This is a genomic window from Kitasatospora sp. NBC_01302 (assembly GCF_035976515.1).
Classification (GTDB): domain Bacteria; phylum Actinomycetota; class Actinomycetes; order Streptomycetales; family Streptomycetaceae; genus Kitasatospora.
Genome location: NZ_CP108404.1, coordinates 4,679,778 through 5,586,670, shown reverse-complemented (window position 1 = coordinate 5,586,670; position 906,893 = coordinate 4,679,778). Strand labels below are relative to the sequence as shown.

Annotated in this window: 804 protein-coding genes, 17 tRNA genes, 3 rRNA genes, 15 pseudogenes and 3 riboswitches (2 of these 842 cut by a window edge); of the genes and pseudogenes, 349 read left to right on the top strand and 490 right to left on the bottom strand. The window is 72.7% G+C overall.

Going from position 1 to position 906,893, the window contains the following annotated elements:
* The 3 genes from OG294_RS24365 to OG294_RS24355 all read left to right on the top strand — a co-directional run.
* Nucleotides 1–2,131, top strand: the 3' portion of a protein-coding gene (locus tag OG294_RS24365; protein ID WP_327068673.1) for an AfsR/SARP family transcriptional regulator. It extends 893 nt beyond the left edge of the window; only the last 2,131 of its 3,024 coding nucleotides appear in the window; its start codon lies off the left edge, out of view; the stop codon is at nt 2,129–2,131.
* Nucleotides 2,132–2,661: 530 nt separating this feature from the next.
* On the top strand, nt 2,662–3,405 hold the full coding sequence (locus OG294_RS24360) for a class I SAM-dependent methyltransferase (RefSeq protein WP_327068672.1): 744 nt from the start codon (nt 2,662–2,664) through the stop codon (nt 3,403–3,405).
* Nucleotides 3,406–3,472: 67 nt separating this feature from the next.
* A complete protein-coding gene (locus OG294_RS24355; protein WP_327068671.1) occupies nt 3,473–5,398 on the top strand; it encodes an ATP-binding SpoIIE family protein phosphatase in 1,926 nt (641 codons plus the stop codon).
* 51 nt (nt 5,399–5,449) lie between these two features.
* Here the strand turns inward: OG294_RS24355 and OG294_RS24350 are convergent, their stop codons facing one another.
* Both OG294_RS24350 and OG294_RS24345 read right to left on the bottom strand, forming a co-directional pair.
* Nucleotides 5,450–6,799, bottom strand: a complete 1,350-nt coding sequence (locus OG294_RS24350; protein ID WP_327068670.1) for an FAD-binding oxidoreductase — start codon at nt 6,797–6,799, stop codon at nt 5,450–5,452.
* A 235-nt stretch (nt 6,800–7,034) separates the two neighbouring features.
* Nucleotides 7,035–7,991 (bottom strand): LysR substrate-binding domain-containing protein, encoded by a 957-nt coding sequence (locus OG294_RS24345; protein WP_327071643.1) that lies wholly within the window; start codon nt 7,989–7,991, stop codon nt 7,035–7,037.
* A gap of 149 nt (nt 7,992–8,140) precedes the next feature.
* On the opposite strand from OG294_RS24345, the gene OG294_RS24340 reads away from it, so the two are divergent.
* Both OG294_RS24340 and OG294_RS24335 read left to right on the top strand, forming a co-directional pair.
* A complete protein-coding gene (locus OG294_RS24340; protein ID WP_327068669.1) occupies nt 8,141–8,698 on the top strand; it encodes a peroxiredoxin in 558 nt (185 codons plus the stop codon).
* 3 nt (nt 8,699–8,701) lie between these two features.
* Nucleotides 8,702–9,232 (top strand): carboxymuconolactone decarboxylase family protein, encoded by a 531-nt coding sequence (locus tag OG294_RS24335; RefSeq protein WP_327068668.1) that lies wholly within the window; start codon nt 8,702–8,704, stop codon nt 9,230–9,232.
* Between the two features lies 1 nt (nt 9,233).
* On the opposite strand, the gene OG294_RS24330 is transcribed toward OG294_RS24335, so the two are convergent.
* From OG294_RS24330 to OG294_RS24305, 6 genes are all read right to left on the bottom strand, one after another.
* The gene (locus OG294_RS24330) at nt 9,234–9,983 is read right to left on the bottom strand and encodes a hypothetical protein (protein WP_327068667.1); all 750 of its coding nucleotides are present in this window, start codon (nt 9,981–9,983) and stop codon (nt 9,234–9,236) included.
* Nucleotides 9,980–11,296, bottom strand: coding sequence for an AAA family ATPase (locus tag OG294_RS24325; RefSeq protein ID WP_327068666.1), 1,317 nt, complete (start codon nt 11,294–11,296; stop codon nt 9,980–9,982). Before OG294_RS24325 ends, OG294_RS24330 begins: the two co-directional genes overlap by 4 nt.
* 9 nt (nt 11,297–11,305) lie before the next feature.
* Complete coding sequence (locus tag OG294_RS24320) at nt 11,306–12,808, bottom strand: AI-2E family transporter (RefSeq protein WP_327068665.1); 1,503 nt, start codon at nt 12,806–12,808, stop codon at nt 11,306–11,308.
* 186 nt (nt 12,809–12,994) lie between these two features.
* Entirely contained in the window at nt 12,995–13,753 is a 759-nt protein-coding gene (locus OG294_RS24315) for a lytic transglycosylase domain-containing protein (protein ID WP_327068664.1), read from the bottom strand.
* A gap of 393 nt (nt 13,754–14,146) precedes the next feature.
* A complete protein-coding gene (locus tag OG294_RS24310) occupies nt 14,147–15,481 on the bottom strand; it encodes a PhoH family protein (protein WP_327068663.1) in 1,335 nt (444 codons plus the stop codon).
* A gap of 234 nt (nt 15,482–15,715) precedes the next feature.
* The gene (locus tag OG294_RS24305) at nt 15,716–16,510 is read right to left on the bottom strand and encodes an isoprenyl transferase (protein WP_327068662.1); all 795 of its coding nucleotides are present in this window, start codon (nt 16,508–16,510) and stop codon (nt 15,716–15,718) included.
* Nucleotides 16,511–16,884: 374 nt separating this feature from the next.
* Between OG294_RS24305 and OG294_RS24300 the strand changes: the two genes are divergently transcribed.
* The 3 genes from OG294_RS24300 (at nt 16,885) to OG294_RS24290 (ending at nt 20,516) form a co-directional block, all read left to right on the top strand.
* Entirely contained in the window at nt 16,885–18,498 is a 1,614-nt protein-coding gene (locus tag OG294_RS24300; protein WP_327068661.1) for a chitinase, read from the top strand.
* Between the two features lie 254 nt (nt 18,499–18,752).
* Nucleotides 18,753–19,271, top strand: coding sequence for a hypothetical protein (locus OG294_RS24295; protein WP_327068660.1), 519 nt, complete (start codon nt 18,753–18,755; stop codon nt 19,269–19,271).
* Between the two features lie 102 nt (nt 19,272–19,373).
* Nucleotides 19,374–20,516 carry a hypothetical protein gene (locus tag OG294_RS24290; protein ID WP_327068659.1) on the top strand — a complete coding sequence of 381 codons (1,143 nt, stop codon included), beginning with the start codon at nt 19,374–19,376 and terminating at the stop codon, nt 20,514–20,516.
* Here OG294_RS24290 and OG294_RS24285 read toward each other — a convergent pair.
* A complete protein-coding gene (locus OG294_RS24285; protein WP_327068658.1) occupies nt 20,476–21,402 on the bottom strand; it encodes an aminoglycoside phosphotransferase family protein in 927 nt (308 codons plus the stop codon). The two genes, OG294_RS24290 and OG294_RS24285, sit on opposite strands and share 41 nt — an antisense overlap.
* A gap of 119 nt (nt 21,403–21,521) precedes the next feature.
* On the opposite strand from OG294_RS24285, the pseudogene OG294_RS24280 reads away from it, so the two are divergent.
* Both OG294_RS24280 and pip read left to right on the top strand, forming a co-directional pair.
* A pseudogene (locus OG294_RS24280) lies at nt 21,522–22,933 on the top strand (MFS transporter).
* A 108-nt stretch (nt 22,934–23,041) separates the two neighbouring features.
* Nucleotides 23,042–24,001: a prolyl aminopeptidase gene (pip, locus tag OG294_RS24275; RefSeq protein ID WP_327068657.1), complete on the top strand. Its 960-nt coding sequence runs from the start codon at nt 23,042–23,044 to the stop codon at nt 23,999–24,001.
* Here pip and OG294_RS24270 read toward each other — a convergent pair whose 3' ends face one another.
* A complete protein-coding gene (locus OG294_RS24270; RefSeq protein WP_327068656.1) occupies nt 24,002–24,592 on the bottom strand; it encodes a dihydrofolate reductase family protein in 591 nt (196 codons plus the stop codon).
* Between the two features lie 70 nt (nt 24,593–24,662).
* On the opposite strand from OG294_RS24270, the gene OG294_RS24265 reads away from it, so the two are divergent.
* The gene (locus OG294_RS24265; RefSeq protein WP_327068655.1) at nt 24,663–25,259 is read left to right on the top strand and encodes a TetR/AcrR family transcriptional regulator; all 597 of its coding nucleotides are present in this window, start codon (nt 24,663–24,665) and stop codon (nt 25,257–25,259) included.
* A 7-nt stretch (nt 25,260–25,266) separates the two neighbouring features.
* On the opposite strand, the gene OG294_RS24260 is transcribed toward OG294_RS24265, so the two are convergent.
* The 3 genes from OG294_RS24260 to OG294_RS24250 all read right to left on the bottom strand — a co-directional run bounded on the left by OG294_RS24260 (nt 25,267) and on the right by OG294_RS24250 (nt 28,346).
* A complete protein-coding gene (locus tag OG294_RS24260) occupies nt 25,267–26,184 on the bottom strand; it encodes a hypothetical protein (RefSeq protein WP_327068654.1) in 918 nt (305 codons plus the stop codon).
* A 315-nt stretch (nt 26,185–26,499) separates the two neighbouring features.
* A complete protein-coding gene (locus OG294_RS24255; protein WP_327068653.1) occupies nt 26,500–27,363 on the bottom strand; it encodes an ABC transporter permease in 864 nt (287 codons plus the stop codon).
* Nucleotides 27,360–28,346 carry an ATP-binding cassette domain-containing protein gene (locus OG294_RS24250; RefSeq protein WP_327068652.1) on the bottom strand — a complete coding sequence of 329 codons (987 nt, stop codon included), beginning with the start codon at nt 28,344–28,346 and terminating at the stop codon, nt 27,360–27,362. Before OG294_RS24250 ends, OG294_RS24255 begins: the two co-directional genes overlap by 4 nt.
* Before the next feature lie 99 nt (nt 28,347–28,445).
* On the opposite strand from OG294_RS24250, the gene OG294_RS24245 reads away from it, so the two are divergent.
* Nucleotides 28,446–28,574 carry a hypothetical protein gene (locus OG294_RS24245; protein WP_327068651.1) on the top strand — a complete coding sequence of 43 codons (129 nt, stop codon included), beginning with the start codon at nt 28,446–28,448 and terminating at the stop codon, nt 28,572–28,574.
* A gap of 138 nt (nt 28,575–28,712) precedes the next feature.
* Here OG294_RS24245 and OG294_RS24240 read toward each other — a convergent pair whose 3' ends face one another.
* Both OG294_RS24240 and OG294_RS24235 read right to left on the bottom strand, forming a co-directional pair.
* Nucleotides 28,713–29,120: an RICIN domain-containing protein gene (locus OG294_RS24240; protein WP_327068650.1), complete on the bottom strand. Its 408-nt coding sequence runs from the start codon at nt 29,118–29,120 to the stop codon at nt 28,713–28,715.
* 48 nt (nt 29,121–29,168) lie between these two features.
* On the bottom strand, nt 29,169–29,609 hold the full coding sequence (locus tag OG294_RS24235; RefSeq protein WP_327068649.1) for an ATP-binding protein: 441 nt from the start codon (nt 29,607–29,609) through the stop codon (nt 29,169–29,171).
* A 212-nt stretch (nt 29,610–29,821) separates the two neighbouring features.
* Here OG294_RS24235 and OG294_RS24230 point away from each other — a divergent pair, with 212 nt between their 5' ends.
* The 3 genes from OG294_RS24230 (at nt 29,822) to OG294_RS24220 (ending at nt 31,408) form a co-directional block, all read left to right on the top strand.
* Nucleotides 29,822–30,655, top strand: a complete 834-nt coding sequence (locus OG294_RS24230) for a helix-turn-helix domain-containing protein (protein ID WP_327068648.1) — start codon at nt 29,822–29,824, stop codon at nt 30,653–30,655.
* The gene (locus OG294_RS24225; RefSeq protein WP_327068647.1) at nt 30,639–30,848 is read left to right on the top strand and encodes a DUF397 domain-containing protein; all 210 of its coding nucleotides are present in this window, start codon (nt 30,639–30,641) and stop codon (nt 30,846–30,848) included. Before OG294_RS24230 ends, OG294_RS24225 begins: the two co-directional genes overlap by 17 nt.
* Nucleotides 30,849–30,934: 86 nt before the next feature.
* Nucleotides 30,935–31,408, top strand: coding sequence for a GNAT family N-acetyltransferase (locus OG294_RS24220; protein WP_327068646.1), 474 nt, complete (start codon nt 30,935–30,937; stop codon nt 31,406–31,408).
* Between the two features lie 13 nt (nt 31,409–31,421).
* Here the strand turns inward: OG294_RS24220 and OG294_RS24215 are convergent, their stop codons facing one another.
* Nucleotides 31,422–32,561 (bottom strand): M20/M25/M40 family metallo-hydrolase, encoded by a 1,140-nt coding sequence (locus OG294_RS24215; RefSeq protein WP_327068645.1) that lies wholly within the window; start codon nt 32,559–32,561, stop codon nt 31,422–31,424.
* Nucleotides 32,562–32,744: 183 nt separating this feature from the next.
* Here OG294_RS24215 and OG294_RS24210 point away from each other — a divergent pair, with 183 nt between their 5' ends.
* Nucleotides 32,745–33,485, top strand: coding sequence for a class I SAM-dependent methyltransferase (locus tag OG294_RS24210; protein WP_327068644.1), 741 nt, complete (start codon nt 32,745–32,747; stop codon nt 33,483–33,485).
* Nucleotides 33,486–33,516: 31 nt separating this feature from the next.
* Here the strand turns inward: OG294_RS24210 and OG294_RS24205 are convergent, their stop codons facing one another.
* On the bottom strand, nt 33,517–34,071 hold the full coding sequence (locus tag OG294_RS24205; RefSeq protein WP_327068643.1) for a Uma2 family endonuclease: 555 nt from the start codon (nt 34,069–34,071) through the stop codon (nt 33,517–33,519).
* 151 nt (nt 34,072–34,222) lie between these two features.
* Here OG294_RS24205 and OG294_RS24200 point away from each other — a divergent pair, with 151 nt between their 5' ends.
* From OG294_RS24200 to OG294_RS24185, 4 genes are read left to right on the top strand one after another with little or no spacing between them, the layout of a single operon-like run.
* Nucleotides 34,223–34,588, top strand: a complete 366-nt coding sequence (locus tag OG294_RS24200; RefSeq protein WP_327068642.1) for an SAV_915 family protein — start codon at nt 34,223–34,225, stop codon at nt 34,586–34,588.
* A complete protein-coding gene (locus tag OG294_RS24195) occupies nt 34,585–34,902 on the top strand; it encodes a DUF6317 family protein (RefSeq protein ID WP_327068641.1) in 318 nt (105 codons plus the stop codon). Before OG294_RS24200 ends, OG294_RS24195 begins: the two co-directional genes overlap by 4 nt.
* A 17-nt stretch (nt 34,903–34,919) precedes the next feature.
* Nucleotides 34,920–36,332, top strand: coding sequence for a WXG100 family type VII secretion target (locus OG294_RS24190; protein ID WP_327068640.1), 1,413 nt, complete (start codon nt 34,920–34,922; stop codon nt 36,330–36,332).
* Nucleotides 36,333–36,355: 23 nt separating this feature from the next.
* Nucleotides 36,356–36,874, top strand: a complete 519-nt coding sequence (locus OG294_RS24185) for a hypothetical protein (RefSeq protein ID WP_327068639.1) — start codon at nt 36,356–36,358, stop codon at nt 36,872–36,874.
* On the opposite strand, the gene OG294_RS24180 is transcribed toward OG294_RS24185, so the two are convergent.
* On the bottom strand, nt 36,865–38,115 hold the full coding sequence (locus OG294_RS24180) for a serine hydrolase domain-containing protein (RefSeq protein ID WP_327068638.1): 1,251 nt from the start codon (nt 38,113–38,115) through the stop codon (nt 36,865–36,867). The two genes, OG294_RS24185 and OG294_RS24180, sit on opposite strands and share 10 nt — an antisense overlap.
* A gap of 244 nt (nt 38,116–38,359) precedes the next feature.
* Between OG294_RS24180 and OG294_RS24175 the strand changes: the two genes are divergently transcribed.
* The gene (locus tag OG294_RS24175) at nt 38,360–38,761 is read left to right on the top strand and encodes a hypothetical protein (RefSeq protein WP_327068637.1); all 402 of its coding nucleotides are present in this window, start codon (nt 38,360–38,362) and stop codon (nt 38,759–38,761) included.
* Nucleotides 38,762–38,829: 68 nt separating this feature from the next.
* Here the strand turns inward: OG294_RS24175 and OG294_RS24170 are convergent, their stop codons facing one another.
* A complete protein-coding gene (locus tag OG294_RS24170) occupies nt 38,830–39,519 on the bottom strand; it encodes an A24 family peptidase (protein ID WP_327068636.1) in 690 nt (229 codons plus the stop codon).
* A gap of 151 nt (nt 39,520–39,670) precedes the next feature.
* Here OG294_RS24170 and OG294_RS24165 point away from each other — a divergent pair, with 151 nt between their 5' ends.
* Nucleotides 39,671–42,103, top strand: coding sequence for a serine/threonine-protein kinase (locus OG294_RS24165; protein ID WP_327068635.1), 2,433 nt, complete (start codon nt 39,671–39,673; stop codon nt 42,101–42,103).
* Nucleotides 42,104–42,187: 84 nt separating this feature from the next.
* Nucleotides 42,188–43,402, top strand: a complete 1,215-nt coding sequence (locus OG294_RS24160; protein WP_327068634.1) for a pyridoxal phosphate-dependent aminotransferase — start codon at nt 42,188–42,190, stop codon at nt 43,400–43,402.
* A gap of 157 nt (nt 43,403–43,559) precedes the next feature.
* On the opposite strand, the gene OG294_RS24155 is transcribed toward OG294_RS24160, so the two are convergent.
* Entirely contained in the window at nt 43,560–45,386 is a 1,827-nt protein-coding gene (locus tag OG294_RS24155; protein ID WP_327068633.1) for a phosphoenolpyruvate carboxykinase (GTP), read from the bottom strand.
* A 268-nt stretch (nt 45,387–45,654) separates the two neighbouring features.
* Here OG294_RS24155 and trhA point away from each other — a divergent pair, with 268 nt between their 5' ends.
* Entirely contained in the window at nt 45,655–46,371 is a 717-nt protein-coding gene (gene trhA, locus OG294_RS24150) for a PAQR family membrane homeostasis protein TrhA (protein WP_442789204.1), read from the top strand.
* A 22-nt stretch (nt 46,372–46,393) separates the two neighbouring features.
* On the opposite strand, the gene OG294_RS24145 is transcribed toward trhA, so the two are convergent.
* The 3 genes from OG294_RS24145 to OG294_RS24135 form a co-directional block, all read right to left on the bottom strand.
* Complete coding sequence (locus OG294_RS24145; RefSeq protein ID WP_327068631.1) at nt 46,394–46,669, bottom strand: hypothetical protein; 276 nt, start codon at nt 46,667–46,669, stop codon at nt 46,394–46,396.
* Between the two features lie 206 nt (nt 46,670–46,875).
* Nucleotides 46,876–47,757: a hypothetical protein gene (locus OG294_RS24140; RefSeq protein ID WP_327068630.1), complete on the bottom strand. Its 882-nt coding sequence runs from the start codon at nt 47,755–47,757 to the stop codon at nt 46,876–46,878.
* A 9-nt stretch (nt 47,758–47,766) separates the two neighbouring features.
* Nucleotides 47,767–48,498, bottom strand: coding sequence for a papain-like cysteine protease family protein (locus tag OG294_RS24135; RefSeq protein WP_327068629.1), 732 nt, complete (start codon nt 48,496–48,498; stop codon nt 47,767–47,769).
* A gap of 274 nt (nt 48,499–48,772) precedes the next feature.
* Here OG294_RS24135 and OG294_RS24130 point away from each other — a divergent pair, with 274 nt between their 5' ends.
* A complete protein-coding gene (locus OG294_RS24130) occupies nt 48,773–49,735 on the top strand; it encodes a hypothetical protein (RefSeq protein WP_327068628.1) in 963 nt (320 codons plus the stop codon).
* Between the two features lie 5 nt (nt 49,736–49,740).
* Here OG294_RS24130 and OG294_RS24125 read toward each other — a convergent pair whose 3' ends face one another.
* The 5 genes and pseudogenes from OG294_RS24125 to OG294_RS24105 all read right to left on the bottom strand — a co-directional run bounded on the left by OG294_RS24125 (nt 49,741) and on the right by OG294_RS24105 (nt 55,200).
* The gene (locus OG294_RS24125) at nt 49,741–50,607 is read right to left on the bottom strand and encodes a GNAT family N-acetyltransferase (RefSeq protein WP_327068627.1); all 867 of its coding nucleotides are present in this window, start codon (nt 50,605–50,607) and stop codon (nt 49,741–49,743) included.
* A 66-nt stretch (nt 50,608–50,673) separates the two neighbouring features.
* Nucleotides 50,674–52,745 (bottom strand): annotated as a pseudogene (locus OG294_RS24120) (thioredoxin domain-containing protein).
* A 199-nt stretch (nt 52,746–52,944) separates the two neighbouring features.
* The gene (locus OG294_RS24115) at nt 52,945–53,490 is read right to left on the bottom strand and encodes an AAA family ATPase (RefSeq protein WP_327068626.1); all 546 of its coding nucleotides are present in this window, start codon (nt 53,488–53,490) and stop codon (nt 52,945–52,947) included.
* 266 nt (nt 53,491–53,756) lie between these two features.
* Nucleotides 53,757–54,176 (bottom strand): pyridoxamine 5'-phosphate oxidase family protein, encoded by a 420-nt coding sequence (locus OG294_RS24110; RefSeq protein ID WP_327068625.1) that lies wholly within the window; start codon nt 54,174–54,176, stop codon nt 53,757–53,759.
* 28 nt (nt 54,177–54,204) lie between these two features.
* Nucleotides 54,205–55,200, bottom strand: coding sequence for an Acg family FMN-binding oxidoreductase (locus OG294_RS24105; RefSeq protein ID WP_327068624.1), 996 nt, complete (start codon nt 55,198–55,200; stop codon nt 54,205–54,207).
* Nucleotides 55,201–55,423: 223 nt separating this feature from the next.
* On the opposite strand from OG294_RS24105, the pseudogene OG294_RS24100 reads away from it, so the two are divergent.
* From OG294_RS24100 to OG294_RS24090, 3 genes and pseudogenes are all read left to right on the top strand, one after another.
* Nucleotides 55,424–55,522, top strand: a pseudogene (locus OG294_RS24100) (SHOCT domain-containing protein); the annotation flags it as partial.
* Between the two features lie 48 nt (nt 55,523–55,570).
* Nucleotides 55,571–56,374 (top strand): CBS domain-containing protein, encoded by an 804-nt coding sequence (locus OG294_RS24095; protein ID WP_327068623.1) that lies wholly within the window; start codon nt 55,571–55,573, stop codon nt 56,372–56,374.
* 226 nt (nt 56,375–56,600) lie between these two features.
* Nucleotides 56,601–57,632, top strand: a complete 1,032-nt coding sequence (locus tag OG294_RS24090; protein WP_327068622.1) for a zinc-binding alcohol dehydrogenase family protein — start codon at nt 56,601–56,603, stop codon at nt 57,630–57,632.
* 120 nt (nt 57,633–57,752) lie between these two features.
* Here the strand turns inward: OG294_RS24090 and OG294_RS24085 are convergent, their stop codons facing one another.
* A complete protein-coding gene (locus tag OG294_RS24085) occupies nt 57,753–58,796 on the bottom strand; it encodes a zinc-dependent alcohol dehydrogenase family protein (RefSeq protein WP_327068621.1) in 1,044 nt (347 codons plus the stop codon).
* A gap of 244 nt (nt 58,797–59,040) precedes the next feature.
* Here OG294_RS24085 and chrA point away from each other — a divergent pair, with 244 nt between their 5' ends.
* Entirely contained in the window at nt 59,041–60,219 is a 1,179-nt protein-coding gene (gene chrA / locus OG294_RS24080; protein ID WP_327068620.1) for a chromate efflux transporter, read from the top strand.
* Nucleotides 60,220–60,250: 31 nt separating this feature from the next.
* Here the strand turns inward: chrA and OG294_RS24075 are convergent, their stop codons facing one another.
* Nucleotides 60,251–60,376 (bottom strand): hypothetical protein, encoded by a 126-nt coding sequence (locus tag OG294_RS24075; RefSeq protein ID WP_327068619.1) that lies wholly within the window; start codon nt 60,374–60,376, stop codon nt 60,251–60,253.
* Nucleotides 60,377–60,508: 132 nt separating this feature from the next.
* On the opposite strand from OG294_RS24075, the gene OG294_RS24070 reads away from it, so the two are divergent.
* A complete protein-coding gene (locus OG294_RS24070) occupies nt 60,509–61,363 on the top strand; it encodes a universal stress protein (RefSeq protein WP_327068618.1) in 855 nt (284 codons plus the stop codon).
* Between the two features lie 146 nt (nt 61,364–61,509).
* Nucleotides 61,510–63,897, top strand: a complete 2,388-nt coding sequence (locus OG294_RS24065; protein ID WP_327068617.1) for a glycoside hydrolase family 65 protein — start codon at nt 61,510–61,512, stop codon at nt 63,895–63,897.
* Between the two features lie 16 nt (nt 63,898–63,913).
* On the opposite strand, the gene OG294_RS24060 is transcribed toward OG294_RS24065, so the two are convergent.
* From OG294_RS24060 to OG294_RS24050, 3 genes are all read right to left on the bottom strand, one after another.
* Complete coding sequence (locus OG294_RS24060; RefSeq protein WP_327068616.1) at nt 63,914–64,423, bottom strand: flavodoxin domain-containing protein; 510 nt, start codon at nt 64,421–64,423, stop codon at nt 63,914–63,916.
* A gap of 151 nt (nt 64,424–64,574) precedes the next feature.
* Entirely contained in the window at nt 64,575–65,486 is a 912-nt protein-coding gene (locus tag OG294_RS24055; RefSeq protein WP_327068615.1) for a universal stress protein, read from the bottom strand.
* Between the two features lie 168 nt (nt 65,487–65,654).
* Complete coding sequence (locus OG294_RS24050; RefSeq protein WP_327068614.1) at nt 65,655–66,494, bottom strand: MIP/aquaporin family protein; 840 nt, start codon at nt 66,492–66,494, stop codon at nt 65,655–65,657.
* A 309-nt stretch (nt 66,495–66,803) separates the two neighbouring features.
* Here OG294_RS24050 and OG294_RS24045 point away from each other — a divergent pair, with 309 nt between their 5' ends.
* A complete protein-coding gene (locus OG294_RS24045; protein WP_327068613.1) occupies nt 66,804–69,527 on the top strand; it encodes a bifunctional acetate--CoA ligase family protein/GNAT family N-acetyltransferase in 2,724 nt (907 codons plus the stop codon).
* Between the two features lie 61 nt (nt 69,528–69,588).
* Here OG294_RS24045 and OG294_RS24040 read toward each other — a convergent pair whose 3' ends face one another.
* A complete protein-coding gene (locus OG294_RS24040; RefSeq protein ID WP_327068612.1) occupies nt 69,589–71,088 on the bottom strand; it encodes an MBL fold metallo-hydrolase in 1,500 nt (499 codons plus the stop codon).
* Between the two features lie 175 nt (nt 71,089–71,263).
* On the opposite strand from OG294_RS24040, the gene OG294_RS24035 reads away from it, so the two are divergent.
* Both OG294_RS24035 and OG294_RS24030 read left to right on the top strand, forming a co-directional pair.
* Nucleotides 71,264–72,409, top strand: coding sequence for a site-2 protease family protein (locus tag OG294_RS24035; RefSeq protein ID WP_327068611.1), 1,146 nt, complete (start codon nt 71,264–71,266; stop codon nt 72,407–72,409).
* A gap of 121 nt (nt 72,410–72,530) precedes the next feature.
* A complete protein-coding gene (locus OG294_RS24030) occupies nt 72,531–72,974 on the top strand; it encodes a universal stress protein (RefSeq protein WP_327068610.1) in 444 nt (147 codons plus the stop codon).
* 133 nt (nt 72,975–73,107) lie between these two features.
* Here the strand turns inward: OG294_RS24030 and OG294_RS24025 are convergent, their stop codons facing one another.
* Nucleotides 73,108–74,061 carry a 1-phosphofructokinase family hexose kinase gene (locus OG294_RS24025; RefSeq protein ID WP_327068609.1) on the bottom strand — a complete coding sequence of 318 codons (954 nt, stop codon included), beginning with the start codon at nt 74,059–74,061 and terminating at the stop codon, nt 73,108–73,110.
* A gap of 443 nt (nt 74,062–74,504) precedes the next feature.
* Entirely contained in the window at nt 74,505–76,874 is a 2,370-nt protein-coding gene (gene ppsA, locus OG294_RS24020) for a phosphoenolpyruvate synthase (protein ID WP_327068608.1), read from the bottom strand.
* 224 nt (nt 76,875–77,098) lie between these two features.
* Here ppsA and OG294_RS24015 point away from each other — a divergent pair, with 224 nt between their 5' ends.
* Nucleotides 77,099–77,818, top strand: coding sequence for a response regulator transcription factor (locus OG294_RS24015; RefSeq protein WP_327068607.1), 720 nt, complete (start codon nt 77,099–77,101; stop codon nt 77,816–77,818).
* On the opposite strand, the gene OG294_RS24010 is transcribed toward OG294_RS24015, so the two are convergent.
* Nucleotides 77,810–79,558 carry a GAF domain-containing protein gene (locus tag OG294_RS24010; RefSeq protein WP_442789203.1) on the bottom strand — a complete coding sequence of 583 codons (1,749 nt, stop codon included), beginning with the start codon at nt 79,556–79,558 and terminating at the stop codon, nt 77,810–77,812. The genes OG294_RS24015 and OG294_RS24010 overlap by 9 nt on opposite strands.
* Before the next feature lie 50 nt (nt 79,559–79,608).
* The gene (locus tag OG294_RS24005; RefSeq protein WP_327068605.1) at nt 79,609–80,070 is read right to left on the bottom strand and encodes a universal stress protein; all 462 of its coding nucleotides are present in this window, start codon (nt 80,068–80,070) and stop codon (nt 79,609–79,611) included.
* A 244-nt stretch (nt 80,071–80,314) separates the two neighbouring features.
* Here OG294_RS24005 and OG294_RS24000 point away from each other — a divergent pair, with 244 nt between their 5' ends.
* The 7 genes from OG294_RS24000 to OG294_RS23970 all read left to right on the top strand — a co-directional run bounded on the left by OG294_RS24000 (nt 80,315) and on the right by OG294_RS23970 (nt 88,218).
* A complete protein-coding gene (locus tag OG294_RS24000; RefSeq protein WP_327068604.1) occupies nt 80,315–81,028 on the top strand; it encodes a CBS domain-containing protein in 714 nt (237 codons plus the stop codon).
* Nucleotides 81,029–81,274: 246 nt separating this feature from the next.
* The gene (locus OG294_RS23995) at nt 81,275–81,976 is read left to right on the top strand and encodes a CBS domain-containing protein (protein WP_327068603.1); all 702 of its coding nucleotides are present in this window, start codon (nt 81,275–81,277) and stop codon (nt 81,974–81,976) included.
* 14 nt (nt 81,977–81,990) lie between these two features.
* Nucleotides 81,991–82,422: a CBS domain-containing protein gene (locus OG294_RS23990; protein WP_327068602.1), complete on the top strand. Its 432-nt coding sequence runs from the start codon at nt 81,991–81,993 to the stop codon at nt 82,420–82,422.
* A gap of 109 nt (nt 82,423–82,531) precedes the next feature.
* A complete protein-coding gene (locus tag OG294_RS23985; protein WP_442789202.1) occupies nt 82,532–85,396 on the top strand; it encodes a cation-translocating P-type ATPase in 2,865 nt (954 codons plus the stop codon).
* 306 nt (nt 85,397–85,702) lie between these two features.
* Nucleotides 85,703–85,984 carry a dsRBD fold-containing protein gene (locus OG294_RS23980; protein WP_327068600.1) on the top strand — a complete coding sequence of 94 codons (282 nt, stop codon included), beginning with the start codon at nt 85,703–85,705 and terminating at the stop codon, nt 85,982–85,984.
* Nucleotides 85,985–86,011: 27 nt separating this feature from the next.
* Nucleotides 86,012–87,025: an Acg family FMN-binding oxidoreductase gene (locus tag OG294_RS23975; protein ID WP_327068599.1), complete on the top strand. Its 1,014-nt coding sequence runs from the start codon at nt 86,012–86,014 to the stop codon at nt 87,023–87,025.
* The gene (locus OG294_RS23970) at nt 87,022–88,218 is read left to right on the top strand and encodes a DUF5994 family protein (protein ID WP_327068598.1); all 1,197 of its coding nucleotides are present in this window, start codon (nt 87,022–87,024) and stop codon (nt 88,216–88,218) included. Before OG294_RS23975 ends, OG294_RS23970 begins: the two co-directional genes overlap by 4 nt.
* Before the next feature lie 60 nt (nt 88,219–88,278).
* Here the strand turns inward: OG294_RS23970 and OG294_RS23965 are convergent, their stop codons facing one another.
* The 7 genes from OG294_RS23965 to OG294_RS23935 form a co-directional block, all read right to left on the bottom strand.
* Nucleotides 88,279–89,100 (bottom strand): ABC transporter permease, encoded by an 822-nt coding sequence (locus tag OG294_RS23965; RefSeq protein WP_327068597.1) that lies wholly within the window; start codon nt 89,098–89,100, stop codon nt 88,279–88,281.
* Nucleotides 89,097–90,071, bottom strand: a complete 975-nt coding sequence (locus OG294_RS23960; protein ID WP_327068596.1) for an ATP-binding cassette domain-containing protein — start codon at nt 90,069–90,071, stop codon at nt 89,097–89,099. Before OG294_RS23960 ends, OG294_RS23965 begins: the two co-directional genes overlap by 4 nt.
* Before the next feature lie 114 nt (nt 90,072–90,185).
* Nucleotides 90,186–91,562, bottom strand: a complete 1,377-nt coding sequence (locus OG294_RS23955) for a Ni/Fe hydrogenase subunit alpha (RefSeq protein ID WP_327068595.1) — start codon at nt 91,560–91,562, stop codon at nt 90,186–90,188.
* Nucleotides 91,559–92,344, bottom strand: a complete 786-nt coding sequence (locus OG294_RS23950; RefSeq protein ID WP_327068594.1) for an oxidoreductase — start codon at nt 92,342–92,344, stop codon at nt 91,559–91,561. Before OG294_RS23950 ends, OG294_RS23955 begins: the two co-directional genes overlap by 4 nt.
* Nucleotide 92,345: 1 nt before the next feature.
* Entirely contained in the window at nt 92,346–93,161 is an 816-nt protein-coding gene (locus tag OG294_RS23945; protein ID WP_327068593.1) for an FAD/NAD(P)-binding protein, read from the bottom strand.
* On the bottom strand, nt 93,158–93,619 hold the full coding sequence (locus OG294_RS23940) for a cyclic nucleotide-binding domain-containing protein (protein WP_327068592.1): 462 nt from the start codon (nt 93,617–93,619) through the stop codon (nt 93,158–93,160). Before OG294_RS23940 ends, OG294_RS23945 begins: the two co-directional genes overlap by 4 nt.
* Nucleotides 93,616–94,767: a 4Fe-4S dicluster domain-containing protein gene (locus OG294_RS23935; protein ID WP_327068591.1), complete on the bottom strand. Its 1,152-nt coding sequence runs from the start codon at nt 94,765–94,767 to the stop codon at nt 93,616–93,618. The genes OG294_RS23940 and OG294_RS23935 overlap by 4 nt, the downstream gene beginning before the upstream one ends.
* 174 nt (nt 94,768–94,941) lie before the next feature.
* Here OG294_RS23935 and OG294_RS23930 point away from each other — a divergent pair, with 174 nt between their 5' ends.
* Nucleotides 94,942–95,448, top strand: a complete 507-nt coding sequence (locus tag OG294_RS23930) for a hydrogenase maturation protease (RefSeq protein ID WP_327068590.1) — start codon at nt 94,942–94,944, stop codon at nt 95,446–95,448.
* A 226-nt stretch (nt 95,449–95,674) separates the two neighbouring features.
* Entirely contained in the window at nt 95,675–96,532 is an 858-nt protein-coding gene (locus OG294_RS23925) for a universal stress protein (protein ID WP_327068589.1), read from the top strand.
* A 33-nt stretch (nt 96,533–96,565) separates the two neighbouring features.
* Here OG294_RS23925 and OG294_RS23920 read toward each other — a convergent pair whose 3' ends face one another.
* On the bottom strand, nt 96,566–97,252 hold the full coding sequence (locus OG294_RS23920; protein WP_327068588.1) for a pyridoxamine 5'-phosphate oxidase family protein: 687 nt from the start codon (nt 97,250–97,252) through the stop codon (nt 96,566–96,568).
* Between the two features lie 160 nt (nt 97,253–97,412).
* Between OG294_RS23920 and OG294_RS23915 the strand changes: the two genes are divergently transcribed.
* On the top strand, nt 97,413–97,802 hold the full coding sequence (locus OG294_RS23915; RefSeq protein ID WP_035805726.1) for a DUF302 domain-containing protein: 390 nt from the start codon (nt 97,413–97,415) through the stop codon (nt 97,800–97,802).
* 62 nt (nt 97,803–97,864) lie between these two features.
* Here OG294_RS23915 and OG294_RS23910 read toward each other — a convergent pair whose 3' ends face one another.
* Together OG294_RS23910 and OG294_RS23905 are read right to left on the bottom strand one after the other, a co-directional pair.
* Nucleotides 97,865–98,503 carry an Rv1733c family protein gene (locus tag OG294_RS23910; protein WP_327068587.1) on the bottom strand — a complete coding sequence of 213 codons (639 nt, stop codon included), beginning with the start codon at nt 98,501–98,503 and terminating at the stop codon, nt 97,865–97,867.
* A 147-nt stretch (nt 98,504–98,650) separates the two neighbouring features.
* Nucleotides 98,651–99,088 (bottom strand): annotated as a pseudogene (locus OG294_RS23905) (universal stress protein).
* Between the two features lie 207 nt (nt 99,089–99,295).
* Between OG294_RS23905 and OG294_RS23900 the strand changes: the two are divergent.
* The gene (locus OG294_RS23900; RefSeq protein ID WP_327068586.1) at nt 99,296–99,544 is read left to right on the top strand and encodes a DUF1918 domain-containing protein; all 249 of its coding nucleotides are present in this window, start codon (nt 99,296–99,298) and stop codon (nt 99,542–99,544) included.
* A 389-nt stretch (nt 99,545–99,933) separates the two neighbouring features.
* Here OG294_RS23900 and OG294_RS23895 read toward each other — a convergent pair.
* The 7 genes and pseudogenes from OG294_RS23895 to OG294_RS23870 all read right to left on the bottom strand — a co-directional run.
* Nucleotides 99,934–100,038 (bottom strand): annotated as a pseudogene (locus tag OG294_RS23895) (IS5/IS1182 family transposase); the annotation flags it as partial.
* Nucleotides 100,039–100,252: 214 nt separating this feature from the next.
* Nucleotides 100,253–100,408, bottom strand: a pseudogene (locus OG294_RS23890) (DUF255 domain-containing protein); the annotation flags it as partial.
* A 267-nt stretch (nt 100,409–100,675) separates the two neighbouring features.
* Nucleotides 100,676–101,119, bottom strand: coding sequence for a hypothetical protein (locus OG294_RS23885; protein ID WP_327068584.1), 444 nt, complete (start codon nt 101,117–101,119; stop codon nt 100,676–100,678).
* 117 nt (nt 101,120–101,236) lie between these two features.
* Nucleotides 101,237–101,488 (bottom strand): hypothetical protein, encoded by a 252-nt coding sequence (locus tag OG294_RS23880; protein ID WP_327068583.1) that lies wholly within the window; start codon nt 101,486–101,488, stop codon nt 101,237–101,239.
* Complete coding sequence (locus tag OG294_RS23875) at nt 101,485–101,838, bottom strand: hypothetical protein (RefSeq protein ID WP_327068582.1); 354 nt, start codon at nt 101,836–101,838, stop codon at nt 101,485–101,487. The genes OG294_RS23880 and OG294_RS23875 overlap by 4 nt, the downstream gene beginning before the upstream one ends.
* Before the next feature lie 177 nt (nt 101,839–102,015).
* Nucleotides 102,016–102,108 (bottom strand): annotated as a pseudogene (locus tag OG294_RS41175) (DUF255 domain-containing protein); the annotation flags it as partial.
* A 914-nt stretch (nt 102,109–103,022) separates the two neighbouring features.
* The gene (locus OG294_RS23870; RefSeq protein WP_327068581.1) at nt 103,023–103,568 is read right to left on the bottom strand and encodes a Uma2 family endonuclease; all 546 of its coding nucleotides are present in this window, start codon (nt 103,566–103,568) and stop codon (nt 103,023–103,025) included.
* Nucleotides 103,569–103,761: 193 nt separating this feature from the next.
* On the opposite strand from OG294_RS23870, the gene OG294_RS23865 reads away from it, so the two are divergent.
* Complete coding sequence (locus tag OG294_RS23865) at nt 103,762–104,259, top strand: very short patch repair endonuclease (RefSeq protein WP_327068580.1); 498 nt, start codon at nt 103,762–103,764, stop codon at nt 104,257–104,259.
* Between the two features lie 85 nt (nt 104,260–104,344).
* On the opposite strand, the gene OG294_RS23860 is transcribed toward OG294_RS23865, so the two are convergent.
* From OG294_RS23860 to mca, 3 genes are all read right to left on the bottom strand, one after another.
* Nucleotides 104,345–106,072, bottom strand: coding sequence for an LCP family protein (locus OG294_RS23860; RefSeq protein ID WP_327071642.1), 1,728 nt, complete (start codon nt 106,070–106,072; stop codon nt 104,345–104,347).
* Between the two features lie 476 nt (nt 106,073–106,548).
* Entirely contained in the window at nt 106,549–106,740 is a 192-nt protein-coding gene (locus tag OG294_RS23855) for a hypothetical protein (RefSeq protein ID WP_327068579.1), read from the bottom strand.
* 80 nt (nt 106,741–106,820) lie between these two features.
* The gene (gene mca / locus OG294_RS23850; protein ID WP_327068577.1) at nt 106,821–107,717 is read right to left on the bottom strand and encodes a mycothiol conjugate amidase Mca; all 897 of its coding nucleotides are present in this window, start codon (nt 107,715–107,717) and stop codon (nt 106,821–106,823) included.
* A 137-nt stretch (nt 107,718–107,854) separates the two neighbouring features.
* On the opposite strand from mca, the gene OG294_RS23845 reads away from it, so the two are divergent.
* Both OG294_RS23845 and greA read left to right on the top strand, forming a co-directional pair.
* Nucleotides 107,855–108,274, top strand: a complete 420-nt coding sequence (locus tag OG294_RS23845) for a DUF4307 domain-containing protein (protein WP_327068576.1) — start codon at nt 107,855–107,857, stop codon at nt 108,272–108,274.
* Between the two features lie 288 nt (nt 108,275–108,562).
* On the top strand, nt 108,563–109,063 hold the full coding sequence (greA, locus tag OG294_RS23840; protein WP_327068575.1) for a transcription elongation factor GreA: 501 nt from the start codon (nt 108,563–108,565) through the stop codon (nt 109,061–109,063).
* 140 nt (nt 109,064–109,203) lie between these two features.
* On the opposite strand, the gene OG294_RS23835 is transcribed toward greA, so the two are convergent.
* From OG294_RS23835 to OG294_RS23825, 3 genes are all read right to left on the bottom strand, one after another.
* Entirely contained in the window at nt 109,204–110,067 is an 864-nt protein-coding gene (locus tag OG294_RS23835) for an ABC transporter permease (protein ID WP_327068574.1), read from the bottom strand.
* A 1-nt stretch (nt 110,068) separates the two neighbouring features.
* Entirely contained in the window at nt 110,069–111,127 is a 1,059-nt protein-coding gene (locus tag OG294_RS23830; protein ID WP_327068572.1) for an ATP-binding cassette domain-containing protein, read from the bottom strand.
* Nucleotides 111,128–111,298: 171 nt separating this feature from the next.
* Nucleotides 111,299–112,453, bottom strand: coding sequence for a cystathionine gamma-synthase (locus tag OG294_RS23825; RefSeq protein ID WP_327068571.1), 1,155 nt, complete (start codon nt 112,451–112,453; stop codon nt 111,299–111,301).
* 113 nt (nt 112,454–112,566) lie between these two features.
* Between OG294_RS23825 and msrA the strand changes: the two genes are divergently transcribed.
* Nucleotides 112,567–113,232 (top strand): peptide-methionine (S)-S-oxide reductase MsrA, encoded by a 666-nt coding sequence (gene msrA / locus OG294_RS23820; protein WP_327068569.1) that lies wholly within the window; start codon nt 112,567–112,569, stop codon nt 113,230–113,232.
* Nucleotides 113,233–113,254: 22 nt separating this feature from the next.
* Here the strand turns inward: msrA and OG294_RS23815 are convergent, their stop codons facing one another.
* The 5 genes from OG294_RS23815 to OG294_RS23795 all read right to left on the bottom strand — a co-directional run bounded on the left by OG294_RS23815 (nt 113,255) and on the right by OG294_RS23795 (nt 119,643).
* Nucleotides 113,255–114,727: a phytoene desaturase family protein gene (locus OG294_RS23815; protein ID WP_327068568.1), complete on the bottom strand. Its 1,473-nt coding sequence runs from the start codon at nt 114,725–114,727 to the stop codon at nt 113,255–113,257.
* Nucleotides 114,728–114,849: 122 nt separating this feature from the next.
* Nucleotides 114,850–115,785: a helix-turn-helix domain-containing protein gene (locus tag OG294_RS23810; RefSeq protein WP_327068567.1), complete on the bottom strand. Its 936-nt coding sequence runs from the start codon at nt 115,783–115,785 to the stop codon at nt 114,850–114,852.
* A 60-nt stretch (nt 115,786–115,845) separates the two neighbouring features.
* Entirely contained in the window at nt 115,846–117,021 is a 1,176-nt protein-coding gene (locus OG294_RS23805) for a L,D-transpeptidase (RefSeq protein ID WP_442789357.1), read from the bottom strand.
* Between the two features lie 272 nt (nt 117,022–117,293).
* A complete protein-coding gene (locus tag OG294_RS23800; protein ID WP_327068565.1) occupies nt 117,294–117,626 on the bottom strand; it encodes a hypothetical protein in 333 nt (110 codons plus the stop codon).
* 619 nt (nt 117,627–118,245) lie between these two features.
* Nucleotides 118,246–119,643 carry a cystathionine beta-synthase gene (locus tag OG294_RS23795; protein WP_327068564.1) on the bottom strand — a complete coding sequence of 466 codons (1,398 nt, stop codon included), beginning with the start codon at nt 119,641–119,643 and terminating at the stop codon, nt 118,246–118,248.
* Nucleotides 119,644–119,848: 205 nt separating this feature from the next.
* Here OG294_RS23795 and OG294_RS23790 point away from each other — a divergent pair, with 205 nt between their 5' ends.
* The 3 genes from OG294_RS23790 (at nt 119,849) to OG294_RS23780 (ending at nt 123,462) form a co-directional block, all read left to right on the top strand.
* Nucleotides 119,849–120,928, top strand: coding sequence for an SGNH/GDSL hydrolase family protein (locus tag OG294_RS23790; protein ID WP_327068563.1), 1,080 nt, complete (start codon nt 119,849–119,851; stop codon nt 120,926–120,928).
* A gap of 42 nt (nt 120,929–120,970) precedes the next feature.
* Nucleotides 120,971–122,191 (top strand): acetyl-CoA C-acetyltransferase, encoded by a 1,221-nt coding sequence (locus OG294_RS23785; protein ID WP_327068562.1) that lies wholly within the window; start codon nt 120,971–120,973, stop codon nt 122,189–122,191.
* Between the two features lie 284 nt (nt 122,192–122,475).
* A complete protein-coding gene (locus tag OG294_RS23780) occupies nt 122,476–123,462 on the top strand; it encodes a hypothetical protein (RefSeq protein ID WP_327068561.1) in 987 nt (328 codons plus the stop codon).
* A gap of 55 nt (nt 123,463–123,517) precedes the next feature.
* Here the strand turns inward: OG294_RS23780 and OG294_RS23775 are convergent, their stop codons facing one another.
* The 3 genes from OG294_RS23775 to OG294_RS23765 all read right to left on the bottom strand — a co-directional run bounded on the left by OG294_RS23775 (nt 123,518) and on the right by OG294_RS23765 (nt 125,080).
* Entirely contained in the window at nt 123,518–123,898 is a 381-nt protein-coding gene (locus OG294_RS23775; protein WP_327068560.1) for a hypothetical protein, read from the bottom strand.
* Between the two features lie 103 nt (nt 123,899–124,001).
* On the bottom strand, nt 124,002–124,826 hold the full coding sequence (locus tag OG294_RS23770; RefSeq protein ID WP_327068559.1) for a Bax inhibitor-1/YccA family protein: 825 nt from the start codon (nt 124,824–124,826) through the stop codon (nt 124,002–124,004).
* 169 nt (nt 124,827–124,995) lie between these two features.
* A tRNA-Leu gene (locus OG294_RS23765) sits at nt 124,996–125,080 on the bottom strand.
* Nucleotides 125,081–125,396: 316 nt separating this feature from the next.
* On the opposite strand from OG294_RS23765, the gene OG294_RS23760 reads away from it, so the two are divergent.
* Nucleotides 125,397–126,167 carry an ABC transporter ATP-binding protein gene (locus OG294_RS23760; RefSeq protein WP_327068558.1) on the top strand — a complete coding sequence of 257 codons (771 nt, stop codon included), beginning with the start codon at nt 125,397–125,399 and terminating at the stop codon, nt 126,165–126,167.
* A 52-nt stretch (nt 126,168–126,219) separates the two neighbouring features.
* Nucleotides 126,220–128,799, top strand: a complete 2,580-nt coding sequence (locus tag OG294_RS23755; protein ID WP_327068557.1) for an ABC transporter permease — start codon at nt 126,220–126,222, stop codon at nt 128,797–128,799.
* Between the two features lie 253 nt (nt 128,800–129,052).
* On the opposite strand, the gene OG294_RS23750 is transcribed toward OG294_RS23755, so the two are convergent.
* The 7 genes and pseudogenes from OG294_RS23750 to OG294_RS23720 all read right to left on the bottom strand — a co-directional run bounded on the left by OG294_RS23750 (nt 129,053) and on the right by OG294_RS23720 (nt 137,201).
* A complete protein-coding gene (locus tag OG294_RS23750) occupies nt 129,053–130,435 on the bottom strand; it encodes an NAD(P)/FAD-dependent oxidoreductase (RefSeq protein ID WP_327068556.1) in 1,383 nt (460 codons plus the stop codon).
* 508 nt (nt 130,436–130,943) lie between these two features.
* The gene (locus tag OG294_RS23745) at nt 130,944–131,888 is read right to left on the bottom strand and encodes a Ppx/GppA phosphatase family protein (RefSeq protein WP_327068555.1); all 945 of its coding nucleotides are present in this window, start codon (nt 131,886–131,888) and stop codon (nt 130,944–130,946) included.
* Between the two features lie 122 nt (nt 131,889–132,010).
* A pseudogene (locus OG294_RS23740) lies at nt 132,011–132,547 on the bottom strand (DUF501 domain-containing protein); the annotation flags it as partial.
* 16 nt (nt 132,548–132,563) lie between these two features.
* The gene (locus OG294_RS23735) at nt 132,564–133,019 is read right to left on the bottom strand and encodes an FtsB family cell division protein (protein ID WP_327068553.1); all 456 of its coding nucleotides are present in this window, start codon (nt 133,017–133,019) and stop codon (nt 132,564–132,566) included.
* Nucleotides 133,020–133,170: 151 nt separating this feature from the next.
* Nucleotides 133,171–134,460, bottom strand: a complete 1,290-nt coding sequence (gene eno / locus OG294_RS23730) for a phosphopyruvate hydratase (RefSeq protein ID WP_327068552.1) — start codon at nt 134,458–134,460, stop codon at nt 133,171–133,173.
* A gap of 205 nt (nt 134,461–134,665) precedes the next feature.
* A complete protein-coding gene (locus tag OG294_RS23725; RefSeq protein WP_327068551.1) occupies nt 134,666–135,562 on the bottom strand; it encodes a LysM peptidoglycan-binding domain-containing protein in 897 nt (298 codons plus the stop codon).
* Between the two features lie 5 nt (nt 135,563–135,567).
* Nucleotides 135,568–135,716: riboswitch (cyclic di-AMP (ydaO/yuaA leader) on the bottom strand.
* 228 nt (nt 135,717–135,944) lie between these two features.
* Entirely contained in the window at nt 135,945–137,201 is a 1,257-nt protein-coding gene (locus OG294_RS23720; RefSeq protein WP_327068550.1) for a cytochrome P450 family protein, read from the bottom strand.
* Nucleotides 137,202–137,349: 148 nt separating this feature from the next.
* Here OG294_RS23720 and OG294_RS23715 point away from each other — a divergent pair, with 148 nt between their 5' ends.
* On the top strand, nt 137,350–137,784 hold the full coding sequence (locus tag OG294_RS23715) for a hypothetical protein (protein WP_327068549.1): 435 nt from the start codon (nt 137,350–137,352) through the stop codon (nt 137,782–137,784).
* Between the two features lie 7 nt (nt 137,785–137,791).
* On the opposite strand, the gene OG294_RS23710 is transcribed toward OG294_RS23715, so the two are convergent.
* From OG294_RS23710 to OG294_RS23695, 4 genes are all read right to left on the bottom strand, one after another.
* Nucleotides 137,792–138,799 carry a MazG family protein gene (locus tag OG294_RS23710; RefSeq protein ID WP_327068547.1) on the bottom strand — a complete coding sequence of 336 codons (1,008 nt, stop codon included), beginning with the start codon at nt 138,797–138,799 and terminating at the stop codon, nt 137,792–137,794.
* Between the two features lie 66 nt (nt 138,800–138,865).
* On the bottom strand, nt 138,866–139,537 hold the full coding sequence (locus OG294_RS23705) for a hypothetical protein (RefSeq protein WP_327068546.1): 672 nt from the start codon (nt 139,535–139,537) through the stop codon (nt 138,866–138,868).
* Between the two features lie 154 nt (nt 139,538–139,691).
* A complete protein-coding gene (locus OG294_RS23700; RefSeq protein WP_327068545.1) occupies nt 139,692–141,419 on the bottom strand; it encodes a serine/threonine-protein kinase in 1,728 nt (575 codons plus the stop codon).
* Complete coding sequence (locus OG294_RS23695; RefSeq protein WP_327068544.1) at nt 141,416–141,973, bottom strand: hypothetical protein; 558 nt, start codon at nt 141,971–141,973, stop codon at nt 141,416–141,418. The genes OG294_RS23700 and OG294_RS23695 overlap by 4 nt, the downstream gene beginning before the upstream one ends.
* Before the next feature lie 267 nt (nt 141,974–142,240).
* Between OG294_RS23695 and OG294_RS23690 the strand changes: the two genes are divergently transcribed.
* Nucleotides 142,241–142,627, top strand: coding sequence for a VOC family protein (locus OG294_RS23690; protein ID WP_327068543.1), 387 nt, complete (start codon nt 142,241–142,243; stop codon nt 142,625–142,627).
* 7 nt (nt 142,628–142,634) lie between these two features.
* Here the strand turns inward: OG294_RS23690 and OG294_RS23685 are convergent, their stop codons facing one another.
* A complete protein-coding gene (locus OG294_RS23685) occupies nt 142,635–144,713 on the bottom strand; it encodes an N-6 DNA methylase (RefSeq protein ID WP_327068542.1) in 2,079 nt (692 codons plus the stop codon).
* Between the two features lie 185 nt (nt 144,714–144,898).
* Between OG294_RS23685 and OG294_RS23680 the strand changes: the two genes are divergently transcribed.
* A complete protein-coding gene (locus OG294_RS23680) occupies nt 144,899–145,501 on the top strand; it encodes a DUF4352 domain-containing protein (protein ID WP_327068541.1) in 603 nt (200 codons plus the stop codon).
* A gap of 106 nt (nt 145,502–145,607) precedes the next feature.
* On the opposite strand, the gene mfd is transcribed toward OG294_RS23680, so the two are convergent.
* Nucleotides 145,608–149,246 carry a transcription-repair coupling factor gene (gene mfd / locus OG294_RS23675; protein WP_327068540.1) on the bottom strand — a complete coding sequence of 1,213 codons (3,639 nt, stop codon included), beginning with the start codon at nt 149,244–149,246 and terminating at the stop codon, nt 145,608–145,610.
* 537 nt (nt 149,247–149,783) lie between these two features.
* Here mfd and OG294_RS23670 point away from each other — a divergent pair.
* Nucleotides 149,784–151,055, top strand: coding sequence for a nucleotide sugar dehydrogenase (locus OG294_RS23670; RefSeq protein ID WP_327068539.1), 1,272 nt, complete (start codon nt 149,784–149,786; stop codon nt 151,053–151,055).
* A 43-nt stretch (nt 151,056–151,098) separates the two neighbouring features.
* Here OG294_RS23670 and OG294_RS23665 read toward each other — a convergent pair whose 3' ends face one another.
* The 3 genes from OG294_RS23665 to OG294_RS23655 all read right to left on the bottom strand — a co-directional run bounded on the left by OG294_RS23665 (nt 151,099) and on the right by OG294_RS23655 (nt 156,174).
* Nucleotides 151,099–152,460: a hypothetical protein gene (locus OG294_RS23665; RefSeq protein WP_327068538.1), complete on the bottom strand. Its 1,362-nt coding sequence runs from the start codon at nt 152,458–152,460 to the stop codon at nt 151,099–151,101.
* Between the two features lie 164 nt (nt 152,461–152,624).
* Nucleotides 152,625–155,090 (bottom strand): SUKH-4 family immunity protein, encoded by a 2,466-nt coding sequence (locus OG294_RS23660; protein WP_327068537.1) that lies wholly within the window; start codon nt 155,088–155,090, stop codon nt 152,625–152,627.
* Between the two features lie 82 nt (nt 155,091–155,172).
* On the bottom strand, nt 155,173–156,174 hold the full coding sequence (locus tag OG294_RS23655; protein WP_327068536.1) for an SMI1/KNR4 family protein: 1,002 nt from the start codon (nt 156,172–156,174) through the stop codon (nt 155,173–155,175).
* A 267-nt stretch (nt 156,175–156,441) separates the two neighbouring features.
* Between OG294_RS23655 and OG294_RS23650 the strand changes: the two genes are divergently transcribed.
* The gene (locus OG294_RS23650) at nt 156,442–156,906 is read left to right on the top strand and encodes a YwqJ-related putative deaminase (RefSeq protein WP_327068535.1); all 465 of its coding nucleotides are present in this window, start codon (nt 156,442–156,444) and stop codon (nt 156,904–156,906) included.
* Nucleotides 156,907–157,003: 97 nt separating this feature from the next.
* Nucleotides 157,004–157,543, top strand: a complete 540-nt coding sequence (locus tag OG294_RS23645; RefSeq protein WP_327071641.1) for an SUKH-3 domain-containing protein — start codon at nt 157,004–157,006, stop codon at nt 157,541–157,543.
* Between the two features lie 134 nt (nt 157,544–157,677).
* Here the strand turns inward: OG294_RS23645 and OG294_RS23640 are convergent, their stop codons facing one another.
* On the bottom strand, nt 157,678–158,949 hold the full coding sequence (locus tag OG294_RS23640; protein ID WP_327068534.1) for a sensor histidine kinase: 1,272 nt from the start codon (nt 158,947–158,949) through the stop codon (nt 157,678–157,680).
* A gap of 251 nt (nt 158,950–159,200) precedes the next feature.
* Between OG294_RS23640 and ppc the strand changes: the two genes are divergently transcribed.
* On the top strand, nt 159,201–161,987 hold the full coding sequence (gene ppc / locus OG294_RS23635; RefSeq protein ID WP_327071640.1) for a phosphoenolpyruvate carboxylase: 2,787 nt from the start codon (nt 159,201–159,203) through the stop codon (nt 161,985–161,987).
* A gap of 71 nt (nt 161,988–162,058) precedes the next feature.
* Here the strand turns inward: ppc and OG294_RS23630 are convergent, their stop codons facing one another.
* From OG294_RS23630 to OG294_RS23605, 6 genes are all read right to left on the bottom strand, one after another.
* A complete protein-coding gene (locus OG294_RS23630; protein WP_327068533.1) occupies nt 162,059–162,802 on the bottom strand; it encodes a hypothetical protein in 744 nt (247 codons plus the stop codon).
* 187 nt (nt 162,803–162,989) lie between these two features.
* On the bottom strand, nt 162,990–163,571 hold the full coding sequence (gene pth, locus OG294_RS23625; protein ID WP_327068532.1) for an aminoacyl-tRNA hydrolase: 582 nt from the start codon (nt 163,569–163,571) through the stop codon (nt 162,990–162,992).
* Between the two features lie 97 nt (nt 163,572–163,668).
* Entirely contained in the window at nt 163,669–164,262 is a 594-nt protein-coding gene (locus OG294_RS23620; protein WP_327068531.1) for a 50S ribosomal protein L25/general stress protein Ctc, read from the bottom strand.
* 344 nt (nt 164,263–164,606) lie between these two features.
* Nucleotides 164,607–165,584, bottom strand: coding sequence for a ribose-phosphate diphosphokinase (locus tag OG294_RS23615; RefSeq protein WP_327068530.1), 978 nt, complete (start codon nt 165,582–165,584; stop codon nt 164,607–164,609).
* A 204-nt stretch (nt 165,585–165,788) separates the two neighbouring features.
* Nucleotides 165,789–167,246 carry a bifunctional UDP-N-acetylglucosamine diphosphorylase/glucosamine-1-phosphate N-acetyltransferase GlmU gene (gene glmU / locus OG294_RS23610; RefSeq protein ID WP_327068529.1) on the bottom strand — a complete coding sequence of 486 codons (1,458 nt, stop codon included), beginning with the start codon at nt 167,244–167,246 and terminating at the stop codon, nt 165,789–165,791.
* Between the two features lie 200 nt (nt 167,247–167,446).
* A tRNA-Gln gene (locus tag OG294_RS23605) sits at nt 167,447–167,519 on the bottom strand.
* A 273-nt stretch (nt 167,520–167,792) separates the two neighbouring features.
* Here OG294_RS23605 and OG294_RS23600 point away from each other — a divergent pair.
* From OG294_RS23600 to OG294_RS23590, 3 genes are all read left to right on the top strand, one after another.
* On the top strand, nt 167,793–168,761 hold the full coding sequence (locus OG294_RS23600; protein ID WP_327068528.1) for an acyl-CoA desaturase: 969 nt from the start codon (nt 167,793–167,795) through the stop codon (nt 168,759–168,761).
* A 26-nt stretch (nt 168,762–168,787) separates the two neighbouring features.
* Entirely contained in the window at nt 168,788–169,471 is a 684-nt protein-coding gene (locus OG294_RS23595; RefSeq protein WP_327068527.1) for a TetR/AcrR family transcriptional regulator, read from the top strand.
* 127 nt (nt 169,472–169,598) lie between these two features.
* Nucleotides 169,599–170,096: a MarR family winged helix-turn-helix transcriptional regulator gene (locus OG294_RS23590; protein ID WP_327068526.1), complete on the top strand. Its 498-nt coding sequence runs from the start codon at nt 169,599–169,601 to the stop codon at nt 170,094–170,096.
* 7 nt (nt 170,097–170,103) lie between these two features.
* Here OG294_RS23590 and OG294_RS23585 read toward each other — a convergent pair whose 3' ends face one another.
* From OG294_RS23585 to OG294_RS23560, 6 genes are all read right to left on the bottom strand, one after another.
* Nucleotides 170,104–170,997, bottom strand: a complete 894-nt coding sequence (locus tag OG294_RS23585; RefSeq protein ID WP_327068525.1) for a response regulator transcription factor — start codon at nt 170,995–170,997, stop codon at nt 170,104–170,106.
* A 124-nt stretch (nt 170,998–171,121) separates the two neighbouring features.
* On the bottom strand, nt 171,122–172,255 hold the full coding sequence (gene galK / locus OG294_RS23580; protein ID WP_327068524.1) for a galactokinase: 1,134 nt from the start codon (nt 172,253–172,255) through the stop codon (nt 171,122–171,124).
* A 39-nt stretch (nt 172,256–172,294) separates the two neighbouring features.
* Nucleotides 172,295–173,266 (bottom strand): UDP-glucose 4-epimerase GalE, encoded by a 972-nt coding sequence (galE, locus tag OG294_RS23575; RefSeq protein ID WP_327068523.1) that lies wholly within the window; start codon nt 173,264–173,266, stop codon nt 172,295–172,297.
* Nucleotides 173,263–174,459, bottom strand: a complete 1,197-nt coding sequence (gene galT / locus OG294_RS23570) for a galactose-1-phosphate uridylyltransferase (protein WP_327068522.1) — start codon at nt 174,457–174,459, stop codon at nt 173,263–173,265. Before galT ends, galE begins: the two co-directional genes overlap by 4 nt.
* Before the next feature lie 167 nt (nt 174,460–174,626).
* Nucleotides 174,627–175,295 (bottom strand): response regulator transcription factor, encoded by a 669-nt coding sequence (locus tag OG294_RS23565; RefSeq protein WP_327068521.1) that lies wholly within the window; start codon nt 175,293–175,295, stop codon nt 174,627–174,629.
* A gap of 202 nt (nt 175,296–175,497) precedes the next feature.
* Nucleotides 175,498–175,573, bottom strand: a tRNA-Thr gene (locus tag OG294_RS23560).
* A gap of 251 nt (nt 175,574–175,824) precedes the next feature.
* On the opposite strand from OG294_RS23560, the pseudogene OG294_RS23555 reads away from it, so the two are divergent.
* Nucleotides 175,825–176,779, top strand: a pseudogene (locus OG294_RS23555) (IS481 family transposase).
* On the opposite strand, the gene OG294_RS23550 reads toward OG294_RS23555, so the two are convergent.
* The 3 genes from OG294_RS23550 to OG294_RS23540 form a co-directional block, all read right to left on the bottom strand.
* Nucleotides 176,776–178,089, bottom strand: coding sequence for an MFS transporter (locus OG294_RS23550; RefSeq protein WP_327068520.1), 1,314 nt, complete (start codon nt 178,087–178,089; stop codon nt 176,776–176,778). The pseudogene OG294_RS23555 and the gene OG294_RS23550 overlap by 4 nt on opposite strands.
* Nucleotides 178,090–178,337: 248 nt before the next feature.
* Nucleotides 178,338–179,621, bottom strand: a complete 1,284-nt coding sequence (locus OG294_RS23545; RefSeq protein ID WP_327068519.1) for an ABC transporter permease — start codon at nt 179,619–179,621, stop codon at nt 178,338–178,340.
* Complete coding sequence (locus OG294_RS23540) at nt 179,618–180,538, bottom strand: ABC transporter ATP-binding protein (RefSeq protein WP_327068518.1); 921 nt, start codon at nt 180,536–180,538, stop codon at nt 179,618–179,620. Before OG294_RS23540 ends, OG294_RS23545 begins: the two co-directional genes overlap by 4 nt.
* Before the next feature lie 104 nt (nt 180,539–180,642).
* On the opposite strand from OG294_RS23540, the gene OG294_RS23535 reads away from it, so the two are divergent.
* The 3 genes from OG294_RS23535 (at nt 180,643) to OG294_RS23525 (ending at nt 182,649) form a co-directional block, all read left to right on the top strand.
* Nucleotides 180,643–181,587 carry an SPFH domain-containing protein gene (locus OG294_RS23535; protein WP_327068517.1) on the top strand — a complete coding sequence of 315 codons (945 nt, stop codon included), beginning with the start codon at nt 180,643–180,645 and terminating at the stop codon, nt 181,585–181,587.
* 6 nt (nt 181,588–181,593) lie between these two features.
* Complete coding sequence (locus OG294_RS23530; RefSeq protein WP_327071639.1) at nt 181,594–181,887, top strand: hypothetical protein; 294 nt, start codon at nt 181,594–181,596, stop codon at nt 181,885–181,887.
* 132 nt (nt 181,888–182,019) lie between these two features.
* Nucleotides 182,020–182,649, top strand: a complete 630-nt coding sequence (locus OG294_RS23525) for a GOLPH3/VPS74 family protein (protein ID WP_327068516.1) — start codon at nt 182,020–182,022, stop codon at nt 182,647–182,649.
* Between the two features lie 86 nt (nt 182,650–182,735).
* Here OG294_RS23525 and OG294_RS23520 read toward each other — a convergent pair whose 3' ends face one another.
* The 3 genes from OG294_RS23520 to OG294_RS23510 all read right to left on the bottom strand — a co-directional run bounded on the left by OG294_RS23520 (nt 182,736) and on the right by OG294_RS23510 (nt 186,713).
* Nucleotides 182,736–184,226: a S8 family serine peptidase gene (locus OG294_RS23520; RefSeq protein WP_327068515.1), complete on the bottom strand. Its 1,491-nt coding sequence runs from the start codon at nt 184,224–184,226 to the stop codon at nt 182,736–182,738.
* Between the two features lie 122 nt (nt 184,227–184,348).
* Nucleotides 184,349–186,034, bottom strand: coding sequence for a WXG100 family type VII secretion target (locus tag OG294_RS23515; protein ID WP_327068514.1), 1,686 nt, complete (start codon nt 186,032–186,034; stop codon nt 184,349–184,351).
* A gap of 43 nt (nt 186,035–186,077) precedes the next feature.
* Complete coding sequence (locus OG294_RS23510; RefSeq protein ID WP_327068513.1) at nt 186,078–186,713, bottom strand: hypothetical protein; 636 nt, start codon at nt 186,711–186,713, stop codon at nt 186,078–186,080.
* Nucleotides 186,714–187,104: 391 nt separating this feature from the next.
* Between OG294_RS23510 and OG294_RS23505 the strand changes: the two genes are divergently transcribed.
* Nucleotides 187,105–189,210, top strand: a complete 2,106-nt coding sequence (locus OG294_RS23505; protein WP_327068512.1) for an FUSC family protein — start codon at nt 187,105–187,107, stop codon at nt 189,208–189,210.
* 80 nt (nt 189,211–189,290) lie between these two features.
* Here the strand turns inward: OG294_RS23505 and OG294_RS23500 are convergent, their stop codons facing one another.
* The 6 genes from OG294_RS23500 to rsmI form a co-directional block, all read right to left on the bottom strand.
* Nucleotides 189,291–191,084 carry an ABC-F family ATP-binding cassette domain-containing protein gene (locus OG294_RS23500; protein WP_327068511.1) on the bottom strand — a complete coding sequence of 598 codons (1,794 nt, stop codon included), beginning with the start codon at nt 191,082–191,084 and terminating at the stop codon, nt 189,291–189,293.
* Between the two features lie 76 nt (nt 191,085–191,160).
* The gene (locus OG294_RS23495) at nt 191,161–192,081 is read right to left on the bottom strand and encodes a 4-(cytidine 5'-diphospho)-2-C-methyl-D-erythritol kinase (RefSeq protein ID WP_327068510.1); all 921 of its coding nucleotides are present in this window, start codon (nt 192,079–192,081) and stop codon (nt 191,161–191,163) included.
* Nucleotides 192,078–192,959 carry a 16S rRNA (adenine(1518)-N(6)/adenine(1519)-N(6))-dimethyltransferase RsmA gene (gene rsmA / locus OG294_RS23490; protein ID WP_327068509.1) on the bottom strand — a complete coding sequence of 294 codons (882 nt, stop codon included), beginning with the start codon at nt 192,957–192,959 and terminating at the stop codon, nt 192,078–192,080. The genes OG294_RS23495 and rsmA overlap by 4 nt, the downstream gene beginning before the upstream one ends.
* 33 nt (nt 192,960–192,992) lie before the next feature.
* Nucleotides 192,993–193,886 carry a TatD family hydrolase gene (locus tag OG294_RS23485; protein ID WP_327068508.1) on the bottom strand — a complete coding sequence of 298 codons (894 nt, stop codon included), beginning with the start codon at nt 193,884–193,886 and terminating at the stop codon, nt 192,993–192,995.
* Nucleotides 193,887–193,965: 79 nt separating this feature from the next.
* Complete coding sequence (locus tag OG294_RS23480; RefSeq protein ID WP_327068507.1) at nt 193,966–194,448, bottom strand: hypothetical protein; 483 nt, start codon at nt 194,446–194,448, stop codon at nt 193,966–193,968.
* 350 nt (nt 194,449–194,798) lie between these two features.
* Entirely contained in the window at nt 194,799–195,659 is an 861-nt protein-coding gene (rsmI, locus tag OG294_RS23475) for a 16S rRNA (cytidine(1402)-2'-O)-methyltransferase (protein ID WP_327068506.1), read from the bottom strand.
* A 198-nt stretch (nt 195,660–195,857) separates the two neighbouring features.
* Between rsmI and OG294_RS23470 the strand changes: the two genes are divergently transcribed.
* A complete protein-coding gene (locus tag OG294_RS23470; protein WP_442789356.1) occupies nt 195,858–197,708 on the top strand; it encodes a dolichyl-phosphate-mannose--protein mannosyltransferase in 1,851 nt (616 codons plus the stop codon).
* 168 nt (nt 197,709–197,876) lie between these two features.
* The gene (locus tag OG294_RS23465; RefSeq protein WP_327068504.1) at nt 197,877–199,649 is read left to right on the top strand and encodes a penicillin-binding transpeptidase domain-containing protein; all 1,773 of its coding nucleotides are present in this window, start codon (nt 197,877–197,879) and stop codon (nt 199,647–199,649) included.
* A gap of 63 nt (nt 199,650–199,712) precedes the next feature.
* On the opposite strand, the gene OG294_RS23460 is transcribed toward OG294_RS23465, so the two are convergent.
* From OG294_RS23460 to OG294_RS23420, 9 genes are all read right to left on the bottom strand, one after another.
* Entirely contained in the window at nt 199,713–201,380 is a 1,668-nt protein-coding gene (locus OG294_RS23460; RefSeq protein WP_327068503.1) for a N,N-dimethylformamidase beta subunit family domain-containing protein, read from the bottom strand.
* A 65-nt stretch (nt 201,381–201,445) separates the two neighbouring features.
* A complete protein-coding gene (locus OG294_RS23455) occupies nt 201,446–202,891 on the bottom strand; it encodes a glycosyltransferase 87 family protein (protein ID WP_327068502.1) in 1,446 nt (481 codons plus the stop codon).
* Nucleotides 202,892–202,971: 80 nt separating this feature from the next.
* Nucleotides 202,972–204,480, bottom strand: a complete 1,509-nt coding sequence (locus OG294_RS23450) for an APC family permease (RefSeq protein WP_442789201.1) — start codon at nt 204,478–204,480, stop codon at nt 202,972–202,974.
* 91 nt (nt 204,481–204,571) lie between these two features.
* Entirely contained in the window at nt 204,572–206,089 is a 1,518-nt protein-coding gene (locus OG294_RS23445) for a penicillin-binding transpeptidase domain-containing protein (RefSeq protein ID WP_327068500.1), read from the bottom strand.
* Nucleotides 206,089–207,489 (bottom strand): FtsW/RodA/SpoVE family cell cycle protein, encoded by a 1,401-nt coding sequence (locus OG294_RS23440; RefSeq protein WP_327068499.1) that lies wholly within the window; start codon nt 207,487–207,489, stop codon nt 206,089–206,091. The genes OG294_RS23445 and OG294_RS23440 overlap by 1 nt, the downstream gene beginning before the upstream one ends.
* A 206-nt stretch (nt 207,490–207,695) precedes the next feature.
* Entirely contained in the window at nt 207,696–208,208 is a 513-nt protein-coding gene (locus tag OG294_RS23435) for a MarR family winged helix-turn-helix transcriptional regulator (RefSeq protein ID WP_327068498.1), read from the bottom strand.
* A 172-nt stretch (nt 208,209–208,380) separates the two neighbouring features.
* Nucleotides 208,381–209,973, bottom strand: a complete 1,593-nt coding sequence (locus OG294_RS23430) for an MFS transporter (protein ID WP_327068497.1) — start codon at nt 209,971–209,973, stop codon at nt 208,381–208,383.
* 157 nt (nt 209,974–210,130) lie between these two features.
* Entirely contained in the window at nt 210,131–210,802 is a 672-nt protein-coding gene (locus tag OG294_RS23425) for an ABC transporter (protein ID WP_327068496.1), read from the bottom strand.
* A complete protein-coding gene (locus OG294_RS23420) occupies nt 210,799–211,680 on the bottom strand; it encodes an ABC transporter ATP-binding protein (protein WP_327068495.1) in 882 nt (293 codons plus the stop codon). The genes OG294_RS23425 and OG294_RS23420 overlap by 4 nt, the downstream gene beginning before the upstream one ends.
* An 81-nt stretch (nt 211,681–211,761) precedes the next feature.
* Between OG294_RS23420 and OG294_RS23415 the strand changes: the two genes are divergently transcribed.
* From OG294_RS23415 to OG294_RS23405, 3 genes are all read left to right on the top strand, one after another.
* On the top strand, nt 211,762–212,982 hold the full coding sequence (locus OG294_RS23415; protein WP_327068494.1) for an aminoglycoside phosphotransferase family protein: 1,221 nt from the start codon (nt 211,762–211,764) through the stop codon (nt 212,980–212,982).
* Between the two features lie 172 nt (nt 212,983–213,154).
* The gene (locus OG294_RS23410; protein WP_327068493.1) at nt 213,155–213,748 is read left to right on the top strand and encodes a DUF6197 family protein; all 594 of its coding nucleotides are present in this window, start codon (nt 213,155–213,157) and stop codon (nt 213,746–213,748) included.
* A gap of 132 nt (nt 213,749–213,880) precedes the next feature.
* Complete coding sequence (locus OG294_RS23405) at nt 213,881–214,930, top strand: hypothetical protein (protein ID WP_327068492.1); 1,050 nt, start codon at nt 213,881–213,883, stop codon at nt 214,928–214,930.
* Between the two features lie 197 nt (nt 214,931–215,127).
* Here OG294_RS23405 and OG294_RS23400 read toward each other — a convergent pair.
* The 8 genes from OG294_RS23400 to OG294_RS23365 form a co-directional block, all read right to left on the bottom strand.
* Nucleotides 215,128–215,201: transfer RNA gene (locus tag OG294_RS23400), tRNA-Ala, on the bottom strand.
* Between the two features lie 70 nt (nt 215,202–215,271).
* Nucleotides 215,272–216,303, bottom strand: a complete 1,032-nt coding sequence (gene sepX / locus OG294_RS23395; protein ID WP_327068491.1) for a divisome protein SepX/GlpR — start codon at nt 216,301–216,303, stop codon at nt 215,272–215,274.
* A gap of 154 nt (nt 216,304–216,457) precedes the next feature.
* Nucleotides 216,458–217,045, bottom strand: coding sequence for a GNAT family N-acetyltransferase (locus tag OG294_RS23390; protein WP_442789200.1), 588 nt, complete (start codon nt 217,043–217,045; stop codon nt 216,458–216,460).
* 14 nt (nt 217,046–217,059) lie between these two features.
* Nucleotides 217,060–217,590: a MogA/MoaB family molybdenum cofactor biosynthesis protein gene (locus tag OG294_RS23385; protein WP_327068490.1), complete on the bottom strand. Its 531-nt coding sequence runs from the start codon at nt 217,588–217,590 to the stop codon at nt 217,060–217,062.
* Nucleotides 217,587–218,096 carry a cyclic pyranopterin monophosphate synthase MoaC gene (gene moaC / locus OG294_RS23380; protein WP_327068489.1) on the bottom strand — a complete coding sequence of 170 codons (510 nt, stop codon included), beginning with the start codon at nt 218,094–218,096 and terminating at the stop codon, nt 217,587–217,589. The genes OG294_RS23385 and moaC overlap by 4 nt, the downstream gene beginning before the upstream one ends.
* Nucleotides 218,097–218,251: 155 nt before the next feature.
* On the bottom strand, nt 218,252–219,568 hold the full coding sequence (gene glp / locus OG294_RS23375) for a molybdotransferase-like divisome protein Glp (RefSeq protein ID WP_327068488.1): 1,317 nt from the start codon (nt 219,566–219,568) through the stop codon (nt 218,252–218,254).
* A gap of 19 nt (nt 219,569–219,587) precedes the next feature.
* Nucleotides 219,588–220,511, bottom strand: a complete 924-nt coding sequence (gene galU, locus OG294_RS23370; RefSeq protein WP_327068487.1) for a UTP--glucose-1-phosphate uridylyltransferase GalU — start codon at nt 220,509–220,511, stop codon at nt 219,588–219,590.
* A 45-nt stretch (nt 220,512–220,556) separates the two neighbouring features.
* Complete coding sequence (locus OG294_RS23365; RefSeq protein WP_327068486.1) at nt 220,557–221,390, bottom strand: GGDEF domain-containing protein; 834 nt, start codon at nt 221,388–221,390, stop codon at nt 220,557–220,559.
* Nucleotides 221,391–221,514: 124 nt separating this feature from the next.
* Between OG294_RS23365 and OG294_RS23360 the strand changes: the two genes are divergently transcribed.
* Nucleotides 221,515–222,132 (top strand): 5-formyltetrahydrofolate cyclo-ligase, encoded by a 618-nt coding sequence (locus OG294_RS23360; RefSeq protein ID WP_327068485.1) that lies wholly within the window; start codon nt 221,515–221,517, stop codon nt 222,130–222,132.
* Nucleotides 222,133–222,156: 24 nt separating this feature from the next.
* Here the strand turns inward: OG294_RS23360 and OG294_RS23355 are convergent, their stop codons facing one another.
* On the bottom strand, nt 222,157–224,883 hold the full coding sequence (locus OG294_RS23355) for a penicillin acylase family protein (protein WP_327068484.1): 2,727 nt from the start codon (nt 224,881–224,883) through the stop codon (nt 222,157–222,159).
* Between the two features lie 377 nt (nt 224,884–225,260).
* On the opposite strand from OG294_RS23355, the gene OG294_RS23350 reads away from it, so the two are divergent.
* The 4 genes from OG294_RS23350 to OG294_RS23335 all read left to right on the top strand — a co-directional run bounded on the left by OG294_RS23350 (nt 225,261) and on the right by OG294_RS23335 (nt 229,581).
* Entirely contained in the window at nt 225,261–226,745 is a 1,485-nt protein-coding gene (locus tag OG294_RS23350) for a potassium/proton antiporter (protein WP_327068483.1), read from the top strand.
* 441 nt (nt 226,746–227,186) lie between these two features.
* Nucleotides 227,187–228,500, top strand: a complete 1,314-nt coding sequence (locus tag OG294_RS23345) for an MFS transporter (RefSeq protein WP_327068482.1) — start codon at nt 227,187–227,189, stop codon at nt 228,498–228,500.
* 159 nt (nt 228,501–228,659) lie between these two features.
* The gene (locus tag OG294_RS23340; RefSeq protein ID WP_327068481.1) at nt 228,660–229,001 is read left to right on the top strand and encodes an FmdB family zinc ribbon protein; all 342 of its coding nucleotides are present in this window, start codon (nt 228,660–228,662) and stop codon (nt 228,999–229,001) included.
* Between the two features lie 412 nt (nt 229,002–229,413).
* Entirely contained in the window at nt 229,414–229,581 is a 168-nt protein-coding gene (locus tag OG294_RS23335; RefSeq protein ID WP_327068480.1) for a hypothetical protein, read from the top strand.
* 69 nt (nt 229,582–229,650) lie between these two features.
* On the opposite strand, the gene OG294_RS23330 is transcribed toward OG294_RS23335, so the two are convergent.
* From OG294_RS23330 to OG294_RS23315, 4 genes and pseudogenes are all read right to left on the bottom strand, one after another.
* Nucleotides 229,651–229,860 carry a hypothetical protein gene (locus OG294_RS23330; RefSeq protein ID WP_327068479.1) on the bottom strand — a complete coding sequence of 70 codons (210 nt, stop codon included), beginning with the start codon at nt 229,858–229,860 and terminating at the stop codon, nt 229,651–229,653.
* 160 nt (nt 229,861–230,020) lie between these two features.
* Nucleotides 230,021–231,538: pseudogene (locus tag OG294_RS23325) on the bottom strand (S53 family peptidase).
* 454 nt (nt 231,539–231,992) lie between these two features.
* Nucleotides 231,993–235,502: a helix-turn-helix transcriptional regulator gene (locus OG294_RS23320; protein ID WP_327068478.1), complete on the bottom strand. Its 3,510-nt coding sequence runs from the start codon at nt 235,500–235,502 to the stop codon at nt 231,993–231,995.
* A 346-nt stretch (nt 235,503–235,848) separates the two neighbouring features.
* Nucleotides 235,849–236,835 (bottom strand): sigma-70 family RNA polymerase sigma factor, encoded by a 987-nt coding sequence (locus tag OG294_RS23315; RefSeq protein ID WP_327068477.1) that lies wholly within the window; start codon nt 236,833–236,835, stop codon nt 235,849–235,851.
* A 380-nt stretch (nt 236,836–237,215) separates the two neighbouring features.
* Here OG294_RS23315 and OG294_RS23310 point away from each other — a divergent pair, with 380 nt between their 5' ends.
* Entirely contained in the window at nt 237,216–238,118 is a 903-nt protein-coding gene (locus OG294_RS23310; protein WP_327068476.1) for a phosphatase PAP2 family protein, read from the top strand.
* 414 nt (nt 238,119–238,532) lie between these two features.
* On the top strand, nt 238,533–240,914 hold the full coding sequence (murJ, locus tag OG294_RS23305; RefSeq protein WP_327068475.1) for a murein biosynthesis integral membrane protein MurJ: 2,382 nt from the start codon (nt 238,533–238,535) through the stop codon (nt 240,912–240,914).
* Nucleotides 240,915–240,968: 54 nt separating this feature from the next.
* On the opposite strand, the gene OG294_RS23300 is transcribed toward murJ (OG294_RS23305), so the two are convergent.
* Together OG294_RS23300 and pcaB are read right to left on the bottom strand one after the other, a co-directional pair.
* Nucleotides 240,969–242,660, bottom strand: coding sequence for a PucR family transcriptional regulator (locus OG294_RS23300; protein WP_327068474.1), 1,692 nt, complete (start codon nt 242,658–242,660; stop codon nt 240,969–240,971).
* Between the two features lie 185 nt (nt 242,661–242,845).
* A complete protein-coding gene (gene pcaB / locus OG294_RS23295) occupies nt 242,846–244,258 on the bottom strand; it encodes a 3-carboxy-cis,cis-muconate cycloisomerase (RefSeq protein ID WP_327068473.1) in 1,413 nt (470 codons plus the stop codon).
* A 186-nt stretch (nt 244,259–244,444) separates the two neighbouring features.
* Between pcaB and OG294_RS23290 the strand changes: the two genes are divergently transcribed.
* Nucleotides 244,445–245,839: an LCP family protein gene (locus OG294_RS23290; protein WP_327068472.1), complete on the top strand. Its 1,395-nt coding sequence runs from the start codon at nt 244,445–244,447 to the stop codon at nt 245,837–245,839.
* A 142-nt stretch (nt 245,840–245,981) separates the two neighbouring features.
* Here the strand turns inward: OG294_RS23290 and OG294_RS23285 are convergent.
* The 4 genes from OG294_RS23285 to OG294_RS23270 form a co-directional block, all read right to left on the bottom strand.
* Nucleotides 245,982–246,054 (bottom strand) — tRNA-Arg (locus OG294_RS23285).
* 107 nt (nt 246,055–246,161) lie between these two features.
* Nucleotides 246,162–247,490, bottom strand: a complete 1,329-nt coding sequence (locus OG294_RS23280; RefSeq protein WP_327068471.1) for a cryptochrome/photolyase family protein — start codon at nt 247,488–247,490, stop codon at nt 246,162–246,164.
* Nucleotides 247,487–248,203 carry a rhomboid-like protein gene (locus OG294_RS23275; RefSeq protein ID WP_327068470.1) on the bottom strand — a complete coding sequence of 239 codons (717 nt, stop codon included), beginning with the start codon at nt 248,201–248,203 and terminating at the stop codon, nt 247,487–247,489. The genes OG294_RS23280 and OG294_RS23275 overlap by 4 nt, the downstream gene beginning before the upstream one ends.
* Nucleotides 248,204–248,340: 137 nt before the next feature.
* Nucleotides 248,341–249,864: a sensor histidine kinase gene (locus tag OG294_RS23270; protein WP_327068469.1), complete on the bottom strand. Its 1,524-nt coding sequence runs from the start codon at nt 249,862–249,864 to the stop codon at nt 248,341–248,343.
* Nucleotides 249,865–250,000: 136 nt separating this feature from the next.
* On the opposite strand from OG294_RS23270, the gene OG294_RS23265 reads away from it, so the two are divergent.
* Complete coding sequence (locus OG294_RS23265) at nt 250,001–250,144, top strand: hypothetical protein (RefSeq protein WP_327068468.1); 144 nt, start codon at nt 250,001–250,003, stop codon at nt 250,142–250,144.
* Between the two features lie 31 nt (nt 250,145–250,175).
* Here the strand turns inward: OG294_RS23265 and OG294_RS23260 are convergent, their stop codons facing one another.
* Together OG294_RS23260 and OG294_RS23255 are read right to left on the bottom strand one after the other, a co-directional pair.
* A complete protein-coding gene (locus OG294_RS23260) occupies nt 250,176–251,873 on the bottom strand; it encodes a flavin monoamine oxidase family protein (protein WP_327068467.1) in 1,698 nt (565 codons plus the stop codon).
* 72 nt (nt 251,874–251,945) lie between these two features.
* Complete coding sequence (locus tag OG294_RS23255; RefSeq protein ID WP_327068466.1) at nt 251,946–253,496, bottom strand: APC family permease; 1,551 nt, start codon at nt 253,494–253,496, stop codon at nt 251,946–251,948.
* A 408-nt stretch (nt 253,497–253,904) separates the two neighbouring features.
* Between OG294_RS23255 and OG294_RS23250 the strand changes: the two genes are divergently transcribed.
* Entirely contained in the window at nt 253,905–254,669 is a 765-nt protein-coding gene (locus tag OG294_RS23250) for a polyprenol monophosphomannose synthase (RefSeq protein ID WP_327068465.1), read from the top strand.
* 73 nt (nt 254,670–254,742) lie between these two features.
* Here OG294_RS23250 and OG294_RS23245 read toward each other — a convergent pair whose 3' ends face one another.
* Nucleotides 254,743–256,719 carry a D-alanyl-D-alanine carboxypeptidase family protein gene (locus OG294_RS23245; protein WP_327068464.1) on the bottom strand — a complete coding sequence of 659 codons (1,977 nt, stop codon included), beginning with the start codon at nt 256,717–256,719 and terminating at the stop codon, nt 254,743–254,745.
* A 293-nt stretch (nt 256,720–257,012) separates the two neighbouring features.
* Between OG294_RS23245 and OG294_RS23240 the strand changes: the two genes are divergently transcribed.
* The 3 genes from OG294_RS23240 (at nt 257,013) to OG294_RS23230 (ending at nt 259,102) form a co-directional block, all read left to right on the top strand.
* Nucleotides 257,013–257,753, top strand: coding sequence for a GOLPH3/VPS74 family protein (locus tag OG294_RS23240; protein WP_327068463.1), 741 nt, complete (start codon nt 257,013–257,015; stop codon nt 257,751–257,753).
* Nucleotides 257,754–258,036: 283 nt separating this feature from the next.
* Entirely contained in the window at nt 258,037–258,930 is an 894-nt protein-coding gene (locus OG294_RS23235) for a helix-turn-helix domain-containing protein (protein ID WP_327068462.1), read from the top strand.
* Nucleotides 258,931–258,961: 31 nt separating this feature from the next.
* Nucleotides 258,962–259,102, top strand: a complete 141-nt coding sequence (locus OG294_RS23230; RefSeq protein ID WP_442789199.1) for a DUF397 domain-containing protein — start codon at nt 258,962–258,964, stop codon at nt 259,100–259,102.
* A gap of 70 nt (nt 259,103–259,172) precedes the next feature.
* Here the strand turns inward: OG294_RS23230 and OG294_RS23225 are convergent, their stop codons facing one another.
* From OG294_RS23225 to OG294_RS23185, 9 genes are all read right to left on the bottom strand, one after another.
* Nucleotides 259,173–260,282, bottom strand: coding sequence for an ADP-ribosylglycohydrolase family protein (locus OG294_RS23225; protein WP_327068460.1), 1,110 nt, complete (start codon nt 260,280–260,282; stop codon nt 259,173–259,175).
* 139 nt (nt 260,283–260,421) lie between these two features.
* Nucleotides 260,422–261,777, bottom strand: coding sequence for an aspartate--tRNA(Asn) ligase (aspS, locus tag OG294_RS23220; protein WP_327068459.1), 1,356 nt, complete (start codon nt 261,775–261,777; stop codon nt 260,422–260,424).
* Nucleotides 261,778–262,089: 312 nt separating this feature from the next.
* A complete protein-coding gene (gene trxA / locus OG294_RS23215) occupies nt 262,090–262,416 on the bottom strand; it encodes a thioredoxin (protein ID WP_327068458.1) in 327 nt (108 codons plus the stop codon).
* 4 nt (nt 262,417–262,420) lie between these two features.
* A complete protein-coding gene (locus tag OG294_RS23210) occupies nt 262,421–262,840 on the bottom strand; it encodes a MerR family transcriptional regulator (protein WP_327068457.1) in 420 nt (139 codons plus the stop codon).
* Between the two features lie 242 nt (nt 262,841–263,082).
* Nucleotides 263,083–264,081 (bottom strand): hypothetical protein, encoded by a 999-nt coding sequence (locus OG294_RS23205; protein ID WP_327068456.1) that lies wholly within the window; start codon nt 264,079–264,081, stop codon nt 263,083–263,085.
* Nucleotides 264,082–264,131: 50 nt separating this feature from the next.
* Entirely contained in the window at nt 264,132–264,644 is a 513-nt protein-coding gene (locus tag OG294_RS23200; RefSeq protein ID WP_327068455.1) for a SigE family RNA polymerase sigma factor, read from the bottom strand.
* A gap of 151 nt (nt 264,645–264,795) precedes the next feature.
* Nucleotides 264,796–265,587: a MerR family transcriptional regulator gene (locus OG294_RS23195; RefSeq protein WP_327068454.1), complete on the bottom strand. Its 792-nt coding sequence runs from the start codon at nt 265,585–265,587 to the stop codon at nt 264,796–264,798.
* A 10-nt stretch (nt 265,588–265,597) separates the two neighbouring features.
* Nucleotides 265,598–266,119 carry a VOC family protein gene (locus OG294_RS23190; protein ID WP_327068453.1) on the bottom strand — a complete coding sequence of 174 codons (522 nt, stop codon included), beginning with the start codon at nt 266,117–266,119 and terminating at the stop codon, nt 265,598–265,600.
* 62 nt (nt 266,120–266,181) lie between these two features.
* Entirely contained in the window at nt 266,182–267,975 is a 1,794-nt protein-coding gene (locus tag OG294_RS23185; protein WP_327068452.1) for an ABC transporter ATP-binding protein, read from the bottom strand.
* Nucleotides 267,976–268,561: 586 nt separating this feature from the next.
* Between OG294_RS23185 and OG294_RS23180 the strand changes: the two genes are divergently transcribed.
* On the top strand, nt 268,562–269,308 hold the full coding sequence (locus tag OG294_RS23180; RefSeq protein WP_327068451.1) for a YoaK family protein: 747 nt from the start codon (nt 268,562–268,564) through the stop codon (nt 269,306–269,308).
* On the opposite strand, the gene OG294_RS23175 is transcribed toward OG294_RS23180, so the two are convergent.
* Nucleotides 269,287–270,624 carry a VanZ family protein gene (locus OG294_RS23175; protein WP_327068450.1) on the bottom strand — a complete coding sequence of 446 codons (1,338 nt, stop codon included), beginning with the start codon at nt 270,622–270,624 and terminating at the stop codon, nt 269,287–269,289. The genes OG294_RS23180 and OG294_RS23175 overlap by 22 nt on opposite strands.
* Before the next feature lie 98 nt (nt 270,625–270,722).
* The gene (locus OG294_RS23170) at nt 270,723–271,196 is read right to left on the bottom strand and encodes a MarR family winged helix-turn-helix transcriptional regulator (protein WP_327068449.1); all 474 of its coding nucleotides are present in this window, start codon (nt 271,194–271,196) and stop codon (nt 270,723–270,725) included.
* Nucleotides 271,197–271,321: 125 nt separating this feature from the next.
* On the opposite strand from OG294_RS23170, the gene OG294_RS23165 reads away from it, so the two are divergent.
* Nucleotides 271,322–272,578, top strand: coding sequence for an alpha/beta hydrolase (locus OG294_RS23165; RefSeq protein ID WP_327068448.1), 1,257 nt, complete (start codon nt 271,322–271,324; stop codon nt 272,576–272,578).
* 21 nt (nt 272,579–272,599) lie between these two features.
* Here the strand turns inward: OG294_RS23165 and OG294_RS23160 are convergent, their stop codons facing one another.
* Complete coding sequence (locus tag OG294_RS23160) at nt 272,600–275,233, bottom strand: bifunctional FO biosynthesis protein CofGH (RefSeq protein WP_327068447.1); 2,634 nt, start codon at nt 275,231–275,233, stop codon at nt 272,600–272,602.
* A gap of 186 nt (nt 275,234–275,419) precedes the next feature.
* On the opposite strand from OG294_RS23160, the gene OG294_RS23155 reads away from it, so the two are divergent.
* From OG294_RS23155 to OG294_RS23145, 3 genes are read left to right on the top strand one after another with little or no spacing between them, the layout of a single operon-like run.
* Complete coding sequence (locus tag OG294_RS23155) at nt 275,420–276,721, top strand: LolA family protein (protein WP_327068446.1); 1,302 nt, start codon at nt 275,420–275,422, stop codon at nt 276,719–276,721.
* Nucleotides 276,722–277,747 carry an ABC transporter ATP-binding protein gene (locus tag OG294_RS23150; protein WP_442789198.1) on the top strand — a complete coding sequence of 342 codons (1,026 nt, stop codon included), beginning with the start codon at nt 276,722–276,724 and terminating at the stop codon, nt 277,745–277,747.
* Complete coding sequence (locus OG294_RS23145) at nt 277,734–278,627, top strand: ABC transporter permease (protein ID WP_327068445.1); 894 nt, start codon at nt 277,734–277,736, stop codon at nt 278,625–278,627. Before OG294_RS23150 ends, OG294_RS23145 begins: the two co-directional genes overlap by 14 nt.
* On the opposite strand, the gene rarD is transcribed toward OG294_RS23145, so the two are convergent.
* From rarD to OG294_RS23020, 25 genes are all read right to left on the bottom strand, one after another.
* Nucleotides 278,617–279,588 carry an EamA family transporter RarD gene (rarD, locus tag OG294_RS23140; RefSeq protein ID WP_327068444.1) on the bottom strand — a complete coding sequence of 324 codons (972 nt, stop codon included), beginning with the start codon at nt 279,586–279,588 and terminating at the stop codon, nt 278,617–278,619. The two genes, OG294_RS23145 and rarD, sit on opposite strands and share 11 nt — an antisense overlap.
* A 136-nt stretch (nt 279,589–279,724) precedes the next feature.
* The gene (locus OG294_RS23135) at nt 279,725–280,060 is read right to left on the bottom strand and encodes a hypothetical protein (protein ID WP_327068443.1); all 336 of its coding nucleotides are present in this window, start codon (nt 280,058–280,060) and stop codon (nt 279,725–279,727) included.
* A 100-nt stretch (nt 280,061–280,160) separates the two neighbouring features.
* On the bottom strand, nt 280,161–281,054 hold the full coding sequence (locus OG294_RS23130) for an RNA polymerase sigma-70 factor (protein WP_327068442.1): 894 nt from the start codon (nt 281,052–281,054) through the stop codon (nt 280,161–280,163).
* 74 nt (nt 281,055–281,128) lie between these two features.
* Nucleotides 281,129–282,202: a 2-oxoacid:ferredoxin oxidoreductase subunit beta gene (locus tag OG294_RS23125; RefSeq protein ID WP_327068441.1), complete on the bottom strand. Its 1,074-nt coding sequence runs from the start codon at nt 282,200–282,202 to the stop codon at nt 281,129–281,131.
* Complete coding sequence (locus OG294_RS23120) at nt 282,189–284,048, bottom strand: 2-oxoacid:acceptor oxidoreductase subunit alpha (protein WP_327071636.1); 1,860 nt, start codon at nt 284,046–284,048, stop codon at nt 282,189–282,191. The genes OG294_RS23125 and OG294_RS23120 overlap by 14 nt, the downstream gene beginning before the upstream one ends.
* A gap of 322 nt (nt 284,049–284,370) precedes the next feature.
* On the bottom strand, nt 284,371–285,030 hold the full coding sequence (locus tag OG294_RS23115; protein WP_327071635.1) for a response regulator transcription factor: 660 nt from the start codon (nt 285,028–285,030) through the stop codon (nt 284,371–284,373).
* A gap of 67 nt (nt 285,031–285,097) precedes the next feature.
* Nucleotides 285,098–286,108, bottom strand: coding sequence for a polyprenyl synthetase family protein (locus OG294_RS23110; RefSeq protein ID WP_327068440.1), 1,011 nt, complete (start codon nt 286,106–286,108; stop codon nt 285,098–285,100).
* A gap of 188 nt (nt 286,109–286,296) precedes the next feature.
* Nucleotides 286,297–287,916 carry an NADH-quinone oxidoreductase subunit NuoN gene (gene nuoN, locus OG294_RS23105; RefSeq protein WP_327071634.1) on the bottom strand — a complete coding sequence of 540 codons (1,620 nt, stop codon included), beginning with the start codon at nt 287,914–287,916 and terminating at the stop codon, nt 286,297–286,299.
* A gap of 17 nt (nt 287,917–287,933) precedes the next feature.
* Nucleotides 287,934–289,565 (bottom strand): NADH-quinone oxidoreductase subunit M, encoded by a 1,632-nt coding sequence (locus OG294_RS23100; protein ID WP_327068439.1) that lies wholly within the window; start codon nt 289,563–289,565, stop codon nt 287,934–287,936.
* Nucleotides 289,566–289,593: 28 nt separating this feature from the next.
* Nucleotides 289,594–291,489, bottom strand: a complete 1,896-nt coding sequence (gene nuoL / locus OG294_RS23095; protein WP_327068438.1) for an NADH-quinone oxidoreductase subunit L — start codon at nt 291,487–291,489, stop codon at nt 289,594–289,596.
* 9 nt (nt 291,490–291,498) lie between these two features.
* Nucleotides 291,499–291,798 (bottom strand): NADH-quinone oxidoreductase subunit NuoK, encoded by a 300-nt coding sequence (gene nuoK / locus OG294_RS23090; RefSeq protein ID WP_327068437.1) that lies wholly within the window; start codon nt 291,796–291,798, stop codon nt 291,499–291,501.
* Nucleotides 291,795–292,691 (bottom strand): NADH-quinone oxidoreductase subunit J, encoded by an 897-nt coding sequence (locus OG294_RS23085; RefSeq protein WP_327068436.1) that lies wholly within the window; start codon nt 292,689–292,691, stop codon nt 291,795–291,797. Before OG294_RS23085 ends, nuoK begins: the two co-directional genes overlap by 4 nt.
* On the bottom strand, nt 292,688–293,263 hold the full coding sequence (gene nuoI / locus OG294_RS23080; protein WP_327068435.1) for an NADH-quinone oxidoreductase subunit NuoI: 576 nt from the start codon (nt 293,261–293,263) through the stop codon (nt 292,688–292,690). Before nuoI ends, OG294_RS23085 begins: the two co-directional genes overlap by 4 nt.
* Nucleotides 293,264–293,269: 6 nt before the next feature.
* Nucleotides 293,270–294,640: an NADH-quinone oxidoreductase subunit NuoH gene (gene nuoH, locus OG294_RS23075; RefSeq protein ID WP_327068434.1), complete on the bottom strand. Its 1,371-nt coding sequence runs from the start codon at nt 294,638–294,640 to the stop codon at nt 293,270–293,272.
* Nucleotides 294,640–297,096: an NADH-quinone oxidoreductase subunit G gene (locus OG294_RS23070; protein WP_327068433.1), complete on the bottom strand. Its 2,457-nt coding sequence runs from the start codon at nt 297,094–297,096 to the stop codon at nt 294,640–294,642. Before OG294_RS23070 ends, nuoH begins: the two co-directional genes overlap by 1 nt.
* On the bottom strand, nt 297,093–298,457 hold the full coding sequence (gene nuoF / locus OG294_RS23065) for an NADH-quinone oxidoreductase subunit NuoF (protein WP_327068432.1): 1,365 nt from the start codon (nt 298,455–298,457) through the stop codon (nt 297,093–297,095). Before nuoF ends, OG294_RS23070 begins: the two co-directional genes overlap by 4 nt.
* The gene (gene nuoE / locus OG294_RS23060; RefSeq protein WP_327068431.1) at nt 298,457–299,212 is read right to left on the bottom strand and encodes an NADH-quinone oxidoreductase subunit NuoE; all 756 of its coding nucleotides are present in this window, start codon (nt 299,210–299,212) and stop codon (nt 298,457–298,459) included. The genes nuoF and nuoE overlap by 1 nt, the downstream gene beginning before the upstream one ends.
* Complete coding sequence (locus OG294_RS23055; protein WP_327068430.1) at nt 299,209–300,534, bottom strand: NADH-quinone oxidoreductase subunit D; 1,326 nt, start codon at nt 300,532–300,534, stop codon at nt 299,209–299,211. Before OG294_RS23055 ends, nuoE begins: the two co-directional genes overlap by 4 nt.
* Complete coding sequence (locus OG294_RS23050) at nt 300,534–301,292, bottom strand: NADH-quinone oxidoreductase subunit C (RefSeq protein ID WP_327068429.1); 759 nt, start codon at nt 301,290–301,292, stop codon at nt 300,534–300,536. Before OG294_RS23050 ends, OG294_RS23055 begins: the two co-directional genes overlap by 1 nt.
* Nucleotides 301,289–301,843, bottom strand: a complete 555-nt coding sequence (locus OG294_RS23045; RefSeq protein ID WP_327068428.1) for a NuoB/complex I 20 kDa subunit family protein — start codon at nt 301,841–301,843, stop codon at nt 301,289–301,291. Before OG294_RS23045 ends, OG294_RS23050 begins: the two co-directional genes overlap by 4 nt.
* 90 nt (nt 301,844–301,933) lie before the next feature.
* Nucleotides 301,934–302,293: an NADH-quinone oxidoreductase subunit A gene (locus OG294_RS23040; RefSeq protein ID WP_014137597.1), complete on the bottom strand. Its 360-nt coding sequence runs from the start codon at nt 302,291–302,293 to the stop codon at nt 301,934–301,936.
* 414 nt (nt 302,294–302,707) lie between these two features.
* On the bottom strand, nt 302,708–303,685 hold the full coding sequence (locus OG294_RS23035) for a DMT family transporter (protein ID WP_327068427.1): 978 nt from the start codon (nt 303,683–303,685) through the stop codon (nt 302,708–302,710).
* A 356-nt stretch (nt 303,686–304,041) separates the two neighbouring features.
* A complete protein-coding gene (locus tag OG294_RS23030; protein WP_327068426.1) occupies nt 304,042–304,524 on the bottom strand; it encodes a hypothetical protein in 483 nt (160 codons plus the stop codon).
* A gap of 287 nt (nt 304,525–304,811) precedes the next feature.
* Nucleotides 304,812–305,327 carry a hypothetical protein gene (locus OG294_RS23025; RefSeq protein WP_327068425.1) on the bottom strand — a complete coding sequence of 172 codons (516 nt, stop codon included), beginning with the start codon at nt 305,325–305,327 and terminating at the stop codon, nt 304,812–304,814.
* Between the two features lie 102 nt (nt 305,328–305,429).
* Entirely contained in the window at nt 305,430–306,230 is an 801-nt protein-coding gene (locus OG294_RS23020) for an alpha/beta hydrolase (RefSeq protein WP_327068424.1), read from the bottom strand.
* A 3-nt stretch (nt 306,231–306,233) separates the two neighbouring features.
* On the opposite strand from OG294_RS23020, the gene OG294_RS23015 reads away from it, so the two are divergent.
* Nucleotides 306,234–306,359, top strand: coding sequence for a hypothetical protein (locus tag OG294_RS23015; protein ID WP_327068423.1), 126 nt, complete (start codon nt 306,234–306,236; stop codon nt 306,357–306,359).
* Here OG294_RS23015 and OG294_RS23010 read toward each other — a convergent pair.
* The 4 genes from OG294_RS23010 to OG294_RS22995 form a co-directional block, all read right to left on the bottom strand.
* Nucleotides 306,340–307,005: a DUF4097 family beta strand repeat-containing protein gene (locus tag OG294_RS23010; protein WP_327068422.1), complete on the bottom strand. Its 666-nt coding sequence runs from the start codon at nt 307,003–307,005 to the stop codon at nt 306,340–306,342. The genes OG294_RS23015 and OG294_RS23010 overlap by 20 nt on opposite strands.
* A gap of 426 nt (nt 307,006–307,431) precedes the next feature.
* Nucleotides 307,432–307,653, bottom strand: coding sequence for a cold-shock protein (locus OG294_RS23005; protein ID WP_327071633.1), 222 nt, complete (start codon nt 307,651–307,653; stop codon nt 307,432–307,434).
* 190 nt (nt 307,654–307,843) lie between these two features.
* Entirely contained in the window at nt 307,844–308,035 is a 192-nt protein-coding gene (locus OG294_RS23000) for a DUF397 domain-containing protein (protein WP_327068421.1), read from the bottom strand.
* The gene (locus tag OG294_RS22995) at nt 308,032–308,874 is read right to left on the bottom strand and encodes a helix-turn-helix domain-containing protein (RefSeq protein WP_327068420.1); all 843 of its coding nucleotides are present in this window, start codon (nt 308,872–308,874) and stop codon (nt 308,032–308,034) included. Before OG294_RS22995 ends, OG294_RS23000 begins: the two co-directional genes overlap by 4 nt.
* A 121-nt stretch (nt 308,875–308,995) precedes the next feature.
* On the opposite strand from OG294_RS22995, the gene OG294_RS22990 reads away from it, so the two are divergent.
* The 3 genes from OG294_RS22990 to OG294_RS22980 all read left to right on the top strand — a co-directional run bounded on the left by OG294_RS22990 (nt 308,996) and on the right by OG294_RS22980 (nt 310,422).
* Entirely contained in the window at nt 308,996–309,319 is a 324-nt protein-coding gene (locus OG294_RS22990; protein ID WP_327068419.1) for a hypothetical protein, read from the top strand.
* Nucleotides 309,316–309,522 carry a hypothetical protein gene (locus OG294_RS22985; protein WP_327068418.1) on the top strand — a complete coding sequence of 69 codons (207 nt, stop codon included), beginning with the start codon at nt 309,316–309,318 and terminating at the stop codon, nt 309,520–309,522. Before OG294_RS22990 ends, OG294_RS22985 begins: the two co-directional genes overlap by 4 nt.
* A gap of 183 nt (nt 309,523–309,705) precedes the next feature.
* On the top strand, nt 309,706–310,422 hold the full coding sequence (locus OG294_RS22980) for a hypothetical protein (RefSeq protein WP_327068417.1): 717 nt from the start codon (nt 309,706–309,708) through the stop codon (nt 310,420–310,422).
* A gap of 19 nt (nt 310,423–310,441) precedes the next feature.
* Here OG294_RS22980 and OG294_RS22975 read toward each other — a convergent pair whose 3' ends face one another.
* From OG294_RS22975 to OG294_RS22960, 4 genes are read right to left on the bottom strand one after another with little or no spacing between them, the layout of a single operon-like run.
* Nucleotides 310,442–311,875: a lyase family protein gene (locus OG294_RS22975; protein ID WP_327068416.1), complete on the bottom strand. Its 1,434-nt coding sequence runs from the start codon at nt 311,873–311,875 to the stop codon at nt 310,442–310,444.
* The gene (locus OG294_RS22970; protein WP_327068415.1) at nt 311,868–313,064 is read right to left on the bottom strand and encodes an MFS transporter; all 1,197 of its coding nucleotides are present in this window, start codon (nt 313,062–313,064) and stop codon (nt 311,868–311,870) included. Before OG294_RS22970 ends, OG294_RS22975 begins: the two co-directional genes overlap by 8 nt.
* Complete coding sequence (locus OG294_RS22965) at nt 313,064–313,756, bottom strand: GNAT family N-acetyltransferase (RefSeq protein ID WP_327068414.1); 693 nt, start codon at nt 313,754–313,756, stop codon at nt 313,064–313,066. The genes OG294_RS22970 and OG294_RS22965 overlap by 1 nt, the downstream gene beginning before the upstream one ends.
* Entirely contained in the window at nt 313,753–315,516 is a 1,764-nt protein-coding gene (locus tag OG294_RS22960; RefSeq protein WP_327068413.1) for an FAD/NAD(P)-binding protein, read from the bottom strand. Before OG294_RS22960 ends, OG294_RS22965 begins: the two co-directional genes overlap by 4 nt.
* A 310-nt stretch (nt 315,517–315,826) precedes the next feature.
* Between OG294_RS22960 and OG294_RS22955 the strand changes: the two genes are divergently transcribed.
* A complete protein-coding gene (locus OG294_RS22955; RefSeq protein ID WP_327068412.1) occupies nt 315,827–316,522 on the top strand; it encodes a peptidylprolyl isomerase in 696 nt (231 codons plus the stop codon).
* 80 nt (nt 316,523–316,602) lie between these two features.
* On the opposite strand, the gene OG294_RS22950 is transcribed toward OG294_RS22955, so the two are convergent.
* The 7 genes from OG294_RS22950 to OG294_RS22920 all read right to left on the bottom strand — a co-directional run bounded on the left by OG294_RS22950 (nt 316,603) and on the right by OG294_RS22920 (nt 324,239).
* Complete coding sequence (locus OG294_RS22950; RefSeq protein ID WP_327068411.1) at nt 316,603–317,886, bottom strand: geranylgeranyl reductase family protein; 1,284 nt, start codon at nt 317,884–317,886, stop codon at nt 316,603–316,605.
* A gap of 126 nt (nt 317,887–318,012) precedes the next feature.
* On the bottom strand, nt 318,013–318,705 hold the full coding sequence (locus OG294_RS22945) for a demethylmenaquinone methyltransferase (protein WP_327068410.1): 693 nt from the start codon (nt 318,703–318,705) through the stop codon (nt 318,013–318,015).
* Between the two features lie 90 nt (nt 318,706–318,795).
* Nucleotides 318,796–319,359 carry a hypothetical protein gene (locus OG294_RS22940; protein WP_327068409.1) on the bottom strand — a complete coding sequence of 188 codons (564 nt, stop codon included), beginning with the start codon at nt 319,357–319,359 and terminating at the stop codon, nt 318,796–318,798.
* A gap of 215 nt (nt 319,360–319,574) precedes the next feature.
* Complete coding sequence (locus tag OG294_RS22935; RefSeq protein ID WP_327068408.1) at nt 319,575–320,165, bottom strand: imidazolonepropionase-like domain-containing protein; 591 nt, start codon at nt 320,163–320,165, stop codon at nt 319,575–319,577.
* An 11-nt stretch (nt 320,166–320,176) separates the two neighbouring features.
* A complete protein-coding gene (gene mqnC / locus OG294_RS22930; RefSeq protein ID WP_327068407.1) occupies nt 320,177–321,397 on the bottom strand; it encodes a cyclic dehypoxanthinyl futalosine synthase in 1,221 nt (406 codons plus the stop codon).
* Between the two features lie 127 nt (nt 321,398–321,524).
* Entirely contained in the window at nt 321,525–323,213 is a 1,689-nt protein-coding gene (locus OG294_RS22925) for a serine/threonine-protein kinase (protein WP_327068406.1), read from the bottom strand.
* A gap of 132 nt (nt 323,214–323,345) precedes the next feature.
* Nucleotides 323,346–324,239: a menaquinone biosynthetic enzyme MqnA/MqnD family protein gene (locus tag OG294_RS22920; RefSeq protein WP_327071632.1), complete on the bottom strand. Its 894-nt coding sequence runs from the start codon at nt 324,237–324,239 to the stop codon at nt 323,346–323,348.
* A 390-nt stretch (nt 324,240–324,629) separates the two neighbouring features.
* Between OG294_RS22920 and OG294_RS22915 the strand changes: the two genes are divergently transcribed.
* Nucleotides 324,630–324,833, top strand: a complete 204-nt coding sequence (locus tag OG294_RS22915) for a cold-shock protein (protein ID WP_184936065.1) — start codon at nt 324,630–324,632, stop codon at nt 324,831–324,833.
* A 590-nt stretch (nt 324,834–325,423) separates the two neighbouring features.
* Here the strand turns inward: OG294_RS22915 and OG294_RS22910 are convergent.
* A complete protein-coding gene (locus OG294_RS22910) occupies nt 325,424–326,785 on the bottom strand; it encodes a dicarboxylate/amino acid:cation symporter (RefSeq protein ID WP_327068404.1) in 1,362 nt (453 codons plus the stop codon).
* 516 nt (nt 326,786–327,301) lie between these two features.
* On the opposite strand from OG294_RS22910, the gene OG294_RS22905 reads away from it, so the two are divergent.
* Entirely contained in the window at nt 327,302–328,519 is a 1,218-nt protein-coding gene (locus OG294_RS22905) for an MFS transporter (RefSeq protein WP_327068403.1), read from the top strand.
* A 52-nt stretch (nt 328,520–328,571) separates the two neighbouring features.
* Here the strand turns inward: OG294_RS22905 and OG294_RS22900 are convergent, their stop codons facing one another.
* From OG294_RS22900 to OG294_RS22880, 5 genes are all read right to left on the bottom strand, one after another.
* Nucleotides 328,572–329,600 carry a LacI family DNA-binding transcriptional regulator gene (locus OG294_RS22900; RefSeq protein WP_327068402.1) on the bottom strand — a complete coding sequence of 343 codons (1,029 nt, stop codon included), beginning with the start codon at nt 329,598–329,600 and terminating at the stop codon, nt 328,572–328,574.
* A gap of 5 nt (nt 329,601–329,605) precedes the next feature.
* On the bottom strand, nt 329,606–329,983 hold the full coding sequence (locus tag OG294_RS22895) for a DUF4229 domain-containing protein (RefSeq protein WP_327068401.1): 378 nt from the start codon (nt 329,981–329,983) through the stop codon (nt 329,606–329,608).
* Between the two features lie 181 nt (nt 329,984–330,164).
* On the bottom strand, nt 330,165–330,701 hold the full coding sequence (locus OG294_RS22890; protein ID WP_327068400.1) for a GNAT family N-acetyltransferase: 537 nt from the start codon (nt 330,699–330,701) through the stop codon (nt 330,165–330,167).
* Nucleotides 330,679–331,974 (bottom strand): MFS transporter, encoded by a 1,296-nt coding sequence (locus OG294_RS22885; RefSeq protein WP_327068399.1) that lies wholly within the window; start codon nt 331,972–331,974, stop codon nt 330,679–330,681. The genes OG294_RS22890 and OG294_RS22885 overlap by 23 nt, the downstream gene beginning before the upstream one ends.
* A 428-nt stretch (nt 331,975–332,402) precedes the next feature.
* Nucleotides 332,403–332,846: an ATP-binding protein gene (locus OG294_RS22880; RefSeq protein ID WP_442789197.1), complete on the bottom strand. Its 444-nt coding sequence runs from the start codon at nt 332,844–332,846 to the stop codon at nt 332,403–332,405.
* A 289-nt stretch (nt 332,847–333,135) separates the two neighbouring features.
* On the opposite strand from OG294_RS22880, the gene OG294_RS22875 reads away from it, so the two are divergent.
* Nucleotides 333,136–333,633 carry a sigma-70 family RNA polymerase sigma factor gene (locus OG294_RS22875; RefSeq protein ID WP_327068397.1) on the top strand — a complete coding sequence of 166 codons (498 nt, stop codon included), beginning with the start codon at nt 333,136–333,138 and terminating at the stop codon, nt 333,631–333,633.
* A 65-nt stretch (nt 333,634–333,698) separates the two neighbouring features.
* Nucleotides 333,699–334,838 (top strand): maleylpyruvate isomerase N-terminal domain-containing protein, encoded by a 1,140-nt coding sequence (locus OG294_RS22870; protein ID WP_327068396.1) that lies wholly within the window; start codon nt 333,699–333,701, stop codon nt 334,836–334,838.
* Between the two features lie 11 nt (nt 334,839–334,849).
* Here OG294_RS22870 and purU read toward each other — a convergent pair whose 3' ends face one another.
* A complete protein-coding gene (purU, locus tag OG294_RS22865; RefSeq protein ID WP_327068395.1) occupies nt 334,850–335,728 on the bottom strand; it encodes a formyltetrahydrofolate deformylase in 879 nt (292 codons plus the stop codon).
* An 88-nt stretch (nt 335,729–335,816) separates the two neighbouring features.
* Nucleotides 335,817–336,254 carry an SCO4402 family protein gene (locus OG294_RS22860; protein ID WP_442789196.1) on the bottom strand — a complete coding sequence of 146 codons (438 nt, stop codon included), beginning with the start codon at nt 336,252–336,254 and terminating at the stop codon, nt 335,817–335,819.
* A 246-nt stretch (nt 336,255–336,500) separates the two neighbouring features.
* Here OG294_RS22860 and OG294_RS22855 point away from each other — a divergent pair, with 246 nt between their 5' ends.
* Nucleotides 336,501–337,811, top strand: a complete 1,311-nt coding sequence (locus OG294_RS22855) for an ABC transporter substrate-binding protein (protein WP_327068393.1) — start codon at nt 336,501–336,503, stop codon at nt 337,809–337,811.
* Between the two features lie 13 nt (nt 337,812–337,824).
* Here the strand turns inward: OG294_RS22855 and OG294_RS22850 are convergent, their stop codons facing one another.
* Nucleotides 337,825–339,177: a helix-turn-helix domain-containing protein gene (locus OG294_RS22850; RefSeq protein ID WP_327068392.1), complete on the bottom strand. Its 1,353-nt coding sequence runs from the start codon at nt 339,175–339,177 to the stop codon at nt 337,825–337,827.
* A 136-nt stretch (nt 339,178–339,313) separates the two neighbouring features.
* On the opposite strand from OG294_RS22850, the gene OG294_RS22845 reads away from it, so the two are divergent.
* Entirely contained in the window at nt 339,314–340,144 is an 831-nt protein-coding gene (locus OG294_RS22845; protein WP_327068391.1) for a neprosin family prolyl endopeptidase, read from the top strand.
* A gap of 27 nt (nt 340,145–340,171) precedes the next feature.
* Here OG294_RS22845 and OG294_RS22840 read toward each other — a convergent pair whose 3' ends face one another.
* The gene (locus OG294_RS22840) at nt 340,172–341,386 is read right to left on the bottom strand and encodes a hypothetical protein (protein ID WP_327068390.1); all 1,215 of its coding nucleotides are present in this window, start codon (nt 341,384–341,386) and stop codon (nt 340,172–340,174) included.
* Nucleotides 341,387–341,657: 271 nt separating this feature from the next.
* The gene (locus OG294_RS22835) at nt 341,658–343,034 is read right to left on the bottom strand and encodes a transcriptional regulator (protein WP_327068389.1); all 1,377 of its coding nucleotides are present in this window, start codon (nt 343,032–343,034) and stop codon (nt 341,658–341,660) included.
* Nucleotides 343,035–343,501: 467 nt separating this feature from the next.
* On the opposite strand from OG294_RS22835, the gene OG294_RS22830 reads away from it, so the two are divergent.
* Entirely contained in the window at nt 343,502–344,230 is a 729-nt protein-coding gene (locus OG294_RS22830; protein WP_327068387.1) for a bifunctional DNA primase/polymerase, read from the top strand.
* 531 nt (nt 344,231–344,761) lie between these two features.
* On the opposite strand, the gene OG294_RS22825 is transcribed toward OG294_RS22830, so the two are convergent.
* A complete protein-coding gene (locus tag OG294_RS22825) occupies nt 344,762–345,454 on the bottom strand; it encodes a metal-dependent transcriptional regulator (protein ID WP_327068386.1) in 693 nt (230 codons plus the stop codon).
* A gap of 172 nt (nt 345,455–345,626) precedes the next feature.
* Here OG294_RS22825 and OG294_RS22820 point away from each other — a divergent pair, with 172 nt between their 5' ends.
* The 3 genes from OG294_RS22820 to OG294_RS22810 all read left to right on the top strand — a co-directional run bounded on the left by OG294_RS22820 (nt 345,627) and on the right by OG294_RS22810 (nt 348,503).
* A complete protein-coding gene (locus OG294_RS22820; protein ID WP_327068385.1) occupies nt 345,627–346,376 on the top strand; it encodes an SIS domain-containing protein in 750 nt (249 codons plus the stop codon).
* A gap of 214 nt (nt 346,377–346,590) precedes the next feature.
* Entirely contained in the window at nt 346,591–347,517 is a 927-nt protein-coding gene (locus OG294_RS22815) for a DUF4231 domain-containing protein (protein WP_327068384.1), read from the top strand.
* A gap of 110 nt (nt 347,518–347,627) precedes the next feature.
* Nucleotides 347,628–348,503 carry an alpha/beta fold hydrolase gene (locus tag OG294_RS22810; protein ID WP_327068383.1) on the top strand — a complete coding sequence of 292 codons (876 nt, stop codon included), beginning with the start codon at nt 347,628–347,630 and terminating at the stop codon, nt 348,501–348,503.
* 15 nt (nt 348,504–348,518) lie between these two features.
* Here the strand turns inward: OG294_RS22810 and fxsT (OG294_RS22805) are convergent, their stop codons facing one another.
* The 7 genes from fxsT (OG294_RS22805) to pdxH form a co-directional block, all read right to left on the bottom strand.
* Nucleotides 348,519–352,589 (bottom strand): FxSxx-COOH system tetratricopeptide repeat protein, encoded by a 4,071-nt coding sequence (gene fxsT / locus OG294_RS22805; protein ID WP_442789195.1) that lies wholly within the window; start codon nt 352,587–352,589, stop codon nt 348,519–348,521.
* On the bottom strand, nt 352,579–354,009 hold the full coding sequence (locus tag OG294_RS22800; RefSeq protein WP_327068382.1) for a TIR-like protein FxsC: 1,431 nt from the start codon (nt 354,007–354,009) through the stop codon (nt 352,579–352,581). Before OG294_RS22800 ends, fxsT (OG294_RS22805) begins: the two co-directional genes overlap by 11 nt.
* Nucleotides 354,010–354,146: 137 nt before the next feature.
* Nucleotides 354,147–354,983 (bottom strand): aminoglycoside N(3)-acetyltransferase, encoded by an 837-nt coding sequence (locus tag OG294_RS22795; RefSeq protein ID WP_327068381.1) that lies wholly within the window; start codon nt 354,981–354,983, stop codon nt 354,147–354,149.
* 11 nt (nt 354,984–354,994) lie between these two features.
* Nucleotides 354,995–357,478, bottom strand: coding sequence for an FxsB family cyclophane-forming radical SAM/SPASM peptide maturase (locus tag OG294_RS22790; protein ID WP_327068380.1), 2,484 nt, complete (start codon nt 357,476–357,478; stop codon nt 354,995–354,997).
* Nucleotides 357,479–357,587: 109 nt separating this feature from the next.
* The gene (locus tag OG294_RS22785; protein ID WP_327068379.1) at nt 357,588–357,773 is read right to left on the bottom strand and encodes a hypothetical protein; all 186 of its coding nucleotides are present in this window, start codon (nt 357,771–357,773) and stop codon (nt 357,588–357,590) included.
* 355 nt (nt 357,774–358,128) lie between these two features.
* On the bottom strand, nt 358,129–361,773 hold the full coding sequence (fxsT, locus tag OG294_RS22780; RefSeq protein ID WP_327068378.1) for an FxSxx-COOH system tetratricopeptide repeat protein: 3,645 nt from the start codon (nt 361,771–361,773) through the stop codon (nt 358,129–358,131).
* A gap of 127 nt (nt 361,774–361,900) precedes the next feature.
* Nucleotides 361,901–362,524 carry a pyridoxamine 5'-phosphate oxidase gene (gene pdxH, locus OG294_RS22775; RefSeq protein WP_327071630.1) on the bottom strand — a complete coding sequence of 208 codons (624 nt, stop codon included), beginning with the start codon at nt 362,522–362,524 and terminating at the stop codon, nt 361,901–361,903.
* A gap of 411 nt (nt 362,525–362,935) precedes the next feature.
* Here pdxH and OG294_RS22770 point away from each other — a divergent pair, with 411 nt between their 5' ends.
* Nucleotides 362,936–364,036, top strand: a complete 1,101-nt coding sequence (locus OG294_RS22770) for a citrate synthase 2 (protein WP_327068377.1) — start codon at nt 362,936–362,938, stop codon at nt 364,034–364,036.
* A gap of 114 nt (nt 364,037–364,150) precedes the next feature.
* Nucleotides 364,151–365,269 carry a phosphoserine transaminase gene (gene serC, locus OG294_RS22765; protein ID WP_327068376.1) on the top strand — a complete coding sequence of 373 codons (1,119 nt, stop codon included), beginning with the start codon at nt 364,151–364,153 and terminating at the stop codon, nt 365,267–365,269.
* Between the two features lie 187 nt (nt 365,270–365,456).
* Here the strand turns inward: serC and OG294_RS22760 are convergent, their stop codons facing one another.
* The gene (locus tag OG294_RS22760; RefSeq protein WP_327068375.1) at nt 365,457–366,224 is read right to left on the bottom strand and encodes an SDR family oxidoreductase; all 768 of its coding nucleotides are present in this window, start codon (nt 366,222–366,224) and stop codon (nt 365,457–365,459) included.
* Nucleotides 366,225–366,304: 80 nt separating this feature from the next.
* On the opposite strand from OG294_RS22760, the gene OG294_RS22755 reads away from it, so the two are divergent.
* Complete coding sequence (locus tag OG294_RS22755; RefSeq protein WP_327068374.1) at nt 366,305–366,925, top strand: TetR/AcrR family transcriptional regulator; 621 nt, start codon at nt 366,305–366,307, stop codon at nt 366,923–366,925.
* Here the strand turns inward: OG294_RS22755 and thpR are convergent.
* Nucleotides 366,912–367,484, bottom strand: a complete 573-nt coding sequence (gene thpR, locus OG294_RS22750) for an RNA 2',3'-cyclic phosphodiesterase (protein ID WP_327068372.1) — start codon at nt 367,482–367,484, stop codon at nt 366,912–366,914. The two genes, OG294_RS22755 and thpR, sit on opposite strands and share 14 nt — an antisense overlap.
* 95 nt (nt 367,485–367,579) lie before the next feature.
* Between thpR and OG294_RS22745 the strand changes: the two genes are divergently transcribed.
* The gene (locus tag OG294_RS22745) at nt 367,580–367,849 is read left to right on the top strand and encodes a hypothetical protein (protein ID WP_327071822.1); all 270 of its coding nucleotides are present in this window, start codon (nt 367,580–367,582) and stop codon (nt 367,847–367,849) included.
* A 9-nt stretch (nt 367,850–367,858) separates the two neighbouring features.
* Complete coding sequence (locus OG294_RS22740; RefSeq protein WP_327068371.1) at nt 367,859–368,386, top strand: GNAT family N-acetyltransferase; 528 nt, start codon at nt 367,859–367,861, stop codon at nt 368,384–368,386.
* Between the two features lie 22 nt (nt 368,387–368,408).
* On the opposite strand, the gene OG294_RS22735 is transcribed toward OG294_RS22740, so the two are convergent.
* The 3 genes from OG294_RS22735 to OG294_RS22725 all read right to left on the bottom strand — a co-directional run bounded on the left by OG294_RS22735 (nt 368,409) and on the right by OG294_RS22725 (nt 371,532).
* The gene (locus OG294_RS22735) at nt 368,409–369,866 is read right to left on the bottom strand and encodes an MFS transporter (protein ID WP_442789194.1); all 1,458 of its coding nucleotides are present in this window, start codon (nt 369,864–369,866) and stop codon (nt 368,409–368,411) included.
* 120 nt (nt 369,867–369,986) lie between these two features.
* Nucleotides 369,987–370,421: a MarR family winged helix-turn-helix transcriptional regulator gene (locus OG294_RS22730; RefSeq protein ID WP_327068370.1), complete on the bottom strand. Its 435-nt coding sequence runs from the start codon at nt 370,419–370,421 to the stop codon at nt 369,987–369,989.
* Nucleotides 370,422–370,608: 187 nt separating this feature from the next.
* Nucleotides 370,609–371,532, bottom strand: coding sequence for a DUF4231 domain-containing protein (locus OG294_RS22725; RefSeq protein WP_327068369.1), 924 nt, complete (start codon nt 371,530–371,532; stop codon nt 370,609–370,611).
* A 184-nt stretch (nt 371,533–371,716) separates the two neighbouring features.
* On the opposite strand from OG294_RS22725, the gene OG294_RS22720 reads away from it, so the two are divergent.
* Nucleotides 371,717–372,403, top strand: a complete 687-nt coding sequence (locus OG294_RS22720; protein ID WP_327068368.1) for a histone deacetylase — start codon at nt 371,717–371,719, stop codon at nt 372,401–372,403.
* Nucleotides 372,404–372,428: 25 nt separating this feature from the next.
* On the top strand, nt 372,429–372,689 hold the full coding sequence (locus OG294_RS22715) for a hypothetical protein (RefSeq protein WP_327068367.1): 261 nt from the start codon (nt 372,429–372,431) through the stop codon (nt 372,687–372,689).
* Nucleotides 372,690–372,759: 70 nt separating this feature from the next.
* Here the strand turns inward: OG294_RS22715 and OG294_RS22710 are convergent, their stop codons facing one another.
* Nucleotides 372,760–374,166 (bottom strand): NCS2 family permease, encoded by a 1,407-nt coding sequence (locus OG294_RS22710; protein ID WP_327068366.1) that lies wholly within the window; start codon nt 374,164–374,166, stop codon nt 372,760–372,762.
* A gap of 146 nt (nt 374,167–374,312) precedes the next feature.
* Between OG294_RS22710 and OG294_RS22705 the strand changes: the two genes are divergently transcribed.
* Complete coding sequence (locus OG294_RS22705) at nt 374,313–374,615, top strand: DUF2530 domain-containing protein (RefSeq protein ID WP_327068365.1); 303 nt, start codon at nt 374,313–374,315, stop codon at nt 374,613–374,615.
* An 86-nt stretch (nt 374,616–374,701) separates the two neighbouring features.
* The gene (locus OG294_RS22700) at nt 374,702–377,182 is read left to right on the top strand and encodes an HAD-IC family P-type ATPase (protein ID WP_327068364.1); all 2,481 of its coding nucleotides are present in this window, start codon (nt 374,702–374,704) and stop codon (nt 377,180–377,182) included.
* A 42-nt stretch (nt 377,183–377,224) separates the two neighbouring features.
* Here the strand turns inward: OG294_RS22700 and OG294_RS22695 are convergent, their stop codons facing one another.
* From OG294_RS22695 to OG294_RS22685, 3 genes are all read right to left on the bottom strand, one after another.
* Nucleotides 377,225–377,797 carry a flavodoxin family protein gene (locus OG294_RS22695; protein ID WP_442789355.1) on the bottom strand — a complete coding sequence of 191 codons (573 nt, stop codon included), beginning with the start codon at nt 377,795–377,797 and terminating at the stop codon, nt 377,225–377,227.
* 64 nt (nt 377,798–377,861) lie between these two features.
* On the bottom strand, nt 377,862–381,236 hold the full coding sequence (locus OG294_RS22690; RefSeq protein WP_327068362.1) for a sacsin N-terminal ATP-binding-like domain-containing protein: 3,375 nt from the start codon (nt 381,234–381,236) through the stop codon (nt 377,862–377,864).
* A gap of 164 nt (nt 381,237–381,400) precedes the next feature.
* Nucleotides 381,401–382,279 (bottom strand): DUF3027 domain-containing protein, encoded by an 879-nt coding sequence (locus OG294_RS22685; RefSeq protein ID WP_327068361.1) that lies wholly within the window; start codon nt 382,277–382,279, stop codon nt 381,401–381,403.
* A gap of 678 nt (nt 382,280–382,957) precedes the next feature.
* Between OG294_RS22685 and OG294_RS22680 the strand changes: the two genes are divergently transcribed.
* The 4 genes from OG294_RS22680 to OG294_RS22665 are packed head-to-tail and all read left to right on the top strand — an operon-like array spanning nt 382,958 to nt 386,500.
* A complete protein-coding gene (locus OG294_RS22680) occupies nt 382,958–384,328 on the top strand; it encodes an MFS transporter (RefSeq protein ID WP_442789354.1) in 1,371 nt (456 codons plus the stop codon).
* A gap of 26 nt (nt 384,329–384,354) precedes the next feature.
* Complete coding sequence (locus tag OG294_RS22675; RefSeq protein ID WP_327068360.1) at nt 384,355–384,951, top strand: hypothetical protein; 597 nt, start codon at nt 384,355–384,357, stop codon at nt 384,949–384,951.
* Nucleotides 384,948–385,640: a futalosine hydrolase gene (locus OG294_RS22670; protein ID WP_327068359.1), complete on the top strand. Its 693-nt coding sequence runs from the start codon at nt 384,948–384,950 to the stop codon at nt 385,638–385,640. Before OG294_RS22675 ends, OG294_RS22670 begins: the two co-directional genes overlap by 4 nt.
* 11 nt (nt 385,641–385,651) lie before the next feature.
* A complete protein-coding gene (locus OG294_RS22665) occupies nt 385,652–386,500 on the top strand; it encodes a 1,4-dihydroxy-6-naphthoate synthase (RefSeq protein WP_327068358.1) in 849 nt (282 codons plus the stop codon).
* A gap of 34 nt (nt 386,501–386,534) precedes the next feature.
* Here the strand turns inward: OG294_RS22665 and OG294_RS22660 are convergent, their stop codons facing one another.
* Nucleotides 386,535–386,918, bottom strand: a complete 384-nt coding sequence (locus tag OG294_RS22660) for a cold-shock protein (protein ID WP_327068357.1) — start codon at nt 386,916–386,918, stop codon at nt 386,535–386,537.
* Nucleotides 386,919–387,487: 569 nt separating this feature from the next.
* On the opposite strand from OG294_RS22660, the gene OG294_RS22655 reads away from it, so the two are divergent.
* Nucleotides 387,488–387,718 carry a hypothetical protein gene (locus OG294_RS22655; RefSeq protein WP_327068356.1) on the top strand — a complete coding sequence of 77 codons (231 nt, stop codon included), beginning with the start codon at nt 387,488–387,490 and terminating at the stop codon, nt 387,716–387,718.
* Between the two features lie 12 nt (nt 387,719–387,730).
* Here the strand turns inward: OG294_RS22655 and OG294_RS22650 are convergent, their stop codons facing one another.
* Complete coding sequence (locus OG294_RS22650; protein ID WP_327068355.1) at nt 387,731–388,360, bottom strand: HAD family hydrolase; 630 nt, start codon at nt 388,358–388,360, stop codon at nt 387,731–387,733.
* A 123-nt stretch (nt 388,361–388,483) separates the two neighbouring features.
* Here OG294_RS22650 and OG294_RS22645 point away from each other — a divergent pair, with 123 nt between their 5' ends.
* On the top strand, nt 388,484–389,446 hold the full coding sequence (locus tag OG294_RS22645; RefSeq protein ID WP_327068354.1) for an iron-siderophore ABC transporter substrate-binding protein: 963 nt from the start codon (nt 388,484–388,486) through the stop codon (nt 389,444–389,446).
* Nucleotides 389,447–389,537: 91 nt separating this feature from the next.
* Nucleotides 389,538–390,422, top strand: a complete 885-nt coding sequence (locus OG294_RS22640) for a class I SAM-dependent methyltransferase (RefSeq protein ID WP_327068353.1) — start codon at nt 389,538–389,540, stop codon at nt 390,420–390,422.
* Here the strand turns inward: OG294_RS22640 and OG294_RS22635 are convergent.
* Complete coding sequence (locus OG294_RS22635) at nt 390,398–390,634, bottom strand: hypothetical protein (RefSeq protein ID WP_327068352.1); 237 nt, start codon at nt 390,632–390,634, stop codon at nt 390,398–390,400. The genes OG294_RS22640 and OG294_RS22635 overlap by 25 nt on opposite strands.
* 113 nt (nt 390,635–390,747) lie before the next feature.
* On the opposite strand from OG294_RS22635, the gene OG294_RS22630 reads away from it, so the two are divergent.
* The gene (locus OG294_RS22630; RefSeq protein WP_327068351.1) at nt 390,748–391,332 is read left to right on the top strand and encodes a TetR family transcriptional regulator; all 585 of its coding nucleotides are present in this window, start codon (nt 390,748–390,750) and stop codon (nt 391,330–391,332) included.
* Between the two features lie 21 nt (nt 391,333–391,353).
* On the opposite strand, the gene OG294_RS22625 is transcribed toward OG294_RS22630, so the two are convergent.
* The gene (locus OG294_RS22625; protein ID WP_327068350.1) at nt 391,354–392,430 is read right to left on the bottom strand and encodes a hypothetical protein; all 1,077 of its coding nucleotides are present in this window, start codon (nt 392,428–392,430) and stop codon (nt 391,354–391,356) included.
* Nucleotides 392,431–392,639: 209 nt separating this feature from the next.
* Here OG294_RS22625 and OG294_RS22620 point away from each other — a divergent pair, with 209 nt between their 5' ends.
* From OG294_RS22620 to OG294_RS22610, 3 genes are all read left to right on the top strand, one after another.
* The gene (locus OG294_RS22620; protein ID WP_327068349.1) at nt 392,640–395,177 is read left to right on the top strand and encodes a helicase-associated domain-containing protein; all 2,538 of its coding nucleotides are present in this window, start codon (nt 392,640–392,642) and stop codon (nt 395,175–395,177) included.
* A gap of 18 nt (nt 395,178–395,195) precedes the next feature.
* Nucleotides 395,196–395,915 (top strand): peptidoglycan editing factor PgeF, encoded by a 720-nt coding sequence (gene pgeF, locus OG294_RS22615; RefSeq protein ID WP_327068348.1) that lies wholly within the window; start codon nt 395,196–395,198, stop codon nt 395,913–395,915.
* A gap of 124 nt (nt 395,916–396,039) precedes the next feature.
* Nucleotides 396,040–397,674, top strand: a complete 1,635-nt coding sequence (locus OG294_RS22610) for a DNA repair helicase XPB (protein ID WP_327068347.1) — start codon at nt 396,040–396,042, stop codon at nt 397,672–397,674.
* 32 nt (nt 397,675–397,706) lie between these two features.
* Here the strand turns inward: OG294_RS22610 and OG294_RS22605 are convergent, their stop codons facing one another.
* Complete coding sequence (locus OG294_RS22605) at nt 397,707–397,919, bottom strand: hypothetical protein (protein WP_327068346.1); 213 nt, start codon at nt 397,917–397,919, stop codon at nt 397,707–397,709.
* Between the two features lie 303 nt (nt 397,920–398,222).
* On the opposite strand from OG294_RS22605, the gene OG294_RS22600 reads away from it, so the two are divergent.
* A complete protein-coding gene (locus tag OG294_RS22600) occupies nt 398,223–400,298 on the top strand; it encodes a HelD family protein (RefSeq protein ID WP_327068345.1) in 2,076 nt (691 codons plus the stop codon).
* Between the two features lie 59 nt (nt 400,299–400,357).
* Here the strand turns inward: OG294_RS22600 and OG294_RS22595 are convergent, their stop codons facing one another.
* Nucleotides 400,358–401,044 (bottom strand): copper homeostasis protein CutC, encoded by a 687-nt coding sequence (locus tag OG294_RS22595; RefSeq protein WP_327068344.1) that lies wholly within the window; start codon nt 401,042–401,044, stop codon nt 400,358–400,360.
* A gap of 115 nt (nt 401,045–401,159) precedes the next feature.
* Here OG294_RS22595 and OG294_RS22590 point away from each other — a divergent pair, with 115 nt between their 5' ends.
* Nucleotides 401,160–401,819 carry an HD domain-containing protein gene (locus tag OG294_RS22590; protein WP_327068343.1) on the top strand — a complete coding sequence of 220 codons (660 nt, stop codon included), beginning with the start codon at nt 401,160–401,162 and terminating at the stop codon, nt 401,817–401,819.
* 7 nt (nt 401,820–401,826) lie between these two features.
* On the opposite strand, the gene OG294_RS22585 is transcribed toward OG294_RS22590, so the two are convergent.
* From OG294_RS22585 to thrC, 5 genes are all read right to left on the bottom strand, one after another.
* Nucleotides 401,827–402,198: a hypothetical protein gene (locus OG294_RS22585; RefSeq protein ID WP_327068342.1), complete on the bottom strand. Its 372-nt coding sequence runs from the start codon at nt 402,196–402,198 to the stop codon at nt 401,827–401,829.
* Nucleotides 402,199–402,298: 100 nt separating this feature from the next.
* Nucleotides 402,299–403,921 (bottom strand): chaperonin GroEL, encoded by a 1,623-nt coding sequence (gene groL, locus OG294_RS22580; protein WP_327068341.1) that lies wholly within the window; start codon nt 403,919–403,921, stop codon nt 402,299–402,301.
* 318 nt (nt 403,922–404,239) lie between these two features.
* Entirely contained in the window at nt 404,240–404,443 is a 204-nt protein-coding gene (locus tag OG294_RS22575) for a cold-shock protein (RefSeq protein ID WP_030289665.1), read from the bottom strand.
* 581 nt (nt 404,444–405,024) lie between these two features.
* Nucleotides 405,025–405,303 (bottom strand): MoaD/ThiS family protein, encoded by a 279-nt coding sequence (locus tag OG294_RS22570; protein ID WP_327068340.1) that lies wholly within the window; start codon nt 405,301–405,303, stop codon nt 405,025–405,027.
* 61 nt (nt 405,304–405,364) lie between these two features.
* Nucleotides 405,365–406,645, bottom strand: coding sequence for a threonine synthase (gene thrC, locus OG294_RS22565; RefSeq protein ID WP_327068339.1), 1,281 nt, complete (start codon nt 406,643–406,645; stop codon nt 405,365–405,367).
* Nucleotides 406,646–406,661: 16 nt separating this feature from the next.
* Nucleotides 406,662–406,793: riboswitch (SAM riboswitch) on the bottom strand.
* A gap of 152 nt (nt 406,794–406,945) precedes the next feature.
* On the opposite strand from thrC, the gene OG294_RS22560 reads away from it, so the two are divergent.
* A complete protein-coding gene (locus OG294_RS22560; protein WP_327068338.1) occupies nt 406,946–407,956 on the top strand; it encodes a glucosyl-3-phosphoglycerate synthase in 1,011 nt (336 codons plus the stop codon).
* 46 nt (nt 407,957–408,002) lie between these two features.
* Complete coding sequence (locus tag OG294_RS22555) at nt 408,003–409,466, top strand: alpha,alpha-trehalose-phosphate synthase (UDP-forming) (protein ID WP_327068337.1); 1,464 nt, start codon at nt 408,003–408,005, stop codon at nt 409,464–409,466.
* On the opposite strand, the gene otsB is transcribed toward OG294_RS22555, so the two are convergent.
* From otsB to OG294_RS22535, 4 genes are all read right to left on the bottom strand, one after another.
* A complete protein-coding gene (gene otsB / locus OG294_RS22550; protein ID WP_327068336.1) occupies nt 409,442–410,290 on the bottom strand; it encodes a trehalose-phosphatase in 849 nt (282 codons plus the stop codon). The genes OG294_RS22555 and otsB overlap by 25 nt on opposite strands.
* A gap of 30 nt (nt 410,291–410,320) precedes the next feature.
* On the bottom strand, nt 410,321–410,548 hold the full coding sequence (locus OG294_RS22545; RefSeq protein ID WP_327068335.1) for a DUF3263 domain-containing protein: 228 nt from the start codon (nt 410,546–410,548) through the stop codon (nt 410,321–410,323).
* A gap of 23 nt (nt 410,549–410,571) precedes the next feature.
* Nucleotides 410,572–411,846, bottom strand: a complete 1,275-nt coding sequence (locus OG294_RS22540; protein ID WP_327068334.1) for an extracellular solute-binding protein — start codon at nt 411,844–411,846, stop codon at nt 410,572–410,574.
* Between the two features lie 157 nt (nt 411,847–412,003).
* Nucleotides 412,004–412,792, bottom strand: a complete 789-nt coding sequence (locus tag OG294_RS22535; protein WP_327068333.1) for a DeoR/GlpR family DNA-binding transcription regulator — start codon at nt 412,790–412,792, stop codon at nt 412,004–412,006.
* A 194-nt stretch (nt 412,793–412,986) separates the two neighbouring features.
* Here OG294_RS22535 and OG294_RS22530 point away from each other — a divergent pair, with 194 nt between their 5' ends.
* The 4 genes from OG294_RS22530 to OG294_RS22515 all read left to right on the top strand — a co-directional run bounded on the left by OG294_RS22530 (nt 412,987) and on the right by OG294_RS22515 (nt 417,188).
* Nucleotides 412,987–413,916, top strand: coding sequence for an SIS domain-containing protein (locus OG294_RS22530; protein ID WP_327068332.1), 930 nt, complete (start codon nt 412,987–412,989; stop codon nt 413,914–413,916).
* A gap of 119 nt (nt 413,917–414,035) precedes the next feature.
* Nucleotides 414,036–414,968: an ROK family protein gene (locus OG294_RS22525; protein ID WP_327068331.1), complete on the top strand. Its 933-nt coding sequence runs from the start codon at nt 414,036–414,038 to the stop codon at nt 414,966–414,968.
* Nucleotides 414,965–416,131 carry an N-acetylglucosamine-6-phosphate deacetylase gene (gene nagA, locus OG294_RS22520; RefSeq protein ID WP_327068330.1) on the top strand — a complete coding sequence of 389 codons (1,167 nt, stop codon included), beginning with the start codon at nt 414,965–414,967 and terminating at the stop codon, nt 416,129–416,131. Before OG294_RS22525 ends, nagA begins: the two co-directional genes overlap by 4 nt.
* An 88-nt stretch (nt 416,132–416,219) precedes the next feature.
* On the top strand, nt 416,220–417,188 hold the full coding sequence (locus tag OG294_RS22515) for a class II fructose-bisphosphate aldolase (protein ID WP_327071627.1): 969 nt from the start codon (nt 416,220–416,222) through the stop codon (nt 417,186–417,188).
* On the opposite strand, the gene OG294_RS22510 is transcribed toward OG294_RS22515, so the two are convergent.
* Both OG294_RS22510 and OG294_RS22505 read right to left on the bottom strand, forming a co-directional pair.
* Complete coding sequence (locus OG294_RS22510) at nt 417,146–418,207, bottom strand: hypothetical protein (protein ID WP_327068329.1); 1,062 nt, start codon at nt 418,205–418,207, stop codon at nt 417,146–417,148. The two genes, OG294_RS22515 and OG294_RS22510, sit on opposite strands and share 43 nt — an antisense overlap.
* Nucleotides 418,208–418,348: 141 nt before the next feature.
* Nucleotides 418,349–420,208: a GGDEF domain-containing protein gene (locus OG294_RS22505; protein ID WP_327068328.1), complete on the bottom strand. Its 1,860-nt coding sequence runs from the start codon at nt 420,206–420,208 to the stop codon at nt 418,349–418,351.
* 407 nt (nt 420,209–420,615) lie between these two features.
* Here OG294_RS22505 and OG294_RS22500 point away from each other — a divergent pair, with 407 nt between their 5' ends.
* A complete protein-coding gene (locus OG294_RS22500; protein ID WP_327071626.1) occupies nt 420,616–421,161 on the top strand; it encodes a flavin reductase family protein in 546 nt (181 codons plus the stop codon).
* A 4-nt stretch (nt 421,162–421,165) separates the two neighbouring features.
* Here the strand turns inward: OG294_RS22500 and arfB are convergent, their stop codons facing one another.
* On the bottom strand, nt 421,166–421,597 hold the full coding sequence (gene arfB, locus OG294_RS22495) for an alternative ribosome rescue aminoacyl-tRNA hydrolase ArfB (protein WP_327068327.1): 432 nt from the start codon (nt 421,595–421,597) through the stop codon (nt 421,166–421,168).
* Nucleotides 421,598–421,673: 76 nt separating this feature from the next.
* On the opposite strand from arfB, the gene OG294_RS22490 reads away from it, so the two are divergent.
* Nucleotides 421,674–422,159 (top strand): hypothetical protein, encoded by a 486-nt coding sequence (locus tag OG294_RS22490; protein ID WP_327068326.1) that lies wholly within the window; start codon nt 421,674–421,676, stop codon nt 422,157–422,159.
* Between the two features lie 79 nt (nt 422,160–422,238).
* Entirely contained in the window at nt 422,239–422,814 is a 576-nt protein-coding gene (locus OG294_RS22485; RefSeq protein ID WP_327068325.1) for a TerD family protein, read from the top strand.
* Nucleotides 422,815–422,907: 93 nt separating this feature from the next.
* Here OG294_RS22485 and OG294_RS22480 read toward each other — a convergent pair whose 3' ends face one another.
* The 7 genes from OG294_RS22480 to OG294_RS22450 all read right to left on the bottom strand — a co-directional run bounded on the left by OG294_RS22480 (nt 422,908) and on the right by OG294_RS22450 (nt 429,431).
* Nucleotides 422,908–424,203, bottom strand: a complete 1,296-nt coding sequence (locus tag OG294_RS22480) for a hypothetical protein (RefSeq protein ID WP_327068324.1) — start codon at nt 424,201–424,203, stop codon at nt 422,908–422,910.
* A 104-nt stretch (nt 424,204–424,307) separates the two neighbouring features.
* Nucleotides 424,308–424,802: a DUF3180 domain-containing protein gene (locus OG294_RS22475; protein WP_327068323.1), complete on the bottom strand. Its 495-nt coding sequence runs from the start codon at nt 424,800–424,802 to the stop codon at nt 424,308–424,310.
* A 111-nt stretch (nt 424,803–424,913) separates the two neighbouring features.
* On the bottom strand, nt 424,914–425,513 hold the full coding sequence (gene folK / locus OG294_RS22470) for a 2-amino-4-hydroxy-6-hydroxymethyldihydropteridine diphosphokinase (RefSeq protein ID WP_327068322.1): 600 nt from the start codon (nt 425,511–425,513) through the stop codon (nt 424,914–424,916).
* A gap of 49 nt (nt 425,514–425,562) precedes the next feature.
* Nucleotides 425,563–425,922 carry a dihydroneopterin aldolase gene (gene folB / locus OG294_RS22465; RefSeq protein ID WP_327071625.1) on the bottom strand — a complete coding sequence of 120 codons (360 nt, stop codon included), beginning with the start codon at nt 425,920–425,922 and terminating at the stop codon, nt 425,563–425,565.
* A gap of 90 nt (nt 425,923–426,012) precedes the next feature.
* Nucleotides 426,013–426,495: a nuclear transport factor 2 family protein gene (locus OG294_RS22460; protein ID WP_327071624.1), complete on the bottom strand. Its 483-nt coding sequence runs from the start codon at nt 426,493–426,495 to the stop codon at nt 426,013–426,015.
* Between the two features lie 117 nt (nt 426,496–426,612).
* A complete protein-coding gene (gene folP / locus OG294_RS22455; RefSeq protein WP_327068321.1) occupies nt 426,613–427,467 on the bottom strand; it encodes a dihydropteroate synthase in 855 nt (284 codons plus the stop codon).
* A 98-nt stretch (nt 427,468–427,565) separates the two neighbouring features.
* The gene (locus tag OG294_RS22450) at nt 427,566–429,431 is read right to left on the bottom strand and encodes a phosphatidylglycerol lysyltransferase domain-containing protein (RefSeq protein WP_327068320.1); all 1,866 of its coding nucleotides are present in this window, start codon (nt 429,429–429,431) and stop codon (nt 427,566–427,568) included.
* Nucleotides 429,432–429,857: 426 nt separating this feature from the next.
* On the opposite strand from OG294_RS22450, the gene OG294_RS22445 reads away from it, so the two are divergent.
* Entirely contained in the window at nt 429,858–431,039 is a 1,182-nt protein-coding gene (locus OG294_RS22445) for an alpha/beta hydrolase (protein ID WP_327068319.1), read from the top strand.
* A gap of 52 nt (nt 431,040–431,091) precedes the next feature.
* Here the strand turns inward: OG294_RS22445 and folE are convergent, their stop codons facing one another.
* The 6 genes from folE to dacB all read right to left on the bottom strand — a co-directional run bounded on the left by folE (nt 431,092) and on the right by dacB (nt 438,805).
* Entirely contained in the window at nt 431,092–431,697 is a 606-nt protein-coding gene (gene folE, locus OG294_RS22440) for a GTP cyclohydrolase I FolE (RefSeq protein WP_327068318.1), read from the bottom strand.
* 130 nt (nt 431,698–431,827) lie between these two features.
* Nucleotides 431,828–433,876 carry an ATP-dependent zinc metalloprotease FtsH gene (ftsH, locus tag OG294_RS22435; protein ID WP_327068317.1) on the bottom strand — a complete coding sequence of 683 codons (2,049 nt, stop codon included), beginning with the start codon at nt 433,874–433,876 and terminating at the stop codon, nt 431,828–431,830.
* A gap of 269 nt (nt 433,877–434,145) precedes the next feature.
* Nucleotides 434,146–434,700, bottom strand: coding sequence for a hypoxanthine phosphoribosyltransferase (gene hpt, locus OG294_RS22430; RefSeq protein WP_035798821.1), 555 nt, complete (start codon nt 434,698–434,700; stop codon nt 434,146–434,148).
* Between the two features lie 41 nt (nt 434,701–434,741).
* Complete coding sequence (gene tilS, locus OG294_RS22425) at nt 434,742–435,977, bottom strand: tRNA lysidine(34) synthetase TilS (protein WP_327068316.1); 1,236 nt, start codon at nt 435,975–435,977, stop codon at nt 434,742–434,744.
* Nucleotides 435,978–436,121: 144 nt separating this feature from the next.
* On the bottom strand, nt 436,122–437,309 hold the full coding sequence (locus OG294_RS22420; RefSeq protein WP_327068315.1) for a zinc-dependent metalloprotease: 1,188 nt from the start codon (nt 437,307–437,309) through the stop codon (nt 436,122–436,124).
* A 59-nt stretch (nt 437,310–437,368) separates the two neighbouring features.
* A complete protein-coding gene (gene dacB, locus OG294_RS22415; protein ID WP_327068314.1) occupies nt 437,369–438,805 on the bottom strand; it encodes a D-alanyl-D-alanine carboxypeptidase/D-alanyl-D-alanine endopeptidase in 1,437 nt (478 codons plus the stop codon).
* A gap of 76 nt (nt 438,806–438,881) precedes the next feature.
* Between dacB and OG294_RS22410 the strand changes: the two genes are divergently transcribed.
* On the top strand, nt 438,882–439,376 hold the full coding sequence (locus OG294_RS22410) for an inorganic diphosphatase (RefSeq protein ID WP_184936162.1): 495 nt from the start codon (nt 438,882–438,884) through the stop codon (nt 439,374–439,376).
* Between the two features lie 122 nt (nt 439,377–439,498).
* On the opposite strand, the gene OG294_RS22405 is transcribed toward OG294_RS22410, so the two are convergent.
* Together OG294_RS22405 and OG294_RS22400 are read right to left on the bottom strand one after the other, a co-directional pair.
* Nucleotides 439,499–440,461 carry an asparaginase gene (locus OG294_RS22405; protein ID WP_327068312.1) on the bottom strand — a complete coding sequence of 321 codons (963 nt, stop codon included), beginning with the start codon at nt 440,459–440,461 and terminating at the stop codon, nt 439,499–439,501.
* 63 nt (nt 440,462–440,524) lie between these two features.
* Nucleotides 440,525–441,115, bottom strand: a complete 591-nt coding sequence (locus OG294_RS22400) for an RsiG family protein (protein WP_327068310.1) — start codon at nt 441,113–441,115, stop codon at nt 440,525–440,527.
* Nucleotides 441,116–441,417: 302 nt separating this feature from the next.
* On the opposite strand from OG294_RS22400, the gene dtd reads away from it, so the two are divergent.
* Nucleotides 441,418–441,852: a D-aminoacyl-tRNA deacylase gene (gene dtd / locus OG294_RS22395; protein ID WP_327068309.1), complete on the top strand. Its 435-nt coding sequence runs from the start codon at nt 441,418–441,420 to the stop codon at nt 441,850–441,852.
* Nucleotides 441,853–441,868: 16 nt separating this feature from the next.
* Here the strand turns inward: dtd and ygfZ are convergent, their stop codons facing one another.
* The 3 genes from ygfZ to OG294_RS22380 form a co-directional block, all read right to left on the bottom strand.
* Entirely contained in the window at nt 441,869–442,831 is a 963-nt protein-coding gene (gene ygfZ / locus OG294_RS22390) for a CAF17-like 4Fe-4S cluster assembly/insertion protein YgfZ (RefSeq protein ID WP_327068308.1), read from the bottom strand.
* Nucleotides 442,832–442,915: 84 nt separating this feature from the next.
* Nucleotides 442,916–443,371 (bottom strand): Fur family transcriptional regulator, encoded by a 456-nt coding sequence (locus tag OG294_RS22385; RefSeq protein ID WP_327068307.1) that lies wholly within the window; start codon nt 443,369–443,371, stop codon nt 442,916–442,918.
* A gap of 86 nt (nt 443,372–443,457) precedes the next feature.
* Nucleotides 443,458–444,042, bottom strand: a complete 585-nt coding sequence (locus OG294_RS22380; RefSeq protein WP_327068306.1) for an FABP family protein — start codon at nt 444,040–444,042, stop codon at nt 443,458–443,460.
* A gap of 283 nt (nt 444,043–444,325) precedes the next feature.
* On the opposite strand from OG294_RS22380, the gene OG294_RS22375 reads away from it, so the two are divergent.
* On the top strand, nt 444,326–444,688 hold the full coding sequence (locus OG294_RS22375; RefSeq protein ID WP_327068305.1) for a DsrE family protein: 363 nt from the start codon (nt 444,326–444,328) through the stop codon (nt 444,686–444,688).
* A 15-nt stretch (nt 444,689–444,703) separates the two neighbouring features.
* Here OG294_RS22375 and OG294_RS22370 read toward each other — a convergent pair whose 3' ends face one another.
* From OG294_RS22370 to OG294_RS22350, 6 genes are all read right to left on the bottom strand, one after another.
* Nucleotides 444,704–445,024 (bottom strand): DUF3099 domain-containing protein, encoded by a 321-nt coding sequence (locus OG294_RS22370; protein WP_327068304.1) that lies wholly within the window; start codon nt 445,022–445,024, stop codon nt 444,704–444,706.
* An 84-nt stretch (nt 445,025–445,108) separates the two neighbouring features.
* Complete coding sequence (locus tag OG294_RS22365; protein WP_327068303.1) at nt 445,109–445,399, bottom strand: DUF1416 domain-containing protein; 291 nt, start codon at nt 445,397–445,399, stop codon at nt 445,109–445,111.
* Between the two features lie 41 nt (nt 445,400–445,440).
* The gene (locus OG294_RS22360) at nt 445,441–446,280 is read right to left on the bottom strand and encodes a sulfurtransferase (RefSeq protein ID WP_327068302.1); all 840 of its coding nucleotides are present in this window, start codon (nt 446,278–446,280) and stop codon (nt 445,441–445,443) included.
* Nucleotides 446,281–446,554: 274 nt separating this feature from the next.
* Nucleotides 446,555–446,635, bottom strand: a complete 81-nt coding sequence (locus OG294_RS41170; RefSeq protein ID WP_369405619.1) for an Ms5788A family Cys-rich leader peptide — start codon at nt 446,633–446,635, stop codon at nt 446,555–446,557.
* 127 nt (nt 446,636–446,762) lie between these two features.
* A complete protein-coding gene (locus OG294_RS22355; protein ID WP_327068301.1) occupies nt 446,763–447,455 on the bottom strand; it encodes an LmeA family phospholipid-binding protein in 693 nt (230 codons plus the stop codon).
* Nucleotides 447,456–447,608: 153 nt separating this feature from the next.
* Nucleotides 447,609–447,899 carry a MoaD/ThiS family protein gene (locus OG294_RS22350; RefSeq protein ID WP_327068300.1) on the bottom strand — a complete coding sequence of 97 codons (291 nt, stop codon included), beginning with the start codon at nt 447,897–447,899 and terminating at the stop codon, nt 447,609–447,611.
* Nucleotides 447,900–448,218: 319 nt separating this feature from the next.
* Between OG294_RS22350 and OG294_RS22345 the strand changes: the two genes are divergently transcribed.
* From OG294_RS22345 to OG294_RS22325, 5 genes are all read left to right on the top strand, one after another.
* A complete protein-coding gene (locus tag OG294_RS22345) occupies nt 448,219–448,968 on the top strand; it encodes a response regulator transcription factor (protein WP_327068299.1) in 750 nt (249 codons plus the stop codon).
* Nucleotides 448,969–449,054: 86 nt separating this feature from the next.
* Nucleotides 449,055–450,107, top strand: coding sequence for a LacI family DNA-binding transcriptional regulator (locus OG294_RS22340; protein ID WP_327068298.1), 1,053 nt, complete (start codon nt 449,055–449,057; stop codon nt 450,105–450,107).
* 89 nt (nt 450,108–450,196) lie between these two features.
* Nucleotides 450,197–451,369 carry a S1C family serine protease gene (locus tag OG294_RS22335; RefSeq protein WP_327068297.1) on the top strand — a complete coding sequence of 391 codons (1,173 nt, stop codon included), beginning with the start codon at nt 450,197–450,199 and terminating at the stop codon, nt 451,367–451,369.
* 131 nt (nt 451,370–451,500) lie between these two features.
* Nucleotides 451,501–452,271 carry a response regulator transcription factor gene (locus OG294_RS22330; protein ID WP_327068296.1) on the top strand — a complete coding sequence of 257 codons (771 nt, stop codon included), beginning with the start codon at nt 451,501–451,503 and terminating at the stop codon, nt 452,269–452,271.
* An 89-nt stretch (nt 452,272–452,360) separates the two neighbouring features.
* Complete coding sequence (locus OG294_RS22325) at nt 452,361–453,809, top strand: HAMP domain-containing sensor histidine kinase (RefSeq protein WP_327068295.1); 1,449 nt, start codon at nt 452,361–452,363, stop codon at nt 453,807–453,809.
* Between the two features lie 64 nt (nt 453,810–453,873).
* Here the strand turns inward: OG294_RS22325 and OG294_RS22320 are convergent, their stop codons facing one another.
* The 5 genes from OG294_RS22320 to OG294_RS22300 form a co-directional block, all read right to left on the bottom strand.
* The gene (locus OG294_RS22320; RefSeq protein ID WP_327071623.1) at nt 453,874–455,208 is read right to left on the bottom strand and encodes an ATP-binding protein; all 1,335 of its coding nucleotides are present in this window, start codon (nt 455,206–455,208) and stop codon (nt 453,874–453,876) included.
* A gap of 34 nt (nt 455,209–455,242) precedes the next feature.
* Nucleotides 455,243–456,817, bottom strand: a complete 1,575-nt coding sequence (locus tag OG294_RS22315; RefSeq protein ID WP_327068294.1) for an SCO6880 family protein — start codon at nt 456,815–456,817, stop codon at nt 455,243–455,245.
* Nucleotides 456,818–456,823: 6 nt separating this feature from the next.
* The gene (locus OG294_RS22310) at nt 456,824–458,128 is read right to left on the bottom strand and encodes a hypothetical protein (protein ID WP_327068293.1); all 1,305 of its coding nucleotides are present in this window, start codon (nt 458,126–458,128) and stop codon (nt 456,824–456,826) included.
* Nucleotides 458,118–458,927, bottom strand: a complete 810-nt coding sequence (locus OG294_RS22305; protein WP_327068292.1) for a hypothetical protein — start codon at nt 458,925–458,927, stop codon at nt 458,118–458,120. The genes OG294_RS22310 and OG294_RS22305 overlap by 11 nt, the downstream gene beginning before the upstream one ends.
* Nucleotides 458,928–459,237: 310 nt before the next feature.
* A complete protein-coding gene (locus OG294_RS22300; RefSeq protein ID WP_327068291.1) occupies nt 459,238–459,594 on the bottom strand; it encodes a hypothetical protein in 357 nt (118 codons plus the stop codon).
* Nucleotides 459,595–459,959: 365 nt separating this feature from the next.
* Between OG294_RS22300 and OG294_RS22295 the strand changes: the two genes are divergently transcribed.
* Together OG294_RS22295 and OG294_RS22290 are read left to right on the top strand one after the other, a co-directional pair.
* Nucleotides 459,960–461,117 (top strand): NlpC/P60 family protein, encoded by a 1,158-nt coding sequence (locus tag OG294_RS22295; RefSeq protein WP_327068290.1) that lies wholly within the window; start codon nt 459,960–459,962, stop codon nt 461,115–461,117.
* 152 nt (nt 461,118–461,269) lie between these two features.
* A complete protein-coding gene (locus tag OG294_RS22290) occupies nt 461,270–461,986 on the top strand; it encodes a phosphatase PAP2 family protein (protein ID WP_327068289.1) in 717 nt (238 codons plus the stop codon).
* 27 nt (nt 461,987–462,013) lie between these two features.
* Here OG294_RS22290 and OG294_RS22285 read toward each other — a convergent pair whose 3' ends face one another.
* Complete coding sequence (locus OG294_RS22285; protein WP_327068288.1) at nt 462,014–462,253, bottom strand: hypothetical protein; 240 nt, start codon at nt 462,251–462,253, stop codon at nt 462,014–462,016.
* A gap of 198 nt (nt 462,254–462,451) precedes the next feature.
* Here OG294_RS22285 and OG294_RS22280 point away from each other — a divergent pair, with 198 nt between their 5' ends.
* Complete coding sequence (locus OG294_RS22280; protein WP_327068287.1) at nt 462,452–463,336, top strand: hypothetical protein; 885 nt, start codon at nt 462,452–462,454, stop codon at nt 463,334–463,336.
* Nucleotides 463,337–463,493: 157 nt separating this feature from the next.
* Complete coding sequence (locus OG294_RS22275) at nt 463,494–463,706, top strand: hypothetical protein (RefSeq protein ID WP_327068286.1); 213 nt, start codon at nt 463,494–463,496, stop codon at nt 463,704–463,706.
* 4 nt (nt 463,707–463,710) lie between these two features.
* Here OG294_RS22275 and OG294_RS22270 read toward each other — a convergent pair whose 3' ends face one another.
* Nucleotides 463,711–464,070, bottom strand: a complete 360-nt coding sequence (locus tag OG294_RS22270; protein ID WP_327068285.1) for a metal-sensitive transcriptional regulator — start codon at nt 464,068–464,070, stop codon at nt 463,711–463,713.
* A 367-nt stretch (nt 464,071–464,437) separates the two neighbouring features.
* On the opposite strand from OG294_RS22270, the gene OG294_RS22265 reads away from it, so the two are divergent.
* Nucleotides 464,438–465,058: a DUF47 domain-containing protein gene (locus tag OG294_RS22265; RefSeq protein ID WP_327068284.1), complete on the top strand. Its 621-nt coding sequence runs from the start codon at nt 464,438–464,440 to the stop codon at nt 465,056–465,058.
* A gap of 5 nt (nt 465,059–465,063) precedes the next feature.
* Complete coding sequence (locus tag OG294_RS22260; RefSeq protein WP_327068283.1) at nt 465,064–466,059, top strand: inorganic phosphate transporter; 996 nt, start codon at nt 465,064–465,066, stop codon at nt 466,057–466,059.
* 131 nt (nt 466,060–466,190) lie between these two features.
* Here the strand turns inward: OG294_RS22260 and pstB are convergent, their stop codons facing one another.
* The 8 genes from pstB to mshD form a co-directional block, all read right to left on the bottom strand.
* Nucleotides 466,191–466,967: a phosphate ABC transporter ATP-binding protein PstB gene (pstB, locus tag OG294_RS22255; protein ID WP_327068282.1), complete on the bottom strand. Its 777-nt coding sequence runs from the start codon at nt 466,965–466,967 to the stop codon at nt 466,191–466,193.
* A 42-nt stretch (nt 466,968–467,009) separates the two neighbouring features.
* Nucleotides 467,010–468,092, bottom strand: coding sequence for a phosphate ABC transporter permease PstA (gene pstA, locus OG294_RS22250; RefSeq protein ID WP_327068281.1), 1,083 nt, complete (start codon nt 468,090–468,092; stop codon nt 467,010–467,012).
* On the bottom strand, nt 468,089–469,132 hold the full coding sequence (gene pstC, locus OG294_RS22245; RefSeq protein ID WP_327068280.1) for a phosphate ABC transporter permease subunit PstC: 1,044 nt from the start codon (nt 469,130–469,132) through the stop codon (nt 468,089–468,091). Before pstC (OG294_RS22245) ends, pstA (OG294_RS22250) begins: the two co-directional genes overlap by 4 nt.
* 153 nt (nt 469,133–469,285) lie before the next feature.
* A complete protein-coding gene (pstS, locus tag OG294_RS22240; protein WP_327068279.1) occupies nt 469,286–470,422 on the bottom strand; it encodes a phosphate ABC transporter substrate-binding protein PstS in 1,137 nt (378 codons plus the stop codon).
* Between the two features lie 285 nt (nt 470,423–470,707).
* A complete protein-coding gene (locus OG294_RS22235) occupies nt 470,708–471,175 on the bottom strand; it encodes an NUDIX hydrolase (RefSeq protein WP_442789353.1) in 468 nt (155 codons plus the stop codon).
* Between the two features lie 194 nt (nt 471,176–471,369).
* Nucleotides 471,370–472,506 carry a CHAD domain-containing protein gene (locus tag OG294_RS22230; RefSeq protein WP_327068278.1) on the bottom strand — a complete coding sequence of 379 codons (1,137 nt, stop codon included), beginning with the start codon at nt 472,504–472,506 and terminating at the stop codon, nt 471,370–471,372.
* Between the two features lie 62 nt (nt 472,507–472,568).
* Nucleotides 472,569–474,812: an RNA degradosome polyphosphate kinase gene (locus tag OG294_RS22225; RefSeq protein ID WP_327068277.1), complete on the bottom strand. Its 2,244-nt coding sequence runs from the start codon at nt 474,810–474,812 to the stop codon at nt 472,569–472,571.
* A 262-nt stretch (nt 474,813–475,074) separates the two neighbouring features.
* Nucleotides 475,075–476,049: a mycothiol synthase gene (gene mshD, locus OG294_RS22220; protein ID WP_327068276.1), complete on the bottom strand. Its 975-nt coding sequence runs from the start codon at nt 476,047–476,049 to the stop codon at nt 475,075–475,077.
* Nucleotides 476,050–476,073: 24 nt separating this feature from the next.
* Here mshD and OG294_RS22215 point away from each other — a divergent pair, with 24 nt between their 5' ends.
* The gene (locus tag OG294_RS22215) at nt 476,074–476,541 is read left to right on the top strand and encodes an NUDIX hydrolase (RefSeq protein ID WP_327068275.1); all 468 of its coding nucleotides are present in this window, start codon (nt 476,074–476,076) and stop codon (nt 476,539–476,541) included.
* An 86-nt stretch (nt 476,542–476,627) separates the two neighbouring features.
* On the opposite strand, the gene rrf is transcribed toward OG294_RS22215, so the two are convergent.
* The 5 genes and pseudogenes from rrf to OG294_RS22190 all read right to left on the bottom strand — a co-directional run bounded on the left by rrf (nt 476,628) and on the right by OG294_RS22190 (nt 485,098).
* Nucleotides 476,628–476,744: ribosomal RNA gene (rrf, locus tag OG294_RS22210) — 5S ribosomal RNA — on the bottom strand.
* A gap of 87 nt (nt 476,745–476,831) precedes the next feature.
* Nucleotides 476,832–479,950 (bottom strand): 23S ribosomal RNA (locus tag OG294_RS22205).
* Between the two features lie 276 nt (nt 479,951–480,226).
* Nucleotides 480,227–481,748, bottom strand: a 16S ribosomal RNA gene (locus OG294_RS22200).
* Together the 16S, 23S and 5S rRNA genes form the textbook arrangement of a ribosomal RNA operon.
* 609 nt (nt 481,749–482,357) lie before the next feature.
* A pseudogene (locus OG294_RS22195) lies at nt 482,358–483,680 on the bottom strand (PP2C family protein-serine/threonine phosphatase); the annotation flags it as partial.
* A 191-nt stretch (nt 483,681–483,871) separates the two neighbouring features.
* Nucleotides 483,872–485,098: an NAD(P)/FAD-dependent oxidoreductase gene (locus tag OG294_RS22190; RefSeq protein ID WP_327068274.1), complete on the bottom strand. Its 1,227-nt coding sequence runs from the start codon at nt 485,096–485,098 to the stop codon at nt 483,872–483,874.
* Nucleotides 485,099–485,879: 781 nt separating this feature from the next.
* On the opposite strand from OG294_RS22190, the gene OG294_RS22185 reads away from it, so the two are divergent.
* On the top strand, nt 485,880–486,548 hold the full coding sequence (locus OG294_RS22185; RefSeq protein WP_327068273.1) for a TetR/AcrR family transcriptional regulator: 669 nt from the start codon (nt 485,880–485,882) through the stop codon (nt 486,546–486,548).
* Between the two features lie 476 nt (nt 486,549–487,024).
* Nucleotides 487,025–489,292 (top strand): sigma-70 family RNA polymerase sigma factor, encoded by a 2,268-nt coding sequence (locus OG294_RS22180; protein ID WP_327068272.1) that lies wholly within the window; start codon nt 487,025–487,027, stop codon nt 489,290–489,292.
* A 38-nt stretch (nt 489,293–489,330) separates the two neighbouring features.
* Here OG294_RS22180 and OG294_RS22175 read toward each other — a convergent pair whose 3' ends face one another.
* From OG294_RS22175 to OG294_RS22160, 4 genes are all read right to left on the bottom strand, one after another.
* Nucleotides 489,331–490,041 carry a DsbA family oxidoreductase gene (locus tag OG294_RS22175; RefSeq protein WP_327068271.1) on the bottom strand — a complete coding sequence of 237 codons (711 nt, stop codon included), beginning with the start codon at nt 490,039–490,041 and terminating at the stop codon, nt 489,331–489,333.
* 531 nt (nt 490,042–490,572) lie between these two features.
* On the bottom strand, nt 490,573–490,791 hold the full coding sequence (locus OG294_RS22170) for a hypothetical protein (protein WP_327068270.1): 219 nt from the start codon (nt 490,789–490,791) through the stop codon (nt 490,573–490,575).
* On the bottom strand, nt 490,788–490,991 hold the full coding sequence (locus OG294_RS22165; protein WP_327068269.1) for a hypothetical protein: 204 nt from the start codon (nt 490,989–490,991) through the stop codon (nt 490,788–490,790). Before OG294_RS22165 ends, OG294_RS22170 begins: the two co-directional genes overlap by 4 nt.
* Nucleotides 490,988–491,314: a hypothetical protein gene (locus OG294_RS22160; RefSeq protein WP_327068268.1), complete on the bottom strand. Its 327-nt coding sequence runs from the start codon at nt 491,312–491,314 to the stop codon at nt 490,988–490,990. Before OG294_RS22160 ends, OG294_RS22165 begins: the two co-directional genes overlap by 4 nt.
* Before the next feature lie 132 nt (nt 491,315–491,446).
* On the opposite strand from OG294_RS22160, the gene OG294_RS22155 reads away from it, so the two are divergent.
* Genes OG294_RS22155 through OG294_RS22145 form a run of 3 tightly spaced genes read left to right on the top strand, consistent with a single transcriptional unit; the run spans nt 491,447 to nt 492,651 of the window.
* The gene (locus tag OG294_RS22155; RefSeq protein ID WP_327068267.1) at nt 491,447–492,301 is read left to right on the top strand and encodes a helix-turn-helix domain-containing protein; all 855 of its coding nucleotides are present in this window, start codon (nt 491,447–491,449) and stop codon (nt 492,299–492,301) included.
* Nucleotides 492,273–492,476, top strand: a complete 204-nt coding sequence (locus tag OG294_RS22150) for a DUF397 domain-containing protein (protein WP_327068266.1) — start codon at nt 492,273–492,275, stop codon at nt 492,474–492,476. Before OG294_RS22155 ends, OG294_RS22150 begins: the two co-directional genes overlap by 29 nt.
* Complete coding sequence (locus tag OG294_RS22145; RefSeq protein ID WP_327068265.1) at nt 492,460–492,651, top strand: DUF397 domain-containing protein; 192 nt, start codon at nt 492,460–492,462, stop codon at nt 492,649–492,651. Before OG294_RS22150 ends, OG294_RS22145 begins: the two co-directional genes overlap by 17 nt.
* Here OG294_RS22145 and OG294_RS22140 read toward each other — a convergent pair.
* Together OG294_RS22140 and OG294_RS22135 are read right to left on the bottom strand one after the other, a co-directional pair.
* Nucleotides 492,632–493,189 (bottom strand): sugar O-acetyltransferase, encoded by a 558-nt coding sequence (locus tag OG294_RS22140; RefSeq protein WP_327068264.1) that lies wholly within the window; start codon nt 493,187–493,189, stop codon nt 492,632–492,634. The two genes, OG294_RS22145 and OG294_RS22140, sit on opposite strands and share 20 nt — an antisense overlap.
* A 53-nt stretch (nt 493,190–493,242) precedes the next feature.
* Entirely contained in the window at nt 493,243–494,130 is an 888-nt protein-coding gene (locus OG294_RS22135) for a LysR substrate-binding domain-containing protein (RefSeq protein ID WP_327068263.1), read from the bottom strand.
* Nucleotides 494,131–494,252: 122 nt separating this feature from the next.
* Here OG294_RS22135 and OG294_RS22130 point away from each other — a divergent pair, with 122 nt between their 5' ends.
* Complete coding sequence (locus OG294_RS22130; protein ID WP_327068262.1) at nt 494,253–495,062, top strand: alpha/beta fold hydrolase; 810 nt, start codon at nt 494,253–494,255, stop codon at nt 495,060–495,062.
* 7 nt (nt 495,063–495,069) lie between these two features.
* Here OG294_RS22130 and OG294_RS22125 read toward each other — a convergent pair whose 3' ends face one another.
* Complete coding sequence (locus OG294_RS22125; RefSeq protein WP_327068261.1) at nt 495,070–495,909, bottom strand: DUF6585 family protein; 840 nt, start codon at nt 495,907–495,909, stop codon at nt 495,070–495,072.
* A 79-nt stretch (nt 495,910–495,988) separates the two neighbouring features.
* Complete coding sequence (locus tag OG294_RS22120) at nt 495,989–496,693, bottom strand: TetR/AcrR family transcriptional regulator C-terminal domain-containing protein (protein WP_327068260.1); 705 nt, start codon at nt 496,691–496,693, stop codon at nt 495,989–495,991.
* A gap of 100 nt (nt 496,694–496,793) precedes the next feature.
* Between OG294_RS22120 and OG294_RS22115 the strand changes: the two genes are divergently transcribed.
* Together OG294_RS22115 and OG294_RS22110 are read left to right on the top strand one after the other, a co-directional pair.
* Nucleotides 496,794–498,362 (top strand): FAD-dependent monooxygenase, encoded by a 1,569-nt coding sequence (locus tag OG294_RS22115; RefSeq protein ID WP_327068259.1) that lies wholly within the window; start codon nt 496,794–496,796, stop codon nt 498,360–498,362.
* A gap of 89 nt (nt 498,363–498,451) precedes the next feature.
* Nucleotides 498,452–498,982 carry a hypothetical protein gene (locus tag OG294_RS22110; protein WP_327068258.1) on the top strand — a complete coding sequence of 177 codons (531 nt, stop codon included), beginning with the start codon at nt 498,452–498,454 and terminating at the stop codon, nt 498,980–498,982.
* Between the two features lie 39 nt (nt 498,983–499,021).
* On the opposite strand, the gene OG294_RS22105 is transcribed toward OG294_RS22110, so the two are convergent.
* Together OG294_RS22105 and OG294_RS22100 are read right to left on the bottom strand one after the other, a co-directional pair.
* Complete coding sequence (locus OG294_RS22105) at nt 499,022–499,543, bottom strand: universal stress protein (RefSeq protein ID WP_327068257.1); 522 nt, start codon at nt 499,541–499,543, stop codon at nt 499,022–499,024.
* Between the two features lie 288 nt (nt 499,544–499,831).
* Complete coding sequence (locus tag OG294_RS22100) at nt 499,832–502,144, bottom strand: asparagine synthase-related protein (RefSeq protein WP_327068256.1); 2,313 nt, start codon at nt 502,142–502,144, stop codon at nt 499,832–499,834.
* A 1,225-nt stretch (nt 502,145–503,369) separates the two neighbouring features.
* Here OG294_RS22100 and OG294_RS22095 point away from each other — a divergent pair.
* The 4 genes from OG294_RS22095 (at nt 503,370) to OG294_RS22080 (ending at nt 507,170) form a co-directional block, all read left to right on the top strand.
* Entirely contained in the window at nt 503,370–504,926 is a 1,557-nt protein-coding gene (locus tag OG294_RS22095) for an MFS transporter (RefSeq protein WP_327068255.1), read from the top strand.
* A gap of 132 nt (nt 504,927–505,058) precedes the next feature.
* Nucleotides 505,059–505,910: a tRNA (guanosine(46)-N7)-methyltransferase TrmB gene (gene trmB / locus OG294_RS22090; RefSeq protein WP_327068254.1), complete on the top strand. Its 852-nt coding sequence runs from the start codon at nt 505,059–505,061 to the stop codon at nt 505,908–505,910.
* A 49-nt stretch (nt 505,911–505,959) separates the two neighbouring features.
* Nucleotides 505,960–506,033: transfer RNA gene (locus OG294_RS22085), tRNA-Met, on the top strand.
* A 354-nt stretch (nt 506,034–506,387) separates the two neighbouring features.
* Nucleotides 506,388–507,170: a DUF2785 domain-containing protein gene (locus tag OG294_RS22080; protein ID WP_327068253.1), complete on the top strand. Its 783-nt coding sequence runs from the start codon at nt 506,388–506,390 to the stop codon at nt 507,168–507,170.
* 8 nt (nt 507,171–507,178) lie between these two features.
* On the opposite strand, the gene OG294_RS22075 is transcribed toward OG294_RS22080, so the two are convergent.
* The 4 genes from OG294_RS22075 to OG294_RS22060 all read right to left on the bottom strand — a co-directional run bounded on the left by OG294_RS22075 (nt 507,179) and on the right by OG294_RS22060 (nt 510,022).
* Nucleotides 507,179–507,823 (bottom strand): TNT domain-containing protein, encoded by a 645-nt coding sequence (locus tag OG294_RS22075; RefSeq protein WP_327068252.1) that lies wholly within the window; start codon nt 507,821–507,823, stop codon nt 507,179–507,181.
* Nucleotides 507,820–508,521, bottom strand: coding sequence for a tyrosine-protein phosphatase (locus OG294_RS22070; protein WP_327068251.1), 702 nt, complete (start codon nt 508,519–508,521; stop codon nt 507,820–507,822). Before OG294_RS22070 ends, OG294_RS22075 begins: the two co-directional genes overlap by 4 nt.
* Nucleotides 508,506–509,213 (bottom strand): hypothetical protein, encoded by a 708-nt coding sequence (locus tag OG294_RS22065; RefSeq protein ID WP_327068250.1) that lies wholly within the window; start codon nt 509,211–509,213, stop codon nt 508,506–508,508. The genes OG294_RS22070 and OG294_RS22065 overlap by 16 nt, the downstream gene beginning before the upstream one ends.
* A gap of 77 nt (nt 509,214–509,290) precedes the next feature.
* Nucleotides 509,291–510,022 (bottom strand): sensor domain-containing protein, encoded by a 732-nt coding sequence (locus tag OG294_RS22060; RefSeq protein ID WP_327068249.1) that lies wholly within the window; start codon nt 510,020–510,022, stop codon nt 509,291–509,293.
* Between the two features lie 121 nt (nt 510,023–510,143).
* On the opposite strand from OG294_RS22060, the gene OG294_RS22055 reads away from it, so the two are divergent.
* Nucleotides 510,144–511,058, top strand: a complete 915-nt coding sequence (locus OG294_RS22055) for a hypothetical protein (RefSeq protein ID WP_327068248.1) — start codon at nt 510,144–510,146, stop codon at nt 511,056–511,058.
* 83 nt (nt 511,059–511,141) lie between these two features.
* Here the strand turns inward: OG294_RS22055 and OG294_RS22050 are convergent, their stop codons facing one another.
* Nucleotides 511,142–512,146 (bottom strand): M23 family metallopeptidase, encoded by a 1,005-nt coding sequence (locus OG294_RS22050; RefSeq protein WP_327068247.1) that lies wholly within the window; start codon nt 512,144–512,146, stop codon nt 511,142–511,144.
* 11 nt (nt 512,147–512,157) lie between these two features.
* Nucleotides 512,158–512,333, bottom strand: a riboswitch (cyclic di-AMP (ydaO/yuaA leader).
* A 196-nt stretch (nt 512,334–512,529) separates the two neighbouring features.
* Between OG294_RS22050 and OG294_RS22045 the strand changes: the two genes are divergently transcribed.
* The 4 genes from OG294_RS22045 (at nt 512,530) to OG294_RS22030 (ending at nt 514,836) form a co-directional block, all read left to right on the top strand.
* On the top strand, nt 512,530–512,820 hold the full coding sequence (locus OG294_RS22045; protein ID WP_327068246.1) for a YiaA/YiaB family inner membrane protein: 291 nt from the start codon (nt 512,530–512,532) through the stop codon (nt 512,818–512,820).
* A 113-nt stretch (nt 512,821–512,933) separates the two neighbouring features.
* Nucleotides 512,934–513,785 carry an alpha/beta fold hydrolase gene (locus tag OG294_RS22040; RefSeq protein WP_327068245.1) on the top strand — a complete coding sequence of 284 codons (852 nt, stop codon included), beginning with the start codon at nt 512,934–512,936 and terminating at the stop codon, nt 513,783–513,785.
* On the top strand, nt 513,785–514,360 hold the full coding sequence (locus tag OG294_RS22035) for a TetR-like C-terminal domain-containing protein (RefSeq protein WP_327068244.1): 576 nt from the start codon (nt 513,785–513,787) through the stop codon (nt 514,358–514,360). The genes OG294_RS22040 and OG294_RS22035 overlap by 1 nt, the downstream gene beginning before the upstream one ends.
* Before the next feature lie 236 nt (nt 514,361–514,596).
* Entirely contained in the window at nt 514,597–514,836 is a 240-nt protein-coding gene (locus tag OG294_RS22030; RefSeq protein WP_327068243.1) for a hypothetical protein, read from the top strand.
* A gap of 70 nt (nt 514,837–514,906) precedes the next feature.
* Here OG294_RS22030 and OG294_RS22025 read toward each other — a convergent pair whose 3' ends face one another.
* From OG294_RS22025 to OG294_RS21980, 10 genes are all read right to left on the bottom strand, one after another.
* Nucleotides 514,907–515,638 (bottom strand): MgtC/SapB family protein, encoded by a 732-nt coding sequence (locus OG294_RS22025; RefSeq protein WP_327068242.1) that lies wholly within the window; start codon nt 515,636–515,638, stop codon nt 514,907–514,909.
* Nucleotides 515,639–515,726: 88 nt separating this feature from the next.
* Complete coding sequence (locus OG294_RS22020; protein ID WP_327068241.1) at nt 515,727–516,206, bottom strand: carboxymuconolactone decarboxylase family protein; 480 nt, start codon at nt 516,204–516,206, stop codon at nt 515,727–515,729.
* Nucleotides 516,207–516,270: 64 nt separating this feature from the next.
* Nucleotides 516,271–516,432, bottom strand: a complete 162-nt coding sequence (locus OG294_RS22015) for a DUF6126 family protein (RefSeq protein WP_327068240.1) — start codon at nt 516,430–516,432, stop codon at nt 516,271–516,273.
* 81 nt (nt 516,433–516,513) lie between these two features.
* Nucleotides 516,514–517,134: a helix-turn-helix domain-containing protein gene (locus OG294_RS22010; protein ID WP_327068239.1), complete on the bottom strand. Its 621-nt coding sequence runs from the start codon at nt 517,132–517,134 to the stop codon at nt 516,514–516,516.
* A gap of 129 nt (nt 517,135–517,263) precedes the next feature.
* Nucleotides 517,264–519,672: a glycoside hydrolase family 65 protein gene (locus OG294_RS22005; RefSeq protein WP_327068238.1), complete on the bottom strand. Its 2,409-nt coding sequence runs from the start codon at nt 519,670–519,672 to the stop codon at nt 517,264–517,266.
* Nucleotides 519,669–520,418 carry an HAD family hydrolase gene (locus OG294_RS22000; protein WP_327068237.1) on the bottom strand — a complete coding sequence of 250 codons (750 nt, stop codon included), beginning with the start codon at nt 520,416–520,418 and terminating at the stop codon, nt 519,669–519,671. The genes OG294_RS22005 and OG294_RS22000 overlap by 4 nt, the downstream gene beginning before the upstream one ends.
* Nucleotides 520,419–520,519: 101 nt before the next feature.
* Nucleotides 520,520–521,779, bottom strand: a complete 1,260-nt coding sequence (locus OG294_RS21995; protein WP_327068236.1) for a hypothetical protein — start codon at nt 521,777–521,779, stop codon at nt 520,520–520,522.
* Nucleotides 521,780–521,888: 109 nt separating this feature from the next.
* A complete protein-coding gene (locus OG294_RS21990; protein WP_327068235.1) occupies nt 521,889–523,064 on the bottom strand; it encodes a hypothetical protein in 1,176 nt (391 codons plus the stop codon).
* Nucleotides 523,065–523,292: 228 nt separating this feature from the next.
* A tRNA-Lys gene (locus OG294_RS21985) sits at nt 523,293–523,365 on the bottom strand.
* A gap of 74 nt (nt 523,366–523,439) precedes the next feature.
* Nucleotides 523,440–524,123 carry a nucleotidyltransferase domain-containing protein gene (locus tag OG294_RS21980; RefSeq protein WP_442789193.1) on the bottom strand — a complete coding sequence of 228 codons (684 nt, stop codon included), beginning with the start codon at nt 524,121–524,123 and terminating at the stop codon, nt 523,440–523,442.
* 177 nt (nt 524,124–524,300) lie between these two features.
* Here OG294_RS21980 and OG294_RS21975 point away from each other — a divergent pair, with 177 nt between their 5' ends.
* A complete protein-coding gene (locus OG294_RS21975) occupies nt 524,301–524,603 on the top strand; it encodes a hypothetical protein (protein ID WP_327068234.1) in 303 nt (100 codons plus the stop codon).
* 175 nt (nt 524,604–524,778) lie between these two features.
* Entirely contained in the window at nt 524,779–525,651 is an 873-nt protein-coding gene (locus OG294_RS21970; RefSeq protein WP_327068233.1) for a DUF3592 domain-containing protein, read from the top strand.
* Between the two features lie 68 nt (nt 525,652–525,719).
* Here the strand turns inward: OG294_RS21970 and OG294_RS21965 are convergent, their stop codons facing one another.
* The 3 genes from OG294_RS21965 to OG294_RS21955 form a co-directional block, all read right to left on the bottom strand.
* Nucleotides 525,720–526,568: a TIGR02452 family protein gene (locus OG294_RS21965; protein ID WP_327068232.1), complete on the bottom strand. Its 849-nt coding sequence runs from the start codon at nt 526,566–526,568 to the stop codon at nt 525,720–525,722.
* A 116-nt stretch (nt 526,569–526,684) separates the two neighbouring features.
* On the bottom strand, nt 526,685–528,982 hold the full coding sequence (locus tag OG294_RS21960) for a DEAD/DEAH box helicase (RefSeq protein ID WP_327071620.1): 2,298 nt from the start codon (nt 528,980–528,982) through the stop codon (nt 526,685–526,687).
* A 228-nt stretch (nt 528,983–529,210) separates the two neighbouring features.
* The gene (locus tag OG294_RS21955; protein ID WP_327068231.1) at nt 529,211–530,179 is read right to left on the bottom strand and encodes a hypothetical protein; all 969 of its coding nucleotides are present in this window, start codon (nt 530,177–530,179) and stop codon (nt 529,211–529,213) included.
* Nucleotides 530,180–530,360: 181 nt separating this feature from the next.
* Here OG294_RS21955 and OG294_RS21950 point away from each other — a divergent pair, with 181 nt between their 5' ends.
* The 4 genes from OG294_RS21950 to OG294_RS21935 all read left to right on the top strand — a co-directional run bounded on the left by OG294_RS21950 (nt 530,361) and on the right by OG294_RS21935 (nt 531,158).
* Complete coding sequence (locus OG294_RS21950; RefSeq protein WP_327068230.1) at nt 530,361–530,702, top strand: metallopeptidase family protein; 342 nt, start codon at nt 530,361–530,363, stop codon at nt 530,700–530,702.
* A 155-nt stretch (nt 530,703–530,857) separates the two neighbouring features.
* Nucleotides 530,858–530,930: transfer RNA gene (locus tag OG294_RS21945), tRNA-Glu, on the top strand.
* A 53-nt stretch (nt 530,931–530,983) separates the two neighbouring features.
* Nucleotides 530,984–531,057, top strand: a tRNA-Asp gene (locus tag OG294_RS21940).
* A gap of 27 nt (nt 531,058–531,084) precedes the next feature.
* Nucleotides 531,085–531,158: transfer RNA gene (locus tag OG294_RS21935), tRNA-Phe, on the top strand.
* A gap of 125 nt (nt 531,159–531,283) precedes the next feature.
* Here OG294_RS21935 and OG294_RS21930 read toward each other — a convergent pair.
* The 4 genes from OG294_RS21930 to OG294_RS21915 form a co-directional block, all read right to left on the bottom strand.
* A complete protein-coding gene (locus OG294_RS21930) occupies nt 531,284–531,544 on the bottom strand; it encodes a helix-turn-helix domain-containing protein (RefSeq protein ID WP_327068229.1) in 261 nt (86 codons plus the stop codon).
* A 13-nt stretch (nt 531,545–531,557) separates the two neighbouring features.
* On the bottom strand, nt 531,558–531,893 hold the full coding sequence (locus OG294_RS21925) for a helix-turn-helix domain-containing protein (protein WP_327068228.1): 336 nt from the start codon (nt 531,891–531,893) through the stop codon (nt 531,558–531,560).
* On the bottom strand, nt 531,890–532,267 hold the full coding sequence (locus tag OG294_RS21920; RefSeq protein WP_327068227.1) for a type II toxin-antitoxin system RelE/ParE family toxin: 378 nt from the start codon (nt 532,265–532,267) through the stop codon (nt 531,890–531,892). Before OG294_RS21920 ends, OG294_RS21925 begins: the two co-directional genes overlap by 4 nt.
* 74 nt (nt 532,268–532,341) lie before the next feature.
* A complete protein-coding gene (locus tag OG294_RS21915; protein ID WP_327068226.1) occupies nt 532,342–533,475 on the bottom strand; it encodes a hypothetical protein in 1,134 nt (377 codons plus the stop codon).
* A gap of 73 nt (nt 533,476–533,548) precedes the next feature.
* Between OG294_RS21915 and OG294_RS21910 the strand changes: the two genes are divergently transcribed.
* From OG294_RS21910 to OG294_RS21895, 4 genes are all read left to right on the top strand, one after another.
* A complete protein-coding gene (locus OG294_RS21910) occupies nt 533,549–534,790 on the top strand; it encodes a plasmid pRiA4b ORF-3 family protein (protein ID WP_327068225.1) in 1,242 nt (413 codons plus the stop codon).
* Nucleotides 534,791–534,886: 96 nt separating this feature from the next.
* Nucleotides 534,887–534,964: transfer RNA gene (locus OG294_RS21905), tRNA-Phe, on the top strand.
* 167 nt (nt 534,965–535,131) lie between these two features.
* Nucleotides 535,132–535,548, top strand: a complete 417-nt coding sequence (locus tag OG294_RS21900) for a prevent-host-death protein (protein ID WP_327068224.1) — start codon at nt 535,132–535,134, stop codon at nt 535,546–535,548.
* Entirely contained in the window at nt 535,545–535,970 is a 426-nt protein-coding gene (locus OG294_RS21895) for a cytotoxic translational repressor of toxin-antitoxin stability system (protein WP_327068223.1), read from the top strand. Before OG294_RS21900 ends, OG294_RS21895 begins: the two co-directional genes overlap by 4 nt.
* 136 nt (nt 535,971–536,106) lie before the next feature.
* On the opposite strand, the gene OG294_RS21890 is transcribed toward OG294_RS21895, so the two are convergent.
* Nucleotides 536,107–538,530: a helicase-associated domain-containing protein gene (locus tag OG294_RS21890; protein ID WP_327068222.1), complete on the bottom strand. Its 2,424-nt coding sequence runs from the start codon at nt 538,528–538,530 to the stop codon at nt 536,107–536,109.
* A gap of 183 nt (nt 538,531–538,713) precedes the next feature.
* On the bottom strand, nt 538,714–538,881 hold the full coding sequence (locus OG294_RS21885; RefSeq protein ID WP_327068221.1) for a hypothetical protein: 168 nt from the start codon (nt 538,879–538,881) through the stop codon (nt 538,714–538,716).
* A gap of 114 nt (nt 538,882–538,995) precedes the next feature.
* Here OG294_RS21885 and OG294_RS21880 point away from each other — a divergent pair, with 114 nt between their 5' ends.
* The 3 genes from OG294_RS21880 (at nt 538,996) to OG294_RS21870 (ending at nt 542,073) form a co-directional block, all read left to right on the top strand.
* Nucleotides 538,996–539,541: a Uma2 family endonuclease gene (locus OG294_RS21880; RefSeq protein WP_327068220.1), complete on the top strand. Its 546-nt coding sequence runs from the start codon at nt 538,996–538,998 to the stop codon at nt 539,539–539,541.
* Between the two features lie 323 nt (nt 539,542–539,864).
* A complete protein-coding gene (locus OG294_RS21875; RefSeq protein WP_327068219.1) occupies nt 539,865–540,092 on the top strand; it encodes a hypothetical protein in 228 nt (75 codons plus the stop codon).
* 268 nt (nt 540,093–540,360) lie between these two features.
* Nucleotides 540,361–542,073 (top strand): hypothetical protein, encoded by a 1,713-nt coding sequence (locus OG294_RS21870; RefSeq protein ID WP_327068218.1) that lies wholly within the window; start codon nt 540,361–540,363, stop codon nt 542,071–542,073.
* 99 nt (nt 542,074–542,172) lie between these two features.
* Here OG294_RS21870 and OG294_RS21865 read toward each other — a convergent pair whose 3' ends face one another.
* Nucleotides 542,173–543,120 carry a GlxA family transcriptional regulator gene (locus tag OG294_RS21865; protein WP_327068217.1) on the bottom strand — a complete coding sequence of 316 codons (948 nt, stop codon included), beginning with the start codon at nt 543,118–543,120 and terminating at the stop codon, nt 542,173–542,175.
* A gap of 122 nt (nt 543,121–543,242) precedes the next feature.
* On the opposite strand from OG294_RS21865, the gene OG294_RS21860 reads away from it, so the two are divergent.
* On the top strand, nt 543,243–543,659 hold the full coding sequence (locus OG294_RS21860) for a nuclear transport factor 2 family protein (RefSeq protein WP_327068216.1): 417 nt from the start codon (nt 543,243–543,245) through the stop codon (nt 543,657–543,659).
* Nucleotides 543,660–543,769: 110 nt separating this feature from the next.
* On the opposite strand, the gene OG294_RS21855 is transcribed toward OG294_RS21860, so the two are convergent.
* From OG294_RS21855 to OG294_RS21840, 4 genes are all read right to left on the bottom strand, one after another.
* A complete protein-coding gene (locus OG294_RS21855; RefSeq protein ID WP_327068215.1) occupies nt 543,770–544,990 on the bottom strand; it encodes a styrene monooxygenase/indole monooxygenase family protein in 1,221 nt (406 codons plus the stop codon).
* A gap of 367 nt (nt 544,991–545,357) precedes the next feature.
* Complete coding sequence (locus OG294_RS21850; RefSeq protein WP_327068214.1) at nt 545,358–546,884, bottom strand: hypothetical protein; 1,527 nt, start codon at nt 546,882–546,884, stop codon at nt 545,358–545,360.
* Between the two features lie 9 nt (nt 546,885–546,893).
* Nucleotides 546,894–547,943, bottom strand: a complete 1,050-nt coding sequence (locus OG294_RS21845) for a class III lanthionine synthetase LanKC N-terminal domain-containing protein (RefSeq protein WP_327068213.1) — start codon at nt 547,941–547,943, stop codon at nt 546,894–546,896.
* A gap of 397 nt (nt 547,944–548,340) precedes the next feature.
* Nucleotides 548,341–549,426 (bottom strand): DUF5937 family protein, encoded by a 1,086-nt coding sequence (locus OG294_RS21840; protein ID WP_327068212.1) that lies wholly within the window; start codon nt 549,424–549,426, stop codon nt 548,341–548,343.
* A 99-nt stretch (nt 549,427–549,525) separates the two neighbouring features.
* On the opposite strand from OG294_RS21840, the gene OG294_RS21835 reads away from it, so the two are divergent.
* Nucleotides 549,526–550,791 carry an MFS transporter gene (locus OG294_RS21835; RefSeq protein ID WP_327068211.1) on the top strand — a complete coding sequence of 422 codons (1,266 nt, stop codon included), beginning with the start codon at nt 549,526–549,528 and terminating at the stop codon, nt 550,789–550,791.
* A gap of 22 nt (nt 550,792–550,813) precedes the next feature.
* On the opposite strand, the gene OG294_RS21830 is transcribed toward OG294_RS21835, so the two are convergent.
* Both OG294_RS21830 and OG294_RS21825 read right to left on the bottom strand, forming a co-directional pair.
* On the bottom strand, nt 550,814–552,505 hold the full coding sequence (locus OG294_RS21830; RefSeq protein ID WP_327068210.1) for a DUF2079 domain-containing protein: 1,692 nt from the start codon (nt 552,503–552,505) through the stop codon (nt 550,814–550,816).
* The gene (locus OG294_RS21825; RefSeq protein WP_327068209.1) at nt 552,505–553,815 is read right to left on the bottom strand and encodes a glycosyltransferase 87 family protein; all 1,311 of its coding nucleotides are present in this window, start codon (nt 553,813–553,815) and stop codon (nt 552,505–552,507) included. The genes OG294_RS21830 and OG294_RS21825 overlap by 1 nt, the downstream gene beginning before the upstream one ends.
* Before the next feature lie 482 nt (nt 553,816–554,297).
* Between OG294_RS21825 and hrpA the strand changes: the two genes are divergently transcribed.
* Together hrpA and OG294_RS21815 are read left to right on the top strand one after the other, a co-directional pair.
* Nucleotides 554,298–558,266, top strand: coding sequence for an ATP-dependent RNA helicase HrpA (gene hrpA, locus OG294_RS21820; RefSeq protein ID WP_327068208.1), 3,969 nt, complete (start codon nt 554,298–554,300; stop codon nt 558,264–558,266).
* Nucleotides 558,267–558,417: 151 nt separating this feature from the next.
* Nucleotides 558,418–558,494, top strand: a tRNA-Asp gene (locus OG294_RS21815).
* A 528-nt stretch (nt 558,495–559,022) separates the two neighbouring features.
* Here the strand turns inward: OG294_RS21815 and bldC are convergent.
* Together bldC and OG294_RS21805 are read right to left on the bottom strand one after the other, a co-directional pair.
* Nucleotides 559,023–559,229, bottom strand: a complete 207-nt coding sequence (gene bldC, locus OG294_RS21810) for a developmental transcriptional regulator BldC (RefSeq protein WP_014137253.1) — start codon at nt 559,227–559,229, stop codon at nt 559,023–559,025.
* A gap of 617 nt (nt 559,230–559,846) precedes the next feature.
* Complete coding sequence (locus tag OG294_RS21805) at nt 559,847–560,749, bottom strand: hypothetical protein (RefSeq protein WP_442789192.1); 903 nt, start codon at nt 560,747–560,749, stop codon at nt 559,847–559,849.
* Between the two features lie 164 nt (nt 560,750–560,913).
* Between OG294_RS21805 and OG294_RS21800 the strand changes: the two genes are divergently transcribed.
* Both OG294_RS21800 and OG294_RS21795 read left to right on the top strand, forming a co-directional pair.
* Entirely contained in the window at nt 560,914–562,107 is a 1,194-nt protein-coding gene (locus OG294_RS21800) for a Glu/Leu/Phe/Val dehydrogenase dimerization domain-containing protein (RefSeq protein WP_327068207.1), read from the top strand.
* 403 nt (nt 562,108–562,510) lie between these two features.
* A complete protein-coding gene (locus OG294_RS21795; protein WP_327068206.1) occupies nt 562,511–562,765 on the top strand; it encodes a DUF3073 domain-containing protein in 255 nt (84 codons plus the stop codon).
* A 150-nt stretch (nt 562,766–562,915) separates the two neighbouring features.
* Here OG294_RS21795 and purM read toward each other — a convergent pair whose 3' ends face one another.
* The 3 genes from purM to OG294_RS21780 form a co-directional block, all read right to left on the bottom strand.
* Nucleotides 562,916–563,989, bottom strand: coding sequence for a phosphoribosylformylglycinamidine cyclo-ligase (gene purM / locus OG294_RS21790; RefSeq protein WP_327068205.1), 1,074 nt, complete (start codon nt 563,987–563,989; stop codon nt 562,916–562,918).
* Nucleotides 563,990–564,060: 71 nt separating this feature from the next.
* Nucleotides 564,061–565,641: an amidophosphoribosyltransferase gene (gene purF / locus OG294_RS21785; protein ID WP_327068204.1), complete on the bottom strand. Its 1,581-nt coding sequence runs from the start codon at nt 565,639–565,641 to the stop codon at nt 564,061–564,063.
* Nucleotides 565,642–565,803: 162 nt separating this feature from the next.
* The gene (locus tag OG294_RS21780; RefSeq protein ID WP_327068203.1) at nt 565,804–566,634 is read right to left on the bottom strand and encodes a diacylglycerol kinase; all 831 of its coding nucleotides are present in this window, start codon (nt 566,632–566,634) and stop codon (nt 565,804–565,806) included.
* Between the two features lie 126 nt (nt 566,635–566,760).
* On the opposite strand from OG294_RS21780, the gene OG294_RS21775 reads away from it, so the two are divergent.
* Both OG294_RS21775 and OG294_RS21770 read left to right on the top strand, forming a co-directional pair.
* A complete protein-coding gene (locus OG294_RS21775) occupies nt 566,761–568,044 on the top strand; it encodes an adenylosuccinate synthase (RefSeq protein ID WP_327068202.1) in 1,284 nt (427 codons plus the stop codon).
* Nucleotides 568,045–568,185: 141 nt separating this feature from the next.
* Nucleotides 568,186–568,779, top strand: a complete 594-nt coding sequence (locus OG294_RS21770) for a GNAT family N-acetyltransferase (protein ID WP_327068201.1) — start codon at nt 568,186–568,188, stop codon at nt 568,777–568,779.
* Between the two features lie 68 nt (nt 568,780–568,847).
* Here OG294_RS21770 and OG294_RS21765 read toward each other — a convergent pair whose 3' ends face one another.
* On the bottom strand, nt 568,848–569,807 hold the full coding sequence (locus OG294_RS21765; RefSeq protein ID WP_327068200.1) for an NADP-dependent oxidoreductase: 960 nt from the start codon (nt 569,805–569,807) through the stop codon (nt 568,848–568,850).
* 96 nt (nt 569,808–569,903) lie between these two features.
* Here OG294_RS21765 and OG294_RS21760 point away from each other — a divergent pair, with 96 nt between their 5' ends.
* Nucleotides 569,904–570,353: a winged helix-turn-helix transcriptional regulator gene (locus OG294_RS21760; RefSeq protein WP_327068199.1), complete on the top strand. Its 450-nt coding sequence runs from the start codon at nt 569,904–569,906 to the stop codon at nt 570,351–570,353.
* Between the two features lie 230 nt (nt 570,354–570,583).
* Here the strand turns inward: OG294_RS21760 and OG294_RS21755 are convergent, their stop codons facing one another.
* Together OG294_RS21755 and OG294_RS21750 are read right to left on the bottom strand one after the other, a co-directional pair.
* Nucleotides 570,584–570,916 (bottom strand): PCC domain-containing protein, encoded by a 333-nt coding sequence (locus tag OG294_RS21755; protein ID WP_327068198.1) that lies wholly within the window; start codon nt 570,914–570,916, stop codon nt 570,584–570,586.
* Nucleotides 570,907–571,755, bottom strand: coding sequence for a helix-turn-helix domain-containing protein (locus OG294_RS21750; protein WP_327068197.1), 849 nt, complete (start codon nt 571,753–571,755; stop codon nt 570,907–570,909). Before OG294_RS21750 ends, OG294_RS21755 begins: the two co-directional genes overlap by 10 nt.
* Nucleotides 571,756–571,939: 184 nt before the next feature.
* On the opposite strand from OG294_RS21750, the gene OG294_RS21745 reads away from it, so the two are divergent.
* The gene (locus tag OG294_RS21745) at nt 571,940–572,068 is read left to right on the top strand and encodes a hypothetical protein (protein ID WP_327068196.1); all 129 of its coding nucleotides are present in this window, start codon (nt 571,940–571,942) and stop codon (nt 572,066–572,068) included.
* 572 nt (nt 572,069–572,640) lie between these two features.
* On the opposite strand, the gene OG294_RS21740 is transcribed toward OG294_RS21745, so the two are convergent.
* On the bottom strand, nt 572,641–573,501 hold the full coding sequence (locus tag OG294_RS21740) for a macro domain-containing protein (protein WP_327068195.1): 861 nt from the start codon (nt 573,499–573,501) through the stop codon (nt 572,641–572,643).
* A gap of 109 nt (nt 573,502–573,610) precedes the next feature.
* A complete protein-coding gene (locus OG294_RS21735; RefSeq protein WP_327068194.1) occupies nt 573,611–574,414 on the bottom strand; it encodes a toll/interleukin-1 receptor domain-containing protein in 804 nt (267 codons plus the stop codon).
* A 346-nt stretch (nt 574,415–574,760) separates the two neighbouring features.
* On the opposite strand from OG294_RS21735, the pseudogene OG294_RS41165 reads away from it, so the two are divergent.
* From OG294_RS41165 to OG294_RS21715, 5 genes and pseudogenes are all read left to right on the top strand, one after another.
* Nucleotides 574,761–574,856: pseudogene (locus OG294_RS41165) on the top strand (IS5 family transposase); the annotation flags it as partial.
* Between the two features lie 4 nt (nt 574,857–574,860).
* Nucleotides 574,861–575,178 (top strand): hypothetical protein, encoded by a 318-nt coding sequence (locus tag OG294_RS21730; protein ID WP_327068193.1) that lies wholly within the window; start codon nt 574,861–574,863, stop codon nt 575,176–575,178.
* A 50-nt stretch (nt 575,179–575,228) separates the two neighbouring features.
* Nucleotides 575,229–575,720: a transposase gene (locus tag OG294_RS21725; protein WP_442789191.1), complete on the top strand. Its 492-nt coding sequence runs from the start codon at nt 575,229–575,231 to the stop codon at nt 575,718–575,720.
* Nucleotides 575,721–575,780: 60 nt separating this feature from the next.
* Entirely contained in the window at nt 575,781–576,734 is a 954-nt protein-coding gene (locus OG294_RS21720) for an IS481 family transposase (RefSeq protein WP_327068192.1), read from the top strand.
* Between the two features lie 170 nt (nt 576,735–576,904).
* Nucleotides 576,905–578,734: an NHL domain-containing thioredoxin family protein gene (locus OG294_RS21715; protein ID WP_327068191.1), complete on the top strand. Its 1,830-nt coding sequence runs from the start codon at nt 576,905–576,907 to the stop codon at nt 578,732–578,734.
* Nucleotides 578,735–578,787: 53 nt separating this feature from the next.
* On the opposite strand, the gene OG294_RS21710 is transcribed toward OG294_RS21715, so the two are convergent.
* Nucleotides 578,788–580,095 carry a M18 family aminopeptidase gene (locus tag OG294_RS21710; RefSeq protein WP_327068190.1) on the bottom strand — a complete coding sequence of 436 codons (1,308 nt, stop codon included), beginning with the start codon at nt 580,093–580,095 and terminating at the stop codon, nt 578,788–578,790.
* Nucleotides 580,096–580,387: 292 nt separating this feature from the next.
* On the bottom strand, nt 580,388–582,217 hold the full coding sequence (locus OG294_RS21705; RefSeq protein ID WP_327068189.1) for an acyl-CoA dehydrogenase: 1,830 nt from the start codon (nt 582,215–582,217) through the stop codon (nt 580,388–580,390).
* 259 nt (nt 582,218–582,476) lie between these two features.
* Here OG294_RS21705 and OG294_RS21700 point away from each other — a divergent pair, with 259 nt between their 5' ends.
* Both OG294_RS21700 and OG294_RS21695 read left to right on the top strand, forming a co-directional pair.
* Nucleotides 582,477–583,013, top strand: coding sequence for an SseB family protein (locus OG294_RS21700; protein ID WP_442789190.1), 537 nt, complete (start codon nt 582,477–582,479; stop codon nt 583,011–583,013).
* A gap of 137 nt (nt 583,014–583,150) precedes the next feature.
* Nucleotides 583,151–584,107, top strand: a complete 957-nt coding sequence (locus OG294_RS21695) for a pirin family protein (protein WP_327068188.1) — start codon at nt 583,151–583,153, stop codon at nt 584,105–584,107.
* A gap of 132 nt (nt 584,108–584,239) precedes the next feature.
* Here OG294_RS21695 and OG294_RS21690 read toward each other — a convergent pair whose 3' ends face one another.
* A complete protein-coding gene (locus OG294_RS21690) occupies nt 584,240–584,914 on the bottom strand; it encodes a TetR/AcrR family transcriptional regulator C-terminal domain-containing protein (RefSeq protein ID WP_327068187.1) in 675 nt (224 codons plus the stop codon).
* A gap of 97 nt (nt 584,915–585,011) precedes the next feature.
* Here OG294_RS21690 and OG294_RS21685 point away from each other — a divergent pair, with 97 nt between their 5' ends.
* The 4 genes from OG294_RS21685 (at nt 585,012) to OG294_RS21670 (ending at nt 587,780) form a co-directional block, all read left to right on the top strand.
* On the top strand, nt 585,012–585,446 hold the full coding sequence (locus OG294_RS21685) for an ester cyclase (RefSeq protein WP_327068186.1): 435 nt from the start codon (nt 585,012–585,014) through the stop codon (nt 585,444–585,446).
* 126 nt (nt 585,447–585,572) lie between these two features.
* Nucleotides 585,573–586,055 (top strand): hypothetical protein, encoded by a 483-nt coding sequence (locus tag OG294_RS21680; protein WP_327068185.1) that lies wholly within the window; start codon nt 585,573–585,575, stop codon nt 586,053–586,055.
* Nucleotides 586,056–586,101: 46 nt separating this feature from the next.
* Nucleotides 586,102–586,983, top strand: a complete 882-nt coding sequence (locus OG294_RS21675; RefSeq protein ID WP_327068184.1) for an LLM class F420-dependent oxidoreductase — start codon at nt 586,102–586,104, stop codon at nt 586,981–586,983.
* A 104-nt stretch (nt 586,984–587,087) separates the two neighbouring features.
* Complete coding sequence (locus tag OG294_RS21670; protein ID WP_327068183.1) at nt 587,088–587,780, top strand: SDR family NAD(P)-dependent oxidoreductase; 693 nt, start codon at nt 587,088–587,090, stop codon at nt 587,778–587,780.
* Nucleotides 587,781–587,811: 31 nt separating this feature from the next.
* On the opposite strand, the gene OG294_RS21665 is transcribed toward OG294_RS21670, so the two are convergent.
* Nucleotides 587,812–588,633: an integrase gene (locus OG294_RS21665; protein ID WP_327068182.1), complete on the bottom strand. Its 822-nt coding sequence runs from the start codon at nt 588,631–588,633 to the stop codon at nt 587,812–587,814.
* Between the two features lie 333 nt (nt 588,634–588,966).
* On the opposite strand from OG294_RS21665, the gene OG294_RS21660 reads away from it, so the two are divergent.
* A complete protein-coding gene (locus OG294_RS21660) occupies nt 588,967–589,188 on the top strand; it encodes a DUF5302 domain-containing protein (RefSeq protein WP_327068181.1) in 222 nt (73 codons plus the stop codon).
* 76 nt (nt 589,189–589,264) lie between these two features.
* On the opposite strand, the gene OG294_RS21655 is transcribed toward OG294_RS21660, so the two are convergent.
* Nucleotides 589,265–589,891, bottom strand: coding sequence for a TIGR03086 family metal-binding protein (locus OG294_RS21655; protein ID WP_327068180.1), 627 nt, complete (start codon nt 589,889–589,891; stop codon nt 589,265–589,267).
* A 123-nt stretch (nt 589,892–590,014) separates the two neighbouring features.
* Nucleotides 590,015–590,698, bottom strand: coding sequence for a TetR family transcriptional regulator C-terminal domain-containing protein (locus tag OG294_RS21650; RefSeq protein WP_327068179.1), 684 nt, complete (start codon nt 590,696–590,698; stop codon nt 590,015–590,017).
* A gap of 124 nt (nt 590,699–590,822) precedes the next feature.
* On the opposite strand from OG294_RS21650, the gene OG294_RS21645 reads away from it, so the two are divergent.
* Nucleotides 590,823–592,013 (top strand): acyl-CoA dehydrogenase family protein, encoded by a 1,191-nt coding sequence (locus OG294_RS21645; RefSeq protein WP_327068178.1) that lies wholly within the window; start codon nt 590,823–590,825, stop codon nt 592,011–592,013.
* Between the two features lie 6 nt (nt 592,014–592,019).
* Here the strand turns inward: OG294_RS21645 and OG294_RS21640 are convergent, their stop codons facing one another.
* Both OG294_RS21640 and OG294_RS21635 read right to left on the bottom strand, forming a co-directional pair.
* Entirely contained in the window at nt 592,020–592,277 is a 258-nt protein-coding gene (locus OG294_RS21640; protein WP_327068177.1) for a hypothetical protein, read from the bottom strand.
* 82 nt (nt 592,278–592,359) lie between these two features.
* Nucleotides 592,360–593,004, bottom strand: coding sequence for an ATP-binding protein (locus OG294_RS21635; protein WP_327068176.1), 645 nt, complete (start codon nt 593,002–593,004; stop codon nt 592,360–592,362).
* A 257-nt stretch (nt 593,005–593,261) separates the two neighbouring features.
* Between OG294_RS21635 and OG294_RS21630 the strand changes: the two genes are divergently transcribed.
* From OG294_RS21630 to OG294_RS21590, 9 genes are all read left to right on the top strand, one after another.
* Nucleotides 593,262–594,065 (top strand): hypothetical protein, encoded by an 804-nt coding sequence (locus OG294_RS21630; RefSeq protein ID WP_327068175.1) that lies wholly within the window; start codon nt 593,262–593,264, stop codon nt 594,063–594,065.
* Nucleotides 594,066–594,195: 130 nt separating this feature from the next.
* Nucleotides 594,196–594,927 (top strand): YcnI family copper-binding membrane protein, encoded by a 732-nt coding sequence (locus tag OG294_RS21625; protein ID WP_327068173.1) that lies wholly within the window; start codon nt 594,196–594,198, stop codon nt 594,925–594,927.
* Between the two features lie 87 nt (nt 594,928–595,014).
* Nucleotides 595,015–595,686, top strand: a complete 672-nt coding sequence (locus OG294_RS21620) for an SCO family protein (protein WP_327068172.1) — start codon at nt 595,015–595,017, stop codon at nt 595,684–595,686.
* A complete protein-coding gene (locus OG294_RS21615) occupies nt 595,686–596,177 on the top strand; it encodes a copper chaperone PCu(A)C (RefSeq protein ID WP_327068171.1) in 492 nt (163 codons plus the stop codon). Before OG294_RS21620 ends, OG294_RS21615 begins: the two co-directional genes overlap by 1 nt.
* A 7-nt stretch (nt 596,178–596,184) precedes the next feature.
* Nucleotides 596,185–598,182 (top strand): copper resistance CopC/CopD family protein, encoded by a 1,998-nt coding sequence (locus tag OG294_RS21610; protein ID WP_327068170.1) that lies wholly within the window; start codon nt 596,185–596,187, stop codon nt 598,180–598,182.
* Between the two features lie 9 nt (nt 598,183–598,191).
* Nucleotides 598,192–599,442, top strand: coding sequence for an iron uptake transporter deferrochelatase/peroxidase subunit (efeB, locus tag OG294_RS21605; RefSeq protein WP_327068169.1), 1,251 nt, complete (start codon nt 598,192–598,194; stop codon nt 599,440–599,442).
* Nucleotides 599,443–599,547: 105 nt separating this feature from the next.
* Nucleotides 599,548–600,483 (top strand): prephenate dehydratase, encoded by a 936-nt coding sequence (gene pheA / locus OG294_RS21600; RefSeq protein WP_327068168.1) that lies wholly within the window; start codon nt 599,548–599,550, stop codon nt 600,481–600,483.
* 519 nt (nt 600,484–601,002) lie between these two features.
* Complete coding sequence (gene serS / locus OG294_RS21595) at nt 601,003–602,277, top strand: serine--tRNA ligase (RefSeq protein WP_327068167.1); 1,275 nt, start codon at nt 601,003–601,005, stop codon at nt 602,275–602,277.
* A complete protein-coding gene (locus tag OG294_RS21590; RefSeq protein WP_327068166.1) occupies nt 602,274–603,086 on the top strand; it encodes an HAD family hydrolase in 813 nt (270 codons plus the stop codon). Before serS ends, OG294_RS21590 begins: the two co-directional genes overlap by 4 nt.
* A 16-nt stretch (nt 603,087–603,102) precedes the next feature.
* Here the strand turns inward: OG294_RS21590 and OG294_RS21585 are convergent, their stop codons facing one another.
* Nucleotides 603,103–604,827: an LCP family protein gene (locus OG294_RS21585; protein WP_327068165.1), complete on the bottom strand. Its 1,725-nt coding sequence runs from the start codon at nt 604,825–604,827 to the stop codon at nt 603,103–603,105.
* 322 nt (nt 604,828–605,149) lie between these two features.
* On the opposite strand from OG294_RS21585, the gene OG294_RS21580 reads away from it, so the two are divergent.
* Nucleotides 605,150–605,890 (top strand): FadR/GntR family transcriptional regulator, encoded by a 741-nt coding sequence (locus OG294_RS21580; RefSeq protein WP_327068164.1) that lies wholly within the window; start codon nt 605,150–605,152, stop codon nt 605,888–605,890.
* Between the two features lie 80 nt (nt 605,891–605,970).
* Nucleotides 605,971–607,224: a CynX/NimT family MFS transporter gene (locus tag OG294_RS21575; RefSeq protein WP_327068163.1), complete on the top strand. Its 1,254-nt coding sequence runs from the start codon at nt 605,971–605,973 to the stop codon at nt 607,222–607,224.
* A 75-nt stretch (nt 607,225–607,299) separates the two neighbouring features.
* Here the strand turns inward: OG294_RS21575 and OG294_RS21570 are convergent, their stop codons facing one another.
* The 10 genes from OG294_RS21570 to OG294_RS21525 all read right to left on the bottom strand — a co-directional run bounded on the left by OG294_RS21570 (nt 607,300) and on the right by OG294_RS21525 (nt 616,523).
* On the bottom strand, nt 607,300–608,016 hold the full coding sequence (locus OG294_RS21570; protein ID WP_327068162.1) for an ABC transporter permease: 717 nt from the start codon (nt 608,014–608,016) through the stop codon (nt 607,300–607,302).
* 88 nt (nt 608,017–608,104) lie between these two features.
* Nucleotides 608,105–609,025 (bottom strand): ABC transporter ATP-binding protein, encoded by a 921-nt coding sequence (locus tag OG294_RS21565; RefSeq protein WP_327068161.1) that lies wholly within the window; start codon nt 609,023–609,025, stop codon nt 608,105–608,107.
* Between the two features lie 9 nt (nt 609,026–609,034).
* Nucleotides 609,035–609,943, bottom strand: coding sequence for an ABC transporter permease (locus OG294_RS21560; RefSeq protein WP_327068160.1), 909 nt, complete (start codon nt 609,941–609,943; stop codon nt 609,035–609,037).
* Nucleotides 609,940–610,923 carry an ABC transporter ATP-binding protein gene (locus OG294_RS21555; RefSeq protein ID WP_327068159.1) on the bottom strand — a complete coding sequence of 328 codons (984 nt, stop codon included), beginning with the start codon at nt 610,921–610,923 and terminating at the stop codon, nt 609,940–609,942. Before OG294_RS21555 ends, OG294_RS21560 begins: the two co-directional genes overlap by 4 nt.
* A gap of 128 nt (nt 610,924–611,051) precedes the next feature.
* Entirely contained in the window at nt 611,052–612,155 is a 1,104-nt protein-coding gene (locus tag OG294_RS21550) for a hypothetical protein (RefSeq protein ID WP_327068158.1), read from the bottom strand.
* Nucleotides 612,152–613,036 carry a hypothetical protein gene (locus OG294_RS21545; RefSeq protein ID WP_327068156.1) on the bottom strand — a complete coding sequence of 295 codons (885 nt, stop codon included), beginning with the start codon at nt 613,034–613,036 and terminating at the stop codon, nt 612,152–612,154. The genes OG294_RS21550 and OG294_RS21545 overlap by 4 nt, the downstream gene beginning before the upstream one ends.
* A complete protein-coding gene (locus OG294_RS21540; RefSeq protein WP_327068155.1) occupies nt 613,033–613,920 on the bottom strand; it encodes a hypothetical protein in 888 nt (295 codons plus the stop codon). The genes OG294_RS21545 and OG294_RS21540 overlap by 4 nt, the downstream gene beginning before the upstream one ends.
* Nucleotides 613,913–614,689: a hypothetical protein gene (locus OG294_RS21535; protein ID WP_327068154.1), complete on the bottom strand. Its 777-nt coding sequence runs from the start codon at nt 614,687–614,689 to the stop codon at nt 613,913–613,915. Before OG294_RS21535 ends, OG294_RS21540 begins: the two co-directional genes overlap by 8 nt.
* Before the next feature lie 230 nt (nt 614,690–614,919).
* The gene (locus tag OG294_RS21530) at nt 614,920–615,807 is read right to left on the bottom strand and encodes an LLM class flavin-dependent oxidoreductase (protein ID WP_327068153.1); all 888 of its coding nucleotides are present in this window, start codon (nt 615,805–615,807) and stop codon (nt 614,920–614,922) included.
* A gap of 122 nt (nt 615,808–615,929) precedes the next feature.
* Entirely contained in the window at nt 615,930–616,523 is a 594-nt protein-coding gene (locus tag OG294_RS21525) for a hypothetical protein (RefSeq protein WP_327068152.1), read from the bottom strand.
* A gap of 683 nt (nt 616,524–617,206) precedes the next feature.
* On the opposite strand from OG294_RS21525, the gene OG294_RS21520 reads away from it, so the two are divergent.
* Both OG294_RS21520 and OG294_RS21515 read left to right on the top strand, forming a co-directional pair.
* Nucleotides 617,207–617,806 carry a MarR family transcriptional regulator gene (locus OG294_RS21520; RefSeq protein ID WP_327068151.1) on the top strand — a complete coding sequence of 200 codons (600 nt, stop codon included), beginning with the start codon at nt 617,207–617,209 and terminating at the stop codon, nt 617,804–617,806.
* Nucleotides 617,803–618,267 carry a HEPN domain-containing protein gene (locus OG294_RS21515; protein ID WP_327068150.1) on the top strand — a complete coding sequence of 155 codons (465 nt, stop codon included), beginning with the start codon at nt 617,803–617,805 and terminating at the stop codon, nt 618,265–618,267. The genes OG294_RS21520 and OG294_RS21515 overlap by 4 nt, the downstream gene beginning before the upstream one ends.
* Before the next feature lie 39 nt (nt 618,268–618,306).
* Here OG294_RS21515 and OG294_RS21510 read toward each other — a convergent pair.
* The 4 genes and pseudogenes from OG294_RS21510 to OG294_RS21495 form a co-directional block, all read right to left on the bottom strand.
* Nucleotides 618,307–618,549: pseudogene (locus tag OG294_RS21510) on the bottom strand (LLM class flavin-dependent oxidoreductase); the annotation flags it as partial.
* A 53-nt stretch (nt 618,550–618,602) separates the two neighbouring features.
* The gene (locus tag OG294_RS21505; RefSeq protein ID WP_327068148.1) at nt 618,603–619,082 is read right to left on the bottom strand and encodes a hypothetical protein; all 480 of its coding nucleotides are present in this window, start codon (nt 619,080–619,082) and stop codon (nt 618,603–618,605) included.
* 30 nt (nt 619,083–619,112) lie between these two features.
* A complete protein-coding gene (locus OG294_RS21500) occupies nt 619,113–622,916 on the bottom strand; it encodes a DUF6531 domain-containing protein (protein ID WP_327068147.1) in 3,804 nt (1,267 codons plus the stop codon).
* Entirely contained in the window at nt 622,913–623,641 is a 729-nt protein-coding gene (locus OG294_RS21495) for a WXG100 family type VII secretion target (RefSeq protein WP_327068146.1), read from the bottom strand. The genes OG294_RS21500 and OG294_RS21495 overlap by 4 nt, the downstream gene beginning before the upstream one ends.
* A gap of 220 nt (nt 623,642–623,861) precedes the next feature.
* Here OG294_RS21495 and OG294_RS21490 point away from each other — a divergent pair, with 220 nt between their 5' ends.
* From OG294_RS21490 to OG294_RS21470, 5 genes are all read left to right on the top strand, one after another.
* Nucleotides 623,862–624,665 (top strand): CPBP family intramembrane glutamic endopeptidase, encoded by an 804-nt coding sequence (locus OG294_RS21490; protein WP_327068145.1) that lies wholly within the window; start codon nt 623,862–623,864, stop codon nt 624,663–624,665.
* A complete protein-coding gene (locus OG294_RS21485) occupies nt 624,662–625,990 on the top strand; it encodes a sensor histidine kinase (RefSeq protein WP_327068144.1) in 1,329 nt (442 codons plus the stop codon). Before OG294_RS21490 ends, OG294_RS21485 begins: the two co-directional genes overlap by 4 nt.
* Nucleotides 625,930–626,574: a response regulator transcription factor gene (locus OG294_RS21480; RefSeq protein WP_327068143.1), complete on the top strand. Its 645-nt coding sequence runs from the start codon at nt 625,930–625,932 to the stop codon at nt 626,572–626,574. Before OG294_RS21485 ends, OG294_RS21480 begins: the two co-directional genes overlap by 61 nt.
* Before the next feature lie 135 nt (nt 626,575–626,709).
* Nucleotides 626,710–628,776 (top strand): phosphocholine-specific phospholipase C, encoded by a 2,067-nt coding sequence (locus OG294_RS21475; RefSeq protein WP_327068142.1) that lies wholly within the window; start codon nt 626,710–626,712, stop codon nt 628,774–628,776.
* A gap of 46 nt (nt 628,777–628,822) precedes the next feature.
* Nucleotides 628,823–629,095: a hypothetical protein gene (locus OG294_RS21470; protein WP_327068141.1), complete on the top strand. Its 273-nt coding sequence runs from the start codon at nt 628,823–628,825 to the stop codon at nt 629,093–629,095.
* A 157-nt stretch (nt 629,096–629,252) separates the two neighbouring features.
* Here OG294_RS21470 and OG294_RS21465 read toward each other — a convergent pair whose 3' ends face one another.
* The 3 genes from OG294_RS21465 to OG294_RS21455 all read right to left on the bottom strand — a co-directional run bounded on the left by OG294_RS21465 (nt 629,253) and on the right by OG294_RS21455 (nt 631,984).
* Complete coding sequence (locus OG294_RS21465) at nt 629,253–630,515, bottom strand: MAB_1171c family putative transporter (RefSeq protein WP_327068140.1); 1,263 nt, start codon at nt 630,513–630,515, stop codon at nt 629,253–629,255.
* A gap of 39 nt (nt 630,516–630,554) precedes the next feature.
* Complete coding sequence (locus OG294_RS21460; RefSeq protein ID WP_327068139.1) at nt 630,555–631,187, bottom strand: hypothetical protein; 633 nt, start codon at nt 631,185–631,187, stop codon at nt 630,555–630,557.
* 194 nt (nt 631,188–631,381) lie between these two features.
* Nucleotides 631,382–631,984: a helix-turn-helix domain-containing protein gene (locus OG294_RS21455; protein WP_327068138.1), complete on the bottom strand. Its 603-nt coding sequence runs from the start codon at nt 631,982–631,984 to the stop codon at nt 631,382–631,384.
* A gap of 321 nt (nt 631,985–632,305) precedes the next feature.
* Between OG294_RS21455 and OG294_RS21450 the strand changes: the two genes are divergently transcribed.
* The gene (locus tag OG294_RS21450) at nt 632,306–633,163 is read left to right on the top strand and encodes an HAD family hydrolase (protein WP_327068137.1); all 858 of its coding nucleotides are present in this window, start codon (nt 632,306–632,308) and stop codon (nt 633,161–633,163) included.
* Nucleotides 633,164–633,179: 16 nt separating this feature from the next.
* On the opposite strand, the gene OG294_RS21445 is transcribed toward OG294_RS21450, so the two are convergent.
* From OG294_RS21445 to OG294_RS21395, 11 genes are all read right to left on the bottom strand, one after another.
* Complete coding sequence (locus tag OG294_RS21445; protein WP_327068136.1) at nt 633,180–634,001, bottom strand: phosphate ABC transporter ATP-binding protein; 822 nt, start codon at nt 633,999–634,001, stop codon at nt 633,180–633,182.
* Between the two features lie 65 nt (nt 634,002–634,066).
* Nucleotides 634,067–635,011 (bottom strand): sortase, encoded by a 945-nt coding sequence (locus OG294_RS21440; RefSeq protein WP_327068135.1) that lies wholly within the window; start codon nt 635,009–635,011, stop codon nt 634,067–634,069.
* Nucleotides 635,008–636,987: a substrate-binding domain-containing protein gene (locus tag OG294_RS21435; protein WP_327068134.1), complete on the bottom strand. Its 1,980-nt coding sequence runs from the start codon at nt 636,985–636,987 to the stop codon at nt 635,008–635,010. Before OG294_RS21435 ends, OG294_RS21440 begins: the two co-directional genes overlap by 4 nt.
* Nucleotides 636,988–637,037: 50 nt before the next feature.
* The gene (pstA, locus tag OG294_RS21430) at nt 637,038–638,195 is read right to left on the bottom strand and encodes a phosphate ABC transporter permease PstA (protein WP_327068133.1); all 1,158 of its coding nucleotides are present in this window, start codon (nt 638,193–638,195) and stop codon (nt 637,038–637,040) included.
* Nucleotides 638,196–638,242: 47 nt separating this feature from the next.
* Complete coding sequence (gene pstC / locus OG294_RS21425) at nt 638,243–639,265, bottom strand: phosphate ABC transporter permease subunit PstC (protein ID WP_327068132.1); 1,023 nt, start codon at nt 639,263–639,265, stop codon at nt 638,243–638,245.
* Between the two features lie 155 nt (nt 639,266–639,420).
* Nucleotides 639,421–642,144 carry a hypothetical protein gene (locus OG294_RS21420; RefSeq protein ID WP_327068131.1) on the bottom strand — a complete coding sequence of 908 codons (2,724 nt, stop codon included), beginning with the start codon at nt 642,142–642,144 and terminating at the stop codon, nt 639,421–639,423.
* Between the two features lie 182 nt (nt 642,145–642,326).
* Entirely contained in the window at nt 642,327–642,926 is a 600-nt protein-coding gene (locus OG294_RS21415; RefSeq protein ID WP_327068130.1) for a hypothetical protein, read from the bottom strand.
* Between the two features lie 109 nt (nt 642,927–643,035).
* Entirely contained in the window at nt 643,036–644,094 is a 1,059-nt protein-coding gene (locus OG294_RS21410) for a substrate-binding domain-containing protein (protein ID WP_327068129.1), read from the bottom strand.
* Nucleotides 644,095–644,400: 306 nt separating this feature from the next.
* Nucleotides 644,401–644,871, bottom strand: a complete 471-nt coding sequence (locus OG294_RS21405; RefSeq protein ID WP_327068128.1) for a hypothetical protein — start codon at nt 644,869–644,871, stop codon at nt 644,401–644,403.
* Nucleotides 644,864–645,349 carry a hypothetical protein gene (locus tag OG294_RS21400; protein WP_327068127.1) on the bottom strand — a complete coding sequence of 162 codons (486 nt, stop codon included), beginning with the start codon at nt 645,347–645,349 and terminating at the stop codon, nt 644,864–644,866. The genes OG294_RS21405 and OG294_RS21400 overlap by 8 nt, the downstream gene beginning before the upstream one ends.
* 324 nt (nt 645,350–645,673) lie before the next feature.
* Entirely contained in the window at nt 645,674–646,102 is a 429-nt protein-coding gene (locus tag OG294_RS21395) for a DUF3224 domain-containing protein (protein ID WP_327068126.1), read from the bottom strand.
* Nucleotides 646,103–646,196: 94 nt separating this feature from the next.
* Here OG294_RS21395 and OG294_RS21390 point away from each other — a divergent pair, with 94 nt between their 5' ends.
* From OG294_RS21390 to OG294_RS21380, 3 genes are all read left to right on the top strand, one after another.
* A complete protein-coding gene (locus OG294_RS21390) occupies nt 646,197–647,282 on the top strand; it encodes a helix-turn-helix transcriptional regulator (RefSeq protein ID WP_327068125.1) in 1,086 nt (361 codons plus the stop codon).
* Nucleotides 647,283–647,376: 94 nt separating this feature from the next.
* Nucleotides 647,377–647,826: a GntR family transcriptional regulator gene (locus OG294_RS21385; protein WP_327068124.1), complete on the top strand. Its 450-nt coding sequence runs from the start codon at nt 647,377–647,379 to the stop codon at nt 647,824–647,826.
* Nucleotides 647,823–648,953 (top strand): DUF1648 domain-containing protein, encoded by a 1,131-nt coding sequence (locus OG294_RS21380; RefSeq protein ID WP_327068123.1) that lies wholly within the window; start codon nt 647,823–647,825, stop codon nt 648,951–648,953. Before OG294_RS21385 ends, OG294_RS21380 begins: the two co-directional genes overlap by 4 nt.
* A 67-nt stretch (nt 648,954–649,020) precedes the next feature.
* Here the strand turns inward: OG294_RS21380 and OG294_RS21375 are convergent, their stop codons facing one another.
* On the bottom strand, nt 649,021–649,563 hold the full coding sequence (locus tag OG294_RS21375) for a MarR family winged helix-turn-helix transcriptional regulator (RefSeq protein WP_327068122.1): 543 nt from the start codon (nt 649,561–649,563) through the stop codon (nt 649,021–649,023).
* A 97-nt stretch (nt 649,564–649,660) separates the two neighbouring features.
* On the opposite strand from OG294_RS21375, the gene OG294_RS21370 reads away from it, so the two are divergent.
* On the top strand, nt 649,661–650,212 hold the full coding sequence (locus tag OG294_RS21370) for a carboxymuconolactone decarboxylase family protein (protein WP_327068121.1): 552 nt from the start codon (nt 649,661–649,663) through the stop codon (nt 650,210–650,212).
* A 71-nt stretch (nt 650,213–650,283) separates the two neighbouring features.
* Here OG294_RS21370 and OG294_RS21365 read toward each other — a convergent pair whose 3' ends face one another.
* On the bottom strand, nt 650,284–652,077 hold the full coding sequence (locus OG294_RS21365) for a sensor histidine kinase (protein WP_327068120.1): 1,794 nt from the start codon (nt 652,075–652,077) through the stop codon (nt 650,284–650,286).
* A gap of 106 nt (nt 652,078–652,183) precedes the next feature.
* Between OG294_RS21365 and OG294_RS21360 the strand changes: the two genes are divergently transcribed.
* The 3 genes from OG294_RS21360 (at nt 652,184) to OG294_RS21350 (ending at nt 653,511) form a co-directional block, all read left to right on the top strand.
* Nucleotides 652,184–652,600 carry a hypothetical protein gene (locus tag OG294_RS21360; protein ID WP_327068119.1) on the top strand — a complete coding sequence of 139 codons (417 nt, stop codon included), beginning with the start codon at nt 652,184–652,186 and terminating at the stop codon, nt 652,598–652,600.
* 70 nt (nt 652,601–652,670) lie between these two features.
* Complete coding sequence (locus tag OG294_RS21355) at nt 652,671–653,246, top strand: GNAT family N-acetyltransferase (protein WP_327068118.1); 576 nt, start codon at nt 652,671–652,673, stop codon at nt 653,244–653,246.
* 43 nt (nt 653,247–653,289) lie between these two features.
* On the top strand, nt 653,290–653,511 hold the full coding sequence (locus OG294_RS21350) for a hypothetical protein (protein ID WP_327068117.1): 222 nt from the start codon (nt 653,290–653,292) through the stop codon (nt 653,509–653,511).
* A 170-nt stretch (nt 653,512–653,681) separates the two neighbouring features.
* On the opposite strand, the gene OG294_RS21345 is transcribed toward OG294_RS21350, so the two are convergent.
* Nucleotides 653,682–654,572, bottom strand: coding sequence for a terpene synthase family protein (locus OG294_RS21345; protein WP_327068116.1), 891 nt, complete (start codon nt 654,570–654,572; stop codon nt 653,682–653,684).
* A 453-nt stretch (nt 654,573–655,025) separates the two neighbouring features.
* Here OG294_RS21345 and OG294_RS21340 point away from each other — a divergent pair, with 453 nt between their 5' ends.
* The 3 genes from OG294_RS21340 to cyaB are packed head-to-tail and all read left to right on the top strand — an operon-like array spanning nt 655,026 to nt 657,523.
* The gene (locus OG294_RS21340; RefSeq protein WP_327068115.1) at nt 655,026–656,408 is read left to right on the top strand and encodes a Tat pathway signal protein; all 1,383 of its coding nucleotides are present in this window, start codon (nt 655,026–655,028) and stop codon (nt 656,406–656,408) included.
* A gap of 13 nt (nt 656,409–656,421) precedes the next feature.
* Nucleotides 656,422–656,913, top strand: a complete 492-nt coding sequence (locus OG294_RS21335) for a TrmO family methyltransferase domain-containing protein (RefSeq protein ID WP_327068114.1) — start codon at nt 656,422–656,424, stop codon at nt 656,911–656,913.
* Nucleotides 656,914–656,962: 49 nt separating this feature from the next.
* Entirely contained in the window at nt 656,963–657,523 is a 561-nt protein-coding gene (gene cyaB / locus OG294_RS21330) for a class IV adenylate cyclase (protein ID WP_327068113.1), read from the top strand.
* A 145-nt stretch (nt 657,524–657,668) separates the two neighbouring features.
* On the opposite strand, the gene cutA is transcribed toward cyaB, so the two are convergent.
* The 3 genes from cutA to OG294_RS21315 form a co-directional block, all read right to left on the bottom strand.
* On the bottom strand, nt 657,669–657,989 hold the full coding sequence (cutA, locus tag OG294_RS21325; protein WP_327068112.1) for a divalent-cation tolerance protein CutA: 321 nt from the start codon (nt 657,987–657,989) through the stop codon (nt 657,669–657,671).
* Between the two features lie 188 nt (nt 657,990–658,177).
* Nucleotides 658,178–658,513, bottom strand: a complete 336-nt coding sequence (locus OG294_RS21320; RefSeq protein WP_327068111.1) for a hypothetical protein — start codon at nt 658,511–658,513, stop codon at nt 658,178–658,180.
* A gap of 133 nt (nt 658,514–658,646) precedes the next feature.
* Nucleotides 658,647–659,444 (bottom strand): hypothetical protein, encoded by a 798-nt coding sequence (locus tag OG294_RS21315; RefSeq protein ID WP_327068110.1) that lies wholly within the window; start codon nt 659,442–659,444, stop codon nt 658,647–658,649.
* A gap of 481 nt (nt 659,445–659,925) precedes the next feature.
* Between OG294_RS21315 and OG294_RS21310 the strand changes: the two genes are divergently transcribed.
* Nucleotides 659,926–660,201, top strand: coding sequence for a hypothetical protein (locus tag OG294_RS21310; RefSeq protein ID WP_327068109.1), 276 nt, complete (start codon nt 659,926–659,928; stop codon nt 660,199–660,201).
* Between the two features lie 203 nt (nt 660,202–660,404).
* Here the strand turns inward: OG294_RS21310 and cydD are convergent, their stop codons facing one another.
* The 10 genes from cydD to OG294_RS21260 form a co-directional block, all read right to left on the bottom strand.
* Nucleotides 660,405–663,989 (bottom strand): thiol reductant ABC exporter subunit CydD, encoded by a 3,585-nt coding sequence (gene cydD / locus OG294_RS21305; protein ID WP_327068108.1) that lies wholly within the window; start codon nt 663,987–663,989, stop codon nt 660,405–660,407.
* A 3-nt stretch (nt 663,990–663,992) separates the two neighbouring features.
* Nucleotides 663,993–665,018, bottom strand: a complete 1,026-nt coding sequence (gene cydB, locus OG294_RS21300) for a cytochrome d ubiquinol oxidase subunit II (RefSeq protein ID WP_327068107.1) — start codon at nt 665,016–665,018, stop codon at nt 663,993–663,995.
* Between the two features lie 18 nt (nt 665,019–665,036).
* Nucleotides 665,037–666,581 carry a cytochrome ubiquinol oxidase subunit I gene (locus OG294_RS21295; protein WP_327068106.1) on the bottom strand — a complete coding sequence of 515 codons (1,545 nt, stop codon included), beginning with the start codon at nt 666,579–666,581 and terminating at the stop codon, nt 665,037–665,039.
* A 258-nt stretch (nt 666,582–666,839) separates the two neighbouring features.
* The gene (locus tag OG294_RS21290) at nt 666,840–668,561 is read right to left on the bottom strand and encodes a sensor histidine kinase (protein WP_327068105.1); all 1,722 of its coding nucleotides are present in this window, start codon (nt 668,559–668,561) and stop codon (nt 666,840–666,842) included.
* An 87-nt stretch (nt 668,562–668,648) separates the two neighbouring features.
* Nucleotides 668,649–669,464 (bottom strand): response regulator transcription factor, encoded by an 816-nt coding sequence (locus OG294_RS21285; RefSeq protein ID WP_327071617.1) that lies wholly within the window; start codon nt 669,462–669,464, stop codon nt 668,649–668,651.
* 216 nt (nt 669,465–669,680) lie between these two features.
* A complete protein-coding gene (locus tag OG294_RS21280) occupies nt 669,681–670,379 on the bottom strand; it encodes a VC0807 family protein (RefSeq protein ID WP_327068104.1) in 699 nt (232 codons plus the stop codon).
* Between the two features lie 203 nt (nt 670,380–670,582).
* On the bottom strand, nt 670,583–671,326 hold the full coding sequence (locus tag OG294_RS21275; protein ID WP_327068103.1) for a hypothetical protein: 744 nt from the start codon (nt 671,324–671,326) through the stop codon (nt 670,583–670,585).
* Between the two features lie 72 nt (nt 671,327–671,398).
* Nucleotides 671,399–672,592, bottom strand: coding sequence for an ABC transporter permease (locus tag OG294_RS21270; protein WP_327068101.1), 1,194 nt, complete (start codon nt 672,590–672,592; stop codon nt 671,399–671,401).
* Nucleotides 672,593–672,603: 11 nt separating this feature from the next.
* Entirely contained in the window at nt 672,604–673,518 is a 915-nt protein-coding gene (locus tag OG294_RS21265; protein ID WP_327068100.1) for an ABC transporter ATP-binding protein, read from the bottom strand.
* Complete coding sequence (locus OG294_RS21260; protein WP_327068099.1) at nt 673,518–675,188, bottom strand: biotin/lipoyl-binding protein; 1,671 nt, start codon at nt 675,186–675,188, stop codon at nt 673,518–673,520. The genes OG294_RS21265 and OG294_RS21260 overlap by 1 nt, the downstream gene beginning before the upstream one ends.
* Before the next feature lie 333 nt (nt 675,189–675,521).
* Here OG294_RS21260 and OG294_RS21255 point away from each other — a divergent pair, with 333 nt between their 5' ends.
* Nucleotides 675,522–675,917, top strand: a complete 396-nt coding sequence (locus OG294_RS21255; protein WP_327068098.1) for a VOC family protein — start codon at nt 675,522–675,524, stop codon at nt 675,915–675,917.
* A 25-nt stretch (nt 675,918–675,942) separates the two neighbouring features.
* A complete protein-coding gene (gene pdxR, locus OG294_RS21250) occupies nt 675,943–677,370 on the top strand; it encodes a MocR-like pyridoxine biosynthesis transcription factor PdxR (protein ID WP_327068097.1) in 1,428 nt (475 codons plus the stop codon).
* A 44-nt stretch (nt 677,371–677,414) separates the two neighbouring features.
* Here pdxR and hisC read toward each other — a convergent pair whose 3' ends face one another.
* Nucleotides 677,415–678,503 (bottom strand): histidinol-phosphate transaminase, encoded by a 1,089-nt coding sequence (gene hisC / locus OG294_RS21245; protein WP_327068096.1) that lies wholly within the window; start codon nt 678,501–678,503, stop codon nt 677,415–677,417.
* 364 nt (nt 678,504–678,867) lie between these two features.
* Here hisC and OG294_RS21240 point away from each other — a divergent pair, with 364 nt between their 5' ends.
* The gene (locus OG294_RS21240) at nt 678,868–680,025 is read left to right on the top strand and encodes a LacI family DNA-binding transcriptional regulator (RefSeq protein WP_327068095.1); all 1,158 of its coding nucleotides are present in this window, start codon (nt 678,868–678,870) and stop codon (nt 680,023–680,025) included.
* 106 nt (nt 680,026–680,131) lie between these two features.
* On the top strand, nt 680,132–681,343 hold the full coding sequence (locus OG294_RS21235) for a metallophosphoesterase (protein WP_327068094.1): 1,212 nt from the start codon (nt 680,132–680,134) through the stop codon (nt 681,341–681,343).
* A gap of 7 nt (nt 681,344–681,350) precedes the next feature.
* Here the strand turns inward: OG294_RS21235 and OG294_RS21230 are convergent, their stop codons facing one another.
* Genes OG294_RS21230 through OG294_RS21220 form a run of 3 tightly spaced genes read right to left on the bottom strand, consistent with a single transcriptional unit; the run spans nt 681,351 to nt 682,354 of the window.
* Nucleotides 681,351–681,734, bottom strand: coding sequence for a YrdB family protein (locus tag OG294_RS21230; protein WP_327068093.1), 384 nt, complete (start codon nt 681,732–681,734; stop codon nt 681,351–681,353).
* Between the two features lie 54 nt (nt 681,735–681,788).
* On the bottom strand, nt 681,789–682,220 hold the full coding sequence (locus tag OG294_RS21225; protein ID WP_327068092.1) for a GNAT family N-acetyltransferase: 432 nt from the start codon (nt 682,218–682,220) through the stop codon (nt 681,789–681,791).
* Nucleotides 682,221–682,231: 11 nt separating this feature from the next.
* Nucleotides 682,232–682,354 (bottom strand): hypothetical protein, encoded by a 123-nt coding sequence (locus OG294_RS21220; protein ID WP_327068091.1) that lies wholly within the window; start codon nt 682,352–682,354, stop codon nt 682,232–682,234.
* A gap of 254 nt (nt 682,355–682,608) precedes the next feature.
* Here OG294_RS21220 and OG294_RS21215 point away from each other — a divergent pair, with 254 nt between their 5' ends.
* Nucleotides 682,609–683,541 (top strand): NADP-dependent oxidoreductase, encoded by a 933-nt coding sequence (locus tag OG294_RS21215; protein WP_327068090.1) that lies wholly within the window; start codon nt 682,609–682,611, stop codon nt 683,539–683,541.
* A gap of 95 nt (nt 683,542–683,636) precedes the next feature.
* Here OG294_RS21215 and OG294_RS21210 read toward each other — a convergent pair whose 3' ends face one another.
* Entirely contained in the window at nt 683,637–684,872 is a 1,236-nt protein-coding gene (locus OG294_RS21210) for an MFS transporter (RefSeq protein ID WP_327068089.1), read from the bottom strand.
* A 209-nt stretch (nt 684,873–685,081) separates the two neighbouring features.
* Between OG294_RS21210 and OG294_RS21205 the strand changes: the two genes are divergently transcribed.
* The 11 genes from OG294_RS21205 (at nt 685,082) to OG294_RS21155 (ending at nt 694,036) form a co-directional block, all read left to right on the top strand.
* Nucleotides 685,082–685,492 (top strand): carboxymuconolactone decarboxylase family protein, encoded by a 411-nt coding sequence (locus OG294_RS21205; RefSeq protein ID WP_327068088.1) that lies wholly within the window; start codon nt 685,082–685,084, stop codon nt 685,490–685,492.
* 276 nt (nt 685,493–685,768) lie between these two features.
* Nucleotides 685,769–686,815 carry an AvrD family protein gene (locus OG294_RS21200; RefSeq protein ID WP_327068087.1) on the top strand — a complete coding sequence of 349 codons (1,047 nt, stop codon included), beginning with the start codon at nt 685,769–685,771 and terminating at the stop codon, nt 686,813–686,815.
* 190 nt (nt 686,816–687,005) lie between these two features.
* Nucleotides 687,006–687,716 (top strand): AAA family ATPase, encoded by a 711-nt coding sequence (locus OG294_RS21195; protein WP_327068086.1) that lies wholly within the window; start codon nt 687,006–687,008, stop codon nt 687,714–687,716.
* Nucleotides 687,717–687,910: 194 nt separating this feature from the next.
* Nucleotides 687,911–688,912, top strand: a complete 1,002-nt coding sequence (locus tag OG294_RS21190; protein WP_327068085.1) for a beta-ketoacyl-ACP synthase III — start codon at nt 687,911–687,913, stop codon at nt 688,910–688,912.
* Nucleotides 688,913–688,981: 69 nt separating this feature from the next.
* The gene (locus OG294_RS21185) at nt 688,982–689,239 is read left to right on the top strand and encodes an acyl carrier protein (protein ID WP_327068084.1); all 258 of its coding nucleotides are present in this window, start codon (nt 688,982–688,984) and stop codon (nt 689,237–689,239) included.
* A gap of 107 nt (nt 689,240–689,346) precedes the next feature.
* On the top strand, nt 689,347–690,096 hold the full coding sequence (locus OG294_RS21180) for an HAD family hydrolase (RefSeq protein ID WP_327068083.1): 750 nt from the start codon (nt 689,347–689,349) through the stop codon (nt 690,094–690,096).
* Nucleotides 690,093–691,706 (top strand): FAD-dependent monooxygenase, encoded by a 1,614-nt coding sequence (locus OG294_RS21175; protein WP_327068082.1) that lies wholly within the window; start codon nt 690,093–690,095, stop codon nt 691,704–691,706. The genes OG294_RS21180 and OG294_RS21175 overlap by 4 nt, the downstream gene beginning before the upstream one ends.
* A 62-nt stretch (nt 691,707–691,768) precedes the next feature.
* The gene (locus OG294_RS21170) at nt 691,769–692,182 is read left to right on the top strand and encodes a nuclear transport factor 2 family protein (RefSeq protein ID WP_327068081.1); all 414 of its coding nucleotides are present in this window, start codon (nt 691,769–691,771) and stop codon (nt 692,180–692,182) included.
* Between the two features lie 111 nt (nt 692,183–692,293).
* Nucleotides 692,294–692,590, top strand: a complete 297-nt coding sequence (locus OG294_RS21165; protein ID WP_327068080.1) for a hypothetical protein — start codon at nt 692,294–692,296, stop codon at nt 692,588–692,590.
* Nucleotides 692,591–692,746: 156 nt separating this feature from the next.
* Complete coding sequence (locus tag OG294_RS21160; RefSeq protein ID WP_327068079.1) at nt 692,747–693,202, top strand: zinc-binding dehydrogenase; 456 nt, start codon at nt 692,747–692,749, stop codon at nt 693,200–693,202.
* A 66-nt stretch (nt 693,203–693,268) separates the two neighbouring features.
* Nucleotides 693,269–694,036, top strand: coding sequence for an SDR family NAD(P)-dependent oxidoreductase (locus OG294_RS21155; protein WP_327068078.1), 768 nt, complete (start codon nt 693,269–693,271; stop codon nt 694,034–694,036).
* Nucleotides 694,037–694,060: 24 nt separating this feature from the next.
* Here the strand turns inward: OG294_RS21155 and OG294_RS21150 are convergent, their stop codons facing one another.
* Both OG294_RS21150 and OG294_RS21145 read right to left on the bottom strand, forming a co-directional pair.
* A complete protein-coding gene (locus OG294_RS21150) occupies nt 694,061–694,783 on the bottom strand; it encodes a response regulator transcription factor (RefSeq protein WP_327068077.1) in 723 nt (240 codons plus the stop codon).
* Complete coding sequence (locus tag OG294_RS21145; protein WP_327068076.1) at nt 694,780–696,051, bottom strand: sensor histidine kinase; 1,272 nt, start codon at nt 696,049–696,051, stop codon at nt 694,780–694,782. Before OG294_RS21145 ends, OG294_RS21150 begins: the two co-directional genes overlap by 4 nt.
* 251 nt (nt 696,052–696,302) lie before the next feature.
* Between OG294_RS21145 and OG294_RS21140 the strand changes: the two genes are divergently transcribed.
* Both OG294_RS21140 and OG294_RS21135 read left to right on the top strand, forming a co-directional pair.
* The gene (locus OG294_RS21140; RefSeq protein ID WP_327068075.1) at nt 696,303–696,788 is read left to right on the top strand and encodes an NUDIX hydrolase; all 486 of its coding nucleotides are present in this window, start codon (nt 696,303–696,305) and stop codon (nt 696,786–696,788) included.
* 95 nt (nt 696,789–696,883) lie between these two features.
* Nucleotides 696,884–697,468, top strand: coding sequence for a MarR family winged helix-turn-helix transcriptional regulator (locus OG294_RS21135; RefSeq protein WP_327068074.1), 585 nt, complete (start codon nt 696,884–696,886; stop codon nt 697,466–697,468).
* 23 nt (nt 697,469–697,491) lie between these two features.
* Here OG294_RS21135 and OG294_RS21130 read toward each other — a convergent pair whose 3' ends face one another.
* The 5 genes from OG294_RS21130 to thiC all read right to left on the bottom strand — a co-directional run bounded on the left by OG294_RS21130 (nt 697,492) and on the right by thiC (nt 702,575).
* Nucleotides 697,492–699,168 carry a DUF885 domain-containing protein gene (locus OG294_RS21130; protein ID WP_327068073.1) on the bottom strand — a complete coding sequence of 559 codons (1,677 nt, stop codon included), beginning with the start codon at nt 699,166–699,168 and terminating at the stop codon, nt 697,492–697,494.
* A 265-nt stretch (nt 699,169–699,433) separates the two neighbouring features.
* Complete coding sequence (locus tag OG294_RS21125) at nt 699,434–699,841, bottom strand: type II toxin-antitoxin system VapC family toxin (RefSeq protein WP_327068072.1); 408 nt, start codon at nt 699,839–699,841, stop codon at nt 699,434–699,436.
* On the bottom strand, nt 699,838–700,068 hold the full coding sequence (locus OG294_RS21120; protein ID WP_327068071.1) for a FitA-like ribbon-helix-helix domain-containing protein: 231 nt from the start codon (nt 700,066–700,068) through the stop codon (nt 699,838–699,840). The genes OG294_RS21125 and OG294_RS21120 overlap by 4 nt, the downstream gene beginning before the upstream one ends.
* Nucleotides 700,069–700,253: 185 nt before the next feature.
* A complete protein-coding gene (locus OG294_RS21115) occupies nt 700,254–700,697 on the bottom strand; it encodes a BrxA/BrxB family bacilliredoxin (protein WP_327068070.1) in 444 nt (147 codons plus the stop codon).
* A 42-nt stretch (nt 700,698–700,739) separates the two neighbouring features.
* Nucleotides 700,740–702,575 carry a phosphomethylpyrimidine synthase ThiC gene (gene thiC, locus OG294_RS21110; protein ID WP_327068069.1) on the bottom strand — a complete coding sequence of 612 codons (1,836 nt, stop codon included), beginning with the start codon at nt 702,573–702,575 and terminating at the stop codon, nt 700,740–700,742.
* A 354-nt stretch (nt 702,576–702,929) separates the two neighbouring features.
* On the opposite strand from thiC, the gene OG294_RS21105 reads away from it, so the two are divergent.
* Nucleotides 702,930–703,136: a hypothetical protein gene (locus tag OG294_RS21105; protein ID WP_327068068.1), complete on the top strand. Its 207-nt coding sequence runs from the start codon at nt 702,930–702,932 to the stop codon at nt 703,134–703,136.
* Nucleotides 703,137–703,402: 266 nt separating this feature from the next.
* Complete coding sequence (locus tag OG294_RS21100; protein ID WP_327068067.1) at nt 703,403–704,893, top strand: SPFH domain-containing protein; 1,491 nt, start codon at nt 703,403–703,405, stop codon at nt 704,891–704,893.
* A 72-nt stretch (nt 704,894–704,965) separates the two neighbouring features.
* Here OG294_RS21100 and OG294_RS21095 read toward each other — a convergent pair whose 3' ends face one another.
* The 5 genes from OG294_RS21095 to OG294_RS21075 all read right to left on the bottom strand — a co-directional run bounded on the left by OG294_RS21095 (nt 704,966) and on the right by OG294_RS21075 (nt 708,347).
* Entirely contained in the window at nt 704,966–705,982 is a 1,017-nt protein-coding gene (locus OG294_RS21095; protein WP_327068066.1) for a hypothetical protein, read from the bottom strand.
* Between the two features lie 50 nt (nt 705,983–706,032).
* On the bottom strand, nt 706,033–706,728 hold the full coding sequence (locus OG294_RS21090) for a VC0807 family protein (RefSeq protein ID WP_327068065.1): 696 nt from the start codon (nt 706,726–706,728) through the stop codon (nt 706,033–706,035).
* 193 nt (nt 706,729–706,921) lie between these two features.
* Nucleotides 706,922–707,122, bottom strand: a complete 201-nt coding sequence (locus tag OG294_RS21085) for a DUF5326 family protein (protein WP_327068064.1) — start codon at nt 707,120–707,122, stop codon at nt 706,922–706,924.
* A gap of 191 nt (nt 707,123–707,313) precedes the next feature.
* Entirely contained in the window at nt 707,314–707,985 is a 672-nt protein-coding gene (tenA, locus tag OG294_RS21080) for a thiaminase II (protein ID WP_327068063.1), read from the bottom strand.
* A gap of 44 nt (nt 707,986–708,029) precedes the next feature.
* Nucleotides 708,030–708,347: a cupin domain-containing protein gene (locus OG294_RS21075; protein WP_327068062.1), complete on the bottom strand. Its 318-nt coding sequence runs from the start codon at nt 708,345–708,347 to the stop codon at nt 708,030–708,032.
* A 59-nt stretch (nt 708,348–708,406) separates the two neighbouring features.
* Here OG294_RS21075 and OG294_RS21070 point away from each other — a divergent pair, with 59 nt between their 5' ends.
* Together OG294_RS21070 and OG294_RS21065 are read left to right on the top strand one after the other, a co-directional pair.
* Entirely contained in the window at nt 708,407–708,784 is a 378-nt protein-coding gene (locus OG294_RS21070) for a phage holin family protein (RefSeq protein ID WP_327068061.1), read from the top strand.
* 138 nt (nt 708,785–708,922) lie between these two features.
* Nucleotides 708,923–709,459 (top strand): NUDIX hydrolase, encoded by a 537-nt coding sequence (locus OG294_RS21065; RefSeq protein ID WP_327071616.1) that lies wholly within the window; start codon nt 708,923–708,925, stop codon nt 709,457–709,459.
* Nucleotides 709,460–709,471: 12 nt separating this feature from the next.
* Here OG294_RS21065 and OG294_RS21060 read toward each other — a convergent pair whose 3' ends face one another.
* The 3 genes from OG294_RS21060 to OG294_RS21050 form a co-directional block, all read right to left on the bottom strand.
* Complete coding sequence (locus tag OG294_RS21060) at nt 709,472–711,082, bottom strand: globin domain-containing protein (RefSeq protein ID WP_327068060.1); 1,611 nt, start codon at nt 711,080–711,082, stop codon at nt 709,472–709,474.
* 243 nt (nt 711,083–711,325) lie between these two features.
* Nucleotides 711,326–711,529, bottom strand: coding sequence for a DUF397 domain-containing protein (locus tag OG294_RS21055; protein ID WP_327068059.1), 204 nt, complete (start codon nt 711,527–711,529; stop codon nt 711,326–711,328).
* Nucleotides 711,522–712,388 carry a helix-turn-helix domain-containing protein gene (locus tag OG294_RS21050; protein ID WP_327068058.1) on the bottom strand — a complete coding sequence of 289 codons (867 nt, stop codon included), beginning with the start codon at nt 712,386–712,388 and terminating at the stop codon, nt 711,522–711,524. The genes OG294_RS21055 and OG294_RS21050 overlap by 8 nt, the downstream gene beginning before the upstream one ends.
* A 304-nt stretch (nt 712,389–712,692) precedes the next feature.
* On the opposite strand from OG294_RS21050, the gene OG294_RS21045 reads away from it, so the two are divergent.
* From OG294_RS21045 to OG294_RS21030, 4 genes are read left to right on the top strand one after another with little or no spacing between them, the layout of a single operon-like run.
* The gene (locus OG294_RS21045; RefSeq protein WP_327068057.1) at nt 712,693–713,094 is read left to right on the top strand and encodes an ATP-binding protein; all 402 of its coding nucleotides are present in this window, start codon (nt 712,693–712,695) and stop codon (nt 713,092–713,094) included.
* On the top strand, nt 713,091–713,354 hold the full coding sequence (locus tag OG294_RS21040; protein ID WP_327068056.1) for a hypothetical protein: 264 nt from the start codon (nt 713,091–713,093) through the stop codon (nt 713,352–713,354). Before OG294_RS21045 ends, OG294_RS21040 begins: the two co-directional genes overlap by 4 nt.
* Nucleotides 713,342–713,581, top strand: coding sequence for a hypothetical protein (locus OG294_RS21035; protein WP_327068055.1), 240 nt, complete (start codon nt 713,342–713,344; stop codon nt 713,579–713,581). The genes OG294_RS21040 and OG294_RS21035 overlap by 13 nt, the downstream gene beginning before the upstream one ends.
* The gene (locus tag OG294_RS21030; RefSeq protein WP_327068054.1) at nt 713,578–713,739 is read left to right on the top strand and encodes a hypothetical protein; all 162 of its coding nucleotides are present in this window, start codon (nt 713,578–713,580) and stop codon (nt 713,737–713,739) included. The genes OG294_RS21035 and OG294_RS21030 overlap by 4 nt, the downstream gene beginning before the upstream one ends.
* Here OG294_RS21030 and OG294_RS21025 read toward each other — a convergent pair.
* The 8 genes from OG294_RS21025 to pdhA (OG294_RS20990) all read right to left on the bottom strand — a co-directional run bounded on the left by OG294_RS21025 (nt 713,736) and on the right by pdhA (OG294_RS20990) (nt 720,083).
* Nucleotides 713,736–714,302: a hypothetical protein gene (locus OG294_RS21025; RefSeq protein ID WP_327068053.1), complete on the bottom strand. Its 567-nt coding sequence runs from the start codon at nt 714,300–714,302 to the stop codon at nt 713,736–713,738. The genes OG294_RS21030 and OG294_RS21025 overlap by 4 nt on opposite strands.
* A 199-nt stretch (nt 714,303–714,501) precedes the next feature.
* Nucleotides 714,502–714,750 carry a hypothetical protein gene (locus tag OG294_RS21020; RefSeq protein WP_327068052.1) on the bottom strand — a complete coding sequence of 83 codons (249 nt, stop codon included), beginning with the start codon at nt 714,748–714,750 and terminating at the stop codon, nt 714,502–714,504.
* Between the two features lie 100 nt (nt 714,751–714,850).
* The gene (locus tag OG294_RS21015) at nt 714,851–715,711 is read right to left on the bottom strand and encodes a helix-turn-helix domain-containing protein (RefSeq protein ID WP_327068051.1); all 861 of its coding nucleotides are present in this window, start codon (nt 715,709–715,711) and stop codon (nt 714,851–714,853) included.
* 6 nt (nt 715,712–715,717) lie between these two features.
* Entirely contained in the window at nt 715,718–716,203 is a 486-nt protein-coding gene (locus OG294_RS21010; RefSeq protein ID WP_327068050.1) for a DUF6879 family protein, read from the bottom strand.
* Between the two features lie 4 nt (nt 716,204–716,207).
* On the bottom strand, nt 716,208–716,435 hold the full coding sequence (locus OG294_RS21005; protein WP_327068049.1) for a hypothetical protein: 228 nt from the start codon (nt 716,433–716,435) through the stop codon (nt 716,208–716,210).
* Nucleotides 716,436–716,635: 200 nt separating this feature from the next.
* The gene (locus OG294_RS21000; protein WP_327068048.1) at nt 716,636–717,934 is read right to left on the bottom strand and encodes a dihydrolipoamide acetyltransferase family protein; all 1,299 of its coding nucleotides are present in this window, start codon (nt 717,932–717,934) and stop codon (nt 716,636–716,638) included.
* Between the two features lie 5 nt (nt 717,935–717,939).
* Entirely contained in the window at nt 717,940–718,935 is a 996-nt protein-coding gene (locus OG294_RS20995; protein ID WP_327068047.1) for an alpha-ketoacid dehydrogenase subunit beta, read from the bottom strand.
* A gap of 5 nt (nt 718,936–718,940) precedes the next feature.
* Nucleotides 718,941–720,083, bottom strand: coding sequence for a pyruvate dehydrogenase (acetyl-transferring) E1 component subunit alpha (gene pdhA / locus OG294_RS20990; protein WP_327068046.1), 1,143 nt, complete (start codon nt 720,081–720,083; stop codon nt 718,941–718,943).
* A 198-nt stretch (nt 720,084–720,281) separates the two neighbouring features.
* Between pdhA (OG294_RS20990) and OG294_RS20985 the strand changes: the two genes are divergently transcribed.
* Nucleotides 720,282–720,797, top strand: a complete 516-nt coding sequence (locus OG294_RS20985) for an Lrp/AsnC family transcriptional regulator (RefSeq protein ID WP_327068045.1) — start codon at nt 720,282–720,284, stop codon at nt 720,795–720,797.
* Between the two features lie 25 nt (nt 720,798–720,822).
* Here the strand turns inward: OG294_RS20985 and OG294_RS20980 are convergent, their stop codons facing one another.
* Nucleotides 720,823–721,416 (bottom strand): TetR/AcrR family transcriptional regulator, encoded by a 594-nt coding sequence (locus OG294_RS20980; protein ID WP_327068044.1) that lies wholly within the window; start codon nt 721,414–721,416, stop codon nt 720,823–720,825.
* Nucleotides 721,417–721,590: 174 nt separating this feature from the next.
* Here OG294_RS20980 and paaN point away from each other — a divergent pair, with 174 nt between their 5' ends.
* Nucleotides 721,591–723,273: a phenylacetic acid degradation protein PaaN gene (gene paaN / locus OG294_RS20975; RefSeq protein ID WP_327068043.1), complete on the top strand. Its 1,683-nt coding sequence runs from the start codon at nt 721,591–721,593 to the stop codon at nt 723,271–723,273.
* A gap of 44 nt (nt 723,274–723,317) precedes the next feature.
* Here paaN and argS read toward each other — a convergent pair whose 3' ends face one another.
* A complete protein-coding gene (gene argS, locus OG294_RS20970) occupies nt 723,318–725,066 on the bottom strand; it encodes an arginine--tRNA ligase (protein ID WP_327068042.1) in 1,749 nt (582 codons plus the stop codon).
* A 215-nt stretch (nt 725,067–725,281) separates the two neighbouring features.
* Here argS and OG294_RS20965 point away from each other — a divergent pair, with 215 nt between their 5' ends.
* The gene (locus OG294_RS20965; RefSeq protein ID WP_327068041.1) at nt 725,282–726,805 is read left to right on the top strand and encodes an FAD-dependent oxidoreductase; all 1,524 of its coding nucleotides are present in this window, start codon (nt 725,282–725,284) and stop codon (nt 726,803–726,805) included.
* On the opposite strand, the gene OG294_RS20960 is transcribed toward OG294_RS20965, so the two are convergent.
* A complete protein-coding gene (locus OG294_RS20960; protein WP_327068040.1) occupies nt 726,802–727,704 on the bottom strand; it encodes a DMT family transporter in 903 nt (300 codons plus the stop codon). The two genes, OG294_RS20965 and OG294_RS20960, sit on opposite strands and share 4 nt — an antisense overlap.
* Nucleotides 727,705–727,963: 259 nt before the next feature.
* Here OG294_RS20960 and OG294_RS20955 point away from each other — a divergent pair, with 259 nt between their 5' ends.
* From OG294_RS20955 to OG294_RS20940, 4 genes are all read left to right on the top strand, one after another.
* Entirely contained in the window at nt 727,964–730,390 is a 2,427-nt protein-coding gene (locus OG294_RS20955) for a protease pro-enzyme activation domain-containing protein (protein ID WP_327068039.1), read from the top strand.
* A 351-nt stretch (nt 730,391–730,741) separates the two neighbouring features.
* Nucleotides 730,742–731,755 (top strand): hypothetical protein, encoded by a 1,014-nt coding sequence (locus OG294_RS20950; protein ID WP_327068038.1) that lies wholly within the window; start codon nt 730,742–730,744, stop codon nt 731,753–731,755.
* A 61-nt stretch (nt 731,756–731,816) separates the two neighbouring features.
* Nucleotides 731,817–732,290, top strand: a complete 474-nt coding sequence (locus tag OG294_RS20945) for an SAM-dependent methyltransferase (RefSeq protein ID WP_327068037.1) — start codon at nt 731,817–731,819, stop codon at nt 732,288–732,290.
* Between the two features lie 64 nt (nt 732,291–732,354).
* Nucleotides 732,355–733,155 carry a TrmH family RNA methyltransferase gene (locus OG294_RS20940; protein ID WP_327068036.1) on the top strand — a complete coding sequence of 267 codons (801 nt, stop codon included), beginning with the start codon at nt 732,355–732,357 and terminating at the stop codon, nt 733,153–733,155.
* On the opposite strand, the gene OG294_RS20935 is transcribed toward OG294_RS20940, so the two are convergent.
* From OG294_RS20935 to OG294_RS20920, 4 genes are read right to left on the bottom strand one after another with little or no spacing between them, the layout of a single operon-like run.
* Nucleotides 733,144–735,309: an FUSC family protein gene (locus tag OG294_RS20935; RefSeq protein WP_327068035.1), complete on the bottom strand. Its 2,166-nt coding sequence runs from the start codon at nt 735,307–735,309 to the stop codon at nt 733,144–733,146. The two genes, OG294_RS20940 and OG294_RS20935, sit on opposite strands and share 12 nt — an antisense overlap.
* Before the next feature lie 36 nt (nt 735,310–735,345).
* Nucleotides 735,346–736,596, bottom strand: a complete 1,251-nt coding sequence (locus tag OG294_RS20930) for an HTTM domain-containing protein (RefSeq protein ID WP_327068034.1) — start codon at nt 736,594–736,596, stop codon at nt 735,346–735,348.
* Nucleotides 736,593–737,243, bottom strand: a complete 651-nt coding sequence (locus tag OG294_RS20925; protein WP_327068033.1) for a DUF5819 family protein — start codon at nt 737,241–737,243, stop codon at nt 736,593–736,595. Before OG294_RS20925 ends, OG294_RS20930 begins: the two co-directional genes overlap by 4 nt.
* A gap of 25 nt (nt 737,244–737,268) precedes the next feature.
* A complete protein-coding gene (locus OG294_RS20920) occupies nt 737,269–738,486 on the bottom strand; it encodes a rhodanese-like domain-containing protein (RefSeq protein ID WP_327068032.1) in 1,218 nt (405 codons plus the stop codon).
* A gap of 308 nt (nt 738,487–738,794) precedes the next feature.
* Between OG294_RS20920 and OG294_RS20915 the strand changes: the two genes are divergently transcribed.
* Nucleotides 738,795–741,638 carry a SpoIIE family protein phosphatase gene (locus OG294_RS20915; protein ID WP_327068031.1) on the top strand — a complete coding sequence of 948 codons (2,844 nt, stop codon included), beginning with the start codon at nt 738,795–738,797 and terminating at the stop codon, nt 741,636–741,638.
* A gap of 46 nt (nt 741,639–741,684) precedes the next feature.
* Here the strand turns inward: OG294_RS20915 and OG294_RS20910 are convergent, their stop codons facing one another.
* Nucleotides 741,685–742,335, bottom strand: coding sequence for a hypothetical protein (locus tag OG294_RS20910; protein WP_327068030.1), 651 nt, complete (start codon nt 742,333–742,335; stop codon nt 741,685–741,687).
* Nucleotides 742,336–742,670: 335 nt separating this feature from the next.
* A complete protein-coding gene (locus tag OG294_RS20905; protein WP_442789189.1) occupies nt 742,671–744,509 on the bottom strand; it encodes a phosphatidylglycerol lysyltransferase domain-containing protein in 1,839 nt (612 codons plus the stop codon).
* Between the two features lie 185 nt (nt 744,510–744,694).
* Here OG294_RS20905 and OG294_RS20900 point away from each other — a divergent pair, with 185 nt between their 5' ends.
* The 4 genes from OG294_RS20900 (at nt 744,695) to OG294_RS20885 (ending at nt 747,945) form a co-directional block, all read left to right on the top strand.
* Nucleotides 744,695–745,357, top strand: a complete 663-nt coding sequence (locus OG294_RS20900) for a response regulator transcription factor (RefSeq protein WP_327068028.1) — start codon at nt 744,695–744,697, stop codon at nt 745,355–745,357.
* Complete coding sequence (locus OG294_RS20895) at nt 745,354–746,550, top strand: sensor histidine kinase (protein WP_327068027.1); 1,197 nt, start codon at nt 745,354–745,356, stop codon at nt 746,548–746,550. The genes OG294_RS20900 and OG294_RS20895 overlap by 4 nt, the downstream gene beginning before the upstream one ends.
* Before the next feature lie 189 nt (nt 746,551–746,739).
* Nucleotides 746,740–746,985 (top strand): chaplin, encoded by a 246-nt coding sequence (locus tag OG294_RS20890; protein ID WP_327068026.1) that lies wholly within the window; start codon nt 746,740–746,742, stop codon nt 746,983–746,985.
* A gap of 222 nt (nt 746,986–747,207) precedes the next feature.
* Nucleotides 747,208–747,945 carry a hypothetical protein gene (locus tag OG294_RS20885; RefSeq protein WP_327068025.1) on the top strand — a complete coding sequence of 246 codons (738 nt, stop codon included), beginning with the start codon at nt 747,208–747,210 and terminating at the stop codon, nt 747,943–747,945.
* Here the strand turns inward: OG294_RS20885 and OG294_RS20880 are convergent.
* Nucleotides 747,917–748,651 (bottom strand): alpha/beta hydrolase, encoded by a 735-nt coding sequence (locus tag OG294_RS20880; protein WP_327068024.1) that lies wholly within the window; start codon nt 748,649–748,651, stop codon nt 747,917–747,919. The two genes, OG294_RS20885 and OG294_RS20880, sit on opposite strands and share 29 nt — an antisense overlap.
* A 243-nt stretch (nt 748,652–748,894) precedes the next feature.
* Here OG294_RS20880 and OG294_RS20875 point away from each other — a divergent pair, with 243 nt between their 5' ends.
* A complete protein-coding gene (locus tag OG294_RS20875) occupies nt 748,895–749,269 on the top strand; it encodes a hypothetical protein (RefSeq protein WP_327068023.1) in 375 nt (124 codons plus the stop codon).
* A gap of 34 nt (nt 749,270–749,303) precedes the next feature.
* Here OG294_RS20875 and OG294_RS20870 read toward each other — a convergent pair whose 3' ends face one another.
* Nucleotides 749,304–749,963 carry an MOSC domain-containing protein gene (locus tag OG294_RS20870; protein ID WP_327068022.1) on the bottom strand — a complete coding sequence of 220 codons (660 nt, stop codon included), beginning with the start codon at nt 749,961–749,963 and terminating at the stop codon, nt 749,304–749,306.
* Between OG294_RS20870 and OG294_RS20865 the strand changes: the two genes are divergently transcribed.
* Both OG294_RS20865 and OG294_RS20860 read left to right on the top strand, forming a co-directional pair.
* On the top strand, nt 749,962–750,636 hold the full coding sequence (locus tag OG294_RS20865; protein ID WP_327068021.1) for a potassium channel family protein: 675 nt from the start codon (nt 749,962–749,964) through the stop codon (nt 750,634–750,636). The genes OG294_RS20870 and OG294_RS20865 overlap by 2 nt on opposite strands.
* A 31-nt stretch (nt 750,637–750,667) precedes the next feature.
* Nucleotides 750,668–750,862: a hypothetical protein gene (locus OG294_RS20860; RefSeq protein ID WP_327068020.1), complete on the top strand. Its 195-nt coding sequence runs from the start codon at nt 750,668–750,670 to the stop codon at nt 750,860–750,862.
* A 112-nt stretch (nt 750,863–750,974) separates the two neighbouring features.
* On the opposite strand, the gene OG294_RS20855 is transcribed toward OG294_RS20860, so the two are convergent.
* Nucleotides 750,975–751,058 (bottom strand) — tRNA-Leu (locus OG294_RS20855).
* A 429-nt stretch (nt 751,059–751,487) separates the two neighbouring features.
* Here OG294_RS20855 and OG294_RS20850 point away from each other — a divergent pair.
* From OG294_RS20850 to pknB, 5 genes are all read left to right on the top strand, one after another.
* Complete coding sequence (locus tag OG294_RS20850; RefSeq protein ID WP_327068019.1) at nt 751,488–752,345, top strand: DUF3662 and FHA domain-containing protein; 858 nt, start codon at nt 751,488–751,490, stop codon at nt 752,343–752,345.
* 11 nt (nt 752,346–752,356) lie between these two features.
* Nucleotides 752,357–752,971: an FHA domain-containing protein FhaB/FipA gene (locus tag OG294_RS20845; protein WP_327068018.1), complete on the top strand. Its 615-nt coding sequence runs from the start codon at nt 752,357–752,359 to the stop codon at nt 752,969–752,971.
* Nucleotides 752,972–753,069: 98 nt separating this feature from the next.
* Nucleotides 753,070–754,803 (top strand): protein phosphatase 2C domain-containing protein, encoded by a 1,734-nt coding sequence (locus OG294_RS20840; protein ID WP_327068017.1) that lies wholly within the window; start codon nt 753,070–753,072, stop codon nt 754,801–754,803.
* Nucleotides 754,804–755,014: 211 nt separating this feature from the next.
* On the top strand, nt 755,015–756,475 hold the full coding sequence (locus OG294_RS20835; protein WP_327068016.1) for a peptidoglycan D,D-transpeptidase FtsI family protein: 1,461 nt from the start codon (nt 755,015–755,017) through the stop codon (nt 756,473–756,475).
* 262 nt (nt 756,476–756,737) lie between these two features.
* Nucleotides 756,738–758,879: a Stk1 family PASTA domain-containing Ser/Thr kinase gene (gene pknB, locus OG294_RS20830; protein ID WP_327068015.1), complete on the top strand. Its 2,142-nt coding sequence runs from the start codon at nt 756,738–756,740 to the stop codon at nt 758,877–758,879.
* A gap of 73 nt (nt 758,880–758,952) precedes the next feature.
* Here pknB and OG294_RS20825 read toward each other — a convergent pair whose 3' ends face one another.
* The 5 genes from OG294_RS20825 to OG294_RS20805 form a co-directional block, all read right to left on the bottom strand.
* Nucleotides 758,953–759,717, bottom strand: coding sequence for a class E sortase (locus OG294_RS20825; protein WP_442789188.1), 765 nt, complete (start codon nt 759,715–759,717; stop codon nt 758,953–758,955).
* A 47-nt stretch (nt 759,718–759,764) separates the two neighbouring features.
* A complete protein-coding gene (locus tag OG294_RS20820) occupies nt 759,765–760,814 on the bottom strand; it encodes a class E sortase (RefSeq protein WP_327068014.1) in 1,050 nt (349 codons plus the stop codon).
* 4 nt (nt 760,815–760,818) lie between these two features.
* On the bottom strand, nt 760,819–761,481 hold the full coding sequence (locus OG294_RS20815; RefSeq protein ID WP_327068013.1) for an aminodeoxychorismate/anthranilate synthase component II: 663 nt from the start codon (nt 761,479–761,481) through the stop codon (nt 760,819–760,821).
* A 59-nt stretch (nt 761,482–761,540) separates the two neighbouring features.
* Nucleotides 761,541–761,735: a hypothetical protein gene (locus OG294_RS20810; protein ID WP_327071821.1), complete on the bottom strand. Its 195-nt coding sequence runs from the start codon at nt 761,733–761,735 to the stop codon at nt 761,541–761,543.
* A gap of 91 nt (nt 761,736–761,826) precedes the next feature.
* Nucleotides 761,827–762,495 carry a DUF881 domain-containing protein gene (locus tag OG294_RS20805; protein ID WP_327068012.1) on the bottom strand — a complete coding sequence of 223 codons (669 nt, stop codon included), beginning with the start codon at nt 762,493–762,495 and terminating at the stop codon, nt 761,827–761,829.
* A 269-nt stretch (nt 762,496–762,764) separates the two neighbouring features.
* Here OG294_RS20805 and crgA point away from each other — a divergent pair, with 269 nt between their 5' ends.
* Nucleotides 762,765–763,016, top strand: coding sequence for a cell division protein CrgA (crgA, locus tag OG294_RS20800; protein ID WP_327068011.1), 252 nt, complete (start codon nt 762,765–762,767; stop codon nt 763,014–763,016).
* Between the two features lie 358 nt (nt 763,017–763,374).
* On the opposite strand, the gene OG294_RS20795 is transcribed toward crgA, so the two are convergent.
* Nucleotides 763,375–764,277 (bottom strand): rhomboid family intramembrane serine protease, encoded by a 903-nt coding sequence (locus tag OG294_RS20795; RefSeq protein ID WP_327068010.1) that lies wholly within the window; start codon nt 764,275–764,277, stop codon nt 763,375–763,377.
* A gap of 218 nt (nt 764,278–764,495) precedes the next feature.
* On the opposite strand from OG294_RS20795, the gene OG294_RS20790 reads away from it, so the two are divergent.
* Complete coding sequence (locus OG294_RS20790) at nt 764,496–765,314, top strand: DUF5324 family protein (protein WP_327068009.1); 819 nt, start codon at nt 764,496–764,498, stop codon at nt 765,312–765,314.
* 67 nt (nt 765,315–765,381) lie between these two features.
* Here OG294_RS20790 and OG294_RS20785 read toward each other — a convergent pair.
* From OG294_RS20785 to dnaA, 13 genes are all read right to left on the bottom strand, one after another.
* Nucleotides 765,382–765,454 (bottom strand) — tRNA-Ala (locus OG294_RS20785).
* Between the two features lie 132 nt (nt 765,455–765,586).
* On the bottom strand, nt 765,587–765,715 hold the full coding sequence (locus OG294_RS20780) for a DLW-39 family protein (RefSeq protein WP_211786189.1): 129 nt from the start codon (nt 765,713–765,715) through the stop codon (nt 765,587–765,589).
* A gap of 234 nt (nt 765,716–765,949) precedes the next feature.
* A complete protein-coding gene (locus OG294_RS20775; protein ID WP_327068008.1) occupies nt 765,950–766,705 on the bottom strand; it encodes a protein phosphatase 2C domain-containing protein in 756 nt (251 codons plus the stop codon).
* A gap of 78 nt (nt 766,706–766,783) precedes the next feature.
* Nucleotides 766,784–766,857 (bottom strand) — tRNA-Ile (locus OG294_RS20770).
* Between the two features lie 16 nt (nt 766,858–766,873).
* Nucleotides 766,874–768,283: a cyclopropane-fatty-acyl-phospholipid synthase family protein gene (locus tag OG294_RS20765; RefSeq protein WP_327068007.1), complete on the bottom strand. Its 1,410-nt coding sequence runs from the start codon at nt 768,281–768,283 to the stop codon at nt 766,874–766,876.
* A gap of 273 nt (nt 768,284–768,556) precedes the next feature.
* Nucleotides 768,557–769,288 carry a DUF3566 domain-containing protein gene (locus tag OG294_RS20760; protein ID WP_327068006.1) on the bottom strand — a complete coding sequence of 244 codons (732 nt, stop codon included), beginning with the start codon at nt 769,286–769,288 and terminating at the stop codon, nt 768,557–768,559.
* Between the two features lie 145 nt (nt 769,289–769,433).
* The gene (gene gyrA / locus OG294_RS20755; RefSeq protein ID WP_327068005.1) at nt 769,434–772,070 is read right to left on the bottom strand and encodes a DNA gyrase subunit A; all 2,637 of its coding nucleotides are present in this window, start codon (nt 772,068–772,070) and stop codon (nt 769,434–769,436) included.
* A gap of 68 nt (nt 772,071–772,138) precedes the next feature.
* Complete coding sequence (gyrB, locus tag OG294_RS20750) at nt 772,139–774,163, bottom strand: DNA topoisomerase (ATP-hydrolyzing) subunit B (RefSeq protein WP_327068004.1); 2,025 nt, start codon at nt 774,161–774,163, stop codon at nt 772,139–772,141.
* A 261-nt stretch (nt 774,164–774,424) separates the two neighbouring features.
* The gene (locus OG294_RS20745) at nt 774,425–774,967 is read right to left on the bottom strand and encodes a DUF721 domain-containing protein (protein ID WP_442789352.1); all 543 of its coding nucleotides are present in this window, start codon (nt 774,965–774,967) and stop codon (nt 774,425–774,427) included.
* 37 nt (nt 774,968–775,004) lie between these two features.
* Nucleotides 775,005–776,138, bottom strand: coding sequence for a DNA replication/repair protein RecF (gene recF, locus OG294_RS20740; RefSeq protein WP_327068002.1), 1,134 nt, complete (start codon nt 776,136–776,138; stop codon nt 775,005–775,007).
* Nucleotides 776,139–776,182: 44 nt separating this feature from the next.
* A complete protein-coding gene (gene gnd / locus OG294_RS20735) occupies nt 776,183–777,058 on the bottom strand; it encodes a phosphogluconate dehydrogenase (NAD(+)-dependent, decarboxylating) (protein ID WP_327068001.1) in 876 nt (291 codons plus the stop codon).
* A gap of 142 nt (nt 777,059–777,200) precedes the next feature.
* Nucleotides 777,201–778,331: a DNA polymerase III subunit beta gene (gene dnaN / locus OG294_RS20730; RefSeq protein WP_327068000.1), complete on the bottom strand. Its 1,131-nt coding sequence runs from the start codon at nt 778,329–778,331 to the stop codon at nt 777,201–777,203.
* Between the two features lie 1,034 nt (nt 778,332–779,365).
* Entirely contained in the window at nt 779,366–781,438 is a 2,073-nt protein-coding gene (dnaA, locus tag OG294_RS20725) for a chromosomal replication initiator protein DnaA (RefSeq protein ID WP_327067999.1), read from the bottom strand.
* Between the two features lie 426 nt (nt 781,439–781,864).
* Between dnaA and rpmH the strand changes: the two genes are divergently transcribed.
* The 9 genes from rpmH to OG294_RS20680 all read left to right on the top strand — a co-directional run bounded on the left by rpmH (nt 781,865) and on the right by OG294_RS20680 (nt 788,740).
* Entirely contained in the window at nt 781,865–782,002 is a 138-nt protein-coding gene (gene rpmH / locus OG294_RS20720) for a 50S ribosomal protein L34 (RefSeq protein ID WP_148643823.1), read from the top strand.
* A gap of 18 nt (nt 782,003–782,020) precedes the next feature.
* Nucleotides 782,021–782,446: a ribonuclease P protein component gene (rnpA, locus tag OG294_RS20715; protein ID WP_327067998.1), complete on the top strand. Its 426-nt coding sequence runs from the start codon at nt 782,021–782,023 to the stop codon at nt 782,444–782,446.
* Nucleotides 782,443–782,844 carry a membrane protein insertion efficiency factor YidD gene (gene yidD, locus OG294_RS20710; RefSeq protein WP_327067997.1) on the top strand — a complete coding sequence of 134 codons (402 nt, stop codon included), beginning with the start codon at nt 782,443–782,445 and terminating at the stop codon, nt 782,842–782,844. Before rnpA ends, yidD begins: the two co-directional genes overlap by 4 nt.
* 3 nt (nt 782,845–782,847) lie before the next feature.
* A complete protein-coding gene (gene yidC, locus OG294_RS20705; RefSeq protein WP_327067996.1) occupies nt 782,848–784,029 on the top strand; it encodes a membrane protein insertase YidC in 1,182 nt (393 codons plus the stop codon).
* 80 nt (nt 784,030–784,109) lie between these two features.
* Nucleotides 784,110–784,649, top strand: a complete 540-nt coding sequence (locus OG294_RS20700; protein WP_327067995.1) for a Jag family protein — start codon at nt 784,110–784,112, stop codon at nt 784,647–784,649.
* Nucleotides 784,650–784,836: 187 nt separating this feature from the next.
* Entirely contained in the window at nt 784,837–785,607 is a 771-nt protein-coding gene (gene rsmG, locus OG294_RS20695) for a 16S rRNA (guanine(527)-N(7))-methyltransferase RsmG (protein ID WP_327067994.1), read from the top strand.
* Between the two features lie 158 nt (nt 785,608–785,765).
* The gene (locus tag OG294_RS20690) at nt 785,766–786,860 is read left to right on the top strand and encodes a ParA family protein (protein WP_442789351.1); all 1,095 of its coding nucleotides are present in this window, start codon (nt 785,766–785,768) and stop codon (nt 786,858–786,860) included.
* Nucleotides 786,857–787,936: a ParB/RepB/Spo0J family partition protein gene (locus OG294_RS20685; RefSeq protein ID WP_327067993.1), complete on the top strand. Its 1,080-nt coding sequence runs from the start codon at nt 786,857–786,859 to the stop codon at nt 787,934–787,936. Before OG294_RS20690 ends, OG294_RS20685 begins: the two co-directional genes overlap by 4 nt.
* Nucleotides 787,937–788,122: 186 nt before the next feature.
* Nucleotides 788,123–788,740, top strand: coding sequence for a GNAT family N-acetyltransferase (locus OG294_RS20680; RefSeq protein WP_327067992.1), 618 nt, complete (start codon nt 788,123–788,125; stop codon nt 788,738–788,740).
* A gap of 73 nt (nt 788,741–788,813) precedes the next feature.
* Here OG294_RS20680 and trxA (OG294_RS20675) read toward each other — a convergent pair whose 3' ends face one another.
* The 7 genes from trxA (OG294_RS20675) to OG294_RS20645 form a co-directional block, all read right to left on the bottom strand.
* Nucleotides 788,814–789,158, bottom strand: a complete 345-nt coding sequence (gene trxA / locus OG294_RS20675) for a thioredoxin (protein ID WP_327067991.1) — start codon at nt 789,156–789,158, stop codon at nt 788,814–788,816.
* Between the two features lie 131 nt (nt 789,159–789,289).
* Nucleotides 789,290–790,264, bottom strand: coding sequence for a thioredoxin-disulfide reductase (gene trxB, locus OG294_RS20670; RefSeq protein ID WP_327067990.1), 975 nt, complete (start codon nt 790,262–790,264; stop codon nt 789,290–789,292).
* A 156-nt stretch (nt 790,265–790,420) separates the two neighbouring features.
* Nucleotides 790,421–791,413: a zf-HC2 domain-containing protein gene (locus OG294_RS20665; protein ID WP_327067989.1), complete on the bottom strand. Its 993-nt coding sequence runs from the start codon at nt 791,411–791,413 to the stop codon at nt 790,421–790,423.
* Nucleotides 791,410–792,246, bottom strand: a complete 837-nt coding sequence (gene sigM, locus OG294_RS20660; protein ID WP_327067988.1) for an RNA polymerase sigma factor SigM — start codon at nt 792,244–792,246, stop codon at nt 791,410–791,412. The genes OG294_RS20665 and sigM overlap by 4 nt, the downstream gene beginning before the upstream one ends.
* An 89-nt stretch (nt 792,247–792,335) precedes the next feature.
* A complete protein-coding gene (locus OG294_RS20655) occupies nt 792,336–794,315 on the bottom strand; it encodes a protein kinase family protein (protein ID WP_327067987.1) in 1,980 nt (659 codons plus the stop codon).
* Between the two features lie 206 nt (nt 794,316–794,521).
* Nucleotides 794,522–796,981, bottom strand: a complete 2,460-nt coding sequence (murJ, locus tag OG294_RS20650) for a murein biosynthesis integral membrane protein MurJ (RefSeq protein WP_327067986.1) — start codon at nt 796,979–796,981, stop codon at nt 794,522–794,524.
* Nucleotides 796,982–797,078: 97 nt separating this feature from the next.
* The gene (locus OG294_RS20645) at nt 797,079–799,493 is read right to left on the bottom strand and encodes a DUF6049 family protein (RefSeq protein ID WP_327067985.1); all 2,415 of its coding nucleotides are present in this window, start codon (nt 799,491–799,493) and stop codon (nt 797,079–797,081) included.
* Nucleotides 799,494–799,729: 236 nt separating this feature from the next.
* On the opposite strand from OG294_RS20645, the gene OG294_RS20640 reads away from it, so the two are divergent.
* Nucleotides 799,730–801,241: a CCA tRNA nucleotidyltransferase gene (locus OG294_RS20640; protein ID WP_442789187.1), complete on the top strand. Its 1,512-nt coding sequence runs from the start codon at nt 799,730–799,732 to the stop codon at nt 801,239–801,241.
* A gap of 47 nt (nt 801,242–801,288) precedes the next feature.
* Here the strand turns inward: OG294_RS20640 and OG294_RS20635 are convergent, their stop codons facing one another.
* From OG294_RS20635 to OG294_RS20620, 4 genes are all read right to left on the bottom strand, one after another.
* Nucleotides 801,289–802,476, bottom strand: a complete 1,188-nt coding sequence (locus tag OG294_RS20635) for an LppU/SCO3897 family protein (RefSeq protein ID WP_327067984.1) — start codon at nt 802,474–802,476, stop codon at nt 801,289–801,291.
* Nucleotides 802,477–802,580: 104 nt separating this feature from the next.
* Nucleotides 802,581–803,849, bottom strand: coding sequence for an MFS transporter (locus OG294_RS20630; RefSeq protein WP_327071611.1), 1,269 nt, complete (start codon nt 803,847–803,849; stop codon nt 802,581–802,583).
* 189 nt (nt 803,850–804,038) lie between these two features.
* Nucleotides 804,039–805,121, bottom strand: coding sequence for an inositol-3-phosphate synthase (locus OG294_RS20625; RefSeq protein WP_327067983.1), 1,083 nt, complete (start codon nt 805,119–805,121; stop codon nt 804,039–804,041).
* Between the two features lie 135 nt (nt 805,122–805,256).
* Nucleotides 805,257–805,940: a PadR family transcriptional regulator gene (locus OG294_RS20620; protein ID WP_327067982.1), complete on the bottom strand. Its 684-nt coding sequence runs from the start codon at nt 805,938–805,940 to the stop codon at nt 805,257–805,259.
* Between the two features lie 415 nt (nt 805,941–806,355).
* Here OG294_RS20620 and OG294_RS20615 point away from each other — a divergent pair, with 415 nt between their 5' ends.
* Both OG294_RS20615 and OG294_RS20610 read left to right on the top strand, forming a co-directional pair.
* Nucleotides 806,356–809,199 carry a transglycosylase domain-containing protein gene (locus tag OG294_RS20615; RefSeq protein WP_327067981.1) on the top strand — a complete coding sequence of 948 codons (2,844 nt, stop codon included), beginning with the start codon at nt 806,356–806,358 and terminating at the stop codon, nt 809,197–809,199.
* A gap of 120 nt (nt 809,200–809,319) precedes the next feature.
* The gene (locus OG294_RS20610) at nt 809,320–810,894 is read left to right on the top strand and encodes a glycosyltransferase family 87 protein (protein WP_327067980.1); all 1,575 of its coding nucleotides are present in this window, start codon (nt 809,320–809,322) and stop codon (nt 810,892–810,894) included.
* Between the two features lie 31 nt (nt 810,895–810,925).
* Here OG294_RS20610 and OG294_RS20605 read toward each other — a convergent pair whose 3' ends face one another.
* From OG294_RS20605 to OG294_RS20595, 3 genes are all read right to left on the bottom strand, one after another.
* Entirely contained in the window at nt 810,926–812,050 is a 1,125-nt protein-coding gene (locus tag OG294_RS20605) for an alanine racemase (protein ID WP_327067979.1), read from the bottom strand.
* 62 nt (nt 812,051–812,112) lie between these two features.
* Nucleotides 812,113–813,231: a lipid II:glycine glycyltransferase FemX gene (locus OG294_RS20600; protein ID WP_327067978.1), complete on the bottom strand. Its 1,119-nt coding sequence runs from the start codon at nt 813,229–813,231 to the stop codon at nt 812,113–812,115.
* 236 nt (nt 813,232–813,467) lie between these two features.
* Nucleotides 813,468–813,773: a hypothetical protein gene (locus OG294_RS20595; RefSeq protein ID WP_327067977.1), complete on the bottom strand. Its 306-nt coding sequence runs from the start codon at nt 813,771–813,773 to the stop codon at nt 813,468–813,470.
* Nucleotides 813,774–814,112: 339 nt separating this feature from the next.
* Here OG294_RS20595 and rpsF point away from each other — a divergent pair, with 339 nt between their 5' ends.
* The 4 genes from rpsF to rplI all read left to right on the top strand — a co-directional run bounded on the left by rpsF (nt 814,113) and on the right by rplI (nt 815,895).
* Entirely contained in the window at nt 814,113–814,403 is a 291-nt protein-coding gene (gene rpsF, locus OG294_RS20590; RefSeq protein WP_327067976.1) for a 30S ribosomal protein S6, read from the top strand.
* A gap of 101 nt (nt 814,404–814,504) precedes the next feature.
* Nucleotides 814,505–815,116 (top strand): single-stranded DNA-binding protein, encoded by a 612-nt coding sequence (locus OG294_RS20585; protein ID WP_327067975.1) that lies wholly within the window; start codon nt 814,505–814,507, stop codon nt 815,114–815,116.
* 78 nt (nt 815,117–815,194) lie between these two features.
* Nucleotides 815,195–815,431, top strand: coding sequence for a 30S ribosomal protein S18 (rpsR, locus tag OG294_RS20580; protein WP_030304537.1), 237 nt, complete (start codon nt 815,195–815,197; stop codon nt 815,429–815,431).
* Nucleotides 815,432–815,448: 17 nt separating this feature from the next.
* The gene (gene rplI, locus OG294_RS20575; RefSeq protein WP_327067974.1) at nt 815,449–815,895 is read left to right on the top strand and encodes a 50S ribosomal protein L9; all 447 of its coding nucleotides are present in this window, start codon (nt 815,449–815,451) and stop codon (nt 815,893–815,895) included.
* A 136-nt stretch (nt 815,896–816,031) separates the two neighbouring features.
* Here the strand turns inward: rplI and OG294_RS20570 are convergent, their stop codons facing one another.
* A complete protein-coding gene (locus tag OG294_RS20570; RefSeq protein WP_327067973.1) occupies nt 816,032–817,399 on the bottom strand; it encodes an MATE family efflux transporter in 1,368 nt (455 codons plus the stop codon).
* 566 nt (nt 817,400–817,965) lie between these two features.
* Here OG294_RS20570 and dnaB point away from each other — a divergent pair.
* From dnaB to OG294_RS20545, 5 genes and pseudogenes are all read left to right on the top strand, one after another.
* A complete protein-coding gene (gene dnaB / locus OG294_RS20565; RefSeq protein WP_327071610.1) occupies nt 817,966–819,414 on the top strand; it encodes a replicative DNA helicase in 1,449 nt (482 codons plus the stop codon).
* Nucleotides 819,415–819,668: 254 nt separating this feature from the next.
* Nucleotides 819,669–820,100 (top strand): YciI family protein, encoded by a 432-nt coding sequence (locus OG294_RS20560; protein ID WP_327067972.1) that lies wholly within the window; start codon nt 819,669–819,671, stop codon nt 820,098–820,100.
* 152 nt (nt 820,101–820,252) lie between these two features.
* Nucleotides 820,253–821,479: an RNA polymerase sigma factor gene (locus OG294_RS20555; protein WP_327071609.1), complete on the top strand. Its 1,227-nt coding sequence runs from the start codon at nt 820,253–820,255 to the stop codon at nt 821,477–821,479.
* Nucleotides 821,480–821,775: 296 nt separating this feature from the next.
* Nucleotides 821,776–822,444, top strand: a pseudogene (locus OG294_RS20550) (HAD family hydrolase); the annotation flags it as partial.
* On the top strand, nt 822,418–823,068 hold the full coding sequence (locus OG294_RS20545) for a class I SAM-dependent methyltransferase (protein WP_327071608.1): 651 nt from the start codon (nt 822,418–822,420) through the stop codon (nt 823,066–823,068). The pseudogene OG294_RS20550 and the gene OG294_RS20545, both read left to right, overlap by 27 nt.
* Before the next feature lie 55 nt (nt 823,069–823,123).
* Here the strand turns inward: OG294_RS20545 and OG294_RS20540 are convergent, their stop codons facing one another.
* Nucleotides 823,124–823,528 (bottom strand): winged helix-turn-helix transcriptional regulator, encoded by a 405-nt coding sequence (locus OG294_RS20540; protein ID WP_327067971.1) that lies wholly within the window; start codon nt 823,526–823,528, stop codon nt 823,124–823,126.
* A 141-nt stretch (nt 823,529–823,669) separates the two neighbouring features.
* Here OG294_RS20540 and OG294_RS20535 point away from each other — a divergent pair, with 141 nt between their 5' ends.
* The 6 genes and pseudogenes from OG294_RS20535 to OG294_RS20510 all read left to right on the top strand — a co-directional run bounded on the left by OG294_RS20535 (nt 823,670) and on the right by OG294_RS20510 (nt 828,949).
* The gene (locus OG294_RS20535) at nt 823,670–824,329 is read left to right on the top strand and encodes an FMN-dependent NADH-azoreductase (RefSeq protein WP_327067970.1); all 660 of its coding nucleotides are present in this window, start codon (nt 823,670–823,672) and stop codon (nt 824,327–824,329) included.
* Between the two features lie 196 nt (nt 824,330–824,525).
* The gene (locus OG294_RS20530) at nt 824,526–825,503 is read left to right on the top strand and encodes an MBL fold metallo-hydrolase (RefSeq protein ID WP_327067969.1); all 978 of its coding nucleotides are present in this window, start codon (nt 824,526–824,528) and stop codon (nt 825,501–825,503) included.
* Nucleotides 825,504–825,530: 27 nt separating this feature from the next.
* Nucleotides 825,531–826,148 (top strand): annotated as a pseudogene (gene mobA, locus OG294_RS20525) (molybdenum cofactor guanylyltransferase); the annotation flags it as partial.
* 133 nt (nt 826,149–826,281) lie between these two features.
* Nucleotides 826,282–826,560 carry a DUF6457 domain-containing protein gene (locus OG294_RS20520; protein WP_442789186.1) on the top strand — a complete coding sequence of 93 codons (279 nt, stop codon included), beginning with the start codon at nt 826,282–826,284 and terminating at the stop codon, nt 826,558–826,560.
* Nucleotides 826,557–827,804 (top strand): molybdopterin molybdotransferase MoeA, encoded by a 1,248-nt coding sequence (locus tag OG294_RS20515; protein WP_442789185.1) that lies wholly within the window; start codon nt 826,557–826,559, stop codon nt 827,802–827,804. Before OG294_RS20520 ends, OG294_RS20515 begins: the two co-directional genes overlap by 4 nt.
* Before the next feature lie 62 nt (nt 827,805–827,866).
* The gene (locus OG294_RS20510) at nt 827,867–828,949 is read left to right on the top strand and encodes a potassium channel family protein (RefSeq protein WP_327067968.1); all 1,083 of its coding nucleotides are present in this window, start codon (nt 827,867–827,869) and stop codon (nt 828,947–828,949) included.
* A gap of 10 nt (nt 828,950–828,959) precedes the next feature.
* Here OG294_RS20510 and OG294_RS20505 read toward each other — a convergent pair whose 3' ends face one another.
* Complete coding sequence (locus tag OG294_RS20505; RefSeq protein ID WP_327067967.1) at nt 828,960–829,805, bottom strand: bifunctional 5,10-methylenetetrahydrofolate dehydrogenase/5,10-methenyltetrahydrofolate cyclohydrolase; 846 nt, start codon at nt 829,803–829,805, stop codon at nt 828,960–828,962.
* Nucleotides 829,802–830,422 (bottom strand): cyclodeaminase/cyclohydrolase family protein, encoded by a 621-nt coding sequence (locus OG294_RS20500; RefSeq protein WP_327067966.1) that lies wholly within the window; start codon nt 830,420–830,422, stop codon nt 829,802–829,804. Before OG294_RS20500 ends, OG294_RS20505 begins: the two co-directional genes overlap by 4 nt.
* Nucleotides 830,423–830,650: 228 nt before the next feature.
* Between OG294_RS20500 and OG294_RS20495 the strand changes: the two genes are divergently transcribed.
* The 4 genes from OG294_RS20495 to OG294_RS20480 all read left to right on the top strand — a co-directional run bounded on the left by OG294_RS20495 (nt 830,651) and on the right by OG294_RS20480 (nt 837,781).
* A complete protein-coding gene (locus OG294_RS20495; RefSeq protein WP_327067965.1) occupies nt 830,651–832,693 on the top strand; it encodes a carbohydrate binding domain-containing protein in 2,043 nt (680 codons plus the stop codon).
* Between the two features lie 88 nt (nt 832,694–832,781).
* The gene (locus OG294_RS20490) at nt 832,782–833,759 is read left to right on the top strand and encodes an NAD(P)H-quinone oxidoreductase (RefSeq protein WP_327067964.1); all 978 of its coding nucleotides are present in this window, start codon (nt 832,782–832,784) and stop codon (nt 833,757–833,759) included.
* 341 nt (nt 833,760–834,100) lie between these two features.
* Nucleotides 834,101–836,857, top strand: a complete 2,757-nt coding sequence (locus OG294_RS20485) for an SdrD B-like domain-containing protein (protein ID WP_327067963.1) — start codon at nt 834,101–834,103, stop codon at nt 836,855–836,857.
* A gap of 99 nt (nt 836,858–836,956) precedes the next feature.
* Entirely contained in the window at nt 836,957–837,781 is an 825-nt protein-coding gene (locus OG294_RS20480) for a hypothetical protein (RefSeq protein ID WP_327067962.1), read from the top strand.
* A 28-nt stretch (nt 837,782–837,809) separates the two neighbouring features.
* On the opposite strand, the gene OG294_RS20475 is transcribed toward OG294_RS20480, so the two are convergent.
* Complete coding sequence (locus OG294_RS20475) at nt 837,810–839,153, bottom strand: right-handed parallel beta-helix repeat-containing protein (protein WP_327067961.1); 1,344 nt, start codon at nt 839,151–839,153, stop codon at nt 837,810–837,812.
* A 30-nt stretch (nt 839,154–839,183) separates the two neighbouring features.
* Between OG294_RS20475 and OG294_RS20470 the strand changes: the two genes are divergently transcribed.
* The 8 genes from OG294_RS20470 to OG294_RS20435 all read left to right on the top strand — a co-directional run bounded on the left by OG294_RS20470 (nt 839,184) and on the right by OG294_RS20435 (nt 848,236).
* A complete protein-coding gene (locus OG294_RS20470) occupies nt 839,184–840,389 on the top strand; it encodes a Dyp-type peroxidase (RefSeq protein ID WP_327067960.1) in 1,206 nt (401 codons plus the stop codon).
* Between the two features lie 214 nt (nt 840,390–840,603).
* Complete coding sequence (locus OG294_RS20465) at nt 840,604–841,509, top strand: hypothetical protein (protein WP_327067959.1); 906 nt, start codon at nt 840,604–840,606, stop codon at nt 841,507–841,509.
* Between the two features lie 115 nt (nt 841,510–841,624).
* Nucleotides 841,625–842,026, top strand: a complete 402-nt coding sequence (locus OG294_RS20460; protein WP_327067958.1) for a hypothetical protein — start codon at nt 841,625–841,627, stop codon at nt 842,024–842,026.
* A gap of 61 nt (nt 842,027–842,087) precedes the next feature.
* On the top strand, nt 842,088–842,582 hold the full coding sequence (locus tag OG294_RS20455) for an N-acetyltransferase (RefSeq protein ID WP_327067957.1): 495 nt from the start codon (nt 842,088–842,090) through the stop codon (nt 842,580–842,582).
* A 132-nt stretch (nt 842,583–842,714) separates the two neighbouring features.
* The gene (locus OG294_RS20450) at nt 842,715–843,845 is read left to right on the top strand and encodes a hypothetical protein (RefSeq protein ID WP_327067956.1); all 1,131 of its coding nucleotides are present in this window, start codon (nt 842,715–842,717) and stop codon (nt 843,843–843,845) included.
* A 201-nt stretch (nt 843,846–844,046) separates the two neighbouring features.
* On the top strand, nt 844,047–844,565 hold the full coding sequence (locus tag OG294_RS20445) for a bacterial proteasome activator family protein (protein WP_327071606.1): 519 nt from the start codon (nt 844,047–844,049) through the stop codon (nt 844,563–844,565).
* A gap of 172 nt (nt 844,566–844,737) precedes the next feature.
* Entirely contained in the window at nt 844,738–846,174 is a 1,437-nt protein-coding gene (locus OG294_RS20440; RefSeq protein ID WP_327067955.1) for a protein kinase domain-containing protein, read from the top strand.
* A 139-nt stretch (nt 846,175–846,313) separates the two neighbouring features.
* A complete protein-coding gene (locus OG294_RS20435; protein WP_327067954.1) occupies nt 846,314–848,236 on the top strand; it encodes a protein kinase domain-containing protein in 1,923 nt (640 codons plus the stop codon).
* A 6-nt stretch (nt 848,237–848,242) separates the two neighbouring features.
* Here OG294_RS20435 and OG294_RS20430 read toward each other — a convergent pair whose 3' ends face one another.
* Both OG294_RS20430 and OG294_RS20425 read right to left on the bottom strand, forming a co-directional pair.
* Nucleotides 848,243–849,268 (bottom strand): phosphotransferase, encoded by a 1,026-nt coding sequence (locus tag OG294_RS20430; RefSeq protein ID WP_442789350.1) that lies wholly within the window; start codon nt 849,266–849,268, stop codon nt 848,243–848,245.
* A gap of 235 nt (nt 849,269–849,503) precedes the next feature.
* On the bottom strand, nt 849,504–850,166 hold the full coding sequence (locus OG294_RS20425; protein WP_327067952.1) for a response regulator transcription factor: 663 nt from the start codon (nt 850,164–850,166) through the stop codon (nt 849,504–849,506).
* Nucleotides 850,167–850,526: 360 nt separating this feature from the next.
* Here OG294_RS20425 and pdhA (OG294_RS20420) point away from each other — a divergent pair, with 360 nt between their 5' ends.
* From pdhA (OG294_RS20420) to OG294_RS20410, 3 genes are read left to right on the top strand one after another with little or no spacing between them, the layout of a single operon-like run.
* Nucleotides 850,527–851,672, top strand: coding sequence for a pyruvate dehydrogenase (acetyl-transferring) E1 component subunit alpha (gene pdhA, locus OG294_RS20420; RefSeq protein ID WP_442789184.1), 1,146 nt, complete (start codon nt 850,527–850,529; stop codon nt 851,670–851,672).
* A gap of 6 nt (nt 851,673–851,678) precedes the next feature.
* The gene (locus tag OG294_RS20415; protein WP_327067950.1) at nt 851,679–852,650 is read left to right on the top strand and encodes an alpha-ketoacid dehydrogenase subunit beta; all 972 of its coding nucleotides are present in this window, start codon (nt 851,679–851,681) and stop codon (nt 852,648–852,650) included.
* A 16-nt stretch (nt 852,651–852,666) separates the two neighbouring features.
* Nucleotides 852,667–854,073, top strand: a complete 1,407-nt coding sequence (locus tag OG294_RS20410; protein WP_327067949.1) for a dihydrolipoamide acetyltransferase family protein — start codon at nt 852,667–852,669, stop codon at nt 854,071–854,073.
* A gap of 64 nt (nt 854,074–854,137) precedes the next feature.
* Here the strand turns inward: OG294_RS20410 and OG294_RS20405 are convergent, their stop codons facing one another.
* On the bottom strand, nt 854,138–855,589 hold the full coding sequence (locus tag OG294_RS20405) for a hypothetical protein (RefSeq protein ID WP_327067948.1): 1,452 nt from the start codon (nt 855,587–855,589) through the stop codon (nt 854,138–854,140).
* Between the two features lie 187 nt (nt 855,590–855,776).
* Here OG294_RS20405 and OG294_RS20400 point away from each other — a divergent pair, with 187 nt between their 5' ends.
* The 3 genes from OG294_RS20400 (at nt 855,777) to OG294_RS20390 (ending at nt 859,948) form a co-directional block, all read left to right on the top strand.
* Nucleotides 855,777–857,063, top strand: a complete 1,287-nt coding sequence (locus tag OG294_RS20400; protein ID WP_327067947.1) for a benzoate/H(+) symporter BenE family transporter — start codon at nt 855,777–855,779, stop codon at nt 857,061–857,063.
* Between the two features lie 135 nt (nt 857,064–857,198).
* Entirely contained in the window at nt 857,199–858,449 is a 1,251-nt protein-coding gene (locus tag OG294_RS20395; protein ID WP_327067946.1) for a M64 family metallopeptidase, read from the top strand.
* A gap of 59 nt (nt 858,450–858,508) precedes the next feature.
* The gene (locus OG294_RS20390) at nt 858,509–859,948 is read left to right on the top strand and encodes an MFS transporter (RefSeq protein ID WP_442789183.1); all 1,440 of its coding nucleotides are present in this window, start codon (nt 858,509–858,511) and stop codon (nt 859,946–859,948) included.
* A 43-nt stretch (nt 859,949–859,991) separates the two neighbouring features.
* On the opposite strand, the gene OG294_RS20385 is transcribed toward OG294_RS20390, so the two are convergent.
* Nucleotides 859,992–860,828 (bottom strand): maleylpyruvate isomerase family mycothiol-dependent enzyme, encoded by an 837-nt coding sequence (locus OG294_RS20385; protein ID WP_327067944.1) that lies wholly within the window; start codon nt 860,826–860,828, stop codon nt 859,992–859,994.
* 120 nt (nt 860,829–860,948) lie between these two features.
* On the opposite strand from OG294_RS20385, the gene OG294_RS20380 reads away from it, so the two are divergent.
* The 3 genes from OG294_RS20380 (at nt 860,949) to OG294_RS20370 (ending at nt 863,429) form a co-directional block, all read left to right on the top strand.
* Nucleotides 860,949–861,746 (top strand): carbon-nitrogen family hydrolase, encoded by a 798-nt coding sequence (locus OG294_RS20380; protein WP_327067943.1) that lies wholly within the window; start codon nt 860,949–860,951, stop codon nt 861,744–861,746.
* A gap of 157 nt (nt 861,747–861,903) precedes the next feature.
* A complete protein-coding gene (locus OG294_RS20375; RefSeq protein ID WP_327067942.1) occupies nt 861,904–862,677 on the top strand; it encodes a GntR family transcriptional regulator in 774 nt (257 codons plus the stop codon).
* Between the two features lie 104 nt (nt 862,678–862,781).
* Nucleotides 862,782–863,429 (top strand): hypothetical protein, encoded by a 648-nt coding sequence (locus OG294_RS20370; protein ID WP_327067941.1) that lies wholly within the window; start codon nt 862,782–862,784, stop codon nt 863,427–863,429.
* 79 nt (nt 863,430–863,508) lie between these two features.
* On the opposite strand, the gene OG294_RS20365 is transcribed toward OG294_RS20370, so the two are convergent.
* Nucleotides 863,509–864,303 (bottom strand): SLATT domain-containing protein, encoded by a 795-nt coding sequence (locus OG294_RS20365; protein ID WP_442789182.1) that lies wholly within the window; start codon nt 864,301–864,303, stop codon nt 863,509–863,511.
* A gap of 342 nt (nt 864,304–864,645) precedes the next feature.
* Between OG294_RS20365 and purD the strand changes: the two genes are divergently transcribed.
* From purD to OG294_RS20345, 4 genes are all read left to right on the top strand, one after another.
* On the top strand, nt 864,646–865,935 hold the full coding sequence (gene purD, locus OG294_RS20360) for a phosphoribosylamine--glycine ligase (RefSeq protein ID WP_327067940.1): 1,290 nt from the start codon (nt 864,646–864,648) through the stop codon (nt 865,933–865,935).
* Nucleotides 865,936–866,484: 549 nt separating this feature from the next.
* A complete protein-coding gene (locus tag OG294_RS20355) occupies nt 866,485–868,053 on the top strand; it encodes a hypothetical protein (RefSeq protein ID WP_327067939.1) in 1,569 nt (522 codons plus the stop codon).
* Between the two features lie 147 nt (nt 868,054–868,200).
* On the top strand, nt 868,201–869,790 hold the full coding sequence (locus OG294_RS20350) for a N,N-dimethylformamidase beta subunit family domain-containing protein (protein WP_327067938.1): 1,590 nt from the start codon (nt 868,201–868,203) through the stop codon (nt 869,788–869,790).
* Between the two features lie 104 nt (nt 869,791–869,894).
* Nucleotides 869,895–870,794 carry a phosphoribosylaminoimidazolesuccinocarboxamide synthase gene (locus OG294_RS20345; RefSeq protein ID WP_327067937.1) on the top strand — a complete coding sequence of 300 codons (900 nt, stop codon included), beginning with the start codon at nt 869,895–869,897 and terminating at the stop codon, nt 870,792–870,794.
* Between the two features lie 18 nt (nt 870,795–870,812).
* On the opposite strand, the gene OG294_RS20340 is transcribed toward OG294_RS20345, so the two are convergent.
* The 7 genes from OG294_RS20340 to OG294_RS20310 all read right to left on the bottom strand — a co-directional run bounded on the left by OG294_RS20340 (nt 870,813) and on the right by OG294_RS20310 (nt 875,364).
* Complete coding sequence (locus OG294_RS20340) at nt 870,813–871,427, bottom strand: response regulator transcription factor (RefSeq protein ID WP_327067936.1); 615 nt, start codon at nt 871,425–871,427, stop codon at nt 870,813–870,815.
* A complete protein-coding gene (locus OG294_RS20335) occupies nt 871,424–872,650 on the bottom strand; it encodes a sensor histidine kinase (protein ID WP_327067935.1) in 1,227 nt (408 codons plus the stop codon). Before OG294_RS20335 ends, OG294_RS20340 begins: the two co-directional genes overlap by 4 nt.
* A gap of 60 nt (nt 872,651–872,710) precedes the next feature.
* Complete coding sequence (locus tag OG294_RS20330) at nt 872,711–873,532, bottom strand: ABC transporter permease (protein WP_327067934.1); 822 nt, start codon at nt 873,530–873,532, stop codon at nt 872,711–872,713.
* Nucleotides 873,529–874,518 (bottom strand): ABC transporter ATP-binding protein, encoded by a 990-nt coding sequence (locus OG294_RS20325; protein WP_327067933.1) that lies wholly within the window; start codon nt 874,516–874,518, stop codon nt 873,529–873,531. The genes OG294_RS20330 and OG294_RS20325 overlap by 4 nt, the downstream gene beginning before the upstream one ends.
* Before the next feature lie 184 nt (nt 874,519–874,702).
* Nucleotides 874,703–874,775, bottom strand: a tRNA-Gly gene (locus tag OG294_RS20320).
* Between the two features lie 38 nt (nt 874,776–874,813).
* A tRNA-Gly gene (locus OG294_RS20315) sits at nt 874,814–874,886 on the bottom strand.
* A 160-nt stretch (nt 874,887–875,046) separates the two neighbouring features.
* On the bottom strand, nt 875,047–875,364 hold the full coding sequence (locus OG294_RS20310; protein ID WP_184936468.1) for a histone-like nucleoid-structuring protein Lsr2: 318 nt from the start codon (nt 875,362–875,364) through the stop codon (nt 875,047–875,049).
* 489 nt (nt 875,365–875,853) lie between these two features.
* On the opposite strand from OG294_RS20310, the gene purS reads away from it, so the two are divergent.
* The 4 genes from purS (at nt 875,854) to OG294_RS20290 (ending at nt 879,986) form a co-directional block, all read left to right on the top strand.
* Nucleotides 875,854–876,105, top strand: a complete 252-nt coding sequence (purS, locus tag OG294_RS20305; protein ID WP_184936469.1) for a phosphoribosylformylglycinamidine synthase subunit PurS — start codon at nt 875,854–875,856, stop codon at nt 876,103–876,105.
* Entirely contained in the window at nt 876,102–876,800 is a 699-nt protein-coding gene (gene purQ, locus OG294_RS20300) for a phosphoribosylformylglycinamidine synthase subunit PurQ (protein ID WP_327067932.1), read from the top strand. Before purS ends, purQ begins: the two co-directional genes overlap by 4 nt.
* A gap of 1 nt (nt 876,801) precedes the next feature.
* Nucleotides 876,802–879,057: a phosphoribosylformylglycinamidine synthase subunit PurL gene (gene purL / locus OG294_RS20295; RefSeq protein ID WP_327067931.1), complete on the top strand. Its 2,256-nt coding sequence runs from the start codon at nt 876,802–876,804 to the stop codon at nt 879,055–879,057.
* Between the two features lie 89 nt (nt 879,058–879,146).
* Nucleotides 879,147–879,986, top strand: a complete 840-nt coding sequence (locus OG294_RS20290) for a sterol carrier family protein (RefSeq protein ID WP_327067930.1) — start codon at nt 879,147–879,149, stop codon at nt 879,984–879,986.
* 242 nt (nt 879,987–880,228) lie between these two features.
* On the opposite strand, the gene OG294_RS20285 is transcribed toward OG294_RS20290, so the two are convergent.
* From OG294_RS20285 to fbaA, 3 genes are all read right to left on the bottom strand, one after another.
* A complete protein-coding gene (locus OG294_RS20285; protein ID WP_327067929.1) occupies nt 880,229–880,648 on the bottom strand; it encodes a DUF3151 domain-containing protein in 420 nt (139 codons plus the stop codon).
* 93 nt (nt 880,649–880,741) lie between these two features.
* Complete coding sequence (locus OG294_RS20280; RefSeq protein WP_327067928.1) at nt 880,742–883,213, bottom strand: ArnT family glycosyltransferase; 2,472 nt, start codon at nt 883,211–883,213, stop codon at nt 880,742–880,744.
* Between the two features lie 241 nt (nt 883,214–883,454).
* Nucleotides 883,455–884,477 carry a class II fructose-bisphosphate aldolase gene (gene fbaA, locus OG294_RS20275; protein WP_327067927.1) on the bottom strand — a complete coding sequence of 341 codons (1,023 nt, stop codon included), beginning with the start codon at nt 884,475–884,477 and terminating at the stop codon, nt 883,455–883,457.
* A 280-nt stretch (nt 884,478–884,757) separates the two neighbouring features.
* Between fbaA and OG294_RS20270 the strand changes: the two genes are divergently transcribed.
* Nucleotides 884,758–885,492, top strand: coding sequence for a DedA family protein (locus OG294_RS20270; RefSeq protein WP_327067926.1), 735 nt, complete (start codon nt 884,758–884,760; stop codon nt 885,490–885,492).
* A 104-nt stretch (nt 885,493–885,596) separates the two neighbouring features.
* On the opposite strand, the gene pyrE is transcribed toward OG294_RS20270, so the two are convergent.
* The 4 genes from pyrE to OG294_RS20250 form a co-directional block, all read right to left on the bottom strand.
* A complete protein-coding gene (gene pyrE / locus OG294_RS20265) occupies nt 885,597–886,160 on the bottom strand; it encodes an orotate phosphoribosyltransferase (protein ID WP_327067925.1) in 564 nt (187 codons plus the stop codon).
* Between the two features lie 63 nt (nt 886,161–886,223).
* Nucleotides 886,224–887,354, bottom strand: coding sequence for a hypothetical protein (locus tag OG294_RS20260; protein WP_327067924.1), 1,131 nt, complete (start codon nt 887,352–887,354; stop codon nt 886,224–886,226).
* A 177-nt stretch (nt 887,355–887,531) separates the two neighbouring features.
* Entirely contained in the window at nt 887,532–889,175 is a 1,644-nt protein-coding gene (locus OG294_RS20255) for a spermidine synthase (protein WP_327071603.1), read from the bottom strand.
* 605 nt (nt 889,176–889,780) lie between these two features.
* Nucleotides 889,781–890,485 (bottom strand): DUF2617 family protein, encoded by a 705-nt coding sequence (locus OG294_RS20250; protein ID WP_327067923.1) that lies wholly within the window; start codon nt 890,483–890,485, stop codon nt 889,781–889,783.
* A 528-nt stretch (nt 890,486–891,013) separates the two neighbouring features.
* Here OG294_RS20250 and valS point away from each other — a divergent pair.
* Nucleotides 891,014–893,602, top strand: a complete 2,589-nt coding sequence (gene valS, locus OG294_RS20245) for a valine--tRNA ligase (RefSeq protein ID WP_327067922.1) — start codon at nt 891,014–891,016, stop codon at nt 893,600–893,602.
* A 95-nt stretch (nt 893,603–893,697) separates the two neighbouring features.
* Here valS and OG294_RS20240 read toward each other — a convergent pair whose 3' ends face one another.
* The 6 genes from OG294_RS20240 to OG294_RS20215 all read right to left on the bottom strand — a co-directional run bounded on the left by OG294_RS20240 (nt 893,698) and on the right by OG294_RS20215 (nt 901,490).
* The gene (locus tag OG294_RS20240; RefSeq protein WP_327067921.1) at nt 893,698–894,975 is read right to left on the bottom strand and encodes a L,D-transpeptidase; all 1,278 of its coding nucleotides are present in this window, start codon (nt 894,973–894,975) and stop codon (nt 893,698–893,700) included.
* 421 nt (nt 894,976–895,396) lie between these two features.
* Nucleotides 895,397–895,579, bottom strand: a complete 183-nt coding sequence (locus OG294_RS20235; protein ID WP_327067920.1) for a hypothetical protein — start codon at nt 895,577–895,579, stop codon at nt 895,397–895,399.
* A 253-nt stretch (nt 895,580–895,832) separates the two neighbouring features.
* A complete protein-coding gene (locus OG294_RS20230) occupies nt 895,833–896,993 on the bottom strand; it encodes a pyridoxal phosphate-dependent aminotransferase (RefSeq protein WP_327067919.1) in 1,161 nt (386 codons plus the stop codon).
* A 157-nt stretch (nt 896,994–897,150) separates the two neighbouring features.
* Entirely contained in the window at nt 897,151–897,696 is a 546-nt protein-coding gene (locus tag OG294_RS20225) for a YbjN domain-containing protein (RefSeq protein ID WP_327067918.1), read from the bottom strand.
* Between the two features lie 205 nt (nt 897,697–897,901).
* A complete protein-coding gene (gene clpB / locus OG294_RS20220) occupies nt 897,902–900,493 on the bottom strand; it encodes an ATP-dependent chaperone ClpB (RefSeq protein ID WP_327067917.1) in 2,592 nt (863 codons plus the stop codon).
* A 94-nt stretch (nt 900,494–900,587) separates the two neighbouring features.
* Nucleotides 900,588–901,490 carry a LysR family transcriptional regulator gene (locus OG294_RS20215; RefSeq protein WP_327067916.1) on the bottom strand — a complete coding sequence of 301 codons (903 nt, stop codon included), beginning with the start codon at nt 901,488–901,490 and terminating at the stop codon, nt 900,588–900,590.
* 70 nt (nt 901,491–901,560) lie between these two features.
* Here OG294_RS20215 and OG294_RS20210 point away from each other — a divergent pair, with 70 nt between their 5' ends.
* The 5 genes from OG294_RS20210 to OG294_RS20190 form a co-directional block, all read left to right on the top strand.
* The gene (locus OG294_RS20210; RefSeq protein ID WP_327067915.1) at nt 901,561–902,688 is read left to right on the top strand and encodes a TDT family transporter; all 1,128 of its coding nucleotides are present in this window, start codon (nt 901,561–901,563) and stop codon (nt 902,686–902,688) included.
* A 172-nt stretch (nt 902,689–902,860) separates the two neighbouring features.
* Nucleotides 902,861–903,883: a LuxR family transcriptional regulator gene (locus OG294_RS20205; RefSeq protein WP_327067914.1), complete on the top strand. Its 1,023-nt coding sequence runs from the start codon at nt 902,861–902,863 to the stop codon at nt 903,881–903,883.
* A gap of 268 nt (nt 903,884–904,151) precedes the next feature.
* Nucleotides 904,152–904,484 (top strand): hypothetical protein, encoded by a 333-nt coding sequence (locus OG294_RS20200; protein ID WP_327067913.1) that lies wholly within the window; start codon nt 904,152–904,154, stop codon nt 904,482–904,484.
* An 848-nt stretch (nt 904,485–905,332) separates the two neighbouring features.
* Nucleotides 905,333–906,283, top strand: coding sequence for a LuxR C-terminal-related transcriptional regulator (locus OG294_RS20195; RefSeq protein ID WP_327067912.1), 951 nt, complete (start codon nt 905,333–905,335; stop codon nt 906,281–906,283).
* Between the two features lie 50 nt (nt 906,284–906,333).
* Nucleotides 906,334–906,893: the 5' portion of a LuxR family transcriptional regulator gene (locus OG294_RS20190; protein WP_327067911.1), read on the top strand. It continues 391 nt past the right edge of the window; only the first 560 of its 951 coding nucleotides appear in the window; it begins with the start codon at nt 906,334–906,336; its stop codon lies beyond the right edge, outside the window.

Here is a 906,893-nt window from a genome sequence, read left to right as displayed (position 1 = left end):
GCTGGTCGGAGAGCTGCGCGAGGTGCTGCGGCGGGCCTCCGGCCAGGCGGTCGTGGTCACCTCGCTGGCCGGCATCGGCGGCGTCGGCAAGACCACGCTGGCCGTGCACGTCGCGCACAGCGTGCGGTCCGAGTTCCCGGACGGACAGCTCTACGTCGACCTGCGCGGGGTCAGCGCCACACCGGCCGACCCGACCGTCGTGCTGGGCGACTTCCTCTTCGCCCTCGGCATCACCGAGGCGCCCGAGTCGTTCGAGCAGCGGGTGGCGATGTACCGCTCGATGCTGGCCGACCGCCGAATGCTGATCATGCTCGACAATGCGCGCGACGTGGAGCAGATGACCCCGCTGATCCCCGGGGTCGCGGGCTGCGCCGTGCTCGCCACCAGCCGCTCGCGGCTGGCCGGGATCCCCGGCGCCCATCTCTTCGACGTGGAGGAGCTGACCCCTTCGGAGGCGCTGGAGCTGTTCGGTGCGATCGCGGGACAGCACAGGGTCGAGGCGGAACCCGAAGCCGCGCTCGCCGTGGTGACCTCCTGCGGCTTCCTACCGCTGGCCGTCCGGATCGCGGCGGCCCGGCTGGCGAGTCGGCCACGCTGGACCGTCACGGATCTGGCCCGGCGGTTAGCTGATCAGCGACGGCGGCTGGACGAGCTGCAGCTGGGGAACCTGGCGGTGGAGACCACCCTCGGGCTCGGCTACGGCCAGCTCAAGCCCGCCGAGGCCCGGGCCTTCCGCCTGCTCGCCCTGATCGACTGCCCGGACCTGCCGCTGTCGGCGGTGGCCGCGCTGCTCGGCACCTCCGAGGACGAGGCCGAGGACATCGCGGAGGCGCTGGTCGAGGCCAACATGCTGGAATGCTTCACCCCGGGCCGCTACCGCTACCACGACCTGCTGCGGCTCTTCGCGCAGAAGCAGCGGGAGAAGACCGCGGACCTGGCGGACACCCAGGCCGCGCTGCTGCGCCTGCTCGCGCTGCTGGTCTCCACCCTGCGCAACGCGGTGCAGATCCTGGAGCCCGACGACCAGCTGATCGAGCCGCTCCAGGAGCTGACCCACCCTGGTGAGCAACTGGACAGTGCCGACGCGGCACGCAGCTGGCTGCGATTGGAGCTGCCGCTCATCCTCGGCGCGATCGAGGAGTCGGTCGCCGGCTCCGCGGAGCTGCTCCCGCTGGCGATAGACCTGCTGCTGACCCTGAACACCCTGGCCGAGGAGCAGAACCACGCCCAGCGGATCCGGCGCACCCTGACGGTGGCCGACGGCGCCGCGGCCGAGCTCGGCTCCGACCCGGCGCTGGCCCGGGTCCGCTATGCGCTGGCGTTCTTCGCCTATCTGACCGGCGTGTACCCCGAGGCCGAGCGGTCGCTGCGGGAGTGCCTTGCGCTCCTCGGTCAGCAGTCCCCCGGTCTGCGGTCGGCGGCAAGCAGCCTGCTCGGTACGGTACTCACCGCCACCAGTCGACCGGCCGAGGCACTGCCCTTCCTGCAGGAGGCGCGTGATCTCTGCACCACACTCGCTGCGATGGGCGGCGCGGCCCGGATCGAGGGCAACATCGCCCGGGTCCATCTGATGCTGGGACAGGAGGAGGAAGCCGTCTCCTCCGCGCGGTCCGCCGTCGCCATCGCGCGCGGCTCGGGCAATGCGGCCTCGCTCGCCGACACGCTCTACCAACTCGGCGTCGTCCTGCGCGCCACCGGTTCCGCCGCCGACGCGGCCGGTCACCTCAGCGAGGCGTACCTGCTCTACCAACGTCAGCAGCACCGGCTGCGGGAGGGGCTTTCACTGGCCCGGCTGGCCGGCTGCCTACTGGCGGACGAGCGGGTGGCCGAGGCCGCGGCCGCGGCCGAGGAGGGTCTGAAGATTGCTCAGGAGCTGGACTCGGCCGCCTACTGCGAAGGGCTGGCCTCCGCTGCCCTCGGTGAGGCACTGGTACGGCTGGGCTCCCCCGAGCGCGGCCGTGCGTGCCTCACCGAGGCTCACGAGATCTTCTCCCGGCTCGGTGTGCCAGAGGCTCAGGTCGTCAGGAGCCTCATCGACGAACAGCAGCACACCGAGCCCTCCTCCCCCGACAGCGCCGTGAACACCGGAGTTCCCCCCCAGCAGGGCCCCCGCGCCCCGCTCCCCCGTTGAGACTCCGATGGTTCCCCCGATTTGGAAAGCGCGGCCCCCCGGACAAGGTGGCCCCGCAGCCCCCCGGCTGCGGGATCACCCTGCTGCGCTTCCCCGGCGCTGAGAAGACTCTGACAGTCGGCGATTGACGTTCAATAAACGACGGCAAGTCGCGCAGGTACAGGCATACTGTCAGCTCATCAGCCCAGTTCGGGCGGTCCGCACCTGGATTTCGCGCCAGTGCGGGCGTGCGCCACCGGAGCGCACCACCCCTGTCCACCCCGTCATGCTTCCATCTACCAGGCGGATCGCTGCCGCTTACCACGAGTTGGCCGGAAACGGACTCCAAAGCACGGTGATCACGCATATTCTCAAAGGCCAGGTGGCACATGCGGTGGGCAGTGCCCACCGCGGACCACGACGGACCACGACGACCATGCCGGACGGATGCGGACGGAGCTGACGAGGGCTCGACAGGCGGCGCAGAGCGGGACCACGGCCGGTGCGGCGCACCACGGTCGGTGGCCAGGTGGGAAAGGTGCCTCTCAATCGTGACGACGGGACAGATATCGGACCCCGCCCGGGGTGGGACCGCCGGGCCTGCCCCGACCTGCCGCAGCACCGAGCGAGCGCTGCAGGCGGTGGCCTTCGACGCGATCGGCCCCCGCTACAGCGAGGCCTTCCCCGCCAAGGCCGGCCAGCTCGCCGCCGGCCGCCGGCTGCTGGCCGAACTGGAGCCGGGCGCACCGGTGCTGGACATCGGCTGCGGCACCGGTGACCCGACCATCCGCCAGCTCTCCGAAGGCGGTCTCGCGATCACCGCGATCGACCTCTCGGACGGCATGCTGAGCCTGGCCCGGCAGGAGCTGCCCGGCGCCGCGGCCTATCACCGGATGGACCTCTTCGACCTCGCCACCCCCCGCGCCGAGACCGCCTGGGGGCTGCCCCGGCTCGGTCCCGCCGGGGCCGGCAGCTTCGGCGCCGCCACCGCCTTCTTCTCCCTGATCCTGCTGCCCCAGCGGGAGATCCGGCCGGCGCTGAAACGGATCCGGACACTGCTGCGCCCCGGCGGTCTGCTGGTGCTGGGCATGGTCGAGGCCGACCTGGACGACTACCCGATGCGGTTCCTCGGCCAGGAGATCCGGATGAGCGGGTTCCTGCGCGAGGAGCTGACCGAGACGCTGCGCCGGACCGGCTTCACCGTGGAAGCGACGAACGGCCGGCCGTACGCGCCGGCCTGCTCCGCGCTGCCACCGGAGGAGCAGCTCTTCCTGCACTGTCGCCGCACCACCTGAGCTCCCCGTCCCACCCGCACCTCGTCCATCCCCCCAAGCCAGCTCCGACCAGTTAGAACGGGCAGCCGTGCGCGACCTTCCCCCTCCCCAGGCCGGCCAGCCGCCCGCCGTTCCGGCCCAGCGCCGGCCGCCGCCCGCCCCGGCCGTCACGGGCGTGCCGGGCGTGCCGGCGGGCAACGGGACGCCGCTGAACCTGCGGGTGCGACAGGCCGTCACCGAGCGCCTGGGCTACCTCAACGACGCGACCCGGTTGATCAACACCAGCCTGGATCCGGCGGTGACGGTGCGCAGCCTGGCCAAGGTGCTCGTCCCGGCGCTGGCGGACGCCGCGCTGGTCCACCTGCGCGAGCCCGACCGGCCCGGCGCCCGGGACCGCGACCGCGGCGCGCCGCCACCCGAGCTGCGGCTGCACCGGGCGGAGGGCACCCGGCTGGGCCTGAACCGCCGGGTGGTCGCCGCCCGGCCCGGCGGAGCGCTGGAGCAGGCGCTGCGCGAGGCTCTGCCCGCCGGCCCGATGGTGCTGGGCACCACCGAGGGCGAACGGCTGCGCCCGCTCTTCGCCGAGCTCTACGGCGCCCGGGCGCTGGCCGGCCTGGCCCGCGGCACGGCGCTGCTGGCGCTGCCGCTGCGCGGGCGGGAGAAGAGCGGGCGCAGCCGGCGGCGGGAGGACCCGGTGCTCGGCCTGCTGGTGCTGATCCGCCGCCCGGACCCGGCCCACGACCGGCACGACGCGCCCGGTGTCCCGGCCCTCCCCCGCCACCAGGAGCGGGATGCCGCCCGGCCCGCCAAGGAGCCCGCGCGGTTCGACCCGGCCGACACCCAGACCGCCGCCCACCTCGCCGCCCTGGCCGGCCTCGCAGTGGACACCGCGCAGCGCTACACCCGGGAGTCGGAGATCGCCAACGAGCTGCAGCGCAGCATGCTCCCGGACCACCTGCCGCAGCCGCACGGGGTCCGGCTCGCCCACCGCTACCTGCCGGGCGAGGCCGGCTCGCAGGTCGGCGGGGACTGGTACGACGCGATCCCGCTGCCGGGCAACCGGGTCGCGCTGATCGTGGGCGACGTGATGGGCCACTCGCTGACCTCCGCGGCCGTGATGGGCCAGCTGCGGACCAGCGCGCAGACGCTGGCCGCGCTCGACCTGCCGCCGCACGAGGTGCTCTACCACCTGGACGAGCAGGCCCAGCGGCTGGGCCGCGAGCAGCACCTGGCCACCTGCGTCTTCGCGGTCTACGACCCGATCGCCAACCGGATCGTGGTGGCGAACGCCGGGCACATGCCGCCGGTCCTGATCCACCCGGACGGGCGGGCCGAGCTGCTCGAGGACCTGCCGGCGGGCGCGCCGATCGGCGTCGGCGGGGTGGACTTCGCCTCCCAGGAGCTGGCGGCGCCGCCGGGTTCCGCGCTGCTGCTGTTCACCGACGGGCTGGTGGAGACCCGCCGCCGGCCGCTCGGCAGCGGCCTGGAGCGGCTGCGCGAAAGGCTCTCCGGGGTGCACCAGCACTCGCCCGAGCAGCTCTGCCACGAGGCGCTGCGGATCCTGCCGCCCGGCGACCGGGGCGACGACATCGCGCTGCTGGCCGCGGCCTTCGACGGGATCCCCGCCAACGACGTCGCCTACTGGTACCTCCAGCCGCGGCACGAGACCCCGGGGCGGGCCCGCCGGCTGGCCGGGCACGCGCTGCGCCGCTGGGGGCTGGACGAGCTGGCGGAGAGCACCGAGCTGATGGTCAGCGAGCTGGTCACCAATGCCGTGCAGCACGCCAAGAAGCCGGTGACGCTGCGGCTGGTGCGCACCTCGGTGCTGCGCTGCGAGGTCGGCGACGACAGTCCGCAACTGCCGCGCCGGCGCAAGGCGGGGCCGGAGGAGGAGCGCGGGCGCGGCCTGGAGCTGGTCGCCAAGTGCGCGGACTCCTGGGGGTCGACGCGGCTGGGCGGCGGCAAGGTGGTCTGGTTCGAGCAGCGGCTGCCGCTGCGGGTGCGGCACGGCTGAGCCGGTCCGGCCCAGGCCAGGTCAGGGCCGGTCAGGGCTGGTCAGGCCCGGTCAGGGGCACAGACCCAGGCGGCGTCCCAGGTCGGAGCGCATGGTGCCGGCGGGGTCAAGGCGGGCGCGGGCCGCGCGCCAGTCGTCGAGCGGCCGGTACATCGCCTCGAAGGCGGCGCGCCCGAGCCGGGCGTCCTTGGCCAGGTAGACCCGCCCGCCCGCCTCCGCCACCCGCCGGTCCAGCTGGTCGAGCACCGCGCGCAGCCGCGCCTGCCCGGCGCTGCCCGCCACCGGCAGGTCGACGGCGAGCGACCAGCCGGGCAGCGGGAAGGAGAGCGGGCCGAGGCCGACGTGCCCGAAGCGCTTGACGGTGCCGAGGAACGGCGCCGCGTGCGCGCGCCGCAGCGCGGTCAGCGCCTCGCCGAGCAGCCCGGCGGCCGGGTCCGGGACGGCGAACTGGTACTGCAGGAAGCCACGCGGGCCCAGCGAGCGGTTCCACTCGCGCACCGCGTCCAGCCGGTGGAAGAACTCGGACAGGCCCTGGACGCCGGTGCGTTCGCGCGGCGCCTTGCGGTACCAGAGCCCGTTGAAGGCCCGCGCGGTCAGCGGCGTGAACGGGCCGACCGGGAGCCGGGGCGCGCGCGGCGCCCGCCCGGGGGCGTAGGCCAGGGGGCCGTCCGGGGCGTCCAGGTGGTCGCCGCGGTCCACGATGCCGCGCCCGAGGTGGGGGCCGCCGGCGGTGGTGTCGATCCAGGCGACCGCGTACCGGCTGGCCCTGGCGGCCTCGTCCAGTTCGTCCAGCAGGGCGTCCAGGTGCGCGGCCCGCCGGGAGGTGACCGTGAGGCGGCTGCTGCTGATCGGGATGAGCCGGATGGTGGCGGCCAGGATCACGCCGGTCAGGCCCATGCCGCCGACCGTCGCCGCGAAGGCCGCGCCGTCCACCTCCGGGGTCAGCAGCCGCACCTGGCCGGTGCCGTCCAGCAGTTCGACGCTCTCCACCCAGTGGCCCAGGCTCCCGTCCGCCCGCTGGTTCTTGCCGTGCACGTCGGCGGCGACCGCACCGCCCACGGTCAGCCGGCTGGTGCCCGGCAGCACCGGCAGCAGCAGCCCCTCGGGCACCACCTTGGCCAGCAGCTCGGCGAAGCGGGCCGACCCGGCGGCCCGCACGGTGCCGCCCAGCACGTCCACGGTGATCGAGCTGGGGGTGGCGGGGGCCAGCACCACCCCGCCGGCGTTCTGCGCGGCGTCGCCGTAGCTGCAGCCGGCGCCGCGGGCCAGCACCCCGCCCGCGGGACACCCGGCGACCAGCTCGCCCAGCGCCTCGGCCGCCAGCGGCCCGCGCACCCGGGCACGGCTGCCGGTGCTGCGGCCCCAGCCCTGCAGCAGGGTGTCCTGGCGAGGTTCCGTCATCTGTGGCTCCATCACGCCCGTCGCCGGGGCCGTGCACTCCGGCCGGGTGGCTTCGCGAACTGTCCGGCCTGGTCAAGCTCACCCTCCGGCAGGCCGGTCGGCGACGCGAGGACGACGTGCCAGCGCCCACCCGCGGCCGGCCGCCCGAGCCGCCACCATGCCTGGACAGAACGTGATTTGACCGAGCGTCAGAGCAGAGCCGGGAGGCCGGTGCATCACCCGGACGGGCGCATCCCTACGGGCCGACGATCCGCACCGGCAACTCGGCGAGGACCGCGCGCAGCGAGTCGGCGAAGCGGTCGTGCTCGGCGGCCCGGGCCGAGCCGGGGCGGGTGGCCAGGCCGATCCGGCGACCGGGGGCCGGGTCGGCGAAGTGCACGGCGGCCAGCCGGTCGGTGCGCCCGGCCTCGACCGCCAGGGCGGTGGCGGGCAGCAGCGTGACACCGAGGCCGCCGGCCACCAGCTGGACCAGGGTGGACAGGCCCGCCGCCCGGGTGGAGCCGCCACCGGCCTCGGCACCGACCTCGCGGCAGAGGTCGAGCGCCTGGTCGCGCAGGCAGTGGCCCTCCTCCAGGAGCAGCACGTCCAGGTCGAGCAGCACGTCGCGGGGCACGTCGGTGCGGCCGGCCAGCTCGTGCTCGGGCGGGGTGACCAGCACGAAGTCCTCGTCGAAGAGCGGGATGTCGCGGGTCGGCACGCTGCCTCCGGCGGGCAGCGCGAGCAGCAGCAGGTCGAGCCGACCGGCCGCCAGGCCGTCGAGCAGCGAGGCGGTGCGCTCCTCGTGGACGTGCAGTTCGAGATCGGGGTACCGGTCGCGGACCAGGCGCAGCACGGTGGGCAGCAGGTAGGGCGCGACGGTGGGGATCACGCCCAGGTGCAGCGGCCCGGTGAACGGGCGGCGGGCCGCCTCGACCTCCTGGGTGAGGTCGTGCAGCGCGGTCAGCGCTCGGCGCGCGTGCTCGGCCACGCGCTTGCCCAGCGGAGTGATGATGACCTTGCGTGTCGTACGCTCCACCAACTGGGCACCGAGCGACTCCTCCAGCGCGGCGACGGCGCCGGAGAGCGCGGGCTGGCTGGTGCCGATGGCCGCGGCGGCGTCCCGGAAGTGCAGGTGCTCCACGACGGCGAGGAAGGCGCGCAGCTGTGCGACGCTGGGCTGCTTGGGGCGGCCGTGCGGGGTGCTGGGGTGGATACTGATAACTCTCTCCGATCAGATGGATCGAGTCTAGCTATTTCACTGATCACTGCCGACTGTGTCACGCTTGGGTCACGTCGGGATCCGTCGAATCATAGGCAATCCGGACATACTCCCCGCACCTCTACACCCCAGGAGAAGCGAACGTGCTCACGATCGGTGACCAGTTCCCCGCCTACGACCTGACCGGCGTGGTCGGCCCGTCCGCTGACAAGCTGGAGTTCAAGCACTTCAGCAGCAAGGACGTGGAGCCGAACGGCTGGCGCGTGGTCTTCTTCTGGCCGAAGGACTTCACCTTCGTCTGCCCGACCGAGATCGCCGCGTTCGGCAAGCTGAACGAGGAGTTCGCCGACCGTGACGCGCAGATCCTGGGCGTCTCCGGCGACTCGGAGTTCGTGCACCACGCCTGGCGCAAGGACCACGCCGACCTGGCCGACCTGCCCTTCCCGATGCTGGCCGACATCAAGCACGAGCTGATGCAGGCCTGTGGCGTGCAGGACGCGGACGGCACCGCCCAGCGCGCCGTCTTCATCGTGGACCCGAACAACGAGATCCAGTTCGTCATGGTGACCGCCGGCTCCGTCGGCCGTAACCCCAAGGAGGTCCTGCGGGTGCTGGACGCCCTGCAGACCGACGAGCTGTGCCCGTGCAACTGGAACAAGGGCGAGGACACCCTGGACGCCGCCGCCCTGCTGGCCGGCTGACCCATGGCGCTCGACGAGCTCAAGGCGGCTCTGCCCGACTACGCCAAGGACCTCAAGCTCAACCTGAGCGCGGTGATCGCCAACTCCGAGCTGCCGGCCCAGCAGCTCTGGGGCACGGTGCTCTCCTGCGCGATGGCCACCGGCAGCAAGTCGGTGCTGGCCGAGCTGGAGCCGCAGGCCAAGGAGATCCTGTCCGAGCAGGCGTACACCGCCGCCAAGGCCGCTGCCGCGATCATGGCGATGAACAACGTCTACTACCGGACGCTGCACCTGCTCTCCGACAAGGAGTACGGCACCCTGCGCACCGGGCTGCGGATGAACATCATCGGCAACCCGGGCGTGGAGAAGGTCGACTTCGAGCTCTGGAGCTTCGCGGTCTCCGCGATCAACGGCTGCGGCCAGTGCCTGGACTCGCACGAGCAGGTGCTGCGCAAGGCCGGTGTGGAGCGCGAGGTGATCCAGGCCGCGGCCAAGATCGCCGCCGTGGTCCAGGCCGTCGCCTCGGTGCTGGACGCCGAAGCCGCGCTCGCCTGATCTACCTCCCGTTGATGGGGCCCCGCTCGTTCGAGCCGGGCCCCATCAGCACGTTCGCGGTCAGCGCGGTCAGGCCCGCCACCGCCTCCGGGCCGAAGACCAGCGCGGCGCGCGGCGCGGCGCGCAGCCGCAGCATCTCGTAGAGCACGTCCGCGAAGGGCTGCACGGTGAGCGCGTGGCCCACCGCCGCCGCCTCGGCCCGCTCGCCCGCCGCGGCCAGGTGGGCCAGGTCGCGCAGCATCGAGCGGCAGCGCACATAGGCCTGGGCCCGGCCGCGCTCCAGCACCGGGCGGTCCAGGCCGAAGATCCGGATCGTCTCGCGGCCCTTGGCGCTGCGCGGACGGTAGGCGCCGGTGGCGAGCACCAGGTCGAGGTGGTCGGCGGGCTCCTCGGCGGTGGGGTCGATCAGCAGCGCGCGGCCCTGGCGGTCCATCGGGTAGAGGTCGCGCTTCTGGTTGCTGTTGCAGAAGGCGCAGGCCCACAGGTGGTTGAGCCAGTCGAAGGCGCGCTGCGGGGCCAGGGCGATCGGCTGGAAGTGGTCGATGCTGGTGCCCTCGCTGTCCCCGCAGTACATGCAGCGGGACAGGCCCGCGGCCATCGCGACCAGGTGGACGCTCAGGTCGCGGCGGATCGTGCGGCTGTCGCGCCACAACTCCCGTGCGGCGCCGCCGCGATCCGAGAGCCGTTCGGCGCGGGCGGTCAGCCGGGCGGACAGGTCCTCGGGTAACGGCTCGCGCCGCAGCGGGATCACCGCGGGCGTCCCAGCCGGGCCGCCACCTCGTCCACCCGGGCCGAGAGCGAACTCATCAGACGATCCGTCAACTCCTGGTACTCGGCCAGCTCCTCGTCCGTCGAGTCGCCGGCCAGCACCCTGCCCTCCAGGTCGCCGATCCGGCGCCGGGCATCCTCGGCCCGGGCGGAGTACGGCGACTCCAGGCCGAACAGCTCGGAGAGCACCGCGTCGTCGCCGCTGCCGTAGACGATCCGGCGGTACAGCTCCTCGCTGACCGGCTGCGGCGGGGCCTGCTCGTCCAGCCCCGCGATCCGGATCAGCCCGCCGGGGTCGGCGGCCTGGCAGATGTACGGGCTGTGGGTGGAGACGATGAACTGCACGCGGGGGAAGTGCGCCTTGAGCCAGGGGCCGATCCGCTGCTGCCAGCTCACGTGCAGGTGGGCGTCGATCTCGTCGATCAGCACCACACCGGGCAGGGTGATCGCGCCGCTCTCGTCCTGCGGCAGGCCGCCGTAGCAGTTCTGGAACTGGCGGACCAGGTCGAGCACCAGAGCGGCCACCGTGCGGTAGCCGTCGCTGAGTTCGCGCAGCGGGAAGTCGGGCCCGGGGGCCTCGGGATCGGTGGTGCGGCGCACCCAGAGACCGTCCGAGTCGACCCGGGAGACCGCGAAGCCGTCCGGCAGCAGGCCGTCCGAGAGCAGGCCGCTGACCACGTCCAGTGCCTGCTGCGCGCCCGGGCGGCCCTCCAGCCGGCGGACGTGCTGGTCGATCAGCCAGGAGACCCCCTCGGCGAGCGAGGCCTCCTCGTGGAAGAGGGTGGCCAGCCGGCCGACCGGACCGGCCGAGAGCATCAGCCGCTGGCTCTCCCCCGCACCGCCGAGCAGCCGGCGGAACGGGCCGTACCCGGCGAAGAACCAGCCGCGCGGGTTCTCCGCCCACGGACCGCGCTCGGGGCTGGGCGAGCCGAACACCTCCAGCTCGGGGCGCGGGCCGCCGGCCGGCCTGGTCCAGCGCAGGCCGAGCTTGAGGTCGTACTTGGGCGCCTTGCCGCTGCCCGCGAGCCGGTCCACCGACCAGTCGGGACGCACGAAGGCCTGGACCCAGCCGGTGCGCTCGCCGGCCGTGATCCAGCCGGAGAAGTCGCTGACCAGGCTGCGTGCCACCGAGGGCCCGCCGAGCGCCAGCGCGAGGGCGCGCAGCAGGGTGGTCTTGCCGGAGCCGTTGCGGCCGGCCAGCACCGTCCAGCCCGCCTGCGGGAGTTCCAGCTGCCGCACCTCGCGGGCCGGCGTGAAGCCCCGGATGCCCGAGATGCCCAGCCTGGTCACATACATGACGCAACTTTAGGTCGTGGCGGGCTGCTCCGGGGAGGGGTCGGACAGGACCCGCGCGGCGACGGCCGCCTCTTCGGCGGCCTCCTGGGCGGCTTGGGCGGCCTCCTCGGCGGCGTCCTGCGCCGCTCCCAGCGCCACGAAGACCTCGTCGGCCGCGGCATTGCGCCGCCGCTGGTGGCCGATCACCGTGTTGGTGACGGCGATCAGCGGCACCGCGACGATCGCGCCGGCGATCCCGCCGATGATCGAGCCGGAGGCCACGCCGAGCACCACGCCCAGCGGGTGCACCCGCACCGCGCGCCCCAGGATCAGCGGCTGCAACAGGTGGCCTTCGAGGTTCTGCACGGCGACCAGCACCACCAGCACCATGCCGGCGGTGTAGACGTCCTTGGTGACCAGCGCGACCAGCACCGCGAGGGTGCCGGTGACCAGCGCGCCGATCAGCGGCACGAAGGCGCCCAGGAAGATGATCACGGCCAGCGGCATCGCCAGTGGCACGCCGAGCAGCTGGATGCCGATGCCGATGCAGAGCGCGTCGATGAAGGCCACCGCGACGGTGCCGCGCACGTAGGCGGTCAGCGTGGCCCAGGCCTTGGGGCCGGCGCCGGCCATCGCGTGCCGGGACTGGCGGGGCAGGCCGCGCAGCAGCCAGCTCCAGATCCGGGCGCCGTCGTAGAGCAGGAAGTAGGTGGTGAAGGCGGCCAGCAGCACCCCGGTGATCACCTCGATGACGATGCTCACGGTGGTGAAGCCGAGCGAGGTGATCTGGTTGGTGTTGCTGGTGATCGCGATCTTGACCTGGTTGGTGAAGTCGGTCAGCTGGGTGTCGGTCAGGTGCATCGGCCCCTTGAGGAGCCAGTTGTGCAGCTGGTTGATACCGGCGGTGGCCTGCTTGGAGACCTCGCCGAGATTGGTGCTGACCTGCCAGAAGACGAACCAGCCGACCAGACCGATGCCGGCCAGCCCCATCAGGAAGGTGCCGGCCGCGGCCACCACCCGCGGCACGCCGTGCCGCTTGAGCCAGGAGACGGTGGGCTCCAGCAGCGCCGAGATGAGCAGGCCGGCCAGGATCGCGAAGGCGACCAGGCGCAGCATGTCGACCACCTGGAAGACCACGTAGAGCGCGGCGCCGAGCAGCAGCAGCCGCCAGGTCGACTCCGCCGCCACCCGCAGGCTCCAGGGCACGGCGTCGGCGGGGGTGGCCGGGCGGCCCGGGTGCGGGTCGCGGCGGTACTGCTCGCGGTAGGGGGCCTCGCGCAGCTCGGGGGTCTCGCGGGGCGCGGCGTCGTGGTCCGGGGCCTCGGCGCGCGCGGCACGGCGCGGCGCCGGGGCCGGGTCGGCCGCCCGGACGGGCTGCGGCACGGGGACCGGAACCGGCTCGGGCCCGGCGGCCGACGCCCGGCGGTGCTCCTCCAGGGCGGCGCGACGGCGCTCCGCCAGCTTGGCCGCCACCGCGGCGCCCCAGGCCACGGCTTTGGCAGCCTTGCCCTCGCGCTTCTCACCCCTTGCCATCGAGGTCCGTCCTCCCGCTTGCGCCGTGGCCGCGTGCCACGGGTCTGCGGTATGACGCTACCCGCCTGGATCACCCGTTCGGCGCACCGGGCTCGAGAATCGCCGGACGGCGCGGCAAACGGGAGGCCCCCGAAAGCCCGATGCCCCCGGCCGAGGGGCCAGGGGCGTCCGGGAAGAGCCGGCGGTCTAGTACCAGCTGTGGGCCTGCCAGAACGACCAGGCGCCGCACGGGCTGCCGTAGCGGTCGTTCATGTAGCCGAGGCCCCACTTGATCTGGGTCGCGGGGTTGGTGCGCCAGTCCGAGCCGGCCGAGGCCATCTTGGAGCCGGGCAGCGCCTGCACCAGGCCGTAGGCGCCGGAGCCGGCGTTGGTCGCGGTGTAGTCCCAGCCGCTCTCGCGCGAAACGATGTTGCTGAAGCACTGGAAGCTCGACGCGTCCATCATGCTGGCCGCGATCGACTGCGCCGACCCGCCGCTGACCGGCGCCGTCGCGGTGTCGTTGGTGACCGCGAGCTGCGACTTGGCTGCCGCCCGGGCAGCGGCCTGCTGCGCCGCCTGCTGGGCGGCGGCCTTGGCCTGCGCATCGGCAGCGGCCTTGGCCTGTGCGTCGGCAGCCGCCTTGGCCGCGGCGTCGGCGGCCGCCTTGTCGGCGTCGGCCTTGGCCTGCGCGTCGGCAGCGGCCTTCAGGCGGGCGGCCTCCTGGGCGGCCTTCTGCGCCGCGAGGTCGGCCGACTGCTGCTGAGCCGTGGACTGGACGGCGAAGTTGTCGCTGATGACCTGCGCCTGGGCAGATGACGGGACGTCGGCCAGGAGCGTGGCTCCCGCGACGTCGACCGACTGGGGGGTCGCGCCCTCGCTGCCCGAGGCCACACCCACGACGGCACCGACAGCGGTGACGGCGGTGGCGGAGGCCACAGCAACTCCCCGGACCGAGATCCGAGTCACATGGTTTCCTTCCAGCGTCGCCCCCGCGTGACCGTGAGGACGCAACATGCCCTGGTCACTGGCCTCCACCTGTGCTGGTCACGGGAGGCACTGGCCCGGTGCCCGGGTGCCGGACGAGCCGGTGCGGGCAAGGAGTTCGGGCGGCGTACGGACCATCGATATTCAGTTGACGCCCAACAAACGGGCCGCACGCGGGGCCTGACAGAAACCTCACCATGCCGCAACCGGACGCCGGTGCGCAATTCCCGGTTGCGTGGCGAAGCTCACATCCACCCCTGGACCGGGAATTGGCCGTTCGTCGGACAGCACCCGGTCCGATGTGCTGACGATCCGCCCGGTTCCGGACATAGGCCAGGAACCGGACGGATCGTTCGCATGCGCGCCGCGGCGGGCCTACGGCTGGATGTCCTCCAGCATCTCGGTCACCAGGGCGGCGATCGGGGAGCGCTCGGAGCGCGTAAGGGTGATGTGCGCGAAGAGCGGATGCCCCTTCAGCTTCTCCACCACCGCCACCACGCCGTCGTAGCGCCCCACCCGGAGGTTGTCCCGCTGCGCCACGTCGTGGGTGAGCACCACCCGCGAGCCCTGGCCGATCCGGGAGAGCACCGTGAGCAGCACGTTGCGCTCCAGCGACTGGGCCTCGTCCACGATCACGAAGGCGTCGTGCAGCGAGCGGCCCCGGATGTGGGTCAGCGGCAGCACCTCCAGCATCCCGCGGGAGATCACCTCCTCGATCACCGCGGGCGTGGTGACCGCGCCCAGGGTGTCGAAGACCGCCTGCGCCCAGGGGCTCATCTTCTCCGACTCACTGCCGGGCAGGTAGCCCAACTCCTGGCCGCCGACCGCGTACAGCGGCCGGAAGACCATCACCTTGCGGTGCTGCCGGCGCTCCAGCACGGCCTCCAGGCCCGCGCAGAGCGCGAGCGCGGACTTGCCGGTGCCGGCCCGGCCGCCGAGCGAGACGATGCCGACCTCGGGGTCGAGCAGCACGTCCAGCGCCACCCGCTGCTCGGCGCTGCGCCCGCGCAGGCCGAACGCCTCCCGGTCGCCGCGCACCAGCTTGACGCGGCCGTCGTGGGTGACCCGGCCCAGCGCCCGGCCGCGCTCCGAGCTGAGCACCAGGCCGGTGTGCACCGGCAGCTCCTCGGCGCCGTCGATGTCCACGGCGGTGTCGTGCGGGGCGCCGAAGAGCTCGTCCACCTGGCCGCCGGAGACCGGCAGTTCGGACATACCGGTCCAACCGGACGTGATCGCCAGCTCCGCGCGGTACTCCTCGGCGAGCAGGCCGACCGCACTGGCCTTGATCCGCATCGGCAGGTCCTTGGAGACGACGGTGACGTCGTACCCCTCGGCCTGGAGGTTGCGGGCGACCGCGAGGATCCGGGTGTCCGCCTCGCCGCCGCCGAGCCGGTAGCCGGCCGGCAGCAGGGAGGGGTCGGAGTGGTTCAGCTCGACCCGGATCGAACCGCCGATCTCCCCCACCGGGATGGGCTCGTCGAGTCGGCCGTAGCGGACCCGGTAGTCGTCCAGCAGGCGCAGGGCCTGGCGGGCGAAGTAGCCCAGTTCGGGGTGGTGCCGCTTGGCCTCCAGTTCGGTGACCACGACCACCGGGAGCACCACCTCGTGCTCCTCGAAGCGCGTCATGGCGAGCGGGTCGGCCAAAAGCACGCTGGTGTCAAGGACGTACGTGCGCCGGTCTGGTGTCCGGCGGCTCTTGGTACTGACCACTAGGCCTCCAGGGCGGGCGACCCTGCGTCACCCGCGGCTCACCGGCCCCCGCGACCCCGATGGGCAGGGTGCCGGTCTGCCATGTCTATTCCCTGACGAAGCGTCCGGCATGCCCGAACAGACGAAGTGCTGGATCACTTCTCATGAACGTCAGACAGTGGTCACGCGCTATTGACGAGCTGTTGGGCGTGGCTGGAGGGACGGGTGGGGTTCCGGACCGTCCTGGCGCGCGGGTCAGCCGCCGTAGCGGCGGTGGCGCTGTTCGTACGCGCGCAGGGCGCGCAGGAAGTCGACTTTGCGGAAGGCCGGCCAGTACGCCTCGCAGAAGTAGAACTCGCTGTGCGCGCTCTGCCAGAGCAGGAAGCCGGACAGCCGCTGCTCGCCGGAGGTCCTGATCACCAGGTCCGGGTCCGGCTGGCCCTTGGTGTAGAGGCGCTCGGCGATGTGCTCGACGTCCAGGATCTCGACCAGTTCCTCGATCGTGGTGCCCCGGTCGGCGTGCTCCTGGAGCAGCGAGCGGACCGCGTCGGCGATCTCGTGCCGGCCGCCGTAGCCGACGGCGACGTTGACCGTGATGCCTTCGAGGTGCTCGGTGGCGGCGGCCGCGTTCTTCAGGATCTCGGCCGTCCTGCCGGGCAGCAGGTCCAGGGTGCCGATCGGGTTGACCTTGTACCGCTTGGCCTCGGCCAGCCCGGTCACCGCGTCCTCGATGATGCCCAGCAGCGGCACCAGCTCCTCGGGCGGGCGGTTGAGGTTGTCGGTGGAGAGCATCCAGAGGGTGACGACCTCGATGTTGGTCTCGTCGCACCAGCCGAGGAACTCGGCGATCTTGTCGGCGCCGCGCTGGTGGCCGAAGACCGTGGTGCCGCCGGCGGCCTTGGCCCAGCGGCGGTTGCCGTCCATGATCACGCCGACGTGGTGCGGGGTGCGGCCGAGGTGGGCCTCCACCCGCTGGCCGTAGAGGCGGTACATGCCGCCGAGGACGGTACGCAGACCTGGTGTGCGGTCGACGAGATCGCGCAGACCCATACGTTCAGCCCCTCCGAGCTTGACCCCTTTTGTCCCCGACCGGCCCTGGCTGCCACGGGTCCTGGAGCAGCGTACTCCCGCTCGATGAGGAGGAGGAAAGCCGCAGGTCGGCTGGGACATGGAGGTATGCGGACACTGTGGTGACGGTCACGTTCCGAGGCGGACACGGCGAGGTCTCCGATTCCTTAAAGAATGCGTAAGCAGGGGGTCGACTCCTTGACGCGTGCCATTGGTCTAGTCCAGCTTGTTCGACAAGCGGTTGCGGGTTCAACTGCCTGGTCTCCCCCTCTTCGAGCGGTTCCCTCCCTCCCCCACGCGGGGCCGCCGCGACCCCCACCGCGGCGGTCCCTCTCCGCCCCACAGGAGAGTTCGTCATGGCCCGTACGGTCCTCCCCACCCACCGCCGACGCCGCCGGGCGCTGCCCGCGCTCGCCGCCGGCACCACCGCGCTCGCCCTGGCCGGCACCGGCCTGGCGGTCTTCGCCGGTGGCGCCAGCGCGGCGGTGGGCAACCTGGTCGTCAACGGCGGCTTCGAGTCCGGCCTGGCCGGCTGGACCTGCACCAGCGGGGCGAGCGTCGTCTCCTCCCCCGTCCACAGCGGCGCCGGCGCGCTGCAGGCGACGCCCAGCGGCTCGGACACCGCGCAGTGCAGCCAGACCGTCTCGGTGCAGCCGAACTCCAGCTACACGCTGGCCGGGTGGGTGCAGGGGTCGTACGTGTACCTGGGCGCGAGCGGCACGGGTGCCGCCGGCGACCCGAGCAGCTGGTCGAGCCAGAGCGGCTGGAACCAGCTCAGCAGCACCTTCACGACCGGGGCGAACACCACGAGCCTGACGGTGTACGTGCACGGGTGGTACGGGCAGCCGGCGTACGGCGCGGACGACATCACGCTGACGGGGCCGGGCGGGTCGGGGACGCCTACGCCTACCCCCACGCCGACGCCCACGCCCCCGCCGACTCCCACTCCCACGCCCACTCCCACGCCGACGCCGACGCCGACTCCCACTCCCACGCCGACCCCGACCCCGACGCCCACGCCGACCCCCACTCCCACCCCGACGCCCACCCCGACTCCCCCGTCGGGTGGCAGCCTGCCCAAGCACGTCATCACCGGCTACTGGCAGGACTTCGACAACGGCGCGACCGACCAGAAGCTCGCCGACGTCCAGAGCAACTACGACATCACCGCGGTCTCGTTCGCCAACGCCGACCCGACCACCCCCGGCGGGATCACCTTCGCGATCGACCCGACCCTCGCCACCAACCTCGGCGGCTACACCGCGGCCCAGTTCAAGGCCGACATCGCCGCCAAGCACGCGGCCGGCAAGAAGGTCGTCCTCTCGGTCGGCGGTCAGAACGGCGCGATCACCGTCGGCGACGCGGCCTCCGCGACCAACTTCGCCAACAGCGCCTACGCGCTGATCCAGCAGTACGGGTTCGACGGGATCGACATCGACCTGGAGAACGGGATCAACCCGACCTACATGGCGCAGGGCCTGCACAGCCTGGCGAGCAAGGTCGGCAGCGGCTTCATCCTGACCATGGCCCCGCAGACGATGGACATGTACACCACCACCAGCGGCTACTTCCAGCTGGCGCTGAACGTCAAGGACATCCTGACCGTCGTCAACACCCAGTTCTACAACTCCGGCGGCATGCCCGGCTGCAACGGCAGCGTCTACAACCAGGGCACCGAGGACTTCATCACCAGCCAGGTCTGCAGCTACATCCAGGGCGGCCTGAGCCCGGCGCAGGTCGGCGTGGGCGTCCCGGCCTCCAGCCAGGCGGCGGGCGGCGGCTACGTCAACTCGACCGTGGTGAACAACGCGCTGGACTGCCTGGCCACCGGCACCAACTGCGGCAGCTTCGTCCCGCCGGCCAAGTGGCCCACCATCCGCGGCGCGATGGCCTGGTCGACCAACTGGGACGCCAAGAACGGCAACGACTTCTCCACCAACGTCGGCAACCACGTGCACGGCATGGCGTGACGCCCGACGACCACCGGCCAACTCTCCGGCGCTGAGGCCTCCTCGGGGAGGGGCCACAGCGCGGGGCGGGGCCCGTCACACCGAGCAGGTGTGGCGGGCCCCGCTTCGTTCGCGCCCGGCTGCCCGCCCGGCTCACCGGTCGGCGGCGGGAGTGGCGGTGGGCCCCCAGCCAGCCGTCCCGGGTGGCACGAGGATCAAGGGGCCGGGCCTCGGCCGGACACCGACCAGTCCCGTGGACAAAATATGATGAATTGGTGGAGAAGATCGAATACCGGCCCGAGGGCCGACTGCTGGGCTGGCTCGCCGTGGGCGTCTGCGCGGGCTGGGGCGTCACCTCGCTCTGCCTGGTGAGCTTCCTCGACGGCTGGGCCGTCTTCCTGGAGCACTGGCGCGAGGGGCGGCACGGGCCGCACGCGCGCAGTGCCAAGGTGCTCTCGACGGGGATGTCCCTGCTGCTGATCGTGCCCCTCGGCGTCAACTTCGTGCTGGCGCGCACCATCAGCACCGCCGCCGGCCTGCGCACCTGGATGCCGCTGCGGTGGCGCTCAGTGCCCTGGGAGCGGATCGAGGACATCCAGGTGGCGAAGCCGACCAGCACCTACTTCGGCAGCAAGTCGTACCGGGTCAGGGTGCGGCTGACGAACGGGAAGGCGCTCACCCTGCCCGCTCCGCTCTCCGATGCGGGCGGCGAGGAGTTCATGCGGGCCGCGGACGCGATCATCGGACGCTGGCAGGCGGCCACCGGTGCGGTCAGCCTGACGAAGCGGGGCTGACCGGCACCCGCTGCCGACCGTGCCTTGGAACAAGGCGAACTGACGTGCCAACAGTAACTAAGGTTCGCAGGGCGGGGACGGACGGCGATGAGGGGGCCGACGGTGGATCGGACACAGCAGGTGCGGCTGCGACTCGTCAGGCGATTAGCCGCGGCCCTCATCGGACTGACGATCGCCACGATGACGGCGGGTTGCGGCGAGGACGACCGCGGCAACGGCAACGGCACGACGCCGGGGCCAACGGTGAACCTGGCGCAGTATGCGCAGGGTGTTCAGCAGGCCCAGCAGGAACTTGATCTGGGAGCCCTGTCGTACACCGCCATGAAGACGCTGAGCCCGAACGCCGAGGTCGAGTTCGAGGTGGCCGTCACCGACATGGGGAAGAGGTCCACCCGTCCGACCACGCCGCCCGGCGGCACCGTCGGCGCGCCCGGCGACGTGCCGACCGGGAGCGACCTCACGGTGACGCTGGACTGCTCGCAACCCCTGACCTGCAAGCCGCAGGACAGCAGCCGCAAGACCATCGTCGGCCAGGGCAACGCGGGAGTCTGGAGCTTCTCCGTCCACGCGGACCAGGTCGGCGACGCGCACCTGCACCTCGCCGTGGAGACCTATCTGGGCGACTCGGACACCGTCCTGTCGACGGTGCCGGTCGACCTCGATGTCACGGTCCGGCGCACTTTGCCGTACACCCTTTCGCAGGGCCTGCACTGGCTGTTCAGCACCCTGCCCGGCCTTGGCCTGTTCTCCGGGGGCGCCCTCGCCACGGCGGCCGGAGGTCTGCGACGGTGGCTGCACCTGCGGCAGCGCTCGGACGCCGACCGCGTGTTGGCGGCCATCCCGCGCCGCGCGATCCGGGACCAGCTGCTCTTCCGGCTGATCCACGACACCGGGCGGCCGGTGCGCGAGGTGGTCGCCCTCCGACCGGCTGACGTGCGGCTGAGCGGCGGCGCCTCCGGCGGGGGCCGCATGGCGGCGGCGGTCCTTCTCCCCGGTCCCGGCGGACGGCGCGAGCCCGTCGAGATCACCGACCGGCGCAGCGCACGGCTGCTCCATCAGCAGGTCGCGAGCTGCGCGGGCCGCCAGGGGCTGCTGCTGTCGGGCGAGGTGCAGCTCTCCGTGCCCGAGGTCGAGGAGCTCTGGCGCTGGTACTGCGGGCGCATCGGCCTGGACCTGCCGCTGCGCGATCTCGGCCGGAGGTCGCTCAGCGGCGGGTCTGGAACGACCCGAGCACCCGGCGGATGACCTGGCGGGCGGTGTCGGCCATCGCCGGGCGGGTGTCGCGGTAGTAGTGGAGCTCGCCGAGGGCGGTGGACAGGGCCCAGGCACGGCCGCGGGCCCAGCAGGCGTCATCGGTGTGGTCCGGGGGCAGTGCGGCGCGGAAGGCGGGGTGGGCGGCGGCGGGCAGCAGGTACCAGGCCGCGAGGTGGTCGACGGCGGGGTCGCCCAGGCCCAGGCAGCCGAAGTCGATCACGGCGCTGAGCCGGCCGCCGCTGGTCAGCACGTTGCCCGGCTGCAGGTCGGCGTGGATCCAGACGGCCGGGCCTGGGTGGGCGGGGGCGCGCAGGCCCGCCGCCCAGACGGCTCCGGCGGCCTCGGCGGCCCCGGTGTCGATGGTGCCGGGCTCGGTGGCGGCGAGGTCCGCGAGTGTGGCGCGGGTCCGCGCGTCGCGGGCCGCCAGCGGCTCGCTGCGGTAGGCGGGCGGACCGCCGGCCGGGTCGATCCGGTGCAGCGCCCCGATGAACCGCGCCAACTCCACGGCGAGGGACTCGGGTTCAGCGCATTCGAGCGCTGCCGGCTCGCCGTCCAGCCAGCTGTGGACCGACCAGGGCCACGGGTACCCCTGCCCCGGCACGCCCAGGCCCAGCGGGACGGGGACGGCGACCGGCAGCCGGGGGGCGAAGTACGGCAGCCAGCGGTGCTCCTTCGCCACGTCCGCGACGGCTCCGGCGGTCCGGGGCAGCCGGACGAGCCGGTCCGCGCCGAGCCGGAAGACGGCGTTGGAGGTGCCCGCGGAGTCGAGCGGCGTCACGGGCAGGCCCGCCCACTGCGGGAACTGGGCGGCGAGCAGGGCGCGTACCAGGGGCGCGCCGGTGTCCGGCTCGGCGGGGTGCAGCTTGGGCGCGGTCATGGGTGTCGATGCAACCGGGGCGGGCGGCGGTCGTCAACCGGATTCCCACCTGCTGAAAATGAGTGGCCGACGGTCAGTGCCGTTGCCTAGCTTGTGCGTTCGTGACTGATGATCCCACGATGACCGGACCTGCTCCGGTCGCCGATCCCCCAGCGGTACGGACAGCGGTCACCCCGGAGGGCCTGTTCTCCCGGACCTACGCCGCCGTGACCGTGAGCTTCACCGCGGTGATGTTCCTGACCGGTTTCGCCGCGCTCGCCGTGCTGCCCACCCTGCCGGTGGCCGCCCGCGACCTGCACGGCGTGGGCCGCTACCCGCTGGTGGCGGGCTGCTTCGTGGCCGCGAGCCTGCTGGGCGGAGTGCTGGGCGGCAGTTGGGCGGACCGGGCCGGGGCGCGCCGTCCGCTGGCGGCGGGCACCGCGCTGGCGGTGGTCACCCTGCTGGTCTCGGCCACCAGCACCACGATCTGGCAGCTGGCCGCCGGGCGGTTCCTGGACGGGCTGGCGGCCGGGATGGTGGCGGTGTCCGTCAACACCGCGATCGGCCAGGCCTATCCCGACCACCTGCGCCCGCGGGTGCTGTCGTTGATGAGCACCAGCTGGATCATCCCGTCGCTGGCCGGTCCGCCGGTGGCCGGGCTGGTGGCCGCCTGGTGGTCCTGGCGGGTGGTCTTCTTCGGGCTGGCCGCGCTGACCGCGCTCCCGGCGCTGGCGGTGATCGTGCTGCTGCGGCGCACCGCCACCCCGGCACCCGCGCCGGTGCGCACGTCCGCGGGCGAACGCCCGCCGCGCCCGGGGCTGTTGGTGGCACTGGCGGTGAGCGTGGGCGCGGCGCTCGGGCAGTGGGCGGTGGCCGGGTGGGACGCGGCGCACCTGCTCTGCCTGCTCCTCGCGCTCGGCCTGCTGGTGGCGTTCACGCCGCGGCTGCTGCCGCCGGGCACCTGGCGGGCGGCGCGCGGTCTGCCCGTCACAGTGCTGCTGCGCGGCCTGGGTTCGGGGTCCTACTTCACGCTGGAGGCCTTCGTGCCGCTGCTGCTGGACACCGCCCGGCGGGTGCCGACCGCGGTGACCGGCCTGGCGTTCACCGGTGCCGCCGTGGCCTGGGCGGCCTCCTCCTGGGTGCAGAGCCACCGCTGGCCGACCGCCCGCGCCAGCAACTCGTGGCCGTCGGCGCCCTGGTGCTGGCGCTGGCCGCCGGGCTCGGGATCGCCGGGACGCTGCCCGCGCTGCCCGCGCTCACCGCGGCGGCGGCGATCGTCGTGGCGGCCCTGGGGATGGGACTGCTCGCGCCGTCCGTCACGCTGCTCTCGCTCTCGCACAGCCCGCCGGACCGGCAGGGCTGTGCGAGCAGCGCCATGCAGACCGCCCAGAACCTGGGCCAGGTCGGGGTGTTGGGGATCGCCTCGGCCGTGTTCAACGCCTGCTCGGGCTCGCACGGGGCCGGACTGGCCGGCTACGGCACGGTGTTCGCGCTGCTGCTGGTGCCGAGCCTGCTGGCCGCGCTGCTGGCGGGGCGGACCCGGACCGCCTGAGGGGTCCGCGGCAGGGACCGGACCGGCCGGGCGGAAATCAGGTGCGCGGCCTCAACACGCCGACTATTCTGGCGCGTTCGCTCTTCGTGCCTTCCCGAAGGAATCGCCATGACGGAACTGTTCACCGTGTCCGAACCGTACGATCACGGCCTGCTCGATGTCGGCGACGACAACCAGATCTACTGGGAGGCCTTCGGCAACCCCGTGGGGAAACCCGTGCTGATCGTGCACGGCGGCCCTGGCGGCGGCCGGGGCAAGGGCCGCCGGTCGAGCTTCGATCCCGAGGTCTTCCGGATCATCCGGTACGACCAGCGCGGCTGCGGCGACAGCCTGCCGCACGCCGCCGACCCGGCCACCAGCCTGGAACACAACACCACCCACCACCTCGTCGCCGACATGGAGCGCCTGCGCGAGCACCTGGGCATCGAGCGCTGGATGCTGTTCGGCGGCTCCTGGGGCCCGACGCTGATCGTGGCCTACGCCGAGAAGTACCCCGAGCGGGTGACCGAGATCATCCTCATCAGCGCCTCGCTGGCCAGCCGGGACGAGATCGACTGGCTCTACAACGGCCTGAGCCGGCTGCTCCCCGGCCCCTGGGAGGCGTTCCGCGACGCCCTGCCCGCCGCGGAGCGGGACGGCGACCTGCTGGCGGCCTACAGCCGGCTGCTGAACAGCCCGGACGAGGCCGTCCGTCTGAAGGCGGCACACGACTGGTGCACCTGGGAGGACGCGGTGATCGCCCACGAGTCGCAGGGCCACCCGGGCGCCTACAGCAACCGGTCCGACGAGGCGCTGGTGGCCCTGGCCCGGCTCTGCGCCCACTACTGGTCCCACGGCTCCTGGCTGGAGGAGGGCCAACTGGTGCGCGACGCCCACCGGCTGGCCGGTATCCCGGGGGTGCTGGTGCAGGGCCGGCTCGACCTGGGCTGCCCGCTCAAGGCCCCCTGGGAGCTGGCCAAGGCCTGGCCCGGCGCGGAGTTGACGGTGATCGACGACTCGGGCCACACGGGCAGCGACACCATGACCGAGGTGGTCATGGCTGCCGTCGCCCGGTTCGCCAAGCGGTAGCTAGTGCCGCGTCAGGCGGGTGAGGGTGACCCCGTTGGGGAAGGCGGTGCGTTCGGCGACCGTGAAGGCGGTGGGGTCGAACGCGCCGTCGAAGAGCGGGACGCCGGCGCCGGCCACCACCGGGTAGCTCTTGAGCAGCAGCTCGTCGATCTCGGGCTGCAGGGCGCCGGCGAGCTTGCCGCCACCGCAGAGCCAGATGTCCAGCTCGGAGGCCTCCCGCTTGAGCGCGCGGACCAGGGCCAGCGGGTCGCTCGGAACGACGGTGACGGCCGGGTCGGTGTCCGGGGCGAGGGTGCTGGAGACCACGTACTGGCGCAGGTGCGCGTACGGGCTGGTGATCCCGGCGTCCAGCGCGGGGCGGTAACTGCCCAGGCCCATGAGGACGGTGTCGAAGCGGCGGTTGGGCGCGCGGTCGAGCCCGAGCGCGGGGCGCACGGCGGTCGGCACGGTCTCGGGGTAGAGCGAGGTGGTCCAGGACTGGTAGGCGGCGGTCTGCTGCTCGTCGCCGGCCGGGAAGAAGTCGTACTCACCGCCGGGGCCGGCGATGCGGCCGTCGAGCGTGACGGCGACGTAGTACGCGAGCTTGCGCAATGAACAACTCCATCCGCAGTACTCTGCCTGAAGTGACTACATACATAGTACTACGCCTGGAGTGGTTTCAATGGTGAGACGAAACGACCAACGGCGCACCGCACTCGTCGACGCCGCGATCGAGGTGCTGGCCCGGGAGGGCGCCCGTGGTCTGACCTTCCGGGCGGTGGACGCCGAGGCCGCCGTACCCGCCGGGACCGCCTCCAACTACTTCGCCAACCGCGACGACCTGCTCACCCAGGCCGGCGCCCGCGTCTACGAGCGCCTCCAGCCGGACGACGCCACCCTCACCCGCCAGCAGTCGGCCGGCCGCGACCGGGAGACCTACGCGGTGCTGATGCGCGAACTCGTCGGCCGCGTCGCCGGATTCCGCACCGGCTACCTGGCGCTCCTCGAACTCCGCCTGGAGGCCACCCGACGGCCCGAGCTGCGCGAGGTGCTCACCGAGCGGGTCCGCGCCGACCTCGACGCCAACCTCGCCTACCACCGGGCCTCCGGCCTGCCGGGCGACGCCATGGCCGTCAAGCTGCTGCACCTGGCGCTGAACTGGCTGATCGTCGAACAGCTCACGCTGCCGGACGTGTTCACCGAGGCCGAGCGGGAGCAGCTGGTGACAGCGGCGGTCGAGCGCATCGTGACGGCGGACGGGCGCGAGGACAGGTCCTGACCCAGGCCTAACCCGACTGCCCGGCAAGGGCCTGCTCCCGGGCGTCGCGCAGGGCCCGGCGGGCCAGACCGGCGCACCGGGCGGTGGCCGCCGCACCGCCGCCGACCGCGACCGGGCGGGCGCCCAGGCCCGCGCAGGAGCGGCAGATGCCCGGGCGTGGGACGGGGTCGTGGCACCTGGCGCACTCGGCGTAGCGCGGCGCTGGCGGCGGTTCGGGGGGCGGGGCGGCCGGGGGCAGCTTGCGTTCGAGGCGGCTGCGAAGGAAGGCCACCGGGGAGTGGACGGGCGCAGGCAGCTTGCAGCACAGGGCGCGCGCCAGGTCGGTGACGGTGCTGCCGCGCTCCAGCCACGGGATCACCAGTGGAGCAAGCACGCGGGCTTCGGCCTCGCCGATGCGCAGCTGCGGCTCCGGGCGGATCGCCCGGTAGAGCGCGTCGACGGCGGCTCGGGTCTGCTCGTCGGGCTCGGCCGGCCCGGCAGGCCCGGCAGGCCCGGCAGGCCCGGCAGGCCCGGGGCCCGGGAGGGTGGGTTCTTTCTCTGGGTACTTTGTCTTATGGCCGTCAGGGGGACCGGCCTCCACCTCACCGGATCCCGGAGGGGCGGCACTCGGTGGCGTCCACTGCTGCTGCGGGAGCTGCGGGGTGTCGAAGACGTGCACCTCGGAGCGGAGCGTGCCGTCGGGCATCCGGACCAGGTCGACGCGGTAGTACCCGGCCCTGGTCAACTCGCCCAGGGCCCGGCGGATCGCACCGCGCCCCTGCGGACTGGAGTCGGCCATCTGCCGCCCGTCCTCGCGCCAGCCGTCGGGGCGGGAGAGAAGGTCCGCGAGGAGACCCCGGGCCGTGAAGCTGAGTTGGCGATCCTGGAGGACTCTGTTGGAAAGCACGGTGAAAGAGCGCGCCTGCGCGCTACGATGGATGTGCATCGGAGGGCTAACTCCTGGTGTCGGACCCCGGGGTGTTCCTGCACCGCCGGGGTCGTTCCTGTTCTTGATGAAGTTGTGGGTTTTCCGGAAACGTAGCACGGTGAAAATCGGTGTGATCACCGAATCAAGCGTTTGAATCAAAGTGACTGATAGTTCGTCAATTTGATCGTGGCGCTTCGACTTTGCCCGTGCCTCTTCCGACGACGACAGACAGCAGCGCGCGCCGCGCTCGGTGGGTTCTCACCGAGGCGGCGCGTTGCGGTGCTGTGTGGTGCTGTGCGGTGCGGTGCTGTGCTGTGCTGTGCTTCGTGCGGATCAGGCCCGGCGGTTGAAGAGCTTCACGGCCCAGACGTAGGCCGCCACGCTGATCCCGACGCACCAGGCGACGGCGGTGAACCCGTCGTGGCCGATCGGGGTGCCGAGCAGCAGGCCGCGGATGGTCTCGATGATCGGGGTGAAGGGCTGGTTCTGGGCGAACCAGCGCAGCCACGGCGTCATCGAACCGGTGGGCACGAACGCGCTGCCGAGGAAGGGCAGCAGCGCGAGCGGCATCACGATGTTGCTGGCGCCCTCGGGGCTCTTGCTCAGCGTGCCCAGCGCCACCGCCAGCCAGGTCACCGCCACCGTCAGCAGGCCGATCAGCCCGATCGCCGCCAGCCAGTGGGCGACGTCCGCGGTGGGCCGGAAGCCCATCGCCACCGCGAGCCCGATGACGATCGCGACTGTGACCATCGTCTGGATCACGCTGCCCACCACGTGGCCGACCAGGATCGAGGCCCTGGAGATCGCCATCGTCCGGAAGCGGGCCACGATGCCCTCGGTCAGGTCGGTGCAGACCGCCACCGCCGTGCTCATCGAGGCGGAGGTCACCGTCATCAGGATGATGCCGGGGGCCAGGTAGTCGATGTAGTCGCTGCCGTGCCCGATCCCGTCGGCGAGCGTGCCGCCCAGCACGTAGACGAAGAGCAGCAGGAAGATGACCGGCACCATCAGCGAGCCGAGCGTCAGTCCCGGGTAGCGCAGCGCGTGCTTCAGCTTGCGCCGCAGCATGGTGGAGGAGTCGCGCAGGGCCTGGGGGCGCGCGGCGGGGGACATGGGGGCGCTGACGCTGGTGCTCATGGAGTTCCTGCCCATCGGATCGGTCGTGGTGGTGGTCGCGGCGGCGGTGGTGGCGCTCATCGGGCGCCCTCCAGCGCCGGGGCGGGCCGGTCGGCGGGGGTGGCCGGGCGGCCGGTGAGGGCGAGGAAGACGTCGTCCAGGTCCGGGGTGTGCACGGTCAGCCCGCCGACCTCGATCGCCTCGGCGTCCAGCCGGTCCATCAGCGAGCGCAGGGAGCGCACGCCGCCGTCGCTGGGGACCTGCAGGGTGAGCGCGTCCTGGTCGGCGGTCACCTCGCCGAGGGAGCGGGCGGCCCGCTGGTAGGCGGCGGGGTCGGTGAAGGCCAGGCTGATGTGGCCGCCCGGGACCAGCCGCTTGAGCTCGTGCGCGGTGCCCTCCGCCACCAGCCGCCCGCCGTCCAGCACCGCGATGCGGTCGGCGAGTTGGTCGGCCTCCTCCAGGTACTGCGTGGTCAGGAAGATCGTGGTGCCGCCCGCCACGAGGTCGCGGATGATCTGCCACATCGAGCGGCGGCTGCGCGGGTCCAGCCCGGTGGTCGGCTCGTCCAGGAAGATCACCTGCGGGTTGCCCACCAGCGTCATCGCCAGGTCCACCCGCCGCAGCATCCCGCCCGAGAAGGTCGCCGCCGGCTTCCTGGCCACGTCCACCAGGTCGAAGCCCTCGAGGAGTTCGGCCGCCCGGCGCCGGCCCTCCCGCTTGCCCAGGTGCCGCAGGTCCGCCATCAGCAGCAGGTTCTCCTCCGCGGTGAGGAGCTTGTCCACCGCCGAGAACTGCCCGGTGACCCCGATCGCCGCCCGCACCGCGTCGGGCTGCCGGGCCAGGTCGTACCCCGCGATCCGCACCTGCCCGGCGTCCGCCGCGATCAGCGAGGTCAGGATCTGCACGGTGGTCGTCTTGCCGGCGCCGTTCGGCCCGAGCAGGGAGAAGATCGTTCCGGCCGGGACGCGCAGGTCGATCCCGTCGAGGACCTTCTTCTCGCCGTACGCCTTGCGCAGGCCGGTGGCCTCGATCGCGAGCCGGTTCGTGTGGTGTGACTGGGTCATCGTGTCCGCCTGTTCGGTGGTCGTTCCCTGCTGACAGGACGACTCTCGCCGGGGGCGCTGATAGGCGCTGGAGCGACCGCTGACAGACCGCTGATACGGATGGGGAGGGCTCTGTCAGGGGAACGACCCACCGCACACCTCGAACACGGCGACGTGACGGTGGTGACCAGCGACACCGACGACCTGCGCCTGCTGTGCGATGCGCGCATCGCGGTCGAGCAGATCTGAGCTGGGCGTCGGGCGGCTCCAGGAGGAGCCGCCCGGCACGCACTCATCACCGGACGACGACTGTCCGACGCGGCATCATCGCCGTGGCCACCCTGCGCGGAGTGCCTGGGGTGGCTCACTCGGCGTGCCCGGGGTGGCTCACTCGGCGTGCAGGATCCACCTCTGGTTGAGCGTGCCCTTGGCCCGCACCAGCGTCACGGGCGCGTCGGGTCCGTTCCCCTGCAAGACCGCACCGCGACTGCCCACCGCGCCGATAGTGGTCTCCCCGCCGGGTTCGACGACCCAGAGCTGCGCGGAGCTCTCACCGTCGCCTGCCTCATGCGTCACAGCGGCGCCCACACCTGCAGCCTGGAGGCACGTGCCCGGGGAGGCGGTACTGCTGAAGGTGCAGATGCCGACGCCGTCGCCGAAGGAGTCGACCTCGGTGAGGATCCACGTCTGAGGCCTCGCCGTGGAGTCGCGGCTCCGCAGCCGCCCTCCCTCGCCGGCGGCGAGACTGGTGCCGTCGGAGTAGTTCCGGACAACTATGGTGGTCTTGGCGGACATTGGGAGTCCCCTATCGGTGCTGACCCCGGCGATCGGAACGTAGCAACCCTAGGCCTGTCCGGCGGATCCCGTCCCCTCCGGGCCGACCAGCGCCCACACGCGCTTGCCGATGCCCTCACGCGGGCCGCAGCCCCAGGAGAGGGAGAGGCGGTCGACCAGGTACAGGCCGCGGCCCGACTCACCGTCAGCGGTCGGGCGGAGGCGGGGCTGGGCGCTGCTCGGGTCCTCCACCGCGATCCAGAGCCGGTCCGGGTCGACCCTCAGGCCGACCCAGATCAGCTGGTCGGAGCGGGTGCCGTGCAGGACGGCGTTCGTGGCCAGCTCGGAGAGGACCAACTCCCCGTGCTCCCGGAAGCGTTCACCTCCCTTGACGCGACCGAGGAGGTCCCGGAGCAGGCGCCGCGCCATGGCGGGGGAACGGTCACGGCGCGGGAGCCAGCAGGCGTCGGTGGCGACCAACTCGGAGGTGTCGTTGGGGGTATCAGGCATGGCGAAACCCCTTGGCTCCGAACCGGTGCGCGATATTGTGGAGCACGTCGACCTGCTTTCTCGATTCCCAGGTTGGCCAATCCCCGGGGCGCTGGCAGGCGTCGCCGGGGTCAGTTTTCGGCGGTTTCCAGATTGGCCGAAAGGGAAGGCTCCAACCACCCCCGAACTGTTACCAAATCACTGCGGTGGACGCTGATTTGAAAGGGTGTTCGATGGAGCTGCACGAGGACGAGGGAAAAGCGACGCCGCGTACGATGCTCGGTCGCCGGCTGCGCCGCATGCGCAACGACGCGGGTCTGTCCCTTCGAGCCCTCGCCGAGCAGGTGGGATACCCGCACACGTACCTGAGCCGCGTGGAGCACGGCGAACAGCTGCCCTCGGAAGCACTGGTCGCCGCGCTGGACGCGCACTTCCGGACGAACGCGCTCTTCGCCGATCTGCTGGAGATGGCGCAGGAGACGGCAACGCCCGACTACCACCGCAGCTTTGTCGAGGGCGAGGGCCTGGCCAGCCGGATCCAGGTGTTCACCAGCAGTCTGGTCCCCGGGCTGTTGCAGACCGAGGACTACGCCCGTGCTCTCTTCCGCGCCTCCATCCCGGGCGAGCCCGACGAGCAGATCACCGCACGCGTCGAGACCCGCATGCGGCGCAAGCGGATCTTCGCCAAGGACGACCCGCCGTTCTTCTGGGCCATGATGGACGAGGCTGCGCTGAAGCGACCCCTCGGCGGCTCCAAGTGCATGCGGGAGCAGCTGCGCCAGCTGCTTGAGCCCCGCATCCCCCACGTCACGATCCAGGTGCTTCCGTTCTCGCAGGGAGCCCACCCCATGCTGGGCGGCAGCCTTACCCTGCTGACCATGGAGGGCGGCACTACGATCGGCTACGTCGAGAGCTTCGCCTCCGGGGAGACGGTCGAGTTGCCAAGGAAGGTCGTTGAACTCACCCAGATGTTCGACCTGGCCCGCTCAAAGGCGCTGCCCGAGAAAGAGTCTCTCGATCTGATCCGTACCTACCTGAAAGAGTACGAGAATGACGACGAGTCCTGACAGCTACTCCTGGCGCAAGAGCAGCTACAGCAACGGTCAGGGAGGCGACTGCATCGAGGTCGCCGACGGCCTCCCCGCCTCCGTCCCGGTGCGTGACAGCAAGGACCCCGAGGGCCCCGCGCTGACCTTCCCCGCCAGGGCCTGGTCCGCCTTCGTCGCCGATGTGAAGTCAGGCCGCATCCCGCTTGTCTGACGCGCTCGCCGCTGCCACCGGCCGAACCGGGAATCCCTGGGAAAACCGGTGGCCTGCGCCGCGACCGGCCTTGTACGGTCCCCCGGGTGACCGACGACAACAAGATCACCATTCGCCCCGCGGGCCCCGCCGACGCGGCGGAGATCGCCACCGTCCACATGACCTCCCGCGCGGCCACCATGCCGTACCTCCCCCCGCAGCGGCGCACCCATGACCAGGTGACCCGGTGGGCCGAGGACGTGCTGCTCAGGGAGTGCCGCACCTGGGTGGCGGTACGCGGGGCGGAGGTCCTCGGCTACGCCGCCCTGGCGGGGGACCTGCTGGAGCACCTCTACCTGCGCCCGGCCGTCCGCCGCCAGGGCATCGGCTCCCTGCTCCTCGACGAGGTCCGGCGGCACAGCCCCGCCGGTGTCTCGCTGCACGTCTTCGAGCAGAACACCGACGCGCGCGCCTTCTACGAGCGCCACGGCTTCACCGTCGTCGCCGCCACCGACGGCAGCGGCACCATGGAGAAGCTGCCCGATCTGACCCTGCGCTGGACCCCGAGCGGCAACCACTGAGCAGGGCGGCACATCAGCGCAGGTCGTCGACCAAGTGCGCGAGGAGCGCCGCACGTTCGGGCATGCCCGCGATCTCGACGTACTCGCCTTCGGCGTGCGCTTTGTCGCCGACCGCGCCCAGGCCGTCGAGTGTCGGACACCCCACCGCGGCGGTGAAGTTGCCGTCGGAGGCGCCCCCGACCACGATGCCCCGCGGGCGCTCCAGCCCGAGCCTGCCCGCCTGGACGCACGCGCGCTCGAACAGCGCCGCGCTCGACGCGGGTGGCAGCGGCGGCCGGTGCGGACCGCCGGTGACGGTCAGCGAGGTGCCGGGGACCACCGTCGTCAGGCCCTTCAGCGCGGCATCGATGCGGGCGGCCTCCTCCTGGCTGGTGACCCGCACGTCGAGTTCGGCGTAGGCGTGCGCCGGGACGGTGTTGCCCGCGGTGCCCGCCGCGCTGAGGGTCGGGGTGATGGTGGATCCCGACTCGGGCCCGGCCAGGGCGTCGACGGCCAGCAGCAGGTGCGCCAACGCGGTGAGGGCGTTGGCTCCCTTCTCCGGTTCCAGGCCCGCGTGCGCGGCGCGGCCCGCCACCTCCAGCCGGTACATGCCGGTGCCCTTGCGCCCGGTCTTCAGCGCGCCGCGCCCCGAGCCTTCGAGGATGAGCGCGGCGGCGGACCGCCGGCCCAGGTCCTCGATCAGCTGCCGGCTGCTGTAGGACCCGATCTCCTCGTCGGAGGTCAGCAGGATCTCGACCCCCGCCCGGTCGTCCAGCACCGAGACGGCGTGGAAGAGCTGAACGATGCCGGCCTTCATGTCGAAGCAGCCCGGGCCCGTGGCGGTGCCGGCCACCTCGTCCACGGCGAACGGCCAGCGCTCCAGCGTGCCCAGCGGCCAGACCGTGTCGAAGTGCCCGATCAGGGCGACGGTGGCGCCCCCGGGAGGCGCGGGCCACCGCCAGCGCAGCTGGGTCCGGCCGTCGACCTCGACGAACTCGCCCGGCTCGCCCAGGACTTCCTTGCCCAGCTGGGAGACGGCGTGCGCCCCGGCGGCGCAGGCGGCGACGTCCTCCGACGGGGTCTCGACGGATACCAGCCTCCCGAGCTGCTCCACCATGCGATCGGTCCGCCGACGCAGCTCGGCCGGCCTGCCACCCTCGTTGGTCATCTCCATCCCGGCATCATCGCGCACCGTGCGGTGCCGCGACGACAACCGGAGCGGGCTGGTGAGAACCCACAGCCCGTCGGACCGGCCGCGTCGAACGACCGGTGCGATCCCCTCATGGCCCGGCTGCGCACCCCCTGTGTTTGATGGGTGGCATCCCAACGACCCGGCAGGACAAGGGAGGGCAGCATCGTGAGTGTGCAGCAGTACGACGAGATCGGTGAGGCGTTCGAGGGCTTCAAGGCCCTGCCGCTGGCACAGTACGGGGAGGTGCCCGGCTTCCTGGCCTTGGTCGGGGACGTGCGCGACAAGGCGGTCCTCGACCTGGCCTCCGGCACCGGCTTCTACAGTCGCGAGTTCAAGCGGCGTGGCGCCGCCGAGGTGCTCGGCATCGACATCTCCGAGGTCATGGTCGCCGCCGCCGTGGAGTTCGAGCAGCGCGATCCGCTGGGCGTGCGGTACGAGGTGGGCGACATCGCCGAACTGCCGCCGCTCGGACGGCGCTTCGACGTCGCCACGGCGGTGCAGCTGCTCAACTACGCGCCGGACGCCGCCACCATGGAGCGGATGTGCCGCCACGTGCACCAAAGCCTCGTCCCTGGTGGCGAGTTCTTCCTCCTCAACCAGACGCCCGACTACCGCTTCGACGGGCCACCCCTGGACAAGTACGGCTTCCGCGCCGAACTGATCGGCGAGAAGGCCGAGATGGGACCGCGCGTACGGATCACGGCACTGCTCGACCCGCCGATCTCCTTCGAATCCACCTGCCCGCGCCGCGAGGTCTATGAAGCGAGCCTGCGGGCAGCCGGATTCAGTGAGCTGGCCTGGGTCCCGCTGGGCGTCTCCGACGCCGGCCTGCGCACGTACGGCGCGGACTTCTGGGCCGACTGCCTCGCCAATCCCCCGCTGGTGATGCTGCGCTGCCGCGCGTGAGGGACGCACGGTCGTCCCGGCAGTCGTGTCGTCAGTTCGGGTAGGTGATCAGCTGGCTGGTGGCGAGATCGAAGGAAAACGGCTCCGGGACGGGCACGGTGTCGCCGAACTTGCCGTTCCACTGCCGGTGGTACACCCCGCCGGAGGGCTCGGAGTAGAGCGTGATCCGGCCCTCCCGGGGGTCGATCAGCAGGTAGAGCGGAATGCGCATCAGCGGGTAGTCGCGGACCTTGCCCACCAGGTCGTTCTCCGGGTTCGACGGGGAGACGATCTCGACCGCGATCGCGGCCAGCTCCGCCGGCACCTCGTTGCCGCCGCTCTCGACCACGGCGATCGGGATGTGCGTGAGATCCGGGTTGCGCAGCTTGCCGACGGCCGGCGAGGCCAGGTCGGTGCTCTCGCTCGGCATCAGCTCCGCGGGGCGGTGGGCGTCGAACTGCTCCCGGACGATCTGCAGGCTGCGCTGATGGATCACCGATGGCGCGACCGTGATGGTGATCTGGTTGCCGGACGCCTCGATCTTCCAGCCCGAAGGTGGCGTCAGGCTTCGCGCGTACTCCAGCAGCTTGACGTGACGTTCAGGCATCTGGGACTCGACCATGCCCTCATCCTCCCGCTCCCCCATGTCCAGCCCGCCCCCTCCCATTGTCAGAGTTGGTGACTACTATCTGGTGATCAGCCCGGACCCCGCGTGATGCGCGGGGCCCCGACGGCGACATCGACGGTAGGAGAAGGCCGTGTCGATTCCCGACCCGGAACAGCCGGTACGGAGTGTGGCGCCACCCGCGTACGTCGGCGACTGGCTGCCCGAACTGGTCTACGCGCCCGCCCGGCCGATCATCCGCGAGGGACGCCGGGAGCTCCTGTACGAGGTCCGCCGCTACCCCGACGGACGGCAGGTCCTCCCGGTCTTCAGCACGCTGGAGCTGCTGGTGGCGGCGCTCGGTCCGGCACAGCCCTGGGCGCAGGCGCCACTGCGGGCGGTGCGCGCCGTCATGGCGGCAGCAGGCGTGACCGAGGTGGAGCTGGACCCGGTGGTGGCCGAGGGGGCCTGGCGCTGGAACGAGGCGGACCTGGCCCGGTATCAGGGGGGCATGCGATGAGCGGGCAGTACACCGTGGTCCTGGACGACCTCCAGGGCGCGTCCGACACCTTCCACCGGGAGGCGCAGAGCTTCGCGGCGATCATCCCCACCGACGGCCCACCCCGCCCCGACGGCGGCAGCGAGGCCGTCAACGGGATGCTGCAGTGCGTGCTGGAGGCGATCGGCGGCCTGCACCTCGCCGTTGCGGGCACCATCGGCAACCACGGCGACAAGCTCCGGACGGCACACGACAACTACCAGAAGTGCGAAGTGTCGGTGCGGGAGCTCTACGACGACCTGAGCAATCCCAGCAAGATCACCAAGCTCAACTGAGCGGACGGGGGAGAGACATGGCCGCCAAAACGCCATCGGCGCTCAAGGCGTTCGCGAACACCTGGGTGGGAGGCGACATCCACGGCCTCTCCGCCCTCGCGGGGACGCTGTACGGCTACGCGCCGCAGATCGACGAAGCCGTCACCTTCCTGGACACCAGCGTGACCAAGGTCGCCCACGACGCCGGCTGGACCGGGAGCGCCGCCTCGGCGTTCCAACAGGCCTGGGGCACCGACTCGATGGCGGCCAAGGCGCTGGAGAGCGTGATCTCCTCGGCCGGCGACGTGATCGACACCCTGGCCGTCAACCTCGCCTCGATCGAGTCGGCCCTGGAGGACGGCGCCGACCAGGCCCGCAAGGCGGGCGTGGCCATCGGCGCCGACGGCAAGCCACCCGCCGCCGCGCCCACCGTCGGGCCGCCGACCCCGGCCGAGGCCGCGGGCACGGGCGCGGGCGCGGGCGCGGGCACGGCCAGCGAAGCCGTTGCGGGCGAGTACGCGACGTTGTGGGCGCAGAGCATGCAACTCGCCGAGGACGCCCGGGTCGACGCGGCCGGCCAGCTGCAGCAGATCTACCAGCAGATCGCGCCGCCCGGCAGTGGTGGCAGCTCGCTGACCACCAGCGACAAGGTCACCGTCGGCGACTACCTGCGGGGGCTGTGGGCGGTTCCGTCCGCGTACAGCAAGACGGTCAACGAGCAGGTCGAGAAGCTGAGCAAGGACGCGGCGGCGGCCAAGACCGCCTGGGTCGAGGCGAAGAACGCGCGCCCCAATCCGAATGTCGCGATGCCTCAGGATGCGAAGGACAACCTGCACAACGCACGCGTCGAGCTGGCGAGTGCGCAGACGGATCTCACGGCGGCGGAGAAAGTGGAGAGCCGGTTCCCGCTGGCGCGGAAGCTGGATGTCAGGTTGTCGACCTTCATGACCGCCTTCGGGTACGAGGCAGGCGCGTCGGCGGAACGCAGCCTTCTCGACAAGGGCCTCAAGTTCGGCGGCGACATTCCAGTGCTCGATGCGGTGGCGGCGGCCGCCGGCACCGTCCTGGGCGCCGAGGACGACATGCACAAGGGCATGCACTGGTACGAAGCCTGGCCGGAGAACGCTCTCGCAAACGTTGGCAGTCTCGCCGTCGGTACCGCTGCGGGCACCGCCATCGGCGGCGCGATCGCGGCGGGCAGCTTCGCCGGTGCTACGGTCGCCGGCGTGGCGATCGGTGCGGTGGCGGGTGGCGCGATCTGCGTCGGCGTCGGCGACCTGACCTCCAACCTCTTCCACGAACACTGGGACGAGGACATCCACAAGGACGGCGTCCTGGGCGGTATCGGCGACGGCATCGGCCACAGTGCGGCCAAGACCGTCTCCGACCTCGGCAGCCTGGCCGGGAATGTGGGCGACCTTGGCAAGAAGCTCTGGCACGGTATTTTCTGACGCCCCCACGCAAGGACCGGCACATGCCCAAGCGCGACAAGAACATCCCGTCGGACTGGAAACGGGTCCATCTGAAGCACCATCCTCCGACAGTGATGGTGCTCTCGATCCCTATCTACGGGACCAGTTGGCACCAGCGCAACTGGCGCTACTGGACGACACGCTCCTTCTGGCTTGCCGTGGCCGCGGTGATGGTGATCCTGCAGCTCGTCATGTACAAGTCGATTCTCGTGGACGACCCCAATACGACACACTTCGGCGCAGAGTGGTGGGGCGTGACGGCCTTCGGCGTCTTTGCTACCGCCGAGGGCCTCTGGGTGGGCTTCGTCGGCCGTAGGCTCCCGTTCCGTGGCTTGGGCCGCCGCCTACCCAAGATCGTCACCTATCCGTTCGACATCCTGCTGGTGCTCAACTTCTTCGCGTTCGTCTTCCTCGCCCCCGGCATCTTCCTCACCTTCGCCCTCGACTCGCTGCGCCCCACCCCCTATGCGGAACGCATCGCCCGCGACGACCTGGCCGACCAGTTGGGCGTTCAGCGCTGAGCCGACGCCCCCGGGGCCAGCACCGCGCCCAGCAGGCGGTCCGACACCGCCGAGGGGCCGCCGTTGTTGACCGCCGTGCTGGAGACCGAGAACACCGCGCGCAGCGAGAGGTCACGCGTCGCGAACATCCCGTTGACGTAGCCGTAGTCGTGGCCCGTCTTGCCCCACAGCGTCTGGCCGTTCGGCAGCGGGATGGACATCAGGCCCGCGCCGAAGCAGGCCGGGCCGGGCTTGCCGGCGACGGCGCAGTTGAAGGTGTCGGTGTACGGGACGGGCTTGCCGTCGGGGCCCTTGGGCAGCGTGAACATCTCGTTCAGCTGGGCGGGCGGCAGCAGTTGGCCCTTGAAGAGTGCGCTGATGAAGTGGTCCAGGTCGGCCGGGGTGGAGATCATGTTGGACGGGTCGCCGCCCTGCTCGCTGACGTCGACGGGCTGGCCGGCGCTGTTGGTGAGGTAGCCGTGCAGGTAGGGCCTGGGCATGGTCGGGTCGTCCTCGGGCACCGAGGTCTGGTCCAGGTGCAGCGGGTCGAGGATGCGGCTGGTGACCTCGTCCCGGTACGAGTTGCCGGTGATGTGCTCGATCAGCGCGCCGCCGATCCGGAAGCCGAGCGAGTTGTACTCCTGCTCGGTGCCGGGCGCGAAGTGCGCGGTCGGCCAGGGGCGGTCGGTGGGCCGCAGGGTGCCCTCGATCTCGTCGTCGAAGGTGCGGTACTGGAGGTGGTCGGCGATCTGCTGGTCCGCGGTCAGCGCCGGTGCGCCCTCAAAGACGTCCGGCAGGCCGCTGGTCATGTTGAGCAGTTCCCGGACGGTGATCGGGGCGTAGCGGTCCGGGAGCAGGCCGGGCAGGTACGACTGCACGCTCTGGTCCAGGTCGATCCGGCCCTCCTGCGCCAACTGCAGGATCACCACGGTCTCGAAGGTCTTCGAGATGCTGCCGATGTGGAAGTGCGCGTTGTCCGCGACGCTGCGGCCGGTCACGGTGTCGCCGGAGGCGCCGCGCCACAGCTGGCCCGGCTCGGCGACCCGGGCGATGGCGCCCGCCGCCTGGTCGCCGGGGCGGATGTCGATGGCCGCCTGGAGCGCGGCCGGGTCCAGCGCGGGGAAGCCGGGCGTGGAGACCGGCGCGCCGCCCGAGGAGGCGGGTGCGTCCGCAAAGGCCGTCGCCCCGCCCGCCGCGGTGGTGGCGACCAGCGCGGAACAGGCCAGGCTCAGGGTGGCGATGCGACGGACGAGGGTGTTCATCAAGGACTCCGACTGAGGATGCGTCAACTGGTCTTCGGTACGGGTACATCCTGTCGGCGCGGCGCCCCTGCCGGGTATCGGGTACAACCCTGGAACGCCCCTGAGGAGGACCCCCGAGGGACGCCCCGGTGCCCGCGACGATGTCCGAAACGCGCGCAGGGGAGCCTGACTCTCCGTACACCATCGATAGCATGCAGTGGCCACGTGGTGACTGCCCGTGGCGCCCCCGATGAACGGAGTCCCCATGCGTCATCGCCGCTTCCGTCTGGCCGTCATCGCCGTGGCCGCCGTGGGCCTGTCGGCCAACGCCGCGTCCGCCACCACCCGCGCCGACGCCGGTCCCTCGGCACAGGTGTGCAAGGAGGGCTACTTCTGCCTCTGGGAGGGGGAGTACCAGACCGGCCGGCTGCTCTTCGCCGAGGACGCGCACGTGACGGACGAGGGCTTCCAGTTCCCCGACCGGGACGACATCGAACCGCCCATCCACCCGCTCTCCGCCCGCAACCCGGTGCCCGACGACTTCGGCTGCGTCATCCGCCTCAACAACCAGCCGAAGTTCGCGGGCGAGGAGCAGGAGCTCGCCGGTTCCGGCGACCACGAGCTCGACGGCCACCGGGTGGCCTCGATCACCACCGACTGCGGCTGACCACTACCCACGCCGTACCCGGTGCGGCGGGCCGGCCCCGGCCCGCCGCACCACCGACGGCCCGCCGCTCAGCTCGCCGCCAGCACCGTCAGCAGCGCCCCGAGCAGCATGCACGGCCCGAACGGCAGCGGGTCCTTGGGTCTGGCCCGGCGGGTCAGCAGCAGGGCCAGCCCCCAGCAGGCGGCGAGCAGGAAGCCCGCGAAGGCGCCGTCCAGCACCCAGCGCCAGCCGTACCAGGCGAGCAACGCGCCCAGGGTCGGGGCGAGTTTGGCGTCGCCCAGGCCCATCGGGCCGAGTGCGGCCAGCGACCAGTAGACCAGGCCGAGCACGAGGGCGGCCAGCAGGCAGCGGAGCAGGACGTCGCCGTGCCGGAAGCCGGTGCCGAGGAGCAGGACGGCGGTTCCGGCGGCCAGCGGCAGGGTCAGCGCGTCCGGCAGGCGGTGCACCGCGGCGTCGACGAAGGCGAGCACCACGCCGAACAGGCCGACCCAGGCCAGCAGCAGCCCGATCGGCCAGCTCGCCGCCGTGCCGACGGCCAGGCCCACCCCCACCGCGACGACCTCCACGGCCAGCGGCGGCGGGCCGGAGAGCTCGGCGCACCCCGGGCAGCGGCCGGTCGGCGGCAGCCACCGGCGGGCCCGCGCGCAGCGGCAGGTGCGCGGCGGCTCGCCGGCGGGCACCGCGTGGCGGGTGGCGGCGGCGCGCAGGACCGGCGCGGCGGCGGCGCCGGCCAGCGTGCCGAGGATCAGACCGATCATGCCGGTGCTCCTCCCCTGCGCACGCCACCGCCAATCACGACGGCCCGGACTGCGCCCGCGCACACCGCTGTTGGTCTTCCCAGCGGGGCGCGCGCCCACCACAGTAGTGATCTGACCGATCGTCACCGAGGACGCACGGGGGACCACACGCATGGGGCTGCAGCCACTCGGGCCGCAGGATCCGCAGGCCATCGGGCCGTACCGGCTGCTGGCCCGGCTCGGTTCCGGCGGCATGGGCCGGGTCTACCTGGGGCGGCCGAGCGAGGGCGAGGGGCCGGGTCCGGTCCGGGCCGTCGCGGTCAAGGTGGTGGACGCCGACTACGCGCGGGGGCGCGACTACCGGCCCCGGTTCCGGGCCGAGGTGACGGCCGCCGGCGCGGTCAGCAGCCCGTACGTGGCGGCGCTGCTCGCGGCCGACCCGGAGGCCGAACCACCTTGGCTGGCGACCGAGTTCGTCCGCGGCGTGGCACTGCGCGAGCTGGTGGAGCAGGTCGGGGCGCTGCCGGAGCGGACGGTGCGCCGGCTGGGCGCCGGGCTGGCCGAGGCGCTCACCGCGATCCACGCGGCGGGGCTGGCGCACCGCGATCTGACGCCCGCCAACGTGCTGGTGACCGCCACCGGGCCGCGGGTGATCGACTTCGGCATCGCCCGCGCCGCCGGGGCGCCCGCCCTGACCCGCACCGGCGCGGTGATCGGCACGCCGGGCTACCTGGCCCCCGAGGCGGCGGCGGGCTTCCGGGCCGGGCCGGCCGGGGACCTGTACGCGCTGGGCGCGGTGCTCTACTACGCCGCCACCGGCCACCGCCCGCATCCCGGCCCGCCGCACCGGAGCAGACCGGGCACCCTCGCCGGGCGGTTCGACCGGCTCACCGGCCACGGCCCGGACCTGCGCGCGGTGCCGGCCGGCCTGCGGCCGCTGCTGCGCGACCTGCTCTCCCGCGATCCGATCGACCGGCCGATCGCCCGGGCGGTACGCCGACGGCTGCTGCCGGACGAGGCCGGGGCGACGCTCGAATACCTGCCGACCTGGCTGCCGGCGGCGACCCGGGCCGTCGTGGCGGACCAGCTCCAGGCGGCGGACGGCTACCTGCACCCCGGCGGGCGGGCCGGATCCGGGCTCGGCCGGGCGCTGGCCCAGCTCGGCGGGGTGCTCACCGGTGCGGGACGGAACACCGGCGGGGAACGGGACCCCGGCGCGGGCACCGCCGGCCCCTCCCCCGCCGGTGAGCACCCCGCATCCGCCGCGGCCGAAGCCCCCGACCCCGCCCCCGGAGCGCCGCCCGCCGCCGCGCCGGTGAGCACCCCGCCGCGCCCGGCCACCACGCTCTCCCGCCGCACCGCGCTGCTCGCCGGCGCCGCCGCCACCACGGCCGCGGGCGCGCTGAGTTGGGCGGCGCTGGGCCGCCCGGGCCGTACCCCGCTCGCCGCACCGCCCGTCGGGCAACTGCAGCGGCTCTGGGTGCACAGCAGCGACATCACGGACAACCTGCAGCCGCAGTTCGCCCCCTCGCCCGCGAACGACATGCTGGTCTACACCTCCGACGGCCAGCTGATCGCCGTGGGCGGCACCAGCGGGGTGGTCGCCTGGTCGTTCACGGCGCCCGACGCCCCGCTCAGCGATCCCGTGGTGAGCGGTCCGCTGACCCTGGCGCTGGCCGGCAGCACCATCTACTGCTTCAACACCGCCGACGGCTCCCAGAACTGGAACACCGCCAACGCCACCCGGAACCCCGACGGCACCCCCACCTGGCCCCCGGGCCAGCTGGCCACCCAGGTCGGCACCGTCCTGCCGCAGACGCTGGTGCTGGCCAACGACTACGCGCTGTACGGCGGCGGCCCGGTGCTGTCGGACAGCGGCCCGCCCACCCGGTACTCCTGGTTCGCGCTCTCGCTCGGCAACCACGCGGTCAAGTGGGCCTTCTCCGAAAAGATCATCCGGAGCGGCACGATCTTCGCCAGTGACTCCGCCTGCCTCGGTCACTCGCAGACCGGTGCACTGGTCTTCGCCGCGGCGAGCTCAGGCTACGTGACGCTGGTCGACCCGCTGCAGGGCGGCGCGCTGTGGCAGTTCCCGGCGACCAGCGCATCCGACCCGGAGACCAGTACGACCAAGCGCACCAGCTGGATGGTCCCCGAGATCGACCAGCTCTACCTGCCGATCGGGCAGGACGAGGCGACCCTGCAAGCGCTGGCCAACGCGGACGGCAGCGAGCTGTGGCAGGCCGCACTGCCGCGGGGGGCCGGCGGGCCGTGGGCGGCGCCCGCCCCCTACCGCGGCCTGGTGCTCGCCACCTGCGGGCCGCCGCTGGTGTACGCGTTCGACGCGTCGAGCGGCGCCCAGCGCTGGTCCTGCGCACTGCCCGGGCCGCCCGCCGCGGAGCCCGCTCTGGTGGTGAACGACAGCCTCTTCGTGCCGGGCGCGTCGAATCAGCTCTACCGGGTGGATCTGCGCCGACGGCGCGTGGACGGGGTGTTCGCGCCGGATTCGCGGTTCGCGACCGGCTGGCGGCTCGACGCCGACGCGCAGAACGCGCTGCTCTACGCGGCCCTGGGACGCTCGTTCTACGCACTGCCGGTGCCGTGACGCGCGGGCCGGGCACTGGGTGACCGCCGGCCGCGTGGTCAAGAACACGCGCGGGCGCACACCCGGGCGCCGTACAGTGACGGGATGCAGGTCATCCAGTCCAGCAAGCTCGCCCATGTCTGCTACGACATCCGGGGTCCGGTGCTCGACGAGGCGATGCGACTGGAGGACCAGGGGCATCGCATCCTCAAGCTGAACACCGGCAACCCCGCCGCGTTCGGCTTCGAGGCGCCGCCGGAGATCCTCCAGGACATCCTGCGCAACCTCTCCACCGCGCACGGCTACGGCGACTCCAAGGGCCTGCTCTCCGCGCGCCGCGCCGTGGTGATGAGCTACGAGGAGCGCGGGCTGCACGGGCTGAGCGTGGAGGACGTCTTCCTCGGCAACGGCGTCTCCGAGCTGATCCAGCTCGCCATGAACGCGCTGCTGAACGACGGCGACGAGGTGCTCGTCCCCGCGCCGGACTACCCGCTGTGGACGGCCTCGGTCAGCCTGGCCGGCGGCACCGCCGTGCACTACCGCTGCGACGAACAGGCCGAGTGGTACCCGGACCTGGCGGACATCGAGTCCAAGGTCACCGACCGGACCCGGGCGATCGTGGTGATCAACCCCAACAACCCCACCGGTGCGGTCTACCCGCGCGAGGTGCTCGAGGGGATCGTGGAGATCGCCCGCCGGCACCAGCTGGTGATCTACGCGGACGAGATCTACGACAAGATCCTCTACGACGGCGTGGAGCACGTGCCGCTGGCCACGCTGGCGCCCGACCTGTTCTGCGTCACCTTCAACGGCATGTCCAAGGCCTACCGGGTGGCCGGCTTCCGCTCCGGCTGGATGGTGCTCTCCGGCGACCGGGGCCGCGCCCAGAGCTACATCGAGGGCCTGCACGTGCTGGCCAGCATGCGACTCTGCGCCAACATGCCCGCGCAGCACGCGGTGGCGGCCGCGCTCGGCGGCCGGCAGTCGGTCAAGGACCTGCTGCTGCCCGGCGGCCGGCTGCTGGAGTCGCGCGACGCCGCGTACCGGCTGCTCAACGAGATCCCCGGCGTCAGCTGCGTGAAGCCGAAGGGCGCGCTGTACGCGTTCCCGCGGCTCGACCCCTCGGTCTACAAGATCAAGGACGACGCGCAGATGGTGCTCGACCTGCTGCGCGCCCAGCGGATCCTGATCGTCCAGGGCAGCGGCTTCAACTGGCCGGAGCCGGACCACTTCCGGCTGGTCACGCTGCCGCGCCCGGAGGAGATCGAGGACGCGGTGACCCGGATCGGCGACTTCCTGGCGGGGTACGTCCAGCCGTAGGCACGGATGTCGGTACGGCCGCGGTCCCCGGCCCGACGACCCCCGGACGGGGAGGTCGCCGGCCCGGGGACCGCGGCCGTACGGCTGACGTCAGAGGTCCGGCCGCCGCGCCACTCCGCAGCGGCGGCCGGACCTGGTCGCAGGAGCCCTCGCGGGCTCAGCCCAGGCGCTTGAGCAGGGCCTGATACTCGTCCCACAGCTCGGTGGGCGTGTGGTCGCCGAACAGCTCCAGGTGGGCCGGGATCAGCGCGGCCTCCTGGCGCCAGATCTCGTTGTCGACCGAGAGCAGCAGCTCCAGGTCCTCCGCCGAGAGGTCCAGGCCGTCCAGGTCGAGCGCGTCCTTGGCCGGCAGCACGCCGATCGGCGTCTCGACGCCCTCGCCGGTGCCCTGCAGGCGCTCGACGATCCACTTCAGCACGCGGCTGTTCTCGCCGTAGCCCGGCCAGACGAACGTGCCCTCGGCGTTCTTGCGGAACCAGTTGACGTAGTAGATCTTCGGCAGCTTGGCCGCGTCGGCGGCCGCGCCGAGCTTGAGCCAGTGGGCGAAGTAGTCGCCCATGTTGTAGCCGCAGAAGGGCAGCATCGCGAACGGGTCGCGGCGCAGCTCGCCCACGGTGCCCTCGGCGGCGGCGGTCTTCTCCGAGGCGATGTTGGAGCCCAGGAAGACGCCGTGCTGCCAGTCGAAGGACTCGGTGACCAGCGGGACGGCGGTGGCGCGGCGGCCGCCGAACAGGATGGCCGAGATCGGCACACCCGCCGGGTCCTCCCACTCGGGGGCGATGGTCGGGCACTGCGCGGCCGGCACGGCGAAGCGCGCGTTCGGGTGGGCGGCCGGGGTCTGGCTGGCCGGCGTCCAGTCGTTGCCGCGCCAGTCGGTCAGGTGGGCCGGCGGCTCCTCCGTCAGGCCCTCCCACCAGACGTCGCCGTCGTCGGTCAGCGCGACGTTGGTGAAGACGGTGTTGCCGTACAGCGTGTCGATCGCGTTGGCGTTGGTGTCCACGCCGGTGCCCGGGGCGACGCCGAAGAAGCCGGCCTCCGGGTTGATCGCGTAGAGCCGCCCGTCGGCGCCGAAGCGCATCCAGGCGATGTCGTCGCCGATCGTCTCGACCTTCCAGCCCGGGATGGTGGGCTGGAGCATGGCGAGGTTGGTCTTGCCGCAGGCGCTCGGGAAGGCGGCGGTGACGTACTTGACCTCACCGTTCGGCGCGGTGAGCTTGAGGACGAGCATGTGCTCGGCCAGCCAGCCCTCGTCGCGCGCCATGGTGGAGGCGATGCGCAGCGCGTAGCACTTCTTGCCCAGCAGGGCGTTGCCGCCGTAGCCGGAGCCGAAGGACCAGATCTCGCGGGTCTCCGGGAAGTGCGAGATGTACTTGGTGGTGTTGCACGGCCACGGCACGTCCGCCTGGCCCTCGGTGAGCGGGGCGCCCACGGTGTGCACGGCCTTGACGAACTCGCCGTCCTCGCCGAGCTGGTCGAGCACGGCCTGGCCCATGCGGGTCATCACGCGCATCGACACGGCGACGTAGGCGGAGTCGGTGATCTCGACGCCGTAGGCGGCCAGCGGCGAGCCGACCGGGCCCATCGAGAACGGCACGACGTACATCGTGCGGCCCTTCATCGCGCCCCGGAACAGCCCGTCCCGGCCGCTGAAGATCTCCCGCATCTCGGCGGGCGCCTTCCAGTGGTTGGTGGGGCCCGCGTCCTTCTCCTGCTCGGAGCAGATGAAGGTGCGGTCCTCGACGCGCGCGACGTCGCTCGGGTCGGAGGCGGCGTAGTAGGAGTTGGGCCGCTTCTGCTCGTTGAGCTTCTTGAAGGTGCCCTGGGCGACGAGCAGGTCGGCGAGGCGCTGGTACTCCTCCTCCGAGCCGTCGCACCACTCGACGCGGTCCGGCTGGGTGAGCTCCGCGATCTCGCTGACCCAGGTCAGCAGCCGCTGGTGGCGAGTGGGTGCCGCCGCGCTGACGGCAGAGTTCTCGTACGACACGATCGCTCCGTTTCACGCCTGCTCGGCCATCGAGCAGGCGTCCGGGGGGTTGAGGGTGCTTGCAGCGTAGCCCCGGCTCGAAAAGCCCAACACAGCGCGATGGCGTTTTTGCCGCAAGTTTTGCTCCTCTATGGCCAAAAACTGGCACTTTCGCGGGCGGTTGCGGCACGTCCGAGAGCTCTCCGGATCACATCCAACTCTGCCAGATTGTCCAAAAGTGATGAGAGCCACTTCCTACTTATCAGTAACCTACGCAGGCGTAGGTAGCATGAGCGCCATGACAGCGGATCAGAACCCGGCTACGGACCCGGTCGCCGACGTGACGGCGACGAGCGCGGCGCCCCTGCCCGCCAAACCCGCCTGGCGCGGCTGGCTGCACGCGGGCATGTTCCCGGCCTCGCTGGCGGGGGGCATCGTGCTGATCTGCCTGGCGGACTCACCGCGGGCCCGGCTCGCCTGCGCCATCTACTCCGTGAGCGCCTGGCTGCTCTTCGGCATCAGCGCGGTCTACCACCGCTTCACCTGGGGCCCGCGCGGCGACGCGATCCTGCGCCGGCTGGACCACGCGAACATCTTCCTGATCATCGCCGGGTCCTACACGCCGTTCACCATCCTGCTGCTGCACGGCGGGCGGCGCGAGACGCTGCTCTGGCTGGTCTGGGGCGGGGCACTGGCCGGGATAGCGTTCCGGGTCTTCTGGGTCGGCGCACCGCGCTGGCTCTACACGCCGTGCTACCTGGCGCTGGGCTGGGCCGCGGTCTTCTTCCTGCCCGACTTCCTGCACACCGGCGGGGTCGCGGTGATCACGCTGATGATCGTCGGCGGGCTGCTCTACAGCGCGGGCGGCGTGATCTACGGGCTGAAGCGGCCCAACCCCTCACCGCGCTGGTTCGGGTTCCACGAGGTCTTCCACGCGTTCACCCTCGGAGCGTTCATCGTGCAGTACGTAGGGGTCTCGCTGGTGGCGTACAGCGTGACGAGCTGAGCACGCCCACGGCCCGCCGCCGTCAGTGGGAGGCGCGCTCGCGGACCCGGCGGCAGCGCTCGCAGTGGGCGGCGTCCGGGCGGGCATCGGGGTCGGCCGCGGGCTCGTGGCGGGACTCGACCGGATGACCCAGGTACCGGAACCGCCGGGAGACGTGCACCATCACCAGCAGCGCCTCCACCGAGGCCACCGCCCACACCAGTGCGGCGCCGTCGGCCAAGTAGGCGGCCACCACGGCCAGAGCGGCACCGACGACGGCGACCGTCCCCCAAAGCTGCAGGTCCCGCGTGTCCTTCATGGCGCTCGCCACCTCTCCCCGGTCTAACCCAGTGACACATGGTATCTACCGATAGTGACAGGGTGTAGTCAAAGACGAGCGAACAACACATCAATGTTTCATCAACTCCGGGTGCCGGAACGGCTGCCGGTCCCGCCCGGGGCGTCCAACGCCGAGTGGCCCCACGGGAGATGATCCCGTGGGGCCACTCGGCTGCGCGGCCTCGGTCAGCCGCGCGCCCGGCGGCGGACGGCCAGGCCGGCGCCCGCCAGCGCGGTCACTCCGAGCGCGCCGGCGGCCGTGAGCGCCGGCACGGGCAGGCCGAGTGCGCCGCCCACGGCGCCCGCGCCCTGCTGCGCGACGCTCGCCGTGGTCGGCGAGAAGCCGCCGCCCAGCCCGGCCTTGTCGTAGGCCGAGCCCGGCAGCTTGTCGCCGTACCGCCGGTGCACCAGCTGCTGGTACGCCGCCAGGCTCGTCCCGTTCGCGCCCACCGACTCCCGGGCCTCGGTGTCCAGCGGCAGCACCCGGCCCGCGCGCAGCACGTACCAGGCGTTCACCTGCGGCTCACGGAAGACCGTGCCACCGCCGCCGGCCGCGCCGCGCGCCGCGTAGTCGGTCTCGTCGCTGCCGGAGGCGATGTTCACCACCCGCCAACTCCCGTTCTGCTGGACGGCCCAGACCGAGGCCTGCTGCCCGTCGGCGGCCACCGCCTCGGTCGCCGTGAAGTCCGCCCGGGCCACCGGCGATCCCTTGGTGCCCGCGACGAAGCCCGGGTCCAGGGTGTAGACCGGGACCGTCGCGCCGACCAGCGTCGGGTCCGCCTGTGCCGCCGCCTTGGCCTCGGCGGCCGCGCCGAGCTGGAGCGGCTGGGTGGGCGGCACGCCCCTGCGGGCGAAGAAATCGCCCAACTGACCGAGGACGGCCGGGCTCTGGACCGCCGAGCGGGCGGCGGCCAGGTCACCGGCGGCCACCGCGGCGGGTGCCGCCTCGCCGGCCGCCCGGGGTGCGGACTGCGGTGCGGCCTGGGCCGGCAGCGCCAGCGCGAGTCCGGCCGTCGCCGCCAGGACGGCCAGCACGGCTGCCCGGTGCAAGAACTGAGTGATCGTCATGGCTCCTCCTCACGCTCCGATCTGGTACAGGGAGTGGGTCCAGGAGAAGGAGTCGTTGCTGACGTAGTAGTTGTAGTCCGCCCAGTTGTAGCGGTTGTCCGAGGGCCACGGGTCGCCCCAGTAGACCCAGTTGTTGCCGGTGTCGTACCCGTACAGCACCTCCATGTGGCCGCCGCCCGAGGACCACTGGATCCGGGTCTCGACCGGCCGGTTGTTGGTGATCTCGTTCTGCACGGTGCTGTAGTACAGGTACCCGGTGACGTAGTTGCCCGGGGTGATCCCGATCCAGCCGAGCGCGTTCTGCACGTCGTCCAGCGCCGCCTGGCTGTTGGGGCAGGAAGAGTTGATGCTGCGGCCGAACGCGGCGTTGCAGAACTGGTTCTGGCTGTAGGTGTAGCCGAACCAGCTCGCGACGGTGTCGCCGCTGGCCGCCCAGCACCAATTGGAGTTCTGCTGTTGCTGCATCCCGATGTTGAGCGTCTTCCAGCTGCCCGCGTCGGGGGTCGCGGCACTGGGAGCATCGGTCCCGGAGCTGGTGCCGGCGGCGAACGCCGGCTGTGCCTGGGCGAGCCGCCCGGACTGCGCGGGCGGTGCGGCGGCGGCCGAGGCCGGGGAGCTCGCCGCCACGGTCAGGGCCGGGGCGAGCGTGGCCAGCGCGGCGACGGCAAGCGCCTTGCGCAGCCGGGCCGTTCCGGTCGGCCGGGCCGTTCTGGTCGGCCGGGCGGTTCTGGGCAGGGGCATGGGCGTTTCCTCCTTGCGGACGGCAGGGAAAGGAAGTGGGGGACACGCGAACCCCGGTGCCGTCGCGAACGGCGGTGGGGTGTGACCGAGCATCAGCCGTTGACCGTCCCTGGTCAACCGTGGTTCGGTGGCCCCCGGACCCGGTGTGAACGGTGCCCTCCGAGTGTGAACAGCACCGGGCGCCGGGCGACGCAGGGCCCACCCCACGGGTGACGAGGGGCCATGGAGGTGTGAATATTCACCGCACCCGCCGCCCCGGGAGGGAGGCCGCGCCATGGGGCGATCGCCACAGCGCACCGCACCGCACGCCGTGCGGCCCGACCTGGCCACGGTCCTGCGCACCGGCCCGTTCCACCTCGCGCTGCGCACCGCGCTCAGCGCGCGCGGCCTGGCCCTGCACCGGGTCCAGCAGCACCTCGCGCAGCGCGGCGTGCACGTCGGAGTGACCAGCCTGAGCTACTGGCAACAGGGGCGGCGCCGCCCCGAACGCGCCGAGTCGCTGCGCGCGGTGCGGGCCCTGGAGGAGGTGCTGGAGCTGCCCGCGCACTCGCTCACCCGGCTGCTCGGCCCGCGCCGGGCCGCTGCGGACGCCGCGGCCGGGCCGCCGGTGGCCACCCGCCCCTACCGCGACCTGATCGCCCCCGCCGACGCGGTCGACCACCTGCTCGCCGGGCTGCCCGGGCCGCGCGACACCGATCTGCACACGGTCACCCACATCGAGCGGATCCGGATCGGCGCCGACCGCCAGTTGCTGCGCCGCGACTCGCAGCACGCGGTGCGGGCCCACCGCGACGGCATCGACCGGTACCTGGCGATCCACCAGGGCGACCCCGGCTGCGACGTGTCCCAGGTGGTGGTGCGGGCCGAGGAGAACTGCCGCCCGGGCCGGATCGGACGCGACCCCGCGGCCCAACTCGTCATCGCCGAACTGCTGCTCGACCGCCGCCTGCGCACCGGCGAGACCCACCTGCTCGGCTACGGCTTCGACGACGCCCCCGCGCCGCAGCCCAGCACCGAGTACGTGCGCGGCTTCAACTCCGGGACCGGGCAGTACGTCCTGCAGGTCACCTTCCACCCGCAGGCGCTCCCGGTGCGCTGCCACCGCTTCGTCAGCAGCGCACCCGGCGCGCTGCCCGACGAGACCGAGGAGCTCACGCTGGACGGGCACCACTGCGTCCACCTGATCGCCACCGGGCTGGCGCCCTGCCTGCTGGGCATCCGGTGGGACTGGGACTGACCGCCTCAGCCCGTGAAGCTCAGCTCCAGGTTGTCCGCCACCGGCCGGTAACCGATCTTCTGGTAGATCGAGTTGCTCACCGGGTTCGCCAGGTCGGTGTAGAGCAGCACCTCCTGGGCCCCGCGCGCGATCGCGAGCGTGGAGGCGCCCGCGGTCACCGCGCTCGCGTAGCCGTGGCCGCGCTCCTCGGGCGGGGTGTAGACCGGGCCGATCCGGGACATGCCCGCCAGCGTCGGCGAGACCGCCGCGATCGACACCGGCCGGACCTGCTCGTCCGCGCCGTCGCTCTCCCACACGAGGATGTCCCCCTCGGCCGTGCGGCGGGCCACGCTCTCCTCCACCGGGGTGAAGGCAGGTATCCCGACCTCGGTCAGGAAGGCCTGCCACCAGCCGACCAGCAGCGCGTGGTCGTCCGGCCCGGCGGCGCGCAGCCGGCCCCGCACGGTCGGCAGGACCAACTCGCCCAGCCGGTAGAGCCGCAGGCGCTCCCGCACGTCGGTGGTCAGGTCGAACCGCTCGGCCCAGGCGCCGGCGAACGCCTCGGCCACCGCCGTGGTGGCCGCCACCCCGGACAGCCCCGACCACCCCTCGGGCAGCGCCAGTGCCAGCTCGGCCGCGCGCTCGGGCGCCATCGCGCTCAGCCGCAGCGCATGCGGCGGGGTCTGCACGAAGGCCGCGGTCACCGGGGCCTGCGGGCCCGCGCGCCACCAGCCCAGGCGCGGCGGCAGCGCCGGGTCCCCACCGACCGACTGGCCGGCCGCCAGCCGGTGGACGAGGGTCAGCAGCACGGTATTCGCGGCCGGGTGCTCGCCCAGGAAGCCCTCCGCGTGCGCCCGGAACTCCGCGACGTCCTCAGTGCATGTCCAAGTCATCCACCGATCCTGGCCGCCGCATCCGCCGCCCGCACCTGAATATCCGGGGCGGCGGATGCGCCCGCCTCAGCGCCGGGTGGCCCCCACCTGCTCGGCCAGCGCGGCCGGGTCCGAGGTCGGCACCTGGCAGGCGAAGTGCCGGCAGACGTAGGCCGCCGGCGCCCCGTCCAGCAGCGGCCGGTCGGCGAGCAGCGGCACCTGCAGGCCGGTGCTCTCCCCGGTCGCCGTGCCGAGCGCCACCACCGCGCCGGGCGCGGTGGCCAGCAGCGCCGTGCGGTGCAGCGCCGCCGTGCGCGGATCGTCCGCGGCACCGACCACCGCCACCTCGCGCGGGCCGTCCAGCAGCGCCTCGGCCGCCGTCAGCCCCCACCCGATGAACCGCGGCGCCTGCCCCGCGAGTGCGCCCACCACGCCCAACGCCCGCTCCGCGGCGGTGCGGTGGCGCTCCGAACCGGTGTACGCCGCGTACGTCAGCAGCGCCTGGGCGGCGGCCGTCCAGCCGGACGGGGTGGCGTTGTCGGTCGGGTCCTGCGGCCGGCGGATCAGCTCCTCGGCATCATCGGCCGTGTCGTACAGGCTCCCTGACGTCTCGTCGGTGAAGTGCACGAGCACCGTGTCCAGCAGCCCGCCCGCGAGCCCCAGCCACTCGGCCTCCCCGGTCACCGCGTACAGCGCGAGGAACCCCTCGGCCACGTCGGCGTAGTCCTCCAGCACGCCCGCATTGGCACCCGGGCGACCGTCCCGCGAGGTACGCAACAGCCTTCCGTGCGCGCTGAGATGGACGCTCAGCAACAGATCGGCCGCGCGGCCCGCGGCCTCCACCAGGTCCGGGCGGTCCAGCAGCGCGCCGGTCTCGGCGAGCGCCGCGATCGCCAGCCCGTTCCAGGCGGCCACCACCTTGTCGTCCCGCGCCGGGGACGGCCGCTTCGCCCGCGCCGCCAACAGCCGCTCGCGCAGCCGCTGGTAGCGCGGGACGTCCTCGGGGTCGGCCAGCAGCTGGAGCACCGAGGCCCCCTCCTCGAAGGTCCCGTCCTCGGTCACCGCGAACAGCCGGGCCGCCAGCGCGCCGTCCTCCTCCCCCAGCTCCCGCGCCAACTCCCCCGGCGTCCAGACGTAGTACGCACCCTCCCGGTGCGCCCCGTGCGCATCCTCGCTGTCCGCGTCCAGCGCCGAGGCGAACCCGCCCTCCGGCGTGCCCAGTTCACGCACCAGGAAGTCCGAGGTCTCCAGCGCGATCCGCCGCGCCCGCTCGTCCCCGGTGGCCCGCCACAGGTGCAGGTAGACCCGGATCAGCAGCGCGTTGTCGTAGAGCATCTTCTCGAAGTGCGGCACCACCCAGCCCGCGTCCACCGAGTAGCGCGCGAACCCGCCGCCGAGCTGGTCGTAGATCCCGCCGCGCGCCATCGCCTCGGCCGTCCCGGTCACCATCTCCAGCGCCACCTCGGACCCGGTGCGCGCGTGGTGCCGCAGCAGGAACTCCAGCGCCATCGCCGGCGGGAACTTCGGCGCCCCGCCGAACCCGCCGCGCGCCGGATCGAAGCTCCGACTCAGCCCCGCCAGCGCCTGGTGCAGCTCCGCCTCCCCCGGCGCGGCCAGCCCCGCCCCCGCCCCGTACACCCCGGCCCGCTCGGCCAGCTCCGCCCGGATCCGCCCGGCAACCTCGGCCACCTCCTCACGCCGCTCCCGCCACGCGGCGTCCACCCCCTCCAACACCTGCCGGAACGAGGGCATCCCGTGCCGCGGCTCGGGCGGGAAGTACGTCCCGAAGTAGAACGGCTCCTTGTCCGGCGTGAGGAACACCGTCATCGGCCACCCGCCCTGCCCGGTCGCCGCCTGCACCGCCTCCATGTACACCGCATCCACATCCGGCCGCTCCTCGCGGTCCACCTTCACCGCGACGAACCGCTCGTTCAGGTACTCCGCGAGCCCCGCATCCTCGAAGCTCTCGTGCGCCATCACATGACACCAGTAAATTAGTAGAAGCATAAGTGACAGGACGCATAGCCCACACTCAAGAGAATGGGCACGTCCCGCCGCTTCGCTTCATTCATCGCCTCCTCTCCCCATGGCCACCAATCCACCGGATTGGAAGCGTGCTGGAGCAGGTACGGCGACGTCGCGTTCGCGAGTCGATTCATACCGGCATCGTCGCACGACCCGGACCGTCCAGCCCAGCTCCCGCGCGGGCCGGACAAGGACGTAGCCCAGCTCTCACCGTTCGTACGTCACCGCGTTAACATCATGGCCGGCGCTCCTTCCCGCGCCCGGAACTGCCCGGTGGCCTGCAATGGTCCTCACCTGGCCGAGGGTTTCATGCGGGTCGCCGGGCTGGCGGATTCATGCGGGCCTGGGTCGCAGTGACGGGCCGTCGTCCACAGCGGCGAGCACGGTGGTCTCCTCGGCATCGACGCGCGCCCGGGACACCGAGGCGACCGACAGGTGCTTGCCGACCCCCGATGGGCTCAGGCTGGAACTGGACCCCGTTTTCACCCGCCGATGCTCTTGAACCCGCACTTGACTCGACTGCAGGGACCGCTCCGCATTCGAGTTCGCACGGCGGCAGCTCCACGCTCTGAACGTCACTGACTCGGAGAAGACCGCGTTGGGCGAGATGCTCGACACCTGCCCTGTCGGATGATGCCCACCCAAGAGCCCGTGATGTGCGAGAACGAGGTCACCGCCGGACCGTTCACCCAGCAGGAACGCCAGTGCGTCCAGCGTGGCTGTCTTGCCGCAGTCGTTGTGACCGGTCAGAATCGTCTGCTTGCGGATCGGTATGCCCTGGACGTCCGCCAGGGAGCGGAAGTTGGTAACGCTGAGTTCGATGAGCTGCGTCTTGCTCCCTGGCCCATGACGGCGTGAAGATTCGCGCGGGCATGCCATCGCGGCGCTTGATCCGTCCGGTCAACCTGAGTGCCCAGTGAGACCTTAGCGCCTGATGACCACCGTCCCTGTCGTGCGCCGTTCGGCCGTCCGTCACGGGAGAGTTCGTGCCACGAGCCTCGTCACTGACGAAGCCGACCTGAGCTGCCTGTCGACGACGGTGGCGGGGTGCAGTCTCCAGCGCCGTTCTCTCCGGTCGCCTCAACCGCCCGGGAGCCACCGTTGGCGCAGGCGGACTCAGCAGCCGTCCGCAGCTCGGGGTCGCCTCAGAATCCGAGCGGCGTGCCGGTGACCAGCTCGCTCTCGATGCGCAGGTACGAACCCACGGGTTGGTGGCCCCACGGCTGCGGCCCGTCCTGGCGAAGGTCGGCGAGCCGTGCCGGGTCGGTGAGCAGATGGGATCGACCGATGACGAGTACGGACCAGCCCTGAAGTGTCTGTTCGTCGAGCCGATCGACTTGGAATCCCACGACGACGTCCTCCAGTGACGTGGCCAGCCCTGAGTCGGCGGGCAGCGGGACGACCACGGCGCCGTCGGTGTCGAGTACGAAGCACGTCGGAGTGACGGCCGGCATCGCGCCCTCGGTGTGGATGAGGCGACCGGCCGCCGTCTGGCGCAGCAACTCCAGGCTCTGCACGCGGGTCCAGGTGTCACCGGACTGACCGGACGGGTCGATCGGCAGCACTCTGGGCTGCGGCGCTGACCTGGGGGCTTCAGCGGGGATCATGGGGCTCACCGTCCAGGACGTCACTCGCCGGCCTGCGGGGTGTGGCTGCTCCTTCGGCCCCGTGTCCCAGGCGGATCAGCATCTGGGGGTGGCCGGGGCCGTGCTGCGGGTCGCGCAGCGACCAGCGCAGGTCGGGCCACTCCATGGCCTGGTGCAACAGGGATGCCTGCAAGCCGCATTCGGTGGCGAGCAGCAGGACGTGTTCGAGTGCTTGGCCGGCGCGCAGCCAGTCGGCTGGCTCGTCGTGAGCGGTGGACAGCAGGGCTATGCACGGGTGGGCCTCGAAGCGGACGGGCGGCAGGTGCTCGGCGGGGCTGATGGCGGAGAAGTCCCTGACCGGCAGTCGGCCTGCGGAGCCCTGCGGGCCGAGGGCTGCCGCCGGAATGCCGTGCGGACCGTTGTCGGCCGCGTGGATCGCGTGGCGGCTTTCGGCGCCCCGTCGAGGCTCGGTGGTGTTGCGTCGCTCTGCCTCCGCTGTCACCGCCAGCAGCCGGAGAACCTCCACGTCGTCGGGCATCTCCAGTTCGGCGCCCTCTGCCCGGGCGGCAGTGGCGAGTTCGGCGAGGATCACCGGGTCGACCGGCCGACCGGTGAAGGGGAGACGGCTGCTGTGCCGGTGCCAGATCGCTTCGTACAGGTCCCGATCCTCGTCCGCGACGATGCGGGTGGTGCCGGCGAGACGGACGGCTGCCAGTAGATCCGGTTCCGCCGGGTGGGGCAGGAGGTGCACGACCGGCTCGCGGCCCAAGTGGCGGATGGCGACCTGCAGGTTGAACACGGCCGCACCGACGGAGATGTGAACCCCGCGGCCGGCGGAGTCGGTGACCTGCAGCGCCTGTTGCGGCACGGCCCGGACCTCCAGCGTGGTCGTCTCGGGGCGGAAGCGGAAACGCCAGGGCTGGGTGTTGTGCATGGACGGCGCCGCGACTGCGGCGGAGACCAGGTGCTCCAGAGTCGCAGCGTCCAGAGTCGAGGTGAGCATGAGAGCCTCCTCCGCCGGCGGAGGAGGGAGTTCCTCCTCCCACTGCTCATCGTGCGCGCGGCAGGCGTATGTACGCAGGGGCCGACCGGCCCCGCCTTCCGCGCCGAGCGGCCCTGTTCACTCCGTCTGTCGTCGGCGCAGAGTGGTTCTCGGGGGCAACCGGCTCGGCGGCTCCCCGCCAGGAGACCGACCGGCTGATGGCGGCCCCACCGCCGATCGGCCCCCGACGCCGGAGGAACTGCTGGCCGAGCGGTACGCCCGCGGCGAGATCAACGACGAGGAGTACCGACGCCGGTTGGATCTCCTCCGTGAGCACCGCTGACCCGCACACCGCGGAGGGGAGCAGGACAAGGACGAGGAGGCGATCGCCATGTCCCGACAGCCGCACGGACGGACCGGGCCCACCGACAGCACCGAGGGCCTGAACACGACGCGGCACCGGGCCGACGAGCCATCGGAGGATGCCGAGGGCAAGCCGCCAGACGGGCTCCCGCACCGGACCCGGGTGAGCGAGGTGATGTCCCGCCAGGTCGTCGCGGTCGATCCCCGGGCAGGTTTCGCCGTGGTCGTCTCCGCCCTCCAGGACCACCACCACGACATGCTGCCCGTGGTCGACCGACAGCGGCACGTGATGGGCATGGTCTGCGCCTCCGACCTGCTCACCAAGCTCGCAGTCCAAGCCCTGCCGGCCCGGTCCATGCTGTGGGAGCCCCGATACGTGCGGACGATCCGGCGCAAGGCGGCCGGCGTCGAGGCTGGTGAACTCATGAGCACGCCGGTCGTGACGGTCGGCGAGCGGACGACCGTGGAGCAGGCGGCCCTGCTGGCGTTGCGACACCGCGTGCACCACCTGCCGGTGGTCGACTCCCAACGGCAGCTGACTGGGATCGTCTGCCTGTGCGACCTGCTGAACGTCCTACGACGCGACGACGCAGCCGTCCGTGCCGAGGTCGAGGCGGTCGCCCTGGCACCCGACCTCGGCACGGTGGCCTCGACTCTGCGGGTGGGCTGCGTCCATGGCCGGGTCGCCCTGGAAGCCCGCACCGTCCACCACCACCAAGCCGACCAACTGCTTCACCGCGTACGGGCCGTCGAGGGCGTCGTCAGCGTCGCCGACGACCTGCGCTGGGAGATCGAGGATGAGGGACTGGCCGGTCCCCAAACCTCCGGCTGACCCGGTCGGCGTCCGAAACGGTGGTGCGGCTCTCGACGACGTACCACTTCGCGAGGATTGCTCTCATCACCGTCTCCTTGCCTCCGGGCGCCGGGCGGACGCCGCCTGTGAGGCGGGGCCGTTCGACCCTCACCGTCCGAGCCTGCTGTTCCTGGGGGACGATGGAATGGGTCGCGTGGCTACTGCCGTCGCCTCGGCCCATGCCTCAGCTCAGGAAGGGGCGGACATGGCGATACCCCGACACGACGCGTCCAACACGACCGCCTGGGTGGTCGAGCGGCCCGGCCCGATCGGCTCGTTCCCGCTACGCCGGGTGGAGCGATCGATCGGCGCGCCGGGGCCGTGGGAGATCCTGATCAAGGTAGCGGCTTGCGGCGTATGCCGCACCGACCTCCACCTGACCGAAGGCGATCTGCCGCCGCGCACACCACGCTGCACGCCCGGCCACGAGATCGTGGGCCGGGTGCTGCAAGCAGGTTGTGATGTCGCGGAGTTCGGCCCCGGCGACCGGGTCGGAGCGGCCTGGCTGGCGAGCACCTGCGGCGCGTGCCGCTACTGCCGCGCGGGCCGTGAGAATCTCTGCCCGTCCTCCCGCTACACCGGCTGGGACATCCACGGCGGCTATGCCGACCACACGACGGTGGACGCCCGCTTCGCCTACCCGCTACCCGAAGGCCCCGCCGACGAGGAGCTCGCCCCGCTGCTCTGTGCCGGCATCATCGGCTACCGCGCCCTCCAACGCGCCGACCTGCCGCCCGGCGGCCGCCTCGGCATCTACGGCTTCGGCGCCTCGGCGCACCTGACCGCCCAGCTCGCGCTCTCCCGTGGAGCCACCGTGCACGTCCTGACCCGCGCCGAGGCGGCCCGGCGCCTCGCCCTGGAGCTCGGCGCGGCCTCGGCCCGCGGCGCGTACGACAGCCCGCCCGAACCCCTCGACGCGGCGATCCTCTTCGCCCCGGTCGGCGACCTGGTCCCCGTCGCGCTGGCCGCCCTGGACCGGGGAGGAACGCTCGCGGTCGCAGGCATCCATCTCACGGACATCCCCGGCCTGAACTACGCCCAGCACCTCTTCCAGGAACGCACCCTGCGCAGCGTCACCGCCAACACCCGCGAGGACGGCCGCGCCTACCTGGCCGAAGCCGCGCGGCACCAGCCCGCCGTCCACGTGCAGCGCTACGCCATGAACCGGGCCGACACCGCGCTGGCGGATCTCGCGGCCGATCGGATCACCGGCGTCGCCGTCCTCCTCACGGAGTGACGTGGCGTCAGAATGTAAGCGAGGGGCTCTCACCGGGCCGCAGGAGTAGTGGGGCGCGGGCCAGCCGCTCCGGGCCGGGGCATCGCGTCCCGGGCGCACGCGCACAGTCGCCTGCGGTTCTCAGGTACGGAACAGGGCGACCTTGAGCGCGCCGTTTGCTCCGGCGTCGGCGAAGACGTCGTATGCCTCCTGCATCTCGTCGAGGCCGAACCGGTGGGTGACCAGCCGGGAGACGTCGAGCCGTCCGGCGGCCAGCATGTCGAGGAGCAGGGGGGTGCTGCTGGTGTCGACCAGGCCCGTGGTGATGGTGACGTCTCTGATCCAGAGGTCCTCCAGGTGGAGGGTGGCGGGCTTCCCGTGCACGCCGACGTTGGCGACCCGGCCGCCGGGGCGCACCACGCGGGTGCACAGTTCGAAGGTCTCGGGCACGCCGACGGCCTCGATCGCCACGTTGACGCCGCGGCCGTCACGGGTCAGGGCGCGGATCGCCTCGTCGGCGGCCTCGGCCGAGGTGAGCGCGATGTCGGCGCCTGCGCGCTTGGCGGCGTCCAGGCGGCTGGGCGCCAGGTCGACGGCGATGATCCGGGCGGGGCTGTAGAGCCGGGCGGTGGTGATCGCGGCCAGCCCGATCGGCCCGGCCCCGACGACTGCCACGGTGTCGCCCGGTTCGACCTGCCCCTTGCGGACGCCGACCTCGTAGGAGGTGGGCAGGATGTCGGCGAGCAGCAGCGCGGTCTCGTCGCTCACCCCGGCGGGGAGCTCGTGGAGGGAGTTGTCGGCGAAGGGGGTGCGGACGTACTCGGCCTGCGTGCCGTCGATCAGATGGCCGAGGATCCAGCCTCCGCCGCCGGTGCACTGGCCGTAGGTGGCCGTCCGGCAGTAGGCACAGCGCCCGCACGCGGAGATGCAGGAGACCAGGACGCGGTCGCCTTCCTTCAGCGTCCGCACGGCCGCCCCTGTCTGCACGACCGTGCCCACGGCTTCGTGGCCCAGGACGCGGCCGTCGGTCACCTCCGGGACGTCGCCCTTGAGGATGTGCAGGTCGGTGCCGCAGATGGTCACCGCGTCCACGCGGACGATCGCGTCCTCGGCGTCCTGGATCACCGGGTCGGGGACGTCGCCCCAGGTGCGGCGTCCGGGGCCGTGATAGGTGAGGGCCTTCATGTCCGATCACTCTCCTGGCGTGTGGCGGCCGGCTGACATCTCCAGGCTCCCGCTGCCTGCCCGGTCGGCACAGGGCCGATCGGTCCCGAAGGGGTGGGCCTCAGGGGGTAACGCCGCTGCCGTTCCAGGTGCAGTGGGGTGTGCTCCAAGGGTTCGACCCGCGGGAGGAGATGGGACGGTGCTCTTCGTTCAGCCCGTGCCTGTAGGGTCGCGCCGCTGTGTGGGTCGGCGAGGAGAAGGCAACGTGGTGACAGGCGACGTCCCGGCCGGTGGCCGGGTTGGGCTGAGGACGATCGCCCTGGAGTGGGGCCGGATCGGCTGCATCGGCTTCGGCGGGCCACCGACCCATATCGCGCTGCTGCGGAAGCTGTGTGTGGAGCAACGGCAGTGGATCGCCGCCACGGAGTTCGAGGACGGGATCGCGGCGACGAATCTGCTGCCGGGTCCGGCGTCGACCCAGTTGGCGATCTTCACGGCGTGGCGGCTGCGCGGGCTGGCCGGCGCGGTGGTCGGCGGGGTGTGCTTCATCGTGCCGGGACTGGTGCTGATCCTGGCGCTGGCCGCGCTGTTCCTGGCCGGGCATCCGCCGCTGTGGGTGCGGGGCGCCGCGGCCGGTGCGGGGGCGGCGGTGGCGGCGGTCGCGGTGCAGGCGGCCTCCTCGCTGGTACCGGCGAGCTGGAAGCGGACCGGCGACGTGCTGGCCGCCCGAGGCCGGTGGATCGGCTACGGCCTGGCTGGCGGGATCGCGGCCGCGCTGCTGGGGCCGTGGCTGGTCCTGGTGCTGGTGAGCGCCGGCCTGATCGAAGTCGCGGTCAGGGCCGGTTCCCCGGCAGGGTGGACCCGGCAGAGCTCGTGGCCGCTGCTGGCCGCTGCCCCGGCGGCGGGCGCCGGGGGCCTGCTGGCGCTGGCGTGGGTGGCCTTCAAGGTCGGCGCGCTGTCCTACGGCGGCGGGTTCGTGATCATCCCGTTGATGCAGGCCGACGCCGTGCATCACTACCACTGGATGACGGACGGCCAGTTCCTCAACGCGGTGGCGCTGGGGCAGATCACGCCGGGTCCGGTGGTGCAGACCGTCGCGGTGGTCGGCTATGCCGCCGCCGGGGTGTGGGGCGGGCTGCTGGCCGCCATGGTGGCGTTCACCCCGTCCTTCCTGTTCGTGATCTTCGGCGGGCCCCGGTTCGACCGGCTGCGGGCCGACCTGCGAGTGCAGGCGTTCCTGACCGGCGCCGGACCTGCTGTGATCGGCGCGATCGCCGGCTCCACGATCCCCCTCGCACTGGCACTGCAGCACGGGTGGCAGTTCGGCGTGCTGGCCGCGGCGGCCGTCTGGCTGCTGGCGGCCCGCCGCGGCGTGGTCGGCGCCCTGCTCGGCGCGGGAGCGATCGGCGCCACCGTCGCCCTGGCCGGCTGGCCGGTGAGCTGACGGAACGGACCCCACGGGCTGGAGTCGCCGTTCAGCCACAGGCGCATCCGGCGGCGGCCGGAGCGGGCTCGTTCGCCCCGGGGGTGGATCCGCGGCAGGCGGCGCCGGTGCCCTGGCCGGTCAGCACGGCCATGTCGACGGTCCCGCTACCGGCCACCCGGGAGACGGTAGCGGTGCAGGCGGTGGCCCGCCCTGCCGCACGGCGACCGCCGTCATAGCCTGAACCGAGAGCACCGACCAGGAACCTGGAGGGGACGGGGCGGTCCTCCGCAAGCGAAGGGAGCCGACGATGGGCAGGCCGGTCATCGTGGGTATGGACTCATCACAAGCCAGCAGGCACGCGCTCGACTGGGCGGCCGACGAGGCGCACCTGCGCGCCGAGCCACTGAGCGTCCGGCACATCTGGGTCGAGGAGACCACGAAGGCGCCCGACGGCCAGGAGTCACCGCCCAGCAGAGAAGCCGGCGAGGCGCTGCTCGACGAGGCCCTCGCCCGGACCCTTCGGCAGCACCCGGACCTGGACGTCTCGATCGAGCTGCCGGACGGGCGGCTGCGCGACGTGATGACCGAGGCGGCAGCCGACGCCGACCTGCTGGTGCTGGGGGCACGCGGGTCGGGCGGGTTCCCCGGCCTGTTGATGGGCTCCACCAGCCTCTTCGTCGCCGCGCGGGCGGCCTGTCCCGTGGTGGTGGTCCGGCCCACCGACACTGCGCCCGGCATCGGCGGGGTGGTCGCGGGCATCCACGGCGACCACGGGGACGAGGAAGTCCTGGCGTTCGCCTTCGACTTCGCCCAGCGGCGGAACCTGCCACTACTCGCCGTGCACGCCTGGTCCTACCCGCTGATCGCCATGCCGGGCCACGCCAATCCTCCGGTCTTCGAGGAGACCCACATCGCGGCGGAGCAGGATCGACTGGTCGCCGAGGTACTGGCCGGCTGGCGTGAGCGGTTCCCGCAGGTCGATGTCACCGAGTCGGCGGTGCGGGCGCATCCGGCCGGGGAGTTGGTCGCGCGCTCGCGTGAGCACCAGTTGGTCGTGGTGGGCCGCCACGGCGAGCCGCACGGACCGCTCGGCCGCCTGGGCTCGACGAGCCAGGCCACCGTCCTCCACGCGGCCTGCCCGGTCGCCGTCGTGCCCACCTGACCCGCCGCGATCACCGGGGCACCGCTCCGCTGGCCCGCTCTGCCTACGGCGCGCACGATGGAGGACGGGCCACCGTCCCCGGGGCGCGACGAAATCCGGAGGATCATCGTGAACACGCCGAGCATCGGCGGATTCGACCCACGGCCGTGACGGCCCCGGCACAGGACCCGGCAGACGCGTGGCACCTGCGCTTCGAGGGCTTCGACCCGGCCGAGGAGGGTGTCCGCGAGGTGCTCTGCGCGGTCGGCAACGGCTACCTGGTGAGCCGTGCCGCCGCGCCGGAGTCGTCCGCGGACGGCGTGCACTACCCGGGTACCTACCTGGCGGGCGTCTACGACCGGGCGGTGTCGGTGGCCGACGGTCGGACGGTCGAGAACGAGGACCTGGTCAACTGCCCGAACTGGCAGTCCTTCAGCTTCCGCCCCGCCGACGGGGACTGGTTCACCGGGCCGCCGGCCGAGCAGCGGATGGACCTCGACCTGTGCCAGGGCGTGCTCACCCGGCACGCCCTGGTCGTGGACGCGCAGGGCCGGCGCACCCGTCTCGTGCAGCGCCGGATCGCCAGCCAGGCCCAGCCGCACCTGGTCGTGCTGGAGACCGAGCTGCTGGCGGAGAACTGGTCCGGCCCACTCGAAGTCCGCTCCGCCCTGGACGGCACCGTCGCCAACACCGGCGTCGCCCGCTACCGGGGCCTGACCAGCCGTCACCTCGTACCCGCCGGACAGGGCCTGGACGAGGACGGCACGCTGTGGCTACAGGTAGCCACCGCCGGATCGCCCCTGCACATCGCCCTCGCCGCCCGCACCCGGGTGACACCGCCCGCGCTGCACCGCAGCAGTCGGCTGCGGGAGGGTTGGGCAGCCGAACTCCTCACGCTGGACGTCACCGAGGGCCGTCCGGTCACCGTCGAGAAGACCGTGGCCGTGTACACCTCCCGCGACCCGGCCATCGACGCACCGCTGCCGGCCGCACGGCGCCTGGCGGCCCAGGCACCGGGGTTCGAGCGACTGCTCGTCGAACACGCTCTGCGGTGGGCCGAACTGTGGCGGCGCTGCCGGATCGAGGCCGACTTCGACGGGGCAACGGCCCTGCACCTCAACCTGTTCCACCTGCTGCAGACCTACTCCGAGCACTCGGTCGACCTGGACGTCGGCATCCCGGCCCGCGGGCTGCACGGCGAGGGCTACCGAGGGCACGTCTTCTGGGACGAACTGTTCGTGCTCCGCCTGCTCAACCTGCGCTTTCCCGAACTGGCCCGAGCCGTGATCGGCTACCGCCACCGACGGCTGGACGCCGCCCGGTCGGCCGCCCGCGAGGCGGGCCTGCGCGGGGCGATGTACCCGTGGCAGAGCGCGAGCGACGGCCGCGAGGAATCCCAGCAACTGCACCTCAACCCGCTCTCCGGCCGCTGGCTGCCCGACCACAGCCACCTGCAGCGACACGTCGGCTCAGCCGTCGCCTACAACGTCTGGCAGCACTACCAGGCCACCGGCGACCTCGACTTCCTCGCCACCACCGGCGCCGAGATGCTGCTGGAGATCGCCTCCTTCTGGTCCTCCGCCGCCACCTACGACCCGACCCGCCAGCGATACTCGATCCGCGGCGTCGTCGGCCCCGACGAGTACCACGACGCCTACCCCTGGGCCGGACGCCCGGGCCTGGACGACAACGCCTACACCAACGTGCTCGCCTCCTGGGTGCTGGCCCGCGCACTGGAGACCGTCGAGCTGCTGCCCGGGTATCGCCGGGACGAACTGCTGGAGCGCCTGGCCATCGACCGCACCGAACTCGACCGCTGGCAGGAGGTCGGCCGCCGCCTGCACGTGCCGTTCCACGACGGTGTGATCAGCCAGTTCGACGGCTACGAGCGCCTGGCCGAGCTGGACTGGACCGCCTACCGGCGCCGCTACCCCGACCTGCAGCGCCTCGACCGGATCCTGGAAGCCGAAGGCGACACCGTCAACACCTACAAGGCGTCCAAGCAGGCGGACGTCCTGATGCTCTGCTACCTCTTCTCCCCGCGCGAACTGCGCAACCTGCTGCGCCACCTCGGCTACCCGGCCGGGCACGAGCTGCTGCGCCGCACCACCGACTACTACCTGCGCCGAACCGTCCACGGCTCGACCCTCAGCGCGGTCGTGCACGCCTGGGTGCTCACCCGCGCCGACCGTCAGAGATCCTGGCGGTTCTTCCGCGACGCGCTCAGCAGCGACCTACTCGACGTCCAGCACGGCACCACCGCCGAGGGCATCCACCTCGGCGCGATGGCCGGCACCGTCGACCTCCTGCAGCGCTGCTACACAGGGCTGGAGATCCGCGAGGACACCCTCTGGCTCGACCCGCACCTGCCCTCGGCCCTCGGCCAGCTCACACTCGACCTGCGCTACCGGGGCCACTGGGGCGTCCGGATCGCTGTCGACCGGCACACGGTCACCGTCAGCCTGCGCGAGAGCCGCCAGCCACCGGTCCAAGTTGCCTTCCGTGGATCGACGACCGCGATCCTGCCCGGCAGAAGCCACACGTTCTCCCTCTGAGGGCCACCAGAGGGGGCTATGCCTTCTCGCCCGCGCGCAGTTCCTCGCCCACCTGGTGGGCCCAGCTCTGGATCGCCTCCGCGTTGCGGAAGTCGCCACCCTTGTCGTGCTTCACCAGGGCCCGGGCGACGAGTCCCGGTGTCTCGGCGGTGATGCTGCCGCCGAACGTCCGGTGCCCCTTCGCGTGTAGGCGTTCCATCTCTCTGGCCACGGCCGGCACCGGCGGGATCTCGTGCCGCTCGGCCGAGCTGTCCAGTGGGCCGCTGCTGAACAGCCACACCGGCCGGTGCGTCAGCGCGTCGGCATTGCGGTGAGCGCAGCGCATGGCGTCCCGGCTCCAGTGGCCCGCGTAGAGCGATCCTCCCAGGATCACCGCGTCGAACCCCTCGACCTTCCGCACTCCCCGAGCCGGATGGACCGCCGCGTCGAATCCCTCCTGTTCCAGCGTGCGGCCGATCTCCTCGGCGATACCGGCCGTGGCACCGTGTTTGCTGCCGTAGGCCACCAGGATCCTCTGCCTCTTCATGGCACACCTCCTGTGCTCGGTGGGCTCCGGGCCGGCCCGCGTGGCCGGCCGCCACCTCCAGCATGGCTGTATCCAGCGCGGCCAGGTAGGGCCGCTCGCCCCCACTGCACGGACGGTCGGCCCCTGTAGCAGGGCCAGACGTTGGTGGGTTTCAGAAGACGATGCCGCCGTCCCGACGGTCGCGGTCACCCGACGGTCCGGGCACGACGACGACCGGGCACCGTGCGTGGTGCAGGACTCCCTGACTGACGGAGCCCAGCAGCATGCCGGTGAAGCCGCCGTGTCCGCGTGTCCCGACCACCAGCGCCAGGGCGTGCTCGGACGCCTCGGACAGGACGGCCACGGGATGACCGCGCACCACTTCGTGCGTCACGTCGACGTCCGGGTAGACCTGGGCGCGCCCGGCCGTGGCCTCCGCGAGTACTCGACGGGCTTCCTGCTCGGCTCGGTGCTCGTCCACCTGGTCGGGGCTTGCGGTGTGAAGTCCGAAGATCGCCCGCAGGCCCGCGCCGCGCCGGGAGGCTGCCTCGAAGGCGTAGTCCACCGCGGCCTGCGACACCGGGCTGCCGTCCACTCCGACCACCAGGTAGGGCGGCTGCCGGGTCGCGTGCTCGGGGTCCCGGACCACCACCACCGGGCAGCCAGCGCAAGCGATCAGCGAGACAGCCACAGAGCCGGCGGTGAACAGTTCCCGCACCGCCGACAGGCGCTGCGAGCCCAGGACGAGCAGCGCCGCCCCCTGCTCTTCGGAGCGCAGGACCTCGGCCGGCTCACCGTCCACCAGTACGGTGTCCACCACAACCGCAGGGTGTCGTTCAGCGGCAAACCGTGCCGCCTCCCCGAGGATGCGCTCGCCGGCAGCGCGGATCAGCCTGGCCTCGTCCTCCGCCTCGGCCCAGAGCAGCGGCCGCGCGCTGACGGGTGTCGGCGGTCGGCAGGCCAGCACCAGGCGCAGCGGAAGGTCGCGGCGGTGCGCCTCGTCAGCGGCCCAGGCGAGCACCAGGCGGCTGGGGTGCCCCGGGTCGACTCCGACGACCACGGCTGAGCGCGTCTGCGACTGCATCTACTTCTCCATCCATCCATCGATCCGTTCACACGCACTTGACGTCGCTCTCCCCGCGTCCCCCTCCCGGAGCCCGACGGCAGCGGGGCCGCCCGACCCCCCGACTCGTCCGCCGTCGACCTGGTGGCGCTGCGCCGTCCGTACGACGCCCTGCGGCCGGGACCGCTGTCAGTCGAGCAGCCTGCCGCACTCGGGGCAGACGGCCGACGGCTCGACTCCGCCGCCGCTGTGGGTGCCAACGTCGGTCCGTTCATCCGCGGCGAGACGCGCCCATCGGCCCTGGGCCGCCAGGACGGCCGCCGCCGTGTGCGGCCCGCGCAGGATCCACGCCAGCGGCACGGCGAGTACCGCGCCCATCAGCGGCCCCACCACGTAGATCCAGACCTGTCCGACGCTGCCACCCACCACGGCAGGACCGACACTGCGCGCGGGATTCATAGATCCACCGCTGGCCGGACCGGCCCAGAGCCCGGCCAGCACCACGTAACCACCGACCGCGATGGCGGCGTTGTGCCCGATGTTGCGGGCCCCGGACGCCGTCCCCAGGATCACCGTCACCAGGCCCAGGGTGAGCACGACCTCCAGGACCAGCGCGGTCCCGTCCCCCACCCCCGGACCGGGCACGGTGGCCCCCAATCGGCCCACCGTGCCGAACAGCGCACGCAGCAGTCCCGCCGCGGCGAATGCCCCGACCAGCTGAGCGAGGAGGTATCCCGGCACCCGGCGCCAGGGGAAGTCGCCGCGCGCCGCGAAGGCCACCGACACCGCCGGGTTGAGATGGGCTCCCGACGTCTCACCCAGCGCGTAGATCAGCGCGACCACCATGGCACCCGGCGCCACGGCCTGAGCGGCCGGACTCACCTCCCCACCGGACACCGCGGCGACCACACCTGCCCCGGCGGCCACCAGGACCAGGAAGAACGTGCCGACGGCCTCGGCGGTCAGGCGCTCCCACTCCGGCCAGGGCCCTTTGACCGCCTCGGCTGCCGCGGCTCGGCGGGCCCGCACCTGTCGAATTCTGGAGACCCCTCGGGGCACCGCGCTCGCACTGTCGTCGCTCATCGTTCCCGCCCCGCCCTTCAGGAGTCGCCTGTTCCATTCTCGGCAGCGGCCGACCGGGTCCCCAGGGCCGAAAGGGGTACAGCCGGGCGGACCGTCCTGGCCCGACCGGCCCTGTGCGGCCGGTCGGGTCCTGGCGGAGGCTGGAGGTGAGCGGCCGGGCGTGCCACGTCCGGGGCACCCGGCATGGCACCGCCTCCGTGTCCGCCCGGCCGAGGAGTTGTCGCGGCACGGCGGCCCCGAGCCCGGGGAGCCCGCATGTCCACCGTCCAGCCTCTCCCGCCGACCGTCGAGGCCCTGCTCTCGGACGGCACCACGGCAGCCATCAGACCGCTGCGGCCGGCCGACCGGGAAGCCGCGTACGACCTGCACGCCGTGCGAATGTCCGAGAAGAGCCGTCGGCAGCGGTTCTTCGCGGCCAGCCGGCTGGCCCCGAAGCTGGCGGCCGACCGGCTGTGTGCACCGCGTCCGGGGTTCATGGCACTCGGCGCCTGGGTCGACCGGGAACTCGTCGGTGCGGCGGACTACGAGATCGTCCGCGAGCGACCCGACGCGGCCGAGATCGCGCTGGCTGTGGCTGACCGGTGGCAGCACCACGGGGTGGCGACGCTGCTGCTGGAGCATCTTCTGCACGCCGCTCGCGAGCAGGGCGTGCGCACCATCGAGGCCGACACCCTGGCCGGGAACCGGGCGGTCCACCAGGTCTTCACCGACCTGGGGCTGCGGGTGCACCGCCACCTGGATCACGGTGAGATCCGCGTTCGGGTCCCCCTGGACGAGAAGGACGAGCACTACCGCAGCGCCGTGGAGGAACGCGGGCGCAGCGCGGACGTCGCGAGCCTGGTGCCGCTGCTGCGGCCTCGGTCGGTCGCGGTGGTCGGCGCCTCCCGGCGGCCGGGGTCGGTGGGCCGGACGGTGCTGGAGAAGATCCGGCAGGGCGGTTTCCGGGGAGAGCTGTGGGCCGTCAACCCCCACGCCGAGCGCATCGCGGACGAGCGGACGTACCCGGCGCTGAGCGCACTGCCCGGGACGCCGGATCTGGCCGTGCTCGCCGTGCCCTCGGGTGCCGTGGCGAACACCGCCGAGGAGTGCGGCCAGGCCGGTGTCCGCGCCCTGGTCGTGCTCGCCTCCGGGCTGAGCGGCGCCGACGCGTCGCAGCTCCTGCACGCCTGCCGCCGGCACAGCATCCGGCTGGTCGGGCCGAACTGCCTGGGCATCGCGGTCACCGACGACACCGTCCGGCTGGACGCCGAGTTCGGCGCCGCCCGGCCGCTGCCCGGCAGCGCCGGTGTGGCCGTGCAGTCGGGCGGTGTGGGCATCGCCCTGCTGGAGCGGCTGAACTGGCTGGGCATCGGGGTGTCCGACTTCGTATCGCTCGGAGACAAGTACGACGTCAGCGGCAACGACCTGCTGCAGTGGTGGGAGAGCGATGGCCGTACCGACCTCGCCCTGCTCCATCTGGAGTCCTTCGGCAACCCGCGCGCCTTCTCCCGCACCGCCCGCCGGGTGACCCGCCGCTTCCCCATCCTCACCGTGGACGCCGGACGCTCCGCCGCAGGCCGACGGGGAGCCGCCGCGCACACCGCGGCGGCCGCCACCCCGACCGTGACCCGCCAGGCCCTGTTCCGCCAGGCCGGCATCACCGCCACGCACAGCATCGGCGAACTCGTCGAGGCCGCCGCACTGCTGCACGCCCAGCCGCTGCCCGCCGCCCGCTCCGCCGTCGCCGTCATCTCCAACGCCGCCGGGGTGGGAATCCTGGCTGCCGACGCCTGCGTGGACTTCGGGCTCGTGCTCCCCGAACTCCCGGCCCACCTGGCGCTGGAGCTGACCGGGGTTCTCCCCTCAGGCGCGTCGGCCGCCAACCCGGTCGACACCGGCGCCGCCGTAGGCCCGGCCGAACTGCGTTCCTGCCTGGACCTGTTGACGCGCAGCCGGGCGGTCGAAGCGGTGCTCGTCTGTCTGGTCCCGACCGCGCTGACCACCGATCCCGAGCAGGATCCTCTTCGCGCCCTGCTCGACGGCCCGGGTCGGCGCCGGATCCCGGTGGCGGCGGTACTGCTCGGTCAGGAGGTCCCGGTGCGCTATCTCGACTGCGCGGACGGCGCGCGCATCCCCGTCTACTCCGACCCGCAGGCGGCCGCCCGCGCCCTGGCCCACGCCCGCGACCGGGCGCGCCGGCTGGCAGAACCGCCCGGTGCCGAGCCCGCCGTCCACGACTGCGATCAGCAGGCCGCCGAGGACCTGGCGGCACGGTTCCTCGACACGCACCCCGACGGCGGCTGGCTCGACCCCGCTCTCACCGAGGACCTCCTGCGCTGCTACGGCCTACCGCTCACCACGTCCGTCTGGGCGCCCGACGAGCACGGCACGGTGCTCGCCGCCCGGTCCATGCGCCAGCTCGGCCACGAGGACAGGATCGCGCTCAAGGCGTACTGGCCCGGCCAGGTCCACAAGAGCGACGCCGGCGCCGTGTACCTCGGACCCGGTGACGACACGTCGGTCCGCACCGCCTACCAGGACTTCGAGAACCGCTTCGGCGAGCGGCTGGCGGGCGCGGTCGTCCAACCGCTGGCCGCACCGGGCACCGAGCTGTTCGCCGGCATCGTCCAGGACCAGGTCTTCGGCCCGCTGATCGCCTTCGGCATGGGCGGAACCACCATCGACCTACTGGACGACCGCACCGCCCGGCTCACCCCGCTCACCGAGAACGACCTGCACACCATGACCACCGAACTGCGCTGCGCCCCGGTGCTCTTCGGCTACCACGGCCGGGCCGCCGCCGACCTGATGGCCGTCCAGGACCTGCTCGCCCGACTCTCCCGGCTGGCCGACGACCTCCCCCAACTCGCCGAGGCCGACCTCAACCCCATCATCGCCACCCCCGACGGGCTGCTCTGCGTGGACGCCAGGGTGCGGCTGGAGCCCCGGCACCCCTTCGACCCCTACCTGCGCCGACTGCGCCGATCCGCGGCAGGCTGAAGGGCGATCAGCGGACAGCGCCCGGTGCGCGGCGACGAAACCGCGCACTGGGCCTGCGACTTCACTGGACCAGGACCCGCTCGCCCGAACGCGGCACCACGGCCGTCCAGCCCAACTCCCGGTCGATCCGGTCGCGCAGCCCCTGGGAGCCCTCCGGCTCGCCGTGCACCAGGTAGGTCGCGCTGGGCGGTGGCGCTCCGCCCAGCCATTCCAGGATCTCGCCCGCGTCGGCGTGCGCGGAGAACCCGGGAACGCTCACCACCTCCGCGCGCACCGGGACGTAGGTGCCGAACATCTTGAGGGTGCGGGCACCGTCGACCAGGTCCCGGGACCTGGTGCCGATCGCGGCGAAGCCGACGATCATCACGGTGTTGCGGGGGTCGGGCAGCAGCCTGCGCAGGTGGTGCACGACCCGGCCTCCGGTGGCCATGCCCGAGGCGGAGACGATGATCGACGGCATCGCTGAGCGCTGGATCGCGGCCGACTCCCGCACCGACCGGGCCGCGGTGAACGGCGCGGGGTCCAGCACCGACCCGTCCCCGCGGACCACCTCCATCCGGAGCTCCGGCGCATGGTCCGCGAAGGCGTCCTGGTAGACCCGCAGGGCCGCGAGTGCCATCGGGCTGTCCACGTAGACCGGCACCGCGGCCGGCAGCCGGCCCGAGCGGCGCAGCTGGGCGAGTTCGTGCAGCACGACCTCGGTGCGGTCGACCGCGAAGGACGGGATGACGATGGTGCCGCCGCGGGCGAGGGTGTGTGACAGCGCGTCCGCGAACCGGGCCCGGGCGCCGCGTTCGTCGTGGTGGCGGTTGCCGTAGGTGGACTCCATCAACAGGACGTCCGCGCCGGTGAACGGGTCGGGCGGGCGCAGCAGTGGGTGGACGGGGCGGCCGAGGTCGCCGCTGGCGGCGAGGGTGTGGCCGTCCTCCAGGGTGAGGTGGGCCCAGGTCGAGCCGAGGATGTGGCCGGCGTGGTGCAGGCGCAGCAGGGTGCCGGTGGTGATCTCGGTCTCGTCGCCGACGGGTGCGGGTTCGAAGAGGCTCAGGGCGCGGTCGACGTCCGCGTCGTCGTAGAGCGGCTGGGCTGGGCGGTGTTTGGACCAGCCGTGGGAGTTGGCGTGCTCGGCCTGCTCCTGTTGCAGGTGGGCGCTGTCGCGGAGCACGATCTCGGCGAGGCGGGCCGTGTTGGGGGTACAGACCACTCGGCCGTGGAAGCCGTCCTTGACCAGGCGGGGCAGATAACCGCAGTGGTCGAGGTGGGCGTGGGTGAGGACGACGGCGTGTACGTCTTCGGGGGCCAGCGGCAGCGGGCGCCAGTTGCGCCGTCGCAGCTCGGCCATGCCCTGGAACATTCCGCAGTCCACCAGCACCCGGGCGTGGTCGGTTTCGACCATGAACTTGCTGCCGGTGACGGTGCCGACTCCGCCGAGGAAGGTCAGCAGCCCGGGCCGGAGCCTGGGCCCGCTCCCGGCCTCCCTGTCGCTCTCCACCGCGTCGACCATGGTGACCGCCCTCTCCTCGGCGGGCCGCGCCGCGCGCGGACCGGATACCCACCAGTCCACTGTCACACCACGACGCGCACCCGGCGCGGGCCGGATCGCCCCGCAGCGGGGACCGACCGGCCCTGTTCCGAGGAGCTGTGAGGACGACGATGGAAGTGGCCTCCGTACCGACCGAGCAGGCACCAGCCGGCCCGGCCGCACCGGCAGCGCGGTAACGCCAGAAGGCAGGAACACCATGAAGGGCGCCGTACCCCTGGGACGGATCCTCGGTGTGCCCCTGCGCATCCACTGGAGCGCGCCCCTGCTCGTCGTTCTCCTGGCCGACAGCCTCAGCAGCAGCACGCTCCCCGCTTGGGCGCCAGGGCACTCCACCACCGCCTACACCACAGCCGGCCTCGTCGGCGCGCTCCTGCTGATGGCAAGCCTGCTCGCGCACGAGGCGGCGCACGCGGTCACCGCGCGACGGGCCGGAATCAAGGTCGAGGACGTGACGGTCTGGGGGCTGGGCGGGATCACCCGCATGGGTCGCGCCCGGACTCCCCGGGTCGACCTCGCCGTCTCGGCGATCGGGCCCCTGACCAGCCTGGCGCTCGGCGGAGTCGCGATCGCCGCCGGTCTCGCGACGCAGCACGCCCTCCACTGGGCGATTCCCTCGGCCGTACTGCTCTGGACCGGCTGGGCCAACCTGCTGCTCGGCGCGTTCAACCTGCTGCCCGCCGCACCACTGGACGGCGGACGGGTCCTCCAGGCAGTGCTCTGGTGGCGCCGGGGCGACCGCGAGCAGGCCCAGCGGATCGCCGGCCGCACCGGCCAGGTCGCCGGAACGCTGCTGGCCGTGGCCGGCTGGGTCGAGCTGACCCACGGCGCGAGCGCCGGCCTGTGGCTGATCCTCGTCGGCTTCTTCATCTCGCTGTCCGCGGTGGCCGAGGTCCGCCGCGCCACCCTGGAGACCGCGCTGCGCGGCGTGCCCGTGGCCCAGGCGATGTCCGCGCCCGTCGTCACCGGGGCCGACTGGCTGACCGTGGACCGATTCCTCGACGAGATCACGACGAAGGGCCACCACTCGGCGATCCCCCTGCTCGACTTCGACGGACACCCCAGCGGAATCGTCGAGCTGCGCCGACTCGCGGCACTCCCGCCCGCTCGGCGGGGCGAACTACGGGCCCGCGACATGGCCCTCCCCCTCGCGCGCTGCGCACAGGCCGCACCCGACGACAGCCTCATCGACGCGCTGGAGCGACCGGGTGTGACGATGCCGCTGCGGATCCTGGTGCTCGACGCCGGAAGACTGGTCGGCATCGTCACCGGCCACGACATCTCCCGGATCGCACAGCAAAGCGTGCCCACGCCGCATGCCACCGGGGCCCGCCCGACCGGCTGACCGCCCGTTCGGACGGCCGGGCTCTCGGGACCGAACGGGCCGAGCCGAGGGCCGTCCGGCCCTGGGCGGTCGGGCGCCGAAGGAGCAGCCTGAGACTGCCAACCTAGTTGCGAGGTGCGAGATGAGTGCAGGACAGTCGACAGGAAGTCGGATCGTGGTCGGCGTGGACGGTTCGCCGTCCTCGAAGGCCGCGCTGCGCTGGGCGGTCGATCAGGCCCAGCGGACCGGGGCCGTCGTGGATACGGTCGCCTGCTGGTCCTACCCGACGGTTTACGGCTGGGGGATGACCGGGGTGGATCCCGAACTCCCCGACGTCACCGGGAAGATGCTCGCCCAGACGGTGGCCGAGGTGGTCGGGGACAACCCGCCGGTGGAGGTCCGCGAGAGCGTCGTACTCGGCAACGCCGCCGAGGTGCTGCTGGACAAGGCCAACGGGGCCGAGCTGCTGGTGGTCGGCAGCCGGGGCCACGGCGGGTTCTCCGGCGCCCTACTGGGCTCGGTGGGCCAGCACTGCGTGCAGCACGCACACTGCCCGGTCGTCGTGATCCGACACGCCGAGAACTGACCGCGTACGCCCTCAGGTCCGGGCAGCGGCCGAGCAGCAGCGCGTCGTGAACAGCCGACTGTGCAGTGCGTCGTAGGCTGCGGCGGCTGCCACGTCGACCTCCGCAGGGATCGAAGGCGCCGGCACGGGTGGGTCATGAGTCGGCTTGCCGCTCTATCCGCACCGCGGGACAGAGGGACTCGGCCACCTCTGGATCGAACGGTTCGGTGTCCGGGGTGAGCACTGCTGCGGCGGCCACAGCCACCCCGAGGGCACAAGCCTCGACCGGATCATCGCCCGCAGCCAGCCGAAGGGTGATCGCGGCCACCATGGCGTCTCCAGCCCCGGCGTCGCTGAGCGCCTCCCCGGGCAACGGCGGGGCCCGCAACTCGGTGTGGCCATGCCTAGTTGAACAAAGAGCGCCCAGTTCGCCGAGGGTGGTGACGGCGACCTCGGTCGCCCCTGCGGCGAGTAAGTACTCGTTGACGGCACGGGCGTCGTCGAAGGTCCGGACGGGCCGGCCGGCGAGGCTGGCGGCCTCGTGATTGTTGCACCTTCGCAGAAAGACGCCCTCGCGCAGAGACTCGCGCAGGGCCCGCCCCGAGGTGTCCAGGACCAGTCGGGATCCGGCCTCCTTGACTCGGCGGGCGACCGCCGCGTAGAAGGCGTCGGACAGACCGCTGGGCAGACTGCCGCTGGCCACGACGTACTGGTGGCCGGCTGCTGCCCGTTCCAGCGCGTCCAGGAGACGCTCTCCCTCGCAGTCGTCCAGTCGCGGGCCTGGCGGCACGATGTGGTAGCTGCGGCGTGACTCGGTCTCGAACAGCACGAACGCTTCGCGAGTCTCACCCGCGATCCCGAGGGCGAGATGGTCGAGCCCCTCCTCGTCCAGTAGCCGGTTCAGGCGCTGGCCGACCTCACGGCCGGCGGTGTGGATGGCGGTCGCCCGTCCTCCGAGCCGCGCCACGCCCCGGGCGACATTGATGCCTCCGCCGCCGGCGGTCACGAACCTGACTCGGGCGCGGGTCTTGCCGACGTCCGCCAGACGGTCGACCTCGCAGCAGATGTCGACGGTGGGATTCACCGTCAGGGTGAGGATCGCAGGCATGGTCTCCGACAGCGGACTCGCCCCGCCGCGACCCGCCGAAAGCAGACCAGACACTTCAGCGCCGCTCATCGCGGTGACACGAGGGTTGTGACCTCGATCGTCCGTGGCTGCGCTCCCGGGTCCTCCGCAGAGGGGCTGAACTCGTTGGGGAGCCCTCGAAGAGGTCCAGGAACGAAGGCCACCAGTACCCCACGTCCATCACGCAGTTCACCCGCCACCTTGACCTCCTCACTCGGTCACTCCTTCCATCCTGATGCGCGAGCGCAGGAGGCGCGATCGCGAGCACTCGGCGGCCATCGGCCCATACGCTGGCTCCGGACCGCTGATCAGCGCACGTCGACCATGCCGACGCAGTCACCCCGCCCACCGCCAGGACCGTGCGGGCCCCGAAGCATCCGGCACAGCAAGCAGGCGTGGAGACCAACAGCCGAGCGCGTTGCGGGTCAGTCCTGCTCGGCGGCGGCCACGTGCTGCTTGACCGCGACGAAGCTGTCGGGTGCCACGGAGATCGAGTCGATGCCGGCCTGGACCAGGAAGCGGGTGAATTCCGGGTCGTCGCTGGGTCGTTGGCCGCAGAGACCGACCGGGCGGCCGGCCGCGTGGGCGGTGGCGATCAGGGTCTCGATGCTGCGCGTGACGGCGGGGTTGGTCTCGTCGAAAAGGTGCGCGAGGGCGTCGGAGTCGCGGTCGACGCCCAGGGTGAGCTGGGTGAGGTCGTTGCTGCCGATGGAGAATCCGTCGAAGCGCTCGGCGAACTCCGCCGCGAGGATCACGTTCGCCGGGATCTCCGCCATCGCGTACACCTTCAGCCCGTTCCCGCCGCGCGGCAGGCCCTCCTCGGCCATCACCGCGAGCACCCGGTCCGCCTCCTCCACCGTGCGGCAGAACGGGATCATCACCACCACGTTCGTCAGGCCCATCTCGTCACGGGCCTGGCGAAGTGCCCGGCACTCCAGGGCGAAGCCCTCGCGGTAGCCCTGGCTGTAGTAGCGGCTCGCGCCTCGCCAGCCGATCATCGGGTTGGCCTCGACCGGCTCGAACGGGCGGCCGCCGACGAGTTTGGCGTACTCGTTGGTCTTGAAGTCGCTGGTGCGCACGACGACCGGGTCGGGCCAGCGCGAGGCGGCGATCCGGGCGACGCCCTGGGCGAGGCGGTCGGTGAAGTACCGGGTGCGGTCGGCGTAGCCGTCGGTGAGCGCGTCGACCTGGCGCCGCTCCTCGGGATCGAGGCGCTCAGGGTGGACGAGAGCCATCGGGTGGACCTTGGCCTGGTGGGCGACGACGAACTCCGTGCGGGCCAGCCCCACGCCGTCCGCCGGCAGCTGCCACCAGCGAAACGCCGCCGCCGGGGCGGCCAGGTTGAGCATCACCCGGGTGCGGGTCCGGGGCAGCCCGGCGAGGTCGATCTCGGACTGCTCGTAGTCGAGCAGTCCGGCGTAGACATGCCCGTCCTCGCCCTCGGCGCAGCACACGGTGACCTCTTGGCCGTCGTGCAGCAGCTCGGTCGCCCGGCCCGTCCCCACGATCGCGGGTACGCCCAACTCGCGGCTGACGATGGCCGCGTGCGAGGTGCGGCCGCCGTGGTCGGTGACGATGGCGGCGGCCCGCTTCATGATCGGTTCCCAGTCCGGGTCGGTGATCCCGGTGACCAGCACCGCTCCGGCCGGGAAGCGCTCCAGCTCGACGGGGGTGGACAGCGCGCACACCGCGCCGGCGCCGATCGCCTCGCCCACCGCGATTCCGTCGACCAGCACGTGACCTGTGCCAGTCAGTCGGTAGCGGTGCAGGATCGCAGCGCGCCGCCGGGACACGACGGTCTCGGGGCGGGCCTGCACGACGAAGATCTCGCCGGTGCGGCCGTCCTTGGCCCACTCGATGTCCATGGGGCAGCCGTAGTGCTGCTCGATGGCCACGCCCCAGCGGGCGAGCGTGCGCACCTCCGCCTCGTCCAGCACCCGCCCGGCGCGTTCCTGCGCGGTGGTGTCCACCGTGCGGGTCAGCCCCTCGTCGGCGTAGACGGCCTTGCGGCGCTTGGCGCCGGTCTCGGCGTGGATCACCGGGTTCAGGCCCGGATCCTTGAGCAGCGGCTTGAAGACGAGGTACTCGTCGGGGTCGACCTGCCCGCTGACCACGGTCTCGCCCAGTCCCCAGGCCGCACTGACCACCACCGCGTCGGGGAAGCCGCTCTCGGTGTCCAGGGTGAACATCACCCCGGCGCCCGCGAGGTCGGAGCGGACCATCACCTGCACACCGACCGAGAGCGCCACCGCGAGCTGGTCGAATCCCATCCGCTCGCGGTAGTCGATCGCCCGGTCGGTGAACAGCGACGCGTAGCAACGGCGGAAGGCGCCCAGCAGGGCCTCGCGTCCCACCACGTTGAGGTAGGTGTCCTGCTGGCCTGCGAAGCTCGCTTCCGGCAGGTCCTCGGCTGTGGCGCTGCTGCGCACCGCGACATCCGGGTCGGCCCGGCCCGCCTCTCGGGCGAGGTCGGCATAGGCGTCGGCCAGTTCCCGCTCCAGGGCGACAGGTAGCGATGTGCTGAGCATGGCAGCACGGATCGCGGCACCCACTTCGTCGAGTGGTGCGCCCCCGTGCAGCAACGCCACCTGCTCGACAATCCGCTCGCGAAGCCCGCCGGTGTCGAGGAACTCCCGATAGGCGTCGGCGGTGCTCGCGAAGCCGTCGGGCACCCGGACACCCGCGGAGCCGAGATTGACGACCATCTCCCCGAGCGAGGCGTTCTTCCCGCCGACGACGCTCACATCCCCACGGCCGATCCCGGAGAACCGGATGACACGACAAGTCAAGGCCATGACCACCTCCGCTGGCAAAGGAGCGACGAACCGGCCTGCCTGCGTTGGAGGGTGAGTCCGCCAGCCGCTCCCCCGCACCTACGTCCGGGCCGTGCCTGCTGCTTCCATGGGACCACCGTACGAAGCGTGTCGCCAACGCCCGACGACTCCCCTCGACGGGCCGGGCGCCGGCCTTCCCGGCACACTCGAAGATGACACTCCGGATCTGCCCGGCAGGAGCACCGATGGACACGAGCGAAACCTGCGCCCCGCAGTCCATCCGCGTGTTCCTGCTCGACGATCACGAAGTGGTCCGGCGTGGAGTGCGCGACCTACTGGAGGCCGAACCGGACATCGAGGTGATCGGCGAGGCCGGGACCTGCGCGCAGGCGCTCGCCCGCGTGCCCGCGTTGCGGCCCCAGGTCGCCGTGCTGGACATCCGGCTCCCCGACGGCGACGGGATCGGTGTGTGCCGGGAGTTGCGCTCCCGGATGCCGGAGCTGGCCTGCCTGATGCTCACCTCGTTCGACGATGACGACGCGCTGCTGGACGCGATCATGGCCGGCGCCGCCGGGTACGCCCTCAAGGACGTCAAGGGCGCCGACCTGGTCACCGCAGTGCGCACCGTCGCCGCCGGACAGTCGATGCTCGACCCGGCGACCACCGCCCACCTGATGGCGAGCCTGCGCCACCACGACGAGCCCCAAGCAGGTCCTGGACTTTCCGATCTCACCCCCAGGGAGCAGGACGTGCTGGCCCTGATCGGCAAGGGCGAGACCAACCGGCAGATCGGCCAGGAGCTCTATCTGGCCGAGAAGACCGTGAAGAACCACATCTCGCGAATCCTCGCCAAACTGGGCGTCGAGCGCCGGATCCAGGCCGCGGTCATCGCCACCAGGCTGGAGCAGCCGACACCCCGGGCCGCCGGCTCCCTCGACGCCCGACACCCCCACAACTCACCCTGAGCTCCGGCCGGGCTCGCCGAGTTCGGGCAGCGGCACCCGCCACTCCAGACGCGTCCCACCCGCCGGGGCCGCCTCAGCTCGAAAGGTCCCGCCGAGCCTCGCCGCCCGCTCGGCGAGATTGCCCAGGCCGCTGCGACGCCCACCCTCCGGCAGGCCGACCCCGTCGTCGGTGACGGTCAACGCCAGCTCACCCTCCGCGACCAGCACCACCTCCACCGTTCGGGCCCGCGCATGCCGGGCGACGTTCGACAACGCCTCCACCAGAACGGCCAGCACCTCCTCGGCCAGCGACGGGGACACTCGTAGGTCGATCAGGCCCTGCATACGCAGCGCCGGCGCGAACCCCAGGGTGGCGGCGGCCCGTTGGACCGCAGCCACCACATCGGCCCGCAGGCCACTGCCGGCCGGGCCGCCCTTCCTCGCCCGCAGCCCGAAGATGGTGGACCGGATGATCTTGACCGTGTCGTCCAGATCGTCGATGGCCCGCAGCACCCGCTCGGCAGCCTCCGGGCGCTCGATGAGCCTGGCCGCGCCCTGCAGCGTCATCCCGGTCGCGAAGAGCCGCTGGATCGCCTGGTCGTGCAGGTCCCGCGCGATACGGTCGCGCTCCTCCAGCAGGGCGACCTGTTCGGAGTCCCGTCGGCGCTCGGCCAGCTCCATCGCCACCGCCGCTTGCCCCGCGAAGCCCGGCAGCGGAGCGCACTCCTCCGACTCGAACACCGGTCGGCCCGCCGCCCTCGCCAGCATCAGCACCCCGCGCACACCGCCCCCGGCCGTGCCGATCGGGACGGCCACCGCCGGGCCCAGGCCCTCCCACCGCGCCGGCCCAGCCGTGATCCTCGGGTCCTTGCTCACATCCACGCTGACGACCAGCCCCCCGCTGCGGACCGCTGCCCCCACGAAGGAACCCTCCAACGGCAGGACCAACCGGCGATGTGCTTCCGCCGCCAAGCCGACGGCGAACCGCACCTCCAACTCGTGGGAGCCGGGGAGCGGCAGAGCGACCATGGTCAGATCGGCGCCGGCGATCTCACCGGCCCGGGCGACGAGCAGGTCCAGCACCTCCTCCTGGGAGTGCCCCGACATGAGACTGTTGGTGAGCTCACCGGTCGCCAACAGCCAGCGCTCGCGCAGCTGCGCCTGGGCGTACAGCCGGGCGTTGTCGATCGCCACACCGGCTGCCACCGCCAGTGTCGCCAGCACCGCCTCGTCCTCGGCGTCGAACTCCCCGCCGCCACGCTTCTCGGTGAGGTAGAGGTTGCCGAAGACCTTGTCCCGCACCCGGATCGGCACGCCGAGGAAACTGTGCATCGGCGGGTGATGGGCCGGAAAGCCGTAGGAGGCCGGATGCTCGGACAACTCGGCCAGGCGCAGCGGTTCGGGGTGGCGGATCAGCTCGCCCAGCAGTCCGTGACCGGCCGGCAGTGGGCCGATCCTCCGGATCTGCTCCTCGCTCAGGCCCACCGGGATGAACTGCGACAGCCACTGGTCCTCGCCGATCACCCCCAGAGCCCCGTACTCGGCGTCCACCAGCTCCACCGCGGCCTCCGCGATGTGCTGGAGCACCTGGCCCAGCTCCAGCTCCCGCCCCACCGACAGCACCGCCTCCAGCAGGCCGTGCACCCGGTCCCTGGCCCCCCGGGCCATGTCCAGCCTGGCTTGCAGCTCGTCCAGCAGGTCGTCCAGCCGCAGCTGCGGCACGCGCGGGGAGTCCGCCTCGGACGGATGGTCCACTGACATCCTCCCTGTGCTCGGGACGGGTACTGCTTGCGGCTGGGCGGGGGCCGACCTCAGTTGCCGCCGCTCTCCCCGGGGCCGCGCACGACGACGACCGGGCAGGCGGCATGCTGCACGCAGTGCTGCCCGACCGAGCCGAGCAGCGCCTCCGCGAACCCGCCATGGCCGCGGTTGCCCACGACCAGGAGGTGCGCCCCTCGGGCGGCGTCCAGCAGCACGGCGGCGGGGTGTCCCCGGACCACACGGGGGCGGATCTCCACCGGCCGATCGGGGCCGATGGCCCGATCGATGGTCTCGGTGAGGGTCTTGCCCGCGTTCTTCTCGTAGTCGAAGACCTCCGCCTGCGGAGGCGTCCAGCCGTACCAGGCGGACGGGTACTCCCAGACGGTGACCGCCTCGACCACGCCACCGATCAGCCCCGCCTGGCGCACCGCCCACCACAGCGCAGCCTTGGACGGGTCCGACCCGTCGACTCCCACCACGATCCGTGGCGCAGCCATCACGTCGTCAGTCATCGTGTACCGCCTCCGGCGCTCGGAACACCCGTCTCCCACCCTGCCCGGAGGAGCGGGATGCAGCCACTCCAGAGCTCGTCGGCGTGCGTCATCCACTCGTTGTTCGAACGGGTGGGGAAGCCGGGCCGCCCGGTGGCTGTGCAGGGCCCGATCGGCCCTGTCCGGGCCGGCGGCGTGGGCGCAGGCTGGGAGCAGGAGGGCGATCGTGCCCCCCAGGGGTTCACACCCAGGAGGCGTGAGGACCATGCAGCACCGTACCGTCCACGACGTGATGACCCAGGGGGTCGTCACCGCCCGGCCCGACACGCCGTTCAAGGAGGTCGCCGGGCTCTTCCACCGCAACGACATCACCGCCGTCCCGGTCGTCGACGACCACGACCGCGTGCTCGGCATGGTCTCCGAAGCGGACCTGCTCCGCAACGAGGCCGTCCAGCCCGACCCCGAGGGCCACACGGCCCGAGCCCGTTTGAGCCCGCGCGAGCGGGCCCGCGCCGAGGCCGAGACCGCCGGCGCGCTGATGACCAGCCCCGCCGTCACCGCCCGCCCCGAGTGGAGCATCGTCGAGGCGGCCCGGGTGATGGATCGCAAGAAGGTCAAGCGACTGCCCGTGGTCGACGAGGCCGGGCGCCTCGTCGGCATCGTCAGCCGCAGCGACCTGCTGCAGGTCTTCCTGCGCCACGACGCCGCGATCCGCGAGGAGATCACCCACGACGTCCTCGGCCAGACCCTGTGGCTCGCCCCCACTTCGGTGGAGGTCACCGTGCACGACGGCGTCGTCACGCTGACCGGCCGGGTCGAACAGAAGAGCCTGATCCCGATCGTCGAACGGCTCTGCCGCGCGGTCGACGGCGTCGTCGCCGTCCACCACACTCTCGGCTACACCGTCGACGACACCGACCTCGACCTCGGCAAACCCCTCCTTCGCGGCATGGTCGGCCCCCACACGCCCCACCACTGAGCACTCGCCGTCGGCCGGAATCAGGTGTCGACCCGCGTGCCGGAGCACCGCACCGGGGAGACCATGGGACTGACGTGGTCATCGGCCGTTCGCACCGGGACCATCGGGCCCGGACGGGCGCGCCGACCGGCCCTTCACGAACCTCCCCATCACGAGGAGCGTGAACGCTGAGCGACCGCCCCGCTCACCGGCCGTTGCACGATCGGCGCGTGGGAACTGGTGGTCGAACCCGTCAAGGAGGACATCATGAAGCACCTGCACACCGTCGGCGACGTCATGACCCACGCCGTGATCGCGGTAGGCCGCGACGCGCCGTTCCAGGAGATCGTGGAGAACCTGCGCAAGTGGCGAATCAGCGCGCTACCGGTGCTGGCCGGCGACGGACGCGTGGTCGGTGTGGTCTCCGAGGCCGACCTGCTGGCCCGGGAGGAACTCAGGGACGCCGTGCTGCCCCCGTCCGACCGGGCGGCGGACGCGTCCCTCCAGCAGCAGGCGCATGCGGTGACGGCCGGGCAGCTGATGTCGTTCCCCGCGATCACCGTGCATCCCGACGCCACCACGGCCCAGGCCGCCCGGGCCATGGTGCACGCCCACGTCAAGCGCCTGCCCGTGATCGACACCGAGGGACACCTCGTCGGCGTCGTCAGCCGGGGTGACCTGCTCAAGGTCTACCTGCGCCCCGACGAGGACATCGAGGGCGACGTGCGCCGCGCCCTGCTCGCCCACCCGCTCCCCACCGACGCCTCCGGCATCGACGTCAAGGTCGAGGAAGGCATGGTCACCCTGCGAGGCACGGTCCCGGAACCCTCCCCGCTCGGCATCCTGGAACTGCTGGCCCGATCCGTGCCCGGCGTCGTGGACGTACAGACCCTCATCAGCATCGAACCAGCCCTGGAGGCCGACCACGGCGACACCCCGGCCACCCGCACCAGCGGAGCAGCACGGTGAAGGTCTCCGCCTTGATGACCTCCCCACCGGTCGTCGTCGCTCCGCGTGCTGCCGCCCGCCAGGCGGCGCTGCAGATGGACGCGGAGGCGGTCGGGTGCCTGCTGGTCGCCGACGGTGAGCATCTCTACGGCGTCGTCACCGACCGCGACCTGACGATCCGCGCTCTTGCCCGCGGACTCAGCGCGGACGCACCTGTCGCCGAGCTGATGTCCACGCCGGTGGTCACCCTGGACGTCACGGACGACCTGGAGAGCGCCTACCGGCTCTTCCGCCGCAGCGGCGTGCGACGCCTGCCCGTCCTCGACGGCCACCGCCCGGTCGGCATGCTCGCCGTCGACGACCTCTTCCGCGACGTCCTGCAGCACTTGTCCGACCTGCTCGGCCCCATCTCCTGGAGCGTTCTGCGCGACGACCCCGGGGGTGGCGCAGACCAGGCGACGGACTGAGCAGAAGATGACCGACAACGCACCGCCCCTGTCGCGCCCACCGACTGAGAGCGCCGGGAGCCCTGAGCCTCCCGACCCGCGCGAGCCGCTGTCCGTACTCCTGCGCGACATGCGGACCTCACCGCAGGGACTGGCGGCGCGCGAGGCAGCCCGCCGACTGACGGTCTACGGGCCGAACACCCTGGCCCGTCGCGGTGGCCGACGCTGGCCCCGGGAGCTGGCCCAGCAGTTCACCCAGCCGCTGGCGCTCCTGCTGGCCCTGGCCGCAGTGCTCGCCGCGTCCACCGGGGCACCGGCGCTCGCGCTGGCGATCCTCGCCGTGATCGTACTCAACGCGCTGCTCGCCTTCGCGCAGGAGCAGCAGGCCGAGCGGGCGGTGGAGGCGTTGGCGGCGTTCCTGCCAGACCGGGCGGCAGCCGTGCGCGACGGGGTGCGCCAAGACGTCGAGGCGACCGCTCTGGTGCCCGGTGACGTGCTGGTGGTGGAGGAGGGCAGTCGGATCTGCGCGGACGCCCGGCTGCTGTCGGGCGGGGTGGAGGTGGACCTGTCGGCGCTGACCGGCGAGTCGGTCCCGGTGTTCCGCTCGGCCGAGTTCGTCGATTCCTCGGGCCCGCTGCTCCAGGCTCGCGAGTTGCTCTTCACGGGCACGACGTGCACGGGCGGGCAGGCCCTGGCGGTCGTCACCGCCACCGGGATGCACACGGAGCTGGGCCGGATCGCGGCGCTCAGCCAGCGCACCCAGCGTGAGGAGAGTCCGCTGGAGCACCAGGTCAAGCGGGTGGCGCGGCTGATCGCGGTGATCGCGGTGGGCGTGGGTGTGGCGTTCGTCCCGCTGGGCCTGGCCTCCGGGCTGTCACTGTCCGCCACGGTGGCGTTCGCGATCGGCCTGCTGGTCGCCAACGTGCCGGAGGGGCTGCTGCCCACGGTCACCCTCGCCCTCGCGTCCGGTGTGCGGGCGCTGGCTCGGCGCGGTGCTGTGGTCAAGCGGCTGTCCGCTGTGGAGACGCTCGGCTCGACCAGGGTCGTCTGTACCGACAAGACCGGGACACTGACCGAGAACCGGATGCGTGTCACCACTGTCTGGACCCCCAGGGGTGAGAGCGATCTGGGTGAAGGCGCCCCCGGGGCCATGCCGGAGCAGGTCCGCCTGCTGGCCGCTACCGCTGCCGCCTGCACCACAGCGATGTCGGCCGCCGGGCCGGACGGCCACCCCACCGGTGACCCCACCGAACTGGCGCTGCTGGACCTCGCCGCCCGCCTCGGCGACCAGGCTCCGCCCGAAGAGCGCGATCGGCGGCGACGGGCGATGTTCCGCTTCGACCCGCGGATCAAACTGATGACCACCGCCGATGCCGAGGACGACGCCGCCGTGGTCCTGCACACCAAGGGCGCCCCGGAGGAACTCCTCCTCCACGCCGACGCCGTCCTCGACCACGGGAGTGAGCGCCCGCTCACCCCCGCCGACCGGGCGGAGATCGTTCGCACCGTCGGATCGCTGGCCCAGCGGGGGTTGCGGGTGCTCGCCGTGGCCCGTCGACGCCTTCCCCCCGGGCAGCCCCCGCCCGCCAGCCGCGAGGACGCCGAGCAGTTCCTCTGCCTCCTCGGCCTGGTCGCCATGGCCGACCCGCCGCGCCCCGAGGTCGCCCACGCGATCGAACTGGCCCACCACGCAGGGATCACCGTGCACGTGGTCACCGGCGACAACGGCCTGACCGCCGCCGCCATCGCCGCCAGGGTCGGCATCGGCCACCGCGGCATGCGCATCGTCACCGGCACCGAACTGGAGGCGATGAGCGAGCGCGAACTGGATACCCTGCTCGCCCGCGGCGAAGAGGTGATCTTCGCCCGCTCCTCGCCCGAGGCCAAGCTGCGGATCGCCGACGCACTGCGCGCCGCCGGCAACACCATCGCCATGACGGGTGACGGCGTCAACGACGCACCGGCCCTGCGCCGCGCGGACATCGGCATCGCCATGGGTCGCTCTGGCACGGATGTCGCGCGCGAGGCGGCGACCATGGTGCTCACCGACGACAACTTCGCCACCATCGTCGCCGCCGTGGAGGCGGGCCGCCGGACCTACGACAACATCCGCAAGTTCATCGTCTACATCTTCGCCCACGCCGTCCCCGAGGTCGTCCCGTTCCTGGTGTTCGCCCTGGCCGGCGGCATGATCCCGCTGCCGCTGACGGTGATGCAGATCCTCGCGATCGACCTGGGCACCGACACCCTCCCGGCCCTCGCCCTGGGCCGTGAGAGGGCCGAACCCGGCCTGATGGACCGCCCGCCCCGTCCCCGCAGCGAAGGCGTCATCCAACCGGCGATGCTCGCCCGTGCCTGGGGATTCCTGGGACTGATCTCGGCCGCCCTCGTCATGGGCGGCTACTTCCTCACTCTCAGCCGTGGCGGCTGGCACCCGGGCGATCCCACCGGAGCCGGCACCGCACTGCACCACACCTACCAGCAGGCCACCACCGTCACCTGGCTCGGCATCGTCGCCTGCCAGATCGGCACCGCCTTCGCCGTCCGCACCGAACACGCCTCACTGCGCTCCCTGGGCGTGTTCAGCAACCGCTACCTGCTCGGCGGCATCGCCTTCTCCCTCACCTTCGCCGCCGCGCTCGTCTACGTACCGCCCCTGCACTCCGTCTTCGGCACCGCGGCCCTCACCCCGCTCCAGCTCGCCACCGTGTTGCCCTTCCCCTTCATCGTCTGGGGCGCGGACGAACTACGCCGGGCACTGCTGCGCCACCGCGCCGGCCCACTCCCGGTGCCGCAGTCCGTTCCGCTTGCACCGGTACTCCCCCAACCTGCGGCCGACAGCGGCGGCCACCACCCGCTGGCCGTCCTGCTCGCCCGCCACGGCTGGAGTGCCCACCGACTCTCCCGCGCCCTGGACGTGAGCGAACACGCGGCCGCCGACATCGTCGCCCACGCCCACCGGGTCGGCGCCGCGCACGGTAGGCGAGGGCCGTGAACACGCCGAACGGGTCCGTCCGGAACCGGATGAGGGCCGGACGGCCCAAGCCCGGAGCCCGCCGACAGCGCAGGCTTGAAGGTGACAGGGAGCGAAGGAGGCGGTCGCCATGCCGAAGGCCCGGATCACGATTGTCCGGCATTGCGAACACCGGCTGTCCGAGCCATCACGCTTCGTCACCTACGGGCGGCGGCAGACCGTCACCGATCCACCCTCGGCGATCGCCGGCCACCGGTTCCCGGCACCGATCCGCACCAGCCCTCGCGACGGCGCCCCCGGAGGACAGACGGAAGGATGTACCTGGCCATGAACGAACGCACCACGACGCGGCAGGCGCGCACCAAGCAGTGGACGCTGCACCTCGACATCTTCGAGGAGGGCGACATCACCAAAGTCCACGCCGTTCTGGACACCGGCGACAACACGCTGCAAAGTCACACCTCCGCCCAGCGCAACCCCCACGATGATCCCGTCCCCGAGATCGGCGACGAGTACGCGGCCGGCCGCGCCCTCCTCGACCTCGGCCGACAACTGATCAACGCCGGCCGGACCGACTCCTGGACGGACGACCCCGCGCCGCACGACTGACTTCCTGCCGGCCAGGAGGTACTCACCATGACCATGCAAGCCCTCACCCCCGACGAACTGCGCCTGCTGGCCGAGGCCGGCGGAGCGGCGCCGTCGCTGCACAACAGTCAGCCCTGGCTCTTCCGACCGACCTCCGATGCGCGAGGTCTGCGCCTGTCCGCCGATCCGCAGCGGGCCGTGCCCCTCGCCGACCCCGACGGCCGGGCCCTGCACATCTCGCTGGGCGCGGCCCTGTTCAACCTGCGTCTCGCCGCCCTCCACCTCGGACGCGAACCATCGGTGCGGCTGCTTCCCGACAGGGGCGACCCGCACCTGGTGGCCGTGCTGGACCTCTCCCAGCCCGCCCATGACCCGCATCCGTACGGCCGGGACCTCTACCCGGCGATCGCGCGGCGCCACTCCAGCCGTCAGCCGTTCGCCAACCGCGATGTGCCGGAGGCGGTGCTCGGCGAACTGATGGCGGCGGCCGTCGACGAGGGCGTGGTGCTGTCCCCGCTGGAGGAGGACGGAGTGCGCCGGGTCCTGTCACTGACCACCCAGGCCGAACAGCGCACGGACGCCGACCTGGCCCGGATGGCCGAGACCCGCAGCTGGCTGCGGCTGGAGCAGCCCGCGACGGACGGCATCCCGCAGACCGCGCTCGGCCCGCAGGACCACGAAGCCCACGTTCCCATGCGCAGCTACACCGGCAGCCCATCCTCGGACACCGCCCACTCCCAGCGCTTCGAGGCGCTGCCCCAGCTGACCACCCTCACCACCCATGCCGACCTGCCGACCGACTGGCTGCGCGCCGGCCAGGCGATGGAGCGCGTGTGGCTGCTGGCGACGGTCCAGGGGGTGCGCGTATCGGTGCTGCACCAGGCCGTCGAGTGGCCCGACACCCGTTGGGGGCTCCGCGACCCGGCCGAGGGCCCCGGCCACGTCCAGCTCGTCCTGCGCCTGGGATACGGGCCGCCCGGATCCGCAACGCCCCGCCGCCCGGTCACACAGACACTGGACCTGAGCGGCATGCCGAACACCTCGGAGGGAGCCGAACCATGAGCCACCGCACGGTTCAGGACGTGATGACCCGCCAGGTGGTCCGCGTCGTGCCCACCACCGGCTTCCACGAGATCCTGGCCCTGCTCACCGAGTTCGACATCACCGCCGTCCCCGTGGTCGACGATGCCGGCCATCCGATCGGCATCGTCTCGGAAGCCGACCTGATGTACACCCAGGAAGCCCAGGAGGACCCGTCCTCCCCACTACCCCCACCACCCGCGCAGGCCGAGGGCCCGGACCGGACCGGCGCCGAAACAGCGCAGGAGCTGATGACCGCACCCGCGCTGTGCACCACGCCGAGCACCAGCGTGGTCGCCGCCGCCCGCTCGATGGACCGCCATCACGTCAAGCGACTGCCCGTGGTCGACGAGGACGGCCGACTGGCGGGCGTGGTCAGCCGCAGCGACCTGCTCAAGGTCTTCCTACGCGAGGACCAGGTCATCCAGCACGACATCGTGGAGGACGTCCTGGGGCAGGTCGAGGGCGTGAGCCCGGCCGCCGTCGGGGTCGAGGTCACGCAGGGTCGCGTCGTCCTCAGCGGCGTCATCGAACCGCGCCGCCTGACCCCGATCGTGCTGCGCCTGTGCCGCTCCGTCGACGGCGTCGTATCCGTCACCGACCGCACGGCGTCACGATCAGGTCCGGTGGCTCCCTCTGACCACACGGGGCGCCGATCGGCACCCCCGACAGTCCGACTCGATCCCGAGGCAGGTACAGAGATGACGACTTCCTTCGATCCCGCGACCACCCAGTCACCGGACCTGTCGGCCCGGGTCTCGCTGACACCGACCGGCGCATCCCCGGGGAGACTGGACGGGGCGTGGTGGCCGCGCTCTCATGACCTCGTAAGCGAACTCCCCGCACTCGCAGCGGAGATGGATCCCAGGTGGGGACGGATCATCCGCGTCACCGTGAACCCTGCGCACTGGCCGGTCATCCCCCGCGAGGTCCCGGTCACTGGCCACGTCATCCAACTCGGCTGGTTCGAACAGGAACAGGACGCGGACGAGGTGATGGTCTGCTCCTTCATCCCACGGCGCCTTGAACTGCTGGTGATTCCCCCCGAGACCGAGGCAGCCGTCGCCGAGCGCCTGATGACGGCCGCAGCGGACCCGGCCAACGCCCGCACCGGCACCGATCTGCTGGCGGCCTACGGCGCGCCCACGGCTGAGAGGTCGACCCTGCAGAAGTGACACCCGTGCTGTTGCCCGCGGCGCGCCGCGGGCAACAGCACGGTGGGGCGCGGGTTGGCCCTACACGGCCTTGCGGTAGAACCACACTCCCAGCGGCGCGAAGACCGCCACGATCCCGGCGTCCCAGGCGAGCGCCTGCCACACCGCGGTGGTGGCCGGGCCGCCCAGGACCAGGACCCGGACTGCTTCAGCGGTCTGCGAGACCGGCTGGTGGTTCGCGAATGCCTGCAGCCAGCCGGGCATGGTGTGCACGGGGATGAACGCGGCGGAGGCGAAGACCAGCGGCGCGAGCACCGGGAAGGCGGCGGCCTGGGCGGTCTCCGGGTCGCCGACCGCCATGCCCACCACCGCGAAGATCCACGACATCGCGAACCCGAAAGCGAGCACCAGCAGCACGCCGCCCAGGAAGGCCGGGACTCCGGCATGGATTCGGAAACCGAGGGCGAAGCCGACCCCGGTCATGAGCGCCACCACGAAGACGTTGCGCGCCAAGTCGGCCGTGGTGCGGCCGACCAGCACCGCGGAGCGCGCCATCGGCAGGGAGCGGAAGCGCTCCATCAGGCCGGTCTGCATGTCGGTGGCCAGGCCGATCGCCGTGTTCATCGAGCCGAAGACGGCGGTCTGCACGAAGATCCCCGGGATCAGGAAGTCGACGTAGGAGACCCCGGGCGGCAGCGACGGGCCGACCACGCCGCCGAAGACGTAGCGGAACATCAGCACGAAGACGAGCGGCTGGATGGTGGAGAACACCAGCAGTCGCGGCACCCGGCGCAGCGCGATCAGGTTGCGCCAGGCGACCGCGAGGCCGTCGCGGACGGTGGCGGCGATCCACTGGCCCGACCCTCCTGCTGCGAGGCTGTGCGGGGCGGTGGTGCCGGTCATGGCGGGTCTCCCGTGGCTGCTGGGTCGGCGGGCGGGTCGGTGCGGTGGCCGGTCAGGGCGAGGAAGACGTCGTCGAGGCTGGACTCGCGCACCGCGACGGTGCGCGGGACGAGTCCGCTGGTGTCCAGCAGGTGCAGGACACCGAGCAGCGCTTCGGAGCCGTCCGGGGAGGTCAGCCTGAGCCGTGCCCCCTCGACCTCCGGGGCTTGGGCCAGGCGTCCGGTGAGGGCTGCGGCCGCCTGGGCCGCCCGGGCCGGGTCGCCCATGCCCAGCTCGATCACCGTGTTGCCCAGGCGGCTCTTGAGCGCGGCCGGGGTGTCGTCAGCGATGATCCGTCCCTCGTTCACGACCACGACCCGCTCGGCCAGCTGGTCCGCCTCCTCCAGGTACTGGGTGGTGAGCAGGACGGTCGTCCCGTCGCTCACCAGCTCGCGGATCAGCTCCCACAGGGCGTTTCGGCTCTGCGGGTCCAGGCCGGTGGTCGGCTCGTCCAGGAAGAGCACTGGCGGTTCGGGGACCAGGGCAGCAGCGACGTCGAGGCGGCGCCGCATCCCGCCCGAGTAGGTCCGCACCGGACGGTCGGCGGCCGCGGCGAGGTCGAAGCGGTCCAGGAGTACTCCCGCGCGGGGGCGGATCCTGGCGCGGGGCAGCTGGGTCAGCTTGCCGATCAGCCGCAGGTTCTCCCGCCCGGTCAGATTCGGGTCGACGGCCGCGTACTGACCGGCCAGACCGATCAACCGACGGACCGTGCTCGCCTCGCGCAGCACGTCGTGCCCGAGCACCTCGGCGTGTCCGGCGCTCGGGCGCAGGATAGTGGTCAGGATCCGGATCACGGTGGTCTTGCCCGCACCGTTGGGCCCCAGCAGCCCGAACACGGACCCCGGGCGGACCTCAAAGTCCACCCGGTCCAGGGCGACCACCGACCCGAAGTGCTTGCTGAGACCGGCGACGCTGATGGCGGCTCGTTCCATGGGGCTGCCCCTCACTCGACGTGACGGTCGGCTCCCGGTCGGCCGCAGCGCAGGCCCCTTCATTCTCCCGCCCCGCGCCGTTCGCGTCGCCGTGGCGGCCCGGCCCGGGGTCGGTCAGGAGTTCCCGGCGCGCTCGACGGTGAGGTCGAGGAAGTGGGTCGAGCAGGAGATGCAGGGGTCGTGGTTGCGGATGGCCCGTTCGCACAGGGCGGTCAGCTCGGCGTCGGTGGGCTCGCCGCGGTCCAGGCCGCTCTGGACCTGGCGGCGCAGGTCGTCCTCGATGGCGCCCTGGTTCTGGGCGGTGGGCGGAACCAGGACGGCGTCGGTGACCGTCCCGGACGAGTCCAGGGTGTAGCGGTGGTAGAGCAGGCCGCGCGGTGCCTCGGTCGCGCCGTGGCCGGTTGCGGCGCGCGGCGGGACCTCGACGTACGGAGTCGGTGCGAGTTCGTAGGTGTCGATGATGCGCAGGGCTTCGTCGACGGCGTGCAGGACCTCGACGGCGCGCACGATGATGCTGCGGTAGGGGTTGCGGCAGACGGCGCCCTGGGCGGGGTCGCCGAGTCCGGCGTCCTGGGCAGCTTGGCGGGCGATCGGGGCGAGCAGGCGGCCGCTGACGGCGTAGCGGGCGAGCGGGCCGGTGAGGTGGCGGCGGCCGTCGAGTCGGGAGTGCAGGGCGGTGGAGTGCGGCACCTGGTGCTCGGCAACGTGGTCGCCAAAGGTGTGAAGGGGGAAGGGGCGGGTGGGCAGTGCGCGGTCGCTGTCGGCCGGCAGGCTGGCGGTGCTGGGGGCGGGCATCACGGTGGGGGTGCCGGACTCGATGGCGTAGGTGTCGGGTTCGGCCAGGGCGAGCAGGTCGTGGTCGCAGCCGGCGTCGGGGAAGTCGAATCCGGCGACCCAGCGCACGGTCTGTGCGGCGTCGTCGCGGGCCCGACGCAACTGCTCTGCCAGCAGGCGCAGTTCGGCGGTGGTGGGCAGGCGGTGGAAGCCGCCGAGGCGGACGTTGACGGGGTGGATCGCGCGGCCGCCGAGGAGTTCGAGGATCGCGTTTCCGGCTTGTTTGAGGCGCAGGCCGCGTTCCACGTCGGCGCGGTGGGTGCGGGCGAGGTCGACGGCGCCGTCGGCGCCGAGGAAGTCGGGGGCGTGCAGGAGGTGGATGTGCAGGGTGTGGCTCTCGATCCATTCCCCGCAGTAGAGCAGGCGGCGCAGGGCGGCCGGCTGTCCGGTGACGGTGATGCCGCAGGCGTCCTCGATGGCGCGGCAGGCGCTCAGTTGGTAGGCGACGGGGCAGATGCCGCAGATCCGGGAGGTGAGGTCGGGCGGCTCGGTGTGGGCTCGTCCGCGCAGGAACGCTTCGAAGAAGCGCGGGGGTTCGTAGATCGCCAGCCGGGCCCCGGTGACGGTGCGGCCCTCCAGACTCAGGTGCAGCGCTCCCTCGCCCTCGACGCGGGCGAGGGAGCCGACGTGCAGGACGCGGGATCCGCGGTGGGTCACCGTTCCAGTTCCTTCCGGGCTGCCGTGTCGAACTCGGGGGCGGCGGCGTTGAAGGTGCGCAGCACGCGCACCACGCCGAGGGTGTCCATGCCGTCGCGGTGCAGCAGGGGGACGAAGGCGGGGAGGTTGGTGGAGTCGGACGGTCCGAAGCAGCCGTAGCAGCCGCGTCCGAAGGTGGGGCAGATCGCGCCGCAGCCGGCGTGGGTGACCGGGCCGAGGCAGGGCGTGCCGTGGGCGACGGTCACGCAGACCGTGCCGCGCTGCTTGCATTCGAAGCAGACGCTGTGGGCGGGAACGTTGGGGGTGCGGCCGGCCAGCTGGGCGGTGATGACCTCCAGCAGTTGGCGGCGGTCGATGGGGCAGCCGCGCAGCTCGAAGTCGACGGGGACGTGGGCGCTGATGGGGGTGGAGGTAGCGAGGGTGGCGACGTAGTCGGGTCGGGCGTAGATGACGGCCTGGAACTCGGCGACGTCCGCGTAGTTGCGCAGCGCCTGGACTCCGCCGGCGGTGGCGCAGGCGCCGATGGTCACCAGGCGGCGGGAGGCGGCGCGGATGTGGTGGATCCGTTCGATGTCCTGGGCGGTAGTCACCGAGCCCTCGACCAGGGACAGGTCGTAGGGGCCGGGAGCGGTCGCGCTGGAGGCTTCGAGGAAGTGGGCGATGTCCAACTGCTCGGCGAGTGCCAGGAGTTCGTCCTCACAGTCCAGCAGGGTGAGTTGGCAGCCGTCGCAGGAGGCGAACTTCCAGACGGCGAGCTTCGGCCGGCGGGCCTCGGGCGGCATCTCACAACTCCCTTACCAGCATCAGGGATCGGGCACGAGTCCAGCTGACGACCGGGCCATCCCGGCAAAGCAGCAGCGGGCCGAGCTGGCAGTGCCCGCAGTGACCGGTGCCGCAGTGCATGGTGCGCTCCAGCGAGACGCGGATCCGGTCGCTCTCCACGCCGCGCTGGGCGAGGTCGTCGGCGGTGGCCCGGATCATCGGCTCGGGGCCGCAGACGAACGCCGTCGTCGTGCGCGGTTCGAAGACGGCCCGCTCCAGCAGGGTGGTGACCACGCCGACGTCGCCCTGCCAGCGCTCGTCGGCGCGGTCCACCGTGCTCAGCACCCGGGCACCCGTCTGCCAGTCGGTCAGCTCGGCGGGGTAGAGCAGGTCGCGGGGTTCACGTGCGCCGACCAGAACGTTCAGCCGTCCGTACCGCTCGGGTGCGGCGAGCGCGGCCCGGACGAGCGGGCGCAGCGGTGCCAGGCCGATGCCGCCGGCCACCACCAGCAGGTCGTTGCCGGCTGCTTCGGGCAGGCCCCAGTCGGTGCCGAAGGGGCCGCGCACGCCGACCGTGGTTCCGGGCCGCAGCGCACGCAGGGCGCCGGAGATCGCGCCCACCGCGCGGACCGTGTGGGTCAGGCGGTTCCCGTCGATGCCGCAGACGGAGAGCGGGACGTCGCCGACGCCGAAGGCGTAGACCATCGCGAACTGCCCGGGGGCGAAGGGCGGCAAAGCCGTGCCGACCGGCTCCAGCACGATCGTGGCGGTGTCGGGCGCGTCGTCGCGGCAGGCCATCACCCGGTAGGGCAGCGGGACCAGGGAGGGAGCCGTCATCTCGCCGACCCGCTGTCCGGCGGCCCGTACAGGTCCAGCAGCCGGGTGCGGGTGGCCTTCAGCCGCCTGGCGATCACCTGGGCGACGCCGTGGGTGACTGCCAGGCCGAAGGCCGGGTCCTGCGCGCAGGCATCGCGGACCTTCGGCGCGTCGAACTCGGCGGCCAGCAGCGCGCTTCGGACCTGGGCGCCGAGGTGCCAGCGGTACGGTTCGAACAGCCAGGACCAGCCGAGGAGTTCACCCTCCCCAAGGGTCTCCACGACGGCCGCGGGGCGGCCGGGGACGTGGATGTCGAGGGCGACCGACCCGGAGCGGACGATCCAGAAGCGGTCGGCCGCGCCGCCCTCCTCGAAGAGCCGGGCCCCGGCGGGGAACGAGACCTCGCGCGCCGCGCTGAGCAACCGGTCGCGGTGGGCGGGCGCGAGCGTGCCGAGGAAGCCCGACCCCTCGACGGTCACCGTGCCCCCTCTCCCGCGCCGCTCTCCCTCTCGCGGTTGAGCGCGTGGGCTTCCTCGGTGATGTCGATGCCGACCGGGCACCACACGATGCAGCGCCCGCATCCGACGCAGCCGGAGCTGCCGAACTGGTCGTGCCAGGTGCCGAGTTTGTGCGTGGCCCACTGCCGGTAGCGGCTGCGCGAGGAGTCGCGGACCGGGCCGGTCGGGAGGTGGGAGAAGTCCCGGTCGAAACACGACTCCCAGTGCCGCCACCGCTCGGCATGGTCACCGGTCAGATCCGTCACGTCCTCGACGGAGGTGCAGAAGCAGGTCGGGCAGGCCATCGTGCAGTTCCCGCAGGTCAGGCAGCGGGCTGCGACGTCGTCCCAGCGCTCGGCCGTCAGCGTCTCGCGCATCAGAACCTGAAGGTCCACCAGCGGCATGCTGCGACCCATCCGGTCGGCCGCTTCCGCGACCCGCTCCCGCGCGGCGGTCCGGGTGGCGGTGTCGGCCGCCCGGCTGGGCAACTCGGCCAGCACCGACTCCCCCTCCGTGCTCCCGGCCCGTAGAAGGAAGCGGTGACCGTCGGCGTCGACCACCTCGGTCAGCGCCAGGTCGTAGCCGGGGCCGACCGCGGGGCCGGAGCCCATGGACACGCAGAAACAGGTGGCCCCCGGCTCGGTGCACTCCACCGCCACCAGGAACGCCCGCTCCCGGCGTCCGAGGTAGGCCGGATCGCTGTACATCCCGCCGGTCAGCACCCGGTCCTGGATCGCGATGGCCCGCAGGTCGCACGGACGCACGCCCAGGAAGGCGTACGACGGCGGCACGCTCGTGTCCGCCGTCATCACCAGCTCGCCGTCGGCGCCACGATCAGCGGTCCACTGCCGCACACGCGGCGGGTGCAGGAACGTCTTCCAGGACTGCGGACCGGCGCTGTGCGCGAACACCGCACCGTCCTCGCGCGCACGCAACCGGTACAGGCCGGCCTCCAGCTCGACGCCCCAGCCGAACGGCAGGTCCGCCCCGCAGGAGAGCTCGGCCAGCACGATCGCCCCGTCGCGCACCGTCGGACCGATGACCGTGCGGCCGCGAGCGGCGAGGACCGCGATCAACGCGTCCAGGCCGTCCCTGTCGAGCACCGCGCTCGCACCCTCGTCGTCCGCCATCGCCAACCTTCCAGCGCCGATCATGCGGTCCGAGCCAGTATGGGCACGGACCCGGTGGCCGAGGCGGGCCGACAGGCTTCGCGGTGGCCCAGGTGGCGGTGGACTTACCCCGTACGGACCTCGTGACCCCGCGCGCAGGACTGCCGGGCACGGCAGGCGGGAAGGGCGGCACGTATGACCAGCACAGCACGGACCGCCGTCATCGGGGTCGGGAACGAGTACCGCCACGACGACGGCCTCGGCCCGGCCGTGCTGGCCCGGCTCGCCCGGCTCAACGAGCGGCTGCCGCTGCCGGGCGGGACCGCCCTCCTGCTCTGCGACGGCGACCCGGCCCGGCTCATCACCCTGTGGGAGAGCGCCGACCTCGCCATCGTGGTGGACGCCGCGCACGCGCACCCCGGCCGGCCGGGCCGAGTGCACCGGCTCGAACTCGACGGCGGACCGTGGTCACCCACCGCAGGAGCCACCAGTTCGCACGGACTGGGCCTCGGCGAAGCCGTCGAACTGGCCCGCGCACTGGACCGCCTGCCGGGACGGCTCGTCGTCTACGCCGTCGAGGGAGCGGACACCAGCCCGGGAACCGGCCTGTCGCCGCCGGTCGCCGCCGCCGTGGACCCACTCACCCGGCAGATCGCCGGAGAACTCGCGGTGCACCACCGCCGCCGCGGCGGCGACCGATGAGCCCGCTCCCCACACGAAACCCGGGCCATTCGCACGCACCCGGCTCCCGACACCTCGGCGCCGGTCACCGTGAAACGTCTGTCCGGCACGGTCGCCAGGCCAGGACAGCCGCCCATCGCGGCAGGACGATGAGAAGGAGCGCAGGAGCCGACTGACGACGTCGGGCATGGCGACGGACGGGCTACCGGCGACTTCGGCGACGGTCCGTAGAGCGAGGGAGAAGCCGATGAGACACCCGGTCATCGTGGGAATCGACGGCACGGACGCCAGCCACGACGCGGTCGGCTGGGCCGCCGAGGAGGCCCGTCTGCGTGGCGTCCCCCTACACGTCGTGCACGCCTGGCTCGGCGAGACGTTGAACGCGCCGGCCGGGCAGGTGACCCGGCAGACCCGCGACGCCGGCGAGGAGGCCCTCGGAGCGGCCCGCGAACAGGCCCGCATGCACAGCCCCGGTCTGGAGGTCACCACCGAGCTGGTGGACGACTACGCCCGCGAAGCCCTGCTCACCGCGTCGGAGGAGGCGGACCTGCTGGTACTCGGGGCCCGCGGCTCCGGCGGCTTCTCGCGCCTGCTGGTCGGCTCGACGAGCCTGCACCTGTCCGTCCACGCCCTGTGCCCGGTCGTCGTGGTCCACCCGCGAGAGGCCCGGTCGACGCCCGGTGGCGTGCTGGTGGGCGTGGACGGCGAGCAGGGCGGCGAGGACGTGCTCACCTTCGCCTTCGAGGCCGCCAGCAGGCGGGACCTGCCGCTGCAGGCCGTGCACGCCTGGAGCTATCCCCTGGTCAGCGGGCCGGGCCACGCCTTCCCCGCTGTGTACGAGGAAGAACAGATCGCCGCCGAGCGGGAGCGGCTGCTCACCGAGGCACTCGCAGAGACGATGAAGAAGTACCCCCACGTGGAGGTGGCGGCCATCGCCGTGCGCTCCAGCGCGGCCAAGCTGCTGGTGACCCTCTCCGAAGCCCACCAGCTGGTAGTGGTCGGACGTCACGGGGCGGTACGCGGGCCCCTGCGGCGTCTGGGCTCGGTGAGCCAGGCAGTCGTGCAGCACGCGCACTGCCCGGTCGCCGTGGTGCCGTTGGGATGAGCCGCCCCGACAGCCCTGGCGGCCGTGACGCGCTCAGGCCGGGCGAATGATCCGGCCGGTGACCCGGGTCGGGTTGATCCGTACCCAGAGGTCACGCCTGCCACCCGCCCAGGGCTCCGCCGCGGACTGCTCCATCAGGCGCTGAACGGCTGCGGGCTCGGTGACATGCTCGACCGTCCCGACGACCACGACACTCCATCCCCGACTGCGGGTCTCGTCGATCTGGTCCACCTCGAAGGCGACCTCGCCGCCCGGCACGGCCGCGGTCACGGTGCCGGGGGCCGTGCGGTAGATGATCGTCCCGCCGAGGACGGTGTAGTTCACCGGGACGATGGCGGGCCCGTCGGGCGTGGACAGCCCTAAGCGGCCGATCCCGTGCGAGCCGAGCCGGTCGCGGGACTCCTCGGGATCCAGTTTCCACAGTCCCTGCCCGGCTGCCGCGTCGCCCTGTCCGGGCGGGCCGTCACCGCTGCCGTCCAGCAGTTCCCCTGGCGTCGTCTCCAGAGCCGCCGCCAGTCGGTGCAGCCCGACGCTGTCGAAGTCGCCGCCGAGCTCCTCCAGAAGCTGGAGGTAGCGCGGCGCCATGTCGGCCCGGGTCGCCAGTTGCTCGTGTGTGAGTCCGAGCTGTCGGCGGCGCTGCGCCACCCGCTGCGCGAACCCGCCCTGCCGGCCCGGTGTCGAACGGCCGGGCTCGTCAGGCGGCGTGGTGTCCTCGCTCACGACCGATCACCTCCTCCCACCGAGCATGACACCCGCAGCGCAGAGAGGCCGCATGAAGCAACCGTGGCCTCGCCGCGCGACCGCCGACGGGCTGGCCTGGCCGCGACAGCCGGTCCGGCCCACCATGGAAGGGCGGCCAACCGGCATATCGGAGAAGACCATGGACTACGGACTCAGTGTCTGGCTCGACCTCCCGTTCGCGGACGCCGTCGAACGCGTGCGAGCCGCACTGGCCGCAGAGGGCTTCGGCATTCTGACCGAGATCGACGTACAGGCGACGCTTCGCGCCAAACTCGGCGAGGAGATGGAGGACTACCTGATCCTCGGCGCGTGCAACCCCCCACTCGCACATCGCGCCCTCGGCGTCGACCGCCGGATCGGCCTGCTGCTGCCGTGCAACGTGGTGGTCCGCGCCGCTGACGGCGGGACCGTGGTCGAGGCCATGAACCCGCAGGTGATGGTACGGATCAGCGACCGGACGGAGCTGACGCCCGTCGCGGACGAGGCGACGGCCCGGCTCCGTGCCGCGCTGGACACCTTGCACGACTGACCTCGACTCCGACGGCGATGCCACCGTCGAAGTCGAGGCCCCGAGGACAGAGCTCTGAGCGTTCAGTGCTCACCGTTCTCCGGGCGCCGGCTTCGCCCGGACCAGAGCGGCTCGACCTGCTGCCAGTCGTGCTCCCACCCGCACGCAGCCCGACGGTCGAGCACCCGCCGGCGGACGGCGCGACCGGTCCACACCGCTGCACCTGTCACGGCGAAGACGCCGAGCCCGTACATGCCGGCAGTCGTCTCCAGCCGGCGGTCGGCTTGCGGGGGCGCTGCCGGCTTTCCGCTGTCGTCGACCCAGAGCGATATCCGAACCCCCGGCGCCGTTCCGGCCAGGACCGGCACGACGCCGGTCCGATGGTCGGTCGGCGGGTAGTCCCAGGCCGCCTTCGCCGAGGTGGCGGCCGACGTCAGGCTGTCGCTGCCCGCCGCGGCCAGCGTGGTGGCAGTCACCTGGTGACGGTGCTGAGCCGTTCGGTGGGCCTGCGCCACCATGCCGTCCAGCCGGGTCAGGGCGAGCAGGGTGCTGAAGGCCACGCAGAGCAGCATGGCCACTGTGACGGTGAGCAGCAGCCGACTGCGGGCCCGATCGACCGGGCGGCAGAGCGGGTTGCGGTCGTGCCCCACGGCGCGCCACAGCTGGCGCGCGAGAGGTATGCGGGAGTACGAGTGCCGGTGCGAGACAGATGCAGCGGGCATGGCGCGCCTCCTCGGTGCTGCGCGGTTGCCGCGGTTCTGCCCTCAGTCTGTTGCGCCAGTCTGTGCGGCCCTAGGGTCCAGCGGTACCAGCTGCCGGGCCAGTGGGCCCACCACCCGATACCGCTCGTACGGCCCCGTCCGTCCGGCTCAGCCCTCCCGGACGATGACCACCGGGCAGGGGGCGTGCATAGCGCAGCGCTCGCTCACGGAGCCGAGCAGTGCCCGCGCGAAAGTGCCGTGCCCCCGGCTTCCCACCACCAGGAGCTCTGCGCCGCGAGCCGCGTCGATGAGTACGTCGGCCGGGTTCCCAGGGACCAGCCGCCGTCGCACCTCCACCGGCTGCCCGTCACCGAGCACCTCGCCGAGCTCTTGATCGAACTTCCGGCGGGCGACGCCCTCGTCGAGGTCCGGGGCGATCATGGGCGCTGACTAGCCGTAGGCCACCAGGGTCTCCCACGCACCGACAGCGTCCACCGTCCCCCCGATCAGCTGCGCCTGGCGGATCGCCCACCGCAGAGCCGCGTACGACGACGGCGAGCCGTCGACACCGACCACAACCCGCGGCGCCGCATCGTTCCCGGTCATCCCAGTCCACCTCACCGTCGCTGCCGAACCCTTCAACCCCCACGCTGCTCCCATTCCGCCCGACCGGCCAGCAGAAGCCTCCGGCCGGCCCCACCCTGCCGACCCAATCGGCCCTGGTCAGCGACGGCCGATTCTGATGGTCTGGATCTGGAGCAAAGGGGCGGTCGAGCCCGAACGTCCGAACGCTTCACACACCTGGAGGCTGCCATGGAGGCCGGCATCGGAGACCGGGTCATCGTGGAGGGCACACGTCCCGGCGCAGTACGCCGAGACGGGCGGATCGTCGCGCTGCACCATGAGGACGGCAGCCCGCCCTGGGACGTGCTCTGGTCAGACAACGGCCACACCACCACGCTGTTCCCCGGCCCGGACACCCACCTGCACCACTTCGCCCACAGCGCGACGAGCACGCCCGCACCGACGACCAGGCCCTCCGCGCCCTCTGCTCACGCGTGACCTGAGGGACCCGTAGGCCGACTGGGTCATGCTGCCGAGCACACGGGGATGACGGTCCGCACCGTGGGCAGCCGTCTTCCTATCCTTCGAGCCGTTGGTTCCTCACCGTCAGGCGAAGGCCGTCCTCAGCGCCTGGAAGGCGTTCTCGGGTCGGAGAGCGCGTGGTAGATCCGGCGGGATCGGGGCGTCGCGGCCGAGCAGTCCGTAGACGGCGTGCATGGCGCCGCGCACCGAGCGGCGGCAGGGGCCGCTGACGTCCGCCCATTCACCAGTGCCTTCGGCTTCCAGCTCGCTGCGGCGAACTGGCCGGCAACTTCTTCCTCGCCGCCGCGATTCTGCCCGCCGACGGCCTCCGAGCCCAGCCCTGTTCGGAGTTCAGAGGCGAACTAGCCGTGGCGGTGCAGCACCGTCATCAGCTTGCGGAAGTCCGGCGAACTCAACCTCGCGAACGGGGCTATCCAGGACGGCTCCGACGCCGTGATCACACCAGCCACCACAAGATCATCTCACCCGCGACCAGCAGTTACGGAACAGCCCTAAGGTCGGACCTTATGCGGAGCCGGTCCAGGAGGTCATCGATCTTGTAGGGATTGCCCCGACATTCGGCGCTCCAGCCGCCGACGTGCTGCTCACTTTGATCCGCAGCCTTGTTTCATTCGTAGCTGACAACTAGGAAGAGACTGCCACCTTCTTCGACATCAGCCATTAACACCAGTGACACGCCGCGTAGCCGACGGACAGGAGGACGGGCACCCCGCGCCGCTCCGCCTCCGCGAACGCCTCGGGGGACCACTCCCACCAGTCGACGGGGTTCCCGGCGTGCTGCTGGAGATAGGGCGAGGTCGCGTCAGCCAACCGGTTCATAGTTGACAGTTTGCCACCGGGCTCAGTGAGATCCACACGCGCCACTCGGTGTCAGGCGTCCGATGGTGGAGCTCGGTTCGACTGGGCAACGCCACCAGTCGGTGGCTTTGAATCACCCCAGGAGCCAATGGCAAGTGGACCAGGAAGGGGTCGCCGCCAGCTCGACGCCGTCGGGCCCGCCTATGAGGATGACGATGTCCTCCGGGGATGGAAAGCCGACGTGCCGGACCCGAGGGTGACAACGTCCCTGTCGGGCCAGCGGCAGTGTCAAGCAGTACCTGAAGATCTGCCGGTTCCCCACCTGCAGAGCAGCGAAACGCGCTCACTTCCCTGCTGGAGTTCCTGAACAATAAATTCCCGCTCGACGATCTGGAAGACAAAAAGCTGAGCGAGAAATTCGAAGGGAAGTTCTTCAAGGAGCTTCCCGACGATGCACGCCAGGAGTTCTTTCAATACCGCCTTCCAATTCGGCGCCTTTCCAACCTCGCTGACGAGGTTGTGCGCGCAGTGTTTGCCCGCGTCAATAGGGTCAATAAGGAGCACTTCTTGCCGCACTGTCGCGACGTGGCATTGAATCGCCGCCAGTTCGTCCTGGTTCTCGATGACGACGACCTGGCCCTGCCGGTCGAGGAAGTCAAGAAATCTCTCGGACCTCGACGCAGCCCTGCCGGTGCGTTGATTCGCGACAGGCCGAAGCTCGGAGAGTCTCATTTGATCAATGAGTATTTTTGCCGACTCGTCAGCTAGATTCGCACAATGTCCGTGCACACTCGCCGCACTCAGCGCATTGCACCTGCGACCACGGCGATTGAGACCTCCGGGGCGAGCCTAGAAGTACGTGACCTGGACGATGTAGATCTGCTCGTGCCGAACGACGGTCAGGTACTCGAACATGCCGCCAGGGACGTCGGCGGTCTTGCTCTTGGGATTCTCACCCCGGTACGAGGTCCCGTCGAGGTAGAGGGCTTCCGCAGCTCGGACCAACTCGTCGGCCTTCTTCTCGGCTTCGGCGACGAAGGCCGGCGGTGCTCCGCTGATCACGCGTTCCTCACTGGGGAGGTACTCCCAGGACCACGTCATGCGCCCAGCACCCGGTATGCGGCTCGGACGATCTCGGCAGCAGTGAGGGCATGACGCCGGGAGTCATCAGGATCCTCCGCTACCTGCATGAGGTACTCGGCTCGGCGGAGCCTGGAGGCTGTCTCCGGATGCCGTTCGATCTCGACCACGACAGCCCACCGCAGGAGGAACCCTCGGAGAGGATCAAGGGTGTCGGAGTCGATGGCCTCGGTGATCGCTTCGGCCTGCTCGGTCTGCATCTCCAGCAGGCGGTCCGGGGCTACAACGGCAAGGGCAGCCTTGAGAGCGGTGATGGTCCGCTCAGGGCGCGGGATCAGCTCTTCAGCGTGGTGCTCCGGCTGTGCGGTCACGTTTCCTCCGTGCAGTTCGGCCGGTACCACGCTACAACGCGGCTGGCCCGCTGATCCTCCGGTTCGGGTGACACAACGCCCCCTGCCCCCTAACTACATGTGTCCATCTCAGTACTGCTCGACAAAACGTCAGGTCAGGACTACCAGGTTGTCATCAGCTACTGGCACCAGTGGCGCGAATGCCTCGGGGGACCACTCCCACCAGTCGACGGGGTTGTCGGCGTGCTGCTGAAGGTAGGGCGACGTGGCGTCGGCCAAACGGTTCACCATGCCTGCAGTATCCCAGCCACCAAGCCCGCTGCGCGGAGCGGCCTGCCAACACGCCGAGTAGCCACTGCCCAGCTCTCGATCTACTCGGCGACCTTGGGACGCGCCAGGGATAGAAATCCGAAGAGTATCCGAGACGAGGATCGGGGTCTGCGAGTTCTCGTAGCGGAGAGTCAGAGTCGCGCGACCGAGTTCGGTACTGGAGATATTGATATCACTACCAGGATATCCCTGACGCAGGAGGTCAGAGGCGGCCCCGGCAGCAACATTGATTTCCTGGGCAATCTGCCGAGATTCCGGAAGATTATGGACGTACCAAATCTCGACATCGCCGACGGAATCGTCCGCTAGAGCATCGTGCAGTTTCTCTCCACGCTCCCAGCAGAACGTCAGGCACGCCCTGCGGCTCGTTTTTGCTGAACAGCCAGTTCACTGCCTGATGAAGACTCGCTGCCTTACCGGAGGGCGCTTGCAGCTTGGCCGCGTTCTGGGACTCGTATCCCTGGGCCAGGACGACACGCCCGGCATCGCGGTCGATGTACAGAAGGTCACACGCCTTGTCGTTCGACGAATCAGTCAGCGCGGTAGCGGCCACCGCGCTGATGTCCTCAATGTCGAACGCCACTGCAACGCAAACAGCAGTCGCTTGTTGGAGTCGTACTGGTCAAGGTCAGCTCGCTTCTGAAGCGCAACTTCGAGGCTGTCTGTCACGTCGTCAGAATACCGCCAACTATCACAGGGCAGGCCCCACTTGGGGCAACGCCACCACCTGCCTGGTCAGCCTTCTTCTCGACTTCGGTGAGGAAGTCCAGCGGCGCTCCGGCTAAGCGGCCGTGTGCCCTCCGCAGAGTTGGGCCAGCAGCACGCTTCGCTCACTGGTCCGTCCATCTCAGGCCACGGAGAGACGGTGCCGCCCGTCACTGGGCGTCGGCCTCGGGCCGGGGCAGCTCGTCCAGGTCGAGGGTGTAGGTCCGCCCGTCGGCCAGCTCGATGGGCAGCTTGCCCGAGCCGTACTTGTGCGTGTGGGCCGCGATGTAGCCGGAGCCGGTGGGCTGGGTGTGGACGACGACCTCCGCGGCGTACGGGTCCACCACCATGTAGACCGGGATGCCGTAGCGGCCGTACTTCGCGGTGCAGTCGTCGTAGTCCTTGCGCATGGAGGAAACCGACACCACCTCGGCGATCAGCAGCACGTCCTCGAAGCCGTAGCGCTTGCCCTGCCGCTGCGCGTCCTCCCGCAGGATCGCGAAGTCCGGGGCCGAGTTCTCGTCGGCCGGGAAGTCCAGGTACACGTCGGATGCAGTCTTCGCGTGCCGGCCGAGCGAGAGCGAGTCGATCTGCATCGACTTGATCGTGCTGGAGTGCTCGAAGCTCTGCGGAGTCATGACCACCTTCCCGTCGGTACCGAAGAAGACCACGTACCCGGCGGGGAACTCGGTGTGCATGACCGCGTCGGCGCTCATCAACGGCTCCTTCCTGTCGCCTCTCAGGATATGGGGCCATGGTCTCGTACGGGGGTCCACTACGAGAGCGTCGACCGAGCAGGAGCAGCGAGGTTGCACTAGTTCCTCGGCCCGCGACACCTCGTGTCCCACCCGCTCGAAGCGCCCCGCAGCCGTCGGCCACCGACGCGCCGGTCGATGGGAGACTCGAACCATGCGAGCCGTTCCCCCGTCCAGCCCCGAGGTCTCGGCCCGGATGAGCCGACAGACCAGCAAGGACACCAGCGCCGAACGAGCGGTGCGCCAGCTCCTCCATGCTTCCGGGTACCGCTATCGGATCCACTATCCGGTGCCGGGCATGCGCAGACGCACGATCGACATCGCCTTCACGCGAGCGAAGCTGGCCGTCCTGGTCGACGGTTGCTTCTGGCACGGCTGCCCCGAGCACGCCACCAGCCCCAAGGCGAACGCCGAATGGTGGCGGCAGAAGCTCGACCGCAACATCGAGCGCGACCGGGAGACGACCGCACAGCTGCTGTCCGAAGGCTGGACGGTCATGCGGTTCTGGGAGCACGAGGCACCGGAAGCCGTCATGCACCAGGTGTCCGAGGCCGTCGACCAGGAGATGGCCGACAGGCGCCGGCGACTCGCAGAGAGCGGGAGCGAAGGCGAGGGCGAGGGCGAGGGCGAGGGCGAGGGCGAGGGCGACTGATCGGAGCCGCCGGGACGCGCAAGAGCAGCGGCCCACCGTCGCCTCATGGGCTGACGGTGGGCCGCTGTGCTGCGGTGCTCACGGGTCAGGGGGCGGAGTCCTGGACGCTCGGGCTCTTGTCGTAGGCCTTGATCGGGCTCATGCCCACCCCGTTGATCGCCACCGTGTCCTGGGTGCTGACCTGGGCGCACTTGGTGGAGTCGTCGGCGGTCTGCGCGTCGCTGTTGCTCAGCGCCTGCTGGGTGTTGACGGGGGCCGGGGCGGCGGGGGCGCCGCTGCCGGAGCCGCCGGCGGGGGCGGAGCCGAAGGTGGTGCCGCTGGTCCAGTCCTTGCCGATGACCAGGGTGATCCCCGGGCCCTCGCCGGGCTTGACGGCGGAGGCGGGCAGGCCGAGCGAGGCGGCGACCTCCTGGGCGTCGGCCTCGCGGCCGGCGGTGTAGGTGACCTCGCTGGTCTCCGCGGTGACCGTCGCGTTGGCGGCGGAGGTGGCGGAGTTGTAGCCGGCCGCCTTGAGCGCGGTGGCGAGGTCACCGGCGCGCCCGGCCACCCCGCTGCCGTTCTTCACGTGGACCGCGATCTCGCTCTTCGGGGCGCCGGAGGGCGCCGCGGGCGGGGCCGAGCTGGTCGCGGGGGCCGGCGTGGGCGACGGCGCGTTGGGGTCCGCGGTCGAGGTGGCGGAGGCGGCGGCCGAGGACTTGTCACCCGTGCCGGTGGTCAGCGCCACGTCGTTGGTGATCGCGGAGAAGAGGTTCTTCGCGGCCGGCGCGACCAGCACCCGGCCGTCCTCGCCCTTCACGTTGTCGGGCTCGTTCTGCATCGTGGTCATGGTGATGCGGTTGGCCGGGACCTTGTTGAGGTCGTTCGCCAGGCCCACCAGGTTGGTGATGCCGCTGAGCCCGTTGTCGACGGTCAGCGCCTTGGTGGCGGCGTTCGCCAGCGAGAGCACCGCGGCGGGGTTGGTCAGCGTGCCCGCGCTCTTGAGCTGGCGGACCATCGAGCTGAGGAACATGTGCTGGGAGACCGTGCGGCCCAGGTCGCTGCCGTCGCCGAAGCCGTGCCGGGTGCGGACGAACTCCAGGGCGGCCATGCCCTGCAGGGTGTGGTTGCCCTTCTTCAGCTTGAGGTGCGAGTACGGGTCGTAGACGTTGTTGTCCACGCAGACCGGCACGCCGCCGACCGCGTCCGACATCTGCACCACGCCGGTGAAGTCGACCATCATGAAGTGGTCGATGGGTATGCCGGTCAGCTGGTGCACGGCGGCCACCGTGCAGCCCGGGCCGTAGTCCAGGGTGCTGTTGATCATGTCCCGGTGCGGCTTCATGCTGGTGTGGTTCTGGGTGTCCGTGCAACCGGGCAGCTGCGTCTCGAGGTCGCGCGGGATGCTCATCACCGTCGCGTTGCTGCGGTCCGCCGAGACGTGCAGCACCATCTCCACGTCGGCGTTGGCGCCGGGCCCGCAGTCGCCGCCGATCGCGCAGTCGGCCGCGTTGTCACGCTGGTCGGAGCCGATCACCATGATGTTGATCGGGGTGCGGCCGAAGGCGTCCGGCGTCTCGTGGCCCGCGTCGCCCGAGGTGCCGGCGAAGAGCGCGGAGTGCTTGATGTTGCCGTTCAGCTTCTCGTAGAGGTAGCCGAAGGTACCGCCGGTGACCAGCACCAGGCCGGCCGTGGTGTATGCGAGGATGCGCAGGCCGCGCCGCTTGGGGGGCTTGCGGCTCTTGCGGGCCGCCGCCCGGCCGCCGGTCGCGGGGGCCGACGGCTGGGCGCCGCGCGCACGCCGACGTGGCCCGGGACCGGGGCTGTCCACCTGCATTCCGCTCACGTCCGCTGTCCTTCCGCCGTCGATCTCCGGCTGTGACGCCTGCCACCGGGAGCACGGCGCAGCCGTACGTCCGGTTGCGAAGCAGCCGGTGATCCTCCGGTTCCATCAGTCGCTCGCGGCCGGTGCCGTGAGGCGTTGCTTGGTTCGTGCCTGTCTGGACGTCGGCGTGTCGAGCCTCGGTTCCCAGGCGCGCAGCATAGCCGCCCACCCTTATAAGACTTAAGAGCGGAGCGAGCACTGCCCGCACGGCAGTTGAGTGACCGGCGCCACACAACGGCTGTCCGGCCGGGTCCGGTTCAACGGGCCGCTGACCGGCCCTGTCGGCACGGCCGAGCGGGCCGCGAGGGGCAGGAGCCGCACGGACCCGGGGGAAACGGGTGCGATGGAACGGGAGTTGGCCGGCGCTCGGACAGTGATCGAGGTCACCGGCCGGACGGGCGGCCCGACGGGCGGTGCCGGCGGACCGGTTACTCCTTGGGGCTCTCCGGCTCCTCCGCGAAGTCGACCCGCTTGAAGCGCGAGTTCATCGACTTCAGCAGGAACCAGGTGGCGACGCCCAGCCCGCAGAAGACGACGAAGCCCAGCAGGCCCGGGGTGACCGAGTTGGGGTCGTAGGCGAGCTGGGTGGTGGCGTGGGCGAGGTTCAGGGGAGCGCTCATTGCTCCATGGTGACCCGGCTTCCCACGGGCCGGGTCACCGGGGTGGGGCGTGTCGCGCGCGACGCGCCCCACCAGCGCACCTACTGCGCCGCCTCGCCCGCCAGGCTGGTGGCGCGCAGGCCGGCGAACAGGTCGTCCTCCGGCAGGTCGGTGTCGACCAGCGAACGGGCCAGCTCGTAGTCCTCGGTCGGCCAGACCTCGCGCTGCACCTCCAGCGGCACCCGGAACCACGGGCCGTCCGGGTCGATCTGGGTGGCGTGCGCGATCAGCGCCCGGTCACGGGTCTCGAACCAGTCCGCGCAGTGCACCCGGGTGGTGATCTCGCGCTCCGCCCGGCCGCTCTTCTCCCAGCCCGCGATCCACTCGCCGTACGGGGAGTCGTGCCCATGCTCGGTGAGGTACTGGTGCAGGGCGCGGATCCGGCCCATCGGGAAGCCGTGGTTGTAGTAGAGCTTCAGCGGCTGCCAGGGCTCGCCGGCCTCCGGATAGGCGTCCGGGTCACCGGCGGCGTCGAAGGCCCGCATGGTGATCTTGTGGGTCATGATGTGGTCGGGGTGCGGGTACCCGCCGTTCTCGTCGTAGGTGGTGATCACCTGCGGCTTGAACTCGCGGATCAGGCGCACCAGCGGCTCGGCGGCCGTCTCGACGTCCTGCAGCGCGAAGCAGCCCTCGGGCAGCGGCGGCAGCGGATCGCCCTCGGGCAGGCCCGAGTCGACGAAGCCCAGCCAGGCCTGCTCGACACCCAGGATCTCGCGGGCGGCGTCCATCTCCTTGCGGCGGACCTCGTGGATGTTCTCCTCGACAAAAGGGTCGCCCTGGAGCTTGGGGTTCAGCACTGAACCGCGCTCGCCCCCGGTGCAGGTGGCCACCAGCACCTCAACGCCCTTGGCGACATACATGGCCATGGTGGCCGCGCCCTTGCTGGACTCGTCGTCCGGGTGCGCGTGCACCGCCATCAGCCGCAACTGCTCAGTCAACGCCTGGTTCCTTCCGGGAATGTCCGGGCTCAGCATCGTCCCCCTATAGTGACGGACTGGAAGGCCCGCACATTCCCGTCGCCCGGCGCGTGGACAGGTGCCGCAGCCCACGGCCTTCCCGGAAGGGACTACCTGCCATGACCGCCACCAGCAGCACCGCCCCCGATTCGCTGCCCCAGAGCCGCTACGGCCGGCAGAGCGACGAGCAGGCGGACCGCACCCTCAAGCTGGTCGGCGCCGTGCTGGCGGTCCTGCTGCTGGGCCTCGTGGCCTGGCTCGGCGGCTCGTACCTGATGTCCGCCACCAAGCTCAACGGAGCGGTCCCGGTCTTCAACCCGGTCTCCGACAGCGAGGTGCAGGCCGAACTCTCGGTGACCAAGGACTCCGGCACCGGCGGCACCTGCACGATCCGCTCGCAGGCCGCCGACGGCTCGGTGGTCGGCCAGCTCGACGTCCCGGTCCCCAAGGCGGGCACCACGTTCGTCCAGACGGTCACGATCCGCACCACCGAGCGCGGCACCACGGCCGAGCTGATGGGCTGCACCCCGGCGAAGTAGCGCCGGGCACCGCCGTCAACCAGGGCCCCCGTCCGCCCTGGTGGGATTGGTCCGGCCGCGGACCGGGCAAGTGACTCGGAACAGCCCGGACAAACTGACCGTTAACGCACCGCTACCGGACTCCCACTGCGGGCCGGACATTGTTAGGCTCGTGGTTTCGCCCCTTCCGCGCCGGACGGCTCGGAGGCGGGCGTTGCTTTGTAGAGAGCACCTGTAGCACCCAGCACCTGTAGCACCGAACTGCTGACGAAAACCCTCAGCACCTCCCAGCACCGACGAGGAGCACCCGTGACCCAGACCAGCGAGACCGTGACCTGGCTCACTCCGGCCGCCTACGACAAGCTCAGGAACGAGCTCGAGCATCTGACCGGTCCGATGCGCGCCGAGATCACGCAGAAGATCGAGGCCGCGCGCGAGGAGGGTGACCTCAAGGAGAACGCCGGCTACCACGCCGCCCGCGAGGAGCAGGGCAAGATGGAGCTGCGGATCCGCCAGCTCACCCAGCTCCTGGAGCGCGCCAAGGTCGGCGAGGCCCCCGCGGACTCCGACGTGGTCGCCCCCGGCATGATCGTCACCGTCGCCTTCGCCGGCGACCCCGACGACACCATGGTCTTCCTGCTCGGCTCCCGCGAGGTGGCCGGCGACGACGACCTCGACGTCTACTCGCCGCAGTCGCCGCTCGGCCGCTCGATCGACGGCAAGAAGGTCGGCGAGGACGCCCAGTACGAGCTGCCGAACGGCAAGAAGGCCAGCGTGCGGATCCTCGAGGTCAAGCCCTTCACCGGCTGACCCGGCCACGCCCCGTGCGACGGCGGTGGGCCCGGACCGATCGGTCCGGGCCCACCGCCGTCGTCCGTACCGGCCGCACCGGGGCCTGGCCGGACGCGGAGCGGCCCGGCTGTCCGACCGCGGAACGGCCCCAGCTACAGCTATCCGACCGCGGAGCGGTACTTGCGCACCGAGAGCCAGGAGAAGGCCCCCAGCACCACCAGCGAGGAGACGATCGACACCCCGATCGCGTGCTGCATCGGCCAGGCCTCGTCCACCGGCCCGATCTGGTTGCCGAACAGGTCGCGGCAGGCCTGCACGGTCGAGCTGAACGGGTTCCAGTAGGCGACCGGCTGCAGCCAGCCCGGCATGCTGCTGATCGGCACGAAGGCGTTGGAGACGAAGGTCAGCGGGAAGAGCCAGATCAGCCCCGCCGAGGTGGCCGCCTCCGGGCTGCGCACCGAGAGCCCGATCAGCGCGCCGATCCAGGAGAACGCGTAGCCGAGCAGCAGGAGCAGCGCGAACGCGGCCAGCGCGCGGAAGAACCCGTGGTGGATCCGCCAGCCGACCGCGAGCGCCACCAGCGCGAGCACCAGCAGCGTGAACGCGGTCTGCACCAGGTCGGCGAGGGTCCGTCCGGCCAGCACCGCCGAGCGGGTCATCGGCAGCGAGCGGAACCGGTCCACCAGGCCCTTGGTCATGTCCTCCGCAATGCCGGCCGAGGCACCCGCCACCGCGAAGGTGACGGTCTGCGCGAAGATGCCGGCCATCAGGAACTGGATGTAGATCGAGGAGCTGGACCCGGCCATCGGGATCCTGATCGCGCCGCCCATCACGTACGAGAAGAGCAGGACGAACATCACCGGCTGCAGCAGCCCGAACACCACGATTTCCGGAATTCTGGACATTCTGCGCAAATTGCGCCGGGCGATCACCCAGGAGTCGTGCAGCATCGCCCCGATCCCGTGCCGCTGACGCGGGACGGCGCCGCCGATGGCGTGCTCGGTCGCGGTGGACGCGCTCATCTCAGGCCTCCTTCCGGGCCCGCCGGCCCCGGCCCCCGCCCCCGCCGGGCGCCGCGCCGCTCCCGCCGCCCGGCGCCCGGCCGTCCGGCGCCCGGTCCTCCGGAGCCTCGCCGCTCGAAGCCGCCGTGGCGTGCCCGGTCAGCGACAGGAAGACGTCGTCCAGGGTCGGCCGGCGCAGCCCGATGTCGTCGATCTCGATCTCGCGCGCGTCCAGCTCGCGGATCACGTCGGCCAGCACCCGGGCGCCGCCGGTGACCGGCATGGTGATCCGCCGGGTGTTCCGCTCCACGCTGGGCTCGCCCACCGCGTAGCCCTTCAACGCCTCGACGGCGGTGCCGATCAGCTCGGCCTGGTGCACCACCACCTCCACCCGCTCGCCGCCGATCTGCGCCTTGAGCCGGTCCGCGGTGCCGCGCGCGATCACCCTGCCGTGGTCGACCACCGCGATGTCGTGCGCCAGCCGGTCGGCCTCCTCCAGGTACTGGGTGGTGAGCAGCAGCGTGGTGCCCTGCTCGACCAGGCTCTCGATGACCCCCCAGAGCGCCAGCCGGTTGCGCGGGTCCAGTCCGGTGGTCGGCTCGTCCAGGAACATCACCGGCGGTCGCACCACCAGCGCGGCGGCCAGGTCGAGCCGGCGCCGCATGCCGCCGGAGTAGGTCTTGGCGGTGCGGTCGGCCGCCTCCGAGAGGTTGAACCACTCCAGCAGCTCCAGCGCCCTCGCCTTCGCCGCCCTGGCCGGCATCTGGTACAACTCGCCGACCATCTGCAGATTCTCACGCCCCGTCAGGTACTCGTCCACGGCCGCGTACTGACCGGACAGACCGATCACGCCGCGCACCCGGCCGGGTTGGCGCAGCACGTCCAGCCCGGCCACCACGGCGCTGCCGGAGTCGGGCCGCAGCAGCGTGGTGAGGACCCGCACGGTGGTGGTCTTGCCCGCGCCGTTGGGGCCGAGCAGGCCGAGCACCGTCCCCTCCGGGACGTCCAGGCTCACCCCGTCCAGGGCGCGCACGTCGCCGAAGGTCTTCACCAGGTTCTCGGCCTGGATGGCTGCTGGCATCGGGCTGTCCCCTCTGCTCGGAGCGGGCCCGGAAGGAGCGGGCGCAGTACAGGTCCACTCTGTCCCGCACGCCCCCGCCCGGCCACCCGGAGACGCCGAGAGCGCCCCGGTCCCGACGGACCGGAGCGCCCTCACCGCGCCCCAACTCGGCCTGGACGCAGGCCGGAAGGCTCAGCCCAGCGCGTGCGCCAGGTCGGCGACCAGGTCGTCGGCGGACTCGATGCCCACCGACAGCCGCACCAGGTCGGCCGGGACCTCCAGCAGCGAGCCGGCCACCGAGGCGTGCGTCATCCGCCCGGGGTGCTCGATCAGCGACTCCACGCCGCCCAGCGACTCACCGAGGGTGAACAGCCGGGCCCGGTTGCAGACCTCCACGGCCGCCTGCTCGCCGCCCTCGATCCGGAACGAGACCATGCCGCCGAAGGCCTTCATCTGCTTGGCCGCCACCTCGTGGTTGGCGTGCGAGGCCAGCCCCGGGTAGAAGATCTGGGTGACCTTCGGGTGCCGGGCCAGCAGCGCCACGATCTGCTCGGCGTTGGCGCAGTGCCGGTCCATCCGCACGCCCAGGGTCTTGATCCCGCGCAGCACCAGCCAGGAGTCGAACGGCCCGGCCACCGCGCCCATCGCGTTCTGGTGGTAGGCCAGCTGCTCGCCGAGCTCGGCGTCCGCCGCCACCAGCGCGCCGCCGACCACGTCGGAGTGCCCGCCCATGTACTTGGTGGTGGAGTGCACCACCACGTCCGCGCCCAGCGCCAGCGGCTGCTGGAGGTACGGGCTGGCGAAGGTGTTGTCCACCACGAGCAGCGCGCCGGCCGCGTGCGCGATCTGCGCGACGGCGGCGATGTCGGTCACGCCGAGCAGCGGGTTGCTGGGCGTCTCCACCCAGACCGCCTTGGTGTTCGGCTTCAGTGCCTCGCGGACCTTCTCGGGGTGCTGGGTGTCGGCCACCGAGAAGTCCACGCCCCAGCGGGTCAGCACCTTGGCGAAGAGCCGGAAGGTGCCGCCGTAGGCGTCGTTGGGGATCACGATGTGGTCGCCGGGGGCGAGCACGGTGCGCAGCAGGGTGTCCTCGGCGGCCAGGCCGGAGGCGAAGGCCAGCCCGCGCTGCCCGCCCTCCAGCGCCGCCAGGCACTCCTCCAGCGCCGTACGGGTCGGGTTCGCCGACCGGCTGTACTCGTAACCGCCGCGCAGGCCGCCGACGCCGTCCTGCTTGTAGGTCGACACCTGGTAGATGGGAGGGACGACCGCCCCGGTGAGGGGATCGGCTTCCTGACCCGCGTGGATGGCGAGGGTCTCGAAGCCCTGAGGGTGCTGGTGCTCAGTCATACGACCGAGCGTAGTGGCACCCGGACGGCCCGGGCGCGCGCTCGGTCCTCCCCGGCCGACCGGACCCGGCCGCGGCGGCGGAATCCCCGGCCCCGCCCGGGCGTTCACCGGACATGCTGTTCAACCGCCACAAGACCGCGCTCGTCACCGCCGACCAGGCCCTGCCCGGGCGTCCGGCGCCCGCCTTCACCCTGGCCGAGCCGCACACCGTGCTCGGCCACCCGCTGATCGGCCCCTACCCGCCCGGTCTCGAGGTCGCCGACTTCGGTCTCGGCTGCTTCTGGGGTGCGGAACGGACGTTCTGGCGCCTGCCCGGCGTCTGGACCACCCTGGTCGGCTACCAGGGCGGCCACACGCCCAACCCGACGTACGAGGAGGTGTGCAGCGGCCTGACCGGCCACACCGAAGCCGTCCGGGTGGTCTTCGATCCCGCGCTGATCTCCTACGAGACACTGCTCAAGACCTTCTGGGAGGCCCACGACCCGACCCAGGGCAACCGCCAGGGCAACGACGTCGGCACCCAGTACCGCTCCGCCGTCTACACCCACTCCCCCGCCCAGCTGGCCACCGCCCAGGCCACCCGGGACGCCTTCCAGCCCGCCCTCACCCGCCTCGGCCTGGGCCCCGTCACCACCGAGATCGCCCCCGCCGGCCCCTTCTACCCCGCCGAGCCCTACCACCAGCAGTACCTCTCCGACGCCAAGAACCCGGGCGGCTACTGCGGCCTCGGCGGCACCGGCGCCAGCTGCCCGATCGGCGTCGCGAAGACGGACGGCTGACCCCGGCCGGGCCCCGGCCGGCTCAGGGCAGGTCGGCCAGGCGGATGCCGAACTCGCGCCGCAGGGCCGCACGCGCCGCCAGGTGGCCGGACATGCCGTGGACGGCCGGGCCGGGCGGGGTGGCGGCGGAGCAGAGGTAGAGGCCGGGCAGCGGGGTGCGGTAGGGGTTCCAGCGCACGGCGGGGCGGAAGAGGCTCTGGCGCAGGCTGATCGCGCCCGCGCCGATGTCGCCGCCGACGTAGTTGGGGTTGTACGCCTCCCACTGCGCGCCGGTGACCGTGCGGTGGGCCAGCACGGTGTCCCGGAAGCCCGGGGCATGGCGCTCGATGGCCGAGGTCACCAGCTCGTGGCGGTCCACCGGGTCGCCGTGCGGGACGTGCGCGTAGGCCCAGACCGGGCGCCGGCCGCCGTGCGCCCGGCCGGGGTCGGTCACGGCGGGGTCGACCACCAGCACGAACGGGCTGGGCGACAGCTGCCCGCGCGCGGTCAGGGTCTCACCCGCGTAAAGCTGGGCCCGGGTGCCGCCGAGGTGCACGGTGCCGGCCTGGCGCAGCCCCGCGTCGGCCCACGGGACGGCCCCGTCGACCAGGTAGTCGACCTTGGCGGCGGCCGGCCCGTAGCGGTAGCGGGCCAGCTGCCGGGCGTAGCCGGCCGGCAGCCGCGGGCCGGCCAGTGCGAGCAGGCCCTTGGGCGCGACGTCGGCGAGCACCGCCTTGGCCCGCGGCAGCTCCCGCAGGTCGGTGACCGGAGTGCCGGTGTGGATCACCCCGCCGTGCGCGGTGATGTCGTCGGCCAGCGCCCGGGCGATCGCCTGCGAGCCGCCTCGGGCCAGTGGCCAGCCGCTGCTGTGGGCGAGGTGGCCGAGCAGCACCGCGATGGCACCGGCGGCCGGCGAGGGCAGCCGCCCCACGCCGTGCGCGGCGACGCCCGCCAGCAGCGCGGCCGCCTGCTCGGTGCGGAACTGGTGGCGGGCCAGCACCGTGCCGTGCCGCAGGATCCGCTCGGCCAGCAGCAGCGGGGTGGCCAGGTCGGTGGGCGGGGTTCGCAGGTCGGAGAGGAAGAGCCGGACGACCTCGGTGCTGTGCTCGACCAGCGGCGCCATCAGCCGGCGCCAGGCCGGGCCGTCCGCCCCCAGCCCGGCCACCGTGGCGTCCAGGTCGTGCCAGGCCAGCGCGGCGGGCCCGGTGGGCAGCGGATGCCCGTAGGCCACCGGTGCCCGCAGCAGCTCGACGCCGTGCGCGGCCAGGTCGAAGGCGCGGAAGAAGGGCGAGGCGGCGCCCATCGGGTGGACGGCGGCGCAGATGTCGTGCAGCACCTGCGAGTCGAACAGCGGCAGACTGCGCAGGCCGCCGCCGATGGTCCCGGCCGCCTCGTACAGCTCCACCCGCAGCCCGGCCCGGGCCAGCGTGACACCGGCGGCCAGCCCGTTCGGGCCCGTGCCGATGACCACGGCGTCGGGCGCACCACCGCTGCCGGTCCTGCCGCCTGTGCGCATGCGTCGATCATAGGACCCGACCCGCTTGCCGCAGCGGAGAGTTCGCGGGGTGGCCGACCGCGGACCGGCCACCCCGCGGCTCAGCCGCTCGGCTCAGCCGGCCCGCGGCTCAGCCGATCAGCTCAGCCGGCCCGCAGCGCCTCGGTCAGCCAGCCGAAGGCCGGGCCGAGGGCGGGCTGCGCGGGCCAGCCGTTGATCTGCCCGATCAGCTGCCAGTACCGCTCGTAGCGCGGGTCGTTGCCGTTCTCCATCCGCTCCAGCAGCCAGGCCCGGAACTCCGGTCCGTCCGGGCGCTCGAAGAACTCGGCGAAGGCCCCGGCCAGTTCGTCGAGCACCGGCCCGGCGACGGCCGCGCCCGGGCTGATCCCGGCCGCCAGCGCCGCGCCGGCCCGGCTGAGCACGAGGTCCACCAGCGCCCGGTTGGCGGCCACGTCCTCCTTGGTGCCCAGCGCCCGGTCCTGGGCCTGGTGGGCAGCCGCCTTGCGGACCCCGGCCCGGAACGCCGGGTCCTGGACCAGTTCGGCCAGCTCGACCCAGGCGTCGGTCTGCGCGGGGGTCGGGTCGTCCGGCAGCTCGGGCATCGCGGCGCGCATCTTGGCCACGAACTCGGGCCCCACGTCGAGCCCTTCGAAGGCCTCGTCGATGAAGTCGTTGATCAGGCGGCGGCGTTCCCGGTCGGTGAGCTTGGCGAGCTTGTGCATCAGTTCCATCTCCTCGGGTGTGGCCCCCCGCCGGGCCACCGCGCGCAGCACGGAGCGACGCAGCCGCAGCGTGCGGATCTGCACGTCCAGGGCCTCGGCGTGCGCCTGCGCGACCTCGGCGACGGTGACCTCGCGGGCCAGCACCTGCTGGATGGTGGCGAGGTCGACGCCGAGTTCGCGCAGCGTGCGCACCAGGTCCAGGCGGGCCAGCGCGTCGGGTCCGTAGCGCCGGTAGCCGGCGGGGGTGCGGTCGGTCGGCGGCACCACGCCCGTGTCGGACCAGAACCGGATGGTCTTGACCGAAAGGCCGGTCAGCCGGGCCAGTTCCCCGATCGTGTGCAGGGTGTCGTCGTCCATGGCCACCACCTTGGGGTCTCCCGTCACTGGAGACTCAAGCCTAGGAGCGCCCCGCCCGGATCAGAGCGCGCTGCCGGCCTTCCAGTCGGCCCAGGAGAGGTTCCAGTCGCTCAGGCCGTTGCCCGGATCCACCGTGCGGTCACCGGAGTTGACCACCTCCACCACGTCGCCCGCCATCGAGCTGCGGTAGAACTTCGCGCCGTCGGTGCCCGGGTCGCCCGCGCCCTTGACGTCGCGCAGCGCGATGCAGCCGTGGCTGGTGTTGCTCCTGCCGAAGGCCGAGGGCGCCGACCAGTAGTTGCCGTGGATGAAGGTGCCCGAGGTGGTCAGCCGCTGGGCGTGCGGCACGTCGGGGATGTTGTACTCGTCGCCGAGGCCGACCGTGGCGGAGTCCATCTTGGTCTGGTCGAACCGCTCCGAGATGACCATCCGGCCCGCCCAGGTGCGGTGCTGGGGCGAGCCGCCGATCACCTTGTAGACGGCGCTGACCTGGCCGTCGGTGGTCACCGTGAGGGTGCCGGCCGCGAGGTCGGCCACCGAGGTCTGGGCCCGGCCGACGGTGAAGCCCACGTCCTTGGACTGGGTCCCGTAGACGCCGGGGGCGCCCTGGACGTCCTTGAGCCGCAGCTTGAGGGTGACCTTGGTGCCCTTGGCCCAGTACTGCTGCGGGCGGAAGTCGAGCCGGGTGCTGGAGTACCAGTGGCCGACGATCTCCACGCCGGGCTCGGCGGTCACGGTGATCGCCTGCTGGACGGCCTTGCGGTCGGTGACCGGCTTGTTGAAGGTGATCGAGACCGGCATCCCGACGCCGACGGTGGAGCCGTTCTCCGGGGTGAAGTGGCCCACGAAGGTGTTGGCGGGGGTGGCGGTGCTGAACGAGGTGTTGGCGTCCGCCTGCAGCTTGGCGCGGTCGGTCGCGACGGCCGCCACCGTGTACCGGGTGCCGCTGCCGAGCGGGTCGGTGCTGGTCCAGCTCTGCCCGTCGGCCGCGAGCTGCCCGGCCAGCTCCCGTCCGGTGGCGTCGGCGACCTTGACCGAGTCGAGCGTGCCGTCGGCCACGGTCACGGTGACCGGCTTGCCGAAGGCGGCGTTGGGGGTGCCGTCGGCGGGCGAGACGGTGATCACGGCGGCCGAGGTCTTCGGGGTGGGGCCGGCGGCGCCGGGCGAGCTGCCGGCCCCGGACGAACTGACGACGGACGGGCCGCCGCCGCGGCCTGTGCTGCAGGCGGCGACCATCAGGACCGGCGCGCCGAGCAGCCCGGCGAGCACCCCGCGCCGGCTCCAGGTCCCACCGTCCGTGCCACGCTCCCGCTGCTCCTGTGCCACGACCGTCTCCCTGCTGCCGACCCACATATCGGATATAACGACTCGATCCAGGGCGTATCGGTTCCGCCGAAGAGGTTCAGATCGTATGAGATGGCGAGAGATTGCGCCAAAAATGGACATACCGCCCAACTGACCGGCCGTTTGGCCGCCGCTGGACGGTATGCGCAACGCCGCGAGGGGAGTTACTCCACCTCGAACTCGTAGCTGTCCTCCTCCGGGTCGTACGCGACCTGCGCGGACTCCCAGGTGGCCTGCGTGAGTTCCACCCCGGGCACGTCGCCGAGCAGCGCGACGGGGTCGATGAAGTGGGCGAGCGAACCCGAGGGGTCCAGCTCGATCGCCTCGACGGACTGGGCGCGCTCCTCGTCGTCGAGGTACTCGTCGGCCTCGACCTGGCCGAGCGCGGCGGCCTTGAGGGCGCCCTCGTCGGTGATCTCGGCGATCAGCTCGATGCTGAGGCGGACATAGCGGGGGGCGTCGGACTCTTCGACACTGGTCTCTTCGGTGCTGGTCATGGGCCGAGCGTAGGCGAGAACGGTGCCGTTGACCCAACGGCACCCACCGACGACCACCGGCGCCCGCCAACGGCCCGTCGGAACACCGCAACGCCGGAACGCCGGGAACGAACACCGCAACGCCGGAACGCGGCGAGGGCCGGTCCCGGTGAACCCGGGACCGGCCCTGCCGGTCGCTCCGCCCTGCTCCCCCACCCGGGAGCCGCGGAGCCGCGCCACCGAGGGCGCGAGGTGCCGTGGGAGCCGCCACACCCTGCAGGCCGGCGCGAACCAGCGGCAGGGGCGGGACGACGGCGGCCCCCACGTGGGGCCCCTCCACCCGCGAGCGGGCCGGGAGGGAGACACAGTGCACCGGGTCAGGCCGGTGTCGTGTGTCCGATGGCCGCCGTGCCCGGGGAGCCGCTCCCGGACACCGCCTGCCATCACGCTCGGCGTTCTGCCGTGCGCACTACGATGCCGGACCGTTGTTAACCGGGTGCTGCACGCAGATGACGCCGGTGTACCAGATGGTCCGAAAACGAACCATCAGGTAAACCGGCGTCACACCCGGCCGAAGGAGCACCAGCGGCACGGCACCGCCGGTGCGGTACCGGCGGCGCGGCCCGGGCCCGCGACAGGATCAGTGCGCGGTGCGGGCCATGAAGGCGAGCAGGTCCTGGCGGGTCACGATGCCCTGCGGCTTGCCGTCCACCAGCACCACGGCGGCGTCGTTGGCCTCCAGCACGCTCATCAGACCGGTCACCGACTCGCCCGAGCCGACCACCGGCAGCGGCTTCGACATGTGCTGCTCCAGCCGGTCGGTGAGCTGCGCGCCGCCGCTGAACAGCGCCGCCAGCAGGTCGCGCTCGGCCACCGAACCGATCACCTCGCCGGCCATGATGTCCGGGTGCCCGGCGCCGGGCGAGACCACCGGCATCTGCGAGACGCCGAAGTCGCGCAGCACCTGCACGGCCTCGCCGACCGTCTCGGCCGGGTGCATGTGGACGAACTGCGGGATGCCCTCGTGCTCGATGCCGTCCTTGCGGGCCAGCACCTCACCGATGGTGTGCTCGTCCTCGGCGGTGGGCAGGAAGCCGTAGTCCGCCATCCAGTCGTCGTTGAAGATCTTGGACAGGTAGCCGCGGCCGCCGTCCGGCAGCAGCACCACGACCACGTCGTCGGGGCCGAGCCGCTTGGCGACCTCCAGCGCGGCCACCACGGCCATCCCGCAGGAGCCGCCGACCAGCAGGCCCTCCTCCTTGGCCAGGCGGCGGGTCATCTGGAAGGAGTCCTTGTCCGAGACGGCGACGATCTCGTCCGCCACCGTGCGGTCGTAGGCGGTGGGCCAGAAGTCCTCGCCGACGCCCTCGACCAGGTACGGACGGCCGGTGCCGCCGGAGTAGACCGAGCCCTCCGGGTCGGCGCCGATCACCTTCACCGTGCCGTCCGAGGCGTCCTTCAGGTAGCGCCCGGTGCCGGAGATGGTGCCGCCGGTGCCCACGCCCGCGACGAAGTGGGTGATCTTCCCCTCGGTCTGCTCCCACAGCTCCGGGCCGGTGGAGTGGTAGTGCGAGGCCGGGTTGTCCGGGTTGGAGTACTGGTCCGGCTTCCAGGCGTTCGGGGTCTCCCGGACCAGGCGGTCGGAGACGTTGTAGTACGAGTCGGGGTGCTCGGGGGCCACCGCGGTCGGGCAGACCACGACCTCGGCGCCGTAGGCCCGAAGCGTGTTGATCTTGTCAGTGGACACCTTGTCCGGACAGACGAAGATGCACTTGTAGCCCTTCTGCTGGGCCACGATCGCCAGCCCCACGCCGGTGTTGCCGCTGGTGGGCTCGACGATGGTGCCGCCGGGCTTGAGCGCGCCCGAGGCCTCGGCCGCCTCGATCATCCGCATCGCGATCCGGTCCTTGACCGAACCGCCCGGGTTGAAGTACTCGACCTTGGCCAGCACGGTGGCCGAGATGCCCTCGGTGACCTTGGTCAGCTTCACCAGAGGGGTGTTTCCGACCAGCTCGATGATCGAATTGTGGTACCGCACGGGGATCCTCCCGGTCTGTGGCCATGGCCGTTCTTCGGTGATCCAAGCCTATGGCTCCAGATGGTCGACTCCGCCCGATAGCGCGAACCCATCGAGGGGTATGGACGCAGTGGCCGCGCGCGCTGTACCTGGTGCGGGGTCGCAGGCCGGTCGGACCGGCCCCGGACACCGCGGGTGACCGGACGGACGCGAAGGGGGTAGCCGGATGCCAGGGGCGCAGCAGTCGAGGGTGCGGGTCGCCCGCCGGATCGCCACGGCCGCGGCGTACGGCGGCGGCGGGCTGGGCCTGCTGGGCGCCGGGCTGGCCGGGTTGCTGATCACCGAGAGCCGGCTCGCGGTGCGCGCGGTCGGCCTGCTGGAGGGCGACCCGCCGCGGGCCGACGGCGTCTACGGGGACGGCCTGGCCGACCAGAGCAGCGCCGAGCAGGAGCCGCTGGTGCTCGCCTTCCTCGGCGACTCCACCGCGGTGGGCCTGGGGGTGCGGCGCAGCCGGGAGACGCCGGGGGCCCTGCTGGCCACCGGACTGGCGGCGGTGGCCGAGCGGCGGGTCAGGCTGGTCAACGTCGCGGTCTCCGGTGCCCGTTCCGACGACCTGGCGCGCCAGGTGCGGCTCGCGATGGCGGCCCGCCCCGAGGTCGCGGTGATCATCATCGGGGCCAACGACGTGACCCGGCACACCCCGGCCGCCCAGGCGGTGCGCCAGCTCGGCGAGGCGGTGCGGGACCTGCGGATGCTCGGCTGCGAGGTGGTGGTCGGCACCTGCCCGGATCTGGGCACCATCAAGCCGGTCCGGCCGCCGCTGCGCTGGCTGGCCCGGCGGGTGAGCCGGCAGCTGGCGGCGGCGCAGACCATCGCGGTGGTGGAGGCCGGCGGGCGCACCGTCTCGCTCGGCTCGCTGCTCGGGCCCGAGTTCGCCGCGCGCCCCGAGATGTTCGCCTCCGACCGCTTCCACCCCTCCGCCCAGGGCTACGCGACGGCCGCGATGGCGGTGCTGCCCTCGCTGTGCGCCGCGCTCGACCTCTGGCCGCAGGCCGCCGAGGAGGAGCCGGCCACCCGCCGGGAGGCGGTGCTGCCGATGGCGGTGGCCGCGGCGACGGCGGCCGGGCGCTCGGGCACCGAGGTGGCCGGCGCCTCGGCCGGGGCCGGCGGCAGCCGCTGGGCGCTGGTCAAGCACCGGCTGCGGCTGGCCCTGCCGCAGCCCTCGCCGGTCGCCGCGGCGACGGACGACGGCGAGTCGGCCAGTTCACACCCGGGCACAGATGACGTACGCGCTACTTGGGAGTAACTTTCCTCTCCATAGCAGCCGGACACGCACCCAGGAGCCGTCATGCCCGAAGCCGTCATCGTCAGCGCCGCCCGTTCGCCGATCGGCCGCGCCTTCAAGGGCTCGCTCAAGGACGTCCGCCCGGACGACCTGACGGCGCAGATCATCGCCGCCGCACTGGCCAAGGTCCCGGAGCTGGACCCGCGCCAGATCGACGACCTGATGCTCGGCTGCGGCCTGCCCGGCGGCGAGCAGGGCCACAACCTGGCCCGGATCGTCGCGGTCCAGATGGGCATGGACTACCTGCCCGGCACCACCATCACCCGGTACTGCTCCTCCTCGCTGCAGACCACACGGATGGCGCTGCACGCGATCAAGGCGGGCGAGGGCGACATCTTCGTCTCGGCCGGCGTGGAGACCGTCTCGCGCTCGATCAACGGCACCTCGGACGGGATGCCGAACACCCAGAACCCGGTCTTCGCCGATGCGGTGGCCCGCACCGCCAAGCGCGCCGAGGAGGGCGGCGGCGAGTGGCACGACCCGCGGGAGGACGGCCTGCTGCCGGACGCCTACATCGCGATGGGCCAGACCGCCGAGAACCTGGCCGCGCTCAAGGGCATCACCCGCGCCGACCAGGACGCGTTCGGGGTGCGCTCGCAGAACCTGGCCGAGGCCGCGCTCAAGGCCGGCTTCTGGCAGCGCGAGATCACCCCGGTCACCACGCCGGACGGCACCGTGGTCTCGGCCGACGACGGCCCGCGCGCCGGGGTCACGCTGGAGGGCGTCCAGGGCCTCAAGCCGGTCTTCCGCCCCGACGGCACGGTCACCGCGGGCAACTGCTGCCCGCTGAACGACGGCGCCGCGGCACTGGTCGTGATGTCCGACACCAAGGCGCGCGAGCTGGGCATCACGCCGCTGGCCCGGGTCGTGTCGACCGGCGTCTCGGCGCTGTCCCCCGAGATCATGGGCTACGGCCCGGTCGAGGCCTCCCGGCAGGCGCTCAAGCGGGCCGGCCTGACCATCGACGACATCGACCTGGTGGAGATCAACGAGGCCTTCGCGGCCCAGGTCATCCCCTCCTACCGGGACTTGGGCATCGACCTGGACAAGCTGAACGTCAACGGCGGTGCGATCGCGGTCGGCCACCCCTTCGGCATGACCGGCGCCCGGATCACCACCACGCTGATCAACTCCCTGCAGTGGCACGACAAGCAGTTCGGCCTGGAGACGATGTGCGTGGGCGGCGGGCAGGGCATGGCCATGGTGATCGAGCGGCTGAGCTGAGACGCAGCGGACCCACCCGGCTCGCCACTCGTTTGGCATAACAGAGCGTAATTGAGGGCCAGATCACCCCGCGGGGTCCGATCTGGCCCTCAACTCGTTGTTCCGGCCATCGACTTCGACCCCCCGCAGTCGTGCAACTGCGCAGCGTACACCAGCACGCCCTTGAATTTTTGGACAATGACCAACGTCACGGACATTTCGGACATCTTCCACTGCAGCACCACCCACCCATACGGCAGTGTGGAGACGTTCCCCTGTTCCACTCCCCGCGAGGAGTACGTTCCGTGAGCGCCGTCTATGTCACCCTGCTGCTGATCCTGATCGTCGTCTCGTCGGCCGTCCTGCTCCAGCTGCGCGCCCTGCGCCGGCTGACCGCCGCCCGGCTCACCGCGCCCGCCCCCGTGGACGAGGACGCGATACGCCGCGCCGTCGCCGACGCGCTGGCCGCCGACCGGGAGCGGGAGATCGCCGAGGCCCGGGCGTTCTGGGCCGAGCAGGAGGCCCGGGCGGCCGAGGACGACCCGCTGCTGGACACCCCCTTCGCGGGCGCGCCGGGCGAGTTGGGGCACGGCCTGAGCGGTCTGAGCGGCCTGGGCCCGGTGGAGACCTGGCCGATCTTCTTCCCCCAGCCCACCGGCCCCGAGGATGCGGTGGACAACGCGGGCACCATGGACCCGGCCTTCGGCGAGGCGCTGCGCTCGGCGCTGGAGGACATGATCAGCGACAGCGGCTCGCTGGCCGCGCCCGGCACCCCGGGCGGCCACCCCGCCGGTCACCCGGGCAGCCACCCCGGCCAGGGCGCGCCGAACGGCGAGGGCAACGACGCCCGGGCCGCGCGCGAGGCCGACCTGCTGGCCACCGGCCTGGAGGCGGGCCTGCTCGACCCGGACCCGGCCGCCGGGGCCGAGCCCGCCGCCGCCCCCGACCCGCGCCGCCACCCCTCGCACCCCGACTTCGTGCCCAGCCAGGCCCCGTCCCGCGAGTGGACCGACACCCGGCTGACCGCGCTCGCCGAGGAGCGGGTCGCGCTGACCGACGTGCGCCCCGGCCCGCTCGGCACGCTGGACGTCTACGCCTTCGCCGACGGCACCACGCTCTGCGTGGCCCCCGGTGACCGGGAGGCCGCCTACCGGCTGATCGACGCGGTCCGGGCCGGCGAGGACGTCCGGCTGCTCGGCGGCTCGCGGTTCTCCGGCTCGTACTCGCTGACCTTCTCCACCGACGAGGAGGCCGTCTACGTACTGGCCGACCGTGTGGTGGCCAGCATCTGACGCACCGTCGGACACTTCCCCCGCCGGCGGCCCGGTGGCCCAGGGGCTGACGGCGTCAGCCGCAGAGCGCGCCGACCTCGGCGACCGCCGCAGCCGCCCGGGCCAGCACCTCGCCGGCGTCGGGCCCCGGGGCGTCGAGTGCCGCCGGGAACGGCGAGGGCGTGACCAGCGCGGTGACCAGGTCGTGGCCGGCCACCGCGAGCTGGTCGCCGACCGCGAAGACGCCCGCGTCCGGCACGGTCCGGGCCGCGGCCCGCGGCCCCTCCTCCAGCCGTTGCGCCGCATCCGCCAACTGCTGTGCCAGCGCCAGCGCGGCAGCCGCGCGCGAGGCGTGACCGGGTACCGCACCGAGCAGCCTGCTCTGCGGCATCGCACGGAACCGGTCCGCCAGCCGCTCGACGGACTCCACGAACTCGGCCAGCGCCTCTTCACCCATGCCGGGAGCCTAGCCCCCCGCCCGCACCGCCCCGGACCCGCCCGGGGCCCCGCTCCGCGTCGCGGAGCGGGGCCCGGTGGCACGCGGCCCGACCGGCGGTCGGTCAGTCGTCGCCGCGCAGGATGGCGATCAGCCGCAGCATCTCCAGGTAGATCCAGACCAGCGACAGGGTCAGCCCGAAGGCCGCCCGCCAGGACTCCTGCCGCGGCGCACCGCCGCGGATCGCCTGCTCCACCGCCGCGAAGTCCAGCGACAGGAAGAACGCGCCGAGGCAGATGCCGACCAGGCCGACCACGATCCCGAGCGGACCGGAGTTCAGGCCCAGCGAGGCGCCGAACAGCGAGGCCACCAGGTTCACCAGCATCAGCAGCACGAACCCGAGGGCGATCGCCAGGCCGACCCGGGTGTACCGCTCGGTGACCTTGATCCGGCCCGTCCGGTAGGCGATCAGCATGCCCGCGAAGACAGCGGCCGTGCCGAGCACCGCCTGGAGGGCGATGCCCGGCAGGAGCGTGTCGAGGACCTTCGTCAGGGCGCCCAGGAAGAAGCCCTCCAGCGCCGCATAGAGCAGCACCAGGACCGGACTGACGCTGCGTCGGAAGCTGACCACCAGCCCGACCACGAGGGCCCCCAGCGCGGCCGCCCCCGCGATCCGGAAGCTCGCCTCCGGCAGCGCGAACCAGGCCACCGCGCCCGCCGCCACCACCGTGAGCAGGGTGAGCGCGGTACTGACGACCACGTCGTCGATGGTCATCCGGCCGGTGGCGCGCGGCCCGGCGGCCGGCGCGGCGTACAGCTCCTCCAAGTGCTCGGCCGTGAGCGGCTGGTCGTACCGCCCCGTGTCGTGCCGGGCGCCGCCGAACCCGGCGTATCCGGTGCCGCGGCTGAACGATCCCTCCCGCGAGAAGACCGGGTTGCTGCTTCTCATGCTCTTCCTCCCAGGGCGGCACGTCGCCACCCGCCGGGCCAATGGTAATGCGTTGGTAAAGGAAACGGCATGATCCGCGAAAGCGTTCCCGGACGGCACGAAGAACCCCCAGGTCGGTGAGCCGGCCTGGGGGTGCGGTATTCCTGGCTGATCCTGGTCGTCCTGCGGGTGGTGCCCGGAGCCGGACTCGAACCGGCACGGCCTCGCGGCCAAGCAGTTTTAAGCTGCCCGTGTCTGCGTTCCACCATCCGGGCGGGGACCACTGGGCCCGTGTGTGGGCTACCCCTGAGCCTAGTCGTCCCGATCCCTCTCGCGCATGTTCCCAGCCATGGAAGTTGTCATGTTTCCTTGCCATCTGACGAACAGTCTGCGATCCGGCCACCCGAGGCACTGAAATCGGCCATCAGGGGTCGTGTCATACCGCAGGAGGAGATCGGCGGTCCCGGGTCAACCTCGCGGTCAGCCCGTAACCCTCCATCGGGGCGACCAAACGGCCCAAAGTCCACTGGAGCATGGAGGTATCCCCGAGTGAACCGCCGTCGCCCGACGGCCGACCCCCAGGAGTGCCCCGTGACCACGACCGCAGCCGCCGTCCGCACCGACCGGGCCGCTGCCCGGGCGACCGGCCTGAACAAGGTCTACGGCTCCGGCGAGACCCGGGTGGTCGCGCTGGAGAACGTGGACATCGAGTTCCGGCAGGGTGAGTTCACCGCGATCATGGGGCCCTCCGGCTCCGGCAAGTCGACCCTGATGCACTGCATGGCCGGGCTGGACGCGGTCACCTCCGGGTCCGCCACCATCGGCGACGTCGAGCTGGTCGGGCTGAAGGACAAGCAGCTGACGCAGCTGCGCCGGGACAAGATCGGCTTCGTCTTCCAGGCGTTCAACCTGCTGCCGACCCTGACCGCGCTGGAGAACATCACGCTGCCGATGGACATCGCGGGGCGCAAGGTGGACAAGGCCTGGCTGGACGCGGTGGTGGAGACGGTGGGCCTGTCCGGTCGCCTGTCGCACCGGCCCAGCCAGCTCTCCGGCGGCCAGCAGCAGCGCGTGGCCTGCGCCCGCGCCCTGGCCGGCAAGCCGGACATCATCTTCGCCGACGAGCCCACCGGCAACCTGGACTCGCGCTCCGGCGCCGAGATCCTCGCCTTCCTGCGCAACTCGGTGCGCGAACTGGGCCAGACCGTGGTGATGGTGACCCACGACCCGGTCGCGGCCAGCTACGCGGACCGGGTCGTCTTCCTGGCCGACGGCCGGATCGTGGACGAGCTGACCGCACCCACCGCGGACACCGTGCTGGACCGGATGCGCCGCTTCGAGGCCAAGGGCCGGACCAGCTGAGCCCCTCGGCACCCCCGTCCCCGCGCCCGCACATCTGACCCCTGGACTCCCCATGTATCGCACCGCACTGCGCAATGTGCTGGCCCACAAGGGCCGGCTGCTGATGACGGCGCTCGCCGTGCTGCTCGGCACCGCCTTCGTGGCCGGCACCATGGTCTTCTCCGACACCTTCGGTTCGGCCCTGAGCAACAGCTACTCGAAGAGCTACTCCGACCTCTCCGTCCAGGTCACCGACCGCGCCTCGCAGTCCACCGCCGGCGACAGCGGCACCGGCAAGAGCGCGGCCACCGGCCCGCAGCTGACCGCGGCCACCGTCGACCGGCTCGCCGCGCTGCCGGGCGCGGCCCAGGTGCGCGGCACGGCCGAGAACTTCGCCGCCGTCGCCGACAAGCACGGCAAGGCGCTGGGTCAGGGCCTGGGCTCCTACGGCGCCAACTACGTGCCGAACAGCAGCGGTGCCGACAGCCGCTACCCGATGGCGCAGGGCCGGGGCCCGCAGAAGTCCGGTGAGATCGCGCTGGACCAGCAGAGCGCCGACAAGGCCGGCTACCGGATCGGCGACACCGTGCGGGTGGCCACCAACGGCCCGGCCATGGACACCACGCTGACCGGCATCTTCACCACCAACGACCCCAACGTGGAGTCCGGCGACCCGCTGGTGCTCTTCGACACCGCCACCGCCCAGCGCCTGCTGCTGACGCCGGGCCAGTTCTCCGAGATATCGGTCACCGCCAAGCCCGGCACCAGCCAGGAGGCGCTGCTGGACCAGGTCCTGCCGGTGCTGCCGCACAGCAACTCGGTCACCGCCGAGACCGCCGCCCAGCTGCAGGCCGACCAGCGCACCCAGGTCGACAAGCAGATGTCCAGCGTGCGCACCATGCTGCTGGCCTTCGCCGGCATCTCGCTCTTCGTCGGCATCTTCATCATCGCCAACACCTTCTCCATGCTGGTCGCCCAGCGCACCCGGGAGCTGGCGCTGCTGCGCGCGATCGGCGCCAGCCGCAAGCAGGTCACCCGCTCGGTGCTGCTGGAGGCGCTGCTGATCGGTGCGTTCTCCTCGGTGGCGGGCCTGCTCGCGGGCATCGGCATCGGCGCGGGGATGCAGTCGCTGATCGGCCACCTGGGCAGCGGCACCACCCCCTCGGGCCCGCTGGTGATCTCCCCCACCACGGTGCTCACCGCACTGGTGGTCGGTGTGCTGGTCACGGTGGTCTCGGCGCTGCTGCCGGCCCGCCGCGCCTCCCGGATCGCTCCGGTGGCCGCGATGGCCAGCGGCGACCAGCCGGCCACCCAGAAGGGGCTGGCGGTGCGCAACAGCATCGGCGGCGTGATCACCGGCGGCGGCCTGGCGCTGATCCTGTGGGGCGCCTCGGCCGGCACCAGCGGCAAGTGGATCGTGGCCGGCGGCGCGGTGGCCACGCTGATCGGGACCTTCATCCTGACCCCGCTGCTCTCCCGCCCGCTGATCGCGCTGATCGGCCCGGCCCTGGGCAAGCTGTTCGGCGTCTCCGGCAAGCTGGCCCGGCAGAACGCGGTGCGCAACCCGCGCCGCACCGCCGCCACCGCCTCGGCGCTCACCATCGGCCTGACCCTGGTCAGCGCGCTGACCGTGCTGGCCGCCTCGATGAACGGGTGGCTGGACAAGGAGATCAGCAGCTCGCTGAAGGCCGACTACACGGTGCAGATGTCCAACGGCCTGCACGTCTCGCAGGCCATCGCCGAGCAGGTTGCCAGGACCCCGGGCGTCGCGGCCTCCTCCCCGGTGAACGACACCTACCTCAACCTCGACGGCCAGGACCAGTCGGTCACCGGCGTCGACCCGGCCCAGGTGCCGCAACTGCTCACGCTGACCATGCAGAGCGGTTCCTTCGCCGCGCTGGGCCAGGGTCAGCTGCTGGTCGACGCGAACACGGCCAAGAGCCGGCACCTGGCCGTGGGGAGCACCCTGCCCGCCGCGTTCCCGGACAGCGGCACCGGCACCGGCACCGGCACCCTCACGGTCGGCGGGATCTACACCACCAACCCGCTGATCAACTCGTCGGCCATGATCAGCAACGCGGTCCTGTCCGCCCACGGCGTCCGGCCCACCTACAACCAGGTGCTGGTGAAGGGGGCGCACGGCGAGAACAGCACGCTGGAGCAGGCGCTGGTGTCCGCCGGCGGGAACAACCCGCTGATCCAGGTGCAGAGCCAGCAGGACATGCGCAACGAGCTGAACTCGGTCATCACCTTCGCGCTGAACATGCTCTACGGACTGCTGGCCATGTCGGTCCTGGTGGCCGTGCTGGGCGTGGTGAACACCATGGCGATGTCGGTCTTCGAGCGCAAGCGCGAGATCGGGATGCTGCGGGCGATCGGGCTGAACCGTCCGGCGGTCAAGCGGATGGTCCAGCTGGAGTCGGTGGTGATCTCGCTCTTCGGCGCGGTGCTGGGCCTGGGCCTGGGCTGCTTCCTGGCCTGGGCGGTGGCCGGCACGCTGAAGGACGACCTCTCCGGCCTGACCACCGTGCTGCCCTACGGCAAGCTGCTGGTCTTCCTGGCGCTGGCCGGGCTGGTGGGCCTGGTGGCCGCGATCTGGCCCTCCCGGCGGGCGGCCAAGCTCGACATCCTGGACAGCATCAAGGCGGCCTGACCCGGCTGGGGGCCGGTCCGCCGGACCGGCCCCCAGCGGTGAACGGCAAGAAGGCCCCGGCCGGTGGTCCTCTCCACCGGCCGGGGCCTTCTCGTGTCCTGCAGATCCTGCTGGTACCGCTGGTCCTGCTTGTTCGTACTCCGCCCGGTCGCACGGCCGGCTGAGCACCACGGAGGTCGTGGTCCGGCGACACTGCCGGGCGGAGGGCCTCCGACTCACACCCCGGCTCCCTACTGCCGGGGTCAGTCGCTGCTTACTTGCTCGCGAGCGCCTTGTCGGCCTGGTCCGCCTTGCCGTCCACCGGCGCGGCCGGCTTCGGGACGACGACGGGGGTGACCTCCTGGAAGGCGCCGAACGGCTTCTCCATCTCCGAGAGGCCGACCGTCTCGCGCTTGAGGAACATCGCGAGCGTCCAGTCGGTGAAGACCCGGATCTTGCGGTTCATGGTCGGCACCCGGCTGCCGTGGTACAGGCGGTGGAACCACCAGGCCGGACGGCCCTTCAGCTTGTACTTGCCGAAGAGGATCGCCACACCCTTGTGCAGGCCCAGACCGGCGACCGCACCGAGGTTCTTGTGCTTGTACTCGGCCTGCGGGAAGCCCCGCATGCCGGAGATCACGTTGTCGCCGAGCACGATCGCCTGACGCACCGCGTGCTGGGCGTTCGGCGGGCACCAGGCGCCCTCGCCGACGGCGAGGTCCGGCACCTGGGCGTTGTCGCCGGCGGCCCAGACGTAGTCGAAGCCCTGGACCTGCAGGGTCGGGGCGGTGTCGACGTGACCACGCGGGCCCAGCGGCAGACCGAAGCTGGCCACGGCCGGGTTGGGCTTGACGCCCGCGGTCCACACGATGGTGGAGGCGTCGGCCTCGATGCCGTTCTTCAGCACGACGTGGCCGTCGATGCAGGAGTCCATCGAAGTCTCGATGTAGATCTCGATGTTGCGCTCTTCGAGCTTCTGCTTGGTCCACAGGCCGAGGTCCGGGCCCATCTCGGGCAGGATCCGGTTGGCCGCCTCGACCAGGATGAAGCGCATGTCGTCGCGGCTGACGGTCTTGTAGATCTTCGCCGCGTCCCGCGCCATGTCCTCGACCTCGGCGATGGTCTCGACGCCGGCGAAGCCGCCGCCGATGATCACGAAGGTGAGGGCCTTGCGCCGGATCTCGGGGTCCGCGGTGGACTCCGCCTTGTCCAGCTGCGCCATGACGTGGTTGCGGAGGCTGATCGCCTCTTCGACCGTCTTCATGCCGATGCCGTGCTCGGCCAGGCCGGGGATCGGGAAGGTGCGGGAGACCGAGCCGGTGGCCACGACGAGGTAGTCGAAGGGCAGCTCGTAGGTGTCGCCGGCCAGCGGCGCGATGGTGGCGACCTTGCGCGCGTGGTCCACCTCGGTCACGTGACCGGTGAGCACCTCCGCGTTCTTCAGGGCGCTGCGCAGCGGCGCGACGAGGTTGCGAGGCGCGACGTTGCCGCCGGCCGCCTCGGGAAGGAAGGGCAGGTACGTCATGTACGACCGCGGGTCGACGACCGTGACGGTCGCCTCCCCGTAGCGCATCTTCTTGAGGATGCGCATCGCGGCATACAGGCCGACGTAACCACCGCCGACAATGAGGATGCGAGGACGCTCCGTGGTGCTCATATCGGAAAGTATCCAGCACCGTTCGGAGCACCCATCGTGAGGCCCGTCACAACCGTCTGGACAGCCTCTGCTACACTGCCCGCCCCCATCCGGGCCCCTGAGGGTGGGTCAGCGGGCCCCCGCCCGGACCGTCCGGAGGCTCGGCCTCCGGCGCCCCGGTTGAGCAGCAACGATCCGGCTTCCAGCGATGCGACCGAGCGCTGTTTCGATTCCACCGGCCGATCCGAAGCCCCGCCTGGGATCCAGCGGGCAAGCCCGGTCGGCGGCCTTCGGTCCCACCAATCAGGACGAACCGCCCATCGGAGTGCGCCGAAAGGCGGGATCGCCATGTGAAGAAATTCACGAAGGTTTTTCGCGGCGCCGCGCCCGTCGCACGATCAAGGAGCCCGCAGCGGCCCTTCCGGTCTCTCTCCGCAGCCCACCGGTCTCTCTCCGCAGCCTCGGCGGACCAGTGGCGCCCGGCCCGCCGGGGACTCCGCAGGGTCCCGGCGGGCCTTCGGAACGACCGTCAGCCGGCCACGCTCCAGGCGATCCCGTCCAGGATGTCGTGCTCGCTGACCACCAGCTCCGCGGCCCCGGTCCGCTCCATGATCGACAGGAGCACCAGCGCGCCGGCCCCGATCACGTCCACCCGGCCCGGGTGCATGACCGGGATCGCGGCCCGCTCGGCGTGGGTGCTGCGCAGCAGCCGCCCGGTCACCTCGCGCACCTGCGCCAGCGTGAGCCGCGAGTGGTGCACCGCCTGCGAGTCGTAGGCGGGCAGGTCCAGCGCGATGGCGGCGACCGTGGTGACGGTGCCGGCCAGGCCCACCAGCGAGGCGGCCTCGGTCAGCGGCACCACCTCGGCGGCCAGGTCCAGCGCCGCCTCGATGTCGGCCCTGGCCGCCGCGATCCGCTCCTCGGTCGGCAGCTCGACGCCGGCGAAGTGGCGCTCCGTCAGCCGCACGCAGCCGATGTCCACCGAGCGCGCGGCCTGCACCCGCCCGCCGCCCAGCACGAACTCGGTCGAGCCGCCGCCCAGGTCGAAGACCAGGTAGGGGGCGGGCACCGCGGGCAGGCCGGTGAGCTCCTTGGTGGCGCCGGTGAAGGAGAGCTGGGCCTCCTCGTCACCGCTGACCACCTCGGGCTCGGCCCCCAGGATCTCGCGCACGCCCTTGGTGAACTCGGCGGCGTTCTCCGCGTCCCGGGAGGCGCTGGTGGCCACGAAGCGGGTGCGCTCCGGGCCCACGCCGTACTCGGCGATGACGGCCGCGTACTCGCGGCAGGCGGCGAAGGTGCGCTCCAGCGCCTCGGGGGCCAGCCGCCCGGTGCGGTCCACGTCCTGGCCGAGCCGCACGATCAGCATCCGGCGGTCCAGGTCGGTGATCTCGCCGGTGCGCGGATCGAGGTCCGCGATCAGCAGGCGGATCGAGTTGGTGCCGCAGTCGACCGCGGCGACCCGGGTGGCCGTCATTCCTGCTCCTCCTGCTGCTCGCGCTTGGCCGCGCGCTCCGCGGTCTTCTGCTCCTTGGCGGCGATCACGGCCGCGTGGTCCTCCTGCTGGGCCCGCTGGGCCTCGAGGGCGGCGATGCCGCTCTCGACGGCCTGCTCGCTCACGCAGGGGCCCTTGCGCCACCACTCGGGCAGCATCGCGAGCGCCTCGTCCCCCAGCGGGTTGACGCCGGGTCCGGCCGCCAGCGAGTGGCCGACCAGCACGTGCAGGCACTTCACCCGGTCCGGCATGCCGCCGGCCGACGGGAAGCCCTCCAGCACCTCGATGGCGTCACGGCGGGCGATGTAGTCCTCGTGCGCCTTCTGGTAGGCCGCCGCCAGCTCCGGGTCCTCGGCCAGCCGCGCGGTCTGATCCTTCATCACCCCGTCCGCCTCCAGGGTGCCGATCAGCGAGGCGGCCTTGGGGCAGGTCAGGTAGTAGAGGGTCGGGAACGGGGTGCCGTCGGGCAGCCGGGGAGCGGTCTCCACCACGTCGGGGTTGCCGCACGGGCAGCGGTGCGCCACCGCCCGGGTGCCGCGCGGGACGCGCCCGAGCTGGGCCGCCACCGCGGCGAGGTCGCGATCGGCGACCGGCTCGTCCTTGGCGGGCTGGGCGGCGGCGCTCTGGTTCTCAGTGCTCATCAGTTCTGCAGTCTTCTCACGGGGCGGGAGCCCCAGACGGGGCGGGGGTGGGGGCAGGGGCGGCAGCCGCGTCCACCGAGTCCCAGACGGCGGCGTACCAGGGCTTGGCCGCCTTCGCGGCGGCCTGCGGGGACCCGGCGCCGGCGGGCTGGGGGGGCGTGGCCGAGGGGGTGGGGTCGATGGAGACGAACGGGGTCTCGCCGGGCAGCGCGTAGTGCAGGCGCTCGCGGGCCTGGGCCTTGACGAACATCGGGTCCTGCCAGCGGGCCCACTCGGTCTTCAGCTGTTCCACCTGCTGGCGGGCCTGCTCGGCCTTGACCCGCTGGTCGCTGATCTGGGCGCGCTGGTTCATGAACTGCCGGGTCGGGTAGGCGAGGATCGCCACCAGCGAGCAGAGCACCAGGACCAGCACGGTGGCCCGGGAGGTGAACCGCGGCCGGCCGGCCAGGCCCGGGATCTTCCAGCGTGCCATCTCCTGACCCCTCCCGATCCGTCCGCTCGTACCGGCCCCAGTCGTGCCGGTGCCCCGGCGTCCACCCTACGGGGCGACGGCCGGGGCATCGGTCAGGCGTGCTGCGAGGGTGGTGCTCAGCCCTCGGGTTCAGCCCTCGAACTTCCGGTGCTCACTGGTCCGCGAAGCGGAACCGCGGGAAGGCCGCGCGACCCGCGTACTCGGCGGCGTCGTCGAGGATCTCCTCGATGCGCAGCAGCTGGTTGTACTTGGCGACGCGCTCGGAGCGGGCCGGGGCGCCGGTCTTGATCTGGCCGCAGTTGGTGGCGACGGCCAGGTCGGCGATGGTGACGTCCTCGGTCTCGCCGGAGCGGTGCGACATCATGCAGCGGTAGCCGTTGCGCTGGGCCAGCTCGACGGCGTCCAGGGTCTCGGTCAGCGAGCCGATCTGGTTCACCTTCACCAGCAGCGCGTTGGCGGTGCCGGTCTCGATGCCCTGGGCCAGGCGGGCCGGGTTGGTCACGAACAGGTCGTCACCGACCAGCTGGACCTTGGCGCCCAGCTTGTCGGTCATGGCCTTCCAGCCGTCCCAGTCGGACTCGTCCAGCGGGTCCTCGATGGAGACCAGCGGGTAGTTGTCGACCAGGTCGGCGTAGTAGTCGATCAGCTCGGCGGCGGACAGCGGCTTGCCCTCGAACTGGTAGGCGCCGTCCTTGTAGAACTCGGAGGCGGCCACGTCCAGCGCGAGCGCGACGTCCTTGCCGGGCACGTAGCCGGCCTTCTTGATCGCCTCGGTGATCAGGTCCAGCGCCTCGCGGTTGCTGTCCAGGTTCGGCGCGAAGCCGCCCTCGTCGCCCAGGCCGGTGGACAGGCCGCGCTCCTTCAGCACGCCCTTGAGCGTGTGGTACACCTCCACGCCCCAGCGAACGGCCTCGGAGAAGGACTCCGCACCGATCGGCGCGATCATGAACTCCTGGATGTCGACGTTGGAGTCGGCGTGCGACCCACCGTTGAGGATGTTCATCATCGGGACCGGCAGCACGTGCGCGTTCGGGCCGCCCAGGTAGCGGAAGAGCGGCAGGTCGCTGGCCTCGGAGGCGGCGTGCGCGACGGCCAGCGAGACGCCGAGGATCGCGTTGGCGCCCAGCGAGGACTTGTCCGGGGTGGCGTCCAGGTCGAGCATCGCCTGGTCGATCAGCCGCTGCTCGGTGGCGTCGTAGCCGACCAGCTCCGGGCCGATCTGCTCGATCACGGCGAGGACGGCCTTCTCCACACCCTTGCCGAAGTAGCGGTTCTTGTCACCGTCGCGCAGCTCCAGCGCCTCGAACGCGCCGGTGGAGGCGCCGGACGGGACAGCGGCACGGCCGGTGCTGCCGTCGTCGAGGCCGACCTCGACCTCGACCGTGGGGTTGCCGCGCGAGTCGAGAATCTCACGGGCGACGACGACATCAATGGACGGCACGAGGCATCTCCTAGACGGAAGCGGTCCTGCGGACGTGGAACGGAGTCGTTACGACCAGAGCCTAACCGCACCGGCCGCCCGGGCCGTCCAGGCCTGGGTGCCGTCTCACGGTGTGGCTCGGCTACCCGCGAGTAGTTCACTCGAAAGCGCGCGGGGCGTCGCCGGGGCCACGTCCCGGGGCACCCCGCGCGCTTTCGTCGGCCCGTCAGCCGAAGTGCAGCTGCTGGCCCGGCATGATCAGGTTCGGATCGCCGCCCACCGTCGAGTGGTTGGCCTGGTACAGCTGCTGCCAGCCGCCGGTCAGGTGCTGGGCCCGGGCGATGGAGGAGAGGGTGTCGCCGGCCTGCACCGTGTAGCCGTGACCGGCCGGGGCGGCCTGCGCCGCAGCGGCGGGCGCGGCAGGAGCGGGGACCTGGACGGGGGTCTGGACCGGGGCCTGGGCGGGAGCCTGGGCAGGGGCGGCGTACTGGTTGTACACGCTCTGGTGGCTGGTCCAGTACCAGCCGCCGTCCTTCTGGTACCAGAACACCTTGCCGTCCGCGTCCCAGCCGGCCTTCCCCGGGAAGTTCGGCGCGGCCGACTGCTGAGGCTGCGTCTGCTGCTGGGGCTGGGCCTGCTGCTGGGGCTGCGGCTTCGACTGCCGGGTCGCCGACTGCTCCTGCGGCGCGCTCTGCTGCTGGGCCGCGCCCGAGTCGGCGCTCGCGTCGAGGGCGGCCGAGGCGCCGCCCTTGCTCAGCCCGGCCTTGACCGAGCAGACCGGCCAGGCGCCCGGGCCCTGGTCCGCCAGCACCCGCTCGGCGACCGAGATCTGCTGGGCCTTGCTGGCCTGGTTGGCCTGCGCGGCGTACTGGGTGCCGCCGTACGCGGCCCAGGTCGAGGAGGTGAACTGCAGGCCACCGTAGAAACCGTTGCCACTGTTGATCGACCAGTTGTTGGTGCTCTCGCAGTTGGCGACCTGGTCCCAGACCGAGACCGGGGCGGCGTGCGCGCTGGTCGCGGTGAGCAGCGGAACCGCGAGGCCGACGCCGGCCACGCCGGCCGCGGCGATCGCCTTCTCGGCCTGGGTACGACGGCGGTGCCGGCCATTGCCAGTGAGCAGCATGAAGCTATCCCTCTCCGCACGCCTGCGAGGTGAGCTGTCGGGTTCGGGCCCGTGAGGTTGGCCCGGCCGCTGACGCGGCTTCACCCCTAGCCGTGGGAGACGGCAGAAAATCCTGGGTCCCCCGCCCCTGCCCGGGTGTCGGTCGGTGTCCCGGGAGCGCGACGGGCAGGACTCGGCGTTCCGCACTCCGGGGTTCGCAGCAGCGAACTCCAGGGAGGGTAAGCAGATTGACGGACCGATCACAAGCTCATATCGCGTACATCACATGAAAATTACGGAGCGCGATCGATCGCCTACCAACTGGTCTTGTTTGTCCGGGTTGATGGTCATTCAGACCGCACCGGACAACGGACTTCGACACGCCGTCAGAGCTGCCGTTCCGTCACTTCGCGGCAGCTTCGGGCATGAACGAAACAGGGAGTTCGCGCAGGCCGCGCATGATCAGACCGCCACGCCACCGCAGTTCGGCGGGGTCCGCGGCGAGCCGGAGATCGGGCAACCGGGTCAGCAGGGTGGCGAGTGCAGCCTGGCCCTCAAGTCGGGCCAGCGGAGCGCCGATGCAGTAGTGGATGCCGTGCCCGAAGCCGAGGTGCGGGTTGTCCCGGCGGGCCAGGTCAAGGGTGTCGGGGCGCTCGAACCTGGCCGGGTCCCGGTCGGCCGCCGCGAGCACCACCAACACCGGGTCCCCCACCGGGATCCGCACCCCGCCGATGGTCAACGGCTCGGTGGCGAACCGCCAGGTGGCCAGCTCCACCGGGCCGTCGAAGCGCAGCAACTCCTCGACCCCGGTGGCCAGCAGCCCGCGCTCGCCGCGCGCGATGGACTCCTGCAGCCGGGCCCGCTGGAGCGGCTGGTTCATCAGTGAGTACAGGCCGTTGCCGATCAGATTGACCGTGGTCTCGAACCCCGCGAACAGCAGGATGAACGCCATCGCCGCGGCCTCGTTCTCGGTGAGGTGCTCACCGTGGTCGCTGGCCCGGATCAGACCGGAGATCAGGTCGTCCCCGGGGTCGGCCCGCTTGCGGTGGATCAGCTCGGCCAGGTAGGTGCGCATCCGCTTGACCGCGCGCGCCACGCCGCCGCGCGGGCCGCCGCCGTGGCGGATCATCATGCCGGCCCAGTCCCGGAAGTCGTCCTGGTCCTCGGCCGGCACGCCGAGCAGGTCGCAGATCGCGTAGATCGGCAGCGGGAAGGCGAACTCGTGGATCAGGTCGGCCGAGCCGCGGGCCGCGAAGCCGTCGATCAACCGGTCCGTCAGCTGCTGCACCCGGGGCTCGAACTCGGCCACCCTGCGCGGGGTGAAGGCCTTGGAGACCAGGCGGCGCAGCCGGGTGTGGTCGGGCGGGTCGATGTTCAGCAGGTGCGTCATCAGGTCGGCCTGACGCTCCCCCGGGATCCCCACCCGTCCCGTGCGGTGCGCCTGCTCGCTGTGGTGCGCCGGGTTCTTGGAGAGCCGGGCGTCGGCCAGCGCCTGCCGGGCGTCCGCATAACGGGTGACCAGCCAGGCGTCAACCCCGCTCGGCAAGGTGGTGCGGTGCACCGGCGCGTGTTCCCGCAGCCAGGCGTACGCCGGGTAGGGGTCGGCCGCGAACTCCCAGGTGAAGAGGGTGGGCGGGGGCGAATCAGGCTGGTCGGACATGTTCTGACCGTATCCGGTCGCCGCCAGGAGTGAGTCTGGTCACCTGGCGGGTAATCCCTGTTGCGGAGGGTCAGCTGGAGCCTACGATCCTCCGATACGTGGTTGGCGGGCGACGCAGTGCGGCGGTGCCCCCAGGGAGGAGCAGGCCATGCGGGTAGCCGGGGCAGTGGTGGTTATCGCGGTACTCGACGGCGGCGACGGCGACGGGCCGGCCCGTCGGTTCGCCGCGGCGGGCGCCGCCGGCCTGCTGATCGCCGACCCCCGGGTCGGCGTCGCCGAGGACCTGGCCACCGCCCTGGACCGGATCGGCTGCCCGGTGGTCGGCGTCAGCTCCGACATCCACCAGCCGAGCGACATCGCCGCGCTGGTCGACACCGCCGAGAAGCACCTGGGCCCGATCGACCTGTTCTGCGTGGCCGGCCCGGACGGCGAGAAGATCGTCACGATGGCCGAGCTGCCCGGCCGCCTCCACCGCCTCGCCGAGCTGCTCGACCCGCTGAGCGAGGCGATCGGCGAGGCCCTCGGGACGGCGCTCGGCGAGGCCGTCCCGGCCCAGCGGCAGGCCGAGGGCGTCCGCCCGTAGGCAGGCCCTAGGCCGGCAGCCCCTCGGCGGCCCGCACCGCCTCCCGGTAGGCGCGCGCGGCCGCCCGCAGCGCCGCGTCCGGGTCCACCTTCGCGTCGTGGGCCCGCTGCACCACGGCCAGCAGCAGTGCGCCCGCCGACTCCTCGGTCAGCTCGGCCGGCAGCGCGTACGGGGCGTCGGGCACGCCGGTGAAACCGGCCCGGCGCACCCGCGAGACCAGCTTGGCCGCGTACGCCAGGGCCGGCAGGCCCGCCGGCACGCCGTCCAGGACCGACTCCCGGTCCTGCTTCTCGGCGGCCTTGAGCGCCTCCCAGTTGGCCTCCACCTGGTCGGTGGTGGCCGCGTCCGAGTCGCCGAAGACGTGCGGGTGGCGGTAGACCAGCTTGTCGACGATCGCCCCGGCCACCTCGTCGATGGAGAACGGGTCCTCGGCGTGCTCCTCGGCGATCCGGGCGTGGAAGAAGACCTGGAGCAGCACGTCGCCGAGCTCCTCGCGCAGGGTCGCGCGGTCGTCCTGCTCGATCGCCTCGACCAGCTCGTACGCCTCCTCCACCAGGTACTTCACCAGCGAGGCGTGGGTCTGCTCGGCGTCCCAGGGGCAGCCGCCGGGCGAGCGCAGCCGGTCCATCACGGCGACCAGGTCGAGCAGCCGGGCACCGGGCAGGTCGTAGGAGCCCGGCAGCAGCTCGATCTCGGGCGCCTGCCCGGCCTGCTCGACCGCGATCCTGGCCAGCGCGTCGGTCAGCCCCGGGTCGCCGTCCTGGCTGCCCAGGAAGAGCACCGGCGCCCGCCCGGTGAGCAGCCTGGCCAGGGCCGGCGCGCTGTCGCGCGCCACCAGCTCCACGGTCACCCCGGCCTGGGCCAGCGCGGGCAGCTGGGGGTGCGCCGGGTCGGCGGCCAGCACCAGCGGCGCGGCCTGCAGCGCCGACCAGGCGGGCCAGCTGAGCAGGCCGGGGGCGACCCGGTGGGTCGTGGTGAGCAGGGTCAGCTTCGGGGCGTCGATCACGGTGTCCACACCCCCGAACCTACCGCCCGGAGCGGGCCGGCGGGGTGGGCGCGGGGAGTGGTCCGGACGGGGTGGTCAGGAGGCGGCGCCGGACTGGGGCAGCCAGTCCTCGGTGGGGCTGTCCAGCACCGACTGCTGGACGTCCCAGCTGCCGTAGCGCGGGTTGACCGTCACCTTCAGCTCGCTCGCCGCCTCGGCCAGCAGCTGATGGATCGTCTTGTTGCCGTCGGTGGTGCCCAGTTGCTGCCCGCTCTGGGCCACCAGCTTCTGCAGGCCGATCTGCTCGCGGTAGAAGCCGTCGATCTCCCCCGCCGGCACCGCGTGCTTGAGCAGCAGCATCTGCTCCAGCCCCGTCTCGCCGCCCCAGGCCTGCGCCTGGTCGGCCCGGAGCTGGGCCACCTCGGTGTCGCTCACGGACAGCTGGTGCTGGGCCAGCGCGTAGTCGACCACGTCGCCGAAGACCATCCCGGAGACCGTCGCCCCCACCAGGCCGGCCTGCTCCTGGTACTGGCCGCTGGGCAGCTCGGCGGCCTGCGCACGGAACTCGGCCACCCGCGCCTCGACCGCGGCCTCGGTGATCCGGTCCCGGCCCACCACCGCGGCGGCCCCCGGATGCGGTGACTGCGCACCGCAGGCGCTGAGCAGCACTGCCGCCAGCACCACCCCGGCCGCGGGCACCAGGCGGTGTCCGCGGCGGACGGGAACGCGGCGAGCGGCAAAGCGGTGGACGGAGCTGCTGCGGATCACGCGGGGCCTCCCGGGCGGGGCTGCGGCGACGTCTGACTCCTGACGGGACACGACAATAGAGAGCCCGCCCGCCCGTTGCCCAGATGTTGCACCGAACGAGTGAGCTCGAACAGCTCATCTGACTGATCATCACATCCGCTGGGGCGGTGGCCGATCAGAGCCGGTTCGGGTGCCAGGCCGACGCCTGCGGCGGGTAGGACGGCCAGCTGCCGGTGCGCGGGTCCAGTGGCGGCGGCGCGGCGGGCGCGGGCTGCCAGGCCGACGGCGGCACGGCCTGCGGCGGCTGCGGTCCGGTGCGGCGGTGGCGCCCCAGCTGCTCCAGGTGCTGCCGCAGCCGGAGCACCTCCGGGTGGTGCGGGCCCAGCAGCGGCTCGCGGTCGAAGAGCAGCGCGAGCAGCCACTCCCAGGCGCCTTCGGTCTCCCCCGAGCCCGCCAGCAGCAGCCCGATCCGCTCCCGCAGGTCGAAGCAGCGCGACGGGTCGGTGTCCTGGCCCTGCTCCAGGCGCACGGTGTGGTCGGCCAGCAGCGCCCGGTACTCCGCCAACGCCTCGGGTCCCCGCCCCAGTTGTTCCAGACAGGCGGCGGCCTTGCGACGGTGGTCCAGCGCCTGCGGGGCCCGCGGCCCGCCCTCGGCCGCCGCACCGGCCGCCAGCAGCTGGTACTCGGGCAGCGCGGCCCGGTACTGACCCTCCTGGAGCAGGGTGCGCGCGTAGATCGTGCGCAGGGTGCGGACCAGCGGCGCACCGTCGCCGTGCGCGGCCCGGGCGAGCGGGAGCAGCCGTCCGGCGAGGTCGATCACCTCGGCGTAGCGGTGGGCGGCGAGCAGGTCGGAGACCCGGCCGCAGGCGGCGGCGAGCTCGGTCTGACCGGTGAGGCGGACGGCGGTGGAACCGGCGGGCGGCGCCGGCGGGAGGGCGCCCGCGCCGCCGGGCCCGCCCGGCAGCGGCTGGTTCGGGTGGCGGAACGGCCCGGTCGGATCCGGCACCGGCCCGTACGCCGGACGCGGCCCGCCCGCGTCGCCCGGCAGCAGCGGACGCAGTCGCTGGAAGACGGCCTGCGCGTCGCGCGGGCGGTCGGCCGGCGGCTTGGCCAGCAGCTCCAGCACCAGCGCCTCCAGCTCCGCCGGCACCTCGGGCCGCAGCCGCCGCAGCGGCACCGGCGCCTCGTCCACCTGGCGGCGCAGCACGCCGAGCGCGGTCGGCGCCCGGAACGGCTCCTCGCCCGCCAGCATCTCGTGGAGCAGGCAGCCCAGCGCGTACAGGTCGCTGCGCGCGTCCACCGCCCCGGAGAGCGCCTGCTCGGGCGCCATGTAGGAGGGGCTGCCGATCGGCACGCCGGTCATGGTGAGCCGGGTGTGCTCGCCGTCCAGCGCGGTGGCGATGCCCAGGTCGAGGACGACCACCCGGCCGTCCGGGCGGACCATCACATTGCTCGGCTTCAGGTCCCGGTGCACCACCGGGACGGCGTGCACCACCGAGAGCGCCGCGCAGATCTGGGCGGCCACGGCGACCGCCCACGGGACCGGGAACGGGGCCTCCTCGGCGATCAGGTCGCCCAGCCCGACGCCGGGCAGCCGCTGCATCACCAGGTAGAGCTCGCCGTCGTCCTCGCCCGCGTCGAAGACGGTGACCAGACCGGGGTGGTCGAGACCCGCGGTGATCCGGCACTCGCGCAGGAACCGCCGCCGCAGCTCGGCGCGGCGCTGCTCGATCTCCGGGCCCTGGGCGCCGACCAGCAGCGCCTCGGTGCGCAGCAGCTTCACCGCGACCCGCCGGTCGAGCCGCTCGTCGTAGCCGGCCCACACCTGGCCCATCCCGCCGTGCCCGATCTTCTCGGCCAGCCGGTAGCGGCCGCCGATCACCCGGGCCGCCCCGGCGCTCACCGCCCACCGTCCTCGGCCTGCCGGCGCAGCAGCTCGCCGAGCTGCTGCAACTCGTCCAGCGGCGCGGCGGCCGGCTGCGTCTGCGGTTGGGGTTGGGGTTGGGGTTGGGGTTGGGTCTGGGTCTGGGTCTGGGGTTGCTGGTACATCGGGACGGGCCCGGCCGGCCGGGGCACCGGCTGCTGGTACACCGGCGCCGGCACCGGCTGCCAGTACCCGGGCAGCGGCGCCGGGGACGGCGCGCCCCACACCTGCCGACGGTCCATCAGCAGGAAGTGCACGGGCGCCCCGAGCATCAGCACCCCCACCAGGGCCTGGCCCGTCCCGTTGGCCACCGTCGCGTGCTTGTCCCCGCCCGCGATCACCGCGCAGGCGACCAGCAGCACCGCCAGCGCCCCGACCACCACCGCCCCCAGCACGTCCGCCCGCCGCCTGCGCCGCGCGGCCAGCGCCACCGCGGGAACGAACCCGAGCACGCCGCCCGTCAGAACCGCCACCAGGCAGAGCAGCACCCGCGCGCCCGCCCCGAACGGCCCCTTCGCCGGCGCCGGCACCACCGGCCCGAACTACCCGGGAAACTGGCCAGCCATGCGTATCCGCCCCCACGCGAAGAAGTCCCCACCGACAAAATCGCGCCCACGCTACGCCCCCTCCCCCGCCTGCGACCAGCACGGACCCGTCCGCGGCGGTGCGCACCCGCGGGCGGACGCCGCTTCCCGGCCCGCTCCCAGCGTGTTGGCGGCGCAACGACCGGCCGCCTCCGGATCATCGGACGCAGGCCCGCAACTCCGCGCGGCCGGCGACCGAGAGCAGGACGACGCGCCATGTTCGACAACAGCAAGGCCTTCAGCAGCTTCTCCGTGAACGACCTCGACCAGGCCAAGCACTTCTACGCCGAGACCCTGGGGCTGAACGTCTCCGACCTGACCATGGAGCAGCAGTACCGGCTGCTGCGCCTGCACCTGCCCGGCGGCGGCGAGGTGCTGATCTACCCGAAGGAGGACCACGCCCCGGCGTCGTTCACCGTCCTCAACTTCCCGGTGGCCGACGTCGAGCAAGCCGTCGACGAGCTGGCCGGGCGCGGGGTGCGGTTCGAGCGCTACCCCGGGCTGGCCACCGACGAGAAGGGCATCTTCCGCGGCGGCGGCCCGCACATCGCGTGGTTCACCGACCCGGCGGGGAACATCCTCGCGGTGCTGCAGGAGAACTGAGTCCCACTCACCCCAGCGACAGCCCGCCGTCCGCCAGGCCGTCCGTCAGCCCCTGGGCCAACTGCCGCCCCAGCTCCTCGGCCTGGCGCAGACCGGCGGCGAAGGCGGCGATCCGGCCGAAGGCCTCGCCCAACTCCCGCTGGCTCCCGATCGGCAACCGGGGCACCTGGACCCGGCGGACGTCGAGACGGGAGGTGGTGGAGGCGTGGCTGCTGGCGGAGCGCGCACCGGCGGTGGAACGCAGGCGTCCCGCCAGGAACTCCGGGTCGAGCAGAGCCGGATCGGGACGCAGCAGGTGCAGGCGCGCGCCGAGAGCCGCGCCGTCGGCCGGGTCGCCGGGGCGGACGACCAGCGCACTGGCGCCGCCCAGGGCCGCGACCAGCACGTCGCCGGGTCGGGCGAGCAGGGCCGCGCCCTCGCCCGGTGCACCGGCCTCGGCCAGCGCGGCGCTCGGGCGGCGGCCGGCGGCGAGGTCCTGCTCGGTCAGCACGGGGGTGGCTGACGGGTCCTCGGCCCACGGCCGGACGGCCGGGCCGGTGCCGGAGGAGAAGAGCTCCAGGGCGCCGGCGCGGGCCAGCTCGCCGATGGTGGTCATCGGGGCACCCTGGCCGGCCCCGGTCTCCGCGACGACCGGCAGCCGCTGATCCAACTCGGCCAGTGTGGAGAGCAGTTCGCCCAATCGCCCGCGCTGGTCGGCCAGCGCCGAGGCGCCGCCCGCCGGGGTCGGCGGCGGCAGGTGGCGGGCCGGGGCGAGGTCGGTGTCGTCGTCGAGCAGCTCGATCGAGTCCAGCACCCGGTGGACGCCCGGCCGCTCGACCACCTCGCCACCGGCGTCGAAGGCCTGCCAGCCGTCCAGCACCGTGCGGTGCAGGATCGGCCAGTCGAACTGCTCGGGCTGGGTGGCGGTCGCGTCCAGCAGCAGCAGCCGACGGGTCGGCGCAGCGGCCCGCGGATCGGGCCGGCGCAGCAGCCACAGGTGGAGCGGCACGCCGTAGGGCGGTGCCGCCCCCGCCGGCAGCGCGAGGACGGCGCGCAGCGCGCCGGTGCGCAGGAGTTCGGCGCGCAGGCGGCGGCCCGAGCGGCGGGAGGCGACGGTGGGCGGCAGCAGCAGCGCGGTCAGACCACCGGGGCGGGTGTGCGCCAGGCAGTGCAGCAGCCAGGCCAGTTCGGGCTCGGCGCGCGGTGGCGTCTGGTCGAAGAGCCAGCGCGCGTCGTAGCGCAACTCCTCGTACCCCCAGTCGCGTTCGTTGTACGGCGGGCGGCAGAGCACCGCGTCGACGAGCAGCGCGGGGTCGGCGTCGGCACGCAGCGCGTCCCCGGTGGCCAGGTGCAGCGGCAGCGGCACCGGAGCGTCCGGAGCGGCCTGCAGCGCGAGCCGCAGCAGCGCGGCGCCGGCCGTCACCGGGTCGCGCTCCTGACCGTGGCGCACGGCGTCGGCCGGGGCGGCGCGCAGGACGGCGCCGAGCCCGCAGGACGGGTCGAGGATGCTCGCGGGCCCACCGGCGAGCGCGAGGAGCAGGGCCGCGGCCTCCGGCGGCAGCTGGCCGGACTGCCGGGAGGTGGTGAGCAGCGCTTCGTAGGCCGCGGCGGCACCCTGCTCCGCCGTCAGCCGGGCCAGCATCCGGCAGAGCTCGAGCTGCGTGCTGCCGTAGAGCGTCGGAAGCTCCAGCAGCCCGAGCCCCGTGTCGCCGAGCAGCTCGCCCACGACCTCGGCCACCGCCCGGGGCAGCGCCAGGGCGAGCCGGGTGTCCGGCTCGCCGGCCAGCGCGGCCCAGCGCCGGGGCGCCCGGTGCAGCAGGAGCAGGAAGGCGCCGGCCGGCAGCAGCGGGGCCCCCGGGTTCCCGGCCGGGTCGCGCAGCGCGTCGAGCTGCTGGCGGCAGCGCTCCACCAGCGGCAGTTCGGCGATCTTGCCCTGGCGGCGGAGCCAGTCCTCGACCTGGGGCAGCGCGAAGGTGGGGCTGGCCTCGCTGCCGCCCACCGGCTGCGGGAAGTCGGCGTGCCGCTTGCGCCAGTTGCTGACGGCCGCCCGCCCGACCCCGGCGAGCCGGGCGATCTCGACGGCGGTGACCTCGGGACTCGGCGGCATGGCGGCTCCTCGGCGAAGGCGGCAACAGCGACTGTGATCATCCAGCATAGCCACCCGGCCCCGACCTCCTCGTTCACACGTGAACAGAGAGGTTTTTCATTTTTCTGTTGACGACGTTCACAGCACTCTGCTGTGATGTACCTGTCGCCAACCGGGGCGATCACCTGAAAACCGAGGGACCCGCCATGCGCAGCACCACCACCGCCCGCCGCCGCTCCAGCTCGCTCGGTCTGCTGGCGGGCACCGCCCTGCTGGCCCTGGCCACCACCGCCTGCGGGCCGACCGGCACCAGCACGGTCAGCACCAAGCCCGTGCAGAACTCCGCCGCGGCCGGCTCCACCAGCACCGCGGCCGGCGGCAGCAAGGCCCCCGCCAACGCCAAGGTCGGCGACACCATCGCGCTCAAGGGCATGGACAAGGGCGCCGCCGCCGACGTCACCGTGGTCAAGGTGGTCGACAACGCCCCGAGCGCCAACGACTTCCACCCCGCCGACGGCAAGCGCTGGATCGCCGTGCAGTTCCGGATCAAGAACACCGGCACCGCCGCCTACAGCGACGCCCCGGACAACGGCGCCGGCGTGCTCGACGACAAGGGCCAGTCCTACAGCGCGGTGATCGCCGACACCACCGCCGGCCCGAGCTTCCCCACCCCCGCGAACATCGCCCCCGGCGACAGCGCGCTCGGCTTCATCACCTTCGAGGTGCCCGCCGACGCCAGGATCGCCAAGACCCAGTTCGGCCTCGACAGCGGCTTCGCCGACCAGGCCGGGCAGTGGAACCTCGGCTGAGCCCCGGCGGTGCGGGGCGCCCGGCGGCTGGGAACGACCAAGCGGCCGGGAACGACCAAGCGGCGGGTGGCACGAGGCCACCCGCCGCCCAGGAACCGGGGGTCCGCTACTTCTTCGCCGCCGCCAGCTCCTCGAACATGGTGGTCAGGAAGGTCCCGCACCAGGCCAGCAGCTCCCGTCCGACCACCGGCTTGCCGCCGATCCGCGCGGTCGTCGGCCGCGGCACCAGCACCTGCGAGGTGGCCGCCTTGACCTGGCTGCGCGGGTAGAGCCGGTTCAGCCGCAGCTGCTGGGACTCGCGCAGCTCGACCGGGCCGAAGCGCACGTTCGCGCCCTGCAGCGTGATGTCCGCGACCCCGCAGCGCCGCGCGTACAGCCGCAGCGCCGCCACCAGCAGCAGGTTCTCCACCGGGTCGGGCAGCTTGCCGTAGCGGTCGGTGAGTTCGGCGCGCACCTGCTCGATGTCGGCCTCGGAGTTGACCGCGGCGATCGAGCGGTACGCCTGCAGGCGCAGCCGCTCGCCCGGTGCGTAGTCGTGCGGCACGTGGGCGTCCACCGGCAGCTCGATCTTCACCTCCAGCGGCTCCTCCTCCACCTCCCCGCCACCGCCCGCCAGCGACTCGCGGAACTCGGCCACCGCCTCGCCGACCATCCGCATGTAGAGGTCGAAGCCGACGCCCGCGATGTGCCCGGACTGCTCGCCGCCGAGCAGGTTGCCCGCACCGCGGATCTCCAGGTCCTTCATCGCCACGTACATGCCCGCGCCCATCTCGGTGTGCTGGGCGATGGTGGCCAGGCGCTCGTGCGCGGTCTCGGTGAGCGGCTTCTCCGGCGGGTAGAGCATGTAGGCGTAGCCGCGCTCTCGGCCACGGCCCACCCGGCCGCGCAGCTGGTGCAGCTGGGAGAGGCCGAAGGTGTCGCCGCGCTCCACGATCAGCGTGTTGGCGTTGGAGATGTCGATGCCCGACTCGACGATCGTGGTGGAGACCAGCACGTCGAACTCCTTCTCCCAGAAGTCGACCACCACCTTCTCCAGGGCCGTCTCCCCCATCTGCCCGTGCGCGGTGGCGATCCGCGCCTCCGGCACCAGGTCCTTGAGCCGGGCAGCCGCCTTGTCGATCGACTCGACCCGGTTGTGGATGTAGAAGACCTGTCCCTCGCGCAGCAGTTCACGCCGGATCGCGGCCGAGATCTGCTTCTCGTCGTAGGGGCCGACGAAGGTCAGCACCGGGTGCCGCTCCTCCGGCGGGGTGGTGATGGTGGACATCTCGCGGATGCCGGTGACCGCCATCTCCAGGGTGCGCGGGATCGGGGTCGCGGACATCGTCAGCACGTCCACGTTGGCCCGCAGCTTCTTCAGCTGCTCCTTGTGCTCGACGCCGAAGCGCTGCTCCTCGTCCACGATGACCAGGCCGAGGTCCTTGAACTTCGTCTCGCTGGAGAAGAGCCGGTGGGTACCGATCACCACGTCCACCGACCCGTCGCGCAGGCCCTCCAGGACCGCCTTCGCCTCGGTGTCGCTCTGGAACCGTGACAGCGCCTTGACCACCACGGGGAAGTTGGCGTACCGCTCGGCGAAGGTCGAGAAGTGCTGCTGCACCAGCAGCGTGGTGGGCACCAGCACGGCCACCTGCTTGCCGTCCTGCACCGCCTTGAAGGCCGCGCGCACAGCGATCTCGGTCTTCCCGTAGCCGACGTCGCCGCAGATCAGCCGGTCCATCGGGACCGACTTCTCCATGTCGGACTTGACCTCGGCGATGGTGGTCAGCTGGTCGGGCGTCTCCGCGTACGGGAACGCGTCCTCCAGCTCGCGCTGCCAGGGCGTGTCCGGCCCGAAGGTGTACCCGGGGGCGGCCATCCGGGCCGAGTAGAGCTTGATCAGGTCGGCGGCGATCTCCTTGACCGCCTTCTTGGCCCGCTGCTTGGTCTTGGCCCAGTCCGCGCCGCCGAGCCGGTGCAGGGTCGGGGCCTCGCCGCCGACGTACTTGGTCACCTGGTCCAGCTGGTCGGTCGGCACGAAGAGCCGGTCGCCGGGGTGCCCGCGCTTGGCCGGCGCGTACTCCAGCACCAGGTACTCGCGGGTGGCGCCCTGGACGGTGCGCTGCACCATCTCGACGTAGCGGCCCACCCCGTGCGCCTCGTGCACCACGTAGTCGCCGGCCGCCAGGGCCAGCGGGTCGATCGCGTTGCGCCGCCGGGACGGCATCCGGCGCATGTCCTTGGTGGAGGAGCGCTGCCCGGACAGGTCGGTCTCGGTGATCACCGTGAGCTTGAGCGCCTCGTCCACGAAGCCGTGCTCGATCGAGCCGCAGGCGACGTGGACGACGTCGCGGGTGGGCGCCTGGGTCAGGTCCGGGACCAGCCGGGCCGCGATGCCCTCGTTGCCGAGCACCTCCGCCAGCCGGGAGGCCGGACCCTGACCCTCCGTCACCATGACGACCCGCCAGTCGGCGGTCAGCCGCTCCTTGGCGTCCGCCACGGCCCGCGCGGTGTCGCCGCGGTAGGCCTCCACCGCGTGCATGCCCAGGGTCAGCGTGTTGCCGTCACTGTGCCAGTCAGCGGCTTCGCCGCGGGCCAGTGCCGAGCCGACCTCCGCGTCGCTGGTCGCGAACGGGCTGACCGACCACCAGGGCAGGCCGATCGCGCCGGCGTGCTCGCGCACCTCGGCCAGCGAGCGCAGCGAGGCGGCGGAGACGTCGATCTGCTCGACGTCGATCGGGCGGTCACCGCCGGAGGCCGCCGCCACCCAGGAGGCGTGCAGGAACTCCTGACTGGTCGCCACCAGGTCGGCCGCCCGGGTGCGGACCCGCTCGGGGTCGCAGACCACCGTGACCGAGCCGGCCGGCAGCACGTCGAGCAGCAGCTCCATGTCGTCCACCAGCACCGGGGCCAGCGACTCCATGCCCTCGACCGCGATCCCCTCGGCGATCTTGTCCAGGATCTCGGCCAGCTCGGGGTGGCGCACGGCGAGCTCCGCGGCCCGTGCCCGCACCTGCTCGGTGAGCAGCAGCTCCCGGCAGGGCGGCGCCCACAGCCCGTGCTCGGCGATCTCCAGCGAGCGCTGGTCGGCGACCTTGAAGTACCGGATCTCCTCGACCTCGTCGCCCCAGAACTCCACCCGCAGCGGGTGCTCCTCGGTCGGCGGGAAGACGTCCAGGATGCCGCCGCGCACCGCGAACTCACCGCGCTTCTCGACCAGTTCGACCCGCGCATAGGCAGCCGCGGCCAGCCGCCGCGCCACCTCGTCCAGGTCCGCCGACCCGCCACCGCGCAGCGCCACCGGCTCCAGCTCGGCCAGCCCCTTGACCTGCGGCTGCAGCACCGAGCGGACCGGCGCGACGACCACCTGCACCGGCCCGGCGGACGGGTCGTCGGCCCGCGGATGAACGATCCGGCGCAGCACCGCGAGCCGGCGGCCCACGGTGTCCGAGCGCGGCGAGAGCCGCTCGTGCGGCAGCGTCTCCCAGGCGGGGTACTCCGCGACGGCGTCCGGCGGCAGCAGCGAACGCAGGCTGGCGGCCAGGTCCTCGGCCTCCCGACCGGTGGCGGTCACCGCGAGCACCGGGCGGCCCCGCTCGCCGGCCCCCGCGGCCAGCGAGCGGGCCAGCGCGGCGACCACGAACGGCCGCGCGGCGGGCGGGCCGACCAGGTCGAGATGCGGGCGATGGCCGCTGGCCGCCGCCTCGATCGCCTCGGCGAGGGCGGTGTCGCGAACCACGACATCGAGCAAACCGGTCAGGCTCATGGAGTCTTCTCGTCCCGTTGCGTCCAGGCGGAGCGCCCGGCCTGACGTTCATCTGCGACCGGGCAGCTTGATGGGCCCGGCACTCGCGGTGCAGGGGCCGGGTCAGGCTCCCAGGGTACGCCGAGCAACCGACGCCGACTCCGTCAGTCACCCGCTCCCGCCTGGCCATGGGCATGACCTGCGGTTCGGACGGGAGGGTCGATTGTCAAGAATTGGACACACTCCTGTCACTGGGAGTCCATGGACACCGCGCAGGATGGATCACGTGCCCGCCGCTCCAACCGTGGGGGATGGCGCAGCGGGACCAGCGCACTCCGATGGGGGTCGGGGTGCGAGGCCGGGCGACCCTGGGTGGGGGCGCCCGCCCGAGCGTCGGGAGTCGTGGCGCCCTTTCCTGGAGGGCGCCACGGGTCCTGGCCCAGTTTCCACTCCGCCGTTCGGGGCCGCCGCGGTCCGGGCTCCTCTTTCCGGTGATCTTTGCGCCGCACGGGTGCTGCCCACCGACTTCCGCGCCGCCCGCTCCCTACGCTGAGCGCCATGCGTGTCGTCATCGCCGGTCAGGGCTACGTCGGACTCCCGCTCGCGGTTCGCGCCGCCGAGGTCGGCCACCGGGTCGTCGGATACGACATCGACCGGCGCCGGATCGCCCGGCTGGCCGGCGGCGACTCGTACGTGGAGGACATCCCGAACGCGCGGCTGCGGCCGCTGCTCGCCGACGGCAGCTACCGGCCCTCCGCGGAGCCGGCCGACCTGGCCGGCTTCGACGTCGCCGTGATCACCGTGCCCACCCCGCTGCGGGACGGGGTGCCCGACCTCTCCTTCATCGAGGCCTCCGGCCGGCTGCTGGCCGAGCGGCTGCGGCCCGGCGCGCTGGTGGTGCTGGAGTCCACCACCTATCCCGGCACCACCGAGGAGCTGCTCACCCCGCTGCTGGAGAAGGGCTCGGGGCTGCGCGCCGGGATCGACTTCCAGGTCGGCTACAGCCCCGAGCGGATCGACCCGGGCAACCAGCAGTGGCGGCTGGAGAACACCCCGAAGGTGGTCTCCGGCATCGACACCGACTCGCTGCACGCGGTGGACGACTTCTACCGGCAGCTGGTGGAGCGCACGGTGCCGGTCTCCTCGTGCAAGGAGGCCGAGCTGGCCAAGCTGCTGGAGAACACCTTCCGGCACGTCAACATCGCCCTGGTCAACGAGCTCGCGGTGTTCGCCCACGAGCTGGGCATCGACATCTGGGAGGCGATCGACGCCGCCGCCACCAAGCCGTTCGGCTACCTGCGCTTCGACCCGGGCCCGGGGGTGGGCGGGCACTGCCTGCCGATCGACCCCTCGTTCCTGTCCTGGCGGGTCGAGCGGGCGCTCGGCCGGTCGTTCCGCTTCGTCGAGCTGGCCAACGACGTCAACAGCCACATGCCCGACTACGTGGTGCGGCGCCTGGCCACCGCGCTGAACGAGCGCCGCCAGGCGGTCAAGGGCTCGCGCATCCTGCTGCTCGGCCTGGCCTACAAGAAGAACACCGGGGACGCCCGCGAGACCCCCGCCGCCCGGGTCGCCGAGCTGCTCACCCGGATGGGCGCCGAGGTCCGCGCCGCCGATCCGCACGTGGCCCGCGTCCACCTGCCCGGCCAGCGCGGCCCCTTCTCCCGTGTCACCCGCGTCACCGCCAGCCCCGAGGAGCTGACGGCGGCGGACGCGGTGGTCCTGCTGGCCGACCACGACGACTTCGACTACGCCACGATCACCGAACACGCCCGGTACGTCCTGGACTGCCGACGCCGCCTCACCGGCGCGGCGGTCGAGGTGCTCTAGGCCGAGCGCATCGCGCGCTGGCACGCGCGCTCCGCACCGGAGGTCAGGTCCGCCGACGTCCCACGGTGTTCGGCAGCGAGTCGATCTCGGTGCCGTCGTCGATGATCACGATCTTCGGGATGATCCTGGTCTCGTCCTCGGGCGCCGGCCCGGCGACCGGGGCGGCACCGCTGCCCTGGGCGGTCGGCGGCGGGGTGGCCGGGCGGGGCGGGAGCGGCGGCTGGGCGGCACCGGCGGCGCGCAGGGCGGTGCGCGGGTCGACCGGCGGGGTGCCGCCCGGGGGCGGCGGCGCGGGCGCGTCGCGCAGGTCGGCGGGCAGGCGCAGCACCGTGGTCGGGGCGTCGGAGGAGGCGGTCGGCAGCGTGGGCGGCGCGGCCGGCGCGGGCGGCAGCGGGACCTCGCCGGTGTCGGCCTCCGGGTCGGTCGCCTGGACCGTCGGGATCACCTCGGTCACCTGGGTCTCCTGGACCGCCGGAGCCGCCGCGGTCACCTGCGTCACCGCGGTGCCGGGCCCGGCCGGCTCGATCATGCCGACGGCCTTGCCGGTCAGCGAGGCGAGCGTGCCCTTGATGTGGTCCAGGTGCGTCTGCACCGTCTCCAGCCGCTTGTCGAACGCCGCGCGCTCCGCGGCGCTGGCCGCCTCGATCTTGTCGGCCTCGCGGCGGGCCTGCTCGATCAGGCGGTCGGCCTTGGCCTGGGCGTCGGTGTCGATCTGCTTGATCAGGCTGAGCACCGACTCGCGGTGCTGCTCGGCCTCCTTGAGGCGGCGCTCCGCGGCCTGCGAGATCTTGGCGTCCTCGGCGGCGGCAGCCGCCTCCTCGGCGGCGAACCGCTCGTCGGCGTCACGGCGCAGCTCGGCCAGCTTGGTCTCGGCCCGCTCGCCCGCCTCGGCGGCGGCGACCCGGATCTTGGCGGCCTCGGCGGTCGCGCCGTCCCGGATCGCGCGGGAATCGGCGTCGGCCTCGCCCCGCAGCTTCTCGGCCTCGGCGCGGGTGCGCTCGTCGATGCGGCGGGCGGCCAGGTCGGCCTCGGCACGGGTGGCGGTCGCGTACGCGGCCGCCTCGGCCTGCAGCTCCTGGCCGGCCTGGTAGGTCTCGTCGCGGGTGTCCTCGGCGAACCGCTCGGCCTTGTCGCGCACCTGGCGGGCCTCGTTGTCGGCGATGGCCATCAGGTCGGCGGCCTGCTCGCTGAGGGTGGTGTAGTCGGGCTCCGGCGCCTCGGCGGCGGCCTTGCGGGTGGCTGCCAGCACCGCCTCGAGCTCGCGGATCTGGGCGCCGAGCCAGCTCAGCTGCTGCCAGGCCTCGTCCCGCTGGGAGGTCAGCGCGATCAGCGCGCGGTCGACCTGCTCGGGCGCGTAGCCGCGCCGGGCAGCGGTGAAGCCGTACGACGGGATGGCGTCGCTCATCTGCTGTCTTCCCCTCAGTGCCGGCTGGGCACGAATTTGCCTGCGCTCGTTTCCTGCGATCCTCTTGACCTATTTTGCGCAGATCATCTGGAAAGCCCAAGGAAGCGACACCACCGGCTGGGGCCGCACCCACGGTGCGACCCCAGCCCCAGCCGTGCTGACGGCTAGAGCAGGCCGTCCCAGAACTGCTCCAGGAGGACCGCCCACCAGGTGTCCGGTGCCTGGAGGGCGGCCGGGTCGATCGCGGCCAGCTCGGCCTGGAAGTCGGTGGTCCAGCGCCCGGCCTGATCCGGGGTCAGGCCGTAGCGCAACGGCCACATCCGACCGAGCAGGGCGAGCGACCGGACGAACTCCGGTACGCCAGTGTTGACGAAGCGCGGGGCCTGCGCGGTTCCCTCCAGGTCCACCGCGACCACGGCCGCTGTGCCGTACTGCACACAGAGTTGCCGTCCGTAGTCGTTCCCGAGCACCAGGTAGCCGCCCGCGTCGGGCGCGGCCTGGCGACCGCGCTCGGCGGCCAGCTCGGCCAGCGTCGGGATCGGCCGGTTCTCCGGTGCGTGCGCCCAGAAGAACGGCCCGAAGCTGGTCGGCAGGCCCGCCCAGACCAGGGTCTGCGCCACCGCCTCGGGCACCCCCTGCCGGGAGACCGCCCGCTGCTCGTAGCGGAAGACGGCGGGGCCGAAGTACTGCGCGAGCTCGGCACCGATCTGCTGCGGCGGGACGGGGGCGGCCGGCGGGATGCTGCCGGGAGCGGGCAGCGGCACCCGGACCGGACGCGGGCGGCGCGGGCCGGCGGCCAGCTGGTGCAGCTCGTCCAGGTGGTTGAGCAGGTGCGCCATGCCGGCCTGGCGGGCCTGGTGCTCGCGGCCGTACCCGGCGGTGTGGGTGATCCGCACGTTGGGCCAGGAGGAGGCGATCAGCCGGGAGCAGTAGCCGCCGGGCAGGTCGCAGGCCTCCAGTTCGGTGTGCAGCTCCAGCACCTGCTCGGCCGGCACGCCGAGCCGGCGCAGCTCCTGCAGGATCCGCCACTCCGGGTGCGGGGTGCCGGGCTCGCTGCGGTGCATCACCTTCTGCTCGGAGCCGTCGGGGGCGCGGTAGCTGAGCACGGCCAGGTAGCCGGGGCCGACGGTCGGCACGCCCGGCGGCACCGGGGCGCCCTGCGGCGGCAGCCCGGGGACCGGCGCGGCGGCACCGGGGGCGCCGGGGAGGCCGGGGGCGCCCGGGAGGACCGAGGCCAGCTGGGTCGCGGCGTGCGCGACGCCACCGCCCTGGGCGCCCTGACGGGACGGCGGGGCGGCCTTGGAGGTGTCGGCGTCGGCCAGGTCCCCGCTACCGGCGGCGGGCGCGGCCGCACCGCGCAGCGCTCCCGGCGGCGGGGGCGGCGGAGCGCCGACGCCGCCACGACCGCCCGCCGGGGGCGCCACCGGCGCACCGGGGTGAGCAGGCGCGCCACGCAGCGCACCGGGCGGCGGGGGCGGCGGCGTGCTGCCGGACCCGCGGCCACCGGCGGCTGCCGGGGCCTCCGCGCCACTGCCACCCGCGTGCAGCAGCCCGCCGGGCGGCGGGGGCGGCGGAGCGCCGACACCACCACGGCCGCCCGCCGGGGGCGCCACGGGGGCGCCGGGCAGGCCCATCAGGCCGGGCGGGCCGTCGGAGGCGAGCATCGTCGGCGCGTACTCGACGCCGGGGGCGGGGGACGGCGGGACGGGGGGCCCGACGGGTGCGGGCACGGCCGGCGCGGGCGGTGCCGACGCGACCGGCGCGCCGGGCAGGCCCATCAGGCCGGGCGGACCGTCCGACGCCAGCATGGTCGGCGCGTACCCGCCCACCGGCGCCTGGGGCGCGGCAGGCGCGGGCACCGGAACAGGCGGCGCCGCGACGGGCGCCTCGGCGGCCGGCGGCGGCATCCGGACCGTCATGGCCTCCGGCGGGGTGGCCGGGGCCGCCGGCCGCTCCTCGCCGTGCTCCTCCAGCTCCCAGCTGGGCGGCGCGAGCATGGTCGGTGCGTCACCGGCCGGCCGGTCCGAGACCGGCGGCTCCGTCAGCACGGCAGGCGCAGCCGGCACCGCGGGCGGCGCGGGCTGGGCCATCACCGGCACGGGCGGCACCTGATCGGGCAGGCCCGGGACCGGCGGGGGCCCGGCGATCGGCCCGACGGGCTCGACCGGCGCGGCGGGCGCGGCGGGCTCGGCGGGCTCGGCCGGAGCCGGCCCCTGGTCGGCGCCCTGCGCCGACCCCAGCCGTTCCGCCTCGGCGGCGATCACCGCCGCACCGGCGTCCAGCATCCACTGCGGCGGGCTGAGCAGGAAGGAGGTCGCCTCGGCCGGAGCGGGCACCGGCTTGACCGCCCCGGGCGCGCTGCCCTGGGCCGGCCGGCCGTACTGCGCCTCGTAGCGGTGCACCACCTCGTTGACCGGCAGCGCGGGCCAGAGCGTGCTCGCCCCGGTCTCCCGGGCGATCACCAGCTTGACCGCCCCGCCGTCCGAGGAGGGGCCGCCGTCGCGGTCCTCGGCCCAGCAGACGAAGCCGAGGTCGAACTCCCGTACCCGCACCTCGCGCTGCTGGAAGGGCGACACCCCGCCGTTGATCCACTCCGTCGCCAGGTCCTGTGCCTGCGCGTACGTCATCATGCTGCCTCGCCCCTGTCCTCTTGCTCCGGCCGTCCGCTCCCACCGATCGCACCGCCGGCCCGCCGGCTGTTGACCGACCGCCTCACGACACCGGCACCGCGCGGGCGAACCCGCCGTCCACCATCAGCTCCGCGACCGTCTCCAGCTCCGGCGGGCTGCCGGCCAGCCGGAGCAGGAAGTCGTCGAAGCTGTCCCCGCAGGGCAGCAGCAACCGCCGTACCCGGTCGGCCGCCTCCTCGGGGGCGCCGTTGTCGCGGGCGTCGTCATAGAGGCAGAACCAGACCGAACCCAGCTGCTCGCCCCGCACCTTGAGGGCCAGGATGCCGCCCTGGACGAAGGCGATGCCGAGGTAGTCCTTGGTCAGGTGGTCCCGCAGGCACTTGTTGACGTAGACCAGGTCCTCGACGCCGTACTCCTCGCTGAGCGTCAGGAACGGCTGGTCGAGCAGGAGTCCGAGGTCGGTGTCGAGCGCCACGCCCGCCGGGGTCCGGCCGCCGGCCAGCTTGAGGAAGCCGCGGTAGGGCCCGGGCAGCCGGTAGCCGAGCCGCTCCTCGGCCGCTTGGACCATGTCCTCACCGACGGTCAGCGGGTCGGCGCCCTCCTTGGAGAGCGGGAAGTGCACGGCCTTGCGCTCCTGGAGCGGGCGGGTGCCGCGCCGGGCGTGGTCGGCGGCCGAGCGGGCCAGGCCGCCGTGGTGCCGCAGCAGCGCCTTGACCTCGACCGGGATCAGCTCCATCCGGCGCCAGCCGTGGGCCGCGCCGCCGACCGCGTGGTGCCAGGTCCAGCCCGCCGGGGTGGCCACGGCGCACTCCTGATCGGCCCACAGCTCGTGTCCCTGGCTGAACAGCGCGGCATTGGCGGACACGTAGTCGGTCAGCCGCAGCTCGTCCACGCCGAAGCCCTCGGGCGGGTCCGCGACCTCGGCCGCCGCCGCGGCGTACGCACCGAAGTCCGGGTACCCCTGGGCATCGACCCGCACCCCGTCGGGGTACTTGGCCGCCCGCACCGGGTCGGGAAAGTGAACCACCTGACCCGCGTAGGCCGCGTTGGGCACGGCGGCGATGCCGGGCCGACCTGTCGTCATTCTGGGTGCCCCCACTGCGCTGAAGCCGATTTAGCTAGCCACCAGGGTATGGGGTCCCGGGTTCGGACGGACGTCCTGGTCCGGCGGCCGGGGCGAACCGGAGCCCTGTGATCAAGTTGTGAACAATTGGTGCGCCTGACGGAGTCTCAGTACGCGGGCCCGCCCCCCGAGTGATCCACTGTCCGAAACGTTTGGCAGGCTGACGTATGAGCGGGTTCGTCCGACCCGCCCGACAGAGGACCAGCCGACAGAGCGAGAGGAGCAGCCGTGGACGAGGGTCCGCCGGTCGCACCCCTGCTGCGCCACCACCGGGACAGCCTGCTGCCCGCCGTGGCCGCGGCGCTCTCCCTGCGCGGTGGCGAGGTGCACACGCTGGCCGGCCGCAAGGCCGACCAGGAGCCCGCGCTGCACCCGCTGGTCGGTGACTTCCTGGCCCGGCTGCCGCTGGAGCACCGCGAACGCTTCACCGGGCGCTGCCCGGAGGCCGTGCTGCTCTCGCAGTACCTGACCACGGTGGACAGCAGCCGCTCCAAGCGCGCCGCGAAGAAGCCGCTGAGCCTGCACGACGCCCGCAAGGCGCTCAAGGGCGCCAAGCTGACCACCGTGCGGATCCGCGAGCAGGACGACCCGGCGCACGGCACCCACGCGCCGCCCTGCCGCTCCTGCGCACCGCTGCTCGAACACCTCACCGTGCAGAGCGTGGTGGTCGGGCCCAGGTCCGATCCGGCCTGAACCGGCCCGTGGCCCGGCGGCCGAGGCCGTGAACCAGTAGCCCCGCAGCGCCGCCCAGGTCGCGTGCCGCCCCTGTCCCCCGACACCGGAGTCCCCCCTGAACCCGCTCACGTCACCGGCCGCAGGCCCAGCGTCCGCCGCCGTACGCTCCCAGCCCAGGTTTCCCGCCGACGTCGCCGCGGCGCTCAAGCAGGCCGGCTGGCACCCGGGCCGCTGGGAGATCCGCCGCGCCGAGGAGTGGGCCGACGAGCTGCTCTCCCGGCACTCCGCCGACGGCGTCCAGCACGCGGTCTTCCCCGCTGCCATCGAGGCCTGGGCCGAGTTCGGCGGGCTCTCCTTCGACCTCGGCGGCGCCGGGCGTGAACTGGCCCGCACCCCGTTCCTGCTCGACCCGATCTGCGGCCTGCACCTGCCGCGCACGCTGGCCGACCTGTCACGCGCGCTGGACAGCCGGGTGGCGCCGCTGGGCGAGGAGCACTACGGCCAGGCGCTGCTCGCGATCGACGAGGCGGGCCGGGTCTACAGCCTGGACCACACCGGCGAGTGGTTCCTGGGCGCCGACCTCGACCAGGCGGTCACCGCGCTGGTCCTGGGCACCCGGCCGGAGCGACTGCGGACCGTCACCGACCCGCTCTGAGCCGTGCTCCCGGGCGTGCTCCGCGGCGCCCGGGCGGCGAGCCGGGTTCAGCAAAGTTGTGAAGCTTCCGCACGGATCTCCGCCCGCGAGCCCTGAGCCGGCCTCAGCGCAGCCAGGCCTCAGCTCGGCCGGCCTCAGCCCAGCCGGTCACTGCGCTGCGCCAGCCGCGAGGGCAGCAGCGCCTCCACCCGGAACCCGCCCTCCTGCTGCGGCCCGGCCGTGAAGCTGCCGCCCAGCGCGACCACCCGCTCCTCCATGCCGACCAGCCCGTTGCCCCCGCTGGGCAGCCTGACCTGGTCACCGCCGACCGGCCGCTCGTTCACCACGGCCACCCGCACCCCGTTGGGCACGTAGGCCAGCAGGACGGCGACCCGCGCGCCACCGGCGTGCTTGTGCGCGTTGGTCAGCCCCTCCTGCACCACCCGGTAGGCGGTCTGCTCGGCGTCCCCGCGGTAGGGCCGGCGGTCGCCGCTGACGGTCAGCGTCACCTGCATCCCGGCCGCCCTGGACTGGTCGATCAGCCGCGGCAGTTCGGCCAGCCCCAGCGGGCTCTCGGCCGGCGCCTCCTCGCTCATCCGCAGCACGCCGAGGATCTCGCGCAGCTCGTCCAGCGCCTGGCGCCCGGTCTCGGCCATCAGCTTGGCGCTCTGCGCCGCCTTCTGCGGCTCCCGCAGCGCGATCCGCTCCACGGCGCCCGCGTGCACCACCATCAGGCTGACCCGGTGCGCCACCACGTCGTGCATCTCGCGGGCGATCCGGGTGCGCTCCTCCAGCCGGGCCCGCCGGGCCCGCTCCCTGGCCCGCTCGGCGAGCAGGTCCAGCTCCGCCTCCAGGCCCTGGGCCCGGTCCTTGAGCGATTCGATCAGCCGGCGCCGGGCGCCGATGTAGAGGCCGCCCACCACCGGCGAGACGGTCAGCCCGACCGCCACCAGCACCGAGAAGAGCACGAAGACCCAGGTGGCCGGCAGTTGCTGGCCCGGCTGCGGCTCCGTGGTGAGCATCGCGAAGAGCACCATGCCCAGCGTCTCCACGAAGATCACCGCGGTGAGCGCCACCACCTGTCTGCGCCCCGAGGGCCAGGTCCAGGTGGAGCAGAGCGTGTAGAGCGCGACGACCAGCAGCACGATCCCGAACAGTCCGGGGACCAGGACCATCGAGACCAGCACCGGCACGGTCGGCCAGCGCCGCCGCACCAGCAGGCTGGCGCCGGCCAGCGCACCGATCACCGCAGCCGCGATCGCGTACCCGTGGCCCAGGTGGAAACGGTCGCGGACCAGGCCGTAGCCGCCCAGCGCACACTCCACGGCGGCCAGCAGGGCCAGCACCGCGTCCAGCAGCGCACTGCGCCGCCGGTCCCACCACCACAGGCCGCGGTCCGGTGCGCCCTCCCCAGGCGACATGCTCATACGGGACAGCCTAAGTGAGGCGTCCCCTGCGGCCCCACCCAGTTCTCGGCTCCCCATGCGCCGCGCTGTCCGCCATTCGACCGAGTCGACCGCGGGGCAAGGACCTCCCCATATGCTGGTCCGGTCGGACAGCGCGGTCCGCCGAAGCCGAAGCCCACCACCCCAGGGAGCCAGCCGTGACCGCTCAGGTCCCCACCTCGGCCGACCACCCGAGTGCCGACCAGCCGCCCACCGGGCGTTCAGGCGCCAGTCTGGCCGCCGTGGAGCTGCCGAACGCCGACCCCGCCGCCGACAACGCGGCCCTGCGGGCCGACATCCGCCGCCTGGGCGACCTGCTCGGCGAGACCCTGGTCCGCCAGGAGGGCGCCGAGGTGCTCGGCCTGGTCGAACAGGTCCGACTGCTGAGCCGCACCGACGGCGAGGCCACCGCGGAGCTGCTCGCCAACATCGATCTGGAGACCGCGGCCAAGCTGGTGCGGGCCTTCTCCACCTACTTCCACCTGGCCAACGTCACCGAGCAGGTGCACCGCGGCCGCGAGTTCGCCGCCCGCCGGGCCCGCGAGGGCTCGCTGCTGGCGCAGACCGCCGACCAGCTGGTGGAGGCCGACCCCAAGCACCTGGCCGACACACTGGCCAACCTGGCGGTCCGCCCGGTCTTCACCGCGCACCCCACCGAGGCCGCCCGCCGCAGCGTGCTGAACAAGCTGCGCCGGATCGGTGAACTGCTGGAGCGGATCCACCGCGAGCACGCCGCCGCGGGCATCTCCCCCACCGACTCGGCCCGGCTGACCTCGGCCAAGCGCTCGGCCGACCGCCGCCTCGCCGAGGTCATCGACCTGCTCTGGCAGACCGACGAGCTGCGGATCGCCCGCCCCGAGCCCACCGACGAGGCCCGCAACGCCGTCTACTACCTGGACGAGCTGTACCGCGAGGCCGTCCCCGAGGTGCTGGAGGAGCTGCACGAGGAGCTGGCCCGGGTCGGCGTCGCGCTGCCCGAGGGGGTCCGCCCGCTGACCTTCGGCACCTGGATCGGCGGCGACCGGGACGGCAACCCCAACGTCACCCCGCAGGTCACCTGGGACGTGCTCAACCTGCAGCACGAGTACGGCATCAAGGACGCCCTGGACGCGGTCGACGACCTGCGCAACACGCTCTCCACCTCGGTGCGCCTGGCCGGTGCCTCCGAGCAGCTGCTCGCCTCGCTGGAGGCCGACCTCAAGCTGCTGCCCGAGCTGAGCCCGCGCTACAAGCGGATGAACGCCGAGGAGCCGTACCGGCTCAAGGCCACCTGCGTGCGGCTGAAGCTGGAGAACACCCGCGAGCGGCTGGCCGCCGGCACCCCGCACCTGGACGGCCGCGACTACCTGGGCACCCGCGAGCTGATCGCCGACCTCAAGCTGATCCAGGACTCGCTGCGCTCGCACCGCGGCGAGCTGATCGCGGACGGCCGCCTGGCCCGCGCGATCCGCACCGTCGAGGCGTTCGGCCTCCAGCTGGCCACCATGGACGTGCGCGAGCACGCCGAGGCCCACCACCACGCGCTCGGCCAGCTCTTCGACCGGCTCGGCGAGGAGGCCTGGCGCTACAACGACATGCCGCGCGAGTACCGCCAGCGGCTGCTCGCCAAGGAGCTGCGCTCGCGCCGCCCGCTGGCCCCCACCCCCGCGCCGCTGGACGCCGCGGGCACCAAGACGCTGGGCGTCTTCACCACCATCCGCGAGGGCTTCGAGCGGTTCGGCGACGAGATCGTCGAGAGCTACATCATCTCGATGTGCCAGGGTGCGGACGACGTCTTCGCCGCCGCCGTGCTGGCCCGCGAGGCCGGCCTGATCGACCTGCACGCCGGGGTCGCCCGGATCGGCATCGTGCCGCTGCTGGAGACCACCGAGGAGCTGCAGCAGGCGGACCGGATCCTGGAGGAGATGCTCTCCGACCCCTCCTACCGCCTGCTGGTCTCGCTGCGCGGGGACATCCAGGAGGTCATGCTCGGCTACTCCGACTCCTCCAAGTTCGGCGGCATCACCACCTCCCAGTGGGAGATCCACCGCGCCCAGCGCCGACTGCGCGACGTGGCCCACCGCTACGGCATCCGGCTGCGCCTGTTCCACGGCCGCGGCGGCACGGTCGGCCGCGGCGGCGGCCCCTCGCACGAGGCGATCCTGGCGCAGCCCTGGGGCACCCTGGAGGGCGAGATCAAGGTGACCGAGCAGGGCGAGGTGATCTCCGACAAGTACCTGCTGCCCTCGCTGGCCCGGGAGAACCTGGAGCTCACCCTCTCCGCCACGCTGGCCGCCTCCGCCATGCACACCTCCCCGCGCCAGGCCCCCGAGGAGCTGGCCCGTTGGGACGCCGCGATGGACGTGGTCTCGCAGGCCGCGCACACCGCCTACCGGGGCCTGGTGGAGCAGGAGGACCTGCCGAAGTACTTCTTCGCCGCCACCCCGGTCGACCAGCTCGCCTCGCTGCACCTGGGCTCGCGCCCCTCGCGCCGTCCCGACTCGGGCGCCGGACTGGACGGCCTGCGGGCCATTCCGTGGGTCTTCGGCTGGACCCAGTCCCGCCAGATCGTCCCCGGCTGGTACGGCGTCGGCTCCGGCCTGGCCGCCGCCCGCGAGGCGGGCCTGGGCGACGTGCTGCCGGAGATGTACGGCAAGTGGCACTTCTTCCGCAACTTCCTGTCCAACGTCGCGATGACGCTGGCCAAGACCGATCTGCGGATCGCCCGTCACTACGTCGAGCAGCTGGTCCCCGCCGAGCTGCGGCACATCTTCGACCAGATCACCGCCGAGCACGACCTGACGCTGCGCGAGGTGCTGCGGCTGACCGGCGAGAGCGAGCTGCTGGAGCACAACCCGGTGCTCAAGCAGACCTTCACCGTCCGCGACGCCTACCTGGACCCGATCTCCTACCTGCAGGTGGCGCTGCTGCGCCGCCAGCGCGAGGAGGTCGCCGGCGGCCGGCCCGAGGACCCGCTGCGGGCCCGCGCGCTGCTGCTGACCGTCAACGGCATCGCGGCCGGCCTGCGCAACACCGGCTGACGGACCGACAAGCCGAAGGGGCCCGCTCGCCGTGCAGGCGAGCGGGCCCCTGGCGTTTCGGCCGGCTCGGGTCAGCCGGTCTCCTTGTCGGTGCGGCGGCGCTTGAGCCAGAGCGCGCCACCGCCGGCCGCGACCACCAGGCCGCCGGCCACCGCCGGGATGCCGGCGTTGCCGCCCAGGGTGGAGATGAAGGCGCCGGAGAGCGCCGCGGTCTCGGGGGCCGGGGTCGGCGCGGGCGACGGCGCGGCGGTCGCCGGCGGGTCGTCGACCAGCTGGGCGTCCAGCGCGCTGGAGACGGGCTGCGGGGCCGCCTGGCGCAACCGGCCGCTGCCGCCCCGGCCGCCGCCGACCGAGATCGCCGAGGTGCGGTTGGCCGAGGGCGTGGGGGTCGGCGTCGGGCTGGGGCAGCCGCTGGGCAGCTCCGTCGGCGAGGCTCCCGGCGAGGCGGTGGCCGAGGCGTCGGCCTGGGCCGAGGCGGGAGGCTGGGACGGCGGTTGCGGTGCCGCCCCGGCCGACTGCCCGGGCGAGGCGGTGGCCGAGGCGTCGGCGCCCGGCAGCGGCGGACAGCTGGGGCCGGCCGTGGTGCTCGGCGAAGCCGTGGGCGGATGCGGTGCCGCGGGCGTGGCCGCGTCGGTCGGCGGCCCGCTGGCCGCCACCGCGGTGGGCACCGGCGAGGGTGCCGTACTGCTCGCCGCCGGCGTCGGCGAGAGCGTCGCACTCGCCGAGGGCGCGGGTGAGCCGCTCGGCTCGGCCGCGCGAGCGAGTGCGGCGCCGGAGAACAGCGCCGTGACCGCCAGAACCCATGTGCCGGCCATGCGTGCCGAGCCCAACCCCGCGCCCACCAGCGCCCCTATCTTCCCGAGTCCGGGTCGACCGTACCCGATGCGCCAAAGCGATCCGGCCGCGGAGAGGGGGCTGCGGCGAAGAGTTGTACGACTGTTGCCCTATCCGTCATACGAGGGCGCCGAGCTGACGTCAGGTCAGCTGTGAGCCGGCTGGGAGTCAGGTGTTGTAGGTGCCCTGGGCCCGCTCCAGACCCTCGGTCAGCAGCGCCTCGACGGCGTCGGCCGATCGGTCCACGAACCAGTCCAGCTCCTTGCGCTCGGCACCGGAGAAGTCCTTCAGGACGAAGTCGGCGACCTCCATCCGGCCCGGCGGGCGGCCGATGCCGCAGCGCACCCGGTAGTAGTCCGGGCCGAGCGACTTGGTGATCGACTTGAGCCCGTTGTGGCCGTTGTCGCCGCCGCCGAGCTTGAGCCGCAGGGTCGCGTAGTCGATGTCCAGCTCGTCGTGGACCGCCACCACCGCGGCGGCCGGCGCCTTGTAGAAGTCGCGCAGTGCGGTGACCGGGCCGCCGGAGAGGTTCATGAAGGTCATCGGCTTGGCCAGCACCACCCGCTGCCCGACCAGCCGGCCCTCGGCGACCTGGGCGCGGCTCTTGTGCGTCTTGAACCTGGCACCGATCCGCTCGGCCAGCAGGTCGGCCACCATGAAGCCGATGTTGTGCCGGTTGCGGGCGTAGCCCTCGCCGGGATTGCCCAGGCCCACGATCAGCCAGGGGCCGCTGTACGCCTCACCGCTCATCTGCGCTCCTCCTCCGATACCTCATCATCATGGACACACAGCTGCCCCGGCTCCCACACGGGGAGCCGGGGCAGCGGCAGTGGAACTACCGGGAGGCTCAGGCCTCGGCGGCGGCCTCAGCGGCGGCCTCGGCGTCGGCGTCGGCCTGCGAGGCCTGGGCGCCGATGACCTGCAGCACGACGGCGTCGGCCTCGACGGCCAGCGAGGTGCCCTTGGGCAGCGCGATGTCGCCGGCCACGATGGAGGCGCCGGCCTCCAGGCCCTCGATCGAGACGGTGACCGACTCGGGCAGGTGGGTGGCCTCGGCCTCGACCGGCAGCGTGTTCAGCACGTGCTCGACCAGGTTGCCGCCGGGGGCCAGCTCGCCCTCGGTCAGGACCGGGATCTCGACGGTGACCTTCTCGCCGCGCTTGACCAGCAGCAGGTCGACGTGCTCGATGGTGCGCTTGATGGCCTCGCGCTGGACGGCCTTCGGCAGGACGAACTCGTCCTTGCCCTCGATCGGGACGACCAGCAGGGCGTTCGGGGTCTTGAGGGCCATCATCAGGTCGTGGCCGGGCAGGTTCAGGTGAACCGGGGCGTGGCCGTGACCGTAGACGACACCGGGGACGAAGCCGGCGCGGCGGGCGCGGCGGGCGGCACCCTTGCCGAACTCGTTGCGGGGCTCGGCGGCAAGGCGGATCTCGGACACGACTGCACTCCTCGGAAGACTGGCGGGGGGGTGCAGGCAACACTCGTACGGTGGTCATACGAGGCCCGAACAGCACGAAGCCGCCGGGACCACACCCTTAAACACTGGGGGGTTCGCTCGGCGGCGGGACGACTCTGCCAACGGTCGGTACTCCGACCCCGGCAGCGCGTCGATCACGGAGCACGCGCCCGATGGGCGCGCGGCATCCCTCGCCGAGCAGTCTCACGAGTCTAACCGCAGCACTCGTCAACCGTGAAATCGGCCCCGTCGCCAGCAGCGACGGGGCCGATCGGACCTGACGGGCCTTCAGCGGGAAGCCCGCGGAGAACCCGATTCACACACGCTCAGTGCACGCCCTCGAAGAGCGAGGTCACCGAGCCCTCCTCGAAGACCTCACGGATCGCGGCGGCGATCGAGGGGGCGATGGAGAGGGTGGTGACCTTGTCCAGCTGGAGGTCGGCCGGGCAGGGCAGCGTGTTGGTGAAGACGAACTCGCTGACCCGCGAGTTCTTCAGCCGGTCGCCGGCGGGGCCGGACAGCACGCCGTGGGTGGCGGCCACGATGACGTCGGCGGCGCCGGCCTCGAAGAGCGCGTCGGCCGCGGCGCAGATGGTGCCGGCGGTGTCGATCATGTCGTCGACCAGGACGCAGACCCGGTCCCGGACGTCACCGACCACCTCGGCGGAGAGGATGGTGTTGGCCTGGCTCATGTCGCGGCGCTTGTGGATGATCGCCAGCGGGGCGTCCAGGCGGTCGCACCACTGGTCGGCCACCTTCACCCGGCCGGCGTCCGGCGAGACGATGGTGAGCTTGCTGCGGTCGACCTTCTCACCGACGTAGTCGGCGAGCAGCGGGAGCGCGAAGAGATGGTCGACCGGGCCGGCGAAGAAGCCCTGGATCTGCGCGGTGTGCAGGTCCACGGCCATGATCCGGTCGGCACCGGCCTGGGCCAGCAGGTCGGCGACCAGGCGCGCCGAGATGGGCTCGCGGCCCAGGTGCTTCTTGTCCTGACGGGCGTAGCCGTAGAACGGCAGGATCGCGGTGATGCTCTTGGCCGAGGCCCGCTTCAACGCGTCGATCATGATCAGCTGTTCCATGATCCACTGGTTGATGGGAGCCGTGTGGCTCTGCATCACGAAGCAGTCCGCCCCCCGGGCGGACTCCAGGAAGCGGACGTAGATCTCGCCGTTGGCGAAGTCCAGGGCCTTGGTCGGGACGAGCTCGGTGCCCAGCGCCGCGGCCACCTCCTTCGCCAGCTCGGGGTGGGCACGGCCGGAGAAGAGCTTCAGTTTCTTCTCACCCGACGTCGTGATCCCGCTCACTGCACCGTCTCCTCGTGTTGCTGCCGCATGGTCCCGCCGCGCCGCACCCGGACAGCGGGAGCCGTCCGGGCCGGTGGTCGACGAGGGATTGGGTACGCCACGGCACGGGCTACAGCCCCACGGCGCACGTATGTACACCAGGTTACGCGCCCGCCCGTGAAGCGTCCGGCCCGGGAGGGCCGCAGCACCGCTGAGCGGGGTGGCTCAGGCCTCGGCGGGCTGGCCCAGCGCGGCGGCGGCGGCCTCGGCCGAAGCAGTGCCGGGGCGCTTGCGCGCCACCCAGCCCTCGATGTTGCGCTGCTGTGCGCGGTTCACGCCGAGCGCGCCGGGGGGCACGTCCTTGCTGATCACCGAGCCGGCGCCGGTATAGGCGCCGTCACCGATGGTGACCGGGGCGATGAGCATGTTGTCGGTGCCGACCCGGGCGTGCGCACCGATCGTGGTGGGGTTCTTGTTCACCCCGTCCCAGTTGGCGGTGACCGTGGCCGCGCCCACGTTGGCGCCCTCGCCGATGGTGGCGTCGCCCATGTAGGACAGGTGCGGCACCTTGGCGCCGGCGCCGATGCTCGACTTCTTGACCTCGACGAAGGTGCCGATCTTGCCCTTGGCCCCGAGCGCGACCCCGCCGCGCAGGTAGGCGAACGGGCCGACGCTGGCGCCCGCGCCGATCTCGGCCTGCTCGACCACCGCGTTGCTCACCGTGGCACCGGCCCCGACCACTGTGTCGGTCAGGGTGCTGTTCGGGCCGACCTGGCAGCCCTCGCCCAGGTGGGTGGCGCCGTGCAGCTGGGTGCCGGGGAGCAGGACGGCGTCCGGCTCGAAGCCCACCTGCGCGTCGATCCAGGTGGTGGCCGGGTCGACGACGGTGACACCGGCCCGCATCGCGGCCACCAGCAGGCGGTCGTTGAGCAGCCGGCGAGCCTCGGCGAGCTGGACCCGGTCGTTGATCCCCAGGATGTCGCGGTGGTCGGCGGCGACCATCGCGCCCACCCGGTGGCCGGCCTCGCGCAGGATCTCCAGGGTGTCGGTCAGGTACTCCTCGCCCTGCACGTTGTCGGTGCCGATCCGGGCCAGCGCGTCGGCCAGCAGCTTGCCGTCGAAGGCGTAGACGCCGGAGTTGATCTCGGTGATCGCCAGCTGGGCCGCGTCGGCGTCCTTGTGCTCGACGATCGCGGTGACGCTGCCGTGCTGCGGGTCGCGCAGGATCCGGCCGTAGCCGCTCGGGTCGGGGACCTCGGCGGTCAGCACGGTGACGCCGTTGCCCTCCAGGGTGTGCTGGTGGACCAGCGCGCGCATGGTCTCCGCGGTCAGCAGCGGGACGTCCCCGTAGGTGACCAGCACCGTGCCGTCCAGCGTGATCCCGTCGGCGGCCAGTGCCTCCAGCGCGATCCGGGCCGCGTGGCCGGTGCCGTTCTGCTCGTCCTGCACCACCGTGCGGGCCTGCGGGTGCTCGGCGCCCAGGTGCTCGGCGACCTGCTCCTTCAGATGGCCGATCACCACCACCAGCTGCTGGGGCGTCAGCTCCTGGGCGGCGGTGACCACGTGTCCCAGCAGGCTGCGGCCACAGATCGGGTGCAGCACCTTGGGCAGGGCCTTCGACTTCATCCGGGTGCCTTCACCGGCGGCGAGCACGATGACGGCGGCAAGGGGGTTGGCGCTCACGCGGGAGGCTCCTTGGGGGTGACCGGAAGCGGGTCGGGTCCGGATGGGCGGGCTCCGCACGCCGCGCCATCGAGAAGGGCCCGAGAAATGACCAGACCCGAGAATAACCGCGCAATCCGCCCATGCCCGCACAGCGTCACGCCCAGGTCGGTAAACGACAAGCGCGCGACCGGGGCGCTGGACCCCGGCCGCGCGAAGTGCTCCGCCGGTTGGATTCGAACCAACACTGCAAGGCTTCAAAGGCCTGCGGGCTGCCGATTACCCCACGGCGGATGGCTGCTCAGACCATACCGGAGTCCTCCCCTGACTGGGTATCGCCTTCGATCCCCAGGGCGCGCCACACCGTTCGACCCAGCTGCCACGCCGTTCGGCCCAACCCCGCCGACGGTCGGCGCGACCTGCTTCCCTTGGCAGGCACAGCAACCTACGATGCCGTAAGTTACGCATTCGTAGGCTCCGGCCCAGCGACGCCCGGCGCCGAGCACGCTCCATTCCCCCGCTTTCTCCCACGTTTTCTCATAAACGTATTCCCTCAAGGGAGCGCCCATGACGATCCAGGCCGACCAGGCGCCGCCCGGCTCCGCGTCCAATGCCCGGCCCGCCTCCGAGGTCTCCGCCACGCTCGGCGGCGAGAAGCAGGGCCTGCCCGAGCGCCTGGCGCTCGGCCTCTTCATCGCGGTGCCGTTCCTGGCCCTGCTGGCCGCCGTGCCGGTGGCCTGGGGCTGGGGGCTGGGCTGGCGGGACCTGGCGATCGCGACGGTCATGTACTTCACCACCTGCCACGGCATCACCGTCGGCTTCCACCGCTTCTTCACCCACCGCTCGTTCAAGACCGGCCGGGTGCTGAAGATCGCGATGGCGGTGGCCGGCAGCCTGGCCGTCGAGGGGCCGGTGGTGCGCTGGGTGGCCGACCACCGCAAGCACCACAAGTTCTCCGACCAGCAGGGCGACCCGCACTCGCCCTGGCGCTACGGCGAGAGCGTGCCGGCCCTGCTCAAGGGCCTGTGGTGGGCACACATGGGCTGGCTCTTCGACTCCGAGCAGACCCCGCAGCACATCTACGCGCCCGATCTGGTCAAGGACCGCGACATCCGGACCGTCTCGCGGCTCTTCTGGCTCTGGACCTCGATCTCGATGCTGCTGCCGCCGCTGGTGGGCGGGCTGCTCAGCTGGTCCTGGCAGGGTGCGCTCACCGCGTTCTTCTGGGGTTCGCTGGTCCGGGTGGCGCTGCTGCACCACGTGACCTGGTCGATCAACTCCATCTGCCACGCGATCGGGCAGCGCCCCTTCAGGTCCCGGGACCGCTCGGGCAACGTGTGGTGGCTGGCGGTGCTCTCCTGCGGCGAGTCCTGGCACAACCTGCACCACGCCGACCCCACCTCGGCCCGGCACGGGGTGCTGCGCGGGCAGCTGGACTCCTCCGCCCGGCTGATCCGCTGGTTCGAACAGGCCGGCTGGGCGCGCGACGTCCGCTGGCCGGGCCCCGGGCGCATTGACGCCCGGCGCGTCGCATGACCCGTCGCCTACAGCATGATGGGGGGGTGAACGGGAGCAACGGAGACAGCGCAGTCGGCCATCGACCGCCCGCCCGCGGCGGCACCGGGCGGGCGGGCCGGGTCCGGATGACGGGCAAGCAACGGCGCGAACAACTGCTGGACATCGGGCGCTCCGTCTTCGCCGAGCGCGGCTACGACGGCACCTCGGTGGAGGAGATCGCCGAGCGGGCGGGCGTCTCCAAGCCGGTGGTGTACGAGCACTTCGGGGGCAAGGAGGGCCTCTACGCGGTGGTGGTGGACCGCGAGATGCAGCTGCTGCTCGACATGGTCACCGGAGCACTCACCGGGGGGCACTCCCGCGAGCTGCTGGAGCAGGCGGCCTTCGCGCTGATGGACTACATCGACACCTCGACCGACGGTTTCAAGATCCTGGTCCGGGACTCGCCGGTGGCCCAGTCCACCGGCACCTTCGCCTCGCTGATCAGCGACATCGCCACCCAGGTCGAGGACATCCTGGGCCTGGAGTTCAAGGCCCGCGGCTTCGACGCCCGGCTCGCGCCGATGTACTCGCAGATGCTGGTGGGCATGGTCGCGCTGACCGGGCAGTGGTGGCTCGAGGTGCGCAAGCCGGGCAAGGCCGAGGTCGCCGCGCACCTGGTCAACCTGGCGTGGCACGGCCTGGAGGGCATGGAGCGGCACCCCAAGCTGGTCGGCGAACGGCAGACCTGAGGGCGCCCGCCGGGCGGGCGGCGGCGGCCGGGGCCCGGCGCCGCCGCACCAACGGAATGTTTCGGCCAGGGGTTTTCTCGATGTCAAGAGGCTTCATATCGACAGAACCCCCGATACACTGATCCACATGGAGGACGAGGTCGACCGCCTGGTCGCAGCATGGCGCCGAGAGCGCCCCGACCTCGACGTGCAACCACTGCAGGTGCTCAGCCGGGTCAGCCGGCTCGCCCGGCATCTGGACCGGGCCCGCCGCACCGCCTTCGCCGAGCACGGCCTGGAGCCCTGGGAGTTCGACGTGCTGACGGCGCTTCGCCGGGCCGGACGCCCCTACCAGCTCTCCCCCGGGCAGTTGCTCACCCAGACCCTGGTCACCTCGGGGACCATGACCAACCGGATCGACCGCCTGGCCGGCAAGGACCTGGTGCAGCGGCTGCCCGATCCGGACGACCGGCGCGGCGTGCTGGTGCGGCTGACCGAAACCGGGCAGGAGAAGGCGGACCAGGCGCTGGCCGGGCTGCTCGCCCACGAGCGCGAGCTGCTGGCCGAGCTGTCGGGGCAGCAGCAGGGCGAGCTGGCGGCGCTGCTGCGGCAGCTGGTCGCACCCTTCGACAACATCCCGGGCTGAGACCGGCTCAGGAGGTCGGCGCGCCCGCCGGTTCGGCCGGGCCGACACCCGCCCGGCGGGCCAGCGCGACGGCGGCCAGCGTGGAGTGCACGCCCAGCTTGCCCAGCACGTTCTGCATGTGGGTGCGCACCGTGTGCGGGGAGAGGTAGAGCCGCTCGGCCACCGCCTGCCGGCCCAGCCCCGCCACCATGCAGCGCAGCACCTGCTTCTCCCGGGGCGTCAGCGACTCGACCAGCCGTTCGCTCTCGGTACGGTCGCGCCGGGCCGTGGTCAGCTCCCGCACCACGCCGGTGAGCAGGGTGGGTGGCAGATGGGTCTCGCCGCGCAGCACCCCGCGCAGCACGGTCAGCAGCCGGGTCAGCGAGCTCTCCTTGGCCACCCAGCCCGCCGCCCCCGCGTACAGCGCGCGCACGGCCCGGCGCGGGTCCTCCTCGGCGGCCAGCACCACGGCGCGCAGCCCGGGATAGGTGTGGCAGGAGCGGCCGAGCAGCGCGATCCCGTCCACCGGGCGCCGCACCGGCGCCACCGCGGCGGGCTGCTCCGCCGTCACCACCGGCGGTCCGGCCGGGCGCTGCGGGACGAGCACGCTGCCGGAGCGGCGCGGCGCGGGGACCACTCCGGTGGTGGCACGGCGGGCCGGCGCCGGGCCGGCCTCCGGCTCCACCGCCTGGCGCAGACGGCGCGGCGGGACCAGCGAGCCGCCGACGCTGCCGAGGTCGGCGTCGACCAGCAGGATGTCGAAGGGCCGCCCCTCGGCCGCGGCCCGTTCCAGGGCATGCTCGGCGGCGGCCGCACTACCGGCGGCGCCGACCTCGATCTCCGGCTCGGCGGAGAGCGCCGTCGCGAGCGCTTCGGCGAAGATCCGGTGGTCGTCGACCACCAGGACACGGATCCGCCCCATCTGGTGTCCCCCTGAGTCCGGTACGGCCCCCGTCCGATACCGGACTCAGGGTACGGGGTGCCAGGCCTGGAGGTGGCGGTTCAGTGAAATTCCGTCAGGTCCGCGCAGGTCGTGCCGCGAGTTCTCAGGCGAGCCGGCGGGCCCCCGCCGCCGCGGTCGTCGTGAAGACGTTCGGCGCCGCATGGCCCGCCGCCTGGAAGGCGCCGGTGACGGCCTGTTCGACCTGCCCGGCCGCGTCCTTGGGCACCAGCGCGATCACCGAGCCGCCGAAGCCGCCCCCGGTCATCCGGGCGCCCAGGGCACCGGCCGCCACCGCCGCCTCGACCGCCAGGTCGGTCTCCGCGCAGGAGACCTTGAAGTCGTCGCGCAGCGAGGCGTGCCCCGCCGTCAGGATCGGCCCGAGCGCGGCGTACTCGCCCTGCTCCAGCAGCTCGACCGCCTGGCCGACCCGCACGTTCTCGGTCACCACGTGGCGCACCAGCGGGCCCAGCTCGGCGGGCAGCTGGGCCACCGCCCCGGACAGCGCGGCGGCGGGCAGGTCGCGCAGCGCGGCCAGCCCGAGCAGTTCCGCCGCCCGCTCGCAGCCGGCCCGCAGCGCGGCGTAGGCGCCGTCCCCGAGGTCGTGCTTGACCCGGGTGTCGATGACCAGCAGCAACAGCCCCTGCTCGTCCAGCGAGAACGGGACCTGGCGCTGCGCCAGGTCCCTGGTGTCGAGGAAGAGCGCGGCCCCCTCGGTGCAGCAGGCCGAGGCCATCTGGTCCATCACCCCGCACGGGACCCCGACGAAGAGGTTCTCGCCGCGCTGCGCGAGCACCGCCGACTCGGCCGCGGTGAACGGCAGTTCGTACAGATCGCGGTAGACCGCCGCCGCCGCGCACTCCAGCGCGGCGGAGGAGGAGAGACCGGCGCCGCTCGGCACGTCGCTGTCGAAGTAAAGGTCGGCGCCGCCGATCGGGTACCCGGCCTCGCGCAGCGCCCAGACCACGCCGGCCGGGTAGCCGGCCCAGGTCGTCACCGCGCCCGGGGCGAGTGCGGCCACCGACAGGTCGGTGACCACGTCGTCGCCCTGGGCGCTGTAGAGGCGCAGCCGACCGTCCGGGCGGGCCCGGGCCGCCACCTTCACCGCCTGCGGGAGAGCGATCGGCAGGACGAACCCGTCGTTGTAGTCGGTGTGTTCGCCGATCAGGTTCACCCGGCCCGGTGCCGCCCACACGCCGGTGGGGGTGGCGCCGAAGATCCGTTCGAACTGCTCTCTCACGTTGCGCTCTCCCGCGGTCTGGCTACTGCTCGGGTCCGGTCACTGCGTGCTGCTGGTGTTCTTGTTCAGGGTGAAGGTCCAGGCGTCGGCCACGATGTCGTCCAGCTCGGGCCGCTTGGGGGTCCAGCCCAGCCGGGTGTGGGCCTGCTCGGCGGAGGCGACCAGCACGGCCGGGTCGCCCGGGCGGCGCTCGGCCATGACCACCGGGATCTCGCGCCCGGTGACCCGCTTGACCGACTCGATCACCTCGCGGACCGAGAAGCCGCTGCCGTTGCCCAGGTTGCAGATCAGGTGCTCGCCCGGCTTGGCCGCGGTGAGCGCCAGCAGGTGGGCGTCGGCCAGGTCGGCGACGTGGATGTAGTCGCGGATGCAGGTGCCGTCGGGGGTCGGGTAGTCGTCCCCGTAGACGGCGATGTGCGGGCGCTGGCCGAGGGCGGCCTGGAAGACCAGCGGGATCAGGTGCGACTCGGGGTCGTGCCGCTCGCCGTAGGCGCCGTAGGCACCGGCCACGTTGAAGTAGCGCAGGCTGACCGCCGCCAGACCGTGGGCGATCGCCTCGCTGGTGATCAGGTGGTCCACCGCCAGCTTGGTGGCGCCGTAGGCGTTGGTCGGCGAGGTGCGGGCGGTCTCGGCGATCGGGACCTGCTCCGGCTCGCCGTAGACCGCGGCGGTGGAGGAGAAGACCAGCTTGCGCACGCCGGCCTTGCGCATCGCGCTGACCAGCTCCAGCGAGCCGGCCACGTTGTTGCGCCAGTACTTCTCCGGGTCCGCGACCGACTCGCCGACCTGCGAGGAGGCGGCGAAGTGCAGCACCGCCTCGAAGGAGGAGTCCAGCACCTCGGCGGCCTGCTGGATCCGGCCGTTGACGAACTCGGCACCGGCCGGGACGCCCTCGCGGAACCCGGTGGACAGGTCGTCCAGCACGGTGACCTGGTGGCCCGCCTCCAGGAGGTGGGCGGCAACCACGCTGCCGACATAGCCGGCACCGCCGGTGACCAGGTACTTGCTCATATCGCGACCTCCCGCAGGCGCTGTGCCGCCGCCTCGGGCGACACATCGTTGACGAACGCGTCCATGCCGGACTCGACGCCGGCGAGGAACTTCAGCCTGCCTACCGTACGTCGGATCGTGAACAGCTCCAGATGCAGTGCCAGCTCGGCGCCGCCCCGCCGGGGCGCCTGGTGCCAGGCGGCGATGTAGGGAGTGGGCGGCGTCGCCCCGCCCGGGGCCGGCCGGGGCGAGGCCGGATCGGTGAAGAGCCGGTCGAAGCGGCGCAGCAAGTCCAGGTAGAGACCGGGGAACTCGGCCCGCTCGGCCTCGTTCAGGCCGGTCAGGCCCGGCACCCGGCGGTTGGGGTAGAGGTGCACCTCGTACGGCCAGCGGGCGGCGAACGGGACGAAGGCCGTCCAGTGCTCGCCGGTGAGCACCACTCTGACGGGGTCGGCGCGTTCGGCACGCAGCAGGTCCTCGAAGAGGTTGCGGCCGGTGCGGGCGCGGTGCTCGTCCGCCTGCGCGACCATCTTGGCGGTGCGCGGGGTGACGAACGGGAACGCGTAGATCTGACCGTGCGGATGGGCCAGCGTCACGCCGATCTCCGCGCCGCGGTTCTCGAAGCAGAAGACCTGCTCGACGTCGGGCAGCGCGCCCAGTTCGGCGCTGCGGTCGGTCCAGGCGTCCAGCACCAGGCGGGCCTTGGACTCGTCGAGGTCGGCGAAGGAGGCGTGGTGGTCGGCGGTGAAGCAGACCACCTCGCAGCGGCCGACGCCGGGACGGGTCAGGTGCAGGGGGCGGTCGGCCCAGGTCTCCTGGGAGCCGCCCGGGACGCCGGTGGCGCTGGTGGCGTTCGTGCCGCTCGCCGTGCTCGCCGCGTTCGCCGCGTGGACGTGGGCCGCCGCGTCGGCGGCCAGTGACGGGAAGCGGTTCTCGAAGACCACCACGTCGTAGTCGGCCGCCGGGATCTCGCTCAGCCGGCCGTCCCGGCTCGGGCAGAGCGGGCACTCGTCGGCGGGCGGGTGGTAGGTGCGGCTCTGGCGGTGCGCGGCCACCGTGACCCAGTCGCCGAGGACCGGGTCGCGGCGGACCTCGGCCAGGTTGACCGGCGCCTCCAGTGGGCGTCGGTCGCGCACGTCGCGGGAGGCCGACTCGTCCCGGTCGTAGTAGATCAGCTCGCGGCCGTCCGCCAGCTTGGTCGTGGTCTTCCGCACAGTGTCCGCCCTCGCTGTGGCCCGCTGCCGTTGACTGCATCACACATAATCAAACATTACTCATCAGCAGTCAACAGATTCGGGCGTGGACGGCGCGTTCGGGGCAGCACGGAGCAGGGCCGGGCGGCCAGCGGGCCCTGCCCGGCATCAGGTTCTGGGCGACGGCCCTACTCGCGGACCAGGCGGGCGAGCAGGCCGGTGCGGTCGGCCACGGCCGCGGCCTCCAGCCGGGTGCGGGCCCCGAGCTTCATCAGCACCCGCTGGACGTGGGTGCGTGCCGTGCTGGGGGCGATCCCCATCCCGACCGCGATCTCCTGGGTGTCCTGCCCCTCGGCGATCCGGACCAGCACCTGGACCTCGCGGCGGGTCAGCGCGCCGAGCAGCCGCAGCGCCTCGTCGTCCGGCTCCCGCACCGGGTGCAGCAGCCGCTCGAAGGCCGCCTGGAGCACCTCCACCGTCACCGCGGCCTCGCCGGCCTTGGCCCGGGTGATCGAGCGGTCCACCACCTCGATCCGCTCGTCGCTGCGGACGAAGCCCGCCGCCCCGGCGGCGAAGGCGTTCGCCACCCCGCGCAGGTCGTCCACCGGACCGAGCACCACGACGGCGACCTCCGGCCGCTCCTGCCGCAGCCTGCGCACCGGCGCGAAGGCGCCCGGGCTGCCCGGACGGGCCACCCCGAGCAGGCAGACCTCCGGCCGGCGCTGGGCGACCAGCTCGGGTCCGGCCGCCGTGGGACACCCCACCGCCAGCACCCGGTGCCCGCGCACCTGCAGCGCGGCAGCCAGTGCCTCGGCCAGCAACCGGTGATCGTCGACGACGACAAGCCGCACGCCCAAGGGGCCCCTCCCCCACAACCCTGCGCGGAGCCGCATCCGCGCGACGCGTACCGGCCTTACGCCACACCACTGTTGACGCCCCATCACAGCGCATCGCGGACCCGATCGCTAGATACCGGCGGGTTGGATGAGTACGGGATGGAACAGTGGCAGCGAGAATAACGAAAAAGGCCCTCGCCGTGCTGGCGAGGACCTTCTCCGATGGAGCCCCCATGCGGAATCGAACCGCAGACCTTCTCCTTACCATGGAGACGCTCTACCGACTGAGCTATAGGGGCGAACCGGTCGAACGAGGAAGACATTACATGGTCATCGCGGGTCTTGGGAAATCGATGCCCGTCAGGCGCCACGCGCCCCACCGGCCCGACCACGCCGCCCCCGGGCCCGGCGGGCCGGACCGGCGGCGGCACTAGATGTACTGACCACGGAGGTTGGTGACAGAGCTCACGGCTGGGTGATCTTGAAATGAGTGAGGGCCTTCTGGCTCGGTGTGGATTGCGACATCTGCACCGACTTCAGAAAGGCCCTCATGCCACACCGTAACGCACCGCTGACCGAGACCGGACGCCTGCGCCTGGCCCGCTGCGTGGTCGAGGACGGCTGGCCCCTGCGCCGGGCCGCCGAGCGCTTCCAGGTCTCACCGACCACGGCCAAGCGCTGGGCCGACCGCTACCGTGCGCTCGGCGAGGCCGGGATGGTCGACCTCTCCAGCCGGCCCCACCACAGCCCCCGCCGGACCCCGACCCGCACCGAGCGGCGGATCATCAAGGTCCGCGTCCTGCGGCGCTGGGGCCCGGCCCGCATCGCCTACCTCCTGCGACTCGACCCGGCCACCGTGCACCGGGTCCTGACCCGCTACCGCCTCGCCCGCCTGGCCCACCTGGACCGCGCCACAAGTCGGCCGATCCGACGCTACGAACACAGCGCGCCGGGCGAGTTGGTCCACGTCGACATCAAGAAGCTCGGCAACATCCCCGACGGCGGCGGCCATAAAGCCCTGGGCCGCCAGGCCGGCCGCAAGACCCGCTCCGGTGCCGGATACAGCTACCTGCACAACGCCGTGGACGACCACTCCCGCCTGGCCTACAGCGAGATTCCTGGCCGACGAACGCAAGGAGACCGCCGCAGCGTTCTGGACCCGGGCGAACGAGTTCTTCGCCCGGGCCGGGATCACCGTGAAGCGCGTGCTGACCGACAACGGCTCCTGCTACAAGTCCCACCCCTGGCGCGATGTCCTCGCGGCGGCCGGGATCGCCCACAAGCGAACCCGGCCCTACCGCCCGCAGACCAACGGCAAGGTCGAACGCTTCAACCGCACCCTGCTCGACGAGTGGGCCTACGCAAGGCCCTACCGCACCGAGCAGGAACGACGCGACGCCTACCCCGCCTGGCTCCACACCTACAATCACCACCGCGGACACACCGCACTCGCAGGCAAGCCACCCGCCAGCCGCGTCCCCAACCTCACGGGTCAGAACAACTAGATCGCCGGGCCCCCGGTGACGGCGGCGGAGGGCCGGCGGCCGGGATGGTCGGTGGCCCGCTGATCGACGGTCAGGTCCTGGCCGTTCGTCTCGGGGAGGGCGAGCAGGCAGAGCACCGAGGCGACGCCCAGCACCGCCAGGCACCAGCCCACCGGCGCCGCCGTCCCGTAGGCGGCGGTCAGCCGGGTGGCGACCAGCGGCGCCGTCGCTCCGCCCACCACGCCGCCGAGGTTGTAGGTGAGCGCGGCGCCGGTGTAGCGCACCGAGGTCGGGAAGAGCTCCGGCAGGTAGGCCCCGACCGGGCCGAGCAGCAGCCCCGACAGCACCCCCGTGGTGACCACCGCGAAGAGGAGCAGCGTCGGCCGCAGCGTCTCCAGCAGCGGGAAGAAGAGCGGCGACCAGACGATCGCGGCCGCGAAGGCGGCCAGCAGGGACCGTCGCCGCCCCCAGCGGTCCGAGCTCGCCGCACTGAACCAGATGGCCAGCGCACCGCCCGGCGCGGCGAGCAGCTGCAGGCTGAGCATCAGCGTCCGGTCCACGCCCAGCTGGCCGGTGGCGTAGCCGAGGGCGTAGGTGCCGGTCAGGTAGAAGAGCGCGTAGCCGAAGCAGAGCAGGCCACCGCCCAGCAGCACCGTGCGCCAGTGCCCGCGCAGCACCGTCAGCAGCGGCACCGGGGACCGCGCACCCGCCTCGGCCGCGGCGAACACCGGCGTCTCCGCGATCCGCAGCCGGACGAAGAGCCCGACCCCGACCAGCACCAGCGAGCCGAGGAACGGCAGCCGCCACCCCCACCCGGTGAACTCCCCCTCGGTGAGCCCCAGCGAGAGCGCCAGGAAGACCGCGGTGGCGAGCGCCGAGCCCACAGCGGCACCGAGCTGCAGATACCCGCCGCTGCGCCCGCGCCGGCGCACCGGAGCGTACTCCGCGAGCAGCAGCGCCGCACCGCCCCACTCGCCGCCCAGCCCGATCCCCTGGCAGAACCGCAACAGCACCAGGAGCACCGGCGACCAGATCCCGATCCGGCCATACCCGGGCATCAGCCCCACCGCCGCCGTCGACAGCCCCATCATCAGCAGCGACGCCACCAGGACCGCCTTGCGCCCCACCCGGTCCCCGAAGTGCCCGAACAGCACCGCACCCACCGGCCGGGCCACGAACGCCACCGCATAGACCGACAGCGCCGCGAGCAGGGCGTTGACGGGACTGAGCACCGGAAAGAACTCGCGCCCGAAGACGAGCGCCGCCGCCATCCCGTACAGGAAGAAGTCGTAGTACTCGATCGCCGTCCCGACGAAGGCGGCAACAGCCACCCGCCCAAGCCCCTCACCCACACCGGGCCCCGGCCCACCCTGATCTGACACACCATCAATCCCCATGCCCCGACCATCCCCCGCCGGCCACACCCCCGTCATCCGCCGCCCGAGTGACGGGGGCGCACACCCCCACCCCCACTCCCCACCAACACCCCCAGCGCCCACCGGGGGCGGCCTCCCCACAACCCGCCCCCGGCCAGGACGCCCCTCAGTGCGACCAGTAGGGGCGGGATCCCCAGGGGCTGTTACGCCGCCTTCAGGGCCTCGCGCCAGCTGACGCGGGCGCCGCTGCGGAGGACGGAGTTGCGGTAGATGCGGGCGGCGAAGCGGATCAGCAGAACGGCCAGGGCGACGGTGAGCAGCAGGGCGGTGACGCTCTGCCAGATCGGCGCCACGCCGAGGGCGATCCGCATCGGCATCAGGACCGGGGCGAAGAGCGGGACCATCGAGAGGACGGTCAGCAGGCTGTTGTCCGGGGTGCCGGGCAGGACCGAGATGCCGATGATCCAGGAGGCCATGATCGGCATGACCAGCGGGAACTGGACGCCGGCCAGGTCCTCCTGACGGGAGACCAGGGCGCCCGCGGCGGCGAAGAGGTTGGCGTAGAGGGCGAAGCCGGCCAGGTACCAGGCCACCGCCCAGAGCACGGCCGAGGCCGAGCCGCCGAGCGAGAGCGACAGGGTGCCGGTGAGTTTGCCCGCGGCCACGCCGGCGCCGCCGACCACCGCGACCTGGACCAGACCGAGCAGTCCTATGCCCAGCACCTTGCCCGCCATCAGCTGCCAGGGGCGCAGGGTGGCCAGCAGCAGTTCGACCACCCGGCTGCTCTTCTCCTCGACCACGCCCTGCGCGATCATCGGGCCGCAGGTCATCAGGGAGAGGTAGATCAGGAAACCGGCGACGATCCCCACGATCAGGTGCTGCGTGTGGGCCGGCTTGGGCGGCTGCAGGGTCGACACCTGCACGCTCGCCGCGCCCGCCGCCTCGGCCACCTGGCCCGGGTCACCGCCGAGTCGGGTGATCTGGGCATCCAGCGCCTGTTCCCGCGCGACGGCGCCGAGCACGCCGCGCAGCGTGCCGTCCAGGGACTTGTTCACGGTGACCTGCAGGCCCTGCGGCGCGCTCATCACCAGGGCGTTGAGCTGTCCGCCGCGCACCTGGGCCTGGCCGGCCGCCTGGTCGGGGACGGTCCGGGTGACCACGTGCTGCCCGGCGGCGGTGCCCGCGGCCTCCAACGGCGCGGAGAGCGGGGCGTCCTGGCGCAGCAGGCCGATCGTCTGGGTGCTCTGGCCGCCGGTGTGCACGAAGTGGAAGATCACGCTGGTCGCGACGACCGCCAGCACCATCACGGCGAGGCTGATCCGGTACGCCTTGGAGCGCACCCGGGTGGTCCACTCGCGCCGGGCCACCAGGGTGATGGCGTCGCGCGACTCCAGCCTGATGTCCTGGCCGTTCATTCCGCCGGTCTCGCTGGTCTCGCTGGTCCCGCTGGTGCGGTTCATCCCACTCGTCCCGTTCGTGCCGCTCATGACGCGTCCTCCTGCTCGCTCACCACGTGCCGGAACAGCTCGGTCAGCGACGGCCGCCGGCGGGCGAACTCGCGCACCGGCCCGGTGGCCAGCGCCGCCGCCAGCACCGCCTGGCCGTCGGTGCCCGGCGCGAGTTCGAGGACGGTACGGCTGCCCTCCATCCGGTGCGAGGTGACGCCGGGCACCCCGGCCGCCCAGCCGCCCGGGGCCGCCGGCGCGTCCACCACCAGCAGCTCCCCGCCGCCGGAGCGCAGTTCGTCCACCGGGCCGCAGGCGACCATCGCACCGGAGCGGACGATGCCGACCCGGTCGCAGAGCCGCTCCACCAGCTCCAGCTGGTGGCTGGAGAAGATCACCGGCACCCCGGACGCCGCCTTGTCCCGGAGCACCTCGCTCATCACGTCCACCGCCACCGGGTCCAGCCCGGAGAACGGCTCGTCCAGCACCAGGATCACCGGGTCGTGCACCAGGGCGGCGGCGAGCTGGACCCGCTGCTGGTTGCCCAGGCTGAGCTTCTGGACCTCGTCGCCGATCCGGGCCGCCACGCCGAGGCGCTCGGTCCACTCGCGGGTGGCCCGGGTGGCCTCGGCCGCGCTCAGGCCGTGCAGCCTGGCCAGATACTCCAGTTGCTCGCCGACCCGCATCCGCGGGTAGAGGCCGCGCTCCTCGGGCATGTAGCCGATCCGGCTGCGGGTCCGCAGGGTGACCCGGTCACCGTCCCAGCGCACCTCCCCGGCGTCCGCCGCCAGCACGCCGAGCACGATCCGCATGGTCGTGGTCTTGCCGGCACCGTTGCTGCCGACGAAGCCGAAGATCTCCCCGGAACGGACCTCGAACGTCATCTCGCGCAGCGCCACGGTGTCGCCGTAGCGCTTGGAGAGGCCGTCCACCTCCAGCCTTCGCTCGCTCAGATTCACTGCCCGCTCCTCCCGTTCTTGGCCGGCCCCCGTTTCGACCGCCCAATAAAGTGATATCACTATGCTAGATTGATGCCAAGCGCTGGACGGAAGGAAACCTCGCGATGAGCCAGAACCAGCAACCACCCGTCACCGACCTTCCCGCCATGCCCGCACCCAAGGTCGAGGAACGCATCGCCACCGGCGCCCCCGGCCTGCCGATGCTCGGGCTGTGCCTGCTCCTGCTGCTCGGCGGCATCGCACTGGTCGTCACCGGCATCGCGCTGACCGCGAATCAGCACGGCACCCCGGGCGTCCCCCTGCTCGTCGTCGGCATCCTGGCGGTGCTGTCGGGCCTGGTCTGCACCCGCGGTCTGGCCGTGGTCGCCCCGGGCCAGGCCCGCGTGGTCACGCTGCTCGGCCGCTACCGCGGCACCCTGCGCCGCCCCGGGCTGACCTGGGTCAACCCGTTCAGCAACCTGCGCACGGTGTCCACCCGGATCCGCAACCAGGAGACCGCGATGGTCAAGGTCAACGACGCCGAGGGCAACCCGATCGAGATGGCCGCGGTGGTCGTCTGGCAGGTGGAGGACACCGCGAAGGCCGTCTTCGAGGTGGACGACTTCCGCCAGTTCGTCTCCATCCAGTCCGAGACCGCCGTGCGCCACATCGCCAACAGCTACCCCTACGACTCCCGCGAGGAGGGCCTGGTCTCGCTGCGCGACAGCGCCGAGGAGATCACCCGCACCCTGTCCGCCGAGATCTCCGCCCGGGTCGCCTCGGCCGGCGTGACCGTGATCGAGTCGCGCATCACCCGGTTGGCCTATGCGCCGGAGATCGCCCAGGTGATGCTGCAGCGCCAGCAGGCCGGTGCAGTGGTCGCGGCCCGGACCCGGATCGTCGAGGGCGCCGTCGGCATGGTCGAGCTGGCCCTGGCCCGGCTGGCCGAGCACGACGTCGTGGAACTCGACGAGGAGCGCAAGGCCGCCATGGTGAGCAACCTGCTGGTGGTCCTCTGCGGCGACCGCGGCACACAACCGGTGGTCAACACCGGCTCCCTCTACCAGTGAGCGCAGCTGGTGACCGTCGAACGCAAGAAGATCCTGCTGCGCCTCGATCCCGCGGTGCACGACGCACTGGCCCGCTGGGCGGGTGACGAACTGCGCAGCACCAACGCCCAGATCGAGTTCCTGCTGCGCCGCGCGCTCAGCGACGCCGGACGGATGCCGCGCGACGCGGCAGGAATGGCCCGCCGCGGGCGGCCGCCCAAGGCCACCCGGACGCCCGACGCCACGGCGACGGACGACGCGGCGGGGGACGACACCGCGGGGCGCGACTCCGCAGGAGGTGACGGGGACGCGGCGCGGTGAGCGCCGCCGGGCCGGCTCGCCGACTTCTCGGACCTTGCCGGTCCGCCCGACCTCCGGCAGCTGCGCAACACCCCTGCCTCCTGGGAATGACTCACTGTGGCCCCCGGCACCCGGACCGGATTGGAGCATCCGATGGGCCTCCCCGACACCCTCCCCGGCAAGCTCTACCTACTGGCATACCCACCGGACGCCGCCTGCCTGCGCCGCCGCGGCGAGCTCGGCCTGGTGCTGCGCGCGGCGGCCCTGACCGACCTGCTCCAGCGCGGCCTGATCGCCGACCGGGCCGGCTGCCCACTGCCGGACCGCCCGGCCCCCGCCCGTCTCGACCCGGTGCTGCGGAGCGTGCTGGACCAGATCACCGAGTCCAAGCCGCACGGCTGGGAGCGCTGGGTCAGAACGAAGGACCGTCCCTTCACCCTGGCGGTGCGCGACCGGCTCAGCGAGGAGGGCTACCTGGACCTGGCCGAGCACCGGGTGCTCGGCCTGTTCCCCACCCTGCGCCCGGTCCCGCGCGACCAGTCCGTGCGACAGCGCCTGGCCGCCGAGGTCGAAGCGGCCTTCACCGGCCCGGCCGAGCAGGTCGAGCCCTGGCGGGCCGCCGTGGTCGCACTGGCCGCCGCCGGCGACATGTCCACCGTGCTGCCCCGCCAGCGCCGACGTGCCGAGCGCGCCCGGATCGCCGAACTGACCGCGCTCACCGGACCAGCCCCGGCTGCCCTGCGCCGCGCCGTCCGGGCCCGGCACGCGGCGTACTCGAGCTGACGGCGGGCCGGCTGGGCCCGCCGAACCGGTTGGGCCGGTGGACCGGTCCGGCCAGTGGGGCCGACGAGGCCCGGCGAGCTGCGGCGTCAGCCCTGCGGCGGCTGCTGGTACGGGCCGGGCTGGGGCTGCTGGTACGGGTTGCCCTGGGCAGGCGGCTGCTGCGGGGGCTGCCCGTACGGCGGCTGACCGGGGCCGTACGCGGGCGGCGGACCGAAGCCCTGCGCCGGCGGGGTGTGCGGAGCCGGCGGGCCCTGCGGGGGCACCGGGTAGCCGTACGGCGCGCCGGGTGCCGGGGGCGCGGTGGCCGCAGCCCCCTTGCGGCGCAGGACGAAGAAGACCACGCCGCCGATGACCAGCACCGCGAGGACGGCACCGCCGATGATCAGCGGCATGCTGCTGGAGGACTTCCCGGACGCGTGGGTCGCGGGCACCGGGGCCGCGGAAGCGCTGTTGGCGGTGGAGCCGGTCGGTGCGGCACCGGTCGCCGGAGCGGAGGCGGCGGCCGAGGGGGAGGCGGGGGCGGATGCGGACGCCGAGCCGGGGGGATTCACGTCGATGCCGGCGGCGATCAGCGGATTCACGTCGGCCGGTCCGGGGTCACCGGTGTAGTGGATCGCGTTGCGGGGGCTGACGTTGCCGAAGCCGATGTAGTCGGACCGGTTGGCGCCGTTGTTGGGCTTGTTGGCGGTGTTCATCAGGACGCGGAGGATCTGGTTGCCGGTCCAGTCGGGGTGGACCTGCCAGAGGACGGCGGCGGTGGCGGCAACCAGCGCAGTCGCGTCGGAGGTGCCGTGGCTCTTGCAGTACCCCGACGGGTCGATGCAGGCACTGATGATGTCCTGTCCAGGTCCCGCAAGGGCGATCTGTGGGCCGTACTCGGATTCGGCCGTGTGGTTCCCCTGCTCATCGAAGGCGGCGATGGCAGCGACGCCCGAGGCCACCGAGGGGTACATCGGCCAGTTGCCCTCCTGCCCGCTGTTTCCCGCACCAGCCACGATCAGCCGTCCCTTGCTGATCGCGTAGTTGACGGCGTCCTGCAGTGCCGAGACATCCGACGGCGAAATGTCAATGTTTCGAATCGCCTGCGAGATGCTGATCACCTTGGCGCCTTGATCAACTGCGTAGGTGATGCCCTCGTCGATCTGCTTGAGGGATGCCGGAGCCCCGATGGCCGTGCTCGAATTTGAGTTCGTGTTGACCTTGATCGGCAGAATCCGTGCGCCGGGCGCAAGACCCTCAGCACCCTTGCCATCGAAGTTCTTGCCTGATCCAGCGATAACGCTTGCCATCCCGGTGCCGTGGCCCTCGGGATCAGTGTTCACTCCGCCGGGGAGGCCGCTGAGGTCCTTGCCAGGCAGGACCTGACCGACCAGATCCGGCAGATCGGCCTTGACGCCACTGTCGATCACCGCGACGGTGACACCCGCCCCAGTGCTGGTCTGCCAGACCTCCGGCATGTGCAGCGCGTCCAGGTGCCACTCATCGCCGCGCGGCGTGTCAGCCGCCTGCGCCGCCGTGGCCAGACCGCCACCCAGACACATGGTCAAGGCAAGCGCTGCGGCCACCCGCCGCCGCATGCCCGCGCCTGATCGCCGCATCACGCTCTCCTCATCGCCGTGGCTGGCCGAACACCGGCTCGACCGAACAGATCTGCCCGGCCAGCGAGACTCACCCAGTGGCCGGGCAGGAGATCCGAGCCTTACTCAATCACGTCCGGATTGCTCTCCGGGGTTCCACCCAGCCACGTCTCCTCGTCCTCGACGAGGTAGTCGGCGCGGCCACGGCGGTCCTTGCTCCGCTTCTTGGCACTCCCGTGAGCGCCGGGCAACATGCCGGCCTGGCCCTCGGCGGCCGGGCGCCCCTCGCCGTTGGCACCGGCACGGGCCCGCAGGCCGCTGCCGCCCGGGGTGAACTCACCGCTCGCACCGGGACCACGGCTGCTGCCGACCTCGCCACCCTCGGTGGACACCAACCCGCGACCACGGGCGCCGCTGCCACTGCCGACACCGCCACCACCGAAGCCGCCACGGGCACCGCCACCGGCCCCCATGCCGCCACCGGCCATGCCCCGGCTGCCGGCGCCGCCGCCCATGCCGCCGGCGGACTCCTCCGCACCGATCGCGTTCGCGCCGAGCTGGGAGCGCCCTGACACGGCGCCAGGACGACTGACACCGCCGGAGATCCCCTCCTCCGGACCAGGTCCGCTCGCGCCGCCGAGCCGGTTGGTGGTGCGGGGCGCGGGGAAGCCGCCGTCCGGGTAGCCGGAGGTCTTGCCGCCGGGGTAGCCGCCGAGGCTGCCGCCTGGCACACCGGTCACGGTTCCCGGGTAGCCGCCGAAGCCGATCGGACCGTTCGGACCGGTCGGGACGCTGCCCCCACCCGGGACGCCCTGCGGGGGCAGCCCACCGGTGGTGCCGGTCGGCGGCGGCAGGGTCGGCGCCGGCGGGGCGCTGTCGATGCCGGTGCTCGGCGGCGGAACAACCGGGTTGGAGACCGGCGGGTTCACCGGGACGGGCTGCACCGGAATGGGCTGCACCGGGCCAACGGGCTGGTAGGGCTGCCTGACTGGACCCGTGTGCACCGGCGGGGGCTTCGGCGGGTTGGGCACCGGCGTCGGGCCCGTGACCGGCGGATGCACGGTGGGCGGTGCGGGCTGCACGACGCGCTGCTGCGGAGACGGCTGGTAGGTGGACCCGCCGCCACGGCTACCGCCTGACGTACCGCCCCCGTTTGAGCCACCACCGTAGTTGACGCCAGTGGCACTCCAGACGGACTGCGGCTCCGGCCCCATCACCGACGTCGGTGTCGGCGGGAACAGCGGCGGCGTCTGCGACTGTATCTCCGACGTCGACTGCGTGTACGCGCCCGCCAGCGTCGTCATCGCGGTGATGGCGTCCTCGTGGTCCTTCGTGACGTTGGCCTGCGCGGCCTGCATCTCCGCGGTGGTCACGAAGTTGGGGTTCTGCGCCTTCATCTGCGCCTCGCTGGCGAGGGGCACGCACGGCTGCCAGTTGTACCGGTTGACCGTGTCCATGTCCTTGCTCGGCAGCGGCGGGATCGCCTTGCTCGCCGTGCCCAGCGCGGTGCTCGCCGTCTCCAGCGAGGTGGAGGAGGTCTGCGCGTAGTCGCTCAGGTTCTGGGTGGCGGTGGAGATCTTGCCCGCCCAGTCCCGGAAACTGTCGGCGGCCGGACCGGTCCACTCCAGCTGCCGGACGTTGCTCGTCAGCTGCTGACTGATGTCGCTCAGCGTGGTGGACGCGCTGCTCAGCGCACCGCTGCGGTTGGACAGCGTGGTCGGATCCGCGTTCTTGACCATGTCCAGCAGCTGCTGGTGCGACATGCCGGCGAAATAGCTGTGCGTGTCGTCGACGGAAGGATTGGGCATCACAGGCTCCCCGTGCCGGTGTCGATTCGGTTGCTGGGCAGGCTCATCCGACGTTGCTGCCTGTTCCGCCGCCCGTGGTGGTGCTGCCACCGGTCGTGGTGGTGCCACCGGTGGTGACCGAGGCCTGAGTCGTCGTGCCGCCGGTCGTCGTCGTGCCGCTCGTCGTGGTGCCGTCGGACGGAACGGCCGCGACGATGCCCGTCGGGTTCACCCCGGAGGTGTACTGCGCGTCGGTCTGGTTGTGGATCTTCCAGAGCGTCTCGCGCTGCGAATCGTCCACGTTCTGGTAGCCGTTGATCGAGATGTTGATCGCGATGCTCATCGCCTCGATCTGGTTCGACAGCGCGGTCGAGAGCGTCTCGAGGTTGGTGTGCACGATGTTGTACGCGCTGTACAGGTCACCGGACTGTGGAAAGCCGGTGCCGAAGTGGGTCTGCTCCAGGCTCTGCTGAGCGATCTTCGGCTGCGACGCGTCCGAGCCGTCCAGCGAGGTCAGCATCGCGTCGACGCGCTTCTTGAACTCGGTCAGCGTCTCCATCTCGAGCGAGAGGTTCTGTGTCCCGCCCGCGTCCACGGCCAGCTGACGCGCCATGTCGTAGGTGGCGTTCTTGGCCCCCTGCTGAAAGTAGCTGGGCGCGGCAACCGGGCCGCCGTCGCCCGCAGACACCATCTCAACCATTGCGGTGCACCTCCCCCGTACACGGACCGGCCAGCGGGCCGCCGTGCCGCAACACTTCATCGCCTTCGAAATCTCACACCGGTACGTGGCCGAGCGCCTATTGACCAGGCAGCGACAGCCATGGGACATCCTAGCGAGCACCTCTGTCAGCACGGCAGTGGCCATGGGATTGCGGGCCGTTATCGGTACGGACTTGTCATGCTGGCCTCGTCCGGACGTAACGCCACCACGGCAGTGTTCCTGGACGAAGGGCCCTCCGAAACCCCGTCAGGGCAGTGCACCCGGGATTCCCCCGGGAGAGCGGCCCGGCGAGACCGGCCCGGGCAGGAACTGCCCGGCGACACCGGCCCGGCGACAGCAGCACCGCACGGATATGGCAGGTTTGACCCATATGAGCAGCAGTCCAGCCCCACGACCGCCCTGGTGGGCCCACGCGGCCCGGCCAACCCGCCCCGCCGTCCCGTGGGCGCTGATGGTGCGGGCGGCGGCCGGGACGGCGCTGCCGCTCCTCGGGGGACTGGCCTGCGGGCGGCTGGGGTTCGGGGTGTTCGCGGCGCTGGGTGCGATGCACGCCACGATCAACGACCGGATGGAGCCGGCCTGGTCGCGCGTCCAGCGGATCGGCTCGGCGGTCGGGGCCTCGGCGCTGGGCATGGCGATCGGCGGGGCACTGCGGCACTTCGACGTTCCACTGCCGGCCGCGGTCGCGGTGCTGACGCTGCTGGGCTTCGCCTCCGGCGCGCTCAGCGCCACCGGGCCGCGCGGCTCGGGCGCGGGGATGCTGCTGCTGGTCTCGGCGGCGCTGGGCGACGGGATGGCCCCGGCCCACCCGTGGTGGGCGGCCGGACCGCTGATGCTGCTCGGCGCGGCCCTGGTGCTGCTGCTCGGACTGCCGTACCGCCCGGCCCGCCCTGCGGACGATCCCCGGGTCCAGGCCCTGGCCTCGGTGTACCAGGCACTCGGCGAGCTGCTGGCGGCGCTCGGCACACCGCAGGGAGCGCCGGCCCGACGGGTGCTGACGGCCCGTCTGAACCAGCTGCAGGACCTGCTGCAGAACCCGCTGGCCGACCTGCTGCCCCGCCCCCGCCATCCCCATCCCCGCAGCCAGGCCGGCCCCCGCCCGCAGGACTCCGCCGAGCTGCGCCGGCTGCACCGCGCGTACGAGGCGGCGCTGGCGGCGAGCGAGGCGGCGACCGGGCTGCTCTGGGCCCAGCGCCCGGTACCGCCGCAGGTCGCCGCCCTGCCGGGAGCCCTGGCCCGCCAACTCATTGCTCCCGCAGCCGCCACAACCCCCGACACCACACCCGCGGGCACCCCGGGGACCGCCGCCACCGACACGCCGCAGCTGCCCGACTGGTCCCCCGACACCCCGGCCCGTCAGGCCCTGGACGCCGCCCTGCGCACCGCCGCCGACGCGGTGGCCGGCCGGGCGGGCGACCCGGCGACCGCCGTCCGGGCCGCCGCCGCACCGCCGCCGGACCCGTGGCGGCTGCGGGCGCGCCTGCTGTCCCGGGGCTCGGTGCGGTACGGGAGCCGGGTGGCACTGTGCGTCGCGGTGGCCGAGCTGGTGACGGCAGGACTGCCGCTGGACCGCGCGTACTGGGTGCCGATGACGGTGGCGTTCGTGCTCAAGCCGGACCTCGGTTCGGTCTTCCTGCGCGCGGTCAGCCGCGCGGTCGGCACCGTGCTGGGGGTGGCGCTGACCGCGGCGCTGCTGTCGCTGACCACCGAGCCCTGGCTGCTGGCCGCGGTCGCCGCGCTCTGCGTGGCGCTGCTGCCCTACTCGGCGGCGGCGCACTACGGGCTGAACACCGCGGTGATGACGCCGATGGCGCTGGTGCTGGTGCAGTTGGGCGGCCAGAGCGGGGTGGCCGAGGTCGGGCCGCGGGTGCTGGACACGCTGCTGGCGAGCCTGATCGTGCTGGTCTTCGGCTACCTGCTGTGGCCCGAGCGGGCGCCGCACCGGATCGAGCCGCGGATCGTCACGGCCACCGGCACGCTGCGCGCCTACCTGCTCTCGGTGACCGGGCCCGCCGAGCCCACCGGACCGACCGGACCGACCGTGCCCACCGCACCGACCGCGCCGACCGCACCCGCCGCACCCGCCGCACCCCCCGCGAAGGAGCGCGCCCCCTCCCAGGTCTGGCTGCGCCGCACCGCCTACCGCGCACTGGCGGACGCCCGGCAGGAGGTGCGGTACGGGCTGACCGAGCCGCCGCCGGCCGGGCGCCGCGCGGAGGCCTGGCTGCCGGCCACGGCCGCGCTGGAGCGGCTCGGCGGCGCCGTGGCCGCCTACGCGGCGCAGCTGCGCTACGGCGGCCGGACGAACGAACCGGCGGAGGTGGCCCGGGTCCTGGCCGCGCTGGACCGGCTGGCCGCAGCCGCCCGCGCGCACCGCCCCCCGGACGGCCGCACCGAGCGGCCGGCCGGCCCGCACAACCCCGAGCGCAGCGCACTCGCCCAAGCAGCCGGGGAGTTGGAGCAGCTACTCGGCTGAAGCCGACCGGACCGAAGCCGACCGAGCCTCAGCACCAGCCCTCAGCACCAGCCCTCCTGAGGCGTTCTCCTGAGGACGCCTCAGGAGGCGTCCTCGGCCAGCTCCAGCCAGCTCAGCTCCAACTCCTCCTTCTCCTCGCGCACCTTGCGCAGCTTCGCGTCCAGCTCGGCGATCTTGCTGAAGTCGGCGGCGTGCTCGGCCATCTGACCGTGCAGCTTGCTCTCCTCCTTGTCGAGCTTCGCGATCTGACGCTCGATCCGCTGCAGCTCCTTCTTCGCGGCCCGGGTGTCGCCCATCGGCTTCGCGGGCGCCACGGCGATGGCCGGCGCGGCGGCGGCCACCACGGCGGCGCGGCGCTCCAGGTACTCGTCCACGCCGTTCGGCAGCATCCGCATCCGGCGGTCGCCGAGCAGCGCCTGCACGGTGTCGGTGGTGCGCTCGATGAAGAAGCGGTCGTGGCTGATCACGATCATCGAGCCGGGCCAGCCGTCGAGCACGTCCTCCAGCTGGTTGAGCGTCTCGATGTCCAGGTCGTTGGTGGGCTCGTCCAGGAAGAGCACGTTGGGCTCGTCCATCAGCAGCCGCAGCAGCTGCAGCCGGCGCCGCTCGCCACCGGACAGGTCGCCGACCGGCGTCCACTGCTTGTCCTTGCCGAAGCCGAACTGCTCGCAGAGCTGACCGGCGCTCATCTCGCGGCCCTTGCCGAGGTCCACGCGCGAGCGCACCTGCTCGACGGCCTGCAGCACCCGGGTGGCGGGGTCGAGCTCGGCGACCTCCTGGGAGAGGTAGGCCAGCCGCACCGTCTTGCCGACCTTGATCACGCCGGACGCCGGCTGCACGTCGCCCTGCGTGGCGTAGGCCGCCTGCATGGCGCGCAGCAGCGAGGTCTTGCCGGCGCCGTTGACGCCGAGCAGGCCGATCCGGTCACCGGGGCCGAGGTTCCAGGTCAGGTGCTCCAGCAGCAGCTTGTCACCGGCCTTGACGGTGATGTCCTCCAGCTCGAAGACGGTGCGGCCCAGTCGCGCGTTGGCGAACTTCATCAGCTCGCTCTTGTCGCGCGGCTCCGGCACGTCGGCGATCAGCGCGTTGGCCGCCTCGATCCGGTAGCGCGGCTTGGAGGTCCGGGCGGGGGCGCCGCGGCGCAGCCAGGCCAGCTCCTTGCGGGCCAGGTTCTGCCGCTTCTGCTCCTCGGTCGCCTCGATCCGCGAGCGCTCGGCGCGCGCGAAGACGTAGTCGGAGTAGCCGCCCTCGTACTCGCGCACCTCGCCGCGCTGCACGTCCCACATCCGGGTGCAGACCTGGTCCAGGAACCACCGGTCGTGGGTCACGCAGACCAGCGCCGAGCGGCGGTTCTGCAGGTGCTGGGCGAGCCAGGCGATGCCCTCGACGTCCAGGTGGTTGGTGGGCTCGTCGAGCACGATCAGGTCGGGCTCGCCGAGCAGCAGCTTGGCCAGCGCGATCCGGCGGCGCTCGCCACCGGAGAGCGGGCCGATCACGGTGTCCAGGCCGTTCGCGAAGCCGGGCAGGTCCAGACCGCCGAACAGGCCCTGGATGATGTCGCGGATCCGGCCGTCACCGAGCCACTCGTGGTCGGCCCGGTCGGCGATCACCTCGTGCCGGATGGTGGCCTTCGGGTCGAGCGAGTCGTGCTGCGTGAGCACCGCCATCTGCAGCCCGCCGGAGTGGGTGATCCGGCCGGTGTCCGGCTCCTCGAGCTTGGCGAGCATCCGGACCAGCGTGGTCTTGCCGTCGCCGTTGCGCCCGACGACGCCGATCCGGTCCCCCTCGCTGACGCCGAGGCTGACCCCGTCGAGAAGGGCCCGGGTGCCGTAGACCTTCGTGACGGACTCGATGGTGGCGAGGTTGACGGCCACTAGTGCTGCGCTCCTGGGCTGGACGGACTGGAGCCTCCAGCCTAGGGCCTCGCGCTCGCGCCGTCGGCGCTGGTGATCATCCGGACGTGATCACCCGGGCCCCCGGCACCGGGCCGTGGGTGGGGTGGGCGGTGCGGCAGGTGCCGGAGGCGGTCAGGGCCTCGGCGACGCTGTCGGCCGCGGCGGCGTCCTTGACCAGGAAGGCGCAGGTCGGGCCGGAGCCGGAGACCAGGGCACCGAGGGCACCGGCCGCGAGGCCGGCGGCCAGGCAGTCGGCGAGGGCGGGGCGCAGCGAGAGGGCGGCGGCCTGCAGGTCGTTGGTCAGGGCGGCGGCCAGCGCCACCGGATCGCCCTCGGCCAGCGCGGCCAGCAGCGCGCGGTCGGCGTCGGGGGTGGGCACCTCGCTCTCGGTGTGGCCGGTGCCGGCGGCCTCGCGCAGCCGGTCGCACTCGCGGAAGACGGCGGGCGTGGACAGGCCGCCCTCGGCCACCGCGAAGACCCAGTGGAAGCCGCCGCCCACCGGCAGCGGCTCCAGCAGCTCGCCCCGGCCGCGGCCCAGCGCGACGCCGCCCAGCAGCGCGAACGGCACGTCGGAGCCCAGCTCGGCGGCGAGCGCGAGCAGCTCGGGCAGCGGGGTGTCCAGGCCCCACAGCGCATCGCAGGCGACCAGCGCGGCCGCCCCGTCGGCGCTGCCGCCGGCCATCCCGCCGGCCACCGGGATGGCCTTGGCGATGTGCAGCTCGACGCCCGGCTCGATGCCGTGGTGCGCAGCCAGCAGGCGGGCGGCGCGGGCGGCCAGGTTGCTCTCGTCCAGCGGGACCAGCGCGGCGTCCGGGCCGGTGCAGGTCAGCGTGACCCCGGTGCCGGGCCGGGCCGTCACCTCGTCGCCGAGCGCCACCGCGAAGAAGACGTTCGCCAGGTCGTGGAAGCCGTCGCCGCGCAGACCGCCGACGCCGAGCTGGACGTTGACCTTGGCAGGCACCCGGACGGTGATCACTGGTGGGGCCCCTTCGGCTTGTGCTCGGCGATGGCGGCGAACTGCTCGACGGTGAGCATCTCGCCGCGCAGGGTGTGGTCGATGCCGGCGGCGGCGATCGCCTGCTCGGCGGCGGCCGGCGAGCCGGCCCAGCCGGCCAGCGCGGCCCGCAGCGTCTTGCGGCGCTGGGCGAATGCGGCGTCCACCACCGCGAAGACCTCGGTGCGCGAGGCGGTGGTGACCGGCGGCTGACGGCGGATCAGCGAGACCAGGCCGGAGTCGACGTTGGGCGCCGGCCAGAAGACGTTGCGGCCGATCGCACCGGCCCGCTTGACCTCGGCGTACCAGTTGGCCTTGACCGACGGCACGCCGTAGACCTTGTTGCCGGGCTTGGCGGCCAGCCGGTCGGCCACCTCGGACTGCACCATCACCAGGGTCCGCTCGATGCTGGGGAAGGTGGCCAGCATGTGCAGCAGCACCGGGACGGCGACGTTGTACGGCAGGTTGGCCACCAGCGCGGTGGGCGCGGGGCCGGGCAGCTCGGTGACCTCCATCGCGTCGCTGAGGACCAGGTCGAAGCGGCCGGCGGCGGACGGCATCCGGGCGGCGACGGTGGCCGGCAGGTGCTGGGCGAGCAGCGGGTCGATCTCGACGGCGGTGACGTGCGCGGCCACCTCGAGGAGCGCCAGGGTGAGCGAACCGAGCCCGGGCCCGACCTCCACCACCGCGTCCTCGGGGGTCACCCCGCCGGCCCGGACGATCCGGCGCACGGTGTTGGCGTCGATCACGAAGTTCTGCCCGCGCTGCTTGGTCGGGCGGACCCCGAGCGTGGCGGCCAGCTCCCGGATGTCGGAGGCGCCGAGCAGGTGACTGTCAGGGGTGGGGTCGGTGGTGCTCACCGGGCAAGGATAGGCGTTCGCGTGGCCGCTCGATCAGTAACCGAAGGCACGCGCGGTGTTCGTCGCGATCGCGCTGCTCAGCTCCTCCTCGGTCAGCCCCAGGGTCTGGGCCATCGAGCGCACCGTGACCGGGATCAGGTACGGCGCGTTGGGGCGGCCGCGGTAGGGGTGCGGGGTGAGGAACGGCGCGTCGGTCTCCACCAGCACCCGCTCCAGCGGGGTGACGGCCAGCGCGTCACGCAGCGGCTGGTTGGCCTTGAAGGTGACCGGGCCGGCGAAGGAGAGGTACCAGCCGTGCTCGGCGCAGACCTTGGCCATCTCGGCGTCGCCCGAGTAGCAGTGGAAGACGGTCCGCTCCGGGGCGCCCTCGGCCAGCAGCACCTCGATGACGTCCTGGTGGGCGTCCCGGTCGTGGATCACCAGGGCCTTGCCGTGCCGCTTGGCGATCTCGATGTGGCGCCGGAAGGACTCCTTCTGGATGTCCACGCCCTCGGGGCCGGTGCGGAAGTAGTCGAGGCCGGTCTCGCCGACCGCGCGCACCTGCGGGAGCGCGGCCAGCCGGTCGATCTCGGCGAGCGCCTCCTCCAGCGCCGCCGACCCGCCCGGGGTGCGCCGCTGTCCCGACCACCCGTCGCCCTCCTCGCCGGGCAGAGGCGTGCCGAGGACCAGCCGGGGCGCCTCGTTGGGGTGCAGCGCGACTGCCGCGTGCACCTGCTCGAACTCGGCGGCGAGTTCGGCGGCCCAGCGCGAGCCCGGCAGGTCGCAGCCGACCTGCACCACGGTGGTCACGCCCACTGCGGCGGCCTTGGCCAGCGCCTCGGCCGGGCTGCCGGACTGCATGTCCAGGTGGGTGTGCGAGTCGGCCACCGCGACCGCCAGCGGTGCGGGCGGCGGGGGCGGGGTGGTGCGGTCGTCCTTGGCAGCCATGGTCCAGAAGCCTAGCGGGGCGTGCCGCGCGGGCCCGTCCGGCGGGGGCGGGCCCGCGTGCGGCGGGCGCTCGGCGCGATCAGGCGGCGGGCAGCCAGAACTGGTACCAGTGCTGCCGGTGCCTGGTCTCCTTGGGTGCGGCCGGCTCGGCAGGCTCCGCGTGGGCGGCGTAGCCCGGCGTGTAGTGCGGGGAGCTCTCGACCGCGGCCACCCGTCCCGGACGCATGATCCGCACGGTGTGGCCACCGCAGCCCGGGCAGCTCGGCTGCAGCAGCGGCGAGGGAACCCGCACCCCGTTGGCGTAGTACTGGACGATCGTGTGTCCGTCCTCGGCCCGGTGGTGCTGGATGTCGTACGACTGCTCCCAGCCGTAGCCGCAGCTCAGGCAGGCGAAGGAGTAGGCCTCCTGCACCGTGGCGCCGGAGGGGTGCAGTCCACCGACGTGCTGCGCGGCGGCCATGCCGCCGGTGCCCGGGTGGGGTGCACGGTCCGGGGTGTCCGGGGCCGGCTTCAGGTCGGCCACCGGAGTGCCGCCCAGAGGGCTACCGATTGTGTCGCTCATCGCGGTCTCCCAGCGCCCGCCGGACGTTCGTCCGGTTCGGGTCTTTCCATCCGATGAAATGCCCCAGCGCCCCGAACCGATGCCCGGCTTGCCGAGACTTGGCCCCGAGTTGGGGATCCCTGTACGGAGGACCGGTAGAACCCCAGGTCAGTGCGGGTTTAGCAGGTCTCCGCTTTACCTTGTCACCGGACCCCGGGCGCGCGCAGGACGTCGGCGGGCCGTCCGGGGACGACGAGGACAACCGGCGTACGCGGTCGTGTCCATCACTCCACCGTACGCGCGTGCGACCCACCGGGCGAGGCCGTGTTCACCCATTCTGACCAGCCATGATCACGACCAGCCCGCAATGATCACGCTCCGTGCTCCGAGGGCCGGTTCTTCGCCGCCACCACCGCGTCGAAGACCTCGCGCTTGGGCCGGCCGACCGCCAGCGCCACCGCCGCGATCGCCTCCTTGCGGCGCTCGCCGGCCGCCTCCCGGGCAGCCACCCGCTCGGCCAGTTCGGCGTCCGTCAGCAGCTGCGGGGCGGCGGGCGGGGCACCGGCCACCACCACGGTGATCTCGCCGCGCACCCCCTCGGCGGCCCAGTCGGCCAGCTCGCCGAGCGGGCCGCGCTTGACCTCCTCGTAGGTCTTGGTCAGCTCGCGGCAGACCGCCGCCGGGCGCTCGGCGCCGAACGCCTCGGCCATCGCGGCCAGCGTCTCGGCGATCCGGTGCGGGGCCTCGAAGAAGACCATGGTGCGCGGTTCGGCGGCGATCTCGGCCAGCGCCCGGGAGCGGTCACCGGCCTTGCGCGGCAGGAAGCCCTCGAAGGTGAAGCGGTCCACCGGCAGCCCGGACAGCGCCAGCGCGGTGAGCACGGCGGAGGGGCCCGGCACCGCGGTGACCTTGATGCCGGCCTCGACCGCGGCGGCCACCAGGCGGTAGCCGGGGTCGGAGACCGAGGGCATCCCGGCGTCGGTGACCAGCAGCACCCGGGCTCCGCCGGTCAGCGCCTCGACCAGCTCGGGGGTGCGGCCGACCTCGTTGCCCTCGAAGTAGGAGAGCACCCGCCCGGTGGGGGTGACGCCGAGCGCCTGGGTGAGCCGGCGCAGCCGCCGGGTGTCCTCGGCCGCGATCACGTCCGCCGAGGCGAGCTCGGTGAGCAGTCGGGGCGGGGCGTCCGAGACGTCGCCGATGGGGGTTCCTGCCAGCACGAGTACACCTGTCACGCTCCCCATCCTGTCAGGCCCGCGCCCACCGGAGCGCCCCCGGACGGCCCCGGACGGCGCCCGGTGGCGCCGGACCCGCCAAGTGCGGCACCGGCGGCGAATGGTGACGAACCGGGCAGCTTCGCAGGGCGGGGGCCTGCCGTACGGCCTCGCCCCTACGATGTGCGGGTGAATGGCGAGACGGCGGCAGAGACAGCGGTGGTCGAGACCACCGCGCAGACCCCTGGCGACACCGACCAGGACGGCACGCTCCCGGAGGCCGCCGACGCGGGTGTCCCGGCCGCGCGCACGACTGCCGGGCCGGGCGGCGGCTGGCTGCGCCGGCTGGCCGCGCACGACTACCGGCCGCCGCGCCGGGCCCCGCTCGCCGACCGCCTGGTGCCGCCGATGCCGGACGGTCCCGGGGTCACCCCGAAGGAGGTCGCGCCCTCGCCGCTGCTGCTGCGGGCCGGCATCCGGCTGAACCCGCGGCTGTGGAGCTGGCTCTGCCGCTGGGCGGGCTGGCTGGGCCCGCTGGCGGTGGCGCTCTTCGGCGGCCTGCTGCGGTTCTGGCACCTGGGCAGCCCGGGCGCGGTGGTCTTCGACGAGACGTACTACGCCAAGGACGCCTACGCGCTCTGGCAGGGCGGCTACGAGACCTCCTGGCCGGACAACGCCAACGCCCAGCTGGTCTCGCATCCCCAGGTGATCCCCTACCGCACCGACCCGGCGTTCATCGTCCACCCGCCGGTCGGCAAGTGGCTGATAGGCATGGGCGAGCAGCTCTTCGGGATGCATCCGTTCGGCTGGCGGTTCATGGTCGCCCTGCTCGGCACGCTCTCGATCCTGATGCTCGCCCGGATCGCCCGCCGGCTCTTCCGCTCCACCCTGCTGGGCTGCGTGGCCGGCCTGCTGCTCTCGGTGGACGGGCTGCACTTCGTGATGAGCCGCACCGCGCTGCTCGACCTGATCGTCATGTTCTGGATCCTGGCCGCCTTCGGCTTCCTGCTGCTGGACCGGGACCACACCAGGGCCAGGATCGCCCGCCGGCTCGGCGAGCTGTCCGACCCCGACCTCGCCCACCGGCTGCGCCTGGGCCTGCGGCCCTACCGGCTGGCCGCCGGCGTCTGCGTGGGCCTGGCCTGCTCCACCAAGTGGAGCGGCATGTACGTGGCCGCCTTCTTCGGCCTGCTGACCGTCTTCTGGGACCTGGGCGCGCGCAAGCTGGCCGGTGCCCGCCGGCCGCACTGGTCCGTCCTGGTCCGCGACGGGCTGCCCGCGTTCGCCTCGATCGTGGTCGTCTCGCTGGTCGTCTACATCAGCTCCTGGTCGGGCTGGCTGGCCAGCAGCACGGCGCCGGGCAAGGGCGGCTACGGACGGGACTGGGCGGTGGGCCGGCACGGCCTGTCCACCGAGTTCGTCTCACTGCCGGTGTTCGGCAAGGTCAAGATGCCGTTCCAGGTGGACATGACCTGGGTACCGGGCGGCCTGCGGGCGCTGTGGCACTACCACGCGCAGATGTACAACTTCAACATCGGCCTCAGCACCCCCCACATGTACCAGTCCAACCCGTGGAGCTGGCTGGTGCTGGGCCGGCCGGTCTCCTTCTACTACGAGTCGCCGAAGTTCGGGGAGAGCGGCTGCAAGGCCAGCGCGTGCGCCTCCGAGGTGCTGGCGATCGGCACCCCGCTGCTGTGGTGGGCGGGCGTCATCGCGCTGGTCTACTGCCTGTACCGGTGGGCGCTGCGGCGCGACTGGCGGGCCGGCGCGGTGCTGTGCGGACTCGGCGCGGGGCTGCTGCCCTGGTTCGAGTACCAGCACCGGACCATCTTCCTGTTCTACGCGGTGGCCTTCGTGCCGTTCCTGGTGCTGGCCGTGACCATGCTGATCGGCGCCATGATCGGGCCCGCGGATGCGAGCCGCGAGCGGCGGCTGGTGGGCGGCGCGGCGGCCGGCGTGCTGGTGCTGGCCGTGATGTGGAACTTCCTCTACTTCTATCCGCTGTACACCGGGCAGGTGATTCCGATCGACGACTGGCGCTCGCGGATGTGGTTCACCAGCTGGATCTGAGGGCCCCCACCGGGCCGCTGGTACGCCCGTTCCCACCTGGGAGGTGTGTACCAGCTCTGTCACGAGGTGCCCCGCTGCGCCGGGGCACCCCCAGCGCAGGCTTAGGCTGGGCTGCCGGTTTCGGCCGGTCACCCAGTCCTCGTCGTCATCCCAAGGGGGAGCACCACCATGCGTCAGGGCGCGAAGACCGCCATCGTCAGCGCCATCGCAGCCGCCATGCTCGGCGCGGGCGGGTACGGGGCGTACTCACTGGTCGGCTCGGACAGCAAGAAGTCCGCCTCACCGGCTGCGCCCAAGCCCCGCACGGTGGTCGCCGAGTCACCCTCGCCCGACCTGGCGGCCAACGGCGCCAAGGCCTTCCTGGCCGCCTGGGCCAGCGGTGACCTGCAGGGCGCCAGCAAGCTGACCGACGACCCGGCGAGCGCGCTGGCCGCGCTGACCGCCTTCCAGCAGCAGGTGAAGCCGAGCGCGATCACCCTGACCCCGGGCGTGCCCACCACCCCCGCGGCCTTCGCCTCGGCCACCGCGCAGCCCTCCGGCGCCGCCGCCAAGCCCTCGCCGTCCGCCTCGGCCGGCGCCTCCGGCTCGCCGTCCCCGTCGGCCTCGGCCGCACCGGCCAGCCAGGTGCTGCTCACCTTCAAGTCCCACGTCGAGTTCGCGAACACCAGCAACACCTGGGACTACACCGGGTACCTCGGCATGGTGAAGATGAGCGACGGCACGGCCGCGGTGGACTGGGCGCCGACCGTGATCAACCCGCACCTCGGCCCGGGCCAGCAGATCGTCACCCAGCCGGTCTACAACCCGCCCACCCGGGTCACCGACCGCAACGGCCAGTCGCTGCAGAACTCCCCCTCGCTCACCCAGATCCTGGCGAACTTCCAGACGAACCCGCCCGCCCAGAACCCGGCCGACGCCGGCACCGGCGTGGCGATCGTGGACCCGGCGGGCAAGACCAAGCCGCAGCCGCTGTTCACCGTGATCGACCCCAAGCCCGGCCAGCCGATCAAGCTGACCATCGACGCGAACCTGCAGGCGGCCGCGCAGAAGGCGGCCGACGAGCAGTACGCCAAGGACCCGAGCCACAAGGCGGGGGTTGTCGCCATCGAGCCGAGCACCGGCAACGTCCTGGCGGTCGCGAACTCGCCGGCGACCGGGTTCAACATGGCGCTCCAGGGCCAGACCGCGCCCGGCTCCACGATGAAGGTGATCACCGCCAGCGCGCTGCTGGAGGCCGGGGTTGACCCGAACGCGACCATGCCCTGCCCGCTCAGCTACGGCAGCGGCACGATCTACCACAACGACGCCAACTTCAAGGCCGACGAGCCCAACAACACGTTCATGCAGGACTTCACCATCTCCTGCAACACCGCCTTCATCAAGCAGAGCATGGCCAGCCTGAAGTCCGGTCAGCTCAACAAGCAGGCCTCGGACGTGTTCGGGATCGGGCAGAACTGGAAGATCGGCTTCCCCACCTTCGACGGCTCGGTTCCCGGCGCGGGCCAGAGCACGGACGAGACCGAGGGCGAGTACTTCGGCCAGGGCAAGGACCTGATGAACCCGCTGACCATGGCCTCGGTCGCGGCGACCGTGGAGAGCGGCACCTTCAAGCAGCCGGTCCTGGTGGCGGGCATGCCGCAGCTGCCGGCCGCCCGGCAGCTGTCGCCGGACACCCTGACCAAGCTGCGCTCGATGATGAACAGCGTGATGACCAACCCGTCGGGCACCGCGTACAACGCGCTGCAGGGCGTCAGCGGCAACATCGGCGGCAAGACCGGCACCGCCGAGACCTCCAGCGACCCCAAGGCCGCCACCAACAGCTGGTTCACCGGCTACCGGGACAACCTGGCGGTCTCCGTCGAGGTGATCAACGGCGGCTTCGGCGCCGACGCCGCGGTGCCTGCCGCGGCCGAGGTGCTCAAGGTCGGCAACGGGAGCTGACCGGTCCGATCGTCCGACGAGACCCCCGTGCCCGCCGTCCTGGCGGGCACGGGGGTCTCGTCGTCAGGTTCCGTACACCGCCGCCACGTTGTCCTGCGGCGGGTGCGCCGCACCCGCCGGGCCGGCCACGAAGGCCTGCAGCAGGTTCTCCGTCACCCGCTGGGTCATCGCCGCGGTCCGGGCGTCCATCGCGTGGTCCGCACCCGAACTGCCGTCGCCGCTGGCGTCCAGCGACTCCACCCAGCGCATGGTGCCGCTGGCGAAGACGCCGGCCCCGCTGGGCGCGCGGTAGAAGGCGGTGTCGCTGAAGCTCTTGCGGCCCTCGCAGACCACCGGCGAGTGGGCCAGGATCTCGATCGGGCGCGGCGTGTCGAAGCCGGTGTTCACCCGGTCGTACTCGACCCCGACCAGGTGCGCGAAGCTGTCGCCGGCCTGCACGCCGGTGCCGGCGAAGAGCCAGTGGCCCGGGTCGCCCACCACGTAGGGCGCGTCCACCGGGTAGCCGTCGTAGATCACGCCGAGCAGCGAGCTCTCCGGGTCGGCGTGCGGGGCCACCCGGTAGTCGTTGGTCGGCAGCCCGCCGGCCTTGTAGCCCGGGTCCTGCTGGAAGGAGTCCTTGTAGCAGACCACCTGCCGGTCCGGGCCGGTCGGCGAGGGATCGTAACGCACCCGGCGGAAGCAGCAGTTGGCGCCCAGGATCGCCAGGTTGGTCCCGGCGTCCCGGGCCGCGGCCACGTTGGCGCGCTGCTCGGGCGACCAGTACTCGTCGTGCCCGAGCGAGAGCACCGCGAGCGCGCCCTTGAGCAGGCCAGGCTGCCCGGCCAGGTCGGTGCTGGTGGTGTACGCCAGCGGCAGCCCGAGCCGCTCGGCCAGGGCTATCAGCGGCGTCTCGTAGACCATGAAGAGCCCGGCGCCGTCGTACTCGTGGTACGGGCGGTCGAAGGAGACGACCAGCGAGCGGGTCGCGTACGCGCCGTTCTCGCCGTTGTAGAGGTTGTAGCCGCTCCAGGTGTTGTAGGCCTGCCAGGTGGCCACGGCGTTCACCACCACCAGCTTCCCGGCGGTCACCGCCGAGCGGACGGTGACCGGCACGTACCGCTGCCCGGCGCCGTCCGCGGCGTCCAGCCGCAGCAGGTAGCTGCCCTCGGGCCAGCCGGTGGTGTCCACCGTGGTGCTCTTCGACCAGTCGGTGCTGATCATCCGGGTGCGCGGGTCCAGGGCGGCGGCCGACTGCTTCGTCCCCGGCAGCTGGTCGGACTGCCAGACCAGCCGGCCGCGCGCGCCGCCGTACCAGCCCATCCGGTAGGCCGAGACCTTGTAGCCGGGCGCGGTGGTGGAGACGTGCAGACCGAAGCTCTCGCCCGGCAGCACGCTGACCTTGTCCGCCCAGCCCTCGATGGCCTGGTCGGGACCGGCGTTGCCGATCCGCCAATCGGGGTTGCCCGGCTTGTCGTTCTCCCGCTGCGGGCTCGGCGCGGCGCTGCCCGTGCCGCCCGGGGCCGCGCCGGAGGAGCCACCGGCACCGCTGCTCGCCGTCGCGGCCAGGGCCCGGTTCGCCGACCCGGAGCCGGTCCCACAGGCCGTCAGGCCCACCCCGGCCGCGGCCCCGCCGGCCAGACCGAGGAACCGCCGCCGGCCGGTCCCCCGTCGCGCGGCACGCTCGTCAAGGGGCCGCCCATCAGGGGCCCGTTCCTCGGGGGACCGCTCCTCGGGGGATTCCTGCCCGGTCATCCGACTGCCTCCCAAGCACTCCGGTCGGACGCGACACGGGCGCCCTCACACGTGGTCAGCGCCCGCTAGTGGACCACCGCGACGCCTTCGGTCTCCACCGTACGTGCGGTCCCTGAGAGCCGCCCGGTCCAGGAGCGGGCGGCCAGTCGGGGCCAGATCGCCAGCACGGCGGGCAGCGCGAGGTAGCCGAACCGCCCGGCCGGCGCCAGCATGAAGGCGATCGTCAGCCCGCCGGCCAGCAGGTCGGCCGCGGCCACCGCCGAGGTCGGCGGTCTCAGCAGCAGCCAGCCGGCCACCGCCACCCCGCCCAGCACCATCAGCACGATCGAGATGGTGTGCCCCACCGGGCCGAGGTCGGCCAGCACCTTGCCGGGCAACGGGCTGCCGGCCGGGGTGCGCACCGCGGCCAGGCCGAGCGGGAAGCGGATCACCTGGTTGAGGAAGTTCTGGGTCCGGGTCAGCGCGAACGGCAGGATCACCGCCGCGCCCACCAGCACGGCGGTCAGCGCGGCCCGGCCGGCCGGGCGCCGCCCGTAGAGCCGCCAGAGCAGCAGGACGGCCACCGGCAGCGCCGGCCAGGCGGTCCATTTGAGGGTGCAGGCCAGCGCCAGCACCAGCCCCGCGGCGATCGCCCGCCCGCGGGCGGCCAGCGCCATCGCCAGGCAGCAGACGCCGATCAGCGGCAGGTCCACCCCGCCGACGGCCAGCGTCAGCGCGATCAGCGGCGAGCCGGTGAGCACGCCGAGCGGCAGCAGCGCGGAGTACTGGCGGGTGGGCCGCAGCAGCCGCCAGCTGATGGTCAGACAGCCCAGGAAGCTGAGGGCGAACCAGATCCTGGCGTCGCCGAACACCCGGCAGAGCAGGCCGTCCGTGCCGAGCAGGGCGCGCGGCAGCCCGAACAGCGCCATGGCCGGCAGGTAGGGGTTGAAGTCGGTGACCTTCGCCGGATGCGGCAGGTAGGGCGTGCCGGTGTGCAGCAGCAGCTGGGCGGAGCGCTCGACCACCATCACCTCGGACTGGTGGTGCCCCTGCGCGGCCAGCACGCCGAGCGGCAGCAGCACCGCGCCGAGCAGCGCGATCACGGCGGCCACCCGCCCGGCCCAGGGGCGCGGCAGGGTGACCACGGCCAGCCCCGCCAGCAGGTAGGCGGGAGCGGCGACGCTCCCCCAGAGCCGCTGGTTGGCCAGGTCGGAGACGATCGGGAAGGCCGCCGCCCAGCCGGCCGCGACCAGACAGCCGAACAGGTGCACCGAACGCATCCCGCCCAGCCGCATGCCCAGCGCCGCGATCCGCTGACCGCGCCCGGACCCCACGGGATCGGTGGCACTCTCCGTCGGACGCTGCCGGGGCAGTGCCGAGCGCGGCGCCGCACCGGCCTCGAGGCGGGTGCGGTGGCCGACCGGGTGGCCGCCGGGGTATCCCGCGGGTCGGCCGGCGGGCGCCTTCGTGCCGCGTCGGACGCCGAACCGGCCGCGGGCCCGAGGGGCGCCGGACGAACGGGTGGTCACCATGGGGGAAGGTTATTTCGGTGAACCGCCCGCTGTCCTCAGACTGCGGGGGCTAGCCAGATCGCAATCCATCCGTTAGAGCGTCAGTCGAACGCACGCTCCGGTACGGCGGACGCACGCGTGGTGAGCTCCAGCCGGGAGTGTCGGATGCCGTAGCCGAAGTAGGCAGCGGCCGCGATCAGCAGCGCGACGCCGAAGAAGAGGAAGGTCAGCGGGTGCAGCCCGCGGATCAGGTACAGGCAGAACCCCACGCTGAGCAGCGGCGTGACGGGGTACCCGGGCACCTTGAAGCCGCGCTGCAGCCCGGGGCTGCGCCGCCGCAGCACGATCACGCCCACCGAGACCACCGCGAAGGCGCACAGGGTACCCAGGCTGGTCAGATCGGTGAGGATGTCGAGCGGGACGAATGCGGCCAGCAGGGCGACGGCCAGGCTGACCACCAGGGTGTTCCAGACCGGCGTGCCGGTGCGTGCGGAGACCCGGGCGAAGCGCGCGGGCAGCATCCCGTCGCGGCCCATCGAGTACAGGATCCGGGTCTGGCCGTAGATCACCACCAGGGTGACGCTGAAGATCGAGACGATCGCGCCGAGCGCGAAGATCAGGGCCGGCCAGGTCTGCCCGGTGAGGTCCTGCAGGATCTGCGCCAGCCCGGCCTCCTGCCCGCCGAACTTCTGCCAGGGCTGGGCGCCGATCGCCACCAGCGCGACCGCGACGTAGAGCAGGGTGACCACCACCAGCGAGATGATGATCGCCCGCGGCAGGGTGCGGCGCGGGTCGCGGACCTCCTCGCCGGCGGTGGAGACGGCGTCCAGGCCGATGAAGGAGAAGAAGATGCCGGAGGCGGCGGTGCCGACGCCGCCGATGCCCAGCGGCATGAAGTCGTGCAGGTTGCCCGAGTGGAAGCCGGTCAGGCCGACCGCGACGAAGAGGCCCAGCACCACGATCTTGATCGCCACCATGGCCGCGTTCACCTTGGCGCTCTCGCTGACCCCGCGCACCAGCAGCAGGCAGACCAGGGCCACCAGGACCACCGCGGGCAGGTTGAAGACCCCGCCGTCGCCGGGCGGCTGCGCCAGCCAGTCCGGGATGGTGACGCCGAAGGCCAGCTGGCAGAACTTGTTCAGGTACTGCCCCCAGCTGACCGCGATCGCCGAGGCCGAGACCCCGTACTCCAGCAGCAGGCAGACCCCGACCACGTAGGCGGTGGCCTCGCCGAGGGTCGCGTAGGCGTAGCTGTACGAGGAGCCGGAGACCGGGATCGCGGAGGCCAGCTCGGCGTAGCAGAGCGCGGTCAGGCCGGCGGTGACCGCGGCCAGCACGAAGGAGAGCACCACGGCCGGGCCGGCCTCGGGCACCGCCGAGCTGAGCACGAAGAAGATCCCGGTGCCGACCGTGGCCCCGATGCCGATCGCCGACAGCTGCCACAGACCGATCGTGCGGCGCAGACCGCTCTGGGCACCGCCGCCGGTGCTCTCGGCGATCAGGGTCTCGACCGGCTTGCGCCGCAGCATGCGCTGAGCGAGGGGGGCGGTGCTGGGCACGACGGGCTCTCTTCCGGGGTTATGCATAAATATCAGTAACGAAGCATACATAACACCATCAGGCCGCACGGCACCCGGGCCGCTCGCTCCCGGCCCTCTTCGCCCTCGAACCACCCCTGGCCGGCCCCGGCCGGACCCCGGCTCAGCCCGTGGAGCCAAGCACCGCCTGCATGACCGACTTGGCGATCGGCGCCGCCAGCTGGCCGCCTGTGACATCGGTCGCATTGCTGTCCGCGATCACCACGGCGACCGCCACCGGCGGCACGTCCGAGGAGCCGGCCGGCTTGGCCCAGGAGATGAACCAGGCGTACGGCGTCCCGGAGTTGTCCACCCCGTGCTGGGCGGTCCCGGTCTTGCCGCCGACCGTGGCGCCGGGGATCCGGGCGTTGCGACCCGTCCCGTTCTGCACCACGTCGGTCATCAGCTGCTGCACCTGACCGGCCACCGCGGGGCTCATCGCCTGCTTGTAGGTGCGCGGCTTCATCAGCTGGACCGTGTCGCCGTCGGACTTCGCCAGCTTGTCCACAAGCTGGGGATACATCACCGTGCCGTTGTTGGCCACGCCCGCCGCGACCATCGCCATCACCAGCGGGGTGGCGGCGGTGTCGAACTGGCCGATCGAGGAGAGCGCCACCTGGGACTGGTTCATCTGGGTGTCGAAGTTGCTCCGTGCGGCGCGCACCGGGATGTCGAGCTTCGGGTCGTTGAAGCCGAAGTTCTCGGCCATCGCCGTCATCTTGTCCAGCCCGGTCTGCACGCCCAGGTTGCCCATGACGCTGTTGCAGGAGAGCGTCATCGCGGTGTCCAGGTCGATGTTCGGCTGGTCGCAGGAGCTGGTGTCGTTGACCAGCGTGGTGGTGGTGCCCGGCAGCACGTAGGGGTAGGGCGTGCTGGTCGGCGCGTTGATGTCGGTGACCACCCCGTTCGCCAGCGCCGCCGCGGCGGTGACCACCTTGAAGGTGGAACCGGGCGGGTAGGTCTGCCGCAGCGCCCGGTTGAGCATCGGCTGGTCACTGTCGGCCTGCAGCTTGGTCCAGGCGCTCTGGTCGGCGCTGCTCGTCCCGGCGAACGTGCCCGGGTCGTAGGACGGGGTGCTGGCCAGCGCCAGGATCCGCCCGGTGCTCGGCTCGATCGCGGCCACCGCGCCCTTCTGGTTGCCCAGCCCCTGCATCGCGGCCTGCTGGGCGGCGGCGTTGATGGTGGTGTAGATGTCGCCGCCCGGGTTCTGCTTGCGGGCGATCGCGTTCCAGACCGCCCACCCGTCCAACCGGGAGTCGGTGCCGGAGAGGATGCCGTCCTCGGTGCCCTCCAGCTGGGTGTTGCCGTAGATCTGCGAGGAGTAGCCGGTGACGGCGGCGTACTGCTGGCCGGCGGTGTAGGTGCGCTTGTAGTTGAAGCGCCCGCCGGTGGGCGCGGAACCGGTGATCGGGGTGTCACCGACCAGGATGTTCCCGCGCGGCTGGGAGTAGCGCTCGATGGTCAGGCGCTGGTTGGCCGGGTTGTGGTCGTACCCCTTGGCCTGGAAGACCTGGATCCGGGTGGCCTGGGCGGCCAGCAGCAGGATCAGCACCAGGCAGAACAGGCCGGCCCGGCGCCCGGTGATCGAGATACCCGGCAGCCCCTGGGGGCCGTCGCCCCGGCCGCGCGATCGACGGGCCATCAGCGGGCCACCTCCGGTGGTTCGGACTGCGCACGGGCGGACCCGGGCGGGGCGGGACGGCGCGCGAGGTCGCTCATCCGGACCAGCAGCGCCACGATGATCCAGTTGGTCACCACCGAGGAGCCGCCCTGGGCGATGAACGGCAGCGTGGCCCCGGTCAGCGGGATCAGCGCGAGCACCCCGCCGGCCACCACGAAGACCTGCAGTCCGACCGCGGCGGCCAGCCCGATCGCCAGCAGCCGGCCGAACGGGTCGCGCAGCGCGATCCCGATCCGGAAGCCGCGCGAGATCAGCAGGAGATAGAGGAGCAGCACCGCCACCAGGCCGACCAGGCCGAGCTCCTCGCCGATGGTGGCGAAGATGAAGTCGGACTTGGCGGCGAACCCGATCAGCGCCGAGTGGCCGAGCCCGAGCCCGGCCCCCAGCAGCCCGCCCCAGGCGAAGGCGAAGAGCGACTGCGCGATCTGGTTGGCGCCCTGCCCGGCCGCCACCGAGGCGAGCGGGTGCAGCCACTGGTCGACCCGGGAGTGCACGTGCGGCGACAGCCAGCCGACCACCACCACGCCGGCCGCGGCCAGCACCAGGCCGATCGCGATCCAGCTGATCCGGGCGGTGGCCACGTAGAGCATCACCACGAAGATCCCGAAGTAGAGCAGCGACATGCCGAGGTCGGTCTCCACGACCAGCACGCCGATGAACGCCGCCCAGACCAGCAGCACCGGGCCGAGCACCCGCCCCGGTGGCAACGTCCAGTTCTGATTCCTGCTGGGCCAGATCCGCCGGCCGGTCAGCGCCAGCGCGTCGCGGTGCGCGGCCAGGTACGCGGCGAAGAAGATCACCAGCAGGATCTTGGCGAACTCGCCCGGCTGGATCGAGAAGGGGCCGACGGTGATCCAGATCCGCGAGCCGTACACGGCCGGGAAGAAGATCGGCACCACCAGCAGCACCAGGGCCACCAGCGCCCCGCTGTAGGCGTAGCGCTGCAGCAGGCGGTGGTCGCGCAGCAGCAGGATCACCGCGATGCACAGCCCCACCCCGAGGGTGGACCAGAGCAGTTGGGTGGGCGCCGCCGAACTGTGCGGGGTGGTGCGGTCCAGCCGGTAGATGACGACCAGTCCGATCCCGTTGAGCAGCACCGCGATCGGCAGCGGCAGCGGGTCGGCGTACCTGGCCTTCCAGCGGATCACCCCGTGCGCGAGCAGCGCGAGCACGCCGAGCGCCGCGCCGTACTCGGCCGCGTCCTTGGGAACCGTGCCGTCGATGTTGAGCCCGACCTCGATGTACCCGAACACCGCGATCGCCACCGCGGCCAGCACCAGGACGAGTTCGACGTTGCGGCCGGTTCTGGGACGCGGCCCGGACGGCTCGCCGCGCGCGGCGGTGACGGCGGATGTGGCCATGGGCGACCGCTGCTCCTGTCTGGCGCGACGTCAGGGAGTTCTGCGGGCGATTGTAACCTAATGTCCTATTTTATGTTGACTTTACGTCAGTCGTCTGATCCACCCTGTTCAGTCCGATGCCCCGGCGGGCTCGGCCGCATGCATGAGAACGGCGGCGAGCGGAGTGTTCCGCTCGCCGCCGCTGGGATCGGCCGGCCGCCGCCGGGTCAGATGCAGACCGAGTTGGGCCACCGGTCGACCAGCAGCACCGAGAGCATCTCGTGCAGTTGTTCGCGCCCACCCGCCGACAGCCGGGCGAAGAAGGCGAGCTCGGCCTCCTCGGCCACCTGCTGGGTCTCGGCCAGCGCCGCGCGGCCGGCCTCGGTGATGCCGAGGATGTAGCGGCGCCGGTCGGCCGGGTTGCGCCGGCGCTCGACGTGCCCGGCCTTCTCCAAGTCGTCGATCAGGGCGACCACCGTGGTCGGGTCCAGGTTGATCACCTGGCTGAGGTCCTGCTGGGAGAGCTCGGCCTCGCCGGAGAGCGCGGCCAGCACCAGGAAGTTGCGGAGCTTGAACCCGGCCGCGCCGAGCGCCGCGTCGACCTCCTGCTCGATCAGCAGCCCGGCCTTGTGCAGCAGGATGCCGGTGTGATCGGCGAGCGGGAAGTCGTGGCGCAGCGTGGCGGGGGCGCTCGCCGCGGTGGCGGCGGGGCGCTGGGGCGCCGGCTGGGTGCGGGGCATCGGGGGATCTCCCATCCATCGGGAGTCCGGGGCTCCAGGCCAGGTCGTGCCGCAGTCCCATGAACTCTTGGACTCTTGGATTCGTGGATTTCCCGAATCCTGCCAAGAATCTATCATCGGCCCTTTCGACCATCAATGAATCGCGGCATGCCCGGCGCTCCGCCGGCGAGCCTCAGTGGCCCAGCTCGGCGCCGGCCAGCGCGCTCTCGTGCAGGTCGCGGCCGCGGATGAAGAGGAAGCCGGCCACCGCACCGACCGCCGCCACCGCACCGCAGCCGATCAGCACGTCGGTCAGCCCGTGCACGAAGGCCTCGCGCGCCGCCGTCTGGACCCCCGCCCGCAGCGGCCCCGGCACCGAGGCGGCCAGGGTGCGGCCCGCCCCGGCGGCCACCGCCTGACCCGCCGCGCCGGCCTGCGGCCCGAGCGCGGCCCCGGCCGCGGAGTGGGCGAAGGAGTCGGCCACCCGGTGCTGGAAGAGCGCGCCGAAGCCGGCGATACCGATCGCGATCCCCACCTGCTGAAAGGTTTCGCCGATCCCGGCCGCCATGCCCGCCTTGGCCGGCTCGGCCACTCCGATCGCCAGCGAGGAGCGCGGCGGGTTGAACATGCCCATCCCCAGACCGGTGAGCAGCATGGCCGGCAGCAGCGCGAGCCAGCTGCTGCCCGGCTTGACCAGGGTCACCAGGAAGAGGCCGGCCGACATCAGGGTGACCGCGGAGCCGACCAGCAGCCGCGGCGCGACCGAGGCGGTCAGGCTGCCGGTGACCGCGGCGGCGACGAAGAGCGTCAGGGTCAGCGGCAGGAAGCGCAGCCCGGTGGCGAGCGGCGAGTAGCCGAGCACGTTCTGCATGTACGACACCTCCAGGAAGATCGCCGACATGCCGGCCGCGTTCGCCAGCAGGGTGGCCACCGAGATGCCGTTGAAGGTGACGTTGCGGAACAGGCCTAGGTCGAGCATGGCCGCCGCGCCGAGCCGGCGCTCGATCAGCACGAACACGGCCAGCAGCAGTGCCGCGCCGCCGAACATGCCGATGATCGGCGCGCTGGTCCAGCCCTCGGCCTCGCCGCGCAGGAAGCCCAGCACCAGCAGGGCGAGCGCGGCCGAGAAGACCACCAGACCGCCCCAGTCCACCCGGTGCGCGGCCGGGTCGCGCGACTCGGTGATCCGCAGCGCGCCGAGCACCATCGCGACCAGGCCGATCGGCACGTTCACCAGGAAGATCCAGCGCCAGCCGATCCCGTCGGTGAGCGCGCCGCCGATCAGCGGGCCGAAGGCGATCGCGAGGCCGGAGACCCCGCCGAAGACGCCGAACGCCAGCGCCCGGTCCTTGCCGCGGAACTCCTGTCCGATCAGCGCCGGACCGACCGCGAAGAGCACCGCCGCACCCACTCCCTGCACGCCGCGGGCCAGGTTGAGCGCCAGGATGTCCGGCGCCGCCCCGCAGGCCAGCGAGGCCGCGGTGAAGACGACGAAGCCGACCCCGTACACCCGCTTGCGCCCCAGCCGGTCGGCCAGCGAACCGCCGGTGAGCAGGAAGGCGGCCAGGGTCAGCGCGTAGGCGTCGAGCACCCACTGCAGCGCGGAGAAGTCGGCGTGCAGCGCGGTGCGCAGGTCGGGCAGCGCCACGTTCACCACGGTCAGGTCGAGCATCAGCATAAACGTGGCGATCGAGACGATGCCGAGCGTCCACCAGCGGCCGGGGGACCTGACCGGTGGTGCGGCGGAGGCGGCATCCGCCTCGGTGACGGTCGGTGCGACGGACATCGTAACCCCCAGTGATAGGAAAACAAATCATCTAGATTCCGATGATTGATGAAACTAGTGATCCGGATCCAGACTGTCAATCAATGGACGGTCCGGGGTACGACGAAGGGCCGCCGATCGGTGATCGGCGGCCCTTCGGTCCCTCGTGGCGGCGCGGCTACTCGGTGCGCCGCCCGGCCAGCACGGCCGCGCCGGCGGCCACGGCCAGCAGCAGCAAGGCGGCGAGTGCCGGGGCGAGCAGCGGGTAGCACACGTGCGCCCGCTGCGAGCCGGTCATCAGCGCCCGCACGGCCTGGTTGGCGGGCGACACCGGCAGCACCCAGGCCGGCACCGTGAGGCCGAGCACCGCCAGGATCCCGTAGGAGCCGCGCAGCAGCACCGGGCGGTGGCTCAACGCGCCGACCACCGCGCCGACCAGCACCCCGCAGACGGCCGCGAGCAGGCCGGCCGCCGCCGCGTGCGGCCAGGACACCTCGAAGCCGGGCCGGATCGTGGTGCGCCCGCAGACCAGCCAGATGACGCCCACCTCCAGCAGCGCCAGCAGCAGTCCCGCGCCCAGCGCAGCGCCCAGCGAGGCCAGGTAGACGCGCGCCGGACCGGCGGGCGCCACCAGGCAGGCCCGCGCGGCCGGCGGGTCGGCGGTCAGCGCGCAGCGCACGTACCAGGCGGTGACCGGGATCAGCAGCGCCGCCGCGTAGGCGTGGCAGTCCATCATGGGCTGATCACCCGCCACCCCCATGCCCAGGACCAGCGCGAAGCCGAGGAACGGCGGCAGCCAGCGCTGGGAGCGGACCAACAGCTCGAACTGATAGCGGAGCAGCGCGATCACCGGACCTCCTCCCGTGCCCCGGCCCCGGGCGCTTCGGTCCCGGGTGTCTCGGCCGCCGTGCGCACGTCGAGCACCCGCACCGGGGCCGACCCGGTCAGCAACCGGCGCAGCAGCGCGTCCGACTGGCCGGCGCCGACCCGCAACAGCACGGTGCCGTCCGGCTCGCGCTCCCAGCTGGGCGCGCCGGGCAGCCGATCGGGCAGCTCGGCCACCGCCACCCGGATGGACACCAGCTGCCGCGGTGCCTGGAGGGCGGGCAGCCGAACCGGCGTCAGCACGCCCTGCTCGACCCGGTGGGCCTCGGTCACCCGTCCCGCCAGCCGGGCCGGGTCGTGGTCCACGAAGAGCACCGCGCCCCCGGCCGCGGCCCGCTCCACCGCCGCCTCGTCCAGGGTGCCCCGGGCCGCCTGGTCGAGCCCGGTCCAGGCCTCGTCCAGCAGCAGCACGTCGGCCTCGGCGAGCAGCGCCTGGGCGATCGCGACCTTCTGACAGGTGCCCTTGGAGAGCCGGCTCAGCGGGGTGCCGGCCCGGTCGGCGATGCCGAAGCGGTCCAGCCAGAACTCCGCGCGCTCGGCCGCCCGCGCCGCGCTCAGTCCGTGGATCCGGCCGAGCCGGCGCAGATAGGTGGCCGGGTCGAAGGGCAGCGCCGGCGGGAAGCGCTCCGGGACGTAGGCCCGGCGCCCGCCGACCTCGACCCGGCCCCGGCTCGGCGGCTCGACCCCGGCGACCAGCTTGAGCAGCGTGGACTTGCCGCTGCCGTTCGCCCCCTCGATCCGCGCCAGGGCACCGGCCCCGAGCGTGAGATCGACCCCGTGCAGCACCCAGGGCCCCGCGCGCCCGTACCGCTTGGCCGCCCCCGCCAGCCGCAACCGATCCATCCGGTCCTCCCGCAAAATGGGTCGCGGCGGGCGCTCGGCGCCCCGCAGACTCCCCCGGTGAACAGTGCTTCCGATCGTACGGTGAGTGTCCTGCTGTCCTGCGGCGAAATGGAGTTGGGGGTGGTGGGGCCGTTCCCGGTCCCCCGGCCCCGCTGGCACGACGTGGAGCCGGTGGCCGCCCGGCTGACGGCGACGCTCGGGGTGCCGGTGGTGGTGCTGCGCCTGCTGGACGTCGAGGGCGGTGCCGATGGCCTGGGCGGACTGGTGCGCTACCACGCCGAGGCGCTGCGCGAGCCGGTGCGCAGGGTGGACCGGCCCGCCACCCCGCAGGAGTCGACGCTGCTCAAGCAGCCGCACCCGCGCCGCGCCCGCTACGCGACCGCCGCCGGCGTCCGGGCCGCCCTGGCCTGGGCCGAGCGGGCGCTGGCCGCGGCCGGGCGGCCGGTGACCGGGCCGGTCGAACAGGTGAAGACCTGGAACCTGGCCGGGCTGTTCCGGCTGCCCACCGCAGCGGGACCGGCCTGGCTGAAGACCGGGCGCGGCTTCTCGGTCGACGAGGCCGCGGTGATCGACCTGTTCGACGCGGTGGAGCCGGGCTTTGCGCCGACCGTGCTGGCCGCCGATCCGGACCGGCGCCTGCTGCTGCTCGACCACGTGCCGGGCGAGGACTGCTGGGACCCGTCCGCCGAGGTCGTCGCGGCCACCGTGCCGCGGCTGGCCCGGGCCCAGGCAGCACTCGCCGCCCGCCACCCGGACGGCGCGCCCGCCGGGCTGCCGGACCGCTCGCCGCAGCGGCTGGCCGCGGCCCTCGTTCCGCTGCTGGAGGGCCCGGCGGGCGCCGAGCTGACGGCCGCGGAGCTGGTGCGGGCCCGCCTGATGGCCGACCGGCTGCCCCGGCTTATCGAGCAGCTGGCCGCCTGCGGGCTGCCGAACACCGTGCTGCACGGGGACTTCCACCCCGGCAACTGGCGCTCGGCCGGTCGGGGCACGGTGCTGGTGGACTTCGCCGACAGTCACTACGGCCACCCGGCGATCGACGGCCTGCGCCCCAAGGGCTTCACCTCCCCGCAGCGCTGGGCGCAGGCGGCCGGGGCCTGGGCCGCGAGCTGGCGGGCCCTGGTCCCCGGCAGCGACCCGGTGACGGCGCTACGGCTGGCCGAGCCGCTGGCCCTGCTCGCCTACGCGGTGCGGTTCCAGGAGTTCCTGGACGGGATCGAGCCGAGCGAGGAGCGCTACCACGCGGGTGATCCGGCCGCCCAACTGCGCGCCGCGCTCGACTCCTTCGAGACGCTGACGCGGTAGCGCCAGCAGCCCCGACAGCCCCGACAAACCCCGACAGCCCTGCCGGCACGGCCGAGCCCGCCGACACACCGTCGACACGCCCTCCGGCGCCGCCGCTGCGCGCCGGAGGGCGCCCGTCCGGTTTCCATGGAAAGGAGGACCAAACAGCACAATCCGGACAGAGGAGCCCGCCATGCGCCCAGCCCTGCCGACCCGACCCGCACCGAACAAGACCGCACCGGACGAGAGCGGACCGGCCTGGCCCGCACCGGGCCGCCCCCTGCTCCTGGCGGCCGACGGCTCCGGGCTGGTCGCCGAGATCGAGGCCTACCTCGCCTCGCTGCCGCTCCCGGCCCGGACACTCGCGCCGTACGTCTGCCCGTACGGCCGCGTGCTGCAGCCCTGGAACGCCGAGCACCCGCTCCCCCGCCGCACCCTGCTCGACCGGCTGGCGCACCGTGCGGCGCGGCCCGTCCCGCTCAGCGCCGCCGAGCACCTGCGGCTGACCTCCCGCTACCTCACCCAGCACGGCTGGCTGCAGGGCGCGATGTGGGACGCGGCCGGCCGGGTCTGCCTGCTCGGCGCCCAGGCCGCCGTGCTGGGCCACGGCTACGGCACCGTCAGCACGGTGCGGACGGCACGCTGGCAGGTGATGGAGGTGCTGCACGCCACCGGACGGCCCGTCAGCTCGCCCGACGCGTACAACGACCGCCCCGGCACCCGCCAGGCGGACATCCACCGACTGCTGGAGCAGGCCGCGCTGCGCGCCCGCCGACTCGGGCTCTGAGGCTCTGCGAGCGGCGCATTCGTGCTGTTGCACCGCTGTGACAGGCGCTCGACAGTAACCGAACCTCCCACCGACAGTCTTTATCTCGTCCGAACAACAACCCACCAGACCACTTCCGGGGGGAAGTTCACCATGGTTGCTCGCCACCGTCGCCGCCCCGCCACCACCGTCGCCCTCGCCGCCGCGCTGAGCGCGGGTGCCGTCATGCTGCTCTCCGCCTGCGGGCCCGACGAGGTTGCGGCCACCTCCCCCGCCCAGAGCGCTTCGGCACCCGCCGCCCAGCCCGCCGGCTCCTCGCACCCGGGGACCGCCGCACCCACCGCGAAGGGCAAGTCCCCCGGAGCCTCGTCGAGCACCCCCGCCGACCCGAGCGGCACCGTCCACTCGCCCCTCACCGTCAGCAACGGCACCCCGCTGGTCATGATGAACGGCACCTCCGTCGACTTCCACACCCCGGTCCGCGACCTGTCCTGGTCCCCCGACGGCAGCAAGGCCGCCTTCGTGAACGGTGACGGCAGCCTGGTGGTGGCCAACCCCGACGGCAGCGGCCAGGTGACCGTGGCGCGCAACCCCGGCGGCCAGACCTGGTCCCACCCCACCTGGCAGGTGAACGCGGCCGGCGACGCGAACGGGGTGGCCGCCAAGAACAACGTCATCTTCACCGTCGACCAGGGCGGCACCACCCACCTGGCCTCGGTCCCGGCCACCGCCGCCGGGGCCGCCCCGGCCAAGTTGGACCTGTCGCCCGGCATCGACGACCCGGCGGTGCCGCAGAGCGCCAACGCCTGGGCGAACACGGCCGGACCGCACGGCATCACCACGGCCTACGAGAACACCGCCGACGGCAAGATCTACCTCCGCGACGACTACACCCGCGAGCAGACCCGCGCGCTCACCGCGGGCTCCGAGCCGGCCCTCGCCCCCGACGCCTCGACCGTGGTCTTCGTGCGCTCCTCCGGCGGCCACGACCACCTCTTCGAAATGCCGCTGGGCCAGCAGAACGCCACCGCCAAGGACCTCACCCCGAACGCGACCACCGACTACACCGAGCCCGCCCTGTCCCCGGACGGCAAGTTGATCGCCGCCCGCACCCCCACCGGCATCGTCACGCTGCCCACCGACGGCTCCGCCGCCCCCACGATGACCGTCAACGCGATCGGCCTGCCCGCCTTCCGGGCATGACCCGCTCCACCCGGTTTCGGCCCGGAGGTCCGGCCGCTGACTGTCCGACAGCTCGGGCGGCCGAACCTCCACCCATCCGAAGTGACCTGCCTCACAAGACCGTCGGGGAGCATCCGGACGGACCCCGGAAAGCAGAAATCCCCGCCCGGCCGAATTGGCCGGGCGGGGATTTCATGACCACTCTCGTGGCCGTTGGGTGGAGCTGAGGGGATTCGAACCCCTGACCCCCTCGATGCGAACGAGGTGCGCTACCGGACTGCGCCACAGCCCCAACGAGAAGAAACAATAGCACCTTCTGGAGGGGTCCCGTGACCACCCCCCGCTGGTGGGGCGGGGTGGGGCTACTCGTTGGCGGCGCGGGGGCGGGTGGCGTAGTGCTCGTCCGACTGGGGGGCCGACGGGAGCGGGGTCTCGTACTGGTCGAACAGGGGGGTGTGGACCGGCTCGACGGGTCGGCCCGAGCTCCAGGTGCCCGGGGCCCCGAGGTCCAGGCCACGGGAGACGCGCGGGGCCACCGGGGCGGTGACGTAGGTGGGCAGCGGGACCGGGACCGGCTCCCAGGAGTCCGGTCCGGCGGCCGCGCGCTCGCGCAGGCCGTCCACCCACTCCTGGTGGTCGGTCGCCTCGACCAGCGCCTGCCGGGCGCCGCGCGGCTCGGGCGGGGCGGTGGCGACCCGCAGCTCCGGGCGGTCCTGCTCCGGCTCGGGCGCCAGGGCCTCGACCGGCGGGACCAGGGCGACCGTGGCGGCCAGCCGGACCTGCTCGCGCTCGCGTACCCGCTGGGCCGCCTGGGCGGCCCTGACGCGGTCCAGCTTCACCTCGTAGCGCTGGCGCTCCAGGCGGCGCAGGTGGCCGATGTAGAGGGTCAGCAGCAGGGCAGGCAGGGCGGGGGCCCAGAGGAAGTCCACGCCGGCCACGGCCGCCGTGATCGCCCCCAGCGCGAAGGCCAGGAAGAGTACGGTGACCATCCGCCGGCGCCGGGCCAGCAGCCGGGCCCGGCGGTCGCCGGCGGCCGAGGCCCCGGCGATGGCGGCGGCGGACAGGGCGGGGCCGGCCGAGGGCGGTGACATGCCGTCAGCCGTCCCGGCGGTGTCCGTGCCGCCGTTTCGGGGGTCGCTCGCGACGGCGCCCGCGCCGTGGTTCGCGTCGCCGCTGTGGTCGGAGTCCGAGGTCGTGGTGGGGTCGTTGTCGCCAAGGGCCCGGGACGCCCGCCGCTCCAGCCCCGACCGCCCGGCGAGCAGGCGGATGGCGGTGCTGAAACGTTCTGTCGGGCGCGCTTCGTTGAGCTCGTCCTGCCTGCGGAGCCACATGGGCACCAGATAGGCAGCCCAGGCCCCTACGATGACCGCGTAGATGAGGCCGCTACTGCTCACGTTTCACACCGTACGGGCGATGGGTAAGGGCGGACAGCAATTTGACGCGGCGTGTCGCCGCGCCAAGCTGATTCTCTGACTATTTTGCCGGAATTTGTCACCGCTTGCCGAGGCGGTGATGCCATATCGATATGAGTTTCGAACACTTATTCAATTACCCCAAGCGCCAACGGTCCAACAGCCCTTCCGGGACCTCCTCGGCGGTCAGCGCGTAGACCAGGTGGTCGCGCCAGTCGCCGTCGATGTGCAGATAGCGGGGCCGCAATCCCTCCGAGCGGAAGTCGAGTTTCTCCACCACCCGGCGGCTGGGCCGGTTCTCCGGACGGATGCAGACCTCCACCCGGTGCAGGCCCAGCGTCCGGAAGCAGTGGTCCACGCTGAGCGCCACGGCGGTGGGCATGATGCCCCGGCCGGCCACCGCCTCGTCGATCCAGTAGCCGACGTTCGCCGAGCACATCGAGCCCCAGGTGATGCCACCCACCGTCAGCTGCCCCACCAGGTGCCCCTGGTAGAGGATGACGAACGGCAGTATCCGGCCCGCCGCGGCCTCACGGCGCAGGTAGCGGACCATCTGACGGTAGGTCGGCCGCGGCCCGGAGGGCAGGCTCCCGGGCGGGGCCGGGGGGACGGTGGCCTCCCAGCGGCGCAGCCAGTCGCGGTTGCGCCGGCTCGCCTCCTGCCAGGCCTTCTTGTCGCGCATCCGGATCGGACGCAGCACCACCTCGCCCTCGCGCAGCTCCACCGGCCATCCGGCGCTCAGCTGGTACCCCCTTCGGGGGCGGGGGCATCGGCGGCGGGCGCCTGGGCCGGCCCCGGCCTCGGGTGGTCCCCGCCCGCGAGCTGGTCCACCGCGTGCGCCAGCAGCGGTTCCAGCACCGCGAGCCCGTCCTTGACGCCGCCCGTGGAGCCGGGCAGGTTGACGATCAGGGTGCGCCCGGCCAGCCCGGCCAGCCCCCGGGAGAGCGCCGAGGTGGGCACCTTCTCGCGTCCGTGGGCGCGGATCGCCTCGGCGATGCCGGGGACCTGACGGTCGATCACCGTGGCGGTCATCTCGGGGGTGAGGTCCATCGGCGAGATCCCGGTGCCGCCGGTGGTCAGCACCACGTCGTAGCCGGCCGCCACCGCCTCGCGCAGCACGGCTGCCACCGGCTCGCCGTCCGGCACCAGCCGCGGGCCGTCCACCGTGAAGCCCATCCGGCGCAGGCCCTCGACCAGCAGCGGGCCGCCCCTGTCCGGGTAGACGCCCGCCGAGGCGCGGTTGGAGACGGTGACCGCGAGCGCCCTCACGAGGCGTTCCCGCCGGTCGTCGCCGCGCGGGTCCAGTCACCGCTCTTGCCGCCGGTCTTGCTGAGCACCCGGACGTCCTCGATCGCGGCGCCCTTGTCGACCGCCTTGACCATGTCGATCACGGTCAGGCCCGCCACCGCCACCGCGGTGAGCGCCTCCATCTCCACCCCGGTGCGGTCGGCGGTGCGCACGGTGGCGGTGATCTCCACCGCCTCGTCGGTGACCGCGAGGTCGACGGTGACGCCGGAGATCGCGATGGGGTGGCAGAGCGGGATCAGCTCGGGCGTCTTCTTGGCGCCCATGATCCCGGCGATCCGCGCGGCGGCCAGCGCGTCGCCCTTGGGGACGCCCTCGCCGCGCAGCAGCTCGACCACCCGCGGGGCGACCCTGACCCGGCCGGCGGCGACCGCGGTGCGGACCGTGCTCGCCTTCTCGGAGACGTCGACCATCCGGGCGGCGCCCGTCTCGTCCACGTGCGTCAGGCGGTCGCCAGGGGGTGTGGTCACGTCAGTACTCCAGCAGGACGGGGTGAATACCGCGCTACGGTACCGCTCCGCCCGCGCCGGATCGGCGTCGGTCCGTCAGCGGGACGGTGGCGCTAGGCCGAAGGGCGCAGCTCGGGCAGGCCCTTGGGGGCACCGCAGGTCCGGCCGCGGACCGCTCAGTCGGTGAGCAGGACCACCTCGACGTGCTCCCCCGCCGGCACCGCCTGCGTCTCCTCGGGGACCACGATCAGGCAGTTCGCCCGGGCCAGCGCCCCGACCAGGTGCGAGCTCTCGCCGCCCACCGGCTCGACCCGCCCGTCGGCGGTGTACCAGCCGCGCAGGAACTGGCGGCGGCCGGCCGGCGAGCGCAGCGCGCCGGTGCAGACCGCCCGGGCCCGCGGGCGGTGCACGTCCGGGGCGCCCAGCATGGTGCGGATCACCGGGCGGACGAAGAGCTCGAAGGAGATGTAGGCGCTCACCGGGTTGCCCGGCAGCGCCAGCAGCGGGATGCCCGCGGTGCCCTCGCCGATCCGGCCGAAGCCCTGCGGCTTGCCCGGCTGCATCTTCAGCTTGCGGAAGTCCATGCCGGCGTAGTCGGCGAAGACCTCCTTGACCACGTCGTAGGCCCCGACGCTGACTCCGCCGCTGGTGACGATCAGGTCGGCCCGGCCGAGCTGGTCCTCCAGCACGCCGCGCAGCACCGCCGGGTCGTCGGGCACCCCGCCGACCCGGAAGGCGATCGCGCCGGCCTGCTGGGCGGCGGCGGTGAGGGTGAAGCTGTTGGAGTCGGAGATCTGCCCGGGGCCCACCGGCTCGCCGGGCTGCACCAGTTCGCTGCCGGTGGAGAGCACGACCACCCGCGGGCGCGGGCGCACCCGCACCGTGCCGCGGCCGATCGCGGCGAGCAGGCCGAGCTGGGTGGGGCCGAGCCAGGTGTCGGCGGTGAGCACCCTCTCGCCGGCCAGGACGTCGCTGCCCCGGCGGCGGATGTGCGCGCCCTCGGCGACCTCCTGGCGCACCCGCACCTCCTCGCCCGCGACCGGCGGCGCCATGGTGTCGGCGGCCTGGCCGCTGCCGCTGCCGCCGTCGGTCCACTCGACCGGGGCGACGGCCTCGGCGCCGGGCGGCACGGGCGCGCCGGTCATGATCCGGGCCGCCTGGCCGGGACCGACCTTGGGCAGCTCGCCGGCGCCGGCGGCGATGTCACCGACGACGGCGAGCACGGACGGGTAGCGGGCGGTGGCACCGACGGTGTCGGCGGTGCGCACCGCGTAGCCGTCCATCGAGCTGTTGTCGAAGGCCGGCAGGTCACCGGCGGCGACCACGTCCTCGGCCAGCCGGCAGCCCTGCGCGTCCAGCAGCTGGAGCTCGATGGCGGGCAGCGGGGCGACGCCGGCCAGCACGTCGGCGAGGTGCTCGTCGACCGTCCAGTGGCGTTCGCCCGGGGCCCGCACCCCGCAGGCGTCCGCCGCGTCCCTGTGCTGTTCGGTCATCGCCACCGCCGCCTTCCGCTCAGTTCTGCTGCATCTCCGTGCCGACGAAGTCCTTGAGCCAGCCACGGAACTCCGGACCCAGGTCCTCGCGCTCGCACGCCAGCCGGACAATAGCGCGCAAGTAGTCCGCGCGGTCGCCCGTGTCGTAGCGGCGGCCGTCGAAGAGCACGCCGTGCACCTGGCCGCCCTCCTCCGGGCTCAGCGAGGCCAGCGTGCGCAGCGCGTCGGTCAGCTGGATCTCGCCGCCGCGGCCCGGCTCGGTCTTCTTCAGCACCTCGAAGACGGCCGGGTCGAGCACGTAGCGGCCGATCACGGCGTAGTTGGAGGGCGCCTCGGCCGGCTCCGGCTTCTCGACCAGGTCGCTGATGTGGAAGACGTCCGGGCCGAAGCCGTTGGCCTTGACCGCCGCGCAGCCGTAGAGGTGGATCTGCGCCGGGTCGACCTCCATCAGCGCCACCACCGAGCCGCCCAGCTCCTGCTGGACCTCGATCATGCGGGCGAGCAGCGGGTCGCGCGGGTCGATCAGGTCGTCACCGAGCAGGACGGCGAACGGCTGGCCCGCCACGTGCTGCTCGGCGACCAGCACCGCGTGGCCCAGGCCCTTGGGGTCGCCCTGGCGGACGTAGTGCATGTTGGCCAGCGAGACCGACTCCTGCACCCGGCGCAGCTTGTCCGCGTCGCCCTTGCGGGAGAGCAGCTCCTCGAGCTCGTAGGCGCGGTCGAAGTGGTCCTCCAGCGCGCGCTTGTTGCGCCCGGTGACCATCAGTATGTCGGAGAGGCCGGCCGCGGCGGCCTCCTCCACCACGTACTGGATCGCGGGCTTGTCGACGACCGGCAGCATCTCCTTGGGCGTGGCCTTGGTGGCCGGCAGGAATCGCGTTCCGAGACCGGCGGCAGGCACGACGGCCTTGGTGACGGGCATGCGGGGATTTGTCGTCGTCATGCGTTGACCTTACTAAGGCGAATGACCGCCCCGACCGGCACGAGGTCATTCGGTGACGAATGCCTCGTCGGTGCCGGTCACGGCAGCGACGATACGGGTGGCGCCGACCTGGGCGGTGGGCGCGGGAGCGGTGCAGGGCGACAGATTACCGTGCCTTTCCGAACGCCTTGTCCAGCTCTGTGCCTCCGGCAGTCCCCGCCGCTTCGCGGCGGCCAGCGAGCGGTCCGCGGCACGCAGGAGCGGGACGGGGTGACCGCCGTCGGCGGGCAGCACCGCGATGCCGGCCGAGGCGCGCAGGCCGTTGCCGCCGCCCGGGGCCGGCTTCTCGGACCAGGGAGCGCCGGACCAGTCGAGCAGCCGGTGGCGGCGCACCGTCCAGCAGAGCCGCTCGGCGACCTTGGCCGCGCCCGCCGCCCCGGTGTCGGGCAGCACCACCAGGAATTCGGTGCCGCCGTAGCGGCCCAGGGTGTCCGAGCGGCGGACCTCCACGCTGAGCCGCTGCGCCAGGTCGCGCAGGATCACCTGGCCGCGGTCGCGGCCGTGCTCGGCGTTGAGGGCCTCGAAGCCGTCGATCTCCAGCAGCACCACGGCCAGCTGCCGCCGCTCCGCCTCGGGCTGGCGCCGGCAGCGCTCCACCTCGCGCTCCAGGGTGAGTTGGAGGTGTCCGAGGTTCCACACGCCGGTCAGCGGATCGCGCGCCGCACTGCGTGCCAGCTCCTCGCACTGCCGCTCCAGCTCGGCGAGCCGTCCGCGCAGCCGGCTCTCCCGGGCGGCGCCCGCGCCGGTCGCGCGGCGCAGCCGCACCGCCAGCAGGACGCCGAAGCCGGCCAGGGGTGCGCTGAGCAGTGCGGACGCCTGCACCAGGAGCGCGGCGGGCATCGTGGTACCCCTCTCAGGTGGTGGAGACCTCGCCGGGGCGGATACGGCTCCCGGGTCGGGATACCGCTCGCGGGGACCGGGTGCGGGAGGATCGGCTGGTCCACCCCCGTCCCGAGGAGCGGCCATGCCCGACGTCCCGCCGTCCGGTGCTTCCCTGTCCGGCGATCCCTTGTACAACGACAAGGCCGCCCTGAGGTCACACCTGCTGGCCGAACGGCGTGCACTGTCCCCCGAACGGCGGGCAGCGGACGCGCTGGCGCTGGCCGAACGGGCGCTGCCGCTGGCCGCCCCCGGCAGCACGGTGGCCGCGTACGTCTCGGTCGGGGCGGAGCCGGGCACCGGGCCGCTGCTCGAACTGCTGCGCGGGCGCGGTCTGCCGGTGCTGCTGCCGGTGCTGCTGGCGGACAACGACCTCGACTGGGCCCGCTACGAGGGTGTCGAGCAACTGGCCCCGGCCGGGCGCGGCCTGCTGGAGCCCACCGGGCCGCGGCTGGGCCCGGCGGCCATCACCACCGCGGACCTGGTGCTGCTGCCCGGGCTCGCGGTGGACCGCCGGGGGCTGCGGCTGGGCCGCGGCGGGGGCTCCTACGACCGGGTGCTGGCCCGGCTGGCCCGGGCCGGCGCCGAACCGCTGCTGGCGACCCTGCTCTACGAGGCCGAGCTGCTGGAGCGGGTGCCGGCCGAGCCGCACGACCGGCCGGTGCACGCCGCCGTGACCCCGGCGGGCGTGCACCGCTTCTGACCGCGCCTGACGCGCCCGCCCCGGTCAGGGGGTGAGGGTCAGCGTGTTCTTGGTCGCGCTGTTCACCGCGGCGCTGGAGTACGCCCAGGTCAGCAGCTTGCCCTGGGACCAGAGCGCGGTCTGGTCGTTGTAGTTGGGGCTGAACGCGTGCCCCGACTCACCGCCCACGTTGATCCACCGGGAGGCGTCGAAGGCGCTCAGGTCGACCACCATCCGCATCGACGGGATCCAGTCCACGTCGTAGCCGGCCGCCGCGTTCCAGCCGGCCGCGTCGACGGCCGCCGAGCCTCCGGAGAGGTTGAACGGGCCGCGGTTGAGCAGCCGGTGGGTGATGCCGGAGATCAGCGAGGTGGTGTCCAGGCCGAGCGTCTGCTCCTTGAGGTTCAGCTGGTGCAGCCGGCCCCAGCTCCAGGTCGAGATGTCCTTGCCGAGGTGGGCGGTGAGGTCCTGGCGGGCGTCCTTCATCGCCTCCTTCAGGATGTTGTCCAGGCCGTGCTGCTGCTGGTGGTTGGAGTCGATGTAGGTCCACCAGGAGCTGTTGGGGTTGGCCAGCTGCTGGCGCACCACCTCGGTCCAGCGGTCGCCGCCGTCCGGCTGGGCCAGGGCGGGCTTGCGGGTGCCGCACTGGGTGACCGGCTTGGCCTCGCCGCCGACCGTCCCGGCGGGCTGGTTCGGGTCCGCCTTCTGCTGGACCAGCAGGCAGTCGCCCTGGGCCCGGACGGAGGCCGGGAACTTCTGCCCGAAGGCCAGGATCAGCAGCTGGCGCCAGACGCCGTTGTAGTAGGCGGCGGCGGCCGAGTCGGCGTCCTGGTTGTAGTTCCAGTCCTTGAGCAGGTCCTGGGCCTGGCGCACGTACGGGTCGCTGATCTGCTCCTTGAGCAGCAGCGGGACCAGCGTCTTGGCCATCACGCTGGTGTTGTCCAGCTGCATCGACTGCATGTCGTCCGGCGAGATCTTGCCGCCGCCCGCGAGCTTGGCGTTGATCTGGTCGGTGATCTCCTTGGCCCGGGTGCCGTACTCCCAGTCGCTGGTGATCAGGTACTTGTAGGTCGGGTCCACCACGGCCTGGTTGGCGGTGACGATGTAGCCGGCCGGCGGGTTCCAGGCGTAGGGCAGCGACTTGAAGGGCACGTAGCCCTGCCAGGCGTAGCTCGGGTCCCAGCCCGGGGCCGGGTAGCTGCCGTCGCCCTTGCCGCGGATCGGGATCGCGCCGGGGGCCTGGTAGCCGATGTTGCCCGCGGTGTCGGCGTAGATCAGGTTCTGCGCGGGGACGGCGAAGTCGGAGGCCGCCTTCTGGAAGTCGGACCAGTTGGTCGCCCGGTCGAGCTCGAAGACGGAGTCCATCGTCCTGCCCGGGGTGAGCGCGGTCCACTTCAGCGCGACGCCGTAGCCGGTGGTGCCGCGGTCGGGCGCGGCGTTGCCGACCGGGGCGTACATGCCGACCTGCTGGTCCTCGGTGCTCTGGTCGGAGATCAGCGGAGCGCCGTCGGCGGTGGTCCGCACGGTGATCACCCGGCTCTGGCCGCCGGCCACCTTGATGGTCTCCTGGCGGGTGGTGAACTGGGTGTCCTGCCCGTTGTACAGGTAGGTGTTCGGGCCGGTGATCTTCTCCAGGTACAGGTCCTCGACGTCGGCACCCATGTTGGTCATGCCCCAGGAGATGTTCTGGTTGTGGCCGATCATCACACCGGGCATGCCCGCGTAGGTGAAGCCGGTCACGTCGAACGGGCAGCTGGCGCTGACCGACCGGCAGTGCAGGCCCATCTGGTACCAGGAGTTGGGCATGCTCGGGCCGAGGTGCGGGTCGTTGGCCATCAGCGGCTTGCCGGTGGTGGTGTTGCTGCCCGCGACCACCCAGGAGTTGGAGCCGATGCCCTGGCCCTGCGGGCCGAGCAGCTGCGGCAGGCCGCCCATCTGGTCGGTGATGTTCTGCAGCAGGCCCTGGGTGATGGCCGCGTTCTGCTGGGTGCCCGGCTGGCCCGCCGCGCCGGCCGCCGGCTTGTAGCTGCCGTCGGTGGCCAGCGTGCCGGTCGGGACGATGGTGCCGTTCCTGCTGTACGGGTAGCTCGGGTAGAGCTGGGCGATCTGGTCCGGGCTGAAGGTCTGGCTCAGCAGCGAGCGGTCGATCTCCTCCTGCAGGTTGCCCGACAGGTTCCAGGCCACCGCCTTGAGCCAGGCCACCGAGTCGACCGGGGTCCACGGCTCCGGCTTGTAGCCGCTGTGCTCGGTGCCGAGCAGGGTGTACTCCAGCGAGGCGCTCGCGCCGCCGGGGTGCTGGCCGAGCCAGGCGTTGACGCCGTCGGAGTAGGCCTGCAGATACCGCTTGGTGTCGGGGCTGAGCTGGGTGTCGTACTCCTGCTGGGCGACGTTGCGCCAGCCCATGGTGCGGATGAAGGCGTCGTTGTTCACCTGCGAGGAGCCGAACATCTCGGAGAGCCGGCCCGAGGTGATGTGCCGTCGCACGTCCATCTCCCAGAACCGGTCCTGCGCCTGGACGTAGCCCTGCGCCTTGAACAGGTCGTCGGGAGTGTCGGCGTAGATCTGCGGGATCCCGTTGGCATCGCGCTTGACGTCCACCGAGGCGCTCAGACCGGGGACCTTGATCGTGCCGCTGACCTGGGGGAACGAGGACTGCACGGTGTGCACCGCGTACCAGCCGCCGGCCGCGGTGCCGCCGACCAGCAGCACGACGAGGACGAGCACGAGCAGACGGGCGCGCCGGAACTTCTTCGAGCTGCGCGAGCGGGGCATCAGGGTCCTAGCGGCAGGGAGCGGGGCAACGTCACAAGAGCTGGGCGGCCGTGACCGCTCACCACATTAGGACGACTCAGGTGGCATGAGCGCACGGGGGACACCCACGGTGGAACCAGAGGGACCATACCGGGCCCGGGTGAGCGGCAGGACGCAGCCGGTTAGGTCAAAGAGATGGCAAAATGTTAGACTGGTTAACGATCCATCCGCTGATCGTTCTACCGGTCAAGCTATCTGGCTGCCCACCGGCGGCCCGTGACCGTACCTCAGCAGGTCAGGACCGGTCCGATCGGCCGGTGACCAGATTTCCCCAGTGACCCTCCCGTGCCGCCAGCCGACCTTTCCACGGCCGCCTAACGACCCTGAGGTGCCCCTGCGTGACTGTCGACCACCTGAACAAGCTCCTGCTCGAATCCTCCGTCGTCCTGCTGGTCGCGGTGGCCGCGGTGCGAATATCCACCCGCTCCGGCCTGCCCAGCCTGCTGCTCTACCTGGGCATCGGGGTGGCGATCGGCCAGAACGGACTGGGCGTCACCTTCAACAACGCGGAGCTGACCCAGGTCCTCGGTTACGCGGCACTGGTGGTCATCCTCGCCGAGGGCGGACTCAAGACCAGCTGGCGGGAGATCAAGCCGGTGATGCCGGCCGCCACCGTGCTGGCCACCGTCGGCGTGGGGATCAGCGTCTTCGTCACCGCCGCCGGGGCGCACTGGCTGGTCGGCCTGGACTGGCGGCTGTCGCTGCTGCTCGGCGCGATCGTCTCCTCCACCGACGCGGCCGCGGTCTTCTCGGTGCTGCGCACCGTCCCGCTGCCCGCCCGGCTGAGCGGACTGCTGGAGGCCGAGTCCGGCTTCAACGATGCGCCGGTGGTGATCCTGGTGGTCGCCTTCGCCACCACCGGTCCGTTCGACTCCTGGTACGTGCTGGTCGGCACGATCATCGCCGAACTGGCGATCGGCGCCGCGGTGGGCCTGGCGGTCGGCAAGCTGGGCGCCTACGGGCTGCGCCAGGTCGCGCTGCCGTCCAGCGGCCTGTACCCCATCGCGGTGCTCGCGCTGGCCGCGCTCGCCTACGCCGGTGGCGCGCTGCTGCACGGCTCCGGCTTCCTGGCCGTCTACGTCTGCTCCGTGCTGCTCGGCAACGCCAAGCTGCCGCACGGTCCGGCGGTGCGGGGCTTCGCCGACGGGCTCGCCTGGATCGGGCAGATCGGCATGTTCGTGCTGCTCGGCCTGCTCTGCACGCCCGCCACGATGGGTTCGGCGGTGCTTCCGGCGCTGGTCATCGGTCTGGTGCTGGTGCTGGTGGCCCGGCCCCTGTCGGTGCTGCTGACCCTCACGCCGTTCCGGCTGCCCTGGCAGGAGCAGGCGCTGCTCAGCTGGGCCGGGCTGCGCGGGGCGGTGCCGATCGTGCTGGCCACCATCCCGCTGGTGGCCGAGGTGCCGCGGGCCCAGGACGTGTTCAACATCGTCTTCATCCTGGTCGTCGTCTTCACCCTGGTCCAGGGGCCCACGCTGCCCTGGCTGGCCAAGCGGCTGCGGATCTCCGAGGGCGCCATCGGGCAGGACCTCGGCATCGAGTCGGCGCCGCTGGAGCACCTGCACGGCCACCTGCTCTCGGTCTCGCTGGCGCCCGGCTCGCTGATCGCCGGGGTGGAGGTCAGCGAGCTGCGGCTGCCCGCCGGGGCCGCGGTGACCCTGGTGGTGCGCGAGGGCAGCAGCTTCGTGCCGGACCGCACCACGGTGCTGCGGGAGAACGACGAGCTGCTGGTGGTCACCACCTCGGCGGCCGAGGAGGCGACCGAGCTGCGGCTGCGGGCGGTGGACAAGGGCGGCAAGCTGGCCGGGTGGCTCGCGAGGCGCTGACGGGCCGGCGGGGGGGCGGTGGCGGGCGGGGGCGCTGACAGGCCGGCGGGGCGGCGGCGCACTGGCGGAGCGCCGGCGGGCCTGGTGCGTTCCGGCGCGAGGCCCGATGTTCACGAGTGTTTCGTGCCACGTCCGCCTTGGATTTCCAGTCGGACTCGTGTGATCCTCGGTAGGATGTAATCCCATACGTATCAACTGTGTAAGGGCGTGCGCTCCGGTGCCCGGTCTTGCCCATCCATAGACACCCGCAACATCTGCCTGACGCAGAGTTGGCGCGACCGCTCGGCGGCCGCGGTCCACGGCACCTCATGGCCCCCGCTTCCACGAACTGGCCAGCCGGACCCGGTATCAACCCCGGTCGACGCGCGAGAGGACGACTCTCGGCGCCGTCGGGGTTTCCCCAACCCCGGCCGCGCTACCAGGCAGCAGGAAGGACCGACCGTGGCGGCCCGCCCAACGGTCGAAAGCCCCGTCGTCGTCGACACCCCCAGCGCGCCCACGCGCGTCGGGTACGGCACCCTGCTGCGCACCCCCGGTGCGTGGACGTTCCTCCTGCCCGCCTTCGCGGCGCGCCTGCCCTACGCGATGCTCAGCATGGGCATCTCGCTGCTGATCCTGGGCACCCACGGCTCCTACGGCACCGCCGGCAGCGTGGTGGCGGCCGCCGCCGTCTCCCAGGCCCTGATCGGGCCGCAGACCGGCCGGCTGGCCGACCGCTACGGCCAGGCCTCGGTGCTGGTCCCCAGCGTGCTGGTGCACGCGGTCTCGGTCGGCGCGCTGATCGCGCTGGCGCTGGGCCACGCGCCGGTCTGGACGCTCTTCCTGATCGCCGTGCCGGCCGGTGCCACCGTGCCGCAGATCGGCGCCATGGTCCGGGCCCGCTGGGTGGCCAAGCTGGCCGACCGGCCGGCCCACCTGAACACCGCCTTCGCGTTCGAGTCGGTGACCGACGAGCTCACCTTCGCGATCGGCCCGGTGCTCACCGCCGTGATCGCCAGCACCGTGACCCCCGCCGCCGCGCTCATCGTCGAGGCCACGCTGACCCTGGTCGGCGGGCTGGCCTTCGCCGCGCAGCGCCGCACCGCACCGGCCCGGCTGGTGCGCGAGCCCGGCACGCGGCAGGCGTCCGCGCTCGCCTCGCCCGGCGTGCGGCTGCTGGCCGGCGTCTTCCTGGGCGTCGGCAGCGTCTTCGGCGGCATGCAGATCTCCGTCACCGCCACCGCCGAGGCGGCCGGGCAGGGCGGGCTCAGCGGCGTCGTCTACGGGATCTTCGCGGGCGGCTCGATGCTGGCCGGTGTGCTGTACGGCCTGATCGCCTGGCGGCGCTCGGCCCAGCAGCGGATGCTCGGCAGCTACGGCCTGCTGGTGCTGGGGTGCTCGACGCTCTGGGCGATGCCCAACCTGGTCACGCTGGCGGTTGCCGGGCTGGTCTGCGGGCTGGCCATCGCGCCGACCCTGATCACCGGCTACACGCTGGTCGAGACGCTGGTGGCGGACGGCGCCAAGACCGAGGCCTTCACCTGGCTGACCGGCGCGATCGGGCTGGGGCTGGCGGTCGGCTCGACCGTGGCCGGCCGGCTGATCGACCTGGGCGGGCCGTGGACCGGGTTCCTGGTGCCGCTGGCCGGCTCCGGAATCGGGCTGGTGGCGCTGGTCACGTTGCGGCGACTCCTGGTGGCTCCGGCCACCGAGAGCCGTACCGTTGCCAGGAGTGGCAGTGCGATGCCCTCGCTCGTCGGGGCGTCGGAGCACTGAGGCCGCCGGGGCGTCAGGGCGTCGTGGACCCGGCGGAGCGGGGTGCCGCAGCCGACGCGGTGCCGGCGTCATCGGGTCGGCGCTGGACTGATCCAGCGGAATGCCGCATCATGGACCGTCGTTAGCACTCATCAGGCGAGAGTGCCAGGAGGAAGACAAGTGCCCACGTACCAGTACCAGTGCACCGAGTGCGGCAGCGGCCTTGAGGTGGTGCAGAAGTTCACCGACGAGGCTCTGACCGTGTGCCCGAACTGCCAGGGTCGCCTGCGCAAGGTTTTCTCGGCGGTGGGCGTGGTGTTCAAGGGCTCCGGGTTCTACCGGACGGACAGCCGCTCCTCCTCCAGCAGCTCGGTGGGGGCCTCGTCCGGGGCCGCATCGGGCGGCTCGACCGGCTCGACCGGCTCCGGGGCGGGCGCGTCCTCGGCCTCGCCCGGCGCGTCGTCGTCCTCCTCGACGTCTTCGACGTCCACCTCCTCCGCGTCTTCGTCCTCGGCCGGCTGACCCGACTCGGTCGCAGCCGGCGGGAGCCGTCGCTCAACGCCCCTGGTGGCGCCCCTTCGGGGTGCCGGCAGGGGCGTTTTGCGTGCTGGGGCTGGGCTGGGGGAAGTTGTCCACAGGTGCGGGGTTATCCACAGAAATCCGGTGCGGCGTGGGCACGAGGGCGGCGGCAGCGGATCCTGAGCCCATGACCACGGTTCTCCCCACCCCAGCCCTGACCGCCCCAGCCCTGACCGTCCCAGACCCGACCGTCCCAGACCCGACCGCCCTGGCGTCCGGGCCACGTCCCGCGATTCGGCACTGCGCCCGACGGCCGCCGCCGACTCGCGCCTCACCGCAGCCGCCCCGGCGCGCCGTACCGCAGTTCCGCCCGATCCGGCGGGGTGGCAGCGGCCGGTACCGCCTCCATCAGGCGGTGCGGCACCGACCGGCCGTGCTGGCCACCGGCCTGCTGGCGGCTGCCGCGGTCGTCGCCGGGCCGCTGCACCCGGGGGTGCCGGTGCCTGCCCCGCCGGCCGTCCCCGCCGTTGCCCAGGCTCCGCCTGGGCCGGCCGGGCTGCCGCACTGCGGGCCGGGGCGCTGACCGACCACCGGTCCTGGGCCGCCCGGCCCAGGAACTCCACCCACGGGAACTCCGCCCACGAGCAGTTGATCAGTCCCCGTGGTGCGGGGGCCGCTGGCTCTGGTACCAGTCCAGGCCGCGCGTGCCCTCGGAGTCGCCCCAGCCCCGGTCGGTGTCATCGCTGGTCTGCCGGCTCAACGGGTCGGTGAAGACCAGCTTGGCCGCCTTCGCGGCGGTCGCCGCCCGCGGGGCCTGCCCTGCGTGCTCGTCCTGCTCGTCCCGCTCGTCCTGTGCTGCCATCGTTCCTGCCTCCGGTGTGGTCCGCTCCGTCCAGCCTAGGACTCCACCGGACGAGACCAGGGGCCGGGCGACTGCCCGACCCCTGGTGCTACCCACCCACCGGCAGGCCCTTGAGCGACCCGGCCTCGGCCGGGCCGGGCTCAGCGGCTCGCGGCTCCGCTCAGCCCAGCTGCGAGCTGAGGAAGTTGGCCCCGTTGTAGGAGCCCCAGCCGGTGACCTTGTCGTAGCCGGCACCCGCGCTGTACGCACCGTTGCTGCCGCTCGTCACGTCGTGGAAGGCGGACTTGTAGGAGCTGGAGGCCGCCAGCGTGTAGATCCGGCTGTTCGCGAACCCGAAGGAGGGCTTGCCCTTGGCCTTGGCCTCGCTGTTGTAGACCGCCGTGAAGGCCGCCCAGTTCGGCGCCGAGGCGCTGGTGCCGCCGTACTCGGCCCAGGAGCCCTCGGTGTAGACGGCCCAGCCCGAGGACGGGTCGGCGTCCGAGGCGACATCCGGCACCGACCGGTAGGTGCCGGTGTTGACCTTCGACTGGTAGCTCGGCGTGTTGAAGTAGGAGGAGACCCCGCCGCCGCTGCCGGACCAGGCCTTCTCGCTCTTCCAGACACCGCCCGAGCCCTGCGCCAGCGTGGTGCCACCGGCGCCGGTGACCCACGGGTCGGCGGCCGGGAAGTCGACCGAGGTGCCGCCGTTGCCGGCGTCGTCCGAGCCGCTGTCACCGGAGGCGGCGTAGACCGACTGGCCCTGCGCCGCGGCCTCCTTGAGGTCGGCGTCGACGGCCACCCGGTTGCTCGCGGTCTCGCCGGCCTCGTAGGTGCCCCAGCTGATCGAGATCACCGGGACGTTGTCGCTGACCAGCTTGCTGTAGATCGCGGTCTCACCGGCGTCGCTGTTCGGGGCCTCGTAGACCTTGATCGTCGCACCGGGCGCCAGCGCCTGGACGACCTCGATGTCCAGGTCGACCTCGTCCTGGCCCGAGGTGTCGGTGGTGCCGCCACCGGCATTGACCACGGTCGGGGTGCTGGGCTTGATGCTGAACGCCTTGTCGTAGGCCGACACGTCGGACTGCGAGAAGGCGGAGAACTCCAGCAGGCCGACCGTGACGCCCTTGCCGTTGTAGCCGGCCTTGACCGTGGAGGTCAGGTTGTAGGCGGCCTGGGCGCTGGTCGGGCTCAGGCCGGCGGGCGCCTTGGGGGTGGCGTCCGGCGTGGCCTGGGCGCTCGACTTGGTGCTGAAGTGGGTGTACTTGGCGTAGTTGTTCAGGCCGGAGACGTCGGTCACCACGCCCGCGATGTCGCCGGGGACGGACGGCGCGACGGTGTTGGCGAAGTAGCTGTGGCCGTCCTTGTTGTCCTGGTAGGTGGCCAGGCTGGTGTTGAAGGCCTTCTGCACCTGGGCCGCGGTGCCGGTGGCCTCGATGGTGAGCCGGTTGGCGGTCACCTCGCCGACCTTCAGGCCCTGCGACGCCAGGTAGGCCGAGACCTTGGCCACGGTCTGCGGGGTGGCGCCGAACCGCTGGGCGAACTGGTCCACCGTCAGGTAGTGCTAGTAGCTGGGCGAGTTCGGGTCGGTCACCTGGTTGAGGAAGGCGTCCAGCCCCGCCGTGTCCCGCTGCGTGAGGCTGACGGCCACGGATATCTGCTGGTCGGCAGCGACGTCCCCGGTCCGGACGGAGTGGCTCACGGCGGAGACGACGTCACCGCGCAGCGCGCTCGGTGACTGCGCGTCGGGCGTGGCGGCGAAGGCGGGCACGGCGGCGAGCGCGATGATCGGCAGCGGGGCGGCGAGCAGCCCGATGACAGGCCTGATGCGGGGCTTCACGGAATGTCCTCCTGGGACGGGGCGATCGACCGAGGGCACCGGCTGCCGGAGGTTCGGTCGGAACCCGGCGCCCTGGACTGCGGAGTGGATGGCTCCACGCTAGGTTTGTCAATCCACCGTCAAAAGAGGGGTATCCCTCGCTTGTTGTATGTCGCGATCGTGTCCTGGGGTGTCGCACGGCATCGTGCGATGTCGCGAGACGTCGCGTGATCGGGGTGTGTACGGGCGATGAACGGGGGACGCGCGGGCGGGCCGGGGCTGTGGGGCGGGCCGGGGCTGTGGGGCTGTCCGGGGCTGCGCGGGCGGGCGAGCCGAATCAGTCGGCTCCGGCCAGGGCGCGGGCCAGCGCGGCCCGCGAGCGGACGCCGAGCTTGCGGTAGACCCGGGAGAGCGTGCCCTCGACCGTCTTCACGCTGACGAAGAGCGCGGCGGCCACCTCACGGTTGGTCGCGCCCTCGGCGGCCAGGCCCGCCATCCGCTGCTCACTGGCCGTCAGCAGCCCGCCGTCCACGCCCGGCGGGGCGATGGGCTGGTCCACCCGCTCCGACTCCCGGGCCACCCGGGCCAGCAGCGGCAGCGCTCGGAGGTCCGCGCAGATCTCCCTGGCCTCCAGCAGCGCGGCCCGGGCACCGGGGCGGTGCCGCAGCCGGCGCTCCACCGAGCCGAGGGCCACCAGGGTTCTGGCCACCTCCAGCGGCAGCCCTGCCGCGCGCTGCCGCTCGGCCGCACCCCGCAGCAGCGCCACCGCCTCGCGTCCGTTGCCGACGCCGGCCTGCACCAGAGCGGTCGCCCGGTCCAGCGCGGCGCGGGCCGGAGCCGCGGCGCTCTCCCACCGTCCGGTCAGCTCCTCGCCCCGGCCGAGGACCCGAGCGGCGGCGGCGTGCTCGCCGAGGGCCACCAGGCCCTCCGCGAGCAGCGCCAGCCTGCGCACCGCGCCCGGATCGGCGAACCCCGCGGCCACGCTCAGCCGGTGCGCCTCCTGGAGCACCTCGACCCCCGCCGCCGTGGCGGCCGGCTCCCCGCGCAGCAGGCCCGACTCCCCCAGCACCCCGAGCGCGCGCACCTGGTGCCATCGGTCGCCGAGGGCCGCCCAGCCCGCCGCCGCCCGCCGGGCCAGCTCCCCCGCCCGCTCCGCGCTGCCGCCCACCAGCTCGGCCAGCGCGACCGCGTGCAGCGCCAGGCCATGGGTGGGGGCAGGTGCGCCCGCGCCCACCCCGGGGGGACCGGCGAGCGGTTCCCCCCGCACCGCGAGGACCTCCTGCAGCTGGACGGCGGCCGCCATCGCCGACGCACCATCGCCGAGCCGCGCGTACGCCGCGCAGCGCGGGATCAGCGCCTCGGGCAGCGCGGGGACGGGCGTGGTCTCGGCGGGCAGCACGGTCAGCGCGGTGCGCAACTGCGCCGGCCGCTCGACGGAGAGTTCCGCGTCGAGCAGCCGGTGGCGCAACTCGCGCCGGGCGGGCCGTGGTTCGACGTTCCGCAGCAGCACGGCCGCCTCGTCCAGGGCGTGACGGGCGCCGGTGAGTTCGCCGCACCCCGCCAGCGCCAGCGCGAAGACCCGCAGCGCGGCCACCTGCTGCTCGGCCGCGCTGCCCGCGACGGAGGGCGGCACGGCGCGTGCCGCCGCCAGCGCCGCCGCCGCGGCGGTGTGGGCCTGGTCCGCCGCTCCGGTGAGCAACTGCCGCTCGGCGGACCAGCGCAGCAGCTCCGACCGCGCCCAGGAGAAGCCGGCGGCCTCCGTCCCGCCGTAGCTGTGGGGGGACACGGGGGCGAGGGTGGCGGTGGGGGCAGGGCGGGGCGCGGCGGCGACCGGATGGGACGGCAGCCGGCTGGTGGCCGGGAGTTCGGCCAGGCCGGCGTCGATCACCTCGCCCAGGCCGGCGAGCCCCTGGCCGGCCGCACGCAGCAGCACGACACGGGCGCGGGTGCGCAGCGCGAGGTGGGCGGCCAGCAGGCCGTCGGTGGGCGGCGTCCGGCGGTGCACCGCGTGGGAGCCCGACTGCGGCACCCGCGCCCCGGACGGTTCGCCGGCGGCCAGCACCTGCAGGGCCAGCGCACGGGCCTGCAGCCAGTGGCCGCTCTGCACCCCGTACTCCGCAGCAGCCACCAGCTGGCCCACCCGGCGGTGCTCGAACCGGTCGGGAGCCTGGTCGGCGGCGAAGGCGCCGCAGGCCCTGGCGCGGGGCCACAACTCCGGGTCACCCGAGGGGAGACGGGGGCCGATCCCGCGCGCGGGATCGGCCGTCCGGGCCGCGGCCGGCAGGCACGCCTCGGCGTCCCCGCCGACGGCCACCAGGCCCCGTTGCGGGAGCGGCCAAAGCGGCGCCGTGGGAGGGCCGGGAGGCGGGGCGAGCGGAGCCTGGCGGACGGCCAGCAGGGCGAGTTCATAGGCGAGGGCAGGGGCGTCGCGGTCGCGGGCGGCTTCGCGGGCGGCTGCGCCGAGCGAGCCGAGGTCGGCGGTGGGGTCGGCCAGCGCGGTCAGGCGCGCGCGCTCGACCGGGTCGGCGATCACGGCGGCGAACGCCGAGCGGGCGGCGGCGAGTTCGGCCGGCGCGGCCTGCTCCAGCAGGACCATCCGCACCACGGGCTCGCGGAAGTCCAGCTCTCCGGAACGGGGTTCGGCCGGTCTGAGCAGCTCGGCGAGCGGTCCCGCCGGTCCCGCCGCACCGGCCGTGGGTCTTTCGCCGAGCACGTCGGCGTCGTCGCGGGGCTCGTCGAGCAGTTCCAGCAGGCCGAGGCGGAGCGGGGCCTCCAGCAGGCGGAGCAGGTCGCCGCCGGGGCACGCAGAGCTGTTGGGGCGCGGAGAGCCACCCAAGCGCCCGAGCGCCGAGCCCAGTTCGGCCAGCGACGGCCGGGTGGCCACCGCCGCCAGCAGCAGGAGCTGCCGTTCCGCCGCGGCCAGCGGGCGCATCCGGTCGAGGACCTCGGCGCGCAGGCCGCGCGGCACCCCGTGCGGGCCGGTCGGCCCGAGCCGGAATCCGGCCCGCGCCAGGTCGAGCGCGTGCCGCGGATTGCCCGCCGCCACCTGCTGGACGTCGCGCAGCAGGGCCACCGGCAGCGGGCCGCCGAGGTCGCGGGCGAGCAGCTCGGCCACGGCGGTGGGCGGCAGCGGCGGCAGCCGCAGTTCGACGGTCCCGGGCGGGCAGAGCTCCCACCAGTGGCCGGGGGCCGGGCTGTCCGCGTCCCCGCCCCTCTCCCCGGCGCCGTCCCCGTCCCCGTCCCCGACCCCGACCCCGACCCCGACCCCGTCCGCAGCGTCGTCCCGCGCCGTGGCCAGCAGCCGTACGCCCTCGCTCGCGTCCGTGCGGCGCAGTGCGAAGCCCAGGGCCGCCGCGCTCGGCCCGTCCAGCCAGGGCAGCCCGTCGACCAGCAACAGCAGGCCGCCGTCCGCGGCCAGCGCCCGCAGCAGCTCCAGCAGGCCGAGGCCCAGCGCCAGCCGGTCCACCCCCGCGGTCGGCAGCAGGTCGTGCAGCAGTGCGGCCCGCAGCGCCGAGCCGGCGGGCTCGGCCAGTCCGGCGAGCAGGGCGCCGAGCCGCTCGGGCGGCAGGCCGGTCAGCAGATCGCCGAGGCCCGCACCGGGCAGTCCGCGCTCCGCCCGGGTTGGTGCGCAACGCAGCACGGTCGCACCGGAGTCGGCCGCCTCGGCGGCGAGGGCGGTGGCGACGGCCGTCAGCCCCACCCCGGGCGGACCGGTGAGCAGCACCGCCCCGGCGGTGTGCAGCGCCTCGCGCGCGGCACGCAGCTCCCGGCGGCGACCGCTCAGCTGCGGGCGGGGGAAGGCCGGCCTGGTCGCTCTGGGGTCCGTGCTGCCGCCGTCCGCGCCCATCCGCCGAGACACCCCCTCGTCGCCGCCCCCAGACCACCATGGACCTGACAGGCAGATCGCCAGGCCACGACCGGAGGTCCATCTCAACCCGCCGCTGACACCCCGTCAATATCTCCGACCGGGCAAGTGCGCACACGAAACGGGGAGTTCATACCCGCTTGACGCCGGTTGATCCGCCTCACACCGGGGTTCACCGGCGGCAACACCAGGCTCGGCCAACCCGCCAGAACCCGGGCGCACCAGGCCCCGGGCACACCAGAACCCGGACACACCAGAACCCGGGCCCCGCACAGGGACCCGGGTCTCCGGCTCAGGGCCTGCCGACCGCTCGCGACACGAGCGCCGCTCAGGCGGCTTCGAACCCCGCGTGCCCGGCGATCTTCTTCAGCTCGGCCAGCGCGTGCTTCTCGATCTGGCGGATACGCTCACGCGTCAGCCCGTGCTGCTTGCCGACCTCGGTCAGCGTGCGCTCCCGGCCGTCCTCCATGCCGTAGCGGGAGCGGATGATCGAGGCGGTGCGGTCGTCGAGCCGGCCGATCAGGTCGTCCAGCTCCTCGCGGCGGAGCATCACCAGCACGGCGTCCTCCGGGGAGACCGCGCCGGTGTCCTCGACCAGGTCGCCGAACTGGGTCTCGCCCTCGTCGTCCACCGCCATGTTGAGGCTGACCGGGTCGCGCGCCCAGTCGAGCACGTCCTTGATCCGGGCCTCGGTGGTGTCCAGCTCGGCCGCGATCTCGGACGGCTCGGCCTCGCGGCCCAGCTCCTTGGACTTCTCCCGCTGGACCCGCCGGATACGGCCCAGCTCCTCGACCAGGTGGACGGGGAGCCGGATGGTCCGGGACTGGTCGGCGATGGAGCGGGTGATCGCCTGGCGGATCCACCAGGTCGCGTAGGTGGAGAACTTGAAGCCCTTGGCGTAGTCGAACTTCTCCACCGCCCGGACCAGACCGGCGTTGCCCTCCTGGATCAGGTCGAGCAGCGGCAGCCCGCTGCGCGGGTAGCGCCGGGCGACGGCGACCACCAGCCGCAGGTTGGAGCGGATGAAGACGTCCTTCGCGCGCTCGGCGTCGGCGGCTATCGACTCCAGCTCCTCGCGGGTGACCTCGGCGGGCAGCGCGACCCCGTTGTCGTCGGCCGCGTCCAGCAGGTGCTGGGCGTAGACGCCGGCTTCGATGCGCAGCGACAGCTCGACCTCCTCGGCGGCATCAAGGAGGGGGGTCCTGGCGATCTCGTCGAGGTACATGCCGACCAGGTCGCGGTCGGCCTCAAGGTTGGTCGGGCGGGCCGTACGAGTCCGGTCGGCCCTGTCGCGAACGACGGCACGGGTGGCCATGCTTGCTCCCTTGCTGGTGGATGCCCGGGTCTGGCTCGAGGGTCTTCGTGGGGTTCGTTGGTCTACGACACGCCTCTCGCTGATGCGGGACCCCGGGGGCCTCGCACGTAACAATCCAACGAACAGATTCCGGACAACATTCCCAAGTCGCTCAGATTAATCGGGCGATGCAGTATCCTGCGCGTTCCCGCCCCGGATCCGAACAACCCGCGACCGCTCGGATACGCTCCGACAGCTCGCGCCCACGCGCCCCGCGTCGGCGGTACTCCCACCAACGCCCCGGAGTTCGCGATCGATCCCGCACCAGGTCCGCACAAAAGATGCCAAATCGCGATGCGGCTCCCATCAGATCGACTCACGGCGCTGGGAAGGTGTCAGCCATGCACCTGACCAGCGCCCCCGACCGCCGCGCCCTGCGCGACCGGACCACGCTGCTCGCCCGGCTCCCCCGGTACGCCACGATCGCCCTGGGCGCGCTCTCGCTCTTCGGGATGCTGCTCGCCCTGGTCGAGGGCCACTGGGGCCCGCTGGCCCGCCTCGACCAGGGCTGGGCGACGGCCCTGCACGACGCCGCCCGCCGGCAGACCGCGTGGACCGCCTCGCTGCAGACGATCACCGCACTGGGCGGCCCGCTGGTGATGCGCACCCTGCTCGGGCTCGCCGCCGCCTGGCTCTGGGCGATCGGCGCGCGCACCCTGGCGGCCTGGACGGCCGCCCAGGCCCTGGTGGGCTGGGGCGTCGAGTGGCTCGCGAAGACCGCGGTGGACCGCCCCCGCCCCAGCTGGCCCGATCCGGTGGCGCACGCCGCCGGCCCGGCCTTCCCCTCCGGCCACGCGATGGCGGCGGCGATCACCGCCGCCACCCTGGTCGCCCTGGTCTGGCCGCGGGCCGACCGCGCCGTACGGATCGTCTGCTGCACGCTGGCCACGCTGAGCACCCTGCTGGTCGGCTTCACCCGGATCGCGCTCGGCGTGCACTGGCCCAGCGACGTGCTGGGCGGCTGGTTCCTCGCGGTGGCGGTGGTCGGCGGGACCACCGTGGTGGTCGAGCTGTGGCAGCCGGGGGCGCTGTCGCGCGACGTCCGGCGGGTGGACTGGCGCACCAGGCCCCGGGTGCAGAGCGTGCTCGCTCCGGCAGTGCCGTTCCCGGACCGGCACTCGGGCGCACCGACCGAACCCTACGGACCACTCGCCGACCCGCTCGGCGGGACCTCCGGCCAGCCCGGCGGGACGTTCGGCGAGGCGTTCGGCGGCCATGGGTTCGACCCTCGGACACCTGACTGATCGTGAGATACCTCACAGGGGTGATCCGGCGCACGAAGGGGAGGGAACCGGGCACGACACCCTGAGCCCACCCAGGTCGGGTCCAGCTGGGAGAAACCGGGACCAATTCGGGCAAACAGTCCGGCAAATCAGCCTCTCGCAGCCCTCCTGGCCGTCTGCGAAACGGCCGGTTCCCGCTCCGGAGATCTCCACCACACGGCACCGGACTCCCCACTGAGTGCCTGGGTAGGGCAGACTGCTTCGGCTGGGCATACCCATGCCCAGTTCGGGGAACCGAGCACGACAGCGCGGCGGCGGCCGGTCGTCCGGAACTCGCGCCCATGCGTCAGCTCCGTACACCGACCCGACCACCGCGCTCGCTCTGCGGCAAGCCCCGCAGCAGCACCTGCCCAGGAACCGAGCGACGGGGGTTCGATGACCACGCACACGGAGGGTGAGCCGTACGGTTCGTACGGCCCGCCCGAGTCGTACGGGTCGGCGCAGCCGTACCCGGCGGCACCGACGCAGGGTCAGGCGGATCCAGCCGGAGCGCAGCAGCCGCAGGCGTACGGGCAGCAGCAGGACCCCTACCAGCAGGGACAGCCGTACGGTCAGCAGCAGCCGGAGTACCCGGGGCAGCCGGATCCGTACCAGCAGAGCCCCTACCAGCAGCCCTACCAGCAGCCGTCGCCCTACCAGCAGCAGCCGCAGGCGTACGGGCAGCAGGCCCCCTACCAGCAGCCGGTGTACGAGCAGCAGCAACAGCACGCCTACCAGCAGCAGGCCTACCCGCAGCCGGAGGGCTACGGGAGCGCGGACGGCTTCGGCCCGGCGCAGGCCTACGGCCAGGTGCCGGGGCAGGCCGGGCAGCCGAGCGCCGAGCAGTACTACGCCGGGCACTACCGCAGCGAGCCGGAGCCGTACAACGTCTCCGAGCCGTACACGCTGCCCGCCGACTACGGCATGCCGCAGATCTTCGGCGACCCGCCGACCATGTCGCTCTCGCTGCGCGCCATCGCCGACTACCAGGAGGCCCACGCCCCGGCCGCCCCCGGCCAACTGCCCAAGCAGCGCGACGCGGGCGAGCAGGAGCAGAAGTCCGCACCGTCCGAGGAGGCGGCGGCCGGACGCAACGGGCTGATCATGGCGATCGGCACGATGGCCTCGCGCGGCCTCGGCTTCGTGCGCAGCGCGGTGCTCGCCTACGCACTCGGCGTCAAGGACGTGGCGGCCACCTTCAACATCGCCAACACGCTGCCGAACATCGTCTTCACCATGCTCATCGGCGGTGCGCTCAGCTCGGTCTTCGTGCCCGAGCTGGTGAAGGCCGCGCGCACCCACAAGGACGGCGGCGTCGCCTACACCGACCGGCTGCTCACGCTGTGCACGGTGGCCCTGGTGGCGCTGACCACGGTGGCGGTCCTCGCCGCACCGTTCCTGGTCAGCGTCTACGCGCCGAGCTGGCACGGCGTGCAGCGCGACCTGACCATCTCGCTGGCCCGGTACTGCCTGCCCGAGATCCTCTTCTACGGCCTGTTCACCCTGCTCGGCCAGGTGCTCAACGCCCGCGGCAAGTTCGCCGCGATGATGTGGGCGCCCGCGCTGAACAACATCGTCGCGATCGCGGTCTTCGGGCTCTACGCGGTGATCGGCGGCCAGGCCGCGGAGGTCGGCAAGGTCACCTCCGGGCAGACCGCGGTCCTGGGCATCGGCACCACGCTCGGCGTGGTGGTGCAGGCCCTGGGCATGCTGCCCTCGCTGCGGGCGGCCAAGTTCAAGTGGACGCCGCGCTTCGACTGGCGTGGCGCGGGCCTGAGCCAGCCGCTGCGGGCGGCCAGCTGGGCGCTGCTGCTGGTCATCGTGACCCAGGTGGCGTACACCGCGCTGACCGCGATGACCACCAGCATCGACGGCGGCGCCAGCAACGCGGCGTACAGCAACGCCTACGCGCTCTTCGTGGTCCCGCAGGGCGTCATCACCATCTCGCTGGTGACCGCGATCCTGCCGGGGATGGCCCGGGCGGCCGACGAGGGCGACCTGCCGAAGATCGGCGCGGACCTGTCCCGGGTGCTGCGGAACTCGGCCGCGATGATCATCCCGATCACCGTGCTCTTCATCGCGTTCGCCGGCCAGCTCGCCGGTCTCGCCTACGGTTACGGCTCCGGCGCGTCGGGCACCTCGCTGATCAGCTACTCGCTGCTGGCGTTCGCGATCGGCATCCCGTTCTTCTGCGCGCAGTACGCGCTCGCGCGCGGCTTCTACGCGATGAGCGACGCGCGCACCCCCTTCTGGCTGACGGTGGTCTCCTCCGGCACCAACGTGCTGGTCTCCTACCTCGCGTTCCTGGTACTCAGCCCGCACTGGAAGGTCGTCGGCATGGCGACCGCCCAGACCGTGGCCTGCGTGGTCAGCATGGTGATCACCGGGCGGGCGCTGTCGAAGCGCCTGAGCAAGCTGCCCCCCGCGCCCGAGGACCCGGAGGCACGCGCCCGGGTGCTGCACGCGGCGCTGGCCGGGCCGCTGCGCAGCGGGCTGGAAGGGCGGCGCGTCTTCGGGCTGCACCTCGGGCTGGTGCTGGCCTGCCTGCCCGGTGCGCTGGTGGGGCACTTCCTGGCGGGCGGGATCGGGAGCCTGCTCGGCGGGCGCTTCTTCGGCAACCTCTTCGGGCTCGGGGTCGGCTCGCTCTGCGTGCTCGCCTCGCTCTTCGTGCTGGCCAAGCCGTTCGGCGCCGGCTCGACAGTGGCGCCGCTGGCCCGCAAGCTGCGGCTGCCCTACCCGCAGGAGGCCGAGCCCAGCGGTCGGCGCCGGCGCCGCTGAGCCCGGGTCGGGTCGGCCGGGGGCTCGGCCACGGGGCCCCAGCCCAGTGGGGCCTCAGCCCAGCGGGGCGGGCCCGCAGAGCAGGGCCGCGCGCAGGTCGAGCCGGTCGTCCAGGCGGCTCAGGTCGCGGCCGGTCAGCTCCTCGATCCGGCGGACGCGGTAGTGCACGGTGTTGACGTGGACGTGCAGCACCTCCGCCGTGCGGGACCAGGAGCAGTCGTGGTCCAGGAAGGTCACCAGGGTGGCGAGCAGCACCCCGCCGGTGCTGCGGTCGTGCTCGGTGAGCGGGTCGAGCAGCCGGCGCCGGTAGGCGGCGGCCACCACCGCCGGGATGCCGCGGACCAGGGCGGCCAGCGAGTCCAGCTCGGCGCTGGCGCCCACCGAGCAGTCGCGCGGGTGGCTCGCGGCGGCCGCGTCCAGCGCGTAGCCCGCCTGTCCCAGGCCGGCGGCCAGCTCGGCCGCCGGGCGCACGACGCGCGGGCCGACGCCGAGCCGTAGCAGGTGGCGCTCGGGCAGCCGGGCCTGCAGGCGGGGCCAGACCTCGCGCAGGCCGGCGGTCAGGTCCGCCGGGTCCGCGCCGGCCACCACGGCGATCGCCCGCCCGCTCTCGTCGGCGCCGACCACGAAGGCGGGCGCGGAACGCGGTCCGGCGAGCGCCGGTGCGGCGGCGGCCACCTGCGCGGACGGCGCCGGGGACGCAGGCGAAGCCGGGGACGGGAACGGCAGAGGGGACAGGGACGGGGACGGCGGCGGGGACGGCAGGACGCAGCGCAGCGCCTCGGCCAGCGCGTCCGCCGCCCAGGGCAGGTCCAGGCCGTCGATCCGGGCCGTGACCGGCACCAGCGGCCCGCCGTTGGGCAGCTCGCACGCGGCCAGCGCCTCGCCCAGTTCAGCGGCGTGCACCGGTGCCGAGCCGGTCAGCAGGCCGGCCAGCCGCCCGGCCGCCCGGCGCTGCGCGGCCGCCTCGCCGCGGCCACGGGTCCAGAGCGTGGCCAGCACGTCGGCCAGTCCGTGCAGCACGGCGGCCTGGCCGAGCGCGGCGGCGTGCGGGTAGAGGTACCAGCCGTCGAACGGGGTGTCGCCGCCCGCGCCCACCGGCAGCGCCGGGGCGCCGGCCGACTCGCCGTCGCGGGCGGGCAGCGCGCGGCGGATCGCCTCCGGCTCCGGGTCGGGGGTCCCGGTGGAGGTGGCGATGGTGCGGCCGGCGGCGGTCACCAGCGAGCAGGGTCCGCAGCCGAGCCGGGTGACGGCCCGGTCCAGCACCTCGCCGGCGGGCGCGCCGGTGTACATCAGCTCGACCAGCTCGCGGCGCACGGCGTCCGGCACCGCCGCGGCATCGTCGGCCTGCGCCCGCAGATCGCCCCACAGGCGCAGGTAGACCCGGTCGGTGACCGCGCGGAAGCTGGTGCCGGCCGGCACCGAGAAGAGCGGGATCCCGTGTACCCGGCAGGCCTCGACCAGGCCGTCCGGCACCTCGCCGTGGGTGCCCTCGCCGGCCAGCAGCGCGGCCACCCCGGCGCTGCGCAGCGAGGTGGCGAAGCGCAGCGCGAGGGTCTGGGCGGCGGGGTGAGCGGGCTGCCACCAGACCAGCCCGGAGAGCACCAGCTCGCCGGGCTGCAGGTAGCGGGCCGGGTCCTGGAGGTCGGTGGAGGTGACGCCGGTGACCGGGCGTTCCAGCAGTTCCGGCGGGCCCCAGGCCAGCCGCAGCCGCAGGTCCGCCACGTCCAGCAGATCAGAGACGATCACCGCGACACTCCTTGGTACCGAGCGCCCGCCAGAGCGCCGCACCCGGCTGGCCCTCTTAGCAGCCAGGGATTCAGGTGCAGATGCATGGTAAATGCCAGGCGTGCAGGCCAGTAGCCCTATGGGGTGATCATCCATGGGGCGGGCCGCGGACGCCGCCGCGCTTTGGCGGTCCGGCCAGGCGCCGGTCAGCCGCCCAGCGCGCGGTCCACCAGTGCTGCGGCGGCGCCGGTGTAGTTGGCCGGGTCCAGCAGTTCGGCCAGCGCTGCCCCGGAGAGCACGGCGCGGACCTCGGGCAGCTCGCCGAGCACCTCACCGAGGCCGCGCCCGTCCTTCGCGGCGGCCGTCGCGGCCCGGTTGAGCAGCTCCTGGGCCACGCCGCGGCCGAGCAGCGGCGCCAGCACCGCCGCGATCCGCTCCGAGACGACCTGGCCGGCGGTGAGCTCCAGGTTGGCCCGCATCCGTTCGGCGTCCACCTCCAGTCCCTCGGCCAGCTCGGCGGCCAGGTGCGCGGCCCCGCCGGCCAGCCGCAGGCACTCGCGCAGCAGCTGCCACTCGGCGTGCCAGGCGCCGGCCGAGCGCTCGTCCTCGGCGAGCATGCACTGCGCCAACCCGGCCGAGAGCACCGGCACTTGGAGCGCCGCCGAGCGGATCAGCGTGGCCAGCACGGGGTTGCGCTTGTGCGGCATCGCCGAGGAGCGACCGCGCCCGGCGACGGCCGGCTCGGCCACCTCGCGCACCTCGGTACGGCCCAGCGACTGCACGTCCACCGCGATCTTGCCGAGCGCACCGGTCAGCAGCGCACAGGCCGCGCCCAGGTCCGCGATCGGTGTGCGCAGCACGTGCCAGGGCAGGGCGGGCACGGCCAGGCCGACCTCGGCGGCGAAGGCCTCGGTGAGCCGCCGTGCATACCCGCCCGGACCGCCCTGGTCGGCCGCGACCCCGTCCGCGTACTGCAGGTAGCCCGCCAAGGTGCCTGCCGCGCCGCCCAGTTGGACCGGCAGGCCGTGGTCGGCCAGCTCCGCCAGGCGGTCCCGGGCGACCGCGACCAGCTGGTGCCAGCCGGCTGCCTTGAGTCCGAAGGTCGTGGGCACCGCGTGCAGCGACAGGGTGCGCCCCGCCATGGTGGTGTTCCGGTGCGCGGCGGCCAGCGCCGCCAGCGCCGCCAGCGTGCGGTCCAGATCGGGCAGGATCACCTCGATCGCCCGCCGGGCGACCAGCATCGCCCCGGTGTCCAGCACGTCCTGGCTGGTGGAGCCGCGGTGCACGTACTCGGCGGCGGCGGGCTCCTCGGCCGCGACCACCGCGGTCAGCGCGCGGACCAGCCCGACCACCGGATTGGCGGCCTCCCGGCCCTGCCGGGCGAGGGCGAGCAGGTCCAGGTGCTCGGCCCGGGCCGCCCGGCCGATCGCCTCGGCGGCGGACCGGGGCACCGTGCCGAGCCGGGCCTGCGCCCGGGCCAGCCCGGCCTCGGCGTCGAGCATCGCCTGCAGCCAGGCCCGGTCGCCCGTCACCGGCTCCACCGGGGTGCCGGCCCGCACCGGCGAGAGCAGGCCGGAGTCCGGCTCGATGTCGGAACGAGCGTCCGTACCAGGGCCCATGGCGCGATCTCCGAACAGTCGGTCGGCTGATCCAACTCGGCCCACGATAACGGAGTTGACGCCGCGCCACTCGGCGGTGCTGTGAGCTTCGTTACATCTGACCGAACTTCTGTGCCCTTTCCCCGCGCCTGACACGTCCAAGGGACGTCAGTGCCGTCACGTCCATGGAAAAGCGGTGGGGGACCCATGTCCGATGCTGGGAAGCGCGAGGCCGCCACGGGGCGGAAGGCACTGCGGATCGCGGGCCGCGCGGTGGCCTGCGCGACCTCCGGTGCGACGCTGGCGGCCTGCGGTTTCTCCTGGTACACCTACCACGACCTGACCGCCGGACTGACCACCTCCAACGCGATCCAGGTGGTGCAGCAGGCGGCCAAGGCGCAGGGCGTGGCCGCGCCGCCGCCGCACCTGGACAAGTCGGTCAACATCCTGCTGATCGGTCTGGACAGCCGCAAGGACCAGGACGGCAACGACCTGCCCAAGCAGTTCGTCCAGGACGACCTGATGGCCGGCAGCAGCGACATCGGCGGCTACAACACCAACACGCTGATCCTGATGCACATCCCCGCAGGCGGCGGCAGGGTGGAGGCCTTCTCGATCCCGCGCGACGACTACGTGGACCTGGTCAACGTGCCCGGCGCCCACCCGCTCGGCAAGGGCAAGATCAAGGAGGCCTACGACCAGGCCAAGTACTACGCCGAGGAGCAGCTCTCGCAGCAGTACTCGGGCGCCGACCTGGAGCACCGGGGACGCGACGCGGGCCGGGCGGCCACCCTGCTGACGGTGCAGAAGTTCCTCAACGTGCCGATCGACCACTTCGCCGAGCTCAACCTGAAGGGCTTCTACGACGTCGCCCAGGCGCTGGGCCCGATCACCGTCTGCCTGAAGAAGGACATCAGCGACCCGATCATCTCCCGCACCGCCACCACCGCCGGCGGCGGCTCCGGCTTCGTGGGCCACGCCGGTCTCAACCAGCTCGACCCCACGATGGCGCTGGCCTTCGTGCGCCAGCGGCACAACCTCCCCGACGGCGACTTCGACCGGACCCACCGCCAGCAGGCCTTCATCGCCTCGGTCACCACCAAGCTCAAGCAGGAGGGGGTCTTCGGCGACCTGGGCAGGATGCAGGGTTTGCTGAACGCGGTGAAGCAGGACGTGGTGCTCGACAACACCTGGGACCTGCTCGACTTCGCCCAGCAGGCCACCAACCTCACCGGCGGGAACACCGAGTTCAACACCCTGCCGATGGAGCGCTACGCGACGCTGTCCGACGGTGAGGACGTGAACATCGTGGACGTGGCGAAGGTGCAGGCGATGGTGCGCCAGGCCATCACGGGCGTCGACACGGCTCCCCCCTCGGCGGCACCCTCCGACAGCGCCACGCCGAGCCCCTCGGGCAGCAGCAGCCCCTCGACCGGCCCGACACCGGGCAGCCCGACCCCGGCGGCCCCGACGAGTCCGGCCGCGGGCACCGACGACTCGGGAGACGGCGGCTCGGGGGACGGCGGGGACGCGTCCCAGCCGAGCCCGACCGACAGCTACGCGGGCCCGGCGGTCGACGGCGGCGTCCCCTGCGTGAACTGAGGCACCCCGGCAGCGCTCGGCGCCCCGGCGGAAGCGGCGCGTCGGCCTCCGCACGGACCCGCCCCACCGCCATCCGCCGCAGGAACGCCGAAGGCCCCCGCAGCTGACCGCTGCGGGGGCCTTCGGACCTGCGTCATCTACGTGCCCCAGGCAGGATTCGAACCTGCGACACCAGCTTTAGGAGAGCTGTGCTCTATCCCCTGAGCTACTGGGGCGGGGATGGACGTCCGGTCCACAGACTAGCGGATCGGATCGGCGCAGTTCTCCTGGGTGAGTGATCCCGCCGCGATCCGTCCCGGACGGGTGTCCCGGGGCGGGTTCCTCAGAGCAGGCCGCGGCCGGCCTTGAAGCGGTGGGAGAGCCGGTCGGGGTCGATGATCGGGGCGGGGTAGTCGGCGGGTGGGGTGGGGAGTTGCCAGGGGCGGTGGACGGCGCGGCCCGGGATGTCGGCGAGTTCGGGGATCCAGCGGCGGACGTAGCTGCCCCGGGGGTCGAAGCGGTCGGCCTGGACGAGCGGGTTGAGCACGCGGTTGGGGCGGGTGTCGGTGCCGGTGCCGGCCACCCACTGCCAGTTGAGCTGGTTGTTCGCCACGTCGCCGTCGACCAGCAGGCGCAGGAAGTGCCGGGCGCCGATCCGCCAGTCCTGGTAGAGCGTCTTGGTCAGGAAGGAGGCGGTCAGCAGCCGGGCCCGGTTGTGCATCCAGCCCTCCGCGGCGAGTTGGCGCAGGCCCGCGTCCACGATCGGGTAGCCGGTACGGCCCTCGCGCCAGGCCTCGGCCTCCGATTCGCTGCGCCACCAGTGGTCGCCGCGGTCGCGGTAGTCGCGGTGGGCGGCCGACGGGCGGGCGGCCAGTACCTGGTGGTGGAAGTCGCGCCAGGCCAGCTGCCGGACGAAGGCCTCGGCACCGGGGCCGCCGTGCCGCAGCGCGAGCTGGAGCAGTTCGTTGGGCGACAGGCAGCCGAAGTGCAGGTAGGGCGAGAGGCGGGAGGTGCCGTCGGCCGTGAGGTCGTCGTGCAGTTCCTCGTACCGGTCCGGGGACCAGGCCCGCCAGCGCCGGCGGGCCGCGCTCTCGCCGCCGGGCGGCAGCGCGGGCGAGTCGGGGCGCACGGTGGGGACCGGCTCGCCGGTCAGGCCCGCGGGCACCCGCAGCGCCTTGGGGGCCGCTCGCACGGGTCGGGCGGCGAGGCGCTGCCAGGCGCGGAAGTACGGGGTGAAGACGGCGTAGTGGTCCTTGCCGGCCGGGGTCACCGCCCCGGGCGCGGCGACGGTGAGCGACTGCTGATGGACAGTCAGGCGATCGCCGAGCCGCTCGCGCAGCTGCGCCTCGCGCCGCCCGGCGAAGGCGCTGACGCCCCCGGCCACGTGCACCGACGCCGCGCCGAGCTGCTCGGCCAGCCGCGCCGTCTGCTCGGCGCAGCGGCCGTGGCGCAGCACCAGGTGTCCGCCGATCGCGCGCAGCGAGGCGTCCAGGTCCCGCAGGCAATCGGCGAGGAAGGCCTGCCGGTTGGGGGTGGCGAAGCCGGTGGCCGCGAGATCGGTGTCGAGCACGAAGAGCGGCACCACCTCCCGGCCCTCGGCCGCGGCGGCGTGCAGGACGGGGTTGTCCCGCAGCCGCAGGTCCTGGGTGAACAGGGCGATGGTGACGGTCACGGGGTGCTCCGCGGGTCGGGGGCGGGGTGCCGGCCGGCGCGGGAGCGGCGCAACTGCCGCCAGTGGTCGCGCAGCCAGCCGACCGGGTCCCAGTCCCCCGGCTGGTTCCAGGTCAGCGGATAGCAGGCCAGGCCGAGCAGGACGGCGCTGAAGTGGCCGATCGCGGTGAAGTTGAGGTCCTCGATCAGCGGCAGGGTGTAGAAGACCACCACCGCGGCCAGGTAGACGTAGCGCCAGGGGCGCACCAGCAGGTAGGTGAGCACCGCCTGGACGCCGGCCAGCGCGTAGCTGACGCCGTAGTCCAGCGTGTACTTGGCCCGTTCGGGCGCGTGGCCGTGGCGGATCGCCCAGTACAGCACTCCCTCGCTGAGGTAGGTGGCACCGACGTGGGCGAAGGCCACCACACCGAGCCAGCGGGCGGTGCCCAGCCGGCGCTCCACCGGGGCGTGGAAGATGTTGTAGAGCACGAAGTAGAGGAACCAGCCGCCGCCCGCGATGTAGAACGCGCTGGAGATGAGCACCTGGACCGGGTCGATCGCCAGGTAGTGCAGGTTGGTGGAGCGCCGTTCCAGGATGTGGTGGGCCAGTCTCGGCGAGACGTGTCGGATGAAGACGGTCGTCGCGAAGAGGATCACCAGCCAGATGCAGGTGCCGGGGGCCCCTCGCAGAAAGGCCCAGTAGGCGCGGAGCATCTTGCCGAGGCGGTGGAGCATCTGCCCAGTCTCTCGGTGCGGGGGCCGGGCGCGGACCGTGCCACGCCCGGCCGGATCGGCCATTCGGGTGTGGTCAACGATCGACTGTCCGTCACGGACACGGCAAGTCGGCAGCCGGGAAGGGGGCAGACGGCCCGTCAGGGGACCAGCGGCAGCCGGACCGAGAGCTTGGCCCCGGGCAGCGAGGTCGGCGGCTCGGCGAGGACGGTGCCGCCCAGGCCGTGCGCGATGGTGCGGGCCAGGGCCAGCCCCAGGCCCGCGCCGCCGGTGCTGCGGGAGCGGGCGCTGTCCAGCCGTACGAAGCGCTCGAAGACCCGCTGCCGGTCGGCGACCGGGATGCCCGGGCCGTCGTCCGACACGGTCAGCACCGCCCAGCCGTCCGCGCTCTGCAGGACCACCTCGACCTGCGAACTCGCGTGCCGGGCCGCGTTGTCGAGCAGGTTGCGGACCACCCGGCCGACCGTGGCGTCGCGCCCCGGCACCCGGGCCGGTGCCACACTGCCGTGCCAGGCGAGCCCGGGGTCGGTGTGCCCGCGCTCGGCCAACTGCTCGGCGACCAGGTCGTGCAGCTCGACCGTGTGCTGCGCGGCGGCGTGGTCCTCCTCGGTCCTGGCGAGCAGCAGCAGGTCGTCGGCGAGGTCCTGCAGGCGCTCGGTGCCGGCCAGCGCGTCGACCACCACCGTCCGCCACTCGACGTCCCCGGGGTGCAGCAGCGGCACCTCCAGCGTGGTGCGCAGCACGGCCAGCGGGCTGCGCAGTTCGTGCGAGGCGTCGGCGACCAGGCGGCGCTGTTCGGCCAGCGCCCGTTCGAGTTTGGCCAGCGTCTCGTTGGTGGTCTCGGCCAGCCGCGCGATGCCGTCCCCGGAGGGCGGCACCGGGACCCGCTCGTGGAAGGCGCCGTCGCCGATCCGGTCCATCCGGCGGCGGATCGACTCCACCGGGCGCAGCGCCAGGCCGGTGACGAACCAGGCCATCACGGCCACGAAGAGCGAGCCGCCGGGCAGCAGGTACCAGCCGAGGATCGTGGTGACCTGTGCGGTGGTCCGGTCGGTCTCGTCCTCGTCGATCAGCACGTAGCCGGTGGCCCGCCCCGCGGGGATGCCGGTGCGCCCGGTGTAGGCGGCCAACTCGTCGGTGGTGAAGCTGCGGTTGGTGACGAAGGTGAAGAAGTGGTAGGCGGGGCTGCCTTTCTGCTTCGCACCGCGCAGCCGGTCGGGTAGCCGGATCGTGACCACGGGGTAGCCGCCTGCCGGGTTCTCGGCGAGCGGGTCGATCGGCGGGAAGTAGGACGACCAGAAGGAGTCGGTCGGCGGGTCGCCGGTGAACAACGAGCTGGTGTTGGCCCGCAGCAACTCGCCGTCCTGGGCCACCACCACGTAGTCGGCACTCTGGTAGGCCTCGTTCGGGCTGCCCGGGATCTTCGTCCAGATGTTCTGGAGCGCGGTGAAGGCCCGGTCCTGGGCCCGCACCAGCAGCGCGTCGTGCACCTCGCTGCTGACCCAGGCGGTGGCCAGGCCGAAGACGATCGCCGACGCCGCCGCGGCGGCCAGCGCCGCCCGGGTGCGCACCGCGAGCCGGCGCCACAGCGGCAGGACGGGCACCAGCAGCAGCCGGCCCGGGCGCCCCCCGGCCCGCCCGGCCCCTCCCCGCCCACGACGCATCGGGCCAGCGTAGAGGGTCGGCACGGCTGCGGGTCGGGGCGGGTCGGGTCGGGCGGGTCGGGTCGGGCGGGTCGGGTCGGGTCGGGTCGGGTCGACGCTTATCCGTTGTTGATCGCGGCCCCGTAACCTCGGCGTTATGAACGAGACGATGACGCCGCCGCCCGAGTGGTGCGCGGGCACCGACCTGGACAACTTCGTGCTGCTGCTGAACGGGCTCAAGCAGTCGCTGGACCAGGACCTGCGCGACGGTCCCCGGCCGGCGGCGGCCGGGGACCGGTGAGGCGCGGGCCGGCGGCCGGCCGCGCGGAGGATCAGCCCAGGGCGGCCAGCACCTCCTTGGCCGCCCGCTCGCCCTGCTCGGCGCCGCCGTCCATGAAGCCGGGGAAGTTCACCGAGGTGTGCTCGCCGCTCAGGTGAATGTTGCCCTGCGCGGTGGCCTCGTAGCCCAGGTACCGGTGCCAGTAGTTGACGGGGTAGTAGGAGTAGGCGCCGTACGAGTACGGGTTGCGGTGCCAGGCGGACAGCTGCGCCTTGCCGTTCCACTGCGCCCGGGTGCCGGGGTAGGCCTGGTCGATCTGGTCCAGCATCCGGCCCGCCAGCCCGCGCACGTACGGGTCCTGCTGCGCGGTGTTGAACGGCCCGGCGGGGCTGAGCGAGTGCGCCAGCGAGCCGCCGCCGTACTGCAGCAGGATGCCGGAGGTGCCGGGCTGCGGCTTGGTGGCGTCCCAGGTCTGCTGGAGGTCGAGGTCGCTGAACAGGTCGCCGGCCGAGATGCCGGGCCAGGGGCCGCGGCCCTGCCAGGTGCGCCGGTTGAACTGCATGTTGAGCTTGGTGCAGGTGCCCATCCGGTAGTCGCGCAGCAGGCTGGTCATCCGGGCGTCGAAGCGGGCCCGGCCGAGGTCCAGGCGCTGCATGACGCCCAGCGGCACCGCGAGGATCGTGTGGTCGGCGGTGACCGTGCGGCGGGTGCCGCCGACCGAGAAGGTGAGCGTCTGGGTGCCGTCGTCGTTGGCCCGCATCGCCAGCAGCTCGTGGCCGAGCCGGACGGTGTCGGCCGGCAGCGCGTCGGCTATCGCGTGCGGGACCTGGTCGTTGCCGCCGACCACGTGGTAGCGCTCGTCGCTGTCGCCCCACAGGTTGAAGCGGGCCGGGTCGCTCTGGCCGCCGAGCTGCTGGATGATCGAGAGCGCGGACTGGCCGGTGGTGTCGGCGCCGTACTCGACGTTGTAGCCGACATCCAGCCAGCGGCCCAGCTGGGAGTGGGTCCCGCCGGGCACCCGGGACTCGATCCACTGCCGGATCGTCATCGCGTCGAAGGCCCGCCCGGCCGCCGTGCTGGCGTTCCAACTGACGTCGCCGGCGGCGGCGTTGTCGGCCTGCAGGCGTCGCCAGACGGGGGCGAAGTCCGCGTCGGCCTGCTCGCGCGGGTAGTAGCGGCCGTCGAACCAGAGCACCTCGCGGGCGCCGGCCGGGCCCGAGTTCAGGAAGTCGACCAGCGGGAGCCCGAAGCGCTTGCAGAGCGCGAGCAGCGTGACGTGGTCGGTGTCGATCAGCTCGCCGCCGACCTCGCTGGTCTGGCCGTTGTCCCAGTACGTGGTCTGCGAGTACATCCGGCCGCCGATCCGGTCCGGGTTGGCCTCGTAGACCGTGCAGCGGATCCCGGCGTCGGCCAGCGTGAGGGCGGCGTTCAGGCCCGCGATGCCCGCGCCGATCACGGCGATCCGGGCGTCCTTGCGGGGCCCGGGGCCCGCCTTGGCCGTGCCCGGCCGGGCCGCGTCGGCCGCGTGCGCCCGGCCCGCGCCGAGGCCCAGGCCGGTGCCGGCGACCGCGAGCACCGCGCCGGAGAGGGTGGCCGCACGCAGCAGCTCGCGCCGGCCCACCCCGCCGGGCGCGGCGGCGGCGTCCGCACGCAGCTCGCGCAGCTCGCCGACGGGCAGCCGCAGCCGGTCGGCGGCGGCGTGCTCGCCGGCGAGTCGGCGCAGGGCGTGCAGGGGGTTGGTGCGGGGCATGGTCGGTGTCCTTTCGACGGGGGCAGGGAGGGTCGGCGGGGAGGAGGGCGGTCGGCGGGGAGGAGGGGGAGGTCAGCTCCGGGTGGCGGGCACGGGCTGGGGAGCGGGCCGTTCGGCGGCTTCTTCCAGGATGATCCGGCCCATCCGGGCGTACCGCTCGGGACTGCGGCGCTTCATCACCAGCGCGAGCGTCAGGCCGCCCAGGAAGGTGCCGATCACCAGGTACGGGATCAGCTTGAAGAGCAGGGTGGCGGAGGCGGGCCCGGCCGCGGTGCCCATGTTCTTCACCAGCAGCACCACCACGCAGGCCATCGCCACCCCGCCGATCAGCGGCGCGGTCAGGGTGCGCAGCCAGTGCCTGGTCTCCGGGTGCCGGCCCTGGACGTGGAAGTAGCCGATCACCGCGAACGAGCAGAGCGTCTGGACGATCAGGATCGCCATCGTGCCGAGCAGCGCGAGCAGTGTGTAGAGGTGGGTGTAGGGATCCATTCCGGCCACCAGGAAGCCGGCCACCAGCAGGGTCGCGATCACCGACTGCACCGCGGAGGCGACGTACGGTGAGCCGTGCCGGGGGTGGGTGCGCCCCAGGGCGGGGTGGATGAAGCCCTCGCGGCCGATCGCGTAGAGGTAGCGGGCGGCGCACTGGTGGAAGGCCATCGCGCAGGCGAACGAGCCGGTCACCACCAGCCACTGGAAGACCTTGACCGCCCAGGCGCCGAAGTGCGCGCCCAGCGGGTCGAAGAAGAGGTTGTTGCCGTCCTTGCCCGGTACCAGTCCGTTCGCGATGTGGATGGCGTTCTGGACACCGTTGCCGGAGATGATCATCCAGGAGACGAAGACGTAGAAGAGGCCGACGCCGATCACCGAGATCAGGGTGGCCCTGGGCACCACCCGCTTGGGATCGCGGGACTCCTCCCCGTACATCGCGGTGGACTCGAAGCCCACCCAGGACCAGAAGGCGAAGAAGAGGCCGAGCCCGGCCGCCGCGCCCGAGCCGCCGACCCCCTTGAAGGCGTTGACCGGGTCGATCGCCGCCAGCGGGATGCCGTCGGGGCCGCCGCCGGTGACCGCCACCGCGACCGAGGCCGCCAGCAGCACGGTGATCTCCAGCACCAGCGCCACCCCGAGCACCTTGGCGGTCAGGTGGATGTCGAAGAACGCCATCACCGCGATCACCAGCAGGCCGAACAGCGCGTACCAGCCCCAGGGCAGGTCCAGGCCCAGCTGGGCGGCGACCAGGCCGCGCAGCGAGTAGGCGAAGAAGCCGATGATCGAGGCCTCGAACACGATGTAGGCGAGCACCGCGAGCAGGCCGGAGGCCATCCCCACCACCCGGCCCAGGCCGTGCGAGATGAAGCCGTAGAAGGCGCCGGCGGCCGTGATGTGCCTGGCCATCGCGACGTAGCCGACCGAGAAGACGGTGAGCACCAGGGTGGCGAAGACATAGGCGGCCGGGGCACCGATCCCGTTGCCCTGGCCGATGATGATCGGCAGGTTCCCGGTCATCGCGGTGATCGGCGCGGCGGTGGCGATGGCCATGAACACCACGCCGACCAGGCCCACCGAGTTCGCCTTCAACCGGTTGACCTCGCCCCCGCCTTCGCTGTCGGGGTCTGCGGGCATGCGCACTCCTTCGGGGAGGTTACGGGGGCATGTATTCCGATGGACCGTCATGATCTTTGCCCGCGCTTGACCCCCGCAAGCAACAGGTAGTCAGGTGTTTGCCCCGGTCGGTTGACGCTCTGTCCGGGTCCGGAACGGGGCTCCGGGCCGTGTGCCCACCGGCCCCGGGCGGGCCGCGGCGCCCCGCCAGGGCGCCAGGAGCAGGCAGGGGGCGTGGCCGGGTCTGAGAAAATGGCCAGAAATCGGGCTGGCTAACGACCTCCACCTCAGGGTCGCTACCATCGGCACTGGTGATGAACCCCGTACCAGACTCTCCCGGCGGACCAGCCCCGGGCTCTTGGGGCGGTTCCCACACCGATGCGATCGCTGTGTCCAGGGTGGACGCGGCGCAACCCGAAAGGCTCGTACGTGACTGCGCCCCAGGAGCACTCCTTCGCCGACCTCGGCAAGGTGCTGGTCATCATTCCGACCTACAACGAGGCCGAGAACGTCGAACGGATCGTCTCCCGGGTGCGGACCGCCGTCCCCGAGGTGCACGTCCTGGTCGCCGATGACAACAGCCCGGACGGCACCGGCAAGATGGCCGACGAGATCGCGGCGAAGGACGGCAACGTCCACGTCATGCACCGCAAGGGCAAGGAGGGCCTCGGCGCCGCCTACCTGGCCGGTTTCCGCTGGGGCATCGACAACGGCTACGACGTCCTGGTCGAGATGGACGCCGACGGCTCGCACCAGCCCGAGGAGCTCTACCGCCTGCTGACCGGCCTGCGCGGCGCCGACCTGGTGCTCGGTTCGCGCTGGGTGCCCGGCGGCAAGGTGGTCAACTGGCCGAAGTCCCGCCTGATCCTCTCCCGCGGCGGCTCGACCTACTCGCGCCTGATGCTGGGCGTGCCGATCAAGGACGTCACCGGTGGCTACCGCGCCTTCCGCAAGGAGACGCTGCTGGGCCTGGGCATGGACGAGGTCGCCTCGGCCGGCTACTGCTTCCAGGTCGACCTGGCCTGGCGCACGGTGAAGTCCGGCTTCAAGGTCGCCGAGGTGCCGATCACCTTCGTCGAGCGCGAGCACGGCGCGTCCAAGATGAGCCGCAACATCGTCTTCGAGGCGCTGTGGCGGGTCACCGTCTGGGGCGTGCAGTCCCGGGTGGCCAAGCTGACCGGCAAGAAGAAGTAGCTCCCACGCAGACGCCGAGTGGCCCGTACCTCCTGGTACGGGCCACTCGGCGTCCGTGCGTGCGGGCCGGCCCTCAGCCGGTGCGGGTCAGCCGGGACATGATCGACGGCGGCGCCAGGTCGTGCTGGAGCGCGACCGGGACCTGCACCCGGGTCGGGCCGGAGCCGGCCGTCAGGGTGCCCACCGTCGTTCCGGCGGCGGCGTTGTGGCCGAGGCCGCCCGGCAGGCCGGTCAGCTGGAGGGTGGTGGAGATCCCGGTGAAGCCGGGCACCGCCACGTCCTTGGTCGCCACCACCGGCACCTGGCCGCCCATGCCGTCGTCCACGTAGCCGACCACGTCGCCCTGCTTGGCCAGGGTCTGCCCGGTCAGCGCGGCCTGCCCGGCCGTGATGATCTTCGAACTGACGGTCTGCGCAGCCTTGATGATGTTGTCGGTCGCGGTCGGCGGCTGGCCCAGGGTCACCCCGAGCAGCATCTGCCGGCTGCCGGCGACGTCCTTGACGGCGGCCCACATCAGGCAGCTGCCGGCCGGGGTGCTGGAGCCGGTCTTCACGCCGATCACGCCGTTCTTGTTGAGCAGCGCGTTGGTGTTGAGGATCTTGGTACCGGCGATGGTGGAGTCCGGCTCGGCGACGATCTGCTGGAAGATGGCGTTCTGCATCACCACCTCGGCCAGCTTCAGCTGGTCCTTCGCGGTGCTCTTGGTGTCGTTGCTGTAGCCGGCCGCGTCCGCGTAGCGGGTGTTGCCCATCTGGAACTTGGCCGCCTGGTCGTTCATCTTCTTGACGAACGCGTCCTCGGAGCCGGAGTCCCAGCGGGCCAGCAGCCGGGCGATGTTGTTGGCGCTGGGCAGCATCAGCATCTCCAGCGCCTCGTACTCGCTGATCTGCTGGCCCTCGGTCACCTTGGCGGTGGACTGGTCGGCGTCACCGGACTCGGTGGCCGCCGCCTTGTCCACCGTGATGGTCGGGCCCGACTCGCCCTTCTTGAGCGGGTGGGCCTGCAGGATCAGGTAGGCGTTCATCACCTTGGTCACGCTGGCGATCGGGACCGGGGTCTCCGGGCCCGAGCTGCCGAGGCTGCCGACGCCGAACACCTCGGCGGCGGCCTGCCCCTTGGCCGGCCAGGGCAGCGCCGGCGGAGCGCCGGCGAAGGTGAAGGAGCCCGTGGCGGTCATCCGCAGCTGGGGCTTGGGCAGCGGACGCAGCAGCTGGGCGACGGCGGCGGCGCCGGCCAGCAGAGCGAGCAGCACGGTCCAGACGGTGGCCCGCCTGAGCACCCGGCGGGCCAGGGGAGGCTTGGGGCCGGCCTGACCGCCCTGGGCGGCGAGGGCCGCCACCGCCTCCGGGGCGCTCTCAGGGGCGACGGGCCCGGGGCCGGCCTCGGGGGCGGGGGGTGCGGGAGCGGGCGCGGGCGGCAGGGGCGGGAAGACACCGGACGGCGGGGGCGGCGTGGAGCCGACTGCGAGGGCCGCGGGGGCCGGGGGCGGCGCAGGGGTGGGCGGGGCAGGGGTGGGCGGGGCGACGACAGCAGGGGCGGGGGCGGGCTCCGCGGCGGGGGCCGGCTCCGGAGCCGGGGCGGCCTTGGCCTTGGCCTTGAGCGTGAGGGTCGGCTCGGGGGCGGCCTTGGCCTTGAGGCTGAGGGTCGGCTCGGGAGCCGCCTTGGCCTTGAGCGTGAGGGTGGGCTCGGGAGCGGGCACCGGCTCGGGAGCGGGTGCATCGGCCGGTTCGGGCGCGGGCTCGACCGCCGCCGGCGCGGGCGCGGGCGCCTCGGCCGACGCGCCGTCGGTCTCCGCCGCCGCCCCGTCCGTCTCGTCATCGGTCCGGATGGCGAGACGCGGATCCTCGGCCTCGGTCTCCTCCGTCGCCGGCGTCTCGGGCTCCGGCTCGGGCAGGCGCAGGAACGTGGTCCTGGTGTCCACTTCCCGGACGCGCAGCTGGACGGTGGGGCCGCTCTTGGGGGGAACCCGCTGACCCGTCGTCGGTGCCGCCTCGGCACCGACGGGCTGCTCGCGCTCGCCGTCCTGCACCTTCTCCGGGGCGTCGCCCACGTGTCCCTACCTCCTCGTGTTCGTGTGCTGCGAGGCCGTCGCCGCGCTGGGGTCAGACCTGAACAGTCTCCGTCACCGGGGGCCGATCACGGCCCGCCACACCCCGTCCGACCGGCGGTTATTGCGACCGACCCGGTCTGCCGCCAGCGATGACGTCACCCTGTCGGCCGCTGGTTCCCCCCTCGCGCGGGCCTCCCGGGTGGTTCCCGGCCCAAGGTCACGATTCGGAGGCGTACTCGACAAGTCCGTGTGAGAGGCGTCACGCTGTCATTCATCCACGCGGGGAGGCTTGGATGGGCAAGAGCCGTAGAACAATTCCCGAGGAACTTTTGCTGCTCGCCTTGGACCCGACCACGGGTACCACCGCGCAGCCGCAAACCCTCGACCTCGGACTCGCCGGGGCACAGCTCGTCGAGCTGTCCCTGGCCGGACGGATCGTCCCGGACGGGGACCGGATCGCCGTGGTGTTACCACGGCCCACCGGTGACCCCACCCTGGACCACGCCCTGGAGCTGCTGCGCCGTCGCGGCAGCCCGGTGCGTGCCGCGCACTGGATCGGCGGGCCCCGGCTGGGGCTGCGGCAGACCTACCTGGCGCATCTGGAGCGGTGCGGCATGGTCGCCGCCGTCCCGGGCCAGGTGTGCGGGGTGCTGCCGACAACGCGTTACCAGGCATCCGACGACTGTACGAACGCCGCGATCAAGCAGCGTCTCGACACGGCCATCAGGACCGGGGTACCACCGGACCCCAGGACGGCCGCACTGGCCGCACTGGCGCACGCCGTCGGCCTGGGCAAGCACCTCTACCCCGGCAACGAGGGCCGGTCCTCACGGTCGCGGCTGCGCGACCTGATCCGCTACGACCCGTTGGGCGGCATGGTCGCGCACGCCGTGATGGACGTGCAGAACGGCCTGCCGGCACCGGCGAACCGCACCGGCTCGGCAGGTCGGGCCCCGGCGGCGCGCAGCGGAGCCGATCCGGTCCCCCGGGCCCGGTCCGGCTCCGTCGCACCCAGCCAGGTCGGCGTCCGCTAGGCCGTGTCTCATGGGGCGGTCGTTTCCGGCATCCGCCGGGCACGACCGCCCCTGAGTCGTCTACAGATCGCATTACCACTGAAATCGCCCCAGCGGGCGGGTTTCCCGGAGTCGACAGGTGGTCGGACCAATTCACGACGGCGAACTGATCGGAGGTGACATGCTGCAGAGAAACAGGGGGCTGGTACCAGAGCCGAGGCCGACGGACGGCGCCGCACCATTGCCCGCCCCCGCCCGCACACGAACTGCCCCAAGCACCGTAGAGGTACCGCCGGAGGTCGATGTGTCCGCCAGCATCAATCCCACCGTCCGCCGCAGACGGCTGGGCGCGGAGTTGCGCAGGCTGCGCGAGCAGCGCGGCATGACCGCCGAGCAGGTCGCCGACCGGCTGATGGTCTCCCAGTCGAAGATCAGCCGGCTGGAGAACGGCCGACGCAGCATCAGCCCGCGCGACGTGCGCGATCTGTGCGACGTCTACGAGGTCATCGACCCCAAGATGCGCACCAGCCTGATGGAGATGGCCCGGGAGTCCAAGCAGCGCGGCTGGTGGAACGAGTTCGGCGACATCCCCTACAGCGTCTACATCGGCCTGGAGGCCGAGGCGTTCTCGATCCGCGCCTACGAGTCCTCCTTCGTGCCGGGCCTGTTGCAGACCCGGGAGTACGCCGAGGCGGTGGTGCACGGCACCCAGCCGGACACCGACGCGGAGGCGATCCGGCGCCGGGTGGAGGTCCGGCTCAAGCGCCAGGAGCGGCTCACCGGGCAGGACCAACTGGCCAGCTACTGGACGGTGATAGACGAGGCGGTGCTGGCCCGTGAGGTCGGCGGCCCGGCGGTGATGGGCCAGCAGCTGCGCCGGCTGCTGGAGGCGGGCGAGCAGGCGAACGTCAACATCCAGGTGATCCCGTTCCAGCGCGGGGCCCATCCGGGGATGACCGGCACATTCTCCCTGCTGGAGTTCCCGGAGTCAGCCGATTCCACGGTTGTGTACTTCGAAGGGGTGACGAGCGACCTCTACTTGGAGAAGGACGCCGATGTCCGCCGCTATACCGGTCTCTACGACCACCTGCGCGCGGCTGCTCTGAGCGTCGCCGAGTCGAGGTCACTGATAACCACCTATGCGGAGGTATACGACAATGAGCTCCAAGACCCTGACCGTAAGCCCGGCTTGGCGTAAGAGCAGCCACAGTGGCGGCAACGGTGCCTGTGTGGAGGTCGCGGTACCGGCTCCGCTGGCTGTTGCCGTTCGGGACTCCAAGGACCCGGCCGGGCCGTGGCTGCACTTCGCCCCTGACGCCTGGGACGCGTTCGCCGCGGCTGCGGGGCGCGGGGAGTTCGGCACCGTCTGAGCGGATCCGCTGCGAACCGGCCCGCCCACGATCCGGCTCGGTCACCGAGCCCACGTGCTGGCGGGAGCGCTCACCCCACCGGGTAGCGCTCGCGCCAGGCCGGTCCGGCCCCCGGGCCGTGCAGTTCGGCCCCGTGGCTCAGCTCCAGCACCAGGTCGTCGGCGAGCTGCAGGATGGTGCCGCGCCCCTCGAGTTCGGCCAGCCACTCGGCCGGCAGCGCGGTCTCCCCGTGCAGCGCGCCCAGCAGATTGCCGCAGACCGTCCCGGTGGAGTCGCTGTCCCCCGAGTGGTTGACCGCGAGCAGCAGCCCCGCGCGGACGTCCTCGGCCACCAGGGCGCAGTAGACGCCGATCGCCAGCGCCTCCTCGGCCACCCACCCCTCCCCCAGCGAGGCGACCCGCTCCGCCGAGGGCTCGCCGGCCCGCACCGCCGTCAGCGCCGCGTGCAGCGCCGCCGTCGTCTCCTCGTGCCCCGCCCGCTCGGCCAGCAGCGCGAGCGCCAGCTCGACGCCCTCCTCCACGCTCCCGCCGCGCAGCACGCTGTGCACGATCACGGCCAGCGCCCCCGCCGAGAGGTAGCCGGTGGGGTGGCCGTGCGTCAGCACCGAGCACTCGAGCGCCAGTTGGAAGACCAGCGCGGGCTCCCAGCCGAGCAGCAGGCCGAACGGCGCGGCCCGCATCACCGTGCCGCAGCCCTTGGAGTGCGGGTTCTTGGGCGCCGCCAGGGTGCCCAGCCGGGCGGCGTCCGGCCCGGACAGCCCCGACAGGCAGGCCTGGCCCGGGGCGCGCCGGCTGTAGAGCCACTCCTCGCGCCCCAGCCAGCCCAGATCCGCGCGCCGCTCGTCCGGCCCCCAGCCGTGCTGGGTCTCGGCCCAGCGCAGGTAGGCCTGGTGCACGTCGGTGGGCGGGTGCCAGCCGCCGGTGCCCTGGCGGACGTGGGCCCGGATCAGGCCGTCGACGGTGAACAGGGTCATCTGGGTGTCGTCGGTGACCGCGCCGCGCGCGCCGTACGCCGTGACGTAGCCGGTCACCCCCTGCGGGCCGTGCGCGGCGCGGATCCGGTCGAGCGGCTCGAACTCGATGCCCGCGCCCAGCGCGTCGCCGATCGCGCCGCCGAGCAGGCAGCCGCGCACCCGGCTGCGGTAGTCCTGCTGCTGGGCGCGCGACCACAGGGGTATCACGAGGGAACGGCCTTTCGCTGGACGGCAGGACCGCACCAGGGCCTCCCCCGGGGCGCCCCCGCACTGTAATTCGTCCGGGTGGCGCGTGGCGACCGGCCGCGTCCGGTCCGTGACGACCGGGTCCCTCGTGCCCGGGGTGCTACGGCGTCAGGCGGTTCGGGCCGCGGAAGAGGAAGACCGCCTCGCGCAGCGAGCCCAGACCGAGCAGCGCCATCAGCATCCGGCCCAGCCCCATCCCGAAGCCGCCGTGCGGCGGGCAGCCGAAGCGGAAGCAGTTGAGGTAGTCCGTCAGCGGTGCGGTGTCCATGCCCTTCTCCGCCGCCTGCTCGACCAGCACCTCGTAGCGGTGCTCGCGCTGGGCGCCGGTGGTGACCTCCAGGCCGTTCCAGAGCAGGTCGAAGCTGAGCGTCAGGTCGGGCCGGTCGGCCGGCCTGGCGTGGTAGAAGGGGCGGATGCTCGCCGGGTAGTGGGTGACGAAGACGAACTCGTGCCCCGACTCGCGCCGCATGTGCGCGCAGAGCGCCCGCTCGCCCTCCGGGTCCAGGTCGGTCTTGGTGCCCTCCGGGTCCCAGCCCAGTTCGGTGCGCAGCAGGTGCTGGGCCCGCTCCATGGTGATCCGCGGGAACGGCGTGCTCCGGACGCGGACTTCGACGCCGAACTGCTCCCGGATCTGCTCGCCGTGCCGCTCGGCGACCAGGGCCAGGGCGTGCGCGATCATCTCCTCCTCGAACCGCTGCACCTGTTCGACGTCCTCGATCCAGGCGAGTTCGACGTCCACGCCGGTGAACTCGGTGGCGTGGCGGGAGGTGTAGGAGGGCTCGGCCCGGAAGACCGGGCCGATCTCGAAGACCCGGTCGATGCCGCCGGCGATCGCCATCTGCTTGTAGAACTGCGGCGACTGCGCCAGGTAGGCGCTGCCGCCGAAGTAGTCGAGCCGGAACACCTCGGCGCCGGACTCGGAGGCGGTGCCCATCAGCTTCGGGGTGTGCAGTTCGGTGCAGCCGGCGCCGTACGCGTAGGCGCGCATCCCCTGCTCGAAGGTGCTCTGGACGGCGAGGACCAGCTGGGCGGCGGGCCGTCGGCGCAGGTCCAGGAAGCGCCAGTCGAGCCGGGGTTCGGGCCCGGAGCGCTCGTCGATCGGCAGCGGCCCGGCCGCAGGGTTGAGCAGCTCGACCGACTCCGGGAGCAGTTCGAGGCCGCCGAGCTTGACCACCGGGTTGGCCACCACCCGCCCGGTGATCCGGACGGCGGACTCGGTGGTCAGGCTCTCCAGCAGGCCGGTCAGCTCGTCGGCACCCTTGCGGTGGGTGACCTGGACGACGCCGGTGTGGTCGCGGACCAGCACGAACTGCATGGTGCTCTGCAGGCGCAGGGTCTGGACCCAGCCCGCGACGGTGACCCTCTCGCCGGTGTGCCCGGCGAGGTCGGCGACATGGGTGCGCTCGGCGAAGACTTGGGGCGAAGCCGCTTCGGGCCGGGTTTCGTGGTGGATCATCGCAGTCCTCCGGGGACCTCGGCTGATCCCTTGGACGTGCGGGCGAGAAGGGTGACTCGCGGTGCCACCGCACGTTCGCCGCCACCTGGCCGGGCTCGGTCGGGTGGCGACCTCATTGCACTGCTCGACGCTCCGGAGTGTCTTCACCGTGGGGCACGGGACCGCCTTCCCAGCTGCCGGCGGCTCTCTCGGCCCGCGGAATCCCGCGGCTACTCGTCTCCTTCATCGCGCTGAGCAGGAGGATAGAGCGGGTACCGACGGGCACGCAACGACATTCCGCTGCGTGCCCCGGCCCGTTCCCCACCGCACCCGTCACACCACCTCGGCCAGCTCGCGCAGCAGCTTGGCCTTCGCCCGGGCGCCGACCATCGACTTCACCGGCTCGCCGCCCTTGAAGACGATCAGGGTGGGCATCGAGAGCACCCCGTAGGCGGACTGCGTCCGGGGATTGAGGTCCACGTTCAGCGTGACCACCTTGATCCGGTGCGCCTCCTCCACCGCGACGGCGTCCAACACCGGCGCGATCATCCGGCAGGGCGGGCACCAGTCGGCGGTGAAGTCCACCAGGACCGGCAGTTCGGACTCCAGCACCTGCGCGGCGAAGCTCGCGTCGGTCACTTCCAGCACGTGGTCGGCCATCGGTTCACCCTCCATGGTCGGTCGGCGATTGTCCGGTCAGTTCGCAGCGGGGTTCGGCGTTCGCGCTCGCCACCATCAGCTCCGCGCGGGCCAGTTGCCCCGCCACCTGCTCGCGCACCGCGCCGAGCCGGGCCAGGCAGTCGTCCAGCTCGGCCAGCTTGCGGCGGTACACCTCCAGCGAGGCCGGACAGGTGTCCCCGTCCGGGTGTCCGGCCCGCAGGCACTCCACGAAGGGGCGGGTGTCCTCCAGCTCGAACCCGAACTCCTGCAGCAGCCGGATCTGCCGGACCAGCCGCAGCTCCTCCTCGCCGTAGGCCCGGTAGCCGTTGCCGGCGCGCCGGGCCGTCAGCAGGCCCCGCGCCTCGTAGTACCGCAGCGTGCGGGTGGTCGTCCCCGCCCGCTCCGCCAGCTCTCCGATCCGCATGATCCGTGCCTCCTGCCCGGGCCCTGCCCGCTCCGTCCCTCGACGGTAGACCTTGACCCTGACGTCAAGGCCAGCGCTTCACCGGTCGGCCGCGCCCTCAGCGGGCGGCGAGGCACCCCGATCGCCCGGGACCGGTCGCCGGGCGTGCCCTGGTCGACGGCGTCACCGCCGAGCGGCCGGGCGGTGCGATGCCGACGGGCCGGAGCGGTCCCCTGTTCCGCTCCGGCCCGGGGCCCGCGGCGTCAGTCGATGACGCAGTCGGCGGGCTTGGAACCCTGCGGGCAGGGCAGCCGGGTGACGGTCCTGGCGTAGGCGACGCCCGCGTCCGCGAGGGACTGGGGGATCTTCATCTGCCACTGGGGGCTCAGCGCGATCGCCTCCCAGCCGGGCAGGCCGACCGGCGGCTTGTCGCGGGTCACGGTGATGCCCGGACCGGCGGCGACCTGGTCGAGCGTGGCGTTGGCCGCGGTGATCGAGACCTGGGTGCCGTCGGGACGGGACACCTTGACGGCCTCGTCGTAGAGGCCGTAGCCGTCGGTGCCGGTGATGTAGCTGAACACCTTGGTGCCGTCCGGCAGCTGTCGTTCCTGGCAGGTCGGGTGCTCGTAGCCGGGCTTGCGGTCGTGTCCCTCGTCGGTGCCGCCCATCCAGTTGGCACAGGTCAGGGGGACGGGCGCACCGGGCTTGCCCGGCATCGTCGGCGGGGGGGCGTCGCTCACGTCCAGCATGACGGTGGAGGGGCCCGCGCCGTCGTTGTACTGGAGTTCGACATAGCGCCGCTGGGGACCGGTGTTGAACTTGACCGCGAAGGTGTTCAGCTTGGCCAGCTGTCCGCCGGGCGGCAGCTGGTCGTGCAGGATCTTCAGCATCGCCTGCCAGCTGAGGTCCGCCGTGGCGGGCTCGGCGGCAGCGGCGGCGCCGGTGCTCGGCGAGGCGGCGGCACTCGCGGACGCACCAGCCGTGGGCGTGGCGGCGGGGGCGGTGCCGGCCGGAGGGCTGGGCGACGCGCTCACGGCGCTCGCCGCCGTGCTCTGCGACGAACCGCCGCGTTGCGTCACCACCGCCCCCACCGTCACCAGCGCGGCCACCATCGCCGCCGCGCCGGCGGTCTGCAGCCCCCGGCGGATGCGGCGCCGCTGCCGCCCCGCCCGGCCACCCTCCGCGACCATCGCCGCGACCGGCGGGTCCAGTTCGTGCACGCTCTCCAGGAGCATGCCGGTCAGGTCGTCCTCGAAGTCCATCAGGGATGCTCCTGTTCGTGTCACACGTTCGTGCGTCTGCTCGGTTCCGGTCACTTCCGGAACAGCAACTCGCGGTCGTCGGCCAGCAGTTCACGCAGCCTGGCGAGCGAGCGGGTGTTGAGGCTCTTGACGGCACCGACGCTGGTGCCCAGCGCCTCGGCCGCCGCCTCGATGCTGTAGTCCTCCAGGTAGCGCAGCACCACCACCGCGCGTCCCCGGGGCGGCAGCTGACGCAGCGCCGCCACCAGGGTCAGCCGCAGCTCGGTCCCCTCCCGGTGCTCGCCGGTCGGCCGGTCGGGGATCGCGGCCACCGCCAGCTCGCCGGAGCGGCGCAGCCGGCGGTGCGAGAGGTAGGTGCGCAGCAGCGCCTTGCGCGCGTACGCGTCGATCGCGACGGTCTGACCGCCGCGCTGCAGCCGCCCCCAGACCGCGAACAGCTTGGCGAGCGTCGTCTGGACGAGGTCCTGCGCCTGGTGCCAGTCGCCGCACATCAGGTAGGCGACCTGGAAGAGCTTGCGGGCCCTGGAGGAGGCGAATTCCTCGAAGCTCAGCCCCTCGTGCATGTGGTTCCCCCGGTGGTCCTGCGGTGTTCGGATCGATCGACACCAGCTAGGACGCCGCACCCGGGGCAAGAGGTATCACGGGGGTTCGCGCGACGGCTGGGAAGCAGCGGTTCGGCAGCGGCGGAGCGGCTCCGTACCGCGGGCCGCCGGCTCAGGCCTCGGCGCCGTGCGCCCGGGCGTTCGCGAAGATCACCTCGATCAGCCAGGCGGTGAGGCCCGGCTCGAGCCGGTCGAAGTGGTCGGCGTACCGGGGGTCGTCGAGGTACGTGCGGCCGATGCAGACGTGCATCGCGTGCGGGCAGTCGAAGTGCTGTGCGAGCAGGGCGCGGTGGCGCTCGGCGAGGGCGTTGGCCGCGGCGGAGCCGGGGGCGGTGCCGGCGCGCAGGGCGGCGGCGAGGTCGGCGTTGAGGGCCTCGGCCGTCGCGGTGTAGTCCTGCCAGTCCTGCGGTGTCCGCTCGGCGGCCCGCTCGGCGTACTGCGCCCACTGCTCGGTGTCGCCCCAGCGCTCGCGGGCCTCCTCGACCCGGGCGGGCTGCCAGTCGTCGCCGAAGATCTCGACCTGCTCCTGCGGGGTCAGCCGCAGCCCGGTCCGGGAGGCCGCCATCATGCGGTCGACCGCGCCGACCATCGTCCGCAGGCGGGCGATGCGCTCCTCCAGTTCGGCGCGCTGGCGGCGCAGGTGCTCGTGCGCGTCCACCCGCGGGTCGTCCAGGAGCCGGCCGATCTCGGCCAGCGGGAAGCCGAGTTCCCGGTAGACGAGCACCCGGTGCACCCGGGCGATGTCCTCGCCCGAGTACACCCGGTACCCCGCCCTGGTGCGCTCGCTGGGGCGCACCAGCCCGATCCCGTCCCAGTGGTGGAGCGTCTTCACGCTGACCCCGACCAGCGCCGCCGCCCGGCCGACGGTGAGGCTGTCGCTCGCTGCACGGGGTTCACTGGTCACCGTGTGATTGTCACGCACCGGAGACGGCAGCCGCCGGGACGTCGAAGCCCACCTCCCGCAGGGCCGCCGCCTGCAGACCGCTCGGGTCCAGCGGGCGGGCGGCGGTCAGCACGATCCGCGCGTTCTCCGGCGTGGTGACGGTCAGCTCGACGGAGTTCCACGGCATCTCCCGCGGGCCGCCGGTGCACCCCGGCAGGAGCGCCTCGCAGCGCGCCGCGATCTCCTCGATCTGGCTCGGCACGCAGGCGACGCCCAGGCTCGTCGCCGGCGCCTGGCGAGCGCGCTCGCCGGGGACCAGGAGCACGTCCTGGAAGGCCCAGCGGCGCAGGTGGGTCAGCCGGCCGGGGATGGAGAAGAGGTCGATGAAGCCAAGCCCGCGGATCCAGAAGTCCCGCGAGGCGTCGAGGTCGGGGGTGGGGACGCTGAGGTACATCGGCATCCCGTAGATGCCCCGGTGGACCTCGGGCGCGACCGCGTCGAGGGCGGGCACGGGGACGGGGCTGGTGTAGCTGGAGCTGGTGAATTCGGTCATGCGCCGATCGTGAAGGCTCCTGCAAGGTCAGGGTCAAGCCGGGACGGTTCGGGCCTCGGGCCTCAGGCCTGGTGGCGGGAGCCGTTCATCGGACGGACTTCCCGTGCCTGGCGCACGCGCGGGCCCGGCGGCTGCAGGGTGAGGACGTGGTCGGCCAGCGGGAGGAAGGTCTCCTCGTGGGTGATCAGCACGGTGGTGCGCCCGGCCATGAGTCGGCGCAGTGGGGGGATGAGCTGCTGGACGGTGCGGGCGTCGAGACCGGTGGTGGGCTCGTCCAGGACGAGGACCGGTGTGTCGCGCACGAAGGCGCGGGCGATGGCGATGCGCTGGCTCTGACCGCCGGAGAGCTGGAAGCCGTCGTCGCCGATGACCGTGCCGTAGCCGTCCGGGAGCGCGGTGATGAAGTCGTGGGCGCTCGCGTTCCGGGCGGCGCGTTCGATGTCACCGTCCGATGCGTCGGGTCTGCCGTAGGCGATGTTGTCCCGGATGGACGCGTGGAAGAGCGCTGTCTGCTGCGGCAGGAGGGTGGTGACCCGGCGCAGCGAGGTCAGGGTCAGGTCCCGGATGTCGTCGCCGTCGAGGCGGATCGTGCCGGTCCGGGGGTCCATGAGGCGCAGCACGAGCTTGGCGAGGGTGGACTTGCCGCTGCCGTTGGGGCCGACCACGGCGAGGACCTCGCCGGGGTGGATGTCGAAGCTGACCCCGCTCAGTGCCAGGGGGCCGTGGCGGCCGGGGTAGGCGGCGTGGACGTTCTCGAAGGAGAGGCGGCCCCGCACCTCGCCGGTGTCGTGGGCATCGGGGCGCTCCTGGACCGGGCTGGTCAGGTCGTGGAGTTCGAGGACGCGTTCGCCCGAGGCACAGGCGGCGCCGGCGAGCGGGGCGAGTTCGGCGAGTTGCTGGGCCGGTTCGAACAGCTGGGCCATGACGGCGGTGAAGGCGAGCAGGCCGCCCAAGGTCAGCTCGCCGTGGATCAGCTCCAGCGCGCCCACGCCGACCACGACCACTCCGGCGAGCAGCTGCAGGAAGCCCAGGAAGGGCTGGTAGAGGTCGGCCACCCGGGCGGTGGCGAGTTCGGCGCCGAGCAGGGCCCGGCCCTCCCGGTCGACCCGTGCCACCTCGCGCGCCTCCTGGCCGTTGGTGCGCGTGATGACCGCGTTGCGCAGCGTCTCCTCCAGCAGCGCCGTGACGCCGCCGGCGCGGCGCTGGACCAGCCGTTCCCGATCGCGGATGCGCCGTCCGAACAGACCGGTGGAGAGGACGAACAAGGGGACGGCCACCAGAGCGGCCAGGGTGAGGGGCCAGCTCAGGTAGGCCGCGGCGGCCGCGAACAGCAGCAGGTTGACGGCGGCCACCCCGCCCTCGACGAGACCGGTCGCGACCATCTGCTCGATCGCCGCGATGTCGGAGGTCAGCCGGGCCACCAGGTCGCCGCGCCAGCGGGACTCCAGCGTGTCGGGCGGCAGGGTGTGCAGGTGGGCGAGCGTGTCGGTGCGCAGTCGCAGCATGTACCGCTCGGCGGTCCTGGTGCCGGCGTAGGTGCCGGCGAAGGTGAGCAGGCCGGCAACGACGGCCACGCCGAGCATGGTGGAGGCGAGCGGCCAGAAGTCGGCGAAGTGCCGGGGGACGAGGACGTCGTCGATCAGGTCCTTGAAGAGCCAGACCGAGACGAGTTCGCCGAACGCGCCGAGGACGAGCAGGACCGCGCTCACCGGGAGCCAGCGCACGTCCGGGCGTACCCACGGCCAGAACCGGCGGAACAGCTCACGCAGCTCAATGGCGGGAGCGTCGTCCACCGGGCCCGGGTCGGCGGCCGAGGCCGCCGGCTCCGAAGGCGTGGCACCGCGCATGAAGAACATGACGGGGATGGCGAGGGGCCGACGGCGGAACCGTCGACCCCGGGGTGCGGGCTACGCCGGAACCGGCGCAGCCCGCACCCTCAGCGTCACCAGAAGCCGAAACGACGACGGCGGTGACGACGATTCCTGCGCCGATGGCTGTAGTAACTCATCACGACCTGCCTTTCCGTTGTTTTGGCGCACCGCAACCGTGACCGGTACCAGCGGCGCCGGTCACAGGAGTTGCGCATACTGCCCTGTTGCGAGACGGAATCCGGTGGGCGCATCGGGGACACACCCGCCTGGTCTCGTCCCACTCCCTCCAGTATCCGCCTGATGCCCGCACCCGCCTCTGGGGGCCGCAGGCCCGGACGCAGGCCGCGGGCCGGCCCGCGGACCTGCAGGGGTGCCGTCACCCTGAGGGCGCGTACGGGCACAGCGCGGACCAAGGAGCGGTGAACCGCCGAACTGCCCTTTCACGCCGCGCACCTGACGTCGGCTCAGCCCGTATTCATTCAGAGCGCCGCTGCTCAGAGGCCGTCCGGCCCCTTCCCCCGGATGAGCGCTCCGGACGGCGGGGGCACCCGGGCCCGGGCAGGCTGTCCGCATGAGGGTCGCTCCCGGGCGGGGTCAGGTGCTCATCGCCGTCGTCATGTTCGCCCTGACCATGGTGGCCGGGTCGATCGACGCGATCACCTTCCTCGGGCTCGGGCACGTCTTCGCCGCACTCGCCACCGGGAACGTGCTGCTGCTCGGCTTCGGGGTGGGCGGCACGGCGGGGACGCCGATCGCCCGGCCGGCCGAGGCACTGGGCGCCTTCGCGGCCGGGGTGGTCCTCGCCCACGTCCTGATCGTGCGTCGGCTCGGCCGCAGCCGGCGCTGGTTCCTGGCGACGCTGGGCGGCGAGGCCGCACTGCTGGCCGGCACCGGGGCCTGGGTGCTGGCCGGCAACGGCACCGCGCGGCTGCCGCTGCACGGGGCGGGCCCGACCGTCCTGCTGCTCGCGGTCACCATGGGCTGGCACAGCCGGGTGGTCGACGAGGCGCGGATCCCGGACATGCCGACGACGGTGCTGCAGACCTCGCTGGTGAAGGCGATCACGGACCTCCTGCCGTTCCGGTCGGCGGCCGAGCCCGCGCCACGGCTGACCCGGATGCGCCGGATGGCGACGGTGGCCGGCATCTTCCTCGGCGGCGTCGGCGGGGCGCTGCTGCACCGGCTCGGGGTCGGCCCGGCGCTGCTCGGCGTCGCGGGCTTCGAGGCGGCGGTCGCGGTGCTCTACTCCCGCACGCCCCGGCTGGGCCCGGCTGGCCAGGGCGGGCCCTCAGTGGGTCAGGGGGCCGGGGAGGGGTAGACCAGAGCGTCGGTGACGGCGTCGACCTGGTACGAGGTCCCCTGCGAGCCGGGGTCGGAGGAGTTCGCCAGGGTCACCGACCAGCAGGGCCGCCACTGGGTGCCGACCAGCGCGGCCACCATCTGGACCTTCAGCACCGCGCCCGGATGCGCCGCGCCCACGGTCGCGACCGCGACCTGCCGCGAGACGGTGGCCGGGACCAGCTGCGGGTCCGGGACGTTGCGCGAGGTGAACTGTTCGATCCGGCCGGTCGGGTCCACCTGGACGTCCAGGCGGAACGGCTCCAGCAGCCCGTCACCCCGGTAGCGGCGGTACTCCACGGTGCGGCGCTGCTTGGCCGGGTCGGCCTGGTAGACCCGCACGGTGGTACCGGCCAGCTCCGGGGCGTACCACTGTCGGGCGAAGGCGTCCGCGACCGCCCGCGCCTGCGCGTCCGCCCGCGCTGCCGAGCCCGAGCCGGTGCTTGAGCCGGTGCCCGAGCCGGGCGAGGGCGAGGGGCTGGGAGCGGCGGTGGCGTAGTCGGTGCCCTGGTTCAGCTGCCCCGACGGCCACTCGATGCTGAGCTGCGCCGTCCTGGTGTTGACCACCAGCAGGTCCGGTGTGCTGTCCGTGGCGGCCTCCTCCTGGACGGAGACGACCTCCGCGCCCGGTCCGTAGACCAGCGCGGCGTCCTTGACCGCCAGCGCCCGCTTCTCGCTCGACACCACGGAGGTGACCTTGCCCGTCACCCAGCGCGGGCTGACGGCCGAGCTCTGCACGGCGAACACGACGACGGCGCCGACCGCCAGCGGCAGCCCGCTCCAGAGCAGCTCGCGGCGGTTCGGCAGGGCCAGGGCGCGGCGGCGCCTCCAGCGCCAGCCGATCGCGAGCAGGATGCCGACGAGCGCGCCGGTGGCGTTGCCGACGAAGTCCTGCGAGTCGCAGGTCCGGCCGATCGGGAGCAGTGCCTGGGCCGTCTCGGTGCCGGCCGAGAGCAGCCAGCAGCCGGCCAGCGCGATCAGCGGCCGGTCCAGCAGCAGGGCGGTGAAGAACGCGAGCGGCGCGTACAGCGCGAGGTTCAGCAGCCCCTGCCGGTTGCCGAAGGCGCGCCACAGCTCCGTGCTGTAGGTGCAGATGTGCGAGCTGGTCAGGTTGTGCCCGGTCGGGCTGAGCGTGAGGGTCAGCTCGCCCGCCAGGCAGAGCGCGAGGAGCACGGCGAGCCTGCGGTCGAGCCCGCGGCGCGGGGCAAAGCGCCAGGCCACCGCGCCGGCGAGTAAGGCCAGCACGGCGAAGACCGGTATGAGGCCCGCGTGCGTGCGCAGGATGGCGGGGATCATGGAGTGTCCTTGCTAGGAGTTCAAGCCCAGTCCCGGGACACTACAGCGGAGATCACGGACGTCGGGAGGAGCCCCCGGGCTCGACCGCCGGCACCCGCTCAGAGCCGGTCGTAGATTTCCACCAGCCGGCGCAGCACGTCGGTGGCGACCCGCAGCGCCTGCGTGTCGTGGCCGCCCAGCTCACCGGCCAGCTCCGCGGCCAGTGCGCGGGTGCGCTCCTCGTGCCGGCGCCGCCCGTCCGGGGTGAGCGCGACCAGGACGGAGCGCTTGTCGCCCGCCGGGCGCTCGCGGGTGACGTAGCCGGCCGCGGCGAGGCCGTTGACGAGCTGGGTGGTGGCCGCGCCGGTGGTCTCGGTGCGGGCGGCGAGCCGGCCGATCGGCAGCGGGCCGTCGTCCGCCAGCACCCGCAGGGCGCGGGCGTGGGTGAGGGAGAGGGCGCCCGGGGTGCGGGTGGCGCGGCCGCGCAGCCGGGAGTCGGCGGCGCTGAGGCTGTAGGCGGCGCGGGCCAGGCCGTCCAGTGCCTGCTCGCGGTCGGACTCGGGGGCGGGGTCGGGAGCGGGTGGCGTCGACACGGGCGGGGCCTCCGGACTGGCGGGACGGAACGGGCGAGTTGACAGCCAGCTTAGCTTAAGTACTTAATGATTAAGTACTTAGCAATCACCGCTGAGCACCCCACTGCACTCCCGAGGAGTCCGTCATGACCATCCGTTCGACCGGCCAGAGCTGGGCCCTGGACATCGCCCTCGCCCAGGGCGGCTTCGACGCCCTGCACCCCGAGGCCAAGGGCACCCTGGAGCAGCTCGGCCACGACCACACCGACTTCGACAAGGTCTTCGACCTGGTGCGCAGCGGCGTGATGCTGCCCAAGGCGTGGGCCACCGTCGCCGGGCAGGCCGAGGAGCGCGCCGCCCACCACGAGCGCGGCGGCTTCGCCCAGACCGCCGCCGACCTGTACGTGCGCGCCTGCGTGATGTGGGGCCGCGCCCAGTACTCGATCTTCGACGCCGCCGACCCGCGCAAGCTCGCCTTCCGCGCCCGCGCCAACCACTGCGTGGAGCGCCTGGGCGCCCTGCGCGGCAACCGGGTGCGCCGCGTCGAGCTGGACTTCGAGGGCGGCCGGATCTTCGGCCTGCTGCACCTGCCCGCCGGCGAGGTGCAGGGCGCCCCCGCGGTGATCCTCGGCCCGGGGATGGACATGATCAAGGAGGACTACATCTACGCGGCCGAGCGCTACTACACCTCGCGCGGCATGGTCGCCCTCTCCATCGAGGGCCCGGGGCAGGGCGAGACCCGGGCCAACGGCCTGACCGTCGACCTCACCAACTACGAGCGCGCGATCGGCCGTTACCTCGACCACCTGGCCTCGCTGCCGGAGGTCGACCCGCAGCGGATCGGCATGTTCGGCATCAGCATGAGCGGCTACTGGGGCTCGCGCGCCGCCGCCACCGACCCCCGGCTCGCCGCGCTGGCCGCCTTCGAGGCCGTCACCGGTGACTTCACCACCATCTTCGAGCGGGCCCAGCCCACCTTCAAGAACAACTACATGTTCATGGCCGGCTACACCGACGAGGAGGCCTTCGACCGCGAGCTGGTCGCCCGGATGCCGCTGGGCGAGCTGGTCGGGGACATCACCTGCCCGGTCCTGTACGGCATCGGTGAGTTCGACGAACTCACCGTCCTGGAGCAGGCACTGGCCAGCTACGAGCGGGTCCGCGCGCCCAAGGAGCTGCGGGTCTACGAGAACGAGTTCCACCCGCTGGGCGGGGTCGCGGCCGAGGTCTTCCGGTTCGGCGCCGAGTGGGTCGAGCGCGCCCTGAACGGCGAGTTCCGCGCGCCCGGCCGCGACGTGCGGCACTACGTGCGCCGCGACGGCAGCACCGTCGACGGCACCGCCAACCCGGCCTGGTGGCTGGGCACCGAGCCCGCCCTGATCACCGGGGCCCGCCGGGCCTGAGCCCGGCGGTCCGGCGGCGGGTCAGTCCAGCACCGGCAGCAGCCGCGGCAGGTGCCCGTCGGAGGCCAGCGCCACCGCGCGCCGCTCCCCGTCCACCTCGCCGTAGGTGGTGGTGCGCTGGCGCGCGGGGCGGCCGACGGCCTCGGCGATCGCCTCCAGGTCGCGGATGGACTTGTAACTCCCGTACGCGGAGCCGGCCATCCGGGAGATGGTCTCCTCCATCAGGGTGCCGCCGAGGTCGTTGGCTCCGCTGCGGAGCATCTCGGCCGCGCCGTCCGCGCCCAGCTTCACCCAGCTGGTCTGGATGTTGGGGATGTACGGGTGCAGCAGCAGCCGGGCCATCGCGACCACCGCGCGGTTGTCGCGGTGGGTCGGGCCCGGCCGGGCGATGCCGGCCAGGTAGACCGGGGCGTTGGTGTGGATGAACGGCAGCGTGACGAACTCGGTGAAGCCGCCGGTGCGCTGCTGGATCGAGGCGAGCAGCCGCAGGTGGCCGAGCCAGTGCGCCGGGGTGTCGACGTGGCCGTACATCATGGTGGAGGAGGAGCGGATGCCCAGCTCGTGGGCGGTGCTGACGACCTCCACCCAGGTGTCGGCGGGCAGCTTGCCCTTGGTGAGGATCCACCGCACGTCGTCGTCCAGGATCTCGGCCGCCGTGCCCGGGATGCTGTCCAGGCCGGCCTCCTTGGCCGCACTCAGCCACTCGCGGATGGAGAGCCCGGTGCGGGTCGCCCCGTTGACCACCTCCATCGGCGAGAAGGCGTGCACGTGGATGCCCGGCACCCGCTCCTTGACCGCCCGCGCGATGTCGAAGTACGCGGTGCCCGGCAGGTCCGGGTGGATGCCGCCCTGCATGCAGACCTCGGTGGCGCCCACCTCCCAGGCCTGGGCCGCGCGTTCGGCCACCTGGTCGAGCGAGAGGGTGTAGGCGTCGGCGTCGGTGCGGCGCTGGGCGAAGGCGCAGAAGCGGCAGCCGGTGTAACAGACGTTGGTGAAGTTGATGTTGCGGGTGACGCAGTAGGTGACGGTGTCGCCGACCACCGACCGGCGCAGGTCGTCGGCAACCTTGCAGAGCGCGTCCAGCGCCGGGCCGTCGGCCTGGAAGAGGGTGAGCGCCTGGTCGTCCGTCAGCCGGGTGGGGTCGTCGGCGGCGACCGCGAGCGCGGCGCGCACGTCGCCGCCCAGGCGGGCGGCCGGCACCGCGGCGGCCTGCTCGCGCAGCGCCTCCCAGTCGCCGTAGACCTCGTCGAAGTCGCCGCGGCGGTCGCCGGTGCGGCCCTCGGTGTCGATCTCGTGGTGCAGTTCGGTGCGGCCAAAGGAGCCGAGGTCCTCCGGCTCCTGCCAGGGGCGGCCCAGCACCGGCGCGTCCTCGCGGGCCAGCGCCGAGCCGGCCTCCAGCAGGCCCTCCACGTGCGGGCGCAGCCGCGGGTCCAGCCACGGCTCGCCGCGCTTGAGGAACTCCGGGTAGACGGTGAGCCGTTCGCGCAGCCGGTAACCCTGTTCGGCGGTGCGGGCGGCCAGTTCGGCGATCTGCGGCCAGGGCGCCTCGGGGTTGACGTGGTCCGGGGTGAGCGGCGAGACGCCGCCCCAGTCGTCGATGCCCGCACCGATGATCAGCCGGTACTCCCCCGCGACCAGGTTCGGCGGCGCCTGCAGCCGCATCCCCGGCCCGAGCACCACCCGGGCCACCGCGATGCAGGCGGCGACCTCCTGGAGTTCCGCGTCCGGCATGCCGCGCATCGCGGTGTCCGGCTTGGCCCGGAAGTTCTGGATGATCACCTCCTGGATGCCGTGGTACTCCCGGGAGACGGAGCGGATCGCGAAGAGCGAGTCGGCCCGCTCCTCGTAGGTCTCGCCGATGCCGATCAGCAGACCGGTGGTGAAGGGAATGGCCGTGCGCCCCGCGTCCTGGAGCGCGCGCAGCCGCACGGCGGGCTCCTTGTCCGGCGAGCCGTAGTGCGGGCCGTCGGGCTCGGACCACAGGCGGGTCGCGGTGGTCTCCAGCATCATGCCCATGCTCGGCGAGACGGGCTTCAGGCGCTGGAAGTCGGTCCAGCTGCAGACCCCGGGGTTGAGGTGCGGCAGCAGGCCGGTCTCCTCCAGGACCCGCACCGAGATCGCGCGCAGGTAGGAGACGGTGTCGTCGTAGCCGTGCGCGTCCAGCCACTCGCGGGCCTCGGGCCAGCGGTCCTCGGGGCGGTCGCCGAGGGTGAACAGGGCCTCCTTGCAGCCCAGCGCGGCGCCCTTGCGGCAGATGTCCAGCACCTCGTCCGGGGAGAGGAACATCCCCTGGCCCTCGCGGCGCAGCTTGCCGGGGACGGTGACGAAGGTGCAGTAGCGGCAGCGGTCCCGGCAGAGCCGGGTGAGCGGGACGAAGACCTTCTTGGAGTAGGTGATGACGCCCTCGCGCCCGACCGCCGCCAGCCCCTGGTCCCGCAGCCGGGCCGCGGTGGCGCACAGGTCCGCCAAGTCCTCGTCCCTGGCCTGCAGGAGGACGGCCGCCTCGGCTCTGTCCAGCGCCACCCCGTCCCGGGCCCGGCGCAGCGCTCGGCGCATCGCGTTCGCGGTGGGCCGCGCGGTGGGTGTCGGCAGCGCGGTCGGCCGCGCGCTCGCGGTCGGCTCCGTCGTCGGCGTGGCAGAGGGCGTGGCGTCCATGCGCCGACCCTACGCCAGCAGGAGTACCCGACGTCCCCCAGAACCCTGATATCGCCTCAGGGTTGCCTGGGCCACAAGGCGTACGGCGCGGCCCCCGGCCGGGCGATGTGAGAAAGCCCTGTGCGGGCTCTAATGGAACGTACAAGGGAACGGCAGAACGCAGAGCGCTACGGAGGGGCTGACGCGATGACGACCGGGTACGCGGGATTCGACAGCAACGAGGAACAGCCGGGCGGTGACGACCCGTTCGCCCGCCCCTACCGCGCGCGCCGCCGCACCGCCGTGCGGGTACTGGTACCGCTCTCGGTCGCGGCCCTCGCGGCCACCGGCGTGGCCGTGGTGCCGGCGCTGGCCAGCACGGACGCGCCGACACTGCCTCAGGTGACGGCCCAGCAGCTCATCACGAAGGTGTTCGCCGATCAGACGCAGGCACTGAGCGGCACCGTCCAGGTCTCGACCGACCTGGGCATCCCGAGCCAGGTGCTCGACCTGGCCGGGCAGGGCGGGCTCGCCGGGACGGCGAACGCCGCGGGGGCGGCGGGCGGCAGCGGCCAGGCCCGGGAGCGCAACGGCGCTGCCGCCGCCGACCCGCAGGCCAAGCTGACCGCGCTGCTGGCCGGGGACCACACGCTGCGGATCGCGGCCGACGGCCCGGACAAGCAGCGCGTCGCGCTGGTGGAGCCGCTGGCCGAGTACGACCTGATCCACAACGGGGACCAGGCCTGGGCCTGGGACAGCGCCAGCAACCAGGCGCTGCACCTGGCCGGCGGGCCGCGCACGGCCAAGGACGCCGCCGGGCACGCTGCCGGGCACGCCAAGGGCCCCAGGGGTCCGCTCGACGGGGTGCCGACCACCCCGCAGCAGGCCGCCCAGCAGGTGCTGGCCGACAGCGCGGGCAGCTCGGACGTCTCGGTGGCCGGCACCACCACGGTGGCCGGGCGCAGCGCCTACCAGCTGAGCGTCAAGCCCAAGCAGTCCGGCTCGACGATCGCCGAGGTGAAGGTCGCCGTCGACTCCGCCACCGGCACCCCGCTCGCGGTGGTCGCCACCTCGACCTCGGGCAGCACCGTGCTGGACGCGCACTTCAGCGACGTCTCGTTCACCCGGCCGAGTGCGAGCACCTTCGACTTCACCCCGCCCAAGGGCGCCAAGGTGGTCGAGCAGGCCCCCGCGCAGCACGGGAAGGACGAGGCGGACGTCGCGCAGCGGCCGGGCACCGCGAACGGCGCGAAGGTGATCGGCAGCGACTGGACCAGCGTGGTCTCGTTCGCGCTCCCCGCCGCGACCGGTGCCGCCCCGCAGAGCGGCACCGGGCACCACAAGCAGCTGCCCAGCGCCGCCGAGCTGGTCAAGTCGCTCGGCAAGCCGGTGGCCGGCGGCACGCTGATCAGCACCAAGGTGGTCAACGTGCTGATCACCGACGACAACCGCGTCTACGCCGGTGCGGTCACCCTGCCGGTGCTCCAGGCCGCGGCGGGAGTGAAGTAAGTGACGCAGTCTCCGGCCGTCGACACGGCGGAGACCGCCGAGGGGGGCCGGGTCGCCGAGGCGGCCACGGCCCCCGTCGGCGGCCCGCCGGTGATCCGTACCCAGGGTCTGACCAAGCGCTTCGCCGGCGGGCAGCTGGCCGTGGACGGGCTGGACCTGACCGTGCCGCGCGGCAGCGTCTTCGGGTTCCTCGGCCCGAACGGCTCGGGCAAGACCACCACCATCCGGATGCTGATGGGCCTGATCGCCCCGACCTCCGGGGTGGCCGCCGTGCTCGGCGCACCGATGCCGCAGGCCTCGGCCAAGGTGCTGCCCCGGGTCGGCGCGCTGATCGAGGGGCCCGCGCTCTACGGCTACCTCTCCGGGCGCGACAACCTGGTCCGCTACGACTCGGCCGACCCGACCTCCGACCCGCGCACCCGCAAGGAGCGGGTGGCCCGGGCGCTGGAGCGCGTGGGGCTGGCCGCCGCCGCGGGCAAGAAGGCGCGGGCCTACTCGCTGGGCATGAAGCAGCGCCTGGGCCTGGCCGCCGCGCTGCTGCAGCCGCGCGAGCTGCTGGTGCTGGACGAGCCGACCAACGGACTGGACCCGCAGGGCATGCGGGAGATCCGGGCGCTGGTGCGCGAGGTCGCGGCGGAGGGCACCACCGTCTTCCTCTCCTCCCACCTGCTGGACGAGATCGAGCAGGTCTGCACGCACGCCGCGGTGATGTCCAGGGGCCGGCTGGTGGTGCAGGGCACGGTGGCCGAGCTGGCCGCCCGGGCGCAGGGCCGGCTGGTGGTCCGCACGGCGGACACCGAGGCGGCGCTGGCCGTGCTGACCGAGCACCGGGTGACCGGCCTGCGGGTCGGCGAGGGCCGGGTGGACGGCGAGTCGGGCGCCATGGACGACGAGGAGGCGCTGCCCGGGCTGTGCGCGGCGCTGGTGGCGGCCGGGGTGCGGGTGCGCGGCTTCGGGGTGGAGCGGGGCACGTTGGAGGACGCCTTCGTGGCGCTGACCGGGGAGGGCTTCGATGTCGCGGGTTGAGACCGCACCGGCGGCCGTGGCGGCGGCGGTGGCCGCCGGGCCGCGGTCGCAGACGGTGCCCGGGTTCCTGGCGCTGTTCCGCAGCGAGCTGGGGCTGACCTTCCGCCGGGTGCGCACGATGGCGCTGCTCGGCGTGCTGGCCGTGGTGCCGATCCTGATCGGCGTGGTGGTGCGGCTGGAGACCGGGAACATGCGCGGCGGCGACGGCGGCCCGGCGTTCCTGGCCCAGGTGACCCAGAACGGCGTCTTTCTGACCTTCACCGCGCTGGCCACCTCGCTGCCGATCTTCCTGCCGATGACGGTGGGCGTGGTGGCGGGCGACTCGGTGGCCGGCGAGGCCGCCACCGGCACGCTGCGCTACCTGCTGGTCGCCCCGGCCGGGCGTACCCGGCTGCTGGCGGCGAAGTTCACCACGGCGATGGCCTTCTGCGTGGCGGCGACGCTCGCGGTCGCGCTCTCCGGGCTGATCATCGGATCGATCCTGTTTCCGGTCGGCGACGTCACGCTGCTCTCCGGCGACACCATCGGGCTGGGCGCGGCGCTGCTGCGGGTGGTGCTGATCTCGGGCGTGGTGGCGCTCTCACTGGCCGGACTGGTGGCGGTGGGGCTCTTCATCTCCACCCTGACCAACAGCGGGATCGCCGCGATGGCGAGCACGGTCGGGCTGGTGGTCATCGTCCAGGTGCTGGACAGCTTCCCGCAGCTGCACGCCCTCCAGCCCTGGTTGCTGACCCACTACTGGCTCTCCTTCGGCGACCTGCTGCGGCAGCCGATGTACTGGCACGGGGTCTGGCAGGACCTGGGCCTGCAGGCGCTCTACGTGGCGGTCTTCGGCTCGGCCGCCTGGGCCCGGTTCACCAGCCGGGACATCACCGCGTGACGCCGGCCGACGCCGGGGCCACGGCCGGCGCCCCGGCGTCGGCCGGCAGCGCCCGGCCGGTGCGCATCCGGCGCAGCGCGTCCCAGGTGAGCAGCGCGAGCGCCGCCCAGACCAGCGCGAAGCCGGCCCAGCGGGCGGGCGGCATGGCCTCGTGGAAGTACAGGACGCCGCAGAGGAACTGGAAGACCGGCGCCAGGTACTGCAGCAGGCCCATGGTGGAGAGCGGGATCCGGATCGCGGCGGCACCGAACATGAGCAGCGGGACCGCGGTGATCGGGCCGGTCAGCAGGAGCAGCGTGAAGTGGCCCGCGCCGTGGCCGAAGACGGCGTGGCCGGTGACCGAGCGGTAGATCAGGAAGGCGAGCGCGAAGGGGAAGATGAAGGCGGTCTCCAGCGCGAAGCTCTCCAGCCCGCCGAGCGCGATCTTCTTCTTGAGCAGCCCGTAGACGGCGAAGCTGAGCGCCAGGGTGAGCGCGATCCACGGCAGCCGTCCGTAGCCGATGGTCAGCACCACGACGGAGAGCGCGCCGATCCCCACCGCCGCCCACTGCGCGCTGCGCAGCCGCTCCTTCAGCAGCAGGACGCCGAAGCCGATGGTGACCAGCGGGTTGATGAAGTAGCCGAGGCTGGTCTCCACCACGTGGCCGGAGTTCACGCCCCAGATGTAGACGCCCCAGTTGAGCGAGATCGCCGCCGCCGCGAGCGCGGAGAGCGCGAGCCGGCGCGGCTGGCCCAGCAGCGGGCGCAGCCAGGACCAGTGGCCCCGGACGGTCAGGATCAGCACGGCCACGACCAGCGACCAGCACATCCGGTTGGCCAGGATGTCCCCGGAGGCGGTGGGCTCCAGCAGCGGCCAGTAGAGCGGGAACAGGCCCCACATGCCGTACGCGGCCACGCCCAGCCAGACGCCGCGGCCCAGCTCCCGCTGGCTGCCCTGGCTCCCTCGGGTCTCCGGTGCCATGGCAGGCCTCTTCTCCGCTCGGCGCACGTGTGTCGTGGCGACGGTAGCGGGCGGGAGCCGGGCTTGTCATCTCCGTTCTCATAGTTTGGTCATGACAGAGCCGGCAGCCATGACCAGGTCGGTCATGGCAGGCCGGTCATGACCAGGAGCGCGCGGACCAGGGCACCGCGTCGACCGGCGCGGGCACCGCATCCACCGGCGCCGGCCGGGACGACAGCTCCGCTGCCGCCCGGCGGCCGAGCACCTGCACCAGATCGGTGTAGAGGACGGCGCGCAGCTCGGCCCGCCCGGGCGTCCGCGGCTTGCCGAGCGACACCGGCGCGGGCGTCGCTGCCGCCGTCAGTTCGGCCACCAGCCGCTGCGCCTGCGCCGCCGAGGCCGCCGCCTGCTTCGCGGCCCTGGTCGCCCGCGACGCCCGCAGGGCCAGCGCCAACGAGACGAGGATCAGAAAGTAGACAAGGACACTCGGCACGATTCCCCCCGAAGGACGCGATTTCGCCTGCCGCAGAGGCTACGCCCCGCTCCGGACAGGCCCAAGCAAGGGCCTGTCCGGCGGATCTTGCCGGACAGCCCTAGCCCACCCGCTCCCAGGGAGCCGGGCCGCTCAGGCCGTGCAGCTTCGCCGGGTTGACCTGGGCGCGCAGCTCGTGGAGCAGGCCGTCGCGGATCTCCACGGTGAGGCTGCCGATCGGGGCGCCGTCCTTGGTGAAGAGCATCGCCGGTTCGCCGTTGATCCAGGCCGGTTCGGCCAGCACGCCCACCATCTCGGGCTTGGCCAGCACGCCGAGCAGCCAGCGGGCCACGTGGTCCGGCCCGTGCAGCGGGCGGCGGGCGGCGCGCACCACGCCGCCGCCGTCCGACCAGGCGGTCACCTCGGGGGCCAGGAGCTCCATCACCCGGGCCGCGTCGCCGGTGGCGCAGGCCGCCATGAAGCGCTCGGTCGCCTCGCGGCGCCGGCCCGGGTCGGTCTCGAAGCGCGGTTGCCGGGCGGCCACGTGCTCCTTGGCGCGGTGCGCGGTCTGCCGCACGGCCGCCTCCGACTTCTCCAGCGCCTGGGCGATCTCGGCGTTGGAGTAGTCGAAGACCTCGCGCAGCACGAAGACGGCGCGCTCCAGCGGGCTGAGCGACTCCAGCACCACCAGCATCGCGAGCGAGACGGAGTCCGCGACCTCGGCGAACTCGGCGGCGTCCGGCGCGGTCAGCAGCGGCTCGGGCAGCCAGGGGCCGACGTAGGACTCGCGGCGGGCCTGGGCCGAGGTGAGCTTGTTGAGCGCCAGGTTGCTGACGGTCCGCACCAGGTAGGCCTTGGGGTGCTCGACGGCGGCCTGGTCCACCGCGGCCCACTTGAGCCAGGCGTCCTGCAGGATGTCCTCGGCGTCGGCCACGCTGCCCAACAGCCGGTAGGCGGTGGCGAACAGCAGCCGCCGGTTGTCGAGGAAGGGGTCGTCAGCGCGGGATTCGATCACCCACCCAGGCTGCCAGCGGCTCCCGCCCCCCGGCAAGGACCGGGGGGCGGGAGAACCGCCGGGAGCGGGGTGGCTCAGGCCACCGTCCAGGTGTCCTTGCCGGCCAGCAGGGCGGCCAGGTCGCCGGCCCCGCGCTGCTCGACGGCGGTCTCCAGCTGGTCGGCCATCAGCGTGTCGTAGACCGGGCGCTCGACATCGCGCAGCACGCCGATCGGCGTGTGGTGCAGGCCCTCTTGCCCATGTCCCGTGTTGTCGGCGAGGCGGGTGAGCGCGAAGGCCGTCACCGGGCTGGCCGCGTGCGCGTCGTGGACCAGCACCTCGGCCTGGTTGGCCTCGGTGAGCTCGGCGACGGTCAGCTCGCCGGTGGCCCGGTCGCGGAAGACGCCCTGCCCGGCGAAGGTGATCGGCTGCCCGTGCTCCAGGCGGACCAGCGCCCGCTCGGCGGTGGCCGGGTCCTTGAGCACCTCGAAGGCACCGTCGTTGAAGATGTTGCAGTTCTGGTAGATCTCCACCAGCGCGGTGCCCTGGTGCTCGGCCGCCGCCCGCAGCACCGAGGTCAGGTGCTTGCGGTCGGAGTCGATGGTGCGCGCCACGAAGGTGGCCTCGGCGCCGAGCGCGAGCGAGAGCGGGTTGAACGGCGCGTCCAGCGAGCCCATCGGCGTGGACTTGGTGATCTTGCCGACCTCGCTGGTGGGCGAGTACTGACCCTTCGTCAGCCCGTAGATCCGGTTGTTGAAGAGCAGGATCTTCAGGTTGACGTTGCGGCGCAGCGCGTGGATCAGGTGGTTGCCGCCGATCGAGAGCGCGTCGCCGTCGCCGGTGACCACCCAGACGCTCAGGTCCTGGCGCGAGGCGGCGAGTCCGGTGGCGATCGCCGGGGCGCGGCCGTGGATCGAGTGCACGCCATAGGTGTTCATGTAGTACGGGAACCGCGAGGAGCAGCCGATCCCGGAGACGAAGACGGTGTTCTCCCGGCGGATGCCGAGCTCCGGCATGAAGGACTGCACGGCCGCCAGGATCGCGTAGTCCCCGCACCCGGGGCACCAGCGCACCTCCTGGTCGGTCTTGAACTCCTTGGCGCTCTGCGGCGCATCGGCCTTGGGCACCAGCTTCAGCGAGGGGAAGCCCCGATTGTCAGTGGCACTCATCGTCGTCGCTCCCGTCCAGCGTTCCGATCGCCGCCCACAGCACGTCCGCCAACTGCGCCGCCTTGAAGGGCAGTCCGCGCACCTGGTTGTAGGACTGGGCGTCCACCAGGTACTTGGCCCGCAGCAGCAGGGCGAGTTGGCCGAGGTTCATCTCGGGCACGATGACCTTGTCGTAACTGCCCAGCACGGCGCCCAGGTTGGCCGGGAAGGGGTTGAGGTTGCGCAGGTGCGCCTGGGCGATGTGACCGCCGTCGGCGCGCAGGCGGCGCACCGCCGCGGTGATCGGCCCGTACGTCGAGCCCCAGCCGATCACCAGCACCCGCGCCTTGCCGTCCGGGTCGTCGACCTCGATCGGGGGCACCGTGATGCCGTCGATCCTGGCCTGCCGGGTGCGGACCATCAGGTCGTGGTTGGCCGGGTCGTAGGAGATGTTGCCGGTGCCGTCCTGCTTCTCGATGCCGCCGATCCGGTGCTCCAGACCGGCCGTGCCGGGCACCGCCCAGGGCCGGGCGAGGGTCTGCGGGTCGCGCTTGTAGGGCCAGAACTCGCCCTCGGGGGTGTTCGGGCCGCTCGCGAAGTCCGGTTCGATCGCGGGCAGTTCACGGACGGCCGGGATCCGCCAGGGCTCCGAGCCGTTGGCCAGGTAGCCGTCCGAGAGCAGGAAGACCGGGGTGCGGTAGGTGACCGCGATCCGGGCAGCCTCCAGCGCGGCGGTGAAGCACTCGGCCGGGGTGGCCGGCGCCACGATCGGCACCGGCGCCTCGCCGTTGCGCCCGAACATCGCCTGCAGCAGGTCGGCCTGCTCGGTCTTGGTGGGCAGCCCGGTGGAGGGGCCGCCGCGCTGGATGTCCACCACCAGCAGCGGCAGTTCGAGCGAGACGGCCAGGCCGATCGTCTCCGACTTGAGCGCCACACCGGGGCCCGAGGTGGTGGTCACGCCCAGCGCGCCGCCGAAGGCCGCGCCCAGCGCGGCCCCGATGCCCGCGATCTCGTCCTCGGCCTGGAAGGTGCGCACGCCGAAGTTCTTGTGCTTGGAGAGCTCGTGCAGGATGTCGGAGGCCGGCGTGATCGGGTAGGAGCCCAGGAAGAGCGGCAGGCCCGAGCGCTGCCCGGCGGCGATCAGGCCGTAGGCCAGCGCCAGGTTGCCGGAGATGTTGCGGTAGGTGCCGGCGGGCAGCTTGGCCGGGGCCACCTCGTAGGAGACCGCGAAGTCCTCGGTGGTCTCACCGAAGTTCCACCCCGCCTTGAAGGCCGTGATGTTGGCCTCGGCGATGGCGGGCTTCTTGGCGAACTTGGTCCGCAGGAAGCTCTCGGTGCCGTGGGTGGGGCGGTGGTACATCCAGGAGAGCAGACCGAGCGCGAACATGTTCTTGGCCCGCTCGGCGTCCTTGCGGGCCAGCCCGCTCTCCTTGAGCGCCTCCAGCGTCAGCGTGGTCAGCGGCACCTTGTGCAGGTGGAAGGCGTCCAGCGAGCCGTCGCCCAGCGGGTCGGCCGCGTAGCCGACCTTGGCCAGCGCCCGCTTGGTGAACTCGTCGGTGTCCACGATGATCTCGGCACCGTGCGGCAGGTCGGGCAGATTGGCCTTCAGGGCCGCCGGGTTCATCGCCACCAGCACGTTCGGCGCGTCGCCGGGGGTGAGGATGTCGTGGTCGGCGAAGTGCAGTTGGAAGCTGGAGACCCCGGGCAGGGTGCCCTGGGGCGCCCGGATCTCGGCGGGAAAGTTGGGCAGAGTGGACAGATCGTTGCCGAAGGAGGCGGTCTCCGAGGTGAACCGGTCACCGGTGAGCTGCATCCCGTCGCCCGAGTCCCCCGCGAAGCGGATGATCACCCGGTCGACCCGACGAATGGGCTTGGGCCGCCGGGGCGCCGCCGCGTCCGGCCGACCTGGTGGGTCGCTCGGACTGCCCCCTACTGCTGCTACCTGATCGACCTCGCTGGTCACTGCCGCGAACCTCCCTCAGGGGTACCAGCCGCGGGCGTGAGCCGTGTGCCCCGTCCGCCTGGTGCACCGATCGAATCCTATGCGGATGGTGATTCGCTGGGATGTAACTACAGCAAAGGCATTCCCTTGAGTATTTCCGCGTCAGCGCCCAGGAACCGCGGGGTCAGCGCGGTGTCACGGCGGCGTCAGGAATTCAGGTGGACGGCAGTGCGGCGTCAGGGCGGCGTCAGGAATTCAGGTAGGTGAGCACCGCGAGCACCCGGCGGTGGTCCTCGGGGCTCTGCGCCAGGCCCAGCTTCAGGAAGATGTTGCTGACGTGCTTCTCCACCGCGCCGTCGGAGATCACCAGCGTCTTGGCCACCGCCGCGTTGGTCCGCCCTTCGGCCATCAGCGCGAGCACCTCGCGCTCGCGCGGGGTCAGCCGGCTCAGCACGTCACCCTTGCGGCTGCGGCTGAGCAGCTGCTGGACCACCTCCGGGTCCAGCGCGGTGCCGCCGCCGGCCACCCGGACCACCGCGTCCACGAACTCGCGCACCTCGGCGACCCGGTCCTTGAGCAGGTAGCCGACCCCGCGGGTGGAGCCGGCCAGCAGCTCGGAGGCGTACTGCTCCTCCACGTACTGGGAGAGCACCAGCACCCCGAGCCCCGGGTAGAGGCCGCGCAGCGTCACGCAGGCCCGCACGCCCTCGTCGGTGTGGGTGGGCGGCATCCGCACGTCGGCCACCACCACGTCGGGCAGCGCGCCGGCCTCGGCCAGGTCGTGCACCGCCTTGAGCAGCGCCGCGCCGTCCCCGACCCCGGCGACCACCTCGAGACCGCGGTCGGTGAGCAGCCGGGTCAGGCCCTCCCGGAGCAGGACCGAGTCCTCGGCGATGACGACGCGCAGCATGTGATGCTTCTCCCCCGCGATGTGGTGCCCTGTGGTGCCGCATGGCGCTCGGTGGCGCCACGCCTCACATGGTACGGATCGCGACGGCGTCGCAGAGCCCCTGCAGGGCCGCCTTGGCCGGGCCCTCGGGCAGCGGGTCGAGCAGCGCGCGGGCCTCCTCGGCGTAGCGCAGGGTCTCGCGGCGGGCCCGCTCCAGCGCGGGGTGGCGGCGCAGCAGGCGCAGCGCCTCGGCGTGCAGCTGATCGTCCGTCAGGTCCTGCTCGAGCAGCTCGCGCAGCCGGGCGTCCTCCGGGTCGCTCTCGTCCAGCGGCATCGACTGCAGCAGCAGCACCGGCAGGGTGGGCACGCCCTCGCGCAGGTCGGTGCCGGGGGTCTTGCCGGACTCGTGGCCGTCGCTGGCGATGTCGAGCACGTCGTCGGCGAGCTGGAAGGCGATGCCCATCTTCTCGCCGTACTGGGTGAGGATCTCCACCACCCAGGGCTCGGCACCGGCCATCAGCGAGCCGAAGCGCCCGGAGACGGCGATCAGCGCGCCGGTCTTGCCGGCCAGCACCTCGAGGTAGTGGTCCAGCGGGTCGTCGCCGGGGCCGGGGCCCGCGGTCTCCAGGATCTGACCGGTCACCAGGCGCTCGAAGGCGTCGGCCTGGATCCGCACCGCCTCGGTGCCCAGCTCCGAGAGCACCTGGGAGGCGCGGGAGAAGAGGAAGTCGCCGGTGAGGATGGCCACCGAGTTGTCCCAGCGGGCGTTCACGGTGGGCACGCCGCGGCGCACCGGGGCCTCGTCCATCACGTCGTCGTGGTACAGCGTGGCCAGGTGGGTCAGCTCCACGACCACGGCGGCCGGCACCACGCCGGGCGCGTACGGATCGCCGAACTGGGCGGCCAGCATCACCAGCAGCGGGCGGAAGCGCTTGCCGCCGGCCTTGATCAGGTGGCTCGCGGTGACCTGGACCAGGGGGAGCTCGCTCTTGACGGCCTCGGCCATCGCGGCCTCCACCGCCTGCAGCCCCGCCTGGACGTCACGGTTCAGATCGCGGTCCTGCACGCTGAGCCCGAAGGGTTCCACGACGGTCACGAAGACCACTCCTGTCGCCGGTCGATCATGCGGTCCGGTCCCTGTTGCGGCCGCTGCCATCCCCAGCAGCGTATCCGGTCACGAGTGGATCACTGTACGGGCGTGCGGGTAGCGCGGCGAAGATCGCGCCGGGTCCGGGGTGTGCGCCCCGGACCCGGCCTGTCATCGGTACCGCCTCGCGGGGCGGCTCAGCGGGCGAACAGCGCCGCCCTGGACGCGAGGTCCAGGAAGTACTGCGGCAGCAGCCCGAGGCCGAGCGTGACGATCACGCCGAGCGAGATCGCCATCGTGGTGAAGACGCTGGGGATCGCCACCGCCGGGCCATTGGGCTGCGGGTCGGAGAAGAACATCAGCACGATCACCCGGATGTAGAAGAACGCGGCGACCGCCGAACTGAGCACACCGACGATCACCAGCGGGGTCGCCCCGCCCGCCGCCGCGGCCTGGAAGACCGCGAACTTACCGGTGAATCCGCTGGTCAGCGGGATGCCGGCGAAGGAGAGCAGGAAGAGCGCGAAGACCGCGGCGAGCAGCGGCGAGCGGCGCCCGAGCCCGGCCCAGCTGGACAGGTGGGTGGCCTCGCCCTTGGAGTCGCGCACCAGGGTGACCACCGCGAAGGCGCCCAGCGTGACGAAGGAGTACGCCAGCAGGTAGAAGAGCACCGCGCCCAGGCCCTGCCGGTTGGTGGCGATCACGCCGGTCAGGATGAAGCCGGCGTGCGCGATCGAGGAGTACGCCAGCAGTCGCTTCACGTCCTGCTGGGTCACCGCCAGGATCGCGCCGACGATCATGGTGAGGATCGCCACACCCCACATCACCGGGCGCCAGTCCCAGCGCAGTCCGGGGAAGGCCACGTAGAACAGCCGCAGCAGCGCGCCGAAGGCGGCCACCTTGGTCGCCGCGGCCATGAAGCCGGTGACCGGGGTCGGGGCGCCCTGGTAGACGTCCGGGGTCCAGGCGTGGAACGGCACCGCGCCGACCTTGAAGAGCAGGCCGACCCCGACCATCGCCAGGCCGATCAGCAGCAGCGCGTCGTTGTGCGTGGTGACCGCCAGCGCCGGGGTGACCGGGGCGTTGCCGGAGATGACGTCGGCGATCTCCGGGAGCCGGAAGGTGCCCGCGTACCCGTAGAGCAGCGCGCTGCCGAACAGGAAGAAGGCCGAGGCGAAGGAGCCCAGCAGGAAGTACTTGACGGCCGCCTCCTGGGAGAGCAGCCGGCGCCGGCGGGCCAGCGCGCAGAGCAGGTAGAGCGGGAAGGAGAAGACCTCCAGCGCCACGAACATGGTCAGCAGGTCGTTGGCGGCCGGGAAGAGCAGCATGCCACCGACCGCGAAGAGGGTCAGCGGGTAGACCTCGGTGGCCGCGAAGCCGGCCCGGGTGGCCTGCCTCTCCTGCTCGCTGCCGGGGGTCGCCGAGGCCTGGGCGACGAAGGGGTCGACCGGCACGCCCTCGGGGCGCGGGTCCAGGCGGCGCTCGGCGTAGAGGAGCACGGCGAGCACGGCGGCCAGCAGGATCACGCCCTGCAGGAAGAGCGCGGGGCCGTCCAGCGCCACCGAACCCATCGCCAGCAGGCCGCTCCTGGTGGTGCCGTAGCCCTGGGCGGCCAGCACCAGCACCGCGACGAAGGCTCCGGCGAGCCCGGCCAACGCCAGCGTCACCTGGGTGACGTAGCGGAACCGGCGCGGCACGAACGCCTCCACCAGGATGCCCGCCACGGCACCGCCGAAGACCACCAGCATCGGGGAGAGCTGGCCGTACTCGATGTGCGGGGCGGGGATGCTCGGTGTGTTGCCACCGGCCGCCGCCATCCACAAGCTGTGGACAGTCACTGCTGCTCACCTCCGGCAGGGATGGCCACCGGGTGGGCCGGGGCCGGGTCGGTCCGGTGGACCTGGGAGAGGGTGTCGGCCACCGCCGGGTTCACCAGGTCGGTGAGCGGCTTGGGGTAGACGCCGAGGACCAGGGTCAGCGCGATCAGCGGCGCGGCCACCAGCACCTCGCGCGCCTTCAGGTCGGCCATGCCGCTGACGCTCGCCTTCACCGGCCCGGTCATGGTGCGCTGGTAGAGCACCAGCACGTAGAGCGCGGCCAGCACGATGCCCAGGGTCGCGATGATCGCCAGCACCGGGTAGCGGGTGAAGGTGCCGACCAGGACCAGGAACTCGCTGACGAACGGCGCGAGTCCGGGCAGCGAGAGGGTGGCCAGGCCGCCGACCAGGAAGGTGCCGGCCAGCACCGGGGCGACCTTCTGCACGCCGCCGAAGTCGGCGATCAGGCGCGAGCCGCGGCGCGAGATCAGGAAGCCGGCCACCAGCATCAGCAGCGCGGTGGAGATCCCGTGGTTGACCATGTAGAGGGTGGCGCCGCTCTGGCCCTGGCTGGTCATCGCGAAGATGCCCAGGATGATGAAGCCGAAGTGCGAGATCGAGGCGTAGGCGACCAGCCGCTTGATGTCCTTCTGACCCACCGCCAGCAGCGCGCCGTAGATGATGCCGACGACGGCGAGCACCAGGATCGCGGGCGCGAAGAACTTGGAGGCGTCCGGGAACAGGCCCAGGCAGAACCGGAGCATCGCGAAGGTGCCGACCTTGTCGACCACCGCGGTGATCAGCACGGCGGTGCCGGCGGTGGACTCGCCCATCGCGTTCGGCAGCCAGGTGTGCAGCGGCCACAGCGGGGCCTTGACGGCGAAGGCGAAGAAGAAGCCGAGGAAGAGCGCGCGCTGGGCGGTCGGGTCGATGACCAGCTTGCCGTCCGCGATCGAGGAGGTCAGCGTCTGCAGGTCGAAGGTGCCCTGCCCCTGGTTCTGCGCGACCACGTAGAGGCCGATCACGGCGGCCAGCATGACCAGGCCGCCGAGCAGGTTGTACAGCAGGAACTTGACCGCCGCGTACGAGCGCTGACGGGCCGCCTCGGGGCCGCCCGCCCGGTCGCCGAAGCCGCCGATCAGGAAGTACATCGGGATCAGCATGGCTTCGAAGAAGACGTAGAACAGGAAGACGTCGGTGGCCAGGAAGGAGACGATCACCATCGCCTCGACCGCCAGGATCAGGGCGAAGAAGCCCTGGGTGCGGCGGCGCCCCTCGAAGGTGTTGGGGTCGGAGTTGCCCTCGGGGGTGGGCGCGGGGTCCGCGTCGTGCCAGGAGGCCAGCATGACGAAGGGCACCAGCACCGCGGTGAGCAGCACCAGCACGGCGCCGATGCCGTCCACGCCGAGCGAGAAGCTGATCCCGAAGGCGCGGATCCAGCTGTGCGACTCGGTGAGCTGGTAGCGCGGGCCGCCGCTCTTGAAGTCGCTCGCCACCAGGGCGGCGAGCGCGAGGGTGACGGCGGAGAAGGCGAGCGCCGTGATCTTGGTGGTGCGCCGGCGGGTGTCGCTGGTGCCGGCCGGCAGCGCGGCGGTGAGGACCGCCCCGACGGCCGGAACGGCACACGTCGTGGTCAGCAGGAAGCTCATGCGCGGGCCTCCTGACGATGCGTCATAGTCATACGGACCTCATCAGGAGGGTGGTGGCGACCAGCACCAGCGTGCCGCCGAACATGGACAGGGCGTAGGAGCGGACGTAGCCGTTCTGCACCCGGCGCAGCCGGCTGGAGACGCCCCCGATGGTGGCGGCCAGGCCGTTGACGACGCCGTCGAGTCCCTTGCTGTCGAAGAAGACCAGCGCGGCGGTCAGCGCGGAGCCGGGGCGGACCAGGACGGCGTGGTTGAAGTCGTCCTGGAGCAGGTCGCGGCGGGCCGCGCGGGTGAGGGCGGAGCCGACCGGCGCGACGACCGGCACCGGGGTGCGGCCGTAGACCAGGTAGGCCAGCCCCACGCCGGCCAGCATGCAGGCGGTGGTGAGCAGGGTGATCGCGATCGAGGGCAGCGGCGAGTGGCCCTCGCTGTGCCCGGTGACCGGCTCCAGCCAGTGCAGGAAGGAGCTGTTGACGCTGAACAGGCCGCCCGCGAAGACCGAACCGAAGGCCAGCACGATCATCGGGATGGTCATCGTCCGTGGCGACTCGTGCGGGTGCGGCTCGTGGCCCTCCGCGTCCGGCTGCCAGCGCTTCTCGCCGAAGAAGGTCAGGATCATCACCCGGGTCATGTAGAACGCGGTGACCGCGGCGCCGATCAGGGTGACCGCGCCCAGGATCCAGCCCTCGGTGCCGCCCTTGGCGAAGGCGGCCTCGATGATCTTGTCCTTGGAGAAGAAGCCGGACAGCCCCGGGAAGCCGATGATCGCCAGGTAGCCGAGCCCGAAGGTGACGAAGGTGATCGGCAGGTACTTGCGCAGGCCGCCGTAGTGACGCATGTTCACCTCGTCGTTCATGCCGTGCATGACCGACCCGGCGCCGAGGAAGAGCCCGGCCTTGAAGAAGCCGTGGGTGACCAGGTGCATGATCGCGAAGACGTAGCCGATCGGACCCAGGCCCGCGGCCAGGATCATGTAGCCGATCTGCGACATGGTCGAGCCGGCCAGCGCCTTCTTGATGTCGTCCTTGGCGCAACCGACGATCGCACCGAAGATCAGCGTCACCGCCCCGACGCAGACGACCGCGAGCTGCGCGTCCGGCGCCAGGTCGAAGATCGCGCTCGAGCGGGTGATCAGGTAGACGCCGGCGGTCACCATGGTGGCCGCGTGGATCAGGGCGGAGACCGGGGTCGGGCCCTCCATCGCGTCGCCGAGCCAGCTCTGCAGCGGCACCTGGGCCGACTTGCCGCAGGCCGCGAGCAGCAGCATCAGGCCGATCGCGGTCAGCCTGCCCTGGCTCGCCTCGTGCGCGGTGGCGAAGACCGGGCCGAAGGCGAAGCTGCCGAACTGGGTGAACATCAGCATGATCGCGATCGACAGGCCGACGTCGCCGACCCGGTTGACGATGAACGCCTTCTTGGCGGCGGTGGCCGCGCTCGGCTTGTGCTGCCAGAAGCCGATCAGCAGGTACGAGGCGAGCCCGACGCCCTCCCACCCGACGTACAGCAGCAGGTAGTTGTCCGCCAGCACGAGCAGCAGCATGGCGGCCAGGAAGAGGTTGAGGTAGCCGAAGAACCGGCGCCGGCGCTCGTCCTGCGCCATGTAGCCCACCGAGTAGAGGTGGATCAGGGTGCCGACGCCGGTGATCAGCAGCACGAAGGTGATCGAGAGCTGGTCGAGCTGGAAGGAGACGTCGGCCTGGAAGCCGGCCACCGGGATCCAGCTGAACAGGTGCTCGCTGACGGCTCGTTGGTCGGTCGGGCGACCGAGCATCTGGAAGAAGAGGACCAGTCCGAAGACGAAGGAGAGCAGCGCGGCGAAGGTGCCCAGCCAGTGGCCGAAGCGGTCCAGGGCACGGCCGCCGAGCAGCAGCACGGCAGCACCGAGCAGCGGGGCCGCCACGAGCAGCGGAATGAGAGAGTTCACTTAGGGCCCCTACAGCTTCATCAGGTTGCTGTCGTCGACCGAAGCCGAGTGCCTGGTCCTAAAGATGCTCACGATGATCGCCAGGCCCACCACGACCTCGGCGGCGGCGACCACCATGGTGAAGAAGGCCAGGATCTGGCCGTCCAGGTTGCCGTGCAGCCGGGAGAAGGTGACCAGGGCGAGGTTGGCGGCGTTGAGCATCAGCTCCACGCACATGAACAGGACGATGGCGTTGCGCCTGATCAGCACCCCGCTGGCCCCGATGGTGAACAACAGGGCCGCGAGATACAGGTAGTTGACCGGGTTCACTCCGCCTCCTCCGCATCGTCCCGGTTCGGGGTCTCCCTCGTCGGGCTCTCCTTCGTCAGCGCGGCGGTCAGCGCCGCGCGGCCCTGCCCCGCGTCCTGGGCCGGCACCGGCCGCTCGGACGGCGGGCGGCCCAGCCACTCGGAGGTGGCGTTCTCCAGCTCGGCCATCCGGTGCAGCATGTCCTGGCTGACGTCGCGGATCTGGCCGCGCTCGCGCAGGGTGGCCATCACCGAGTCCTCGGCGATGGTGCCGTCCGGCAGCAGGCCCGCGATGTCCACCGCGTTGTGCCGGGCGTAGACGCCGGGCGCCGGAAGCGGCGGGATCTGCTTGTTGTCCTTGATCCGCTGAGCGGCCAACTCGCGCTGGGTGAGCCGGGGTTCGACGCTCTCGCGGTGGGTGAGCAGCATCGCGCCGACCGCCGCGGTGATCAGCAGCGCGCCGGTGACCTCGAAGGCCCAGACGTACTTGGTGAAGATCAGCCGGGCCAGGCCCTGCACGTTGCCCTCGGCGTTCGCCTCGGCCAGGCCGGTGAAGTGGCCGAGCCTGGCGTTGGCGATGCCCGCGATCAGCAGCGCCCCGAAGCCCAGGCCGCAGAGCACGGCGGCGATCCGCTGGCCCTTGAGCTGCTCCTTGAGGGAGTCGGCGGCCGTCACGCCGACCAGCATCACCACGAAGAGGAAGAGCATCATGATCGCGCCGGTGTAGACCACGATCTGCACCACGCCCAGGAAGACCGCGCCCTGGGCCAGGTAGCAGACCGCCAGCGCCAGCATGGTGGCGGCCAGGCAGAGCGCGCTGTGCACGGCCTTGCGCATCAGCAGCATGCCGAGCGCGCCGCCGACCGCGATCACCGCGAGCACCCAGAACTGGACCGCCTCGCCGGTGGAGGTCATGAGCTCACCTCCCGCTCGTGGCGCTCCTGGGTCTCGGTGCCGGGCGCGGCGTGGGTGACCTCGCCGCGGTAGTAGGCGCCCTCGTCGGTCCCCGGGTACATCGCGTGCGGCGCCTCGACCATGCCCTCGGTCAGGCCGGCCAGCAGCTGCTCCTTGGTGAAGATCAGGTCGGCCCGCGAGGAGTCGGCCAGCTCGTACTCGTTGGTCATGGTCAGCGCGCGGGTCGGGCAGGCCTCGATGCACAGCCCGCACAGGATGCAGCGGGCGTAGTTGATCTGGTAGACCGCGCCGTAGCGCTCACCCGGGGAGTAGCGCTCCTCCTCGGTGTTGTCGGCGCCCTCCACGTAGATCGCGTCCGCGGGGCAGGCCCAGGCGCACAGCTCGCAGCCGACGCACTTCTCCAGGCCGTCCGGGTGCCGGTTGAGCTGGTGGCGGCCGTGGAAGCGGGGGGCGGTGGGCTTCTTCTGCTCCGGGTACTGCTCGGTCAGCCGCTTCTTGAACATGGCCTTGAAGGTCACGCCGAAGCCGGCGGCCGGTCCCAGCAGCGACGGCTTGTCGTCGGACTCTGGCATCTCGGTTCAGCTCCCTTCCACATGGTTGGCGCCGTGGTTGGCACCGTTCAGCGCGTCCGCCAGCTCCTGCGGCGGGGTGGCCCGCGGCACCCGGCTGCGCCGGCGCGGCACCGGCGGCAGCTCCTGGCCGGGCAGCGGCGGGACCGGGTAGCCGCCCGCCATGGGATCGAACTCCCCGGTGGCGGGGGCCGGTTCGACCCCCTTCTCCTTGTCCCGGAAGGCGTCCCAGAGCAGCGAGAGGAGCAGCAGTACGGCCACCGGCGCGCCCACGTAGAGCACCACGTTGCCGAAGCCGTTGCCCTCGTTGCGCAGCGCCCGGACGCTGGCCACCATCACCAGCCAGACCAGCGAGACCGGGATGAGCACCTTCCAGCCCAGCTTCATGAACTGGTCGTAGCGCAGCCGGGGCAGCGTGCCGCGCAGCCAGATGAAGAAGAAGAGCAGCAGCTGGATCTTGATCACGATCCAGAGCAGCGGCCACCAGCCGTGGTTGGCGCCGGCCCAGAAGGTGGAGATCGGCCACGGGGCCCGCCAGCCGCCCAGGAAGAGCGTGCTGGCGACCGCCGAGACGGTGACCATGTTGACGTACTCGGCCAGCATGAACATCGCGAACTTCAGCGAGCTGTACTCGGTGTTGAAGCCGCCGACCAGCTCGCCCTCGGCCTCCGGCAGGTCGAAGGGCGCCCGGTTGGTCTCCCCCACCATCGCGATGATGTAGACGATGAACGAGACCGGCAGCAACACCGCGAACCAGGTGGGCCGTTGGGAGTCGACGATCTGCGAGGTCGACATCGAGCCGGAGTAGATGAAGACGGCGGCGAAGGAGAGGCCCATCGCGATCTCGTAGGAGATCATCTGCGCCGAGGAGCGCAGGCCGCCGAGCAGCGGGTAGGTCGAGCCGGAGGACCAGCCGGCCAGCACGATGCCGTAGATCCCGATCGAGGCGGTGGCCAGGATGTAGAGCAGCGCCACCGGCAGGTCGGTGAGCTGCATCGGGGTGCGGGTGCCGAAGATCGAGATCTCGTTGTCGGCCGGGCCGAACGGGATCACCGCGATCGCCATGAAGGCCGGGATCGCACAGACCACCGGCGCCAGGACGTAGACCACCTTGTCCGCCCCGGAGACCACCAGGTCCTCCTTCAGGGCGAGCTTGACGCCGTCGGCCAGCGACTGCAGCAGGCCCCAGGGGCCGTGCCGGTTCGGGCCGATGCGCAGCTGCATCCAGGCGACGACCTTGCGCTCCCAGACGATCGAGACCAGCACGGTGATCAGCAGGAAGGCGAAGCAGAAGACCGCCTTGAGCAGCACCAGCCACCACGGGTCGCGCCCGAAGAAGCCCAGCGTCTCGTAGCCGGCGGCGAGTTGTGCGTGGAGCATTACCGGTCCCCTTCCGCCGGGGCGATGGTCACCAGGTGACCGACCGTGGTGCCGAGAGTGCGGTGGACGCCCTGCTCGACGGAGTTGACGGGCAGCCAGACGGTGCGGTCCGGCATCTCCGGGGAGAGCTCCAGCGGCAGTTCCAGCGAGCCGGCCGGGCCGCTGACCCGCAGGCGCTCGCCCGCTCCGATCTCCGCCGCGGTGCCGGGCGAGAGCCGGGCCACCGCCCGGTGCCGGGTGCCGGCCAGGTGCTCGTCACCCTGCTGCAGCGTGCCGCGGTCCAGCAGCATCCGCCAACCGGCCAGCACCGCCTGGCCGTTGGCGGGCCTCGGCAGTGCGGATGGGTGGCCGGCCGGGGCGGCGGGGTGGTCGCCGGACCACGGCGCGAAGGTGTCCAGCTCCAGCCGGGCGGCCCGGACGTCGGGCAGCCCGAGGCGGTGGCCGAGCGCGTCGGCCAGCATGTGCAGCACCCGGACGTCCGAGTGCAGGTGCCGGCCCATCTGCTGGTCGGGCTTGAGCGCGGCCTCGAACATCCGCACCCGGCCCTCCCAGTTGAGGAAGGTGCCGGCCTTCTCGGCCACCGCGGCCACCGGCAGCACCACGTCGGCGTGCGCGGTGACGGCCGAGGGGCGCAGCTCCAGCGAGATCACGAAGCCGACCCTGGCCAGCGCCTCCTCGGCCAGCTGCGGGTCCGGCAGGTCGTCCGGGTCCAGGCCGCCGACCAGCAGCGCGTCCAGGTCGCCGTGCGCGGCGGCGGCCAGGATCTGGCCGGTGTCGCGCCCGAGCCGGGCGGGCAGTTCGGCCACCCCCCAGGCGGTGGCGGCGTCGAGACGGGCAGCCGCGACGGTCACCGGGCGGCCACCGGGCAGCAGGCCGGGCAGCGCGCCGGCCTCCAGCGCGCCGCGCTCGCCGGCCCGGCGCGGCACCCAGGCCAGCCGGGCACCGGTGGCGTGCGAGAGCCGCAGCGCCGCGGTGAGCGCGCCGGCGGTCTGCGCCAGGCGCTCGCCGACCATGATCACGGCGCCGGGCCTGCGCAGCAGCTCGGCGGCGCGTCCGGCCTCGTCGCTCAGCGGCTCCTCGGCCGCCAGCGCGCCCAGCCACTCGGCCTCGGTGCCCGGGGCGGCCGGCAGCAGCGAGCCGCCGAGCTTGGCCAGGCCGCGCGAGCGGTGGTCGGCGATGGCGACGACCTTGAGGCCCGAGCGGCTCGCCTTGCGCAGCCGCAGGAAGACGATCGGCGACTCCTCCTCGGGCTCGAAGCCGGCCAGCAGGACCACCGGTGCCTGCGCCAGCGCCCGGTAGGTCACCGGCTCGGGACTGCCGAGGTCGACCCCGCGCCCGGCCACGGCGGCGGCCAGGAAGTCCGCCTCCTCGGCGCTGTGCGGGCGGGCCCGGAAGTCCACGTCGTTGGTGCCGAGCACCACCCGGGCGAACTTGGCGTAGCCGTAGGCGTCCTCCACGGTGACCCGGCCGCCGGTGAGCACCGCGCTGCGCGAGCCGCGCAGGCCCTCGGCGGCGGCCGCCAGCGCCTGCGGCCAGGAGGCCTCGACGAGCTCACCGGTCTCCCGGTCGCGCACCAGCGGGGTGGTCAGCCGGTCGCGCTGCTGGGCGTAGCGGAAGGCGAACCGGCCCTTGTCGCAGTTCCACTCCTCGTTGACCTCCGGGTCCTCGCCGGCCAGCCGGCGCAGCACCTTGCCGCGCCGGTGGTCGGTGCGCTGGGCGCAGCCCGAGGCGCAGTGCTCGCAGGTGCTGGGCGAGGAGACCAGGTCGAAGGGGCGCGAGCGGAACCGGTAGGCGGCCGAGGTGAGCGCGCCGACCGGGCAGATCTGGATGGTGTTGCCGGAGAAGTACGAGGCGAAGTCGTCACCGGCACCGGTGCCGACCTGCTCCAGCGCGCCGCGCTCCAGCAGCTCGATGAACGGGTCGCCGGCGATCTGCTGGGAGAAGCGGGTGCAGCGGGCGCAGAGCACGCAGCGTTCGCGGTCCAGCAGCACCTGGCTGCTGATCGGGATCGGCTTCTGGTAGGTCCGCTTCATGCCCTCGAAGCGGGAGTCGGCGGCGCCGGTGGACATCGCCTGGTTCTGCAGCGGGCACTCGCCGCCCTTGTCGCAGACCGGGCAGTCCAGCGGGTGGTTGATCAGCAGCAGCTCCATGACGCCGCGCTGGGCCTTCTCCGCCACCGGCGAGCTGATCTGGGTGCGCACCACCATGCCCTCGGCGACCGGGATGGTGCAGGAGGCGACCGGCTTGCGCTGGCCCTCGATCTCCACGATGCACTGGCGGCAGGCGCCGACCGGGTCCAGCAACGGGTGGTCGCAGAACCGGGGCACCTGGGTGCCGATGGCCTCGGCGGCGCGGATCACCAAGGTGCCCTTGGGGACCTGGACTTCGACGCCGTCGATGGTGAGCGTGACGAGGTCGGTGGCGGCCTTGACGGCTGATGGCTCCGTGACGGTCATGCGTGCACCTCCCTCTCGGTGACGGGCTCGGGGGTCGAGGAGCGGGGGCTCTCGGCCCAGACGGTGGCGGCGGCCGGGTCGAACGGGCAGCGGCGCTCGGCCAGGTGCCGCTCGTACTCGGCCCGGAAGTACTTCAGCGAGGAGGCGATCGGGCTGGCCGCGCCGTCGCCCAGGGCGCAGAAGGACTTGCCGTTGATGTTGTCGGCGATGTCGAGCAGCTTCTCCAGATCGCCCTCGACGCCCTCGCCCGCCTCGATCCGGCGCAGCAACTGGACGAGCCAGTACGTGCCTTCGCGGCACGGGGTGCACTTGCCGCAGGACTCGTGGGCGTAGAACTCGGTCCACCGGGTCACCGCGCGCACCACGCAGGTGGTCTCGTCGAAGATCTGCAGCGCCTTGGTGCCGAGCATCGAGCCGGCCGCGCCCACCGCCTCGTAGTCGAGCGGCACATCGAGGTGCTCCTCGGTGAACATCGGCGTCGAACTGCCGCCCGGGGTCCAGAACTTGAGCTGATGCCCGGCCCGCACCCCGCCGCTGACCTCGAGCAGCTGGCGCAGCGTCACGCCGAGCGGCGCCTCGTACTGGCCGGGGTTGGTGACGTGGCCGGAGAGCGAGTAGAGGGTGAAGCCGGGCGACTTCTCGGTGCCCAGCGAGGTGAACCACTCCTTGCCGCGGACCAGGATCGGCGGCACCGAGGCGATCGACTCGACGTTGTTGACCACCGTCGGGCAGGCGTACAGGCCCGCGATCGCCGGGAACGGCGGGCGCAGCCGGGGCTGGCCGCGGCGGCCCTCCAGCGAGTCGAGCAGCGCGGTCTCCTCGCCGCAGATGTAGGCGCCGGCGCCCGCGTGCACGGTGATGTCGAGGTCCACCCCCGAGCCGAGGATGTCCCGGCCGAGGAAGCCCGCGTCGTACGCCTCGGCGACGGCCGCGTGCAGCCGGCGCAGCACCGGGACCACCTCGCCGCGCAGGTAGATGAAGGCGTGGTCGCAGCGGATCGCGTAGGAGGCGATCACCATGCCCTCGATCAGCGCGTGCGGGTTGGCGAAGAGCAGCGGGATGTCCTTGCAGGTCCCGGGCTCGGACTCGTCCGCGTTGACCACCAGGTAGTGCGGCTTGCCGTCGTTCTGCGGGATGAACTGCCACTTCATGCCGGTGGGGAACCCGGCGCCGCCGCGACCGCGCAGGCCGGACTCCTTGACCAGCGCGATCAGCGCGTCCGGGTCCATCGCCAGGGCGTTGCGCAGGCCCTGATAGCCGTCGTGGCGTTGGTAGGTCGTCAGCGACCACGGCCGGTGGTCGTCCCAGGAGGCGGAGAGCACGGGGCTGAGCAGCTTCTCGGCCGGCTCGGTGGCGGTCATCACGCTTCCGTCCCTTCGTTGCGCGGGGAGACCACGCGGGCACCGGGCGCGCCGGGCAGCGACTCGCCCTTGGCCAGCCGCAGCCCGGCCAGGCTGGGCACACCGCCCGCGCCGGACTCGTCGTTGGCACCCTCGCGCGCGTCCGGGAAGCCGGCCAGGATCCGGGCGGTCTCCTTGAAGGAGCAGAGCCGGGCGCCCCGGGTGGGCCGCACCTCGGTGCCCGCGCGCAGCTCGTCGACCAGTTGCTTGGCGCTGTCCGGCGTCTGGTTGTCGAAGAACTCCCAGTTGACCATCACCACGGGGGCGTAGTCGCAGGCCGCGTTGCACTCGATGTGCTCCAGCGAGACCGAACCGTCCTCGGTGGTCTCGTTGTTGCCGATGCCCAGGTGCTCCTGGAGCCCGGCGAAGATCTCGTCGCCGCCGAGCACCGCGCAGAGCGTGTTGGTGCACACGCCCACGTGGTACGTCCCGGCGGGCTTGCGCCGGTACATCGTGTAGAAGGTGGCCACCGCCGTGACCTCGGCCGTGGTCAGCTCCACCTGCTCGGCGCAGAAGCGGATCCCGGTCGGGCTGACGAAGCCCTCCTCGGCCTGCACCAGGTGCAGCAGCGGCAGCAGGGCGGAGCGGGCCTGCGGGTAGCGGGCGATCAGCTCCTTCGCGTCGGCGGCGAGGCGCTGGTGCACCTCTGGCGGATAGGGCTTGGCCGGCAGCGCCGGCAGCCCGAGGTCGACGCCCGCATGAGGGTCGGATGTCACCGGTCAACGCCTCCCATCACCGGGTCGATCCCGGCCACCGCCACGATCACGTCGGCCACTTGGCCGCCTTCACACATCGCCGCCATCGACTGCAGGTTGGTGAACGAGGGGTCGCGGAAGTGCACCCGGTAGGGCCGGGTCCCGCCGTCGCTCACCACGTGCACACCCAGCTCGCCCTTGGGCGACTCCACCGCCGCGTACGCCTGGCCGACCGGGACCCGGAAGCCCTCGGTGACCAGCTTGAAGTGGTGGATCAGGGACTCCATCGAGGTGCCCATGATCTTCCGGATGTGGTCCAGCGAATTGCCCATGCCGTCCGGCCCGATGGCCAGTTGGGCCGGCCAGGCGATCTTCTTGTCGGCCACCATGACCGGCCCCGGGCGCAGCCGGTCCAGGCACTGCTCGACGATCCGCAGCGACTGCCGCATCTCCTCCAGGCGGATCAGGAACCGCCCGAAGGAGTCCGCGGTGTCCGCGACCGCCACCTCGAAGTCGTAGTCCTCGTAACCGCAGTAGGGATCGGTCTTGCGCAGGTCGTGCGGCAGGCCGGTGGCCCGCAGGATCGGCCCGGTGGCGCCCAGTGCCAGGCAGCCGGCCAGGTCCAGGTGGCCGACGTCGACCAAGCGGGCCTTGAAGATCGGGTTGCCGGTGGCCAGTTTGTCGTACTCGTGCATCCGGGAGCGGAAGAGCTTGACCGCCTCGCGGATCTGGTCGACCGCGCCCGGGGGCAGGTCCTGGGCCAGGCCGCCGGGGCGCACGTAGGCGTGGTTCATCCGCAGGCCGGTGACCAACTCGAAGATGTCCAGGATCAGTTCGCGGTCCCGGAAGCCGTAGATCATCAGCGTGGTGGAGCCGATCTCCATGCCGCCGGTGGCCAGGCACACCAGGTGCGAGGAGATCCGGTTGAGCTCCATCATCAGGACCCGGATCACGGTGGCCCGGTCCGGGATCTGCTCGGTGATGCCGAGCAGCTTCTCCACCGCCAGGCAGTAGGCGGTCTCGTTGAAGAGCGGGGTGAGGTAATCCATCCGGGTGACGAAGGTGGTGCCCTGCACCCAGTTGCGGTATTCGAGGTTCTTCTCGATCCCGGTGTGCAGATAGCCGATGCCGCACCTGGCCTCGGTCACCGTCTCGCCGTCGATCTCCAGGATCAGCCGCAACACTCCGTGGGTGGAGGGGTGTTGCGGACCCATGTTGACGATGATGCGTTCGTCGTCGGCACGCGCGACGGCCTCCGCCACCTCGCCCCAGTCGCCACCGGTGACGGTGAAGACCCGGCCCTCGGTGGTCTCGCGTGCTCCCGCCTCGTATTCGGTGCTCATCAGGAGTACGACCTCCGCTGGTCGGGAGCCGGGATCTGGGCACCCTTGTACTCGACGGGGATGCCGCCGAGCGGGTAGTCCTTGCGCTGCGGGTGGCCCAGCCAGTCGTCCGGCATCATGATCCGGGTCAGCGCCGGGTGACCCTCGAAGACGATCCCGAAGAAGTCGTAGGTCTCGCGCTCGTGCCAGTCGTTGGTGGGATAGACGCTGACCACCGAGGGGATCCGCGGGTCGGCGTCCGGCGCGGTGACCTCGATCCGGATCAGCCGGGTGTGGGTGATCGAGCGCAGGTGGTAGACCGCGTGCAGCTCGCGCCCGGCCTCACCCGGATAGTGCACGCCGCTGACGCCCAGGCAGAGTTCGAAGCGCAGCGCCGGGTCGTCGCGCAGTGTGCGGACGGTGGCCAGCAGGTGCTCGCGGGCGATCTGGAAGGTCAGCTCGGCGCGGTCGACCACGGTCTTCTCGATCACCACGGCCGGGTCGAGCCCCTGTTCCTCCAGGGCGCCCTCCAGCTCGTCGGCCACCTCGTCGAACCAGCCGCCGTACGGGCGCTCGGCCGGCGCGGGCAGCACGATCGCGGCGGCCAGGCCGCCGAAGCCCGAGGTGTCGCCGCTGCCGTGGGCACCGAACATGCCCTGGCGCCGGCCGATCACCTCGAGCGGGATCTCCTTGCGGGTCTCCGGGACGGCGGGAGCGTCCGGAGCCTGCGGGCCTTCGGGCTGCTTGGGAGCATCGGGCTGCTTGGGGGTGTCCGTCATTGCAGCAGCCCCCGCATCTCGCTGGTCGGGGTGGCGAGCAGCGCCCGCTCCTCGGCCGCTTCCTCGGCCCGCCGCCTGTTCACGCCGAGCGGCTCGTGCTGGATCTTGTGGTGCAGCTTGATGATCGCGTCCATCAGCATCTCCGGGCGGGGCGGACACCCCGGCAGGTAGATGTCCACGGGCACGATGTGGTCGACGCCCTGGACGATCGCGTAGTTGTTGAACATGCCGCCCGAGGACGCGCAGACGCCCATCGAGATGACCCACTTCGGGTTGGCCATCTGGTCGTAGACCTGGCGCAGCACCGGGGCCATCTTCTGGCTCACCCGCCCCGCCACGATCATCAGATCGGCCTGCCGGGGCGAGCCGCGGAAGACCTCCATCCCGAACCGGGCCAGGTCGTAGCGCCCGGCGCCGGTGGTCATCATCTCGATGGCACAGCAGGCCAGTCCGAAAGTGGCCGGGAAGACCGAGGCCTTTCTCACCCACCCCGCGGCACTCTCCACCGTGGTGAGCAGAAAGCCGCTCGGCAGCTTCTCCTCGATTCCCATCTACCCATCCCTCTCAGTGGCCTCAAGTCCAGCTGATCGCACTGCTGTTGATCGCCCCCGTGGTGATCGCCCGCCCGCTGCGCGCGGCGCCTAGTCCCACTCCAGGCCGCCGCGCCGCCAGACGTAGGCGTAGGCGACGAAGACGGTGGCGATGAACAGGAGCATCTCGACCAGCCCGAAGATCCCCAGGGCGTCGAAGCTGACCGCCCACGGGTAGAGGAAGACGATCTCGATGTCGAAGACGATGAAGAGCATCGCCGTCAGGTAGTACTTGATCGGGAACCGACCGCCGCCCACCGGCTGCGGGGTCGGCTCGATGCCGCACTCGTAGGCTTCCAACTTGGCCCGGTTGTATCGCTTGGGGCCGGTCAGCGAGGCCATCACGACGGAGCCGACCGCGAACGCCGCCGCGATGGCACCGAGTACGAGGATCGGCGCGTAGGCATTCATCTGCCTCGCTCCCTCCGTCCAGTCGTCCTTGACTGCAGATCGGAACCGCCGGGTCACCCTGAGGTGATCCGGTGATCCGGTTCCCGAGATCCACCCCATGTGAGGCAGTTCACAAAGCCCGGATCGAGCGCATCCTATGCCCGTCCGCTTGTGATCTGCGACACGCAGTCAGAGGGGATCTTTGTGATCTACACCACCTCGCAGACCGGTAGCCATGGCGTCAGGTCGCACGATATGAACGCAAAGAACTCAGATGGTCGCAAACAGTCACATTTATCGGCAGAGTGGCTGGTCAAAGCCGCTTTCCTATATCAACTATGCGCCGATCAACGCAAATTTCTGAGACTCAGATTGACGTGATAAGGCGGCCACTCGACCGGGTGACGAGGCGATGGCGGGCGCTTGACCCTCGCTTCACAAGGAGGCCGGCTCGGGTTCCGGGAGGTCCGCCTCGGCCGCGGGGGCGGCGGCGGCCTGGCTCGGGAGGACGGCACGACGGCCGGCCTCGGTGCCGAGCAGGACGAGCACGCCGCCGCAGAGGGCGAGCACGCTGAGGCGGTCGCCTCCGAGGGCCATGCCGAAGACCGCGGCCCAGAGCGGCTCGGTGCCCAGCAGCAGGCTCACCCGGGACGGCGAGGTGGCGCGCACCGCCCACATCTGGACGAAGAACGCGAACAGCGTGCAGAACAGCGCGAGATAGAGCAGCAGTGCCCACTGCCCCGGCCCCCACCCCGCCGCCACCCGCCACGGCGCCGGCCCGCCGAACGGGCTGGCGAGCACGAACACCACGGTGGCCGCCGCCAGTTGCACCCAGGTGAGGGCGAGCGAGTCGACCCCGCGCAGCGCCCGGCTGCGCGACATCGCCAGCACGTGCACGGTCCGCAGCACGGCCGCCCCCAGCACCAGCAGGTCCCCGAGCGAGGGTGCGCGCAGCCCCGAGCCCTCGGTCAGCAGCCCGACCCCGAGCAGCGAGAGCGCCGCCGCCCCGACGAAGGCGCGCGGGATCGCGGTGCGGGTCACCACGCTCTCGGCGAGCGGCGTGAGGATCATCGTCAGGCTGATGATCAGCCCGGCGTTGGTCGCCGAGGTGTGCACCACCCCGTAGCTCTCCAGCAGGAAGATGCCGCCCAGGATCCCCCCGAGCACCGCCCCACCCCGCCACTGCGCCGCCCCCAGGCCCCGCAGCCCCCGCCAGGCGAACCCTCCGAGCAGCGGCAGCACCACCCCGAACCGCAGCACCAGCATGGGCACCACCGTCGTGGCCGAGGCCAGGTGCTTCACCGCGAGGAAGCTCGACCCCCACACCACCGCCACCGCCAGCAACGGCAGATCGGCGAACGGCGAACGCGGGGCGGCGGCTCGCGGGGCAGCGGCTTGTGAAGGGCTTCGCATGCGGGATCCGTCCGGGGGGGGTGGGCGGTGCGTGGTCCGTGGATCGATCATCGTCGCGCATGGCCGATCGGATGATCAACGGATTTGTCTGCCCCCTGAGATGCGCTCCACCCCACCGCGAAGCCCCCCGCACGACGGCACCGGCCGGCCGGGCGGCGCGGTGATGGCGATGGTCTCGGCGATGCCGGTGAGGACGGTGGTCGCGCCTCCTGAGCGAGGCAGTCGCCCACCTTCCTCGCCCGGGTGAACCACACCGACACCGTCGTCCCAGCCCTTTCCCGCCTCGCTACTGGCGGCACGCACGTCGAACTCGCCCTCACCGGGCGGCGGCGCAGCCCGGTCCCCTCGCTTCGTCGTCACTCCTCCGCCCCCTCCGGGACGGTCACACAACCGTGGTCCTCGCCACTGTCGGTGGTGAGCGCCGCGAACAGCTCGGGGTCAGAGTAAGCCTCTGCGGTGTGCTTCCAGGCTGCGATGACGGTGCCGATGGGGTCGATCACCCCGAGGGCCGTGCTCGCCTTGGCCGTGTCCACGAGCTCGACAAGGAACTCGCGAACGGCCTCGGCAGGGAGAAACCGTACCCAGGGGAATGCTTCGGGAAAGACCCTGGTCAGCAACGTGACCGCCTGCGGATCGCTCCGCAGCAGAGCAACGAATATCCGGGTGGTGGAGTCAACGATCTCGACCGCCTGCTCGGCCCGGGCGGCAGTAGTCAGGTAGAGATCTTCGTCTCCCCGGCGCGTGAGCCGGATGCCGTGCCCCGGGGCGCGGTCCATCTTGGCGACGGTGTCCTTGGGCCTCTGAAGGAGTTCGGAGAAGGTGGCTCGCGTCGGGCTCATAGTTAGAAACTAGTTCAGAAGTCTGGCGGTGTCGACGCCGTTCACCCACTCGCCGCAGAGGCCCTGCGGCAGGACCTCGCGCCTCCCGGCATCGGCACAGCCCCCAATCAGGCCGCACTGGTGCTCCTCCCCCGTCGTCGCCCTGGTGGCGGGGCACCCGACCGGAAAGCGGGCGCCCGCCCCCACCCGCACCGTGACGACCGGGGTGCGGGCGGGGGCGGGCGGGTGCGGGCGGCCTCGGTGACCCGGAGCGGCTCGGCCGAGCGGGCGGACCCGACGGCAGTCGGTCAGCAGGTGCCGACGGACCCGTTGTGGGTGGACCAGACCGGCGTCCAGGCGCCGTCGCCGTGCGGGCGGTAGACAACGAGGTTGGCGTCGTCCTGCAGCCGCAGCCAGTTCGCGGACGGGTCGCAGCCGTGGTTCGTGCCGCTGTTCCAACGGGCGTTCTGGAAGGTGTCGTAGATCACGAGGTTGCCGTCGTACTGCATGATCACCTTCCCCGGCGCGGTGTTCTGGGTGCCGCTGTTCCACAGCGCGTCACCGAACCGGTCGTACTCGACCAGGTTTCCGTCGCCCTGGTACACCAGGCGGTAGGCACCGTTCGCGGAGATCATCTGGTCACCGGGCAGCAGACAGCTTCCCCAGTTCATGTGGTCCCAGTTGCCCGGGTTCTCCGAGCAGTTCCAGTTGGTCCCCGCGTCCGCCGACGCACTCGTCGCCGCCGCCAGCCCGGCCCCGCTCACGAGCGCCACCGCCGCACCGGTCAACGCCACAGCGCGCTTCAGATCAGCCACCTTCGACATCCGTGGTCCTCTCCTTCGTCGCAGCCGGTCCCTCCGGCTGCGAGAAGGAGCATCCAGGGCACCGATCAACAGGAGCTGGACGGCCGACCGGACCCAGCACCGTCACACCCGCTGTGCGCGGGCGGCGGCGAGTTCGCGCACCGCCCCGGCGACGGCACCGAAGTCCTTGCGCAGGATCTTGGAGTGGTTGCTCGCGGCCTTCGCGTGGACCCGGATGTTCGCGTTGCGGGCGAGCACCGGGGCGAGGTCGGCGCGCATCCGTTCCATCTGCGCGGCGTCCCCACCGAGGTTGCCCCCGGTGGCGAGGACGTACCGGACCGGTGCGGTCGTCCCGTCGAAGACGGGGTCGAGGGCCCCGGGTGCACAGAGTTCGATGAGTTCGAGGTTGATCTCGGCATGCTGCGCGGGGCTCATCCGGGCGGCCATGCCGAGCGGGCGCAGGATCGGCATGAGCGGGCCGAAGCGGCGGAAGAGCTTGTGGACCTGTTCCGGGAGCTCCTCGTTGAACATATCGGTCGGCAGGGCGCCGTCCACGGACACCACGGCCCGGACACGGTCGGGGTGGCGGGCGGCCCAGTGCATCGCGATCATCGCGCCGTAGGACCAGCCCACCAGGATCGGCCGCTCGATGCCCCGGGCGGTGAGGACGGCGTCGAGGTCGCGCAGGCAGGCTTCGAAGGAGTAGTCCGTCGCGGTCCGGGACTTGCCGCGGGCCCGCTCGTCGTAGGTGATGTGCCGGTAGTCGTCACCCAGTTCGTCGATGACGCGCCGCCAGTTCTTCTGGGAGGCGTACGAGCCGTTGAGGTAGACCACGGCAGGGCCGGGGCCCCCGGTGTCGGTGACGGCCAGGGCGGTGTCGTCGACCGGCAGCATGCCGGTCCAGGCGGGCTGGTTGATGCTCATGGGGTGCCTTCTTACGCGGTCGCGGGCGGGCTTCGGGTGCGGATGGCGCTGGAGCGGGCGCTGCTGGAGCGGATGATGCCGGGGCGGACGATGCCGGGGCGCGCGCTGCTCAGAGGCTGCGGGCGGTGATGTCGCCGCAGTTGGTGGTGGCGCGGATGGCGAGTCCGGTGGTGCCGTCGTTCCTGAGGGCGTTGCTGATGCGGCCGGAGGCGGTGCCGGCGTCCAGCGCGGCCGAGACGCCGGCGGCGGCGCCGACCGAGATGTCGCCGGACTCGGTGCGCAGCGCCAGCTCGCCGCGCAGGGCCTCGGTGATCCGGATGTCGCCCCGTGTGGTGCTGATCTCCGCGGGGCCGCCCAGTCGGCCGACCTCGACGTCGCCGTCGACCGCGGTCAGGCGCAGGCTCGCGACCTCGTCGAGCTTGATCTGCCGGTACGCGCCCTCGAAGGCGACGTCGCCCAGGCGTCCGACGACGCGCAGTTCGCAGGCGCCGCTGGTGGCCTGGACGCGGGAACCGGCCGGCAGCTTGACGGTGACCTCCAGCGATCCGCTCGGGCCGAAGAGCTGGTTCTTGGGCTCGGCGGCGCTGATCCGCAGCACGCCGTCGGCGTACTCGACGGTCGCCTGCTCGGCGGCCCGCACGTCGCGGCTCTTGTCGGCGTTGGCGGGCCGGACCTCGACGACGGTGTCGGCGCGGTCGGCGGCGATGAGCTGGACGCGCCCGGCCGGGACGTCCAGGACGGCGGTGATCGGGGCGGTGGTGGCGAACGTCTGCATCGTGCTCTCCTGAGCTCGTTCCTCGTTTCTGGCAACGGAAACGCTACGTTGCTTTCCACATCTCGGCAACGGACTCGCTGCGCCAAAACCGCATAACTGCTGGTAGATAGCGGAAAACTGTTGCAGCGAGCTGAGACTTAATGCAACGTCAGCCATGCCATCCATTGCAATGAACTGAGCGTGAACGCTATGCGGCGACCGGCTGGGTGAGGAGCGGACTCAGGGCACGGGCACCCACGACTCGGGCGACTTCCCGCAGGCCCGCCGCGCCGGACTCACGCCGGAGGAGATCGGTCCGCCGGCCGCGCCGGACTTCTCCTGCCCGCCGCGGGAACCGGTCTCCGAGGCCCACCGACTGCTGCGGGCCTCGGTCCCACAGGGCGGCCTGACGTCGTGCAAGTCCGCTGTGTCCGACGCGGGTCAGGATCAGCCGACCAGTGGGCGGATGCGGTCGGCCTGAGGACCCTTCGGCCCCTGGGAGCTGTCGTACTCGACGCGCTGACCGTCGGTCAGCTCACGGAAGCCGTCGGCTTCGATCTCGGAGTAGTGGGCGAAGAGATCGGGGCCCGGCTCGTCCGGCGTGATGAAGCCGAAGCCCTTCTCCGGGTTGAACCACCTCACGGTGCCGGTGCTCCGCTGCGAGGGGATCCGATCCTGCGGCGGGCGCGGCGGCAGCAGACGCTGCAGCGCGGCGGCACGGCGAGTGAACTCGGCGGCGAGCTCGCCCAGTGCGGCGATCTCCTGCCGCAGGCGCTCGACGTCCGCCGCCGAGAGCGGTGCGGGGTCGGGCGCATCGTGCTTGTCGGCTTTGGACGGCCAGAACCCCATCATCGCCCTCCTATGCCAGTTCGCCGCGCTTGACACCTGCGACGAAGGCGGCGAACGAGGCGGCGGGGAAGACGAGTGCCGGACCGGAGGGGTCCTTCGAGTCACGGACAGGCAGGACACCGGGGAACCCGTCCGCGACCTCGACGCAGTTGTCGTGCCCATCGCCGCTGTAGCTGGACTTGCGCCATGCGGCAGCACTCATGTCAACGGCGGGAGTTCCCATGCGTACCGATCCTCCATCACGTTCCGGATGAAGGCGGCCGACAACTCCGGAGAGAGCGCGGCAGCCTGCACCCGATCGTAGACGAGGGCAAGTCGAGCAACCTGGTCTGCTTCTTCGTAGAACTGCCCGGTGTGCAGCCCCTCGGTGTAGGCCGTCCGGCAGCCATCCGGCATCGTGAGGAGACAGAGCGAGCCGCCCATGGCACTGAGGTCAAGCATCCCGAACGGGACCACCTGCACCTCGGTCCGAGGTCGCTCATTCATCTCCAGTAGATGGGCAAGCTGTCCACGCATCACCTCACGCCCACCAACGTTGCGGTGGAGGGCGGCTTCGTCCAGCGTGACCCGGTACCAAGGCGGGTCCTCCCGGTCGAAGATCTCTTGCCGGGCGAGGCGGATCGGCGTCCACTCCTCGACCGTGCCGCCGTCCAAGACCGTCCCAGTGGCGAACATGGCCCGCACATATGCTTCGGTCTGGCACAGGCCCGGAATGACCAGGCCATACTCGTTGATGATTCTGGCCTGCCCCTGCCGCTTCAGAAAGAGGCTCGCGTAGTTTCGGGCCCCCGGAGTGGCTACGTGCTTCCAGAGATCGACCAGGTCGCCCCTGGCGTCCAGCGCGGCGTCAAGCAGCTTGATCAGCTCTCGCCCCGGCGGGTCAGTCGCCAGCTCGATCTGGGCGATCCGGTTGTGCGAGACGAAGACCATCTGCCCCAACTCCTTCTGGGTCAGACCCTTCGCCTCCCGTCTCTTGCGGATCTGCGCCCCGAGGTAAGCCTCAAGAGACGCCGTGGGATCGAGTTCTTTCGGTGCCGGCATAGCTACTCCTGTTCACACCAGCCACTTTGAAGGCTTCCCCCCTGGCGATGCTAACTCCGGAGCGCGACGCTTATTCCACGGATCGTGAGATTCGCCCCGCCGTGCGCACTGAAAGTCAGTTATGACAAATCATCAGATCGACACACCCCCACCCCCGTTCATCGACCGCGGCCTCCCCGAGTGCCAGTGCCCGGCCGACTGCGGCGGACGCCCGGAGGCGATGCTCCGCCTCGCCCCCAGCTACCCCGTCGTCCGCGACGACGGCCGCATGAAGCCGCCCGAGCACCCCCATGCCCCCACCGCCCGCGGCGAGTTGGTGTTCGACACGCTCAACCAGCGCGTCGGCGCCTTCATGGACCGCCAGCGCGACCTCGTCTACCTGCGCCCCGAACGCGGCGGCCCCGAGTGGGAGGTGGACGCGAAGTGGCTCGTCCGGCACTCGTGAGCCTGCCCTCCCGCCGCCAGGCCAAGGCGGCCATGGACGAGTTGGCCGACGCCCTGGACGACGCGGACATCGACGTGGACGACCTCTCCGCCGGCTGGTACGTCACCCCCGACGGCACCGTCCTCATCCAGCTCCGCCCGCTCCACCCCACCGAGGTGCGCCAACTCGCCGACGCCATCCGCCCCGTGGACGAGGAGGAGTGACCGCAGGACGGATACCAGCGGAAGTCGGCCGGCCCGGCTTCCGCTCCCCGCACGGCTTTCGTCACGGGTCACCCACGATCGTCACAGGCGTGCAACACAGGCGACCCGGGCACAGGCCCGGCACGTGATGACTGGGTGAGAGCGGCCACCGGGTCGCCCTTTCGACCCAGGGGGACACTCACCATGCGCAACCGCCGGCTCTTCGCCACCACCACGCTGCTCGCCGCCGCGCTGACCCTGTCGCTCAGCGCCTGCGGCCCCGACGAGACGACCGCCGCCGGCCCGGCCAAGAGCACCGGCCCGAGCGCGACGGCGAACCCGAGCGCCACCACCCCCGCCAGCACCCCCGCGACCGCCCCCGCGACCAGCGCCCCGGTCACCGCGCCCCCGGCCCCGACCCAGACCCCGACCCCGAAGACCACCCCCATCGGGCTGCCGTCCTCGCAGCCCACCCCGCACCCCACCACGAAGCCGACGACGGCCAAGCCCACCGCCGCCGCCCCCACCCCCACCCCCACCCCCGACTGCACAGCCGCCGCGAACCACCCCGGCCACAAGGTCATCAACGCCACCGTGGCCTGGGGCGACCCGAACCGGATCGGCGCCAACGCGACGACGTTCGTCTGCGGCCCGGACGTCCCCAACGACGGCTACTACCAGGCCGTCGCGCCGAACACCGGCTACACCTTCGCCCCGGGCGCCAAGGCCACGCTGCTGGGCCGCTACGTCTCGACCGACCCCAGCACGGCCGTCTCGATCACCGACCTGCTGACGCACATCAACCAGTGCGTCCAGCACCCCGGCGCGGACGGCCCGCACCTCTGCTACGGCAACAACTACGACATCACCGTCAACGGCGCGGGCCAGATCACCACCATCACCGAGCTCTACCACCCCTGAGGGGCCCTCAACACGCTGCTCACCCGGCCAGCGCGGCGAAGCTCGCCTCCAGCCCGCCCTTCGCCGCGCTCAGCCGCCCGGCCACCGTGTCGAGCCACCCGGTGTCGGCCCGCAGCGCCTCCCGGGCCGCCGCGAGCAGCCGCCGGAACTCCGCGGGCTGCGGCCCGCCGAGTCCCCGGTAGCAGGCCACCATGCTGACCGGGTCCAGTGCCGCGCGGAACTCCTGCTCCGTCATCGGGAGTTCGGCAGCAACGCCGTCGAACTCGGCCGCGATCTCGCGGTACAGCCGAAGCGCCTCGGCGAAATCGAGCCGCTCGACCGTCAGACCGGCGCCGCGCCCGTAGGTGACCAGCGCGGAGGCGAACCGGTGGCCGACGTGGAACGGGACGTCGGCGTCGCGCTGCAGCACGTTCGCCAGCTCGGAGGTGGTCGAGTAGTCGGAGCGCACCTCCTCCAGCGCGGCCCGCTCGTCCAGCCGCAGCCCGGCGACGATGGCGTTGACCTCGCCGAGCATCGCGAGGGCGCGGTCCAGGGTGCGCTGCGCCTCGGCCCGCTTGTAGTCGGTCAGCCCGGAGCAGACGTTGTGGGCGGCGAGCGCGGTGGACACCCCGTCGCCGATCACCTCGCTGGCCAGCAGCCGGGCCCGGTTCAGTGCGACGGGGTTGCGCTTCTGCGGCATCAGGGTGCTCGGGCTGAGCAGGTCGGTGTTGTCCAGGGTGATCCACGGCCGCGCGTGGTGGTACTGGGCGTGCACGTCCTGGACGAAGGTGCCGATCGACAGCGCCAGCCCCATCGCGGCCGACGCCACCTCGAAGCCGACGTCGATCGGCGAGAGCTGCGCGGCGTCGAAGGAGTTCTGCACCGGCTCGTCGAAGCCGAGCAGTTCGGCCAGCCGGTCCCGGTCGACCGGGAAGCTGGAGGTGGCCAGCGCGGCGGCGCCCAACGGGCAGGCGTTGAGGCGCGGGTAGGCCTCGGCCAGCCGGTCGGCCGAGCGCCGCAGGGTCGCCTCGTAGCCGAGCAGCAGGTGCCCGAAGGTGGTCGGCTGGGCCTGGACGCCGTTGGTGTAGGCGGGCACGATCGCCGTTCCGTACCGCTCGGCACAGGCGAGCAGGCCCGCGCGCAGTTCGCCGAGCGCGCGGTGCACCAGCACCAGGCGGTCGCGCAGCAGCAGCCGGTGGACGGTGGGCAGCATGTCCTGGCGGCTGCGGCCCGAGTGGATCCGCGAGCTGTCCGGCCCCACCAGCCGGCGGACCAGCGGCTCCACCTGCAGGTAGTCGGTGGGCCGGTCGGCGCCGGGCGCCTCGGCGTCGGCGAGCACCTTGACGATCGCGGCGGCCGTGCGGGCGCCCACCTCGCGCGGTGCGATGCCCGCCTCCACCGTCATCACGGTGGAGGCCTTGTCCAGCTCGCAGAGCCAGTGGAAGGTGTCCCGGGTCTTCAGATCATCAGTCATACAGAGGCTCCTCATAACGATGACGTTGGGGCCGGCCGACCGGGGCCGGCCGCCAGACGGCGAGCGCCACCAGGACGCTGACGCCGACCACCGCCGCCAGCAGCGCGGCGCACGCGCTCCACCCGGCGGCGGTGTAGAGGGGTGCGGGTGCGACGGCGCCGATGCTGCCGCCGGCGTAGTAGGAGGTCAGGTAGAGCCCGACCGCGCTGGACCGGGCCGCTCCCCCGGCCTCGGCGGCGTAGCCGATGGCGCAGGCCTGACCGGAGAAGACGCCGGTCGAGGAGGCCGCCAGGCCCACGATCACGGCCGGTGTGGACGGCACGAGGGTCAGCGCGAGGCCGGCCAGCGAGACCAGGCCGACCAGCAGGTAGGTCCGCAGCCGCCCGATCCGGCCGATCAGCCGCCCGGTGAGCGGGGTGACCACCACCGCGACCAGGAAGACCGCGAAGACCGCGCCGATCTCGAAGGTGCTCAGCCCGAACGGCGGGGCCTTGAGCCGCATCCCGGCGTAGGTGAACGCACCCACCTGGAGGAAGAGGATCGACGCCCCGATGACGCAGGTGCCGAGCAGCCGGGCGTTGCCGAAGTGCCCGCCGATGCCGCGCAGGCTGGCCAGCAGCGAGTCCGAGGGCGCGAAGCCCCGCTCCCGCGGCAGCCAGGCCACGGTGGCCGCCAGCGTCACCAGCAGCACGAGCGCCAGCACGACGAACGAGGACCGCCAGCCGAACCGCTCGGTGGCCGCCCCGGACAGGAACCGCCCGCAGAAGCCGCCGAACGCCGTGCCGGAGACGTAGAGGGCGTTGGCCCGCTGCGCCACCGGCCCGGTGTACTCCTCGGCGAGGTAGGAGACGGCCACCGCGAAGACGAACGGGATCAGCAGGCCCTGGGCGAGGCGGAACACCAGCATCGCGGCGAAGTTCCAGGCCACCGCGCAGGCGAGGGTGGCGGCGAGCGCTCCCGCGATCGCCGCCACCATCACCCGCTTGCGGCCCAGGCGGTCCGAGACCGACCCGGCGAACGGGGCGACCAGCGCGACGCCGAGGGTGGTCGCGGTGATCGTCCAGGTGCTGCGCCCGAGCGGGACGTGCAGGTCGTGCGCGAGGTCGGGCAGCAGCGGCTGGGTGGAGTAGATGTTGAGCAGGGCGCACAGGCCGAGCAGGAAGACGGCCGTCCTGGCCCGCAGCGACACTACGCCGACCTGTCGGCCGCACCGGCCCCGGCGGACCCGGCGGACCCGGCGGCCCCGCCCGGCGCGGCCCCGGCCCCGGCCCCGGCGTGGTCGAGCTTCCAGGTCAGGTGCCGCTTCACCGCGGGCCACTCGCCGGCGATGACGCTGTAGTAGCAGGTGTCCCGCAGCGTGCCGTCGGGCAGGATCACGTGGTTGCGCCAGACCCCCTCCAGCTTCGCGCCGAGCCGTTCGATCGCCCGCCGGCTCGGCATGTTGAAGAAGGCGGTGCGGAAACCGACCGCGATGCAGTCCGCCTCCTCGAAGGCGTGCTGGAGCAGCAGCAGCTTCGCCTCGGTGTTGAGCGCGGTGCGCTGCACGCTGCCGCGGTACCAGGTGTGCCCGATCTCCAGCCGGCGGTTGTCGGGGTCGACGTTCATGTAGGCGGTCATGCCCGCGACCCGCCCGGCGGCGTCGAGCACCGTGAAGGGCACCATCCGGCCCTGCTCGGCCAGGCCGAGGCGCCACTCGATCTCGCGCCGCATGCCGACCGGGGAGGGCACGGCGGCGAACCAGGTGTCCCACACCTGGCCGTCCTGCACGGCCTCCACCAGCCGGTCCTCGTGCCGTTCCTCGAGCGGGACCAGCGTGACGTGGTCGCCGTGCACGCTGAACGGGTTGATCCAGCGGGCGTGCTGCTGCGTGGTGCCGGTCATGCGGACTGCTCCTTGAGGGACGCGGGGGCCAGGGCGGTGGTGAGGGCGGTGGGGTGCTGCCGCGGCGTCAGCAGGTGGTCGGTCATGGCCCGCACGGCCGCGGCGGCGTCCGCGGTGATCCGGGAGTCGACCCCGGGTGCCGGCAGCATGTTGGTGAAGTAGTGCGCGCCCTCGGTGAGGTGGCCCAGTGCGCAGAGGTTCGGCACGACCGCGCCGTCCGCGCCGATCAACCGCCCGGCGGTGTCGATGTCCAGCCCGCCGGGCCGGAATCCGTCGTTGTCGAAGGGACGGGCGTGCCCGCCGGCGAGCAGCGAGCGGACCAGCGGCGAGGCGTCCTGGTCGGGCAGGAACGAGTCGATCGCGGCGCCCACCAGCACGTCGCAGCGGGTCGCCGGGGTGGACTGCAGGCCGCTCTCGATGACGAACCCGGCGCTGTCCGGGTCCGGCCGCACGGCGGCCCCCGGCCCGGCCCCGAGCTGCAGCAGGCCGCTCTCGAAGAGCGCGCGCCACTCGCGCGAGCGGGAGGCGGGCGGTCCCGCGGCCACCGCGTTCAGCATCGGGGCGTACACCTGGCAGAACCGCCGGTGCGATTCGGCCGTCAGCCCCCGGTGCTCGACGGCCCAGCGCAGCACGTCGCGCAGGTCGCGCAACGCGTCGGTGGCGGCCTTGACCGGATTGCGCAGGTTGCCCTCGGCGGCGCGCCGCTCGTCGGTCCGCAGGAAGTCGACGAGTTCGGCCTGGTATTCGCCGAGGGTTCGGCGAACGGGTTCAGGGGTGCGGAGAATCGACTCGATTTCGTCGGAGCCCGGTATTCCACCGGCCGTTTCGGCGGCCCGGCGCAGTTCGGCCCGCAGCAGCGGCAGCAGGTGTTCCTCGAAGTCGAGCTGCCCGTGTCGCAGTTGCAGGGTGCGCAGCTCCTCCGGGGTCAGGAATGCGGGTCGGTACACGTCCGCCGGTGTTTTCTGGTTCACCGCCCGCGGGGAGAAGATCCGGCCACTTCGCGAGTAGACGTGCAGCTGCGGCTCCTCGCCGCTGGGGCGGTAGACGAGGTCGCCGTCGGCGCCCGGCACGAACCGCCCGCCGCGGCCGGTGGTGAGGCTGGCGACCGTGTCGACCGCCGACAGCCCCATGCCGCGGACCGCGACCCGGGCGCCGGGCTCGATGGTCTCCAGCTTCTGCAGCGGGTAGCAGCTGCGCAGGTAGCGCAGCTTGGGGTTGGCGTGGCGGTGGTCGGCGACGAACTGCTGGATCCGCTGGTCCGCGCCGGTCGGGTGGTTCGTGCCGTGCCCGGTGGTCAGGAAGACGAAGTCGGCGGCGACGATCGCACCGTCCGACAGCTGGAGCACCCAGGACCCGTCCCGCAGCGCGCGCAGCGTCTCGGCGCTCGCCCGGTGCTCGTGGATCCGGACCTTGTCGGGCGCGTGCCGGCGCAGCCGCCGGTAGCAGTGGCCGAGGTAGCGGCCGAGGACGGCGCGCGGCAGGTAGGTGTCCTCGGGGACACCGGCCCAGTCGGCCAGGCTCGGGCCGGAAACCGGCTGTCCGGCAGCGGCGCTGTCGCCGGTGCGGAACATCGTGACCTGGCCGGCGACGGTGTTCATGAGCAGATAGTTCGGCTGATCCGGGTAATGCGTACCGGCGCCGGGCTGGTGCGGGTCGATGAGGTGGACCGACAGGCCGTCCCAGGGAATCCGGGCCAGGCCGCAGATCCGCTCCAGAACGCTGAGCCCGCGCGGGCCCCCACCCACGATTGCTACGGACACGTGTGTCGAACTCAAACCCACCCCTAGGTAAAGGAAACGCAATGATTCCGGAAATCCCCCTTAATGCTGATATTCAACTTAGTCATAACGATCTGATATTGAGAAGTTGACTTCCGGCCAAGAATGTACTGGGGTTCAGCCATTGGTCAGCAGAGGTGAGCGCAGGTCAGGAGGGCCGTCCATCCTGGCGTTGACCTGCCGGGACGACACCGGCCCGCCGATCCGGAATGACTTGTGTGACCGGTGGGCATGACGTTGTGCGCATGACACCCCGCATGACGCCCCTTCAGCCGTCTCCCGAGAGGTCCCCATGGCCCGCACCCGCCTCGCCACCGCAGCAGCAGCCGCCACCCTGGTGCTCTGCGCGACCAGCGCCGCCTCGGCCGCCACCGTCTCGCCGGACGCCAAGCCGGCCCCGGCCGCCCCCGCAACCGCCGGGGCACCCGCCAACTGCGGCTACACGAAGGCCGTGCCCGCCGACAAGTTCCAGGGCATCCCGGTCTTCGACGCCGCGAAGGCCGCGAAGCCGTACCACGCCACGCTGCGCACCAGCCAGGGCGCGGTGACCTTCCAGGCGCTCACGGCGGCGGCCCCGTGCACCACCTTCTCGTTCCGCTTCCTCGCCGACCACCACTACTACGACGACACCCACTGCCACCGGCTCACCACCCAGGGCATCTTCGTGCTGCAGTGCGGCGACCCCACCGGGACGGGCAGCGGCGGCCCCGGCTACTCCTTCAACGACGAGAACCTGACCGGCGCCACCTACCCGGCGGGCACCGTGGCGATGGCCAACGCCGGCCCGAACACCAACGGCAGCCAGTTCTTCTTCGTCTGGAAGGACACCAAGCTGCCCCCGGCCTACACGCCGTTCGGGCGGGTGACCGGCGGGCTGGACGTGCTGCAGAAGATCGCCGCCGGCGGCGAGGACGACCAGAACGGGGCGGGCGACGGGTTCCCGACCCTGCCGGTGAACATCCACGGCGTGCGGATCAGCAACCACTGACCCGGCGCCACTCGCCGAACGCCTGTGCCCCGCCCTGGGGGCGGGGCACAGGTACGGCGCGGGCCCCGGGCGGGGGCCGGTCAGGCGTTCGGCGCCACCTTGGCCAGCCCGTTGATGATCCGGTCCATCGCGTCCCCGCCCTGCGGGTCCGTCAGGTTCGCCAGCAGCTTCAGCGTGAAGCGCATCAGCATCGGGTGGGTCAGCCCGCGCTGGGTGGCCAGCTGCATCACCTTCGGGTTGCCGATCAGCTTCACGAAGGCCCGGCCGAGCGTGTAGTAGCCGCCGTAGACCTCCTTGAGGGTGGCCGGGTAGGCGTGCAGCGCGCGCTCGCGCCCGCCGTCCGTCACCCGGGCGGAGGCCTGCACGATGGTGCGCGCGGCGATCTGGCCGGACTCCATCGCATAGGCGATGCCCTCGCCGTTGAACGGGTTGACCATGCCGCCGGCGTCACCGACCAGCAGCAGCCCGCGGGTGTAGTGCGGCTGGCGGTTGAAGGCCATCGGCAGCGCGGCGCCGCGGATCGGGTCGGTCATGTTCTCGGGGGTGTAGCCCCACTCGGCCGGCATGCTGGCGCACCAGGACTTGAGCACCTCGCGCCAGTCCAGCTCGCCGAAGGCGGGCGAGGAGTCCAGGATGCCCAGGCCCACGTTGGAGGTGCCGTCGCCCATGCCGAAGATCCAGCCGTAGCCCGGCAGCAGCTTCTTCTCGCCGCCGCGGGTGTCCCACAGCTCCAGCCAGGACTCCAGGTAGTCGTCCGAGCCGCGCGGGGAGGTGAAGTACGTCCGGTAGGCGACGCCCATCGGGCGGTCCTCGCGGCGGTGCAGGCCCATCGCGAGCGAGAGGCGGGTGGAGTTGCCGTCGGCGGCCACCACCAGCGGGGCGCGGAAGACGACTTCGCGCTTGTCCTGGCCGAGCTTGGCGGTCACGCCCACGATCTTGCCGGTGCGGTCGTCCAGCACCGGCCCGGAGACGTTGCAGCGCTCGTAGAGCCGGGCACCGGCCTTCTCGGCCTGACGGGCCAGCAGCTCGTCGAAGTCGGCCCGCTTGCGGACCAGTCCGTAGTCCGGGAAGGAGGAGAGCTCCGGCCAGTCCAGTTCCAGCCGGACCCCGCCGCCGATGATCCGCAGGCCCTTGTTGTGCAGCCAGCCGTTGGCGGTGGAGACGTCGATGCCCATGTCCACCAACTGCTTGGTGGCGCGCGGGGTCAGGCCGTCGCCGCAGACCTTCTCGCGCGGGAACTCGGTCTTCTCCAGCAGCAGTACGTCGAGCCCGGCCTGGGCCAGGTAGTAGGCGGTGGTCGCGCCCGCCGGGCCGGCTCCGACCACGATGACGTCAGCGGAGCTCTCGACGGCGGTCTCGGTCACGGTGGGCACTCTCCTGGCACTACGGGACTGGCTGACGGTCCCGAGCAGTCTACGGCGCTTTGACCCGGCGCCCCGGACAGGTCCGACAGCTCCGGCAGGTCCGGCGGCTCCGGCGGGCTCGGCGCCTCAGGCCTTGGTACCCCGGTGCAGCGCGACGATGCCGCCGGTGAGGTTGCGCCAGGCCACCTTGGTCCAGCCCGCCTCCTGGAGCAGCACGGCGAGCGAGGGCTGGTCGGGCCAGGCGCGGATGGACTCGGCGAGGTAGACGTACGCGTCGGGGTTGCTGCTCACCCTGGTCGCCACCGGCGGCAGCGCGCGCATCAGGTACTCGGTGTAGACGGTCCGGAACGGGGTCCAGGTCGGCGTGGAGAACTCGCAGATCACCACCCGGCCGCCGGGCTTGGTGACCCGGTACAGCTCGGCCAGCGCCGCCTCGGTCCGGTGCACGTTGCGCAGCGCGAAGGAGATGGTCACCGCGTCGAACGAGGCGTCGGCGAACGGCAGCCGGGTTGCGTCGCCGGCGGTCAGCGGCAGCTCGGGGTGGCGCTTCTTGCCCTCGGTGAGCATGCCGATCGAGAAGTCGCACGGGACGACCTTCGCGCCGGCGGCCAGGAACGGCAGCGAGGAGGTGCCGGTACCGGCTCCGAGGTCGAGCACCACGTCGCCGGGGCCGGCGCCGACCGCCTCGGCCACCGCGCGGCGCCAGGCGCGGGCCTGGCCCAGCGAGAGGACGTCGTTGGTCAGGTCGTACTTGGCGGCGACGTCGTCGAACATGGCGGCGACTTCGTGGGGCTGCTTCTCCAGCGAGGCTCGGGTCACGCACCCATTGTTCACCCTGGCGCGGCCTGCCCGGCCGCGGGGCTCGGCGCGCCGACCGCGCGCCCGCCGCTCGCGCGCCCGCGGCCCGGCTCAGCGCAGCGCGCGGCGCCCGCCCTTGCGGCGGCGGCGCGAGCGCTTGCCCTGGGTTATCGCAGGCATCCCCTCGGCCAGCGCCTCGGTGGCCAGCGCCACCGTCGCCACCACCTTGGCGCGCCGGCCCCCGACGCCGGCGGAGCGGCGGTGCCGGGTGATCCGCAGCACACAGAGCAGGCAGAACAGCAGCGCCACCGGCACGCTGATCTGTGCCAGCCGGACGCCGGCCGGCTGCGGGTAGTGCTCGTTGCAGGCCCGCACCGCACCCGCGTCCTGGGCGGCGTGCTCCAGGCAGATCGGGTCGCCGACCTTGACGTCGTCGGGCAGCGCGAGGTCGGTGGCGGTGCGCAGCCGGCCGTCGGCCAGGTACTTGACGCCGCTGTAGCTGGCGCTGCCCCCGGGGAGCTGGGTGATCGTGCCCTGGACCTGCACCGGGTCGGCGCCGATCTTGTCGGCCAGCGCGGCCTGGTGCCACCCCAGCAGGCACATGCCGACCGCCAGCACGGCGCTGAGCACCGCCGCGAGGTACCAGCCGCGGCCGATCCTCTTGACGGCGGGCATGGACGGGGATCGCATGGCTGGGCTGACCTGGCTTCCCGTGAGACATGTGGTGAGGCAGGCCCTGCGCCGACCGGGGGACGGCCGGACGGGCGGAGGACCGACCGGGATCGTAACCGCTGACCGGCCCTCAGGTCACGGCGAACCGGAATCAGAACGGCCGCGCAGGAGGTGAGTTCGAGGACCGACCATCCCGCTCCCCGTTGGGAACAGGCCCCTCAGCGCCCCCGGTACACCAACCTACCGGCGAGTACCGTGCCCAGGCACTGGCCGGTCTCCCGATCGAAGATGGCGAAATCCGCCCGTCCGCCGACGGCCAGCGTCCCGTTCGGGACCGCTTCGAAGGCGAGGGCGTGCAGCGGCTGCGGCGGGTCGAACGGGGCCAGCACCCGCAGCCCCGAGCGGCTCACCGCCGCCCGCACCTCGGGCCGCTCGAACGGGCCGGCCAGGGCCGTCGTCCCGTGCCGGAGCATCAGCTGCAGCCCGCGGCGGGCGCTGCCGCCCGGCCCGCCGTACTGTCCCGCCGCGAAGCCGCCGCTCGGGAGCGGCCGGGGCTCGACGCCGATGCCCTCGCGCGGGTCGGGGTGGTAGTGGTGCTCCAGCAGGAGCGCGCCGTACGGCTGCGCCCCACCCGGGGTCAGCCGCGCGCCGGTCCACTCACGCAGCCGGGCGTCCGGGTGGGCCGCCGCCAGCTCGGCGTACGGGCCGAGCGCGGCGATCCGGTCACCGTGCACCAGCACCGCCCCGTCGTCGATCGACGGGGCGGTGCCGGAGGGCGCCAGGACCGCGGCCCGGTGCAGTGTGAGCACGGCGGCGGGCCTCAGTTGGTGGAGAGGATCTTCAGCTCCGGGTGCGCCGTGCCGCCCTCGATCGCGGTGGAGGCGATGTGCGAGGCGACCCGCGGGTCGACCGGGTCGTTGGCCGGGTCGTCCAGCACCCGCAGGTGCTCGTAGGTGGTGGCGCGCTGCGCCGGCACCCGGCCCGCGGTGCGGATCAGGTGGATCAGCTCGGTCAGGTTGGAGCGGTGCTTGGCCCCGGCCGCCGAGACCACGTTCTCCTCCAGCATCACCGAGCCGAGGTCGTCCGCGCCGTAGTGCAGCGACAGCTGGCCGGCCTCCTTGCCGGTGGTCAGCCAGGAGCCCTGGATGTGCGCGATGTTGTCCAGGAAGAGCCGGGCGATCGCGATCATCCGCAGGTACTCGAAGACGGTCGCCTGGGTCGAGCCCTTGAGGTGGTTGTTCTGCGGCTGGTAGGTGTACGGGATGAACGCCCGGAAGCCGCCGGTGCGGTCCTGCACCTCGCGGATCATCCGCAGGTGCTCGATCCGCTCGGCGTTGGTCTCGCCGGTGCCCATCAGCATGGTGGAGGTGGACTCGACACCCAGCCGGTGCGCGGTCTCCATGATCTCCAGCCAGCGCTCGCCCGACTCCTTGAGCGGGGCGATCGCCTTGCGCGGGCGCTCGGGCAGCAGCTCGGCACCGGCGCCGGCGAAGGAGTCCAGACCCGCGGTGTGGATCCGGGTGATCGCCTCCTCGATGGAGACGCCCGAGATCCGCGCCATGTGCTCGACCTCGGAGGCGCCCAGCGAGTGGATCACCAGCTGCGGGAAGTCCGCCTTGATCGCGGAGAACGCGCGCTCGTAGTACTCCACGCCGTAGTCGGGGTGGTGGCCGCCCTGGAACATGATCTGGGTGCCGCCCAGCTCGACGGTCTCCGCGCAGCGGCGCAGGATCTCGTCCAGCTCGCGCGACCAGCCCTTGTCACTCTTCGGCGGCACGTAGAACGCACAGAACTTGCACGCCGTCACGCAGACGTTGGTGTAGTTGATGTTGCGTTCGATGATGTAGGTCGCGATGTGCTCGGTGCCCGCGTACCGGCGCCGGCGCACCGCGTCGGCCGCCGCGCCGAGCGCGTGCAGCGGCGCGGAGCGGTAGAGCTCCAGCGCCTCCTCGGCCGAGATCCGACCGCCGGCCGCCGCGCGGTCGAGGACGGCCTGCAGGTCGGTGCTGGACGCGTCGAGAGTCGCTACGGGCTCGGACACCTGGCGGCCTACTTTCTTGCTCACGGATGCCGGGCCGGCCCGGCGACATGACCGAACCAGCCTACGCCAGGCGTTTCGGCCGCCCGTGGGTGTGCCACCGGTGTGCCCTCGGCGGTCGGGGGCCGGGTCAGGAGACGCGGGTGAGGTCGCCCGATCCACCGTCGACGTCGAGGTGCAGGCTGCCGTCGGAGTTCCGGGTGTACACCCGCGGCTGGTCGTCCGCGATGCAGCCGAGGCCGCCCTTCAGCTGCTTGATCATGAGCACCACCTCGTCAGGGCTGGCCGAGACCAGGTAGTCGGTGCCGGTGCAGGTGGTGCCGTTGGACCAGAAGCTGGTGGCGTCGGCCACCACCTGACCCACCGTGCCCTGCCGCAGCGTGACGCGGTAGGTGACCGAGCCGGTGAGGCCCTGGGCGGTCAGGTCCCCTTTCCAGCTGCCGAGGAACGGCTGCGGTATCGCACCGCCCGAGGCGGGGGTGGCGCTCGACGGGGCGGCGGCCGGGGCGGCGCCCGACCCGGAGGGTGCGGACGCCCCGGCCGGGGTCGGCGACTGGCCGGTCGGGGCTGTCGGTCCGGACGCCGTCGCCGACCGGCCGGCCGTCGACGAACCCGCCCCCTTCGACAGCCACAGCGTGGCTCCCACCGCGACCACCGCGACCAGCACCGAGGCGCCGAGCACGGCGGGCCAGCGGCGACCGGCCCGGAGCGGCGCCTGCGGGTGCACCTGCGGGTGCGGGTGCGGCTGGGCCGGGTGGTACGGCTGGGTGGGGGTGTGCGACGGCGATGGGTACCCCGCCGGGGGATTCCCGGGCGCCGGGCGCGGCCGGGCGCCCGGCCCCGCGTCCACCGTCGTCGCGAGCCGGGTCCGGCTTGGACCCGGATCCGGGCCGGGCTCCGGGCCGTGGTCGAGGTGCAGCAGTTCCACCGCCTGGCGGCCCACCGCCGCCGCCAGCGCCGCCGGCAGCCAGGTCCCCCCGCCCGGCCGGGCGGTGCCGGCTCCGGCCGGGTCCAGCCGCTCGCCCAACCGGGCCGGCGTCAGCCGACCGGCGGGGTCCTTCGCCAGGCAGGCCAGCACGGTCGCGTGCAGGCCGGGGTCGAGCTCGGCCAGCCCGTCGAGCCGCGGCTCCTCGTGCAGCACGTTGTAGAGCAGCACGTACGGGTTGGAGTCGCCCTCCCCGAACGGCGGGACGCCGGTCGCCGCGTACGCGAGCAGCGCGCCCAGCGAGAAGACGTCCGAGGCCGGCCCGGCGGCCACCCCCTGGGCCTGCTCGGGGGACATGAACCCGGGCGAGCCGACCAGGTGGCCGGACCGGGTCAGGGCCGTCCCCGCGTCCAGCGCCCGCGCGATGCCGAAGTCGATCAGCAGCGGGCCGTCCAGCGTGAGGAGCACATTCGACGGCTTGACGTCCCGGTGCACCAGCCCGAGCCCGTGCACGGCCGCCAGCGCCTGGGCCAGCCCCGCGCCCAGCGCGCGCACCGAGGCGGCCGGCAGCGGTCCGAAGTCGCGGACGGCCGCGCTGAGCGCCGGCCCCGCGACGTACCCGGTGGCCACCCACGGGGGGCGGCCCTCGAGGTCCGCGTCCAGCACCGCGGCCGTCCAGCGGCCGCCCACCCGCCGGGCCGCCGCCACCTCCTGCCGGAAGCGGGCGCGGAACTCGGCGTCCTCGGCCAGATCGGCTCGGATCACCTTGACGGCGACGTGGCGCCCGCCCGCCGTCCGCCCCAGGTAGACGCGGCCCATCCCGCCGGCGCCGAGCCGCCGCAGTAACTGGTACCCGCCCAGCCGGCGCGGGTCGTCCGGCTCCAGTGGCTCCACGGTGTGTTCCCCTCCCCGGCCGACACCCCGGCCGGCTGGGCACGACCGTACCGGTCGGCGACACGCCGCGGAACCGCGATCAGCGATCCGTGAAACACATGTGACGATCCATCAGCCGAGGCGGGCGGGAGGTCAGGACGCCACCGGCTCCAGCAGCCGGAAGCTCACATCGGGCTCGAAGCCGCTGTCGTGCGCGACCCGGCGGGCGAACTCCGCGATGCCGGCCAGCTGCCGCTCGCCGAGCGAGAAGTCCAGCGCCTCGCTGAAGTAGCGCTCCAGCACCGTTGCGTCGAAGGCCTCCCAGCGCGCCGCCTGCGCGGCCACCTGGTCGGCCTCGGCCAGCGACAGGTCGCGCGAGTCCAGGAACGCCCGGTGCACGGCCGCCACCAGCTCCGGCCGGCGCTCGACGAACTCGCGCCGGGCCGCCCAGACCGCGAAGACGAACGGCAGCCCGGTCCACGCCTTCCACATCTCCCCGAGGTCGTGGACGGTGTAGCCGCTGTCCGCCCGCGCCTCCAGGGTGGCGCGCAGCGCCGGGTCGCCGATCAGCACGGCGGCGTCCGCCTGCGCCAGCATCGCGTCGAGGTCGGGCGGGCAGCTGAAGTACTCGGGGCGGACGCCCACCTGCTCGGCCAGCAGCAGCTGGGCGAGCCGCACCGAGGTCCGGCTGGTGGAGCCGAGCGCGACCGGGCGGCCGTCCAGCTCGTCGAGCGGACGCTTGCTGACGATCACGCAGGACATCACCGGTCCGTCGCTGCCGACGGCGATCTCCGGCAGCAGCACCAGTTCGTCCGCGTGCCGCAGGTACTCGACGCAGGTGATCGGGCCGATGTCCAGCGCGCCGTTGACCAGCAGGTCGCTGAGCTTCTCCGGGGTGTCCTTGGTGAGGTCCAGATCGAGCAGGCTGCCGGTGCGGGCCAGGCCCCAGTAGAGGGGCACGCAGTTGAGGAACTGGATGTGGCCGACCCGGGGCCGGGTGAGCGGTGCGCCGCCCGAGCCGCCGTCACCCGTCGCGCTCGCGCCCACTGCCGCTTCTACCGCCGATTGCACCAGCTCAGCCACGGTGTACTCCCTTGCCCGTCGGTCCTGTGCTGGCAGCGTATGCCCGCGCCTTCCGCGGTTCGGCGCGACCCCCGCGCAACACGCTTTCAGCCATCTCCGACACGCCCCTCAGGTCCCGGCAGACACCTCTGGTCGAGCCCGCGCCTGCGTGCTACGGTTTCATCCAGTTGCAGTTTGATTCCCCTTGCAGTACTTGAAGCCTGCGGAGCATGTAACCGCGGGCTTTTTGTAGTTTTTCAGCATTGCAGCATTATGCGAAAAACTCCGGGTCCACTCCGGAGGCGGGGCGATCAGCGCAGCGGACCGGTTACCACACGGTGTGGTAACCAATACGTCCCTCGCAAGGAGAACGGCATGGCCACGGGAACCGTCAAGTGGTTCAACGCTGAGAAGGGCTTCGGCTTCATCGCCCAGGAGGGCGGCGGCCCCGACGTCTTCGTCCACTACTCCGCCATCAACGCGAACGGTTTCCGCTCGCTGGAGGAGAACCAGCAGGTCACCTTCGACGTCACCCAGGGCCCCAAGGGCCCGCAGGCGGAGAACGTCACCACCGTCTGACCTTACTTCTCTGCTGACTGATCGCTCAGGCCCCGGCCACCACCGGGTGCACCCGTGGCCCTCCCCGGGCCGCCGAGCATGACACGCACCACCAAGGGGGCCTGCCGGGCGATGCCCGGCGGGCCCCCTGCCGTTTTCGCTTCCGGGGCGATTCCGGGCCCGTTTTTGAGGTTGGCTCAATTGTGATGGCGCGTTAACCCCTGCACGCTCCCCGGGCGTGCGCCGCCCGGCTTTCCGGCCGCCCGCTCTTCCAGTCGTCCCGCAGCACCCGGACCGCACGTAGTACCCGGGAGACTTCGCCGCAGAGATCGACCAGTTGGCCGCAGATGTAACGCAGGATCCAGAATCCGCCTGCCAGATACGCCGCAATCGAGGCGGTCCAACCAACCGTTGCCACTGGAGAGTCGCTCTCTCCCCCCGGTGGTGCCGGCACGTCGGGCCGGCCCTGGCCACCGCTCCAGGGTCTGTCGGACAGGCCCTGACACCAGCACGCTACCCGGCGCACCGTGCGCGGAAACGCGCGCGGACGCGGCGCGGGCCGGAGCCGTCCTGCTCGCTCCGGCCCGCGCCGCGTCCCCCCAGGCCCTGCGTCAGGCGGCGGCCGGCACCCGCTCGCCCGCGGCCTGGGCCGGCACCACGGGGGCGTCGGCGTCGGCCTCGTACAGCTCGCGGCTGGTCGGGGCGTTGTAGGCCGTCAGGTCCAGGGTCTTCTCGCGGGCCGAGACCAGAATCGGCACGACGACCTGACCGGCGACGTTGGTCGCGGTGCGCATCATGTCGAGGATCGGGTCGATGGCCAGCAGCAGGCCCACGCCCTCCAGCGGCAGGCCCAGGGTGGACAGCGTCAGGGTCAGCATCACGATCGCGCCGGTGAGGCCGGCGGTGGCCGCCGAGCCGATCACCGAGACGAAGGCGATCAACAGGTAGTCACCGATGCCGAGGTGGATGCCGTAGACCTGGGCGACGAAGATCGCGGCGATCGAGGGGTAGATCGCGGCGCAGCCGTCCATCTTGGTGGTCGCGCCGAACGGCACCGCGAAGCTCGCGTACTCGCGCGGGACGCCCAGCCGCTCGGTGACCCGGCGGGTGACCGGCAGGGTGCCGACCGAGGAGCGGGAGACGAAGGCGAGCTGGATCGCGGGCCAGGCGCCCTGGAAGAAGCGCACCGGGTTCAGCCCACCGGCGAAGCGCAGCAGCAGCGAGTAGACGACGAACAGCACCAGCGCGCAGCCGACGTAGATGTCGGCGGTGAAGGTGGCCAGCGGGCGCAGCAGGTCCCAGCCGTACTTGGCGACGGACTTGCCGATCAGGCCCAGGGTGCCCAGCGGGGCGAGGCGGATGACCCACCACAGCGCGGTCTGCACCAGTTCGAGCACCGACTCGTTCAGCCGGAGCACCGGCGCGGCCTTCTCGCCTGCCTTGAGGATGGCGGCACCGGCCACCACCGCGAGGAAGACGATCTGCAGCACGTTCACCTTGAGGAAGGCCTCGGCGATGTTGGTCGGGATGATGCCGGTCAGGAAGTCCACCCAGGAGCCGGAGTCGGCCGGGGCCTTGAGGCCGGTGGTGGAGAGGTTGGTGCCGTGGCCCGGGTCGGTGAGCAGACCGATCGTCAGGCCGATGGAGACCGCGATCAGGCTGGTGATCCCGAACCAGAGCAGGGTGCGCGCGGCGAGCCGGGCGGCGTTGGTGACGTTCCGCAGGTTGGCGATCGAGACCACGATGGCGGTGAAGACCAGCGGCGGCACCGCCAGCTTGAGCAGCTGCACGAAGGTCTTGCCGATGGTGTCGAGCGTGGTGCTCAGCCAGGAGACGTCGTTCTGCCGGGCGATGAAGCCGAGCACGACGCCGAGCACCAGGCCGGCGATGATCTGCACCCAGAACGGGGTGCGGAGCAGCCGGGCCGGGCCCGAGGGCGTCCGGGTATCAGGGGCGGGGGCGGTGGCGGACATGGCAGTGCGGCTCCGGGGGGCAGGGGGAGGGCAGGAGAGGAGAGGGAGAGGGCGGGCGACGCACCGGACTCGTTCGCGTCCGACCGGTCCTGACCGGCGATCGGCCGGTCGTTCGCGGGATCCGCGGGGAGGTGCGCCGCCTAGCTACAGCTCGGAACGCGACACGCGCCGCGGCAGGCGTCCGCCGCACCACCGGCCCCCAGGCAGGGCGGCATCGACGGCAGCGCGCACGGCATGAGCGGACCGCTCATGTCCTGCTGCCGGAGTGCGCCTGGGGTGGTCATGGTCAACACATTAACAGTAAAAATTTGAGATCTTCAAAGTAGTTGTTTGATATGTGAGACACCCCGTGGTCGCCCCGCGGTCCGCCTCGCGGTCCACCGCACCTGACGGACGGTCGGATTGACCTCGCGTAGTTATACGTATAACTTGACTGTTCTCCGCCGCCGCATGCCCAGCCGTGCCGCCGTGCGGGCCCCGCCCCCTTGCCGTCCGCCACCGCCCGGGAGACCCCCCGTGGGCTACCTCGCCCTGCTCCGCGCCCCCCACGTCACCCGGCTCCTGCTCGGCACCCTGCTCGGCCGGCTGCCCGCCGGCATGACCGCGCTCGTCATCGCCCTCGCCCTGCGCGAGGCCGGGGCGCCGTACAGCAGGATCGGGCTGGCCACCGCCGCCTACGCGATCTGCGCCGCGATCGGCGGCCCGGTGCTCGGCCGGATCGTGGACCGCACCGGACAGCCGCGGGTGCTGCTCTGCGCCGCCGTGGTGGCCGGCTTCGGCTACGCGCTGCTCGCCCTCGCACCCGGCAGCGCCCCGGCCGCGATCGGCGGCGCCGCCCTCGCGGGTCTGGCCATGCCGCCGCTCGAACCCTGCCTGCGCGCCCTGTGGCCCGACGTGGTCGCCGAGGAACAGCTCGACACCGCCTACGCCTTCGACTCCGCCTCCCAGCAGATCCTCTACGTCGCCGGGCCGCTCGCCGTCGCCGCCCTGGCCGCGGTCGCCAGCCCCGTCGCCGCGCTGTGGACCGCCGCCGGCCTCGGCCTGGCCGGCGCCCTGGTGGTCGCCACCACCGCGCCGGCCCGCCGCTGGCAGGCGCCGCCGCGCGAGCACGGCGCCGGGCTGCTCGGTCCGCTGCGCTCCCCCGGCCTGGTGCTGCTGCTGATCGGCCTGGCCGGCGCGGGCTGGACGGTCGGCGCGCAGAACGTGCTCTTCATCGCCTACGCCGAGCGCCACCCGCACCAGCTGCCCGGCGGCGCCGGCCTGCTGCTCGCCCTGGCCGCGCTGGCCGGCCTGCTCGGCGCGCTCGCCTACGGCGCGGTCCGCTGGCGCAGCAGCACGGCCACCCGCACCTGGGCGATCGCCCTGGCGATGGCCGTCTGCTACCTGCCGCTGCTGCTGCTCCCCGCCCCCGGCCCGATGGCGGTCCTCGCCTTCGTCTCCGGCATCGGCCTGGCACCGCTGCTCGCCGCCGCCTTCGTGCTGGTCGCCGAGCTGGCCCCGACCGGCACGGTGACCGAGGCCTTCGCCTGGCTGGTCACCCTCTTCGCCACCGGCAACGCACTCGGCTACGCCGTCTCCGGCGCGCTGGCGGGCAACTCCCTGACCGGGGTGGCGTACTGCTCGGTCGCCGGGATCACCCTCGGCGCCCTGCTGCTCTTCGCCGCCCGCCGCCGACTGCAGCCGGTGGCCGCACCACAGGCGGTGGCACCGGTGCCGGTGAGCCTGGCGGGTTGAGCCCGGGGCACGGCCCCGTGCGGCCGCCCGGCGCGCAACCCGCTGCCGGGCCCTACGGCTTGGCCGGTCCGGTGGAGGAGCGGACGATCAGCGAGGTTGCCAGCGGTGCGACGGGCGCGACCTCGCGGCCGTCCAGCCGGGCCGCCAGTGCCGCCACGCCCGCGCGGCCCAGGTGCTCGCCGGGGAGGTCGACGGTGGTCAGCGGCGGGGTGAGCAGCGCGGCGACGGCGACGTTGTCGATGCCGACCACCGAGACGTCGGCGGGGATGCGCAGGCCCAGGTCGGCGGCGGCCTGGTAGAGGCCGGAGGCGACCACGTCGTCGTCGCAGACCACGGCGTGCGGGCGGTCGGGCCGGGTCAGCAGCTCGGTGGCGGCGGCCCGGGCGGCGGCCTCGCCGCGGTTGAGGGTGACGCCGACCTCGATCACCTCCAGCCCGTGGACGGCGGCCTCGAAGGCGGCCTGGCGGACCCGGAAGGTGTAGGCGCTGTGGGTGGAGCGCAGGTGGCCCAGCCGCCGGTGCCCGAGCGCGGCCAGGTGCGCGACGGCGGCGGCCATGCCGCCCGCGAGGTCGAGTTCGACGGTGGGCGCGCCGCCGGCCGAGGCCGGGTCGGCGTCCAGGAAGACGGCCGGGGTGCCGGCGGGCAGGGCGCCGAGCTGGCTGTCGTCCGGCGAACAGATCAGCAGACCGTCGAACCGGCTGGTGGTGGCGGCCTCGGCCAGGGTGGCGGCGCTCCAGCCGGAGCTGACCACGACCTCCAGCCCGTGCCGCGCGGCCTCCTCGTGCACACCGGCCAGCACCCGGCCGAAGAACGGCCCCTGCAGGTTGGGCACCGCGAGCAGGGCCAGGCCGCTGCGCCCCAGGCGCAGCTGTCGGCCGGCCGCCTGCGGGCGGTAGCCGAGGCCGCGGGCCGCCTCCAGCACGCGGTCCCGGGTGGCGGCGGAGACCCGGTGGCCGGCCTCGGAGCCGGAGAAGACCAGGGAGACGGTGGCCTGCGAGACGCCGGCCAGCTGGGCCACGTCGCGCCCGGTGGGGCGGCGGGCGGGTCCGGGCGCGGGGGGCGGCTCGGGGCGGCTCGCCACGCGGGTCAGGACTGCTGGGCCGGAGCGGGGGTGGCAGGGCTCGCGGCGCTCGCGGCCCGGGCCGCGTCGTCGGCCGCGTCCTCCTCGGCGTTCTGCTCCGCGATCCGGTCGGCGGTGCGCGAGCGGATGCTGCTGACCTTGCTGACGACCTGCTCCGACATCTCGTCGCGCTGCTTGCTCAGCACCACGTAGCTGATCGGCGCCGAGAGCAGGGCGGCCAGCAGCACCAGGAAGACGAAACCGGTGGCACCCACCACGGGAATGATCCCGAAGTGGCCGAGCAGCGTGGTGACCAGCAGGCAGGCGAGGAAGATGCTGGCCCGCAGGGAGGTGTAGCGGAGCGTGGCGTGGGACTTGCTGCTGCTACCGGGGCTGCTGCTCACGGGTGGCTTCCTTCTCGACGGGCGGTGGGGCTACGGCGGGCCTTCGCAGGAGTGACGGGGCCTCCCAGTGAAGCATGCCCACCGGAGCGCCCCTCGCCCGCCTCGGCACGACGGCGGACCCGGCCCCGGTGCGGCCGCCCCGGCGCAGGTGTCCCGGCGCGGCCGTCCCGGCGCAGGCGCCTCAGCGCAGGTCGAGCCAGAAAGTGATGTCGTCGCGGTCGTCGCCCGGCGCCACCCGGATCGCGCCGGGCACCCGGCCCACCTCGGTGTAGCCGCAGCGGCCGTAGAACTTCTCCAGCCCCATCCCGCCGCGCGCGGTGAGCTGCAGCCCGGCCAGGCCCCAGCCGCGCGCGATCCGCTCCGCCTCGGCCATCAGCTCGGCGCCGTAGCCCAGGCCCTGGCAGGCCGGGGCGACCATCACCCGCTTCAGCATCCGCCAGTGCTGCATGAGTTCGAAGCGCATGGACTCGAAGAAGAGCACCCCGGCCAGCGGGCCACCGGGCTCGGCCCGGGCGATCAGCAGCCGGTCGGGCCCGCTCCCCCCGGGGCCGCCGAGGCCGGCGAGCTGCTGCTCCGCCGTCGGCCGCACCCGCTCCTCGGTGACCGGCGGCACGAAGCCGACCGCACCGCCCGCGTTCGAGACGTCCGTCCACAGCGTGATGATCTCGGCGCGCAGCCCCGCGGTCGGCTCGGGGTCAAGGGTGAAGTGCAGCGTCATGCTCCCGGATGCTACTGCGCGGCACGGACACCCGGCGCAGGCCCCGGATCGCCGGGGTGAGCAGCAGCGCCGCCACCACCGCGACCGTGACCCCGGCCCCGAAGAAGAGCACCGCCCGCGCCCCGTACGCGTCGGCGGCCGGACCGGCCAGCGCGCTGCCGAGCGGGACCATGCAGACCGAACCGGCCACCTCGTAGGCGTGGATCCGGTTGAGCACCTCGCCCGGCACCTGGGTCTGCACGCTGGTGGCCCACATGACGCCCCAGAAGGTGTAGCCGGTCCCGGCGACCAGCAGGCAGCCGATCAGCGCGGGCACCGGCAGGTCCAGCGCGATGCCCAGCGGGTAGAGCGGCGCGGCCAGCATCGCCAGGCTGCCGGCGGCCAGCGGGCGCACCGGTTTGAACCGGATCGCCAGCACGCCGCCGACGACGGTGCCCACGCCGTAGGCGGAGTTGAGCAACCCGTACACCGTCGAGCCGTGCGCGGGCACCAGCACGCTCGCGGCCAGCGGGACCACCGGTCCGTAACCGAAGACGCTGTAGCCCATCCAGATCAGGATCACGCCCCACATCCAGCGGCGGGAGCGGAACTCGCGCCAGCCGACCACCAGGTTGCGCCAGAGGCTGTCGCCGGGCGGCGGCGCGGGGACCGGGCCGAGCCGCAGGGCGAGCAGGCAGAGCGCGCTCAGCCCGAAGGTGCCGGCCGCGATCACCATCACCCAGCCGGTGGCCGCCGCGCCGACCAGCGCGCCGGCCACCGCCGGACCGGCCAGTGCGGTGACGGCTTCGGCGGTGCGCAGCACGCCGTTGGCGCCCTGGACGTCCCGGGCCACCAGCGGCACCGTGCTGGCCGCGCCCGGCTGGAACATCGCGCCGGCGGCCCCGGCCAGCGCGAGCAGGCCGTAGAGCTGCCAGGTGTGCTGGATGCCGTGGAAGAAGAGCAGCGCCAGCAGGACCCGGGTGGTCAGGTTGGTCAGGTCGGCGCCGATCATCATCCGGCGGGCGGTGAACCGGTCGGCCAGCACCCCGCCGATCAGGATCAGGGTGGCGAACGGGGCCAGCCACCAGGCCAGCGCGTAGCCGACGGTGCTGACGGAGTGTCCGGAGCCGATCAGGCCGGCCGAGACGGCGACCGGCAGCATCGCGTCGCCCAGCAGGCCCGAGCTGCGGGCGGTGAAGTAGAGGCGGAACGAGCGGGACCAGATGGCGGGGCCGCCAGCAGGCCTGGGGCCGGTGGGAGCTGAGGGGCCGGTGGGAGTGCTGGGACCGTTCACAGGCAGCAGGGTGGTATAGACCACCGTGGAATTCCAGAGGTTTCCGGTCACGATCCGGATGCGCGGCCGACGCGCACGCGCCGTCGCCCGCCACAGGGCGACGGCGGCCGCCGGGTACCCATCCCGGGCGGCCGCCGGTACGGGCCCTGACCCGCACTGGGCGCTCCGCACTCGCCAAGGCGCCGACAGCCGATCCGGCCCGTACGGGCCCGATCCCCCTGGCTGACCTGCCCTTGGCGTCCCCTCGCGACGGAGAGCTCACCCAAGGGTGATCAGCTGGATACGTCACGTCAATGGTTTGTCGGAAATTCCGAAGGGTTGCGCTGGCTTTCGGCCTGCCGACCAGCCGGATCCGGCCGCCGACCAGCCCGGGAGCCGGTCGGCACGGCCCGTCAAGACCGCCCGCCGGGACACCCCGCGCGAGCCCGTCAGGCCGTCAGCATCCCGTGCTCGCGGGCCGACCCGCCACCGGCCAGCGGGCCGCGGTCCAGCTCGCACCAGACCAGCTTGCCGGAGCCCTGCGGGCACCAGCCCCAGCGGGCGCAGAGCAGTTCGACCAGTTCCAGCCCGCGGCCGTTGGTGGCCGAGGCCGCCGCGTGCCGGGGAGCCGGCGCGGTGCCGCTGGCGTCGGACACCTCCACCCGCAGCGGTGCCGCCGGGTCGGGCGGCCAGCTGAGCCGCAGCGCGGCGGGCCGCCCGGTGTGCACCACCGCGTTGGTCACCAGCTCGGAGACCACCAGCACCAGGGTCTCGGCGAACGGCGACCCGGGGTCCGCCCCGAAGGCGAGCACCTGGGCGCGGACCCATCGGCGGGCCCGGCCGACCTCCACGGGGTCGGCGGCCACCGCGAGCTGTACCTGAAGCACCTGCACCGCTCCACCACCTGCATGACGAGCTACCGGTAGGACTGTCCGGGCGTCGGCGGCCCAGGGCCTGTCCGGCGTGACGAAACCTACCGCTCCAGCCCCGGTGACCAGCTGTGGCCACGCGGCGAAACCACCCGTGCGACATATGTCCAGCCGCGCTCGAACAGCTCCACCCAGCTCTTCTGATAGCCGGTCTCATCCGATAGCCCTGTTCTTCCGATCCCGTGCTCTTCCGATGCAGTGCTCTTCTGACAAAGGGCCTCCAAGCGGCGGCACCCGCCACTACCGTGGTGGCATGACCGCCCTCGACTGGGACCAGCAGATGCGGTCGCGGTTGGCCCGCGGCGAGGAGAGCGCGCTCGGCGAGCTCTACGACCAGCTGTCACCCCTGGTGCACGGCCTGGCCGGACGGATCCTGGGCGACGAACAGGCCGCGGCCCACCTGACCCGCGAGGTCTTCGGCCACCTGTGGGAGCACCCGGAGGAGTTCGACCCCGAGCTGCGCTCGCTGCGCTCCTGGGTGGGCGAACTCACCCAGCAGCGAGCCGTGGAGCGGCTGCGCCGGGCCGAGCTGGGCGCCGAGGAGATCCACGACCGGGCCGCCGCCGCGCAGGTGCAGTACGTGGTGGCCGCGCTGCCACCGCCGCTGCGCGAGACCCTGGAGACGACCTGGCTGGACGGCCGGACCTACCAGGAGACCGCCCGCCGCCTGGGCATCAGCGAGCAGGCCGCCAAGCAGCGCCTTCGCCTTGGTCTGCAACTGCTCGCCTCTGAACTGGAGTTCGGGTCATGATGAGAGCACCTTGCTGACCGGCAAGCGGCTGTGACGGGGGATCGGCTGTGACGGGAGATCGGGCCGTGCTGACGGAGCAGGACCACGAGGCGCTGCGCGCCCTGCTCGGCGCCTGGGCGCTGCGCGCCTGCCTGCCCGAGGAGGGCGCCGCGCTGGAGCGGCACTTCGCCCGGTGCCCGGACTGCGCCGAGGAGGGCGAACGCCTGCGCCGGGCCGCCGCCCGGCTGCACACCGACGACCCGCTGGACCAGCCGGACGGGCTGCGCCAGCAGGTGCTCGACTTCTGCCTGACCCGCCGCGCCGCCGAGCTCCCGGTGGCCGCCTGGGCCGCGCCGTACGCCGCGGAGACCGCCAAACTGGACGCGCTGCTGCGCGACCTGGGCCCCGGCGAGTGGCAGGAGACGGCCGAGCTGCCCTGGCACGGCGGGGTGCTCAGGCGCCGTCCGGCCGAGGTGCTCTGCCACCTGGCCGCCGTGGACGGCCTGCTCGCCCAGGCGCTGGGCCTGCCGGACCCGGTGACCGGCGCCGAGGGCCGGGTGCCGGCGCAGGCCGGCCCGTCCGCCGGCTCCGCCGATCCGTTCCACGCGCTGCTGGACCGCTCCGACCGGCTGGCCCGGACCCAGGCCGACGCCGCCCCGCAGGAGGTGCGCTCGCTCTGGCGGGCGCAGAGCCGGGCGATGCTGCGCGGCGCCGAACCGGCCGCCGCCGACAAGTGCGTGGACTACGGCTTCGCCGTCGTGCCGGTCCGCGACGCCTTCCTCGACCGGGCCTTCGAGACCTGGATCCACGGCGAGGACGTGGCCCGCGCGGTCGACTACCCCTACGCCGCCCCGGCCCCGCCGCACCTGCGGCAGATGGTCGACCTGGCCGCCCGGATGCTGCCGGTGGCGCTGGCCGGGCGGCGGCAGGCGGCCTACGCGGGCACCGCACCCGCCGCCGACGGCTCGGCGCGCACCCTGCGGCTGGTCATCGAGGGGCCCGCCAACGGCGAGTGGCTGATCCCGCTGGACGGCGCCGGGCCGCAGGAGTCCGGCGAGCCCGCCGCGACGGGCGATCCGGTCGCCGAACTGGTGATCGACGGCGTGGAGTTCTGCCAGCTCGCGGCGGCGCACCGGGACCCGGACCGCCTCCCGGTCGGCGAGTACGGCGACCGGGAGGCGATCCGCGAGGTGCTGGCGGCGGTGCCGCTGCTCTCCCGCCCGTAGCCCCGGGGGGCTCAGGCGAAGACGACGGTCCGGGTGCCGTTCAGCAGCACCCGGTGCTCGCTGTGCCACTTCACCGCGCGGGCCAGCGCCTGGCACTCCACGTCCCGGCCGAGCGCGACCAGCTGCTCGGGCGTCACGTCGTGCTGCACCCGGGCCACCTCCTGCTCGATGATCGGGCCCTCGTCAAGGTCGGCCGTCACGTAGTGGGCCGTCGCGCCGATCAGCTTCACGCCCCGGGCGTGCGCCTGGTGGTAGGGCTTGGCGCCCTTGAAGCTCGGCAGGAAGGAGTGGTGGATGTTGATCACCCGGCCGCTGAGCGCCTTGCACAGGTCGTCCGAGAGCACCTGCATGTAGCGGGCGAGCACCACCAGGTCGACCCGCTCGGCCTCGACCAGGTCGAGCAGCTGCTGCTCGGCCTGCGCCTTGGTCTCCCGGGTCACCGGGATGTGCACGAAGTCGACGCCGTGCGAGGCGGTCAGCTCGGCGAAGTCGGTGTGGTTGGAGACCACCGCGACGATCTCGATCGGCAGCGCGCCGATCGAGGTGCGGAAGAGCAGGTCGTTGAGGCAGTGGCCGAACTTGCTGACCATCAGCACCACGCGCATCTTCTCGGTGGCCGGGTGGATCTCCCACTCCATGCCGAAGGAGGCGCCGATCGCGGTGAAGCTGGCCCGCAGGCCGTCCACCGTCACCGGCGCCTCGGCGGAGAAGTGCACCCGCATGAAGAACAGCCCGCTGTCGGTGTCCCGGTCGCCGAACTGCTGGCTGTCCATGATGTTGCAGCCGGTCATGAACAGGTAGCTGGAGACCGCGTGCACGATCCCCTGCCTGTCCGGGCAGGACAGGGTCAGCACGTACTGGGTCGACTCGGTCGCGGTCCGCTGCTCCACCACTGGTTCTTTCACTGGTCCTTCGCTGTCGCCCGGCTTCGAGGGACCGGTCCTGAATTCCGTCAAGGGTGGCACAGCCGGGCACCGGTCAGCCGATCCGGGTGAGGATCCTCAGCACTTCGAGCGACCGCGGCGGCGCCGCCGGGTCCTCGCCGTCGTTGACCGCCAGCAGCTCGTGCGCCGCGCGGGCGGCGGCCACCGCCTCCGGCCAGCCCGGGTGGCCGAGGTAGGCGGCGGCCGGGGCGTCGGCACCCACCTCGTGCAGGATGCGCAGCACCCGCAGCACCGCCGCGTCCACCAGGGCCGCCTCGGTGGCGTCCCGGACCACGGTGCCTATGTACTTCTCGGCGGACCAGCGGTCCAGCCAGCTGTCCTCGACCAGGCGGTAGACGGCGTCGGTCACGTCGCCGTAGCCGGGGCGGCCACCGGCCCAGTACTCCTGCTGGAAGGCGGGGTCGGCGAGCATGTGCAGGGCGGAGCGCAACCGGGCGCGCCAGCGCCACCAGGGCAGATCGTTGAGCGGCATGCCGCCCATGGTGCTGGAGCGGCGCCCCGAACGAGAAGGGTTTCGCGGAGAGCCGTCCGAAGAATCTGTGCTGAGCGCCATGGCAGACGATCGTACGTTCCCCATCCACTCAGCATCTACACGCGTCCACACTCCGAGTTCATCACCGCGTTCCGCAATGTTCCCCTGGCCGACCTCTGGTGGAGTGAACCCGCGTCAAGGCTGTCGGCCATCGGAACGGCCGTCGGACGTGGGGGTAGCGAGCAGATGAGCACCGTTGTACCCGGGCGACCGGCCGCCCGGCGCCGGCGCACCGGCGGTGCGGCCCTCGCGGTCGCCTTACTCCCCGTGCTCCTGGGCACCGCCGGCTGCGGGGGCCCGGCCGGCGCCGCCGGCGACAAGGCCGAGCTGACGGTGATGACCTGGGCGCCCGCCAACACCGGTTCGGCCGACCGGCCCGGCATGACGGCGCTGGCCACCGCGATCGGCGACTCGCTCAACTCCCAGGGCGGTGTGGCCGGCCACCGGCTGCGGGTGCTCACCTGCAACGAGCACAACACCGCCGACGGCGCCGCCGCCTGCGCCCGGCAGGCCGTGACGGGCGGCGCGGTCGCGGTGATCGGCTCCTACAGCCAGTACGGCGACGCCTTCATGCCGCTGCTGGAGACCAGCGGGATCCCGTACATCGGCGGCTACGGGCTCTCCAGCCCCGAGTTCACCAGCCCGGTCTCCTACCCGGTGGCCGGCGGCACGCCCGCGCTGATCGCCGGCAGCGGCCGGCAGCTGGTGGCGGCCGGCTGCCGCACGGTGGCGCTGATCCGCCCCGACACCCCGGCCGGCGACACCCTGGTCGGCGCGCTGGGCGCGGCCCTGACGCCGGACAACGTCAAGCTGACCGACATCCGGGCCAACGAGACCTCCAGCGACTTCACCAACCAGGCCCGCCGGGCGGTCGGCGCCGACCAGCCCGGCAACTGCATCACCGCCGCGCTCAGCGCGGTGCCCACCCTCAACCTGCTGGACTCGCTGCGCCGCCAGCCGCACCAGAACACCAGGCTCGCCTCGGTGATCGGCAGCTTCCAGCAGTCCGTGGTGGACTCCACCGGCGGCGACGCGGGCCCGCTCAACGGCGCCTACGCGACCGGCTGGTACCCGCCGGAGTCCTCCAAGGTCTGGGACCCGCTGCGCGCGGTGGTACGCACCAGGGACGCCGCCGACCTCACCAGCATCGACGTCTCCGACCCCGGGGTGGAGACCACCTGGGTCGCCTACCAGGTCTTCGTCCAGGCCGTGCAGCGCCTGGACAGCCAGCCGGTCACCGGCAAGGCGCTGCGCGACGAGCTGGACAACGGCCAGCCGATCAGCACCGGCGGCGCCACCCCGCCGCTCAGCTGGGCGATGACCAACATGCTGGCCAGCGCCGACACCCCGCGCCTGGTGAACACCTCGGTCACCTTCCAGCAGGTCCGGGGCGGGCAACTGGTGGAGCAGCAGCCGGGCTTCGTGGACGTCCGCTGGGTCCTCACCGGCGGCACGCCGCCGAGCGGCCCCGACACCCCCTCCCCCGCCCCCTCCTGAGCCGGGACAGGCGCTAGCCCGGCGGCACCGCCGGTGCCGGGCCGAGGGTGGTGGTCCCCGGGGCGGCCTGGTGGCCCAGGCCGCTGCGGTAGACGTCCAGCGCCTCGGCCGGCCGGCCCACGCGGCGCAGCAGGTCGCCCAGCAGCCGGCACAGGTCGGCCAGGTCGGCCACCGCGCCCGCGTCCTGGAGCAGTTCGAGGGCGGTGCGGTAGTGCGTCTCGGCCGCCACGAGGTCGCCCTCCTCCTCGGCGATCCGGCCCAGCAGCCGGTGCGCGGCGCCCGCGTGCACCGCGCCGCGCCCCGGGTGCAGCGGGCCCAGCAGGTCGGCCAGCAGCGCCGCGGCCTGCGCGGTGCGGCCCGACCGGTGCAGCACGTCGGCGAGTTCGACGTCGATCTGCTGGGTGTAGAGACTGACCCGGCCGTCCTGGCGGCCGCTCAGCAGCGCGCGGGCCGTGCGCAGTTCGCGCTCGGCGGCGGGCAGGTCGCCGTCCTGGGCGCGCAGGTAGCCGCGCATCCAGTGGCAGTGCGCGAGTTCGGTGCGGATGTGCAGCTGCCGGTAGAGCTCCTGGGCCTTGGCGAGCGAGGCGTCGGCCTCCACCGCCCGTCCCTCGGCGAGCAGGGTGCGGGCCACCGAGCGGTGCAGCCGGGCGACCAGGGCGGGGTCGGCCACCTGCGGGGCCAGCGCCAGAGCGAGTTCGGCGGCCCGGGCGGCTCGCCGGTGGGCGCCCAGGTCCAGGTAGGGCGCGATCACGGCCGAGTAGAGCAGCAGCAGGGCCTGCGGGTCGGGCAGGCCGCTCGCGTTGAGCTGGTCGATCGCGCTCTCCAGCAGGTAGCAGGAGTAGCGCAGGTCCCCGGCGAGCAGGTGGGCGACCGCGCGGCCCCGCAGGGCGGGCACCCGCTGCGGCAGCGGGGCCGTGCGCAGCAGCTCCTCGGCGGCCTGGAAGTGCTCGATCGCCTGGTCGAGTTCACCGGTGTCGAGCGCGCAGTCGCCCAGGCCCGTCAGCGCGCCCGCGCGCTGCTCGGGCAGGTCGTAGCGGGCGGCCTCGGCGGCCAGTTCGGCGTACCGGGCCGCGGCCCGCACCGGGTCGCCGGCCGCCAGCTCCTGGTGCGCCTCGGCCAGCCGCAGGCCGAGTTCGGTGGCCAGGTGGGCCGGGCGGCCGGTGACCAGCTGCTCGACGCTGACCCCGAGCCGGCCCGCGAGGTGGCGCAGCGCGGCCTCGGAGGGGCGGACCTTGCCGGACTCCACGGTGGAGACATAGGCGGCGGTGTAGTCGGGCTCGGCCAGCGCCCGCTGGGTGAGCCCGCGTTCGGTGCGCAGCGCCAGCAGGCGCCGGCCGAGGTCGGTGCGGTCGATCGTCTCGCTCATCACGCTCGTCTTTCCTGACCGTCTGCCGGGCCAGGGTATTGCGGGTCCGGCACCCTGCCAACTAGCTTAACCGCCGATGTAAGTGAACTTACATCAGAACTTAACGCCCGTGCCCCCAGCGAACGGACCCCCACCCATGCGCATCCGGCAGGCCGTCATCGGCGCCACCACCACCCTCGCGGCCACCCTCGGGCTGCTGGCCACCGCCCCCGCGGCCGGCGCGGCCCCGCTCGCCCCCGCCGTCCCCCTGCTGCCGCACTCGGCCGCGGCGGCGGCCACCACCGGACCGATCTGCTGGTTCGGCGCCTGCTACGACTACGTGAACGGCCGTCAGGTCACCGACGCGAGCGGAGCGACGATGCGGATGATGGTGGCCGCTCCCGCGATCAAGCCGGGCGACACCGACTCGCACTCGCTGCAGGAGCTGGCGCTGCAGTCCGGCGACCAGAAGTCCACCGTGGAGATCGGCTGGACGGTCGACCTCGGACTCAACGGCGACCTGCGCCCGCACCTGTTCGTCTACCACTGGGTGGACGGCGCGGAGAGCTGCTACAACGGCTGCGGCTTCGTCCAGGTCTCGCACAGCGCGAAGGCGGGCATGGCGCTGCCGGCCGGCTCGGCCGCCCGGTTCGCCATCCAGAACGTCGGCGGCGACTGGTGGGTCTTCTACGACGACCAGCCGGTGGGCTACTTCCCCGGCTCGCTCTGGCAGGGCACGTACACCCGGGCCCAGATGATCAGCGCCTTCGGCGAGGTTGCCCACGCCTCGGGGAGCACCTGCGAGCAGATGGGCGACGGAAAGGCCGGTACCGCGCACGGCTCGGGCTGGATCGACGACTTCCACCTGATCGGCGCCACCGACCGCTCGCACCTGACGGTCACCGCCACCAGCCCGGCGCTCTACGACGCCGGCCGGGTCACGCCGACCTCGTTCCACCTCGGCGGGCCGGGCACCGGCCCCTGCTGACCGGCGCCCGCCCCGGGGAGGGTCCGGTCAGAGCTGGATCGGGCCGTACGAGGGCAGGCCGGCCTGCTGGGCGATCGCGTTCCAGGTTTCGGAGGCCTGCCCCTTGGCGGTGGTCGCGGCGCCGCTGGCCTGGTCACCGGAGGACAGGTTGGGGTCCGAGCCGACCTTGGTCGGGTCGCAGCCCTGGGCGAAGTCGCCGGCCCAGGCCGCATAGGCGTCGTCCGCGTTGGCGGAGGCCTGCCAGGCCTGGTTGAGCTGGTCCACCAGCTGCTTGCCGGTGGGCAGCTTGTCCACCTTGAGGGTGGCCAGCTTGGTCATCAGCTGCTTGCGCTGGGCCGAGGCCTGGGTCAGCGCGGTCTGGGCAGCCGCCGGGTTGTCGCACTTCTTGACCGCGCCGACCGCGCCGACCACCGCCTGACGGCTGGAGTTGGCGGTGCTCAGCAGGGTGGACAGCGCCTGCGCCTGGGCCTGGGCGTCCGCGCTCAGCGCGCTGGAGCCGCTGGAGCCGCTCGGCTGGGGGCTGGCCGAGGTGTCGGTGCCCTGCGCCGCCGTGTGCTTGGCCTTGGCCTTCTCCTTCGTCTTGGTGTCACCGCCGCCACCACCGGCGAGCACCCCGACCAGGATGCCGCCCACCACGCACAGGCCCACCACACCGGCGACCACCGTCCGACGGGACATCCGCGAGCCGCCGCCGGACCCGGCCGGGGGCAGCGAGGCGCGGCCCAGGCGGGTGGTCTGCTCGTTGGGGGTCTGGTACTCGCCGGCGGCGTAGCCGGCGGGGGCGAAGGACTGCTGCCCGCCGTAGGTCGGCTGCCCGGCCGGCGGCTGGCCGCCGAAGCCCTGCTGGCCCCCGTAGCTCTGCTGGCCCGGGAAGGCCGGCGGGCTCTGCGGGAACGACTGCTGCCCGCCGAAGCTCTGCCCTTGCGCGGGATGCCCCTGCGCGGGCCCCGGCTGGCCCGGCACGGCGCCCGCCGTCGGGTCGCTGGTCGGGTACGGCGGCAGGTACTGGGTCTCCCCCGCGGCCTGCTGCGCCACCTCGGGCACGTAGGCGGTCGGCGCATCGCCCCAGGACGCCCCCGGGCCGAGGTACTCGGGCCCGCCCTGGCCGGCCTGGGTGACCGCCGGTGGCTGGGGTGCCCCCTGCGGCGGCACTGGCGGCTGCTGCCCCGGAGCCGGCTCCGGGCGGAACAGGTCGTCCAGGTTGAAGTCACCGGAGTTGGGGTACGAGCGGCGCTGGCTCAACGCGAATCCTCACCTGTGCACGGCTGCGGGCGCACCGGGACAGCAAGCGGCGGCCGGGCGGCCCCATGACGGGTGGACCGCCCGCGCTCCCTGTCCGGTGTGAGCACCCGGGCCTTCCTCGGTTCTTCCGCGCGCTAGCTGACGGCGGACCACTTCTGGAGTTCCTCACTACCTCCGGCCCACGCTACCGGTTCACCGCTACGGGTGACCACGCGGGCAGGTGTTCCCGTCCGTTCGCCGCAGGTTCGCGCGCGGCACCGTCAAGTTTTGGTCACGCGGCCTCCACGTCAGCACGCTGCTGGAACTCGCGCACCACCCGGTGGTCACGGAACGGCTCCAGCCGCCGCCGGAAGTCGTCCAGGTACTCCACGCCCCGGTTGGAGCGCAGCCCGTTGAGCAGCCGCACCGCCTGGGCCCCGGTCTCGCAGGCCCGTTCGATGTCCCGCTGCTGCAACTGCGCGGTGGCCAGCAGCACGAGGTCCACCGCGCGGCGCCGCACCCGGGTGGGCGGGTGCAGCTCCAGGGCGATCCTGGCCTGCCGCTCGGCCTGCTTGGACAGCTCCAGGTCGCGGTAGCAGTGCGCCAACTCGTCGGCCAGGTAGGCCGCGTCGAAGTGCGCGATCCAGTCCGGGTCGTCCTCGGGGCGGCGCTGCTCCATCGCCTCGATCGCCCTGGCCGCCACCAGCTCGCAGGAGCGGGCGTCGCCCAGCAGCGCGTGGCCGCGCGCCTCGGCGGCGTAGAACATCGCCATCGCGGTCGGGGTGGCCACCGAGCGGGCGCCCTCCTGCGCGGCGCGGGCCAGCTGCGCGATCTCCCGGGGGTTGCCCAGGGTGGCCGCGAGGTGACTCATCGACGCGGCCAGCACATAGCCGCCGTAGCCGCGGTCGTCCGCGGCCTGGGCCAGGCGCAGCGCCTGGATGTAGTAGCGCTGGGCGAGCCCGGGCTGCCCGGTGTCCACCGCCATGTAGCCGGCCAGCTCGGTCAGCCGGGCCACCGCCGCGAACAGCTGGCGCCCGGTCTCCTCCCGGTAGCCGCCGCTGAGCAGCCCGGACACCACGCTGTTGAGGTAGTGCACCACCACCGGGCGGACGTGTCCGCTGCCGAACCGGTGGTCCAGGTCGACCAGCATCTCGGTGGTGGCCCGGATCGCCGCGACGTCGGCCGGCCCGACCCGCGGGCCGCCGCTGCGGGCGACCACCGGGTCCGGCGGGGTGATCAACCAGTCCCGGCTGGGCTCGACCAGCGCGGAGGCGGCCACCGAGGCACCGTTGAGGAAGTCCCGGCGGCTGACGTCGCTGCGCCACAGCTCGCAGACCTGCTCCAGCGCGCCGCTGAGCGTGGCGGCGAACTGCAGGCCGACGCCCGAGGTGAGGTTCTTGCCGTCGGCCATGCCGATCTCGTCCACCGTGACGCCGCGGCCGAGCTTGCGGCCCAGCGCCTCGGCGATCACCGCCGGCGCCTGGCCGCGCGGCTGCTGGCCGCGCAGCCAGCGCGCGACCGAGGTCTTGTCGTAGCGCAGGTCGAGCCCGTGCTCGGCACCGCAGAGGTTGACCCGGCGGGCGAGCCCCGCGTTGGAGCAGCTCGCCTCCTGGATCAGCGACTGCAGGCGCTCGTTGGGCTGTCGTGCGACGAGTGGTCTCGCGGCCATGGGCTTCGCCTCCCCAGCGCCCCCGGTTCCGGCCGGCGGGCGTCGACTCTGCTGCTCTGGTTGCCGAGGCGCCGGACGTGGCTCCGCAGGGGGCCCGGTGGCGCGCCGACTACCCGGCCAGTGAAGGAACTTGAGGCCAGGTTAGCGATCAACGACACCATCGGGATACCCATGTGAACGACTGGATCAGCGTGCGCGCCCTGGAAAATGCTCCTGTGCGCCCCCGCTGCGCCCACCTGGACGACGGGGGGCGAACGCCAGGGCAACGCCGCGCCAACGCCTGCGGAGCGCCACCTTCCGCGCCAGGGTCCGCCACCGCGCGCGGCGGCGGACCGCACCACCGGTCACCACCCGCCCGGCAGTCAGAGCCGTGGCGCGACTCACCGGTTCGGGTGACATTGCCGGTTGCGGGCCGCTCGCCCCCGGGCATCCCGTAACCCGCCCCACGGCCGGTAGTTGTGCAGCACGTGGAAGAGACCCCAGGAGCCCCGCAGCCGGGCAGTGACGGCAAACCGATCTCCCCGCTGCTGATCGAGGCGGTCAGGTACGCGGAGGACCGGCACTGGGAGGTCGTGCCCGGCACCCACCTGATCGAGGACGACGGCCCGGCCCGCTGCTCGTGCGGAGCGCCCAGCTGCCCGCTGCCGGGCGCGCATCCCATCACCCAGGACTGGCACCGGCGGGCCACCTCGGGCCCCGGCGTGGTGCGCCGCTGGTGGACCGAGAGCCCGCACGCCTCGATCGTGCTGCCCACCGGCCGCTCCTTCGACGTACTGGACGTCCCCGAGGTGGCCGGCTGCCTGGCGCTGGCCCGGATGGAGCGCCTGCAGCTGCAGCTCGGCCCGGTCGCCTCGGTGCCGGCCACGCCGGGGCAGCGCGGGCGGCGGCTGCTCTTCCTGGTGCTGCCCGGTGCCCAGGCCAAGGTGCCCGAGGCACTGCGCAAGCTCGGCTGGGCGCCGGGGCGGCTCGACCTGACCTGCCACGGGGACGGCGGCTGGATCGTCGCACCGCCCTCCCGGATCGGCGCGTACACCTTCGCCCAGTGGGCCCGCCAGCCCTCCGCGCTGAACCGGTGGCTGCCGGACGCGGACGAGTTGATCAACCCGCTCGCCTACGCCTGCGGCCGGGACGCGCCGGCCGCCCGGCTGGCCCCGCCGCAGGCGAAGGTGCCGGTCACCGCGCCACCGCGGCGCTAGACAGGCAGTGCGCCACCGCGGCGCCAGGCAGGCAGTCGCTGCGTCGTGATCTGACGTTGCATCAGCCACTTGAGCGGGTCCGGTAATCCGGGCCCGCTGCCGGTGCTGGCGGCAGGCCCCGGTGATCGTCCTGAGGAGCTGGCGTACCCGGTGCCCACCGGGGCAAGCCGCTCGGACGAGTGACAGGGCCCGGGGATTGGCATCCGCCACCCAGGGGATGAATGGCTGCAGACGGGGACCGCACAAACCACGACGAAAGGGACCACCGGGAGCAAGGACAAGGGACCAGGGCCACGGGGAACGGGCCATCGGGGAACCGCCGGAGACGGCCGTCGGGGAACGGCCATGGGGGAGCAGGACCGGGGGAGCCGGGGGAGCGCCTGGACGGGGAAGCCGGGCGTGGCGCAGGAGGGGAAGCAGGAGGGGAGCGGGGGGACCGGGTGGGGATCAGGGTGGGGCCGCCGAGGGCCCCGGCGCGCGGGGACGCGCCGGGGCCCTCGGTTCACCTGCCCGCGCGGCGGGCGCGACGGGCTACGGCTGCGCCACGAAGACGTGCTGGGCGATGTCCTTGCCCAGCTCGGCCGCGTCCGCGCCACTGCCGACCAGCACGCCGCCGACCGCCGGGGCGACCTGCACGGTGGCGCCCGGGCGGATCCCGGCCCGGCGCAGGGTGCGCATCAGCTCCTCGTCGGTCTGGATCGGCTCGCCGATCCGGCGCACCACCACGCTGGCGCCGTCGTCACCGGGGCGCAGCGCGTCCAGGGTGACCAGGGCGGCGTCGAAGCCCTCGCCCTCGGCCTTCATGTCGCCCAGCTCGTCCAGGCCGGGGATCGGGTTGCCGTAGGGCGACTGGGTGGGGTGGCCGAGCATGGCGAGCACCTTGCGCTCGACCGTCTCGCTCATCACGTGCTCCCAGCGGCAGGCCTCCTCGTGGACCTCCTCCCACTCCAGGCCGATCACGTCGATCAGCAGGCACTCGGCGATCCGGTGCTTGCGCATCACCCGCACGGCGAGCCTGCGGCCCTCCTCGGTCAGCTCCAGGTGGCGGTCCCCGGCGACCTGGAGCAGGCCGTCGCGCTCCATCCGGCCGACCGTCTGGCTGACCGTGGGGCCGCTCTGCTCCAGACGCTCGGCGATCCGGGCGCGCATCGGGGTGATGCCCTCTTCCTCCAGCTCCAGGATGGTGCGAAGGTACATCTCAGTCGTGTCGATCAGCCCAGACATCGCCGCAGGCTCCGTTCCTCGGTATCCTCACCGCCAATTCTGACGTACCGCACGGACAACCGAGCCCGGCGCAATCCGCTTCCCGCCGGTTTCGTCCCTGTTGACAGCCGGCCCGGCCAGGCAGCACCGTGCTCGCCGTAGCTTTCTCCACTGGCGGTTAGGGAAGATCTTCATGGATGACCTGGTCGGGCAGTACTTCGCCGCGGCGGCGGCCCACCTGGAGCGGGTGCACGCCGAGGAGGCCGGCGCGATCGACCGCGCCGGCGCGCTGCTGGCCGACGCGGTCGCCGAGGGCCGGCGGATCTTCGCCTTCGGCGCCGGCCACTCCTCGCTGGCCGCCCAGGACGTGGTCTACCGGGCCGGCGGCCTGGTCGTCCTCAACCTGCTGAACGTGCCGGGCACCACCGGCGTCAACGTGATCCCTGCGCACCTGGGCAGCGCGCTGGAGCGGGTCTCCGGGCTGGCCACCGCGACCCTGGACCTGACCCCCGCCACCACCGGCGACCTGCTCTTCGTCATCTCGCTCTCCGGCCGCCAGGTGATGCCGATCGAGCTGGCCGCGCACGCCCGGGCCCGTGGCCTGCACGTGGTCGGCGTCACCTCGCTCGCCTACCCCGGCCGGGTCAGCTCCCAGCACCCCTCGGGGACCTACCTGAAGGACCACTGCGACGTGGTGCTGGACAACAAGGTCGCGGTGGGTGACGGCGAGCTGACCCACCCGGACGTGCCCACCTCGTTCGGCCCGGTCTCCACCATCACCACCAGTGCCCTGATGCAGGCCGTGGTGGTGAGCGCGGTCGGCAAGCTGGCCGAGCGCGGAATCAGCGCCCCGCTGTTCCGCTCCGGCAACGTGGACGGCGGCACCGACTGGAACGCCAAGGTGATGGCCGAGAACGCCGACCGGATCTTCTACGCGTTCTGACCGACCGCGCCGTCCACGCGCACGAGCCCCGCAACAAGCCCCGCGCACTTCAACCGCCCCGACACGGCGGCCGCCAGCCCTGGGCGCGCGCCCGGCGAACGCCCATACTGGGCCGGGCGAAAGGCGTACCCGCCCTCCGCCGCGGGCAGTACGTCAGTGTCCATCGAGAGGACAGCTGACGGACCAGTGGACACCACGCGCACGGGGGGACGGGATGGCAGCCGGCGCACAATCGACGGAGCCGGTCCACGAGGCCGAGCTACTGCCCGAGCTGTTCCGGGTCGCCGACCTGGCCTCGCGGCGCGGCCAGCGCCACTCGATCACGCTGGCCCGCTGGCAGCTGCTGCTGCTCACCGCCGGGGCGGCGGTCGGCTCGCTGGCCGGGCGACCGTACGCCTGGGTCGCCGCCGCGGCCTACCTCGGGGCCGGCGGGCTGGCCGCGCTGGTCAGCCGGCAGAACCCGCAGGGCCTGTGGTACGAGGGCCGGGCGGCGGCCGAGTCGGTCAAGACGCTGGCCTGGAAGTTCGCGGTGCGGGCCGACGCCTACCAGCCGCTCGCGGCCACCCTGCCGGATGCGGAGGGGCTCTACGACCTCCAGCTGCGCGGCATCCTGCGCGGCTTCAGAGACAGCCCGGTGCTGCCGGGCGACGCCGAGCGGCGCGCGGGGGTGACGGCCGCGATGCGGGAGCTGCGCGCGCAGCCGCTGACCGTGCGGCGGGAGGTCTACCTGCGCGAGCGGGTGGCGGTGCAGCACGACTGGTACCAGGCCAAGGCCGGCTACTGCGACCGGGCCGGGCGGACCACCGAACTGCTCGGTGTCGCGCTGCCGGTCCTGGGGCTGGTGCTGGCGGTGCTGCGGGCGCTGGGCGCCGTCTCCTTCGACCAGTTGGGCACCGTCTCGGCGGTGGCCGCCTCGGTGACCGCCTGGGCCCAGCTGCGCCAGTACCGGCCGCTGGCCGCCGCCTACCGGCTGGCGGCCGACGAACTGGAGCTGGTCCGCGCCCAGTTGACCCAGCTCGACCTGTCCGCCGCCGACTCCGAGGAGGTCTGGGCCCGACTCGCCCGGGACGCCGAGGACGCCGTGTCGCGCGAGCACACCACCTGGCAGGCCCGCCGCGAGGTCCGCGGGCCCGGCCACTAGCGGCCTGGCGCGGGCGGTGGCCCGCTCCCCCGGCATCCGCAACAGGCCGTCCGCGGCCTGTGCCGGTCCCGATCCCCTACCCGTGTTCCCCGACTTTGGAGGTCCCCGGCGTGCAGCCCCGACTGGTGAAGACCGCCGACTGCCGCAGGCTCGCCGTGCAGACCTTCGGCGACCCCGAAGGCCGCCCGGTCTTCCTGATGCACGGCACACCCGGCAGCCGGCTCGGCCCGACCCCGCGCAGCAGCGTGCTGTACAACCTCGGCGTCCGGCTGATCTCCTTCGACCGCCCCGGCTACGGCGGCTCGGACCGCCTGCGCGGCCGGCAGGTGGCCGCGGCCGCCGCCGACGTGCAGGCGATCGCCGACGAGTTCGGGCTGGAACGTTTCGCCGTGGTGGGCCGCTCCGGCGGCGGACCGCACGCGCTGGCCTGTGGCGCGCTGCTGCCCGGCCGGGTCCACCGGGTGGCCGTGCTGGTGGGCCTGGCCCCCTGGAACGCCGACGACCTGGACTGGTACGCCGGGATGACCGCCGCCAACATCCGCGACTACCGCGCCGCCGAGCGCGACCACCAGCGGATCGCCGCCACCATGGAGCAGCGGGCCCGGCGGATGCGCGACGATCCGGCCACCCTGCTCGCCGGACTGCGCCGCGAGCTGACCGCCGTGGACCGCGCGGTGGTCTCCGACGCCGGCATCCGCCGGATGCTGCTGAGCAACTACCGCGAGGCATTCCGGCAGAACGCCGACGGCTGGATCGACGACGTGCTCGCCTTCACCACCGACTGGGGGTTCAAGGCGCAGGACGTCACGGCCGCCACCTGGCTGTGGCACGGCGCCGACGACATGTGGTCGCCGGTGGACCACTCCCGCTGGCTGGCCGCGCACATCCCCGACGCCACGCTCTTCCTGGAGCCGGGCGCTGCTCACTTCGGCTCGCTGCGGGTGCTCACCGCCGCCCTGAAGTGGGCGGCGGGGGGCGTCGACTGACGGCACGCCACGGCATCAGATCGGCTGCGGCTCCAGGTCCCGGTTGATCCGCTTCCAGCCCCGGGCCGAGACCGTGTTGGGGTGCTCCTCGCCGAGCTGGCGGATCAGCTCGGCCACCGCGCGGGCACGCAGCTCGGTGGCCTGGTTGACCTTGCCCTGCGAGCGCAGCGTGACGGCCAGGTTGGCCTGGCAGGCCACCGCGTCAGGGTGACGGGGACCGTAGCGCTCGCACAGGCCTCGGTAGGCGGACTGCTCCAGCTCCTCGGCCTCCACCAGCCGGCCCTGGTCGCCGTAGGCGTTGGCCAGGTTGATCATCGCGTTGAGGGTGTAGGGGTGGTCGGCACCCACCGTCCGGGTCAGCGTGTCCACCGTGGCCTCGCCCAGTTCCAGCGCCTCCGCCAGACCGCCGCTGCCACGCAGGTAGATCACCAGGTTGTTGGCGCAGACGAGGGTGAACGGGTGCTCGGGCCCGTAGAGCTGCTGGTGGCCGACGTAGACCTGACGGGCCAGATCGCGGGCCGCGTCCTTGTCCCCGCCCGCGCTGTAGTCGGCGGCCAGGTTGAGCGCGCAGGCCAGCGTGTCCGGCGCGTTCTCGCCGTAGCGCTCCAGGTAGCGCTCGTAGGTCTCCTTGGTGAGCCGGCGCGCCTCGGCCTGCCGGCCCACCTTGCGCAGCGAGACGGCCAGCGACTTGGCGTTGCGCAGGATCTCCGGCACGTCGATGTCGAGCACCTCGGCGAAGGCCTCGGCGACCTCCTGGTGGAGCGTCACCGAGCCCTCGTAGTCGCCGGACTCGCGCAGGTCGCGGGCCAGGTTGGACTTGGTGGACAGGGTGTAGGGGTGCTTGGGGCCGAGCACCAGGGCCCGGCGGTCCAGGGTGTCCTGGTCCAGCTCCTGGGCGTCCTTGCTGTTGCCGGCCAACCGGTAGTCGACGGCCAGGTTATTGGCACAGGACAGGGTGCGCGGGTTGTCCTCGCCGAACTGCTCGCGGAACCGTTCGAGCGCCTCCCGGTCCAGCCCCAGCGCCTCGTCGAAGTCGCCGACCGCGCGCAGGTCGGCGGCGAGCGAGCCGGCCGTCATCAGGGTGTACGGGTGGTGCGCGCCCAGCACCCGCTGCTGCCGCTTCAGGGTGTCCTTGTCCAGCTCCACCGCCAGCGCGTACTGGCCCTGCGAGCGCATCACGTTGGCGAGCTGGAAGCGCAGCAGCAGGGTCTGCCGGTCGTCCTCGCCGAGCTTGGCGGTCCACGCCTCGTCCAGCAGGTGGCCCATCCGGCGGGCCTGGCCGAACTCGCCGCGCTTCCACAGGTAGCGGACCCGGTCGATCATCAGCTGCCGGGTGTCCGACTCGTCGCAGTCGTGCGCCCGGGAGGGCGACAGGTGCGGCCAGATCTCCTCGAAGACCGGCCAGTTGGCCGGGTCGTCGGTGTCACCGGTGACCGGGCGGGCGCCGATCAGGATCCGGTGCACCTCGTGCACGGTGTCGACCTGCTCCTCGGGCGTCATCTCGGAGCGGATCACCTCCTGGACCAGCCGGTGCACCTGGATGCTGTTGGTCCCCGCGTCCACCTTGGCCAGCGCGTACCGGCCGATCGCCTGGATCACCCGGCCGAGCAGGAACTTGTCGCTCAGCCCCGGATCGTAGGGCACCAGCGCGCGGATCATCTGGTCGCTGTAGAACAGGCTCATCGAGATCGGCTCGGGCGCGAAGTAGGCGCACAGCTGGAGCATCCGGGCGGCGGCCGGGGACTGCTCGCGCAGCCGGGCGATGGAGACCCGCCAGGTGGCGCCGACCGTCATCGGGTAGTCGACCGGACGGCCGAGCTCCAGCACCCGGGAGGCCTCGGTCTGCAGGGCCGCGATGTACTCGGCGACCGGGGTGCTGGTGGCCTTCAGCCAGGCGCCCGCCACCTCGACGGCCAGCGGCAGGTCCCCCACCGCCTCGGCCACCGCGTCCGCGTCCACCCGGCTGAGTGCACCGCCGGTGCGCCGGGTCAGGTGGTCGATGCTCTCGCCGCGGGTGAAGACGTCCATGGTCAGCGCCTCGGCGTGGGTGGCCCAGGCCTGGTTGCGCGAGGTGACCAGGATGTGGCCGTTGCCACCGGGGAAGTAGCGCCGGATCTCGCCCGGGTCGTCCGCGTTGTCGAAGATCAGCAGCCAGCGCTTGGACCGCTCGCCGCGGCGCAGCGACTCCAGCGCGATCTCGGTGGCCAGCGCCACCGGCTCGTTGCTGGCCCGGCCCATCTTGCGGGCCAGCTCGGCCATCTGGCCCTGGATCTCGTCCTCCTGCTCGGCCGAGACCCACCAGACCAGGTCGTAGTCGGCCATGAACCGGTGCGCGTACTCCAGCGCCACCTGGGTCTTGCCGACGCCGCCGAGCCCGTAGAGGGTCTGCGGCACCGGCAGCACCGCGGTCGCGCCGCCGCCGAGCTGGTTGCGCAGCCGCTCCAGCAGCTCGGACCGGCCGGTGAAGTAGGTGTTGCGGGGCGGGACGTTCCAGATCTCCGGCTGGGTGCCGGGGAACCGCGGCCCGCTCGCGGTGTCCACCGCAGGCACCTCCTCCCGGCCCAGCGCCTTGACCAGGGCCAGCAGCGCCTGCGGCTCCTTGAGGTTGACCAGGTCCACCGGGTTGCGGCTGCTGAACGGGGCGGCCAGCGGCGTGGAGCCGACCCGCACCGGGATCAGCTGGCGGCGGGTGCCGGAGGGGTCGGAGCCGACCACCGACTCCCACAGCGCGCGGGCGTGCGGGGAGCGCAGGTAGGCGGGCGAGAGCACCGCGACGGTCCGGTAGGCGGCGTCCACCGAGCGCTCGGTCTCGGCCCGCGCGTCGGTGCCCGCCCCCACGTCCCTGGGCAGCACCCGGAAACCGGCCGCGCCGAGCACGAACTCGATCCAGTCGGCCCACATCCGGTCCTCGGGCACGTAGCTGAGGTAGATGTCGGCCGGCACGGTGGGGCGGCGGCGGGTGAACGCCTCGATGTAGCGCAGCCGCACCTCCTCGTCCATCGGCGGCAGCGAGGCGACCCGGCCCGCGGTGATCACGTCGGTCAGCCGCTCGCAGGCCGAGAGCATGCTGGTCGGGGTGCCGACCTGGTCGCCGAAGGTGGCCAGGATCTCCTCGTAGGCGTAGAACGGCCGGTAGGGGATCTCCACCGAGCCCCAGTAGTGCACCAGTTGCTCGTTGGTCAGCCCTGAGGGCAGCCCGTCGAAGCGGATCCGGGCCAGCGCCCGCCCGGCGTCCGCCTTGTCCTTCTCGAAGTCGTCGATCCGCATCGGCACCGGCAGGATCCGGATGCCGCGGTCGCGGTAGCGGTCCGCGATGTGCTGGGCGATCCGGGAGGCGCCGTCGATGCTCTGGTCGCTCAGCGTGAAGCAGACCACCAGGTCGTCGGGCATCTGCACGGTGCAGATCTCGGCGGTGTCGGACAGGCCGGTGCGGCTGTCGATCAGCACGTAGTCGTAGCGCTTGCGCATGTCGGCGCGGAGCGCGTCGAAGAACTGGCCGCCGTCGAACCGCTCGTAGAACAGGTCCCAGTCCAGGCTGCCCAGGGTGCCGGAGTAGTCCCGGTCCTGGCGGCCCGCGGCCAGGAAGTCGATGCTGCCGCCGGCCGGGAAGCCGCCCCAGGAGAGCGGCACCGCGTGGCCGGCCACCTTGGCGAAGTCCAGGTGCCAGCCCGGGTGGTGGCCGATCTCCAGCAGCTCCTGCTGGTAGCGCTCGGGTTCGAGCAGCGCGTCGGCGTGCAGCTCGGTCTCCCGCAGCGCCTCCTCGCGGTAGTCGTTGATCAGCGTCATCACGCCCGGCGAGTCGGCGAGTTCGGCCGCGTCCAGGAAGGGGTGGAAGAACTTGGCCAGCCCGGGGGCCTCCAGGTCCCAGTCAACGGTGAGCACCCGGAAGCCGTTGGCGGCCAGGATCCAGGCGGTGTTGGCCAGCGCCATGGTGCGCCCGGTGCCGCCCTTGTAGGAGTAGAAGGTGATGATCCGGCCCTGGCGGTCCTCCTCGCCGGTCCTGGCCGGCGCGGGTCCGGACGCGGTCAGCTTGGCCGCTGAACTACGCCCACCCACCCGGAGGTTGCGAGTCTGGTCAGACGTCATGATCTCCTCCTTCGTCATCCTCGTCGAACTCACCGTCGAGATCGGGGTCGAACTCGCCGTCGTGCTCGTCCTGCTCGTCAAACTCGCGGTCGTGCTCGTCGTTCTCCAAGGGCGGACCCGGGTCGGCATGGGGGTCGGCGTAGCGGTTCTGCGACGGCCGGCCCGCGTCACCGAAGGCGTCCCGCAGCCGCGGCCGGGACTCGCCGGTCACCGGAGGCCTGGGCAGCGCGCGTTCCTTGTAGGCCTTCTGTGCGCGGATCGCGGCGTGCTGGAAGGCCAGGCCGAAGTCGCTGGCGGTGGGCACCCCTTCGGGATCGGCGCCGTCGCCCGCCACCGGGCGGAAGGACGGGCGCACGCTGCCGCCGCGCTGGCGCAGCACCTGCTCGCTCAGCGCGGCCAGCGACCCGGTCTCGGCCGCGCACTGCGGATCGTCGCGGTTCCACGGCTCCACCACCGCCACCCAGGCGGGGTTGCGGCGGGCGAACTCGCGCACCAGCGCGCAGCGCTGGGGGTCCTGCAGGACCCAGCGGTCGACCAGCAGGACACCGGGGCCCTGCGGCCGCTCCAGCTCCATCAGCCGGGGGGCCGCCAGCTCGAACTCGTGGATGGTCGGGTTGAGGTCGCACTGCCGGGCCAACTGTGCGGCCTTCTCGGCCAGCGCGGCGTCCCCGCCGCGCACGTACGGCTGCCAGTCGGTGCGGCGCGCCCCGTAGTAGCCCCGGTCGCGGTGCGCCGGCACCTCGCTGTCCTTGAACGCCAGGACGGCGATGGTGAGTTCATCGGCGGGCGAACGGCCGGGAAAGGCCGAGGGATTGGTGGTGAAGTCGACCGGCTCGACCACCGGGACCACCGTCTCCAGTGCCACTTCGACAATGCGCCGGGCCAGTTTGTAGACCACCTTCTCGTACAGACCCTGGTGATGGCGCTGGGCCATCAGCGCGTACAGGCCGTCCTCGGCATAGGCACGCGGAAAGCTGGAGTGGTTGAACTGCACGGCGCTGGCCACCTGCGGCAGCGCGCCCTCGCGCATGCCCACCCAGAGCACCGGCACGATCGCGCTGTTCTGTGCGGTGCCGCCGGGGGCGTTGGCCGCGCGCTGGGCGAAGGTGTACCACTCCTGACCGCACGGGGTGCTGCGGAACAGTCTCGGGTGGTAGAGCGGCACGAAGACCCGGCAGGTCGCCAGCGCCTCGGAGATCTTCACCGCCCAGTTGTCCCCCTGGTGCATGGTCTCGTCCATGAAGCCGACCGGATCCGCGGTGGGCAGCGGCGTCAACTGCAGCACGGCCTCGCAGAGGTCCTCGTAGAACTGGCTGACCCGCGAATTGGGATTTCGCGTACCGACCGGCGGCATGTGGGCGTAACTGAGGAAGAAGTGCGGCTTCGCCGAGGCCTTCTGCTTGCCCGCAGCGTCGTTCACACGCGCCTCCCCAGGGGCCTGTGCCGCCCCGCTCAGGGCATCCTCAGTGTAGGAAGCCCCGCTTCCCGAGTGGAATACCCCGGTGGAAAACCTCTGCCACCAGCTCCACTGATCATGCGTCAGTCAAGCTGGTGGTGTCAGCGGTTTGCCCGAATCGGATCAGCCACAACCGTCGCCCGCTGCCGCAGGTGCCACCACCGCGCCGCGTCGACCGCCTGCACCACGGGCATCAGCAGGCACTCGGCGCCGCCGATCCGGCCCTCCCGCGCCCCGGTCAGCCGCGGCCGGATCGCGGCCAGCATCTGCGGGAAGTACTGGTCGTCCAGGTCGAGCCCGTCGAACCGCACCCAGGCCGGGCGCCCGGCGGCGTCGCGGACCATGCAGCCGTAGCGCTTCACCGGAGCGTCGGGCACCCGGTACTCGGCCAGCTGCAGGGCGGTGCAGCGCTCCGGCGAGGCGCCCAGCATCAGCACCGAGCCGCCCGCCCGGTAGAGCGCCCCGAGCGGCGAGTACTCGCCGAGGTGGCAGTCGAGCCGGTGGTCGGCGGTCAGCTCGGCGGCCCGTGGTCCGAGCGCAGCGAACGAGGTCTGCGGATGCGTGCTGCGCAGCGCGCCGGGCGTGGTGCGCAGCTCCTCGGAGAGCCGCCCCATGGTCGGCGAACTCGGGGTGGTCGCCGGGTCGAAGGGCGCCATCGCGCGGCGGTAGGCCAGCAGCTCCGCCCGGCTCAGCCCGGCGGTGACGGCCGCGTCGAGCCGGGAGGTCTCGGAGTTCTCCGGGGTCGCGGTGAAGGCCAGCAGCGTGCCCTCCGGGCCGAGCGCGCCGCGCAGCGCGGTGCTCAAAGCGGTGACCACGCCGGCCGAGCCGCCCTCCACCGGGCCGAGCGAGCGCAGCGCGGCGTGCACCAGCACCGGCCCGCAGCGCGGCGACAGGCCGAGCCGGCGCAGCTGGTCGGTGAGCTCGGGGACGGTCAGCACGGCGGGCCTCCTCAGCGTCCGGCGGGAGCGGAGTGATCGGCGGGGGCAGGGCTGTCGGCGGGCGCGTGGTGGTCGGCCGGCACAGCGCGGTCGGCCGGAGCGGCGGCTCCGTCACCTACGGACCGGTCCGCCGGCACGGCCGGCGCCCCCAGCGGCATCGCCAGGCAGGGCTCCAGCGACTCCCGCAGGCCCACCGCGAACCGCTCGCCGAGCGCGGTGAGCGAGCCCGAGCCGAGCAGGGCGTCGAGCGCCTGCTCGGTCTCCCCGCGTCGGCGCCCGAACTGCGCGCGCGCGTGCTCGGCAGCCTCGCCGCCCACCCCGTGGTAGGCGCGCGCCCGGCTGCCCCAGAACTCGGTCACGGCCAGCTCGGCGTAGGCCTCCTGGAACAGGTCGGCCAGCGGGCGCGGCTCCTCCTGCCAGGGAGCCCGGTAGCCGCGCCGGTCCGCCCGGTCGTACAGGTCGTGGAAGTCCAGCACCCCACCCAGCTTGACCAGCTGGAACCCGTGCACGAGCAGCCGGGCCAGGGCCGGCGCGGTGCGCGGGCGGGCGATCGCGACGGCGCCGAAGGCCTGCCGGTCGGCGCCGCCGAGCTCCCGGCCTGCCGGGCCCGGGCGCAGGGGGGTGAGGGTGGTCAGCCCGGCGCCGATCCCGGCGGCGTACTGCGGCAGTTCGCGCAGCAGCAGTTCCCAGGCCTCGCGCAGGGCACCGGTCCAGTCGCCCAGCTCGGCTTCGGTCAGGCGCGCTTCGGCCGGCCACCGGTGGCGGTCCCGCTGCGGGTCGGTGTCCTCCAGCGCCACCGACCAGCCGCCGAGCAGGCCGAGCCGTCGCACCGGCAGCCAGCTCCGGTCGGCGGGCTGGTCGAAGCCGATCACCCGCTCCACCCCGCCCGCGGTGCGCACGGTGAAGCCGTCGGCCCCGCTGCGCACCACGGCCTGCCCCGAGCCGCCGACCAGCACCCGGCCCAGGGTGGGCAGCTGGATCGCACCGCCGCGGACCGGGACCGGCAGCTCGGCCGCCAGTCGTGCCCGGATCAGTGCGGCCGCTGCGATCTCGGCCAGCGTGTCCGGCTCGGCCTGCGGCTCGCCCGCCTCCGCGCGCAGCCGGCCCACCGCCCAGCCGCGGACGTACGGGTGGGCGAGCACCGCGTCCACCGCCGCGGGCGCCGTTGCGTCCAGCTCGGCGAGCGCCTGCCAGGACTCCCCCACCGCCGGGCCGACCGCCGCCAGCAGCCGCCGGGTCAGGTCCAGCTGCCCGGCGGCCAGCGCCGCGACGGTGGCCGCGTCCCCGTGGCCGCGGGCCAGTTGAGCGAGCTGCTCCGGGCCCGGGCCGGCCGCCGGGGCGCCGGGGTCCGGGCTGACAGGGTCCGGGACCGCGCAGGCCGCGGGTCGGGCCGGGGCGATCCGGTCCCGGATGGTGGTGATCAGGCGCATGAGGTCTCCGCAGAAGACGGAAGGGTTGTCGAAGCCGGCGCCGGTGCGCCAGCGGTGCGCGTAGAGACCGCCGCCGCAACTGCGGACCACCGGGCAGGCCCGGCAGGTCGCGGTCAGCCCGGCCAGTCCCGACTGCCGGGCCATCATCCCCGGGTGCCGGGCCACTTCGTCCAGGCTGTTCGCGAAAACGTCGAAACCGGTCGCCGGTGCACCGTCATAGGCCGTTTTCAGACTGTCGGCCTGCTCGAACGTGCCGTCCGTCTCGATCACCACCAGATCGGCCGGATCGAGTCCGAGTGCCTCGGTCAGGCTGGCCCGGCCGCGGAGCGTGCGGTACACCGAGTCGAAGGTGCGCACCGGGACCGGCCGGCCCTGCTGCTCCCAGCGCCGATGGATCGTCAGCAGCCATTTCGCGTAGGGGTGTTCTCCCAGCTCGGCAGGGCGCTTCGGCGGCTGGTCCCAGGTCGCGTGCGGGAGCAGGAAGTCGATGCGCGGGGGCTCCAGCGCGCGCAGCGCCTCGTAGACCGCGACCGGGTCGTTCTCCACGTCGATCGTGCAGAGCAGGCCCGCGTACAGATGGCGGAACTCCGGGCGGCGCAGCAGCTCGACGGCGGCGAGCACCTGGGCGTGGCTGCTGCGGCCGTCGGCGAACCGGCGGTGGCGGTCGTTGGCCGCCGCGTCGCCGTCCAGCGAGATCCCGACCTTGATGTCCAGCTCGTCGAAGAGTTCGCAGAACGCGCGGTCCAGCCGCACCCCGTTGGTGTGGATGCGCAGGTCCAGCGCACAGCCGGCGGGCAGCGCGGCACGCAGCCGCTCGGCGGCCCGGCGCAGCACTCGCGGGCCGGCCAGCAGGGGTTCACCCCCGTGCAACACCACGTGAACGGCCGGCAGTCGGTGCTCGGTCGCGTGCTCCGCGATCCGTTCGGCCACCCGGTCGAGGACCACCCCCGTGATCGCCCGTGGTCTGCCGCGCCAGCTGGTGTCGGCGTGCTCATAGACGTAGCAGTGGTCACAGGCCAGGTCGCAGCGACTGTGAACCTTCAGTACGAACTGTGAGAATGGCACCAGCTGGTGCGTCATGTGACTTCCTGCTGTTGAGAGATGACACTCCGCCAGAACAACTGCAGTACCGGCAGGGCGGAGCTGTCAACCGGGCGTCATCTCCGCGCGCCCTTCAGATCGAGGAGTTGAAGCCCTTCTCGACCTCCGGCTCGCCGTCGAGGACCGGCAGCGACCGGTAGAGCGAGGCGAGCAGCACATCGGTGTCCTGGGTCGACAGCTCCGCGAGCGAGGGGCGCCCGCCCTGCGACGCGAGTGGCTTGCCGGACGTGGTTCCCGCGACTTCCAGCATGGTGTGCATACTTGACGATCCTTCCGGACCTGGCACGGTTGAACCGTGCCGAACGGGGGTAGTAGGGCGCTGGGGAGTGTCCCACAGTGGCCCTGGCACCAACCTAGTGTCTGGCCAGCCTATTTCCAGTCAGCGCCGGAGACGATTCCGGGCCCCCGGTCGTTCGGACCGGCACGATCTGCCCGGACTCCCAGCTCACCACCCAGATTTGGGACACCCTCGTGATCGAGTTCACCCGTTGCGGTGATCGGCCGTTCCGCCATTCGACGTAGCGATCTTCACCGCGCGTCGACGCCGTGTCCGCCATGTGGACGGACCGCCTACCCAACCGGCCCGGGGATACATCCGAATGGCGGATACAGCCTCAGAGCAGGTACAACTCGACCTGGACATCGAGCCGCTTGCGGACGACCACCGCGCGGGTGAGCGCGTGGCCCTCCCCCAGCGCCGTGCGCGCCAGGTCCGCACAGCGCCCCGCCAATTCCTCGGCCGGCCCGCGCTCGCCGACCGCGGCCAGGTCGAGCGCCAGGTTGGAGCCGGCCGCCAGCGCGTGGTGATGCGCCGTGCCGACCGTCGCGGTCAGCAGTTCCAGCGCCCGGGTGCCGGTGCGGACCGCCTGCGCCGGGTCGCCGACGGCCTGATCGGTGGCCCGGTTCACCAGCAGCGCGCCCAGGTCGCAGTGGTCCGGACCCATGGCGGCCTCGAACCGCTCGGCCGCCTCGCGGGCCAGCACCGCCGCCTCCTCGGTGCGCCCGGCGGCCCGCAGTTGGGGCGCCAGGTTCCCGGCCAGCAGCACGGTCAGCGGGTGCCGGCCGCCGAACCGGGCCCGGCCCTCGCGGTAGGCCCGCTCGCCGACGGCCACCGCCCGGACGTGCTCGCCCAGCGCGTGCCGGACGGCGGCCAACAGCGCGGCGGCGCCCAGCGCCTCGTGGCTGCCCGCCCCGAGCACCTCCTCGGTACTCCGGTGGACCGGTTCGGCCAGCTTCTCGGCTTCGGCGAACCGGCCAAGGCGGTAGTAGGTCGCGGCCAGGCCGTCCCGGGCCAGCAGGGTCCGCGGGTGCCGCTCCCCGAGCAGGTCCCGGCAGTCGCGCGCGGCCTCCTCGGCCACCCGGAGCGCCTGCGCCGGGCGGCCCGCCTCGCGCAGCGACTGGGCGACGCAGATCGCGGAGGACAGGGTGGTCGGATCGGCCGGCGCCGACCGGACCCGCTGCCGCCAGGTGCGCTCGTGCAGGCCGAGTGAGGCCACCCGGTCACCCACCGCGTAGAGCGCGACGGCGAGGTTGTTGGCGCAGAGCAGCCGCTGCGGATCGCCCGGTGCCAGCTCCCGCTCGGCCCGGCGCAGGGTGGTGCGGTCCAGCTCGCACGCCTCGGCGAACCGGCCCAGGCAGCGCAGGTCCGCGCCCAGGCTGTTGGCGGCGGACAGGCTGTGCGGGTGGCCGTCGCCCAGCTCCCGGGTCAGCTGGGCGAACACCTCCTTGTCGATGGCGTAGCACTCGCGGTAGCGCCCGAGGACGCGCAGCGTGTTGGCGTACTGCCGGCGCAGCTGGGGCACCTGGACGGCGCTCTGCGTGCCCGGCTCCGCGTCCCGCTCCGACCAGCACGCGAGGATGCGCTCGGCCAGGTCGCACGCCTCCTGGCTGAGCCCGCGCTGGTAGAGGTAGCGCACCGAGTCGATCAGCCAGTCCCGCACCGCGGGGTCGGTGCTGTGTGCCGCACCGCTCGGCCCCAGGTGGGGCAGCAGCTCCTGGTAGACGGGCCAGCCGTTGACCAGACCCGGCGCCGGTCGCTCCGCTCCGGCGAGCAGCCGCTGCACCGTGCCGCGCAGCTGCTCCCGGCGCTCCGGCCCGACCTGCTCCCGGATCACCCCCTGGACCAGCCGGTGCACCGTGAGCGTCTCGGTGCCGCCGCCCGCCCGGGCCAGCCCGCTGCGGTGGATCGCCTTGATCAGCTCGCCGACCGCCAGCCGGGCGTCCACCGCCCTGCCCTCCCCCGCCCAGGCGTCCACCGCCGAGCCGTCCACCGCCGTGCTGCCTGCCGCCGCGCCGCCCGCACCCGGGCCCGGGCCACCCGCCAGGCCCGGTCCGGTGACCGGCGTGCCCGGCAGCGGTGCGAAGAGCAGCCGGGTGGGGATCGGCTCGGGACCGAAGTGGACGCAGAGCTCCAGCAGCTCGGCGGCCGCCGGGTTGACGCGCCGCAGCTCGGCCAGCGAGAGCAGCCAGCTCGCGGCGGCCGAGTGCGGGTAGTCCCCGTCCGGCAGCCAGCTGCGCTCCAGCAGTTCGGTGGCGGTGGCCGCGAGCAGCTCCAGGTATTCGGCGACCGGCATGCCCGTCTCCCGCAGCCAGGCCGCCGCCGGGACGATGGCCAGCGGCAGGTCGCCCAGCGCGGCGGCCAGCTTCGCGGCGGCCGCCACCGGCAGTTCCGGGTTCAGCCGCTCCAGCAGCTGCAGGCTCTCCGCCCGGCGCAGGACGCCGAGTTCGAGCACCCGGTCGCGGCGGGCCCAGGCCGCGTCGCGCGAGGTGATCAGCAGGTGGCCGCCGGGCGGCGGGTCGGGGAGCCGGCCGCGCAGCTCGGCCGGGTCGCCGGCGTTGTCCAGGATCAGCAGCCAGCGCGGGTGCGGCCGCCCGGCGCGCAGCGCCTCCAGCACCTGGGCCGCGGTGTCGGCGCTGTCGTCGGTGGCGGTCAGGCCGAGCCGCGGGGCCAGCTGGGCCAGCCGCGGGGCGATGAACTCCGGCTGCTCGGCCGCGATCCACCAGACCACGTCGTACCCCGCCGCGTACCGCCGGGCGTACTCGGCCGCCGTCTGGGTCTTGCCGACCCCGCCCATGCCCTGCAGCACCTGGACGGCCGGCCCGCCCGGCGCCAGGAACCCGGCGCGCAGCGACTCCAGCACCTCGTCCCGCCCGGTGAAGTTCGAGGTGGGCACCGGTGCGTCGAAGACCGCGGGGCGCTCCCCGGGGAAGCGCGGGCGCGGTCCGCGCGCGGTCCGGGCGGTGACGGGGGCACCGCCCGCGGCCACCGGCTCCCCCGCCAGGGCGGCCAGTTGAGCTGCGGCCACCGTCGCGTCGGCCGCGAGCTGCTCGCCCGGCACCTGGTCGCCGAAGGGCGCGGGCAGCGGGTCGGTGGACTCACCGACCCGGACGGACAGCAGCGTGGGGCGCCCGGGGGCCCACGCGTGCCCGGCCAGCGCGCTCCACAGCCCGGCCGCCGCCGGATGGCGCGGGTAGTCGGGCGACAGCAGCGCCAGCACCCGGCCCCGGCCGTCCAGCGCCTCCTGCAGCGCCTGGTCGGCGCCGGCCGTCCCGAGGCCGTGCAGGGCGGCGGGCCGGCCCGCCGCGGCGAGCTCGGCGGCCGCCCACTCGGCCCACAGCCGGCCGGCCGGGGCGTAGCTGAGGTGGACCGGCGGCGGCTCGGGCGCCGCGACGGGGAAGGCCCCGACGAACGAGCCGAGGTCCAGTCCCGGCAGCCCGGGCAGCCGGGCCCGCCCGGCCGCGAGCGCGATCCGGTCGGTCAGCACGTCGAGCACCTGGTGGTACTCCGGCCCCTGTGGCTCCTCCGCCAGCAGCGAGCGCAGCCCGACCCGCGGGTAGCGCTCGCCCATGGCCGGTTCGCTGTACTGGAGTTCCGCCACCGGCCCGGGCAGCGCCCCGGCCACCGGCCGCCAGAGCACCGGGACCAGCGCTCGGGGGTCCCAGCCGGTCTCCGCGCGGAACGCGACCACCCTGGAGTGGAAGGCGGTCCACTCCTTGCCGCAGTAGGAGCTGGCGAAGTAGCCGGGCGAGTAGAGGGCCACCATCGCGCGACAGCCCGCGACCGCGTCGGCCAGCGCCCGCTCCCAGTCCGCGCCGAGCCGGATCTGCTCGACGTCCCGGAAGGGGGGCAGCCCGGCGGCGGCCGGGTCCCGCGCGAGCAGCCGGGCGCCCAGGTCGCGGTAGAAGGCCGCGATCAGCGGACTGTCGTCCGCCCGCGCGTAGCTCAGAAAGAAGTACGCCTCCACCCGCGCCCCCACCATCCGTCGTCCACTCAGTGTGGACCGGCGCGCGCCGTTTCCGAAGGGGGCGGATGGAGCAATTCCCGCGCTGGGCAAGCCTCTACGCGCCGTCGCGCCCGGCGGCGCCGAGCGGTGGACCGACCCGTTACTACGGGCAGAGCCGCTCCACCGTCCAGCCGTCCGGCCCCGCCGTGTACCGCAGCCGGTCGTGCAGCCGGTTGGGGCGGCCCTGCCAGAACTCGACCGAGCGCGGGATCACCCGGTACCCGCCCCAGAAGGGCGGCACCGGCACCCCCTCGCCCTCGGGGTAGCGCGAGGCGAGCTCGGCGAAGCGCTGCTCCAGCACCTCGCGCGAGGCCACCGGGCTGGACTGCTCGCTGGCCCAGGCGCCCAGTTGCGAGCCGTGCGGGCGGGTGCGGAAGTAGGCGGCGGTCTCGTCCCGGCCGGTGCGCTCGACGCCGCCGGTGACGATCACCTGACGGTCGATCTGGTGCCAGGGGAAGAGGAGCGCGGCGTTGGGGTTGGCGGCCAGCTCGGTGCCCTTGCGGGAGCCGTAGTTGGTGAAGAAGACGAAGCCGCGCTCGTCCACTCCCTTGAGCAGCACGGTGCGCGCGCTGGGGCGCCCCTCGGCGTCGGCGGTGGAGACCACCATGGCGTTGGGCTCCACCAGCCCGGCCTGCTCGGCCTGCTCGAACCAGCGGACGAACTGGGCCACCGGATCGGGGGCCAACTCCTGCTCGGCCAGGCCCTCCTCGGCGTACTGACGGCGCATCCGGGCGAGATCGGGGACGGATGTCTGGTGCGCGGGCTGGGCGCGTTCCGGGGTCTGCACGTCAACATCATCCCGTACGACAAGCAGCGGACCATGCGCCGCCTATGGAATCTCGACATCGAGAGATATGGTGGCTCGCCATCGCTCGCCCCTGGCGGTCCCGTGCGGCCCCCGGCGATCCGCACGATCCCGCGGATTGCCCGGTTCGAACCGGTTTGCCATGGAAGATCCCGGAGACATACCGGTTCCGACAGGAAATCGGGCGGCCACTGGGGAAACATCACCGCAGTGGTGTATGGCGCAATGCACCCAGTGCCTGCCACCCTGGCACCGAGTGCCAAACACCAAACGGTCGCCGGCCCGCCGCCCCACCACGGCGCAGGGCCAGTCACGTCACTGAGGAGCCGCGTGATGTCCGATTTCGTACCCGGGCTTGAGGGAGTCGTCGCTTTCGAGAGCGAGATCGCCGAGCCGGACCGCGAGGGCGGTGCGCTGCGCTACCGCGGCGTCGACATCGACGACCTGGTCGGTCACGTCTCCTTCGGGAACGTCTGGGGCCTGCTGGTGGACGGGAAGTTCAACCCGGGCCTGCCCTCCGCCGAGCCGTTCCCGATCCCGGTGCACTCCGGCGACATCCGGGTCGACGTGCAGTCCGCGCTGGCCATGCTCGCGCCGGTCTGGGGCCTCAAGCCGCTGCTCGACATCTCCGCCGAGCAGGCCCGCGACGACCTCGCCCGGGCCGCCGTGATGGCGCTGTCCTACGTGGCCCAGTCGGCCCGCGGCCAGGGCCTGCCGATGGTCCCGCAGAGCGAGATCGACAAGGCCGAGACGGTCGTCGAGCGGTTCATGATCCGCTGGCGCGGCGAGCCGGACCCCAAGCACGTCAAGGCGATCGACGCCTACTGGACCTCGGCCGCCGAGCACGGCATGAACGCCTCCACCTTCACCGCCCGGGTGATCGCCTCCACCGGCGCCGACGTGGCGGCGGCGCTCTCCGGCGCGGTCGGCGCGATGTCGGGCCCGCTGCACGGCGGTGCCCCCTCGCGCGTGCTGGGCATGATCGAGGAGATCGAGCGCACCGGCGACGCCGCCGCCTGGGTCAAGAACGCGCTGGACAAGGGCGAGCGCCTGATGGGCTTCGGCCACCGCGTCTACCGCGCCGAGGACCCGCGCGCCCGCGTGCTGCGCCGCACCGCCAAGGAGCTCGGCGCCCCGCGCTTCGAGGTCGCCGAGGCGCTGGAGAAGGCCGCGCTGGAGGAGCTGCACAACCGCCGCCCGGACCGGGTGCTGGCCACCAACGTGGAGTTCTGGGCCGCCATCATGCTGGACTTCGCCGAGGTCCCGGCGCACATGTTCACCTCGATGTTCACCTGTGCCCGCACCGCCGGCTGGTCGGCGCACATCCTGGAGCAGAAGCGCACCGGCCGCCTGGTGCGTCCGGCCGCCCGCTACATCGGCCCCGGCCCGCGCGGCCCGCAGGAGATCGAGGGCTTCGAGTCGATCGCGCACTGACGCCCGAGAGCTGACAGCAGGTCAGTTCGACTCCGCCCGCCGGCCGCTGAGTCCTCCATCTCAGCGGCCGGACAACGGGCGAAATCCCGGGAGCGGGCACAGTAGGCTGCGCCCGTGGCCCACATTCAGATCCCCGCTGACCTCAAGCCCGCCGACGGCCGTTTCGGCTGCGGCCCGTCCAAGGTGCGCCCCGAGGCCCTCAGTGCCCTCGCCGCCACCGGCACCTCGCTGCTCGGCACCTCGCACCGCCAGGCTCCGGTCAAGGACCTGGTCAAGCGCGTGCGGGCCGGCGTGAGCAGCCTCTTCTCGCTTCCCGACGGCTACCAGGTGGTGCTCGGCAACGGCGGGTCCACCGCCTTCTGGGACATCGCGGCCCTCGGGCTGGTGCGCCAGAAGTCGCAGCACCTGAACTTCGGCGAGTTCTCCTCGAAGTTCGCCGCCTCGGTCAAGGCCGTGCCGTGGCTGGACGACCCGAGCGTGATCAAGAGCGAGCCCGGCACCCACCCGCTGCCCAGCGCCGAGGCCGGGGTCGACGTCTACGCGCTCACCCACAACGAGACCTCCACCGGCGTCGCGATGCCGATCCGCCGCCCGTCGGGCGCCGACGCGGGCTCGCTGGTCCTGGTGGACGCCACCTCTGGCGCCGGCGGCCTGCCGGTGGAGATCACCGAGACCGACGTCTACTACTTCGCGCCGCAGAAGTCCTTCGCCTCCGAGGGCGGGCTCTGGCTGGCCGCCTTCTCGCCGGCCGCGCTGGAGCGGGCCGCCGAGATCGCCGGGTCCGGGCGCTACGTCCCGCCGTTCTTCGACCTGCCGACCGCAATCGACAACTCCTCGAAGGACCAGACGTACAACACCCCCGCGATCGCCACGCTCTTCCTGCTGGCCGACCAGCTGGAGTGGCTGAACGGCAACGGCGGCCTCGACTGGGCCGTCACCCGTACGGCTGAATCCGCGGCCCACCTGTACGGCTGGGCCGAGAAGTCCGCCTTCGCGCAGCCGTTCGTCGCCGTGCCCGAGCAGCGCTCGCAGGTGGTCGGCACCATCGACTTCGACGACTCGGTGGACGCCGCCGCGGTGGCCAAGGTGCTGCGGGCCAACGGCATCGTGGACACCGAGCCGTACCGCAAGCTGGGCCGCAACCAGCTGCGGATCGCGATGTTCCCGGCGGTCGACCCGGCGGACGTGCAGGCGCTCACCGCCTGCATCGACCACGTGGTCGAGCAGCTCTGACCCACTGCCGCAAGGGCCGCCACCGTTCGCCGGTGGCGGCCCTTCTGCGCGTCACGGGGCGGGCGCCGGCGTCACTTCTGCACCAGCGCGCCGATCAGCACGGCGACCAGGAGCAGCCCCAGGGCGCCGGAGACGATACGCATACGAGTCTTGGGATCCACGCATCGAGCGTACCCGGCCGCCCGGGTCACACCCCGAGGTGGGAGCCCCCCGTGCCATCCAGCACCTGGCCGGTGACCCAGCGGGCGTCGTCGGAGGCCAGGAAGGCCACCGCGTCGCCGATGTCCGCCGGCTCGCCGACCCGGTTGAAGACCGAGAACGCGGCGGCCTGCGCCTGCGCCGCGGGCTCCCGCAGCTCCGCGGTCAGGTCGGTGTTGACCAGGCCGGGGGCCACCGCGTTGACGGTGATCCCGCGCGGGCCCAACTGCTGGGCCAGGGTGAGCGTGAGCGTGTTGATCGCACCCTTGGTCATCGAGTAGGCGCTGGTGATCGGGTAGGCGATCCGGGTCACGCCGGAGGAGATGTTGATCACCCGACCACCGTCCCGCAGGCGCTCCAGGCCCTGCTGGACGATGAAGTACGGCGCCTTGGCGTTGACCGCGAAGACCCGGTCGAAGTCGGCCTCGGCCACCTCGCCGACCACTCCGTACAGGCCCACGCCCGCGTTGTTGACCAGGATGTCCAGGCCCGAGCCGCCGCTGTGGGCCGCGAGCCCCTCGTCGAAGGCCGCCCAGAGCGCGGCGGCGTCGCCCGGCACGCCCAGCTCGGCCCCGAGGGCGAACGCCTGGCCGCCGGCCTCCTCGATCCCGGCCACCGTCTCCTTGGCGGCGCCCTCGTTGGTCCCGTAGTGCACCGCGACCAGCGCACCCTCGGCGGCCAGCCGCAGCGCGATCCCCTTGCCGATCCCCCGACTGCCGCCGGTCACCAGTGCCGTCTTCCCGGAAAGCCTGCTCATCGCCCACGCCTCTTTCTGTAGCGGTCGCTATAGAAAGGAACGTAGCACGACTTCTGTAGCGGGCGATATAGAATCTGGGCATGACCAGCACCCAGCCCGGCGCGACCCGCGGCCGTCCCCGGTCCTTCGACCGCGAGGCGGCGCTGGCCGCCGCCACGCTGCTGTTCTGGGAGAAGGGGTACGAGGCCACCTCGATCGCCGACCTGACCGAGGCGATGGGCATCCGGGCACCCAGCCTGTACGCGGCCTTCGGCGACAAGCGGGCCCTGTTCGAGGAGGTGGTGGCCGACTACGGCAGGGCGTACGGCGCCTTCGGCCTGCGCGCGCTGGAGGAGGAGCCGACGGTGCGCGCCGGCATCGCCCGGCTGCTGCGCGAGACGGCCGCCGAGTACACCGCTCCCGGCCACCCGCACGGCTGCATGGTCATCAGCGCCGCGGCCAACTGCAGCAACGAAGAGGTGATGGCGAGCCTGCGAACGATCCGCACCGCCAACATCGCGGACCTCGAACAGCGGATCGCGGCAGCCGTGGCCACCGGCGAGGAGCCGCCGACCAGCGACCCGGCGACCCTGGCCCGGCTCGTCGGCGCGGTGATCCAGGGCATGTCGCAGCAGGCGAGGGACGGCGCCGATCGAGCGGAGCTGGAACTGGTCGCCGAGGCGGCCATGCGCGCCTGGCCGCCACCGCTCAGCCCGAGTTGAGCTCCCAGCGGTCCACGGTGGTGTAGCGGGATCGGCCGCTGCCGAAGTCGCTGCGCATCAGCTGAAACTCCGTCACCGGCCACTCGACGCCCTGGAAATCGACGAGTTGCTCGGCTGCGGCACGCAGCGCGGTACGCTCCTCGCGCCCGGGGTGGCCACCGCGCCCGGTACGCGCCAGCGTGAGGTGCGGGTGGTATGTGAACTCCTCCTCCACGCCCAGCACTTCGCCCGTCACCTGGGTCACCGCCCGGGCCAGCGACCGCAACGCCCAGGTCTGCCCGGCCAGCCCCACCCACAGCACCCGGTCACCGAAGTGCCCACCCCCGGCCAGCCGAAGCCGGTGCGCCTGGTACCCCGCGGCCGCCTGCGCCAGCCCGTCACGGAGCCCGGGCAACTGCTCCTCCGCCACCGACCCCAGAAACGCCAGCGTGAGGTGCCACCCCTCCTCACCCGTCCACCGCAGCCGCCCCGCCCCGGGCAGCGCGTGCAGCGGAGCGACGGCGACAGCCAGCTCGGCGAGGGCGTCGACGGAGGGGTGAGCGGCGACGAAGAGCCTCATGCCCCCATTGTCACGGCGCACGCCCCGCCCTTCCCACCGCTACGCCATCGCTCGCACGCCAGCACCAGCTGTCAGATCACCGGAGGCCGCCCAGGATGGCAGCCACCAGCCCGCAGGAGGAGCGCGCGCGGGCCGTCCCCTCACTCCCCCTCCGCCTCCCGCCGTCGCGCGTAGGCGCGGGCTGCGCGGGTGCGGTCGCCGCGATCCTGGATGCCCGCCGGGTGGTGCCCGCCCACTTCGACAGCCGGGCCCACTTCACCGAGGGCCGCGAGGCCCTGGTGGCCGCGTTCACCGCCGCCGACTGGCCGACCGCCTGCAGCCGAGCTGACGGGCCGGCCCTTCCCCTTGTCCGCGCCGGGTACTAGAAAGAGGGGATGAAGATCCGCAACGGTGGCCCCGCAGACGTCCCCGCGATGATCGCCCTGGCCGACTCGGCGGTCGCCTGGCTGAACGCCCGGGGCATCACCGAGCAGTGGGGCGAGGTGCCCTGGTCGAACCGCCCGGCCGACGTCGAGCGCCTGCACCGCTACGCCCGCGACTACCTGCTGCGGGTCGCCGAGGACGCGGACGGCCAGGTGGTCGGCGTCTGCGTGCTGGCCGAGGAGCTGTCCGACTACGTCGCCCGGGTCGCCCCGGCCGTCATACCCGAGCTGTACGTCCGGTTCCTGCTCACCGACCGCACGCGCAGCGGCAGCGGCATCGGCGCCGCGCTGATCGCGGACGCGCGCGAGGAGACGGTGCGGCGCGGGCTGACCCTGCTGCGGGTGGACTGCTTCCGCGGCGAGGACCGGGCGCTGGTGCGTCAGTACGAGACGCTCGGCTTCACCGAGAGCCTCGCGTTCGACCTCCCGCGCCCCGACGGCAGCACCTGGCCCGGTCAGATCCTGGAGATCAGGATCTGACCGCAGCTCAGGTCATGCAGCGTCAGCAGGCGGGCGCAAGCTCGCTGTTGCGGCTGCGCTGGCGCGGCACGAAGGCCACCACCCGGCTGCCGCGGTGCAGGTCGACCCGCAGTCGCAGGTCCGCGCAGCGGGCCAGCACCAGGCCGACCCCCGCCGCGGCCAGCGCCGAGACCACGCCACAGGCGAGCAGGCCCACCCGGGCCCCGTAGGCCCCCGTCACCCAGCCGACCAGCGGGGCGCCGATCGGGGTGCCGCCGGTGAAGACCAGCACCAGCAGACCCATCACCCGGCCGCGCATCTCGGGGTCGGTGGACAGCTGCACATAGGAGTTGACCGAGGTGTTGAAGGTCAGCCCGAAGATCCCGATCAGGGTGAGCAGCACCGCGAAGCTCCAGTAGCCGGGCGCGGCCGAGGCCAGCACCTCCAGCAGCCCGAAGACCAGCGCCGCGCCGGCCAGCCAGCGCAGTCGCGGCGCGCCCCGGCGGGCGGCGTAGAGCGCGCCGGCCAGCGAGCCGAGCGCCATCGCGGTGTTCAGCAGGCCGTACTGGCCGGGGCCGACGTGGAAGGTGCCGCGGGCGAAACCGGACAGCAGGGTCGGGAAGTTGAAGCCGAAGGTCCCGATGAAGCCCGCCAGCACCAGCGGCCACATGAGGTCGGGCCGCTCCTTGACGTACCGCAGCCCCTCGCGCAACTGGCCCTTCTCGCGCGGGATCCGGGCGACCGGCCGCAGCTCGCTGGTCCGCATCGCCAGCAGCCCGCCGATCACGGCCGCGAACGAGAGCCCGTTGAGCGCGAACGCCCAGCCGCTGCCCACCGCCGCGATCAGCAGACCGGCCACCGCCGGGCCGACCAGCCGAGCGGTCTGGAAGTTGGCGGCGTTCAGGCTCACCGCGTTGCTCAGGTGGTCGGGGCCGACCATCTCGGAGACGAAGGCCTGCCGGGTCGGGGTGTCCACCACGGTCACCAGGCCGAGCAGCAGGGCGAAGGCGTAGACGTAGTACTCGGTCACCGCACCGGTGATCGTGAGCACCGCCAGTGCGGCGGCGAGCAGGCCCATCGCACCCTGGGTGGCGATCAGCAGCCGGCGCTTGGGCATCCGGTCGGCGAGCACGCCGCCGAAGAGGCCGAGCGCGAGCGTGGGCAGGAACTGCATGGCGGTGGTGATGCCGACCGCGAGCGGGCTGCCGGTCAGGCTCAGCACCAGCCAGTCCTGGGCGATGCGCTGCATCCAGCTGCCGGTGTTGCTGACGATCTGCCCGGCGAAGAAGTACCGGTAGTTGCGCACCCGCAGCGAGGAGAACATCCCCCCGGGCCGGGTGAACCGCGCCGACGCGGCGGGGTCAGCCGCCGCGGTGCGTTCGCAGGGGTCGTCGTCGCCGGGCGGACTCACCGGCGTGGCCACGGGAGTGGCAAGGGTCGAGGTCGGGATGGTGGTGTCGTCGGGACGGTTGACGGCGCCGGCTGCGCCCTGCGGTGTCACGTACTGCTCCCCTCGTGGCGCGGCTCCGGTGGTGGCCGGAACCGCGCTGCTGGTCTTCCTGGTCGGTCCTGCGGTGATGCTGTGGTCCTCTCTCTCGTCCGATGTCCTGCTGCGCCTGCGCTACAGGTGCGCGAGCTTGTACAGCGCGGGCGCTGCCGCGCGCACGGTCGCCCACTCCTCCTCGGTCAGGCCGGAGGCCAGCTCCGCGAGCCAGGCGTTGCGCCGCCGGCGGCTCTCGTCGAGGATCGTCTGGGCCTGCTCGGTCATGCTGACCACCACCTGCCGCCGGTCCTCGGGGTGCGGCTCCCGCCGCACCAGCCCCTTCTCCTCCAACATCGCGATGATTCGCGTCATCGACGGCGGCTGCACATGCTCCCGCCGCGCCAACTCCCCAGGTGTGGCACTGCCACACCGCGCGAGCGTCCCCAGCACACCCATCTCGGTGGGACTGAGGGACTGCTCCACATGCTGGTGCCGCAACCGCCGCGCCAGCCGCATCACGGACGACCGCAGCTGACTGACAGCGGCGAGGTCGCCCTCGGACATCTCGGACATGATACTTAGCTTACGTCATTACTCTCTCTAATTAAAAATCGCCCCACCGCCCCACCGCCCCACCACCCCACCACCCGAGCGCACACCACGGACAGCAGCGAGGGCGGCACCGGTGGGGAACCGGTGCCGCCCTCGGCGGTGGTCATGCGCCCGGCAGGCCCGGGCGGGGCGCCTGCTCGGTTGCGGCTCAGCGCGGGAAGGCCCGACGCGAGCGCCAACTGCTGTGCTCACGCGCCACCGCGTCCTCGACGTCGCCGGCCAGCAGCGACCAGGTCGACTCCGCGTCCGTGTCGTTCGGATCCAGCACCGACAACTTGCCCCACACCAGGTCGAGTTCCTTGGCGGCCAGCTGGTAGGCCGAGACCAGCGGGCGCAGTTGCTTGAGCTGGGTCCAGGCGATGATCGCGGCGGCGGCGGCCGAGCAGGCGCCGAACAGGCTCACCGAGATCGCACCGGTGGCCTGCGCCACGGCGGCGGCGCCACCGATGATCATCAGCGCGACCGTCCCCAGCCCCCAGGAGACGGCCTGCGACTCGCAGGCGTCCGCCTTGGCCAGGTACCAGGTGCGCTGGCCCTCCACCCGCAGCCGCAGGTACATGGTGCGCCGCGCGGTCAGCCCGGCGGCGCGCAACTCCCGCATGCCGTCGGTGATCTCCGGCACCGCGTCGGGCGGCAGCACCCCGGTCTCCTCGAAGGTCCGCAGCACCTCGGCGATGTGCGCCCGGTACTCCTCGTCGACCTCGGGCGAGTCGGCCGGGCCGCCGAACGGGCGAGCCCGCACCGTGTACTTCCAGGCCAGCGTCTTCACCGACTCCGCGGCGGCGCGCGAGGCGTACCAGCGGGCCTGCGGGTTGGCCTGCCGCAGCCTGGACCAGAAGTAGCCGGCCGCGAGGAAGGCCGCCACCGAGATCAGCGGGGCGACGCTGCCGTGACCGCCGCTGCCCGGACCGATCACCGCGCTGACCGCCGCCGCGACCACCAGCATCAGGATCAACCCGCGGTACCAGCGCAGGGTCTGCCGCTGCGCCTCGACCGAGGCCTGGTCGGCGGTGCGGAACTGCTCCGGCAGGAAATCCGCCTCGTCGATCCCCGTTGGGTCCCATCGCGCCATCGGCAAGTGCCCCCTCACACCTCACGGGCAGTATGCCCAGCGCCAACTGGGCTACACAGCACGGTTTCCGGTCAGCCCCGGCGTCCGGAAACCGGTGTGACCCGACGTCATCACCGCTCAGAACAGAGCGAGTTCGCCCCCTCAGGTCCCCCTGCCAGGGCATCCCGTTCTCTACGCTGCCCCCATGACCGGCGACAGCCCCGACCCGGCGGCAGGCCAGAAGCTGCTCTGGTACGCCGCCTACGGCTCCAACCTGCACCTGGCCCGGCTCACCGCCTACCTGGCCGGGGGCCGCCCGCTCGGCGGCGCCCGCGACTACCCGGGCTGCCGCGACCCGCGTCCGCCACGCGACAGCCGCGCGATCCGGTTGCCGGGCCGGCTGTACTTCGCCCTGGAGTCGACCGTCTGGACCGGCGGCATGGCCTTCTACGACCCCGCCGCCACTACCGCCACCACTGCCGCCCCTGACACCGGCTCCCCCGGCCACGACGGCACGGCGGCGCGCGCCTACCTGATCACCGCCGCCCAGCTGAGCGACCTGGCCGCCCAGGAGATGCGCCGCCCGCCCGGCACCGACCTCGACCTGCGCCAGGCCCTGCGCGAGGGCCGCGCCGTCCTGGGCCCCGGCCGCTACGACACCCTGATCCACCCGGGCGACCTGGAGGGCCGCCCGCTGCTCACCTTCACGGCCCCCTGGCCGCTGGCCGAGGCCCCGCTCAACCCACCGTCCGCCCGCTACCTGCACCACCTCGCGGCCGGCCTGCGCGAGGCGCACGGCTGGCGCACCACCGAGATCGCCGCCTACCTGAGCACCCGCCCCGGCGCCGCCGGCCACTGGAGCCCGCAGCAGCTCACGGACCTGCTGACCTGACGCACCGTCAGCACCTCGTCGCGGAATGGGCCTCGTCCTCTGCTCCAAGGCCACCGGCAAGCCCCTGTGGTCCCCGGTCACCTGGGGCCACTCCGGCGCCTCCGCCGTCATGCAGCCCGACGGCAACCTCGTCGTCCACGGCCCCGACGGCAGGGCGCTCTGGGCCACGGGCACCTACACCTCCGTCCCCGACGGCCACCTCGTGGTGCAGCACGACGACAACCTCGTGCTCTACGTCACCGACACCGGCGCCGCCTGGTCCAGCGGGACCTACGGCCAGTCCTGACCCTGCGCCCTACGTCGTGAGCCCGGCCCCGCACATCGCGGGGCCGGGCTCACGACGGGTCGGGCGAGCGCTACTTGGCCAGCCCGAGCGCCGGCATCATGTAGTAGAAGGCGAAGACCGCCGCCACCACGTACAGCGCCACCGGCACGCTGCGCCCGCGCCCGGTCGCCAGCCGCAGCACGCAGAAGGTGATGAAGCCCATCCCGATGCCGTTGGTGATGCTGTAGGTGAACGGCATCAGCACCATGGTCAGGAACGCCGGAATGGCGATCGTGTAGTCGCTCCAGTCGATCTCGCGGATCGAGTTGGCCAGGATCAGGAAGCCGACCGTGACCAGCGCCGGGGTCGCCGCCTGCGCCGGCACCATGGTGGCCAGCGGGGTCAGGAAGAGCGCGAGCATGAAGAGCGCGCCGGTGACCAGGCTGGCGAAGCCGGTGCGGGCGCCCTCGCCGACGCCCGCCGTCGACTCGACGAAGCAGGTGTTGGCCGAGGAGGAGGTGGCGCCGCCCAGCGCGGTGGCCACGCCGTCGACCATCAGGATCCGGTTGATGCCCGGCAGGTCGCCGTTCCGGTCGAGCAGGTGGGCCTCGTCGGCGACGCCGAGGATGGTGCCCATCGCGTCGAAGAAGGCGCTCATCAGCACGGTGAAGACGAAGAGGATCCCGGTCAGCACGCTGACGTGGTGGAACCCGCCGAACAGGCTGACCTGGCCGACCAGCGAGAAGTCCGGGGTGGACACCGGGTTGCCCGGCCACTTGGGCACCGTCAGGCCCCAGGCCTCGGCGGGCAGGTTGGCGGCCTTCTGGATCACCACGGCGACCAGGGTCATCACCACGATGGAGATGAGGATCGCGCCCGGCACCTTGCGCACCACCAGCACCAGGGTGAGCAGCACCCCGAGCACGAAGACCAGCACCGGCCAGCCGTGCAGGTGACCGCCGATGCCGAGCTGCAACGGGACGGTGGTGTGGGCGATGTCGGGCACCCGGCTGACGAAGCCGGAGTCGACCAGGCCGACCAGCGCGATGAAGAGGCCGATGCCGATCGCGATCGCCTTGCGCAGGCCGAGCGGCACGGCGGTCATCACCCGTTCGCGCAGGCCGGTGGCGACCAGCAGCATGATGCAGATGCCGGCCAGCACGACCATGCCCATGGCGTCCGGCCAGGTCATCTTGGGCGCGAGCTGGAGCGCGACGATGGTGTTCACGCCCAGGCCCGCGGCCAGGCCGATCGGCACGTTGCCGATCACCGCCATCAGCAGGGTGGTGAGCCCCGCGGTGAGCGCGGTCGCCGTGACCAGCTGAGGGAAGCTCAGCGCGTGCTTGTTCACGTCCACGGCGTTGGACAGGATGATCGGGTTCAGCACCAGGATGTAGGCCATGGTGAAGAAGGTGGCGACGCCGCCACGGATCTCCCTGGGCAGGCTGGAGCCGCGCTCGGAGATCCGGAAGTAGCGGTCGAGGGCCGCGGAAGGCATGCGATATGTCCTCTGGTGGGGGCACAGGAGGGCCTTCAGTATGTGTTCATGGTCGTGCACGCGCCATCTTCGCGCGTAGATTCGGCGCCCCTCCCGAGCGCGCATCAGTCCAGGTGGCGCACATCCGAAGCCGTAGGCTGAACCCCATGCCGAAGACCCCGCTGCACCCCTCACCGCCTCCCATGGAAGCCAACGACGTCGCGATCGTCGGCGGCGGGACGGCGCTCTGGTTCCTGGGCTTCGTGGTGCTGCTCCCGTTCCACAGCACGCTGCGGGAGCACGGGCACGGCAACTGGCCCTGGGTCTGCCTGGCCGGCGGCCTGCTCGGGCTGATCGGCGTGTGGTACTGCCGGGGCAGGCGGGCGGCGATCCAGCGCTCCCGGGCCGCGGACGCCGCGGCGTCCGCCACCGGGACCCCGACGGACGGTGTCCGCCGCGAGGAGGACTGAGCCCCCCGCCGAGTGGTCCACCCGGTCGGCCCGACCGGTCCCATAGAGGGACGCACCGGACATTTCCCGCCCGTAGAGTCGGTGCCATGACGCACCCCGCCGACCGGAGCACGCCAGCCGACGACCCCGCCGACGCCCCGGCCGCGGCCGGCCCGGGCACCCTCGTCCGTCCGGGTGGCCTGAGCGCCGCCGAGGTGGCGCAACGGGTGGCCCAGGGTCAGGTCAACGACGTACCGGTGCGGTCCAGCCGGTCGGTGCCGGAGATCGTCCGAGCCAACGTCTTCACCCGGTTCAACGCGATCATCGGCGTGCTCTTCGCGGTGATCCTGGTGGTCGGCCCGATCCAGGACGGCCTGTTCGGCCTGGTGATCGTGGCCAACACCGCGATCGGCGTGATCCAGGAGGTGCGCGCCAAGCGGACCCTGGACAGCCTGGCGCTGATCGGCGAGGCCCGCCCCGAGGTGCGCCGCGACGGGCAGGTGGCGCAGATCGCGGTCGGCGAGATCGTGCTGGACGACACCGTGCTGCTGGGCATCGGCGACAAGGTGATCGTGGACGGCGAGGTCACCGAGGCGGACGGCCTGGAGATCGACGAGTCGCTGCTCACCGGCGAGCCCGACCCGGTGCACAAGCGCCCGGGCGACGCGGTGATGTCCGGCAGCTTCGTGGTGGCCGGCTCCGGCGCCTTCACCGCCACCAAGGTCGGCCGCGAGGCCTACGCGGCCCAGCTGGCCGAGGAGGCCAGCCGGTTCACCCTGGTCAAGTCCGAGCTGCGCACCGGCATCGACACCATCCTGCGGTTCATCACCTACCTGCTGGTCCCCACCGCGATCGGCCTGGTGATCAGTCAGTGGTCGGTCGAGCACAACGACTGGCGCGAGGCGGTGCGCCGCACGGTGGCCGGCATCGTGCCGATGGTGCCCGAGGGCCTGGTGCTGCTGACCTCGGTGGCCTTCGCGATCGGGGTGGTCCGGCTGGGCCGCAAGCAGTGCCTGGTGCAGGAGCTGCCGGCGATCGAGGGGCTGGCCCGGGTGGACACCGTCTGCCTGGACAAGACCGGCACCCTCACCGAAGGTGGCATGGACGTGCAGGAGCTGCGCGCGCTGGACGGCGACGCGCAGCCCGGCCGGCTCCAGCAGGTGCTGGGCACCCTGGCCGGTGCCGACGCCCGGCCCAACCCGAGCATGCGGGCGATCCTGGACGCCTACGGCACCGCCGCCCCCGAGGACGACCGCACCGGCGACCGCACCGGCGACGGTGACAGCACCGCCGACGGCGGCGGCTGGCGGGTGCTGGAGGCGGTGCCCTTCTCCTCCGCCCGCAAGTGGAGCGGCGCCCAGCTGCGCGAGCCGGACGGCGCCGAGGCCGGCTGGCTGCTCGGCGCCCCCGACGTGCTGCTGCCCACCGGCCACCCCGCGCTGACCGCGGTGGACGAACTCGGCGCGCAGGGCCTGCGGGTGCTGCTGCTGGGCCGCACCACCGTCCCGCTGGACGCCCCCGACCCGGCCAAGGGCCTTGCGCCGCTGGCCCTGCTGGTGCTCCGGCAGCGGCTGCGCCCGGACGCCGCCGCGACGCTGCGTTACTTCGAGGAGCAGCGGGTCCAGGCGAAGGTGATCTCCGGCGACAGCGCGGTCTCGGTCGGCGCGGTGGCGGCGAGCCTGGAGCTGCCGGGCGCCGACCACCCGCTGGACGCCCGCACGCTGCCCACCGAGCCCGAGGCGCTGGCCGACACCGCCGAGCGCACCACCGTCTTCGGCCGGGTGACGCCGCAGCAGAAGCGCGAGCTCGTCGGCGCGCTGCAGTCGCGCGGGCACCACGTGGCGATGACCGGCGACGGCGTCAACGACGTGCTGGCGCTCAAGGACGCCGACATCGGGGTGGCGATGGGCTCGGGCAGCGAGGCGACCCGGGCGGTGGCCCAGATCGTGCTGCTGAACGACAGCTTCGCCACGCTGCCCTCGGTGGTCGCCGAGGGCCGCAGGGTGATCGGCAACATCGAGCGCGTCGCCAGCCTGTTCCTGGTGAAGACGGTCTACTCCGTCCTGCTGGCGCTGCTGGTGGTCTTCACCCAGGTGCCGTACCCGTTCCTGCCCCGGCACTCCACCGTGCTGAGCGCACTGACCATCGGCATCCCGGCCTTCTTCCTGGCGCTTGCGCCGAACAACGAACGGGCCAGGCCCGGGTTCGTGCGCCGGGTGCTGCGGCTGGCGATCCCCGGCGGGGTGATCGCGGGCACCGCCACCTTCGTCGCCTACGTGCTGGCCCGCGGCGACCACGCCACCGACCTGAAGGCCGACACCAGTGTGGCCACCCTGACGCTCTTCATCGTGGCGATCTGGGTGCTGGCGATCGTGGCCCGCCCGTACACCTGGTGGCGGCTGCTGCTGATCGCCACCATGTGCGGGGCATTCGCCCTGGTGCTGGTGGTCCCCTGGCTCTCCGACTTCTTCCAGCTCAAGCTGGTCGGCATCCGCGACCCCTGGACGGGGGTGGCCGTCGCCGTGGTCGCCGGCCTGCTGCTCGAGGTGGTCTGGCGGTTCGTCCGGCGCTCGCTGGACGAGGAGTAGGACGAGCAGCGGCCGGGGCCCCAGGGCCTGTCTGACGCGGCACTAGGACGCGAAGAAGGTCTTCGCCCGCTCCAGCGCCCCGAGATCCTCGGCGATCTGGCCCGGCTTGTTGGCGGTGCCGAGCAGCGCGCCGCCCCAGCGCATCTTCAGGTACTCGGCGGACAGCCGCAGGGTGCCGACCAGCGGGTCGGCCGGCGCGTGGTCCTCGGTGGTCAGCACGGTGACGCCCCAGAGCGTCTTGGCGGCCATGCCCGCCTTGAACTGCGCGCCCGGCACCCGCATCCAGCTGACCCAGTGGTCCAGGTAGAGCTTGGCGTCGGCACTCACGCTGTACCAGTACAGCGGCGAGGCGATCACCAGGTCGGTGGCCCACAGGGTGGCCTCCAGCAGGGTCCTGGCGTGGCCCTCGGGCTGCGGGTAGCGGCCCTCGCCCGCGTGCCGGATGTCGGTGAACGGCGGCAGCGGCAGCTCGCTCAGCCGCAGCCAGCGCTGCTCCACCGCGGCGGGCAGCTGTTCGGCCGCCCGCCGGGTGAGCAGTTCGGTGTTGCCCTCGGAGCGGGTGCTCGCGAGCAGGAAGAGGAACCTGCGCCCGGTGGCGCCCTCGGCTGTGTCGATCACGGCCACAGGGTAGCCACCGGCGCCCTCCGGGCACTCAGCAGGTCAGCGCACTCTCAGCGGCTCAGGACTCGAAGTCGCGGGCCGCCGAGAGCTCGTAGGCCCGGTCCGGCTCGGTGAGCGCGGCCAGCACCTCGAAGCGCCGGTGCCACTGGCCCACCGACCAGGCCAGCCCGGCGGCCAGCCCCTCGGGCGTGGCCGCGTGCAGCAGCCCGGCCACCGGCGGCACCTCGAACTCGCCGCCCACCGTCGGCCAGTAGGTGCCGTCCTCCTCGTCCTCGGCCTCGGTCAGCTCCGGGTCGTAGGGCAGCTCGGGCGAGGGCGCGGCGGTGTCCCAGCGCCAGTCGACCGCGGCCTCCTCGCCGTCCGGGCCGACCACCAGCAGCTCCTCGTGCTCCTCGTAGGCGGCCGGGCAGCCGGGCAGCAGCTCCCGGACGAACGAGGGCACCCGGTGCAGCGTGCCCTCGGAGAGCACCCGGCCGCCGGCCACCTCGCTGGCCAGCGAGACGTGCAGCCGCTCGGCGAGCGCCGGGGCCAGCTCCGGGGCCACCGGGACCAGCGGGTAGGGGTGGAGCAGCTGCACCAGGTCCGGGGCGTCGGCGACCACGGCCTCGGTGGCGTCCACCACCACGGTGTGCGCCGGGCGGCGCCCGGTGGCCTCGTCCAGCGGCGGCAGGGCGCGCACCTCGTCGTGCTCCTCGCCCCAGCCGGGGTCCGGCGAGGATCCGCCCTGCACGCCGGCCAGCGCGGTGTAGATGCCGTGCAGCTGACGGTGCGAGACCTCGCTCGCCGGGTCGGTGAGGTGGTCCAGCAGCTCCTCCGAACCGTGCGGCTCGGCGAGCAGCGCGGCCAGCGTGGTGCGCACCCCGAGCGCGTGCAGGAACTGCTCGTCCAGCGTGGTGCGGGCCTCGTCGTAGAGGCCGCGCAGCAGCCAGTCGCCGCCCGCCGCGCGCAGGCCGGCCGGCTCGCGGCCGTCCAGCACCGGGTGGTCGCGCAGCCACCAGGCGGTGTAGGGCGGCAGGTCGGTGTAGCTGCCGTCGGGCAGCAGGGCGCGCACGGGGGTGATCACCGCGTCCCGGTAGGGCGGCCGGGCGAGCCGGGCCAGCGCCTCGGGCCAGGCGTCCTCGTCCACCAGGTCCAGGTCGCGCACCACCAGCAGCTCCGCGGCCACCGGCGGCACCCCGACCTCGGCGTCGTCGATGTGCAGCTGCTCCAGGACCTCCTCGCACCAGTCGGCCAGCCCGTCCGGCGCCTCGTCCAGCAGGCCGGTCGGGTTGCCGCCGACCGCCCGGTCGGCGGGCGCGGTCGGGTCCAGCCGCTCCAGGTCGTCCGGGTCGAGCACCGCGTCCTCGGCACGCACCAGCACGAAGTCGCCCAGCACCCCGACGGCGGCCAGCACCTCGGGGCCCCAGCGCTCCAGCAGGTCCTCGTCCACGAAGGGCGCGTCCTCGGGGCGGGCCAGCCGGGCGAGCGGGCCGTCGGGCAGGATCAGCTCGCCGGCCCGGGCCAGCTCGCCCTCGTCGTCCGGCAGCGCGAGGCGGGCCAGCCACGGGTGGTCCCCGGCCTTCGCCCCCGCGGCCCGCACCAGCCCGAGCACCGCGTCCGCCAGCTCGGCGGCGGCCTCGAAGTCGTCCTCGCCCAGGTCGAGCGAGCGGGCCACGGCGGCCCGCAGCTCGGGGGTCGCCAGCACCCCGGCCGGGGTGGCGACGGTGGCGCCGAGCTTGGCCAGCAGCGGGTGCGCGGCATCGGGGTGGGCCAGCCGCAGGTCCAGCAGGTCGAGCGCCTGGGCCAGCGCCTGCGGGTAGCCGGGGAAGCCCGCCCAGTCGGCGTCGTCGGAGGGCAGCAGCACCCGGCGCGGCCCGGTGACGGTGCGTCCGGTGGCCAGCGGCACCGGCAACGCGCCGAGCGCCTCCGGGTCGGCGCCGGCCAGCGCCCCGTACAGGCTGCGCCACCAGGCCGGCTCCCGGTCCAGGCCGCCGAGCTGGTCGACCACCTCGGCCAGCGGGATCCGGCGCACCTGCAGGGCGCGCAGCTCCGCGCGCCGCTCCAGGCCGGCCGGCAGCAGCCCCGGGAAGATCGGCGCCAGCGCCTCGACCACCGAGGAGTCCGCGCCCTCCAGCAGCGTGGCGTCGCGCGGGCGCAGCGCCGGGGTGCCCTCCTCCACGGCGGTGGGGTGCGGCAGGAAGGCGGTGCCGGGCAGCCGGGAGAGCACCGCGGCGCGCAGCGCGTTGTCCAGCGCGCCCTGGCCCAGCGGCCCGGGGACCAGGACCAGCGAGCCGAGGTCGGCGCCGCGGGCCCGCAGCAGGTCGGTGTAGGCCTCGGCGGCGCGCTCGGTCAGGAAGTCGGCGAGCGGCCCGGGTGCGACGTGGCGGCGGGTGGAGTCCAGCGGGTAGGAGGCGATCAGCAGCGCGGGCAGGCCCAGCGGCTCCTCGCTCGGGGTGGGCGCGTGCAGCACCGGGGCGACCGGCAGCGGCTGCGGGGTACCGGCGGCGGAGACCGGGACGGCCCAGGTCACCGTCCAGTACGGCCGGGTGCGCTCCTCCACCGGACGGTCCGCCAGCAGCTCGGCGGCCAGCGCGCCGGTACTGGTGACGGTCTGCCAGATGGAGACCGCGGTGCCGCTCCCGCTCTGCTCCGTGAGGGTGACCTGGCCCAGGCCGCCCTCCTCGGCGTGCTCGGCCCGCTCGACGGCCGAGCGGGTCAGCGTGCGCACCCGCCCGTCCGGCATCTCGATCACGATCTCGCCCAGGCCCGGCAGGGTGAGCAGCAGCGCGTCGTCCACCCCGTCGAGCAGACGGCGGGTCAGGTCCTCGGCGGCACCGTCGCGCAGCGGCAGCAGCACCACCGTGTCGTAGCCGGCCGGCGGCTCGCCCTCGGCGGCCAGCGGCAGCCGCAGCAGCGGCACGTGGCCGTCGCGGCGGCGCAACTCCTCCGCCAGTGCGGGCGCCTCCCCCGCCGCGCGGTCGGTCAGCGCGCGGGCCTCGGCCAGCGACCAGCGCACCGCGCCGCTGTGCCCGAGGATGGCCGGCTCGTCGCTGACCGCCAGCACGGCCGCGAAGCCGACCCCGAACCGGCCCACCGTCGGGGTCGTGTCGGCGCGCTTGGAGGAGGCCCGCAGGGTGGAGAGCGACTCGACGGCGGCGGCGTCCAGCGGCGCGCCGGTGTTGGCCACCGCGAGCACGCCGTCGCGCAGGGTCAGCCGCAGCCGGCCCGGGCCGCGTCCGGCGCGCGCGGCGGCGTCGGCCGCGTTCTGCGCCAACTCGACCACCAGCCGGTCCCGGTAGCCGCCGAGCGCCAACTCCTCCTCGGCGTTGGCGTCCTCCCGGAACCGGGCCGCGGCGGCCGTCCAGCCGTCCAGCACCCGGCGGCGCACCTCGGCCGTGCCGAAGTGGTCGGCCGCCTGTCCGTCGCCGCCACTGCCGATGATGCGAGGCTCCACAGGACCCGCCCGCCTTCCCCAACCGTCACACGAGATCCGTTGGGGGCATTCTCCCCCGTGTCGGGGCGCCCGCCGACCACGGCCACCGGGGACGGGCCCGGACCCGGCGGAGCCCCGGGCGGCGAACGCTCCGGGGCTCCGGTACGACGGTGCGGGTCAGCTGGTCAGGAGTGGCCCAGCTCCTCGGCCGGGGCGTCCGGCTCCACCGAGCCGCCGGCCCGGTCGGGGTGCAGGTGCAGCGGCTCGACCACGGTCTCGTCCAGGATCAGCTCGGCGGGCACCGGCGGGGCCGGCAGCACGGCCGCCTCGGAGTGGCCGCCGCAGCCGTAGGCGAGCGAGACGATCTGGCCGTCGGCCGGTCCGTACTCGTTGCCGCAGATGCCGAAGGCCTGGCCGAGCGAGCCGCCGATCGCGATCAGGAAGCCGCAGCTGGTGCAGGAGGCCGGGGCGGACTGCGCCATCGGGCTCTGCGGGCCGTGCGTCTTCTCCCAGCGGTCGGCGGCCAGGTGCAGGCCGAGCCGGGAGAGCACCCGCGGGCGGGCCATCCCCAGCTCGTCGGCGACCGCGCCGATCTGCGCGCGGGCCGGCGCGGGCTGCACGTGCGGGTCGGACAGCTCCAGGTCCTCCTCGCCGTCGAAGACGGCGGAGTTGGGCGCCGGCTCGTCCTCGCCGGACCAGCCGGGGGTCAGCCGCTCGTCGTCGGCGCCGGTGGGCAGCAGGTCGCCCGGGCCCAGGTCGCCGGGGCGCAGCCGCTCGCTCCACGGCACCCACTGGGGGGCGAGCACCGCGTCGGCGCCGGGCAGCAGCACGACCTCGTCCAGGGTCACCAGCTTGGCGCGCGGCGCACGGGCCACGGTGACGGCCCACTGCCAGCCACGGTAGGCGGCGTCCAGGCACTCGAAGGTGTGGGTGACCACCCGTTCGCCTTCGGCCCGGGCCGCCAGATGCGCGCCGACAGCCTCGGCGCCGACCGCCTCGATCGCTGCCTGCCTGGCGAGTTCGACGGCCTCGGCACAGAGCCGGTCTGGGGTACGGCTTCGCATCGCAGCACTCACGGCGTCGGTTCTCTCCAGTCTTCTTACCTGCAGCCTAATCGCCCGGTGTCTCGCCCGGGCCGTTCGGGACGTCTCGGCCACCGGGGGCGCGCGCCCGTGGCCACCGCGTCGTCGACCGAACCGCGGTACCGCTCGCTCAAGGTACCGGCCCCTATTCTGCGTGACCGCGAGCCTCACGGGGACCGGCCGCGCCGCCGTCGGGCCAGGCCGACCGGCGCACCGCGCGCTCCACCCTAGGGCTCGTAGTGCAGGCTACCCGCCGCGCAGGTCCACGCGACAGCCCGATGAGCGGCCGTCGAGAGTAGCAGCTGTGCCCGACCGCGCCGAGCGGGCCGTAATCCCTCGTCCCGGGCGGGTTTGTCAGGCAGGATTGCCTGTGTGGCGGACGAAACTCCGTCGCAGCACGCCAGGCCGGTCGCCGTGCCGCGACAGCAGCTCTCGATCCCCGGGGTGGACGATGCGGATCCGCACCCGGCGGACGGATCCCCGCTGCCCGGGTCGCCCGCGACCGGGACGAGTCCGCCGGTCGACCTGACCAAGTCCGCGCGCCCCGAGATCAGGGCTCCGCAGCCCGATCCCGGCCCCGGACCGGATCTCGAACCGGGCCCGGCCCCGGAGGCCGACCTCGATCCGGACCCGGAGCCCGAGCCGCCGGCGCGGCGCAACCTGCTGCTCCGCGGTGCCTCGGCGGCCGGTCTGGGCACCGGGCGGGTGGTGCACGGCACCGGACGGCGGATCCGCAAGGCCACCTCGGCCGACGGCGCCGGCGAGTCCGGGCTGGCCAAGCTGATCGAGCTGCACGCGCTCAACTCCTTCGGCGACATGCTGATCACCATCGCGCTCGCCTCCACCATCTTCTTCTCGGTGCCCACCAGCGAGGCCCGTGGCCGGGTGGCGCTCTACCTGCTGGTCACCATGGCCCCGTTCGCGCTGCTCGCCCCGGTGATCGGCCCGCTGCTGGACCGGCTGCCGCACGGCCGCCGGGCCGCGATGGCGATGGCGATGCTGACCCGGGCGGTGCTCGCCTGGACCATGGCGGGCTCGATCGCCGACGGCAACCTGACGCTCTATCCGGAGGCGCTGGGCTGCCTGGTGGCCTCCAAGGCGTACGGCGTGGTGCGCAGCGTGGTGGTGCCCCGGCTCAAGCCCGCCCGGGTGACGCTGGTGAAGGCCAACTCCCGGGTGACCCTGGCCGGCCTGCTGGCCACCGGCCTGGCCGCCGCGGTGGGCGGGCTGCTGCACCTGGCCGGGCCCTCGTGGCCGCTGCGCGGCGCCTTCCTGGTCTTCGTGATCGGCACGCTGATGGCCTTTCACCTGCCGCACCAGGTGGACTCCGCCAAGGGCGAGCAGCGCGCGGTGCTGCACGCCAGCCCGCACGCCGACCCGCAGGACGCGACCGCGCAGGACGGCCGGGCCGATGCGGCGCCCCGGCCCAAGGGCACCCTGCGCACGGTGGGCCCCGCGGTGATCCTGGGCCTGCGGGCGGTGGCGGCGCTGCGCGGGCTGAGCGGCTTCCTCACCCTCTTCCTGGCCTTCCTGGTGCGGGTGGCCCCGGTCGGCGGCGTGTCGCCGACGGTGGGCCTGGGTCTGCTGGCGGTGGCGGCGGGCGGCGGCAACGCGCTCGGCTCGGTCTTCGGCTCCTGGCTGCGCAGCCGCGGCTCGGAGGCCCTGATCACCGCGATGCTGCTGCTGGCCACCGCAGCCGCGGCAGCCGCCGCGATCTGGTACAACCTGGTCACCGTGCTGGCGGTGGCCGCGGTCGCCGGGATCGCCGCCTCGCTGGCCAAGCTCGCGCTGGACTCGCTGATCCAGCGCGACGTCCCCGAGGCGGTGCGCACCTCCACCTTCGCGCGCTCGGAGACCCTGATGCAGCTGTGCTGGGTGGCCGGCGGCGCGCTCGGCATCCTGCTGCCGCTGAACGGCACGCTGGGTCTGTCGGTCGCCGCCGCGATCCTGGGCGTGGCCCTGCTCTGGACGGTGCTGGCGCTGGTCCGGCTGGGCGTTCGCGGCGGCGCACCGCACCCCCGCGTCGCGTGACCGGCAGAGTTGGATAGCCTTCGTCCATGAGCCTCAGCACCCGTGTCATCGCCGCCCTCGGCGCCGTGGTCGTGATCGGCGCCGGCACGCTCGGTGGGTCCATCGCCTACGCCTCCGGCCAGCCCAAGCCGATCGCGACCAAGGCCACCGTCACGATCGGCCGTTCCTCGCAGGAGTTCACGCCGGACCCGGTCTGCTACAACGGCGGCAAGCCGCTGGACGCCGCCGCCAACCAGGCCTGCGCCGCGTTCTCCAACCAGCCCGCCCAGTTCCGCAAGCTGTCGATCAAGACCAGCGACCAGATCGGCGTCGGCCTGGACCCGGACAGCGCGAAGAACGGCTGGCGCGCCTACACCAACGGTGGCGGCGGCCAGGGCACGGCCACCATCGCGAACTACCAGAAGACCAGCACCTTCTCCGGCCTGGTCCCGGCCGTGAACGTGCTGACCCAGGTCCGCGACACCACGCTGACGATCATCGAGTTCGACCCGAAGACCGCCGACTCCGCGAAGCCGGGCATCATCGCGGTCTGGTTCCTCGACCTGCAGAACGACGCCGCCCCGGTGGGCCAGCAGCAGTCGCAGGACGCCAGCCAGGGTCAGGACCCCTCGCAGGGCCAGTGACCCTGCCCCAGCGCGCCGACGAGCAGCCGAGCCCTCCTGGGGGTGCTCGGCTGCTCGTCGTGGTCGCGGTGGCCGCCGAGGCCGAGGCGGTGCTGCGCGGCGCGGGCGCCGACCGGGTCACCGTGGTGACCGCGGGAGTCGGCCCGGCCGCAGCCGCCGGTGCCACCGCCCTGGCGCTGGCCACCGGGCGCCACCCGCTGGTGGTCTCGGCCGGCATCGCCGGCGGCTTCGCCCCGCACGCGCCGATCGGCTCGGTGGTCGCGGCCGACGCGATCGTCGCCGCCGACCTGGGCGCGCAGACCCCCGACGGCTTCCAGGACGTGGCCGAGCTGGGCTTCGGCACGGTGCGGCACACCCCGTCGCCGGCCGCGCTCGCGCTGCTGGCCGGGGCGACCGGGGCGGTGGTCGGGCCGGTGCTGACCGTCTCGACCGTGACCGGCAGCGCCGAACGCGCCGCGGAGCTGACCGGCCGCCACCCGGGCGCCGTCGCCGAGGCGATGGAGGGCTTCGGGGTGGCCGAGGCCGCCGTCCGGTGCGGTGTGCCGGTGCTGGAGCTGCGCACCGTCTCCAACGCCGTGGGCCCGCGCGACCGCGCCGCCTGGCGGATCGGCGAGGCGCTGGGCGCGCTGGAGCGCGCCTTCGCCGCGCTGCCCTACGACCGACTGACCGCACTGCACCCGCTCGACTGAGGAGACCACCGGTGGCTGAGCCGCTGCGGATCGCGTACTCGCCCTGCCCGAACGACACCTTCGTCTTCCACGCCTGGACGCACGGCCTGCTGCCCGGCCAGGAGGCGCCCGAGGTGCTCTTCGCGGACATCGACGTCACCAACGGGCTCGCCGAGCGCGGCGAACTGGACCTGCTCAAGGTCAGCTACGCCGCGCTGCCCTGGCTGCTGGACCAGTACGCGCTGCTGCCCTGCGGCGGCGCACTGGGCCGCGGCTGCGGCCCGCTGGTGCTCACCCGGCCCGGCGAGGAGGGCGACCTGAGCGGGCGCCGGATCGCGGTGCCCAGCGAGCGCTCCACCGCCTACCTGCTGTTCCGGCTCTGGGCCGCGACCGCGGTGCCCGGCGGGTTCGGCGAGATCGTGGTGCTGCCGTTCCACGAGATCATGCCGGCGGTGCGGGACGGCCGGGTGGACGCCGGGCTGGTGATCCACGAGGCGCGCTTCACCTACCAGGAGTACGGGCTGGCCAAGCTGGCCGACATGGGCGAGGCCTGGGAGGCGGCGACCGGGCTGCCGATCCCGCTGGGCGCGATCATCGCCAAGCGCTCGCTCGGTGCGGCCAGGCTGCGCGAGCTGGCGGCGGCGGTGCGCGGCTCGGTCGAGGCGGCCTGGGCCGATCCGGCCGCCTCGCGCGCATACGTGCTGGCGCACGCGCAGGAGATGGACCCGGCCGTTGCCGACCAGCACATCGGGCTGTACGTCAACGAGTTCACCGCCGGGCTCGGCGACGAGGGCTACGCGGCCGTGCGCGCGCTGCTGACCCGGGCGGCCGAGGAGGGCCTGGTGCCCGCCCTGGCGCCCGAGGCGCTGGCCTTCCCGTAACGCGGCACGGGAAGGCCTGCCGCAGCTCGACGTCTCAGATGTCGAACTGGTCGGCCACCGCGCGCAGCACCACGGCCAGCTTCTGCCCGGCCGGCTTGGCCGGGTAGCGGCCGTGCTGCAGCCCCGGCAGTGCGGCGTCCAGCATGGTGATCAGGTCCTGGACGATCGGTGCCATGTCGTCGGCGCTGCGGCGCTGCGCGGCGGCCACCGACGGCAGCGCGTCCAGCAGGGTGACCCCCATCGCCTGGTCGCCGCGGTGCCCGGCGACCACCCCGAACTCCACCCGCTGCCCCGGCTTGAGTGCGCTCACGCCGGCAGGCAGCGCCTTGCTGTGGACGAAGACGTCCTCACCGTCGTCGCGCGACAGGAAGCCGAAGCCCTTCGTCTCGTTGAACCATTTGACCTGGCCGGTGGGCATCTCGAATGTCCTCAGTGTGGATGGGGTGGGTGTGGCGGCGCCCCGGCGTCGTCGTCGGGGTGCCCGGTGCGGATCAGGGACGGGCCGGTCTCACCTGCGGTGCGTCGTGCGCGGTGCGCCCGGCGGGGGGTCGCGGGTGGCCGCCGACCCGGACGGGCCGGTGAACGGCGTCCGTCGGCGGCAGGCTAACGGCCGGTCAAGGGTTTCACTCGCACACGTCCGGTGGTTGGTATCCGGCTCTGGCGAGTGTGGCCGGCCAGGGCGTGACACGGCCTGCTGACGACGGCTGGGCGGACGTCACGGCTCACACCCCCTTGGCTGGACGATGGGATCGGGCGACCCCGTGCGAAACCTGCATACCCCCGCCACCGGGAGTCCGAAACTCGCTGTCCCCGGCGAACCGCAGGCAGTGACGAGGCCCGGATCGACGCAGGTGGCGAGGGGTCGGCCGGCACGGGCCGGGCCACGGGCGGGCTCGCGGTCCGGTTTGCGGTCCGGGTTCTGCGAGACTGGGGCGATGGCTCCGCGGGAGTGCCGCGGGCGGGCGACAGGTGCAGCAGGAGGCGGCCGTGAGCAGCAAGGCGTCGGGCGAGGGCCTGGTCCGGATCGGAGCGGTGGTCTTCATCGTGGGCGCGCTGGCCACCATCGCGACCTTCGTCCCGCTCTTCTTCCACCTCACCCCGCTGCCGACCCCCGCCTACTTCGCGAGCATGCTGATGCCGCTGGGCTTCCTGTTCGCGCTGGTCGGCCTGTTCCGCTCGGCCCGCGCCCAGCGCCGCCGGGCCGACGCGCAGGCCTGAGCCCGCGCGGCGTCAGCCGCGGCGGTGGTCGGCCAGCCAGGCGGGGAACTCCCGCAGATCCGCCAGCACCACGTCCGCCCCGGCCTCGGCGAGCTGCCCGGCGTCGTAGGGCCCGGTGGCCACCGCGACCGCCAGCGCCCCGGCGACCCGGGCGCCGATGATGTCGCCGAGGTGGTCGCCGACGTAGATCCCGGCGCCGTGCTCGCGCAGCGCCGCGCCCTTGGTCTCCGCCCACAGGTCGCCGACCAGCGCGTCGTGCTCCAGGTCCGCGTGCTCCAGGTGCAGGCGCGCGTTGGGCTCGTACTTGCCCGTGATCACCACCACCCGGCCGCCGGCCGCCCTGACCGCCGCCACCGACTCCCGCGCGCCGGGCAGCGGCACCGTCGGCGCCAGGGCGTGCTCGGGGTAGAGGGCGCGGTAGCGCTCCAGCGCGGCCGGCAGCCGCGCCTCGTCGAACCAGTTGGCCAGCTCGACGGTGAGCGGCGGGCCGAGCCGGGTGACGGCCAGGTCGGCGTCGATGTAGGTGCCGGTCTCGGCGGACAGCGCCAGGTAGGTGGCCCTGATCCCCGGACGGGTGTCGAGCAGGGTCATGTCGAGGTCGAAACCGACGGTGAGCGGGGCAGGCGCTGAGATCGCAGACATGCCTTCACCTTAAGGCGCTCAGCATCCCGTTATATTTCCGGCAAATAGGACATCCTTCCCGGGGGCCTGCAGCGCCCGATCCTGACGCCGTTCCCCGCCCCCACCCGGCCGCCGAGGAGCCCGATGCACCGTCACCCACCGCGCCGAGCCGTGCTGGGCGCGGCCCTGGCGACCGCGCTCGGCAGCTGCCGCCGAGCCCCGGCCGTGCGGCCTCCGCAACCGGTGAACACCGCCACCGCCGCGGCCACCGCCACCGTCACGGCGGCGACCGGGGCGGTGGAGGTCCCGGGCCGGCCGCTGCGGGTGGTGGCCCTGGACACCGCCGAGCTGGACTCGGCGATGACCCTGGGCATCACCCCCGTCGGCGCCTGCCGGGCGGCCTACGACACCGGCCTGCCGGGCTACTGGCCGACCACCCGGCTCGCCGAGGTGGCCGACGCCGGCACCATCGGGACGCCGGACCTGGACCGGATCGGCGCGCTGCGCCCCGAACTGATCCTGGGCAACGCGCTGCGCGACGGCGCGCACTTCGAGGCGCTGCGCGCGATCGCGCCCACCGTGCTCAGCCGGACCACCGGATACCCGTGGAAGGACAACGTCCAGCTCCACTCGAGAGCGCTCGGCCGGCCGGTGGAGGCCGACGCGGTGGCCGCCGCCTACCGCGGCCAGATCGCCGCGACGAGCCGCGCGCTCGGCGGCCCGGGTGCCACCGGCGGGCGCAGGGTCAGCCTGGTCCGGTTCGTCCCGGGCGGGCGGATCAGGCTCTACGGCCGGCAGAGCTTCCTCGGCACGATCCTGGCCGACCTCCAGCTCGGCCGCCCCGATGCGCAGAACGTCGACCAGTTCGACGTCGAGATCACCCCCGACCAGCTCGCCGGGGCCGACGGCGACGTCCTGCTCTACGCCGTCCACGGCGGCCCGGCCGCCGCAGCCGCGGCCGTCCTGACCGGCCCGGCCTGGCACGCCCTGGGCGCGGTCCGCGGCCACCGCGCCTTCCCGGTGGACGACCAGCTCTGGTTCGAGGGGATCGGCTACACCGGAGCCAGCCTGATCCTCGCCGAGCTCCAGACACTGCTCACCTACTAGGCCAGCCTCGCCCCGGGCGCGTACCCGCGTGCTCCCGCCGGCGCCGCCCGACCTCTTGTGACCCGCGCCACAGCGGGACCACCATGGCGGTATGACGAACACTCAGCTCCGAGGTGAGTCACCCGCCGGGCAGGACGAGGCGTCCCATCGCCGCAAGTCCGCGCTGGCCCACGCGTTCTCGCTCGCGGCCGACGAGTACGACGAGGCCAACGGCGGCTTCTTCAATCCGATCGGCGCCCGCCTCGCCCGGCTGGCCGGCCTGCGGCCCGGCGACCGGGTGCTGGACGTCGGCTGCGGCCGGGGCGCGGTGCTCTTCGCCGCGCTCGCCGAAGTCGGGCGGGAGGGCTACGTGGTCGGCGTGGACCTGGCTCCGGGCATGGTCCGCGCCACGGCCGCGCAGGCCGCCGGGCGCGGCCTGCGCAACGTCTGCGTCCGGGTCGACGACGCGGAGGCGCTGGGCTTCCCGGACAGTTCCTTCGAGGCCGCGCTCTCCTCGTTCGCAGTGATCTTCACGCCCGATCCGGCGGCGGCGCTGGACTCGGTGCACCGGGTGCTGGTGCCCGGCGGGCGGTTCGCCTTCACCGCCTTCGGCGCGGACGAGCCCGGCTGGGAGCGGCCCGGCGCGGCGCTCAACGCCTTCCTGCCGCCCGAGGCGGCCCGGGTGCGGCAGAGCAGGGCGGCCAGGTTCAATCCGCTGGGCCGCAGCCCCGAGGAGGCGGCCGAGCTGCTGCACCGGGCCGGTTTCGGCGACGTCCACACGGTCGAACACCCCGCGGCCACCCACTACCCGGACGCCGAGGCCTGGTGGCGCTCGCAGCGGGCGGGCGGGTGGCGCGCCGTACTGGAGGCGATCCCGGCCGAGCGCCTGGACGAGGCGCGAGCGGCGGCACTGGCCGAGCTCACTCCGCTCATGGCGGCGGACGGCAGCCTGGTGCGGCGCACCGCGATCCGCTACACGACGGCCCTGCGGGCGTAGCGGCGGCCGATCGTCGCGGCGTGCAGCCGGTGCAGCACCGGTATCAGCCCGTACACCACCACCGGCACCACGATCCCACTGAGGATCAGGGTTCGGACGACGAGCGGCAGGTGGGCGGTGTGCGGGCCGAGCAGCCCCAGCACCAGGGTGATGGTCGGGTAGACGGCCACCCAGGTGATCACGGCGCGGTGGTGCACGGACGGAGCGGACATGGCGAGGCCCCCAGGGAACGCAGTAACTCCAACTGACTGGTTGGAATGAGTCTGGCACGCGCCCCGGGCTATGTCCAACCATTCAGTTGGACATCTCGCCCTAGACTGCCGCCATGGCATGGGACACCGAGAGAACCAAGCAGCTGCTGCTGGACGCCGCCGTGCGGGAGTTCGCCGAGCACGGCCCCGAAGGTGCTCGGGTGGACCGGATCGCCAAGCTGGCCGGCGTCAACAAGGAGCGGATCTACCAGTACTTCGGCAACAAGGAACAGCTCTTCGGGCACGTCATCGACCAGGAGCTGGCCAAGGTGATGGCCGCCGCCTCACCGCTGCCCGAACACTGCGAGGACCTCGGCGAGTTCGCCGGGCTGCTCTTCGACTGGCACGCGGCCAACCCCACCTTCCTGCGCCTGCTGCGCTGGGAGGGGCTGCTGATCGAGCCGCAGCCCACCGCCCGGGACAACGAGCGGGCCGCCTACTACGCCCAGCGAGTCACGGCGATCACGGAGGCGCAGCAGGCCGGGACGATCAGCCGCGAGCTGCCCGCCCAGCACCTGCTGTACGCCGTCTTCGCGCTCTCCGCCTGGTGGTTCACCGCGCCCAAGGTGATCGCCATGGTGATGGCGGGGCTGACGGACGACGACCTGGCCAGCCGGCGCGCGGCCCTGGTCAAGCTGGCCCGCAAGCTCGGGGAGTGACCCGGGGCCGGCTCCCCCGCGTCAGCCCAGCGGGCGCCGGCGCAGCGCCACCGCCAGCAGGAAGACGGCCGACAGCACCCCCGCCAGCCGCAGCACCCCGGGGGCGGCGGTGAGGGTGGCGTGGGTCACCGGAGCACCCTTGGCCAGCGCATCGCCCCAGCGGCCCTCGGAGCGCCCCCAGAACCAGATGCTGGAGGCGGTCATGGTGATCATCGGGATGCCGAAGACCGCGAACTTCTTGGTCAGGTTGCCGAGCCGGGCCGAGAGGTAGGCCAGGCCCCAGCCGGCCAGCAGCACCAGGATCACCCCGCTCACCGCGCCGCCCACCAGCACCGCGGCGGCGAGCAGCAGCAGCGGCGAGGGGCGCCGGCCGGCCAGGACCGAGGCCGCGGGCAGCTCGCCCGCCGCCTCGATCCCCTGCTCCGGCTCCGGTTCCACCGCGGCACCCTTGCCCGGTCTGCCGCGCCGGCCCGCCTTGCCCCCCTTGCCGGGCGGCTGCTCGGGGACGGGCGCCTCCTCGGCCGGCGGCTCGGCGGTCTCCGTGTCGTCCGGCGGGAACTCGATCGTGACGGCGTCCCAGCCGGGGAAGTCGGCAGCAGCCGGCGGGCGGCCCGCGCCGGGACTGGCCGGCGCGATCAGCCAGGCGGCGGGGGCTCCCTCCTCGGGCGCGACGGAGGCCTGCCGCGGGATCTCGGCGGCCGGTTCACGGCGGGCCGCGGCGGCGGCGGGGGTGCGCTTGCGGAAGATCGAGTGCGGCGCCCGGCGCGCCGGGATCCCGGGCCCGGCGGACGGGGAAGCCGTGGGGACGGCCGCAGTGGGCGGCGCGGTCGGGCGCGGCGGCACGGCGGACCCGCTCAGGTAGACCCCGTCCTCGGCGCCCGCCTCCGCCGCCTGCTGACCCGCACCCCGGCCCGCCGTCGACCCGGGCTCCGCGGCCGCGCCGGCGCCCGGCACGGCGCCCAGCACCCGCCAGGGTCCGTCTACCCGCCACCACTCGCCGCCCGACAGACCGCCGGTCAGCCGCTCGCCGACCTCGCCGTCCGCAGGCCGCGCACCGCCCCGCTCGCCAGGCCGTCCGCCCGACTGCCCACCCGCCATCGTCCGCCACCCTGTTCCGTACGCCAGGCCCCGCCGTCCGCTGACGCTACCGACTGCCGCCCGGCCATGCGAGAGCTACCCGCCCAATGCCCCGCGCGTCGCCGCGCCACCCCCGGTGCCGGGACCGCCCGGCGGGCGGCACCGCCCGCCCGGGGATCCCGCACCGGCGCGGCCCCCGCACGCCAACCGCTGCGACTACGCTGGGTCGGATGACCACCGAGCCGAACGGAGCCTCCGGCGGGGCCCGCACCCTCGCCGACGAACTCCGCGCCAGCAGCGACCAGGCACTCGCCACCCTGCTGCGCCTGCGCCCCGATCTGCTCAACCCCGTGCCGACCGACCTCACCCAGCTGACCGCCAGGCTCTCCAGCCGGGCCTCCGCGCTGCGCGCGCTGGAGCGGCTGGACCGCTTCACGCTGCAGGTGGCCGAGGCGCTGGCCGCGATGCCGGACGGCGGCGCCGCCACCGTGCTGCGCGACCTGCTGGCCGGCCCCGCCCGGGTCAAGGCGCACCCCGGCGCCGAACCGGTGGACCGGGCCGCGGTGATCGCCGCGCTGCCCCGGGCACTGGCCGCGCTGCGCGAACGCGGGCTGCTCTGGGGCCCCGACACGGCGCCGCACCTGGTGATCGCGGTCCGCGAGGCACTGGCCCCCAGCGCCGCCGGGCCCGGCGGCACCGGCCTCGGGCCGACCCTGGGCGAGGCCACCCTGGGGATGTCCCCGGCCCGACTGCAACAGCTGCTCGCCGGCGCCGGCCTGCCCGCCACGCCCGACCCGGTGACCGCGGTGGCGGCCCTCGGCGCGCTGTTCGCCGACCGCAAGCGGTGCGCCGCGCTGCTCGCCGAGGCGCCGCCGGCCGCGCTCGGGGTGCTGGACCGGCTGGTCTGGGGCCCGCCCACCGGCACCGTGCCCGACGCGGCCCGCCCGGTCACCGCCGATCAGGCGCGCAGCCCCGTCGAGTGGCTGCTGGCCCGCGGCCTGCTGCTGCCCTCCGGCCCCGGCACCGTGGTGCTCCCCCGCGAGGTCGCACTGCACCTGCGCGGCGGACGCAGCCACCGCACCGTCACGCCGCTCGCACCGGTGGTGGTCCCCGTCGCCGAGCGCGATCCACAGGCTGTGGACAGCGCGGCGGCCGGCCAGGCCCACACCGCGGTCCGCACCGTCGAGGAGCTGCTCGACCTGTGGGGCCTGCAGCCGCCCGCCGCGCTGCGGGCCGGCGGCCTGGGCGTGCGCGACCTCAAGCGGGCCGCCCTCGCCCTGGAGACCGACGAGGCGGGCGCCGCCTTCTGGCTCGAACTCGCCTACGGTGCGGGCCTACTGGCCCCCGACGGCGAGGTGGGCGAACTGGCTGGGCGGACCGGCGAGGTCTGGGCCCCCACCCCCGCCTACGACCTGTGGCTGCAGCAGCCGACCGCCGAGCGCTGGGTGCTGCTGGCCCGCGGCTGGCTGGCCGGCACCCGGGTGGCCGGGCTGGTCGGCGCACCCGACGGCAAGGGCAAGGCGCGCGCCGCACTCGGCCCCGAGCTGGACCGGGTACTGGCGCCGGTCACCCGGCGCGCCGTGCTCGGCCTGCTCGCCGAGCTGCCGCCCGGCACGGTGGCCGACGCCGAGGCGCTGCTGCCCGTCCAGCGCTGGCACCGCCCGCTGCGCGGCGGCCCCACCGGCCCCGACGGACGCGAGCTGCGCGACCAGCTGACCTCGTGGAGCCTGGCCGAGGCCGAGCTGCTCGGCGTCACCGGGCGCGGCGCGCTCGGGTCGGCGGGCCGCGCCCTGCTGGCCGGGCAGGACCCCGCGCCGGTGCTCGCCCCGCTGCTGCCGCAGCCGCTGGACCACGTGATCCTGCAGCCCGACCTGACCGCGATCGCCCCCGGGCCGCTGCTCACCCCGCTCGCCCAGGCGCTGGCGCTCTGCGCCGAGATCGAGTCCAAGGGCGGCGCCACCGTCTACCGGTTCACCGCCGAATCGGTCCGCCGGGCGCTGGACGCCGGGCGCAGCGCCACCGATCTGCACGCCTTCCTGGAGCAGCACTCCCGCACGCCCGTCCCGCAGCCGCTCAGCTACCTGATCGACGACGTCGCGCGCCGGCACGGCGTGCTGCGGGTCGGCGCGGCCGGCGCCTACCTGCGCTGCGACGACCCCGCGCTGCTCGCCGAGGTGCTCGCCGACCGCCGCGCCGCCGAGCTGCGGCTGCGGCTGCTCGCGCCCACCGTGCTGGCCGCCCAGAGCGGCCCGGAGACGGTGCTGACGGTGCTGCGCGCGATGGGCTACGCGCCGGCCGCCGAGTCCGCCGAGGGCGACCTGGTGATCACCCGCCCCGACAGCCACCGCACCCCGCCGCGCAGCGCCCCCGCCCCGATCGCCGACGGCCCCACCGCCCCGGACGACGTGCTGCTCGGCGCGGCCGTCAAGGCGATCCGGGCCGGCGACCGGGCCGCCACGGCGCACCGCCGCGAGACCGTCACCGGACCCGCCGCCACCCGCCCCGAAACGGGCCCGGCCCGCACCGACACCCGTCACCTGCCGCGCACGGCGGCGGCCGACACCCTGGCCGCGCTGCAGACCGCGGTGCTGCTCGGCGAGCGGATGTGGATCGGCTACATCAACGCCGAGGGCCTGGCCTCGCAGCGGGTGATCGACCCGGTCAAGGTGGAGGGCGGCTACGTCACCGCCTTCGACCACCACGCGGAGAAGCTGAACACCTTCGCGCTGCACCGGATCACCGGCGTGGCCGAACTGGACGAGGGCTAGCTGGGTAGGGTCGCCGGTATGGAACTCGCCCCCGGCATCCGCTGCGCCGTCTCCGACCGCCACGGCGGCGTCAGCCCCGCCCCCTACGGCCGCAACCTGGGCGGGGCCACCGCCGACGACTACCAGAACGTGCTGCGCAACCGGGAGCTGACCGCCCGCCAGTTCGGCCTGGCGCCGGACAGGGTGGTCTGGATGCGCCAGGTGCACAGCGCCACCGTGCAGCAGGTGAAGGCCCCTTGGGGCAGCGAGGCGCCCGCGCTGGACGGCGTGTGGACCACCGAGCCCGGCCTGGCCCTGGCTTCCCTGGGCGCGGACTGCGCGGCCGTGCTGCTCGCCGACCCGGTGGCCCGGGTCGTCGGCGCCGCCCACTCGGGGCGGGTCGGCACGCTGACCGGTGTCGCCCCGAACCTGGTGGCGGCGATGGCCGAGGCCGGCGCCGAGCCCGGCCGGATGACCGCGCTGATCGGCCCCGCCGCCTGCGGCCACTGCTACGAGGTCCCGGCCGCGATGCGCGAGGAGTCCGCCGCCGTCCTGCCCGAGGTCTGGTCCACCACCCGCCAGGGCACCCCCGCCCTCGACCTGCGGGCCGGCATCACCGCCCAACTGACCCGCGCCGGCCTCACAGACATCCGCCACGACGCCCGCTGCACCATCGAGGACCAGGCCCTCTTCTCCCACCGCCGCGAACAGGCGACCGGCCGCTTCGCCGCCTACATCTGGCTCCAGCCGCAGGCCTGAGAGACGGCCCCACCCGGCGCGCGGTGGGCCCGCCCGCCCCCGGCTGCCGGGCTCCGGCCCCGAAGGCCCCACCGATGCGGGACACTGGAGGGTCTGCGCCTGACCCGATGGAGGACTCCTCACCGTGAACAACGGGCCACTGATCGTCCAGAGCGACAAAACTCTCCTGCTGGAGATCGACCACCCCCAGGCGGCCGACTGCCGTCGCGCGATCGCGCCGTTCGCCGAACTGGAGCGGGCGCCCGAGCACGTGCACACCTACCGGGTGACGCCGCTGGGGCTGTGGAACGCGCGGGCCGCCGGGCACGACGCCGAGCAGGTGGTGGACGCCCTGGTGACGTACTCGCGCTACCCGGTGCCGCACGCGCTGCTGGTCGACGTCGCCGACACGATGGCCCGCTACGGGCGGCTGCAGCTGCTCAAGCACCCGGTGCACGGGCTGGTGCTGACCACCACCGACCGCCCGGTGCTGGAGGAGGTGCTGAAGTCCAAGAAGATCGCCCCGCTGGTCGGCGCCCGGGTCGAGCCCGACACCGTCGCGGTGCACCCCTCCGAGCGCGGGCAGATCAAGCAGGTGCTGCTCAAGCTGGGCTGGCCGGCCGAGGACCACGCGGGCTACGTGGACGGCGAGGCGCACCCGATCGAGCTGGACCAGAACGGCTGGCAGCTGCGCCCCTACCAGCAGCAGGCGGTGGAGGGCTTCTGGCACGGCGGCAGCGGCGTGGTCGTGCTGCCCTGTGGTGCGGGCAAGACGCTGGTCGGCGCGGCGGCGATGGCCGAGGCCAAATCGACCACGCTGATCCTGGTCACCAACACCGTCTCGGCCCGCCAGTGGAAGCACGAGCTGGTCAAGCGCACCTCGCTGACCGAGGACGAGATCGGCGAGTACAGCGGCACCCGCAAGGAGATCCGCCCGGTCACCATCGCCACCTACCAGGTGATGACGACCAAGCGGAAGGGCACCTACGCCCACCTGGAGCTGTTCGACGCCCGCAACTGGGGCCTGGTGGTCTACGACGAGGTGCACCTGCTGCCCGCGCCGGTCTTCAAGTTCACCGCCGACCTGCAGGCCCGCCGCCGGCTCGGCCTGACCGCGACGCTGGTGCGCGAGGACGGCCGCGAGGGCGACGTGTTCAGCCTGATCGGTCCCAAGCGCTTCGACGCCCCGTGGAAGGAGATCGAGGCGCAGGGCTACATCGCGCCGGCCGACTGCTGCGAGGTGCGGGTGACCCTGACCGACTCCGAGCGGCTGGCCTACGCGACCGCCGAGCCGGAGGAGCGCTACCGGTACTGCTCCACCACGGCGACCAAGCGCCGGGTGGTGGAGGCGCTGGTCAAGAAGCACGAGAAGGACCAGACGCTGATCATCGGGCAGTACATCGACCAGCTCGACGAGCTGGGCGAGGTGCTGGGCGCCCCGGTGATCAAGGGCGAGACCAGCAACGCCCAGCGCGAGAAGCTCTTCGAGGCGTTCCGGAGCAAGGAGATCAGCGTGCTGGTGGTCTCCAAGGTGGCCAACTTCTCGATCGACCTGCCGGAGGCGACGGTGGCCATCCAGGTCTCCGGGACCTTCGGCTCCCGCCAGGAGGAGGCCCAGCGGCTGGGCCGGGTGCTGCGGCCCAAGGCGGACGGGCACTCCGCACACTTCTACTCGGTGGTCGCCCGGGACACCGTCGACCAGGACTTCGCGGCGCACCGCCAGCGGTTCCTGGCCGAGCAGGGGTACGCCTACCGGATCATCGACGCCGACGACGTGTAGCGGACGGCAGTCGTCCGACGGCTACCGGACGACTACAGCTTGACGCCGTCGCGCCCGAGGAGGACCACGCGCGCGGCGGTGTCGAGCACGATGCCGACGTTGCGCACGGCCTGCTTCAGGGGCGGTCGCCGGCGGGGGCCGTCGGCCGCGGAGGCCGCGGTGGCGCCGGCCAGGGACTCGGTGGTGGTGCGCGCCCGGGGGGTCTTGGCCGCTGCCGGGGGCGCCGTGACGTTGACGGTGCTCATGTGTTCCACGGTAGTTTTCGCGCGCCGTCAGCACATCGGCCCAAAGTCCGTACCCGAAGAGGCAGAACTCGTCCCCGCGGCGTACCCGACCCCGTACCCGACCCTCAGGTGCTTGTGCGGCGAATATCCGTTAGCGCGGGGGCGAACGGCGCTCTATGCTGTCCGGTCTGCCCCCTCCCGAAGCGTGGTGCCGTCCGTGGCAGCCGTGGGAGGCCCTGACCGCTCGGCAACCGGTCAGGTTCCTTCACTGTGAGCTACGACGAGACCGCCGCGACCGCAACGGCGCGGCCGGGAAGGTTCGCTGTGCCATCCCCCGCCACACCCGACGCCCTGACCGACCTGCCGTCCGACCCGCTGCAGCGGGAGCGCGACCACCTCGCCTCGTCCCGGGCCGCCCTGCGCGCGATGCGCGAGGACGCCCAGGCGCTGGACATCTCCGACGTGGCCGGCACCTGGGTGACCGCCGAGGTGCTGCGCAAGCAGGTCGAGCGGCGGATCGCCGCCCTGGCCGACCTGGCCCACACCCCGCTCTTCTTCGGCCGGCTGGACTTCCTGCACGCGATCTCCGGCGACGCGAGCGAGGGGGCAGGCGGAGAGCGCTTCTACATCGGCCGGCGCCACGTGCACGACGCCGAGGGCGACCCGATGGTGATCGACTGGCGCGCGCCGGTCTCCCAGACCTTCTACCGGGCCAGCCGCAAGGACCCGATGGACATCGGCAAGCGGCGCCGGTTCGGCTACACCGGCGGCGAGCTGACCGCCTACGAGGACGAGAACCTGAGCGACCCGGCCGAGCTGGAGAGCGCCTCCGCGCTGCTGGCCGCCGAGATCGAGAAGCCCCGCGTCGGCCCGATGCGCGACATCGTGGCCACCATCCAGCCCGAGCAGGACGAGATCGTGCGCGCCGAGGTGACCGGCACGGTCTGCGTGCAGGGCGCGCCCGGCACCGGGAAGACGGCGGTGGGCCTGCACCGGGTGGCGTACCTGCTGTACGCGCACCGCGAGCGGCTCGCCAAGTCCGGCACCCTGGTGATCGGGCCGAACGCCTCCTTCCTCTCCTACATCGAGCAGGTGCTGCCCGCGCTGGGCGAGCTGGACGTCGCGCAGGCCACCGTCCAGGAGCTGGTGCGGCACGTCGAGGTGCGCGGCACCGACTCGGCCGAGGCGGCCCGGATCAAGGGCGACGCGCGGATGGCGCAGGTGCTGCGCCGGGCCGTGCGTTCGGGCATCACGCTGCCCACCGAGCCCTGCGTGGTGGTGCGCGGCTCCCGCCGCTGGCGGGTCCCGGCGTACGAACTCGTCGAGATCATCGAGGAGCTGGCGAGCCGGGACATCCGCTACGGGGCCGCCATGGAGGCGCTGCCGCAGCGCGTCTCGCACGCGGTGCTGCTGAAGATGGAGCAGGGCGGCGAGGCCCCCGACGACCGGGTGCAGGACGCGGTGGCCCGCTCGCGCGAGGTCAAGGCCCTGGTCAAGGCCTGCTGGCCGCCGGTGGACCCGGCCAAGCTGGTGCACCGGCTGCTGACCGACGCCGAGTTCCTGGCGAGCTGCGCGGACGGGATCCTGGACGCCGCGGAGCAGGCGGCGATCCGCTGGGAGAAGCCGGGCCGCTCACCGAAGACCGCGCCGTGGACCGCCGCGGACGCGGTGCTGGTGGACGAGACCGTCGACCTGGTGCACCGCACCCCCTCGCTCGGCCATGTGGTCCTCGACGAGGCGCAGGACCTCTCACCGATGCAGTACCGCGCGGTGGGCCGGCGCTGCACCACCGGCTCGGCCACCGTGCTGGGCGACCTGGCGCAGGGCACCACCCCGTGGGCGACCGGCAGTTGGCCCGAGGCGCTGCACCACCTGGGCAAGCCGGGCGCGCACGTCGAGGAGCTCACCACCGGCTTCCGGGTGCCCGAGGAGGTGATCGCCTACGCCTCGCGCCTGCTGCCGGCGATCGCCCCGGGCCTGGCCCCGGCCACCTCGATCCGTACCGCCGCAGACTCGCTGACGATCCGCCGGGCCACCGGGGAGGAGCTGGTCGCGGCGGTCGTGGCGGCCTGCCGGGAGGCGCTGGCGCACGAGGGCTCGACCGGCCTGATCGCCGCCGACGCGCGCCTGCCGCTCTTCGAGGCCGCGCTGGCCGAGGCCGGTCTCGCCTTCCTGACGCCGGGCACCGAGACCACCGCGGAGAGCCGGCTCACCCTGGTGCCCGCCTCGCTGGCCAAGGGCCTGGAGTACGACTACGTGGTGCTGGACGAGCCGGCCGCCGTGGTGGCCGGCGAGCCGGACCGGCGCACCGGCCTGCGGCGGCTGTACGTCTCGCTGACCCGTGCCGTCTCCGGCCTGACGGTGCTGCACGCCGAGCCGCTGCCGGCCGAGTTGGGCTGAGCCCGTCGGCGGCGCTCCGCAGTGCGGACCGCCGCCGACCGGACAGGCCGCTCAGCCGCTCAGCCGTCGATCAGCGCTCGCCACCGGGCGACCTTGGCCGCGTCGACCGGCGAGTTCCAGCCCGCTGTCCGCACCGCGCCACCCACGTGGAAGGCGTCGAAGCCCTCGGCCCGCAGCCGCGGCAGGTGCTCGGCGTGCAGACCGCCGCCGATCAGGATCCGCTGCCGGTAGCCGGGCTCCCCCGACTTGGCCAGCTCACCGGCCAGCACCTCGCCGCCCGCCGCGACCCCCGCGGCGGCCCCCGAGGTGAGGAAGGTGTCCAGGCCCGGCAGCTCGCCGACCGCGGCGCGCAGCGCGGCCCGGTCGGCGCTGTGGTCGATCGCCCGGTGGAAGGTCCAGCGGCAGCCCGCCACCGCCTCGGCCACGGTGCGCACGGCGGGCAGGTCGACGTTCCCGTCCGCGTCCAGGAAGCCGAGGACGAACTCCTCGGCGCCCTCGGCGCGCAGCGCCACCGCCCGGGCCACCAGCTCCGCGAGGTCACCGGCGCCGAAGCCGTCCCGGATCCGCAGCATCACCCGCAGCGGCAGGTCCACGGCTGCCCGGATCGCGGCGAAGTCGGCGAGCGCGGGGGTCAGCCCGTCGGCGGCCATGTCGGTGACCAGTTCGAGCCGGTCGGCACCGCCCGACTGCGCGGCCTGGGCATCGAGCGCCGTCAGCGCGATGACTTCGAAGATTGGTCTAGACATATCAGCTACCCTGCCACATCACCCGACCCACCGGCGAGCCCCCGGCAGGACCCGGCGTACGAAAGACGGGCCGTCAGCCGACCGGGGTGCCGCCCCGCCGCGGGGGGCGAGCACAATGACCGTCATGCCTACCGACCCGCACCCCGCCACCGACGCCCTGCTCGATCGATGGACCGCCCTGTTGGAGCGCTGCTCGGCCACCGTCGACCCCGAGCCGTACGGGCGCGCGCTGCTGGCGCGCTGGGCCGAGCCGCATCGCCGGTACCACACCACGGACCACCTGCTGGCCGTGCTGGACGAGGTGGACGCACTCGCCGAGTACGCCGACGCGCCGGACACCGTCCGGCTGGCGGCCTGGTTCCACGACGCCGTCTACCAGCCGGACCGGTCCGAGAACGAGGAGCGCAGCGCCCAGTTGGCGATCCGCGCGCTGCGCGAGGCGGGGCTGGCGGCCGGGCTGATCGAGGAGGTGGTCCGGCTGGTGCGGCTCACCGTCAGCCACTTCCCGCGCCCCGGTGACCGGGACGGCGAGGTGCTCTGCGACGCCGACCTCGCGGTGCTCGGGCGCTCGCCCGAGGCGTACGCCGGCTACGCCGCCGCGGTCCGCGAGGAGTACGCCTTCATCCCCGAGGAGGTGTTCCGCCGCGAACGCGCGCTCATCCTGCACCAGTTGATCGCGCTGCCGGTGCTCTACCGCACCCCCGCCGGGCACGCCCGGTTCGAACAGCAGGCCCGCGCCAACCTGCTGGCGGAGATCAACACCCTGATCGCCTAGCCGTCGCCTAGGGCTGGAGCGAGCCGACCGCCGCCACCACGACGCCCTCCTTGCCGCACACCCAGTGCGGGTCGGGCCCCAGCTCGGGCTCCACGCCGAGCGCGTGCGGGTCGCCCTCGCGCGCGCAGTCCTCGCACAGCGGCCAGCGGCCGTAGCCCTCCAGCAGCGCGTCCTGGACGTCCTGGGCGAGCAGCCCGGCCACGAACTCGACGCCGTCCGGCCACTGCTCCAGCCACCAGCGCCGGTGCGTCACGGCGTCCTCCACCATGGACACCACGGCGGCGTCCGCGGCGGGGTCGCGGTCCAGGACGGCGCGGGCGGACAGGTCGGTGAGGATCAGCGCGCGGGCCTGGTGCAGGGCGGCTTCGATGTCGGACATGCACCCATTCTCGCGCACCCCCGGGGGCGGGTGGGCACGCGAAAGGGCGGCCTCCCGAAGGAGGCCGCCCTGTTCAGAACCCGTGATCCTCGGTGGAGGATCAGAAGTCCATGTCACCGCCCGGCATGCCGCCCGGAGCGCCGGCAGCGGCCTTCTCCGGCTTGTCGGCGATGACGGCCTCGGTGGTGAGGAAGAGCGCCGCGATGGAGGCGGCGTTCTGCAGCGCGGAGCGGGTGACCTTGGCCGGGTCGATGATGCCCTCGGCGATCAGGTCGACGTACTCGTTGGTCGCGGCGTTCAGGCCGTGGCCGGCGGGGAGGTTGCGCACCTTCTCCACCACGACGCCGCCCTCGAGGCCGGCGTTGACCGCGATCTGCTTGATCGGGGCCTCCAGCGCGACCTTGACGATGTTGGCACCGGTGGCCTCGTCGCCCTCCAGCTCCAGCTTGTCGAAGGCGACCGACGCCTGCAGCAGCGCGACGCCACCACCCGCGACGATGCCCTCCTCGACGGCCGCCTTCGCGTTGCGAACGGCGTCCTCGATGCGGTGCTTGCGCTCCTTGAGCTCGACCTCGGTGGCCGCGCCGGCCTTGATGACGGCCACGCCGCCGGCCAGCTTGGCGAGGCGCTCCTGGAGCTTCTCGCGGTCGTAGTCCGAGTCGCTGTTCTCGATCTCGGCGCGGATCTGGTTGACCCGGCCGGCGACCTGGTCGCTGTCGCCGCCACCGTCGACGATGGTGGTCTCGTCCTTGGTGATGACCACCTTGCGGGCGCTGCCCAGCAGGTCGAGACCGGCGTTCTCGAGCTTGAGGCCGACCTCCTCGGAGATCACGGTGCCACCGGTGAGGATGGCGATGTCGCCGAGCATGGCCTTGCGGCGGTCGCCGAAGCCCGGGGCCTTGACGGCGACGGACTTGAAGGTGCCGCGGATCTTGTTGACCACCAGGGTCGACAGGGCCTCGCCCTCGACGTCCTCGGCGATGATCAGCAGCGGCTTGCCGCTCTGCATGACCTTCTCCAGCAGCGGGAGCAGGTCCTTGACCGAGCCGATCTTGGAGTTGGCGATCAGGATGTACGGGTCGTCGAACGACGCCTCCATCCGCTCCAGGTCGGTGGCGAAGTAGGCCGAGATGTAGCCCTTGTCGAAGCGCATGCCCTCGGTGAGCTCGAGCTCCAGACCGAAGGTGTTGCTCTCCTCGACGGTGATGACGCCTTCCTTGCCGACCTTGTCCATGGCCTCGGCGATGAGCTCGCCGATCTGGGTGTCGGCGGCCGAGATGGAGGCGGTCGAAGCGATCTGCTCCTTGGTCTCCACATCCTTGGCCTGGGCCAGCAGCTGGTCCGAGACGGCCGCGACGGCCTTCTCGATACCGCGCTTGAGGGCCATCGGGTTGGCGCCGGCGGCGACGTTGCGCAGACCCTCGCGGACGAGCGCCTGGGCGAGCACGGTGGCGGTGGTGGTGCCGTCACCCGCGACGTCGTCGGTCTTCTTGGCGACCTCCTTGACGAGCTCCGCGCCGATCTTCTCGTAGGGGTCCTCGAGCTCGATCTCCTTGGCGATGGAGACACCGTCGTTGGTGATCGTGGGGGCGCCCCACTTCTTCTCAAGGACGACGTTGCGGCCCTTGGGGCCCAGCGTCACCTTGACGGCGTCGGCAAGCTGGTTCATGCCGCGCTCAAGGCCGCGGCGAGCTTCCTCGTCAAACGCGATGATCTTGGCCATCGGAAGTGGTCCTCCAGGACACGGTCGACTGCTCGGACCAGTGGTGCCCGCGACGGACGGCCCTGGTATGCGGGGGTCCTGTCCCCTACCGCTCCCGGAGCCTCACCGACCCGGTCCGTTGTCACTCTCAAGCTGTGAGTGCTAACGCCAATGATTAGCACTCCGGCATGGCGAGTGCAAGCTCCTCGGGCGACCCGACGACAACTCGCGGCAAAACGAACGGCAGGCCCGCGGGACGTCCCGGTGTCCGGGAAGTCCCACGGGCCTGCCGCTGAACCACCAGCTCGGTGAGAGCCGAGGCTCCGAGGTTCGGAAAGGTCAGACCGCCGCGCGGACCATGTCCGCCTGCGGGCCCTTCTGCCCCTGGGAGATCTCGAACTCGACCCGCTGGCCCTCTTCAAGGGTGCGGTAGCCGTCCATCTGGATCGCGCTGTAGTGGACGAACACGTCCGCACCACCGTCGACCGCGATGAAGCCGTAGCCCTTCTCCGCGTTGAACCACTTGACGGTGCCCTGAGCCATTCCGAACTCCCCTAGTGCTGTGCTGGCCCTTCGCGCACCCGCAGGTCACGGGCGCGGGTCTTGGTGGAGCGACCCGAGGAATCCCCCCTGGGCGCGCTCCCGCATGCCGCAGCGTCCCACCCCCGGGCGCCAGTTGGCGCTGACGAAGCAGGCGCATGCATCGACCGCGGCTGAATGTATCCGCATCGGCGCCCTGTGCAACAGGGCCACTGAACGCCAATTCGCTTGGGGCGCCAAGGGATAGTCGGGGATGAATGCGACAGACCTCGGCAATTCGGCTGGGACATAGCGGACGAAACCCGCAAATAGTCCAAAGAATTCTGACGAGGCGCCGACAGGGTTCGGGCGATACCTCGGCAGATGCGTCTCACCGGCCGGACGGCTCCAGCCGCGCTCAACTGCCGTGCGAGCGGCGGGGCGAGCCGGACCCGGACATCGGGGACAGCCTATGCCCTGCCGGAGACAGCCACGGACACCGGCCGGGCCGCCGCGCCACCGGCGGGCGGCCGACAGCAGGGCGCCGCCCGGCCAACAGCCGGACGGCGCCCTGGAAACGCGCTCGAAGGGGCGCTGACGCCGCGTCAGCAGCCGCCCGCCACCGCCGGGATGATCGAGACCCCGGCGCCGTCCCCGACCTCGGTGGCCAGGCCCTCGGCGAACCGCACGTCGTCGTCGTTGACGTACACGTTCACGAAGCGGCGCAGCTTGCCCGCCTCGTCCAGGATCCGCGCGGCGATGCCGGGGTGGTTGCGCTCCAGGTCGGCGATGACCTCCTGCAGGGTGGCGCCCTCGGCGCTCACCTCGGCGGCGCCCTCGGTGTAGGTGCGCAGGATGGTCGGGATACGGACGTTCGCGCTCATCGGTGTCTCCTCGCTTGCTGAACTGCCGGCTGAGCCGCTGGCTCAGCTGCTGGGGGTGGGGTCAGGACGCCAGGCCGGCGGCGCGGAAGGATTCCAGGGTCGGCCGGATGGTCGCGGTCAGGCCCGCGTCGGCCACCGCGTCCAGCGTCTTGAGGCCGTCCCCGGTGTTGATCGCCACGGTCTCCTTGGCCGGGTCCAGCAGACCGTTCTCGACCAGCTTCTTCAGCACGCCGATGGTCACGCCGCCCGCGGTCTCGGCGAAGATTCCCTCGGTGCGGGCCAGCAGCCGGATCGCCGCCACCACCTCGGCGTCGGTGACGTCCTCGACCGCGCCGCCGGTGCGCCGGGCGATGTCCAGCACGTACGGGCCGTCCGCCGGGTTGCCGATCGCCAGCGACTTGGCGATGGTGTCCGGCTTGACCGGGCGGATCGCGTCGTGACCCGCCTTGAAGGCCGCGGAGACCGGCGAGCAGCCGGCCGCCTGGGCACCGAAGATCTTGTAGGGCCGGTCCTCGACCAGGCCGAGCTTGATCAGCTCCTGCAGCCCCTTGTCGATCTTGGTGAGCTGCGAGCCGGAGGCGATCGGGATCACGATCTGCTCCGGCAGCCGCCAGCCGAGCTGCTCGCAGATCTCGAAGGCCAGCGTCTTGGAGCCCTCGCCGTAGTACGGGCGCAGGTTGACGTTGACGAAGCCCCAGCCCTCGCCGGCCGGGTCGCCGATCAGCTCGGAGCAGAACCGGTTCACGTCGTCGTAGTTGCCCTCGATGCCGACCAGCTCACCGCCGTAGACCCCGGCCATCACGACCTTGCCCTGCTCCAGGTCGTGCGGGATGAAGACGCAGGACTTGAAGCCGGCCCGGGCCGCCGCGGCGCCCACCGCGCCGGCCAGGTTGCCGGTGGAGGAGCAGGACAGCGTGGTGAAGTCGAAGGCGCGGGCGGCCTCGATCGCGCAGGCCACCACCCGGTCCTTGAAGGAGTGGGTCGGGTTGCCGGAGTCGTCCTTGACGTGCAGCTGGGCGGTGAAACCGAGCTCGCGGCCGAGGTTGTCGGCCTTCACCAGCGGGGTCCAGCCGGGGTTCAGGTTGGGCTTGCCGGCCACGTCCGCGGGCACCGGCAGCAGCGGGGCGTAGCGCCAGATCGAGGCGGGGCCGGCCTCGATCCGCTTGCGCAGCTCGTCGGCGTCGTAGCCCTCGTAGTCGTAGGCGATCTCCAGCGGGCCGAAACACTCCAGGCACGCGAAGCTGGGACCGAGCGGGAACCGGGTGCCGCACTCGCGACAGGACAGCGCGGCGGCGGGGCCGAGATCGACGGGACCGACAGCTGCAGGGGTAGCGGTAGCCATGATGGCGAGGCCTCTCTCCTCATCTTCCCCATGGCGCGGTCGCGCCACAGGCCGGAATTGGCACCTGCCCCGCCGGGGCCCGCGAAGGCCGGACGAGAAGGTTGCCGGGACGTCGACGGGCCGTTCCCTCAGTCCCTCTGGATGAGCTCTATGAAGTTGTGGACACCAGGAATGCTGGCGAGTCCGAGCGATCGACCCCGGCGTGCGAAGGTCTGACCGCAGTACGAAGACTGTATCCGAAGGGCGGTCCACCGAGGCCGACCGTCCGACCCGCGAGACGAGATTCACAAGGAGCGAGATTTGCCTGCCGAGCAGAGCCCCGCGCTACTCCCGGAGGCGGCCGACTGGCTGCGCCGACGCTCCTGGCGGGCGGGCGACCGGCCGCCCGCCGCGCTGCTCGCCGCCAAGCAGGCCGCGGGGGCGGCCGGCACCGTCAGCGTGGTGCTGCCCGCGCTGGACGAGGAGTCCACGGTGGGCGACATCGTCACGGTGATCCGCCGCGAGCTGATGGAGCGGCTGCCGCTGGTGGACGAACTGGTGGTGGTCGACTCCGGCTCGGCGGACCGCACCGCCGAGGTGGCCGCGGCGGCCGGTGCCCGGGTGGTGCACCGGGACGCGATCCTGCCCGGACTGCTGGCCGTGCCGGGCAAGGGCGAGGTGCTCTGGCGCTCGCTGCTGGTGACCAGCGGGGCGATCGTCTGCTTCATCGACGCCGACCTGCGCGCATTCGACCCGGCCTTCGTCAGCGGCATCATCGGCCCGCTGCTCACCGACCCCGACCTGCAGTTGGTCAAGGCGATGTACGACCGCCCGCTGGAGACCGAAGGAGCGGTGGTGCCGGCCGGCGGCGGCCGGGTCACCGAGCTGGTCGCCCGCCCGCTGCTGGACCTGCACTGGCCGCAGCTGGCCGGCTTCGTGCAGCCGCTGGGCGGCGAGTACGCGGCCCGCCGCTCGCTGCTGGAGCGGCTGCACTTCCCGACCGGCTACGGGGTGGAGCTGGGCCTGCTGGTGGACGCGCTGGAGCTGGTGGGCCTGGACGCGCTGGCCCAGGTGGACGTGGGGGTGCGCCACCACCGCCACCAGGACAGCCAGGCGCTGGGCCGGATGGCCGCCACCATCTACCGCACCGCCCTGGAGCGGCTGGACCGCACCCACCGCCTGAAGGCCGCCGAGAACCTGGCCCGCCCGGTGCTGACCCAGTTCACCCGGGACGCCGTGACCCGCGACTTCACCGCCCACAGCCACCAGGTGATCGCGCTGGAGCGGCCCCCGGTGATCGGGCTTCCGCAGTACCGGGCGCAGAGCGTGTGACCAAGGTCCGGGTTTGCGTCCGCACGCCCCCGGCAAGGTTGAAGATATGTCCGATCACACGCCCGCACGCATCCTGGTGGCATCCAACCGGGGTCCGGTCTCCTTCAGCAGCGGCCCGGACGGCACGCTGACGCTGCGGCGCGGCGGCGGCGGACTGGTCTCGGGGCTCTCCGCGATCGACGACCCGGGCACGGTCTGGGTCTGCGCGGCACTCGGCGAGGCGGACCGCACGGCGGCCCGGCGCTCGCCGCAGGGGCGGCTCGACCAGGGCGGCTTCGATGTCGGCGGACAGGCCGTCCGGATGCTGGACATCGCCCCCGAGGTCTTCGACCAGGCCTACAACGGGGTGGCCAACTCGACCCTCTGGTTCCTGCACCACCTGCTCTACAACACGCCCACCGCACCCGTCTTCGACGCCGACGCCGCCGCCCGGTGGACGGCTTTCGAGGCCTACAACGCGGCCTTCGCCGAGGCGCTGGCCGCCGAGGCCGCCCCGGGCGCCGCCGTGCTCGTGCAGGACTACCACCTGACCCTGGTGCCGGCGCTGCTCCGCGAGCTCCGTCCCGACCTGCGGATCAGCTACTTCCTGCACATCCCGTGGGCCCCGGCGGACTACTTCCGCATGCTGCCGGACGAGCTGGCCCGCGCCGTGCTGACCGGGGTGCTGGGCGCCGACCGGGCCGGCTTCCACACCCGCCGCTGGGCCGAGGCCTTCGCGGACTGCTGCGAGCAGCTCCTGGACGCGAAGATCATTTCTGGGGCGGGCCCCCGGTCCGACCTCTCGGTCAGCCACCAGGGCCGCACCACCAGGCTCGGGGTGCACGCGCTGGGCGCCGACGCCGACTTCCTGCGCGAGCGCGCCCACCGGCCGGACGTGGACGAGCGGCTGGCCGCGCTGCGCGAGGCGGTGGGCGGGCGGCGGACCATCGTGCGGGTGGACCGGACCGAGCTGAGCAAGAACATCGTGCGCGGCCTGCAGGCCTACCGGCACCTGCTGCGCAGCCGCCCCGAGTGGCGCGAGCAGGTGGTGCACATCGCCTTCGCCTACCCCTCCCGGCAGGACCTGGCCGAGTACCGCGACTACACCGCGGCCGTGCAGCGGCTCAGCCAGGAGATCACCGAGGAGTTCGCCACCGACTCCTGGCAACCGCTGATACTCCAGGTCGAGGACGACTTCGCGCGCTCGCTGGCGGCCTACCGGATGGCGGACGTGGCGCTGGTCAACCCGATCAGGGACGGCATGAACCTGGTCGCCAAGGAGGTCCCGGTGGTCTCCGACGCGGGCTGCGCGCTGGTGCTCTCCCGCGAGGCCGGTGCCCACGCCGAGCTGGGCGCGGACGCGCTGAGCATCAACCCCTACGACGTGGTCGGCACCGCCGAGGCGCTGCACCGGGCGTTGAGCATGCCGGCGGCCGAGCGGGCCGAGCGCACCGGACGGCTGGCCGCGGCGGCCACCGCGCTGCCGCCGCAGCAGTGGTTCCTGGCTCAGCTGGCCGAACTGAGCGACTGACCCAGCCGCTCCAGCAGCTCCACCACGCCGGCCGGCCCCGCCACCAGCAGGTCCGCCTGCTCGGCGATCTCGCGCACCGGCGGCTCGCCGGTCACCGGTCCGCTGGCCACCAGCAGGCCGCCCCCGCCCGCCGCACGCAGTCGGCGCACCGCCGCGAAGGCGGCCAGATCACCCAGGTCGTCGCCGGCGTAGAGCACCGACCGGGCGCCCCGCTCGCTCACCAGGCCGCTCAGCGCGGCTCCCTTGTCCACCCCCGGCGGACGCAACTCCAGGACCAGGCGGCCCGGTTCGACGGTCAGGCCGTGCGCCGCCGCCAGCGCGGCCAGCGGCTCGCGCAGCAGCTCGAAGGCGGCGGCGGGGTCGGCGGTGCGGCGGGTGTGCACCGCGACCGAGCGCTCCTTGTCCTCGGTGCCGGTGCCCTCCGGCGCGCCCACCGCGGCCAGCAGCGCAGGCAGTTCGGCCCGTACGGCGGCCACCCCCGGGTGCGGCGGCGGGGCCGTCAGGGTGCCGCCCGCCCAGCGCTCGGCGCCGTAGTGGCCGAGCACCACCAGGGGTTCGAGCCCCGGCTGCCGGTCGAAGCCGCCCAGCCGCACCGCGCTGAGCACCGGACGCCCGGTCACCACGGCCACGGTGCCGACCAGCGGCGCCAGCGCGGCCAGCGCGGCGGCGGCGCCGGGGTGCGCCCAGGCCTGCTCGGGATCGGCGACGATCGGGGACAGGGTGCCGTCGAAGTCCACGGCGACCAGCGCCCGCGCCGGATCGGCCAGCAGCGCGGCCAGCCCCTCGCGTCCCTCGGCGGTCCTTGGTTCCAGCGCGATACCCATGACGGCCAACCTACCCAGGGCCGCCGCGGGCTAACGCTCGGCGCGACGGGCGGCGCGGACCCGGCGCAGCCGGTTGACCAGCACCGGGCTGTGCGCCAGCGCCTCCGGGCGGTCCAGCAGGCCGTTCAGCAGCTGGTAGTACCGGGTGGCGGAGATGCCCAGGCGCTCCCGCACGGCCTGCTCCTTGGCGCCCTGGGTCCGCCAGCCGGCCGCCTCCAGGGCGAGCACGGCCAGCTCCCGTTCGGTCAACTCGGTCATGGGGCCATTGTGCGCGCGAGCCGCTACTGCGGGCGCTTGCTCTTGGCCTGGTCCACGGCGTAGTTCTGCAGATCGCTGAGGACCGGCTTCGGGTCGCCCTGCACCGCCGTGCCGATCTCGGTCTTGATCCGGCCGCTGACGGTGTCCCAGGCCGGGTCGCCGAACGGGTAGAAGGAGGCGTTCGGCAGCGCGTCCAGGAACGGCTTGAGCTCGGCGTTCTGCCCGTTCGCGGTCATCGCCGCCAGGCCGTCCTGGGTGACCGGGAGCAGGTTGTACTCCTGGTCGAACTTGGTGGTGTTGTCCTTGTTGAACGCGAAGCTCAGGAAGGTGCGGATCTCGTTGCGGTGGCCGTTGGCGCTGTAGGCCATCATCCAGTCGGCGACCCCGAGCGAGACCGGCTTGATCTGCGTGTTCTTGACCGGGATCGGCGCGGTGCCGAAGTCGATGTTGCCCTGGTGGGCCTGCTGGAGCAGGGTCGGGTGCCCGTTGAGCATCGCCACCTTGCCGTTGGCGAAGTCGGTGAAGGCGTTCTGGCGGTTCACCTTGCCCGGGTCCGGATAGGTCAGGTGGGCGTCGACCAGGTTCTGCTTGAGCCAGTTGAAGGTGTCGACGTTCTGCGCGCTGTCCAGGGAGTAGACGCCGGCGGCGTCGGTGATGCCGCTGCCACCGCTCATCGTCCACATCGAGGTCTCGGCCTGGGCCTCCTCGGGGCCGAGCGGCAGCGCGTACGGGGTGACCCCGGGGACCTTGGCCTTGATCAGCGCGGCGTCGTTCTTCAGGTCGTCCCAGGTGGCGGGCGGCTGGGTGATCCCGGCCTGGCGGAAGATCGCCTTGTTGTAGAAGAAGGTCCGCGAGGAGGCGGCGAAGGGTATGCCGTACTGGGTCCCGAGCACGTTGCCGGCGCGGTTGAAACTGTCCAGGAAGTTGGTCTGGGTGTCGATCGAGAGCACGTCGCTGGCCGGGTAGAGCTGGCCGGCGGCGACCTTGTCGGCGAAGCCGCCGGTCTGCACCAGGTCCGGCGAGTTGCCGGCCTTGACCATGTCGGCCACCTTGGCGTCGATGTCGCTCCAGCTGAAGACCTGGACGTCCACCTTGATCTTGGGGTTGGCCGCCTCGAACTGCTTGGCCAGGTGGTTCCAGTACTTCTGCGAGCTGGTGTCCGGAGTGGTCCCGTAGTCGGCGGCCACCAGCTTGAGGGTGACGGTGCCACCGCCGCCCAGGCCGAGGAAGCTGCAGCCGGTCAGCCCGCAGGTCAGCAGGGTGCCGGCGGACAGCACGGCGAAAAGTCGGGACTTCAACGGGGACCGCCTTCGAGCACAGGGGTGGGACCTCCCGGGGACAGAGGTGGGCGAAAGGGTGTCAAATTCCGACCCTTGTGGTCCACACCAGAGGCCCCTGGGCGAGGAACGTTACCTAAGTGATCGCCCGCATTGCACATCCTGCAACCGGCGCCGATCAGACCGTCAGCACACGAACGCCCGCCTCGCGGAAGGCGGTGACGAGGTCCGCCCCGGCCGCCTCGTCGGTCACCAACGTGTCGATCGTCTCAAGCCCGCAGATCCGCGCGAAGGCGCGCCGGCCCAGCTTGGAGGAGTCGGCCGCCACCACCACCCGCCGGGCCCGCTCGGTCAGCAGCCGGTTGACGCTGGCCTCGCCCTCGTGGTGCGCACTCGCGCCGACCTCGACGTCCAGCGCGTCCACGCCCAACACCGTGACGTCCAGAGTCAGTTCGGCGAGCACGGTACTGGCCAGCGGTCCGATCAGCTCGTAGGACTGCGGGCGGGCCACCCCGCCGGTCACCACGATCTTGACAGCCGGGCGCACGGTCAGCTCGTTGGCGATGTTGAGCGCGTTGGTCACCACGGTCAGCGCGTGCCCAGCCTCGGCGCCCTCGGTCAGCTCCGGGCGGACCGCGAGCGCGCGGGCCACCTCGGTGGTGGTGGTGCCGCCGTTGAGCCCGACCACCTCGCCCGGCGCGATCAGCGCGGCGACCGCCTGGCCGATCCGCTGCTTGGCCCCGGCGTTGCGGGCGGTCTTGTAGCGCAGCGGCAGATCGTAGGAGACGTTGTGCGCCACCGCGCCGCCGCGGGTGCGGGTGACCATCTGCTGGCGGGCCAGCTGGTCGAGGTCGCGGCGGATCGTGGCAGCCGACACGCCCAGCGCCGCCGCCGCCTCCTCGACCTCCAACTTGCCGTGTTCGGCAAGGAGTTCAAGAAGACCGTTCCACCGCTCGTATCTGGACACGCCACACCTTCCCTGCCGACCGCATGAGTACGTACTCCGACCCCGCCCACCGCCTTCGTGGACAGCGTCGCACAGCACCGGTCACATGCTGGGCCGCATTTCGTACCCGCTCCAAGGTCTTGCGCGATCCTGCGCGAAACAGCTATAAATCAATCAGTTTCACGCAGACGCGTGAGCAGAAGGGAGCCGTAGGCATGACAGCCATCGACAGCTCACTCACCGCCGAGGAGCTGGCCACCCAGCCGGACTGCTGGCGCCGGGCGGCGGCACTGGCCGGGACGTCGGCGGCGGCACTGCCCCGGCGCGGCGAGCGGATCGCCGTGGTCGGCTGCGGAACCTCCTGGTTCATGGCGCAGTCCTACGCGGCGCTGCGCGAGGCCGCCGGGCAGGGCGAGACCGACGCCTTCGCCGCCTCCGAGTTCCCCGGCGCCCGGGACTACGACCGGGTGGTGGCGATCACCCGCTCGGGCACCACGACCGAGGTGCTCACCCTGCTGGGGGCCCTGCGCGGGCGCACCGCGACCACCGCGCTGACCGCCGACCCGCACACCCCGGTGATGACCGCCGCCGACCAGGTGGTGGTGCTCGACTTCGCCGACGAGCGCTCGGTGGTGCAGACCCGCTTCGCCACCAGTGCGCTGGCACTGCTGCGCGCCCACCTGGCGGGCGACGGCGCCGGCGGCGAGGGGCCCGGAAGCGTCGCCAAGGCCGCCGAGGACGCCGAGCGGGCACTCGAAGAGCCGCTGCCCGACGACCTGCTGACGATTGATCAGGTCACCTTCCTGGGCGCCGGCTGGACCAACGGCCTGGCCCTGGAGGCCGGGCTCAAGATGCGCGAGGCGGCCTGCTTCTGGACCGAGGCCTACCCCGCGATGGAGTACCGGCACGGCCCGATCGCGATCACCGGCCCCGGGCGCGCCGCCTGGATGTTCGGCGAGCTGCCCGAGGGGCTGGCCGGCGACATCGCCGCCACCGGCGGCCTGCTGGTGGCCGGCTCCGGCGCCGGCGGTCTTGACCCGATGGCCGACCTGGTCCGGGCCCAGCGGCTGGCCGTGGCCCTGGCCACCGCGCGCGGGCTCGACCCGGACAACCCGCGGGCACTGACCAGGTCGGTGCAGCTCTGATCCGGTCCCTCTCCCCCGCGGCAGGGGGCTGCTGAGCGACCAAGGTCACCTCGCCCGGTTCAGACAAACCCGACCACTGGACTAGACCTCTCCTCCTCGGTCAAGGGAAACTGTCCCCCGTGAAGCACGTCATCGCACTCGATGTAGGCGGCACCGGCATGAAGGCCGCGCTGCTCGCCCAGGACGGCTCCGTGCTGTTCGAAGCACGCCGACCGACCGGGCGGGAGCACGGCACGGACGCCGTGGTCACCGCCATCCTCGACTTCGCCGCCGACCTCGGTGAGGAGGGCCGCCGCCGCTTCGGCGAGGCCCCCCTGGCCGCCGGCGTCGCGGTGCCGGGGACGATCGACGAGAAGAACGGGATCGCGGTCTTCTCCGCCAACCTCGGCTGGCGCGACCTGCCGATGCGCAAGCTGCTCGGCGAGCGGCTCGGCGGTCTGCCGGTCGCCCTCGGCCACGACGTCCGCTCCGGCGGGCTGGCCGAGGGCCGGCTCGGCGCCGGTCGCGGGGTGGAGCGGTTCCTGTTCATCGCGCTGGGCACCGGCATCGCCGGCGCGATCGGGATCGACGGACGCATCGAGTCCGGCGCGCACGGCTACGGCGGCGAGATCGGTCACGTGGTGGTCCGCCCCGGCGGCCCCGCGTGCGGCTGCGGCGCCCGCGGCTGCCTGGAGACGCTGGCCTCGGCCTCGGCGGTCTCCCGGGCCTGGGCCGAGGCGTCCGGCGACCCGACGGCCGACGCGGCCGCCTGCGCGCTGGCCGTCGAGGCCGGCGACCCGCGGGCGGTGGCGGTCTGGCAGAACGCGGTGGACAGCCTGGCGGACGGCATCGTGCTGGCCCAGAGCCTGCTCGACCCCGCCACGGTGATCGTCGGCGGCGGCCTCGCCGAGGCCGGTGACACGCTCTTCACTCCCCTGCACGCGGCGGTTGCCGAGCGGCTGACCTTCCAGATGCCCCCGAAGGTCGTACCGGCCATGCTCAAGGACACTGCCGCATCCCTGGGTGCCGGGCTGCTTGCCTGGGACCTGCTCTCGTTGGAGGTGACCGCGTGACCGCGGAGCAAACCGCACTGGCCGGGGCCCGGCTGGTACTGCCCACCGGCGTCGTCGAGGACGGCCGGCTGGCCTTCTCGGGCACCACCATCGCGGAGATCGGCGGCGAGCGCGCCCCGGGCGATCTGGACCTGAGCGGCTACACGGTGGTTCCCGGCTTCGTGGACCTGCACGTGCACGGCGGCGGCGGCGCCTCGTACGCGGCCGGCATCGCCGAGGAGGCACTGACCGCCGCCCGCACCCACCTCGAACACGGCACCACCACCACGGTCGCCTCCACCGTCACCGGGGAGATCGACGAGGTCTGCCGGCAGGCCGCCGTGCTGTCCGAGCTGGTCGAGGAGGGCGTGCTGGCCGGCGTCCACTTCGAGGGCCCGTTCATCTCGCCGGGGCGCTGCGGCGCGCACCGCCCCGACCTGCTGCGCGACCCGGACCCGGCGCTGGTGCGCAAGCTGGTCGACGCCGCCCGCGGCACCGCGAAGATGGTCACGCTCGCCCCCGAACTGCCCGGCGGCCTGGAGTCGGTGCGCCTGCTGGCCGACCTCGGGGTGATCGCGGCCGTCGGCCACACCGACTCCGACTACGCCGGGACCCTGGAGGCGATCGAGGCCGGCGCCACCGTCGCCACCCACCTGTTCAACGCGATGCCGGGTATCCAGCACCGCGCGCCCGGACCGATCGTCGCGCTGCTGGAGGACGAGCGGGTCACCGTCGAGCTGATCAACGACGGCACCCACCTGCACCCCTCGGTGCTGGACCTCGCGTACGGCACCGCCGGCGCCGCCCGGGTCGCGCTGATCACCGACGCGATGGGCGCGGCCGGCATGGGCGACGGCCTCTACCCGCTGGGCCCGCTGCAGGTCCGGGTGGAGCAGGGCGTCGCGCGGCTGGTGGAGGGCGGCTCGATCGCCGGCTCCACGCTGACCCTGGACGTCGCCTTCAAGCGCTCGGTGACCGTCAACAAGCTGAGCCTGACCCAGACCGTGCAGTCGATCTCGACCACGCCCGCGGCCCTGCTCGGGCTCGCGGACACGGTCGGCTCGCTGACCGTCGGCCACCGGGCCGACCTCGCCATCCTCGACTCCGACACGTACGACCTGGTCGCCGTGGTCCGCCGCGGCGAATGGATCAAGGGCGCCGAGCGCTTCTCGACCGGAAGCTGAGTCCTCCTCAGCTTCTCCTCTCGGGAGGTGAGCGGTGGCGCTGGTCAACGACCGGGTCGCCCGCACCCACCTTCCCGAGGGGACACCCATGCCACTGGCCCGTACCGCCGACCTGCTCGCCGAGGCCGTGGAGGCCCGCCGCGGCCTGCCCGCCTTCAACGTGATCACCCTGGAGCACGCGGAGGCGATCACCGCCGGCGCCGAACTCGCGGGCACCCCCGTGATCCTGCAGATCAGCCAGAACGCGGTGGCCTACCACGGCGGGCGGCTGCTGCCGCTGGCCCGGGCCTGCGCCGAGGTGGCCGAGGCCGCCCGGGTGCCCACCGCGCTGCACCTGGACCATGTGGAGGACGTCGAGCTGCTGCGGGCCGCGCCCGGGGCCGGCTTCTCCTCGGTGATGTTCGACGCCTCGCACCTGGACCACGCCGACAACCTCCAGGCCACCGCCGAGGCGGCCGACTTCGCGCACTGGCACGGCCTGCACCTGGAGGCCGAGCTGGGCCGGGTCGGCGGCAAGGACGGCGCCCCGCCGCTGCCCGCGCACGCCCCCGGCGCACGCACCGATCCCGCGGAGGCCGCCGCCTTCGTCGAGGCCACCGGGGTGGACGCGCTGGCCGTCGCGGTCGGCAGCTCGCACGCGATGACCAGCCGGACCGCCTCGCTGGACCACGAGCTGATCGCCCGGCTCGCCGCCGCGGTGCCCGTCCCGCTGGTGCTGCACGGCAGTTCCGGGGTGCCGGACGCGGAACTGGCGGCGGCGGTGGCGGCGGGCCTGGTGAAGATCAACATCGGGACGGCGCTGAACTCCGCCTTCACCCCGGCGGTGCGCGCCGCACTGGCCGCGAAGCCGGACGGGGTGGACCCGCGCGGCTACCTCGCGCGCGGCCGCGAGGCGATGGCCGGCGTGGTCGCGCACCTGGCCCTGGTGGTCGCCTCGCTGCCGGGCGGCGGGCCGCACACGGCCGGGCCCCGCTCAGGTGTCCCCGAGCAGGGCCCGGTGCTGCCGTCGGCGCGTCAGGAGGCGGAGGGCGAGGCCGCCCCGGGCGCGGCCGGGTAGCTGCCGCTGCCGTTCCCCGCGGTGATCGCGGCCTGGTCCAGCAGGACCGGGCCGCCGGCCGGGGCGACCGTGAAGGTGTTCGTCCCGGCCTGCAGGTCCGCGTATATGTAGGTGTAGGACCAGGAGCGCGAGGCGTCGCCGTTGCTGCCGGGCCAGCTCTTGAAGTTCGTGCCGCCCGCGTGGTCCTGGCCGTTGACGCCGATCGCCACGTGCACCGTGGAGCCGCCGCTGTTGTTGTAGTGCAGCCAGAAGGTGTACTGGCCGGCGGTCGCCACGTTGACCGTCCAGGTCGCCGTGGTGCCCTGCTGGAGCGTCAGGTAGGAGCCGTCGGAGGAGACCGCGCCCTTGACGGTGTTCGCCGTGCCGGCGCCCTGCGCCGTGGAGGCGTCCAGGAAGGTGGTCCCGCTGCCGACGCTCGCCGAGGCCGAGGGCGAGCCGGAGGGCGAGGCGGAGGCGGAGGGCGAGGCCGAGGAGCCGCCGGCCGGGGACGAGGGCCCGCCCGAGGAGTGGCCGGCCGAAGGGGCCGGGGCCGGCGCCGCGTTGTCCTTGGTGCTCTTGCCGTCGTTGCCGGACAGCGCGATGCCCGAGCCGATCGCTATCGCCGCGACCACGGCGACCACCGCGATCACCGGGCCCCGGCTGCGCCGGCGCGGGGCCTCGTCACCGGGCTGCGGGCGCGAGCGCTCGGCGTAGCGGGGCTGCTGGTTCGGCAGCTGCGTGGTCGCCTCGGGACCCGGCCCGTAGGGGCGCTGCTGCTGGTACTGCGGCGGGTAGCCGCCCTGCTGCTGGTGCTGCTGCTGATACGGGGCGCCGCCCGGCGGCGGGTAGGAGGCGGGCGGGCCGTACTGGGCCCGGCCGACCTCCATCGGGCGGGTGTACGGCGTGCGCGGCACGCCCGGCGCCCGCTCCGGCGCGCTCTCGCCCTCGCCGCCCTCGGGACGGTAGAGGTACGCGAACGGGTCGTCCGCAGCAGCCGGCTGCTCTGCGCCCTCGGGTCCCTGGCTGCCATCGACTGTCATCGCGGTGGTCAACTCCCCTGTGCCGTGTCCGGACCCGTACCCAGGGCACCCTACCCGCCTGGCATGAGCGAAGAGAAAGCCGGTCAACGGGCGAGCCGTGCCCGACCCCGGCCCGGCGCACCCGCGCCGGCCGAGCCGGCGTCAGACCGCGCGGCGGTGGGAGCGTTCGCCCCGCGCGCCGCGCACCGCCCCGCCACGGGCCCGCTTCTCGTCGTACATCCGCTTGTCGGCCGCGTGCAGCACCTCTTCGATGCTCATCCCGCAGCCCGCCCAGCCGATCCCCATGCTGACCCCGACCCGGACCACCCGGCCGGCTATCCGCATCGGCGGGATGACCGCGTTGCGCAGCCGCACGGCCAGGTCGCTGGCCTCCTCGCCGCCGATGCCGTCGGCCAGCACCACGAACTCGTCGCCGCCGAGGCGGGCCACCGTGTCCCCCTCGCGGACCGCCTGCTGCAGCCGCCTGGCCACCTCGACCAGCACCGCGTCCCCGGCGTTGTGGCCGAAGCGGTCGTTGACCGACTTGAAACCGTCCAGGTCGCAGAAGAGCACCGCGAGCCCCTTCTGCGCGGGCGCCGCGGTGCCGCGCGAGCGGCCGTGCCAGGGTTCCGGCGGACTCTCGGAGCCGACGCCGGTGGGCACCACCGCGTGCACGTGGTCCGGGGCCGGGGCGCCGTAACCGGAGCGCTCGGGCGCGCCCGGGCGCTCCGAGTAGCCGTGCACCAGCGTTCCGCCGCGCGGCGGAACGCTCCAGCCGCCCTCCAGCGGCCCCGCGGCGGGCTCCAGGCTCTCCTGCCCGCAGCGCGGGCTGTGCGGCCCGTAGGCGCCCGCGGAGACCGCTGCGGTGGCCGCTCCCTCCAGCGCGCAGGGCACCTGCTCCACAGCGCCGTGCTCGGCGGCGCCGCCCGGGCCCTGCGGCATCGAACAGAGCCGGCGGGCGAGGCGGGCCCGCAGCTCGGACCCGTTCGGCAGACCGGTGAGCGCGTCGTGGCTGGCCCGGTGGGCGAGCTGGAGCTCGTGGCGCTTGCGGTCCTCGATGTCCTCCACGTGGGTGAGCAGGAAGCTGGGGCCCTCGGCGGGGTCGGCGACGATCGAGTTGCGCAGGCAGACCCACTGGTAGCCGCCGTCGCGCCGGGCCAGCCGCAGCTCGGCCCGGCCGCTCTCGGCGCTGGTGCGCTCCAGCAGGCCGCGGTCCTCGGGGTGCACCAGGTCCAGGAAGCTCTGCTGGCGCAGCGCCGCGCGCGGGCGCCCGAGCAGCCGGCAGAGCGCGTCGTTGACCCGGGTGAGCTGGCCGCGCCCGGCGCCGTGCAGCTCGGTGATGGCCATCCCGCTGGGCGCGTACTCGAAGGCCTGCCGGAAGCTCTCCTCGCTGGCCCGCAGCGCCTGCTGCTCCTTCTCCAGCCGGGCGAGCGCGCGCTGCATCTCCGCGCGTAGCCGGGCGTTGCCGATGGCGATGGAGGCCTGCAGGGAGAACATCTCCAGCGCCTCGCGGGTCCAGGCGCCCGGGCGCTTGCCGCTGCGCGGGCGGTCCACGCTCAGCACGCCGAGCAGCTCGCCGCCGGCGCTGTACATCGGGGCCAGCAGCCCGTCCTCGGGGTGCCAGTCGTTGGCGTAGACGGGCAGCGGGCCGTCGCCGGTCCAGCGCGGGATGTCGGTGCCCACCGCCCAGCCCCGGTCGTGCGGCAGGAACCGCAGGGTGCCCCAGTGGTCGCTGACGGCCAGCAGCCGGTCCCAGGACTCGCGCGAGCCGACCTGGCCGAGCAGCACCGCGGGGCCGCCGTAGTCGCGGTCCTCGTACTCCCAGACGGCCGCCACCACCAGGTCGCCGTCCGGGCGCACCAGGCTCAGCGCGGCCGCGTCGAAGCCCAGGCCGTGGACCGAGCCCTCGACCACGGCCTGCAGGGTGCCCGCCAGGCTGCGGGCAGCATTGAGGTCCGCCACGACCCGGTGCAAGGTGCGGAGGGTCGCGAGGCGGACGTACGGCTCCGACTCGGCTTCCATGCGGGGGCTCCCCGGCTTCTTCGGATAGGTCTTGATGGTTATCGTCCGATTGCCAGAAGAACTGAATCACAGCGAGCACAGCGATCGGCACGCTCGGTCAGCAATAGGTCGTCACTTGTGACTCAAATCACACAACGCATAGACAGGCAAACCCGGTTCATCCCGGTCATGCCCGGACACGATGTTGCGATGGCCATCCTCGGGTTCGGTCGGGTGCGGCCGATTCTGTAGCCGCCGCCCGCCGCTTCGCCGCAGGAGTTCACCGCTGCGGGTGAGAACGGTCCCGACCAGGGTGAACCCCCCGCCGCCAGACGGCCGACCGCCGGGGCCGCATCCCGTTCCCAGGGCCTAGGACCACCGCCTGATGCCACGGACCCCGTGCGACGGCTACCGTGCGGTACGTGTCCATGTCGCCGCAGCCCGCCGCTGCCTCCCTCGCCACGCCGGACGAGTTCCGGGCCGCCCTGTCCCAGCTCGCCGCCGGCGTCGCGCTGGTGACCGTCCACGACGCGGGCGAGTCCGGCGCGACCGACCAGGGGCCGGGCGAGGACGCCGGGATGACCGCGACCTCGTTCCTGTCGGTGTCGCTGGAGCCGCCGCTGGTGCTGATCTCGGTGCGCGAGGACTCCCGGATGGACGAGCTGCTCTCCCGGATCGACCTGTGGGCGGTCTCGCTGCTCGGCGAGCAGCACCGGACGCTGGCCTCGCGGTTCGCCATGAAGGGCCGGCTGAGCGACCGGCTGCTCTTCGCCGACACCCCGCACGAACGCGGCCCGGCCAGCGGCGCACCGCTGGTGACCGGGGCGCTGGCGACCGTGGAGTGCCGCACCGAGCAGCGGATAGCCGCAGGCGACCACACGCTGCTGGTCGGGCGGGTGCTGGAGGCGCGGGTGCCCGCACCGGACGGGCGGCCGCTGCTCTACTTCCGGTCCGGCTACCGGCACCTGGCCTGAGGCGTCAGTCGCCCCGCAGCGGGCCGCGCCCGCGCTTGACCTCGGAGCGGCGCCGCTTGTTCTCCAGCCGCCGCTCCACCATGCCCCGGCTCGGCTTGGTGGCCCGGCGGGCCTTGGGCGGCGGCGCGGTCGCCTCGCCGAGCAGCGAGGAGAGCCGGGCGGCGGCGATCTCGCGGTTGCGCCACTGCGAGCGGTGCTCGCTGGCGCGCACCACCAGCACCCGGCCGTCCACCAGGCGGGCGGCCAGGCGCTCCAGGGCGCGCTGCTTCCAGACCTCGGGCAGCGCGGCCGAGGCGACCAGGTCGTAGCGCAGCTCGACCTGGGTGTCGGAGGTGTTGACGTGCTGGCCACCGGGGCCGCTGGAGCGGGAGAACCGCCACTGGAGCTCGGCCTCCGGAACCACCACCGAGCCCCGCACGCGTATGGGCTCGGGCATGCGTCCATCATCCCCGCCGCGCCCCGCCGCCGTCACCCGGTTATCGCGCAGGGCCGCGGGCCGCGACAATGAGCGCGTGATCGAGCTCGGCTACTCCCTCTCCGTCCGGTTCCCCGACCCCCCGCAGACCGACTACCGCACCGCGGACGTGCGGTCGCTGCGCCACGACCTGTTCTGCGGCGACGTCTACCTCGCGGACGACGAGCAGGAGTTGTCCACAGCCTGGGGATGGGTGCCGGTGCTGGACTTCGCCTGGGCGCTGTGCGACATCGTCGAGCGGCTGGACGAGGACCCGCGCGGCAGCCGGGCGGCCACCATCCAGCGGGCCGACCTGGACTTCACCCAGAACACCGAACTGCTGCAGTTCGCCCGCCGGTTCGGCCTGGTCGAGGTCTGGGCCACCTGGCTGGACGAGGAGCCGGTGGTGGTGCGGCACGCCACGCTGCGCCGCGAGGCCCGGGACTTCCTGCAGGACGTGCTGGCCGACCTGGTGGACCTGCACCCGGAGCTGGCCGACAACCCGCACATCTGGACCGTCCTGGCGCGCTTCCCCCGGGTCTGACCAGGCCGGAGGGAACCACCGCGCCCACCGCCGACGTTGCCCAGGGGACGGCACGTCGACGAAGGGACCGGAAACGATCATGGCTGTGAGCCTGACCAAGGGCGGCAACGTCTCGCTGACCAAGGAGGCCCCCGGGCTGGCCGCGGTGACCGTGGGTCTGGGCTGGGACGCCCGGACCACCACCGGCGCCGAATTCGACCTGGACGCCAGCGCGATCGTGCTGGACGCGAGCGGCAAGGCGCTCTCCAACGGCCACTTCGTCTTCTTCAACAACCTGCGCACCCCCGACGACACCGTGGTGCACACCGGCGACAACCGCACCGGCGACGGCGAGGGGGACGACGAGGCGATCAACGTCCACCTGGACGGTCTGCCCGCGCAGGCCGAGCGGATCGTCTTCCCGGTGACCATCTACGACGGGCTGGCCCGGGCGCAGAGCTTCGGCCAGGTGCGCAACGCCTACATCCGGGTGCTCAACGCGCACGGCGGCGCCGAGATCGCCCGCTACGACCTCTCCGAGGACGCCGCCACCGAGACCGCGATGATCTTCGGCGAGCTCTACCGCAACGCCGGCGAGTGGAAGTTCCGCGCGGTCGGCCAGGGCTACGCCTCCGGCCTGGTCGGGATCGCCCAGGACTTCGGCGTGAACGTCTGACCCGCCCCGCAGACAGCTGAGCCCGGCTCCCTTCGAGCCGGGCTCATGTTTCGGCGGACGGCCGGCGACCGGCCCGAGGGCGAGTCCCAGGGCCTAGCCCTGGTTGGCGCGCAGCTCCGGCAGGTCGAGCAGCTCGGTCTCGTCGTCGGGCGACAGGTCGACCACCTCGGGCCGGCGCTCGTGCTCGGCCACCACCTCGTCGCCGAGCACGTCCGCCAGGTCCTGCTCCGGCACCGGACGGCCCACCGTCACCGGCGCGGCGGCGGGCGCGGCGCGCTCGACCAGCTCGGAGCGCTCCCCCAGCTCGGCGACCGAGCCGACCGTGGGCGCCGGCGCGGCGGCCCGCACCGCGGCACCGCGGTCGAAGAAGCTGAAGCCCGCGCCCCGGGCCCCGCCCTGCTGCGGGCGCGGTCGCTGGCGCTCCACCGGGACCATGGCCGCGGCCGTGCCCGCCTCGGCCGCCATGGCCGGCAGCGCGGGGCGCACCGGCGAGGCGGCCACGGCGGGCCGCTCCTGGTGCTCCTCGGGCGGCGTCAGCCGGCCGATCCGCCCGGCCGGCACCGTCGGGGCCGGGCCGGCGGGCAGGTAGGCGGTGCGCGCCTCGGGCAGCGCCGCGGGCCGGGCACCGGCAGCGGGGCCGTCCGCCGGTCCATCGGCAGCGCTCCCATCGGCGGGCCGGACGGGCGCAGGCTCGACAGCGGGAGGCCGGACGGCAGGTGACTGCGCGGCAGCAGGCTGCGCGGCGGGCCGGGCGAGCAGCCGGGCCACGGGCTGGGTGGCGACCACCGCGGCGGCCGAGGCCGACGCCTGCCGACGGGCCGTCAGCTCCGCCTCGGCGGTGGCCCGCGCGGCCCGCTCCGCCCGCCGCTCCAGGAAGCGCAGCGCGTTGGCCGCCCGCAGGTAGGCCACCGGCGTCACCGGGTGCAGCGGGCGGGCCGCCTCGACCGCCTGCTGCGCGGCCTCGGCCTCCTTGAGCGCCTGCGCGGCCGCCTGCACCGCCCGCTCGCGCAGCAGCCGGGCGATCTCGGTCTCCGCCTTCGCCAGTCGCGACTTCTCCGCCGTCAGCCGCCGCCCGAGCCGGCTGGCCCGCTCCTCGGCGACCTCGGCGGCGTACTCGGCCTCGGCCAACTGCTCCTCGTACCGCTCCTCGTCGCGCACCCGGCGCACCGCGGCGGTGTCCGCCGCCGCCCGCGCCGCGCGATCGCGCTGGCGCAGCACCATGGCCAGGCCGAGCACCGCGAGCACCGCCGCGACACCGACCGAGCGCACCACCACGCCGTCCGCGCTGGCGAGCAGGGCGGCGAGGGCGGCCAGGGTGAGGACGGCGGCCGCGGCGAACGGGAGCGCGCGGTTGAGCAGAGAGGAGTGTCGGTGGCGTCCGCGAGACATGAGCAAGAAACTAGCGTGCGAATAGCGGCACTGTCAGCCTGAGCACACATCCCGGCCGGTCCGCCGCGAGGTCCGCCCGCCGCCCGGCACGACCTGACGGACCGTCACCGCGCGGAGGGGGCAGCGCCCTTGCCGTTGTGGCCGCCGCCGTCCTCGGGCAGCTTGCAGATGTGCTGGAGCCAGAGCGCCGCCGCCACCACACCGGCCCCGGCGACCACCGCCAGGCCCGCCGTGATCGCCGCGCCCCGGTGGGCGTTGAAGTCGGGCAGCGTGACGAGCACGATGCCCAGGCCCGCGTAGACGCCGCTGACCAGCGCCGAGACCAGCGCGCTGGCCTGCCCGAGCACCACCGCCCGGGCCGCACCCAGCGGGTCCACCCGCTTGGCACCCGGCGTGCGCTCCCGCATCGCCTTCAGCCGGGAACGCAGCGAGATCGCCGTCGCGAGCAGGATCACCGCGATGACCGCCAGCACCACCGGGGCAGCCGCCGGGACCCCGGGCAGGGTGTCCAGCGAGTTCCAGAGCTTGGCACCGGCCCAGGCCAGCGCCGTCGCGATCACGAAGATGCCCAGCAGGAGACGGAGGCGGAGCGGCTTCACTGGAGAGGGGGTTCCTTCCGGGCGGCGGGTGGTGCGGGCAGCGCCAACCCACCGTACCCGCACCCGGGCCACCGCCTGCCGGCCACCGGCCGCCCCACGTGCGGGACGGGCCTACTCCGGCAGGCGCAGCTGGATGTCGGTGCGACGGTGCACGCCCTGGGCGCCCTCGCCACCGAGCCGGCTCAGCAGATCGGCGACCTTGCCGTGGTCCGGCAGCTCGCCGTCCGGGTCCGCGTCGCTCCACGGCGCGAGCACGAAGACACGCTCGTGCGCCCGCGGGTGCGGCAGCAACAGCACCGGGTCGCTGCTCAGCATGCCCTCGTAGGTGATGATGTCGACGTCCAGCGTGCGGGCGCCCCAGCGCACGGTCCGCTCGCGCCCGAAGGCGTCCTCGATCGCGTTGGCCCGCTCCAGCAGCGAGTACGGCGGCAGCGTGGTGCGCAGCACCACCACCGCGTTGTAGTAGTTGGGCTGCTCGCCCGGTCCGCCCAGCGCGGCGGTCTCGAAGACCGCGGAGACGGCGGTGATCCGCAGGCCCGGCGTGTCCGCCAGCGCGTCCACGGCCCCCTGCAGGGTCTCCAGCCGGTTGCCCAGGTTGCTCCCGAGGGCCAGCACCGCGGTGCGCGGGTTCTGCAGGGTGGTGTCGACGCTGTCCACCCGGTACTCGAGGTTGAAGGTGGTCGGCGAAGCGGTCGGGTCGCTGGTGCTCATCGGTAATCCTCTTCGGCTGGCGGCTCGGCTGCGGGAATCACCGTAACCCTTATGCGCGGCGCCGGAGGATGGTGATGGTCACATCGTCGAACGGCACGGTGATCGGCGCGTCCGGCTTGTGGACGGTGACCTCGACCTCCTCCACGGCCTCGTGCTTGAGGCACTGGTCGGCGATCCGCTGAGCCAGGGTCTCGATCAGGTCCACCGGTTCACCGGCGATGATCGCCGTGACCTCCTCGGCGACGATCCCGTAGTGGGCCGTACGAGTCAGGTCGTCACCGGAGGCGGCCGGGCGGGTGTCGAGGAAGAGGACCAGGTCGACCACGAAGGTCTGCCCCTCGATCCGCTCACGCTCGAAGACGCCGTGGTGGCCGCGGGCACGCAGGCCCCGCAGGGTGACGCGGTCCAGCAACTGAATCACTGCTCCTGATCTTGGAACGGCAGGCGCGGTCGCCCGCCGTCCGTCGAATCTACCCTTGCAGCCACAACGGACCGCGACTCAGTCCTCGTCCTCGTCATCCCCGCTGGTCAGCACGGGTGAGCCATGGTGCGACCAGAGACGCCAGCCGGAGGCGGTGCGACGGAACAGGTTGCTGGAGACGACCTTGCCGCCGACCAGCGGTCCCAGCTCGCCCTCCTCCTCGGCCTCGCCGCCGGACAGGATGTTCTCGGTGCAGGTGACCAGGGCCACATCACCCTGCACCTCGCACTCGACGTCGGTCAGGAAGAACTGGATGTACTCGGTGTTCATCATGATCAGCAGGTACGACCGGGTGACCTGCGCCCGCCCGCGCAGCACCGGCCACCCCGGATGCACGCAGACCACGCCGGACTTGTCGTCGGCGTCCGCGGCGGAGAGCCAGACGTCCTCGATGGCCTCCAGGTCACCGTTCTCCAGCGCCTCGTAGAGCCGCTGGTTGGCGGCCAGCACTGCCTCCCGGTCGGCGGCGGCCCGAGCGGCCGCCGCGCCGTTGCCCAGCATGCCGTTGCCCACCGTGCCGTCACCAGTCACGCCACCACCCGCTTCCGTTCGCGTCCTCGTCCGTCCGGCTGCTGCTCCGCCCCTGCTCCCCGGCCCCCTGGCCCGGCCACCGCCGGCTCAGCCGGCCGCGGCCGCCCGCCAGGCGGCCACCACCCGGACGGCGTCCGCGGTGCCCGCCACGTCGTGCACCCGCACGGCCCAGGCCCCGGCCCGGGCCGAGAGCACCGAGATCGCCGCGGTGGCGTCGTCGCGCTGCCGAGCCGGGCGCAGCTGCCCGGTTTCCGGGTCGGCGAGCAGCGTACCCAGGAAGCGCTTGCGGGATGCGGCCACCAGCACGGGGCGGCCCAAGGCGGTGAGCGCGTCCAAACCCGCCAGCAGCGACCAGTTGTGCTCGCTGGTCTTGGCGAAGCCGAGCCCGGGATCCAGGATCAGCTGCTCCTCCTTGACCCCGGCCGCCAGCAGCGCCTCGATCCGCACCGTCAGCTCGGCCACCACGTCGGCCACCACGTCGCCGTAGACCGCGAGCCGGTCCATGTCGGCCGACTGGCCGCGCCAGTGCATCACCACGAACGGCGCCCCGTGCTCGGCCACCACCGCGGCCATCGCCGGGTCGGCCAGCCCGCCGGAGACGTCGTTGACCAGCACCGCCCCGGCCGCCAGCGCCTGCTCGGCCACCACGGCCCGCATGGTGTCCACCGAGACCAGCACCCCGGCCGCGGCCAGCTGCCGGACCACTGGCAGCACCCGGCGCAGCTCCTCCGCCTCGGTGACCCGCGTCGACCCGGGGCGGGTCGACTCCCCGCCGACGTCCACCAGGTCCGCGCCGCGGGCCACCAGGTCAAGACCGTGCGCCACCGCGGCGTCCGGATCCAGCCACTGCCCGCCGTCCGAGAAGGAGTCGGGCGTCACGTTGACGACGCCCATCACGGCACAGCGCTCGAGGTGCGGAAAACCGGGCAGCGGGTTGTTCATGAGCCCATTATCGGCCCGCTGACCGGCGGGGTCATGAGATGCCCCAGCCCCTGCCGGCCGGGGCCGGGCAGGGGCTGGGGAGGGGCCGAGGAGTGTGCCTAGGCGGCCGGCGCGATCGACGTGCCCTCGCCCGCGGTCACCGGCATCAGGCCCTGACGCTGGCGCTTGCGGCCGAACTTCGGCATGCCCAGCGTGATGAAGGCCTCGGCCTGCATCACCGCGAAGCCGATCCGCGGCAGGTCCCGGGTGTTCGGGTAGACCATGAACCGCGGCTCCCACTCCGGCTGGAACTTGGCGTTGAACTTGTACAGCGACTCGATCTGGAACCAGCGCGAGAGGAAGACCAGCAGCCCGCGCCAGGCACGCAGCACCGGTCCTGCGCCGATCCGCTCACCACGGGCCAGCGCGGAGCGGAACATCGCGAAGTTCAGCGAGACCCGGCGGATGCCCATCGCGGGCACCGCCTGCAGCGCCGCCACGATCAGCAGCTCGTTCAGGCCGGGGTCCGCCGCCCGGTCGCGGCGCATCAGCTCCAGCGAGATGCCGTCCGGGCCCCACGGCACGAAGTGCAGCACGGCCTTGAGGTCGTCACCGCCAGTGTTGCTCGGTGACTCCCCTTCTTCCGGGGCCTTGTGCGCGGTGACCACCACGCAGTTGTCGTCGGCGGGGTCACCGAAACGGCCCAGCGCCATCGAGAAGCCGCGCTCGGTGTCGGTGCCGCGCCAGCGGGCGGCGGCGTCGGCGATCCGCAGCTTCTCCTCGCGGGTCAGGTCACTGACCCGGCGCACCTGGCAGGAGTAGCCGTTGCGCTCGATCCGCTTGACCATCTGGCGCACGTTGCGCATCGCGCGGCCGGCCATCGAGAAGGTGGTCGCGTCGACGATCGCCTCGTCGCCCAGCTCCAGCGCGTCCAGCCCCGCCTCGCGGGTCCAGACCTCGCCGCCGACCTCGCTGCAGCCGACCACGGCCGGCACCCAGGCGTGCTCACGGGCCTGCGCCATGAAGACCTTGATGGCACCCGGCCAGGCCTCCACGTCGCCCACCGGGTCACCGGAGGCGAGCATCACGCCGGAGATCACCCGGTAGGAGATCGCCGCCTTGCCGGTCGGCGAGAAGAGCACGCTCTTGTCCCGGCGCAGCGCGAAGTAGCCCAGCGAGTCGCGCTCGCCGTGCCGCTCCAGCAGGGCGCGGACCTTGACCTCCTCGTCGGCGGTCAGCTCCGGCTCCGGCTTCTCCGGGCGCAGCAGCAGGTAGGCGGTGGAGAAGGCGGTCAGCAGGCCGAGGCCGGCCAGCGAGTAGCCGACCACGTCGCCGATCCGGTCCGGGTGGTAGCTGATCGGGCCGTCCAGGCCGAACAGGCCCCAGACGGTCTCGTGCAGCCGGTCGACCAGACTCGGGCGGCCCATCTCCTTGGCCGGGTGCGCGCTGACGATCAGCAGGCCCAGGCCCAGGCTGATCGCGCCCATCACGACCAGGTTCAGCAGCGCCCGCCAGCGGGTGCGCGGGTCGGCCTTGGCGTAGAACTCGCGGCGGTGCACCAGCATCACCGCGAAGAGCACCACCGAGACGACGGCGGGGCCGACCTGGTGCCAGCGCAGCACGTGCAGCGCGGCGCCGACCGGCAGCAGCACGCAGACCATCCGCCAGGCCCGCTGCTTGCGGCGGCGCAGCGCGTGCGCCAGCAGCACCAGCAGGATGCCGACCAGCAGGGTGCCCGCGGTGGCCAGCGTGGTGGTGGTTCCCGGCAGCTGACCGGCCCAGGTGTGCATCCTGGTGCGGCGCAGCTTCGGGAAGACGGCACTGGCGATGTCCACCAGCCCGATCAGCAGGCAGGCGTAGCCCACCGCACCCGGCAGCCAGGCGCGCGGTACCGCGGCCGCCTGGCTGCGCAGCGTCTGCAGACCCTTTCGGCGGGGCTGCTCCGGGGCCTGAGAAGGCTGCTCAGTGGACACGGGAACACTCATGAGAACTCAGCCTAGAGGGTGTGCACAGCTGCCCGGTCACCCAGAAGGATGAGCCGTGATGGGCCTTCATACGTATGTCCTTACCTTGACCATGAGACCGTCAAGAGCGAGTAATGGCTGGTCCACCCCGTGGGACCGGCCGCTGGGCGGACCGGTCCTGGCCCCCCGCACGAGTGGCGACGCCGAAGTCTAGAGCCTTGGTTCCTGTGGGTGAAGCCGACCGGCTGGCGGCGGCGCACCCGTGCCGCCCGCCATTCACCTGGCGTTGCCCCAGTGGGCTCGAACGGCTCCGGTGGCTGCCCGCCGATCGGTCTCGGATGATGAGTCAGCGGTACCCGCCGACTACGTGTTGAACCCCGTGGCGCCTGACCGGGACTGTCTTTGACGCCCCGCCAGCCCGTCCGGCGCACCAGGGAAGGCTCTGGGATGGAACTGACCAGCAGCACGCTGGTGTACGTCGTGGTGGCGTTCGCCCTGCTGACCACCGCAGCCGTGCTCTGGTTCTGGCCCCGGCTCGCCGGGCCCGGGCCGGTGCACCTGTTCGGCCGCCTCGGCATACTGACGGTCACTCAGGTGGCGGTGCTGGCCATCTGCGCACTGACCTTCAACGACACCTACGGCTTCTACACGTCCTGGCACGACCTGCTGTCGCCCGACACCAGCCAGCTGGCGCTCGGCCCGGTGCCGGGCGGCAAGGGCGGTCCGCCGAACGCCGGCACCCTGGTGCAGCCGGCCGAGGAGAGCGGGTTGTCCACCATCACCGACCTGCCGCAGGGCAGACCGGAGGAGGTCGGCCGGGTGGATTCCATCCGGGTGACCGGCAAGGCCACCGGGATGTCGGACCAGATGTTCATCTATCTGCCACCCGAGTACTTCAATCCGAAGTACTCCCGGGAACGCTTTCCTGTCGTGCTCTCCCTGGCCGGTTTTCCGGCCCCCGCGCTCGCCCTGCTGAGCGACCTGCACGCCCCGCAGACCGCCTGGGAGCTGCAGCGCACCGGCCGGATGGCACCCACCATCGTGGTCATGGCCCGGCCCGCGGTGGCCGCCCCGCGCGACACCGAGTGCGTGGACGTCCCGGGCGGCCCGCAGAGCGAGACCTGGTTCGCGAAGGACGTGCCCGCCGCGCTGCGCTCGGCCTACCGGGTGAGCCGCTCGGCCGCTTCCTGGGGCGTGTTCGGCTACTCCACCGGCGGCGCCTGCGCGCTGCGCCTGGCGCTGCGCGACCCCGACGCCTACGGCGCGGCGGCCTCGCTGCACGGGGACTACCAGGTGGTGCCCGACCCGTGGGCCAGCGGCGACCTGTTCGGCGGCAACCAGCAGCTGGCGCAGAGCTACGACCTGGGCTGGCGACTGCACAACCTGCCCGTCCCGAAGAGCTCCCTGATGATCGTCACCACCCGGACGGAGGAGGACTACCCGGCCACCGAGCAGTTCCTGAACTCGGTGGCGCCGGTCACCGCCGCGCACCCCGAACTCGTCGTCGACTCGCTCTTCCTGCCCGACGGCGGCCACAACTTCGATGCCTGGCGCCGGGAGCTGCCCGCCTCGCTGGAATGGATGAGCGACCACCTGGCGACGCCCCAGGACCGCGAACCGCGGACCTGAGCGGGCGTCGAGGCGGCCAGCGAGGGGCCGCCGGAAGGGGCGCCGACCCGGGTCAGCGCCCGATGATCAGGCTCATCGCCTCGGCGCGGGTCGCGGGGTCGCGCAGCTGGCCGCGGACGGCCGAGGTGATGGTCTTGGCGCCGGGCTTGCGGATGCCGCGCATCGACATGCACATGTGCTCGCACTCGATCACCACGATCGCGCCGCGCGGCTCCAGGATCCGCATCAGCGAGTCGGCGATCTGGCTGGTCAGCCGCTCCTGCACCTGGGGGCGGCGGGCGTAGACGTCGACCAGCCGGGCCAGCTTGGACAGGCCGGTGATCTTGCCGCTGGTCGCGGGTATGTAGCCGACGTGCGCCACGCCCTGGAACGGGACCAGGTGGTGCTCGCAGGTCGAGAACACCTCGATGTCCTTGACCAGCACCATCTCGTCGTGGCCCAGGTCGAAGGTGGTGGTCAGCACGGACTCCGGCTGCTGCCAGAGGCCGGCGAAGATCTCCTTGTAGGCCCGCGCGACCCGGGCCGGGGTCTCCAGCAGCCCCTCGCGGTCCGGGTCCTCGCCAACGGCGATCAGCAGCTCGCGCACCGCGTTCTCGGCTCGCTTCTGGTCGAAGGTGCCGACGGCGGCCTGTCCGTCGAGCGTCACCGGATCGATCATGCGAACCTCACACACGTAGCTGGGAAGGGTGAGCGGCACCGCTCACCACGAATGCCGCGCCTCCAGGGTACAAACCCTGGAAACGCGGCATCCATTCCGTTCGGCGTTCGTGGCCGTCCGGCGCAGGGGGTCAGCCCTCCGAGGAGTCCCCGCCGACCGGCGGGAGCTTGACGATGTCCACCGGGGCGGCATCGACGGAGGCGGCGGAGCCGTTGGTCAGCGCCAGCTCCTTCGGGGACTGCACCGGCGGGCGGGTCGACGGGGTGCGTCGGGCCGAACCGGTCCAGGCCGGGCGGGCCGGGCGCTTCACGATGGGGGCGAAGATCTCGGCGATCTGCTCCTTGTTCAGGGTCTCCTTCTCCAGGAGCTCCAGCACCAGGTTGTCGAGCACGTCGCGGTTCTCGACCAGGATCTCCCAGGCCTCGTTGTGCGCGTTCTCGATCAGCTTCTTGACCTCCTCGTCCACCAGCCCGGCGACCTCTTCCGAGTAGTCGCGCTGGTGGCCCATCTCGCGGCCCAGGAAGGGCTCGGAGTTGTCGGAGCCGAACTTGATCGCACCCAGGCGCTCGGTCATGCCGTACTGGGTGACCATCGCGCGGGCCGTGGCGGTGGCCTTCTCGATGTCGTTCGAGGCGCCGGTGGTCGGGTCGTGGAAGACCAGCTCCTCCGCCGCGCGCCCGCCCAGCATGTAGGCCAGCTGGTCGAGCATCTCGTTACGGGTGGTCGAGTACTTGTCCTCGTCCGGCAGCACCATGGTGTAGCCGAGCGCCCGACCGCGGGACAGGATGGTGATCTTGTGCACCGGGTCGCTGTTCGGGCAGGCCGCCGCGACCAGGGCGTGGCCGCCCTCGTGGTACGCGGTGATCTTCTTTTCCTTCTCGGACATGATCCGGGTGCGCTTCTGCGGGCCGGCCACCACGCGGTCGATCGCCTCGTCCAGCGTGACGTTGTCGACCAGCTTCTTGTCCGAGCGGGCGGTCAGCAGCGCGGCCTCGTTGAGGACGTTCGCCAGGTCCGCACCGGTGAAGCCCGGGGTGCGCTTGGCGACGGCCTTGAGGTCGACGTCCGGCGCGACCGGCTTGCCCTTCTGGTGCACCTTGAGGATGTCCAGGCGGCCCTGCAGGTCGGGGCGCTCGACGGCGATCTGCCGGTCGAAGCGGCCCGGGCGCAGCAGCGCCGGGTCCAGGATGTCCGGGCGGTTGGTGGCGGCGATCAGGATCACGCCGCCCTTGACGTCGAAGCCGTCCATCTCGACCAGCAGCTGGTTGAGGGTCTGCTCGCGCTCGTCGTGACCGCCGCCGAGGCCGGCGCCGCGGTGGCGGCCGACCGCGTCGATCTCGTCGACGAAGACGATCGCCGGGGCGTTCGCCTTGGCCTGCTCGAAGAGGTCGCGCACCCGGGAGGCACCGACACCGACGAACATCTCGACGAAGTCGGACCCGGAGATCGAGTAGAACGGCACGCCCGCCTCACCCGCGACAGCGCGGGCGAGCAGGGTCTTGCCCGTCCCGGGCGGGCCGTAGAGCAGCACGCCCTTGGGGATCTTGGCGCCGACCGCCTGGAACTTGGCCGGCTCCTGCAGGAACTCCTTGATCTCGTGGAGCTCCTCGACCGCCTCGTCGGCGCCTGCGACGTCGGCGAAGGTGGTCTTCGGGGTGTCCTTGGTCAGCAGCTTGGCCTTGGACTTGCCGAACTGCATGACCCGCGAGCCGCCACCCTGCATCTGGTTCATCAGGAAGAGGAAGACCAGCACGATGATGACGATCGGCAGCATCGAGAGCAGCAGGCTGACGAAGGTCGACTGCTTCTCGGGGCTGATCGTGTAGCCCTGCGGAAGGTTGCCGGCGTCCTGCTGCTTCTGCAGCTCGGTGGCCAGCGCGGTGCCCTGGCCCTGCTCGTTGATGTATGAGGCCTGGAACTTGCTACCGGAGGGTGCCTTCCCAGAGCTGCCGGGGACGAGCGTGGCGCCGTCCTTCAGCTGGATCTTGATGGTCTGGGAATCACCGGTGGTGAGCTGGGCCTGCTTGACCTGGCCAGCGTCGATCGCCGCAACCACCTGGCCGGTGTCCACCGTCTTGTAGCCGTTCGAGTCCGAAACGACCTGCATCAGCACAATGACGGCGACGACTGCCAGGAGGATCCATGCGATCGGCGCGCGGAAGTATCGCTTGACGTCCATCCATGCGGGGCGTTGCCGCCCCGTCCCTCCTGCCACTCAACGGCACCCTCAGGACCGATTGGTCCCTCGGTGCAATCCGATATGTGCGAGTGCACTCCGCCCTCGTCAACACGCTCGTACGACGAGAGGGTAATTTGACCGTACAGCAGTAGTGCCCCGCTCTGTGGAAGCAAGGCGCCACCACTCTGTGCAGTTGTACGCCCGCCGACTCCAACGGGTGAAATCGGCGGACTGTTCCCCGGCGTCCCGCCTTCGGCCCAGCGGGGCGCTCAGCCGCCGTAGACGTGTGGGGCGAGCGTACCGATGAACGGCAGGTTGCGGAGCTTCTCGGCGTAGTCCAGGCCGTACCCGACCACGAACTCGTTGGGGATGTCGAAGCCCACGTACTTGACGTCGATCTCCACCTTGGCGGCGTCCGGCTTGCGCAGCAGGGTGCAGACCTCCAGCGAGGCCGGACCGCGCGAGCCCAGGTTGCCGAGCAGCCAGGACAGCGTCAGGCCGGAGTCGATGATGTCCTCGACGATCAGCACGTCGCGGCCGGCGATGTCGGTGTCCAGGTCCTTGAGGATCCGCACCACCCCGGAGGACTTGGTGCCCATCCCGTAGGAGGAGACCGCCATCCAGTCCATCGTGACCTGCGAGTGCAGCGCCCGGGCGAGGTCGGCCATGACCATGACCGCACCCTTGAGGACGCCGACGATCAGCAGGTCCTTCCCGGCGTAGTCCCGGTCGATCCGCTCAGCCAGCTCCAGCAGCTTCGCGTCGATCTCGTCCTTGCTGATGAGCACCTTCGCCAGGTCGGCGCCCATGTCCTTGTCGTCCACCGGGAGTACGTCCTCAAGGGTTTGTGGTCCTGTGCCGGCGGTCAGTCGTCCTGCCGCCGAAACACCAGGTTGCCACACCTTCGGGTGACCTCGACGCCCCCGGGTAGCTGCAGCGGCCCCTGGCCGCGCCAACCGGTGACCAGCAGGTCGACCGTCTCCAGGTGGCGGGCGAACAGGTCACCGGCCGGGGAGCCGGTGCGCAGCGCCGCCCGGCGCAGCACCCGGCGGCGCACCGCGGCGGGCAGCTCGGCCAGCGCGGCCACCGGCAGCACCCCCTGGCCGGCGCTGCGGTCCGGGCCCTGCTCGGGCCGGTAGAGCTCCTGCTCGGCCCGCCCGGCCCACTGGTCCAGCGCGTCGGCGTCGTCCCGGAAGAGCCGGGCGGTGCGGGCCAGGGCCTCCACCACGCCGTGGCCCAGGTGCTTCTCCAGCACCGGCAGCACCTCGTGGCGCACCCGGGCCCGGGTGTAGGCGGGGTCCAGGTTGTGCGGGTCGTCCCAGACCGGGATGGACTGCGCCGCGCAGGCCTGCCGGGTGGCGGCGCGGTCCAGGTCGAGCAGCGGGCGGCGGTAGCGGCCCTTCTGCGCGGGCATGCCGGCCAGCGAGCGGGCGCCGGAGCCGCGGGCCAGGCCCAGCAGCACCGTCTCGGCCTGGTCGTCGCGGGTGTGGCCGAGGAAGACCGCCAGCGCCTGGTGGCGGTCGGCGGCCTCGTCCAGGGCGGCGTAGCGGGCGTCCCGGGCGGCGGACTCCGGCCCGCCCTGCCGGCCGACCCTGACCGGAACGGCCTCCACCGGGTCCAGCCCGAGCGCCCGCAGGCGTTCGGCGACCTGGCGGGCCCGCTCGGCGGAGCCGCTCTGCAGGCCGTGGTCGACGGTGACCGCGCCGACCCGCAGGCCGAGCTTGGGGGCCTCGAAGGCGGTGGCGATGGCGAGCGCCATGGAGTCCGCGCCACCGCTGACGGCGACCAGGACCAGCGGGGAGCCGGGAGCGGCGGGGATCCGGGGCAGCCCGGAGGGATGGCGGCGGGCGTTGCCGATCAGCACGGTGCTCGGCGCACAGACGCTCGCGGCGGCCACCGGTGCGGTGGCGGCCGGGCCGGCGGGGGCGGACCCGGCGCAGGCGGAGCCGACCGGGGTGGGGACGGCTGCGGTGGGAACGGGGATCGGTGCGGCGCGGCGCGGGGCGGCGGCCGGGATCGGGACGGCGGCCTCGGCCGCGAGGTCCATCAGAGCGCGGCGGACGGCCAGGCGTATCGCCGCGACGGCGGGGTGTGGGCCCACGGTGGAGCAACTCCTCAGGCTGGTGGTGACCGAACGCTCACAGATCGTCGCAGAAAGGTGGGCGGCCCTTGGCCCCCCGCGCCACCGGTACGACCACCGTCCCACGGACGGGTGAATGAAGAAACGTTCCGCCGACACTCCCCCTCACTCGTCCGGGGGCTTTGGCTGGGACTGGCGTCCGACTCGGGCCACCCAGGCGGCCGGGTCGTGGATCTCGTCCTTGGTCGGCAGGGTGTTCGGCGAGGTCCAGATCCGGTTGAAGCCCTCCATGCCGATCCGGTCCAGCACTCCGCGCACGAAGACCGCGCCGTCCTGGTACTGGCGCAGCTTGGCGTCCATCCCCAGCAGCTTGCGCAGCATCAGGTCCAGTCGGCTGGCGCCCTTGTCCCGGCGGCGCTGGAACTTCTCCCTGATCTCCAGCACGCTGGGCACCACGGCCGGCCCGACCCCGTCCATCACCACGTCGGCGTGCCCTTCGAGCAGCGACATCACCGCGGTCAGCCGGGCCAGGATCTCGCGCTGGTTCGGGGTCTGCACCACGTCCAGCAGGGTGCCGGCGCCGCTGCTCGGCCGCTCGCCCGGGGCCAGCACCTCGCGCAGCCGCTCCAGCAGGGCCATCGGCTCCACGTCGGTCTCGGCCAGGAAGGCCTGCACCTCGGACTGCACGTGGTCGCGCAGCCAGGGCACGGCGCTGAACTGGGTGCGGTGGGTCTCCTCGTGCAGGCAGACCCAGAGCCGGAAGTCGTGCGGATCGACGTCCAGCTCCCGCTCCACCTGGACGATGTTGGGGGCCACCAGCAGCAGCCGGCCGGGCCCGGTGGGGTCGCCGCCGAGCCTGGGCTGGTCGAGGAGGTCGGCGGGGTCGGCCGGGGCGCTCACGGGGCCCGCGCCCGGGTCGGGGGCGGCGAAGGTCTCGTACTGGCCCAGCACCTTGCCGGAGAGCAGCGCCAGCACCGCGCCCACCTCGACGCCGGTCACCTTCTCGCCGACCGCGCCGAGCACCGCGCCGCCGGGCGTCTCGGCCCGCCGGGCGGCCAGCTTCTGCACCAGCGGGCGGATCACGGTGCGGAAGCCCGCGACATTGGCCCGCACCCAGCCCGGGCGGTCCACCACCAGCACCGGCGCGGACCCGTCGGCGGCCAGCCGGGCCGGGCGCATGCCGGTGTACTCGCGCACCGCGCCCTCGGCCGCCAGCGCGTGCCCGCGCAGCTCGCTCACCACGGTGCGGGCTTCCTCCCGGGTGACCTGCGGGCCCGGCCGGGCCAGCCGGGTCGCCGTCGCGACCGCGAGATTCCAGTCGACCATGTCAGCACCGCCGCTCGCGCTCGTCATGCCCTCACGGTACGTGCTGGCGGCCCCCGGCCCCACCCCTGCGACCGCTCGGAACCGGGCTACTTGCAGCCGCAGGAGACCAGCTTGGCCACGATCCGGTCCATCGCCGCCCGGGCGCTGGTGGCGTCGGCCGGCGTCCTGGTCATCAGTGCGAAGGAGAGCAGCCGCCCGTCGGCGTCCACCAGGGTGCCGGCCAGCGTGTTGACGCCGCTGAGGCTGCCGGTCTTGGCCCGCACCACGCCGGCGCCGTCGGCCGAGCCCTGGGCCGCGACGAAGCGCTTGTCCAGCGTCCCGGTCAGCCCGGCGATCGGCAGGCCGGTCAGCACCGGGCGCAGTTGCGGGTGGTCGGGGGAGGCGGCCAGCGCCAGCAGGTCGGCCAGCACCACCGGCGGGATGGTGTTGTGGACGTTCAGCCCACTGCCGTCGTTGATCGAGACCCCGGCCATCGGGATGCCCAGGCCCGCGAGCGTCTGGGTGACCGCCTGCGCCGCGCCGTCGTAGCCGACCGGCTGGTGCTGGGCCACCGCCACCTGCCGGGCGACCGCCTCGGCGAGCGTGTTGTCGGAGTTGGTGAGCAGCCGCTCCACCAGCCGTGGCAGCACCGGGGACTGCACCTGGGCGATCGGCGCGGCGTTCGCCGGGGCCTGGGTCTGGGCGGGCTTGCCGTCGACCTTGACGCCCTGGGCACCGAGCAGGTCGGTGAACTTGGCCACCGCCTGCGCGGCCGGGTCGGCCACCCGCACCGGGGCGTCGACGTCCTGGGTGGCGTCCACCCGGCCCTCGTCGATCATCAGCGCGGACATCGGACCGATGTTGGTGCCGTCGTTGAACTTGTGCGCCGCCGGGCCGGTGTACAGCGAGGTGTCGTACGACAGGTGCACGGTGGTGACGCCGGCCGCCTTGAGGGCGGTGGCGGTGCGGTTCGCCAGGTCGATCAGCGAGGCGGGCGCCGAGTCGGCGTCCACCGGGGAGCCGCCGATCCGGATCTGGTCCGCCGGCAGGCCGGTCAGCGTCGGATCCCCGCCGCCCACCAGCACGATGTCCGCGGGGGTGGCGCCGTGCACCACCTTGGTGGTCAGCCGGGTGTCGGCGGGCAGCAGGCTGAGCGCGGCCACGGTGGTGGCCAGCTTGGTGGTCGAGGCGGGGGTGGACGGGGTGGTCTCGCCCGAGCCGAGCAGCAGCTTGCCGCTGCCGCCGTCAGCGATCGCGAAGGTCAGCGTGCCGAGCGCCTTGTCCGAGGTGAGCTGGCCGAGGGCGGCGGTCAGGCCCGCCGCGGTCGGCAGGCCGTCGCCGCCGGTGGTGACGGCCGGGGCGAGCACCGCCGCCGCGGCCGGGGGTGCGCCCGGCGCTGCGGCCGGTCCCGAGGCGGGCTCCTGGGCGTACGCCCGCTGCCCCGCCGTCCCGCCGCCGACCAGCAGGGCCAGGCCCGCCACCCCCGCGACCACGCTCGCGCCGACACCGCCGCGGACCCCCGCACGTGTCCCTGCCCCTGTCACAGCCCATCCCCTTTCCACAGCACTCCCTCCCGTAGGAGACACTTGGATTCTGTCAGTCCCTACCTTGGAGGAACCGTTGGAGTTCGACGTCACCATCGAGATCCCGAAGGGCTCCCGTAACAAGTACGAGGTCGACCACGAGAGCGGTCGCCTTCGGCTGGACCGGATGCTCTTCACCTCGACCCGCTACCCGGCCGACTACGGCTTCGTCGAGGGCACTCTCGGCGAGGACGGCGACCCGCTGGACGCCCTGGTCATCCTCGACGAGCCGACCTTCCCCGGCTGCCTGATCAAGTGCCGCGCGATCGGCATGTTCCAGATGACCGACGAGGCGGGCGGCGACGACAAGCTGCTCTGCGTCCCGGCCACCGACCCGCGCTGGGAGCACCTGCGGGACATCCACCACGTGTCGGAGTTCGACCGTCTGGAGATCCAGCACTTCTTCGAGGTCTACAAGGACCTGGAGCCCGGCAAGTCCGTCGAGGGCGCCGCCTGGGTCGGCCGGATCGAGGCCGAGGCCGAGATCACCGCCTCGATCAAGCGTCTGCAGGAGTCCGGCGACGCGCACTGACGCCAGCCGGTCGTTCTCGTTCTTTCGAGGCCCGCTGACGGCTGGTGTTCCCGGAGGCCGGGGCTGATGGAGTGTCATCCATCGGCCCCGGCCTCCGCCGTGCGCCCGGCTTCCGCGCCGGGTCAGACGACCGCGCGGATCTCGCCGACCACCGCGCCGCCGCCGTGCAGCGGCACGGTCCCGATCCGCGCCAGCACCTCCTCGGCGCCGGGCAGGCCGATCCGGCGCAGCACGGCGGCCAGCACCGGGCCGAGCGCCCGGCTCGCACCGTCGTCGATCTTGAAGGCCAGCGCCCGGCCGTCCGGCAGCGCCACCGCCTGCACGGCCTCGGCGCCCATCTTGGACAGCGCGCCGGGCACCGCCCGCATCAGCCAGGTGTCCGGGCGCCGGGTGCCGGCCACGTACTCGGGGTGGGCGCGCATCGCGTCCGCCACCCGGCGCGGCGCACTGCCCTCCTCGGCACGCAGCAGCGCCCGGTAGCCGCGGGCCAGGCCCACCAGCGAGACGGCGTGCAGCGGGGCGCCGCAGCCGTCGGTGCCGGCCGCGGCTATCGCCTCGTCGGCGTGCTCGGCCAGCGCCTCGGCGGCCAGCAGCTGGATCGGGTGCTCCGGGTCCAGGTAGTTCGCGGTCGGCCAGTGGTTGGCCACGCTGGCGGCCAGCCAGGCGGCGTGCTTGCCCGAGCAGTTCATCACCAGCGGCTCGCGGTGCCCGCCGCCGGCCAGGTAGCGCTCGGCCTCCACCGGGTCCAGCGGCAGATCCGCCGGGGTCCGCAGCGCGTCGGCGGTCAGCCCGGCGGTCGTCAGGATCCGCCGCACACCGTCCAGATGAAACGATTCTCCGGAGTGGCTCGCGGCAGCGAGCGCCAGCAGCTCGCCCTCGATCGGCAGGCCCGCCCGCAGCGTGGCCACAGCCTGGAACGGCTTGTTGCACGAACGCGGGAAGATCGGCCGCTCGGGCTCGCCGAGGGCGAAGTCCACCGACCCGTCGGGGGCGAGGACGACCAGCGAGCCACGGTGGTGGCCCTCGGTGAAACCGGAGCGCACGACCTCGGCGAGGACGGGCAGCTGGGCGGCGGAGTCAGGCATCGGCGGTAGCGGCCTTCCGGGACGGTGAGGGAGGGACACCGGCCCCCGCAGGCCCGCTGGGTCTCAGTCGGGCAGGTGGGGACCGGCCAGCAGGTCGTCGACCCGCGCTTCCCCCTCACGGTACCGCCGGGTGATCTCGGCGCTGCAGCCGTCCGCCGTGCGCTGCAGCAGCTGCCGGCGCCCGGAGACCTCGCGCTCGTGCGCGGTGAGCCGGTCCAGGGCGGCGAGCAGTTCGGCGGAGGCGTGCGCGGCCAGGTCGGCCAGCTGGACGTCGCCCATCAGGGCGTCGGCCTGCGCCTGGTACTGCTCGCCGCGCGGGGTGCCGAGGGTGACGTGCCGGGCCGACTGGCGCACGTTGGAGGGGGCGTCGGCGAGGATCTGCGGCAGCCGGTGCAGCAGCGTGTCGGGGCGCGGCGGGCGCGGGTGGCGGTCCAGGGTGCGGCGGTCGAGTTCGGCCCGCAGGATGTCCACCCGGCCCTGCAGCAGCCGGCGCAGGTACGACAGGTCGGCCTCCTGCTCCAGGGCGTCGCGGCGCAGCGTGCGCAGCTCGTCCAGGGCCAGGCCCGCGGTGTCCAGTACAGCCGCCGCCGGCACCACCGCCACTGGCTCCGCGCCCGGGGCCTTCGGCCCGCCGGGCACCCTGTTCGTCTCCATTACCCAACCGCCTGCCATCGCTCTGTTCCCACCCTTGCCGCCCCTCCCCCCGTTGCACGCCCAGCGGCCCCGGCGGGTTCCCGACGTCCGGGGCCGTCACCCACTCGGGCGAGCGCCGTCAGTACGGGCATACGAACGCCACGAACGGCCGTCCGGGTCGCCGGCGCGGCCGACTTGGGCATCGTGCCACCCCGGGCCGGCCCGCGGGGCGTGGATGCACCCGAACGGGCGCCTGGCGAACGGGTAGCCCTGCACCGGACGCGGGTGCGGCGGGCCGGTCGGGCGCGGGCACAATGGCCGGCATGCGAGCAGTGGTGCAGCGGGTGAGCGAGGCCGCCGTGACGGTGGCCGGGGAACAGGTCGGCGCGATCAGCGGGCCGGGGCTCTGTGTCCTGGTGGGGGTCACCCACCAGGACACCGAGGAGCAGGCGGCGGCGCTGGCCCGCAAGCTGTGGACGCTGCGGCTGTTCCCCGGCGACGGGACGGAGCTGTCCTGCTCCGACCTGGCCGCACCGCTGCTGGTGATCAGCCAGTTCACGCTCTACGGCGACGCGCGCAAGGGCCGCCGCCCCACCTGGAACGCCGCCGCCCCCGGGCCGCTCGCCGAGCCGCTGGTGGCCGCGGTGGTCGAGCAGTTGCGCGCGCTGGGCGCCGAGGTGGCCACCGGCCGGTTCGGGGCGGACATGAAGGTCTCGCTGGTGAACGACGGGCCGTTCACCGTGCTGGTGGAGGTCTGAGGCTCCCGGGCCGTGCCTACGGCGCGACCACGGCGTCCTGGCTGGCCGGCACCGTGCCGGCCAGCAGCACCGCGTCGAGCGGCACGTTCCGCTTGACCAGGGCGAGCGCGATCGGGCCCAGCTCGTGGTGGCGGGCCGAGGAGGTCACGAAGCCCAGCGCCCGCCCGTCCGGCTCGGTGGCCAGGCGCACCTCGGTGCCGTGCGGGGGCAGCACCTCCTCGGTGCCGTCCAGGTGCAGGAAGACCAGCCGGCGCGGCGGCTTGCCCAGGTTGTGCACCCGGGCCACCGTCTCCTGGCCGCGGTAGCAGCCCTTGTTCAGGTGCACCGCGGAGTTCAGCCAGTCCACCTCGTGCGGGATGGTGCGGTGGTCGGTCTCGAAGCCCAGCCGCGGGCGGTGCGCCTCGATCCGCAGCGCCTCGTACGCCCAGATCCCGGCCGGGGTGCCGAACCCCTGCGCCAGCTCGGCCAGTTCGGCGCGCGGCAGGAACAGGTCGCGTCCGTAGGGCAGTTCGCGCACCGCGGCGGCTGCGGTGACCTCGGCGGCGGAGCCGGCCGGCAGGTGCACCACGGCGAACTCGGCGGTGGCGTCGGCGATCTCGACCCGGTACATGAACTTCATGCGCTCCAGGTACTCGATCAGCGCGCCCTGGGTGCCGGGCTCGACGTGCGCCCAGCTGGTGGTGCCGTCGTCGACCAGGTAGAGGGCGTGCTCGACGTGCCCGTTCGGGGAGAGGATCAGCGCCTCGGTGGCCTGGCCCGGCGGCAGCGCGCTGACGTGCTGGGTGAGCAACAGGTGCAGCCAGGCGAGCCGGTCGGGGCCGGTCACGGTGACCACCCCGCGGTGCGACAGGTCGGTGAAGGCACGGCCCGCCGCCAGCTCGCGCTGCTCGCGGAAGAGGTCGCCGTAGTGGGCTGCGACGCCCTCGTCGGCTCCCTCGGCGGGGACGGCTCCGGGCAGGGACAGCAACGGGCTCTTCATGCCCGCCAGCTTAGAGGGTCCGCCAGTAGGGGGCCGGCGTCGCGACGCCGGCCCCCTACTGGCGGACCCTCTAAGACCGGCCTGCTACGACTGCGGCTCGGCGAGCCGGGCGGTGCAGTCGGCGCAGCGGCCGAAGATGGCGAAGTGCTTGAGGTCGGTGTCGAAGCCGTGCTGGGCGCGCAGGCTCTCGATCAGCGGGGTGGCGATCGCGGTGTCGGTCTCGGTCACCGTGCCGCAGTCCCGGCAGACCAGGTGCAGGTGGTGGTGGCGGTCGGCCAGGTGGTAGGTCGGGGCGCCGTGACCCAGATGGGCGTGCGAGACCAGGCCGAGCTCCTCCAACAGCTCCAGGGTCCGGTAGACGGTGGAGATGTTGACGCCGCTGGCGGTGCGCCTGACCTCCACCAGGATCTCGTCCGGGGTGGCGTGGTCGAGCGCGTCCACCGCCTCCAGCACCAGCTGGCGCTGGGGGGTGAGGCGGTAGCCGCGCTGACGCAGGTCGCTCTTCCAGTCGCTGGAGGCGGCCGCTCCGTTGTTCGCCACGCTGCTCTGCACCTGCCCTGGTCGCCGGCCGTGCCCGCACCCGGGCCGTGCCGACAAGTGTAGGGACCAGGGCGCGGGCGGGCGGCTCAGCGGAAGAAGGCGATCCCGTCGTCCGGCAGGTCGTTGATGTCCTTGATCAGCTGGGCGGGGCTGAGCACCTTCTTCAGCTGCGCAGACATGTACGGGCGCAGCGGCACCTCGGGGGCGGCCTTCTCGCCGACCCAGAGCAGCTCCTCGTTGACGAAGCCGTAGAGCCGCTTGCCACCGCTGTAGGGGGCCGAGCCCTCGATCCGGGCGACCGCGTCGGTGGACACGTTGACCTGCGGCTTGCCGTCGGCCAGCTCGCCGTACCAGACCTCCACGGTGCCGTCGTCGCGGACCATGGAGATCTCCACGCCGCGCACGCCGCTGGTGCCGTGCTGGTTGCTGGTGATCCGCCAGAAGCCGTGCTCGTTCTCCAGCGGGCGGATCTTCTCGCCCTCGCTGTTCAGCACCCAGGTGCGGGAGCGGAACTCCAGGAAGGGCCGGCCGTCGTGCCGGAAGACGACCTCCTGGCCGAAGTTGCACTTCTCGCTGCCCGGGAAGTCGAAGACGCCCGCGCCCTCCCAGGTACCGAGGAGGAAGGCCAGCGGAACGACGTCCTTGTGGAGGTCAGAGGGGATCTCGATCATGGTCCTGTATCGCAGTCGTCGGCGGTGGGCTCCCCCTACGGTACGGGAGAGGTCAGCGCTGGCCCTGGTACAGCTTCGAGACGGAGAAGATGGCGAACCAGACGATCACGACGGCCATGATGCCGAGCAGGCAGTCGAAGAAAAGCTCGAGACCACTCACGGTGGGGCTCCCGGTGCGGTGATGGCGGACAGGACGATGACGGCGCGAGTCTATCCGGCGGGGCCGCGCGGCTCGCGGTGAGGGGCGCCACACGCGCCGTGCCGGGCCCTCTAGGCTGACGGGATGTCGAAGAAGCTGGTCATCAAGGTCACCGCCGGAGCCGACGCGCCCGAGCGCTGCTCACAGGCGTTCACGGTGGCGGCCGTCGCGGTCGCCAGCGGGGTGCCGGTCTCGCTCTGGCTGACCGGGGAGTCCTCCTGGTTCGCACTGCCGGGGCGGGCGGCCGAGTTCGAGCTGCCGCACGCCGCGCCGCTGCCGGAGCTGCTGGAGTCGATCCTGGCGGCGGGCATGGTGACGCTGTGCACCCAGTGCGCGGTGCGGCGCGGCATCGAGCAGGCGGACACGCTGCCGGGTGTCCGGATCGCGGGCGCCCAGGTCTTCGTCAGTGAGATCATGGCCGACGGCGTCCAGGCGCTCGTCTACTGAGTCGTCCGAGTCGTCCTACTGCGGCCCCGGCGGCCCCGGCCGCCCCTCGTGGGCGGGGCCCTCATGGGCGGGCCCCTCGTGATCGGGCTTGTCGCGGTCGTGGCCCGGCTGGTCCCAGCGGGGGTCGTCCCAGCGCGGGTCCTGCCACCAGTCGTCCTCGGGGTCGCGCTTGTTGGCGAAGACCGCGGCCAGCGGCGGTATCACCATGGCGACCACGCACATCCCGATCGCCGCGCCCACCGAGAAGAACCGCACCACGCCCCACGCGAGGACGAAGAGCCCCAGGCAGACGCCCATCGCGCCGAAGTAGTAGTAGTGCCTGCGCCGCTGCTGCACACCCCCAACGGTAGCCCCGCAACGCGCCTGGAGCCCCCGTCGGGACGGGGGCTCCAGGAATTCCGCGACGCTCGCCGCAGTGGCTCAGACCGCGATCGGGACCTCGGTCAGGGCGCCCTGGGAGGCGACCACCTTGCGGTCCACGGTCGCGCCGGGCACCAGCGCGCGCACGGTCCAGCTGCCGGGGGCCGCGAAGAAGCGGAACTGCCCGGTGGCCGAGGTGGGCACCTCGGCGGTGAACTCGCCGCCGTCGTTCAGCAGCCGCACATAGCCGCTGACCGGCTCGCCGTCACGGGTCACCGAACCCTGGATGATCGTCTCGTTCGCCACGTCAACTCCTGCCAGGTCCGGCCCGCCGGCCTTCGCACCACACATGTCGTCTGTCTCCTCGTTGCTCGGGTACGGCGCGGTGCCGGTCAGGCGCCGATCTCGATCGGCACGCCCACCAGGCTGCCGTACTCGGTCCACGAACCGTCGTAGTTGCGGACGTTCTCCTGGCCGAGCAGCTGGTGCAGCACGAACCAGGTGAGCGCCGAGCGCTCGCCGATCCGGCAGTAGGCGATGGTGTCCTTGGACAGGTCGACGCCCTCCTGCGCGTAGAGCGCGCGCAGCTCGTCGTCGGACTTGAAGGTGCCGTCGTCGTTGGCGTTCTTCGACCACGGGATGTTGCGGGCGCTGGGCACGTGGCCGGGGCGCTGCGACTGCTCCTGCGGCAGGTGGGCCGGGGCGAGCAGGCGGCCGGAGAACTCGTCGGGCGAGCGCACGTCGACCAGGTTCGTGGTGCCGATGGCGGCGACCACGTCGTCGCGGAAGGCGCGGATCGCGGTGTTCTGGGCCTGCGCCTTGTACTCGGTGGCCGGGCGGCTGGGGACCTCGGAGCCGTCGACCAGGTCGCGCGAGTCCAGCTCCCACTTCTTGCGGCCACCGTCCAGCAGGCGGACGTCGCCGTGGCCGTACAGCTTGAAGTACCAGAAGGCGTACGAGGCGAACCAGTTGTTGTTGCCGCCGTAGAGCACCACGGTGTCGTCGTTGGCGATGCCCTTGGCGCTCAGCAGCGCCTCGAAGCCGGCCTGGTCGACGAAGTCGCGGCGCACCGGGTCCTGGAGGTCCTTCTTCCAGTCGATCCGGACGGCGTTCCTGATGTGGTTCTTGTCGTACGCGGAGGTGTCCTCGTCGACCTCGACCAGGACGACCTTGGCGTCGTCCAGGTGGGCCTGGACCCAGTCGGCGTCGACCAGGACGTCGCTGCGGCTCATGATGTGTCTCCATCCGGGGGCGGTTGGCGGAAGGTGAGGGTGCCGGGCGGCGCGCTGCGGGCTCCGGGTCGCCGGTCCCGAGCCGATCGTCGAAGATGTCCGAAAATCAGTCCGGATAGTGGGACGAAGCAGAGGATGCAGGGTCCCGGCCCGAAAGCTGGGGCAAGGGCGCCGCGAGGCGGGTTTTCAAGGGGCGGCCGCAGACGGGAAGTGCCTGGTCGGGCCGGAAGAACGGGCGTGGCAGCAGGTCGATTCTGCCGGAGCCGGCTGCCTACTAGCGCATTCGACACAGGCAGGCGGCCACGCGGCAGAGGTCCACCGCCCGCCGCTTCGTGAGATCCGCCTGTCGCTTCATGGGGACGATGCTAGGGAGCCGGGCCCGCCCCTGTCATCAGCGTATCGAATGGCGAGACTAAAATGGTCGAATAGTGAGATTTGACCCGCGCTTGCCCGTGCCCTGCCCCGCGGCCCGCCCCCAAGGATCAGCTGTTGGACAGCCGGACGTGGGAGCCGCCGAACTTCAGCGCCAGGCCGTCCGGCTCCGGGGTGACCTGGTCCAGGTCGAGGCCCACCGGCATGCCCTGCAGGGTGAAGCTCCGGGTGCCGATCGCCGAGTCGACCGCCGAGCCGATCCCCGGCAGCGCGCCCAGCCCGGACAGCTCGCCCACGCTGTCCACCAGCACCTTGTTGCCCTCGGTGCGCAGCTTGACCGTGGCGCTGATCTTCTGCCCCAGCATCGAGGCGCTCACCTTGACCTGGCCGGGGCCGCCGTAGCCGAGCGACATCCGGGAATCGAGGTCGAGCAGGGTCTGCACCTGCTGGTAGCTGATCCTCCCGGTGCCGGTGCCCGAGTCCACCGTCGCGGAGTTCTCGTCACCGCTGATCCGAACACCCTTCAGATCAGCCGCGAAGTCGCTCAGTTGGAAGCTCTGACCGGCGCCGCTCAGCTGCACCGCCGAGGCCGAGATGTGCAGGTCGTCGACCTTGCGGTCGATCAGGTCGGTCAGGAACGGGAAGTCGCCGATGGAGACCGAGGGCTTGCCGGTGATGCCCTGGTGGCCCGCCAGCTTGTCCGCCGCCTCGTTCTGCGCCACCACCACCGCGATCCGGTCGGCGCCCACCAGCAGGCCGGCCAGCACCGCGACGGCGATGACCGCCTTGATCCAGCTGCGCATCGCACACTCTCCCCGTCGGTTCCGGTCCTGGTCGTCTACCGCGATACGACGATCCGACACCACCCTTGGTTCCGAACAACCGCTCGATGCCCGGCCGCCGGAGCCGGGGCACCGGCCCCGCCCCCGGCCGCCGGATGCCACCCGGCGTCCCGCTCAGCCCCCGGCGAACGGCGGCAGCACCTCGACGGTGCCGCCCTCGGTCAGCTCGACGGTGGCGTGGTCGCGCCCGCCCACCGGCGCGCTGTCCACCAGGTAGGAACAGATGCCCAGCAGGCGGACGAAGGCCGGCCGCTCGGCGTGCCGCGCCCTCGCCTGGGCCAGCGCCTCGGCGAGGCTGGCCGCCCGGTACGGCTCCTCGGCGACGCCCGCCTCGGCCTTCGCGGCGGCCCAGTAGCGGATCGTCCCGGTCACCACGGTGGTGGAGGGCTCGGTGGTCGCGGTCATGGCGGCCCCTTCTCGAAGGTGTACACATACGTGTTCCGGTCGGTGCCGTGCTCCATGATGGCCCGCGCCCCCGACCGACCGGGAATCGCGCAGGCCAGCACGGTCGTACCCCGGGCGCACGGCCGTGAACGCGACCTTGATCACGCCTGGTGGCCCCTTCGCCGACCGGGTCCGTTGGGCTATTCTCAAGGCGTAAGGGATCCGGGCAGAGTCGCCCCCGGGTCCTTTTGTGCTTTCAGGGCTCCGAACCGGACGTCCTTGCGAGTGGCAGCCCACGCGGAGAAACACCACGCGGCGAAGAAAAGAGGACGACCCGGGTATGAGTTCTCTCCTCCTGCTCACCAACGCACTGCAGCCATCGGCGGAGGTGCTGCCGGCCCTTGGACTGCTGCTGCACCAGGTGCGGGTGGCCCCGGCCGAGGGGTCCGCGCTGGTCGATACGCCCAGCGCCGACGTGATACTGGTCGACGGCCGGCGCGACCTGCCACAGATCCGCAGCCTGTGCCAGCTGCTGCGCTCCACCGGCGTCAGCGCCCCCCTGCTCCTGGTGGTCACCGAGGGCGGACTGGCGGCGGTCACCGCCGAGTGGGGGATCGACGACGTGCTGCTGGACACCGCGGGCCCCGCCGAGGTGGAGGCCCGGCTGCGCCTGGCGGTGGGCCGCCAGCAGCAGGTGACCACCGACGAGAGCCCCACCGAGATCCGCAACGGCGACCTGACCGTGGACGAGGCCACCTACTCGGCCAAGCTCAAGGGACGGGTGCTCGACCTCACCTTCAAGGAGTTCGAGCTGCTCAAGTACCTCGCCCAGCACCCGGGCCGGGTCTTCACCCGGGCCCAGCTGCTGCAGGAGGTCTGGGGCTACGACTACTTCGGCGGCACCCGCACCGTGGACGTGCACGTGCGGCGGCTGCGGGCCAAGCTCGGGGTCGAGCACGAGCAGCTGATCGGCACCGTGCGCAACGTCGGCTACCGCTTCGTGATGCCCGCGCAGGGCGAGAAGGGCGAGCGCGGCGGCGCCCCGAGCGACTTCGAGCAGCCCGTGACCGACCCGGCCGCCGCGCGTTAGGCCGTGCCTAGTGCCGCGCGTGTCGTCCCGGCCTCCCGGCGGGACCGCCCCGCTGGGGGGCTGGACAACACGCGTAGACTCCCTGCGTGGCCAAGGTGACGCGTGACGACGTAGCTCGACTGGCTGGGACCTCGACCGCGGTCGTCAGCTATGTCATCAACGATGGCCCGCGCCCGGTCGCGCCCGCGACCAAGGAGCGGGTGCTCGCCGCGATCGAGCAGCTCGGCTACCGGCCGAACAGCGTCGCCCAGGCGATGGCCTCCCGACGCACCAACCTGATCGGCATGATCGTGCCGGACGCCCGGCAGCCCTTCTTCGCCGAGATGGCGCACGCCGTCGAACGCGCCGCCTCCGACCGCGGCAAGCTCGTGCTGATCGGCAACTCCGACTACGCCGACGACCGCGAGATGCACTACATCCAGGCCTTCCTCGGCATGCGGGTCTCCGGCCTGATCCTGGTCAGCCAGGGTGCCCCGCAGCGCGCCGCCAAGGAGTTCGCCGCGATGGAGGGCGCCAAGGTGGTGCTGCTGCACCGCCGCCCCGACGCGATCGACGACGTTTCGGTGGTGACCGACGACGTCGGCGGCGCCGAGCTGGCCGTGCGCCACCTGCTGGAGGAGCACGGCCATCCGTACGTGGCCTGCTTCGGCGGCCCGGTGGAGTCCCCCGCGCCCGGCGACCCGGTGATCGACCACGTCGAGGGCTGGCAGCGGGCCATGGACGCCCACGAGCTGCCGGCCGACCAGCATCTGATCGACGCGCCCTTCCACCGCTACGGCGCCTACGAGGTGGCGCTGGAGCTGCTGCGCTCGCCGAACCGGCCGCCGGCCGTCTTCTGCTCCACCGACGACCAGGCGATCGGCGTGCTGCGGGCCGCCCGCGAGCTGGGCCTGCGGGTCCCCGAGGACCTCGCGGTGGCGGGCTTCGACGACATCCCCGAGGCGGCGCTGGCCGACCCGCCGCTGACCACGGTGGCCAGCGAGCGCGAGGCGATGGCCCGCGCGGCGGTGGAGCTGGTCCTGGACGACTCGCTGATGGTGCCGGGCTCCGGCACCGAGCGGGTGCGCAAGTTCCCCTCGCGGCTGGTGGTGCGGCGTTCCTGCGGCTGCCCGGGTGAGGACACGGGGTCCGCAGGGTAGCTCGCCTTTATGAGAAGTCAACGGGCTTCTCTGGGCGTTCTGACTCGACTCTCATCCATTCTTCATGCCCCGGGCGGACGGTTTGGTCCATGAGCGACCAGTACCGCACCACCGCAGATGAGTCGGGGTATCCGCTCCCGCCGAAGCCGGCCGGAGCACCCACCGCTCACGAGGACACCACGGTCTTCCCGGTCACCCCCGGCTACCCGGGCGAGCCGGTGTACACCGCCGGCCCCGACTACCCCGGCGCGGACGCCGGCGGCCAGCCCCCGTACTACGGACCGCCGCCCACCCTGCTCGGCCAGGCGCCCGAGCCCGCCGGCCCCGCGCACAGGGCCCGCAGCGGCTTCCTGCGCGGCCGGCTCGCCCTGGTCACCGCCGTCGCGGCGGTCGCCGCGGTCCTCGGCGGCCTGGCCGGCGGCGCGGTCGCCGACGCCCGGCACAGCAGCAGCACCACCGCGAGCTCGACCACCCTGGTCAGCCCGGTGGCCGCGAAGTCCGACGGCACCGCGAACGTCGCCGCCATCGCCGCCAACCTCTCCCCCAGCGTCGTCCAGATCACCGTGCAGACCAACTCCGGCACCGCGACCGGCACCGGTGTCATCCTGACCGCGAACGGGCAGATCCTCACCAACTACCACGTGATCGCCGGCGCCGTCAGCCAGGACGGCACGATCACCGTGATGTACCAGAACGGCAGCAAGACCAGCGCCACGGTCACCGGCAGCGACAAGTCGATGGACGTCGCGGTGATCACCGCGAGCGGCGCCAGCGGCCTGACCCCGGTGGCCTTCGGCGACTCCGACGCGCTCTCGGTCGGCGACCCGGTGGTGGCCATCGGCAACCCCGACGGCCTGACCGGCACCGTCACCTCCGGCATCATCAGCGCCAAGAACCGCCAGGTCACCGTGCAGGTGGACGAGACCACCACGCGCGGCAACGGCGGCTTCGGCTACCCGTACTTCCCCGGTTACGGCGGCAACGGCCCGTCCCTCGGCTCCGGCTCCGGGTCCGGCTCCTCCTCCGACAGCGCGACCTACTCGGCGCTGCAGACCGACGCCGCACTCAACCCCGGCAACTCCGGCGGCCCGCTGATCAACTCGGCCGGCCAGGTGATCGGGATCAACTCGGCGATGTACTCCGGCAGCGGAAGCAGCTCCAGCAGCAGCAGCCAGGCCGGCAGCGTGGGCCTCGGCTTCGCGATCCCGATCAACGCCGTCAAGCAGGTCCTGCCGAAGATGCAGGCCGGCCAGACGCTCTAGGCCGTGTCTCACAATTCCCGCCAGGCGCGCGACGCCGGGCATCCCGGCTCACCCCGGGTGCGCCCGGTCACCCCGCCCGAACCCGCACAATGGCTAGACCCCTTCCAGACCCAGAGAGGGCCACACCGCCGATGACTCCCCCCGCCGACGACCGCACCCCTGCTGAGCAGCCGACCGCCGCGCGCCTGCTCGTGGTCGACGACGAACCCGCGCTGCGCGACGCGCTGGAGAGCAGCCTCGCCTTCGAGGGTTACGAGGTCACCACCGCCACCGACGGCTACGAGGCACTGGAGGCCGTCGAGCGCGACCAGCCCGACCTGGTGCTGCTCGACATCATGATGCCCCGGATGGACGGCCTGACCGCCGTGCGCCGGATGCGCTCGCGCGGGGACACCGCGCCCGTCCTGATGCTCACCGCCCGCGACGCCGTCGGCGACCGGGTCACCGGCCTGGACGTGGGCGCCGACGACTACCTCGCCAAGCCCTTCGAGCTGGACGAGCTGCTCGCCCGGGTCCGCGCGCTGCTGCGCCGCAACGCCCTCGCCACCGAGGCGGCCGCCCGGGCCACCGCCGTCGAGGACGACTCCGAGGTGCTCGCCTTCGCCGACCTGCGGATGAACACCGCCACCCGCGAGGTGACCCGCGACGGCCGTCCGGTGGAGCTGACCCGCACCGAGTTCATGCTGCTGGAGATGTTCCTGGCCCACCCGCGCCAGGTGCTGACCCGCGAGCAGATCCTCAAGGCGGTCTGGGGCTTCGACTTCGAGCCCTCCTCCAACTCGCTCGACGTCTACGTGATGTACCTGCGCCGCAAGACCGAGCAGGGCGGCATGCCGCGCCTGATCCAGACCGTGCGCGGAGTGGGCTACGCTCTGCGCGCGCCCAGCGGGGCGACGGCCTGAGAATCATGGCGCGCAAGGCAGGAGCACGGGGGCGGGGACGGATGAAGGGGTGGTACCGGGGCAGGTCGCTGCGCAGCCGGCTGGCCATCATGGCTTCGGTGGCGGTCGCGCTGGCGATCGCGATGTGCTCGGTGGCCGCCTGGTTCATCGTCCAGGAGAAGCTCTACGACCTCCAGCGGGTCCAGCTCTCCAACGTGCCGCTGCCTTCGGTGCCGTTCACCCACACCCTGCCGAGCTGCGCGACCACCGCCCCCGGGGCGCTGACCCAGGTCAAGACGGCGAACACGGAGTGGGAGGCGGCTCATCCCAACGGGCCCTTCCCCGGGCCGGGCCGCGGCGGCGACTCGGAGTACCTGCCCGCCGGCAGCACCAGCGTCTGCCTGAGCCTGGGCGCCAACCGCGCCATCGTGGTGGCCCCCTCCGACTACGACGTGCTCAACCTGCCCCCGAACCAGGGCAACTTCCGGCAGGGCCACTTCACCGACGGCACACCGGCCATGATCCGGGTCACCCACTACGTGGACCGGGCCTCCGGCCAGGACATGGTGATGCTGCTCGCCTCGCCGCTCACCGACGTCGACCACTCGCTGCAGCAACTGGCCTTCCTGCTCGCGGGCGTGGCCGCCATAGGCGTGGCCGTGGCCGGCATCACCGGCCGCATCGTGGCCCGCGCCGCGCTCAAGCCGGTGCACGACCTCACCGACCTGGTCGAGCACATCGCCCGCACCGAGGAGGTCGGCACCACCATCCCGGTGCACGGCAACGACGAGATCGCCCGGCTCTCCGACTCCTTCAACTCGATGAGCACCGCGCTGGCCAACTCCCGCGAACGGCAGACCCGGCTGATCGCCGACGCCGGGCACGAGCTGCGCACCCCGCTCACCTCGCTGCGCACCAACGTCGACCTGATGATCCGCAGCGACTCCACCGGTCGCCCGCTGCCGCCCGCCACCCGCACCAAGCTGCTGGGCAACATGAAGGCGCAGATGCAGGAACTCACCCTGCTCATCGGCGACCTGCTGCAGCTCTCCCGGCCCGACTCGCCGCGCCCCGGGCAGAACGTGGCCACCGTCGCGTTCCACGACATCACCCAGCGCGCCGTGGACCGGGGCAAGCTGCGCGGTCCCGGGCTGACCTTCAACGTGGTGCTGGAGCCCTGGTACGTGCGGGCCGACGCCGCCGCGCTGGAGCGGGCCGTGATGAACCTGCTGGACAACGCCGTGAAGTACAGCCCGCCGGCCGGCTCGATCGACGTCGAGCTGCGCGAGGGCCGGCTGACCGTGCGCGACCGCGGGCCCGGCATCCCGGTCGACGAGCTGCAGTACGTCTTCGACCGGTTCTGGCGCTCCCCGTCCTCCCGGCAGCTGCCCGGCTCGGGCCTCGGGCTGTCGATCGTGGCGCAGACCGTCCAGGACTCCGGCGGCCAGGTGGCGCTGGGACCGGCCCAGGACGGCGGGCCGGGGGCGCTGGCGGTCATCCGGATGCCGGGCGCGCCCCGGCCGCCGAGCGGGCCGGGCGGCGAGCCCGCCGAGCACTGAGCGAAGGTCCGTCCGGCGCCGGTCCTGCCCGCCCAGGCGGCCGGGCCGGGGCCGGGCCGGCGGTTCAGATCTCCGGCTCGGCCGCCAGCTGCCGGTCCGCGCGGACCCGTTCGGCCACCATGTCCTCGGTCATCGCGCGGTCCGTGTAGACCAGCGGGCGCTCGCTGTCGGTGATGATGTGCTTGACCACCTGGACGTTGCCGTTGACGTCCCAGACCGCGATGCCGGGCGACAGGGTCGGGATGATCTCCACCGCCCACCGGGGCAGGCCGAGTACCCGCCCGGTGGCCCGGGCCTCGTCGGCCTTCTGCATGTAGATGGTGCGGGTGGAGGCCATCTTCAGGATCGCCGAGGCCTCCTTGGCCGCGGCCCCGTCCACCACGTCGGACAGGTGGTGGACCACCGCGACGAAGGACAGGCCCAGCCGGCGGCCGAACTTCAGCAGCCGCTGGAAGAGCTGGGCGACGAAGGGGCTGTTGATGATGTGCCAGGCCTCCTCGACCAGGAAGATGCGCTTGCGGCGGTCGGGGCGGATCCAGGTGTGCTCCAACCAGACGCCCACGATCGCCATCAGGATCGGCATCGCGATCGAGTTGCGGTCGATGTGCGAGAGGTCGAAGACGATCAGCGGGGCGTCCAGGTCGATGCCGGTCGTGGTGGGCCCGTCGAACATGCCGCGCAGGTCACCGTCGACCAGCCGGTCCAGCACCAGCGCCACGTCCAGGCCCCAGGACTGCACCTCCTCCGGATCCACCCCCAGCGACTCCACCGAGGACAGGTCGGGGCGGCGCAGCGTGTCGATGATGTCGCCCAGGATCGGCTGACGGTCGGTCACGGTCGCCCGCACGTGCGCGTGCGCGGCCTTCAGCGCGAAACCGGCCCGCTCCTCCAGACCGCGCCCCATCGCCACCTCGATGATGGTGCGCAGCAGCGAGAGCTGACCGGTGGTGGTGATCGCCGGGTCCAGCGGGTTGAGCTTCACGCCGCCGTCCCGGGCCGCCATCGGGTCCAGGCGCACCGACTTTATGCCCAGCGCGTCGGCGATCAGGTTCCACTCGCCGACCCCGTCCTCGCCCTGCGCGTCGAGCACCACCACCTGGCGGTCGCGGAACCTCAACTGGCGCAGCACGTAGGTCTTCTCCAGCGCCGACTTGCCGTTGCCGGACTCGCCGAGGACCAGCCAGTGCGGGGCCGGCAGCTGCTGGCCGTAGAGCTGGAACGGGTCGTAGACGTACCCCTTGCCGCTGTAGACCTCGCGGCCGATGATCACCCCGGAGTCGCCCAGCCCCGGTGCGGCCGTGGGCAGGTAGACCGCCTGGGCCTGACCGGTGGAGGTGCGCACCGGCAGCCGGGTGGTCTCCACCTTGCCGAACATCAGGCTGGTGAAGGCGTCGGTCATGTTGCCAATCGCCAAGGGGGGCCTCCAGGGCAGGTCAGCGGCGGATGCCGGTGGCGAACGGCAGGGTGTTGACGAAGGCGCGGTGGTGCTCGCGGTCGCACCACTCCAGCTTGAGGTAGCTCTTGCCGGCCGAGGCCCGGATGGTCCGCTTGTCCCGGGCCAGCGCCTCGGGGCTGCGGGAGGAGACCGTGATGTAGCCGACCAGGTTGACCCCGGCGGCGCCGGAGGCCAGGTCGTCGCCGCGCTGGTCGACCCGGCCGGTGTGGGCCAGGTCGCGCGGGTCGACCGTGCGGTTCATCTTGGCGGCCCGGCTGGCCTCGGCCTCGTCGTTGGTCTTCTCGGTGAGCATCCGCTCGATGGCCACGTCGGTGGGCTCCAGGTCCATGGTGACGGCCACCGTGCGGATCACGTCCGGGGTGTGCACCAGCAGCGGGGCCAGGAAGTTGACACCCACCGGGGTGAGCGGCCACTCCTTGACCCAGGCGGTGGCGTGGCACCAGGGCTCACGGGTGACCGACTCGCGGGTCTTGGCCTGCAGGTACTGCGGGTGGGTGGCGTCCAGCTCGGCCGGCCAGGCGTTGCGCCGGGTCATCGCCTGGATGTGGTCGATCGGGTGGTCCGGGTCGTACATCGAGTGCAGCAGCGAGGAGAGCCTGGCCTGGCCCAGCGGCTGCCGCACCCGGATGTCGGCCTCGGCCAACCGGGCGCAGATGTCGGTCAGTTCACGGGCCATCACGGCGGCGAGGCCGTCGTCGTCCCGGGCCCGCTCGCCGGTGGCGCTGCGGCCCATCGCATGTGCCTCGGCGGCCAGGTCACGGGTGTAGTGCATGCAGGCCACCAGGTAGGCCCGGTGCTGCTCGGAGGAGGTGGAGACCATCGACTGCAGCTGGTCGTAGGAGTCCTTGAGCCAGCGCGGCGCCTCGTGGTCACCGCGCCGCTCGACGTCCTTGGCGTGCGCGTCCGGGTCGGCGGGCAGGGTGCGGGCCAGGATCTGCAGCCGCGTCACGAAGCCGTCCCCGTTGGCGACGTGCTTGAGCAGCGTGCCGAACCGGTCGACCAGCGCCTCCTGGTCCTCGGAGTCGCGCAGGCCCACGCCCGGCCCCTCGATCTCGATCGCCGCGGTCACCGTGCGCCGCTCCAGGTGCATCAGCACCCCGACCTCGTCCGGCCCGAACGGCGCGCTCAGCCAGCGCAGCCGGCCCACCCCGGGCGGCGGGCCGACCTCGACCTCCCGGCCGCTCAGCGCGGTGCCCGCGTCCATCGCGGTGGACTGCCACACTGCCCGGCCGCTGCGCAGGGTGCGCCGGTAGGTGCGGTTGATCTCGGCCCACTTGTAGAAGGTGCGGCGCCGGTAGGGGACGTAGACCGCGGCCAGCGCCAGCGCCGGCAGGCCGACCAGGCCGGCGATCCGCAGCGACAGCACCGGCATCAGCAGGCCCCAGAGCATGCCCAGGAAGGCGCCGAAGATGATCAGCAGGATCTCGCCGGACTCCCGGTTGCGCCCGATCGGCGCGTTCGGCCGGGCCTTGCCGATCAGGTAGGTGCGGCGCTGGTGGACATAACTCTGGGCGTACTGCCCCCCGTACTGGCCGAGCGGTTCGCTGCTCAAGGTGCGTCACCCTCCCTTCGCTGGGTTCTGTGCCGGGGCCGGAGCCGGAGCCGGCGGCTTGGCGGGGGCCGGCGGCGCCGTGCTGCGCGAGGCGTGCGCAGCGATGCCCGGGGCGACCGAACCGCCGCCGGCCCCGCCACCGCCACCGCCGGCGCCGCCCTCGGCACCGCCGCGCGAGCCGTGCGTCGAGATGCCCTGCTTCACCAGGTTGGCCGGCCCGTTGATCATCGCCGATCCGGCCGACACGGCGCTGGCCCTGGCCTGGCGCAGGTGCAGCATCTCGTCGCCGAAGCCGGGCACGAAGCGGTAGATGGCGCTGCTGGCGAAGATCGACAGGAAGAGGATGGCGAGCCCGGAGAGGATCCGGGCGAAGTCGTCCGAGGCCCCCGAGCCGGTGGAGATCGCGCTGGCCAGGCCCAGGATGATCACGATCACCGGCTTGGCCAGGTCGATCGCGGCCATCAGGCCGGCCCAGCGGCGCACGTGCTTCCACAGCTGCTTGTCCACCAGGCCCGCGTAGACCGCGGTGCCGAGCAGCGCTCCCACGTAGAGCATCGCGGCCCGGATCAGCAGCTCGATCCAGAGCACGGCGGCGGCCAGCACGCCGATCAGCGAGACCAGGATCAGGATCAGCGGGCCGCCGCCGATCGTGCCGTGCTCCAGGGTGTCGGCCAGGCCGCCCAGGTAGGTGCCGGTGTCCGACTTGGTGCCGGAGGCGATCGCGGTGGTCAGCCCGTCGGTCGCGCCGACCAGGGTGTAGAGGATCAGCGGGGTGAAGGCGGAGGCCACCACGGTCAGCCAGAGGAAGCCGATCGCCTCCGAGAAGGCCTGGTGCAGCGGCACCCCGCGCACCGCCCGCTTGGTCACGGCGAGCAGCCAGAGCACCAGGGTCACCACGGTGGCGCCGGCGAAGACGACGGCGTACTGCTGCAGGAAGCTGGCGTTGGTGAAGTCCACCTGCGTGGTGCCGTTGATCGCGCCGGACAGGCTGCGCACCACCCAGGCGGCGGCCTGGGCGCAGGCCTTGGCGAGGGAGCCGAGCGGGTCGGTGACGGAGCCGACGGTGGAGGAGCCGGGGAGGCTGGTGCCACCCGTGTTGGAACCACAGACCGTGTCGGCCCCCGGAAGGGGGAAGTCACAGGGCTTCTGGCTCACACCCGCCGACGGGCTCGGGCTCCCCGAAGGTGGGGCGCTGGGGGCCGCGAAGACGCGCTGGGCCAGCAGCAGCGCCCCCAGTTGCAGCGTCGCCAGCGTCCCCGCCAACGCGCCGGCGCGGCGGGCGAGGGAGGGCTGTGGGCCGTCAGCGGGCATAGCGGAAGCCTCCGAACTGCTGGACGGCGCCGGTGATCTCATCGGCACTGGCGGCCTGTTGGTCGGCGGGGACGGGCGCGGGCCCGTCCTGGCGGGTGTAGTCGGTGAGCTTCCAGTCCCCGCCGGTCCAGTGCAGGGTCAGCGTGAGGGTGTACCAGGAGGCGCTCACCGGCTTGGTCGAGGAGGTCCCGGCCAGGCCGCCGAGCCCCGCGCACCAGACCAGCGCCTTGGTGCTGTCGGCCGTGTAGCCGTCGGTGCGGGTGCCGATCGGCACCGCGCGGCTGACGAAGGTGAGCCCCTTGGGCGCCTGGCCCTGGGCGTCCAGGCCGTAGCCGCTGAGCACGGCGGGGGTGATCGCCTGGTCCAGCCGGGCGCGCAGCGCGTCGGCGACGGCCGGGTCGGCGATCGCGGCGAGCACGGTGCGCCGCCCGTCGGGCCGGAACATGTCGGCGCCGCCGAGCGCGACGGCGTAGTTGGCCGCCGCCGACTGGGCGCCCTGGTCGGTGTCGGGGTAGCCGGTGCCGATCCCGTTGCTGGTGGTGCCGACCGGCTGGGTGCCGCTGGGCGCGGTGGCCGCGGTGGCGGGCGGGAGGGGGGCGGGGCCGTGCTGTCCGTCGGCCGAGGAGGCGGGCTTGTCGTGGTTGGCGATCACGAGGGCGACCACCAGCAGGGCGACGACCAGCAGCACGGTCAGCAGGGCGCGCAGCGGGCGCGGCTGACGGCGGGTCGGGTACGGGGAGGACTGTTCGCCGACCGGCAGCCGCGTACGGGTGTGCGGCTGGTCGTCGGGCAACGGCACGGCGGCCCTCCTGGGACAGGGAGCCGGTGGTGGGCTCCAGCGTGACAATCCGGTCGGTTGCGGCAGCCCGACCGACCGGGACGGTCGGATCCGGGATCCCTGGGACGAGCCGGGCGGGCCTGCCCGGTCCGTCAGGCCCGGTACGCCTGACGGCGACTGGGCCCGGCCTGCCTGGTCCGCCGGATCCGGTCATCCGATTCTGACCGATGCCGACCGCAGTCGACCAGCGCTGACCGGCGGGCCCGCTGGGCCGACCGACCAGCCGGGTCAACCGACAGGGACCAGTGTGACTGGTCTGCCTGTCTGATCGTCAGATGGCCATGCCGTAGACAATGGTGAACAGGGTGCCCAGGGATCCGATGATGAACACGCCGGTCAGGCCGGCGATGATCAGGCCCTTGCCCTGCTCGGCACTGAAGGTGTCACGCATCGCGGTCGCCCCGATCCGCTGCTTCGCGGCGCCCCAGACCGCGATCGCCAGGCAGGCCAGGATGGCCACCGCCATCACGACCTCCACCATGATCCTGGCTTCCGAGCCGAGCGTGGAGAACGGACCCCAATCCGGGGCGATACCACCGATAATGGTGTCGATGTTGCCCTTCTTGGTGGTCGGGTCGTCGGCCAGCAGACCGCTGGCGTAGCCGCTCACGGTGTTGCCCACACTCATCACTGTGTCACTCACGTGCATTCCTGTCTCACCGCCCGGTCAGCCAATTGAAGGCCCCTCACCTGGGGACTGCGAAGAGCCGGGACCCATTCTTGGCCAGATCTGATGTCGACTTGGCTACTTCTTGAGGATTGGTCGCGCGATACGGGACATGTGCGCCAGGATGTCCACTGTACGAAGGATACCGCTCACTCTTTGTATCTCCGATGATTGCGCTGAGCAACGCCCTCCAGCAGACTGGTGAGGGTGCCGGCCGATCGACCTGGCGCGTGCGGGGGGCATATGCGTACCGGTGTCGCGCCGGAGGCTCCACCCCTGGCTCCTCAGGGGCACAAGCACTCTGACACTGCATCGGGATGGTGCTGATGGTACTCCGGAAAGGCGCCCGTGCGGCGATCGCGGGGGGAGCTGTTGCGACCGGCTTCCTGCTGTTGATCGGGGTCGGCACCTACGCCGCCAGCGGCTACGCGCAGGCCGGTTCGGCGCCCGGGCTGGCGCCCGGCACGGTCCCGGCCGCCTACCAGAGCCTGGTCCAGCAGGCCGGCAGCAGCACGTGCCCGCTGGTCACGCCGCCGCTGCTGGCCGCCCAGCTGTACCAGGAGAGCGGGTTCGACCCGACCGCCCACAGCAGTGCGAACGCCGAGGGCATCGGCCAGATCATCCCGAGCACCTGGGCCTCGTACGCCCAGCCCGGCCAGAGCCCCTGGAACCCCTCGGACGCCATCCCGGTCATGGCCCGGATCGACTGCGACTACGCCCAGCACATCACCGGCATCCCGGGCGACCCGGTGGCCAACATGCTCGCCGCCTACAACGCCGGCTGGGGCGCGGTCCAGCAGTACCAGGGCGTGCCGCCCTACACGGAGACCCAGGGCTACGTCCGCTCGATCCTCGCCCTGGTGCCGAGCTTCACCGCCGCCACCTCTCCCGTGGCGGTCTCCCCGCAGGCCTCGGGCGCCATCTACTTCGCCCAGACCAAGCTCGGCACCCCCTACCTGTGGGGCGGTGAGGGACTGTCCTCGCAGAACGGCCAGTTCGACTGCTCGGGCCTGACCCAGGCCGCCTACCTCTCGGTCGGCATCAGCCTGCCCCGGGTGGCCAACGACCAGTGGTACGCGGGCCCGCACCCCTCGCGCGACCAGCTGCGCCCCGGCGACCTGGTCTTCTTCGCCACCGACCTGACCGACCCGCGCAGCATCCACCACGTGGGCATCTACGTCGGCGGCGGATACATGATCAACGCCCCGCACACGGGCGCGGTGATCCGCTACGACTCCATCGATCAGAAGGACTACATCGGCGCCACCCGGGTCACTCAGGACGGCGCTGCCGCGCTGCCCGTACGCGGCAGCGACGGGACCATCACCGGCGGCCCCGCGACCGGCCAGCAGCAGCCCACCAGCGCCTCGCCCGCCCCGGGCGCGCCGGGCACGAACACCCCGGGCCCGAGCGCCCCGAACCCGGTCCTGCCCGCCGCCCCGCCCGTGCCCGCTCCCACCGGCACGCCGTTGAAGCGGGCCTGACGCCCCACCAGATCTGACCATCCCACGTCAAGTTTCCATAACACCCGGTCGGCGTGGAACGCTGTGACCTGCCCGCCTCGTTAACTCCCAGGGCAAGCACCACAGGATCAGCCGACCCTCGCAGCAGGCCGGCGGAGCACAGGAGGTACGGCGTGTCGACGCTGTCGGCCGACACCGGCAACCCGGACCTCGAACTGCTCTACACCGTCAACGGGTGGGCCAGGGACGCCCCCGGCTGGCTGGACGGCCTGGTCTCCTGGATCGGCGAGTACGGCATCCTGCTGGGCCTGTTCGCGCTCTGCGCGGTCGGCTGGCTGCAGGCCCGGCACCGCCCGGACGCGCCGGTGGCGGTGGCCGGGGTGCTCTGGGTGCCGCTGGCGGTCGTGGCCGCCGAGCTCGCCAACCTGCCGATCGCCGCCATCGTGAACCGGCCGCGCCCGTTCGTCGACCACCCGGGCCTGGACGTGCTGGTGGCCGGCAAGGCCGGGACCCACTCCTTCGTCAGCGACCACGCGACCATGTCGATGACCGTCGCCGTGGCGCTCTTCCTGGTCAATCGCCGGCTGGGCGCGATCGCTGGCGCGCTGGCGCTGCTGCAGGGGTTCTGCCGCCTGTACATGGGGGTGCACTACCCCACCGACGTGCTGGGCGGCTACGCGCTGGCCACCGCCGTGGCGCTGCTGCTCGCCCCGCTCGCGATGGCCCTGCTGGTGCCGCTGTGCCACGCGCTCTCCCGCACCGCGGCCGGGCCGCTGATCACGGCCGGCCCCGTCGGCGCGCCCAGGCGGCGGCGCCGCGGTGCCGGCACCGAGCAGCCGCGGCCCGAGCAGGAGCGTTCGGCGGCCACCGACTCCGACCTGGCGGCCTAGGCCGGGCCGGGGGCGGTTGAGCGCCCGTCAGCCGTCCGGCTGCGCGAGGTGCTCGGCGGCGTCCCGCCGGGCCCGGTCGCGCGAGCGCCGGGCCGGGGCGAACCAGCCGCAGGAGCACGCCGCGTGGGCGAAGGAACCGCGCTCGGAGACCTCGGTCCGGTGGGCGGGTGCCGAGCCGCTCCCGGCGGCGTTCGCGGCACCCTGCTCGACGACGTTCTCGGACGGGTCACCGCGGGAGTCGGACCGGGCCGACAGCTCCGTATGCACGGCTTCAACGGTAACCCGGTTTCCCCGCCCCGAACGCCCCACGGCCCCGGCGCGCGCCGACCGCCGCACGCCGTCCGCCGCGTAACCGGGGCGGACCGCGGTCGTTCTCGCCAGTACCGGCCCCGCCCAGCCAGGGGCGGCGGCCCGCAGGTCATCCGGCCCGAGGGGGCCCGGATCACCATGGGGGTTGAGATCACCATGACCACGTCGCCCACCACCCGCGCCCTGCTCCCGGCCGCGGCCACCGTGCTGCTAGCCGCCGCGCTGACCGCCTGCGGCGGCACCTCGGGCGGCTCAGCCGACGCGAACGCGAGCGCCTCCGCGAGCCAGAGCCCGGTGGCCGACAAGCTCGCCGACGACCCGGTCACGGCGGTGCGCAACGCCGCCGACATCACCGGCCGCACCGGCTCCGCCCAGGCCGCCACCCAGCTGACCACCGAGTCGGCGGACAAGAAGGCCGCCTTCACCGGCACCGGCGCCTACGACTACGTCAAGCGGATCGGCCGCATCGAGGTGCAGGTCCCGCCGGGCGCCGCCACCACCGGCAAGGTGGTCGAGGTGGTCGAGCCGGGCATCGTCTTCCTGCAGAACAGCGGCGCCAAGGTGCCCGCGGGCAAGTGGGTCGAGCTGGACGTGCGCCAGCTGGCCGACGGCAACCTGATCAGCAACGGCGCCACCGACCCGGCCACCGCCGCGGGCGCGCTGCGCGGCGTGCAGCAGGCGAGCGTGGTCGGTGACGAGACGCTGGACGGGGTGCCGCTCAAGCACTACAAGGGCACCCTGGACCTGTCCAAGGCGGCCGACGCCACCGGTGGCCAGGGGGCGAACGGGCTGCGGATGGCGGCGAGCACCTTCACCGTCAAGGACGTCCCGTTCGAGGCCTGGCTGGACTCCGAGGGCCGGCTGCACAAGGTCACCGAGGTCTTCACCTTCGCCGGGGTCGCCGGTTCCAAGGATCCCAAGGACCAGGTGAAGGTGACCTCCACGGTCGCGCTCAGCGCCTTCGGCCAGCCGGTCCAGGTCAGCGAGCCGCCCGCCGCCGACGTGGTCGAGATGAAGGACTCCAGCGCCTCCCCGAAGTGACGCGCCGTCACCGGCCGGGTGCGGCGGCGCGGGCGGCCCACCCGTTTCGGTGGCAGAGATGACCCGTCCGTGCCATGGGGGGCGGGCCGCGCACTCTCTAGGCTGGGGGACGGGTGCCTGCCGCCCCGGCGAGCGGGTGGTGAAGGGGTGGTGCAGGGTGTCGTCCTCGGCGGATCGGACAGGTGGAGCGGATCGGACCGCCGGCCACGAGAGCGCGGCCCTCGACGAGATCGAGCTGGCCGGTGAGCTGATGATCGCCGCCACCGCCAGCAACGCCGAGCGGCTGCCCACCGCCCGGATCGACGAGGTGCTGCTGCACCAGCCGCCGGAGGCCGAGGAGCCGGGCGCCCCGGAGGGTCGCAACAGCTAGGGCCTCAGCTCCGCAGCAGCCGGCTGATCGCCGTCATCGCCTCGCTGACCTTCTCGTCCATCGCCGAGCCGCCCTCCTCGACGGCCGCCGCCACGCAGTGCTTGATGTGCTCGTCCAGCAGCGCCAGCGCGAAGGACTGCAGCGCCTTGGTGGTGGCCGAGACCTGGGTGAGGATGTCGATGCAGTAGACGTCCTCCTCCACCATCCGCTGCAGGCCGCGGGCCTGACCCTCGATCCGGCGCAGCCGCTTGAGGTGGTCCGCCTTGTGCGAGCTGTACCCGTGCGGGCCCGCCCCGTGCGCCGGGCCGGCCGGCGCCCCGGTCGGCTGGGTGCCGGTGCTGCTCTCCGTGTTGCTCGTGGTCATCGGCCTGCCCCGTTCTCGTCCCTCGCCCGGCCGATCGCCGCCGGTGCTCCCACGCCCGGCGGGAATCGTCAGACAGACCCTAGTGTCCCGCACCCCGGGCCCCGGTGGTGTTACCCCGTCCGGGCGGCTGATCGGGATCATCGGGCGCCGGGCAGGCGCATTCCCCCCGAGGTTCCGTCAGACTGGGACCTCACAGATCCACCGACCCGCACGCCGACGTACGGGGTCCCCGCCGGGGTCTGACGGGCCGGTCGACCGGCGACTCGGAAGAGGAGCATCCGGTTCCCAGGCGCGCACCCCGTTTGCACAATCCTGACGCAGAGCACCTAGCATCGTTCAGTCCACTCCCCGCTCATCGGAGATTTCCGTGCGTTTTAGCCTGACCCCGAAGGAGACGAGCTTCTACGACATGTTCGCCGCCGCCGCGGAGAACCTCGTCGTCGGATCGAAGCTCCTGCTGGAACTGCTGGGCTCAGACGTGGCAGCCCGCGCGGAGATCGTCGAGCGCATGCGCGCCGCCGAGCACGCGGGCGACGACACCACCCACGCGATCTTCCACCAGCTGAACTCCTCCTTCATCACGCCGTTCGACCGCGAGGACATCTACAGCCTCGCCTCCTCGCTCGACGACATCATGGACTTCATGGAGGAGGCCGTCGACCTGGTCGTGCTCTACGACATCCAGACCCTGCCCAAGGGTGTGGAGGAGCAGATCGAGGTGCTGGCCCGGGCCGCCGAGCTGACCGCCGAGGCGATGCCGCGCCTGCGCAGCATGGCGCACCTGAACGAGTACTGGATCGAGATCAACCGGCTGGAGAACCAGGCGGACCAGATCCACCGCAAGCTGCTGGCCCACCTGTTCAGCGGGCAGTACGAGGCGATCGAGGTGCTCAAGCTCAAGCAGGTCGTGGACGTGCTGGAAGAGGCCGCCGACGCCTTCGAGCACGTCGCCAACACGGTGGAGACCATCGCCGTCAAGGAGTCCTGACCAGCGTGGACATGGCAGCACTCATCTGCGTCATCGGTGTGGCGTTCTTCTTCACCTACACCAACGGCTTCCACGACTCGGCCAACGCCATCGCCACCTCGGTCTCCACCCGGGCGCTGACGCCGAGGGCCGCTCTCGCGATGGCCGCGGTGATGAACCTGGCCGGCGCCTTCCTGGGCAGCGGGGTGGCCCAGACCGTCTCCAAGGGCCTGATCGAGACCCCGCAGGGCAGCCAGGGGATGACGGTCCTGTTCGGCGCGCTGGTCGGTGCGATCGCCTGGAACCTGGTCACCTGGTACTTCGGCCTGCCGTCCTCCTCCTCGCACGCGCTCTTCGGCGGCCTGGTCGGCGCGGCACTGGCGGCCGGCACCGGGGTGATCTGGCACGGCGTGATCGAGAAGATCATCATCCCGATGGTGCTCTCGCCGGTCGTCGGCCTGGTCTTCGGCTACCTGGTGATGCTGGCGATCCTGTGGATCTTCCGCAAGGCCAACCCGCACAAGGCCAAGCGCGGCTTCCGGGTCGCGCAGACCGCCTCGGCCGCCGCGATGGCGCTGGCCCACGGTCTGCAGGACGCCCAGAAGACGATGGGCATCGTGGTGATGGCGCTGACCATCTCCGGACACCAGAGCGGCAACGGCATCCCGATCTGGGTGAAGATCTCCTGCGCCACCATGCTGTCGCTGGGCACCTACGCGGGCGGCTGGCGGATCATGCGGACCCTGGGCCGCAAGATCATCGAGCTGGACCCGCCGCAGGGCTTCGCCGCCGAGTCCACCTCCGCCGCGATCATGTACGTGACCTCGTACGTCTTCAAGGCGCCGATCTCCACCACGCACGTGATCACCTCGGCGATCATGGGCGTGGGCGCCACCAAGCGGGTCCGCGCGGTGCGCTGGGGAGTGGCCAAGAACATCGTGCTCGGCTGGTTCATCACCATGCCGGCCGCGGCCCTGGTCGCCGCGCTCGTCTACTGGCTGACCGACCTGGCCGTGGGCTGACGGATCCGGCCGGGCCCCCGATCACGGGGTCCGCACAGCAGGAGGGCCCGCCCCCGTGTCCCGGGGGCGGGCCCTCCTGTCGTACTCCGCGGCGGCACCGCCATGCAGCACCGCGGAGCAGTCGGTGTGCTCTAGCCGAAGCGGCCGGAGATGTAGTCCTCGGTCGCCTGGACCGACGGGTTGGAGAAGATCCGCTGGGTGTCGTCCAGCTCGATCAGCTTGCCCGGCTGGCCGACACCGGCCAGGTTGAAGAAGGCGGTGCGGTCCGAGACGCGTGCGGCCTGCTGCATGTTGTGGGTCACGATGACGATCGTGAACCGCTCCTTGAGCTGGCCGATCAGGTCCTCGATCGCCAGCGTGGAGATCGGGTCCAGCGCCGAGCAGGGCTCGTCCATCAGCAGGACCTCGGGCTCGACCGCGATGGCGCGGGCGATGCACAGACGCTGCTGCTGACCACCGGACAGGCCCGCGCCCGGCTTGCTCAGCCGGTCCTTGACCTCGTTCCAGAGGTTGGCGCCCTTCAGCGAGTTCTCCACCACGCCGTCCAGCACCGACTTCTTCCGCACCCCGGCCAGCTTCAGGCCGGCGACCACGTTCTCGTAGATCGACATGGTGGGGAACGGGTTGGGCCGCTGGAAGACCATGCCGACGGTGCGCCGCACGGCCACCGGGTCGACGCCGGAGCCGTAGAGGTTCTCGTCGTCCAGCATGACCTTGCCCTCGACCCGGGCGCCGGGGATCACCTCGTGCATCCGGTTGAGGGTGCGCAGGAAGGTGGACTTGCCGCAGCCGGAGGGGCCGATGAAGGCCGTCACCGAGCGGGGCTCGACGGTCATCGAGATGTCCTCGATGGCCCGGGTGGCGCCGTAGTAGGCCGACAGTCCGCTGACGTCGATGCGCTTTGCCATGATCTTTCGTCTCTCTCGTCTGTTCGTACGTCAGTCGGTCGGTCAGTGGCCGGTCTTGGGCGAGCGCCAGCGGGCGATGCCCCGGGCGATCAGGTTGAGCCCCATCACCAGGGCGATCAGCACCAGCGCGGCACCCCAGGCACGGGCGTACCCGTACTGGTTGTTGACCTGGGAGTACTGCTGCCAGATGAAGACCGGCAGCGACTCCTGGGGCCCGACGAACGGATTGGCGTTGATCGAGTCCCAGACGCCGACCAGCATCATCACCGGCGCCGTCTCACCGGCGATGCGGGCGATCGCCAGCATCACACCGGTGGCGATGCCGCCGATCGCGGTCGGGAGGACGATCCGCAGGATCGTCTTCCACTTGGGCACGCCGAGCGCGTACGAGGCTTCGCGCAGCTCGTTCGGGACGAGCTTGAGCATCTCCTCGGTGGACCGGACGACCACCGGCATCATCAGGATCGCCAGCGCGAGGCTGCCCGAGAAGCCGGAGTAGGCGAAACCGAGCCCGATGTTCCAGACGGACAGGACGAACAGACCGGCGACGATCGACGGGATGCCCGTCATGACGTCGACGAAGAAGGTGACGACCTTCGCCAGCGGACCCCGGCCGTACTCGACCAGGTAGACCGCGGTGAGCAGGCCGATCGGAGCGGCGATCGCGGTGGCGAGGCCGATCTGCTGCAGGGTGCCGAGCAGCGCGTGGTAGACGCCGCCGCCAGGGCCGGAGGAGGCCACCACCCCGCGCATCGAGTGGCTCAGGAAGTCGCCGTTCACCACGCCGGCGCCCTGCTGGATGGTGTAGACCATCAGCGAGACCAGCGGGATGATCGCGAGGATGAAGGCGACCCAGATCAGCGAGGTGGCGATCCGGTCCTTGGCCTGCCGGACCCCCTCGACGCGGGCCGAGAGGCCGAAGGTGATCGCGACGAAGAGCAGCGCGGCGATCAGGCCCCACTGCAGGTGGCTGACCAGGCCGAAGCCCGCGCCGATCGCGCAGCCGAGCGCGATGGCGAGCACGGCTATACCGGGCGGGGCCCAGCGGGGCAGCCGGGCGGCGGTCAGCGAGTGGCGCAGCAGCGGGACCGGCGTGCGGTCGGCGACAGAAGGCGCGGTGGTCATGCGTTGGCCCCCGAGTACTCCTTGCGACGGGCGATGATCAGCCGCGCCGCACCGTTCACCAGCAACGTGATCGCGAACAGCACCAGGCCGGCCGCCATGAGGGCGTCCTTGCCGACGGTGCCCGCTTCACCGAACTTCAGCGCGATGTTCTGCGCGAAGGTACCGCCACCCGCGTCCAGGATGTGCAGCGACAGCTCGCTGCTGGAGGACAGCACGGTGGCCACCGCGATGGTCTCGCCGAGCGCCCGGCCGAGGCCGAGCATCGAGGCGGAGATGATGCCCGGACGGCCGAAGGGGATCACCGCGGTGCGGATCATCTCCCAGCGGGTCGCGCCCAGCGCGAGCGCCGCCTCCTCGTGCATCCGCGGCACCTGGCGGAACACCTCGCGGCTGACCGCGGTGATGATCGGCAGGATCATGATCGCCAGGATGATCCCCACGGTGAACAGGCTGCGCGCCGGCGCCCCGGGGTGGGTGGTCTTGAAGATGTAGGTCCAGCCGAGGTAGTCGTTCAGCCAGCTCATCAGGCCGTTCAGGTGCGGCACCAGGAAGAGCGCGCCCCACAGGCCGTAGACGATGCTGGGCACGGCGGCCAGCAGGTCCACCAGGTAGGCGAACGGCTGGGCGATCCGGCGCGGCGCGTAGTGCGAGATGAACAGCGCGATGCCGATCGCGACCGGGACCGCGATGATCATCGCGATGGCCGCGCTCGCCACGGTGCCGAAGGCCAGCACCGCGATGCCGAAGCTCGGCTTGAGGAGGTTGTCCGGGTCCCACCCGAAGGTGGTCAGGAAGTTCGTCTGGTCCTTGCTGATCGCCATCCCGCTGCGGTACAGCAGGAAGCCCGCGATCGCGGCCATGATGACCAGCAGCAGGATGCCGGACCCGGCCGAGAGGCCGAAGAACAGGCTGTCACCGAAGCGGCTGTTGCCCTTCAGCGAGCTGCGCGCGGGCTGCTCGGCGGACGCGGGTGGACGGCCCTGGACGGAGGTGGCTGGCCCTGGCTGCTCAGCGGAGCCGGGCGGTGGGGAGGAGGTCATGAGGTTCTAACTCCGGTCTGGCGGTGCGGCCCGGCGGGCGGGCGGCACCATGGCGGCGGTGCCCCGGACGAAACGTTCAACGGAAAGCGCTGTGGTCGGCCGGCGATCCCGTCCCCCCGACGCGGGACCGCCGACCGTTGAGCAGAGCTCGGATCAGCTCAGGTTGCCGATGGCGGCCTGGACCTTGCTGGCGATCGGGGTCGGCAGCGGGACGTAGCCCTTGGTGGCGATGGCCTGCTGGCCGCCGTTGCTCGCGATGTAGTTGAAGAAGGACTTCAGCGCCGGCAGGGTGGCCGCGTTGTTGCCCTTGTCGCAGGCGATCTCGTAGGTCACCAGGACGATCGGGTAGGCGCCCTCGGCCTTGGTGCCGTAGTCCAGCTGCAGCGCCAGGTCGTTGCCGGTGCCGATCACGGTGGAGTTGGCCAGCGTGGTGGCGGCGTTCGCGGCGGTGGCCTCGACGGCCTTGGTGGCGCCGGTGGAGATCGAAGCCGTCTTCAGGCTGTTGTTCTGCGCGTAGGACAGCTCGACGTAGCCGATCGAGTCCGAGGTCTGCTTGATCTGGGCCGCGACACCGGCGCTGCCGGTGGCCGACTGGCCGCCCTTGCCCTGCCAGGTCTTGTTCGGCGCGTAGCTCCAGGCGCCGTTCGAGGTCTTGGCGAAGTACGAGGTCAGGTTGTAGCTGGTGCCCGAGTCGTCCGACCGGTGGAAGGTCTGGATGTTGTCGCCCGGCAGGTTCACGCCCGGGTTGAGGGCGGCGATGGCCGGGTCGTTCCACTTGGTGATCTGGCCGTCGAAGATCTTCGCGGCGGTCTGGCCGTCGAGGGTCAGGTTGTCGACACCGGGGACGTTGAAGACCAGGGTGACCAGGCCGGCCACCATCGGCAGGTCGATCGCCTGGCCGCCGTTCTGGCAGACCGCCTTCGAGGCGTCGATGTCGCTCGCCTTGAGGGCGAAGTCGGTGCCGGCGAAGGCCACCTTGCCCTGGTTGAACTGGGCGACACCGGCACCGGAGCCGACACCGTTGTAGCTGACCTGCGAGCCCGAGCAGGCGTCGCCGTAGGCGGCCTTCCAGACGTCGACCGCGTTGCCCTGAGCGGTCGAACCGGCACCCTGGAGGGGGGACTGCTTCGAGGCGCAGGTGATCGCCGCGGCGCTGGAGGCGCCACTGGCGGTGCTGCTGGTCTTGGTGGTGTTGTTGTCCGAGCCGCAGGCCGCGAGCGACAGCGAGCTGACGAGCGCCACGGCACCGATTGCGAGGGCCTTGGTGCGGCCGTTCCGCTGGAGCTTCACAGGGTGTCCCTTTCTTTGGCACAGGCCACGGCGCCCGGCCGGAAGACGGGGGCGAGGTGTCCTAGCTGTTGGTCCGGGGCCTCTTCGGCCCGCCGGTAGGACCGAAGCTAGGCCGGACAGGTGACGCATCAGCCGGTCGCAAGTGAACGGAGAGTGAACCTCGGAGGGATGCCAGGAAACACCGGCTCGTAGTCACGGTTGCATCACGGTAAGAAATCGGCCAAGACACGCTGTCAGGTGACGGGGCGCCATCCAGCAGGCAACGCGGGCCGCACGCGCCCGTGCTCAGCCGACCAGCGGCGCCAGCTGCTCCAGTCGCGCCAGCAGCGCGTCGATCAGCTCCCGGTCCCGGGCGTGCGTGAGCTTGGCCCGCGCCTTCTCCGGCTTGAGCCACTTCATCCGGTCCACCTCGCGGTTGGGCCGGAACTCCCCGCGCACCGGCACCGCCGCCCAGTACCGCACCTCCTTGGGCCGCCCCTGCGCCCGGTAGTGCTGGGCCGGCAGCGGCGCGAGCAGCCGGCAGACCAGCCCCGTCTCCTCCTCCACCTCGCGCAGCGCCGCCTGCCACGGCGTCTCGCCGGCCAGCAGCTTGCCCTTGGGCAGGCTCCAGTCGTCGTACTTGGGACGGTGGATCAGCGCGATCCGCGGCTTGCGCAACCCGTGGCCGTTCTTCCGCGGGCCGCCGGGCAGCCAGAGCACCGCGCCCGCCGCCAGCACCGTGCCCGGACGGACCGGCTGCTCACCGTGCGTCACACCGAACGGCCCACCGGACGACTGCCCGCACGCCTCGCCGCCCGGGTGGGACGGGAGCAGCGGGCCGCGGCCGGGACCGGTCCACGGCCCCTGCCGCTTGGCCTCCCGCCGCCGGCGACGCGCCAGCTTCTCGGCCGCCACCGCGGACGGGGCCGACGGGGCCGCCATCCGGGGGTCCGGGTACCGCTCAACGCTCAGGCGCTCGCCCATTCATGCCATCCGTGCTGCGGGAGGGTCGGCCACTGACGGCCGAAGGCGTATCTCGCCGCCTCGACCTCCAGTCGCTGATCAGCATGCACCACCCCCAGCACGTAGGCCGTCGCGGGGGTGATCCGTGGCGTGCGCGCCGCCGTGGCCACCGTGACCGCCGCCTCCGCCGCCTCCTGGTGCCGGTCCAGCACCTGGTCGAGCACGTCCAGTTCGGCGCCCGGGCGGCCGCACACCTCCAGCGCGTAGCGGGCCCGCTTGGCCAGGACCCGGGTGCGGTGCCACGGCGCGTCGTCGGCCGCCAGCGCACCGTCCGCGTCGCCCGCCGCCCCTGCCGCCCCCGAGCGCCCCTGCGCCGGTAGCGGTGCGGCGGCGGGCGCCGGGGCCGGCGCGACCGCGCCGAGCCGGTGCAGCGCGTCCCCCTGGTACGCCGTCGCCGCCCGCTGCCACGGCAGCGCCTGCACCGCCTGCCCCAGCTCCCCGAACGCCACCGCCGCCTGCGGCAGCAGCAGCTCCCCCGCCGCGATCCCGGCCGCCGCCACCAGCGGCGCCTCGCCCACCAGCAGCGTCATCCGGTCCGCCAGCGCGTGCAGCCGCGAGGAGCGCAGTTCCTGCAGCACCGAGCTGTGCACCCGGGTGCGGGCCAGCGTCAGCTGCCGGTCCAGCAGCGCCCGTGCCTTGGGCGCACCGGGATGCCCGGCCAGCATCCCCGGCCCGCGCAGCTCGCCCGCGGTGCCGGGCGCACCCGTGCCACCGGTGGAGCTGAGCGTGTCCAGCGCCGCCAGCAGCCGCGCCGAACGCCGCAGATAGGCCGGCTCCTGCGCCAACAGGTTGAGCAGCCAGCGCAGTTCGCTGCGCGACTCGTGGGCCCAGCCCGGCTCGAACACCGCACCGAAGGTGTGCAGCGCACCGCCGATCCGGCGCACCGCGCGCAGCAGCTCCCCCGTTCCGGCGCTGCCCGCGGACGAGTTCAGCGAGGGCAGTGCACCGGGCCGGGCTCCGGCCTCCCCCACCGCCTGCGGCAGCGCGCGCAGGAAGAGGCCGGCCTGTTCGTTGAGGTACCGGGAGAGGACCTCCCCGGCGGTCGCGGTGGCCGCCGGGGTCGTCATGGGCGCGTCAGTCATGTCGTGGGTACTCCCCGTTCCCCCAGGGCAGGCGACGGATGGTCAGGGACGGTCGGCGTGGGTCACAGCGACGCGACGGCGCTCCTGCGGCGCTGGCGCGAGTCGATGAGCACTTCCTGGATGTCCCGCAGGCGGTGCCCGTCGGCGTCCTGGCTGCGCCGGCTCCAGGCCCCGTCCGGGCCCAGGTGCCAGGAGGCGGTGTCCTCCGCCATGCCGAGGTCGATCAGCCCGGACAGCTCGGCCCGGTGGGTCGGATCCGCGACCCGGACCAGGGCCTCGATCCTCCGGTCCAGGTTACGGTGCATCATATCCGCACTGCCGAACCAGACTTCGGGATCACCGCCGTTGCCGAAGACGAAGATCCGGGAGTGCTCCAGGAAGCGTCCCAGGATGCTGCGGACCCGGATGTTCTCGCTCAGCCCCACCACCCCGGGCCGGATCGCGCAGATCCCGCGCACCCAGACGTCCACCGGCACACCCGCCTGCGAGGCCCGGTAGAGCGCGTCGATCAACTGCTCGTCGACGATCGAGTTCACCTTGATCTTCACGTACGCCGGCAGGCCGGCGCGGTGGTTGGCGACCTCGTTCTGGATCCGTGCGATCAAGCCGTCGCGCAGCCCGCGCGGGGCTGTCATCAGCCGGCGGTAGGACTCCCGGCGCGAGTAGCCGGAGAGCCGGTTGAACAGGTCCGAGAGGTCGGCCCCGACCTGCGGGTCGGCGGTGAGCAGCCCCAGGTCCTCGTACAGCCTGGCGGTCTTCGGGTGGTAGTTGCCGGTGCCCACGTGCGCGTAGCGGCGCAGCGTGTCGCCCTCCTGGCGCACCACCAGCGACAGCTTGCAGTGCGTCTTCAGCCCGACCAGGCCGTACACCACATGGCAGCCCGACTCCTCCAGCTTGCGGGCCCACTTGATGTTGGCCTGCTCGTCGAAGCGCGCCTTGATCTCCACCAGCACCAGCACCTGCTTGCCGGACTCGGCCGCGTCGATCAGCGCGTCCACGATCGGCGAGTCACCCGAGGTCCGGTACAGCGTCTGCTTGATCGCCAGCACGTGCGGGTCGGCCGCGGCCTGCTCCAGGAAGGCCTGCACCGAGGTGGAGAAGCTGTCGTACGGGTGGTGCAGCAGCACGTCGCGCTCGCGCATCGCGGCGAAGATGTCCGGCTGAGAGGCCGACTCCACGTCGGTGAGACCGCGCGCGGTACCGGCCACGAACTTGCCGTACGTCAGGTCCGGACGGTCCAGGCCGGCGATCCCGAACAGCCCGGTCAGGTCGAGCGGGCCGGGCAGCGGGAACACCTCCGCCTCGGTGATGTTCAGCTCGCGCACCAGCAGGTCGAGGATGTAGGGGTCGATCGACTCCTCCACCTCCAGCCGCACCGGCGGCCCGAACCGGCGGCGCATCAGCTCCTTCTCCAGCGCCTTGAGGATGTTCTCGGTGTCGTCCTCCTCGACCTCGAGGTCCTCGTTGCGGGTCACCCGGAAGGCGTGGTGGGCGAGCACCTCCATGCCGGGGAAGAGCTCCTCCAGGTGCGCCCCCATCACGTCCTCCAGCGGCACGTACCGCTGCGGCGAGGCCTCCAGGAAGCGGAAGAGCGACTGCGGCACCTTCACCCGGGCGAAGTGCTTGTGCCCGGAGACCGGGTTGCGCACCACCACCGCCAGGTTCAGGCTCAGGCCCGATATGTACGGGAACGGGTGCGCCGGGTCGACGGCCAGCGGGGTCAGCACCGGGAAGATCTGCTGCCGGAACAGGTTGTGCAGGCGGCCCTGCTCCTTCTCGGTGAGCTCCGCCCAGCGGACCAGCTCGATGCCCTCGGCCGCGAGGTCCGGCAGCACGTCGTGCTGGAAGGCCGCCGCGTGCCGGGCCATGAGCTCCCGGGACCGCGTCCAGATCAGATCGAGCACCTCGCGCGGCTGCAGGCCCGAGGCGCTGCGCTGGGCGACGCCGGTGGCGATCCGGCGCTTGAGGCCGGCCACCCGCACCATGAAGAACTCGTCCAGGTTGCTGGCGAAGATCGCCAGGAACTTGGTCCGCTCCAGCAGCGGGATCTGCGGGTCCTCGGCCAGCTCCAGCACCCGCTCGTTGAACGCGAGCCAGCTGCGCTCCCGGTCCAGGAAGCGGCCCTGCGGCAGCTCGTCCAGCTCGGGCTCCTCGACACCGTCGGGGAACTGGTCGAGCGACACCCCCAGGGTCTTGGTCAGCCGGGACGGGGCGGGCACGCCGGGGGACTCGGGCATGGCATCGGCTCCTGAGGGGTCTGGCGCTTCGGGCGTCGTACCGGCCGCGACCGGGCGGGGGACGGTCATGGGTTCCAGCTCCTCCAGCGGCGTGAGATCCGCGTGCCCGGGCGCGGCCGGTGTCCGGCTGTCCTCACCCGGTTCCGCCACCCGCAGCGAGGCGGACCCACCGCTCGGGGCGGTCGATAGCCGACCGACCCCGGCGATGTGGCCCAAGCTGCGGGAGCGAGACACTACGGACGTCATCCTGTGATCTTCGCGTCGGCAATTGAATCCACGGTAAACACCGCATGGCCGGGAGGAAAGCTGAGTCGGTCGGCCCTGCGGCCCGCTAGCCCACTCGACGACCCTCGGTGACCCGATACATCAGGTCTACCTCGTGCACCGTGAATCCCACACGCTCGTAGACCCGCACCGCGGCCACGTTGTCCGCGTCGACGTAGAGCAGCACGGTGGGCAGCCCGCGGTCCGCCGCCAGATGGCGCAGTCCGGCCGCGGTCAGCGCCTTGCCCAGGCCGTTGCCCTGCTCGGCCGGGTCCACCCCGACCACGTAGACCTCGCCCAGCTCGGGCTCGGCGGCGGTGGCCGGGTGCACCTTGGTCCAGTGGAAGCCGACCAGGCGCTCGTCCGCGGTGCCGGCGCCGCGGACCGCGAGGAAGAAGCCGGCCGGGTCGAACCACGGCTCGGCGATCCGGTCGGCCAGGTCGCGGGCGGTCCAGGAACCCTGTTCCGGGTGGTGGGCGAAGGCCAGCGCGTTGAGCCGCAGCCAGGCCTCGTCGTCCGCACCGGGCCGGAAGGTCCGCAGCGTGACGCCCTCGGGCAGCGGCACCTCGGCCGGGGCCGCCGCGGTGCGGCGCATCTGCCGCAGCTCGCGGACCAGCTCCGCACCGAACGCCTCGGCCAGTCGCCGGGCCGCCGGGTGGCCACCGTGCGCCCAGAAGTCGACGGCCCGCTGCTCGCCGGCCTCGGCGAGCACCGCACCGGCCAGCGCCCGGCCCAGCCCCAGCCCGCGGCGGTCCGGGTGCACGGCCAGCTCGGCGGTGGCGGACTTCTCCTGGAGCTCGACCTGCGCGTAGCCGGCCGGGGCGTCGGTGCCGCCGGCCACCAGGTGCCGCACGCCCTCGCGCGGCTCGGCCACCCGCAGCCGCAGGCGGCCCGCCTCCGAGACGGCCTCGCGGCCGTCGGCGGCCGCGGCGGCGCGCAACACGGCGTGCGCGGTGTCGAGCTGCTCGGCCGTCAGACCGGCGCTCACCTGGATCTCGGGGCTCACGTGGGACTCGGACTCGGGAGTCTTGGCGGTATCCATGGACGGGACCTTACGCTGCCTCACATGTCATCAGATGCCATACGAAGAGTTCGTCCCGCGGCCTACGCGGTCTGCGTCGAGGACGGCCGGATCCTGCTCGCGCGCTGGGTCGGCGCGGACGGGGAGCGGCTGTGGACCATGCCCGGCGGCGGGCTCGACCACGGGGAGGACCCGTACGACGCGGCGATCCGGGAGGTGCGGGAGGAGACCGGGTACGAGGTCGAGCTGGTCCGGTTGCTCGGGGTCGACTCGGAGAACTTCCTCGTTCCGGCGAGCTCCTCTAACCCCCAGGCGCGGGACTTCCACGGTCTGCGGATCCTCTACGAGGGCCGGATCACCGGGGGCGAGCTGCGCAACGAGACCGACGGCTCGACGGATCTGGCGGCCTGGATCCCGCTGGCGGAGGTCGAGGGACTGGAGCGGGTGTCCTTGGTGGACATCGCCGTCGCGCTCCACCGGGAAAAGCCGGCACTGGGTCGCATCGTGCGATGAAAATCGTGCGGTGAGAGCCGTGCGGAGTGAGCCCTGAACGCAAGAAAGCCCCCTTCCCGAAGGAAGGGGGCTTTCTTGGAATGATTGTTCGGCGGCGTCCTACTCTCCCACAGGGTCCCCCCTGCAGTACCATCGGCGCTGTGAGGCTTAGCTTCCGGGTTCGGAATGTAACCGGGCGTTTCCCTCACGCTATGACCACCGAAACACTATGAAACTGTCGACCGCAACCCGCCCGTTCTTTCCCTGGCGGGGGTCGTTGTTTCAGAACAACACAGTGGACGCGAGCAACTGAGGACAAGCCCTCGGCCTATTAGTACCGGTCAGCTCCACCCCTTACAGGGCTTCCACATCCGGCCTATCAACCCAGTCGTCTACTGGGAGCCTTACCCTCTCAAGGAGGTGGGAGTGCTCATCTCGAAGCAGGCTTCCCGCTTAGATGCTTTCAGCGGTTATCCCTCCCGAACGTAGCCAACCAGCCATGCCCTTGGCAGGACAACTGGCACACCAGAGGTTCGTCCGTCCCGGTCCTCTCGTACTAGGGACAGCCCTTCTCAACACTCCTACGCGCACAGCGGATAGGGACCGAACTGTCTCACGACGTTCTAAACCCAGCTCGCGTACCGCTTTAATGGGCGAACAGCCCAACCCTTGGGACCTACTCCAGCCCCAGGATGCGACGAGCCGACATCGAGGTGCCAAACCATCCCGTCGATATGGACTCTTGGGGAAGATCAGCCTGTTATCCCCGGGGTACCTTTTATCCGTTGAGCGACGGCGCTTCCACAAGCCACCGCCGGATCACTAGTCCCTGCTTTCGCACCTGCTCGACCCGTCGGTCTCACAGTCAAGCTCCCTTGTGCACTTACACTCAACACCTGATTGCCAACCAGGCTGAGGGAACCTTTGGGCGCCTCCGTTACTCTTTAGGAGGCAACCGCCCCAGTTAAACTACCCACCAGACACTGTCCCTGATCCGGATCACGGACCCAGGTTAGACATCCAGCACGACCAGAGTGGTATTTCAACGTCGACTCCACAACAACTGGCGTTGCCGCTTCAAAGTCTCCCACCTATCCTACACAAGCCGAACCGAACACCAATATCAAGCTATAGTAAAGGTCCCGGGGTCTTTCCGTCCTGCTGCGCGAAACGAGCATCTTTACTCGTAATGCAATTTCACCGGGCCTATGGTTGAGACAGTCGAGAAGTCGTTACGCCATTCGTGCAGGTCGGAACTTACCCGACAAGGAATTTCGCTACCTTAGGATGGTTATAGTTACCACCGCCGTTTACTGGCGCTTAAGTTCTCAGCTTCGCCCCGACGAATCAGAGCTAACCGGTCCCCTTAACGTTCCAGCACCGGGCAGGCGTCAGTCCGTATACATCGCCTTACGGCTTCGCACGGACCTGTGTTTTTAGTAAACAGTCGCTTCTCGCTGGTCTCTGCGGCCGGCCCCAGCTCGGGCAGCAAGTGCCTCCACCAGTTCCGGCCCCCTTCTCCCGAAGTTACGGGGGCATTTTGCCGAGTTCCTTAACCATAGTTCACCCGAACGCCTCGGTATTCTCTACCTGACCACCTGAGTCGGTTTGGGGTACGGGCCGCCATGAAACTCGCTAGAGGCTTTTCTCGACAGCATAGGATCATCCACTTCACCACAATCGGCTCGGCATCAGGTCTCAGACTATGTGCAAGGCGGATTTGCCTACCTTGCGTCCTACACCCTTACCCCGGGACAACCACCGCCCGGGCTGGACTACCTTCCTGCGTCACCCCATCGCTCACCTAATACCCTGTTGGATCAGCGGCTCCACCACGTCCCATTGTCCGAAGACTCCGGGCCGGCTTCACGGCTTTAGCATTCAGAGGTTCAGCGTTGGCGCTTCAAAGCGGGTACGGGAATATCAACCCGTTGTCCATCGACTACGCCTGTCGGCCTCGCCTTAGGTCCCGACTTACCCTGGGCAGATCAGCTTGACCCAGGAACCCTTGGTCAATCGGCGCAAGAGTTTCCCACTCTTGTATCGCTACTCATGCCTGCATTCTCACTCGTATACCGTCCACGACTGGATTCCTCCGCCGCTTCACCCGGCACACGACGCTCCCCTACCCATCCACAGCGCCGTTGGGCGTATTCTGTGAATGACACGACTTCGGTGGTGTGCTTGAGCCCCGCTACATTGTCGGCGCGGAATCACTTGACCAGTGAGCTATTACGCACTCTTTCAAGGGTGGCTGCTTCTAAGCCAACCTCCTGGTTGTCTCTGCGACTCCACATCCTTTCCCACTTAGCACACGCTTAGGGACCTTAGTCGGTGTTCTGGGCTGTTTCCCTCTCGACCATGGAGCTTATCCCCCACAGTCTCACTGCCACGCTCTCACTTACCGGCATTCGGAGTTTGGCTAAGGTCAGTAACCCGGTAAGGCCCATCGCCTATCCAGTGCTCTACCTCCGGCAAGAAACACGTGACGCTGCACCTAAATGCATTTCGGGGAGAACCAGCTATCACGGAGTTTGATTGGCCTTTCACCCCTAACCACAGGTCATCCCCCAGGTTTTCAACCCTGGTGGGTTCGGTCCTCCACGCGGTCTTACCCGCGCTTCAACCTGCCCATGGCTAGATCACTCCGCTTCGGGTCTTGGGCATGCAACTCAACCGCCCTATTCGGACTCGCTTTCGCTACGGCTACCCCACACGGGTTAACCTCGCTACACACCGCAAACTCGCAGGCTCATTCTTCAAAAGGCACGCAGTCACGGCTGATCAGCAAGCTGACCAACGACGCTCCCACGGCTTGTAGGCACACGGTTTCAGGTACTATTTCACTCCGCTCCCGCGGTACTTTTCACCATTCCCTCACGGTACTATCCGCTATCGGTCACTAGGGAATATTTAGGCTTAGCGGGTGGTCCCGCCAGATTCACACGGAATTTCTCGGGCTCCGTGCTACTTGGGAGAAGCTCAAGTGAGCCGTACAAGTTTCGTCTACGGGGGTCTTACCCTCTACGCCGGACCTTTCGCATGTCCTTCGACTACCCATACGGTTTCTGACTCACCCGATCGCCGGCAGACGACCGAAGAACTTTCCCACGACCCCGAAGTGGCAACCCCTGCCGGGTCTCACACCACAACGGTTTAGCCTCATCCGGTTTCGCTCGCCACTACTCCCGGAATCACGGTTGTTTTCTCTTCCTGCGGGTACTGAGATGTTTCACTTCCCCGCGTTCCCTCCACATACCCTATGTGTTCAGGTATGGGTGACAGCCCATGACGACTGCCGGGTTTCCCCATTCGGACACCCCCGGATCAAAGCTCGGTTGACAGCTCCCCGGGGCCTATCGCGGCCTCCCACGTCCTTCATCGGTTCCTAGTGCCAAGGCATCCACCGTGCGCCCTTAAAAACTTGGCCACAGATGCTCGCGTCCACTGTGCAGTTCTCAAACAACGACCAGACACCCACCTACACAACCCAGCAAACACCAGGTCGGTCCGTGGGACCGGCACTGAGACAACGATTACTCGTTCCCTCAGGACCCAACAACGTGCCCGACACACCAGACTCAAGAAACGCTTTCCACGCCGAAGCAGTACTCACGAACCATCACCCAGTGTGCCGAATAGTCAACGTTCCACCCATGAGCAACCGTGCGAGACATTCGCTCGCATCCGGCCATGTGCTCCTTAGAAAGGAGGTGATCCAGCCGCACCTTCCGGTACGGCTACCTTGTTACGACTTCGTCCCAATCGCTGGTCCCACCTTCGACGGCTCCCTCCCAAGGGTTAGGCCACCGGCTTCGGGTGTTACCGACTTTCGTGACGTGACGGGCGGTGTGTACAAGGCCCGGGAACGTATTCACCGCAGCATGCTGATCTGCGATTACTAGCAACTCCAACTTCATGGGGTCGAGTTGCAGACCCCAATCCGAACTGAGGCCGGCTTTTTGGGATTCGCTCCACCTCACGGTATCGCAGCCCTTTGTACCGACCATTGTAGCACGTGTGCAGCCCAAGACATAAGGGGCATGATGATTTGACGTCGTCCCCACCTTCCTCCGAGTTGACCCCGGCAGTCTCCTGTGAGTCCCCATCACCCCGAAAGGCATGCTGGCAACACAGAACAAGGGTTGCGCTCGTTGCGGGACTTAACCCAACATCTCACGACACGAGCTGACGACAACCATGCACCACCTGTATACCGACCACAAGGGGGCGACTATCTCTAGCCGTTTCCGGTATATGTCAAGCCTTGGTAAGGTTCTTCGCGTTGCGTCGAATTAAGCCACATGCTCCGCTGCTTGTGCGGGCCCCCGTCAATTCCTTTGAGTTTTAGCCTTGCGGCCGTACTCCCCAGGCGGGGAACTTAATGCGTTAGCTGCGGCACCGACGACGTGGAATGTCGCCAACACCTAGTTCCCAACGTTTACGGCGTGGACTACCAGGGTATCTAATCCTGTTCGCTCCCCACGCTTTCGCTCCTCAGCGTCAGTAATGGCCCAGAGATCCGCCTTCGCCACCGGTGTTCCTCCTGATATCTGCGCATTTCACCGCTACACCAGGAATTCCGATCTCCCCTACCACACTCTAGCCTGCCCGTATCGAATGCAGACCCGGGGTTAAGCCCCGGGCTTTCACATCCGACGCGACAGGCCGCCTACGAGCTCTTTACGCCCAATAATTCCGGACAACGCTCGCACCCTACGTATTACCGCGGCTGCTGGCACGTAGTTAGCCGGTGCTTCTTCTGCAGGTACCGTCACTTGCGCTTCTTCCCTGCTGAAAGAGGTTTACAACCCGAAGGCCGTCATCCCTCACGCGGCGTCGCTGCATCAGGCTTTCGCCCATTGTGCAATATTCCCCACTGCTGCCTCCCGTAGGAGTCTGGGCCGTGTCTCAGTCCCAGTGTGGCCGGTCGCCCTCTCAGGCCGGCTACCCGTCGTCGCCTTGGTAGGCCATTACCCCACCAACAAGCTGATAGGCCGCGGGCCCATCCTGCACCGCCGGAGCTTTCCACCAACCCCCATGCAGAGGAAGATCGTATCCGGTATTAGACCCCGTTTCCAGGGCTTGTCCCAGAGTGCAGGGCAGATTGCCCACGTGTTACTCACCCGTTCGCCACTGATCCACCCCGAAGGGCTTCACCGTTCGACTTGCATGTGTTAAGCACGCCGCCAGCGTTCGTCCTGAGCCAGGATCAAACTCTCCGTGAATGTTTACCCGTAATCGGGTCGACACCCGCGTCGAGCGGCACGACAACCACCGGAATAGGGTGGCCTCGCGCACTGCGTCCTCGCTAGTGTTTTACTTCAAAAGGAATCTCCAACCCCAGTCCGAAGACCAAGGCCGGGGATGTCAACATATCTGGCGTTGACTTTTGGCACGCTGTTGAGTTCTCAAGGAACGGACGCTTCCTTTGCAGCCACTTCCGTGGCCCCTCCGGGCGCTTCGTTCTTTCTTCTCTTCGAGCTTATCAGACCCGCCTCTCGGCGTTTCCCGACTCGCTCTCGGTGTTTCCAACCTTACCAGGTCTTCCGCACCGCTCGGCCTCAAGAGGCCTTCGCCGTAACCGACCTGACGGCCTGTCCGACGTGTTGAACTTTAGCCCAGCCCCGCTCCGAAAAGCGAATCGGGCCCACTCGCCGAAATACCGGCACGACAAAAGAAGCCCGCCGCAGAAACGCGCAAAAAGCGACGCGTCAACGACCGACGATCTTGCCGAGGGTGGTGTTTCAGGAGAGTGGCTGCGCTCGGGACCGTCCGCACAAGTGTGAACGTCCGGTGCTCCCTGACAGGCAGCTCGAAGAACACTAGACCTCTTCGAGAAGCGAGTCAACCCCCGCCTCGGCGTGCGGCAGCTGGAAGGCCAGCACCGCCACGTCGTCGTCGTGCTCCGCCGTCACCCCCATGGCCCGCAGCAGCCTGGCGCAGACCACCTCGGGCGAGCCGACCGCGCCGGCCAGGGTGCGGGCCAGCAGGCCGAGGCCCTCGTCGATGTCCTGGTCGCGGCGCTCCACTAGTCCGTCCGTGTAGAGGACACCGGTGGTGCCGGCGAGCAGGCGCAGCACGTGCGAGGTGTGGGAGCCGTCGCCGGTGCCCAGTGGCGGGCCGTTCTGCTGCTCCCCCTGGAGCACGGTGCCGTCGGGGCCGCGCAGCATCAGCGGAAGGTGTCCGGCGGAGGAGTAGGTGAGGGTGCCGGCGGGCGGGTCGTAGACGGCGTAGACACAGGTGGCGATCTGGTTGGCGTCGATCTCCATGGCCAGGCCGTCGAGCAGGCCCATCACCTGGTGCGGCGGCAGGTCGAGCCGGGCGTAGGCGCGCACGGCGGTGCGCAGCTGCCCCATCACGGCGGCGGCGCGCAGGCCGCGGCCCATCACGTCGCCGATCACCAGGGCGGTGCGCCCGCCGCGCAGGCTGATCACGTCGTACCAGTCGCCGCCGACCGCCGCGTCCGCGCCGCCGGGCTGGTAGGTGGCGGCGACGCGCAGCTCGGCGGGCTGTTCGAGCTTCTGCGGCAGCAGGCTGCGCTGCAGGGTGACGGCGGCCTCGCGCTGGCGGCGTTCGGCCTCGCGCAGCCGGGCCGCGGCCTGCACCTGGTCGGTGACCTCGGCGGCGTAGATCAGCACGCCGATGGCGGGCGGCGGCTGTCCGTCGCGGCCGGCCGAGCGCGCGGTGCGGGCGGTGCGTTCGGTGGAGCGCAGGGGGACGCAGGAGACGTTGAAGCAGCGGGTACGTCCGGGGCCGGCCGCCGGGTCGGTGATGCTGCGCGCCTTGACGCTGCGGTCGCGACCGCTGCGCAGGACCTGGTCGAGCAGCGGGAGCAGGCCGAGCTCGGCGAGTTCCGGCATCGCCTCCTCCGCGGTCAGGCCGGTGGCGCGGGTGCCGAAGAGTTCGCGGTAGGCGTCGTTGGCATAGCCGAGGCGGTGCCGGGGGCCGTAGGTGATCACGACGGGAGCGGGCAGTCGGCCCAGCAGGTCGCGCAGGTCGTACAGCTCGTGCAGGTCGAGCAGTGGCTCCGGGCCGAGCAGGGGTCCGCCGAGGCCGAGTGGGTCGCGCGGCCCGGGCAGGGCGACCGGGTCGTCCGCGGGGGCGGCGACACGCCACGGGGCCGCGGTGAGCCGCGCACTCCAGCGCATGAGGTTCAACCGACTGTCGCTTTCCTCGGATCGCGGGCCGTCACAGTTCGTACTGATGTTTGCACAGGCCGTGACGGGGTGTCACGCAGATCCTGTCAGGTGAGGGTGCGGTTCCGGAAGTCGTACGTGTGTTGGTCGTGTTGTAGCCCTGAGGGTGCCCCGCGCAGATCACCCAGAACACCCGGAACACGCAGAACGCCTCAGTGGTCCCGGCCGCCGCCCAGCACCCAGTCCGCCAGCACCCGCACCCGCCCCTGGTTGCTCGGCAGTCCGCGCAGCGTGCGGGTGCGCTGCAGCAGCCAGGCCCGGCGGCCGGACAGGCCCTTGCGCGCCGGCCCGGCCACCAGCCGCAGGCCGAGCGGGTCGGCGACGTGGCGCGGGTCGGGCCGGTAGCCGCGCGGCGGGCGGGCGGCGGCCACCGCGAGCAGGTTCTCGGCCAGCAGCCCGCCCTGGGTCAGGGCGTGCCGCGCGTCGCGGCCGCAGAGCTCCGGGCCCAGCGGGACGGCGGCGCAGTCACCGGCCGCCCAGGCGCCGGGCAGCGCCCGCCCGTCGGGGCCGAGCACCTGGAGGGTGTCCAGGCAGCGGATCCGGCCGTCCTCGCCGGTGGGCAGGTCGGTGGCGCCGAGCACCGGCGCGGGGCGCTCGCCGGCCGTCCAGACCAGGGTGCGGGCGGCCAGGCGGGTGCCGTCGGAGAGCGCCACCGCGTGGTCGCGTGCGGAGTCGAGCGCGGTCTTCAGGCGGACGTCCACGTTCCGCTCGCGCAGGTGGGACAGGGCCTGTTCGGCCAGTTCCGGCTCGGCCTCGGCGAGGATCCGCTCGCCCGGCTCGACCAGCACCCAGCGCAGGTCCGCGGGAGCGATGTTGGGGTAGCCGCGCAGCGAGCGGCGGGCCATGTCCTCCAGCTCGGCGAGCGCGCCGACGCCGCCGTAGCCGGCCCCGACGAAGACGAAGGTCAGTGCGGCGTCGCGCAGTTCGGGGTCGCGGGTGGTGGAGGCGAGGTCGAGCTGGTCGCGCACGTGCCGGCCCAGCGCGACCGCCTCGCCGACCGTCCCGAAGCGCAGGCCGTGCTCGGCGAGGCCGGGGACCGGGGCACCGCGCTCCGTCGAGCCGGCCGCCAGCACCAGCTCGTCGTACGCCAGTTCGCTCTCGACGCCGTCCTTCGGGGTGAGCCAGGCCAGCCGGCGGGCGTGGTCGATCCGGGCGACCCGGCCGGTGAGCACCCGGCAGTCGGGCAGCGCCTGGCGCAGCGGGACCACGACGTGCCGCGGATCGATGGATCCGGCGGCCACCTCGGCGAGCAGCGGACGGTACGTCAGATAGGGTGCGGCCTCAACCACGGTGACTTCCGCGCGCCCGGCCCGCAGCTCCGACTGGAGTTCCCGCTGGAGCCGTTGGGCCGTGGCCAGCCCCGCACAACCGCCGCCCACGATCAGAACCCGGATGGTGCCACCTCCGCTCGAATCGGTGTCCTGGTGAGAAATGTGACCCGGTTCACGCCTCCATGACGCCCTGCCGAGGGGTCTCTTGTCCACACCGCGTCAGCAGTTTTCGGAGCGCGTTCCGACGAGTTCGGGCAAGTCCGGGCAAGTCCGGGCGACTCCGGAGCCGGTTCGGCGCGGTTCCGGCCACGGCGAGGCGGACGGGTCGTGCGCGGGTGGCGTGCCCGAAAAGCCGTCACCCCGGGTGGTGAATCCATTACGGCCTGATTTACCGTTGGCCGACCAGCCCGACTGGCCGAGCTTGAAACGGGGAAGGGTAGTCCGCGGATGATCCTCGCCCGTACGGGCCGTGCGTCGCCGAACGGCGCGGTGGCGGTCCCGACGGGGCCGGTGCGGGGGCCGGGTACTGGGAGCTGGCTGGACCCTTGGCAGGTCACCAGCGGCTGCGACGACTTCGCACGAGAGCCCCGAGGTGGGCTCCTCCGGGGGAGGGTTGGGATTGAAGGAACAGGATCACAGGCTGGGCGAACCGGCTGTGCCGCAGGTCGGGGCGGGTGCGAGCACCGTCCCCGAGCAACGCGTGCCACTGTCCGGCCCGTACCGGTCCGGCGCCGGTTCCGGAACCGGCGGAACCGGAACCGGCCGTCCTGAGACGGGAATCGGGGCCCGCACGGGAATCGGCACCGGAGCGGGGGCCGGGGCAGACACGGGCTTCGGGCCCGGCACGGGCGCCGGTCGGACGGTGCCGGAACCGGTGGAGGAACGGCGCGTGGGCAGCCCGCGGTTGCGGGTGGACGCTCGGCGGAACCTGGAGAGCGTGCTGCGTGCGGCCCGCGAGGTCTTCGGCGAACTCGGGTACGACGCACCGATGGAGGAGGTCGCACGGCGGGCCGGCGTGGGTGTCGGCACGGTGTACCGGCGCTTTCCCAGCAAGGAGGTGCTGGTCCAGCGGATCGCCGCCGAGGAGGTGGCCTGGCTGACCGCGCGGGCCCGGGAGGCGCTCTACGGGCCGGCCGGCCCCTGGGAGGCGCTGGCCGGCTACCTGGCCACCGCGGTGGGCACCGGGGCCGGGCGGCTGCTGCCGCCGGAGGCCTTCGGTTACGCCGAGGAGCTGGCCCGGGTGCCGGAGCAGCGGCTGCCACCGGACGCCGCACCGGAGGCCGGTGAGCCGCTGGGCGCGGTCGGGGTGCCGGACGCCGATCCGCGGCTGCTGCTCCAGTTACTCGCCGCATTGGTGACCAGGGCGGCGGCAGCGGGCGAACTGCGGCCCGGGGTCACCGTCTCGGAGATCGTGCTGGTGCTGACGGCGGCCGTGCCACCGGCGATCGGGCGCACCCTGGCGGCCCGGCAGGACGCTGGTCCGCTGCCCGGCGGGCCGGTGCCCGAGCCGGCCGAGCGGCTGCTGCGGATCCTGCTGGACGGTCTGCGGGCGGGCTGAGCCATCGTGACGGCCGACCCCGCGGCTGACGCGGGAGCGCTCCCCGGCGGCCGTGGCGGTGGTGGTGACGGTGGCGGTCGTGACGGTCGTGACGGTGGCGGTCGTGACGGTGGCGACCGAGGCGTGCCCGTCGGGCAGTGGAACGACGGGCGCCGGGGCCGCGGGCAGGCGGCGTGCGGACCGGGGCCGGGCGGCGCCGGTCGTCAACCCGGCGTCAACTGGCTGCGCCGGAGCGGGGAAGTCGGACCTCGGGCGCTTCCCCGGAAGAGTGGGTCACCCCGTCCGTGGCTTCCCGTGCACGTCCTGCTATGCCATTCTTTGGCCGTGGTTGGAGCCAATGTCCCGGTGCACACCCTTCGCGGTGCCATGACCGCCGCGCACACCGGCGCAGGCGATGGCGCATCGCAGCACGCCCTTCGTCGGTGTGCGCCCCCAGGATGGGCGTTGGCGTCCGGCCCGGTCCGGCAGGCGGTCCGATGACCCCCGAGGAGCCGAACGAGCGCGGCGGCGAGCGCAGCACCGAGCCCGGCGCCGAGCCGGTGACCGGCCAGGTGCCGGGGCAGGGCGGCGCGCCCTCGCGCGAATCGCTCAACCCGCCGCCGGAGTCGCCGTCCCCGCTGCCTGCTCCCGCCTCCGAACCACTCGCGCCGCTGACCGGCCGGGTGCCGGGGCAGGCCGTCGCCGGGCAGGGCAGCGTGCTGCCCGAGGCGTTCGTCGCCCCCCAGGCGAACACCGGCGCGAGCCGCGGCCGCTCCCCCGAGGAGGCCGATCCCACTGCGCCGCTGGCCGTCGTGCCACCGCCCGCCGACCCGGTGGACGGCGAGCGCCCGCCCTCCGACGCCGAGTTGACGGCGCTGGTGCGCGGCGGCGACGACGGCGCCTACGAGGAGCTGTACCGCCGGCACGCCGATGCGGTGCGCCGCTACGCCCGCAGCTGCTGCCGCGACAGCTTCACCGCCGAGGACCTGGCCGGCGAGGTCTTCGCCCGCACCTTCCAGGCGCTGAAGGCGGGCAAGGGCCCGGAGTTCGCCGTCCGCGCCTACCTGCTGACCGCCGTGCGCAACATCGCCGCCACCTGGACCCGCGGCGAGCGCCGCGAGCAGCTGATCGACGACTTCGGCGCCTTCAGCCAGTCGACGGCCGCCGCCACCATCGAGTACGACCTCGCCGACCCCGGCGCGGACGCCTGGGCGATCGCCCAGGCCGACCAGCGCATGGTGATGCAGGCCTTCATCGAACTGCCGGAGGACGACCGGGTGCTGCTCTGGCACACCGAGGTCGAGCGGGAGTCGCCCAAGGCCGTCGCCGTCCTGCTGGGCAAGACCGCGAACGCCACCGCCGTGCAGGCGCACCGGGCGCGCGCCCGGCTGGCCGCCGGCTTCCTGCAGGCCCATGTGTCGGCGACCCCGGCCCAGGGCTGCGAGGAGTACGCCAACCGGCTCGGCCTCTACGCCCGGGGCGCGCTGCGCAAGCGGGCGTCGGCCGAGGTCGGCGAGCACGTGCGCGGGTGCACGGCGTGCACGGCCGCGCTGCTGGAGCTGGTCGACATCAACCACGCGCTGCGGCTGCTGCTGCCCGGTGGCGTGCTGGTGTGGGTCGGGGCCGGTGCCTTCTCGGCCGTCGCGGCGGCGCTGGGCGCCGGCGCGCTCGCGGGCGGCGCCGCGGCCGGTGGTGCGGCGGCGGCGAGCGGTGCGGGAGCGGCGACCGGTGCGGCTGGTGCTGCCGGTGCGGGAGGGGCCGCCGGGGCCGGGGGTTCCTCCGGTGGTGGCGCCGCCGCAGCCGCCGGGGAGGGCCTGGGCACCGCCGCGAAGGCGGGCATCGCCGCCGCCGTGGCGGTGGCCGCCGCGGCCGCCGTCGCCTATGCGCTGACCGGCTCCCCGGCCCCCGCGCCCACAGCCGCCCCGGCGCCCCCCGCGCCGAGCGCCTCGGCCAGCCCGGCCCCGAAGCCGTCCGCCGCGCCGAAGCCGCCCGCACCGAGTCCGCAGCCGCCGACCCCGCAGGCCCCCACGCCCGCCCCCGCGCCGACGCCCGCCCGGCCGACGCCGAGCCCGGCACCGCCGGCTCCGAAGCCCACGCCCACCCCGGCGCCCAGGCCGACGCCGCCCCCGACACCACCGCTGCCCACGCTGCCGCCGGTGCCGACGCCGACCGTGCCGGCGATCCCCACCCCGGAGATCCCGACGCCCTCGATCGCGGCCCCGCCGGCCCCGCCCGCACCGACACCGTCGGCGCCCACCCCGGCGCCGAGCATCCTGCCGAGCTCGCTGCCGACGCTGCTGCCCAGCCCGCCGGTGCCGAGCAGCTTCTGGATGGACCAGCTGCCGTTCAGCAAGGGCTCGAACCGGGTGCCGCCGGACGGCCCGACGATCAACCGCCAGGACGGCAGCGGCTGGCTGCTCCAGCGCGACCGGCTCCGGGTGGCCGGCACCGCCTACAAGAACGGCGTCAGCGTGGCCGCGCCGTCCACGGTGGCGATCGACCTGAACCGCGCCTGTACCGCCTTCGACGCGGTGGTCGGCGTGGACGACCTGACGCTCGTGCCGGGCGCCGTCCGGTTCTCGGTCACCGACGCGGACGGGGCGAGCCTGTGGCGCTCACCCGATCTGCGGGCCTGGGACGCGGCGGCGCCGGTGCACGTGCCGCTGGCCGGGCGGACGTCGATCCGGCTGGTGGTGACGCCGGTGGACGGCTTCTGGTCCAACGGCAGCATCGCGGACTGGGCCGACGCCCGGTTCAGCTGCTGAGGTGAGCTGAACCGGGCGTCGGCCCGGGAGCGGGAGCGTCAGATCGCGCAGGCGCCGTCGGCGCACGCGTCGTCGCCGTGGCCGTGGGCGGCGGCCCCGGCCTGCTGCTCGGCGTGCTGCTGCTCGCTCGCGACCTGCTCGAAGACGCGCAGGAAGGTCTCCACCTCCTGGCCGCCCTGGACGGCCCACTGGCCGTCGAAGACGAAGGTCGGCACGGCGCTGATGCCCAGCTGCCGCGCCTCGTCCAGCTGGCGCTGCACCTCGTCGGCGCCCTCGTCGCCCGCCAGGTACTCGGTGACCCGGGCCCGGTCCAGGCCGGCCGCGACGGCGACCTCGGTGAGCGCGGCGCGGTCGCCGACGTCCACGCCGTCGGTGAAGTGCGCCTTGAGCAGCGCCTCCTTGAGCACGCCCTGGGCGGCGGTGCCGTACTCCGTCTCCGCCAGGTGCAGCAGGCGGTGGCCGAGGAAGGTGTTGGCGTGCAGCGCGGCGTCGAAGTCGTAGTCGATGCCCTCGGCGCGGCCCAGCTCGGTCACCCGGTCGTCCATCGCGCGCGACTGCGGCCCGTAGCGCTCGGCCAGCCAGGCGCGGTGCGGGCTGGCCGTGGCGGGGGCGTCGGGGACGAGCTGGTAGGGGCGGAAGGTCACCTCGACCTCGCCCTTGCCCTCGAAGCGCTCCAGGGCCTGGTCGAAGCGGCGCTTGCCGATGTAGCACCAGGGGCAGGCGATGTCCGAGTAGATCTCGACCTTCATGGGGGCTGGCTCCTCAGCGGGGTGGGACGGGCGGTTCGGTGTTCGACGCGGTTCAACGTGGAGGGTGAACCGATATGTCCTGGTCCGCATTCCCGATCCGAGCAGATATGTCCGATTACCGGATTTCTGTGTCCGGATGGGCCGCATCCCAGCTCGGAAGATCAGCTGACCATCGCGCTGCCGCGCCGCTGGACCGAGCGCGCCTTGGCCGCGGCGGCGGCCCGCGTGGCGCTGGAGGCGGATGCGGGGCGTGGGGCGCATGTCGCGCGCGTCCACGAGCTCGAGGGCGCGGTCGCGATCGGGGGCGCGGAGTGACGGCCGCACCGACCGGGGCGCTGGCACCGCGATCTGCCTGTGCTGCTCGATGGCGGGCGGGTTCGGGATGTACGCGAAGTACTGGGGCGTGTGGTGCGGGAGTTGACCTAGGGATTGAGCTTCGCGGCGACGCCGGAAAGTCTGACTGGATGACTTTCCGGCGGGATTTGCGTGAGAAGTCGACGGGAAAGTTGGGGATGTCGACTTCTCGTGCATTCACATGAACGGCCATAAGGCGAGAAGCATCGCGGCGAAGGTCAGCACCCCGGTGATCGAGACCACGTAGATCGCGACCCGTTCCGCGAGACCGGGATATTCGGGCTCGTCGTCACCGCTGCGCAGCAGGACGCAGGCGAGGACGCGGTGCACGAAGCCCGCCAGCAGGGGCATCCGGAGCGGGAGTTCGACCTGGTCGGCTTCTCGCCGGTTCGTCATGTGTCGTCGGCCAATCGTCGGAGGGCGTCGATGAGTTCACCCACCTCGGGGAGGGTGAGCGGGCGGAGTTGGAGCAGGACGGCGCCGGCCGGGGTGATCAGCCATCCCCCGGCGGCGTCGGGCAGGTCGACATCCGCGGCGTCCAGGGCGTCGGCCAGATCCGCGAACGCGGCGGCGGCTTGGCGGCGAGGAGAGCTCACTTGGCCGCCTCCTCGACAGGGCAGGCGGCGGCCGGGCGAACCAGCCAGCGCGGGTCAGCCTCCCATTCCGCTCCCCCGCGCTCCGGGCGCAGGTAGATCGTGCCACCCATTCGGTCCATCAGGACACCGTGTCGATCGTTGAGCGCGTCGAAGACCAACTCACCGACGCTGCGAGGCTCGTACGGCTCGGAGGGGGGACGGGCATCGCCGGGGCGGACGATCGGGTACGCGGGGGTCATGCGACGGCTGGCCTCGGGACGGCCACCGCAGTTCGCGGGGCACTGGCACTCGGGCAGGAGCCGGTCTTTCTGATGATCCATCATATGTATTACTCCGGCGTGCTTTTGGGAGCGATGAATTTTCCGCTCTGTCCCTCAAGCGTGGGGCTTCGCGGTTAGCCTGGGAAGGCAGGGATCGTTCCAGGTCCGAAAGCGGAAACATGGAGGAGTCTTCTGATGCCAGGCTTCCAACCTCGTCCGCTCCACCCGGAGCGTTCTGCGCGGGATCTGTACGGGGCTGAAATCCGGCGGCTCCGTGAGGCGGCCGGGATGTCGCTGACCCGGCTCGCGGAAGTGCTGCAGTTCTCCAAGGCACACCTGTCAAGGATCGAGACTGCAGAGTCGCCGCCACCGCCGGGACTGTCAGAGAAGCTGGACGCAGCGTTCGGTACCGGGGGGACGTTCCTGCGGCTGTACCCGCTTGCGAGGTTGGAGCAGTATCCGGATAGGTACCGACGATTCATGGATCTGGCTACCCAGGCCATGGTTCGCGAGGGCTACAGCGAGACCGTCCACGGCCTGCTCCAGACGCGGGCATTTGCAGAAGTGATCCTGCGAGCAGGAGCCCCGTTCGCATCCGAGGACGAGATCGAGCACAAGGTGGCCGCCCGACTCAAGCAGCAGGAGCGTCTACACGGCCCCAATCCACCGCGCTACTGGTTCATCCTGGACGAAGCCTCCTTGCGCAGGATCGTCGGAAACCCGCGCCTTATGCGGGACCAGATGCAGCAGTTGCTGCAGGCTGGGACGCTGCGGCACGTGACACTTCAGGTCTTGCCTTTCTCGGCCGGTGCCCACTCCGAACTGGGTGGTTCACTGACCCTGCTGACTCTGCCGGGCGGATCCACAGTCGCCTACGAAGAGGGAAGCCGCAACGGCCTGTTGATCGAGAAATCGGACATCGTGGCGAAGCGCCGCGCGTACTACGATCTTCTCAGGGCTCAAGCCCTGTCGCCCCGGGAGTCCCAGGCGATGATCAGCAAGGCGCTGGAGGCGTTCGACCATGCAGCTCAACCGTTGGCGGAAGAGTAGCTACAGCAACCCAGATGGCGGCGAGTGCATCGAGGTCGATGACGCCAACCCCGGCCGAGTCCGTGACTCCAAGGACCCCAACGGTCCGTTCCTCACGTTCCACCCCACCGCCTGGCAGAGCTTCGTCCACGCCACCTCCAACGGGGAGTTCACCACCCATGAGCACCTGGCGTAAGAGCACCTACAGCAACGGCACTGGCGGCGAGTGCATCGAGGTCGACGACGCCGCCCCCGGTCACGTGCGCGACTCCAAGGACCCCGACGGCCCGTTCCTCACGTTCCACCCCACCGCCTGGCAGGCGTTCGTCCGGGCCGTCGCAGCAGCTGAGTTCAGTCCAGCTCGCGGATGACCCGAGCGGGGTTGCCGACCGCCAGCACGCCGGCGGGCAGGTCCTTGGTGACCACGCTGCCCGCCCCCACCACCGTGTTCTCGCCGATGGTGACGCCCGGGCAGACGATCACACCGCCGCCCAGCCAGACGTTGTCGCCGATGGTGATCGGCAGCGCCTTCTCCCACCCGGCCCGGCGCCGCTCGGTGTCCAGCTCGTGGTGCGGGGCGAGGAGTTGGACGTTCGGCCCGATCTGTACGTCCGCGCCGATGGTGATCGGCGCGGTGTCCAGGAAGATCCCGCCGAAGTTGACGAACGACCGGGCGCCGATGCCGATGTTCCAGCCGACGTCGCAGCGGAACGGCGGCCGGACGATCACGCCCTCGCCCATCGCGCCGAACAGCTGCTCCAGGATCGCGCGCCGCTCGGCAGGTGCGGGTACCTCGATGGCGTTGAAGGCGGCCAGCAGCTTCGCGCAGCGCATGACGGCCTCGCCCAGTTCGGGGTCGTCCGCGATGAACCAGTCACCGGCCAGCATCCGGTCCTTCATCTCGCCCACGAGCAGCAGCCCTCCCACCTCGGTCTGGTTCGTTCACGCTCCCCCGCAGCTCCTCACCCGTCAAGCGAATTGCGGCAGGCGTCCAGCAGCAGGCTGACGTTGCGGTCGGTGCTCGCCGGGTGGACGACGAGGTAGCTCTGCAGCCGCAACGCCCCGCCCGCGAACGGGCGGAACGCCACGCGGGTGGTCGGCAGCACGGCCGCCTTGGCCGCGTAGAAGACCGTCCACTGGGCCCGCCCCGCACCGATCGCCGCCAGGGTGTCCTGGTCGGTGGTGAAGGCCGGGCCCATCAGTGGCTCGAAGCCCGCCGCCCGGCAGGCGTCCGTCACCAGGTCGACCAGGTGCGGATTGGCCTCGCGCGGGGCGATCCGCAGCGCCAGTTCGGCGAGTTCGGCCAGCTCCACGCTCTCCCGGGCCGCCGCCGGATGGCTCGCCGGGAACGCCGCCACCAACTCGTCCTGCCAGAGCGGGATCAGCTCCAGGCCCGGGCTGTGGGTGATCCCGCGGACGAGGGCCGCGTCGAGCCGTCCGTCGCGCACCTGCTGGAGCCGCTCGCCCGGTGCCGCGCTGACCAGCTCCAGGTTCACGCCGGGCGCCAGCGCTTCCAGCTCCGTGAGGATCCGCTCCAGCCGGCCGCCGAGCCCCACGTTGGTGCCGAGCCGCAGCACCGAGGACTGCTCGGCGCGCAGCTCGGCCATCGCCGCCAGCGCGGCCCGCTCGGCGTCCAGGATCGCCTGGGCCTTGGCCACGAAGACACTTCCCGCTGCTGTCAGGGCGACCGTCCGTGTCGTACGGTCGAAGAGGTCGACGCCCAGCTCCCGTTCCAGCCGCCGGATCTGCTGGCTGACGGTGGGCTGGACGATGTGCAGCCGCTCGGCGGCCCGACCGAAGTGGAGTTCCTGCGCCACCGCGAGGAAGTAGCGCACCTGCCGGAGTTCCATCACGCCCCCCATTCATCACGTTTGATGATGAGTCTAAGAGCTGAGCGCTCATTGGTCGGCGGCGCCTCCTGCACTGAAATGGGACCTGTCAGCAGGGAGAACCACCAGAGGGAGTGACCACCATGTCGTACGCCAAGGTCAACGGGATCGAGCTCTTCTACGAGCGGACCGGCACCGGCGACCCGATCGTGTTCCTGCACGGGTTCGGCACCAGCGGCCGGGTCTGGGGCGCGCAGGTCGCCGACCTGGCCGCCGACCACGAGGTGATCACCGTCGACTGGCGCGGCGCCGGGCGCTCGGACCACCCGGCGACCGGCAACACCATCGCGGACAATGTCGCCGACATCCTCGCCCTGATCACCGAGCTGGGCCTGGACCGCCCGGTCGTGGTGGGCAGCTCGATGGGCGCCACCTTCGCCCTGGAGGCCGCGCTCGCCGCGCCCGAGCTGGTGCGCGGCGCGGTCTCGGTCAACGGCCCCGGCTACTGGCCGGGCCAGGGCATGACCGAGCTGCTCGACCAGCTGATCGGCAACCTGGTCACCGACCGCGCGGGCACCCTGGCCGGCTGGGTCCCCAGCTGGTTCGGCCCGGTGGCGGGCCCGGCGCTGATCGACTGGACGGTGCGGCAGACCCTGGACTCCGGCGTCTTCATCGACGCGCTGCTGCTGGAGGCCGCCGCCTACGACCCGCGGGAGGACCTGCCCCGCCTCGCCGTCCCCGCCGTCTTCGTGCACGGCGTGCTGGACAGCGAGATCCCGCTCGCCGTCTCCGAGAACCTGGCCGCGCTGGCACCGCTCGGCAGCGTGCAGGCCATCGAGGGCGCGGGGCACCTGCCGCACCAGGAGCTGCCCCTGGAGTTCAACCTCGTGCTGCGCGCCGCGCTGGAGCGGATCGAGGCGGAGCAGGGCGCCCTGGCAGTCGCCGCCCGGTGACCGGGACTCAGCCTGGCCGACCGGCCGCGGACTCCACCAGCCGGTCGGCCAGGGTGCGGAAGACGAAGAAGTTGGGGATCCGGCGGACCGGCGTGGCGGTCATGTTCAGCCAGCGGCCCTGCCGCTTCACCGTGAGGTGGCCCTTCTCGGTGCTGATCGCCTGGACCTCCGACCAGCCGACCGCCTTCGAACCCGCGGTCAGGCGCTCGGCGCTCACCGTGTAGGGGCCGAACTGCAGAGTCTGCCCGGCCTGCACGGCGGCCAGGGCGAGCGGCAGCTGCGCCGCGGTCACCTGCTGCTGGATCTCCCCGCCCCAGGTCCCCGGATTCTCGAAGGCGCCGACCGTACCGCCCTTGACCCGGCTGCTCCCGACGCCCGGCCCGGCGAACGTGTAGACGTGGGTGGTGCGCATGTGCGCGCCGCTGCGGTGGTACTCGGTGATGTCCTGCAGGACGGACATGGACTCCCAGCGGTAGGCGTCGACGGTCGCGCCGCCGGTGCCGACCACGGCCACTCCGCTGTCGTGGATGCGGATCTCACGCCCCTTGTCGGCCCGCTGCTGGAGCGTGTACCGGATGGAGCTCGCTGCGAAGAGGCCGCCCGCGGTCACGGTCATGAACAGGCCGAACAGCGGGACCGCAGAGATGATCATGAAGAGGATCGTGCCCAGGACGCCGAAGGCGGCGACCACCGCGAACACGACGAGCACGCGCTCACCGTTCGTCCGCTCGCTCCAGAGCCGCGGGCGCGCCGGGCGGAACGTCCGCCGTAAGCCGCCCAGCCCCGCCTGCTCGGTGAGCGCGTCCACGTCCGCCGTCATGCCGTCCCCCTCGAGGTTCCGTCCCATGGTTTCGTCACCGCTCGGCAGGACGCGGATCGGCGCCCCACGGGTTCACCGCCCCGGTCACTGACCGGCCGCTGCCCGGCTACTGTCCCAGGTGCAGCGCGCTCATACCGGCGATGACGATGCGCAGGCCGTGCTCGAAGCCGGCGTCGGTGTCCTCCTCGAAGAGGTCGCGGTGCGCCTCGGCGGAGAGCGGGAACCGGGTGGCGTCGAGGTCCCGGAAGATGCGGTTGGCGCGGTAGGGGTTGTCCTCGTCGGCGTAGTCGGCGCCCGTGCGGGCCTGCTCCTCGATGGTGAAGCCGACCGTGAAGTGCAGGATCACCGGGAAGCTGCGGGCCGCGTCCCGCACGGCGAAGCCGCCGTCCTGCAGGGTGCGCAGCATCAGCTCCGTGCCGCGGTACTGGTCCGCTCCGGCGGTGGCGGTGCCGGCGAAGACCCGGCCGCCGTCGCGGTAGCGCAGCATCGTGACGCGCAGCCGCCGCGCCCAGTCGGCCGCCCAGTCGGCCCAGCTCTCCTCGCGCCGAGGGCCTTCGAGGCCCTCGGAGGCGTCGGCCATCATCACGGTGGCCATGGCGTCGAGGAGTTGGCGCTTGTTCTTCAGGTGCCAGTAGAGGGTGGCGACCTGGACACCGAGGCGCTGGGCCACCTGGCGCATGGTCAGCCCGTCCAGCCCGGACTCGTTGAGCTGCTCCAGCGCGGCGCGGGCGATGGCCTCGGCGGTGATCTTCGCTGCGGTGATCTTCACGGCGGGGGCGCTCTTCGGCGCCGCCTTCGACTTTTCTGACACGACTTCAGTTTAACGCTGGCCAAGTTCAATCGAACAGAGTTAGGGTCAGTTGAACGTTGTTCGGGAGAGCGTGGTTCAGGAGAGCAAGGGAGGGCTCATCATGGCAACAGTGATGATCGCGGGCGCGGGGCCGACCGGGCTGATGCTCGCCTGCGAGCTGCGGCTGGCAGGCATTGACGTGGTGCTGGTGGACAGGCTGCCGGGCCGCAGCGGGCAGTCCAGGGCCGGGGGCATGCACGCCCGCACGATGGAGGTGATGGACCAGCGCGGGCTGCTGGACGGCTTCCTCACGGGCGGCGTACCGATGCAGATCGGGCACTTCTCCGGCCTGGAGCTGGATTTCAGCGGGCTCGCCACCCGCTACCCCCACATGCTGCGCATCCCGCAGTCGGACGTGGAGGTGCTGCTGGAGGAGCACCTGGCCAAGCTCGGCACCCAGGTGCGCTGGTCGGCTGGGGTGACCGGCATCCGGCAGGGCGAGCACGGGGTCACCGTGGAGCTGGGCGGCGACTCGGGCGACGGTGAAGAGCTGGTCGTGGACTACCTGGTGGGCTGCGACGGCGGGCGCAGCACCGTGCGCAAACTGCTCGGGATCGGGTTCCCCGGCACGGAGCCCACCCTCAGCTCGATCCTCGGCGATGTCGAGCTCACCGATCCGCCGGCCGCGCCGATCGTCGAAGAGCGGCGCCCGAACGGGCGGCTCAGCGTCTTCGCCTTCGGGGAGAACTGGTGGCGGGTGACGACCACCGAGTACGACGCCGATGTCGCACGCGACACCCCGGTCGACGTCGAGGACTTGCGGGCGACACTGATCCGGATCGGCGGCACCGACTTCGGGATGCACAGCCCGCGGTGGGTCTCCCGGTTCAACGACAGCACACGCCAGGCAGATCGGTACCGGCAGGGCCGGGTGCTGCTGGCCGGCGACGCCGCGCACATCCACTTCCCCGCGGGCGGCCAGGGCATGAACCTCGGCATCCAGGACGCGGTCAACCTCGGCTGGAAGCTCGCCCTGGTCGCCCGTGGCCAGGCTCCCGCCCACCTGTTGGACAGCTACCAGGCCGAGCGGCACCCGGTCGCGGCCCGCGTGCTCGCCAACACCCGGGCGCAGACGGCGCTGGGCCGGCCCGACACCCACACCAGCGCGCTGCGGGAGATGTTCGAGACGCTGATGGCCCAGGACACGGCCGGCCCGCAGCACCTGGCCGGCATGGTCAGCGCGCTCGACATCCGCTACCCGCTCGGTGACGGCCACCCGCTGACCGGGCGTCGGGTGCCCGATTTCGACCTGACGACGGACTCGGGCTCGGGCTCGGACTCGGGCTCGGGCGGGCGGAGCCGTGTCTTCGAACTGCTGCACGGTGGCCGAGGGGTGCTGCTGGATCTCGCCGGTCACGCCGGGACGGCCGCGGTGCTGAGCGGCTGGGCCGGGCGGGTCGACCTGGTCACCGCGAGGCGCGCCGAGCCGACGGTGGCGGTGCCCGGCCTCGGGCGCTGCGTGCTGCCCCGGGTGCTGCTGATACGCCCGGACGGGCACGTGGCCTGGTGCGGGCCGACCGAGCCGGCAGGCGACGGGGTCGGCGTCGACCTCGGGGCGCTGCACGCCGCGCTCACCGACACCTTCGGCCCGGCCGAGCCGCCCCGCGCGCCTGCAGCGAAGGCCACCTGACTTGCCGTCAGCGAAGCGAACCGTCCGGCGTGAAATCGCGTGTACATGTCTGGGACCGGGAAGGCCGGCCCCAGACGGGGAATACTCAGATGAAACGCAAAGCGGCCTGCGCCGCCGTCCTCTGCACACTCGTCGTGGCCGGCTGCTCCAGCGACTCGGGCAAGCAGCTCAAGTACGGCGAGATGGCCACCTTCTCCGCCAAGTCCGGCCGGTCGTACGGGGTGACCGTCATGCGCGTCGAGAAGGGCGACAACTCCGACCTCAGCGCGCTCAGCCATCCGTCGGACTACGCCGGCGACACGCCTTACTACGTGCACTACTCGCTCACCAAGACCAGTGACGGCTCGGTCCAGCCCGATGTGTCGCTCGACGCGGCCGACGGGAGCACGCACCTGACGATGCTGAGCCTGCTGCCGTCACTCGACTTCAGCGACCCGCTCCACCCGAAGACGCAGAGCTTCGCCAAGTGCCCCAGCAGCACCGACAGCCTGGACAAGACGGCAAAGGGGGAGAGCGTCAGCGAGTGCGTCATCTTCCTCGCCCACCAGGGGACGGGCGACCCGACGTCCGTCGCCATGACCCAGGGAAAGTCGAACACGGCCGTCGCCACCTGGAAGTGACGCCTGCGCTCGGTGGCGGGGTCTCCAGCAGCAGGGTCTTCAGCGGCGGGCCGGCGGGGCCGGGACCACGAGGACGGGGCAGGCCGCGTGGTGCACGGCGGCGGTGCTGACCGAGCCGAGCAGCAGGCGGGTGAAGCCGCCGTTGCCCCGGGCGCCGACCACCAGGGTGTGCTGGCCGACACTGGCGGCCAGCAGCACCTCCACCACCCGGCCCAGCACCACGTGCAGCGACACCGGCCCCTCGAACGGTCGGCTGCGGGCCTGCTCGACCGTGCGCAGCGCGCGGCGCAGACCGTCAGCCATGCTGCCGCTGAGCCGCTCGATGCTCTCCTGCACCAGCTCGGCCATGCCCGGCGGGTAGCCGCCGGGGGCCGGGTCGACCACGCCGAGCAGGTAGAGCGGCAGCTCGTAGCGCTCCGCCTCGGACATCGCGCGGTCCAGCGCCCAGAGCGCGCCGTCCGAGCCGTCGCAGGCGGCCAGGATGCCGGGCGGCTGCGGCGGGCCGGGCGGCGTGCCGGCGATCGGGAGCACCTGGGCGGCGCGGCCGTCGGCAGTGGTCACGGGGGCCTCCTGAGGTGAGCGTCGAGCCCATGATCCGCCGACCCGGCGCCAGATCCCGGCAGGCGGAACGGCGCGCTCCTGTCGCCGCGGGCGGACGGGTGGCGCCCGGCGCCGGGCAGCCGCTACGGGAGGTCGATGCCGGCGGCGCGCAGCCGCTCCTCGATCAACGCGGTCATCCGGGCCCAGGCCGGCTTCTCGTCCGCCCGCGGCGACAGGAGCGCGCCGCAGCGCACCGTCGTCGCGGTTCTGGAGCTGGGAGAGGCCGGGCAGCAGCGACGGGTGTCCGCCTCACGGGAACTGCGCGACCGCCAGGGCACGGCGCTGCGGCAGGGGCAGGCCGGTCCAGCAGGAGCCGTGGCTGCGGGCCTCGAAGCGGCGCAGCCACAGCTCGACGGCGACCAGGTCGGCCAGGCCGTCCAGGGCGCCGGGCGGCAGGTCCGCATACGGGTCGGCGGCCTGGCGCAGGGCACTGCGGACGGCGGGCAGGTCGATCAACCCGGCCTCGGCGAGCAGCGGTTCGCGGAACAGCTCGGCCAGCGGGTCGGCGGCCCGGCGCAGGCCCGCGCGGGCGGCTTCGGCCCGGTCGGGGCGCGGGGCGCGGCCCCAGTCCACGGGCAGGTCGGCGCGGCCCGCGCCGGCCAGCACCGCGCGCAGCAGGGCGTGCCGGGCGCCGGGCTGCAGCCGCAGGTCGGCGGGGAGCAGGCGGGCCGCGCGGATCACCCGGTTGTCGAAGAACGGCGCGTGCAGCCGCTGGCCGTGCTGCTCGGCGGCGTGCACCAAGGTCCGGTAGCCGCGTGCGTGGTGATGCAGCGCCAGGGTGGCGCGCCGCAGGCCCGGCGGCTCCTCGGGTACGGGGCCGCGGGCCGCCAGGCGCAGGCGCAGGGCGACCTCGGAGAGTGCGTCGTCGGAGAGCCAGCGCGCGGCCGGTCCGGGCACGCACCAGGTCAGGTCGGCCACCGAGGAGGCACCCGCGGTGAACCGTGCGCCGGGCCGCGAACTCGGCCTGATCGGGCCACGGCGGGCCGTGAGCTGCACAGCCGCGTCCTCCAGCGCCTCGGCGTAGCCGCCCCGGGCCAGCCGGCGGGCCGCGCGCAGCACGGTGACCGGGGTGCGCAGGGCGCCGGTCAGGGTGCCCGCCAACGCGCGGTCCACTCCGGCCAACACCGCGACCGGGGGCAGCAGTTCGCGCGGGCGCCCGTGCCGGATCAGGTCGGCGAGCCGGGCCGGGTGCCCGTCCAGCACCTGGCGGGCGCCGTGCCCGGTGAGGTGGTCGGCGCCGCCCGCGCTGAGCCGGGCGGCGGTGCCGTGCGCGATCACCAGGGCCCGGCCCGGCTCGTCGGTGAGCGGCCCGGCCAGGGCGGCGGCCAGCGGGTCGGCCAGGGCTCCGGCCGACGGGTCGGCGGCCAGGTCGGCGTAGGGGAGGGTGTCGGGGCCGGCGTCCAGCACGGTGTGCCGCAGCCGGGGGCGGCCCACCTCGCGCGGCGCCTCGGGGGCGGTGCGGGAGGGCTCGCAGACGGTGACGGCGGCGAGCTGCTCGGGCTCCGCGGCGCCCACCGGGGGCTCGGCCGACGGCGCGGGGCGGGCCCACGAGCCCTTGGTGGCGCCGGTGCGCCGGTGCGAAGCGGCGGGCGGCCCGTCCGCGTCCACCACCGCGTCGACGTCCGGCAGCGAGGGCGCCGCGGCGGCCGGGCCCGGACCGATCGGGACGGCCGCGGCGAGCACGGCCAGCGCGGTGGAGGCCGTGCCGTAGGAGAGGTCGGCGCCGATCCGGGGCCGCCGCGGCCCGGGGCCGGGGACGCTGGGCGCGCTGCGGATCCGGAACCGGACAGCCTCCAGCAGGCTGCGGGTCAACTCCCGTACCGCGGCCGCCTCGCCGGTGCCGCCCGGCGCCGCGCTGTCGGTGGCACCTCCGTCGTCGTACCGCGTCAGGTGGGGCCGCCCGCTGCGGATCGCCAGGGTGTGGCCCGGCGGGACCCGTCGCACGCCCTGGTACGGCGTGCCGTTGCCGACCGCCTCCGGGGACTCCGGGCAGGCGAGGGTCGCCGCCAGGTGGCCGGTGTCGACCGGCGCGCCGACCAGGTCGGCGAGCGGCAGGGCGGCGGTGGCGTAGGCGGTGCCGCCGCACCACGGGGTGTGGAAGACCGGCCGCAGCCCGGCCAGGTCGGTGAGCAGCAGGGTGCTGCGGGTGCCGATCCGCAGCACCACGGTGTAGCTGCCGGGCCAGTTGGTCAGGTGCCGCACCGCGCCGCCGCGGGCGACGGCCAGGCCCGCGGCGAGCTCCTCGTCCGCGGCGCCGCAGTGGCCGAGCACCAGCAGGCGGGTGACGCCCTCGGTGTCCTGGCCGAGATCGGTCGCGTGCGGCCCGGTGGTGACGGTGGGGCGGGCACGGCCGGGGTGGACGACGACCTGGCGGATCTCCTCCGGGCGCCAGTCGCCGACCGCCCAGAGCGGGTCGGGTCCGGTCCACAGCGGGGTGGCCGCCAGCGGGCGCACGGCGGCCAGCGCCGCCAGCGCCTCCTGGACCAGGACGGGGGCGGCCGCGGTGCTCGGCTCCCGGCGCGGCACGGGCAGCCGGCCGGCCGGCGGCCTGGCGTGGGACACGCTGCCGCTCCAGCCCGTCAACCACCGCATCGCGCCTCCACCGGGTGTGGCCCGTCCCTGGGCGCGCGACGGGGTGCACGGGGGTGTGGGGCCGCCGTCCGCGAGCCTTTGGGCCATGGTGCCACTGCGGGCGGGTCGGGGGGACGGGGGTGAGGTCGGGTGATTCTGGGGAGGGACGGGCGAATTGGGTGACAGGCGGGTGAATTCGGGCGGCGGCGACGGGCGCGGGAGGGGTGGCGGCGGGGCCGGAGCGGGCCGGCGCGGGGTGGGGTGCGGGGGTGGCTCGTGCGCGGGCGGGCCCAGCCGCGTGCGGGCGGGCGGTCGGCGGCGGACCGGCGGGCGTTGCCGCAGCGGGGAGTTGGGTGCCGCGCGGGCCGGGCCTCCCCCTCCATGGCCCGGGCCGCGCGGCGCGGACGGCACCGGCCGGGATCCACCCGGCGCTCGCCGTCCGAGCTCTGGGGTCTGGTCCGACGGGCGCCACGCGTCCGATTCGCGGCGCCCGCCGGCCCGGCGGGCCGGGACCCGGGTGTACGCGGGCCGCTCACCGGACCGCCCGGCGCGCACGCCCACCCGCGCCCTCGTCGGCGCACCGGCCGACGCACCCGGACCCCCAGGCGCACCGGCCACCCAGTCACCACGGGCCACCACTGCCTCACGGCCTGCCCTCAGACCGTCCCCGTCACTTGCCTGATGACGGCATGGCCATGCCCACATGGCCAAAAAGTGACTCAAGCCCGGGAGGGCATCCGCATGCCCTCCCGGACCTCGGCCACCACCCGCGGGGAACTGAGGCGGCGGCATCCCCCGGCCCGCCGGGTCCTCGACGGCGGGCCGACCCACAGCCCCTAGCGAACTGCCGCGCGAGGCCGGCAACCAGGGGGCACAGGTGGGCGCACGTCAACACGCGACCGGAGCACGACGCTCCCCCTGACCCACCGGCCACCGGGAGATCGTCCGGGCGACCGCCGGACCCGGCCGGCCCCCGTCAACCCGGCGCCCACCCGCGCCGAACCAGCCACCCGGACGGCCACCGCCCTTGGCCCGCCACGCCTGGCGCAGGTAGCGATCGGGCCAACCGGAATGCCGCCCCTTAACCCTGGGAACCCGGCCGACTACGCTAGGTACCAACGCCGGCCGGTCAGGGCAGGCCCTGGCCCCCGGGCCGCGCCCGGACGCCGCGCGCGAAAGACCCACCGGCGAACACCGACAAGGGGGGTGCCGTCGCATGAGCATCAGTCCACGGGGACCGAACGAGCGCCTCGGCTCCCTGCTGACCCAGGCCCAGATCAGCAATGCCGGCCTGGCCCGGCGGGTCAACGACCTCGGCGCCCAGCGCGGCCTGACGCTGCGCTACGACAAGACCTCGGTGGCCCGCTGGGTGACCAAGGGGATGGTCCCGCAGGGTCCCGTCCCGCACCTGATCGCCACCGCGATCGGCGGCAAGCTGGGCCGCCCGGTGCCGCTGGAGGAGATCGGGCTCGGCGACACCGACCCGACCCCCGAACTCGGCCTGGCATTCCCCCGCGAGGTGTCGGAGGCGGTGCGCTCGGCCACCGACCTGTGGCGGGTCGACCTGGAGCTGCGGCGCGGCCCCGGCGGCGGGCGGTGGAGCGAGGGGCTGGCCGGCACCTTCTCGGTCGCGGCGTACGCGACCCCCGTCTCGCGCTGGCTGATCACCCCGGCGGACGGCTCGGTGGCGCGCGGCGTGGAGAGCGGCACCGCCGAGCGGGGCGCGGAGCGGGAGGCGGAGAGCGGGCCGGCGTGCGAGGCCGGCGCGGCCGGCGGGCGACCGGCCCCGGCCCAGGCCCAGGCCGCCGAGAAGGTGCCCGGGCCCCGCACCGACCGCACGGCCGACCGCACCACCTACCGGGTCGGCCAGTCGGACGCCGCCAAGCTGCGCGAGGCCGCCCAGGAGGCCCGCCGCTGGGACTCCAAGTACGGCGGCGGCGACTGGCGTTCGTCCATGGTCCCGGAGTGCCTGCGGGTGGAGGCCGCCCCGCTGCTGCTCGCCTCCTACAGCGACGCGGTGGGCCGCGCGCTGTTCGGCGCGACCGCCGAACTCACCAGGCTGGCGGGCTGGATGGCGTTCGACACCGGTCAGCACGAGGCGGCCCAGCGCTACTACATCCAGGCGCTGCGGCTGGCCCGGGCCGCCGCCGACGTGCCGCTCGGCGGCTACGTGCTCGCCTCGATGAGCCTGCAGGCCTGCTACCGCGGCTTCGCCGAGGAGGCGGTCGACCTCGCGCAGGCCGCGCTGGAGCGCAACCGGGGCCTGGCCACCGCCCGGACGATGAGCTTCTTCCACCTGGTGGAGGCCCGTGCCCAGGCCCGCGCGGCCAACGCGGCGGCGTGCTCGGCGGCGCTCACGGCAGCCGAGAGCGCTCTCGAACGTGCGCGCGCCGGGGATCCCGATCCGGCGTGGATCGACTTCTACGCCTACGACCGGCTGGCCGCCGACGCCGCCGAGTGCTTCCGCGACCTCGGCGTGCCCGCCAAGGTCCGCCAGTTCACCCGGGAGGCGCTGGCCCGCCCGACCGAGGGCTTCGTCCGCTCGCACGGCCTTCGCCTGGTCGTCTCCGCGATGGCCGAGGCCGAGGCCGGCAACCTGGACGCCGCTGTGGAGGCCGGCGAGCGCGCGGTGGAGGTGGCGGGCCGGATCTCCTCCCAGCGCAGCCGGGAGTACGTGCTGGAGATGATCCGCCACCTGGAGCCGTTCCAGGGCGAGCGCCGGGTGCGCGAGTTGACCGAGCGCGCCCGCCTGGTCCTGACGGCACCGGCCTAGCGCCGACGGGCGCCGAGCGGCCGGGTGGCGCCGGGCGGTGCCGGGCGGTGCCGGGCGGTGCCGTCAGGACCGGGCGGGCGGCCCAAGCGCCCTGGGGTCCGCTCGGGGACGTCTCGTAGACTCGTCGGCATTGTGACTGCGACTGCCTCCACTCCCCAGCCCGCCGCCCAGGCACCCGCCGCCCGGCCCTCCGCCCGCCTGTCGGCGGCCCCCGCCGGCTACCCGGCCCCGATGTATCCGCACCGGGCCACCGAGGAACAGCACAGCGAGCGGCGGATCCGCAGCTTCCAGCCGCGCCGCGGCCGGATGACCCCGGCCCAGGCCGGTGCGCTGGACCGCAACTGGGACGACTGGGGCCTGGCGATCGACGGCAGCCCGCTCGACCTCACGAAGCTCTTCGGCGAGCTGCCGGTCACCCTGGAGATCGGCTTCGGGATGGGCGAGACCACCGCCGCGATGGCCGCCGCCGACCCGGCGATGGGCATCCTGGCCGCGGACGTGCACACCCCGGGCCACGGCAACCTGCTCAACCTGCTGGAGCAGAGCGGCGCGCAGAACGTCCGGCTGGCCGCCGGCGACGCGATCATCCTGCTGCGCGACATGCTGCCGGACGGCTGCCTGGCCGGGCTGCGGGTCTACTTCGCCGACCCGTGGCCCAAGCCCAAGCACCACAAGCGGCGCCTGGTCCAGGCGGGCTTCCTCGACCTGGTGCTGCCGCGACTGGCCCCGGGCGCGCTGGTGCACTGCGCCACCGACTGGGAGCCGTACGCCGAGCAGATGCTGGACGTGCTCGGCGCCCGCCCCGAGCTGGTCAACCTGCACCCCGAGGGCGACGGCAGCGCCTGGACGGACGAGGAGCGGCAGGCCGACGGCACCGTGCCCGGCTACGCGCCGCGGCCCGACTGGCGCCCGGTGACCAAGTTCGAGCGGGCCGGTCTGGCCAAGGGGCACGTGGTGCACGACCTGCTGTTCCGCAAGGTCTGACAAGCGATTTCCATTATCGGACAGCTTCCCGTACTGTTGGGTTCACCGACGCGGGGTGGAGCAGCTCGGTAGCTCGCTGGGCTCATAACCCAGAGGTCGCAGGTTCAAATCCTGTCCCCGCTACTCAGTAGCACAGAAGGACCCGGTGGAGATCTCTCCACCGGGTCCTTCTGCTTTCCCGCCGCGAAAAAGCCGTTGCCCCGCCGCGCGGTGCCTGCCTATCGTGGCAGCAACACGAAAGGAGGTGATCCTGAGTTGAGTACCCACGCAACTGCGCTCTCGCACGCGTCTGACCAGCTCGGGCGCGCCTCCGTGGAGCCCACGGCCTGAGCCGAGCCCCACGGACGGGAACGCGCAGAAGTTGGCGAGCCCCCGGGATGTCCTCATGGCGAGGGCCCGGGGGCTTCGTCATGCCACCAGCTGCCCGGCGATCGGACCGGCCGGGCCCATCGGACCGACCAGAGAATCGGACGCGACATGACCGACCTGCAGAAGCTGCTCGCCCAGGACTCCGTCGAACCGACCCCCGAGCTGGTCGCCGAGCTGAGCGCGGCGCTGCGCTCGCCGGATCCGCAGGTCCGCGACGCCCAGGCGTACGAGCTGCTCGACTACTGCATCCCGCTCATGGAGCCGGAGCTGCGCGACTGGCTCGGCCAGCAGATGGCCGCCCGGTTCACCGACCCGCAGATCCAGGCCCGCACCTTCGCACCGCTGATCCTGGCCGTCCTGGTCCACCACGGCGCCTACCGGCCCGCGTGGCACGCCGCCTTCGCCCGCTGGTACCCGGCCGAGACCGATCTGCGCGGCCACCACCCCGAGCTGGGCTGGCTGCACGCGGTCGCCCACGGCGCCGACCTGCTGGGTGCACTCGGCCGCTGCCCGCAGGTCGACCCGGCCCCGCTGCTGGAGCTGGCCCGGGAGCGGCTGCTGGCCCCGACCGGTCACCTCTTCGACGCGATGGAGGACGACCGGCTCGGCCGTGCCGTCGCCCTGGTGCTGACCCGCACCGAGCTCACCGAGCAGCAGTCGGTGGACTGGCTGGCGCCGATCGCCGCCGATTTCCGGGCCGGCGAGCCGGGGCCGGTCCCCGCGCACGCCTCGAACACCATGCGCACGCTGCGGGTGCTCTACCTGCTGGCCGACCGCGGGGTGCGGGCGCCCCGGCAGGAGGACGGGCCGGCGCTGGCCCTCGCCCATGCCGGGGCGGTCCGCGAGGCCGTCGCGGCCACCCTCGCGGTCTGCTCGCCCTACGCGGGCTGAGCGGTCGCTCAGACCAGCCGCTGCAGGTAGCCGTTGGTGACCAGCCAGCCGACGTTGACGCTCGCCGGTGCGCCGGGGATCAGCGTGCCGTCCAGCTGGTACTGCCAGCCGAGGCCGGGCTGGCCGAACCACGGGGCGATCGGACCGCCGTGCACCGAGAAGGACTTGACCACCCGGTAGTCGTGGTAGTTGCAGCCCGCCGCCGGGTTGCCGTCCAGGCTCGACGGCGGGATCGCCCGGCTCGCGTAGGAGGAGCCCTCGGGTGCCAGGAAGCTGCCGTACTCGCTGCCGTAGCGGTCGATGTCCTGGCCGGGCAGCAGCGGCTGGGTCAGTTCGAGCGGCTGCCCGTTGACCACCAGGTAGCCGTTGTCCGGCGGGTAGCGCCAGCTGCCGGCGGCGCTGTCGTAGTACTGGGCGAGGAAGGCCGACTCGCTCGCACCGCCGGTGCGCTGGTAGCCGAAGAGCTGCCACCCGACCGCCCCGGTGCCGGGCAACTGGGCGGGGCCGAGCCGGGCGTCGCCGTTCGCGAAGGCGGCCGAGCACTGGTCGCTCGGGGTGGCGTCCGCGTGGGCGGCCGGGGCGGCGGTGCAGAGCGCGGCCCCGGCGGCCAGTGCGACGAGCAGGCGGCCGGGCTTGGGTATGGAGATCGTCATTCGCGCAAGGTAGCGCGCAGGCCGTGGAGTTCGGCCTCTTTCAAGCCATGGGCCAGCAGGTAGTCCTCGACGCTGCCGTGCCGCTCGCGGATCCGCTCCAGCGCACCGGTGAGCAACTCGGCCGGCACCGGCTTGGTGTAGCGGGTCACGCCCTGCGGGTCCACGTACGGAACCGGCCCGTCCAGCACGCCCAGGCCCTCGTTGGAGAGCAGGTAGTCGGCGAGGATCTCCTCCTGCGGCACGTCCAGCAGGTCGAGCAGCAGGGCGATCAGCAGACCGGTGCGGTCCCGGCCGATCGCGCAGTGCACCAGGGCGGGCAGCGCCTGCGGCTCCAGCAGCCGGCGCAGCGCGGCGACGAACACCGGGCCCGCGGAGTCCATGATCAGCGCGTACGTCTCCTCGGGCGGCAGGCCGTGGTGGTAGGAGCCGTCCTGCGGCAGGACCGGGAAGTTGGCCAGATCGACGTTCAGATCATGCGTTCGATCCGGCTGGCCGACCAGCTCGTCCGCGTCGCGCAGGTCCAGCACGGTGCGCAGGCCGAGCTTGGCCAGTGCGCGGGCACCCTCGTCGGTCAGGTCGACGAGCCAGGCGGACCGGTAGACCAGCCCGGGACGGACCGCGCCGAGTCCGCCGACGTCGCGCAGGTTGCGCAGACCGGGTATCGCCAGGAGCCGGGATGCGCTCAGGTGTTCATCCATGGCACCGCACGGTAGCGGTGATGCCGGGTCAGCGCGAGAACGTAGCGGCGCCGCCCGTCCCCCGGGGCCCGCACGGTGCGCAGCTCGCTGTGCACGCCCCGGCGGCCGAGCTCCTCGCGCAGCAGCGGCAGCCGCGGGCTGCGCCGGCTCAGCGCGTCGTGCAGCGGGTGGACCAGCACCTCGGCCTGCGGGGCGGTGACCCGCACCAGCTCCAGCAGCGCGGCCAACTGGTCGGCCGCGGAGAAGCGTTCGGGGTAGGCGAAGAGCAGGTAGGAGCTGAGTGTCAGGGCGAAGGTGCCGTCGGCGAAGGGCAGCCGCGGCAGCGCGGCGGCCAGGTAGTCGCCGGGGTGGGCGGCCCGGTCGGCGGCGAAGAGCCGGCGGGCCCGGTCCCAGCTGCGCAGGTACTTCTCGTACGGCAGGTGGCGCGGGCCGAGGTAGCGGGCGGGTGCGGCGGGCATCGCGCGGGCCATCGTCCACCGGGCGGCCTCGGCGCCGGCCAGCAGCTCGGTGCCCGGCACGGCGTAGGCGGGGTCGACGGCCAGCACCCGGCAGCCGAGCACGCGGGCCTCGGCGACCACGCCGGCCGCACCGCCCGGGCAGTCCAGCACCGGGCCGGGCAGCGCGCGCAGGGCCGCCCGGGTCAGGCCGAAGAAGCCGCAGTACTCGTCCAGCGGCCGGGAGGTGACCAGCATGGACTCACCTGAACACGCCGCCGCCCACCGCGCACCCGGGGGTGTGCGGTGGGCGGAACGGGCCGCCGGTCGGCCGGTCAGCCGCGCAGCAGCAGCCAGGCGGCGCCGCGCGAGACGTTGGTCAGCAGGTGGGTCAGCCGGGCGGTGAGGAAGATCAGCAGGATGCCGACCAGCGAGACGCCGGCCACCTGCCAGAGGTGCGAGAGGTAGTAGTCGTGCTGCACACCGTGCACCGAGTAGGTGAACAGCCGCAGGCCGGGCCAGCTGGTGTAGGCCGGGAAGACCCAGTTGTAGGCCGGCAGCAGCGCCATCGCGAGCCCGACGGCCCACAGGGTGACGGACAGCACGAAGCAGAAGACGTGCCAGGGGAACATCACCACGTGGTGGAGGACGGCCTTCCAGCCCGCCGGGTCGCGCAGCTGGCGGGTGACCACGCTCCACGCCCCGCCCCCGGCCGGGCGCACCGCGCGCGGCGCCCGCAGCCGCAGGCCCAGCTGCCCGGCCACCCGGGCGCGCTCCAGGGCGCCCAGCGCGCGGGCACCGGCCAGCAGCAGCGCGAGCAGCGGCAGGCCGAGGAAGGTCATCGCGGTGCCCGCACCGACGGCGAACATCGGCACGGTCCAGGCGAAGCCGATGATCGCGGTGAAGAGCGAGGTGAGGATGTAGCCGAGCTCGCGGTAGGTCTCCCGGGCGAACGGACCGCGCCAGAAGTACGGCACCTCGAAGGCGTCGTCGTGCCGCCGCTCGGCGGCGTCGTCCGGGCCGGCTGCGGCGTCGAAGGAGGCGAACGGGGCGGCGGTCGTCGTCATGCCGACCACTCTGCCGGGCGGGGCACCCCTGCCGGTAGGCGGCTGCCCGGCGAACCCGGGGTGGGGTTAACCCCACCCTCGTGCCGCCACCGCCCGGCCCGACGGGTGCGAAGATCGGGACATGGACCTGGACGACCTGCGGCTCGCACCCCGACCGCACACCGCTGAGCTGCTGCGATGGGCCGAGGAGCAGGGGCTAGCGCCGGCGCCCGAGGCGGCGGTGACGGCGGTGCTGACGCTGCTCGAACTGGGCGACGCCCAGCTGCACGACGGCTTCCCCGAGCTGACCTCCCCGCTGCTCCAGGAGCTGCTCTACGAGCGGCTGCACCTGTACGTCCAGCCGGTGCCCGAGCAGCCGCCGCACGCCTACGGCGACGCGGTGCGGCTGCTGATCGACCACCAGCGGGCGGCGAAGCGGCTCAACGCCAAGCGGCAGCAGCGGCTGCACGAGGAGGCCGAGTGGCAGGGCGAGCTGCTGGCCGGACTGCTGCGCCAGCCGCACCTGCTGACCTGGCCCCGGCTCTACACCCTGCTGCTGCGCGAGGCCGGCGTCGACACCGCCGACCCGGCGGCGGTCCGGGCCTGGCTGGAGGGTTTCCGGGCGCTGGCCGAGCCCGAGCGGATCGCCGCCTTCGCCGCGCTCGCGGAGCTGGAGCAGCCCGAGGGCGAGGAGGGCTGGACCGAGGGCGTGCTGCTGTCGATCGGGATGGCCACCGACGGGGCGCGGCTGCTGGTGGAGAACCGCCTGATGCAGCGCAGCTACCGCAACCTGGCCGGGCTCACGGCGCTGGGCCTGCCGATGCCGGCCGAACTCGCGGGCGACTTCCCGGCCTTCGAGGCGGCCGTGCAGGCCGAGGCGCTGCGGCTGCTCGGCGAGTGGACCGTGCCCGGGCTGCCGGAGCTGCTGCTGACGGAGTACCAGGACCTCGCGCCGGAGCCGGGCGCGGCCGAGGTGGACGGCTACATCGTGCGGCGCGGGCTGGTGGACCTGCCGGACATCGGGCTCTGGGCGGGCGAGGCGGCGCCGGAGCAGTAGCACCCCGGCCGCCGCGGTGTCGCGGGGCCGGGTGCCGCTGCCGGTGCGGTCGCGGGCGGTGCCGCGGCCGGGCGGTGGCGCGGTCAGACGGTGGCGCCGTGGGCGGCCAGCCAGGCGGCCGGGTCGACCGGGGCGCCACCGCCCGGGCGGACCTCCAGGTGCAGGCGCGGGCCGATCGGGGCCGCGCCCGGCAGCAGGCTCGGCGAGGCGCCGGTCGCGCCGACCGTGCCGAGCACCGTGCCGGGGGCGACCTCGCCCGCGGTCACCGCGATCGAGGCCAGGTGGCAGTACCAGAGCTCGGTGCCGTCCGGCAGGGTCTGGACGACCCGGTAGCCGTAGGCGCCGGACCAGCCGGCCGAGCTGACGGTGCCGCCGGCGACCGCGCCGACCGGGGTGCCGGCGGCGGCGGCGAAGTCCAGGCCGGTCCGCAGCTGGGCCCAGGGCGAACCGGACGGGGCCACGGTGTACTTGGCCAGCGGCAGGCGGGCGGTGACCGGGGCGGCCGCGGCCTCGGCCTGCGCGGCGGCGGCCTGCGCGGCAGCGGCCTGCGCGGCAGCGGCTTCCGCGGCGGACCGGGCGGCGGCGGCCTGCGCGGCGGCGTGCTCCTGCTCGGCCTGGGCGGCAGCCTGGGCGCGGGCGGTGGCCTCGGCCTGCGCCGCGGCCTCGGCCTGGGCGGCGCGCTTGGCGGCGGCCTCGTTGGCGGCCTCCAGCCGGGCGGCCTCCTCGGCGGCGGTGCGCTGGTCGGCCTGCTGCTGGATCCGGGCGGCGAGCGCGAGGCCGGGGTCGGCGGCGCCGTCGGACTGAGCCGCGGCCTGCTGGTCGGGAGCGGTGAGCGTGGTGGCGGGCGCCGGCACCGGGGTGGTGGCGGCAGCCGCGGCGGTGGCCGACAGGCCGGTGGCGCCGAGTGCGGCGGCCATCGCGGTGACGACCGTGGGGGCACTGCCCAGCCGGAGGCCGGCGGAGTTGGCACCGGCGCGCGCCTGGCGGGGCACCTTGGGCCGGGCGGTGTCCGCCGTCGCGTCGGGGTGGTCGAGCAGGCCGGTGGTGCCCGATTCCGTGTGGCTCTCCGGGGAGTGCGACAACGCCACGGGGGCGCGCTCCTTTCCTTCCCTCGCGCCTACCGGGTTAGCTGACGGGTTCGGAGCAGGAAGGTCTCCTACGGTCCGACCTGGACCGCAACGGCCCAGGACGATCCGATTCACCCCAAGGAACGGTGGTTCCCCGGCTCCCGGCCCAACCCGAAGGCCAGGTCCGTGGATTAGGCGACGGCGCACGGTGCCGTTTCGGGTACGGCGTTGCCGACCGCGCTGCGTTATCAAACGTTAATCCCAGGAGCGCGCGATTCCAAGCCGCTCCGGTCGAACGGGCACATTCCCCGGGCGTCATGCTCCCGTCATGCCGAGAACCGCCCGGGCCCGATCTGAGTAGTCGTACTCAGGTGCGCAGCACGGCAGTTGGCCATCCTTCAGGTATGACTTCCACGGTTCAACCACGGACCACGTCCGCTTATTACGTGCAGGCGATCCTCTCCTTCGCCCTCTCCGCCGGCGGCCTCGCGGTGGGTATCGCCTACCTGCCCATCAGCTCCTGGATGCGGGCTTTCCTCGCGCTCGGCCTGCTCTACGCACTGACCTCCGCGTTCACCCTCGCCAAGGTGGTCCGGGACCGCCAGGAGGCCGGCGAGATCGTCACCCGGGTCGACCAGGCCCGGCTGGAGAAGCTGCTCGCCGAGCACGATCCGTTCCGGGCCGAGGGGCTGTAGGGCCTGCCCGGCGCAGCTGTGCGGAAGGGGTTGACGGCTATGGCTATTAGCCATAGCTTTGTGGGTGTCGGCAAGCCGCCGGCACCCACCGTTCGCCAGGCCAGGAGGCCGCCATGAACGCCACCACCGCCCCGCAGACCCAGTTCCTCCAGCTCCCCGGCGGCACCATCGCCTTCGACGACACGCTCGGCGCCGACAGCCGCGGCACCTCCGGCGAGGACAGCACCCCGGTGGTGCTGCTGCCCGGCATGCTGGAGCCGCGCGCCAGCTTCCGCCACCTGCGCCCGCTGCTGCTCGCCGCGGGGCAGCGCGTGATCACCATGGACCTGCGCGGCCTCGGCGAGTCCTCGTCCGCCTGGGACGACTACTCCCCCGCCGCGATCGCCGGGGACGTCGTCGCGCTGCTGGACCACCTGGGCATCGAGCGGGCCGTCCTGGTCGGCCACTCCTACACCGGCGCCACCGTGCTCAAGGCCGCCACCACCGCCCCCGAGAAGGTGGCCGGGATCGTCCTGCTGAACGCCTTCGTCGAGCAGCCCGAGGCCGGGGCGCTGAAGCGGGCGCTGGTCCACGTGATGGGCAGCGCGGTGATCGCCTTCCCGAAGTTCTGGGGCTTCTACCTCGACAAGGTCGCCTTCCCCACCACCAAGCCCGCCGACCACGGCGAGTACATCGCCCGCCAGGTGCGGGCGGCGCGCACCCCCGGCCGCAAGCGGACCACCCGCGGCTACGTCCGGGGCAACTCCGCGCCGGTCGGCTGGACCGAGGGCGTGCGCTGCCCGGCCCTGGTCGTGATGGGCGCCAAGGACCCCGACTTCACCGATCCGGAGCTGGTGGCGGACCGCCAGGCGGCGGCGCTCAAGGCCCGTAAGGTGATGATCGACGGCGCCGGGCACTACTCGATGACGGACCACCCCGAGGCCACCGCCGCCGCCCTGCTCCCCTTCTTCACCGAGGTTGCCTGATGCCCCGCGCCGGACTGACCCCCGACCTCGTCGTCGACCACGCGCTCGGCCTGATCGACGACCAGGGCCCCGAGGCCCTGACCCTGGCGGGCGTCGCACTGCGGGCCAAGGTCGCCGCCCCCTCGCTCTACAAGCACGTGCCCGGCGGCCTGGGCGGGCTGCGCCGGCTGGTCGCGATCAGGGTCACCGCCGACCTGGCGGCCCGGCTCCGGCAGGCGACCGAGGGGCTGCGCGGGGATGCGGCGGTCGACGCGCTGCTGCGGGCGTACCACGGCTACGCGATCGAGTACCCGCACCGCTACGCCGCCCTGCCGCAGAGCCCCTCCGGCACCGACCCGGAGCTGATCGACGCGGCCACCGCGCTGGTCGGCGCGATCTTCCGGGTGCTGGAGGACTACGGAATCGCGGAGTCCGAGGCGGTGCACGCGACCCGCACCGTGCGCGCCCTCGCGCACGGCTTCGCCTCGCTGACCATCGCCGGCGCCTTCCAGCTGCGCGAGGACCTGGGGGTGACCCAGCAGCGGCTGATCGGGCTGCTGACCAGCGGGCTGCGGTCCTGGCCGGACGGGGCCTGAGGCAACGGCTGGTCAAACTCTGGTCAACCCTGTCGCTGAACCTCTGGTCAGACTATGGACTGATCGGATAGCACTAGGGAAAAGGGACTAAAGTCCCAGCCGGTACGCATTCGGACAGGGATCGAGACCGATTCGTCGCCGAACGAAGGTCAGACTGAGCCCCGCCCGGGTAGCAGCAAGCCGAGGCGTACCACCCGCGAGTCCGCTCGCGGCTCACCCGCGAAGGACGAGGGCCCATGACGCAGCCGACCACCGCCCACCGCGCGGCCCTCGGGAGCTCCCCCGCCGCGTTCCCCGCCCAGCGCACCGCCGCCGTGCCCCCGCGTCCCTCCGGTCGCCCGGCGAGCGTCCGCTCGGCCGGCCTGACCCGCCTGGCCGCGATGCGCCGGGGCCTGGCGATCGTGTGCGGCGTGCGCTCGATGAGCAGCGTGCCGGCCCGGCCGCAGCCCGGCTACGGGGAGTCGGACGGGCAGTAGCGGCCCCCGGTCGTCCATACGGGCAGCGGCCCGGCCCGCCCGGCCGCCCAGCCGCCCGGCCGCCCGGCGCTCAGGCGAGCGCCTCGGGCTCGGGATCCTGGCGTTCCTCGGTGAGGTGCCAGTACAGATCGCGCACGCCCGGCTCCAGCGACATCCGGGTGATCAACTGCTCCATCGCGCGGGCCGGATCCCCGGCGACCGCGACCGTGGCGCGCAGCTTGGTGGTGTGCTCGTCCTCGCGCCGGGCGCGCAGCCCGGTGGGGGTCAGCCCGGCCGTGGTCATGGCCTGCAGCAGCAGCGCGCGCAGCTGCGTCTCCGACTTGCGGTCGCAGAGCAGGTGGATGCTGGCCCGTACGCCCTCGACGTCCGGGTCGTCCTGCGGCACCCGGTCGAGCAGCCGGCCCGCCGGGCGCAGGGTCAGGTGGACCGCCAGCACCCCGAGGGTGCCCAGCAGCGCGAAGAGCAGGTTCCCGGAGGCCGCCAGCACCCCGACCGCCGCCGAACACCAGAGCGTGGCCGCGGTGTTCAGGCCGCGCACGCTGGCGCCGTCGCGCAGGATCACCCCGCCGCCGAGGAAGCCGATGCCGGAGACCACGTAGGAGGCGACCCGGGTGGTGGAGCCGGGGTCCAGCACCGAGGCGCTGTACAGCACGAAGAGGGTGGCCCCCGCGGCGACCAGCGCGTTGGTGCGCAGGCCCGCCATCCGGGCCCGCCACTGACGCTCCACCCCGATCAGCGCGCCGCAGCCGACGCCGACGGCGAGCCGGGTGACGAAGTCCAGGGTGCTCAGGGTGGCGGCCACGGCCGCACTCTACGACGCGCGGCGGTACGGGTGGGGGACCCCGCACCGCCGCCCGGGCGAACAGCCGGTGGCCGGCCGTCGCCGGTGGTCAGCCCTTGGGGGCCGGGCTCATCCGGGTGCTGACCGCGATCCGGTTCCACGCGTTGATGGTGGCGATGACCGAGATCAGCTGGGCCAGCTCGGCCTCGTCGAACTGCGCGGCGGCCTCCTGGTAGACCGCGTCCGGCACGTGGCCCTCGGTCAGCAGGGTGACCGCCTCGGTCAGCGCCAGCGCGGCCCGCTCGCGGGCGGTGTAGTACGGGGTCTCCCGCCACGCGGCCAGCGCGTAGATGCGGTGCTCCTCCTCGCCGGCCTTGCGGGCGTCGGTGGTGTGCATGTCGATGCAGAACGCGCAGCCGTTGATCAACGAGGCGCGGATCTTGACCAGTTCGGCCAGCGCTGGGTCAAGTCCGGTGTGCGCGGCGCCGGTGAGCTGGAGCATGGCCTGGTAGACGCCGCCGGCGGCCTGGGGGAAGGCCAGGCGCGGGGCGGGAGCCGGAACGGTCTGCTGGTGGAGCGCGGTAGTCATGCGAACCACCCTAGGGACTCCCGGGCGGTGAACAGGCCTGCGACACGGGTGCTTTGAGCACCACTCAGCCGCGGTGCGCGCCGAGCCAGAAGAGCAGGTAGAGGAAGGCCGCGAAGCCGTGTGCGGCGGCCAGGTAGATGCAGACGCGGATCAGCACCCGGCGGTCGGTGCGCTTGCCGCCGTCGGTGGTCGGGGCGTAGTGGGGGCGGGGCTGCTGGATGGCCATCGGTCGAACTCCTTGTCCGAAACGTGCCGGGGGTGTCGGGGTCTGCCTCGGTGCAGGCGGGCGGTCAGTGCGGCCGGGCGGTCAGTGCGGCCGGGTCGGGACCGGCAGGCACAGCTCGCTGGCCGGGCTCTGCACCAGGGTGTGGACGAAGAGCAGTTCCACGCCCTCGCTGCCCTCCGCGGCGAGCTGGTGCGGGGTGAGCGAGTCGAACTGGGCGCTGTCGCCGGGCTCCAGGACGTAGCCGGTCTGCCCGAGGGTCAGCCGCAGCCGGCCCTGGATCACGTGCAGCCACTCCTCGCCGGCATGCACCCGGACCACCGCGTCCTGCAGGCCCGGCGGGATGTGCACCCGCAGCGCCTGCATCGCCAGGCCCGCCACGCCGGCCCGCCGGTAGCCCCAGCCGCCGGCGCGGCCCGGGGCGATCTCGCCGCCGCGCACCACGGGGTCGGCGGCGGCGGTCTGCTCGCCCAGCAGACCGGCCACGGTGGCACCGTAGAGCCGGGCCAGCGAGAGCAGCACCGGCAGCGAGGGCTGGCGGCGGCCGGTCTCCAGCCGGGACAGATACGCTGGGGAGAGCCCGGCCCGGGCGGCAGCGGCCTCCAGGGTGAGGCGACCGGCCAACCGGTGCTCGCGCAGGCGGGCACCGAGTCCGGGCAGTTCGCCCTCGTCCGGGGCCGGCTCGCCCTGCGGTTCGGTGGTCATGGGACCAGTCCACACCTGCTGTGCCGCAGAGGCAACAAATGTGCCTCAGAGGCAAAAAACGCCGAGCCGCCGCCCCGACCGAAGTCGGGGCGGCGGCTCGTCCGTTGTCGCCCGGCCGTTCCCGTCCGGCTACTCCGCGGCCAGGTGCTCCGCTCCGGACAGCACGGCCCCGATCTGCGGGCCGGCCTGGGAGGTCCGGCGGGCCGGCTCGCGCCCGGGCGGCTGGACCGGCCGCTCGCCGCTGACCGGCTTCCCGGTGGGCCGGCGCACCGGTGCGCCGACCTCCACCCAGAGGAACTCGCCGTCGTGCTGGAGGCGCAGCTTGTCGCCCTCGCGCAGCGTGTAGGTCGTCTCCTCGTGGGTGATCTCCACCCGCAGCAGGTGGTGGCGCACCCGCATCGAGAAGCCCAGCCGGGTCAGGCCCGCGGGCAGCCGGGGCCGGAAGCCGACCACCTCACCGTAGTCCCGCAGGCCGCCGAACCCGGCCACCAGCGCGATGCAGGCCCCGGCCAGCGAGGCCATGTGCAGCCCGTCGCGGGTGTTGCCGCCCAGGTCGTGCAGGTCCATCAGGGCGGCCTCGGCGGTGTAGTCGTAGGCCAGGTCGAGCTGGCCCACCTCGGCCGCCATCACGGCCTGGGTGCAGGCCGAGAGCGAGGAGTCGCGCACCGTCAGGCGCTCGTAGTAGGCGAAGTTGCGCGCCTTCTGCTCCGCGGTGAAGGCGTCGCCGCGGATCTGCATGGCGAGCACCAGGTCGGCCTGCTTGACCACCTGCTTGCGGTACAGGTCGAAGTACGGGTAGTGCAGCAGCAGCGGGTACTTCTCCTGCGGGGTGTTCTCGAAGTCCCAGAGCTGGTGCAGGGTGAAGCCGTCGGCCTGCGGGTGCACGCCGAGCGTCTCGTCGTACGGGATGTACATCGCCTTGGCCGCGTCCCGCCAGGCGGCGGTCTCCTCGGAGTCGACGCCCAGGGCGGCGGCCTCCAGCTGGTGCCGGTTGGCGGCCTCGGCGGCGGCCCGCAGGTTGCTCTGCGCCATCAGGTTGGTGAAGACGTTGTTGTCCGCGATCGCGGAGTACTCGTCCGGCCCGGTGACGCCCTCGATCCGGAACTTGCCGGAGGGGTCGTGGTGCCCCAGCGAGCGCCACATCCGGGCGGTCTCCACGAGCAGTTCCAGCCCGTAGGTGCGCTCGAACTCCACGTCCCCGGTGGCCCGGACGTAGCGCACCACGGCGACCGCGATGTCCGCGCCGATGTGGAAGGCGGCGGTGCCGGCCGGCCAGTAGCCCGAGCACTCCTCGCCGCGGATCGTGCGCCAGGGGAACACCGCGCCGGCCAGGCCCAGTTGGGCCGCCCGCTCGCGGGCCAGCGGCAGCGTGGTGTGCCGCCAGCGCAGCGCCTGGGCGACCGCGCCGGGCAGGCAGTAGGTGAGCACCGGCAGGACGAAGGTCTCGGTGTCCCAGAAGCTGTGCCCGTCGTAGCCCGGGCCGGTCAACCCCTTGGCCGGGATGGCCCGTTCCTCGCTGCGGGCGGAGGCCTGCAGGACGTGGAAGAGCGCGAACCGGACGGCCTGCTGGAGCTCCACGTCGCCGTCGAGCTCGATGTCGCTGTTGTCCCAGAAGTCCGCCAGGTACTGCCGCTGTTCGGCCAGCAGGCCGTCCCAGCCGGAGTAGCGGGCCGCGGTGATCGCGGCCTCGACCTGGTCGCGCACGGCGGGCACCGAGCGGGTGGCCGACCAGCCGTAGCCGATGAACTTGGTCAGCCGCAGCCGCTGGCCGGGCTGGAGCACGGTGGTGGCGCTGATCCTGGCCTGGTCGTCGCGGGCCTCGGAGGTGACGCTGACGCCCTCCGGGCCCTCGATCACGTGGTCCATGCCGGCCGCGATCCGCAGTCCGCTGAAGCGGGTCCGGTGCACCAGCGCGGCCTTCGTGCCGTGCGCGTGGTGCTCCTCGGCGACCAGCGGCGCCTCCAGCACCGCGGCCGCCCGCGGGTCGCCCTCGCCGCCCTGCGGCAGCTGCTCGTTGGCCACCAGCTCGGACTGGACCACGATCCGGACCGGACCGTCGACCGCCTCCACCTCGTAGTCCACCGCGGCGATCGCCCGCTGGGTGAGCGAGACCAGCCGCGCCGAGGTGATCTTGACGGTCCGGCCGGCCGGCGAGGTCCACTCGGCCTCGCGCCGCAGCACTCCCTCGCGGAAGTCCAGCGAGCGGCGGTGGCCGCGCAGTTCGCCGTAGCGCAGGTCGAACGGCTCGTCGTCGACCAGCAGCCGGATCAGCTTGCCGTTGGTGACGTTGATGACGCTCTGGCCGGACTCGGGGTAGCCGTAGCCGCCCTCCGGGTAGGGCAGCGGGCGCAGTTCGAAGACGCCGTTGAGGTAGGTGCCGGGCAGGCCGTGCGGCTCACCCTCGTCCAGGTTGGCCCGCAGGCCGATGTGGCCGTTGGAGAGTGCGAAGACGGATTCGCTGCGGGCCAGGCCCGACAGGTCCAGACGGTGTTCGGTGACGCTCCACGGATCGACCGCGAAGCCCTCCTGTGCGGTCACTGCGCCGCCCCCTCGATGAGTTCGGAGAGATCGTCCACCACCAGGTCCGCGCCGTGCTCCAGCAGAGCCTCGCGCTGGCCGGTCCGGTTGACCCCGACCACCGTCCCGAAGCCCCCCGCACGCCCCGAGGCCACGCCCGCGAGCGCGTCCTCGAAGACCGCCGCGTGCTCGGGCCCGATGCCCAGGGCCTTGGCGGCGGCGAGGTAGGTGTCGGGGGCCGGTTTACCGGGCAGGCCCTGCGACTTGGCCGTCTGGCCGTCGATCACGACGTCGAACAGACCGTCGATGCCGGCCGCCTTGAGGACGTCCCGGCAGTTGGCGCTGGACGAGACCACCGCCCTGGGCAGGCCGAGCACCCGCAACCGGTGCAGGTACTCCACCGAGCCCGGGTACGGCTGCACGCCCTGCTCGCGGATCAGGCGCAGCACCAGGTCGTTCTTGGTGGTGCTCAGACCGTACACGCTGCGGGTGCCCGGTGGGTCGGCTTCGTCGCCTTCGGGGATGTCGATCGAACGCGAGGCGAGGAAGGTGCGCGTACCGTCCAGACGAGGGCGGCCGTCCACGTAGCGGTCGTAGTCCTCGACCGGGTCGAACGGCACGAACTCGTCGCCGGTGCGGCGGGCTTCCTCACGCAGGAAGTCGTCGAACATCTTCTTCCAGGCGGCGGCGTGCACCTTCGCGGTCTGCGTCAGCACGCCGTCGAGGTCGAAGAGGTAGGCGCGGATGTCGTCAGGTAGCCCCAGCATGGTTGCAGTCTGGACCAGATCGCCCGGCTGCGGGTCGATTCGGCACGGCGCGCCGTACAGCGTTCACTTGTGACCCTTACCACCCAGCGGTCAGGGCGGGCTCATGGCTGGTCGAACCACCCGTGCCGCAGCAGGGCGCGGGCCAGCCGGTCGGCCGGGCCCTCGGCCCCGACGACCGCGACCCCGGGCAACTCGGCCGCCACCGCGCTGCGTTCGGAGGCGGAGTCGTCCAGGTGGACGAAGGCCTCCAGTGGCAGGCCGAGCACGGCGGCGGCCCGGCGCAGCTGTTCGGCGGCGCCCAGCGGCGGCAGCGGCAGCGCACGGACCGGGCCCGCCGGCTCGCCGCCCACCAGGACCAGGCGAACGCCCTGGTCACGCAGCCGCTCGACGGTCCGGCGCAGCTCGCCGGCGGCCTGCGTCCAGAGCGGGCTCGCCAGGTCGATGGCCAGCGCCCGGCGTGAGAGCCCCGCCTCCGCCTGCACGATCCGGCGCACCTCCTGGGCGAGCAGAAGCAGGGCACCCGGGCTGTAGTACGCCGGTGCGGTGGGCCCGAGGGGGTCGGCAGGCGCGCGCACCGGATCGGCGCGGGCCGGCACCGGAGCCTCCGCGAGCAGACCGACCAGGTCGACCACCCGCACCCTGGGGTACTCGTCCGCCAGGGCGAGCAGGCTCGCGTTGAGCCGGTGCCAGAGCCCGGTGAGCGCGGCCCGGGCCCGGCTGCCGAGCACCGCGTCGCGCAGCACCCGCGGCAGCGGGACGGTGTGCAGCACCACCACCGCCTCCCCCGCGCCCAGCGCCGCGCCCAGCAGGGTGCGCAGCACCGCGAGCCGCTCGGCGAGGTGCGGCCAGAGCTCGGAGGGCGCGGTGGGGTCGGCGGGGGCAATGGCGGCGATGGGGTCGATGGGGTCGAACGCGGAGCCGGGTCCGAAACCGGGTCCGGAGCCGAGGCCGGAGCCGGCTCCGGCGCCGGGGCCGTGGTCGGGCTCGGGCTCGGGCTCGGGTGGCAGGAAGAACGCCGGGTCCAGCAGGCAGAGCAGCAGATCGGCGCCGAGCGGGCGGCCGCCGGCCGCCAGGGTGGCGGCGAAGGCCCGGGGCGGCGCGACGATCAGCCCGGGCCGCACCCCGGCGCCCACCAGGCAGGCGCGCAGCAGGGGTTCGAGCTCGCCGGGCGGGCAGCTCGGCAGCACCGTGATCCGACGGTACGTCAGACCTTCGTCCACGTCGCCCAGTTCGCGCAGCTCGCGGCCGGCCGCCAGCAGGGTGGCGAGGTCCTCGGTCCGGGCCAGGGCGAGCCGCAGCTCCGGCCCGGGGGCCGTCCCGGACCGGACGGCGATGCGGATGGCGTCGATCAGCCCGGGCACCGCGTGCTCCCCGGGCGTTGTCGTCCGTTCACGTCCCACACGATCCATTCCCGCTGCCTGCCCAGCGCCGCCTCCGGTAACCCCGGCTCTCCTCCTTCCCCGTTCACCGTCATCCGATCTGCCGGGCCCGGCCCTGCAGTTGGTCGGCCAGCTCGCGCCAGCTCTCGGCGCACTCCAGGGCCAGCTCCGCCACCACCGGGAGCAGGTGCGGGGGGATCAGCTGGAGCTCGCGCTCCGCCTCGCCGACGGCGACCAGACGGCGGTGCAGCCAGACCAGCAGGGCCCGGCCGTGGTCGGTGAAGCGCAGCGAGGGATCGCGGCGCAGCAGCGCCAGACCGGCGAAGGGCTCACGGGCCGACCGGCCGTTCGGCCCCCGGCGCGGGCCTAGGCGGCGCACGGCCGACTCGGCGGGGGCGGTCGCCGCCGGGGCGGCGGACGGTGCGGCCGGCGGTGCGGCCGACGGCGGCGGGGCGACCGAGCGCACCGGCGGGTGCGGGCGGTGCGGGGCGGCCGAGCGGGAGCCGCTGGACCGGTCGGCGGCCGGCGCGGGGGCGCGCCGCACCGCGACGGGCGCGGGCGCCGCCGCAGGTGCCGGAGCCGGCGCTGCCGCGGGCGCCGGACCACGCTCCGCCGCGGCCAGCCGGGCCGCCGCCTGGACGGCCGCGTGCGTGGGCACCGCCTCCTCGCCGCGGTGCACCCGGCTGCGCACGCCGTGCGCCGTCCCCAGCGAGACACCCGCCGCCTGGGCGATCTCCCGCAGCGAGGCCCCCGGCCGGGCCCGGAGCACCTCCAGCACCCGCCGTCGGCCCTCGTCCGGGTTGATCGGGCGCAGCCGCCCGTCCCGGCCCATCCGGGTACTGGCCTGCGCCCCGCCCGCCACGGCGCGCCGGCGGATCTCGCCGACCGTCTTGGCGGAGAGCCCGACGCCCTGCGCGATCGAGCGGTCGGAGAGCTCCGGGCGGCCCCTGACGATCCGTTCGGCCGCCGCCTTGCGCTCGGCCACCGACAGCGGCAGCCCCTCGGCCTCGATGTTGCGTTCCACCGCGAGGGCGAAGGCGGCCTCCGCCGTCCCCTCGAAGTACTCGACGGCGACCAGCGGTTCGCCCCGCAGCGCGGCGGCCCGCAGCCGGTGGGCGCCGTCGATCACCCGCATGCTCGGCCGGTGCACCAGGATCGGCGGCGGCTCGGTGGCGAGCTCGGCGAGCCGGGCGGCGTGCGCCTCGTCCACCGGTGTGAAGCGCGGCGAATCGCCGGGCCGCACGCACTCGCGGGCAATTCGGTCCACGCCGCCCATGAAAGCCTCCCGGATATCCGCGCCAGCACTGCGTCCAGTAGCCGTCAACACGCCGCCGGCTTGCGGCGATTCCCGGATCATCGCAGGTCAGCGTGCCTCTTTAGGGGCACACGGGATCCCTCTCCAGCGGTATCGCGCCACCCCTGCGGGCACCCTGACGGCCCGCCCCGCGGAACGAAAAAGACCAGGTCGGCGATGAGCCGACCTGGTCTCTCACGGTGGGGCGCCAGGGGCTCGAACCCTGAACCTACGGATTAAAAGTCCGCTGCTCTACCCATTGAGCTAGCACCCCTCCATCGTGGACATCATGCCAGACCGCGCCGCGGCACGCCGCAAGGTTCTGCGGCAGGGCGCCCGGGCGGCCGGTCAGGCCGCGGCCAGGGGCGTCAGGTTCGCCAGGCGCACCCGGCGCAGCCAGTCCTCCACCGGCCGCTCGTCGGGGGCCGCCGGCAGCACGCCGGGGCGGTCGAGGCGGTGCTCGGCCTCGGCGAGCAGCGGCTCGGCACTCTCGGGGCGGTCGGCGATCCGCTCGCCCAGCTCCCGGATCCGCTCGGGCTCGGCGAGCCGGATCCGCAGTTCGCCGGTCTCGTGCAGCCCGACCGCCTGCTCGACCAGCCGCACCAGGTGCCGCGCGTGCTTGGCCGCCCGGGCGCGGGTCTCGGGGAGGGTGGCGTCGCGGGTCCGCAGCTTGCGCAACTGCTGCCCGGCGTAACCGAGATAGGCCGAGCGCACCGCGCCGGCGCTCAGGAAGGAGCGCCGCAGCCCGATCAGCTCCGACCCCAGCGGCGTGCGTTCCTCGTACAGGTCCTCGGGCAGCCAGAGGAGTTCACCGGCCGTCGGATTGCAGACCAGCGCCAGCCGGCACCACTTGGCCGCCTCGTGGAAGGTTTGGTCCGGCGCCGTGGTCACCACCGACTCCGCCGGGCGCCGCAGGCCGTGCAGCTCCTGGGTCGCCACCGCGAAGACCCCGAGCCGGTCGACGTCCGAGCCCGGCCGCGCCAGCCCGTAGGCCGTCGACCCCACCACCCCGGACAGCAGTACCCGCACCACCGCCACCTCCCTTCACCAGCGCCGCAGTCAGGGCAGTCTCCCCTCCGCCGCGCGCCCGGCGCACCCGGTTTACCGGGCGGCCCCAGGGGCGCGTGGAGCGGGCGGGTTAGGCTCGTCGCGCGTCACCGGGAAGATCCGGCAGACATCCGAGCAGAGTTCGAGCGACAGGAGAGCACCATGGCGAAGGCGGCGACCACCCTGATCGCGGCGACCGGCCTCATCGGCGGCTACGGCGCGGCGCGCTGGAGCGGCAAGCGGGAGCTCGGCGGAGCCGTGCTGGCGGTGGCGGGCGCCGGGGCGGCCTACCGGTGGCGGCGGACGGCCGGGACCGGCACCGCCGCCGCGCTGACCGGTCTGTACGTGGCCGCGTTCGGCGGCTCGCACCCGCTGGCGAAGAAGATCGGCGCCTGGCCCTCGGTCCTCGCGGTGACCGGCGTGGTGGCCGCCGCCTCGGCCCTCGCGGAGCGCGGTCGGGGCTGACCGCGCGGCCGGTCGGCAGGTGGTCGCCCGGCCCTGGTGACAGCGGCGCCCGAACGGGGCAGGATCAGAGTGGCTACCCAGGAGGCCGCACGGGTCACGCGGAGTCACCCGTCAGGGCCCGGGGCGGCCTCGGACCGCAAGCGGGGGCGGGCGTCGGGGGGACAGGGGGACGACGATGGGCCGGGACGGCCACGAGGTGCTGCTGGGGTGTTGGTGGGCCGGTCTGGTCCTGCTCGTGGTGGGCGTACCGGCCATCACGCTCGGGCTGACCCGGTTCGCGCGGCGCGGTACGGAGGTCCAGGGGACCGTCTCCGAGGTGCTGCTGCTCCCGCGCCGGGGCGGGGCCGGCGCGCTGGTCCCCGTGGTGCGGTTCACCGATGCCGCCTCCGAGCGCGAGGTGATCGGGTCGCCGTCCTGCGGGCGGGTGCCGCTGGCCGGCTGGCCCGGGCAGCCGATCACCGTGCGCTACCTGCCGAGCGCCCCGGAGCGGTTCCAGGCCGGGCCGCAGACCAGCGTCTTCGACGCCGCGCTGAGCAGCCTGCTGGTCATGACGCTCGGCTCGGTCGCCCTGGTGCTGACCCGGTGGACCGACCCCGACGCGATCGCCACCAGCGCGGTGCTCGGCGCCTCCGGCGTGGCGCTCGGCGCGGCCACCGTGCTGACCCGCCGGGCGAGCCGCTCCGAGCGGTGTACGGCCCTGCGGGACAAGGGAGTTGTCAGCTACGGCCGGATCGTCGGCTCGCTCGTGGTGGATGGCGGCGGGGACAACGCGCACCACTACCACCCGGTGCTGGCCTTCACCTCGGCCGCCGGCGAGGAGGTGCTCGGAGCCGACCTGCAGACCATGAGCAGCCAGAGCTACCCGGTGGACGGCGCCCCGGTCCCGGTGCGCCACCTGCCGGAGAACCCGCTGCTCTTCGCCCTCGACGCCACCGTGCGCCGGCGCTCCGCCACCACCGGCCCGGCGGCCCGGATGTTCGGCCTGGTCACGGTCCTCGCCTGCTGCGGGGTCCTGATCATGGTCGGCGCCAACCTCGGCCACCGCTGACGGACCCGGCCGGCCCGCCCGGCACCCCGCCGTCGGGCAGCCCCGCCAGGCACCCGTCACGCGCCCCGTCACGCGCCCCCGTCAGGCACCCCGAACCGCGCCTCGAAGGCCGCCCGGTTGGCCGACACCCGCGCGCGGTCCCAGACCGCGAAGACCACCCGCTCGAAGGCCGCCCCGAAGGACTCCAGCGCCACCGCGAACGCCTCGGCCACCTGCACCGGGTCGTTGCGGAAGACCCCGCACCCCCAGGCGCCCAGGACCAGCTGCCGCAGCTCGTGCCGGGCCGCCACCGCGAGCACCCGGGCGGCCCGCTCCCGCAGCACCTCCGCCAGGTCCTCCCCCTGCCCGCGGACCGCCAGCTCCCCCGCGTTGGGCGCCGCCGAGGTCAGGAACGAGACCGGGTACGGCCGGGCGAGCAGCGCGCCGCGCCCGTCGCGGATCACCGGAACGTCCGGCGAGAAGACCACCCGGTGGCTGTAGCGCAGGTCGTCACTGGCGCGGTGCGCGGCGTAGTAGTCCGGCGCCGCCAGCAGGCACTGGTAGAGCAGCGCGGTCCGGCAGACGTCCTCCTCCTGCGCCTTGGCACCCCGCAGGTAACCGCCGCCCGGGTTGCGCGCGGAGGCGAAGTTGAGCACCCCGACCCGGGCCTCCGGGCCGCCCAGGGCCACCAGCCGGGCCGCGGCCTCGAGGCTGCCCTCCGCGGTGACCTCGATCGCCGGCCGCCCGGGGCCCGGCACCACCGTCCCCCTGCCCCCGGTCGGCCCGTCCGGCCCGTCCGGCCCGTACGAGACGGTGCCGGCCCGCGCCGCCGCCAGCAGCCCGCCGATCGTCACCGTCGCGCCGCCGGGCTCCCGGTAGCCCCCGCGCTCGGCGATCTCTTCGTTCTCCCGGGCCACTTGGTGCAGTCTGCCGCTCATCCGTCCGACGGTAGGGCGAACCCGCCCCCGCCCACCAGCGAATTGAGGGTGCGAAAACGCCGGCGGGCCCGCTCCACCGAGGTGGAGCGGGCCCGCCGGACGGTCAGGCTACTGCGTCAGTTCTTCCAACGCGGCTTGCGGTCGCCGCCGTTGAAGCTGCTGCCGCCACGGTTGTCACGGTCACCACCGAAGGAGCGGCCACCACCGCGGTTGTCGCGGTCGCCGTAGGACGAGCCGCCCTGCGGACGGCCGCCCGCGCGGTGGTCGTCGCGGCGGGCGAACGGACGGCTGCTGCCGGCGCCGCCGCGGTTGTCACGGTCGCCACCGAAGGAGCGGGCCGGACGGTCACCGAAGGAGCGGTCGCCACCGAAGGAACGGCCGCCGCGGTCGTCACGGTCACGCGAACCGAAGCCACCGCGGTTGTCACGGTCACCGAAGGAACGCGCCGGACGGTCACCGCCGAAGGAACGGCCACCACGGTCGTCACGGTCACGCGAACCGAAACCGCCACGGTTGTCACGGTCACCGCCGAAGGAACGGCCACCGCGGTCGTCACGGTCACGCGAACCGAAGCCACCGCGGTTGTCACGGTCACCGAAGGAACGCGCCGGACGGTCACCGCCGAAGGAACGGCCACCACGGTCGTCACGGTCACGCGAACCGAAACCGCCACGGTTGTCACGGTCACCGCCGAAGGAACGGCCACCGCGGTCGTCACGGTCACGCGAACCGAAGCCACCGCGGTTGTCACGGTTGTCACGGTCACCACGGCCGCCGCGGTCGCGGTCGCCGTAGGACGGACGCTCGTTGCGCGCCTCGCGGTACGCCGGCACCCGGTCCTCGCGCGGCTCGCGCACCTCGCGCACCGGCTCGGTGACGACGGCCTCGGCAGCCTCGACGGTCTCGCCCTCGGCGGCCTCGACCGGCGCCTCGTCCTCGATGCCCAGCTCGGCCCGCTCGCGAGCGGCCCGCGCGGTGAGGCGGTCGGCCTCCTCGCGCAGCTCGTTGGCGCGGCGCTGCGCGCGCTCCAGCTGGCGGGTCATCTCGGCGACCTCGCGCTCCGCCGCACCGGCGATGCCCGAGGCGCTCTCCGCCTGGACCTCGATCAGCGAGCGGGCGCCGGTGATCTTGGCGACCTCGGCGTCGAAGGCGTGGTCCAGGATGTGGCGCGAGGCGTCCACGCCCGCGTCCTCCATCAGGCGGAAGACGCCACGGCGCTGGTGCGGCAGCACCAGGGTGACGACGGCGCCGGAGCGGCCCGCGCGGGCGGTGCGGCCGGAGCGGTGCAGGTAGTCCTTGTGGTCGCCGGCCGGGTCCACGTTCAGCACCAGGTCGATGCCGTCCACGTGGATGCCGCGCGCGGCGACGTCGGTGGCGACGACCACGTTGACGTAGCCGTCCTTGAAGTCGCCCAGCACCCGGGTGCGGGCGCCCTGGGTCATGCCGCCGTGCAGCGCGTCGGCCTTCACACCGGCCTCGATCAGCTGCTCGGCCACCCGGTCGGCACCCATCTGGGTGCGGACGAAGATGATCGTGCGGCCCTTGCGGGCGGCGATCGCGTTGGTGATCGGGGCCTTGTCCTTGGGCTTCACCACGAGGATGTGGTGGGTCATGGTGGTGACCGCGCCGGCCGACGGGTCGACCTCGTGGGTGACCGGGTTCTTCAGGTAGCGCTTGACCAGGCTGTCGATCTCGTTCTCCAGGGTGGCGGAGAAGAGCAGGCGCTGGCCGCCGGCCGGCACCTGGTCGAGGATCTCGGTGACCTCGGGCAGGAAGCCCATGTCGGCCATCTGGTCGGCCTCGTCGAGCACGACGGTCTGGACGTCGGCGAGCTTGGCGCTGCCGCGGTTCAGCAGGTCGCGCAGGCGGCCGGGGGTGGCGACCAGGACGTCGACGCCGCGCTCCAGCGCGTAGATCTGGTTCGACATCGAGGTGCCGCCGCAGACGACCTTGAGCTTGAGGCCGAGCACCGAGCCGAACGGCTCCAGCGCGTCGGCGACCTGCATGGCCAACTCGCGGGTCGGCACCAGGATCAGGCCGCGCGGGTGCTTGGGCTTGGTGCGCTCGCCGTCGGCGAGGCGGGTGAGCAGCGGCAGGCCGAAGCTCAGGGTCTTGCCGGAGCCGGTGCGGCCACGGCCGAGGACGTCCTTGCCCTCCAGCGCGTCCGGGATGGTGGCGGCCTGGATCGGGAACGGGGTGGTCACGCCACGCTTGGCGAGGGCACGCACCACGTCGTCGTGCAGACCGAGGTCACCGAAGGTGACGGTCGGCTCGGCCTCGGCCTCAACCTCGGCGGCGTCGGTGTCGACGTCGGTGTTCTCGACGTCGGCCTCGAGCTCGGCGATGGAGGCGTCGATGGTGGTGTCGGTCAGGTCGGCGGCGGCGAGGGCCTCGTCCTGGGCGTCAGCGGGCATGACGAAGCGGGCGTCGTCAACGAGAGACAATGCAAAACCTTCCGGAAGTGGCACGCGCCTAAGTCCGGGGTTCTGACTTACAACCGCCTCTATGCGGTCAGCCACGGATCGCCGGAACGCGCCAAGGGCGCCAGGTGAAAATGAGGGCGCCAGTCAAATGGATCAAACGAACGATCTCCCACCATAGAGGAACCATCACTCCGAAGGCAAACCCGGGGGCCGACCTGGTCAATGTGCGGCCGAACCGGCACTCCCGGTCGTAGACCCACTACTGCTCGCGGAGGGCGCCGGCGCACCCGTCGGCGAGGCCGGTGCGCCGGACGGGTGAGGCGACCCCGCCGAGGAGCCGCCGGAGGTCCCGGGGCTGGCGGCGCCGCCGGACGCCCCGCCGGTGCCGCCCGCCCCGGCGGAGGAGCCGGGGCTCGCCGTCGTCCCACCGCCGCCGGTGCCGCCCGTGCCACTGCCGGTGCCCGCGGTGCCGCCCCCACCCGCACCCGTGGCGCCGCCCGTGGTCGGCCCGCCGGTGCCGCCGCCGCCCTGCGCACCGCCGGTACCGGCCGCGCCCCCGCCCATGCCGCCCGTGGCACCGGCGGCGGCCCCGCCGCCCTGCGCGCCGCCCGCCACGGGTGCACCGCCCGCCGCCGCGGGCGCCCCCGGCTCGGGCGGCGGCGCGGGCACCGCCACCACGCCCCCACCGGCCCCGGGCGCCGGGGACACACCCGGGCTCGGGTCGTTCACCGGAGCCACCTCGCCGCCGGCCGCGCCGGCCGGAGCCCCGCCGGGCGCCCCTGACGCCCCCTCAACCCGGCCGCCGGGGCGCTCCGGGCGGGCGGCGGTGCCACCGGCCCGCGGCTGGCCGGGGGCCCCGCTGGCCCTGCCGCTCGGACTGGCCACCCCCGAGACGTGGCCGACCGGCTGCTGTCCCTGCCCCGACCCCACCTCCATGCAGCCGGCCGCGGTCAGCCCGGCCAGCGCCAGCACCGCCGTGCGCGCCGCCGCCCGCGCCGCCACCGACCGCAGGGCCACCCGGCGCGAAGCCGCGGCGTCCGCCCCCTGCCCCGCGGCCGCCCGGGCCGCCCGCACCCGGGCGGCCACCGAGACCCGCGCCACCGCGGACCGCCCGCGCCGCCCCAGGGGACCGCCCGAACGCCCGCCCGACTGCTCGTCCGGCTGTCCGCTCGCACCCGTCGGAACCATTGCCGCCGCCTCTCCGCGCACCCCACCCTGGCCGCACCGACCGGCGGCCCCTTGCGGTGCCCAACGCCCGTCGCGCCCCGGGGACACGGCCACCCTCCCGGCGGATCCGGCCGACCGCACCGGTCCGAGGCGCCATCACCTGGCACGGCTTCAGCCCGCCCGGGACAATGGCCGGGTGGACATGAGCCGGGACGAATTCGAGACGCTGGTCAGCGACGCCCTCGACCAGATCCCCCCGCAACTGGCGGCGATGATGGACAACGTGGCCGTCTTCGTCGAGGACGAGCCCGACCCCGCCACCCCCGACCTGCTCGGCCTCTACGAAGGCACCCCGCTCACCGAGCGCGGCGAGTGGTACGCCGGGGTGCTGCCCGATCGGATCATCGTCTACCGCGGCCCGACCCTGCGGCAGTGCGAGACCCGCGAGCTGGTCGTCGCCGAGGTCCGCACCACCGTGATCCACGAGGTCGCCCACCACTTCGGCTTCGACGATCACGAGCTGCACGAGCTCGGCTGGTCCTGACCCGCGCCGCACCCCGGGCCGCGCGCTGCGCAACACCGCTGGTCGCGGCCCCGACCCCCCGGCCCGCCCCCGGCAAACCCGTTTTGGCGTTCCCGCCCGCATCCCATATGCTTCTCACGTCCCCGACCGCTGGAGAACAGCCGGGCGGGCCGCAAGCCCTCATCGTCTAGTGGCCCAGGACGTCGCCCTTTCAAGGCGGTAGCACGGGTTCGAATCCCGTTGGGGGCACGCAGTACCAGGCAGTAAACGTAGTACAGTTCAGGGCCGTAAGGCTCTGTCGAGGTCCTGTGGAGCAGTTGGTTAGCTCGCCACCCTGTCAAGGTGGAGGTCGCGGGTTCAAGTCCCGTCAGGATCGCTCGTCCCGCAAGGGACGGTGCAGTACGGCCAGGTAGCTCAGTTGGTACGAGCGTCCGCCTGAAAAGCGGAAGGTCGCCGGTTCGACCCCGGCCCTGGCCACACAGTCTGACCACGATGCCCTCGAAGCAGCTCGCTTCGGGGGCATTTTCGCGTCGTTTGACGCCAACGGGACAGCGGACGGTCAGACCCTCCACGTCTTTGCCGCAGCGCCACCACCCCTGCCGTCACGCCGCGTCGGCGTGACGATGGGGCACGAAGCGCATCGTCGTCCTTCCGTCCAGGGGGGCCAGCCGGATGTCGAGGTCTGCCTCCAACGCCTCGGCGAGCCGCGCCAGAAGGGGAAGGGTCGGGGTCGTGTCCCCCAGTTCCACGCGGGAGATGCCAGGCTGCGTCATGCCGGCCCGCCGGGCGAGTTCGGTCTGGGAGATCCCCAGTTGCCTTCGCCTGTCCCGCAGAGCGGCCGACAACTGCTGCCCATAGTCCACGGCTTCCTCCTGGCTATGCGGCGCGAGCGGCGAAGCTGACTGCCGTGCCCGAGGTCGCCAGATGGACGTCCACAGACACCTCCAGAGCCGCGGCAATCCGGAGAAGCAGGTCGGACGTGACCGGGAGGACTCCACCAACCTCGATGTGTTCCACCTCGTCAGCGGTGCTACCGAGGCGAACCGCCAGATCGTCCTCGCTCAGTCCCAGCTGGGTACGCCGGTCGTAGACGAGCTGGCCGAGTGCCATGGCCAGACGAATCTGCTCTCGCTCGGCGATGATCGCGGGGGGCTCGATCTCCCTGTGAAGTGCGCGCTTGTCCCGAGCCAGCTGCCAGCGTGCGTGGTTCACCGTTCCTCCTCCGCCGTGTTGCGACTGTAGATCTCATGAGCTTCCGGGTGCCCCGTCTCGCACGCCAGCTTGGCGGCCTTGGCCCGCTTGACCTCCGCCTCCTCACGCATTCGGGTCTTGCGAAAGACGGTGAGCAGAACGATGCGGCGTCCAGGCGCCAGCCAGTAGCTGATCCGCACCGCGTTCCCGCTCAGGCCGAGGCGCAGTTCCCGCACCCCATCACCCAGGTTCCGCGAGTGCGGTTCGTCGAGCGTGGTCGGGTACTCGGCAAGGAGATCAGCCTTCTCCTCGACCTGCCGATAGTGCTGCGGGGTGAGACTCGCAAGCCAGAGACGCACCTCCGCTTCCAGCTCGATGGAGTAGCGCTCGCCCATACCCGCCACTGTATATCACGCAGATGGTATGGGCCGTCGGTTCGGTTTCAAGCGTCCCGTGCGTGCGGGTGGCGTCAGCCGCGCAAGGCCCGGTCGTCGAGCCGGCGCAACAGGCCGGGCAGGTGCCGGTACTTCTCGCGGAGCGCGGCCACTCGTTGCCGGTACTGAAGGCCGCGCCCGACATGATCACAGGCGTCGCGGAGCTCGACCAGAAGGGCCACCGCGGCGTCGTAGCGGGCCACCTGCTTGCGGGCGACGTGGTTCTCGACCTCCCGCCAGATCGCCTCCTCGTCGGCGGCCAGGGCGGTCAGCTTCTTTGCCCGCGCCTCGTCTCGAACCCGCTCGGCGCGCTGTCGGCGCCCGGCGGCCCGCGCGTGCGCTGCGTCCAGCAGTTCGGCTGCGGATCGCTGCCCCGGCGCGGTCGCGACGGGCGGTTCGCCGCGCAGGCGGCGCAGGAGCTCGGCTCCCAGCTGAGGCTCATCGCCCAGGGCCAGGCGCAGCAGGAGGTCGTTCTTCTCCTTGTCGGGGCGTGCGGCGATCAGCGGTTCCAGCTCCTTCTTCCCGGGCCGCTTCGGAGGCCCGGCAGCGGGCGGGCTGGCCTGGGCGGCGACCGCCAGCAGGTCGGCATCAACGCGCAGGAAGTCCGCGAGCGCCCGCTGCGGTGCGGTGAGCCGGTCGAGCCCGGCCGGGACCGGGGGCTCGACCGCTTCCCGGTAGACCTCCTCATCGTCCTCCTGGAGTGCCCAGGCGCCGATGGCGGACAGCCATGCGAGGTACAGGGCGCGGTGATCACCGGCGGCCAGCTCAGCCCGCACCCCGGCGATGGCACCGAGCGAGTCCTCGGCCCCCTCGTCCCAGTCCCCGCTCTCGTCCTCGCTGCGCAGGTCCAGGACGAGGTGGGTCTTGGTCATCCATGCCTCGACGCACTCGTCGAAGCAGTACGGCTCCAGCGCCCGCAGCGGGAGCTGCCCCTTGGGCAGGCGCAGGATCACCTGACGGGTGCCCCAGTTGGTCAGGTAGAGGTGGGCGTCGTAGTACTGCTCCACCATCCGTCGAGGGTCGCCCCGGAAATTGCCCCACTGATATTCGTTGGTGAAGCTGGTCGCGGTGATCCGGGCCCGGGTGGACAGCGACCGCAGCTGCTCCTGTTCGTCGCTGGTCAGCGGTCGGTCGATCGCCAGGAACTCGTAGTACTGGTACTCGCTCATCGCGACGACCCTAGCGGGAACGCCGATCATCGATGATGGAATCCGTCAAGTCCGGAGCAGGCAGGAAGCAGCGATGGAACCCGAGCGGCCACGCACCGTCGAGCAGGTCCGAGGCCTCGTCAGCTGGATCGGCGCGGGACGCAAGCTCACCCAGACGGGCAAGGTCACCCTCGCGGACGCGCGGGCCCTGGTTACGCTCTTGGAGACCGGCGACACCGTCGACCCGGCCATCGGTGAGAGGACCTTCAAGACCAAGTCCAGCCAGGAGCTGTACCACCTGAACCTGCTGGTCGAATGGGCCAAGGCGGCCCGGCTGCTGCGCGTCACCGGCGGCCGCCTGGTGCCCGTCAAGAAGAACGCGCGCGTACTGGAGGACCCCGAGCGCACCCTCGACGCGCTGTTCGAGGCCCTGCCGCGCATCGGCGAGGCGGTACTCCCCTCCGGCTGGCTCGGCTCGATGCTCGCGGAGGAGTACCCCGCCGGGCTGCGGGCGGTGCTGACGAGCCTCTACGCCACGGACCTTCCGGCGCCGGAGCAGAAGCTGCGGACTGCGGTGTGGGAGACACTGTCCGGGTTCTTCGTCCTCGACGACCTTCCCGAGGATCGCCTTCGCCTCCTGCGTCAGAGCAACGACCGCGACGTGGACCGCCTCCTCGCCACGTTCAAGGGCCTCGGGGCCACCCAGCAGACCGGCAAGTCCGTCACGCTCACCTCGGACGGCCGTAAAGCCCTGGCCCGGCTGCGCGGGGAGCCACGCCCTGGCGACCCGGTCTACGAGCTCCGCGTCCAACTCGCCGATGCGAATCAGCCCGCGGTATGGCGCCGCGTCCAGGTGCCGGCCGGCATCCGCCTCGACAACCTGCACCGGGTCATCCAGGCGACAATGGGCTGGCAGAACTGCCACCTGTACGCGTTCAGCGCGAACGGCGTCGACTACGGTCGCCGCTCGGCTGAGCTCGACCTCGTCGACGAGACCACCGCCGCCCTGGACACCGTCGCCAAGGAGGGGACACAGCTCGATTACACCTACGATTTCGGCGACTCGTGGGACCACCGCATCACCGTGGAACACACCATGGCAGCCGAGGCGAGCCACCACTATCCCGCCTGCGTGGACGGAGCGGGGGCCTGCCCACCCGAGGACTGCGGCGGCCCGGGCGGGTACGAAGACCTCAAGCAGACCCTCCGCGACCCCGCCCACCCGGAGCACGAGGACCTGCTGCGCTGGATCGGTCTCGACTCAGCAGCCGACTTCGACCCGGCCCACTTCGACCTGCGCGAGACCAACCGGCAGCTGCGCACACTCGGCTGGTGAGCAGGGTCCCATCCCGTGAATCCGGTTGACGCCAGCACTGACGCCAACCGCCGTGCGCGATGACGTCCGCAGCCGCACTTCCACGGACGTCAGAACCGCTCAAAACAGGGCATCCAGACGCCTCGGCTTGGCCTGAAAAGCGGAAGGTCGCCGGTTCGACCCCGGCCCTGGCCACACAGTCTGACCACGATGCCCTCGAAGCAGCTCGCTTCGGGGGCATTTTTGCGTGGCTTGACGCCAACGGCGCAGCGGAGGGTCACCGTACACCTGCCCGAGTACTTGACGTACTTGACGTACTTCGCGCCGGGCGCGACCCTGGTTCTCGGACAGGGAGGCTCCCCATGACAGCGGTCCACTACGAGAGCTACACCGAAGCCCGCGCACACCTGAAGGATCTGCTGGACGCAGCCGGGCAGGGCCGGGTCGCGACCGTTCGCCGGGACACCGGGTATGCGGCGGTAGTCGACGCGGGGCGGCTGCACCACGCGCTGACGCTGCTGTGTCCGTCCAAGGCCGAGGTGGTCGCTGAGGGCGGTGGCTGGTCGGTGTTCCTCCCCGGCCTGCCGGTCGCAGCGGACGGCGCCACGTTCGACGAGGCCATCGACGAGATGATCGACGCGCTTCGCGAGTACGCGGAGGACTGGCAGGACCGGCTTCTAAACGCGCCCAATCATCGTGACAATTGGGGCCTGGTTCAGTTGATCGGTCTCAGCGACGACGCACAGCTTCGTGATTGGCTGCTCGGAGTCGCGAAGTGACCTGGCCTCAACCGACACGCGAACGGCACGAGCAGTTCCGCAAGGTCGAAAGCTGGGAGCGCGTGCGTGACGCGCGTGGCCGCACCGGCACCCACCACATCACCTATGAGTTCGGGCTCCCCGACGGGCGGATCCTGCGTACTCGGGTATCGCATCCGGTCGACCGCACCGTGTACGGCGCGAGCATATGGGCGCACATCCTCCGCGATCAGCTGGACGTGACGGAGGATGCCTTCTGGCCGTGCGTTCTGGACGGCGCGCTTCCCGATCGAGGTGTGCCCGAGCCGCCACGCGAGGCGCTTCCCGTAGATCTGGTCCACCTGCTGATCAATCGCGTCGGACTCACCGAGGACCAGGTCGCCGAGCTGGACAAGGCCCAGGCGATCGCGCGACTCCAGCAGTTCTGGACCGAGGGCCACTGACACACACTGCCCTTGCTGCCGGTTCAACGCGCCCAGCGTGCCGCGCTCCCACCTGGGGTCTGGGAGCTCCGAAGCGCCTTCACCACGGCGGCGCGACGCACATCGCCCCGCCCGAGCGCTTCGGGCGATCCCCTGGTCAGCGGTCGGCCAGCAGCGCGCTCGCCAACGCCGATGCGGTGCTCGGCGCCTTGCCGTGGCGCGGTCGTGCTCCGGACAGTGACGGCATGCGCTTGGGACCGCGTTCCTGGCGGGCCTTCTCGATGACTGTCGTCCCGGTCTCCGCCTCCTGCACGGGGGCGTAGCCGGCAGCCCGAAGCGCGGCAAGGGTTGCTTCGGGCTCGACTGTGCTGATCAGCACGGTCGGCGCGATGCGTCGCAACCCGAGCCTGGACAGCGCACGGGCCGCGGCGAGCTCCGCCACCAGTGCCACGTCGTCGGAGCGGATGCAGCAGGCGGAGCGCACCACTCGCATCCGGCCGTGGGTCCGCGCGGTGTCCTTGATCAGGTACTCCAGGGGCTGCGGGAGCGGCCGCCCGCCCTCCGAGACGTCGGCCAGCCGAGCCAGCAGGTCGGCGGCGTCCAATCCGGAGTCCAGCGCCCGGCGGACCGCCGCAGGGGTGATCCGCCACACCACGGCATGGCCTTCCGACTCCCGGTCCGCACAGGCGACCAGCAGGTCGGTCAGCTCTGATGCGGCAGCTCCGGCGACCACGACCGTAAGGTCCGCCTGGAACCGGGCGGTGGTCTGCGGCACGGGCAGCAGCGCGTCCAGGGCTGTGGACAACCGCCGAACCGCGTCCTCCAGAGCAGGACGGTCGCGCAGCGCCGGCCCGGCGCCCGGAACGGCGGGGAAGTGGCGGTGTGCACCCGCCCTCAGGAGCCCGAGCACGGCGTGCCCGAGCGTAGTCAGCGCTCCGTGGGCGACGACCCCGAGCATCTCCGCCTCCGCCAGGGTCGCCTCGACCCGCTCAGCCTCCCACGAACCTTGGGCGAGGGCGGTCGGGCGGAACCAGGCCGCCGTGGCGACGAGACCGGCGAGAGCGGTCGCCCGCGCGCGAGCGGACTTGCCGGTGGGCACTCCGTGCTCGGCCGGAAGGGTGGCCAGAGCCTCCAGCACGGCATAGCGCAGATCGACGGCCTCGCCGTCCTCCGGCGTGACCAGCGCGACCGGGGTGTCATTCTCCTCCGGCCAATGGCTGAACACCTCGGGCACCACCGCCCAGGTGGCGACGAGCGGCAGCAGCCGCTGAGCGGGTGGAGCCGCCAGCCACTCGTCGTACCGCTCGGTGGGCAGCATCCGGGCAGGTGGCTGGGATTCCGGCCGACGCGCTCGGCCCCGTCCTCCCGCCGGGGCCTCCGGTTCCTCGGCGCACGGGGTGATCAGGTCCGCGTTGTTCGCCAGGTCGAGCCACAGCCGGGCTTGTTCCTCCGACATGCCGGACACCTTCGCCAACCGGCGGGTGTCCCGGACTGCGATTCCGCCCGCCTTGCGCACAGCGAGCGGCTGCACGGCCACCTGACGGAGCATCAGTTCGACCCGCGAGGCCGCCTCGGCCAACGCCGCCTGCGCCTGGCCCTCGACTGCACCACCTGGGATCTCCACCGTGCCCTCGACCGGGGGCGGGGCGGACTGGTAGCTCGGCGCGCGGTCGTGGTCGCGCAACGCGTCGGCCACCTCGCGCGGCAGTTCCGTCAGGTCCTCGTCCACCGGAACGACCAGGCCGCGGGCGGCCAGCCAGTCCGTGCCGGGATCTCCCGAACCGCCTTCCCGGAAGGTGAACTTACCTCCGGAGCCCGGGTAGAATCCGCGGTACCGGGAGACGAAGCAGTGCGTGCGCAGCAGTGGCGGGCCCGGGACCAGTTTGTCCAGCAGGTCCAGAGCCGCGGGCGGCGCCTCGGCGGCCATGGCGCGCACGCGCTTCGCGTCCCTGAGCACGTCCACGATCTGCCGCTGCGCCTCGTCCCGGGTCCGCGCCTTCGCGAGCCCCATCCCCAGCGCGACGCGGTGAATCTCCGGAGCGTTGAAGGCCTCGGTGAGCAGTTGTTCGGCGGGCCGGCCGTAACCGCCGCCTTCACCCGCCTGACGGTGGACCAGGATCGGAACGATGACCCTGCTTCCGGACGAGGGCAGTACCAGGGCCCGCTCGGCCAGCCCGGACAGCGCGGCCTCGGCTGCGGACCGACCGGCGCCGTCGAGTTGCAGGAATCGGAAGAGCTGGTCCCGGGTCACGGACCGGTCAGCGGGGTCGACCGTAGGCGCGTCGAGCCGTGGTGAACGGCCGCCGTAGCCCATGAACAGGTGATGAGCGGGCGGGACGGCCGGTAGCGGACCGTGCAACCGTTCGGCCAAGGTCGCCACAGCGACCAGCAATTGAAGGTCCCCGAGGCTGATCTCGCTCAGCCCCAGGGCCGTCGAGGCATCCGTCAGCAGGTGGCCGGCCAGGTCGGCCAGGCTCGCCACCTCGGCCGCGTAAGGAAGTTCGCGCTGTTCCAGCAGTTCGGTCAGCTGCGAAGGAGTACGGTCGGCCAGCCAGATCGCGAGGCTTCGTGCGGCTTTCACCGTACCAAGCGTAGTGAATCGCCAGCGGGGACGGGACCAGAGGTTTGAAGCCAGGGACCATCCGCCGTCGCTTGACGCCGACGCGAACCGAAGTGGACGAGGGCATCCGAAGACGCCCTCCGTCCCAGCCTTCGGCCGGGATGTGCCCCCAGCGGATGGTGGTCCCTCGCGAAGTGCCTGGCATCAACCGCGCAGAGCCCGGTCGTCGAGCCGGCGCAACAGGCCGGGCAGGTGCCGGTACTGCTCGCGGAGCGCGGCCACTCGTCGCCGGAACTGAAGGCCGCGCCCGACATGGTCACAGGCGCCACGGAGTTCGGCCAGGAGGGCCACGGCGTCGTCGTAGCGGGCCACCTGCTTGGACCGACCCGCACATGGTGGGCGGCGTCGCGACGCTCGGACTCTCGGCTGAACCTGACGCGGCACTAGGCTGGAGCATCGGCCGACTCACCCGGAAGGGCACCGCGCATGAACCCCGAGCACTTCGCGCTCCTTGAAGAGGCCCGCAGGAGCCTGCCAGACGGGTTCAAGGTCGAGCTCTCCGGCGACACCATCGTCATGATGGTCAGCCCCTCGGGGATTCACCAACGGAATCTCTTGGTGGTGCGCCGCCAGTTCGACGCGTACGCCCCGGCAGGACTACTACCCAGCGAGAACACGGACCTCGTCTCGCCCAATGTCGGCAAGAGCCGCAATCCCGACCTGACGTACCTGCCGGACGATGCACTCACGACCAGGGACAACCAGGTTCCTGCCGAAGTTGCTGCGATTGCCGTCGAACTGGTCTCACCGTCCAACCCGGAGAACGACTGGGTGGGGAAGGTACGGGACTACCCGCTCATGAGAATCCCTCTCTACCTCGTGATCGACGCAAGGGAGAAGGCGGTCACGCTCTTCAGCCGACCCGACGGCACGAAGTACCATCGCCGCGAGGACATCGCTTTCGGCGAGACCATCCATATCCCGGAGCCGTTCGACTTCGAGCTGGTCACCACCGGTCTGCTCCCCTACTGAGCACGCCCAGCACATGTGAAGCTCCGCCGGTTGACGCCAACGCCGACGCCAACCGTCCCGAACCATGGCGTCCGGCGGCGGCCCTCCATGGACGACAGAAGCATCCAAACCGGGGCACCTCACCGCCCCGGCTTGGCCTGAGAAGCGGAAGGTCGCCGGTTCGACCCCGGCCCTGGCCACCAGCACGACCCACGGAAAGCCCCCGAGCGAAGATCGCCGGGGGCTTTTTCGTGTCACCCCGGCCGGTCCTGCCGCGACTCGAAAGGCGGGAAAGATACTCCTCGGGGTCCCCGGAACCCCGCGCGGGGCGCATACTGGCCAGGATGCCGAATTCATCCGCGCCCCGGCGCCACCTGCCGACCAGTCCCTTCCGCGCCGAGACCCCGGCGCCCGCCAAGCGGTTCGCCGCCGGTGACCGCGTGTCCCACGACCAGTACGGCCTCGGCCGGGCCATCAGTGTCGAGGGCGAGGGCACGACCGCAGTGGTCGTCGACTTCGGCTCCCGGCAGGTCCGGATCGTCGCCCCCTTCACCAAGCTGTTCCTGCTGTAGGCACGCCGCTGCAGGTACGGCACAGCCCCCACCGGTGACGACGGTGGCACCGGTGGCACCGGTTGACGCGCCCTTCGACGCCAACCGGCCCATAGATGTGTCGACTTTGTGGCCGTTCCGGGGCGAACTGTGGTCACGCCTTGGCAAAGCTTCGCTGCCTTAAGGCACCAAGCGTCCCAAGTACCCCATTCATCACGCGGTGCCCGGAGACCCGTGGTCCTAGGGTGTGCGAGTTCAACTCGCCACTACAGGACCATCCGGGGGAACCATGCGCATCGCGCGCGCCCGCCTCTTCGGCCTTTCCTCAGCCGTCTGCGCACTCGCCGTGGGGGCTTTCGCCGTCCCGGCCCACGCAGCCGAACCCACGCTGACCGTCACCGCACCCGGTTTCGTCGCGGTCGACCCGACGCCCGACGCCAGTGACTCGTGGAACCAGCAGGTGTCGCTGAACCTGAACGTGGCGAACAGCGGGACGCAGTCGCCCTGGGTCGTCGCCCAGATCGACGTCAGCGGCCTCAAGGGCATCGCGGACGTGCAGCCCCCGAGCGGCTGCACCCTCGCGGGCACCCTCCTGACCTGCCCCCAGATCCCGGTCTACCAGGGCCAGACCCGGCTGGACCTCAAGCTGACCCCGGCGAAGGGCGGCACCGTCGGCGCCACCGGCAGCCTGCACGTCAGTGCGCACCTGCAGCAGGGCGACGCCCCCGCGGTGACCGCCGACACCAAGGTCATGCTGGGCGGCACCCGGCTCACCGGCCAGGACGTTCCGCTCAACAAGAGCCTCAAGCCCGGGGACGTCTGGAAGCCCGACCTGGTGGTGACCAACAAGGGCCAGGTGACCGCCCCGCAGCTGGTGTACGTCTTCACCGGCGGCATGGGGCTGGACTTCAAGTCCCGCTTCGCCAACTGCGAGTACGGCACCAACGCCAGTGGGGAAGCCGTCATCTGCACGGTCGACTCGCCCCTCGCCCCCGGCGGGACGGCCCGTCTGGACCCCGTCGAGATCGGTGTGGAGCCCTCGGCCTACTACGCCTACGAGGACATCTCGGTCCTGCCGCAGGCCCCCGCCCCGGACTCCTGGGTGCGCAGCTTCCACTTCACCCCGGGCCCGGCCGGCAGCCCCCGGCTGACCGTCGGCAAGCCGGAGAGCACGCCGCAGCCCGGCCAGGTCATGGACCTGACCCCGAACGGCGGCGGCTTCAGTCTGCAGGCCGAGGTCCCGAACACCACCGACTTCGCCACGTTCGGCGCCTGGGCCCCGGGAGCGGACGGCAAGCCGGGCAAGCTCACCGTCGGCATGACCAGCAGCGGCCCCGCCACCATCTACTGGCGCGCCGGCGACGACCCGGGCGACGTCGCGGTGACCCTGCCCAAGCAGGTCAAGGTCGTCTCGGCGCCCGACAAGTGCCGCCCGGACACGCAGTTCAAGAGCGACACGCAGACCCGCTACATCTGCCAGACCTCGCCGCTCGTTCCGGCCGGTTTCAAGGGCTCCTTCGACTTCACCCTGCAGGCCGACCCCGCCGCGGGCGCCTCGGCCGTCGTGTCGCTCTCCTCCCTCGACGAGGGCGACCAGGACAGCGGCATGCCGTGGGACCCGAACAAGGCCGACAACACCTCCACCGTGGCGCTCGGCAGCCAGGCCTCCGGCTCGGTTCCCACCGGCGGGACCACCGTCGTGCCGGTGCCCCCGACGGCACCGGCCACGGCCGCCCCGACCTCGGCCGCGGCGGCCACGCCGTCCCGTGGCACCGGTGGCACCACGGCCCCGGCCGCGGACACCGGCGCCGCCACCCCGAGCACCGCCACCCCGAGCGGCGCCGCCCGCGCCACCGCGAGCAGCACCGCCGCCGCCGACGCCCTGGCGTTCACCGGCGCCCAGGGCATCGGCACCATGACCGGCCTCGGTGTCGGCGCGCTCACCCTCGGCGGCGTGCTGACCTTCGTCGTCCGCCGTCGCAAGGCAGGCGCGCACAGCTGACACCGGTCGACCGTGCCGGCTCCCATCGCCCCGCACGGCCCCGCGGTACGTCCCGAGCGACGTCCGCGGGGCCGTGCGGGTCCGGCAACCGGGCCGTTCTCACCTGGTGGTGCGGAACCGTGCCGCGTAGGCGGAGGGCGCGACACCGAGGTGGCGCAGGAAGACGCGGCGCAGGGTCTCGTCGCTGCCCAGACCCGAGCGGTGGGCCGCGCCGGTCACCGACTCGCCCGCCTCCAGCAGGCCACGGGCCGCCTCCAGGCGCACCTGCTCGACGTGGCGCGAGGGGGTGGTGTCGAGCTGCGCCCTGAACAACCGGGCCAGCTGACGGGCGCTCAGGCCGACCCGCGCGCCGAGGGCGGCCGCCGAGTGGTCGGCGGCCGGGTCGGCGGCGACCGCGTCGAGGGCGGCGCGCAGCGCGTCGTGGCGGGGGCGCGGGGTGCGGGCGGGCACCGAGAACTGCGACTGGCCACCGGAACGCTGCATGAAGACCACCAGGTCACGGGCGACTTCGCGGGCGGCCTGCGGGCCGAGGTCGTCCTCCACCAGGGCGAGCGCGAGGTCCAGCCCGGCACTGACGCCGGCCGAGGTCAGCAGGTGGCCGTCGCGGACGTAGATCGAGTCCGGCTCGACGGTGATCCGCGGGTAGCGCCGGCCGAGGGCCGCCGTGTGCCGCCAGTGCGTGGTGGCCCGGCGACCGTCCAGCAACCCGGTCTCGGCCAGCACGAAGGCGCCGGTGCACACCGAGGCGACCCGGCTCGCCGAAGCCGCCAGCGCGGCGGCCGCGGCCACCACGCCCTCGGGGACGCGTCCCTCCGGCAGGGTCGGCGACCCGGGCACCAGGACGGTGTCCGCGCGGACGGCGAAGGCGTCGGCCGCCACCGACAGGACGGTCCCGGTCGAGGCGGTGACGGCGCCGCCGCCGGGCGAGCAGAGCGTCACCTGGTAGGCCCCGGCGGTGCCGAACACCTCCAGCGGCGCGGCCAGGTCCAGCAGCCGCACCCCGTCGTAGGCGAGCACGGCGACCCGCGGCGCGCGCACAGTGGTCATCCCCCGAGCATACGGCGCGGCGACGGCAGGATCTGTGGGTCGGCCGTCCGTCCGGACATGGCGGCGGAGCACCCCTTGCTGCGAGTGTCGGTGGGGACGGCAGGACCACCGAAGGAGCTCCCATGACGCAGCGACCGCCCGTTCCCCCCTTCACCGAGGCCACCGCCCTGCTCAAGGTCCAGGCCGCCGAGGACGCCTGGAACAGCCGTGATCCCGAACGGGTCGCGCTCGCCTACACCGAGGACTCCGAGTGGCGCAACCGCGACGTCTTCCTGCGCGGGCGCCCGGAGATCGTCGCCTTCCTGCGCGCCAAGTGGGAGCGCGAGCTGGACTACCGGCTGCGCAAGGAGCTGTGGGCGTACACCGGCAACCGGATCTCGGTGCGCTTCGAGTACGAGTGGCACGACGCGTGCGAGCAGTGGTGGCGCAGCTACGGCAACGAGCAGTGGGAGTTCGACGGCAACGGCCTGATGCGCCGCCGCTACGCGAGCATCAACGACCTGGCGATCGGCGCGGGCGACCGTGGGCTCGGCCGGTAGCGGCCGAGCCCACGGAGCCGGGCCCACGGATCCGGGCCCACGGATCCGGGCCCACGGATCCGGGCCCACAAGAGCGGCCCCACGGCGCCGGACTCACGGGTGCCGGGCCCTCAGAGCGAGGCCAGGTACGCCGCGGTCAGCTCGGGCGTGGCGAGCCAGTTCGCGTAGTCGCCCGGCTCGGCGTAGGTGTTGGCCAACCGCCGGGCCACCTGCGGGTGTTCGGCCGCCGCGCCGAACACCCGCTGCAGGTGCTCCGGCATGTCGAGCATGGTGGCGGTGAACTCCACGCTGTGGCGGGCCTCTTCACGCCAGTGCAGGTCGAAGGTCCGCCGCATCCAGTCCGGGGTGAACGCCGCCTCGCCGTGCTCGGTGATCGCCCGCAGGTAGCGCGCGGCGGCCCGCGTCGCATTGTTGGCGCCCTGGCCGGTGATCGGGTCGTTCAGCACCACCGTGTCGCCGATGCCCAGCACGTGGCAGCCGTGGTCGAGTTCGGCCACCGGGTGCCGCACCGTCGGGGTCACCGCGCCGTAGAGGTTGCCGAGCGCGTCGGTGGGCTCGGCCTCGGCCCACAGCTCGTACTCCCAGGGCAGGAAGTCGCGCAACAGGCCGCGCATCCGGTCGAGTTGCTCCACCGGTCCGGGGCGGTCGGGAAAGCAGTCCAGCGGCCCGCCCGGCACCGCCTCCCAGAGCAGGATCGCGCAGGGGCCGGAGAGGGTCAGCGCGGGCTGCAGGTAGAGCTCGCCGCCCTGCGGGATCGCGTTCATCCGCGCCCGCGGCCCGGCGCCCGGGTCCGGCGAGCCGACCCCGTGCGCGTAGAGGCAGCAGAGCGTGCGCCGAGGCTGCGGGGCCGAGCGCGCGGCGTCCCGGGCGAAGAGCTCGGCGAGCTCGCCCCGACCGCTCGCCACCACGGTCAACTCGTGTGCTTCGGCGATCTGTTGGAGGGCGGCGCGGTCGACCGTGCGGTACTCGGTGCGACCGCCGCGCTCGGCGAACAGCTCCAGCCAGCCGGCCATCTTCAGCCGCTGGTCGACCGACTGCGCCGGCTCGTCCAGGGTCATGGTGTACGCCAGCGCCCGCACACCGGGCGGGGCGGCGAGGACGGCGTCCACCGAGTGCACCGCCGGGGCCCGGTCCGCCCAGAGGTCCAGGCCTGCGGCCCGCTCGATCCGCAGCGCGGGCCCGAACAGCGCCTGGGTGGACAGCACCCGCCCACCGCGCAGTTGCTCCGGGGTACGCGCGGCGACCAGGGTGACCTGGTACCCGGCCGCCAGCAGGCCGAGCGCGAGGTGCAGCCCGGCCTGGCCCGCTCCGACGACGGCGATCCGGCGCATGGGGTCTCCCGAGGAGGGGTGGGGACGAGGGGTCGAACAGCGACCTGATGGTATGTCAGGCCGGGCCGGATCGACCCGTGCCGTGCGCGACCGGGGATAAGGTGGCAGCCGGCCACGAGCTGGTGACCGCACGCAGCGGTGCCCACCCGATTGAGGCTCGGGTGGGCACCGCTGTCAGGTCTGCACGACCGTCATGTGCGCGAACGTCACATGCAGGTGCGCGAGGACCAGTGGCTGCAGAAGATCGACTCGACGATCGACTCGGACTCCTCGTGCAGGCCCTGGAGGTCGAGGATGAAAGCCATGACACACCTCATTTCTTCGTAGCTGCCGGGGCTCTGTGGTGCCGCCGGCGGGGGGTTTGGTGTTACTTGTGCACCGCGGACACCGGAGCGCCGTGGTGGTCCAGGAGGGGAAGGGCGGTGCCCTTCCGGGCCGACGCCGCGTGCAGCGCCAGCAGGATGCCGGCCGAGCCGGTGGCCAGGTCGGTGGAGAGCCGGTAGAGGAGCTGGCCGGGGAAGGCCGCGCGGTCCTGGTGGCGGACCAGGTGCCAGGAGAGCAGTGACACCTGCCGCTCCAGCTGCCGCCCGTCACCGCCGGCCGCCGCGAGTGCGCAGACCATACCGGCCCGGCCCTCGAACAGCCCCGGCATCAGGAGGAATTCGGCCGCACAGGCCTGGTCCAGCAGGGGCACGGCCTGGGCCAGCGCGGCGTCCTCGCGGTGCCGCAGCAGCCCGCGGGCGACCAGCGCCGCACCCGCCGAACCGGCGCCGAGGTAGGCGGTGCCCTGGCCGTCCTGGGTGAGCAGCATGCCCTTCTCGTCCACCTGCGCACCGGCCAGGTCGCGGCCGAGCGCGGCGAAGGCGAGATCCAGCCAGCGCTCCTCGCCGGTGTGCTCGTGCAGCCGGGTCAGGAAGAGCGCCACGCCCGCGCCGCCGTGCAGCAGCCCGACCCGGCCCCTGCCGAGCGGGGCGCCGGCGGCCAACCGCTCGCCGTACTCCCGTGCCTGCTCGGCCAGGGCGACCTCGCCGCGCCGGTCGGCGAAGTGCAGCAGGCTCAGGCCGATGCCGGCCAGACCCCCGGCGAGGTCGGCGCCGAAGACCCCGAGCCGCTGCCGGGTCTCGGTCAGCTCGCGGGCACGGTCCAGGATCTCGCCGGCCTCGGCGGTCAGTCCGAGCCGGTCCAGGGCAATGGCCGTGCCGTGCAGGCCGTCGTAGAGGCCGGGCCGGACCACCTTGGGGTCGCGGGCCGCCTGCAGCAGCCACTCCACGTGCTGCTCGGGCACCGGGTAGCCGCTCTCCGCCAGCGCGTAGATCACGCCGGCGGCGCCGTGCGCCAGGTCGATGCCGTTGCGGTTGAACTGCTCCGGGTCGCCGGGGTAGAGCCGGCTGGTGCGCTCGGGGGTGGCGGCGGCCAGGATGCCCTCGGCCAGTTCGTCCATCACCCGCCGCCAGGCGTCGTCCGAGGCGCCGTCCGGCACGACGAGCGGGCGCCCGGTCCCGGTGCGCTCGGTGGTGCCGGCCGGCAGCTGCCCGCCGGTCGCCGCGCGCAGGTCGGCCACCAGCTGCGCGGCCCAGCCTTCGGGCAGTGCGAAGCGCTCGGCGGCGGCCTCGGCCAGCGCCTCGGCCTTGCCCGAGTCCAGCTCGATCAGGAAGGTCAGCGGCAGGAAGAGGAACAGCCGCATGCAGGCCAGCGCGTAGCTGTCGATCGCGGTGCCGGTGCGGGCGGCGTGCGAGATGAAGCCGGGCGCCCCGAAACCGGGCGGTGTCCCGTCGACCAGGTCGAAGGCCAGCTCGAAGTCGACCAGGGCGAGCCGGCCGTCGGGCCGGACCAGCACGTTGCCCGGGTGGAGGTCGCCGAAGGCCACCCCGTGCTCGTGCAGGGTGCGCAGCATGGCGGCCAGCTACTCGCCGTAGTCCAGCGCCAGCGCGGTGTACTCGGCCAGCGTGGCGGCGTCCGGCTCGGCGCGCAGCAGCGGGTAGCGGCCGGTGAACAGGTGCCGCTCCAGCTTCTCGCCCTCGATGAACTCCTCGACCAGGTACTCGTGCTCCCAGACCACCAGGTGCTCGTGCAGCGCGGGCACGAAGTCCAGGCCGGAGAGCCGGCGCAGCACGTCGCGTTCGCGGTGCAGCCGCTCGACGGCGTCGGTGCCGCGGTGGTCGAGCCCGGCCATCGGGCGGGCCTCGCGCAGCACCACCACCTCTCCGGTGCGCCGGTCGCGCGCCTTGTAGACGCCGCCGCCGTTGGAGAAGTGCAGCGCCTTCTCGATGTCGTAGGGGAAGTCCTCGGGAGCGGCGTCGCTCCTGGCCTCGATCTGCTCGCGCAGGAAGTCGGGGACGGTGATCCACTCGGGGACCGCGAAGACCGGGCGGCGCAGGTCCGGGACGAGCGTGCCGTTCGCGTCGCGCAGCGCGGAGACCGTGCGGCCCTGCTCGTCCAGGCAGTACAGCTGGCGGTAGGCGCCGTAGCGGACGTAGAGCAGGCTGTCGCGCCAGCGCAGGTCACTGAGGATGTAGGGACCCCGCCGGCCGGCCAGCAGCGGCTCCAGGCCGGTGAGCGTGCGGTGCAGTTCGGTCTCGTCCCGCGGGTAGAGGGTCAGCAGCTTTCCGCTGGAACCTCGCGGTGCGTATTTCGAATTCGCCTTCAGCACGGTTTCCCGGCTGCGCAGGAATTTGACGCTCAGTTCCTGTTCATGACAGAAATCGAGGACGATGTCGATGATCTCGGGCGCCTCGTCGAGGGTGCCGGAGACGTGCACCTTCCAGCCCTGGTCGGGCAGCGTCTGGCCGTCGGGGTGCAGGTAGACCCAGACGCTGTCGCCGCTGCGGCGCCAGCCCTCGGGGACCGGGGCGACGGCCGGCGGGTAGAGGCTCTGGGCGTCGTCCCGGGCGCCGGGGTCGTCGTAGAAGACGGGATCCGCCTGGCAGAACTGCTCGTAGTCCGAAGGCCGCACCGGGAGATCCCTCCACACGCTCTCGACGGGCCGTGCGGGATGGTGCCCGGCCTTCTCCACCGACCGGGCCCGTTTGTGGCCCGGTGTTGGGTCGGATTTATAGCCGGGTCTCCCGGCCGGACTCAAGCCTTGCGAGAGCAATAACGGCGTGTTAAACGCGCGCCCCTGGACGGCGTTCCTGAAAAGCCAGGACGGCTGGAAAAGCATGAACCCGCGGCCGGACCCGCTCCGTGTCCCGACCGCCGTCCCCCCACCGTCCCGAGCAGCGGCGAGGTCCTGCGTAAACGAACCGATGACCCGGCGGCACCCCTGTGCGACCAGGGGCGATTTCCGGCCAACCCTGTCCGATCCTCGCCCCGGTGCCCGATCGCGCCCCCAACCTCACGGGTCAGAACACCTAGCGCAGCACGGCTTCCAGCAGGTCGGTCCCCAATCGGGCACTGACACCCAAGTCCAGGCGGTACAGCACATATCGGCCACGCCGCCGGCTGAGCACCAGCTCGGCCCTGCGCAGCACCGCGAGGTGCCGGGAGACCTCCGGCTCGGTCAGCTGCCAGGCCGCGGCCAGCTCGCCGGTGGTGTGCTCACCACGCGCCAGGGTGCGGGCGAGCCGGAGCCTGGCCGGATTGGCGAGCGCCTCCAGCCGCTGCTGCACCCGGTCCAGCGCGGCCGGCGCCTGCACCCCGGACTCCGCGACCGGGTACTGCACCACCGGGCGCCAGCCCGCGGCGTACACCACCACCAGGTGCGGACGTCCGAACACGGTGGGCACGAAGGTCAGGCCGGTGCTCGCCGCACTGGTCGAGCTGGACTGCAGCTTGTCGATGACGATCCGCCCCTGCCGGGCGTCGTAGCCCACCGCCGGGGAGACGGCCGCCAGCGCCTCGGCCAGGCCACGGTGGGCCAGCAGGTCGGCCTTGTGCCGGGCGTCGGCGGCCAGCACCGGCAGCACCCGGGCCCAGGCGTCCGCGAAGAAGGCCTCGGCGCAGTCCTCCAGCAGGCGGCGCACGATGGCCCGGACGGCAGCCGGATCGGAGAGCAGCCGGTCGGCGAAGGCCGCCTGCCTGGGCCCGCGGGCGTTCGCCAGCTCGATGGCCCGCTCCCGCTCCACCGGGTCGGTCAGCGGCGAGTGGGGGCGCAGCGCGAGCCGGTTCAATCCGCAGCTGGCGATCAGCGCACCGGCCACGTAGCGCTCGTCGTCGAGCCGGTCGATCGCGTCCAGTTCCTCGGCCAGCGAGGCCCCGGGGATGGCCGGGAGCAGGAAGTCGGCGCGCGACGAGCGCCAGAGGAAGTCCGCCTCCAGCAGCCGGTCCGCCAGCTCGGGGCGCAGCGCGGCGGCAGTGGTGCCCGCCCAGCCGTGCAGCGCCGGATGGTGCGCCGGCTCGGCGAGCACGTGCAGCATCGCGGTCAGCTCGGCCAGCGGCGAGGGGGTGAAGAGCAGCCGCTCGGGCGGCAGTCCGGCGGTCTCGATGATCACGCTCATCCAGCGATCGTCGCAGGTCCGGCGGGTGTGGACGGATCGATTGACGCACGGCGTCAATCGACGTGACCGCGGCGGGGCAGCGGGCGCAGCGTGTCGGGCATGACCTCGACCAGAACCCCGGCGGCACCGCCCGCGACTCCTCCCCTCCCCCGCCCCGAACGCATCGGGCGGCTGCTGGGGCCGCTGCCCGGCGGCCCGAGGTACGCGACCGCGCTGGTGGTGGACGCGCTCGGTGCCGGCCTGCTGCGCCCCTTCCTGCTGCTCTACGCGATCGGGGTGCTGCACCTGGGGGCCTCGGTGGCCGGACTCGCGCTCTCCGCAGGGATGCTGGTGGGGCTCGCGGCGGTGGCCCCGCTGGGCCGCTGGATCGACCGGGGCGCGCGCTCCCAGGTGGTCACCGCGACCCTGCTGACCCGGGCCGCGGGCGTCGGCGCGCTGCTCGCCGCGCCCGGCACCACCGGCTTCGTGCTCGCCGCGGCGCTGCTGGGCACCGGCACCCAGACCTGGCCGACCGCCCACGCCGCGCTGGTGGCCACCCTGGTCGAGGGCCGGGCCCGGGACACCGCGCTGGCCGCCGGCCGCTCGCTGCGCAACGCCGGGCTCGGCGCCGGCGCGCTGATCGCCACGCTGGCGCTGGCCGGGGGTGCCGGCACGCTGCGCGGCCTGGCGCTGCTCACGGCGGCGGGGTACCTGCTGGCGGCGGCCCTGGCCTGGTCGCTGCGGGTCACCGCCCCACCGGCCACGCCACCGACCACGCCCGCCCGACGGGCCATCACCCGGCGGGCAGGGCAGTCGCCCGCCCTGCCCGGGATGACCGTGCTCGGGCTGGCGAACCTGCCCTTCGCGCTCTGCTTCGACGTCCTGGAGGTCGCGCTTCCGGTGCTGCTGGTCACCCACCTGCACGCCTCGCCGGCCTGGTCCTCGGGCATCTTCGTGGGCAACACCGCGCTGGTGATCATCGCCCAGGTCGCGGTGGTGACCCGGCTGGCGCACCGCTCGCGCCGCTCGGTGCTGGCCGGCTCCGGCGTGCTGCTGGCCCTGTCCTACGCCGGTTTCTGGCTGGCCGAGCGGCTGGGCGGGGTGGGCGCGCCGGCGGCCGTGGCGCTGGTGGCGGTGCTCTACACCTGCGGCGAGATCGGCTACGCAGGCAGCGGGACGGCCCTGGTGGTGGCCACCGCCCCGCCCGAGCGCCTGGGCCGCGCGCTCGCCCGCTGGGAGCTGTCCAACGGGCTGGGCCGGGCGCTGGCCCCCACCGTGCTCACCGCCCTGCTCGCCGCGGGCAGCGGCCTGCTCTGGGGCACCCTGGCCGCCGGCACCCTGCTGGGCGCGGCGGTGATCAGCCGCCGGCGGCCCGGCCTCACCTGATCACCGCCGGGCAGTTCTGTACCTAGCCCTGGAACAGGTTGTGCCCCACGTCCGGCGGCACCACGTCCTGGATCGGCTTGCTGCCCTTGCCGGGCATCGCCTCGCCGGGGATCGGCGCATCGCCGACCCGGTGCAGCAGCACCACGCCGTCCTGCGCCCAGATCTGCTGGTAGCCGTTGGCCAGCAGCAGCTTCACCCGGTCGGCCTGCTCCTGGGAGGTGGCGAAGGGGAAGGCCCGCTCGTCGGGGCGGATCAGCACGTAGTCCATGCCGCGCGGCGTCTGGTCGACCAGCACCACGTGGGTGCGGGAGGTCAGCCGCGGCACCACCTGGTTGTCGGCCTCCACCGTGGCGCCGTCGGGGATCAGCTTGCTGGCCCGCAGCATCGCGGCCTCGGTCGGCTTGGCCTTCCAGTAGCCGGGCTGCGCCAGGTAGTACAGCCCGAGCGGCACGGCGAGCGCCACCGTGATCGCGGCGGTGGCCACACCGAGCCGCTGGGCGAGCCTGCGGTGCCGCTCGCCGGCGTGGAGCCGGCCGAGCGTCTCGATCGAGGCGGTCAGCAGGATCGGCCAGATGAAGGAGTCGTAGTGCCGGGCGATCGACCAGTGGTTGGGGTTGGTCGACAGGATCCGCTCGGCGAGCAGCGGCACGGCCGCCAGCACGGTCAGCGAGCGCAGCGGGAGCAGCAGCAGGGTGCCGAAGAGCCAGAGCACCAGCAGCGGCTTGAGCGTCTCGTTGAACGAGCCCTGGACCAGCAGCCAGGGGTCGGTCAGCACGTGGCGGGCGGCGTCGCCGACGTTGGCGCCCAGCTCCTGGTAGTTCCAGTAGTAGCCGCGCTCGCCGCCCATCGCGGGAATCAGCCACTGGATCGCGACCACCGAGGCCACCGGTCCCGCCACCAGCAGCCCGGCCCCCAGGCGCAGCCCGCGCCGGTCGGCGGCGCGCCGGCTGCGCAGGATCAGCACCAGTCCGTAGGCGCCGACCATCAGCCCGAGGTCTTCCTTGGTGCAGCAGATCAGCAGCGCGGCGAGGGCGGCGGTGCCGTACCGGCGCGCCATCGAGCGCTCCAGCATCAGCAGGGTCAGCGGGACGGCGAAGGCCACCTCGTGGAAGCCGACCCGGGAGGCGACCAGCAGCGGCCAGCCCAGCCCGTAGGCGAGCGCGGCCAGGTCCTTGGCCCGCAGCCGGGCCTTCGGCTCGGCTGCGGCGAAGGCTATCGCGGTGATCCGCCGGATGAGCGGCACCCCGGCGGCGAAGAGCAGGGCCTGGCCGAGCAGCAGCGAGCGCGGGTCGTCCCAGATCCAGTAGAGCGGTGCGAGCAGCGCCAGCACCGGCGAGAAGTGGTCGCCCAGGATCGAGAAGCCGGGCGGGAACTCGTGGTGCACGCTCTTGACCGTGGACAACGGCAGCCCGAAGTGGGCGTAGCCGCGCACCCCCTGGTCGAAGATCCCCAGGTCGAAGCCGCCGAGCTGGACGGAGGTCCACTGCTGCAGGCCGATCGCGAAGCAGGCGGCGAAGCAGATCAGGCTCAGCAGCACGGTCCGGCCGCGCTCGGAGGAGACCTGGGCGAGCACCGGCCCGAGCGCCGGCGGCCGGGTCCGCTGCCCGGGGACCGCGGCTGCCGGCCGCAGGTCGGTGCGCTCGGCGCGGGCGCTCGGCCCGTCGGTCCGGCTCTCGGTCGGCCCGTCGGTCTGGCTGTCGGTCGGGGAGGTCATCAGCTCTGCCTTGTCAGGGAGGCGTCCTGCGCGCTCAGGTCGGCCGGCCCGGACTCACTGCGGATGCGGCGGGCCAGGGACGGTCGGTGGATCCGCAGCAGTCGCAGGCCCGTCACGGCCAGCACCACGACCCCGGTCACCGGATAGACCGACGAGGGTAGCTGCCAGTACCAGGGGACGCCCAACCCGCCTGCTTGCGGCACCAGCCACATCGCGTAGGAGAGGAAGACCAGCGCGGTGCCGGCCAGCACCAGCCGCCAGCGCAGCCGGCGTATCCCGCGCGGCAGGCGCAGCTCCTGGGAGACCTCGGCGGCGAGCAGGACCAGCAGCGGCACGCACCAGATCCAGTGGTGGGTCCAGCTGATCGGCGACAGCAGCAGCGCGGTGATCGCCGTGCAGACCACGCCCCAGGCCTCGGCCCGCCGGATCTCCCGGGTGGCCCGGGCGGCCAGCACCGCGATGGTCAGGCCCAGTACCAGGCACAGACCGCTGGCCAGGGTGGCGATCAGGCCCGGGGCGTGCTTGCTGAGCAGCCGGGCCACCGCCCCGCGCATCGACTGGTCGTCGACCAGCTCGGTGACGCCGACCCGGCTGGAGTCCCAGACGTACTTGGTCCAGAAGCCCCAGGAGGCGCCGGGCAGCGCGACCACGCCGATCAGCGCGGTGGCCAGGAAGGTGCCGCCGGCCACCATCGCGGCGCGTACCCGGCCGGTGAGCAGCAGGTAGACCGCGAAGAGGCCGGGGGTCAGCTTGATGCCCGCGGCGATGCCGATCGCGATGCCCTTGCCACGGTGCTGGTCGGGGCGGGTCAGGTCGTACAGCACCAGGCAGGCGATGCCCAGGTTGACCTGGCCGTACTGGATCGTGGTGAAGACGGGCTCCAGCCAGACCCCGAAGCCGGCCACCAGCACCGTCGCGGCCGGGCGGAAGCGCCGGCGCGGCCAGCCGGCCAGGGTGAAGGAGTACCAGCCCAGCAGCCCGAGCAGGCCGACGTTGGCCAGCGTCACCAGCGCGCGCAGCGCGGAGATGTCGAACCAGGTGCTCGGCACGAAGAGCATCGCCGCGAACGGCGGGTAGGTGGCGGCCAGGTCCCAGACCGGCACCCGCATCGTGTAGAGGTCGTGCCCGCTGACGACGGCCTGGCCCTCGGCCCGGTAGACGATCATGTCCACCATCGAGAACGCCTGGAAGTGCCGCAGGATCGCGAAGACGCCCAGTGAGATCAGGGCCGCGACGGCCGCCGTGCCGGTGGAACCCGACAGGAACGAGCGGGTCCGGGCGAGCCGCTCCGGCTCGGTGCGGTCACCCACGAGACGCCGCAGGGTCCGGGGTCACTGAGCACTGCCGCGTGGTCGTGGACATCCTTCTGCTACTGCCTCTCATGCGTGGAGCCCGGGTGCGAACGGTCGGCGCGACGTGTCCCAGGTATCCAGTCTCGATACGCTCATCGCACCGCCGTCCACCACCTGTGACTGCGCTCACACGAACCGTCACAGGGATGTCACACCCGGTTGATGGTATCGCCACCCGAACGACTGCCCAGGTTGCTGACGGAAACCCAACAGCCCCACCGGTGCCGGCCGCCGTCGGCCCGCCGCGAGGGCCGGTACGGCCCGGTACGGCCCGACCGCCGCGTCCAGCAGTCCCACAGCATCGACCCGGCGGATGAGAAATTCCTTGGCGCTACCCAGGTGTGACACTTAAGACCGACCGGCCGCCGCCCCACCGCGCCGGCCCAAGAAACGGGATGCGGTCCGCAGCCGCTCCTTGCGACCCTAGAGGGATGCCCGCGATGAGTTCCCCCGCTGTCCAGCCGGCCGACGCGCCCACCATCGGCGAGCTGGCCACCCGGCTGCCCGAGCTGATGCTGCGCGACCAGCAGCGCATCGGCCGCCGCCTGGACGGTGCCCGCCGGGTCCGCGCGGCCGAGGCCCGCCAGAAGATCGCCGCCGAGCTGGCCGCCGACATCGCCAAGGCCGAGCAGCGCCTGGAGCAGCGCCGCGCGGCGGTGCCGGTGATCGGCTACCCGGCGGAGCTGCCCGTCAGCCAGAAGAAGGACGACATCCTCGCCGCCATCCGCGACCACCAGGTGGTGATCGTGGCGGGTGAGACCGGCTCCGGCAAGACCACCCAGATCCCCAAGATCTGCCTGGAGCTGGGCCGCGGCGTCAAGGGCCTGATCGGCCACACCCAGCCCCGCCGGATCGCCGCCCGCACGGTGGCCGACCGGGTGGCCGAGGAGCTGAACACCGCGCTGGGCGAAGCGGTCGGCTGGAAGGTCCGGTTCACCGACCAGGTCGGCCAGGACACCCTGGTCAAGCTGATGACCGACGGCATCCTGCTGGCCGAGATCCAGACCGACCGCGAGCTGCGCCAGTACGACACCCTGATCATCGACGAGGCGCACGAGCGCAGCCTCAACATCGACTTCATCCTCGGCTACCTGAAGCAGCTGCTGCCCCGCCGGCCCGACCTCAAGGTCGTGATCACCTCGGCGACCATCGACCCGGAGCGCTTCGCCCGCCACTTCGGCGACGCCCCGATCGTGGAGGTCTCGGGCCGCACCTATCCGGTGGAGGTCCGCTACCGCCCGCTGGTCGACGACAACGAGGCACTGGACGAGGACGACTCCGAGGTCGACCGCGACCGCGACCAGATCCAGGCGATCTGCGAGGCGGCCCAGGAGCTGCAGGCCGAGGGACCGGGCGACATCCTGGTCTTCCTCTCCGGCGAACGCGAGATCCGCGACACCGCGGACGCGCTGAACAAACTGAACCTGAAGTTCACCGAGGTGCTGCCGCTCTACGCCCGGCTCTCCTCCGCCGAGCAGCACCGGGTCTTCCAGCGCTCCAACTCGCGCCGGATCGTGCTGGCGACCAACGTGGCCGAGACCTCGCTGACCGTTCCCGGCATCAAGTACGTGATCGACCCCGGCACCGCCCGGATCTCCCGCTACAGCCACCGCACCAAGGTGCAGCGGCTGCCGATCGAGGCGATCAGCCAGGCGAGCGCCAACCAGCGCAAGGGCCGCTGCGGCCGGACCAGCGACGGCATCTGCATCCGGCTCTACTCGGAGGAGGACTTCCTCGCCCGGCCCGAGTTCACCGACGCCGAGATCCTGCGCACCAACCTGGCCTCCGTCATCCTGCAGATGACCGCGGCCGGCCTCGGCGACATCGCCGCCTTCCCGTTCCTCGACCCGCCGGACTCACGCAACATCAAGGACGGCGTCAGCCTGCTCCAGGAGCTGGGCGCGCTCGACCCGCAGGAGAAGGACCCGCGCAAGCGCCTGACCCAGCTGGGCCGCAAGCTCGCCCAGCTGCCCGTGGACCCGCGGCTGGCCCGGATGGTGCTGGAGGCGGACAAGAACGGCTGCGTGCGCGACGTCATGGTGATCGCCGCCGCGCTCTCCATCCAGGACCCGCGCGAACGCCCCACCGAGAAGCGGCAGGCGGCCGACGAGCGGCACCGCCGGTTCAACTCCGAGACCTCGGACTTCCTCTCCTACCTGGCGATGTGGCGCTACGTCAGGGAGCAGCAGAAGGAGCTCTCCTCCTCGGCCTTCCGCCGGATGTGCAAGTCGGAGTTCCTCAACTACCTGCGGATACGGGAGTGGCAGGACATCTACACCCAGCTGCGCACGGTCGCCAAGCAGTTGGGCGTCACCATCGACGAGCCGCACCCTGATGCCGAGCCGGACGCCGACCGGATCCACCAGTCGCTGCTGGCCGGCCTGCTCTCCCACCTGGGCCTGTACGACGTGGAGAAGCGCGAGTACGGCGGCGCCCGCGGCGCCCGGTTCGCGGTCTTCCCGGGCTCGGGCCTGTTCAAGAAGCCGCCGCGCTGGGTGATGTCCGCCGAGCTGGTGGAGACCTCCCGGCTCTGGGCCCGGATCAACGCGAAGATCGAGCCCGAGTGGGTCGAGCCGCTGGCCGCCCACCTGATCAAGCGCACCTACAGCGAGCCGCACTGGGAGAAGAAGGCCGGCGCGGTGATGGCCTTCGAGCGGGTCACCCTCTACGGGATGCCGATCGTCGCCCAGCGCAAGGTGAACTACGGCCGGATCGACGCCGAGCTCTGCCGCGAGCTGTTCATCCGCAACGCCCTGGTCGAGGGCGACTGGGAGACCCACCACCACTTCTTCGCCGCCAACCGCAAGCTCCTCTCGGAGGTCGAGGAGCTGGAGACCCGCGCCCGCCGGCGCAACATCCTGGTCGACGACCAGACCCTCTTCGACTTCTACGACGCGCGGCTGCCGGAGACCGTCGTCTCCACCCGGCACTTCGACGCCTGGTGGAAGAAGGCCCGGCACGACACGCCCGACCTGCTCAACTTCGAGAAGTCGATGCTGATCAACGATGCCGCCGACGGCATCACCGAGGCCGACTACCCGGACTACTGGCAGCAGGGCAAGCTCCGCTTCAAGCTGACCTACCAGTTCGAGCCGGGCAGCGACGCGGACGGCGTGACCGTGCACATCCCGCTGCCGGTGCTCAACCAGGTCTCCTCCGAGGGCTTCGACTGGCAGATCCCGGGCCTGCGCGGCGAGCTGGTCACCGCCTGGATCCGCTCGCTGCCCAAGGCGATCCGGCGCAACTTCGTACCGGCGCCGGACTACGCCAAGGCCGCGCTGCGCGAGCTGACCAACCGCCAGGAGCCGCTGCTGCCCACCCTGGAGCGGATCCTGCACCGGATGGGCGGCCAGCCGATCCCGCCCGAGGCCTGGGACGACGAGCGGATCCCGGAGCACCTGAAGGTGACCTTCCGGGTGGTGGACGGCAAGCGCAAGCTCGCCGAGTCCAAGGACCTGGAGGAGCTGCGGCGGGGGCTCACGCCCAAGCTCAAGGAGACCCTCTCCTCGGCCGCCTCCGGCCAGGGCATCGAGCGCACCGGCCTGACCGCCTGGCCCGCCGACCTGCCGCTGCTCCAGCGCACCTTCGAGCAGCGCTCCCGCGGCCACTCGCTGCGCGCCTACCCGGCCCTCACCGACGAGGGCGCCAGCGTGGCGATCAAGCTCTACGACACCCCGCAGGCGCAGCAGCAGGCCATGTGGGCGGGCACCCGCCGCCTGCTGCTGCTGACCGTCAACTCCCCCGCCAAGGGGATCCAGGCCCGGCTGGGCAACCAGGCGAAGCTGGCGCTGTCCTACAACCCGCACGGTTCGATCCCGGCGCTCTTCGAGGACATCACCACCTGCGCCGCCGACCGGCTGATGGCGCTGAACGGCGCGCCGGCCTGGGAGGAGGAGGCCTTCGCCAAGCTGTACGACAAGGTCCGGGCCGATCTGTACGAGCTGGCGGCGGACACCACCTTGAAGACCGCCTCGGCGCTGGTCGCCTTCCACCGGGCCCAGGGCCGGCTGAAGGCGGTCAGCAGCCCGGTGCTGCTCTCCGCGGTGAACGACGTCAAGCTGCACCTGGCCTCGCTGGTCCACCCGGGCTTCGTGACCGACACCGGCTGGCAGCGCCTGGGCGACGTCAAGCGCTACCTGGTCGCGGTGGACCGGCGCCTGGAGGCGCTGCCCAACCACCCGCAGCGCGACCTGCTGCACCTGCGCAAGGTGCAGGACGTGCAGCAGGCCTACGGCGAGCTGCTGGCGGCGGTGCCGGCCGGGCAGCAGCCGTCCGCGGAGATCCGGCAGATCCGCTGGATGATCGAGGAGCTGCGGGTCAGCTTCTTCGCCCAGTCGCTGGGCACGCCGTCCCCGGTGTCGGAGAAGCGGATCCTCAAGGCGATGGACGCGGCTGCGGCCACGCTCTGACCGGGGCCCGCGGTCCGCCCCAGGTCGAACCGGCTGCCTCGCCCGCAGCCGGTTCGACCTGGGGCCCCCGGATGCAGTACGATCTGTCTTGTCGCCGCCACGAGCGGCGGAAAAACACTGGGAATCAGCGATGAAACTCAGTTACATGCCTGGCCCTGTGGAGCAGTTGGTTAGCTCGCCACCCTGTCAAGGTGGAGGTCGCGGGTTCAAGTCCCGTCAGGGTCGCCATCCACAAGAGGCCCGGAACCGTCAGGTTCCGGGCCTCTTGCCGTTGCCGCCACCGCCAACCGCCGTCCCCACTGCCACCGCCGGCCCCGCTCCCGCGCAGGTCGAACGGCCCGGCGCGGGTCGACCCCCCGTCGACGACACGTCAGGTCGGCATTATCGACGCATTGGTCCAGGCCACAAGAGTCACTCCTGTGACGGTCGTCACTTATCTTTCCTTGAACTTGGTCAGGTCGAACCCCCCCTGAGCGTACGCTGATTTAATATGTAAAATTGTACTGGCTCCCACCAGACTCCCAGCATTCCCCCTGTTTCGCCCCTTGGATTTCGCCCCACCTCAGGAGTCACAATAGCTATCCGACAGTCGACTATTTCCTGGTCAATCAACAGCCATGAAATGGTTGACGCTCATGTCGGTCAAGACAAAGAAAAGGGGATCGCCTCCCGGACCCGGCGGAGTCCTGGAGGCGATCCCTTTCCACTTCTACAAGCATTCCCGCGAGCGGTACGGCAGCCGCCCCGGGAGGCCCGTCAGGCTTCGGTGCGCTGGGCCGGAATCCCGGCCAACAGAGCCCGCACCTCCGCCTCCCGGTAGCGGCGGTGGCCGCCGAGCGTGCGGATGGACGTGAGCTTGCCGGCCTTGGCCCATCGCGTCACCGTCTTGGGGTCCACGCGGAACATGGTGGCTACCTCTGCCGGCGTCAGCAGGGGCTCAGCGTCTGGGGTACGAGCGGTCATGAGCGGCCTCCTCGGAGAACCGAACCAGGGCGGTTCTATCCTTCAAATTCTGCACCTTGGCCCGCGATGCCCGAAATGGCACAGACGGACCGAGTCGGTTATAGGACGAACGGCTTGTCCTGGTGTCTACAACTACACCATCCGTCCAGCCCTATCGACCAAACCGCCAAAATTGGCCCCTCACGGGTTCAAGAGCGACGGAAGGCGATGGACCACCCCATAGCGGACAGTCATCATATCGTGACAACCGGTGATGGAGAGGCCAGACCCATCGATTCCCCCCAAAGGGCACACCAACCCCAGATCCACCCAAAAGTGGGCAAGACTGAGGAGAGTTGGGCTGGTTGTCCCATTTTTACCTTTCACTGCTACTTCGCGTCAACAGTGAGTAGTGTCACGTTCGGGGGGTATTGACCCGAACCGGGACCTTGGTCCCGGGCATGCCGAACACGCCGCTGACACCGCCGGTTGCTGGTAACCCCGTTGATCCCCCGTCACATCCCCCGCCGCGCCCGGCTGCCCCCGCGCCGCGTCCCCGCGTTGATCCCCCGTCAGATACGGCTGTCCCCGGGTATCCCCCCGCCACGGCTCCGGCATGCCCCCCGGCACACCTGCGCTCAGTTCGCCTGCCGCAGCGCCAGCACCTCGCGCCAGCGCTCGACCACGGCCTCGTACGCCCGGGCCGCTCCCTGAGTGTCCCCCACCCGCAGCGCGGCCAGTCCTTCGGCCACCTCGGCGGCCGACCGGTCGGCGGCCAGCCGCTGGGGACCGAGCAGGTGCACCAGCCCCCCGTAGTCCAGTTCCACCAGCGAGCGCGGATGGAACTCCTCCAGCCAGCGCCCCACCTCCTCCGCCCCGAGCGCCAGCGGTGTCCCCTTCACCTGCTCGCGCAGCACCCGGTAGCCCCGCGCCACCCGCCGCCTGGCCTGCGCCATCGAGGTCAGGTAGAAGAGCGCGGCCGGCCGCGCCGCCGCGTCGGCCCGCTGCGCGCCCCCGGGGTCGGCCGGGCGGTACTGCCGCTCGTCCGCCCCGAACGGCAGGAACCAGCGCACCGGGACCTCCCAGCGACTGGTCAGGATCCACGGCCGGGCATCGGGGTGGGAAGCCCGCCAGCGGGCCTGGGCCGCCTGCGCCTGCTCCCGCACCGCCGTCGGCAGCACCGTGTCCAGCAGCGCCACCGGCAGCGAGTCGCGCAGCTCGTCCAGGGCCTGCCAGCTGCGCAGCCTGGTCGCCCACGGGCAGACATAGGTGACCGAGTCGACCACCCGCACGAAGGCCCGCTCGCTCTCCTGCTCCGGCAGTGCCCGCGGGGTCCGGGCGAGCAGCTCGGCCAGCGCCCCCCGCTGGGCCTCCAGCGCCGCCTGCGCCACCGGCTCGGCGGCCGACGCCGCGTCAGGTCCCCGCTCGGCCACGTAGGCCTGCCAGCGGGCCCGCTCGGGTTCGGGGTACGCCGCCAGCGGCTCGTACACCCGCAGGTGGGCGGCGTAGGGCGGCAACACGGAGGTGTGCACAGCGGTCACGCCCTGCATCGTCGCACGCGCCACCGGCACACCGGGAGGGATCCGTCCGATGCGGTCCGTTCACGATCCGGACAAGGGGGCATCCCCGGCCGGTGGCTCGCACTACGCTTCGCCGTAGATGCCCGCACCACAGCAGCGGGCCAGCAGATACTGGAGTCACCACAGTGACCGACGTACGCACTGAGACCGCATCGCACCCCGCACCAGGTGTGCTGAGCCGGATCTTCCGTACCGAGCAGGACGGCGCCCCGGGCGACGGGCACGAGCAGGTCGTGCTCTGCCACGACCGGACCTCCGGCCTCAAGGCGATCATCGCCATCCACTCCACCGCGCTGGGCCCCGCCCTGGGCGGCACCCGCTTCCACCAGTACGCCACCGAGGAGGAGGCCCTGGAGGACGCGCTGCGCCTGTCGCGCGGCATGAGCTACAAGAACGCGCTCGCCGGGCTCGACCTCGGCGGCGGCAAGGCCGTGATCATCGGCGACCCGCGGGCCAAGACCGAGGGCGGCGACAAGTCCGAGGCCCTGCTGCGCGCCTACGGCCGCTTCGTGCAGTCGCTGGCCGGCCGCTACGTCACGGCCTGCGACGTGGGCACCTACGTCCAGGACATGGACGTGGTCGCGCGCGAGAGCGACTTCGTCACCGGCCGCTCCCCCGAGCAGGGCGGCGCGGGCGACTCCTCGATCCTCACCGCCTTCGGCGTCTTCCAGGGCATGCGGGCCTCGGCCCAGGCCCGCTGGGGCCAGCCGACCCTGCGCGGCAAGCGGGTCGGCGTCGCGGGCGTCGGCAAGGTCGGCCACTACCTGGTCGGCCACCTGGTCGCCGACGGCGCCACCGTGGTGATCACCGACGTCTCCGAGGCCGCCGTCAACCGGGTGCGGGCCGCCCACCCGGACGTCGAGGTGGTCGCCGACACCCGGGCGCTGCTCGGCGCCGCGCTGGACGTGTACGCCCCGTGCGCGCTGGGCGGCGCGCTGGACGACGAGACGGTCGCCCAGCTGACCGCGGCCGGCACCTCCGTGGTCTGCGGCGCGGCCAACAACCAGCTGGCCCACCCGGGCGTGGAGAAGGACCTGGCCGACCGCGGCATCCTCTACGCCCCCGACTACCTGGTGAACTCCGGCGGCGTGATCCAGGTGGCCGACGAGTACGAGGCCACCAAGGCGCACCAGGGCTACAGCTTCGAGCGGGCCAAGACCAAGGCCACCCGGATCTTCGACACCACCCTGGAGATCTTCACGCTGGCCACCTCCGACGGCGTGCCGCCGGCCGTGGCCGCCGACCGGTTGGCCGAGCGCCGGATGCGCGAGATAAGCGCGCTGCGCAGCGTCCTGCTCCCGGGCGCCCGCAAGGGCTGATCGTCTGCGACCGGTGACCGGTGGAGTGCCATCGGTCACCGGTCGGCGGCCGATTGATCCGGATGGGCGACCTCCGGATCACAATGTGGAACCGGATTCCCGGTTGTCCCCCGATCGGGCGCCCCACAGGCCCACGGTCGGGGGATAATCGGTCGCGGAACGACGGTCCCGGCCACCCCCGGGCACCCTGCGAATGCCTGGGAACCCCCGCCCGACCAGGTGAGACCTGGTCCTGGGGGGCAACTGTGCGCGCCACGTCACACCGGCGACGTACCGTCCGAGGGCGGAAACAGGTACCGTTGATGCTCCAAGGGACGGCTCTCCCACTTCGGGCAAGCCGCTCCTGATCATGAACACGTGTCAGACTCGGGGCCGTGAGCCCCATCGTTGAGGGGGTCGACCCATGGGGCGCGGCCGGGCCAAGGCCAAGCAGACGAAGGTCGCCCGCGAGCTGAAGTACAACAGCGGCGGCTTCGACGCTAACCGTCTGTCCAGCGAGCTGGGCGTTTCACCCGTTCCATCGATCAACCCTGAGCCGGTGGTCGAGGACGAGGACGACGATCCCTACGCGGCGTACGCGAACTACTACGCGGACGACGACGAGGACGACGACGAGGAGGCGGGCGCCTCGCACCAGCAGGCCCGCCGCCGAGCGTAGCTCACGCCCTGACCCGGCCCAGCGCGAGACCGCGCCGGGCCGGTTTTCGGCGTTCCCGGGGCCTTTCGGACACCCCGTTTCACCCGGTGCTGTGAACGGCTGCGGCCCCCTGCTCCCGGGCCGGGAGCAGGGGGCCGCAGCCTCACCACCTCAGTTCGCGTACTCCCCGTACAGCGCCGCGCCGGCCTCGTGCCCGGCGTCGCGGGCCACGATGTCGCCCAGCAGCCAGGCCTCCACGTCGCGGTCCTCCAGGATGGCGAGCACCACGTCGACCGACTCCGGCGGGACCACGGCGACCATGCCGATGCCCATGTTGAGGGTCTTCTCGATCTCCAGGGTCTGCATCCGGCCGACCGAGGCGACGGTCTGGAAGACCGGCAGCGGGGTCCAGGTGCCGCGGTCCAGGCGGGCGTGCAGGTGGTCCGGGATCACCCGGGCCAGGTTGGCCGCCAGGCCACCACCGGTGACGTGCGAGAAGGCGTGCACCTCGGTGGCCCGGGTGAGCGCCAGGCAGTCCAGCGAGTAGATCCGGGTCGGCTCCAGCAGTTCCTCGCCGAGCGTGCGGCCGAACTCGGCCACCTCCCGGTCCAGCTTCCAGCCGGCCTCGTTCAGCAGCACGTGGCGCACCAGCGAGTAGCCGTTGGAGTGCAGCCCGGAGGCGGCCATCGCGATCACCACGTCGCCGGCCCGCACCCGCTCGGCGCCCAGCAGCGCGTCCGCCTCGACCACGCCGGTGCCGGCGCCCGCGACGTCGTACTCGTCCGGGCCCAGCAGGCCCGGGTGCTCGGCGGTCTCGCCGCCGACCAGCGCGCAGCCGGCCAGCACGCAGCCCTCGGCGATGCCCTTGACGATCTGGGCGACCCGCTCGGGGTGGACCTTGCCGACGCAGATGTAGTCGGTCATGAAGAGCGGCTCGGCGCCGCAGACCACCAGGTCGTCGACGACCATGCCGACCAGGTCGTGGCCGATGGTGTCGTGCTTGTCCATCGCGGCGGCCAGCGCGACCTTGGTGCCCACCCCGTCGGTGGCCGAGGCCAGCAGCGGGCGCTCGTAGCGCTTCAGGGCGGAGATGTCGAAGAGGCCGGCGAAGCCGCCGAGGCCGCCGACCACCTCGGGCCGGCTGGTCTTCTTCACCCACTGCTTCATGAGTTCGACCGCGCGGTCGCCCGCCTCGATGTCGACTCCGGCTGCGGCGTAGGTGGCGCCACTGTCTGTGCTGGTCACTGCGGCCCTTTCGGGTCTGTGGGGGTTGCCAAAACAGCGGCGGGGCCCCGGTCGGGGCCCCGCCTGAGGTACTACGGGCGGCGCAGCGCGTCGGCCGCGCCGTGACCGCCGAGCAGCGACTGGACGCCGTCCAGGTCGGAGCCGGTCGGCTTGCCGCGGACGGGGGGCTGCTGCTTGCTGCCGGCGATCTCCGCTTCGAGCAGGAGCTTGCCGAGCAGCGCCGGGTCGGGCAGCTCCATCGGGTACTCGCCGTCGAAGCAGGCCCGGCAGAGCCGGTCCTTGGGCTGCTTGGTGGCCTCGATCATGCCGTCGATCGAGATGTAGGCGAGCGAGTCGGCGCCGAGCGTCTTGCCGATCTCCTCGACCGTCATGCCGTTGGCGATCAGCTCCGCGCGGGTGGCGAAGTCGATGCCGAAGAAGCACGGCCACTTCACCGGCGGCGAGGAGATGCGGATGTGCACCTCGGCGGCGCCCGCCTCGCGCAGCATCCGCACCAGCGCGCGCTGGGTGTTGCCGCGCACGATCGAGTCGTCCACGACCACCAGCCGCTTGCCGGCGATGACCTCGCGCAGCGGGTTGAGCTTGAGCCGGATGCCGAGCTGACGGATCGTCTGGCTGGGCTGGATGAAGGTGCGCCCGACGTAGGCGTTCTTCACCAGGCCGGAGCCGTAGGGGATCCCACTGGCCTCGGCGTAGCCGATCGCGGCGGGGGTGCCGGACTCGGGAGTGGCTATCACCATGTCGGCCTCGACCGGCGCCTCGACGGCCAGCCGGCGGCCCATCTCCACCCGCGACAGGTGCACGTTGCGCCCGGCGATGGTGGTGTCGGGGCGGGCCAGGTAGACGTACTCGAAGACGCAGCCCTTGGGCCTGGCCTCGGCGAAGCGCGAGGAGCGCATGCCGTTCTCGTCGATGGCGATCAGCTCGCCCGGCTCCACCTCGCGGATGAAGCTGGCGCCGCAGATGTCGAGCGCCGCCGTCTCGGAGGCGACCACCCAGCCGCGCTCCAGGCGGCCGAGCACCAGCGGGCGGATGCCCTGCGGGTCGCGGGCCGCGTAGAGGGTGTGCTCGTCCATGAAGACCAGCGAGAAGGCGCCCTTGACCTTCGGCAGGATCTGCCGGGCGGTCTCCTCGATGGACAGGTCGGGATTGCCGGCCAGCAGCGCGGTCACCAGGTCGGTGTCGTTGGTCGCCGCGGTGCGGCCCGAGCGCGAGACGTGCTCGGCTCCGGGCAGCTCGGCGACCATCGCTGCGAGTTCGGCGGTGTTGACCAGGTTTCCGTTGTGGCCGAGGGCCAGCGAACCGTGAGCGGTCGCCCGGAAGGTCGGCTGGGCGTTCTCCCAGACCGAGGACCCGGTGGTCGAGTAGCGGGCATGTCCGACGGCGATATGCCCGTGCAGGGATCCCAGCGAGGCCTCGTCGAAGACCTGGGAGACGAGTCCCATGTCCTTGAAGACGAGAATCTGGGAGCCATTGCTCACCGCGATACCGGCGGATTCCTGTCCGCGGTGCTGCAGGGCGTAAAGGCCGAAGTACGTGAGCTTGGCGACCTCCTCGCCGGGAGCCCAGACACCGAAGACGCCGCAAGCGTCCTGGGGGCCTTTCTCACCGGGAAGAAGATCGTGGTTGAGTCTTCCGTCACCACGTGGCACGCCTTCGAGTCTAGGGCAGTTGAGACCGAGTTCCGAAGCCCGGGAAGGCGCCTGGACTGGCGATTTGACCGGCAACGCGCGTAGATCGAACCCCTTACCACGGCGCTCGGGCAGGTGGCACAGGGACAACGGTCGGCGCGGCGTGACCCTCGTCACGCTCGGTCACGCCGGCAGCAGCAGGCCCCAGGCGTCCGGCTTGGCCAGCCAGGTGCGGGTGGGGACCGGGCCCGCCGGGCAGCCGTCGGCCTCGTAACCGAAAGTGCGCCCGTCGACCGTGACGCTGGCCGCCCGCACCCGCAGCAGCGCGCCGCCGGGGCCCGAGGGCCGCACCAGCACCTCGGCCAGCGCCGAGCCCGCGGGCAGCCGCAGCGCGACCAGCCGCAGCTCTCGCCCCGCCTCGGCCAGCGCCCGACCGTCCGCCTCGACCCGGAGCCGGTCGGGCGAGGGATCCACCTGCTCGGCTGCAATCAGTTTCGCCCACAGCGAACGCCATCCCCCCGGTTGGCTCTGCCGCCGACCCGGGATCCGCACCTCGCCCAGCACCACCCCGTCGCCGTCGTCCAGCAGCAGACCCAGTTGCCTGGGCGCCCCCGCGAGCACCGCCCGGGCCGCCGCCACCGGCTCCAGCGGCACCCCGAGCGAGCGGGCCAGCAGCACCGCCCGGCCGTGCCCGACCGGGACCAGGCCGAGCGGCCCGGCGCCCAACTCGCGCTGCTGGTGCAGGGCCTGCACCACGCGCTGGAGCGCGAGGTCGGAGCCGATCACCACCGGACGGCGCCTGCCCCGGTGCGCGAGCACCCGGTCCAGCTCACCGGCGCTCTCCGGCACCACCACCTTGACGTCCGCGCCCCCGGCCAGGACGTCCCGGGCGATCCGCACCGCCTCGCCGTCGGCCTCCTTGGCGGCCGGGTCCAGCAGCACCAGCAGCGGGGCGCCGCCGGGCGGCCCGGCGGCGTCGGAGGGTCGGGGGGCGGGCGTGGACAGGGACGACACGACCGGTCCTTCCTCAGGTAATCTCTCGGTGCAAGAGCCCCTTGCGCTATTGCGCCAGGGGCTTCGTCTATCTCGGGGCAGACTGCGGCCTACGCAGGATGCCCCAACCGGAAGGGGTGTACGCCTGTGCCGGCACTCGTGCTCGTTGGTGCCCAGTGGGGAGACGAGGGCAAGGGGAAGGCCACGGACCTCCTCGGCGGCTCCGTCGACTACGTCGTCCGCTACCAGGGCGGCAACAACGCCGGTCACACGGTGGTCATCGGCGACCAGAAGTACGCGCTGCACCTGCTGCCTTCCGGCATCCTCAGCCCCAACGTCACGCCGGTCATCGGCAACGGCGTGGTGATCGACCCGGGCGTGCTGCTGTCCGAGCTGGCGGGGCTGAACGACCGTGGCATCGACACCTCCAAGCTGCTGATCTCGGGCAACGCCCACCTGATCACGCCCTACCACCGCACCCTGGACAAGGTCGTCGAGCGCTTCCTCGGCAAGCGCAAGATCGGCACCACCGGGCGCGGCATCGGCCCGGCCTACGCCGACAAGATCAACCGGATCGGCATCCGGGTGCAGGACCTCTTCGACGAGTCGATCCTGCGGCAGAAGGTCGAAGCGGCGCTGCACGACAAGAACCAGATCCTGGTCAAGCTCTACAACCGCCGCGCGATGCCCGCCGACCTGGTGGTCGAGGAGTACCTGGGCTACGCCGAGAAGATCCGCCCGTTCCTGGCGGACACCACGCTGGTGCTCGACCAGGCGCTGAAGGCGAACAAGGTGGTCCTGCTGGAGGGCGGCCAGGGCACCCTGCTGGACGTCGACCACGGCACGTACCCCTTCGTGACCTCGTCCAACCCGACCTCGGGCGGGGCCTGCACCGGTGCCGGCATCGGTCCCACCAAGATCGACCGGGTCATCGGCATCCTCAAGGCCTACACCACCCGGGTCGGCTCGGGCCCGTTCCCGACCGAGCTGCTGGACGAGGACGGCGAGGCGCTGCGCCGGATCGGCGGCGAGCGCGGTGTCACCACCGGGCGCGACCGGCGCTGCGGCTGGTTCGACGCGGTGATCGCGCGCTACGCGACCCGGGTCAACGGCCTGACCGACTTCTTCCTCACCAAGCTGGACGTGCTGACCGGCTGGGAGCAGATCCCGGTCTGCGTGGCGTACGAGATCGACGGCCAGCGGGTCGAGGAGCTCCCGTACAACCAGTCGGACTTCCACCACGCCAAGCCGATCTACGAGACCCTCCCCGGCTGGAGCGAGGACATCAGCAAGGCGAAGACCTTCGCCGACCTGCCGAAGAACGCGCAGGCGTACGTGAAGGCGCTGGAGGAGATGTCGGGCGCCCCGATCTCCGCGATCGGCGTCGGCCCCGGCCGGACCGAGACGATCGAGATCAACTCGTTCCTCTGATCGCCTGAACCGCCACGCGAAGGGCCCCGCACCATCGGTTGATGGTGCGGGGCCCTTCGCGTGACCGGCCCAGATCCGGGATCATTGCACTAGATCAATGACCTATTGCAGCTAGTGCATATCGGCGCTACCGTGCTGATCATGACCGCCAAGACTCCCGCCCCCGTCACCCTCACCGGCAGCCACGTCCGCCTGGAGCCGCTGGGCCGCCACCACGTCGCCGACCTCTTCGCGGTGACCCACAAGGACGAGGAGGTGTTCCGCTGGCTGTCCTGGAGCGCGCCGCAGCACGAGTCGGACGTCGCCGCGATCGTGGAGGGCTACCTGACCAACGCCGACTGCGAGCCGTTCGCCGTGATCGCGGCCGACTCGGGGCGCGCGGTGGGCATCACCTGCTACTACGACTGCAACGCCCGCGAGGAGTGGGTGGAGATCGGCGGCACCTGGTACGGGCGCTCGGTCTGGCGCAGTGCCGTCAACACCGAGGCCAAGCTGCTCCTGCTCACCCATGCCTTCGAGGAGCTCGGCATGGGCCGGGTGATGTGGAAGACCGACAACCTCAACGAGCGCTCGCAGAACGCCATCAAGCGGCTCGGCGCGCAGTACGAGGGCACCTTCCGCCGGGCCCGGCGCCGGCCGGACGGCACCTGGCGGGACACCGTGTACTTCTCGATGCTGGCCGAGGAGTGGCCCGCGGCCAAGCAGCGGCTGACCGATCGGCTCGCGGCCGGCTGAGCGCCGGGGGCAGGAGCGGGCGCGGCGGGGCAGGGGGCTGAGCGGGGCGGGCGCGGTGCGGTGTTCGGTCACTCCAGGGTGAGGACCACCTTGCCCTGGACCCGTCCCGAGCCCACCAGCTCGAAGGCCCGCGCCACCTCGGCCAGCGGCAGCTGCTCGGCGATCTCCACCCGCAGCTCCTTGCGGTCGATCAGCTCGACCAGGCCGCGCAGCCCGGCCAGGTCCGGCTCGACCAGCACGTCGGTGATCCGCCGGCCGGTCGCCCGCGCCTGCTCGGCCGCCGCCGGGTCCACCCCGCCCGGCACCGCCACCAGCAGGCCGCCCTCGCGCAGGGTGCGCAGCGAGCGCAGCTGGTGCTCGGGGTCGCCGATGTTGTCGACCACCAGGTCGAGCTCCGCGACCACCTCCTCGAACGGGCGAGCCGTGTAGTCCAGCACCTGGTCCACGCCGATCGAGCGCAGGAAGTCGTGCTTGGCCGCGCGGGCCGTGCCGATCACGTACGCGCCGCGGGCCTTGGCGATCTGCACCGCGAGGTGGCCCACCCCGCCGGCCGCCGCGTGCACCAGCACCCGCTGGCCGGCCGTCACCTCGGCGGTTTCCACGATGATCTGCCAGGCCGTCAGGCCTGCCAGCGGCAGCCCGGCCGCCTCGGCGTGGCTCAGCGCGGCGGGCTTGCGCACCCAGTGCCGCGAAGGCGCCGTGACGTACTCGGCGAAGCCGCCGGCCAGCCGGGGGAAGTTCGGCATCCCGAGCACCTCGTCGCCCACCTCGAGCGTCGTCACCCCGAAGCCGACCGCCTCCACCGTGCCGCTGACGTCCCAGCCCAGCGTGTAGGGCGGCTCGCCGTAGTACCAGGACAGCCCCTCGCCGCGGCTGGTCTTCACGTCGACCGGGTTGATCCCGGCCGCGTGCACCTTGACCAGCACCTCGGTCGGGCCGGGCGCGGGGCGCTCGGTTCGGGCGATCCGCAGCACCTCGTCGGGGGCGCCGAAGTGGTCCTGGGTCACCGCGTTCATCTGTGTCGTCATGGCTCCAGGCTGCCGCCGCGCACCGCACCGCGGCCAGACGGAACCTGGCGGAAACCTGCCGGAATACCCGCCGCAGGCTGCGCGGTTGCCGAGATCATGAACGAGAGTGACCAGGACCGCTGCCCCTGCCGACCGCTGCTGGACCGCCTCGGCGACCGCTGGTCGGTGCTGCTGCTGGTCACCCTGCAGGAGGGCCCCGCCCACTACGGCGACCTGCTGCGCCGGATCGGTGACATCAGCCGCAAGATCCTCGCCCAGACCCTGCGCAGCCTGGAGCGCGACGGCCTGGTCATCCGGACCGTGCTGGCCGACTCCGTGGTCAAGGTCCGCTACGAGCTGAGCCCGCTCGGCCACAGCCTGGCCGAGCCGCTGAGCGCCATCCGGAGCTGGATCGACGACCACCAGCCCACCGTCGAGGCCCACCAGCGCGCCTACGACGCCCGCACCGACGACCCCGGCGTCACCGAGCTCCGCCGCCGCCGTGCCACCCCGGCCCTGGCCCCCGCCTCGGCCGCCGCAACCCGCCGCCTGCACCTCGCGCTGTAGCGCCTCGCGCTGCGGGCGGCGGTGAGTACCAGGGGCGGGTCAATCTCTGGGCGCATAACCGTTCGGGACCCGGCCCACAGCGGATTAGAGGGTGGGGGTATCACCGCTTGCCACCCCCATCCTGGCGGCCGTACCTGCCGACGCTGCCTGAGCACACCCCGGCCCCACACCAGATCGCAGTGACCGAGGTGGCGCAGGAGGCCGTCCGCTGCATACAGGGTTCGCGACGCTCAGAGCTGCTGAACGTACACGTGAAGGCTGTACGGTCCCCCAACCGCTGCCGCGTTCAGGTGGCCTGCCACAGCCTGTCCACCCTCCAGGCCACACGTCACATGGATGTTCGGCACACCGTCACGGATCTCGCCGTTCCCGGCAACCTCGGCCAGGCGGCCGGAGGTGAGCACGGCCTCCCTGGGGTTGTCGGCCTTCATGTTCGCGACCGTGAACGACCGTGCCGCGCCGACGACCGAAACGACGGCGGCGTTCGTGATGCCACGCTCCTTGGCGATCGCCGTCAGCGCCTCTATCGCGTCGCCCTTGTCCCCAAGGATGATCAGTTCCACGGCCGTTCTCCGTTCAGTCCCAAGCCGATGGCCCGCAGGTTCTCCCTGCTGGACTCCGTACGCAGGGCCCCGACGAGAAGGGCCCTGGCAGCCCCTGAGCCGCCTTCGACAGCCTCTCCCAGGAACACCGCCGCACACCAGCGGTTCGATGCGTCGTGGGGGTCATGGAGCAGCTGACCAAGACTGCGGATCTCAGCCGGCGGAGCAGCGAGCGCCGTGTACTGCGATGCGTCGGGCCAGGAGAGCCCGAAGGCTCGCCGAGTGAAGCAACGCATGCAGCGCCGACGGGTTTCCTCGTCACGGCCCATGGACTGCTCGGCCCGCTCGATCAGGTCGGGCTGGTGGGTCTTGAACAACGTGCTCTGGGCGTTGCCACGGAGCATCGAGGTGGAACCGTCGTCCAGCCAGCGGACCAGCCGGCGCTTCGTCCCCTGGTCCCGGTCGGCGAGGTTCGCCATCGCGACCGAGAAGTCGTACGGGCCGATGCTGCGGGACAGCCAGGATTCATCCCCTCCTGCTGCCGACGCCAGCATGTCGAGCAACTCCGCTCTTCGCGGGCCGGGGACAGCAACTCCGTGAGCTGAACGGACGGTTCGGCGCTGCTCCCGCGTGGCGTGCGCCTCATTTTCGAGGTCAGCGCGAGGGACTCCGAGCGCCAGGGCCAGCAGCCCGACCCAGTACTTCCCCGGGATCACCCGCCCCGTCTCCCAGCGCTTCACCTGGTCACGGCCCGGCGTCCCCTCGGGATTGCCCGACAGCTCGCAGAGCAGGGCGGCGAGTTGCGCCTGAGTGCGCTTCTGCGCCAGCCGGAGATCACGAATCACGTCACCGATCGCCACCCGCCCAGGATGCCCCCCAACATGCCCCCGCGTGGCCGAAACGGCGCCGGTAGACCAGTAGTCGAACCGATCGACTGACGTGAAGGAGTCTGCGGTGCTGACCGATGTGAAGCGGAGCATGCCTGCGGTAGCGAAACCGGCGGCTGTGGCTCAGCGGGACCGCCGGAAGGTTAGCAAGGCCGAGATGGCAGCCGTCCTGGAGGAGTACCGCCAGGCCGAGGCCAGTCGGAAGTTGCAGGGCTACAAGTACGTGTGCCCGGAGAGCAGCTGTGCGCTCTGCGACGCGGGAGAGGTGAGCCACCGTGGCGCGTGACCAATGCCTTGAGTGCGACTCCCTCCGCGCCGAGCAGGCGAAGGCCGAAGCCACGTTCCGCCCCAAGGTGCCCGGTGGCAGTTACGTACCGGACTGGTCGGGACTGACCGACGCGCGGGTAAAGATCCGTCGGCACGCGGAGGTGTGCCCGACGGCCCCTCTGCCCGCGAAGATCGTGGGGGCACTGTGAGCATCCCAGAGCGGGACGCCCATCTGCCCACCCACCGGGAGTGTGAAACCGTCGTCGAGCCGCCCGAGGAGGGAATTGAGCCAGAGCTCGCCGGCCCCGCGTTGGAGCCTGCCGAGTCGGCGACCATGCGCCTGCTGCGGGAGCGAACGCGCGCGCTGAACGAGAGGCGGTGCCCCTACTAGTGCCGCGTGTCTGTCTTCAATCGGCCCACCACTTCCTGGCGCTGGAACCCGGGCAGTTCCTGAACCCGGCGCCAGCCGTGAAGAAGCCCTGCAGGGGTCTAGCCCCATCCTCGTCCGCAGGGCACACGGACAGGGCTTCAGTAATTTCGTCCAGCGCCGCCCACCCGGAAAGCGAAAAGCTGGCGAGCACTGCGATTGGGTCAGAGAACCTTAAGAAAGGCATCCATCTCCAGCATATCCAGCTGATTAGCGTCGTTCGGATGCACGACGATCGTTAATCTCTTAGATATCAGCCGCTCGCGAGAACGGGAAACAAACGACAAGAGAATCATCCTGATAAGGATTTCTCGATCGGCGTGATCAATACGAGCCATCTCCGAACCGATGATCGGCATCGCAACTGGCTCTCGCCTCCCGGAGACTTCTACTGCACGCCAAATCTTAGCGAGACTATGCCAGAGATCGTCCACACTTGAGCTGACAGTTAAGTCATTTCCCATCCGCCCGTAAGCGGAACAAAAATACCTTCTCGCCCCTCTAGCAAGAACAGCTACCGAGCCGACGGGGTAACGAGTCAGCTTTCCTGCACGCTTTTGGCTCCTGGCTTCCCTACCTTTCTTCTCCACCCCCAGGAGCGCATCAGAAAGCTCAGCATCCAGGCAGCCAGTATCACCAGAATAGATTCTCGCCAAAAACTGGCCCTGCACGCTACTCCGCGAAATGACAAGATCCCCTGAGGTATCCGTGTCAAATGTGTCATTAAAACCAATGATCAGGTGTGAGCTCTCGTCGAATAGGTCCCCCACTTTGACCACAACAGTTACATCCGGCCTCCCTAGGCTACGGCTTACCTCCCTCCGTGGAGCGGCCCGCGCGACTCCGAAAGCCAATGCTGATACCACCATTGAAAGAAATAGTGCGATACGCGATGCCTCGATATTTGGCCACAGTGCCAGCAACAGCTGGACAACGCCGGATACGATACCGAATGCCAAAGTGGAGTTAGTCGCCAGACTTCGCCACCAGCGCCAGCTTCCAACGCAGCGCCAGAAGATACGCAAGAAAGGAACGGTAAGGGAGTTCACAGTCAGCACAACCCTGTATGACGAATGGGATCAGCCTTGGAGAAAAGCTTCGATCTCGCGCGACATCGGGATTCAGCGCCAGGAATCAACGGCTGGGATTCAGATGGCGAGCCCAGTATTCCTTAAAGCTTCGCCCTGCAGCATTCCAGTCCTGCAGCCGGAGAGAAACTCCAGAGAGTTGCTTTTGCACCTTCTCGTGCAATTCATCAACCAAGGAAACGACCTCGAAATCGTCTACCATAGTTGCCACGCGAATATCACCCAGGGCCTGCCCCACCCTCTCCCGGCTCAACGGAGGAACAACTATCGGGTATGTGTCCTTTTCCAACACCCAAGCTGCACCCATCTCCATCAGACAGAAGGGGCGCTCCAAGAAGCTCTTGCTTATTAACTCGATAACAAGAGTCGATCTCACTAGGGCCGAACGCAAATAAGATGAGATGCTCTCCCCTGACGGAATTCCGGTCGACCTCTCGGAGGAATAGAATATACTCTCTCTGGGAACTCCGCCGAGCACCAGGAACCTCCCCAGCTCGTCAGCCAGGGGTTTGTCCTGCGTAGCATGACTGATGAAGATTGATCGACCGCTCGCCATATTCTTCACCTCACCCTTTGTTGCCTCACTACGGAGTGGCGCCTGAGATGCTGCGCTTTTAGCAACAAATTCTTCCGCTTTGCCGAAGAGGGCAATGTAAAAGTCATCACCCCTCGCCATGGCTTCCCTGATAGCTGACGTAACCTTCTGCGACTTTGAACTCCAAGCTCCGGGCCGCCGGTATGCATCGTCGAGACCATGGGCGAGGAAGAACTTCTCGCTCTCAGCTTGCGTGAGCGCAGCCAGCGCTTCCGTAAGGCTCATTACGCGATCGGGCGACCAAGGGTCAGACATGAATCGAGTGTAGCGGTGCCACTCGACACTGTCAGGGGCTTCCTCTTTCCAAAAAAGTCTCATGCTGATCATAAGCAACATGCGCCCCAGAATTATGCGGTCGCATCATGGGCCATTTCATCACACGATCGCATCATCAGGTACTTGTCTTCAGTCTCCGCTTTGGCATTCGGCTCTGCGCGAAGGGACGACGGCTACACGAAACCTGGGCCCCGGCATGCGCTCAGGCTCTTGCGGGGCGTACGGCAAAGAACCGACCTGGGCCTGCTAGGGACTGTTCTGAATTCGGATCATGAGTTCGTGGATTCGGGTGCTTCGGCGGTGCTGCTGCTGGTAGAAGAAGGCCATGACACGCGGAGATCTGACGGACGGTGAGTGGGAGCTGGTCGAGCCGTTTCTGCCGATGGCGGCGACAGGGCCGATCCCGGACCTGCGGCGGCAGTTCGATGCGATCATGTGGCGGTTCCGGGTGGGCAGTCCCTGGCGGGACGTCCCCCGAGCGGTACGGCAACTGGTCCACGATCTACGGCCAGTTCCACTCCTGGGCGCTCAAGGGCGTCTTCCAGGTCTTGATGGACGGGATGATCGCTGAGGCCGCCGCGCGCGGCCAGGTCGACTTGTCGCTGGTCAGCGTGGACTCCACCGTCGCCCGAGCGCACCACCACGCGGCCGGGATGGTCGTGGACGCCGAGTTGCTGGAGGAGTTGGAGAAGGCAGTCGCTGAGGAAAAGGGGATCCTGCGAAGGGACAAACCGGGCCGGTAGCCGACCAGGGCAGTGCTGCGGACGAGGCCGCGCGGGAAGGAAAGCGCCGCATGCGTCGGCGCCGCCGGGCGCGGCTCAAGGCAGCCGCGCTGGGGCGTTCGCGGGGCGGCCTGACCACGAAGACCCATCTGGCGGCCGAGCGGCGCTGCCGTCCGCTGTCCTTCGTGGTCACGCCGGGCCAGAGTGCGGACAATCCGCAGTTCGCCGCCGTCATGGACAAGATCAAGGTCCGCGGCCCGGTCGGCCGGCCCCGCACCCGCCCCGACGCGGTCGCCGCCGACAAGGCGTACTCCGCCCGCGGCACCCGCATCTACCTGCGCAGACGCCGCATCAAGGCGGTGATCCCGGAGAAGGACGACCAGGCCGCCAACCGCAAGAAGAAGGGCAGTAGCGGCGGACGGCCCGTCAGCCACGACGCGGACCTCTACCGCGACCGCAACACCGTCGAGCGCGCCATCAACAAGATCAAGAACTGGCGGGGCCTAGCTGTACTGACCACGGAGGTTGGTGACAGAGCTCACGGCTGGGTGATCTTGAAATGAGTGAGGGCCTTCTGGCTCGGTGTGGATTGCGACATCTGCACCGACTTCAGAAAGGCCCTCATGCCACACCGTAACGCACCCCTGACCGAGACCGGACGCCTGCGCCTGGCCCGCTGCGTGGTCGAGGACGGCTGGCCCCTGCGCCGGGCCGCCGAACGCTTCCAGGTCTCACCGACCACGGCCAAGCGCTGGGCCGACCGCTACCGTGCGCTCGGCGAGGCCGGGATGGTCGACCTCTCCAGCCGGCCCCACCACAGCCCCCGCCGGACCCCGACCCGCACCGAGCGGCGGATCATCAAGGTCCGCGTCCTGCGGCGCTGGGGCCCGGCCCGCATCGCCTACCTCCTGCGACTCAACCCGGCCACCGTGCACCGGGTCCTGACCCGCTACCGCCTCGCCCGCCTGGCCCACCTGGACCGCGCCACAAGTCGGCCGATCCGACGCTACGAACACAGCGCGCCGGGCGAGTTGGTCCACGTCGACATCAAGAAGCTCGGCAACATCCCCGACGGCGGCGGCCACAAAACCCTGGGCCGCCAGGCCGGCCGCAAGACCCGCTCCGCAGTCGGATACAGCTACCTCCACAACGCCGTCGACGACCACTCCCGCCTGGCCTACAGCGAGATCCTGGCCGACGAACGCAAGGAGACCGCCGCAGCGTTCTGGACCCGGGCGAACGAGTTCTTCGCCCGGGCCGGGATCACCGTGAAGCGCGTGCTGACCGACAACGGCTCCTGCTACAAGTCCCACCCCTGGCGCGACGTCCTCGCGGCGGCCGGGATCACCCACAAGCGAACCCGGCCCTACCGCCCGCAGACCAACGGCAAGGTCGAACGCTTCAACCGCACCCTGCTCGACGAATGGGCCTACGCAAGGCCCTACCGCACCGAGCAAGAACGACGCGACGCCTACCCCACCTGGCTCCACACCTACAATCACCACCGCGGACACACCGCACTCGCAGGCAAGCCACCCGCCAGCCGCGTCCCCAACCTCACGGGTCAGAACACCTAGCGACCCGCTACGACAAGACCCCGGCCAGCTACGAAGCCGGCCTGCACCTGTGCGGTGCCGTCATCTGGCTCCGCAGCCTGAGACCCGCATCATGATCCGAACTCAGAACACTCCCTAGCAGAGGGAACTCAACGGGATGCTTCCACAGCTCGATGGGGTTGGATGTGGACATGGCTTCTCGTGCACGCGTACGCGCCCCCGAACTGGTTGGCGCTGGTGGATGGCTCAACACCGGTGGCAAGGATCTGACCCTTGCCGATCTACGAGGTAAGTGTGTCGTACTAGACTTCTGGACCTTCTGCTGCATCAACTGTCTGCACGTCCTGGACGAGCTGCGGGAGCTGGAGGAGAAGCACCGCGACACCGTGGTGATCGTCGGGGTGCACTCGCCCAAGTTCGTGCACGAGGCCGACCACCAGGCCGTGGTGGACGCGGTGGCGCGCTACGAGGTCGAGCACCCGGTGCTGGACGACCCGCAGCTCGCCACCTGGAAGCAGTACGCGGTGCGGGCCTGGCCGACGCTGGTGGTGATCGACCCCGAGGGGTACGTGGTCGCCCAGCACGCCGGCGAGGGGCATGCGCACGCGATCGAGCGGCTGGTCGAGGAGCTGGAGGCGGAGCACGCCGCGAAGGGCACGCTGCGCCGCGGTGACGGCCCGTACGTGGCGCCGGAGCCGGTGGCCGGGGCGCTGAAGTTCCCCGGCAAGGCGGTGCGGCTGCCCGGTGGCGGGTTCCTGGTGGCCGACTCCGGGCACCACTCGCTGGTCGAGCTGGCCGAGGACGGCGAGAGCGTGGTGCGCCGGATCGGCGACGGCGAGCGGGGCTTCCTGGACAGCGCCGACGGCACGGCGCCGCGGTTCAGCGAGCCGCAGGGCCTGGCGCTGGTACCCGAGGGGCTGGACCTGGGCTACGACGTGGTGGTGGCCGACACCGTCAACCACGCGCTGCGCGGGGTGCGGCTGGCCGACGGCACGGTGACCACGCTGGCCGGCACCGGCCGGCAGTGGTGGCAGGGCTCGCCGACCGAGGGCCCGGCGCACGAGGTGGACCTCTCCTCGCCGTGGGACGTCGCCTTCTTCGACGGCCGGGTGTGGATCGCGATGGCGGGCGTGCACCAGCTGTGGGCCTACGACCCGGCCACCGGCACGGTCGCGGTGGCGGCCGGCACCACCAACGAGGGCCTGGTCGACGGCCCGGTGACCGAGGCCTGGTTCGCCCAGCCCTCGGGCCTGGCGGTCTCCGCGGACGGCGAGCGGCTCTGGGTGGCGGACTCGGAGACCTCGGCGCTGCGCTGGGTTTCACGTGAAACACAGTCCGTACACAGTGCGATCGGCACCGGCCTCTTCGACTTCGGCCACCGGGACGGCACCGCCGAGCAGGCGCTGCTCCAGCACCCGCTCGGCGTCACCGTGCTGCCGGACGGGTCGGTGGCGGTCGCCGACACCTACAACCACGCGCTGCGCCGCTTCGACCCGGCGACGAACGAGGTCAGCACGCTGGCCACCGACCTGCGCGAACCCTCGGGGGCGGTGCTGGCCGGCGAGGACATCGTGGTGGTGGAGTCGGCCCGGCACCGGCTGACCCGGCTGCGGCTGCCCGAGGAGGCGGTGCGGGTGGAGTCCGTCGCGCACCGCACCCAGCGCGCCGCTACTGAAGTGGCCCCGGGCACGCTGCGGCTGGACGTGGTCTTCACCGCGCCCAGCGGCCAGAAGCTGGACGAGCGCTACGGCCCCTCCACCCGCCTGCTGGTCAGCGCCACCCCGCCCGAGCTGCTGGTCTCCGGCGCCGGCGCGGACAGCGCGCTCTCCCGCGAGCTGGTGCTCTCGGCCGAGCTGACCGAGGGCGTGCTGCACGTCTCGGCGATGGCGGCCTCCTGCGACGACGACCCGGCGATCGAGTACCCGGCCTGCCACGTGCACCAGCAGGACTGGGGCGTGCCGGTGAAGCTGGTGGCGGGCGGCGCGAGCCGGCTGCCGCTGGTGCTGGCCGGGATGGAGTGACGCGACGGGTCAGGGGCGGCCGGAGCCGCCCCTGACCGCGTCCGCGCCGGGCGTCAGCCTTCGAGGAACGCCTTCAGCGCCGAGGCCAGCAGGTACGGGTCCTCGGCGCCGCACAGCTCGCGCGCCGAGTGCATGGAGAGCGCGGCGATCCCGCAGTCCACCGTGGTGATCCCGAGCCGGGCCGCGGTGATCGGGCCGATCGTGGTGCCGCACGGCATCGCGTTGTTGGAGACGAAGGTCTGCCACGGCACGCCGGCCCGCTCGCAGGCGGCGGCGAAGACCGCCCGGCCCACGCCGTCGGTCGCGTACCGGTTGTTGACGTTGACCTTGAGGATCGGCCCGCCGTTGGGGACCGGCTGGTGGCCGGGCTCGTGCCGCTCGCTGTAGTTGGGGTGCACGGCGTGCCCCATGTCGGAGGAGAGGCAGACGGTGCCGGCCAGCGCCCTGGCCCGGTCCTCCAGGGTGCCGCCGCGGGCGTTGATGCTGCGCTCCAGCACGTTGCCGAGCAGCGGGCCCTGCGCGCCGGTGTCCGACTCGCTGCCCGTCTCCTCGTGGTCGAAGGCGGCCAGCACCGGGATGTACGGCAGCTGGTCGGCGCCCTCCGCGCTGACGGCGGCGGCCAGCGCGGCGGTCGCCGCGTGCACCGAGAGCAGGTTGTCCAGCCGCGGGGCGGCCAGCAGCTCGCGGTCCCGGCCCAGGTACGACGGCGGCTGGACGTCGTGGGTCATCAAGTCCCAGCCCACCACCGCGCTCGCGTCCAGCTGGGCGCGCTCGGCGACGTAGGCGATCAGGCCGCCCTCGTCCACCTTGCCCAGCCCCCAGACGGGGGTCAGATGCCGCTGCTTGTCCAGCTTCAGCCCGTCGTTGACCTGCCGGTCCAGGTGGATCGCCAGCTGCGGGACGCGCAGCAGCGGCTCGTCCAGCTGCACCAGCCGGGTCGAGCCGTCCCGCAGCACCAGCCGGCCGGACAGACCCAGGTCCCGGTCCAGCCAGGTGTTCAGCGGCACGCCGCCGTAGATCTCCACCGCGACCTGCCGCCAGCCGGCCGCGCCGGTGTCGGGCAGCGGCTTGACCCGCAGGTTGGGCGAGTCGGTGTGGGTGCCGACCACCCGGAACGGTGTGGCCGGGCCTGCGCTCTTGGGCACGTACCAGGCGATCAGCGCGCCACCCCGGATGACGTACCGCCCGCCGGCGGTGCCCTCCCACCCGTCGGTCTCCGCCACCTGCCGGAAACCCGCCTTCTCCAGCCGCTCGGCCGCGCCGGCCACCGCGTGGTACGGGGACGGTGCGGCGGCCAGAAAGGCGATCAGGTCGTCGGTGTGGGTCCGGTCGAAGAACACCGGTCGGTCGGCGGTGGACATGCTGCTCCTGGGTCGAGGGAAGTGCGGAGAGCCGGCGGTGCGAAGGCGCCCTCCCACCCGAGCATATGCCCGTACACCGTCAGGACGGTCAAGAGTTGGTATTGGTCCGGAGTGGCTGATGCGCCATCATCACCGCCCTGTTCACCTACTGTCCGGTACCTGGGAACCGGGCCGCTCGGGGCCGAACGATCCCCGGACACCGGGAGGGCGTCCGGCACCGGGACAGCACTGTGGGGCCCGCACGCAAGCGCGGGCCCCACAGTGCTGAGGGTGTGTCAGGCGGTCAACGGGATCAGAACGCGTCCTCGGCCAGCTCCATGACGTCCAGGTCGATGCCCTCGGCGATCAGGCGCTGGGCGCTGATGGTCGGCAGGATGTTGCGGGCGAAGAACCGGGCGCCGGCCACCTTGCCCTGGTAGAAGGCGAGGTCCTTGCCGGTGGCGCCGGCCTCGATCTTGGCCTGGGCCACGACGGCCTGGCGCAGCAGCAGCCAGCCGACCACCACATCGCCACAGACCAGCAGCAGGCGGGTGGTGTTCAGGCCCACCTTGTGCATGTTCTTCACGTCCTGCTCGACCGCGGACAGGTCGCTGAGGACCTTGCCGACGATGGCCTCCAGGTCGCCGGCGGCCTTGGCGAGCAGCTCGCGCTCGGCGGCCAGGGCGTCGCCGCCCTCACCGGCGCCGAGGAACTTCTGGATCTGCTCGGAGACCGAGGTGAGCGCCTGGCCGCCGTCCTTGACGATCTTGCGGAAGAAGAAGTCCAGGCCCTGGATCGCGGTGGTGCCCTCGTAGAGGGTGTCGATCTTGGCGTCCCGGATGTACTGCTCGATCGGGTACTCCTGCAGGTAGCCGGAGCCACCGAAGGTCTGCAGGGACTGGGCGAGCTGCTCGTAGGACTTCTCCGAGCCGTAGCCCTTGACGATCGGCAGCAGCAGGTCGTTGAGGCGCTCGGCGGCCTCGTCCTGCTCGCCGCGCAGGCGGGCGGCGAGCATGTCGTCCTGGACCGAGGCGGTGTAGAGGACCAGGGCGCGCATGCCCTCGGCGTAGGCCTTCTGGGTCAGCAGCGAGCGGCGCACGTCCGGGTGGTGCGTGATGGTCACGCGCGGGGCGGTCTTGTCCAGGAAGTTGGCGATGTCGGCGCCCTGCACGCGCTCCTTGGCGTACTCCAGCGCGTTCAGGTAGCCGGTGGAGAGGGTGGCGATGGCCTTCGTGCCGACCATCATCCGGGCGAACTCGATGATCTTGAACATCTGGCGGATGCCGTCGATCTTCTCGCCGACCAGCCAGCCCTTGGCCGGGTGCTTGGCGCCGAAGGTCATCTCGCAGGTGTTGGAGGCCTTGAGGCCCATCTTGTGCTCGACGTTGGTGGCGTAGGCGCCGTTGCGCTCGCCCAGCTCGCCGGTCTCCCAGTCGAAGTCGAACTTGGGGACGATGTAGAGGCCCAGGCCCTTGGTGCCCGGCTTGCCGCCCTCGGGGCGGGCCAGCACCAGGTGGATGATGTTCTCGGACATGTCGTGCTCGCCCGAGGTGATGAAGCGCTTCACACCCTCGATGTGCCAGGAGCCGTCCTCCTGCTTGATCGCCTTGGTGCGGCCGGCGCCCACGTCGGAGCCCGCGTCCGGCTCGGTCAGCACCATGGTGGCGCCCCAGAGCCGCTCGGTCATGAGCTTGGCGATCTTCTGCTGCTCCTCGGTGCCCTCGTCGAAGACGACGCCGGCGAAGGCCGGGCCGGAGGAGTACATCCAGATCGCCGGGTTCGAGCCCAGGATCTGCTCGGCGTAGGCCCAGATCAGCGAGGACGGGGTGACCTGGCCGCCGATCTCGGTCGGGATGCCCAGCCGCCACCACTCGGCGTCCATGTAGGCGTCGTAGCTCTTCTTGAAGGCGGCCGGGATCGGCGCGGTGTTGGTCTCCGGGTCGAAGACCGGCGGGTTGCGGTCGGTGTCCGCGAAGGAGGCGGCGAGGTCGTTCTCGGCCAGGCGCGAGATCTCGCTGAGGATGCTCTTCGCGGTGTCGACGTCCATGTCGGCGAACGGACCGGTGCCGTACACCTGGTCGCGGCCGAGCACCTCGAAGAGGTTGAACTCCACGTCCCGCAGGTTGGACTTGTAGTGACCCATGGCCGTTTCTCCGGTTCGTCGCTTCCGGGTGCGCCGCTAAGGTTTCCTGAACGCACCTACCCGCCAGTAGACATCATGATGCTACCGGTTAGTAACTTCTTCAAGCCTTTCACCGTTAATCCGGCGTGAACGTAGTCACGTCCAGGGCGGTACTCCCCCACCGGACCCACGCGCCGTCAGTTCCCGACAGGACCATCCCACCGCACGTTGTCCGATCCGACCGCCCCGCGGGGCGGGCCCGGTTCGCTAGCCTGTCCGTGTGTACGGCTACGAGCAGAGCGCGAACGGCGGCTACCCCGGCGACCCCTACCAGCAGGCGGGGCAGCAGGGCATGGGCGGCGGCTACGGGCAGCAGGGCTACGGCGCGCAGGCCGGCGGAGCCGGAGGGTACGGCGAGCAGCCGCAGGCCGCCGGTCAGTCGCTCTACCCCGAGCCCTCGCCGCCCTCGCTCGCGGACGCCGTGCGCGCCTTCACCACCGGCTCGATGCCGGTGGAGGACTTCCAGGCGATCTTCATCACCTCGAAGGTGCACTGCCCGCGCGGCGACCGCCCCGGCTTCCTGGCCCTGCACAACACGCCGACGCCGGTGATCCCGATGTTCAGCTCGCTCAAGGAGCTGCGCCGGTACGCGGGCAAGGACTCCAAGCACTTCACCGTCTCCGGCGCCGAGGTGCTGGACCTGCTGCCGACCGGCTACGGCTTCGCCCTGGACATGGAGGGCGAGCACCGGATGGTGTTCGACGCCAAGGCCGTGGAGCAGATGGTCGACTTCACCATGCGGCGGATGTACGGCTGACCCACCCCGCGCCCGGCTCCCGCCGGGACTCGTCCCGGCCGACCCGTCCCATCATGGTTGAACGTTCAACTTGCTTCTTGTTGAGCATTGAACTAACCTCGCAGAGGTAGGCCCGAGCACCTCAGAAGGAGGCCGACATGCCAGCCGTGACCGTCGAGAACCCGCTTGTTCTGCCGCGCATCGCATCCCCCGCCGAAGGCGCCCGGCCGCGGCCCGTGCTGGCCGTGTCGACCGCGCTCAGCGGCTTCGAGGGCGAGGGCTTCCCGGTCCGCCGGGCCTTCGCCAAGATCAACCAGAAGTACCTGGACCCGTTCATCATGATGGACCAGATGGGCGAGGTGGACTACGCGGCCGGCGAGCCGAAGGGGACCCCCTGGCACCCGCACCGCGGCTTCGAGACCGTCACGTACCTGATCGACGGGACCTTCGTGCACCAGGACTCGCACGGCGGTGGCGGCGTCATCACCGACGGCGACACCCAGTGGATGACGGCCGGCTCCGGCCTGCTGCACATCGAGGCCCCGCCGGAGTCGCTGGTGATGTCCGGCGGCCTGTTCCACGGGCTGCAGCTGTGGGTGAACCTGCCCGCCGCGGACAAGATGATCGCGCCCAAGTACCAGGATATCCGCGGCAGCAGCGTGAAGCTGCTCGCCTCGCCCGACGGCGGCGCGCTGGTGCGGCTCATCGCCGGCGACATCGCGGGCCACCAGGGCCCCGGTGCCACCCACACCCCGATCACGATGATCCACGTGTCCGTGAACCCCGGCGCCGAGGTCACCCTGCCCTGGCGCCCCGACTTCAACGGCCTGGCCTACGGCCTCGCGGGCAGCGGCTCGGCCGGCGAGGAGCGGCGCCCGTTCCACCTGGGCCAGGCCGTCGTCTTCGGCGAGGGCGACTCCCTCACCATCCGGGCGGACGAGCAGCAGGACTCCCGGAGCGCCAACTTCGAGGTGGTGCTGCTCGGCGGCCAGCCGATCCGCGAACCGGTCGCCCACTACGGCCCGTTCGTGATGAACAGCCACCGCGAACTGCAGCAGGCCATGGAGGACTTCCAGGCCGGCCGCCTGGGCACCATCCCGGCCGGCGCGAGCTGACCGCACCGAGCCGCCGCCCGCGGCGGCACCGAGCTCGGGGGTACCGTCCTTACCCGGATGAGCCTGGGACCGACGGCCTGCCACAGATCGAGGCCTACCCCCGCTGCTCCCCCGGCGACTTCACCTTCACGCTCAAGCGCTGAGCTCTCCGAGGACGGCGCCGAAGCCGTCGACCAGTGCGTCGACGGCGAAGTCGAACCGCTCGGCGTCGTCCACGCCCGCGCCGGTACGCGCGGACTCCGTGAGCAGCGGATGGCGGGCCGGATCCAGTGCGGCGAGCCAGGCAGGGGTGCCGGCGGAGTCGGGGGATCCGGCCCGGGCGGGCTGGGCGGCCTCGGCGGCGGTGTGGCCGAGGACGAAGAGCGAGAGCGTGTTGAGCGCGTGCACCGCCGCCCCCAGCGGGAACCCGGCCGCCGTCAGGGCCGTCAGGCCGCGCTCGACCGCGTCGAGCGTCGCCGGGGTCACCGCCGGGCGGCTCGCCGCGAGCGGGAGCACGCCCGGATGGCGCAGCAGTGCCTCGCGCAGCGAGAGGGCGTACGTCCGCAGCAGGGCGCGCCAGTCGGTGCTCCCCGCCGCCGCGTCGGGCGACGGCAGCGCCTGGGCGAAGACCCGCTCCACCAGGCCGTCCAGCAGGGCGTCCTTGCTGGGCACGTAGTGGTAGAGCGTCATCGCCTCGACGTCCAGCTCGGCACCGAGGCGACGCATCGTCAGCGCGCCGACGCCCTCGCGGTCCACCAGGGCCAGCGCGGCGTCCAGTACCAGCGTCCGGGACAGGCCCGCGCGCTCGCCACGTGTCCGCTTCCCCATGGTGACTCCTCCTTCAGCCATGCCCTTGCACTTCTTACGGCGTAAGTCTACCGTGGTGCCCACCAGGATTCTTACGACGTAAGTTGGGGTGGGCGCGATGCAGGCAGCGGCACCGACGAACAAGCAGGTCGTGGAGGGCTTCTTCCAGGCGGTCAACGAGCGGCGGCTCGGCGATCTGGCGCAGTACATGGCGCTCGACGTGATCGACCACAACAAGATCATCTTCGGCGAGGAGGACGAGCCCGGCGCGGCCTTCGACGGCTTCCGCCAGCAGCTCGACGCCTTCGGCGAGGGCAGGATGCGCCCCGACGCCCTGGTCGCCGAGGGCGACACCGTGGTGGCCCGGATGACCGTCACCGGCATCCACACCGGCTACCACCCCCGGATGCCCGAGCCCACCGGTCGCGCCTTCGAGGTCGAGCAGATCTGGTGGCTCACCGTCACCGACGGCAGGATCTCGCAGATCCGCGCCGTCAGCGACCGCCTCGGCATGTTCGTCCAGCTCGGCTGGCCGATGCCGAGCGCCGACTGAACGGCGTTGGCCCGATGCGGTGTTCGCGCGACCAAGGCTCAAGTCGGGCTCAAGGCGCGAACTAAACGGAATCGCTGCTCGTCCTCCTAGCTGAGCGTCCGATTCAACTCGGGAGGCGACCCGTCGATGGCCCAAGCGCAGCTACGATCCCAGTTCACCGAGGACGAGTTGGCGCAGCTCGCCGCGCACCGGGTGCCGTTCGGGGTCGGTGCCGAGCTGGATGCCGTCGAGCTGGCCGCCGCCTGGGGCGAGCAGGTCGCGCGGATCGACGCCGACCGTGCGCTGCCGCCCTTCGACCGCGACGCGTGGAACGCCTACGACCTGGCCGGTGCCCTCTTCCTGCGGGACCACCTGGCCACGGCGCTCGTCAAGCTCCCCCCGGAGCTGCGCGCACGGCTGGAGCAGCTCGCCGTCCAGCAGGCCGACGACCGCTACCGCTCGTTCACCGTGGTCGACGACGGCCGGCGGATGGCGCAGGTCGCGCAGCTGGAGCTGGCCGGCCGCGCCTGGTGGTGGTTCCGGACGCCGGCCAACGGGCCGATCGCCGACGACATGGTGCGCCACGAACTGTGCGGGTCATGGCATCTGACCTTCCGTCAGGCACGATAACGTCGAGCCCGCTGACCATTCACCCGACCCTGTTGGGGGCACCGACATGAAGCTCGGCCTGCACTACTGGAAGTACACCACCCCCGAGGACCCGGCGCTGATCGCCCCGACCCTCGCGCGCACCGCCCGGATCGCCGAGCAGGCGGGGGTCGCCCGGTTCACCGTGATGGACCACTACTTCCAGATGGAGACGCCGCACTCGGTGGCCACCGAGCCGATGCTGGAGGGCTACACCACCCTCGGCTACGTCGCCGCGGTCACCGAGCGGATGCAGCTCAACCTGATGGTCACCGGCGTGATGTACCGCTACCCGGGCCTGCTGGCGAAGATCGTCACCACCCTGGACGTGCTCTCCGGCGGCCGGGCGCAGCTGGGCCTCGGGGCCTCCTGGTACGAGCGGGAGCAGCGGGCCCTCGGGGTGCCGGTGGTGCCGATGAGCGAGCGCTTCGAGCGGCTGGAGGAGACGCTGCAGATCTGCCTGCAGATGTGGAGCGACGACGACGGCCCGTACCAGGGCCGGCACTACCAGCTGGCCGAGACGCTCTGCGTGCCGCGCCCGCTGCGCAGCCCGCGCCCGCCGATCGTCATCGGCGGCAGCGGCGAGAAGAAGACGCTGCGGCTGGTCGCCCGGTACGGCGACGCGTGCAACCTGTTCGGCACCGGCGTCGCGGAGGTCGCCCACAAGCTGGACGTGCTGCGGGCGCACTGCGCGGACGCGGGCCGCGACTACGAGGCGATCGAGAAGACCGTGATGTGCAGCCGCCGTCCGGTGCTGGGCGAGCTGGACGCCTTCCTCGGCGAGGCGGAGCAACTGGCGAAGCTGGGCGTCACCGAGCTGCAGGTGGTGCCGGAGGCGGGCCGCAACCCGGTGGAGTTCGCCGAGGAGATCGCCGAGCACCTGCTGCCCCGGCTGGCGCAGATCGGCTAGCGGCGCGTCAGGCACTAGGACGCAGATCGACCAGGGCCCCAATGAAACTGACGTAGCCTCAATTGACGCTGGACAGCCGCCCGGTGGTGATCCACTCTGGGAGCATGAGCGACGCACCCGTGGCCGTGGTCACCGGCGGAAATCGCGGCATCGGCCTGGAGACCTGCCGGCAACTGGCCGCGCTGGGCCACCGGGTGGTGCTGACCGCCCGGGACGCCGCCAAGGGCGAGGCCGCCGCGCGCAAGCTGGGCGCCGGGGTCGAGGCCCACCGGCTGGACGTCACCAGCGTCACGGACGCCACCGCGCTGGCCGAGCACCTCGCCGACCGGTACGGCCAGCTGGACGTGCTGGTCAACAACGCGGCGATCGGCTACGACACCTGGCAGCGGGTCTCGACCGCCGACCTGCACCAGGTGCGCGAGGCCGCCGAGACGAACGTGTACGGGCCCTGGCAGTTGGTCCAGGCGCTGCTCCCGCTGCTGCGCGCCTCCCGGCAGGCGCGGATCGTCAACGTCTCCAGTGGCGCCGGTGCGATCGACGACCTGGGCGCGGGCACCCCGGCCTACTCGATCACCAAGCTGGCGCTGAACGGGCTGACCCTGATGCTCGCGCGCGACCTGCGCCACGACCGGATCCTGGTGAACGCGGTCTGCCCGGGCTGGGTCGACACCGACATGGGCGGGGGCGGCGGCCGCCCGGTCGCCGAGGGGGCGGCCGGCGTGGTCTGGGCCGCCACCCTGCCCGGCGGCGGCCCGACCGGCGGCTTCTTCCGCGACCGGCGGAAGATCCCGTGGTGACCGGCCCGGCGGTGCGGCTGGTCGAGAGCGGTCAGATCAGCGCGTAGAGCGCGGTGGCGTCCTCGCGGGCCGGGTCGCGCGGCCAGCGCTCGCAGCGCGGGTCCAGTGCCTCGGCCTCGCGCACCCGGGCGATCAGCGCGGCCGGACCGGCCTCGGCCAGCAGCCGCAGCGCCGCGGGCCAGTCGCCGAGCGCGAACGGCACGGCGTACCGGGCCGCCCCGCCCGTGACGGCGCCCAGCGAGCGCAGGGCGGTCAGCTTGACGAAGCCCGTCTCGGCCCGGGCGGCGGCCTTCGGGCTGGCGGCGGCGATCCACGGCCCGTTCCCGGTGTTGCGCACCGCGCGCACCGCCAGCGCGTACCGCAGCCGCAGCGCGGCGCGCTCGTCGCTGCCCGGCTCGGCCGCGTGCAGCGCCCGGCGCAGTTCCTGCCCGGCCGGGTACGGCTGGTTGTCGCCGACCACCCGCACCGGCCCGTCGCGCGGCTCCAGCAGCAGCAGCGCGTCGCCGAGCACCAGGTACTCCAGCGAGGCGCCGTGCAGCCGGGCCGCGACCACGGAGGCGGCCGGGGTGCCGGGATGCGCCAGGTCGCAGCGGGCGCCGTGCAGCGCGGCGGTCTCCGCGAGGGCGTCGGCCAGGCACTCGGCGATGCTGCGGTCCGGCCGGTCGGTCAGCCGGGCGAGCAGGTGCACGCCCAGCCGGCGGACGTACCAGGCGGTGCCGTGCCGGCAGCCCGACTCCATGCCCGCGGGCGAGCCCGACCCGTCGAGCAGCACCAGGGCCTCGGGGGTGCCCGCGGCGAAGTCCTCGTTCTGGTGGCCCGGTTGCCCCGGCTCACCGGCCAGTCGTACCTGCATGCCGCCAGTGTGCGGCGCCGGGGCACCCGGCGGACAGTCCTCGGCACGGGTTCGCCCGAACGAGGTGCGGTGGCAGGGGCCCCACTTTTCACCTAGCGTCACATATCGGGCATATCGGTACGACAGAGGCGGAGACTGGCATGTGGTGGCAGGCGATCGTGCTGACCGTGGCTTCGTTCGTGTTTCCGACCATGGCGCTGCTCTTCTTCATCGGCGGCCCGAACTGGCGCGACCGCGCGCCCGACGGACGCCGGAACTGACGGCGCGTCGGCCGCCGGGCGTGACACAGTGGCAGGCGGCACGACCATGCACCAACCCGTCCAGGAGGTCCGTATGAGCAGCAGCGACGCAGCATCCGTGGCAAGCGAGGAGAACCCCGAGCCCACCGCCGCGGCCGACCAGGACGATGTGAAGGCGAAGTTCCTCGCCGCACTGCAGCGCAAGCACGGTGTGAAGACGGACGGGGCCGCCGGCGGCCCCGGCAACGAGTCCAAGGTCCACGGCGCGCACAGCGCCGCCGGCGGCAAGCGCACCTTCCGCCGCAAGAGCGGCTGACCCCCCGGGGTTCGCGGGGCCGGCACCCGGGGCGGGTGCCGGCCCCGCGTCGTGCCCCGGGGATCGCCGGAGATCGCTACGGCCGCCAGTGCGGATCGCGGCCGAGCAGCAGCAGTGCGCCGTCGAAGGGCGCACCCGCCCCGCCCGGCCGCACGGGCGCGAAGGCGTGCCCGGGGCCGCGGGACCCGGCGTCGGACGGGACCTGCTCGGCGATCCGCAGGGTCAGCTCGGCCAGCTCCGGCGGGCAGTCGAACGGCACCCCGAGGGTGGCCGCCAGGTCCCAGCCGTGCACCAGGGTGTCGAGCAGGTGGAACCCGATCGCCTGGGCGGCCGGGAAGCCGTGACCGGGCAGGACCTGGGGCAGCGCGAACAGCGCGCCGCGCGCCTCGGCGGCCGCGAAGGCCCCGACCAGTTCGGTCGCCGAGTCGGCGAAGCCCGCCAGCACCGACAGCGCAGCGCCCGGGCCGGCCGCCACCGGCCGGTCCGCCCAGACCGCCAGGTCCGCGCCGTCACCCCGGGCCGCGGCCGCGAAGCCGTACTGCTGGCCGATCAGGTGCGCCAGCAGCCGGCGCAGCGGCCAGCCTGCGCACGGGGTGGGCAGATCGAGCCGGTCGACCCGGATCCCGGCCACCAGCGGCGCGATCAGGGCGAGCGCTTCGGCGTGCAGCGGCGCGAGTACCGGCCGGGTCGTCAGGGTCGTCATTGGTGGTGCCTCCGTCAGCTAGTGGCCGGTGGGAAGAACGCGTGACCTCTCCCGGCGGACATTAGCACGATCGTTCGGTCAGTTTTAGGGTGCGGACCGACCTGCCGTGCCCCGCGCGGGCGGTCAGGCCGCCGGCAGCAGCGAGCCGTCGACCGACTCGGAGCGGAGCAGCAGCAGCACCGCGCGCCGGGCCCGCGCGTACGGCGCCTCGTCCTCGTGCAGCAGGGACATCGCGTTGGCGTACTCCAGGAAGCTGATCATCTCGAAGGCGAGCTGCTCCAGATCGGCGTCCGCGTGCAACTCCCCCGCCGCACGGGCCGATTCGAGCAGGTCCAGCACGATGCGGTGCCAGCGCAGGCTGCCCTCGGCCAGCACGTCGCGCACCCGCCCCGGCTGGGCGTCGAACTCGGCGCCCACCGCGTAGAAGAAGCACCCGCCCGCGAAGACCCGCCCGCGCGAGTACTCCAGCCAGCGCAGCGCCAGCTCCCACACCTGCCCCACCCCGGACGGCAGCCGGCGCACCGGCTCGATCACGGTGTCCCGGTAGATCCGCTGGGCGGCGCGCACGGTGGCCAGCTGCAGCTCCTCCTTGGAGCCGAAGAGCGCGAACACCCCGCTCTTGCTCAGCGACAGCTCGCTCGCCAGGCGCCCGAGCGAGAGCCCGCCGAGCCCCTCGACCGAGGCGATCGAGACCGCCCTGGCCAGCACCAGGCGGCGCGTCTCGTTGCCCTTCTGGACCCGGCCGTCGGTGGAGTCGACCGCGGTGTCCAGGGCCGGGCCCGGCGCGTGGTTCGTGGATTCCGTCACTGCACACCACCGTCTTCCCAGGGACCGCCCGGCGACTGCTTTCCGGCCAGCGTAAAGCCTGATACGGATGGTCCGGCACCGCGCAACCTCGCCACCGACCCGCGAAACCCTCCAGGAGCGCCGCATGTCCGCCACCGCTGCCCGTCCGGGCGCCGCCGACCCGCTCGACCTGCTCGCCGTGGGCGAGCTGCTCACCGACGAGGAGCGGCTGATCCGCGACACCGTCCGCCGCTTCACCGACGACCGGATCCGCCCGCACATCGCCGAGTGGTTCGAGCGCGGCACCTTCCCGGCCCGCGAACTGGCCCCCGCACTGGGCGAGCTGGGCCTGCTCGGGATGCACCTGGAGGGCTACGGCTGCGCCGGGGCCGGGGCGGTGGCGTACGGCGTGGCCTGCATGGAGGTGGAGGCCGCCGACTCGGGGCTGCGCAGCTTCGTCTCGGTCCAGGGCTCGCTGGCGATGCGGGCGATCCACGCCTTCGGCTCCGAGGAGCAGAAGCAGCGCTGGCTGCCGGAGCTGGCGGCGGGACGGGCGATCGGCTGCTTCGCGCTGACCGAACCGGACTTCGGCTCCGACCCGGCCGGCATGCGCACCACGGCCCGGCGCAAGGGCGCGGACTGGGTGCTCTCCGGCAGCAAGATGTGGATCACCAACGGCAGCGTGGCGGACGTCGCCGTCGTCTGGGCGCAGACCGAGGAGGGGGTGCGCGGCTTCGTGGTGCCCACCGACACCCCCGGGTTCACCGCCACCGACGTGCCCGGCAAGCTCTCGCTGCGGGCCTCGGTGACCAGCGGGCTGAGCTTCGAGGAGCTGCTGCTGCCGGGCGACGCGGTGCTGCCCGGCGTGGTCGGGCTGCGCGGGCCGCTGTCCTGCCTCAACGAGGCCCGCTACGGGATCCTCTGGGGCACGGTCGGCGCCGCCCGGGACTGCTACGAGGCCGCACTGTCGTACGCCAAGAGCCGCATCCAGTTCGGCCGTCCGATCGCCGGCTTCCAGCTCACCCAGGAGAAGCTGGTGGAGATGGCCGTGGAGCTGGAGAAGGCCTACCTGGTCGCCTGGCGGATCGGGCGGCTGAAGGAGGCCGGTCGCGCGAAGGCGGCCCAGGTGAGCTTCGGCAAGCTCAACAACGTGCGCTCCGCGCTGGCGATCGCGCGCAGCGCCCGGACCGTGCTGGGGGCCAACGGGATCACCACGGACTACCCGGTGCTGCGGCACGCCAACAACCTGGAGTCGGTGCTGACCTACGAGGGGACCAGCGAGATCCACACCCTGGTGCTGGGCGAGGCGATCACCGGCGAGTCGGCCTACCGCTGAGCCGGCTCAGCCCTCCGCGGCGTGGCTGTCCGGGAGGTAGGTCGACCGGTCGTGCTCGTCCGCCAGGAAGGGCACCGACTGGAACCAGACCACCCCGCAGGACCGGCAGCAGGGCTCCTTGGTCCGCCCCCACTCGGTCGGTTCCAAGGTGGCCGCCCCCTCGGCCAGCTCACGTCCGCACAGCCCGACCAGCTGCTGGTCCTGGACCATGTGCCACTGCTTCACCGGGCCGGATCGGCCCTGGTCGCCGTACTCGGCGTGCATCCGATGCAACATATCTCCACAGTGCCCCCGGCCCGGTGCGGGCGCCAGGCGAGCGGGCCGGCGGACGGCCGGGCCCTGCGCTTCAGGAGGCCACCCGCAGGGCCTGGCGGTTGAGCAGCTTGTCGAAGCTGACGATCGCGCCGCGCTGGGGGTGGTTGCGCAGGTGGACGTGGTCGGTCAGGGCGCGGATCAGGAACAGGCCCCGGCCGCTCTCGCCCAGCAGGTCCGGCAGCACGTCCAGGTCGGGCAGCCGGGGCGGGGCGGTGTGCGGGCGGCCCGGCGGCAGTACGTGGGTGTCGTAGGGGGTGGGACGGGAGCGGCGGGCCGGGCCGAGGGCGGCGGGGCCCGGCAGGGTGGCCCGGCCGCGGCGGCGGCGCGGGCGGGCGTGCCCGGCCTCCGGCAGGGGGCGCTCCGGCGGGGCGGACAGCGGGCGGCGGGCCGGGACCAGCCGGGGTGCGGCGGGCAGGCCCGGGCCGGAGTCGATCACCTCGATCCGCAGCAGGTCGCCGTCGAGCGTGGCGGTCACCTGGAAGCCGTCGTCGGCCCTGGGGTGGCCGGGGCCCGCGTGCTCCACCGCGTTCGCGCAGGCCTCGGTCAGCGCGAGGCCGAGGTCGTGGGCGATGCCCGGGTCGACCCCGGCGCTCTCCATGGTGCCGAGCAGGAAGCGCCTGGCCAGCGGCACGCTGGCCAGCTCGCGCTTGAGATGCAGAGTCCACCAGATGTCCACGACCGGTCCCTCCTGGCTGGGGCTCCACATACAACTAGGTATTTCCGAGGGATCGGGCCGTGAACCGTCGCGCTGCGGGCGGTCCGCCCATTCGGCGGATGGACGAGCGCGGCGCGTTGTGCCGAACGGCGCGCATCTGCCACCGCACGCCGGGGCCGTTGGAGTTACGGCCGGTCCGGGGCCACTCCCGCTGACGCTCCGGCACTTTCGCACCCCGCCCCGATCGGGCCGGGGCCCGATGAGATGATGGCCCGGCCATGACTGACCACCACCCCGCCCCGCAGCCGGGCGCCGCCGAACCGGCGCGCCCCGGTGCGCTGCGCGCGGGGTGGGACCTGCGGCTGCTGCGTGCGGTGCCGTTCGCGGTGGTGTGCACGGTGGTGGCCGCCTTCGGCCACCACCTGAGCGGCGGCGGCGATGTCGCGCTGCCCTCGCTGCTGCTCGGCTTCGCCGTGGTGGCCGCGCTGGCGGCACTGCTCGGCGGCCGGGAGCGCTCGCTGCCGGGGATCGCCGCGGCTCTGGGGGGCGGCCAGCTCGCGCTGCACCTGCTCTTCCACTGCGCCGGTCCGCACGCGATGCCCGGGATGACCCTGGATCAAGTGGCAGGGCGACTGGTCTGCAACGACATGCCCGGGATGGCCCGGGTGCTGCCCCCCGGGGTGAGCCCGGCCCAACTGGTCAACAGCGCGGGCCTGGACCCGGGCAGCTACCACGCGGTGGCCGCCGGTCCCTGGTGGCTGTTCGGGCTGACCCCGGCGATGCTGCTCGGTCACCTGGCCGCCGCCGTGCTGGCCGGCTGGTGGCTGCGCCGCGGCGAGGCCGCGCTGTGGCGGCTGATCCGGCTGGCCGGCAGCGCCGCCCGCGAACTGCAGCAGTGGAGCGCCCCGCTGGGGCGCGCGCTCGCGCTGGTCGCCGCCGTGCTGCGCGGCCTGCTCGGCGTGACCGGGGCCGGGGTGCGGATACCGCGCTCCGACCGCGAGGAGCACCGGCTGCCGGTGGCGGCCGTGCTGCGGCACAGCGTGGTGCGCCGTGGCCCGCCGGTGGCGGCCTTCGCGCGCTGACCCGCCGTCATCGCCACGCCTTCCCGGCGTCGGCCGACGGGGCCGGGTGTCGGCGCCGCGTACCCCGCAGCTCGTCACCCCACCTGCCCAGGGCACCCGTGTGTCCTGCTCCCGATGGAGACCGCCACCGATGCGTTCGCTCACCGCCCGCCGTTCCACCGCCGCCGCCGTCCTCGCCGCCGGTGCCGTGCTGGCCTCCGCCGTCCCCGCCTTCGCGCACGTCACCGTGAACCCGAACACCGCCACGCAGGGCGGCTACACCGCCGTCGCGTTCCGGGTGCCGGACGAGAGCGACAAGGCGAGCACGGTCAAGCTGGAGGTCACCGTGCCGACCGACCACCCGGTGGTCTCGCTCTCCACCCAGCCGGTGCCCGGCTGGACGGCGACCGTCGACAAGACCCACCTGGCCACCCCGGTCACCACCGACGACGGCCAGGTCACCGACGCGGTCAGCAAGGTCACCTGGACCGCCGACGCCACCGGCAAGATCGGCCCCGGCCAGTTCCAGGAGTTCAAGATCTCGCTCGGCCCGCTGCCGAAGGACGCCGACCAGATCGTCTTCAAGGCGCTGCAGACCTACGACGACGGCACCGTGGTGCGCTGGATCGACGAGGCCAAGCCCGGCCAGGCCGAGCCGCAGCACCCCGCGCCGACCCTGCGCCTGACGGCCGCCACCACCACCGGCACCGCTCCCTCGGCCGCCGCCGGCGCCTCGCAGGACGGCAAGTCGACCACCGCCGCGGCCACGTCCGACGACTCCACCGCCCGCGCGCTGGGCATCGCCGGCCTCGTGGTCGGCGTGATCGGTACCGCCCTCGGCGTGGCCGGCCTGCGCCGCAAGAGCGGCACCCCCGCCTCCTGAGGCCGGTCGCCGGGGCCGGCCCTCCGCTGGACGGCCGGCCCCGGCGGGCGACCCACCGCCACGAGCCCGAACGAACGGACCCCCACCATGAAGCTGCTCTCCCCCGGCCGCCGCGTCGCCGGTGCCGCCGCCCTCGCCCTGACCGCAGCCCTCGCGCTGACCGCCTGCGGCTCGGGCACCAAGTCGACCACCGGCGCTGCCGTCGTCTCCCAGCAGTCCCAGAACTCGCCCTACCAGGGCACCGTGCTGGCCAAGCACTTCGACATGCCCGACCTGGTGCTGCCCGACACCAGCGGCCAGCCCTTCGACCTGCGCCAGCGCACCGCCGGGAAGACCACGCTGCTCTTCTTCGGCTACACCAGCTGCCCGGACGTCTGCCCCACCACGATGGGCGACATCGCCGTGGCGATGCAGAAGCTGCCCGCGGACGAGCAGGCGAAGATCAACGTGGTCTTCGTCTCGACCGACCCGCAGGTCGACACCCCGAAGGTGCTGCGGACCTGGCTGGACTCCTTCGACAAGAACTTCATCGGGCTGACCGGCGACCTGCAGAAGGTCAAGGCGGCGGCACTGAGCCTGGGCATCCTGGTGGAGGACCCGGTGGTCAACAAGGACGGCACGGTGACCTCCTCGCACGGCGCCCAGGTGCTGGCCTTCCAGCCCTCCGACAACAAGGCGCACCTGGTCTACCTGAGCAACACCTCGCAGGACGTCTTCGCCCACGACCTGCCGCTGCTGGCCAAGGGGGTGGCCGCCTGATGGGCGCCAGGACCTTCCGGCAGACCGCGCTGACCGGGGCCGCGGTCGCCGCCGTGCTGACCGCGGGCGCGATAGTCGTGGTCTGCGGCGGCGGCAGCAGCCAGGCGTCGAGCGCCAGGCTCAGCATCGCGGACTCGTACATCCCGCTGCCCGCCGGCAGCCCCGGCAGCGACAGCATGGCCGCCGGGTACCTGACGGTGCGCAACACCGGCGGCACGGCGGACACCCTGGTGCGGGTGAGCAGCCCCGGCGCCGGCTCGGTGAGCATGCACCGGTCCACCGAGACCACCATGCAGGAGGTGGACAGCCTGCCGGTGCCGGCGAACGGCGCGTTGCAGCTGACCCGCGGCGGTGCCCACCTGATGATCATGGGGTGGCAGAAGCCACCCGCCGTCGGCGACCAGCTGGAGCTGGACCTGACCTTCGCACACAGCGGCACCATCGCCGTCCAGGTGCCGGTGAAACCCCTCACCTACCGCCCCGGGAGCTGACGAAGAGATGCGCAAAGCCTGGGCCTGGCTCACCACCGCGGGCACCCTGCTGCTCCTGCTGCTGGGCACCGCCGCACCCGCCTCGGCGCACGCGGCGCTGCTGCAGACCGATCCGGCACAGAACTCGGTGGTGGCGAGCGCGCCCACCTCCGTGACCCTGACGTTCAGCGAGGCGGTGACGCTCGACGGCGACGCGGTCCGGGTGCTCGACCCGGCCGGCAAGCCGGTGGACACCGGCAACGCCGCGCACGCCGGCGGCAAGGACGACACCGCCACCGTCGGGCTGCGCCCGGGCCTGGGCAACGGCACCTACACAGTGGCCTGGCGGGCCATCTCGGCGGACACGCACCCGGTCGGCGGGGCGTTCACGTTCTCCGTCGGCGCGCCCTCGACCACCTCGGTCTCGCTCTCGCAGGCGAACGGCGCCAAGGCCGACGAGGTGGTCTCGGCGCTCTACGGCAGCGGGCGGGCGGTGGCGTACGGGGCGTTCGCGCTGCTGGTCGGGGCGGCGGCCTTCGTACTGCTGTGCTGGCCGCGCGGGGCGGCGAACCGCTCGGTGCAGCGGCTGCTGATGGGCGGCTGGGTCGCGCTGCTGGCCGCCACCGTGGCGGTGCTGCTGCTGCGCGGGCCCTACGAGCGCGGGAGCGGGCTGGGCCAGGTCTTCGACCTGTCGCTGGTGCGCGGCACGCTGGACGAACGGCTCGGCACCGCGCTGGCCGCGCGGCTGCTGCTGCTGGCGGCGGGCGGGGTCTTCCTGTCGCTGCTGGTCGGGCGGCTGGGCCAGGAGGAGGACGCGGAGCCGGGCGAGGCCGCTTCCACCGGGGACGCCGAGGAGGACGAGCTGCGCCGGCTGGAGCGGCGGGCCGCGGAGCGCCCGCTGCGCGAGGCGCGGCTGGCGCTGGGCGCGGGCGGGCTGGTGCTGGCGCTGGCGCTCGCGGCCACCTGGGCCGCGGCGGACCACGCGGCGGTCGGGATCCAGGTCTGGGTGGCGCTGCCGTTCGACCTGCTGCACCTGCTCGCGATGGCCTGCTGGCTGGGCGGACTGGTCACCCTGGTGGCCGCGCTGCGGCACGGCGGCGGGGCGGCGGTGGCCGAGCGGTTCTCCAAGGTCGCGCTGGTCTCGGTGGCCTGCCTGGTGGTCACCGGCGTCTACCAGGCCTGGCGGGGCGTGGGCAGCTGGGACGCACTGGTGGACACCGAGTACGGGCAGCTGGTGCTGATCAAGGTCGGGCTGGTGCTGGTGATGCTGGGCACCGCCTTCTTCTCGCGGCGGTGGACGGCGCGGCTGCGGACGGCCCCGGCGCAGGAAGTCGAGCAGGTCGACGTTGTGGTCGGCGGCCGGTCGGCCGAGGCCGCGGACGCGGATGCGGCGGGGACGGGGACGGGGACGGGGACGGCGACCGATGGCACGGCGGCGGACCCGGTGCGGCGCGAGCAACTGGCCCGCCAGCGGGCGGCGGTGGCCGCGGCCGGGGTGCGCAAGGCACAGAACGGCACCCCGGTGCAGGCGGGGCTGCGGCGCTCGGTGCTGATCGAGGCAGCGGTGGCGATCGGCGTGCTGGTGGTGACCACGGTGCTGACCAACTCGCCGCCCGGGCGGGTGGCGGCCGAGGTCGCCGCCGCCAGCGGCACCGCCGCCCCGGCGCCGAAGACGGCCGCGAAGAGCGTGGAGCTCAAGCTGCCCTACGACACCGGCGGCACCGAGAAGGGCGCCAAGGGCACCGCCGTGCTCACCGTCGACCCGGCCGCCACCGGCAGCAGCCGGCTGACGCTGCTGGTCACCGACGGCTCGGGGCAGCCGGTGGACGTGCCCGAGACCCAGGTCTCCTTCACCCTGCCGGACCGCGATCTGGGCCCGCTGGCGGTGCCGCTGACCAAGGCCGGCACCGGGCGCTGGACCGGCACCGCCCAACTGCCGCTGGCGGGCGAGTGGGTGGCCGCGGTCGTCGTCCGTTCCTCGGACATCGACCAGGACACCGAGACCAAGCAACTGACGATCGGCTGAGGTACGGGTATGTCCACGCAGGAGACAGGTGGTGCGCCGACCGCTCGGCAGAGCGCGGGCGCCTTCTCGCGCCGGACGCTGTTCGCGGGCGCCGGGGCCTCCCTCGCCGTCGGCGCGGCCGGCGGGATGCTCGCCCAGGGGGCGAGCGCCGACGGAGGCGACCGCGCGCCCGCGCTCGGGGCCGCCAAGGTCGGCTTCCAGGGGCCGCACCAGGCCGGGATCGTCCAACCGGCGCAGGCCCGCGTGCAGTTGGCCGCCTTCGACCTGGCGCCGAACGCCGGGCGGGCCGGGCTGCAGGCGCTGCTCAAGCTCTGGTCGCAGACCGCGGCCCGGCTGGCGGTCGGCGAGCCCGCCCCCAGCCACGAGAACCAGATCGCGCTGGACGCCGGGCCCAGCTCGCTGACCGTCACGGTGGGCTTCGGCGCCACCCTGTTCGACAAGGTGGGCCTGGCCGATCGCCGGCCGCCGCAGCTGAACCCGCTGCCGGACTTCCCGCAGGACGCCATCGACCGCTCGCGCAGCGACGGCGACCTGTGGGTGCAGATCGGCGCGGACGACGCGCTGGTGGCCTTCCACGCGCTGCGGGTGCTCCAGCAGCAGGCGGCCGGCACCGCCGCCGTCCGCTGGCAGATGGCCGGCTTCGCCCGCACCCCCGGCGCCACTGCCAGGCCGATGACCGGGCGCAACCTGATGGGCCAGGTCGACGGGACCAACAACCCCAAGCCGACCGACGCCGACTTCGCCGCCAAGGTCTTCGCCACCGGGCCGGACTGGATGGCCGGCGGCAGCTACCTGGTGCTGCGGCGGATCCGGATGCTGCTGGACGACTGGGAGAACCTGTCGACGGACCGTCAGGAGCGGTTCGTCGGACGGCGCAAGTCGGACGGCGCCCCGCTGTCCGGCGGCACCGAGACCACGCCCGTCGACCTGACGAAGCAGAACCCGGACGGCACCCTGGCGATCCCCGCCGACGCGCACATCCGGGTGGCGGCGCCGGCCGCCAACGGTGGGGCCGCGATGCTGCGGCGCGGCTTCTCCTACGCGGACGGGGTGCTGCCGGACGGCTCGCCGGACGCGGGCCTGCTCTTCCTCGCGTTCCAGGCGGACCCGGCGCGCGGCTTCGTCCCCGTGCAGCAGAAGCTGGCACGCGGCGACGGCCTGACCCGCTTCCTGCGCCACGAGGCCAGCGGGCTGTACGCGGTGCCGCCCGGTGTCCAGGGCGACGCGGGGTACCTGGGGCAGGCGCTGCTGGAGGGGTAGCCGGCCGCGGGCGGGCCCAGCTCGTGGGACGGCGGCACCGCGGGCGGTCCGAAGTGGCTAAGGTGGCACGTCTGGTATCGGTACCGAAGCTCATGGAGGCGCGGCATGTCGGCTACCCGCTACACCTACCTCGGGCCCGCCGGCACCTTTACCGAGGCCGCCCTGCACACGCTGCCGGAGGCGGCGACCCGGGAACTGGTGCCGCTGCCCTCGGTGCAGGCGGCACTGGACGCGGTGCGCGCCGGCGAGGCCGCCGGGGCCTTCGTGGCCATCGAGAACTCGGTGGAGGGCGCGGTCACCGCGACCGCCGACGAACTGGCGGGCGGCGCACCGCTGATGATCTACCGCGAGGTGCTGCTGCCGATCAGCTTCGCGCTGCTGGTACGCCCCGGCACCGCGCTGGCCGACATCAAGACCGTCACCAGCCACCCAGTCGCCCAGCCGCAGGTGCGCCGCTGGCTGGGCGAGCACCTGCCGCACGCCCGCTGGGAGGCCGCCGCCTCGAATGCGGACGGGGCGCGGCTGGTGCAGGAGGGGCAGGCCGACGGCGCCTTCGCGGGCGAGTTCGCCGCCGCGCTCTACGGGCTGGAGCCGCTGGTCACCGACATCCACGACGCGCAGAACGCGATCACCCGCTTCGTGCTGATCGGCCGGCCCGGGCGGGTCTCCTCGCCGACCGGGGCGGACAAGACGTCCATCGTGGCCTGGCTCGGTGACAACCACCCGGGTGCCCTGCTGGAACTCCTGCAGGAATTCGCGGTCCGCGGGGTCAACCTGATGCGGATCGAATCGCGGCCGACCGGGCACGGGCTCGGGAACTACTGCTTCTCGATCGACTGCGAGGGTCACCTGACCGAGCGCCGGGTCTCCGAGGCACTGATGGGCCTGCGGCGGATCTGCCCGCAGATCCGGTTCCTGGGCTCCTACCCGCGGGCCGATCAGCGCACGGCCACGCCGCGCCAGCCGGGCACCTCGGACGAGGATTTCGACCGGGCCGCCGACTGGCTGGCGCGCTGCCTGGACGGGCGCGGCGAGGGCTGATCCAACGGCCGGTTCCCGGACCGCTTCACCGGCCGGTTCCCGGCCGGACAGCCGGGGGACGGCCGCCCGAAACCCGGCGTACATCCGGGCCCAAGGCCGTTCCCGCACGTCATCCACAGGCCCGGGGCCGGTCCTCCGGTCATCCACAGGCCGCTTCCCGAGGCAGTTATCCACCGGTTATCCACAGGCCTGGGGATGAGTCGACAAACCGGCTTAGCCACTCCCAGGTCCGATCTGATCATCGGTAAACGGGATAAAGAGGACTCTTCAGACCAGAGTCACCCTTCTCCTCAGAATTCACCACTCCGAGTGAGTGAATTCCCTCGGCCGTGCGGGCAGATCGAGGTTTGAAACATGGAAAACGCGATTCGAGGCCCGTTGGTTACGCCGCTCTCCGCCATCCACAGGACAGCGCCCGTCCCTGTGGACAAATGGCGGGCGACAGCCTTCCGGGGCGAGTTATCCACACGGATCGGCGAGTTATCCACAGGGGACCCCGATCCCGGTAGGCTTGGCCCCGTGATTGACCTTCGCCTGCTTCGTGAGGACCCTGACCGAGTGCGCGCCTCGCAGCGCGCCCGTGGCGAGGACGTCGACCTGGTCGACGCCCTGCTCGCGGCCGACGAGCGGCGCCGATCCTCGGGCAGTCGCTTCGACGAGCTGCGCAATGAGCAGAAGGGTCTGGGCAAGCAGGTCGCCAAGGCCCAGGGCGAGGAGAAGACCGCCCTGCTCCAGCGCACCAAGGCCCTGGCCGAGGAGGTCAAGGCCGCCGACGCCGAGCAGTCGGGGGCCAAGGAGGAGGCCGAGCGGCTGCTGCGCTCGCTGGCCAACCTGATCGACCCGGCCGCCCCGGTCGGCGGCGAGGAGGACTTCGTCACCCTCGAGGAGATCGGCACCCCGCGCGACTTCGCCGCGGAGGGCTTCGAGCCCAAGGACCACGTCGAGCTCGGGCAGATCCTGGGCGCGATCGACACCGAGCGCGGTGCCAAGGTGGCGGGCGCGCGGTCCTACTACCTGACCGGCCCCGGCGCCCTGCTGGAGCTGGCCCTGGTCAACATGGCGATGGCGCAGGCCGGTGCGGCCGGCTTCATCCCGATGATCACCCCGACCCTGGTGCGCCCGGCCGCGATGGACGGCACCGGCTTCCTCGGCCAGGCCGCCGAGAACGTCTACCACCTGCCGCAGGACGACCGGTACCTGGTCGGCACCAGCGAGGTCGCGCTCGCGGCGTACCACATGGACGAGATCCTGGACGCCGACCAGCTGCCGCTGCGCTACGCCGGCTTCTCCTCCTGCTTCCGCCGCGAGGCCGGGACGTACGGCAAGGACACCCGCGGCATCATCCGGGTGCACCAGTTCGAAAAGGTGGAGATGTACGTCTACACCACCCCGGAGGAGGCGGAAGCCGAGCACCGGCGCCTGCTCCAGTGGGAGGAGGACTTCCTCAACGCGCTCGAACTGCCCTACCGGGTGATCGACGTGGCCTCAGGCGACCTCGGCGCCTCGGCCGCCCGCAAGTTCGACATCGAGGCCTGGATCCCGACCCAGGGCAAGTACCGCGAGGTCACCTCCACCTCGAACACCACCGAGTACCAGTCCCGCCGGCTGTCGATCCGGATGCGCGAGGATGGCAAGGTCCGTCCGCTGGCCACCCTCAACGGCACCCTGGTCGCCGTGCCCCGGGTGATCGTGGCGCTGCTGGAGAACCACCAGCAGGCCGACGGCTCCGTGGTGCTGCCCGAGGCGCTGCGCCCCTACCTGGGCGGCCGGACCACGCTGGACCCGGTCAAGTGACCGACGGGTTGCCGTACCGGCTGGTCGCCACCGATCTGGACGGCACCCTGCTCACCCCCGAGGAGACCGTCTCCGCCCGGACCCGGGCCGCCCTGGCCACCGCCACGGCGGCCGGGGCCACCCACGTCATCGTCACCGGCCGCTCGGCCCCCTGGGCCCGGCCGGTGCTGGACGAGATCGGGTACTCCGGGATAGCGGTCTGCGCGCAGGGCGCCCAGGTCTACGACGCGGGCGCGCACAAGCTGCTCACCTCGATGACGCTGGACCGCAGGGTGGCCCAGCTGGCGCTGGCCAAGCTGGAGGCGGAGCTGGGCCCGCTGGCCGCCGCCGCCACCCAGGACGGCCTGGACGGCCGGGTCCTGGCGCTGCACTCCTACCGGCTGGAGATCGGCGGCGATCTGCCGCTGCAGCGGGTCGGCACCAAGGCGGAGCTGTTCGGCGAGCCGATCAGCAAGCTCTACATCCAGCACCCCGGGCTGACGGACGACCAACTGGCCGACGCCGCCCGGCGGGTGGTCGGCGACCTGGTCGGCGTGACGATGGCCGGACCGGGCATCGTGGAGCTGCTGCCGCTGGGCCTGTCCAAGGCCACCGGGCTGGCGGTCGCTGCCCGGCGCCTGGGCCTGCGGGCGAAGGACACCATCGCCTTCGGCGACATGCCCAACGACCTGCCGATGTTCCAGTGGGCCGCGCACTCGGTGGCGATGGCCGGCGCCCACCCGGAGCTGCTGGCGGTGGCCGACGAGGTCACCGCGAGCAACGCGGCGGACGGCGTCGCGCTGGTGCTGGAGCGGCTCTACCGCGGCTGACCGGCCGTCACCCCGGTCAGTTGTAGCTGAGGTTGGAGCACGGGTCGTCGTCGGCCGAGCGGGCGTTGTCGCTGATGCTGGACGGCAGCGGGGCCGGGGCCGCGCTGCCGGGGGAGGCCGGAGCACCGGCGGCGGCGCCGCCGTTCGCCGCCGCCGCGTAGTCCTTGCCCAGGATCAGGTTCAGCGCCGCGGTGCTGCTCTTCTCCAGGGTCGCCCCCGGGAAGAGCTGCGCGAGCGCCTGGGCGGCCTTGGCCTGGTTCGGACCGTACTCGATCACCGTGGTGTCGTGGTCCTGGGTGGCCGCGTTGGCGGCGCCGGCCACGGTGAACCTGGCGTCCTTGAGCTTGGCCGAGGCCGAGGTGGTCAGGCCCGGGGTGGTGGTGCCGTTGTAGACCATCACCCTGGCCCCCGCGCCGTTCACGTCCCCGGCCGCCGGGGCGCTCGGTGCCGCCGGGCTGCTCGGGGCGGCGGACGAGGGGTTCACGCTCGGGCCGGCGGAGACCGGGGCGTCGGGGTGCTGGCCGCTGGCGTCCTGACCGTCGAGGGTGCGGTCGGCCTTCAGGGCGGCCCACAGGTGGTCGGCGTCCGGCTGCACCCAGGCCACCCGGGGGCCCTCGAAGCGCCAGGGCACGGTGATGAACTTGATGTCCTTCAGGTCGATGTTCTTCATCGACAGACCGAAACCGAGCAGCTTCTCCGCCGAGCCCAGGTCGGGGTCGACGGTCAGCGACTTGGTGGCGGCGTCGGCCAGCGGCAGCAGGGTGGTGGGGCTCATCCCCTCGCCCTTGACCTTCTTGATCAGCGCGGAGAGGAAGGCCTGCTGACGCTGCATCCGGCCGATGTCCGAGCCGTCGCCGATGCCGTGCCGCACCCGGACGTAGTCCAGCGCCTGCTGCCCGGCCACGCTCTGCACGCCCTTGGTGAAGATCTGCTTGCCCTTGCGGCCCAGGTTGGGGTTGAGGTCGCCCTCGTAGACCGCGTTCGGCACGCAGACCTGGACGCCGCCGACCGCGCTGGTCATCGAGGCGAAGCCGTTGAAGTCGACCACCAGGGTGTGGTCCACCCGCATCCCGGTCAGCTTCTCGACGGTGTTCTGCGTGCAGGCGGGGTTGCCGGTGTCGGTGTTCCCCATCGAGAAGGCCGCGTTGAACATGGTGTCGGGCTGCGGCTTGGTCCACTTGCCGTTGACCAGGCAGGAGGGGATCGTCACCAGCGAGTCGCGGGGTATCGAGATGCCCACGGCGTGCTTGTGGTCGGCGTAGACGTGCAACAGGATCGTGGTGTCCGAGCGGGCACCGTCGTCGCCGCCACCGCCCAGGGTGTTGTTGCCGCTGCCGCGCGAGTCGGAGCCGATCAGCAGGACGTTGACCGGCTTGTTGCCGTTGGCGTCGGCGGTGGCCTCCGGCGGGCGGTCGGTGGCGATGCCGGCCTTGTCGAAGCTCTTGATGTTGCCGTTCAGCTTCAGGTAGACCGCGCCGGTGCCGGCCGCGAGCAGGATCACCGCGGAGGCGGCACTCCAGGCGATGATCTTCTTCTTGCCGGTGGGCCGGCCCGGCTTGCGGCGGCCCCGGCCCGCGGCCCGGTTCTGGGCCCGTCCCTGCGCCCGTCCCTGGGCCCGTCCCTGCGCCCGGCGGGCCTCGGCCCGGCCGCCGGGGCGTGGCTGCTCGGCGGCATCGGTGGCACCGGTGGGATGCGGTTGCGGCGCGTCGTGGTTCGACGCACCCGACCTCTGGCCTGACATTCGTACACCCTCCACCGGCCACTGACGGAGCTCCTGCAGAGGTCCAGACCTCTACAGGAGCAACGCCGAGCGCCCTCGGGGACGTGCCGCGATGCCCTGTGGCCCCGCTCTCATCCCGCACCGACACATTGAGCTATTCAGCGGAGCATATAAAGCCATCATCACGAAGTCACGGGGGAGTCTTGACCTGGACTTTTACTTGCAGGATTGCGCAAGCCGCCGAAGGGTCCGCGACGACCCCACGAGGGGTCAGTTGTAGGATGACCGGGCAAAGAGGTTGTAGGATGACCGGGCAAGCACGACGGGTGATCGGAGGTGGCAGGTGAGCAGCGAGAACGGCAACGGCGGCAGCCTGCGGGCCGCCGGTCGGCGCTCCCTGGTGGACGTCGCGATCGAGCAGCTCCGGGAGCAGCTCGCGGCCGGCGTCTGGGCCGTGGGCGAGCGGATCCCCACCGAGCACGAGCTCGCCGAGCGGCTGCAGGTCGGCCGCAACACCGTGCGGGAGGCGATCCGGGTGCTGGTGCACGCGGGGATGCTGGCCACCCGCCAGGGCGAGGGCACCTTCGTGCGCAGCACCAGCGACCCCGCCGCCGTGCTGCGCGGCGTGCAGCGCTCCGGCGTGCGCGACGTGCTGGAGGTCCGGGCGGCGCTGGAGGCCGAGGCGGCCCGGCTGGCCGCCGTGCGGCACACCCCCGAGGACCTGGACCGGATGCGGGCCGCGCTCGCCCGGGAGGCCGAGGTGATCGCCGCACACACCGAGCGGGTCGGCCGCGAGGCCACCGTCGAGCACGACCTGGAGTTCCACACCGCGGTCGTCGAGGCCGCCCACAATCCCGCGCTGGCCGAGGTCTACCGCTACTTCGGTGCCTCGGTCCGTGAGGCGATGCGCACCGCGTTCGGCGACCACGAGATGCCCGAGGTGGTCGTGGCCACCCACGCGGCGCTGGTCGACGCGATCGCCAGCGGCGACCCCGACCGCGCCGAGGCCGCCTGTCGCGCGTTGCTCCTGGAGCCCATCGCGGCCGTCGAGCAGCTGCTCGCGGAGTTCGCGGCGCGCAAGTAGTCGGAAGCACCGCGCCGCGCCACCACAGCGCGCGCCCGGCTTCCCCCTGCCACTCCCTCATCCCTAGAAATGGCACCACCATGTCCGTCACCCGGGTTCAGCAGCCGCTGCCCACCTCGGCCGTCCGTGTCCGTACCAGGCTCGCCCACCCGGCGCTGCTGCTGACCGGGATCGTGCTGGTCGCGCTGAACATGCGGGCCTGTCTGGCCGCGCTCTCGCCGATGGTGGGCGAGATCCAGCACACCTTCGGCCTGTCGGCCACCGTGAGCGGGCTGATCACCACCGTGCCGGTGCTCTTCCAGGGCGTGGGCGCGCCGCTGACGCCGCGGCTGACCCGGCGCTTCGGCACCGAGCGGGTGGTGCTCGGGGCGGTGCTGCTGCTGGGTGCGGGGGTGCTGCTGCGAGTGCTGCCCTCGGTGGTCGCGCTCTTCGCGGGCTGCGTGGTGATCGGGGTGGCCATCGCGGTGCTCAACGTCTCGATGCCCGGCCTGGTCAAGCGCGAGTTCCCGGAGCGGGCGGCGACGATGACCGGGGTGTACTCGACCACCATGCTGGTCGGCGCCACGCTGGCGGCCGGCAGCTCGGTGCCGCTGGAGCACGCGCTGGGCGGCGGCTGGCGGGCCTCGCTCGGGGCCTGGTCGCTGCTGGCGCTGATCGCGGCGGTGGCCTGGCTGCCGCAGGTGCTGCGGGCCCGTCAGGAGCGGACGGCGCAGCTTTCCCCCGCGTCCGCCGCCCAGCCGCAGCCGGTGGCCGAGAAGCCGATCGCGGGGATCTGGCGGCTGCCGCTGGCCTGGCAGATCAGCCTGTTCATGGGCATCTCCTCGCTGATGGTCTACACGCTGGTCGCCTGGATGCCCACGATCCTGGCCGACCACGGGATGAGCCGCGACCAGGCCGGCCTGGTCTTCGCCTTCAGCAACCTGGTGCAGGTGGCCGGCGCGTTCCTGGTGCCGCTGCTGGCGGGCCGGCTGCGCAGCCAGCGCTGGCTCGCGGTGGCGATGGCCGGGCTGAACGCGCTGGGCGTGGCCGGGCTGCTGATCGCCCCGGTCTCGGGGGCCTGGATCTCGGCGGCGGTGCTGGGCCTGGCGCAGGGCGGCTCGCTGGGCCTGGCGCTGGCGTTCATCGTGCTGCGCACCCGCAGTGCCGCCGGGGCCGCGCAGCTGGGCGGGATGTCGCAGGCGGTCGGTTACCTGATCGCCGCGATCGGCCCGGTGGGCGGCGGCGCGCTGCACCAGCTGACCGGCAGCTGGACGGCGGTGCTGGTGGTGCTGCTGGTGCTCGCGGCGGCCGCCTCCGTCGCGGGCTGGGGCGCGGGACGCGACCGCACGCTGTAGCGGAGAGCACGCACCAGGGGTGGGGCCGCGATCACCGCGGCCCCACCCCTGGTGCGTGCTCGGTCGGCGGCGCTGCTATTCGCCCGAGTTGAAGGTCAGGCCGGCCAGCCGGACCGCGGCGAAGGCGGTGGCACCGACGATGACGACGAGCAGCAGCGGGACGGCCGCGCCGAGGCCGACCGAGGCGGTGATCGCGTCCGGGGCGGCGACGCTCTTGGCGATCGACAGGCCCCACTGCTGGATGCTCAGGGTCTTGGCGCCGTCGACGAAGTTGCCGATCAGGCTCTCCCAGATCAGCGCGTAGGCCAGGCCCACCACCACCGCGTTGCGGGTGACCACGCCGAGCAGCAGGAAGAGCGCGCTGTAGGCGGCGCCCGCCACCAGCGTGCCCACCGCGTAGCCGACCGCCAGGCCGTCGGTCGTGCCGTTGATGACCAGCCCCGCGACGAGGACCGGGATCGCGGTGAAGAGCCAGGTGGTGACGACGGCGACGGCCAGCTTGGTGGTGATGATCCGCCACCGCGGCAGCGGCTTGGAGAGCAGGTAGACGATCGAGCCGTCGTCGATCTCGGTGGCGATCACGCCGGTGCCGACCACCAGGCCGAGCAGCGGGACGAGCGTGCCCAGACCCAGCTTGCCCACCACGTTGACGGCGATGTCGTGCTTGTCGGTGCCGGAGTTGCCCGCCACCACGGACAGCAGCAACAGCAGCGCCGGGACCACCAGCAGCAGGATGCCCCGCCGCCTGCCGAGCAGACCGCGTACGGTCAGCCGCGCCACGGTCAGGTTCACGGTGTCAGCCTTTCTACGGCGGAGCTGGGCAGGGCCCGGTGGGGCCGGGGCCCGTGGCGCAGGGAACAGCGGAGCAGCGAACAGTGGCTCAACGGGCACCGACCAGGTAGGAGAAGACGCTCTCCAGGGACTCGTCCGCCGGGGAGACGGTGAACAGCCGGATCCCGGCCTCCTTGGCCACCTTGGGCAACAGGGTGGTGAAGCCCTGGAAGTTGATCGCCTGGATGCGCAGCGCCCGCTCCTGCCAGTCCAGTTCGATCCCGGCCGTGGAGCCGTCGGCGATCAGGGCCGCCGCGAGGCGCCGGTCGTCGCTGGAGCGCACCAGGTAGCGGTGCGGACGGTCCGTCATCAGCCGGCGGATCTTGCGGAAGTCGCCCGAGGCGGCGTGCCGTCCGGCCACCACCACCTCGATGTGCCGGGCCAGTTGCTCGACCTCCTCCAGGATGTGCGAGGAGAAGAGCACCGTGCGCCCGTCGGCGCCGAACCGCCTCAGCAGCTCCATCAGCTGGAGCCGCTGGCGCGGGTCCATGCCGTTGAACGGCTCGTCCAGCAGCAGCACCGCGGGGTCGTGGACCAGCGCCGAGGCCATCTTGACCCGCTGCTTCATGCCCTTGGAGTACGTCCCGGTGCGACGCTCCTGCGCGTGCTCCATCTCCACCAGGGCCAGCGCCCTGCGGGCGGCGGCGCCGGGGTCGGAGAGGCCGTGCAGTTCGGCGTTGGCGAGCACGAACTCCCAACCGGTCAGGTAGTCGTACATCGACTCCCGTTCCGGCACCAGGCCGATCGCCCGGTAGACCTCCTGGTTGCGCCAGATCGGCGCGCCGTCCAGCGTGACGGCACCCGCCGAGGGGGCGAGGAAGCCGCTCATCATGTGGATCAGCGTGGACTTGCCGGCCCCGTTGGGCCCGAGCAGGCCGGTCACCCCCGGGCCGATCGACATCGAGATGTCGTTGACGGCGACCACGTTGCCGAACCAGCGGGAGACCTTGTCGATGGTGATGACAGCCATGACGACCCCTCAGACCTTCCGGTAGCGGCGCAGCAGCAGCGCATAGGCGCCGGCCACGAGGACGACGATCTCCAGGCCGAAGACCACCGCACCGGCCGCACCGGGTGTGGTCGGGAGGTCCGGGGCCAGGCTGAAGACCCGGTTGACGAAGCGCTCCACCAGCGAGCTGGGCCCGAGCACGTAGGCCCACGCGCTGGAGCCGGACGTCGGGTCGCCGTGCAGGCTGGCGAGTACGGAGGCCACCGCCTCGGAGACGAGCAGCACGCCCATGATCGCCGCCACGCCGAAGCCGCGGCGGGGCGTGGTCGCCGCGATCACCAGGCCGATCGCGGAGAAGACCAGCGAGTAGAGCACCGCGGCCAGCAGGCCGATGCCGAAGTGCACGGTGTTGCGCGTGAAGTCCATCCCGCCGAGCAGCGCGCCCACGTAGAGCACCAGCAGCGGCAGCACCATGACGACCAGCGTCGCGGCCACCATCGCCGCGCACTTGGCCCGCACGTAGTCGCCGCGGGTGATCGGGCGGGAGAAGTACAGCGGGACGGTCAGGTGGCGCAGGTCGCGCGAGAGCAGCACCGGCGCCTGGGCCGCCACGAAGATCTCGAAGAAGAGCAGGCCGATGTTGCTGAGGTACTGCGGGTAGTCGGTGCTCAGCTGGTCGCTCTTGCGCACCAGTGCCAGGACCACCACCATGGCGGCCGGCAGCGTGGCCGCCGCCAGCATCAGCATCGGCAGCACCTTGGACTTGGCCGACCGGCCCAGCCCGAAGGCACCGCGCAGCCCCTGCACGAAGAGCGAGCGGGTGGCGTAGCTGCGGCCGAGCCGGGGGCCCTGGTAGCCGCGGTAGCCGATGTTGTGGATGACGCCGTCGGTGGCGCCGGCCCGGGCCGGCGGGACCGGGAGGTCGGACTGCGTGGTCATCGGCGCTCCCCGGCCGGCTCGGTGAGGGTGTCGGAGTCGGGGGCCGCCCCGGACTGCGCCTCGGTGAAGATCTCGGAGACGCGGTGGCGGCGCTGCTCCAGGCGGACCAGGCCGAGGCCGAGGTCGGCGACCGTGTCGCGGATCAGGTCGTAGGTGTCGTCGCCCGCGATCTCGACCAGCAGGATGTGCGCGGAGTCGGCGGTGGCGGTCAGCCCGGCGGCGGTCAGCCGCTGCCTGACGTCCGCGTCCGCGGTGCCCTCGGCGTTGTCCGTCACCTCCACCGCGAGCAGTTGGGTCGCCTCGGTGAAGGAGGCCGTGGAGGAGGAGCGCAGCAGCTTGCCGCCGTCGATCACCACCAGGTGGTCGCAGGTGCGCTCCAGCTCACCGAGCAGGTGGGTGGTGACCAGCACCGAGATGCCGAAGTCGCTGTGCACGCGGCGGATCAGCGCGAGCATCTCGTCCCGGCCGGCCGGGTCGAGGCCGTTGGTCGGCTCGTCCAGCAGCACCAGCCGCGGGTCGTGGACCAGGGCCTGGGCCAGCTTCACCCGCTGCTTCATGCCGGTGGAGTAGCCGCCGATCGGCCGGTAGCGCTCCTCGTACAGCCCGACGTGGCGCAGCACGTCGGCCGTGCGCTCGCGGGCGGCGGTGGCCGGCAGCCCGGACATCCGGGCCATGTGGACGACGAACTCGGTGGCGGAGACGTCCGGCGGCAGGCAGTCGTGCTCCGGCATGTAGCCGACCCGCTCGCGGATCGCCGACCCTTCGGTGGCGACGTTGAGGCCGAGCACTTCGCCGCTGCCCGAGGTGGCCGGGGCGAGCCCGAGCAGGATCTTGATGAGGGTGGACTTGCCCGCCCCGTTGGACCCCACAAGCCCCACGACGCCCGGCTGCACCTCTACGGTGAGCTGATCGAGCGCGGTGACGGCGGGGAACCGCTTGGTGAGGGCGTCCGTTCTGATGACTGGGGTCGAGGTGGACACGCATCGAACTTAGCCTGTGGGGTGCGTCCTGGGAGCTGGCTGGAGGACGGAGGTCCCTCGTGCTGCGGGATGACCGGGGTGCGGACGACCCCTAGGGGTCGCCGGTTGCTGAGGCACCGTCAGTTCCGCTATTCGAGCAGCTTCGCCTGGAGGCCGGCCACTTGGCGGAAGGCCTGCTCGGGCACGCCGTGCGGGTCGGTCATCAGCACGGTGACCACGACGTCGCCCGCGTTCAGGTAGGCGATCTCACCGGTCGGCGCCTGCGAACCCTGCCGCGGCGTGGTCCGGACGCAGTCGTTGGAGACGATGTTGCCGCTGACCGGAAGGTCCGGCCCGGACACCGCGTGCGGGACCGCCTTCGGGCTGCCGTTGTCGTTCAGGCCCTCGTAGAAGTCGTCGCCCTCGGTCGACGAGCCGAACCTGAGCAGCCAGATCTCGGTGCGGGTGCCGTCCTTGGTGGTCCACACCCGGGTGGCGGCGGTGCGGCACGCGTCGGTGGTGAGCAGCGTCGGCAGCTCGGCGGCGTCGTCGTGCAGCTTGGCGTAGTCGGCGCAGGAGGTGGCGGCGGGGGCGGTCGCGGTGAGGGTCGCGCCGGCGGACGGGGTCGCGGTGGGGGATACGGTCGTGGTGGGGGATGCGGTCGTGACGGGCACGCTCGGGCTCGGGGCCGACGAGATGTCCGCGACGTCGGCGGCGCCGGAGGGGCTGGACGTGCTGCTGGGGCTCGGGCCGGAGGTCGGGCTCTGGCTCGGGGCGGGGCTGTTGCGGGTCGGCCCCGAGCCCGCCACCGAGACGGCCTCCTTCGGTGCCGGCAGCAGGAGTTGGCTCAGGTCCGCGTAGTGCCGCTGGTGCGCCCGCGGGTCGGCCGGGGAGGGCAGGCCGGCCGGCAGCCGCGGCAGCGACAGCGGGGCGAAGGTGTAGCGGCCGTCGCTGCGGGTGGCGAGCCCGGGGAGGTCGGTGCGCGGCGGCGCCATGACCGCGAAGGCCGTCCCGGTGGCGCCGGCCGCCAGGAGCAGCGTGGCCGCGCTCCAGCGCAGCACCGCGGCCCGGCGGGGGCGGCGGCGCGGGCGCGGGGCTTCGGCGGCGGCGAGCGGGTCGACGGCGAACTGCGGGGCGGGGTCGGCGGGCTCGGCGGGCGCGGTGGGCTCCACCAACGTGGCGGGCGTCAGCGGCTCCGCCGGCTCGGTGGGCGTGGCGGGCTCAGCGGGTTCGGACGTGCTCTGGTCGGTCATGCGGATGCTCCCGGAATGGCCAGCCGCTCCAGCTGCTGACGGAAGATGGACACGGCCTCGCTCTTCGGCAACGGCGCGACTCCTTCGACGTGCATGCTCACCAGCAGGTCGCCCACGCCGGCGGTGCAGTCCAGTTCGTCCAGCGGCGCGCCCGGATCGAGCGGCGGCAGGAAGCAGTGCGCGTCCGGGTAGCCGGGGACGGCCGGCCCCTGGCGGAACAGCCCGGAGTCCGAGAGCGCGCCGATGACGGCGCTCTCCGCCTCCACCGAGTGCTGGTTGAACTGGTCGAGCCAGAGCGTGGCGACCGTCTTCCCGTCCGCGGCACGGTAGCTGCGCACGCCCGCGCCCTTGCGGCCCTCGGCGCGCAGGGCGGCCTTCACCTGGTCGCGCTTGTCCTTGGGCAGGTCCTTGACCCGCTCGTCCAGGTAGGAGTTGAGCTGGTCCGGCGTCAGGTCGGTGTCGTTGCCGTAATCGCCTTCGTCCGGGCCCAGTTGGTAGTCGGCCGGCAGGGGCAGCAGCAGATCGCGCAGCGAGCCGAAGTGCGCGCCGTTCGACCAGGCGCCGTAGGAGTTCGGCGACGCGCTCGGGGCGGGGGCCACCGGCCGGCCGCTCGGAGCCGACGCGGCGACCGGGGCGGGCGCGTCGCCGTACCCGGCCTTGATGACGGCGACCCCGATGCCCGCGCCGAGCAGCACGGCGGCGGCCACGGCGGCCGTGACGCGCAGCACGCGGCGGGCGCGCGGGCGGGGGTGCGGGGCTTCGGTGGCCGGGGCGACCGGGGCAGCCGGGGCAGCCGGGGCAGCCGGGGAGGCTTCAGCGGCCGGGGCAGCCGGGGTGGCCAGGGCCTCCGGGGACGGCCCGGGGTTGTCGAGGTCGCTCACGCCAGTCGCTCCCACTGCTGCTTGGCCAGGTCCCTGACCACGTCCGCGCTCACCTGGGCGGTGCCGAAGGCCTCCACGTCCACCACCACGTCGCCCCGGCGGGTCAGCGCCCGGCCGTGGTAGAAGGACTCGGTGGTGTCGGCGTAGGTCTCCTGCGTCGCGGGCGCCGCGTAGGCACCCGCCATGCCGCCGCCGAACGGTGTGCCGGTGAAGCGCATCGAACTCATGGCCGCGAGCGCCGAGTAGGAGTTGTCGGAGAAGTACTGGACCAGCTGGACCCGGTACTTCACGCCGTCCTTCTGCCAGGAGGTGACCGCCGCCCGGCGGAACCCGTTGGTGGCCAGCTGCGTGAAGTTGTCGGCCGAGTGGCCGGTCTCCATGGCGATCTGGCTGATGCTCTCCCAGTCCCCGGAGTCCGCGAGGCCGAAGTCGTCCCAGTCCTGGGCCCCGTCCGGCCTGGGCAGCAGCAGCGGGCGGAGATCGCCGTCGATGGCCAGCGGCCGGGGAGCGATCGCCGCCGAGTCCTGGGCGTCGAGGTGGGCCGCCGGATAGCCGGGGGCCGCCGCCGGCAGCAGGGCGGGCAGCGGCGTCGGCGGGCGGTGCTGCTGGACCGCATAGCCGATGCCGGCGCCCAGCAGCGGTCCGAGCAGCAGGGCACCGACCAGCAGCAGCGCGGTCCGCGGACGCCGGGCGGCCGGCTCCTCGTCGGGGCGCGTGGCGTCGGGCTGCGCGTCGTCAGGCAACGCGTCGTCGGGCAACGCGTCGTCGGGCAGCGCGTCGTCGGGCTGCGCGTCAGGTACGGCGGCGGGGGTGCTCAGGGCGGGCTCCAGCGCGGTGGGAACGGGGGTCGGGGGCGGACCGCTGAGGTCCCCGGGCTCAGCCACCGGCGACCAGCCGATCGTGCTGACGCTTCATCACATCGGCGAGCAGCGCCTTGTCCGGGTCGCCCTTCACCGAGACCTTCACCTCGTACTCGACGTCGCCGACCCGGCTGACGCCGACCAGGCCACCGGTGTAGGCCTGCTGCTCCGGCTTGAAGACGAAGCCCTTGGCCTCGCTGTCGCCGTCCACGGAGGTCGGCGGCCCGTCACCGTAACTCGCGCCCTGGAGCCATGCCTTGGCGTTGTCGGCGGAGGAGAAGCGCATCAGCCGGGCCGACACCTCCGCCCTCCCGTCGGCGGTGCGGTACTCGCGGTAGACCGCCTCCTGGTAGCCGTAGGAGTCCAGGACCGGCTTGATCTGGTCGGACTGCGCGTAGTCCTTGGCCAGGTCGTCCAGGTCGAGCGCGACGCCGTCCGGCGAGCCGTAGGACTCGCCGCCGTCGGGGATCGGCAGCAGGAAGTAGCGCAGATCGCCACCGTGCGTCGAGCCGTTGACCGTGCCGTGCAAGGTGCTGCTGGGCGCGGGGGCGAGGGTGATGGTGGGCAGCGGCACCGGGGAGGGGCTGTCGCTCGGGCCCAGGTCCCCGCCCGGCGCCGGGCTCGGCGAGGAGTTCGCGCCGGCCGCCACCGACCGGGCGTGCCCGTGGTCGGGCCTGCCGATCGCCACGGTGACGGTGGCGCTGGCCGCGGTCACCACGAGCAGGCCGACGGTGGCCAGCGTGACGGCCGCCGCCCGGGAGCGCCGGCGAGCCGCGGCGGGGACCTCGGGCACTGGCTCCGGCTGCCCTGCTGACGCGTGCTGGACCACGGTCGGTGGCTCTGCTGACTCGTGGTCAACGGCGTTTTCGGGCGCGGACAAGGGACTCCCCCCAGGAGTGAAGCACCATCAGGCAGGAGGAAATTATGAGAGACCGGCGTGGACGGCCTCAACGCGACAATCCACGCCTTTCACCCCATGGCTTCACCAATCAGACACGTCGTGATCGAACCGCAATGGTTCGCTCAGCCGAGTTGGGCCATCGCCTCGGTGGCGATCCGCTCGAAGACGGCGAGGTCGCTCGCGAAGATCGAGTCCGGCACCGGCCAGTGGACCACCAGCTCGGTGATCCCGATCTCCTGGTACCGCCCCGCCCAGTCCACGAACGCGTCCAGCGACTCGAGCGGCCGCTCCGCGGTCGACCCCTGCAGCAGCACCTTCTCCAGCTCGGCCACGTCCCGCCCGCGCGCCTCGCAGGCGGCCCGCAGCTTGGCCAGCTGCCCCTCGATCACCGCGGGCGCCTGCTCCACCGGCACGTCGCCGGGCCCGCGCGGGTCGCCGTAGGTCACCCAGCCCTGCCCGTACTCCGCCGCCAGCCGCAGCCCGCGCGGCCCCGTCGCCGCGACGTAGAACGGCACCCGGGGCTGCTGCACGCAGCCGGGAATGTTGCGCGCCTCGACGGCCGAGTAGTACCGGCCCTCGCTGGTGGTGGCGTCCTGGGTGAGCAGTTCGTCCAGCAGCGGCAGGAACTCGCCGAACCGGTCCGCCCGCTCCTTGCCCGACCAGGCCTCCTGGCCCATCGCCGTCGCGTCGAACCCCGACCCGCCAGCCCCGATCCCGACCGTCAGCCGGCCGTCCGAGATGTCGTCGACGGTCAGCAGCTCCTTGGCCAGCGTGACCGGGTGGCGGAAGTTGGGCGAGGTGACCAGGGTGCCGAGGCGGATCCGCTCGGTGGCGGCGGCAGCAGCCGTGAGGGTCGGGATCGCCCCGAACCACGGCTCGTCGCGGAACGAGCGCCAGGAGAGGTGATCGTAGGTGTACGCGGCATGGAAGCCGAGGTCCTCGGCCTGCTGCCAGATCTTCTGACCCGCTGACCAGCGGTGGATGGGGAGGATCACGGTACTCAAGCGCATGGTGTCGACCCTATGCCCCCGACGGTCATGAAACCCAAACCACGGCATGACGTAGCAGCTCACCATTCGGCGAACGATGGAGAGACGAAATTTATTCCGCCAATCCGAGAGATAACCTCCGGTTACAGTGGCCTAAATTTTTCTGTCCCGATGACTGGGATCACTCCTTCGCCATCCAGAGCTTTGAGTGTCCCCAGGAGTTTGCCCTGGGCCCAGCTATTCCATGATTTAGCGATCAGGTTATAGGAGCTCTTGCGTCCGGCGCTGGTCCCAAGGAGTACTCGGTCGCGAAAAAATCGATTCCGCAGAACAAGGCGTGGATCCTTCTGATCCATGTTGGCACCAGATACCAATCCGTTGGCCCAGTCCTCAATCCTATCGGCGTACTCCGTGCGCGCAGCCTGGGCCAGAACCACCAGATGGGTGGGCTGGTTGATTCCTGCCGCCCTGTAGGAGGCGGCGGCCAGGGGGGGCAGGTTGACCAGCTCTGGCCAGGCGGCCACCGCCCTCAGGATATCGGAAGTTGTCGCCTTGGTGTCATAGAAGCCGTCAAATAGAGTCACCGGATCCCACATCTTGTAGAGCTGGCCGATAATTCGGGCCGCAGCCGCCACGATCACGCGATGCGGGATCTTCAGAAGCTGAGCTGCTTGGCGCCTATGTCCTGCATCGAGAACGTCAAACGTCTCGACGAGACAGTTTGGAATCACGAGCATCTCAACCGAGACATTCGAGAGCTTGATCGCCTTCAGTCGATGCTGCCCGTCGAGCAGCTTGCCCGTGGTATCGAATGCGATTCCTTGATGAGTTGTCCTCCACTCCCCCTTGCCATGGATCGTGCATAGCGTTCGTAGACCGTGTCCGAGAGAACGCGATTGTGCTCCGGATTGCAGTGGGTGAGCCAGAGGTCTGCCATATGTGGCGTAATGATCATGCAGGACGGGCCGTCGGGGAGCGGCGAGAGCTTTACGGTCGACAAAAATTACTCCTCTACAAAAGGGATACAGAAATTTCCGTCGGTAATTTTAGCCTCAGCTCCCGATTGCGGCTAGCGATTGCTTGACAGTAGGCAAACTGCGACAGACGAGGACGACGGGATGGCCTTTGCTGCGCGCTCCACGGGATGCCGGGGAAGCTCTTTGCGGCCCTGCCCTCGCGGGCTGCAAGCGGCACCAGGGCCTGCTGCACCGGCGCAAGCCCTGGTTCTGCGAGAGCAAGCCCCGCCCGAGCGTCTCCGTGATCGGCGAGCGCCAGTGAGTTCGCTGCGAGTGGGCCCGAGGTTCAGCAGGGCCCGGCGCGTGCCGCGTACGTCTGGGCGCTCGGGCGCTCGGTCGCTCGTAGGGGTGACATGGCGGCTTCCAATGAACAGTTGCATAAGGCGCAAGCTACTCTTCAACTTATGCAATCTCCTCCGCCGGCGCTGCTGCCGCTCCTACGAACGCCGTTCCAGGGAGAGATGCTGGCCTGGTTGTACCTGCATCCGCAGGAAGAGACCTCGCTGGCCGACATCGCCGCGCGCTTCGGCGTCTCGACTGCAACCGCGAGCCGCGAGGCGGACCGGCTGGTCGAGGCAGAACTGGTCACAGAGCGACGGCACGGAAACCTCCGACTCCTGCGGGCCAACGCCATTGGGCGGCTGGCAGGCCCACTGACCGAGTTGTTCGCCCTCACCTACGGTCCGATCGCCGTGCTCGGCGACCTGCTGCTGCCGATTGCCGGCGTGGAGGAAGCCCGCATCTACGGCTCCTGGGCAGCCCGCTACTCAGGAGAGCACGGTGGGGTGCCCAACGACGTCGATGTGCTCGTGGTGGGTAGCCCCGACGAGGACGAGCTGTACGAGGCTGCACGCAAAGCGGAGCGCCTACTCGACCGAGAAGTCAACGTTCACCGGGTCTCATCGGCCCGCTGGCACGAGCCGGGCACGGACCCGTTCCTCGCGGGCATCAGAAGCCGACCGACGGTTCAGCTCGAAGCGTTCGAAAGGAAGCACAAGGGATGAAGTGGCAGCAGGGCCGCGCCGCAGTCGAAGGCATGTTGACCCGCAAGGAGCTGGAGCGAGTACCCGCGAGCCGGGAGCAGGCCGACAACCTGCTGGCTCAAGCGTCGAACCACCTCAAGGCAGCAGAGGCGGTCGTGTCATTCGATGCCATCGGCGCCTACCAGCTTCTGTACGACGCAGCCCGCAAGGCGCTGGTCGCAGTGCTGGAGAACCAGGGGCTGCGACCGACCAGCCGAGGGGGTCACATCGCGGTCCTGGAAGCCGTCAGCGCGCAGCTCGATCCACCTCTCGGGGCGACCCTCAGGCCCTTCGACCGCATGCGCCGACGCCGGAATCAGGCGGAGTACGCGGATCTGGACGCACCCGGGATCGAAACCCAAGACGTGACCAACGATGTCCCGAAGGTCAAGGCGATCATCGAGCTTGCGCAGCGCGTCCTGGATGAAATGAGCCCGTTCTGACGTACTTCGGTGACCGCCCGGGGCGATCGGACCAGGTCAGACTGCGATAGGTGAACGAGGCTTGACCGAGGTGACCAGGGTGCCGAGGCGGATCCGCTCGGTGGCGGCGGCAGCAGCCGTGAGGGTCGGGATCGCCCCGAACCACGGCTCGTCGCGGAACGAGCGCCAGGAGAGGTGGTCGTAGGTGTACGCGGCATGGAAGCCGAGGTCCTCGGCCTGCTGCCAGATCTTCTGACCCGCTGACCAGCGGTGGATGGGGAGGATCACGGTACTCAAGCGCATGGTGTCGACCCTAGTCCCCAGCCGCACCCGGGGCCCCGTCCACCGCTCGTGGGTCAGCCCTCGAACACGCGCCGGAAGTCCGCCAGGACACTGCGCGAGAACTCGTCCTCGGCCGGGTCCGCCGGGGTCACCAGCGACACGAGGAAGAACTCGGACATCAGCAGTTCGACCCCGTCGGCCGCGGTCGCCACCTCCTGGTCCGCGGCCTCGATGCCCTGCAGTCGGGCACCGATCCGCGAGCGGTGGAATTGATAGAAGATCGAGAAAGGACCCTCGCCGTTGACGTCCAGGGAATAGCCGGAGTCCTCCCAGAACTCTTCCATCTCGGCGCCGCTGGAAAATGTCAGGATCTCCGAGTACTTGGCGTCGGGATCGATCTCCAGCTGCCATTCGGCACCGAAGGACTCGGCAACCGGCACTCCGCCGAAGTACAGCGAGGGCCACCGCTCGCGCTGCGCCTCGATGAACCGGACGACCCGCTCGCCGAACGAGAAATCGATCAGGAAATCTGTCCCGAATCCCGTGATCTCCATCGAACCCCTCCAAGAGACGGTGCGCCGACGCTAGCCCGACCAGCCCGACGTCGGTCCATGATAGGTGATCGACCCCTTGGGGATCCGTATGTCATCCGGGCTGAACCAGACGTGGGAACGCCCGCCGCGAATCCTTCCGGGAAACTGGTCGGCCGGCACCTGGAATTCGATGAGGTATTGCGATTTCTCGTTGGTGATGCCCAGGAACGACTTGAAGCCGCCTTTTTTCGCGAGGATCTCCGCAGGACTCATGGGTGTCACGTAGACGCCGCGCGGATGCCCCTTGTCCGGCGAGGAGGCCTTGAGCAGGATGCTCTCCTTCGACCCGCCGCTCATGATCTTCTTGTAGCTGTCCTCACTGGTGAAGTGCCGAATGGTGACCGGATCGGCCGCCTTGGGCGTCTCGGGGGCCCGGGAACGGCTGGAGCCGCGGTGCGGCGAGAGCCCGAGGTGGTCGGTCCACGTGTGCGGGTTGTGGACATAGGCCTCGTAGTTCTGGGCCGGCGCCAGCCCCAGCGGGTCAGGGCTGACGTAGCGCGCGGTCTCCGGGTCGTAGTAGCGGTGGTGGTTGTAGTGGAGCCGCGTCTCGGGGTCGAAGTACTGGCCGGGAAAGCGCAGCGGGGTGTAGGTGGCGCTGCCGGCGGGCCAGGAGGTGGCTCCCCACAGCGTGGCGGTGGCGCGCCACGCCACGGAGTCGGTCGCCGTGTCGACCAGTTCGACCGGCGTGCCGACCAGGTCGGTCACGATCGCGAAGAACCGGCGCTCCGATCTGCCCGGGGCCGCGATCGTCTCCGTCTGCGCCAGCGGGTGGAGCCCGTCGTGGTCCCAGCTCAGCGTGTGCGGACCGGGCAGGTAGGGCGCGTGCGTGGTCTGCTCGGCGAGGGTGGAGCCGTCCCAGGTGAACTCCGTGCGTTCCACCACGGCCGAACCGTCCAGGCGCTGCTTGGCGATGCGCCGCCCGAGCGGGTCGTAGAGGTACTGCCAGCAGGCGCCGTCCGGTGTCGTGACGCCGGTGAGGCGGTCCTGCGCGTCCCAGGTGTAGCGCCAGGTGTCCGGCTCGCGCGACTGCCGCGCGACCTGCCGGAGCGTCATGCGGCCGGCCGCGTCGTACGCGTAGCCGACCCGCCCGGCCGAGACGAGCCGGGTCCCGGCGTAGGAGCGGGCTCCGAGCGCCGCCCGGCCGGCCGAGGAGGCGGGCCAGTCGGCGGCGGTGAGGTTGCCGGCCGGATCGTAGGAGTAGTTCTCGGTCCAGCCGGCCGCCCGCACCGCGGTGACCCGGCCCACCGCGTCGAGGACGAACTCCCGCGGCCCACCGAGCAGATCGTCGAGGCCGATCAGGCCGTCGTCCGCACGGTAGACGTAGTCGTGGCGTCCCAGCACGGTGTCCGGGGTGCCCAGCACCCGGCCGATCAGCCGGTTGCGGCTGTCCCAGCTGCTGGTCAGGGTGAGACGGCCGCCGATGACCCGCCGGGTCTCCCGGCCGGCCCGGTCGTGGGCGAAGTCGAAGGACCCGCCGGGGGTCGTGAGGGCCGTCGGCCGCCCGGCCGCGTCGTAGCTCCACGTGCTGACGTGGCCCGCCGGTGTGGTTCTTCGGACCACCCGGCCCAGCGGGTCGCGGTCACTGACCAGGGTTCGCCCGTTGACGGTCTCCGTCCGCACGTTGCCGACGGCGTCCACGGTGCGAACGAGCTCGACGCCGGGGCCCGTTGCCCCGATCAGGTGGCCACCGGGGTCGTAGCTGTACCGCGTGGTCCGTCCGGCGGCGTCCAGCGAGACGGTACGGCCGAGCCGGTCGCGCTCGTACCGCAGCTGCTGTCCCAGCGGATTGACCAGCGTGCCGAGCTGCCCGGCGGCATCGAGCCCGTACCGGACCGTCCGTCCGTTGAAGTCCCGTTCGCCGACCAGGCGCCCGGCCGCGTCGTAGCTGTAGGTCCACCGCAGGCCGAGCGCGTTGGTGACACCCGTCAGCTGCATGTGGGCGTCGTGCTCGAACGTGTAGCGGGCGCCGTCCGGGTCGGTCCGGGCGGCCAGGGTCTCGAAGTGGCCGTACTCGTAGCCGGTGACCTGGCCGAGTTGGTCGACATGGGCGAGCAGGTTGCCCTCACCGTCGTACGTCCAGGTCTCGCAGGCGCCGTCCGGTGTCGTGCGCGAGGCCGGGTAGCCCTCGATCGTCCAGGACAGCCGGGTGACCGCACCGAGCGGATCGGTGTGCGCCACGATCCGGCCGAACGCGTCGCGCTGGTAGCCGTTCGTGGCGCCGCTCGGATCGGTGATCCGCACCAGGAGGCCGGCCGCGTCACAGACGACCCTGGTGACCCCGCCGAGGGCATCGGTGACGGTACTCAGGTGCCCGTGCTCGTCGTAGCCGTAGGCCGTCGTGGCGCCGAGCGGATCGACGAGCGCGATCCGTCGCCCGGACTCGTCGTAGCTCTGCTGCCAGGTCGCCCCACCGGGTTCGACGACCTCGGTCGGCAGCGCGCCGCAGTCCGCGTAGCGCGCCGTGGTCCGTTCGCCGTCCGGGCGGGTGACCGTGATCAGGTCCCCCGCGCCGTCGTACGCGTAGCGGGTGGTGCGGCCCAGCGGGTCGGTCCGGGCGAGGAGGCGGTCGTACTCGTCGCGTTCGTCGTGGGTGGTGTGGCCCAGCGGATCGGTGACGGCGGTGATCTGGGCGTGTTCGTTGACGGTGTACGTGGTGGTGTGGCCCAGGGCGTTGGTCTCGGTGTGGGTCCGCAGGCCGGTGACCGGGTCCGGGTCGCCGTAGGTGAAGCGGAACTTGAGGGAGCCGTCGGCGCCGCCCTCGTCGATGACGCGGTCGAGGTGGTCGTAGACGTAGCAGTACTGGGAGTCGTTGCGGTCGGTCCAGGACAGGATGCGGCCGCCGGCGTCGTTGGCGAAGCGCATGGGCCTGCCGGAGGAGTTGTAGACGCTGGTCAGGTGGCCGTCGGTGTAGCCGTAGCGCAGCAGGAGGGCGTCGTGGCCGTCCGGGCCGGCACCGGCCAGGCGCAGGGCGGTGATGCGGTCGTTGTCGACGGTGACCAGCAGGCGGTAGCCGCCGGAGTGGGTGATGGAGTGCGGGGTGCCGTGCTCGTCGTAGGCGAGGTCGTAGTGGCGGCCGGAGCGGTCGCGGACCCGGGTGAGCAGGGCCTCGGTGCCGCCGGGCTCGAGGGTGAACTCGCGGACCAGGCCGGTGGCGCGGTCGGTGAGGGTGTAGCCGCCGGGGGCCAGGGCCAGGTCGCGGCGCTCGCCCGCGCTCGCCCGGACGGGATCGCCCGGTCCGGGGTGGGGGTAGGCCTGGGTGCGGCGGTCGGCGCCGAGGTGGACCACGCCCTCGGCGTCGATCTCCAGGCGCTCGTCGAAGGTGCAGACCCAGCGGCGGCCCATCCAGCGCCCGGCCCGGTAGCCGGACTCGAAGGTGCGGGTGAAGAGCAGCGGGAGCGAGCCGGGCAGCGAGGCGTCCACCTGGTCGATGAACATCCGCCCGGTGGCCATGTCGACGGGCTCACCGCCCGGGCAGACCGCGTCCTCCGTGCGGCCGGCCTCGCGGGGGTCGGCCGCCTGGCGGCGACCGGCGCCCTCGTCTCCCGGCTTGGACCGGTCCCCGCTCCCGCCCGGCAGGTGCGGCTCGTGCGGCTCGTCGTGCTCGGCGTCCCCCATGATCTTCTTCAACGCCGACTCGTGCTCGGCGTCCGCCTCAGCGGTGCGCTTGGCCACGGTCTTCAGCTTGGTGCCGGCCGAGTGGTAGAGGTCCTTGACCGTCTTGCCGGCGTCCTCCGCCAGCGTCTTGCCCAGCCGCCTGGCGCCGTCCTCCAGCGCCTGCACGATGCGGTTGCTCATGTGAAGTCCACCCCCGTCAGCCGGCCCTTCAGCAGTTGGGCGTGGCCCTCGACCTCCTGGGCGTGCGAGGTCACCGTGTCGGCGTGGTCCTCCAGGGCCTTCGGGTCGATCATGAAGCCGCTGCCGCCGGGCCCGGCGCTGCCCGGGACGCCCAGGACGCCCTCGACCGCTTCGAAGGCGAGACCGCTGACCGCCTTGGCCACGATGTCCACCAGCGGGCCGATCGCGGCCTCGATCACCTCGCCGATGATGTACTGCTCGAGCTGCTGCTCCAGGTAGTCGGTGATGCGCTCGGCGCCTTCGACGATCAGCGCCATGCCGGCCTCCGCCAGGCCCAGCGTCATCACCGAGGCCGCCTGGTCGGCGGCGAACGTCACGGCCAGCCCGCCGAGTTCGCCGATCGCCTGCCACTTCATCGCCACGATCGTGTCGGCCGCCGCGTCCAGCGCGGTGGCCACCGTGTGGCAGGCGTCGACCAGGTCGGTCATGTGGGTGGACGACAGCTTCGCCCAGCTCGCCACCAGCGTCTCGTAGGAGGCGCCCTGGTAGCTGGCCGCCAGCTGGTGGACGGTGGCCGTCGCCTTCTGGTGCGTACCGTCCACGCCGTCCGCGAACTCCCGGATGTGGGAGGCCATGTCGCGGACCTTGTCCTCGTTCACGTTCGGCCAGTTCACCCCGATGAACTGGAGCATCGAGACGACTTCGCCCGGTAGTTCGATCGCCATGCTTCCCCCGTCAAGTCACATGCGCGAAACAGACGTTAGTCCACCGGGCGGACGGTGCGAAGGGCTCTGGCGAGCTTCACCCGATCGGCGTGCCCCGGGGAGGTGCGCAAAAGTGCACCTCCCCGGGTGGAGCTGGGCCCAGGACGCCGGGCAGCGGCCTCCGGCATCGTCACAGGTGCCGAAGGCCGGCATCCGACGAGGGGGCACAGTGTCCGAGACCATGCAGGCAGTGCGGGGCGCCGCCCCGGGCAGGGCCGTGCCGCGGTCCCGCTTCTGGCGGGCGACCGCGGTGTTCACGATCGCGACCTGGCTCGGCGCCGGCGCCCTGCTGGCGCTCCAGCCGGTCGTCCGCCTCGATCCGCAGCTCCTGATGCTGCCCCAGTTCGGGCCGAGCCTCGGGGTGCTGGCGGTGCTGGCGCTCTGCCGCCGCGGGCCCGGGACGGCGGGGCACCGGCCCGCCCCGGGCATCCGGGCGGTGCTCGCCCGCTGCGCGGTGGGGGCCGGCGTGCTGGGCGCGATGTTCGCGCTCTGCCTCGGGGCGCTCCGCCTGATGGGCCGACCGGTCCACCTGACCGGTCCCGGATCGTTCGCGCACCCGTTCTGGCTGATCGCCGTCCTCCAGCTGATCGGCGCGTGCGGCGAGGAGCTGGGCTGGCGGGTCTTCCTGCAGCCGCACCTGGAGAGCCGCCGCTCGGGCCCGGTGGCGGCGCTCGTCGTCGGCGTGCTGTGGGGGACCTGGCACGTGCAGTACTACGCGTTCGGCGCCGCGTTCGTGGCAGCCTTCCTGGTGATGACGGTCGCGATCTCCGTCATCATGAGTGACCTGGTCAGGGGTGTGGGGGCGGGCGGCGGGGCGCTGCTGGTCGCCGGCTCGTTCCACTGGCTGATGAACCTGGGCACGCTCACGCTGCTCGACTGCGAGAAGGGGAGTCTCGTCAACATGGTGATCCTCGCCGGCGGTTCGACGGCCGCCGCGACAGCGCTGCACACCCTCGTTGGCCGCTACCGGAGGATGTCCCGGTGAAGAGTTCCGCGAACCGGGGTGGCGCCGACAGCTGGGCCGACCGCCTGCTCGCCCCCGGCCGGGGCCTGCTGCTCGCCTGGTGGGCACTGGCCGAGGCTGCTGTGGTGCTCGCCCTCACCGCGGCCGGTCTGCTGCTGGGCGCCGGCCTCGGCTGCTACCTGCTGCGGCCCTCCTTCGACGGGCTGCGCCGGGTGGCCACCACGGCCCGCGACCGCGCCGAGCGCTGGGGCGGCGTGGCGATCCCCGCGCCCTACCGTGCGCTGCCGCCGCCGCGGGCCGGGCTCCGGGGCCGGATCCAGGAGGGCCGGGCGCTGCTGGACGACCCGGCCACCCTGCGCGACCTGTGGTGGTCGATGACCGACCCCTACGTCGGGGCGGCGCTCGCGAGCGCGCCCGCCGCGCTGATCGGGTACGGCGCCTTCGGGGCCTTCGTCCAGCCCTTCGTCTGGCGGCCGATCGAGCGGGCCGGGGGCAGCAACTGGTACACCGCCGTCCACGTGCACTCCACCGCGACGGCGCTGGCCGCGGCGGCCGTCGGGCTCGCGCTGATCGCGGCCGGCCTGCTCGTCGGGCCGCCGGTCCTGCGGCTGCACGCCCGGTGGACCGCGCTGCTGCTGGCGCCCTCCCGCTCGGCGCGACTGCACCAGCGCGTCACGCACCTCGCCGACACCCGCGCCGAGGCGGTGGACACCCGGGCCGCCGAGCTGCGCCGGATCGAGCGCGACCTGCACGACGGCGCGCAGGCCCGACTGGTCGCCGTGGGCATGAGCCTCGGCAACGCCGAGCAGCTGATCGGCGCGGATCCCGAGGCGGCCCGGGAGCTGGTGGTGCTGGCCCGTGAGGCGTCGTCGAAGGCGCTGGAGGAGATGCGGAACCTGGTGCGCGGCATCCACCCGCCCGTCCTCGCCGACCGCGGGATCGCCGACGCCGTGCGCGCACTGGCCCTCGACGCGCTGCTGGACGTCGAGGCGCGGGCGCAGCTGGCGGGGCGGCCGACCGCGCCGATCGAGTCCGCCGCGTACTTCGCGGTCAGCGAGCTGCTCGCCAACGCGGCCAAGCACAGCGGCGCGAGCCGGGTGGACGTCGTGATCGGCCACCGGGACGGCACACTGACCGTCGAGGTCGGCGACGACGGCCGCGGTGGCGCCGACCCCGCCCTGGGCACCGGCCTGCGCGGCGTGGGGCGCCGACTGGCCGCCTTCGACGGCACCCTCACCGTGGCCAGCCCGCCTGGCGGCCCGACCACCATCCTCCTGGAGATCCCGTGCGTGTTGTCCTCGCAGAAGACCTCTTCATCCTGCGGGACGGCCTGGTCCGCACCCTGACCGGGCACGGCTTCGACGTCGTGGCGTCCGTGGACAACGGGCCGTCGCTGCGCAAGGCGCTGATCGACCACCGGCCGGACATCGCGGTCGTCGACGTCCGGCTGCCGCCGTCCTGCACCGACGAAGGGCTGCAGGTCGCCCTCGAAGCGCGCCGCCGCACGCCCGGCCTCCCGGTGCTGGTGCTCTCGCAGTACGTGGAGCAGCTCTACGCCCGCGAGTTGCTGGCCGACGGCGCCGGCGCGGTCGGCTACCTGCTCAAGGACCGGGTCTCGCACATCGGCCAGTTCGTCGACGCGGTCACCCGGGTCGCCGCCGGGGGCACGGTGATGGACCCGCACGTCATCGCGAAGCTCCTGACCCGCGGCGACGCCCGGGGCCGCACCGCCGCACTCAGCCCGCGCGAGCGCGAGGTGCTCGAACTCATGGCGGAGGGCCGCTCGAACGCGGCGGTCGGCCAGCGGCTGGGCATCACGATGAGCGCGGTGACCAAGCACACCGGCGCCATCTTCGACAAGCTCGGGCTGCCGCCCTCCGACGACGACAACCGCCGGGTGCTCGCCGTCCTGGCGTACCTCAACCGCTGACCGCCGCCGCGGGAGCCGCGGCCGGCGGAAGGTTTCCGCGAAATCTCCCCGCGTTCCGCCGTGAGTTCCCGGCCGTCTCATGACACTGTCTCAGCACTCGTGCCGCTCCGGGGCACCGTACGGGACAGGACAGCCATGAGCGCTATCAATCGTCGCCGGTTCATCCAGATGGCCGGTGGTACGGCCGCGTTGTCCGCGCTTTCGACCAGCATCGCGCGCGCCGCCGAGATTCCCGCCCACCGACGCACCGGCAGCCTGCAGGACGTGGAGCACATCGTCGTCCTGATGCAGGAGAACCGCTCCTTCGACCACTACTTCGGGACGCTGCGCGGCGTGCGGGGCTTCGGGGATCCGCGCCCGGTGACGCTGCCGAGCGGGAAGCCGGTCTGGTACCAGTCGGACGGCAGCAAGGACGTGCTGCCGTTCCGGCCCACTGCCGACCACCTCGGGCTGCAGTTCCTGCAGGACCTCGCGCACGACTGGAACAGCAGCCACCAGGCCCGCAACCAGGGGCGGTACGACCAGTGGGTACCCGCCAAGACCGCGACCACGATGGCCTACCTCACCCGCGAGGACATCCCCTTCCACTACGCGCTGGCGGACGCGTTCACCATCTGCGACGCCTACCACTGCTCGCTGATCGGCCCCACCGACCCCAACCGGTACTACATGTGGAGCGGCTACGTCGGCAACGACGGGCGCGGCGGCGGACCGGTGGTCACCAACGCCGAGGCCGGCTACTCGTGGACCACCTACCCCGAGCGGCTGGAGCAGGCCGGGGTCTCCTGGCGGATCTACCAGGACGTGGGCAACGGACTCGACGCGAAGGGTGGTTGGGGCTGGATAGAGGATGCCTACCGGGGCAACTACGGGGACAACTCGTTGCTCTACTTCAACCAGTACCGCAACGCCAAGCCCGGCGAGCCGCTCTACGACAAGGCCAGGACCGGCACCGACGCGCAGGGCGGCGAGGGCCTCTTCGACCAGCTCCGGGCGGACGTGACGGGCGGCAGGCTCCCCCAGGTCTCCTGGATCGTGGCCCCCGAGGCGTTCACCGAGCACCCGAACTGGCCCGCCAACTACGGCGCCTGGTACGTCTCCCAGGTGCTGGAGGCACTCACCGCGGACCCGGAGGTATGGAGCCGCACGGCGCTGCTCATCACCTACGACGAGAACGACGGCTTCTTCGACCACGTGGTGCCGCCGTACCCGCCCGCCACCGCGGCCCAGGGCCGCTCCACCGTCGACACCACCGGGGAGCTCTTCACCCCGGCCGCGGGGGACTCCAGCACCACCGGTCCGTACGGGCTGGGGCAGCGGGTGCCGATGCTCGTCGTCTCGCCCTGGAGCAAGGGCGGTTCGGTCTGCTCGCAGACCTTCGACCACACCTCGATCATCCAGTTCATCGAGCGGCGGTTCGGGGTGCACGAGCCGAACATCTCGCCCTGGCGCCGCGCGGTCTGCGGCGACCTCACCGCGGCCTTCGACTTCCGCACCCCGGACGCGCAGGTCCCCGGCCTGCCCGACACCAGCGGCTACCTGCCGCCGGACGACAACCGGCACCCCGACTACAAGCCGGTGCCCCCCGCCGACCCGCAACTGCCCCGGCAGGAGCGCGGACTGCGGCCGGCGCGGGCGCTGCCGTACACCCTGGAGGCCGACGGTCGGATCGGCTCCGACGGACGGCTGCGGATCGACTTCGCCAGCCGTGGCCGGGCCGGTGCGCACTTCCTGGTGACCTCGCGGTCGCAGCCGGACGGCCCGTGGAGCTACACGGTGGAGGCCGGGCGCGAGCTGTCGGCCGACTGGAGCCTCGCGAAAAACGGGCCGGACGGCTACGACTTCACCGTGCACGGCCCCAACGGCTTCCAGCGCCGGCTCACCGGCCGCCCCGGCGGCGCGGCGGTGACGGTGACGGCCTGCCAGGACGGCGACAGCGGGCAGCTGGTGGTGACCCTGACCAACGACGGGGACAGCACCGTGCGGCTCACCGTCGCCGACGGCTACGGCAAGGAGCAGCCCGCGCAGTACCGGCTGCGGGCGGGCGCCCACGCCACGCACCGGGCGCGCACCGGGCAGAGCAGCGGCTGGTACGACCTGGCGGTCACCGCCGACCAGGACGCCGCCTTCCTGCGCCGCCTCTGCGGCCACCTGGAGACCGGGGCGGCGAGCACCAGCGACCCGGCCATGGCCACGGACTGAGCGGGGGCGGGGCGTAAGGGCGCGGGACCGAGGAACACTGGGTCGCATGAGCGAAGCGAGCGAGCAACCGGGCGCGGCCGGGTTCGAGCGGTTCCGCATGCAGTGCCCCAGCTGCAGCCAGGGGGTGCGCACCCGGCCCCGGACGGGGGCCAGGGCGACGGTCCGTCACGACGGACGGCAGGTCATCGTGGTCGGTACCAGCTACGTGGGCGAGAACTGCGCGGACTGCGACGGCGCGGGCTGGCTGCCGCTGGGCTCCGGGGACTGGCGCGGCCGGCCCGGGGCGGAGCCGGGCACCGAACCCGACCTCGCCCCGTGAGCGGCCCGGACCCGGCGGCCGTCGCTGCCGCCGGGCCCGGGCGCTTCCGGTGGGCCGGAGCGGCTGGAGTGGCCGGGGCGCTCTCGGTGGGCCGGCGGGCCGTCAGCCGCGGAGGACCGCCCGCTGGGCGGCCCCCGGGTGGCGGATGGGGCAGGCCCTACCTCCCGGCGGCGGGCTGCGGGCTCTCGGCGCGGGTGAAGGCCTCCGCGGCCGGGGAGTGGTAGGCCGCCGCGAGGCGCAGCAGGCGGCGGGTCTCGGTCTCGAAGTCCAGCTCCGCGAAGCTGCCCGCCGCCGCCGTCAGCTCGGGCGGGTCCGCGACGGCGCCGCCGGCCGGGACGCGGCCGGCCAGCCGCTGCGCACAGGTGACGCGCAGCCAGAGCGCCTCGGCCAGCGCCTCGCCCGAACCGGGAGCGGCGTCGTCGGCGGTGGCCGCTCGGTCCGCCCGGGCCCGCAGCTCGTCGTCGGCGTGACCGGCAAGCACCAGGGCCGCGTCGCGGATCTCGATCACCCGGCGGTGCAGCAGCACCCGGGGGCTGCGCCCGAGCGGGGCGGTCAGCACCACCTCGGGCACCGCCGCGGTGAGCGAGGCCCACAGCGGCTGCAGCCGGCGCACCGTGCGCCAGGCCCGCAGCGCGGCGAGGGCGACCCCGACCGCCGGCATCGAACTGCCCAGCAGGACGAGCGCGATGGCCAGCCACTCGATGCCGTACAGCAGCGAGGCGGGCAGGAACATCGGCCGGGCATCGAGTTCCAGCAGCACCTGGCAGACCCGCAGCACGGAGTAGCCGAGGCCGGCCGCCGAGCCCGCCGCGAGCACCCGGAGCCCGCTGCGCAGCCAGCCGGCCCCGGCCCGCCGCGCGTAGGTGCCGAAGAGCCAACTGGTCACGCCCATCGCGGAGCCCAGGTAGCCGGCCACGATCAGCGCGTACAGCGCGGCCGGCACCGATCCCGGGTAGGCCTGGTAGAAGTCGGTGACCTCGCCGTCCTGCCGGATCAGTGTGAAGCAGACGACCAGGCCGCTCTGGGCCGCGAGCAGCACGGCCAGCTGCGGCCGGCGCAGCCGGGGAGCGAGGTCGGGCCGGGCGGTCTGGGCGACGAAGGCGACCATCGCCGCGCAGGCGACCAGACCGATCACGTGCTTGATCGGCACCACCACGTTGGGCAGACCGGTGCTCGTGTCGACCCAGGCCGTCAGGCCCGGCAGGCCCAGGGTGACCATGACCGTCACGCCGGCGAAGGCGGTCCACAGCATCCGCTGGCGCGGGTTGCGCACGGCCGCCGGCAGCCGCCAGGCGGTCACCAGCCAGAGCATGGCCAGCACCACCACGTGGGAGAGCGGCACCGGTGTGTCGGCGGCGGGGGCGGCGGCGGCCAGCGGGTGCGCGAACGGGGCGGCGAGGGCGAGCGGCGGGGAGGTCATCAGGGAGGCCGGATTCAGGTGGGTGGCGGTCGGCGTGGGTCAGGTGCGGCGGGCCGGGTGGCCCAGGGCGTCGTTGAGCCGGGACAGCACCTCGGTGGAGCAGGGCGAGACGGCCTCGGCGCCGACCCGGGTGGCCCGCTCCAGGATCAGGGTGGCGAGCGACTCGGCGTCGGCCTCCTGGCGGCTGCCGTAGCCGTCGCGGGCCAGCAGCGCCATCAGCCGGTCGGTGGCCAGTCCCAGTTCCAGGTCCGCGGCCCGGGCGGCGGCCTCGGCCTCGATCGCGGCGGCGGCAGCGGTGGCGATCGCGCTCACCGCCTCGGGCGAGAGCGCGGGACCGGCCGACTCGGCGGGCGCCACCAGCGAGGTCAGCGAACCCGCCTCGGGGGAGACGTGGTCGAGCAGCATGTGCGAGATCTCGTGCAGCACGATCTGGGTCTTCAGGATCGGCGCCGCACCCGCCTCGTAGAAGATCAGGTCGGCCGTGTCCAGGCTGACCCAGAGTCCGCACGGCAGGTCGGCACCGGCCGCGTTCTCCACCGGCACCAGGTGCAGCGGACGGCCGCGGTCCTCGGCGATGGCCGCGCAGAACTCGGTGAGGTCGAAGGGGGTGGGGACGACGAGCCGGTCCACCAGATCGGACAACTCGGACCGCGGCTGCCTGCGCCATCTCATGGCCGCCTGCCCTCTCCACTGTCGCCGTGCCGCCGCCCGACCGCCGCGGCCCGCCAGCCGCTCCCGGACGTTCGAGCCTGTAGCTTAAACGTTCCGTGGAGCGACGGTCACGTGTGGCGCTGTGCAGGTGCGGTGCGGGCTGCGCCCCGGCTCCTTCACCGGGAGCGGGCGCCGTACGGAGGGCGGGAGCGGGGTCAGCGGTCCCGTCCGCGCCCGCGCTTGGTGCGGCCCACCTCGGGCAGGCCCTCCACCGCGCGGACCTGGTCGACGATCGCCCGCAGGCCCTTGAGCGCGCGCGGCGACAGTCCGGCCAGCCGGAAGGCGACCGCGCGGATGTCACTGTCCGCGAGCACGTCGGCCAGTTCGTCGGCCGGGGTCGGCGCGGGAGCCGGCGAAGGGGGCCGCGCGCTGCTGGCAGCGCTCCCACCGGCCGGTTCGGCCGCACCGGCGCCGGCGGCCCGGCCACCGCTGCCCGGACCTGCCTTCAGCTCGCGCACCCGGGCTTCCACCCGCTCGGCCACCGTGTCGTCCAGGAAGTAGCCGACCGGCACCCCGAAGAAGGCCGCGACGGCCTCCAGCGTCTTCACGGTCGGGTTGGTCTTGGCGCCGGTGCGGATCTGCTGCAGCGTGCCGTGCGAGACGGTCGGACCGTCCGGCCCGGCCTGCTCGCGGATCGCCTGCGCGACCTCGTGGTAGCTGAAGGGGCCGCGGCCGGCGGGATGGATCTCCTGGAAGAGGTGGTCGAGTCTCTCCGCGATGGTGCGCCGGCGGTCCTCGGCCTGCTCGGGCATCGACATCGCCACTCCCTGATCCCCCGATCCGCGGGGTACACCGCGACCCACCCCTGCGCTCCGGCACTTGACGCTGTTCGTGTTGAAGGCCCCAGTATCCACTGAAATGGACGCGGACGACGAGCGAACGGGAAAGTCCCTGGTCAACCGCTACTCTCCGTTATCACGGTTGACAGCCCGGGGAGGGTTCAGCGTATGTTTCAGCGCATGCCGTCCAACAAAATAGACGGCACTGGGACGGCGCGCGGTCACACGGGGGTTGACCGCGCGCCGTCGGCCTTTGCCGTTGCCCCCGGGAGCCCGATCGGCACCTGCGAGGATGGACGGGTGACCCAGGCAGCCGCGCGCCCCCGACTGATCGCCACCGACCTCGACGGCACCCTGCTGTGCAAGGGCGGCACCGTCTCACCGCGGACCGCCGCTGCGCTCACCGCCGCCGAGGACGCCGGCATCGAGGTCGTCTTCGTCACCGGCCGCCCGCCGCGCTGGCTGCGGCTGCTGGGCGAGCACATCGGCGGCCACGGCGTGGCGATCTGCTCCAACGGCGGGGCGGTCTTCGACGTGCGGCGCGAGCGGCTGCTTGAGACCTTCCCGATCGCCGCCGCCGACGCCCGTGCGGTGGTGGACCGGCTGCGCGAGCGACTGCCCGACACGGCCTTCGCGTTCGAGTCCGCGGGCGGCCTGACCCGCGAGCCGCAGTACGAGGCGCTGATGTGGGGCGACGACGAGGCCTTCGCGGTGGCCCCGGCCCGGGAGCTGCTGGCCGACGCCACGGCGGACACCGCCGCGGGAGCCGCGGCAGGCTGCTACAAGATCCTGGCCAAGCACCCGGGGCTCGACCCCGACAGCTTCCTCGCCGAGGGCCGCCCGGCCATCGGCGAGCTGGCCGAGATCACCTGCTCCAGCCCGATCGCGCTGCTGGAGATCAGCGCGCGCGGCGTCACCAAGGCCAGCACGCTGGCCCGCTGGTGCGCCGAGCGGGGGATCGACCGCAGCGAGGTGGTCGCCTTCGGCGACATGCCCAACGACCTGGAGATGCTGGCCTGGGCCGGCACCTCCTACGCGGTGGCCAACGCCCACCCCGAGGTGCTGGCCGCCGCCGCCCAGCACACCCTGAGCAACCAGGACGACGGCGTGGCCCGGGTGATCGAGGAGCTCATCACCCGGGCCGGCAGCGTCTCCTGACGTCACGTCACCGCGCTCAGCCGAAGCGCCCGTTGACGTAGTCGGCGGTGCGCTGGTCGACCGGATCGGCGAACAACTGCCCGGTCGGGCCCGCTTCGACGATCCGGCCCGGCGTGTCGTGGCTGGCCAGGAAGAACGCGCAGGACTGCGAAACCCGCTGCGCCTGCTGCATGTTGTGGGTGACGATGACGATGGTCAGCCGCCCGCGCAGCTCGGCGATGGTCTCCTCGACCCGGCGGGTGGAGGTGGGGTCCAACGCCGAACACGGCTCGTCCATCAGCAGGATCTCCGGCTCGACCGCCAACGAGCGGGCGATGCACAGCCGTTGCTGCTGGCCGCCGGAGAGCGCGCCACCCGGCGTGCCGAGCCGGCTGCTCACCTCGTGCCACAGCCCGGCCCGGCGCAGGCTGTCCTCCACCAGGTGCTCGCGGTGGTCCCGGCTCACCTTGATGCCGGCCAGCTTCAGCCCGCTGGCCACGTTGTCGGCGATCGACATCGCCGGGAACGGGTTGGGGCGCTGGAAGACCATGCCGATCCGGCGGCGCACCTCGGCCGGCCGGCGGCCGTGCGCGTAGACGTCCTCGCCCTCCAGCAGGACCTCGCCGGCCAGTTGGGCGCCGCGCACCATCTCGTGCATCCGGTTGAGGATGCGCAGGTAGGTCGACTTGCCGCAGCCGGAGGGCCCGATCAGCGCGGTGACCTCGCCGGCCGCCATGGTGAGCGAGACCCGCTCCAGCACCTTGTGCGAGCCGAACCAGGCGGAGATGTCCCGGGTCTCCAGGCCGCGGAGCCGGGCCGGCTCCGCCGCCAGGGGCTCCCGGGGGACGGTGGTGGTCATCGGGCGGGTCCTTTCAACAGCTCAGTAGCGGTCGGGCAGCAGCTCGGTACAGGTTCGGCGGCGGCTCAGTACAGGTTCGGCAGCAGCGCTGCGGCGTTCTCGTAGCAGGCCCAGAGCAGCGCCGCCAGCACCGGCGCGAAGGTCAGGTAGGCCGCCCGCCGGTGCCAGGAGCGCACCGCCAGGGTGGCCAGCAGCACCGTGCCCAGCAGCGCCGCGCCCCAGAGCTGGAAGGCGGCCAGCGCCCCGGTGTCCTGGGCCAGCGCGTGGTCCGCGGCGGACAGCGCGGGGCGGCCCAGCGGGTTGGGCTGCGGGTCGCCGTCCAGCCGTGCCCCGACCTGCACGGTGCCGGTCGGGATCCAGCCGGAGTCGCTGGTGGTGAGCACCATCCGGTCGGGGGCGGCGTCCTGGACGGGGTGCCCGCCGTCGCCGTAGGCGTTGACCGTGTAGCTGAACCGGCCCTGCCCGGTGGAGACGAAGATCCGGTCGCCGGCCCGCAGTTCGGACAGCCGCCCGAACGGTGAGCCGAACGAGGCGCCGCGGCCGAACAGCACGCTGACCCCGGCCTGGCCCGGCAGCGCGGTGTCCCGCCGGTGGCCCGGTCCGCGCATCAGGTCGCGACCGGTGGTGCCCTCCACCACCACGGCGTGGTGCAGGCCGATCCGCGGGATGTCGAGGATCGCGACCGGCGCACCGTCCGCCGCCGTGCCGACCGGCGCGGTGGCCTGGGCGAGCTGGTAGCGGAAGGTCTGGTAGGCCGCCGCCTGGTAGTGCATCTCCTGCAACGGGGAGAGCGCGGCCAGGTAGACCGCGAAACCGAGCAGCAGGGCGGCGAGCAGCGTGGCGGCCCAGGCCGCCTGGAGCAGCCGGCGCCGCAGGGGGGAGGGCCCGGCGGCCGGCGGCGGCTCGGTGCCGCCGGCGGGCGGGACGATCCGCTCCAGCACCACGGTGTCGTCGGTGGCGCCGGCGCCGGTGTCCGTGGGGGCCGTGGCGGGCGCGCCGGCCGGGCTCATCGCGGGCCCCCGGTGGAGCCGGCCGACCGGCGGCGGCGCAGCCAGCCGCCGAGGAACGGCGGGACGGCCACCACGGCCAGCAGTTCGACGGCGGTGATCGTGGTCAGCGCCCAGTTCTGCGGCCGGCCACCGACGTTGACCACGCTCGCCGCCACGTCGCTGGCACCGCCGCCGCCACCGTCCGGCACCACCTGGCCGGTCTGCGGGTCGATGGTGGTCCCGCCGCCGGCGCCGCCACTGCCCGCACCGCCCGTACCGCCCGAGCCGCCGCTGCCGCCCGCACCGCCGACGCCGCCGCCAGAGCCCCCGGCGTTGCCGGTGGAGCCGCCGCCACCACCGGTGGTGCCGGTACCGCTCCTGGTACCGCCGGTCCCCGCACCCGGCTTGCCGGTGGCGCCGGTGCCCCGGCCGGCCGAGCCGCCGCTACCGCCCGCACCACCCGTGGAGCCGCCGCCGCTGCCGCCCGCACCGCCCGAGCCGCCGCTGCCGCCCGTACCGCCTGCGCCGGCCGTACCGCCGCCGCCACCCGAGCCGCCCGCACCGCCCGTGCTGCCGCCGCTGCCCGAACCGGTCGGGTTCCCGGTGGGGTTGCCGGGGTCGCAGCCGAGCGGGGCGCCCTGGTGGTCGCACTCGCTGGGCATCGGGGCGTTGGTCAGGATGGTCAGCTGACCCGAGGAGTCGAAGGTCGGGTTGGGGCAGTTGCTCAGTGTGTTGGGGTCGACGTTGCCGTTGTAGCCCGGGATGTGGGTGACCTGGAGCAGCCCGCCGCGCACCAGCCCGCGCGGGATCGGGGAGTAGCCGATCGAGTCGATGCCGCTCTTGCCGGTCGCCTGGCCGCCGCAGAGCACGTAGTCCAGGTACTGGCTCAGCGCGGCGCCCTTGGCGTCGTTGAAGCGCGGCGGTGGCGGCTGGGCGGCCCCGGCCCGCGGCACGATCACGTAGCTGTAGCTGGAGATCGGGTACGAGCGCTTGTCCGGGTTGCTGTAGACGCCGTCCAGGTCCTGCTGCAGGAAGTCCGGGTCGGTCGGGGGGGTGTTGTCGTCGACGCCGCGGATCTTGGCGGCGGTCAGCGCGACCGCCACGTTGGAGGCGGTGGGCAGCGTGTAGTACCCGGCCGGGTTGAGCACCTTGACCACCGGCCAGCCGCTGGTGAGGGCGAAGGCGTACTCGTCGTAGCCGATCGCCCCGGTGTCGGCGGGCTGCTCGATGTAGTGGGCCACCTGGTCCGAGCCGTTCTGCGCGATCATGCGGCCGGAGGGCGGGAAGAACTCGGTGTAGTCGCCGCAGCCGACCTGGTTGACGCTCTGGCAGTACTGGTCCCACTGCGCCTGGTGGGTGTGCTCCATCCAGCGGGAGAACTGCGCGGTGGCGCCGGAGCCGTCGGAGCGGATCACCGGGGTGACCTGGATGTGCGGCAGCGTCTTGGGGTAGGAGGCCTTGATCTTCGGGTCGTCCCACCAGGTGATCTTCCCGGTGAAGATGTCCACGATGTTGTCCGGGGACAGCCGCAGGTCGGTGATCTGCTTGCCGCCGATCGACAGGTTGTACATGAAGGCGGTGCCGCCGGCGGTGATCGGCACGTAGGAGTAGCCGTAGGTCGGGTTCTCCGCGTTGCCGACGCCGGCCCCGTGCTGGTCCTGGGAGGCGCCGTTGTCGGTGGCGGTGCGGAACGGCACGTCGGAGGCGGTGAAGTCGTCCTGGCCGTTCTCCCACTGCTGGCGGCCCGCCGCCGAGCCGTTCGGGTTGAAGTTGAGGTTGATGCCCTGGTTGGCGACGTCGGTGCGCCACTTCTCGATGGCCGGACCCGCCCAGCTCGAACCGTCGGCGTTCAGCGTGGTGCCGGCGAAGGCGGTGCCCTGGCCGAGCAGCAGCACGAGGACGGTGAGCGCGAAGGAGAGCAGCAGGGCCGGCGTCCGGCCGGCCCCTCGACGGGCGCCCGGGGCGCGGGCGGGGCGGTGAGCGGTGGCCCACGGCATGGCGGTTCCTCCGGTACGGAAGGCGGTGGATGTGCTGACGCGGCGTCTGTTCATCGGCGGACCGCCGCCCGACGGGCGATCCTGCGGCGCTGACGGCCGCTCAGGTCGCCCGGACGCCGGCCGCCGATCAGGCGCGCGGTGACGAAGAGGACCAGCACCACGACCATCAGGGTGAGCCCGGCGGCGAAACCGCGGGCCACCATGGCGGAGTAGGGCTGGCGGACGTAGGTCCAGATGAACAGCGGCAGGCTCATCTGGTGGCCGGCGAACGGGTTGCCGTTGAAGCCGGCGGTGACCCCCGAGGTGAGCAGCACCGGCGAGGTCTCGCCGACCCCGCGCGCCATGCCGAGGATCACCGCGGTGGCCAGGCCCGGGCGGGCGGTGGGCAGCACGACGTTCCACACGGTGCGCCACTGGCTGCCGCCGAGCGCGTAGGAGGCCTCCCGCAGCGTGCCGGGGACCAGCCTGATCACCACCTCGGCGGCCCGGGTGACGATCGGCATCATCATCACGGTGAGCGCCAGCGAGGCCGCGAAGCCGCTGGGCTCCAGACCGAAGGTGAGGATCACCACGCCGAGCACGAACAGGCCCGCGACGATGGACGGCAGCGCGGTCATCGCCTCCACCAGGGTGCGCACCGGCCGCGCCGTGCGGCCGCCGACCTCGGACATGAAGACGGCCGCCGCGATCCCCAGCGGCACCGCGAAGAGCGTGGCCAGGCCCAGCTGTTCGAGCGTGCCGACCACCGCGTGCAGCGCGCCGCCCGAGCTGATCGCCGAGGTCGCCGAGGTGCGGTTCATGGTCTGGGTCAGGAAGTTGGCGTGCTCGGCCGCGGGCAGGCCGCGGACCGCGAGGAAGCCGAGCTGCTCGACGATCAGGAAGGCCAGCAGCAGCCCGGAGCTCCAGGCGACCAGGGCGACCAGCCGCTCGCGCACCACCGGCCTGGGCCACTGCAGCACACCGAGCGCGTAGCTGAAGCCCAGGAAGAGCAGGTACCAGAGGATCAGGAAGCCCTGCGCCCCGCTGAACGGCAGCAGCCGCTCGTAGAGCAGCCAGTCGAGGGCGAGCGAGCCGGCCAGGGCGGCGAACAGGGTGCCCACCTCGGCGCGGGTGACCCCGCCGAGCTTGCGGCGGCGCTCGGGCGCCGCGGGCGCGGCGGCCGGCGCAGGGACGGGCGCGGAGGTCCCGGTGAGCTGCACGGTGGTCACGGGTGGCGAGCCTTTCTCGGTGCGCGGTTCGGTGTGGGCCATCGCGGTCAGTCCGCCGTCGAGGCGCCGGAGCGCGAGCGGGCGACCACGACCCCCGCCAGCACGTTGACCACCAGGGTGAGCGCGAAGAGCACCAGGCCGGCCGCCATCAGCGCGGAGAGCGAGATCCCGTCCGACTCGCTGAAGCGCAGCGCGATCAGCGCCGAGATCGAGTTGGCCCCCGCCTCCAGCACATGGCCGGTGATCTTGAACGCCGGCGAGATGATCAGGGCGACCGCGATGGTCTCCCCCATGGCCCGCCCGAAGCCCAGCATCACCGCGCCGATCACCCCGCCGCGGCCGAACGGCAGCACCACCGAGCGGACCATGCCCCACCGGGTGCTGCCCAGCGCGTAGGCCCCCTCCCGCTCGCCCTGCGGGGCCTGCGAGAAGACCTCGCGGCTGAGCGAGGTGATGATCGGGATGATCATCAGCGCCACCACCAGGCCCGCGATGAAGGTCGAGGAGGTGTAGGAGGTGCCGATGTCCCCGGTGCGCACCTTGAGGAAGGGCAGCACGCCGCCCAGGTGCAGCGCCATCCAGCGGACCAGGCCGAGGATCCGCGGCTGGAGGAAGAAGAACCCCCACAGGCCGTAGATGATGCTCGGCACCGCCGCCATCAGGTCGACCATGGTGGTCAGCGGGCGGCGCAGCCGCACCGGCGCGTACTCGGCGATGAACAGCGCCGCCGTCAGCGAGACGGGCACCGCGAAGACCAGCGCGACCACCGCGATCAGCACGCCGTCCGGCAGCACGGCCGCGATGCCGAAGACGTGCGCGGCCGGGCTCCACTTCTGGGTGGTCAGGAAGGACCAGCCGGTGGCCCGGAACGCGTCGCTGCCGCGGATCAGCAGGAAGGCGGCGATCAGCCCCATGATCGCGAAGACCGAGTAGCCGGCCAGCCGCAGCACGATCCGGAAGACCAGGTCGCCGCGGGTGGCGGGGGCGGTGATCCGGCGCGGGCGGTCCAGCTCGGCGGCGCCCGGCGGCAGGGGTGGTGGCGGGGGTGTCACGGGCGGTGCAGTGGTCATGGCGGATCTGCTCTCCGGCTCCGAAGGGATGGGCGGTCCCCGGCCAGCCGGGGAAGGGCGGTCCTCGGGCCGGTCGGCCGGGCCCCCGGAACGGAGGGGCCGGCCGACCGGCGGACCGGGGCAGCGGGCGACGGGCGACGGGCGACGGGCAGGCCCTAGGCCGACGGTCCGCCGCGGCCGATGGCGCCCCGCAGCCTGGCGACCACCCGGGCCCCGGCCGGCGTCCCGCCGAGGACCAGCCCCGCCGGGCCGCCGACCAGCAGCACCGCGCCGGTGATCAGCACCACGGGCAGCAGCACCCGGGCCACCCCGGCCCGGTCGGGCGCCGGGGTGCCGATCACCGCGACCGGGGCGGTGGCGGGCTCGGTGGTGCTCGGACCGGGCGAGGCCGTGGCGGCCGGGGAGGCGGTGGACGGGGCGGCGTCGGCGGGCGGGGTCGCACCGGAGCCGCCGTCGGCGCCCGTGCCGAGGCCACCGCCGGTGTCGGTGCCCTGGCCCGAAAGGCCGTTGCCGGAGCCGGAGTCGGCGGGCGCGGCGGTGAGACCGGAGCCTCCTGCCGTGCCCCCGGAGGTGTCCGGCTGGGAGGCCGCCGCGGGCGCGGACGGCTGGTCGCCGGTGGACACCGCAGTGACCGGGGTGGCCGGGGTGCTCGCGGGCGGGGTCGCCGCGGCGCTGGCGGGCGGGGTCGCGGGCGGGGTGGTCGGCGGCGGGGTCGGGCCGGTCTGGTTGCCCGGCAGTGCGCTGTCCTGGGCCGCGACGTGCTGGACGGCGTCCTGCGCGAAGCCCTGCTGACTTGGCGTCAGATCGGTGTAGCCGGGCCCGAGCCGACCGGGCGCACTGCCGTAGAGCTGGCCGCCCCCGAGGTCGGTGACCTGCTGGAGGAACTGCGAGACCGCCGTCGCCTTGGCGGTGTTCAGGCCGGAGGTCGGCGCCATCGCATACTGCACCATGGTCAGCGGGTAGGCGTTCGGGTCGCTCGCGTAGCTCGTCCCCGGTGCGCCGTAAGGCAGTTGCTGGGTGTAGGTCTTCGGGTCCACCGGCATGTCGTTGACGGCGGCCTGCATCGAGCCGATCGAGGGCGCCACGAAGGAGCCCTGCTGGTTGAGGAGTTGGGCCTCCGGCAGGCTGTAGGCCTCGGCGTCGGCGCTGTCGATGATGCCGATCAGCTGGCGCTGGCCGACGAAGGGGGCCGGGCAGTGCGGGTTCGAGCCGGTGCCGTCCTTCAGGACCAGCAGGCAGGTCGGCTGGTCCGACAGGAGGTGTCGCACGGTGTCCGTGAGACCGCTGAGCACCGGCGACCACTCGTACTGCTTCATGTGGTTGTCCGCACCGGCCGGCGGCGGGCCGACGTAGCCGGTGCTGTCCTGCGGGATCAGCGTGTCGACCGGGTAGCCGGAGAAGGCGGGACGCTGGTAGTAGGGGTCGACGTGCATGCCCCACGGGTCGGCCGAGCCCTGCAGGAAGGCGGCCGCGTCGGGGTCGGCCGCGATCCAGCCGGTGAGCTGGTGGACCATGTCGGTCGAGTTGCCGACCACGATCGGCAGGCTCTGCGGGTTGCTGGTGTCGCAGGCCGGCCACTGGAGCGGGGCGATCGAGCTCGCCGGGTTGAGCGCCAGGAACTCCGGGTCCTCGAAGAGGCAGCGCGGGTTGCCGGCCACCGAGGCCGGCGCGAAACCGGCCGGGGACTGCGAGTAGGACTGGGTGAGCTCCTTGGCCAGCAGCCGTGCGTTCAGCCGCAGTTGCCGGATCTGCCGGCCGGTTGCCGGGTCGTCCACCTCGAAGACCACGGAGACGGCGGAGTTGGCGAGCGGCACGTAGACGTAGGGCCGGGGCGCCGGGGCGGTGTCGGGCCGGGAGGTCAGCGCCACTTCGGCGCCACCGCCCCCGAGGAAGGTCTGCCGCGCCTGCGGCTCGCCCTGGGAGGTGTAGCCCGCGTAGATCGGCGATGCGGCCAGGCAGGCACCCGCCCGCCACTGCTGGATCGCGCGCTCGGCCATCGGCAGGCCGGCGGTCGCGAAGTCCGCGCTCGCGGCCTTGCAGCTGTCGGCGGTCGGTGCGAAGGAGAGCGGCACGACGGTCCGCTCGTTCCAGGCGCACCCCTCGCCCGAGGCGTTCCGGTTCACGTAGTTCTGGCTGAACAGCTCCGAGTCGGTGGCCAGGTCGAGGCCGCTCACGGTGTCGTAGGTGTGCACGTCGCAGTGGAGCGCGCCGGTCTTGTCGTGGCCCAGGTAGGCGGTGAGACCGCGGCTGTCGCCACCGTAGTTGGGCTCCACCACGATCGAGCAGGGGTGGATGGAGTCGCAGCCGAGCGAGGGGCTCTGCTGCGAGGTCCAGGTCTCGATGTCCGCCGCCCCCGTGCCGTCCGCCCCGGTCACCCCCATCACCATGTTCGTGGGCAGGTCGGGCGTGGTCGTGCCGGCCGGGCGTCCGGGCTGCTGGAAGCCCTTGGTCCGGTCGCCGCCGTAGAGGGTCGAGCCGTAGCAGTCCGTCACCTGCGGGTCGGTCCCGCGGCACTCGTAGACGCGCACCGCGTAGCGCACCGTGCTGCTGCGCGGCTGGACGTTGGTGGCCTGCGCACCGTTGGCCGTGTAGACGCTGGGGGTGAACCCCTTCCAGGACACGTGGACGACCTGGTCGGTCAGATTGCCGGTCGCGGCCGCGGTCACGCTGCCGTTCGGCCCGTAGGTCCCCTTGGCCGGCTGCCAGAGGGCCGGCCCCTGGACGGTCACCGGCCCCGAGTCCGCCCGAGCCGACTGGACGGTGCCCAGGCTCAGCGGCAGCACCGCGAGCAGGGCGAGGACCGCCCAGGCGACGGTGGTGGACAGCCAGGCTCTGGCCCACCACCCGAGCCCTCTCGGGCTTCGGTCTCGGACTCTCATGAGGGAACCTCCGGCAGTGCACGGTGCGGGCGTGCGACGAGTACGGGGCCTGCAATGGGTACTGGCATGCGAATGGACCCACGGATTCCCGTGAGTCCATTCGCCCATGGGCATATGACGCTTGATGGCCGGTCAGATGTACGAGGCCCCAACCGGGCCCCGATGGCAGGGGTCCGCGTCGGTCAGCTGCCCGCGGTGAAGGTGAGCACGCCGGTGCCCGCGTGCTGGCGGGCGGTGAAGAAGGTGGTGGCGAGGTTGGTGTCCGCGTAGCTCGCGGCCTGGGCGTCGATCTCCAGGTCGCTGGAGGTCAGGGTCTGGGTGGCGCCCGCGGCCGTGATGACCGGGCGGGCCGGGTCGAGCAGCTTCACCGGGGTGGTCTGGCCCAGCGGCACGCCGGTGACCGCCCACTGGCCCGCGTTGAAGGACAGGTTCGTGAAGATGACGGTGCGGCCGTTGGTGACGTTCACCAGCAGCAGCCCGCCGCCGAGCTGGACGGTGCCGTAGAACCCGTTCAGGTTCGCCGCGCCGCCGGTCACCGGGAAGGTGGCCGAGAAGCCGGTGGCGGCGCTGAAGCCGGGGGTCGCGTTCGGCAGCGCGATGGCGAGGATGCCGTTGGAGGCGGCGTTCTGCAGGAAGGTGCTGTCCTCCTGGACCGCCAGGCTGCCGGAGGCGGTGGTGGTGGCCGGGGCGGCGGCCAGCGCGCTGCCGCCCGGACCGGTGACGGCCAGGGCGGCGGTGAGGACAGCGGCGGCGGCGGCGATTCTGACGCTGGTGCGGCGCATGGTGATCTCCTTCGTGCACGGGCATTGGGCGGGGAGCGGACCGGCGGCCAGGGGAGGTTCCCCTGGCCGCCGGGTGTGGCGCTGTACGACTACCGGTCGAGCGGTTGGATCAGGAGTGGGTCACGGCGCCGCAGGCGAACAGCGGCAGGGCCTGGAAGCCGTAGCTGGCGATGTCGGCCGCGGCGGTGGGGTCGCTGCAGATCCAGCCGGTGCCGCCGAAGATGTTCTGCAGCGCGGTGGAGAGCGTGCCGGTGCCGTTCAGCTCCGAGTCACGCAGCACGTTGTAGACCGTGCGGCCGTAGTTGGTGGCGGTGAAGGCCGGGTTCAGCGCGTTGCCGGCGATCGGGTTGGTGCCGTCCACGCTGCGCAGCGACAGGTAGCCGGGGGCGTCGGTGGTGGTGGTGTGACCGCCCACGGTCTGGCCGATGTAGTGCGCGGCGGAGTACGGGAAGACGGCGTTGACGTCGTTGAACACCGCGTCGGTGCCCTCGTTCTCCTCCGGGGTGTAGGCCTTGACGCAGGAGCCGGGGGTGACCGAGGTGCCGCCGCCGATGGCCTGCAGGAAGAACGCCCGGGTGCCGGAGTTGACCTGCGGGATGTAGGCGTCGATCGCGGCGTTCGGGCCGGTGTAGCCGGAGACGTCGGTGATCTGGTTCCAGTTGGTGATGGAGCAGGTGTAGATGCCGTTCAGGTCGGCGGTGCTCAGGTTGGCCGGCGCGTTGCCGCCGGTCTTGCCCGCCCAGGAGACGGCGTCACGGGCGAAGGCCACGAAGTCGTCGGTGCTCGGGTCGGTCGACTGCGGGGCGCGGGAGGAGCGGGCGAAGTTCACCGTGGAGCTGGTGTTGTTGTTCAGCGCGGTGATGCCGGCGCCGGAGCCGTTCGGGCGGGCGATGCTGGTCGCACCGGTCTTCGTGGTGATGTTGCCGGCCGGCGTGGCGTCGTAGCTGTACAGGCGCGGCGAGGTGGTGTCACCGGCGGCGGTCAGCGAGGCGTTGTAGTCGGTCGAGAACTGGCCAAGCACGGCCTGGATGGTGTCCGAACCCACGCCCACGATGTCCTGGGCGGCCGGGGTGACGGTCGGGTCGGCGCTGGCCTGGCCGGCGGCGACGGTGGCCAGCGAGGTGGCGATCGCGGCGGCGGCGAACAGCTTGGCGGCAGTGTGACGCATGGTGCTTTCCTCCGGTGGGAGAGGCAGGCATGACGTGTCCGGGTCCGGGGTCGGACCCGGGGTGCCAGGGGCCGCTGTCGCGTTGGCCCCTCTCGGCGGGACCGATCCTGTCCAGTCGGCGGCGGCGCCGGAAGCCTCGTCCCGGGCGGCCCAAGTACCGGTGAACTTCTGGGTTTTGTCGACTTGGTGGTTTAGTCGCAGGCCCCGCAGCCGCCGGTGCGGCCGTCACCCGGGGCAGCGGCGGCCCGGCACGGCCCGACGTTCTTCTCGCGGTGGCGATTCGGGTCGCAACTGGCAACCTGGCGGTCACCAGGGCCACCGGCCCTCGCTGCCCACGGTCCGCAACTCCCGCTCCAGCGCGTTCAGTCCGCCCCGGAAGCTCTCCACGCCCTGGCGGCACTGGTCACGCCGCAGATAGCCGCGGGCGCTGCGGGCGATCGGCTCCTCGGCGAGCGGGCCGGGGCGGGTGGTGCGCGGCGGGAGGTAGGCCGACCAGCACCAGGCGCGCGAGGCGTCCTGTACGAAGGCATAGCGCAGCGAGGCCCGTTCGATCAGCAACTCGCGCAGTGCGGCGGCGAGTTCGGGCTCCGAGCGGTAGAGGCGGGCGGATCTGGCGAGCTGCCGCCCGTTGCTCGCGGCGAGGGACCAGCCGACCAGTCGGCCCGCGCCCTGCACGGCGAGCAGGCGCGGGCCGCGGGGGGCGGGGCGTCCGGCGGAGCGTCCGGCCGGGCGTTCGGCCGGGCGCTCCGCCGGATGTTCGGCCGGGCGTTCAGGCATCGCCGCCGGATCTCGGCGGTCTCAGCGATCCGGGCCGGTCGGCCCCGGCCAGGGGGGAGCGCTCCCGCGCCGCGGTCGGCGGGTCCGCCGGTCGAGCCGTCGAGTGGGCCGGCGGGTCGACCGCCCGAGCCGTCGGGTCGGTCCCCGGGCGGGCCGCGGACCGGCCGGCCGGCTGGCGTTCCAGCAGCGCGGTGAACCGGCGGAACGCGTTCTGGCAGGTCGCATAGCGCTCGTAGGCCCGGCTGGAGCGCGCCTCCGGCACCCCGCGCGGGCCCGGGACCACCCAGATCCAGCCGATCCCGTCGCGCACGTGCGTGATCCGGGCGGTCAGCTCCACCGCGTACCCCCGTAACGCGGCAAAGGCCAGGTCGGCCTCCTGCGGCGACTCGTGCACCATCGCGGAGACCGCCACGATCCGACCGTTCGGTGCCTTGAGCTGCCACTGGTAACGGCCGTTCGCCACACGCTCGATCTGCACTCCGCCCCGGACCGTGTCCGCCCCGGACCGCCCGCCATCAGCTTGGCCCACCCGGCCCACCCGCCCCGTCCCCGGCGCCCCGCGGCCCCGCGCGGTGGCGAGAACACGTGGGCGTCACGTAGAGATCCCGTGCTCGGCACCCAATCGGCGCAACCGTATGTGTGCGGAACTGGACACGGATAGAGCGGATGCCCGTTCGGCAGCTCTATTGGCCGGGAAGTTCTCCCCCGTTAATCTTCGGCGGGCCCGGGGCCGGACGGGAGTGCCGCGCCGTGGCACAACTGCCTTGTGGGGCAGGCGAACTGAGCAGATGTGCGGTGGCCGTCAGCCGAGGCCGTGGTACCCGAAGGAGTAGGACACCGCCGGCTCCCCGGGCACGGTGACGTAGGAACCGCTCCCCCGCAGCCCGGTCAGCTCGCCGGTGCCCGAGTCGGGGACGACCTCGAAGGCGCAGCGCACGCTGCCGTCCTCATGAAAGGTGCCGCGCTGCTCGATCACGAAGCCGCCCGTGCGGCCGTCGAGCCGGCCGGTCAGCAGCTCGAGGCCGTTGAAGGCGCCGGTCTTCCCGGTGGCGTAGCAGAGGGTGTACTCGCAGACGGTGCCGGTCGCCTCGATGCCGCCGGTGTAGTCGTTGGCGACCCGGGCCCGGGCCAGCCGCGGGGCCGTGCCGCCGGCGCCGATCGGGTGCTCCTGCCAGTCGGTGGAGGTGAAACGGCCGGTGGTGGTGGTCGTGTTGCTGCTGGTGTCGGTCATGACGGTCCTCTCGGTGGGGTTGCCCGCACCACCCTGGCCGGGATACCTGCCACCTTCTGTCAGGTATCCCCGCCGGTTCCGGCAGGATGGCCGGATGCGCGCCGACCGCCTTCTCGCCCTGCTGCTCCTGCTGCAGAACCGCGGCCGGCTGACCGCCGCGACGCTGGCCGCCGAGCTGGAGGTGTCGGTCCGGACCGTCTACCGCGATGTCGAGGCGCTCGGCGCAGCCGGCGTCCCGGTGGTCACCGAGCGCGGCCCGGCCGGCGGCTACCGCCTGCTGGAGGGCTACCGCACCCGGTTGACCGGGCTGACCGACGCCGAGGCCGGCTCGCTCTTCCTGGCCGGCGCCCCCGGACCAGCCCGCGACCTGGGCCTCGGGGCCGCGCTCACCGCCGCCCAGCTCAAGCTCCAGGCGGCGCTGCCGGAGCAGGCGGCGGCCCGGGCCCGGCGGATCCAGGACCGGTTCCACCTGGACGCCCCGGCGTGGTTCCGCGAAGCCGAGCAGGTGCCGTGGCTGGGGGATCTCGCCCGGGCGGTCTGGGAGCAACAGGTGGTGCGCTGCCACTACCGGCGCTGGGGCGGGGAGGTGCGGCGCGAGCTGCGGGCGCTGGGGCTCGTGCTCAAGAGCGGGATCTGGTATCTGGTCGCACTCGCGGAGCCGGAGCCGCAGCCGCAGCCGGAGGCGGTAGCAGAGGGGGCGGGGCCGGAGGGGGCGGAGGGGTCGGAGGCGGGGACGAACGAGGCGGACGGGGTCGGGGCGGCGGACGGCGGCGAGCGGCGCGGCCCGCGGACCTACCGGGTGTCGCGCTTCCTGGCCGTGGAGCCGACCGGCCGGAGCTTCGAGCGCCCGGCGGACTTCGAGCTGGCCGCCTACTGGACGGCCGCCGCCGACCGGCTGACCGCCATGCTCCACCAGGGGACCGCCGAGCTGCGACTCTCCCCGCGCGCAGCGCAGTTGTTGCCGGCCCGCTTCGGTGCCGTCGGCGCACGAGCGCTGGCTCGGGCGCAGGCGCCCGGACCGGACGGCTGGATCCGGCTCACCCTCCCGGTGGAGTCGCCGGCCGTCGCGGTCGGCGACCTGCTCCACTTCGGCTCGGAGGCCGAGGTGGTGGGCCCGCCGGAGCTGCGGGCGGCGCTGGCCGCCGAGGTGGCCGCGCTCGCCGCCCGTTACCTGCCCTAGGGAATGGGGCCGGTCCGGAGACCACCGGCCATTGCCGTCGAGCCCTCCATTGTTCTATAAGTAATAGAGCAGACAGACAAGAGCGGGGGCCACCGTGATCCTCACCCTCGACCTCACCGGCGAGGTCCCGATCTACCAGCAGATCCGGGACCAGGTGGTGGCGGCCATCGCCGTCGGCGACCTGGTCGCGGGCAGCCCGCTGCCCGCCACCCGCCAGCTCGCAGCCGACCTGGGGATCAACTTCCACACCGTCAACAAGGCCTACGACCTGCTGCGGCAGGAGGGCCTGCTGATCCTGAACCGCAGGACCGGCGCGGTCGTCCAGCGCGACCCGGGCTCCGGCCCGCCGTCCGCCGAGTTCGCCGAGCAGTGGCGGCTGCGGCTGCACACGCTGCTCGCCGAGGCGGTGGCCCAGGGCCTGGACGGCCCCGCCGCGCTGGCCGCCTGCGCGACGACGCTGCGCGACTTCGGCCTGCCCGTCCCGCCGGTCCTGTCCGCAGCCGTACCAGACACACCTGTACCGGAGTTGGGGGATTCGACATGAGCACCACCGTTGTCCTGTTACTGATCGCCATCGGGCTGCTGCTCCTCGGCGCGGCCTGGCTGATGCCCTCGCTGGCGCTCGCGACGCTGCCGTTCGGCGTACGGGTCCCGGACGAGCGGGCCGATGCGCCCGTGGTCGGTGAGCAACTGCGGGCCTACCGGTGGTGGATCGCCCTGGCGGGCGGCGCGGTGCTGGCGGCCGGGACCGCCTGGGGGCTGGCCGGCGGCGATACCGCGGCCCTGCCGGTGACGCTGGTCGCCCTGCTCGCCGTCCAGTTGGCCGGCTACCTGCGCGCGCACCGGGCGATCGCCGCGGTCAAGCAGCGCGAGGGGTGGTTCGACGGGCTGCACGAGGGCGTGGCCGCCGACACCTCGCTGCGCACCGACCCCGCGCGCTTCCCGTGGCTCTGGTCGCTGCCCGCCGTGCTGCTGACCCTCGGCACCGCGGTGGCCGGCGCGCTGCGCTACCCGTCGATGCCGGCCCGGTTGGCGATGCACTTCACCGGCCCCGGCCGGGCGGACCGCCTGGCGGCCAAGTCGGTGGGCAGCGCCTTCGCGCCGGTCATCGCGCAGGTGGTGCTGACGCTGGTCATGCTGCTGGTCGGCTGGGCCGTCTTCCGGGCCCGGCCCGACCTGGACCCGGCACGGGTGAAGGTGACCGCCGAGCAGCACCGGCGCTTCCTGGCCCGGATGGCGCGCAGCCTGATGGTGCTGACCTTCGGCGCCGACCTGAGCATCACCGTGGCGGCCTGGTGGATCTGGGACGGCGCCCGCACCCTGTCGCCCCTCGCCCTGCTGCTGCCGACGGCCCTCGGGCTGGCCGTGGTGCTGGTGGTGGCGATCAGCAGCGGCCAGCAAGGCAGCCGGATCCCGGCGAGGCAGGCCGCGGGAGTCGCCGACGTCACCGGGGCCGAGGCCCGCAGCGGCAGGCCGGCGGTGGTGCACCGGGACGACGACCGGTACTGGCGCCTCGGCGGCCTGTGCTACGTCAACCGCGCCGACTCCGCCGCCTTCGTGCCCAGGCGCTTCGGCATCGGCTGGACGATCAACCTGGGCAGCCCGTACGGGATCCTCTTCCTCGCGCTGACCATCGCGCTCGCGGTCGGGCTGCCGCTGCTGACCGGCTGACCGGCTGCCGCTGCTCACCGGCTGACCGGTCGACCGGCAGCCGCTGCTGACCGGCTGACGTCCTGGATCAGGAGCCGAACCAGCCCGCCACGTCCAGCCGGAAGAACTCCGGCGACGCCATGGTCCGCAGGTCCTGCTCCAGGGCGCGCACCCGGCCCTCGCCCAGCTCGGCCGCCCAGCGGCCCCGCAGCTGCTCGAAGACGGCGGCCGAGCGGGCCAGCACGTCCAGCCCGCCCGGGGTGAGCCGGACCAGCTTGCGCCGGGCGTCGGCCGGGTCGTCCACGCGCTCCGCGTAGCCGAGCGCCTCCAGCCGGTCGATGGTCTTGCCGGCCGCCTGCTTGGTGACGCCCAGCCGCCGGCCCACCTCGCTCGCGCTCGCGCCCCGCACGCCGATGGCCTGGAGCGCGAAGCCGTGCGCCGGGCGCACCTGCGGGTGGCCCTGGCGGGCCAGTTCGGTGTGCAGCTCGTCGATGATCGAGCGGAAGCCGGCGAAGAGCAGCAGCGGCAGCTCGAAGCCGTACCCCGCCCGGTCGCCCGCGCCGTCGTTCGTCCGGTCGCCCGTCCCGTCGCCCGCGCCGCCGTCCGCCCCGCCGTTCAGGTGCTCAGCCATCGCTTCTCGCTCCGTCCTTGCCAAGATAGACAACCTGGTTTACGTTTTTAGTCAACCACGTTGTCCATTTTACGACGCACGAGGAGACCGATCCATCATGTCCTGCGAGCACTTCCCCACCCACACCCCCGAGACCGCCCCGGCCGCCGCCCGGCCCGCCATGGCCGCGACCGCCAGCCACCTCGGCTACCTGCCCACCCCGGTGCGCACGATGGCCGAGTCCCCGGAGCTGCTCTCCGGCTTCCTGGAGCTCAACAAGCGCTTCGAGAGCAGCACCCTGGACGCACTCGCCCGCGAGGTGCTCGTCCTGACCATCGCCACCCGCAACGCCTGCCACGTCTGCGTCGCCATGCACACCGGCCGGCTGACCGGCATGGGCGCCGACCAGTCGCTGATCACCGCCCTGCGCGCGGGCGCCGCGCTGGACGAGCCCCGACTGGAGGCGGTCCGGCTCTTCACCCTGGAGCTCCTGGCCACCTCGGGCGCCGCATCCCCCGAAGCGCTGGACGCCTTCCTCGCCCACGGCTACACCCCGCGCAACGCCCTGGAGGTGGTGCTCGGCATCGGCACCTACACCCTCTCCACCCTCGCCAACCGCCTCACCGACGCCGAACTGGACGAGCAGCTCGCCCCGTTCGCCTGGGCCTAGGAGCCGGAAGACCCTAGGGACTGTCCGGCGGATCTTGCCGGACGGTCCCTAAGCCGACCCGGGCCCGCGCCTCACAGCCGTGCCGACCAACGCGCCCGGGTACCACGGCGGTTCGGGCCCGGCTCGTGCCAGGCGTCGCCGCCCAGGTGCTCGGCGCGGCGGCGCAGATTGGCCAGCCCGCTGCGCCGCCCGCCCGCCGGGATGCCGACGCCGTCGTCGGTGACGGTCAGCAGCACGCCCGGACGGCCCGCGCGGTCCGGGACCTCGGGATCACCGGAGACGGGGTGGCCCTGGTCGTCCAGGTGGACGGTGGCGTCCAGTTCGACCCCGACCCGCGAGGCGCGCGCATGACGTGCCGTATTGGAGAGCATCTCCCTCAGCGCGGCGAGGAGTTGACGGGCCGTCGCATCGCCGACCAGGTTCTCCACCGGCCCCATGAAGGTGATCGACGGCTTGAAGCCGAGTGCAGCCGCCGCCTGGCTGCCCTCGCGCAGCACCCGGGTGCGCAGGGTGTCCGGCTCGTCGCCGTGGTCGTCGTGCTGGAGGGCGTAGATGGTGGTGCGGACCTCCTGGATGGTGGCGTCCAGCTCGTCCACCGCGTGTCCGAGCCGGTCCACCACCTCGGGCACCTGCGCCTTGCGGGCCGCGCTCTCCAGCATCATGCCGGTGGCGAAGAGCCGCTGGATCACCAGGTCGTGCAGGTCCCGGGCGATCCGGTCACGGTCCTGGAAGACCGCCAGCCGCTGCTGGTCCCGCTGCCCCTCGGCCAGCCGCAGGGCCAGCGCGGCCTGGGAGGCGAAGGTGGCCGCCAGCTCCTTCTCGCTCTGGCTGAACGGCCGCGCCCCGTGCCCGCGCCAGACCACCAGCCCGCCCAGCACCCGGCCTGCCGCGACCATCGGCAGCGCCATCGAGGGGCCGTAGCTGCGGGCCAGGCGCATCACCAGCTTCGGGTCCTTGGACATGTCGTCGATGAAGATGCTCTCCCCGTCGCGCAGCCTGGCCGCGTACCCCGACCCCGGCACCAGCTCGCCGACCACGTACTCCGCGTCCGCACCGGAGGCGTGCGAGACCCGCATGCTGCCGTCACTGGTCGGCAGCATGATCATCCCGAGCTCGGCGTCGGCCAGCTCCCGCACCTGCTCGGCCGCCACCGACAGCGCCGAGTGCGCCTCGTCGGTGGAGAGCAGTGCGGTGGTCACGGCGGCGGCCCCCGCGATCCACCGCTCCCGGCGCCGGCCCGCCTCGTACAGCCGGGCGTTCTCGATCGCCACCCCGGCGGCCACCGCCAGCGCGTGCACCACCTGGGCGTCCTCGGGCGTGAACCCGCCGCCGCCGCGCTTCTCGGTCAGATAGAGGTTGCCGAACACCTCCCCGCGCACCCGGATCGGCTCCCCGAGGAAGGAGCTCATCGGCGGATGCTGCGGCGGGAACCCGGCCGACCGCGGGTCCCGGCTCAGATCGTCGAGCAGCAGCGGCTCGGGATGGTCGATCAGCACCCCGAGGATCCCCCGCCCCTGCGGCAGATCACCGATCCCGGCGGCCGTCGCGTCGTCGATGCCCACGTGGATGAAGTCGCTCAGCCCCTGCCCGAACGGCGAGACCACCCCGAGCGCCGCGTACCGCGCGTCCACCAGCTCGGCCGCCCCCGCCGCGATCCGCTCCAGCGTGGCGTGCAGGTCCAGCCCCGCCCCGACCGAGACCACCGCCTCCAGCAACCGCTGCATCCGGTCCGCGGCCACCTGCAACCGCTCGGCCACCTCGGTCACCAGCTCGTCCAGCCCGAGCGAGGAGATCTCGGGCACGCGATGGGGGGTCGCTTCGGTGACGGGGACGGCGGTGGCGTCGGGCTCGGGGGTGCTCGGCATGCTCCCGAGCGTAGGCGGTGAGCAGCGGAAGCGACGGGAGGAACTCAGCGTCACCGCCCGCCACCACAGGGCGTGACCCGCCCCTGCCGGTGCCGTTAAGCAGATCATGAACACTCGACGCATCACGACCGCCCTCGCCACCCTGGTCGGCGCCGCCCTCCTCTCGGCGGCCGTACCCGCGGCCGGCTACGCCGCGGCGGCCGGCTCGACCCCGGCGGCCACCACTGGTGCCCGTGCCCTGGCCGAGACCCGGAACCCGAAGACGATCAAGCCCGCCGACTACAACCAGGCCCGGAGCATCCTGGCCAACGCCGGAAGCCAGACGGCAGCCAAGTCGCACCCCGTCCACGGCAAGGACGACGTGCCGGTCAACTACGGGACGAACCTGCTCACCGCGGCCCGCGACGAGTTCCGCCAGGCCGACCGGGGCCTGCCGGCCAAGGACAAGAAGTCGGACATGTCGATCCCGCACTACAACGCCGTCCACTCCGCCGCGAAGGCGATGGGCATCGACCGCTGGTGACCGCCTGACCACCACCCCGGCGAGCCCCGACCACCCCACGTCGCGGCTCGCCACACCCCCGGAGCCCGCCATGAGTACCGTCCTGTGGATCAGCACCGAGACCTGTGCGCTCGGCCCCTACCGTGCCGACCTCGTCGAGACGTACTGGCGCTGGGAGCAGGACCCGGCCCTGCTGGTCGGCTACGGCCGCCAGAGCCCGGAGTCCCTGGAGGCGCGCACCGAGGGGATGGCGCACCAACTCCGGGGCGGGAACCTCCGGTTCACCGTCTACGGGTTGGGTACGGGTGAGCCCGTCCCGGTGGGAGTCACCACCCTGCTGCCCGACCACGCCGTGCGGACCGCCGAGTACGTGGTCATGCTCGCCCCCGAAGCCCGCGGCCACGGCCTCGGCACCCAGGCCACCCGCCTCACTCTCGACTACGCGTTCCACATCACCAACCTGCGCATGGTCTGGCTCAAGGTCCTCGCCCCGAACAGGGCCGCCGTCCGCGCCTACGAGAAGGCGGGGTTCCGGCAGGTTGGCACCCTGCGCGAGGCCGGCTACTGGCTCGGCGAGGTCTGCGACGAGGTCCTGATGGACGCGCTGGCCGCCGACTTCACCGGCCCCTCGGTGATCACACCGCTGGTGCCGCCCGGAGTTGAGTAGGAGTACTCAGGCCCGCCGCCCGATTCACGATCACCCTTGACCCATGGAGAACCACCCCTGGGGCCAGGGCACCCCCGTCAGCCGCCGAGCCCGCACGACGGCCGCAGCCTCACACCTGTCGCTCCCGCCTCGCTGGTGGCTGCCCTTCGGGCGAACGGCCCTCTGGGCCGCTGCGGCCGCCCTCGGCGCCCTGCTGGCAGGTGCCGTGCTGCTCGGGGTCTCGGGGCTCTGGATCTTCATCGGTTGGATGTACGTCGGCGACTGAGCGAAGCGCCGAGGCCAACTGCCCGAGATCCCGGGCCACCTGCTCGGTGATGCACTCATGGAGTGCACGCATCGAGGCGAGCACGTCGGCCAGGGTGCTGATCGAGGCCCCTTGGGCGGCGGCCTGGTCGAGCCGCCGGCCGAGGGAGCGGAGTTCGGCGTGTGCCGCGTTCATCGCGGGGCCTGTGGAACGGCGAGGGCGTAGCGGGTGCTGGTGGTGGTCCAGGTGGTGAGGGCGTGGCGGAAGCGCTCGAGGGCGCGGGCGAACTGGCGCGTGGCAGTGGCGAGTTCGTCGTCGCGGACGGCTGTGCAGAGCCACCAGAAGCGGCGCTCCTCGGCGTCGAGCAGCGCCCGTACGTGCGCGTGGGCCTGGGGCGGGGGCAGTGGGTGGCTGGCGCGTAGGGCGTCGACGGCGGTGAAGGTGTCGGCGGCGTCGGCGGCGAGGCCGTTGGCCAGGCACCCGATGGTCGAGAAGCTGTGCAGCAGGGACTGCACCAGGGCGTCGTTCCAGTCGGGCGTGACACACCGCCCGGCGAGTTCGCACCACATGGCGGCGAGCAGCATCCCGCCGTCGGTCGGCCGGATCGTCAGGTACTGGCGGAGAGTTGGCGTGCGGTGCGGCTGGACGAAGTCGAGCAGCTTGGCGGAGGCGGCATGGACCCACTCCTCCAGGTGCGTCAGATACCGCTGCCACCAGAGGGCAGGCATCATCGCCCGGGTGTCCGCCGCCAGATCCGCGAGGGCGCGCACGGCGGGGTGATCGCCCGGCGCGGGCCGGGCACTGCCACCGGCAACCAGGAGCAGGGTGAGCGTGAACTCACCCACCACCTGCGGGGATTCGCCCAGCAGCTCCGCGTCGAACACGTCGTCGACGATCCACGTCCACAACGCCCAACGGGTAGCGAGATCCAGTTCGGCGCCGCACGCGGTCGGCCACCCGGCCAGACAGAGATCCACGTACCCGTGCGCGAGGTAGCCCGCCGGGTCGGGGTGGAGACCGTACTGCGTGAGGAAGGTGGCGGCTGAGACGTAGAGGTCGGTGTGGCGGGCATCGGTCCCCATCAGGCCAGCACCCCGACATGCTCAGGGCACGCCGACACAGCCCACACCAGACCGTCGACCGCCAAGTGCCCGGCCGACACCAGGGGCGGCTCAGCAGAGCCACACCGGACACACACACGCTCATGGCGCTGCGCATAGGAGAGGTGGGAGTTCACGGGCATCGGCCCAGCGGCGGGCTGCGGCACGGGCGGCCCGGGTTCCCGCAGTGTGGAAGCGCCGTTGCGACTCCACGGGTGCGGGGTTCGATCGGTAGTGGCCATCGGTATCTCCGGCTTCACGAATGGACGCGGTCCCCCGCAGCCGGCCGCTCCACAATCTGCAGGGCCCTGCGCCGGCTCCCACGCGCGCCGAGTGGGCATGTCAGATAGTGAACCGCCCGATGGCTACCAGGAGTACCGTGTTGGCCACGCAATGCGGTTTAAGCGGTTTAACGGCCAGTCAGGCAGGTGGGCGTTGGCGTCGGCGAGAGAACCGAACGAGAAGCTGCGCGCGATCATTGACGAGACCAGGCTCTCCGGCGATGCGATCGCGCGTCTGATCAAGCGGGTGGCCGCCGAGCACGGCGAGTTCCCGGAAACGAACAAGTCGAGCATCACGCATTGGAAGAACGGTGGCCAGCCGGCCGGGAACGTCGGCCTCTTCCTGGCCGAAGCGCTCGGCCGCGCACTGGGAGGCCGGGTCGTCACGCCAGAAGAGATCGGACTGATCACCGCCTCAACCCGAATTCCCGCCTGGGACGCCGATACGCTGAGCGTGCTGGCCGAACTCGGGAGAGCCGACGTGGACGTGGAACGCAGGCGGGCGCTGGGGACGGCGGTCTACTCGGTGGCCGCCCTCTCGCTGCCTGGCGACGACTGGTGGCGTCGGATGTCCGAACGGGGCAGCACGCGCGACTCAGGCTCGTCGGTACGAATCGGCCCCGGCGACCTCGCAGCCGTCCGTGACATGACCACTCTGTTCTCCCAGGTCGACCAGCGCCGTGGCGGTGACCACGCCTGGACGTCCGTGGTGCAGTACCTGTCGACCGATGTCACCGCCTACCTACGGGGCAGCTTCACTGATGAACGGCTGCGGCGCGACCTCTTCTCGTCGGCCGGCGAACTGACTTACCTGGCAGGCTGGATGGCTTTCGACAGCGGTCGGCACGCGACCGCACAGCGGTACTTCACCGAGGCCCTGAAACTCGCGGCGGAGGCCGGTGATCCGCCGATGGCCGGCCATGTGTTGCGCGCGATGGCGCACCAGGCGATCGACCTCGGGCATCACCGGCAAGCCCTGGATCTGGCCGCCGCGTCCGTCGACGGCGACCGGTACACGCTCGCCTCGCCTCGTGAGCGTGCCCTCCTTGGTGTTGTCCACGCCCGGGGCCTGGCCGCAACCGGGCGCAAGAACGCTGCCACGAAGGCGCTGTTGAGGGCAGAGACCGACCTGTCCGCCGCCGACGAAGGCATCATGGAGCCGGACCGGGTGTTCTTCTTCGGCGAGGCCAGCTTGGCCCACGAGACCGCATGCGCTCTGCGCGACATAGGGGATCTGGACGGTTCCGTGCGCGAGTTCCACCACAGCGTCCGTACCCGCAGGGCAACGAAGTTCACCCGCACTCACGCGGTGACCTTGGGGTACCTCGGTTCCGTGTACGCGCAGATGAACGACATCGAGCAGGCCTGCGCCAGTTGGTCGCAGGCACTCGACGCCATGGACGGAGTCCGGTCGGGCCGCACCCGGCACGCCGCCACCACCATGCGCACCCAGCTCTCCCCCTACCGGCGACGCGGCAGCTCGGCCGTCGGCGAGGTCGACGCACGTGCCGCCGCGTACCTGTCCGAAACAGTCTGACGAGGAGTCACTCATGGCAGAGCGTGGAACGTTCGAGGTCGAAGCCCTCGGCCACGTGGTCGGCGGCCGGATCGAACCCACGGACGACTTCTGGGGCGGCACCCGGGCGATCATCCGGCTGGACGGATCCCTGTTCACGCCCGATGCGACCAAGGGGCTGGAGGACTTCTCACACCTGGAGATCGTCTTCCGGTTCCACCTCACCGACCCGACCGACCTGAACCTCGGCGCCCGCCGCCCCCGGGACAACCCCGACTGGCCCGAGGTCGGGATCTTCGGGCACCGCAACATGCGGCGCCTGAACTGGCTCGGGGTGTCACGCTGCCGTCTGCTCAAAGTCGACGGCCTGGACCTTCACGTCGAGGACCTGGACGCCGTGGACGGCACCCCGGTCCTGGACGTGAAGCCGTGGTTCGCCGAGATGGGTCCGCGAGGAGACCACCGCCAGGCCGACTGGACCACGGTCATGCTCCGCGACTACTTCGCGCCGTCGGCCAGTGAGTAGCCGCGCCCAGTAGACGCCCGGCGCAAGTCGGTCGGTGCGAGGAGATCGAGTGGCGATCGAGGCAGAGCTGAAGGCAATAGTGCGTGACCCGGACAGCGTCACGCGATTGCTGGAGGCCGGGTACGGACCAGGACGGCCGGAGGTCTATCAGGACACGTACTACGACGCCCCCGATGGCTCGCTGATGGGTGCGGATCGGGAGCTGCGCATCCGCACCGTGCACGGCGCCCACGGCAGCCGCACCGTGCTGACCTACAAAGGCGCGCGCGTGGACGAGGTCTCGGGGTCGAAGCCGGAGCATGAGACCCGGGTCGAGGACACCGACGCGGCACACGAGATCGTGCGCGGGCTCGGCCTGGTGCCACGGATCGCGTTCCAGAAGCGATGCCGCAACTACACCTTCAGGAGCGACGGGCGGGCCCTCCTGGCGACGCTCGTCCGCGTACCCGAGATCGACGGGACCTTCCTGGAGCTGGAGACCACGGTCACCGACGAACAGGACCTGCAGCCGGCGCTCGACGCCATCCGCGCCGTCCTGAGCAGGCTTGGCATCGACGAAGGCGATCTGACCACCGAGTTGTACACCGATGCGGTGGCCGCGAGGCGCTGAGGTGCGTGCTGCAAACGTCGGTCCCACCGACTTTTCCGCTGGCTCCTGGATCGCTGATGGCAGCGACGTAGTGCGCGACAAGGACCGGGACCTGTCTCCGGAACCAGCCGCTCGCCAAGTGATGGATAAGAGCGCCCAGTTGTAGTCAGCCAGCGGTCTCGGCAGAGATCCACTGAAGATACTCACCACTACCGTGGGTAATGTCGGCAGCGATGATCTCCGGAGTGTCGTAGCTGTGAACCGACTTGATGATCTGTTCCAGCTCGGGGAACCGGTCAGCGGGCAGCTTGTAGAGCACGCGCCACTCCTCGTCCACCTGAAGGGCGCCTTCCCACCAGTACACGGACCTGATGGGGCCATCGATCTGGGCGCAGGCCGCGGCCCGTGCGCTGACGCCTGCGCGAGCGAGTTCCTGTGCCCGGTCGGCAGAGTCGGTGGTGGTCAGAACTGTGATGTAGCTGGCCATGGCTCTTCCTGGGACAGCATCCGACCGAGAGCCTACCCAGCGGACGCGCACGCGGTGGTCGAAGTCGCTTCCCAGCCGCCCGTGCACGCCGAGCGGCTTAACACCTGGTGCATTGGGTGGAAGGCTCCAGGGCCAACCCGGCATCCCGGTCGGCTCTCCTCGGGGCGGCACCAGGACGGAGCGGTCGATCAGGAAACCACGCTGTCCGGAGAGAGCACTGGCTCAGCCCACGCCGCGAAGCTGAAGACCGGCCGCTGCGTAAGCCTTCCGCCGCTGTCATCAAAGAGCGTGCGCCGCACTCTGCGATCCTGACGCACCAGGTAGCGCAGTCCCTCGACCTCTACGACCCCACATTCTCCCGCGTCCAGGTCCACAGCCGCGCCGTCGATCCGGTTGACCTGCCAACCTGCCTGGCCGGCGAGATGCACCCACACCTCGATCGCCCGTTCCGGCTCTGCAGCGCGGAAGCTCGTGCCTACTCTGGCGATGATCTGGACTGGATCCGGTCGTTCATCCATCGTCATGACAGCCCCTCTCGTACAGAGAGGATCATCCCAGGCCGTCATCAGCGCCGGAAATGAGCCCCCTCGACCCGCATCGGTGAGCAATGCGAGAGTCGTGGACAAGTGGGATGGCAATGGGAGGAAGGCGCCGTATTCAGCGAATGCGTTCTCTGGTCTCGCGGACGAGAGTGCGGGCCCGGCCGGCCCAGTAGGTGGTGCGGGTTGTGGGGACTCTGTCCGGCTCTTGGCTACTGCATCTGCCGCTGTGCGACGTGCGGCAATCCCTGCATTCCGCCATGGGGGCGGGTTCTGGGGGGATGCGGTCGATCAATCGCTTGCGGGTGAAGGCTCCGGCGCACTGGATGGTGGTCGGGAGGCCGTTCGTCATCGCGTAGCGGAACTGTCCGACCGTCACGTTGCGGGCGAACCAGGCAGCGGCCAAGGGCTCCAGTTCCTCGCACTCGCGGGCGGAGAGCATCATCCGCTTGTCCGCCGCGCCGAGGGAGGCGAGGGCGCGGTAGGCGATGGAGCGCTCAGGGGGCGCGGGGGCGGGGTCCGCGCTACCGCTGGTGCGGCGGTCGGCGAGGAAGCGGCTCCACCAGGCGACGGGGCGTGGGGTGCGGGAGAAGTAGGTGCGGGAGACCCAGCGGGTGAGGCCCTCGCCGGCGCGTTCGCGGATGCGCAGGAGGTGGCCGAGGTCGGCGAGTTTGCGCAGGGCGGAGCGGACGGCCTGCTGGCCGTAGCGGGGTTGCTCGCGGGCGAGGGTCTTGGTGTCGATCGCCGCGCCGTCGGGCAGACGGTCGATGTAGGCGGCGAGATAGGCCTCGCGTTCGGGAAGGTGGGAGAAGTCACTCTGGGTGCGCGGACTTTGGGACGGCGCGGAACGCTTGCCGTAGCCGGGCGCAGCGGTAGGGTGGCAGGCAGCCACTGGATCGACCTCGATCTCGATCAATGTTGGTCAGACCCCCGTTCGGTGTTGTCAGCACCGGCGGGGGTTGTTTATTTGCGCGAACCGTACACCGTAATTGCCGAGCGCCGTCAAGTCATGACGATAAGTCATATTCATTGACCGGCAAGGCCATTGGGTGGGTGGGCGGGATCTGGTTCCCCACCGTTCCTCAGAGAGAACGCTCGAATCCCGACGCCCGAAGCTCGGGTTCGCGCGCCCTCGGCCATTCGGGTGAGGCGCTTGTGGGCGACGAAGGTCAGCACCCGCCCGTCGCCCCCATGGAAATGGTCCAGGGCATCCCCGGGCACAGCCTGAACCTCGCGCCGGGTCCAGGCCGATCTGGACCCGCAGCGCCGGACCCGGCGCGCAGGCCAGCGGGGCGGCCGGACAGGAGTTCTCGCACAGCCACCGGTAGCGACGGGCGTCCGGGCCTAGGCTTGTCCTCAGGTACAGGCCTGCGGGTCGTGAGACAGAGGAGCTGATCATGAGCACCGCCCCGAATCTGCCACGCTCGCCCCATCGGCCCGAGGAGCCTCATCCGCTGCGGACGATCCGGGAGATCCGGGATTCGTTGCCCAAGGATCAGGTCGAACACTTCGATGCCGAACTGGCCGACACTGATATCGACGCCCTTCCGGCCATACTGCACCGCTGGGCGACGCTCGGAAGTGATGGGTTTCTGGATCACCTGCTGACAACGCCGTTCGATGGATTGGAGTTCGGGGCGCGGTCATACGACGATGCGGCGGACGACGAGTGATCTTCCTTCTCGATACCAATGTGATCGCTGAGCGAGTGCCGGGGCAGGCATTGATCCGCCGGACGCGCTGATCGCGGCGACGGCCATCGCGAACGGCTGGACCGTGGTCAGCCGCAACATCAAGCACCTCCACCGAACCGGTGCGCGCGTGCTCAATCCTTGGGAGTACCAGGCATAGCGCTGCCCTGACTCGCCACCCCGGCCTACGCCCCCACCAGCTCGTCCGCCGCGCGCTCCAGCTCCCACAGGGCGCGTAGTCGGCCGCCCTCGCGGGACGCCAGCTCCGTCCAGTTCCCCCGCTCGACGACCCTGCCCGCGTCCAGGACCAGGATCTCGTCCACGTCCGCCGTCGCCAGGCCGGCCAGGCGGTGGGTGATCAGCAACGTCGCCCGGCCCTCCGTCGCGGGCAGCAGGTCGGCGGTGAGGGCGTCCGCCGTCGGGAGGTCGAGGTGCTCGGCGGGCTCGTCGAGGATGAGCAGGGGGAAGTCGGCGAGCAGGGCGCGGGCCAGGGCCAGGCGCTGGCGCTGGCCGCCGGAGAGGCGGGCGCCGTGTTCGCCGACCATGGTGTCCAGGCCCTCGGGGAGGGTGTCCACCCAGTCGAGCAGGCGGGCGGCGGCGAGGGCGGCACGCAGGTCGGATTCGAGGGCATCGGGCCGGGCCAGGCGCAGGTTCTCGCGCAGCGAGCTGTCGAAGACGTGCGCGTCCTGGGCGCAGAGGCCGATCGCCGTGCGCACCGCGTCGCCGTCCAGCGCGCGGCTGTCCACAGCCTGTGGACAGCCGGCGCCGAGCACCACCGAACCGTCGCTCGGGTCGAGCAGCCGCAGCAGCACCTGCGCCAGCGTGGTCTTGCCCGAGCCCGACGGGCCGACCACCGCGATCCGGCGCCCGGCGGCCAGGTCCAGGTCCACGCCGTCCAGGGCGTGGGCCTCCTGTCCGGGCCAGCGGGCCCGCAGGCCGCGCACCGCGAGCGGGAACGGGTCGGCGGGCAGCGGCGCGGGGTCGGCGGGCTCGCGCACCGGGTCGGGGGTGTCGAAGACCTCGGTGAGCCGGCCGGCCGCGGCCCGACTGCGTTCGCGCACCTGGACGGCGCCGGGAAGCCCGGTCACCGCTTCGAAGGCGGCGAGCGGGGTGAGGATGACGACGGCGAGGCAGAGGCCCGAGAGGTTGCCGGAGCGCACGCCGAGCACGCCCACCACCGCGCAGCCGACCACGGTGAGCCCGGTGAGCAGCGCCATCAGTCCGGCGCCGAGCGCGGTGGTGCCGGCCGAGCGGGCGGCGAGCGCGGTCAGCCGGGCGTCGGCGGCCCGCACCGCGCCGAGCCGGGCGGGCAGCGCACCGGCCACCGTCAGCTCGGCGGCGCCGGTGCAGGTGTCGACCACGGCAGCGGCCAACTCGCCGCGAGCCGGAGCCTGTTGACGCTCGGTACGGCCGGAGGTCCGGGCCGTCAGCAGCGGCAGCGCCAGGCCCGCCAGCAGCAGGCCGAGCGCAAGCGTCAGCCCGGCGCCGGGGAGCAGCAGTGCCAGGCCCGCGGAGGCGAGCAGCGAGACGGTGACCCCGACGGCGGCGGGCAGCCGCCAGCGCAGGTACCAGTCCTGCACCGCGTCGACGTCCGCGACCAGCCGCGACAGCAGGTCGCCGCGTCGGAAGGCGGGCAGCGCGGTGGGCGCCAGCCGCTCCAGGCGGCGGTAGACGGTGACCCGCAGGCTGCCCAGGGTGCGCAGCACGGCGTCGTGCGAGATCAGGCGCTCGCAGTAGCGGAAGAAGCTGCGGCCGACGCCGAAGGCGCGCACCGAGGTGACGGCCATCATCAGGTAGAGCACGGGCGGTTGTTGCGAGGCCTTGGAGATCAGCCACCCGGAGGTGGCCAGCAGCGCGACGGCGCAGCCGAGCGCGAGGCTGCCGAGCAGCACGGCGAGCGCGAACCGGCGGCGCGGGCGGCCGGCCTCGGCGGCGGCGAAGAGCGCGGCGACCCGGCGCAGCGGGGCGCCGGTGGCGGGGACGAGGACAGGCGCGGCAGGAGTGGCAGGCGCGGTAGGAACGGCAGGCACGGCAGCGGCGACCGGGGTCGCAGGTGCGGAAAGAGCGGAGACGCCGGCCGAAGCAGCGCCAGCAGCGGCAGGCCCCGCCGCAGGAGCCGCCAGCGCCACCCGCCGGTCGGCCACCGCGAGCAGCGCCGGCCGGTGCGCCACCAGCAGGACGGTGCGCGCCGGGTCCTCGGCCAGCGTCCGGACGGCGGCCACGATCGCCGCCTCGCTCTGCGCGTCCAGGTTGGCGGTCGGCTCGTCGAGCAGCAGCAGCGGACGGTCCGTCAGCAGCGCGCGGGCCAGGGCGAGCCGCTGCCGCTGCCCGGCGGACAGGCCGGTGCCGCCCTCGCCGAGGGGGGTGTGCAGGCCCTGGGGCAGCCGCTCCACGAAGTCCAGCGCGTGCGCGGCGGCCAGCGCGGCCCGCACCGCGTCCTCGGGGGCGTCCGGGCGGGCGAGGCGGACGTTGTCGGCGACCGTGCCGGCGAACAGGTGCGGGTGCTGCGGCACCCAGGCGATCTGCGCGCGCCAGGACTCGGGCGACAGCTCCGCCAGGTCGTGGGCGCGCCCGTCGGCGGCGGTGACCGTGACGCCGCCCGCGTCGGGGCGGACGAAACCGAGCAGCACGGCGAGCAGCGTGCTCTTGCCCGCGCCGCTGGGCCCGGTGAGCGCGGTGGTGGTGCCGGGGGCGAGCTCCAGGCGGGTGCCGGCGAGCGCGGGGGCGGTGCGGCCCGGGTGGGTGACGGTGAGCGGGCCCAGGGTCACGGTGGCGCCCGCGAGCGCGGGGGCGGGGACGGTGCCGGCGGCGGGCAGCGGGGTCTCCAGCACGGCGAAGACCTCCTCGGCCGCCGCCAGGCCCTCGGCGCTGGAGTGGTAGAGCGCGCCGACCTGGCGCAGCGGGAGGTAGACCTCGGGGGCCAGGACCAGCACCAGCAGCCCGGTCTCCAGCGGGAGGCTGCCGTCCACCAGCCGGAAGCCGATCGAGACGGCGACCAGGGCGACCGAGATGGTGCTCAGCAGCTCCAGCGCGAAGGAGGAGACGAAGGCGATCCGCAGCGTGCGCAGGGTGGCCCGGCGGTACTCGTCGGTGACCCGCCGGATCGCCTCGGCCTGGGCCTTGGCCCGGTTGAAGACCTTGAGCGTGGGCAGTCCGCCGACCACGTCCAGGAAGTGGTGCGAGAGCCGGGCCAGCGCGCGCCACTGGCGGTCCATCCGGTCCTTGGTGGCCCAGCCGATCAGCACCATGAAGAGCGGGATCAGCGGCAGCGTGCCGGCGATGACCGCCGCGCTCTCCCAGTCGGCGCCCGCGATCCGGGCCAGCAGCACCACCGGCACCACGACGGCCAGCGCGAGCTGCGGCAGGTAGCGGGCGAAGTAGTCGTCCAGCGCGTCGACGCCCCGGGTGGCGAGCGTGGTCAGCTCGCCGGTGCGCCGGCCCGCCAGGTAGCCGGGGCCGAGCGCGGTGGCGTGCTCCAGCAGCCGGCCGCGCAGCTGCGACTTGACCCGGGCCACCGAGCGGTGGGCGGTCAGCTCGGTGAGCCAGGCGACCAGCGCCCGGCCCACCGCGACGGCCGCCAGCAGTACCAGAGGGGTGGCCAACTGGCCCAGGCCCTGGCCGCGTTGGAAGCAGCGGACGATGATCTCGGCGATCAGCGTGGCCTGGGCGAGCAGCAGCAGCGCGCCGGTGCCGCCGAGCAGCACCGAGCCGGCCAGGAAGACCCGGGTGGTGCGGGCCTGGGCGAGCAGCCGGGGGTCGACGGGCTTCATGGCTCAGGCCTCGGCAGCCGGCAGGGCGTGGTCGGCGGCCGGGATGTGCTGGACACCGATCCGCTTGCGGAACACCCAGTACGTCCAGCCCTGGTAGAGCAGCACCAGCGGGGTGAAGACCGCGGCCACCACGCTCATCACTTTGAGGGTGTAGGCGGAGGAGGCGGCGCCGCTGACCGTCAGGCTGTAGGCCGGGTTGAGCGTGGAGGGCATCACGTTCGGGAAGAGCGCCAGGAAGAGCATCGCCACCGCGGCCACCACGGTCAGCCCGGAGAGGCTGAACGCCCAGCCCTCGCGGGCCAGTTGGTTGGCCACCAGGGCGCCCAGCAGGGCGAGCACCGCGACGGCGAACGCCACCAGGCTCCAGCCGGTGCCCTGGTGCGCCTGGGTCCAGCCGAGGAAGGCCACCGCCAGCACCGCCGTCACCAGGCCCAGCCACCGCGCCATCGCGCGGGCCCGGCCGCGGATCTCGCCGACCGTCTTGAGCGCGGCGAAGACCGCGCCGTGGAAGGTGAACAGCGCCAGCGTGACCAGCCCGCCGAGCAGCGCGTAGGGCTTGAACAGGTCGCCGACCGAGCCGACGTAGTTCTTCTGCTGGTCGATCGCCACGCCGTGCACGATGTTGGCGAAGACCACGCCCCACAGGAAGGCGGGCAGCAGCGAGGTCCAGAAGATCGCCAGTTCCCAGCCGCGCTGCCAGCGCTCCTCGCCGCGCTTGTGCCGGTACTCGAAGGCCACGCCGCGCACGATCAGGCAGACCAGGATCGCCAGCAGCGGCAGGTAGAAGCCGCTGAACAGGGTGGCGTACCAGTCGGGGAAGGCTGCGAAGGTGCCGCCGGCCGCGGTGAGCAGCCAGACCTCGTTGCCGTCCCAGACCGGGCCGATGGTGTTGATCAGGACCCGCCGCTCGGCCCGGTCCCGGGCGAGCAGCCTGGTCAGCACGCCGATGCCGAAGTCGAAGCCTTCGAGGAAGAAGTAGCCGGTCCACAGGACCGCGATCAGGACGAACCAGACGTCGTGCAGGTGCATGTCTCTTCTCTCCCCGGCTCAGTAGGCGAAGGCGAGCGGCTTGTCGGCGTCCTCGTCCGAGGCGGGGCCGCGCAGCGTGGGGTCCTTGGCGGGCGGGCGCTCGTCGACGTCCGGGCCGGCCTTGGCGTACTTGTGCAGCAGCCGGACCTCGACCACGGCGAGGACCGCGTAGAGCGCGGTGAAGGTGCTGAACGCGATCACCTGGGTGGTCACGCTGACGTTGGGGGAGACGGCGTCGGCGGTGGTCATCAGGCCGAAGACCGCCCAGGGCTGACGGCCCATCTCGGTGAAGATCCAGCCGAAGCTGTTGGCGATCAGTGGGAAGCCCATGGTCAGGATGCCGATCCGCCAGCTCCACTTGGTCAGCTGCGGGCCGAGCTCGCGGTTCTTCGTGAGCATCAGGCGCGGCGGCTCGTCCTCGCCGGTGCGGAACTCCGGCGCCAGGAAGAACTTCTTGCGGGTGGTCCAGAGCCCGATCGCGCCGGCCACGAAGGAGGTCATCCCGAAGCCCATCATGAGGCGGAAGCCCCAGTAGGTCACGAAGATGTTGGGGATGTAGTCGGTGGGCTTGCCGCCGTACTTGGCCGCCTCGGCGGCGGCGGTGTCGTTGATGCCGGGCACCGGGGAGCTGAAGTCGCTGTGGGCCAGGAAGGAGAGTATCCCCGGGACCTCCAACTCCACCGAGTTGTGGCCCGCGTTGACGTTGCCGATCGCGAAGATGGAGAACGGCGCGGGCGCCTGGGTGTCCCACAGCGCCTCGGCGGAGGCCATCTTCATCGGCTGCTGCTCGAACATCACCTTGCCCAGCGTGTCGCCGCTGATCGCGGTGCCGAGGCCGGCGACCACCGCCATCACCAGGCCCAGCCGCAGCGAGACGCGCATCGAGGCGGTCCTGCGGGTGTCGGCCCCTTCCGGGCGGCGCTTGGTCTTCCACAGGTGGTACGAGGCGATGCCGACCATGAAGGCGGCGCCGGTCAGGAAGGCCGCGGTGAGCGTGTGGAAGGCCACCACCAGCGAGGTGTCCTGGAAGAGCACCTTGGTGATGTCGGTGAGCTGGGCCTTGTGGGTCACCGGGTCGATCGTGTAGCCGGCGGGGTGCTGCATCCAGGAGTTGGCCGCCAGGATGAAGTAGGCGGAGAGCACGGTGCCCAGCGCCACCAGCCAGATGCAGGCGCAGTGGATCTTCTTCGGCAGCTTGTCCCAGCCGAAGATCCACAGCCCGATGAAGGTGGACTCGAAGAAGAAGGCGATCAGCGCCTCCATCGCCAGCGGCGCCCCGAAGACGTCGCCGACGAAGCGTGAGTAGTCCGACCAGTTCATCCCGAACTGGAACTCCTGCACGATCCCGGTCACCACGCCCATGGCGATGTTGATCAGGAAGAGCTTGCCCCAGAACTTGGTGGCGTGGAAGTACTTGTCCTTCCCCGTGCGCACCCAGGCCGTCTCCAGTCCGGCGACCGTCGCCGCCAGACTGATCGTCAGCGGGACGAAGAGGAAGTGGTAGACGGTGGTGACGCCGAACTGCCATCGCGCGATGGTCTCGTGAGCGATCGCTAGCTGCACTTCGCCCTCTTCCTTCGATCCGTTGTCCGGTCCGCCCTGGTTTCACCCAGGATCTTGCCCCACACAACCGGACAAAGGCACCGTTCAGCACGAACCGCACCAATGCCGGTCAAGCTTGCGAGCTTGTGAACGTGAACACTTTCACAAGCGCCGCACTGAGGACAGTATGCCGCACACCTGTGCGGCTGCGAGTGGCGGGGGGTGGGGTGAAGTGCAGGTGAAGACGGCGTAAGGACGCAGGCGGCGGGGTCGCCCGCGCTACTCGCCGCTCGACCGGGGCAGGGTGAGGCGGAAGGTGGCCCCGACGCCGGGGGTGGTGTCCAGCGCGAGGGCGCCGCCATGGGCGCGGGCGAAGGCGGCGGCGATGGCCAGCCCCAGACCCGCGCCGCCGCCCTCGTGGCGGCTGCGGGAGGCGTCGACGCGGTAGAAGCGCTCGAAGACACGCTCGGCCTGATCGGTCGTCAGACCTGGTCCGGAGTCGGCCACTTCGAGCACACAGCCGTCGGGCCTGGTGCCCACGCCGATCCGGACGGCGGTGCCGCGCGGGGTGTGCTTGACCGCGTTGCCGACCAGGTTGGTCACCACCTGGCGCAGCCGGGCCTCGTCGCCCAGCACGGCCGCCGCGCCGGGCGGGCCGCTGCCGCCGGGGCCGGTCAGCGCGACCGGGCGGGTGGGGTCCAGGGCGGTGAGGTCGTGCAGCGCGTCGGCGGCCAGCGTGCGCAGGTCCATCGGGGCGAGGTCGAGCGGGCGCTCCTCGTCGAGGCGGGCCAGCGTCAGCAGGTCCTCGACCAGGCCGCCCATCCGCACGGCCTCGCTCTCGATCCGGTCCATGGTGCGCTTGACGTCGGAGTCGGAGGCCAGCGCGCCCATCCGGTAGAGCTCGGCGAAGCCGCGGATGCCGGCCAGCGGGGTGCGCAGCTCGTGCGAGGCGTCCGCGACGAAGCGGCGCATCCGGGCCTCGGAGGCGGCCTGGGCGGCGAACGCGGACTCGATCTGGTCCAGCATCCCGTTCAGCGCGAGCGAGAGCCGGCCGACCTCGGTGCTCGGCGGCAGGGCCGGCATCCGGTAGGAGAGCTCACCGGCCGCGATCAGCTCGGTGCCGCGCTCGATCCGGCGCAGCGGCAGCAGGCCGGCCCGCACCGCGAAGGCGCCGAGGCCGGCTATGAGCAGCAGCACGGCGGCGCCGATCGCGAGGAAGGCCTGGGCGAGCTTGCTGGCGCTGGTGTCCACGTCGTCGAGGTTGACCGCGACCAGGACGTAGGAAGAGGGGCCGGAATTCGGGTCCGCCGTGCTGCCCTGCGGTGACGGGCCCTGCGACGACTGGCCCTGGGGGGACTGGCCCTGGGCGGTCGAGTCCGCGCGGGCGGGGCCGGAGCGCTGGATCGGCATGATCCGGACCAGCCACCGTCCGCCGTCCTCGCCGTGGACGACGAAGGCCCGGTTCAGATGCGCGGCCAGGGCCGGGCCGGTCAGCGGGGGCAGCACCGGCTCCGGGTCGCTGGGCGCGATCGGCTGCCGGTAGGTCCGCCGCACGCTTCCGTCGGCGTTGAGCATCCGCATCTCGTACATGCTGGGCAGCTCGGACTGGCTCGGCGGCCGGATCTGCTTGTCCCCGGCGGAGGCGTCGGGGCCGGGCGAACTCTGCGCACCGGGCGAACTCGGCGCACCCGGCGCACCCTGCGGACTCTGCGCACCCGGCGAACTCTGCGCACCGGTCGAGCCCTGCGGACCCTGCGCCCCCTGGCCGCCGTCGGCGGTGGAGCCCGAACCGGACCGGTGCCAGCTGCGCTGCGCCTGCGCGTTGCCGAACTGCTGGAGCTGCTGGTCGAGCCGGCGGGTCAGCTGCGAGCGCACCACGCCCAGCACCATCAGGTCGCTGGCCACCAGCCCCGTGGTGACCAGCACCAGGGTGAGCGCCAGCAGCCGGGCCCGCAGCGACAGACGCCCGGTGCCGCGCAGCAGCGCGAGCGGGCGCAGCACCCGGCAGCGCGCCAGCAGACGGCGCGGGAAAGGCGCCTGACGATCCGTCAGGTCGCTTTCCGGGTGCCGTCGCCGCCGCACCGCCGGTCAGTCCTGCGGCTGCTGCGGCGGCCGGCGCAGCGCGTAGCCGATGCCGCGCACGGTGTGGATCAGCTTCGGCCCGTGGTCGGGGCCGGAGTCGAGCTTGCGGCGCAGGTAGGAGATGTAGGACTCGACGATGCTCAGGTCGCCGCCGAAGTCGTAGGCCCAGACGTGGTCCAGGATCTGCGCCTTGGAGACCACCCGGCCGACGTTGGCCATCAGGTAGTGCAGCAGCTTGAACTCGGTCGGCGAGAGCGAGATCGGGCGGCCGTCCCGGGTGACCTCGTGGGCCAGCGGGTCGAGGGTGAGGTCGGCCACGGTGAGCCGGCCGTCCTCGGCCGGACCGCCGGCCCGGCGCAGGATCGCCCGGATCCGGGCGATCAGCTCCTCCAGGCTGAACGGCTTGGTCACGTAGTCGTCGGCGCCGGAGGCCAGACCGTGCACCTTGTCCTCGGTGCCGTCCTTGGCGGTGAGGAAGAGCACCGGCAGGTGGTCGGCGGGGCGCGGGCGGCCCGGGCGGGCGGCCAGGCCCGCGGGGTTGGCGATCTGCTGGCGGCGGGTCTGCTCGCGCAGCCGCTCGACCACGGTGAAGCCGTCCAGGTCCGGGAGCATCACGTCGAGCACCACGAGGTCGGGGCACTCGACGGCGATCGCGGCCAGCGCCTCCTCGCCGGTGGCCGCCGACTCCACCCGGAAGCCGGAGAAGCGCAGCGAGGCAGAGAGCAGCTCGCGGATGTTGGGCTCGTCGTCGACGACGAGGAGGAAGGCCTCACCGGAGGTGCGGCCGATCGCCGCCGAGCCGGCACCGCTGAGCTGCGTCATCGCACCGGAGCCGGGCGGAGCCGTCGGGGGAGCCATCGAGGGGGCCATCGAGCTGGGCACCGCGCCTGTGGTCACAGTCCCTGTAATCGTCACGGGGTCCGCCTCCCGGGTTCTGGGTTTGTCGGCCGATCAGATGATGGTCCCGGGAGGCTACGCGCGCTAGATGAGAGACGTATGAAGGCTGTGTGCCCCCTTCATCCGCGGGGCACACGGACCTCAGGCCGCTGCCGCACCCTCCGGGGCCACGGGCGCACCGGCCGCGCGGCCACGGGCCTGGGCCCGGCGGGCATAGCTCATCGTCCAGAAGACCAGCCCGGCGGTGAACGCGTACGGAAGGATGTTGTTGACAGTGACGGCCTGCCCGTTGGAGAGCGAGTAGACGCAGACCACCCGCACCGCGGCCTCGACCAGGTAGCCGGTGCCCCAGCCGATCGTCAGGTTGCGCTGCACCCGGCGGAAGCCCTCGAACTGCCACAGGCCGTTCCACCAGGCCACCTGCTCCGGGGTGCCGTCGGTGGCGAACTTGCGGCCGAAGTAGAACATCAGCGGCCGGGCGGCGGCCAGCGAGGCCAGGCAGACCAGCCCGAACAGGCCGGTCACCAGCGAGTCCTTGGCCAGCAGCAGCTTGGCGTCGTGCGGGCCGACCAGGGCGGCGATGCCGCTGAGCGCCAGGAAGATCAGCGAGACGATCGCGAACTCGTCGGCCCGGCGGTGCCAGGCCAGGTAGACGGCGATGTCGACGAGCGGGCCCAGGCCGGAGAGCAGGATCGCGGTGAAGTCGCCGGCGCCGTGGGCGTGCGCCTGGTTGTAGATCAGGATCGGCGCCACGACGTTGAGACCGATGCTGAGCAGCCAGCCGACGGCCGCGGCCTTCTGCTTGCGGGCAGGGGCGGGCGGCGAAGTGGTACTGGACACGTGTGTTCCCCCGGGGTATGAGCTACGGCGGCCCGGTGATCAACATCCGGGCCGCCGGACATTCTGGCCGATCACCGGGGCTTGCGCCTATCTCCCGGCAGCGCTGGGCTGCGGCCGCAACGCCGACGGCCCGGCCGGGAGCGCTCTCCCGGCCGGGCCGTCCACCGCGGTGGCCGCCGACGCGCGGCCCGGCCGCGGGCGGCTCACCCGCCCTGGGCCGCACCGCCACCTGTACCGCCACCTGTACCGCCACCGCCGAAGCCGCCACCGAAGCCGCCGCCACCGGCACCGCCCGCCGCGCCGCCCTCGGTCAGCTGGGTGGCCGCGTAGCCGCCGTTGCCGTCCGGGGTGCCGACCACGGTCACGCTCTGGCCGGGCTGCAGCTGGCCGACCTGGCCGTCCTGGGTGACCGAGACCTTGGTGGAGCTGCCGGTGGTCACCTTCACGATGTTGCCGCTGGCGTCGGTCAGGTAGACGGTGCTGCCGTCCACCAGCTTGACCGTGCCCCGGGTGAATCCGGCCCCGCCGGCCGCGCCGCCGCCACCGCCCGCACCGCCCGCGGCGCCACCGCCGCCCGCACTCCCGCCCCGGCGGCCGGCCGCACCGCTCTGACCGGCCTTCTGGATGGCCGCGGTGATCGCACGGCTGGTGCTGGTGGTGTTGTTGCCGTGGTTCTTCTGGTACCAGGCGCCCCCGGTGAAGGCCGCCGCCGCGAGCACCCCGCCGGCCAGCAGCAGGGTCACCCAGGGCAGCTTGCGCCGCGGCGGGGCCGCCAGCTCCGCCGTGATGTCGCGCGCGTCGGGTGCGGTGGCGAGCAGCTCGGCGTGCGCCGCGGCCTCGCCGGCGAGGGCGCCGCCGGCGCCGGCCGAGGGGGCTGCCGAGGGCACCGCGGCGGGCAGCCGGACCGTATCGTCGGCCCGGACCAGGTCACTGTTGTTGGTAGGCATGGGCTCTACTGCTCCCGGTCGTGTCGCTGGGTGATCATGACGGATCCGTCTGGACCGATGTCCATCGCGGGCTCACTCGTGCCGCAGGGCGTCGATGGGGCGCAGCGAGGCGGCCCGGTTGGCCGGGTAGCTGCCGAAGAACAGGCCGATCGCCACGGCGATGCCGAAGGCGCCCAGCACCGAGGAGGGGATCACCACCGGCTTGATCCCGACCACGCTGAAGTGCGAGCCGAACAGGCCCACCGCCACCCCGAGCCCGGCACCCAGCACCGAGAGCAGGGTCGACTCGGCGAGGAACTGGCCCAGGATCACGGCCTTGGGCGCGCCCAGGGCCTTGCGGATGCCGATCTCCCGGGTCCGCTCGGTCACCGTGACCAGCATGATGTTGGTGATCCCGATCCCGCCGACCAGCAGCGAGATCGCGGCCACCGCACCGAGCAGCACGGTGAAGGTCTGGCTGGTGCTCTCCCGGGCGGTGAGCAGCGAGGTCTGGTTGCTCACCCGGAAGTCGAGCTTGGTGGGGTCGGTCAGCGAGTGCGTCCCCATCAGGATCTGGGTGATCTCGCTCTGCGCCTGGGTGGTGGTGTCGGCCGAGGTGGCCTGCACCAGGATCTGGCTGACCGAGCTGAAGCCGGTGAAGGCGTTCTGCACGGTCGGCAGCGGCGCGATCACCACGTCGTCCGGGTCGGTGAACCCGGTGGCGCCCTTGGTCTGCAGCACGCCGACCACGGTCAGCGGGGTGCCGCCGAGGGTGATCGTCCTGCCGACCGGGTTCACGTTGTCGAACAGCTGCTGCGCGGTGGTGGAGCCGATCACCGCGACCTTGCTCGAGTTGAGCACGTCGTCGTTGCTGAAGTAGTCGCCGGAGGCGATCTTCTCGTTGGCGGTCTCGAAGTACGCCGGGTAGGTGCCGATCACCGAGCCCGGGGTGTACGAGATGTCGCCGTAGTCGGCGGTGGCGGTGGTGGTGACCACTGGGGCGACCGACTTGATGTCGGGCGCCGCGCTCGGGTCGGCCAGCGCGCGGGCGTCGTCCACGGTGAGCTTCTTGACCGTGCCCGCGGTCCGGGCACCGCCGCTGGTGCCCGAGGTGACGGTCAGCGAGTTGGTGCCGAGCGAGGTGATCGAGTTCTTCACCGCGGCCGAGGAGCCGTTGCCGACCGCGAGTAGCAGGATCACCGAGGCGACACCGATCAGCACGCCGAGCATGGTGAGCGCGGAGCGCACCTTGTTGGCGGCCAGGCCCGCGCAGGCGAAGCGAATCATCTGCCAGACGATCACGGCCGGCCTCCGATCAGCGCGGCCGGGCCGCTGTGGCCGCCGCCGGGATGCCCGGCGACGGAGCGGCCGGCGAGCTGGCGGGCCAGCACCGGCGGCGGACCGACCACCGGGCCCTGCCGCACGTCGGAGATGATCTGGCCGTCCACCAGGCGCAGGACGCGCTTGGCGTGCTCGGCCACCTCGTCCTCGTGGGTGATCAGCACGACCGTCCGGCCAGTGGCGTTCAGTCCGTCGATGATGGTCAGTACCTCTTCGGTGGAGCGGCTGTCCAGGTTGCCGGTGGGCTCGTCGGCCAGCAGCATCGCCGGCGCGGTGACCAGCGCGCGGGCCACGGCCACACGCTGCTGCTGACCGCCGGACAACTGGTTGGGCTTGTGGTCGGCCCGGCCGGACAGGCCCACCAGGGCGAGTGCGGCCAGCGCGCGCTTGCGCCGCTCGGAGGCCTTCACGCCCGCGTAGGCGAGCGGGAGTTCGACCTGGGCCAGCGCGGTGGTGCGCGGCACCAGGTTGAACGACTGGAAGATGAAGCCGATCTTGCGGTTGCGGACCAGCGAGAGCTGGTTCTCGTCCAGGTGGCCGACGTCGGTGCCGTCCAGCAGGTAGCGCCCGCCGGTCGGGATGTCCAGGCAGCCGAGGATGTTCATCAGGGTCGACTTGCCGGAGCCCGAACTGCCCATCACCGCGACGAAGTCACCCTGGTCGATGTCCAGGCTGACCCCGGCCGGCTGCCCGGTCTGCGGGTCGTCGGGGCCGCGCAGGGCGTGCACCGTCGCGTCGCCGTGGCCGTAGGACTTGGTGAGGTGACGGACCTGGATGACCGGGGGCGGCGCCTGCGGGCCCGCCCCGGCTGCGGCGTCCCCGCCGGCCGGTGCCTGCGCACCGGCGGCGTGGGAGCGAGAACGGCGACCCATCAGGCACCGCCCCGGGCGCCGCCGCCACCGCCGCCGAAGCCGCCGGCGCCACCGCCGAGGCCCCCGCCACCGCCACCGCGGGTGCCGCCGCCGGCACCGCCCGGGAAGGAGCCGCTCGGGAAGCCGTTGCTGCCGCCGCTGGTCGCGGAGGCCAGCTGCACCTTGTCGCCCGCGTTGAGGCCGGAGACCACCTGCACGGTGGAGTCGCCCACCACGCCGACCGTCACGGAGACCCGCGAGGTGGTGCCGTCCGGCTTGACCACCGTCGCGGTGCGCGTGGTGCCGGTGCCGGAGAGCGCCGCGGCCGGCACCGAGAGCGCGCTGTCCGCCTCACCGGTGACCACTGCGACGGTGGCGCTCATGCCGGTGCGCAGCGAGCTGGTGTCGCCGTCGATCTGCAGCACCGCGGCGTACTGGACCGCGCTGCCGGCCGCGCCGGAGCTGCTGCCGCTCGAGACCGGGAGCGAACTGACCGACAGCACCGAGGCGTTGAGGACGGTGGAGGACTGCGCGTTGAGCGTGACCGTGGCCCCCTCGCCCTTCTTCAGCTTCAGCGAGTCGAGCTCGGAGAAGTCGGCGGTGACCTGCATGCCGGTCGGGTTGGTGATGACGATGAAGCCGCTGGGTCCCGAACTGGTCGAGGTGGAGCTGGTCTTGCTGCTGCTCGATCCGGAGCTGGACGAGCCGCCCGCGCCACCGCTGGAGTCGGTGCTCGCACCGGTGCCCGAGACGGTGTCGCCGACCTTGTTGGAGATCGAGGCGACCGTGCCGCCGACCGAGGCGGTCAGCGTGGTGCCGGACAGCGCCGTCTGCGCGTTGGTGACGTTGATCTGCGCGGTGGCCACCTGCTGCTGGGCCTGGGTGACCTGCTGCTGGGCCTGGGCCACGGCTGCGGGGTCGACCTTGGTGGTGGTGATGGTGGTGGTCTGCGGGGCCGGGACGCGGGAGCTGCCGCTGCTGTCGCCGGAGCCGCCGCTGCCGGAGTTGCCGCCGCCACCGGAGTTGTCCGTGCTGCCGCCGCCGGAGGCGCCCGTGTTGCCGGTGCCGGAGTTGTCCGTGCTGCTGATCGGCGAGGCCGGGACCGCGGTCGAGCCGCTGTGGCCGCCGCTGCCGTGCGAGGCGGAGGTGCTGGGGGCCGCGCTCGGCGACGGGGTCGCCGCCGGGCTGCCGGAGGCCGAGGCGCTCGGAACCGCCTGGATCCACGCGGACTGGAGGGCGGCGCCGGTGCTGCCGACCGGCACGGTGGTGGTCGTGGTGGTCCCCGCCTGGGCCTTCGTCAGGTTGGCCTGGGCCGAGGCCAGCGCGGCCTGCGCCTCGGTCAGCGCGCCGTTCGCGGCGTCCAGCGCCTGCTGGGCGGCCGTGGTGTCGACGGTGGCCAGCACCTCGCCCTGGGTCACCGTGTCGCCGACCGACACCTTGACCGCGGTCAGCCTGCCCCCGGTGACGAAGTTCTCGCCGGCGTCGGTGGGCGAGGAGAGGCTGCCGGATCCGGACACCGTGGCCAGGACCGTTCCCTTGGTCACGGTGGCCGTCCTGGCAGCGGGCTTGCCGGCCGCGGCGCTGCTGGAGCTGTTCACGGTGGTGTACGCCAGGGCGCCCCCCGCCAGGAGGGCCACACCGAGCACTGAGTTGACGAGGACGGCGCCACGCCGTCGCGGGAGGACCTTCATGACGCACAAGCGTCGCCGGGTGCTCTTGCGAAGGACTGGGCGCCACCTGGGGGGACGCTGGGGCAGGCGTGCCCGGCGATCACGTCAGACAGCGACAAAAGGGGCATAAGGCAGGGCATTCTCAGATCGCCCTCAATGCAATCCCCAGGAACTTCCCAGCCATCTCGGGCGGCGCGTTCACGCCGCCCCGGCCGCGCGCCCACCGCGGCCCACTGCGTTCCGCAGCGACCCGATGACAGGACGCTAGCAGACCTCGAACGCCCGTGGCCCGGGCGGCGAGTTGACGGTCTGCCATGATGACGGGCAGCCCCCGTCGGCGAACAGGAGCCCGCCTTGTCATCCCTCGTCCGCAGCATCACCTTCGACTGCGCCGACCCCGCGGCCGTGGCCGCCTTCTGGCAGCAGGTGACCGGCCGGCCGGTGGTCAACGACGGCACCGAGAGCGAGCCGGAGTACCTGCTGGCGCCGCTCGACGGGACGGACGCGGGCAACCTGCTCTTCCTGCCCGTCCCCGAAGGCAAGACCGTGAAGAACCGGATCCACCTGGACCTGCAGCCCACGGACCGCAGCCGCGACGAGGAGGTCGCCCGCCTGCTCGCCCTCGGCGCCACCCTGCTCGACGACCGCCGCAACCCCGACGGCACCGGCTGGGCCGTGCTGGCCGACCCCGAGGGCAACGAGCTGTGCGTCCTGCGCAGCGCGGCCGAGCGGGCGGCCACCGGGCACTGAGCACCCGCGACGAAGGAGGGCCGCGATGTCCTGGCAGCTCGCACTGACCCTCGACCGCGACTGCGGGCGCCCGCTGGCCGCCCAGGTGCGCGACGGGATCCGGCAGGCGATCAGTGACGGCACGCTGCGCCCGGGAACCCGGCTGCCGTCCAGCCGCAGCCTCTGCGCCGACCTCGGCGTCTCGCGCAGCGTCCTGGTGGAGGCCTACGCGCAGCTGACCGCCGAGGGCTACCTGACCACCCGCCAGGGCTCCGGCAGCCGGGTCGCCGCACCGCCCCGGCAACTGCGGGCCGAGACCCGCTCCGCGCTCACCGCTCCCGGCCCGCCACCGGCGGCCGATCCGGCCCTGTGCGACCTGCGCACCGGCACCGGCGCGGTGCGCTCCTTCCCGCACCGGGACTGGCTGCGCTGCGCCGCCGCGGTGATCCGGCAGGCGGACGCGAGCGGGCTCGGCTACGGGCCGACAGCGGGCCACCCGCTGCTGCGCCAGGTCCTGGCGGGCCACCTGGGCCGGGTGCGCGGGGTGCGGGTGGCGGCGACGGACGTGATGGTGACCAGCGGTTTCGCCCAGGGGCTCGCGCTGCTCTGCCAGGTGCTGAAGGCGCGCGGCCTGGACCGCGTCGCGGTGGAGGACCCGAGCCACCCCGGCCAGCGCGACTTCATCCGCAGCTCGGGACTGGCCGTGCTGGGCATCCCGGTGGACGGCGAGGGCCTGCGGGTGGACGCGCTGGCGCGCAGCGGCGCCCGGGCGGTGCTGGTCACGCCCGGCAACCAGTTCCCCACCGCCGTCCCGCTGAGCGACCGGCGCCGGGCCGAGCTCGTCGACTGGGCCGCACGGGCCGGCGGCCTGGTGATCGAGGACGACTTCGACGGCGCCTTCCAACCCGCCGGACGGCGCCGCCCGGCGCTCCAGTCGCTGGACCCGGACCGGGTGGTCCACGCGGGCACCACCAGCAAGACGCTGGCCCCGGCGCTGCGGCTGGGCTGGCTGGCCGGGCCGCCGCAGCTGATGGGCGAGCTGGAGGGCGTCCGGGTGGGCTGGGACCTGGGCTGCTCGGGGCTGGAACAGCTGACCCTGGCCCGGTTCCTGGACACCGGCGGCCTGGACCGGCACCTGCGCCGGCTCGGCACGGAGCTGGCCGAGCGGCGGGCGCTGGTGCGCGAGGCGTTCGCGGGGCTCGGCGGGCTCACCGGCGCCGGGGCGGGCGAAGGCGGGCTGCAGGCCTACCTGCGGCTGCCGGCGGGCGTGGACGAGCAGGCGCTGGTGCGCGAGGCGGCCCGGCGCCGGGTGCTGGTGCGCGGCGGGCGGCACTACGCGCTCGGCGCGCAGGAGGCGGCGCTGCGGGTGGACCCGGCACCGGCCGCCCCCGCGCTGGTGGTCAGCTACGCCACCCCCGGCCGGTCCGCGCTGGCCGACGGCCTCGCGGTGCTGGCGGAGCTGCTGCGGGGCTGACCGGCGCGCCGGCCGGCCCCGCAGCCCGGGGGCTCGGCGGGGCCTCAGCCCGCGAGCAGCTCCTTGCGGAACGCCTCCGCCGCCGCGAGGAACAGGTCGTTGCCCGCCACCTCGCCGATCGTCACCCGCACGCCCTCGCCCGGGAACGGCCGCACGATCACGCCGGCCGCCGCGCAGGTCGCGGCGAAGTCCAGGGTCTGCTCGCCCAGGCGCAGCCAGACGAAGTTGGCCTGCGAGTCCACCACCGGCCAGCCCTGGGCGGTCAGCGCCGCCAGCACCCGGGTGCGCTCGCCGACCAGCGCCTCGACCCGCACCATCAGCGCGTCCTCGGCGCGCAGCGAGGCGACCGCCGCGTCCTGGGCGAGCTGGCTGACACCGAACGGCAGGGCGGTCTTGCGCAGCGCGGTGGCCACGTCCTCGTGCGCGATGGCGAAGCCGACCCGCAGGCCGGCCAGGCCGTACGCCTTGGAGAAGGTGCGCAGCACCGCGACGTTGGGCCGCTCCCGGTAGAGCTCGACGCCGTCCGGGATCCGCTCGTCGCGGATGAACTCGCGGTAGGCCTCGTCGATCACGACCAGGATGTCGCTCGGCACGGCGTCCAGGAACCGCTCCAGCTCGGCGGTGTGGATCGCGGCGCCGGTCGGGTTGTTCGGGTTGCAGACGAAGATCAGCCGGGTCCGCGGGGTGATCGCGGCGAGCATCGCGTCGAGGTCGTGCTCCTCGGTGGCGGTCAGCGGGACCGGCACCGGGGTGGCCCCGGCCACCTGGACGATGATCGGGTAGGCCTCGAAGGAGCGCCAGGCGAAGATCACCTCGTCGCCGGGGCCGGCCGTGGCCGAGACCAGCGACTGGGCCACGCCCACCGAGCCGGGGCCGGTGGAAATGTGCTCGGCGGGCACGTCGAAGCGCTGCGCCAGCTCGCCGGTCAGCTCGGTGACGGCCATGTCGGGGTAGCGGTTGAACGAGCCGGCGGCGGCCAGCGCGGCCTCCAGCACGCCGGGCAGCGGCTCGTAGGGGTTCTCGTTGGAGGACAGCTTGAACGCGTCGGCGCCGGCGGGCTTGCCGGGCTTGTAGGTGGGGATACCGTCGAGGCTCGGCCGAAGCCGCGGGCCCTGCGCTGCCGTACCGCTCACGGTGGTGCTCTCCTTCGTCACTGTCCGGGACTGCCTGGTGGGGCACGCCCGTCGCCGCCCGCGCGCCCCCGGCGCTCGGTTGCGCGCCGGTCGCGTGCGCGGACTCCTGTCCCCGGTCGGGTGCCCAGAACGATACCGAGCGCGCTCACCCGTGCGGGTGAGTTGTCCGGCCAGGTCACCACTGCGGATCAGCCATTGTGCCTCGTTCCTATGGCACATGTCAGAGGTAATCGGCCGAAATCAGACCACTGATCCAAGGAGTGAGACGAGCGGCGGACATGGAGAAACGTATCTTCTGACCGCTCCGGCGAGCCGATCCGCCGTGGTTCAGCGACGAGCTGACGCACCATACGATCGGTCCGCCATGACAGCAGCAGCCAATCAGAGCGGTCGGCGACCCCCTACCTCACGACGTCTGGAACGGGCCGGCATCCGGGATGTGGCAGCAGCCGCCGGAGTGTCGATCACCACCGTCTCGGACGCCCTGAACGGGAAGGGCCGTCTGCCCGACGAAACCCGCAGCCGGGTGCGCGAGGTCGCCGAGCGCCTCGGCTACCGGCCGTCCGCCGCCGCCCGCACGCTGCGCACCGGCCGGTCCGGCCTGATCGGCCTGACCGTCACCACCTACGGCGAGGAACCCTTCACCTTCACCGAGTTCGCCTACTTCGCCGAGATGGCCAGGGCCGCCACCAGCGCCGCCCTCGGCCGCGGCTACGCGCTGGTGGTGCTGCCCGCCTCCTCCCGGCACGACGTGTGGAGCAACGTGGCGCTGGACGGCACCGTGGTGATCGACCCCGCCGACCAGGATCCGCTGGTCAGCGAGCTCTACCGGTCCGGCGTCCCGGTGGTGAGCGACGGCAAGCCGGGCAACTGCCCGGTCACCGCCTGGGTGGACAACGACCACGAGGCCGCCGTGCTGGGCATCCTGGACCACCTCAGCGAGGCGGGCGCGCGCCGGATCGGCCTGCTCACCGGCACCAGCACCGACACCTACACCCGGCTCTCCACCGACGCCTACCTCGGCTGGTGCGACCGGGTCGGCCAGGAGCCGGTCTACGAGACCTACCCCGCGCACGACCCGGCCGCCGGGGCGGTGGCCGCCGACCGGCTGCTGGCCCGCCCCGACCGCCCGGACGCCGTCTACGGGCTCTTCGACCCCAACGGCACCGACCTGCTGGCCGCCGCCCGCCGCTACGGCCTGCGGGTGCCCGAGGACCTGCTGCTGGTCTGCTGCAGCGAGAGCGACGTCTACGCGGGCACCGAGCCGCCGATCACCACCCTGTCGCTCAAGCCGCGCCGGATCGGCACCACCGTCGTCAACCTGCTGATCGACGCGATCGAGGGGGTCGACTCGGGCACCGGCGTCGACATCGCCCGGCTCTTCCCGCCCCGCTACCGCACCGCCGGCACCGGACCGCCGCCGGGCACCCTGATGCCCACCGAGTTGATCGTGCGGGCCTCCTCGCAACGGCGCAGTCCCCGAACGACCGTCAGCCCGCCGCGCGCGCCCGGCGAGGTCTGAACCCGGTCGGCCGGCACCCCGATGGCGGCGACGGCAGCCGCCTGCGCGAGGATTGGATACCGACCGGGTGAGGACGACGGGAGAGGGCTCTTCCTATGATGGGCGGATGACACCCGAGGACCGCTTCCCCGGGCCTGAGCTGCCCCAGTCAGGCCCCCGCCCGCAGCAGGACCTCGACGTGCTGCCGTACGGCTCGTACTTCGAGCCCAACCCCCCCGCGGAGTACCAGGATTCGCCCGGTGAACCGAGCCCGGGCGGGCCGGACGCCACGTACAGCGGGTACGGCGGTGCGCGCTACCTGGAGCAGCACTGGCCGGTGTCGGGCCACGGCGAGGGACCGGGCGGCGGGCAGGGACCGGCCTACGCCGCCTTCATGGCCGCCGAGCGGGGTGGCGAGGCGGCGCACGCCCCCGCCCAGGACGACCCGCCGACCATCGAGCTGGGGCCGCCGATCACCGAGGAGAACCCGTACGCGACGCCGTACCAGCCCCCGGCCGCCGACCCGGGCCCGATCGGCCCGCTCTACGTGGTCGGCGACGTGCACGGGTACCTGGACGAGCTGCTCGCGGCGCTGCACCAGCAGGGCCTGGTGGACGCGGACGGCCACTGGTCGGCCGGGCGCTCGCGGGTCTGGTTCCTCGGCGACTTCACCGACCGCGGCCCCGACGGCATCGGCGTGATCGACCTGGTCATGCAGCTGGCCGCCGAGGCGGCCGCGGCCGGCGGCTACTGCCGGGCCCTGATGGGCAATCACGAACTGCTCTTCCTGGGCGCCCACCGCTACGGCGACGAGCCGGTGCAGTCCACCGCCGGCACCGCCTCGTTCCGCGCCGCCTGGCTGCTCAACGGCGGCCAGCAGCACGACCTGGAGCGGCTGCAGGGCCACCACATCAGCTGGCTCTCCCGGCTGCCGGCGATCGCGCTGGAGGACGGCCACCTGCTGCTGCACTCGGACACCACCGCGTACCTGGAGTTCGGCAACTCGATCGACGAGGTGAACGACGCCGTCCACGACCTGCTCGCGGACGAGGGCGCGGACGAGTGGTGGGACGCCTTCCGCCGGTTCACCAAGCGGTTCGCCTTCCGCGGGCCGGGCGGCCCGCTGGCGGCCGGCGAGCTGCTGGGCACCTACGGCGGCCACCGGGTGGTGCACGGGCACAGCCCGATCCCGTACCTGACCGGCGAGGCGAACTCGGACAGCGGCGAGCGGCCGTACGTGCCCGGGCCCTACATCTACGCGGACGAGCTGGCCGTGGCGATGGACGGCGGGGTGACCATGGAGGGCCGGCTGCTGGTGGCCCGGCTGCCGGTGGACTGACCTCCCGTCAGTTCCGCTTGTCCAGCTTCCCGATCCACTCGGAGCTGCGCCGGTCGGCCGTGGCCAGCGCCGTGTTCGCCAGTGCGAGCAGGGCGAAGGCCAGGCCCCACGGCCGGCCGGCCACCACCGCCAGGGCCGCCGCCCCGCAGGCGAAGACCAGCGCCTTGACCGCCAGCACGCCCGGCAGCGGCAGCTTCACCGCGGCCCTGGGGGCGGCGTAGCGGCCCCACAGGACGGCCGCCAGCAGCGGGGCACCCATGGCCAGCAGCAGGTGCACGGCGAGGTTCGGCCCCGTCCGGCAGCCCCACCAGGCGAGCGAGCCGAGGGCGAGCAGCTCGATCAGGAACGCCAGGGTCTCGTTGGCGGCACGCGCGGGAGTCGGCAGCTGCATGCGCGTACCCTAGGGCCCTTCGCACGGATCCGGCCAGGCGCGCGACGCCGCCGGTCAGAGCTCGTGGGCGAAGTGGAAGGCCACGATCGACATCCGCCGCCCGTGGTAGAAGCGGTGCGCGCCGTGGTTGGCCACCCCCGAGTCCAGCTCCAGGCGCACGCAGCCGGCCTGTTTGGCCCGCTCCGCCAGCTGGGCCAGCAGGTGCGACCCGACCCCGCCGGAGCGCACGTCCGGGTCGGTGACCAGGTCGTCCACGAAGAGCAGCCGCCCCCGGCTGGTGGCCAGCACCCGGTGCGCCGCCACCGCCAGGCAGCGCCCGCGCTGGTCGTAGGCGGCCGTGAAGACCAGGCCCTGGGCGTGCGCCTCCGCGGCGTAGGCGGCGAACTCCCCGCGCCCGAGGCCGGGGCGCAGCAGCCGGATCAGCGGCGCGACGTCCCGCTCCAGCTCCACCTGACCGGGCGCCACATCACAGACGATCAACTCCATGGCACACCAGCCTACGCACGGGCGCGCCGGCGGCAGCCATCGAGCACGTCCTGGCGCAGCAGCAGCCCGAAGCCGGCCGCCTCCAGCCGCAGCCCGAGCGCCACTTCGCCGATGCCGAGCGCCTTCGCCGCCATCGGCAGGTGCCAGTCGTGAGCCGCCAGCAGGCCCAGCAGGTGGCCCGCCGGGTCGCACCACAGGCCCGCGGCCGGGCCGTCGGCCTCGACCGTGACAGAGCGCCCGGACGACGGTCCGCCGGTTTTCTTCCGGCGGTGGGATGCCTCTTTGGTGACACGGACATCGCTACGAATGGGGCATGTGGGGTGGGGGCATTCTGACTACCGTGTGCTCCGGTCGAGCTACCCACCGCTGCTCCCCGAGAGGAATTGCCATGCGCGCCATCGTCCAGCACCGCTTCGGCGGCCCCGAGGTCCTCGAACTCGCCGAGGTGCCGAAGCCCACGCCGCTGCCCACCGAGATCGTGGTCGAGGTCAAGGCGGCCGGGGTCAACCCGGTGGAGACCATCATCCGCTCCGGCGGCTTCGCGCTGCTCGGCCAGCCGCCGTTCACGCTGGGCTGGGACGTCTCCGGCGTGGTCACCGAGGTGGTCCCCGGCGTGAACCGGTTCAAGGTCGGCGACGAGGTCTACGGCATGCCGTTCTTCCCGCGTGCCGCCAACGCCTACGCGGAGTACGTCGCCGCCCCCTCACGGCACTTCGCGCTCAAGCCGCCGAGCCTGAGCCACGTGGAGGCCGCCGCCGTCCCGCTGGCCGGCCTGACCGCCTGGCAGGGCCTGGTGGACGTGGCCGACGTGCAGCCCGGCGACCGGGTGCTGATCCACGGGATCGCCGGCGGCGTCGGCCTGTTCGCGCTGCAGATCGCCAAGGCCCGTGGCGCGTACGTGATCGGCACCGCGAGCGCGCCCAAGCACGCGCTGCTGCGCGAGTTCGGCGCCGACGAGCTGATCGACTACCGCACCGAGGACTTCGCCGAGCGGGTCAAGGACGTCGACCTGGTCTACGAGACCATCGGCGGCGACTACCCCTACCGCTCGCTGCGCACCCTGCGCCCCGGCGGCCTGCTCTTCTCCGCCGTCGGCCGCGGCGACCGCGCCCTCGAAGCGGCGGCCGAGCAGGACGGCAAGCGCTTCACCGGCATCTCCGTCGAGCCGGACCCGGTGGGCCTGGAGGCGCTCGCCGACCTGGTCGAGCGCGGCCTGCTGCGCAGCCACGTGGAGCACGCGCTGCCACTGGAACAGGCCTGGCGTGCGCACGAGTTGGTCGCGACGGGGCACACCACCGGGAAGATCGTCCTGGTGCCCTGAGCGCCGTGCCGCGTTGAGCGCCGCCCCCTTGGCGGGAACGACGAAGGGCCTGCCCCACCGGGATGGTGGGGCAGGCCCTTCGGTGCAGGTGATGCTCAGTCGGCGACCGCCGTCCGCCGCCCGATCACCGCCTCCACCAGGCTGATCACCAGCGCCACGCCCGCCAGGCCCGCGCCCACCGCGCAGACGCCGTCCCAGCCCCAGAGCGCGTAGGCCGTGCCGGAGGCGGCCGAACCCGCCGCGCCGCCGAGGAAGTAGATGGTCATGTAGGCGGTGGTCAGCCGGGAGCGGACCTCGGGACGCAGCCGGTAGATGATCGCCAGGTTCATCACCTGCATGCCCTGCACGCCGAAGTCGAGCAGCACCACGCCCGCGACGAGCGCCCAGAGCCAGCCGCCGCCGTGCAGCGCCATCAGGCCCCAGCTGATCAGCACCAGGGCCAGCAGGCCCGCCGTGGCGGGCCGGTCGAGCCGGCGGTCGGCGGCGCGTCCGGTGATCCGCGCGGCGGTCGCGCCCACCGCGCCCACCAGGCCGAACAGGCCGATCAGCGCGGTGCCGTAGTGGTACGGGGCACCGGCCAGCAGGAACGCGATCGAGGTCCACAGGGCGTTGAAGCCGGCCAGCGAGACGAAGCCGAAGGCACTGCGCAGCCGCAGGGTGGGCTCCTCGACGAGCAGCTTCGGCACCGAGGCGAGCAGCTTGGGGTAGCTGATCTGCGCCTCGCCGCGGGCGATCGGCAGCACCCGCCGGAGCAGCACGGCCAGACCGAGCACCAGCACCGCCGAGACCAGGTAGACCGAGCGCCAGCCGGCCGCGCTGGAGAGCAGACCGCCGGCGGTACGGGCGAGCAGGATGCCGATCAGCACGCCGCTCATCACCTTGCCGGTCACCCGCCCCCGGTCCTCGGGGGCCGACAGCGTCGCGGCGAAGGCGACCATCAGCGGGGAGACCACCGAGGCGGTGGCCACCACCAGGGCGGCGCCGATCAGCACCGCCAGCGAGGGGGCGCCCGCGGCGACCAGCTGGAAGAGGGCGACGATCGACAGCAGGGTGACGGCCAGGCGCCGGCGGTCCATCAGATCGCCGAGCGGGACGAGGGTGGCCATGCCGAGGGTGAAGCCGACCGTGCCGGCCGTGACCACCAGGGAGACGGCGGCGCTGCCGACGTGGAAGGTCGAGCCGATCGCGGTCAGCAGCGGCTGGGCGTAGTAGATGTTGGCGGCCGAGAAGCCGGCCGTCACCGCGCAGATGGTGGCGAGCCGCGAGGATATTCCGCCGCCGGCCGCCGGGACCGCCGCAGCGGGCCGCACTGTTTCCTGAGTGATGGTCATGCCGTGAAATTAGCCCCGCGCCCCTCTTTCCGGCATCGCTCCACGGGGGCAGCAGGGGTGGCACCTCGGAGGCAGCGCCATACCCCCATGGAGGTATCCGGGCGCTCCCTTGGGCCGATTGTTCGCGGCTTCCTGGAATTCCGTGCCTACCGTGGACGCATTCCACTCCGCACGGCCCGTAAAAGGGCCCGTTCGCCATGAGGAGAGCCATGACCACGGCAGCCCCCGAAACCGCCCCTCAGGAGCAGATCGCCGACGCCGCCGCCGAGGTGTTCGCCCGCCTCGCCGCACCGGGGGTCGCGGCGCCCTGGGAGTCGCTGGCCGACTTCGCCCCCGCGCTCGGTGCGCATATCCAGCACGGGCTCGGCACCCTGATGAGCCGCCCGGCGCTGGACCTGCGCACCCGGGAACTGACCACGATCAGCATGCTGGCCGCGCTCGGCAACGCCGAGCCGCAGCTGGCCTTCCACACGGCCGGCGCGATCCGGGCCGGCGCCACCGTCGCCGAGGTGCTGGAGGCGCTGATGCAGGTCGCCCTCTACGCCGGTGTCCCGCGCACCCTCAACGCGCTCGCGGTGGCCCGCAGGGCGCTGGTCGAGGCCGGCGCGCTGCCCGGCTGAGAACGGGGCCGCGGCCCCGAGGCCGAGAGGCAGTTCGATACTCCTTTCGGACTCGGCGGCCGACCCCCAAGGGGAATTCCAGACCCCGGGCTGACGGCCTAATGTTGGAAACACGAAAGCGAGAGAGCGAAACGGCAGGAAGCAAAGACAAGAAGCAGGACGACAAGCAGGACAAGAAGCAGGAAAAGAAAGCGCAAGAAAAAAGCACCACAGCAAAAGGAAAATCCTCCACGGAACCACCCAACGGGAAAGCGAACTGACACCATGACCGATCTGATGTCCCCCCTCCAGCTCAGCTCTTCGATCGACGATCTGCTCGGCCCGTCCGAGAGCCGGTTCTTCGGCAGCGGCTATCGGCGCGTCGGACAGCGGATCAGCCGGCTGTCCTGGGACGAGGAGCACCAGATGCTGAACGCCGTGGCCGGCGTGCTCTACCCGGTCGACTGGTCGGTGAAGCAGCAGGCCGCCAAGCTGGCCCCGCACCTGAGCACCATCGACGCGCTGCTCTTCGCCGCCCAGCTGGCCGAGGCCGCGCTCACCGCCCGCCACGGGCTGACCGCCGGGCAGCGCCGCGCCGCCTGGCTGCGCAAGGTCGAGATCCGGGCCGGCGCCGCCCCGCAGGAACAGGGCCTGACCTCCTTCCCGGTCAGCGCCGAGCTCAAGGCGAGCCCGGTGGCGCCGCAGGACGCGGCGACCCTGGTCTCGCTGGTGGTCTGCCGGATCGGCCAGATGACGGTGCGCTGCACGGTGGAGCACGCCGCCGGCACCGGCGCGGGCGCCGCGGTGGACGACGACATGCTCGGCCCGGTCGGACAGCGGCCCTACGGCACCGGCTACCGCGCCTACCGCCAGTCGATGACCGACCTGCGGGTGGACGCCCACGGTCTGGTCCCCACCGTCGCCGGACAGGTGGCCGTCCGGCCGGCCCTGGGCGAGGCGATCGGCTCCGACGGCCTGGAGGGCGCCTACCAGCCGGGGATGACCCTGGTGGACGCCTTCGTGATCGCCCTGCAGTTCGGGCAGGTGCTGCTCTACGAGCTGGACTCGGTGGCCCGCGCCGACTCCAACACCCTGTGGATGCGCCGGACGGTGCTGGAGAGCAGCCGCCCCGACCGTCCGGCCGCCGTGGCCGCGCCGGTGACCGCGATCCTCGACAACGCCAAGATCGTGCAGGCCCAGGGCGCCGACTGGCGCAACGCCGACATCGTCGCCGAGACCGGCGGGGTGCGGGTGCTCTGCTCGGTGACCCACAAGCTGCCCGAGCACCGGACGCACCAGGCCGCCGCGACCCAGGACCCGGCGCTGCTCCGGGCCGCCGCGTGACACCGGCCCCCCGCACGGACCAGGAAGACCGCTACTTCGCCGAGGCGACCGCCGCCGACCTCTTCCAACTGATCGTCACGCACGGCGCCCGGCTCGCTCCACCCCAGACGCAGAAGAACCGCAGCTCGGCCCGCACGTACCCGTACCGAACGTCCGCCGGCAGCCGCCGGCCCACTCTGGAAGGCACGTCATGAAGCTCGGCATCTCCGGCACCTACTCCTCCGGCAAGACCCTCACCTCGATCGCCCTGTCCCACTACACCGGCGTCCCGCGCACCATGGCCCGCACCATGCGCGAGATCCTGCCCGAGGCCGCTCCCGGCAAGACGCTGGAGGAGTGCACCGCGGCCGAGCTGCTGCAGATGATCGTGGTGCGGCACACCGAGCGGGTGGCCCACGAGCGCGCGCTGAGCCTGGGCAGCTTCATCTCCGACGGCTCCTCGCTGCAGGAGTGGATCTACGGCGCGATCCGGGTCCAGGTCGGCATCAACCCCAACGCCTCGATCCACCTGGGCGAGCAGGACGTCGACAAGACCGCGGAGCTGAAGTTCTTCGAGGAGGTCATGGAACGGCTGGGGGTCTCCCTCAAGCTCCACGTCCAGCAGTCCTTCGACGCCTTCGTCCACCTCAAGAACGAGCTGCCGCTGGCCAAGGACGGCCACCGCCCGGTGAACGAGCGGTTCCGCACGCTGGCCGACGAGACCCTGCTGCGCACCCTGGACGAGCTGGGCATGCCGGTCCACATCATCGGCGGCGACATCGAGGAGCGGCTGGAGACGATCGCCGACCGGTTCGGCTTCACCCCGGTGATGACGCCCCGTCAGGCCATCGACAAGGCCCGCTCCGAGTACAAGGGCATCGACATCCGCGACGAGAAGGAGCGGGCGCTGGCCGCCGCCTGAGCACCGAGAGCGAGCGCGCGATCACTGCTCCGGCGCCTGATCACTGAGTGCCGATCCGAACCTGACCACAAGTGCCCCGCCCATGCCCCGGCCGGTGTCCGCCTGTTGGCGTCGGGTACCGACCGGGGGCCCGGGGCGCTCCCAGACGAAAGGCCCGACCTGATGTCCATACCCAAGAGTCCGGCAGGTATCCGATGAGCCGTGCAGCCGTTCTGGCCGGTCTGGGCGCCGTGGTTCCGCCCAGGGAGATCACCAATCAAATGCTCTCCGAGCGACTGGACACCACCGATGCCTGGATCAGAACCCGCACCGGGATCCTGAAACGCCACGCCGTCGAGCCGGGCGGCGCCACCAGCGACCTGGCGGTCGCGGCCGGTGAGAAGGCCCTCAAGTCCGCGGGCCTGGCCACCGTCGACCTGGTGGTGCTGGCCACCGCCACCCCGGACCACCCGCTGCCGGGCACCGCCCCGGCGGTGGCCGCCCGGCTCGGCCTCGGCCACATCCCGGCCTTCGACGTCGCCGCGGTCTGCGCCGGCTTCGTCTACGCCCTGTCGGTCGGCGCCGGCGCGATCGCCGCCCGGACCGCCGAGACGGTCCTGGTGATCGGCGCGGAGGCGTTCACCTCGATCCTCAACCCGCAGGACCGGGGCACCGCGATCCTGTTCGGCGACGGCGCCGGCGCGGTGGTGCTGCGGGCCGGCGAGGACGACGAGCCGGGCGCGCTGGCCGGCTTCGACCTCGGCAGCGACGGCAGCCTCGCCGAGCTGATCTCGATCCCGGGCGGCGGCTCCCGCCAGCGCTCCGGCGGCCTGCCGCCGGACCAGGACGACTCCTGGTTCACCATGCAGGGCCGCGAGGTCTTCACCCAGGCCGTGACCCACATGTCCAGGTCCACCAAGGCCGTGCTGGAGAAGGTCGGCTGGCCGGTCGCGACGGTGGACCGGATCGTCGGCCACCAGGCCAACGTCCGCATCCTGCACTCGGTCTCCGAGCTGCTCGGGATCGACAAGGAGCGGGCCGTGGTCCACCTGGACCAGGTCGGCAACACCTCGGCCGCCTCCATCCCGCTGGCCCTGGCCGCCGCCGCCGAGCGCGGCGAGCTGCTGGCCGGGCACCGGGTGGCGCTGACCGCCTTCGGCGGCGGACTGGCCTGGGGCTCCGCGGCGCTGGTCTGGCCGGAGCTCGCCACCGGCTGACGCCGGCCCCGCTGACATCGCTCAACTCCCCTGCACCACACCACACATACCTCAAGGAGAACCCGCATCATGTCCACCACCCAGATCGTCGAGAAGGTCATCGAGCTGCTCCAGGTCAAGTACGGCTACGGCACGGACGAGGTGACCGCTACCACCGACTTCGAGGAGCTCGGGTTCGACTCCCTGGTCTTCGTGGAGCTCGCGGTGGCGCTGGAGAGCGACTACGGCGTCCCGCTGAGCGAGGCCGAGGTCGCCGAGACCACCACCGTGCAGGAGCTGGCCGAGCTGATCGAGGCCAAGACGGCAGGCCACCCGGTGACCGTCTGATCCCCGACTCCGCTGCCGCGGGCGGGCGGTCCCCCACTCCGCCCGCCGCCCCACCCACGGCGCCCACCCGCCCCGCACCCTCCCACCGAGCGACGAAGGAGACCGTGATGTCCGAACTCCCCACCAGCGCCGCGTTCTTCGACGTCGACGGGACGCTCACCCGGCGCACCACGCTGTTCGGCTTCCTGCGGCACGACATGGCCTCGCGCGGCCTGCCCCATCAGGCCTACCTCGCCCAGCGCGAACGGCTGCACGCCATGACCCTGGCCGGCGCCCCGCGGCGGGCCACCAACCGCGCCTACTTCCGGCTGCTGGCCGGCCGTTCGGCCGGCGAGCTGGCCGAGGCGGGCCGCCGCTGGTACGCCGAGGAGCGGGCGGCGGACGGTGTGGGCTTCTTCCGCCCCGAGGCGCTGGCCGCCCTCGCCGCGCACCGGGCGGCGGGCCGGCTGGTGGTGCTGGTCTCCGGCTCCTTCGCGCCCTGCCTGGATCCGCTGGCCGCGGAGCTGGGCGCCGACGCGGTGCTCTGCACCGCCCCGCGGATCGTCCGGGGCCGCTACACCGGCGAGGTCGAGCACCCGATGCTGGACGCCCGCAAGGCGCTGGCCGCCGCCGGCTTCGCCGCCCGCCGCGGCCTCGACCTCACCGACTGCCACGCCTACGGCGACCACCACTCCGACCTGCCGCTGCTGCGCCTGGTCGGCCACCCGGTGGTGGTGGGCGAGGACGAGGTCCTGCACCGCACGGCCGCCGAGCACGGCTGGCCGCTGCTGCGCCCCACGCGCGACACCCCCACAGCCCTGAGCACGACCGCTTTGCCGAGCGCGACAACTACCCATGGAATTGGAGAGGCACAGTGAACCGGAACACGCCCGACCCGTCCGCCCCCGCCGTGCTGGTGATCGGCGCCGGCCCGGTGGGCATGGTGATCACCAGTGAACTCCTGCAGCAGGGCGTGGACGTCCGCCTGATCGACCGTCAAGCGGTGCTGGACGAGAGCGACCCGCACTCGAAGGGCATCCTGCTGTGGCCGCGCAGCCTGGAGCTGCTGCGCCGGATCGGGGTCAGCGAGCAGCTGGTGGCGGCCGGCCACCGCAGCGACGCCGTCGGCTACTTCTCCGACGGCCGCCACCTGGGCAGCGCCCACCTGGACCGGCACCCCGACTCCCCGTACAACTTCGTCCTGACCCTGCCGCAGCGCGAGACCGAGCGGATCCTGCGGGCCAGGCTGGCGGAGCTGGGCGGCGTGATCGAGCGCGGCGTCAGCATGGAGGACATCAGGGACGTGGAGACCGCTCCGGTGGTCACCCTGCGCCACCAGGACGGCCGGCTGGAGACCGTCCGCCCGTCCTACGTGGTCGGCGCCGACGGCCCCGGCAGCATCACCCGCAACCTGCTCGGCATCAGCTTCGAGGGCGAGCCGATCGACGTCAGCTACGCGATCGGCGACGCCCCGATCCACGGCGACGCCCCCAAGGACACCGCCTACTACTACTCCCCGGACGGCGTGGTGGCGCTGGTCCCGCTGGCCGGCGGCCACTACCGGATCGCGGCCAACATCCCGCACCGCACCGAGGGCGAGGGCAACCCGCCCCGGGAGCTGCTGGAGGAGGTGATCCGGCGCCGCGCGAAGATCGACATCACGGTCGGCGAGCCGCTGTGGACCCGCTCCTTCCGGCCCCGGCTCGGCATGGCGGCCGGCTTCCGGCGCGGCCGGGCCTTCCTGGCGGGCGACTCCGGGCACGCGATCAGCCCGGCCGGCGGCCAGGGCATGAACGTCGGCTTCCAGGACGCGGCCAACCTGGCCTGGAAGCTGGCCGGCGTGGTCACCGGGCGGCTGGACGCATCGGTCCTGGACAGCTACGAGCCCGAACGCCTGAGCAGCGCCCAGCGGATGTCCGCCACCTCCGCCGCCCAGGCCAGGTTCGCGATGCAGAAGAGCCCGGCGCGCCGGCTGCGCCGGGACGCGGTCTTCGTCGCGGGCCGGCTGGCCGGCGTGCTCCAGCGGGTGCTGGTGCCGCTGCTCAGCCAGACCGACACCAACTACGGCGACCTGGACAACCGCCCGCTGGTGCTGCGCCGCCAGGGCCTGGCCAAGCCGGGGGAGCGGCTGCCGCTCTTCGCCGGCCCCGCGCTGGCCGACGGCACGCCCGCGCTCGACGCCTACCGGCACACCGTGCTGCTCTGGCCGGGCCGCACCGCCACCAGCGCCGACTGGGCCGCCCAGGTGGGCGACGCCCGGGAGCGGTTCGCCGGCACGGCCGAGGTGCTCGACCTCGGCGGGCTGACCGGCCGCGCCGCCCGCAAGCTGCGCCGGCACCTGGGCCGCAACCCCGTCCTGGCGCTGGTCCGCCCGGACGGCCACCTGCTCGCCACCGCCGCCGTGGAGCGACCCGAGCCGCTGCAGCTGCGTCTGGAGAACCTCGCCCCGGCCCGCACCGCCCCGGCCGTCCAGCCGGTCTCGGCCTGAACCGCCCACCTCTCGAAGCTTTCTGACGTTCCATCAATGACAAGTCCCAGAAAGGGATCCCCATGACCACCGAACAGAGTGTCCGCACCACCGCCGAGACGCTGAACGAGTTCTTCACCCGCTTCGGCGGCGGCGACCGCAAGGGCGTGCTGGAGCTGTTCACCGAGACCACCGACTGGAACGTCCCCGGCTCCCCGGTGGTGCCGTGGACCGGCCGGCGCAGCACCCGCGAGGAGATCGACACCTTCATCGGCCACGCCTACGAGCTGGTCAGCACCGAGGCGTTCGCGGTCGAGCAGGTCGTCGTGGACGGCGAGCACGCGATCGCGCTCGGCAGCTTCACCCACCTGGTGAAGGCCACCGGCAAGCGCTTCGTCTCGGACTTCGCGCTGCACGTCCGGGTCGTCGACGGCACGCTGCGGCTCTACCACATGTTCGAGGACAGCGCGGCCGCCGCCGAGGCGTTCACCGCCTGATCCGACCGCACCACAGCCCAGGTCCGCGGCGGCGGGACGGCGAACCCCGTCCCGCCGCCGCTGCCACGTCGGGCCGGCACGGCGGTCTCCGGCTTCGGGCACATCAGCGCCGTGGTCGCCTACATGGTCACCGGGACCTCCGGGCTGCCGGACGGCGAGCACGGCCTGGCCACCGGCCTGACCACGCTCACCCAGCTGGTCGGCCTGACCCTGGGCATCCCGGTGCTCAGCACCATCGTCACCGCCCGGGTGAACGCCCTGCAGGCCACCCACAGCGCGGCGGACTCGGTGCCGGCGGGCGTGCGGGTGGCGCTGCTGGCCAACGGCGGAGTGCTGGTGGTGGGGGCGGTGGCCCTCGCGCTCTTCTTCGCCCGCGGCACCAGCCGCCGGGCCGCCGCCGCGGCCTGAACCCGCCTCCCCGGGTGGACCGCCGCTACGCCTTTGGAGGCAGCGGCGGTCCACCTAGGGGGAACCGATCTTCCGTCGGCGACCACCGCGACCTACCGTGGTGTCACCGACCCCGAAGGACCCGGTCGCCCCCAACTCCCTTGAAAGGCCCAGCTGATGCGTACTGTCGCGGTAACGGAACCCGGTGGCCCGAGCGCCGCCCGGCTGCTGGAGACCGAGCGGCCCGAGGTCGGCGCCGGCCGGCTGCGGATCAAGGTCGCCGCGGCGGCCGTCCACCCGGCCGACCTGCTCGCCCGCTCCGGCGCGCTGGCCGAGCTGCTGCCGAAGCGGCCCCACCACCGGCTCGGCTGGGACCTGGCCGGCACCGTCGAGGCGGTCGGCGCCGAGGTCACCGTCTTCCCGCCGGCCGCCCCCGCGGCCGAGCGCGGCATCCGGGTGGACAGCGTCGGCGTGCACAGCAACGGCGCGCAGCTGGCCCGGCTGGTCGCGCTGGTCGACCAGGGCGAGCTGACGCTCCGGGCACCCCGCACCCTGCCGGTCGGCGAGGTCGCCGCCGCCCACGAACTGCTCGCCGCCGGCGGTCGGCGCGGCGGCGTCGTGCTCACCTTCTGAAACCCCCGCCCCCGCCCGGATCCCCCCACTTCCCGCTTCCCTGCGCCACCCCCAGGAGGCACTGCGATGAGCCATTCCCCCACCCGCGTGGCCGTCCTGGCCGGCGCCGGCAACGACATCGGCCTTGCCGTCGCCCGTGAACTCGCCCGGCACGGCCACCGGATCGCCCTGGTCGACCGCAAGGAGGCGCTCTGCTACCGCGCCCTGGAGGCCGTCTCCGCGGTCGGCGGCGAGGCCCGGGTCTTCGCCGGCGACGTCCGGTTGGTCCACGAGGCCGAGGCGGTGATGACCCGGATCGCCGAGGAGCTGGGCGAGCCCGCCGTCCTGATCAACAACACCTCGCAGCCGGCCGACTTCGCCCCGAGCGCGCTGCCGGCCGGCGAGGAGGACTGGGACGACACGCTGCGCTCGGGCCTGCGGGCCCCCTACCTGCTCAGCGCGGCGATCCGGCGCTACCTGGTCGGCGAGGGCTGGGGGCGGATCATCACCATCGGCCGGCCCCGGCAGGACGGCGAGCGCGGCGACATCGCCGCCAGTGCCGCCGCCGACGGCGTGCGCGGACTGACCCGGGCGCTGGCGCTGGACCTGGGCCCGCACGGGGTGACGGTCAACGCCGTGCTGCCCGGCCTGATCGCCACCGAGTCGGCCCGCACCGCCGCCGGCTGCCTCGGGGTCGGCTTCGAGGACGCCCGCAAGGAGACGCTGGAGCGGATCGCCCTCGGCCGCCCCGGCTCGCCGCAGGACGTGGCGGGCGCCGTGCGGTTCTTCGCCTCCGAGGAGGCCGACTTCGTCTCCGGCCAGGTGCTGCACGTGGCCGGCGGCCCGGTCGGCTGACCGGGCCGGGCCCGCCCCTGCTGGTCAGCGGCGTCCGTAACCCGAGCCGCCACCACGGTGGTTGACCGGTTCGATGAGGTCGCGCTCAACCGCCTTGTTGACCGCGTCGATCCGCGAGACCGCGTCCAACTTGCCGAAGATGTTGCGCAGATGGCGCTTGACCGTGCCCTCGGTGATGCCGAGCCGGCCGGCGATCTGCCGGTTGCTCAGCGCCTGCGCGGCCCAGCCGAGCACCTCCACCTCGCGGCTGGAGAGCCCTCCTTGCTCCCCGGGCTCGCCGCCCGCCGGGCGGCGCAGGCTCTCCGGCGAGACCGAGACCGTGACGGTGCGCCGCGCACTGTCCTCGCGCTGACGGATGGTGGAGACCAGCGTCTCGCGGCTGACGCTCTTGTGCAGGTAGCCGCGCACCCCGAGCGAGAGCAACTCCTGGACCAGGCGCTGCCCGTCGTCCATGCTCAGCACGATGATGCGGGTCTCCGGATCCCGGTCCAGGATCCGGCGCACCGTCACCGGCGGGTCGTTCTCCGGCATCTCGATGTCCAGCAGCACCACGTCCGGGCGGTGCTGCCCGGCCATCCGGATCGCCTCGGTGCCGGTGCCGGCCTGCGCGACCACCTCGAAGCCCGGCTCGGTCTCCAGCAGGTCGCAAAGCGCGCCGCGCAGCAGTGTGTGGTCGTCGGCGACCAGGATCCGCACCGCCCCGGTCTCGGCCGGCACGGGCTGGACCTCGACCGGTTCGCCGGTCATTCGCCCGCCTGCCCCTCGATCGGTATCCAGATCCGCACCTGGGTGCCCTTGCCGGGCGTGGAGGCGATGTTTACCGTCCCGTGCAGCAGTTGGACCCGCTCGCGCATCCCGTCCAGGCCGTTGGAGGTGCCCTTGCCGCGCACCGTGCCCGGGTCGAAGCCGCGGCCGTCGTCCAGCACCTCGGCCTGCACCTCGTGCGGGGCGATGTCGATGTGCACCACGATGTTGCCGGCCTCCGCGTGCCGCAGCGCGTTGCGCAGGCACTCGCGGACGATGATGAACAGCTCCTCGGAGATCTGCCCCGGCACCCAGTCGTCCGAGCCCTTGACCCAGATCTGCACCTTGCCGGCGGCCTCCGCCATCGAGGCGGCGAAGCCCTTGAGCGCCGTCTCCAGCGAGCCGGAGACGTTGGAGCGGCGCAGCTCGGTGACCAGTTGGCGGGTGGTGTCCATGGCCTCCAGGACCGCCGCCTTGGCCGCCTTGACGTGCGGCGAGATGTCGTCGCCCGCGCGCAGCTCGTGCAGCTCCAGCTGGCGCATCGCCAGGCTCAGCGAGTTGCCGAGCTGGTCGTGGATCTCCCGGGCGAGCTTGCGCCGGCCCAGCTCGTGCAGCTCGCGCACCCGGCCGAGCAGGAAGGTGTCGTAGCCCACCGACCCGATCTCCAGGCGCCGGCTGACGCCCTCCTGCAACGAGCGCAGCGCGGCGGTGTAGTTCTCGTCGCGGGCGTGCGAGTGCGTCACCGCGGTCTCCAGCTCCTCGGCCCAGCGGGCCGGCGCGCCGCAGTCCACGCAGACCTCCGCGGGGTCGCGCGGGCGGCGCACGGCAGCCACCGCGTCCGCCTCTCCGGCCTCGGCGACCGCGGTGGCGAGGGCGGCCAGCACGATGTCCAGCAGCAGCATCCCGGCCCTTATCGAGTGGGTCAGGTGCAGCCCCTGGCGCAGCCGCTCACCGCCCAGGTTGACCACCTCGGCGATCTCGGTCCCGGTGACGGTGGCCCGGCCCTCGGCCAGGCTCACCGCACAGTCCATCAGGATCCGCCGGGCCTGGACGACGCACTGCTCCCAGGCCTCGGGATCGGCGACCAGCGGGCTGTTGATCTCCTGCAGGCCCGCCAGGTAGCGGGCCAGCACCTCCGGCTCCTGGCGGAGCAACCGCTGGGCCGGACCGTCCTCGTGCCCCAACCGGGCGCGGTGGGCCGGCGCGGGCAGTACCGCCAGCACCTCCGGCACCGGTCTTACCGGCGTCGAGCCCTTGTCTTCGACGTTCACTTGGCCGCCTTTCCCCCGAGGCCCCTGGAGTTCACTGCGTCAGTTCATCTCGTCGTCGGATCCGCTGCGGAGTTCATACCGCTTGGTGGGCTGCTCCTTCGCGGCCCAGCCGCTCGGGTTCAGCCTATTCGGGCACCCGGTCAATGCCAGCGATCCCGACCACTGATCGGTCACCTCGGGACCCAGCCCGCCGTACTGTGGCAAGTCGCCGGACCCACTGTCCGGCCTGATCACCCGGTTAGGCTCCCGGTATGGCTATTCCTCCCTTCCTCGCGGAGCTCCGTGCCCTGGTCGGCACCCGTCCGCTGTGGCTCACCGCCGTCTGCACCGTCGTCCTGGACGACCAGGACCGGGTGCTGCTCGGCCGCCGCTCGGACACCGGCGCGTGGGCGCTCGTCGGCGGCATCGTCGATCCGGGCGAGCAGCCCGCCGACGCGGCGGTGCGCGAGTGCTACGAAGAGACCGGCGTGCACGCGGTCCCCGAGCTGCTCACCTCGGTCACCGTGTCGCCGCTGATCACCTACCCCAACGGCGACCAGACCCAGTACCTGGAAGTCACCTTCCGCTGCCGCGCGGTGGGCGGCGAGGCCCGGGTCAACGACGAGGAGTCGCTGGAGGTGGCCTGGTTCGCGCAGGACGCGCTGCCCGAGCTGGACGCCTCCAACCAGGAGCGGCTGAAGCTCGCACTGGAGTGCACGGGCCGTACTGCGTTCACTCCGCCCGGCGCAATCGGCTGACGCAGCGTCAATCTCTGCTCGGGTAACGGTTGCCGTCCCGACGACCTGCGCGTTTGACTGCTCGTCATATCAGCCGGATAGAGTACTGATTCATTATGAAGCAGGTACACAACGCAGCCGAGCAGCCCACCCACGGTCTGGCACAGGACGCCGACGACTGCCTCTACGACCCCCGGATCCGCACCGTCCTCTCCGAGTTCACCCTCGGCAACGACACCCTCGCCCTGGAGGCCGCGGCCGCCGTGCGGGCCGCCTCGCACTCCGTGGAGCGGCTGCGCAGCCGCGGCGCCCAGGGCCGGGGCCTGAGCTCCGGCGCGCTGGACATCCTGATCCGGCTCGGCGCCACCACCGGCGAGGCGCTGAGCATCGGCGACCTGGCCCGCTCCGCCGACGTCAGCTCGCGCAACGTCACCGGGCTGGTCGACACCCTGGAGCGTGAGGGCCTGGCCGAGCGGGTGCCCGACCCGCACGACCGCCGCTCGGTGCTCACCCGGATCACCCCGGCCGGGCGCGGCTGGCTGGACACCTTCCGCGAGCCGGTCCAGCGCGCCATGGCGGGGGTGTTCCACGGCTTCACCCCCGCCGACCTCACCCAGCTGCGCCACCTGTGCCTGCGCGTGGTGGAGAACCAGCAGCGGCTGGAGCACTACCTCGCGCAGACCGAGGACGTCCTGCGCTGACCGCGCCGCCGGACGGGCCGGGGCTACAGCCCCGCGAGGTTGTCCGTCAGGTCGTCCAGCCCGAACGAGCCCTGCGAAATGGCCGCCATGTGCCAGGACTTGAGGTCGAAGGCGGCACCGCGGCGCTGCTGGGCGGCCGCCCGCCCGGCCAGCCAGGCGCGCTCGCCCAGCTTGTAGCCGATCGCCTGGCCCGGCAGACCGAGGTAGCGGGTCACCTCGCCCAGCTGGCGGGCCGGCGTGCTGCCCTCGTAGGCGGCCATGAACGCCAGGCCCAGCTCCGGCGTCCACTGCTCGCCGGGGTGGAAGGGGGAGTCGGCCGGGATCGCCAGCCGCAGGTGCATGCCGATGTCGATGATCACCCGGATGATCCGCAGCATCTGCTTGCCGAGGTAGCCGAGGTAGCGGCCCGGGTCGGCGAGGAAGCCCAGTTCGTGCATCAGCCGCTCGGCGTACAGCGCCCAACCCTCCACGTTGGCGCTGACCTTGCCGAGGGTGACCTGGTAGCGGCTGAGCTCGTCCTGCCGGGTCACCCACTGGGCGAGCTGGAGGTGGTGGCCCGGCACGCCCTCGTGGTACCAGGTGCTGACCAGCCGCCAGGTCGGGAAGCTCTGCTGGCCGAGGGTCGGCAGGTAGGTCCGGCCCGGCCGGCCGAAGTCCATGCTGGGGCCGGAGTAGTGCGGCGCCACCGAGCTGCCGGGCGGCGCGATCAGGGTCTCCACCCGGCGCAGCGGGCCCGCGATGTCGAAGTGGGTGCCGTCCAGCGCCTCGATCGCCTCCTCGATCAACTCCTGGAGCCAGGACCGGATGCCCTCCTCGCCCTCGATCCGGTGGCCGTGCTCGTTCAGGTGGGTCACGGCCTCGGCCAGGCTCGCCCCCGGCAGCACCCGGCGCGCCGCGTCCTCCATCTCGGCCAGCGTCCGGTGGAACTCGGACCAGCCCCACGCGTACGCCTCGGCGAGGTCCACGTCGGCCCCGGTCGAGCGCCGGGCCGAGCGCAGGTAGCGCTCCCGGCCGACCGCGTCCGGCACCCCGACGGCCGCCGGCGCGTAGTCGGAGCGCAGCCAGTCGCGGAACTCCGCGATCGCGGCGGTGGCCCGCAGCGCCGCCTCGTCCAGCTCGGCGCGCTGCCGCTCGGGACCGTCCGCCACGAAGCCGGTGAACCAGCTCGCCGTGCCGCTCTCCTCGCCGGTCCAGGCGGTCAACTGCTCGATCACGCCGTCGACCTGGCGCGGCGCGGAGAGCAGGCCGCGCGAGATGCCCTCGCTCAGGGTGGTCCGGAAGCCGTCCAGTGCGTCGGGCAGCGCGCGCAGCCGGTTCGCCACGTGCGACCAGTCGTCCGCGGTCCCGGTGTCCATCAGGGTGAAGATCCGGCGCAGCTGCTGCACCGGCGTGTGCAGCGTGCGCAGCCCGATGAAGTGGTCGCCCGCGTCGTGGCAGGCCAGCTCCGCCGTCAGCCGCTCGCGCAGCAGCCGCGCGCAGGCCGCCTCGACGGGGCCCTCGCCGGCCGGGGCAGCGTCCAGCAGGGCCAGCGTCCCGCGGTCCAGTTCGGCCTTGGCCTCGTAGCCCTCCGGCGACAGGTCCGGCAGCCGGTCCAGCCCGACCGGATCCCCCAACCACTGTGCGGTCGCCGGGTCCTGGGCGGCCACCTGTTCGACGTAGGCATCGGCGATCCGGCGCGGGGTGAGCTTCGTATCTGGCATGCGCCCATCCTGTCCCAGCGAAGGCAGCGCTGTCAGCACACCAACGAGGTGTCCGCGGCCGGGCCGGCTGGCATACGATCATGATCGTTGACAGACTCCGACACCGATCCGGGACGGCAGCCGTGCGCACCCCCCTCGCCGAGGCGTGCCATCGCGGACAGCCGCACCTGCCGCCACGAGCCGACCGGCCCGACCACGCCGATCACCCCCGCAGCGCAGTTCGCCGGCTTCAGCAAAGGCACCACCAGGATGAGTTGCGGTCGGTCTATGGGCGGATCGAGGCGAACACCTCGACCTCGCACTTTGCCGCACCGCTGCGTTTGATCCTCGCGTCACTGGTGATCAGCGGTGCGCCGAGGGCTTCCGCCAGCGCGACGTACTGGGCGTCGTAGGCGCTGAGGTTGGCGTGCAGCGTCTTCACCCGGTCCCAGAACGGCAGCGTCTCCCGTTTGGCGATGGGAAGCATGCGGTATGCGGCGACCGCCCGCTCCACTTCCTTCCCGGCCAGCTTGCCGCCACGCCGCATGCCGAGGAGGGCCGACTGGATCTCGTAGTCCAGGAGAGTGGGAGCGTAGACGTCCCCAGCCTCGGCCACCCGGCTCCGGATGAGCTCTCCGTCGGGACTGTGGGCCGTGAGGACCAGGACGAGCGCGGAGCAGTCGATGACGATCAACGCCCGGCTCGCCCCTCGTCGATGGCAGCGAGGATATCGGCGGCGCTGACGTCGGCGGTGGTCTCCCGGTTCAGCCGCTCCATCATCTCCGCCATGGTGGGCTTGGACGCTTCCCTGGCGATCAGATCCTGCATGAATGCCTGGAGCGACTTGCCGGCCTGGGCGGCGCGAACCTTCAGGGTCTGGATCTGATCGTCCGGGACATCCCGGATGGTGAGCGCTGTCATATCTGCACTCTAGCGCCACTAGCTGCAAAGTGCAGATAGCGGCGAGCCCTCCCCTGACGTCCAGGAGAGGGCTCGCCCATGGTGCGGGTCATGCCCTCCACCTGCTGGCAACGGTCGAGGGGAGACCCGTCTCTGGCGGTCTCCGGTCGAGGCAGGGACCATACCGCAGCCGTGGCCGGTCGGGACTACTCGCCGAACTCGTCGAACACGTCGCCGAGGTCCCTGGCCACTGCCTGGGCATCACGCCCCTCGATACGGTGGCGCGGCATGAAGTACACCAGCTCGCCATCCTTGAACACCGCGAACGACGGCTCGGACGGCGGGATGTCCGCGAAATACGAGCGCATCCGCGCGGTGGCTTCCAGGTCCTGCTCGGCAAAGACCGTCAGCAGCCGGTTCGGGCGCTTGGAGGTGTTCTCCAGGGCGATGCGGGCGCCGGGGCGGGCCATGCCAGCCGCACAGCCGTAGACCGCGTTGATGGCCACGAGAGTCAGGCCACTCTCCGCTTCCTTCATCGCGGCGTCCACGTCGTCGGTGGTCAGCAGTTCCTTGAATGTGCCCGCGTCCGAAGTCCGGACAAGTGTGTTGTCCTCCGCCTTCCGTGCACGGACACGCTGCCGCCCCGGCAAGCGTCGAAGCCCACCGGGGCGGCAGCGAGGTGCAGTTGGACGTCAGTCCGCCAGCGGCAGGTACACCCGGTTGCCGTGCTCCGCGAACTCGGCCGACTTCTCGGCCATGCCCGCCAGCGCCGCCGCGTCGAAGTCGGTGCTGACCGCCGTCGAGCCGTCGCCGTGCTCGTCGCGGATCTTCTGGCTGATCTTCATCGAGCAGAACTTCGGCCCGCACATCGAGCAGAAGTGCGCCGTCTTCGCGGGTTCGGCCGGCAGCGTCTCGTCGTGGAAGGCGCGGGCGGTCTCCGGGTCGAGGGCCAGGTTGAACTGGTCCTCCCAGCGGAACTCGAAGCGGGCGTCGGAGAGCGCGTCGTCCCAGGCCTGGGCGCCGGGGTGGCCCTTGGCCAGGTCGGCCGCGTGGGCGGCGATCTTGTAGGTGATCACGCCGGTCTTGACGTCGTCGCGGTTGGGCAGGCCCAGGTGCTCCTTGGGCGTGACGTAGCAGAGCATCGCCGTGCCCCACCAGGCGATCATGGCGGCGCCGATGCCGGAGGTGATGTGGTCGTAGCCGGGCGCGACGTCGGTGGTGAGCGGGCCCAGGGTGTAGAAGGGGGCCTCGTCGCAGATCTCCTTCTGGAGGTCCATGTTCTCCCGGATCTTGTTCATCGGGACGTGGCCCGGGCCCTCGATCATCACCTGCACGTCGCGCTCGCGGGCGATCCGGCCGAGCTCGCCGAGCGTCTGCAGCTCGGCGAACTGCGCCTCGTCGTTGGCGTCCGCGATCGAGCCCGGGCGCAGGCCGTCGCCGAGCGAGAAGGTGACGTCGTAGGCGCGCAGGATGTCGCAGAGTTCCTCGAAGTTGGTGTAGAGGAAGTTCTCCTGGTGGTGCGCCAGGCACCAGGCGGCCATGATCGAGCCGCCGCGCGAGACGATGCCGGTCTTGCGGCGGGCGGTCATCGGGACGTAGCGCAGCAGCACGCCGGCGTGCACCGTCATGTAGTCGACGCCCTGCTCGCACTGCTCGATGATGGTGTCGCGGTAGACCTCCCAGCTCAGCTCCTCGGCCTTGCCGTCCACCTTCTCCAGCGCCTGGTAGAGCGGCACGGTGCCGATCGGCACCGGGGAGTTGCGCAGGATCCACTCGCGGGTGGTGTGGATGTTGCGGCCGGTGGAGAGGTCCATCACCGTGTCGGCGCCCCAGCGGGTGGCCCAGGTCATCTTCTCCACCTCCTCCTCGATGGAGGAAGTGACCGCGCTGTTGCCGATGTTGGCGTTGATCTTCACCAGGAAGTTGGTGCCGATGATGGCCGGCTCGACCTCGGGGTGGTTCACGTTCAGCGGGATGACGGCCCGGCCGCGCGCCACCTCCTCGCGGACGAACTCCGCCGCGAGGCCCTCGCGCAGTGCGATGAACTCCATCTCGGGGGTGATGATGCCCCGCTTGGCGTAGGCGAGTTGGGTGACGGCGACGCCGTCACGGGCGCGCAGCGGGCGGCGCGGGCGGCCGGGGAAGACCGCGTCCAGGTTGCGCAGGTTGCCGCCGCGCGGGGAGGTGTGCTTGATCCCGTCGTCCTCGGGGCGGGCCTCGCGGCCGTCGTACTCCTCGACGTCGCCGCGCTGGCGGATCCACGGGTCGCGCAGCGCGGGCAGGCCGCGGCGCACGTCCGGCTCGAAGGCGGCGTCGGTGTACGGGCCGGAGGTGTCGTACAGCGGGACGGTGCGGCCGTTGGTCAGCTGCACCTCGCGGTAGGGGACCCGCAGGTCGGGGCGGGAGCCCTCGCGGTAGGCCTTGCGCCAGGCCGGCGTGGGGTACCCGGTGGACGCGCTGCGCACCCCGCTGCTGGCGGTCGCGGCGCTCTCGTCGGCGCCCGGACGTGCGTCATCAAAAACGGTCATCAGACCCTCTACTCCCTACGCCGGCATTACCCGGTCAGGTTCCTGCGGTCGACGCAGCGGTCGGTCCACGGCCGGTGTTCTACGGCCCTGGGCCCTTCAGCGCCCTCTCAGCCCGGTGCTCCGAGCTCCCGTGGGCAGGCGGACTTGCCTGCCCGAAGCGTCCTCACGGTAACCGGGGCGCAGCACCGCGGTCCAGTAGGGGTCCGGCCACCGATACCCGCGCCGGCCGGCGACCGGCCCCGCCCGGCGCACCCGCCACCGCCGGGCCGTCCGACCCGTGGGCCACACTGGTGGCGCAAACCGCGCGCACCGGGCGGTGGTTGGCGTTCATGGGCTTCAGAGGGGGCGAGTCGGATGATCGGCTACACGGGGCGGGTGACCGGCAAGGTGGGAGCGGGGCTGGTCGGCGAGGTGATGCTGGCGGTGCCGGAGCGGCAGAGCAGCGAGGCCTTCCTCGCCTACCTGGCGCTGCCGGGCGAGGCGCTGCCCGTCGGCACCCCGGTGGTGGTGGTCGAGTACCAGCCGCCGCGCACCGTCTACGTCGCCCCGGCCATGGGCTGAACCCTGGCGGCGCCCCGGGGCCGGGGCAGCGGATCCCACCCGGTACGGGGCGCCCGTCACGGCAACTCGCGCCCCGTACTGCGTCGCGTTCGGTGATCGTCGAGCACGGCCGGTGACGGGTTGTCACAGTGGTGCGGGACACGCCGGAGCTGACTTCCCATGAGATCGAAAGAGGCGCACAATCTCGACTCGCCACCGCGTTCCGCGCAATCCTGCACAACCGAGCGCAGCCACGGAGCGGTGTGCCCTGAAGGGGGAAAAAGCCGATGTTGATCGGCACCATCGCGGGGATCGTCGCCGCGGCAGTCGTGATCGTGATCGTGCTCTTCAAGATGTGCTGGCGCGTCGCCGAGCCCAATGAAGCACTGATCATCTCCGGTTCGAAGCACCGCACCGAAGGCCTCGCCGAGGGCCTGGGCTTCCGGGTGGTGACCGGGCGCGGGACGCTGGTCACCCCCGGCATCCAGACCGTGCGCAAGCTCTCGCTCGACCTCAACGAGGCCGACCTGGACGTCGAGTGCGTGACCTCGCAGGGGATCCCGGTCCAGGTCAAGGGCGTGGTGATCTTCAAGGTCGGCGACGACACCGTCTCGATCGCCAACGCCGCGCGCCGCTTCCTGGACCAGCAGAAGATGATGGGCCAGCGGGTCCACAACGTCTTCGCCGGACACCTGCGCTCGATCGTCGGCGGGCTGACCGTCGAGGAGATGATCCGCGACCGCGAGCGGCTGACCGGGGAGACCCGGGCGGCCTCCGGGACCGAGATGGAGAAGCTCGGTCTGATCATCGACTCGCTGCAGATCCAGGAGATCCTGGACCCGACCGGCTACATCAAGAACCTGGCCGCCCCGCACGCCGCCGCCGTCCAGCGCGACGCGCGCATCGCGGCCGCCGCGGCCGACCGCGAGGCCACCGAGGCCGAGCAGGAGGCCTTCGCCCGCAAGGCCGAGGCGACCCGCAACTCGGGGATCCAGCAGGCCGGCTACCAGGCCGAGATGGACACCGCGGCTGCCCGCGCCCTGCAGGCCGGCCCGCTGGCCCAGGCCGCCTCCCGCCAGGAGGTCGTGGTCCAGGAGACCAAGGTCGCCGAGCTGGAGGGTCACCGCAAGGAGCAGCAGCTGCAGGCCGAGGTCCGCAAGCCGGCCGACGCCCGCGCCTACGAGACCCGCACCAAGGCCGAGGCCGACCGCGACGCGCGGATCTCCGCCGCCGAGGCGCAGGCCCGGGAGACCGAGCTGAAGGCCGCGGCCGAGGCGAACCGGGTGAAGATCGCCGCGCAGGCCGAGGCCGAGGCCACCAAGGCCCGCGGCCTGGCCTCCGCCGAGTCCACCCGCGCCACCGGGCAGGCCGAGGCCGCCGCGGCCGAGGCCAAGGGTCTGGCCGCCGCCGAGGCGGCCCGCGCCCTCGGTCTGGCCGAGGCCGAGGCGATCAAGGCCCGTGCGGCCGCCCTCGCCGAGAACCAGGAGGCGGTGGTCGCCCAGCAGCTCGCCGAGCACTGGCCGGAGATCGTCCGGGCCGGCGCCGAGGCCTTCGGCAACGTCGAGCACATGGTGCTGCTCAACGGCGCGGAGGGGATGGGCGAGATGTTCGCCAAGGCGCTCACCATGGGCGGCACCGGCCTCGGCCTGGCCCGCCAGCTGCTGAGCTCCATGAACGGCACGGACGCCCCCGCGGCGGCCGAGCACGACGTCACGGGCAGCGGTACCCACCGGGGCGGCACCCAGACGATCCCGGTCCAGGGCGAACCGACCGCCTGATCGTCCGTCACCAGCATGACCTGAGTGGCCCGTTCCGCCCCCCGCGCGGAACGGGCCACTCGTCTGTGGGGGTCAGTCGCGGTAGGCCTCGGCCAAGGCCGCGAAGACCCGCTTCGGGCGCCGGCCCGGGCGCTCCCCGGCACCGTCGAGCCCGTCGGCCGGCAGCACCGCGACCACGCCGTACGAGCCGAGGTCGAGGTCGAACCGCTGCTCCGGGCGGTGCGGCGCCCGGTAGTGGGCGAAGGTGAACCAGAACGCCGAGTCCACCCCGGCCTCCTCGAACTCGGCCAGCAGCTCCCCGAGGTAGCGGACCTGTTCGTCCTCGTCCCGCACCAGCGGTTCGGTGACGTACTCGACGCCGTCCGGCCCGTACTCCGTCACCGCCCAGCCCATCCCGCCGCGCGCCCCGGCGCCCTGGTAGGCGCAGCAGCCGAACTCGGTGACCACCACCGGCTTGCCGTGCCGGAAGTGGGCGCGCAACTGCTCCTGGTAGCGCGGGGCGTTGCCGGCGTCCCGGTAGGCGTCCACACCGACCAGGTCGAAGGGCGTCCAGTCGACGTGCTCCCAGATGCCCGAGGCGTAGCTGAGCCGGCCGTGGAACTGCTCGCGGGCGGTGGCGGCGGCCCGGGCCAGGAAGGCGTTCAGCCGGGCACCGGCGTCCTTGAGGCCCGCGCGCACCGCGGGGTCGGTGCTGGTCAGGTTCGCCAGCCGGGCCGGGAAGTCCTCGCCCGGCAGGAACCCGGCGGCGAAGAGGCTGAGTTCGCAGCCCAGCACCAGCACCACCTCGGCGCCCAGCGAGCGGATCCGCTCGGCCCGCCGGGCGCAGTCGGCGAAGAGCGGCAGCAGCTGGTCCTGGGCCAGGTCGCAGGGGAACGGCGCGAACCAGACCTGGAGGCCGTACGCCGCGGCGAACTCGGCCGCCAGCTCGATCCGCTGCGGATCGGCGCCGGAGATCCGCACCGCGGTGCAGTGCAACTCCTCGGCGATCACCCGCATTTCCTCGCGCACCACGGCGGGCTCGAAGGAGCTCCGGGAGATCTCGCCGACCGGGGCGAAGCCGGTGTCGTAGTTGATGCCCTTGCCGCGCATGGCCGTTCTTCTCTCTCGCTACGGGTCGGTGGGAGGTGGGTCGGGGCTGTTCAGGCCTGGTCGGCGAGCATCTTCTTGAGCAGCTCGGCGGACGGACCGCTGACCAGGCCGGCCAGCGCGATCGCGCCGACCAGGAAGACGGTGGGCAGCCAGACCATCGTGGCCAGCGGCAGCGTGTAGGCCCCGACCACCCGGGCCGCGCACTCCAGCAGCAGGGCCGCGCCCCAGATCAGCGAGTGCCGCCGGGTGGCCTTCGCGAAGGCCGGCGACCCCGCGGCCAGCCGCTCCCAGGCGGCCTCCAGCCGGGCGTCGCCGCGGGTCAGGAACGGGCGCAGGCCGGCGGCCATCAGCGGGTTGCCGCGCAGTGCGGAGACCAGGATGCCGCCGCCGATCGCGCTGCTGACCAGGCCGTCCTTGGCGATCATCAGCCGCGGGTCGCCGGTCAGGAAGGTGGCCAGCAGGCCGACCAGGTTGACCACCAGCATCAGGCCCGCCAGCCCGTTGACCCTGCGGTCGCGGACCAGGCCGTGGACCGTGCGCACGGCCGGCAGCAGGCTGCTGACCATCAGCGCGCCGACCATGCTCACCCCGAGGACCGAGTGCGCGGCGTAGTAGACGCCCAGCGGCACCGCGACGTCGACCGCCAGCGGCAGCAGGGCGGTCACCAGCGGGTTGCCGGCCTTGGCGGCAGTGGCGGCAGTGGCGGCGGCGGTGGTGCTCGGCTGCAGGGTGCTGGTCTCGCTCATGGTCCGGTCCTCCCGTTGGTCCCGCTCGGCTACGAGGTAGAGACTCCCAGTCGGAGCTGACCGGCCATCAGTGCCTGATGTCGCCAGTGCCGCATGACAGCTGTCATGCCGCGCACCGGCGGTTGTCACGAAACGCCGCGGCGCCCGTCACCTGCGGTGCAGGTACGGGCGCCGGAGCGGAGGCGGCGTTGGATCAGCCCTTGGCGGCCTTCTTGACCAGGATCACCACCGCGGCGGCGATGCCGACCACGATCAGCGCCTTGAAGGCGAACCAGATGATCGCACTGACCACGCCGAGGACCATGCCGAGAAGGTTGATGGCGAGGATCAGCACCAGGATCGGGACCACGACGTTGCGCATCCAGGACGGCAGCGACTTCCAGATCTCAGCCATTTCGGTTCCTTTTCTCCCTTGCGGGTCCGGCCCTTGATCGCCGCATCCCGTCCGCTTTCGGTACTTCGATCGTACGAGGGCGCCGTAGCGGAAACGAGAGTTCAGGCCCCTGAGAGAACCCGGAGACGGCCCTGACCCCGGTCCCTCAGGGTCGCCCTTACCGGTGGCTTACGCCCGCCGGGCGCGGGCGGTCAGACCGGCCAGCCCTCGCCCCGCCAGGCGGCGTCCCAGAACATCCACTCGTACCGGGTGGTGGTGCGCACGTGCTCGTGCACCCGCCGCCGCTCGGCCGCCCCGAGCTGCTCGCCGAGCCGGTCGGTGAGCGCCAGCACCCGGCGCACCACCGACTGGAAGGACTCCTCGCCGTAGACCGCGATCCACCGCGCGTAGAGCGGATCGGGGGAGGAGCGGGCGAGCAGTTGCTCGCCCACCTTGGCGTAGACCCAGTAGCAGGGCAGCACGGCCGCCACCGCCTCCGCGAAGGATCCGCCGTAGGCGGTGGCGAGCAGGTAGCTGGTGTAGGCCCGGGTGGTCGGCAGCACCGGCAGGGCGGCGGCCTCGGCCGCGCTGTGGCCGAAGACGGCGAGGAACTCCGCGTGCATGCCCTGCTCGGCGGCGAGCGCCCCGATCGCGTCGTCGGCGAAGGCCCGCACCTCCTCCTCGCCCGGCGCCTTGGCCGCGCAGACGGCCAGCGCCCTGGCGTAGTCGCGCAGGTAGTGCGAGTCCTGGACGACGAAGTGGGCGAAGGCCTCGCGCGGCAGCGTGCCGTCGGTCAGACCGGCCAGGAACGGGTGCTCGAGGATCTTGGTGTAGACCGGCGCGACGCTCTCGGCCCACAGCTCCTCGGTCAGGGTCTGGGTCATGTCAGCGACCCTACGTTCCGCCTGCCGGAGGATCACGGGCAGCCTCAGTCCTCCGGCGGCGAGAAGACCACCAGCACCCGCAGCTCCTCGGTGATGTGGTGGAACCGGTGCGGCACCCCGGCCGGCACGAAGACCACGCTGCCGCGCCCCACCGTGCAGGTCTCCTCCCCCACGGTCAGCGAGGCCCGCCCGCTGACCACCTGGTAGAGCTCGTCCTGCGGGTGCGCGGACTGGGTGTCCTGTTCACCGGGCGCGAGCGCGTACAGGCCCGCCGACATGGTGCCCTCCTTGAGGAAGCGCAGATAGGCGCCCTGCTGCCCGGCCCGGTGCCGATCGAGCTCGTCGAGTCGAAAGACCTTCATCCGCTGCTCCTCCTGTAGGTGCTTCCACCGGCCGCCTGGGCCTGCGACCATGCGGAAGCATGAAGCACTTCGTGGTCAAGACCCTCATCAACGCGGCAGCCATCTGGGTGGCCGCCTGGATCGTCAACGGCATCACCCTGTCCGGCGGGGACTGGAAGCAGAAGACGCTGACGGTGATCGCCGTCGCGCTGATCTTCGGGGTGGTCAACTGGCTGATCAAGCCCCTGGTGAAGTTCTTCTCGTTCCCGCTGTTCATCCTGTCGCTGGGGCTGATCACCTTCGTGATCAATGCGCTGATGTTCTGGCTGACCTCCTTCGCCTCCGACCGCCTGAAGCTCGACTTCCACGTCGAGGGCTTCGTCCCCGCCCTGCTCGGCTCGCTGATCATCAGCGTGGTGGCCTGGGGCCTGCACCTCGCGATCGGCGACGAGGACTGAACCGACGAGGACTGGAGCGTCGTCGGCCGAGCAGACGACGGCTGAGCCGTTCGGCCGGACATTTCGCTCGCGCGTGCGAGTTTCGGGCTCCCTGAGCTGCGGGATGCTCCGGCACAGGAGCATCCGGAGGTGACCCACGTGGCCCAGGTGACGCCGCACCCCCGTCCGGTGGTCAAACGCACCGCACGGGCGATCCTGCTCGACCTGCCGAGCGACGACCCCTGGCAGGGCACCGCCGAGCTGATCGTGATCAAGCGCACCAGGCCGGGAGCGCCTCCGTACTGGATCACCCCGGGCGGGGGCGTGGAGCCCGAGGACCGCACCGTGACCGACGCACTGCACCGCGAGGTGGACGAGGAGCTGGGCGGCAAGGTGGTCGACGTGGTGCCCGCCTTCGTGGACACCGTCGCCCACCACCACCACGAGGACGGCAGCCCGGCCCATCCGCACGGGGTCAAGGTGCAGCACTTCTTCGTCTGCCGGCTGGCCGCGCTGGACCCGGCGCTGCGGCACGGACCCGAGGTGGACGAGCCGCGCGGCGAGTACGAGATCGTCCGGCTGCCGTTCACCCGCGAGGGCGTCACCTCGGTCAACCTGGTGCCGCCCTCGCTGCGCGCCTACCTGGCCGCCAACATCGAAGGGGTGCGCGCGCTGCTCGCCCCCGACCTGGGCTGAGGCCTGCCGGGTTCAGCTCTGCCCGTCGGGCAGGTCGTGGTGCAGGTGCTCGGCCCGCACCCCCGAGCGCAGCAGCGCGGCAGCCGAGCGGCGCACCATCGCCGCCGGACCGCTGAGGTAGGCGTGGTGCCCGTCCCACGGACCGTTGCGCACCACCACGTCACCCAGCAGCCCGCGCAGCGCACCGTCGCCGCCGGGCTCCTCGTCCGGTTCGGAGACCACCGGGCAGACCGTGAGCCAGGCGTGCCGCCGCGCCGACTCCTGCAGCTCCGGCAGCTGGTAGAGGTCGGCGTGCAGCCGGGCGCCGTAGAAGACCGCCACCTGGCGCCCGGCCGGGTTGCCGTGCGCGGCCAACTCCTCGACCAGCGCGGCGATCGGCGCGATCCCGGTACCGCCGCCCAGGCAGAGCAGCGGGGCCGGCACGGCGTGGTCGAGCACCATGCTCCCGGCGGGCGGACCCAGCCGCAGCACGTCCCCGGGCGCCGCCCGGCGCACCAGCGCGCTGCTCACCCAGCCGGCCTGCAGGGCCTTGACGTGGAAGGTCAGCAGCCCGTCGGGGCGCGGCGCGGTGGCGAACGAGAAGTGCCGCCAGACCCGCGGCCACCAGGGCGTCTCCAGGCTGGTGTACTGGCCGGCCCGGTACGGGTAGGCCTGGTCGGGCCGCACGGTGATCGCCGCCACGTCCCGGCCCAGCCTCCGGTGCGAGACCACCTCGGCCTGCCACCAGGGCGGCGAGCCGACGGCCGCCTGCTCGGCGGCCTCGATCATGATCCGGGAGACCAGCCCGTAGACCCGGCGCCAGGCCAGCTCGGCCTCGGCGTCCCAGCGGGTGCCGCAGTACCGCGCGAGCGTCGCCACCAGGCACTCGCCCACCGGCGCGTAGTGGCCGCTGAGCGTGCCGTACTTGCGGTGGCCCTGGCCGAGCCGGGCCAGGTAGGCGGTCAGGCCCGCCGGGTCGTCGGCGCTGCGGGCGGCCTGGAGCAGGGCCCGGAAGAGGCGGTCGCGCTGCACGTCCATGGCGGCGGGGAAGAGCGAGCGCACCTCGGGGTGGTGCAGGAAGATCAGCGCGTAGAAGTGTGCGGTGGCCCGGTCCGCCACCGGCTCGACCACCGCCAGGGTGGCCCGGATCAGCTCCAGGTCGCGGGCGGTGGGCGGTTGGGCGGCGTCGACCGGGGCGGCCGGTGCGAACTGCCCGGGAGCGGGACCGGGGACGGTGGGCGGGCCCGGCGCCGCCCAGGCCTGGCTCCAACCATCGCCCGGTCCGGTCCAGTTGAGGCCGGGGGCCCAGCGGAACAGCGGCTCGATGGCCGGGCGGGGCTCGGCGGCGGGGGCGGGGCGCACCAGGTCGAGCGCCGAACCGGCCGGAGCGGCGACCGACGGGGCGACCGGCGCGGGGCCGACCGGCAGGGGAGTGACCGGCGGGGTGGTGGCCGGTGGGGCGGCGGGCGGTACGGCCGGCGGCTCGGTCGGCATCGGCGGCACGACCTGCCCGGTCGGCTGGGGCGCCACCGGCGTCGGCAGCGGCGTCGTCATCCCCGGCACCGAGGTGGCCGCGGCCGACCCCTGCCCCGAGCGGACCAGCATCGCGGCGAGCGATTTCACGGTGACCTGTCGCGTGCTCAAGAGAATCGTTTCGCCTCCGGTCGTCCCAGCAACGCCTCCAGCAGCGTGGCACGGCCGAACAGCTGATCCGACAAATCGCGCAAACGCCGGACGGACGCCCGGTCCGCGCGCTAGGGTCGCTCCCTTTGCGCACCGGGCCGGCGGGTGGGTCCGCTCTGGTGTAGCCGACGCACAGCGGAAGAAGGCCGCCGACCCGCGCCTTCGCGCAGCTCGGCGGCCTTCGGCGGGCAACGGCCCGATGGTTCAGTTGGATGGGCTGGCGAAGTGGTCGAACTCGCCGTCCTTGACACCCTGGAGGAACTTGGCGAACTTGACGGGGGTGGTGCGGACGATGACGTCGCCCTCGTCGGACTCGCGGAGCTCGATCAGGCCGTCGGCGGTGCGGACTTCGACGCACTCCTCGTCATTGCTGCTGAAGCTGGACTTCTGCCACTGTGAGCTAGTCATTGATTCCTTGCATCTCTTTCATGATGGAACGAATGAAGACGCGTGATTCATCTTCTGACAGTGCAATAGATCCGATGCGATCAAAGGTTGCGCGATAGCGCCCAAGCTGAGCGGGTGAGTCGAGGAGGCGGGAACCGTCAAAGGCATCGAGCTGGATGGTGTCCAACTCCGCTACTGGGCCTGCCATGTGGCCGATGCTCTCACTCGGGATCGGAAAGACTGCCGCATCGAACGGCACGACTCTGATCGAGATCCCCGGGCGCTCGGAGTCTTCCAGGAGCGAGGCAAGCTGGCCGCGGAGCACTGCGGCCCCACCGAACTGGCCGCGTAGGCAGGATTCGTACAGGAGTGACGAGTAGGGCGTCCCGGTTGATCGGACAACCTGTTGCCTGCGCAGGCGGAACGTGGTCCTGGTGTCGACTTCCTGTTGCGGGAGGGGCAGAAGCGTCTGCGCGAACAAGGCGTTGGCGTAGGAACCTGTCTGGAGCAGCCCAGGGACGTAGGACAGAGAAAAGCAGGTGAGCTTCGATGCGTGCCCCTCCAGCTCTGCCAGATCGAGGAGATGGGACGAAAGCACACCTCGGTACTCCTCCCACCAGCCGCTCGGTCCCCGGTTGATGATGATGTCGGCCAGCGCGCTGACCAGGGGCTCGCTGGTGCACATGCACAGGTCAGCGATGGTGTACAAGCGCTCCACGCTGAGCCCGGTCCTGCCGCTCTCCATCTGCGTGACATGGGCAGGGTTGATGCCGAGTTGGCGCGCGAGCTGGCTGCCTCCGAGGCCGGCCTGCTCCCGCATCCGCCGCAGCTCGGTGCCAAGTCGGCGCTGACGGAGAGTCGGGTTCGTTCGAAGGGCCATGGTCTCCTCTCAACAGCTGGTTGAGAGCAGTCTGCCGCACGCGCAGCACCGTGCCATCCACGATCGGATGAACCTCGTGATGTGCGGCACAAATTTGGGACCTCGTGCGCTATGGTCGTTGCCATACCCGATCCGACGGATCGTCAGTAACGCCTTTCACCAGGGCAGTAGGCGCACACTGCCCCGCACCGCAGAGCAGCCACACGCGACCTCAACCAGTCCCGTCCTGGCCTGGCTCACGGCGACGCATCCGCCGATCACCGCATCCTCATCCTCACCAGTCCACCGCCTCGCGGAGGTTCCCATGCCTTCCTGTGCCCGCCCCACCTTCTCCCAGCCGCCCGACTGGTCCGCCGCCCGCAAGGAGCTGCGCGACCTCCTCACCACCGCTGGGTGGTCCGACGACCTCATCCACGACGCCGAACTCGCCCTGCACGAGCTCTTCGTCAATGCCTGGAAGCACGGCGGCAGCCCCGCGCCCGTCGTCGTGGTCGTGCTCCTCGCCGACCAGGCCTTCCGCACGCTCCGGGTCTCCGTCGCCGACGACAGCCCCGCTCTGCCCGAGCAGCGCCCCCGCACCGCCGATCCCTACGAGCTGTCCGGCAGGGGCCTGCACCTGGTCCGCGCGCTCACCCACCGGTTCGGCGCCGACCCGCACGAGCGCGGCGGCAAACGCGTCTGGTTCGAGCTGGACTCGGCCGCGTGACCGCCGCCCGCCGTGCGCCGATCGCGCCGGCCGACCCCCGTACCTGCGACTACGACGATGCCCAGGTGACCGAGCTGATCACCGAACTCCAGCAGCGAGGAAACCAGTTCGGCCTTCTCTGGGGCTCCGCCCGGACCAACGGCACCGTCGACGGGCACGTCCTCGTCAACTTCGGCAACGCCCCGGTCAGCACCCTGCTCAACCTCCTCGACCTGATCCGCGAGCTGGAAGGGAGGGAGCAAGAACCATGGGAGTCCTGATCATCCTCGGCGGCGCCGCGCCCCACGTCGAGCGGACCACCGTCGCCCACCTCGACGTCGAGTCCGCGCCCGACGCCGCCCTCCAGCTCCGGGCCGCCGTCGACCTCGACATCCACGTCGGCCCCGGCGAACAACTCGCCCTCGCCCTCACCCACCAGCAGGCCGATCACCTGCTCCAGGACCTGGCCGCCCGGCTCGGCCGGCGCCTCATCGGCATCCACCGGTGAGGCCCGGCACCGAGGACGCTCTGATCATCGCGGCCCTGGCGATCTGCTTCGCGCTCGCGATCGCCGGCGTCGCCCTCGGAGTCGTCACCTCCCTCCGGCTGACCCGGCCCGACGAGGACACCACCCTCCCGACGGGCCCACCCCCTCCACCTGGCTAGAACTCCACCCGGCGGACGTACACGGCGTCGGCGAGCAGCGAGAAGCCATGCCCCGCCCAGGCGCGCCGGAGCTTCACCACGGCCTCCTCGTCCGGGCGCCGAACCTCAGGATCATCGGACTCGTACGAGCAGACCTCTCCAGGCCCGTGCTGCGGATGGACGGGTGCCGGATAGCACACTGCCAGCGCCCCAGGCACAGCTAGGCGGCGCAGGGCTTCGACGGCCAGGCGCATCCCCACGCCCTTCCCGCGCCATTCGTCGCAGACCTCGACCGACTCCAGCAGGAGCAACAGCGAGGGCCGCAGCTCGGCCACGGCAGGGGTCATCCTGCCGTCCTCGGTGAAGATCACCTGCGGGATGCGGTCGAGAAGGCCCGGGTCGGCAGCCAGCGTCTCCCGGATGTTCGGGACCGCACCAGGAACAACACGGGTGATCACGGCGGTCCCGAATACCTTGCCCGAGTCATTCTGGTAGAAGGACGCCGTCCAGCGGTCCGCCCTCAGAGCCCAGTCCGTCTCGGAGAAGTGCCGTGTGCTGTACGCGATGACAAGTCGGTCATCCATCGCCGTTCTCCCTCGAAAACGGCGGCAGGCCCCTCACGACGCGACGCGCGCGAGGGGCCTGCCGCCCTGCTGGCCGAACCGCTACTTCTGCGGCGGGTTGGGGTTCTCCGGCGCGGGCTTGCCCGCGTGCTTCGGCGGCGGCTTCGCGTCCCCCTTGTGCTTCATCGTGGCAGTGCTCATGAGTAGTTCCTCCTGCTTCCTACTCGTCGCGGTCGGGGTCGGTGGTGTCGCCATCCGGCGGCATGGGGCCTGGTGGCCTCTCGGTGGGAGATGTCACGATAATGTCGTCCTTCGTGCACTGGTGCTTCGGACAGCCGCACCACGCGGTGTTGACCAGTTCGGGCGTGCCGCGCGCGACGCGATCCCCCTGTGCGGCGAGGTACTCGGCTCGGACCTCGGCCATCTCCCCGGCGCTGACCGTCTTCCTGATTCGGGTGCTCGCGGCCACAACAACCCACTTCCTCGGGGCAGTTGGTACTGTCCCCAGGAAGAAGGTAGGAGCCACGGCGACCGCGTCTCCAGGAACTTGCCCTGGTTTGCCGGGAGGTTCAGCCCAGCGAGTCGATCGCGGTGGTCACAAGAGACCGGAGAGCAGCGCCGTGAACAGCGAGCTGCCCGAGCTGGGCGAAGGTGCGGGCGTACTGCCGCACCTCGCTGGGCTGGGTGATGGTGATCTCGGCCGTGACGGTCTCGACGACGACACGCGCCTGGTCGAAGATCCAGAACCCTTCGACCGGCCACACCGCGCGCCGAACGCCGGACGGGATGACGCCGAGGCTGACATGCGGTAGCTCGGCGACCCGCAGGAGATGGCCGTACTGGGCGGCCATAGTCTCGTCATCGGCCACGCGGGAGCGCAGCGCGGACTCTTCGATCAGGAAGGCGAAGCGCCGCCCACCGCCGTCGTAGAGCACTTCCTGCCTCTGCAGCCTGCCCTCGACCGCCGCTTCGATCTCCGCTTCGACGTCGGCACCTGAATCCAAGCGGCGTACGGACGTGCTGAGGATGGCCCCAGCGTAGGCCCTCGTCTGGAGGAGCCCAGGAATGACGCCTGGCTCGTAGATGCGGAAGTGCCGGGTGCCCTTGAAGAGCGGTACCGCCGTGTACTGAATGTGGCGGGCACCGTTGCGTGCGGCGCGCCGCCATTCGACGTACATTCCCTCGATGCCGTGGGCGGCGGCGATCAGGTCGTCGGCTTGTTCGGGCACACCGCACACGGCTGTCCACGCGCGGATGTCGTCGCTGCTGGGGAGCCTGCGTCCGCTCTGGATGTTGGAGCACTTGGACTCGTGCCAACCAGCGCGAGAGGCGAGCTCCCGCGCTGTGAGGCGTGCGTCTCTCCGGATCTCTCCCAGCCGCTTTCCGAGGTCGAGCCGGCGCTGGCGGACCGCTGGTGTTTCGGAGGTCACTGTTCGTCAGACGATGCTGTAGTCCTCGTGCGGCACGGCTTGTCGCCAGACGGCCTCGAATGCCTCCCGGCACAGGTCGATGGCTGCCGGTCGCGTGTCGATCTCGGCGCCCTCCCAGTCGCCGTTGCCCGCGAAGTGAAGAACGAGGAGGGTCTCATCGTCGAACAGCCAGAAGTCGTTCCCCGGTAGAGCGATGGCGGTACTCCGCCGTCGCGGAAGCCATCGGACGTCCTCGCCGGCAGGCTGGTTGAGCGACGTCGTGTACTCGTACTCGAAGCGCAGGTAGTCGCTGGCGGGCGTCGAGAAGACGCGGGCGCGCTGCACCTGGACTCCTCGGTGCGTGGCACCTGAGACTGCCGCGCGCCACGCCTGGCTCCCAGCGTCCAGCTCTACCCGGTTCTCCCGCTGCCAGGTGATGAAGCACGGGTCGTCGAGCATGTACCCGTCGCGCATCTCAAGGTGCTTGGCGCTCCTGGTCGCTTCCCTGAGCAACTGATCAACTGTCGGCGTCGGCACCGTGGTTGACCTCCGGGAAGAACTTCATCATGCGGCGCGGGAACTCGATGACATCCTCGTGGTCCGGGATGTCCAGCTGCGACAGCCGCTCCTCGTCAAGCACCTTCCACCCTTGTAGCAGGTAGTTGTCGGTGACGTCGTCGTAGTAGACGGTAGGCGAGTTGCCGTTGCGACTCTCCGGGTCCTTCCCAAGCCTGTGCAGTGCCATCGTGCGTCTCCTTTGGCTGCGGAGTCGAGCGCTGTGACACAGCGTGCCGCAGTTGCGGGCTCAGAACGCCGAACTTGCCCGAACTTGCCAGCACGGGTTCAGCGGAGGCCGGGATCCCCAGGTCGGAAGACCCCTCCTCGGCTTGGCCACGGCGGTCATCATGAAGCACCGCCGCGGCCCTGCTCCGCGTCGCACGCTGCTCACACCTGCCGCAGCAGCATCCCCGGTCGCTCCACGCAGTCCGCGACGAAGCGCAGGAAGCCGCCCGCCGTGCCGCCGTCGCAGACCCGGTGGTCGAAGGTGAACGACAGCTGGGTGACCTGGCGCACTGCCAACTGGCCTTCGTGGACCCATGGTTTGGCCGTGATCCGGCCCACCCCGAGCATCGCCGCCTCCGGGTGGTTGAGGATCGGGGTGGAGCCGTCGACGCCGAAGACGCCGTAGTTGTTGAGGGTGAAGGTGCCTCCGGTCAGCTCGGCCGGGGTGAGCGTGCCGGCGCGTGCGGAAGCTGTCAACCGGCCCAGCTCCGCGCCCAGTTGCTCGGTGGTGAGCCGTTGCGCGTCGCGCACCACCGGGACCACCAGACCGCGCTCGCTCTGCGCGGCGAAGCCCAGGTGGACGGCGGTGTGCCGGCGCAGCGCGACCGGGGCGCCGTTCGCGTCCAGGTCCACGCTGGAGTTGAGCTCGGGGTGGCGGGCCAGCGCGGCCACGCAGATCCGGGCGAACAGTGCGAGCAGGCTGACCTTCGGGGCGTCCGGTGCCTGGTTCATCTGGGCGCGCACGGCGAGCAGTTCGGTCGCGTCCGCGTCCACCCAGACAGTGACCGCCGGGATCTCGTGGTGGCTGCGGGTGAGCTTCTCGGCCACCGTGCGGCGCAGCCCGCGCAGCGGGACGACCTCCGCGTCCGCAGGCACCGCGGCGGGTGCCGGGGCGGCGGCCGGCAGGATCGCGCGTTCCACGTCGGCCCGCATGATCAGCCCGTCCGGGCCGCTGCCGGCAACGGCGGCCAGGTCGACGCCGTGCTCCCGGGCCAGCCTGCGCACCAGCGGGGAGATCACCGCGATCGCGGTGGCCGGCTGCTCGACCACCGGCTGCGGAGCGGCGACCGGAGCAGCGACGGCCTGCCCGGCCGGGGCCGCAGCACCCACCCGGCGCCGACGCGAGCCCTTGCCGCCCTCCGCCACGCCGTACCCCACCAGCGGGCGCTCGTTCTCCTGCGGCCCCGCGGCATCGGGCACGGTGGTGCCCGGCTCCGGCGAGACCGCCACCGTCACCAGCGGCTGTCCCACCGCCCGTTCCTCGCCGACCTCGCCGTAGCGCGCGGTGACCACCCCGCCGTACGGGCAGGGCACCTCCACCATCGCCTTGGCGGTCTCCACCTCCACCACCGGCTGGTCGACGGCGATCACGTCGCCGACCTCCACCAGCCAGCGCACCACCTCGGCCCCGGTCAGTCCTTCGCCGAGGTCCGGCAGGGTGAACTCACGCACGATGGGCATCACGCTCAGTCCTCCCACTGCAGCTTGGCGACCGCGTCCAGGATCCGGTCCACGCCGGGCAGGTGGTGGTGCTCCAGCATCGGCGGCGGGTAGGGGATGTCGAAGCCGGTCACCCGCAGCACCGGAGCGGCCAGGTGGTGGAAGCAGCGCTCGCTGACCCGGGCGGCGATCTCGGCACCGACGCCGCCGAACCCGCTCGCCTCGTGCACCACCACCGCGCGGCCCACCGAGCGGACCACCTCGCAGACCGTCGCGTCGTCGAACGGCACCAGGCTGCGCAGGTCCAGCACCGCCAGGTCCCAGCCCTCGGCCCTGGCCGCCTCGGCCGCCTCCAGGCAGACCGGCAGCGAGGGCCCGTAGGTGATCAGCACCGCCGAGCGCCCGGCCCGGCGCAGCACCGCGCGCCCGATCGGCTCGCTCGGGGCCGTGGTGTCCAGCTCGTCCTTGGACCAGTAGAGCCGCTTGGGCTCCAGGAAGATCACCGGGTCGTCCGAGGCGATCGAGGCCCGCAGCAGGCCGTAGGCGTCGGAGACGGTGGCCGGGGTGACCACGTGCAGCCCGGGGGTGGCCGTGTAGTACGCCTCGGAGGAGTCGCTGTGGTGCTCCACCCCGCCGATCCCGCCGCCGTAGGGCACCCGCACGGTGATCGGCAGGCCGAGCCCGCCCGCCGTCCGGTTGCGCATCTTGGCCACGTGCGAGACGAGTTGCTCCATCGCGGGGTAGGCGAAGGCGTCGAACTGCATCTCCACCACCGGGCGCAGCCCGTACATCGCCATGCCGATCGCGGTGCCCAGGATGCCCGCCTCGGCCAGCGGGGTGTCCAGGCAGCGGTCCGCGCCGAACTCGGCCGCCAGGCCGTCGGTGATCCGGAAGACCCCGCCCAGGGTGCCGACGTCCTCGCCCAGCAGGTGCACCGCCGGGTCGGCCCGCATCTCGTCGCGCAGCGCGGCGTTGAGCGCCTGCGCCATGCTGCTGGTGCGCACACCCTGCTCCGTGGTCATCACGTTCACGCCCCCGCCCCCGCCTGCTCGGCCGCCAGCTCGGCCGCCAACTGTTCCGCCTGCTCCATGAGTTGCGGCGTCGGTTCGGCGTACACGTGCCGGAACAGGCTGAGCGGGTCGAGCTCGGGCTCGGCGTGGAACTCCGCGCGCATGGTGGCCGCCACCGCCTCGGCCTCCTCGGCCGCCCGGGCCACCGTCGCGTCGTCCAGCAGGTCGGCCTCGCGCAGGTGGCGCTCCATCAGCACCAGCGGATCGTGCGCGCGCCAGGCCTCCACCTCCTCGCCGACCCGGTAGCGGGTCGCGTCGTCGGCGTTGGTGTGCGCCTCCAGCCGGTAGGTCAGCGCCTCCACCAGGGTCGGCCCGCCGCCGGACCTGGCCCGGTCCATCGCTTCGGCCAGCACCGCGTGCACGGCCACCACGTCGTTGCCGTCCACCAGCCGTCCGGGCATCCCGTAGCCGACCGCCTTGTGCGCCAGGCTCGGCGCCGCCGACTGCTTGGTGAGCGGCACCGAGATGGCGTAGCCGTTGTTCTGCACCAGGAAGACCACCGGGGCGTTCAGCACCGCGGCGAAGTTCAGCGCCTCGTGGAAGTCGCCCTCGCTGGTGCCGCCGTCGCCGAGCATGGCGAGCGCCACCACCGGCTCGCCGCGCAGCCGCGCCGCGTGCGCCAGCCCGACCGCGTGCGGCGCCTGGGTGGCCAGCGGGGTGCAGAGCGGCGCGGTCCGGGTGGCCCGGGGGTCGTAGCCGGTGTGCGCGCTGCCGCGCAGCAGGGTCAGCGCGGCCAGCGGGTCCACCCCGCGCCCGACCACCGCGAGGGTGTCGCGGTAGCTGGGGAAGAGCCAGTCGTCGGCGCCGAGCACGGCCGCCGCCGCCACCTCGCAGGCCTCCTGGCCGGTGGAGGAGGGGTAGACCGCGAGCCGGCCCTGCTTGGTGAGGGTGGTCGCCTGCTGGTTGTAGCGGCGGCCCACCACCAGTCGGCGGTACAGGTCGCGCAGCAGCTCGGGGTCGTACTTGGCCAGCGCGGGGGTGCCGAGGACGCGGACCGGGGAGGTGTCCGGCAGCAGCGGTGCGGGGTCGGTCCTGGGGCCGCTCGCGTCGGGCAGCCACGGGGGGACGGGCGCGGTGGGCCGGTGGTCGAGGACGGTCATCAGGCACCTCCAAGGGGTGGGGAGGTCGCCGCAGCGGAAGCCGGCGGGCCGCGGGAAGGACGGCAGGGGGGTGTTGCCTCCCAACCGATTGTTCGGTTGTCTGTTCATTGTGGCCACAGCCGAACCAAGGTGCTGGACAATCGGCCGCCGCGGCAGTCTGCTGAAGGCAGCGCGTCCATCATGGGAGGGCTGGGGGACATGAGTGCTGAACAAATGGCCGGGTCGACCGGAGGCAGAGCGCAGCTCCCGGCGGTGGGCACCGGCGCCGACCGGGGCCTCGACCGGGTCGACCGCTCGATCCTGCGGCTGCTCCAGCAGGACGGCCGGGCCTCGATACGCTCGGTCGCCGAGCGGGTGCACGTCTCGCGCGCCAACGCCTACGCCCGGATCGCCCGAATGATGGAGGACGGCGTGATCCGCGGCTTCACCGCCCGGGTCGACCACGAGCGGGCCGGTCAGGGCGCCTGCGCCTACGTCACCCTGAAGATCGTCCAGAACTCCTGGCGCACCGTGCGCGAACAGCTGCTCGACCTGCCGGGGGTGGCGCACATCGCCCTGGTGGGCGGCGAGTTCGACGTGCTGATGCTGGTGCACACCGCCGACAACCGGGCGCTGCGGGAGCTGGTGCTGGGCAGCATCCAGGCCATCCCCGACGTGCTCTCCACCCAGACCCTGCTGGTCTTCGAGGAGACCGACCGGGTGCCCCCGGCCTGAGGGCCCCCGGCCCGAGGGCGCCCGCTCAGGCCCGCAGACCGTCGAAGGCCAGGTGGATCACCGCGTCCGGCACCCCGTCCACCGTGTGCTCCGCCAGCGGGCCGTCGGGCCGGTACCACTCGACGATCGAGTTGATCATCCCGAAGAGCAGCCGGGTGGCCAGCCGCGGCTCCACGTCCGCGCGCAGCTCGCCCGCCGCCACCGCCTCCCGGAGCAGCTCGGCCACCCGGTGGTCGAAGTCCCGGCGGCGCTCCAGCGCCCACTTCTCGGTGCCGGTGTTGCCGCGCACCCGCAGCAGCAGCGTGACGTAGGGCAGCTCGGCCAGCAGCACCTCGGTGGTCCGCCGCACCACGTGCTCCAGCCGGTCCACGGCCCGGCCCCGGCCGGCACCCGGCTCGTCCAGGATCGCGAACAGCCCGTCCAGCGCCCGGCCGACCGCGAGCCGCAGCAGCTCCTCCTTGCCGCGCACGTGGTGGTAGATCGAGGACTTGGAGATCCCGGCCGCCCGCGACAGGTCCTCCATCGAGGTGCCGTCGTAGCCGCGGTCGTTGAAGACCTCCACGGTGACGGCGAGCAGGGAGTCGACGGTGTAAGTGGTGCGGTTCGGGTACTCGGCCATGCACCGAGTATCCCCGCACCCGGCGGGCCGCCTCCGTGCACCCCTGGCCGCGCACCCCTTGCCCGTGCTCCCCGTCCCCGCACAGCCCGTCCCCGCACACCCTGTCCCCCCGACCGATCGTTCGGTTACGCTGAGGAGCGTCAGCCCAGTCCTCCCCCTCCGAGGAGAGCCCGCATGGCCGCCGTGGACGCATTGATCGAACGTCACCAGGAGACCCTCACCCGGGCGCTCACCGCGCTCGGCGAACGGGACTACTGGTCGCCCTACCCCGAGTTCCCCAAGGCCTACGGCGAGGGCGCACCCGAGGAGGGCAGGCGTGCCTTCGAGTCCCTGCTCGGCACCCCCTTCGCGCTGCCCGGCCAGCCCAGCACCGGCGAGCTGGAGGGCACCGAGGTTTCCCCCTTCGGCCTCGAACTGAACATCTCCTACCCGCGCAGCGAGGTCCCCGAGCTGCTGGCCGCCGCCAAGGCCGCCCAGGGCGCCTGGGCCGCCGCCACCCCGGCCGCCCGCGCCGCGGTCTGCCTGGAGATCCTGGCCCGGATCAACGCCCGCTCGCACGAGATGGCGCTGGCCGTCCAGCACACCACCGGTCAGGCCGCCGCGATGGCCTTCCAGGCCGGCGGCCCGCACGCCCAGGACCGGGGCCTGGAGGCGGTCGCCTACGCCTACGCCGAGCAGGCCAAGCTGCCCGCCGAGGCCGGCTGGACCAAGCCGCAGGGCAAGCGCGACCCGCTGGTGCTGCGCAAGCGCTTCGTCACCGTGCCGCGCGGCACCGCGCTGATGATCGGCTGCAACACCTTCCCGACCTGGAACGGCTACCCCGGTCTGTTCGCCTCGCTGGCCACCGGCAACCCGGTGGTGGTCAAGCCTCACCCGCGCGCGGTGCTGCCGCTGGCGCTCACCGTGCGGATCGCCCGCGAGGTGCTCGAGGAGGCCGGCTTCGACCCCAACCTCGTCACGCTGGCCGCCGAGCGCGACCGCGAGGGCATCGCCAAGACCCTGGCGCTCCACCCGGACGTGCGGATCATCGACTACACCGGCTCCACCGAGTTCGGCGACTGGCTGGAGCAGAACGCCAAGCAGGCGCTGGTCTACACCGAGAAGGCCGGCGTCAACACGGTGGTCATCGAGTCCACCGGCAACTACAAGGGGATGCTGGCCAACCTGGCCTTCGCGCTCTCCCTCTACACCGGCCAGATGTGCACCACCCCGCAGAACCTGCTGATCCCGCGCGGCGGCATCGAGACCGACCAGGGCCCGAAGTCCTACGACGAGGTGGTCGCCGACCTGGCCGGCTCGATCGAGGGCCTGCTCGGCGACGACGCCCGGGCCGCCGCGATCCTGGGCGCCGTGGTCAACCCGGCTGTGCTGCAGCGCAGCGCGGCGGCGGCCGGCGGCGAGTACGGCGACCTCGCCCTCGCGCCGCGGGTGGTGACCAGCGAGGAGTTCCCGGGCGCCACCATCCGCACCCCCGCGCTGATCAAGGTCGAGGCGCACAAGCCGGACGACCGTGCGCTCTTCCTCACCGAGTGCTTCGGCCCGGTCTACTTCGCCGTCGCCGTCGACTCCGCCCAGGACGCCGTGGAGCTGCTGCGCCTGACCGTCACCGAGAAGGGCGCGATGACGGCCACCGGCTACACCACCTCCGCCGAGGTCGAGCAGCAGCTGGTCCAGGCCTGCCTGGACTCCGGCGTCTGCCTCTCGCTCAACCTCACCGGGGGCGTCTACCCGAACCAGACCGCCGCCTTCTCCGACCTGCACGGCACCGGCGCCAACCCGGCCGCCAACGCCGCCTACACCGACGCCGCCTTCGTGGCCAACCGGTTCCGCGTGGTGGAGATCCGCTACCAGGACTGAGCCGGCCTGGCCGGCAGGCGCCGGAGCGGGCGGGGCGCTGAGCCCTACATCCGCTCCGGCGCCTTCAGTCCCAGCAGGTCGAGCCCCTGCGCCAGGGTGCGCGCGGTCAGCCGGCAGAGCGCCAGCCGGTTGGCCCGCAGCGCCGGGGTGGGCGCCTTGAGCACCGGGCAGGCGCCGTAGAACTCGGTGAGCGCCTTGGCCAGCGCGAACAGGTAGCCGCAGAGCCGGTGCGGCTCCAACTCCCGGGCCACCTCGCCGAGTACCGCGTCGAAGCCGTCCAGCCGCAGGATCAGCGCCCGCTCCGCCGGGTGCAGCGGCAGCGAGGCGTCCACCCCGTCCGCCCCGGCACCGCCCGCCTTGCCCAGCAGGGTGCACAGCCGGGCGTGCGCGTACTGCAGGTAGACACCGGTGTTGCCGTTCAGCGAGACCATCTGGGCGGTGTCGAAGACGTAGTTCTTCGCCCGCGAGGTGGACAGGTCCGCGTACTTGACCGCGCCGATCCCGGCCGCCTCGACCACCTCCGTGAGCGCCTCGGCGGTCAGCTCGTGCGCCTTGTCGGCCGTCGCCGCCCGCGCCCCCTCGACGGCCTCGTCCAGCAGCCCGGCCAGCGGCACGGTGCCGCCCGAGCGGGTCTTGAACGGGGTGCCGCCGGGGCCGAGCACCATCCCGAACGGCACGTGCACCGCCGCCACCCCGGCGGGCAGCCAGCCCGCCCGCCGGGCGGTGGCGAAGACCTGCCGGAAGTGCAGCGCCTGCCGGGCGTCGGTGACGTAGAGGATCCGGTCCACGCCGAGCCGCTCCACCCGGTGCCGCAGGGTGGCCAGGTCGGTGGCCGGGTAGCCGTAGCCGCCGTCCTTCTTGCGCACGATCAGCGGCACCGGCTCGCCGTCCGGCCCGGTCAGGTCCTCGGCGAAGACGCAGAGCGCGCCGTCGCTGTCGACCGCGATACCGGCCTCAACCAGCTCCGCCACCACCTCGTCCAGGTACGGGTTGTAGCTGGACTCGGCGGCGGTGTCCTGCTCGGTGAGCAGCACCCCGAGCCGCTCGTAGAGCGCCTGGAACGCCTTGCCGGAGACGGCCGTCAGCTCCCGCCACAGGGCCAGCGTCGCCTCGTCGCCGCCCTGCAGCGCCACCACCCGCTGCCGGGCCCGCTCGGCGAAGGCGGGATCGGCCTCGAAGAGCCGCCGGGCGGCCTGGTAGAGGACGTCCAGCACCGAGACCTGGTCGGCCGCCGTGTCCCCCTGCCAGTCGTACTCGGGATGCTCCACCAGGTACTGGATCAGCATGCCGAAGTTGGTGCCCCAGTCGCCCAGGTGGTTCTGCCGGATCACCTCACCGCCCAGGAAGGCCAGCACCCGGGCCAGCACGTCACCGATGACGGTGCTGCGCAGGTGGCCGACGTGCATCCCCTTGGCGATGTTCGGCCCGGAGTAGTCGACCACGGTGCGGGTGCCGGCCAGCGGCAGCCCCACCCCGAGCCGCGGATCGGCGAGCCGGTCGGCGAGCTGGCCCCAGAGCCGCTCGTCGGTCAGCGTCAGGTTGAGGAAACCGGGCCCGGCCAGGGTCGCGGCGACCGGGCCGCCGGCCAGCTCGGCGTGCAGCGCGAGCGCCAGCTCGCGCGGCGGCGTCCCGGCCGGACCGGCCAGCGAGAGCGCCACGTTGGACTGGAAGTCGGCGTGCTCCGAGGGCCGCACCACGGGGTCGCGTCGGGCGAGCTCTGGGGTCAGGACACGCGTCATGGCACCGGCCACCGCGTCCTCCACCAAAGTCATCGCCGCGCGTACCTCAGCCACCAGGGCTTCCTCTCTCCGGTCCGGGCGGCACCACCGCCGCCCGAGTGCCCGCATGCTACGGGCGCGGGGCGCTGCGAAGCGCCCGAATTTCGCGCCCGCCGCCCCGTCCGGGAGATTCACAGCGCCGAACGGGCCCGCGATGATGGGAAGGTGGGTACGAGACCGATGGTCACCCCGTCCCACTGATGAGCCGACGAACCCGGGGAGTTACGCCCATGACGGATCAGCTGACCGAGTCCGAGGTGGTTGTGGTCGGGGCCGGTCCGACCGGCCTGCTGCTGGCCGGCGACCTGGCCGCGGCCGGGCTGCGGGTGACGGTGCTGGAGCGGCGCGGCAAGGAGGCCAACACGACCCGCGCCTTCTCCGTGCACGCCCGCACGCTGGAGCAGTTGGACGCCCGGGGGCTGGCCGAGGAGCTGATCGCCACCGGCACCAGGCTCGCCGAGCTGCGCCTGTTCGGCCGGCTGCGCTTCGACCTGTCCACGCTGCCCACCCGGTTCCCGTTCCTGCTGGTCACCCCGCAGTACAACACCGAACGGCTGTTGCAGGAGCGGGCCGTGAAGGCCGGTGCGGTGCTGCTGCGCGAGCACCGGGTCACCGGCCTGCGCCAGGACGCCGAGGGCGTGACCCTGCAGGTGGCCACCCCGGGCGGCCAGGTCACCCACCGGGCCGGCTACGTGGTGGGCGCGGACGGTGTGCACAGCGCCGTGCGCGAGCTGGTCGGCATCCCGTTCCCCGGCGAGTCGGTGGTGAGCTCCGTGATGCTGGCCGACGTCCGCGTGGAGCGGGCCCCCGAGCTGCCGATCACCGCCGGCGCGAGCAGCGAGGGCTTCGCCTTCCTGGCCTCCTTCGGGGACGGCTGGTACCGGGCGATCGCCTGGGACCGCAGCCGCCAACTGCCCGACGACGCACCGGTCTCGCTGGCGGAGGTGGCCGACGCCACGCGGCGCGCGCTGGGCGTCGACCACGGCCTGCACGAGGCCCGGTGGCTGTCCCGCTTCCACAGCGACGAGCGGCAGGTGCCGCGCTACCGCGACGGCCGGGTGCTGCTCGCCGGGGACGCGGCGCACTGCCACTCCCCGGCCGGCGGCCAGGGCATGAACACCGGTCTGCAGGACGCCGCCAACCTCGGCTGGAAGCTCGCCGCGGTGGTGCGCGGCCGGGCGCCCGAGAGCCTGCTGGACACCTACCAGGAGGAGCGCCACCCGGTCGGCAGGGCGGTGCTGCGCAGCTCGGGCGCGCTGATCCGGCTCGCCCTGGCACCGAGCACCGCCACCCGGGCGCTGCGCTCGGCGGCCACCGTGCTGGCCGACTCGGTCCCGCCGCTGATGGCCCGGATGGCCAGGTCGGTCAGCGGGATCGGAATCAGCTACCCGGCCGAGCCCGGCGCGCACCCGCTGGCCGGGCGCCGGGTGCCGGACCTGCGCCTGGCCCAGGACGCCCCGGGTGGGCCCGGGCGGCTCTACGAAGCCCTGCGCGGCGGCAGCTTCGTGCTGGTCAGCACCGACGAGCGGGCGCCGGGCGCGCCGTTCAGCGGTCTGGAGCCGGCCGTCGGCGAGGCCTGGGGCGAGCGGCTGGTGCACGCCGCGCCGGCCGACCCGCACGGCAAGCTGCGCTCCACCGTGCTGCTGGTGCGCCCGGACGGCTACGCCGCCTGGGCGGCGGCCGATCCCAGCCGCGCCGAGCTGCGCGCCGCGCTCACCCACTGGCTGGGCACCCCGGACCAGGACCCGTCCTAAGGAGTGTCCGGCCCCGGCGCGGTGACTCCCCAGAGCACCGCGCCGGCCACCAGCAGCGCGCCGAGCGCCCCGGCGGCGGTGAGCCGACCGGTGCCCAGCAGCGGCCCGGTCAGCAGCGCACCGAGCGGCAGCAGCCCGACGAAGAGTCCGGCCCTGGCCACGCCGAGCCCGCCGACCGCCCGGTACCAGAGGAAGAACGCCAGTGAGGTGACCACGAGCGCCAGGTAGCCGAACGCCGCCAGCTCGGTCCCGGTGGGCAGCCGCAACACCTGTTGACGCTCTGTCAGCAGCGCGCCGGTGCCGAAGGCCAGCGCGGCTCCGAGGCAGACCACGGCGGAGAGCCGGGCCGCGCCGAGCCGGTCGACCAACTCCACGGCCAGCAGCGAGAAGCAGGTCTCGCAGACCAGCGCACCCAGCGCCCAGCAGAGCCCGGCGCCGGTGGCCACCGCGGCCGAGCGGGCCACCAGCAGCCCGGCGAAGGCCAGCAGCGCCGCCGTCAGGATCCGCGGGCTCGGCCGGCGCCGTCCCCCGGCGGCTCCGAGCAGCGGGCCCAGCAGCGGCCCGAGCAGGGCGAGCAGCACCGGGGCGGCGCCGACCGCCGCACCCACCGCCGTCGGGTCGGCCCGGCGCACCGCCTGGAGCAGGCAGAGGTTGAAGCCGACGTTGCCGGTCGCGACGAGCAGCAGCACCCGCCCCCACCCCCGGCCGCCCAGCCGCGGCCAGGCGCCGCGCCGGCAGAGCGGCAGCAGCGCCAGCGCCGCCACCAGATATCGCCAGAACTGCCCAGCAAACCATGGATAGTTGACCACCAGTGGGCTGACCGCAGCCGAACTGCCCGCCGCCACCATCGCGCCGGCCGCGCACACCGAGCCCCGCAGTGCGGGGATTGCCTTCGCCATGGCCGCACGCTAACCGCGCGGCGGGGTCGGTGGACCAGACCACTCGCGGAGCAAAAGTCCGGACCACCGTATTCACTGTATAGATTCCCCGCCATTCAGTTCACAGCGGTCCGATACACACTTGACTGTTATTTAGCATTTCATTACCTGATGATGGGCCAACTCTCAGTGAACTTCTGGGATGTTCTGTCACAGCGTTCACGACCCCCCGGAACGCGTGACCCTGCCGGCCGTTCTGGCCGACCAGAGGAGGAGCCCCGTGCGTCCCCGCCCCCTCGCTCTCGCTGCCGCGATAGCCCTGCTGCCGCTCTGCGCGGCCTCGCTCTCGGTCACCGCTGCCCAGGCCGCGACCCCCAACGCCTCGGCCCCGCGCATCTCGCTGCCCAACACCGTGACTCCCGCGGTGTCCCACTCGCAGAAGCAGGGTGACGTTCCCGCCGCCCAGCAGCTGTCGGTGGCGGTCAGCCTGAAGCTGCGCAACTCGGCCGACCTGGACAAGTTCCTGGCGGACGTCGCCAACCCGAAGTCGCCGAACTACGGCCACTACCTGACCCCGGCCGAGTTCGCCGCCCGCTACGCGCCGACCCAGGCCGACGTCGACCACGTGGTCGCCTACCTGAAGTCGCAGGGCCTGACCGCCTCGGTCAGCGCCAACCGCCAGGTGATCGACGCCAAGGGCACCAACGCCCAGATCGCGCAGGCCTTCGGGACGCACGAGAGCGCCTACTACGACGCCGCGGACGCCAAGCAGTTCTTCGCCAACGACAACGCCGCCACGCTGCCGGCCGACGTCGCCGCGGTCGTCCAGGGCATCTCCGGCCTGAACAACAAGACCGTGCGCACCCCCGAGCTGGCCAAGCCGAACAACGCGCAGCCGATGGCCACCCCCAGCGGCTACGGCCCGAGCCAGTACGACGGCGCCTACAACCTGAACAAGGTCGGCGCGGACGGCACCGGGGTCAAGGTCGCGCTCTGGGAGTTCGACGGCTACAAGTCGTCCAACCTCAGCACCTACGACAAGCAGTACGGCCTGACCGGCCCGGCGGTCACCACCGTCCCGGTCGACGGCCAGAGCTACGACAGCGCGCCCGGCGACGGCCAGGGTGAGGTCGAGCTGGACAGCGAGATCGTCAGCGGCGTGGCCCCCAAGGCCACCCAGCTGGTCTACGAGGCCCCCAACAGCGACCAGGGCGAGATCGACATGGCCGCCAAGATCGTGGCCGACGACCAGGTCTCGGTCATCTCGATCTCCTGGGGCGGCTGCGAGCCCGACACCACGCAGTCCTCGATGACCGCGGTGGACAACTCCTTCAAGCAGGCCGCCGCCGAGGGCATCTCGGTCTTCTCCGCCTCCGGTGACGACGGCTCGCGCGACTGCACCCGCTCCACCAGCGGCGCCTCGGTCAAGTCGGTGGACTTCCCCGGCTCGGACACCTACGTGACCAGCGTCGGTGGCACCAACCTGCAGGTCTCGGGCAACTCCTACTCCTCGGAGAGCGCCTGGAGCACCGCCGGCGGCGGCGTCTCCACCGTGTTCGGCAAGCCGAGCTGGCAGACCGGCACCGGCGTGAGCGGCACCATGCGCACCGTTCCCGACGTCGCCTCCAACGCCGACCCGAACAGCGGCTTCGCCATCTACACCCAGGGCACCAACGGCCCGGCCTGGCAGCAGTACGGCGGCACCAGCGCCGCGGCCCCGCTGTGGTCCGGCTTCACCGCGCTGTTCAACCAGAAGGCCGCCGCGGCCGGCAAGGCCAACCTCGGCCAGGCCAACCCGGCGCTCTACTCGGTCGCCAACAGCAGCAACTACGGCACCGCCTTCCACGACGTGAAGACCGGCGCCAACCAGGACTTCCAGGCCGGCACCGGCTACGACCAGGTCACCGGCTGGGGCTCCCCGGTCGCCGACGCGCTGACCACCGCCCTGCTCGGCGGCGGCGGCACCGGCCCGACCGGCAACACCGTCACCGTCACCAGCCCGGGCGCCCAGCAGGGCACCGTGGGCACCGCGGTGAGCCTGCAGCTGTCCGGCACCGACAGCGCCACCGGCCAGAGCCTGAGCTACTCGGCCACCGGCCTGCCGGCCGGCCTGTCGATCAGCGCCAGCGGCCTGATCAGCGGCACCCCGACCGCGGCCGGCACCTCGACGGTGGCCGTCACCGCCAAGGACTCGACCGGCGCCACCGGCACCACCGCCTTCACCTTCACGGTCGCCGCGGCCTCCGGCGGCTGCACCTCGGCCCAGCTGCTCGGCAACGCCGGCTTCGAGAGCGGCACCGCCTCGCCCTGGAGCACCAGCTCCGGCGTGATCAACAGCGACCTGAGCAGCGAGCCCTCGCACTCGGGCAACTACGACGCCTGGCTGGACGGGTACGGCAGCACCCACACCGACACCCTCTCGCAGACCGTCACCATCCCGGCCGGCTGCAAGGCCACCTTCAGCTTCTGGCTGCACATCGACACGGCGGAGACCGGCAACACGGCCTACGACAAGCTCACCGTCCAGGCCAACGGCACCACCCTGCACACCTACTCCAACGTGGACGCCGCCAACGGCTACACCCAGCGCACCTTCGACCTGTCGGCCTACGCCGGTCAGACGGTGACCCTCAAGTTCACCGGCACCGAGGACTCCTCGGCGCAGACCAGCTTCGTGATCGACGACACCGCGCTGAACGTCGGCTGAGAATCCCGGCCGTCTCACCCAGCGAAATCGGCTGCCACACCGCGTCATTAAGCAGTAGCGCACCGACACCAAAAATTGAATAGCCCCAGGTGAATGAGATCCCGCCGGTATCGGAGTGCCGTCCGATACCGGCGGGATTGTTGCATTCGCGTTTCATGGGTTTGGAGATCCCCGCAAACCCACGTGAAGCTAATTTGTCGTGACCACTGTCATACCCACGGGTAGATGACGTAGCCTCTGATCCCTGCGTAAGGTTCCTGCAGCTCGGTGCCGTCCCCACAACGGCACCGAGCCGGTTCCGCCACGTAAGTCTCCTGGCAACGAGGCGGCTGGTGGGGAGGGTTATCTCGCATGGGCTCGCAATATCCGCAGAACGTCGGCCACCTGCGCCTGGTGGAGCAACGACCGCTCAGCCCCCTGCCCTTGGGCCGATTGCTGCCCACGGCCTGTCCCGCCCCGGCCGACCGATCGGCCACGATCGGTTTCGCCGAAACCCTGCACAGCGCGATCGAGGCCAGCGGACTGAGCCTGGACCGGATCCGCTCGGAGCTGGACCGACAGGGCATCAGAGTCAGTGTCACGACGCTCAGTTACTGGCGTCGCGGTCGCAGCCAGCCCGAACGGGCCTCCTCCGTCCAGGCGGTGGCACTGCTGGAGAACCTGCTGGGCGTGCCCGAGACCGGCCTGTCCAGTCTGCTCGGCCCGCCCCGCCCGCGCGGGCGGTGGGTGACCGGCAGCACCCAGGACAGCGTGCCGGTGGCCACGATCTGGCCCGAGGAGCTGCGCATCGCCGAGGTCTTCGACGAGCTGGACGCCCCGCCCACCAGCGAGCTGGAGCGGCTCAGCGTGCACGACGCCTGCTACGTCGGAGCCGACCGGATCGGCGCGGTACTGAGGACCCGTCAGGTGGTGCGGGCCACCGTGTCCGGCGTCTCGCGCTGCCTGGTGGTGCACCAGGCGGACGAGGACGCCACCGGCTGCCCCGAGCTGACCTCGGTGCGCCACGCCCGGCTCGGCCGGGTCCGGCGCTGCCCCGAGATCGGCCTGCTGGTCGCCGAGCTACTGCTGGACCGCCCGCTGGGGCTGGGCGACTCCACCGTCTTCGAGTACGAGGTGGAACTGCCCCCGGGCGGCCCGACCACCGTCTACGGGCGCCGGTTCGCCGCCCCGGTGCGCGAGTACGTGCTCCAGGTGCACTTCGACCCCACCGCGGTCCCCGCCCACTGCGAGCGCTACGAGCGCGACCCGGGCGCCGCCCAGGACCGGGTCCGCGAGCGCCTGTGGATCGGCGCCTCGGCCAGCGCCCACGTGCTGGCCACCGAGCAGCAGCCGGGCCAGAGCGGCATCCGCTGGGAGTGGGAGTAGGGCTCCCGCCGGTGGCTGCGGCAGGATCGTCCCCCGGAGCCTTCCTGTCCCTGGGGGAACGATGAACGACGACAGCACCGTGCGGCTGCGCCCGATCGGCCTGGTCACCGGCGGCCGCACCGAGGTGATCGACGACGACTGGGGCCAGGTCGCCGCCGTGATCCGGCTCGACCCGGCGCAGTACGGCGCCGAGGCCCTGCTCGGCCTGGACGCCTTCACGCACCTGGAGGTGGTCTTCCACTTCCACAAGGTGGCCGAGGAGAAGATCGAGACCACCGCCCGCCGCCCGCGCGGCAACCCCGAGTGGCCCGAGGTCGGCATCTTCGCCCAGCGCGGCAAGAACCGCCCCAACCGCCTCGGCGTCTCGCGCTGCCGCCTGGTCGCGGTGGACGGCCTGGACGTCCACGTGCTCGGCCTGGACGCGGTCGACGGCACTCCGGTGCTCGATCTCAAGCCGTGGATGGCCGAGTTCGGGCCACTCGGCGACACCGGACAGCCGCAGTGGGCCACCGAGCTGATGCGCGCCTACTACTGACCGTCCTCCTGACCGCCCGGCCGTCGACTCGGGAGCACGGGGCCCCTCGTGCGACAGTGCTGACATGACCAACAGCGCCGCTGCCGATCCCACCGAAGCAGCCGAAGCCCGGGAGACCGCCCTCGGCGGCTGGCGGGCCACGGCCCAGGAGCCGGACACCGTACTGATCGACGGGTTCCACGCGCTCAAGCACACGCTGCGGTTCGGCGGCGAGGTCCGCCAGGTGCTCACCAGCGACCGGGCCCAGCTGGCCGAGCTCGCCACGGGCCTGGCCCCCGACGTCGCCGCCGCCGTGCTGGGCGCCGCCGTCGAGGTGCCGGCCGCCGCCCTGCGCGAGCTGGTGCCGCGCCCGCACCCCACCGGGGTGGCGGCGCTGGCCCGGCGCCCCGACCCGGCCCGGGCGCTCGCCCGGCTGCGGGAGCTGCCGCGCCGGGCGCCGGTGGTGGTGCTGGACAACCCGCGCAACCTCGGCAACGTGGGCGCCGTGGTGCGACTGGCCGCCGGCTTCGGCGCCACCGGCGTGGTCACCACCGGCGACCTGGACCCCTGGCACCCGACCGTGGTGCGGGCCGGCGCCGGGCTGCACTTCGCCACCGACGTGGCCCGGCTGGCGCCCGACCGGCTCCCGCCCGGCCCGCTGTTCGTGCTGGACCCGGAGGGCGCGGACATCCACTCGGTACGGCTGCCGGACGAGGCGCTGCTCGTCTTCGGCTCCGAGCGGCACGGGGTGGGCCAGGAGCTGCGGTCCCGGGCGGACGCGCTGCTGGCGATCCCGATGCGCCCGCTGGTCTCCAGCTTCAACCTGGCCACCTCGGTCGGCATGGGGCTCTTCCACTGGCAGTCCGGGCACCGGTCAGCCGGCTGACCCCGGCTCGGCCGGCGCCGGATCGGCCGAACCCAGCCCGGCGGCCACCGACCCGGGCGGCCGCACCGCCTTCTCCAGGTCCGTCAGCGCCTGCATCAGCAGCCGGCTGCCGGAGCGGACCACCTCCAGCTGGTCGCCGGGCCGCTGCCCCGGTGTCTGCTCCAGCAGTTCCTCCCAGGAGAGCTGCGCGTCGCGCGCCGCACGGAAGTCCACCGCCCGCCCGGTGAGCACCGCGGCCCCGGCCGCCGCCGTCGCCTCGGCCAGCGCCGCCCCGAAGTCGGCCGCGCCCGGCACCGGCTCGGCCTGCCGCCCCGGCAGGTGGGCCTCCATCAGCAGCGCGACCCGGGAGAGGAACCCGACCGCCTCCCTGGCCCGGCCCAGCTGCCGGCGGCTGAGCTGCGGCGAGTGCACCGCGTGCCGCACCGGCTCGGCCTCGGCCCGCTCCCGGGCCTGCAGAAAGGCCGCCCGGGCCTCGCGCGCGTCCAGCAGCGCGGTGCGCACCGCCCGCGGATCGCGCCCGGCCGGATCCCCGTAGGCGGCCAGCACCGCGCCCGCGTACCGGCCCACCGCGGTGATCCACTCGGCGGTGCGCTCCGGCAGCCGGGCCGTCTCCCAGGTGGGGAAGAGCGCGTAGGCCAGCAGCGCGACGGCGCCGCCCAGCAGGGTCATCAGGATCCGCTCGTAGGCGGTGCTGAGCGGCGGCTCCGGCTCCAACCCGAGCAGGAAGACCACGTAGGCCGAGATGCAGGTGGTCATCACCGCGTAGCCGGTGCGAAGCGTGAGGTACGCCCCGGCGATGCAGACCACCGCCAGCGCGCAGGCGGCCCAGTCCCCCGGGTGCAGCAGCTCGACCACGCCGGTGGCCAGCAGCACGCCGACCACCGTGCCGGCCACCCGGGCGACCCCCCGGCTGTAGGTCTGCACGAAGTCGGGCCGGATCACCATGGCGGCGGTCATCGCCGCCCAGTAGCTGTGGTGCAGCCCGGTCAGCTTGGCCAGCAGGTACGCGGCGGTGACCACGCCGGACAGCCGCACCGCGTGGTGCAGGATCGGCGAGCCGGCCCGCAGCTGGCGCCGCGCGGTGCGCACCGCCACCGGCAGCATCCGGGCCAGCCCCGGGCGCAGCAGCGCCCCGCCGGGCCCGGCGACCGGGGTCTCCAAGGTGGACTCGGTGTTCTGGTCGAGCCCGCCGAAGGCCCGGCCGAGCAGCGCGGTGAGCCGGCGGGCCGCACGCAGCGCCGGGCCGTGCAGCACCGGCCTGGCGGGGGCGATCAGCGCGGCCGGCGCGGAGGCCGGGTAGCTGGCCGGCTCACCGGTGCGGATCGCCCGGGCCAGCGCGTCCAGCAGTTGCGCGGCGCCGTCCAGCAGCTCCCGGGCCCGGTCCCGCTCCGGGCCCTCGGCCGCCGCGCCGAGCTCGGGGTCGGCGATCGCGGCCAGGGTCGGACGGATCCGCTCGGCGATCCCGCGCAGCCCGCGCAGTTCGGGCGGCCGGCGGCGGTCCTGCCAGGGCGTCACGGCAGCCGCGTGGCGGGCCGTCATCAGCGGGTCCGGGTCCATCGCGGCGTGCGGGTCGTGCCGCAGCCGCCGGGCGTAGTCGGCCAGCGAGGCGTACGCGTCGGCCAGCGCGTCGCGCTGGGCGCCCCAGCTCTTGATCGGCCAGAGCGTGATCACCAGCGCCTGGGCCCCGCCGCCGAGCGCGCAGAGCCCCGCGTGGGCGGCCGCGGTGGCCACGCTGACGGGCAGTTGGACCACCACCAGCATCACGGTCAGCGTGTTGGTGGCCACCACACCGGCGGTCGGGCCCAGCGACCAGGCCAGGCCCGCCGCGAAGGCCCAGGTCGCCAGCAGCACCGGGAAGAGCCCGGGCACCGAGACCGCCAGGTAGCCGAGGAAGGTGCTCACCCCGAGGCCGAGCCCCGCGGCCAGGGCCAGCGAGGGGCGCGGCCGGAAGCTGCGCTGGAAGGTGGCCGTGCCGGCGATGAAGGCGCCCAGCGCGGCCGAGGTGGCCGGAGCCGGACCGCCGACGGCGAGCACCGGGAAGAGCACCAGCGCCACCGCCGCGGCCCCGCGCACCGCCCGGTACGGGTCGCTCAGCGCCCGCTCGGGCCGCAGGCCGGCGCGGCCGGTGTGGCGGAGCGCCGCAAGCCAGGGCATACCGGACATTCTAGGGAGTGCCCGGCCGGACACTCCCTAGGCGGCGCGCCCCAGCCGGTCCCCCAGCCAACCCCCCACCCGGCGCAGCGCACCGGTGGGCAGGAAGACGGCGTCCGCCGCGACCATCGCCAGCGAGAAGAACGGCAGGCCGAGCAGCACCGCGATCGCCAGGTGCTCGGTGATCATCAGCGCCAGCAGCACGTTCTTCACCCGCCGGTTCACCAGCGTGAACGGGAAGGCGACCTGCACCGCCACGGTGCCGTAGGAGAGCAGGAAGACCAGCACCGCGCTGCCGCCGAGCAGCGCCGACAGGCCCGGCCACGGGGTGAAGTAGTCCAGGTGCAGCGGGTAGTAGAGCGCGGAGCCGTCCTGCCAGCGCGAGCCCTGCACCTTGTACCAGCCCGCCGTGGCGTACACCAGCACCACCTGCGCGGCGATCACCAGCATCGCGCAGTGGTGCAGCATGGTGGCCAGCGCGTCCAGCACCGCGCGCGGCTCGCCCCCGGGCCACCAGCGCTCGACGGCGTACCAGAGGCCGGCGAAGGCCCACAGCGTCCAGAACAGCACCGCCCAGCCGACGCCCGGCCAGCCGTCCCCGCCCCAGCCGATGTGCCCGGTCAGCTGAGCGGCCGTCAGCAGCCCGCCGCCGAGCAGCCAGAGCAGCACCCCGACCGGCCCCCCACCGCCGCCGCCCGTCCGGGCACCGCGGCGGGCGTCCAGCGACCAGACGGTCGCGCACCGGGTGAAGACCAGGTAGATCGCCATCAGGTGGATGATGTTGTCGCCGCCGTCCCCCACCAGCACGTTGCGGTTCTGCACCGAGACCACGGCCACCAGGAAGAGCACCGAGCTGAACCTGGTCCGCCAGCCGAGCAGCATCAGCACCCCGGCCAGGATCGCCAGCAGGTAGCAGCCCTCGAACCACCAGCGCTCGTCGCGCCAGAGCAGCACCGTGAAGGCGTGCGTCTCGCCCACCAGGTCACGGGCCAGCTGCGGGCTCCACGGGGACCGGTCGCCGTACAGCTCACGGCGGTCGGGCCACTCGCGCAGCAGTTGCAGGGTGAAGGTCAGCGCGAAGCCGATCCGCACCACGGCGGCCTGGTGGCCGGCCAGCGGCCGGGCGGTCAGCGCGGTGAAACCGGCCAGCAGGGCGCCGCCGAGCCGCCCCGCCGGGTCCGGGCGCGGCGCGGGCGGCGCCGGGCGGGCGGGCTCGTGCTCCTCGGCCACCGGCCCGCCCTGGCGCGGGATCCCGGTCAGCAGGCCGTCGGTCTCCGGCCGGCCGGTCATGACAGCCCCTGGTGGTCCGCGGTGTCCACCGGCCACCAGGGCAACTGGCGGTACTGGGGCTCGGTGGACCAGCGCTGGGTGCTCCACGGCGGCGCGGGCACCGCCACGGTCGCGGAGCGGATCTCGATCCCGGTGATCGGCGCGCCCAGCAGCGTCGGGCCGATCCGCTGCAGCGCGATCCGTTTGAGGTACTCCTCGGAGAGCCGGCCACGGGTGCCGACCGGGCTCTCGTCCTGCGCGTTGTGGGTGCTGTCGTAGAAGTCCCAGGCCCGGCGCAGCAGGTTCTGGTCGGCGTGGCTGGGGAACGGGTTGCCGCGCACCGCGGCGATGTCCTGGGCCGTCAGGTCCACCCAGCCGCCGTCGCCGACGGCGGTGCGCGCCCGGACGTCGACGCTGATGTTCTGCTGCAGCGGGTCGGGGGCGAACAGCTTCCAGTTCTGCTCGAACTCCGGGTAGACGAGGCCGTTGACCTGGTCCTGGTAGCGCTGGGAGAGCGAGTTGGGGGGCGCCACGCTCAGGAAGAGCGCGCCGAGGAAGACGGCCGTGCCGCTCAGCAGCACCGCCGCACCGGTCGCCAGCACCGCGAGCGCGGGCGGCGACCAGGCGCGCCCGGGCATGCCGGAGCGCACCACCTCCTGGTCGGCCATCGGGCCTGCCTCCCCTCCTACGGAGTTACAGCACGTAAGCCTCTTCGCCCGAGCCGCTCACCATCGGGCGCCCCGCCTGCGCCCAGGCGAACATGCCGCCGTCCACGTTGAAGGCCTGGCGCTCCTGGCCGACCAGGTACTGCACGACCTGGGCCGAGCGGCCACCGACGCGGCAGACCACGTACAACGGCGCCTCGGGCACCTCGTCGAGACGGGCCGTGAACTGGCTCATCGGGATGTGCAGCGCGCCCTCGGCGTGGCCCGCGTCCCACTCGTCCTGCTCGCGCACGTCGATCAGCACCGCGTCGGCGGGGACGTTGTCGACCTGGACGGTGGGGATCTGCTGGAACATGCTCGGGCTCTCCTGCTGGGTTGACGGCTCGGGTACGGACGACGGCCGGGGTGCCGGGACCGGTGCCCCATTGTCCACCGCCAGCAGCCGGGTCAGCTCCTGCTGCTGGGCGGCGGCCTTGGCCAGCAGCTGCTCGGCCAGCTCGGCCAGCAACTGGTCCGGGTCGCCCGGCGCGAGCGCCAGCAGCGAGCCCATCGCGGTGCCCTCCAGCCGGACCTGCTCGGTGGCCAGTTCGGCGATCCGCGCGCCCAGCCACTCCAGCCGCTGGAGCAGCCACTCGCCGCGGTCCGGCGCGTCCGGCTCGGGCGCGGACTCCGGCGCGGTCGACCACTCCTCGGTCAGCGCCTCGAGAGCCGCCGCGTCACCGCGCGCGTAGGCCTCGTTGGCCCGGGCGATGAAGGCGGAGCGGCGCTGCTGCTCGGCCGGGTCGGTGGACAGGTCGGGGTGGGCCCGGCGGGCCAGCTCGCGGTAGAGCCGCTGGGCCTCCTTGCCGGGGCGCACCCGGCGCGGCGGCTGCGCGGCGCCGGCTTGACCAGCCGCCTCGTCGGTGTCGCCCACCGCCTGCGCGGCCTGCTCCTCGGCCTGCCGCACGCTGTCGAACAGGGCGTCCAGGTCGGGCAGTTCGTCCACCATGCGGCGCGCGTCCACGGCCCGGCGCAGGTCCTCGGGGCTGCCGGTGCGCGCCGCCACGGCCTCGGCGATCAGCGCCTCCAGCTCGTCGATCCGGGCGTAGAGCGGGCCGAGCCGCTCGTGGTGGACGAGCGCGAAGTTGTCGATCTCGACCCGCAGGGTCTCGACGTCGACCTCCAGCGTCAGCCAGGCCAACTCGGTGGCCGCGACCCGCTCTTCCAGCCGCTGCCGCTCCGGGTCCGCCCAGCGGACGGGGCTCATCGCGGTCACCTGCTCGCCTCGCTCATCATCCGTCGTCATCATCGCCAACCGGCCCGCCCGGGACGGGCCCGGACCGCGTCGAGCCTACCGGGGCCGGGCCCGGACGCCAGGCGCGATGAGGGCGACGAAATCCGGCCAACGAAAAGATGGACAGAGGGTGCGACAGGGCGCACGCTGGGTGACACGCAACTGATACTGACGAATCTGGCCGTTTCAGTACCGGCCCGGGCCCGGTCCGTGCTTCGCTAAGGGACCGGCAGATGGTGGGCCCCATCACGACGGGACAGGCGGGAGCGATCACGAAGCCCATGGCGGACGACCCGAACTCCACCGCGGACACCTCCGCGCAGCAGCCCAGCGCGCCGGGCGCGGTCACGGCTGCGCAGCTCGTCCCCGCGCCGCCCGATCCCGACCAGGCCACCGACCAGCAACCCTCCGGCGTGGTGGCCATGGTGCGGCTGGCGGCCGTGCTGGTCGACCCGGACGGCCGGATCGCCCTGTGGAACCGCGGCGCCGAGGAGCTCTTCGGCCACCGCACCGAGACCGTCCAGGGCCGCACCGCGCGCGGTCTGCTGCCCACCGTCCCGAGCGCGCGGCCGGGCAGCGCCACCGCCCACCGCCGCGGCGACGCCTTCGACACCCTGGACGACCAGACCACCGTGGGCGCCTGGGCCGGCCCGCTGGCGGTCACCGACCGCGAGGAGCGGGTCCGCTCGGTCCTGTGGTGGGCCTACCCGCTGGTCGAGCCGGACGGCCGCAGCCTGCTGCTGCTGGCCGCCGACGCCCGCCCGCTGCGGATGCGCGGCCCGCGGATCGCGATCGGCCGCCGCCTGCTGCCGTACGCGGCCACCGACACCAACGACTGGGGCGCCCCGCGCGCCGAGGGCGGCGTCTTCCACCGGATCTCGGCCGCGCTCGGCTCGACCACCCCCGGCTCGGCGGCGGCACTGGCCCCGCTGCTGCCCAGGCTCGGCGCCACCCGGCTGCGCGGGCTGCTGCGCCGGATCGCCGCCGCCGGCGCACCCGCGCTCTGGGTGGACGCGGGCACCCGGCTGCCGGTCGTCCCGTACGAGCCGCTGGCCGGCGGGGTGGCCCAGCTGGCGGCCGGGCTCGGCCGCCGCTACCCGACGGCGCAGCAGCGCTCCGCCGCGGCCCGGGGGTACACCCCGCCGGAGGCCCAGGGCGGCTCGCCGGGCCTGCGGGCGGTCCCCGAACCGCGGACGGCGGACCCCGCCCAGCAGCACGGCGCTGATCCAGCGCCCGGCCGGGCGACATCCGCCGGACTACCGGCACCGCGCCCGGCGGCCCCGGGCCCCGCACCGAGCCCGGGAGCTCCCCTGACGACCGAGCAGCGCCCCGCCGCCGTGCCCGCGCCCGCCACCGCCGCGTCCCCGTCCGCAGGCCCGGCCGCGCCGTCGGAGCCGAACGGTGCCGGGCTCACCGTCCAGCCGCTCGCCGACCAGCTCGCCCCGCTGCTGATCAACGGGCAGGCCGGCGAGCAGCTCGCCCTGCTGAACGAGGTCGGCGGCAAGGTCGGCACCACCCTGGACCTGGACACCACCGCCCGCGAGCTGTGCCAGGTCCTGGTGCCGCGGGTGGCCGACTTCGCCTGCGTGGACCTGCTGGACCGGCTGATCTCGGACGCCGAGCTGCCCGAGGAGCTGCCCGACGACGACACCATGCTGCGCCGGGTGGCCCGCAGCTTCCACGAGTCCGCCGGCTGCTGGGCGCACGTGCTGGACGAGGGCGCGCTGATGGCGATGCCGCGCAGCACCCCGCCCGGCATGGCCCTGCAGCGCAACCAGGCGGTGCTGGTCCCGGTGGTGCGACCGGAGCTGGCCGTCGACTACGCGGCCGCGCTGGGCGGCGGCCCGAGCCTGGTCCCGGTGGTCTCCGGGCGCTCGATGCTGGTGCTGCCGCTCTCCGCCCGCGGCACCGTGCTCGGCATCCTCAAGCTGCTGCGGCTGCCCGACCGGGCGCCGTTCGACGAGGCCGACGCGGCCACCCTGCAGGAGCTGGCCGCCCGCGCCGCGCTCTCGCTGGACAACGCCCGGCTGCACCGGGCCGAGTCGAAGATGGCCACCACGCTGCAGCGCTCGATGATCCCGACCCGCCCGCCGCGGATCCCCGGCGTCCAGGTCGCGCACCGCTACCTGCCCGGCGACCGGCGGGCCGAGGTCGGCGGCGACTGGTTCGACGCGATTCAGCTGCCCGGCAGCCGGGTGGCCCTGGTGGTCGGCGACGTGATGGGCCACGGCCTGCACTCGGCCGCCGCGATGGGGCGCTTCCGCACCGCCATGCAGACCCTGGCCGCGCTGGACCTGCCGCCCGGCCAGCTGCTGCGCCACCTGGACAACCTGGCCCAGAAGATCGGCGACGACCACCTGGCCACCTGCCTGTACGCGGTCTACGACCCGATCAACCGCACCTGCGAGCTGGCCAGCGCCGGCCACGTGCCGCCGGTGCTGGTCCACCCGGACGGCACCGGCGAGCTGCTGGAGATCCCGGCCGGCGCCCCGATCGGGGTGGGCGGGGTGCCGTTCGTCGCCAAGAAGATCGACGTGCTGGACGGCTCGATGCTGGTGATGTGCACCGACGGCTTGGTCGAGGTGCGCGGCGGCGACATAGGAGCAGGCCTCGCGGCGCTCTGCGGGAACCTGATCGACCCCAAGCGGACGCCGGACGAGGCCTGCGACACGGTGCTGGAACGGCTGCACTCCGACGACCGCAAGGACGACGTGGCGCTGCTGGTGGCCCGCTTCGACGGGGTGGCGGAGACCGAGGTGGCCACCTGGACCCTGGCGGTCGACCGGTCGGAGGTGCGCCGGGCCCGCCAGCTGGTCCGCGACCAGCTGGCCGCCTGGCAGCTGACCGCGCTCAGTGACACCACCGAGCTGCTGGTCAGCGAGCTGGTCACGAACGCGGTCCGGGTGGCCCGGGACTACGTCCAGCTGCAGCTGATCCGGGTGGACAAGCTGCTGGTCGAGGTCAGCGACGACAACCACAACCTGCCCTCGCTGGAGCCGGCCGAGTCGATGGACGAGAACGGCCGCGGCCTGAACCTGGTCAGCAAGCTCGCCGAGCGCTGGGGCACCGCCCGCAAGGCGGTCGGCAAGGTGGTCTGGTTCGAGCAGCCGCTGCCGCGCGGCTGAACGGCCCGGCCGGTCAGGACGGCCGAGCGATCAGGCGGTCAGCCGGTCAGGCGGTGCGCCGGCGCTCGGCGCTGACCAGGGTGGCCGCCCCGACCCCGTTGAGCACCCGCGGCCAGTAGCTGCCGAAGACCTCGCCGGTGGCCGCGATCAGCACCGCGGTGATGATCGCCACCACGTGCTCCAGACCGGCCAGGTTGGGCAGCACCACGGCCTCGCCGACCATGGTCGCCGCCACCAGGGCCCCGGTGAACCAGGCACGGGTCTTCCAGGCGACGCAGATCGCCAGCGCCACCACGGCCGCCGACGGCCCGGTGTCCCGCATGTACGCCACCTTGCCGGCGAAGCCGAACAGGTGGTCCGGGCCGATCTGCACCCCGATCCGCGCGTAGAGCGTGCCGGCCAGGGTGCAGGCGTAGGCGATGAACAGGGTGGCCTTGCGGCCGAGCACGATCTCGGCGATCCCGAAGACCAGCAGGACCTGCGCGAGCGCCCCCCAGACCGGCAGGTCCAGCGCGGGCACGTAGAGCGAGAGCGGGGTGCGCAGCAGCGAGACGTCGAGCGGCAGCCCGGCCTTGACCACCCCGATCCGGGTGACGAACGCCTCGCCACCGGGCAGGTGCTGGACAATGCTGAACAGGAGGATCAGGAACGTCGCACCGACCGCCAGCGGAATGGACGCGAATCGCTTGCGCGCCACATGATCCCGGATGGTGCCGAACAATGTTCCCCACTCGGCGACGACGGCCCGGCGCAACTGCTCCGACCACCCTCGTCGCTCGTCCCCCGTGTGGGTCCTCTGGTCCACGACTGCCTCTCTCGTCCGTTTCTCTCTCGTAGATATATCCGGCCTGGAAGAGGTTCACCCGCCCGGGTACAGCTCCAGCCTATGCAGATTCAACATCGTCCGACTCGGCCCCCATACCCATATTCCACTCATCCTCAAGTGGGATATCGCACGTGTCGATCTCAGGGTGTGGTCGTCCGGTTATCAGGGGTCGGCACTGCGGGTCCCCTCCGCCCCCCGGCGGAGGGCTACCCCTTCCCGTCGCCTTCCGCCGTGGGCAGCGCCGCGGTCGCGCCCGGCAGGGCGGAGCGGGTGTGCCGACGACGGAAGAGCGAGGGGAGGCTCGGTGCGGTGATGAAGCCCTCGGCCCGGGCGCTGGCGATGCCGATCCGGGGAATCTCGCTGCTCTTCTCGAAGAGCAGGTAACGCGGTTCCCAGATCGGCCGGTACTTGGCGTTGGCCCGGTACAGCGACTCGATCTGCCACCACCGGGAGAAGAAGCCCAGCACCGCGCGCCACAGGCGCAGCACCGGCCCCGCGCCCAGCCGCGAGCCGCGCTCGAAGACCGAGCGGAACATCGCGAAGTTCAGCGAGACCCGCTTCAGGTTCTGCTCCGCCGCCCCCTTCTCCAGAAGTTCGATCACCATGAACTCGATCAGGCCGTTCTCGGTGTCCCGGTCGCGGCGCATCAGGTCCAGCGACAGGCCGCCCGGCCCCCACGGCACGAAGCTGAGCACCGCCCGCAGCTCGCCCTCCACGTCGTGGCACTCCAGCATCACGCAGCGCCCGTCGGCCGGGTCGCCGAGCCGGCCCAGCGCCATCGAGAAGCCGCGCTCGGTCTGCCCGTCGCGCCACAGGTCGGCCTTGTTCAGCAGGTCGACCATCTCCGCCTCGGGGATCTCCTCGTGCCGGCGGATGCGCACCGTGTAGCCGGCCCGCTTGACCCGGTTGTAGGCCTGCCGGACGCCCCTCATCGCCCGGCCGTCCAGCGAGAACTCGTCCAGCTCGACGATCGCCTCGTCCCCCAGCTCCAGGGCGTCCAGCCCGTGCCGGGCGTAGATCACCCCGGCCTCCTCGGAGGCGCCCATCACGGCCGGCGCCCAGGCGTGCTCGCGGGCCTCGGCCAGCCAGGCGTCGATGGCGCCCGGCCAGGCCTCCGGGTCGCCGATCGGGTCGCCGGAGGCCAACGAGACCCCGCCGACCACCCGGTAGGTGACCGCCGCCTTGCCGGTCGGCGAGAACATCACCGCCTTGTCCCGGCGCAGCGCGAAGTAGCCCAGCGAGTCCCGCTCGCCCTGCTTGTCCAGCAGCGCGCGCAGCTTCGCCTCGTCCTCGGGGGTGAGCAGCTCCGTGCCGCGCGGGCTGCGGAAGGCGACGTAGAGCACCAGCAGGAAGAGCACCGCGCCCATCGCGTTGATGAAGGCGTTCAGCCAGTTGGGGACGTCGATCACGTCCAGCAGCTTGTCGGTGGGGGTGACGGTGACCATCCGGCCCACCGCGTAGCGGAACTCGTCCCAGAAGCTCGCGCCCGACAGGCGGTTGTTCATGTTGACCAGCAGTGCGCCGACCACGCCGCCCAGGGCCAGCCCGCCGATGAAGGTGGCCACCGCCGTCAGCGGGTTGGAGCGGTCGCCCTTGGAGGTGAACTCCTTGCGCCCGACCACCAGGAAGAGCATGAAGAGTCCGGTCAGCACGGTGGAGAAGTAGTTGAATCCGTGCTTGTTGAAGTGGTCGCTGCCGGGGAAGACCAGCGCCAGCAGGTACGCCAGGAAGGTCAGCCCGCCCAGGCCGAAGTTGAAGATCCAGGCGGCCCGCTTGCGCCGGCGCATCGCCACCGCGAGGAAGATCGAGAGCACCGCGCTGGCCAGGCCCTCGGTCATCAGGTAGGGCGTGAAGTACTGACCCTCACTGTGGTGGCGCACCGAGTTGCGGAACGGGGTGACCACCACCGCGAGCACGTTGACCAGCGCGATCAGCCGCAGGTACCAGACCGTGCCGGTGGCGGCGATGGGCCGCAGCCGGGACAGCGGACCGGTGCGGGGCGCGGCCGGGGCAGCCGGCGAAGGCTGCTTGGTGGTGGTCGACACAGCTCAATTCCAAACGATCGGATCCGGCGGCGCATCCGCACTGCTGGTGGAGTGTCATCCATCGTGGCGCAGCCCGGCGGAGATCCGCGTGAACCGGGCAGCCGATTCCCACCCCGCCGATCGGCGGGGGTGAGAACCGTTCGACGTCCTAGGCTCGTCTCCGAGCAAGAAGCTAAGGAGGGATCGTGACGGCGATCCGCGTGCTGATCGTGGACGACGAGCTGCTGGTCCGCTCGGGCCTGGGGCTGATCGTCGGATCGGCCCCAGACCTGGAGCTGGTCGGCGGCTGTTCGGGCGGCGAGGCCGAGGAGCAGGTGCGGCGGCTGAGGCCGCATGTGGTGCTGCTCGACGTCCGGATGCCCGACCTGGACGGCATCTCGGTGCTGCGCCGGCTACGGGCCCTGCCCGAGCCACCGGCCGTCTCGATGCTCACCACCTTCGACACCGACGAGTACATCGGCACCGCGCTGCGGGCCGGGGCGGCCGGCTTCCTGCTCAAGGACACCGCGCCCGACCAGCTGGTGCACGCGGTGCGGATCCTGGCGGCCGGCGGCAGCATGCTCTCGCCCGCGGTGACCCGCACCGTGATCGGCGGCTTCGTGGAGGGCGGCGGCCCGGACGCGGCGGCACTGACCCTGGTCCGCTCGCTGACCGGGCGCGAGCTGGACGTGCTGGCGCTGCTCGGCGAGGGCCTGGCCAACGCGGAGATCGCCGACCGGCTCTTCCTCGGCACCGGGACGGTCAAGGACCACATCAGCGCGATCCTGAGCAAGCTGGGCGCCGCGAACCGGGTGCAGGCCGCCGTGATCGCCCACCGCGCCGGACTCGTACGGCCGACCGGGCAGTGATCCAGGACCTCTGGCGCAGACTCTCGCCGACCGCCCGGCACCGCCTGGCGCTGCTCGTCCCGGTCGCCTACGCCCTGCTGGAGAGCTGGCTGCTGGACCGCGACACGGTCTGGTGGAAGAACGCGCTCAACTGCGTGGCCGCGCTCGGCCTGCTGCTGCGGCTGCGCTACCCCGTGGTCTCGATGCTGCTCGCGGTGCCCGGCACCTTCTTCACCGAGAGCTGGCTGGCCCCGATCACCGCGCTGTACTCGGTGACGGCCGCCCGCCGCCGTCCGCTGGTGCCGGTGCTCTGCGCGAGCGCCTTCGCGCTGGCCGACTACTTCACCTGGTCGGTCTCCGGGCAGAACTCCGGGATCGATCCGATCGCGCTCACCCAGACCAACGGGCTGGCCATGATGCAGTCGCTGCTGCTGGGCACCGCCCCGGTGGCGCTGGGCATGCTGGCCCGCACCCGGCGGGAGCTGACGCTGCGGCTGAGCGAGCTCACCCGCGGCCAGCGGCGCGAGGCCCGGCTGCTGGCCGAGCGGGTGCTGGCCACCGAGCGGGCCCGGCTGGCCCGCGAGATGCACGACGTGGTCTCGCACCAGGTGAGCCTGATCAGCGTGCAGGCCGGCGGACTGCAGGTGTCCACCACCGATCCGAACGCCGAGCGCACCGCGCAGACCATCCGGGAACTGTCGGTACGCACCCTGCAGGAGCTGCGGCAGATGGTCGGGGTGCTGCGCACGGCCGGCGGCGCGGGCCTGCCGGAGGGCGCCGAGCCCAGCGGCCCGCCGCTCGCCCCGCAGCCCCGGCTGGCCGACCTGCCGCGGCTGATCGAGGACAGCGGCCTGCCCGGCGGCGAGGTCGAGCTGGCCCCGGGCGAGCGGGAGTGGCCCGAGGCCGTGCAGCGCGCCGCCTACCGGACGGTGCAGGAGGCGCTGACCAACATCCGCAAGCACGCGCCGGGGGCCGCGGTACGGATCGCGGTCACCGAGGAGGGCGCCCAGCTGCTGGTGGAGGTGCGCAACGGACCCGCCGGCGGCCCCCCGGACGGCGGCCCGGCACTGCCCGGCGGCGGGCACGGCCTGGTCGGGCTGCGCGAGCGGGCCCAGCTGCTCGGCGGTCGGCTGACCGCGGGGCCGACCACCGACCACGGCTTCCTGGTCCGCGCCGAGCTGCCCGGCGGGCGGGACTGGAGCGGGCGCGGGTAGGGCCGGACGAGTGCGGTAATCAGGCCGGTTTCTGCGCCGTGCGGGTGACTACGGGTGACTTTCCGACAGCGTCACCGTTCCGCGGGGAATCGAAGCCGAAGAGTAGCCCGAGGGACACTCTCGGTCAGTGCTGATCGGAAGTGCTCTCGTCTGCCCCTCTTCTATCCGGCAAGGAATGGAGACACCCCCATGAAGGACTTCCGCAGGGCGATCGCCCTCGCCTGCGCCACCGGTGCGCTGGTGCTGGGCGGCGCCGGTGCCGCGTCGGCCGACAACTCCGCCACTGCCGTCGGCACGGCGATCGGCTCGCCCGGCATCCTGTCCGGCAACGTGATCCAGATTCCGGTCAACATCCCGATCAACCTCTGCGGCAACTCGATCGACGTGATCGGCCTGCTCAACCCGGCCTTCGGGAACACCTGCACGAACGGCTGACGCCGCGTACCTCGGCCGGCTCCGCCCTCCGGGCGGGGCCGGCCCTCTGCTGTCCGGGCGCCTGGCCCTACCGCTGCGGCGAGGCGCGCCGGGCGGCACCGGCCGGCCGCAGCTGCCGCAGCGTCCAGCCGCGACCCGCCGGATCCAGGCCCCGGGTGGCGACCGTGAAGAGCTCGGCGGCCCTGCGGTAGGAGAGCCGTCCGCGCCCGGTCCACCGCCGCCGTGGCGGGCCCCGCCCTCGCCGGGCTGCTCACCGCCGCCGCCGGCCCCGGCAGCGTGCTGGCGCTGGACGCGGCCGGCTTCGCCGCGAGCCTCTGGTCGCTCGCCCGGCTGACGGTGCGCCTGCCGGTCGGCGAGCCGGGGCCGTCCTACCTGGCCGACCTGCGCGCGGGCTGGACCGAGTTCCGCTCGCGCAGCCGGCTCTGGGTCACCTGCGTGCACATCTGCCTGTTCAACTTCCTGCTCTGGGCGCCGTTCCTGGTGCTCGGCCCGGCCACCGCCGGGCAGCGGATGGGCGGCGCGGGGTCCTGGGGCCTGATCATGGCGGCCGAGGGCGCAGGCTCGGTGGCCGCCTCGCTGGCCCTGCTGGGCCGCCGGCCCGCCCACCCGGTCCGGGTGGCCACCCTCGCCTCGGCCGGCTGGGCGCTGCCCGCGGGCGCCCTGGCGCTCGGTGCCCCGCTGCCCTGGGTCTGCGCGGGCGCGCTGGTGGCGGGGGTCAGCAGCGCGGTCACCGGCACCCTGTTCGCCACCGCCCAGCAGCGGCTGATCCCGGCCGAGGCGCAGGCCAGGGTCGCCGCCTACGGCACCCTGGGCGCCTTCGCACTGGGCCCGATCGGCCTGGCCGCGGCCGGCCCCGCCGCCGGGTTCTTCGGCGCCACCACGGTGCTCGGCTTCGGCTCCCTGGGGCTGCTGCTCGCAACCGCTCTGGTGCTCACCGTGCCTTCGGTGCGCCGGAACTGACCGGCCGCCGACCGTGCGGCAGCGGGATCCGCAGCCCGTCCCGGTCCGCGCCGACCAGGTCGAGAGCCGCCGCCACCTCGGGCGGCGCCGGGCGGACCCCGAGCAGGGCCGCGGTCAGCCGGGCGGCCGCCAGGTGCCAGTCACGCGAGCGGCGCAGCATCGCGTGATCGCCCCCGGCCACCTCGATCCCGGCCACCCGCGCACCGGCCTGGCGGGCCCGGGCCGCGAAGTCCACGGTGGCGGCGGGATCCGTCACCCGGTCGCGGTCCCCGTGCAGGGTCACCAGCGTGCGGCCGGCCAACTGCTCGCAGGGGTCCTCGGGCGGGCACCAGGGCGCGAGCGCCAGCACACCGGTCACCGCACGGTGCCCGGCGGACCGCAGCGCCGCCCGGCCGCCCATCGAGTGGCCGAGGAGCACCACCGGCACCGGTCCCAGCTCGGCCACCAGCCCGTCCAGCACCGCCACCACGTCCTCGGCCGGATCGGCGCGCTCACCGTTCCAGCCCCGGTAGCGGTAGCGCACCAGCCCCACCGCCGGCCGCTGCCCGTCCGTGGCCCGCAGCAGCGGCGCCACGAAGCCGCGCATCCGCACCGCCGCGGGCTGCCAGGGGCTGGCCGGCACCGTGCTGGCCACCTGTCCCCCGTGCAGCACCAGCACCACCGCCCGGGCCCCGCCCGGCTGTACCCGCCACCGCACCCCGCGCATGCGCACTCCCTTCGACCGGCCTGCTCAGGATCCAGTGTCGCGGGTACGCCGCAGGGCCGGGGCGGCGCCGCCAGCCGATCGCGATCAACCCTTGTCAATAAGTGCCCACGCCAGCAGGCCAGTTCCCGAGGATTTCAGCAAATACCGGTCAATACCGGCCGGCTGCCGGACCGCAACCGCCCGGATCCCTAACCTCCGGAGTACCCGAACGATCTCCTGCTCCAACGATCCCTGGGAGTCCCGATGGCCGGTGTCGACAGTGCGCTCAAGGAGGCCATGACCATCGAAGGCGCCCTCGGGGCGGCCCTGGTGGACATCGGCAGCGGAATGACGCTCGGCTCGCTGGGCCACGCCAACGACCTCGACCTGACCCTCGCGGCGGCCGGCAGCACCGACGTCGTGCGCGCCACCCTGCGCGCGGCCGAGTTGCAGGGGCGGGCCAACGAGACCATGGAGGACATCCTCACCACCCTGACCCGCCAGTACCACCTGGTGCGCCCGCTCACCGGCTCGGGCGGCCAGGGCCTCTTCCTCTACCTGGTGCTGGACCGGGCCCGGGCCAACCTGGCCATGGCCCGGCACCGGGTCCACCGGATCGAGAGCGAGCTGACCATCTGACCCGTCCGCACCCCCGGCGGCGCGCTCAAGCGCCTCAAGCGCCTCGGGCCGCCGTCCGCTGCCGCACCCGCTCCCGGGTGGCCTCGGGCAGCTCGGGCACGTCGAGCAGCAGCGGCAGCAGCTCCGGCTCCAGGGTCAGCGCCCGGAACACGGTGGCCACGGTCACCCCGTGCGCGGGCCGGTGCAGCACCCGCACCGGGTCGCCGGCCCGCACGGCCCCCGGCGTGAGCACCCGCAGGTAGGCGCCCGGCAGCGCCCGCTGGGTGAAGCGCTTCACCCAGCCCCGTTCACCCAGCCACCCCGCGAAGGTGCGACACGGGATCCGCGGCACGGTCACCTGCAGCACCAGGCTCGAACCGAGCTGCCAGCGCTCGCCGATCAGCGCGCCGTTCACCTCGAGGCCCTCGGTGGTCAGGTTCTCCCCGAACACTCCCGGCCCGATCTCGCGCCCCAGCTCCGGGGCCCAGCCGAGCAGGTCCTCCCAGGCATAGGCGTAGACCGCCTGGTCCGGGCCGCCGTGGTGGCGCAGGTCGCAGATCGCGTCACCGGCCAGCGCGCTGCCCGAAACCGGTGCGACCACCTCGATCGGGCCGCTGACCGGCCGCTTGTCGATCCCGGTGCTCCCCACGTCGGAGAACCCGGTCAAGGTGGCCGACCCGATGTTCACGGACCGGACGAACGCGCTCGACTCCATGGAACCAACCTACCGGCGGGCCGCCCACCGCCTCCCCCGGGCGGCCCAGCAGGCCGGGCCCCGCCCCGCCCGGCCCGCCAGGCTGGGCCTCATGGACTCGCCGCCCCGTGCCGCGCGCTGGCCCCGGCTGCTGCTGGCGGCCGGGGCGCCACTGCTGCTGGTCGTCTTCTTCACCATCCCGCTCGGCTCCTTCGGCCCCGAGCACCCCGCGCTCAGCTGGACGGTCCTCGCCCTGCTGCTGACCGCCCTGGCCGGGCTGCTGCTGCGCGAGATCCAGTTGCTCATGGTGGGTTCCCGGCGCGGCCGGCCCGGCCTCGGCATCCCGCTGCTGAGCCTGGTGGCCCTGCTGGTCTTCGCCGCCGCCTACCTGTCGCTGGCCCGCGACCCCGGCGAGTTCAAGGGCCTGTCCACCCGGATCGACGCCCTCTACTTCACCGTGGTCACGATGTCGACCGTCGGCTACGGCGACATCGCCCCGCTCGGCCAGTCGGCCCGGGTGGTGGTGATGCTGCAGATCCTCTACACCCTGGTCTTCCTGACCGCCGGCGCCACCGCGGTCGGCCAGTACCTGCGCGGCCGGCTCGGCGACCGGGCCCGGCAGCGGCACCCCGGAGCCCCGGCCGACGAGCACCGGCCCAAGAAGCACCGGCCCAAGGAGCACGGACCCGGTTGAGCTTTCCTCCGGGCGAGGCGATCCTGAGAGGGTGACCGGCCTATTCGACGAGGAACTGCGCGAGCAGCTGGCACTGGCCCGCGAGGCACTGGCCCGGGCCCGCGCCGACGGCGACCTCGACGGCGTCCAGGCCTATCAGGGCAGGATCGCCGGCCTGCTCAGGATGGCCGCCAAGCACGGCATCACCCTCCCGCACGCGCAGGCCGAGGAACTCGGCGAGGACTGAGCCGGGCGGGGCCGCACCGTGCGAGGGCCGGCGGGACGACGGACCGGCGGACATACGAGAAAGGGCCCCACCTCGATGACTTCCGTCATCTCGGTGAGACCCTGTCTCACTGTGCGCGAGGGGGGAGTTGAACCCCCACGCCCTTTCGGGCACTGGAACCTGAATCCAGCGCGTCTGCCTATTCCGCCACCCGCGCATGGGTGTTGTCGTAGATGCTAACCGATCGTCCGGGTGAGGTCGAACCGGTTTGGACCCGCTTCGCTTCTCACTCGGCCGGTTTCGGCTCCCTCTCGGGCGCCCCTTCCGACGTGGAAAACATTAGCACGGTCCAGCGGGAACCTACGAATCCATCCCCGGCCCCGACCTGCACACCTGCACCGGACCCGCCACTCGAACGGCCTGGCGAACGGGTGAGCCAGGGATGAGGGGCCCCGCCCGGGGGTACCTGTCGTTGCACCAGGACCACCCGAGCAGACAGGGTGTGCGCAAGCGCACGCCCCGCTGTCGTGCGGCCGGGGAACCGTACAGATGGCCGCGGCGTGGATACGATCAGTACGGAAGTACCGCAATCGGGCCCCCACGGCCCGAGCCCGGAAGCCGAGAGCCCTGTGGAAGGGGGTGCCCAGTGGGAGTCCTGAAGAAGTTCGAGCAGCGACTCGAGGGTCTCGTGAACGGCACCTTCGCCAAGGTGTTCAAGTCCGAGGTCCAGCCCGTGGAGATCGCGGGAGCGCTGCAGCGCGAGTGCGACAACAACGCCACCATCTGGAACCGCGACCGCACCGTGGTGCCCAATGACTTCATCGTCGAACTCAGCCCGCACGACTACGAGCGGCTGAGCCCCTATGCCGGCCAGCTCGGCCAGGAGCTCTCCGGCATGGTGCTGGAGTACGCCGAGGCGCAGCGCTACAGCTTCCTCGGTCCGCTCCAGGTGAACCTGGAGCGTGCCGACGACCTGGACACCGGCCTGTACCGGGTGCGCAGCCGCACGCTGGCCGGCGAGACCCCCGAGCCGCCCGCCCCCGCGCCGTCGGCGTACGGCCGCGGCCCGGCGGAGGAGCCCGGCGCACCGTGGCAGCAGAGCAGCGCGCCGACGTACGCCGGTGCGCCGCCCGCCCCGAGCGCTCCGCCCGCCCTGCCGTCCGCGCCGCCCAGCGCGGCCCAGAGCAATGTGCGGCCCTTCCCCGGGGCCGGCACCGGCGCGGGCGCCCGGCGCTGGATCGAGGTCAACGGCACCCGCCATCAGATCACCGGCAACGCCTGTGTGCTGGGCCGCTCCACCGAGGCCGACGTGCGGATCGACGACCCGGGCGTCTCGCGCAAGCACGCCGAGATCCGGCCCGGAAACCCGGCCATGGTGCTCGACCTCGGCTCCACCAACGGCATCGTGGTGGACGGACAGCACACTCAGCGCGCTACGCTCCGCGACGGCTCGCGGATTGTCGTGGGCTCCACGACGATCATCTACCGACAGGTCGAAGGGTAGGGCGAGCTCCGGTGTCCGAACTGACTCTGACAGTCCTACGGCTGGGTTTTCTGGCCGTGCTGTGGCTGTTCGTCATCGTCGCGGTGCAGGTGATCCGCGGCGACCTGTTCGGCGCCAAGGCCACCACCAGGATCGGCCGGCGGGCGGCCAGGACGGCGTCCGCCTCCAGCGGGTCCACCGCCGGGGCCGCTGCGGCCGGTGCGGCCGCCGCTGCCGGCACCCCGGTGCGCCAGCAGCAGCCCGGCCCGGCGGGCGGACGCGACGCCACCCAGGGCGGCCAGCCGTCGAACGGCCGCGGCCGCCAGCAGGCGGCCCAGGGCGGCCGGCGCGGAGCACCGACCCAGCTGGTGGTGGTGGAGGGCGCGCTGGCCGGCACCACGGTCGCGCTGCAGGGCCAGGTCATCACGCTCGGGCGGGCCCACGACTCCACCATCGTGCTCGATGACGACTACGCCTCCTCGCGCCATGCCAGGATCTACCCCGATCAGACTGGGCAGTGGACCGTGGAGGATCTAGGCTCCACCAACGGCACCTATCTTGACCGGCAGCGGTTGACAACGCCGACGCCACTGCAGGTGGGAATGCCGATCCGTATCGGCAGGACCGTCATCGAACTGCGGAAGTAGTAGCGCATGAGGGACAGCACCCCGTCCATGACCAGCCGGGACGGCAGCACCACGGCTGCCTGCGCCCTGCGCGAGGCCCAGAGGGGGGCACGCACCGTATGAGCCTCGTGCTGCGTTTCGCCGCGGGTTCCCACAAAGGCCTGATCCGCGAGGGGAACGAGGACTCCGGCTACGCCGGACCCCGGTTGCTCGCGGTGGCAGACGGGATGGGTGGCGCGGCGGCCGGTGAGGTCGCCTCCTCCGAGGCGCTCAGCGCGATCATCGCGCTGGACGAGTCGGACCCGAACGCCGATCTGCTGACCCTGCTGAACGATGCCGTCCAGGGCGCCAACGACCGGCTGCGCCTGATGGTGGAGCAGGACCCGCAGCTGGAGGGCATGGGCTGCACGCTCACCGCGCTGCTGTGGACCGGCGAGCGGATGGGCCTGGTGCACGTCGGCGACTCGCGCGCCTACCTGCTGCGGGACGGCACGCTGTCCCAGATCACCCAGGACCACACCTGGGTGCAGCGCCTGGTCGACGAGGGCCGGATCACCGCGGAGGAGGCCGAGACCCACCCGCAGCGCTCCCTGCTGATGCGCGCGCTGGACGGGCGCGGCCAGGTCGAGCCCGACCTGTCGATCCGTGAGGTCCGGGCCGGGGACCGCTACCTGATCTGCTCCGACGGCCTGTCGGGTCCGGTCAGCCACCAGACCCTCGAGGAGACGCTGGGCAGCTTCTACGCGCCCGAGCCGACCATCCAGGAGCTGATCCAGCTCGCGCTGCGCGGCGGCGGCCCGGACAACATCACCTGCATCGTGGCCGACGTGCTCGACGTGGGCCCCAGCGACACCCTCAGCGGCCAGTTCGTCGCCGCCCCCGTGGTGGTCGGTGCGGTGGCCGAGGGGCCGCACGGCACCGCGCTGGACAACGCGATCATCGACACCCCCGCCGGACGCGCGGCCGGTCTCGGCCGCCCGCAGCAGCCCCCGCAGGGCGCCTTCGGACCGGCCGACGGCTACGGCGGCGCCCCCGGCTTCGGGCCGGCCCAGGGCTACGGCGAGGGCTACGGCGACGCGACGGGCTACGGCGAGGTCCCGGCCGAGGGCTACCAGGAGGGCTACGGCGAGGGCTACGGCCAGGCCGGCTACCCGCAGGCGCCCGAGGGCTACAGCCCCGCCGGCCACCCGGGCGAGGGCTTCGGCGCGCCGGAGGGCGAGTACGACGCCGAGGGCTACCGCGCCCAGGAGTACCAGACCCCGCCCGCCGAGCAGCCGCGCAAGCGGCGCTGGTTCCGCCGCTCGGCGATCACCGTGGTGGCGATCGGCCTGGTCGGCGGCGCCGCGTACGCGGGGTACCAGTGGACCCAGGGCCAGTACTACGTGGGCGACCACGACGGCCACGTCGCCGTCTACCAGGGCGTCAACCAGAACCTGGCCGGGCTGAACCTCTCCTCGGTGCACCAGGACTTCCCGGACGCCTCGCTCGCGGACCTGCCGGCCTACCAGCAGTCCCAGGTCAAGAACACCGTCTCGGCGAGCAGCCTGGACGCCGCCACCCAGCAGGCGAAGGACTTCGAGGCCCAGGCCTCGGTCTGCCACAAGCTCAAGCAGCCCGCCACGGCACCGGCCACCACACCGGCCACCACCGCGACCAGCGCCTCGTACCACGCCTCGCCCAAGGTGGGCGCCTCGCCCGCGACGCCCTCGCCCACGGCCACGCCGAGCCAGCAGACCCAGCCCGCCCCGAGCACCCCGGCGCAGACTTCGCCCTCGCCGGCCGCGCCGAGCACCCCGGCCGGGCCCCCGCCGCTCACCGCGGACGAGCAGAAGCTGGCCGGGAACTGCTCCTGACGAGGCCCGCAGGTGCGCGACCCGGGGCCCGGCCCGGCCGGTCGCGCACCTGACGGTCCGTCCGATCGCCTCGTCCACCGGCCGTCGGGCGCCCCCACGGAACCGACCCGCGCGGTCGGGGCGTAAGGGTTAGTGCGGTTGAATGACTCCCGCCGCACCTACGGGCGCCGAGCACGCCGCGCGTACGCCAACGAGGAGGGGACCGCGTCTCTTGAACAAGCCCATCCGACGGGTCTCCGTCTTCTGCATGGTCCTGGTCTTCGCGCTGCTGCTGCGCGCCAACTGGATCCAGGCGGTGGTCGCCGACTCCTACGCCGACAACTCGCACAACGAGCGGGTCAAGTACAACGAGTACTCCTACCCGCGCGGCAACCTGCTGACCGCCGACGGCCAGCCGATGACGCAGTCGCTCGCCACCACCGGCTCCATGTACAAGTACAAGATGGGCTGGACCAACGGCCCGTTGTACGCCCCGATCACCGGCTACAACTCGCAGCGCTTTGGCAGCAACGGACTCGAGTCGCTGGAGGACCCCGTCCTCGGCGGCACCGACGACCGGCTCTTCGTCAACGACACGCTGGACGAGCTGACCGGCGGCAAGAAGAAGGGCGGGGACGTGGTCACCACGATCAACCCCAAGGCCCAGCTGGCCGCCTTCCAGGGCCTCGGGAACAAGAAGGGCGCCGCGGTGGCCATCGACCCGCGCACCGGCGCGATCCTGGCCCTGGTCTCCACCCCGTCCTACGACCCGGCCACCATCGCCGGCAGCAGCACCGCGGACGGCAGCGCCTACACCGCCCTCCTCAAGGACCCCGACAACCCGATGCTGGACCGGGCGCTCAAGGAGACCTACCCGCCGGGGTCGACCTTCAAGATCGTCACTGCCGCCACCGCGTTCGAGACCGGCAAGTACCAGAACCCGACCGACCAGACCGACACCCCGGACCACTACATCCTGCCGGGCACCACCCGGGAGCTGCACAACGACAGCGACAGCGAGCCGTGCGGGCAGGCCACCCTGATCGACGCCTTCGCGATCTCCTGCAACACCGTCTACGGCAAGCTCGGCGCCGACCTCGGCGAGGAGAAGCTGCTCGCCCAGGCCAACAAGTTCGGGTTCAACGCCACGGTGGACACCCCGATCCGGTCCGCGGCGAGCACCTTCCCCAGTGACTCCACCCCCGACGGCACCGCGATGGACGCGATCGGCCAGCACAACACCGCCGCCACCCCGCTGCAGATGGCCATGGTCGCCGCCGCGGTGGCCGACAACGGCAAGCTGATGCAGCCCTACCTGGTGGACCAGGAGAAGTCGGGCGGCGGCAGCGTGCTCTCCAAGCACTCCCCCAAGGAGATGGACCAGGCGGTCAGCCCGGCCACCGCCCAGAAGCTCCAGCAGATGATGGTCGCCGTGGTGCAGAACGGCACCGGCAAGCTTGCCCAGATCCCCGGCGTCGAGGTCGGCGGCAAGACCGGCACCGCGCAGCACGGCGCCGACGCCAAGGGCCTGCCGTTCGCCTGGTTCGTCTCGTACGCCAAGGTCGGCAACGACATCCCGGTCGCCGTGGCCGTGGTGGTCGAGGACGGCGCCGCGACGAGCGACGAGATCAGCGGCGGCAGCATCGCCGCGCCGATCGCGAAGTCCGTGATGCAGGCGGTGATCGGACACTAGTCCCGGGGCCGTGGATCGCCCTGCCCTGTCGGGCAGGTGCTCGGCTACGGTCTGGTCTCAGCTGGCGGGCGTGTCGAGTTGTCGCTACGGCGACCGGTAGCGTATCCGCAAGCGGCGGGTGTGCCCGCAGCTCGGTCACGGGCCCGCCAGGATCCGCGACCGATGTCACAGAACCACCGTGGCAAGGGCAGCGTCACTACAGCAATGTGCGGGGACACCTACGTCATATCCTCACCGGCCGGTGAGGGAGAGGGCCGGAACTATGGAAGAGCCTCGTCGCCTCGGCGGCAGGTACGAGCTCGGCGGCGTCCTAGGACGCGGTGGCATGGCCGAGGTCTACCTCGCCCATGACACCCGGCTCGGCCGATCCGTCGCAGTGAAGACGCTCCGGGCCGACATGGCCCGGGATCCGTCGTTCCAGGCCCGGTTCCGCCGCGAGGCGCAGTCCGCCGCCTCGCTGAACCACCCCGCGATCGTCGCCGTGTACGACACCGGCGAGGACTACATCGACGGCATCTCCATCCCGTACATCGTGATGGAGTACGTCGAGGGCTCCACCCTGCGCGAGCTGCTGCACTCCGGGCGCCGGCTGCTGCCCGAGCGCGCGCTGGAGATGACCATCGGCATCCTGCAGGCCCTGGAGTACTCGCACCGGGCCGGCATCGTGCACCGCGACATCAAGCCCGCCAACGTGATGCTGACCCGGCAGGGCAACGTCAAGGTGATGGACTTCGGCATCGCGCGCGCCATGGGCGACGCCGGGATGACGATGACCCAGACCTCCGCGGTGATCGGCACCGCGCAGTACCTCTCCCCCGAGCAGGCCAAGGGCGAGACGGTCGACGCGCGCTCCGACCTCTACTCGACCGGCTGCCTGCTCTACGAGCTGCTGACCGTGCGCCCGCCGTTCGTCGGCGACTCGCCGGTCGCGGTGGCCTACCAGCACGTGCGCGAGGAGGCCCAGCCGCCCTCGGTCTACGACCCCGAGGTGCGCCCCGAGGTCGACGCGATCGTGCTCAAGGCGCTGGCCAAGGAGCGCGACTACCGCTACCAGAGCGCCGACGAGATGCGCGACGACATCGAGCGCTTCCTCGACGGCCTCCCGGTGGCCGCCGCCCAGCAGGCCGCCGCGTACGGCATGGGCGGCTACGGCTACGACCAGTACGGCTACCCCGCCCAGCACGACCCCTACGGCCAGACCAACCTGCTGCCCCAGCAGGGCCCCGGCTCCGCGCCCACCACCATGCTCTCGCCGGTGGGCCAGCAGGGCGGCCCCGGCAGCGGCTACGACGAGACCGCGTACAGCCCCGACGGGTACGACGACGGTCCGCGCGGCAGCCGGCGGCGCGAGGACCCGCCGAAGAAGAGCAACGCCTCCTGGATCATCCTGGCCATCGCCGCGGTGTTCGTCCTGGTCGGCTCGTTCTTCGTGGCCTCGGTCATGTTCAAGAGCAACAGCGGCGGTGGCACCAGCCAGATCACCGTGCCCACCCTGACCGGCAAGAGCATCGCCGACGCCACCACGGCCGCGCACACCGCCAGTGCCAAGCTGACCCTCACCCAGGGCGACCCGATCCCGTGCGGGAACGTCGCCAAGGACCTGGTCTGCCAGCAGAACCCGGCGGCCGGCGGGCAGATGCCCGCCAACGGCCAGATCACCGTCCAGCTCTCCAGCGGCCCGGGCCAGAGCCCCGTCCCGTCGGTGACCGGGCAGCCCAAGGACGCCGCCTCCCAGGCACTGACCGCGGCGGGCTTCACGGTCGCGCCGCTCCAGTACGCCAACGACGACACCGTCCCGCAGGACTCGGTGATCTCGCAGAACCCGACGGCCGGCACCAAGGCCGACCCGAACACCCCGATCACCCTGACCGTCTCCTCGGGCCCGGGCAAGATCGCGATCCAGAGCGTGGTGGGCCAGCCCGCCCAGGCGGCCGTCGCGGCCCTCCAGGGCCAGGGCTTCACCACGATCGACAGCACCTCGAAGACCCAGCCGATCACCGACCCGACGAGCCAGACCCTCGGCACGGTCGCCGTGCAGAACCCGTCGGCGGGCACCAAGGCCTCCAAGAGCACCCCGATCACGCTGACGATCTACACCGCGCCGGCGAAGGTCAACGTGCCGATCCTGGTCGGCAAGACCTACAAGGACGCGTTCGCGGCGCTGAGCGCGCTGCACCTGACCCCGAGCGTGATCTCCGGCCCGCAGGACGACAACGCCATCGTGGTCAGCAGCAACCCGCAGTCGGGCACCCCGGTCGACCCGAACTCGACGGTGCAGCTCACCACCATGGCGGCCCCCGCGACGCCGAGCACCACGCCGACCAAAGGGGGTCCCACCGGTGGCGGCCTCCCCTCCTTCGGCTTCCCCTTCTCGCCACCGGGGGGCGGCAACGGGGGGAACTAAGCCCTGACCTGAGGCTGTGAGCAGTGCGAAGGGCCCTGGACGACACGCGGTCGTCCAGGGCCCTTCGCGCTGCTCACAGCCCGGCGCGCTCGCGCAGCTCCGGCGGCGGGGTCCGGCTCGCATCCACCTGGTCCACCCGCACCAGGCTGCCCCACACCGCCATCCGGTAGCGCGAGGTGTAGACCGGCGTGCAGGTGGTCAGCGTGATGTAGCGGCCCGGCTTGGTGTAGCCCGAGCCCTCGGGGACCGGGGCGATGACGCCGACGTCGTACTTGCTGGTCTCCGGCAGGGTGGCGTCGACCCGGTAGACGTACCAGCGGTCGCGGGTCTCCACCACCACCGCGTCGCCCTTGTCCAGCGCGTCCAGGTCGTGGAACTTGGCGCCGTGGCCGTCCCGGTGCGCGGCCAGCGCGAAGTTGCCGCTCGGGTCCCAGGGCATCGCCGCGCGGTACGGCTGCTGGTAGACCCCCGCCACGCCCTCGTTGAGCACCTCGGGGCCGGTGCCCAGCTTGATCAGCACCTGGTAGTCGCTGCCGAGCGCGGGCACGTGCAGGAAGCCGACCCCGTCACCGGCCTGGTAGGGCACCACCGGGCTCGGCGCCCCGGCCGCGGGCACCGACCAGTCCTGCCGCAGCCGGTCGCCGGCCTGGTGCGCCTGACGCTCCGCCAGCAGATCGGTCCACCAGAGCGAGTAGCCGACGAAAAGCGCCAGCACCAGGCCGGCCGTGATCAGCAGCTCACCGAGCAGCCCGAGCGCCACCGCCACCCGCGAGCGGCGGCGGCGCGCAGGAGCCGCCCCGGGGGCATCGTCGACCGGCTGGTGCGACAGGTCCGTCACGCTGGCTCCGCTCGTCCGTCCGGCGGCGGCGCCCGCGTGACGGTCCGCTACTGGCCGCTCTGCAGCGCCGGCGGCAGCCCCTGGCTGCGCGGCCGGTCGTCCACCATCTTGCCAAAGACGATGAGCCGTCCCTGGGCACTGAACTCCGGCGTACAGGTGGTCATGGTGATGTAGCGACCCGGTTGGGTGAACGGCGAACCCTTGGGGATTGACTGCAGCACCGACACGTTGCTCGGCGGGGTCATCGGGATCCCGCCCTCGACCTCGTAGGTGTAGTAGTCGGTCTGGGTCTCCACGACGATCTTGTCGCCGGGGGAGAGCTGGGCGAGCTTGCGGAACGGCTGGCCGTGCGTGGTGCGGTGGCCGGCGACGGCGAAGTTGCCGTTGGCGTCCGAGGGCATCGCGGTGCCGGTGTAGTGGCCGACCAGGCCGTGGTCCAGCACCGTCGTGGTGTCGGTGCCCTCCGCGATCGGGTCGACCAGACCGATCTTGGGAACGTGGATGATCGCGAAGCCCTTGCCGGGCGCGAAGGTGGGCGCGGGCGTGTTGGACGCGCCGGGCGACGGCGCGGGAGCGGGCGCGGCGGGCGCGGCCCACTGCTGTTCCAGCTTGCTGCGCGCGGCGTTCGAGTCGGCGTCGGCCTGCACGTTGGTCCACCACAGCTGGTAGGCGACGAAGAGCAGCATCACCAGGCCGAGCGTGATGAACAGCTCGCCCACCGCACGGGCCAGCAGCACCCGCTTGCGCTCCTTGGGGCGCACCACCGGACCGCGCCGGCCGCTGGCCCGGCGGCGCCCGGTGCCGGACCGGACCGACATCGCGCCCTGGGCGCGGCGCCGCTCGGCCCGCCCGGTACCGGCGGGCTCGGCCTCGGCCGAACCCGCGGGGGCGGCCGATATCGTGCGCAGCTGCAGCGTCTGGTCGGCCAGCCAGGGGTAGGCGGGCTGCTCGGCCGTGGGCCGGCCGGGCGGCTGGGCCGGGTCGTAGACGCCCCAGCCGTCGGGCTCCGGCGTGCCGCCGTACGGGCCGGCGCCGGTGCCGGGCGTGCCGTACCCCTGGTACGCGTCCTGGCGCCCCTCCGGGCGCACCGCCGTCACGGCCTCAGCCCCGACCGATCACCGGGGCGAGCCCGGCCGAACGATCGATCGCCGCCGGGTCTCCGCACTCGGCCAGCCAGTTGGCGAGCATCCGGTGCCCTCCCTCGGTGAGCACCGACTCGGGGTGGAACTGCACGCCCTCGACGGGCAGTTCCCGGTGCCGCAGGCCCATGATGACACCGCTGTCGGTGCGGGCGGTGACCACCAGCTCGGCGGGCACGGTGGCGGGCTCGACGGCCAGCGAGTGGTAGCGGGTGGCGGTCATCGGCGCGGGCAGGCCGGCGAAGACCCCGCCGTCCTCGTGGCTGACCAGCGAGGTCTTGCCGTGCAGCAGCTCGGGTGCCCGCCCGACCACCGCGCCGTAGGCCACCGCGATCGACTGCAGGCCCAGGCAGACCCCGAAGAGCGGCAGCCCGATCGCCGCGCAGTGCCGCACCATCTCGATGCAGACCCCGGCCTCCTCGGGCGCGCCGGGGCCGGGGGAGAGCAGCACACCGTCGTAGCCCAGCTCGCCCTCGCGGCGCCGCGCCCGATCGACCGTCAGCTCGTCGTTGCGGACGACCTCGCAGGTCGCACCCAGCTGGTAGAGGTACTGGACCAGGTTGAAGACGAAGCTGTCGTAGTTGTCCACCACGAGGATCCGCGGTGCGGTGTCGGGCGAGGCCATGCGTGCTGTCTCCGGGTGAGTGCGGGCGGGCGGGGGTCGGTGGCGCACGGTGCGACGGATCAGCCGCCGTTGTTCACCGTGACGTCGTTGAAGGGGAGCAGCGGTTCCGCCCACGGGAAGACGTACTGGAAGAGCACATAGATCACACCGAGGATCAACAGCAGCGAGATGACGGCCCGCACCAGGAAGTTCCCCGGCAGGTGGCGCCAGATCCAGCCGTACATGGTGCTCCCTAGGTGATGGATGGTGGGCACCAGAGTAGACCTCGAAGCTGTGCGGATTGGTTGCCGTCGCCGATCTTCCCGCCGCTGCCCCGGCCGCGCGGGGCCGACCGGGGCGGGGCGGCTACTGCCCCGTGGCGGCGTGCAGGTCGGTGCTGCCCGTGTAGCCCGGCAGGTTCAGCTCGCCGTTCTCCTGCACCTTCCAGCCCAGCCCGTAGGCCGTGACGTACTGCAGGTAGTTGCGCACCGAGGGGTCGGCGTCCACGGCCGCGTGCAGGTCGGCGGTCCGGCCGACGGCCCGGATCACGTACGGCGGCGAGTAGACCCGGCCCTGGAGCAGCAGCGTGTTGCCGACGCAGCGCACCGCGCTGGTGGAGATCAGCCGCTGGTCCATCACCTGGACGCCCTGGGCGCCGCCCCGCCACAGCGCGTTGACCACGGCCTGGATGTCCTGCTGATGGATCACCAGGTCGTTGACACCGGGCTCGGGCACCCCGGGGATCCGGGCGGTGGCGTCCGGGGGTGCGTCGTTCAGGGTGACGGTCAGGCCGGGGCCCTGCAGCGGGGTGAGGCCCGCCTGCTGCTGGAGAGTGGCCAGCAGGTCGGCGTCGGCGGGGCTGCGGCCCTGCTGCCCGGCGAGCTGGTCGGCGCGCTGTTGCAGCTCGGAGAGGTCGGACTGGGTCTGCTGGTTCTGGTTGCTGCGCTGCTGTATGACGTCGCTGAGCCGCAGCAGCGAGTCGTCGGTCCGCAGGTCGATCCCGTGGGCCGCGTGCGCACTGACGTAGAAGAGCATTCCGGCCAGGGCGAAGATGCCGCAGGTCAGGACAGGACCGACAATTCGGGGCGAGTCGCGTCGAACGGAGGCCGGTGGCGGGGGAGGATCCCCGGAAATCGAGGAATTAGGCACCGTACCCTTATCTCCTTCCGACCCGGCGAGCCACTACGCTAACGGACGCCGGTGGCATGTGCGGATCCCGAGCCGTACGGACCCGGTCCACAGCCGCCCGCCCAGCCCCGCTGCACCCTGCGCGGTCTCACAGCGCATCGACAGGAGAGCTCCTCGTGCCGAAGTCTCGACTCCGCAAGAAGTCCGACTACACCCCGCCGACGACGGCCACTGCCGTCAAGCTCAGTACCGGGCGCAGCTGGGTGGCCCCCGTGATGCTCGGGCTGTTCCTGATCGGGCTGGTCTGGATCGTCACCTACTACGTGACCAGCAGCAGCTACCCGGTGCACGCCTGGGGCAACTGGAACATCCTGGTCGGCTTCGGCTTCATCGCGGCGGGCTTCGGCGTCTCCACGCAGTGGAAGTAACCGCCCACTGAAACACCCCCGACGCCGCCCCGCCGTGCTGCCGCACCGGTGGGGCGGCTCCTCGTGCTGCACAGACGCAGTCCTACGAGCCGCTTATCCACACGGTTATCCACAGTGGGGAAAAGTCGACCCAACCTGTGGATAACTCGCACGGACCAGGCTGGCGGGAGGATGGCCCAAACCCCGTCCGCGCCTGGTGACTTCGCTGACGGACACGCGTAGACCGACCTTTGCGGCGCCATTCGGCAGCGTTCGATACACAGCCTGTGCGCGGTTCACCGCGTGCTGTGGACAACGTCATGCGGCTCACAGGGGCGCGCAACACGGCGGTGCGCGCCCCCTTGGTCACTGACGGCGCTCAGCCGGTGAGCCGCGCCGACTCCACCAGCACCATCGCGAGCACCACGCCCAGCATCGCGACCACCGTGCCGGCCTGCACCAGGTTCCGGCGCGCCCGCGGCGCGTACATCATCCCGATCCCGGTCAGCACGCCCGCGACCAGCCCGCCGATGTGCGCCCGCCAGTCGATCTGCGGCACCGAGAAGGTGATCACCAGGTTGAAGACGATCAGCGCGATCACCGGCCCCAGCGGCTGGCGGGCCACCCGGTAGAGCACGGCGGTGGCGCCGAACACCCCGAAGATCGCGCCGGAGGCGCCCAGCGAGGCCACCCGCTCCCCCGCGACCAGGTAGACCAGCGCACTGCCGGCCAGCCCCGAGACCAGGTACAGCGCCAGGTAGCGCACCCGGCCCAGCACCCGCTCCAGGGTCGGCCCCATCCACCACAGCGCCAGCATGTTGGAGCCGATGTGCAGCGGCGTGGTGTGCAGGAAGGTCGCGGTGAGCAGCCGGTACCACTGGTCGGGCCCGGCGGCCACACCGGCGCTCGCGCCGTTCGGCCAGACCTGGCTGTAGAGGTCCCACTGGTCGGCCAGCGGCTTGTCCAGGTAGCCGGCGAGCAGGAAGACCACCAGGTTGATCCCGATCAGGATCTTGGTGACCAGCGCGCCGTCGCCGGTGAGCCGGCCGCCGAACCGGGTGGTCGCCGCCCGGGGGGGCTGGGCCGCGGTCGCGCCGCGCACGCACTCCGGGCAGTGGAAGCCGACCGCGGCGTCGATCATGCACTGCGGGCAGATCGGCCGGCCGCAGCGCGAGCAGCTGACCCCGGTCTCCTGGTCGGCGTGCCGATAGCAGCGCGGCAGCACGTGCGCCGCGGCCGCGGCGGCCTCGTCCTGGGCCATCTCCGGATCTTCCTCCCTCATGACAGTTCCCGGCGCCGCTCCGCCACACGGAGGGCCACCGGGAACGTCCAGGCTACTGCCGCACCGGCGGCGCCGACAGGACTCCGCTGCGGTGATCCCCCAGGCCGCGATCCCGTCGCAGACGGCCCAGCCCGCCATGCGGTCGGACAAATCGGGATGCATGATCTCGAATCAGCTGGATAAGCGCATAGACGATGCCACCCAGGAGGAGGATCCCCGTGACCCGCTTGGACACCGCACGTGAGACGGCAGGCAGGACCATGGACACGCTGGCGCCCTACGCCGCCACGGCCAGGGACACCGCCACGCACTACGCGGACGAGGCCCGGCAGCGGCTCGGTCCTGCCCTCGAAGCGCTCGGTCCGCGGGTCGAGGCGGCCGCCTGCCAGGCCCGGACCGGCACCCGGCACGCCGCCCATTCGGCCGCGCACTCCGCCCGGTCCGGGTACAGCAGGCATCTCGCCCCGCACGTCGGGCAGGCGTTCACCGCGCTGCCGCCGCGCGCCCAGGAGAACACCCTGCGGGCGGTGCACCGGGCGCAGGAGGCCGCGCTGGCGGCCAAGCACTCGGCCGACCGGGCCGGTGACTACGCCCGCACCACCACCCTGCCCCGGCTGAGCGGCGCACTGGACGACGCGAAGGCCGCCGCCGGCCCGGCACTGCACGAGGCGCAGAGCCGCGGTGCGGCGGCGCTGATCGCGCTGCAGGGGAACGTGAGCCCCGAGGAGGTCAGCAAGCTGGCCGCGAAGAACGCCCGTAGGGCCCGGTGCAACGCGCTGGCGACCTCGCTGGCGGTGGCGGGCGCGGTCGCGGTCGGCGGCGGCGTGCTGATCTGGGCCTGGTGGCACAAGCGCAGCGAGCCGGAGTGGCTGGTCGAGCCGCCCGAGGTGCAGGGCCCGCCGACCTCCGCGCACCCGGGCACCGCCCCGCTCAACGGCTCCGGCCCCACCGAGGAGAGCGACCAGCCGCTGCCGGGCGAGGACGCGCAGCAGGGCGACGGCCACCCCAAGCCGCACGACCCGCGCAAGCCGCACTGACCACGCGCGACCCCGAAGACGCCCGAGGGCCGACCTGCTGCCAGGTCGGCCCTCGGGCGTCGTGCTGTGGAGCTTAGGAGACTCGAACTCCTGACATCTGCCTTGCAAAGGCAGCGCTCTACCAACTGAGCTAAAGCCCCGTGACGGTGCACCGGTCGCCGTCGGAGAACAGCGTACCGGGTCCGTCGGAAAATCTTGAGCAGGTATCCGGCATCAGCCGGACAGGCGGGAACCAGGGAGGTCCACCGGGACCTCCCGTCGACCGCTCAGGGTCAGCGGCCGGCCGGGATCGGGTCGGTGGCCTCGGTCCACAGGTCCTGCTCGGCACGGTCGGCCTGGACCTGACGGTAGACAAAGAAGCCGCCGAGGGCGACCAGGGCGACCAGGAGGAGCTTCTTCACCGCGGGACCTCGTCCTTCTCAGCATGGCAGGCTCAGCAGCCGACCGTCCGAACGGGGCGTCCGGGCTGCGAGTCCTCGAATGTGCACGTATGAATCGGCGGTTGGCGGGCCAAACCGCTCTGCGGCCGATGATACACACCCGTGTCCTGTTCGAGACCGGGCAGCGGCGGCTCAACCGGCGGACGCTGACGAAGGTTTGACGGCACGGTGTCCGCCGGCCCGGCGGGCGGCGGCTCAGTCGAGGGGCCCCGGGCGCCCGAAGGCCACCGTGGCGTCGTCGTGCCGCTTGCCGCGCAGCCCGGGCGGCTCGGCCAGCTCGGCCGCCCGCACCGCCCGTACGGCCCCCTCAGGGCCCTGCTCGTCCAGCACGTCGAGCAACCGGCGCCAGCTCCAGCCGTAGCGCTCGACCAGCCGCGAGACGCCGTCGGTGAGGACCGCGAAGCGGCGCACCTCGCCGAGCGGGTGGCAGCCGGTCAGCGCCTGGTCGGCGGCCTCGGGGCGGGTGCTGGCCACCCAGAAGCCACCGGAGGCGTTGCGCAGCCGGGCGACGGTGGCCAGGTCGTAGGCGGGCAGGCGCTCGACCCGGTCGTCGAGCACCACCTCCAGCCGACCGTCCGTCAGCTCCACCAGGACCGGGGAGTCGGCGAGCACCAGGTGTTCCAGCCGCTCGCCGCGCCGGCGCAGCAGCGCCACGGTGGCCGAGGGGCTGTCAGGGTGGCCGAGATCACAGCTGTCCGCGTGCAGTTCGCGCAGCCGCTCGATCGCCACCCGCAGCACCTCGGTGAGCGGCCACTGCGGCTCCTCCACCAGCAACTGCCCCAGCCGGACGCCCAGCCGCCGGGTGACCCAGGCCACGTCGTGCCGGCAGCCGGTCTCGGGCGCGCTCACGGAGGCACCGTCGAGCACCACCACGAAATCCTCACCGGCCAGCACGAAGTCCTCATTGGCCCGCCCGCCCGGCGCCGCCACCGACAGGTACCCGACCCGCATCAGCCCGCTCCTCGCTCTCGAACAGCGCCGAAAACAGAAGCGCCCCGGATGGTGAACCATCCGGGGCGCTCTCGCAGGTGGGCCTAACAGGACTTGAACCTGTGGCCTCTTCCTTATCAGGGAAGCGCTCTAACCGTCTGAGCTATAGGCCCTTGCCGCACTGAAAGATTAGCGGACCGACGGCCGATCCCCCAAATCCGCGCCCTCGGCCCCGCCCGGCCCGGCAATCGCAACGTGCAGCTCAGAGGTGCCGGGCCCGGCGGCTGAGGGCTCGGGGCGGGCCAGCCACTGCTCACGGGTGGCGGGCAGCCGGCTGTCGCCGCTCGTGGTGGTGCGCACGGCCAGCACCTGGTTGATCCCGATCCGGTTCTCCTCGAAGGCCAGCGCCGAGGCGGCCATGTAGAGCCGCCAGACCCGCGCCCGGCCCCGGCCCACCAGCCGCACCGCCGTCGGCCAGGCGGCCTCCAGGTTGACCACCCACTCGCGCAGCGTCAGCGCGTAGTGCTCGCGCAGGGCTTCGACGTCGCGGACCTCGAAGCCCGCCTCCTCCAGCAGCTGCACGGTGCTGCCCACCGGCGCCAGCTCGCCGTCCGGGAAGACGTAGCGGGAGATGAACGGGCTGCTGCGGTAGACCTCGCCGGGGCGGGTGGGGCGGCGGGCGATCTGGTGGTTGAGCAGCCGCCCGCCGGGCACCAGCAGGTCGTACAGGCCGCCGGCGTAGACCCGGTACTGCTCGCTGCCGACGTGCTCGGCCATGCCGACGCTGGAGATCGCGTCGTAGGGGCCGTCGGTGATCTCGCGGTAGTCCTGCAGCCGGATCTCCACCCGGTCGGACAGGCCGGCGGCGGCCACCCGCTCGCGGGCCAGCGCCACCTGCTCGGCGGAGATGCTCACCCCGACGGCGGTGACGCCGTAGTGCTCGGCCGCGTGCAGCACCAGCGAGCCCCAGCCGCAGCCGACGTCCAGCAGGCGCATCCCGGGGCGCAGGCCCAGCTTGCGGCAGATCAGGTCGAGCTTGGCCGCCTGGGCGTCCTCCAGGCTCTTGCCCTCGGGCGTCCAGTAGGCGCAGGAGTAGACCATCGAGCTGCCGAGCACCAGGCGGTAGAACTCGTTGCCGACGTCGTAGTGGTGGCTGATCGCCGCCCGGTCGCGGCGCCGGCTGTGCAGCCGGCCTTCGGGGCGGGCCTCCTCGGGGGGCAGCGCGGGCTGCGGGCCGAGCGCACCGACCTTGGCCAGCACCGCCGCCACCCGGCGCCCCGCGGAGCCGGTCAGGTCGCCCAGGCCCAGGTGCAGCTCGCGCACCTCGGGCCGCTCGGCGAAGTGCGCCACCTCGGCCAGCACGGTGTAGAGGTCCTCGCCGGGGCCGACGTCCAGGTCGCCGGAGACGTAGGCACGCGCCAGCCCGAGCTCACCCGGGGACCAGAGCAGCCGACGCAGCGCCCGGCGGTTGCGCAGCAGCAGGGCGGGCCCCTGCGGCGCTCCCGCGACGCTGCCGTCCCAGGCCTGCAGCCGGAACGGCAGCCGGGTGCCGAGCAAGTCCTCCAGCGCACCGACGAGCTGCTGGGCGATCTGTGGCATCAGTGAACCTCCGCGCAACCGAGTGGACAGCGCTCGCGCGGAGGCTGTCCCGTGGGCATAACCGGTAGCCGTGCAGGGGGACGCTCCAGCCAACCCAGGCGGCGTCACCCGGCCCCGGCGGCGCGCCGGGGCCGGGGGCGGCTGTCACCCGAATGACGAAGCGGACCCCCTCGATCCAACAACCGAAGGGGCCCGCGCATGCCGTGTTTCGCGAATTTGGTTCGTACTGTGCGACGTTTTCTGACGATCGGTCAGCCTATGGGCGACCGATCGTCAGTCCTCCTCCGCCAGGGTCAGCTCGACGCCGCCGGTGAAGCCCGCCGCCGCGTTGTAGATGAACGCCGCCAGGGTGCAGAGCGCGGTCAGCAGGATCACGTCCACGACGGCGATCAGCGAGGTGTAGGTGAGCACCTTGCCGAAGCCGACGTAGTCCATGATGTTGATGCCGCTGCTGCTGCCGCCGGTGCCGGAGCCCGTGGCGTCCTTGAGCATGTTGCCCACCGAGCTGAAGACGCCCAGCGAGTCCAGCACGCCCCACAGCACGGCCGCCGCGACGATCATGATGATGCCGAGCGCCAGCGACAGCAGGAAGCTGACCTTCATGACCGACCAGGGGTCGGCCTTGGTGATCCGCAGCCGCGCCTTGCGGGTGCGCGCCGCCATGCCGCCCGGTGCGGGCGCCGGCGCCGGGGCGCCGGGGGCCGGCGCGGGACGGCGCGGTGCTGCGCCGCCCTGCGGGGCACCGGCAGGCCCGGTCCCGGTGCGGGTGCCGCGCGGCGGCGTCGGCTGGCCCTTGGTGTACGTCGTCGGCTGCGAGTAACCGCTGCCGCCCGGCGCCGGCGTACCCGGCGGCTGGGTCGGCGCCGGCGTGTAGCCGCCGCCCGAGCCCACCGCGGACATCAGCGAGGTGGACGCAGCCGGGTGCTCGGTCGGCGGCTGCGGTACACCTCCGTACGGCGCACCGCCCGGCGCGGCACCTCCCGCACCACCCGTGGTCCCACTCACTCTGGTGTCCTCCCAGTTTCCCGCCGGGGGCGCGCTGTACGCCCCGGTCGACACTCCACTGTGCGGCATCAAGCTGAGAAGCCCGAAACCGGGGCAGGCCGGCCCTCCCAGCCCGTGAGCGGGAGTGCCGGCTGCCCGATGTACGTCAGTCCAGGTCAGCGGCGTCGGCGTCGGTCGCTGCGGGCTCGGCCACGGCCTGCGCCGTGCCCTCGACCACATCCTCCGCGAGCGCCTGCGCGCCGTCCTCGACCGAATCCTCGGCCCCGTCCTCGTCCTCCGCCTCCGCGTTGCGGGCCACGCCCACCACCGCGTCGCGCTTTCCGAGGTTGATCAGTTGGACGCCCATGGTGTCACGTCCGGTTTCACGAACTCCGGAAACCCTGGTGCGGATCACCCCGCCCGAGAGGGTGATGGCCATGATCTCGTCGGTCTCCTCGACCACCAGCGCGCCCACCAGCGAGCCGCGGCCCTCGACGATCTTCGCCGCCTTGGTACCGAAACCGCCGCGGCCCTGGACCCGGTACTCGTCCACCGAGGTCCGCTTGGCGTAGCCGCCGTCGGTCGCGGTGAAGACGAAGGTACCCGGCCGCACCACGTTCATCGACAGCAGCTCGTCGTCCTCGCGGAAGGCCATGCCCTTCACGCCCGAGGTGGCCCGGCTCATCGGGCGCAGCGCCTCGTCGGTGGCGGTGAAGCGGATCGACTGGGCCTTCCTGGAGACCAGCAGCAGGTCGTCCTCGGCGGAGACCAGCTCGGCGCCGATCAGCTCGTCGTCCCGGCCGTCCTCGTCGGTGCGCAGGTTGATCGCGATCAGACCGCCCGAACGCGGCGAGTCGTAGTCCTTCAGGTGCGACTTCTTGACCAGACCCTCACGGGTGGCCAGCACCAGGTAGGGCTTGTCCTCGTAGGTGCGCACCGCCATCACCTGGGTGATGTGCTCCTCCGGCTGGAAGGCCAGCAGGTTGGCCACGTGCTGGCCGCGGGCGTCGCGCCCGGCGTCCGGCAGCTCGTAGCCCTTGGCCCGGTAGACCCGGCCCTTGTTGGTGAAGAACAGGATCCAGTTGTGCGTGGTGGTCACGAAGAAGTGGTCGACGATGTCGTCCTGCTTCAGCTGCGCGCCGCGCACGCCCTTGCCGCCGCGCTTCTGCGAGCGGTAGAGGTCGGAGCGGGTGCGCTTGACGTAGCCGCCACGGGTGATCGTGACGACGATGTCCTCCTCCGCGATCAGGTCCTCGACGGACATGTCGCCGTCGAAGGGGATCAGCGTGGAGCGCCGCTCGTCGCCGTACTTGTCGACGATCGCGGTCAGCTCCTCGGAGATGATCTCGCGCTGGCGCGCCGGCGAGGCCAGGATCGCGTTGTACTCGTCGATCTTGCGCTGCAGCTCGTCGTGCTCGTCGGTGATCCGCTGGCGCTCCAGGGCGGCCAGGCGGCGCAGCTGCATCTCCAGGATCGCGTTGGCCTGCAGCTCGTCGATGGCGAGCAGGTTCATCAGGCCGCTGCGGGCCGCGTCGGCCGAGTCCGAGGCCCGGATCAGCGCGATGACCTCGTCGATCATGTCCAGCGCCTTGAGCAGCGCGCGCAGGATGTGGGCGCGCTCCTCGGCCTTGCGCAGCCGGAACCGGGTGCGGCGCACGATCACGTCGACCTGGTGGCTGACCCAGTGCCGGATGAAGGCGTCCAGCGAGAGCGTGCGCGGCACGCCGTCCACCAGGGCCAGCATGTTGGCGCCGAAGTTGGTCTGCAGGTCGGTGTGCTTGTAGAGGTTGTTCAGCACCACCTTGGCCACCGCGTCGCGCTTGAGCACGACCACCAGGCGCTGGCCGGTGCGCGAGGAGGACTCGTCGCGCACGTCGGCGATGCCGGCCACCCGGCCGTCCTTGACCAGGTCGGCGATCTTCAGCGCCAGGTTGTCCGGGTTGACCTGGTACGGCAGCTCGGTGATCACCAGGCACTGGCGGCCCTGGATCTCCTCGACCTCGACCACCGCGCGCATGGTGATCGAGCCGCGCCCGGTCCGGTAGGCGTCCTCGATGCCGCGGCGGCCCACGATCAGCGCACCGGTCGGGAAGTCCGGCGCCTTGATCCGCTCGATCAGGGCGTCCAGCAGCTCCTCGTTGGAGGCGTCCGGGTGCTCCAGCGCCCAGAGCGCGCCGGAGGCCACCTCGTGCAGGTTGTGCGGCGGGATGTTGGTGGCCATGCCGACCGCGATGCCGGTGGCACCGTTGACCAGCAGGTTGGGGATGCGCGAGGGCAGGACGGTCGGCTCCTGCGAGCGGCCGTCGTAGTTGGCGGCGAAGTCGACGGTCTCCTCGTCGATGTCGCGCATCATCTCCATGGCCAGCGGCATCAGCTTGCACTCGGTGTAGCGCATCGCCGCGGCCGGGTCGTTGCCCGGCGAGCCGAAGTTGCCGTTGCCGTCCACCAGCGGCATCCGCAGCGACCAGGGCTGGGCCAGGCGCACCACGGTGTCGTAGATCGAGGTGTCGCCGTGCGGGTGGTAGTTGCCCATCACGTCGCCGACCACGCGGGCGCACTTGTAGTAGCCCTTCTCGGGCCGGTAGCCGCCGTCGTACATCGCGTACAGCACGCGCCGGTGCACCGGCTTGAGGCCGTCGCGGACCTCGGGCAGCGCGCGGCTGACGATCACGCTCATCGCGTAGTCGAGGTAGGAGCGCTGCATCTCGGTCTCGAGCTCGATCGGCTCGACCCGGGAGACGAAGGTGGCGGTGGCGGTGTCGGCGTCCGGCTGCTCGCCGTCGGGACGGTTGTCGTCGACCACTGGTGGTCAGTTTCCTTTCACGCGTGACTGGACAGTGCGGTGCTGGCGTGACGTGATGTCACGTCGCGTCACACGTCCAGGAAGCGGACGTCCTTGGCGTTGCGCTGGATGAAGGACCGACGGGCCTCGACGTCCTCGCCCATCAGGACCGAGAAGAGGTCGTCGGCACGGGCCGCGTCCTCCAGGGTGATCTGCTGCAGCAGCCGGTGCGCCTGGTCCATGGTGGTGATCCGCAGCTCCTCGGCGTTCATCTCGCCCAGACCCTTGAAGCGCTGGATCGCGTCGTCCTTGGGCAGCCGGCGCCCGGCGGCCACACCCGCCTCGATCACCGAGTCGCGCTCGCGGTCGGAGTAGACGTAGTCGAAGTCGTCCTTGCCCCACTTGATCTTGTACAGCGGAGGCATCGCCAGGTAGACGTAGCCGGCCTCGACCAGCGGGCGCATGAAGCGGAAGAGCAGCGTGAGCAGCAGGGTGCGGATGTGCTGTCCGTCGACGTCGGCGTCGGCCATCAGCACGATCTTGTGATACCGCAGCTTGGACTCGTCGTAGTCCTCCTGGATGCCGCAGCCGAAGGCCGAGATCAGCGCCTGGACCTCGGTGTTCTGCAGCACCTTGTCGATCCGGGCCTTCTCGACGTTCAGGATCTTGCCGCGGATCGGCAGGATGGCCTGGGTGCGCGGGTCGCGGCCCTGCTTGGCCGAGCCGCCGGCCGAGTCACCCTCGACGATGAAGATCTCGCACTCGGCCGGGTCCTTGGACTGGCAGTCGCTCAGCTTGCCCGGCAGCGAGGCGCTCTCCAGCAGGCCCTTGCGGCGGGTCAGGTCGCGCGCCTTGCGGGCCGCCATCCGGGCGGTGGCCGAGTTGATCGACTTGCGGATGATGTCCGCGGCCTCGGTCGGGTTGCGGTCCAGCCAGTCGTTCAGCTGCTCGTGCACCACGCGCTGGACGAAGGTCTTCGCCTCGGTGTTGCCCAGCTTGTCCTTGGTCTGGCCCTCGAACTGCGGCTCGCCGAGCTTGACCGAGATGATCGCGGTCAGGCCCTCGCGGATGTCCTCGCCGGAGAGGTTCTCGTCCTTCTCCCGGAGCAGCTTCTTGTCCCGCGCGTAGCGGTTGACCAGGCCGGTCAGCGCCGCGCGGAAGCCCTCCTCGTGGGTACCGCCGCCGTGCGTGTGGATCGTGTTGGCGAAGGAGTAGACCCCCTCGGTGTACGAGGAGTTCCACTGCATGGCGACCTCGACCGAGATCGTCTTGTCCTTGTCCTCCGCCTCGAAGTCGATCACCGAGGGGTGGATGACCTCGCCCTTGCGGGAGTTGAGGTCCTTCACGAAGTCGGCGATGCCGCCCTCGTAGTAGTACCGGGCGGAGAGCGGCTTGCCCTCGTCGTCGACGTGCTCGGGGCGCTCGTCGGTCAGCGAGATGCTCAGGCCCTTGTTGAGGAAGGCCATCTCCTTGAAGCGGCGCGAGAGCGTCTCGAAGGAGTAGACGGTGGTCTCGAAGATGTCCGGGTCGGCCCAGAAGGTGACGCTGGTGCCGGTCCGGTCCGTCGCCTCGTGCTGCTGCAGCGGGGCGGTGGGGGCGCCGAGCTTGTAGTCCTGGGTCCACCGGTGGCCGTCGGTGTGGATCTCGATCGCCAGCCGGGTGGAGAGCGCGTTGACCACCGAGACGCCGACACCGTGCAGACCACCGGAGACGGCGTAGCCGCCGCCGCCGAACTTGCCACCCGCGTGCAGCACGGTCAGCACGACCTCGACGGCCGGCTTCTCCTGGCCCGGGACGATGCCGACCGGGATGCCGCGGCCGTTGTCGACCACCCGCACCCCGCCGTCGGCCAGGATCGTCACGTCGATGGTGTCCGCATGCCCCGCCATCGCCTCGTCGACGGAGTTGTCCACGACCTCCTGGACCAGGTGGTGCAGGCCGCGCTCGCCGGTGGAACCGATGTACATACCGGGACGCTTGCGGACTGCGTCGAGCCCCTCCAGCACCTGGATGTTGCTGGCGGTGTAGGAGGTACCCGAGGACGGGTCGGTGGGGACGGGGGACTGGCTGGAATCGCCGGAATCGGCCACGAAGCGCCCTCTCTGGCACAGCACGGGCCGCATCCCCGCCCAGGGTTCGGGCGGACGTGCGACCACGGCGTTTCGACTCAGTTACCGCAAGCGGCAGTGTTTGACTCTCAGTCTACCGGTACCGCCGACATAGATGGGCGTTTGGCAGGCTCTGAAGGCGGATTTACCGCCCCGAATCCCCTCCGCACATGTCCCGATACTCGCCCGGGGGGCTCAGCGGCCTCACACGGGCCGTCAGCGGTTCCGGAGGTATGCGCTCCGTCAAGGGCGAGCCACCGGCCGGGATCACCCCCAGGTGTCGCGCGGCCCCTGGCTGCCCGGCGCCCGGAGCCGGCCGTACTTGCGCTCCGGCGCCGAGGGACCGAGCACCCGGATCACCCGGACCGTGCCGTGGCCCAGCTCGTGGTTCAGCCGGGCCACCAACTGCCGTGCCAGCAGGCGCAACTGAGTGGCCCACGCGGTGGAGTCACAACGCACCGTCAGCACCGCATCGGCCTCGGCGAACTGTTCGGGGGTGCAGTGCGCGGCGATGTCGGGGCCGACGATCTGGGCCCAGCGGCCCATCACCCCGCCGACCGCGGCCGGGGCCTCCCAGCCACGCTCCGTGATCAAACGATTGAGTGCGGCCCCCAGCGGGACCGGGTCGCGACCGTCCGCGCGGGCGCCGCTGCGCAGCCCGTGCCGCTTCGCCTCCCGCTTCTCCCGGACCTGCTCGCCACGTCGGCGGGCCTGCTCCTTGGCCGCGCGCAGGGCGACCCGCGCCAGGTCGACGCCGGACAGTTCCGATTCACTCACGGGCGGTGCACTCCTTCCCCAGCCTGTGGACAGACCAGGGTACGAGGTTCCTGGGCGGTCGCGGACCGGGCTACGAACCGATCCTGGTCACATCGCCCGCGGCGACCGCGTACCGCACTCCGGCCAGCGCCTTCGGGACGTCGTCGGGCACCGCCGCCGTCACCAGCACCTGCTCGCCGCCGGCCACCAGCTCGGCCAGCTGCTCGCGGCGGCGCGCGTCCAGCTCGGCGAAGACGTCGTCCAGGATCAGCACCGGCTCGCCGCCGTCCGCCCGCAGCAGCTCGTAGGAGGCCAGCCGCAGCGCCAGCGCGAACGACCAGGACTCGCCGTGGCTCGCGTAGCCCTTGGCGGGCAGCGTGCCGAGCAGCAGTCCGAGCTCGTCGCGGTGCGGGCCGACCAGGGTCACCCCGCGCTCGGTCTCCTGCTTGCGGACCGCCCGCAGCGCCTCCAGCAGCTGCTGGTACGCCTCCTCGCGGCTGCCCGGCAGCCCGCCCTCGAAGGAGGAGCGGTACTCCAGCCGGGTCGGCCCGCCACCGGGGGCGAGCCGCTCGTAGGCCTGCTCGACCAGGGGCGCCAGCGCAGCCACCAGCTGCAGCCGGAAGGCGGTCAACTCGGCGCCGGCCTGGGCCAGATGGCCGTCCCAGACCTCCAGGGTGGACAGGTCGCCGCCCTTGCCGCCGCCGGCCCGGCGGGCCATCGCGGCGGTCTTCAGCAGCGCGTTGCGCTGCTTGAGCACCCGCTCGTAGTCGGCGCGCACGCCGGCCAGCCGGGGCGCCCTGGCGGTCAGCAGCTCGTCCAGGAAGCGCCGCCGCTCCCCCGGGTCGCCCTTCACCAGGGCCAGGTCCTCGGGGGCGAAGAGCACCGTGCGCAGCAGGCCCAGCACGTCACGCGGGCGCACGTTGTCCGAGCGGTTGATCCGGGCCCGGTTGGCCTTGCCCGGGGTGATCTCCAGTTCGAGCAGGGTGGTCCGGCCGCGGTCCACGACCGAGCCGCGGACCACCGCCCGCTCGGCGCCCTGGCGCACCAGCGGCGCGTCGGTGGCCACCCGGTGGCTGCCCAGCGTGGACAGGTAGCCGATCGCCTCGACCAGGTTGGTCTTGCCCTGGCCGTTGGGCCCCACGAACGCGCTGACGCCCGGGTCGAGGGAGACCTCGGCCCGGGCGTAGGAACGGAAGTCGGCGAGCGACAGGTGCGCGACGTGCATGGCTGTGGACTGCGCTCGCCTTCTGGACCGTTGGCTCTGCTCGACTACTTCGACTCGACCGCGTGGCCGCCGAACTGGTTGCGCAGCGCGGCGATCATCTTCATCTGCGGGGAGTCCTCCTGGCGGGAGGCGAAGCGGGCGAAGAGCGAGGCGGTGATGGCCGGCAGCGGCACGGCGTGGTCGATCGCGGCCTCCACCGTCCAGCGGCCCTCGCCGGAGTCCTGCGCGTAGCCGCGCAGCTTGTCCAGGTGCTCGTCGCCGTCGAGCGCGCGCACCGCGAGGTCGAGCAGCCAGGACTTGATCACGGTGCCCTCCTGCCAGCTGCGGAAGACCTCGCGCACGTCGGTGACCTCGTCGGCGGCCTCGAGCAGCTCCCAGCCCTCGGCGAAGGCCTGCATCATCGCGTACTCGATGCCGTTGTGGACCATCTTGGCGAAGTGCCCGGCGCCCACCTTGCCGGCGTGCACCGCACCGAACTCGCCCTCCGGCTTGAGCGCGTCGAAGATCGGCTGGACCCGCAGGACGTGCTCGGCGCCACCGCCGTACATCAGCGCGTAGCCGTTCTCCAGGCCCCAGACGCCACCGGAGACGCCGCAGTCCACGAAGCCGATGCCCTTGGCGGCCAGCAGCTTCGCGTGCTCGATGTCGTCGGTCCAGCGCGAGTTGCCGCCGTCGACCACCACGTCGCCGGGGGAGAGCAGCTCGGCCAGCTCCTCCACGGTCGCCTGGGTGGCGGCGCCGGCGGGGACCATCACCCAGATCACCCGGGGGCCCTCGAGCTTGCTGACCAGCTCCTGAAGGCTCGTGGCGTCGGCGAGGTCGGGGTTGCGGTCGTAGCCGATGACGGTGTGGCCGGCGCGGCGGATGCGCTCGCGCATGTTGCCGCCCATCTTGCCGAGACCGATGAGGCCGAGCTCCATGACAAGTCCTTACCTGTGGTGTCGTGCCTGACGGCGGCGCCGTTGCCGCGACACCAGAGCCTACGCCGCGTGGCTGTCCACAGCCCTGGGACGGGCTGTGGACACCACTCACGTCGTCAGGTCCTGGCCTGGTCCACGGCGGTCAGCCGCTCAGGCGCACCGGCATGATCAGGTACTGGTAGGCCTCGTCGACCTCCGCGTCCACCGCCGCCTTGCCCTTGAGCAGAGCGGGCTTGGTGGAGGTGGTGAAGCACAGGTTGGCGTACGGGGAGTCGATGGCCTTCAGGCCCTCCTCCAGGTAGCCGGGGTTGAAGGCGATCGAGATGTCGTCGCCCTCGAGGTCCGCGTCGATCCGCTCGGTGGCCTGGGCGTCGTCGCCCGAGCCGGCCTCCAGGGTCAGCACGCCCTGCTCGAAGCTCAGCCGCACCGGGGTGTTGCGCTCGGCGACCAGCGAGACGCGCTTGAGCGCCTCCAGGAACGGCTGGGTCTGGACCGAGGCCTCGGCGCTGAACTCGGTCGGGAAGAGGGTGCGGAACTTCGGGAAGTCGCCCTCCAGCAGCCGGGTGGTGGTGCGCCGCCCGGCGCCCTCGAAGCCGATCAGGCCCTCGCCGGCGCCGCCCGAGGAGAGCGCGATCGAGACGTTGTCGCCGCTGCCCAGCGACTTGGCGATGTCCTGCAGGGTGCGGGCCGGGACCAGCGCGACCGCGGAGATGTCCGGCTGCTCGGGCTTCCACAGCAGCTCGCGGACGGCGAAGCGGTAGCGGTCGGTGGCGGCCAGGGTGATCTTGTCGCCCTCGATCTCGACCCGGACACCGGTGAGCACCGGCAGCGTGTCGTCACGGCCGGCGGCCACCGCGGCCTGGCTGACGGCCGAGGCGAAGACGTCGCCGGAGACCGTGCCGGTGGCGGTGGGCATCTGCGGCAGCGTCGGGTACTCGTCCACCGGCAGGGTCGGCAGGGTGAAGCGGGAGGTGCCGCACACCACGCTGACCCGCTGGCCGTCGGTGGAGATCTCCACAGGCCTGTTGGGAAGGTTGCGGGCGATGTCGTTGAGCAGCCGGCCGGAGACCAGCACGGTGCCCTGCTCCTCGACGTCGGCCTCCAGCTCGACCCGGGCCGAGACCTCGTAGTCGAAGCCGGACAGCGCCAGGCTGCCGTCCTGGGCGGTCAGCAGCAGGCCGGCCAGCACCGGCACCGGAGGCCGCGCCGGGAGGCTGCGAGCAGCCCAGGCCACCGCCTCCGCGAGGACGTCACGCTCCACCCGGAACTTCACCGGTCACCGCCTCCTGAGGTCCTGCAGTCGCTTGCAGCTCTTGATCGTCTTCTGGCGCCTGGTCCGGCGCCGGGGCCACTGGAGCAGCGAGCCGAGCCCGCCTCGGCTCCAGGTGCCGAAGGACAGTCTGACGTACTCGGCCGACACTCGGGGCCGACGGGCGGAAGCCGGGCCGAACAGACGTCGGATCCGGTTGTCCACAGATTTCGGGCCACCCCGCTGTTGAGCGAATCCAGGGGTCTCTAGGTGTAGTGGTAGTAGTAGGGCCTGTGGATACCGTGGATAACCCCGTTTCCGCAGCTCAGAGCAGGTTTTTTGTCCACACAGGGTGTGGACCGTGGCGGTGGAAAACTCGGTGCCGCTGTGGACAGCGGAGCGTTACTCACAGGCCACCGAGGGTATCCACAGCTTTTCCCCAGGGCCGTCCCCAGATTCTGGCCGGGTTATCCACGAGCTCCGGTCAACTTCTCGTGACGCCTTTCACACCGGGCGATGAACAGGGCTTGTCCGTTGTCGAACAGTGGATAGCGCTGTGGAGAAGCTGGGGATAATCGCCCTTCCCCTGGGGACAGCCAGTGGACAACTCTCGGCGCCGATTGACGGGCCGCCAACTGTCCACACCCTGTGGATAACTGTTGTGCACAAGTACACAGGGGGCTGACCTGCGGCGAAGAGCGTAGCGGCGAGCGGGCTGTGGAGAAATTCGGGATAACTCGGTGATCCCCACGCTGTGGACGGGGAACTACACCCGTCGCTGTGGACAACGCCTCCGTAGGCCCTCGCTGTTCGAATCGCTGATCAGATGTGCGATCGGGGCCGGAGCTTGGTGGATCGTCAGCTGGTGCGAGCCTTCCCCGGCCCGGCGCGTTTCACACACCCGGTCGGCCTACATCGGGCGCGATCCACCGGTGGTGGCCGGTGGATCGCGGCGGGCGGGGGCCGGGAACGCCGAAGGGGCCGCCGGGAACCTCGCTGGAGGTCCTCGGCGGCCCCCTCAAGGGCCCTGCCGGGCTTGGCTCTTGGTGCGGCCGCAGTCAGCTCTTGATGCGGTTGGTCAGCTCGGTGACCTGGTTGTAGAGCGAGCGCCGCTCGGCCATCAGCGAGCGGATCTTGCGGTCCGCGTGCATCACGGTGGTGTGGTCGCGGCCGCCGAACTGGGCGCCGATCTTCGGCAGCGAGAGGTCGGTCAGCTCGCGGCAGAGGTACATGGCGATCTGACGGGCCGTCGCCAGCACGCGGCTGCGCGAGGAACCGCAGAGGTCCTCCACCGTGAGGCCGAAGTACGCGGCGGTCTGCTGCATGATCACCTGTGCGGTGATCTCCGGTCCCGCGTCCTCGTCGCCGCCCGGGATCAGGTCCTTGAGCACGATGCCGGCCAACTCCAGGTCCACCGGGGACCGGTTGAGGTTGGCGAAGGCGGTCACCCGGATCAGCGCGCCCTCCAGCTCCCGGATGTTGCGGGTGATCCGGGAGGCGATGAACTCCAGGACGTCGGCAGGGGCGTTGAGCCTCTCCTGGATCGCCTTCTTGCGCAGGATCGCGATCCGGGTCTCCAGCTCGGGCGGGGTGACGTCGGTGATCAGGCCCCACTCGAACCGGTTGCGCAGCCGGTCCTCCAGGGTGATCAGCTGCTTGGGCGGCCGGTCGGAGGAGAGGACGATCTGCTTGTTGGCGTTGTGCAGGGTGTTGAAGGTGTGGAAGAACTCCTCCTGCGTCGACTCCTTGCTCGCCAGGAACTGGATGTCGTCGACCAGCAGGATGTCCATGTCCCGGTACCGCTTGCGGAACGCGTCCGCCTTGCCGTCCCGGATCGAGTTGATGAACTCGTTGGTGAACTCCTCCGAACTCACGTACCGCACCCGGGTTCCGGGGAAGAGGCTGCGCGAGTAGTGGCCGATGGCGTGCAGCAGGTGGGTCTTGCCCAGGCCGGACTCGCCGTAGATGAAGAGCGGGTTGTAGGCCTTGGCCGGAGCCTCCGCCACGGCCACCGCAGCCGCGTGTGCGAAGCGGTTGCTGGCGCCGATCACGAAGGTGTCGAACAGGTACTTGGGGTTCAGCCGGGCGGCCGGTTCGTCCTTGCGCCCGCTGTCCGCCGACGGGGCGCCGGGCGGGGCCGGCACGCCGGGGACCGGGGTGCGGTCGGCGACCCGCTCGGGCAGCGCAGCGCCGGGGCGCTCGCCCTCCGGCGGCAGCGCGCCGCCGCCCTGGGCGCCCTGGCCGGGACGGTCCTGGTCGCCGGCGGGGCGGATGGCGGGCGGCAGGTCGCGGCGCGGACCCTGGCCCGGGCGCGGGTCACGCCCCGCGCCGCGCGGGCGCACCTCCTCGCCGGTGGAGTCGTAGGCCCCGCCGAACAGGTCGCCCTGGGCGTGATCGCCGCCGGGCCCGCCCGGGGCGACCGGACGCGGCCCGGGCGAGGGCAGGGCGCCCTCGTTCTCCCGGTCGTTCCAGTCGCGGTAGCCGCGCTCCTGGTAGGGCTGCGCGGGGTAGCCGGGGGTCGGGTAGCCGCCGCCGTTCTCCGGGCGGGGGCCGCCCCACGGCTGCTGCTGGTAGGGCTGCTCCTGGTAGCCGTCGTACGGCTCGCCGTAGCCGTAGCCGCCGCCCTCGTAGGACTGCTCGCGGTAGCCGCGGCCGTGGGCCGGGTAGTCGCGCGGCGGCTGAGGGGCGGTGGGCCAGCCCTGCGGCTGGGAACCGGTGTGCGGCGACGGCTCGGACCCCGGCCGCGGCTCGATGGTCGATCGCTCGGAGGCCGACCGTTCAGGGCCCGAACGCTCGAGGGCCTGCCGGGGCTCGGTGGGCTGCGGCTCGGGTTCCACCGGGGCCGGCGCGGGGCCCGGCGGCACGGCGTTGGCGTCCACCATGACGGCGATTCGCACCGGGCGGCCGAACTGCTGGCTGAGCCCGTCGGTCAGCTGCGGCAGCAGCCGGCCCTCCAGGACCTGCTTGGCCCACTCGTTCGGGGCGGCCAGCAGCGCGGTGTCGTGCATCATCCACATCGGCTGGGTGCGCTGCACCCAGAGTTTGTCCTTGTCACCGACCGAGGTGTCGTTGACCAGCCGCTCGACGACCTTCGCCCAGGCGGGGACGAGGTCGCTGTTGACATCAGCCACTGGTGCACGCTTTCTCGTTCCCCCGAAGGGGGTGGTCCTGGTCAGGATCTGGGGCGTCAGGATGTGGGGCTGGCTCAGGTCGATGAACAAAACCAGACAAGTCCTGCAACGGTAGTCAGCGGGCAGAGCTGATTCAAGTTGTTGTCCACAGGCTGTGTACGAGTGGCCCGGCGAGAGGCCGGTTTGACCCTCGGCCTCCCCGCCGCGTACCGTAACCAGGTCGAGTTGTCGATGGCCGCTGCCGCATGTCCGCGGGTCCGCCCCGCTTCCATAAGGCGCGCAGCACGGGCGCCGTGGATTGCCTCAAACCCAGCAGACCTGGGGATTCGGGCCGGATTTCCCAGGAACGAAGGGGAGATCACGCGGACGCACGGTGACGGCCAAGCTGCAAATCGTCATCCTACGATTCACCCCAGGAGCCCCCGAGTGAGCAAGCGCACCTTCCAGCCGAACAACCGTCGTCGCGCCAAGACCCACGGCTTCCGGCTGCGGATGCGTACCCGCGCCGGCCGCGCCATCCTGGCGGCCCGCCGTGGCAAGGGCCGCAGCGCCATCTCCGCCTGATCCGCGTAAGGGTCTGCAGTGCTGCCCTCCGAGAATCGGCTGCGGCGGCGCCAGGACTTCGCGATCGCGGTGAAACGCGGCCGTCGAGCCGGTCGGCCTCTGTTGGTCGTCCATCTCAGACGAGATGACGAGCCGGCGGGTCAGGCAGACGGGTACAGCGACTCCCACCCGCACGTCGCCGAGGGGCCTCCCTCGGCGCGTGCGGGTTTCGTCGTGAGCAAGGCTGTTGGTCCCGCCGTGGTCCGCAACCTGGTCAAGCGTCGTCTGCGTCACCTGGTCCGCGAGCGTCTGGCCCGCTTGCCCGCAGGTAGCCTGATAGTGGTACGGGCGCTGCCCCCCGCGGGGACGGCCTCGTATCTGGATCTTGCACATGACCTGGACGCCGCGCTGAAGCGGCTGCTCCGGACCGATCCGACCTCCCCGGGAGGAGGATCAGGGCGATGAAGTACCTGCTGATGGGTCTGATCCGGCTCTACCAGCTGACGATAAGTCCGCTGCTGGGCCCGGTCTGCCGCTACTACCCCTCGTGCTCGCACTACGGCTACGAGGCGGTGCGGACACACGGTGCGATCAAGGGCAGCGTGCTGACCGGCTGGCGGATCCTTCGGTGCAATCCCTGGTCCCCGGGCGGTGTGGATCATGTGCCGCCGCGTAAGCGTCCCGTTTGGCACCAGCGGCTCCGTACCCTGGTGCAGTCCAGGACCGGTAGCGCCACGGGCGCGGAGCCGACCGGCTCCGCGGCCCGCGGCCCGGTCACCTCAGGCTCGACGGCTGCTGGTCAGACGTCGGTAGGCCCGATGTCCGAAAGCCTGACGACCAAGCCCAATGCCCAAGGAGTCTGACCGGTGACCTGGTCCTTCCTGAACCCTCTCTACACCGCTGTCTCGTGGATCATCGTTCAGTTCCACGCGCTGTACAGCCACGTCTTCCCGGCCGACAGCGGCTGGGCCTGGGGTCTCGCCATCGCCTCCATGGTGATCGTGATCCGGATCTGCCTGATCCCGCTCTTCGTGAAGCAGATCAAGTCGACCCGGGCCATGCAGGCGATCCAGCCGAAGATGAAGGCCATCCAGGAGCGCTACAAGAGCGACAAGCAGCGCCAGTCCGAAGAGATGATGAAGCTCTACAAGGAGGCGGGCACCAACCCCTTCTCGAGCTGTCTCCCGATCCTGGTGCAGATGCCGTTCTTCACCGCCCTGTACGGGGTGCTGAGCTCGGTCGCGCACAACAAGGAAATCGGCGTCATCAACGGCCCGCTGCTGGCCAGCGCGGGCAAGGCGCACATCTTCGGTGCTCCGCTGTCGGCCACCTTCGTGCACTCCACCGAGACCAACGTCAAGATCGTCACTGCGGTGATGATCGTGATGATGTCGCTCTCGCAGTTCATCACCCAGCGCCAGCTGATGACCAAGAACGTGGACCTCACGGTCAAGACGCCGTTCATGCAGCAGCAGAAGATGCTCATGTACGTCTTCCCGTTCATGTTCGCCGTGATGGGCATCAACTTCCCGGTCGGTGTGCTGGTCTACTGGCTGACCACCAACGTCTGGTCGATGGGCCAGCAGCTGGTCGTGATCCGCAACAACCCGACGCCGGGCAGCAAGGCCTGGGACGAGCGGCAGGTGCGCCTGAAGGCCTCCGGCCGGCTGAACCCGGACGGCTCGATCATCAAGGGCGCCGGCGTGCTCGGCTTCCTCGGCGGTGGCAAGGCGAAGGCGGCTGCCGAGCAGCAGGCCGCTGCCGCGCTGACCGAGACGGTCCAGGTGCGCCGGCAGCAGCCGCGCAAGCAGACCAAGGCCCAGCGCCAGCAGGTGCACGGTGGTGCGGTGAAGACCGACCAGAGCAACACGGACGGTGAGCCGGCGGCGGCGGAGACCGACGCGCAGGTCGAGGACGCGGTGCCCAGCACGCAGGGGGCGGGCAAGGCGCAGGCCTCGGGCGGCGCCAAGCGGCCGGCCCCCAAGCAGGGTGGCGGCGGCGCCAAGCGCGGCCCGCAGCAGAGCGGTCAGCGACCCAAGAAGAAGTAGTCGCCCGACCCTCGCCCGAACCCCTCGATCCTCGATTTCGGCCCGTACCCGTGGGCCCTGTCTGTGAAGGAGTCCCTCCCGTGACGGAAGGCACCACCTCCGCCGTCGACGCCGGATCGGCCGCCCCGGCTGAGGAGTCGGCGGACACCCTGGTCGCTCGCCTGGAGCAGGAGGGCGACATCGCGGCCGACTACCTCGAAGGCCTGCTGGACATCGCCGACCTGGACGGCGACATCGACATGGATGTCGAAGGCGACCGGGCCCTGGTGTCCATCGTGGGCGACGGCAACGACCGCACCCTGCAGCGGCTGGTGGGTCAGGACGGTGAGGTGCTGGAGGCGCTCCAGGAGCTGACCCGGCTGGCCGTGCACCGGGAGACCGGGGAGCGCAGCCGGCTGATGCTGGACATCGCCGGCTTCCGGGCCCGCAAGCGCGAGGAGCTGGCGGAGCTCGGGGCCAAGGCCGCCGAGCAGGCCAAGCAGACCGGCGAGTCGGTCAAGCTGCGCCCGATGACGCCGTTCGAGCGCAAGGTGGTCCATGACGCGGTGGCCGCGGCTGGGCTGCGAAGCGAGTCGGAGGGCGAAGAGCCGCAGCGCTGCGTCGTGGTCCTGGCGGGCTGAGGCCCGGGGCTCCATCCCTCGACGACCCCGTTCGCACGGTGCGGCTGTGCGAGCGGGGTCGTCGCTCCTCGGGGGCTCTGCAGGTGCTGCCTCACAGGCGGTGCCTCGCACGTGGTGCTTCGAGTTGGCGTGGGATGTTTCACGTGAAACGGTGCTAACGGTGGATTCGGTGAGCGGAGAGGCTGAGATGGCGACGGAGAGTGCGGCGGCCGATGGGGCGCCGGAGGGTCTGGGCGAGCCGCCGCAGGCGGCACGGGAGATCTTCGGCGAGCGGTTCGCCTCGGCGCAGCGTTACGCCGAGCTGCTGGCGTCGGCGGGGGTGCAGCGCGGGCTGATCGGTCCGCGGGAGGTGCCCCGGCTGTGGGACCGCCACGTGCTCAACTGCGCGGTGCTCTCCGAGCTGCTGCCCGAGGGGGCGACCCTGTGCGATGTGGGGTCGGGCGCGGGGCTGCCCGGGATCCCGGTGGCGCTGGCCCGGCCCGACGTGTCGGTGACCCTGCTGGAGCCGCTGCTGCGGCGCACCACCTTCCTGGAGGAGGTGGTGCGGGAGCTGGAGCTGACCAACGTCACCGTGCTGCGCGGGCGGGCCGAGGAGATGATCGGCAAGGTCTCGGTGGAGATCGTCACGGCCCGGGCGGTGGCACCGCTGGACCGGCTGGCCGGCTGGGGCATGCCGCTGCTGCGTCCCTACGGGCAGATGCTGGCGCTCAAGGGCGACACCGCCGAGCAGGAGCTGGCCGACTCGCGGGCGGCGCTCAGCAAGCTGGGTGCGGTCGAGTGGTCGGTGATCCCGGTGGGGGAGAGCCTGCTGGGCGCTGCGACCCGGGTGGTGCAGGTGAAGGCCGGCGAGAGCCCCGGCGGGGTGAAGGCGGCGACCAGGCGGGCGAAGGCGGCCCGGGCGGGCCGGGCCGGCGGTCGGCCGGCGGAGGCGCGGGGCGCCGGTCGCCGGCGGCGCTGAGCGGCCGGGCCCACGCGGCCCACGAGGAGTGACCGGGAGGCCCCGGGTGCGGATCGCACCCGGGGCCTCTGGCGTCGTCCGGAGTGTCGCGGCGTCAGATATCCGACATTGCGGGCATGGTGTTTCACGTGAAACGTCGCTCGCTGCTTCCCGCCAGTCTGGACCTCCGGCTGCGCCGGGGGCTCGGCCGTGGCCGGGCGGAGACTGTTGCCGCTCCGGTTTCACGTGAAACACTGAGCCCCATGCAGGACTCGGAGACCATCGACCAGATCGATGACACCCCCATCGCCCGGGCGGCGCAGGCCGCCGTGCAGGCGCTGGGACGGGCGGGTGAAGGCCTGCCCAGGCCACCGGCGACCCGCGTGATCGTGGTGGCGAACCAGAAGGGCGGGGTGGGGAAGACCACCAGCACCGTCAACATGGCCGCCTCGCTCGCCATGCACGGGCTACGGGTCCTGGTGATCGACCTCGACCCGCAGGGCAACGCCTCCACCGCGCTCGGCATCGACCACCATGCCGAGGTGCCGTCCATCTACGACGTGCTGGTGGAGGGCAAGCCGCTGGCCGATGTGGTGCAGCCGGTGGTGGAGGTGGAGGGGCTGTTCTGCGTCCCCGCCACCATCGACCTGGCCGGCGCGGAGATCGAGCTGGTCTCGCTGGTGGCCCGGGAGAGCCGGCTGCAGCGGGCGATCGCCGCCTACGAACAGCCCCTGGATTACATCCTGATCGACTGTCCGCCCTCGCTCGGGCTGCTGACGGTCAACGCCCTGGTGGCAGGCCAGGAGGTGATGATCCCGATCCAGTGCGAGTACTACGCGCTGGAGGGCCTGGGACAGCTGCTGCGCAACGTGGAGCTGGTGCGCGCGCACCTGAACCCGGCGTTGCACGTCTCCACCATCCTGCTCACCATGTACGACGCGCGGACCAGGCTGGCCGCCCAGGTCGCGCAGGAGGTGCGCAACCACTTCACCACGGAGGTGCTGCGGACCGCGATCCCGCGTTCGGTGCGCATCTCGGAGGCACCGAGCTACGGGCAGACGGTGCTCACCTACGATCCCGGCTCCACCGGCGCGCTCTCCTACCTGGAGGCGGCGCGGGAACTGGCGCTGCGGGCGGTCGGCCTGGAGGGCCCGGCCACCGCGGTGGAGCAGGCGGCGGCCGAGGCGTTGGACGCGGTGGGACAGCACCGGCACACGATCGGCGCGCAGGCGACGCCGACGGCACAGCACAGCACGATGGAGGGCAATCGGTGAGTGGTCGCAGGGGTCTGGGTCGTGGGCTGGGTGCGCTGATTCCGGCGGCCGGTGCGTCGGCGGCTCCCGGGACGGCGGCCACGACCGCCGCCGCCGACAGGCCGGTGGCGCCCGGTGGCGCGGCGGTGCTGGAGACCGGAGCGGTGTCGCCCAGCGCGGTGCCGGTGCTGCCGGCGGGGCGCGGTACGGTGGCGGCGCGGGTGGCTTCGAGCGCGCGCCCGGAGCTGGTGCCGGTGGAGGGCGTGCGCTTCGCCGAGCTGCCGCTGGACGCGATCACGCCCAATCCGGCGCAGCCCCGCAAGGTGTTCGACGAGGAGAAGCTGGAGGAGCTGGTCACCTCGATCAAGGAGGTGGGTCTGCTCCAGCCGGTGGTGGTCCGTCAGGTGGGTCCGGAGCGCTACGAGCTGATCATGGGTGAGCGGCGCTGGCGCGCCTCCCAGGAGGCCGGGCTGGAGCGGATCCCGGCGATCGTGCGGGCCACCGAGGACGACAAGCTGCTGCTGGAAGCGCTGCTGGAGAACCTGCACCGGGCGGAGCTGAACCCGCTGGAGGAGGCCGCCGCCTACCAGCAGCTGCTGGAGGAGTTCGGCTGCACCCAGGACGAGCTGGCGGACCGGATCGGCCGCTCGCGTTCGCACCTCTCCAATACGCTGCGGCTGCTCAAGCTCTCCTCGGCGGTGCAGCGCCGGGTGGCCGCCGGGGTGCTGACCGCCGGTCACGCCCGGGCGCTGCTCGGGGTCGCGGCCGAGTGGCAGCAGGAGCAGCTGGCCAAGCGGATCATCGCGGAGGGGCTCTCGGTGCGCAGCACCGAGGAGATGGTGAAGCTGCTGGAGCCGCAGGAGAAGCCGCGTCCGGTGGGCCCCAAGGCGGGCAAGATCCTCTCCCCGGCCTTCAACGACCTGGCGGGTCGGCTCTCCGATCGGTTCGACACCCGGGTGAAGGTCGAGGTCTCGCAGCGGGGTGGCAAGCTGGGCAAGGGCAAGGTGGTCCTGGAGTTCGCCTCGGTGGACGACCTCAACCGGATCCTGGACAGCCTGGCGCCAGGGGAGGACGGGCTGCGGCTCTCGCAGAGCTGAGCCCGCTCGGGGCCTGTGCCCGCTGCTGTGCGGCTCGGCCGAGACGGGCATGCTGGACCGGTGGGTGCATGTTTCACGTGAAACATGCACCCACCGGTGTCTGTACGGGTCCTGGGGGAGGAGCGCGCCGGTCGGACTGGTTGGCCCTCGCCCCCGGGGGAGGAACCGAACGAGGAGGTGTGCCGCATGGGTCGCAGGATCGTCCCCCTGACACTGGACAACCTGGGGGATCTGCCCGCGCCCTGCCGCTCCTGTGTCTTCTGGGAGCTCGATCCGGTGCGCGGCCGGGAGGCGGTGGACAGCGGGAAGGCGGCGGCGGAGAAGGAGGGGTGGATCTCCGCGGCGCTGCTGGAGTGGGGGTCCTGTGGCCGGCTGGTCTACGTCGACCAGGAGCCGGCCGGGTTCGTGCTCTACGCGCCACCGGCCTACGTGCCGCGCTCGCAGTCCTTCCCGACCAGTCCGGTCTCCCCGGACGCCGTGCAGCTGATGATGAGTCGGGTGCTGCCGGGCTACCAGGGACAGGGCATCGGAAGGGTGCTGGTGCAGGCGGTCGCGAAGGACCTGCTGGGGCGGGGCTTCCGGGCGATCGAGGCCTTCGGGGCGGCGGGCGGCGATCGGCCGAGCTGCCTGCTGCCGGCCGAGCACCTGCTGGCGGTCGGGTTCAAGACGGTGCGCCCGCACCACCGCTACCCACGGCTGCGGCTGGAGGCGCGCGCCACCGTCTCCTGGAAGGGCGGTGCGGAGGGGGCGCTGGAGCGGCTGCTCGGCGCTGGGCGCAAGGAGCCCGCGCTGCGCCCGTTCTGACGCGGTCGGTCCGGCCGGCAACGCGAGAGGGCGGCCCCGATGGGGCCGCCCTCTCGTCCGTGCTGCCGTCGGCTCAGCCGACCGGCTTCACCGTGATGATGCCGTCGAGGTCGCGCAGCAGGGCGGCCTTGGGCTTGGCGCCGACGATGCTCTTGACGAGCTCGCCCTTGACGTAGACGTTCATGGTCGGGATCGAGACGATGCCGTACTGCGCGGGGACGGCCTGGTTCTCGTCGACGTTGAGCTTGGCAATGGTGAGCTGGTCGCCGTACTCCTCGGCGACGGCCTCCAGCACGGGGGCGACCTGGCGGCAGGGGCCGCACCATTCGGCCCAGAAGTCCACGATCACGGGCTTGTCGCTGTTGAGGACGTCGCTCTCGAAGGTCGCGTCGGTGACGGTTATGGTGGCGCCGGCCACGGGAACTCCTAAGGTCGCATGCGGGGTGGTGCTGGGTGCTCCGAAAGGGACAACAACGGAGCGGGGGATTCTGTTTCGCAGCCGGGCGTTTCACGTGAAACACCCGGCTGTGAGGGGATGGTGCCGGGAGGTCAGACCGCGACGGCGGCGGTCTCGCTCTCCTTGCCGGCCGTGTCGGCCAGGTGGGCCAGGTAGCGCTCGGCGTCCAGGGCGGCGGCGCAGCCGGTACCGGCCGCGGTGATCGCCTGGCGGTAGGTGTGGTCGACCACGTCGCCGGCGCCGAAGACACCGGGGATGTTGGTGCGGGTGGTGGGGGACTCCACCTTGAGGTAGCCCTCGGCGTCCAGCTCCAGCTGGCCCTTGAAGAGCTCGGTGCGCGGGTCGTGGCCGATCGCGATGAACAGGCCGGTGACCGGCAGCTCGCGCAGCTCGCCGGTGGTGGTGTCGCGCAGGGTCACACCGGTCAGCTTCGGGTCGCCGTGGACGGCCTCGACGGCGCTGTCCCAGGCGAAGCTGATCTTCGGGTCGGCGAAGGCACGCTCCTGCATCGCCTTGGAGGCGCGCAGTTCGGCACGGCGGTGCACGACGGTGACGGACTTGGCGAAGCGGGAGAGGAAGGTGGCCTCCTCCAGGGCGGTGTCACCGCCGCCGACCACCGCGATGTCCTGGTCCTTGAAGAAGAAGCCGTCGCAGGTGGCGCACCAGGAGACACCGCGGCCGGAGAGCGCGTCCTCCCGGGGCAGGCCGAGCTTGCGGTGCTGGGAACCGGTGGTGACGATCACGGCGTGGGCCCGGTGCACGACGCCCTCGGAGTCGGTGACGGTCTTGATGTCACCGGTGAGGTCGACCGCGACGATGTCGTCCGGGACCAGCTCGGCGCCGAAGCGCTCGGCCTGTCCGCGCATGTTGTCCATGAGCTCGGGGCCCATGATGCCGTCCCGGAAGCCGGGGAAGTTCTCCACCTCGGTGGTGTTCATCAGGGCGCCACCGGCGGTGACGGCCCCTTCGAAGACCAGCGGCTTGAGGGAAGCCCGCGCGGTGTAGAGCGCTGCCGTGTAACCGGCGGGGCCGGAACCGATGATGATCACGTTACGGACGTCGCTCACTGCATCTCCTGGTTCGCATCGCGACCCGCGCCAGGCGGGGAGGGTGGCGGTCCTGCTCCGCCGCCCGGGACAACGACTCACCAGTGTCGCGCATTCCCAGCTCCTGGTGTACCAGCGGCCGCCCGTCGGACGGCCGTGGCGGCGGCGCGGGCGTGGTCAGTGGGCCGGGATCTCCTCCTGGAGGCGAACCGTGGCGGGGGAGTTGGGGGTGGTGGTGGCGCAGCCGGCGGCGAGCAGAAAGACGTCCAGGTGCGAGGGATCGTCGCTGATCCGGAAGACGTAGACGTCCACCGGCGCGCCCTGGAAGCTGCCGTGCGTCACCAGCAGCGGCTGCTCGCCCTGGTGTCCGGCGACGGCGGACTCGACGCAGGCGGGCAGCGGGGCCGTGGCGGGGGAGGCGTGGTCGGGTGCGGCCTGCTCGCTGCTGGCGTGCGGCAGGTTGCCGGAAGCGGCGGGCAGCAGGGTCCGGAGCTGGTCGGGCAGACCGCTCGCGGTGAACGCGGGACCGGCCGGGGTGAACGGCGATGCGCTGGTGCCGCCCTGCGGCGCCGAGGTGCTCGGGACGGCGTACGAGGCAGCCGGGCGGCCGGCCGCGGAGGCGTCGTTCGCGGAGCGGTCCGCGGTGCTGGCGAGGCCCGCCAGGACGGCCGCGGTGCCGCCGCCCAGGACCGCGAGGCAGGCGACCGCGGCGGCCAGCAGCCGGACCCGGCTCCGACGCGGCCGGGGCCGCCCGGGGCCGGTGTGCTGGCGCGCGGTGCCGGGCGGCGCGGTGCCGGCCACCCTGCCGGGTGCGGTGCTGCTCTTCGGGGTGCTGGTCGCCTTGCCGGGTGCGGTGGTGCTCTTCGGGGTGCTGGGCACCGCGTGGTTGTCGGCCGGTGCCGGCTCGGCGATCGCGGCGGCGATCGCGGCGTCGAGGCGCTGGGCGACGTCCGCCGGCATCGCCGGTGGCGGATCAGCGGCCAGCAGGCCGGTCAGCTCGGCCAGCGCCGCCAGGGTCTCCGAACACTCCTCGCAGTCGGCGAGGTGGCTCCGCAGGGCGGCGGCCTCCTCGGCACCCAGCAGGTCCTCGTGCAGGTCGGCCAGCTGGTCGACGCCGGGATGGGAGGCGCTCGGCGCCGACTCGACGGGGTCGGGGGTCTGGTTCGTCATCGGGGCGTCGCGTCTCCTTCCAGGCTCGGCTCTTGGGCGGGGATGCCAGGGCCCCGCGATGGGACGGATGCGGGGCCCGGCCGGTTCCCCGGCGGTCCAGTCGGCGGCCCGGGCTCCCGCGCGGCCCCTCGCCCGGCCTCCCGCGCGCTCGGGGGTGGGCCGACCGAGGGCGTGCCGGGCGGCGTTTCACGTGAAACATCACCCGCGGCGGTGCGCTGCGGGCCGTCGCCCGGTTCGGCGTCCGCCCGCAGGTGGCGCACCAGCGGCAGCAGCCGGGCCCGGCCCCGGGCGCAGCGGCTCTTCACCGTGCCCACCGGGACGCCCAGCAGCTCGGCGGCCTCGGCCACCGGGTAGCCCTGCATGTCGACCAGGACCAGTGCGGCCCGCTGCTCGGCCGGCAGCTCGGCCAGGGCCGCGCCGAGCTCCCGGCGCAGCTCGTGCCGGAGCACCAGGGCGTCGGTGGGTTCGGCGGCGGGCATCAGGGTGTCGAGCCGGCCCGGCTCCTCGTCCAGCGAACCGGCCCGTCGGCTGCTGGCCCGCCGGGCCCGGTCGAGACAGGCGTTGACCACGATCCGGTGCAGCCAGGTGGTGACGGCCGAGCGGCCCTGGAAGGTGTGCGCGGCGCGCAGCGCCGAGACCAGGGCGTCCTGCAGCGCGTCGGCGGCCTCCTCGCGGTCGCCCAGGGTGCGCAGGGCGACCGCCCACAGGCGGTCCCGGTGACGGTGCACCAGCCGGCCGAAGGCCGTCTGGTCCCCGGCGACGTGCCGGGCCAGCAGCTCGGCGTCGCTCTGCTCGCCGGTCTCGGGCGGCTCTGGTCGCGCCGGTCCTGCCATCTGCCTGCCCCTCGGGTGCCCTGGTCGCGCTCAGGTGCCGGTGGGCCTCATGCGCGACCGGGAGCCCCTGTGGCGGCCCGGCGCCGCAATCAGCCGGAGACCTTGATCTCGGACACCTGGCCGCGGTAACTGCCGTCCCTATCCTTGGGGAGGCTGGTCAGCCAGATCAAGAGGTAGCGGGAGGTGACCGGCGAGGTCAGCTGGAACTGGGCGTCGGTCCCGCTGGCCTTGGCCAGCGGCTGGCCGAAGTCGTCGAGGGTGGTCGGGGCACTGCCACCGGTGGCGCTGGGCACCCGCAGTTCGGCGCTGGTGGTGCCGAGGAACTGGACCTCGACCGAGCTGACCGACTTGGCCGAGCCCAGGTCGACCAGCAGGCCGGTGCCGTGGCCGATGGTGGGCAGATCGGAGTAGTAGCCCTGGGTCTGCCAGGCGCCGTTCGGGCTGCCGCTGTTGATCTCGGAGATCAGCTCCGGGTGCATCGGGCCGCTGCCGAACGGGTTGAACGACTGGATCTGCGAGATCTGCAGCGCCGTGACCGGCTTGGCGGAGGGCGAGGCCGAGGAGACCACGCCGGCGCCACCGGTGGTGCCGAGCGCCTGCTTCTGCGTCGTGGTCCCCAGGCGACCGGCCAACTCCCAGGAGCCGTAGCCGATCGCGGCCAGCAGCACCACGGAGACCGTCCACTGGAGCACTCGCTTGGCCCGGCGGCGGCCCGGCCGGGGAGCCGGCGCGACGGGGGCCGGCGGCGGCGCGAACGGAGCGGGGGCGGGGCGGTGCCCGCCCGGCGGCACGGTCCGCAGCACCTGGGTGCGGTTGTCCGGGCGCGGCGGTGCCGGGTAGCGGGGAGCGGTGCGTTCGGGGCCCGGCTGCTCGGGTGCGGGCTGCCGGATCTTGGGCAGCAGCGCGATCTCCTTGGCCAGCGCGGCCGGCGAGGTGATCGGGGTCAGGCCGCGCGGCGGCGGATCCGACAGGACCCGCACCGCCAGCTCGGCCAGGCCCTGGTGGACCTCGGGCCGCAGCTGCTCCGGCGGGGCCAGCGTGCCGCCCTCGGGCAGGCCGGGGAGCCCGTAGCGGTTCTCCGGGTGCGGCCAGTGGTGGGTGAGCGCGGCGTACAGCAGGGTGCCGATCGCCCGGGTGTCCGTCAGCTCGGCGTCCTGGTCGGGCAGTCCGCGCAGCGCCGCGTCGACCGCGACCCCGTTGATCCGGTACTGGCCGGTGTCGGTGCGCAGCACGCAGCGCGGGGTCAGCCGCAGGTGGGAACGGCCACTGCGGTGCGCGGCGGCGATGGCGTCGGTGAGCTGACGGGCCATCTGGTAGGCGTCGTAGGGCTCCATCGGGCCCGGGGCGAGCAGCGTGGCCAGGTCGGTGGCGTCCGGCAGCCACTCCCGGATCACGTAGACCAGCTCGCCCTCCTGGACCGCGTCCAGCACCTGGACGAAGCGCGGGTCACCGAGCAGGGCCGCGGAGCGGGCGGCGGCCAGCACGCCCTCGGCGCGCTTGCTGCCGGCCGCGAGCAGGTGGACGCCGACCGCGCGGCGCAGCTTCTCGTCCACGGCCCGCCAGCTGCTGAAGGCCGTCGACTGGGAGATGCGCTCCTCCAGCCGGTAGCGCCCCGCGATCTTGTCGCCGCTGTGGCGCTCCGGGACCGGGAAGTGGTCGTCGGGCGCCTCGGCGTCCTGGACGGGATCCGGCTCGGCCGCGGCGTCGAGGTCGGTCCCGGCATCGGGTTCGGCGCCGGTCTCCGGCTCGTCGGCGGGATCCTCGGCCGGAGCCTGGTCGGCGCCGGGTACCGGCAGCACCTGGGTGGCGCCGTTCGCGTCGGCAGGTACCGGCAGCACCTGAGTGGCGCTGTTCGCGCCGGCGGGCAGCGGCATCACCTGGGTGGCAGCCGACCCGCCGTCCGCGCCGCGCTTGCCGCCGACCGGCCGGTCGGCCAGCTCCGCGGCGATCTCGTCGGCGGAGAGCGGGGCGGTGATCTCGCCGGTGGCCTCGTTCGGGGACTCGACCGGCGTCTTGGCCGCCGCCCGCTCGACGACTGCCTTGGTGCGATCCTTGGTGCGATCAGCCACCGTCGTCCTGCCTCCCCTTGTAGCGCCCGGTCCGGCACCCCCGCCGGCGTGTCGCCGGGAGGCGGACAGGCGGGGACCCGGGTCTGCAGACCAAGTCATTCGAAGACAATTGTGCCCACTCTTCCCACCCCCGGACGACCGCTGACGGGGCCAACCGGTTTCACCGGGTGCACTACCGGCCAGTAGGTGGACAAACTGATGGGCGGTCAACGGCCAAGGCGACCGCGGACCATGCCGATCACCGTGGTCAGTTCCTCGATCCGCAGCCGCCGGGCGACCGCGAGGAAGACCGCCACCTGCCCGGCGCTGGCCACCAGCACGGTCATCACGCTACCGGTCCAGCCGTCCAGCAGACTGCGCAGCACGAGCGACAGCAGCAGGCCGACCACCGCGGCCGGCAGGCAGGCGAGCGCCAGCCGCACGTAGGTCTTGGCGATCCGCGCGGTGTCCAGTCCGCCGATCCGCTGCTTGAGCTTGGGCAGCGCGACCGCCACGCCCACCACGTACGAGGCGCCGTAGCCCAGCGCCATCCCGGTGACCGCCCACTGGGCGGGCAGCAGCAGGAAGCAGACCAGTGCGGTCGCGGCCTGGGTGACGGCCACCCAGACGGTGTTGGAGAACGGGGTGCGGGTGTCCTCGTAGGCGTAGAAACCGCGCAGCAGCACGTACTGCACCGAGTAGGGGATCAGGCCGAGTGCGAAGGCGGAGAGCATGAAGCCGACCGCCGTGGTGCCGTGCGCCGCGCTGCCGCCGTTGCCCAGGCCGTAGATGGCGCCGCCGATCTGCGGGCCGAGTGCGAGGAAGAGGAAGGCGGCGGGCACGATCGCCACCGCCGAGGTGCGCAGCCCGTACGAGAGGTCGTCGCGCACCGCACCGGGGTCGCCGTCGGCGGCCGAGCGGGAGAGCCTGGGCAGCACGGCGCTCATCACCGAGACGGTGATCACCGCCATCGGCAGCTGCCAGATCAGCAGCGCGTTGGAGTACGCGGCCAGGCCCACCCCGAGGTAGCCGTGCGCGGCGGCCCGGCTGCCGGCCGCGGTGGCCAGCTGGGTGACGACCAGGTAGCCGGCCTGGTTGGCCAGCACGAAGAGGAAGGTCCACTTGGCCAGCCGGGCGGCCTTGCCCAGGCCGTGCCCGCGCCAGTCGAAGCGCGGCCGGAAGTGGAAGTCGGCCGCGCGCAGGTAGGGGAGCATCGCCAGCGCCTGGACGGCCAGGCCCAGCATGGTGCCCAGGCCCAGCAGCCGCAGCCCCTCGGGGGAGATGCTCTCGGGGGTGACCCGGCTGTGCTGGAAGGTGCCGAAGACCCACAGGTACATCGCGAAGGTGAAGATCACCACGACGTTGTTCAGGACCGGGGTCCACATCATGGCGCCGAACCGGCCGCGGGCGTTGAGGATCTGGCCCATCACCACGTGCATGCCCATGAAGAAGATGGTCGGCAGGCAGTAGCGGGCCAGGGCCACCGTGCTGTCCGCGCTGGCCTGACCGCTCATCAGCGAGTGCGAGATCAGCTGGACCAGCAGCGGGGCGGCCAGCACGGCCACGAAGACCACCCCGGCCAGGCCCACCATCACCAGGGTGAGCAGGCGGTTGGCGTAGGCGGTGCCGCCGTCCTGGTCCTGCTTCATGCTGCGGACCAGCTGCGGCACGAAGACGGCGTTCAGCGCGCCGCCGCCGATCAGGATGTAGAGCAGGGTGGGCAGCGTGTTGGCGGCGGAGTAGGAGTCGCCCATGGTGCCGACGCCGATCGCGGCGGCGATCACCATGGTGCGCAGGAAGCCGGTGCCCCGGGAGACCAGGGTGCCGGCGGCCATGATCGCGCTGGAGCCGAGCAGGCTCGCGACCTTGCCGCCGCCCGAGGTGGCGGGCGCTTCGGTGGGCTTCTCGGGCTCCTCGGGCCGGTCCTGCTCGTCCTGCTCGTCCGGCTGGGCCGGCTCCGCCGCGGCGGCCCCGTCCGGCTGCTCGGGCCCGTCCGGGAGGTCGAGGGTGAACGGCAGGTCGGACCCGGACTCCGCGGCGGCCTCCCGCAGCGCGGTCTCCTCGGGGCTGAGCGGCGGGTCGAACTCGATGACCGGGACGAAGGGCCGCCGTGACACCTCGCCGGTCGGGTAGGCGGCGGCGAACAGGTCGTCCACGCCCACGTACTCGGTGCTCCCGGTGTCCCGGGGCGAGCCGCCCGCGGGCTCGGCCCCGGTGTCGGCCTCGGCCTCGCTCCCGGGTTCGGTGGCAGGGACGGTGCTGGGCACCGCGGGGGCGGGCGTGGCGGCCGCCTGGCGGGCCCAGCGGGAGGCGGGCACCGCGGGCTCGTCCGGCGGCTCCGCGGCCCTGTCACGGCGCTTCTGCCGCTTCCGTGCGGTGGGTGCCGCGGCGGGGGGCGCGGGCTCCTCGGCGGGGTCGCCGTCGGCCGCCGGGGCCTGCGCTTCCGGGGCCTGCGATGCGGGGGTGCCCGCTTCCGGGCCGCTCGGTTCCGGCTCGGCCCGGTGGTACGGACCCGGGCCGTCAGGCGTCGCGTACGGGTCGGTGGCGAACGGGTCGCGCGCGAAGGTCTCGGTGAGGTACCAGTCGCTCTCCTCGGCCGCCGTGGGCGCGTGCTCCTCGGCCGGCGGGACCGACCTTCCGCCGCCCCCGCCCGCGGCCGGGGGGACCCCCGTGCTCCGCTCGCTCATGCCACCTCATCGCTGGTCGGTCCGGCCGTCTCCGAGAGATCTCAAGGACCTACTGTCTCATCACCAGCGGCCCGATCCCGGCTTTCGGCACGGTGCCCTAGGGGTGCGCCGCGGTCCCTTCGGGGGTCGGTCGGCTGTCCGATTCGGGCGGGTTCGTTCCGCTGCCGGCCGACGGCCGGCTGTCCGGCCCGTCCTCGGCGTCGAGCGCCTCGCCGGCCCCGTCCGGTGCGTCGGGGTCGACCAGCGGCGCGTCCGGGTCGTCGTCCGGCTCGCCCTTGCGCTTGCGGCGCTGCAGGAAGAACCGCAGCCCGGCCAGCAGCACCAGCAGGACACCGGCCCCGACCACCCACCAGACGCCGTTGGGCACCTGGCTGACCTCGACCGAGAACTTCACCGGTTCGCCGTACGGCTGCGGGTTGGGCCCCACCGTGTACAGCTGGGCGGTCATCTGCACCACGCCGTTGCCCTGGGCCTGCGCGAGGAACTTGGCCGAGACGCTCTGCGCGCTGCTCAGCGAGATGTTCTGCGGCTTGCTGACGCTCACCCGGTAGGGCTGGTTGGAGGTGAGCCGCAGTTCGAGGTTGATCACCGGCTGGGTCAGGTCGTTCTTGACGCTGACCTGCAGGACGCCCTCGTTGCCCGCGAGCGTGATCTTGTTGCTCTTCTTCGGGATGCTGACGGCGTTGACCAGCTGCCCCATGTTCTTGGAGACATTGGTGCGGTAGTCGTCGCCGGCCTTGGCGTCGGTGCGCCAGGAGGTGGAGACCGAGCTCATCATGGCGGCGCTGAACGGGCTGCTGACCCGCCCCGGGTTGGTCAGGATCTGCAGCAGCAGGTCCATCTGACCCTGCACGTCGGCCACCTGTCCGAGGTTGCTGCTCGGCAGTTCGCCGGCGCGCAGGGCGGCGGGGTAGGCGTCGGCGGGCTGCACCGTGGTGTCGGCGGTCGCGGGGTCGGCGGGGGTGCCGGCCACCGTGTCCAGCGTCACCGGGTTGGTCCACTGGCCGCTCTTGAGCAGCGCGTCCTGCAGGGTCTGCGCGCTCTGCGCGGTGAGGTTGCGCGGCGGCATGACCAGCAGGGTGCGCTGGGTGCTGGGCTGCTGCCGGGTCATCGCCAGCGTCTCGGCGAGGAACCGCTGCTCGGCCGCGGACCTGGCCTCGGGGGTGGCGAGGTCGTTCGCGAACAGGTCCGCGATGGTGCTGTCGGCGACCAGGGCGGTCTGGCCGTTCGGCAGCGGCCGGGCCGCGTTCGGGGTGTAGGACAGCTGCGGATCGCTGACGCTCGCGCTGCTCACGATGATCTTCGAGCCGCCCAGCTGCTGGGCGACCTGGGCGGTCTGCGGATCCAGTGCGCCCTGGTAGGGCCAGGCGATGTCGCCCACCGGGTCGACCATCAGCCGGCCCTCGACGGTCACCTGCCCGGCCACCTGCGCCTTGCCCAGCACGGTGCTCAGCCCGCTCAGGCCGCTGCCGTTGTGCGCGATCGAGGCGAGGTCGGGATCGCCGTACGGCAGGGCGACCACCTCGTCGCCCTTCTGCGTGACGGCGTGGCGCAGCTCGTCCAGCCAGTGGGTGGCCACTGCGGTGCCGGTGCCGGCGACGGTGTTGTCGCTGTGGGCGGGCTCGCCGCTGTGGCCGGGCAGCTGCACCCGGTAGGGCTTGGTCATCGCGGTCACGGCGTCCAGCAGCGCCGGGTCGATCACCCAGGTCAGCGAGGGGATCTGCTCGCCGAGGCTGAGCAGCTGGCCGAGCCGTCCGTTCGGCGCGAGGTCGGTGGCCAGGCTGTCGTCCCGCAGGACCGGGCTCTGGTCGGTGTCCAGGGTCTGGGTGACCAGCTCGGCCTGGTGGGTGAGCGGCCACACCGTGGCGACCTGGGTCTTCTGCGGGACGTCCTTGGGGTCGGAGAAGTACGGCAGCACGCTGCGGGCGATGCCGACCTCGTGCGACGCGGGGTCGTCGTTGGTGCCGGCCTGCACCTGCACCGCCAGCTCGTAGACCGCGCTCCCCTCGCTCGGGTCGAGCTTCAGGTCGCTTATCGCCACCGGGGGCAGGTGGAACGCGGTGCTGGCGCCGGGCGCCAGGTCGCCCACCGGGCTCACCGGGGCGGCCAGCGGCTTGCCGTCGGCGCTGGCCGGGTCGGTCCTGGCGAGCATCGTGCCGATCGCGTAGCGGTTCGCCAGCGGCGTCGAGCCGCGCCCCAGTGACAGGCCCACCTGCGCGGCCTTGAGCGGGGTCGAGCCGCTGTTGGTGACGGTGCCGGAGATCTGCAGCGAGTCGCCGGCGGTGGGGGCCGGGGGCTGGACGCTGGAGATGGTGACCGTGACCGGGAAATCGGGCGAGACCGCGGCCAGCCCCGGCTGGGCCGGCGCGGCGAGGGCCGGCACCACGCCGGTGGCGCCGAGCAGCGCGAGCGTGCCGACGACCACCGCGGTGGACCGCAGCGCCCGGGTCAACCGCCGGGAAGCGAGCTCCGACCTGCGGGGACCCTCGGTGTGCCGTGCTGGCTCGCCCACGCGCTTCGTCCTCGCCGTTCTGGTTCGCGGTCGTCTTCGCTTCGGTCCGCGCCGCCCCCGCGACCACGCGCGGTGTCGGGCTCGCGCCCTCGGCGGACCATCGGTCCCACCGGCATGGTAACGACGCTGCCGGGCCCGCAGTGTTGCGGGCCTTGGGATGGGCAGGGTCGGGAGGTGATCGGCACCGGAAAAAGGAGCGGGCTGCCGACCGGCTCGGGCACGTACCCTTGTGTGCCGTGCCCAACGCCAATGAACCCACCGCCGCCCCCGCTGCCGCTCCTGCCCAGGCCACCGGCCCTGTCGCAGCCCTGCCAGGCCTGAGCGAGGCCCAGACACGGGGGCTGCAGGAGCTGCTCCGGGTCTCCCCGGTCGCGGACGAGATCGCCCGGCGGTTCCAGGAGGCCGGCTTCCGGCTGGCCCTGGTGGGTGGGTCGGTGCGCGACGCGCTGCTCGGCCGGCTCGGCAACGACCTGGACTTCACCACCGACGCCCGGCCGGGGCAGGTGCTCAAGCTGGTCAAGGGCTGGGCGGACGCGGTGTGGGACGTCGGCATCGCCTTCGGCACGGTCGGTGCCCGCAAGGACACGCCGACCGGCAGCTTCCTGATCGAGATCACCACCTACCGCAGCGAGGCCTACGACCGCACCTCGCGCAAGCCCGAGGTCACCTACGGCGACACGATCGAGCAGGACCTGGTCCGCCGGGACTTCACGGTCAACGCGATGGCGGTCGACCTGCCGGGGCGCGGCTTCGTCGACCCGCACCACGGGCTGGAGGACCTGGAGGCCAGGGTCCTGCGCACGCCGGCCACGCCCGAGGAGTCGTTCTCCGACGACCCGCTGCGGATGATGCGTGCCGCCCGGTTCGCCGCCCAGCTGGACTTCACGCCCGCCCCCGAGGTGGTGGCGGCCATGACGGCGATGGCCGAGCGGATCACCATCGTGTCCGCCGAGCGGGTCCAGGCCGAGCTGAACAAGCTGCTGACGGCCGAGTACCCGGTGCAGGGCCTGCGACTGCTGGTGGAGACCGGGCTGGCCGACCACGTGCTGCCCGAGCTGCCCGCCCTGCGGCTGGAGGAGGACGAGCACCACCGCCACAAGGACGTCTACGAGCACTCGCTCACCGTGCTCGAGCAGGCGATCGCGCTGGAGCAGGACGGCCCCGACCTGACGCTGCGACTGGCCGCGCTGCTGCACGACATCGGCAAGCCGCGCACCCGCCGCTTCGAGTCGGACGGCCGGGTCTCCTTCCACCACCACGAGATGGTCGGTGCCAAGCTCACCCGCAAGCGGATGCGGGAGCTGAAGTACTCCAAGGAGCTGATCGACGACGTCTCGCGCCTGGTCGAGCTGCACCTGCGGTTCCACGGCTACGGCGGCGGCGAATGGACCGACTCCGCGGTGCGCCGCTACGTCACCGACGCGGGCCCGCTGCTGGAGCGGCTGCACAAGCTGACCCGCTCCGACTGCACCACCCGCAACAAGCGGAAGGCCGCGACCCTGTCGCGGACCTATGACGGTCTGGAGGAGCGGATCGCCCAGCTGAAGGAGCAGGAGGAGCTGGACTCGATCCGGCCCGCGCTGGACGGCAACCAGATCATGGAGCTGCTCGGCCTGGCGCCGGGCCCGGTGATCGGCAAGGCCTACAAGCACCTGCTGGAGCTGCGCCTGGAGCACGGCCCGATGGAGCACGAGGCGGCGGTGGCGGCGCTCGAGCAGTGGTGGGCGCAGGAGCAGCGGGGGAACTGACCCGCCCGGGCCGCGGTGGCGTACCACCGCGGCCCACGGACGGTCCGTCAGACGCTGGTGCTCGAACCGGTCGAGTCGGTCGAACCGGTCGAACCAGTGGTGCCGGAGGAGCCGTCGGGCGCGGTGGGGGCGTCGGGGGCGTCCTTCGCGGCCAGGCAGAGGGCGAAGCTGGCGCCGCCGTCCTTGTGCAGGAGCCAGGAGGTGGCGGCGTGGTAACCGGAACAGGCGCCCTGCGGGTCGTCCACGGTGGCCACCTTGGCGAGCACCCGGTACTGCGCCTTGGAACTGCTGCAGGGGAGCACGGTGACGTCCGGATGGGCGTCGGGCTGACCCAGCGAGCCATGGGCGTCGCGCAGGCAGTCGCCGCCGTTCGCGGTGATCACCGAGCGGCCGGCCGGCCCCGAGTCGTCGCCGTTCGCGCCGGAGACCAGCAGCACCAGCAGCGTGATGCAGGCCGCCACCGAGGCCACCGGCAGCAGCAGCATCCAGATCGCACCGCGCTTGGTGAGCGGGGTGCCGGGGTCCAGCTGCGGACCGTGGGTTCCCGGCGCGGGTGGCGGGAGCTGACGGATCTTCTGATAGGCGGCCCGGGTGCGCAGCAGCGTGATCAGGGTGAAGAGCGGCGAGAGGACGGCCCACCAGCCGCGCACCAGGGTCCGCTGCGCCATCTCACGGACCGTCGCGGTGCCGCAGACCTGGCAGTACGGGCCGGGACGGCTGGGGAACTTCCACAGCACGATCACGCCCTGGTGGCCGCGCACCGTGACGTCCACCGCCGGGAAGCCGCCGCACACCCGGCAGACGGCGGGCGTGTCCGGCATCCCGGGGCCCGGGTAGCCGTACGCCGTCGCGAAGGCCGGTGTGCCGTACGGGTTCGGGCTGGCGTACGCACTCGGCGCGGCATACGGGTTCGGCACCGCGTAGGGGTTCGGCGCGGCCGGTGGCTGCGCCGGGGCCTGGGCGGGGGGCGGTGTCGGCGTCGGCTGGGCGAAGACCGGCGGCGGGAGCACGGCGGTCGGCGGCTGCGCGGCCGGGGGCTGTGCGGCCGGGGCCGGCGGGGTGGCGTCGACGGGCGTGCTGTCGACGGGCGTCGCGTCGACGAGCGTCGGGTCGGCCGGTGCGGGCTCCGCGGGTGTCACGGCCGCGGGCGCGGAAGCCGGCGGCGCGGGAACGCTCGGCGGATTCGGCGGTGGCGGTGGGATGTTCGGGTTCGGCGGCTGGGGCGGATTGCTCACGACGGCTCTCCGAGGATGGCACGACGGCCGAGGGGCGGCGGAAGTGGAGCGAAAACGTCAACTCGTTGGTGCGGACGTACCCTAGCGAGTCGCCGTGTCCCCGGTCACCGGGGCCCGGGCGGCGGTGTGCGCCGACCGGCCCGGGCGTAGAGCGCTGCACTCAGCGCGTAGACCGCGGCGACACCGAGCAGTACGCCCACGGAACGTCCGTTCAACGGCAGCACCAGCGCGGTGACGCCGGCGGCTGCGACGAAGGCGACGTTGAACAGCACGTCGTAGAGGGCGAAGACCCGCCCCCGGTAGTCGTCCTCGACCGCGTTCTGCACGATGGTGTCCGCGCAGATCTTGCTGCCCTGGGTGACCACACCGAGCAGCAGCGCAGCGGCCATCACCGGGCCGGTGTCGAAGAAGAGGCCCAGTGCCGGGACGAAGAGGGCGGCCGAGCCGAGGCAGGCGACCATCCAGCCGGTGAGCCCGAGCCGCCGGGTGAACCAGGGGCTGACCACGGCGGCCAGGAAGAAGCCGACCGCCGAGAAGCCGAGCGCCGTGCCCAGGGTGGCGAGCCCGGCCTGACTGTCGGCCGGGTCGTTGAAGGTGTAGCGGGAGAGCATGAGCACCGTGACGATCAGGACGCCGTAGCAGAACCGCGCCGCGGTCACCGCGGCGAGCGCGTGCACGGCGGGCCGGCTCTCCTTGACGAGGTGGCGCACGCCGTCGACCAGTGACCGGCCGGCCTGGCCGAGGGCCGCACGCAGGTCGGGGCGGTCGGGGTGGTGCTCGGGGCCGAGCAGGTCGGGGGCCATCCGGTGGGCGGCGAGCGCGGCGGCCAGGTAGAGCACGGCGGCCAGCGTGACGAGCGCGGCGTCGGCCCGTGGTCCGGGCGCCATCACCTGGTGGAAGAGGAAGCCGATGCCACCGCCGCAGGCAGCCGCGACGGTGCCCGCGGTGGGGGAGAGGGCGTTGGCGGTGACCAGTTGGGCCGGTGCCACGACGCGGGGCAACGCGGCCGAGAGTCCGGCCAGGATGAACCGGTTGAGCGCCGTCACCAGCAGCGCGGAGGCGAAGAAGAGCCACTCGGGCACCTGGCCGAGGAGCAGCCCGGCGGTCGCCAGGCCGAGGCCGAAGCGGGCCAGGTTGCCGAGGTAGAGCACCTGGCGGCGGCGCCAGCGGTCCAGCAGCACCCCGGCGAACGGGCCGATCACCGAGAACGGCAGCAGCAGCACCGCGAGCATGGAGGCGATGTCGGCGGGGGAGGACTGGTGCTCCGGGGAGAAGATCACGTACGAGGCCAGGGAGACCTGGAAGACGCCGTCGGAGAGTTGGGAGAGCAGCCGGGCGGCCAGCAGTCGGCGAAAGTCCCGGGAGCGCAGCAGCGAGCCGAGCGAGGCACGGTCGGTGTCGGGCGTGCTGGGAGCCGGGGCCTGCCGTCGGGTGATCGCCACGTGCTCAGGGTGTCATGACGGTGGCCGATGTTTCACGTGAAACATCGGCCACCGTCATGGTGCGGGGGTCAACCCGCTTGCTCAGCGCTCAGCCTTGACAGCTCGCAGGCTTCGCTGCGCTCAGCGCTCGACCTCACCGCGGATGAACTTCTCGACGTTCTCCCGCGCCTCGTCGTCGAAGTACTGCACCGGCGGCGACTTCATGAAGTACGAGGAGGCCGACAGGATCGGGCCACCGATGCCGCGGTCCTTGGCGATCTTCGCGGCCCGGACGGCGTCGATGATGACACCGGCGGAGTTCGGGGAGTCCCAGACCTCGAGCTTGTACTCCAGGTTCAGCGGCACGTTGCCGAAGGCACGACCCTCGAGGCGGACGTACGCCCACTTGCGGTCGTCGAGCCAGGCGACGTAGTCCGACGGGCCGATGTGGACGTTCTTCGCGCCCAGCTCACGGTCACGGACCTGGGAGGTGACGGCCTGGGTCTTCGAGATCTTCTTGGACTCGAGGCGGTCACGCTCGAGCATGTTCTTGAAGTCCATGTTGCCGCCGACGTTCAGCTGCATGGTGCGCTCGAGGAGGACGCCGCGGTCCTCGAAGAGCTTCGCCATCACGCGGTGCGTGATGGTGGCGCCCACCTGCGACTTGATGTCGTCACCGACGATCGGCACGCCGGCCTCGGTGAACTTGTCCGCCCACTCCTTGGTGCCCGCGATGAACACCGGCAGGGCGTTCACGAAGGCGACCTTGGCGTCGATGGCGCACTGCGCGTAGAACTTGGCAGCGTCCTCGGAACCGACGGGCAGGTAGCAGACGAGGACGTCGACCTGGCGGTCCTTCAGGACCTGCACCACGTCGACCGGCTCCTCGGCGGACTGCTCGATGGTCTCGAGGTAGTACTTGCCGAGGCCGTCGAGGGTGTGGCCACGCTGCACGGTGACGCCGGTCGGCGGCACGTCGCAGATCTTGATGGTGTTGTTCTCGCTGGCGCCGATGGCGTCGGCCAGGTCGAAGCCGACCTTCTTGGCGTCGACGTCGAACGCGGCGACGAACTCCACGTCCTTGACGTGGTACTCGCCGAACTGCACGTGCATCAGGCCGGGGACCTTACCGGCCGGGTCGGCGTCCTTGTAGAACTCGACACCCTGCACCAGCGACGCGGCGCAGTTGCCCACGCCCACGATGGCTACGCGAACCGAACCCATTCCGGTTGCTCCCTGTGATCTCGTGAGGTCCGCCGGAGACCGGCGGTCCTCGTCCTGCTTCTCATCTGACTGTCTGACGGGCGCACTGCGCCCACTTCCGCTGCGTGGCGCCAGGCGGACGCGGCGGCGGCACTCCTAGGCGGAGTGCCCCGGGCGGTCGTGCGGTGGCCGGGACGGAAGGGGGGATCCGTCCTCGTCGCCACGGCCGTCCGAAGACTGTGGTACGGCGGTTCTGCCCGGCGGGGCGGCGGTGCGCCCGGTCCGGTTGGCCCGCTCGGTCTCGATCAACTCGTTCAGCCAGCGGACCTCGCGCTCCACCGACTCCAGACCGTGCCGCTGCAGTTCGAGCGTGTAGTCGTCGAACCGCTCGCGGGTGCGGGCGATCGAGCTGCGCATCCGCTCCAGGCGCTCCTCGAGGCGACTGCGGCGGCCCTCCAGGACGCGCATCCGCACCGCCCGGTCGGTCTGACCGAAGAAGGCGAAGTGCACTCCGAAGTGCTCGTCCTCCCAGGCGTCCGGGCCCGAGTCGGCGAGCAGCTCCTCGAAACGCTGCTTGCCGTCCGCGGAGAGCCGGTAGACGATCTTCGACCGCTTGCCGTTCAGCGCCGTGGCCGGGACGTACTCGGTGTCCGGGTTGTCCTCGACCAGGAAGCCCTGGGCGACCAGGCTCTTCAGGCACGGGTACAGCGTGCCGTAGGAGAAGGCGCGGAACGAGCCGAGCAGCACGTTGAGGCGTTTGCGCAGCTCATAGCCGTGCATCGGGGCGTCGTGCAGGAGGCCGAGGACGGCGAATTCCAGCACTCCTGAGCGTCTGCTCACGCGGTCCGACCTCCCTTCGATGCCTCGGTCGCCAGTACCTCGCGACCGGCTATGCCGCTGCGATGTATCGACTCGATATATCGAGAACGATAGGCGGAGGTCACGATTGGGGCAAGAGGGGCACGGGTGAATGTGATCACAAGAGCACGCAGCGCTCCCAGCCAGGTCTCACCGAAGCCCCAGGAGAAGGCCGACCCGGGAGTTCTTGGCAACGGCCATGTAATGATCTGTTGCCCTTTCACGGCTCTTGTACGCAAATGCCCGATTGATGACTCATCAGGCATGCGTACGCTGTCGCGTGTGCACGAGGACCACCACCTGGGCAGCGGCCTGATCCCCGCCTAGGGCGGGTTGCGGGCATCGGAAGTGGATCCTGTCTACAGGCGTCCGTGCCTGGCCTAGGAGTTACTGGACTATGAGCGAACACCGGCGCCGGTCGGCGAACTCGGGCGGCGACGAGCAGCCGCCCGGCCGACCGAACGACCAACGCCCGTACGCCTACGGCTCTGCGCCTGAAGGCGCGCCGTCCTACGACACCCCGGGGCGGCCGCGTGCGGCCCGGCCCGCGGGTCCGCGGGGCCCGCAGGCGATGCGGGAGACGGCCCAGCAGCCGCGGATGACCCGCGCCGAGATGCGCAAGGCGGCCCAGAAGGGCGGCGGCGGTCGCAAGGGCGGCGGTCCGGGCGGCGGCGGTGGCCGGGACGGCCGGGGTGCGGGGGCCAAGCCGCCGGGCAAGAAGCGGTTCATCGACTACCCGCGCTGGGGCAAGAGCGGGGTGCGGCGCTGGCTGCCCTCGTGGAAGCAACTGCTGTCGGTCTTCCTGATCTTCTTCGGCGGCGGTGTCGCCGCGGTCGGCACCGCGTACGCGATGACGACGGTGCCGGCGCTCAAGGACATGGTGAACAACGCGCCCAACACCTATTACTGGGCCGACGGCTCGGAGATGACCAGCACGGGCAGCCTGACCCGGCAGGTCGTCCCGATCGGGGACATCAACAAGTCGATGCAGGACGCGGTGATCGCGGCCGAGAACGAGAGCTTCCGGACCGACCCCGGCATCGACCCCAAGGGCATCGCCCGGGCGATGTACAACATGGCCTCCGGCCAGGCCACCCAGGGTGGTTCGACGATCACCCAGCAGTACGTGAAGAACGCCTACCTGAGCCAGAGCCAGACCCTGAGCCGCAAGCTCAAGGAGTTCTTCATCACGCTGAAGATCAATCAGAAGATGTCCAAGGACGACATCCTGGACGGCTATCTGAACACCAGCTGGTTCGGACGCCAGTCCTACGGCATCCAGGCCGCCGCCCACAACTACTACAACGTGGACGCCAAGGACCTGAACGTCTGCCAGAGTGCGATGCTGGCCGGTCTGCTGAAGGGCGCTGGGCTCTACGACCCCTCGCTCAGCGCCAGCAACCACGCCAACATGTTCGGCACCCCGGCCAAGCCGGACACCGGCCGCTGGGAGTGGATCCTGGGCAAGATGGTGGAGACCAAGGCCATCACCAAGGACCAGCAGAGCCAGTGCCTGTCGGCCGGCCTGCCCGAGCCGGTCAAGCAGCAGACCGCGACCAACATGACCGGTCAGGTCGGCTACATCGTCGCCACCGTCAACAAGTACCTGGAGCAGAAGGACCCGACGATCACGGACGCCTCCCTCGGCCGGGGCGGCTACAAGATCTACACCACGCTGCAGAAGGACAAGGTCGACGAGCTGAGCGCGGCCGTCGCGCAGATGCAGCAGCAGAACCTCGACCCCGTCAAGCACCCCACCACCGACACCAACGTCCAGGTCGGCGCGGCCTCGGTGATCCCCGGGGACGGCGCGCTGGTGGCCCTCTACGGCGGTCCGGGGCAGGACAAGGGGCAGTACAGCAACAACGCGGACACCACCGGTGTCCCGGTCGGCTCGACCTTCAAGCCGTACGTGCTGGCCACCGCGATGCAGGTCGGCCTGCAGACCCAGACGGGGCCGGACGGCAAGCCGCTGCGGATCAACGAGGACAGCCGCTACAACGCCGACGACCTGAGCACCATCCGCCAGCCGGACGGCTCGCTGGTGAAGAACCAGGACGGCTCGGTCTTCCACCAGAAGAACGACGAGGACGGGCCGCAGGGATATGTGACCCTGCGCGACGCCATGATCAACTCGTTCAACGTCCCCTACGTCCAGCTCGGTGAGGACGTCGGCGGATCCAACGTGGCCAAGCTGGCCGAGCAGATGGGCCTGAGCGCGGCGAGCATGCCGGTCCAGAACCAGGGCACCGCCGCCTTCGCGATCGGCACCTCGACCCCGAGCGCGATCCAGATGGCCTCCGGCTACTCGGTCTTCGCCGCCCGCGGGCAGCAGGCCGACATGTACCCGGTGACCAAGGTGCAGCTCGGCGACAGGACGCTGAGCACCTTCACCAAGCCCACCCCGAAGACGGTGCTCGACCAGGCGGTGGCCGACAACATCACCAGCGTCCTGCAGGACGTGGTGGCCAAGGGCACCGGTAAGAAGGCGCTGGCGGTCGGTCGCCCGGTGGCCGGCAAGACCGGTACCACCGACAAGGGCACCTCGGCCTGGTTCGACGGCTACACCCCGCAGCTGGCCACGGCCATCACCATGTTCCGCGAGGACCCCAACCACCCCGGGCTGCAGTCCCTGGTCGGCACCGGCGGTCGGACCGAGTTCGCCGGTGGTGACCTGCCGACCGAGATCTTCGCCAACTACATGAAGGCCGCGTTGGCCAACACCCCGGTGGCCGACTTCCCGGACCCGGCGGCGGTCAACCAGGAGGTCGACGCCTCGGGCGCGCCGAGCACCGCCTCGCCCTCGCCGTCCACCTCGGCGTCGAGCTCGCCGAGTTCCACCCCGAGTTCCACCCCGAGTGCCCCGGCGAGCAGCCAGGCCCCGCCGCCGTCGCCCACCACCCAGGCTCCGCCCCAGCCGCCGACCGGTGGCGGTCCGGAGACCTGCCTGCCCGGCGTGGACTGCGGCGGCCAGCCCACCGCGTCCAAGCAGCCGCCCGGTGGCGGCAACGGCGGCGGTACCGGGGGCGGCGGTACCGGCGGTGGCGGCAACACCGGGGCTCCCGGTGGTGGCGGTTCGACCTGTGCCTTCGGGGACCTGTTCTGCGGCGGTGGCGGCCAGACCTCGGCCCCGCCGACCACCAAGCCCACGCACAGCGGGGGCGGTGGCGCCGGCGGTGCCACCGGAGGCCCGAGCAGCCCGGCCAGCGGCACGGCGAACCCCGGCGCTGCCGGGGGCTGAGGCAGCAGGCAGACGGACGAGGGCGGTCCCGCACTGGCGGGGCCGCCCTCGGCGGTTTCCGGCACGGATGCGCCGGACCGGTCCTCGTACCAACCGCGCGCGTGCGGCAGTATGTCCGCCATGACGTCCAGCACCCGTGACGAGATCCCCGCCGCCGAGTCCGCGGAGGCACAGGCCCAGGGCCCGCTGCCCAACACCGTGGTCGTGCCCGCGGACGAGGACCCGGTCGCGGCGGCCGGCAGCGAACTGCTCGGCGGCCCGCCCGGCCGGCGCGCCCTGCTCGGCGTCTCCTGGTGGGTCCCGGCCCGCTTCCTGGCGCTGGCCACCATCGTCACGTACATCGTCGGGCTCGCGCAGAAGCTGCCCTGCTACACCAGCGGCTGGTTCTTCGGCGCCACCGCGCAGTACACCCACGCGTGCTACAGCGACATCCCGCACCTGTACACCGCACGCGGCTTCGCCGCCGGGCTGCACCCCTACGTGGACATGCTGCCCTCGCCCACGCCGGACATGAAGTACCTGGAGTACCCGGTCCTGACCGGCGGCTTCATGCAGATCGCCGGGTGGCTGACCCCCACCGGCGGCATCATCGAGGACCGCGAGCGCTGGTTCTGGATGGTCAACGCCGCGATGCTGCTGATCTGCGCGGTGGTCACGGTGATCGCGCTCACCCGCACCCACCGCCGCCGCCCCTGGGACGCGCTGCTCTTCGCGCTGGCCCCCTGCCTGGCACTGGACGCCACGATCAACTGGGACCTGCTCGCGGTCGCGCTGACCGCGGTCGCGATGGCCTACTGGTCCTCCAACCGCACGGTCTGGGCCGGTGTCTTCATCGGCCTGGCCACGGCCGCCAAGCTCTACCCGGTGCTGCTGCTCGGTCCGCTGCTGGTGCTCTGCTGGCGCACCGGTCGCTGGCGGGCGTTCTGGCAGGCCACCGGCGGCGCGGTCGGCGCCTGGCTGCTGGTCAACGTCCCGATCATGATCGCCAACTGGGACGGCTGGGCCACCTTCTACACCTTCAGCCAGACCCGCAAGGAGGACTTCGGGTCCTTCTGGATGATCCTCATGCAGGACCGCAACGAGTCGCTGGCCGGCCTCAACAACTGGATCGCCGCGCTGCTTATCGCCTGCTTCCTGGGCATCGCCTGGCTGGGCCTGTCCGCCCCGCGCCGGCCGCGCTACGCCCAGCTGGTCTTCCTGATCGTGGCGGCCTTCGTGGTCACCAACAAGGTGTACTCGCCGCAGTACGTGCTCTGGCTGATCCCGCTGGCCGCGCTGGCCCGGCCGCGCTGGCGGGACTTCCTGATCTGGCAGGCCTGCGAGGTGCTGTACTTCCTCGGCATCTGGTCCTACCTGGCCTTCATCGGTGACTCCAAGCAGCACGGGATCGGCCAGAACTGGTACCACTTCGCCGTCATCCTGCACGTGGCCGGCACGCTCTACCTCTGCGTCAAGGTGATCCGCGACATCCTGCGCCCCGACCGCGACCCGGTGCGCTGGGACGGCAGTGACGACCCGTCGGGCGGGGTACTCGACTTCGCCCCCGACGTCTTCGTGCTCGGCGCGGCCCGCCGGCTGCGCGAGCAGGAGTCCTACGCGGCCTTCGCCCCATTGCCGGGCGCCGACTGGCTCGGGCACGAGCCGGAGGCCGACGTGCTGGAGGACGGCGTGCCGGGGCAGTCCCCGGGCGCCTAGGGGGGAGTCCGGCCGGGCACCCCCCCCGGGCCTACCGGTCCGCCAGCCGGTCGAAGTGCGTGGTGGTGTGCCGGACGTTGAGCGGCAGTTCGTCGCCGATGGCCGGGGGCTTGGTCCCCCCGGGCAGGAAGACGATGCTCACCTGCATGTGCGGCGGCTCGGCGAACCAGAGCTGGCGGCCGTTCCACTGGTAGGGCGACAGGGTGCGGTTGAGGCTGGCCAGCCCGGCCCTGGCGATCCCCTTGGCGCGGGGCAGCAGGCCCTTCACGTACGTGGGCGCCTGCAGGCCGATCCCGTGCGCGGTGCCGCCGGAGACCACCAGCAGGTGGCCGTCGGAGGGGGCCTTGTGCTGGCGGTAGCCGTAGCGCTCGCCGCGGGAGACCGCCGTCACGTCCAGCACGGTGGCCCGGGCGGTGAGCGCCTCGACCTCGCCGAGCCAGAGCCGGGTGCCGATCCGGGAGTGGAAGGTGGTCGCCGGGTGGCGGACGTTCAGCCAGGCGATGCCGCCCGCGTCCAGGTGGCTGAGGTAGATGTGCTCGACGGGCAGCGCGGCCGTCTCGATCGCCTGGACCCAGGCGGAGATCTCGGCCGCCGGGTCGGAACCGTCGGGGCGGTCCAGCGGCAGGTGCAGCGCGAAGCCCTCGATCACGCTCCCCGCCCCGCCCGTGGCCGCCGCCGCCTCGGCCAGGTGCGCGAGCTCAGCGGGCGCGATGCCGTGCCGGCGCATGCTGGTCATGCACTCCACCACCACCCGCCGGCGGCCCGGCGCCTGGGACAGCGCCCGCAGCGCCTCCACACCCGCCACCGTCCGCAGCACCGTGTCGTCCGGCAGCTCGGCGCCCTCCTCGCCGACCCGGTACGGCGTCAGGACCAGCAGCTCGCCCGGGAAGCCGCCCGGCCGGTCGCCGTTGCCGTCGCGGTCCCGGCCATCGCCGTCCTGGCCGTGGCCGCCGTCGCGGAGCAGTTCGGCGGCCTCGGCCGCGGTGCCGACCGCCAGGCACCCGGTGCCCAGCAGCGCCGCCTCCTGGGCCAGCCGGCGGTTGCCGAACCCGTAGCCGTTGCCCTTGGCCACCGGGACCAGCCCCGGGAACTCGGCCAGTACCGCGCGCTGATGCGCCCGCCAGCGGTCGGTGTCCACGTACAGCGAAAGGGTCATCGAGCTCTCCCCGGGGTGGTGCGGGTGGTGCGCGGTGGTGCGGCAGCGGCGTGGCGGGCCCGTCAGCGCCGGGACATGTAGATGTCGAGCGCCCTGTGCAGCAGCTTGTTCAAGGGGAAGTCCCACTCGCCCAGGTACTCGGCCGCCTGTCCGCCGGTACCCAGCTTGAACTGGATCAGCCCGAACAGCGGGTCGTCCTCGTCCAGCGTGTCGCTGATCCCGCGCAGGTCGTACACGCTCGCGCCGAGCGCGTACGCGTCGCGCATCATCCGCCACTGGATCGCGTTGGAGGGCTTGACCTCGCGCTTGTGGTTGGCCGAGGCGCCGTAGGAGTACCAGACGTGCTCGCCGACGGCGAGCATCGTGGTGGCGGCCAGCGGTTCGCCGTCCAGGTAGGCGATGTACAGCCGCATCCGGTTGGGGTCCTCGGCGGTCAACGCCGTCCACATCCGCTGGAAGTAGGCCAGCGGGCGCGGGGTGAAGCGGTCGCGTTCGGCGGTGACCTCGTAGAGCCGGTGGAAGACCGCGAGGTCCTCGTAGCCGCCCTGGACCACCTCGACGCCGCTCTTCTCGGCCTTCTTGATGTTGCGCCGCCACAGCTGGTTGAAGCCGCGCTGGATGTCGTCCAACGACCGGCCCGCCAGCGGCACCTGGAAGACGTAGCGCGGCTGCACGTCGCCGAAGCCGGCGCCGCCGTCCTCGCCCTGCAGCCAGCCGGACCGGCGCAGCCGCTCGGCCAGCTCGAAGGCCCGGGGCTCGTGCCAGTCGGGCTCGATGTCGCGCAGCCGCTTGGCCTGCCCGCCGGAGATCGCCTCCTTGATGGTCGTCGTCTCCCAGCGCCGGATCACCACCGGCGGCCCCATCTTCACGGAGAAGGCGCCCTGCGCCTTCAGGTGCGCCAGCATCGGCCGCAGCCAGCTCTCCAGGTCCTGGTCGAACCAGTCGATCACCGGGCCCTCGGGCAGGTAGGCCAGGTAGCGCTTGAGCTTGGGCAGCTGCCGGTAGAGCACCAGGCCCACCCCGACCACCGCGCCCGAGGCGTCCGTCCAGCCGATCGACTCGCTGCGCCACTCCGACTTCAGTTCGCCCCAGGACGGCACCTGCATATGGCTGGCCGAGGGACGGCCGCGCAGAAAGGCGAGGTGCTCCTCACGGGTGATCGTCCTCAGACGCAGGCTCATGCTCGGGATGCTCCTTGGAGTGATGACGGACCTCTGCTCTGTGACCCTATCGCCCGAATGGTCCGTTTCTGCTCCGTTTCGGGCGGGTCGCGCGCGGCGTGCTGACGGAACCATAGGGCCAACCGGGCGACCGGGTGCGGAACGTGGCGAACGGCGCCCTCCGGGGGAGAGCGCCGTCCTGAGCGCGGTGCGCGGACCGGTGGCCCGGCCGCGCGAGGCCCTTCCGGGGCCGGCCGCTACACGCCGCCGAAGAGGCCGCCGTGGGCGAGGGCGATGCCGAAGCCGAACGCCGAGGCGGCCAGTGCGATCACCAGGACGAAGCGCTCGGAGGTGGTGACGGAGATGAACTGGCCCCACAGGCCGGTGACGATGCCGCCCAGCCCCGTCCAGGAGGTCAGCATGTTGAGGCCGTGCCAGAACGAGGTGATGAAGGCCACCAGGCCGAAGATCACGGTCAGCCCCACCAGGGTGTTCTCCCGGGGGTGCGTGTGGCCGTCGGTGTTGAGGGTGAACGCGGGGAATCGGCGGATGGTCTGTGCCATGGAACCCACCTCCTGCGGAGGGCGAGCGCTGCGTGTGTGTACCCGTTCTGCCCAGATTGCGCCGCTTGAGACCCGACGGCAATCCATGAGTGTTTTGTTCGGCCGGATGGGTGCGGGTAGGCTGAGCGATCTGCACTGGTGTATCTGTGCCCTCCCATGTCCGCCGGCTGGCCGTTTCGGCCCCTGCCGGCCCGGTGGGGGCCCACTGTCCGACCCGGTGGCTAGCGTGGTTCCGAACCACGGTGGTCCGCGGTCGGCAGCGCTCCAGTGCCGACGCCGTACAACCCTCCTGCCACGGAGAGACCGTGGCCGCTGAGTCCAAAGGAGGTGGGTTTACCCATGCGTCACTACGAGGTGATGGTCATCCTCGACCCCTCGGTCGAGGAGCGCGCTGTCTCCCCCCTGATCGAGAACTTCCTCAACGTCGTCCGCACCGGCGGTGGCACCGTTGAGAAGATCGACACCTGGGGTCGTCGCCGCCTGGCGTACGAGATCAAGAAGCAGCCCGAGGGCATCTACTCGGTCATCGACCTCAAGGCCACGCCTGAGGTCGTCAAGGAGCTCGACCGCCAGATGTCCCTGAGCGAGTCGGTTCTGCGGACCAAGGTCCTGCGCCCGGACACCCACTGAGCCACCGCTGGGACTCCTGTTGAGTCCCGGACGGCTCATGTCCGATGTTTCACGTGAAACATCGCTGAACGGAACTCCTCCTCCCGAGAGGTCAGCACACCATGGCAGGCGAGACCGTCATCACCCTCGTCGGCAATCTCGTCGACGACCCCGAGCTGCGTTTCACCCCCTCGGGTGCGGCGGTCGCGAAGTTCCGCATCGCGTCCACCCCCCGCACCTTTGACCGTCAGACGAACGAGTGGAAGGACGGCGAGAGCCTCTTCCTCACGTGCAACGTCTGGCGTCAGCCGGCGGAGAACGTGGCCGAGTCGCTGCAGCGCGGCATGCGCGTGATCGTGCAGGGCCGACTGCGCCAGCGGTCTTACGAGACCAAGGAAGGCGAGAAGCGGACGGTCTTCGAGGTCGAGGTCGACGAGGTCGGCCCGAGCCTGCGCTCGGCGACCGCCAAGGTGACCCGGGCCAACCGGTCCGGTGCGCCGGGCGGTGGCGGCGGCGGCTTTGGTGGCGGCCAGCAGGGTGGCGGCCAGGGCAACTGGGGCGGCGGTGGCGGCCAGCAGAGTGGCGGCGGCTGGGGCGGCAACGCCTCCGGCGGCGGCCAGTCCGGTCCCGCTGACGACCCGTGGGCGTCCAGCCCGCCCGCTGGTGGAAACCAGGGTGGCGGCGGCTGGGGTGCCCCGTCCGGTGGCGGCTACTCGGAAGAGCCCCCGTTCTAAGAGCTGACAGATTTCGTGCGATCCGGGACACCACCCCCATCGGGTGGTTCCGGATCGTGATCCCATTTGGAGCACACCATGGCGAAGCCGCCTGCTCGCAAGCCTAAGAAGAAGGTTTGCGTCTTCTGCAAGGACAAGGTCAACTACGTTGACTACAAGGACACGAACCTGCTGCGGAAGTTCATCTCCGACCGCGGAAAGATCCGTGCCCGCCGGGTCACCGGCAACTGCACCCAGCACCAGCGTGACGTCGCCACGGCCGTGAAGAACAGCCGTGAGATGGCGCTGCTGCCCTACACCAGCACCGCGCGCTAAGAGAGGGTGACCAAGTAATGAAGATCATCCTCACTCACGAGGTGCCGGGTCTCGGCGGCGCCGGCGAGGTCGTCGAGGTCAAGGACGGCTACGCCCGCAACTACCTGGTCCCGCGTGGCTTTGCCATCCGCTGGACCAAGGGTGGCCAGAAGGACGTCGACGCGATCCGTCGTGCCCGCAAGGTGCACGAGATCCAGACCCTCGAGGCTGCCAACGAGTTCAAGGGCAAGCTCGAGGGCCTGCAGGTCAAGCTGGCCGTTCGCTCCGGCGAGGCCGGCCGCCTGTTCGGCTCGGTCACCCAGGCCGACGTCGTCGAGGCCGTCAAGGCCGCCGGCGGCCCGGTGGTGGACAAGCGCGCCGTCTCGATCGCCTCGCCGATCAAGACCGTGGGCACCCACAAGGTGACCGTCAAGCTGCACGCCGACGTCCAGGCCAACCTCGACGTCGCCGTCGTCGCTGCCTGACACAGGTCGCGGTAACGCACGACCGGCGGGCCGGTCCTCCCCACGCGGGAGGGCCGGCCCGCCGGCTTTTTTTGTGCGGTGGGTCGTCGGGCTCGTGCGGCGGCTCGGGGCGGCGGCGGGTCAGGGCGGCGGTGGGTCAGGCCCGGACGGCGCCGGTGACCAGCCAGCGGCCGGTGCGCAGCCGGGCGACCAGGAACGCGCAGCGCACCAGGATGAAGAGGTTCAGCGCCCACCAGAGCCCGGCCAGGCCCCAGCCCAGGTGCAGCGCGGCCAGGGCCGCCGGTGCGAAGGCGGCCAGGGTGCCCAGCATCGCCCAGGCCAGGTAGCCGCCGTCGCCCGCGCCGGTCAGCACCCCGTCCAGCACGAAGACCGGACCCGAGGCCGGCTGGGTCAGTGCGACCAGCAGCAGCACGGCGGCCAGCTGGGACTTCACGCCGGGATCGGCGCTGAAGAGCGGGACGTACAGCGGCCGGGCGGCCACCACCAGCACGCCGAGCAGTACACCGGCGGCCAGCCCCCACTCGACCATCCGCCGGGCCTGGGCCCTGGCTCCCGCGCGGTCGCCGGCCCCCAGGTAGCGGCCGATGATCGCCTGCCCGGCGATCGCGATCGCGTCCAGCGCGTAGGCGAGGAAGCTCCACAGCGCCATCGCTATCTGGTGGGCCGCCAGCTCCCGGTCGCCCAGTCGCGCCGCCACCGCGGTGGCCAGCAGCAGCACCGCCCGCAGGCTCAGGGTGCGGATCATCAGCGGCCCGCCGGCCCGGGCGCAGGCCCGGATGCCGGCCGCGTCGGGGCGCAGCACAGCGCCCTCTCGGCAGGCGCCGCGGACCACCACGGCCAGGTAGACGGCCGCCATCGCGTTCTGCGCCAGCACCGTGCCCCAGGCCGAGCCGGCCACCCCGAGGCCGGCGCCGTAGACCAGGGTGAGGTTGAGGCAGAGGTTGGCGGCGAAGCCGCCGACGGCCACCAGCAGCGGTGTCCGGGTGTCCTGCAGCCCGCGCAGCACCCCGGTGGCGGCCAGCACCATCAGCATCGCCGGGATGCCCAGCGTGCTGATCCGCAGATAGGTGACCGCGTACGGCGCGGCGGTGGCGGAGGCGCCGAGCAGCCGGGCCAGCTGCGGGGCCAGGGCGAGCGCGAGCAGTGCGACGGGCACCGCGAGCAGCAGGGCCAGCCAGATGCCGTCGACGCCCTGCTGGACGGCCGCCCTGCGGTCCCCGGCGCCGATCCGGCGGGCGACGGCGGCGGTGGTGGCGTAGGCGAGGAAGACGAAGACCCCGGTGAGCGTGGTGAGCGCGGCGCCGGCCACGCCGAGGCCGGCCAGCTGGGCGGTGCCGAGGTGGCCGACGATCGCCGAGTCGCCGAGCAGGAAGAGCGGCTCGGCGACCAGCGCGCCGAAGGCGGGCACCGCCAGCGCCAGGATCTCGCGGTCGTGGCGGCGGCGGTCGGCCCGCGCGGCCTTGGGGGCCTCGGGGGCGGGCGCGGTCGTGGGGCCACCGGTCATGCGGACACGGTAGCCAACCGTTAGTAAGTAGCACAAGCAGCTACGGCCATTACGAGAGCCCGTCCGGGCTGTGTGAAGTATTTCTCATGCACAGCCGGTGGAAAGACTCCTCGCAGGTCAGCGAGTTGACACCAGGCCGATCGTGTGGTTATCCACAGGACCTTCCACATGCTTGTGCACAGGTTTCGGGCAGTTGTCCACAGTGATGGGCCATCCATCCACACCCCCTGTGGATAACCGTGTTGGTCCGAGGCCCGATCGCCCCTTAGCGTGGTCGCTCATCCGACGCGCCGTGCCCCGACCCGGGCAGCCGTTCCGTCGGCCGCGTGGCGTATGAAGGAGGTGGCCCGGACCGTGTCCGCGTCCGCCCGACCAGGCCACCGCACCTTCGCACCACACTCGCACCGCTTGCTGAACGGGGAACACGCGTGACCGGCCCCCAGTACGACGACCACGACGTACCGCCGCCCCCGGAGGACGACTGGCAGCCGTCCGACGACGCCTTCGGACCCTCGTTCGCACCCGGTGGCTCCGGCGACGGGTTCCCCGACAGCCCCGGCGACCGCCTGCCGGTCTCCCGCGGCCGCGGCAAGGACGCGGCGGGCGGCGGCAAGGGCGAGTTCCGCAAGGACTTCCGCAAGCGCGACAAGGACGGCGACCGCGAGGCCGGCCGGGACGGCGCCGTGGAGGGCTTCGAGCGGGTCCCGCCGCAGGACATCCCGGCCGAGCAGTCGGTCCTCGGCGGCATGCTGCTCTCCAAGGACGCCATCGCGGACGTGGTCGAGGTCCTGAAGCCGATCGACTACTACCGCCCGGCCCACGAGCTGATCCACAGCGCGATCCTCGACCTCTACGCCCGCGGCGAGCCGGCCGACCCGATCACGGTGGCCAGCGAGCTGACCAAGCGCGGCGAGCTCACCCGGGTCGGCGGCCCCGGCTACCTGCACACCCTGGTCAACTCCGTCCCCACCGCCGCCAACGCCGAGTACTACGCGGAGATCGTCCACGAGCGCGCCGTGCTGCGCCGGCTGGTGGAGGCCGGCACCCGGATCGCCGGCATGGGCTACGCCGCCGAGGGCGACGTGGACGAGATCGTCAACGCCGCCCAGGCCGAGATCTACGCCGTCACCGAGCAGCGCACCAGCGAGGACTACGCCCCGCTCGCCGACATCATGGAGGGCGCGCTCGACGAGATCGAGGCGATCGGCTCCCGGCAGGGCCAGATGTCCGGCGTCCCGACCGGCTTCGCCGACCTCGACGCGCTCACCAACGGCCTGCACCCCGGTCAGATGATCGTCATCGCGGCCCGTCCCGCGATGGGCAAGTCGACTCTGGCGCTGGACTTCTCGCGGGCCTGTTCGATCACCAACGGGCTGCCGAGCGTGATCTTCTCGCTCGAAATGGGGCGCAACGAGATCGCCATGCGTCTGCTGTCGGCCGAGGCGCGGGTGGCGCTGCACCACATGCGCTCGGGCAACATGACCGACGACGACTGGACCCGGGTGGCCCGGCGGATGCCCGACGTCACCGCCGCGCCGCTCTACATCGACGACTCGCCGAACCTGTCGATGATGGAGATCCGCGCCAAGTGCCGGCGGCTGAAGCAGCGGCAGGACCTCAAGCTGGTGGTCATCGACTACCTCCAGCTGATGCAGTCCGGCGGCTCGCGGCGGGCCGAGAGCCGCCAGCAGGAGGTCTCCGACATGTCGCGAAACCTGAAGCTGCTGGCGAAGGAGCTGGAGGTCCCGGTGATCGCGCTGTCCCAGCTGAACCGTGGTCCCGAGCAGCGCACCGACAAGAAGCCGATGGTCTCCGACCTGCGTGAGTCGGGCTCGATCGAGCAGGACGCCGACATGGTCATCCTGCTCCACCGCGAGGACGCCTACGAGAAGGAGTCCCCCCGCGCGGGCGAGGCCGACCTGATCGTGGCCAAGCACCGAAACGGCCCGACAGCGACCATCACGGTGGCGTTCCAGGGCCACTACTCGCGCTTCGTGGACATGACGCGCGACTAGGAGTCTCTTGAAGATCTTGCTCTGACCGCCCGATTTGCGACAGATTGCCAGTAAATGTCAATCAGGTCGAACTGGTGCAAGCCGGGCGCGTTTTCAAGATCTTCATCAGACTCCTAGGCCCTGCCCTGCCCGGCTGTGGGACTTCTCGAAAAAAGTTCACCCGGGCTGTCGATCCGGCGCGCTCCCGTTCGACGCACGGGTGAAGGCTGGGGGAGGGACCCCCAACCCGTGGCGACCGAGAAGGAGCCGGCGAGATGCGCTACATGATGCTGGTACGGGCCGACGAGAACACCGAGGCGGGCGTGCTGCCGCCGCCGGAGGTGTTCGCGGAGATGAGCCGGTACAACGAGGAGCTGGTGAAGGCCGGCGTGCTGCTGGCCGCCGACGGGCTGCACCCGAGCGAGAAGGGCTTCCGGGTGACCTGGCCCGGCGGGAAGCCGACGGTGACCGACGGCCCGTTCGCGGAGGCCAAGGAGCTGATCGCGGGCTACTGGGTGATCCAGGTCAAGTCGCGCGAGGAGGCCGTGCAGTGGGCCAGCCGGGTGCCGTTCGGCGAGGGCGGGGTGCTGGAGCTGCGGCAGATCTTCGAGCCCACCGACTTCCCCGCCGAGGTGCTGCCGCCGGACGCGGTGGAGCGGGAGAAGGCGCTGCGCGAAGAGGTGGAGCGGCAGGCGGCCGAGCGGTAGCGGACCGGGCGGGGGCATCGCGGGCCGGGGCGTCGCGGGCCGGGTTTGCGGTGCCCCGGCCGCCGCTGCTCTGATGGGGAGCCGTGACGAGTACCCAGGTACGGCACCCCGAGGACGACCCGGCGCACCGCACGGTGGCCGCCGTGTGGCGGATGGAGTCGCCGCGGCTGATCGCGGGGCTCACCCGGATCGTCCGTGACCTGGACCTGGCCGAGGAGCTGGCCCAGGACGCGCTGGTGGCCGCGCTGGAGCAGTGGCCCGCCGAGGGCGTGCCGCGCAACCCCGGTGCCTGGCTGATGACCACCGCGCGGCGGCGGGCGATCGACCTGGTGCGCCGCGAGCAGCGGCTGGCCGGCAAGCTCGACCGGTTCGGCCCCGAGCTGGCCGGCCGGCCGGCCCCGGGGCCCGAGCAGCTCGCCGAGCAGGCCGAGGAGATCGAGGACGACCTGCTGCGGCTGGTCTTCACCGCCTGCCACCCGGTGCTCGCCACCGAGGCGCGGGTGGCGCTGACCCTGCGGCTGCTGGGCGGCCTGACCACGGACGAGATCGCGCGGGCGTTCCTGGTCCCGGAGGCCACCCTCGCGCAGCGGATCGTGCGGGCCAAGCGGACACTGGCCCGGGCCGAGGTGCCGTTCGAGGTGCCGAGCGGTGCGGAGCTGGCCGGGCGGCTGGACTCGGTCCTGGAGGTCATCTACCTGATCTTCAACGAGGGGTATGCGGCGACGGCCGGGGACGACTGGATGCGGCCCGGTCTCTGCGAGGACGCGCTGCGGCTGGGCCGGGTGCTGGCCGCGCTGATGCCCGCCGAGCCCGAGGTGCACGGACTGGTCGCGCTGATGGAGATCCAGGCCTCCCGCTCGGCGGCGCGCAGCGGACCGGACGGTGCGCCGGTGCTGCTGCTCGACCAGGACCGGGGCCGCTGGGACCAGCTGCTGATCCACCGCGGTCTGACGGCGCTGGGGCGGGCCGAGGAGCTGGCCGCGGGCCGGCCGGGGCCGTACGCGCTGCAGGCCGCGATCGCCGCCTGCCACGCGCGGGCGGCCACCGCCGAGCAGACCGACTGGGTCCGGATCGCGGCGCTGTACGAGGCGCTGGCCCACCGGGCGCCGTCCCCGGTGGTGGAGCTGAACCGCGCGGTGGCGCTTGGCATGGCGTTCGGTCCGGCCACCGGTCTGGCGCTGCTCGACCAGCTGACCGATGAGCCGACGCTGCGCGGCTACCACCTGCTGCCCGCCGTCCGCGGCGACCTGCTGGCCAAGCTCGGCCGCCCGGCCGAGGCCCGCGCCGAGTTCGAGCGGGCGGCGGCGCTCACCCGCAACGAGCGCGAACGGGCGGTGCTGCTGGGCCGGGCGGCGGCCTGCGCGCAGGCCGCCGGCTGAGGCGGCGGGCGGCGCTCACCGGGTGCCGTGGACCAGGACCAGGCGCGGCCCGCTGCCGGACACCCGGCGGGGGATCCGGGCGTCGGCGACGGTGATCTCGAAGGCGGTCTGCCGGGTGCTCGGCGGGGTGCTCATGGGGGTGCCCTACCTTTCTTGGTGTTCGCGCTGGTGGGAAGAAGCCTGTCAGCGGCCGGGGCCGCTGAGGAGCGGAGTGCTGTGGCTAGGATCGGCAGTTCTTGGCTGCGGTCCGCAGCCCGGACGCAACGCCGATGACGGGGGATCAGATGGGTGCGGGAATGGACCGTGAGCAACTTGAGCCCGTCGATGAACTCCCGGTCGAGCTGGTCATCTTCGACTGTGACGGCGTCCTGGTGGACAGCGAGCCGATCGCCGTCCGGGCGCAGGTCGCCGTCGGCGCCGAGCTGGGCTGGGCGCTGACCGAGGCGGAGGTGATCGACCGGTTCGTCGGCCGTTCCACCGCCTCGATCGGCGAACAGGTGGCCGAGCGCCTGGGCGAGCCGGTGGCCGCCGAGTGGCAGCGCCGCTTCGAGGAGCGGCACCGGATCGCGGTGGACGAGGGGCTGACCGCGGTCGACGGCATCGAGCAGGCGATGGCCGCGCTGCGCCTGCCGACCTGTGTCGCCTCCAGCGGCGGCCACCAGAAGATGCGTCACACGCTGGGGCACACCGGCCTGTACGACTACTTCGACGGTCGGATCTTCAGCGCCACCGAGGTCGCCCAGGGCAAGCCGGCCCCGGACCTGTTCCTGCACGCGGCCGCCCGGATGGGCGTGCGCCCCCAGGCCTGCGTGGTGGTCGAGGACAGCACGGCCGGGGTGCGGGCGGCCCGCGCGGCCGGGATGCGGGTGCTCGGCTACGCCGGCGGGCTGACCCCGGCCGAGCGGCTGGCGGCGGAGGGCGCCCGGGTCTTCCACGACATGCGCGAGCTGCCGGGGCTGCTGGCCGCCTGGGAGCCGGCCGGTGGGGCGGGTGCCGCGGGCACCGCCGGCTACACCGAGGCGGCTGCGGCGCTGGCCGAGCAGTACGAGGAGGTCGGCTTCGAGCAGGTGCACCGCGGGATGCTGCACCTGCTGCCGACCACGCCGTCCCGGGTGCTGGACGTGGGCGCCGGGACCGGCCGGGACGCCGCCGCGCTGGCCCGCCTGGGGCACACGGTCACCGCCGTGGAGCCGACCGCCGCGCTGCGCGCGCACGGCGGGCGGCTGCACGCCGGCAGCACGGTGCGCTGGGTGGACGACGCGCTGCCGGAGCTGCCCCGGCTCGGGGCGGCGGGCGAGCGCTACGACCTGATCATGCTCACCGCGGTCTGGATGCACCTCGCCCCGCGCGAGCGGGCCGCGGCGATGCGCACCGTGGCCGGGCTGCTCGCGCCCGGCGGCACGCTGCTGATGACGGTGCGGCAGGGGCCGGTGCCGGCCGGGCGGCGGATGTTCGCGGTGCCGACGGCGGAGGTCCTGGCCCAGGCGGCCGAACTCGGACTGCGCCCGGTGCACCAGGACGAGCGCGCGGACCTGCACGGGCGGGGCGGCGTGCGCTGGACCGAGCTGGGCTTCGTCCGGCAGCCGTGAAGGCCGTCCGCGGACGGCTCGTACTGTGGCAGGTCCGCGCCGTACTGCGTCGGGTTCAGCAGGGCGGCGGGGTCTCGGGCAGGTGGGTGGCGGCCCAGTTGCGCAGCTCGTCGAGGGCCGGGCGCAGCGCCCGGCCCGCCTCGGTGAGCTCGTAGCGCACCCGCAGCGGCGGCCCCTCGTCCACCTGCCGGAGCACCAGCTTGGCCTCGGCCAGCTCGGTCAGCCGGTCGGAGAGCATCCGTTCGCTGATCCCCGGGATCGCCCGGCGCAGCTCGGAGAAGTACGCGGGCTGGTAGCTGAGGACCGCGACCACCAGCCCTGACCAGCGCTTTCCCAGCAGCGTGAAGACCCGGGTGAGCGCCTCGTCGGCGCCGCTGCACGGGCCGGCCGCCGATACCGCCGCCGCGGCGCACAGCTCCACCGCGGACGGCACCTCGGTGTTCTGCTCCACCTGCGTCATGTCCGCCTCCGGCCGCGTCCTGGCTCACCCATGCCTCCAGACTACGACCATCCGATAGTGACTGCAGAAAAGTAAGCTGCTACGTTATTGCCAGCTGCCGACGAAACGGCAGTGACTATCGCAAGGTATGGAGGGACTGCCATGTCCACGCTGCTGCACATCGACTCGTCGGCCATGACCCAGGGCTCGGTCTCGCGTGAGGTCGCGGCGACCTTCCGCCAGGAGTGGCAGGCGGCTCACCCGGACGGCACGGTGGTCCACCGCGACCTCGCCGTCAGCCAGGTGCCGCACCTGAGCGCCGCCGCCATCACCGCCCAGTACAGCGCTCCCGAGGGGTACACCGAGGAGCAGCGGGCCGCCGTGGCGCTGCGCGAGGAGCTGATCACCGAGCTGGAGCAGGCCGACGCCGTGCTGATCAGCGCGCCGATGTACAACTTCGGCATCCCGTCCTCGCTCAAGGCCTGGCTGGACCAGGTGGTGCAGTTCGGCCGCACCGGTGGCGAGGGCGGCACGGTCGCCGGCAAGCCGATCACCGTGGTCGTCTCGCGCGGTGGAGCGTACGGGCCCGGCACCCCGCGCGAGCCCTTCGAGTTCGCCACCAGCTACCTGGAGAAGGCGCTGACCGGGCTGCTCGGCGCGGAGGTCGACCTGGTGGTCGCCGAGCTGACGCTGGCCCGGGTCAACCCGGCGATGGCCGAGTTCATCGAGCTGGCGGACGCCTCCAAGGCGCAGGCCCTCGAGCAGGCGGCGGCCAAGGGCCGGGCGCTGGCCGAGCGGCTGGCGCAGCCGGTCGCCGTCTGACGGCCCGTCGACCGCAGCCGCCCGGTCGCCGTCTGACGGCCCGTCGCGCGGGGGGGCGACGGACCGTGCCGGCGCCGGGCGCGTGCTCACCCGCCCGGGCGCGCCTGCCGGGCGGTGCGGGGGGTCCGCTCCCATGCTGGTGCCGACAGCGCCCCCGCCCGGTGGGGCGCGGGGGCCGTCGGACCAGGGAGAGCCAGTGACGTCGTCGCCACCGCCGCAGGAGCACGCCGAGGGGAGCGGCAACGGCGTCGCCCCGGTGGGCGCCGAGGCGGCCGGGCGCCCCGGGCCACCGCTGGCGATCGAGGTCTTCATCGGCCCCGAGTCGGCCTTCTTCGCCACCTCCAGCCTGGTCATCGGGGCCCGGGACGCGATCCTGGTCGACGCCCAGCTGACCCGCAGCGCCGGTCGTGAACTGGCCGAGTGGATCGCCGGCAAGGGCCGCAACCTGCTGGCCGTGGTGATCACCCACCCGCACCCCGACCACTACTTCGGGGCCGAGGAGGTGCTGCGGCTCTTCCCGCAGGCGCACGTGCTGGCGGCCCCGCAGGTGGTGGCCGCCATCGCCGCCACGGCCGCCGCCAAGGTCCGGCAGTGGCGCCCGGTGTACGGGGACGACATCCCCGAGCACCCGGTGCTGCCCCGCCCGCTGCGTCCGCAGCCGCTGATGATCGATCGCCAGCTGATCCGGGTGCTCTACCTGGGCCAGGGCGACTGCGACACCTCGACCGTGGTGCACGTGCCCGGTTCGCGCACGGTGATCGCCGGCGACCTGGTCTTCAACGGCACCCACGTCTGGACCGCCGACACCAGCACCGAGCAGCGCACCGCCTGGATCCGCAACCTGGGCCGGCTCGCCGAGCTGGACGTGACCCGGGTGATCGCCGGCCACCGGGCGCCGGACCAGGACGACGACGCGGGCCGGGTGCTCGCCTTCACCGGGGAGTACCTGCAGGACTACGACCGGCTGCTGGCCGCGCATCCGGGGGACCCCGAGGGCCTGATCGCGGCGGTCGGCGAGCGGTACGGCGAGCTGACCCTGCCGCCGGTGCTGGCGGCGGCGGCGTCGGCGCACACCGCGCGGGTGGCGGCGGGCGAGGGCGATGCGGCGGGGGCGGCCAGCGGGGAGGACTCGGCCGGGGCCGTCGGGGAGGACGAGGCGGCGGCCGAGGGCTGAGCCGCCGCAAGGCCCGATACTGGCCCCATGACCAGTGGCCCCACGCCCACGCCCTTCGACGCGATCGTGCTGGCCGGCGGTGCCGCCCGCCGGCTCGGCGGCGTCGACAAGCCGCGGCTGACGGTCGGCGGGCGCAGCCTGCTGGACCGGGTGCTGGGTGCCTGCGCGGCGGCGGACACCACGGTGGTGGTCGGGCCCCGGGGCACGCACCCGGAGACGACCGGCGCACCGCGCTGGACCAGGGAGGACCCGCCCGGCGGCGGCCCGGTGGCCGCCGTCGCGGCCGCCCTGGCCGAGCCCGCGCTGGGTGCGCCGGTGGTGCTGCTGCTCGCCGCCGACCTGCCCTTCCTGGACGCGCGCACGGTGCGGGTGCTGGCCGCCGCGGTCGCCGCGGACGGCGCCGCGCACCCGCAGGCCGCGGTGCTGGTGGACGCCGAGGGCCGGGACCAGCCGCTGGCTGCCGCCTACCGGGCCGCGCCGCTGCGCGCGGCGCTGGCGGCGCTGGGCGACCCGGCAGGGCGGCCGCTGCGCCGGCTGGTCGGCGGCCTGCGCACGGTGCGGCTGGCCGATCCTGACGGGGTGTCGCAGGACTGCGACACCTGGGAGGACCTCGCGCGCGCCCGCCGCCGGGCCGAGGAGCGCGGGGCACAGCGGACGCCGGGGCGGGCGGTGGAGGGGTGAGTCCATCGCGCTCCGCACACCCCGGTGAGCGAAACATCTCCCCCGCGCAACACCACGGCGGGGCCTGGCGCCGCCGTGTGCGGCAGCATGGTTCACCATGGAACGCACGCTGAACGACTGGATGACCGAGGCGGCGGCCGAGCTGGGCATCGACCCGGAGGCCGACCTGCGGGAGCTGCTCGACCTCGCGAGGGTGGTCGCGCACGGGGTGGAGCGCCCGGCCGCACCGCTGACCACCTTCCTGGTCGGCTACGCCGCGGCCGCCCGCGGCGGTGGCCCCGGCGCGGTCACCGAGGCCGTGCGGCAGGTCACCGCGCTGGCCGAGCGGTGGGTGGCACGGTCGGCGGCCGACGCGACGGCGGCCGACCAGCCGTGAACGCCTCCGCCCCGCCGATCGGCGCCGCCGGGACGGCCACCCCCACCCCGGTCGCCCCGTGGCCGCAGGCCCGCGCGATCGCCCGGCGGGCCGCCGCCCGGCTGCCGCGGCCGGTCCTGGAGCTGGACCTCGCCGCGGCGCTCGGCCACACCCTGGCCGGGCCGCTCGCCGCGCTCACCGACCTGCCCGCCTTCGACACCTCGGCGATGGACGGCTGGGCGGTGGCCGGCCCCGGCCCGTGGCGGCTGGCCGGGCGCGTGCTGGCGGGCCGGACCCCGCCGCCGCTGGCCGACGGCTGGGCCACCGAGATCGCCACCGGCGCGCAACTGCCGCCCGGCGCCACCGCGGTGCTGCGCCGGGAGCACGGCCGGGTGGCGCACCCGACCCGGGGCGCCGGGACGCTGCACCCCACCGGCCCCGGCCCGCTGGCCCCCGGGCAGGACGTGCGGCCCCGGGCCCAGGAGTGCCGGCGCGGTGAGGACCTGCTGCCCGCCGGGACACCGGTCACCGCGGCCGTCCTCGGCCTGGCCGCCGCCTGCGGCTACGACCGGCTGACGGTGGGCCGCCCGCCGACCGTGGAGCTGCTGGTGCTCGGCGACGAGGTGGTGGCGGCCGGTCTGCCGGGCCCCGGCCTGGTCCGGGACGCGCTCGGACCGATGCTGCAGCCGTGGCTGCGGGCCTCGGGCGCCGAGCTGATCGGCCAGTGCGCGGTGCGCGACGACTTCGCGCTGCTGCGGGACGCGGTGCGCCGCTCGCCGGCCGAGCTGATCATCACCACCGGCGGCACGGCCGCGGGCCCGGCCGACTTCCTGCACACGGCGCTGGCCGAGGCCGGCGCCCGGCTGCTGGTGGACGGCGTCGCGGTCCGGCCCGGGCACCCGATGCTGCTCGCCGAGCTGCCGCCGGCCGGCCCGGACGGACGGGTCCGCCACCTGGTCGGGCTGCCCGGCAACCCGCTGGCCGCTGTGGCGGGCACCGTCACGCTGGCGCTGCCGCTGCTGCACGCCGGCAGCGGGCGCGAGGCGCAGCCGGGCCGCTGGGTCAAGGCGGTGCGGGGGCTGGCGGGGCACCCCGGCGACACCCGGCTGCTGCCGGTGCGCCTGACCGAGGACGGTCCGGTGCCGCTGGCCTTCGACGGCCCGGCGATGCTGCGCGGGCTGGCGCTCGCCGAGGCGCTGGCGGTCGTCCCGCCGGGCGGGGTGGCGGCGGGGGAGCGGGTGGAGCTGCTGGGCGTACCGGGCTGACCGGCACGACACACGCCCGCGGCCTCCCGGGCGCCCGCCGCCGGGCCCCGCATGCTGGTCGGATGACCAACGGTGACCAGCGCCCGCGCGGGCCTCGTCGCGCTGCCGGGCGTGCCCAGGACACCGACGGCGAGACGGGCAGCCGGATCGAGCTGCCGGCCCGGGGCAGCGCGCCGCCGCTGCGGCAGGTCGCGCTGCGGGTCGCGATCGCGCTCGCGGTGCTGTTCGCCACCGCGCTGATCGTCCGGCTGGACCGGGACGGCTACCACGACAACGCCCACGCCAGGCTGAGCTTCCTGGACGCCGCCTACTACGCGACCGTCACCCTCTCCACCACCGGCTACGGCGACATCACCCCGGTCAGCGACGGCGCGCGGCTGGCCAACATCCTGGTGATCACCCCGCTGCGGGTGGTCTTCCTGATCATCTTGGTCGGCACCACCCTGGAGGTGCTGGCCGAACGGACCCGCCGGCAGTGGCGGATCGGACGCTGGAGGTCCCAGGTGCACGACCACGCCGTGATCGTCGGCTACGGGACCAAGGGGCGCAGCGCGGTCCAGACCCTGCTTGGCCAGGGGATGGCCAAGGAGGCGGTCGTGGTGGTGGACCCGCAGCGCCGGGTCATCGAACAGGCCACCCTGGACGGCCTGGTGGGCGTGGTGGGCGACGCCACCAGGACGGAGACGCTGCTGCGCGCCGAGGTGCCGAGGGCCGCCCAGGTGGTGGTGGCCACCGAGCGCGACGACACGGCGGTGCTGGTCACCCTGACGGCCCGCCAGTTGAACAAGTCGGCCACCGTGGTCGCCGCCGTCCGGGAGGACGAGAACGCCCCGCTGCTGCGGCAGAGCGGGGCCGACGTCGTGGTGACCAGCTCCAGTTCGGCCGGGCGGCTGCTGGGTATGTCGATGCTCAGCCCGAACGCGGGCGCGGTGATGGAGGACCTGCTGACCTACGGCCGGGGCCTGGACGTGGTCGAGCGCCCGGTCACCCGGGCCGAGGCCGGGCAGAGCCCGCGGGCCTGCCCGGACCTGGTGGTCGCGGTGGTGCGCGGCCGGCGGGTGCTCGACTTCGCCGACCCGGAGGCCGCCACGCTCCAGCTCACCGACCGGGTGATCACCATCGCGCGCTCGGCCTCGGCCTCCTGAGGGACGGCTCTCAGCCGGCCCGGTCGGCGGCCAGCACCGTGTGCCGCAGCAGCAGTGCGGTGGTCACCGGTCCCACCCCGCCGGGCACCGGGGTCAGCGCGCCCGCCCGCTCGGCCGCCCCGGGGGCCACGTCGCCGACCAGCCCGCCCTCGGGCGTGGGGTTGGTCCCGACGTCGATCACCACCGCGCCGGGGCGCACGTGGTCGGCCGTGATCAGTCCGGGCCGGCCCACCGCGGCCACCAGCACCTCGGCGGTGCCGGTCACCGCGGCCAGGTCGGCGGTGCGCGAGTGGCAGACCGTCACCGTGGCGTCGCGGTCCAGCAGCAGGTGCGCGGCGGGCTTGCCGACCACGGTGGAGCGGCCCACCACCACGGCCTGACGGCCGCTCAGCGGCACCTTGTAGTGGTCGAGCAGGGCGACCACGGCCTCGGCGGTGGCCGGGGCGAAGGCCGGCAGACCGCTGGCCAGGCGGCCCAGCGAGAGCGGGTTGGCGCCGTCGACGTCCTTCTCGAAGGCGATCGCCGAGGCCAGCTCCTCCAGGGTGGTGCCGGCCGGCAGCGGGGTCTGCAGCATCAGGCCGTGCACCAGCGGATCGGCGCTGAGCCCGGTCAACCGCTCGCGGATCGCCTGCGGTGCGGCGTCCGCGCCCAGGTCGTGGACGGTGCACTCCAGGCCGGTCTTCAGCGCCGCGCGCTGGATCGAGCGCACGTACCAGGCGCTCGACCCGTCGTCGGTGGCGGTGACCACGGCCAGGTGCGGCCGGCGCCCCGCGGCGGCCAGCTCCCCGGCGCGGGCGGCGGCCTCGGCCCGGATCGAGGCGGCCAGTGCGGTGCCGGAGAGAACGGTGGCGCTCACTTGGCGAGCTCCGCCCGGACCGCGGCGGTGACGTGCTCGGCGCGGGCGGCGATCTCGTCCACCCGGGCGGTGTCGGCCAGCAGCGCCTCGCGGGTGCGCTCCTCGCGGATGCCGCCGAGGTTGACCTCCACGTTGACCCGGGCGGTGGTGGCCGCGGCGCGAGCCGCCTCGGCGGCGGCGGCGATGTCGGTGATCACATTGGGGTTGCCGATCGGCAGCAGCGTCTCGGCCAGCTCCACGGCGTCCAGCGCGGCGGTGATCACCTCGGCGGGCGGGCGGGCGGCGCCGACCAGCGCCCGGCCGATGGCGGCCGAGCGGGCGGCCCTGGCGGCCTCGTCGTCCTTGGGCAGCCGGTAGGCGTCGGTCACCGCGCCGAACGCGGCGGCGTCCTGCTCGGCCAGGGTGAGGGCGCGCTCGCGCAGTGCGTCGCTCTCCCGGATGATCCGCTCCACCACGGCCTCGTGCGCCGCGTACTTCTCGCCGGTGCTGTAGCGGGCCACCATGGCCAGCAGCGCCGCCGCCTGCGCGGCCTGCAGGGCGGCTGACGCGCCGCCTCCGGGTGCGGGGATCCGGTCGGCCAGTCGGCCCAGGAAATCGCTGATCGTCTCGTCGCGCACGGCGGCTCTTCCTCACAGTGGGTCGGTTCCGGCATTCTGGCATATCTGACTGTCCGTCAGATTTCGTGACGACCGCGCGCACGGGCGGCTGCGGCGGGCGGCCGGTGAAGTGATCCGGAACCCTTGACTGCCTTATAGGTCTAGTCCATTGTCGGGACCGTACGCTTCGCAGCACCCCGCCGCCCCCCACCGGAGGACTCCGTGCGCAAGCCCAACTCCCTTGTCGCCATGCTTGGTTCGGCAGCACTCTTAGCGGGCGGCACGCTCGCGCTGAGCAGTCCGGCGCAGGCCGATGCCACCAATCTGGTCGTCAACTCCGGCTTCGAGAGCGGGGATCTGACCGGCTGGAGCTGTGACCCGGGCACCGCGAGCGTGGTCGGCTCGCCGGTGCACGCGGGCAGTCACGCCCTGGCCGGTGCGGCCAGTGCCAGTGACGACGCCCAGTGCACCCAGACCGTCGCCGTGCAGCCCGACTCGACCTACACGCTCTCCGCCTACGTCCAGGGCTCCTACGTCTACCTCGGGGCGAACGGCCAGAGTTCGACCTGGACGCCGGGCACCAACGGCTGGCAGCAGCTGACCACCAGCTTCACCACCGACGCCTCGACCACCTCGGTCACCCTCTACCTGCACGGCTGGTACGGCGAGGGCACCTACGACGCCGACGACGTCTCGCTGACCGGACCGGGCGGCGGCCCCGCCCAGTCGCCGGCCACCCCCACCGGCCTCGCGGTCTCGGCGACCACGCCCGCCAGCATCGCACTGACCTGGAGCGAGCCGGCCACCGGCTCGGCCGCCGTCTCCTACCGGGTCTACGAGGGCTCGGCGGCGGTGGCGACCAGCAGCACCACCGCGGCCACCGTCACCGGCCTGGCCGCGGGCAGCAGCCACAGCTACACGGTCACCGCGCTGGACGCGGCCGGCCACGAGTCCGCGCCCAGCGCCCCGGTCACCGCCAGTACGCCGAGCGGCGGCGGGCCGGTCGGCTCCTCCTGGCACCCGTCCTACCTGGCGATCGGCAGCGTCTACACGCCGGGCGGCAGCGTCGACAGCTTCTTCAACGGCCTGGCCTCGCACGGGAAGCTGCCGGACTACGGCTACGAGTACCTGGTCGGCAACGACTTCCCGAACTGGGCGGCGACCACCACCACGATGGTCCAGCACTCCGCCCGGCTGGGCATGACCCCGGTCATGGTCGAGTACGGGATGAACGGCAACATCGACGGCACCAGCGTCGACTACACCAACATGCAGAGCAGCAGCTGGCTGACCACGTACTTCCAGGCGCTGAAGAACGCGGCGAGCGCGGCGAACGCCGCGGCGCCCGGCAAGCCGGTGGGCTGGGTGGTCGAGCCGGACATGCTCGGCTACCTGCAGCAGAACTACGCCGCCCAGTACGGCGGGGACGCGAGCCGGATGCCCGCCGCCACCAGCGCCGCCTACGCGGCCGGGGTGCTGGCCGGCGGCTCGGACCCGGCCTTCGGCGACAACCTCAAGGGCCTGGTCGAGGCGATCGACTACACCATCAAGAAGTACGACCCGTCGGCCTTCGTCGGGTGGCAGGTCAACACCTGGGGCGTGCGCGACGCGTTGAAGGACACCGACACGATGGGCTGGAGCGCCGGCCGCCAGTCGGTGACCGCCACCGGCGACCAGGTCGCCGCGTTCCTGCAGAGCGCCGACATCGGCTACCGCGCGGACTTCGTCGCCTTCGACCAGTGGGGCCAGGACTTCGGGATCCTGCACGACCCGAACCCCGCCGCCGACGTGCGCTACCTCAACGCCGCGCACTGGAGCAACTACCTGCTCTACGTCCAGACGATCCGTCAGTCGCTGGGCCTGCCGGCGGTGCTGTGGCAGATCGCGGTCGGCCACCTCAACTCCACGCTCACGCCCAGCCCCACGTACTTCAACGCCTCCGGCCGCTTCCCCGACCTGGACAACACCACCGCGGAGGAGAACGAGGACTCGGCCTCGACCTTCTTCTACGGCGACTCCTTCACCAGCAGCGGCAACGACCTGGCCTTCTACGGCGCCAACCCGGGCGGTGACCCGAAGGTGTCGGTGAACGGATCCACCGTCAGCTGGGGCTCCCACCTGCCGGAGGCGGCCGCGGCCGGGGTGGTGGCGGTGCTGTTCGGCGCGGGCACCGGGAGCAGCACCTACGGGGTGCCGGAGACCTCGGGCACCGACCAGAGCGGGCCGGGCGACTTCGGCTACTGGGTGACCCGGACCCAGTCCTACCTGGCGGCGCCCACCCCGCTCCCGTAGCGACCGCCCCAGGGCCCGCAGGAGGAACTCCGCCCCGGCGCGGGTGGCGAAGGCCCGCGCGCCGGGGCGGCCGGGTAGCGTCGGACGCATGTACGCAATCACGATTCCCGAGCCCGGCGGTCCCGAAGCGCTCGTCTGGGCCGAGGTGGAGGACCCGGTCCCCGGCGAGGGCGAGGTCCTGGTCGAGGTCGCCGCCACCGCCGTCAACCGCGCGGACACCCTCCAGCGCCAGGGCAGCTACAACCCGCCGCCCGGCGCCTCGCCCTATCCGGGCCTGGAGTGCTCGGGCAAGATCGCGGCGCTCGGCCCCGGGGTCGCCGGCTGGGCGGTCGGCGACGAGGTCTGCGCGCTGCTGGCCGGCGGCGGCTACGCCCAGAAGGTCGCCGTCCCGGTGGGCCAACTCCTGCCGGTGCCCCGGGGCCTGGGCCTGGTGGCCGCCGCCGCGCTGCCCGAGGTGGCCGCCACCGTCTGGTCCAACGTCTTCATGGTCGCCCACCTGCGCCCGGGCGAGACCGTGCTGCTGCACGGCGGCGCGAGCGGGATCGGGTCGCTGGCGATCCAGCTGGCGAAGGCGGTCGGCGCCAAGGTGATCGTGACCGCGGGCAGCGCCAAGAAGCTGGCGCGCTGCAAGGAGCTGGGCGCGGACGTGGGGATCAACTACCGCGAGCAGGACTTCGTGGCGGCGGTCGGCGAGGCCACCGGCGGCCACGGGGTGGACGTGATCCTGGACATCATGGGCGCCAAGTACCTGCAGCGGAACGTGGACGCGCTGGCGATGGCGGGGCGACTGGTGATCATCGGTCTGCAGGGCGGCCGCACCGGCGAGTTGGACCTGGGCAAGCTGCTGGCCAAGCGCGGCGCGGTGGTGGCCACCTCGCTGCGCCCGCGTCCGCTGGCGGAGAAGGCGGCGATCGTGGCGGCGGTGCGCGAGCACGTGTGGCCGCTGGTGGAGTCGGGCGTGGTGAAGCCGGTGATCGACCGGGTGCTGCCGCTGACCGAGGCCGGCGAGGCGCACCGGGCGCTGGAGGCGGGGGAGCAGGTGGGGAAGATCGTCCTGCAGGTGTGACGGATCCACCCGTCCGCGATCGACGCTGTCCCGCACCCGCTCCGGGGTGCGGGACAGCTTCATGAGAGGACGGTGTTCGGCTGTGCATCACATGTAACCGGGTTCACTGGACGATGAGTTAGTGGAACCCGAGTTCGCCGTTCCGCCACGATCTTGCTCAGATCGCCTCTAAGCTCGCCCCCAGGCGGTTCTCCGCCAACTCTCATGCAATCCCACACGAGTTCGGGCATCGGCTCCCTTCTGAACGATGAGAGCAGGGGATGACAACTACGAACGAAGATTCGAACAGCAGTGCGCGCGGGCCGGGCCGGCGCCGCCCGGGTGTTCCCGGTCGCCGCACCGTGGGCAGTGTCGCGGCGCTGCTGCTGGGGATCGGCAGCTGCTCGCTGGCGGCGGCACCGACGGCGTCCTCGCAGACCGGGGACGGGTCGGTGACGGTCCGGGTGATCCGGGCCGTCGACACCAGCGGGGTGTGGACCCCCGCACTGGAGCCGGGTATCGCGGGCGTCAAGGTGACCCTCACCGACGACGCCGGGACGGACGTCGAAGGGGTCACCGCGGCCGACGGCACGGTCACGCTGGCCCCGGGCGCGAGCAAGGCCACCGGCGGCACGTACCGCGTGCAGGTGGTGAATCCGCAACCGGGCGTGCTCTTCCCGGCCTTCGCCTCGCGCCAGGGGCTGGACGGCGCGCCCACCCAGCTGAGCAGCAACGAGGAGTTCGTCGACCTCTCCGGCGGCAAGAACGTCGCGTACACCACCGGGCTGTGGAACCCGGGCGACTACTGCCAGAAGAACGCTCCGCTGGTGGCGACCTGCCAGCCCGCCAACACCGAGGGCGGTGCCGAGCGCACGCTGGTCTCCTTCCCGTACAGCGCGCGCGGCCAGGAGGGCCCCGGCGGCGACGGCACCACCGCGACGACCCTGGCCACCAACGCCGACACCGGCACGGTGTACGGCCTGGCCTGGGACAAGGCCGACCAGCGGCTCTTCTCCTCGGCGGTGGCCAAGCGCGGCACCGCCTACGGCCCCGGCGGCGCGGGCGCGCTCTACGTCACCGACCCCGCGCGGAAGAGGACGACGCTCTTCGCCACCGTGCCGGACGCGGGCAGCACCGTGCACGGGCCGGGGACGGACGACGCCTTCCTCGACGTGCCCGGCAAGGAGAGCCTGGGCGGGATCAAGATCACCGATGACGGCAAGGACCTCTTCGTCGTCAACCTCAACGACCGCAAGCTGTACCGCTACGACGCCACCGGGGCGACGGCCTCGGCGCCGAAGGCCGTCTACCCGATCCCGGACCCGGGCTGCCCGGCGGACGGGGACTGGCGGCCGTTCGGTCTCGGTCTGCAGGACGGGACCGGCTACCTCGGCGGCGTCTGCTCCGGCCAGTCCACGGACAGGCTCACGGACGTGCGCGCCGTGGTCATGCCGTTCGACCTCACCACCGGGGCGTTCGGCAAGCCGGTGCTGGACCAGCCGCTGGACTACCCGCGTGCCTCGACGGTCGGTTCGGGTCCGTGCGACGGCGCGGGCTGGTTCCCGTGGACCAGCACATACCCGACCACGCAGAACGGCAAGGCGTGCGGCACCGCCACCATGGCCAACCCCGAACCGGAGTTGGGCGAGATCCTCTTCGAGACCGACGGCTCGATGCTGCTCGCCTTCCGCGACCGCTTCGCCGACCGCGAGCCGGGAGCCCCCGCACCGGGCTCCGTCTTCAACGTCATGTCCGGCGGTGACCTGGACAAGGCCTGCCTGGCGAACGGCACGTACGTGATGGACACCGACAAGGGCTGCGGCGAGACCGTGCGCGGTGCCCGGTTCTTCGACACCGCCTGGGCCGCGGTGGGTCACCACAACACGGCGTTCGCCGGCATGGCGCTCTCCAAGGTCGAGAGCACCATCGCGGTCTCCTCCTTCGACCCCGACCACACCCCGGTCGGCTACGGCACCTCGTTCCTGGAGCGCGCGGACGGCTCGCAGGACCCGAAGTTCGGCCTGCGGCTGACCCCGAAGGGGACCAGCGCCCCGTTCGGCAAGGGCGCCTCGATGGGCGACCTCGAGGTGCTCTGCGACCAGGCGCCGCTGCAGATCGGCAACCGGGTCTGGTACGACCCCGAGCGCTCGGGCCTCCAGGAACCGGGCCAGCGCCCGGTGGTGGGCGTGACCGTCCACCTGTACGACGGGTCGGGGAAGCTGGTCGGGACCACGACGACGACCTCGCGCGGTGAGTACTACTTCGACGACTCGGACGTCACCGGCGGCCTCAAGCCGAGGACCGACTACACCATCCGCCTCGACAACCCGGCCGACTACGCCAAGGGCGGCCCGCTCTACCAGTGGGTGCCCACCGCCGCGGACGTCGGGGACAACCACTTCATCGACTCCAAGGGCATCGTGCCGGCCGGTGCGAAGTTCCCGCAGACCTCGCTGACCACCGGCGGGCCGGGCGAGAACAACCACACCTACGACTTCGGCTTCCGGCAGCAGGAGGGCGTGCTGCGGGTGCTCAAGCACGACCAGGACGGCAAGCCGCTGGCCGGGGCGCAGTTCCAGCTGTGGGAGGAGACGAACGGCTCCGGCGGCCTGCAGACCACCGGGGCGAAACCGGACACCAAGGTCGGCGGGAGCTGCACCACCGGGGCCGACGGCGTCTGCCAGGGCAGCGGGTTGCCGGGGACGTACTACTGGCAGGAGGTCGGTTCGCCGCCCGGGTACGCCGTGCCGGACGTGACGGTGTTCGGGCCGTTGGTGCTGACCTCCGACAACCTCGACGCCGGGGTCTCGGTGACGGCCGTCAACCAGCTGCTGCCCACCCCGACGCCGAGCCCGTCGCCGACGCCGTCGCCGAGCCCGACGCCGTCGCCGAGCCCGTCGCCCGCGCCGTCGAGCCCGTCGCCGACGCCGGCACCGGTGGTGCCGGTGCCGAGCACACCGGCCGCAGCACCGCCGGCGGGCTCCCCGCCCGGCTCGCGCCTGGCGTTCACCGGCATGAGCGGGCTGGTGCCGATGGCGCTGGCCGGCGGTGCCGTGCTCACCGTCGTCGGCGCGGCGATGCTCGTGCTGCTGCGCAGGCGAAGGACACAGCACCAGTAGGTCCGGGGCCGGTACAGCGCTGCCCCTGGGCGGGCCCGTGGACCACTGGTCCGCGGGCCCGCCCCACCGTTGGACCAACCGACCAGGGAGGGCGACCGCATGGCGCGCAAGACGAAGAGCGACGGGCGGACGGCTGCGCCGCGTCGTAGGCACTGGCTCAGAGCACTGATCGCGGTCGCGGTGTGCGGCACCGTGGCGGGCGGCCTGGTCGGCTACCGGGCCCTGTCCGGCGAGGCCGCCGCGCGCCCGGTGACCATGGACGAGGCGTCCCAGCTGGCGCTGTCGCGGCTGAACCTCTACCAGGCCAGCCCGGTCGCGGTGACCCTCACCGCCGACGAGGGCGGCGCGGTGGTGGTCCGCGTGAGCGGGGTGGTGGACTACCGCAGCCACCGGGCGGCGGGCAGCTACGAGACCACCGGGACCGGCGCAGCCTCCGCAGCCGGAGCCGGACCGCTCGACCACGGCCTGATCGTCTGGGACGACGACGGCCTGGGGCTGGCTCCCGTCCCGTCGGGCGACCCCGGGCCGCCCTGGCAGCAGGCCGAGCACATCCCGCGCTCGGGCTGGTCCCCGCGCCCCTACACGGCCGATCCGCTGGACGCCGGGCTCCAGTTGCTGATGGGGCTGGGTGCGGACCGGCCCGACAACCCGCTGCTGCTCGCCCAGTCCGGAGCCCGCTGGCTGGGCCGCGACCGGATCGACGGCCGCAGCTACGACCGGTTCGCCGGGCCGCGCGCCCAGGGCAGCACGCCCGGGACGGGGTCCGACGGCGGCCGGTCGCCGCTCACCTACTGGGTCGACGCCAACGGCGGCCTGGGGCGGGTGACGATGCGGATGCCGGGCCTGGGGACCCCCACCACCGTGGAGTTCGCCGGACACGACGCCGGTGCGAAGCTCCCCGAGGCGCCCTGGGACACCGACTGACCGTCGAGGCGACCAGTCTGACGGTCCGTCAGTGCGCGCCGGGCACGGCGGTGGCGTCCGTCGGGAGCGGGTAGGCGTCCGGATCGACGGCCCCCGGCAGGCCGGTGGCCGGGGCCGCCGCGGCCGCCGGGTCGGGCATGGTCGGCTGGGCGGGCGGGGCCGGCACCTGGCTGAACGGAACGCCCGGCGGCGCCTGCACCGGCGTCGTCCGCCCGGCGGGCAGCGCGCCCCGCGCGCCGGCGCCGCAGCCGGCGAGGCCCTCCAGGCCGTCCGGGCTCTGGGTGGCGGGTTGGTTGCCGCTGAAGCAGTTGTCGGGGGCGGCCGCGGCCAGGGCGAGGTCCGTGCCGTTGCCGGTGACGTGGTTGTCCTCGATGCTGTTGCCGCTCGCCGGGTGCCCCGGCGGGTCGGTGACGACCACGCCGACCGCCTGGTTGCCCTGGACCAGGTTGCGCTGCACGCGGTTCCCGGTGCCGCCGCCGATGCCGATCCCGATGCCGAAGGCGCCGTCCGCCTGCTCGGGGGTGTCGGCGGCGTTGTTGTCGGCGACCACGTTGCCCGCGATCACCGCGCCGTGCTGCGGGGCCAGGGCCTCCAGGTCGTTGGAGTTGACGGTGACGCCGACCCGGTTGCCGGCGACCCGGTTGCCCAGCACCGACAAGCCCTCCGAGGCGTTGGTCAGTTCGATGCCGACCGCGTTGCGCTCCATGGTGTTGCCGCGCACCAGGGTGTCGCAGGGCCGGCACTGGCCGACGTAGATGCCGGAGTCGGCCTGCCCGGAGGCGTAGGAGTCCTCGATCACGCCGCCGTGTGCGTCGAAGGCGTAGATGCCGTAGAGGCCGTTGTCGTAGGCCGTCACCCGGGTCGCCCGGAAGCCCTGGACCGCCGGGAAGCGGGCGGTGTCCAGCGGGTTGTACGCCGAACCGCCGGCGCCGCGCTGCTGCAGCTGCTGGTCGGTGACGCCGGTGAAGAGCACGCCGTTGGCGAGGTAGCCGTGCACGGTGAGGTTCTCCACCACCGAGCCGGCACCGGTCACGGTGATGCCGTTGACCAGGCGCACGCCGCCGTCGAACACCACCGTGTTGCGGTCCGTTCCGCGCAGCACCACGCGGGGCCTGGTGACGTGCACGCTCTCCCGGTACACACCGGGGCCGATCAGCACCGTGTCGCCCTCGCGAGCGACGTCCACCGCCTGCTGCACCGTGTGGAAGTCCTGCGGCACCCGCAGCACGGTGCCGGCCGGATGCCGCGGCCCCGCCGAGGAGCACCCGGTGGCCGTCAGCGCGACCGAGACGGCCAGCACCGGCAGCCACCGCAGCGCCGCCGCCCGCACCGTCGAACAGCTCAACGGACGCTTCGCAGACAGGGTTTGCATGACAGGAGTTCTATCGTCTCCAATAGCCGCATGCCCACCGAATCGGGAAATGCGCAGGATCCGGCCGCACCCGCCGCGACCGGGCCGGTACGACGCCGGGCACTGCTCGCCGCCGGAGCCCTGCTCGCCGCCGGGCTCGGTGCGGCAGGCGACGAACTGGCCCGCGACGAACGGAGATCCGGGCGCCCCGGCGCCCCGCCGGCCGAGGCCGCGATCGCGTTCCACGGCGCCCGGCAGGCGGGGGTGACGGCTCCCGCGCAGCCGGCCACCCAGCTGCTCGCGCTCGACCTCCCGCAGACCTCCCCGGCCGCCGACCGGCAGACCCTGCGCGCCGTGCTCGGCGCGCTGACAAGCACCCTGTCCGACACGGCCGGTGACGCACCGTCGGACCCACGGCTGCAGGGCGGCGGCGCGAGCCGGCTCACCTCGCTGGTCGGCGTCGGTCCGGCTCTCGCCACCCGGCTCGGCCTCAACGTCCCTGCCGCACTGGCCGAGTTGCCGCCCTTCCCCGGTGACCGCCTCGACCCGGCCCGCGGCGGCGGCGACCTCCTCGTCCAGCTCTGCGCGGCCGACCGGTGGACCCTGACCGTCGTCGCCGAACTCGTGGGCACGGCCGCACACGCCGCCGGCGCCGTGCCCCGCTGGACGCAGTCCGGCTTCCTGCCGGTCACGGCCCCGGGCACCACTGCGCGCAACCTGTTCGGCTTCAAGGACGGCACCGCCAATCCGGACGCCGCGGCGGACGAGAGCTGGGTCTGGGGCCCGCCCGGGGTCCACCTGAACGGCACCGTCCTGGTCTACCGCAGGATCCGGATGGACGTCGCCGGCTTCGCGGCCCTGCCCGGGAACCAGCGCGACCTGGTGATCGGCCGCCGTGCCCGCGACGGCGTCCCGCTGACCGGCACCGCCGAGCACGACGACCCGGACATCTACGCCAAGAACCCCGACGGCTCCTACGTCATCCCCGCCACCGCCCACGTCCGCCTGACCAGCCCGCGGCTCGACGGCGGCGCCCGGATGCTCCGCCGCAGCTACAGCTACGACGACGGCCCGGCCGACCGCGGCCTGCTCTTCTGCGCCTTCATGCGCGACCCCGCCCAGTTCAGCCGGGTCCAGAACCGGCTGGCCGGCCGCGACGCCCTCACCCCCTTCCTGGAGCACCAGGCCTCGGCCGTCGCCTACGTCCTGCCCGGCGCCGCACCGGGCGGGAGCCTGGGCGACCAGCTCTGGACGTGAGGTCCGCGCGAGGGCGGAGCCGGCCCGCGCTCGGGGCCGGTCCGGGGGCGCTGCGGCGCTCCCGGGTCGCGGTACGAGGCGGTACGGTCACCCCGCGCCGACCGGCGAATAACGATTCCCTCGGAGCTGCGGCCGAGGTCTGTCTGGGACTGCGCGCGCGCCCTAGGCTGCGCGAATGTCGATCCTTCGAAGATTTCGGAGTTCCGGGCCGCGCATGCTGCCGGAACTCGATGACGTCAAGCTCGGCCAGGTGCGCCGACAGCTGGACTCGCCCCCGATGCCGGGCCAGAGCGAGATCCAGATCGACCAGGTGGAGCGGGTCCTCAAGGAGGCCGGAGCCGACTGGGACCGGCGGGCCCACCGGTGCGCCGTGCTCGCCGAGGCCGCCGCGCACTCCGGGCTGGCCCGCTCCTGGCGGCAGCGGCAGCCGCGCAGCGCGGACGCGCTGGTCTTCGACGCCTGGGTCGAGCTGGTGCGCGGCCGCCGCCGGGGCACGATGGAGGACGCCCGGGCCACCGCCGACCACTGCCACCGGGCGGCTGCCGCCAAGCCGAACGACCCGACCCCCTGGGTGGTCCTGCTCGCGATGCTGCGGCTGCTGCGCGCCGACTCGCGGGACGTCTTCGAGGTCTGGCACGAGGTGACCGCCCGCGACGCCTGGCACCGCGAGGCGCACCTGCAGATGCTGCACTACCTCTCGCCGGAGGAGTGCGGATCGCGCAGCCACCAGCTGGACTTCGTGGACGCGGTCCGCTCCGGGATCCCCGCGACGGCGCCGGCGGTGGGGGTGGAACTGACCTCGCTGGTCGAGGAGTACGAGCGCATCACCGCCAAGGGCGGGGTGGAGGCGCTGCTGGCCCGCCGCCAGTGGTCGCACGCCCGCGCGAACGCGGCCCTGGAGCGCGCCCTGACCGACTGGACCGGCCCCGACCGGCTGCAGCACGCGGGCGCCCTGGCCGATCTCAACCTGCTGGCCTACGCCCTGGTCCAGGCCGGCCGGGTCCGCGAGGCGACCCGGACCTTCGAGCTGATCGGCGAGACGGTGACGCCCTGGCCGTGGCAGCTGGACGGCGAACCGCTGGACCAGTTCGGCTACTGGCGTTCGAAGGCGATGCGCTGACGCCGTGCCCGGCGGCCGCACGGAATCGACGCAGGATCAGGAACCTTGCGACTGGCGAAAGGTGTTGACGGGTCAGGGGAGTGGGGCAAGGTTCTCGTCCAGGGGGAGAGTCGTCATGCGGATCAGGCTGCACCGGCCGGCGGTGGCCGTGTCCACGCTGTTCCTCGCGGTCCCGGCCGTCGCGGGCTGCAACAACGTCGACAACGCGCGCGACTGCGGCAAGATGGCCATCAGCGTCACCGGCGACGTCCAGGACCTGAAGGACTCCGCCCTCAACGTCGGGCAGTTGACCGAAGCGAGCCGCCGCCGGCACACCGCCGACGCGCTGCACAAGCTGCAGGACGACGTGAAGAAGATCGGCGGCAAGGGTGCCCACGCCGACCTGAACAGCGCGGTCGACAAGCTGACCGAGGCGATCCGCAACGCCCAGGACGGTCTCGCCCACGACCGGCAGCCCGACCTGTCGCCGATCACGGACGCGGCGGGGGAGCTGGGCAAGGCCTGCGTGTCCGGCTGAGCCGGCCTGCGGCCGGAAAACCCCTGGGGCCCGGCCCCGCGCGCGGGTACTGTCCGGCGCTATGACCTGGCTGCCCGCGGAGTTCGTCCACCCTGTCCACGTGCCCGTCCTCGACGGCTACCACCTGCGCCCGATCAAGGCGGCCGACACCGAGATCGACTACCCGGCGGTGATGGGTTCGCGCGAGCGCCTCTGGTCCGTCTACGGGCCGGCCTGGGGCTGGCCGGCGGCCACCATGACCTACGAGGCGGACCGGGCCGACCTGGCCCGGCACGAGGCCGAGATCGCGGCCCACCAGTCCTTCAACTACGCGCTGCTGGACACCGCGGAGACCGCGCTGCTGGGCTGCGTCTACATCGATCCGCCCGAGAAGCCGGGCTCCGACGCCGAGATCTCCTGGTGGGTGGTGGACGAGCTGGTCGGCGGCGAGATCGAGGCGGCGCTGGACGCCCTCGTCCCGTCCTGGATCGGCGCCGACTGGCCGTTCGCGCAGCCGCGCTGCCTGGGGCGCGACATCTCCTGGGCGGACTGGCTGGCGCTGCCCGGCCACGACTGAGGCTGCCGCCGGCCCGCGGGAGCGGTGCCACGGACGGCCGACATGCCCGGCTCGGCGGTCTGTGTGACGCTGGTCCGGAGCTGTCCCGCCGCCGGAGCCCCCGGGCACCGGCCGTCGGAAGGACCGTCGTCCGTGGCCAAGCCCTCGCTCTCGTCGTCCCCGCTCTCGCGTTACGCCGCCGCACGCACCCGCCGGGTCTGCCGCGCGACCCGCTCCGGTCTCCTCTCCCGTACCGTCCGCTGCCGATCGGCCCTCTGCCGCAGCCGCGGGGCCGTGCGGCGCACCGCCAGGCTCGCCGCAGGCGCGGGGCTGACGGCGCCGGTGCTGCTCTCCCTCGTGCTGCCGGCGGCCACCGCACAGGCGGCGGCCAGCGGCGCGGTCGCGCAGCCGGCCGCCGTCACCGCCGGCCTGGCGTCCGAGCAGCCGCGGCCGGCACCCGAGTCGGCACCGGCCGCGGCTGGGACGGCCGCGGCGCCCGACCCGGACGGCGACCGGAGCCCGGCCGCGAGCCCGACCCGCGGCGATCCGGACGGCGCGACGGGCGAGGCCCGGCCGGTCGGCGCGCAGCCGCCGACCGCGACCCGGCCGGCCACCTCGGCGCCGCCCCCGTCGCCGAGCAGGGCGCAGTCCTCGGGGCCGGCCGCGAGCCCGCCCCGGACCGCCACGCCCACCGCTGCGGCGAGCACCGGCGCCCGGCCGACGCCGCGTCCCACCGCGTCCCCGTCCCCGGGCGGGCTCACCACCGGTACCGGGACGACGTCCCCCACCGCCGATGCGGCGACCTGCCGCCCCACCGGCGCCGCGGTGCTCCCCGCGGCCGCGCCGCCCGCCGACCCGCCGACGGGCGCTGCCCAGGACGACCCGGGCGACGTCCGGGCCGACGACCCGGGTGCCGCTCCCAGCGAGGCCGGGGCCGGTTCCGCCACCGGCACCCCCGCCGATCTCCCCGCCGACGCCCCCGCCGACGCCCCTGCCGATGCCTCCGCCGATGCCCCTGCCGATGTCCCCGCCGACCTGCCGGGCGCCCCGGACGCGCCCGCCCTGGTGCCGGCGACGCCGCCCGGCACCGTGACGGACCCGCTGGCGCCCGCGGACACCCCGGCTCCCGTCGCCGCCACCACGCCAGCCCAGCAGGCCGCCACGGTCTCCACCGTCATGGTGACCCTGCGGGACCCGGCCACGCTGGTGCTCGTCCTCGGTACCGGGCTGGTGCTGATCGGCCTCGGGCTGGGGATGGTGGGGCTGCGGCTGCGCCGCGGCTGACCGGCGGCGGCCGGGGCCCGGGGGCGGGGCCACGGCCGCCGAGACCAAGGTCGGTTGACCCCCTCACCGGCCGGAGCATATGAAAGAGCTATGACGAAGCCGAACGAACGGCCCGAGCACGAGCCGTACCAGGGATCGACGGGACCGACCGGGCCGTCGGACGACCACCTGCAGCAGGTACTGATCGTGGGCCCGGACGGCATGGCGATCGGCGGCGCGCCCGGCGCCCAGGGCCGGGTCTTCGGCCGCACCGGCGAGGACGGGGAGCACCGCGAGCTGCCGGTGACCGAGATGGTCGAGCAGCCCGCCAAGGTGATGCGGATCGGCAGCATGATCAAGCAGCTGCTGGAGGAGGTCCGCGCGGCTCCCCTCGACGAGGCCAGCCGGGCCCGCTTGAAGGACATCCACGCCAGCTCGATCAAGGAGCTGGAACTCGGGCTGGCGCCGGAGCTGGTGGAGGAGCTGGAGCGGCTCTCGCTGCCGTTCACCGAGGACACCATCCCCACCGAGGCCGAGCTGCGGATCGCCCAGGCCCAGCTGGTCGGCTGGCTGGAGGGGCTCTTCCACGGGATCCAGACCGCGCTCTTCGCCCAGCAGATGGCCGCCCGGGCCCAGCTGGAGCAGATGCGCCGCGCGCTGCCGCCGGGCAGCGTGCCGCCGGACCAGGAGTTCGAGGACCCGGGCGAGGGGCGCGGCATGCGCTCGGGCCCCTACCTGTAGCCGCCGGCCCCGTGACCGTGCGGGTTCCCGGGCGCGGCGACCGGCCGTGCCCGGGCCGTTCGGACACCGTCGGCGCACCCCGGTGGTGCATCCGGGCGCGGTGACGGTGCGCGACGGCGCAGCCGATACCCTGACCCCTGTCGCAGGCCCGCCGAGGGGGAAGCAGAGGACCATGAGCGAGGACGGCAGCACCGGAGTGGACCAGTCGCAGGGGCAGCTCACCTCGCTGGGCCACGGGCGGTATGTCCTGCAGCGGCTGCTGGGCGAGGGCGGTATGGCCTCGGTCCACCTGGCCTACGACAACGTGCTCGGCCGCAACGTCGCAGTGAAGACGCTGCACACCGAGCTGGGCCGGGAGCAGTCCTTCCGCGAGCGCTTCCGGCGCGAGGCGCAGGCCGTCGCCCGCCTCCAGCACCCCAACATCGTCGCGGTCCACGACACCGGCGAGGAGGTGGCACCGGACGGTGCCACCACCCCCTACATCGTCATGGAGTACGTCGAGGGCCACTCGCTGCGCGACGTGCTCAACCAGGCGATCGCCGAGCACGGCGCGATGCCCGCCGACCAGGCCCTGAAGATCACCAGCGCGGTGCTGGCCGCCCTGGACACCTCGCACGACCAGGGCCTGGTGCACCGCGACATCAAGCCCGGCAACGTCATGGTGAACACCAAGGGCGAGGTCAAGGTGATGGACTTCGGCATCGCCCGGGCCATGCAGTCGGGGGTGACCTCGATGACCCAGACCGGCATGGTGGTCGGCACCCCGCAGTACCTCTCGCCCGAGCAGGCGCTGGGCAAGAGCGTGGACGCCCGCTCCGACCTCTACTCGGTCGGCTGCATGCTCTTCGAACTGCTCACCGGCCAGCTCCCGTTCGACGGGGACTCGCCGTTCTCCATCGCCTACAAGCACGTGCAGGAGCAGCCGCCGGCCCCCTCCAGCCTGAACCGCGCGGTGACCCCGGCGGTGGACGCGCTGGTGGCCCGTTCGCTGCGCAAGGACCCCGCGCACCGCTTCCCCACCGCGCAGACCATGCGCGACGAGGTGGAGCGGGTGGCGAGCGGGGAGAAGAGCGGCGGCGCCTCGCTGGCCGCCTCCCCGCTGGTGATCAGCGAGGGGCCGCGGGCCACCCACGCCTCCAGCTCGCTGACCAACTTCCCGCCGGTCGGCGGGGACATCAACACCCCCGGCCCGCAGGTGCACCAGCCCTACCAGCCGCAGCCGGTGGCCGGCCCGTACGGGCCGCAGACCCCGCCGCCGGCCTACGGGCCCGGGCCGAGCACCCCGGCCCCGCAGCCCTACCAGCAGCCGTACCAGACCCCGGCGCCGCAGGCCTACCGGACGCCGCCGGCCTTCCCGCAGCAGGCGCCCACGCCCGCGCCGATGCCGCAGGCCGTCCCGTACGCGCCGCCGCAGCCGGTGCGGGCCAACAACAACGGCTGCTCGACGGCGCTGGTGGTGATCGGCGTGATCATCGGCGTGATCGTTCTGATGGTCATCATCATCGCGATCGTGGCCAAGAGCAGCACCGACACCAGTGGCCAGCCGGCGGTGCCCGCCCAGGTCAGCCACCTCGACCGGGCCGCCGGGCCGTCGCAGGACCTGGCGTAACGGCGCGGACACGCACCGGGCTGCCCGCTCTCCGGCAGCCGGACGCATTCGGGGTGCGGGCGCCATTGGCGGTAGCGTTCTCGGGGAGCGAATCGAAAGGGCGACCGCGACCAGAGCGTCGGCCCGGGGCGAGGGAGTAATGGCACAGACGCACGAGCCGGGCGACGGCGAGGGTGAGTTCACCCCTGCCCCCGGCGCCGGTCCCGGTCCCGAGCACGAGCGCGACTACCCCTACGAGCGGGGCGCGTCGGACGAGAAGCCGTCCGACTACGACCCCGAGCAGACCACGGTCGGCCGCCCCCAGAGCCAGCCGTACGGCGGTCCGAGCACCCCGGGCCGCGGCATCGCCGCCGCGCTCGGCACCCTCGGCGACGGCCGCTACCGGCTGACCCACCGGCTGGGCCGCGGCGGCATGGCCGAGGTGCTGGCCGCCCAGGACGTGCGGCTGGGCCGCCAGGTCGCGGTCAAGCTGCTCCGTCCCGAGCTGGCCCAGGACGAGGTGTCCCGGCTGCGGTTCACCCGTGAGGCGCACTCGGTGGCCTCGCTCAACCACCACTCGATCGTCGCGGTCTACGACACCGGCGAGGAGCTGGTGGGCGGGGAGTCCACCCCGTACATCGTGATGGAGCTGGTGGAGGGCAAGACCGTCCGCGAGCTGCTGGTGGACGAGGAGGCGCCGCCGGTCGACCAGGCGCTGATCATCATCGCCGGGGTGCTGGAGGCGCTGGACTACAGCCACCGCCACGGCATCGTGCACCGGGACATCAAGCCCGCGAACGTGATCATCACGACCGCCGGCGCGGTCAAGGTGATGGACTTCGGCATCGCCCGCGCGCTCGACGGCGCGGCCAGCACCATGACCCAGACCGGCATGGTGATGGGCACCCCGCAGTACCTCTCGCCCGAGCAGGCGCTGGGCAAGCCGGTGGACCACCGCTCCGACCTGTACGCGGCCGGCTGCATGCTCTACGAGCTGCTGACGCTGCGCCCGCCGTTCACCGGCGACACCCCGCTCTCGGTGGTCTACCAGCACGTCCAGGACGCGCCGGTGCCGCCCTCGCAGGCCAACAACCGGGTGCCGTGGCAGCTGGACGAGCTGGTGCTGCGCTCGCTGGCGAAGAACCCGGACGAGCGGTTCCAGAGCGCGGACGAGTTCCGCGCCCACGTCCAGCACGCGCTGCGCGAGATGCACGGCGCGGGCGGCTACCCCACCGCGCAGCTCGGCGGCTTCGGGCAGTCGGGCTACGACGGCACGCCGGGCCAGGGGACCGCCGTCACGGCGGTCTTCGGGGCCGCCGGCGCCGGCCGGCCCGCCGACCAGACCGCCGTGCTGCCCTACGGCGCCACGGCGGGCGGCTACCAGACCCCGGCCACGCCGTACGGCGGCGCGGGCGGTGGCGGCAACGGCGGCAGTGGTGACGGCTACGGCGGCGGCTACGAGGAGCAGCCGCGTCCCGGCGGCCGGCGCAAGGCGCTGGCCTGGGTGGCCGGTGTGGTGCTGGTGCTGGCGGCCGGGGTCGGCATCGCGGTGGCGTCCACCGGCGGCGGTGGCGGTGGCGGCGGGGGCAGCGTCGTGAACCCGGTGGCGCCCAGCAACGCGGCCTCGCCGTCCGACTCGCCGTCCGACTCGCCGAGCACGCTCAGCCCGAGCCCCACGCCGAGCCTGAGCCCGAGCCGCTCCCGCACGCCGTACCAGCCGCCCACCGAGCCGTCGCAGCCGAGCTACCAGCCGAGCTACCGGCCGCCGCGCTCGAGCGCGCCGGTCACCGGGCAGCCGTCCGGGGGCAGCACGGTCACCGGGCAGCCGTCCGGGGGCAGCACGGTCACCGGGCAGCCGTCCGGCGGGAGCACGGTCACCGGTCAGCCGTCCGGCGGGAGCACGGGCACCGGGCAGCCGACCGGCAGCACCGGTGGTGGCACGGGTGGGGGTACCGGCGGTGGCACGGGCGGCGGCACCGGCGGTGGTACCGGTGGCAGTGGCAGCACGCCGGTCTCGCCGCCGGCGGGTGTCATCGGCGGCAGCACCGGCGGGCACGCGAGCGCGCCGGCCTCCCCGAACTGACGCCCGTCAGTTCACGAACGCGTCGAGGACCTGCTCGTACTCCTGGCACCACCAGACCGTCTGTCCGGCGGCTGCCGGGAAGAGCGGGTCGGCGCGCGGGTCGGCGCGCTGGTAGCGCCACTGGAGCATCCAGAAGTCGTTGAGCCGCTCCCACCAGACCCGGTGCACGGCCAGCGCCAGCTCCGCGCGGTCGGCGCCGCAGGCGGCCCGGTAGCCGCGCGCGTACTGGCGCACCCGGGCCAGGTCCAGCTCGCCGGTGACCGGGTCGTTGAAGATCAGCGTGGCGGCCCGCACCGCCTCCTCGGCGCGCGGGCGCACCCGCAGCCGGTCCCAGTCGAGCACGCCCGCGACCCGGCCGCCGCGGTACAGCAGGTTGAGGCCGTGGAAGTCGCCGTGCACCCAGCCGCAGCGGCCGAACTCCGCTGGTGCGGGCCGACGGTGGCGGTGGGCGGCCAGCAACTCGGCGCGCTCGGCCAGCCGTTCTTCGGCGAGGTGCTCGAACGGGCCGTACGGGCGGTGCCCGGCGGCCAGCGTGCGCAGCTGCCCGATCAGTTCGGCGGTCTCCTCGGGCTCGGCGCTGGGCAGTTCGGCCGGCTGGGTGACCAGGGCGCAGATCTCCTCGAGTGCGCCGTGCAGTTCGGCGAGGAGCGTGCCGAGTGCGGCGGACTGCGACAGGTCCAGCTCGGCCCCGGTGCGGTGCCGCCCCGCCACCCAGGGGTAGAGCGCGAAGTGGCGGCCCTCGTGGTCGGTGACGGTGTGGCCGTCCCGGTCGGCCAGCGGGGCCGGCACCGGCAGGCCGCGCTCGGCCAGTGCGGTGGTGGCCAGGTGCTGGGCCGCGATCGCGGCGCGGGTGGCGGTGGCCTGGTCCACGTAGCACTTGAGGAAGTAGCACCCGCGGTGGGTGGTGACCCGGTAGCCGCGGTTGAGCAGGCCCTCGGCCACCGGCTCGGCCGCGAGCAGCCGGCCGGCGGCGTAGCCGCGCAGCACCCGGGCCAGCACCTCGTGCGGGACCGGCGGGCTGAGGGTGCCCACCGGCGGCGCGGCGGCGTCCGGACCGTCCGGAGCGTGGACGAGGATGTCCGGATCATGGTCAACCGGCTTGCCGGTAAGGATGGTTGGCGCGGAGAGGAGTTGACGGTCAATCACGCTCCGTCATCGTAGCCGGGCGGGCCGGGCGAGGCGCCGATGGCGGAAATTGCCCGGTTGTGAGCACCGTGCCGATGGTCATGATCGCTGACGGTGCGTTAACCAACCGCTGGTGGGACGGTTAGTGATGCTGCTGGTCCGCGCCGAGCCGGGCCACGTAGGCGGCGGCCTGGGTGCGTCGGGCCATACCCATTTTGGCCAGCAGGCTGGAGACGTAGTTCTTGACCGTCTTCTCCGCCAGGTGCAGCTCGCCGCCGATCTGACGGTTCGTCATGCCCTCGCCGATCAGCTCCAGGATCCGCCGCTCCTGCCTGGTCAGTTGGGCGAGCTTCTCGTCCTCCTTCTCGCCGCCCTCGCGCAGCCGCTGCAGCACCCGGCTGGTGGCCACCGGGTCGAGCAGCGACTTGCCGGCGGCCACGTCGCGCACGGCCGAGAGCAGGTCGGTGCCGCGGATCGCCTTGAGCACGTAGCCCGAGGCCCCGGCCATGATCGAGTCGAACAGGGCCTCGTCGTCGGAGAACGAGGTGAGCATCAGGCAGCGGATCGCGGGCTGCTGCGAGCGGACCTCGCGGCAGACCTCCACGCCGTTGCCGTCCGGCAGGCGGACGTCGAGGACGGCGACGTCGGGGGCGACGGCGGGGATCCGGGCCAGCGCCTCGGCCGCGGTGCCGGCCTCGCCGACCACCTCGATGTCCGTCTCACCGGACAGCAGCTCGTGCACCCCACGGCGGACCACCTCGTGGTCGTCGAGCAGGAAAACCCTGATTCGCCCGTTTTCGTTCATCGCCAAATACTCCCATAACGCCACAGAGAAGACCTATCGCCCGCACCAGCCGCCACACAAATCTGTCCGATCAACCCCCTTACGCGAAACGCGCTGCCCGGATAGCGTGCGCAGGTGTCCTGACGGCACCCGCCGGCGCGAGCTGTGAGCCCGGTCCGATCCCACCCAGGTCGGAACAAGTAGGACGTCCTAGCGCAGGCGCGCCAAGAGCGCCCGCTGGGTAACGTTCTCGTGAGGACGCCGTCGGAAAAGGATCACCACCTGCCGCGTATTCGGTGCGCCCACCCCGCGCACTGTGCGAGGAGGTGACCGGACCGGTCACCGGCGACCCCGGGCGGCCGGACAGACCGAGGAGTGAACGTGACCGTCAAAAGCACGGCGAGGGCGCGCAAGAAGGCCGCCCCCGGCGTCCCCGAGAACGTCCCCGCGGGGAAGGACGCCCCGGCCGAGCTCATCCAGCTGCTGACCCCGGAAGGCGAGCGGGTCGAGCACCCGGACTACCCGCTGACCGTCACCCCCGAGGAGCTGCGCTCCCTCTACCGCGACCTGGTGCTGGTGCGGCGCTTCGACGCCGAGGCCACCGCGCTGCAGCGCCAGGGCGAGCTGGGCCTGTGGGCCTCGCTGCTCGGCCAGGAGGCGGCGCAGGTCGGCAGCGGCCGTGCGATGCGCGAGCACGACTACGCCTTCCCCACCTACCGTGAGCACGGCGTCGCCTGGTGTCGCGGGGTGGACCCGCTCAACCTGCTCGGGATGTTCCGCGGTGTGAACCACGGCGGCTGGGACCCGAACGAGAAGAACTTCCACCTGTACACGATCGTGATCGGCTCGCAGACGCTGCACGCGACCGGCTACGCGATGGGCATCACCAAGGACGGCGCGGACGACGCGGTGATCGCCTACTTCGGCGACGGCGCCTCCAGCCAGGGAGACGTCAACGAGGCCTTCACCTTCGCCTCGGTCTACAACTCCCCGGTGGTCTTCTTCTGCCAGAACAACCAGTGGGCGATCTCCGAGCCGACCACCACCCAGACCCGGATCCCGCTCTACCGCCGCGCCTCCGGCTTCGGCTTCCCCGGCGTGCGGGTGGACGGCAACGACGTGCTGGCCTGCCTGGCGGTCACCCGCTGGGCGCTGGACCACGCCCGCAGCGGCAGCGGTCCGGTGCTGGTCGAGGCGTTCACCTACCGGATGGGTGCGCACACCACCTCCGACGACCCGACCCGCTACCGGGCCACCGAGGAGACCGAGGCCTGGAAGGCCAAGGACCCGATCTCCCGGCTGAAGGCGCACCTGGAGCACGAGAAGCTGGCCGACGAGGAGTTCTTCGCGTCGGTGGAGGCGGAGAGCGAGGCGCTGGGCCTGCGGGTGCGCGAGGGCGTGCGCTCGATGCCCGACCCCGACCCGACGCTGATCTTCGACCATGTCTACGCCGAGCCGCACGCCCTGGTGGCCGAGGAGCGGGCCGAGTATGTCGCGTATGCGGAGTCGTTCGAGGGCGGGGAGTAATCGATCATGTCCAAGCTCAGCATGTCGAAGGCCATCAACGAGGGCCTTCGCCTCTGCCTGGAGAACGACCCGAAGACCCTGGTGATGGGTGAGGACGTCGGCAAGCTCGGCGGCGTCTTCCGGGTCACCGACGGCCTGCAGAAGGACTTCGGCGAGGACCGGGTGATCGACACCCCGCTCGCCGAGTCCGGCATCGTCGGCACCGCGATCGGCCTGGCGCTGCGCGGCTACCGCCCGATCGTGGAGATCCAGTTCGACGGCTTCGTCTACCCGGCCTTCGACCAGATCGTCACCCAGCTGGCCAAGATGCACGCCCGCGCGCTCGGGCACGTCAAGATGCCGGTCACCATCCGGATCCCGTACGCCGGCGGCATCGGCGCGGTCGAGCACCACAGCGAGTCGCACGAGGCGTACTTCGCGCATACGGCGGGCCTGCGGGTGGTCACCCCGTCCAACCCGGACGACGCGTACTGGATGCTGCGGCAGTCGGTGGAGTCCGACGACCCGGTGATCTTCCTGGAGCCCAAGGCCCGCTACTGGGACAAGGCCGAGATCAGCTCCGCGCCCGTGCTGGACCTGCACGCCGCCAAGGTCGTGCGCCCCGGCACCGACCTGACGCTGCTGGCCTACGGCCCGATGGTGAAGGTCTGCCTGGAGGCGGCGGCAGCCGCCGAGCAGGACGGGCGCAACCTGGAGGTGGTCGACCTGCGCTCGCTCTCGCCGGTCGACTTCGCCACCCTGCAGGCCTCGGTGCAGCGCACCGGCCGGGCCGTGGTGGTGCACGAGGCACCGGTCTTCCTCGGCATGGGCGCCGAGCTGGCCGCCCGGCTCACCGAGAAGTGCTTCTACCACCTGGAGGCGCCGATCCTGCGGGTCGGCGGCTACTACGCGCCGTACCCGCCGTCCCGGGTCGAGGAGCAGTTCCTGCCCGACCTGGACCGGGTGCTGGACGCCGTCGACCGCGCCCTGGCGTTCTGAGAACGGAGTGACAACGATGACCACAGATGTCGGCTCACTCCGTGAGTTCAAGATGCCCGACGTGGGCGAGGGCCTGACCGAGGCCGAGATCCTCAAGTGGTACGTGCAGCCCGGCGACACCGTCACCGACGGCCAGATCGTCTGCGAGGTGGAGACCGCCAAGGCCGCGGTGGAGCTGCCGATCCCGTTCAACGGGACGGTGCAGGCGCTGCACTTCCCCGAGGGCGCCACGGTCGACGTCGGCACCTCGATCATCGCGGTCGCGGTGGCCGGTGCGGCGCCCGCCGCCGCCCCTGCCCCGGCGGCCGCGCCCGCCCCGGCGCCGGCCGAGGCCGAGCCCGCCGAGCCGGCCCGCCGTGAGGTGCTGGTCGGCTACGGCCCGCGCACCGGCGGCACCCAGCGCCGGGCCCGGCGCACGACCGTGACGGTCACCGCCACGGCGGTGGCCGCCCCGGCGCCGGTGCCCGCTGCCGCCCCGGCGGCCGCGCCGGTCGTCCCGGCGCAGCAGTCGGTCTCCGGCGAGCGGCCGTTGGCCAAGCCGCCGGTCCGCAAGCTCGCCAAGGACCTCGGGATCGACCTGCGCACCGTGGTGCCGACCGGCCGGGACGGGATCATCACCCGCGAGGACGTGCACGCCGCCGCGGCGCCCGCGCCGGTCGCCGAGCCCGCGGCGCCGGTCGCGGTCGAGGCCGCCCCGGCGGCCCCGGTGGCTGCCGCCGGCACCGATGTGCGACTGCCGATCAAGGGTGTCCGCAAGGCCACCGCGGCGGCGATGGTCGCCTCCGCCTTCACCGCGCCGCACGTCACCGAGTTCGTCCAGGTCGACGTCACCCGCACGATGAAGCTGGTGCGCACGCTCAAGGAGAGCGGCGAGCTTGGCCAGGGGGTGCGGGTCAGCCCGCTGCTGCTGGTGGCCAAGGCGCTGCTCACCGCGATCAGGCGCAACCCCGAGGTCAACGCCAGCTGGGACGAGGCCGCCCAGGAGATCGTGCTGCGCGGCCAGGTCAACCTCGGCATCGCCGCCGCCACGCCGCGCGGTCTGATCGTGCCGAACATCAAGAACGCCGGTGCGCTCACCCTGTCCGGTCTGGCGACCGAGCTGGGCTCGCTGATCGACACCGCCCGCCAGGGCAGGACGTCGCCGGCGGACATGGCCGGCGGCACCGTCACCATCACCAACGTCGGCGTCTTCGGCGTCGACACCGGCACCCCGATCCTCAACCCCGGCGAGGCCGCCATCCTGGCCTTCGGCGCGGTCCGGGAGCTGCCGTGGGTCCACAAGGGCAAGGTGGTGCCCCGCCAGGTCACCACGCTGGCGCTCTCCTTCGACCACCGGATGGTCGACGGTGAGCTGGGCTCCAAGGTGCTGGCCGACGTCGCCGCCATCCTTGAGCGCCCCAAGCGGCTGATCACCTGGGCCTGACGGTCCGTCAACACAGCTGAGGGCCCCGCACCGTCGACCGGTGCGGGGCCCGACTGCGTTCGGATCAGCGGTGGTCGGCCCGGCGGCGCCGGGTGACGACGAGCGCACCCGCGCCCAGCAGCACCAGCGCGCCGCCCGCGCCGGCCAGCGGGAGCGCGGAGCTGCCGCCGCCGGTGTAGGCCAGGCGCGGGGTGGCCGTGGCGGAGCTGCTGCCGGTCGGCTCGGCGCTGGGGGCGGTGGTGGCCGGTGCCGCGGCGGCCGGCTGCGTCGGCGCGGTGCCGGTGGTGGCGCTCGGCGCGGCGCTGGTGGCGGCGGCCGGGGCGGCCGGCGCGGGGTTCTGCCGGGCCGGGGCCGCGGACGGCTTGGCGGAGGCCGACGGCGCGGTGACGGCGGGCAGCACGGTGAGGTCGCGGACGTCACTGTCCGAGGCCGTGCCGTCGTCCGCCACGGCAAAGACCCGGGCCTGCAGCTTCGTGGTGCTCCGCACGGCGCCCGGCTTCAGGGCCAGCCGGTAGGTGAAGTGCACCGCACGGCCGTTGACCATGGGGCTGCCCTTGATCCCGGACAGGTCGGCGATCAGGGTGGAGGGGCCGGTCGAGTGGACCGGCACCGGCTGCCAGCCGTCCGTGACGTGCACCTGGAGGACCACGTCGCGCTGGGTCACGAAGCGCTGCGGGTCGTCCGTGGACAGCACCAGCTCCGGTCGGACGTCCTGGTAGGGCGTGCCGCTCTCCTTGAGGGACTCGACGCCGATCTCCAGCGGCTCACCGCCCGGGGTGATCGTCAGGGGCCCGTTGGCCATCATGAAGAAGCCGGTCTGGAAGCCGTTCCCCTTGGCCGGGTTGGCCGGCGCCGGGCTGTCGGAGGCCGCGGGGGCCGGGGCGGGCTCGGGCGCGCCGTTGCGCACCACCTTGAGGACGTGGGAGGAGGTCTCGCCCTGGGCGTCCGGCCCCGTGTACAGCGTGATGTTCTGCTGGTCGGCCGGGGCGTCGGCCGACAGGCTGATCCGGAAGAGGAGGCGGGCGGCGTGACCGTCGTCCAGCCGCTGCGCGAGGGAGGAGGTGTCGACGTTGAGGGTCGGGTCGCAGCTGTGCCGCACCGGCAGCGTCCGCCACGCGCCGTTGACCATCACCTCGACCGTGAAGTCCTGCGGGCGCAGGAGGTGCCCGCCGCCCTGGTGGCTGCTGGCCGCGGTGTTGTCGAAGGACAGGACGGGGGCGACGGAGGCGGCGGCGCCGGTGGAGTTGCCGATCTCCACGCCGACCTCGGCCGCGGGGCCGCCGGCGGTGATGCTGTCGGGCAGCTCCGGGATGAAGCTGCCCGACCAGTGCACCGGAGCCGCGGCGGGAGCGCTCGCCGTGGCCGCGCCGGTCGGCTCGTCACCGCAGGCCCAGGCCGGGGCCGCGCCGCCGAGCAGCGGCAGCGCGGCGCCCAGGGCGAGGGTGGCGACGCCGGTGGCGAGGGTGCGACGCGAGACGACAATGGCGGCAATACGGGAGAAAGCGGGCATGCGCATGGCGCGCTCCTTCAAGGACCTGGTTCTGACGGTGTGTGGGTGAAGGAGTCCGGCGTCGCGTCCCCCCGGCTGCGCCGGTCCCGCTCTCCGTGCCTTCATCCGTATAGACGCACATCCCCGCCGGGGGTTGCAGGTGACGTCGAAGAATTTTTCCGCCTGTCCCGGGCCGCTCCTGAATACTGCTCGGATGGCCGAACAACGCACCCTGGACGCCCCCGTCGACCCGCTCGCCGGACCGTCACCAGCCGCCGCCTCGCTGCGCCGCGACGTCTCCTTCTCGGCCCTGCTGGCCGGTCTGGTCGCCGTGGTGGTCTGCTACTCCGGGCCGCTGGTGGTGGTGCTGGCGGCGGCGCGGGCCGGGCACCTGGACCAGGCGCACACCGCCTCGTGGATCTGGGCGATATCGATCGGCAGCGGGGTGACCTCGCTGCTGCTCAGCTGGCGGACCAGGCTGCCGGTGATCACCGCCTGGTCGACGCCGGGGACCGCGCTGCTGGTCAGCAGCCTGGGCGCGTACTCCTACCGGGAGGCGATCGGCGCCTACCTGGTCAGCGGGGTGGCGGTGACGGTGCTCGGGGTCACCGGGCTGTTCGGGCGGCTGGTGCGGGCGATCCCCGGCAGCGTGGTGAACGCGATGCTGGCGGGCATCCTGTTCAGCTTCGGAACGGAGATCTTCAGCTCGCTGCACACCGCGCCCGCCGTGGTGCTCGGCGCACTCGCGGCCTATCTGACGGCCAAGCGGCTGCTGCCCAGGTACGCGGTGCCGGCCGCGCTGCTGGTCGGGGCGGTGGTGGCCGCGTGCACCGTGGGCCTGCCGCTCGAACCGGGCCACGGCGGTCTGACCCGGCCGGTGCTGACCGTGCCCGCGTTCGGCGGGGCGGCGCTGGTGGGTCTGGCGCTGCCGCTCACCCTGGTCGCGCTGACCTCGCAGAACGCGCCGGGGCTCGGTGTGCTGCGCGGCTTCGGCTACCGGCCCGACGACCGGCTGCTGGTCGGCGCGACCGGGGTGGTCTCGGTCCTGCTGGCGCCGTTCGGCGGCCCCGGGGTCAACATCGCCGCCATCACCGCTGCGATCTGCGCCGGCCCCGAGAGCCACCCCGAGCCGCGCCGCCGCTACCCGGCCGGCATGTCGATCGGGGTGCTCTACCTGCTGGTGGGCTGCTTCGGCGGGGTGCTGGTCAGCCTCTTCTCGGCGCTGCCCGCGGCGCTGGTCGCGGTGGTCGGCGGCGTGGCGCTGCTGGGCGCCTTCCAGGGCAGTCTGGCGGGTGCGCTGGCCGAGGAGAACGGCAGGGAGGCCGCGGCGGTGACCTTCCTCGCCACCACCTCGGGGATGACGCTGTTCGGCGTCGGCGCGGCCTTCTGGGGCCTGCTGTTCGGGGTCGGCACCCAGCTGATCCTCGGCGCCCGCACCGACCGGCAGCGGCCGGCGGACGGTCACCGGGCCGCAGCCGAGGGGACGCGCAAGCCGGGCTGAGCCTACGGGTGGCAGTGGTGGGCCTGGCGGGTGAGAAGCGCGTGTCGGGGGCGGTGGCTCCGGACCGGACGGGTACGGCTGTGCGACCCCCACCCGCGCGCCCGCCGGGTGACCGGAGCACCGAGGACCGTCGGTATGGCGCCTGGCAACCCTGGCCGTCTCATCCGGAGTCTGGCCGCACTCGTTCTGCTCGCGGCGGCTGTGCTGCCCGCCGCCCTGGAGCTCGCCGGTCCGGCGCCGTTCGCGCCGGCCTGGTCGACCGGAGCCGTCGGCGGCTCGGCCACCGACCGGGCTGCGCCGCCCAGAGGCGGGGCGGGCGTCGCGCCCGCCCGGCTGCGGGCCGGCGCGCCGACCGTGGACATACGCCGCACCGGTGATCCGGCGAACCGGATCACCCTGGTGCTGCTCGGCGACGGCTACACGGCCGGCCAGCAGGACGTCTTCCGCCAGCAGGCCGACAACGCCTGGCGGGCGCTGATGGACATCGAGCCGTTCCGCACCTACCAGGGCTTCTTCAACATACGGCGGGTCGAGGTGATCTCCCCGACCACCGGGATCGTCGAGGGGCAGGTCAAGGGGCGCCGGCCCAGCACCCCGCTGGGGATGCACTTCTGGTGCGAGGGCACCGCGCGGCTGCTGTGCGCCGACGAGAACGCCACCGCCCAGTACGCCGGCCAGGGGCCCGGACCGCAGTACCTGATCGCGCTGGCCAACTCCACCGAGTACGGCGGGGCCGGCGGCACCGGGGTGACCACGCTGTCGGGCGGCAGCCCGGACGCGGGGCGGATCATCCAGCACGAGATAGGGCACACCGTCGGCGACCTCGGCGACGAGTACGACAGCGCCCCGAAGGACGCCGGCTACCCCAACCTCTCCACCCAGGGCGCCGACGCCATGCGCCGCGACCACCTCAAGTGGTGGCGCTGGCTGGGGACCGACTCGCCGGACGGCGGCGGCCCGGTGGGCGCCTACCGCAGCGCCAACGGCGTCTACCGCCCCACCGCCGACTCGGTGATGCGCACCCTGGGCGGCAGCTACAACCTCCCCTCGCGGGAGGCGATCATCGAGCAGCTCTACCGCCGGGTCAGCCCGCTGGACGGCGTCTCGCCGGCGGCGGGCCGGGTGGCGGGGCGGCCCCGGCTGACGGTGCGGCCACTGGCCCTGACGGGCGGTCGGCAGCTCCAGGTGGAGTGGAAGGTGGACGGCAAGGTGGTCCCGTCCCCTGCCCCCGACCACACCTGGTTCGACCCCGCGGCGCTGGCGCTCTCCCCCGGCCAGCGGGTGACGGTGACCGCGACGGTGCGCGACACCACCGACTGGGTCCGCGACGAGGCGTTCCGCGACCAGCACATGACGCGCAGTGCCAACTGGGTCCTGACGGGGTGAGAGGGATCACCGTCCGGCCGGACGCCATCCAATGATGGGATGACTAATCTGGGTCCACTATGACCGTGGACCCAGCCGTCACCCGCCCTTCCGCCGTCCCTGGTCCCCGGCTCCGCACCGCCCCGCCGCCCGCCGCCCCGCCGCCCGCCGCCCCGCCGCCCGCCGCCCCGCCGCCCGCCGCACCGGCGCTCGATCCGCCGGGCGGGCGGGCCGCCTGGCTGGCCTGGAGCATCGGTGTCAGCTGTTACGTGCTCGCGGTGATCCACCGCACCAGCCTCGGGGTCGCCGGTCTGGACGCCGCGCACCGGTTCGGGGTGGACGCCTCCACCCTCGCCACCTTCTCCATCCTGCAGGTGCTGGTCTATGCCGCGATGCAGGTCCCGGTCGGCCTGCTGATCGACCGCTTCGGGCCGCGCCGGGTGCTGCTGCTGGGCACCGTGCTGCTCAGCGCGGGCCAGCTGGCCTTCGCGCTCAGCAGCGCGTTCGGGCCCGCGCTGGTCTCCCGGGCGGTGATCGGCTGCGGGGACGCGATGACCTTCATCAGCGTGCTGCGGGTCGCCGCCCGCTGGTTCCCGGCGGCGAAGAACCCGCTGGTCGTGCAGCTCACCGGGCTGGCCGGGATGGGCGGCAACCTGGTCAGCACGGTGGTGCTCGCGCAGACGCTGCACACCGAGGGCTGGACGGTGAGCTTCACCGCGGTCTCGCTGCTGGGGGTGCTGGTCTTCGCGCTGGTGGCGCTGCTGCTCAAGGAGGCACCGCCGGGCGCCGTGAACGCGTCCGCGCCGCCGGGCGTCGCCGTGGCGGCCGACCCGCCGGCCGTTCCGCTCGGGCGGGCGCCGATCCGTGCGCAGATCCGCGACTCCTGGCGGCAGCCCGGCACCCGGCTGGGCCTGTGGGTGCACTTCACCACCCAGTTCCCCTCCAACGTCTTCGCGCTGCTCTGGGGGATGCCGTACCTGGTCGAGGGTCAGGGGATGAGCCGGGGCCAGGCCGGCGGGCTGCTGACCCTGCTGGTCCTGTCGAACATGTTCTTCGGCCTGCTCTTCGGGCGGCTGCTCTCCCGCGGCCCCGGGCTGCGGATGCCGCTGGTCTTCACCGTGCTCGCCGCCACCGCCGGGTGCTGGACCCTGGTGCTGGCCTGGCCCGGCGGCCGCCCGCCGCTCTGGTTGCTGGTGCTGCTGCTCCTGGTGATGGGCAGCAACGGCTCCGCCTCGCTGGTCGGCCTCGACTACGCCCGCGCGCACAACCCGGCGCACCGCCTGGGGACGGCTTCGGGCATCGTGAACATGGGGGGCTTCATCGCCACCATGATCAGCCTGCTGGGGATCGGGGTCCTGCTGGACCTGCTCTCCCCGGCCGGGGCCGGCGCCTACTCGGCCCAGGCGTACCGGGGGGCGTTCTGCTGGCTGGCCGTGCCGCTGGTGCTCGGCACGGTGATGATCGTGCGGCTGCGGGCGAAGGCCGAGGCCGAGGCCGAGGGGCGCGGCGCGGGCGACTGAGCCGCCGCTGCCCGCTGCCGCCCGCGCGGCAGCGGACGGGGCGTCAGTGCGTCTGGGCGAAGTGCTCCAGGATCCGGGCCGCCAGCTCGTCGTCCCCGTCGATGCGCAGCGCGCCGGCCGGCAGGGCCTCGGGGCGCACCCGGCCGCAGGCCAGCCGCAGGAAGGTCTCCCAGCCGAGGGTGAACTGGACGTCGGGGCCCAGGCTGATCTGCCCGTCGATCGTGCCGCGGCCGCTCTCGTCGACCCGCACGGTGCGCAGGAACTCCAGCGGACCGGTGACGTCGAAGACGACCACCGCGCCGGCGGGGGCGCCGGCCTGCTTGGCGATGGTCTTCGGCAGGCCCAGGAGCAGCAGGTCGCGGGTGACCTGGGCGGCCGCGGAGTCCAGGTTGCCGGGCAGCTGCAGGGCCCGGCGCAGGTCCTGCTCGTGCACCCAGACGTCGAGCACCCGCATCTGGAGCAGCCGCTGGTAGGGCAGCTCGAAGGAGTACGGTCCGGCCGGGAAGCGCACCACGTCCGCGGCGGCCGTGGTGGCACCCCGCAGCGCGCGGGCGCGGCGGATGATCACGTACTCCAGCTCCGAGGTCATCTCGGGCGCGGTGTGGCAGCGGCGCTTGTCCACCGGCAGTTCGAGGTAGCGGGAGACCTCGTCCTTGATGTGCCGCAGGTCGCTGGGGAGCGAGTGGATCGGCCGCGGGTCGCCGAGCAGCTCGGACTCGACGGCGATCACGTGCGAGACCACGTCGCGCACCGACCAGCCGGGGCATTCGGTGGGCCGGTTCCAGGAGTCGCCGGGCAGCGCGGCCAGGAGCTCCGCTATGGACTCGATGGTCTGGGTCCAGGCGTCCGCGAGGGACTGTACGGCCTGATTGTCGGTCACAGCTGTTCTTCTCCGGCCATCCGTCGGCTTTACGCGCTAACCGCACGTTACGCTGCCGGGAGAGAGCAGGCAGCGCTTTCGGGTGACGATCGTAGGTCTCTTGTCGTGGACGGTGGTAGTGTGCGCGCCTCATTGATCCAACTCTCCGTGTCCGACGCCGAACCGGCGGCCGAACGGCGGGCCCGTGCCGCGGCCCTCGTACGGGCGCAGCAGGGCGCCGACCTGGTGGTCCTGCCGGAGCTCTGGCCGCTCGGCGGGTTCGCCTATGACGCCTGGTCAGACGGGGCGGAGCCGCTGGACGGCCCGACGGCCGAGGCGATGTCGGCGGCGGCGAAGGCCAGCGGAGCCTGGCTGCACGCCGGTTCGATCGTCGAGCGCGATCCGGACGGCCCGGTCTACAACACCTCGCTGCTCTTCTCGCCCGGCGGCGACCTGGTGCACACCTACCGCAAGATCCACCGCTTCGGCTTCGACAGCGGCGAGGCGGTGGTGATGGGAGCCGGGCAGGAGATCGTCACGGCGGGCACCGACTTCGGCACGCTGGGCCTGGCCACCTGCTACGACCTGCGCTTCCCCGAGCTGTTCCGGGCGCTGCTGGACGCCGGGGCGCAGTTGCTGGTGGTCCCGGCCGCCTGGCCCGAGCGGCGGCGCGAGCACTGGACCCTGCTGGCCCGGGCCCGTGCGGTGGAGGAGCAGGCGTACGTGCTGGCCTGCAACACGGCGGGCACCCACGGCGGGGTCGAGCAGGCCGGGCACAGCCTGGTGGTGGACCCGTGGGGCAAGGTGCTGGCCGAGGCGGGGGCGGGCGAGGAGGTGCTGACCGTCGAGTTCGACCCGGCGGAGGTGGCCCGGGCGCGCGCCGACTTCCCGGTGCTGCGGGACCGCTTGCTGGGGATCCCGGCACCGGTGCAGCGCTGAGCCGCGCCGGTGCAGCGCTGGGCCGCGCCGACCGGCGCGGCCGCGGCGCCGGTGGGGCTGTGGAGCAGCGGTGTGGCCGTTGCGCGGCTTTTGAGAGGATGACCCCCGGCAACGGGCCCGCCGGGGGCGCCGGCCATGGATCGAAGGAGGTGCGCTCGTGGTCGTCAGCGGTCTGGGGCGTCTCCCGATCCAGCGCAACAGCCTGCGGGAGCAGATCTCCGGGGCGCTGCGCGAGGAGCTGATGGCCGGCCGGCTGGCGGCGGGCAGCAACTTCACCGTCAAGGAGATCGCCGAGCTCTACGGCGTCTCCGCCACCCCGGCCCGGGAGGCGCTGGTCGACCTGGCGGCGCAGGGGCTGCTGCGGACCGAGCACCATCGCGGCTTCACCGTGCCCGAGCTCACCTGGGCCGACTTCCTGGAGATCTTCGAGGCCAGGGTGATGCTCACCGAGAGCGTGCTGCGCCGGCTGAGCGTGGCGGACAGCGCGTACGACTGGTCACGGCTGGGTTCGCTGCGGCGCCGGGCGGAGGCGGCGGCGCGGGCGGCCCGGGCCGGGCAGCTGGACGTCATGGTGGGCTGCGACCGGCGGTTCTGGCAGGAGATGTCCGGGTTCCTGGAGAACCGGCGGCTGGCCGACTACCTGGACTGGCTGCGGGTGCAGTCCTGGATGTTCGCGGCCCGGTTCCTGCGGGCCCGCACCGAGCTGGCCGGGGTCTGCTGGGACAAGCACGGCGACCTGGTCGAGCTGATCGCGGCCCGGGACCTGCCCGGCGCCCACCGGATGATCAACGACTACAACCTGTTCACCATCCGGCTGCTGGCCCAGCTGGCGGGGGAGTCGCCGGCCAGCACCTCGGTGCTCGCGCTGCTCACCGCCGAACCGGTGTTCCCGGCTCCCGGCCCCGTGCCCGGCGCTGGCCCGGTAGGGTAGTTCGGGCGTCGAGGAGTTCGACCGGCGCTCCGTGGGCCTCCCCGGGACCAGTGTCCGAGGAGCCGAAAGCCCGTGGACCCAAGCCGGCGAGAGGAAGAGCGGCCGTGGCCTGTGACCTCTGGCTCGTACCGCTCGTGGACGTACTGAGTCACAACCCCGAGAACCCGTTCCGCGACGACCTCGCGGTCTACAATGCGGCGCTGACCGCCCGTGGACTGCCCGAGGTGCCGGTCTACGCGTTCGCCCCCGGGGTCACCGGCGGCGTCGAGCCGATAGCGGCCTTCGACTACGACTCGCTGCACTTCCTGCGCCGCGCCTACCTGCTGCAGCGCACCGGCTTCCAGCTCACCCCGGTGGACGCGCTCGGCGGCGACTACGAGCAGCTGCTGGAGATGTTCGAGGCGACGGCCGAGCAGTCCCACCTGGTCTGGCACTTCGACCACGCCGGTGCGTACGTCCCGATCGAGTTCGAGGTCCCGCTGGTGGACCAGGAGCTGCTGGCCTCCGGCGGGCCGCTGGGCTCCTCCTACGGGCTGCTGCGCGAGCTGCAGGCGATCGCCCCCGCGCTCGGCATCGACCCGCTGAACCCGCCGGTCCCCACCCGGCCGCTGGGGCCCACCGGGCTGGAGCAGCCGTTCGCCCCGCCGCTGGACGACGTGCACCCCTACGCGCGCGAGCGGCACGCCTGGGCGGGGCTCTACGCGGCGGCGACCCGCAGCCTGACCCAGGGCTCGATGGTGGTCTTCGCCTGAGCCGGGCCGGCGGCACCGGCCCGCGCCGGTGCGACCTGGTGCGTGCCGCCGCGGCGTTCCCCCGGGCCGGACAGAACACCTAGCGCAGCGGGCCCTCCGGCGGGCGCTGGCGCGGCATCGTGGGCCTGGTCCCGGGCGGCGGCAGCACCCGCACCGGTGCCGGGGTGCCGCTCTCGGTCCGCCCGCCCCAGCTGCCGGGCGCCTGGGTGGGCAGCTGGGTCATCCGGGCCCGGAACTCCAGCATCCACTCGGAGGTCTCGCCGCGGACCAGCTCCGAGACGTCCTCGCAGAACCGCCGCAGCACGCCCAGGCAGCGCTCGGCCGCCTCGCCCGCGGTGCCCTCGGTGGGGCCGAGCACCTCGCGCACGCACTCCGAGGCCCAGTCGAACTGGAACGCCTCCAGCCGCCGCTGCAGCGCCTGCGCCGTGGAGACGTCGCGCATCCAGCCGGAGCTCAGCCCGAAGGCCCGGTCGGCGGCCAGGCAGCCGCCGGCCAGCGCGAGGCACACGTACCCCCAGGCACTGGCGTGCGCGAAGCGCCCGGTCAGCTGCACCAGCGGCAGGGTCACCCCCGCGATCCCGAGCACGGCCGCGCACAGCCGCAGCAGCCGGGCCCAGCGGCGCTTCCAGAGCCGGTCGCGGCGGTACCAGTCGATCGCCTCCACCGCGCGCTCCTCGGACCAGCGGTAGAGCTCCTCCAGCCGTTCGGCCGGCTCGCCCCAGTCTCCGAGCGGGAACTGGCGGGCGCTCAGATCGGCGCGGCGGCGGGTGGCGGCGCGGTCCCGGCCGGCCCCGGCCGTCGTGCTGGGCTGGTCCTCCTCGCCGACGTCCTTGCCCCAGGGACTCTCCTCGGGCTGCATTTCGGGCTGGCTCACCTGTGGGGCTCCCTTGACGGGCCGACTGCTCTGACAGACCTGACTGCGGCGTGCCATGGCACTGCTGGGTATCCAACAGCACTTCTTACCGCCAAATGGCTGACCATGCGGCCCCTCTCCTGTGATCGTTACCCGAAAAGGCGTCAGGAACCCGTGGTGACGGGGTTGCGGAAGTCGGCACGATTTCACTCTTCCGAGCGAGTGCGGCGGGTGCCGTGAACCTGACCTGGTCCACCGCTTGGCGGAACCCACAAGCGCGGCCCCCGCTCGGCGCATGATCGCTGGAGCTTCCGACAGCCCCGTCGTGAGGGGCGAACCCGCCAGCGACTACCCTTGCCAAGCGTGAAGGTCCTCGTCATCGGCGGCGGCGCCCGCGAACACGCCCTGTGCCGCTCTCTGTCCCAAGATCCCGCTGTCACCGAGCTGCACTGCGCCCCGGGCAACGCCGGGATCGCGCAGGTGGCGACGGTCCACCCGGTCGACCAGCTGGACGGCGCCGCGGTGCTGGCGCTGGCCCGCGAGCTGGCCGCCGAGCTCGTGGTGGTCGGCCCGGAGGCCCCGCTGGTGGCCGGCGTCGCCGATCCGCTGCGCGCGGCCGGCATCCCGGTCTTCGGCCCGTCCGCCGAAGCCGCCCAGCTCGAGGGCTCCAAGGCCTTCGCCAAGGACGTGATGGCCGGCGCCGCCGTGCCCACCGCCCGCTCCTACCTGTGCACCACGGCCGAGGAGGCCGCCGAGGCGCTGGACGCCTTCGGCGCCCCGTACGTGGTCAAGGACGACGGCCTGGCGGCCGGCAAGGGCGTGGTGGTCACCGCCGACCGCACCGCCGCGCTGGCCCACGCCGCGGCCTGCATGACGGTCACCGCGGAGCGCCCCGGCGGCGGCAGCGTGGTGATCGAGGAGTACCTGGACGGCCCCGAGGTCTCGCTCTTCGCGATCACCGACGGCACCACCGTGCTGCCGCTGCAGCCCGCCCAGGACTTCAAGCGGGCGCTGGACGGCGACGCCGGCCCGAACACCGGCGGCATGGGCGCCTACTCGCCGCTGCCCTGGGCCCCCGAGGGCCTGGTCGACGAGGTGCTCGACACCGTGCTCCAGCCGACCGTGGACGAGCTGCGCCGCCGCGGCACCCCGTTCTCCGGGCTGCTCTACGCCGGCCTGGCGCTCACCTCGCGCGGCACCCGGGTGATCGAGTTCAACGCGCGCTTCGGCGACCCGGAGACCCAGGTGGTGCTGGCCCGGCTGCGCACCCCGCTGGCCGGGCTGCTGCTGGCCGCCGCGAACGGCACGCTGGCCGCCCTGGAGCCGCTGCGCTGGGACGAGGGCGCCGCGGTGACCGTGGTGGTCGCGGCCCAGGGCTACCCGGCCGCGCCCCGCTCGGGCGACGTGATCGAGGGCCTGGAGAAGGCCGAGACCGCGGACGGCACGGTGCACGTGCTGCACGCCGGTACCCGGGAGCAGGACGGGCTGGTGCTGAGCGCCGGTGGCCGGGTGCTCTCGGTCACCGCGACCGGCGCCGACCTGGCGCAGGCCAGGGAGCGGGCCTACGCGGGCGTGGCCGAGATCCGGCTGGAGGGTTCGCAGCACCGCACCGACATCGCGCTGCGGGCGGCCCAGGAGGCTGCCGCCTCCTGAGTCTCTCCCGGTGCCCGACCGGCAGCCGCCGACGGCGGCCGGTCCGCACACGTCGCAGGCCTGCCAGGGGCGCTGCGCCCGGTCATCCCACCGGGCGCAGCGCCCCTGGCGTTCGCCCGGGCGAACGCCAGGGGCGCCAACGGTTGCGAACGGTGGGGCGATTCCAGCCCTTCGAGTGAATGACGCGTCATCGGGCTGACGTACGGTCGCCAGGGGCCGTATGGTGCGCTGGACCGCGGTGCCGCCGGGGGTGCGTCGGTGCCCGTCACCGGGTGCGCGAGCCTGCGCGGGGGGAAGCTGCAAGGACCGGGCCGCCGTCACTGGGACGAGTGGAAACCGGGGCGAACCGGAACGCCCGCCAGGTCGTGTGCGTCAGAACTGGCAGCGGGACCGGGCCCAGCGGTACGTCCCCGGGGCGTTGAACCACCTGACCCGAGCCGTGCGGTGCACCGGTGGCCGCACCACGGCGGGACGACACGAACACGCGGGACAGAGCAACGGGACCCAACCAGTCCCGAACGTCCGACTCCGAAGGGGGTGCAGCACCGGATGGCCGTTCTCGACGCCGCACGCGCACGGGCGCAGGCCGTGCTGCGGATCCGCGCGCTGGCCCGGGCCGCGGCCGTGCTGCCGGCCGCCATCGAGGTGGTCCTGCTGGCCGGCCGGTGGACCGGCCGGATCGGCGCGCCCGGGGCGCCCGACGCCACCGGCTGGGACGCGGCGCGCTGGGTGGTCGGCGCGCTGGCCGTGCTGACCGTCGCGCTGGCGCTGGCCGCCGTGCACCGGCACGCGAGCGCGGTGCCGCCGAGCACCCCGGCCGTCGCCGTGCTGCCCGAGCAGGCGCCCGAGCTGTACCGGACGATCCAGGAGCTGGCCGACCGGCTCGGCGTGCCGGTGCCCGCCGCGATCGCGCTGACCCCGGACTGCGACAGCTGGTTGGAGGACGAGCCGGCCCCGCCGCCGTCGTTCGCCCGCACCCTGCGCACCCTGGGCAGTTCACCGCTGACCCCGCACCCGCCGGCGGCGCAGCTGCTGGTGATCGGCTCGCCGTTCCTGTGGTGGATGCGGGCCGACGAGCTGCGCGCCCTGCTGGCCCCCGTGGTGGCCGGCACGGCGGCCGCCGCCGACCCCGAGATCGCCGCCGCCCGCAGGTTCGTGCGCGGTCTGGACGCCGCGCTGGGCCAGGGCCGGCGCACCCCGCAGGCCCGGCTGCTGGACCGGATCACCCGCCTGCTGCTCAAGGCCTGCCGCGAGCACGTCGCCGAGCTGGAGCGGGCGGCTGCCGCGGCGGCCTCCGAGCGGGCGAAGGCGGTCGACTACGGGCTGCGGATCGCGGCCCAGGGCCAGGTGGGCCTGGCGTACGCGGGCTGGGACCGGCTGCTCACCCGGGTGGCGCTGCCGGCCTGGCGGCTGGGCCGCTGCCCGGCCCAGCTGAACGCCGGTGTGGTCGCCGCGCTGACCGAGCTGTCCCGCCGCGACCGGCTGGCCGAGGGCTACGAGAGCCGGCTCGGCGACCGGCCCGCCTGCGACCTGCTGGAGGAGCCGGGCGACATGGACACGGCGGTCTCGCTGCTGGCCGCCGAGCTGTTCCACGGCCCGGTCCCGGGCGGGCAGGCCGACCTGCCCTGGGACGACTACCCCGAGCAGGTGGTGGACCGGGGCTGGCGGCTGCGGGCGATCGCCCTGCAGGAGGCGCTGGACACCGTCGCCCCGCCCGGCAGCGGGCCGGTGCCGGGCCGGGCGCCGGGGCGGGCCGGGGCGCCGACGCTGGACCGGCTGCTGGAGCGGCTGGCGGCCGGCGGCGGGGAGGAGCTGGCCCGGGCGCTGGCGGCCCAGGACGGGGCAGCCGCGCTGCTCTGCGGGGGCGGCGAGCGCGGCGGCCGGGAGCTGCTGGCCGACTGCGTGACGGCGATGGTCTGCTGCGCCGCGGTGGACAGCGCCGGTGCGCACCCCGGCCTGGACTGGCTGGACGGTCCGGTGCTGCTGCTCGGCGGGGTGCGCCGCGGCGACCTGGCCGACCCGGTGGTCGAGGCGGTCGAGCAGGGGCGCACGGCCCCGCTGCGCAACTGGCTGCAGACGGCCGGGGTGCACCTGGAGAAGCCCGTACGCCTGGGGTGACGGACAGTCAACAGCCGCTCGAACGAGGGTCGTTGCGGATGAGATGCTGACTTGGGGTGACGCATCACCAGCACTCTGTGGTCTGCTGGACCACACGCACATTTCCGCGGCACATGCCACGGAGCAGCGCATCGTGGGAGGGGCGACGTGGACAAGGAGTCGTCAGGTCGCAGATGGGAGTCCGGGACGCTCGCGCACGGCGTCTCGGATCCGTTCGGGCAGGGCCCGTTGCCCTGGCTGCGCAGCCCTGACCAGTACCTGGCGGGCACCGAGGGCGCCGTCCCCTGGTACGTGAGCACCGACGCCCCGGGCCAGCAGCCGGTGCCCGCGGCCCAGGGCGGCTCCCGGGCGCCCGGCCGGGCGATGGTCGGCATCCCGCGCAACTCCGACGACGTGGTCCAGCAGATCAAGGGCTTCGCCTCGGCCGGTGCGGTCTACCCGGGCGGTTCGGTGGACCTGCGGGTCACCGTGAACCCGCCGCGCGAGTTCATCGTCGAGGTCTACCGGATCGGCCACTACGCGGGGGCCGGCGCCCAGCACATGACCGCGAGCCCGCTGATCGCCGGGCTCCAGCAGCCCGCGCCGCTGGTGGTCGGACGCACCGTCAGCTGCCACCACTGGTGGCACTCCTGGCGCCAGCAGATCCCGGCGCACTGGCGCCCCGGCGCCTATGTCGCGGTGCTCACCACCGCCGACCAGCGCCACCGCAGCCACATCCCGTTCACCGTGCGCGCCCCGCAGGCCGGCGGCCCGGTCGGCAGCGGACCGTCCGGCGCCGGACCGGCCGCGGACCTGCTGCTGGTGCTGCCGGACATCACCTGGCAGGCGTACAACCTGTTCCCGGAGGACGGGCACACCGGCGCCAGCCTCTACCACGCCTGGGACGAGAAGGGGCGGCTGCTGGGCGAGGGGGCGGCGGCCGTCACCGTCTCCTTCGACCGCCCGCACGCCGGCGCCGGGCTGCCGCTGCACGTCGGGCACGCCTACGACTTCATCCGCTGGGCCGAGCGGTACGGCTACGACCTGGCCTACGCCACCGCCTCCGATCTGCACGCGGGCCTGGTCGACCCGGCCCGGCACCGGGCGCTGATCTTCCCCGGTCACGACGAGTACTGGTCGGAGTCGATGCGCCGCACCGTGGAGCGGGCCAGGGACGGCGGCACCTCGCTGGTCTTCCTGTCCGCCAACACGATGTACTGGCGGGTCGACCTGACCGCGGGCGCCTCCGGCGAGCCGGGCCGGCTGCTCAACTGCCGCAAGCGCCAGCGGGTGCACCCCGAGGCGCCGGCGGCCGGCCCCGGCGGCGCGGCCAGCGCGCTGTGGCGGGACGCGGGCGAGCCCGAACAGCACCTGCTGGGCGTGCAGTACGCGGGACGGGTGGCCCAGCCGGTGCCGCTGCGGGCCGGCAACACCTGGCACTGGCTCTGGGCGGGCACCGGCCTGCGGGAGGGCGAGGAGGTGGCCAACCTGGTGGCGGGCGAGGCCGACCGGTACTTCCCCAAGGTGGCGCTGCCCGCGCACACCGAGCGGACCCTGCTCGCCCACTCGCCCTACCAGGACGAGCTGGGCCGGGCCCGCTACCAGGAGACCTCGCTCTACCGGGCGCCCAGCGGTGCCTACGTCTTCGCCGCCGGGACCTTCGCCTGGTCACCGGCCCTGGACCGCCCCGGGCACACCGACGAGCGGATCCAGCGGGCCACCGCCAACCTGCTGGACCGGGTCTGCAAGGACGGCTGAGCGTGGCGCCGGGCCGGGCCGGTGGGGCCGCATGCGGGCGTACGGCCGCATGAAAGACTTCAACGGTCCGAGCTGCGACCCCCACTCCTGAGGACTGAACGACCTTGAGCGGATTTGTCACCAAGCCCGAGCCGGTCCAGGTACCCGGCCTGGTCCACCTGCACACCGGCAAGGTGCGCGACCTCTACCGCGATCAGGCCGGCCGGCTGGTCATGGTGGCCAGCGACCGCACCTCGGCCTTCGACTGGGTGCTGCCCAACGACATCCCCGACAAGGGCCGGATCCTCACGCAGCTGTCGCTCTGGTGGTTCGGGCAGATCAGCGACCTGGTGCCGAACCACGTGATCTCCACCGAGCTGCCCGAGGGCGCGCCCGCCGAGTGGGCCGGGCGCACGATGGTCTGCGACAGCCTGGAGATGTTCCCGGTGGAGTGCGTGGCCCGCGGCTACCTGACCGGTTCGGGCCTGCTGGAGTACCAGGAGAGCCGCACGGTCTGCGGGATCGCGCTGCCGGACGGCCTGGTGGACGGCTCCGAGCTGCCCGCGCCGATCTACACCCCGGCGCTCAAGGCCGAGGTCGGCGAGCACGACGAGAACGTGCCCTACGAGGAGACGGCCCGCCGGATCGGCGCCGACTGGGCCGCCACGCTGCGCCAGACCACGCTGGCCGTCTACACCCGGGCCGGCGAGATCGCCCGCAAGCGCGGTCTGATCCTGGCCGACACCAAGTTCGAGTTCGGCCTGCGCGGCGGCGAGCTGGTGATCGGCGACGAGGTGCTGACCCCGGACTCCTCGCGGTTCTGGCCGGCCGACGAGTGGCAGCCGGGCCGGGCGCAGCAGAGCTACGACAAGCAGATCATCCGCAACTGGCTCGCCTCGCCGGCCTCCGGCTGGGACCGCAACGGCGAGCAGCCGCCGCCGCCGCTGCCCGAGGAGGTCGCCGAGCGGACCCGGGCCCGGTACGTCGAGGCGTACGAGCGGCTGACCGAGAGCACCTGGGTCTGAGGGACTCCCGGCCCGGCGTCAGATCCAGCCGTGCTCGCGGGCCAGCCGGACCGCGGCGTGCCGGTTCTCGGCGCCCAGCTTGCCGGCCGCCGAGGAGAGGTAGTTGCGCACCGTGCCGGGCGAGAGCCCGGCCCGGGCGGCGATCTCGGTGACCGTGGTGCCGTCGGCGGCCAGCTCCAGCACGTCGGTCTCGCGCGGGGTCAGCGGGCTGTCGCCGGCGCTGATCGCCTCGGCCGCCAGCTCCGGGTCCACGTACCGGCCGCCGGCCCGCACCGTGCGGATGATCCCGGCCAGGTCGGCGGCCGAGACGGTCTTGGGCAGGAAGCCGCGCACCCCCACCTCCAGTGCCCGCTTGAGGTAGCCGGGGCGGCCGTGCCCGGTGACGATCATGGTGCGGCACTCCGGCAGCAGCAGGCGCAGCTGGGCGGCCACCTCCAGGCCGTCCATGCCGGGCATCTGCAGGTCGAGCACCGCCACCTCGGGCCGGTGGGCCTTGGCCATCGCGAGCGCCTCGGGCCCGGAGGCGGCCTGGGCCACCACGGTCAGGTCCTCCTCCAGCGCGAGCAGCGCGGCCAGCGCGCCGCGGATCAGGTGTTCGTCGTCGGCGAGCAGCAGGCGGACGGGTGCGGTCATGCGGCCAACTCCTGGTCGGGGGCGGTGCTGGGCAGGGGCAGGGTGGCGCGCAGCGTGAAGCGCTCCGGGGAGCGGGTGCAGGTCAGCTCGCCGCCGTGGGCCGCGAGCCGCTCGCGCAGGCCCGCCAGGCCGCTGCCGCCCTCGGAGGCGACCGGTGGGCGCACCCCGTCGTTGGACAGTTCGAGCACGGCCTGCTCCTGGTGCGTCCAGAGCCGGACGGTGACCTGCTCGGCCTCGCTGTGCCGCAGCACGTTGGTGGCGGCCTCGCGGACCACCCAGCCGAGCACCGACTGGGCCAGCGCGGGCAGGGCCGAGGGGTCGGGCCCCAGGTCGATCCGGCACTCGATGCCGGCGGCCCGCAGCACCGAACGGGCGCCGGTCACCTCGGCGGCCAGGTCGGCGGTCCGGTAGCCGCGCACCACCTCGCGCACCTCGCGCTGCGACTCCTGGGCGATCCGCTGCACCTCGACCATCTGGTCGGCCGCCTCCGGGCGCCCGCGCCGGGCCAGCTGCACGGCCAGCTCGGCCTTGAGCGCCATGGTGGTCAGGTTGCGGCCCAGCACGTCGTGCAGGTCACGGGAGAACCGCAGCCGCTCCTCGGCCACCGCGAGGCGGGCCTGGGTCTCGCGGGCGCTGTCCAGGTCCCAGGCCACCTTGACCATCCAGGCCGAGCAGCGGCAGCTCGCCGCGCAGACCGCCAGGCCGAAGGTCAGGCCGACCAACTGGCCGACGGCGAACCCGAGGTCGCGGCAGGCGATCCAGATCGGTGGCAGCGCCAGCACCAGCATCGCCAGCGCCCAGGGCGCCAGGACCCGGGGCCGCAGCACGATCGCGGGGGCGACCACCCACAGGTTCAGCAGGACCCCGCCGGTCAGCAGCAGGGCGGTGGGCTGGACGGCGCGGTGCACCGCGGCCAGCAGCGGCAGCCAGACGGCGGCCTGGATGACGGCGGCGTGCGCCAGCAGCAGGCGCAGCGGGAGCGCGCCGCCGCGCACGTGGTAGTTGAGCGCGGCCCGGGTCAGCGGCACGGAGAGCCCGCTGCTCAGCAGTACCAGGCCGCAGAGCAGCGCGACCGCGGGGGTGGCGGACTGCCGGACCACGTTCTGGCCCGCGAAGGGCAGCAGCGTCAGCGGCAGGAGGACCGTCATCGCGTAGAAGGTCCAGCGGATGTAGATCTCGATCCGCTTCGGTTTGCCGTACTCGCGCCAAGCCCCGATGCCCATGGCCGTCCCCTCTTCCGTGCCAGCGCCCTTCCTACCAGATCCCCTGCTCAGCGCCTGCTTCTAGCGGCGCGGCTCCCAGCGGAACCAGCGGTGGGCGGCCCAGCAGCCGATCGCGATCCAGACCAGCGCGCTCAGCAGGTAGGGCAGCGCGGGCTGCCAGGTGCCGGCCAGTGAGGTGGCGGGGGCGGAGCCGTCGCCGCCGAGCCAGCCGATCCGCAGCAGCTCCAGCGCCGGGGTGGCGGGCAGCCGGCGGCCGAGGTCGGCGAGCCAGCCCGGGAAGACGCTGAACGGTACGAGCAGCCCGGAGCCGGCCATGGTGATCAGCACCACCGGCAGGGTGGTGAACCCGCTGGTCTCCACGGTCCGGGTGACGGCGCTGGTCAGCGCGGCGAGCGGGACCAGCACGCCGAGCGCCAGCAGCAGGCCGAGCAGCACGAGCACCGGGTTGACCGGGGCGGGCAGGCCGGCCAGCGCCGCGATGCCGACCGCCATCAGCACGATCTGCAGCCCGGACAGCAGCACCGAGGGCACCGCCGTGCCGCCCAGGATCTCGGCGTCGGTCAGCTCGCCGGTGCGCAGCCGCTTGAGCACCAGCTCGCCGCGGCGGGCCACGTAGGCGGCGGTCAGGTTGTAGTAGACGCCGAAGACCAGCGAGACCACGGTGAGGTTGAGCAGCAGGGCGGCGCTCATGCTGACCCCGGCCAGGTGCCCGCGCTGGGCCGTGAGGATCGAGTGCAGGGCGCCGACCAGCGCGATCGGCATGAACACCGCCGTCAGGAGCGCGGTGCGGTTGCGGCGCAGCAGCAGGAGTTCGGTGCGGGCCAGGGCCAGCAGCAGCCGCCCGGACACGCGCGGTACGGCGAACGAAGGTGCGAGGTTCATCGGTTGGCTCCGATCAGGCTGCGGCGGCGGGCGGGGGCGGTGGGCTCGTCGGCCGGCTGCGGCGGACCCGCCTCGGCGGCGATGGCCAGGAAGGCCTCCTCCAGCGTGGCGCTGCGGGCGTCCAGCCCGTGCAGCGTGACGCCCTCGGCGGCGGCCCAGCCGAGCAGTTCGGTGAGGGTGCGCTGGAGTTCGGTGGTGCGCACGCTGACCTTGCGGCCGGTGAAGCCGACCTCGGCGCCGGGCAGCGGCAGCAGGGAGGGGGAGGGCTGCTCGGGCAGCTCGAAGCTGATCCGGGCGGGCCGGTCGGCGATCACCTCGGCGACCGTGCCGGTGGTCACCACCCGGCCCTGGTGCATGATCGCCAGGCGGTCGGCCAGCTGCTCGGCCTCCTCCAGGTAGTGCGTGGTCAGCAGGATCGTGGTGCCCTCGGCGCGCAGCTCGCGCACCAGTTCCCAGACGGCCGCCCGGGCCTGCGGGTCCAGTCCGGTGCTCGGCTCGTCCAGGAAGAGCACCTCGGGGCGCCCGATCAGGGCCACCGCGAGGTCGAGCCGGCGCTTCTCGCCGCCGGACAGCTGCTTGACCCGGACCGCGGCCCGCCCGCCCAGGCCCACCAGGTCCAGCGCCTGCGCCACCGGGCGCGGGGTACTGGAGAGCGCCGCCCAGCCGGTGACCGTCTCGGCCACGGTCAGGTCGCCGGGGAAGCCGCCCTCCTGGAGCATGATCCCGATCCGCGGCCGCAGCGCGGCCCGCTCCTGGAACGGGTCGTGGCCCAGCACCGTGACGGTGCCGGCCGTGGGCCTGGCCAGCCCCTCGATCAGTTCCATGGTGGAGGTCTTGCCGGCCCCGTTGGTGCCGAGCAGGGCGAACAGCTCGCCGCGCCGCACCGTGAGGTCCAGCCCGCGCACGGCCGTGAAGCCGCTCGCCTGGGCGCTGCCGTAGCGCCGCCGCAGGCCCTTGGCCTCGACGGCGGGAGAAGTGCTGGTCATGGCTGCAACGATGCCGCCGCCCGGGCGGCGCGGGCAGTGCCGTCGCGCACCGGTTCGGCGTGCGAATCCACGGGTGGGCGGTGACAAATGTCATCGCCCGGCGGCGGAGCCTTGCCGGGGTGTTAAGGGGCCCATCGGCGGGGAAACGCGAAATGGGCCCCCCGAAGGGGACCCATTTCCACTGAGCGGACGACGAGATTCGAACTCGCGACCCTCACCTTGGCAAGGTGATGCTCTACCAACTGAGCCACGTCCGCACGATCTTCACTTGTACTGCAGTACCACTGGTTCTGCGAGCGGACGACGAGATTCGAACTCGCGACCCTCACCTTGGCAAGGTGATGCTCTACCAACTGAGCCACGTCCGCACGGTGCTTGGAGGCACCGGCCGCTGCTCCCGGCCCTTGTTGGCTCCGGTTGCGGCGACGAGAAATACTCTACCCCATCGTCGGGACTGGTCACGCACCCCTTCCGCCGCGACCCGGGTGGGCGGGCGGCGGAAGGGCGCCGACAGGGCGGCGGGCAGGCTCAGTTGGCCTCGGCGAACGCTTCGTAAACGTGCTTCGGGATGCGGCCACGGGCCGGCAGCTCCATCCCCCGGGACTGGGCCCAGGCGCGCACGGCGGCCGGGTCCGGGGCGAGCGCGGTGCGGCGGAACGACTTTCCGGTGCGGCTCTGGCGGCGGCCGGCCGCGACGAAGGGCGCGAGTGCCTCCCGCAGCTTTTCCGCGTTGTCCAGGGACAGGTCGATCTCGTACGACTTCCCGTCGACACCGAAGTGGACGGTTTCGGCGGCAGCCCCGCCGTCCAGGTCGTCGGAGAGCGTGACGACTACACGCTGAGCCATGGGTGTCAATCCTCTCGGCAATTCGGCCGACCGGGCGCGGTGTGCCGCGGCGGCCCTGTGCTACGGCGTTCCAGGGGCACAAGGGTGGACCGGAAGGTCGCACCGCCCGCGCAGCTCCTGCCACCGCCGGTGGCCCTATTCTGCACCCCGCACCCGGGGAAATCGATGGGCCTTGCATTCTTTTTCCGGATATTCACCTCGCTTCGCCTCCGTACCGTTACTTCGGCCCGGATACCGCCGCTCACCCGAGGCCGATCTGTCCGGTGTGCCGGTATTTGACGGGCGCCGCGAGCGGGCTTGGCCGAACCTGGGAAGTTCTTTAAAGGGGGAGGAAACGGGCGCTGGGGAAGGGTGGAACCCTTGCGGCGTAAGGGGTGCGGGTCTACGCGCGTCGCCTATCCCGACGTGCATCCGGGCCGTCGAACGCCCGCTGAACCCCGGTAGTCTGAAGGTCCCCCGCCTTCACGCACCACACCTTTGGGAGTGCCAGTGGCACGCGTCGTAGTCGACGTCATGCTCAAGCCGGAGATCCTCGACCCCCAGGGACAGGCGGTGCAGCGCGCACTGCCCCGTCTCGGATTCGCCGGGATCGCCGATGTCCGCCAGGGCAAGCGTTTCGAGCTGGAACTGGAGGGCCCGGTGGACGACGCCGCGCTCGCCCGGATCCGCGAAGCCGCCGAGACCTTTCTGGCCAACACCGTGATCGAGGACTTCACCGTCCGCGTCGAGGAGACTTCGTGACCTCCCGGATCGGCGTCGTCACGTTCCCCGGTTCGCTCGACGACCGGGACGCGCAGCGGGCGATCCGGCTGGCCGGCGCCGAGCCGGTGGCGCTGTGGCACCGTGACAAGGATCTCCACCAGGTCGACGCCGTGGTCCTGCCCGGTGGATTCAGCTACGGCGACTATCTGCGGGCCGGCGCGATCTCGCGCTTCTCGCCGGTGATGGACAGCATCGTCGAGCAGGCCAGGCTCGGAATGCCGGTGCTCGGTATCTGCAACGGCTTCCAGGTGCTCACCGAGTCGCACCTGCTGCCCGGTGCGATGCTGCGCAACAACCACCTCCACTTCATCTGCCGCGACCAGAAGCTGCGGGTGGAGAATGCGGGCACGGCCTGGACCACGGATTACCAGGCGGGCCAGGAGATTTCCGTCCCGCTGAAGAACATGGACGGCCGCTACACCGCCGACGCGCGCACGATCGACGAGCTGGAGTCCGAGGGGCGGGTGGTATTCCGTTACCTCGCCGGTCATCCGAACGAGGTGGCTAACCCCAACGGCTCGATCAACGATATTGCCGGGATCACCAACGCGGCCGGCAACGTGGTGGGTCTGATGCCGCACCCGGAGCACGCCGTCGAACCGCTGATCGGCACGGGTAAGACCGACGGTCTGGGCTTCTTCACGTCCGTCCTCAAGCAGTTGGTGAGTTCCTGAGATGACTCTCGACACCGTAAAGAACGCCGAGCAGACTCCGGACGCTGCCCAGCCCTGGGCCGAACTCGGCCTGAAGCAGGACGAGTACGCGCGGATCCGGGAGATCCTGGACCGCCGCCCCACCGGCGCCGAGCTCGCGATGTACTCGGTGATGTGGTCGGAGCACTGCTCGTACAAGAGCTCCAAGGTGCACCTGAAGCAGTTCGGTGAGAAGGCCCCGCAGTCGGACGCGATGCTGGTCGGCATCGGCGAGAACGCCGGCGTGGTCGACGTCGGCCAGGGTTACGCGGTCACCTTCAAGGTGGAGTCGCACAACCACCCGTCCTACATCGAGCCCTACCAGGGCGCGGCCACCGGCATCGGCGGCATCGTGCGCGACATCCTGGCGATGGGCGCCCGCCCGGTGGCCGTGATGGACCCGCTGCGCTTCGGTGCGGCCGACCACCCGGACACCCGCCGGGTGCTGCCCGGGATCGTCGCGGGCATCGGCGGCTACGGCAACTGCCTGGGCCTGCCGAACATCGGTGGCGAGGTCGTCTTCGACCCCTGCTACCAGGGCAACCCGCTGGTCAACGCGCTCTGCGTGGGCGTGATGAAGCACGAGGACATCCACCTGGCCCAGGCCAGCGGCGCCGGCAACAAGGTCATCCTGTACGGGGCCCGGACCGGTGGCGACGGCATCGGCGGCGTCTCGGTGCTGGCCTCGGAGACCTTCGACGACTCCAAGCCGGCCAAGCGCCCGGCCGTCCAGGTCGGCGACCCGTTCCAGGAGAAGCTGCTCATCGAGTGCACCCTGGAGGTGTTCCGGGAGAAGCTGGTGCTCGGCATCCAGGACCTCGGCGGCGCCGGACTCTCCTGCGCCACCTCGGAGTTGGCCTCGGCCGGCTCCGGCGGCATGCGGATCGAGCTGGACACCGTGCCGCTGCGCGACGCCACGCTCTCGCCGGAGGAGATCCTCATGAGCGAGTCGCAGGAGCGCATGTGCGCCATCGTCGAGCCCGACAAGGTGGCGCGGTTCCTGGAGATCTGCGAGAAGTGGGACGTCATCGCCACCGTGATCGGTGAGGTGACCGACGGCGAGCGGCTGGAGATCTTCTGGCACGGCGAGCAGGTGGTGGACGTGCCGCCGCGCACCGTGGCGCACGACGGCCCGGTCTACCAGCGCCCGTTCGCCCGACCGGCCTGGCAGGACGCGCTGCAGGCCGACGCGCCGACCGCCGAGCGGCTCCAGCGCCCGGGGACCGGCGAGGAGTTGAAGGCCGCGCTGCTCGCGGTCGCGGGCTCGCCGAACCAGGCGTCGAAGTCCTGGATCACCGACCAGTACGACCGGTTCGTGATCGGCAACACCGTGCTGGCCACGCCCGAGGACTCCGGCATGATCCGGATCGACGAGGAGACCAACCTCGGCGTCTCGGTGGCCACCGACGGCAACGGCCGGTTCGCCAAGCTGGACCCGTACACCGGTGCCCAGCTGGCGCTGGCCGAGGCCTACCGCAACGTGGCGGCCGGCGGCGCCAAGCCGCTCGCGGTCTCCGACTGCCTCAACTTCGGCTCCCCCGAGGACCCGGACGTGATGTGGCAGTTCGCCGAGGCCACCCGCGGCCTGGCCGACGCCTGCCAGATCCTCGGCACCCCGGTGACCGGCGGCAACGTCTCGCTCTACAACCAGACCGGCGAGGTCGCCATCCACCCGACCCCGGTGGTCGCGGTGCTCGGCGTGATCGACGACGTCACCCGCCGCACCCCGATCGGCTTCGCCGAGGAGGGCCAGCACCTCTACCTGCTCGGCGACACCGCCGACGAGCTGGGCGGCTCCGCCTGGTCGCAGGTGGCCCACAACCACCTGGGCGGCCTGCCGCCCAAGGTGGACCTGGAGCGCGAGCGGCTGCTCGGCGAGATCCTGATCGCCGCCTCGCGCGACGGCATGATCGACGCGGCGCACGACCTCTCGGACGGCGGTCTGGCCCAGGCGCTGGTGGAGAGCTGCCTGCGCGGCGGCCACGGCGCCCGGGTGATCGTGCCCGCCGAGCTGGACCCGTTCGTCTTCCTGTTCTCCGAGTCCGCGGGCCGCGCGGTGGTCGCCGTGCCGCGCAGCGAGGAGCTGCGGTTCACCGACATGTGCGGTGCGCGGGGCCTGCCGGCCACCCGGATCGGCGTGGTGGACGGGGAGGTGCTGGAGGTCCAGGGCCAGTTCAGCGTTTCGCTGGCGGAGCTGACCGAGGCGCACACCGGTGTGATCGAGGCGCTGCTCGGCTGAGCGGACCCGCTGAGTCCGAGCGCGTCAGGACGGCTCGCCCCGCTGGTCGGGGCGGGCCGTTCGTCGTTGCCGGCCGGTAGGTTGGCGCCATGGCGAGGACGGTGACCAGGAAGACCCGCGGCTACGACCCGGCGAAGGTGCGGGCCGCGCTCGGCGCGCAGACCGAGGCGCTGCGGACGGCGGTGCACCGGCTCTGCGCCGACCCCGAGGCCGAGCGGCTGCTGGCGGCGCCGACCCGGCTCGGCGAGTGGCGGGTCCGGGAGCTGCTGGCGCACCTCGCGGTGCAGCTGGCCTGGCTGCCCGGCCGGCTGGCGGCGCCGCAGCAGGGCCTGGCACCGCTCGGGCTGACCGACTGGGTGGCCCAGGTGGGCACCCTGGCCGAGCAGGTGGACGCCCAGGCGCGGGAGCGGTCGGCGGCCGGGTTCGCGGGGGCGCCGGCCGAGCTGGCCGCGGCCTTCGACGAGGCCGCCGACGCGCTGCTCGGGATGCTGGGCGGGCCCGAAGTCCTGGATCCGGCCCGCCGGTTGGAGATCCGGCTGGGCTCGATGGCGCTGGCCGACCTGCTGGTCACCCGGTTGGTGGAGACGGTGGTGCACGCCGACGACCTGGCGGCGGCGCTGGGCGGGGCGCCGTTCCCGCACGACCGGTTCGCGCTGGCCTCGGTCTGCCGGCTGCTGGCGGATGCGCTGGCCGATCAAGTGCCGGGCGGGGCGGTCGAGTTGCGGGTGCCGCCGGTGGCGGTGGTGCAGGCCGTCCCGGGGCCGAGGCACACCCGGGGGACGCCGCCGAACGTGGTGGAGATGGACCAGCTCACCTGGCTGCGGCTGGCCACCGGGCGCCAGGAGTGGGCCGAAGCGGTCGAGGCCGCCCAGGTCGGCGCGAGCGGTGAGCGCAGCGACCTGAGCGGCTTCCTGCCCGTCCTTCGGTGAGGGACCGTCACCGGAAGCCGCTCTGAGCCGGTTGCCCGTGCTGGGGCTGCTGACGGCGCCGGCAGCGCTGCTGTGGCGGTACCGGGGCGGTGGCTGCCCTGATACGGCCGAGGGCGGTGGCTGCCTTGATACGGCCGAGGGCGGTGGCCGTCTTGATACGGCCGAGGGCGGTGCCCGGCCCGACGGATCGTCGGTCGGACACCGCCCACAGGGGTGGGCCGCCGTGCTGGCGGCCGCTTCGGCTACTGCTTCAGCGCGGTGTAGGCCTCGGGGCTGCTGTCCCGCAGGAACTCCCAGCAGCGACCGGCCTCTTCGGTCTCCTTGATGGAATCGGCGGCCCGGGCGAGTGCGGCCAGGCAGCGCAGGAATCCGCGGTTGGCCCGGTGCTCCCACGGGATCGGACCGTGGCCCTTCCAGCCCGCCCGGCGCAGCGCGTCCAGGCCGCGGTGGTAGCCGGTGCGGGCGTAGGCGTAGGACTCGACGACCCGGCCCTCGGTGAAGGCGTCGTCGGCCAGCATCGCCCAGGCCAGGGAGAACCACGGGTAGTCCGCCGCGAGCTGGGTGGGCGACGCGGACTCCTCGGCGAGCCGGCGGTAGGGCTCGGGCTCCTCGGACAGCAGCGTCGGGCCCGGGCCCGAGAGCAAGTTCTTCCGTTCAGTCATGGTTCCCAGTCTGCCAGCTGGCCCCGAGCGAACGGGAGCGCCCGTGGGCGGTGACCCACGGGCGCTCGTGCCGTGCGGTGACGGCCTGGTCGGTCAGCGGCTGCAGAGGTACAGCAGCTGGGCGCCGGCGTTGCTCACCGACTGCCCGTAGTCACCGGGAGCCACCGGGGCGCAGGTGCTGCGGACCCAGGTGGTGATGGCCGTGGTCGGACCGGAGCTGCCGCCCCGGCCACCGAAGCCGCCGGTCGAGCCGAGCAGGACGTACCGCAGCTGACCGCTGCCGACCAGCTGCTGGAACTGGGCCAGGGACGGCGAGGGCACCTGCCCGGTGAAGCCGCCCATCGGCATCACCTCCTTGCCGGTGGCCAGGATGTACGGCGAGGAGGCGCTCCAGCTGGTGGTGGCGAACAGGTAGCGGGCACCGTCGGCGTGGGCCTCGGTGTAGTCGAGGATCTGCTGCTGAGCCTTGGTCAGGCTGGTTCCGCCACCGCCGAACTGGCCCATGCCGCCGCCCATGCCGCCGCCCGCCATGCCGGGGAACTGGCCCGCGGCGCCGCCCGCCTGGGTGCCGCGCCCGCCGCCGGACCGCCCGGTGGCTGCGCCGCCGCCCCAGGCGCCGGCCGTGCCACCGCCGCCGCCCCAGGCGCCCGCCGTGCCCGCGCCGCCGCCCTGGCCGCCGCGGCCCGGGGTGCGGCCCTTGGCGCCGCCCGCCGCGCCGCCGCCGAAGCCGCCGTGGGCCGCCTGCGGCCCGACCGTGCCCATGCCGGAGTTGCCGTACTTGGAGTCCAGCACCGAGGCCGCCCAGGCACCCGGCGCGAGCAGCATCGCGAAGAGCGAGGCGATCAGGCCCACCGTGGCGATCCGCAGCCGGCCCAGCCGGCGCTCGCCGAACCGGGTGCTGCGGGCCAGGCCCAGCAGCGCCAGCGCGAGCACGCCGAGCGCGAGGGTCGCGGGGGTCAGCCAGGGCAGGAAGGTGGGGTAGAGGTGCGCCAGGTAGGCGGCCCAGCCCGCGGTGGCCGCGACCGCGACCGGCAGCGCCCAGGCCCTGCGCCCGCCGGCCTTGAAGGCCTGCCAGAGCAGCACGATGCCGGCGCCGCTGAGCGCGGCCAGCGGGGTGGCGATCACGCCCATGTAGTAGCTGTGGCCGCCGACGCTGCCCGCGCTGAAGACCAGGAAGAAGGTCGCCAGCCAGGTGCCCCACATCACGTAGCCGGCCCGCAGCGTGTCACCGCGGGGTTCGCGGCGGCGCCAGGCGAGTGCGCAGAGCAGGGCGATCGCGGCCAGCGGGTAGAGCCAGCCGGTCTGCGGGGCGAACTGGGAGCCGAACATCTTGGTCCAGCCGCCGTCGCTGCCGCCCGGACCGCCGCCGCCCTTGTGGCCGCCGCCACCGGGACCCTGCTGGCCCGCGGCAGGAGCCTGTCCGGCCGCTGCGTTCTGTCCGGCCGCGGTGCCCTGTCCGGCCGCGGCGTTCTGCGCGGTCGAGGCGCCCTGGGCGGCTGTTGCGCCCTGGCCGGTACCGGCGTTCTGCTGGCCGGCGCCGGTGGCCGCACCGGCGCCCGTCGCCGCGCCGCCCGAGCGGGTGGAGCCCGCCTTGTGGGTGCCGCCGGCGGCCGGATCCGTCGTGTCGGCGGTCGTGTTGCCGCCCCACATGATGCCGCCCTGCCCGGAGGTCACGCTGCCGGTCTCGCCCGCGTTGAGGCCCACCGAGGTGAACCGGTTCAGGAAGTTGTAGCCGACCACCATGCTGAACGCCGAGTTGTTGGTGGTCCCGTCGATGTAGGGCCGGTCCTGCGCCGGCGTCACGGTGGCCAGCAGCACCCAGGAGGCCGAGACCACCAGCGTGACCAGGCCGGCCAGTCCGATGTGGGCCAGCCGGCGGCGCAGCCTGGTCGGCGCGGCGATCAGGTAGACGGCGGCCAGCGCGGGCAGCACCGCCCACGACTCCAGCATCTTGGCCTGGAAGGAGAGCCCGACCCAGACCCCGGCCAGCAGCAGGGTGCGCAACCGCGCGGTGGCCGCGGCGCGCTGCGCGGCATCGGCCGCCAGCAGCAGCAACAGGGTGAACAGCGGGTCCTCGACGGCGGTGCGGAACAGGCCGGCCAGTACCGGGGTCAGGGTGAAGGCCGCCGCCGCGAGCAGCGCGGCGTTGGCGCCGGCCCAGCGCCGCACGGCGCGGTACAGGACCAGGACCGACAGCACCCCCTCGATGGCCTGCGGCAGGGTCAGCGCCCACGGGTGGAAGCCGAAGATCCGGGCGGAGACCGCCTGCGGCCACAGGAAGCCGGGCAGCTTGTCGAGGGTGATCGTGTTGGCGGGGTCGTAGGAGCCGAAGACGAAGGCCTTCCAGCTCTCGGTCATGCTCCGCACGGCGTCGGCGTAGAAGGAGTGGTAGGTGCTCTGCCCGATTCCCCAGAAGTAGAGGAGTCCGGCCACGGCCGCGATGCCGAGCAGGGCGGGTCTGGCGTAGGCCGGCTGTCCCTCGGGCGAACGCCACGGGGCTCTGCGGATCGGCCAGTTGCTGGAGGTGTTCAGCTCGGGGGCGATCGGTAGCACGCTGGTAGCCATGCGTGACAGCCTTCGGCGCATCTATGAGAAGAACCTGACAGACCACGCATTTCGGCGAAATCCTGACCGGGAGCTGAGCAAGATTTTGCCGTCCGGCCTCTTGGCTTTCAGGAACGAGGGCGCTTCTCCCAGCGAAGTCTCATCATGCGTGAGCCCCGGTCGGCGGGTGCCGGACCGGGGCTCACGGGGTGCCGGTGCGGGCCGTCGGTCCCTCAGGACGGGCGGACGGCCGCGGGCGGGGTCACTTCAGGCGGGTGCCGGCCGAGCGCAGCGCCTTGGTGGCCTCGACCACGCGGGCGGCCATGCCGGCCTCGGCCAGCTTGCCCCAGGTGCGCGGGTCGTAGGTGTTCTTCTTGCCGACCTCGCCGTCGACCTTCAGGACGCCGTCGTAGTTGCGGAACATGTGGTCCACGACCGGGCGGGTGAAGGCGTACTGGGTGTCGGTGTCCAGGTTCATCTTGACCACGCCGTTCTCCAGCGCGGTGGCGATCTCCTCGTCCGAGGAGCCCGAGCCGCCGTGGAAGACGAAGTCGAACGGGTCCTTCTTGCCGTACTGCGCGCCGATCGCGTCCTGCAGCTCGCGCAGCAGCTCGGGGCGGAGCACGACGTTGCCCGGCTTGTACACGCCGTGCACGTTGCCGAAGGAGGCGGCCAGCAGGTAGCGGCCCTTCTCGCCCAGGCCGAGCGCCTCGGCGGTGCGCACCACGTCGTTGACCGAGGTGTAGAGGTTGTCGTTGATCTCGTGCGAGACGCCGTCCTCCTCGCCACCGGTCGGGGTGATCTCGACCTCGAGGATGATCTTGGCGGCGCGGGCCTGGGCCAGCAGCTCCTCGGCGATGGCCAGGTTGTCGGCCAGGGTTTCGGCCGAGCCGTCCCACATGTGCGACTGGAAGAGCGGGTTCAGGCCCTTGGCGACGCGCTCGGCGGAGACCGCCAGCAGCGGGCGGACGTAGCCGTCCAGCTTGTCCTTGGGGCAGTGGTCGGTGTGCAGCGCGATGGTGACGTCGTACTTCGCGGCCACGATGTGGGCGAACTCGGCCAGCGCGACGGCGCCGGTCACCATGTCCTTGCTGTGCTGGCCACCGAGGAACTCGGCACCGCCGGTGGAGATCTGGATGATGCCGTCACTCTCCGCCTCGGCGAAACCGCGCAGCGCCGCGTGCAGGGTCTGCGACGAGGTGACGTTGATGGCCGGGTAGGCGAACTTGCCCGCCTTGGCCCGGTCGAGCATCTCGTTGTAGGCCTCGGGAGTTGCGATAGGCATGCGAATCCGCTCCTGTCGGGGGGTGTTTTGTGCGCCACGGCCCGGACGCGCCCGGACGCCTGTGCCATCCTCCCAGACTCGTCGGGCGGCTTCATCTCCGTGCTCGCCAGTCGGGACAGAAGCCGTGGCGTTTGCGGACGAAAGGTATGGTCCGGGCAGGTCACGGGCGGTATCCGGGGATTTCGACGGCCTCCCGGGCGCCCCGCCGCGCCCGCTCGGGCCCGGTCGCCGGGGCCGGGCATTCAAGCTTGTGGCCACCCGGCCGCGCTATCCTGCGCCGGTGACTACCACCACCGACCTAGCGGTCAATCTCCTTGATGCCAAGTCGCTGATCAGCTCGGTCGGGACGGTTGGCCTGCTGGCGATCATCTTCGCCGAGACCGGTCTGCTGATCGGCTTCTTCCTGCCGGGCGACTCGCTGCTGATCCTGGCCGGCGTGGCCGCCTCCTCGGCCGCCGCCAAGGCCTTCGGGCCGGGCGTGCAGATGCCGATCGCCGTGCTGCTGATCGGCGCGCCGCTCTGTGCGATCGCGGGGGCGCAGCTGGGCCACCTGATCGGCGCGCGGGTGGGCGGCAGGCTCTTCGACCGGCCGGATTCCAAGATCTTCAAGCGCGAGTACGTGCAGAAGGCCGAGGAGTACTTCACCAAGTTCGGGCCGGAGAAGGCCGTGGTGATGGCCCGCTTCATCCCGATCGTGCGGACCTTCCTCAACCCGGTGGCCGGCACGCTGGAGATGCCCGCGCGCACGTTCTTCATCTGGAACGCGGTCGGCGGCGTGCTGTGGACCGAGGCGATGCTCAGCATCGGCTACTTCTTCGGGGACTCGATGGCCCCGGTGATCGACAAGTACCTGATCCCGGCGATGGCGCTGATCATCCTGCTGTCGATCTCGCCGATCCTGCTCGAGGTGGTGCGCGACCGGAAGAAGCGCAAGGCGGGCGGCGCGGCCTACGCGGCCGAGTCCGAGGCTGAGGCCGAGGCGCTGCAGAGCGGCGGCCGGCACCGGCGCGGCTGAGCACCCGACGCCCGTCCGTACGACGGCGCCCCCGGCCCTGGCGAAGGGTCGGGGGCGCCGTCGTGTGCGGGGGATGTTTCACGTGAAACATCCCCGGGGCCGGCTCAGGCCAGGTCGAGGTCCTGGGCGGTGAAGACGGTGTAGTACGGCAGGCCGGCGGCCTCGATCGCGGGGGCGGCGCCGCGCTCGACGATCACCGCGACGCCCACCACCTCGGCGCCGGCCTCGCGCAGCGCCTCGACGGCGGTCAGCACCGAGCCGCCGGTGGTGGAGGTGTCCTCCACGGCCAGCACCCGGCGGCCCTTGACGTCCGGGCCCTCGATCCGGCGCTGCAGGCCGTGCGCCTTGCCGGCCTTGCGGACCACGAAGGCGTCCAGCTCACGGCCGCGCGCGGCGGCGGCGTGCAGCATGGCGGCGGCCACCGGGTCGGCGCCCAGGGTCAGGCCGCCGACCGCCTCGTAGTCCAGCTCCGCGGTGGCGTCCAGCAGGACCCGGCCGACCAGCGGTGCGGCCTGCGCGTCCAGGGTGATCCGTCGCAGGTCCACGTAGTAGTCGGCCTCGCGGCCGGAGGAGAGGATGACCTTGCCGTGCACCACGGCCTTGGTCTTGATCTGCGCCAGCAGGGCGTCGCGGTCGTTGCTCGGGGCGGTGGTCGGCTCGTTGCTCATGGACAGCCAGTCTAGGGCCCGCCCCGGGTGTCAGCCGGTCAGCGCCCTGAGGGTGGCAGCCGGTCAGCGCCTGCGCAGGGCGCGGGCCACGATGACCGCGCCGCCGAGCAGGGCGACCCCGCCGCCGATCATCCACGGCGTGCTGAGCCGGCCGGCGGCGCGGGCCGCCACCGGGGCGGCGGCGTGCTGGTCGCCGTACCAGCGGCTGGCGGCGCGGGCCCGGGCGCTGCGGGCGGGCAGCGTCGGGGCGTAGCGGCCGCGCGGCGGGGCGTGGTCCACCTCCTCGGCCGAGCGGCCGACGATGCTGCGGCGGACCGGGCCGGCCAGCAGGTCGTCCGAGCCGAGCGGGTCCTCGACCGCGCGCGGGTAGCCGTAGGGGACCTCCAGCCGGGCGGCCGGATCGAGCGGCTCGGCGGCGGTGTCGGGGTCGGCCGGCTCGCCTTCGGCGGGCTCGGAGGCCTCCTCGGAGCCCGCGGCACCGGCCTCCAGGGGCTCGTCCGCGTCGGGGGAGCTGAAGGCGATCAGGCCGGAGAGGTCGTCGGCGAAGAGGTCGTCGGGCAGCTCGTCCGGGATGTCGTGCGACCCGGAGCCAGGGGTGGCGGCCGGGGGCTCGTCCGAGGCGGCGCCGCTGTCCGCGTCGTCGGCCGCGGCGGGCGCCTGGTCCGACTCGTCGCCCTCCTCGTCGGGCACGACGGTGAGGATGGGGGCGTGGGCGCCGCCCAGCTCGACGGCGAGCGCGGCGGCGAAACGGTCGAGCAGGCGCTGCCCGGTGGTCGCGAGGGTCTCGTCGTCGATCTCGGCGAGCCGCCCGCCCGGAGTGAGGTCGCCGCTGAAGCGCAGCAGCGCGCCGTCGGCGCCGTCCGGCTCGACCCGCAGCCGCACGGTGGCCAGCACCTCGCCGTCACCGCGCGCCTCCTGGCCCTCCAGGAAGGCGGTGAGCAGGCCCGAGCCGCCGCTGCGGATCAGCGAGACGACGCCGCGGTAGGTGATGGTGGAGCCGCCGATCCGCAGCCGCAGCCGGCCGTTGATCTCCTCGGGGCCGCCGGTGGCGGAGCGCTTGGCGCCGGTGCGCCGCTCGGGCGCGTCGGAGGCATCGGTGCTCAGGCCGGGGACGCACCGCGCGAGCAGCGCGGGGTCGGCCAGGGCGGGCTGGACGAGTTCGGCCGGCAGCTGGATGACAACCTCATGCTCCATGCCTGTGAGCCTACTGTCGTCGCGCACCCGTGGGGGCTCCGGCCCGGTGCCGACACCGAGCGGGTCCGCCGGGAGGGGGCCGATGCCCTCCCGGCGGCCCCGACCGGCGCAACGTCCCCGCAGGCCCGCCGACCGGATCGCCGACCGTCCCCGCGGCCGGGCAGTGGTCAGCGGTGGTCAGCGCGGGTGCAGCAGGGTGCTCGGCGGGGGCAGCGGCCGGGGCCGGTCGGCGGCGAGCGCGGCGGCGGCTGCGGTGAGCTGCCCGACGGTCAGCGAGCGCGGTGGCGGTGCGTCCGGGGCCAGCGCGAGGACCGGCCGCTGCTCGTGCGCGGCCAGCAGCACCGCCGCGAGGTCGCCGCTGCCGGCCGGGTCGCAGGCCGGTCCGCGGCCCGGCACCGGGAACGGCACGCTCCACAGTCCCGCCGCCCGCAGCCCGGCCGCCACCGTCCACAGGCCGGGGCCGGCGGGGGCCGGCACCGCCAGGCGACCGCCGGGGGCCAGCCGGGCGGCGGCCAGCTGGTAGAACTCGCTGGCGTGGTACTCGCTGCGGGCCGCCCGCTCGGGCGCCGGCAGGTCGGCGAGCACGGCGTCAAAGCGCGTGGCGCCGCCGTCCTGGCGCAGCCAGGCCAGCGGATCGGCGGTCACCACCCGCACCCGGGGGTCGGCGAACGCGTGCCCGCTGAGCGCGGCGAGCGCCGGATCGGTGCGGGCCAGGGCGGGCAGCGCCGGATCGGCGGTGACCACCAGGACGGTGCGCACCCCGCGGTGCCGCAGCACCTCGCGCAGCGCCAGCCCGTCGCCGCCGCCCAGCAGCAGCACCCGGCCGTCCCCGGCGCCCGCCAGCGCGGGGTGCACCAGGGCCTCGTGGTAGCGGTACTCGTCCTGGCCGCAGGCCGCGAGCCGGCCCGCGAGGTAGAGCCGCAGCGGTGGCGCCCCGGCCTGCGCGGTCTGGGTGGCCTGCTCGGTCGGTGCGGTCGGTGCGGTCGGTGCGGTCGGTGCGGTCTGCGGGTTGCGCGGGGCCGCCGGCGTCAGGGCGGTCGCCGGGTCGAGGCGCGGCGGGCCGCCGGTCAGCACCAGCTCCCCGTAGCGGCTCTGCACGGCCTGCCGCAGCGGGCCGCCGTAGAGCGCGTGCCGGGCGGCGCGCTCGATCGCGCCGCTGCACGCCGCGGCCAGCGCCAGGGCGGCCAGCACGGCCCCGCAGCCGGTCCAGAGCAGCCCCTTGGAGCGGGGGCCCGGCTCCTCGCGGAAGAGCCAGAGCACCACCGCCGCGCCCGCCAGCGCGTTGACCGCCCCGGTCAGCAGGGCCCCGGCGGCCTGCCCGAGCAGCGGCAGCAGCACGAACGGGAAGGCGAGCCCGCCGACCAGGGCGCCCACGTAGTCGGCGGCGAACAGGTCGGCGGCGGCCCGCCCGGCCTCCTCCCGGCGGATCCGCTGCAGCAGGGTCATCAGCAGCGGGATCTCGGCGCCGATCAGCATCCCGATCAGGCAGGTCAGCACGACCAGGGCGAGCTGGTCGCGGCCGAGCCAGGCCCAGCAGCTGTAGAGGGCGAGCACCGAGAGCCCGCCGAACAGTGCCAGCGCGCACTCCACCAGCGCGAACGAGGTGGCGGGGCGGTGGGTGAGGCGCTTGGCGGCCAGCGAGCCGAGGCCCATCGCGAAGACCATCACGGAGAGCACCACGGAGGTCTGGGTGACCGGGTCGCCGAGCAGGTAGCCGCCGAGCGCGACCAGTTCCAGCTCGTACACCAGCCCGCAGGCGGCGCAGACGAAGGCGGCCAGCAGGACCAGCAGCCGGGTCAGCCGGGCCCGGCGGGCGCACAGCGGACCGGGGGCCCGGGGCCCGGGGGAGCCCCAGGCGTGATCGTCCGTTCGGCCGCGTGCGGACGGGGGGCCGGCGGTGGGGCGGCCGGCGGCCTCCCGGGGGCCGCGGTCGCCGCGCGGGCGCAGGTGGACCCGGGGGCCGGGGTGCCGCGCCGGGCCCGGCTGGGTCTCGGACCGGCGGTCGGCGCCGGTCCCGCGGTCGGGTCGGTCCCGGCGCGCGGGCAGGGACCGGCGTGCGGGTTCGGGCTGGGCGCGGAGCTCGGTCGGGTCGCGGCCTTCGGACCGGGTGCGGGCCCGGGCGAAGCGGCCGTTGACGGGGCCGCGGGCGCGGGACCTGACCCGGACGGTGCGTGGCCGGACCCAGCCTCTGGCCGTGGCGCCCCCGAGGACCGGGGGAGGCCCGTCGACCGGGGAAGGTCCGTCACGGTCGAGGCCGCGCTGGGAGGGCGGGTCCGCCGGCTGGTTGATCACGAAGAAACGCTAGGCGACGCATGCCGCGCATAGGTGTACTCGTCCGAGGGATAGCGCTCCGGTTTAAGTTGACGGATCGTCACGATGTTCGGGGATTTCGAGGGGCTTTGGTGCCGCTTCGATGCTTCGATCGGTCACGGAACGGTGGGACGGGCCATGGCGCAGCGCCCGCCGGCGCGCGGGGCGGTGGCCGTCAGCTGGCCGCGCACCACCAGCGAGGATCGGGTGCAGACCAGTCGGCCCTCCTGCGGATAGGCGTGCCAGGTGCGCCAGAGCACCCGCTCGGCGCTGCCCTGGGCGACCAGGGCGGTGAACGCGCTCGGGTCGCCCGGGAAGACCCCGGCCAGGCCGCGCGGGTGCTCGTCCACCAGGGCGAGGATCTCCTGCGCCCGGGCGGCGAACACGTGCGGCGGCAGCGACTCGATCCGGGCCGCGAACTCGTACTCCCAGCCAGCGACTTGCTCGGCCACCCGGGCCGGCAGCGGGGTCCGCCGGCCCGGCATGCAGGCCACCGTCTCCAGGCACTCGCCGGGGCCGGCCGTGATCACCACCTGGTGCGAGGCGCCCAGCAGGCGCAACTGCAGGGTGCCCGCGGCGTTGCCGCCCGCGCTCGTGGTCCGGGTGCTGCCGCCGTTGCCGGCGGAGCCGATCGCGGTGGCCGCGCTGCCGAGGGTGCCGCGGGCGGCCGTGCCGTAGCGGCTCGTGCCGTCGGTCAGGCCGTCCGGCCCCGGCAGCGTCAGGTCGCGCACCGCCAGGGCGGGCAGCGGTGCGCCGCCGAGACACCAGGCCAGGTCACCGGCGCGGGTGTCGGTATAGGAGGTCTGCAGTGTGGTGAGCATGCTGGCTCCGCATTTCAGCTCCGTACGCGCCCTGCGCCGTGCAGCGTCCGACTCGGCCGAAGGCGAGGAGGTTCGTGGCTGTGCGGTCCGAGACGCGGCCGACCGTGGAAGGAAGGATTCCGGCTGGAGATTCAGCAGCAGAGAAGCACGAATTCTCCGGGTCCGTCAGGGATTTACCCATTCTTGTTGCACATTCACCGTTCTGGGCGTAGTGCCTGGTCAGGTCTGACCGGACCGGTGAACGAGATTGCTCGCCACGCGCCGTCCGGGTCGGGGCGCGCGCCCCTCGGGCCGGTTGCGCGCCGGTGCCTCGGCCGGCGGCTCTGCGATGGTGCGAGGACGGGGGAGGGAGGGGCCCGTGCGCCTCTGTACGAGGGTACGTGCGTCTGTACGAGCCCGCGCGCGTCAGTGCGACCGGTGCCAGGAACCAGGTGTCCGGGACCGGTCCTGTCGTCCCGGCGCGCCACGCAGGAATCGCTTGGATAAATCGGTTTGGCGAATTGGCGGACCGTGGTTCCATGAGGACGCATGACAGAGCCATCTCGTCCTTGGGACGTGCCGCAGCAGCCCTCGCTCACAGGGCTCGAAGAAAAGTGGGCGCGACGCTGGGACGAGGCGGGGGTATTCCGTTTCGACCGGACCAGGACCCGCGCCGAGGTCTTCTCGATCGACACCCCGCCGCCCACCGCCAGCGGTGAGCTGCACGTCGGCCACGTCTTCTCGTACACCCACACCGATGTCATCGCGCGCTACCAGCGGATGCGCGGGCGTGAGGTCTTCTACCCGATGGGCTGGGACGACAACGGCCTGCCGACCGAGCGCCGGGTCCAGAACCACTACGGCGTGGCCTGTGACCCGACCCTGCCGTACGATCCGGACCTCACCCTGCCCGAGCGCCCCGGAAAGCGCCAACTCCCCATCTCCCGGCAGAACTTCATCGAGCTGTGCGAGCGTCTGACGCAGCTCGACGAGCGGGCGTTCGAGGAGGTGTGGCAGCGACTGGGCCTCTCGGTCGACTGGACGATGACCTACCGGACGATCGGCGAGGCGGCCCGGGCCGCCTCGCAGCGGGCGTTCCTGCGCGACCTGGCCCGCGGTGAGGCCTACCTCGCCCAGGCGCCGACCCTGTGGGACGTGAGCTTCCGCACCGCGGTCGCCCAGGCCGAGCTGGTCGACCGTGAACGCCCGGGCGCTTTCCACCAGTTGCGCTTCACCGGGCCGGACGGGCGGCCGATCGAGGTCGCCACCACCCGGCCCGAGCTGCTGCCCGCCTGCGTGGCGCTGGTCGCCCACCCGGACGACCCCCGGTACCGGGAGCTGTTCGGCAGCATCGCCACGACCCCGCTCTTCGGGGTCGAAGTCCCGGTGCTGGCACACCGGTTGGCCGATCCCGAGAAGGGCACCGGGATCGCCATGGTGTGCACCTTCGGCGACACCACCGACGTCATCTGGTGGCGCGAACTGCGGCTGGACACCCGGCCGGTGATCGGCCGCGACGGACGGTTCGCCGCCGAGCCGCCGGCCGGCCTGGAGTCGCCGCGGGCCGGTGCGGCGTACGCGCAGCTGGCCGGCGCCACCGTGCACACCGGGCGCGAGCGGATCGTCGCCGCGCTGCGGGAGAGCGGCGAACTGGTGGGCGAACCGCGGCAGATCAACCACAGCGTCAAGTTCTTCGAGCGTGGGGACAAGCCGCTGGAGATCGTCACCACCCGGCAGTGGTACCTGCGCAACGGAGGCCGCGACGACCGCCTGCGCGAGGAACTGCTCGCCCGGGGAGCCGAGTTGACCTGGCACCCGGCCCACATGCGGGTCCGCTACGAGGCCTGGGTGAGCGGTCTGAACGGCGACTGGCTGATCAGCCGGCAGCGGTTCTTCGGCGTCCCGTTCCCCGTCTGGTACCCGCTCGACGCCGACGGCGAGCCCTGCTACGACCGTCCGATCACCCCACCGGAGTCCGCGTTGCCGGTCGACCCGAGCAGCCGGACGCCGGACGGCTACCGGCCCGAACAGCGCGACCAGCCGGGCGGGTTCACCGCTGACCCGGACGTGATGGACACCTGGGCCACCTCCTCGCTCACCCCGCAGATCGCGGCCGGCTGGGAGCGCGATCCCGACCTGTTCGCCCGGGTCTTCCCGATGGACCTGCGCCCGCAGGCCCACGAGATCATCCGGACCTGGCTCTTCTCCTCGGTGGTGCGCGCCCACGGCGAGCAGCACGAGCTGCCCTGGCGGCACGCCGCCATCTCCGGCTGGATCCTGGACCCGGACCGCAAGAAGATGTCCAAGTCGGTGGGCAACGTCGTCACGCCGGCCGGCCTGCTGATCGAGCACGGCTCGGACGCCGTCCGCTACTGGGCCGCCAGCGGCCGTCCCGGCACCGACACCGCCTTCGACACCGGTCAGATGAAGGTCGGGCGCCGACTGGCCGTCAAGCTGCTCAACGCGGGCCGCTTCGCGCTCGGCTTCGGCACGCCCGGTGCCACCGCCCGGATCACCGAGCCGCTCGACGCGGCGCTGCTGGCCGAGCTCGCCGCGCTGGTCGAGCGGGCCACCGCGGCGCTCGACGCCTTCGACTACACCCAGGCGCTGGAGCAGACCGAGCGCTTCTTCTGGACCTTCTGCGACGACTACCTGGAGCTGGTCAAGGCCCGCGCCTACGGGGACGGGGACGGGGGCGAGGCCGGTGCGGCGGGCGCCGAGTCGGCCAGGGTCGCGCTCACCACCGCGCTCTCGGTGCTGCTGCGGCTCTTCGCGCCGTTCCTGCCGTTCGCCGCCGAGGAGGTCTGGTCCTGGTGGCAGCCCGGCTCGGTGCACCGCGCCGCCTGGCCGACCGCGGCCGAACTGCGCACCGCGGCCGGCCCCGGCTGCCTCGACGCGCCGCCCGGTGAGCTGCTGGCCGTGGCGGGCCAGGTGATCGCCGGCGTCCGCAGGGCCAAGTCCGAGGCCCACCGCTCGATGCGCACCGAGGTGTCCCACGCCGTCGTCCACGGGCCGGCCGAGGCACTGGCGGTGCTGGCGCTGGTCGTGGACGACCTCCGCTCGGCGGGCCGGATCGCCCGCCTGGAGACTGTGGAGGCCGTCGATGCCGGCGAGTTGGCGGTGACGGTGACCTTCTGAGCCCGGCCGGGCCAGGGAGCCTGTTGCCGACGGGGCGCATCGAATAGCGGGAAGGCGACCGGCCCCGCACCCCGCCCGGGGTGCGGGGCCGACTGCTACCAGGTGGACCAGGCCATGCTCCAGCCGCTCAGGCCGTTGTCCGGCTTGACCTGCTGGCCCACCGAGTGCTTGACGATCACCACGTCGCCGATCATCGAGTCCGCGAAGAACTTGCCGGCCACCGAGTTGTCGTCGCCCTGATCGGTGTCCGGCAGCCCGATGCAGCCGTGGCTGATGTTGGAGTTGCCCGCGGCGGCGACGGCGGCGGGGTTGCCGTGCACGTAGGAGCCGCTGTCGGTGATCTTCAGGCCGTGCGGCTCGTAGACGTCGTAGGCCGCGCCCTTGATGTTCGTGGTGCTGGAGTCCATGTGGACCATCCGGTCCTTCTCGAAGACCACCATGGTGCCGTTCCACGAGGGGTTCTCGTCCGAGCCGGCGGTCACCTTGATGGTCTGCGTCGGCACGCCGTCCTCCTGGACGGTCATCGTGTGCGCGGCGGCGTCCGCCGTGCTGATCTTCGAGCGGCCGATGGTGAAGGACTCGTCGCGGTCACCGGCGCCGTAGACGCCGGGGGCCAGCTCCACGTTCGAGGTGCGGTAGTGCACCGTCACCTTGGTGCCGGTCTTCCAGAAGGTCTGCGGGCGCAGGTCCAGCCGGTTGTTGCCGAACCAGTGCCCCTTGACCTCGCTGCCGTCGGAGGCCTCCACGGTGATCGCCTTCTCGGCGGCGGCCGTGTTGGTGACGGCCTTCGGGAAGGTGACGCTGATGATCATGCCGACGCCGTACGTGGGGTTGTTGTCGGCGAGGTTGTCGGTCGGACGGTCCGTCTTGCTCGGGGTGAGCGTGCTGAAGGAACTGGTCGTGGTGGTCGGCACGCCGTTCGCGTCGACCGCCTTGGCGCTCACCTGGTACGCCGTGCCCACCGCGAGGGCGGCCGAGGGGGTCCAGCTCGTACCGTCGGTGGCGAGCGTGCCGTCCACCGGCTTGCCGTTCGGGCCGGTCACCGCCACGTCGGTCAGCTTGCCGCTGGCGACCGAGACCTTCAGCGCGCCGTTCGGCGCCGCGTCCTTGGTGCCGTCCTTGGGCTCCACGTCCACCACCGCCGCCGAGGGCTTGGCGGTGGGGCTGCTCTGCGCCGCCGCGGTGCCGCCGCCGTTCGGCGCGGCGTTCGGCTTGCCGCCGCCCGAGCTGTCGGGCCCGCAGGCCGCTGTGAGCACCAGGACGCCGCCCAGCAGCAGCGCCGCTCCGGCCCGCCGGCCCGCCCGGCCGGTGCGCCGCCAGGACGCCTCGCCGGTCGTCCGCCCACCCCTGGACCCCGCCCACATCGACCGCATCGCTCTTCTCCCCTGTCCGTCCGGTGGCTGTCCGGCTCGGTCTATCTGACGCTCTGCAGGGGTGAAAGTGTTGTGCAGGAAATAGGACTGTCACAGAATCAGGACATTAACCGGGCAACGGAGGAGCGGTCGGCGGGTGCGGCGCGCGGCGGCGGTGGCGAAACGGCCCCCTCAGAGGCGCCCGAGCCGGCCTCGGCGAGGCCGGTGGCGAGCGGCATGCGTACCGCACGGTTAACGCTGCGGTGTACGAACACTGCACAGCGTATTATCCACCGAGACAGGCCCGGGGGGCTGGGCCCAGGACGGTGCGGACGGGACCCGGCCAACCAGAACTTCGGCGGCCACGAGATCCCGACAGACCCGGGCGTCGGCCACTCCGACTACTGGAACAAGGGGCAGTCCCTGGACGCCATGGGTCAAATCATCTCCGGGCGGTGGTGAGCATGAGCAGGATGCGGATTGTTGCTTCCGCAGCCGTGGTGATGGCGGCGCTGACCTCGTGCTCGCTCAGTGACCAGCAGTTGAAGCCGACCATCACCAAGGACCAGGCGGCCCAGCAGGTCAGGTCGTACGACGCACAGGTCCGGACCGCCCTGCTGGGCAAGCCTCAGACATCGACCCGGGAGCCGTTCAGCGGCGAATGCGAGACGGACGACGTCACGGGACCGAAGGGACGGGTCCAGCTCAGCCTGGACACGGTGGTTGCGGCGAACCATCCCGAAGGCAACCCTGCGAGGAGAGCGGAGACGCCAGCCGGACGCTCACGCTCTCCGTCGCCTCGCCGTGCGTCTGGCCCCACGGCACCTCGGGACCCGAGATGCCGCCGTCGTAAGCGGGCCACGGCTGCGTGCCGCTGGTCAGAGGCGCCCGAGCCGGTTCACCGCCTCCTGGAGCACTTCGTCCTTCTTGCAGAAGGTGAAGCGGACCAGGGGGCGGCCGGCGTCGGCGTTGTCGTAGAAGACCACGTTGGGGATGGCGACGACGCCGCAGCGCTCGGGCAGGGTGCGGCAGAACTCGATGCCGTCCTTCTCGCCGAGCGGGGTGATGTCGGTGGTGATGAAGTAGGTGCCGGCCGGCTCGAAGACGCGGAAGCCGGCCGCGGACAGGCCCTCGGCGAGCAGGTCGCGCTTGCGGCGCAGGTCGGCACGGAGTTCGGTGAAGTAGCTGTCGGGCAGGCGCAGCGCCTCGGCGACGGCGTACTGGAAGGGGCCCGCGCTGACGTACGTCAGGTACTGCTTGGCGGTGCGGACGGCGGCGACCAGGGCCGGGGCGGCGGTGACCCAGCCGACCTTCCAGCCGGTGAAGGAGAAGGTCTTGCCGGCCGAGGAGATGGTGACGGTGCGCTCGCGCATGCCGGGCAGGGCGGCGATGGGGTGGTGGGCGCCGGTCAGCACCAGGTGCTCGTAGACCTCGTCGGTGATGACCAACAGGTCGTGCTCGACGGCGAGTTCGGCGATGGCGGCGAGCTCGGCGGGGTCGAGGACGAGCCCGGTGGGGTTGTGCGGGGTGTTGATCAGGAGCAGCCGGGTACGCGGGGTGATCAGCGCGCGCAGCTCGTCCAGGTCGGGGCGGAAGTCGGGCTGGCGCAGCGTCAGCGGCACGCGCACCGCGCCGGCCATCGCGATGCAGGCGGCGTAGGAGTCGTAGAACGGCTCGAAGGCGATCACCTCGTCGCCGGGTTCGAGCAGGGCGAGCAGCGCGGCGGCGATGGCCTCGGTGGCGCCGGCGGTGACCAGCACCTCGGTGTCGGGGTCGTGGGTCAGGCCGTAGAAGCGCTGCTGGTGCTCGGCGATCGCGGTGCGCAGCTCGGGGATCCCGGGGCCGGGCGGGTACTGGTTGCCGCGCCCGTTCAGCACCGCGTCGGCGGCGGCCCGGGCGATGGCGGCGGGCCCGTCGGTGTCGGGGAACCCCTGGCCGAGGTTGATCGACCCGGTCGCGGTGGCCAGCGCGGACATCTCCGCGAAGATCGTCGTGCCCATGCCCGCCAGTCGGCGGTTCAGCAGCGGCCTCGTGCCCATTGCGGCTCCTCACAGCTCGTCGTCGGACCCATCCTCTGCCGGAGGTCGGGCACCGGACAAGCACCGGCGGAGCCGGGAACGAGCGCAGCGGAGCCGGGAACGGGCGCAGCCGGCCCGCCACGGGGGCGGACCGGCTGCGTCGGGTGAGGCTCTGGGCTCAGTCCTCGGTGTCGGGGGCGTCCTCGCCCTCCTCGCCGTCGATCTCCTGCTGCAGGCCGAGGCGCTCGACCATCCACTGCTCGAAGCCCACGGCGGCCTGGGTCCAGTTGGCGGTGGTGGTGACGAAGTAGTCCAGGTTGACCCCGGTGCCCACGATCATCTGGGACTCGCCGATCAGGCGGACCACGCCGTCCTCGTGGGTGTGGGTGTAGACCTTGGGCCAGAGGGTCTCACGGTTCCACTCGTCGATCAGGTCCTGGATCTCGCCCTTGCGCTCCAGCGGGTAGGAGCGGTCGTAGAAGGAGCGGACCGCGAAGAGCTCCTTCTGCTCGCCACGGAACATGTAGTAGACCCGGAAGCCGTCCCAGGGGGCGGTGAGGTCGCCCTCCTCGTCCACGACGTGCTTGAGCTGCATCCGGTCGAGCAGCTGGGTCACCAGGGCCTGGTCCGGAACCACGATCGGCGGCGGCCCGGCCGGCTGGTCGCCACCGGGCTGGGGCTGCGGCGCGCCGAAGAACGGGATCGACGACGGGTCAACGCTCACGGGAGGTCCCTTCACAGTGCACGAGGGTGGCTGGTGATCTGGGGCCGCCCTTCCATGTCTCCATCCTGCCTCATCCGGCGCCGCGGGCACAGGCCGTCCAGGGCCCGGAAGGGGCCGCGGTGGCACCCGGTGCCCTTCGGGGCACGGGTGGTGCCCGGCCCGGCCGCCGGGCGCCCGGTTCCGGCTGCCCGGCGGCCCTCCGGGGTCAGCCGGCGGCGACGGTGAGCCGGTCGTTGGCCTCGTCGCGGTCGACCACCACGGTGTCCCCGTCGCGCACCTGGCCGGAGAGGATCGCCCTGGCCAGCTGGTCGCCGATCGCCGACTGCACCAGGCGGCGCAGCGGCCGGGCGCCGTAGGCCGGGTCGTAGCCGGTGAGCGAGAGCCAGTCGCGGGCGGCGGGGGTGACGTCCAGGGTGAGCCGGCGCTCGTGCAGCCGTCCGGCCAGCCTGGCCACCTGGAGGTCGACGATCCGGCTCAGCTCGGCGGAGCCCAGCGGGTCGAAGACCACGATGTCGTCCAGCCGGTTGAGGAACTCCGGCTTGAAGGCGGAGCGGACGCTGTCCAGCACCAGCTCCTTCTTCGCGGCCTCCGGCACGGTGGGGTCCACCAGGTACTGGGAGCCGAGGTTGGAGGTGAGGATCAGGATCACGTTGCGGAAGTCGACGGTGCGCCCCTGGCCGTCGGTGAGCCGGCCGTCGTCCAGCACCTGGAGCAGCACGTCGAAGACCTCGGGATGGGCCTTCTCCACCTCGTCCAGCAGCACCACGCTGTACGGGCGCCGCCGCACCGCCTCGGTGAGCTGGCCGCCCTCCTCGTAGCCGACGTAGCCGGGCGGGGCGCCGACCAGTCGGGAGACCGAGTGCTTCTCGCCGTACTCGCTCATGTCGATCCGCACCATCGCGTGCTCGTCGTCGAAGAGGAAGTCGGCGAGCGCCTTGGCGAGTTCGGTCTTGCCGACGCCGGTGGGGCCGAGGAAGAGGAACGAGCCGGTGGGGCGGTCCGGGTCGGCGATGCCCGCGCGGGTGCGGCGCACCGCGTCGGAGACGGCCTGCACGGCGGTCTGCTGGCCGATCAGGCGCCGGCCCAGCTCCTCCTCCATCCGCAGCAGCTTGGCGCTCTCGCCCTCGAGCAGCCGGCCGGCCGGAATGCCCGTCCAGGAGCCGACCACGTCGGCGACGTCGTCGGGGCCGACCTCCTCCTTGACCATCGTGGCGCTGGCGTGCTCGTCCTCGGCGCGCTCCTGGGCCTCGGCCAGCTCGGCCTCGGCGGCCGGGATCTCGGCGTACTTCAGCTTGGAGGCCTGCTCGAAGTCGCCGTCGCGCTGGGCGCGTTCGAGGCTGCCCTGCAGACCGTCGAGGCGCTCCTTGAGCTCGCCGACCCGGTTGAGGCTCTTCTTCTCCTGCTCCCAGCGGACCGTGAGACCGGCCAACTGCTCCTGCTTGTCGGCCAGATCGCGGCGCAGCCGGGCCAGGCGCTCCACCGAGGCGGGGTCGGTGGCCTTGTCCAGGGCCAGCTCCTCCATCCGCAACCGGTCCACCGCGCGCTGGAGTTCGTCGATCTCGACGGGGGAGGAGTCGATCTCCATCCGCAGCCGGGAGGCCGCCTCGTCGATCAGGTCGATCGCCTTGTCGGGCAGGAAGCGGGCGGTGATGTAGCGGTCGGAGAGGGTGGCGGCGGCCACCAGCGCGGCGTCCGAGATCTGCACCTTGTGGTGCGCCTCGTAGCGGCCCTTGAGGCCGCGCAGGATCGCGATGGTGTCCTCCACCGTGGGCTCGCCGACCAGCACCTGCTGGAAGCGGCGTTCCAGGGCCGGGTCCTTCTCGATCCGCTCGCGGTACTCGTCCAGCGTGGTGGCGCCGACCATCCGCAGCTCGCCGCGGGCCAGCATCGGCTTGAGCATGTTGCCCGCGTCCATCGCCGAGTCGCCGCCGGCGCCCGCGCCGACCATGGTGTGCAGCTCGTCGATGAAGGTGACGACCTGGCCGTCGCTCTGCTTGATGTCGTTGAGGACGGCCTTCAGCCGCTCCTCGAACTCGCCGCGGAACTTGGCGCCGGCCACCATCGCGCTCAGGTCGAGCGAGACCAGTCGCTTGCCGCGCAGCGACTCGGGGACGTCGCCGGCCACGATCCGCTGGGCCAGGCCCTCGACCACGGCCGTCTTGCCGACGCCGGGCTCGCCGATCAGCACCGGGTTGTTCTTGGTGCGCCGGGAGAGCACCTGGACCACCCGGCGGATCTCCTGGTCGCGGCCGATCACCGGGTCGAGCTTGCCGTCCCGGGCGGCCTGGGTGAGGTCGGTGCCGTACTTCTCCAGCGCCTTGTAGGTGCCCTCGGGGTCCGGCGAGGTGACCCGGGCGCTGCCGCGCACCTCGGTGAAGGCGTCCAGTAGCGCCTTGGGCGTGGCGCCCTGGCGGCCGAGCAGCTCGGCGACCTGGCCGCCCTCGGCGGCCAGGCCCACCAGCAGGTGCTCGGTGGAGACGTAGGCGTCGTCCAGCGCCTCGGCCCGGCGCCCGGCGTCCTCCAGGACGGCGAGCGTGTCGCGGCCCAGCTGCGGGGCGGCGACGGTGGAGCCCTGGGCGCTGGGCAGCGCCCGGAACTGCTGGCGGGCGCCGGCCATCAGCTGGGCGGCGTCCGCGCCGACCGCGTCGAGCAGCGGACGGGCGATGCCCTCGGGCTGCTCCAGCAGGGCGAGCAGGATGTGCACCGGCCTGACGTCCGGGTTTCCCGCGCCGCCGGCCTGCCGGATCGCGGCGGACAGGGCTTCCTGCGTCTTGGTGGTGAACTTGCTCGCGTCCATGGCCACTGGTCCTTGCTCCTCCTGCTGTGCAGCTGCTCGGTCGGTTCCAGGCTGCTAGCCATCACGGCTGTCAGCTAAGTTGAGTCTAACGCGCTCAGGTTTTCTTGGTAAAGCCCAACAGGTCGCGCGCCGGCCCGGCGGGACGCCGTCCGGTGGGCCAGACGGCACGCAGCGGGCGGCGCAGGTCCAGGCCGCTCAACGGCACCTCGACCAGCCGGCGGGTGGCCAGCTCGTCGGCCACCGCCAGCTCGCTCAGGCAGACCGGTCCGGCGCCGGTCATCGCGGCGGCCTTCAGCGCCGTGCTGGAGTCCAGTTCGAGCAGCGCGCTCGCCCGCGCCCCGCACCCGGCCAGCGCCCGGTCCAGCACCTCGCGGGTGCCGGAGCCCGGCTCGCGCAGCACCAGTGGGGTGGCGGCCAGCTCGGCGCCGGTGACCGGGGTGCGGCGCCGGGCCCAGGGGTGGCCGGGGGAGACGACCACCACAAGCCGGTCGGTGGCCACCACCGTGCCGGTCAGCCCGGCCGGCGTGCGCGGACCCTCGACGAAGCCGAGGTCCGCCTCGCCCGCCAGCAGCCGCTCGGCCACCGCGGCGGAGTTGGCGGTGCGCAGGGTGACCACGGTCTGCGGACGGGCGGCGGCCAGCGCGAGCAGCCAGCCGGGCATCAGGTACTCGGCCACGGTGAGGCTGGCCACCACCCGCAGCCGGGCGTCGCGGTCCTCGCGCAGCGCCGAGATCCCGGCGTCCAGCGCCTCGGCGGCCTCCACCACCTGGCGCGCCCACCCGATCACCAGCTGCCCGGCGGGGGTGGGCCGCGAGCCGCGCGGCGAACGCTCCAGCAGCGGGACGCCGAGCTGACGCTCGACGCCCTGGATCCGCGCGCTGGCGGCGGGCTGGCTGATGCCCAGCTCGGCCGCCGCCCGGCCCAGGCTGCCGTGCCGGGCCACCGCGAGCAGCAGCTCCAGCGCGCCGAGCTCGGGGACCCGGCTCGAGAGAGTCATAGGTCCAGGTTATGTCCACATAGGGCGCGGGCGGCTACCGGCCCGCGGCGGGGCGGCACAGGGTGGGGGCATGGCTACCGTCACCGTCGCACCCGACCAGACCGAGACCGCCGCCGACCGGGCCACCACCGGCCGACCGCGCTGGGATCTGGGCCAGCTCGGCCCCAACTGGTACGCCGCGGTGATGGGCACCGCGATCGTGGCCAACGGCGCCGTGGCGCTGCCCTACCGGCTGCCGGGCCGGCTCGTCCTCGCCGAGGCCGTCTGGGCGCTGGCCGTGCTGGCGCTGCTCGCCCTGGTCGCGGCCCGGCTGGTGCACCTGACCCGGCACCGGGCGGCGGCCCGCGAGCAGCTGCTGGTGAACCCGGCCACCGCCGTCTTCTACGGCTGCCCGCCGATGGCGCTGCTCGCGGTCGGCTACGGGACCCTGGCGGTCGGCGGCCACCTGATCGGCACCGGCCCGGCGGCGGCGCTCGACCTGGTGCTGTGGAGCCTCGGCACCCTCTACGCGGTGCTGGTGGCGGCCGGCATCCCCTACCTGATGGTCACCCGGCACGAGCTCTCCGCACTGCGCGCCAACCCGACCTGGCTGCTGCCGGTGGTCGCCCCGATGGTGTCGGCCGCGCTCGGCCCGGCGCTGCTGCCGCACCTGCCCACCGTGCTGCGCCCCGGGCTCTTCTACGGGTGCTACGCGCTCTTCGGGGCGAGCCTGCTGGCCATCCTGGTGCTGCTGCCGGTGGTCTTCGCCGGCCTGGTGCACAGCAAGCTGCCGCTGCTGCTGACCCCCTCGCTCTTCCTGGTGCTGGGCCCGCTGGGCCAGTCCACCACCGCCGCCGGCAACCTGGCCGACGCCGCCCACGCGGTGGCGCCGCGCCTGGCCGGGGCCGCCTTCGGCCTCGCGGTGCTCTACGGGGTAGCGGTGACCGGCTTCGCGCTGCTCTGGCTGCTGATCGCCGGCGGTGCCAACCTGCGGGCGCTGCGCGGTGCGCGGATGCCGTTCGCGATGACCTGGTGGGCCTTCACCTTCCCGGTCGGGACCTGTGTGACCGGTGCCGCGGGCCTGGCCCGGCACACCGGCCTGGCCGGCTTCGGCTGGCTGAGCGCAGCGCTGTACGGGCTGCTGCTGGTGCTGTGGGCGGTGGTCGGCGTGCGCACGGTGCTGGCGCTGGTGGGCGGCCGGCTGCTGCGCGCGGCGTGAGCCGTCAGCGGCCCGGAGCCGGCCGGAGCGGCCGCCCGGCGCAGCGGCCCGGCGCAGCAGCCCGGCCACCCTCGCGCCCGCCGGAGGCGACTGGCAGTATGGCAGCGGACAGTCAAAGGCCGGTGACGCGCTGGCACCGTGACGGGTGGTGGCGGCAGGGGGAGTGGTGCGGATGTCGCGGGCGGAGGCAGGTGTCCTGCCGGCGGATCTCGAACTCGACCCCACTGCCCGGGCCCTCTACCTGGAGGTGGTCGCCCAGGGCGGCTGGGTGAAGTCCGCCGAGGTGCGCCCGGTCGACCGGCCCGCGCTGGTCCGGTTGCTGGAACTCGGCCTGGTGCGCGGCCTGCCCGGCGGCACCTTCTACTCCGCGGTCAGCCCGCGCGCCTACCTGGGCCGGGCGACCTGGACGCTGCGCCACCGGGCGGCCGGGCTGCTCGAGCGGGCCGAGGAGCTGCCGGCGGTGCTGGACGAGCTGGCCCAGGCCTACGACGCCGCGCCGCGCTGGATCGACCGCACCGGCACGGTGGAGACGGTCCAGGACCGGGACAGCATCCGGCACCGGATCGCCCAGCTGGTCGCCGACGCCGAGACCGAGATCCTCACCGCGCAGCCCGGCGGCGACCGTCCGCCGGACCACCTGGCCTGGGCGATGGCCCAGGACGTGCCGTTCCTGCGGGCCGGTGGCGCGATGCGCACGCTGTACCAGCCGGTGGCCCGCACCGACCCCGCGACCAGTGCCTACGCCGCCGCCGTCACCCCGTACGGGGCGCGGATCCGGGTGCTGGACGAGGACTTCCAGCGGATGCTGATCTTCGACCGGCTGGTGGCGGTGATCCCCGCTTCCGCGGACATGGGCAGTGCGGCCTTCGTCTGCGACCCCACCGCCGTCGAGCTGCTGGTGGAGCTCTTCGAGCGGGACTGGCAGCGGGCCGAGCGGGTGGCCTGGGGGGCGCCGCACGCCGTCCCGGACAGCAGCACGGTCACCCACCGGATCGCCCGGCTGCTGGCGGGCGGGCTGAGCCGGCGCGGCATCGCCGGCCGGCTGGGCCTGAGCGAGCGCACCGTGGCCGGGCACCTGGCCCGGCTGCGCGAGGAGTACGACGCGGAGACGCTGTTCCAGCTGGGCTGGCTGATGCGCGGCGCCGGCGAGCGCGGCGGGCCGGGCGGCGGGCGGGACGACGTCGGGGCGGGGTGACCCCGGGGCGGGGTGACCCCGGGGCGTGTATCCGGGCGCGCGGGCGGTCCGCACGCTGCACGATCACGCAGCTGCTGGAATGCGCACTGCCGGGCGCCTTGCCGTGTGCTCGTCCAGGAGCCAGCCTGATAGTCGGACCATAGTCGGTGGCGTGAGCCGTCGATGCGTCTGATGGGCAGTCAGACAGCCTGCCGGGGAGGCACATCGGGGGCTTCGCGCGCACGCGCGGTGCTGGCCTCCCCGCGGGCAGGACGGGGAGGAGTACGCGATGGGCAGACGCTCGCATGTGCTGGTGGAGAGTCAGGCGGTCTTCGGCAAACCGGGGGCGGACCGCTTCCTGCGCGAGGCCGTGACGCTGGCCGAGACCGGCGACCGGGTGATCCTCTACCTGGTCGAGGACGGCGTCTTCGCCGCCGTCTCGGACGGTGTGCCCGAATTGGCCCGGCTGGTCGAGCTCGGCTCGGAGGTCTGGGCGGACGACCACTCGCTCACCCACCGTGCACTGGCAGCCACCCGGCTGTCACCGTACGTGCGGGTGAAGGGGGTCGAGGCGCTGGACGGCGCGGTGCGCGGCTCGGACGGGCGGGTCACGCTGCACTGAAGCCAACGCTGAGTCGGCAGTGGGCCGGGTGTGCTCCGAACTGCATCGAACCGACCGGAAACGAACAGCTGGGCGCGTCGCGGAACATCCGTGGCGCGCCCTGCGGCGTCCTTCCCGTCGACGCCCGTAGACCGAACGTTCTCTCATTCTCCCAGCTCATGTGGTGTGCGAAGGGATCCGTGCGGGCCGATTCTGCAAGTTCGTGCAGTTGCGGGAACTTGAAGCTGAAACAACCTTGTCCCGGAGCCCACGCACTGTGAGGCTGTGGGTACGCCAAGCCGCCCGGGCAACCGCAGCCCGTCGGTGGTGACTCGTCCGTCCTCCTCGCGCAGGGGCAGAGGTATCTGTGCGAAGAACCGACGGGCGCCGGGTGGTCCGCCATTTGTGGTGATGGTGACCGGGCCCGGTACCAGCGAGGCGTTGCTGCTCCGCCTCGCTGGAAGCACCTCGGATTTGGCGTCGATGAGGTGGATCCGCCCGGAGCGCAGGAGACCGCGAGTCCCTGGCTCCGGGACGGATCTGCTGCCGCGAAGCGCCGGACTGCCCCGTACGGGGGCGGGCAGTCCGGATTCGCGGCCTTTCCCGTGCCCGGCGTCGAGACCGCCGTCGCGTCCGGCCCGGTGCCCGGCACCGTCCCCTGTCGTTCGACCCGGGCGGGCTGTCGCCCGACTCCTGATGAGATGATGCGACGCGTGCGGTCGATCGACCGCTGCCGTGCGGCACGCAGGGGGGACGGGGTGGCCGAGGCAGTCGGCTCAGCGGCGGACACCGGAGCGGGAGCCGGCCGGGGGGCGGCCCCGGAGGGTCTGCCGGCGGCTCCAGGACCCCTCGCACTGCCCGGCGAGGCCGTGCGTGCGCTGTACCTCGCGATCCTGGCCGAGGGCGGGCGGCTGCCGATGAGCGAGGTGGGTACCGCCGAGCAGGCCCACGTGGCGGAGCTGCTCGATCTCGGCCTGCTGACCGCCGTCCCCGAACTCGCCTGCTACACCGCGGTCAACCCGCGCGCGGTCGGCAGCCGGCTCAGCGAGGACCTGCGGGCGGCCGGCACCCGGCTGCTGGTCCAGGCCCAGGAGATGCCCGCGCTGCTGGAGGACCTCACCCGGGCCTACGACCTGACGCCCCGCAAGGTCGACCGCTCCGGCGAAGTGCGCCACCTGCACGGCGCCGAGGAGATCGCGCGGCTGCTCGACCGGCTCAGCGCCGGGTCGCACGACGAGATCCTCTCGGCCCAGCCGGGCGGCCCGCTCTCCGTCCGGGTGACCGAGGGCGCCTATGCCCGGGTCAGCTGGTGCCTCGCGAACGGCGGCGCGGTCCGCTCGCTCTTCGACCCCGCCGCCCGCTCCGACCCGCCGACCGCCGCCTACGTGCTGTCCGCCACCGAACTCGGCGTCCGGTTCCGGGTGCTGGGCGAACCGTTCAAGCGGATGCTGATCTTCGACCGCAGCACCGTGGTGATCCCCGACGGCCCCGACTACCGCGGCGCCGCCCTGGTCGAGGACCCGGCCGTGGTGGCCTTCCTGGTCGGGATGTTCGAACGCGACTGGCAGCGCGCCGAGCCGGCCCAGTGGAACGGGGCCGCGCCCGACACCATCGGCCTGCCGATCCACGCCCAGGTCGGCCGCCTGCTCGCGCAGGGACTGACGCAGCGCATGATCGCCGGCCGGCTGGGCCTGAGCGAGCGCACCGTGGCCGGCCACATCTCACGGCTGCGCGAGCTCTACGACGCCCAGACGCTCTACCAGCTGGGCTGGCTGATGCGGGCCGCAGCAGGCGACGCGAAGGGCGAGCCGGGACGGTGACGGCGGTGCCCGGGGACGCGGGGGACGCAGGCGGCGCGGGGGACGCCGTGGTGTCCGTACCGGATGCCGAGGCGCGGGAGCTGTACCTGGCGCTGCTCGCGAAGGGCGGGCTGTTTCCGATCGGCGAGGTCGCGCAGGACCTGCTCCCGGCGTTCGAGCGGTTGGTGTCCGCCGGCCTCGCGGCCATGAAGCCCGGCGGCGTGTGCTGGCTGGTGAACCCCCGAGCGGCCGCCGTCCGGCTCAGCAGTGAGCTGCGCACCGCCGGTGTCGCTCTGCTGGCCCAGGCGGACGAGGCGCCGAGCGTGCTCGCCGATCTGGCGAGGGCCTACGACGAGGCGCTGCGGTCCGCAACTGACAGCAAGGTCATCCGACACGTGAGCGATCATGCGCGCATCCAACAGTGGCTGGAGGATCTCGCCGCGGAGTGCGAACGGGAGATGCTGATGATGCAGCCCGGTGGTGCGCGGCCGGCGGAGATCCTGCCGTACGCCCATACCTCGGCCCGCGAGTGGCGCGAGCGCGGCATCGAGATGCGGACGATCTACCAGCCGGGTGCGCGCACCGATCCGGGTACCGCCGCCTACGCGGCCTATGCCACGGGGCTGGGCGC

What these genes read in the sequence shown, in the direction of transcription:
- ftsH (WP_327068317.1), bottom strand. Translation starts at nt 433,876, where the DNA reads ATGGACGTCAAGCGATACTTCCGCGCGCCGATCGCATGGATCCTCCTG.
- OG294_RS21170 (WP_327068081.1), top strand. Translation starts at nt 691,769, where the DNA reads ATGACCACCGAACAGAGTGTCCGCACCACCGCCGAGACGCTGAACGAG.
- OG294_RS24070 (WP_327068618.1), top strand. Translation starts at nt 60,509, where the DNA reads ATGGGCAGGCCGGTCATCGTGGGTATGGACTCATCACAAGCCAGCAGG.
- OG294_RS21950 (WP_327068230.1), top strand. Translation starts at nt 530,361, where the DNA reads ATGAGCCGGGACGAATTCGAGACGCTGGTCAGCGACGCCCTCGACCAG.
- OG294_RS21180 (WP_327068083.1), top strand. Translation starts at nt 689,347, where the DNA reads ATGTCCGAACTCCCCACCAGCGCCGCGTTCTTCGACGTCGACGGGACG.
- OG294_RS23025 (WP_327068425.1), bottom strand. Translation starts at nt 305,327, where the DNA reads ATGTCGAAGGTGGCTGATCTGAAGCGCGCTGTGGCGTTGACCGGTGCG.
- OG294_RS23360 (WP_327068485.1), top strand. Translation starts at nt 221,515, where the DNA reads ATGCCCGACGTCCCGCCGTCCGGTGCTTCCCTGTCCGGCGATCCCTTG.
- pheA (WP_327068168.1), top strand. Translation starts at nt 599,548, where the DNA reads ATGTCGGCTACCCGCTACACCTACCTCGGGCCCGCCGGCACCTTTACC.
- OG294_RS20570 (WP_327067973.1), bottom strand. Translation starts at nt 817,399, where the DNA reads ATGACCGGTGGCCCCACGACCGCGCCCGCCCCCGAGGCCCCCAAGGCC.
- OG294_RS21625 (WP_327068173.1), top strand. Translation starts at nt 594,196, where the DNA reads ATGCGTTCGCTCACCGCCCGCCGTTCCACCGCCGCCGCCGTCCTCGCC.
- OG294_RS20775 (WP_327068008.1), bottom strand. Translation starts at nt 766,705, where the DNA reads ATGCGGGTCGGGTACCTGTCGGTGGCGGCGCCGGGCGGGCGGGCCAAT.
- OG294_RS22910 (WP_327068404.1), bottom strand. Translation starts at nt 326,785, where the DNA reads ATGTCCGCCACCGCCCCCGCCCCTGATACCCGGACGCCCTCGGGCCCG.
- OG294_RS23205 (WP_327068456.1), bottom strand. Translation starts at nt 264,081, where the DNA reads ATGGACTTCGAGGACGACCTGACCGGCATGCTCCTGGAGAGCGTGCAC.
- thpR (WP_327068372.1), bottom strand. Translation starts at nt 367,484, where the DNA reads ATGAGGCTCTTCGTCGCCGCTCACCCCTCCGTCGACGCCCTCGCCGAG.
- OG294_RS23985 (WP_442789202.1), top strand. Translation starts at nt 82,532, where the DNA reads ATGCGGACCTCACCGCAGGGACTGGCGGCGCGCGAGGCAGCCCGCCGA.
- OG294_RS23590 (WP_327068526.1), top strand. Translation starts at nt 169,599, where the DNA reads ATGGAGGACGAGGTCGACCGCCTGGTCGCAGCATGGCGCCGAGAGCGC.
- OG294_RS20960 (WP_327068040.1), bottom strand. Translation starts at nt 727,704, where the DNA reads ATGGCGAAGGCAATCCCCGCACTGCGGGGCTCGGTGTGCGCGGCCGGC.
- paaN (WP_327068043.1), top strand. Translation starts at nt 721,591, where the DNA reads ATGGCCGCCGTGGACGCATTGATCGAACGTCACCAGGAGACCCTCACC.
- OG294_RS21470 (WP_327068141.1), top strand. Translation starts at nt 628,823, where the DNA reads ATGAGCGAAGCGAGCGAGCAACCGGGCGCGGCCGGGTTCGAGCGGTTC.
- OG294_RS21185 (WP_327068084.1), top strand. Translation starts at nt 688,982, where the DNA reads ATGTCCACCACCCAGATCGTCGAGAAGGTCATCGAGCTGCTCCAGGTC.
- OG294_RS23480 (WP_327068507.1), bottom strand. Translation starts at nt 194,448, where the DNA reads ATGAGCGACACAATCGGTAGCCCTCTGGGCGGCACTCCGGTGGCCGAC.
- OG294_RS21230 (WP_327068093.1), bottom strand. Translation starts at nt 681,734, where the DNA reads ATGCAGCTGCCGACTCCCGCGCGTGCCGCCAACGAGACCCTGGCGTTC.
- OG294_RS21350 (WP_327068117.1), top strand. Translation starts at nt 653,290, where the DNA reads ATGGAGAACCACCCCTGGGGCCAGGGCACCCCCGTCAGCCGCCGAGCC.
- OG294_RS21055 (WP_327068059.1), bottom strand. Translation starts at nt 711,529, where the DNA reads ATGACTAGCTCACAGTGGCAGAAGTCCAGCTTCAGCAGCAATGACGAG.
- OG294_RS23630 (WP_327068533.1), bottom strand. Translation starts at nt 162,802, where the DNA reads ATGGCCGGCACATGGGTTCTGGCGGTCACGGCGCTGTTCTCCGGCGCC.
- OG294_RS22770 (WP_327068377.1), top strand. Translation starts at nt 362,936, where the DNA reads ATGTCCGATTTCGTACCCGGGCTTGAGGGAGTCGTCGCTTTCGAGAGC.
- OG294_RS22380 (WP_327068306.1), bottom strand. Translation starts at nt 444,042, where the DNA reads ATGATCGAGATCCCCTCTGACCTCCACAAGGACGTCGTTCCGCTGGCC.
- OG294_RS21735 (WP_327068194.1), bottom strand. Translation starts at nt 574,414, where the DNA reads ATGTCTGACCCTTGGTCGCCCGATCGCGTAATGAGCCTTACGGAAGCG.
- cutA (WP_327068112.1), bottom strand. Translation starts at nt 657,989, where the DNA reads ATGGCCAGCTACATCACAGTTCTGACCACCACCGACTCTGCCGACCGG.
- OG294_RS23830 (WP_327068572.1), bottom strand. Translation starts at nt 111,127, where the DNA reads ATGCCAGCAGCCATCCAGGCCGAGAACCTGGTGAAGACCTTCGGCGAC.
- OG294_RS24195 (WP_327068641.1), top strand. Translation starts at nt 34,585, where the DNA reads ATGAGCGGGCAGTACACCGTGGTCCTGGACGACCTCCAGGGCGCGTCC.
- OG294_RS22975 (WP_327068416.1), bottom strand. Translation starts at nt 311,875, where the DNA reads ATGACTGATGATCTGAAGACCCGGGACACCTTCCACTGGCTCTGCGAG.
- OG294_RS21455 (WP_327068138.1), bottom strand. Translation starts at nt 631,984, where the DNA reads ATGTCGATGCCCGAGCAGGCCGAGGACCGCCGGCGCACCATCGCGGAG.
- cydB (WP_327068107.1), bottom strand. Translation starts at nt 665,018, where the DNA reads ATGCACCTGCACGACGTCTGGTTCGTCCTGATCGCGGTCCTGTGGACC.
- OG294_RS22730 (WP_327068370.1), bottom strand. Translation starts at nt 370,421, where the DNA reads ATGTCCGAGATGTCCGAGGGCGACCTCGCCGCTGTCAGTCAGCTGCGG.
- OG294_RS21495 (WP_327068146.1), bottom strand. Translation starts at nt 623,641, where the DNA reads ATGGCGATCGAACTACCGGGCGAAGTCGTCTCGATGCTCCAGTTCATC.
- OG294_RS22850 (WP_327068392.1), bottom strand. Translation starts at nt 339,177, where the DNA reads ATGAGCGAGACGATCGACCGCACCGACCTCGGCCGGCGCCTGCTGGCG.
- OG294_RS23825 (WP_327068571.1), bottom strand. Translation starts at nt 112,453, where the DNA reads ATGACTGAGCACCAGCACCCTCAGGGCTTCGAGACCCTCGCCATCCAC.
- OG294_RS20890 (WP_327068026.1), top strand. Translation starts at nt 746,740, where the DNA reads ATGAAGGACTTCCGCAGGGCGATCGCCCTCGCCTGCGCCACCGGTGCG.
- OG294_RS22365 (WP_327068303.1), bottom strand. Translation starts at nt 445,399, where the DNA reads ATGTGTGGTGCGAAGGCCGGCGGGCCGGACCTGGCAGGAGTTGACGTG.
- OG294_RS20930 (WP_327068034.1), bottom strand. Translation starts at nt 736,596, where the DNA reads ATGACCGGCCGGCCGGAGACCGACGGCCTGCTGACCGGGATCCCGCGC.
- OG294_RS23520 (WP_327068515.1), bottom strand. Translation starts at nt 184,226, where the DNA reads ATGCGGCGGCGGGTGGCCGCAGCGCTTGCCTTGACCATGTGTCTGGGT.
- OG294_RS20200 (WP_327067913.1), top strand. Translation starts at nt 904,152, where the DNA reads ATGGGCAGACGCTCGCATGTGCTGGTGGAGAGTCAGGCGGTCTTCGGC.
- OG294_RS21585 (WP_327068165.1), bottom strand. Translation starts at nt 604,827, where the DNA reads ATGTCAGGCCAGAGGTCGGGTGCGTCGAACCACGACGCGCCGCAACCG.
- OG294_RS21640 (WP_327068177.1), bottom strand. Translation starts at nt 592,277, where the DNA reads ATGCACGCCGAGTACGGCGACCAGGGCCGATCCGGCCCGGTGAAGCAG.
- OG294_RS20215 (WP_327067916.1), bottom strand. Translation starts at nt 901,490, where the DNA reads ATGACTCTCTCGAGCCGGGTCCCCGAGCTCGGCGCGCTGGAGCTGCTG.
- OG294_RS21975 (WP_327068234.1), top strand. Translation starts at nt 524,301, where the DNA reads ATGGCGAAGGCGGCGACCACCCTGATCGCGGCGACCGGCCTCATCGGC.
- OG294_RS23265 (WP_327068468.1), top strand. Translation starts at nt 250,001, where the DNA reads ATGAACGAGACGATGACGCCGCCGCCCGAGTGGTGCGCGGGCACCGAC.
- OG294_RS21630 (WP_327068175.1), top strand. Translation starts at nt 593,262, where the DNA reads ATGACTGACCACCACCCCGCCCCGCAGCCGGGCGCCGCCGAACCGGCG.
- OG294_RS20330 (WP_327067934.1), bottom strand. Translation starts at nt 873,532, where the DNA reads ATGAACCTCGCACCTTCGTTCGCCGTACCGCGCGTGTCCGGGCGGCTG.
- OG294_RS23755 (WP_327068557.1), top strand. Translation starts at nt 126,220, where the DNA reads ATGTATCGCACCGCACTGCGCAATGTGCTGGCCCACAAGGGCCGGCTG.
- OG294_RS23790 (WP_327068563.1), top strand. Translation starts at nt 119,849, where the DNA reads ATGCCAGGGGCGCAGCAGTCGAGGGTGCGGGTCGCCCGCCGGATCGCC.
- OG294_RS23515 (WP_327068514.1), bottom strand. Translation starts at nt 186,034, where the DNA reads ATGCCCAATCCTTCCGTCGACGACACGCACAGCTATTTCGCCGGCATG.
- OG294_RS23030 (WP_327068426.1), bottom strand. Translation starts at nt 304,524, where the DNA reads ATGAGCCCGACGCGAGCCACCTTCTCCGAACTCCTTCAGAGGCCCAAG.
- valS (WP_327067922.1), top strand. Translation starts at nt 891,014, where the DNA reads ATGACAGAGCCATCTCGTCCTTGGGACGTGCCGCAGCAGCCCTCGCTC.
- OG294_RS23450 (WP_442789201.1), bottom strand. Translation starts at nt 204,480, where the DNA reads ATGTATGCTTCGTTACTGATATTTATGCATAACCCCGGAAGAGAGCCC.
- pdxR (WP_327068097.1), top strand. Translation starts at nt 675,943, where the DNA reads ATGTCCTGGCAGCTCGCACTGACCCTCGACCGCGACTGCGGGCGCCCG.
- OG294_RS22155 (WP_327068267.1), top strand. Translation starts at nt 491,447, where the DNA reads ATGCCAGGCTTCCAACCTCGTCCGCTCCACCCGGAGCGTTCTGCGCGG.
- OG294_RS24250 (WP_327068652.1), bottom strand. Translation starts at nt 28,346, where the DNA reads ATGACCCAGTCACACCACACGAACCGGCTCGCGATCGAGGCCACCGGC.
- yidD (WP_327067997.1), top strand. Translation starts at nt 782,443, where the DNA reads ATGAAGTACCTGCTGATGGGTCTGATCCGGCTCTACCAGCTGACGATA.
- OG294_RS23145 (WP_327068445.1), top strand. Translation starts at nt 277,734, where the DNA reads ATGTCGCGGGTTGAGACCGCACCGGCGGCCGTGGCGGCGGCGGTGGCC.
- OG294_RS20595 (WP_327067977.1), bottom strand. Translation starts at nt 813,773, where the DNA reads ATGGCACAGACCATCCGCCGATTCCCCGCGTTCACCCTCAACACCGAC.
- OG294_RS21675 (WP_327068184.1), top strand. Translation starts at nt 586,102, where the DNA reads ATGAAGCTCGGCCTGCACTACTGGAAGTACACCACCCCCGAGGACCCG.
- OG294_RS21850 (WP_327068214.1), bottom strand. Translation starts at nt 546,884, where the DNA reads ATGCTGCGCACCCTGCACGAGCACGGGGTGGCCTTCGGCGACCTCCAC.
- OG294_RS24030 (WP_327068610.1), top strand. Translation starts at nt 72,531, where the DNA reads ATGAGTGCAGGACAGTCGACAGGAAGTCGGATCGTGGTCGGCGTGGAC.
- OG294_RS21855 (WP_327068215.1), bottom strand. Translation starts at nt 544,990, where the DNA reads ATGCGCCGGATCGCCGTCGTCGGAGCGGGCCAGGCCGGGCTGCACCTC.
- OG294_RS23930 (WP_327068590.1), top strand. Translation starts at nt 94,942, where the DNA reads ATGACCAGCACAGCACGGACCGCCGTCATCGGGGTCGGGAACGAGTAC.
- OG294_RS21660 (WP_327068181.1), top strand. Translation starts at nt 588,967, where the DNA reads ATGAGCAGCAGCGACGCAGCATCCGTGGCAAGCGAGGAGAACCCCGAG.
- OG294_RS20870 (WP_327068022.1), bottom strand. Translation starts at nt 749,963, where the DNA reads ATGGAGTCGAGCGCGTTCGTCCGGTCCGTGAACATCGGGTCGGCCACC.
- OG294_RS22515 (WP_327071627.1), top strand. Translation starts at nt 416,220, where the DNA reads ATGCCACTGGCCCGTACCGCCGACCTGCTCGCCGAGGCCGTGGAGGCC.
- OG294_RS21070 (WP_327068061.1), top strand. Translation starts at nt 708,407, where the DNA reads ATGAAGCACTTCGTGGTCAAGACCCTCATCAACGCGGCAGCCATCTGG.
- OG294_RS24130 (WP_327068628.1), top strand. Translation starts at nt 48,773, where the DNA reads ATGGGGCGATCGCCACAGCGCACCGCACCGCACGCCGTGCGGCCCGAC.
- OG294_RS22075 (WP_327068252.1), bottom strand. Translation starts at nt 507,823, where the DNA reads ATGACGATCTCCATACCCAAGCCCGGCCGCCTGCTCGTCGCACTGGCC.
- OG294_RS23100 (WP_327068439.1), bottom strand. Translation starts at nt 289,565, where the DNA reads ATGAGCTTCCTGCTGACCACGACGTGTGCCGTTCCGGCCGTCGGGGCG.
- OG294_RS22450 (WP_327068320.1), bottom strand. Translation starts at nt 429,431, where the DNA reads ATGAGTGTTCCCGTGTCCACTGAGCAGCCTTCTCAGGCCCCGGAGCAG.
- OG294_RS23870 (WP_327068581.1), bottom strand. Translation starts at nt 103,568, where the DNA reads ATGAGCGCCGACGCGGTCATGCACACCGAGTTCCCCGCCGGGTACGTG.
- thrC (WP_327068339.1), bottom strand. Translation starts at nt 406,645, where the DNA reads ATGGCTACCGCTACCCCTGCAGCTGTCGGTCCCGTCGATCTCGGCCCC.
- OG294_RS21395 (WP_327068126.1), bottom strand. Translation starts at nt 646,102, where the DNA reads ATGACCGACACCAGCAGCAACACGACCACCACCACCGGCCGTTTCACC.
- OG294_RS20240 (WP_327067921.1), bottom strand. Translation starts at nt 894,975, where the DNA reads ATGCGGTCGATGTGGGCGGGGTCCAGGGGTGGGCGGACGACCGGCGAG.
- OG294_RS20555 (WP_327071609.1), top strand. Translation starts at nt 820,253, where the DNA reads ATGGAGTCGCCGCGGCTGATCGCGGGGCTCACCCGGATCGTCCGTGAC.
- pstC (WP_327068132.1), bottom strand. Translation starts at nt 639,265, where the DNA reads ATGACCACTGCACCGCCCGTGACACCCCCGCCACCACCCCTGCCGCCG.
- OG294_RS22225 (WP_327068277.1), bottom strand. Translation starts at nt 474,812, where the DNA reads ATGACCGTCCCCCGCCCGGTCGCGGCCGGTACGACGCCCGAAGCGCCA.
- OG294_RS21205 (WP_327068088.1), top strand. Translation starts at nt 685,082, where the DNA reads ATGACCACGGCAGCCCCCGAAACCGCCCCTCAGGAGCAGATCGCCGAC.
- OG294_RS20290 (WP_327067930.1), top strand. Translation starts at nt 879,147, where the DNA reads ATGGCGAGGACGGTGACCAGGAAGACCCGCGGCTACGACCCGGCGAAG.
- OG294_RS21610 (WP_327068170.1), top strand. Translation starts at nt 596,185, where the DNA reads ATGCGCAAAGCCTGGGCCTGGCTCACCACCGCGGGCACCCTGCTGCTC.
- OG294_RS23715 (WP_327068549.1), top strand. Translation starts at nt 137,350, where the DNA reads ATGCGGGTAGCCGGGGCAGTGGTGGTTATCGCGGTACTCGACGGCGGC.
- OG294_RS21200 (WP_327068087.1), top strand. Translation starts at nt 685,769, where the DNA reads ATGTCCCCCCTCCAGCTCAGCTCTTCGATCGACGATCTGCTCGGCCCG.
- OG294_RS20940 (WP_327068036.1), top strand. Translation starts at nt 732,355, where the DNA reads ATGACCAACAGCGCCGCTGCCGATCCCACCGAAGCAGCCGAAGCCCGG.
- OG294_RS23070 (WP_327068433.1), bottom strand. Translation starts at nt 297,096, where the DNA reads ATGACCGTCACGGAGCCATCAGCCGTCAAGGCCGCCACCGACCTCGTC.
- OG294_RS22995 (WP_327068420.1), bottom strand. Translation starts at nt 308,874, where the DNA reads ATGCCGGCACCGAAAGAACTCGATCCCACGGCGTCTCTTGAGGCTTAC.
- OG294_RS21335 (WP_327068114.1), top strand. Translation starts at nt 656,422, where the DNA reads ATGGCAGAGCGTGGAACGTTCGAGGTCGAAGCCCTCGGCCACGTGGTC.
- OG294_RS21140 (WP_327068075.1), top strand. Translation starts at nt 696,303, where the DNA reads ATGGCTATTCCTCCCTTCCTCGCGGAGCTCCGTGCCCTGGTCGGCACC.
- arfB (WP_327068327.1), bottom strand. Translation starts at nt 421,597, where the DNA reads ATGCCCGAGCCCATACGCGTGCGGGGCTCGGTGGTGGTTCCGGAGGCC.
- OG294_RS20250 (WP_327067923.1), bottom strand. Translation starts at nt 890,485, where the DNA reads ATGCTCACCACACTGCAGACCTCCTATACCGACACCCGCGCCGGTGAC.
- OG294_RS20965 (WP_327068041.1), top strand. Translation starts at nt 725,282, where the DNA reads ATGACGGATCAGCTGACCGAGTCCGAGGTGGTTGTGGTCGGGGCCGGT.
- OG294_RS23800 (WP_327068565.1), bottom strand. Translation starts at nt 117,626, where the DNA reads ATGACCAGCACCGAAGAGACCAGTGTCGAAGAGTCCGACGCCCCCCGC.
- OG294_RS24115 (WP_327068626.1), bottom strand. Translation starts at nt 53,490, where the DNA reads ATGGCATGCCCGCGCGAATCTTCACGCCGTCATGGGCCAGGGAGCAAG.
- OG294_RS21130 (WP_327068073.1), bottom strand. Translation starts at nt 699,168, where the DNA reads ATGCCAGATACGAAGCTCACCCCGCGCCGGATCGCCGATGCCTACGTC.
- OG294_RS23190 (WP_327068453.1), bottom strand. Translation starts at nt 266,119, where the DNA reads ATGACCGAATTCACCAGCTCCAGCTACACCAGCCCCGTCCCCGTGCCC.
- sigM (WP_327067988.1), bottom strand. Translation starts at nt 792,246, where the DNA reads ATGGCAGGACCGGCGCGACCAGAGCCGCCCGAGACCGGCGAGCAGAGC.
- OG294_RS22170 (WP_327068270.1), bottom strand. Translation starts at nt 490,791, where the DNA reads ATGACGAACCGGCGAGAAGCCGACCAGGTCGAACTCCCGCTCCGGATG.
- OG294_RS21865 (WP_327068217.1), bottom strand. Translation starts at nt 543,120, where the DNA reads ATGACCACTGTGCGCGCGCCGCGGGTCGCCGTGCTCGCCTACGACGGG.
- OG294_RS23545 (WP_327068519.1), bottom strand. Translation starts at nt 179,621, where the DNA reads ATGAGCGGCACGAACGGGACGAGTGGGATGAACCGCACCAGCGGGACC.
- OG294_RS21760 (WP_327068199.1), top strand. Translation starts at nt 569,904, where the DNA reads ATGAACGAGAGTGACCAGGACCGCTGCCCCTGCCGACCGCTGCTGGAC.
- OG294_RS22040 (WP_327068245.1), top strand. Translation starts at nt 512,934, where the DNA reads ATGAACGCCACCACCGCCCCGCAGACCCAGTTCCTCCAGCTCCCCGGC.
- OG294_RS21770 (WP_327068201.1), top strand. Translation starts at nt 568,186, where the DNA reads ATGACCGCCAAGACTCCCGCCCCCGTCACCCTCACCGGCAGCCACGTC.
- OG294_RS22055 (WP_327068248.1), top strand. Translation starts at nt 510,144, where the DNA reads ATGGACCTGGACGACCTGCGGCTCGCACCCCGACCGCACACCGCTGAG.
- OG294_RS22890 (WP_327068400.1), bottom strand. Translation starts at nt 330,701, where the DNA reads ATGACGCTGCACTTCACCCTTGACCCCGAGCCGACCGCGGGGCTGCGC.
- OG294_RS20480 (WP_327067962.1), top strand. Translation starts at nt 836,957, where the DNA reads ATGGCGCGCAAGACGAAGAGCGACGGGCGGACGGCTGCGCCGCGTCGT.
- OG294_RS21105 (WP_327068068.1), top strand. Translation starts at nt 702,930, where the DNA reads ATGATCGGCTACACGGGGCGGGTGACCGGCAAGGTGGGAGCGGGGCTG.
- OG294_RS24190 (WP_327068640.1), top strand. Translation starts at nt 34,920, where the DNA reads ATGGCCGCCAAAACGCCATCGGCGCTCAAGGCGTTCGCGAACACCTGG.
- folE (WP_327068318.1), bottom strand. Translation starts at nt 431,697, where the DNA reads ATGATCGATCCGGTGACGCTCGACGGACAGGCCGCCGTCGGCACCTTC.
- OG294_RS20535 (WP_327067970.1), top strand. Translation starts at nt 823,670, where the DNA reads ATGTCCACGCTGCTGCACATCGACTCGTCGGCCATGACCCAGGGCTCG.
- OG294_RS22660 (WP_327068357.1), bottom strand. Translation starts at nt 386,918, where the DNA reads ATGCCCACCGGCCAGGTCAAATGGTTCAACGAGACGAAGGGCTTCGGC.
- OG294_RS23965 (WP_327068597.1), bottom strand. Translation starts at nt 89,100, where the DNA reads ATGACCGGCACCACCGCCCCGCACAGCCTCGCAGCAGGAGGGTCGGGC.
- OG294_RS20600 (WP_327067978.1), bottom strand. Translation starts at nt 813,231, where the DNA reads ATGAGCCTGCGTCTGAGGACGATCACCCGTGAGGAGCACCTCGCCTTT.
- OG294_RS22585 (WP_327068342.1), bottom strand. Translation starts at nt 402,198, where the DNA reads ATGTCCGACATCGAAGCCGCCCTGCACCAGGCCCGCGCGCTGATCCTC.
- OG294_RS21075 (WP_327068062.1), bottom strand. Translation starts at nt 708,347, where the DNA reads ATGAAGGTCTTTCGACTCGACGAGCTCGATCGGCACCGGGCCGGGCAG.
- OG294_RS23915 (WP_035805726.1), top strand. Translation starts at nt 97,413, where the DNA reads ATGGACTACGGACTCAGTGTCTGGCTCGACCTCCCGTTCGCGGACGCC.
- OG294_RS23255 (WP_327068466.1), bottom strand. Translation starts at nt 253,496, where the DNA reads ATGCCCGCAGACCCCGACAGCGAAGGCGGGGGCGAGGTCAACCGGTTG.
- OG294_RS21490 (WP_327068145.1), top strand. Translation starts at nt 623,862, where the DNA reads ATGCAGGCAGTGCGGGGCGCCGCCCCGGGCAGGGCCGTGCCGCGGTCC.
- OG294_RS24185 (WP_327068639.1), top strand. Translation starts at nt 36,356, where the DNA reads ATGCCCAAGCGCGACAAGAACATCCCGTCGGACTGGAAACGGGTCCAT.
- OG294_RS21440 (WP_327068135.1), bottom strand. Translation starts at nt 635,011, where the DNA reads ATGAGCCCGGCCGGCGCGCCCGCCACGGCCCCCACGGACACCGGCGCC.
- OG294_RS22095 (WP_327068255.1), top strand. Translation starts at nt 503,370, where the DNA reads ATGAGCATCAGTCCACGGGGACCGAACGAGCGCCTCGGCTCCCTGCTG.
- OG294_RS20875 (WP_327068023.1), top strand. Translation starts at nt 748,895, where the DNA reads ATGGCCGGTGTCGACAGTGCGCTCAAGGAGGCCATGACCATCGAAGGC.
- OG294_RS21475 (WP_327068142.1), top strand. Translation starts at nt 626,710, where the DNA reads ATGAGCGCTATCAATCGTCGCCGGTTCATCCAGATGGCCGGTGGTACG.
- fxsT (WP_442789195.1), bottom strand. Translation starts at nt 352,589, where the DNA reads ATGACGTCTGACCAGACTCGCAACCTCCGGGTGGGTGGGCGTAGTTCA.
- OG294_RS21655 (WP_327068180.1), bottom strand. Translation starts at nt 589,891, where the DNA reads ATGACGACCCTGACGACCCGGCCGGTACTCGCGCCGCTGCACGCCGAA.
- OG294_RS23440 (WP_327068499.1), bottom strand. Translation starts at nt 207,489, where the DNA reads ATGGCCACATCCGCCGTCACCGCCGCGCGCGGCGAGCCGTCCGGGCCG.
- OG294_RS21795 (WP_327068206.1), top strand. Translation starts at nt 562,511, where the DNA reads ATGGGGCGCGGCCGGGCCAAGGCCAAGCAGACGAAGGTCGCCCGCGAG.
- OG294_RS20440 (WP_327067955.1), top strand. Translation starts at nt 844,738, where the DNA reads ATGAGCGAGGACGGCAGCACCGGAGTGGACCAGTCGCAGGGGCAGCTC.
- OG294_RS21615 (WP_327068171.1), top strand. Translation starts at nt 595,686, where the DNA reads ATGGGCGCCAGGACCTTCCGGCAGACCGCGCTGACCGGGGCCGCGGTC.
- OG294_RS22130 (WP_327068262.1), top strand. Translation starts at nt 494,253, where the DNA reads ATGTCGTACGCCAAGGTCAACGGGATCGAGCTCTTCTACGAGCGGACC.
- OG294_RS20280 (WP_327067928.1), bottom strand. Translation starts at nt 883,213, where the DNA reads ATGGCTACCAGCGTGCTACCGATCGCCCCCGAGCTGAACACCTCCAGC.
- OG294_RS22400 (WP_327068310.1), bottom strand. Translation starts at nt 441,115, where the DNA reads ATGGAGACGAACAGGGTGCCCGGCGGGCCGAAGGCCCCGGGCGCGGAG.
- OG294_RS22460 (WP_327071624.1), bottom strand. Translation starts at nt 426,495, where the DNA reads ATGCTGGGCAACGGCGCGGCGGCCGCTCGGGCCGCCGCCGACCGGGAG.
- OG294_RS21725 (WP_442789191.1), top strand. Translation starts at nt 575,229, where the DNA reads ATGCGTCGGCGCCGCCGGGCGCGGCTCAAGGCAGCCGCGCTGGGGCGT.
- hrpA (WP_327068208.1), top strand. Translation starts at nt 554,298, where the DNA reads ATGAGTTCCCCCGCTGTCCAGCCGGCCGACGCGCCCACCATCGGCGAG.
- fbaA (WP_327067927.1), bottom strand. Translation starts at nt 884,477, where the DNA reads ATGCCTATCGCAACTCCCGAGGCCTACAACGAGATGCTCGACCGGGCC.
- OG294_RS22015 (WP_327068240.1), bottom strand. Translation starts at nt 516,432, where the DNA reads ATGGCCATCCAGCAGCCCCGCCCCCACTACGCCCCGACCACCGACGGC.
- OG294_RS24015 (WP_327068607.1), top strand. Translation starts at nt 77,099, where the DNA reads ATGGACACGAGCGAAACCTGCGCCCCGCAGTCCATCCGCGTGTTCCTG.
- OG294_RS24300 (WP_327068661.1), top strand. Translation starts at nt 16,885, where the DNA reads ATGGCCCGTACGGTCCTCCCCACCCACCGCCGACGCCGCCGGGCGCTG.
- OG294_RS23770 (WP_327068559.1), bottom strand. Translation starts at nt 124,826, where the DNA reads ATGAGAAGCAGCAACCCGGTCTTCTCGCGGGAGGGATCGTTCAGCCGC.
- OG294_RS23685 (WP_327068542.1), bottom strand. Translation starts at nt 144,713, where the DNA reads ATGCCGCCGAGTCCCGAGGTCACCGCCGTCGAGATCGCCCGGCTCGCC.
- purL (WP_327067931.1), top strand. Translation starts at nt 876,802, where the DNA reads ATGACTCTCGACACCGTAAAGAACGCCGAGCAGACTCCGGACGCTGCC.
- OG294_RS22595 (WP_327068344.1), bottom strand. Translation starts at nt 401,044, where the DNA reads ATGTCTAGACCAATCTTCGAAGTCATCGCGCTGACGGCGCTCGATGCC.
- OG294_RS21215 (WP_327068090.1), top strand. Translation starts at nt 682,609, where the DNA reads ATGCGCGCCATCGTCCAGCACCGCTTCGGCGGCCCCGAGGTCCTCGAA.
- OG294_RS20585 (WP_327067975.1), top strand. Translation starts at nt 814,505, where the DNA reads ATGGCAGGCGAGACCGTCATCACCCTCGTCGGCAATCTCGTCGACGAC.
- OG294_RS20765 (WP_327068007.1), bottom strand. Translation starts at nt 768,283, where the DNA reads ATGCCACAGATCGCCCAGCAGCTCGTCGGTGCGCTGGAGGACTTGCTC.
- OG294_RS23355 (WP_327068484.1), bottom strand. Translation starts at nt 224,883, where the DNA reads ATGCCCCGCTCGCGCAGCTCGAAGAAGTTCCGGCGCGCCCGTCTGCTC.
- OG294_RS20510 (WP_327067968.1), top strand. Translation starts at nt 827,867, where the DNA reads ATGACCAACGGTGACCAGCGCCCGCGCGGGCCTCGTCGCGCTGCCGGG.
- OG294_RS20340 (WP_327067936.1), bottom strand. Translation starts at nt 871,427, where the DNA reads ATGACCGCACCCGTCCGCCTGCTGCTCGCCGACGACGAACACCTGATC.
- pstB (WP_327068282.1), bottom strand. Translation starts at nt 466,967, where the DNA reads ATGGCAAAGCGCATCGACGTCAGCGGACTGTCGGCCTACTACGGCGCC.
- OG294_RS20325 (WP_327067933.1), bottom strand. Translation starts at nt 874,518, where the DNA reads ATGACCAGCACTTCTCCCGCCGTCGAGGCCAAGGGCCTGCGGCGGCGC.
- OG294_RS20840 (WP_327068017.1), top strand. Translation starts at nt 753,070, where the DNA reads ATGAGCCTCGTGCTGCGTTTCGCCGCGGGTTCCCACAAAGGCCTGATC.
- OG294_RS22270 (WP_327068285.1), bottom strand. Translation starts at nt 464,070, where the DNA reads ATGACCACGAGCAACACGGAGAGCAGCACCGGCACCCAGCCGACCGGG.
- OG294_RS23785 (WP_327068562.1), top strand. Translation starts at nt 120,971, where the DNA reads ATGCCCGAAGCCGTCATCGTCAGCGCCGCCCGTTCGCCGATCGGCCGC.
- pstC (WP_327068280.1), bottom strand. Translation starts at nt 469,132, where the DNA reads ATGACCTCCTCCCCACCGCCCGGCTCCGCTGAGCAGCCAGGGCCAGCC.
- OG294_RS23960 (WP_327068596.1), bottom strand. Translation starts at nt 90,071, where the DNA reads ATGGAACGAGCCGCCATCAGCGTCGCCGGTCTCAGCAAGCACTTCGGG.
- OG294_RS21520 (WP_327068151.1), top strand. Translation starts at nt 617,207, where the DNA reads ATGCAATCTCCTCCGCCGGCGCTGCTGCCGCTCCTACGAACGCCGTTC.
- trxA (WP_327068458.1), bottom strand. Translation starts at nt 262,416, where the DNA reads ATGGCCGACCACGTGCTGGAAGTGACCGACGCGAGCTTCGCCGCGCAG.
- OG294_RS21870 (WP_327068218.1), top strand. Translation starts at nt 540,361, where the DNA reads ATGCGCATCGCGCGCGCCCGCCTCTTCGGCCTTTCCTCAGCCGTCTGC.
- OG294_RS23485 (WP_327068508.1), bottom strand. Translation starts at nt 193,886, where the DNA reads ATGGCTGCCAAGGACGACCGCACCACCCCGCCCCCGCCGCCCGCACCG.
- OG294_RS20410 (WP_327067949.1), top strand. Translation starts at nt 852,667, where the DNA reads ATGACCACAGATGTCGGCTCACTCCGTGAGTTCAAGATGCCCGACGTG.
- OG294_RS21435 (WP_327068134.1), bottom strand. Translation starts at nt 636,987, where the DNA reads ATGCCGTGGGCCACCGCTCACCGCCCCGCCCGCGCCCCGGGCGCCCGT.
- OG294_RS21195 (WP_327068086.1), top strand. Translation starts at nt 687,006, where the DNA reads ATGAAGCTCGGCATCTCCGGCACCTACTCCTCCGGCAAGACCCTCACC.
- OG294_RS24205 (WP_327068643.1), bottom strand. Translation starts at nt 34,071, where the DNA reads ATGCCTGAACGTCACGTCAAGCTGCTGGAGTACGCGCGAAGCCTGACG.
- OG294_RS23720 (WP_327068550.1), bottom strand. Translation starts at nt 137,201, where the DNA reads ATGTCCGACCAGCCTGATTCGCCCCCGCCCACCCTCTTCACCTGGGAG.
- OG294_RS21210 (WP_327068089.1), bottom strand. Translation starts at nt 684,872, where the DNA reads ATGACCATCACTCAGGAAACAGTGCGGCCCGCTGCGGCGGTCCCGGCG.
- OG294_RS21360 (WP_327068119.1), top strand. Translation starts at nt 652,184, where the DNA reads ATGAACACTCGACGCATCACGACCGCCCTCGCCACCCTGGTCGGCGCC.
- pknB (WP_327068015.1), top strand. Translation starts at nt 756,738, where the DNA reads ATGGAAGAGCCTCGTCGCCTCGGCGGCAGGTACGAGCTCGGCGGCGTC.
- OG294_RS23845 (WP_327068576.1), top strand. Translation starts at nt 107,855, where the DNA reads ATGACCGCCACCAGCAGCACCGCCCCCGATTCGCTGCCCCAGAGCCGC.
- OG294_RS22630 (WP_327068351.1), top strand. Translation starts at nt 390,748, where the DNA reads ATGGCATGGGACACCGAGAGAACCAAGCAGCTGCTGCTGGACGCCGCC.
- OG294_RS21670 (WP_327068183.1), top strand. Translation starts at nt 587,088, where the DNA reads ATGAGCGACGCACCCGTGGCCGTGGTCACCGGCGGAAATCGCGGCATC.
- OG294_RS21915 (WP_327068226.1), bottom strand. Translation starts at nt 533,475, where the DNA reads ATGAGCGAGTACCAGTACTACGAGTTCCTGGCGATCGACCGACCGCTG.
- OG294_RS22030 (WP_327068243.1), top strand. Translation starts at nt 514,597, where the DNA reads ATGACGCAGCCGACCACCGCCCACCGCGCGGCCCTCGGGAGCTCCCCC.
- OG294_RS23640 (WP_327068534.1), bottom strand. Translation starts at nt 158,949, where the DNA reads ATGAGCATGTCGCCTGGGGAGGGCGCACCGGACCGCGGCCTGTGGTGG.
- OG294_RS22020 (WP_327068241.1), bottom strand. Translation starts at nt 516,206, where the DNA reads ATGACTACCGCGCTCCACCAGCAGACCGTTCCGGCTCCCGCCCCGCGC.
- OG294_RS21460 (WP_327068139.1), bottom strand. Translation starts at nt 631,187, where the DNA reads ATGAGATGGCGCAGGCAGCCGCGGTCCGAGTTGTCCGATCTGGTGGAC.
- rplI (WP_327067974.1), top strand. Translation starts at nt 815,449, where the DNA reads ATGAAGATCATCCTCACTCACGAGGTGCCGGGTCTCGGCGGCGCCGGC.
- OG294_RS21715 (WP_327068191.1), top strand. Translation starts at nt 576,905, where the DNA reads ATGGCTTCTCGTGCACGCGTACGCGCCCCCGAACTGGTTGGCGCTGGT.
- OG294_RS21705 (WP_327068189.1), bottom strand. Translation starts at nt 582,217, where the DNA reads ATGGGTCACTACAAGTCCAACCTGCGGGACGTGGAGTTCAACCTCTTC.
- pgeF (WP_327068348.1), top strand. Translation starts at nt 395,196, where the DNA reads ATGGAACTCGCCCCCGGCATCCGCTGCGCCGTCTCCGACCGCCACGGC.
- OG294_RS24260 (WP_327068654.1), bottom strand. Translation starts at nt 26,184, where the DNA reads ATGCACATCCATCGTAGCGCGCAGGCGCGCTCTTTCACCGTGCTTTCC.
- OG294_RS23435 (WP_327068498.1), bottom strand. Translation starts at nt 208,208, where the DNA reads ATGCCCCGCACCCAGCCGGCGCCCCAGCGCCCCGCCGCCACCGCGGCG.
- OG294_RS21500 (WP_327068147.1), bottom strand. Translation starts at nt 622,916, where the DNA reads ATGAGCAACCGCATCGTGCAGGCGCTGGAGGACGGCGCCAGGCGGCTG.
- OG294_RS24245 (WP_327068651.1), top strand. Translation starts at nt 28,446, where the DNA reads ATGGGGAGGGCTCTGTCAGGGGAACGACCCACCGCACACCTCGAACAC.
- OG294_RS23865 (WP_327068580.1), top strand. Translation starts at nt 103,762, where the DNA reads ATGCGAGCCGTTCCCCCGTCCAGCCCCGAGGTCTCGGCCCGGATGAGC.
- OG294_RS23445 (WP_327068500.1), bottom strand. Translation starts at nt 206,089, where the DNA reads ATGGCCCGTCGATCGCGCGGCCGGGGCGACGGCCCCCAGGGGCTGCCG.
- galE (WP_327068523.1), bottom strand. Translation starts at nt 173,266, where the DNA reads ATGAGCAAGTACCTGGTCACCGGCGGTGCCGGCTATGTCGGCAGCGTG.
- OG294_RS22915 (WP_184936065.1), top strand. Translation starts at nt 324,630, where the DNA reads ATGGCCACGGGAACCGTCAAGTGGTTCAACGCTGAGAAGGGCTTCGGC.
- OG294_RS21875 (WP_327068219.1), top strand. Translation starts at nt 539,865, where the DNA reads ATGCCGAATTCATCCGCGCCCCGGCGCCACCTGCCGACCAGTCCCTTC.
- pdhA (WP_327068046.1), bottom strand. Translation starts at nt 720,083, where the DNA reads ATGACCGTCCTCGACCACCGGCCCACCGCGCCCGTCCCCCCGTGGCTG.
- OG294_RS23835 (WP_327068574.1), bottom strand. Translation starts at nt 110,067, where the DNA reads ATGAGCGCGTCCACCGCGACCGAGCACGCCATCGGCGGCGCCGTCCCG.
- OG294_RS20425 (WP_327067952.1), bottom strand. Translation starts at nt 850,166, where the DNA reads ATGAACGAAAACGGGCGAATCAGGGTTTTCCTGCTCGACGACCACGAG.
- OG294_RS21550 (WP_327068158.1), bottom strand. Translation starts at nt 612,155, where the DNA reads ATGACCGACCAGAGCACGTCCGAACCCGCTGAGCCCGCCACGCCCACC.
- OG294_RS21695 (WP_327068188.1), top strand. Translation starts at nt 583,151, where the DNA reads ATGCCAGCCGTGACCGTCGAGAACCCGCTTGTTCTGCCGCGCATCGCA.
- OG294_RS20945 (WP_327068037.1), top strand. Translation starts at nt 731,817, where the DNA reads ATGAACGACGACAGCACCGTGCGGCTGCGCCCGATCGGCCTGGTCACC.
- OG294_RS20400 (WP_327067947.1), top strand. Translation starts at nt 855,777, where the DNA reads ATGGCCGAACAACGCACCCTGGACGCCCCCGTCGACCCGCTCGCCGGA.
- OG294_RS24000 (WP_327068604.1), top strand. Translation starts at nt 80,315, where the DNA reads ATGCAGCACCGTACCGTCCACGACGTGATGACCCAGGGGGTCGTCACC.
- OG294_RS21860 (WP_327068216.1), top strand. Translation starts at nt 543,243, where the DNA reads ATGACGCAGCGACCGCCCGTTCCCCCCTTCACCGAGGCCACCGCCCTG.
- OG294_RS22350 (WP_327068300.1), bottom strand. Translation starts at nt 447,899, where the DNA reads ATGACCGCGACCACCGAGCCCTCCACCACCGTGGTGACCGGGACGATC.
- OG294_RS21965 (WP_327068232.1), bottom strand. Translation starts at nt 526,568, where the DNA reads ATGAGCGGCAGACTGCACCAAGTGGCCCGGGAGAACGAAGAGATCGCC.
- OG294_RS22500 (WP_327071626.1), top strand. Translation starts at nt 420,616, where the DNA reads ATGTCGCCGCAGCCCGCCGCTGCCTCCCTCGCCACGCCGGACGAGTTC.
- OG294_RS23510 (WP_327068513.1), bottom strand. Translation starts at nt 186,713, where the DNA reads ATGGTTGAGATGGTGTCTGCGGGCGACGGCGGCCCGGTTGCCGCGCCC.
- OG294_RS21900 (WP_327068224.1), top strand. Translation starts at nt 535,132, where the DNA reads ATGACAGCGGTCCACTACGAGAGCTACACCGAAGCCCGCGCACACCTG.
- OG294_RS21620 (WP_327068172.1), top strand. Translation starts at nt 595,015, where the DNA reads ATGAAGCTGCTCTCCCCCGGCCGCCGCGTCGCCGGTGCCGCCGCCCTC.
- OG294_RS21120 (WP_327068071.1), bottom strand. Translation starts at nt 700,068, where the DNA reads ATGACAGCGCTCACCATCCGGGATGTCCCGGACGATCAGATCCAGACC.
- OG294_RS23045 (WP_327068428.1), bottom strand. Translation starts at nt 301,843, where the DNA reads ATGGGAATCGAGGAGAAGCTGCCGAGCGGCTTTCTGCTCACCACGGTG.
- OG294_RS24265 (WP_327068655.1), top strand. Translation starts at nt 24,663, where the DNA reads ATGGTGAGACGAAACGACCAACGGCGCACCGCACTCGTCGACGCCGCG.
- OG294_RS23035 (WP_327068427.1), bottom strand. Translation starts at nt 303,685, where the DNA reads ATGCGAAGCCCTTCACAAGCCGCTGCCCCGCGAGCCGCCGCCCCGCGT.
- OG294_RS21090 (WP_327068065.1), bottom strand. Translation starts at nt 706,728, where the DNA reads ATGAGCGAGACCAGCACCCTGCAGCCGAGCACCACCGCCGCCGCCACT.
- OG294_RS23880 (WP_327068583.1), bottom strand. Translation starts at nt 101,488, where the DNA reads ATGACGTGGTCCTGGGAGTACCTCCCCAGTGAGGAACGCGTGATCAGC.
- OG294_RS21085 (WP_327068064.1), bottom strand. Translation starts at nt 707,122, where the DNA reads ATGGCTGAGATCTGGAAGTCGCTGCCGTCCTGGATGCGCAACGTCGTG.
- OG294_RS22555 (WP_327068337.1), top strand. Translation starts at nt 408,003, where the DNA reads ATGTCCGATCACACGCCCGCACGCATCCTGGTGGCATCCAACCGGGGT.
- OG294_RS24335 (WP_327068668.1), top strand. Translation starts at nt 8,702, where the DNA reads ATGGCGCTCGACGAGCTCAAGGCGGCTCTGCCCGACTACGCCAAGGAC.
- OG294_RS21685 (WP_327068186.1), top strand. Translation starts at nt 585,012, where the DNA reads ATGCAGGCAGCGGCACCGACGAACAAGCAGGTCGTGGAGGGCTTCTTC.
- OG294_RS24305 (WP_327068662.1), bottom strand. Translation starts at nt 16,510, where the DNA reads ATGGGTCTGCGCGATCTCGTCGACCGCACACCAGGTCTGCGTACCGTC.
- OG294_RS21310 (WP_327068109.1), top strand. Translation starts at nt 659,926, where the DNA reads ATGAGCACCGCCCCGAATCTGCCACGCTCGCCCCATCGGCCCGAGGAG.
- OG294_RS20335 (WP_327067935.1), bottom strand. Translation starts at nt 872,650, where the DNA reads ATGGGCATCGGGGCTTGGCGCGAGTACGGCAAACCGAAGCGGATCGAG.
- cydD (WP_327068108.1), bottom strand. Translation starts at nt 663,989, where the DNA reads ATGAAGCCCGTCGACCCCCGGCTGCTCGCCCAGGCCCGCACCACCCGG.
- OG294_RS23535 (WP_327068517.1), top strand. Translation starts at nt 180,643, where the DNA reads ATGAGCCAGAACCAGCAACCACCCGTCACCGACCTTCCCGCCATGCCC.
- OG294_RS23260 (WP_327068467.1), bottom strand. Translation starts at nt 251,873, where the DNA reads ATGCCCCGCACCAACCCCCTGCACGCCCTGCGCCGACTCGCCGGCGAG.
- OG294_RS21390 (WP_327068125.1), top strand. Translation starts at nt 646,197, where the DNA reads ATGCGCGCCGACCGCCTTCTCGCCCTGCTGCTCCTGCTGCAGAACCGC.
- OG294_RS22825 (WP_327068386.1), bottom strand. Translation starts at nt 345,454, where the DNA reads ATGTCTGGGCTGATCGACACGACTGAGATGTACCTTCGCACCATCCTG.
- OG294_RS24225 (WP_327068647.1), top strand. Translation starts at nt 30,639, where the DNA reads ATGACGACGAGTCCTGACAGCTACTCCTGGCGCAAGAGCAGCTACAGC.
- OG294_RS22060 (WP_327068249.1), bottom strand. Translation starts at nt 510,022, where the DNA reads ATGACGACGACCGCCGCCCCGTTCGCCTCCTTCGACGCCGCAGCCGGC.
- OG294_RS23320 (WP_327068478.1), bottom strand. Translation starts at nt 235,502, where the DNA reads ATGGGCGCGGACGGCGGCAGCACGGACCCCAGAGCGACCAGGCCGGCC.
- dtd (WP_327068309.1), top strand. Translation starts at nt 441,418, where the DNA reads ATGCGAGCAGTGGTGCAGCGGGTGAGCGAGGCCGCCGTGACGGTGGCC.
- OG294_RS22160 (WP_327068268.1), bottom strand. Translation starts at nt 491,314, where the DNA reads ATGATGGATCATCAGAAAGACCGGCTCCTGCCCGAGTGCCAGTGCCCC.
- OG294_RS21830 (WP_327068210.1), bottom strand. Translation starts at nt 552,505, where the DNA reads ATGACCTCCCCGACCGACAGCCAGACCGACGGGCCGACCGAGAGCCGG.
- OG294_RS23925 (WP_327068589.1), top strand. Translation starts at nt 95,675, where the DNA reads ATGAGACACCCGGTCATCGTGGGAATCGACGGCACGGACGCCAGCCAC.
- OG294_RS22965 (WP_327068414.1), bottom strand. Translation starts at nt 313,756, where the DNA reads ATGACCGGCACCACGCAGCAGCACGCCCGCTGGATCAACCCGTTCAGC.
- OG294_RS20470 (WP_327067960.1), top strand. Translation starts at nt 839,184, where the DNA reads ATGCCCACCGAATCGGGAAATGCGCAGGATCCGGCCGCACCCGCCGCG.
- OG294_RS22230 (WP_327068278.1), bottom strand. Translation starts at nt 472,506, where the DNA reads ATGACTGACGCGCCCATGACGACCCCGGCGGCCACCGCGACCGCCGGG.
- OG294_RS20475 (WP_327067961.1), bottom strand. Translation starts at nt 839,153, where the DNA reads ATGCAAACCCTGTCTGCGAAGCGTCCGTTGAGCTGTTCGACGGTGCGG.
- mfd (WP_327068540.1), bottom strand. Translation starts at nt 149,246, where the DNA reads ATGAGCCTGACCGGTTTGCTCGATGTCGTGGTTCGCGACACCGCCCTC.
- OG294_RS22625 (WP_327068350.1), bottom strand. Translation starts at nt 392,430, where the DNA reads ATGGCGGGTGGGCAGTCGGGCGGACGGCCTGGCGAGCGGGGCGGTGCG.
- recF (WP_327068002.1), bottom strand. Translation starts at nt 776,138, where the DNA reads ATGCACGTCGCGCACCTGTCGCTCGCCGACTTCCGTTCCTACGCCCGG.
- OG294_RS20980 (WP_327068044.1), bottom strand. Translation starts at nt 721,416, where the DNA reads ATGGCCGAGTACCCGAACCGCACCACTTACACCGTCGACTCCCTGCTC.
- OG294_RS22175 (WP_327068271.1), bottom strand. Translation starts at nt 490,041, where the DNA reads ATGAAGGTCGAGATCTACTCGGACATCGCCTGCCCCTGGTGCTACATC.
- OG294_RS23185 (WP_327068452.1), bottom strand. Translation starts at nt 267,975, where the DNA reads ATGTTCTTCATGCGCGGTGCCACGCCTTCGGAGCCGGCGGCCTCGGCC.
- OG294_RS20995 (WP_327068047.1), bottom strand. Translation starts at nt 718,935, where the DNA reads ATGACCACGGAGCAGGGTGTGCGCACCAGCAGCATGGCGCAGGCGCTC.
- OG294_RS20665 (WP_327067989.1), bottom strand. Translation starts at nt 791,413, where the DNA reads ATGACGAACCAGACCCCCGACCCCGTCGAGTCGGCGCCGAGCGCCTCC.
- rpsF (WP_327067976.1), top strand. Translation starts at nt 814,113, where the DNA reads ATGCGTCACTACGAGGTGATGGTCATCCTCGACCCCTCGGTCGAGGAG.
- fxsT (WP_327068378.1), bottom strand. Translation starts at nt 361,773, where the DNA reads ATGGTGGGGGCGCGGGTGGAGGCGTACTTCTTTCTGAGCTACGCGCGG.
- OG294_RS21955 (WP_327068231.1), bottom strand. Translation starts at nt 530,179, where the DNA reads ATGGTTCCGACGGGTGCGAGCGGACAGCCGGACGAGCAGTCGGGCGGG.
- OG294_RS21765 (WP_327068200.1), bottom strand. Translation starts at nt 569,807, where the DNA reads ATGACGACACAGATGAACGCGGTGACCCAGGACCACTTCGGCGCCCCC.
- OG294_RS20435 (WP_327067954.1), top strand. Translation starts at nt 846,314, where the DNA reads ATGGCACAGACGCACGAGCCGGGCGACGGCGAGGGTGAGTTCACCCCT.
- bldC (WP_014137253.1), bottom strand. Translation starts at nt 559,229, where the DNA reads ATGACCGCTCGTACCCCAGACGCTGAGCCCCTGCTGACGCCGGCAGAG.
- OG294_RS23725 (WP_327068551.1), bottom strand. Translation starts at nt 135,562, where the DNA reads ATGCTGCTCACTGGCAATGGCCGGCACCGCCGTCGTACCCAGGCCGAG.
- OG294_RS23020 (WP_327068424.1), bottom strand. Translation starts at nt 306,230, where the DNA reads ATGAGCATCAACCAGCCCGCCTGGACCGGCATGCTGCCGGTCGACGAC.
- OG294_RS23200 (WP_327068455.1), bottom strand. Translation starts at nt 264,644, where the DNA reads ATGCACGAGGGGCTGAGCTTCGAGGAATTCGCCTCCTCCAGGGCCCGC.
- OG294_RS21100 (WP_327068067.1), top strand. Translation starts at nt 703,403, where the DNA reads ATGTTGATCGGCACCATCGCGGGGATCGTCGCCGCGGCAGTCGTGATC.
- tenA (WP_327068063.1), bottom strand. Translation starts at nt 707,985, where the DNA reads ATGACCCAGACCCTGACCGAGGAGCTGTGGGCCGAGAGCGTCGCGCCG.
- OG294_RS23000 (WP_327068421.1), bottom strand. Translation starts at nt 308,035, where the DNA reads ATGAGTGCTGCCGCATGGCGCAAGTCCAGCTACAGCGGCGATGGGCAC.
- OG294_RS22645 (WP_327068354.1), top strand. Translation starts at nt 388,484, where the DNA reads ATGCACCGTCACCCACCGCGCCGAGCCGTGCTGGGCGCGGCCCTGGCG.
- OG294_RS21645 (WP_327068178.1), top strand. Translation starts at nt 590,823, where the DNA reads ATGTCCGCCACCGCTGCCCGTCCGGGCGCCGCCGACCCGCTCGACCTG.
- OG294_RS22710 (WP_327068366.1), bottom strand. Translation starts at nt 374,166, where the DNA reads ATGCCTTCCGCGGCCCTCGACCGCTACTTCCGGATCTCCGAGCGCGGC.
- OG294_RS20545 (WP_327071608.1), top strand. Translation starts at nt 822,418, where the DNA reads ATGCGCGAGCTGCCGGGGCTGCTGGCCGCCTGGGAGCCGGCCGGTGGG.
- OG294_RS21920 (WP_327068227.1), bottom strand. Translation starts at nt 532,267, where the DNA reads ATGGGCGAGCGCTACTCCATCGAGCTGGAAGCGGAGGTGCGTCTCTGG.
- OG294_RS21260 (WP_327068099.1), bottom strand. Translation starts at nt 675,188, where the DNA reads ATGAAGGTCCTCCCGCGACGGCGTGGCGCCGTCCTCGTCAACTCAGTG.
- OG294_RS21835 (WP_327068211.1), top strand. Translation starts at nt 549,526, where the DNA reads ATGACCTCGACCAGAACCCCGGCGGCACCGCCCGCGACTCCTCCCCTC.
- OG294_RS22080 (WP_327068253.1), top strand. Translation starts at nt 506,388, where the DNA reads ATGACCGACCTGCAGAAGCTGCTCGCCCAGGACTCCGTCGAACCGACC.
- OG294_RS23330 (WP_327068479.1), bottom strand. Translation starts at nt 229,860, where the DNA reads ATGGCAGCACAGGACGAGCGGGACGAGCAGGACGAGCACGCAGGGCAG.
- OG294_RS21355 (WP_327068118.1), top strand. Translation starts at nt 652,671, where the DNA reads ATGAGTACCGTCCTGTGGATCAGCACCGAGACCTGTGCGCTCGGCCCC.
- OG294_RS22940 (WP_327068409.1), bottom strand. Translation starts at nt 319,359, where the DNA reads ATGCCCGCCGTCAAGAGGATCGGCCGCGGCTGGTACCTCGCGGCGGTG.
- OG294_RS21415 (WP_327068130.1), bottom strand. Translation starts at nt 642,926, where the DNA reads ATGCGCCGCACCAGCGTCAGAATCGCCGCCGCCGCCGCTGTCCTCACC.
- OG294_RS23155 (WP_327068446.1), top strand. Translation starts at nt 275,420, where the DNA reads ATGACGACCGGGTACGCGGGATTCGACAGCAACGAGGAACAGCCGGGC.
- OG294_RS22955 (WP_327068412.1), top strand. Translation starts at nt 315,827, where the DNA reads ATGGCCCGCACCCGCCTCGCCACCGCAGCAGCAGCCGCCACCCTGGTG.
- OG294_RS41170 (WP_369405619.1), bottom strand. Translation starts at nt 446,635, where the DNA reads ATGAAGCGACAGGCGGATCTCACGAAGCGGCGGGCGGTGGACCTCTGC.
- OG294_RS23935 (WP_327068591.1), bottom strand. Translation starts at nt 94,767, where the DNA reads ATGGCGGACGACGAGGGTGCGAGCGCGGTGCTCGACAGGGACGGCCTG.
- OG294_RS20615 (WP_327067981.1), top strand. Translation starts at nt 806,356, where the DNA reads ATGAGCGAACACCGGCGCCGGTCGGCGAACTCGGGCGGCGACGAGCAG.
- OG294_RS22530 (WP_327068332.1), top strand. Translation starts at nt 412,987, where the DNA reads ATGACAGCCATCGACAGCTCACTCACCGCCGAGGAGCTGGCCACCCAG.
- OG294_RS23855 (WP_327068579.1), bottom strand. Translation starts at nt 106,740, where the DNA reads ATGAGCGCTCCCCTGAACCTCGCCCACGCCACCACCCAGCTCGCCTAC.
- OG294_RS22855 (WP_327068393.1), top strand. Translation starts at nt 336,501, where the DNA reads ATGAGCACCGTTGTACCCGGGCGACCGGCCGCCCGGCGCCGGCGCACC.
- OG294_RS22135 (WP_327068263.1), bottom strand. Translation starts at nt 494,130, where the DNA reads ATGGAACTCCGGCAGGTGCGCTACTTCCTCGCGGTGGCGCAGGAACTC.
- pyrE (WP_327067925.1), bottom strand. Translation starts at nt 886,160, where the DNA reads ATGAGCAACGAGCCGACCACCGCCCCGAGCAACGACCGCGACGCCCTG.
- OG294_RS24060 (WP_327068616.1), bottom strand. Translation starts at nt 64,423, where the DNA reads ATGAAGAGGCAGAGGATCCTGGTGGCCTACGGCAGCAAACACGGTGCC.
- OG294_RS22675 (WP_327068360.1), top strand. Translation starts at nt 384,355, where the DNA reads ATGAGCCTCAGCACCCGTGTCATCGCCGCCCTCGGCGCCGTGGTCGTG.
- OG294_RS20230 (WP_327067919.1), bottom strand. Translation starts at nt 896,993, where the DNA reads ATGGGCACGAGGCCGCTGCTGAACCGCCGACTGGCGGGCATGGGCACG.
- ppsA (WP_327068608.1), bottom strand. Translation starts at nt 76,874, where the DNA reads ATGGCCTTGACTTGTCGTGTCATCCGGTTCTCCGGGATCGGCCGTGGG.
- OG294_RS21445 (WP_327068136.1), bottom strand. Translation starts at nt 634,001, where the DNA reads ATGACCACCACCGTCCCCCGGGAGCCCCTGGCGGCGGAGCCGGCCCGG.
- pip (WP_327068657.1), top strand. Translation starts at nt 23,042, where the DNA reads ATGACGGAACTGTTCACCGTGTCCGAACCGTACGATCACGGCCTGCTC.
- OG294_RS22785 (WP_327068379.1), bottom strand. Translation starts at nt 357,773, where the DNA reads ATGCACACCATGCTGGAAGTCGCGGGAACCACGTCCGGCAAGCCACTC.
- trhA (WP_442789204.1), top strand. Translation starts at nt 45,655, where the DNA reads ATGAGCGCCATGACAGCGGATCAGAACCCGGCTACGGACCCGGTCGCC.
- OG294_RS21235 (WP_327068094.1), top strand. Translation starts at nt 680,132, where the DNA reads ATGACACCCGAGGACCGCTTCCCCGGGCCTGAGCTGCCCCAGTCAGGC.
- OG294_RS24055 (WP_327068615.1), bottom strand. Translation starts at nt 65,486, where the DNA reads ATGCAGTCGCAGACGCGCTCAGCCGTGGTCGTCGGAGTCGACCCGGGG.
- OG294_RS23050 (WP_327068429.1), bottom strand. Translation starts at nt 301,292, where the DNA reads ATGACGGACACCCCCAAGCAGCCCGATGCTCCCAAGCAGCCCGAAGGC.
- OG294_RS24125 (WP_327068627.1), bottom strand. Translation starts at nt 50,607, where the DNA reads ATGACTTGGACATGCACTGAGGACGTCGCGGAGTTCCGGGCGCACGCG.
- OG294_RS24085 (WP_327068621.1), bottom strand. Translation starts at nt 58,796, where the DNA reads ATGAAGGCCCTCACCTATCACGGCCCCGGACGCCGCACCTGGGGCGAC.
- OG294_RS22755 (WP_327068374.1), top strand. Translation starts at nt 366,305, where the DNA reads ATGACCAGCACCCAGCCCGGCGCGACCCGCGGCCGTCCCCGGTCCTTC.
- OG294_RS23775 (WP_327068560.1), bottom strand. Translation starts at nt 123,898, where the DNA reads ATGGGTGAAGAGGCGCTGGCCGAGTTCGTGGAGTCCGTCGAGCGGCTG.
- OG294_RS23970 (WP_327068598.1), top strand. Translation starts at nt 87,022, where the DNA reads ATGAGCCACCGCACGGTTCAGGACGTGATGACCCGCCAGGTGGTCCGC.
- OG294_RS20625 (WP_327067983.1), bottom strand. Translation starts at nt 805,121, where the DNA reads ATGGGTTCGGTTCGCGTAGCCATCGTGGGCGTGGGCAACTGCGCCGCG.
- OG294_RS20285 (WP_327067929.1), bottom strand. Translation starts at nt 880,648, where the DNA reads ATGACTGAACGGAAGAACTTGCTCTCGGGCCCGGGCCCGACGCTGCTG.
- OG294_RS21560 (WP_327068160.1), bottom strand. Translation starts at nt 609,943, where the DNA reads ATGACCACGCAGTCCGACCTCCCGGTCCCGCCGGCCCGGGCCGGCGCC.
- OG294_RS22345 (WP_327068299.1), top strand. Translation starts at nt 448,219, where the DNA reads ATGAGTTCTCTCCTCCTGCTCACCAACGCACTGCAGCCATCGGCGGAG.
- OG294_RS24285 (WP_327068658.1), bottom strand. Translation starts at nt 21,402, where the DNA reads ATGACCGCGCCCAAGCTGCACCCCGCCGAGCCGGACACCGGCGCGCCC.
- OG294_RS22545 (WP_327068335.1), bottom strand. Translation starts at nt 410,548, where the DNA reads ATGACCGAGTTGACCGAACGGGAGCTGGCCGTGCTCGCCCTGGAGGCG.
- folK (WP_327068322.1), bottom strand. Translation starts at nt 425,513, where the DNA reads ATGAGCACCAGCGACCCGACCGCTTCGCCGACCACCTTCAACCTCGAG.
- OG294_RS20455 (WP_327067957.1), top strand. Translation starts at nt 842,088, where the DNA reads ATGACCTGGCTGCCCGCGGAGTTCGTCCACCCTGTCCACGTGCCCGTC.
- OG294_RS22480 (WP_327068324.1), bottom strand. Translation starts at nt 424,203, where the DNA reads ATGTCTCGCGGACGCCACCGACACTCCTCTCTGCTCAACCGCGCGCTC.
- OG294_RS24180 (WP_327068638.1), bottom strand. Translation starts at nt 38,115, where the DNA reads ATGAACACCCTCGTCCGTCGCATCGCCACCCTGAGCCTGGCCTGTTCC.
- OG294_RS22685 (WP_327068361.1), bottom strand. Translation starts at nt 382,279, where the DNA reads ATGCGAAGCCGTACCCCAGACCGGCTCTGTGCCGAGGCCGTCGAACTC.
- OG294_RS21380 (WP_327068123.1), top strand. Translation starts at nt 647,823, where the DNA reads ATGAGCACCACCGTTGTCCTGTTACTGATCGCCATCGGGCTGCTGCTC.
- OG294_RS23990 (WP_327068602.1), top strand. Translation starts at nt 81,991, where the DNA reads ATGACCTCCCCACCGGTCGTCGTCGCTCCGCGTGCTGCCGCCCGCCAG.
- OG294_RS20355 (WP_327067939.1), top strand. Translation starts at nt 866,485, where the DNA reads ATGGCCGTTCTCGACGCCGCACGCGCACGGGCGCAGGCCGTGCTGCGG.
- OG294_RS20465 (WP_327067959.1), top strand. Translation starts at nt 840,604, where the DNA reads ATGCTGCCGGAACTCGATGACGTCAAGCTCGGCCAGGTGCGCCGACAG.
- OG294_RS22295 (WP_327068290.1), top strand. Translation starts at nt 459,960, where the DNA reads ATGGTACTCCGGAAAGGCGCCCGTGCGGCGATCGCGGGGGGAGCTGTT.
- OG294_RS23735 (WP_327068553.1), bottom strand. Translation starts at nt 133,019, where the DNA reads ATGGCACGCTGGAAGATCCCGGGCCTGGCCGGCCGGCCGCGGTTCACC.
- OG294_RS21160 (WP_327068079.1), top strand. Translation starts at nt 692,747, where the DNA reads ATGCGTACTGTCGCGGTAACGGAACCCGGTGGCCCGAGCGCCGCCCGG.
- OG294_RS23670 (WP_327068539.1), top strand. Translation starts at nt 149,784, where the DNA reads ATGCGTGTCGTCATCGCCGGTCAGGGCTACGTCGGACTCCCGCTCGCG.
- OG294_RS21720 (WP_327068192.1), top strand. Translation starts at nt 575,781, where the DNA reads ATGCCACACCGTAACGCACCCCTGACCGAGACCGGACGCCTGCGCCTG.
- OG294_RS22280 (WP_327068287.1), top strand. Translation starts at nt 462,452, where the DNA reads ATGACCACGTCGCCCACCACCCGCGCCCTGCTCCCGGCCGCGGCCACC.
- OG294_RS23160 (WP_327068447.1), bottom strand. Translation starts at nt 275,233, where the DNA reads ATGGACGCCACGCCCTCTGCCACGCCGACGACGGAGCCGACCGCGAGC.
- OG294_RS21320 (WP_327068111.1), bottom strand. Translation starts at nt 658,513, where the DNA reads ATGACGATGGATGAACGACCGGATCCAGTCCAGATCATCGCCAGAGTA.
- OG294_RS20920 (WP_327068032.1), bottom strand. Translation starts at nt 738,486, where the DNA reads ATGAGCCCCGTCCGCTGGGCGGACCCGGAGCGGCAGCGGCTGGAAGAG.
- rarD (WP_327068444.1), bottom strand. Translation starts at nt 279,588, where the DNA reads ATGGCACCGGAGACCCGAGGGAGCCAGGGCAGCCAGCGGGAGCTGGGC.
- mshD (WP_327068276.1), bottom strand. Translation starts at nt 476,049, where the DNA reads ATGGATACCGCCAAGACTCCCGAGTCCGAGTCCCACGTGAGCCCCGAG.
- OG294_RS22990 (WP_327068419.1), top strand. Translation starts at nt 308,996, where the DNA reads ATGACAAATCATCAGATCGACACACCCCCACCCCCGTTCATCGACCGC.
- OG294_RS21710 (WP_327068190.1), bottom strand. Translation starts at nt 580,095, where the DNA reads ATGTCCACCGCCGACCGACCGGTGTTCTTCGACCGGACCCACACCGAC.
- OG294_RS22715 (WP_327068367.1), top strand. Translation starts at nt 372,429, where the DNA reads ATGGGCCTCGTCCTCTGCTCCAAGGCCACCGGCAAGCCCCTGTGGTCC.
- OG294_RS23460 (WP_327068503.1), bottom strand. Translation starts at nt 201,380, where the DNA reads ATGACCGGGCAGGAATCCCCCGAGGAGCGGTCCCCCGAGGAACGGGCC.
- OG294_RS21045 (WP_327068057.1), top strand. Translation starts at nt 712,693, where the DNA reads ATGCCTTCCTGTGCCCGCCCCACCTTCTCCCAGCCGCCCGACTGGTCC.
- OG294_RS21190 (WP_327068085.1), top strand. Translation starts at nt 687,911, where the DNA reads ATGAGCCGTGCAGCCGTTCTGGCCGGTCTGGGCGCCGTGGTTCCGCCC.
- OG294_RS23980 (WP_327068600.1), top strand. Translation starts at nt 85,703, where the DNA reads ATGAACGAACGCACCACGACGCGGCAGGCGCGCACCAAGCAGTGGACG.
- pth (WP_327068532.1), bottom strand. Translation starts at nt 163,571, where the DNA reads ATGAGCGGTGAGGCGTACAGCGGCCCCTGGCTGATCGTGGGCCTGGGC.
- OG294_RS21960 (WP_327071620.1), bottom strand. Translation starts at nt 528,982, where the DNA reads ATGCCCGCTGACGCCCAGGACGAGGCCCTCGCCGCCGCCGACCTGACC.
- OG294_RS20495 (WP_327067965.1), top strand. Translation starts at nt 830,651, where the DNA reads ATGCTTGGTTCGGCAGCACTCTTAGCGGGCGGCACGCTCGCGCTGAGC.
- OG294_RS23585 (WP_327068525.1), bottom strand. Translation starts at nt 170,997, where the DNA reads ATGGGGCGGATCCGTGTCCTGGTGGTCGACGACCACCGGATCTTCGCC.
- OG294_RS22700 (WP_327068364.1), top strand. Translation starts at nt 374,702, where the DNA reads ATGACGCACCCCGCCGACCGGAGCACGCCAGCCGACGACCCCGCCGAC.
- OG294_RS22000 (WP_327068237.1), bottom strand. Translation starts at nt 520,418, where the DNA reads ATGCTGGGGCTACCTGACGACATCCGCGCCTACCTCTTCGACCTCGAC.
- OG294_RS20935 (WP_327068035.1), bottom strand. Translation starts at nt 735,309, where the DNA reads ATGCCCTGGCTTGCGGCGCTCCGCCACACCGGCCGCGCCGGCCTGCGG.
- OG294_RS21000 (WP_327068048.1), bottom strand. Translation starts at nt 717,934, where the DNA reads ATGCCCATCGTGCGTGAGTTCACCCTGCCGGACCTCGGCGAAGGACTG.
- OG294_RS20915 (WP_327068031.1), top strand. Translation starts at nt 738,795, where the DNA reads ATGGCGGACGACCCGAACTCCACCGCGGACACCTCCGCGCAGCAGCCC.
- OG294_RS21970 (WP_327068233.1), top strand. Translation starts at nt 524,779, where the DNA reads ATGGGCCGGGACGGCCACGAGGTGCTGCTGGGGTGTTGGTGGGCCGGT.
- OG294_RS23950 (WP_327068594.1), bottom strand. Translation starts at nt 92,344, where the DNA reads ATGCCGCCCGAGGCCCGCCGGCCGAAGCTCGCCGTCTGGAAGTTCGCC.
- OG294_RS21150 (WP_327068077.1), bottom strand. Translation starts at nt 694,783, where the DNA reads ATGACCGGCGAACCGGTCGAGGTCCAGCCCGTGCCGGCCGAGACCGGG.
- OG294_RS23275 (WP_327068470.1), bottom strand. Translation starts at nt 248,203, where the DNA reads ATGCTCCACCGCCTCGGCAAGATGCTCCGCGCCTACTGGGCCTTTCTG.
- OG294_RS24010 (WP_442789203.1), bottom strand. Translation starts at nt 79,558, where the DNA reads ATGTCAGTGGACCATCCGTCCGAGGCGGACTCCCCGCGCGTGCCGCAG.
- OG294_RS20460 (WP_327067958.1), top strand. Translation starts at nt 841,625, where the DNA reads ATGCGGATCAGGCTGCACCGGCCGGCGGTGGCCGTGTCCACGCTGTTC.
- OG294_RS21035 (WP_327068055.1), top strand. Translation starts at nt 713,342, where the DNA reads ATGGGAGTCCTGATCATCCTCGGCGGCGCCGCGCCCCACGTCGAGCGG.
- OG294_RS24035 (WP_327068611.1), top strand. Translation starts at nt 71,264, where the DNA reads ATGAAGGGCGCCGTACCCCTGGGACGGATCCTCGGTGTGCCCCTGCGC.
- OG294_RS24135 (WP_327068629.1), bottom strand. Translation starts at nt 48,498, where the DNA reads ATGCCCCTGCCCAGAACCGCCCGGCCGACCAGAACGGCCCGGCCGACC.
- OG294_RS22355 (WP_327068301.1), bottom strand. Translation starts at nt 447,455, where the DNA reads ATGCGCAGCTGGATCAAGGCGGTCATCGCCGTCGCGGTGCTGGCCGGC.
- OG294_RS23085 (WP_327068436.1), bottom strand. Translation starts at nt 292,691, where the DNA reads ATGACCTCCACCGGCGAGGCGGTCCAGTTCTGGGTGCTCGCGGTGATC.
- OG294_RS23860 (WP_327071642.1), bottom strand. Translation starts at nt 106,072, where the DNA reads ATGCAGGTGGACAGCCCCGGTCCCGGGCCACGTCGGCGTGCGCGCGGC.
- OG294_RS22635 (WP_327068352.1), bottom strand. Translation starts at nt 390,634, where the DNA reads ATGTCCGCTCCGTCCGTGCACCACCGCGCCGTGATCACCTGGGTGGCC.
- OG294_RS21025 (WP_327068053.1), bottom strand. Translation starts at nt 714,302, where the DNA reads ATGGATGACCGACTTGTCATCGCGTACAGCACACGGCACTTCTCCGAG.
- OG294_RS23210 (WP_327068457.1), bottom strand. Translation starts at nt 262,840, where the DNA reads ATGCGGATCGGAGAGCTGGCGGAGCGGGCGGGGACGACCACCCGCACG.
- OG294_RS21135 (WP_327068074.1), top strand. Translation starts at nt 696,884, where the DNA reads ATGAAGCAGGTACACAACGCAGCCGAGCAGCCCACCCACGGTCTGGCA.
- OG294_RS20395 (WP_327067946.1), top strand. Translation starts at nt 857,199, where the DNA reads ATGGCGCCTGGCAACCCTGGCCGTCTCATCCGGAGTCTGGCCGCACTC.
- OG294_RS22510 (WP_327068329.1), bottom strand. Translation starts at nt 418,207, where the DNA reads ATGACAGTCGATGGCAGCCAGGGACCCGAGGGCGCAGAGCAGCCGGCT.
- OG294_RS21285 (WP_327071617.1), bottom strand. Translation starts at nt 669,464, where the DNA reads ATGACGCAGCTCAGCGGTGCCGGCTCGGCGGCGATCGGCCGCACCTCC.
- OG294_RS23165 (WP_327068448.1), top strand. Translation starts at nt 271,322, where the DNA reads ATGACCATCCGTTCGACCGGCCAGAGCTGGGCCCTGGACATCGCCCTC.
- OG294_RS22705 (WP_327068365.1), top strand. Translation starts at nt 374,313, where the DNA reads ATGCCGAAGACCCCGCTGCACCCCTCACCGCCTCCCATGGAAGCCAAC.
- OG294_RS21265 (WP_327068100.1), bottom strand. Translation starts at nt 673,518, where the DNA reads ATGGGTCGCCGTTCTCGCTCCCACGCCGCCGGTGCGCAGGCACCGGCC.
- OG294_RS21840 (WP_327068212.1), bottom strand. Translation starts at nt 549,426, where the DNA reads ATGAGCGTGATCATCGAGACCGCCGGACTGCCGCCCGAGCGGCTGCTC.
- OG294_RS22300 (WP_327068291.1), bottom strand. Translation starts at nt 459,594, where the DNA reads ATGAGTGTGGGCAACACCGTGAGCGGCTACGCCAGCGGTCTGCTGGCC.
- OG294_RS20880 (WP_327068024.1), bottom strand. Translation starts at nt 748,651, where the DNA reads ATGCGCGGGGTGCGGTGGCGGGTACAGCCGGGCGGGGCCCGGGCGGTG.
- OG294_RS22420 (WP_327068315.1), bottom strand. Translation starts at nt 437,309, where the DNA reads ATGACGAGCGCGAGCGGCGGTGCTGACATGGTCGACTGGAATCTCGCG.
- OG294_RS24105 (WP_327068624.1), bottom strand. Translation starts at nt 55,200, where the DNA reads ATGCTCACCTCGACTCTGGACGCTGCGACTCTGGAGCACCTGGTCTCC.
- OG294_RS23910 (WP_327068587.1), bottom strand. Translation starts at nt 98,503, where the DNA reads ATGCCCGCTGCATCTGTCTCGCACCGGCACTCGTACTCCCGCATACCT.
- OG294_RS20795 (WP_327068010.1), bottom strand. Translation starts at nt 764,277, where the DNA reads ATGAGGGAGGAAGATCCGGAGATGGCCCAGGACGAGGCCGCCGCGGCC.
- OG294_RS23175 (WP_327068450.1), bottom strand. Translation starts at nt 270,624, where the DNA reads ATGATCCCCGCCATCCTGCGCACGCACGCGGGCCTCATACCGGTCTTC.
- OG294_RS20680 (WP_327067992.1), top strand. Translation starts at nt 788,123, where the DNA reads ATGGGTCGCAGGATCGTCCCCCTGACACTGGACAACCTGGGGGATCTG.
- OG294_RS21270 (WP_327068101.1), bottom strand. Translation starts at nt 672,592, where the DNA reads ATGATTCGCTTCGCCTGCGCGGGCCTGGCCGCCAACAAGGTGCGCTCC.
- OG294_RS20950 (WP_327068038.1), top strand. Translation starts at nt 730,742, where the DNA reads ATGGGCTCGCAATATCCGCAGAACGTCGGCCACCTGCGCCTGGTGGAG.
- OG294_RS22875 (WP_327068397.1), top strand. Translation starts at nt 333,136, where the DNA reads ATGACCGCCCTCGACTGGGACCAGCAGATGCGGTCGCGGTTGGCCCGC.
- otsB (WP_327068336.1), bottom strand. Translation starts at nt 410,290, where the DNA reads ATGGGTATCGCGCTGGAACCAAGGACCGCCGAGGGACGCGAGGGGCTG.
- OG294_RS21880 (WP_327068220.1), top strand. Translation starts at nt 538,996, where the DNA reads ATGAACCCCGAGCACTTCGCGCTCCTTGAAGAGGCCCGCAGGAGCCTG.
- OG294_RS23750 (WP_327068556.1), bottom strand. Translation starts at nt 130,435, where the DNA reads ATGAGCACCACGGAGCGTCCTCGCATCCTCATTGTCGGCGGTGGTTAC.
- OG294_RS22215 (WP_327068275.1), top strand. Translation starts at nt 476,074, where the DNA reads ATGTCATCAGATGCCATACGAAGAGTTCGTCCCGCGGCCTACGCGGTC.
- OG294_RS20865 (WP_327068021.1), top strand. Translation starts at nt 749,962, where the DNA reads ATGGAACCAACCTACCGGCGGGCCGCCCACCGCCTCCCCCGGGCGGCC.
- OG294_RS20925 (WP_327068033.1), bottom strand. Translation starts at nt 737,243, where the DNA reads ATGGCCGACCAGGAGGTGGTGCGCTCCGGCATGCCCGGGCGCGCCTGG.
- OG294_RS23040 (WP_014137597.1), bottom strand. Translation starts at nt 302,293, where the DNA reads ATGAATGCCTACGCGCCGATCCTCGTACTCGGTGCCATCGCGGCGGCG.
- OG294_RS20210 (WP_327067915.1), top strand. Translation starts at nt 901,561, where the DNA reads ATGGCTACCGTCACCGTCGCACCCGACCAGACCGAGACCGCCGCCGAC.
- OG294_RS22335 (WP_327068297.1), top strand. Translation starts at nt 450,197, where the DNA reads ATGAGCGACCAGTACCGCACCACCGCAGATGAGTCGGGGTATCCGCTC.
- OG294_RS20815 (WP_327068013.1), bottom strand. Translation starts at nt 761,481, where the DNA reads ATGGCCTCGCCCGACACCGCACCGCGGATCCTCGTGGTGGACAACTAC.
- OG294_RS23240 (WP_327068463.1), top strand. Translation starts at nt 257,013, where the DNA reads ATGGGCAAGAGCCGTAGAACAATTCCCGAGGAACTTTTGCTGCTCGCC.
- msrA (WP_327068569.1), top strand. Translation starts at nt 112,567, where the DNA reads ATGCTGTTCAACCGCCACAAGACCGCGCTCGTCACCGCCGACCAGGCC.
- pcaB (WP_327068473.1), bottom strand. Translation starts at nt 244,258, where the DNA reads ATGGGCCCTGGTACGGACGCTCGTTCCGACATCGAGCCGGACTCCGGC.
- OG294_RS22570 (WP_327068340.1), bottom strand. Translation starts at nt 405,303, where the DNA reads ATGAGCGCGAACGTCCGTATCCCGACCATCCTGCGCACCTACACCGAG.
- OG294_RS22725 (WP_327068369.1), bottom strand. Translation starts at nt 371,532, where the DNA reads ATGGCGCGATGGGACCCAACGGGGATCGACGAGGCGGATTTCCTGCCG.
- OG294_RS23885 (WP_327068584.1), bottom strand. Translation starts at nt 101,119, where the DNA reads ATGAGACTCTCCGAGCTTCGGCCTGTCGCGAATCAACGCACCGGCAGG.
- OG294_RS23995 (WP_327068603.1), top strand. Translation starts at nt 81,275, where the DNA reads ATGAAGCACCTGCACACCGTCGGCGACGTCATGACCCACGCCGTGATC.
- OG294_RS22070 (WP_327068251.1), bottom strand. Translation starts at nt 508,521, where the DNA reads ATGGATGAACACCTGAGCGCATCCCGGCTCCTGGCGATACCCGGTCTG.
- OG294_RS22330 (WP_327068296.1), top strand. Translation starts at nt 451,501, where the DNA reads ATGACTCCCCCCGCCGACGACCGCACCCCTGCTGAGCAGCCGACCGCC.
- OG294_RS24160 (WP_327068634.1), top strand. Translation starts at nt 42,188, where the DNA reads ATGCAGGTCATCCAGTCCAGCAAGCTCGCCCATGTCTGCTACGACATC.
- OG294_RS21680 (WP_327068185.1), top strand. Translation starts at nt 585,573, where the DNA reads ATGGCCCAAGCGCAGCTACGATCCCAGTTCACCGAGGACGAGTTGGCG.
- OG294_RS21050 (WP_327068058.1), bottom strand. Translation starts at nt 712,388, where the DNA reads ATGGCCCTTCGAACGAACCCGACTCTCCGTCAGCGCCGACTTGGCACC.
- OG294_RS22620 (WP_327068349.1), top strand. Translation starts at nt 392,640, where the DNA reads ATGACCACCGAGCCGAACGGAGCCTCCGGCGGGGCCCGCACCCTCGCC.
- OG294_RS22650 (WP_327068355.1), bottom strand. Translation starts at nt 388,360, where the DNA reads ATGTCTGCGATCTCAGCGCCTGCCCCGCTCACCGTCGGTTTCGACCTC.
- OG294_RS24350 (WP_327068670.1), bottom strand. Translation starts at nt 6,799, where the DNA reads ATGACGGAACCTCGCCAGGACACCCTGCTGCAGGGCTGGGGCCGCAGC.
- aspS (WP_327068459.1), bottom strand. Translation starts at nt 261,777, where the DNA reads ATGATCCACCACGAAACCCGGCCCGAAGCGGCTTCGCCCCAAGTCTTC.
- nuoN (WP_327071634.1), bottom strand. Translation starts at nt 287,916, where the DNA reads ATGGCGGCGGCCGGTGGCAACACACCGAGCATCCCCGCCCCGCACATC.
- OG294_RS22590 (WP_327068343.1), top strand. Translation starts at nt 401,160, where the DNA reads ATGACCGTCATGCCTACCGACCCGCACCCCGCCACCGACGCCCTGCTC.
- OG294_RS22605 (WP_327068346.1), bottom strand. Translation starts at nt 397,919, where the DNA reads ATGAGCACCGTCAACGTCACGGCGCCCCCGGCAGCGGCCAAGACCCCC.
- OG294_RS23600 (WP_327068528.1), top strand. Translation starts at nt 167,793, where the DNA reads ATGACGATCCAGGCCGACCAGGCGCCGCCCGGCTCCGCGTCCAATGCC.
- OG294_RS22045 (WP_327068246.1), top strand. Translation starts at nt 512,530, where the DNA reads ATGACTTCCACGGTTCAACCACGGACCACGTCCGCTTATTACGTGCAG.
- OG294_RS23690 (WP_327068543.1), top strand. Translation starts at nt 142,241, where the DNA reads ATGTTCGACAACAGCAAGGCCTTCAGCAGCTTCTCCGTGAACGACCTC.
- efeB (WP_327068169.1), top strand. Translation starts at nt 598,192, where the DNA reads ATGTCCACGCAGGAGACAGGTGGTGCGCCGACCGCTCGGCAGAGCGCG.
- OG294_RS22110 (WP_327068258.1), top strand. Translation starts at nt 498,452, where the DNA reads ATGAAACGCAAAGCGGCCTGCGCCGCCGTCCTCTGCACACTCGTCGTG.
- OG294_RS22065 (WP_327068250.1), bottom strand. Translation starts at nt 509,213, where the DNA reads ATGCTGGTCACCTCCCGGCCGCTGGACGAGTACTGCGGCTTCTTCGGC.
- OG294_RS23945 (WP_327068593.1), bottom strand. Translation starts at nt 93,161, where the DNA reads ATGACGGCTCCCTCCCTGGTCCCGCTGCCCTACCGGGTGATGGCCTGC.
- OG294_RS21220 (WP_327068091.1), bottom strand. Translation starts at nt 682,354, where the DNA reads ATGGCGGCGAAGGCGCTCGGCATCGGCGAAGTGGCGCTCGGGCTGCGG.
- OG294_RS23660 (WP_327068537.1), bottom strand. Translation starts at nt 155,090, where the DNA reads ATGATGACGTACGCGCAGGCACAGGACCTGGCGACGGAGTGGATCAAC.
- OG294_RS20205 (WP_327067914.1), top strand. Translation starts at nt 902,861, where the DNA reads ATGTCGCGGGCGGAGGCAGGTGTCCTGCCGGCGGATCTCGAACTCGAC.
- OG294_RS23975 (WP_327068599.1), top strand. Translation starts at nt 86,012, where the DNA reads ATGACCATGCAAGCCCTCACCCCCGACGAACTGCGCCTGCTGGCCGAG.
- OG294_RS24145 (WP_327068631.1), bottom strand. Translation starts at nt 46,669, where the DNA reads ATGAAGGACACGCGGGACCTGCAGCTTTGGGGGACGGTCGCCGTCGTC.
- OG294_RS21665 (WP_327068182.1), bottom strand. Translation starts at nt 588,633, where the DNA reads ATGCAGGTACGACTGGCCGGTGAGCCGGGGCAACCGGGCCACCAGAAC.
- OG294_RS21345 (WP_327068116.1), bottom strand. Translation starts at nt 654,572, where the DNA reads ATGGGGACCGATGCCCGCCACACCGACCTCTACGTCTCAGCCGCCACC.
- OG294_RS21730 (WP_327068193.1), top strand. Translation starts at nt 574,861, where the DNA reads ATGCGATCATGTGGCGGTTCCGGGTGGGCAGTCCCTGGCGGGACGTCC.
- OG294_RS24095 (WP_327068623.1), top strand. Translation starts at nt 55,571, where the DNA reads ATGTCCCGACAGCCGCACGGACGGACCGGGCCCACCGACAGCACCGAG.
- OG294_RS23745 (WP_327068555.1), bottom strand. Translation starts at nt 131,888, where the DNA reads ATGACGGCCACCCGGGTCGCCGCGGTCGACTGCGGCACCAACTCGATC.
- OG294_RS22310 (WP_327068293.1), bottom strand. Translation starts at nt 458,128, where the DNA reads ATGCCCGCTGACGGCCCACAGCCCTCCCTCGCCCGCCGCGCCGGCGCG.
- rpsR (WP_030304537.1), top strand. Translation starts at nt 815,195, where the DNA reads ATGGCGAAGCCGCCTGCTCGCAAGCCTAAGAAGAAGGTTTGCGTCTTC.
- OG294_RS20805 (WP_327068012.1), bottom strand. Translation starts at nt 762,495, where the DNA reads ATGCTCTTCTACGTCAGTGCGCACGCGGCCCACGGGATCGACCTGCGG.
- OG294_RS21155 (WP_327068078.1), top strand. Translation starts at nt 693,269, where the DNA reads ATGAGCCATTCCCCCACCCGCGTGGCCGTCCTGGCCGGCGCCGGCAAC.
- OG294_RS23505 (WP_327068512.1), top strand. Translation starts at nt 187,105, where the DNA reads ATGAGCAGCAGTCCAGCCCCACGACCGCCCTGGTGGGCCCACGCGGCC.
- OG294_RS24175 (WP_327068637.1), top strand. Translation starts at nt 38,360, where the DNA reads ATGCGTCATCGCCGCTTCCGTCTGGCCGTCATCGCCGTGGCCGCCGTG.
- OG294_RS23315 (WP_327068477.1), bottom strand. Translation starts at nt 236,835, where the DNA reads ATGGCCACCCGTGCCGTCGTTCGCGACAGGGCCGACCGGACTCGTACG.
- OG294_RS24170 (WP_327068636.1), bottom strand. Translation starts at nt 39,519, where the DNA reads ATGATCGGTCTGATCCTCGGCACGCTGGCCGGCGCCGCCGCCGCGCCG.
- nuoH (WP_327068434.1), bottom strand. Translation starts at nt 294,640, where the DNA reads ATGCTCCACGCACAACTCGCCGCCGGCTACGAGACGCTGGGCTTCTTC.
- OG294_RS22860 (WP_442789196.1), bottom strand. Translation starts at nt 336,254, where the DNA reads ATGCCGCTCAACGATCTGCCCTGGTGGCGCTGGCGCGCCCGGTTGCGC.
- OG294_RS22180 (WP_327068272.1), top strand. Translation starts at nt 487,025, where the DNA reads ATGACCCCCGAGGAGCCGAACGAGCGCGGCGGCGAGCGCAGCACCGAG.
- OG294_RS23290 (WP_327068472.1), top strand. Translation starts at nt 244,445, where the DNA reads ATGTCCGATGCTGGGAAGCGCGAGGCCGCCACGGGGCGGAAGGCACTG.
- OG294_RS23010 (WP_327068422.1), bottom strand. Translation starts at nt 307,005, where the DNA reads ATGCAGACGTTCGCCACCACCGCCCCGATCACCGCCGTCCTGGACGTC.
- OG294_RS22815 (WP_327068384.1), top strand. Translation starts at nt 346,591, where the DNA reads ATGGCAGCCGGCGCACAATCGACGGAGCCGGTCCACGAGGCCGAGCTA.
- OG294_RS23815 (WP_327068568.1), bottom strand. Translation starts at nt 114,727, where the DNA reads ATGCGCACAGGCGGCAGGACCGGCAGCGGTGGTGCGCCCGACGCCGTG.
- OG294_RS20520 (WP_442789186.1), top strand. Translation starts at nt 826,282, where the DNA reads ATGGAACGCACGCTGAACGACTGGATGACCGAGGCGGCGGCCGAGCTG.
- OG294_RS23655 (WP_327068536.1), bottom strand. Translation starts at nt 156,174, where the DNA reads ATGACGACAGGTCGGCCCGGCATCGCCGCCGTGCCCAACGCGGCCTAC.
- glp (WP_327068488.1), bottom strand. Translation starts at nt 219,568, where the DNA reads ATGACCGAACAGCACAGGGACGCGGCGGACGCCTGCGGGGTGCGGGCC.
- OG294_RS24235 (WP_327068649.1), bottom strand. Translation starts at nt 29,609, where the DNA reads ATGCCTGATACCCCCAACGACACCTCCGAGTTGGTCGCCACCGACGCC.
- OG294_RS23180 (WP_327068451.1), top strand. Translation starts at nt 268,562, where the DNA reads ATGAGGGTCGCTCCCGGGCGGGGTCAGGTGCTCATCGCCGTCGTCATG.
- OG294_RS21365 (WP_327068120.1), bottom strand. Translation starts at nt 652,077, where the DNA reads ATGCCGAGCACCCCCGAGCCCGACGCCACCGCCGTCCCCGTCACCGAA.
- OG294_RS21005 (WP_327068049.1), bottom strand. Translation starts at nt 716,435, where the DNA reads ATGGCACTGCACAGGCTTGGGAAGGACCCGGAGAGTCGCAACGGCAAC.
- OG294_RS21370 (WP_327068121.1), top strand. Translation starts at nt 649,661, where the DNA reads ATGTCCTGCGAGCACTTCCCCACCCACACCCCCGAGACCGCCCCGGCC.
- OG294_RS21565 (WP_327068161.1), bottom strand. Translation starts at nt 609,025, where the DNA reads ATGGCTGTCATCACCATCGACAAGGTCTCCCGCTGGTTCGGCAACGTG.
- OG294_RS22115 (WP_327068259.1), top strand. Translation starts at nt 496,794, where the DNA reads ATGGCAACAGTGATGATCGCGGGCGCGGGGCCGACCGGGCTGATGCTC.
- OG294_RS22360 (WP_327068302.1), bottom strand. Translation starts at nt 446,280, where the DNA reads ATGAGCCGCAGCGACGTCCTGGTCGACGCCGACTGGGTCCAGGCCCAC.
- OG294_RS20605 (WP_327067979.1), bottom strand. Translation starts at nt 812,050, where the DNA reads ATGACCCTTTCGCTGTACGTGGACACCGACCGCTGGCGGGCGCATCAG.
- OG294_RS20415 (WP_327067950.1), top strand. Translation starts at nt 851,679, where the DNA reads ATGTCCAAGCTCAGCATGTCGAAGGCCATCAACGAGGGCCTTCGCCTC.
- OG294_RS20405 (WP_327067948.1), bottom strand. Translation starts at nt 855,589, where the DNA reads ATGCGCATGCCCGCTTTCTCCCGTATTGCCGCCATTGTCGTCTCGCGT.
- OG294_RS22720 (WP_327068368.1), top strand. Translation starts at nt 371,717, where the DNA reads ATGACCGGCGACAGCCCCGACCCGGCGGCAGGCCAGAAGCTGCTCTGG.
- OG294_RS20390 (WP_442789183.1), top strand. Translation starts at nt 858,509, where the DNA reads ATGACCGTGGACCCAGCCGTCACCCGCCCTTCCGCCGTCCCTGGTCCC.
- OG294_RS21690 (WP_327068187.1), bottom strand. Translation starts at nt 584,914, where the DNA reads ATGGGGAAGCGGACACGTGGCGAGCGCGCGGGCCTGTCCCGGACGCTG.
- OG294_RS22845 (WP_327068391.1), top strand. Translation starts at nt 339,314, where the DNA reads ATGCGCATCCGGCAGGCCGTCATCGGCGCCACCACCACCCTCGCGGCC.
- murJ (WP_327067986.1), bottom strand. Translation starts at nt 796,981, where the DNA reads ATGAGCGAGCGGAGCACGGGGGTCCCCCCGGCCGCGGGCGGGGGCGGC.
- OG294_RS21225 (WP_327068092.1), bottom strand. Translation starts at nt 682,220, where the DNA reads ATGGAGTTGATCGTCTGTGATGTGGCGCCCGGTCAGGTGGAGCTGGAG.
- OG294_RS21745 (WP_327068196.1), top strand. Translation starts at nt 571,940, where the DNA reads ATGGCAGCCGTCCTGGAGGAGTACCGCCAGGCCGAGGCCAGTCGGAAG.
- OG294_RS21910 (WP_327068225.1), top strand. Translation starts at nt 533,549, where the DNA reads ATGGAACCCGAGCGGCCACGCACCGTCGAGCAGGTCCGAGGCCTCGTC.
- OG294_RS23465 (WP_327068504.1), top strand. Translation starts at nt 197,877, where the DNA reads ATGCGTCAGGGCGCGAAGACCGCCATCGTCAGCGCCATCGCAGCCGCC.
- OG294_RS24240 (WP_327068650.1), bottom strand. Translation starts at nt 29,120, where the DNA reads ATGTCCGCCAAGACCACCATAGTTGTCCGGAACTACTCCGACGGCACC.
- pstA (WP_327068281.1), bottom strand. Translation starts at nt 468,092, where the DNA reads ATGACCACCGCGCCTTCTGTCGCCGACCGCACGCCGGTCCCGCTGCTG.
- OG294_RS22505 (WP_327068328.1), bottom strand. Translation starts at nt 420,208, where the DNA reads ATGGAAGCCGAGTCGGAGCCGTACGTCCGCCTCGCGACCCTCCGCACC.
- galU (WP_327068487.1), bottom strand. Translation starts at nt 220,511, where the DNA reads ATGACGACGACAAATCCCCGCATGCCCGTCACCAAGGCCGTCGTGCCT.
- clpB (WP_327067917.1), bottom strand. Translation starts at nt 900,493, where the DNA reads ATGGACGCGAGCAAGTTCACCACCAAGACGCAGGAAGCCCTGTCCGCC.
- OG294_RS23365 (WP_327068486.1), bottom strand. Translation starts at nt 221,390, where the DNA reads ATGCCCGCCGCGCTCCTGGTGCAGGCGTCCGCACTGCTCAGCGCACCC.
- OG294_RS21575 (WP_327068163.1), top strand. Translation starts at nt 605,971, where the DNA reads ATGTCCGTCACCCGGGTTCAGCAGCCGCTGCCCACCTCGGCCGTCCGT.
- OG294_RS20540 (WP_327067971.1), bottom strand. Translation starts at nt 823,528, where the DNA reads ATGACGCAGGTGGAGCAGAACACCGAGGTGCCGTCCGCGGTGGAGCTG.
- OG294_RS22035 (WP_327068244.1), top strand. Translation starts at nt 513,785, where the DNA reads ATGCCCCGCGCCGGACTGACCCCCGACCTCGTCGTCGACCACGCGCTC.
- OG294_RS23055 (WP_327068430.1), bottom strand. Translation starts at nt 300,534, where the DNA reads ATGAGCACCGAATACGAGGCGGGAGCACGCGAGACCACCGAGGGCCGG.
- OG294_RS22745 (WP_327071822.1), top strand. Translation starts at nt 367,580, where the DNA reads ATGGCAGCCACCAGCCCGCAGGAGGAGCGCGCGCGGGCCGTCCCCTCA.
- OG294_RS21375 (WP_327068122.1), bottom strand. Translation starts at nt 649,563, where the DNA reads ATGGCTGAGCACCTGAACGGCGGGGCGGACGGCGGCGCGGGCGACGGG.
- OG294_RS24045 (WP_327068613.1), top strand. Translation starts at nt 66,804, where the DNA reads ATGTCCACCGTCCAGCCTCTCCCGCCGACCGTCGAGGCCCTGCTCTCG.
- OG294_RS24005 (WP_327068605.1), bottom strand. Translation starts at nt 80,070, where the DNA reads ATGACTGACGACGTGATGGCTGCGCCACGGATCGTGGTGGGAGTCGAC.
- OG294_RS21240 (WP_327068095.1), top strand. Translation starts at nt 678,868, where the DNA reads ATGACAGCAGCAGCCAATCAGAGCGGTCGGCGACCCCCTACCTCACGA.
- OG294_RS23680 (WP_327068541.1), top strand. Translation starts at nt 144,899, where the DNA reads ATGCGCAGCACCACCACCGCCCGCCGCCGCTCCAGCTCGCTCGGTCTG.
- OG294_RS24255 (WP_327068653.1), bottom strand. Translation starts at nt 27,363, where the DNA reads ATGAGCGCCACCACCGCCGCCGCGACCACCACCACGACCGATCCGATG.
- OG294_RS21410 (WP_327068129.1), bottom strand. Translation starts at nt 644,094, where the DNA reads ATGCGTCACACTGCCGCCAAGCTGTTCGCCGCCGCCGCGATCGCCACC.
- OG294_RS23430 (WP_327068497.1), bottom strand. Translation starts at nt 209,973, where the DNA reads ATGTCCGTCGCACCGACCGTCACCGAGGCGGATGCCGCCTCCGCCGCA.
- murJ (WP_327068475.1), top strand. Translation starts at nt 238,533, where the DNA reads ATGACCACGCACACGGAGGGTGAGCCGTACGGTTCGTACGGCCCGCCC.
- OG294_RS24025 (WP_327068609.1), bottom strand. Translation starts at nt 74,061, where the DNA reads ATGCCTGCGATCCTCACCCTGACGGTGAATCCCACCGTCGACATCTGC.
- OG294_RS20445 (WP_327071606.1), top strand. Translation starts at nt 844,047, where the DNA reads ATGGCGATCGGCGGCGCGCCCGGCGCCCAGGGCCGGGTCTTCGGCCGC.
- OG294_RS22375 (WP_327068305.1), top strand. Translation starts at nt 444,326, where the DNA reads ATGTCGAAGAAGCTGGTCATCAAGGTCACCGCCGGAGCCGACGCGCCC.
- OG294_RS23810 (WP_327068567.1), bottom strand. Translation starts at nt 115,785, where the DNA reads ATGGACGACGACACCCTGCACACGATCGGGGAACTGGCCCGGCTGACC.
- OG294_RS24140 (WP_327068630.1), bottom strand. Translation starts at nt 47,757, where the DNA reads ATGACGATCACTCAGTTCTTGCACCGGGCAGCCGTGCTGGCCGTCCTG.
- OG294_RS22325 (WP_327068295.1), top strand. Translation starts at nt 452,361, where the DNA reads ATGGCTTCGGTGGCGGTCGCGCTGGCGATCGCGATGTGCTCGGTGGCC.
- rsmG (WP_327067994.1), top strand. Translation starts at nt 784,837, where the DNA reads ATGGCGACGGAGAGTGCGGCGGCCGATGGGGCGCCGGAGGGTCTGGGC.
- OG294_RS22760 (WP_327068375.1), bottom strand. Translation starts at nt 366,224, where the DNA reads ATGAGCAGGCTTTCCGGGAAGACGGCACTGGTGACCGGCGGCAGTCGG.
- OG294_RS20310 (WP_184936468.1), bottom strand. Translation starts at nt 875,364, where the DNA reads ATGGCTCAGCGTGTAGTCGTCACGCTCTCCGACGACCTGGACGGCGGG.
- OG294_RS22010 (WP_327068239.1), bottom strand. Translation starts at nt 517,134, where the DNA reads ATGACCACCGAACCGCAGGGCGAGCCGGCCCCGGACGAGGGCGAACTG.
- OG294_RS22640 (WP_327068353.1), top strand. Translation starts at nt 389,538, where the DNA reads ATGACGAACACTCAGCTCCGAGGTGAGTCACCCGCCGGGCAGGACGAG.
- OG294_RS22445 (WP_327068319.1), top strand. Translation starts at nt 429,858, where the DNA reads ATGGAACTGACCAGCAGCACGCTGGTGTACGTCGTGGTGGCGTTCGCC.
- OG294_RS24165 (WP_327068635.1), top strand. Translation starts at nt 39,671, where the DNA reads ATGGGGCTGCAGCCACTCGGGCCGCAGGATCCGCAGGCCATCGGGCCG.
- OG294_RS23125 (WP_327068441.1), bottom strand. Translation starts at nt 282,202, where the DNA reads ATGAGTGCCACTGACAATCGGGGCTTCCCCTCGCTGAAGCTGGTGCCC.
- OG294_RS21420 (WP_327068131.1), bottom strand. Translation starts at nt 642,144, where the DNA reads ATGAGAGTCCGAGACCGAAGCCCGAGAGGGCTCGGGTGGTGGGCCAGA.
- OG294_RS22820 (WP_327068385.1), top strand. Translation starts at nt 345,627, where the DNA reads ATGGATGACCTGGTCGGGCAGTACTTCGCCGCGGCGGCGGCCCACCTG.
- gnd (WP_327068001.1), bottom strand. Translation starts at nt 777,058, where the DNA reads ATGGAGCTCGGCCTCATCGGTCTCGGCAAGATGGGCGGCAACATGCGC.
- OG294_RS24230 (WP_327068648.1), top strand. Translation starts at nt 29,822, where the DNA reads ATGGAGCTGCACGAGGACGAGGGAAAAGCGACGCCGCGTACGATGCTC.
- OG294_RS21515 (WP_327068150.1), top strand. Translation starts at nt 617,803, where the DNA reads ATGAAGTGGCAGCAGGGCCGCGCCGCAGTCGAAGGCATGTTGACCCGC.
- OG294_RS21405 (WP_327068128.1), bottom strand. Translation starts at nt 644,871, where the DNA reads ATGCCTGAACGCCCGGCCGAACATCCGGCGGAGCGCCCGGCCGAACGC.
- OG294_RS22320 (WP_327071623.1), bottom strand. Translation starts at nt 455,208, where the DNA reads ATGACCGACGCCTTCACCAGCCTGATGTTCGGCAAGGTGGAGACCACC.
- OG294_RS23270 (WP_327068469.1), bottom strand. Translation starts at nt 249,864, where the DNA reads ATGCGTCGTGGGCGGGGAGGGGCCGGGCGGGCCGGGGGGCGCCCGGGC.
- nuoF (WP_327068432.1), bottom strand. Translation starts at nt 298,457, where the DNA reads ATGACCGCCACCGAGCCGGCCGAGAAGCTGCTCAGCCCCGTGCTCTCC.
- OG294_RS22575 (WP_030289665.1), bottom strand. Translation starts at nt 404,443, where the DNA reads ATGGCTCAGGGCACCGTCAAGTGGTTCAACGCGGAGAAGGGCTACGGC.
- OG294_RS20610 (WP_327067980.1), top strand. Translation starts at nt 809,320, where the DNA reads ATGACGTCCAGCACCCGTGACGAGATCCCCGCCGCCGAGTCCGCGGAG.
- OG294_RS21505 (WP_327068148.1), bottom strand. Translation starts at nt 619,082, where the DNA reads ATGGAGATCACGGGATTCGGGACAGATTTCCTGATCGATTTCTCGTTC.
- groL (WP_327068341.1), bottom strand. Translation starts at nt 403,921, where the DNA reads ATGGCCAAGATCATCGCGTTTGACGAGGAAGCTCGCCGCGGCCTTGAG.
- OG294_RS22980 (WP_327068417.1), top strand. Translation starts at nt 309,706, where the DNA reads ATGCGCAACCGCCGGCTCTTCGCCACCACCACGCTGCTCGCCGCCGCG.
- folP (WP_327068321.1), bottom strand. Translation starts at nt 427,467, where the DNA reads ATGAACAACCCGCTGCCCGGTTTTCCGCACCTCGAGCGCTGTGCCGTG.
- OG294_RS22405 (WP_327068312.1), bottom strand. Translation starts at nt 440,461, where the DNA reads ATGCCTGACTCCGCCGCCCAGCTGCCCGTCCTCGCCGAGGTCGTGCGC.
- OG294_RS23900 (WP_327068586.1), top strand. Translation starts at nt 99,296, where the DNA reads ATGGAGGCCGGCATCGGAGACCGGGTCATCGTGGAGGGCACACGTCCC.
- OG294_RS21275 (WP_327068103.1), bottom strand. Translation starts at nt 671,326, where the DNA reads ATGCCTACCAACAACAGTGACCTGGTCCGGGCCGACGATACGGTCCGG.
- OG294_RS21465 (WP_327068140.1), bottom strand. Translation starts at nt 630,515, where the DNA reads ATGACCTCCCCGCCGCTCGCCCTCGCCGCCCCGTTCGCGCACCCGCTG.
- OG294_RS20490 (WP_327067964.1), top strand. Translation starts at nt 832,782, where the DNA reads ATGTACGCAATCACGATTCCCGAGCCCGGCGGTCCCGAAGCGCTCGTC.
- OG294_RS23310 (WP_327068476.1), top strand. Translation starts at nt 237,216, where the DNA reads ATGCACCTGACCAGCGCCCCCGACCGCCGCGCCCTGCGCGACCGGACC.
- OG294_RS24320 (WP_327068665.1), bottom strand. Translation starts at nt 12,808, where the DNA reads ATGGCAAGGGGTGAGAAGCGCGAGGGCAAGGCTGCCAAAGCCGTGGCC.
- OG294_RS23805 (WP_442789357.1), bottom strand. Translation starts at nt 117,021, where the DNA reads ATGGTCGCCGCCTGCAGCACAGGCCGCGGCGGCGGCCCGTCCGTCGTC.
- OG294_RS23410 (WP_327068493.1), top strand. Translation starts at nt 213,155, where the DNA reads ATGCGCCCAGCCCTGCCGACCCGACCCGCACCGAACAAGACCGCACCG.
- OG294_RS22125 (WP_327068261.1), bottom strand. Translation starts at nt 495,909, where the DNA reads ATGGGACGGAACCTCGAGGGGGACGGCATGACGGCGGACGTGGACGCG.
- nuoI (WP_327068435.1), bottom strand. Translation starts at nt 293,263, where the DNA reads ATGCCAGAGTCCGACGACAAGCCGTCGCTGCTGGGACCGGCCGCCGGC.
- OG294_RS20260 (WP_327067924.1), bottom strand. Translation starts at nt 887,354, where the DNA reads ATGGAGCATGAGGTTGTCATCCAGCTGCCGGCCGAACTCGTCCAGCCC.
- OG294_RS21530 (WP_327068153.1), bottom strand. Translation starts at nt 615,807, where the DNA reads ATGCGCTTGAGTACCGTGATCCTCCCCATCCACCGCTGGTCAGCGGGT.
- OG294_RS22150 (WP_327068266.1), top strand. Translation starts at nt 492,273, where the DNA reads ATGCAGCTCAACCGTTGGCGGAAGAGTAGCTACAGCAACCCAGATGGC.
- OG294_RS20560 (WP_327067972.1), top strand. Translation starts at nt 819,669, where the DNA reads ATGCGCTACATGATGCTGGTACGGGCCGACGAGAACACCGAGGCGGGC.
- OG294_RS23405 (WP_327068492.1), top strand. Translation starts at nt 213,881, where the DNA reads ATGGTTGCTCGCCACCGTCGCCGCCCCGCCACCACCGTCGCCCTCGCC.
- OG294_RS20985 (WP_327068045.1), top strand. Translation starts at nt 720,282, where the DNA reads ATGAGTGCTGAACAAATGGCCGGGTCGACCGGAGGCAGAGCGCAGCTC.
- OG294_RS22145 (WP_327068265.1), top strand. Translation starts at nt 492,460, where the DNA reads ATGAGCACCTGGCGTAAGAGCACCTACAGCAACGGCACTGGCGGCGAG.
- OG294_RS23455 (WP_327068502.1), bottom strand. Translation starts at nt 202,891, where the DNA reads ATGGTGACCACCCGTTCGTCCGGCGCCCCTCGGGCCCGCGGCCGGTTC.
- OG294_RS23420 (WP_327068495.1), bottom strand. Translation starts at nt 211,680, where the DNA reads ATGGATCGGTTGCGGCTGGCGGGGGCGGCCAAGCGGTACGGGCGCGCG.
- OG294_RS24090 (WP_327068622.1), top strand. Translation starts at nt 56,601, where the DNA reads ATGGCGATACCCCGACACGACGCGTCCAACACGACCGCCTGGGTGGTC.
- OG294_RS23665 (WP_327068538.1), bottom strand. Translation starts at nt 152,460, where the DNA reads ATGAGCGACGCCATCCCGTCGTACGGCTTCACCGCTGCCCGGCGCGGC.
- pdxH (WP_327071630.1), bottom strand. Translation starts at nt 362,524, where the DNA reads ATGCGCCGTCAGTACGCCGAGGAGGGCCTGGCCGAGCAGGAGTTGGCC.
- OG294_RS21525 (WP_327068152.1), bottom strand. Translation starts at nt 616,523, where the DNA reads ATGCTCGTGATTCCAAACTGTCTCGTCGAGACGTTTGACGTTCTCGAT.
- OG294_RS22485 (WP_327068325.1), top strand. Translation starts at nt 422,239, where the DNA reads ATGGCTGTGAGCCTGACCAAGGGCGGCAACGTCTCGCTGACCAAGGAG.
- ygfZ (WP_327068308.1), bottom strand. Translation starts at nt 442,831, where the DNA reads ATGAAGAGCCCGTTGCTGTCCCTGCCCGGAGCCGTCCCCGCCGAGGGA.
- OG294_RS22835 (WP_327068389.1), bottom strand. Translation starts at nt 343,034, where the DNA reads ATGGCCGCGAGACCACTCGTCGCACGACAGCCCAACGAGCGCCTGCAG.
- OG294_RS22740 (WP_327068371.1), top strand. Translation starts at nt 367,859, where the DNA reads ATGAAGATCCGCAACGGTGGCCCCGCAGACGTCCCCGCGATGATCGCC.
- thiC (WP_327068069.1), bottom strand. Translation starts at nt 702,575, where the DNA reads ATGACCGTTTTTGATGACGCACGTCCGGGCGCCGACGAGAGCGCCGCG.
- OG294_RS24215 (WP_327068645.1), bottom strand. Translation starts at nt 32,561, where the DNA reads ATGGAGATGACCAACGAGGGTGGCAGGCCGGCCGAGCTGCGTCGGCGG.
- OG294_RS24325 (WP_327068666.1), bottom strand. Translation starts at nt 11,296, where the DNA reads ATGTATGTGACCAGGCTGGGCATCTCGGGCATCCGGGGCTTCACGCCG.
- OG294_RS23525 (WP_327068516.1), top strand. Translation starts at nt 182,020, where the DNA reads ATGGGCCTCCCCGACACCCTCCCCGGCAAGCTCTACCTACTGGCATAC.
- OG294_RS21095 (WP_327068066.1), bottom strand. Translation starts at nt 705,982, where the DNA reads ATGCGCGGCAAGGGCATCAACTACGACACCGGCTTCGCCCCGGTCGGC.